Source organism: Pseudomonas anuradhapurensis (assembly GCF_014269225.2).
GTDB classification, from domain to species: Bacteria; Pseudomonadota; Gammaproteobacteria; order Pseudomonadales; family Pseudomonadaceae; genus Aquipseudomonas; species Aquipseudomonas anuradhapurensis.
Genome location: NZ_CP077097.1, coordinates 2,899,721 through 3,815,310 on the forward strand (window position 1 = coordinate 2,899,721; position 915,590 = coordinate 3,815,310).

Here is a 915,590-nt window from a genome sequence, read left to right on the forward strand (position 1 = left end):
TTGGGCTGGTAGTGCAGGCGGAACTGGCGCAGCTCCAGCGCCTGGCGCAAGTCCTGCAGCAGTTGCAGTTGCTGGCGGGCGTTGCTGTTCATCGACACGTCGAAGAAGCTGTAGCCGTTCTTGCCGGCGCTCTTGACGTGGTACATGGCGGCGTCGGCATTGCGCAGCAACTCGTGCTGGTCCTGGCCGTTACCCGGGTACAGGACGATGCCCAGGCTCGCCGACAGCTGCAGGTCATGCTCGGCCACGCGGAACGGCCGCGATACCAGGTTGACCTGCTTCACCGCCACGTCCACGGCATCGTTCGGCTCCTGCAATTCCACCAACAACACGAATTCGTCACCGCCAATGCGCGCCAGCGTGTCCTGGCTGTGCAGATGACCGCGCAGGCGGGCCGCAACGGCCTTGAGCAGCAGATCGCCGATGTGGTGGCCGAAGGCATCGTTGACCGGCTTGAAACCGTCCAGGTCGATGAACATCAAGGCAAAGCAACCGCCCTGCTCCGCGACCTTGGCGATGGCCTGTTCGATGCGGTCGGCCAGCAGGGTACGGTTGGGCAGGTCGGTGAGGGTGTCGTGCAGGGCCAGCTGGGTGAGTTCCTGGTTGGCCAGGGTCAGCGAACGGGCCAGCTCGGCGGTGCGCGCTTCGAGGCGGGCATCCAGCACCGAGGTGAGCAAGGCCACGGCCAGCACCGCCAGGGTGGTGATCAGCACCAGGTAGACCAGGCCATCGCCCTGCAAGCCGCCACCCGCCAGCGCGCCGCAAAAGCTGCCTTCGGGGAAATTCGCCGCGGCCATGCCGGTGTAGTGCATACCGACGATGGCAATCCCCATCACTACCGCCGCCACACCACGGATCTGCCGGACGTAGGGCGTGTGCGTACGCAGGCGGAAGGCAATCCACAAGGCCGCTGCCGAGGCGCCCACGGCGATCAGCAACGAGGCGCCGAACAGGCTCGGGTCATAGTCGATGCCTGGCAGCATGCGCAGCGCCGCCATGCCGGTGTAGTGCATGCAGGCAATGCCGGCCCCCATCACCAGCGCACCGAAGCCCAGCTGCAGCACCGGCAGGCTCGGCTGGCTGACCAGCCACAGGGCAAAACCCGAAGACATTACCGCAATCAGCAGCGAAAACGCCGTCAGGCCCAGGTCATAGCCCAGCTCGACAGGCAGGCTGAAGGCGAGCATGCCGATGAAATGCATCGACCACACACCGATGCCCATGGCCAGTGCGCCACCCCCCATCCACAGCAACGCCGCCCGGCCCTTTGCCGTGGCGATGCGACCGGTCAGGTCAAGGGCGGTATAGGACGCCAGAATCGCCACGCACAGCGAAATCAACACCAGCGAAGAGGAGTAGCTACCGGTCAGCATTGGAAGGTACCAGCGACGGGCCAGGCCCGGAAAAAGCTGACGATTGTACTCAAGCTTAGGCGAAACGCACGGGGTTTTTGCGCCCGGCGAACGCCAGCAGATCAGTCCTGCCTGGCGAACGCCTGCCCGGCGTCCCAGCCCCCGCCCAACGCGGCAATCAGTTGCACGCTGGCCACCAGACGCCCTTGCAGCAGGTTCAACACACTGCGCTCGTTGCTCAATGCCGTGGTCTGCACATTCACTACATCCAGGTAGCCGATCAGCCCAGCGCGGTACTGGTTCTCGGTCAGGCGCAGCGACTCGCGAGCAGCATCCAGCGCTTCCTGGCGCACCACCGCTTCATCGCCATACACCTTCAACTGCACCAGCAGGTTCTCCACTTCCTTGAAGCCATCGAGCACGGTCTGGCGGTATTGCGCCACGGTCTGGTCATACACCGCCACGGTGCGGTCCACCTCGGCGCTGCGCTTGCCGGCGTCGAACAGGGTCAGCGCCAACTGCGGGCCCACCGACCAGTAGCGGTTGGGCAGCTCGATCCAATTGTTGAAGCTGCTGCTGGAATAGCCACCACTCATGCTCAGGCTGAGGTCGGGGAAATATGCCGCGCGCGCCACACCGATGTTGGCGTTGGCAGCCATCACATTGCGTTCGGCGGCGGCGATGTCCGGGCGCCGCTCGAGCAACTGCGAAGGCAGGGACACCGGTATCTGCGGCAGCGCCGGTATGCTCTTGCTGTCGGCCAGGGCAAACTCGGCCGGCGTCTTGCCCAGCAACACGGCGATGGCGTTCTCGAATTGCGCGCGCTGCCAGGCCAGGTCGATCAGGTCGGCCTGGGTGGTTTTCAGCTGGGTACGCGCCTGGGCCACCGCATCCGGGCCGGCAACGCCCGCGCGGTACTGGTTCTGGTTCATCCGCAGCGAACGTTCATAGGCGGCCACGGTGGCTTCCAGCAGGCGCTTCTGCTCATCGATCACCCGCAGTTGCAGGTAGTTCTGCACCAGTTCCGACTGTTGGCTGAGGCGGATCGAGGCCAGGTCGGCCAGGCTGGCTTCGGCACTGGCCTGGTTGGCATCGAGGGTCTCGCGCAGCTTGCCCCACAGGTCGATTTCCCAGCTGACGCCGAGCTGGGCGTTATAGGTGTTGCGAATGCCGCTGCTGTTGTTGGACAGGCTCGAACTGGAGCTGCCGGTGCCTTGGGCCGAGCGGTTCTTGCCGACACTCAGGTCGAGGCTGGGGAACAGTGCCGCGCGGCTGCTGCGCACCAGCGCCTGGGCCTGGCGATACTGGGCCTCGGATTGCGCCACCGTCTGGTTGCTGCGGTTCAGTTCCTCGACCAGCGCATTGAGCCCGGCATCGCCGTAGATCTCCCACCAGGCCCCGCGGGCGATGGCATCGGACGGCGTGGCCTGGGTCCAGCCTTCGGCGTGCTTGAACTGCGCCGTGCCGCTCATCTCGGGGCGGTGGTAATCCGGGCTCAGGGTGCAGGCACTGAGCAAGGCCACGCACAACCCGGCACCGAGCAGGCGTGAGCCACGCGCGCGCGCCAGCACTTGCAGGGTTCGGTGAAGCGGGGTCTGGGCAAAAGTCATAGCGGGGTATCCAGGGCGGCGTCGCTGCGCACGCCGCGCCAACGATTGAAACGGTGACGCAGGCGGTCCAGGTACAAGTACACCACCGGCGTCGTGTAAAGGGTGAGGACCTGGCTGAACACCAGCCCTCCGATAATGGTCAGGCCCAGCGGCTGGCGCATTTCCGCGCCTTCGGCGCGGCTCAGCAGCAGCGGCAAGGCACCGAGGATGGCCGCCAGGGTGGTCATCAGGATCGGCCGCAGGCGCAGCAGGCAGGCACGGCGGATCGACGCCTCCGGGGACAGGCCCTGGTGACGTTCCAGTTGCAAGGCCAGGTCGATCATCAGGATCGCGTTCTTCTTCACCACGCCAATCAGCAGGAACAGGCCCAGTAGCGAGATCAGGCTGAACTCACCACCCGTGACGTACAGCGCCAGCAAGGCGCCGACGCCAGCCGAGGGCAGTGTCGACAGGATGGTCAGCGGGTGAATGTAGCTTTCGTAGAGGATACCCAGCACCAGATACACCAGCACCAGCGCGCCCAGGATCATCAGCGGCTGGCCTTGCTGGGTCGTGGCAAAGGCGTCGGCACTGCCACCGAGCCTGGCAATCACTTCCTCCGGCAGGCCCAGCTTGGCCACTGCGCGCTCCAGCGCCGCCATGGCCTGGTCGGGGCTGTAGCCTTCGGCGATGTCGAAGGCGATGCTTTCGGCCGCGAATTGCCCTTCATGGCTGACCCGGTCGTTGGCCAGGCTGTTCTGGTAATGGGCGATGGTCGACAGGGGCACGCGGGCGCCGTCGGCGGTGATTACCTGCACCTGCTCCAGCGTGCTCGGGTCCCAGGCGTATTTCGGGTTGATCTCCAGCACCACCTGGTACTGGTTGAGGCTGTCGTAGATGGTGGAGATCTGCCGTTGGCTGTAGGCGTTGTTCAGCACCGTGGTGACCATGTCCATGTCGATCCCCAGGCGCTTGGCCTGGTCACGGTCGACCACCAGGGTCACCTGCTGGGTCCCGGCTCCGTCGCGGGCATCGATGGCGGTCAGCTGCGGCAGCGCACGCAGTGCCGCGACCACTTTCGGGAACCATTCGCGCAACGCCGCCAGGTCGCCACTCTGCAAGGTGTACAGGTACTGCGACGAGGTCTGGTCACGGCCGCCGCCGCCCAGTTGCAGGTCCTGGTCGGCCATCAGGAACAGGCGCCCGCCTGGCACCTTGGGCATCTCTTTGCGCAGACGTTCGATCACCTTCTGCGCATCGAGCTTGCGCTCGTGGATCGGTTTCAGGCGCACCAGCACGAAGGCGTTGTTCGTGCCACTGTTGCCACCTATGAAACCGGCAACGCTCTGCACTGCCGGGTCGGCCAGCAAGGCGCGGCGGTAGGTTTCCATTTTCGGCTGCATCACGCCGAACGACAGGCCGTCATCGCCGCGGATGAAGCCTATCAGCTGGCCGGTGTCCTGCTGCGGCATCAGCGTCTTGGGCACGACCACGTACAGGGCGATGTTGAGGCCGATGGTGGCCAGCAGGCTGATCAGGGTCAGGCGCTTGTGGCGCAAGGCCCAGCCAAGGCTGCGGTCATAGGCATCGACCATGCGCTGGTGCAGCTTGTCGCTCCAGCGCTGCAGGCGGCTCTGCTCGGTCCGGTGTGGCTGCAGCCAGCGGGCGCAGAGCATCGGCGTGAGGGTCAGCGATACCACCAGCGACACGATGATCGCCGCCGCCAGGGTGATGGAGAATTCCTGGAACAGGTTGCGCACGATGCCGCCCATGAACAGGATCGACACGAATACCGCCACCAGCGAGACGTTCATCGACAGCAGCGTAAAGCCCACTTCCCGGGCCCCGAGGTAGGCTGCCTTCATCGGCGGCTGGCCGTCCTCGATATGCCGGGAGATGTTTTCCAGCACCACGATGGCATCGTCCACCACCAGCCCGGTGGCCAGGATCAGCGCCATCAGCGACAGGTTATTGAGCGAGAAGCCACACAGGTACATGACCGCGAAGGTCCCCACCAGCGACACCGGCACGGCCAGGCTGGGGATCAGCGAGGCGCGCAGGCTGCCGAGGAACAGGTAGACCACCAGGATCACCAGCACCACGGCAATCAGCAAGGTGTGCTCGGCCTCCTTCAGGGTAGCTTTGATCACCGGCGAGCGGTCCATCGCCACGTTGAGTTGCACGCTGGCCGGCAGCAGCGACTGCAGGGCTGGCAGTTGCGCCTTGATCTGGTCCACGGTTTCGATGATGTTGGCGCCGCTCTGGCGGTTGACCACCAGCAGTACCGCACTCTGGTCATTGAAGAATCCGCTGTTGTAGCGGTTCTCGACGCCATCGGTGATGGTCGCCACATCGGCCAGGCGCAGGATGGTGCCGTTCTGCTGGCGGATCACCACCGGCTCGTAGTCCCTGGCGCTTTCCAGCTGGTCGTTGGCCCGCACCTGCCAGTTACGCTCGGCATCCTCGACAAAGCCCATGGGCCGGCGCTGGTTGGCGTTGGATACCGCCGTGCGTACCTCGTCCAGCGACACGCCGTACTGGTTGAGCAGTTGCGGTTCCACAGCAATCCGCACCGCCGGCAGCGAACTGCCGCCGATCTGCACCTCCCCTACCCCCGGCACCTGTGCCAGGCTTTGCGCCAGGATGGTATCCGCCAGGTCGTACAACTGGCCTTTCTGCAGCACCTGCGAGGTCAGCGACAACACCATGATCGGCGCTTGCGACGGGTTGATCTTCTTGTAGGTGGGCATGCTGCGCATGCCGCTGGGCAACAGGTTGCGGGTGGCGTTGATCGCGGCCTGCACCTCGCGCGCTGCACCGTCGATGTCGCGGCCCATCTCGAAGCCGATGATCACCCGCGTGGAGCCCTGGTTGGAGCTGCTGGTCAGGGTGGTCACACCGGCGATGCTGCCCAGCTTGCGCTCCAGCGGCGTGGCCACGGTGGAGGCCATCACCTCGGGGCTGGCGCCAGGCAGGTTGGCCGATACCACGATCACCGGGAAATCCATCTGCGGCAACGGTGCCACCGGCAGCAGGCCGAAGCTGACCCCGCCCAGCAGCATGATCGCCAGGCTCAGCAGCATGGTTGCCACCGGGCGACGGATGAACGGGCCGGACAGGTTCATGCCTGGGCCTGCGTGGCATCGGTGGCCGGGCGCCAGCGACGGGCCAGGCGGTCGAAGTACAGGTAGATGACCGGGGTGGTGAACAGCGTCAGCACCTGGCTGACCAGCAACCCGCCGACCATCACCAGGCCCAGCGGCTGGCGCAGCTCGGCACCGGAACCGGTGGCGAACATCAGCGGCACGGCGCCGAACAGCGCAGCCAGGGTGGTCATCAGGATTGGCCGGAAGCGCAACAGTGCCGCCTGGTAGATCGCATCGCGTGGGCTCATGCCCTGCTGGCGCTCGGCCTCAAGGGCAAAGTCGATCATCATGATCGCGTTCTTCTTGACGATGCCGATCAGCAGGATGATGCCGATGATGGCGATCATGCCCAGGTCATTGCCGCTGATGAGCAACGCCAGCAAGGCCCCGACCGCTGCCGACGGCAGCGTGGAGAGGATGGTCACCGGGTGGATGTAGCTTTCGTACAGCACGCCCAGCACGATGTACATGGTCACCACCGCCGCCAGGATCAGCAGCAAGGTGCTCGACAGCGACGCCTGGAAGGCCTCGGCGGCACCCTGGAAGCGGGTCTGCACGCCCAGCGGCATGCCGATGTCTTGTTGTACCTGCTCGATCACCTGCACCGCTTCGCCCAGCGACGCCCCGTGAGCCAGGTTGAACGACAGGGTCACTGCCGGGAACTGGCCGATATGGGAAATGGCCAACTGGGCCTGGCGCTGCTCGATCCGAGCCAGCGCCGACAGGCGCACCTGGCCGCCATCGGCGGCCTTGACGTGGACCGACTCCAGCGCCTGCGGGCCGATGACCGCGGCGTCTTTCGACTGCAGCACCACACGGTACTGGCTGGCCTGGGTGTAGATGGTGGAAATCTGCCGCTGGCCGAACGCGTCGTACAAGGCGTTGGTGATCTGCGACACGCTGATTCCCAGGCGGCTTGCCATGTCGCGGTCAATGACCAGGTAGACCTGCAAGCCCTTGTCCTGCAGGTCACTGGCCACATCGGCCAGTTCCGGGCGTTGCTGCAGCGCCTGCACCAGCTTGCCGCTCCACTGCGCCAGCAGGTCGGCATCCGGTGACGACAGGCTGAACTGGTACTGGGTACGGCTGACCCGATCCTCGATGCTCAGGTCCTGCACCGGCTGCATGAACAGGCGGATCCCCACCAGGCGATCGAGTTGCGGCTGCAGGCGGCTGATCACTTCGCTGGCGCTGACATCGCGCTCGCCATGCGGCTTGAGGTTGATCAGCAGGCGGCCACTGTTGAGCGTGGCGTTGTCGCCATCGACGCCGATGTAGGACGACAGGCTCTGCACCGCCGGGTCCTGCAGGATCACCTTGCTCAAGGCCTGCTGGCGCTCGCTCATGGCGGCGAACGAGGTGGCCTGCGGCGCCTCGGAAATGCCCTGGATCACCCCGGTGTCCTGCACCGGGAAGAAACCCTTGGGCACCACCATGTACAGGAACACGGTGAGCGCCAGGCTGGCCACGGCCACCAGCAAGGTCAGCGGCTGGTGCCTCAGTACCCACTGCAAGGCACTGCCGTAGTGCCTGATCAACCAGTCGATCCAGGCACCACTGGCGCGGTAGAAACGGCCCTGCTCTGCGGGCTCGGGCTCACGCTTGAGCAGGCGCGCGCACATCATCGGCGTGAGGGTCAGCGACACCACCAGGGAAATCAGGATGGCCACCGCCAGGGTGATGGCGAACTCGCGGAACAGGCGGCCGACCACATCGGCCATGAACAGCAGCGGAATCAGTACCGCAATCAGCGAGAAGGTCAGCGAAACCAGGGTGAAGCCGATCTGCCGGGCGCCCTTGAGCGCCGCCTGCATCGGTGTCTCGCCCTCCTCGATGTGCCGGGAGATGTTCTCCAGCATGACGATGGCGTCGTCGACCACGAAGCCGGTGGCGATGGTCAGCGCCATCAGCGTCAGGTTGTTGACCGAGAAGCCGGCCAGGTACATCACGCCGAAGGTTCCGATCAGCGACAGCGGCACGGCAATCGACGGGATGATGGTGGCGCTGAAACGGCGCAGGAAGACAAAGGTGACCATCACCACCAGGGCGATGGCCAGCAGCAACTCGTGCTGCACGTCCTTGACCGCGGCACGGATGGTCTGGGTGCGGTCGGTCAACACCGAGACGTCGAGGCCGGCCGGCAGGTTGTCGGTGATCGATGGCAACAGGTCCTTGATCCGGTCGACCACTTCGATGACGTTGGCGCCCGGCTGGCGCTGGATGTTCAGCAGCGCCGCATGGTTGTCATTGGCCCAGGCGGCCAGGCGCTCGTTCTCCGCGCCATCGACGATTTCGGCCACGTCCTTCAGGCGCAGCGGCGCCCCGTTGTTGTAGGCCAGGATCAGGTTCGCGTATTCCTCGGGCGAGCGCAGCTGGTCGTTGGCATCGAGCATCGATACGCGGGTCGGCCCGTCGAAGTTGCCCTTGGGCTGGTTGACGTTGGAGGCGCCGACCAGGGTGCGCACGTCATCCAGGTTCAGGCCGTTGGCAGCCAGGGCATCGACATTGACCTTGATCCGCACCGCCTGGCGCTGACCACCGGCGATGCTGACCATGCCCACGCCACTGATCTGCGCGAGCTTCTGCGCCACGCGGGTGTCGACCAGGTCGTTGAGCTTGGGCAACGGCATGGTCTTGCTGGAAATGGCCAGGGTCAGCACCGGCGTGTCGGCCGGGTTGACCTTGTTGTACACCGGTGGCGCCGGCAGGTCGCTGGGCAACAGGTTGCTGGCGGCATTGATCGCGGCCTGCACCTGCTGTTCGGCAACGTCCATGTTCATGTCGAGGTTGAAGCGCAGGGTCAGCACTGAGGCGCCGCCGGAGCTGGTCGAGGCCATCTGTTCCAGGCCCGGCATCTGCCCGAACTGGCGCTCCAGCGGTGCAGTGACGGCGCTGGTCATGACCTGCGGGCTGGCGCCGGGGTACAGGGTCATGACCCGGATGGTCGGGTAATCCACCTGCGGCAAGGCGGAAACCGGCAGCAGCTTGTAGGCGATCAGGCCGGCCAGGACGATGGCCAGCATGCTCAGCGTGGTGGCGACCGGGCGCAGGATGAACAGGCGCGAGAGGTTCATGCGCCGGCCTTGCCTGCTGCCTGACCGGGCTGGGCTTCACCGGTCTGCGCCGAGCCCTTGGCCTCCTGCCCCTGCAGCTGCTGGCCGGGGCTGGTCGGCACTTGCGAGCTGTCTTCGACCACTTCCACCTTGGTGCCTTCGCGCAGCCGGTCGGTGCCTTCCAGCACCAGGCGCTCACCGGCCTTGAGGCCTTCGAGGATGACGCTGTGCTCGCCGTCGCTGGCCCCCACCTTGAGCTTGCGCACGTTCACCGTGCTCTGCTCGTTGACCACGTAGGCGAAGGTGCCATCGTTGCCGAACTGGATGGCTGCCGCCGGGGCCAAGGTCACCTGCCTGAGGGTGTCGGCGAGCAGGCGCACGTTGACGAACTGGTTGGGGAACAGGGCCAGGTCCTTGTTCTCGAAGCGGCCCTTGAACTTGAGGGTGCCAGTGGTGGTGTCGATCTGGTTGTCGATGCTGCCCAGCACGCCGGTGGACTGCAGTTTGCTGTCGCTGCGGTCCCAGGCCTCGACCGGCAGGCTGGCGCCGCTGCGGTAGCGCTCCAGCACCGTGCTCAGCTCGGTTTCCGGCAGGGTGAAGGCGACGCTGATCGGTTCGGTCTGGGTGATCACCACCAGCGCGGTGGTGTCGTTGGCCGCCACCAGGTTGCCCAGGTCGAGCTGGCGCAGGCCCACGCGGCCGTTGATCGGCGCACGGATCTGGGTGAACTCGAGGTTCAGGCGGGCGTCGTTGACCTGCGCCTGGTTGGTCTTGACCAGCCCCTGGAACTGCGCCACCTGCGCTTCGGCAGTGTCGAGGGTCTGCTTGGCGATACTGTCCTCGGCGTACAGGCCTTTATAGCGGGCCAGATCAACCTGGGCGTTCTTCAGCTGCGCCTGGTTCTGCGCCAGGGTGCCTTCGGCCTGTTGCAGGGCGATGCGGTAGGGGCGCGGGTCGATCTCGGCGAGCAGGTCGCCGGCCTTGACCTGCTGGCCTTCCTTGAAGTGGATCTTCACCAGCTCGCCGGCCACGCGGCTGCGCACGTTCACCGTATTGGTCGCGGTAACCGTGCCCAGGGCCTTGTAGTACAGCGGGAAATCGCCCACCCGCACCGGCTCGACACGCACCGGTACCGGGTCGCTGGAGCCGCCGAAGCCCGGGCGGCCGCCCATCATGCCCATGCCCGCGCCCTTGCCGGCGCGCCCGCCACTGCTGTCCTTGTGCGCAGGCGTCGCTGCCGGCCACAGCCACCAGGCCAGGGCAGCCACCAGCAGCAGGATCAGCAGGCCGACGAGCCAGCGACGGGGGGAACGGGAATTGGGCGCTTGCATGGGTTGAACGAACCTTGTTCGGAATGACGACTTGGGGAGGATGAACGATAAGCACTGGCATCGTTTTAGCAAAGCGCCTTTACCAGAGGTTTACCTTTGCCTGACGTTGCCAAGGGGTTGAACTTTAAATGAAAACGGCCCGGAACGCGTTCCGGGCCGTTTACAGGGTGTTACTTGGAGCGGTGGCGGGCTGAAAGGTTTCGGTTGCCTATGCCGGCCCCTTCGCGGGTAAACCCGCTCCCACAGGGATATCACAGCTTTTGAAACCTGTGCCGTACCTGTGGGAGCGGGTTTACCCGCGAAGAGGCCGGTACAGGACTCAGCCGACCTACCCCAACAACCCTTACTTCAGCACAGCCAGAGCTGCGTCGTAGTTCGGCTCATCAGCGATTTCGCCAACCAGCTCGCTGTGCAGCACCTTGTCGTTCTCGTCCAGCACCACCACGGCGCGGGCAGCCAGGCCGGCCAGCGGGCCGTCGGCGATGGCAACGCCGTAGTTGTCGAGGAACTCGCGGCCACGCAGGGTCGACAGGTTCTTCACGTTGTCCAGGCCCTCGGCGCCGCAGAAGCGGGCCTGGGCGAACGGCAGGTCGGCGGAAATGCACAGCACCACGGTGTTGTCCAGTTTGTTGGCCTGGGCGTTGAACTTGCGCACGGAAGTGGCGCAGGTCGGGGTATCGACGCTAGGGAAAATGTTCAGCACCTTGCGCTTGCCGGCGTAGTCCTGCAGCGACTTGTCGGCCAGGCCTTCACCGACCAGGGAGAAGGCCGGAGCCTGGGCGCCGGCCTGTGGCAGGTTGCCGTTGACCTGAACCGGGTTGCCTTTGAGAGTCACTTGAGCCATGACGAATTCCTTATGCGGGGGTTTGAAAAGGACACTGAGTTAAGCATGAAGGCGGTCGGGTGCCTATGGGGCAGGTGAAATTGTTCTATTGCCTGACAAAACTTGTGGACAAAAAAATGCCCGGGTAGCGACAAACGCCCCGGGCATGCTTCATCGACTGCAGTGCATCAGCTCACCAGGCCGTACACCACCGAGGTCAGCGCAACCAGGCCGACCACCACGACGAACAGGTTGGACGCCGCACCGCTGTACTTGCGCATCGACGGTACCCGGCGGATGGCATACATCGGCATCAGGAACAGCAGCACCGCGATGATCGGGCCGCCCAGCGACTCGATCATGCCGAGGATGCTCGGGTTGAGGGTGGCCACGATCCAGCACACCACCAGCATCAGCGCGGCTACCACACGGTCCAGGGCCTTGGCCCCCGGGCGTGCGCCAGTCTTGCTGATGATGCCCTTGAGGCCTTCGCTGGCACCGATGTAGTGGCCGAGGAAGGACTTGGCGATGGCCACGAAGGCAATCAGCGGCGCGGCGAAGGCGATGGTCGGGTTGCTGAAGTGGTTGGCCAGGTATGACAGGATCGACAGGTTCTGTGCCTTGGCCTCGGCCAGCTGGGCGCTGTTCAGGGTGAGCACGCAGCTGAACACGAAGAACAGCACCATCAGCACCATCAACAGGTGTGCGCGCCGCAGGATCTGGCCGCTGCGCTCATCGGCGTGCTCACCGTAGCGGCGTTTCTGGTCAACGGCAAAGGCCGAGATGATCGGCGAGTGGTTGAACGAGAACACCATCACCGGAATCGCCAGCCACACGGTATGCAGGAACGCCGATGCCGGCGGTACTTGGTGGGCGCCATCGAGGATGCCGCCGGTCCAGTGCGGGACCAGGTACAGGCCCAGCAGCCCCAGGGCGACGATGAACGGGTAGACCAGCAGGCTCATGACCTTCACCGTGGCCTGCTCGCCGCAGCGCACGATGGCCAGCAGGCCGAGGATCAGCACGAACGACAGGATGGCCCGCGGCGGCGGCTCCAGGTGCAGCTGGTGCTCCATGAAGCTGGCCACGGTGTTGGTCAGCGCCACGCTATAGATAAGCAGGATCGGGAAGATCGCGAAGAAGTACAGCACGGTGATCGCGCCACCGGCGGAGGCGCCGAAGTGCTCCTTGACCACCTCGGTGATGTCGCCACCCGCGCGCCCCGAGAGGACGAAGCGGGTCAGCCCGCGGTGGGCAAAATAAGTCATCGGGAAGGCCAGCGCGGCCAGGATCAGCAGCGGCCAGAAGCCGCCGAGGCCCGCGTTGATCGGCAGGAACAGGGTTCCGGCGCCGATGGCTGTGCCGAACAGGCCCAGCATCCAGGTGGTGTCGTGACGCGACCAGCTGCCGAGGGTGGCGGGGGTCGATTCTGCAAAGCGTTGTTCAACGCTCGGGGCCTGCTCATTCATTCCGGGTGAAGCTCCACTCGCAAGACTGCAACAGGCTGAGAATGGCGGACTAGACGTTCCGCCCAACTCAACCGGGAAAGAGGGGCGCGATTGTGCACGGAAAGGTTGCACTTGCGAAGCCCTATCCGAGGGACGGTTGCACTTGTCTTTACAAGCGGGTTGTGCCTACAGGCTGGAGGGGATTGTGCAGGAGCGGCCTTGCGTCGCGATGGGCCGCGACGCGGCCCCGGCAATATTTGCGGCGAAGCTGCAAAATGTGGGGCGCTGTGCGCCCCTATCGCGACACGAGGCCGCTCCTACAAGGGCGCGTCGTCCTGGGAGAAGGGTTACTTCTGGACCGCAGCGAAGGCTTCGGCAACCCGTTGCAGGTTGGCCGGGCGCAGGCCGGACATGCACACGCGGCCGCTGTCGATCAGGTACACCCCGAACTCGTCACGCAGGCGGCGTACCTGCTCGACGCTGAAGCCGGTGTAGCTGAACATGCCGCGCTGACGCAGGAAGAACTGGAAGTCCTGGCCTGGCAGCAGCACTGCCAGGGCATCGACCAGCGCCTGGCGCATGTCGAGGATGCGCTTGCGCATCACTTCGACTTCCGCCGCCCACTGGGCATTCAGGCCGGCATCGCCGAGCACGCCAGCGACCAGCTGGGCACCGAAGTTGGGCGGGCTGGAGTAGTTGCGGCGCACGGTGGCCTTGAGCTGGCCGAGCACGCTCTGGGCGGTGGCCTCGTCGTCGCAGACCACCGACAGGCCACCGACGCGCTCGCCATAAAGCGAGAAAATTTTCGAGAACGAGTTGCTGACCAGGCACGGTACGCCGGCGCGGGCCATTTCGCGGATGGCATAGGCATCCTCCACCAGGCCTTCGGCGAAGCCCTGGTAGGCGATGTCGAGGAACGGGATCAGCTGGCGCGCCTTGACCACTTCGACCACTTGCTGCCACTGCTGCTGGTCCAGGTCAGCCCCGGTCGGGTTGTGGCAGCACGGGTGCAGCAGCACCACGCTGTTGGCCGGCAGGGTTTGCAAGGTGGCCAGCATGCCGTCGAAGTCCACGCCACGGCTGGCCTGGTCGAAGTACGGGTAGGTGTGCACCTTGAAACCGGCGCCTTCGAAAATGGCGCGGTGGTTGTCCCAGGTCGGGTTGCTGACCCAGACTTCGGATTGCGGGAAGTAACGCTTGAGGAAGTCGGCACCGACTTTCAGCGCACCGGAACCGCCCACGGTCTGCACGGTGGCCACCCGGCCAGCGGTCACGGCCGGGTGATCGGCCCCGAACAGCAGCGCCTGGATGGCCTGGCGGTAGCTGGCCAGACCTTCCATCGGCAGGTACAGCGAAGCTTCATGGTCCTGGCCGGCGATGCGTTTTTCCACCGCATCCACAGCCGCCAGTTGCGGCACCACGCCGGCCTCATCGTAGTACAGGCCGATACTCAGGTTGACCTTGTCGGCGCGCGGGTCGGCCTTGAAGGTTTCCATCAGCGAGAGGATCGGGTCGCCGGCATAGGCATCGACATGTTTGAACACAGCGTGCAGCTCCTTGGATCAGGACAGTACGAAAAGTCAGCCCTGAGCATACCCGGAGTGCACGGTCAGGAACATCAACTATTGTGCAAGGTTGTCCATGCAACGATGCATGGCTCGGGGCAGTGGCGAATTCTTCGCGGGCAAGCCCGCCCCCACTGGTACTGCGAGGACGGTGATATCCCTGTGGGAGCGGGCGTGCCCGCGAAGAGGCCGGGTCAGCCAAGCAGCGCTTTCAAGCCCTGCAACTCTTGTTCGGTCAGCGCCACCCCCTCCTCCTCGGCCACTTCGCGCTCGCGGTAGCGCCGTTCACCGGGCATACGGGTCAGCCCTGCCGCCTGCATCTGCTCCACCAGTTCGCGGCTGCGCTGGGCAAAGCGCTCGCCCTCGGCCTTGCTCGGGTCGATGACGATGATCAGCTGCCCGGTCCATGGTGTTTTCGCGCCCGGATGCCCCGACCAGTCGAACTCCCACGAAAAGTGCCCGCCGGTCAGCGCCGCCGCCAGCAACTCGACCATCATCGACAGCGCCGAGCCCTTGTGCCCGCCAAACGGCAGCAAGGCGCCACCTTCCAGGATTGCCTTGGGGTCGGTGGTCGGCTCGCCATTGGCATCCACGCCCATGCCTTCAGGCAACTGCTGGCCGGCGCGCGCGGCAATCTGCACGTCACCGTGGGCCATGGCACTGGTGGCCATGTCGAAGACGATCGGGTCGTGTTCGGCACAGGGCGCGGCAAAGGCGATGGGGTTGGTGCCAAACAGCGGCTTGCGCGCACCATGCGGCACCACGCAGGTCATGCTGTTGACCACGCTCAGGGCCACCAGGCCTTCCTCGGCGAAAGGTTCCACGTCTGGCCACAGCGCGGCGAAGTGGTGCGAGTTGTGAATCGCCAGTACCGCGATGCCAGCGTTGCGCGCCTTGGCCACCAGTAGGCCACGGGCTGCCGCCAGTGCCGGCTGGGCAAAGCCGCCTGCGGCATCGACACGCACATAGCCAGCCGCCACGTCGCTTACCTGCGGCGTGGCCTGGCCGTCGACCCAGCCACTGGCCAGCGTCGAGACATAGCCAGGCATGCGGAACACCCCATGGCTGTGGGCACCATCGCGCTGGGCGCTGGCGCAATTGTGAGCCAATACACGGGCCACGCCATCGCTGCAACCATGGCGCTGGAAAATAGCCTGCAACAAGGCCTGGAGCTCGGTGAAAGGCACGCGCACGACAGTGCTGGTGGAAGGTGCGGACATCTGAAGCTCCTTTATTGGAATTGGAATGGCTACAGCGTGCAACGACAAAAACTTTCCTGCATGTGACAGCTATCTGTCAATTGTTGACTTGATGACAGAAAACATTCATTTTCTTCCACAAGCCTCACCCCTGGAGCCGCAGCATGAGCCAAATGATCAAGCAACGCCTGGAACACAGCCTCGAAGGGGCCGCAGCTTCCGGCCGCAAGATCGCCACCTACATGCTCGCCAACCTGCATGAACTGCCGTTCCAGACCTCGGCCAGCATCGCTGCCAAGCTGGGCGTCAGCGAATCCAGCGTTGGCCGCTTCTGCCGCTCACTGGGTTATGCCCATCTCAAGGCGCTCAAGCAAAACCTGCAGAACGACCTGGGTGACGGCCCGTGGCTGGTGGGCGACCGCCTGCAAGATTACCGCCAGAATCAGGACGCCGGCGACAACGCTGGCAGCCTGGAGCTGGAAATCGCCGCCCTGGTGCGTGTGCACGAGTATCGCCAGGGCAGCGCCTGGCACGCCGTCGCGCAACGCCTGGCGAGCAAGCAGCGGGTGTTCATTGCCGGTTTCCAGACCGAGCGCGGCATCGCCATGTGCATGAGCCATCTGCTGCAGTACCTGCGCGATGGCGTGCAACTGGTCGATCTCGGCGCCGGCCACTTCGGCGACGTGTTGCTGGGCCGCGCCGAGGACAGCGCCCTGGTGGTATTCGAGGCACGCCGCTATTCCCGCCATGCCCTGCTGTTGTGCCAGAAGGCGCGCGAGGCCGGCATTGCGGTCACCCTGGTGACCGACACCTTCTGTGACTGGGCCGATGCCAATGCCGACGAGGTGTTCCGCATCCCCACCGAATTCAACCTGTTCTGGGAATCCACCTCGACCATGCTGTCGTGGGTGCACCTGATGGTCAACGAGGTCTGCAAGAAGCTCGGGCCGGATGTTGAAAAACGCTTGGAAGCAACTGCCGCTCTACATAACGAATTCGTCGGCTACACCTCGTGGTCGGCGGGAAAACAACAATAGCAAGAGTGCAAGAGGTGCGAGATGAACAAGACCATGGCCTTGGTGGGTGCGTGCGCCCTGCTGCTGTCGGGCGCCGCCAGTGCCGAAACCCTGCGCTTCGCCACCGAGGGCGCCTACCCGCCCTTCAATTACGTCGACGCCAATAACCAGTTGCATGGCTTCGATGTCGACATCACCCACGCCCTGTGCGAGCAGATGAAAGTCGAATGCACGCTGGTGGCCCAGGACTGGGAAGGCATCATCCCCGCCCTGATGGCACGCAAGTACGACGCGGTGGTGGCCTCGATGATCAACACCGAGGAGCGGCGCAAGAAGATCGCCTTCACCGACCACTACTACCGCACACCGCTGACCGTCGCCGTGGCCAAGGACAGCAAGATCAGCGACGCCCAGACCAACTTCGACGGCTATACCGTGGGCGCGCAGTCGTCGTCGACCCAGGCCATCTACGCCGAAGACGTCTATGCCAAGGCAGGCGCCGACGTGAAGCTGTACCCGACCATGGACGAAGCCAACGCCGACCTCGCCGCTGGCCGCCTGGACGGCGTGATCGCCGACAAGTTCCCGCTGCAGGAGTGGATGACCAAGAACGGCGGGGACTGCTGCAAGATCCTCGGCGACGTGGCCAACACCAAGGCCGACGCCGCGATTGCCGTGCGCAAGGACGACGAGGCCCTGCGCCAGCGCCTGAATACTGCGCTGCAACAGATCGTGGCCAACGGCACCTACCAGAAGATCGCCAGCAAGTACTTCGCTTTCGATATCTACAACTGATCTTCAGGAAACTGCGCAATCTGTAGGAGCGGCCTTGCGTCGCGACAGGGCCGCAAGGCGGCCCCGGCACTCCCTGCCACGGCATAGATCCTGGGGCTGCTGCGCAGCCCTTTCGCGACACCAGGCCGCTCCTGCAAAGAGTCCGCGTTGCCCATCCTAGGGGTTTGTCATGCTCGATCAATTGTCCTTGCTGTCCTTCGCCAGCGGAGGCTGGGGCCAGGCGCTGCTGGCCGGCGCCCTGGTCACCCTGTCCCTGGCCCTGGCCTGCCTGCCCGTCGGCCTGCCGCTGGGCCTGCTGGTCGCCCTCGCGGCACGCTCGCGCAAGCGCCTGCCTCGGCTCTGGGCCACCACCTTCTCCACCGTGTTCCGTGGCCTGCCCGAACTGCTGACGCTGCTGATCATCTATTACGGCTGCCAGATCGCGGCGCAGAAGATCCTCGCCGCCATGGGTTATCCGGGTGAGTTCCTGATCAACACCTTCCTTGCCGCGATGATCGCCTTCAGCCTGGTGTTCGCCGCCTTTTCCAGCGAAATCTGGCTGGCCGCCTTCAAGACCTTGCCCAAGGGCCAGCTGGAAGCGTGCTCGGCGCTGGGCCTGAGCAAACGCACGGGTTTCTTCAAGGTGCTGCTGCCGCAACTGACCCGTATCGCCCTGCCCGGCCTGTCCAACAACTGGCTGTCGCTGCTCAAGGACACCTCACTGGTTTCCACCATCTCGCTGGTCGACCTGATGCGCCAGACCAACCTGGCAGTCAGCGTGACCAAGGAACCAATGTTCTTCTATGGCGTCGCCTGCCTGGGCTACCTGCTGTTCGCCGCCCTCTCCGGACGCGTGTTCGCCTTCATCGAACGGCGCAGCAACCGCCACCTGCAAGGAGCACGCGCATGAGCCTCGAACAACTGCTGGCGTTGGTGGTCGACCCCAACCTGCTGGAGCGCTACGGCCCGCGTTTCCTCGATGGCCTGCTGGTGACCGCCAAACTTGTGGCGATTTCCTTCAGCCTGGGTGCCCTGCTGGGCTTGCTGCTGGCCCTGGCGCGCATGTCGCGCAGCCTGCTGCTGCAACGCGTGGCTGCAGGCTACGTGTACTTCTTCCGCGGCTCGCCGCTGCTGGCCCAGCTGTTCCTGCTGTATTACGGCCTGGGCTCGCTCAAGGGCTTCTGGCAGGACGTCGGCCTGTGGTGGTTCTTCCGCGAGGCGTGGTTCTGCACCCTGCTGGCATTCACCCTGAATACTGCCGCCTACCAGGCCGAGATCTTCCGCGGCAGCCTGATGGCCGTGGCTCCTGGCCAGCATGAAGCAGCGCGGGCCCTGAACCTGAAGCGCTCGACCACCTTTTTCAAGGTGATCCTGCCGCAGTCGCTGTTGGTGGCCATCGGCCCGCTGGGCAACGAACTGATCCTGATGATCAAGGCCAGCGCGATTGCCTCGCTGGTGACCATCTACGACCTGATGGGCGTGACCAAGCTGGCCTTCTCGCGCAGTTTCGACTTCCAGATCTACCTGTGGGCCGCCGTGCTCTACCTGCTGATCGTCGAACTGGTGCGGCGCCTGTTGAAGCACCTGGAAGCCCGCCTGGGCCGCCACCTGAATTGACCGAAGGATACGTTCCAATGCATTGCCAGACCCTTGTCCTCGGCGCCGGCATCGTCGGCGTCAGCACTGCGCTGCACCTGCAGGCCCGCGGGCGCCAGGTGATCCTGATCGACCGCGACGAACCGGGCAGCGGCACCAGCCACGGCAATGCCGGGCTGATCGAGCGCTCCAGCGTCATCCCCTACGCCTTCCCGCGGCAACTGGGCGCGCTGCTGCGCTACGGCCTGAACCGCCAGCCCGATGTGCGCTACAGCCTGCTGCACCTGCCCAAGGCGGCCCCGTGGCTATGGCGTTACTGGCGCCAGTCGGCCCCTGGGCGCCTGGCCGGGGCTGCCGCCGACATGCTGCCGCTGGTGCAACGTTGCGTCGAGGAACACGATGCGCTGATCGCTGCCGCCGGCCTGGAAGGCCTGGTGCAGGCCAAAGGCTGGATCGAAGTGTTCCGTGACCCGGCGCTGTTCGCGCAGGCCAAGGCCGACGCCATAGGCCTGAGCCGCTATGGCCTGCAGTTCGAAATCCTCGAATGCGGGCAGCTGCAGGCCCGCGAACAGCAACTGGACGCCACCGTGGTCGGTGGCATCCATTGGCTCGACCCCAAGACCGTGAACAACCCTGGCGCCCTCACCCGTGGCTATGCCAGCCTGTTCCTGCAACGCGGCGGGCAGTTCCTGCACGGCGATGCACGCAGCCTGCGCCAGCTCGATGGCCAATGGCAGGTCGACAGCCGCCGCGGCCCGATCACCGCCGATGAAGTGGTGGCCTGCCTCGGCCCACAGTCCGCCGATCTGTTCAGCGGCCTGGGCTATGAAATCCCATTGGCGATCAAGCGTGGCTACCACATGCACTACAGCACCCGTGACGGCGCGCAGCTGGAGCACTCCATCTGCGATACCCAGGGCGGCTACGTGCTGGCGCCCATGGCCCGCGGCGTGCGCCTGACCACCGGCATCGAGTTCGCAGCCAGCAGCGCACCGGGCAACCAGATCCAGCTGGGCCGCTGCGAAGCCCTGGCCCGCAAACTGTTCCCGGCGCTGGGCGAGCGCCTGGACGACAGCCCATGGCTGGGCCGCCGCCCCTGCCTGCCCGACATGCGCCCGGTGATCGGCCCGGCTCCGCGCCACCCAGGGCTGTGGTTCAACTTCGGCCATGCCCACCATGGCCTCACCCTGGGCCCGGTCAGCGGCCGCCTGCTGGCCGAACTGGTCACCGGCGAACGCCCCTTCACCGACCCCGCGCCCTATAGCGCGACCCGTTTCGACTGAACCCACGCGGGAGAACAACAAAGATGACCGCACCACTGAGCCTTGCCAGCCTTGCCCCCGAACCCGACCCACGCCCGGTGCTGATCCGCATCGAGGGCCTTAACAAGCACTACGGTGCCTTCCATGTACTGCGCGACATCAACCTGCAGGTGCGCGAAGGCGAACGCATCGTGCTTTGCGGGCCTTCCGGCTCGGGCAAATCGACGCTGATCCGTTGCATCAACCGCCTGGAAGTGGCCCAGCAGGGCAGCATCAAGGTGGACGGCATCGACCTGGCTGCCAGCAGCCGCGAAGCGGCGCGGGTGCGCAGCGATATCGGCATGGTGTTCCAGCACTTCAACCTGTTCCCGCACATGAGCGTGCTGGACAACTGCCTGCTGGCCCCCACCAGCGTGCGCGGGTTGTCGCGCAAGGATGCCGAAGAGCGCGCACGCATGTACCTGAGCAAGGTCGGTATCGAAAGCCAGGCGCACAAGTATCCCAGCCAGCTGTCCGGTGGCCAGCAGCAGCGGGTGGCGATCGCCCGGGCGCTGTGCATGAAGCCCCGTATCATGCTGTTCGACGAGCCCACCTCGGCACTGGACCCGGAGATGGTCGCCGAGGTGCTGGACGTGCTGGTGCAACTGGCCGGTACCGGAATGACCATGCTCTGCGTCACCCATGAAATGGGCTTTGCCCGGCAGGTCGCCGAGCGCGTGCTGTTCCTCGAGGGCGGGCAGATCATCGAGGACAGCCCGCCGCAGGTGTTCTTCAACCAGCCGCGTACCGAGCGGGCCAAAGGGTTTCTGGCGCAGATACTGCACTGATTGAAAATCATGCAAGCTGGCGCGATACCTGTGTAGGAGCGGCCTTGTGTCGCGAAAGGGCTGCATGGCAGCCCCAGGATTTTCAGCGCAGAAATACAAATTGCCGGGGCTGCGTTGCAGCCCTTCGCGACACAAGGCGCTGCTACACAGGTTCCGCGTCAGCGACGGCGTGAGCGACTCTACCGGGCCTTCATTGCACCGCTGCAAAGACCCGACTGCATCGTTAAATATTATTGACCTTAACCCCCGCCAAACCCACGCCGGCACAGGCCCGCATCGGTTTCAGCCCCCAAAAACCGGCGCATTCCCTGGCAACAAGCCCTGTTCCGTCGTTTGACATATCGAACGGCTCTGGCAAGCTATCTACAAGCCCCGACCGGAATCGTCGCCTCTGACGAGCCGGCAGTGCTCGGGGCTACAGGCTGCACCCAAGGCTACGCGCCGTGCACCTGCACAACAACGACAGGCCGAACCTGTCCCAAGGTGACATATGTCCAACAGCAACATTGGCAACAAGCAACCTTCCCTGCGCAAACCCGTCGTCCTGATGACCATGGGCAGCCAAGAGCGCAAAGGCCATGACTACCAGGTCATGACCCATAAATACATCACTCCGCTGGTCGAATTCGCCGATTGCGTACCGGTACTGGTCCCCACCTGCTGCGGCATCGATGACCTCGAAACCTACCTGGACATGGCCGACGGCGTGTACCTGACCGGCGCTGGCAGCAACATCGACCCGGCCCTGTACGGCCAGGAAAACCAGACCCCCGGCAAAGGCCAGGACAAGCACCGCGACCTGTTCGACATCCCCCTGGTAAAGGCAGCGATCAAGCGCGGCCTGCCGATCTTCGGCATCTGCCGGGGCATGCAGGAAATCAACGTGGCCCTGGGTGGCGACATCTACCAGAAGGTCTACGCCGAGCCTGGCTTCAACGACCATCGGGAAAACCCGGAAGACCCGGTCGAGGTGCAATACGCCCAGGTGCACGGCGTGAAGATCGAGCCTGGCAGCTGGCTGCGTGACACACTGGGTACCGACGAAATTCGCGTCAACTCGCTGCATGGCCAGGGCCTGCGCAAGCTCGGCGCCGGCATCGAGGCCATCGCCCATGCCGAAGACGGCCTGGTCGAGGCGATTCACGCCCCGAGCCTCTCGCCGTTCCTGTTCGCCGTGCAGTGGCATCCAGAGTGGCAAGCGGCGAGCAACCCGGACTCGATCAAGATCTTCCAGGCCTTCGGCGATGCTTGCCGGGCCCAGGTACGCAAGGCGCAGATCAAGCGCCAGCAGGCTGCCTGACCTTCGTTTCACTGCGCTTTGATCGCGGGGCGGCGCAAGGTCGCCCCCGTTTCCCCGGTCACCCTCTGCTGGTCCCAGAACACTTCCCGTGGAAGCGGGCGGCGGGCTTGTGCCTGTCTCCGCGATCTTTTTTCCTTTTTTTCTTAAGAGATATGATGACTGCCGAGCGGTTGTCGTTGGATCTTCTGCGCCTGGGAGATCGAGCGCCGCCCGCGCGGCGCATCGCGGATGAAATCCGCTCCTACATTTGTTGCAACGTGGCCATGCCTGACAGGCCATGGTTGTCAGCCGGTATGCAAGGCTCAAGTCATGCGCCAAGGCTGGCAACCATGGCGTAACAGGTTCGGCACGTTGCAACAAATGTGGGAGCGGATTTCATCCGCGATGCGCCGCGCGGGCGGCGCTCGATTTACGCAACCACACACATCTAAAACCAATCCGTCCTGCCATCCCCCTGCCATCCCCGCAAAAAATTCCCAAAAGGCACTAGTCATCGCACTAGTTGTACGATAACTTACCTCCAGCGCAGAACAACACCCTTCACCCCCAAGCGCCACAGGATGCCTACAACAATGACCCCACAAGAACTGAAATCCATCCTCTCCCACGGCCTGCTGTCCTTCCCGGTCACCGACTTCAATGCCCAGGGCGACTTCAACCCGGCGGGCTACATGAAGCGCCTGGAATGGCTCGCTCCCTACGGCGCCAGCGCCCTGTTCGCCGCCGGCGGCACCGGTGAGTTCTTCTCCCTGGCCGCCAGCGAGTACAGCCAGGTGATCAAGACCGCAGTCGACACCTGCGCCACCTCGGTACCGATCCTCGCCGGCGTTGGTGGTGCCACCCGCCAGGCCATCGAGTACGCCCAGGAAGCCGAGCGGCTGGGTGCCAAGGGCCTGTTGCTGTTGCCGCACTACCTGACCGAAGCCAGCCAGGAAGGCGTTGCCGCCCACGTCGAGGCAGTGTGCAAAGCGGTGAACATCGGCGTAGTGGTGTACAACCGCAACGTCTGCCGGCTGAACGCCGACCTGCTGGAAAAGCTCGCCGAACGCTGCCCGAACCTGATCGGCTACAAGGACGGCCTGGGCGACATCGAGCTGATGGTGTCGATCCGTCGCCGCCTGGGCGAGCGCTTCAGCTACCTGGGTGGCCTGCCGACCGCCGAGGTCTATGCGGCTGCCTACAAGGCCCTGGGCGTGCCGGTGTACTCCTCCGCCGTGTTCAACTTCGTGCCGAAGACCGCCATGGCCTTCTACAACGCCATTGCCCGTGACGACCAGGCCACCGTGGCCAAGCTGATCGACGACTTCTTCCTGCCCTACCTGGACATCCGCAACCGCAAGGCCGGTTACGCCGTCAGTATCGTCAAGGCCGGTGCCAGGATTGCCGGTTACGATGCAGGCCCGGTGCGTACCCCGCTGACCGACCTGACTGCCGACGAGTACCAGCAGCTCGCTGCGCTGATGGACAAGATGGGCCCGCAGTAGGCACTGCCCGCGGCCTGCCCGACGCCGCGCCCGGAGTGGCCAGCCACTCCGGTTATCCTTGATGAGCCCGCACAAAAATAACTAGTGGGAGTATTGCCAGCATGCAAGCGAGCAAAAAGACGCATGTGCGCTACCTGATCCTGTTCATGCTGTTTCTGGTGACCACGATCAACTACGCCGACCGCGCCACCATTGCCATCGCAGGTTCCAGCCTGCAGAAAGACCTCGGCATCGATGCCGTCACCCTGGGTTATATATTCTCCGCCTTCGGCTGGGCCTATGTGGCCGGGCAGATTCCCGGCGGCTGGCTGCTCGATCGCTTCGGTTCCAAGAACGTCTACGCCTTCAGCATCTTCACCTGGTCGTTGTTCACCTTGCTGCAGGGCTTTGTCGGTGGCCTGCCGGTGGCCTGGGCGGTGGTCACGCTGTTCACCCTGCGCTTCCTGGTCGGTTTTGCCGAAGCCCCGTCGTTCCCGGGGAATGCCCGCATCGTCGCCGCCTGGTTCCCGACCCAGGAACGCGGCACCGCCTCGGCCATCTTCAACTCGGCGCAATACTTTGCCACTGCCCTGTTCGCACCGCTGATGGGCTGGATCGTGTTCCGCTTCGGCTGGGAGCACGTGTTCATCGTCATGGGCGTACTGGGCATCGTGTTCTCCATGGTCTGGCTGAAGACCATCTACAACCCGCGCCAGCATCCGCGCATCAGCCCGGCCGAACTCGAGCACATAGAGCGAAATGGCGGCCTGGTGGACATGGACCAGAAACGCGGCAGCGACGGCCCGAAATGGGGCTACATCAGGCAACTGCTGACCAGCCGCATGCTGCTGGGGGTGTACCTGGGCCAATACTGCATCAACGCCATCACCTACTTCTTCCTAACCTGGTTCCCGGTGTACCTGGTACAGGAGCGCGGCATGACCATCCTCAAGGCCGGCTTCATCGCCTCGTTGCCGGCAATCTGCGGTTTCATCGGCGGCGTGCTCGGCGGGGTGATTTCCGACTGGCTGCTGCGCCGCGGCAACTCGCTGACCTTCTCGCGCAAGCTGCCGATCGTCTGCGGGCTGCTGCTGTCGACCAGCATGGTGTTCTGCAACTACGTCGACAGCGAATGGATGGTGGTCGGCTTCATGACCCTGGCGTTCTTCGGCAAAGGCATCGGCGCACTGGGCTGGGCGGTAGTCGCCGACACGTCGCCCAAGCAGATCGCCGGGCTTTCAGGCGGCCTGTTCAATACCTTCGGCAACATCGCCTCGATCACCACCCCGATCGTCATCGGCTACATCATCAGCGCCACCGGCTCGTTCAAGTGGGCACTGGTGTATGTGGGCGCCAATGCCTTGGTGGCGGTGTTCAGCTACCTGGTCATCGTCGGCCCGATCAAGCGCATCGAGCTGCGCGAACCGCCAAAGCCTGACGCCGGGCCAGTCGCCAGCGGCGAACTGGCCAGCTCGCAGCACTGACTGAGCACGCCTGTGCCGGCCCCCCGGCGCAGGCGGATGGACAAACGCCTGAGAACCTGACAAGTAGGGCCCGAACATGCAGTTGATCGAACATTCCGACTCGCCCCGCTACGTCCGCCTGCACGATGACGACAACGTCGTGGTGGTGGTCAATGCCGGCGGCCTGGGCGAAGGTGCCCGCTTCGCCGATGGCCTGACCCTGGTCGAAGGCGTGCCACAAAGCCACAAGGTGGCCACCGTGGCCATTGCCAAGGGCGAGCCCGTGCGCCGCTATGGGCAGATCATCGGCTACGCACTGGAGGACCTGCGCCAGGGCAGCTGGGTACAGGAGAGCCAGCTGGCCATGCCGGCGGCCCCGGCGCTGGACAGCCTGCCCCGCTGCGATGCTGTGCCGCAGCCGCTGCCGCCGCTCGAAGGCTTCAGCTTCCAAGGCTACCGCAATGCCGACGGCAGCGTCGGCACTCGCAACATTCTGGGCATCACCACCACCGTGCAGTGCGTGGCCGGGGTACTGGAGCACGCCGTCAAGCGCATTCGCAGCGAGCTGCTGCCCAGCTACCCGAACGTCGATGATGTGGTCGCCATCACCCACAGCTACGGCTGCGGCGTGGCGATCAACGCGCGCGATGCCTACATCCCGATCCGCACCGTGCGCAACCTGGCGCGCAACCCCAACCTCGGCGGCGAGGCCCTGGTCATCAGCCTGGGTTGCGAAAAGCTGCAGGCCGACCAGGTGATGCACGCCGACGACCCCTCGGTCGACCTCAGCGAGCCCTGGCTGTACCGCCTGCAGGACGCCAGCCTGGGCTTTGTGGAGATGATCGAACAGATCATGCAGCTGGCCGAAACCCGCCTGAAGAAACTCGACCAGCGCCGCCGCGAAAGCGTACCGGCCAGCGAACTGATCCTGGGCATGCAGTGCGGGGGCAGCGATGCCTTTTCCGGCATTACCGCCAACCCGGCGCTGGGCTACGCTGCCGACCTGCTGGTTCGCGCCGGTGCCACCGTGCTGTTCTCGGAGGTGACCGAAGTGCGCGATGCGATCTACATGCTGACTTCGCGCGCGCAAGACCAGGAAGTTGCCGATGCGCTCGTCCGCGAGATGGACTGGTACGACCGTTATCTGCAACAGGGTGCCGCCGACCGCAGCGCCAACACCACGCCAGGCAACAAGAAAGGCGGCCTGTCGAACATCGTCGAGAAGGCCCTGGGCTCGATCGTCAAGTCCGGCAGCGGTGCCATCCAGGGCGTGCTTGGCCCGGGCGAGCGGGTCAAGCGCAAAGGCCTGATCTTCTGCGCCACCCCGGCCAGCGACTTTGTCTGCGGCACCCTGCAGCTGGCCGCTGGCATGAACCTGCACGTGTTCACCACTGGCCGCGGCACCCCCTATGGCCTGGCCATGGCGCCGGTGGTCAAGGTCTGCACCCGCAGCGAGCTGGCCCAGCGCTGGCCCGACCTGATCGACATCGATGCCGGGCGCATCGCCAGCGGCCGCGCGACCATCGAAGAGCTGGGCTGGGAGCTGTTCCACTACTACCTGGACGTGGCCAGCGGCCGCAAGCGGACCTGGGCCGAGCAGCACCGCCTGCATAACGACATCACCCTGTTCAACCCGGCACCGATTACCTGATGCCCCCGAGGTTGCCCGGACGTCCGCTAGTTCACCCCCCCTGTAGGAGCGGGATCACCCGCGATCACCGGCACAGCCGGTGCCATCCATCGCGTTGGGTTGTTCGCGGGATAAACCCGCTCCAGCAGGGCTGCGCCCCGAATGCGTTCCACTTTTCCCCTAAAGCCCACAGGAGCACCCCATGCCTGAAATCCTCGGCCACAACTTCATCGCCGGCCAGCGCAGCGCCGCGGGCCAACAGCGCCTGCAGAGCCTGGACGCCAGCACTGGCGAGGCGCTGCCATACAATTTCTTCCAGGCTACCGAAGGCGAAGTGGACCAGGCTGCCAAGGCTGCCGCGGCGGCCTTTGCCGAATTCCGCCAGTTGGCCCCGACGCGGCGCGCCGAGTTCCTCGACGCCATTGCCGCCGAACTGGATGAGCTGGACGACGCCTTCGTCAGCATCGTTTGCCGCGAAACCGCCCTGCCCGCCGCACGTATCCACGGCGAGCGCGGCCGTACCAGTGGCCAGATGCGCCTGTTCGCCCAGGTATTGCGCCGCGGTGATTTCCTTGGGGCGCGCATCGACCTCGCCCTGCCAGAGCGCCAGCCGTTGCCACGCGCAGACCTGCGCCAGATGCGCATCGGCGTCGGCCCGGTTGCGGTGTTCGGCGCCAGCAACTTCCCGCTGGCCTTCTCCACCGCCGGGGGCGACACCGCCGCCGCCCTGGCTGCCGGTTGCCCGGTGGTGTTCAAGGCCCACAGCGGCCACATGGCCACGGCCGACCTGGTGGCCTGCGCCATCCAGCGCGCCGCCGAGCGCACCGGGATGCCCAAGGGGGTATTCAACATGGTCTTCGGTGGCGGCGTCGGCGAGTGGCTGGTCAAGCACCCGGCGATCCAGGCAGTTGGCTTTACCGGCTCGCTGAAAGGCGGTGACGCGCTGTGCCGCATGGCCGCCGAACGCCCGCAGCCAATCCCGGTGTTCGCTGAAATGTCCAGTATCAACCCGGTGATCATCCTGCCCGGCGCCCTGGCGAAGCGTGGTGATTCGATTGCCCGCGAACTGGCGGGTTCGGTCTGCCTCGGCGCTGGCCAGTTCTGCACCAACCCGGGCCTGGTGATCGGCCTGCAGTCGCCGCAGTACAGCCAGTTGCTGGCCGAGCTTGGCCACCACCTGGCTCAACAAGCCGGCCAGACCATGCTCAACGCCGCAGGCTTGCGCAGCTACGTTGCTGGCCTGGAGCATTTGCAGGCCCACGCCGGTATCCAGCACCTGGCCGGCCAGGCTCAGGCAGGCAGCCAGGCCCGTGCGCAGCTGTTCAAGGCCGATGCCCGCTTGCTGATCGAATCCGACCCGTTGCTGCAGGAAGAAGTGTTCGGCCCTGCCACCGTGGCCGTCGAAGTGCAGGACAACGCGCAATTGCGCAGCGCCTTGCTCGGCCTGCGTGGGCAACTGACCGCAACGCTGATCGGCGAGCCCGAGGACTTCGAGGCCTTTGCCTGGCTGGTGCCACTGCTGGAAGAAAAGGTCGGGCGGATTCTGGTGAACGGCTACCCGACCGGTGTCGAGGTATGTGAGGCAATGGTGCATGGCGGGCCGTACCCGGCAACCTCGGATGCCCGCGGCACCTCGGTCGGCACCCTGGCGATCGACCGTTTCCTGCGCCCGGTGTGTTACCAGAACTACCCGCAGGCGCTGTTGCCCGCAGCACTGCGCGATGACAACCCGCTGGGGCTACGTCGGCTGGTGAATGGCCAATGGCGTGAAGGGCCGATCTGACCGGTTGCCCAAAACAACGAAGCCCCGCGCATGGCGGGGCTTTTCTTTCGGCTTGCCGGCGAACAGGCCGGCGCTGCCAGCCAGGGGTTCAGGCCCCCTGGGCCTCGGCCTCGGCATGAGCCTGGCGCAAACGCTCACGGCTATTGCTCAGGTGCATGCGCATGGCCATCTTGGCCCCTTCGCTGTCACCCCGGGCGATGGCTTCGTAGATCGCCTCGTGCTCATGCATCAAGCGGCTCATGTAATGTGCCTGGTCATCATGCGCCAGCCGCGCCGAATTCAGCCGGGTACGCGGAATGATGCTGGTGCCCAGGTGGTTGATGATGTCGGCAAAGTAGTGGTTGCCGCTGGCCTGGGCGATGCGCAGGTGAAACTGGAAGTCGGCAGATACCGCATCACTGGCGTGGGCTGCCCCTTCGTTGATTTCATCCAGTGCCGCACGCATACCGGCCAGCTGTTCATCGCTGCGGCGCTGTGCTGCCAGGCCTGCCGACTCGATCTCCAGGGCAATGCGCAACTCGAGCACCGCCAGCACTTCGCGCAATGTGACGACAGTCGCCGGGTCGATGCGGAAGCCACCGGTGGCTGGCGCATCCAGGACAAAGGTGCCGATACCGTGACGGGTCTCGACCTGCCCGGCGGCCTGCAGCCGCGAGATTGCCTCCCGCACTACGGTGCGGCTGACGCCCTCTTCGGCCATGATCTGCGATTCGGTCGGCAACTTGTCGCCACGCTTGAGCTGGCCGCTGCGAATCCGCTCGGTCAGCACCGTGACCAGTTCCTGCGCCAGGCTGCGCGGCTTGCGCCGGGTCCTTGGCTGTACCTGCTGCTCTGTCATTACGCTGTATTTCACCTAGAAAGACAGCCGTCATCATAGCGCAAGCAGTTGTACGATCACATACATACGGTGCGGTATTTCTCGACCTCGCCACCGGTGGCGACGCGGCGTTTGTAACTGACGGCAAATTGCTGGCCCCCGGCGTTCTGCAGCGAAGGCAAACTCCCTGTTTCGTCAGACGTTTAGGACAGCAACATGCGCGCAATTCTAGCAACGATGGCCGGCTGCCTGCTGGCTACGCTCGCTTTCGGCGCCCAGGCACGGGCATTGAGCCAGAACGATCGCCACACTTGCGACTGGGGCGCGCAGATCGCCGCCGAGGCCCAGCAGGCCAAGCTTTCCGGGGTAACGCTGTATGCCACTCGCAAGAAGCTGCAGGTACGCAAGTTCGCCAAACCGTGGATGCGCATGACCGCCTTCGGAATTACCGAGCAGACCTACAACAGCCGCTCGCGGCTCAAGCCGGCGGCGATCAGGCAGACTTACTACGAGCAGTGTGTGCAGCATGCTGTAGCACGACGTTAGTCTTTTTTATCAATAAGTTAGCAAATGAACTTAACGCTTTGAAGGAGATGCATTGTGTCGCGATGGGCCGCAAAGCGGCCCCGAGAATGTGCGGCAAAACCCCCGATTCCTGGGACCGCTTTGCGGCCCATCGCGACACAAGGCCGCTCCCACAAGAACCGCGTCTGGTGCGCCAGGAGGCGCCAGCCTCGAAGCGGGCTTCCAGCCAGGTTTTGAAGGCCACCAGGGCGCGGTGTCGAGGCGCGCAGTAGCCCGCATCAGCTAAGTGCCTGCTGCCACGTCCGGGTACCACGATGGCAGCGCCCGCACCAAGCACCAAGTGGCCAGATTCTTATCCGCCAAGCAGTCACCTACCGCCTGGATATCTTCTGTTTTACTTCAATAAATCATCGTAACCGATTGAAATACATAGAGTTCAATCCAAAATTCTCTGCTGTATCGGTTGCCTTGGCGGGCAGGGATACGCTGGCTTGGCGAATTCGACCTTCACGTCAGCTGCGGATACACCAGTAGGAAAAGGCAACATGACGCAGCGGCATCGCTTCAACGGGTATTTGTTAAGCTGATCACAACCGTCGTATCGGATCGAGACCATTCACAAGATGGATGAACTGCGTAGAATCGACCTCAACCTGCTCTTGGCCCTGCATGCTTTGCTGAGCGAAAAGCACGTCACGCGCGCAGCCCTGCGACTGCACCGTAGCCAACCTGCGGTCAGCCACGCGCTGGCGCAGTTGCGCAAGCATTTCGACGACCCTTTGCTGATGCGCCAGAACGGCCGCATGGTCCTGACCCCGCGTGCCGAATCGCTGGCCAGCCCGCTGCAGGACGCCTTGAACGCCCTCAACGGCCTGCTGGCCACGCCGGTTTTCGAACCGGCCAAGGCCCAGCGCCGCTTCCGTCTGTCGCTGTCGGATTACGCTTCACGGATTGTCCTGCCGCCGCTGGTCCGCCATCTGCGCCGGGTCGCCCCTGGCGTGGACCTGGCCATCAGCCAGGCCAGCCGCGAAACCATGCTGGCGCAGTTGCTTGACGGCGAACTGGACCTGGCCCTGGGCTTGTTCCCCGACCCACCCGAACAAATCACCACCCAGGCGCTGTTTGCCGAGGACTTCATCAGCGTTGCCGATTGCCAGGTACTGCCCGTCGACGGCGGCCTGGCCCTGGAGGATTGGCTGGCCCGCCCGCACGTGTTGATGGCCATGCGCCCCGATGCCTTCGATGAGATCGAGCGTGCGCTTGCCGCGCTAGGGCTGCGCCGTCGCATTGCCCTGGCATTGCCCCACTGGAGCGCGGCCATCGACGTGCTGCCCGGCACCGACTTGATCCTTACCGTAGCGCGGCGGGCGGCAGGGCCCCTGCAGCAGCACCCGACGCTGCGTCAGTTCGAGCCTCCTTTGACTATCGCCCCGTTCGATTACCAGCAGGCTTGGCATATTCGCAAGGACAGCGACCCGGGACACCGCTGGCTGCGCGAGACCGTGCGGGCCTGCAGCCAGCCGGAGCACTGATCAGCCCTGCGGCGGCTTCGTGATCACAGCGGTGCCGGGCAGTGAACCCGCCGCCCAATTGCCTTGCACCAGCACCACCCCCACCAGGATCAGCACCAGGCCTGCCAGCCTGGTCAGGTTGAGTGGCTTGCCGCCCAGGCCCATCACGGCGAAATGGTCGACCAGCACTGCCGTGATGATTTGCCCAGCCACCACCAACACCAGAAACCCCGCAGCGCCAAGCCTGGGCGTCAGCGCTGCCGCGGCGGCCACGTAGAGGGCCCCCAGTACCCCTCCGATCCACAGCCACCACGGCCCCTGCAGGGCCTTGCCCAGGTCCGGTGCCGGCACCCTGAGCAATAGCAATGCAGCAATTACCACCAGCGAGCTCACTGTCAACGAAGTGAACGCCGCCCACAACCAGTGCCCCAGTGCGCGTCCAACGGCGGCATTGCCTGCAGCCTGAAACGGCAACACGGCACCGGCAAGCAACGCCATCACCACCGGCAGTGCCAGCAGGAGCATGGATTTACTGAACATGGCCGCTCTCCTTCAGCGTGTCGATGACGGCCATGATCGTACAACCCGCCGAAGTGATGGAAATCAAAACCCTGCACGCGCACTATTCGTAGCATGCATGCCTGAGGGTACTGTCGTACCTTGGCCGACCACATGGAGGTGGAACATGTTGCAGGAGCAACGCAAGACCCTGATCGACCTTGGCCAGTTGCCCACCCGCAACCTGGCCGAATGCCTGGCGGTAGACCAGGCGGCCCTCGCCCACGCCCTGGCCGGCCAGCTTCCCGAGGCACTGCTGGAGCAGTTGACCGCCAGCGCCGAACTGGCCCAGGCGCTGGGCCTGTCGAAAAAGGTCGCAGCCATTGGCCTGGCGCTGGGGCAATGGCTGGAGCAGGCTGCCGCGCCCTGGCGCCAACAGGCGTTCGAGCGATGCTGCACACACCCGTCCGATACCGTGCGCAGCTGGGCGGCATTTGCCCAGGCGCACCTGTCCCGCTCGCTGCCCCTGGAAGAGGCCCTGCAGGCGCAGTTGCGCTTCGCTCGTGATGAACACTTCGGTGTACGCGAGTGGGCCTGGATTGCCCTGCGCCCGCGCCTGGCGCAGAACCTTGACGCCGCTTTGCTCCTGCTCGGCCGCCATGTTGGCGATGCCGACCCGCTGGTGCGGCGGTTTTGCATCGAGATCCTGCGCCCCCGCGGGGTCTGGTGCGAACACATTGCCGCACTCAAGCAACAGCCGGAGGTGGCCGAGCCGATGCTGGTGCCACTGCTGGCCGAACCCGAGAAATATGCCCAGGACTCGGTCGCCAACTGGCTCAACGATGCCAGCAAGACCCGCCCTGATTGGGTGCTACGGCTGTTTCAACAACACCCTCCCGCCTGCAAGGCCTCGCGGCGGATACAGGCCCGGGCCAGCCGAAGCCTGACCCCGGCAGCAGCCGAGGTCGGCGCTGGTTGAGATCAGCGTGAGGTTTCGACGCGCAGCACTTCGGTGTAGATCGCGTCGACGGTCTGCCCGACCTCGAGGTTCTTCATGCGTGCCTGCAGGTCCGGGTTCTCGACCTTGACCACCTGCAGCTTGCCTTCCGGTGGCAGCAAGCTGACCTCATGCTTGTCGAGGTCGATCTTCTTGATCTGCGAGGTGATCTTGACCTGGCGGAATGCCTCGCCACCAGGGTTGGGGTTGTCCGCCGTGGCGCGGATGGTACCGGACTCGTCAGTCGCCTTTGGCGCCCCGCCTACTTCGGGATTCAACACATAGGCCACCGCGCGGGTGACATAGATGTCGACCTGGTCACCCACCTTGAGGTTGTGCAGTGCCTTGGCCTTTTCCGTGAGCTGGAAGGTCACATCCTTCTTCGCATCGGGACCTTTCACCGTGACCTGGCGCTTGCCCAGGTCGATGGCCGTGACTTGCGTGGTGACGTGGCTTTCCAGCGCCTCGCTGCCGATGGGAATACCGGCAGCCTGCACCGTGAAACTGGCAGCGCAGGCCAGCGTGGCAAGGGCGACAGCACGAGCGATGGAGCGAATTGGATTCATAGGCCTGCTTCCCTGTAATCAAGACCGGACGATTGCGCGTGATGCTCACGCGCTGACAAGCATAGCCGTTCCCGGTTGGCTTGCCGGGCCAGCCCCTGGCGACAGGTTCAGCCAGCGTGCAACCAGGCAGGCCGTCGCAATAGCAAATGCGAATTCTTTACACTTGCTTTACATTTGAGAATCGTTAGTATTCGCAACCTCGAATACAACAACGAGTCACCTGTAATGGCAAAAAAGTCTGTTGCCCCGGCTTCGCTTTCCATGCTCGGCCTGCTGGTCATGCCTGCTGCTCATGCAGCTCAACCTGAGTCGCAGGGTTCCCTCGCCCTGCCCGCCACCGCCGTCACCAGCGCCTATGAGCAGCAGAGCTACAAGGCCAGTGAAAGCCGCAGCGCCTTGAAGATCGACGCGCCGCTGCGCGACATCCCGCAAACCGTCAACGTCGTGCCGGAAAGCGTGATCAAGGACCAGGGCGCCCAGTCGATGCAAGACGTACTGAAGAACGTGCCTGGCGTCGGCCTGTCCAACGGCGATGGCCAGCGCGATCAGGTGACCATCCGTGGCTTCAGCGCCATTGGCGACATGTACATCGACGGTGTGCGCGACGATGCGCTGTACTTCCGCGACCTGTCCAACATCGAGCGGGTCGAGGTAATCAAGGGCCCTGCCGCCGTGCTGTATGGCCGTGGTTCTTCCGGTGGCCTGATCAACAGCATCAGCAAGAAACCCAGCTTCACACCCAAGCGCGAAGTGGGCATGAGCTTCGACAGCGAAGGCAAGCGCCGCACCCAGTTCGACAGTGGCTGGGCCGACCCGCAGGGCAACCAGGCCTACCGCGTGACCGGTGCCTTCGAAGACAGCGACACCTTCCGCGATGATGGCTACATCGACCGCAAGGCCATCGCGCCATCGGCGTATTTCCGCCTTTCCGACGACCTGGAACTGAACCTGGGCGCCACCTACCTGTACGACAAGCGCCTGATCGACTTCGGCATCCCGGCCCTGGGCAACCGCCCGGTGGATGTGCACCGTGACAAGCGCTTCGGTTCCGGCGATGCCGACCAGGACTATGCACGCAGTGAAGTGTTCTCGCTGACCGCAAGCCTTGATTACCGCATCAACGACGACTTTACCCTGACCAACACCAGCCGTTACTACCGCTACGACCTGGACCGCAACAACACCCTCGCCGACAGCAGCCCGAAGCGCTTCGTCACTGCGCCCGATGGCGAGCTGCTGGTCAAGCTCAACCGCGGCAATGTCGCCCGCGACGAGTACGGCCTGTTCAACCAGACCGAGCTCAAGCAACAGGCGCAGCTGGCCGGGATGCAGCACAACCTGCTGTATGGCGTGGAGGTGGGCTTCCAGGACAAGCACCAGCGGGTGCTGAGCCAGAACAACGTGGTCCAGGTGCCGGTGTACCGAGACGCCCTGGTAGCGGTGCCGGAACACGCCGCCAACCTGTCGTCGAAGGGCACCAACTGGCAGCAGACCACTGGCCTGTACGTGCAGGACCTGATCGAGCTGAATGAACACTGGAAAGCGCTGGTCGGTGTGCGTTATGACATCTTTGGCCAGGAATACGACGACGACCGCGCGCAGAATGTCGACCTCGACCGCACCGACAAGACCTGGAGCCCTCGCGCTGGCCTGGTCTACCAGCCGGATGCCATCCAGTCCTACTACGTTTCGGTCAGCCGCAGCTACCAGCCCTCGGGCGAGGTGTTCGCGGTCAGCCCAAGCAACCAGCACCTTGAGCCGGAACAAACCACCAACTACGAAATCGGCGCCAAGTGGGACCTGCTCGACAGCCGCCTGTCGTTGACAGCAGCGCTGTTCCGCCTCGAGCGCACCAACATGAAGACCGCCGACCCGGCCAACCCCAACCTCACCGTGCTGGCAGGCGAACAGCGCACCGACGGCTTCGAAGCCACCGTCAGCGGCCAGCTGAGTGACAAGTGGCAGATCTATGCCGGCTATGCCTATCTGGACGCCGAAATCAGCAAATCCAACAGCAAGACCAATGGCGTGGCCAACGAAGGCCAGACCCCTACCCTGACGCCGCGTAACAGCGCCAACGTCTGGCTGGTGCGTACCTTGACCCCGCAGTGGCGCGTGGCCGCCGGTGCCAATTACGTCGACGAGCGCTACACCGCACTCGATAACGTGGTAGTGATGCCGGGCTACACCACCTTCGACGCCGCGCTGCTGTACAGCGTGCCGCAGTGGGACGCCGCGCTGCGCCTGAAGAACGTGTTCGACCGCGACTACTACGCCTCTGCGCACGGCTCGGTGGACCTGATCACCCCAGGCGCACCGCGTACATTGGAAGCCAGCTTCAATTACCGCTTCTGATCGCCGGGCAAGCAGCCCGCGCCCCTTGTAGGAGCGGCCTCGTGTCGCGAAAGGGCCGCAAAGCGGCCCCAGTGATCATCGCGGCGAAGCTGCAATAGGGGGCCGCGGCGCGCCCCTTTCGCGACACGACGCCGCTCCAGCACGGGCGCATCCCCCCACGCCATCAGCGGTTGCGCGTTACCCGCCAGACCGTATTGGCCAGGTCATCGGCGATGATCAATGCACCACGCGGGTCCACCGTCACCCCCACCGGCCGCCCGCGGGTCTTGCCGTCCTCACCGCGGAAGCCGGTGGCGAAGTCGATCGGCTCACCTGCCGGCTTGCCATTGCCGAACGGCACGAAGATGACCTTGTAGCCGACCGGATTGGGCCGGTTCCAGCTGCCATGTTCACCGACGAAGACACCGTCGGCGAAGCGCTCGCCCATGGCCGGGATGGAGAAGGCCACGCCCAATGCCGCCACGTGCGAACCGAGGCTGTAATCCGGCTTGATCGCCGCCGCTACCTTGTCCGGGTTCTGCGGCCGTACCCGCTGATCCACGTTCTGCCCCCAGTAGCTGTAAGGCCAGCCGTAGAAACCACCGTCACGCACCGAGGTCAGGTAGTCCGGCACCAGGTCGGGGCCCAGCTCATCGCGCTCGTTGACCACCGCCCACAGCTGCCCGCTCTGCGGCTGGATGGCCAGCGCCGTCGGGTTGCGCAGGCCCGTGGCATAGGGCCGGTGCGCGCCGGTTGCAGCATCGACCTGCCAGACCATGGCCCGGTCGATCTCCACCTCCAGCCCGCGTTCGGTGATGTTGCTGTTGGAGCCGATGCCCACGTACAGGTAACGACCATCCGGGCTGATCGTCAGCGCCTTGGTCCAGTGGTGGTTGATCGCGGCCGGCAGGTCGGTGACCTTGGTCGGCGGGCCATCGGCCCGGGTCTGGCCGTCCTGGTAGTCGAAGCGCACCAGGGCATCCTGGTTGGCCACGTACAGCTTGCCAGCGGCAAAGGCCAGGCCGTACGGCGCATTGAGGTTTTCTGCAAACACCGTCTGCAGCTCATAGGTACCGTCGCCGTCGGCATCGCGCAGCAGGGTCAGGCGGTTGCCCCCCTTGACCTGGGTATTGCCCTTGGCCTTGATCTGGCTGGCGATGACATCCTTGGGCTTGAGCTTGGCCGCGCTACCACCGCGGCCCTCGGCGACCAGGATATCGCCATTGGGCAACACCAGGGTCTGCCGCGGGATCTTCAGGCCGGTGGCGATGGCAGTGACGGTAAAGCCTTCAGGTACCGTCGGCTTCTGCTCACCCCAGGCTACCGGCTGGGCGATTTTCATGCTCGGCAGCAGGCCACGTTGTGGCGCCGGCAGTTTCGGGTCGGGCCCAAGGGCCTGGGTCGGCTCGCCATCACCGCCACACGCAGTCAACAGCAACGCCATGCTCAACAGGCTCAATGCAGGTACAAGCTTCATGCCGCACCTCCCGAGCGCAGGCCGCTCAAACCGGTCCAGGCGGCCACTGTCGCGAGCACGCTCACGATCACCGACAGCACCAGCCCGGACGGCATTACCGCCCAGGCGTCCTTGGCATGTTCGAAGGCATTGACCAGCCCCAGCACCCAGGTCACCAGCAGCAGCACGAAGTACAGCGTCGGCCGGCCGCCCTTGTGCTCGGCACGGATCAGGTTGGCCAACGCAAACAACAGTGCCAGCCCGCAAAATACCAGGGCGCCGGCGATCAGCCAGGCGGCGAAGTTGCTCCACTGGATCTGGTAACTGTTGAAGTAGGCGATGTCGCTCAGTAGCGCAGCGACAAACAACGGAACGCTGCCGGCCAGCAGCAAGGCATGCAGCGGGCTGGGGGTATGGCGGTAGAAGGTTTGCTCGGATGCGGTCACGGTGCCTCCTTTTCATTCAGTGACCCAAGGGCTGATGGCGTGGCCACCAGGCGTGCGCAGGGCGCGCCTAGCAAAGGAGCCTCTGGACAAGGCGATAGTTCACCGTTTGGTTTGAATGGCCTATGCTGCGAGGCGTTGGCGCAAGGAGACAACCGATGAGCAGCAACCCGATTCGCCCGCGTTCACCCTGGGCGTTGACCACCTTGCTGGCGCTCGGCCTGGTGCTCGTGGCCGGTTGCTCCAGCAACACCGGCAAGACCCACTACGCGGCACGCACAATAGGCTCCAACTGCTTCGCCAAAGCCGTCCCTACCACTGGCGAAGGTGGCCTGGCATGGGGCGATACCTTGAGCATCGCCCGCAAGAAGTCGCTGGACAACTGCGTGCGCTATGCCAGCCGGTCGGGGGGCTCACCGAGAACTTGCCAGGTCGTCATGGCCAAGTGCAAGAACTGAGCTTGTATGAACCGCAACCAAGGCCCCTGCGCCACTTCACGGGTCACGCCTCGGACAAGCCCCCTCTCACGGCGAACCCAACTGGGGGCCGCGCTGACTCGAAGCGCCCTTGCTAACGGCCGCGCGTGATCACCACCTCCAGGTATTCGCTCGGCACCACCAGTGACGCCGGGCCGCCCACATTGCAGGCATTCAGCAATTCGGTAAGGTCACGCTCCAGCGCCGCAGCCGCCTCCGGCTCCAGCGAGGCAAAGGCCGTGCGCATCGGTCCGAACCAGGTGCGGAACACCTCGAGGTAATGCGACGCCGAACGATAGCGGAAGTTGAACAGCTGGCGGCTGATCCTCAACTCGTCAAACGCGCCTGCGAACAGCACGCGCAATTGTTCCTCATCACCCCAGCGCGAGGGCGGCAAGGCCCCGGCAGGCGGCGGTACATGCCGCCCCAGGGTCTTGAACATCTGCCCGACGTAGCCTTGCGGGGTCCAGTTGGCCAGGCCGATCCGGCCACCGGGCCGGCACACCCGGCTCAGTTCGCGCGCAGCCCGGGCCTGGTCGGGGGCGAACATCACGCCGAAGGTCGACAGCACCGCATCGAAGGTGCCATCGGCAAACGGCAGTGCTTCGGCATCGGCGGTCTGGAACACCACATCGAGGCGCTCGGCCCGCGCCCGTTCTTCGCCGCGCTTGAGCAGCTCGGGCACATAGTCGGTGGAGGTGACGCGGCAACCGCGTCGGGCTGCGGCCAGGGTGGCGTTGCCATTGCCGGCGGCAACATCCAGCACCTGTTCGTCCCAGCGCAGGTCACAGGCCTCGGCCAGGCGCTCGCCAACGATTTGCATGGTGGTGCCGATTACCGCGTAGTCGCCACTGGCCCATATGGCTTGCTGGCGGGCTTTCAGGGCATTGGTATCCAAAGAGGTATTCATGGTCTGCGCCTTTGCAAGGTGCGCGGCCGAGATCCTTCTGGCGGTCAACGCGCCATGGATTGAGGGGATAGAAGCAAAACGCTACGCGCCTGGCAGGCGAAGCGACAAGACAGATTGGGGATAGCGGGTATTTGAAAGCGATCTATACGGGCGCGCGTTTTGTAGGAGCGGCCTTGTGTCGCGAGGGGCCGCAAAGCGGCCCCCGGCGATATCAGCCAGTAACGCCTGATCAGGCCAGCCTGGCCCGCGCCGCATGCAGCTTTTTATAGCTCTCGATCAGGCGCAAGTGGCGGTCGAGGCCTTCGAGCTTCATGCTGGTCGGGGTCAGGCCATGGAAGCGCACGCTGCCATCGACCGAGCCCAACACCGCGTCCATGCGCGAGTCGCCGAACATACGCCGGAAGTTGGCTTCGTAGTCGTCCATTTCCAGCTCGTCGTCCAGCAACACTTCCAGCACCACGTTCAATGCCTGGTAGAACAACCCGCGCTCGACGGTGTTGTCGTTGAACTGCAGGAACGCCTCGACCAGTTCCTTGGCATCCTCGAAGCGCTGCACTGCCAGGCAGATCAGCAGCTTCAGTTCAAGAATGGTCAGCTGGCCCCAGACTGTGTTTTCGTCGAACTCCACCCCGATCAGCGTGGTGATGGTGGTGTAGTCATCCACATCGCAGTTGTCCAGGCGCTTGAGCAGCAGCTTGAGGGCGCGGTTGTCGAGGCTGTGCAGGTTGAGGATATCGGCGCGGAACGACAGGGCGCGGTTGGTGTTGTCCCAGATCAGGTCCTCCACCGGGTAGATTTCCGAGTAACCCGGCACCAGGATGCGGCAGGCGGTGGCGCCAAGGTTGTCGTACACGGCCATGTACACCTCCTTGCCCAGGTCTTCGAGGATGCCGAACAGGGTCGCGGCCTCCTGCACGTTGGAATCCTCGCCATGGCCGGAGAAGTCCCACTCGACGAACTCGAAGTCGGCCTTGGCGCTGAAGAAGCGCCACGACACCACGCCGCTGGAGTCGATGAAATGCTCGACAAAGTTGTTCGGCTCAGTCAGCGCGTGGCTTTCGAAGGTCGGCTGCGGCAGGTCGTTCAGGCCCTCGAAGCTGCGCCCCTGGAGCAGTTCGGTAAGGCTGCGCTCCAGCGCCACTTCCAGGCTCGGATGGGCACCGAACGAGGCAAATACGCCACCGGTACGCGGGTTCATCAGGGTCACGCACATGACCGGGAACGCGCCGCCCAGCGAAGCATCCTTGACCAGCACCGGGAAGCCCTGCTCCTCCAGGCCCTGGATGCCGGCAACAATGGCCGGGTACTTGGCCAATACCTCCTGCGGCACGTCCGGCAGGCACAGCTCGCCTTCGAGGATTTCGCGCTTCACCGCCCGTTCGAAGATTTCCGACAGGCACTGCACCTGCGCTTCGGCCAGGGTATTGCCGGCGCTCATGCCATTGCTGAGGAACAGGTTCTCGATCAGGTTGGACGGGAAGTACACCACCTGCTGGTCGGACTGGCGCACGAACGGCAGCGAGCAGATGCCACGGGCCGTGTTGCCCGAGTTGGTGTCGTACAGGTGCGAGCCGCGCAGCTCGCCGTCCGGGTTGTAGATCGCCAGGCAGTGCTCGTCGAGGATCTCGACCGGCAGCGCGTCCCGCGGGCCCGGTTTGAACCATTGCTCGTTCGGGTAGTGCACGAACGGCGCGTTGGCCAGGTCCTCACCCCAGTACTGGTCGTTATAGAAGAAGTTGCAGTTCAGGCGCTCGATGAATTCGCCCAGCGCCGAGGCCAGCGCGGCTTCCTTGGTCGCGCCCTTGCCGTTGGTGAAGCACATTGGCGACTGGGCGTCGCGCACGTGCAGCGACCATACGTTGGGCACGATGTTGCGCCACGAAGCGATCTCGATCTTCATCCCCAGCCCGGCCAGGATGCCCGACATGTTGGCGATGGTCTGCTCCAGCGGCAGGTCCTTGCCAGGGATGTAGGTGCTGGTGTCCGACACCGGCATCAACAGGCCCTGGGCATCGGCATCGAGGTTGTCGACCACTTCGATGACGAACTCGGGGCCGGTCTGTACCACCTTCTTCACGGTGCAGCGGTCGATGGAACGCAGGATACCCTGGCGGTCCTTGTCGGAGATGTCCTCGGGCAGCTCGACCTGGATCTTGAAGATCTGGTTGTAGCGGTTTTCCGGGTCGACGATGTTGTTCTGTGCCAGGCGAATGTTTTCGGTCGGGATGTTACGGGTCTGGCAGTACAGCTTGACGAAGTAAGCCGCGCACAAGGCCGAGGACGCCAGGAAATAGTCGAACGGCCCCGGGGCCGAGCCATCACCTTTGTAACGGATCGGTTGGTCGGCGATCACCGTGAAGTCGTCGAACTTGGCTTCGAGACGGAGATTGTCGAGAAAATTGACCTTGATTTCCATGCGGGATTACCGTGATTTAAGCGTGCAAAACGAAAGTGGCCGGCATTATCCGGGTTTTCACCGCGGAAGTCCTGTTTGCGCGACCAGCTTGCGCATTCCGCCGAATTACTTGCCTGATCCTCTGAACCTGGCCTATCCAGCAGATCAACGGTCAGCCCCCTGTGCTAGCGTTTTCGGACTGGGGAACAGCGTATTCCCCAACCGCAAAGACAGCGCGACAGTAACCGTAGACGGGCAGGTGAACCATGGAACTACGCATCAACCAGAAGACCTACCAGGTCGAGGCAGACGCCGATACACCCTTGCTGTGGGTGATCCGCGATGACCTGGGGCTGACCGGCACCAAGTATGGCTGCGGCCTGGCCCAGTGCGGCGCCTGTTCGGTGCTGGTGGACGGCAACGTGGTGCGCGCTTGCGTCACGCCGGTGGCCGGTGTGGTCGGGCGCGAGGTGACCACCATCGAGGCGATCGAGGCCGACGCCGTGGGCAAGCGGGTGGTCGCGGCCTGGGTCGAACACCAGGTTGCCCAGTGCGGTTATTGCCAGTCCGGCCAGGTGATGGCGGCCACCGCACTGCTCAAGCACACGCCCAAACCCAGTGACGCGCAGATCGACGCGGCGATGGTCAACCTGTGCCGCTGCGGCACCTACAACGCCATCCATGCCGCCATGCATGACCTGGCTCAAGGAGAGAAGGCCTGATGCGCACGCCCGTCGATACACCTGCAGAAGCCGACCTGCTCGAGTTGCAGCAGGGCGCGACCCTCAACCTGTCGCGTCGGCGCTTTCTGGCCGGCACGGCGGTCGGCGCCCTGGTGCTTGGCTTCGGCCTGCCGCTGGGCCCGGCCCGCGCGCAGGCAGCGGCCGCTACCAGCGCCGAACGCGGCACTCAGGTACCGGCATTCCTGGAGATCCGCCCGGACGGCACGGTGCGCCTGCTCAGCCCGTTCATGGAAGGCGGGCAAGGCCCTTTCACCGCCATGGCCCAGATCGTCGGAGAGGAACTGGATGTCGACCCGGCCAGGTTCGTGGTCGATAGCGCGCCGCCTGGGGAAGCCTATGTAGTGATGGAAAACGGTATGCGCATCACCGGCGGCAGCATGTCGGTACGCATGAGCTACCCGACCATGCGCCGCCTGGGCGCCCTCGCCCGCGCCATGCTGCTGCAGGCAGGCGCCGAGCAGCTGGGCGTACCGGTTGAGCAACTCACCACCACCCCGGGCAACGTGGTACATACCACGAGTGGGCGTTCCGTGCCCTATGGTGAACTGGCCGCGCGGGCCATGGACCTGCCGGTACCCGACCCGGCCAGCGTCAAGCTGCGCGACCCCAGCCAGTTTCGCTGGATCGGCAAGCCGGTACGCCGCCTGGATGCCTATGACAAGTCCACCGGCAAGGCCGTGTACAGCATCGACGTCAAGGTCGACGGCATGCTCCATGCTGCCGTGCAGCACGCGCCACGCCTGGGCATGACCGTCGGCAGCCTGCGCAACGAAGAGCAGGTCAAGGCCATGCCGGGTGTGCACTCGGTGCATCAGTTGCCTGGCGCCGTGGCGGTGGTTGCCGAGCGCTGGTGGCACGCCAAGCGTGCGGTAGAAGCCATCCAGGTGGACTGGCAGGAGCCTGCCGCCGACAGCCCGGTACGGCCGATGCCGGCCGACTTCTCCAGCGATGGCTGGCGCGAGCACCTGGCCACGGTCGAAGGCCCGTCCCGCGACGAGGAAAACCAGGGCGATGTGGCCGGCATGCTGGCCAGTGCCAAGACCCGCGTCGAGGCGACCTACCAAAACCAGTACCTCAACCATGCCCAGCTCGAGCCACCCTCGGCACTGGCGCGCTTCAATGCCGATGGTTCGCTGGAGGTGTGGCTGCCCAACCAGGCGCCGGACATGTTCCGTGACGACATCGCCCGGCGCACCGGCCTGGCTCCGGCACAGATCACCCTGCACTCGCCGTTGCTGGGTGGTTTCTTCGGCCGCCACTTCCTCTACGACTCGGCCAACCCCTACCCTCAGGCGATTGCCTTGGCCAAGGCGGTCGGCCGCCCGGTGAAGCTCATCTGGAGTCGCGAGGAAGAGTTCCTGCGTGACGTACTGCGCCCGGTGGCGGTGGTGAAGTTGCGTGCCGGGCTGGATGCCGACGGCCTGCCGGTGGCGCTCGAGGCCGTGAGCGCCACCGAAGGCCCGACCGAAGCCCTCGCCGGCAAACAGGGCGACAAGCTCGACCCGACTGCGCTCGAAGGGCTGTCGGGCAAGTCCTACGCAATTGCCAACAAACGCATCGCCCAGGTCTACGTCAAAGGCCCGGCCATGCTTGGTTACTGGCGCTCGGTGGGCAACTCGCTGAACGACTTCTTCTACGAGTCGTTCCTTGACGAGCTGGCCGACAAGGGCGGCAAGGACCCGTTCGAACTGCGCCTGCACCTGCTGCGTGACAACCCGCGCCTGACCACCCTGCTGCAGGCGGTTGCCGAACTGTCCGGCGGCTGGAAGCGCGGGCCGTTCACTGCCGAGGACGGCAGCAAGCGCGCACGCGGCGTGGCCATGGCCTCGCCGTTCGGCTCGGAAGCGGCGGTCATTGCCGAAGTGTCGATCGAAAATGGCCAGGTCAAGGTGCACAACATCTGGCAGGCCATCGACCCGGGCAGCATCGTCAACCCGGCGATCATCGAGCACCAGGTCAACGGCGCCGTCGCCCTGGGCCTGTCGCAGACGCTGCTGGAAGAAGCGGTATACGTCGACGGCAAGCCACGCGCGCGCAACTACGATCTGTACCCGATCCTGCCGCCCTCGCGCATGGCCCGGGTGCATGTCCGTATCGTCGAGAGCGGGGCGAAGATGGGCGGTATCGGCGAGCCACCGCTGCCCGCCGTCGCCCCGGCGGTGGTCAACGCGGTCGCGCAACTGACCGGCCAGCGCGTGCGCAGCCTGCCGCTGAGCCGCCATACCTTCAGCTGAGCGCACAAGGACGTACCATGACCCATCGTTTCGCAAGAACCGCTGTCTGGCTGGCGCTGCCGTGCCTGGTCGCGGCAGGCCTGCTGGCCTGGTACGTCACCCGCGAGCCCGTTTCACCGTTTACCGGTGAACAGGCCACGGCCGCCGACCCGGCGCTGGTCAACCGTGGCGAGTACGTGGCGCGGCTCAGCGACTGCGTAGCCTGCCACAGCGTGCCGGACGGCAAGCCGTTCGCCGGCGGGCTGGAAATGGCCACCCCGCTGGGCGCCATTCATGCCACCAACATCACCCCCGACCGCGACAACGGCATCGGTCGCTACAGCCTGGCCGACTTCGACCGCGCCGTGCGCCACGGCGTCGCGCCCGGTGGCCGGCGGTTGTACCCGGCCATGCCCTACCCGTCCTACGCCAAGCTTGGCGATGACGATGTCAAGGCGCTGTACGCCTTCTTCATGCTCGGCGTGCAGCCGGTAGCGCAGGCCAACCAGCCCGGCGACATTCCCTGGCCGCTGAACCTGCGTTGGCCCATCGCCGTGTGGAATGGCCTGTTCGCCACCAGCACGCCGTACGCCGACCAGGCCGGCAAGGATGCACAGTGGAACCGCGGCGCCTACCTGGTCCAGGGCCCTGGCCACTGCGGCAGCTGCCACACCCCGCGCGGCCTGGCGTTCAACGAGAAGGCCCTGGATGACAGTGGCAAGCCGTTCCTCGCCGGTGCCCTGCTCGATGGCTGGTACGCGCCGAGCCTGCGCGCCGACCACAACACCGGGCTGGGGCGCTGGAGCGAGGCGGAAATAACGCAGTTCCTCAAGACCGGGCGCAACCGCCATGCGGTGGTATTCGGTTCGATGACCGAGGCCTTCAACAATTCCACTCAGTTCATGAGCGACGCTGACCTGGCCGCCATCGCGCACTACCTGAAGTCGCTGCCTGGCGATCCGCAGCGCGACGGCGCAGCGTGGCAGCACCAGGACGAATCGGCAGCAACGCGGCTCGATAGCCCCGGGGCGCATGGCTATGTGACCCGTTGTGCGTCGTGCCACGGCCTGGACGGCAAGGGCCAGGCGGAATGGATGCCACCCTTGGCCGGTGCCACATCGGCACTGGCCAAGGAAGACGCCTCGGCGATCAACATTACCCTCAACGGCTCACAGCGGGTGGTAACCGCTGGCCTGCCGGATGCCTATCGCATGCCAGCGTTTCGTGAACAGTTGAGCGATCAGGAAATTGCCGCCGTGCTGAGCTTCGTGCGCACGGCCTGGGGCAACCAGGGCGGTACGGTGAGTGTCCAGGCAGTGGGCAAGCTGCGTGAGCATACCGACCCGGCCAGCAGCAGCCCGATCATCCTGCATATGCGTTGAAATGTGGAGGCCGGTACGGCCCCCCGAACATCCGATCTACCGGAGTAACCATGGAAAGCATCGACCTGCTGGTGCTGCGCACCACCCGCGACTGGCTCGCCACCGGTCACCGCGCCTTGCTCGCCACCGTCGCCCGCACCTGGGGATCTTCGCCACGCCCAGTGGGCTCGATGATGGCCCTGCGCAGCGATGGCCGGGTGGTCGGCAGTGTCTCCGGTGGCTGTATCGAAGACGACCTCATCCACCGCTTCACCACCGCCTACGGCGGTCCCGGCATGCCCCATGGCCTGCCACAGCTGGTGCGCTACGGCGTCAGCGCCGACGACGCCCACCGTTTCGGCCTGCCCTGCGGCGGCACGCTCGAACTGGTGCTGGAATTCGCCCCGTCGCTGCCGCATCTGGAGCAACTGCTGGCAGGCCTGGACAGCGGCAGCCTGGTGCGCCGCGATCTCGACCTGCGCAGCGGCGCGGCCAGCCTCGCCGCCACCAGCGCGCCCGAGCTGTTCAGCTTCGATGGCCAGCGCCTGTGCAACACCCTCGGCCCCGGCTACCGCTTGCTGCTGATCGGTGCCGGCGCGCTGGCCGAATACCTGGCGACCATGGCCCTGTTCAATGGCTTCAGCGTTTCCCTGTGCGACCCACGCCCCGAGTACCGGGCCGGTTGGAACGTTGCCGGCGTCAATCACCTGGCCGGCATGCCGGACGACGTGGTGCGCGCCTTCGCCCCGGACCTGCGCAGTGCCATCGTCGCCGTCAGCCACGACCCCAAGCTGGACGACCTGGCCCTGCTCGAAGCCTTGCACAGCCCGGCGTTCTACATCGGTGCGATTGGCTCGCGGCGCAACAGCCAGCTGCGCCGTGAGCGCCTGATCGAACACTTCGGCGAAAGCGAAGCGTCACTGCAGCGCCTGCATGGCCCCATCGGGATCTATATCGGCAGCAAGACACCGGCGGAGATCGCGGTCAGCGTGATGGCCGAGCTCCTCGCTGCGAAGAACGCCGTCAGCCTGCCCGGCGCGGTCAATGTGACCCGGGCCAAGGAAGCCGAGCAGCTGTCACGGACCTTGTAGGAGCGGCCTTGCGTCGCGATGGGGCGCGAAGCGGCCCTGGTTTTCAGCTTCGCAGCGGAGATTGCCGGGGGCGCTTCGCACCCCATCGCGACGCAAGGCCGCTCCTACAAGGACCACGCAGCAGGGCCTACTGCCAACGCTCCAGGTTCTGCTGCAACAGCTGTTCCGGCAACGCCCCGGCTACGATCTTTTCCATTTCCCGCGCCAGCGCTTCACGCAACTGCGGCTGGTTGCAGGGCGAGTGATGCGACATCGCCAGGTACAGCCCTTCGCTGGAAATCGGCGGCTCCAGCACCCGCACAGTCCCGGCGATGCCCAAGCTGCGCACCAGGGCCATGCCGGGATACTGCTCGTACACCACATAATCGCTGCGCTTGTGCAGCAGCTTCTCGAACGCCTGCCTGGCGCCGGGTACTGCCTCGAGGGTGAGGTTGGCCCTGGCGTAGTCGTCGAACTGCTGGCCATGGCTGTTGCTGACCAGTATGCCGCCCTTGTGGCCTTTCAGGTCGGCCCATTGCTGGTAGGCGAAGGCACTGTCCTGGAGCACCCAGACCACGCTTGGGGTGTGCAGGAATGGCGGGGCGATGAAGTCCATCTGTTGCTGGCGGGCCCGGGTCAGGAAATACCCGGCCATCAAGTCGATACGGCCGGTGCGCACTTCTTCCTGCGCGCGCGACCACGGCCCGGTATAGATCAATTCGATTTCCAGCCCCAGCTGCTTGCCCAGGTATTTCAGCAGGTCGGCATTGACACCGATCAGTTGCTGCGGGTTCTGCGGGTCGCGCCACAGATAAGGGGGGTATTCCGGGTTGCCGGTGGCCGTCAGCCGCCGACAGGGTTCATCTGCCACCGCCACCAGGGGTAGCAGCAACAGGCACGGCAACAGCCGCAAGGCGTGGCGAAAGCAACGCTCGATCATGAACAACCCTCGGTCGGCTGCGGCATCCCTATGTGCGCGCCATGAATCAGTCTGGATCACCTGCGGTCATCCTGCTGGCCGTCTATCGGCCAGCATTGGTGCCCCGAAGCTGCAGGCCTCGCGCCTGCACCACCCGTACTTCAGGCGCCCTGCCGCCGCATCGCCAGGATCGCCGCGCCGAAGCCGATGAAGGTCGTGCCCACTACCCGGCTTACCCAGCGAGACAGCGACGGCCGAGTGAGCACGCCCTTGGCCCGTGCCGCCAACGCCGCATACAGGCTCAGCGAAACCAGCGACAAGGCCACGAAGATCCCGGTCAGGATCAGGAACTGTGGCAACAACGCCGCCCCCTGGTCGATGAACTGCGGAAACAGCGCGGTGAAGAACATGGTCGCCTTGGGGTTGGTCACGGCCGTGAAGAAGGCCGACTTGTACAGTTTCAGCGGCGTCGGTCGTACCTTGGGCACCCCTTCTGCACCATCTTGTGCCAGCATCGGGCTGGTTTTCAGCAATTGCCGCGCGCCCAGATAGAACAGGTAGCCGGCGCCCAGGATCTTCACGGCATTGAAGAGCATTTCAGAACTGGCCAGCAGTGCGCCCAGCCCGAGCATGGCTGCAGCCGACAGGCAGAACAGGCCCGAGCCATTGCCCAGCGACGACCAGATCGCGCTGCGCTGGCCGTGGGCAAGGCTGTTGTTGATGGCCATCAGGGTGGCAGGGCCAGGGCTGGCGATCGCGATGGCCGCGACCAGGGTAAAGGCTAACAGCGAGTGAGAATCCATTTCAGGCTCGTCAGACAACAAAACAGAAAGGGCCGCGTGCAGGATACGCAGGTTCAGCCGGCATTCTGCCGCTTGGCCGCTTTCTTGGCGATAACTTTCATGCGCGTGGCCGCCCGCTGCACGGTGGCCATCTTCTCGGGGCGCTTCATGCCCCGCCATTTGCGGATTTCGTCGCGGGTGCGGCCACAACTCACGCACAGCTCGCTGTTGAGCTGGCACAGCGAGACGCAAGGGTTGTCGATGTCTTTGGCCATGCTGCCACTTAACCAGGCATGGCTGCCCGCGCCTGTGCCGCGGCGCCCTGGAACACCTGGCGTACGTCCTCGGCCTTGACCTTGCTGACCGACCTCGCAGCCAGCAGTTCGTCGACCACGCGCAAGCCCTGCTCCAGGGCGGTGGCCAGTTGCTCGCTGTCGGAGGCGTCGGCGATATCACCCAGATAAGGAGCGATGAGGTACACGTAACGGTCCTGCAGCTTGAGCGCTTCCAGCGCATCGAGGGCTTTCTGGAACCGATCGGCAGCGGCAGGGCTCATGCTCAATTTATCGAAATGAATCAGGCTCACACGGTCAGTGGCCATGTTGACGAATCTCCGTTTCCTGTTACGGCCAGGCCCACGCAGCAGCGCTTCTACGGTGCTCGGACGGGCGGGCCCGGTTGATGCCCTTCAGGGTACCAGAACGCGAAGCAGAAAGGGCCATCACCCCCAGAACTAAAAGTATTTGCCAAGTCGCGTAATGGACGTCCCACGGCGCTATCGGGACAGGCGCTGGCATTTCCTGCGCAGGATAATCGCCTCAGCAGTTTCCCGCCGAGGCAGTGCGCGAGCCCGGCAGCCCACACGACAACAAGCCTGCGCCAGCAGGTAAGCCAGAAAAAGGGCCCTGAAATTCATGGCAAAGGAACACATCACCGAAACGCTCGACCTTGGCGTGACAGACCCCTCGAAAACCGCCGAAGCACGCCAGGACCGGCATTTCGAGGGCAAGCTCGACTGGATCGTCTTTGGCTGCACCAGCCTCCTGGCAATCGCTTTCGTCCTCTGGGGCTTTCTCAACCAGGCCAGCCTCGCCAGCCACGCCTCCAGTGCGCAGTCCTGGGTCATCCTCAACTTCGGCTGGTTCTTCGTGCTGACCTCCACCCTGTTCGTGGTGTTCGTGCTGTGGCTGGCCGCCAGCCGCTACGGCCGGGTGCCGCTGGGGCGCGATGGCGAACAGCCCGAGTTCCGCACGGTGTCCTGGGTGGCGATGATGTTCAGCGCCGGCATGGGCATCGGCCTGATGTTCTTCGGCGTTGCCGAACCCCTTTCGCACTATGTGTCACCACCGCCAGGGTCAGCCGCTGGGCAGAGCAGCGAAGCGATGCAGGTGGCCATGGCCACCACGCTGTTCCACTGGACCTTGCACCCATGGGCGATGTACGCCATCGTCGGCCTGGTGATTGCCTACGGCACCTTCCGCCGGGGCCGCTCGCAGTTGATTTCCGCCGCCTTCCGGCCGTTGATCGGCAAGCATGCCAATGGCCCGCTGGGCCGCATGATCGACATGATGGCGATCTTCGCCACGCTGTTCGGTTCGGCCGCCTCACTCGGCCTGGGCGCCCTGCAGATTGCCGGCGGCCTGGAATACAACGGCTGGATCGACAACCCCGGCAAGCTGTTCTACATCTCGGTCATCACCTTGCTGACCATCGCCTTCGTCACCTCGGCGGTTTCCGGCATCGGCAAGGGTATCCAGTGGCTGTCCAACACCAACATGGTGCTGGCCCTGGTGCTGGCGGCGTTCGTGTTCATGGTGGGCCCGACCCTGCTGATGCTCAACCTGTTGCCGACCTCGATCGGCATCTACATCAAGATGCTCCCGGAAATGATGGCCCGCACCAATGCCAGCGGCGGCGAGCAGATGAACAGCTGGCTGGCCGGCTGGACCGTGTTCTACTGGGCCTGGTGGATTTCCTGGACGCCATTCGTGGGCATGTTCATCGCCCGCATCAGCCGTGGTCGCACCATCCGCCAGTTCGTCACCGGCGTATTGCTGGTACCGAGCCTGGTCAGCCTGGTGTGGTTCACCATCTTCGGCGGCGCGAGCATCGAGGCCCTGCGCGAAGGTGCCTTGCAACTGGCCAATGGCGCAGTCAACAGCAACCATGCGCTGTACCAGTTGCTGGCCAGCTACCCGCTGGCCTCGGCGACCTCGGTGCTGGTAATGATCCTGGTGGGCATCTTCTTCGTCTCGGGGGCCGACGCTGCCTCGCTGGTCATGGGCACACTGTCGGAACACGGCACCACCACGCCATCGCGCCGCACGGTGATCTTCTGGGGCGCGCTGACCGGTACGGTGGCGGCGATCATGCTGGCCATCGGCGACCCACGCGACCCCGGCGAGGCGCTCACCGGGCTGCAGAACCTGACCATCGTCGTGGCCTTGCCGTTCGTGGTGGTGATGGTGCTGCTATGCCTGGCGCTGTACCGCGACCTGCGCAAGGACCCGATGATGCTGCGCCACCTGCGCGGTAACGAACTGATCGAAAAGGCCGTGCTGTATGGCGCGGTCAAGCACGGCGAGGAGTTCTACATCGTGGTGCAGGAGAAGAAGGCATCCAGCAAGGCCACCCCAGCGGCAAGCGAAGTGTCCGAAACCTGACGCGGCCTGTGTGGGGCCGATAGCCGCAGTCATCACCCCTGGCACCGGCTTCGCCGGTGTTCGCGGCTGGACGCGCGCGGCTACTCCCCTCGGCTCAGCCCTGCAGGGCGGCCTCGATCCTGGCCACATCAATCTTGCCCATCTGCATCATGGCCTCGAACGCGCGCTTGGCCGCCGCGCGATCCGGGTGGCCGATGGCTTCGATCAGGACGCGTGGGGTGATCTGCCAGGAAATCCCCCAGCGGTCCTTGCACCAGCCGCAGACGCTGGCCTCGCCACCATTGTCGACTATGGCATTCCAATAGCGGTCGGTCTCGGCCTGGTCCTCGGTACTGACCTGAAATGAAAACGCCTCGCAATGGCTGAAGGCCTTGCCGCCATTGAGCCCCACGCAAGGTATGCCCATGACGGTGAATTCGACAGTGATCACATCGTCCTGCTTGCCCGACGGGTAGTCGCTCGGTGCCTTGTGCACCGCCGTCACCCGGGTATCAGGGAAAACGCTGGCGTAGAAGGTTGCCGCCGCCTCGGCATCGTTGTCGTACCAGAGGCAAATGGTGTTCTTGGCAGTCATGGTCTTGCTCCATGAAAGAGGTGGACACTGCAGTCTAGCGCGCCGCATCAAGCACCGGCGCGAGCCCGGCCAAGTGGCTGCTTCTGCAATATTCTGCAGACATTTCCGACGTCAGGTGGTGAACCTGCCGATAAAAAAACGGTCTTTCGCTGGCGGTCAACTCACCGACCGGTTCATCGGCCCAGCCACCGGGCCTACCTTTGTCCTGTTTCAGCGAAGACCAACATGCCCGATTCCCGCCCGACTGCTTCCGCCCTCTCTGCCCTGCGCAGCGGCCTGATTGCCACCCTTGTCGCCCTTGCCGCGCCGGTGCACGCCGAAGAGCCCGCCAGCGATGCACGCTGGGTCAGCGACAGCCTGAGCACCTATGTGCGCAGCGGCCCGACCGATGGCCACCGCATCGTCGGTACCCTCAAGTCCGGGCAGAAACTGACCCTGATCGGCACCCAGGGCAACTACAGCCAGGTGCGTGGCCAGAATGGCGACGTGGTGTGGATTCTCAGCAGCGACTTGCAGGCGGTGCCAGGCCAGGGCGAGCGCCTGCCACAGCTCGACGCCCAGGTCGCGGACCTGACCGGGCAGCTGAAGACCATCGACGACAGCTGGAAGAACCGCGTTCAGGGCATGCAGGAGACGCTCGATTCGCGGAAAAAGCTCATCGACGAACTGCAGGCGCGCAACCAGGCATTGAACGAACAACTCGACCAGAGCCAGTCGGACCTGCGCGATACCAAGGCCCGCCTGGGTGACGAGAACAAGCAGGTGATGATGCGCTACATGGTGTATGGCGGCAGCATTGCCGGCGCGGGCCTGCTGGCGGGGCTGATCCTGCCGTCGCTGACCCGTGGGCGCAAGAAGAACGATCGCTGGTTCTGATCAGCCGTGCGGCAAGCTGGCTTCGGCGAACAGGAAGTCGATGAACACCCGCACCCTCAACGGCATATGCCGAGCCTGCGGGTAGAGCAGCATGAACGGCCTTGACGTCCCGCCATACGCGCTCAGCACCTCCACCAGCTCGCCACTGGCCAGGGCATCGGCCACGGTAAACCGGTAAGCCTGCATCAGGCCGCCGCCATGACGCACCAGCGTGGCGGTGGCGAGGAAGTCGCCCTGGCAAGTGAGCGCCCCCTGGGTGTCGACCTCCACCTGTACCCCACCCTGGCGAAAGGTCCAGGGTGGGCGACGGCCAGTGCTGGGCATCTCGAACTGGATACAGTCATGCTGCAGCAGGTCCTGCGGGGTTTGCGGGTTGCCAGCACGGGCCAGGTAACCCGGCGTGCCTACCACCACCAGCTCGGCATCCTCCAGGCGCCGCGCCACCAGTCGCGAATCGCTCGGCTCGCGGCCACGGATCGCCAGGTCGAACGGTTCCTCGGCAAAGTCGACATTGCGGTTGCTGACATGTACATCCACCTGCACGCTCGGGTAGCGCTGGCGGAACCGCGGCAGCAGCGGCAACAAGCGGTGGTGGGCGTAAGGCGTGGGCGCACTGATGCGCAAACGGCCGCTCGGCTCGACCTGCCCGCCCGTGACCTGGCGCTCGGCCTCGACCAACTGCCCCAGCGCTTGCCGACATTGCTGGTAATAGGCCAGGCCCGCTGCAGACAGGCGCATCTGGCGGGTGGTGCGGACGAACAGGCGCACACCCAGGCGTTCCTCCAGGCGTGCCACGCTGCGGCTGACCGCCGCCGGCGTGACGCCAGCCTCGGTGGCGGCAGCACTGAAGCTGTCCCGTTCGGCAGCCAGGCAGAACAGCTCCAAGCTGCCCAGTTGCAGGTCATCGAAATGGCGGCTCATGGCGGCTCGATCAATTACATGGTGTATCGATTGAAATACCATGCGCCTCATTTTTCAAGCACCAGTAACGCCCTAAAGTGGCTCCACACCGAGCCCATGGCTCACTTCACTGGAGATCAGCCACATGAACACACCACGTACCGTCATCATCACCGGGGCCTCCAGCGGCCTGGGTTTCGCCCTGGCCGAGGCCTTCCTCGTACGCGGCGACAACGTCATCGGCAACGCCCGCAGCCAGGCCCGCCTGGAGCAGGCCGCCGCCCGCCTCGGCCAGCCTTCGCGCTTCATCGGCGTAGCCGGTGACATCGCCGAGCCAGGCACCGCACAGCGCCTGTTCGCCCGCGCCGTGGAGAGCTTCGGCGGTGTCGACCTGCTGATCAACAATGCCGGCATCTTCATTGCCAAACCAGCCACGGAGTACAGCGCAGCGGATGTCGACGCGCTGGTCGGCACCAACCTCAAGGGGTTCTTCTACCCGGCCCAGGAAGCGGCGCGGCTCATGACCCGCCAGGGGCATGGCAAGATCATCGCCATCACTGCCTCCATCGCCCTGCAACCAGACACTCGGGTGCCGGCCCTGCTGCCGGTGCTGGTCAAGGGCGGCCTGAACCAGGCAGTGAAAGCCCTGGCGCTGGAACTGGCCGCCAGCGGCGTGCAGGTGAATGCCGTGGCGCCGGGGATCATCGATACGCCGCTGCATGGCGGCAACGTCCAGGGAATGGGCGCGCTGTCGCCCAGCGGCCGCACTGGCGCGCCACAGGACGTGGTGGACGCCGTGCTGTACCTGGCGGACTCGCGCTTCGTCAGCGGTGTCATCCTGCCGGTGGATGGCGGTAGTACCGCTGGCACCTGGCACTGAGCGGAGGCGCGAACAGCCATGCCATATGTCCATATTCGCGTCACCGATGAAGGGGTGAGCGCCGAGCACAAGCGCCAGTTGATCGAACAGACCACGCACATGTTGCAGCGGGTGCTGGGCAAGCCGCCGGCCAGTACCTTCGTGGTGATCGAGGAAGTGCCGACCGATAACTGGGGGGTAGGTGGCGAGACGGTGACCGCCGTCCGAGCGCGAGAAAGGGGCTGAACCTAAGGGCCGCAGTGCGAGCCGATCGCCGGCAAGCCAGACACAACCTACAAGCGGGTTTATCCGCGTAGCAGGCGACGCGCCGGAGGGTACCGGCGACGCCGGGGTTCGCGGGCATGCCCGCTCCGCTCCCATCTGCATGGTGCAGGCCTTTCGATCTGCAGCTTCTGCTGCCATCCGTCGAGTGGTTCGACCGTTCCAACCCGCATCGGCCTCACAACAGTACCTGTCACTGGAACGGAGAGGTACTTGAAATGGCAACGGTACAAGACAACCTGCTGGACTGGCTGCGTGACGCCCATGCCATGGAGCAGCAAGCCGAAAGCATGCTCAAGGGCCAGGCGGAGCGCCTCGAGCATTATCCTCAGCTCAAGGGCCGCATCGTGCAGCACATCGAAGAAACCCAGGGCCAGCAACGTCTGCTGCTGGAATGCATCGAGCGGCTGGGGGGCAGTACGTCCACCCTCAAGGACCTGGCAGGCAAGCTCATGGCCTTCGGCCAGGCCGTTGGGGGCATGGTCATGAGCGATGAAGTAGTCAAGGGTGCCATGTCCGGCTATGTGTTCGAGAACATGGAGATCGCGTCCTACACGGTACTGATCGAAGCGGCCGAGGCAGCTGGCGACGGCGCCACGGCGCAGGCATGCAGGTCGATTCTGAAGGAAGAGGAAGCCATGGCCCTATGGCTGAAGGAGCACCTGCCAGAAATCACCCGGGCATTCCTGGCACGCTCCGCCGATCCGGATGCCGAAGCCAAGCGCTAGAATGGGCCCCGCAGCGGATCGGATGATCCGTTGCGGGGTGTCATTACAGCGGCTCGTCGCCGTTGACCTTGCCCAGTTCTGCCCCGGTCAAGGGCTGCAACTCGGGGTTGGACATTGTTCTGGCCTTCATCGCTTCGGCTGCTGCCGCCGACTGTTCGTCGAGCTGCACCGTGGCCATTCCGTCGCCACCGTTCACCGCCGGCTCGGGCTGGTCGACATAGATCCAGTCCTGGCCTTCGTTCCATGAGCCGCGCATTTCGCCGCCGTGGGACAGGTTGAAATAGGTGCGGTTGACTTCCGGGTCGCCCGGCAGCTTGCCTTGCGGGAAGTTCGGCTGGATCGAGTGCAAGGCTTTTTCGAACGACAGCTGGTGAGCGATTTCACGGCTCATCAGGAACCCCAGCGCATCCTTGATACCCGGGTCGTCGGTGACGTTGATCAAGCGTTCATAGACGATCTTCGCCCTGGCCTCGGCGGCAATATTGGAACGCAGGTCCGCCGTCGGCTCGCCGATGGTGTCGATGTAGGCTGCGGTCCAGGGTATGCCACCGGAGTTCACCAGCGCTGCACCACCGCCATACAACAGGCTGGTGATATGCGAATCGTTGCCGGCCCCGGTCAACGACCGGTACAACTCGCCTTCGGCTTCCACCCCTTCGGCCAGGCGCCCCTTGGCACCCTTGTTCAGCATCACCACGATCGAGCCGATGATCTCCAGGTGGCTCAGCTCTTCGGTGGCAATGTCGAACAGCATGTCCTTGCGCCCCGGGTCATCCTCGGTCACCGCCTGGGTGAAGTAGCGCATCGCTGCAGCCAGTTCGCCCTGCGGGCCGCCAAACTGTTCCAGCAGCAGGTTCGCCAGCCCCGGGTTGGGCTGCGCGACGCGAACCGTATACTGCAGTCGCTTGTTGTGCATGAACATTGGCAAATCCTCATCAGCGTGCCGAGGCGGCCATGGCCGCCTCGGTCGGTTCAATGGTGATCAGCGGTTGTCATCGCTGTTGCGACCGCCGCCGTGGCTGTGCTGGCCGCCTTTACGGCCGGCCTCGGAGGCCTTCTCGCGGTCGTTGGCAAAGTTGCCACCGGAAGCCTGCCCACCCTTCTGGCCTGCCTCGGAGGCGCGTTCAGGATCGTTCTTGAAGTTGCCACCGGACATCTGCCCGCCTTTATGGCCGGCCTCCGCAGCACGTTCAGGATCGTTCTTGAAATTGCCGCCCGACATCTGCCCGCCCTTGTGCCCGGCTTCAGCGGCGCGTTCAGGATCGTTCTTGAAGTTGCCGCCCGATGCCTGACCGCCCTTATGGCCGGCCTCCGATGCCTTCTCGCGATCGTTGGCGAAGTTGCCGGGGTTGGTGTTGGCGCTGCCGCCCTGGTTGCTGCGTTTGTCGTCGTTGCTAGCCATGATCATTCACCTCATGTGGTTAACACAGGTTGGTCTGTGTTCACTAATGACCGAAGGCAAACGCTGCGGGCTGAAAGTGATTTCGCTATCGCTGACGAAATGCTTTAAGCACTTGGGCACAAGATATTCGGGCTAACAAACCCCCGACGCGGTATTGCTTGGGGTTTGCATCCGCGGCGCCAATTGCTGGCAAGCGGCCTTGTGTTGCACAAGGCCGCCCAAGGTTTCAAGCCTGGCCGATGCGGCAGACCGCTTCGATGGCTTCGACCAGCTCGTCGTACTGCACCGGCTTGGTCAGCCGACGATCGAACAGCGCCGCCTCGTCTGCCCGCTTGGCCTGGTGGGTGCCGTAACCGCTCAGCGCGATCGTCGGGGTGAGACGGTGCTGTTTTTTCTCGCGCAAGGCGCTGACGAACTCATGCCCGTCCATTTCCGGCATGCCGATATCCGTCAGGATCACATCGAAACGTTTCTCGGCGGCCTCCTGCAGCGCCTGGCGTGGGTCGAGGTAGCTGCTGACCAGTGCGTCTTCCATTTCCAGCAGCATGCGCATCACGTCGACCACTTCCGGCGAATCGTCCACCAGCAGCACTCGCAACCCTTTCAACCGGCCATCACCATCCTCGGAGGGGTCGGCTGGTGGTAATTCGGGCTGAGCCTGGTTCGACAGCGGCAACTCGACGCTGAAGGTCGAGCCATGCCCCAACCCGGCCGACCGGGCGATCACGGTACCGCCATGGGCTTCGACCAACTGCCTGACCAAGGCCAGGCCGATACCCAGGCCATCGCCGCGGTGGCTAGCATGTTTGGCCTGTTTGAACAGGTCGAAAATGCTGGACAGGTCGGCAGCCGACAACCCCGGCCCATTGTCGCTCACGTCCAGACGCGCGCAGTTTTCCGTGCGGCTCAGCATCACCCGCACGCGGGCTCTCTCGCCACTGAACTTCAGGGCATTGTTGAGCAGGTTCCACACCACCTGCTCGATCCGCGTCGGGTCACCATCGACCACCAGCGAGGTGCCCGGCTGGGGCAGCTCGAGGGTGATACGTGCCGACGGGTACTCCTCCGCTGCGATGGCATGGATCGACTTGACCAGGCCGACCAGGTCCGTGCTTGGCGAACAAGACCTTTTCACGAACTTCCTTGCGCACCCGGTAATGCTCGTTTTCCTTGACGAAATACTGCCGCAGGCGCATCGGCGGCACGTCGGTGACGATGGCTTCCGAATACAGCCCGGCGCGGCCAACGGCAATCGCGCGCTCATCGATGTCGGTGGCAAACACCTGCAGCTTCAGCGGGTGGGATTCGAGCTTCTGGTGTTCCGCGCTCAGGATCGCCAGGCTGTAGGCCTCTTCGCCGGTCGAGCAGCCAGCGGACCAGATGCGCACCTCTTCACGGTTGTCATCCTCGTCCCTGGCGCTGAGCAGCGAACCCAGCACATGGCGTTCGAGGGCTTCGAAGGCCTCGCGGTCGCGGAAGAAGTTGGTAACTCCGATCAGCATGTCGCCAAGCAGCTTCTTGGCTTCATCCGGGGTTTCTTCCAGGTAACGCAGGTAGCTGGGTAGATCCGGCTGGGTCGTCACTTGCAGCCTGCGCTCGATGCGGCGCAACACGGTTGCACGCTTGTAATGCTTGAAATCGTGCCCGGTGCGGTTACGCAAGGTGCGCAGGATATCCTGAATGACCCGCTCGGCGTCCTCGCGTGCATGTTCCTCGGTCTGTGCAGACACCTTCAGGTCATGCGGAGCGGGCAACTTGATGGTCTGCGTGTTACGCCACAATTCCAGCAGTTTGTGCGGTATTTCTGCCACCGGCAACACCGCATCGACCATGCCGGTGGCGATTGCCGCCAGCGGCATGCCGTCGAACTCGGCATCGTCCGGGCTCTGCACGATGGTGATGCCGCCCTGCTCCTTGATCCGCGACAGGCCCACCGCACCGTCACTGCCGGTACCGGAAAGCACCAGGCAGAAACTGTATTCCTTGTGCACGTCCGCCAGGTCGCGGAAGAACAGGTCGATGGCAATATGCTTGCCCAATGGCCGGGTCGACGGCACCACTTTCAGGTAGCCATCATTCATTGCCAATTGACTGGCGGGCGATATCACGTAGACATGATTCGGCTCGATGCGCGAGGTGCCCGTTACCTGAATGACCGGCATGGCAGTGGAGGCCTGCAGGATCTTGTCCGCCACGCTTTCGTGGTCTGGCGACAGATGCAGGACGATGACGAACGCCATGTCGCTGTTTGCCGGCATGTGTTCGAAAAATACTTTCAGGGCGGCAAGCCCGCCAGCAGAGGCACCGATACCTACTACCGGGAAATTGAGATGACTTGGCACAATCCCGTCCCGCTCAGGCTTGGAGCTGGGAGCAGGTTTGATCGTCCTTTTCATTGTTTGCACTCGTATTCGATGAAACCCTGGCGAGACAGTGTGTTCTCGTGAGACTGGCGCAGGAGAGTAAAGCGTCAATGATAACAAGTATTGATCTGCCGGGCGGTCATAGGTGGCGGATTCGCACATTCGCGATATATGGCAGATAGAACGGGGCTAGTTGCGCTTTAAGTTCTAGAGAAGTTCAACTTTGTATAAGTTAACAGGCGCTTGCGCCGTCCTTGCGCACCGGCAAGGAGGCCACGGCAGCGGCCGCGCCAGGGTCCGCAGGCGCCCTCGCTAGCGCAGGGGCGTGCAAGCTGGAGCAGCTATGTTTGCCGGCGCCGCGTGCCCAGTTCGATCCAGGTTGGCGCATGGTCGCTGGCCTTGGCTTCGTTACGCACCCAGGCATCGACGCCTGCCCGCTTCAGGTAGGGCGCCAGGTCAGGGTTGAGCAACAAATGGTCGATACGAAGGCCGGCGTTGCGTGCCCAGTGGTTGCGGAAATAATCCCAGAATGTATAGATACGTTCGTCGGGGTAGAGATGGCGGATTGCATCGACCCAGCCCTGCCCAAGCAGCCGGGCGAAGCACGCCCGAGACTCGGGTTGCAGCAAGGCATCCTTCAACCAGGAACGCGGGTTGTAGATATCCATGTCGGTGGGTACCACATTGAAATCACCCGCCATCACCGTCGGGTGGCCGCTGCCGTACAAACCCTGCGCGTGCTGGATCAGGCATTCGAACCAACGCAGTTTGTAGTCGAATTTCGGCCCCGGTTGCGGGTTGCCGTTCGGCAGGTACAGGCATGCCACCAGCACGCCATGCACTGCCGCTTCCAGATAGCGGCTTTGCGTATCGTCCTCCATGCCTGGCAGGCCACGACGCACCTCCAGCGGCTCGCTGCCCCGCGCCAGGATGGCCACGCCGTTCCACGACGGCTGGCCCTGGTAGACACAACCATAACCCGCCGCTTCGAGTGCCTGGCGGGGAAATTGCTGATCCGCCGCCTTGAGTTCCTGCAGGCAGGCGATGTCCGGCTGTTCCCGTTCCAGCCAGGCCAGCAAGGCCGGCAGGCGGCTGCGAATGCCATTGATGTTGAACGTGGCGATCTTCAGCGCTTTCATGCGTCAGGGTCGCTGACATGGGCCTGCACGGCGTCTTCCAGGGCATGCACATGGGCATCGTCGGCCAGTGCCTTGAGGGCCAGCCAGTCGTCCCAGTCAATGGCGCCGTCGTCGCGCAGGGCTTCAGCGGTGCGCACCAGCTCGTGATGGTAGGCGTCCGGTGACTCGCGCCGGTAACTGATGTCGTCGTACTGGGCATACCAGGCCGCAAGCTCGGGGATGCTGCGTTCAATGCTCATCAAGAAGCCCTCACTGTACCCTTTGCATGTAAGAGCGCCGTGGTCGTGCGACGTTCAACTTCAACGCGGCAGACCGTGCGTCCCGGGCCTACGGAAAAAAACAACTTCCCGACCGTTGCCAGGGTCCCAAGCTACAGGCGCACCTGGAGACGAGATCATGAAATTCGCCCAATTCTGCCAATGGTTGTCCAACCACGCCGGACGACCTCAGACCTTCCTCATCGCCTTGCTGCTCATCGTGATATGGGGCCTCACCGGGCCGTGGTTCCATTACAACGATACCTGGCAGCTGATCATCAATACCTCCACCACCATTATCACCTTCCTGATGGTGTTCCTGATCCAGAACACCCAGAACCGCGACAACGACATCATTCACGTCAAGCTAGACGAGCTGATCCGTGCGACCAAGCATACCGAGATGTCGGTCCTCGACCTGGAAGACATGGACAGCAAGAAGCTGCAGGCGCTACGCAAGGAATACCGCGCCCTGGCTGAAGGCGGGCAAGCCGCAGGCGGCCCCCCCGGCGCAGAGCAGCAGGAACAGCCGGAGCAACGAATGGACGACCAGCAACCCTAGGCTGCGGGCGACACAGGTGAAACTTTCCCGAGCTGTGCCAAGTCCAGACCCCTATTGATGACAGCCCAGGAGAACAGCATGACTGGCACGGTAGGCGACTTTCTGGTGGAACGCTTGTACCAATGGGGCGTAAGGCGCATCTTCGGTTACCCAGGCGATGGCATCAATGGCGTGTTCGGCGCACTGGCCAGGGCCAATGGCAAGATCCAGTTCATCCAGGCTCGGCACGAGGAGATGGCCGCCTTCATGGCCAGCGCGCATGCCAAGTTCACCGGCGAGCTGGGCGTGTGCATGGCCACCTCCGGCCCCGGCGCTTCGCACCTGCTGACCGGCCTGTACGACGCGCGCATGGACCACCAGCCGGTGCTGGCCATCGTTGGCCAGCAGGCGCGTGCGGCACTGGGCGGGCACTACCAGCAGGAGCTGGACCTGTTGTCGATGTTCAAGGACGTGGCCGGTGCCTTCGTCCAGCAGGCCTCGACGCCCGGGCAAGTACGCCATCTGCTCGACCGCGCGGTACGTACCGCCATCGGCGAACGCCGGGTCACCGCCATCATCCTGCCCAACGACCTGCAGGACCTGCCCTATCACGAGCCGCCCAAGGCACACGGCACCCTGCATTCCGGCATCGGCTACAGCAGGCCCAGGGTGCTGCCCTTCGAGGCAGACCTGCAGCGCGCTGCCGAGGTGCTCAATGCCGGACGCAAGGTGGCGATGCTGGTCGGCGCCGGTGCACTGCAGGCAAGCGAGCAGGTCATGGCGGTAGCCGAGAAGCTCGGTGCAGGGGTGGCCAAGGCACTACTGGGCAAGGCCGTGCTACCCGACGAGCTGCCGTGGGTCACCGGCGCCATTGGCCTGCTCGGCACCGAACCCAGCTACCAGCTGATGAGCGAATGCGACACCCTGCTGATGATCGGTTCCGGCTTCCCCTATTCCGAATTCCTGCCGCGGGAAGGCCAGGCCCGCGGCGTACAGATCGACCTGCAGCCGGACATGCTCAGCTTGCGCTACCCAATGGAGGTGAACCTGGTTGGCGATGCCGGTGAAACCCTGGCTGCGTTGTTGCCGCTGCTTGAGCACAAACGCGAACGGGGCTGGCGCGACAGGATCGAAAGCTGGCGTGCGCAGTGGGACAAGACCCTGGCCAAACGCGCCCACGCCACAGCCGAGCCGCTCAACCCGCAGCGCGTGGTGTACGAGCTCTCCCCGCGCCTGCCGGACCAGGCCATTGTCACCAGTGATTCCGGTTCCTGTGCCAACTGGTTCGCCCGCGACCTGCAAATTCGCCAGGGCATGCAATGTTCGCTGTCCGGTGGCCTGGCCAGCATGGGCGCTGCCGTGCCCTACGCCATCGCAGCCAAGCTCGCCCACCCGCAGCGCTGCGTGGTGGCGCTGGTCGGTGACGGCGCGATGCAGATGAACAACCTGGCCGAGCTGATTACCGTGGCGAAGTACTGGCAGCAATGGCAGAACCCGCAGTGGATCTGCGCGGTATTCAACAACGAAGACCTCAACCAGGTTACCTGGGAACAACGGGTCATGGAGGGCGACCCGAAGTTCGAAGCCTCACAGTCGATACCCGATGTGCCCTATCACCTGTTCGCCTTGTCCATTGGCCTGCAGGGCATCTATGTGGATCGCGAGGAGGACATCATCCCCGCCTGGGAGCGGGCGTTGGCGGCTGACCGGCCGGTGTTGATCGAGTTCAAGACCGACCCGAACGTGCCGCCGCTACCGCCGCACATCAAGCTGGAACAGGCGAAGAAATTCGCCACCAGCTTGCTCAAGGGCGACCCTGACCAGGCTGGCGTCATCCTGCAGACGGCCAGGCAAGTCCTCAGTTCGGTATTGCCTGGCAAGAAATGAGCAACCGGGTAACTGCAGGTGAACCCGCTCCCACAAGTAAAGCGCCGGCTTCGCGTTGACGCTGCACCGGTAGGAGCGGCTTCAGCCGCGATCACCGGCACAGCCGGTGCCAGCCAACCGCTTCGCTAGTGAATGACCAGCAATGCCTAGCCCAGCAGCTGGCTCAATACTGCACGCAGTTTCCCCGGCTTGACCGGTTTGTTCAGCAGCGGCGCACCGAGCTTGTGCAACGAGCGTCGGCACTGATCGCTGCGGTCAGCGGTGATGATCACCGCCGGAATGGCGCTGCCGAAATGCTCGCGCAAGTGCCTGACCACCTCGCAGCCGACCACACCGTGGTCCAGGTGAAAATCTGCCAGGATCAATTCCGGTGCCTGCCCTTGCAAGGCCAGCAATGCTCCGGCCTGGTCGGTTGCCGTCACCACTTCGCAGCCCCACTGCCCAAGCAATGCGCCCATACTATCGAGAATGCTCACCTCATTGTCCACTACCAGCAGCCGCCGGCCCGGCAATGGGTTGCCGGTGCCAGGCTGCGGTACGGCCGGGTGGACCGGCAGCGGCACCGCTTGGCCAAGCGGCACTTCGATGCTGAACACCGAGCCACGCCCCGGCCACGAACGCACCTCGACCCGGTAGCCAAGGATCTTGGCGATCCGTTCGACGATGGCCAGCCCCAGGCCCACGCCCTTGCGATCGGCGGCACGGCCCACGTCCAGTTGGTTGAATTCAAGGAAGATCGCCTGCAGCCGATCCTGGGCGATCCCCCGCCCGGTGTCCCACACCTCCAGACGCAAATGCCTGCCACGGCGCCTGGCCCCCAGCAGGATCCGGCCTTCATCGGTATAGCGGCAGGCATTGCTGAGAAAATTGCGCAGGATGCGCGTCATCAATCGCAGGTCGGTGCTGATGGCGTAGTCGCCAATGCGGGCACGCAGTTTCAGGCCCGCCGCGTCAGCCACCGTGCGGAACTCTGAAACCAGCGGCCCGAACAGTTCGTCGAGACGATACGACGCGACGTCCGGCTTGACCGCTGCCTGGTCAAGCCGGGAAATGTCCAACAGGTCGGTCAGCAGGTCCTCAGCACCCTCCAGGGCTTGATGGGTGCGTTCCACCAGCACTTTTTCCGCTTCCGGCAACGGCCGTTCGCGCAAGGTCGAAATCAGCAGCCGCGCAGCATTCAGCGGCTGCAGCAGGTCATGGCTGGCAGCGGCGAGGTATTTGTCCTTGCTGCGGTTGGCGGTTTCCGCAGCGTCGCGCGCATCGCGCAGGGCGCGGGCGATCTGTTTGCGCTCGGCAATCTGCTGTTGCAGGTTGCGGTTGGCCTCCAGCAGTTCGTCGGTGCGTGCAGCCACTCGTTGCTCAAGCTCGTCGTTGAGTTGCTGCAAGCGCTGCTGGGCCAGCTTGCGTTCGGTGATGTCGGCGACAAACCCTTCCACCAGGCCCTCATGGCCAGGCTTGAGCAGCAGGTTCATCAGCACATCGATATGGCTGCCATCCTTGCGGCGCAAGCGGGTTTCATAGCCATGCAGGCTGCGTTCACGGGCCAGGGTCGCGGTGATGGCGTGCAGCTCGTCGGCCTCGACGAACAGGTCGCTGGCAAAATCGGTCAGGCACTGCAGCAACGCTTGCGGGTTGTCGTAACCGAGCATGCGCGCCAACGCCGGGTTGGCCGCGCGCATGCCGTCTTGCAGGCTGGCCTGGAAAATCCCGTGCACGGCATTCTCGAACAACCACTTGTAGCGGTTGCGTTCGGCCTCCAGCTCGTCCAGGCGGGCCGCCAGCTCCGGGTAATGGCTCTTGCGTGCCGAGTGGTCGCCGAGCCCCAGCAGCCCGGCCAGGGCCCGCTGCTGGTCGTCAGAGGGCCTCGCCATAAACCACCTCGACATCACGCTGGCTCGACGCACGCGGGTTGGTCAGGATGCATGGGTCATCCATGGCATGTTGCGACAGGAACGGGATATCGGCCGTGCGCACCCCATGCAGGCCCAAGGTCTCATGGAAGCCGATGGCGCGTTTCAGGGCGATCAGGTGCTCCACCAGGCGCGCGCAGATCTGCCGGTGGTTGAGGCCGCGGCAGTCGATGCCCAGCACTTCGGCAATCACCTTGAAACGCTCCGGCGCCGAGCTGTAGTTGAACGCCACCACATGCTCTACCAGCACCGCGTTGCACAAGCCATGCGGCAAGTCGAGGAACCCGCCCAGGCTGTGCGACATGGCGTGGACCGCGCCGAGGATGGCATTGGAAAACGCCAGCCCCGCCTGCATGCTGCCCAGCATGATCTTCTCGCGCAGGGCAATATCGCCAGGGTTGGCGATCATCTGCACCAGGTTGTCGTTGATCAGGCGCATGGCCTCCAGCGCATGGGGGTCGGTCAGCGGGCCGTGGCCGGTGGAAACAAAGGCTTCGATGGCATGCACCAGCGCGTCGATGCCGGTGCAGGCCGACAGGAACGGGTCCATGCTCAGGGTGGTTTGCGGGTCGATCAGCGACACATCCGGGACCACCGCCTTGCTGACGATGGAGAACTTCATGCGCTCCTGCTGGTTGGAAATGATCACGAACTGCGACACGTCGGCCGAGGTACCGGCCGTGGTCGGGATCAGGATCAGCGGCGGGCTGGGCACGCGGATCATGTCCACGCCTTCGAACTCGAGGATGCTGCGCCCGTGGGCGACCACGATGCCGATGGCCTTGCCGCAGTCCATCGGGCTGCCGCCACCGACCGCGACAATCACGTCACAGTGGTTCTGCCGATAGATCTCGGCGCCGAGCATCACTTCCTCGACCCGTGGGTTGGGCGACACGCCGCTGTACAGGCAGTAGTCGATGCCCTGCGCCTGCAGGCTGGCCTCGACGTCGGCGACCCAACCGGCGGCGATCACACCCGGGTCGCTGACCACCAGGACCTTGCGCGCGCCGAAGGTCTTGGCGTAATTGGCCACGTTATGCCGGCAACCGGCACCGAAAATGATTTCAGGCGAAACGAACTTGCGAAGCGGGCTGAAACTCTGGCTCATCGGAAAGCCTGTTCTTATTGTTCTGGAAGGTAACCGCCAGCGTAAAGCATCCCGTGGCGAAAGCAACCAGACCAAAGCCTGGCCACGGCTCATTCGACCCAGCACTTGGCGCGGGCCACCTCCAGGAACGCCAGCACATCCTCGTCGAGCCCGGTCACCCCGGGGAAACGCTGCGCCAGCCGGGCGATGACTGCCGCCACGCTACGCTGGCCGTCCAGCAGTTCGAGCACCCAGCCGGCACTGGCGTTGAGCTCGATGACGCCCCCCGCATGCAGCAACAGCGGGCACGCCAGCTGCGGCTCCCAGCGCAGGCGAAAGCCGCGGGCCAGGGCCAGGGTCTGCTCGGGATCGATCAATTCCATAGGGGCTTGATACACAAGGCCCGGCCATCGCGACGATGGCCGGCCAGGCATCAACGATTGGCGAAGTACATCGTTACTTCGAAACCAATGCGCAGGTCGGTGTAGGCGGGTTTAGTCCACATGGGGCGGTCCTCTTGTTATGCCGGGCGATTCCGGTAGAGGCATTAATGCATGCTCGGCGCCAGGGCCGAATGCTACTTTGGAACGAGCTTGCGAGGTGCGTTGGTAGGAGGATCGGTTGCGCGATATTTGTAGGAGCGGCCTTGTGTCGCGAAAGGGCTGCAAAGCAGCCCCAGGAATACAGCATGAACGCGCAAATCGCCGGGGCTGCTGCGCAGCCCTTTCGCGACACAAGGCCGCTCCTACAGTCGACCGCGTCAACCGACCAGATGTTAGAAGAAGCCCAGCGGATTGATGTCGTAGCTCACCAGCAGGTTCTTGGTCTGCTGGTAGTGGTCGAGCATCATCTTGTGGGTTTCACGGCCCACACCAGACTTCTTGTAGCCACCGAACGCGGCATGCGCCGGGTACAAGTGGTAGCAGTTGGTCCATACCCGCCCCGCCTTGATCCCACGGCCCATGCGGTAGGCACGGTTGATGTCGCGGGTCCACAGGCCTGCGCCCAGGCCGAACTCGCTGTCGTTGGCGATCGCCAGGGCCTCGGCCTCATCCTTGAAGGTGGTCACGCCCACCACCGGGCCGAAGATCTCCTCCTGGAACACGCGCATCTTGTTGTGGCCCTTGAGCAGCGTCGGCTGGATGTAGTAACCGCTGGCCAGGTCGCCGGCGAGCCGCTCGGCAGCACCACCGGTGAGCAGCTGGGCACCCTCCTTCCGGGCAATCTGCAGGTAGGAAAGGATCTTGTCGTACTGCTGCTCCGAAGCCTGGGCACCGACCATGGTCGTGGTGTCCAGCGGGTTGCCCCGGGTGATCCTGGCGATCTTCTTCATCACTTCGGCCATGAACGGCTCGTAGATCGATTCCTGGATCAACGCCCGCGACGGGCAGGTGCACACTTCGCCCTGGTTGAAGAACGCCAGCACCAGGCCTTCGGCGGCCTTCTCGATGAACGCCGGCTCGGCCTGCATGATGTCTTCGAAGAAGATGTTCGGCGACTTGCCGCCCAGCTCGACGGTAGACGGGATGATGTTCTCGGCGGCACATTTCATGATGTGCGAGCCCACCGGAGTGGAACCGGTGAAGGCGATCTTGGCGATGCGCTTGCTGGTGGCCAGGGCCTCGCCGGCTTCACGGCCAAAGCCCTGGACGATGTTCAGCACGCCGGCAGGCAGCAGGTCGGCGATCAGTTCGGCGAACACGGTGATCGACAGCGGCGTCTGCTCCGCCGGCTTGAGCACGACGCAGTTGCCGGCGGCCAGGGCCGGGGCGAGTTTCCAGGCAGCCATCAGCAGCGGGAAGTTCCACGGGATGATCTGCCCGACCACGCCCAGCGGCTCATGCATGTGGTAGGCCACGGTGCCTTCGTTGATTTCCGCAGCACCGCCTTCCTGGGCGCGGATGCAGCCGGCGAAGTAGCGGAAGTGGTCGGCAGCCAGCGGCACGTCGGCATTGAGGGTTTCGCGCACGGCCTTGCCGTTGTCCCAGGTTTCGGTAACGGCCAGCACTTCGAGATGCTGTTCGATACGGTCGGCAATCTTCAGCAGCACCAGGGCACGGTCCTGCACCGAGGTCTTGCCCCAGGCTTCGGCCGCGGCATGGGCGGCGTCCAGGGCGCGCTCGATGTCCTCGGCGCCAGAGCGCGGGAACTCGGCAATCGGCTGGCCATTGACCGGCGAGCTGTTGGTGAAGTACTGGCCACCCAGCGGCGGCACGAACTCACCATTGATGAAGTTGCCGTAGCGTGGCTTGAAGGACACGATGGCGCCAGGGGTTCCGGGTTGTGCGTAGATCATGCTGAGCCTCTGTGGTCGATGCCTGTCCGGCGACAGGCGATGAACCGATGGTAAAAAGCCCCGCCTGCCGGGCGAATGCATCGTTGGCAGCGGGGCTCTCGTCATTTGGTAGTAGGGCCGCTTGCCGCCGGTTGGCTGGCGGCAAGCGGCAAGGCATGGCGTCAGCGCTTGGCGCTGGCGGTTTGCAGTTGCTTGGGCAACTTGAAGGTCCAGAGCATGCCGCCCTGGTTGAAGTCCTTGACCCGCTTGGCCACTTCGCCGCCCCACAGCGGCACCGCGCCGCCCCAGCCGGAAACCACCGAAACGTACTGCTCGCCGTCCATCTCCCAGGTGATCGGCGAACCGAGCACGCCGGAACCGGTCTGGAACTCCCAGACCTTGTCACCGGTCTTGGCGTTGAACGCCTGCAGGAAGCCTTCCGGCGTGCCGGTGAACACCAGGTTGCCCTTGGTGGTCAGTACCCCGCCCCACAGCGGTGCGTAGTTCTTGTGGCGCCATACTTCCTTGCCGCTGACCGGGTCGATGGCACGCAGCACGCCGATGTAGTCTTCGTTGAGCGGCTTGATGGTGAAGCCGGCACCGAGGAACGCCGCGCCCTTCTTGTAGGCGATGCCTTCGTTCCAGATATCCATGCCCCACTCGTTGGACGGCACATAGAACAGCCCGGTGTCCTTGTTGTAGGCCATCGGCATCCAGTTCTTGGCGCCGAGGAAGGCCGGGGCGACGAACACCGAGCTACCCTTGGCTTCGCTGCCCGGTGCCCCTGGGCGGCTGGCCTCGTTGTAGATCGGCCGGCCATCCTTGTCCAGACCGCTGGCCCAGGTGATCTTGTCGACGAACGGGAAGCCGCGGATGAACTTGCCGTTGGTGCGGTCCAGCACGTAGAAGAAGCCGTTGCGGTCGGCAGTGGCGGCCGCCTTGATCTCCTTGCCGCCGGCCTTGTAGTTGAACGAGATCAGCTCGTTGACGCCGTCGAAGTCCCAGCCGTCATGCGGCGTGCTCTGGAAGTGCCACTTGATGGTGCCATCGTCCGGGTTCAGGGCCAGGCGCGACGAGGAGTACAGGTTGTCGCCCGGGCGCAGGTGCGAGTTCCACGGCGCCGGGTTGCCGGTACCGAACAGGATCAGGTTGGTTTCCGGGTCGTAGTAGCCGCCCAGCCAAGGTGCTGCACCGCCGGTCTTCCACAGGTCGCCAGGCCAGGTCTTGCCTGCCTCGCCGCCGGAAATGCCGTTCTCGATCGCCTTGCCGTCCTTGTAGACGTAACCCATGTGCCCTTCCACGGTCGGGCGCATCCACAGCAGCTCGCCGTTTTCCGGGTTGTAGGCCTGGATCTTGCCCACCACGCCGAACTCGCCACCGGCCACCCCGGTGATCAGCTTGCCGTTGACGATCATCGGCGCGGCGCTGATCGAGTAGCCTTCCTTGTGGTCGGCCACTTTCTTGCTCCACACCACCTTGCCGGTGTCTTTGTTCAGGGCCACCAGCTTGGCATCCAGGGTGCCGAAGAACACCAGGTCACCGTACAGCGCCACGCCCCGGTTGATCACGTCGCAGCACGGGCGGATGTCATCGGGCAGGCGCGCATCGTATTGCCACAGCTTCTTGCCGGTGCGGGCGTCCACGGCGAACACCCGCGAGTAGGAACCGGTCAGGTACATCACCCCATCCTTGACCAGCGGCTGAGCCTGCTGGCCACGCTGCTTCTCACCGCCGAAGGAGAACGCCCAGACCGGCCGCAGGTCCTTGACGTTGTTGCTGTTGAGCAGGTCGAGCGGGCTGTAGCGCTGGCCCTGCACACCCAGGCCGTTGGTCACGATCTGCTGCGGGTTCTTCGGGTCCTGGAGGATTTCTTCATTGCTGACAGCAGCGTGGGCCGCGCTGGCAAGCAGCATGGCGCTGAGCACCAGGCTCACGGCGAACACGGGACGACGTGGGGATCGGGTCATGACGGCTACCTTTGGTTTTTTTGTTGTGCCCGGGAAAATTTCCCGGTGTGCCGAGAATTCTTGGTCGCCGCCTGTTTGCCAACAATTGCCCGCAGTGCGGAGTTTTCTAGTTCCTTGGTATGGGGCTGGCCGCCACGGCCTGCGCGCCCTTGTAGGAGCGGCCTTGCGTCGCGATGGGCTGCGCAGCGGCCCCAGGATGTGTGCTTCTGGCAGAAATCGCCGGGGCTGCTGCGCAGCCCATCGCGACGCAAGGCCGCTCCTACAAGGGCGCGTCAGTCCCTGGCGTCGATGCGCCGCAATTGTTGGCGCTCGTAGCGTGGATACAGGTGGCTGACACTGCGGATCAACTCGTAACGGGTCAGGCTGATTCCGGCGAAGCGCTGCGGGATCGGGCTGCGGATCATCTCGGCCATGTCATCGCCACGCGCCGCGCCGTCACGCATCAGGCCATCCAGCCAGCCCAGGTAGTCACGCATCTGGGCAAACGGCCGGGCATCGCTGGCCACCGGGCCATGGCCAGGTACCAACTGTTTCCAGGGCAGCGCCTGCAGGGTATCCAGGTCTTGCAACCAGACCTCCAGCCCCGGGCTGTTGGGCGTGGTCAGCGCCCGTTGGTAGAACACCAGATCGCCGGCAAACAGCACACCGGTCGTTTCATCCAGAATCGCCAGGTCGGCACCAGTATGCCCGCCCAGCGCCAGCAGCCGCAGGCGATGCCCGCCCACTTCATGCACACCTGGCTCCAGTACCCGGGTTGGCAACACCACCTCGGTGCCGCGCATCCAGTCGCCAACCAGGCGATACATGTTCTCGGCCATGGCCTCACCCTGCTGGCGCAGCAGCTCGCCGGTGCCGACCAGCGCGCCGATCGGTACATCGGCGAAGGCCTGGTTGCCCAGCACATGGTCGGGGTGATGGTGCGTCAGCAACACTTCGACTACTGGCTTGTCGGTGGTGGCGGCAATCGCCTGACGCAGCGCTTCGCCGTAGCGCTTGGACGGCCCGCTGTCGATCACCACCACCCCGCTGTCAGTGACAATGAACGCGGTGTTGACGATGTTGCCACCATTGTCCTTGGCGAAATTAGCGGTGCTGCCCTCCAGCAGCCAGGTGCCCTCGGCGATCTGCCGAGGTTCGAGGCGGTAGGCCAGGTCAGCCTGGGCCGGCAGGCCCAGACACAGCAGCAGAAGCAGGATCCAATGCATGACGGGCGCCTCGGGTCGGTAAGTGAAGCCAGGCGACGCGCTCAAGGCAGCGCAGCCTCGAAGCGGTTGCCGCTGTTGTCCTGCAACAGCAGCCGGGTCGGCCCGGGACCGAGGATATCGAAGCCCAGGTTGGGGTTTTCGCTGACTGCCGGATACAGCGCGAGGCTGGCCAGCCGCTGGCCGTCCGCGCCTTGCAGCTCGGCATGGTTGAGGAAGAATTCCGGAATGCCGCTGACCAGGCCATTGTCCATCGGGTGGGCCACCTGCAGGCGCAGGCGGCTGCTGTCGCCGCGCGGGTAGCGCCCGCCCAGCACTTCGCCCAGGTGCTCCTCCCAGCCGGGCTGGGTGCGGACCACACTGGGCGCGGTACAACCGCCGCCAGCGGCATCGATCAGGGTCGAGCCGACGTGCCACAGGCCGTCGCGCGTCAGCACCGCGGCGCGCAGCGGCGTGGCCTGTTCGATACGGATGCGGATCGACAACCAGGGCAGTACGCGCTCGCCGGGCTCGAAGTCGACAATCCGCGGCAGCGGGTTGAGCTCGGCCCAGGCCAGAATCCGTACCACCTCGCCGCTGAATGCCCGCGCGTCGATCTCCAGCGGCACCTGGCGTGCGTCCTCGGCAAAGGGTGGTGCCAGCAGCTTGACCCGGTCATCGAAGACGAACGCTGCCTGGCCCAGCAACTGCTTATGGTAGAAGTCCCACATCACCGACGGCACCGGGTCCGACGTGGCATTCGGTTCGGCGGCCTGGGCTGCCCAAGGCAGCCAGCAGGCCAGCAGGAAAGTCGCTCGCCAGTTCATGGCCCGCTCCTTGATGACGCGATTATCCTTGAGCCAGCGCCGCCCCTGTGGGAGCGGGCATGCCCGCGAACACGGGCCAAGCCCGTGCCAACCACCGCAGCGCCTGCTTCGCGGGCACGCCCGCTCCCACAGGGAGATCTGCACCTACTGATACATTTCCGGCACCTCGTAGCGCAGGCCGTAACTGGCGTAGATCGCTTTCATCTGGCCCTCGCGGATCAGCGCCTCGAGCGCCTCTTCCACCGCATAGGCCAGCTGCCGGTTGCTTTCATGCACTGCCATGCCGATGTCCCAGGCCTGCTTGCCGAGGTTCGGGTAGGCGTTTTCCGCCAGGGCCAGCTGCGGGTCGGCGGCCTGGTGCAGTTGCCAGTCGACCTCACCGCGCATGGCCATCACCGCGTCCACCTGGCCAGCCTGCATGGCGCCGAACGCCTGCTGAACGTTGGGGTAATGGTGGGTCCTGGCACTGAGCATGCCATTGAATACCGAGGTCAGGTAGAACGACGGCACACTGTCCACCTCGACCCCGATGGGGTGTTGCTGGAACACCGCTACACTGGCTACCGAGGCCAGGCGGCGGCGATCATAGGCCACCTGCCAGCGCTCCTGCTGATAGGGGCCGAACATCACCACCTGGGCGTTTTCCAGCTCCCCGACGTCGTTGCGCCGCTGCGCGTAGGCGTGGTCGTAAGGCACACGCATCATCAGGTCGGCCAGCTGCTGGTTGCGCAGCGGACTGCCGCGCCAGATGTAATCGCGCAGGTCGTCGTCGAGCTTTTCCCCGGGCGGCGCCCAGATCAGTTGCAGGCGCACCCCCAGCGCACTGGCCAGGGCCTGTGCCAACTCCACGTCGACCCCGCGCGGCTGGCCGTGGTCCTCGAAGCTGTAGGGCGCAAAATCCTTGTACACCGCCACCTTCAATTCGCCGGCGGCGATGATAGCGTCGTAGTTGCGTACCTGCGCCTGGGCTGCCGCGCAACACAGCAGCAGGCCAGACAACAGCACCGCCAACAGGCGCATGGCCGTCACTCCTCGACGTGCACGCTGTCCAGGTAGGTGCGTACCGCCCACAAGGCTTCCTGACTCAGGTAGTCGGCCATCTTCGGCATGTACACCCGGCCGTCGCGAACCGCGCCGTGGCGTACCCGCTCGACGAACCACTCGTCACCCGCCTCACCGGCATCGAGCATGCGCAGGTCCGGGGCGATACCGCCAGACTTGGCTTCCAGGCCATGGCAGGCGGCGCAGTTCTGGTTGTAGGCCGAGGCGCCAATTTCCACCGCCTTGTCGTGCTCGGGAGACTCGCGATACGGGTTGACCGCTGCCCAGCCGTCGCCGTCCACGGCCACACCCGCATCCTTGATCGGGGTCAGGCCCTTGGTTTCCACAGCCTGGGGCACCACATTGCCATGGGCCCAGACCGTACCGGTCAGCACAGCGCCGGCCAGCAGGCCTGCAGCAAGCAAGACGTTTCGTTGTGTTGTCATTGTTATGCCCTCACCATTGCACGCAAGGCCTCAACCACAGAGGCCGTGCCGCCATCTTAGGAACAGCCCGTGCAGCGCCGTATCCTGCTTTGGTGGCCGGGCCTTACTCCCTTGGTAGTAGGGCATGTGGCGAAGGGCCAAAAGAGGTGCCGTACGGGAACTTTTCCCGGCCAGCGCGGGAAGTTTTCCGTATCCCGCGACAACCGCACCAGCTCACCCTGTGCAGGCCAAAACTCCACAGGGAACTGCAACCATGACAACAACAACGCTACCTGCCCTTTCCCCTTTGTGCCTGAGCCTGCGTGCCTTGCTGCTGGCCGGCAGCCTGGCCCTGGGCACGGTGGCCACGGCGGCGCCTGCCGGCAAGAACGTGACCTGGGAAGACATCGCCAACGATCACCTGACCACCCAGGACGTGCTGCAATATGGCATGGGCACCAACGCCCAGCGCTGGAGCCCGCTGGCCCAGGTCAATGACCAGAACGTGTTCAAGCTGACCCCGGCGTGGTCCTTCTCCTTCGGCGACGAGAAACAACGCGGCCAGGAATCCCAGGCCATCGTCAGCGACGGCGTGGTCTACGTCACCGGGTCCTATTCGCGGGTGTTCGCCCTCGATGCCCGCACCGGCAAGCGCCTGTGGACCTACAACCACCGCCTGCCGGAGAACATCCGCCCGTGCTGCGACGTGGTCAACCGCGGCGCGGCGATCTACGGCGACAAGATCTACTTCGGCACCCTCGATGCACGCGTGATTGCCCTCGACAAGCGCACCGGCAAAGTGGTGTGGAACAAGAAGTTCGGCGACCACAGCGCCGGCTACACCATGACCGGCGCCCCGGTGCTGATCAAGGACAAGACCAGCGGCAAGGTGTTGCTGATCCACGGCAGCTCGGGTGACGAGTTCGGCGTGGTTGGCCAGCTATTCGCGCGCGACCCGGATACCGGCGAGGAAGTGTGGATGCGGCCATTCGTCGAAGGCCATATGGGCCGCCTGAACGGCAAGGACAGCACCCCCACCGGCAACGTCAAGGCACCGTCCTGGCCGGATGACCCGACCACCGAGACCGGCAAGGTCGAAGCCTGGAGCCACGGCGGCGGTGCCCCTTGGCAAAGCGCCAGCTTCGACCCCGAGAGCAACACCATCATCGTCGGTGCTGGCAACCCGGGCCCATGGAACACCTGGGCGCGCACCGCGAAGGACGGCAACCCGCACGACTACGACAGCCTGTACACCTCCGGCCAGGTCGGCGTCGACCCGAGCACTGGCGAGGTGAAATGGTTCTACCAGCACACCCCCAACGATGCCTGGGACTTTTCCGGCAACAACGAGCTGGTGCTGTTCGACTACAAGAACAAGGACGGCAAGCTGGTCAAGGCCACCGGCCATGCCGACCGCAACGGCTTTTTCTATGTGGTCGACCGCAGCAACGGCAAGCTGCAGAACGCCTTCCCCTTCGTCGACAACATCACCTGGGCCAGCCATATCGACCTGAACACCGGGCGCCCGGTGGAAAACCCCGGCCAGCGCCCGCCCAAGCCGCTGCCGGGGGAAAGCAAAGGCAAGCCGGTGGAAGTCTCGCCGCCGTTCCTCGGTGGCAAGAACTGGAACCCCATGGCCTACAGCCAGGATACCGGCCTGTTCTATATCCCCGGCAACCAGTGGAAAGAGGAATACTGGACCGAGGAAGTGAACTACAAGAAGGGCTCTGCGTACCTGGGCATGGGCTTCCGCATCAAGCGCATGTATGACGACCACGTCGGCACCCTGCGCGCGATGGACCCGAGCACCGGCAAGCTGGTCTGGGAGCACAAGGAACCGCTGCCGCTGTGGGCCGGCGTGCTGGCGACCAAGGGCAACCTGGTGTTCACCGGCACCGGTGACGGCTTCTTCAAGGCCTTCGACGCCAAGACCGGCAAGGAGCTGTGGAAGTTCCAGACCGGCAGCGGCATCGTCTCGCCGCCAATCACCTGGGAACAGGACGGTGAGCAGTACATCGGCGTGACCGTGGGCTACGGCGGCGCGGTGCCGCTGTGGGGCGGCGACATGGCCGAGCTGACCAAGCCGGTGGCCCAAGGCGGCTCGTTCTGGGTGTTCAAGATCCCGAGCTGGGACAAGCAGACCGCACAACGTTGACCCTCGCGGGGAGCGGGCCTTCGCCCCTCCCCGTACTGTCACCTTCCTGCCGGGACCTTTGCCATGAACTATTTGCCATTGGCTTTGCTGTTGGTACTTTCCCCTACCTTGGCCATGAACGCCGACGACGCTGAAAGCGATACCCCCTTGACCATCAACGGCTGCCTGATTGCCGAAGCCAGCCAGTGCCCGGGGGCCGACCTGCGTGGCGCCAACCTGGCCAACCAGGACTTGCGCAAGATGAACCTGGCCGATGCCGACCTGCGCGGTGCCGACCTGCGCCACGCCCGACTGGACCTGGCCAACCTGGAAAAGGCCCGCCTGCAGGGCGCCAACCTGACCCGTGCCAGCCTGCAGCAGAGCAACCTGCGCCTGGCCGACCTGAGCGACAGCAAGCTGGTGGCGATCCAGGGCTGGGGCCTGTTTGCCCAAGGCGCGCAGTTCGCAAGGGCCGACCTTGGCGCGGCCTACCTGGAATTCGCCAGGTTGTCCGGGGCGAAGATGCACCAGGCCAACCTGCGGGCGGCGGACCTGGAGATGGCCTGGTTGAGCAAGGCTGATTTGCAGGGGGCGAACCTGGGCGATGCCAACCTGCAGGAGGCCAAGCTAGGCCAGAGCAACCTGGAGGGCGCCGACCTGCGTGGGGCGCGGCAGCATTACGGGAATTTCCAGGATGCCAACATGCAGGGGTGCAAGGGTTGCCCAGATACCTGGGACCGATGAGCGATGGGTCCTGCGTGACAGGTTCAGCGCCTGGGAGACCGAGCGCCGCCCGCGCGGCGCATCGCGAGCTGCGCTCGCTCCTACGTTTGTTTCGGGCCAGTAACGCCTGTGACAGGCGCGCGCGAACGCCTGGTTCATACGACACGACATCTCGTCATGCGCCAAAGCGTACGCGCGCCAATCCCACAGGCATGATTGGCCCGAAACAAACGTAGGAGCGAGCGCAGCTCGCGATGCGCCGCGCGGGCGGCGCTCGGTCTCCCAGGCGCCGCACCTACCAGGCCGAACCTCACCCCGCCACCCGCACCACCCCCAGGTCGATCCCCAGGTGCACCAGCTCGGCATGCGAACTGACCTGCAGCTTGCTCTTGAGCAAGGTCAGGTGGTTGGACACGGTCTTGGCACTGATGCACAGCTGCTCGGCGATCACCCGCACCGGTGTGCCCTTGGCCAGCATCACGAAGATCTCCAGCTCACGCTGGGTCATGCACTGCAAGCGTGGGTCACAGGCCCTCTGAGGCGAGGTGCAGGCCAGCTGGGTGGCCAAGGGCTGCTCGATATAGGCCTGCCCGGCCAACACCCGCTGCACCGCCTCGATCAGCACCTCGGGCGCCGAGTTCTTGGTCAGGTAACCCGAGGCCCCGGCGTCCAGCGCCTGGCGCACCAGCGGCAGTTCATCGTGCATGCTGAAGAACAGCACGCGCAGTTGCGGCAAGCGCTGGCGCAGGCGCCGGGTGGTTTCCAGGCCGCTGATACCGGGCAGGCCGAAGTCCATGATCACCAGGTTGGGCACCTGCTCCTGCACCCGCGCCAGCGCCTCCTCGCCGCTGGCCGCTTCGCGCACCTGCACCGTCGGCAGCACCGCCCGCAGCAGGCTGGCATAGCCCTGGCGGACCACGGCGTGGTCATCGACCAATACGATATTCATGGCACCTCCATGGCAATGTCCAGGGCCAGCGCCCAGCCGGCACCGGGGCGGCTGAGGATGCGCAATTCGCCGCCGAGGCTGCGGGCGCGCTCGGCCATCGAGTGCAGGCCGACCCCATGGCGTAGCGGCTGCGGCGCGCCGCAACCGTTATCGCGAACCAGCAGGCGCAAGCCCCTGGCGCTGCGTTGCAGGCGCACCCGCACCTGGCTGGCCGCGGCGTGACGGGCGACGTTGGTCAACGCCTCCTGCAACAGGCGATACAGGTGCGTGCGGCTCGCCCCAGGCAACGCTGGCAGGCGCGCGCCGACCCGCAGGCGACAATCGATACCCTGGCTGGCCTGCCATTGGCTCACCAGCAGGGCAAACGCCTCAGCCAGCGGCATGTGCTGCAGCGCCAGCGGATACAGGTCGTGCACCAACGCGCGAAAGCCCTGCTGCAGGCGCTGGCAATCGAGTTCCAGGGTGCGGGTGGTCTGCGCCACCGCTGCCGGCTGGTCGGCCACCATGCGCAGCAGGCACAGCTGGGCACGGATACCTGCCAGGTATTGCCCGAGGTCGTCGTGCAGGGTTTGCGCCAGCTGGGTGCGTTCGCGCTCCTGCACGGCCAATAGCGCCTGGGTCAGCTGGGCATTGTCGGTGCGGGCCTGTTCCAGCGATGCAGCCATGTGGTTGAAATGCCTGGCCAGCTGGCGTGCCTCCGGCAGGCCGGCTTCGCGCAGGCGCGCGCTCAACTGCCCACCGGAGACCTGGCGCAGGGCCTGCAGCAGCTCGTCCAGCAAACCCATGCCGCGGCGCACGGCCCAGCGGGTGGTCAGCAAGCTCAGCAACAGCGCCAGGCCGCACAGCCCCACCAACTGTTGCAACGAGTCGCGGACTTCGTCGATTTCATCCCGTGCATCCACGGCAATCGCTACCCGGCGACCATCACTCAGCTGCAGCAACCGGGTAGCGTGGTGGCGCTCGCCAAGCAGGTGTCGGCCAAGCCAGGCATCCACGCCGCGCTCCTGCGGCAGCGGCAGCGCTTCATCCGCCGCCAGCCAGTGCACCCGCACATGGCGCAGGCTCTGGGTTAAACGTGGCTGCAGATGGGCCGGGTCGCGCTCGGCGGTATCGCCGAGGTACGCCACCACCGCTTCGGCCGATTGCAACTCGCGCTCGACATCGGCCACCGCCTGGTGCAACAGCACCCCGGCACAGGCCAGCATTACCAGCAGGAAAAACACCGTGACGCAAAGGTTGATCCGCCACAGGGCCGACAGGTCAAGCAGGCGCATGCGCGGTTTTCCTCAGTGTGGCGAGATTGCGGCCCATCGTAAGACCGGGGCCAGCGTGGCGAATTACTACCTTGGTACCGGCCGGGCGCTACTTTCTGCATATTTCCCCGTCGCGGTGGGCTTCCTATGCTGGCGCCATCTGCCGTGGAGTCGCTTTATGCGCCAGCCTGCCCACCTCGCCCTGACCTGCCTGCTGGCCCTCGCCGCCACCCTGTCTACGGCCCTGGCGCCCGCTGCCCGGGGCCAGGCTGCCGAGCCCTTGCAGGTGCGCATCGGCTACCTGGGCTATCGCCCCGACCCTGGCCCGCTGCTGTCCAATGTCATCCCCGAGCCCACCGATGCCGGGCTGCAAGGCGCCAGGCTGGCAATTGTCGACAGCAACAGCAGCGGCCGCTTCCTGCAGCAGCAATTCCAACTCACCGAAGCCAGCGTCGACAGCCCCGAAGCCCTGCTGCAGGCGGCCAAGGCCCAGCATGAGCAGGGCCTGCGGCTGTTCGTGGTCAATGCCCCCGCTGCCAGCCTGCGCGCCTTGTCTGGCGCATTGCCCGACAGCCTGCTGTTCAATGCCGGTAGCCCGGACGACAGCCTGCGCAGCAGCCAGTGCCTGGGCAATGTGCTGCACAGCCTGCCTGGCCGCGCCATGCTGGCCGATGCTCTGGCGCAATTCCTGGCGCTGCGCAAATGGCAGCGGGCCCTGCTGATCGTCGGCCAGACCGATGACGACCGCGCCTACGCCGCTGCCCTGCGACGTGCCGCGAAGCGCTTCGGCCTGCAGCTGGTGGCGGAGAAACCCTGGACCTTCGACAACGACCAGCGCCGCAGCGCCCAGGCCGACATGCCGCTGTTCACGCAAACTGCCGAATACGATGTGGTGCTGGTAGCCGACGAACGCGGCGATTTCGGCGAGTACCTGCCCTACCAGACCTGGTACCCACGCCCGGTCGCCGGAACCCAGGGCCTGACCCCCACCGGCTGGCACAAGACCGTGGAAACCTTCGGCGCGGCGCAGTTGCAAAAGCGTTTCGAGGCCCAGGCCGGGCGCTGGATGAACGACCGCGACTTCGCCGCCTGGATGGCCGTGCGCAGTGTCGCCAGCGCAGTCAGCAAACTGCGCCAGGCCGAGCCGCACACCGTGCAGCAGCTGCTGCTCAGCGAGCAGTTGCCGCTGGACGGTTTCAAGGGCCGCAAGCTCAGCTATCGCCCGTGGAACGGCGAGCTGCGCCAGCCGATCCCGCTGGTGCAGCCACGGGCGCTGGTCAGCACTTCGCCGCAGGAAGGTTTCCTGCACCCGTTCAACGAAATGGACAGCCTGGGCTACGACAAGCCCGAAGTCAGCTGTCGCTACCCCTGAGCCGATAACCACAACAAAAAAAGGATTTCGCCATGCCTCGCCGCCTGCTCCACCGGGCCCTGCTTTACCCCAGCCTGCTGTCGGGCGCCCTGGCGCTTGCCAGCGGCCAGGCCATGGCCGCCACCGCCTGGGTCTCGAACGAGAAGGACAACAGCCTCAGCCTGATCGACCTGCATACCCTGGAAGTCACCGAGACCTTGCCGGTAGGCCAGCGCCCGCGCGGCCTGCTGCTGTCCCACGACCACAAGCTGCTGTACATCTGCGCCAGCGACTCGGACCGGGTCCAGGTGATGGACGTGGCCACCCGCAAGATCATCAAGGAACTGCCTTCCGGCAAGGACCCGGAGCAGTTCGCCCTGCACCCCAACGACCGCTGGCTGTACGTGTCCAACGAGGACGACGCATTGGTGACCGTGATCGACACCCAGACCGACAAGGTACTCGGGCAGATCGATGTCGGCATCGAGCCTGAAGGCATGGCCGTGAGCCCGGATGGCAAGTGGGCGGTCAACACCAGCGAAACCACCAACATGCTGCACTGGATCGACACCAGCACCCAGACCCTGGCCGAAAGCACCCCGGTCGACCAGCGGCCGCGCTTTGTCGAGTTCAGCCAGGACGGTACGCGGTTGTGGGCCTCGGCGGAAATCGGCGGCACCGTGACCATTCTCGACGTGGCCACGCGCCAGGTGTTGAAAACCCTGAATTTCCAGATCAAGGGCGTGCACCCGGACAAGGTCCAGCCGGTGGGGATCAAGCTCAGCGCCGATGGCAAGTACGCCTTCGTCGCCCTGGGCCCCGCCAACCATGTGGCGGTGGTCGATGCCAAGACCTTCGAGGTGCTCGACTACCTGCTGGTGGGGCGACGGGTATGGCAACTGGCGTTCACCCCGGACCAGAGCCAGTTATTGGCCACCAACGGAGTCAGCGGTGACGTGTCGGTGATCGATGCGAAAAACCTCAAGGTGCTCAAGTCAGTGAAGGTCGGCCGCTACCCCTGGGGCGTGGTGGTGACGCCATGAACACGCTGGAAGTCAGTGACGTGAGCTTTGCCTACGGCCAGCGCCAGGCGCTCAGGCAGGTCACGTTCAGCCTGGCGCCCGGGCGCTTCGCCGCGCTGCTGGGCCCCAATGGTGCCGGCAAGTCGACCTTGATCGCCCTGCTCACGCGGCTCTACGACCTGCAGCAAGGCGACATCCGCGTGTGCGGCTGTTCCCTGCGCAATGCCGCACGCCCGGCCTTGCGCCAGTTGGGCGTGGTGTTCCAGCAAAGCACCCTCGACCTGGACCTCAGCGTCGAACAGAACCTGCGCTACCACGCCTCGCTGCATGGCCTGCCGCGGCGCCAGGCCAACCTGCGGGTGGAGGCCGAACTGGCCCGCCAGGGCCTCGATGAGCGCCGCCGCGAGCCAGTCCGGGCATTGAACATCGGCCATCGACGCCGAGTCGAGATTGCCCGTGCGCTGCTGCATGAGCCGCGCCTGCTGTTGCTCGACGAAGCCAGCGTCGGCCTCGACCCGGCCAGCCGCCTGGCGCTCAACCAGCACCTGCGGCTGCTGTGCCGCGAACAACGCCTCAGCGTGTTGTGGACCACCCACCTGCTGGACGAAGTCCAACCCAGCGATGACCTGCTGATCCTGCATCAGGGGCGCCTGGTGGCCAGCGGCACGGCCGCGGCGCTGAGCCAGGCGCACGGCGGCGACCTCGACCACGCCTTCGCCCGCCTGACCAGCGCGCCTTCAGGAGTGAAAGCCCAATGAACGCCTACTGGCAATGCTTCAACGGCATTCTGCTGCGCGAATGCCTGCGCTTTGTCTTGCAGCGCACACGCTTTCTCAGCGCCCTGGTGCGCCCGCTGCTGTGGCTGCTGGTGTTCGCCGCCGGGTTTCGCGCGGCCCTGGGCATTGCGATCATCGAACCCTACGACACCTATATCCCCTACGAGGTGTACATCATCCCCGGCCTGGCCTGCATGATCCTGTTGTTCAACGGCATGCAGGGCTCGCTGTCGATGGTCTATGACCGCGAGATGGGCAGCATGCGCGTGCTGCTGACCAGCCCGTTGCCACGGCCGTTCCTGCTTGGCAGCAAGCTGTTGGCCACCTCGTTGATTTCCTTGCTGCAGGTGTACGCCTTCCTGGCCATTGCCTGGCTATACGGTGTGCAACCACCGGCCGCCGGCTTGCTGCTGGCGTTACCGGCGCTATTGCTGGTGGCACTGATGCTCAGCGCCCTGGGGCTGTTGCTGTCGAACGCGATCCGCCAGCTGGAGAACTTTGCCGGGGTGATGAATTTCGTGATTTTCCCACTGTTCTTCCTGTCTTCGGCACTGTACCCGCTGTGGAAGATGCAGGAGGCCAGCCAGTGGTTGTACTGGCTGTGTGCAGTCAACCCGTTCACCCATGCGGTGGAACTGGTGCGCTTTGCCCTGTACGAACGACTGAACCTGCTGGCACTGGCGGTGTGCCTGGGCTTGACCGCGCTGTTCAGCCTGCTGGCGATCCTCACCTTCAACCCCCAGCACGCGGCACTGCGCAAGCCACGCTGATCCCCCCCGCATGGAACGCGCTTTTGTAGGCGCGGCCTTGTGTCGCGATCGGGCTGCAGCGCAGCCCCGGCGGTATCTGCGGCGCAGCTGCAATCGTGGGGCTGCGCTGCAGCCCGATCGCGACACGAGGCCGCTCCTACAGGGGGGGCATCCATCCGGGAATCGGTGCAACCGTCAACGCGCCAGGCCATCTACTACTTTAGTACTGCCTTTGCTATCTGATCGTCGCATTCACAATGCACCGCCGCTGGCATGTAATGGGCCTATAACAAAAAGGATAACCCCCATGCCACGTGCCCTGCCCCGGCTGCCGCGCCCCTTGCTGGTGGCCTTTTCGCTGAGTCTGTCGCTGGGCATCGCCCAGGCCGGCACGGAACCGTTGTTTTCCGCCGACGGTTATCGCACCAGCATCTACCGCAGCCCGACCCCGCAGCAGGTCGACGGCGCCCAGGTGATCGACACCGCCACGCTGCAAGGGCTGCTGAAGCAGACCCCTGCCCCGGTCCTGATCGACGTCTATCGGCGCCAATGGTTGCAAGGCCGCTTCATCGAAGACCAACCGCACAGCAACATCCCCGGCAGCCGCTGGCTGGCCAACACCGGCGACGGCGAGCTGAGCGCGGCCTGGCAAGGCTACTTCGCCCGCCACCTGCAAGACGCCACCGCCGGGCGCAGGCAGCAACCGCTGGTGTTCTACTGCCGCTCGGATTGCTGGCTGAGCTGGAACGCGGTAAAACGCGCGAAGGCCTTGGGCTATAACAACCTGTACTGGTATCGCGACGGCCTGGACGCCTGGCAGCAGGCCAATCTGCCACTTGTCCCCGCGCAACCGGAACCCTTCCCCTGAATTCGCTTGGCGAATGCGTGCCCCCGCTCCATCCCATAAAAACGAGGTGAAAAGGCCATGTACAAAATTCTGATTGCCGACGATCACCCGCTGTTTCGCGAAGCTATCCACAATGTCATCAGCGACGGGTTCCAGGGTAGCGAAGTCATGGAAACTGCCGACCTGGACAGCGCCCTGGCACTGACCCGCGAGCACGATGACCTCGACCTGATCCTGCTCGACCTGAACATGCCTGGCATGCACGGCCTGAATGGCCTGATCACCCTGCGCAACGAGGCCCCCACCACACCGGTGGTGATCGTCTCGGCCGAGCAGGAAAAGCAGATCGTGCTGCAGGCCATCACCTACGGTGCGGTGGGGTTCATCACCAAGTCGTCGCCACGTTTGCAGATGATCGAAGCGATCGAGCAGATCCTCAACGGCAATGTCTACCTGCCGCCCGATATCATCCGCGCGCAGAAAAGCGCCACCAGCCGGCGCCTGAACGATACCCCGAGCTTCCCGCCGGAAATGCTCCAGGCGCTGACCCGCAAGCAACTGCTGGTGCTCGAACGCATGACCAAGGGCGAGTCGAACAAACAGATCGCCTATACCCTGGACATCGCGGAAACCACGGTCAAGGCCCACGTTTCGGCGATCCTGCGCAAACTCAACGTGCACAACCGGGTGCAGGCCATCCTCAGCGCTGGCGATATCGACTTCGGCGATTACCTGCGCCGCTGAACCGGCTATGCGCCAAGCGATGGCTGGCTGCTGGAAAGCAGGTGGCTCATCGCCGTTTTCAGCTTCATCGGCCGCACCGGCTTGTGCATCAGGGTGTGGCCGAGCTCGCGGATCTGCTGCTTGAGTTCGTTGCTGTAGTTGGCGGTGATCATCAACGCCGGTAGCGGCTGGGTGCGGCGGGCGTTGATCCGCGCCACCGCATCGACACCATTGCAGTCGTTGTCGAGGTGGTAGTCGGCAATCAGCAGGTCGGCATCGGCATGGTAGTTGTCCACCTGGCGTGCCAGGTCCTCTTCCGACAATGCGGTCACCACCTGGCACCCCCAGCCCTCCAGCAAGGTGCGCATGCCGGCACAGATGGCGGCATCGTTATCCAGCACCCACACCCGTGCCCCGCGCAGGCGTTCCAGCATCGGCTCGCTGATCGCCAGGCTCGGCTGGGCCTTGGGCGCGGCAGTGCTCAGTGGCACCTCCACCGCGAACACCGAGCCTTTGCCAAGCCAGGAGCGCACCCGAATGCGATGGCCAAGGATACCGGCGATCTTCTCCACGATCGCCAGGCCCAGGCCCAGGCCACGGTCCTGCTGCGGGCGCTGCACATCGCCGCGACGGAATTCCTGGAACATTTCCTCCAGGTGCTCTTCGGCAATGCCGATGCCGCTGTCCCACACTTCGATGCGCAGGCCGCCTCGCAGGCGCCGACAGCCCAGCACCACACGCCCACGCGGGGTATAGCGAATGGCGTTGCTGAGCAGGTTGCGCAGGATCCGCGCCAACAACTGGATATCACTGCGCACCACGGCCGAGCAGCTGACGAAATGCAGCGCCAGCCCTTCGCTGCGGGCCACCTGGGCGTACTCGGCGGCAAGGTTGTCCATCAGTTCGCCAAGGGCGAAGGGTGCGACGTCGGCCTTGATCACCCCGGCGTCCAGCTTGGAAATATCCACCAGGGTGCCCAGCAGGTTCTCCACATCCTCCAGCGAGTTGCTGACATTGCGTACCAGCTGCGTGCTGTCCTGCGGTTCGCGGCTTTCGAGCAGCGCACTGGTGAACAGCCGCGCCGCGTTCAACGGTTGCAGCAGGTCATGGCTGACCGCCGCGAGGAACTTGGTCTTCGACAGGTTGGCCTGCTCGGCCTCGCGTTTGGCCTCGCGCAGGCGCGCTTCGGCGCGGCTGCGCTCCTCGATTTCGCGCAACAGTTGCTCATTGAGGCTGGTCAGCTCTGCCGTGCGTTCGCGTACCCGTTGCTCGAGGTGCTGGTAGGCCTGGTGCAGCGCCTGCGCCGTATTGCGCCGCTCGGTGATGTCACGGATCAGCACGAAGATGCCGGCGACCTCGCCATTGGCCAGGCGATTCGGTACGTAGGAACGCAGCATGTAGCGCTCCTGCCCGCTGCTGTTGGTTTCGGCGAATTCGAAGGTGACGCTCTCGCCGGCCAGCGCACGTGCCACGTAGGCTTCCAGGCGCTGGTAATGCTGTTCGCTGTGGGCCTCGCGCAGGCGCTGGCCGAGCATCACGCCAGGGGGCCAGCAGTACCATTCTTCGTAGACCTTGTTGGTGAATTCGTAGACCAGGTCGGCGTTGAGATAGGCGATCAGCGCCGGTACGTTGTCGGTGATCAGGCGAATCTGGTGCTGGTGGGCAGTCTCGGCCCGCTGCCGCGCCTCGCTGAGCAGGCGGTTGACCGCCTTGAGTTCGGCCATCGCCTGGTTCAGGGCATCGGTGCGTTCGCGCACCTGCTCGGCCAGCACCACCGAGTGCTGAAACGCCGCGTAAGGGTCGTTGCCACGCGTCACACCGGACTCGACGCGCTCGATCAGGGCGCCGTTGATACGCTGCAGCTTGTGGTTCTCATGCTGCAACCGGGTGATTTCAAGCTGCAGGTCAGCGATTGACGGGAGGCCGGTTGCGGGCAATGGCGACGCCGGTGAAGGTCTGGTTGATGTGCATGCCATTGAACTGTTCTCCGTAGGTGTTGAAGCCGATCACCCGCTGCTCGCGCAGGAACGCGCCGATCGGCTCCAGGCCGTGTTGGCCTTCCAGTTCCAGCCGCCGCAGAAAGCAATCGCAACCGATGGTCAGCAACAGTGGGCCGAGACGCTGCTGCAAGCCGTCGAACAGCTGCTGCAGGTTGGGCAACAAAGGCCCGGGGGTCATGGCGGTGAGCACGATGCCGTTCTCCACCGCACAGTAGAAGCTCAAGCTCTGGTCCGGGTGCACTTGCTGGATCGCCCGCACGTAGTACTGGTCATGGATACGCACGGCCAGCGGGTGGGCGGCGAATACCTGGTGGTCGAGGTCGGCCACCGGCACGCCGATATGCCGGGCGTACTCCTCGGCTGCCGGCTCGGCATTCAGCTCGAAGACCCGGCGCAAGGCACTGTCGGCCCCCGTGACCACCAGCTTTTCCTGGCGTGGCAGGATGTGGTGAGTGGTGAACACCTCGAAGTCGAGCCAGGTATTGACCAGCACCACCACCGCCGCGCCGTTATGGAACGCGCCGCCGAAGTACACGTGGGTGCGGGTCAGGTAATTGTCGTCGCCGGCCGAACCGCCAAAATGCGGAATATCCCCAAGGGCGGCGCTGAGCGCCGCGAGCACCATCTCCTCACGGCTGGACAGGCCGTCGAGCAGGGTCAGGGCAAAGCTGTGGCCCTTGATCGGCGCCAGGGTATTGCTGCGACAGGTGCTGACCAGGCGCTCGACCATCTGCTGGGCATCGATCAGGCTGAAGTGCTCCATCTCATCGATCAGCTCGGTGGCGATGGAAAAATGCCGATGATCGAAGCCCACCGCGGTGATGCAGTTGCGGCCGTAGCCCAGCGGTGTGATCTCGCCGGCGCTGGTGCAACCGACCAGGCGGATGCCACCAAAGCCCTGCTCCAGGGCCTCGCCCAGGACCTGCAGGTCGTATTCGGCGGAACAGAAGAACAGCACGAAGCCCAGGTGCGGGTGCAGCAGCTGCGCCGCCAGTTCCTCGGCCGCCAGCCGGGCGTCGGTGGCCTGGGACATGGCGCTGACCACACCGTCGTTGTGAGCCTGCTGCATCCTGGTCTCCGGCGCGGGTTGGCTGAGCAAAGAGTGTACGAAGGCGATCATTGGCGACGAATGCTACTTGGGTAGCGGGTGGCCACTTCCATGGATGTAAAGCGCCCCGCCATTCGTGGACGCCCTGTGGCCCCCGGCCACGGTGCGATGCGCACACCGCGGCTGGGGGCCCGGCGTTTACCAGGTCAGCACTGCCCCCACCGCGAAGGTATCGGTGTCTTCGTCCTGTGCACTGGTTTCATGCCCATCGATGGAAAACTGGTTGTACTCGGCAACCAGCTTGAGGTTGTCGTTGATGTCGTGGAACAGCGCGATGCCACGGGTTTCATAATCCGCACCACTGTCGACCGCGCCGTTGCCATCGTCCTTGGTCTTGCCATAGGACAGCGCCACGCGATTCTTGCCGAACTTGTACGAGCCCTGCAGCAGGTAGCCGTCACTGTCGACATTGCGCAGGGTCGGTTCGCCAGCGTTGTTGGTGAAGAACGGGTTGATGCCCTTGGCCTGGAACCCCGAACCGGTCAGCGACAGCCCGCCCATCTTCGCCTGCACGCCATAGCCGACACCTTTGGAGGTGACCGACTGCACCGCCGGGTCGGTGTTGTCGGAGGTCTGGTAGCTGCCGTTGAGCCAGCTGTAGATCTGCGCCCCGCCCAGGTCGAACTGGTAGGTGATCTCGCTTTCGGTACGCGGGTTCTCCTGGTAGGCCTTGCCGGTCGGGCTGCTGTCGTTGGTGTCCACCGGGTCCATGATGCCGACCGCGACGCGCAGGCCGTCCATCACCGGGGTGCGGTAGGTGATCTGCGAGGTGGGGAACGGGTATGGGTAGCCGCTGCCGATGTTGCCGAACGATACCCCGCCGCCGTCCACCAGGCCCAGGGTGTCACTGACCTGGCCATAACCGGCCAGCAGTTCGTCGAGCAGGATGTTGGAGCGGGCGAACAGGCCGAAATCCTTGCCGATCAGCACCTCGCCCCATTCCGGGTTGGCCACGGTGCCGTAGAACTGGCGCACATCGATGGCGGTGTCGGTGCCGTTGGTTTCGCTGTCGTTGATGGTCACCCAGAACGAGGCGCGCGCGCCGAGCTTGAGGTCATCCACCTGCCTGCCCATGTTGAAGCCCAGGTAGTTGGGTAGGAAGCCCATCTTCACCCGCGACTGGCGGCGGTCGTACTGCTCACCCTCGCGATCGACATCGCTGTTGACGTAGAAGGCGTTGATATAGCCGTCGGTGGAAAACGTCGTCTGGTCCTTGTCGTACAGCATGATCTCGGCCTCGGCGACATTGCTCAGGCAAAGGCTCGACAGGCTGACGGTGACAGCCGCCAGCAAACGGGGAGACAGATTCTTATTGTTGTACATGGCGCGCTCCGAAACGGGGACGGGATGTCGGAGGCGATTATCAGAAGCGGGCAAAGGGCCAGAAACGCTGCTTTGGAGCGGGCTGGCGGGTGCTTTGGGCCGGCGTGTGGGATGCGACCATTCGGGCCCGCTACCGGGTTGGGCCGGGAGGCGAGACTTAGGGTTTAGGCATTAATGGCAGGCAGGTACCAATACAAAAAGCCCGCCTTCGACCTGACGCCGTACCTGTAGGAGCGGCTTCAGCCGCGATCACCGGCACCGCCGGTGCCAACCACCGCGTCGCCCACCTCACAATCCGAGCGCAATCGTGTCGTTTCGCGAAGCGAGCGCTTGCGGACGCAGCCGCACCGGCATTTCATAGCGGTGCGGTTGTTGCCAGGCCAGCTGTGCCTGTACATCGACAGCCGCATCCTTCACCTTCTGCGCCCAGTGTTCATCCTTCGGGCACACCACCAGCACACGGAAACCGTGATCGATGCCTTCCAGCCGCACACCTTCGGAATCATCCACATGCAGATCGATGTCGAAAGCCGAGGGCAACTTCGAAGGTGCATGGCCAAGCCCGTTCCTGGCCAGGACATGCTGGTGCCGGTCACTGTTGACCACGCCGTCGACGCGGATGCCGTAGAGCATCAGCCAGCGGCGGATATAGGACGGCGTGCGCCCCGACGAGGTGTAGATCCAGATGCTACAGCCCTGGCGGCGCAGGTCGCGGATCAGCGAGCGCGTGCCACTGCGCAGGGGTTCGCCCAACCAGCGGTGGACAAAGGCCGGCAGCTTGCTGTGTTCGGCAACGGCGTGGTCTGCCTGGCAGGCCAGCGTGTCGTCGATGTCGAACGAGATGCGCACCTTTGGCCGGTTGAAGCGGCGTTCGATGGCCTGCCAGCCACGTTGCAGCAGTGACGAGCGGTGCATCAGCGGCACCTCTCGCAGGCAGGTACGGACACGCCACCAAGGAAGAACTTGCCCGCTTCAGGCGCCTTCGCTTCGAGGAAGGCGGCATACTTCTTCTTGATCTTGGGTAGTTCGTACAAGGCCTTGACACCGTGTTTGGCGGAATTGCGGATGACCGAGGACGGGTTGAAGTAACCCTCGGCGTTGTCCAGCGACAGCACGAAGGGCGGCAGCCCTGCGCGCATCAGCAAGTAGCTGACGATCAGCGACCCGGTGCGGTTGTTGCCTTCGATGAACAGCTGCGGCTTGCTGAGGATACGCACGTAGACACCGGCTGCGCGCTTCCACACCGAGTCACTGCGGTAGGCGCTGTACCAGTTGTACAGGTCTTTGATGCCGCCCTCGACGTTATTGAAGAAGTGCGCCTCGGTCGCGGCGAGATGCGCAGCGAATTCCAGGCGGCGGGCGGGGTCGCTGCCGCACAGCACGGTGGCATTGATCTCCAGCATCAGGTTCAACTGCTGCAGGTCGAAAAGGTCGATGCCACGTGCGACATAGTCATCAATCAGGGCATAGCCTTCAACCACATTCAGCAGCACCTCGTCGGTGAACGGATCGCGCGGCTCGGTGAAGTGTTCGCTGAGTTCGGCAAAACGGCCCTGCACCTCACGCAGTGCGCGCTCTACCGCTGACAGGTCAAGACGACGCGTGGCAGGCATTGGAAACCCCGAGTAACACTTCAACGGAAAATGATGCGGCCAAGGTTCAGCTGAACTTGCCGCTGATGTAGTCGGCGGTCAGTTGCTCGCGCGGGTTCTGGAAGATCTGCGTGGTCGGGCCCATTTCGACCAGGTAGCCGGTGCGGGTGCCCTGGGAAATATCGACCGAAAAGAACGCAGTTTCGTCAGCCACACGAATCGCCTGCTGCATGTTGTGGGTGACCAGCGCGATGGTGTAGTCCTTCTTCAACTCGACCATCAGTTCTTCCACCCGGCGGGTGGCGATGGGGTCGAGCGCCGAGCACGGCTCGTCCAGCAGCAGCACTTCCGGTTCGGTGGCGATGGCGCGGGCGATGCACAGGCGTTGCTGCTGGCCGCCGGACAGCGACAGGCCGCTGACCTTGAGCTTGTCCTTGACTTCGTCCCACAGCGCGGCGCCCTGCAGGGCATGCTTCACGCGGTCGCCGATGTCGCCCTTGTAGCGGTTCAGGCGCAGGCCGAAGGCGACGTTGTCGAAGATGCTCATCGAGAACGGGTTCGGCTGCTGGAACACCATGCCGATATAGCGGCGCACCACGACCGGGTCGACCCCCTTGCCATAGACATCCTGGCCGAGGAAGTGCACGTGGCCTTCGAAGCGGAAGCCCTTGACCAGGTCGTTCATGCGGTTGAGGCTGCGCAGCACGGTACTCTTGCCGCAGCCGGACGGGCCGATGAAGCCGGTGATCTGGTTCTTGCGGATCGGTACGTGGCTGTCGCGCACGGCCATGAAGTTGCCGTAGAAGATCTTGTCCAGCTTGCAGTCCATGACGATGGGGGCTTCGCTGACCACGGGAGCGGCTTTTTGCGCAGTGGATACGTTCAAGGTCGAATGCTCCCTTTCTCAGTACTTGGGCTTGCCGAAAACTCGGCTCAGAATGTTGATTACCAGCACGATCATCACCAGTACCAGCGAGGCCGCCCAGGCGAGCTCGAGCTGGTTGTCGAATGGCATGCCAGAGAAGTTGTAGATCAGCACGGCCAGCGAGGCCGTCGGGTTCATCACGGCCAGGTCGCCGTCATGCAGGATCCAGTAATTGCTGAACAACGCGGTGAACAACAGCGGCGCCGTTTCGCCGGCGGCACGCGCCACGGCCAGCATGACGCCGGTGAGGATGGCCGGCAGGCCGGTGGGCAGGACGATTTTGCAGATCACCTGGGCCCGGGTGCAGCCCATGCCATAGGCAGCATCCTTCATGATCTTGGGCACCATCTTCATCGACTCTTCCGCAGTCAGCACGACGATGGGCAGCATCAGTACCGCCAGGGCCACGCCGCCTGCCGGCGCCGAGTAGGTGCCGGTAGTCATCACCACCAGGGCGTAGGCGAATACCCCGGCCAGGATCGATGGCAGGCCGGTGAGCATCCTGGCGGCAAAGCGTGCAGCATTGGCCAGCTTGCTGTCCGGGCCGAGTTCAGCCAGGAACACCGCGGCCAGAATACCGACCGGCACGGCGATGGCCGCGGCAATACCAACCATGACGAAGGTGCCGACCATGGCGTTGCCGAAGCCCCCGCCCATCTCGAAGCCGGTGGGCGGCAGCTCGGTGAACACCTCCAGGTTGAGGCGTGCACCACCGCGGGTGATCAGCATGTACAGCACCGAAACCAGCGGCACACTGGCCACCAGCGCCGCGCACCAGGCCAGCGTGGTCAGCACCAGGCTGCGCAGGGAACGGCCTTCCAGCTTGCGCTGCAGGCTGGGCAAAGCCTTGGTCGGGGAGGTCAGGTCGGTCATCATTTGTTACCCCGCTGGGCGTAGAGCATGATCATCGAGCCGAGTACGTTCACCAGCAGGGTGATGAACATCAGTACCAGCGCGGCGTACATCAGTACCTCGACCTCGTTCGGGCCGGCCTCCGGGAAGTTCAGGGCCAGCAGCGCGGCCAGGGTGTTGGCCGGGGCGAACAAGGACACGGAAATGGTATTGGCATTGCCCACCAGCATGGCCAGGGCCATGGTTTCGCCCAGCGCCCGGCCGAGGCCGAGCACCAGCGAACCGAAGATGCCGGTGGCTGCGGATGGCACCATCACCTTGAGGATCGCCTCCCAGTGGGTGGCGCCCAGACCGTAGGCCGCCTGCTTGGTTTTCATCGGTACGCTGGTCAGCGCATCCTGCGAAACGGCGGCGATGGTCGGCAGAATCATGATGGCCAGCACCAGCGCGGCAGGCAGCAGCCCGGGCCCGCTCAGGGACGTGCCAAAAAACGGAATCCAGCCCAGCTCGCTGTTCAGCCAGGTGGTCAGCGGGCGGATGGCCGGGATCACCACGTAGATGCCCCACAGGCCGTAGACGACGCTGGGGATCGCAGCGAGCAACTCGACAATGGTGCGGAAAACTGCCGCCAGCTTGGCCGGCAGGAAGTCCTGGGTGAGGAAAATGGCCATGCTGACGCCGAAGAAACCGGCGATCAACAGGGCGATCAGGGCGCTGTACAGCGTGCCCCAGATCGCCGGCAGAATGCCGTACTTGCCTTGGTTGACGTCCCAGACGCTGCCGAACAACACATCGAAGCCGTGCTTCTCGATACCTGGCAGGGCCTTGCGGCCCACTTCGTAGACCAGCGCGAAGACCAGCGCCAGGACCAGCACCACACCGATGCGTGCCAGCGCACGGAAGCTGCGGTCCACCAGGAAGTCTTTCGCAGACGGCGGCTGGCAAGCGGAGTGGGGGTTATCCGGGATGGCGAAAGGTGAGTTCATGGGCAAGTTCCGGGACAGGGGGCAAACACCCCCGGCATGGCCACAGGACCACACCGGGAGCGCCCGAGGGCGTTACTGGATGTTGGCGGACGCTTTGCGAACCTGGTCGACCACCGATTGCGGCAGTGGGATGTAGCCCATCGAATCGGCGATTTTCTGGCCTTCGGTCAGGCTGTACTCGACCATGTCGCGCATGGCCTTGGCCTTGGCCGGGTTGCCGTTGTCCTTGCGGAAGATCATCCAGGTGTAGGAGGTGATCGGGTAGGACTTGGCACCGTCCGGGTCAGGCAGCCAGGCCACCAGGTTTTCCGGCATGTTCACCGCAGCCAGCGCCTCGGCACCGCTTTCGGCGTTCGGTACCACGTATTGGCCGGCCTTGTTCTGCAACTGGGCGAAGTCGACCTTGGCCAGCTTGGCGAAGCCGTATTCGATGTAGCCGATGGCACCTGGGGTCTGGCGCACGGTGGCGGTTACCCCGTCGTTCTTCGGCGACTTGATGAACTTGTCGCTGGCGGGCCAGTTGACGGTGTTGCCCTCGCCCAGCGCTTGCTTGAAGTCAGCGTTGATCGCCGACAGGTGCTTGGTGAACACCGCCGTGGTACCGCTGGAGTCGGCACGCACGACTACGGTAATCGGGGTAGCTGGCAGCTTCAGGTCGGGGTTGGCCGCGACGATCTGCGGGTCGTTCCACTGGGTGATCTTGCCGAGGAAGATGTTCGAGTAGACGTCGCGCGGCAGCTTCAGCCCTTTCGGGTTGCCCGGCAGGTTGTACGCCAGGACGATTTCACCGGCGGTCATTGGCAGCAACTGCACGCCCTCGCCGACCTTGGCGATCTCTTCAGCCTTCATGGCCGAGTCGCTGGCGGCAAAATCGACAGTCTTGTTCAGAAAATCCTGAACACCCGCCCCGCTCCCCTTGGACTGGTAATCAACGGTGACGCCGTCGGTTTCCTTGCTGAAGGCCTTGAACCAGGTCAGGTAGATCGGTGCAGGGAAGCTGGCGCCAGACCCGGTCAGGCGTACGTTCTCTGCAGCGAAGGCGGCCGAAGTGGCGCAGACAGAAACGGCAACGGCAAGTGCAGCAGACTTCATCAGGCGTATCATCGAAAAGCGCTCCGTGTGATGGCCGGCACACTTTGCAGCAGCAATGTTACAGCTTTGTGACCGATGAATGGCATGCCGCGGGATAGAGCCGCCCGGCCGCGCCATCACGGCGCACCCCAGCTCTCGGAGGCGACGACGCATGCAAAAGCGTCTGGCCCAACGTTAACGGCCTGACATGTCGATTGCATGACCATGCGAATGGCCCTGGCGCCCGTCCGTCGCCAGCGCGGCACCCGTGCACCGGTTACGGGCCGAACAGTGGGTGACCCACTGGAAAAGGAGATTCACCATGCAACCGACAACGCTTCGATCGCTGCTGCTCGCCCTGTGCCTGAGCACCGGCGCGCCCCTGGCGCTGGCCGCCACCGACATCATCGACCAGCCCGCCCCGGGCAGCCAGCCCCACGATAATGGCCACATGAACGGCCAAGGGGGAGCGAGCGGCTCGGGCACCCCGGCTGACGGCATGGGTACGGGCACGGGCGGCACGGATGACAATGGCACCGACAGCACCGGCGGCGATGGCACCACCGAGGGTTCGGGTAGCGGTAGCGGCACGGGTACCGGTTCCGGCAGTGGCAGCGGGACCGGAAGCGGCAGCAGCGGTTCGGGCGGCGCGGGTGGCAGTGGCGCAGGTTCGGGAAGCTGAGGCACTGGGTACCTGGCGTGACGACACCTTCCGACGCTGGCTCGGCGCAGGTGCGCCTGCATAGCACCGACATTCCCGCCCGCCTCGACCGGCTGCCCTGGACGCGTTTTCATACGCTGCTGGTGCTGGCGCTGGGTATCACCTGGCTGCTCGATGGCCTTGAAGTCACCTTGGCTGGTTCGCTGTCGGGGGCCCTCAAGGACAGCCCGGCCCTGGCCATGAGCACCACCGACATCGGCCTGGCCGGCGCAGCCTACGTCGCCGGCGCAGTGTCTGGCGCGTTGTTGTTCGGTTGGTTGACCGACCGCCTGGGGCGACGCAGGCTGTTCTTCATCACCCTGTGCCTGTACATCGGCGCCACGGCGGCCACGGCATTTTCCTGGAACCTGTGGAGCTTCCTGGTGTTTCGTTTCCTCACGGGTGCCGGGATCGGCGGCGAGTACACCGCAATCAACTCGACCATCCAGGAATTCACCCCGGCGCGTTACCGCGGTTGGGTCGACCTGACCATCAACGGCACCTTCTGGATCGGCGCGGCGCTGGGCGCGGTGGGTGCGGTGGTGCTGCTCGACCCGGCCGTGGCAGGTGGCGAGCTGGGCTGGCGCCTGTGCTTTGGCATTGGCGCAGGGCTCGGCCTGGTCATCCTGCTGATGCGCCTGTGGATACCGGAAAGCCCGCGCTGGCTGATGATTCACAACCAGCCGGAGGAAGCCGAACGCATCGTTGCCGGCATCGAACGCCATTACCGGCAACGCGGCATTGCCCTACCGCCGTTGCAGGGGCCTGCACTGCGCTTGCGCGGGCGTGATCATACGCCGCTGCGCGAAGTCTTCCACAGCCTGTTCGTCCTGCATCGGCGCCGGGCGCTGGTAGGCCTGACCTTGCTCACCGCCCAGGCCTTCTTCTATAACGCGATCTTCTTCACCTACGCGTTGGTGCTCACCGACTTCTATGGCGTGCCGTCGGCACAGGTGGGCTGGTACGTGTTGCCCTTCGCCCTGGGCAACTTCTGCGGGCCATTGCTGCTCGGCCGGCTGTTCGACCTGGTCGGCCGACGCATCATGATCAGCCTGACCTATCTGGTGTCCGGCCTGCTGTTGGCGGCCAGCGGTTACCTGTTCCAGCAACAGCTGCTCGATGTGATGCAGCAGACCCTCGCCTGGATGGTGATTTTCTTCTTCGCCTCGGCTGCGGCCAGTTCAGCCTACCTGACGGTGGCAGAAACCTTCCCGTTGGAAATCCGCGCACTGGCCATTGCCGTGTTCTATGCCTTTGGCACAGGCCTCGGCGGCCTCATCGGCCCCACCCTGTTCGGCGCGCTGATCGCATCGGGTGAGCGCCTGAACGTGCTGTATGGCTACCTGCTCGGCGCGGCGCTGATGGTCATCGCCGCGCTCACCCAGGCGGTGTGGGGCGTGGCAGCCGAGCGCCGCCCGCTCGAGCACGTGGCCAGGCCGCTGTCGCAGGTCAGCGACACCTGACCCAAGCCGGCCGGGCCGGGGCACCGCTCGTCCATTGCCCGGCACTCTGCCCTTGCACGGGGTTCAACCGTGCAAGCCCACAGCAGGAGTGAAGACCATGCCACGCGGCGACAAGGACAAATACACCGACAAGCAGAAGCGCAAGGCCGAACATATAGAGGAAAGCTACGAACACAAAGGCGTGCCCAAGGATGAAGCCGAAGCCCGTGCCTGGGCCACGGTCAACAAACAATCCGGAGGTGGCGAGAAGAAAGGCGGCTCCGGCAGCAAGACCTCTTCTGCCGAGAAGAAAACCGCGCGCGCGGATTCGGCCAAACGCGCCGCCAAGTCACGTCAGGGCCATTCGCGCAGCTCGGGCGCCTCACTGCAAACCCAGACCAAGCAAAGCCTGATGAAGGAAGCGCGCAGCAAGGACATCAAGGGGCGCTCCAGCATGACCAAGGCCCAGTTGGTTGAAGCGCTGCGCAAGCACGCTTGAGGCACATCGAGACAGGGGGCGGCCACGGTGCCGCCGGGGTCAACACTTGGCGCGCAAGCCGTTAGCGGCCCCGGTGGCAGCGGGGATTGCCAGCAGCATCCAGCGCGGTTCAGCCCATGGCCCCCAGGCCATTGCCGGCGATAGGCGTGGCATCGGCATCCGGACAACGGTTGCGGCATTCACATTCGAATTCAGCCTGCGCGCGAGTCGGCAGGTTCAGGCTCAGGCGAACCTTGTCTTGCGTGTCGTAGAGGTCGTAACCCTCCCCCAGGGCGGCAGGAAAGCCAAGCCGGCGAGGATAGGTCTCTTTCTTGAGTGGCACAGCGGGAACCACAACGAAGCGCGTCTGCATGATCATCCCCTTTCGGCAACACCTTAGTATTAGTATGGCTATGTGAAAGCATCAAGCTGGCTCATGCAAAAAATTGCCAGGCGCAGTGCTGAAGCCCTGTGCCGTACTCCTTTGATGTAAATCAAGCCGCCCAGCGGGGTTCGCGCGACGATGGCTGCACGCACGGCTTTGGACAAGGAGCCCCACATGAGCCCGCTGAAACACATACTGGTAGCCACCGACCTGTCGCACTCTGCCCGCAACGCGGCGGAGCGCGCGGCATACCTGAGCAAGGCGCACCAGGCGCCACTGGACCTGCTGTACGTTGCCAACCCGGCCCCCTTCGAGCGCCTGAAGCAACTGGCTGCACCGGATGACGGCCTGTTGAAGCGCGTGCTGGATACCGCTGGCGAGAAAATTCGCGCATTGGCCGCGATGCTGTTCCAGCGCTACGACATTGGCGCCGGTGTGGAAGTCGCCACTGGCTCGGTCACCGCCGAGATCACCCGCGTGGTGCAGGACAAACGCAGCGACCTGCTGGTTTGCGGAGCAAAGGGCCAAAGCCTGGTACGCCGCGTGCTGCTGGGCTCGACGGTACAGAAAATGCTCGACCGCATGCCCTGCCCTGTGCTGGTGGTCAAGCAGCCACCGCGCGATACCTATCGCACCTTGCTGGTGCCGGTGGATTTTTCCTCGGCGTCGCTGCGCAGCCTCGAACTGGCCAGAACCATTGCACCGCAGGCCGAGATCGTTTTGCTGCATGTGTACCAGGCCCCCTTCGAAAGCAGCATGCGCTTCACCAGCATCGATCACGACACCCTCAAGCACTATCGCAATGTCATCCGCCAGGATGCCCAACAGCAACTCGCGGCCTTGAGCGCACTCGCAGGGCTGCCCGAAGCCCGGCAGATCGTGCTGCACGGTGACCCGGCGTGGCGCATTGCCGAACAGGAACAGGCGCTGGAATGCGACCTGATCGTGGTTGGTAAACAGGGGCAAGGCGCACTGGAAGAACTGTTGATCGGCAGCGTCACCCAGCAGGTGCTGAACGAGTCCCAATGTGATGTGCTGGTCGCGCCGTAACCTGCCGTGAGGTGGAGGACAGCCGTCCTCCATTTTGGCGGGCGGTAGCCTGCTGCTTTATACCCCAGGCCAACAACGGGTGCTGCGCGCAAGGCGTTGCATCGATCGCATTGATGATTACTATCGAGCGACGCCTGTTGGCCTGGCAAAACCGCCCCGTACAATCGCTTTCAGATTCTTCCCCGCTCCTAGCGCCTGCTTCAGGCGACATCTCCCTTCCGGAATCCAAGACCATGGAAAATTCCAGCCAGGCTCCTCGTGGCCTGCCCGAACATGCGCAACAAAGTGTCAAACAACAGTGGCTGGCGATTCTCTCGGTCGCCGTCGGCGCCTTCGCGCTGGTGACCAGCGAGTTTCTGCCGGTGGGTGTACTCAACGACGTGGCCAGCGACCTCGGCATCAGTGCCGGCCACGCCGGCCTGATGGTGACCCTGCCCGGCATCATGGCCGCCCTTGCCGCGCCGTTGCTGTCGGTGGGCATTGGCGCCCTGGACCGTCGCTACCTGCTGATCGGCCTGACACTGATCATGATTATCGCCAACGCCGTGGTGGCCTATGCCAGCGACTTCAGCCTGCTGCTGTTCGGGCGCGTGCTGCTGGGCATCAGTATCGGTGGCTTCTGGGCGACCGCCATCGCCCTCAGCGGCCGCCTGGCCCCCAAGGGCGTGGGCGTTGCCCAGGCCACCTCGATCATCATGGTCGGGGTGACCCTGGCCACCGTGCTGGGCGTGCCGGTAGGCACCTGGCTGAGTGGCCTGATGGGCTGGCGCATGACCTTCCTGATCACCGCGCTGCTGGGTGTCCCGGTGCTGCTGGCGCAGGTACTGTTGCTGCCCCGGCTCAACCCGGACAAGGCCATCCGTATCAGCGACCTGCCGGCCCTGTTCATCAACCCACTGGCGCGCGTCGGCCTGATCGCCGTCCTGCTGATCGGCCTGGCGCACTTTGCCGCGTACACCTATGTGGCGCCGTTCTTCAAGCAGAGCTCCGGCTTCGATGGGCCGACCATTGGCTCGTTGCTGTTGCTGTATGGCGTGGCCGGGGTAATCGGCAATCTGTTTGCCGGTTTCGCGGCCAACCGCAGCGTGCGCCATACCCTGCTACTGGTCGCGGTGATGATCGGCACCAGCACCGCGCTGTTTCCGCACTTCGCCACCGGCCTCAGCGGTGCCGCGATGCTGATCGGGTTGTGGGGCTTCGCCTTCGGTGCGTTCCCGGCCTGCGCGAGCATCTGGATGTTCGTGGTCGCACCGAAGGATGTCGAACGTGGCATGCCGCTGTTCGTTGCCATGTTCCAGGTGATCATTGCGCTGGGCTCGTTCTTCGGCGGGCGCATCGTCGACCAGCTGGGCAGCGCGGTGCTGTTGAGCTTGGCCACGGCGCTGGTCGGCTGTGGCTTCGCCACCGTGCTGGTGCTGGGGCGTAATGTCAGCAACAGCCTGGCGGCGCAACCCGGCTGAGGGCCATCAGCGATAGCCGTGTGCCAGGTTCCACTGCTCGAACGCCTGCGCCATCCGTTGCCGGGTCGACAGGTCGGCGGGTATCAAATGTTCGATTGCAATGACTCCACGGTAATGTCCAGTGGCATGCCGAAGGTGGTGAAGGTAGAGACGAAACTCAACTCACCAGTTGCCGTGCACACACGTGTCAGCAGCATCGGGCTGGTGACCGTTGCCTGCATGGCATTACCCGGGGGCGGAAGGCTGCTCAGGCGCTTGGCAAGGGCCGGATTGCAGGCCGACTCCCGGGCCGCACGGTGCCAGGCAGCGGCACGGACCTCCTGCGCATTTGCCAAGCGGTCACCCCGCCCCCCGGGGCTGAGCAGCGTCTCCAACAAGTTAAGGCCTGCAGCCGAATCCTGCGGTATGCCCGCCATGGCCAACAGCAGACCGGTGCTGACATTGGCAGCTGTAATGTCCCAGTTGTTGTCGAGGACGATGGCAGGCACCGGATTGTTCGCCTGCAGGATCTGCTCGATGGCCGCGTGAACTACATCCAGGGCGGGCGATTCGAGCGGCGTTGCGGCGTAGCGAGGGGCATAGCCAGCAGCGAGAAACACTTCGTTGCAGTACTCCAGCGATGCCCCCAGGGCCGAAAGCACGGCGTGCAAGGTACCGGGGCTCGCTCTGGCGCGCCCAGTTTCGACACAGCTGAGGTGGCGTTGGGAAACGCCGGCCATGAGCGCAAGGTCCAGCTGACTGAGCCCCGCCTGACGGCGCAGGTTGCGCACATGCTGGCCCGCCGTCGTAGTTGGGGTGACGGTCTTCTGGTAGTACCGCAAGCGATCCATGCCTTACCTCCGATTAATCCTTGTGTCCTGTGTCATGACCTCACAGGTCATTGAGCGTAAAGCACCCTGTCCGTACTGTGCCAGCAAACCCTACCAAGGACAGGACCATGGCAGTTCGCCTGTTTGCGCTGGCTTCTTTGCGGCTTTTTTCGCTGTTTCCCTATCCCACCATTGACCGGAGGCGCCAGGGATGACCAGTGCATTGACGGTCTATGCATCATGCGTGGTGGTGCTGTTCCTGAAGATGTTTGCGGTGTCCTGCTACCAGGGCTTGTTCCGGTTACGTCACAAGGCATTCACCAATGCAGAGGATGCCGCTGTGTTCAAGCGGGCAGCTCGGGGCCAGGAGCTGGCGCAAGTCATCCGAGGCAGCCGGGCATGGGCGAACGACCTGGTAAACATTCCGGCGTTCTTCGCGCTCGGTGGGCTGGCCATTGCCCTGAATGCCCCTGCACCCGTCACGGCCAGTCTGAGCATTGTGTTTACCGTCGCCAGAGTACTGCACACCCTGGCCTACCTGAAGGGCATCCAGCCTTGGCGAACGGCCTGCTACGGTGTCGGCATCTTCTGTTTGCTGGGGCTCTGCGCATCGCTCATGAAGACCCTGCTATCGCCGTGATCGAGCCGGCCAGGTGTCAACTGTCCAACGGCCTCAGCGATCAGCCATGGCGAAATGCTGCTGCAGGAAGCCACTGACCAGTGAGGCAATCTGCAACTGGATCTGCGTCCGCGTGCGGGCGCTATTACCATCTCGGCAAATAGCGCCGTCCCCAGCCGCGTCCTCTTCAAGCAACGCCACCGCACCTGGTTTGCACGGCGACAGGAAGCTGAAGTGGCTGGCGTCCGCGATCTCGACATAACGGCTGGTCGCCGCAGGCAGGCGCTTGGCCAGGTCGGCAGACTCCAACTGCGCCGGGAGGTCTGCCGAAGGCGCACCCGCCGCAATCACCAGCGCCGGCACCGGCAATGCCGCCAGGCTTTCATCGCTCAGGCCCCGTGACAGGCCAAGATCCAGGGTAACGATGGCGGTGACACGGTCGTCGCGCAGATCGCCGCCCAGGCGTGCCTGCGATACCGGGTCGCGGTCGGGATTGATCTGTTTGTAAACGCTGCAACTGGACAACTGCGGATGGGTGACGCAGTCCTGGGCGAAGCGCGTGGCATCGAACCGGGCGCCGGCGATTTCCAGCGCAGTCCAGCCCCCCAGGGAATGGCCGACCACTGCGACCTGCCCTTTCGCCACCCGTCCAACCTGGCCCGCCCGGGCCATCACCGCATCAATGGCCCGGCGCAGGTCGATGGGGCGCTGCCACAACTGTGCCGCGGCCGCAGGGCCGCGATCGCGGGTGGTGGTGCCGGGGTGGTTGACCGCCGCCACGATGTAGCCTTGGTGGGCCAGTGCACTGGCCAGCCACGACTGGTTGCCCCAGTTTCCGCGAAAGCCGTGGGAAAGCACCACCAGCGGGTATGTGCCTGCAGCTGGAGGTGCGTCGTGTACGGCGAGGTCACCGATGAACACTGCGGTATCAGCGACCAGCCGGGGGGCGGCAGTGGTCGTACTCGGGTACCAGATGACCAGCTCCAGCGGGCGGGCATTTTGCTCGTCCGATAATGTCGAGGCTTGGAAGCCAATGGTCTTGTAGCCAGCGAATGCCGGTAGCTGCAGGCTAATGAAGAGCAGCAGGCCGAGGACTGTTTTCATTGTTTTTGTCTTCCTTGACGGGGTTCAGTGTCGAGAGGATGCGAACCGAGCGCAGGCACCATACCAGCCATGGTGGCGGCACACCCATACTTTTGCGCAGCGGGGTTGCGATGAGCGCATTCAGCCGATCTGTGACAGACACTCTTGATCCAGCCAATACCGCCCAATCTTGCACACCGGGCCCTGCATGAGGACGTTGTAGGCCTCATCGAGCTCGATGGTGATTTGCCCCCCCGGCATGTGCACGGTCACCTGATCATCAACGAACCCAAGCCGATGTGAGACTGCCGCAGCGGCACAACTGCTGGTGCCCGAAGACAGGGTGTAGCCCACGCCACGCTCCCAGATCTGCACCGTCAGGTTTCGGCGATCCACAACGTTGACGAATTGGACGTTGGTTCTGTTTGGAAAAAGTGCCAAGTGCTCAATGATTGGCCCGAATCGGCGTGCAAGTGTCTCGGTGGGTTGCTCGACGAACACTACGCAATGGGGGTTGCCCATCGACACGGGGTTCAGTTGCAGTTGCATGCCATCGACGTCCACTGCGTGGCGTTCGGTCTCGGGGAATGCCGCCATTCCCATGGCGACGGAAATGCGTCTTCCGTGGTCGAGTACCTGGCAATGAACCTTGCCGCCTTTGGTTGCCAGTTCGAACGCTTCGTCTGTAACGATGCCCTGGTCCCAAAGGTAGCGACACAGGATTCGCAGGCCGTTGCCGCTCTTCTCCGCCTCGGAGCCATCAGTGTTGAAAATACGCACCGAGAGCATTTTGCCTGGCTCGATGACAGGCACCAGGATGCCGTCACTGCCCAGTCCTTTATGCCGATCGCATATCACCGAGATAGCCGGGGCCGAGAAATCGAACGGGGTATCGTCGTGGTAGACGAGATAGTCGTTGCCAGCTGCGTGATATTTTACGAACTGCATGAGTTGGGGCACCAGGACGATTCGGGGCGGGAAATGATGAAGTGTGGCTGAAACATAGCACACGACCGTTGCGCCGTTAGCGGGCCCTGGGTGGGGACGTCACGTTGGCCGAGAGCAAACGCTATGAGTACCGGCAAGCGCGGGAGGGAGCGCACCGTGCGAGGCTGCGAATTTGCATCTGGATACCCGGTTGTTCAGAATTATTGTCTGTTACGAAAGGATGCGTTGAATGAAATTTGAAGGAACATATCAGTACATGGGCAACCACGGGATCGTGTTCAGCGTCTCGCAGATCACCCTTACCGACAGTGAACGCGGCCGCTTGCGCGAGCTGCATTTCGGCGAAGCAAAGCGCGCCCATTTTCAAGTCAATAGCAAAGTCGTAGAGATATACGACAAGGTGCAGGCAAAAAACCTGCCCTGCGTGATGATGGTCGGCATTTCCCAACCGCTGACCCGTCAACAAGCAGACACTCTCAATACCCAGCGCACCAGCATTGCCAACCTGGCTCTGTCCGCCTTCGGTGGGGCTGCCCGTACCGTGGGCAATCTGGCCGGGCCACTAGCAGGGCTCGCCGCCGGCACTGCTGTAGGGATGGGGGTGCGCTCTTACGTTAATGACGTTTTACCCACTTACCATGCTGGCGACGTTATCGTGAGTATTCAGGCGCAGGTGAATGGTGGGATTGGCCCGCAGCGTACTGCTGAGTGATCATCAGGGCTTGATAGGAGGTGCAGATGTCCGAACCTATCCAGGTAGTCATCTTCGTTGCGCTGGCTTTTCTATTTGAACGAGTCCTTAAACCGTACCGGCTGCGTAAGTGGCTAGGCGTTGCAATGATCATTGCAGGACTGATTGGTAGCGTTGCGCTGAGCCGGCCCCATTTGCAGGGCTTTGACTTGGGGTTGATGTCTGCCCTTGCTGTGCTGGTCGGCATCGGGTTGTTTCTGACTAGACGATGATTTGAGAGGAAAAAATTTAAATCAAAATACGCCGAATATGGAGAAGCACTAAGCCGGCAGGAATCAACACAACCCTCGCCAGCGAACAAACCGCAGCCTAAGTTTAATACAGCTTCCACTCTTCAATCAAACCCACCAAACAGCAACAACACTGAGGGACTCAAATCAAGCGCCTATATACCTGTACTTCAACTCGCACTTATCACCCTCAATGGAAAATTCAGCATGCAGAATGGCCTCCCCTGCCTTGCCATCAACTAGCAATACACATTCCACACCTAAAGCGCCATCATCCATAGGATAAAAATCGATCAAACTTCGCCCTCCAGCTTGAACCTGCCCAGCATTTGCCAAGTTCGCAATTGAAAGCTTTACTCCCGAATCATAAAAACCATCAATTGATTCACATATTTCGTCAATCACAGAAGGAGTTATAGAAAACTCTCGCCGCAATAGGAATGAATCTCTATTCGAAACACCATCTACGAAACGCTTTAACTTACTGTAAGCCAACTGCTCTACACACTTCATTTTTTTATTAAACCTCGCACGCCCCAAGGGCGTCTGTGTAGTTGTATCACTGCCAACTCCATCCCAGTGAAATCCTAGCCTGCAATGCCGCACACTTCACAACCATTGGGCTCAACCCCGCTAATCGTAGAGCGCTATAATCCACTATGATCTCGCCACCCAAAACCCTTGCAGTAGAGACACTATTCTGCGTCGTGTTAGCACGGTACTGCGGGGTTCCTCTCGTCCTACCATCAGGGTTTCTTTCTATGAAGGCTAATCGTCATTAATGCCATACCCTAAAATCCCTTTCATCGCTGCATCTCGGTAAATATGATGGGAGGCACCAATTCGCCAAGGCCATCGTAGTTGTAGTCCACCTTGAGCTTGTCGTCGTTGTACCCCGTTAGCCGGTTGAACAGGTCCTAGGTGAGATGGCCTGGGAACCATTGTGAAAACCGTCGATCAGGTATCTGCCCTCCTTGTAGTTGCAACAGGCTTAATAGCAACCATTACTATCCTTTAATGTACAATTTAATTGCGAATACTCACAAGCCGAATCACCCCGCAATCAACTCGCCAAAAAATCCTGGACCTTAAAAGACAACTCTCCAATACAAAATTCTATAGCATCAGATAGCTGATCAAAATCTCTACGAACATAGGCCATGTATAGACTAGTTGCATCCTCATATTTATCTAAATAATGATCAAAACCCACGCTACACCTAGAGCCAGACAATCTCAAAAAAAGCTCCTTTTTTATCAACTCGCCCTCACTCCAATATTCCGCATTAACCCATATACACCCTTTATTTCTAAGTCGCGCATTGATTTCTTTCAAATCATTTACCCCGACCATGCCACCTCCTATTTCCGCTGACAACTAGCACGGCGCTCTACAAATATATCAGCCCTTCCCCCATTTGGCGTAACAACGCTTACATGAGGAATAGTTTTATGCGGGTGCCCGTCCGGCAAAGATTCGTACCCAAAGAGAACGCCGGTAGCAGGATTAATTTTGTAATCCATATGGTAAGACGCCAGACCTGATCCATTTTGACGATTTGACTTGAACGCCGCCTTGTCTCTTGCAGTTTTATCTGCATCCTTATCACCCGCCCCGCAGACTTTTGTGCGCCTGGGAAGGCTCCGAATAGAACTGCTGATGCATCCTTGAATGAACATACCGTTACACTACGACCCGCTCTCAGCTCAAAAATTGCTTTAGCAATTGACTTAGGGGACAGCCCTAGGGGATCGGTCCATTGTATTGGATTGAAACGTTCAAGCCCCCAGCATAGCTAATGGGATCCTGACTAAGGAACTTACCAGCTTCCGGATCATAATATCGATAGCGTTGTAGTGTAGCCCCGTCTCATGATCGTGATACTGGCCTTGGAAGCGAATCGGGTTACTTAGGCCATGCTGTTTCGCCACCTCCGTGCCACAGCGGATCCTGGTGAAAGTCATATTCGCGCTGACTCCATTCCGGCTGTTCCTGCGAACGGATCGGACTGTCGCGCAGCGCTTGAGCAACCGGCACGAAGCTGCCCGATTCGTACAGGTAACAAATGAGAAATTCGCGGGCAGGTTGGCTGAAAAAGTTTGCCAATGCTGCCCATTTTTGATGGGTTATCTTGCCATCCCAAATTTTACACTATTATCATGCGAGCATGACGCCCCCTATAAGATCAATTGTACGGAAGTTCCTTCGCGTCATTGACAAACTTTATATTTCCACTAGGAGCAGCAAGATCTGAGATAATATTCAACACATGATCCATACTGGATGAGACCAGATCAAATGCACCCCAACCATGCTCCCCGGAACTGATCCTTATTCCAAAAAAATGGCACGTTGCCAGTAAGCTCTCATAAAGCTCCACGCTAACTTTGCGACGATCATCATCGATGAGCACTGATAGCAAAGCGGGCGCAGGAGAAGGCACATCATGATACTTCGATAAAACCCTATGCTTCTTGCAACTCAAAACATAGTCCTCATACTCTTTCACAAGAACCTCAAATTCACCCCCTTTGCTCATAAATATATATCCTGGGATATTTTTTTCTACCTGCTCTCCAGGCCTACATATACGATTTTTACTCGCATCCAAGTAGAAACATCTGTTTAGCAGGCGCCTTATAAATTCTTCCGAATTCTCACACGTTTTGAAGCCTACAACACCACTAGCACTTGAAGCGGTCATTGTGAGAAATTCGTCATCATCTTTTGCAGGAAGCCCTCTAATTAAATCATTTGAAATATTTTTGAATTTCCGAAACGCATCACCATAAACGACCAAATCGTAATTAGTCATAACCTAGCCCGGATAAGTAAAAATAATTGTTTCGCCTTTTTTATCGGTAGCATGTACATGGGCACTTCTATGGTGTTCAGGTTGCCCTTCACCCGTCATATGTGGGTGGCCATCAGGATGATCAAATACTTCGGATCCGTCTGTATAGGATCTACCGAGGCACTTAACGCCACAACCTTTTAGAGTTGCGTAATTCTTTCCTCGGCTGTCGTCTCGTAACTGTTCAATTGGAATCTCCTCGCCGCCCTTGCTCTTCCGTGGAACTTGTGCATGCTGCTGGGCTTTTCTCAGCGCTATAGAACGACTTTTAGTAGCGATTACGCGTTGCAGGCCAAGCGGGTCAGCCCATTCTAGCGGGTTAGGGGCGTATTCATAAAAATTCAAACCGCCCGCATAGCTAATCGGATCCAAGCTAACAAATCGCCCAGCCTTTGGATCATAGTATCGATAGCGGTTGTAGTGCAGCCCGGTTTCGTGATCATGGTACTGACCTTGGAAGCGAATCGGGTTGCTCAGGCCGTGTTGTTTGGCCCATTCCGAGCGCTCCTCTTTGACTTCACCCCACGCCTTGTACTGCCCCGCCCAAGCAACATTGCCCTGCTCATCGGTCAGCTCCATCGGCGTACCGAGATGGTCGCACTGATACCAGGCAATTGCGTCAAACGCCTGCGGTTTCACCTCCGTATGCCACAACGGATCCTGGTCAAAATCGTATTCGCGCTGGCTCCAGTCCGGTTGCTTGTGCAAGCGGATCGGGCTCTTGCGCAGCGCCTGAGCGACCGGCACAAAGCTGCCCGGCTCGTACAGGTAATGCACGGTACGGCCAGTATCGCCATCGTCCCTTGGCGGTGAGCTCTCCCAGGCCAGGGTGTCGCCATCCCAGCCAAACAGGGTAAAGCCGCAGCCAAGTTCACGTTGGCGCTTGGCCCGTTGCAGCTGGTTCCAACCGGTGCCCGCTTCCGGCCTGTCCCAGAAGTGCGCCACCGAGTGCTTGTGCAACCGTCGACCCAGGGCGTCGTAGCTGTAGTCGACCTTGAGCTTGTCGTCGTTGTACCCCGTTAGCCGGTCGAACAGGTCCCAGCTGAAATGGGCATGGGAGCCGTTGTGCAGCCGATGAATCAGGTTGCCGCGTTCGTCGTACTTGTAATGGGTCCCGGCGTACTCGCGCAGCAGGTTGTCCATCAGCTTGTTGCGCCGTGGATCGGCTTCCAGCGGGCGGTTCAGTTCCTGGCGCTTCTGGTCGAGCAAGTTGCCGGCCGGGTCGAAGGCGAAGGTTTCCACGCCCAGGCGGCTGGTGGCCTTGAGCAGGCGTCCCACCGGGTCGTACTGGTACTCCAGCGGGCCACGGCGGCTGTCGTGGATGTTGGTCAGCTGGCCAGCGGCGTCGTAGCGGTACTGGCGCTTGAGCAATGTGGACTGCCCGTCATGGCTGCCGAGCAGTTGTTCCTGCAGTCGCCCGACCGGGTCCCAGCCCTGGCTCTGCATCAGCTTGTTGCCTTGATGGCGCACCACTTCGCGGTGCAGGTCATCGCGCTCGTAGGCCAGCATCTCGTGCTGGTCGAGGGTCATGCCGAGCAGGTGGCCGCTGCCATAGGTCAGCCAGCTGACCTTGTGGCCATCCGGGCGGATCGTGCTGATCCGCTGGTTGAGCGCATCGTATTCGTGCTGCCACACCGCGACCATCGGCGTGCCGGTGGCCAGGTAATGCTGGTGCTCACGGGTCAGGTTGCCCGCTTCATCGTGGAACCATTGCAGCTTGCTGGCGGCATTGATCGCCTGGATCAGCTTGCCGTTGCCGTCGTAGGCGAAGGTCTCGCTCTGGCTCTGCTCGCCCAGGCGGGCGGTGCGCTCGGCCAGGCGGCCCATGCGGTCGAAACGCAGTTCGATACGGCGCTGGCCGACTTGGGTGCTCGCCAAGCGTCCGCTGTGCGGGTCGTACTGGTAGCGGGTGACCAGGCCATCGAAACCCGTCTCTTGCAACAAACGGCCGACCGGGTCGTAGAGGAAGCTCGCCTTGCTCTCGTTTTCGTTTTCCAGCCCGATCAAACGCCCAAGCTTGTCCCAACGGTAGCGCAGGGTATGTTCCGCCGCATCGACGCGCTCGGCCAGCAGCCCGACAGCGTTATAGGACCAAGTGGTGCAGCGGTCGAGGGCGTCCACATGGGCCAGCAGACGGCCTTCTGCGTCGTAGTTGAAACGCTCCTCGGTCTTGTCCGGGTGGGTGACCTTGGCCAGTTGGCCAGCCTGGTATTCATAGGCGGTCTTGTTGCCCGCCGCATCGGTGAACTCGCTCAGTTGGCCGAAGGCGTTGTAGGCCCAGTGACTGGTCTTGCCGGAGCAGTCGGTGTACTCGAGCAACTGCCCGGCGTCGTTGTAGACGAGTTTCTTCTCGTTGCCGATGGCATCCTTGATCGCCTTGACCAAGCCGGCCGGGGTGTAGGCGAACTCGGTCTTGTTGCCCAGCGGGTCGACGGTCTCGACCAGGTTGCCGCGCTCGTCGTAATCACGCAGCCACTGCCCGCCTTCGGCATCGCCGATCTTGATCAGCTGGTCCTGGTCGTCATAGGCGTAGTGCACCACGCTGTGGTCGGCGCGGATGTGCTCGAGCAGGTTGCTGCGCGCGTCGTAGGTGAAGCGGTCCTGGCTGCCGTCGGGGTGAACGTGGCGGATGATGTTCTTGCGCTCATCGCGGAACAGCCACTCGGAGTTACCGTCCGAATGCTGGATGCGGTAGGTGTAGCCGAGGATGTCGTAATAGTGCTTTGTCTGCTGGCCGTGGGCGTCGGTCACGGTGGTCAGGCGGATGTGCTTGTCCCATTGCAGGCGCGTTTCGAAGCTGCCGTCGTCGGCCCACTCGCGGATGGCCTTGGCATGCGCCCCCGTACCGTCCCATTCGAGGTTGAAGCCGCGCTGGGTCCGGTCGGTATAGCGCGTCACCAAGTGATGCTGGTACTGGTAGTGCCAGGCGGCGCCGTGCTCGTCCTGGGCGGCGATCAGGTCGCCCTGGTCGTCGTAATGGTAGGCGCACAGCTGGCGCAGCGGCTTGCCGTCGACCACCTGCCACACGCCCTGGATATGCCCGTGGTCGTCGAGCAGCGTGCCCAGTTGCAAGTGCACCTTGCTCGGGTCGTTGTCCTCATAGGTGTTGATGTCGGACAACACCGGGCGGCCGTTGTAGTGATGCTCGTAATGCAGCATCGCGCCGGCACCGCTGCGCAGGACGATATGAACCAGATAGAACCGATCACCGACCCGCTCGTAGGTCTCACGGCGCTCCAGCCCACGCAGGAGGATGATCTGAGTGTCGCTGGTACGCACCAGGCTCCGGTACTCGATCGGATCGTAGTGCGGCTTGCCCTGCCTGGGCAGCGGATACGGGTGGCTGCGGCCGTCGACGTCGTGGAATAGCAGGCCGTCGTCGATCACGTCGATGCAGGTGCTGAACTCGGTCAGCCAACGGGCGCCCAGGCTGCTGTCGTCCAGCTCGGCCAGGCGTGAGTTATAGGTCCGCGCCCAAGTGACCGGGAATGGCCCGGGCAGGCTGAAGTCGACGTGCTGCAGGGTTTCGCTGCCCAGGGCGAAGTTGATGTCGCGGGTGGTTCCTGGGCAGGGGCCGTTCTTGCAGCGGTTGGCCGCGTTCCTGGGTGGTGCTTCCTCGCGCTGGGTTTCGAGCTTGCCTTGCGTGGCCTGGTGCCGCGCGGTGCTGGTGGCGTTGGGTTTGATGTTGGCGTTCACAAGCTGCGGATTGCGCTTGCGCCACAGCGCGACGCTACCGGCCAGGATCAGGCGCAACGCCTCGATCGAATGTGGGTTGCTGGCCGAACCCAGCTTGAGGATCTCGCTCTTGATGCGAGGCGCCAGCACGCGCAACCTGGCGACTTGCTGGTGGCCGTAGAGCTTGGCCTCGGCACTGATCGTCGCGCTGGCGGCCATGTTGGCCATGCCCTTGCCAGCGGCCTTGTAGGCACTCCAGGCCGCGTCGAAGATGTTGTCGATACTGGCCAGCGGATCGTGCAGCAGTTGCTCGGCCGCCTTGCTCGCCTTCTTGCCTGCCTCGCCGAGGTCCTTGCCGCTGTCGAGGTCGCCATCGATCAGGGCATCCAGGCCTTTGCAGATCTCGTTGAGAATTTCCTCGCCCTTGCCACCCGCTGCCGCCAGGGTTTCCTTGAGCTTGCCCTCGGCCTGGCTGACGAAGTCATCCAGGCTACCGATGATGTCGGCGTTCAGGTGCCCGGCAATGATCTCGATCAGCGCGTCGCCGAGGATCTGCTTGCCCTCCTGGCGCACCATGAACAACATCGGCCGCAGGCTCATGCGTGCGGCGGCCATGTTCGGTGGCACCGGCACTACGCCGATCAGGTTGATGCCCAGGCTGACCCAGTCCCACGGGTCCGGCTTGTCGCTCTCCGCCAGGGTGACGATGTCGCCCAAAGCGTCGATCAGGGCGATGATGTTACCCACCACCGGCAAGGCACCTGCGACGTTCTTGATGCGCTCGAGGGTGACATAACCGTCGCTGATATCGCGCAGCCAGGCATCGAACACCGCCGCGCCACGGCCGACGTCTTCGATATGGATTTCGTTCAGGGGGACGATGGCGACTTCGCGGCCACCGGGTTGGGAAGTCTGTGTGGTCATGAAATCAGCTCGCCTGGCATCAGGTCAGTCAGGGTGTTGAGGTTCGGTGCCTTGAAGGCAGGGCGTTCGGGTAGCGCCGGCAGTTTTGGCAGGCTGGCCATGGCCCCCTGCACGGCGACACCGGCCTTGGTCGCAGCGCCCAGGGTGCTGGAGGCGGCGGGCAGTGCCGAACTGGCGACGCTGGCCAGCTGCGGCAGGCCGGCGACACCGCCTTGGAGCGCACCTTGCACCTGCTGCACGGTCTGCATTGCAGCCTGCCCGGTCTTGAGCAGGCTGATGCCGGTCTTGGCCGCGGCCATGCCACTGCTGGCCAGTTGCTTGATCGTGCCCATTGCTGCACCGCTGCCATCAGGCGTGAGCGTGTCGATCATCGAATCAAGCATTGAGGGCGCACCTTCTTCGGTCGCCGCCAGCTTCGGCCAGGGCAGGCCCTTGGCGAAGCTGCCGAGACTCCAGGTGTCAGCCGTGTCAAGGCCGAACGCCGCCGTGGCTGGCCCGGGCGCGGCGCCAGACACGGCGTTGAAGCCCTGCCCGTCCAGCGAACCCTTGAGCACTGTGCCCAGGGCGTCGGTAACCTCGTAGTCGCCGGCCTGGATGCCCTTGGTGTTGGCGTACAGGTTGAACAGCTCCAGCGCGCCTTTGCCGGGCTTGGGCGGCTCGGGGAAGGTGCCGGCCTTGCTCGCCGCACCGATGTGCGCAAACTTCGCGGCATGGGCGGTGTAGTTGCCGCTGGTGACGTGGGTGATGCCGCTGGCGTTGTAGGTGGTGGCACTGCCGCCGCCCTGCACCACCAGTTCGGTCTTGGCCTTGAGGATGATGCGGTCGGCGTTGGCGGTGATGTCCAGTTTGGCCAGCAGGTTGATGCTGTCCTTCAGCGCACGGAAGTCGATGTCGCCTGCAGCCGCCACCAGACGGAAACCGAGACTCTGCACGAACAGGCGCATGCCCTGGCTGGCACTGGCCAGCAGGCGTTTGCCGATCGACATACTGGTGTGGCCGGTACTGCTCAAGGCCAGGTGGCTGCCGCTGGTGAGGTGGTTCGGGCCAGGCGTGGTCAGGGCGATGCCGGCCGGGCTGGACACCACAAGGTGCGGCTGGGTGAATTCGGCGAACTCGTTCTTGGTCAGGTCGCCTGGGCCACTGCCGAGGATACCTTGGTGCTGGGCGTGCAGGTCCTTGGCGACCTGATCCTGGTCGCCCGGTTCCTGGGCCTGCATCTGCTTGGCCAGCTGCGCCAGGCTGTCCTGCTGCTCGCTGGCAGTGGCCAGGCGTTCGGCGGTTTCGGGCAGGTCCTTGTGGTGCCGGGCTTCGTTCGGGCGCGGTTCGGTGGTGAGCAGCAGGCCGCCGGCGGCGCGTACGGCGCCGTGGCGATCGGTGCGCAGCTCGAAGCCCTCACCCCGTGGCGCGCCGCCGCTCGGCCGTGGGTGGGTCAGGTAGCCGAGGTTCAGGGCACTGGCGCCGTGGTCGCTGCGCAGGGCGATGCTGATCTCGCTGGTGGTGTCGTCGATGCGTAGTTCGTTGTTGCGGCTGCCCTTGTATTCCTTGCTCTTGATCGTCGCCAGGGTCTTAAGGTCGGGCAGCTTGTAGTGCGGCATGTTCACGCCGTGGTACAGGCAGCCGGTCACCAGCGGCTGGTCGGGGTCGCCTTCGAGGAAGCTGACCAGCACTTCCATGCCCACCCGCGGCAGTTGCAGGCCGGCGATGCCCTGCCCGGCCCAGCTCGACGCCACGCGCATCCACACGCTGGATTTGTCATCGGCCTGGCCTTCGCGGTCCCAGAAGAACTGCACCTTGATCCGGCCATATTCGTCGCAGTAGATCTCTTCGCCCTCGGGGCCGCTGACCACCGCGCGCTGCTCGCCCAGCACCTTGGGTTTCGGGTGTTTCAGCGGCGGGCGATAGGGTTGCTCCCAGGGCGTGACCACGAAGACGTTGCGGTAGCCCTGCTGGAACCCGTCGAAACGCGGATCGACGTCGCTGGTGATGGCTTCTTCCAGCACCTGCGGCTGGCGGCCCTGGTGGCGCACCTCGGTGAGCAACCACAGGTCGTTCCACTGGGCGTTGGGGTGGCTGGCCAGGGTCAGGAAGTGCCCGCTGGCCAGCAGCGGCTGGTCGCTCTGGCCCTCGGCCTGGCGGTAGTCGCTGCGGTGGCGCTCCAGGGCGCGGGTAGCCAGGTGCTTGCCGCGCGAGCGGTCGAGGAAGCGGCCGGGATAGTCGTAGTCTTCCAGGGCCGGCTCGGCGTGGCTGTCGGCGGCGCCTTCGAGCTGGATCAGCGGCTTCTTGAAGTCGTAGTCGCGGCGGGTGACGCTGCTGGTGCGGGTTTCCACGCGCAGGCCGAAACGCTTGATCATCGGCGTGTCGGCGACCAGCCCGGAGTCGTGCTGGAACTGTACGGGGGCCAGTTTCGGGAACACCGTCTGGTCGTCGCCGAACAACAGCTGGTGGCCTTTGGCGCTGTGGCGGAAGTGGTAGTGGATGCCCTCTTCTTCACACAACCGCTGGATGAATTGCAGGTTGGACTCGTCGTACTGCACGCAGTACTCGCGGTCCGGGTAAACGGCGCCCAGCTGGAACTGGTAGGCGTTGGCGAGGATGCCATGCTCTTCCAGCACCTGGGCGATGATCTTCGGCACGTTCAGGTGCTGGAACATGCGCTGGTTGATACGGTGGGCCAGGTAGGCCAGCTGCGGGCGCAGGGTCACCTGGTAGCGGGTCAGGCGCTTGCCCGCCTCGCCTTGCGCGGCGCGGTAGATCAGCCCATGCAGGCCGCGTCCGGCGTCGCCCAACTGAAGGAACGCGGGCTTGTGCAGCAGGCTCTCCAGGTCCAGCGAGGGACGTTCGCTGACCAGCTCCAGGTCGATGGCGTAGGGCAGGCTGATGGCTTCCTTGCCGTCGAAGGCGAGGACCTGGAAATCGTGCTCCAGGCCGTCGATGTGCAGGCTGAAATGGGTCTGGTTTGCGGCGGCAAACATCCTTGTCCCTCTTTCCTGGGGAGTGAAACGACCTCGGGGTAGCGCGCCGCTCACGCGGCGCTCGATCTCATGGGCGATGCAACGCTGGCGTCGATCACCCAGAGACCCCGAGCCTTAGCCGGCGACCGGTGCGCGCCAGTCGTCAGAACCGGAAGTACCGGACACTTCGTGGGTCCAGGTGATCTTGCGGTAGGTGAAATACACGTCTTCCAGGTGGGTGAAGTGGGCGTTGGCCGGGTCCTGGCAGTTGTGCATGTAGTCCTTGATGTCGACGATGATCGCGTCTTCCAGGACGGTGGTGTAGTAGTGCTCCTGGGTGCCCTGGGCCGAGGTGCGGTACCACTTGATCTCGACCTTGGTCATGCGCTCGCCCGAGGTCAGGGCGGCCAGCAGCAGCGGCGAAGCCTTGTCGAAGACCTTGGTGATCTTCACCGGCTTGTGCACGCGCTGACCCGTCGGCTGGCCGGACTGTGGATCACGCGGGATGATCACTTCGTGTTCGAAGCCCTGGACCATGACCTGGTCTTCGTGACCTTCCTGGTAGGTGTTGCCTACCGAGTCGGCGGTGAACGCGCCAGCGGTGATCAGGCCTTGTTTTTCGCCGGTGACGGCCATGTAGGCGGGAGTTGCCATGAGTGATGCTCTCCATGCTTGAGAAAGTCGCCCGGTGGCAGGAAATTGCCAGGCGGGGGACATCTCCTTATACAAGCCCCGTGCCAGATATTTTTTATCCTTTTAAATCAATAGTTTAAAAATGCTGAACACTCATTTGGATAGTTTTTCAGCTACCTGCTATCCAAAAGTTGCGCAACTTTTTGCGCAGTGCTGGCAAAAAGTTGCGCAGTTGGCTGTACACGGCGGCTACTAAGGCCTGCGAGGAACTATCCACATACTTACCCACATTCAACTGCGCAACTTCTTGCGCAGTTGACTTATGAGTCAAACGGACGGCGGTGGCCAAGCCCCAGGCTGGTCGCAGGGAATCTGCGAACTCCTCACCGACGCATCCCAGCAAAGTTTTCCAAGATCTAAACCAACAAAACCAAGGCACATTCTCGATTGGCGTCTCTAAAGCAGGTAAGCAGTGCTGGAAAGGCTCTCCAGCATCTCACTTCGGACAGTGAGCTTGATTGCCCAATCAGGATGCTTGGCACATGCAGAATCGTCTCTCCCGACTGAAGTAATCGGCTCGTACGATGAGCAAATATGAAGTAGCTAGTTAGAGTGGTAGTCCGTCTCGCGCCCAGCATCACGGGGCCGCCCTGCCACTAAAGGAGCCCAGAACGGCGTCACACGTCGATACCCGCCGGTCGCCATGCCCTCTGGCTCTGCACTTGACAGCGCGCCGCAATTTAATTGCAATAGCCGCCGTTTCAAGGACGATGCAAGGAACCTGTCATGGCCAAGACGCCATACTCACCCCGGGGCGACTTGCTCCGCGCCCTGGTTTTCCTTCCCCTGGGCCTGTGCCTGCTCTATCTCACACTTTGGCTGGTTGACGACCGGCTGGGCTTTCTGGCTCAGGCGCAACGCGCCCAAGGCACTGTCAGCGCGCTGAACGCGGGCGGCAGCCATCCCCAAATCGACTTCACCGACGCCACCGGCAAGGTAACCAGCTACCCCGAAAGCGGTTTGATCTTCGGCTACGCGGTAGGCGACCAGGTGGGCGTGCTGTACCGCCCGGAAGCGCCCGCCGCCAGCGCAATCATCGATGACCGGGGTGCGCTATGGGGGGCGAGCCTGCTGGCCGGCCTGTTCGCTCTCGTTTTCACCTCTGGAGGCGGCTACCACTTGGCCGCGTGGATTCGCCGACGCCGAACGGCGCGGCCTGTATAAGGATGTTCAGATGCACATTCCTCTACCCGTCAGCGTCAGCGACTGGCGCTACAAGACCGCCAGCGGAGGCGGCTTGACCGTTGTCTTCGCCGCTGCTGCTGGCGGCGCGCTGACACTGACTGACCCGCAGGGGGTCGACCAACAGTTTCGCTACGGGTCGCTGGGTGTCGGTGTCGGCCTTGGCACGCGCTTGCCGCGCTTTGGCAAGGTCAATTTGCATGTGCGTGGCAAGAGCGTCGGAGCGGCGGGCGCCAGCGAGGACTTCCCCGCCGTCGGCCGGGTGCTGGTGGCCGACTCGATCGCTGCCCGTGGCCTGGTTCGCGAGGATTTCGAAGGCCCTTGCGTGTTCATTGAAGGCGGGGTCGGATTGCTGGGTGGCGCCAGCGGCTCGGCAATGTTGTTCGGCCTGGACGCCAAGCTGTTGGCGATGACGGCTGCTACGCTGACGCCGATTGGCAATCTGCTTCTGCCGCACGACAGTGCCGTGCGCCTGCTGCGCTCGGCCAAGGGCGTGATCATGTCTGCCGGCCTCAACGTCGGGGTACAGGCTGGTGCTGGTGCGACGATTTCCCTCGGCGGGCTGTTCTAGGCGATTGCCGACGGACACCTGCCCAAGCCAGCTCCTACAGGTACGGCGGTCACTGTAGGAGCGGATTTATCCGCGAAGCAGGCGACACGGTGGATGGCACCGGCTTTGCCGGTGATCGCGGCTGAAGCCGCTCCTACAGGCACGCGTCAAGGGCATGCCTGTTCCCTCAGGGATCGTCCAAGCCTTCAGATGTTTGGCAACACAGTTGCTCCCACAGCAATAGCCCCCGCCTTCAGGACTGCGCTGTAGCTGTGGGAACCGCGCTTGTCGGCAATGGGCCGCGAAGCGGCCCCGGCATTGCTCGAATCAACCCGCCAGCGCCAGCGCCCTGGGCACCCCGCCACGCGGCAAGTCTTCCAGGCCAACCACGCCCTTGGCCAAGTAGCGACTGCGCCACTTGAACACCACCGGCGCGGTGACGTTCATGCGCAAGCTGACCTCCTTCGGCGTCATGCCGCTGTCCAGCAGCAGCAGGATCGAGGCCCGGGTGACGCTCCGATAAGGCATCAACCCTGAGCGAGCGATCTTCTGCAGTTGCGCTCGGTCTTCGTCCGACAAAAGAAATTCGAGTGCCTTCCTGGCCATGCAGCCTCCTGGTTCACATCCATAACTAGCCATGCAAAATGTTTCCTGGCAGTAAACTCAACAGCGTGCGGGCCGCCCACAGCAGGTACTGCCCGAGCAGCCCGGTAAACAACAAGCCAGCCACCAGCACCTGCAGGTACGGTTGCAGGCTTTCATGGCGCAACCGCCAGCGTTGCGCGCACAACGCCTGGATGCAGGTAGCCCCATCCAACGGTCGTACCGGCAGCAGGTTGACCACGACCAGGAGCACGTTGAGCGAGGCGCTGGTGTCGAGAAACGCCAGCCAGGCGCCAGGCCCGGCAAGCGGGCGTAGCGCCAGGCAGGCCGAGGCCAGCAGCAGGTTGGCCAGCGGCCCGGCCAACGCGGTGCATAGCAGGCCCAGGCGGCTGCTGGCCAATGGCGAGCCAAACGGTACCGCCCTGCCCCAGCCAACCAATGCACCCGGCAGGTGCGCCAGCGTACTCAGGGTAAATGCCGCGCAGGGCACCAGTGCCGTACCCAGCCACGAGCAATGCCGCAGCGGATTGATCGATAGCCGTCCGTTGTCCCGCGCCAGGTGGTCACCGAACAACGTCGCCACCAGCGCATGGGCCGCTTCGTGCGCAGTCACCGCCAGCACCAGCGCCGGCCACAGCATGGCCAGGCTTTCGATCACCCCGGCCATGCTCACTCCGCCTGCCGCGACAGCGCAGCAACCGACGGCTCGCTGACGCCCTGCCCGATCAGTGGCTCGATAGCCTTCAGGATGGGGCCGACGGCATGGCCGTAGTTGACCACGTACTGCTCACGCAAGTGGCGGATGTTGCGCGGGTAGCGGCTGTCCTCGAGCACCTGTGGCAGGTAATCGGTCAGGCGTGGAATCTGCTCCTCGCCCAGGCGCAGGCCGATGTCATCGAGCACGGTCAGTTCCCACGGATCGTACGGCAGGTCGCTGGCCTCGGTGCCTTCACGCACCGGCTCGATGCCGACGGTGATCACCGGGCGTTCGAACAGGAAGGCGTAGTCGAAGATCACCCCCGAAATGTCCGAGACCATCACGTCGCTACGCGCCATGGCGCTGAACGGTGTCGAGGAGAAGTCCCATTGCAGCCGCGGGCCATTGGGGAACAACGCCTGCAACCCCTGGATCAGCTCGGGCTCGGACACCATGCTCTGCGGATGCGGGCGGATGATCAGGTTGATGTCCTGGGCGGTCAGCGCGCTCAGCAACTTGCTACCGTGCAGACGCAGCAGGCCGTTGCGCCCCCAGGTCGGCGCCAGCAGCACGGTCCGGCCGGGGCTGACCAGTTCGGGGGTCTGGTTGCGCAACTGCTCGAGCAGATCGTCGTAGTACAGGCAGCCACCCATGATCAGGTCCTTGGCCGGTAACCCACGCAATTGCTCCAGATAGCGCAGCGTGCGCTCCTGGTGCGGGCCGTTGATCACCACCGAGTCGAAGTAGTCGAACGAGTAAGGCCGGTTGAACGCCTTGTCGGTCGGTGCGTGGACCAGATGCATGTAGTGGCGCACCCGTTTCGAGCGCTTGAACTGCATGACGTCCAGCCCCGGGGTGGTGGAGATGCACAGGTCGGCGCGCAAGCGCGCCAGCAATGCCCAGGCCTTGTGCCCACTGCCGATATAGCAGCCGGTTACCTCGCTCCACGCCTGCAGCCCAGGGTCTTCGCTGTCGGAACTCAGGTACAAGGTCCTGATCCTGGCCTTGGCCAGGGCTGCCAGCAGCGGCCGGAAGGTGCCGTAGTACTGCCGTCCTTCGGAATAGATGACCACCGGCCAGGCTTCCTGCACGCTACGCTCGGCGGTGGCGGCAACCCCCTTGCCGCCACCGCCGAAGCGGTAGTAAAGGCCCTTGACCGAATAGAACGCGGTGGTGACCACGCCGGCTATGAGCGAGAACAGCAGGCTGCCGGTGCCCGGGTCGAGGTACAGGCCGATATAGGGAACAGTGACCGCATGGTCCAGCAACCCGGTCATTGCACCTTGCTCCAGTTACCCGGCACCGAGACGTCGTCCTTGACCTGATAGGTACTGAGGATCTTGTAGGAGTCGGCGTTCTGCCCCTGGGGCTGCCATGGGGTCTCATACAGCTGAACCGGCTCGGTGAGCGGCTGGTTGCTGATGTGCTTGCCGGTGGCACGGTCCACGCAGCCGCCGATCACTTCGCAAACGATACCGGGCACGCTGGCATTGGAGATGAATTCGCGGCTTTCCCGTGGCGCCCCGGTGGCCGCGAACGGCTTGATCATCAGCAGGTTCTGGAACTGCGAGTACAATTCCTGCCGCTCGGCATCCGCCATGTCCTTGAGCAATGGGTTGCGCGATGGCCAGCCATGGTCGGACACCAGCACGAACATGGTGTTGTCGTAGATGCCCTGCTGCTTGAACCAGTCCAGGTAACGGGTCACGCCATTCATCGCGCAGTAGAAGGTGTCATAGATTTCCACCGTGTCCTGGCTGTGCAACTGCTCCAGTTCCTGGGCCGAGGTGCCCAACTGCTTGTTCGGCACGCAGCTTTCGTCGAGCTTGAGCACTGCACGGGTGATGTTGTTGGCCATGAAGGTGAAGGTCGGCCCCGGTGCGTTGGTGTCCGAAAGGCCCGGCAGCGCCAGCAGCGAGAAATAGTTCTCGAGGAACTTGTCCTCGCGCTTCCACCAGGACAGCGAGGCGCCCTGCCAGTCGCCGCCGTCGTACACCTGCCCCTTGAGGCTGTTGGGCGCCGCCTTGTACAGCGAAATCGCCAGGTACTGCTTGAGCACGCCCCAAAGGTATTCGGTGTGCTTGGTCGACATGTGCGCGTTGGTCTGCTGACGGCCGACCGTGTCGATCACGTGGATGCAGTCACCGGCGCCGCGGGCAACGAACTTGTTGCAGTCGCCACGGCGGGCGAAGCCGTACCAGAACGGATCGACGTAACGCACCCCATAGCCCTTGGCGGCGAAGTTGTCCGGATAGAGCATGTAGGCCTGGTCGACCTTCTCTTCCAGGCTGTTTCCCGGGTGTTTGTTGATATTGGCGGCGGTGTAGTCGAAACCACCGAACACCGCCGGCAGGGCATTGAAGGTACGGTTGCCGGTGGACACCACGTTGGAGTACCAGGTGAAACCGCTCAGGCGCTCTGCCGCCGCCGCGTCATGCGCCAGCAGACGAGGAATGTAACCGGCCATGGAACCGTCGATCATCAGCACGACGATGTTCTTCTCGGTCTTGGAGTACGAGATGGTCTGCTTGCCATCGTTGGCCGGCAGTGGAATCGCCGCGATCTTCGATGCCAGGGTCACACCGCTGAACAGTGCGTAGGCACCGCAGATCAGCACGAACAGGGTCAGCGCCTTGCCGACCTGCTCGGCAAACCGGCGCACCAGCAGCCAGGCGGCCCACAGCGCCGCGCCGGCCACTACCACGTCGAGCAGCAGCCGCTGGCTGGAAAACTCCATGGCACGGGGCTCGGAGAACCTGAAGTTGTCGATCATCCCGGCGTCCAGCGGCAACAGGAAGCTGTAGACGCCGGCCACGATCAACAGCCACAGGCCGAGCACGCACAGCAGCTCGAGCAGCGCGCGCGGGGCGAACTTGCCGAGCAGCGCCAACAACGCCAGATAGGCGCTCAGGATCAGCGCATGGGTGGTCGCGTACAGGCGCAGGTAGCCTTCGAGGCCGGTGGCGTCGTCCTCGAAGCTGGTCAGCGCCAGCGGCACCGCCAGTACCAGCAACAGGTACAGGGCGAGGTACGACAGCACGAACAATTTGAGCGGTTTGTCCGCCTTGGCCGCCGCGCTGGCCGGCAGGGCAAGCGCGGGGCTGGTCGAATTAGGCATTGGAAGTCCTTCGAAGGGTCGAGCTGGAACGGGCCACTCGATACACCAGGTTCTTGATCAGGGAAAAAAGGTTGTTGCAGGTCCAGTACAGGACCAGCCCGGCGGGCGACGGATACAGCAGCACGAAGAACAGCATCGCCACGATCCAGGTCTGCAGACGTTCCTGGGAAGACAGGTCACGGCTGTAGACATGGGCCGCCATCAGGTTGATCACGGTCATGACGATGGGCAGCAGGTTGACCCCGCCAAGCAGGCCATCGGCTGCGCCGAGGTTGGCGATACCCATGAAGTGCTCGTACTGCAGCGGCGGGTAGTCACTGAGCAGGCCATAGGCTGCGATGAACACCGGCACCTGGATCAGCAGCGGTACCAGACCGCGCAAGGCGAACACCGGGTGGTAGTGGTGCAGGCGGTACAGGGCGGCAATCATCATGTGCCGCTCCTGGCCTGTGAAGCAGCGCTTGAACTCCTCCAGCTTGGCCTGCATCGCCGCCCGTGCCGCACGTTCGCGGCCCTGCACCTTCTCGGCGAAGTGGTAGGCCGGCAGCAGCACCAGGTTGAACACCAGGCTCAGCATCAGGATCGCCAGGCCGAAGTCGTGGGTGCGCTGATAGCTGGTCTCCAGCACCCACTGGAAACAGTGGGCGATCGGCAGGATCAGCCAGTCATGCAGAACAGCGAACATGCATCACCTCAGGCGTGGGCCAGCGCCGCGGCGCTGAACAGATCGTTGGCGATATCCAGGTCTTCGGCGGTGTCGACTTCGAACCACTTTTCCTGGCCGACCAGCAGCGCGTCGATGCGGTAACCACTGTCGATCAGGCTGTCCATGGCGTACTCCAGGGGCGCCTTGACGCCCTTTTCGGCTACCGTCTGGCGGATGTGGCGCTGCAGCAGCCCAGCCCCGGCGTGGGTCATCGCGGTGATGTTCACGGTCTTGTACGAAGCCTGCAGGGGGAACCCGGCATCGCGCACGGACTCATGCTTCCAGGCACTCACCCGGCCACCCTCGACCAGCGCGAAAGTACCGCTCAGCTCGCTCGACCACGGCGCCAGCACGGTGGCGAAGGCTTCCTCGTCGAGCCCTTGCAGCGAAGCCAGGGCACGGGTGACCAGCGCATCCTCCACCACCACATCACCCTCGAACACCACCACATCGTGGCCCTCCGGCACCGCCTCGAGGCACAGGCTCAACGAGTGCACCGAACCTGAACGGGCATAGATCGGGTTGGTTACGAAGATGCTGTTGAGCTGTGGGTGGTTGCTGCGGATGTAGCTCTCGAGCACATCGCTGAGGTAGCCGACACCGACGATGACGTTGCTGACCTGGTGCGCCTGCAACTGCTCCAGCAGGCGGCTGATGATGGTCTTGCCGGCCACCTCGACCAGGCACTTGTTCTTCGCCAGGGTCTGGTCTTCCAGGCGCGAGCCAAGGCCAGCCGCCAGGATGATCACCGAAACAGGGGTTTCCTTACTCATTTGCCGATGCTCCTCAATTGAACCGGGCGAAGAATTCACGTAGACGTTGCATACCCGTGGCCACATCAGCGTCGCTCACGGCGTAGGAAATGCGGATACCGCTCGGGTCGCCGAAGCCGGCGCCAGACACCACGGCCACCTTGGCCTCGGCGAGGATCAGCTCGACCAGTTCGTCGGTGCTGCGCACCTGTTTGTCGCCATAGCACCGGCCGATGAACCATTGGATGTCGGCGAACACATAGAACGCCCCCATCGCCGGCGCTACATGCAGGTGCTCGATACCGGCCAGGGCCTCGTGGATGACCTGCAGGCGCGCGTCAAGAATCGCATTGGCGGTGGCGATGAAGTCTGCCGAGTCATCGAGTGCCCGGGACACCGCCACCTGTGCCACCACGTTGGGGTTCGAGGTGGTGTGGCCCTGCAGGTTTTCCATGGCCTTGATCACCTGCTCCGGTGCACTGACGTAGCCCAGCCGCCAGCCGGTCAGCGCCATGCTCTTGGAGAACGAATTGACGATGACCGTGCGCTCCTTCAGCTCGGGCATCAGCGTGACGATGCTGTGATGCTCGCCGCCGTTGCGGATCAGCCGTGAATAGCATTCGTCGAAGATGATCCACAGGTCGTGCCGGATGGCCAGTTCACCGATACGTCGCAGGGCTTCGCTGTCGTAGACCGCGCCAGTCGGATTGTTCGGCGTATTGATCAGAATCGCCCGGGTCTGCGGGGTGATGGCGGCAGCGACACGCTCGGCAGTCAGCTGGTAGCCCTCGGGCCGAGTGTCGACCAGCACCGGCTTGCCACCCGCCAGTTCGATCTGGGTCGGGAAGGTTACCCAGTAAGGGATCGGAATGATCACCTCGTCGCCCGGGTTGATCAGCACCATCGCCGCATTGTAGAGCGCCTGCTTGGCGCCTGCGGTCATCCCGACCTCGTTCCAGGCGTAGGCCACGCCCAGTTGCTCGCTGACATGCGCGGCCAGCTGTTGGCGGATCTTCTTCTCGCCGAGGGCGGGCGTGTAGGTGTTGCATTTACCTTTGATCGCCTCGATGGCCGCCTGTTTGAGGCTGTCGAGGGTGTCGAAGTCTAGTTCGCCAGCGGCAAAGTTGATCACCGACTCGCCGCGTTCCTTGAGTTCGTTGGCGATGCCGCGCATGCGCGAAGTGCTCGGCGCAACGACCAGGTCATTGCGCAAGGCCAGAGTTGGGCTGGTCATTATTTGGTACCCGGAATGAGTTCGAGGATTTCCTTGATCGACAGGCAGCGAGGCTCGACTTCGAGCGTACGCCCGGACAACAGAATATTGTCGGCCACCTGTTTCATTGCCATATAGGCGGAGCGCAACATATGGTTGGCATAAATGACGATATTGAACCCTTCTGCCTCGAGCGCCTCGAACGGAATACTCGAATAACTGGTCGGCACACACACCAGCGGTACAGTTGGATGACGCTCGCGGAACGTCCGGGCAAAGGCGAAGATTTCGTCAGGCGTTTCCTGGCGGCTATGAATCATTACCCCATCGGCACCCGCTGCGACATAGGCATCGGCCCGGGTCAGTGCATCGTCATGACCGGCATCGAGGATAAGGCTTTCTATGCGCGCAATGATCATGAAGTCACTGGAAATTTGCGCACGCTTGCCCATGCGAATCTTGTTGCAGAAGTCTTCGATAGTTTCCTGTTGCTGGAAGACTTCATTGCCAAACAATGAGTTCTTCTTCAGGCCGGTTTTGTCTTCGATGATGACCGCCGACACCCCGAGGCGCTCGAGCGAACGGACGTCAAACGCAAAGTGCTCGGGCTTGCCACCGGTGTCGCCATCCATGATCAGCGGCTTGCTGGTAACTTCGAAGATATCATTGACGTTGGCCAGCCGGTCCTTGATCGCCAGCACTTCGATATCCGGCTTGCCACGCGCGGTAGAGTCGGTCAACGAGCTGGACCAGAAACCGTCATAGACCCGCAGTTGGCCGTCGACCGTTTGCGAGGCATGTTCGGCAAGAATCGCGGATATCGGGTTATGGGCCTCGAGAAAACGCAGGCAACGCTTATCGCTCAGTAAGTTCCTAAGTGATGCTGCGCGGCGATCTGCAGAAATAAACTTGAAGGCTGCTTGAGTGCTCATTATTTTCCCCCGGCAAAAGTTGGCCATTACACCGAACATAAACATTCGGTGCCCCTATGTATTGACCTCTATTGTTATCGTGCAGCAGATGACACCCCCGACAAGTCGGGAAGTCCTGTTCGTCAACTGCGATGTCCACCAGGCACAGCTGGCGGCCACCTTAAAAAAGCATAGCCACAGGGCAAAAGCAACAAATTATTACAGCCTTATTAACAAGCGATGAATCAGTGGAAACAAACTATGCGCCACCCCACGCACGATTCGTTTACTTATTATTGTGCAGGCGAAGATACCGATTCCATCGGCCAAGCCCAATGTTCATTAGGTTTTCCCGTTATTGTTCAGGCCCACACGCCTCGAATATGAATTAACGCACTTCCCCTCCGGCAACTTGTTGATCCGCCGCTGGCGGCTGGACCATTGGCAGGCGCACGGCGGGCCGCTGGGCGCAGGCCAAGGCACTGATCGCCAAGGCCAGCGCAGCCAACGCGTACACCCACACCGGCGCCATCAAGGGCAGCACCACCGCCGCCAACATGGGGCCGATGCCGGCCCCGATATCGCGCCACACTGCATTCGCCGCCAACGCCCGGACACGCTGCTGACCGGGATTACGCTCGGCGACTACTGGCCCCACCAGTGGCAATTGCAACGCACGCAGCACCAACACCAGGCCACCCCCCGCGACCAGCCAGTGGCAACCGAATGCCACCAGCGCTGCGGCGGTGAGTAGCGCTAACCCGACCAGCATGCGCGTCGCTCCCCAGCGCTGCGCGAGCAGGCCGCCCAGCGGGCTGAGCAGCAGCTCCGACAGGTAGCGAACCGCCAGCAACCCGCCTGCGACCAGCACCGCGTCCGCCCCCAGCAGCTGCTGCGTCAACAGCGAGAGGCCGATGATGAACAGGCCATCCAGGGTCACCCCCTCGGTGAATGACCACATCGCCACGCTGTCCGGCCGCCGGAAGCGGGGCTGCGCCTCAGGCAATGGATGCGCCGCAGCGGGCAGTCCCCTGGCCAGCCATGCCCCAAGCAGCGAACTGGCCACCATCGCCAGGAAGATCAGCCGGGGTCCGTGCTCCAGGCTCAGCAGTGCCCCCAGCGGCAACGCCAGCATCGGGCCAACGGCAACCAGCGCGCGCGATCGCCCGCTGCGCCGCGCGGCGCCAGCAGCCTGTGCAGTCGCCATGACCTGGGTCGACAGGTTCAGCGCAGCATAGGCCAGCCCCCAGAGCAGACGTAGCAGCAGCAACGCCCAGAACCCGGAGAGCGTCGCATAGCCCAATGCACACAGGGCGGCGCAGCCGGCCGCCACCATCGAACTGGGGCGATCCCCCCAGCGGGCATAGCCTTTCATCACGTAGTGGTAGCCGAAGATTCGCACCAGCCGGTTGGCCGCCAGCAAGATCCCGGCTTCACCCAAGGTAATGCCGAACGCCTGGTACTGCATCGGCAGCAACAGGTAGAGCAGGACGTCGCCGGGCAGGCACAAGCTCAGGATCAACGCTGCGCGCAGCGAAGCCCGATCAGCTGAGCAGATGGTGGTGGTACCCATGGACGACGACCAGAAGACAAGTAGAGCGGCGTTCAGAGTGGCGCGAAGCAGCGCCGCTGACAAACGCTTTAATTGTGCGTCTGATGTCAGTAAATTAGACACATGATCAGCGACCTCCCCCCCATGAACGCGGTCCGGGCCTTTGCCTCTGCCGCGCGCCATCAAAGCTTCAGCCGTGCTGCCGAAGAGCTGCATGTCACCCACAGCGCCGTCAGCCGCCATATCCGCTTGCTTGAAGAGCACCTGGGCGTACTGCTGTTCGAACGGCGGAATCGGCAGTCGGTACTTACCCCGACCGGCCAGGCCTACTACCAGCAGATCAGCCTGGGCCTGGCGCAAATCGCCAACGCCACCCAGGCCCTGACCGGCAGTAGCGCAGCGCGCAAGGTGATCATCAATGTGCGCCCGTCCTTTGCCGTGCGCTGGCTGATCCCACGGTTGCCCGATTTCATGGCGCAATTTCCGGAGATCAAACCGGAGGTGGTGACCAGCACCCTGGCCCCGGATCCATCGCGTGAAGCCTTCGATGTGGTGGTGCGCCGTGGCAGCTCGGGCTGGGCGGCCGAGCTGGAACCGAACGTGCTGCTCGAGGATGACCTGCTGCTGGTGGCGGCCCCTTCCCTGCTGCAGGCGATACCGGTTCAGGCGCCAGCGGATGTGCTGCGCCATACCCTGCTCTCGGGCAGGACACGCAGTGGTGATTGGCAGGCCTGGTGCAAGCTGGCCGGAGTCAGCCAGGCAAGGCAGCAGCCGGCACTGCAGTTCGATCACATGCACCTGGTGCTGCAAGCGGCCGTCGACGGCCTTGGCGTGGCACTGTGCCCGGCCTCGCTGCTGGGCAAGGACCTGGCTACCGGCCGCCTGTACAACCCCCTGCCCCATCTACGCCTGCCTTTGACTCGCTATTACTATGGCGTGTCGCAGGATGCGGTGGCCGAAACCCAGGTGTTCATCGACTGGATGTTCTCCCGGTTCCAACACGACAGCGGTGCCCTCGCCTGATTTACCAACGGTCTGGCGCCGGGAGTCGACAGCGGATCAGGAAAGTGACTGTAGCAAAATAAAAGAGTCACGCTCGGCGTGACTCTTTTATTTCAGCGGACTGCGTGTTTAAAGTGATTGCAGAGAAATACTGGCATTGGTCGAGTCTTGCGGACTGTCAGCGTCCATCCAGACCCACTGAGTACCGTCACCTTGCAAGTTGTTACTGATACTTTGAATCTGCGTTGCCACAATATTGACCGCACCGGGTTGCGAAGCGGTAGGCCCGATATTGGTGACTTGCCCTGCCAGCAAGCCGTTGGACGTTTCATTCACAACAAACACTGTCGCAGCCGCTTCGCGGAACTGGCACGAGATAAACTGGGTGATCTTGCTGACGATGGTCAGGTTCATCCATTTTGACGGCGGCACCGCATAATAGCGACTGTATTTGTTGAACGGATATTGCTCGCCGTTGGCCTGCAAGGGGTTATTGTTAAGACCGCTGGTGTTGGTCGGCATGCTGGTACTGCCCAACCACAGTTCGACCTGGGCCATGCCACTGTTGCTGGGTAAGGAGACCGAAATGGTCTGGGTGTCGGTACCCGAAACGAAGCCCATCGAGGCCAACCCTGCATTAGCCGTGGTGCCTGGCACGGTAATGCGTGCCGGAGGCTGGCTATTGCTCCATACCACACTGACGGTGGCATTGTTGTCACTCCCCGCCGAGTTATAGAGGAAAATCCCGTATATCTGACCCGGGCGTAACGTGGTGCAGGTGGCGGTATCCCCTGGATTCAGAGTGATGCGTTGGCCACCATTCCAGTTGATTTGTGATGCGGCGATAGCGAAGCTTTCCATTTGGATAGTCCTTTAATAGATCCGTCGTGATTGGCGCGCGTACATCCTTAATATCCGTTGCGCGATAACGAGCTTAGCCACCTGGTAAAAAAAGGCTATCGCACGATTAGAATCATTGGCGATTAGTGAAAAACAGCTAAAAGCCATTTATCTTTTCTAATTAAACGACCGCTCTTTCCATGCAAATGGATAGTGCAACAATGCCTGCAATGACAAATGGATGCCTGCTACTTTTTCGGATGCTACTGACTATTCCCAGCGCTTCGGCTATACGACCAATGGCGCGCCGTCGCGTTTCCCACCCTTGGGAATACGCGGATTGTGAGTGCGGCCTTGTTGCGAAGGGGCTGCGCAGCAGCCCCGGCAGTTTTCAGGCAGACGCTGAAACGCGACCCCGTGCCTAGTTCGTGGGCAACAGGATGACGAAGTTCTTTTTCATGTCTTCCAGCACGGTCCATTTGCCCTTGGCGCCCGGTTCGATAATGAACGTGTCGCCAGCGGCCAGTGTGATGGGCTCGCAACCCTCAAGCTCGATGACACAACATCCACTCAGGACATGGCAGAACTCCCAGACTTTGTAGTCGATGCGCCACGCGCCGGTGCTGGCTTGCCACTCACCGGAAATGCGCCCTTGCTGTTCATCGTGATAGTACTTGGACGTCAGCGTATGAGGGGTGCCTTCCACAATCTCTTCAAAAAAGGGAAGATCGCGCACCGGTTGGATATCGAGTTCGCGGAACACGGTCAGTTTCTGGGTCATGGTTTTTTCTCGAGCACGTTGTGGTTAGGGCGATACATCAAATAGGCTTCACCGGTTACGCCCAGCATCGGGTGCGGAACGATCTGGCAGGTTTTGACGATTTGAAAACCGTGACGTTCGTAGAAGCGGCGTGCACCGTGGTTTTCTGCATAGTCGATCAGGCACAGCCCATCCAGGCCAGCGTCATCAGCGCGCTGCTGGGCGTGGCGAAGAAACTGGGCGCCCAGCCCCTGGCTGCGCCAGGCCTCATCCAGGGCCAGGCTGGATATGTACAAGGTGTCAGGTATTTCCATGTCGGAATAAGGCGCAAGGACCGGGTCAGTCTCGACCGGCCTGTCAGGGGTCTCGCGCAAGGCATAGCTGTGCATCATGCCGATGACCCGGTCTTCGAAAGTGGCCATCAGGCAGTTCTTGTAAGAAAAGTCGCCCTGCTCCCTGGCATAGCGAGACGCACCGACACTCAGCAATGCTTCTCCAGGTGCGGCAAGCTTGCTCCATATGTAATCGGCCATGCCTTCCGATGTCAGTTGAAAGAAGCGCGCTATATCGTGCGCGTCCGAGGCTTGAGCGGGTCTGAAGTCGACAGGCATGTACGGTGCTCCCATGGGATCGGGTGATTGGTTTTCAAGGATTGCGCCTTTGACAGGGTGGCAGCGTAGGCGGGTTGAACGGCGCCCATCATGCTCTGGGCGAACACCGTCAGCACGGCGTGCGACGTTGCCCCATGCTCAAAGGCACGTGGCTGTCCAATGGCTGAGGCCTGGGGAAGCGATCGTGCAGTTGCCGGAGGTAGTGGCTACCTCAGCACAATCGGGAATAAACCCATGTCATTTACAAGTTTGCACCACCCATCCTTGGTCGAACCCGCTCCTGCGGCGATCGCATTCAGGTCGGAGCCAGCAGCTCGCTTCGTTGCTTATGGCAGACGCTCAAGCCCGCACTGATACCTGGCACCTGCAAGGCTTGCTTCAAACGCCTCGAGCCCTGCGTATATCTGTTGCAGCCCAGTGATTTGCCCCAGCACTTCGCGTTTCTTGTCGGCAATGGCCTTGCCCGCCAACTCCCACGGCAAATCAGCCCCCTGATGCCCCAGCAGAATCGCCTGCAGTTCTTTCAGTTTGAAACCCAACTGCTGCGCGCATTTGATGAATGTCAGCAGCTCGACACTCTGCTGAGTGTAAACGCGGTACTGCCCCTGGCGCTCGGGTGGCGGCAGCAGGCCGATCGCTTCATAGTGGCGGATGGTCTTGACCGTGGTGCCCGACAGTTGGGCGGCTTTGCCGATATACATGAATGTCCTTTTCATAAGGGAGCGGGGCATCATTGCATGGCGCCAGCGGTTCGGGAACCACATAGCAGCAGGTCAGCTGGCGATGCTTCGTGCCAGTTCGAGCCAGGTTCCACGCCGCCGCGCGCTGGAGCCGAGCAGCGGCCCGAACATCAGGGTACGCAGCGTTCTGATACCGCAGAACTGCAACGTGGTCTTGCGCACTTGGTGAAGGCCAGGCATGCGATACACCCAGCGGTAGTACCACGGCGGTGTATCCATCGTCACCAGCAGATGCGCTGTTCGCCCCTTGAGCAATTGTTCGGGGAAGGCCTTGCCCGCCCTGTACTGAAACGCGAAACCGGGCAGGAACACGCGGTCGAAAAAGCCTTTCATCAATGCAGGGATGCCGCCCCACCAAATGGGGTAGATAAAGGCCAGGTGCTCGGCCCAGGTGATGTCAGCCTGGGCCCTGAGCAGGTCGGGTTCCAGTGGCTGCGCTTGCCGGTAGCCGCTGCGCAGCACCGGGTCGAAGCTCAAGGCATCAAGCCGTAACACCCTTACATCATGGCCGGCACTTCTGGCCGCTTCGACATAACTCTCGGTCAGCGCTGCGCAGAAACTCTCGCCTGACGGGTGCCCCAGCACCACTAGTACTCGTTTGCTCATCATCACTTCATCCAGAACATGAAGCGTGCAGGGTAAAGCCTGACCCTAACGGGAGAGTCAACTGGCCAGGCTGCTTTAAGGCCGTTGCAGTGCGTGACATCCAGCGGCCAGGGCTAGAAATTCGTACCCGTGACGGACTCTCTTGCCTTGGGGCTTGCGTGGATTCGGATGTGTTCGCCTTGGGGTATGTAGCGCCTATGAGATCGGGGCCACGCGGGCGCACTCGATCTCATGGGCAATGAGGTTGTCTCGGGTCGAACTTCATCCATGACACGCTAATGATAAAAATCGATGTCTTGGGATTCAGTGCATTAGTTAGAAACTGATGCTTTAGGCATGCCTTGCAGTGTGCTTATAAGGGCAGCGAGTAAGTTCAATGAGGCTCCCGCGCAAAGGGCAAATTGAGGCGCAGAGTCGGCGGGAAGCAGGTTAAAGAGCAATGTCATGATGACAGCACCAGCCGTTTGCCCGAGTAGGCGAGCGGTACCCTGCATGCCCCCAGCCGCACCACTCCGACTCTTTGGCGCCGCGAGGAACATGTTGCGGTTGTTGGCCACGTTGAAGAGGCTGAACCCGACACCGCAGAGCATGGTCAGTGGCACAAGGATGATGAGATTTTCCCGCAGAGGCCAAAGTGCAGCCCCTGTTAATCCTGTGGCAAGACAAACTCCACCCACGGAGCAGAGCCAGGCAGTCGAACATCGGTTTGCTAGGCGGCTCGCTAGCGGAGCGAACAGGGCGACTGTTAAAGGCCAGGGAATCATATAGAGGCCTGTCTCCAGCACCCCTTGTCCGAGGCCGTGCTGCAGGTAGAAGGGCAGCGCTACCAAGCCTGCAGTTAGCCCGGCAAAGGAAAGCACGGATGCAATAACCGAAATACGGAATGAATTGGAACTGAGTAGATCTAGCGGAATCAGTGGTGCTTCCTTCTGCCGTTCACGCTTTACCAATAGCCCCAGCTGAGTAGCAGAAATAGTCAGTAATGCTACAGCCAGCACAGGGTGTTCCGTGATGACGCCAGCGGCTATGACCAGTGATGCAAATGTTCCGGCATTCAATGCCATGCTCAACAGATCGGCTTTACGCGCGGTACCGTCCACTACCGGTAATGCGCCAGCCGCTAGCATTACCCAGAGCCCGAAAGGGAGCAGAACAGCAAACAGCCATGGCCAGGCGACCACGCCGAGAATCGCTGCTCCCAAGGCAGGCCCTGCTGCTGATGACAAAGCAACAACAAGTGCATTCCAGCCTATCGCCGCGCCTAACTGATGGCTCGGTACAACTTGGCGCAACAGTGCAATGGCGAGAGCCATAATTGCCGCACCTCCCAGCCCCTGGAGCAACCGCGCAGCAATCAGCCAGGAGAGCGTCGGGGCCAGAGCGCACATCAGCGTACCAGCCAGAAAAATCGCAATGCCCCAGCGAAATACCTTGCGGTAACCAAGACTTTCTCCCAGTGCCGCACAGGGCAGCAACGTGGTCAAAAGGGCCGCCTGGTTAGTGGTGATGATCCAGATTGATAACGCTGGAGGCACTTGCAGCGATTGGGCAATCGTTGGCAGAGCCGTATTAGTTATTGCGGTGTTGAGTACCACGAGTGCCAGAGCTGCCAGCACTGAGGCGATGGCAGCGAGGTGCCGCGGTGCGGGTCGCAGTAGGCGCGCATCCAAAGCATGCTCCGTTGCGGCAGCATGCTCAGGTTGTGGGGCGCGGACGCCGGTTTCGGGAGCAGGATCGCGTTTCATGACTTCAGCCATCCGGGGATACACTGGATAGCCGGGACCCAATCACCATCCTGCTTGACGTACCTTGTTAGCTTGCCGGCCTCTTGGTCTTCCTTCTTCAAGTCTCGCTCGGTGAAGCGAAAGAGCAACGCGGGTCCGCTGATGCACTGCGTATCGTGGATATCGCCAGGCAAGAAGACCAGAGTTTGACCGGCGCTCACCGTTGTGGATCCGCGCTTCACCAGTTTCACCTTGCCATCCGAGTCCTGAACCTTGGCATAGGTGCCCATTTCTATTTCACCCTGCTGCACTGCGTAAATGACCCAGCTCCGACCGTGATCATGAGGCGGCCGGTAGAGCCCTTCAGGCTCGGTATGTGCCAACAGTACAAATCCGTTGTCCGGATCTCGGTGCATCTCTTGTTGAGCCGGTGCTTGCTGGTGCAGTTCAGCCAGCCAGGGCTCGGTGGCAGGTGTCTTCAGGAGCTCATCCAACTGCTGCTGGCAGCCGGCGACCACTGCAGAACTTAGCGGTGCCCAGATTGATTGGACACGCTCAACAAATCTGTTCAACGAGCTCATAGATTCTCTCCTCATTCAGTTCGGTACGGTTGTGCCGATGGAGAGAACTGTATTCAGCGTATACGTATGGCGGAAGGCGCAATAATTGCACTTTATAGTTGCGCCGGACGCTATATGTCAGCGGATTGGGCTAAGATGAGGCTATGTCAAATCCAGACCTCAATCTGCTCATTACCCTCGACGCAGTTCTTGCTGAAGGCAGTGTCACGCGTGCCGCCAAACGCCTACGCCTCAGCCCCTCAGCCATGAGCCGGGCACTTGCGCGGCTTAGAGAAACCACTGGAGATCCGCTTTTAGTCAGGGCGGGACGAGAGCTCGTGCCAACTCCCAGGGCGATCGAGCTGCGTGAGCATGTCGCTCAGCTTGTGCGTGATGCACAGGAAGCTTTGCGGCCAGCGGAGCTCCTTGACCTCGAAACACTGGAGCGGACCTTCGCAGTCAGGACCAGTGAGGGGTTTGCTGAGAATTTTGGTCCGGCACTTATCGCACATGTTGCGCAAAAGGCACCAGGAGTAAGACTGTTCTTTATGCAGAAGCCGGACAAAGACAGTAAACCATTACGCGATGGAATCGTGGATCTAGAAACCGGCGTCATAGATCTGGCCTCTGCCCCCGAGCTCAGAGGCCAGGCTTTGTTCAGGGACAATTACATTGGCGTGGTACGCGACACGCATCCACTGAGCCGCGGCACAATCACTTCGGAAAAGTATGCGGCTGGCATGCATATCTCCGTATCACGAGAAGGGTTGGAAAAAGGTCCCTTGGATGACGCGCTGCTGTTGCTCGGGCTGCAACGAAGAGTAGTAACGATAGTCGGTGGCTTTTCGACCGCGTTAGGATTGGCTCGGGGCTCAGACCTCATCGCAACCGTGCCAGAGCGCCATACCGCGAGTTTGCGCGACGGTATGTATAGCTTCCCGCTTCCATTCCATATGCCGGAGTTCACCGTTTCATTGCTTTGGCATCCACGATTCAGTGCAGATCCCGCTCATCGATGGCTTAGAGATCTGATCCTGCACGTTTGCAAGAAAGGTGAATAGGTTCGGTGCTCTGTGAACCTCTACATATTTAGTGATGTTTGCTCAACTTGCCGGTAATCAGTCCGCTTTTGGCCGATTGCTGTCCTCCACGAAGGGCAGCTATGGGTCGGAAGCTGCTGGTCACGAATGACCGCTATCGACCCATAACTGCCCATCTGATTGGAAAGACCGATCTTGTTGGGGCGACAGGCCCTTGGTACGTTTGCGACCCTCTACTGATGGAAACCTGCATGGAAACCGATTCGTCATTGCAGATCGAACGCGCAGCTTATGAGGAGTTCGTCCGGCTTTGGAGACAAGGGCACTTCGAGCATCAGCGACTGGGCCAAGCGTTTTACAACCACTTCAATCTGCACAAAATCGCCGGTCAGGCTGCATTGCGTGACCTTTACGAAGCAGGCGGTGAGAAAGCGTCAGGCTTGATTTTGAGGCTTTTCCGCCTGCACTGAATGGCAGCTTTCGACCCAAAGCGGACGTTCATCGTGAAATTTTCAGCGCCTATCAGATCGAGCGCCGCCCGCGCGGCGCCTCGCGAGCTGCGCTCGCTCCTAGGTTTGTTTCCGGCCAGTAACGCCTGTGACAGGCGCGCGCGACCGCCTTGTTGATACGACGCGATATTGCGCCATGAGCCAAGGCGTCCGCGCGAAAACCCCACAGAAATAATTGGCCCGAAAGAAACGTAGGAGCGAGCGCAGCTCGCGATGCGCCGCGCGGGCGGCGCTCGATCTTCGATTGTTCGTCTCCCTGCGCGAAGGAAGACTGTGAATGGCTTATAGAATTTCCAAAAAGTGCTCTCTTTGGTATTGATGCCTACGGTAATGTGTGGCGGCCGATGAGGCCGCCGCCTTTTTCCGCTTATCGGAGCAATCGGTAAGCTGCCCGAACCTCTTCGATAAAGATCGCCGGTTGCTCAAGAGCCGCGAAATGCCCCCCTTTTTCGGTTCGATTCCAATGAATCAATTTTGGATATGACATTTCGGCCCATTCTTTGGGCGGAGTCCAAATCTCGCCAGGAAACACAGAAACTGCTACTGGAATTTTAACTTGGATGGAATTGTAGTGCGCATCGGCGTTTTCATAATAAATTCGGCCGGACGACGCTGCGGTATTTGTCACCCAATATAGCGTCACACTGTCAAGAATTTGATCCCGAGTGAGCACGTTGAGAGGGTCGCCATTGCTGTCCGTCCAGCTCGCAAACTTCTCGTAAACCCAGGTCAGCAGCCCAATAGGTGAGTCGCTAAGGGCGTAGCCAATGGTTTGAGGACGCGTCATCATTTCGATATGATACCCGGCGCCATTCGCCATGAAGCGATCAAGTTGGTCATACACAACTTGTTCCTCTGGCTTAGGATGCTCTGGTTTATTCATCGGGGTGATCAGAGGCAAGTTGGTGTGGATGGCCATCAGACCTGGAAGCTGGAGGCGTCCCATTTCCGTTACAATGTGGCTACCCCAGTCACCTCCCTGAGCTACGTATTCCGGATAACCAACCCGCTCCATCAGCTCGTGAAAGGCTTTACCAATGCGATTTCGGTTCCAGCCAGTACTGGAGGGTTTATCCGAGAAGCCGAATCCAGGGAGTGAAGGAATCACGAGGTGGAACGCATCTTCAGCTCTGCCACCGTGCTTGGTAGGATTAACGAGCGGATCGACGGAGTCGAGGAACTCGAGCACAGATCCAGGCCACCCGTGAATCATAAGAAGCGGCAAGGCGTTCTCATGTGGAGACCGAATGTGCATAAAGTGAATACCCAAGCCCTGGATATCGGTTTTAAAATGGTCGAACTGATTGAGCCGCTTCTCAATCTTCCGCCAATCATATTTATCGCGCCAGTATTCGATTAGATCCTTTACACGTTCAAGCTGTGGCCCTTGCGAGTCATCCTCAACCGTTTCCCTTTCAGGAAAGCGAGTGAGCTCCAGGCGTAGCTTTAGATCCTTGAGAGTTGAATCAGAGATACTGATTTCAAATTTCTTGATCTGGCTTGATTCATCTTGAGCGGCTAGCATATTCGGCATATGATTCTCATCTTGATTTGATAGGCGATGAGCATGAAGTATCTGTACTTGGCCGCACTTAAGAAACACCGGCAATGGCCACGATCTGTATCCCTAGAAGAGACAATAGTGCGCATTCAAAAGAGAAGCGTTACGGTGTGAGATGGCTTATCCCTGCTAATCAACAGCCATGCCCGTAGCAAATGCTATGGCGCATGGCCTGGGCGCGTGTCTAGAGCGCGCTATGGGATAATCCGCTCTTGGCGCAACCGCTCAAACAAGTCGTAGAACGATGCTTCGGTTGATCGGTAGGGGTCAAACCCAAGCAACCTGCTCCTGGTCATGTCGGTGACACATTCGATGCCCCGTCCCAAATCGGCGTCAGTGTGCCAACACGAGACTAGTTGGTTGATATCGTCAATCTTCAAATCATGCTTAGCTGCCATATCAGTCCAGATTGAAGCGCATTCAGCAAGCTGCTGTTCAAGGGGAAAAATCTCGCCAGAAAAGGGAACAGCCGCGATGTCGAACCACGCAGCCAGGCGTTCCCACATCCATTTCCAGCGGAAGATATCACCATTGATCACATTCAAGGCTTGATTGTGCGCCGCTGGCGTCAATGCAGCCCATTCGACGTGCGAAGCTAACTGGCGGGCATCCGTCATGTCCGTAAGGCCGTTCCATTGGGTTGCCGAACCTGGGAAGTGAAAAGGCTGGCCCGTTTCCCGACATATTGCACCGAAGACCGCAAGCGTCATGCCTATGTTCATGGCATTGCCGATGGCGTAGCCCACCAAGGTGTGTGGACGGTGCACGCTCCAGGTAAAACCATAGTGGCGCGATGCTTCGAACAAGGCATCTTCCTGGGCGTAGTAGAAGTTTTCCGTATCCAGACGAGGCTGGGATTCTTTGAAGGGAGTCGGAGGAGTGCCCTTTGCATACTGCTCGAAGGGGCCAAGGTAATGCTTTAACCCGGTTACCAAGGCAACATGCTCAACGCTACCCGAAGGGCAGACCGCGTCCAGGAGGTTTCGAATCATCGAGCTATTTACCTCGATGTTTTGCTTCTCAGTTTTTTGGCGAAGCCAGCTTGCGAAAAAGATGTGGGAGGGTTCTATCCCTACCAGGGCTTCCTTGAGTTGGCTTAGGTTCAACATGTCGGCTGTTACAGGGTTAACCTCCTCTGGTAGGTGTTTTCCGTTTCTGGACAGACCGAATACCTTCCAGCCATGAGAGCACAAGTGCTGAGCAAGGTTGTTGCCGACAAGACCGCTGACACCTGCAATCAATGCTGTCTTTTCCATGCTGTAACTCCATTGCTAGCGGATAGATGCTTCCTACCCAAGGGAGGATACCAACAGAGTTGATGACGCTAGCAAGAGGCGGTTTGATGGATAAAGATCCCATGTAGCAACAGACTGTAGCTTTCAGATCGACAATGTTTCTCTGAAAAAGACAGGAGGGCTTCAGGCCCTCCCCCTTGCTGCTTAAGCGGTCTGCGACTGGTGGTAAGCAACGATTTCGGCTTGGTCGCGAATAGTTTTCTGCACCGAGGCACGCTCATCCATACGGGCCTTGTAGGCCATCAGATGTTTCAAATGACTGATTTCAACCCCAGAGCGCTCATGCCACATGGTGCCCCATACGTAGGCGTCGGCAATGGTGAACCGGTCACCGGTCAGCCAGGCGCGGCCATCGGCAAGACGCTCATCCAGCACGGTATAGGCACGGACCAGTTTTGCCCGAGTCCACTCAGTACCTTCTTCGGTCAACAGCTTACGCATCAGCGGGATATGCTTCTGGGCAATCTCGGTGGCCAAGAAGGTAAGCAACTGGTTGAACTTGGTGCGCTCCAGCGTTCCAGCGGCAGGAGCCAGGCCTGCTTCAGGATGCTGATCTGCAAGATAGGAGGTGATGATAATTGTCTCGGTAAGAATATCCTCATCGGGAGTGTCCAGTTTGAGCGCTGGAACGTAGAGCAGCGGATTGACCTTGGCGAAGTCCTCGCCATTGGAGGTGGATTTGTTCCAGACGTCGAAGTGGACTAGCTCAAGGTCGAGGCCCAATTCATTGGCCGTAATCTGTACGGCTTCGGAGCATGTTTTGTCTGCGATGTAGAGTTTCATTTCGGTCACCTGGATTTGAAAGGGTTCCGCCAATCGAGCGGTGAGTCCAGTTTCGGAATTTCCCGGTGACCGATAAACCTACGGAAAGGAGACTCTTTGTGGCTAAGGCGGCGACAATTCCTCCTTTTAAACAGCGTCGGTCATGCTGTGGCGTTACAGAGGCTTTCCCGTCACGCTCTGCCGATCGTTAGAGGTAAGCCATGTAAAGCTGGCTTCGGCGCCAAGCCTTTCAAAATCCTGTCGTGGCTCGGACGGCAATCCAGAGAGCTCTCGGAACTGAACGAGGACTACTTTTTACAGCCTCCGGATTGACGTCTCCTTGGAGGCTGGCTCTCCCTCTACCCTTCTGCATCGGCAAACAATTCGATCTAAACGATCGCGGATGATTGTCGCCCGCTAAGCGACGGACTGTTTCTCGTCTGCGGTTTTCACCAGTGACGACGGTCCGGTAGCCTGCGGTGGCGCTGTATTGGCAACAAGAATTCGGGGTAAGGGCATGATTCGGATTTCAACCAGTGGGCACAACCTCGCGCTGCTTCTGATTAGAGCGCAGAAGCAGTTCGAGAAGCATGGTAGCCAAGTTGGCGGCCCCCCATCGAGCAGTGACGACGTCGATATCTCTGACGGGGGAAATAGTTACCTAGACTCCATCAGGTACACGTCTTCATTCCCTACCCGTGATGGAATGCCAGTGGATGCACTGTTATTGGCGATACGTCACCCTGAAGCTACATCGAGCTCACGAGGCAAGACGTTCGCCGTGGTCGCTGAGGATGCTCGTAAGGAGCTGGACGCCGCATACGATGCCATGAAAAACAGTGGTTTACCTTTCGACAAAAAGACGCCTGCTGATGTGCACGCTTTGTTCGGTAGGCTAGATCGACGATCTCTCTATGCCGTGAGCGTTAACAAAGATGGGCGTTTTACCGCTGATGAGATCCAGGCAGCGCAGGACATCATGCAGAAACAACAGCTATTGGCCCTGAGCGATACGAAGTCGGAAGGCCTCGAATCGCTGCACCGAGCCTTGACATTCTTGGATAATGTCAGCCCCGAAGAGAAAACGAGTCCCGAGTGGCTCGCCCAGATGACCAAGCTCAACAAATTATCGATGTCCGCTCACAGTGCTGCGGGGACAGAGAGCGGGAAACCTTCGTTCTATGTCCCTACCCTGGCGGAGCTGCTGAGCTGAGCTCCTCTACTGTTTTCTTTCATTACCTTCCGATTGCGCTACGCCAGCTAGTCGGTCGACAATTTATGTACTCATATGACCGATAAACGTGCCGGAAACGTCCAAATTGTCGCTTCGGGAGACACAAGAATGGAGCAGACTGATGCGTCTTTACCTGAGATAGCTGCCTTTGTGGCGGTTGCGCAAACTGGCAGCTTTACGCGTGCTGCTGAGCATCTTGCAACCAATAAGTCCAATGTCGGTAAGGCCGTCCAGCGTCTCGAATCGCGGCTTGGAACCCGACTGTTTCAACGCACTACCAGAGCTGTGCGCTTGACAGAGGATGGCGAGACATATCTTGTCGCTGCAAGAAGTGCCTTGGACACATTACGCGATGCGGCGCAGGCTCTGGCAGCCCGTCGTGAAGAGCCGATTGGTCGGGTACGACTCGACATGCCCTCGGGGTTCCGTCAGCTGTTCCTTCCCACCCTATCTGACCTACGCAAGTGTTACCCGAAAGTCACCTTAGAGCTCTCGGTAACCGATCGCATGTCGGATGCCGTAGGAGAAGGCTGGGACTTGGTTGTCCGCGCGGGCGAACTGCCTCAGGACAGCGAGATGACCGTCCGCAAGCTCTGCGACATCCGTCTACAGTTGTATGCTGCGCCTGAATACCTGAATCGACACGGCATGCCCTCAAGCATCGCGGATCTCATCGACCACGATGCCGTGATTTTCCGCGGGTTCACAGGGCGATTGAGGCAATGGTTTTTGATGGAAAATGGGTACATTTCTGAATACACGCCCAATCCCACTTTTGTGCTGTCTGATGGCCAAGCCTTGATCGATTCCACCGTGATTGGATTGGGTATCGCGCAGATTTACGACCGGGTAGCCCTTCCGTATGTGCAAAACGGACAGCTTGTCCCTGTCTTACCGGCCACTAGTGTTCCCGGCCCCCCTGTTCATGCACTCATCCCTGGGGGACACAGAATGCCAGCCAAAACTCGGGCAGTGCTGGAGTATCTGGCTGAGCGATTGCGGTCTGAAACGGTCTAATTTTCCCGTTTGCCTTCGAGCGCTGCTTTGCGATCGGCAGATCCTGGAAAGAGGCTTCGCTTATGGCGGGATTTGATTGGAACGACTTGCAGGTTCTCTTGGCTGTGCAGCGGTCTAAAAGCCTGCGCAATGCCGCTGAACGGCTGAACCTTAGTGCCGCGACGCTTTCGCGTAAACTTGACGAGTTGGAAAATCAGATTGGCGAAAAGCTGGTCGAGCGGATGTCCACCGGCTGCGAACTTACCCAGGTCGGGTCTCGAATTCTCGGTTATGCGGAGCAGATGGAGGAACTTGCCTCCTCCATCGAGCGAGTCCGAGACTCTCATCGAACCGAGGAGCTTGAAGGTACAGTCCGAATCAATGCTGATGAGTGGGTGTCGTTCTTTCTGATGCTCCACCTGCCGAAGATTCGTCAGCGACATCCTCGCATCGCTATCGAAGTGATCACCTCCCATAGGCCTTATAGCCTTACCAGGCGGGAAGCTGATATTTCGCTGCGTCCTATCCAGCCTACTCATCCCGATCTTGTCGCGAAGAAGCTGGGGAAGATCGAATTTGCTTTGTATGGTGCTGAGAATTACGTCGCTCAGCACCAAACTGCGATTCAGGCGCAGCGCTGGTCGGAGCTGGATTTCATTGGATTTGATGATCTGCGGTCAAGCTTCACTGCTGACGGCTGGCTACGTTCGCTTCCCGAAAGCGGAGCACCCTGGCTGCGGTGTAGTTATGCACTGGGAATTTATGACGGAGTTGTCGCCAACGGAGGCTTAGGCGTTCTTGCCACATTTGCCGTTGAGCGCGATGGTCGTGTAATCCCCGTTACAAGCGCAATCCCCGAATTGACTCAAGAGATTTGGCTGACATATCACCGAGGACACGGCAGTAGTGGGAAAGTCCGAGCAGTGGCTGCTTTCATCTCAGAAATCTTCGACACAGCCCTTTAGGAATGGATTATCCGTGTTGCAGATTTGAAGCGCCTGCCATCATTTTTGGTGATTCTAGGCTGCTTTTTGAAGCAGTAGATTTGCTCCACACATACCATCTGGAGCAAGTCATCATGGCGTCATCAGTAGAGAAAGCAGCAGGTGCTCCCAAGGCGGAATTGCATGTCCACATCGAGGGAACGCTTGAGCCTGAGCTTATTTTCCAACTGGCCCAACGTAATGAAGTCCAGCTGCCCTGGGCATCGATCCAGACGCTGAGGCAGGCCTACTCTTTCTCGAGCCTGCAGTCTTTTCTGGACATCTATCACGTGGCCACTCGTGTACTTGTGACAGAGCGGGACTTCGCCGATCTCGCTCGGGCCTACGTCGAGCGCGCTCAGGCTGACAAAGTCATTCATGCGGAGATTTTTTTCGACCCCCAGACCCACATGGAAAGGGGTGTCGCCCTGGAAACGATTGTTGCAGGGTTGGAGCAAGGACTTAAAGAAGGAGATGAGTTCGGTTTCAGCAGCCGGCTGATAATGTGTTTTCTACGTCATCTACCTGAGAGCAAAGCGCTCGAAACGCTCGAACAGGCTCTTCCACTGTTCAGCCACTACCCGCATCGCCTCATTGGTGTCGGGCTCGACTCGACTGAAATAGGAATCCCCCCGAGAACGTTCGAACGCGTATTTGCAGCGGCTCGCCGTGCAGGCATCGAAGTGGTTGCGCATGCGGGGGAAGAAGGGCCTGCAGAGTACGTATGGGACGCGCTTGATGCGCTTCAGGTATCTCGTGTGGACCACGGCGTTGCGAGCAGCGAAGACGATGATCTGGTAGATCGCCTGGTTCGTGAGCAAATTCCGTTGACCGTGTGTCCGCTTTCGAACTTGCGCTTGAAGGTTGTTGAAGACATGAAGCAGCACCCCATTCGCTCGCTTCTTGAGCGTGGCGTGAAAGTAATGGTCAACTCCGACGACCCCGCTTATTTCGGGGGATACGTCAATGACAATTATGCCGCCATCATCAATTCGTTAAACCTTTCCGGCCCTCAAGTGTTTCAGCTACTTAGCAACTCGCTGGAGGCTTGCTTCATGCCCGCTGAGTGGAAGCGGAACGCCTTATCGGCTCTGACTAATTACTGGCACGGCACCTAATAACCTCGAACATCGGACGAAGTACTTCTTTACAGCAACATCCCTGCGGGAGGCAGGGCGGCCAGGTGGATAGCGGGTTTTGCGAATTGTAGAACCTGGAACTACAAAGCGTCGCTTCCCGGCGCGTTTATCCACCTCACCTTGAACGTCAGAATTTCTTCCACAAAGCACTACCCCGTGGTGCGAGGAGGAACCCAATGCTGACTAAAGACACCCTTAGCAATGGACTGTATCTCCAGAGCTTGGCCGCCCTGTCCAACCTGGCCTGGTCCGAAGAGCGAATTCAGGAATCGCTTGATGCCACGATGGCCAAGCGCCCTGGGCATGGCGAAATCTGGCTCTTTGCCTATGGCTCATTGATCTGGAACCCGTTGCTGGATTTTGTACGGCGTGAACTGGCGACCTTAAAAGGATGGCATCGCAGTTTCTGTTTAAAGATGGTTGCAGGTCGAGGCACGCCAGATGTTCCTGGACGGATGCTGGCTCTAGAGCCAGGCGGAATTACAGATGGGGTGGTTTTTCAGCTTGACGGACCAGAGTTGGAACGGGATCTCCAGTGCGTCTGGCGTCGCGAGATGGTGTTCGGCTCTTACACCCCGATATGGGCCCCCATCCATCTCGAAGATCAGACCTCGATTGATGCATTGGTTTTCGTAGCAGATCCCGGCTACGCGCTGTACGAGGCTGACTCATCTGTTTCCACGATCGCTTATCAGATGGCTGTAGCGCGTGGAACCCACGGTACCAATGCTGAGTACCTGAGGCTGCTCAGAAAAGCTCTGTACGCCAATGGGCTCTCTGACAACTACGTCGAAGCACTGCACTTGGAAGTAGAGCGCCACTCAGTGGCCAGCCTCTCTCCCTTCGCGCACCTGTGACAACTGGTCTTCGGCTCGCCTGTTCCCACTTAGCCAACCCAATATAGGAGAAGAATCATGTTGGTCCAACGCAAAACACTCACCATCGCGATCAGTGCGCTGATCGCTTTGGGGGGAGCAGCTGGAGTCGTCGTTCAACACGGTGCGGCGGACATCGCTGGAGCCCAGGCCGCAACCGAAGCGCCGGCTATCGAAGTCGATGTAGCTCCAGTAATTAACAAGATCATTACCGAGTGGCAGAGCTATTCCGGTCGCTTGGATGCCATAGAACACATCCAGCTGCGCCCTTTGGTCTCCGGCACGATCGTCGCGGTAAATGTGAAGGACGGTGGTTTTGTTAAGAAAGGTGATCCTCTGTTCACCATTGACCCCCGGCCCTACGCCGCAGCGGTAGAGAAAGCCAGCGCTGAGCTGGCAGCCGCCGAATCGCGAGCCAGCTATGCGGCGACTGATGCGGCGCGGGCGCAACGACTCATCTCCAGTAACGCAATCGCCAAACGAGAATTCGATGAGCGCAGTAACGCAGCGCGTGAGGCCTCCGCCGCGGTAAAAGCTGCTAAAGCAGCGCTGCAAGCGGCACGCATCGATTTGGAGCACACCCAGGTTAACGCGCCTGTAAGTGGTCGGGTATCGCGCGCAGAGCTGACGCTGGGCAACATTGTGAGCGCCGGCGCTAATGCACCGCTTTTAGCAACCTTGGTTTCTGTGTCACCCATCTACGCCTCGTTCGAAGTCGATGAACAAACCTACCTGCGCTACCTGCGTCATTCGAACACCAAACCTGTGGAAGTCGCGCTTGGGTTGGCCGACGAATCTGGTTATTCGCGCAAAGGCACTTTGGTCTCCGTCGACAACCAGCTCAATAGCGGTACCAGCACCTTGCGTGTCAGGGCTCGCTTCGAAAACCAGGATGGCGCGTTGCTGCCGGGGCTATTCGCTCGGGTAAAGGTAGAGGGTGGCAAGCCACAGGAGGCTTACCTGATCGATGAGGCCGCTATAGGTACTGACCAGGCCAAGAAGTTTGTACTCGTAGTTGATGCGCAAAGCCGTGTGCAGTACCGGGAAGTGGAACTCGGCGGCTCGTATGAAGGGCTCCGTATCGTGACCAAGGGGCTAAATGCCGGTGAACGTATTGTCGTCAACGGCATTCAGCGTGTGCGGCCCAACGACCTCGTGCAGGCGCGCGACACCAACATGCAGTCCAGCCAACCGCTGGCACTCGTGAACTGAGGCGCGGTCATCATGAACATCTCAAAATTCTTTATCGACCGGCCGATCTTCGCGGCCGTGCTTTCGGTGGTGGTGCTGCTGGCAGGGAGCATTGCTCTGACGAAACTGCCCACTGCCGAATACCCCGAAGTGGTACCTCCCTCGGTCCTTGTGCACGCTCAGTTTCCTGGTGCAAACCCGAAGGTAATTGCCGAAACCGTTGCCTCTCCTATCGAGGAGCAAATCAACGGTGTGGAGAACATGCTCTACATGCAGTCGCAGGCAAACAGCGACGGCAACATGACCACTACAGTCACGTTCAAGCTAGGCACAGACCCTGACAAGGCGCAGCAGTTGGTTCAGAACCGCGTAGCGCAGGCTCTGCCGCGTCTGCCTGAAGACGTGCAACGCCTGGGGGTTACAACGATCAAGTCTTCCCCAACTCTCACCATGGGCGTCAATCTGGTCAGCGAAAGCGGACGCTACGACAAGGACTATCTGCGTAACTACGCGGTTATCAATATCAAGGACCAGCTGGCCCGCATCCAAGGTATTGGCCAAGTGCTGATCTGGGGGTCCGGTGACTACTCCATGCGGGTATGGCTGGACCCGCATAAGGTGGCGCGGCAGAACATGACTGCTTCCGAAGTCGTCGCTGCAATCCGCGAACAAAACGTACAGGTCGCAGCGGGCATCGTGGGTGCGCAACCAATGCCCGAGAACGTTCCTCTGCAGCTCAACATCAATGCTCAAGGCCGCTTGAAAACCGCAGACGAGTTTCGAGAGATCATCCTCAAGACCACTTCTGGTGGTGCTGTCATTCGCTTGGGCGATGTCGCTCGGGTTGAGCTGGGTGTCGCCGACTACGCGTTGCGTTCTCTGCTCGATAGCAAACCCTCGGTACAGATGATCATCTTCCAGCAGCCAGGAGCCAACTCGCTGCAGATCTCCGAAGATGTTCGCAAAACCATGGCTTCGCTGAAAGAGGATATGCCTGAAGGGCTTGATTACGTCGTGCGCTACGACCCCACCCAGTTCGTGCGAGAAAGTATCGACGCAGTCATTCACACTCTGCTCGAAGCGATCGTACTAGTGGTGCTGGTCGTAATCATCTTCCTCCAGACCTGGCGCGCCTCGATCATTCCCTTGCTCGCAGTCCCGGTGTCCATTATCGGCACTTTCTCATTGCTGTTGCTGTTCGGCTTCACGATCAATGCCCTGTCATTGTTCGGCCTGGTGCTGGCTATCGGCATCGTAGTCGACGACGCCATCGTGGTTGTCGAGAATGTCGAGCGAAATATCAGCGAGGGTATGACGCCCCGGGACGCCACTTACAAGGCTATGCAAGAGGTCAGTGGGCCGATCATTGCCATCGCGCTAACGCTGGTTGCGGTATTCGTTCCGCTCGCGTTCATGTCAGGTCTCACTGGACAGTTCTACCAACAGTTCGCGATGACCATCGCAATCTCCACCGTTATCTCGGCCTTCAACTCGCTCACTCTCTCTCCTGCATTGGCAGCGTTGTTGCTCAAAGGCCACGACGAGCCGAAGGACCGCCTGACCCTTATGATGGACAGGCTATTTGGACGCTTCTTCGCTGCGTTCAACCGCGTGTTCCATCGTGGCTCCGAGTCGTATGGCGGTGGCGTACGTCAAGTGATCAACCACAAGGGCGCAATGCTGATTGTCTACGGAGTACTGCTTGCGATGGCAATGTACCTAGGCAAGATCGTGCCTGGCGGTTTCGTACCCGGCCAGGATAAAGATTACTTGGTTGCCATTGTTCAGTTGCCGAGTGGCTCTTCACTGGAGAAGACTGCCCAGATCACCAAGCAGGTCAGTGACATTGCCCTCAAGGTACCTGGAGTGATTGGCGTTCCATCGTTTCCTGGTCTTAACGTTAACGGCCTGACTAACTCTTCGAGTAGCTCACTGGTATTCCCCGTTCTGAAACCATCCAAAGAGCGTGGAGCTGGTGAGACTGCTGCTGAGATTGCTGCAGCATTGAACGCCGAATACGCGAAGATCAAGGACGCGACCATTGCTGTGTTCCCGCCGCCGCCTGTCTCGGGCCTGGGTACAGTCGGCGGTTTCAAGTTGCAGATCCAGGACCGCGGAGCACTTGGGTACGAAGCGCTGAACCGCGTTACCCAAGAGTTCATGAAGCGTGCAGCTCAAGCGCCAGAGCTTGGGCCGATGTTCTCCAGCTTCCAGATCAACGTTCCCCAACTGAACGTGGAGCTGGATCGGGTGAAAGCGAAACAACAAGGCGTGTCTGTTCGCGACGTCTTCGACACCTTGCAGATCTACCTGGGCTCGCTCTACGTCAACGACTTCAATGCGTTTGGCCGAGTGTTCCAGGTGCATGCGCAGGCTGATGCTCCTTTCCGCGTTAATGCCGAATCTATTGGGGAGCTGAAAACTCGAAATGCTGCTGGCGAGATGGTGCCGCTGTCTTCATTGGTAAAGGTCACTCCAACCTACGGCCCGGAGATGGTCGTGCGCTACAACGGCTTCTTGGCCGCCGATATCAACGGAGGTCCTGCCGCGGGCTACTCCTCCGGCCAGGCTCAAGCCGCAGTCGAACGCATTGCTGCCGAGGTATTCCCTCGCGGCATCAAGTTCGAGTGGACCGACCTCACCTACCAGCAGGTGTTGGCAGGTAACTCGGCGTTGTGGGTCTTCCCTATCAGTGTGCTGTTGGTATTCCTGGTCCTAGCAGCGATGTATGAAAGCCTGACCTTGCCGTTGGCAATTTTACTGATCGTGCCCATGACCCTGCTTTCTGCCCTCGCAGGTGTATGGCTGACCAATGGTGATAACAACATCTTCACCCAGATTGGTTTGATGGTACTGGTGGGGCTGTCGGCTAAAAACGCAATCCTGATCGTTGAATTTGCTCGTGAACTGGAGATGAGCGGGCGGACCATTGTTCAGGCTGCGGTCGAAGCGAGCCGTCTACGTTTGCGTCCGATTTTGATGACTTCGATCGCATTCATCATGGGCGTCGTACCACTGGTGATTTCCACCGGCGCTGGCTCAGAAATGCGTCAGGCAATGGGCATCGCAGTGTTCTTCGGAATGCTCGGCGTCACCTTGTTCGGGCTGTTGCTCACCCCCGTCTTCTATGTGCTGCTCCGTAAATTGTCCGGTGTTGAACACATTGTCGACAAGCATGGCACTCACGCGCAGATGGAGCCAACAGAACCCAAGTATGAAGCGGCAGGACAACACAAGCCGAGCTCCGAGCGTCAGCGCGCTCTGGACATGGCTGTGCAGGACTGAGGAGATCATCATGAACGCATTCATCCAGAACCGCTCGCTGCATCTCACAGTGTTGGCCGGTGTGTTAACGAGTTTGATTGGCTGCTCTGTGGAACCGACTTATGAGCGCCCGGTGGCCTCTGTTCCGCCCAGCTTCAAGGAGGACACTGCTGTCACCGAACGAGGCACTTGGAAGACAGCTGAACCTGCTGACTTCAATGCACGAGGACAGTGGTGGAAAGTATTTGCTGATCCGGACCTGGATAGTCTTGAAGACCAGGCACTGGAGGCCAATCAGAATCTGCAGGCCGCTGCAGCGCGAGTGAAGGAAGCCCGTGGACTGAACCAGGCGGCACGTGGAGGCTTGTTCCCAAGTGTGGATGGCGGAATTGGTGCCACACGCCAGCGCGTATCCGAAGCGGCGCAACCGGATGGATCGCCGGCCTATCAAAACACCATGGTGCGTTCACAAGTGGGTATTTCCTATGAGGTGGACCTGTTCGGCCGGGTGTCTTCATCGGTTCATGCCGCAGAAGCTGATTTGCAACAGACTGAGGCCTTGTTTCACTCCGTGCAGTTGGCGTTGCAGGCGGATGTCGCGCAGAACTATTTCCAGATCCGTCAGTTGGATGCTCAGGCAAAGGTACTTGCCGAGGCCGTGACGCTTCGGGAAAAAGCGCTTGAGCTGGTCGAAACCCGCTTCGCCGATAGCGAGATCAGTGAGCTTGATGTGTCGCGGGCTCGCTCGGAATTGGCAACCGCTCGTTCAGATTCAATGACAGTGAGCCGTCAGCGCGCGGTGGCCGAACATAGCCTGGCAGTGTTGCTGGGTAAAGCGCCGGCCGAATTCTCGCTGTCCGCCAAGCCCTTGCAAGCGGTAGAGGTCCAGATCCCGGCTGGCTTGCCATCCGCTTTGCTGGAGCGGCGTCCAGATATCGCTGCAGCTGAACGGGCGATGGCGGCAGCTAACGCAAGGGTCGGTGTGGCCAAGGCGGCATTCTTCCCATCCTTAACTTTGACTGGTTCAGCTGGCTTTGAGGCGTCGACCCTAGGGAATTTGTTCAATTGGAGCAACAGGACATTCTTGTTAGGTCCCCTGGCCGGTACCGCGCTGAATCTCCCGATCTTCGATGGAGGGCGGCGCAGCGGAAATCTGGCGAGCGCCCGTGCGAAATACGAAGAAGACGTGGCGAACTACCGTCAGCAGGTTTTAGTGGCATTCAAGGAAGTGGAAGACAACCTATCGGATCTCGCCATCCTGGCTCGTCAGACACGAACCCAAGGGGAAGCGGTCACCTCATCCTCTCGCGCCGCAGAAATTTCACGAACCCAGTATATGGAAGGAGCTGTGGCCTACCTCGATGTCATTGATGCGGAGCGGTCTGTTCTGCAAGCACAGCGCGCCGCAATCGATCTGCAAGCAGTGCAGGCCCTTGCGACGGTGAACCTTATCCGCGCATTGGGTGGTGGATGGAGCGGCACCTCTAGCCATACAGAGAAACTCGCCAGTAATCGCTGAAACCACGCCCGATGGTGAACGTCTGGCATCACTTTTCGACTCCCTCAGGCGTATTGACGCGAGGGGCTTCAACTCTAGGAGTATGCACATGAGTGCCTTACCCAACACATCATCAACGGATCAGAGCAAATTGATGATCCTGCTCTCGATCTGCCTGGCGGCATTAGTGCTGCCAATGAGCTTTACCGGAGGAGCAGTTGCCCGTCCAGCTATCGGCCACGAGCTTGGTGGCACTGCTGTGCAGCTTACGTGGATCACCAATGCATTCATGCTGACGTTCGGAAGTCTCCTGATGGCTGCTGGTGCTCTCGCCGATCAGTACGGGCGCAAGCGTCTTTTTGCTCTAGGGACAGGGCTATTCACCATCACATCGTTTGCTCAGGGATTTGCACCTTCTGTCCCGTGGTTGGACGTGCTTCGTGCTATCCAGGGCGTAGCGGGTGCGGCAGCGTTGGCCAGCGGTTCTGCTGCATTAGCTCAGGAGTTTGAGGGGCATGCGCAAACGCGAGCGTTCAGCATGCTGGGTACCACCTTCGGGATAGGACTGGCTTTTGGGCCGTTAGTATCAGGGCTTTTGATCGAGAGCTTTGGCTGGAGGGCGATCTTCTTCGCCACGGCAGGCCTGGGCGCGCTCTCAATGTTCTTCGGCTTGCCACGCATGCGTGAAACCCGAGATCCCGGTGCTACTGGTTTGGATTGGCCAGGCACGATTACTTTCACAGGCACCTTGGCGACCTTCACATTTGGCGTCATCCAAGGCCCAGAAAGCGGTTGGGGAAGCCCGGTTGTGATCGGCCTGCTGGCAGCATCTGCACTACTCCTCGTGGCATTTGTCGTGGTGGAAAACCGCGTCGAGCGCCCAATGCTGGATCTTAGCCTGTTCCGCATTCCTCGATTCGTTGGCGTTCAACTGCTGCCAATCGGTACCTGCTATTGCTACATCGTGCTGGTCGTTATCTTGCCACTACGCTTCATCGGTATCGAAGGCATGAGCGAGATCCAGGCAGGCTGGATGATGCTTGCACTGTCAGCCCCCATGCTAGTGGTCCCTCTACTTGCCGCTCAGCTTACCCGCTGGGTCGCCCCTGGTTTGCTGTGCGGTATAGGCTTCTTCATCGCCGCTGCAGGACTGCAGTGGTTCAGCCAAACTGATATGGTTGTAGGCAACACGGTTATCCTTCCCATGCTGCTGATTGGTGTGGGTGCTGGTCTTCCATGGGGGTTGATGGACGGTTTGGCCATTGGTGTTGTGCCTAAAGAACGCGCAGGCATGGCCACCGGAATCTTCAATACCGCCCGGGTTGCAGGCGAAGGCGTAGCCCTCGCTATCGTCAGCGCCTTGCTGGCATCGCTGGCCCAGGGATTCCTTCTGGATAGCGTTCCTCAAACTATGACAGGCGTCGCCCACGCTGCACAGCAAGTGGCAGCTGGCGACCTTGTGCATGCTGCCGCTGAACTACCGGAAGTCGCCAAAGAAACGCTTGTGGCTGGTTACAACAAGGCGTTTGAACTCCTTCTGCATGTATTGACGGTTATCACGATGATCTCCGGGATAGCGGTATTTGGCTTCTTGAGCCGTACCAATGAGACCACCTCGCCGCCGGAACAGACAGCCGATTTAGCCTAACCGCAAAGCCAGCGGCCTAGTGGCCGCTGGCCTCTGATGAGGAGTGATTGTCATGAGTGTCGACGCGATCAGCACTTTAGAGATCAGCGTTCCTTACGGGTCAAGTGTCACCATCGAGGGGCGTTTAACTAAATACGCGGAAGAACTAGCGGGACTGCCTGGCTGTATTTTCTATGGCATAACGCGCAGCGCCAAGGATTCTAGGCAGTGGGTGCTCACAGGTCATTGGGAGTCCCAAAATCAGATGGTTCAGCATTTCGCTGCGGTAGACATTCACAAAATAATTGAGATCCTCGAATTTCCCTCTGTGGGGATTCGATTCGGAAGCTTCTTCAAAGCGGATTATGCGGAGGCAAACCATGAGTTTCGATGAGCGCGCTTTCGAGCGATTCGACGTGAATTCGCTCATCACCTTTCTTGTTGTTTACCGTGAGGGAGGAGTTTCACGAGCCGCTCGTGCCCTCAAGGTCACCCAACCTGCAGTCAGCAATGTGTTGAGCAAGCTGCGGAAGAGGTTTGATGATCCTCTTTTTATCTACAAAGGAAGAGGGGCATTAGAACCGACACCGAGAGCAACAGAGATCGCCCAAACACTCGAACCCGCCTTTTCTCAAATGCAAGGCCTATTGAAAGACGCATAGCATCGGCAACGACCGGCTTTTTCTACGGTCTGTAAATAGTGGTAGCGAATTTACGGGCAAAAAAAAGCCGCCTGAGACAGGCGGCAAACCAAAGGATGATGAAGTGGAGATCCCTTAGAGAACAGCGCAACACCTACTCTAAGGGGGAGGAAATCTTCATCGAGATCGATTCTAGCGGAAAATCCCCGACTTGATTCATTAAGGCGCTTGATACTTACTATTAGTCGAAACGCTGTGACGTGCCGCAACAGAAGCTTGTTAATTGTTGGCGCCCTCTCGATAAGGGTATAAGTAAAACAAATACATAATTCAAAATGATACCTGCCAATACAATTCAAACAAGGGGTGGTATATGTCGCCATTTCGGCTATCAATTCTGGGTGCATGCTTAACCTGCGCCCCTCAAATCGTACTTGCGGCTGCAGTATCGAGCCAGACCGAAGCAAAGGGATTCCTGGACGACTCCGAGCTGTCGCTGAAGCTGCGCAACTACTATTTTGATCGCGATGGAAAATCTGGAGCGGGTGATCGACGTGATTGGACTCAAGGTTTTATCTTCAACTACAGCTCTGGATACACTCAAGGCGCTATCGGTTTCGGGGTGGAAGCTTTCGGCCATTTGGGTATCAAGCTAGATGGTGGTGCGGGTCACTCGGGTACCGGAAACCTTCCAGTGAAAAATGACGGCTCTCCCGAAGACGAATACAGTCGCGCCGGCGGTGCTCTGAAGGTTCGTGTTTCGAAGACCGAGCTCCGCTGGGGAGACTTGCAGCCGACAGCGCCCGTCTTTGCTGCAGGTGGCACCCGGCTGCTACCGCAGACTGCTACCGGGTTTAACCTGCTCAGCAGCGAATTCGAAGGGCTTGATTTGGAAGGCGGCCACTTCACAGGAGGGAATGGCCCAGTTACGACTAATGGTGACCATGGAATCTGGGCGACCTATGCCAACCTCCAGGCGGACAGCATCGATTTCGTAGGAGGTAAATACGCAGTCAATGAGGAACTGTCGATCTCGCTCTATGGCTCCGATCTCGAAGACGTCTGGCGTCAATACTACGGTAACGCGAATCTCACTCTTCCCCTTGCGAAAGACCAGTCGCTGACTTTCGACTTTAATATTTACCGTACCAACGACGAAGGTCGAGCCGAAGCCGGAGATATCAGCAACACAACATGGTCGTTCGCAACCGCCTACAGCTTCCTCTCTGCCCACACAGTGACACTTGCGTATCAAAAAGTGCATGGTGATACACCTTTTGACTACGTTGCCTTCGGCCTCAACGGACCTGGAGATACTGGCGACTCGATTTTCCTTGCCAACTCGATTCAGTACTCCGATTTCAACGGACCTGAGGAGAGATCCTGGCAGCTCCGCTATGACCTAGATATGGGTATCTACGGCGTTCCGGGCCTGAGCTTCATGGCGCGATACGTCAATGGCCGTGGCATCGACGGAAGCAAAATGGATTCGGAAAGCCATTACCGAGGCTACGGCTACGGAGAGGATGGCAGACACCACGAGACCAACCTGGAGGCGAAATATGTCCTTCAATCGGGCCCGGCTAAGGATCTGTCCTTCCGTATTCGACAAGCGATTCACAGGGGGAATGCGGATCAGGCCGAGGGAGACGTCAACGAATTCCGATTTATCGTCGACTATCCAATTTCCATACTCTAGTCAAGGCGAGGCAGTGACCCCGATTTGAAATATAACGGGGTCATTGTCAGAAAACTCAATGAAGACTGCGTTTCGGATCGGTATAAGGACTGGTTTAGCTTGTATAAGATATATCAAAGTGACCGCTAAAGAGATGCCCGAAACTGGGTGGCGAACGGCTGCTTTCTACCCATAGCTGCCCTTCACGAGGGTCAGCGATCGGCCAAAAATGGACATTCGTCAGAGGCTCCAGAGATCGCCAAGGTGGCGAACTTCGTCTTAGACAAAATCTATGTGTCAGCACAATAAAAAGGAGGTTTACTCCCTTTTTACGAGCGGAAGACGCCGCCATTGCCGTCAAACTTGACTAAGAGATCATGAATCCTGGCCATCTCATCAACAATTGGCTGGATCTCGTATCGCTCACCTAGCACTTGAAAAATGCCTTCCTTCAAGTAGTAAGCCCTGAAAATGTGATGAGGCACATCCGAGTCTTCAGGCTGAGGAAGAATGAGGCTAGGAAAGATGTATCCGACTATCCCGTCTTGAAGATAAAGATCAAGCCGCTCGTCAAAATGTTCAATCGAATTTCTTAACGCCCTATTCATCAGGGGGCTGTCGTCCTTTACACCAAAGACCTTTGATAGATACTGTCCGCGATCCCTGTGAATGGTCTTCTTGTCCGTTCCTTTCACACCATCACGCGACGGGAAGAAGTATCGCGATATAGCTCCAGACTGGTTGACGACGTTCTGCAAGCAGTTCAGTAGTATGTCCTTCTTCTCTTGCGGATCAATCTCCCCATCTGAGATCGTCTGGATGATCTTTTCTGCAATGTTGCACGACTGGAAGGCAGAGGCCGTATTGAAGAGCATCGACTGAATGTAGAACGCCTGGTGCGGCGTCCGGATACTAAATGCCTCATCCTCCATCCCTCACCCCCTATTCATGTTCAAAATTTAGCAGTTCATATACCGAAGAATAGTGCCTAGAGAGGCGCCCTGGGTCAATCAAAGTCTCCTTTGTGTCGGTAAGCGTCCCTGGCTCTGGTTGGCCATCCTTGTCCTTCCCACATGGAGGACAAACCATGAACACTATTGCGACATACAACCATCAACCATGGAACAAAGGAAAACTGGACGGGCAGAAAGCCCCGCTCCGGCTCAAAGATATCTGGGCCATACGGGTAAGGCTCCAAATCGCGGAAGAAACCCGGGATTTGGCTCTTTTCGATCTGGCCATCGACAGCAAGCTACGTGAATCGCCCCTAATTTCGTAGTCACTCGATGACCGCTTCTGGCCGCCTCCGACCATTCGCGACTGGCAGACGCCTAGCCAAAGCGGGTCTCCTTCTGGATTGAACCAAAGCAGACCATCAATCCGAGCGATCCAACTGGTCTTGAGATCGTTGTTCCAAGGGTTTCCCCCATAGCCAGTGCCCCGCCGCTCCAATGAGCCCGGCAGTAAACTTGCGGTCTTCCTCGCTCAGTCGCTGCTGCAATAGCCAGAACAGTGACCGGGCATGCTCGGTGCGGCGCTCCTTGGGCAGTTCCAGGCTGCCCAGCGCTGAGCGGACCAGGTCTTCGGCCCCCATCGCTTTCAGCAGCGTCTTATCGGTCATGGTTTCCAGTGCGCTGAACATGCGTTGCACCGCGGGGTCCTTCTCACCTTCGACCTGATTCTCCAGTGCCCGATAGGTCTTTCTCAGCAGCTTGCGGGCCATCGGGCTTTCAACCAGCCCGGTGAACAACTGAACAAGTTCCTCATAAGTCGGGGCGTCAGGCACACCGCCAGCCGGCGCTGGCCGCTTGCCGGACTTGCGAAGCCTGGAGAAGACAAACGCCAGCCCCGCCAGGGTGCTCCAGATGCCCGGAGCCGCTTTCCTGGCCTCGGCAGGTTTGGCCAGTGCCCGCGCCCCGGGCGCTTCGCTCCATATAAACCAGGCATTGGAGCCTTCCACCTCATAATCGAATGCAAACAGCGCAAGCAGCGCAGCATTTCCGGATGGCATCTGCAGCAACCGGCTCCAACTCCGACGCAACAACGGAGGCCCTGCCAGTACGTCGGGCAGCTGCAGCCCGGGAGCGATATCGAGCGCCATCCGTTCGGCGTCTCCCAGTACACCTTCGTAGGGCTCCGAAGCACTGGCCAGATGGCCGTCGATCAGGGCCAGCAACGGATTCTCCGCACTACCTGCCTTGTCCCAAGCAGACCATCCGGATACCTGCCGCCCCAAGGCCAGCGCCTTGCGAGCAGCTTCGAGACGGCGCAACGGGCCAACCACCTCGTCCCCCCTCATCGATGAAGGCAGCAACGCGATCGCCCCGTGCTGGAGCTCCAGGGGGATCTCCCGGCCGCTGTCATCCCGCAACAGCACTAGGTAGACCGAAGTCACCAGCCCCGCGGCGATACGTAGCGGCAGGCAACGCTGGCGGCCTGGCGCCACCCGCTGCACCAGCACATAGCTGCCAGGCTGAAGGTCGAGGGCAATCCACACGCTGTGGTCTTCGATCTCGGCCGTCAGGCCAACGCGCCGTTGCCCATCGAAGGACTCCAGACTTAAGGTTTCCAAGGCCTGTTCCAGAGCACCGGCAGGTACTGGCCCGGATACCGGTGTCCAGAGCAACAGGCGGAAGTTACCCTTCTGGGCATCCAGCACACGGTGTTCCAGCCCGGCGCCTTTGGCCAGGGTCGACTCCGGCAGCGGGATCGGTGTGGCGAAGTCCAGCCGTGGGAGGCTGAAGCTGGCAGGTTGCTCCGCCACGACCTGGAACTCATGGACGCTTTCCGTATCCCCCACCCGCTGGCGCACTTGGTAATCGCCCGGGGCCAGATCGACATCGAGCCTGCCGACACCCTGAGCGATCAGGGCATAGGTACTGTCCACCAGATAGAGTTCGGCAGCCCCATCCTCCGTCGCGAACGCGGTCGGCACTTTGGCCGAGACGAACAGGCTCTGGTCAAACAGCTCGAACAGCTCGCTGCTCGTCTCACTGTAGGCCAGGCGGGCGTGATCAGATGACGACGGCATCTTGTGCTCCCGGAACGAAAGTGCAGCGAGAGGCAGCCGACAACAGCTCATGATCCCGCACCGGCAGCGCCAGGCTGAACTCGCGACTCCCATCGGCCAGGGTGCTCACCTCAAGCTTTACCCTCCAGTTCAGGCTGGCGTCCTGCCAGACAATGGCATCGCCATCCAGAATCCCGGCGGCATTAAGCGAACTCGATGTCAGTCGCAGCGGGATTTTTTCCAGCGAGGTGGCGGGCAGCAGAAAGCGCTGGATCTCGAGCGCCTGACCGGACTGGAAGAACACATCTTCGCTGTCCGGAGGGATGATGCGGGGCGCGGGGGGCGTCTGCACGGGGTACCAGGCCTGCCAGTTCATGCCCATGTACTGCATCAGGACCTTGCCCGGTACCCGCCCAACGATGTCGCAAGGCGCCTCCTGCAGGGCACGCAGCAACGCATTGGTCATCAGGCCGACAACCTTGCCATTGCTGCCGGGCAACTCACGCTCCTGAGCCTTGCCCCGTTTCGGGGCGGCGTACATAGAGAACACCAGCACTCCCTCCGTATTGGCATGTTCGAAGAGGTTCAGGTCCGGTGGGCTGTACTCCAAATTACTTTCGGTATCCCGGCAGCAGTCCATGATCAGTATCACTTCGCGGAACAGCCGAGCACGCTTGGCGGCCTCGGCATAGAGGGTACCGGCAAGGTTACTCTGGAACATACCCATGTTGTCGGCGCTGTATAGCGCCGCCCGGGTGGTCTGGTCGGTCAGCCTGGAAAAGCCATGGCCGGAGAAGTAGAGGTAGAGACGCCCTTCCCGGCGCACGAAATCTCCGGTGACAGGGTCAAGGGCAATCGCATTGAAGCGTCTCGCAAAGGATTCGCGGTTGGGGCTCCATTCTCCCGAAACAGCCGGCTCCGAAGTGTTGAGTGAGAAGACCTGTCCCTCCGGGACCGCCCCACCCAGCGGAGATACCAGCCACTCCCGGATGCGCGCCACATCGTTCAACGGGCCTTCCAGCGTTGGAAACTTGCCGGCATCCCGGTAGCGGGAAATGCCGACCAGGATCGCGTAATCGAACTCAGCCATGGCCAGTGCTCACTGCCTGATGATGGACTGGACCGATTCCAGGGTTGAAGGGTCGTTGTCGAAGTCTCCGTGCTTTGCAGCACTGCTGTTCAAGCCATTGCCAGCACCACTGACCGAGGACCATACCATCCGCCCAGGCACGGCCCCAAGGAAAGCCTTCACTTTGGTGACAACGGCATCCTGGGCATAGGTCGAACCTTCGTAGAAGCGCTCCATGCCCACCAGGGGCATGCCGAGGACACCGCTCCACTTGCCGTCTTTACCCACCTGCCCTTCCAGCAGTCCCGAAACAAAGTACAGCAGGCTGCGCGTATAGAGCGGCGCGACCATCCGATCCTGGGTTTCCAGCGCATCGCGCATGGCGAACATGCGGAAATCCTTCAGTCTCAGATCACTCTGACGCTTTCTCACCGCCTGCTTCGTAAAGGTCACGCAATGCAGCCTGACCGGCGAGTTTGTGCAGGTTGAAGTGGTTGTAAAACGCTTGGCCCAGTCGCTGATGCTCGAAGTGCCCTTGTCTCCAAAGCCGGACGAACTCCTCATAAGCTGCGCGTTCGATCTGCAATGACGAATCGGTTTCCATGCAGGTTTCCATCAGTAGAGGGTCGCAAACGTACCAAGGGCCTGTCGCCCCAACAAGATCGGTCTTTCCAATCAGATGGGCAGTTCTGGGTCGAAAGCAGTCACTCACCCTACCGCTCTCGCCCCTGAGAAACTTCGCCCTTGGCCGCGTCGCTTCAGATCCAGACGTCATTCACCGCCGTTCGCTCCCCTCCTTCATGACCGGTATTCAACACACCGCGGGGTTCGATCATCATCAGTTTCGCTTCAGCCAGTGCCGCTGTCCTGTGCTTGACACCGCGTGGCACGACATACAGTTCGCCCGCATTCACCTGAACGCTGCCCTCCGGGAGGTCGATGCGCAAGACGCCTTCGAGCACCAGGAACGCCTCATCGGTTTCCGGGTGCGAGTGCCAGATGAACTCACCTTCGATGCGCACCACCTTGAACTGGTAGTCGTTCATTTCCGCGCCCCCCGTGGGCTCCATTGTTGTTCGATCAACCCGGCCTTGTGGGCCAGGTTGACAGGTTGTGACAGGCGTTGTTGATGGGCTTCGGACATGACAGATCCTCTCTGGTTGGAACGCTCAGGCTAGCGAACGCAAAGCACGCTGCTCTTGTACGATCCTGCAACTCAGCGGGCAGGCCGCAAGCGCTCCAGCCAACGCAGCGGTGGTACGCCGTAGGTGCGGGTGAAGTGCCGGGTCATGTGGCTCTGATCGTGAAAACCGGCAGCGAGAGCGGCGTCGACCAGGGTAAAGCCGTCGAGGATCAGCCTGCGAAAACAGTCTAGCCGGCGTAGCGTGACAAAACGGTAAGGGCTGGTGCCGTAAAGGGCACGGAAATCTCGTGACAAGCTCCACCGCTCACGCCCGCTGGCCTGTTCGAGCATCTCCAGCGTGATGCCCAGGTGCAGGTGCTCCATGATGAACGCCCTGGCGCGCTCGGCCGCGCGGTAGTCCAGGCGTTTGCGACCGCGTGGCTTGCCGCCGACCGCACGCAGCGCCATTGCCAGGTCGTACAGGGCGTCCTGCGCTTCCAGTGTTTCCAGAGGATGATCCAACGCCTGCACGAAGGCCTCGCTGGCGCTGTACAGGCGCGGGTCACAGGACAATCCGCCAGCGATGAAAGGCAACGGCTCGCCGCCCAGCACGTTCTGGATCAACGCCGGGTCGATGTAGGCCATGCGGTAGCGAAAGCCCATTTCGGTGCCCGCCATGCCGTCATGCACTTCGTCAGGGTGCAACACCAGCGTGTTGCCAGGCACACCGTGGCGCAGCGCCCCTTTGTAGTGAAAGCTCTGCACACCGGCCAGGGTACGGCCGATCGAGTAGGTATCGTGACGATGCGGGTCGTAGCCATGGCCGCCGAACCACGCTTCGATGCGCTCCACGCCGCCTGGCATGGCGCTGCGGATGACCCAATCGGAGGGGGCCGACCGCTCTGCTTGTGCTTTCATCAATACTCCTGCGGCGGCGCCGCCATCCAATGGCTGTACGCCATCCTATTTCAGAAAGCGGCAGGCACCCAGGCCATTTTTCTGCCCAATGGTCATCATCGGCGCCGACAAAGCACCAACTCGGGTCAAAAGCTGCCGCCAGGTGCAGAACGCGCCTTTTTGATGCATGCGCGCTGGCAGCCCTGCACACAGCCCGGTCTCGGGCGTGCGCTGCGCAACTGTAACCAGCACAGAAAACCCCTCTGATTCAAAGGGTTGCCGCTTATTCAACAGCTCTCAGGCGCTGTGCCGGGCTTTCGGCACCTTGATTGCAAAGGCTTGTTGCAGGCAAGCCGCACTTGCTAGAACTAACCAGAGGCTCACCACAGACACAGGACCCACCTACCCCCGCAAGGCTGCACCGAAAAATTTGTAGATGACCGCAATGAAGCTGCCGGCAACGGCGGCAAGGAGTGGGTATGTCCCGGGCATTTTTCAATGAAATGTACGAAACGAACGGCAGTTGCCGCCCGCATTACCAGGAGTTCGCCCGCTGGTTGGCCAACACCCCGCAGGAGTTGCTGGAGCAGCGCAGACGCGAAGCCGACCTGCTGTTCCACCGCGCTGGTATCACCTTCACCTTGTACGGTGACGAACAGGACACCGAGCGCCTGATCCCCTTCGACATCATCCCGCGCAGCATTCGCGCCAGCGAATGGCGCATGGTCGAGCGCGGCTGTATCCAGCGCGTGCAGGCCCTGAACCTGTTCCTGGAGGATATCTACCACGACCAGCGCATCCTCAAGGCCGGCATCATCCCGCCCGAGCAAGTGCTGGCCAACGAGGGCTACCAGATCGCCATGCAGGGCCTGGGGCTGCACCGTGGCCTGTATGCCCATATCGCTGGCGTCGACCTGGTCCGCGATGGCGATGGCAGCTACTTCGTGCTGGAAGACAACCTGCGCACCCCCAGCGGGGTCAGCTACATGCTCGAAGACCGCAAGATGATGATGCGGCTGTTCCCCGAGCTGTTCGCCGCCCAGCGTATCGCCCCGATCGACCACTACCCCAACCTGCTGCTGGACACGCTCAAGAGCGCCAGCCCGCTGGACAACCCGACTGCCGTGCTGCTTACCCCCGGGCGCTTCAACAGCGCCTATTTCGAACATGCCTTCCTGGCCCGGGAAATGGGCATCGAGCTGGTCGAGGGCGCCGACCTGTTCATCCGCGACGAACATGTCTACATGCGTACCACCGCCGGCCCACAGCAGGTCGACGTGATCTACCGGCGCCTGGACGACGATTACCTCGACCCACTGTCGTTCAACCCTGACTCGATGCTGGGCGTGCCGGGGCTGATCTCGGTGTACCGCGCCGGCAACGTGGTGCTGGCCAACGCCGTGGGCACCGGGGTCGCCGACGACAAGTCGATCTACCCCTATGTCGACGACATGATCCGCTTCTACCTGAGCGAAGAGCCGATACTGAACAACGTCCCCACCTGGCAATGCCGCAGACCGGCCGACCTGTCGCATGTCCTGGCCCACCTGTCCGAACTGGTGGTCAAGGAAACCCAGGGCTCCGGTGGCTACGGCATGCTGGTCGGGCCGGCATCGACCAGCGCCCAGATCGAAGACTTCCGTGCCCGCATCAAGGCCCGCCCGCACGCTTATATCGCCCAGCCCACGCTGTGCCTGTCCACCTGCCCGACCTTCGTCGACAGCGGCATCGCGCCGCGCCATATCGACCTGCGCCCGTTCGTGCTGTCCGGCAGTGAAACCCGCCTGGTGCCTGGCGGCCTGACCCGCGTGGCGTTGCAGGAAGGCTCGCTGGTGGTCAACTCGTCGCAGGGCGGCGGGACCAAGGACACCTGGGTGGTGGAGGACTGAACCATGCTTTCGAGAACCGCTTCCGACCTGTACTGGATGTCACGCTACCTGGAGCGCGCGGAAAACCTGGCGCGCATGCTCGAGGTCAGTTACTCGCTGTCACTGATGCCCCAGGCCGGGCGCAGTGACGGCCATGCCGAACTGGCCATGTCGCTGCTGGCATCGGGGACGCTGGACGACTACCGCCGCCGCCACGGCGAGCTCGACAGCGAGCGCATGCTGCACTTCTTCGCCCTCGACGCGACCAACCCCAGCAGCATCTATTGCTGCCTGCAGGCGGCCAGGACCAACGCCCACGCGGTACGTGGCCGGATCACCGCCGACATGTGGGAGAACATCAACGCAACCTGGATCGAGATGCGCAACATTGCCGGCAATGGCCTTGGCCGTTATGGCATCAGCCAGTTCTGCGACTGGGTCAAGGAACGCTCGCACCTGTTCCGCGGGGCAACCTCAGGCACCATCATGCGCAACGATGCCTACAGCTTCATCCGCCTGGGCACCTTCCTGGAGCGGGCAGACAACACCCTGCGCCTGCTCGATGCCCGCTACGAAATGTTTGGCGAGGCCTCCGAAGAGGTCAGCGACGACTCGGCCCGCGGCTATTACCAGTGGAGCGCCTTGCTGCGCGCACTGACTTCCTATGAAGCCTTCAACGAGTTGTACCGGGCCGCGCCCAGCGCCCGGCCGGTGTCCGAACTGCTGTTGCTGCGGGTGGACGTGCCCCGCTCGCTGCACGCCTGCATCGAGGAACTGGACCAGATCCTGGCCAGCCTGCCCGGCAGCAACCGCCGCGCCGCCCAGCGCATGGCCGCCGAGCTGAATGCGCGCCTGCGCTACACCGCCATCGACGAAATTCTCGAAGCCGGCTTGCACCCGTGGCTGAGCGACTTCATCGGGCGCATCAACCAATTGGGCCAGGCGGTCCACCACTCCTATCTGGAGGTCGTATGAAACTGTCCATTCGCCACGACACCACCTACAGCTATGCCAGCGACGTGTGCAACAGCATTCAGTTCCTGCGCCTGACGCCGCGCAGCAGCGAGCGCCAGCGCATCGACGCATGGCAACTGGACCTGCCCTGCGAAGTCAAAGGCCAGATCGACCCGTATGGCAACATCCTGCACGTGTTGACCCTCGACAAGCCCCACGGCCACCTGGCCCTGACTGCCAGCGGCCAGGTGGAAATCGACCCGGAACGCGAGCAGGAGGCCGGCGAGCAGTCGCCATTGCCGTTCTTGCGCGGCAGCCACCTGACCCAGGCCGATGACGCGCTCAAGGCCTTCGCCAGCCGCCACTGCGGCGAGCACCGCGACCGCGCGGCGCTGACCGGGCTGATGCAAGGGCTGGCCGAGCACATGCCCTACAGCCCGGGTACGACGTCGGTGGGCACCACCGCCATCGAAGCGTTCAGCGGCGCTGCCGGGGTCTGCCAGGACCACACCCACGCCTTCCTCGCCTGCGCACGCAGCCTGGGGATACCGGCACGCTACGTCTCCGGTTACCTGTGCACCGAGGACGAGCAGCACCTGGCCAGCCATGCCTGGGCCGAAGCCTGGGTCGACGGCGCCTGGTACAGCTTCGACATCACCAACCGCCTGACCCGGCCGGAGCGTCACCTGAAACTGGCCGTGGGCCTGGACTACCTCGACGCCTGCCCGGTCAGGGGCGTGCGCCGTGGCGGCGGCGCCGAATCGCTGCAGGCCAGCGTTCATGTGCATCGCCAGTGACAGGCGCTGCCCCATCATGGAAACCACAAGGGAAACAGCATGACCTACTGTGTCGCCATGCACCTGGCGGACGGGCTCGTCTTCATCAGCGATTCACGTACCAATGCAGGCATCGACCAGATCGCCAGCTTTGCCAAGCTGTTCGTGTTCGGTGTGCCGGGCGAACGCCTGATCGTCCTGCAGACCGCCGGCAACCTGGCAACCTCGCAGTCGGTGGTGAACCTGCTGCGGCAGCGCACCCGCGGGCCCGGCCCCCACTTGCTGAACGTGGCCACGCTGTACGATGCAACGGTGCTGGTAGCCGACACCCTGCGCGAAGTGGTCAGCCGCGATCGCAGCAAGTTGTCGGCCGGGATCGACCTGAGCAGTTCGTTCATCGTCGGTGGCCAGATTGCCGGCGATCAGATGGCCATCTACAACGTCTACGCGCAGGGCAATTTCTTCCAGGCCACGGCGGACACGCCGTTCCTGCAACTGGGCGAAAGCAAGTACGGCCGGCCGATTCTGGACCGCAACCTGGGCTACCACACACCGCTCGATGAAGCCTTGCGCTGCGGCCTGATCTCGTTCGACTCGACTATTCGCAGCAACCTTTCGGTGGGCATGCCGCTGGACCTGCTGGTGTATCACAAGGACAGCCTGGAAGCGCCGGAACGGCAACGGATTACCAGCGACGATGCCTATTACCAGCAGATCCGCAGGCAGTGGAGCGACGGCTTGAAACGGCTGTTGGCCGAACTGCCAGCGCCACCCTATGGCTGAATGGGCTGGCGTTGTCTACCGGGGGCTGCCTGGCAGCCCTTCGCGGGCATGCCCGTTCAGGACCTATGCCAGAGGGATGCTCAGGCGATCGATCACCGTCCGGGTTTCCGGGCGTACCCCGCGCCACCAGGCAAAAGCCTCCGCCGCCTGCTCCACCAGCATGCCGACACCGTCAGCCAGGCGCGCCACACCTTGCGCCTGGGCCATGCGCAGGAACGGCGTCAGGCCTTTGCCGTATGCCAGTTCGTACGCCAGCCGTGTCTGGCCGAGCACATCGTCCGGTAGCGGTGGCAGTTCACCAGTGAGGCTCGCGGAAGTGGCGTTGACCACGATGTCGAACGCTTGCCCCTGCAGCTCCTCATAGCGGCTTATGCGCAGGCGCGGGTGGTCCAGTTCGTTGCGCAAGGTCAGTGCCTTGGCCATGTCGCGGTTGGCCAGCACCAGCTCGCGCGGCCCGGCCTGCAGGAACGGCAGCAACGCCCCGCGCACCGCGCCACCGGCGCCGAGCAGCAGCACCCGGCGATTGGCCAACGGCTCCCCCAGGTTTTCTTCGATATCGCGCAGCAAGCCAATGCCATCGAAGTTTTCGGCGAAGATCCGGCCATCCTCGAACTTCAACGCATTGGCCGCCCGCGCCAGCTGTGCGCGTTCGCTGCGCTGGTCGGCCAGCTCGAACGCGCGCAGCTTGAACGGCGCGGTGATGTTCATGCCCAGGCCGCCCTTACTGCAAAACTGCAGCACCTGAGCCTCGAAACCTGCGAGTTCGCCCTCGATGGCGTCGTATACCAGGGATTGGCTGGTAGCCTGGGCGAACAGGCCGTGGATCAAGGGGGACTTGGTGTGGTTGATCGGCCGGCCGATCACTGCATAGCAGTCGTTCATGGTGCATCTCCGTGGGTGAACAGCACACCGTCTGCCTGCATGGCGGTGATTTCTTCAGGGCTGAAACCAAGCCCGGCGGCCACTTCGGCATTGTGCTGGCCCAGGTCCGGGGCCACCTGGCGGATCGTGGTATCGCAGTCGGAAAAGCGGAATGGCAGGTTCGGCAAGCGCAAGGTACCGTAGCGCGGGTGTTGCTGCTCGAGCAGCATGCCACGCGCCTGGATCTGCGGGTCGGCCACCACTTCGTCGATGCGCTGCACCTTGGCGCTGGGGATGTCGACCGCATCGAGCAGCTGCAGGATATCCGCGACCCGACGTGCGCCGACCCAGTCACGAACTACGGCAAGGATCGCCTGGCGGTGGCTGTTGCGACCGTTCAGGCTGTGGTAACGGCTATCGCTACCGAACCCGGGCGGGCCACCGTTGGCTTCGAGCATCGCGGCAAAACGCTTCCAGGCATCGTCGACCTGGGCGGCGATCACCAGGTCGCCATCGGCGGCGCGGAATACACCGTACAAGGTGGAGGTCGGCATGTCATGGCCAGTCTGTTCGGGCAGCACGCTGCCGTCGGACAACGTGTAGCACTGCACCGCGTATTCATGCATCGACACCAGCGTGTCGTACAGGGCCATGTCGATATGCTGGCCGCGGCCACTGTTGGCCCGGCCCAGCAGCGCCGCATTGATCGCCGCCACGGCATGGATGCCGGTGTACATGTCGCCCAGGGAAATGCGCAGCAACGGCGGCGCTTCGCCCGGCACGCCGACCATCTGCATGATCCCGCTCTTGGCCTCGGCGATCAGGCCGAAGCCGGCGCGGTGGGCATCCGGCCCGGTGTGGCCGTAGGCGGAGATCGAGCAGTACACCAGGCGCGGGTTGCGCGCTGCCAGCTCGGCATAGCCCAGGCCCAGTTTGTCCAGGGCGCCGGGGCGGTAGTTTTCGATGAACACGTCGGCCGAGTCGGTCAGGCGCTGCATGAACGCCTTGCCGCGTGGGTCCTTCATGTTCACGCTGACGCCCTGCTTGCCCATGTTCAGCTGCAGGAAGTAACCGCTCTGCTGATCATCCAGGATGAACGCGTGCTGGCGGCCAGCATCGCCGCTGCCGGGCCGTTCGACCTTGATCACCTCGGCCCCCAGCGCGGCCAGGCAGCGGCCCACGTAGGGCCCGGCGAGGAAGTGGCTGTAGTCGATGACGCGGATACCCGCCAATGGCAGTGCCTGGCTCATGCCTGCGCCCTCCGCGGCACCATCAGCCGGTGCTCGCCACGCTGCACGACCTCGCCGTGCTGGTTGATCAGCTCCGATGGCAAGACCACGATGCCCCAGCCCGGGCGGCTGTTGCTCGGGCGCATCGCCCCCACGCGCATGCGCACGTGCAGCACATCGTCGACCTTGATCGGCAGTACAAAGTCCCAGCTCCAGCCCAGCGACATGCCCGGTACGAAGCGGTACGCGCACTGGGTCTTCAGGCCGTCGGCGATCGACAAGCCGAACAGGCCATGGGCAACCAGGCAGCCGAAGTGGCTTGCGTTGGCATACGCCTCGTCGACATGCACCGGGGTGTGGTCACCGGTGAGGTCGGCGTAGGCCAGGATGCGTTCGCGGGTCACGGTGTAGCTGGGGCTGATGCATTCATCGCCTTCGCGGGCATCGTCCCAGTATTTTTCCACCACGCTCATGCCTGCACCTCCGCACGCGGGTCGATGGCCAGGGCCTGGGCGACGCACTGCGCCGGCCTTGCCTGGATGAATTCGACGGCCAGGCCGTCGGGCAGGCGCAGCCAGTTGCGGCCCTGGGGCATTTCACTGACACCGAAACGTTGGGCGGCCGCCAACACAGCCTCGAGGTCCTCGCACATGATGCCCAGGTGCGCCAGGCGCCCTTCCGGGCCGGCAAAATCCGGCTGGTGGATGAACTGCAGGCCACCGAGGGTCCAATACTGCGCAGGCTGCTCGACGTCGCCCTGGACCTCGCGCATGGTCATGCCGCACACCTCGCTGAAAAAGCGGATGTGCCAGTGGATGTCGCGCACCCAGAACGCAACGTGTTCGAGGTAGGCTTTCGGCTGGCTCATGAATGACTCCCCTTGTGCTGATCGGCCATGGCGCGCTCGATACCCTTGATACAAGCCACCAGGGTCGCGTTGACCGGCGTAGCCACGCCGTGGCGCTGGCCCCAGCGCACGACGGAGCCGTTGATGAAATCGATTTCGCTGACCGAGCCCTTTTCCAGGCTCTGCAGCATCGAAGTGCGGAAGCTCGCCGGCAGGCCTTCGGCGGCCAGCCGCCACGCGGCGTCCGGGTCGGCAAGGCTCAGGCGGATACCGGCGCGTTCGGCGACGGCGATGGCTTCGGCCACCGCGGCCTTGGCGGTGCTTTCCAGCAGCGGCTCGCTGTACAACTGGCCATAGCTGAGCCGGGTAATGCCGCTGAGCGCGCCAGTGGCGACGTTGACCAGCAGCTTGTCCCACATGGTGCCGAGAATGTTGTCGCTGACCGTGGTGGCGAGCCCGGCGCCGTTGAATACTTCGGCGATGGCCTGCACCCGTGGGGTGCGCCTGCCATCAAGCTCACCGATGAACGTCTGCTTGCCGGCCACTCCGGCACGGATCGAGCCCGGCCCCAGCAGCACGCCGCCGACGTAGGTCTTGCCTGCCAATACCCGCTGCGGGCCTACGGCCTCGGCCAGCAGGTCTTCGTGGCCGAGACCGTTCTGCAGCGACAGCACCAGCGTCTGCGGCCCGATCAGCGCGGCTGCCCCTGCGATCGCCTCGCGGGTGTGGAACGACTTGACCAGCACCACCACCAGGTCGGCCACACCGACATCTTCGGCGGCGCAGGCCGCATTCACCTGCATCTGGCGCACGCCGCGCTCGTCCTGCACCTGCAGCCCGTGCCGCTGCATGGCCTCGACATGTGCGCGGCCACGGTTCAACAACCAGGTTTCATGCCCCGCCTCGCTCAAGGCTGCACCGATGGCGCAACCCAGCGCGCCGGCGCCCAGAATGCAGATTTTCACGTCGCAGACCTCCTGTGGTTTGCGACTACCTTATGCAGCGGGGCTTATTTGCGCTATACAATGCCACCAATACATGTATTGGGATTTTCAATAATGAGCGCACTCGACACCCTGCCCGATCCCAAGCTGCTGCAGCTGTTCGATGTGCTGTACCAGTGCCGCAGCGTGACCCGTACGGCAGAGCAACTGGGCCAGAGCCAACCGACCGTGAGTATCTGGCTGGGCCGCTTGCGCGAAGAACTGAACGACCCGCTGTTCGTGCGCACCCCAGGCGGCATGGCCCCTACCCCGCGGGCGGACCAGTTGATCGGGCCCTGCCGCGAAGTACTGGAATCGCTGCGGCGCCTGACCACCTGGGCACCGCAATTCGATCCGGCCACGGCGCAGCGGCGCTTTCGCCTGTGCGTCAGCGATGCCAGCCACATCACCTTGCTGCCCAGCATCCTCAACCACCTGCGCAGCCATGCGCCAGGCATTCGCCTGGAGGCGGCACGCATCGATGGCAATACCGAAAGCGCCCTGGAATCGGGCGAAGCGGACCTGGCCATCGGCTTCGTACCGTGGCTCGGCGCGGGCATGTACCAGCAAGTGTTGTTCGAACAGGACTGGGTCTGCCTGAGCAACCCGCACCACCCGCGCCTGGGCCAAGGCATAGGCGTGGCGCAGTACCAGGCCGAAGGGCATGTGCAGGTCAGTGCCGGGACCGGGCAGAAGTTGCTCGAGGCCGGCCTGGCGCGGGCCGGCATCGAACGCAGGATCATGCTGGAGCTGCCGGGGTTTCTCGGCCTGGGCATGATTGTCGGCTCGACCGACCTGGTGGCCACGCTGCCACGGCACATCGGCCAGACCCTGGCCGCCATGCATGGTTTGCAGGTGCACGATTGCCCGTTTGCGGTAGAAGGTTTCACCGTCAAGCAGCATTGGCACGCACGGTACCAGCAGGACAGTGGCAATCGCTGGATGCGGGAGGTGATCCGGGCGTTGTTCCAGAGCGCAGGCAGTCAGCAGCGCTGACCCTGCATCCGTCCGTGGAGGCAGGGCATGATGGCTCAGGCAGCAGGCTTGAGCACCACCTTGGTCCAGCCATCATCCCGCGCATCGAAATGCTTGTAGGCATCGGGGCCTTCGGCAAGCGTCAGGCGATGGGAGATGATCTGCGAAGGCTTGGCACGCCCATGATGGATGAGCGCTGCAAGGCGCCGGTTATAGGCCTTGACGTTCGCCTGGCCGGTGCGGATATGTTGGCCCTTGAACCAGAACGCGCCGAAATCGAAGGCCATCTTGCCCTCTTTTGCCAGGTCGTTCTTCGCCCCCGGGTCTTCTGGCACGAACACCCCCACTACGCCTATGCCACCGGTAGCCTTGGTCGAGGCAACCAGGTTGTTCATGGTCAGGTAGTTCACTTCATGGCCATGCCTGTTGCAGCACTGATAGCCCACGCATTCGCAGCCCCGGTCGGTGCCTTTGCCGTGGGTCAGGTTCATGATTTCTTCCACGGCCTTGTGCTCGACGGCGTTGATCGGCGTTGCCCCAAGCCGCGCGGCAAGCTGCAGCCGATCTGGCTGGTTGTCTACCACGAACACCTGCGAGGCGCCCTTGATGATTGCCGAGTAGGCCGCCATCAGCCCCACTGGGCCGGCGCCATAGATCGCGATACTTTCGCCCGGCTGCAGCCCGGCCAGCTCCGTTGCATGCCAGCCAGTGGGGAAGATATCCGCGAGCATGACGTAGTCGTCTTCGCGCTCCTGGGCGTCCTCCGGCAGCACCAGGCAGTTAAAATCAGCGTAAGGCACACGCAACAACTCTGCCTGGCCACCTTGATAGGGGCCCATGTCGGCAAAGCCATAGGCAGCACCGGCAGCCCCCGGGTTGGCCGTGAGGCAGAATCCGGTCAGGCCTTTTTCGCAGTTCTCGCAGAACCCGCAGCCGATATTGAAGGGCAGGCAGACACGGTCACCGACCTTGACCCGGTCGACCCCGGCGCCCACCTCGATCACTTCGCCAAGGTTCTCATGGCCGAACACACGCCCGGCTTCGAACGAGGTACGGCCCTCATACATGTGCAGGTCGGAGCCGCAGATATTGCTGGTGGTGATGCGTACCAGCACGTCAGTGGGTTTTTCGATTCTTGCGTCCGGTACATCCTTGACGGCGACGTCACGCGGGCCGTTATAGACGATAGCTTTCATACTGAACTCCCGAATGTCAGGGGCACGAAAGGCGCCCTACCTTGTTGGGGTAATGGCTTTGCCCTCGGTGTTCAGCCTGTGTGTGACCGGCCGGATCAGTGGCGCTAATCACCAGCGCGGCAGCGGTGATTCTCAGCCCGTGAACAAATACTTGCCGTTGACTCTCCTGGGCCCGACGAAGGCGAAATCCGGGAAGATCTTGCCCCGGACGTACCAGACAAAAGCCAGCAGAACGATATTGATGGCCATCACGACAGTGGTGGTTGCCGGGTCGGAGCGTGGCCGAAAAGGGCTCCTGGACAGGTGATGCTAAAGGATTGGATCCATGCGTATTCTGTCGGGTTAGCGGAACTCGAAACCGAACCCAATGTCGTATTGGCTACCAAGCACCCCTGCGCCTTCTGGAGGCGAACAAACATGAGAAAAACCCTGGTAGCCCTCTTTACTTGTGCCTTTGCGTTCGGCGCAACTGCCTTGTTGCCAGCCGATGTTTCACCGATTGCCTCGGCGTATGCCAAAGGCGGCGGCGGTGGCGGTGGCCACGGTGGTGGCGGCGGCCATGGCGGCGGTGCCGGCCACGGCGGCGGGCTGGGCGGTGGTCAGGGCGCTGGCAAAGGTAGCCACACGGGCAATGGCATGGGCCTCAGCGATGATCACGCCGGCAAGGCCACGCGCGACCATGGCTTGAGCGGCAACCACTACGGCAGCTCGCGCAACAGCGACAACGGCCACGGCACTACCACCTCCGGTGTTGCCCAATCCAAGGACACCCGCGGCCTGGCGAAATCGACGGCGATCTCCGCCACTACCCCGGGTGACCACAACACCAAAGGGCTGAGCGGCGCGACCCGAAACTCTTCGAAGAACGATCGCTGAACCGTAGCAGCGACTTCGTCGGGCACGGCTGAAAGCCTGCACGCTTCCGCAGCAACCAGCTGCTGAAGCGTGCAGATGAATCTCAAGCCCTGAGCCGCCCGACCAACGCCATTCTCTCCTCCCCCCGACAACATTTCGCTCGCTGCACGGCTCGCACAACCGCCAGGGCCGGATCGAGACCACCACTGATGCCCAATACACTTGCTCTGTCGGCCTTGCTGTTATTGTTAAGCGCCATCACGGCACCCGCTGCACTGGCCGGCGAGCGCTCCGCACCGGCACGTAGCAACAATGCCTCGACCGTGCTGATCGAGACGGCTTCGCAGCAGTATGCCGAAGGCCAGCTGGACCAGGCGGCTGCCACCCTGGAACGCGCGCTGCACATTCAACCGAACAACCCGGCAACCTTGCACTACCTCGGCGTTCTGCGCCTTCAGCAAGGGCAATACGAACAGGCCGAAACCCTGGCGCTGCGCTCCAACCTGCGTGTCGGCGCCAACCATGCGTTACGCAATCGCAACCTGCAACTGATAGAGGCCGCGCACAACGCCCGGCGCTCAGGCATGCTGCCGACCGCTGCGCATTGACGGCGGCCTAGACACTACGCGTCAGGCCACCATCGACCCTGATGTTCTGCCCGGTGATATAGGCGGCCCCTTCGCTGGCCAGGAAGGCGATGGTCGCGGCAATTTCCTCGCTGGAGCCATAGCGCTTGAGCGGTACGCTGTCGCGGCGCTGCTCGGTGGCTGGCAAGCTGTCGATCCAGCCAGGCAGGACATTGTTGATGCGCACGTTGTCGGCGGCGTAGGTGTCGGCGAAGATCTTGCTGAACGCAGCCAGCCCCGAACGAAACACCGCCGAGGTGGGGAACATCTCGTTGGGTTCGAACGCCCAGGCGGTGGAGATGTTGATGATGGTCCCGCCCTTCTGCCGCTGCATGATCGGCGTCACCAGGCGGGTCGGGCGAATGACATTGAGCAAGTAGGTATCCATGCCCTTGTGCCAGTCCTCGTCGCTGATCTCCAGGATCGGCGCGCGTGGCCCGTGGCCGGCGCTGTTCACCAGCACATCGACGCGCCCCCACTGCCCGACCACGGCATCGACCAGGCGCTGCAGGTCGGCAACCGACTGGTTGCTGCCGGTAATACCAATACCGCCCAGTTCCCTGGCCAGCGCTTCGCCCTTGCCCGAGGACGACAGGATGCCGACCTTGAAACCGTCGGCGGCCAGGCGGCGTGCCGCTGCGGCACCCATGCCGCTGCCACCGGCGGTGATGATGGCTACTTTTGCTACAGACATGTTGCCTCCCTTGTTAACCCAGCATTGTGTTTGCAAGTGCGTTCACACTAGCAGCCACGCTGGCAGGGAGGGAGGCAGCCCGGCTTCGCCTAGACGATAGATTTTCTATCGTGCGCCTGCGCCTGTAGCCACGCCCTGACGGTCTGCAGGGTTGCAGACGGCTGCCTTTTGCGTGGCCATACCAGATAGAACGCCTTGTCCAGCTGCAATCGCTGCGGGAACACTTGCACCAGGCGGCCGGCGGCAATGTCGTCGCTGACAAAGGCCTGGCTGGCCAGGGTAATGCCCTGCCCGCCAATCGCGGCTTCGATGGCCAGCGAAGTCTGGTTGAAGCGCACGTTGCGGGCGCTAGCGGGCGGATGGCCGGGGAACACTGCGGCGTGGAACTGCGGCCAGAAGTTGTGCGCATCGTGCAACGCCACATAACGCTGCAAGGCGGCGAAATCGCCGGGTCGCCCCATTTCGGCCAGCAACCCGGGGCTGGCCACCGCGACCACTGTGGGGGCCATCAGCAATTCAGCGTTCAGCCCCGGCGCAAATGGCGGCTGGCCATAACGCACGGCCAGGTCTACACCGTCGGTATGAAAGTGGGATAGCCGGTCGGTCGCCAGTACCCGCAGGTCAATCTCGGGGTGGCGCTCGGTAAAGTGCCCGAGCCTGGGGATCAGCCATTTCGAGGCAAAGGTTGGCGTCACGCTGACGGTGAGGTGGGACGGCACCGGGCGCAACAAGCGCGTGGCTTCCTCGATCATTGCCAGGGCGCTGCGCACGCTGGTGCTGTAGGCATGCCCGGCGTCGGTCAGGCCAAGGCCGCGCGGCAGGCGCTCGAACAGGCGCACCTGCAGGCTGGCCTCCAGCCCGCGCACTTGCTGGGCGACAGCCGCCTGGGTCACGCCAAGCTCTTCGGCCGCCAGGCGGAAGTTCAAGTGACGCGCCACCACTTCGAACACGCGTAGCGCATTGAGCGAAGGCAATCCGGGGTAACCTGCAGGCATGGCGATGGTTTTTCTATTGGCTGAACATGGCGCGAGGCTAACCCTGTCGGCCAAGGAAGTCGATGCGCCCGTACAGCGCCGGTTCCGATTGCGGCAACGGCGTCCTGCTGGGCAAACTGGAGAACCGCACGTGCAGACAAGGATGATGCCATGCAGATACGCCCACTGACCCACGATGATCTGCCCCACGCCAGTGCCCTGTGCATGGATGCTTTCACCCAGGCCGTCGCGCCCACGCTGCCAGCGCAGGGTGTGGCAACGTTTGCCAGGGTGGCAGCGGCCGACGCGTTTGCCGAACGCATGCAAGGCGACAACCTGATACTGGTCGGGGTGGTGGATGGCGCCATGGTGGGCCTGGTCGAACTCAAGCAAGGCTGCCATATCGCCATGCTGTTCATCGCCCCCCGCTGGCAACGCCAGGGCATCGGCGCGCGCCTGATGAACGCAGCGCTGGAACACGCCAGGGTGGAGGTCGTGACCGTCAGGGCATCACTGCCTTCGGTACCTGCCTACCAACACTACGGTTTCACCCTGGCAGGCGAGGTGAATGCGTTTGCCGGGATGGTCTATCAACCCATGGAGAAGCGCTTGCCCGGCTGGCGTGAGCGATGAAGCGCGGCCCCAGGTCGTATGCCGAACGCCCTGCGCACATCCCTACAAGGCACAACCCCCGGCACCATGCTTCACTACAGCGCCAACCCCCCTGTTCCGGAACTTAAGCCCCATGAACCGCAACGACCTGCGCCGCGTCGACATGAACCTGCTGGTGTTGTTCGAAGCCCTGATGATCGAACGCAACCTGACCCGCGTCGGCGAAAAGCTGTTCATCACCCAGCCCACCGTCAGTGCCGCGCTCGCGCGCCTGCGCGAGCTGTTCGACGACCCGCTGCTGATCCGCAACGGCCGGGCCATGGAGCCCACGCCGAGGGCCATGCAGATCTTCGCCGAGCTGGGGCCGGCCATGGATGTGATCTCCGCCGCAATCAGCCGCGCCCGCGAGTTCGACCCGGCCAGCAGTTGCAACGTGTTCCGCCTGGGGTTGTCGGACGATGCCGAGTTCGGGCTGTTCCCGGCCCTGCTGCAAGCCCTGCGCGAAGAGGCGCCGAACATCAGCGTGGTGGTGCGGCGGGCCAACTTCCTGCTGATGCCGGGGCTGCTGTCCAGCGGCGAGATCTCGGTCGGGGTGAGCTACACCACTGACCTGCCGGCCACCGCCAAACGCCGCAAGCTGCGCGACATCGGCGTACGGGTATTGCGTGCCGACGACCGTCCGGGCCCGCTGAGCCTCGACGAATATTGCGCCCGCCCGCATGTAATGGTGTCGTTCTCCGGCGACATGAGTGGCAACATCGACCTCGACCTGGCGCGCATCGGCCGCTGCCGCAAGGTGGTGCTGGCGGTGCCGCAGTTCGGCAGCCTGCGCGCCCTGCTGCGCAACACCGAGCTGATCGCCACGGTGCCGGACTATGCCGCCTGCGCCTTGGCCGACGATGGCAGCCTGCGCGCCGACCCGGCGCCGTTCGACATCACCGAGGCCGAGCTGTCGATGGTCTGGAGCGGTGCCCAGGACAACGACCCAGCCGAGCGCTGGTTGCGCGAGCGCATCCTGCAGTTCATGGCGGCGCGGTAAACCATCGACCTCATCGATAGCCACCATGAATGCCATCGAGTTCCGCTGCGCCTGGCTCGGGCGGAAGATAGCGACATTCACCGATGGATGAGACCGCCCATGAAAACCGGCATGATCGCTGCCCTGCTCGCCTTGCTGGCCGCCCTTGGCGGCTGTGCCAGCCCAGCCAGCACCGACACACAACCCTATGGGCACTTCTACGCCGCCACCGCCCTTTCCGGCGTCGCCCTGGCCCCTGGCCAGCGAGTGGCGGTGCTGCTGGGGCGGGAAGCCGAGGCCACCCTGGAATACCTCGGCAGCCATCAAGCCCAGGCCACCACGCCGGCCCGGGGCCAGCGCATTCCGGTTCCGGTAGCGACCCTGAACAGCGAGAGCCAGGCGTACGACTGGCTGGCACGCTCGCTGGCGCAGCAGTTCGCCGAAGTGGCCTTCTATGACGACCTGGACACGTTGCTGGGCGACCACCCGGATGTCATCGTGCTGCTCGATACCGAAAGCCGCCTGGCCAGTGCCGAGATCGAAAGCCGGGTGGTGGCGCGCTTCTTCGACAACCAGCTGACCTACATCGGCCGCGCCGAAGGGCGGTCGCACAAGCGCCTGGGCGATGTGGCGCGGGTGGCCGAGGACGAACGCGCGGTGCAGGCCGATGCCTTGCGCGACTTTGACGATTCGCTGCAGGTGCTGTTGAAGCGACAGGTCTGACGGCGCAATCGCGGGGTTGCTACTTGCCCCGCTGCATCCACGCCGCCCCCAGCCCACTCAGGCAGATCACCGCAATGCCGACCAGGCTCAGGGTATCCGGCACCTGGCTGTAGACCACCAGGCCCAGCAACCCGGCAAACACGATCTGGCAATAGCTGAACGGCGCCAGCAAAGCCGGCGCGGCATGGCGGAAAGCCTGGGTCAGCAGCAGGTGCGCGGTCATGCCGAAGCCGCCCAGCGCCAGCATCAGCAAGGCGTGGTCCCAGCGCGGCATCTCCCAAAAGAACGGCACCAGCGCGCTCATGGCCAGGGTATTGCACAACCCCGCATAGAAGTTGCTGGTGGTCGGGCTGTCATGCGCGGCCAGGATGCGCGTCAGCAATTGATAGAAGCAGAAACCCAGCGCCGAACCGAACGGGTAGAGGATGGCCGGGGTGAACATCGCGCCTCCCGGGTGCACCACCACCAGCACGCCGATGAAACCCATCACCACCGCGACCCACTGCCCCACCGTGACCCGTTCCTTGAGCAGCGGCGCCGACAACGCAGTGACCAGCACCGGGGCGAGGAAGTTGACCGCCGTCGCCTCGGCCAGCGGCAGGTACTGCAGGCCACTGGTGAACAGCAGGCTGGTACTCAGCAGGCTCAACGCACGCAAGGTCTGCAGCAGCGGGCGGCGCGTACGCAACACGTTGAGCCCGGCCTTGGGCAGGAAAATGCCGGCCATCAGCAGGGTATGCACCACATACCGCGCCCACACCACCATGATGATCGGGTACAGGCCGCCAAGGAACTTGGACAGGGCATCGTGGCTGGCGAACAGGAACGTCGCCACCACCACCAGGGCAATGCCGCGCAGGGGTTGGTTGACTCCGGACAGCGGTGTGCTGGAACTCATGGCACTCTCGATGACGGCGCGGCTGTATGCGGCGCCCGGGGAAGGCCCGCGCAGGCATGGCCCGGCGGATACAACAGCTCGAATTCTAGAAGAGATGCCGCAGCATAAGGAAGTTCCAGCGCCGCTTGCCCAGGCCGATTGCAGTTTCTGTTCGCTGATCGACCACTTTTCGCCCGGCAAGCATGGCCCGTGCCGCGCTGATCGCTGACCATCGACTGCAATCCCCCGCAGCTGACAAGGAATTTACATGCAAAGGCTCACTACCCGTAACGGCCTGAACCTGCCTGCGATCGGCCTGGGCACCTGGCCAATGACCGGCACCGAGTGCACCCAGGCCGTGCGCCAGGCGCTTGAACTTGGCTACCGGCACATCGACACCGCCAGCGCCTACGCCAATGAAGCCGACGTCGGCCAGGCCCTGCGCGACAGCGACGTGCCACGCGAGCAGATCCACCTGACCACCAAGGTGTGGTGGGACCGCCTGGCGCCCAAGGCCATGCGCCAGTCGCTGGAAGACAGCCTGCGCGCCATCGGCACCGAGCAGGTCGACCTGTTTCACATCCATTGGCCTGGCAAGGACTGCGACCTGGCCCGCAGTATCGAGACTCTGGTGGCGCTGCGTGACGAGGGCAAGGCGCGCAGCATCGGCGTGGCCAACTTCCCGCTGGGGCTGCTGCGCCAGGTGGTGGAAACCCTGGGTGCGCCGCTGTCGGCGATCCAGGTCGAGTACCACGTGCTGCTCGGCCAGCCAGCGCTGCTGGACTATGCCCGCCGCCACGATCTACTGCTCACCGCCTACACCCCGCTGGCCCGCGGCCAGGCAGCGGCACACCCGGTGATCCAGGCGATCGCCGGCAAGCATGGCGTGCTACCCAGCCAGGTGGCGCTGAAATGGTTGCTGGACCAGGACGGCGTGGCAGTGATCCCCAAGGCGAGCAGCCGCGCTAACCAGCTGGCCAACCTGGCAGCTCTGAACGTGCAGCTGGATGACCAGGACCGCGCGGCGATTGCCGGCTTGCCGAAAGACCAGCGGGTGGTCAGCCCGGCGTTTGCACCGGACTGGGACAGCTGAGTGCGGCCACCTTGCAGACACGGCTAATGGCGCACGCCCGTCACCAGGTAATTGAGCAGTTCCGGCTCGTCCTCCAGGGCGATCGCCTGCGCCGGCCGCGATAACCCAACCAGCACGGCGTTGCAGAAGGCCACCGCAGGTGCATCCTGGGCGTAACAGCGCAACAGCCAATCGCCCTCGCCGCCCAGAAACTGCAACGCCACCGCCCGGCCGATGCCCTGCCGGCGGTACTTTTTCAGAATGAACAGGTCAGCCAGCTCGAATGCTTCGATGCCGGGCAGCTCGCTGCGCTCCACCAAGACGAAGCCGGCAATGAAGCCGTCTGCCAGCACCAGGTAGGCGCCCCAGCCATCGGCTTGCCAGTAGCGTTGCAGGTGCTCGTCGTGGATGTAGAAGCGGCCATCCACCTCGACGTCTTCCTGCTCCCAGTCGGAGGACTCGTAGGCGTAGAACTGGTAGAGGTTGCGGATCAGCGGGGCCTGGTCAGCGGTGGTGGCCAGCAGTTCGATAGGCAGCATTGTGCGGGGCTCGGGTAAAGGACGGATGCCAGTTTACTCGCCCCGGGCAATAAAAAGCCCGGGCCCTCCCCGCACGGAAAGGCCCAGGCAAAAAGTACCTGCAGGCGCGCTGCAGGGCTCAGTTGCCTTGCAATGCCCGCGGGCGATGGCTGCGCGCCTCGGCTGCCGGGGCCTTGGCCGCCTGCAGGTGGAAGTCGAAGGCCAGCTCGGCAAAGCGCTCGCCCTGCACACCGCGGTCGCGGGCTTGCGCAGCATCCTCGACAAAGCGCAGCTCGCCAACCAGCCCGTCGCGGGTGGCATAGGCAAAGTCATCCCACAAATACCGGTCACCGGCAAAGTTGATCTGCGTGGTCAGATGGCGGTGCCCGGGCGCCGAGATGAAGAAGTGCACATGTGCCGGGCGCTGGCCGTGGCGGCCGAGCAGGTCCAGGCATTCCTGGGTCGGCCCCTGCGGGTCGCAGCCATACCCCGAGGGCACGATGGAACGTGCGCGGTAGCGGCCCTCGGCGTCGGTGATGATGCGCCGGCGCAGGTTGTAGTCGGACTGGCTGGAGTCGAAGTAGGAATACGTGCCCTGGCTGTTGGCGTGCCACAGGTCAACGGTGGCACCGGCCAGCGGCTTGCCGTCGGCAGCGAACACCTGACCCTGGAGGAACATCACCACGCCCGGGTCGGTGCCATCGTCCATACGCGCTTCGCCCTGCGCCAGCGGCGCGCCCGCCACATACAGCGGGCCCTCGATGGTACGCGGGGTGCCGCCGGTCAGGCCGGCCGCGGCGTCCTTGGCGTCCTGCAGCAGGTCGAGGAAGTGCTCGAGGCCCAGGCCTGCCGCCAGCAGCCCGGCTTCGTTGCGCCCGCCCAGGCGGTTGAGGTAGTCCACGGCATGCCAGAACTCATCCTCGGTGATGTCCAGGTCCTCGATCAGCCGGGCGCTGTCCTGCAGTACACGCAGGATGATCTGCTTGAAGCGCGGGTTGCCTGCGGCATGGTCCAGGCCGGCCACTTCGCTGAAGAACGCCTGAACATCGGCAGTGTGGGAAATCTTTACGGTCATCGTGCTTACCTCATCTTGTTCTTGTCGGGCACAGGTGCGAATCAGCGGTCGTCGCTGCGGATCGACGAGGGGTGCCGGCACAGGCCGTCGACCTCGATGTCCATGTACGGGAACAGTGGCAGTTGCATCAGGGTGTCGTGCAGCGCTTCGATGCTGGGCATATCGAACACGCTGTAGTTGGCGTAGTGCCCGGCAATGCGCCACAGGTGGCGCCAGGTACCTTCGCGCTGCAGGCGCTGGGCCAGTTCCTTTTCATCGGCCTTGAGCCGGGCGGCCTTGGCCGGGTCCATGTCGACCGGCAGTTTCACGGTCATCTTCACGTGGAACAGCATGGGGAAGTCTCCTTGCGTATGACTGGGTCGTTCAGTAGCGGCGGGCGAAGCGCGCCAGGCGCTGTTCGTCCAGGCTCAGGCCCAAGCCTGGGGTGCGTGGGATGTGCAACTGAAAGTCGCGGTACTGCAGCGGCTCGTTGACGATCTCTTCGGTGAGCAGCAGCGGCCCGAACAGTTCGGTACCCCAGGTCAGCTGGCGCAGGGTAAGGAAGGCATGGGCCGAAGCCAGGGTGCCGATCGAGCCTTCGAGCATGGTCCCGCCGTACAGGGCAATGCCGGCGGCCTCGGCGATTTGCGCGGTGCGCAGCACGGCGCGCGGGCCGCCGTTCTTGGCGATTTTCAGGGCGAAGATGCTGGCCGCGCCGTCGGCGGCCAAGCTGAAGGCGTCTTCGACGCTTTCGATCGATTCGTCGGCCATGATCGGCGCCGGGCTGCGCTGGTTCAGGCGCACCTGGCCGCTGCGGTTGCTACGTGAGATCGGTTGCTCGATCAGGTCGATGCCGTTGTCACCGAGCACCTGGCAAGCACGGATGGCCTGGGACTCGTCCCAGTACTGGTTGACATCGACCCGCACGCTGGCGCTGTCGCCCAGTTCGCGCTTGATCGCCAGCACATGCTTGAGATCCTGCGCCAGCGGGTTGGCGCCGATCTTCAGCTTGAACACCCGGTGCCGGCGGATTTCCAGCATGTGCCGGGCTTCGGCGATGTCGCGGGCGGTATCGCCACTGGCCAGGGTCCAGGCCACTTCGAGGCTGTCGCGCACGCGGCCGCCGAGCAGTTCGCTGACCGGCAGGCCGAGGCGCTTGCCCTGCGCATCGAGCAGGGCGCTCTCGATGCCCGACTTGGCAAACGTGTTGCCCTTGGCCAGCTTGTCCAGCTTGAGCATGGCGGCATTGATGTTGTCTGCCGGCAGGCCGACCAGCGCCGGGGCCAGGTGCGCATCGACGTTGGCCTTGATGCCTTCGGGGCTTTCGTAGCCGTAGGCCAGGCCACCGATGGTAGTGGCCTCGCCGATGCCTTCGACACCATCGCTGCAGCGCACCCGCAATACCACCAGGGTCTGCTGCTGCATGGTGTGCATCGCCAGCTTGTGCGGGCGAATGGTCGGCAGGTCGACGATAATGGCTTCTATACGTTCAATCAGCGCGCTTGTCATTGTTGCCAGGTCCCGTTATATCGGGCTGCCAGCCGCAGGCCCGAATGGTGCATTTACTTGATCGCTCAAGGATTGCGCGAGACCCTGATGGCCGTCCAATATCGAATGAATCTCCCACCATACCCTGGAGGTCTGATGGAACTGCGCCACCTGCGTTATTTCAAGGTGCTGGCCGAGACCCTGAACTTCACCCGTGCCGCCGAGCTGCTGCACATTGCCCAGCCACCGCTGAGCCGGCAGATCAGCCAGCTCGAGGACGAACTGGGCACGTTGCTGGTGGCGCGCGAACGCCCGCTGCGGCTGACCGAGGCCGGCCGCTTCTTCTACGAACAGAGCTGCACCGTGCTGCACCAGTTGCAGACCATCAGCGACAACACCCGCCGCATCGGCCTGGGCCAGCGCCAATGGCTGGGTATCGGTTTCGCCCCCTCGACCCTGTATACGGTGTTGCCGGAACTGATCCGCGAACTGCGCAAGGACAGCGAACTGGAGCTGGGCCTGAACGAAATGACCACGCTGCAGCAGGTGGACGCGCTGAAAAGCGGGCGCATCGATATTGCCTTCGGGCGCATTCGCATCGATGACCCGGCGATCCAGCAGCAGGTGCTGTGCGAAGACCCGCTGGTGGCCGTGCTGCCCAAGGGCCACCCGCTGGCGGGCGCGCCGCTGAGCCTTGCCGAACTGGCGGGCGAGGCGTTCATCCTCTACCCGGCCAACCCCCGGCCCAGCTATGCCGACCATGTGCTGGCGCTATTCGCCCAGCACGGCATGAGCATCCGCGTCAGCCAGTGGGCCAACGAGCTGCAGACCGCCATTGGCCTGGTGGCCGTCGGCGTGGGCGTGACCTTGGTGCCGGCCTCGGTGCAACAACAGCACCGCACCGATATCGAATACGTCGCCCTGCTCGACAGCGGCGCCGTCAGCCCGATCATCCTCAGCCGGCGCAAGGGCGACGTGAGCCCGATCGTGCAGCGCTGCCTGGCATTGATTGCCAAGCAAGCCAGCTAGGGCCTGAATGTTGGAGCGGATTTATCCGCGATGCCGGCGACGCGGTGGATGGCACCGGCTGTGCCGGTGTTCGCGGCTGAAGCCGCTCCTACAACCGGCGCAGCACCTGTGGCAGCGGGCATGCCGAGAGAGAGCCGCAAGGCAGCCGCGAGCGGCCTGCTGACATCAGGCGCGCAGCTGGTACCAGGTGGTCTTGAGCTGCGAATACTTGTCGAACGAATGCAGCGACAGGTCGCGACCAAACCCGGACTGCTTGCCACCGCCGAACGGCACTGCCACGTCCAGCGCATCGACCGTGTTCACCGACACCGTACCGGCCTTCAGCGCCCGCGCCACACGGTGCACCTGGTTGAAATCATCGCTCCACAGCGACGCCGCCAGGCCGTAAATGCTGTCGTTGGCCAGGCGCACGGCCTGTTCCTCAGTGTCGAACACGCTGACCGCCAGCACTGGCCCGAACACCTCCTCCCGTGCCAGGCTCATGTGGCCCTCGACACCGGCGAAAATGGTCGGCTCGATGTAATTGTCCGAACCTTCGATCGTCAGGCGCCGGCCACCACACACCCGCCGTGCACCCTCCTGCCCTGCCCGGGCAATGGCCGCCTCGATCCGGCCAGTCTGCTGCGCATCGACAATCGCACCGGCCCGGCTCGCCGGGTCCAGCGGATTACCCGGCAGCCACTGGTGGGCCTTGGCCTGCAGGCGTTCGATGAATGCGTCATGGATGGAACGCTGCACATACAGCCGCGAGTTGGCCGAGCACACCTCGCCCTGGTTGAAGAAGATACCGAACGCGGCCTTTTCCGCAGCCAGGTCCAGGTCCTGGCAGTTTTCAAACACCAGGTTGGGGCTCTTGCCACCGCACTCCAGCCATACCTGCTTGAGGTTGGACTGCGCCGAATACTGCATGAAGTACTTGCCCACCTGGGTGGAGCCGGTGAACACCAGGCAATCCACGTCCGGGTGCAGGCCCAGCGCCCGCCCGGCCTGCTCGCCCAGGCCCGGCAGCACGTTCAGCACGCCTTCCGGCACCCCGGCCTGCAACGCCAGCTCACCCAGGCGCAGGGCCGAGAACGGTGATTGCTCGGCGGGCTTGAGCACCACGCTGTTACCGGCGGCCAGCGCCGGGGCGAGTTTCCACGCTGCCATGTCGAGCGGGAAGTTCCAGGGCACGACCGCAGCGACAACGCCCAACGCCTCACGGGTAATGGTCGCCAGCGCATTGGGTGCGGTGGGTGCCACCTGGTCGTACAGCTTGTCCAGTGCCTCGCCATACCAGGCGAACACTTGTGCCGAGCCCGGCACGTCGATGTGGTAGGCGTCCATGACCGGCTTGCCCATGTTCAGCGAGTCCAGCAGGGCCAGTTCTTCACGCTGGGCCATGATCAGCTCGGCCAGGCGCAGCAAGACCTTCTTGCGCTCGACCGGAGCCATGCGCGGCCACGGGCCGTGTTCGAAGGCGCGGCGGGCGCTGGCGACGGCCAGGTCCACTTCGGCCTGGCCGCAGGCGGCGACCTGTGCCAGCACGGCGTTGCTGGCCGGGTTGATGGCGGCGAAGGTGGCGCCGTCCTGCGCGTTGACGGGCTTGCCGTCGATCAGTGCCCGGGCCGGGAGATGCAGGCCCGAGGCGCGTTGTTGCCAGAATTCGAGGGTGTACATTTGTACTCCTGGTAACGGTTGTAGCAGCGTTTTCACAAGGGCTAGGCAATTTCTGTGGGAGCGGGCGTGCCCGCGAATCAGGCGCTGCGGTGAATGGCACCGGCTTCGCCGGTGTGCGCGGGCTCGCCCGCTCCCACGGGAAATCTGCTGCCCTTACCAGCGGTTCAGAACTTGCCGACCAGGCGCGCCGTGCGGTCCACGGCGATGCGGGTCTTTTCCACCAGCTCATCCAGCTCGCTGTGGTTGGCGACCAGGGCCGGGGCCATGATCATCCGGCCCAGGGTCGAGCGAATGATCACCCCCTCCTCGAAACCGAAGGTGCGGCATTGCCAGGCCAGGTCGTTCTCGTTGGCAAAGCGCTTGCGCGTCGGCTTGTGCTCGGCAAACTGCAGCGCCGCCACCAGGCCGGCGCCCTGCACCTGGCCGATCAACGGGTGGTCGGCGAACACCTCGCGCAGGATGCGCTGCAGGTACGGCCCGGTGTCGTCCCGGACCTGGCGCACGATGCCTTCGTCACGCAGCGCTTTAAGGTTGGCGATTGCCACCGCCGCCGCCACCGGATGGCCGGAATAGGTCAGGCCGTGGGCAAACACCCCGCCCCGCTCCACCAACGCCTCGGCAATGCGCTTGCTCAGCACCAGGCCACCCATGGGCACGTAGCCACTGGTCAGGCCCTTGGCGATCGACAGGGTGTCGGGCTGGAAGCCGAAATATTCATGGGCAAACCATTCTCCGGTGCGGCCAAAGCCGCCGATCACTTCATCAGCGCACAGCAGCACATCGTACTGGCGACAGATACGCTGGATCTCGGGCCAGTAGCTTTCCGGCGGGAAAATCATGCCGCCGGCGCCCTGGAACGGTTCGGCGATGAAACCGGCAACGTTCTCGGCACCCAGTTCGAGGATCTTTTCTTCCAGTTGCAGGGCACAGCGGCGGCCGAACTCGGCCGGGCTCAGGTCGCCGCCCTCGGCGTACCAGTACGGTTCGTCGATGTGCGCCACATCCGGGATCAGCCCGCCCATTTCGTGCATGAACTTCATGCCGCCCAACGCCGTGGCGGCCAGCGTCGAGCCGTGGTAGCCGTTCCAGCGGCCGATCATGATCTTCTTGGCCGGCTGGCCGACCACCTGCCAGTAGCGGCGCACGGTGCGGATCAGCACTTCGTTGGCCTCGGAGCCGGAGTTGGTGTAGATCGCGTGGCTGTAATGCGCCGGCAGCAGGCTGAACAACAGCTCGGACAGTTCGATCACCGCCGGGTGGGTGGTGTGGAAGAACATGTTGTAGTAGGCCAGCTGGTCCATCTGCGTGGCAGCGGCGGCGGTCAGGTCGCGGCGGCCATAGCCGAGCTGGGTGCACCACAGGCCGGACATGCCGTCGAGGTAGCGCTTGCCCTCGCTGTCCCACAGGTGCAGGCGTTCACCGCCGACGATCACCCGCGGCCCTTCGGCGTTCAGCGCCTTCTGGTCGAGGAAGGCATGGATGTGGTGCGCGGCGTCGGAAGCCTGGTAGTCGCGGGTCTGGCGTTGCGGGGCGAAAGGCGCATTCATTGTTGGTTTTCCTTTGCGGTGGGGGTGCAGGGCTGCCGGCGCTCAGCGCAGCTTGCCCATGTAGCTTTCCAGCGGGTCCTTGCCCAGCACGCCCTGGGCATTGGCCAGCGCGTCGATGAACAGGGAGAACAGCTCGGACTGGGTGCCGATGTCGAGCTTGGCGTAGACGTTCTTGCGGTGCGACTTGATGGTGTCTTCCGACACGCCCAGGCGCTCGGCCAGCGACCGGGTGGAGTGGCCACGCAGGATCAGCTGCGCGATACGGCACTCGCGCTCGGTGAGCAATGAGCTGCCGAAATTGTTCAGGGCCGCATGTATGCGCTGCTCGAGCACGTTCTCGAAGCGCCCGGCACGGCTGTCGAGCCCGGCGAAGTGCCTGCCGAGCACCGCCAGCACCCAGGGCGTGATGCAGCCGAACAGCGCGCGGCTGTGCCCATCGAGCTTGTCGGTGAACGCCAGCGACACGGCCAGGCTGTGCCCGGGCAGCAACTGCAGGATGTAGTTCAGTTCATCCTGCAGGTGCGAATGGCGGTAGAACGACTGGTAGTACTCGCTCACCTCGAAATGGTCCGGCGCCACTTCGAACAGGCCATAGCAGCCAGACTCGACCTGCTCCACGCAAGCACCGTAGAACGGGTCGAGCAGGTAGAAGCCCGACAGGTAGCGGCTGACATTGCCTTCAGGCTGCCAGGGCGCGTTGTCGTCCTGCTCGAACAGTGCGCTGGGCATGCCGTGGTGCGGGTAGAGATACACCGTGGTCGCCTGGATCGGATGGATCACGCCCAGTGCGGCGAACAGGCTGGCAGCAAAGCCCGGGCGGCCGATGGCCTCGGTGACCTTGGCCTGGTGCTCGAACCACTGTTGTGTAAGCAATCGATGGGTCACGGTAGGCCTGCCATATCGAGTAGGGCACCGCCACAGTGCGGTGCGTTGTTGGCCAGATACTCCCATGGCGCCGCCGGCATCGGAATCACCCTTTGGGGTGAGCCCCTGCGCGCCTCGTCCGGCTCACCCCAAAGGGTGATTCCGGGTACCAGCGGGGTGTGGGAGCATCAATCCGCCCCACGCTGCGAGCCCCGCGCTCGACCTCCTTGCACAACGCCCACCGGCAGCGAGCCCCCTCGCCTGCTGCGGTGTCCTGCATCCCTTTCCAGGAGCTAGCAATGCATACAACAACAAGTACAGCCCATTCCCCCGCCGCGCATGCCACGTCCCCTGCCCCCACCGGGCGCTTCCGCACATCCATGGGCATGACCGCCCTGATCCTGTTCGGCCTGGCCTACATGGTGCCGCTGGCCGTGTTCACCACCTACGGGTTGGTGACCCAGATGACCAAGGGGCACCTGCCCACCGCCTACCTGCTGACCCTCGCCGCCATGCTGCTGACCGCCTACAGCTATGGGCGCATGGTCCAGGCCCACCCGTATTCCGGGTCGGTGTATACCTACACGCGCAAGGCGTTCGGCAGCCACATCGGCTTCATTACCGGCTGGACGCTGCTGCTCGACTACATCTTCCTGCCGTTGCTCAGCTACCTGCTGATCGGCATCTACATGGCGGAATACTTTCCGGCCATTCCCGCCTGGGTGTGGGTGCTGGGCTCGATTGCCCTGGTGACCTTCCTCAACCTGGTCGGCATCGAGTCCATCACCCGGGTCAACTGGCTTCTGGTGGTACTGCAACTGGTGTTCATCGTCGTGTTCGTCGCCCTGTCGATACGCAACCTCGGCAGCCAGGCCGAACCGTCATCGCTGCTGGCGCCCTTCCACCACGAGGGTTTCAGCGTGCCACTGATCATGACCGGCGCCGCCGTGCTGTGCCTGTCGTTCCTCGGCTTCGATGCGGTGTCGACCATGGCCGAGGAAACCAGCAACCCGACCTACCGCATTCCCATGGCCATTCTGGCGGTGTCGCTGATCGGTGGCCTGCTGTTCCTGGTGGTGTCGTACTGCGCGCAGATGGTGTTCCCCGACTGGGGCAGCTTCGCCGACCCCGATTCGGCCTCGGTGGACGTGATGCGGCGGGTGGGCGGTGAGCTGCTGGTGACTGCCTTTACCGCCACCTACGTGGCCGGTTGCTTCGCCTCGGCCATGGTGTCCCAGGCCAGCGTGTCGCGGGTGCTGTTCGCCATGGGCCGCGACGGTGCACTGCCCCGGGCATTCGGCCAGCTGGTGACGAAAAAGCGCGTACCGGCCGTGGCCATCGTGCTGGTCAGCCTGCTGTCGCTGGTCGCCCTGGTGATCACCCTCGACACCGTGGCCAACATGATCAGCTTTGGCGCGTTGTTCGCCTTCTCCGCGGTGAACCTGGCAGTGGTCAAGCACTACCTGGTCGACCACCGCCTGCGCGGGGCCCGCAACTACCTGCTGTATGGCGTGGTACCTGGCCTTGGCTTTCTCAGCACGTTGTGGCTGTGGAGCAGCCTGACCCGCCTGTCATTCACCATCGGCCTGTGCTGGATGGGCGTAGGCCTGATGGTACTGCTCGGGCTCACCCGGGCGTTCCGGGTGAAGCTGCCGGAGCTGCAGATGGCCGAGTGACGACACGCTTGCACGGTGCCTGTGGGGGCGGGTTCACCCGCCGACACCGGCACCACCGGTGTCAGGCGGGGCCGCCTGCTTCCGCTGAACCCGCTTGCAAACAGGCCGCGCAGGGCTCGGGCAGTGAGGTGTATACAATTTCGCAAGACTCTGCTTACATGTTGCGGCGCCTACGACAGCGACAATCGTCGCTGGGTATTGCGCAGGCACATGCTATGCCCAAGACACTATTGGTAAAAAACGCCGCCCTGCTGGTCACCATGGACGGCGAACGCCGCGAGATCAGCAACGGCGGCCTATACATCGAAGACAACCTGATCCGCCAGGTCGGCCCCAGCGACACCCTCCCCGCACACGCCGACATGGTGCTGGACATGGCCGGCAAAGTGGTCATCCCTGGCCTGGTCAACACCCACCACCACATGTACCAGAGCCTCACCCGCGTGGTGCCGGCGGCCCAGGACGGCGAACTGTTCAACTGGCTGACCAACCTGTACCCGATCTGGGCGCGCCTGACTCCCGAGATGATCGCGGTGTCGACCCAGACCGCCATGGCGGAACTGATCCTGTCCGGCTGCACCACCTCCAGCGACCACCTGTACATCTACCCCAACGGCTGCAAGCTCGACGACAGCATCCACGCCGCCGACGAGATCGGCATGCGCTTCCACGCGGCCCGCGGCAGCATGAGCGTGGGCCGCAGCCAGGGCGGCCTGCCGCCTGACGCCGTGGTGGAGAAGGAGGCCGACATCCTCAAGGAGTCCCAGCGCCTGATCGAGGACTACCACGATGCCAGCCACGGCGCGATGCGCCGCATCGTGGTGGCGCCGTGCTCGCCGTTCTCGGTCAGCCGCGACCTGATGCGCGAAGCGGCGGTGCTGGCGCGCCAGTACGGCGTGTCGTTGCACACGCACCTGGCCGAAAACCTCAACGACATTGCCTACAGCCGCGAGAAGTTCGGCATGACCCCGGCCGAATACGCCGAAGACCTCGGCTGGGTCGGCCACGATGTGTGGCATGCCCATTGTGTGCAACTGGACCAGCACGGCATCGAACTGTTCGCCCGCACCGGCACCGGTGTAGCCCACTGCCCATGCTCGAACATGCGCCTGGCCTCGGGCATCGCCCCGGTACGCAAGATGCGCGACCATGGCGTGCCGGTAGGCCTGGGGGTGGACGGTTCGGCGTCCAACGACGGCGCCAGCATGATCGGCGAAGTGCGCCAGGCCTTGCTGCTGCAACGGGTCGGTTTCGGCCCCGACGCGATGACCGCGCGCGAAGCGCTGGAAATCGCCACCCTCGGCGGTGCCAAGGTGCTGAACCGCAACGACATCGGCGCCCTCGCCCCCGGCATGGTCGCCGACTTCGTCGCCTTCGACCTGGGCCACGTGGCTTATGCCGGTGGCCATCACGACCCGCTGGCGGCGCTGGTGTTCTGCACCCCGACCCAGGTGCATACCAGCGTGATCAATGGTCGCGTGGTGGTGCAGGACGGCCAATTGCTCACCGTCGACCTGCCACGGGTCCTCGAGCGCCATAACCAGTTGGCCCAGCAACTGGTCAGCGGCGGATAACAAGGCTGGCCTGGTGTCGCGACGGGCTGCCAGGCAGCCCTGTCGTGGCCCTGGCCGCACCCGCTGCGGCGGCTCAGAGGGCCATGACCATCTCATGCCAGGCCATGCCACCGTGCTCCGACGGCGATGGCTGCACGTACTGGTAACCCATCTTCTGGTACAGCGGCACATGCTGCTGCTTGCACATCAGGTGGATGGTCTGCTTGCCCGCGGCCTTCATGCGCCTGACGAACTCCTCCATCAGGCGCCTGGCGTAGCCTTGGCCCTGGTGCGCCGGGTCGACCACCACCGACATGATCACCACATTCGGCGCTTGCGGGTCGTGCCCGACCAGCTCCTTGAAGGTTTCATCGGCCATCTCCACCTGGTAGGCGCAGCCGCTATTGATGAAACCGACGATCTCTCCCGCCTGCTCCAGCACCAGGAATCCTTGCGGGTATTGCGCGATACGGGTACGGATCTTCTCCAGTGTGGCCGCTTCATCCCCTTCATAGGCGCCGATTTCGATGGCGTAGCAACGCTCGGCGTCTGCGGCGGTTGGGGTGCGGAACTGCGGAGTGCTCATGGCGGGTTTCCTTGACGGTGATTGGCAAAGCGGCCGTCATGGTAAATGACTGGCCAGCTGGACAGGCAGCTTTCTCAAACCCATTGCGTGGCGCTTGCTGAGAGCCAAGGGGACAAGCATCATGGCGCATTGCCCACTCGCTATGGATACGCCGATGGCCTCAGTGCCGCTATCGCTCGCCGAACCCGGCCGTTGCAAACGCTTGAAGGCTGCCAGCAGCCAGGCCCACGACGATGTCGACCAACGGGTGATGGCCGCCAGGCCGTTCGAGAGCCGCGCACGCTACGCTCGCTTCCTGCAGGTACAGCATCGCTTTCATGGCAGCCTGCTGGCGTTATACCGCGATGAACAACTCAATCTGCTGTTGCCTGGGCTGGCGCAGCTGTCGCGCGCTGCCGCGGTCGAGCACGACCTGGGCGCGTTGGGCCTGGCAGTGCCTGCACCCCCCGCGCAGGTGTGTGCCAGCCCGGCCCAGGCCCTGGGCTGGCTGTACTGCAGCGAGGGGTCGAACCTTGGCGCTGCGTTTCTGCTCAGGCAGGCCCAGCGCCTGGGGCTGGACGCCGGCCTGGGCGCCTGCCACCTGGCGCCGCCTCCACAGGGCCGGGCGCTGCCCTGGCGCCAGTTCGTCGCCAGGCTGGACGGCTTATCGCTGGATGCGCAGCAAGAAGCCGAAGTGGTCGCTGGCGTGATTGCCGCGTTCGGCAGCTATCAGGCGCATCTGCGAGCGGAGTTTGCCTGATGCGACAGCCGTAAGCGGGTTGTTTCAAAAGTTGTACAAGTTGTTGCCACAGCGAACTTTTTCCCGTTTGCCGGTCTATGTGGGAGGCACAGAAAGGTAGCGGGACGCGAGACAGAATCGCCAACCACCTGCTGGCCAGATGGCTCAATTGTTCTCAGAGGTTGGCTTCGCTCATGAAAATACATGTCGCAAGGTTGATGCTGCTCGGCCTGTTCTCGTTGGCGGCGATGGGCACGGCATCGGCAACCCCCATGAAACCGTCCGTAGCGGCTGCCCCGGCGGTGCAATCACCCCTGCAGCCTGCCGGCAACCCCTGGGCGAAGTTGGCCAGCGTGGCCGATGAGCAGCCCGCCACGCTGCTCGCCCACGGTGACGACCGCTGGCATGACCACAGAAGCGACTGGCGCCGCGAACAGTGGCGCCGCGAGCAGGCCCGACGTGACTGGGAGCGCCGGCGCGACTGGGAATATCGCCGCGACTGGGAACGCCGGCGTGACTGGGAGCGCCGCCATGAGCGGGCCATGCACCAGCGCTACCATGACGATTATCGTTACTACCGCCGTTGATACGTGGCAACTGGCGCGGCCTTGACGGCTGCGCTGGTTGGTCAGCTGGCGGTATCCGCCGCCGCCTCGGCTTCCATCTTCAGGCGGTCCGCCTTGCAAATGTACTTTGGCTTGCGCGGCGCCAGTTTCGCGCTGGCCTTCTTGGCATGCGCCTGCAATAGCTGCTTGATCTTCTTGCGACGGTTCATTCTCGTTCGACCTGTCAGTGCGGTTTGGCTGGATGCATCATACCTTGCCTGGGCCAACACCTCGTTGACGTTATTTTCACACCCGGCAGATTAGCGTCACGCCCTTTCCGGCGCCGCACAGATCCGCTGGCCGCCAAGGTACGACGAGGCAAACGTGTCACACACTCCATCCCCTTCTTCGCCCAAGCGCGTGGACTGGGCCGGCCTGGGCTGGCTCCTGCTGTTCTTCTGGTACTTCTCGGGCGTGACCCAGGCGCTGCTGCTGTTCAGCGGCACCACCGGTTTCGCCGGTTTCCGCGACGCCCTGTTCCTCAGCAGCCTGTGGCTGGCCCCGGTGTTGCTGCTGCCGCGCTTCACCCGCGCCACGGCCGCGGTCATCGGCCTGGTTCTGTGGGCCGCGTCGCTGGTAGGTTTGAGCTACTTCGGCATCTATCGCCAGGAGTTCTCGCAAAGCGTGATCTTCGTGATGTTCGAGTCCAACACCGCCGAGGCCGGTGAGTACTTCAGCCAGTACTTCAGCGCCTGGCTTGGCCTGGCACTGCTGCTGTACACGCTGGTCGCCGTATTGCTGTGGAAGCGCGTGCGCCCGGTACGCCTGCCGCTGCGCAGCCGCCTGCCAGTGGTCGCCCTGTTGCTGCTGGCCAACCTGGTGTATCCGTTCTACAAACAGATGGTCACCCAGCAACGCAGCTTTGCCGACGCGGCAGAAAAGGTCCAGCAGCGCATGGAGCCGGCCGTGCCCTGGCAGCTGCTGGTCGGCTACCGCCAGTACCGCCAGCAACTGGACAACATGCAGCAGTTACTGGCCCAGAACGCCGCGCTGCCGCCCCTGCAAAACCTGCAGGACAGCAGTGGTGCAGCGCCACGCACACTGGTGCTGGTGCTGGGTGAATCGACCACCCGCGAGCACATGCACCTGTACGGCTACAACCGTGACACCACGCCCAACCTCGATGCGCTGGCTGCCAGTGACGAGGGCCTGACGGTGTTCCGCAACGTGGTGTCGCCACGCCCGTACACCATCGAAGTGATGCAGCAGATCCTCACCTTCGGCGATGAGCAGAACCCGGACCGCTTCCTCACCGATCCGTCGCTGATCAACCTGTTGAAGCAGGCCGGCTACAAGACCTTCTGGATCACCAACCAGCAGACCATGACCAAGCGCAATACCATGCTGACCACCTTCTCGCAGCAGACGGACGCGCCGGTCTACCTGAACAACCAGCGTAACCAGAATGCCAGCCAGTACGATGACGTGGTGCTGGCACCGTTCGAGAAGGCCCTGCAAGACCCGGCGCCGAACAAGTTCATCATCGTGCACCTGCTGGGTACGCACATGGACTATCGCTACCGCTACCCGGATGACTACGCGCACTTCACCGACCGCCAGGGCGCGCCCGGCGTGCTGACGCCCGAGCAGGTGGAAACCTACAATTTCTACGACAATGCGGTGCGCTACAACGACTACGTGGTCTCGAGCCTGATCAAGCGTTATTCGGCCACCACCCCCAATGGCTTCCTGCTGTACCTGTCCGACCATGGCGAGGACGTGTACAGCTCCGGCAACCACGACCGCCTGGGGCGTAATGAAGGCGCGCCGACCCGGCCGATGTATACCATCCCGTTCCTGCTGTGGACCTCGCCAAGCTGGCGTGCCGAGCACCCGCGCGACTTGCAGGCGATGGCCGACCGCCCTTACAGCAGCTCGCACCTGATTCACACCCTGTCCGACCTCGCCGGGTTGAGCTACGACCGCTACGAGCCGGCGAAGAGCCTGGTGAGCCCGCAGTTCGTGGTGGCACCGCGCTGGATTGGCGACCCGTACCGCAAGGATGGCCTGCGCGAGTTCGACCGCCTGCCGCAGGACAAGGCCGAGCGGGTGCAGCAGACGGTCAGCAACAGCCAGGCGCAGAACGGTGCAGGCCCGGACTGACGGTGGGTAATTGCGCCCTTTCGCGACACAAGGCCACGCCTGTACCGGCTAACGCAGCCCCTGTAGGAGCGGATTTATCCGCGAAGCAGGCGGCACGTTAGATGGCACCGGCTGTGCCGGTGTTCGCGGGCATGCCCGCTCCCACACAATCGGGCAAGCCGCTAGATCTTGAGCAAAACAGAAGCCTGCACAAGCTCAACCTCGCTTCAGTCAGGCCGGCTGGCTACAACGCCCCTGGCGGGCGCTGCTTCGCACGGCCTCGGCCAGCTTGCGCAGGTTGGCCTGGTGGGCATTGACCAGGCTGGCGATGCTGTTGTCCGCTGGCGTTTGCAGCGAGGTGCGGCAGGTCAGTTCGGCCCGCCCCGGCTGGCTCAGACGCCACAAGGCTTCCAGCGAGGCGTAGCGCCCCGGCACCATGTCGAAGCGCTGCACGTCCACGCGCAGCAGCGTCTTGCTGCTACCCACCGGCCCACCCAGCTGGTCTTGCAGGGCACTGCGGAATTCGTCCACCAGGTTGGCCCCCCACCACTCCGTCTCGAGAATGGCCAGGCCGCTCTGCCCTTGCCGTACCACCAATTGCGGGCGGTCCACCTGCGGCGGCACTGCCACCCTGGCCACCTGGATGCGTTGGCCGCCGTCACGCGGCGGCTCGCTGGGCACCAAGGTGTGATAGTTGTTTGGCGTGCTGCAGCCCCACAGCAGTGCCAGCAGCCCGGCCCCACATACATTGCGCAGTCGTTGCATCGGCGTTCTCCTCAGGGTTCCAGGCCTGCGGCCCCGGCCGCCTTCGGCCGACCGCGAATCAGCGATTCGGGGTGGCGGCCCAGGTAATCGGCAAGGTCACGCAGCGAACGCGACATGCGTTCCAGTTCGTCCAGGGTCTCCCCCATCCGCTCGCGCTGCGGCGAGTCTTCGGCAATCGCCGAGTTGGCCGTGCGCAGGGTCTTGTGCATCTCGTCCAGCGCCACTTGCACCTCCGGCAATGTCTGGCCATTGAACTGCTTGAGGCTGGCACGCAGCTCACGCAGGCTGCCATCGAGGTTGCTGGCGATGCTCTCCAAGGGCAGTTTGCTGATGCGCTCGACCACCCGTTGCAGCTGTTCCTGCAACTGTTCCAGGCTGCCGGGCAGCGTGGGAATGGTGATCGGGTCGGCCGTCCTGTCGAACGCGACCTTGGGCGCGTCCGGGTAGAAGTCCAGGGAAATGAACATCTGCCCGGTGATCAGGTTGCCACTGCGGGCCTGGGCCCGCAGCCCATGCTCGACGAAGGTGCCAATCAGGCGCCGGGCGCCGTCCATGTCACCCTCGCTATGCTTGAACGCAGCGAGCATCTTGCGGTGCACCGGCCCCAGCCGCTGCGGGTAGATCACCGCATCGACCACTACCGGAAACGCCTGCCGGGTAGCATCGTAATCGAGCTTGATGGAGGTCACCCGGCCAAATTCCACGCCCTTGAACTCCACCGGCGCGCCCACCGACAGGCCGCGCATGGCCTGGTCGAAGCGCAACTGCAGGTACTGCGCCTGGCCACTGGGCGGTGCCAGAGCGGTATCCCGGTCGGCAAACAGCTGGAAGCGCGCCTGGTCGGCAGCGGGATCGGCTTGCGGGGCGAAGTCGGGCGAGCCAAAGGCCAGCCCGCCCACCAGGATGGACGACAGTGACTCGGTATCGACCTTGAGGCCGTTGGCACCGATCTGCATGTCGACCCCACTGGCATTCCAGAAACGCGTATCGGCGGTGACGAAGCTGTCGTAGGGAGCCTGTACGAACACGCCGATCTCCACGCCCTTGCCATCGCCCTGCAGGGCAAACGACACCACCTCGCCCACCGGGATCTTGCGGTAGTAGATCGACGAGCCGACATCCAGCGAGCCGAGGTCGCTGGCGGTGAGTACAAAGCGCTTGCCTTTTTCGTCATAGGTAATCGGCGGTGGCAGTTCCAGGCCGACAAACGACTTCTCCGGCACCTTGGACTCGCCGGCATCCGCGCCGATGAAACTGCCCGAAAACAGTGTATCCACCCCGGAAACGCCGCCGACCCCGATGCGTGGCCGCACCACCCAGAAGCGCGCCCCCTGGGTGGCGAAGGCGCGGGCATCGTTGGACAACTGCACCTTGGCGACCACGCTCTTCTTGTCGTCGGCCAACTCCACCGTGGTGACTTCACCAATCACCACGCTGCGGTACTTGACCTGGGTCTTGTGGGCCACCAGCCCCTCCCCGGTGTGGAAGGCAATGGCAATGACCGGGCCCTGCTGCATCCAGTTACGCACTACCAGCGAGGCGCCGATCAGGATCGCCACGATCGGCACGATCCATACCAGCGACACGTTCCAGCGCCGGGTGCGTACCTCGACCTGCCCGGCGCCATCGTGGTTGTCAGTCTGCTGCCCCATCAATGCGGCCTCCCCTCGTTGGCATGGCGATCCCAGATCAGGCGTGGATCGAAGCTCATCGCAGACAACATGGTAAGCACCACCACCATGCCGAAGAACAGGATGCCCACCCGCGGCTCGATGGTGCCCAAGCCACGCAGCTGCACCAACGCCGCCACCAGTGCTACCACCATCACATCGAGCATCGACCAGTAACCGATCAACTCGACGAAGCGGTACAGCTGCGAGCGTTGCCGGCAGGCCCAGGTAGAACCGCGCTGGGCGGTGTACAGCAACAGGCCGAGCGAGAAGAACTTGATGGCCGGCACACCGACGCTGGCGATGAAGATGATCAGGGCGATGTCCCAGGCCCCGGCCTCCCAGAACTCCAGTACCCCACCGCCAATGGTGCTTTCGCTGCCGCTGCCGAGCATCTCGGTGTGCATCACGGGCAGCAGGTTGGCGGGGATATAGAAAATCAGCGCGGCCAGCAGAAAGGCCCAGCCGCGGCTGATGGCGTTGGTCTTGCGCCGGTGAATGGGCGCACCGCAGCGGCTGCAGGTGTGGGCGCCACTGCCCAGCGGGCAGGCCTGGCCACAGCCATGGCACAGGCACAAGCCCAGGTCATCGGCGCTGGCCGGGGTGTTCATGGCTGTTCCCACAGGTCGCGGATGTCCTTGCCGGCGACATGAATGATCAGCATGCTCAGCGCAGCCAGGGCCAACAGGCCGATGCCGGGGATCACTTCGAGCAAGCCGGCCAGCTTGATCACCGCCACCAGCGCCCCCAGCAGGCAGACCTCCAGCATGCTCCAGGGCCGCAGGCCTTCCAGGCTGCGCATGCACACGGCAAAACCCGGCGCACGCTGGCCAGCCAGGGCAAAACCCAGCAACCAGCACAACAGCCCGATCTGCAGCACCGGCGCGACGATGATGGACAAGGCCATGACCAGGGCGATAAAGGTGATGCTGCCGTGGCTGAGGATCTGCACCGAGTCCCACAATGTCGCCGAATGGGTCAGCCCCTGCATGCCGATGGTCATCACCGGGTAGAAATTGGCGAACACCAGCAGGATGCCGCCCGTCACGCTCAGTGCCAGCCGTTGCTGCACGGTCAGCGAGGTGTACCGGTACAGCACGCCGCCACAGCGCTGGCACAGGGCACGCTGATGCTTTAGCAGCGGCGCCCGGTAGTACACCGAGTCGCAGTATTCGCAGATGATCAGGTGCTGGGTCTGGCTCATGGTGCTTCCACAATTGGCCCGGTTCAGGCCGAGATGCGCCGGCGAACAACGCTTGATATCCGGTTTAGCCCATCTGGGCAAAACTGCCATCCGCTCGGCCAGGGCGAACTATTCTGAGAGTCGGGATCCCGCCCGCTGGAGGTGTAGCATGCGTAGGTCGACGTGGAGTTACCTGGTGGTGCTGCTGTGCGCGGCCCCGGCCGCCCTGGCGCAGTCGGTGGTGCCGCTCAAGGGCCAGAGCAGCCAGCAGATGCAACTGGATATCAACGACTGCAATACCGTGGCGACCAATGCCGCGAACAGCGCCGCGACGTCCAACGACCCGCATGTCGGTGGCCGCGTGCGTGGTGCCGCCGCCGGCGCGGTTGCCGGTGCGGCGGGCGCACAGGTGCGCGGTAACCAGCATGACGCGCTGTATGACCGGGCCAGTGACGATGCCAAGCAGGCGTACCGGCAGAACCGTGCCGGCGAGGTGGCTGCCGCCGGTGCCGCCGTCGGCGGCATGCGCCAGCGCCAGGAGCGCCGCCAGGACCGCCGTGGCCAGGACGAAGCGCAGGCGCAGGCCCATGCCAGTGCCTACGCCGGTTGCCTGCAGGGGCGCGGCTATCAGGTCAACCCCTGAGCAGCCGGCATGCCCTGCCCCGGCAATAGCCGGCATGGCGCGCCCGGGTCAGAATGTCGCCAGCTGTTCCCGGCAGAATTCGACGAACAACTGAGCCGGCTTGGTCAGGTGCACCCGTTTCAACCATGCCGCCGCCAGCCCGGACAACGCGACCGGCTCGGCAATATCCACCATCACCAGGCGCTGGCCGTCGTAGGTGTACGGCGAATGCGGGCGCGTCACCAGCAAGGAAAAACCGAAGCCCTGCCCAACCATGCCGCGCACCATCTCGATCGATGGCGAGCTGAAGACGATGTTCGGCGTCAGGCCCATTTCGTTGAACAGGCTGACGAAGTAGGTGCGGCTCGGGGCCACGTCCAGCAGGATCATCGGCTCGGGGCACAGGTCGCGCAGCGACACCTGGGCCTGGCCGGCAAAGCGGTGCTGCTCGGGCAGCAGCACATAGGGCTTCTGCGCTGGCATCAGCGGTTCGGCTTCGATGGTGCCGTCCAGGTCGTGATCGTAGAGAAATGCCAGGTCGAAGGTGCCGGCAGTCAGGCCCTGGATCAGGTCCTGCTGTTCGCCATCGCGCAAGCGGATGTCCACCCCCGGGTAGCGTTGGCGAAAGCCGGCAATCAGCCGCGGCAGGTACAGCGGGGCCACGGTTTCGAAACAGCCGATGTCAATCTGCCCGGCCACGGTGTCGTTATCGGCCAGGGCGTTTTGCTCGAACTCGTGGGCCATCTGCAGCAGCGACTTGGTCTTGGCGTAAAAGCGTTTGCCACTGGGCGTCAGCGACACGCCCTGGGCGTGGTGGCGGATGAACAGCTGCACGCCGAAGCTCTCCTCCAGGCTCTTGATCGCCGTGGAGATGGACGGCTGGGCGATGTACAGCTGGCGCGAAGCCTCGGCGACACTGCCGGCCTCCACAGTGGTGACGAAGTACTTGAGTTGTCGCAGGGTATAGGCAGCCACGGGCACCTCGCTGGCGCCGCTCCGGGCGCTGGAATCATGCTTGCCACTTTACCCTCGGCAGCCGCCACGTGGGGGCCGGGAGGTGAAGGATTTACCTATGGCTTGAACAGGTTTTTGGTAAGGGCGCCACTGGTCAATTACCCTCAACCGTCTTTACTGGTATTCATCGGCCCCAAGCATACGGTGTGTGTCTATGAAGATCGTGGTCACCAGCATTCTTGTCGACGACCAGGCCAAGGCCTTGGCCTTCTATCACTACGTACTCGGCTTCGAACCCAAGCACGACATCCCCATGGGCCGGCACCGCTGGCTGACCCTTACCTCCCCCAACGACCCCAACGGCGTCGAACTGCTGCTGGAACCCGACGCGCACCCGGCTGCCAAGGCCTACAAGGCGGCGCTCAAGCAGGACGGTATCCCTGCCACCTCGTTCGGCGTGCGCGACATCCAGGCCGAGTACACCCGGCTGTGTGCAGCGGGTGTGCAGTTCACCCAGCCACCTACCGCCGTGGGGCCGGTGACCGTGGCGGTGTTCGATGACACCTGCGGCAACCTGATCCAGATTGCCCAGAAGCACTAGCGGCTAGCCAGGCGCTACCGGCAGCCGCAGGGTCGCACGCAGCCCGTGCGGCAGCTGGTTGCGCAACTGCACGCTGCCGCCCAGACGCGTCATGATGGTACTGACGATCGACAGCCCCAGGCCGGCGCCATTGGCCGAGCCCTTGCTGTAGAAACGCTCGAACACGCGCTGTTGGTCGGCCACGGCGATGCCTGGCCCTTCGTCGTCGACGCTGACCAATAGCGCCTGCCCTTCACGTTGCAGGGTCACGGTGATGCGCCCGCCCGGCGGGGAATGATCGACGGCATTGGTCACCAGGTTCTGCAAGGCGATGCCCAGCGCACCGGCGTCGGTATGCAGCTGGTAGTCGCCAGCCGCGATATCCAGCGACGGCTCGAGCCCACGTTCCAGTATCCACGGGGTCAGGTCGGCCAGGGTCTCGGCAACCAGCGCCTGCAGGTCGACCTGCGGCCAGTCACGCCGACCGGGTCGCGGCTCCAGGCGGGCCAGGGTCAACAGCTGGTTGACCACCCGGGCAAGGCGGTCGACACCGCCCATGAGGAAGCCCAGCGCCTTGTCCCGCTCGGCACTGCTGGCTGCATTGAGGGCGTTCTGCGCATGCAGGCGCAGGACCGCCAACGGCGTGCGCATCTCGTGGGCGGCATCGGCAATAAAGCGATGCTCGCGGCTCAGCAGGTCGCCGATCTGCCCGAGCAGGCGGTTGATTGCGGCCTGCATCGGTTCCAGTTCCTTGGGCAGTGGCACCAGTTGCAGCGGTTCGAGTGAGTCGGCGTGGCGGGCGCGGATGACCCTGGCCATGTTCTGCAGCGGCCGCAGCCCCCAGCCGATAGCCGCCCACACCAGCAAGGCCAGGGCCAGGCTGCCGAACAGGAATGGCAGCAGCGTATGCCGCACGATGCGCTCGACCAGGTCGATACGCACGTCGCTGCGTTCGCCCACCCAGATCACCCAGCGCTTTTCCGGGACCGGCAGGACGAAGCTGCGCCAGCGTTGCGTACCCGCTACCACATCGGCGAACCCTGGTGCCCGGGGCGGTTGCTGCAGCTGCGGGGCACTGGGCGTATGTACCAGCAAGGTGCCGTCGTCGGCCCATACCTGGAAGGCCAGCTTGCTCTCGTAGGGATGCCCGACCCGGTGCCGCCCGGCCTTGCTCAACGCCTCGTCGAAGGCGCGGTACAACTCGCCACGGCTCTGCTCCTGCACCGGCAGGCTCATGATGCCCTGCAGCAGCCGGGCATTCTGCGCCAGATGGGCGTCGTACACCTCGGCGATTTCGTGGCGGCTGTCGTGGTAGTTGTACAACGCCAGCAGGCCGCTGCCGAGCAGCAATAGCAGCATCACCCGCCACAGGGTGCGTTGGCGCAACGAGGTCATGCCTTGCCTTCCACCAGGTAACCGATGCCGCGCACGGTACGGATCAGCCCGTTGAAGAGCTTCTTGCGCAAATGGTAGATGTTCACTTCCAGGGTGTTGCTCTCGGGCTCTTCATCCCAGCCATACAGCAACTGGGTAAGGCGCTCGCGGGTGAATACCTTGCCCGGCTGCGCCAGCAGCTCGTGCAACAGCAGGTATTCCTTGGGCGTGAGGACCACCTGCTGGCCCTGGTAGTGCACCTGTTGGGTGGCCGGGTCCAGGCACACCCCGGCGTGCTCGATGAGTAACCGCGCGCGGCCGCTGCTGCGGCGCAGCAAGGCCCGCAAGCGGGCCTTGAGTTCGTTGAGGTCGAAGGGCTTTACCAGGTAGTCATCGGCGCCGGCGTCCAACCCGGCGATACGGTCGTCGGTGGCATCACGCGCAGTCAACACCAGCACCGGCAGGCTGTTGCCGGCGGCGCGCAGGCGCCGCAACAGCTCGATGCCATCCAGGCGTGGCAAACCCAGGTCGAGGATGGCCAGGTCGAACGCCTCGTGACACAGCGCGTGCAAGGCGCTGGCGCCATCCTGCAGCCAGTCGAGGGTATAGCCCTCGCGGCGCAGGCCGTCACAGATCCCCTCCCCCAATGCAACGTCATCTTCCACCAGCAGCAGGCGCATGCTCAATCCTGTTTGTCCTTGATCGCTTTGAGTAAAGCATCGATTTCACCGCGCCGGCCCTGGTCAGCCAGTTCCCGGCCTGGCCGGGGCGGTGCCTGCAGGGCCTTCTGCAGGGCCGCGCGGGCTTCATCATAGCGCTTGAGCCGGTACAGGTGGTCAGCCCAGAAGTAATTGCTGTCGATACCGTCGGGGTTGATCGCCAGTGCCTGGCGCAGCAGGCCCTCGGCCTTGGCCTGGTCGCCGAAGCTCAGCGGCCAGCCCGGCACCTGGTCATACAGCGCGCCCAGGCTGGTGTAGGCCGAGCCCTGCAACGCCTTGGGGTCCGCGGCCAGGGCCTGTTCCAGGCTGGCGCGGGCGGCCTTGACCTTGCCCAGGGCCCCCAGCCCGCCTGTGGCACCCGCCCAGCTGCTGTTGACGATGCCATCCCAGATCAGTGGCTCGGCCGCGCCCGGGTGCTGACGCACCAGCGCTGCCGACTGTACCGCCAGGGCCTCGAACGCCCCGGCACGCTGGGCTTCGGGCAATTCATAGCGAATCACCGCCCAGCGCTGCTGAATGGCAGCGAGCTGCTGGGTACCATTCTGGTCAAGGGCCCAGGTGAATGGGGCGATGGCCAGCAGGCTGGCCAGTAACAGACGTTTCATTTGCTCGACTCCTTGTTGTGCCAGGTGCTGTAGCGGCGAATCAGCGGCAGTTGCTTGCGCAGGGCGCGGTCGACCACGCCCGGCAACATGCCGTTGAGGCGCACGAAGAGTTTTTCCGGCCAGCCCAGATACAGTTCGCTGCGCTCGGCCTGCACCGCGTCGAGCACCGCGCGGGCAACGTCCTGCGGGTCGTCGACGCCGACCTTCAAGGCCTGGTTGAGCGCCTGCGCGGCACTGCTGTTCATCGCCGTGCGGGTGGTGCGCGGTGCCGCATACAGCACGTTGACCGAGGTGTCGGCCAGCTCGCGGCGCAGCGCCTCGGAGAAACCGCGCAAGGCGAACTTGCTGGCGCAGTAGGTGGCATAGCCGGGGTAACCGATCGAGCCATAGATCGACCCCACGTTCACCACCAGCGCACTGGGCTGCTCGCGCAGCAGCGGCAGGAACAGGCGGGTCAGCTGGATGGCGGCCTTGACGTTGAGATCGAACAGCTCGTCCAGGGCGGCTTCGTCCAGCTGTTCGAGCAAGGCGAAGCGGTTGACTCCGGCAGCGTTGATCAGCAGGTTGCAGTAGCCCAGCGCCCGGGCCGCCTCCAGCACATCGCGACGGCCTTCGGCACTGCGCAGATCGGCTTGCTGCCAGTACAACTGCTGCGGGTAGCGTGCCATCAGCTCGGCCAGCTTGCCCTTCTGCCGGCTGACCGCCAGCACCCGCGCACCGGCGCTGCACAACTGGTCTGCCAGTTCCAGGCCGATACCACCGCTGGCACCGGTGAGCACCGCCACGCAATCAGGCAGGCGCATGCTGGGCCTCCTGCTGCGCAGCATGCGGCAGCCCTTCGAACATGGCGGTGTACAGGCGATACACCACTTTGGCGGCGTGGATCACTGCCTGATGATCCTCAGGGTCCTCCAGGCGGTTCATCAGGCCACGGTAGGTGGCCATATGGTCCTGGTCCAGCGCGCCGTGAGAACTGAGGTAGCTGAACGCCCGGTCCGGCAAGCCGAGGCTTCCCTGCAGGGTCCCGGCGGCCTGGGTCGCGAGGGCAATGCTGGTGCCTTCGAGGACGTTGACCATGCCGAACAGCCCGACCGGGTTGCCACGGGCGATCTGATCGTAGAGAAACGCCACCATCAGTTCGATCGGCAATGCCGGACGGCTACTCGCCACCTGCAGCGGGTCGCCACCACAGGCGGCGATGTCATCGAGAATCCAGCGCTCATGGCCGTACTCCTCCTCGATGTACTCGCACACTGCGCCGCGCAGCCACTCCAGCCGCGTCGGCAAACGCGCTCCGCAGGCCATCATCAGCGGCACGGTATGCCGCACATGGTGGTAGGCCTGGGTCAGAAACGCCACATAGGCCTCGAGGCTGGCCTTGCCGGCCAGCGCGTCGCGGATGACCGGGACATTGAACAATGCCGTACGCTCGTCGGCGGTTTGCTGTTGCAGCCTATCGAAAAAAAGCATGGCAAAACCTCGTGGGTCATTGAAGGTCGGTTAACAAGCTGTGGTAACACCGCAGGATCTGTTCGCGGCGTGGCCGGCCGTTGGCGGTCAGGGTTTGCCCGGCGGCGCTCAGCGGTTCGGGCAGGCGCCGCCAGGCATGCACCCGGGCGTAGTCCGGCAGCCCGGCGTTGGCCTGGCGCACGGCTTGCTCGAGCATGTGGTCATCGGCGTGCGGGTCCAGCGGCCAGAGCAGCGCCAGGTTGTGCGCCAGGCCTTCGCCGTAGACGAAGGCCTGGGCAATCACCCCGCCCTGGGTCAGCTCGGCCTCGACCCACTCGGGGTTGACGTTGCGCCCGAAGCTGGTGCTGTACTGGTGCTTCTTGCGCCCGGCCAGGTAGAGGAAACCGTCGTTGTCGAAGTGCCCGAGATCACCGGTCGACAACCAGGGTGCGTTGAACGCTGGCTCACCCAGGTAGCCGAGCAACGCCGAGCCGGCCACCTGCACCTCGCCATCCTCGGCAATGCGTACCTGCACATGCGGCAGCGGCCGGCCGACACTGCCCGGGCGCCTGGCGCCGGGGCGGTTGAGGCACACTACCGAGGCACATTCGGACAAGCCGTAGCCTTCGAATACCGGTAGCCCGACCGCCTCGGCACGGGCCAGCAGGCTCGGCGCCACCCGTGCCCCGCCTACCGCCACGAAGCGCAACGGGCCTACCCGCAGCAGGCCACGCTCGATGGCCGTGACCAGGCCGAGCAGCAGTTGTGGCACCATGATCAGGCTCTCGGCGCCGCTCAAGGCAATGGCACCCAGCAGTTGCTTGAAGTCGACCTGGCTGGCGCCACGCAAACCCAGCTGCGCCTGCGGGTACAGGACAATGCTCGCCCCGGCCAGCAGGGCCGCATACAGGCCGAGGTTTTCCAGCAGTACCGCCAGCGGCAACACCGCCAGGTACCTGGTCGGCGCTGTCGGTCGGCTGGCGGCCTCGAGTTCGCGCGCAACCCGCAGCATGGCCTCGGCACTCAGGCAGACCCCCTTGGGTGCCCCGGTACTGCCGGAGGTGTAGGTAATCTTTGCAGTGCCCGCTGGCAAGTCCACGCCCGCGCTCGGCGGGCGGCTCCAGAAGCGCTCGCCGGCACTGAAGCCGCAGGCGTGCAGATCGTCTGCGAAAGCCTCGTCGGCCAGCGCCAGCACCGCGCCACTCTGCGCCAGGCAATGGCGGCGCTGGGCACTGCTGAAGAACGCCGGCAGGATGACGATGGGGCGCGCCGCGAACAGCGCAGCCAAGTCCCAGAGCAGCGCTTGTGGCCCGTTTTCCAGGGCCAGGACGAAAGTGCCCGGCGGCTGCGCGCTCAGCCAGGCCTGGCGTTGTTCGACCTCATCCAGCAACTGGCCATAGGTGAAGCGCTCGGCAGCCCCCAGCAGCGCCGGTTGCGCCCCCCGGTGGCGGGCATGCAGTTGCAGCACTTCCTTGAACAGCTGGCATTCATGCGGCATGGCCAGCCTCCGGCACGCTGCTGGGCAACCCCAGTCGTTCGTACACACCGCCGCGGGCCAGGGCTGCATGACCATAGCCGATGCTGCCGACGAACACTTGCGGGTGCTGCGCGTAGTAACTGCCCCAGCTGTCGGCGTCGCCATTCAGCCGACCAGGATCGGCCATGGCCAATGCCGTAGGCACCAGGCCCAGGCGATGAAAGCTGTTGACCAGGGTCGCGGCGCCGGTAAAGGCCACCCATTGCAGGCCGCGGGTGGCCAGCAACCAGGTCACGGCGATGATCATGATCCGCGCGCTGCCGGCGCTGAGCGCCGCCAGGTTCCCCACTTCGACCAACTGCGCACGGCTCACCGGGTTGGCCGCCAGCCGGGTCACGGCGACCTCCAGCGGCTCATCCAGGTAACGCTCGATAAAGGTCGGGCCGGTGCTGGCCAGGCGGATACCCACGGCGGCCATCAAGCGCCCGTGGCTGTCGTGCAGGCCGAGCAGTTCGGGCAGGTAATGCTGCACATCGGCATGGTGGGCGCAGGCAAAGCGGGCGTGAATGAACTGCTCCAGCTCGTCGCGCCCTGGCTCACCCGGGAGTTTCAGGCTCAAATGGGCGAGCCGGTCGCCGTGGCTACCGATCGCCAGCGGAAACAGGCTGGGGCTGTCTGCCTGGGTCATAGCTGTCCCCCTTCAAGTAGGTGTCGAGGGGGAGTATCGGCGGCGAATCTGAAGCCAATCTGAAGTGCTACATTTGCCAGGGTCCGCAAGCGCACTCACAAGGAACAATAGAAAGATGCGCCACGAATTCAGCGAAGTGCTCAACGACCTGGTCGACTATTTTCTGCTTGGCGATATCCAGCTGCTCGAGCGCTTCAAGCTGCAACATGACCTGCCCGACGACCTGGCCCACGCCTTCACCCACGGCGACAGCGGCGACCAGGCGGTACGCGAAGGCATCGTGCTGCCGCTGGCAGGGGTCGACAACCTGCCCTACCGCATTGTGTTCACCCTGGGCCACCACACCCCGGCCTTGCGTGAACCCGGCAGCCGCCTCAAGCACCGCCGCAACGGCTATGTGCTGCGGGTCGAACACGGTGTACTGATGCTGTACACCTGGCGCATCCTGCAACACTTCACCGCGAAGACACTCGGCGACCTGCTGGCACGTTACCAGGTGCCGGGGCGCCCGATCATCGAACTGGACAATGGCTGGTATGACGTGGAGGTGCTGGCGGGCGCGCTGGTGCGTGACGGGCTCTATGAGCCGGCGTTCGAGTTCGTGCTGAAGAAGCGCTGGAGCCGGGGCGAGGCTGCCGGGGTGGATACCGGGTATGCCTTTGGATTGCGTGGCTATTTCGACTGATGGGTTGGCTATGCCGGCCTCTTCGCGGGCTTGCCCGCCCCCACAGGTAACTCACTGCCCTCAGGCACAGTGGTATCCCTGTGGGAGCGGGCAAGCCCGCGAAGAGGCCGCTACGGGTAGCCTCAACCTTCAGGCGTGATGGATATCCCGGTCCTTGGTCTCCGGCAGGAACAAGATGCCCAGCACCGCCGTCATCAACGCGATCACGATCGGGTACCACAAGCCATAGTAGATATCACCGGTCGCCGCCACCATGGCGAACGCCACGGTCGGCAGGAAACCGCCGAACCAGCCGTTGCCGATGTGGTAAGGCAGGGACATCGAGGTGTAGCGGATACGCGCCGGGAACAGCTCTACCAGCCAGGCCGCGATCGGCCCGTAGACCATGGTCACGTAGATCACCAGCAGGGTCAGCAGCAACAGCACCATCGGGTAATGGATCTTCGCCGGGTCGGCCTTCTCCGGATAGCCCGCTTCCTTCAATGCGCCGCTCAGGGTGGCGGTAAAGGCCTCGCTCTGCGCCTTGAAGTCGGCCGCTGCCAGGCGGCTGCCGTCAAAGCTTGGCAGTACCCGTTGACCGATGCGGATCTGCGCCACGCTGCCAGGCTCGGCCGCTTCGTTGGTATAGGGGATGGCCCGCTTGGCCAGCAGGCTCTTGGCAATGTCGCACGAGCTGGTGAATCTGGCCTTGCCCACCGGGTCGAACTGGAACGCGCACTGCCCAGGGTCGGCCACCACTACCACCGGGTTCTGCTCCTGAGCGACAAACACGTCCGGGTTGCCGTACTGGGTCAGGGCCTTGAAGATCGGGAAGTAGGTCAGCGCGGCGATGATGCACCCGGCCATGATGATCTTCTTGCGGCCAATGCGGTCGGACAGGCTACCGAAGAAGATGAAGAATGGCGTGCCGATGAGCAGCGAGCCGGCAATCAGCAGGTTGGCGGTCTGTGGCTCGATCTTGAGCATCTGCAACAGGAAGAACAACGCATAGAACTGCCCGGTGTACCACACCACCGCCTGCCCGGCAGTGCCGCCCAGCAGCGCCATGATCACCACCCGCAGGTTGTCCCAGCGGGCGAACGACTCGGTCAGCGGGGCCTTGGACGCCTTGCCCTCGGCCTTCATCTTCATGAACACCGGCGACTCGTTGAGCTGCATGCGGATGTACACCGAAATGGCCAACAGCAGGATCGACAGCAGGAACGGCACGCGCCAGCCCCAGGCCTCGAACGCCTCGGTGCCCATGGCGGTACGACAGGCCATGATCACCAGCAGCGACAGGAACAGCCCCAGGGTGGCAGTGGTCTGGATCCAGGCGGTGAAGAAGCCGCGTCGGCCCTTGGGCGCGTGCTCGGCCACATAGGTGGCCGCGCCGCCGTACTCGCCGCCAAGCGCCAGCCCCTGCAGCAGGCGCAGGGTGATCAGGATGATCGGTGCCGCGACGCCGATGGTCGCGTAGCCGGGTAGCAGGCCGACCACCGCGGTGGACAGGCCCATGATCACGATGGTGATGAGGAAGGTGTACTTGCGCCCGATCAGGTCGCCCAGGCGGCCGAACACGATGGCGCCGAACGGGCGCACGGCAAAGCCCGCGGCAAAGGCCAACAGGGCAAAGATGAACGAGGTGGTTTCGTTGACGCCGGCGAAGAAATGCTTGGCAATGATCGCCGCCAGTGAGCCGTACAGGTAGAAGTCGTACCATTCGAACACCGTGCCCAGGGACGAGGCGAAGATGACCTTGCGCTCCTCCCGCGTGATGCCGCGTTGGGGCGCACTACTGCCCGTGGATGTGCTGTCGAGAACCGCCATGGGGTGCCTCCGTCTTGTCGTTATGCAGGCCGGGAGCACCTCATCCGCTGTTTCACCGTCGCACCCAGGCCCTGGGGGCTTGCTTTGGTTATGCGAAGCACGACGAGGCAGGCCGCCTCGGATCGCAGCAAGGTTACTGAAGCATAATAGGCTTTGACGGGATATCCACTGTGGGCCGCTGCTACAGCACGGGCCCTTTCAGCTCTACCTGGTTGCCATCCGGGTCGTAGCAGTACAACGACAGCCCTTCGCCTTCGGCGCCGTAGCGTTTTTCGGCCGGCGCCACCTGCACCCCCGCGGCTTGCAGGTACGCCCTCAGTGCCGGTTCGTCGAACGGCTCGATGCGCAGGCAGAAATGGTGCAGGTTGCGCCCCTCGGCGCCCGGTGCCGCACCGCCAGGCTGGCCCAGCGGGCCGTCGAGGGTGACCAGGTCGATCATCGCCGTGCCGGTGGCCAGGTGGACCATGCCCAGGTCTTCGCGCACGCGGCTGACCGTGCAGCCGAGCAGCTCGGTGTAGAAGGCAATGCTACGCGGCAGGTCGCTGACCCGCAGTACCAGATGGTCGATGTGCTTGATGGCGAATGGGCGCATGCCGGGCTCCTTGTGGCGGTCGGTTTCCAGGGGGTAACCCCCCACCACAATAGCCCACGGGCGCATGCCACCACCATATCCCGCTATTCGTTCACCAGGCGTTGCAGTACGCCGCCTTCATGGCGGGCCAGGATACGCAGCAGCTGGTCGACCAGGGCCCGGTCCGGTGCATCCAGGTGGAAGTGGTGCCCGCCCGGGTGCCACGACACCTTCGCCTGGCCGGGCAAGGCCGCCTGGCGCCGGCTGAAGGCCTCACCGGTGAATGCCCCCTGACGGCCGAACAGCAGGTACAACGGGCAGCGGATCTGGCTGAGCAGCTCGCAGGCTTCGCGCTCGGTCAGCGGCATGGGTTCGGGCAGCACCAGGCGCGGGTCGTGGCGCCAGCAATAACCATCGCCCAACTGCAGCAGGTCGCGCAGCGCCAGCAGCCGCGCCGCCGCTTCCGACAGTTCGGTGTCCAGGCGTTCGCGACGTTGCTCCAGCGCGGTGTCCAAATCTTCGAAACGGCACAGGTCGGGCTCGGCGAAGCCCTGCAGCTGGCTACGCTGGACCATGCGCTTGAGCCGGTAGGCGCGGGCCAGGTGCTCGACGCGGTCATCCTCGGCCACCGTGAACGGTGCGCCCATGCCGTCGAGGAAGGTCATGCTGGCGATGCCGCTGGTCATGGCTGCCAGCAGCGATGCCACGCCGCTGCCCATGCCATGGGCCAGCACATGAAACTGCCCAAGGCCCAGGCTTTCGGTCACCGCCAGCATGTCCTCGGCATGCTCCCACAGGTAATAACCACTGTCGTGGCGGCGATGATCGGAGCGGCCGTGGCCGACCAGGTCGGGGGCCACCACGAAGCAACCATCGAGCATCGGTGCCAGGCGCTCGAACGAGGCGGCGTTGTCCAGCCAGCCATGCAGGGCCAGCACCGGGATGCCGTCTTCAGGCCCCCAGCAACGTACGGCAATTTCAATGCCGTTGAGGTCCAGCAGGTGATCCTTGGGTGTCGATGAAGAACGCATGGGTACGCTTCCTGACTTGAAGCCTGGCACGACCACACCAGGCCGAATACGCCGCTGGCCCCTTCGAGTCCTGTCGCCAGCGGCAACCCTTGCGTCGGGCCACGCAGGGCTCCGACGTGTCACCTTGGCGCATCGTCATGCCCACCACTGGCCCGTCACCGACCGTGACTTAACCGTCACCGACTCACTGCCCGCGCAGGTCCTCGAAGTACGCCTGCCTGCCGTCCACCTGGCTGGATGCCCGCGGCAGCGCTGCGGCTTCACCGTTGGCCGCTTCGACATGCCAGTAACAATGCTGCACCGCACGGGTCACCGCCACGTAGGCCAGGCGCTGCACCTCTTCCTGCTGCGCGGTATCGAACGGTTGCGCATCGCCGGGCTTGCCCAGCCCGGCCTGGCGATACACCTGGTTCTTGTAGGGCGAGCTGGTCAGGTACTGACAGTCGCCCAGCATGAACACGGCGTCGGCCTGCAAGCCCTTGGCGCTGTGGTAGGTCAGCTGGCGCAGCCGGCGTTGCTCGGCCGGCAGCGCCGCCTCGACCTGCAGCACGCTGTGCAGGTGCTCGTTCATCAGCGCCCTGTCGCTGCCCTTGCGGTACAACATCATGACCGTCTCGCCACGCTGGTAGTGCTCGATCAAGGTTTGCCCCAAGGCGGCCTCGTCACGGTCGAACACCTTGACCGGCGAGCCCGGCAACTGCGCCGCCGGGCCACTGGCCCTGGCTTTCTTGCCAGCGATCGCCGGGGTGCCCTTGACCAGGTGCTCGGCCGCATCGATCACCTGTTGCTGGCAGCGGTAGTTGTCGACCAGCATCACCCGTGTGTTGGCTGGCGACGGGAACGCCTTGGTGAATTCCATGAAGTATTTGGGCGAGCTGCCGCGCCATCCGTAGATCGACTGCCAGTCGTCGCCCACGCACAGCAGCGATGAATACCGGGCATTGCGCCCAGTGTGCATGGCCGGGCCGCGCCGGCGGATCTCCGCAAGGCTGGCGCGCAGCCAGCTGACGATCTGTGGCGACACGTCCTGGAACTCGTCGATCATCAGGTGCGCCAGCGGGCGCAGCAATGGGTCAGGCAGCAACCGCAGGTTCTCCGGGTTGTTCTCGCCGAACAGGGCGAACATGCGGTTGTAGCTCATGACCGGTGGCGACTGCTCCAGCAGGTGCGCCTCGAGGGCCTTCCAGTACAGGGCCAGGGCCTCGAAGAACAAGGCGTCGCTGTCGCCTGGCGGGAAGCTCATCGCCGCCACGGCAGGGTTGACCTCCAGGCCGAGGTTCTCGATGAAGTTGGCGGCGCCGACAAAGGCGTCCAGCAGCGGCGCCGGGGCCAGCTCACCCTTGACCTTGTATTCGAAGCCGGGGCCGGCCACCGCATCACCGGCCAGCGAAGCGGCCAGGCGCCGGGCCATGGCATAGTTGTCGAGCCAGATCAGCGGCTTGTCGCAGAATGCCTGCAACAGGGTACGTTTGACCGCCCACTCGGCGCGCACCGCCAGCTTGGCGCCGGGGCGCTGGTACTGGGCGCTTTCTGCCGGGTCGAAGCCCAGCACGACCAGTGGCCCGTCGGCGCCCAGGCGACCATGTACATGGAAGCGGCTGCCGCGGATCTCGACCGTCTCGCGACAGGGCTCGATACCTTTGATCGGCCAGGCGCCGGCGGCGAACCACAGGTCCTCGATCACGTCACACAGTTCTTCGTCACGCTGGGCGGCCAGCTGGGTCACCTGTGCGCGTTTCTGCACTTCGGGGTTGTTGGGGTCCAGCGGCTTCAGTTGCAGGGCTTCGCTGCGCAACAGGCCAACCAGTTCGGCGAAACGCGCGCTGGTCCCCAACAAGACGCTGTAGCACTGGTTCAGTTGCTGGCGCTGGGCGTCGTTCAGGCGCAGGTCGAACGGGTTGCTCTCGGCGTCGGCTTCACGCCCGGCGGGCATCTCGTTGCCCAGCGTTTCGAACGCTCGTACCTGGGCAAAGCCCGGCAGGCTGCGCACCAGCGGCAGGATGCGCGAATGGAAGGTGCGCACCAGCTCGCGGGCTTGTGCCGCCTGCAAGTCGCTCTGCCACAGGGCGAACACCTGCATCAGGCGCTTGATGAAGTCCTTGCGCGACTCGCGGGTGAAGGTGACCACGGTCATCGCATCCAGCTCGTAGCCCAGGTAATGGCGCAACAACAGGATGCGCAAGACCAGCGAGGTCGACTTGCCTGCCCCGGCCCCGGCAACCACGCAGGTGGAGGGCGTATCGCTGAAGATCAGCTTCCACTGCGCGGCACTGGGCTGGGCCTCGGCAGGCAGGCGCTGGGCGACATCGGCCTTGAAGCGTTTTTTCAACTCGGCAGTCAATGGCAGGCGCCAGTCCTCGAACAGGTTGCCGTCCTGCCCCGGTACGGCGCCAACGTCGGGGCGGGTATCGCGGATCACCAGTACCTGGCGCCCGGCCTCGTAGCCCTCTACCCGGCCGCGCTCGAAGCCCTCGCGCATGCCCTCGGCATGGCCACTGCGCTGGCCGCTGACATGGCCGAGGAACCACGAGTCGCGGTGCTGGGCACGCAGGCGGGTCAGGCCGCGCCCCAGCAGGCGCGCCGCCAGGCGGCGAAACCAGGGTAACTGGGCAGGTGGGGTAAGGTCGGCTGGGGCCTGGGTTTGCTCGGGGGCCACGGTCACTCCGGTGAAAAGCAAAATCAGCGAGCATGTTCGCCGCATCGGCAGAAAATCGCCAGCGAATGCTTGCAGATCAGTGGATTAGGCGATGAAGCGAATGGAATGCTGCACATTTAATAATCTATTTTATTGATTGTTTTAAGTCGATATTTACGCTTATTTTCGATCTTTATTTGGCGCATCATGGCCCCATTCCACTGATTCAAGGAGCACGACCATGCTGCAACTGCGACCCTTCGAAAGCCTCGGCCACGCCAACCACGGCTGGCTGGATGCCCACCATCATTTTTCCTTCGCCGAGTACTACGACCCGGCGCGCATGCACTGGGGCAACCTGCGGGTCTGGAACGACGACCTGATCGCTGCCGGCAGCGGCTTCCCACCGCACCCGCACCGCGACATGGAAATCATCACCTATGTGCGTGAAGGCGCGATCAGCCACCAGGACAGCCTGGGTAACAAGGGCCGTACCGAAGCCGGTGACGTGCAGGTGATGAGCGCCGGTACCGGCATCGTGCACAGCGAGTACAACCTGGAAGACGTCGATACGCGCATTTTCCAGATCTGGATAGTGCCGGAGCGCACCGGTGAAGCACCGCAGTGGGGCACCCGGCCGTTCCCCAAAGGTGAACGAGGCGAAGGCTTCGTTACCCTGGCCAGCGGCCGTGCAGGTGACGAGGACAGCCTGCAGATCCGTACCGATGCCCGCCTGGTGGCTGCCACCCTGCGCGCGGGTGAAACCGCCGAGTACCGCTTCGATGCTGCACGTCGCGGCTACCTGGTGCCGGCCAAGGGGCTGGTGGAGGTCAATGGGCTGCGGGCCAAGGCGCGCGATGGCGTGGCGATCGAGCAGGAGGAGGTGTTGCGGGTGACCGCCATCGAGGACAGCGAGATCGTACTGGTCGACGTGGCCTGAAGCGCCCACCGCTGACCGGTTGACGCGACCGCTCCTCGGCCTGGGGAGCGGTTTCGGCCGGTGTCATCCACCGTGTCGCCTGCTTCGCGGATAAATCCGCTCCTACAGTTGATGTTGTACCCCGCGCAGGCCAGCGATGATCCTGTACTAGCCTGGCTCGGCCAGTTCGCCGAGCACCTCGACGGAGGTGGTGACCTGGCGGAAGTGATGCTTCCACAGGTCGATGCCCAGCTTGCCCGATCGATCCAGCGAGGAGCCGACTGTCATGTCGGTGACCAAGGTGGGCATCAACCCGGCATCGAACAGGGCAAAGCCAGCCGCCAGTACACAGGTCTCGGTCTGTAGCCCACACACCAGCACCCGCTCCACGCCCAGCTCACGGATGTACGCGATAGCCTCGGTGCTCTGCCCATAGCCATGCTTGACAAAAACTCGGTCGGCCTCGACCAGGTTTTCGTCCTCGGCAGCCGGGTGCCAGCCAAGCTGGCGTTCGAAAGGCGTGACCTGTTCGTCGTGCAGTTCGACCGAGGCAATGGTGGGAATGTTTGCTGATAACCGGCGCAGGCCATCGACCAGCCACTCTGGCGGGCTGAAGGTGGACTGGACATCGACGATGAGCAAAACCTGGCGCATGGGCGGCTTCCGGCACTGGCAAAAGGCGCGGAGTATAACGTGATCAGGTCAAAGTCATCGCATGCCCTGTCAATATCTCGTCAAAAAGCCTTGCAAAATAATGAGAATGCGTTGCAAGCAGATGTTTTCCCGGTACTTATAAAAGGTTCAAAGTATCGCTAGAGCAAATCGATATTATCGGTCGTTTCGCTGCAACCTACGCTCCAACATATGAAAGCAACGCGGCGCGTTGACCCATTCGCCCTTCAAGCGCCCCGCCTGCGAGCCGACCAGAAGCCACGACTACCGCTGTACGGGGCGCCGCAACGGCAACCCCCGTTTTGTGAGAAAGGGGGCCACTGATGCACAAGCCGCCACGCACCCGTTCCGAACTGGCCGAAGTGTTGTTCAGCCTGCGCCGCAGCTTTCTCGCCCTGGGTGCCTTCAGCGGCGTGATCAACGCCATGATGTTGACGCCAGCCATCTACATGCTGCAGGTGTACGACCGTGCGCTGGTCAGCCGCAACCTCACCACCCTGGGCATGCTCACCTTGCTGGTCATCGGCCTGTACTTGATGATGTCGGCACTGGAGACGATTCGCACCCGGGTACTGATCCGGGTCGGCAACTACCTGGACATGGACCTCAACCGGCGCATCTTCAGCGCCGCCTTCGAGCGCAACCTGAGCCGTGCCGGCGGCAACCCGGCCCAGGCCCTGCATGACCTGGCACAGGTGCGGCAGTTCGTTACCGGTAGCGGCCTGTTCGCCTTCTTCGATGCCCCCTGGACACCGATCTACCTGCTGGTCAGCTACCTGATCCATCCGCTGCTGGGGCTGGTCACGCTGATCGGCTCGCTGATCCTGGTGGCCCTGGCCTACCTCACCGAAAAAGCCACGCAAAAACCCTTGGCCGAAGCCAACCAGGCCGCCCTGTCGTCAGCCAGCTATGCCAACAACAACCTGCGCAATGCCGAAGTGATCGAGGCCATGGGCATGCTGCCGGCGATCGGCAAGCGCTGGTACCAAGGCCACCTGCGCATCCTGCAGATGCAGACGCTGGCGTCCGACCGTGCCGCGCTGATCAGCAGCACCGGGCGTTTCGTGCGCATTACCTTGCAGTCGGTCATCCTCGGTACCGGCGCCCTGCTGGCGATCGAAGGCAAGATCACCCCGGGCATGATGATCGCCTGCTCGATCCTGGCCGGCCGCGCCCTGGCCCCGGTAGAACAGGTGATTGCCTCGTGGAAGCAGTTGCTGGGTTGCCGTTCGGCCTGGGGCCGGTTGAACGAGCTGCTGCAGGACTACCCGCAGCGGCCAGCGGGCATGCCGCTGCAACGCCCATTGGGCATGCTGGCCGTGGAAAACGTGATCGCCAGCGCACCCGGCAGCAACACGCCCATCGTGCGTGGGGTGAGCTTCAGCCTGACTCCGGGCGAAAGCCTGGGGATCATCGGCCCATCGGCCTCGGGCAAGTCCACCCTCGCCCGCCTGCTGGTCGGCGTATGGCCGGCTCAGGTCGGCAAGGTACGCCTGGACGGCGCGGACATCTTCAACTGGAACAAGGCCGAACTGGGGCCCTGGCTTGGCTATCTGCCACAGGACGTCGAGCTGCTGGAGGGCACCATCGCCGAGAACATTGCCCGCTTTGCCGAAGTGGACAGCGAAGCGGTGATCCGTGCGGCCCGCAGCAGCGGCGTGCACGACATGATCCTGCGCTTCCCGCAGGGCTATGACACCCGCCTGGCAGCCGATGGCTCGCCGCTGTCCGGTGGCCAGAAACAACGCATTGCCTTGGCCCGTGCGCTCTATGGCGAGCCCAACCTGGTGGTGCTTGACGAGCCCAACGCCAACCTCGACGACGTTGGCGAAAAGGCTCTGGTCGATGCGCTGGCCGAACTCAAGGCACGCGGGGCAACCGTGATCCTCATTTCCCACCGGCCCAACGTGCTGTGCGCGGTCGACAAGGTGCTGATGCTGCGCGACGGCGTCGTGCAAATGCTCGGCAGCCGCGACGAAGTGTTCACGGCGCTGCGCAAGGCCAGCGTGATCCCGGCGGCGAGCACGGCGCCGCTGGCTTCGGTGAAAGCACGGGAGTGACCGCTCATGCCGATGCCCCACCACACCGAGTTGATTCCCGCCGAAACCCAGCACCTGATCGACCTGGACGCCGGCCGACCGGCACGCTGGGGGCTGTGGCTGGTCATCGCCGGCTTTGGCGGCTTCCTGCTGTGGTCGGGCCTGGCGCCGCTGGACGCCGGGGTGGTCGCCACCGGTACGGTCAAGGTCACCAGCAACCGCAAGGCGGTGCAGCACCTGACTGGCGGCACGGTCGAGGCGATCCTGGTGCGCGAAGGCGATGTGGTGAAGAAAGACCAGGAGGTGGTACGCCTCGACGCGCTACGGGCAGTGGCCGAACAGGGCGCGGTCAGTGCCCAGTACATCGTCGGCAAGACTGTGGAAAACCGCCTGGAAGCCGAGCGCGACGGCCGTGACAGCGTTACCTTCGACCCCGCCCTGCTCAAGCGCTACGCTAACGACCCGCGCCTGCTGGCGGCCATGGACCTGCAACAACGCCTGCTGGAAACCCGCCGCGCCGGCCTGGCCGGCGAGCTGAGCATCCTCAAGGAAAACCTGGCCGCCACGGCGGTGCAGCTCAAGGGCCTGCAGCAGGTGTATGGGGCCCGCGCCTCGCAGATCGGCTTCCTCAACCAGGAACTGCAGGGCACCCGCGTGCTGGCGGCCGAAGGTTATGTGCCGCGCAACCGCCTGCTGGAGCTGGAACGCAACAACGCCGACCTGTCCGCCGGCCAGGCCGAGAACCTCAACAATATCGCCCGGGCCCGCAGCCAGGCCACCGAGATCAAGCTGCGTATCCTCCAGCGCCAGCACGACTACCTGAAGGAAGTGGAGTCGCAACTGACCGACACCGCCAAGGAGAACACTACCCTGGCCGACCGCCTGCGCGCGCTGGACTATGAGGTGACCCACACGGTGATCCGCTCGCCGATCGACGGCATGGTCCAGGCCCTGAGCATCGCCACGGTCGGCGGCATTATCCAGCCTGGGGCGAAGATCATGGAGGTGGTACCGCTCGACCAACCGTTGCAGGTCGACGCGATGATCCCGGTGCAGGCCATCGACAAGATGGTCCCTGGACTGGACGTGGACATTGCCTTCCCGGCCTTCAACCATGCACGCACGCCGAATATCCCGGGGCGGGTCAAGACAGTGTCCGCCGACCGCCTGATCGACGAGGAAAGCAAGCAGCCGTTCTACCTGGCCCAGGTGGAAGTGACCCCGGCCGGCATGGGCCTGCTCGGCAGCAACCACATCCGCCCCGGCATGCCGGCCACCGTCACCATCAAGACCGGTGAACGCAACCTGCTCAGCTACCTGCTCAAACCGATGCTCGAACGCGTGGATGCTGCATTCAAGGAGCAATGACATGAACCGCCCGTGCCTGATGCTGTGCCTGTGGGGGGTGGCCATGCAGGCCAGTGCCATGGACCTCAAGCAAGCCTGGGACCTGTTGCAGTACCAAGGCCCGATCTACCAGGCCGCCGTGCACGAAAAACAAGCCGGCAGCGAGAATCGCGCCATCGGCCAGGCCGGGTTGCTGCCGCAGATCAATGCCGTGGGCTATTTCAACAAGATCAACGGCAGCCAGAGCCAGTATGGCCTGGACCGGGACCTGGATTACGACTCCAAAGGCGCCAGCGTGCGCCTGCGCCAGCCATTGTTCAACAAGCAGAAGATGGCCGAGTACCGCCAGGGCCAGCAACGTGCCGAGTACAGCGTGGCGGTGTTCGACGCCAAGAGCCAGGACGCTGCGGTAAGCCTGGCCGAAGCCTACTTCGACGTACTGCTGGCCAGCGAAACCATCACCCTGGCCAAGGCCAAGCTTAACGCCTTCGAAGAGCAACTGGCGTCGGCCAAGCGGCGCATGGAACTGGGTGACGGCACCATCACCGACATCGACGAGTCGGTTGCCCGCCGCGACCTGGCCGAAGCCGACCTGATCGAAGCCCGGGACAACCTGGTCAATGCCCGCCGCAAGCTGGAGGAATTCATCGGTGAAACCCCAGAGTCGCTGACCACCTTGCAGCCAAGCTTCAACACCCCGCCGCTGCTGCCGGGCAACCTGCAGGACTGGCTGGTCAAGGCGCAGGCCGACAGCCCGCTGATTCACGCCCGCCGGCACAACTACGAGCTGGCCGAAGAAGAAGTGAAACGCGCCCGCGCCGGGCACTGGCCGACCCTGGACTTCGTCGCCGGCTATACCGCCAGCAGCAGCCAGTCGATTTCCGAACTGAACCAGCGCAACCATTACAGCTCGGTCGGGCTGGAGCTGAACATTCCGCTGTACAGCGGCGGCGGTACCAGCGCCCTCACCCGCCAGGCCGGCGCCAACAGCTCCAAGGCCCTGGATGAGCTGGACGCCGCCCGCCAGCAGGTAATTTCGGAAACCACCCGCGAGTTCAATGGCGTGCAGAGTGGCGCCTTGCGGGTCCAGGCACTGGAAAAGGCCGTGGCCTCCAACGAGCGCTCGCTGCTCTCGACCCGCAAGGGCTTCAAGGAAGGCGGCACCAGCACCAACTCGGACGTGCTCAATGCCGAGGAGCTGCTGTATGACGCCCGCCACGACCTGTTCGAGGCGAAGTTGAACTACCTGTTGTCGCGGCTGCGCCTCGCCTCGTCGGTCGGTAGCCTGGGCGACGACGACATCCAGCAGATCAACGACTACCTCGGGCCAGAACTGGTGGTCAGCAATTGAGTGTCGCGCGCTACGCCCGCGGCAACCGCGCTTGCCGCAGGTTGCCGGATTCAGGCTATGATCGGTCACCCTGCCGCGGACGTCCTGACCCATGCCCGTAGACCTGCAAACGTTGTACCCCAGGCTGATCCACCTGATGCTGGACACGGTATTCGTGGTCGATCGCGACAACCAGATCGTCTTCGTCAGCGATGCCTGCGAGGCGTTGCTGGGCTACCAGGCCAGCGAACTGATCGGCACCCCGATCACCGACTACATGCACCCTGACGACCTGGCGATGACCCGCGCCTCGATCGTGCGGGTCATGAGCGGCCACCCTCACTACGACTTTCGCAACCGCTATATCCGCAAGGATGGCGGTGTGGTGCACATCCTGTGGGCGGCATGCTGGTCCGACGAGGCGGATGCGCGCATCGGCGTGGCGCGGGATGTGACTGCCCTGCATCTGGCCGAAGAGGAACTGCGCTTTCTGGCTCACCATGACCCGCTGACCCGGCTGGCCAACCGCACCCGGTTCAATGAACAGCTGGAATCCGCCCTTGCCGCAGCCCGCCGCCAGGATCGGCCACTGGCCCTGCTGTTTCTCGATATCAATGATTTCAAGCAGATCAACGACAACCACGGGCACAGCATGGGCGACCGGGTGCTGTGCGCCCTGGCCCGGCGCCTGGAAAGCTGCGTGGGCGCTGGCGAAACGGTAGCGCGGATGGGCGGTGACGAGTTCACCGTGCTGCTGCCCAATTGCCCCTCGCCAGAGCTTATCGCCGAGCGGGTGACGCAGATTCTGGCGACCATGGCCGAGCCGCTCGGCGCCGAATTCGCCGGTATCGCCACCCCCACCTGCAGCATCGGCGTGGCCTGTTTCCCGGAGGATGGCAACGACGCCGACACACTGCTGCGCCATGCCGACGGGCACATGTACCAGATCAAACGTCAGCGCGCAGCGGCCGGTTGACCGCGAGGAGACCGCCCATGCACGACCCGGAAGAGGCCTTGCTCGCCAGCTGGCAGCACAATGCCCAGGCGTGGATCGCAGCCGTGCGCAGCGGCGCTATCGCGAGCCGCCGCCAGGTCACTGACCAGGCCATCCTGTTGGCCATCCTGGGCCGTCAGCCGCAACGCGTGCTGGACCTGGGCTGTGGCGAGGGCTGGTTGCTGCGCGCACTGGGCGAGCGTGGCATCCAGGCAGTGGGGGTCGACGCAGACCCGGCACTGGTGCAAGCCGCGCGCGCTGCGGGCAGCGCACAGGTGCACCTGGCCCGCTTTGCCCAGCTGGCCAATAGGCAAGCGCAGGTAGGCCAGGACTACGACCTGATCTGCGCCAACTTCGCCCTGTTGCAGCAGGACATCATTCCGTTGCTGGCGGCCATGCGCGACTTGCTGTTGCCCGGTGGCGCGCTGGTGGTCCAGACCCTGCACCCGTGGAGTGTGGCCGATGGGGAATACCAGGACGGTTGGCGGGAGGAATCGTTTACCGGCGTGGACGGGGATTGGCAGGTGATGCCCTGGTACTTCCGCACCCTCGCCAGTTGGCTCAATGCGCTGGACCTGGCGGGGTTGCGGCTGGCCAGCCTGCAGGAGCCGCAGCACCCGCAGAGCGCGGTGCCGCAGTCACTGTTGCTGGTAGCTGAACGCCCCTGAGCTAAACAGGGGGCCTTGTAGGAGCGGCCTTGTGTCGCGATGGGCCGCGAAGCGGCCCCAAGATTTCCGCAACGCAGCAAGATTTTTGGGGCCGCTTTGCGGCCCATCGCGACGCAAGGCCGCTCCTGCACGGACAGCGTTCAGAGCACTGGCTTGCGCGCTGCGCCACTACGGGCCTTGGCCATGGCCGCCAGGCGTACCGCCACGTTGGCCGCACCGTAACCGGCATAGCCGCCCTTGCGCTGGATGATCTCGAAGAAAAAGCGCTCCTCGAACGGTTCGGTGTACACGTGGAACAACTCGCCGCCCTGCGCATCACGGTCGTACAGCACGTTGTAGTACGCCAGTTCGCTGAGGAATTCGTCATCGAAATCAAAGCGCGCCGCCAGGTCGTCGTAGTAGTTCAGCGGAATTTCCAGCAGCGGCACCCCAGCCAGCTTGGCACGCGCCACTTCACGGAAGATGTCGTCACAGTCGAAGGCGATGTGGTGCACGCCTGAACCCCGGTAGCTGGACAGCGCATGGGCGATGGCGGTGTTGCGGTTTTCCGAGATATTCAGGGGCAGGCGCAAGGTACCGCACTGGCTGCGCAGGGCGCGGCTCTTGACCAGACCGTAAGGGTCGGGCAACACCACTTCATCGTCGGCGGCGAAGTCGAACAGGGTCTTGTAGAACAGCACCCAGCTGTCCAGCGATTCAGCCGGCAGGGCCAGCGCCATGTGGTCGATGCGGCGCAGGCCACCGGTGGCGGTGGCGTTTTTGTCCAGACTGAAGTCAGTGTCATACAGGGTCTGGCCGGCCGTGCCCTGCTCCACCAGGTACAGCAGGCTGCCATCCGGTGCACGTACTGCCGGCACTTCGCACTCGTTGGGGCCGACCAGGCCACGGAACGGTTGGCCACGGAAGGCGGTGGCGCGCTTCAGCGCCGCTTGCTGGTCCTTGACCCGCAGCGCAGTGGCGCACAGCGACGGGCCGTGGGCCTCGAAGAAGTTGTGGCCGAAGGAATAGGGTTCGGCATTGAGGACGATATTGATATCGCCCTGGCGCAGCAGTTGCACCTCTTTGCTGCGGTGCTTGCCGGCTTCGGCGAAGCCCAGGCGTTTCAGCCAGCCGCCCAGGCGTGCGCCAACGGCTTCGTCGACCGCGAATTCGAGGAACTCGACACCATCATAGGTGCTGGCGGCCGGTGGGCTGAACAGCACGCCGGGTTCGATCGGCGTACCCTCCTGCTCCAGGCGCAGGCGCGTCTGCTCTTCGAGGTACAGCAACGAGCGCAGGCCGTCGGCGGCATTCTGCCGGGGCGGTGCGGCACGGAAGCCGTCGTTGAATATTTCCAGCGACAGCGGGCCACGGTAGCCGCTGGCAAGGATCGGCGCCAGGAACCCAGCCATGTCCATCTCGCCCTGCCCCGGGAAACAGCGGAAGTGGCGGCTCCACTCCAGCACGTCCATGGCCAGGATCGGTGCGTCGGCCATCTGCACGAAGAAGATCTTGTCGCCGGGAATGTCGCGGATCGCCCGCGGGTCGCCCTTCAACGACAGCGTGTGGAAGCTGTCGAGGATCACCCCGAGGGCCGGGTGGTCAGCCTGGCGCACCAGGTTCCAGACTTGCTGGTAGGTGTTGACGTGGCGGCCCCAGGCCAGGGCTTCGTAGCCAATGCGCAGGCCGCGTTTGCCGGCGTGCTCGGCCAGCAGGCGCAGGTCGTCGACCAGCAGTTGCTCTTCGCCCAGGGCATCGGCCTGGACGTTGCTGCACACCAGCACCAGGTCGGTGCCCAGTTCCTGCATCAGGTCGAACTTGCGCTCGGCGCGGTCGAGGTTCTTCTGCAAACGGTCGCGGCGGCAGCCTTCAAAGTCACGAAACGGCTGGAACAGGGTGATGGCAAGCCCTGCATCGGCACACATCTGGCGCACCTGACGCGGGCTGCCGGCGTAATAGAGCAGGTCGTTCTCGAAGATCTCGACGCCGTCGAAACCGGCGGCGGCGATGGCTTCGAGCTTTTCCGGCAGGGTACCGCTCAAGGACACAGTGGCGATCGAACGCTGCATGGCGGGAGTTCCTTGTTGTTAGAGGCTGACGGTGCCAGGCGCAGGCAAACACCGGTCACCGTTTCTGGCACGATCGATTATTCGCAGGTAAAGTCGACGCTTCAATATCTTTGTACGGAATGGTTAGTTTTGCGTTCGATTACCGCACAAAACCCGTTTTGACGAATTGCTACACCGCTGGCCCGTGGTCAACATGAACCACAACGCAGGCCCACCGACCGCTGCCCCCTGCCCTTGCGAAAGCGATGGCCGACCCTGCGCAAACAACAATAACAACGGAGACAACGATGGCTCACTCCAGCTCGCAAGCCAAGAAAGCGACCGCCAGTGGATGGATAGGCTCGGCACTCGAGTACTACGACTTTTTCATCTACGCCCAGGCCGCGGCGCTGATTTTCCCGCAGATATTCTTCCCCAACACCGACCCGAAGATGGCCATCATCGCCTCGCTGGCCACCTACGGCGTGGGCTACCTGGCGCGCCCGGTCGGCGCCTTCGTGCTGGGCCACTGGGGTGACACCCGCGGGCGCAAGAATGTCCTGCTGCTGTGCATGTTCCTGATGGGCCTGTCGACCATGGCCGTGGGCCTGCTGCCTACCTACCACGACATCGGTTACCTCGCCCCCGCCTTGCTGGTGGTACTGCGCCTGATCCAAGGCTTTGCCGTGGCCGGCGAAATTTCCGGCGCCAGCTCCATGATCATGGAGCATGCGCCGTTCGGCCGCAGGGGCTACTTCGCCAGCTTCACCTTGCAAGGGGTGCAGGCCGGCCAGGTGCTGGCGGCAGCGGTATTCCTGCCATTGGCCTACTTCATGCCGAGCGAAGCCTTCAGCGACTGGGGCTGGCGCATTCCGTTCCTGATGAGCGCCTTCGTACTGGTGGCCGGCTTCATCATCCGCAAGGAAGTGCACGAAACCCCGGCGTTCGTGAAGGAAGAGAAGCAGGACAAAGTCGCCAAGTCACCGATCCGCGAGGCCTTCCGCCACAGCTGGAAGCACATGGTGCTGGTGATGTTCATGGCCCTGATGAACGTGATCCCGGTGGTGGCCACCATCTTCGGTGCCGCCTACGCGGTACAACCGGCCTATGGCATCGGCTTCGACAAGAGCGTGTACTTGTGGATCCCGGTCGTTGGCAACATCGTCGCGGTGCTGGTGATTCCGTTCGTCGGCAACCTCTCCGACAAGATCGGCCGGCGCCCGACCATGATCACAGGCTGCCTGGGTTCGGGCCTGCTGGCCTTCGTCTACCTGTATGCGATCAGCATGCACAACGTACCGCTGGCGTTCGCCACCTCGATCGTCATGTGGGGCATGGTCTACCAGGGTTACAACGCGGTGTTCCCCAGCTTCTACCCAGAGCTGTTCCAGACCCGCTACCGCGTGTCGGCCATGGCCATCGCCCAGAACATCGGCACCATGCTGACCGCCATGCTGCCGGCACTGTTCGCCCTGGTCGCCCCGCCCGGCTCGGACAACATCCCGCTGGTGATCGGTGGCCTGGCGTTCTTCATTACCTGCATGTGCGCCCTGGCGGCCTACATTGCCCCAGAAACCCATCGCCTGGTGATGGAAGACCTGGGTAATCCGCAGGCCAAGCCGATGGAAAAAGAAGCGTATGAAGCCAGCCGCAAAGGCAGCTTGCAGGCAGTGAGCCACTGATGGATGGCCGGGGCCGCAACGCGGCCCCGGTAGTCTCAACCCTTGACCACCTCCTGCAGCCGCTGCCACAACCGCTCGACATCCCCCCGCTCGGTCGGCAGCGCCCCGATCGACACCCGCACCATCCACCGCCCATCCAGCGTCGCCGGCGTCACGTAAGCCTCCCCCGACGCATTCAGCCGCTCGGCCCAACCCTTGGTATGTGCATCCAGCGCGTCCCCTTCCAGCCCCACCGGCCGGTGGCGAATGCACAAGGTCTGCAACGGCACTGGCGCCAGCACTTCCCAATCCGCCGCAGCATCGACCTGCGCGGCCAACCACTGGGCATTGTCCAGGTCACGCCGCAAGCGCGCCTGCAACGCATCAACACCCTCGCTACGCAACATGAACCACAGCTTCAACGCGCGGAACCGCCGGCCCAGCGGGATGCCCCAGTCACGCAGGTTCTTCACCTCGCCATCCACCGCCGACTGCAGGTAGCTGGGGTTGGTGCTCATCACCCGGATCAGGTGCTGCGGGTCGCGTACGTAGTAGATCGAGCAATCGAAAGCGACGCCCAACCACTTGTGCGCATTGACCACCACCGAGTCCGCCAGCTCGATGCCATCCCACATCCAGCGGCACTCCGGCAGGATCATCGCCGAGCCGGCCATGGCCGAATCCACATGTAGCCACAGGCCATGGGCCTGGGCGATGTCGCCGATCGGGCGCAGCGGGTCGAGCGCCGTGGTGGCTGTGGTGCCAGTGGTAGCGACCACGGCGCAGGGCTGATGGCCGGCGGCCAAGTCCTGCTCGATCGCGGCCTGCAACGCCTCTGGGCGCAGGGCGTAGTGTTCGTCGGTCGGGATCAGGCGGATGTTGTCGCGGCCGAAACCGGCCAGCAGCGCCGCCTTGTCCACCGAGCTGTGGGCATGGGCGCTGACGTAGACGATCAACGGCTTGCCCTGGGCTTGCAGGCCACCGCGCACCAGGGCGTAGTCGCTGGCGCGTTCACGGGCACAGATCAGCGCCACCAGGGTGCTGGTCGACGCGGTGTCCTGGATCACCCCGCTCCACTGGTCAGACAGGCCGAGCAGCTGGCGCAGCCAATCGAGGGTGGTCTCCTCCAGCTCGCTCAGGGCCGGGCTGGATTGCCACGACAGGCCGAGTACGCCGAGGCCGGTGCTGAGAAAGTCGCCAAGCACCGATGACAGGGTGCCGTTGGAGGGGAAGTAGCCGTAGAAATCCGGGTGTTGCCAGTGGGACAGGCCGGGCATGAGCAGCTGGTTGACGTCGTCGATGATCGCGGCGAAAGGTTCGCCCTGCTGCGGGGCGCTGCCGGGCAAGGCGGCCTTGAGGTAGCCGGGCTCGACCTGGGCCATGACCGGGCGTTCGCCGACGCTCTGGCGGTAGTCGGCGATCAGGTCGATCAGCTGATGGCCGTACTGGCGGAATTGTTCGGGGGTCACGTGGGGCTCCTGTGGGTTATCTGCTGCCCCCAGTCTAGGCACCTACGCTGCTGCGAATAACCCCGCCTCGCGCATACCTGCTATGGCAAACCCGCATGCCCGCCCTGTACACCGAACTGCGACTGGCGCCACAACTCGAACACCCGGTTACGCAACCAGCGGTGCTCGGCCGAGGCTTGCAGGCGCTGGTGCCATACCACCCAATAGCGCTGGCGGTGGTCGATGAAGCCCAGCGGCCGCCAGGCCAGCTGATGCAGGCGGCACAATTGGCGGGCGATGTGCTCGGGCACGGTGGCCAGCGCCTGGCTGTTGGCGATTACCTGCACGGTGGCGGAGAAGAACGGCACTTCCAGGCTGACCCGCCGTTGCAGGCCCTGGGCGCGCAGGTGGCGGTCGATGAAGCTGTCCTTGTCGCCGCCGCCGGAAATCCGCACATGCTTGTGCGCCAGGTAGTCGGCCTGGCTGAGCGCACCGTGGGTGGCCAGCGGGTGGTCGTGGCGCATCAGGCACACCGCGCGGTCCTCACCCAGCAGGCGGCCGTGCAGGTTGGGCGGCGACTCGTCGAACAAGGTGGTGGCCAGGTCGATCTCGCCACTGGCCAGCAAGGCGTACTGGCCGGCCTGCCAGGTGCGATACTCCAGCGATACTCCAGGTGCTTCGCGCTCCAGCGCCGCCACCAGCAGCGGCAGCATGTGCTCGGCCACGTAGTCCGAAGCGGCCAGGCAGAAACGCCGCTCGCAACGTGCCGGGTCGAACACTGCGGGTTGGCGCAGGGCGTGCAGTTCTTCGAGGACCTGGCGCAGGGGTTCGACCAGCGCTTCGGCGTGCTCGCTGAGCACATAACCCCGGCCCTGGCGTACCAGTAGCAGGTCGTCGAAGGCTTCGCGCAGGTGGGCCAGCTGGCGGCTCAGGGCGGACTGGCTGACGCCCAGGCGCTCGGCGGCGTGGCTGAGGTTCTTCAGCTGCAGCAGGTGGTCGAGGGTACGCAGGTGGGCGAGGCTGAGGGAGGCGAAGGTGGGGTTCATCGGGCTCGGCTCCAGACCGCGGGCGAGGGCTTTGCCCTCGTTTCGCGACACAAGGCCGCCGCTGCAGGGATCACCGCCATTCAGTGATGCGCCAAACCCTGTAGGAGCGGCCTTGCGTCGCGATGGGCCGCAAAGCGGCCCCGATTACATGGATCAGTCAGTCAAGCCGACGTACACGTTCTGCACATCATCGTTCTCGTCGATCGCCTCGAGGAACGCTTCCACCTCGGCCAGCGCCTCGGCACTCAGGCTGGCGGCACTCACCGGGTTCTTCGGGGTGTAGCCGATCTTCGCCGAGGTCACGGTGAAGCCATGCTCCGGCAAGGCCTTCTGCACGGCATCCAGGTCGGTGGTGTCGGTGATGAACAGGGTCGAACCCTCTTCGTCACCTTCCTCGAAGTCCTGGGCACCGGCCTCGATGGCCGCCATCTCCGGGTCGGCGTCACCGTTGGCGGTGGCTTCGATCAGGCCGACGTGGTTGAAGTCCCAGGCCACCGAGCCGCTGGCGCCCAGCTGGCCCTTGCGGAACAGCACGCGGATCTGTGCGACGGTGCGGTTGACGTTGTCGGTCAGGCACTCGACGATCAGCGGCACCTGGTGCGGGGCGAAGCCTTCGTAGCTGACCGCCGAGTACTGCACGGCATCGCCGTCCAGGCCCGCGCCCTTGCGGATAGCGCGTTCCAGGGTTTCGCGGGTCATCGAGGCCTTCTTGGCCTGCTCGATGGCCAGGCGCAGGCGCGGGTTCATGTCAGGGTCGGCGCCGGACTTGGCGGCGATCTGGATCTCTTTGGACAGCTTGCCCATGATCTTGCCTTTGGCGTTGGCCGCGGCTTCTTTATGTTTGGCTTTCCACTGTGCGCCCATGTCGACTCTCTTGTTTCAGCGGCCGGTTCAGGAAGCGACCGGCCAAAAGTGGGTGCAGTTTATACGCCCTCAGGCATGCGATCGACAAGAAATCTCGTCAGCCTTTATCGGCCTTGCCCGCTGCCGCGGCAAAGCGTGCCAGGCGTACGTCCAACCGACGCGGGCGCAAACCGTGGTCTTCGGCGCGTTCCTTGCGGCGGATGGCATTGCGCACCAGCAACGAGCCGAGGTAGCGGATCGGCTCAGGCGGGAACCACCCCAGCGGCCCCTTGACCAGCGGCGAGCGGGTCCATGGGTTGTCCAACCCCAAGGCCAGCGACGAGAGGATCTGCCCGCCCATGTGGCACGGGCCGACCCCGCTGCCCGAATAACCAAAGCCGTAGAACACGTTGCCCTGCCCGTCCAGCCGGCCAAAGAACGGCAAACCGGTTACCGAGCGGTCCGACGGCCCGTTCCAGCTGGCCGCCAGCGGCACCTCGGCCAGCGCCGGGAAAAACCCGCCCAGGCTTTCGCGCAGCAGTGGCCGGTATGGCGACGGCTGGTCGAACACCGGCAACATGCGCCCGCCATAGGCAAAGGTATTGCCGCCCTTGCCAAGCATCAGCCGGCCATCGGAGGTGTTGTGGTAGTAATGCACGAAGATGCGCGAGTCGAGCACGCTGATACCGCTGTCCAGACCGACTTGGTGCAGCAGGTCGGGGCACGGTTCGGTGATGACCATGTCGCTGGAAACAATCGCCACGCTGCGCTCGAACTGCGGGAAGGCCCGCGCCATCCAGGCATTCAGGCCGAGCACCACGCGTTCGGCGCGCAGCGTGCCATGGGGGGTGCGCACCTGCACCGGGGTGCCATGCTCCAGGCCGGTCATGGCCGTGCCTTCATGAATGCGCACGCCGCGCTGCAAGGCCACCCGGCGCAGGCCGCGCACCAGCTTGCCCGGTTGCACCGTGGCGGCGGCCGGCGAGAACCAGCCCTCCAGGTGCCGCGCCGAGCCTGCCAGGCGCTGCACCTGGTCCAGCGGCAGGCGGCGGAACGAATTGATGCCCTGGCGCTGCAGCGCGGCGATCACCGCGTCAGTAGCACCCACCTGGGCCGCGTTGGTGGCGGTGTACAGCGTGCCGTCCAGGCGGTAGTCACAGTCGATGCCATTGGCTGCACAGAACGCACCGATTTCACCGATGCTGCGCTCCGACTCGCGCACCAGACGCACCGCCTCGGCCACGCCGAACAGGCGCTCCAGGGTGAAGTACTTGGCCGACCAGGACAACGCGCAACCACCGTTGCGCCCACTGGCGCCGGCACCGCAGATATCGGCTTCGATCAGCACGATGTCCAGGGCCGGCTGTGCCTCCTTGAGCATCAGCGCAGTCCACAGCCCGGTGTAGCCGCCACCAACGATGCACACATCGCAACGGGCATCGCCAGGCAATGGCGGGCACACCGCCTCTTGCGCCGAATCCAGGGCCTGTTGCAGCCAGAAGGGTCTCATTCGCTCGCTTTCCTTTCAGGTACGCAATGGCTTGATTGCCATGCTGGTGTTCGGTGCCAGGTCGGCGCTCTGCGCGGCGCTGGCCGGGCGGCTGTTCCAGTGCGGCAGCAATACCAGTGCCGAGAACAGCGCACAGCCGGCGAACACGATGAACACCGTGACGCCGTCGAAGTAGCCCGGTAGCAGCCCGCCCAGCACCGCCCCCACCGAGCCACAGCCGTTGACGAAGCCTGCCGCGGTGGCGCCGGCCTTGGCGGTACCGAAGTCGATCGCCGCAGCGCCACTGATCATCGAGTCCGGCCCGTACAGGGTCAGGCCCATGACGAACAGCAGGGCCACCACCAGCACCACGCTGCCGGTGTGCATGGCCGCCATGAACGCCGCCAGGGTCACGGTCAGCAGCACCAGGCTGATCACGCAGGCCGGCATGCGCCGGGCACTGAACAGTTTGTCCGAGGCCAGGCCGATCAGGATCGGCCCGAGCAGCCCGGCCAGTTCGAAGGCCGTGGGGATGATCGCCGCGCCCACCTTGCCCACCGAGGGCATCTGCTCGAAGACGATCACCGGCCCCCACAGCAGGATGGCGTAGCGCGCCGGTTTCAACAGGAAGTAGGCCAGCCCCAGGGTCAGCACCGTTCGGTTGCGCAGGATTTCCTTCAGCGGTGCCCACAGGCTGCACAGGTTGCCGCCCGGGGCCATGCTCTGTGGCTCGGGCTCGACCGCCGGCAGGCCGACGTCTTCAGGCTTGTTGCGCTGCAGGAAGAAGAACAGCAGCGCCACCAGCGCCACCACGGCGGCGCTGGAGAAGAACGCCGCGTGCCAGGTGCCGACCAGGGTGTAGGCCCACCAACCGGCGAACGGCGAGGCCACCAGGCCGCCGAAGGCATAGCAGGAGCTCCACAAGCCCAGCACCCGTCCGCGCTGCACGGCGGGGAAGAAACTGCCGATGTTCTTGCACAACCCGGCCCAGCCGGTGGATTGCGCCAGGCCTTGCACCAGCATGCAGGTGGCAAAGATCGGGAAGGTGGCGTAACTGCCCATCACCACGGCAGCACCTGCCGAAATCAGCAGGCCGCCGAGCACCACCACGCGCGGGCCGAAGCGGTCGGCAAGCATGCCCCAGGTGAACTGGCCCACGGCATAGGCGGCCAGGTAGATCGCGTCGAGGTTGGCCATGGCGGCCTTGTCGAGCATGAAATTCGGGTCTTCGGCGATGCCCAGCTTGGCCACCGAGAAGGCCTTGCGGGTGAAGTAGAAGGCGGCGTAGGCCAGCCAGGTGATGGCGAAGATCTGGATGCGCCAGCGTTTCAACGTGGCTAGGGACTGGTTCATTTAAGTCTGACCTCTTGCTCAAGTGTGCCGGCAGAATGTGAAGAAACGCCTGTCTTGTTGTTGTGTTGCGCACAGCGATGACGAGTCTGTCATCGGGTCAGATGGCGCCGTGTGGGGGCCATGGCCCTGGCGGCACTTGTGGTACCTGCGTCGGGCTGAAACGTATGGAAACAGCTGCTGACTGATAAATAAAATCGATTTATCGTATTACACACATAAGCCAGGCTTGTTACTGAGGTAGTCATGTCGGTTTCCCACGCGCAACTCAAGGCTTTCCACGCCGTAGCCATGCACGGCAGCTTCACCCGCGCGGCAGAAAAGCTGTTTCTTACCCAGCCGGCAGTATCCGACCAGGTGCGCAAGCTGGAGGAACGCTTTGGCGTGCTGCTGTTCCACCGCAACAAGCGCTCGGTGCAACTCACCGACCTGGGTGAGCGCCTGCTGGGCATCAGCCAGCGCCTGTTCGCCTGCGAGGCCGAGGCGCATGAACTGCTGCAGGACTCGCGCGCCCTGCACACCGGCAGCCTGGTGCTGGCGGTGGATGCGCCGGTGCACGTGCTGCCGCAGATCGCCCGCTTCTGCCAGCGCTACCCGGGTATCCAGGTGAAGATCGAGACCGGCAACACCGATGAATCGCTGGCCCGGCTGTTCAGTTACCAGGCCGACCTGGCCTTGCTGGGCCGGGACGTCGACGACGAGCGCCTGCATTGCCTGCCGCTGCGCCGCGACCCGATGGTGGCGTTCGTCGCGCACCAGCACCCGTGGGCCAGCCGTGGCTCGATCAGGCTGGCGGACCTGGACGATATGCCGCTGGTACTGCGCGAACCCGGCTCGGTGACGCGGCAGACGCTGGAAGAAGAGATGCAGCGAGCCGGCTTGCGGATTCGCCCGGCGATCCAGGTGGAGGGCCGGGAAGCCGCCCGTGAAGCGGTGGTGGTGGGGATTGGCGTGGGGGTGGTGTCGGCGGCGGAGTTTGGCGCGGATGCGCGCGTGTGTGCGTTGCCGATCGTCGATTGCCAGCGGTACCTGACCGAGACCTTGGTGTGCCTGAGCGAGCAACGCACGCGGCGGGTGGTGGCGACCTTCCTGCAGATGGTTGAACAAGCGCTGTAAGCTGCACTGGCGACCCGACTATGCTGGGATAACCCCCTCCTTCGGCACTCACCCCATGCTCTTGCGCCTCGCCGCCGACACCCTGGTGCTGCTGCACCTCGCCTTCATCCTGCTGGTGCTGTTCGGTGGCCTGCTGGTGCTGCGCTGGCGCCCCGCTTTGCTGCTGCACCTGCCGGCCCTGGCCTGGGGCCTGGCGGTGGAATACCTGCACCTGGGCTGCCCGTTGACCACCTGGGAAAACCGGCTGCGCAATGCCGCCGGTGACGCAGGTTATCCGGGCGGCTTCATCGACCATTACCTCTGGCCGCTGATCTATCCCGCCGGCCTGACGCCGACCGCCCAGCTGGTGCTGGGCAGTGTCGCGCTGCTGCTCAACCTCGGCGTCTACGCTTGCGTGGCTTGGCGCTGGCGCCACCCTAGCGGGTAGCAACCACGAACAGGCGCGGGAACGGCAACAGCACCTTGCCATCGCTGGCCGGCGGGTAGTCGCGCTGCATGGCCTGCAGGTACATCTGCAGGAAGTCGGCCTGCTCCTGTTCATCGAGCTTGGCCAGATAAGGCCTGAGCGCCGAGCCCTTGAACCATTCCACCACCGCTTCGGCACCGCCCATCAATGGGTGGTGATAGGTGGTGCGCCACACATCCACGCGCGCGCACAACGGGCTGAGCAGGTCGTAGTAGAACGCCGCGTTGTGCCGCGGCGGCAGCTGGAAATCGGCAAATTTGGCTGCCCAGGGGCCTTGGCTGGCGATCTCGCGCAATTGCCGGTGGGCCGGTTCGTCCAGGTTGTCCGGGGTCTGCACCGCCAGGCTGGCGCCTTCGCTCAGCTGGCGCACCAGGTGCGGGTACAGTGAGGCATGGTCTGGGAGCCATTGCAGCGAGGCATTGGCCAGGATCAAGTCCTGGGGTTCGGCGGCGGACCAGCCGGCGATGTCGGCAACCAGCGTGCGCACCCTGGGGATACACAGCCGCTTGCGTTCGCGGGCCTTGTCGATCATGTCCGGGTCGCTGTCCAGCGCGGTCACCTGGGCGTCCGGGTAACGTTGCAGCAGCACCTCGGTGGAATTGCCGGGGCCGCAGCCCAGGTCGGTAGCGTGGCGCACCGGGCGTGGCGGCACGGCACCGAGCAGGTCGCGCACGGCGCGGGTGCGCTCGTCTTCGAACAGCGAATACTGGTTGGCAGACCAGTCCATGGGCAACTCCTTCTGGCGAGTAATGGAGGCAGCATATTGCGATCTGCGGGCGAGCGGAACCGGCTGACCTGGTTGCAGGTCATTCCTTGCATGCGCATGAAGACTTATCTGGCCCTTGCCATCCTGGCCCTGATCGCCACCGCCGCCCTGCTCGGCTCACCGTGGATGAACCAGCGTTTTCACATGCCAGCGGAAAAACACCATGGCCAACAACGCGAAACGGCCGGGTCCCCAAGGGAGCCGGCCGTTTCGCGCAACGAATGACGCTTAGTGTTGTTTGCCAGAACGAATCTGGTGCACCATGCCCATCGCCACCACGATCGCCGCAGCGATGCCGGTGGAGATGACCAGGATCTGGTAGTCAGGCATGAAGGCCATGGTCACCAGGGCGGCGACGATGAAGGCGATCACCAGGTAGGTCAGCCATGGGAACAACCACATCTTCAGGCGTACTTCCTTGCCTTCGGCGATCAGCTTGCGGCGCATGCGCAGTTGCGAGAAGGCAATCACCAGGTACACCAAAAGGGCGATCATGCCGGTGGTGTTCATCAGGGTTTCCAGTACGTCCTTCGGGCGCAGGGTCTCGCTGAAGTTGATCAGCGCGCAGACGATGGCCACCGCGCACGAACCCATGATCGCGTACACCGGTACACCGGTACCGGCGCGGGTAATTTTGAAGAACGACGGCGCGTCGCCACGCTGGGCCAGGGAGAACAGCATGCGCGAAGCGGTGTAGTGGCCCGAGATCAGGCAGCTGCTCACCGAGGTCAGCACGACGAAGTTCATCAGCAGCTCGGCGTACGGCACGCCCAGCAGTTCCAGGGTACGGCGATAGGCACCATAACCGGAAACGCCCAGCTGCGGGTCGTTCCACGGTACCAGGCAGACGATCAGGAAGATCGAGCCGACATAGAACAGGCACACCCGCCAGACCACCGAGTTGGTCGCCTTGACGATCTGCGTAGCCGGGTCCTTGGCTTCGGCTGCGGCGATGGTGACGATTTCCGCGCCGAGGAAGGCGAACATCACCCCGAGCAAGGCACCAATCACGGTGGTGATGCCATTGGGCATGAAGCCTTCGGCAGTGAGGTGGCTGATGCCGCGTACTTCACCGAACTGCCAGATGTTCAGCACTGCCGCGGTACACACGATCAGGAAGCAGACGATCGCGATCACCTTGATCAGGGCGAACCAGAACTCGAACTCACCGTAGTGCTTGACGTTGAAGAAGTTGACGGTGATCAGCAACAGGGTCGTGGCCAGCACGAACACGTTGACGCTGACGTCGGGGAAGAAACCATGCAGGATCTTGCCCGCCACATAGGCTTCCCAGGCCATGAGGATGACCCAGTACCACCAGTACAGCCAGCCGATGGTGAAACCGGCCCAACGGCCGATGGCGCGGTCGGCGTAGGTGGAGAACGAACCGGTGTCCGGCGAGGACGTCGCCATTTCACCCAGCATGCGCATGATCAGTACCACCAGGATGCCGCCTGCCAGGTAGGCCAGGACAGCGGCTGGGCCGGCGCTGTGGATCACGCTGCCGGAACCGACGAACAAGGCGCCGCCGATAACCCCGGCGATCGACATCATCGTCAGGTGGCGCGACTTGAGCGAGGCACTGAGTTTGCTCTCGTGCCCGCTTTTCGCGGTGGTGGTTGTAGATGTTGCGTCCATCAGTTGTGTACCCCGTGCTTCTTTTTATCCAAGGAAAACTGTGAAACCCCGATGGCTGGCGGTTTCACCTGTACATCAGTGCTAATGCGGGCAGGATGGTGTGCGACGAACACACGCAGGCCTTCCATGGCGGCCTGCTGACGCGCCCCAGGGCTGACGCCTGGGGCGAACTGAACATGCTTTATGTGGCGATATCTGACACCTAATGTAAAAATGTCCGGCGCAGAGAACCATGCACAGTGGCATGAAACTCGCACTGCACTGTACAGGCCGCCAATGCAGTACACCGCGCAAGCGCCTGGCGTTTCACACCCTGAAGGTCCCGAATGCTGCAATTACATCCAGACTCCTCCACGCCGCTGGTCAACCAGATCATCGACGGGCTGCGCGAGTTGATCGACAACCAGACCCTCAAGCCAGGCGCCAAGGTCCCGTCCATTCGCGCCTTTGCCGCGACCTACTCGGTTAGTACCTTCACCGTGGTCGAAGCCTACGATCGCCTGGTCGCCCAAGGTTTGCTGGTGAGCCGGGGCAATGCCGGGTTTTTTGTCAACCGTGCGGCGGGCGAGCTGCTGGACCCGCATAACGCCGAGGCTGACACAAGTCGACCAACGTTCAACTCCGAGTGGTACCTGCAGCAGATCTTCGAAATCCGCCAGTTGCCGTACAAACCGGGGTGCGGCTGGCTGCCCAACGACTGGATGTACGAAGACGGCCTGCGCCGCGGCCTGCGCCAGGTGGCCGGCAGCCCGCTGGAGCTGTCGGGCTATGGCGACCCCATGGGCCTGCTGGAACTGCGCGCGTTGACCGCGCAGAACCTGCAGCAGGAACTGTCGATCGTCGCCAACCCGGCGCAACTGATGCTCACCCATGGTGCCAGCCAGGCCCTGGACCTGGCAGCGCGCACGCTGGTGCGCCCGGGTGACGTGGTGCTGGTGGACGACCCTGGCTACCCCAACCTGATGAGCATCCTGCGCACCCAGGGCGCGACCCTGGTCGGCGTGCCACGCACACCTGCCGGCTACGACCTGAACCACCTGGAGCAGTTGCTCACCCACCACCGCCCGACGGCCTTCTTCACCCAGCCACACCTGCACAGCCCGACCTGCTCGCGTACCCCGCTGCCGCAACTGCACCGCCTGCTGCAACTGGCCAGCCAGCACGGCTTCCGCCTGGTGGAAAACAACCTGTACGCCGACATGATCGCCGAACCACAGCCCTGTCTGGCCAGCCTCGATCACCTGCAGCAGGTGGTCTACGTGGGCAGCTACTCGAAGAGCATTTCGCCGAACGTGCGGGTCGGCTACCTGTTGGCCAACCCCGAACTGATGCAGAAGCTGCTGCACCTGAAGATGCGCTCGGGCCTGACCACCTCGCAGGTGATGGAACGCGTGGTCTACGCCGCCATCATCGACGGGCGCTGGCGCAAGCACCTCAAGCGCCTGCGCCAGCGCCTGGCCGAGGCGCACCAGGAAGTTGGCCGGCATCTGCACCGGTTGGGCTTCGAGTTGTTCATCGAATCGGATGAGGGCATGTACATCTGGACCCGGCACCCGGCGATTCCGGACAGTGCGGCGTTGCTGGATGACGCGCTGGAGAAAGGCATCATGCTCGGGCCTGGGCAGCTGTTCATGGTCGATGCCAAGGCCACCGGGTGGATGCGCTTCAACGTGGCGTTCAGTACCGATCCTGCGATGTGGGAGTTGTTGGAGAAGGTGTTGGTGAAGCACGTGCGGCGGGGTGGGATGTAGGGAGCCTGGGAGACACTGGACACAATAGTGGCCAATTAGTAGCATCCAGCCCAACTGGATATTACGGACAACCTCAGGTCATGGATCGCACCACCGGCGTCATTCACCGCCCGATACATCATCCCATCCGCCCTTCGATTACCTGGGAACAGGCCTGGAAAGGCCCCGATGAAGGCTTGATCCGCTGTTGGGAAATTGGCCGTGAGCGGGCTGTGAACCAGCCAGAAATTGCCCGGTGCTGTATCGATGGCGCGCTGCCGGTGCTTGGCTGGAAAGGCGGGCATGATCGGGTGCTGAAAAAGCCGATGAAATATGGCTCTTTCAAATACCTGGCGCAATGGCAGGGCCTCCGTGGCGAAGACCTGTACATCGATACGCGAACCGAGCTGACCCTCACCTGTCGTCATACCGGAATGCTGACCACCTTTACACCGGATCAGGAAAAATACGCCAACGCGTTGCTCTTGGTGGATTAGCCGGACGCGCAAATCAACCGCCGCTTGGCGCGCGCATGCAAGGCCCCCAGGTGGTGATCCCCAACCGCCTGACGCGCCAAACTTGGATCCTATCCTCTGAAAAGGTATGCTGGCGATAGCTAAACGCCACCACCCAGGCAAGCTGCAAACCTGCTTTCAAGGACGAACCTTTTGCCCAGCCACCCGACCCGCCACACCATCGCCCGCCAGTGGCAACTGCTCAAGCTGCTACCCGGCCGCCATCCGGGGATGAGCTCCACCCAGTTGCAGGCCGCCTTGAAAACCGTGGGCTATAGCACCAGCAAACGCACCGTCGAGCGCGACCTGGTCGAGCTTGCGGCACTGTTCCCGCTGCGCTGCAACAGCAAAGGCATGCCGTACGGCTGGTATTGGCAACCCGGCCTGAGCCTGGGCGAAGCACAGCAACTGCAACCTGACGTGCTGGCGCCCCCGGAACAGATCGAACTGCACGCCTGGGTCGACGACGGGCTGGCCCGGCGCCTGCAAGCGCAGCCACTGGCCACGGACATGCAACTGACCGCGCACGCGGATGGCGGCGCCACACTGGTGGCCACGGTCGACGACAGCCGCGCCCTGATGGGCTGGCTGTTGTCCCAGGCTGGCTCTATCCGCGTACAAGCGCCGCAGGCTCTGCGCCTGGCCATGCTCGAGCAGTTGCGGCAAAGCCTGGTGCTGCACGACAGCGGTGGTTGAGCGGCAGGCAACCGTCATCAGCCCACCGCCAGTGTCTAGAGAGGTTGCGCCTGACGCAGGTTACGACGCGCCAGGCAGGCATACCCCAGGCCCAGCACACTGAGGGCCAGCACGCCCAGTAGCGCCATCAGTTCGCGGCTGTAGCGCGCCACCCAGGCCGGGAAGCCGATGACTTCACGGTAGACCTGCACGTCAGCCTCGCCGTCGGCATGGCTGATGCTGATCCCGCCCTGGCGGATCTGCGTGTAGTCCGCATCGAAATACACCCATACCTTGCACGCGCCAGCAGGCTCTATGGCCGGGATTTCCACCTGGGCAGTAGCGGCCTCGACGATGGTGTCGTTGCCAGCCGCGTCGCGCACCTGCACCAGGCCCTTGGCCGGCAGACGAATTTTCACCTGGCGCACCGGCGCGTCACCGCTATTGCGCAGCTCGATGAGCAAGCCGGTACGGTGGTCGACCAGCCCGGCCTCGAAAGGTTTGGCAAACAGCTGGGTATAGGGTGCCTGGGCCATCTCGACCAGCCGCTCGACCTGGTCGTGGCTCAGCCCGCCTTCGCTGATGGTATTGATACGGCCCTGCAATTGCTCGTACTTGAGCTGCTCGCTGGCCTTGCTGATGCGCTCGCTGAACTGGCTGGGATAAGTGAGGTAGGCGTAGGTCAGCGAGGCCTCCAGGCGCGGGCTGCCGCGGAGCAACCCATAAGCGGCCAACAGGACCATCAGGCCGATCAGCACGGCTACGAGGAGTTTCCCCACCTTGTCCCAGCTCAATGCGTACTTCCTTCTGTGGTGATACCAACGATGCAAACCGGCCAAGGGTGCCAAGTTCGCGCCCCTCAGGCAAGCCTGACCCGGTTGCCTGTGCCTGCCGCTTGACCAGGCCACGGCAGTGGCGGACGATCAACCTTCCCCACACAAGGACGAATAGCATGTTGCGGATATTGGGCAGAGCCTCATCGATCAATGTACGAAAAGTCCTGTGGGCGTGCGCCGAGTTCGAGGTGGCGTACGAGCGCGAAGACTGGGGTACCGGCTTCCAGCCCACCGACAGTGCCGAGTTCCTCGCGCTGAACCCCAACGCCATGGTCCCGGTGATCCAGGATGGCGACTTCACCCTGTGGGAATCCAACAGCATCATCCGCTACCTGGCCACCCGCTACGGCGCTACGGCGTTCTACCCCAGCGAGGCGCAGGCCCGAGCCAGGATCGACCAGTGGATCGACTGGCAGGCCTCGGACCTCAACCGATCCTGGAGCTACGCGTTCATGTCGCTGGTCAGACACTCGCCGGCCCACCAGGACCCGCAGGCCCTGGCCGCCGGTTGCGCGGACTGGGCGCGCTACATGCGCATCCTCGACGGCCAGCTGGCCAGTACCGGTGCCTATGTGGCCGGCAGCCAGTTCACCCTGGCCGACATCCCCATCGGCCTGTCGGTGAACCGCTGGTTTGAAACGCCATTGGAGCACCCCCACCTGCCGGCCGTGCGCGATTACTACGAGCGCCTGAGCGAGCGCCCGGCCTATCACCTGCATGGCCGCAACGGTACGCCATGACAATCACCGGTTGATGCCCGCGAAGGGCCGCAAAGCGGCCCCGACGCCTTACGCGGCTGCCTGCCCCGCCAACGCCTGCACCCGCCCACGCCAGGCAAACATCAGCACCATCAACAACCCGAGCGCTGCCGTCGCAGCCCCCGCCAGGGCAATCGCCGGATAGCCCAGCCCGGCATTGATGACCGCCCCACCCAGCGCCGCGCCAATCGCATTGCCCAGGTTGAACGCACCGATGTTCACCGCCGAGGCCAGGTTGGGCGCATCCTTGGCCGCTTCCATCACACGCATCTGCAGCGGTGGCACCAGGGCGAAGCTGGCTGCGCCCCAGACCAGGATCGCCAATGCCGTCGGCAGCGACCAGCCCAGCACCAGCGGAAACACCAGCAGTACCGCGATCAGGGTGGCCAGTGACACGATCAAGGTGCGATCGACCGAACGGTCCGCCGCCTTGCCGCCCCACACATTGCCCAAGGTCAGGCCAACGCCGAACAGCACCAGCATGGCTGTCACGAACGTGGTAGACGCGGCCGCCTCGCGCTGCAGGATCGGCGCGATGTAGGTGAACACCGTGAACATCGCACTGGAACCCACCACGGTCAGCAGCAACGCCGCCAGCACCGGCCCGCGCCCGAGCACGCGAAGCTCGGCCATGGCCCCGTCACCCTTGGGCGACGGCACGTTGGGCAGCGCGTACCAGAGGCTGGTCATGGCCACCAGGCCGAGCCCGGCGATGCCCCAGAATGCCGTACGCCAACCGAGCAGTTCACCGAACCAGGTCGCCAGCGGCACGCCACCGATGGTGGCCAGGGTCAGGCCCATGAACATTGCCGCCACCGCCCCAGCGCGCTTGTCGGGCGGCACCACGCTGGCTGCAACGATCGAGCCGATGCCAAAGAAGGCGCCGTGGTTGAGCGAGGTAACCACCCGCGCGACCAGCAGGCTGGCGTAGTCGTCGGCCAGGGCTGACAGCAGGTTGCCGAGGGTGAAGATCGCCATCAGCCCGATCAGCAGGTAACGCCGCGGGACTTTCACCGTGGCCAGGGTCATCAGCGGTGCGCCGATCAGCACACCGATGGCATAGGCACTGACCAGCAGCCCCGCAGCCGGGATCGAGACGCCAAGGTCGGTGGCGATACTGGGCAACATGCCCATGGGCGCGAACTCGGTGACGCCAATGCCGAAGGCACCGATGGCGAGTGCGACAAGAGGTGGATTAATACGCATGGCAAACTCCTTATCTGTGCCGCAAATGCTACGGTCCACCATCAGGCTGCACTAGACTGCATTTTTGCGAACCACCTTTGCTGACGAGGCACAAATGGATTTCAGCGGACGATCCGGAGAGATGGAAATATTCGCCCAGGTGGCGCAAGCGGGCAGCCTGTCCGCCGCCGCGCGGGCGCTGGGCCTGACGCCTTCGGCGGTCAGCCGCATCCTGGCCCGTACCGAACAACGCCTGGGCACCCGCCTGCTGCTGCGTACCACCCGGGCGATCACCCTTACCCCTGAAGGCGAGGCGTACCTGCGCGGCGCACGGCGGGTGCTGGCCGACCTGGACGAAGTGGAAGAAGCCATTACCGACCAGGGCGTGCCACGCGGGCGCTTGCGGGTCAGCGCAGCGCTGGGCCATGGCCGGCTGACCGTGGTCCCGCTGCTGGCGGCGTTCAGCGCGCGCTACCCACAGGTGCTGGTCGACCTGACCCTCAGCGACGAAATAGCCGACATCCCCGGTGGCCAGGCCGACGTGGCGCTACGCTTCGGCCCGCTGCCAGACAGCTCGTTGAGCGCCCGCGCGATTGGCGAGACCGGCCAGGTCATCGTCGCCTCCCCCGACTACCTGCAGCGCTGTGGCACGCCCTTGGTGCCGGAGGACCTGGCCCGGCACAACTGCCTGCGCTTCAACTTCCGCCGTGCCGCGCCGGACTGGCCGTTCCGGCGTGACGGCCAGGTCTTTGCGCTGAAGGTCAGCGGCAACCTCGAATGCAGCAGTGGCGAAGCCCTGGCGCAACTGGCCACGCTCGGCGCCGGGATTGCCCGCATCGGTACCTTCACCGTCGCCGACGACCTCGCCAGCGGGCGCCTGGTACCGTTGCTGGAGGCCTACAACCCGGGTGATCGCGAGCCGATCCATGCCGTGTTCGTCGGTGGCCCGGCCATGCCGGCGCGGGTGCGGGTGTTCGTCGACTTTCTGGTCGAACAGCTTCACAACGCCGGGCCTGCCGACATTGCCAGGCTTGGCTAGCACAGCCTCGCGCGCCCCCTGCAAAAGGATCCTTGGCGGGTAAATCCACGCCCACAGGGTACACTTGCCTTCAGCACAGGCTCAGGAGTTGCTTCATGCCCTACCCCATCGAACAGAAGCTGGTCATCGGCGTGGCTTCGAGCGCGCTGTTCGACCTCAGCGTCTCGGATGACATCTACCAGGCCCAGGGCGTCGAGGCTTACCGCCAGCACCAGCAGCAGAACCTGGACGAACCGTTGCCCAAGGGCGTGGCATTCCCGTTCATCCGGCGCTTCCTCAGCATCAACCAGGCGTTCCCCGAGCAGTTGCCGGTGGAAGTGGTGCTACTGTCGCGCAACTCGCCGGAAACCGGCCTGCGGGTGTTTCGCTCGATCGACCATTACCAGCTGGACATCACCCGCGCGGCGTTCATGTCTGGCCGTTCACCTTACGAGTACATTCCGGCGTTCAATGCCTCACTGTTTCTCAGCGCCAACGAGGAAGACGTGCAGAAGGCGATCGACGCCAACTACCCCGCCGGGCGGGTGCTGCCGACGCGTATCTACGATGACGAGATCGACACCGAGTTGCGGGTGGCCTTCGACTTCGACGGGGTGATCGCCGACGACGAAGCGGAGAGCGTGTACAAGCGCGACAACAGCCTGGACGACTTCCAGAAGCATGAGCGCATGCACATGGCCACCCCGCACGCGCCGGGGCCGCTGGCCGACCTGTACCGCAAGCTTTCGCTGATACGCATGCTGGAAGACCGCAAACTGGCCGAAGACCCGGCGTACAAACGGATCTTGCGCATCGCGATCGTCACGGCACGCAACGCGCCTTCGCATGAGCGGGTGGTGACCACCTTGAAGAACTGGGGCGTATCGCCGGATGAGTGTTTCTTCCTCGGCGGGATGGAGAAGCCCAGGGTGTTGTCGATCCTCAAGCCGCATGTGTTCTTCGATGACCAGCGTAGCCACCTGCAGTCTTCGGCAGGCAATCTGCCGATGGTGCATGTGCCGTTCGGTGTGGCGAACAAGGTACTTTCAGCGCCGGTCTCGCCGCCGGAAGGTGTTGCATGAAGCTCATCCCCGGGCTGGCGGGCCAGGCCAATGTACTGCTATGCGGCGCCAGCCAGGGCATCGGCCTGGCGCTGTGCACGGCCTTGCTGGCGCGCGACGATGTGCGCCAGGTCTGGGCCGTGTCGCGTCAGGCCAGCAACAATGATGCGCTGCTGGCCCTGGCCAGGCAGCACGCTGGGCGAGTGTCGCTGGTGGATTGCGATGCCCGCGACGAGCAGGCACTTGCGGCCCTGGCACGCCAGGTGGGCCACGGCTGCGAGCACCTGCATTTGGTGGTCAGTACGCTGGGCATTCTCCATCAGGAAGGCAGCAAGGCAGAAAAGTCGCTTGCGCAACTGGACCTGGCCAGCCTGCAGGCCAGCTTCACCACCAATGCGTTCGCGCCGGTGCTGTTGCTCAAGCACCTGCTGCCGCTGCTGCGCCGGCAGCCCGCCACGTTCGCGGCACTGTCGGCCCGGGTCGGCTCGATCAGCGACAACCGGCTGGGCGGGTGGTACAGCTACCGCGCCAGCAAGGCGGCATTGAACCAGTTGCTGCACACGGCCAGCATCGAGCTGAAGCGCCTGAACCCGGCCGCTACCATACTGGCCGTGCATCCGGGTACCACCGATACCCAGCTGTCGCGGCCGTTTCAAGGCAACGTGCCGGAGGGCAAACTGTTTACCCCCGCGTTTGCCGCACAGTGCCTGATCGAGCTGGTGGGGCGGCTGGGGGCGGCCGAGAGTGGCAGCTTCTGGGGCTGGGATGGCCAGCGCATCGAGTGGTGAGCGAGGGCAGCCGTTGGCGCACCCGCAAGCGCCAGTGAACCTTTGCGCCAAGCGGGGCTCAGTTGTGCAAAGCGCGCTTGCCGCAGCGACAAAGGATTGCCATGGGACATGCCCCCTCCACTGCCCTGCCCCTGGCGCGCGTCGAGCGTGAACTGAGCCTGCGCGCGGTACTCACCGGCATCGCGCTGGGCATCCTGCTCACGCCCTCGAATGTGTACGCGGGCCTCAGGATCGGCTGGTCATTCAACATGTCGATCATCGCCTTGCTGGTCGGCTTCGCCGTGTGGCAGAGCCTGCCAGGGCGCGGCAAGGGCCGGCCGGCGTGGACGCTGCACGAAAGCAACATCAACCAGACCGTGGCCTCGGCCGCCGCGTCCATCGTTTCCGGCGGGCTGGTGGCGCCGATCCCTGCCTATACCCTGCTCACCGGTCACCAGTTGGACCCGCTGCCGATGATGGCCTGGGTGTTCTCGGTAAGTTTCCTCGGCATCTGGATCGCCTGGTACCTGCGCCCCACCTTGCTCGCTGACCATGGCCTGAAATTCCCGGAGGGCATGGCGACGCTGGAGACCCTGCAACAGATCTACCAGCAAGGCCACGAAGCCATGCTGCGGATCAAGGTACTCTGCAGTGCCGCGTTGCTGTCGGGGCTGGTGAAGTGGATCGACGGCTTCGTCTGGACGATACCGCGCTGGGCCCCCACGCCAGTGCTCGAGCGCCTGACCTTCACCCTCGACCCTTCGCTGATGCTGGTCGGTTTCGGTGGCATCATCGGCATCCGCGTGGGCCTGACGTTGCTGCTCGGTGCCGCACTGGCCTGGGGCGGGCTGGCACCGTGGCTGATCGAGCATGCGCGGGTGGTGCTGGCGCCGAACGCCAGCGGCCCGCAGTTCGCGGCGCTGGTGGAATGGCTGCTGTGGCCGGGGGTCAGCCTGATGGTGTGCGCGACCCTGACATCGCTGGCGGTTCGCCTGTTGCAAATGCCCCGGCACAGGCCCGCCGACCGGCCGGCCCGGGCATCGCGCACGCAAACGGGGTTTTCCCTGACGCCGGCTGCCGGGCTGCTGTTGTCCATTGTCCTGGTGGTAGCGCTACAAGCGTTGCTGTTTGGCATCGACTGGTGGATGGCGTTGCTGAGCATCCCCCTGGCAGTGTGCCTTGCCGTGGTCGCCGCGCGCGTGGTGGGTGCCACTGGCATTGCGCCGATCGGTGCCATCGGCAAGCTGTCGCAGCTCGGCTTCGGCCTGGTCGCCCCGGGCCAGGTGGCGATCAACCTGATGAGCGCGAATACGGCCGGTGGCGCGGCCGGGCAATCCACCGACCTGATGAACGATTTCAAGGTTGGCCAGGCGATCGGCGCAACCCCGCATCGACAGCTGATTGCACAATGCATCGGCATCTTTATCGGCAGCGTGGTGGCCGTGCTGGTGTATCGGATGCTGATTCCCGACCCGCAGGCGCAACTGCTCAGCGAGCAATGGCCTGCACCCGCCGTGGCAACCTGGAAGGCCGTGGCCCAGACCTTGACGCAGGGGCTGGGAGCGCTGTCGCCGGCGCTGCGTTGGGCGATCGTCGCGGGTAGCGCGGCAGGCGTGCTGCTGGGTGCCCTCGACAGCCTGCTGCCGCATCGGGCAGCGCGCTGGCTGCCGAGTACCGCCGCGCTGGGGCTGGCGTTCATACTGCCGGCGTCGATCAGCATGATGATGGGGCTCGGCGCGCTGCTCACCTGGCTGGTCGGTTGCCGGTGGCCGAGCGTTACCGAGCGGTTTGCGATCACCGCCGCAGCCGGGCTGATTGCCGGGGAAAGCATCACCGGGGTAGGCGCATCGTTCTGGGAGATGGTACGGGCGCTGTAGCGGTTGGCAGCGCGCGGCCACTGCGCTGCCGTGCCCTTCTGGCGTTGCGTCGGAACTTTGCCTGCCCGTTTGCGGCCTTCTCTGCAGGAGGTACTGCAGATGACCAGCAAGGAACGACACTCGACCCTCATTTGCTTGCAAGCCGGCAAGGTCCTGCTGGTGCGCAAGGCGACCGGTGAATGGTCATTGCCTGGGGGCAAGATCGATCCCGGGGAAACCCAGCTCGACGCAGCGCGGCGGGAATTGCACGAAGAAACGAGCCTGGAAATGCTCGATGCGCAGTTCCTCGGCCACCACGTATTCGAGGCCGAAGAACACTGGCTTTATCGAATGACGGTGTCGCCCGGGATGACGCCGCATCCCTCGCACGAGATCGTGGAATGCCGCTGGTTCAGCGGCGATGAACTGAACCAGGCGTCAGTAAAGCCGAAGGACCTCGAATTGCTCAGGCGCGAGGGCTGCGTCGGTAGCAGAGCGTGAGGGCACTCAGGCGCTGATTTCTACCAATGCCTTCTCGAAAATTTTCATATCCGGCGGAATAGGCGATGGATCAGGTTGCCGGGTTCGTCGTACTGGTAGTGGGTCCCGGCGTGTTCACGCAGCAGGTTGTCCATCAGCTTGTTGCGCCGCGGGTCGCTTTCCAGCGGGCGATTCAGCTCCTGGGCCTTGTCGTCCAGCAGGTTGCCGGCCGGGTCGAAGGCAAAGGTCTCGACGCGAGGCGACTGGTGGCTTGCAGCAAGCGGCCAACCGGGCCGAACCGATAAGCCAAGTGACCAAGACGGGTGTCGTACCTAGCTGCGCGCCACTCTCAATCATTACACTTTTCTTATCTCAGCTAATCCTTTTTCTAGCAAACTGAGATTGGTAGGATCATTAATAATTTTTTTTGACCTAGCCCATCTATGCACTGCACTCTTAGGCCCTTCGACAAGCTTATTTCCTTCTTCGGCAAGCTCACTTTTCATTATGACGCGCTTCACTACACGTCCATTTCCGTCAGTAACACGACACTTTATAAGCTCATTACTCTCAAGGAAGACAAATAGGTTTTCCATTGCAATTTTAATACTCTCCTGCCAATCCGGAGCACTTTCATACGAAGCCACTAATACATCAATATCCCAAACCGGATAATCATTAATCATTACAGCCTCCTTTCTACTTTAGACAACCCAGCAACCGGCACCAGTTTCCCAGCTGACCTATCCTTAATGAACGTACCGCCAGCTGCGAGAATTCGAATTTCCTTCTGTTGTTGTTCTAATTTAGACGCAGTCAAACTTGTCACTTCGTAAGTCGTCGCCTGCCATCTTCAATAACAGCCGTGGCAACCCTACGCCGCTCATCGGTTTCTGGATCCCTAACAGATTTTCCACTAGCATCCCGCAGATAACACTCACTTTGTATCGTAGCATTCGGATGTTTGGTCCTGATTTCCGTATTGAACTCTTGATGACGGCGATCTCCATCAATCGCATTCTTGAGCCGCTTCAGCCCCCACGGGTCAATCCACTCGATCGGGTTCGGCACATACTGATAGAGGTTGAAGCCGCCCAGATAGCTGATAGGATCTTGGCTGACAAACCGCCCAGCCGCCGGATCATAGTACCGATAACGGTTGTAATGCAGCCCGGCCTCATGATCATGGTACTGCCCTTGGAACTGTATCGGATTGCTCAGACCGACTTGCTTGGCCCACTCCGAGCGGGCTTCCTTGACCTCCCCCCACGCTTTGTACTGCGCCGTCCAGGCCACTTCGCCATTGTGGTCGGTGAGTTCCATCGGCGTACCGAGGTGGTCACACTGGTACCAAAGGATCGCATCGAATGCCTGCGGCTTGACCTCGGTGTGCCACAGTGGGTCCTGATCGAAATCGCATTCCCGGTCGCTCCAGTCCGGCTGGCGCAGCAGGCGGATCGGGTTGTTTCGTTGCGCCTGGGCAACCGGAACGAAACTGCTCGGCTCGTACAGGTAATGCACGGTGCGCCCGGTCTCACCTTCGTCCTGCGGCCGCGAGCTTTCCCAGGCGAGGTTATCGCCATCTCAACCATTATAATTGGCGAAGTCCGACTCCGCCGCTTAAATAAAAGTCAGACCATACATGACGCCAGTAAATGGCCATCGGCAAGTTTGCTTCTAGCTCTTTCACGATCAGCATCAGACAAAACCCAGAGCTTAAATCCAGACTTATCAAGAGCCTCACCAAGTTCTGACATCACAAGACTTAGCATTTCGAGCTTCTCGGGAGGAAGCGCTTGCAGCTTACGTGTAGAAAATAGATTTACTGGATACACATCCCTAATATACTCATCAGTTTTACCAGACCACTGCATCTTGAGCCACATGATGGTCTCGCTACGCCTAGGCCACATTAGCGGGTGGTTTTCATCTGGGACATATCGCCCAAACGCATAACCAAAACCAAACGCATGGCTTTCTGTATATGCATATGCATAGTCAAAATCGGCATACCAATCTGGACAGACTAGAAAAGACTCAACCAGCGATTCCAAATTCAGCTTTTCCGAAAATGCAGTAAGCACGAGCCCCTCATCCGCAGATACAACTGATGAAAAATTGCAATTCAGCGTCTCACTCCCCTCACCTTTCTCCCATATCCTCTCGGAGTATAGCTCAATTACATCAATCTTACCCTCACTAATTTCCTTCAGGTATTTCTCGCGACTAAACTTAATTACACGCCCATTTTTACCGCCACAACGTTCAATTTTTCCGCCCACCCGTTGCATCCATTGCTCGAACGCAGAGTAGTTCTTAACGAAATCCAGCCTCTCTCCGGCCACCGAATGGGCCACCAGAAAATTATAGTAATCTGCCATCTAAATTCTCCGACGAGTTCTCTCTTTCTCAGTGTATCCCCCGGCACGACCCACGAAAGCCCAAAACGCTGAACCGACCCAATAAAGCCGCGAACCTTCTCATTAAAAGAACCCGCGACCGTACTAAACGCCTTCATAAACTCACTCATACCTTACCCACATACCCCCACAGCAACTCTTTAAGCAATCCCTCATATGCATCCCGTGCCATCGCGAATTGGATACACTGTTGAGTGCCCAGGAGACATATGCCTGACTGGCATATCACGCTCATCATGCTAACCGCCAAACCCTTGGACATTTTTACCTCTTCAGGTTAAGCATGCGAGCAGTTCGGCCTTGGCCGTCGCATTAAGGACGGAGTTAAGGTTGGTGCTGTAGGTGCCGGCCATGCAGTTGTCGATGCTGGCCTGGGGGGCGTAGGCCAGCAGGTTGTCTGCGGCGGCTGGCGGGTTGGCAGGCACCTAGCCTGGGCCCGCCAGCGCGGCCGCGACCAGGCACAAATCCGCTAAAACTAAAACATCCCTATTTCAATACCGAAATGAATTTTCCGAAAATCTCAATGAATCCCTGCAGGTCTTTTATCTCGTAACGCTCATTAATTATATAGTCACCAGACTCGACATCGATAGCTTCAATGACACAGCTATCATCATCCCACAATGTCAGCCTCGCCAGATTACACTCATCATCAACATTTATAACGGCACTTGTGCTTAACTCATTCTCATTCAGATCCAGCATTCTGCTTGAGTTAACCTCAAGCCAAGCCAATATCTCTATGAACATTTGATTATTCCATCTTCCGTTTTATGTGCTTTGACTTGAATGTCTTCTGCCACTGGCATTTCCGGTACAGGATTACCCTTCCTATTGGCAAGCCTTCCCTCTAATGAGGCGGGACCCACAATTTTTGCCCACCCCTCATTGGTTTTAATGAGAGACCCCTCTGGAACATTAAACTCAACATACTTAGTTCCGGGATTAGCCTGTTTTCCAAAAGCATCAATACTGGCTGGAGATGCAACATGTGTTGTTCCTGTAGAACTTCGCGCACCGTGCATTACCTGTACGAGCCGGGCAGCTTCGTGCCTGTGGTCCAGGCACAACGAAACAGCCCGTTCGCGCTGGCGCTTGGCCCGCTGCATCTGGCCCTTGCACTTCATCGAGAAGTTCGAAAAACATCCTACAGTCTACCTCAGACTCATAAGGATCAAGTGACTGTAGTTTCTGCTTCCACCTAGAAAGCTCTTGGTCATTCATTATCTTTTTTACCAAATACCCTTGACACTTGGAGTAAGCCAGCATTTCTTGCATAGCCACATTGTATTTTCTAGGCTGTCCTATTCCGAAGCCACTCGGCGAGCATCTCGGATTTCCATTGCCATAGCTCCTCGCATGTTTTCAGAATTAATCATCTGCTGTACTCCGATCAGCCTTCAACAAAACGCTTAAATCTGCTTCGCTCGCTTTAAGGCTTTCTACTTCTCGCTAACGGCAACATCGACCAGACATAGAAACTTCATATACGACCCTTAATAAACGCTTTCATTTAAACATGGTCTGGCGCCGCCATTGGCTGCCTTATAGTCTACTATCTTCAGCCAGGCGTGAGCTGCCACTCTATGGGGAAAGGGCCCGGCAGGTTGAAGTCCGTGTGGATGACGAATTCCGAGCCGAGGGCGAAGCTGGTGTGGTGCTCGCTGGCCGGTGGCGGTGGCGGAGTCGGTCTCGGAATCGGGAGGACGCCTATGAACCGTAGACTGCCCTGACTTGCGGTGAGCATAATCAGCTAATCACCGGCCATGTGCCAAGCTCAACGCCTTTACAATCTTCGTTGGTGCAGCGACAAAATATCAATTTCCGCCACAAACTTGGTAATCTTTGACGGAAATTGAAAGTTTGTTGGCACAAATGTAAGTTAAACCTAAAACTCAAGTCAGCGCCTTACCTCGGAAAGTGCCTTCTCAAGCATCTTCATATCCGGAGGATTTTTTTGAGACCCCTTCGAAGCCAACCACCGATGGATAGGATTCTTCGGCCCGCAAGCTATACTTTTACCTTCATCATTAAGTTCACTAAGCCTAATTGTCCTCTTGATAACCGCCCCTCTCTCATCTGTCACGCGGCAATTCAATAAACCGTTAGTCTCTAAAAAAATGAACAACCCTTCCAGTTTTCTGTTTACACTGACTTCCCACTCTGGGATATCCGTATAAGACTCAAGGATACTATCGATATCCCATACCACAAAATCTTCAGACATCACGCCCTCCTATGAACCTTTGACTTCCCTGACACCGGAATAATCTCTCGAGTTTCACGGTCTCTGATATAACCACCGCCTGCTGCCAAAATCCTAGCTTCCTTAGCTTGCTGCTCAGTCTTATCTGCGGTCATGCTAGTAACTTCATATGTTGTTGCTGTGCCATTCTCAATAACAGCCGTATCCACTCTTCGACGCTCGCCAGTCAGTGGATCTTTTACAGATTGACCAGTTGCATCTCTCAGATAGCATTCACTCTGAATCGAAGCGTTCGGATGAGCTGCTTTAATCTCAGCATTAAATTCCCGGTGACGACGATCTCCTTCAACCGCATTCTTGATCCGCTTCAGCCCCCACGGATCAATCCAACCGATCGGGTTCGGAACATACTGATAGAGGTTGAAGCCCCCCAGATAGCTGATCGGATCCTGGCTGACAAACCGCCCAAGCCTCGGATCATAGTACCGATACCGGTTGTAGTGCAGCCCCGTCTCATGGTCGTGGTACTGGCCTTGGAAGCGAATCGGGTTGGTCAGGCCGACTTGCTTGGCCCACTCCGACCGTGCTTCCTTGACCTCACCCCACGCCTTGTACTGCGCCGTCCACGCCACCTCACCATTGTGGTCGGTGAGTTCCATTGGCGTGCCGAGGTGGTCACACTGATACCAGAGAATCGCATCGAATGCCTGCGGCTTGACCTCGGTGTGCCACAGCGGGTCCTGATCGAAATCGTATTCCCGATCGCTCCAGTCCGGCTGGCGCAGCAGGCGGATCGGGTTGTTTCGTTGCGCCTGGACCACCGGCACGAAGCTGCCCGGCTCATACAGGTAATGCACGGTGCGCCCGGTCTCGCCCTCACCCTGCGGCGGTGAGCTTTCCCAAGCCAGGTTATCGCCATCCCAGCCATACAAGGTGTAACCACAACCCAGTTCGCGCTGGCGCTTGGCCCGCTGCATCTGGTTCCAGCCACTGCCCGCTCGCGGATCATCCTGGTGGTGCGCGGTGGAGTGTTTGTGCAGACGGCGGCCCAGAGCGTCGTAGCTGTACACCACGCTGAGCTTGTCATCGTCGAAGCGCACCAAACGGTCGAACAGGTCCCAGCTGAGGCGCGCCTTTTCGCCGTTGTGCAGGCGATGGATCAGGTTGCCGCGTTCGTCGTACTGGTAGTGGGTCCCGGCGTATTCACGCAGCAGGTTGTCCATCAGCTTGTTGCGCCGCGGGTCGCTTTCCAGCGGGCGATTCAGCTCTTGGGCCTTGTCGTCCAGCAGGTTACCGGCAGGGTCGAAGGCGAAGGTCTCGACACCCAGGCGACTGGTGGCTTGCAGCAGGCGGCCAACCGGATCGTACCGATAGGCCAGGTGGCCACGGCGGGTGTCGTGGATATCGGTCAGCTGGCCCACGGCATCGTACTGGTACTGGCGCTTGAGCAACGTGGACTTGCCGTCGTGGCTACCCAGCAACTGCTCTTGCAGGCGGCCAGCCGGGTCCCAGCTCTGGGCCTGCATCAGCTGGTTGCCCTGATGCCGGACCACTTCACGGTGCAGGTCATCACGCTCATAGGCCAGCAGTTCATGCTGGTCGAGGGTCATGCCCAGCACGTGGCCGCTGCCGTAGGTGAGCACGCTGACCTTATGGCCATCGGGGCGTACGGTCGCGATACGGTTGTTGAGCACGTCGTACTCGTGTTGCCACACCGCAACCATCGGCACCTCGGTACCAAGGTAATACTGGTGCTCGCGGGTCAGGTTGCCCGCCTGGTCATGGAACCATTGCAACTTGCTGGCCGCGTTGATCGCCTGGATCAGGTTGCCGTTGCCGTCGTAGGCGAAGGTTTCTTCCTGGCGTTGCTCCCCCAGTCTGGCCACGCGAGAAGCGAGCCGGCCCACCGGGTCGAAGGTGATGTCGATGCGGCGCTGGCCGACCTGGGTACTTGCCAGCCGGCCCGTATCAGCATCGTACTGGTAACGCGTCACCAACCCGTCGAAGCCTTGCTCCTGCAGCAACCGCCCGACCGGGTCGTAGAGGAAGTCGGCCTTGCTCTCGTTCTCGTTCTCCAGGCCGATCAGGCGGCCCAGCTTGTCCCAGCGATAGCGCAAGGTGTGCTCGTTGGCATCGACACGCTCGGCAAGCAGGCCCGCGCTGTTGTAGGCCCAGGTGGTGCAGCGGTCCAGCGCATCGGCATGGGCCAGCAGACGGCCTTCGGCATCGCGCTCGAAGCGCTCTTCGGTGGCGTCCGGATGAATGACTTTTTCCAGCTGGCCGGCCTTGTATTGGTAGACCGTCTTGTTGCCCGCCGCATCGGTGAACTGCACCAGCTGGCCGAAGTCGTCGTATTCCCATTGACTGGTCTTGCCCGAACAGTCGGTGTATGCGACCAGTTGATCCGCTGCGTTGTAGGCCAGCTTCTTCTCGTTGCCGTTGGCATCCTTGATCGCCTTGACCAGCCCGGAAGGCGTGTAGGCGAATTCGGTCTTGTTGCCCAGCGGGTCGGTGGTCTCGACCAGGTTGCCTTTCTTGTCGTAGTCACGCAGCCACAGGCCACCTTCGGCATCGCGGATCTTGATCGGGTGACGACGGTCGTCATAGGCGATGTGGATCTGACTGTGGTCAGCCCGGATATGACGGATGACGCTGCCTTGCTCGTCGTAGTCGTAACGGTCTTCGCTGCCATCGGCGTGCACATGGCGCACCACATGCTTGCGCTCGTCGCGGAAGATCCACTCCGAACGCTCATCCGGATAGCGCACGCGGTACAGGTGGCCGAGGATGTCGTAGTAGTACCAGGTCTCCTGGCCGTGGGCGTCGGTGACGTAGGTCAGGCGAATGTTCTCGTCCCATTCCAGGCGGGTGTCGTAACTGCCGTCATCGGCCCATTCGCGAATGGCCTTGGCGTCGAAGGCGCTACCATCCCACTGCAGGTTCATGCCGCGACCGGTGCGGTCGGTGTAACGGGTAACCAGGTGATTCTGGTACTGGTAGTGCCAGGCAGCGCCGTGCTCATCCTGGGCCGCAACGAGGTCGCCCTGACTGTCGTAGTGGTAGGCGCACAGCTGACGCAGCGGCTGGCCGTCGCGCATTTCCCACAGGCCGGTGATCTGGCCGTGGTCATCGATCAAGGTGCCGAGGTGGCGGTGGATCTGGCTCGGGTCATCCTGATAGGTGACGACGTCCGAGAGCACCGGCCGGCCATTGTGGCGGTGCTCATAATGCAGCATGCAGCCGGCGCCACTGGCGAGCGTGATCTTCTGCAGGTAATACCGATCACCCACGCGCAGGTAATATTCCTTGCGCTCGAAGCCGCGGCAGACCACCAGTTCGTTTTCGCGGCTGCGAACCAGCAGTAGATCCTCGATGGCTTTGAACTGCGACTGCTCCACTTTCGGCAGTTCGAACGCGTGGCTACGACCGTCGTGGTCATGGAACACCAGCCCCTTGCCCACCACGTCGATACGCGTAGTGAACTCGGTGACCCAGCGTGCGCCGAGCGTGCCTTGATCGTATTCGCTCAAGCGCGAGTGATAGGTCCGTTCCCATTCGATGGGGAACGGGCCGGGCAGACTGAAATCGGTATGCAGGATGAATTCGGAGCCCAGCGAGAAACTGATGCTGTGGCCTGTACGTGCCTTGGGTTCGGGAGGGCATGGCTTGCGCTTGGGGCTGGCCGTGCCTTCCGCCTTGGCCTGCGAGCTACTAACCGCCAACTCGCCCTTGCCCTTCTCACGCTGCACCTGCGTCACGGTCCCCGGCTTGCTCACCCCCGGCTGCCCGTTCCTGTTGCGCTTGCGAAAGCCCTTCACGGCCCCGCTCAGCACATTCAGCATCCAGCCGATGCTCATCTGCGTGCCCGGGTCCGCCAGCTTGTTCAACTGCCGCGCCATCTCCGGCCCCAGCGCGCGCAGTTGCCCGGTGTTGGCCAGCACCTTGGTCTTGATCTGGTCCGGCAGCAGTTTGCTCGTGGCGCTGTTGGCCAGCCCCTTGCCAGCGGCCTTGTAGGCGTTGTGCACGGCACCGAAGATGTTGCTGAACGCCGCCTTCGGGTCGTTGAGCAGTTTGTCGGCGGCGGCGGACACCTGTTTGCCCGCCTTCGACAGGTCACCCTTGGCGTCCAGCTGGCCCAGGGCGACCTTCTCCAGCCCGGTGGCGATCTCGCTGGTGATCTTTATGCCCAACGCGCCGGCGTCGGCCAGGATGCCGGCGATCTTCGGCTGCGCCTTGGCCACGAAGTCGTCGATGGTGCCGGCGATGGTCGCGTTGAGGTGGCCGATCAGTACCTGGATCAGCGAATCGCCCAGCAGCATCTTGGCGCTGTTGCGCAGCTCCTGGCGCACCAGGAACAGGGTCGGGCGCAGGCTCATGCGCGCCGCGGCCATGGTCGGTGGTGCCGGCAACACGCCGATCAGGTTGATGCCCAGGCTGACCCAGTCGAGCAGCTGGCGGTTCTTGCTCTTGACCAGGGTCACCACGTCGCCCAGGGCATCGACCAGGGCCATGATGTTGCCCACCACCGGCAACGCGCCGGCCACGGTCTTGATCCGTTCGAGGGTGACGTAGCCGCCGCTGACCGACTGCAGCCAGGCATCGAAGGCGGCGGCGCCACGGCCGACGTCCTTGGCGTCGATGGTGTTGAGCGGGGCGACGGCGACCTGGGGTTCGCGTTGTTTGGCGTCGGTCATGCCAGCACCGCACTGTTCGGCAGACCGTAGCAGGCGTCGCCGGACTGGAGCGCAGTAAGTTGCAGCAGCAGGTGCTTCGGGTGCAGCGACCGGCGTTCACTGGCCAGCCTGCGACCAGCGGCATGGACGAGGCCCTGGACATCATGCTCCAGGCGGCTGAGGTGCAAGCTGAAAGGGGTCTGGTTCGCGCGGACAAACATCCCTGTCCTCCTTTAATAAAAAACTGTGCCTGTAATACGCGCTCTTCCTAGCGCGTGTAGATGCGGCTTCCGACTATTTATTAACCAGCCACCGAATACCTATCGGAAACCAATTTGATTTGCTTTTATTGGGGCAACCGAACTTCACCTGCGGTAAATCGCATATCTAATTTAGCCCATAAATAATTTAGGCATTGAATACCCTCTACGCGAGCATAGCGGCATAAACCCAGGCGTCTTGCATACCCAGAATGTACCGACCAAACCCTCCAAAGGCAACTCCCTCAGCTTCAGCGACCTCTGCGCAATGTTCAATGTGGGAATCAACTTACAGCCAAAGAGAATCACTAAACATGAAACCCACCTCCACACTTAAATTCGGAACGAAGATTTCACAAAATATTTCGACACTTGCATTCTTGCCTGCTGGGCGCTAACACTAGCCTCATCACGCAATGGAGGAATCCCATGTCTCGCCTCGCAGAGTTCCGTGCACTCGAATACTTGCTCGCCGCCAAGAAAACCGATCTGTCCTTCATAAAGGTCGACCCTCATTTAAAACGAGAATTCGAGTTCGAAGGCAAACTCCACGACTTGCTCGCCGAGTACCAATTCGACCTGTCGGATATATTGGCGATCAGTGGAATCGAATACGAAGACACCCGACACTCATGGTCGCCCCCTCCGCCACGCCACCGCTTCAAGGCACGACAAAGCAAGTACTACAGAAACCCGTACACCGGTGAGATGATCGAAGCGAAGAGCACGTTAAACAAAACGCTGCAACTGTGGATTCAACAATACGGCCGCGAGGTGGTGAAACGCTGGACAACTGTGTGGTACTGACACTCTGGCGCAACGCCTACTCTGCCAGGAAAACAAATGCCCTGTAGCTTTCCGGCCGGCGCTGGCGAGTTACGAGGCGCCGCCAACGCCAGTGGCCTGTGGGTCGCGGTGGCCGCCATCGCGCTGGCGGTAGGCGCGCACCAGGCGTGGACGGCCAATAACGATAGGGACTTTACAAAATCTCAGCCTCCGAGGGCCGCGATTGGGTTTCTCGGGATCTCGTACAGAGCCTAAGGCGCCAGGCTGACGCCGTTACAGCGCCCTTTGGTAGAGAAGTCGCTGATCAGCCGTGCCTTGTTCACCTTCATCAGGATCGTGCAACCACCAGCATGCGTCACGTCATCCCAGTAATTGGTATGGACCATCACGTTGCCTTGCATTTCAGCGGTGCTGCCGACTACTTCCTTACGCACGTAGGTGGTGTCGCGGTACCAGCCCAACTGCACCCCACCTCCACCCGGCAACGGCTCCATGTGCCCAGGCGGGCCGAAGAAGTCAATCGCCTGTTTGGCGTCACGCCCCTGCCATTGGTGGCCAGCGCACAGTTCCGGCAGGGTCGGGATACAACCAGGCAGAGTCAACAGCATCAGGCCGAGTGGCAGAAAACGTATGTACATCACGGGCTGTTGCTCAGCATGTCGTCCAGTTTTTGTACCGCCTGGCTGTTTGCCTGGACACCGACCAACTGACTGAACATGGCCTGGACGGTGGCAACCATCTGCGTGGCCGGCATCTTACCGATCGACAACATCTGGTTGCGTGCTCGATTATCAGGGGCACAAACGAAGGCAAAGGTACGCTGTAGCCAATAGTCCTTCGGTGCGACCCAATCGCGGGCATTGGTTTTCACATCCTTCACCGCGCCGTCGAAGCGTCGTATCGCCCGGGCGCTGTCCAGGCGGATCTGGCGCTGTTTACATTTGACCTGTACTTCATAGGCGACGAGGGTTGGATAGGCAGGGTCTTCAAACAACTGCATGATCTGCGCCGACTGCACACCACCCGGCTTTTGCAGGATGCCGGCACTATCGGCAACGTACACTTCGTTGTGCAAACGTTCCCCTTTGCCGTAGATGATCCAGTAATCGCCTGGCGCTTGTGCGGCCATGGCCATGCCACTACAAGTCATGGACACGATGGCCAGCCATCGCTTAAGTGGTAGAAGTCTGTAGCTCATGGATGTCCTATCCCGATTTCACTAATCCTGCACGGACTATACGAAACCGGCGAAGACAGGGTCAATTAGCACGTTCGTACTAGGCTCTGTATGAAATCCCGAGAAACCCAACCGCGGCCCCTCGGAGATTTTGTCGAGTCCCCGGCCATCGACGAAGAATTCCGTGCTGGCAAAGCGTTACGAACCCCATCATCAATCAGCTGACCAGGGCTTCGCCGAAAACACCGTCTGGCGCGCTTGCTGAAACGTTTTTGTAGGTCTATAAAATGGGCACAATTCCAAGAAAGGCATGTTGCCCATGTTTCGCCTCAAACGCTTCGTTGCGCTTAGCGCCCTGTGCGCGACCTCCCACGCCATGGCCTGGGATTACGTCCTGCTCGACACCGACAAGGCCGCCCAGGACTGGCAGATCACCAGCCAGCAACTGGGCGTCAAGACCGACAAGCCCTTCAGCGTGACCCTGCGCACCTTGCACGGGGGGCGGCAGGAGGGTGTCAGCATCGTCGACATCGATAACGGCAGGATGAAACTGTCGGTCGTGCCGACGCGCGGCATGAACATCCTGCAGGCCTCGGTCGGCACGGTGCGGCTGGGCTGGGATTCACCGGTCAAGGAGGTGGTCAACCCGTCCTTCATCGAACTCAACGGGCGCAATGGCCTGGGCTGGCTGGAAGGCTTCAACGAGCTGGTCACCCGCTGCGGTTACGAATGGGTCGGCCACCCCGGCATCGACAATGGCGAGCTGCTGACCCTGCACGGCCGCGCCGCCAACATCCCTGCGAACAGAGTCACCCTGCACATCGACGAGAAACCACCGTACGCCATCAGCTTGCGTGGCGAACTGAAAGAACAGGCGTTCAAGAAGGTCGACTTCGCCGTCGCTACCGAACTGGTCACCGAGCCCGGCAGCGTGGCGTTCACCGTCAACGACACGCTGACCAACAATGGCGACTATGCGAAGGAATACCAGGCGCTGTACCACAGCAACTTCAGCACGCCGTTCCTCGAGCAAGGCGCGCGTTTCGCCGCGCCGGTGAAACAGGTGTCGCCGTTCAACGACAAGGCCAAGGGCGACCTGCCCAACTGGCAGACCTACCGCGCGCCGACCCGGGACTATGACGAGACGGTCTATAACGTGGTGCCGTATGCCGATGCCAAGGGCGATACCTTGACCGTGCTGCACAACAAGGCTGGCAACCTGGGCGTTGCGGTCGGTTTCAATACCGGCACGCTGCCGGTGTTCTCGCTGTGGAAGAATACCGACACCCAAGGCCAGGGCTATGTCACGGGGCTGGAGCCGGGGACAAGTTTTTCCTACAACCGCCGTTACCAGCGGCCACTGAACCTGGTGCCGACCATCGGCCCCAAGGAACACCGGCAGTTCCATATCCGCTACAGCTTGTTGGCGGACAAGGCAGCGGTGGACAAGGCCTTGCAGCAGGTGGAAGAGATCCAGGGCGGGCGCGAAACCGAGGTGCGGCAGACGCCATTGGTTGATCTGAGCAAGGGCTGATGTCGGTTGAGGCCAGCCAGCCGATGGCTGGCCTCAGGTCATCTGTTGAGCGGGTAAGCAGTCATCAAGCGGTGGGATTCGCGAGGCTCGGACAAGCGCTCAGTAATGAGCGAAAGCCAGTAACGCCCCCGTTAGCACGGCTATCCAGATCAGTACGATGAACACCGCTGCGGTAACGCTGACCGGTCGCTTCACCTGGCTCTGTTCCCACGCCAGGGCTTGCTCCTGGCACTGCGCGAGCACGGCCGGCGGCATCAGGCGAATTGCCAACAGGATGCCAAGGGGCAAGATGATCACATCGTCCAGATAGCCCAGCACGGGTATGAAGTCTGGAATGAGATCGATCGGGCTCAGCGCGTAGGCCACCACGAACACCGCTATCCACTTGGGCAGCCACGGCGTATCGGAGTGCTGGTAACAGAACCAGAGCACCATGGTTTGCCGCTTGAGCGACTTGGCCCATTGGCGTGCACGGTCCAGCAAAGCTTTCATGTACCAAATGTCCTCGCAGTCAGTTGATGTGTGCCTTTCGCAGCCAACCGCCTGGCAAACGGTTCTCGGCAATGGTCAATCCAGCGCATTATCCATGCTTCTGGGAGATAAACGCGTGGCATTTGTTCAGTGCCAGCCTCAGACCCAGCTGCTCAGGCGTCCGGAACCGGCTTGGCCCATTGCCCAAGAAATTCGCCAACTCTGCGCTCGATATCACTCTCAACCGTCCGCAGCCGCAAAATGGGAATGCCACTTCCAGCCAGGATTTCGTTCTTCATGGCATCCCGCGCCGCCTGCACGGGGTGGTCGTGATAGCCGCCATCGACCTCAATCACCCCTACCGGTGTCTTGCCCACTTTGTAATAGATCACGAAATCGCAACTGGCGCGCCTCATGAACGCCCGCTGGGCTGCCGTCCAGGCGGGATTACTGGGCGATGCGAGCTTATCCAGACGGATCTGCGTGTGGTACTTCAGCGCCTGGCACGCCGGGGCCGACAGCGCCTCGCGCAGCAACTGTGCCACGATCTGCTCGGACTTGTAGCGTGAATCCTCCGGCCGCAGACGAGCGTTCAGGCGTGCCAGGGACTGGTCATACTCGCGGTACAACAAGTCGAATGCCGACACCACCGGCGCACGGACGATCTGCTCATCCTGCGCGTAATAGCTGATGTAGCGGATCAAGGCGGCGAGGTGGCCATTATTGCTGGTGAATACATCATCACCGGTCACCAGGGTGAAGCGATGCTTGGCCCGCGACACTGCCACGTTGATCATGCAAGGGTCGTCGACGAAGTCCAGGCGTCCTTGCGCCTGGTTGTAGCGCTTTTTGTCCAGCACGGTCGAGAAGACGATTTCGTCGCACTCGCGGCCCTGGAACTTGTGCACAGTGTCATTGACGAAGTCCGTCGGCAGGTGCTTGTCGGAAAGGCTGACCTGGGCCCGGAACGGGGCGATATAACCGCGGCCTCCAGGGTCCACGACGACAGGCTGCCCTTCGTCCTCGAGCACCTTCAGCAACGACTCCAACTCGCGAAGGTTGGTATTCTTGCGTGCGTGGTTGCCCTTGGCGGTGACCACCAGGCGCAGGGGCTGTTCGCCGTTATCCACGGTCATGGGCACCAGCGCATTGTCGTAGAACTGCTGGTTGCAGAACTGGATGATCCTCGGGTGGCATCGGTAATGCTCCTTCAGCAACGTCCTTGGCAGTGCGTCCCGGAACACGGCAATGCACGAATCCAGCAGGCTGTAGCGCTCGCAATCGTAGGCCTCGGCCGGCGCCTGAAGCCCCAGTTTCACCGGGATGTAGGGCAACTGGCGGTTATCACCGACAACGATCAGGTTGTTGGCGCAGCCCAGTGGCAGGATGCCCGGCACGATGTCCTGCAAAGACGCTTCGTCGATGATCACGTAGTCGAGGATCGCCCCCGCCGCGATCGAGTTGACGATGGAATGCGTGCCGCTGCCTAGAATAGGGAAACGCTGCACGAAGGCATCGAAATCGCTGCGGTAGATTTTGCCATCGAAGCTGCCTCGCGGCGCTGCCCGGCTTTGCAGATGCTGCTTCAGATGCTGCATCGATGCCGTTGTCAGCGCTTCCAGCAGCGCCGTGAAGTTGGCCCGTGCCAACGACTCACGGCACGCCCGCAGCTCGGCTTCCTTGGCCTGTTGCGACTTGTCATAGTAATGCATCTGCAGGGCATGGAACGCAGCCATGCGCGCCTCGCCCGCGGCGAATGGTGTGGTGCGAAAGATTCTGAATTTGAACAGCAGCTCGATGCGGTCCTTGAGCTGCACGCGCTGCTCGCCAAGGTGCGCCAGGTAGGCCATAAGGTCGGCCGTCTTGCGCGGGGTCAGGCCGTATTTGTCCAACGAGCCCGTGGCCTGCACACCGTTTTCTGCCTGCCACTGCTGCAGGTAGCGCCGCTCGATGACCAGCTCGTCCAGTTCGATTTGCAGTTGTGCCGCCCGGTTGTGGTCTTGCAGGTGCTGCTTCAAGCGGGCCAGCAAGGTCTGTATTTCTTCCAGGGACGGTGCCGGCCCGGGCGCGCTGGCGGGCCACGCCGGCAGGTTGGCGAAAAAGGCCTCGCGGTTTTCCTTTTTACCAAGCTTGGCTACCAGGTAGCCCAGGCCGCACTTTTCCAACTTCTCGTAGACGTTTGCCACAGCCGCATTGTTGTTGGACAGCACCGCCACCGTCTGCCCGCGCAACAGGATATTGGCGAGGATGTTGAGGATAGTCTGGGTCTTGCCGGTGCCCGGTGGGCCTTCGATCACGCTGATCTGCGCGCTGAACGCCCGCTCGACGGCCTGGTACTGGCTTTCGTTCAGCCCGAACGGATAGATGAGCCCCTGGCCTGGCGCCAGCGTGCCGTTCCGCCCGGTGCAATAGGCTTGCAAGGCCGTGCTGGCGCTGGCAGGCAGTTTCCCCAGTTGAGCCACGACATTGCTGGCTATTTCACGATCGGACTCTGACTGCGCGTGAGCCTGGCGGGCACTTGCAACAGCCTTGAAATAAGCGAACACCGGCGTATCGCTGATCGCGGTAGGCGCGCTGAAGACAATGCCGTCCATCTTGTGAATATAGGGCTTGTCGGTACCCGGATAATGCACCACGGCGTATCGCTCGCCGTAGATGACCGCTTTTTCGATGGGCTTGACGATCGTGCTGCCGGGTCTGATCAGCAGCACATTGCTCAGTTCGCGAGAGGGTGACACCCTGCAGTTACTGAGCGGGCGAATGTATTTTTTTCCAGATGGAAAATGACAGGTCAGTGCCAGGGCTTCGAACTTGTCGCTCCAGAATATAGACCAGTCGCTTATGTTTGCGGTCTTGTCCTCACCATTCACCTGAATCGAAACCATATTCCATTGGTCCTGTGCGCATGACACCCGGATATCCGTACCGGATGTTTCCCTAACTGTGAAACACCATAGTGCCACTATTGTGCGCAAGGCCGATAGCTGGTTGCGCCTCTCCCTGTATCAAGATGTCACTCACCCGGCAGCCGGCCTACACCGCGGTACTAGCCGCCGCGCCCTGTCACTGCAGACGCCGTGCTTGCCGACGATGACCGCCGAACAGCTGCTGCTGCCACCTCTGCGGGGTCATGCCTTCAGTTCTGAAAAAGGTCCGGCAGAAGTGGGATTGATCGTAGAAGCCGCACGTCAGTGCGATGTCCACAAGCAACATGGTGGAAGTTTTCAGCAGCGTTTTGCTCTTCAGCACCCGCTGCTCGCGCAACCATTGCTGCGGGGGCATATGGGTACTCTGCTTGAACATGCGCGAGAAGTGGCTGCGTGACAATGCGCACGCTTCGGCGACTTCGGCAACCGAGATGCCGCTGTCCAGCTTTTCCAGCATGAGTTGTTTGGCGGCTTCTATCTGCCAGGCACCGAGCGGCGCCGTTGCCGCCGGCACTGACGCCGGCGCGGTGAATTGTTCCATGTTCTCACCCGTTCACACATCCAGGTAACCGGGTGCGCGCCTTCCCGCGGTCACAAACCAGGCACTGGGCTTCCCAGGGGAAGACCAGGCCCAGGTGGCTCGGCCTGCTGCGCACCCTTGCATCAATCACCAGCCCCATTCAGGGGGCTACTGGTGACGGTTCAGACAGCTGCCGCGACCGGTGCCAGGGTCGGGCCATGCTGAACACGCTCAGGCGCCTTGTGCACCATGGTGTAGGCGTAGTCGACGCCCATGCCGTAGGCGCCGGAATGTTCTTTCACCAGCGCCATCACGGCGTCGTAGGTGGCCCGGTTCTTCCAGTCGCGCTGCCATTCCAGCAGCACCTGTTGCCAGGTAACCGGCACCACGCCCGCCTGGATCATGCGCTGCATGGCGTAGTCGTGGGCTTCCTTGCTGGTGCCGCCGGAGGCGTCCGCCACCATGTAGATCTCATAACCGGCGTCGTGCATCGCCGACAGGGCGAAGGTGGTGTTGCACACTTCGGTCCACAGGCCGGAAACGATCACCTTGTTGCGGCCGTTGTGCTTGAGCGCGTCACGCACCTTCTGGTCATCCCAGGAGTTCATCGAGGTGCGCTCCAGCAGCGGAGCGTCCGGGAACACCGCGAGCAGCTCCGGGTAGGTGTGCCCCGAGAAGCTTTCGGTCTCGACCGTGGTGATGGTGGTGGGCACGTCGAAGATCTTCGCCGCCTTGGCCAGGGCCACGGTGTTGTTCTTCAGCGTCTGGCGGTCGATGCTCTGCACGCCGAAGGCCATCTGCGGCTGCTGGTCGATGAAGATCAGCTGGCTGTTGAGGGGGGTCAGAACTTCGGTTTTAGGGTTGCGCATGGTTGCTTCCTCTCCGCTGGATGATGGTCAGTCGCACCGTTCGTGGTGCATGCCTCGGCGTCGTCGCCGCTTGAGGTGGAACACAAGATAGCGAAACCCGGCAGGCATCGGTGGCGCACTTTTGCGCTCGCGGAAGCTCTTTTTTGCGCCATCAGGGGTGGCGATGCGCTGCTAGCATTCGCCTGTCCATGCGGGTCAATCCGGCCCGCTCATCTGCAGGAAAACGCATATGGCAGCTTCACAACCACTCAACAAAGACACCGCCTACTGGGGCGTTCCCTGGGAGGATGCCTATGGCTATCCGCAGGCACGCCGGGTCGGTAACGAGATCCATGTGTCGGGCCAGTTCAACCACGACGAGGACGGCAACCTGGTCGCCCCGGCGCCGCTCGATGCCGACGGCAGGCCCAGTGACTTCTCGGCGATGGGCGAGCAGATGCGGGCCTCCTACGCCAACATTGCCAAGCTGCTCGCCCTGTATGGCGCAACCTTGCAGGATGTGGTCGAGGAGACGCTCTACGTGCTGGACATGGACGCGGCCTTCGCCGTCGTCGGCAAGGTACGCAAGGCGGCATACGGCACTGAGCGACCTCAGTGCGCAAGCAACATCATTGGTGTCTCCAGGCTTGCCCAGCGCCCGCAATTGATCGAGATCGCCTGCAAGGCCGTGATTGGCGCCGGCGCATCCGGGCGCTAGCTGGCCCGGGCTGGCCTCAGCTGGCCGGGAGGTGCCCTTCGACCAAGGGCTTCTGCTCGGCCACGGCGGCGGCACAGAAGGTCATGAAGGCTTTGACTCGCCACGACTTGCGAATGTCCTGGTGAGTCAACAGCCACAGTTCATCCTGCAGCTCCGGCACCACCGGGCCGGCACGGACCAACCCCGGGGTGATGTCGCCCAGCATGCACGGGAGAAAACCAAACCCGAGCCCTGCCGCGATGGCCGCGCTCGCAGCGGCGACGGAGTCGGTGCGGTACACGATGCGCTCGGGGGCGACCCGGTTCTCGACGTAACTTGTCGCCCGCAAACCGCACAGCGCGCCAGCATACGAGACCCATGCCTGCTCGCCTTCGAAAAGGGCGGCAGTACCTGCCTGACCGGCGCAGCAGTATGGCGCCCAGGCGATGTTGGCCAGTTTGCGGCCGACCAGGCTATCGGCAGGTTTGCGCGTCGCCCGGATGGCGATATCCGACTCGTCCCGGGCCAGGCTCAAGGTCTGGTTGCCGACCAGTACTTCCAGGGTTATGCCCTCATTCAGCGCCTTGAACTCGGCGATGATCGGGGTGAGGAAATACAGCAGCAGCGAGTCGCTGGTGGTGATCCGCAGCTTGCCGAGGGGGCCCTGGCCGGCACGGGAAACCCGCCGCGTGACGCTGACGATGTCCAGCTCCACACGCTCGGCCAGCGCCCGCAACTCGGCACCTTCGGCCGTGAGCAGGTAGCCCGACTTGCGGTGATCGAACAGGGCGATACCCAGGGTGCGCTCGACCTGGGCAATGCGCCGCGAAACGGTGGACACGTTCACCCCGAGCTTCTTGGCCGTGGCGGCACGATTGCCACAATCACTCAGGGTCTTGATGATGCGCAAGTCGTCCCACGACAGCTGGCTGACGGCCTCGCCTGCGTCCCACTTCGCAGGGGTTGCCGAAGCAGGCTGAAGTTTTCCGGTGAGTGATTGCACAGGTTCCGATCCACAGGCGAATGCGCCGATGATACGAGAAGCGACCGGGTTGAACCAAGTCGTCTGCACGGTCGCGGTACCTAGTCGCTGGACAAGCGGATCACCGTCTTGCCCGTACCACGACTTTCCGCTACCTGGCGAAACGCTTCGTTGACATCTGCCAGGGCGAACTGCCGCGGGTCCACCCGCACTTGCAACTGCCCGGCATCTGCCAGCGCAGCCGCCTCGCGCAGGATAGCCCCGTGGTGTTCACGCCCCTGGCCGGTGAGCAACGGTGTCAAGGTGAACACGCCTGAATACGTGGCGCTTCTGAACGATAACGGCGCGAGGCTGTGCTGGCCCCAACCGAGGCAACTGAGCACGTGGCCGGTATAAGGCCTGACCGCCAGGAAGGCAGCATCCAGGGTGCTGCCGCCTACGGTGTCATAGACGATATCGAACCCCTCCCCGGCCGTGTACTGCTGCACATAGGCTTCCACGCTCTGCGCCCGGTAATCGATTGCCGTGGCGCCCAGGGCGCGAATGAAATCGAGACTGGACGCCGAACCGGTGGCATACACGTCGGCGCCGCGTGCCTTGGCCAACTGCACCGCCACCTGGCCGACCCCACCGGCCCCACCGTGAATCAGCACGCGCTGGCCAGGGCGGACATTGGCGCGATCGACCAGCCCTTCCCACGCGGTGATGAATACCAGCGGCAACGCTGCCGCCTCGCTCATGGCGAGTGCATGCGGCTTGGCTGCGATCAGCCGGGCATCCACCGCAATGTACTCGGCCATGGTGCCCTGGGCCCCACCGATGCCACCGGCCATGCCGAACACTGCCTGACCGACGACAAACCCTTCGACCGCCTCGCCCAGTTCGACGACCGTGCCGGCGAGGTCCAGGCCGAGTACCGCCGGCAGCGGCTGGCGAGCATGCGCGCCTGCGCCGGTGGCGATCTTGGTATCGAGCGGATTGACGCCTGCGGCGTGGACCCGCACCAGCACCTGGCCCTTCCCGGGTATCGGGCGGGCAATGTGGCGCACAGCCAGCGGGGCTTGGGCGGATTCTGCGATAGCAGCGAGCATGGTCGGTTTCATGATGGCAACCTCGATTGAGTGGACGCTTACAGGTTGCGCCGCCACGCTCATTCCGATAAGACACTAGATTGGCATAGGACTTATTCCGCAGAGAGGCCAGATGGCAATGGATCTGTTCGACAGCATGCGCGTCTTCGTACGCGTGGTGGAGCGTGGGTCGTTTTCAGCGGTCGCTCGCGAACTGAACATCGGACAACCTGCGGTGAGCAAACAGGTCCGCGCCCTGGAGCGCTACCTGGGCGGGCCGGTATTTGCCCGCAGTACCCGTCAGCTGGCCCTGACCGACCAAGGGCAGCGGTTCTACCATCACTGCCAGGAGATTCTCGGCCAGCTGGAATCCGCCACGCGCAGCTTTGCCAGTGGCCAGGAGCAGATTGCAGGCCCGCTGCGGATCGCCGCGCCGGTGAGCTACGGGCGGTTGTGCATAGCACCGCTGATTGGCAGCTTTCTGCAGCGCTACCCTGAAGTGCGGATCGACCTGCGGCTGAACGATCACAACGAAGACCTGCTGACGGAAAACATCGACGTCGCCATCCGCATCGGGGTGCTGAAAAACGACGGTCTGGTGGCCGTGCCCCTGGGCAGCAGCGTGCGCCGGGTCTACGCTGCGCCGGCTTACCTGGAGCGCTACGGGCAGCCACACCAGCCCGCCGAACTGGCCGGCCACAACTGCATCGGCTTCACCCTGCTGACGCACTATGACAATTGGCAGTTCAGCCGCGGGGAGCAGGCGCTCGAGGTTGCCATCAAAGGCAATGTCACCAGCAACAGCAGCGAGGCCATCCGCGAAATGGTGCTCGGCGGCCTGGGCCTTTCCCTGTCGCCCGAATGGCTGTTCGCAGCCGATGTCGCGCGCGGCAGCGTGCATAGCGTGCTTGACGATTACCAGGCCACCGCACTGCCTGTCAGCGCCGTGTTCAGCCCCGAGCGACGGCGTTCCGCCCGCACCAAGGCGTTCGTCGACTTTCTCCGGGAGCACCTGTAGGCGCCCCTGGCCCTAGGTCGAACCCTGTTTAAGCCAGGCCTTCGGGCTCGCGCCAACCTTGCGCCGGAAAGTCCGGGCCAAGGCCGACGGGCTTTCATAGCCGACCTCATCGGCAATCAGCGCAATCGGGCGCCCCTCGCGCAGGCGCTTCTGGGCCAGGCTGATGCGCCAGTTGGCCAGGTAGTCCGCCGGGGTCATGCCCACGGTGTGGCGAAAGTGCGCGGCAAAGCTGGCCCGCGACATGCCTGAACGATCAGCCATCTGCGCCACCGACCAGTTGTGCTGTGGTTCGCTGTGGATGGCGACCAGTGCGCGCGAGAGCTGGGCGTCGGCCAGCCCGGCCATCATCCCCGAGGCAATGCTGCGGTTGGCGACGAGGTGGCGAAGCAGCTGGATCACCATCAGCTCGAACAGGCGATTGAGCATGACATCGCGGCCACATTCGTCGCTGGAGGCTTCGGCAAACAGCCAGTCGAGGGTACCGGTCAGCATTGGCAGTTCGCGCAGTGGCTTGATGATGAAATCCGGCAAGGCCAAGGTCAGCGGGTTGTTGGCACCGCCCTCGAACTGCAAGGTGGCACAGACCAGCTCCGCCTCATCGGCTTCGGTCGCCACCAACCGGTGTGCCTGCGGGCGCACCGCCAGAATCAGGCTCGGTTCGTTCAGTTCCACAACCTGCCCGTGCTTGTCCCTGAAGGCCAGGCGGCCGGCACGCAGCAGGTGGGCGTACCCCACCCGCTGCTGCCCATCAAGGTCGGTGGTGCCGCAGAAGGCGCCCTGGTGAAAGGTGGCGGCATGCAGGTTGAAGTGTTTGAGCAACGTCGACAATCGGTCCATGGCACACTCGGGTTTAGACGATCTGTTGCATAATTTCGATGATCTGCAGCCGAAAGGAAAGCCCAGCTCCCTAACATTGACTCCAAGCTTGATCGACAAGCCCGTTAATCAACCCTTGGAGAATGACCATGACTCGTATCGCTGCCCTCTCGCTGGACCAGGCACCTGCTGCCTCGCGCACCGCTCTGGAAGGTATCCAGAAAGGCCTCGGCTTCATCCCCAACGCCTTCCGCACCCTGGCCCACTCCCCTGCTGTATTGAACGGTTACCTGGGCCTGGCCCAAGCCCTGGGCAAAACCTCGCTGAGCGCCGCTGAACGTGAAGTGGTCGCCCTCGCCGCTTCGCAGGTGAACGGTTGCGACTACTGCCTGGCCGCGCACGCTTTCTTTGCAGGCAAAGCGGGCCTGAGCGAAGAGGCAATCAGCCAGGCCCGCAGCGGCACGCTCAGCGCCGTTGCCGCACTGGCGCGCCAGGTCACCGAAAGCCGCGGTCAGCTGAGCGACCAGCAGATTGCAGCAGCCCGTGAGTCGGGTATCGACGATGGCAAGATCGTCGAGGTGGTGGCGCAGGTGACGCTGTTAACCCTCACAAACTACCTGAACAACATCGCCATTACCGATATCGACTTCCCGCCGGCAGCACGCTAGCCAAACCACCCGACGTCGCCGCTCGGCGGCGACGGCCGGGGCTGATGCAGCGTTTCAATCAGCACCATTACGGAAATGTATTTTGCGCACTAATTATTATCGCGCAACATACCAATCAACCAGCAAGCAGATGCTGATTCCACTATCCCAGCTAACGGAGCATGACCATGAACTTCAGCAAAGCAATCGCCATCGCCACCTTGACCTTCGGTGCCAGCTTCGGTGCCTTCGCCCAGACCGCCTCGCCGTACCAGTACGGCACGCACCTGGACATCGCTCAAGTCATCGCCATAGATGCCCCGGCCAACGCCAGCGGGCACACCAGCACCGCCACCCTGACCTACCGCGACAGTGACGGCAAGGTGCAGAAGGTCAGCTACCTGCGCCCGACCACCTCCGCCAACCAGAACTGATCACCTTACCCAGCGCCCCAGGAGCTTGACCATGAAACTCTCCCGCCCCCTCGCCGTCGGCCTGCTTGCGCTCGCCGTCAACAGTGCCTTCGCCGCCGGTAGCCCCGGTGTGGAAAGCACTACCCAGGCTTTCCTTCAGGCCCTTGAAGCCGGTGGCGGCAAACCGCTGGAAACCCTGGCGCCGAAAGACGCGCGTGCCGTGCTCACTGGCGCCCAGGCCAGCGTGAAGGTCGACGTTGCCGGCACCCAGGTCGAGCGCCGCACTATTGCGGTCGACGGCCAGGCCCTGGAGATCCGCGTGGTACGCCCACAGGGGGCGCAAGGCGAGTTGCCGGTGTTCATGTTCTTCCATGGCGGTGGCTGGGTGCTGGGTGACTACCCGACCCACGAACGCCTGATCCACGACCTGGTGCTCGGCTCCGGTGCGGCGGCGGTGTACGTCGACTACACCCCGTCACCGGAAGCGAAGTTCCCCACCGCCATCAACCAGGCCTACGCCGCCACCCGCTGGGTTGCCGAAAACGGCAAGCAGATTGGCGTCGATGGCAGCCGTCTGGCGGTGGTAGGCAACAGCGTTGGTGGCAATATGGCAGCGGTTGTCGCGCTCAAGGCCAAGGAGGCCGGCACGCCGAAGCTGCGCTTCCAGGCCCTGCTGTGGCCGGTGACCGACGCCAACTTCAACAACGGCTCGTACAACCAGTTCGCCGACGGCCATTTCCTGACGCGCAACATGATGCAGTGGTTCTGGGACAGCTATACCAGCGACCCCAGGCAGCGTGACGACATCCATGCCTCGCCGCTGCGCGCCAGCCTGGAGCAGTTGAAAGGCCTGCCGCCCGCGCTGGTCCAGACTGCCGAGATGGATGTGCTGCGCGACGAAGGCGAAGCCTACGCGCGCAAGCTGGGCGCTGCCGGTGTCCCGGTGACCGCCGTGCGCTACAACGGCATGATCCATGACTTCGGCCTGCTCAACGTGCTCGGCCAGGTGCCCGGTACGCGCAGTGCGATGGACCAGGCGGCCCAGGCGATCAGACAGCACCTGCAGTGATCGGGGTTGCGGCTTACTGACATCTTCCTGGGATCGTAGCGCGGCGTGGATTCGGATGTGTTCGCCTAACGGTATGTAGCGCCTATGAGATCGAGCGCCGCCCGCGCGGCGCATCGCGGATAAATCCGCTCCTACATTTTGTTGCAACGTGCCGAACCTGTTACGCCATGGTTGCCTGCCTTGGTGCATGTCTCAAGGCATGCGAGGCGGCATCGATGCCCCCCAAACATCCCGTCGTGCCAACAAGGCTGACAACCGTGGCCTCACAGGCATGGCCACGTTGCAACAAAATGTAGGAGCGGATTTATCCGCGATGCGCCGCGCGGGCGGCGCTCGATCTCATAGGCAACGAAGATCTTCAGGCAAACACATCATCCACCACGCAAGCCCCAAGGCAGGACAGTCCGCTACGGGTCGTAAGCAGCCTTCCGCGACTGGCCGCTTTCGACCCATTGCGGCCATTCGCGGAGGCCAATAAACGGCCTATTGCCCCCCTTCGACCCTATCGCTCGATAGGTGATCATGGCGCACTTCGATACAGATATGGCCTAGTTCGAAGCTACCATTTTGGCCCTGTGGGGCTATTCCAAGCGTTGCTACAGTGGGCTCCAACAACCATCCACCCACTACGAGCAACTACCCCATGAACAACCGCCTTGATTACTTCAAACTGTCTCCCCAAGCGTCCAATAAACTGGTGGAGCTCACCCTGCAACTGAGCAAGAAGCCGCTACTGGCCGATCTTGCCCACCTGATCATGTTGCGCGCTTCGCAGCTCAACGGCTGTTCGTTCTGCGTGGATATGCATGTGAAAGAGGCCAAGATCCATGGCGAGCGCGAGCTGCGTCTTCACCACGTGGCCGTCTGGCGTGAGTCACAGCTGTTTTCGCCAGCAGAGCGGGCGGCGCTGGAGTGGACTGAAGCCCTGACCCAACTGCCGCCTCATGGTATCTCCAACAGCCTGTATGCGAGGGCGCGTGAGCAGTTTTCCGAGCAGGAGCTGTCGGATTTGTCGTTCCTAATCGTCGCCATCAATGGCTGGAATCGCCTCAATGTGGCTTTCCAGGCGATCCCGGGCTCGTCCGATGAACTCTTCGGCCTGAACAAGGCCAACCTCAACTGAGTAACTTGCTGATCAACGCGCCAAGCTGCTCGCCTGGAGCAGTCGTGGCGCAGTTGGTAAAACTCAGGAGCAGACCTGACTGACGCTGCGATGAGGCAGCCCAGCGCGACAACGCTTGTACCGACATGCCCCTCGCCAGCACCTGCTCGGCCAGGGCGGTGTCGCTTACGTCCTCCGGTAAACGCAGTACCAGGTGCATACCGCCTGGCGAGCGTTCCACCTGCATACCCTTCGGCAAACTCCGCTCCAGTGCTTCGATGGTCAATGCCCGTCGCTCGTTGTAGAGGCGGCGCATGCGTTGGATATGCCGAGCGAAGTGTCCCTCGGCAACGAACTCCGCCACCAAAGCCTGGGTAATTGACGGTGACCCGGCAGCAAACAAGGCCCGTCCGACGCGCTCGAACGCTGCCACCTGCGCCTGCGGCACCACCAGATAAGCCAGGCGAATACCGGGAAACAGCACCTTGCTGAAGGTGCCGGCATACAGCACGCGCCCATGGCGATCCAAGCTGGCCAGCGCTGGAAGTGGACGGCTGACGTAGCGGTACTCGCCGTCGTAATCGTCCTCGACAATCCAGCCACCGGTGCGGGCAGCCCAATCGAGTAGCAGTTGTCGGCGTGGCAGCGACAGTGCCATCGACAGCGGGCTCTGATGCCCTGGTGTCACCATGACAACCTGAGCAGCCCGAGAACCCGCGATGGCGTGTTCTACGTTCATGCCTTCTGCATCAACCGGCACCGCTTCCAGGTCCAGGCCGAACTGGCGAAGCACCTGGCGCGTAGTGGGATAGCCCGGGTCTTCCACCCAGGCGCACTCGCCTGGCTGCAACAGGGTATGTGCGACTAAGGACAGGCTATTGCGCCAACCGCTGGTGATAAACACCTGATGGGCACCACAATCGATACCTCGGGACACCTGCAGATACGAAGCAATGGCGCTGCGCAACGCTGCCAGGCCGTGGGGTGCTGGATAGTCCAGATCTCCCAGACGCATCCCACGGAGATACCGAGCACCGAGACGCGCCCATATCTTGCGCGGAAATGCATCCAGCGCCGGTACCCCCATCTGGAACGGCAACAGCTGCGGTGGACGCCAGAGCGAATCAGGCGCGTCTTCGATCACTTGGCTGCTGACTGGCAATACGGTGGCCGCTGACACAGGCTTCTGCAGTTCAGGATTGATTACGGTGCCTTTCTGCCCGAGCGCCAGGAGGTACCCTTCGCTGGCCATCAGCGAATAGGCCAGTTCGACGGTGCCACGTGCCACCCCCAGCTCCTTAGCCATGGCGCGCGCCGACGGCAAGCGGTCACCGGGGGACAACGTGCCAGCGGCAACGGCGGCCAGCACGCGGTCGTACAGTTGACGATAAAGGGGCAAGGCGGACTGCTCTTCCAAGGGAGCAAAAGGCGGCTTGGGGGAGGTCATCATGGCCTAGTTCATATCCCATTTCTTGGATCAATCAAGTGGGTCAATGGTAGTCCAATATAGCTCCATCACCTACTGATGAGGGCACCTCCCATGAAATTCCCTTTGCTTAACTTCATACCCAGCGTGCTCGACCTGGCCGATACCGCCCTGCGTCCCTTGGACAGCACCCATGACCTGTGCAGCGCATTCCCGGTAATGCAGCAATTGCGCCCTCATCTGACGAGCGAAGCCGACTTCGTCAGCCGCATCGAGCGTATGCGCCTTGAAGGCTATCGCCTGATTGGCGCTTATGACGCAGGCGTTCTTGTAGCACTGGCTAGTTACCGCTTTCAGGAAAACCTGGTCTACGGCGCATTCCTGTATGTCGATGACCTTGTAACCGCCGAGGCTCAGCGGGGTGGCCAGTGGGGATCGCGCTTATTGCAAGCTTTGGAACGACTGGCGCGCGCCAGCGGTTGTGCACGCCTGGTGCTCGACACGGGTTTGGCCAACGCCCGCGCGCAACGTTTCTACTTCCGTGAAGGCCTGTTGACGGGTGCACTGCGCTTTCAAAAACAGTTCGATACGCCATAACCCGCATGCACATCCAAGAAGGCAGACCTCATGACATCGTCCCAACAGCCACTTGCTCCTTTGCGCATTCTTCGACTGGTCACCAGCCCCAATGCAGAGGCTTCGGAAAGTCTGAAGCTGTCCCAGCAGATCCTGTTCGCCTTGGCCACCGAGGCCGGCAGAAGGGGTATCCAGTTGACCGATTTAGACCTCAACACCGTGGCCCCAGTCGATGCCCCTTACGCCCAGGCATTAGCGAATCAACGCGTAGTCACGGCAAGTGGGCGGGACAGTACGTTGAGCCGTTCCAACGAATTGATCGACCAACTGCAAGCATGCGACGTACTGGTGATTGCCACGCCGATGCACAACTACAGCGTGCCCGCTCCACTCAAGATGTGGATCGACCACGTGGTACGCGTGGGCAAAACGTTTGTGGGCACCGCCAAAGGCAAAGTCGGAAATCTGACGGATCGTCCGGTTTACGTCGCAATCGCTAGCGGGGGCTACATCAACGGCCCACAGGCCCGTCAACCGGACTTTCTGCGCCCCTACCTGTCCGCCGTCCTTGCCACCATCGGTCTCACTCAGGTGCATTACTTCACCGTTGAGGGTACCGCCAAGGGGGGGGAGTCACTGAATACTGGAAGGGCAACAGGGTACGGTGATGTGCGGGCGTACTTTGTTAGGCATAGCCGTCGAGTGGATCAAGTCTAAAGTCCGCTTCAGGCCCGACATCTACTCCAAGTGTTTAGGTTTGCATCTCAACTGGGCCGTATGCCAACAAGCGGCCACGCTCTTCATCGCTCATACAAAGGAAAAGAAATCATGAATCGTCTCAATTGGTTTGAAGCTTCGCCTGGTGCAGCTAAGGCCCTCGGCGGCGTGCATCATTTCGTGACCACCGCGACAAATTTGCCAGCCTCGTTGATCCACCTCGTGTTTCTCAGGGTGTCTCAAATCAACGGCTGCGCTCATTGCATTGATCTTCACTCACGCGATCTGATCAAAGCAGGTATGTCAGTGGACAAGGTGCTGTTAGTGCCGGTATGGCATGAAGCGCAATATTTGTTCTCGGATCAGGAGCGCTCAGCACTGGCTTGGGCGGAAGAAGTCACCAGGGTAAGCGAGACACAGGTATCCGACCAAGCTTATGCAGCCGCATCGGCGATGTTTGTTGAAAAGGATCTTGTTGACCTGACAGCGGCGATTGCCGCAATGAATGCGTTCAACCGTATGGGCGTCAGCTTCCGACTCAAACCTGCGGCTAGGGCTTGATGACCTAGTGACTCGGCCTGGAGAGGTAATACTTCGGAGACGGCACCTCGCTCCTATCGCGTACCGTCTGCTTCAGGCCAATTGCTGCCCTTTCCGAACGACCGCTATGGGTCGAAAGCGGCCAGTCGCAAAGAAACGGCCAGCGATTTTACGGCTTCGCTATCCATTGCCGACTAATTGCTGCAGCCTACCTCCAGATGCTGAACATCCGCCCCAGGAGCTGTGGTAAATGGAAGAAATGGAAAAAATCGTCGCTCCAGGCGGCAGATTCGAAGTCAGGGTCGCCGCCTGGGAAGCGCGCAACAGCCAATGGGTGTATGTGCCCTCCCTCTTTGATACGCACACCCAGGCGGTCATTTTTGCATTCACCAACCCGCATTGGTCCATGGATCAGGCCACCTGGCGCAGTGATGCGACGGTTCATTTCGTGCTCCGGAAATTTCCGGGCGATCACCTCCCGGCGACACTGGAGCTCTTGGTGAATTGCGCCAATCAGACTGCGGCCGTGGGGGCAGGCGCCGAATACAGGCTTGCCGAGATCGAGCAGGCACTGGAGGCCGCATTCGAGAAAAAACCCAGTGCGTCCTGAGGATCGATCGGTCATCCCATCGGCCTTGCTCGCGCGCCCCCTGTAAGGCGATTGAACACCCGTGGGAAAGCCACGGGGGTTAACACGCGCCCCTTGCCTACAACCTAAACGATTGCCGCATCGCCCGCGCCAGCAAAGTCACGGCGGCATCCCCGCCCGATGCCGGGCTGCGCACGAACAGGATGTCGTGGTCGGGAATGGCCGGCAGGCCCTCGAGGATCTGCATACGCTCGGTGACCTTGGCCCGGTCGATCACACTGATGGCCAAGCCGGCCTCCACACAGGCTTTGACGGCCTGGTTGGAGTGGCTTTCAAGGATGATGCGCGAGCGGCGTCCCGAGGCCTTGAGTGATTCGACCATGGCCTCACGATAGGGGCATTGCAAGGCATGGGCAGCCAGCGGCAACGGGTCGTGAAGTACCGCTGCTGCGTTCATCGGCCCGACCCAGACCGGCGTGGTCGACAGCAGTCGCTCGGCATCGGGCCCGAGCGTGCCTTCAACCTGGGCGATGACCGCTGCCTGCAATTTGCCGCGCCGGACCAGCTCCCTCAGGGCATGGCTCGGCCCGGTCCTGAGTTCGAGCACCACATTCGGCCAGGCAGCGCTGAACATTGGCAAGATATCGCGAATCACATGGGCCGCGTATTCGTCAGGGACACCGAGCGTGATACGCCCGGCCAGATCCGGCCCGTGCAGCTCTGCCAGCACCTGATCGTGGGTGCGTAACAGCTCGGCGGTCGAATTCAGCAGCCGCCGGCCCAGGGCCGTCAACGATATGGACTGGTTGTCGCGATTGAGCAACCTGCCGCCGGCGACGGTCTCCAGGCGTTGAATGTGAACGCTGACCGCCGCCGGGCTTTTATGCAGCTGCTCGGCCGCTGCGCTGAACTTGCCGATGCGCACCACGGCATGGAAGGTACGCAGGAGGTCGATATCGAGCGTGTTCGCCATGATTCAATATCCGTAAAGAACTGCTGCACATATTTTTGATTTATCAGATTAGCCCGATTTCGTAGTGTCGGGGTATGAACCAGCACCTGCCGACCCCGCCCCCCACGCCGACCCGTCGCCCCTGGCAGCGGGCCTTGCCGCTGCCCTTGCTTGAAGCCGGGCTGCTGCTGACCTGGAGTTCCGGGTTCATCGGCGCACGGTTTTCCATCGATCATGCCCCCGCCCTGCTGGTGGTGTTCTGGCGCTGCCTCGTGGTGAGCCTGCTGTTGTTGCCGTTCGTCTGGCGTGCCCTATGTCATACGCCATTTGCCGTGTTGCTGAGCCACACCGGCATCGGCCTGTTGGCCATGGCGGGCTACCTGACCGGCGTGACGCAGGGCATTGCCCTGGGTGTGCCCGCCGGCCTGGCCGCGTTATGTGCCGACCTGTTGCCGCTGGGCATGGCGCTGCTCGCAGCGCTGGTGCTGGGCGAGCGCCTGCCGCTCCAGGTGTGGGTCGGCCTGATCGTCGGGCTGCTGGGGGTGCTGTGGGTGACCCACAATGCGCTGAAGCTGGGCACGGCACCGCTGTGGGCGTATGGCCTGCCCGTGGCCGGCATGTGCTCGCTGGCGGTCGCCACGTTGTGGCAAAAACGCAGCACGGTACAGGCCATGGGCCTGTTGCCGAACCTCTGGCTGCAGTGTTTCGTCTCCAGTTTCGCCTTCGCCGCCATCGAAGGCAGCCAACGCAGCCTGGCACCGGTTGCCAGCGCAGGCTTTGCATTGAGCGTGTCGTGGACCGCAGTCCTGTCGACGCTGGGCGGCTATGGGTTGTACTGGGCCTGCCTGCGCAGGTCCTCGGCCACCCGCGTCGCCAGCGTGCTGTACCTCAGCCCAGCGATCACCCTGCTCTGGGCCTGGGCAATGTTCGATGAGCCGTTGTCCTGGCCGATGGCAGCGGGGATGGCGCTATCGGCGGTCGGCATCTGCCTGGTGGTACGCGCCGAGGCCCGGCAAGCCAGCCGCGATGAGCGCAAGCCCAACCACCCTACCCCTCGCTGAGGTGTCGGTGAGACTGACAGTAATGAACGTTGCCCGTGCAGTTTCGTAAGGCGCGTGCCGGGATGTGATTCTCTAGAGTGTGGCCCATCGGCCAGGCATGAGCGGGCAATAGCCCAGCTCCAGGAAACCTGGTCTGCCCGCGTATCGAACCGGAGTTGCCACACAGGATGCCCGTCATGTCTCGGATCGAAAGTGAAGCCACCGAACCCCGGCGCTGGTCGATGTTCGCCATCTTGCTGGTCGGCGCGTTTCTACCGCCGCTGGATTTCTTCATCGTCAACGTTGCGCTGCCCTCGATACAGGCCGACCTGGGTACAGATGCCTCTGCCGAGCAGTTGGTGATCGCGTCCTACGCGACCCTCTATGCCGTGACGCTGATCACCGGCGGCCGACTCGGCGACCTGTACGGTCGCGGCCGGATGTTTTTCATCGGCCTGCTGGGCTTCGCCGCTGCTTCGCTGCTGTGCGGCGTGGCGGCCACGCCATGGGTACTGGTGCTCGGGCGCGCCTTGCAAGGCGTGAGCGCCGCCGTGATGGCGCCGCAGGCACTTGCCTCGGTGCAGGCGATTTTCCCTGCAGCGGAAAGATCATTGGCCCTGAGCCTGTACGGCGCCGTGTTTGGCCTGGCGTCAGTGATCGGCCAGGCGCTGGGTGGCGTGCTGATCGCGCTCGACCTGTTCGGCATGGGCTGGCGCGCGATATTCCTGGTCAACCTGCCGATCGCATCGCTGGTGATTGCATTCGGTATCCCCCTGCTCAAGGACACCCGTGCGCTGCAAGCGAGCAAGCTGGACCTGGTGGGCACGGCGTTGTCGATGCTGGCCCTTGGCGCCCTGGTCGTGCCGCTGATCGAGGGCCGCGAAGCGGGATGGCCGTGGTGGGCGTGGCTGTCGCTCGCAGCTGCGCCTGTACTGGGGGCGTTGTTCTGGCGCTACGAGGCGCGCCTGCACCGCGCCGGCGGAACCCCTTTGCTGGCACCGGCCGCGCTGCAAGCCCCCGGGCTGGGCCGGGCGTTATCCATAGCGCTGTGCTTCTACGCCATTGGCGTGTTCTTCCTGCTGTTTTCCATCTACCTGCAAGGCGCACTGCATATGACCGCACTGCATGCCGGCCTGGTCTTCCTGCCGTTCGGCGCCGGCTTCCTGATCGGACCGCTCTCGGTTCCCCTGCTCAGGCGCGTGCTTGGCGGTTACGTGAACCCGCTAGGCATGGCGCTGGAGGTCATCGGCTTGCTCTGGCTGGGTTGGCTGATGTCAGTGACTCCCCCTGGCCTTGCCCCGCCTTTCACGTCCCTGGCGGTCATCCTGTTCCTGATCGGGCTGGGACAGGGCCTGGCCCTGCCGACGTTGATGCGCCTGGTCACGGGCCGGGTCGCACCGGCGTATGCCGGGATGATCGCAGGCATCACCAGCGCGACCTTGCAGATCAGCACCTCGCTGAGCGTGGCCGTCATCGGCGGCGTGTTCTACACCGTGCTGGGGGACCAGGTAACGGCAGCGCGTATCAGCCACGCCTTCATGGTAGCCGTGCTATGCATGGCCGCCTGCCTGGCTGTAGGGGTTGCGTTGAGCCTGACGTTGGCGCGGCAGCCGGCACCGCTGGCGGAGGCAGCGGCGATGCGCCCGAGCTGAGCGCCGGCAACCTGCTACCCTGCGCCGATCATGCTGGAGGCAAGGTCGGCCAGGGCGCGCAGCCGGTCCAGCTGACGCATGTCGCGGTGATAGCCCATCCAGATGTCCCGCCCCGGCGGTGGCTGATGCTCGTCCAGCAGCCGCAGGCCGGGTACCGAGTCGCCGAGCACACGTGGCAACACGGCAACCCCAAGCCCTTGTGCGCACATCTGTGCCTGAACCGTCCGGCTGCTGCTGGTGAACACGGTGCGGGCCTGCGGGTAACGCTGTTGTACCCAGTGCACATCCGGGTAATGAGCCTGGGCAACGTTCATCAGGATCAGCCCCAGCCCCTCGCCGTCCGGGTGTGGCGCCGGGGCACGCAATGCGGTGTAGAGCCCGTATGGCAAGGTCGTGAGCTTGCGCTGGACGATGTCAGGCTCGGTGAAGGGCACGATCCGGAAAGCGATGTCGGCATCGCGACGGGCAAGGTCGAACAGACGATGCCCGGCAATGACTTCGGGCACGATCAATGGATACCGTCGTGCCAGTTCGGCCAGCACCGGCGACAGCACGAGGCAGGCGAACCAGTCGGCCGAGGAGATGCGCAACAACCCCTCCGGCTGATCGCCATGCCCCGCCAGGCGACGTTCGATGGCCAGCGCATTGTGCTCCATGGCGAGTGCCAGGTCGAGAATCCGCTCGCCATTGTCGGTGAGCACCAGCCCCTGGGCGGTACGCAGAAAGAACGCTTGCCCACTGGCCTGTTCGAGCACCTGCAAACGCCGACCGACCGTCGGGTGACTGACCCCCAACGCCTTGGCGGCCCCTCCCAACGAGCCACTGCGGGCAATCGCCAGGAAGATCCGCATGTCACTCCAGTCCATGCAGCCCTCTCGTGCCAGAATGCGTGATGGCAAGCCGCACCTCACCCGAGAGACCGAAACTTCGCGATATCGCGGCTTGGCGGCGCCCCGAACATCCGGCTGTACTCCCTGCTGAACTGTGACGGGCTTTCATAGCCCACCTTGAACCCGGCCGTAGATACATCAAGCCCCTCCGACATCATCAACCGGCGCGCATGCTGCAGGCGCAGTTGTTTCTGGTACTGCAAGGGGCTCATGGCGGTAACCGCCTTGAACCGATGATGTAGCGTGGAGTTGCTCAAATTGACGTAGCTGGCGAGCTCATCGATGCGCAACGGCTGCGTATAGTTAATGTTCAGCCATTCGATAGCCCGGGTGACGCGGTGGGTCTGGCTGTCGGCAATGGCTATCTCGTGCAAACGCTGGCCCTGCTGGCCTTTGAGCAGCCGGTAGAAGATTTCCCTAAGGGCCAAAGGTGCCAATGCCGGGATGTCCGCTGGCGTATCCAGCAGACGCACCAGTCGCAACATGGCCTCCAGCAACGAGGCATCGATCCTGTCCAGGTACAGCCCGCGGTGGGGCGGTTGCCCTGGCACGCCGATCGGGCTGACGTCTGCGATCAGCTGAGCGATTTCCGCCGGGTCGATATCCAGGCGGATACAGAAATAGGGCAGCTCCGCCGATGCCTCAGTCACTTGCCCGGCCAGAGGCAGCGTCACAGAGACGACCAGGTAGTTCAATGGATCGTAGGTATAGCTCTCATCCCACAGCTGGACCTGTTTGCGGCCCTGCACGATTACGCATAACCCAGGTTTATGAACCGTGTGGATGACATCGGTTGGCGAGTCGCTGCGGATGAAGTGCAGCGGATCGATCGCTGTCGGGTACACGCCATAGGTCGGTGCGAAACGCTGCATGGTCGATGCCAGCTCGGCCCTGAGGCGGGTCAGCTCTTCATCCCGTTCAATCACCACCATTACCTCCCGTCAGGCTGTGCCGATTGCAGAGGATAGGTGGGTTTGCAGTAGTTTGGGTAGAGGCTCCAGCGAACACATTCAAATGCAAAAGCCCGGCGTCGCCGGGCTTCGTGGGAGGATAGCTCATGGGCATCAGACATAGCGGGAATGAACCGCATCATTTTCAGCCATTTGGCCAGCTTTGAGACGGTCCGAACCGTCCTCAGCCACCCGACGATCAATGAGGCGATCGGCACCTCCCTCCGCCACACGACGATCATTGAGACGATCAGCACCTCCCTCCGCCACCCGACGATCATTGAGGCGATCAGCACCTCCCTCCGCCACCCGACGATCATTGAGGCGATCAGCACCTCCCTCCGCCACCCGACGATCATTGAGGCGATCGGCACCTCCCTCCGCCACCCGACGATCATTGAGGCGATCGGCACCTCCCTCCGCCACCCGACGATCATTGAGGCGATCGGCACCATCCTCAGCCACCAGTGGCGCCATGGTGTGTTTGCAAGACTGCTTCCAAATGCCGATCTCCTTGGGGGGCAGCGCCATCGAACTTGCGCTCAGTACAGACAAGGCGATTCCAATCATCATGTGGTTGACTTGGTTCATGACAGCGTCTCCGTAATTGGCGATGGATTCGTTGCCGGTTTGTCAGTGCAAAGCGTGACGTTGATTCCTGAATACTGCAGGCGCGGTCGCTCTGATGGCCGGCGGCAGAAGCGGGTTCGCTTGCTGCATGGGCTCAGATTAAGGCCGCGGTGATACGGTCGTTATTTGTTTCCTGCGCGGAATTTGCTCATTCCTGCGCCGCGCGCTCCTGCAGGCACTTTGACTCGAGCACAGGGCATGGTTGGTGCGGGTCAACGATGCACATCCAAAACCAGTTTGCCGCGGGTATGTCCCCTCCGGCTCAGCGCCAGAGCTTGCGCCGCGTTGGAGAGCGGAACGACCTCAACTTCGATCTGAAGCTTCTCCTCAGCGAACAATTTCGCGATCTGCGCTAACTGGTGCCCGTCCGAGCGGGTAGCGAAATGCTTGCCAGCGACGCCGTGTTCGGCAGCTATCTGGGGGTCGGGTGCGCTGACGGGTGACACAAGTACCCCGCCTCGTTTGATAACTGTCCAGGACCGGGCTTGGGTTTCTCCGCCAACCAGGTCGAGCACCACGTCGACATCTGTGGCCAGTTCTTCGAACTGTTGCGCGGTGTAGTCAATGAATTGCTGGGCACCGAGTGACTCTAGATATTCTCGATTTCTGGCCGAACCCGTTGCCAATACGTAAGCGCCGGCCAGGCGTGCCAGCTGGACGGCGAAGCTGCCGACTCCCCCCGCAGCACCATGAATCAGTATTTTCTGGCCGGGTTGAAGGTTGGCCTGTTCATGCAGTGCTTGCCATGCCGTGAGCGCTGCGGCAGGAACACCACCGGCATGGAGGCGCGGTAGACTGGCGGGCTTATGTGCAAGCCTGTCGGCGGTTGTCAGAACCTGGGTCGCATAGCCGCCAACTATCCCTATGAAGCCGAACACCTCATCACCCACCCTGTATTCGCGAACGTTCTTTCCAATTGCTGCAACGGTGCCGGCAACCTCGACTCCGGGTGTATAAGGCAATGGCAGCGGGATGAACTGCTGCATGGCCCCGGAGACGATCTTCCAGTCGATCGGATTGATTCCGCTGCCGGCTACGTTGATCAGAACCTGATCATTGCTGGGCAGCAGATCTGGAAATTCCCGAAGCGCCAGCCCTTCAACCTGGCCGTACTGTGCAACCTGGATAGCTTTCATAAGTAGTTCCGCCTGTAGGTAATGATGTGTCTGGGCGTGTGGCGCCGCGCTTCGGTTACTGGCGACGCGCGTCGAAGCTGAAGCGGCCTGCGCCATAGGCGACGATCTGCAGCAAGCCACCGGCCATCGCGATGTTCTTGAAGAAGTGAATGAACTGATTCTGGTCGGCCAGGGCACCGTGGAAGATCGCTGCAGTAAGCACACTGAAAAGTGCCAACCCTGCAGCGACAATGCGGGTGCGATAGCCGGCAATCAGCGCTACGCCACCCGCCAGTTCCACCAGCACGGCCAGAGCCAACGCCAAAGTGGGAAACGGCAAACCGACAGCGTTGATGTAGCCGATCGTCATGGCCGGCGCACTTAGTTTGGATACGCCAGAAAGAATGAAAATCGCGCTGAGAAAAATGCGTCCTGCGAGTGCGGCAGCGCTGGCCGTTGCAAGCGAGGAGTGCGAGGCAGAACTGCTGGGAGTGGCGCTATCGGGCATGGCTTGTATTCCTTCAATGCAGCATTTCGAAATGAAACGCGGGTTGAAGGGAAGTGTGGGCCAGCGCGCCTTGGCTTAATAGCCGTTTAATTTCTGTGTTTATGTTCGAAAAAATAGAAAAGCTGCGTTCAAGCTGATGCCATCGATCCCTCATGCAGAATCGTGCATACCATCCGCAGGATCTGCATAACCCGGCCCAGCCCAGGCTTCTTACTCTTGCTTCACCACCTGCCTGTCGGCGGGGGTTTCTTCAGCCAGGAACAGGAGTGAGAAAATGCACGGCATTGAACAAAAAGTCATCGTGATCACCGGCGCCAGCAGTGGTATCGGCGAAGCAACCGCACGCTTGCTTGCCAGCAAAGGCGCGCGTGTGGTGCTGGGTGCCCGCCGCACCGATCGCCTGGAAGCACTGGCCAGGGAGATTCGTTCAGCAGGCGGCATTGCTGATGTCCTGGCGCTGGATGTCACCCGCCTGGATGACATGCAATCGTTCATCGACTTCGCCGTCGAACTGCATGGCCGCGTCGATGTGCTGATCAACAACGCCGGCGTCATGCCGCTTTCCAAGCTCGAAGCGCTCAAGGTCGAGGAGTGGAACCGGATGATCGATGTCAACATTCGCGGCGTACTGCACGGCATTGCCGCAACGCTGCCGCTCATGCAACAACAGCGTGACGGGCAGATCATCAACATTGCCTCGATCGGTGCCTACGCCGTGAGCCCTACCGCTGCGGTGTACTGCGCCACCAAATATGCCGTACGGGCTATTTCCGAAGGCTTGCGCCAGGAGGTGGGCGGTGACATCCGGGTCACCGTCATTGCCCCGGGCGTCACCGAGTCCGAACTGGCCGACAGCATTTCCGATGAGGGCGGGCGTGCCGAGATGCGCGAGTTCCGCAAGATCGCGATTCCAGCCTCAGCCATTGCCCGGGCGATCGCCTACGCCGTAGAACAGCCTGCGGATGTCGATGTCAGCGAACTGATCGTGCGCCCAACCGCAAGTCCATTCTGAATGCCCTGCCGACAGCGAGGAAAAGCCATGGCTGAACCATTTGGAGATCAGGACAAATACGTTGGCATGTGGGTGACGGCTGATGGCCATATTCGCCATGAACTATTGCCTGGCGGCCGCTACGACGAAGCCCGCGGAAGGCAACAAAGCGCCTATCAAGGTCGTTATTGGCTGGAGGGTGACCACATCGAGTATGTGGATGACACCGGGTTCACTGCTGACGGGGAGTTTCGCAGCAACGTGTTGTATCACGCGGGGATGATCCTTTATCCCGAGCGTTGAAGCGCAGGCCGGAATGGAGACATTCCGGCTTTTTTTATCGGCGTCGCTAAACTGGCGTTTTCCAGGCGACTATCAGCAAGAGAGGCGACGCTACCCATGAACGTCATCGAGCGGACTTCTGCCCATGGTCTGGAGGCCTATATCCGTGGGCAGCGGCTTGCCGCCTCGGATGTCCTGGCCGATCGCGACATGCTGGTGCAGATCTTCAACCGTGAGCGCGAACAACGTAGCTTCATCGTCCCCGCAGTTGCCGAGCCCCTGCTGGTATGGATCATCTCTGGAGACGCTACCGTGGTGGAACGCGAGCTTGGCGGCGAGTGGCAAAGCAGCCGGGTGGCCAGGGGTGATTTCTTCCTGACGACCTCGGCACAACCTTACGAAATGCGCTGGAAAGTGGACGGCACAGCACCCTTCGAAGTGATGCACATCTACCTCGGCATTCCGCTGCTGGAGAAAGCCATTCACGAGGTGTTGGGCGGCGTTGTGCAAGCGCTTCGCCTGCGTGAAGTCTCGGGCGGGCGTGACGATGAGTTGTCCGTTCTGCTGCAACAAGTGCAGCGGGAACTGACCGGGCAACGGCCCAGCCCGCTTTATCTTCAGGGGCTGGCCCAGTGCCTTGCCATTCACCTTGCGCGCAACTACCTGGACGACTCAGCGGACGATATCGTGCGCCGCAATGCCCTCCCCGCTTACAAGCTACGCCGCGTGTTGTCGGCAATGGAAGCCAACCTGGCCGGGGAATTCCAGCTCGGGCAGCTGGCCGAGATTGCCGGGATGAGCGAGTACCACTTCAGCCGGCTGTTCAAGAAGGCTGCGGGCTACTCGCCTTCCCAGTTCTTTATCCGGCTGAGGATGGCAAGGGCGCGGCAACTGCTTGTGGAAACGGACCGGAGCGTCATTGATATAGGGCTTGAGGTTGGCTACAGCAGCCCCAGCCATTTTTCCCAGGTGTTCAAACGAGAGGTTGGCGTTACGCCCACTCAATACCGCAAGTAGCGAGTGGGGCAACGCCATCCACAGGTTCCGGCGAGCATCACCCCACTGCGACGCTCATGCCGCCGTCGGCCATGACCACCGAACCGACAATGAAGCTGGCGCGCTCCGATGCCAGGAAGGCGACGATTTCGGCGATTTCCTGCGGTGCTGCCGCCCGGCCGATAGGCGCAGACTTGCCGTGCTCCTGCAAGAAGCCGCGACCATCCTCCATGAAATGGTTCAAGAGGTTGGTCACCACGTCACCGACGCCAATGGCGTTGACCCGGATGCCATGTTCAATCGCCTCCAGCGCCTGGGTACGGGTCAATTGCGCCAGTGCGCCCTTGGACGCGGTGTAGGCCGCGATACCGGGGAAGGCGAAATAGGAGGCGTAGGAGGCAATATTCACGATCGCCCCGCTCTTGTTCTTGATCATTTCCTTCATCGCTTCCCGGGAATGCAGGAACGCCCCCGTCACGTTGGTTTGCATCTGCCATTCCCAGTCTTCGCGGGTCATCTCGAGCAGCGGTTTGTACAGAATGCGACCGGCGTTGTTGACCAGCACGTCCAGCTTGCCAAAGTGCTCGACCGCAAGCGCCACTGCCTGCTCGGCAGCACCGTCGACCGTGATGTCAGCAACAAACGGAACAAGGCCAGCACGCTCGAGTGCGTTGACTGCGGGGTCGATGTCCTCGGCGATCACCTTCGCACCGCGAGCGTGAAGGAGTTCGGCGGTGGCCTTGCCGATGCCGCTGGCCGCGCCGGTGACCAGCACGACTTTGCCTGCCACTTCGTTTGGGGTTGGGGTGAAGTCGGTCATTTTCTCGTCTCCAAGTCAGGAATGGGTTGTCGCTTTCGACGGTGCCAATTTCTTCCTTTTCGACGTAGGCCGCCCTGGCGACCTTGCTCTGGCTGTCGGAGTTTTGCTTGTTTCGACCTGGGAGGTCTGGTTCCACTCAGGTGGACACTTCAGAGTTCGCCAGCTTGCTGGCTGAAGCGCTCGATGAGCCACCGCCCCGCCGGCCCAGGCGGTGAGTCAGTGCGGTAAATAGCATCAAATGCGTAAGCGCCGCCTTTGCAATCAGGCAGATCGAGTTCGACCAGGTGCCCTGCATCGAGGTCCGCTTGCACCATGGCGACCGGCATATTGCCCCAGCCGATGCCTTCCTTGAGCAACATGTGCTTCGCGCCCAGGTCCGCGAGCCGCCACGTGTGCGGGCTCACCACGGCAAAATCTCGGTCGCCGGTCAGCGCTGATCGGTCTGATAGCACCAGCTGAACGAAATTTCGCGCCGCACCCGGTTCATTGCCGCCGCCGCTGGCGAGTGGGTGCGCGGGGGCAGCGACGGGTACCAACTGCACGCTACCCACGCCGACACGCTCAAGGCCATCACGCCCGATGTCCAGCGGGCCGCTGATCCCGATCGCAGCTTGCTTTTCGATAACCCGCTGAGTGACCGCACCCAGTGCTTCCATGTGAAGGTGCAAGGTCACCGTTGGAAATACCTGGCTGAAGGTCTTGAGCGCATCTACCACCCGCTCTGCAGGTAACATCACGTCTAGCGCAAGGTGAACTTCTGCTTCAAGCCCATGCAATAGCCCGGACACCTTCGAGCGCAGCCCGTTAACGCCGTTGATGATCGTTCGTGCTTCGGCAAGCACGGTTCGTCCAGCCTCAGTCAGCTGTGGCTTGCGTGTGGTGTTGCGGTCAAAAAGCGATACGCCAAGCTGCATCTCCAGGTTTGAAATGGCATAGCTCACTACCGAAGTAGCGCGGTGCAGTGTTCTTGCCGCACCGGCGAAGCTTCCCACCTCTACAACCGTCAGGAACACTTTCAACTGGTCCAGGGTCGGGGTGCCAGGGTCCGAAATCATTTTCACCCGCTCGAGCATGTTGGATTGCAGCATCCTATTTGCGGCTCAACCCTATGTCGATAACGTGGTGATCGCCAGTTATCAGCAAATCGCTGGCACCGGGGGGGTGATCTGCCGTCCACGGGCTCTATCAGCCACTATCGGGCCCAGCGTCATGACATCTAGCCACTCACCCTTGACCCACGCCCTCCGCGCGCCACATGCTCGGCCACTCCACCCACGCTCAAGGAACGATTGCATGAAGCTGGAAACCCTCGCCATCCACGCAGGCTTCAGCCATGACCCGGCCACCCGGGCCGTGGCCGTGCCGATCTACCAGACCACCTCGTTCGCCTTCGACGACACCCAGCACGGCGCCGACCTGTTCGACCTGAAGGTCGCCGGCAACATCTACTCGCGCATCATGAACCCTACTAACGACGTGCTCGAACAGCGCATGGCGGCGCTGGAGGGCGGGGTCGGTGCGCTGGCGGTGGCCTCGGGCATGGCGGCCATCACCTACGCCATCCAGACCGTCGCCGAAGCGGGCGACAACATCGTCTCGGTGGCCAAGCTGTACGGCGGCACCTACAACCTGCTGGCGCACACCCTGCCGCGCATGGGCATCCACACCCGCTTTGCCGCGCATGACGACATCGCTGCCCTGGAAGCCCTGATCGACGAGCGCACCAAGGCGGTGTTCTGCGAGTCCATCGGCAACCCCGCCGGCAATATCGTCGACATCGCCGCGCTGGCCGAAGCCGCCCACCGCCATGGCGTGCCGCTGATCGTCGACAACACCGTGGCCACCCCGGTACTGTGCCGGCCGTTCGAGCATGGCGCGGACATTGTCGTGCACTCGCTGACCAAGTACATCGGCGGCCACGGCACCAGCATCGGCGGCATCGTCATCGACTCCGGCAGGTTCCCCTGGGCCGAGCACAAGGCGCGCTTTGCCCTGCTCAACACCCCCGACCCGTCCTACCACGGCGTCACCTACACTGAAGCCTTCGGCCCGGCCGCGTTCATTGGCCGCTGCCGCGTGGTGCCGCTGCGCAATACCGGCGCCGCGCTGTCGCCGTTCAACGCCTTCCTGATCCTGCAAGGCCTGGAAACCCTGGCCCTGCGCATGGAACGCCACACCGAGAACGCGCTCAAGGTCGCCCGCTACCTGCAAGCCCACGAGCAGGTCGCCTGGGTGAAGTACGCCGGCCTGCCCGACCACCCCGAGCATGCCCTGGCGCAGCGCTACACCGGCGGCAAGCCGGCGGCGATCCTGTCATTCGGCATCAAGGGCGGCCAGGCGGCCGGGGCGCGCTTCATCGATGCGCTGCAACTGGTGGTGCGCCTGGTGAACATCGGCGATGCCAAGTCACTGGCCTGCCACCCCGCCTCCACCACCCACCGCCAGCTCAACGACGAAGAGCTGGAAAAGGCCGGCGTGCCGCGCGACATGGTGCGCCTGTCGATCGGCATCGAGCACAGCGACGACATCATCGCCGACCTGGCCCAGGCCCTCGAGGCCAGCCGCGGCTGACCCTTCCGCGCCCCACCCAATGCCGACGGCGGGCGCACCTCGTGCAAAAGCGGATTCCCTTGCAATGACCCTGTTCTACCTGAAACTCATGGTGACCCCGCTGCTGATGTGGGCCATTTCCCTCGCCTCGCGGCGCTGGGGTGGCCTGCTGGGCGGGCTGTTGTCCGGCCTGCCGGTTACCTCGGCGCTGGTAATGACCTTCCTGTGCCTGGAACAAGGCACCGCCTTCGCCCTGGGCGCAGTACCCGGCGCGCTGGGCGGCCTGGCCGCAGTGCAGGCCACCTACACGTTCTACCTGTTCGCCACGCGCAGGCTCGGCATTGCCCCGGCCGTGTTGCTGGCAATCCTGGTCTACGGCCTGGCTGCCTACGCGTTTACCCACTGGGGCAGCCTGTACCTGTCGATTGGCGTGGCGCTGCTGCTGATCGGCGTATTGATACGCGCCAGCGGCCGCGAGCCGAAACCGGACACCCTGGCCCGCCCCCGCCATCGCTATTGGGAGATCCCCCTGCGCATGGTGTCGGCAACCGCGCTGCTGATGCTCACCACCAGGTTGGCCAGCTGGCTGGGGCCGGCGACCAGCGGGATGCTGGCGCCGATCCCGGTCATTGCCTGGCCGCTGGTGGTGTTCGCCCACGTGCAGCATGGCCGCGCCGGGATGGCGGCGATGGTGCGCGGCAATGCGATTGGTGCGGTGGGCGTGATTGCGTTTTATCTGGTAATGGCAGGATTGCTCGATGCCTGGGGCGTTGCCATTGCCATCAGCCTGGCCATGGTTTGTGCCGTGGGGCTGACCGTTGGGTTGGCGGGCGTTTTGCGGCGAGGATGACATGTCGGGCCGCCCTGTCGCGTTGAAACTGAATGCGCGCGCGCTCCGCTTACCCTGTAGGAACGGCTTTAGCCGCGAAAAGTCCAATGCGGTGCATGGCGCCGGCTGCGCCGGTGTTCGCGGCTAAAGCCGCTCCTACACGCTCTGCCTGTCATCATCAGCCAGGCCATCATCCGCCTGGCCATCGCCGCCCTCCTCTTCGTTCATGAGCGGGTCGTCATCAGGGTCGGGGATGGTCGGCCGATCGGGGTCAACTGCCGGGTCGGGTGAAGTGGGCAAGTCAGGGTTGGTACCGCCTTGTGCACTCGGATCGGGGTTCATCGCTGCATACCTCTCAAGAAAACTGTGTGAACCATCTTCGGGCCACCCATCAACGCGATTGCGGATGCTCGGCAGAAACCGAATTGTTGGCTTCCACATCCTGCATTTCTTCCTCGACTGGGCCCTCGTCATCCGCAGATAACGGGACTTCCCCGTCACCGCTGCCGGCCTGCTCGTCTTGGGTCCTTGCGCTGCCATTGTCCCGATCCAGCTGCCCGTCCTGGTCCGAGCCGGGGTTGCCTGGCGGCGGGTCCCAATCGACGGGGCGATTTTTGGACCAGGCCTCGCCGACGCCGGTCTCGGGTGCGGTTGGTGCAGATGCCTCGGGGCCGTTCTGGTCGATTGCCATGAGCGTTCTCCTGGTTTGGCGCAACGAAGGCGCACTTACAGGTGTGAGGGAGCGCTGCTTGCGGGAGTGCCTGGGGTTCGACCGGTGGCGCGAAAAGCCGGGGTACTGGGTGTGCGGGGCATGTTGGCGGATGACTCGCCCGCCAGGCCGAGCCTGGCGGGGGCAGCTGATGGGGCTGGGTCAGGCCAGCGCCTCGCGGCTGTGCTGGCCATCGACCAGGCGCTGCAGGCCCAGCGGGTTGGCGTTTTTCAGGGCGTCGGGCAGCAGCGCATCCGGGTAGTCCTGGTAGCACACCGGGCGCAGGAAGCGGTCGATGGCCAGGGTACCGACCGAGGTCCCACGCGCGTCGGACGTGGCCGGGTACGGCCCGCCATGTACCATCGCATCGCACACTTCCACGCCGGTCGGGTAGCCATTGACCAACAGTCGCCCGGCCTTACGCTGCAGCACCGGCACCAGCGCGGCGAAGCGCTGGAGGTCTTGCGGCTCGGCAATCAGGGTGGCGGTCAGTTGCCCATGCAGGGCTTGCACGGCGCGGCGCAGTTCGGCTTCGTCGGCCACTGCGACGGCCACGGTCGCCGGCCCGAAGACCTCTTCCTGGAGCAAGGCGTCACCGTTCAGCAGCAGGCTCACGTCGGCCTGGAACAGCTGTGCCTGGGCCTGGTCACCCGCCTGTTCGGCACCGGCCAGATGGCGCACGCCCGGGTGCTGGTGCAAGCGTTGCACGCCTTGGGTATAGCTGCGCAGGGTGCCGGCATTGAGCATGGTCTGCCCGGGCTGGTCGGCCAGTTGCGCGCCAAGCGCGGTGAGGAAGCTGCTGAACGCTTCGCCAGCGATACCCAGGACCAGCCCGGGGTTGGTGCAGAACTGCCCGCAGCCCAGCACCACCGAGCCGGCCAGCTCCCTTGCCACCTGCTCGCCCCGGGCCTGCAAGGCCGCCGGCAATACCAGCACCGGGTTTATGCTGCTCATTTCGGCGAACACCGGGATCGGCTGCGGGCGCGCCGCCGCCAGCTCGCACAGGGCACGGCCGCCTTTGAGCGAGCCGGTAAAGCCCACCGCCTGGATCGCCGGGTGGCGCACCAGCGCTTCGCCGACACCGGCACCGTAGATCATGTTGAACACGCCGGCAGGCATGCCGGTGGCGAGCACCGCGCGCTCGATTGCCTCGGCCACTTGCTCGGCGGTGGCCATGTGGCCGCTGTGCGCCTTGACCACCACCGGGCAGCCGGCGGCCAGCGCTGCGGCGGTGTCACCGCCGGCGGTAGAGAAGGCCAGCGGGAAGTTGCTGGCGCCGAACACCGCCACCGGGCCGACACCGGTGCGGTACTGGCGCAGGTCCGGGCGTGGCAGCGGCTGGCGCTGTGGCTGGGCGCGGTCGATGCGCGCGCCGAGGAAGTCGCCGCGGCGCAGCACGTTGGCGAACAGGCGCATCTGGTTGCTGGTGCGCGCCCGTTCACCCTGGATGCGCCCGGCCGGCAGCGCGGTTTCGCGGCACACGGTGGCGATGAAGGTGTCGTCCAGCGCATCCAGCTGGTCGGCAATGGCATCGAGGAACTGCGCACGGCGCTGCGGCGCCATGCCGTTGAATTCGGCAAACGCCGCTTCGGCTGCCTGCGCGGCGGCGTCCACTTCTTCCGGGGTGGCCTGGGCAAAGGCCAGCGGCAAGGCTTCGCCGGTACGCGCATCGAGGCTGTGCAGGCGCACGCTGCCGGCGGCGCTGCGCTGGCCGCCAATGAAGTTGCTTCCAGACATGGTTGGCTCCTGTAATGAGGAAAGAAGATTCAACGGTTCATGTCAGCCATGGAGTGCACATGCCCCGCCATGTCAGCAGAACCCCTGTGGGAGCGGCTTCAGCCGCGAACACCGGCGCAGCCGGTGCCATGCACCGCGCCGGGCCCTTCGCGGCTAAAGCCGCTCCCACAGGTATGCGGGCGAACCTGACACACTGCTCGCCTGACTGCTCAAAGGCTTTTCACCACCCCGGGGCGGACCTGCGCAGGTGCTGCCGCAATACCGTTGCGCAGTGGCTGGCCAAAGGCGTCGAGGCTGACCTCGAAGGTATCGCCCGGGCGCGCCTGGATACCGTCGGCGAACGACAGCGTGGCGGTGCCGAAGTAATGCACGTGGATATCGCCAGGGCGCAGGAACTGGGCGTACTTGAAGTGGTGGAACTCAAGGTTCTCGAAGCTGTGGCACATGTTCTGCTCGCCCGACAGGAACGGCTTGCGCCACAGCTCCTGGCCATCGCGCAGGATGCGGCTGGTGCCTTCCAGGTGGGCCGGCAGCGCGCCCAGGCGCAGCTCGGGGCCGAAGCTGCAGGCGCGCAACTTGGAATGGGCCAGGTACAGGTAGTTGCGCCGCTCCATCACATGGTCGGAAAACTCGTTGCCCAGCGCATAACCGAGGCGATACGGGGTGCCGTCGGCAGCGATCAGGTACAGCCCGACCAGCTCCGGCTCCTCACCGGCATCCTCGGCAAACGCCGGCAGCGGCAGGTCGGCGCCTGGGCGCACGACGATACCGCCGTCGCCCTTGTAGAACCACTCCGGCTGCGCGCCCTCCTCGCCTGCCGGCGGCCGCCCGCCGTCCAGGCCCCACTGGAACATGCGCATGCTGTCGGTCACGGTGCCTTCGGCCTGCTGCTGGTGCATCTTGTCGCGGGTGGCGGCGCTGCCCAGGTGGGTCAGGCCGGTGCCGGTGACCAGGCAATGCGCCGGGTCCGGATGGTCCAGCGGTGGCAAGACCCGGCCTTCAGCCAGCAGGGCCAGGTAGTCGTGGCGCTCGCCCAGGCCGGCGGCCTGCACTTCGGCGGCCAGGTCTCGGCCGGCGGCAATGGCTTGCAAGGCCAGCTCACGGGTGCTGCCGGCGCCACATACTTCCAGGGCGTACTTGCCTTCCACCACGCCCACCCGGCGTGCGCCGGTGGCGGTTTCGAATTGAATCAATCGCATGCTTGTGCTCGCTTTTCGGTTGCGAAAATTAGCGGGGGGCCGGGGCTACCCGCGTGGAAGCCAGGCGCTGGCGGCGTTCGAGGCGGTTGTAGACCACCCCGGTCAGCAGCAGGCCGAACAGCATCACCACGGCCAGGAAATACAGTCCCGACGACAGTTGCCCGGTGTGCTCCTTGAGCGCGCCGATGCCGAACGGGCCGAGATAGCCGCCAAGGTTGCCGATGGAGTTGATCAGCGCGATGCCGGCAGCGGCACTGGCACCGGAGAAGAACCGCCCCGGCAAGGTCCAGAAGATGGCCGTGCAGGAGAACAGCGCGAAGGCCACCAGGCACAGCGCCGCCAGCTGCAGGCCGGGCACACTCAGCCAGGCACTGAGGAACAGGCCGAGCGCACCCAGCGCATATAGCAGGCCAAGGTGGCCGTAGCGGTCATTCAGGCGGTCGGAACTGCGCGGCACGATCAGCAGGCCGATGATGCCGAACAGGTACGGCACCGCCGAAACGAAGCCGGTGACCAGGTCGCTGCCACCAAACTGGTGGATCAGCGTCGGCAGCCACAGGCCCAGGCCGTAGATGCTCAGGGTAACCGGCAGGTAGAACAGCGCCAGCAACAGCACCCGCCCGTCCTTCAACGCATGCAGGGGGTTGCCGTGGCGGGTCTGGCCGAACTCGCGCAGGTCGTTGGCCAGCTGTTCCTGCAGCCAGCTGCGTTGCTCGTCGCTGAGCCAGCGCACCTTGGCCGGGCCGTCCGGCAGCAGGCGCAGGGTCGGCCAGGCCAGCAGCACCGCCGGGATGCCGATGCAGATGAACAGCCATTGCCAGCCATGCAGGCCGAAGCTGCCATCGAGCCCCAACAGCGCGCCGGAAAGCGGCCCGGTAATCAGCATCGCCAGCGGCTGGGAAAGAATGAAGAAGCCGAGGATCTTGCCGCGATGGCGCACCGGGTACCACTGGGTGATGTAGTAAAGCACCCCCGGGAAGAAGCCCGCCTCGGCCGCCCCCAGCAGAAAGCGCATCAGGTAGAAGCCGTTGGGCCCGCTGACGAACGCCATGCCGACGGTAATCGCGCCCCAGGTGACCAGGATGCGGGCGAACCAGCGGCGCGCGCCGAAGCGGTCGAGCAACAGGTTGCTGGGCACCTCGAACAGGAAATAACCGATGAAGAACAGCCCGGCGCCCAGGCCATAGGCCGCGTCACCCAGGCCGATGTCGGCGCCCATGTGCAGCTTGGCAAAGCCCACCGCAGAACGGTCGACATAGGCCACCAGGTACAGCAGGACCAGAAAAGGGATGAGTTTCAGTGTGATCAGGCGGACGAGCCGCTGCTCCTGAATCATGGCGATGTCTCCGATTGTTCTTGTAATGGGCAGAGCACCTGGTCGGGCTTTTTGGCAGGCCGTCGACCGGAAAATCGATCATATAGTATTACTATTTAAAACAACAAGCCTTCACATAGCGCTTTTTTGTCGATACAGTCGACCACACAACGACAAATAGTAATACTAATTAGGTGTCCCCATGTCTGATCACAAACGCCCGCTGCGCTCCGCCCAATGGTTCGGTACCGCTGACAAGAACGGTTTCATGTACCGCAGCTGGATGAAGAACCAGGGCATCCCGGACCACGAGTTCCAGGGCAAGCCGATCATCGGCATCTGCAACACCTGGTCGGAGCTGACCCCGTGCAACGCGCACTTCCGCAAGATTGCCGAGCACGTCAAGAAAGGCGTGCTGGAAGCGGGCGGCTTCCCGGTGGAGTTCCCGGTGTTTTCCAGCGGCGAATCCAACCTGCGCCCCACCGCCATGCTCACCCGCAACCTGGCCAGCATGGATGTGGAAGAAGCGATCCGCGGCAACCCGGTGGATGCCGTGGTGCTGCTGACCGGCTGTGACAAGACCACCCCGGCGCTGCTGATGGGGGCGGCGAGCTGCGACGTGCCGGCGATCGTGGTTACCGGCGGGCCGATGCTCAACGGCAAGCACAAAGGCAAGGACATTGGCGCCGGCACCATCGTCTGGCAGATGCACGAGGCCTACAAAGCCGGGCAGATCGACCTCAACGAGTTCCTCTCGGCCGAGGCCGGCATGTCGCGCTCGGCGGGTACCTGCAACACCATGGGCACCGCTTCGACCATGGCCTGCATGGCCGAGGCGCTGGGCACCTCGCTGCCGCACAACGCCGCCATTCCGGCGGTGGATGCACGCCGCTACGTGCTCGCCCACCTGTCGGGCATGCGCATTGTCGACATGGTGCGCGAAGACCTGCGCCTGTCGAAGCTGCTCACCCGCGAAGCGTTCGAAAACGCCATCCGCGTGAACGCCGCCATCGGTGGCTCGACCAACGCGGTGATCCACCTCAAGGCCATCGCCGGGCGCATCGGCGTGGACCTGCAACTGGAAGACTGGACCCGCATCGGCCGCGGCACGCCGACCCTGGTCGACCTGCAGCCTTCGGGGCGCTTCCTGATGGAAGAGTTCTACTACGCCGGCGGCCTGCCTGCGGTCATCCGCCGCCTGGGCGAACATGGCCTGCTGCCCAACCCGGGCGCGCTAACCGCCAACGGCAAGAGCCTGTGGGACAACTGCCAGGCTGCGCCGCTGTATGACGAGGAAGTCATCCGCCCGATCGACAGGCCGCTGGTTGCCGACGGCGGCATCTGCATCCTGCGCGGCAACCTGGCGCCCAAGGGTGCCGTGCTCAAACCGTCGGCGGCCACCCCGGCGCTGATGCAGCACCGCGGCCAGGCGGTGGTGTTCGAGAACTTCGAGGACTACAAGGCCCGCATCAACGACCCCGAGCTGGAGGTGGACGCCAATTCGGTGCTGGTGATGAAGCACTGCGGGCCGAAGGGCTACCCGGGCATGGCCGAGGTCGGCAACATGGGCCTGCCGGCCAAGTTGCTGGCCCAGGGCGTGACCGACATGGTGCGCATTTCCGATGCGCGCATGAGCGGCACGGCGTACGGCACCGTGGTGCTGCACGTGGCGCCGGAGGCTGCGGCGGGTGGGCCACTGGCGGCCGTGCGTGAAGGTGACTGGATCGAACTGGATTGCAAGGAGGGCCGCCTGCACCTGGATATTTCCGACCAGGAACTGGCCGGCCGCCTGGCCGACCTGCAAGCCCCGCCGCAGCTGATCAGCGGTGGCTACGCCAGGCTGTACCTGGACCACGTGATGCAGGCCGACGAAGGTTGCGACTTCGACTTCCTGGTCGGTTGCCGAGGCGCGGCGGTGCCCAAGCACTCGCACTGAGGCCTGACGTCATTTGGGGCTGCTGCGCAGTCCCAAATCGCTTGACTGACTGGCATCAGGTGACCGCGAACACCGGCACAGCCGGTGCCATCCTCCGCGCTGCCTGCTTCGCGGGCATGCCCGCTCCCACAGGTACTGCGCTGCTTCGCGTTAACGCTACACCTGTGGGAGCGGCCGCGGCCGCGAACACCGGCGCAGCCGGTGCCATCCTCCGCGCCGCCTGCTTCGCGGGCATGCCCGCTCCCACAGGTACTGCGCTGGCTTCGCGTTGCCGCTACACCTGTGGGAGCGGCCGCGGCCGCGAACACCGGCACAGCCGGTGCCATCCTCCGCGCCGCCTGCTTCGCGGGCATGCCCGCTCCCACAGGTACTGCGCTGGCTTCGCGTTGCCGCTACACCTGTGGGAGCGGCCGCGGCCGCGAACACCGGCACAGCCGGTGCCATCCTCCGCGCCGCCTGCTTCGCGGGCATGCCCGCTCCCACAGGTACTGCGCTGGCTTCGCCTTGACGCTACACCTGTGGGAGCGGCCGCGGCCGCGAACACCGGCACAGCCGGTGCCATCCTCCGCGTCGCCTGCTTCGCGGGCAAGCCCGCTCCCACAGGTACTGCGCTGGCTTCGCGTTGACGCTACACCTGTGGGAGCGGCCGTGGCCGCGAACACCGGCTCAGCCGGTGCCATCCTCCGCGCCGCCTGCTTCGCGGGCATGCCCGCTCCCACAGGTACTGCGCTGGCTTCGCGTTGACGCTACACCTGTGGGAGCGGCCGCGGCCGCGAACACCGGCACAGCCGGTGCCATCCTCCGCGTCGCCTGCTTCGCGGGCACGCCCGCTCCCACAGGTACTGCGCTGGCTTCGCGTTGCCGCTACACCTGTGGAAGCGGCCGCGGCCGCGAACACCGGCACAGCCGGTGCCATCCTCCGCGCCGCCTGCTTCGCGGGCATGCCCGCTCCCACAGGTACTGCGCTGGCTTCGCGTTGACGCTACACCTGTGGGAGCGGCCGCGGCCGCGAACACCGGCGCAGCCGGTGCCATCCTCCGCGCTGCCTGCTTCGCGGGCATGCCCGCTCCCACAGGTACTGCGCTGGCTTCGCGTTGACGCTACACCTGTGGGAGCGGCCGCGGCCGCGAACACCGGCGCAGCCGGTGCCATGCACCGCGTTGACGCGCTAATGCTATGATGCTGCCCCCGCCCGAAGGATCGCCCCCGCCGCACATGAACTACCGCCAGCCCACCACGCGCAAGAGCATGCACGCCACCCTGGTCCAGGACCTTGGCGTACAGATCGTATCCGGCCAACTCGCACCCGGGCAGAAGCTGCCCTCCGAGGCCAGCCTGTGCGAAACCTACGCGATCAGCCGGCCGGTATTCCGCGAGGCCATGCGCGCCCTCACCGCCAAGGGCCTGATCGAAGCCCGCCCGCGTACAGGCACACTGGTCCGGCCCCGGCACGACTGGCACATGCTCGACCCGGATGTGCTGCACTGGCTGATGCAGGCCACGCCGCAGCAGGAATTCTTCAACATGCTGTCCAGCGTGCGCTGGGTCATCGAGCCCGCCGCCGCCGCACTGGCCGCCACCAACGCCAGCGCCGAGGACGTCGCTTCGATCGCCGAGGCCTACCAGCGCATGGAAGCCGCACGCAACCATGAAGAGCGCCTGCAACCCGACCTGGACTTCCACGCCCGCATCGCCGATGCCACCCACAACGACCTGCTGGCCTACCTGTGCAACATGCTGTCGATGGCGCTGCGCGAGTCGGTGCGCTATTCCAACCAGCGGGCGAATTTCGACGAACTCGCCCTGCCCCGGCACAAGGCAATCCTCACCGCCATCCAGAACGGCGACGCACTGGGCGCGCGGCATGCTTCACTGGTGCAATTGGAGGATGCCCGCGTGGCCCTGGCCAAGGTGCTGGGCCAGGACCCGGCTAGCTGAGGCGGCGCTTGAACGGGGGCGTAGACGTTTAGCCAGGTTCCACTTGGGTCAGCCAACGCCGTTAGCCCCGACCTCCTCCATGAAATCCGCAAGATAGGCCTCCAGCCGCGCATGGCGTTCGGCAGCCAGGCGCGCCCCTTCGGCCGTCTTGAAGCCCGACGCCAGCTTGAGCAGCTTGGTATGAAAGTGCTCGATGGCGTAGGCCGTATCCTGATACCCCCGCCCCTGCGCAGCGGGGTTCTCGAAATCGTACAGCGCCGAGCCCATCCGCCCGGAAACGTAGAAACAGCGAGCAATACCCACCGCACCGATGGCGTCCAGGCGATCACTGTCCTGCAGAATTCGGGCTTCGAGGCTCGCTGGCTCGAAACCTGCGGAATAGCTGTGCGTTTTGATTGCATGAGCCACCTGCTCGACGCGCGGCAACGGCCAGCCAAGCGCGGTGAGGATGGCGGTGGCCTTTTCGGCCGACAAGCTCGACGCCTGCTTACGCAAAGGTGAGTTCTTTTCGACCGGCACACAGTCATGCAATACCGTCGCGGCCAGCAGTACTTCCAGGTCGCCGCCCTCTGCCCGCTGGATTCGCTGCGCGTTTACCCATACGCGGTGGATGTGGGCTAGGTCGTGGGAGCCATCGTGGTGGTCTGGTGGGAGATGTTTCAGCAGTTGAGCGGCGAGGTGTTGGAAAGGGGCGAAAGCTTCGCTGGTCATCTCAGGATCGCTCCATTTTTCTTTAGATGGCATCAAATTGACACTGCCCGACCATTTTGTAACCCTGACGCACAGCAGCATCAGCCCGACGAAGCGGTTTGGAAAACAAGCGATGGAAAGCAAGCATCAGCAACTGGCGAGTGCGTACCGCCAGACATTATCTGACCTTCCCCTGCATTGGCTTGATCGGAGCTGCGAGCACGAAGCTGATTTCAAGCACCTTTCTGGTTTGTTTCTTCCCGGTACCTCGCCGCACTACGAGCAGGCAATGAAACGTATCATGGTCGTCGGCCGAGAAACGCGTCGCTGGGATATCGTCACCGCCAAGGAACCCTTCATTGACTTGGATGATTACATCCAGCGCGCCATGGCAATCCAGCAAGAACACTTGGCCAAATACAGTTCCGGTAAGGCCGACCGGGGTGCCAGTTTCTTCAATTTCGTGCGCGAAATTCGCCAGGGCGATGAAACCCTCGGCCTCGCTTGGGCCAACCTCTTCAGCTTTGCATGGCAGCGAGGGTCACCCATGCGTTGGGAGCACTTCAAAGAACTCGTGAAGGTATCCAAGCGGCTGCTGGAGGTTCAGATCGACATACTCCGACCAGACATCATCGTTTTCGCCAACGGCGCGAGCAGTGCCCACATACGGCAGCAGTTCTTCCCGCATAAAGGTGAGCTGAGCGTTTGCAGCGAGCTTGGAGATTATCGCGAGCACGGCATTCCGCTCAACCAGCTGTGGCGGTTCCGCCTGCACGATGCGATTCAGTGCTATCGCATACAGCACCCTAGTAGTGTGAGTGCGAAATCGCGCGCAGCGCGTCGCTTCCTTCTGGAGCAGATTCTGCTCTGCAAAAGGTCGACGGTTGAGCTGTAGCTATTGGAAGAAGCCTCGGAAAATATCTGAATTAACCTCTTCCTTGTAGGCCGTTTCCCAAAGATACTCCCCTTCCCTGTTTTTCGTTGCGGACGTTTTTACAGCGTTCTAGTCTCGGTCCGTCGTTGCATATCAACGACCGGCTTTGACAGGCCGCGACGATACACAGTGCATACCCGTTCATGGCGGTTGTGCATGGGGCACGCTCGCGTGCGCCGGTTTCTGTGTTCGCCGGTCTGTCAACCCATGTACAGCTGCCACCTTTCCGTTTGACAGCGGGCCGGCGGTGGCCCCACCGAGAACACAGTGAGATGCTAAAAATCGTTCCAGATCCGCCTCATAACCTCCAATCCCTTGAAGACACTCTGATCCAGGCGACGGATTACGCATTGTGCGCGTCGACTGTCGTACATCAGGCAATGCTAATGCATCCCAAGTCACCGGCATCAATTCTCATGATGGCCTCGATGCATGAGCTGGAGACGCTGCGCGCCCTGCTTGAGCAAGCGCTGATACAGGTGCAAATGCCCTCTGAGCCACGGACCTTGCACTAAGGCTTCAATGATTTGTCGCCTGGGCTGCCTTATTGCCGGCGATAGGGCCAGCGCAGGCACTAGAGATTTTCGGGGAGATTGAACAATGCCTACTGAAGAAACCAAATGCACCGTTGGCAGGACCACCTTCTACCAAGGTGAAAACCAGACCCACCCCCTCTTCCGCATCGAAGCCGGCATCCCCTGCCAGAGCGCCCGCGAACAGGCCTCGGAATTGATGGGCTACGCTCGGGACCTGACCCTGGACGGCTTGATGGAAGACAAGCCTCAGCTGATATGGGCCTCGCACTACCTGAGCGCGTTAGCCAAAGCGCTGATGGATGATGCCGAGCTGGGCATGATGCGCTGAACATCACTCACCGAATTGCCTTCAAGATCTCGAGCGAAGCACAGACTTGAAGGCAATTCCTACGCCCTGCCACATGGCTAGTCAGCAATGCTGCTGATCAGAACACCGACCATCCGATCCGCGAACTCAACAGCTCAAGCGCCGCCATCCCGGCCAGAGAGTTGCCCGCAGCGTTCAGTTCAGGTGACCACACGCACACAGTGAATTGACCTGGCACGATCGCCACGATGCCACCGCCTACACCACTCTTGCCCGGCAGCCCCACACGGTAGGCGAAATTGCCCGCCTCGTCATACAGCCCGCTGGTGGCCATGATCGAGTTCACCTGCTGGGTCTGGCGCGGTGTGAGAATCTGCGAGCCGCTGTGCTTGCAGAAACCATCGTTAGCCAGGAAGCAGAACGCCCGGGCCAGGTCCAGGCAGTTCATTTGCAGCGCACAGTAGCTGAAATAGCTACGCAGTACCGTTTCGACTTCGTTATGGAAGTTGCCGAACGACTGCATCAGGTACGCCATGGCCGCGTTACGCGCGCGGAACTGGTACTCCGAATCAGCAACACGCGCATCGATCGTGATATGCGGGTTGCCCGACAGCCGCCGCACGAAATCGCGCATCGACAAGGTAGGTGCTGCAAAACGCGACTGGTTGATATCGCAGATCACCAACGCACCCGCATTGATGAACGGATTGCGCGGGCGCCCGCGTTCGAACTCCAGCTGTACCAGCGAGTTGAACGGCTGGCCCGAGGGCTCATGGCCAAGCCGCTCCCAGATGGCCTCGCCCGAGTGGCCAATGGCCTGGACCAGGCTGAACACCTTGGAAATACTCTGCACCGAAAACGGCACCAGGGCGTCGCCTGCGCAGTGATAACTGCCATCGTTGCCGTAGACGGCGATGCCCAACTGGTTCGCCGGCACGTCGGCCAGCGCAGGGATGTAGTCAGCCACTTTGCCCTTGCCGATCAAGGGACGTACTTCTTCGAGAATCTCGTTCAACAGCGTTTGCATGGAGGGCCCTGTATCAATCCCCAGACGACGGCTTAGGGGTAGTGTTCTTGACGAAGGTTAAGCGGGAGAAATCACACATTCGACAAGAAATGGCCGAGACTACCATGCCGGGCAGCGGCCACGGGGCCAGCAGGATCAGCCAGCCCTGTGCCTCCAGGTGGCACTGGGCAAGTCTTCGGCGGATACAACGCAAACGGCTCGATGCGGGTCGCACCTAGCGGGCGGTTTTGTGGCGAACGTAAAGCGCACTCGCACCACCTGAAAGGTGCCGTGCCTGCAGCTCGAACGCATGTGGATGCCCCTTGGTCAAATCGTTTTGCTCGTGAAACTGTCGAAGTGCTACCGATTCGTCACGTCTGTAGCACAGTTCCTTGAACGCTCAAAGATAGCCAAGTCAAATATCGCCGATAGCAAGATCCAACTGAGACAGCGATACAACAGTGATTTCGTCACCAGCCATTGCATACCCTTGTAAATTATACTCAGCCGCCTGTGCGTAGCAAATTTGCATTTTAGGCAGTCTTACGCCAGCGAGCGCAGCACCGACAGTCGACATTTTTGTATTAAGCGGACATAGAATAACATTGTCACCATTGAGACCCGAAACGTACTGATATATTTGTTCGGAAGCCCGGTAGGGATCAACACATGAAAATTCAAAACTTGCGATATCGTTGATCAATAAACCACGAGAATTTAGCAGAGTTTCAATTGACGCAGCATAACTCTTGTTTCTCTCGTAATGCGCCAAACAGACGGACTCATCCCTGGCACCGTGCGCAATTGTGAGCTTTGCCGGCTCATAGCGTGAGATCACTTCCGCAGCTCTCTCCGATTCAAAGCCTGCCATAATTACAAGGTGCAAACTTTTTGAAGGAAGTATCAGACCTGGAAAGCCGAGAATTGAACGAATATCGCTCACCCCCCTACTCAACCAAGCCATGTCACTATCAGTATTAAAACTATACTTAGCCGCGCCCGTATAAATTAGACTAACCTTAGAAATAACACCCTCAATTACAAACAAACCAATTAATGCAACCAAGAGCTCATGGGAAAGAGAGGTAATATCAACTAAAATTTCCGAGTATGACACTCGCTCATCACAAAGATAACCTTGCAGACTATCTATCACTTCAAGAACGCTGGCGGAATCAATCCCAATGACTTTGGCACCCAATGACGATGCTTGAAGAAAACTTTCAACATACATCAACTGATTTATATCTTGTCGCTTAGGATTCAATAATGCTACGGCTCTTGACGAAACCTCATTGCTAACATTCCTGAGCGCATGCAGGCCGCGCTCATCGAACCCAAGTCCGACCAAAAACAAAACATCTCTATTATCAAAGAAGCTCTGCAAATTTGAGACAGATACATTTCGCATATCAAAACCTCAAAGAAGACTCAATTGGGGAGAATCATCAGCAAAGCCACTTGCGCCCTTCTTTTTTAATCGACTAACAAAAGCATTTGGCCTTTCAGATATCTCCAGTAAAAAGTTATTTGTTAGGGATAAGTATCCAGAGAAACCTACAGGGTCAAGCTTATATGCTGGCGCCAATCTCCGAGACAACACATAAAGTTTGGTGCGTCCCATGCCAGATTTATTGCCGACCGTATCCTGATAAAGGTAGCCAAACCGCATAGCAAGACCCAAAAGAGACTCAATTTCCGCTGAAGGTGCATCCGAAATGACGAAAGAGAACATCCTTCTTTGAGAGGCGTTCTCATCTAATAAATGCGCTTGGAAAAGGGAGCCCAACCCCTGTATAAGGTTACGAAGCTTATCAATACCTCGCAACTCGTCCGAGTCCTCCACATCTCCTTTTAGCTCATCAAATTTCTCGATAAGTAGATTATCGCATTGTTTGCGAATTTCATCGTCTTGAATAGTAGTGGATATAGACGTGACTGCAGCCCCGCCGTTGGCTTTCAGCTGATCTGCAAACATCCTGGCAGCGGGCTCCAGGAAAAACCTAATAATTCCCGATGAAATATGTACCAACTGATCAAATCCAGCGTATTTATACCTAGCGCCTTGCTTTGACTTACCAGACAATCTTCGAATATATTCCGGCCTAGCAAACCGATAGGCATCGTCTGAAGCCCGATAACCTCCTGCCTTCGAAGCTTCCCATTTAGTCTTTAGCTCTTCTGCAATCTTTCGGATACCGTCCTCTTGTTTTTGATCAACAGGAAAAAAACTCCTAGGCTCAATATCATGAATTCCGATTCTAGAAAGTCTTTTTTTAACAATCTCCTCAACGAGTTTCGGATAATTTTCTTTCAACGAACCTGTATATACAGAAGTGAAATTTATTTCAGAATAATCGTGAGGAGACTCGATTTTAATACCAGAAGTAGTACTAAAAGTCTTATAATTCATTTGAGTTGAAATTTTCAGAGAGACTTTGTCGGTACTACGATAAGAGACCCAAGTATTTAACACCTTGGTTTGCTGCAATGATAAGTTATCTGAATCATCAAGCAACAAAAAGACGGGACAATTAGGAATCAGCTCACACTTTCGTAAACCATCTAAGACCGGAAGCAAAACATCTTGAAAACCAAGAAGAGGACCATTATATGGGATATAATCACGAGAGAACGCGCGACGCTTTATATATCTAACAATTTCAGCCTGAAGCGAATCTATAATATCAACAAAGCTTACCACATTGAGGTGAGAGTGATCGCAGTTAACTGGCTCATCCCAGCCAACATAGCTCAATCGCTTAGCAAAGACGCTTCTATAGAATTCAGATATATTTTCACATTTGCCAGCCCACAATTCTGAACAGTGACTTTTGATTGAGAAAAAAAGAGCTCCAAGAATCTTAGTCGTCAGTACGTGCTCTGAGAGAATATAACCGCTTGGCTCATTCTCAATACGTACATATTCAGCGGCATTGATCTCAGTAGTTTTAATGGAAAGATATGCGCCATAATACGGCAACTCGGCTAACGAGCAAGATCGAGTTATCCTCTGTGCATCTGGCGTCATCATTTTAAGCATCATGCTTTTGCCACTACCACGATGCCCATGAAGAAATTGATGCCCACTCAGCTGCAAGTTGCCGTACTCTGGATACGGAACAAAGAGGTCGACCACCTCTTGTGGCGTTAAATTTTCTGGCGTCTTTACAGAAAAGGGGTTTACTGCTAGTTCGGAAAAGCTCACTACATCCATTTAAGAACCTCTACGCTTTAGCCAGCAACTTGGCCGCCCAACTTTCTCCGCAATATTCACGAAGCCCCATCGAGTTCTTCAGCTGTCCATCCAGCTCTTCAGGATATCCTACATCCGTCAACTCGGGCACTGGAACTTCCTCTATAAGTTCGTGCTCATCATCAACCAACCTTATTGTCGCGCGGATTGACTCTACAGCGTATACGCCTCGTGAGTACATGTTGCAATATTTCCGCTCGCGATTCATCTTATCTAGACGATCAAATATCTCATCTATAAGATAGGCTTCCTCAAGCACTTCACCCATTTCATCGACACGTAGCGACTTACCCCACCGCCTAGTTATATCATCAACTTTAAGCTCGAAGTTCAAGTACAAACGGCGCTCATTAAAATCATATAACGAAGAACTGATTACAGCCGCATATCTGTGGTAAATTTCACTATACCTTGGAAGCTTCCCATGCCTGAGTGAATAATTGGCGGCCCTATTACGACTCTCGCAGACTTCATCTGCGAACCTTAAAATCGAAGCTAAAAGACGAGGCCTAATATATACGCTACCGACACGCTCACTAGTTTGCAACAGACCTATTGTATCCTTACTTCCATTAATCCTGCCGCCGTGAGCCTCAGCAATTTTAGATATTATTTTTAGCTCAGATCTGTCACCGCCCAAAAGAGATTCATAAGTGCACAAGAATTTGAAACATTTTTTTTCATGCTGCTCGCGGCCTTCTAGATTCCCGACATCATGAATTCGAATAGCCACTAGTAAAATATATAACTCGTAAGGAGTTAACACACCCCAGGCACCAATATCCGCGTCGCTCGCGCCTAAGAGATCACCAGCATACCTAACAACTTCATCAAAATGCTCTGCGTTATGAGCAGTATAGAATCCGGGCATCTCAGAATTGGCAGATAGTCCTGCATCTACCATTGGATAGATATCACAACGCAGCGCGTTGACAAAGCTTGAATACTGAAGATAGTAATCGTTTGGCATCCGCGGGAATTTTGACCTATCCCGAGCCGACTCTTTGAAGATCCGTTCCAAAACTTGAGAATTCGGAATATCACTCATTGTCAAGCGTCCATTATTTCATCAAACAAGGCTTTCGCCAGTAGCGGTGGAACGGCATTCCCTACCTGCTGCTGCTGGAAGCCAATTGATCCATAGAATCGAAAGGAGTCGGGAAAAGACTGCAGACGAGCGGCCTCTCGTACCGACAGTCCTCGATCTGCCCAAGGATGAATTAACATATTTTTCCTGAAGTTACCGATTACTACGGAGGGCTCATCCTCTTTGAGTCTGCGATATATACCAGTATGACACCTGGAAACGTCGGAATAATTCCCCATCAGCTCATGCGGAATATTAGCCCAATTTCCACCTTGAGGAATGTGTGAGTAGCGACGGAGAATATGATCAGCGTTTTTAGTAACCAAGTTGTTCCAGCAACGCTTTTTTCTGCCCCTTATTCTTTTGGCGTATGGCGAACAGGCTCCGGCTTTGTAGGAGCTAAGATCCCGCATATCTCCATTATCAAGCTCGGGCAAGTCGTGAATCGCTTCTTTAACTGTTACGTGTTTTTTAACAGTTGGTCGCGGCGATGCTATCCGTTTCCCTTGTAATGATCCAACGATGAACAATCGATTACGACGTTGAGGCACCCCGAAGTCAGCCGAATTCAATATGAAATGGCTCGTTGTGTACCCCCTTAATTCGAAGCCTTCTAATACCTGCTCTAGAAAATAGCCGTTTTCTGTCTCAATCAAGCCTTTGACGTTTTCGAAAACAATCCACCTTGGAGAAATCTCTTCTACCAAACGGATGTACTCTTCGAAAAGCCAGTTATTAGGATTAGTCGAATTTCTATTTTTTTGATTCGAAGTTGAGAAGCCTTGGCACGGAGGACCACCAAATAATATTGTGTCTTCTCTTCCTTGCAGCAACGGCATGTGGTCAGAGGCACGTATATTTTTTACGTTTTCCTCAAGCAGTATCACACCGGGATGATTGCTTCGGAAAGTTAATGCCGCATAGGGGTCGACCTCTACTGCGTACTGCACTTGCACGCCGCTCATTTCAGCCCCAACGGACATCCCGCCCGCACCACAAAAAAGATCAATTCCTAGCACTTAAGCACACTTCATGCGTGATCCAAGATATACCCTTAAAGGGCAACGTTTGGGCTAGCGGCGCCCGCATAGTGGCAAAATACCACATTTTCAACCGCGTTTTATGTGATATCGACGAAAAGTCGCTTCTGAATGAAAATAAAAATTCATACGTGAAACGAAAAGGCCCAGTCGTCACCGACTGGGCCTTTTCGTTTCAATAATGGTCGGGACGGAGTGATTCGAACACTCGACCCCTTGCACCCCATGCAAGTGCGCTACCGGGCTGCGCTACGCCCCGACTGGGCTTTGAAGCATGTTCTCAATGCTACCGAGAACGTTGAAGAATGTACCCTAACCTCCTGATAAATGAAAGCTTTTTCTCAAAAAATTTTCACTCATCACCAACCAGGTCACTTCTTCAACACCACCAGCACATCCTCCAACTCGACAATCATCTGCCGAATCAGCTGCTTGTACTGGCTCGACTCATCCTTGGCCTCCTCACTGGAGAGCCTCAACCGCGCCCCACCAATGGTAAAGCCCTGGTCATAAAGCAGCGCACGAATCTGGCGAATCATCAGCACGTCCTGGCGCTGATAATACCGCCGGTTCCCCCGCCGCTTCACGGGATTGAGCTGGTCGAACTCCTGCTCCCAATACCGCAGCACGTGCGGTTTTACCGCACAAAGCTCACTCACCTCACCGATGGTGAAGTACCTTTTGCCCGGTATAGGGGGCAGTTCGTCGTTATGGCTTGGTTCCAGCATAGGCCTCAACCCGGGCCTTCAACTTCTGCCCTGGACGAAAGGTGACGACGCGCCGTGCGGTGATCGGGATTTCTTCCCCAGTCTTGGGGTTGCGGCCCGGCCGCTGGCGTTTGTCGCGAAGGTCGAAGTTGCCGAAACCGGACAGCTTGACCTGCTCGTTCTCTTCAAGTGCGTGCCGAATTTCTTCGAAAAACAGCTCGACCAGCTCCTTGGCCTCACGCTTGTTAAGCCCTAGCTCCTCGTACAGCCTTTCGGCCATCTCAGCTTTCGTCAGAGCACCCATGCCGTTATTTCCTTAACGTGGTGTTCAACCTTTGTTCGAGCGAGGTGAGGATGTTTTGCAGTGCGGCGTTCACCTCATCGTCGTTAAGAGTGCGCGATGGATGCTGCCAGGTCAAGCCGACGGCCAGGCTTTTTCTATCAGGATCAATGCCTTTACCCTGGTAGACATCAAACAGCCTGAGGTCTGTGAGCCATTCGCCTGCATTGTCACGAATTACTTCAAGCACTGCGCTAGAAGCTACATCACGTCCTGCGATCAAAGCCAGGTCACGACGGGTTTCCGGGAACTTGGACAGCTCGCTGAACTTCGGCAGGCGGCCTTCGACCACGTCACCCAGCACCAGCTCGAAGAGGAATACCGGGCGGTCCAGATCCAGGGCCTTGGCCAGCTCTGGGTGGATGGCGCCGAGGTAGCCGACCAGCTTGCCGTCACGCTCGATGGCGGCGGTCTGGCCTGGGTGCAGGGCTGGGTGCCTGCCGGCGCTGAAGGTGAAGTCGCTCAGCGCGCCGGAGTAGCCCAGCAGGGCTTCCACGTCGGCCTTCACGTCGAAGAAGTCGACGCCGTCGCGGCCGTTGGCCCAGCCTTCCGGCAGGCGGCTGCCGGTGACCACGCCGGCGATCATCGGTTGCTGCTGCAGGTCGCCGAGCTGGCCGACGAAGCGCAGGCCGCTTTCGAACAGGCGCACGCGGTCTTGCTGGCGGTTCAGGTTGTGCTGCAGTGCCTTGACCAGGCCCGGCCACAGCGAGGCGCGCATGGCGGCCATGTCGCTGGAGATCGGGTTGGCCAGCAGCAGCGGCTCTACGCCCGGGCTGAACAGTTCGAACAGTTTCGGGTCGATGAAGCTGTAGGTGATGGCTTCCTGGTAGCCGCGGGCAACCAGCAGGCGGCGCAGGGTCGGCAGGTCACCGCGGGTTTCCGGCTTGCCTTGCGGCGCCAGGCGGGCTTGCGGGTAGCGCACCGGCAGGTTGTTGTAGCCGTACAGGCGGGCCAGCTCTTCGATCAGGTCCACTTCCAGGCTGATGTCGAAGCGGTGGCTCGGCACGTTGACGGTCCACTGCCCTTCCCCGTTACGAGTCGTGGTCAGTTCCAGGGCGTTGAGCAGTTGCTCGACCTGGGCTGGGTCCATTTCCATGCCGAGCATCTGGGTGATGCGTTCGGCGCGCAGGGTCACCGGGGCGACTTGCGGCAGGTGCTGTTCGCTGACGGCTTCGACCACCGGGCCGGCTTCGCCGCCGACGATGTCGAGCAGCAGCTGGGTAGCGCGCTCCATGGCTTCGCGGGCCAGCTGCGAGTCGACGCCGCGCTCGTAGCGGTGCGAGGCATCGGTGTGCAGGCCGTAGGAACGGGCTTTGCCGGCGACGGAAATCGGCTCGAAGAAGGCGCTTTCCAGGAACAGGTCGCGGGTTTTTTCGGTGTTCACACCGCTGTGCTCGCCACCCATGACGCCGGCGATGGCCAAGGCGCGGGTGTGGTCGGCGATGACCAGGGTGTCGGCGCGCAGGGCCACTTCCTGGCCGTCGAGCAGGACCAGCTTCTCGCCTTCTTCGGCCATGCGTACGCGGATGCCGCCGTTGATTTCTGCCAGGTCGAAGGCGTGCATCGGCTGGCCGAGTTCGAGCATCACGTAGTTGGTGATGTCGACGGCAGCGTCGATGCTGCGCACGTCGCTGCGGCGCAGGCGCTCGACCATCCACAGCGGGGTCGGCTTGCTCAGGTCGACGTTGCGGATGACGCGGCCCAGGTAGCGTGGGCAGGCAGCCGGGGCACTGACTTCGACCGGGCGCACTTCGTCGTGGGCAGCCGCTACGGCTGGCACCACCGGGCGGGTGACCGGGGTGTCGTACAGGGCGCTGACGTCGCGGGCCAGGCCGGCGATGGACAGGCAGTCGCCGCGGTTCGGGGTCAGGCCGATCTCGATGCTGGCGTCGTCCAGGCTCAGGTACTGGCGAATGTCTTCACCCACCGGGGCGTCGGCGGCCAGTTCCAGCAGGCCGTCGTTCTCTTCGCTGATCTGCAGCTCGGCAGCCGAGCACAGCATGCCGAAGGACTCGACGCCGCGCAGCTTGGCCTTCTTGATCTTGAAGTCGCCGGGCAGTTCGGCGCCGATCATGGCAAACGGGATCTTGATACCTGGGCGGGCGTTAGGGGCGCCGCACACCACCTGGAAGGTTTCCTGGCCGTTGCTGACCTGGCACACGCGCAGCTTGTCGGCGTCCGGGTGTTGTTCGGTGGCGAGAATCTCGCCCACGACGATGCCGCTGAACTGGCCGGCAGCGGGGGTGACGCTGTCGACTTCGAGGCCGGCCATGGACAGGCGGGCGACCAGTTCGTCACGGGAGACTTGCGGGTTTACCCAACCGCGCAGCCACTGTTCACTGAATTTCATGCTGTTCTCCTGAAAGTTGCGTCGGGCATTGACCTAGCGGAATTGCGCGAGGAAGCGCAGGTCGTTGTCGAAGAACAGACGCAAATCGTTGACGCCATAGCGCAGCATGGCCAGGCGCTCGGCGCCCATGCCGAAGGCAAAGCCCTGGAATTCTTCCGGGTCGATGCCGGACATGCGCAGCACGTTCGGGTGCACCATGCCGCAACCCATCACTTCCAGCCAGCCGGTCTGCTTGCACACGCGGCAGCCTTTGCCGGAACACATCACGCACTGGATGTCGACTTCGGCGGACGGCTCGGTGAAGGGGAAGAACGATGGACGGAAACGCACCGCCAGTTCTTTCTCGAAGAACACCCGCAGGAACTCTTCGATGGTGCCCTTGAGGTCGGCGAAGTTGATGTCGCGATCGATCAGCAGGCCTTCGACCTGGTGGAACATCGGCGAGTGGGTGATATCCGAGTCGCAACGGTATACGCGGCCCGGGCAGACAATGCGGATCGGCGGCTGGCTGGACTCCATGGTCCGCACCTGCACCGGCGAGGTGTGGGTGCGCAGCAGCATGTTGGCATTGAAGTAGAAGGTGTCGTGCATCGCCCGCGCCGGGTGGTGGCCGGGGATGTTGAGCGCTTCGAAGTTGTGGTAGTCGTCTTCCACCTCGGGGCCTTCGGCGATGCCGTAGCCGATGTGGGTGAAGAACTGCTCGATGCGCTCGAGTGTACGGGTGATCGGGTGCAGGCCACCGGTGGCCTGACCGCGGCCTGGCAGGGTGACGTCAATGCATTCGGCCGCCAGGCGAGCGCTGAGCTCGGCTTCTTCGAAGGCCGCCTTGCGGGCGTTGAGCACCACGGTAACGCGCTCTTTGGCGTCGTTGATCAGCGCGCCGACTTTCGGCCGCTCTTCGGCTGGCAGGTTGCCCAGGGTCTTCATCACCTGGGTCAGTTCGCCCTTCTTGCCGAGATAATTAACCCGGATCTGTTCCAGGGCATTGATGTCTTCAGCGCGCTCCACAGCTTCCAGGGCTTGGGAGACCAGCGCATCCAGGTTTTCCATGTACAGACTCCAGATACGAAAATAGGGGAAGAGCTTTGAAGGCTCTTCCCCTATCGATGACGTTCAATGCCCGACGGCGCTGGCGCCGCCGGGTGATTGTCGCGGGTACTTAAGCCAGAACGGCTTTAGCTTTCTCGACAATCGCAGCAAACGCCGCTTTTTCGTTCACTGCCAGATCGGCCAGAACCTTACGGTCGATTTCGATCGAAGCCTTTTTCAGGCCAGCAATCAGACGGCTGTAGGACAGACCGTTGGTGCGGGCACCGGCGTTGATACGAGCGATCCACAGTGCGCGGAACTGACGCTTCTTCTGACGACGGTCACGGTAGGCATATTGACCAGCCTTGATGACCGCCTGCTTGGCAACGCGGAATACGCGCGAGCGTGCACCGTAGTAGCCTTTAGCCAGTTTCAGAATTTTCTTGTGACGCTTACGAGCGATGACGCCACGCTTAACACGAGCCATGAGTAACTTCCTCTATCTAAACCAGAATTAACGTACGCGCAGCATGCGCTCGACTTTTGCCACGTCAGACGGGTGCAGCAGGCTGGCACCGCGCAGTTGACGTTTACGCTTGGTCGACATTTTGGTCAGGATGTGGCTCTTGAAAGCGTGCTTGTGCTTGAAGCCGGAAGCGGTCTTCAGGAAGCGCTTCGCAGCACCGCTCTTGGTTTTCATTTTTGGCATGTTGGAACTCCGCATTCGATAAAATTACACAATAATCATCAGGCCTGCCGTGCCCGGGAGATTACTTCTTCTTTTTGGGGGCGATGACCATCATAAGCTGGCGTCCTTCCATCTTAGGATGCTGCTCAACGGAGCCGTATTCGGCGAGGTCGGCTTCGACCCGCTTCAACAGTTCCATGCCCAGCTCCTGGTGGGCCATCTCACGGCCGCGGAATCTCAGAGAGATCTTGGCCTTGTCCCCATCGGTAAGGAAACGTACCAGGTTGCGTAGTTTTACCTGGTAATCCCCTTCTTCCGTCCCTGGACGAAACTTGATTTCTTTAATCTGGATCTGCTTCTGGTTTTTCTTGGCTTCGTTGGCCTGCTTCTTCTTCTCGAAGAGGTGCTTGCCGTAGTCCATCACCTTGCAGACGGGCGGCTGCGCGTCGGCAGAAATTTCCACCAGATCCAGCTTCGCTTCATCAGCGATACGAAGCGCTTCATCAATCGAGACGATGCCAATCTGCTCGCCGTCAGCGCCAATTAACCGAACCTCGCGTGCCGAGATATTCTCGTTGATCGGGGCTTTCGGTGCAGTTCGTTTATCGTTTCTCATTTCACGCTTAATAGTCATTACTCCGATTCTAGGCGACCGCGCTGGGCAACAGCGCTGTTGAGCAGCTGCGTGAATTCAGCCACCGGCATGGAGCCGAGGTCTTTGCCTTCACGGGTGCGTACGGCGACGGTCTGCGTTTCGACTTCGCGATCCCCTATAACCAAAAGGTACGGGACCTTGAGCAAAGTATGCTCGCGGATTTTAAAGCCGATCTTCTCATTTCTCAAGTCCGACTTGGCACGGAAACCGCTACCGTTCAGGGTATTTTCCACCTCGAGGGCGAAATCGGCCTGTTTGTCGGTGATGTTCATGATCACCGCCTGGGTTGGCGCCAGCCAGGCCGGGAACACACCGGCGTAGTGCTCGATCAGCATGCCGATGAAGCGCTCGAACGAACCGAGGATGGCGCGGTGCAGCATGACCGGGCGCACCCGGCTGTTGTCTTCGGCGATGTAGCTGGCATCCAGGCGCTCGGGCAGGTTCGGGTCGTACTGCAGGGTACCGCACTGCCAGTTACGGCCGAGGCAGTCGCGCAGGGTGAACTCGATCTTCGGCCCGTAGAAGGCGCCCTCGCCCGGCTGGTATTCCCACTGCAGGCCCGATTCGTTCAGGGCGTCGGCCAGTGCACCTTCGGCACGGTCCCACAACTCTTCGGAACCGACGCGCTTGGCGGGGCGGGTCGACAGCTTCATGGCGATGTCGGTGAAGCCGAAGTCCTTGTACACGTCCAGGGTCAGCTTGATGAAGTCGGCGGCTTCCTTCTTTACCTGTTCTTCGGTGCAGAAGATGTGCGCGTCGTCCTGCACGAAGCCACGCACGCGCATGATGCCGTGCAGGGCGCCGGACGGCTCGTTACGGTGGCAGGCACCGAACTCGGCCAGGCGCAGCGGCAGGTCGCGGTAGCTCTTCAGGCCCTGGTTGAACACCTGCACGTGGCACGGGCAGTTCATCGGTTTTACCGCGTAGTCACGGCTTTCCGACGAAGTAGTGAACATGTTCTCGGCGTAGTTGGACCAGTGGCCGGAACGCTCCCAGAGAATGCGGTCGACCACCTGCGGGGTCTTGATTTCCTGGTAGCCGTTGGCGCGCTGCACCTGGCGCATGTACTGCTCGAGCACCTGGTACACGGTCCAGCCGTTGGCATGCCAGAACACCATGCCCGGGGCTTCTTCCTGCAGGTGGAACAGGTCGAGCTGCTTGCCGATCTTGCGGTGGTCGCGTTTTTCGGCTTCTTCGATGCGCTGGATGTACGCGGCCAGCTGCTTCTTGTCGGCCCAGGCGGTGCCATACACGCGTTGCAGCTGCTCGTTCTTGGCATCGCCGCGCCAGTAGGCGCCGGACAGCTTGGTCAGCTTGAACGCCTTGAGGAAGCGGGTGTTCGGCACGTGCGGGCCGCGGCACATGTCGACGTATTCTTCGTGGTAGTACAGGCCCATGGCCTGCTCGTCCGGCATGTCTTCGACCAGGCGCAGCTTGTAGTCTTCGCCACGGGCCTTGAACACGTCGATGACCTCGGCACGCGGGGTCATCTTCTTGACCACGTCGTAGTCCTTGTCGATCAGCTCCATCATGCGCTTTTCGATGGCGGCCATGTCTTCAGGGGTGAAGGGGCGCTCGTAGGCGATGTCGTAATAGAAGCCTTCGTCGATGACCGGGCCGATGACCATCCTGGCGGTCGGGTACAGCTGCTTCACCGCGTGGCCGACCAGGTGGGCGCACGAGTGGCGAATGATCTCCAGTCCCTCTTCATCTTTAGGGGTGATGATCTGCAGGGTGGCGTCGTTGTGGATCAGGTCGCAGGCATCGACCAGCTTGCCGTCGACCTTGCCGGCCACGGTGGCCTTGGCCAGGCCGGCGCCGATGGAAGCGGCGACTTCGGCTACGGATACGGCATGATCGAACGAACGTTGACTGCCATCGGGAAGAGTAATAACGGGCATGGCGCCTCCTCTCCTAGTGGTGACCCCTACCAAAGGTCACGTGGGTTGGGATGAGCCAGTACAAGATCCGACCTGCCTTCCTGCACAGGAAGCCTGCCTCACAGTGGCAGAAGCCTTTCGGCTTGCGGGGGACGAACCAGAGTGACTGGAAAGAAAAAAGATAGCTGCGGCGCGCAACGGCGCGACCACAAGCCGGGCATGCTAGCACGCGGGTTGGGCGCCACGCAGAAATATTTGGAAATTACGCCGCTTGGGTGAACTTACACGGAAAATTTCCTATCAGACCTTGGGAAGCAACCTACTCTTGATGAGACATTTACCCAAGGAGTAACTGGTTATGCGAGTTCCGTCTCTTCTGGCCCTGGCGGCCGCTGGCGCCCTGCTGCTGCCCGTGGCTGCAAACGCCGGCAACTTCCCAGCCGGGAAGGAGGCCGCCTACATGACCCAGTGCACCCAGGTGGCCAGCGGCCAGGGCGTTGACGCCGCAACCGCCAAAAAGCACTGCGATTGCGGTGCCCAAGCCATCAAAAAGAATTTCACCGACGCGGAAATCGCCGACCTGGACAGCAAGGATGGTGTTGATGCCAAGCTGATGCAGAAGGCGCAGACCGTGGTGAAACAAGCCTGCGCACCGAAGCGCTGAAACCTTACAGCCAGAGCAGGCCAGCCATTCTTTGCGCTGGATCAATATCCTGCGAAGGTAAAAGGCGCTAGATGTGCAGAATTAGACTATGATGTGTCCCGTGCTCCGTAGCCTCGGCCGCATTGCACCACTGAAAAAACTAAATGTTCTGGAGATTCACCCATGTCCAATCGCCAACAAGGCACCGTCAAATGGTTCAATGATGAGAAAGGCTACGGCTTCATCACCCCAGCAGGCGGCGGCGACGACCTGTTCGTTCACTTCAAGGCCATCGAATCCGACGGCTTCAAGAGCCTGAAAGAAGGCCAGACTGTTTCCTTCGTCGCCGAGCGCGGCCAGAAGGGCATGCAGGCTGCACAGGTTCGTCCGGAGTAATTCGGATAGCTGTAGAAAAACCCGCCCTTGTGGCGGGTTTTTTTATGGCCGCCTTTCTTTGTGGGAGCGGCCTTCAGGGCTGGGTCAACCGCAGTTGACCCGGGTCACCTTGCCCTGCTCGTCCACATTCAGGTTCAGGCGCTCGGAACGGTACTCCAGGGTGACCACATCGTGCGGCTTGAGAATGCGCGCCATCTGCGAGCCACTGGCCTTGCGCGCCTGCTCCAGCAGTTCGGCGCTGGCCACTTTGCCAATGGTGAAATCGGCGCCGCTGGCTTCGCAGCGGCCATCGTTGCCAGCCGGCGCGGCCGGCGTAGCGCCACCCTCGGCATTGCCACCAGTGCTGCAACCAGCCAGGACTACAGCCACCGCCAGGGTTGCCAGGTAAGCACGGGTACGGAACATGAAGCCTCCTAATTCGGTCCGGGAACTGCCTGATCCGACAGTTCCACTGTTCTTTTGTTGCAAAACCGGTCAAGTTTGCCTCAACCCAGCGGCACAGGCGAAAAAGCAATCGTGACTGGATTTTGCACAAGCCGCTGCATTTGCCATATGCTTAAGTCGCAAGGTCAATGACGCAAAGTCATGATTTAGTGCAAGAAGTGGAGCGCACCCCGCCTCCATCGAACACCAGGGTCAGTGTTCGTCCTTCGTCCGGGCCCCCAACGAGAGCGTTAATGAGCAGCCACAGCATTGTTGCCGATATCAAGGTCAAATGGGCCGAAGGCCAGAGCGCGTACAGCCCCGGCACACCGGAAGAGTTGCTACTGATTGCCATCGACCTGCTGGTGCGCGACCGCGGCAGCGAGGCGGCGCGCAGCTTCATCGACCAGGTGTTCGAACGCTACGCGCCGCATGCGGCTATTCCAATCGGGCCAAACGGGCGCTGAGCAGGTCGAACAGGCCCTGGGCATCGCCCTCCTGCACCCACAGCACATTGGCAGGCTGCTTGAGCACACCGTACCAGTCGGCAATGGTCTGGCCGAAGGTGGGGCCTTCGCGGCTGTCGATGCTCATGTGGATGCGCCGGCCGCTGAACAGCTCGGGCTTGAGCAGGTAGGCGATGACGCTGGCGTCGTGCACCGGGCCGCCGGGCATGCCGTACAGGTCCATGTCGTGGGTGATGTAGGCGTTGAGGATGTCCACCACGCGCTTGCTGGCCTGGTTGTTCACTGCCGCCAACTGCTTGAGGCGGGCGTCACTGGTCAGTAGCTTGTGGGTGACATCCAGCGGCAGGTAGGTCAGTTGCACACCGCTGGCCAGCACCACTTCGGCAGCATGCGGGTCGGCGTACAGGTTGAATTCCGCCGCCGGGGTAATGTTGCCGCCGTTGAAATGGGCACCGCCCATGACCACCACCTGCTTGATGCCCTTGACGATGTCCGGGCGTTGGACCAGCGCCAGGGCCAGGTTGGTCTGCGGGCCGAGCATGGCGATGGTGATGCTGTGCGGCTTGGCGGCGCTGAGGGTGTCGACCAGGTATTGCACGGCGTTGCCCTGGGCCAGGGGCGTTTTCGGCTCCTTGACCTCGACGCCGGTGAGGCCTTCCTCGCCATGCACCTCGGCGGCGTAGATCGGCTTGCGCACCAGCGGGCGGCCGGCACCGGCGTACACCGGGATGTCGTCGCGGCCAGCCCATTCGCAGGCCAGGCGAGCGTTGCGCGCGGTCTTTTCCAGGCGCACGTTGCCTGCCACGGTGGTGATGGCGCGGATTTTCAGTTCATCGGGCGAGGCCATGGCCAGGAACAGCGCGACCACGTCGTCGGCGCCGGGGTCGCTGTCGATGATCAGGTCGATGGGGGCGGCCTGGGCGGTAGCGGCGGTGACCATGAAGGCGATTCCTTGTAGCAGGGGTTTGAGCATGGTTGGCACTCCTGTTGCCAAAGCGAATGTCTGTAGGAGCGGCCTTGCGGCGCGATGGGGCGCAAAGCGGCCCCAGTTTTTCAGCTTCGCAGCCAACGTTGCCGGGGCCGCTTCGCGCCCCATCGCGACACAAGGCCGCTCCTACAAAAAAACAGCGTGTCCTGACGGTTAGAACGTGACGCCGGAAATCAGCGCGATGTTGCTGTAGGGCTGGCACTCGCCGGTGCGCACCACCGCACGGGCGCTGCGCGACAACACCTTGAACTCCTCATGGCTCAGCCATTCCCGCTTGCCCAGCTTGCCTTTGAGCCGCTCGATCTCGACCAGCGCCGGCGGCACCACTTTCTGCATTTCTTCGGCCAGCACGTGGCGCTCTACCTGCAGCTCGCTCAGCACCACGCGCAGCACACTGGCGAAATCCGGCAGGCCGGGCGTCACGGCCAGGTCGATCAGTTCGACACCTGGCGGTACCGGCAAGCCGGCATCGCCGATCACCAGGATGTCGCCATGCCCCATGCCGGCAATGGTGCGTGACAGGGCAACGTTCAGCAGCGGGGTTTTCTTCATGGCGCTAGCTCCGCCAGGTAGGGAATCGACGGCTGGGCCCCGGCACGGGTAACCGACAACGCTGCGGCGCGCTGGCCAAAGGCGATGGCTTCGCCCTCCTCCAAGCCGCGCACCAGGCCGGCGGCAAAGCCACCAATGAAGGTGTCGCCGGCAGCGGTGGTATCCAGCGGCTGCACCACCGACGCGGGGAAATGCCGGTGGCCCTGGGCCGTGACCAGCAACGCCCCTTGCGCGCCCAGGGTAATGATCACCTTGCCCGCACCCAGCTGCAGCAAGCGCTCGCCGGCGCGCCGGGCACTGTCCAGGTCGGTCACCGCCACGCCACTCAGGGCTTCGGCCTCGCTTTCATTGGGGGTGAGGTAATCGATATGCGCGAACCAGTCTGCGGGCAGCGGGCCCGTGGCGGGCGCCGGGTTGAGGATCACCTGCTTGCCCAGCTCGTGCCCCCTGGCCAGGGTCCAGGCGACGGTCTCGGCCGGCACTTCCAGCTGGCAGATGATGATCTCGGCCGCCTGCAGCAGCGCATCGAAGCGTTGCACCGACTGCGGTGTCAGCAGGCCATTGCCCCCCGGGATGATGACGATGCAGTTCTGGCTGGCCGCATCCACGGTGATCAGCGCCACACCGCTGGACACGCCCGGGCAGGTGTCGATCGCCCGGCAGTCGACGCCCTCGACATACAAGGCCTGGCGCAGTTGCTGGCCGTAGGCATCGTCACCCACGTTGCCGATCATCGCCACGCTGCCACCCAGGCGCGCCACGGCCACGGCCTGGTTGGCGCCCTTGCCACCGGGCACGGTGAAAAAGCTGTCGCCGGGGAGCGTTTCGCCGGCCCGGGGCAGGCGCTGGGCGCGGGCCACCAGGTCCATGTTGAGGCTCCCGACCACCACGACCTTGGCACTCATGACATTTCCTTAGCGTTAGCGGTAATCATTGAACAGGTCCGGGCGTGGCCCGGTGGATTCGCGCAGCACCAGGCGCGGGGCGACGATGCGCTGCTCCGGCGCCCCCTGCCGAGGGGTACCGATGCGCGCCAGCAACAGCGAGGCGGCGCTTTCGCCCAGCTCGCGGATCGACTGGCCCACGGTGGTCAGCGGCGGATACACATAACGGCTGAGCTCGATGTCGTCGAAACCGATCACCGACAGCTCGGCGGGCACGTTGAGCTGGCGCTCGGCGGCAGCGCGCAGCACGCCGAAACCGATCATGTCGTTGCCGGCGAAAATCGCCGTTGGCCGCTGGCCCTGCAGCACCTGCGCCGCCGCCGCATAACCGCCCAGGCTGGTGAAGTCGCAGTGCAGCACGCGATCGCCCGCGGCCGTTGCGCCGGCCTCGGCCATGGCGCGCCGAAAGCCGCTCAGGCGCAGCTGGGACACCCCGGTTTCGGCGGGGCCACCGATGTAGGCGATATCGCGGTGGCCAAGCTCCAGCAGGTGGCGGGTGGCCAGGTACGCACCCAGTTCGTGGTCGATGCGCACCAGGTCGGCGTCCACGCCTTCCAGTTCGCGGTCGACGATGACCATCGGCGTACGCACCCCGGCCAGGCTTTGCAGCAGGTCGCTGTCCTGGCCCACCGAGGCCACCACCAGGCCATCGATGCGCTTTTCCAGCAACACGCGCAGGTAGCTGCGCTGTTTTTGCGGGTTGTCATCGGAGTTGCACAGGATCACGCAGTAGCCGTTGCGCTCACAGGCATCCTCGATACCCCGCGCCAGCTCGGCGAAGTACGGGTTGACGCTGTTGGGCACCAGCAGGCCGATGGTGGCGGTGCTGCGCGCCTTCAACGAACGCGCCACGGCGCTGGGCACGTAGTCGAGTTCAACGATGGCGGCTTCGACTTTCAACCGCACCTGCTCGCTGACCGGGCGGGTCTTGTTCAGCACATGGGACACGGTGGTGTAGGAAATGCCCGCCAGTGCCGCGACGTCTTTGATGGTTGCCATGTTTTCAGTTCCGCCGGCCCGCGCGCCGGCTACGGTAAGTGTCGAGCACCACGGCGATGACGATCACCGCCCCGGTGATGATGCGTTTGGTCGGTTCGCTGGCGCCGATCTGCGCCAAGCCGGCGGCCAGTACGGAGATGATCAGCACGCCGAAAAAGGTACTGATCACCGAGCCACGCCCGCCCATCAGGCTGGTGCCGCCAATCACCACGGCGGCGATCACCTGCAGCTCCAGGCCGGCGCCGGCGTTGGGGTCGGCCGCCTCCAGGCGCGAGATCTGGAACAGCGCAGCCAGCCCGGCGAGCAGACCCATCAGGGCGAACACCAGCACCTTGTACGGGCGCGGATCGATGCCGGCCAGGCGCACCGCCTCTTCGTTGGTGCCAATACCGATCAGGTAGCGGCCAAACACCGTACGCGTCAGCACCAGCTGGGCCAGCACGATCACCAGCAAGGCGATGATGAACGCCGGCGAGATGCCAAAGGCGATGGGGTTGGAGAACCAGGCATAGGCATCGCCGATGTAGGCGGTGCGCGAGTCGGTGAACTGGTAGGCCAGGCCACGGGCCATTTCCAGCACGCCAAGCGAGACGATGAACGACGGGATGCGCCAGGCCACGGTAACGCCGCCGGTGATGCTGCCGGCCAACGCCGCCACGGCCATGCCCAGCAGGGCCGCAGGCAGCATGCCCCAGCCCCAGCCGAGGATCGCCACGCTGACGGTCGAGGCGGCCAGCGCCAGCACCGAGCCCACCGACAGGTCGATGCCACCGATGATCAGCACGAAGGTCATGCCGACCGCCAGCACCATCAGGTCGGGGATCTGGTTGGCCAGGGTGCTGAAGGTGTTGTATGACCAGAAGTGGCTGCTGAGGAACGAGAACAGCACGATCATGGCCAGCAACGCGCCGGCCAGGCCCAGGTAGGTACCCAGGCCAAAGTAGGTGCCACTGCGGCGCAGCGGTGCGGCGCCCTGGCTGTCGAGCGGGGTGGTTTTCATGCATCCATCCTGGGGGCTGCATCATGCAGCAGTGCGTCACGTTTCTGATAACCGGCAAAGGCGGCGGCCAGCAGCTGGTCCTGGCTCCAATGGTCACGCTCGAAGGTGTCGATCAGGCGGCCGGCCGAGAGCACGGCAATGCGGTCGCAGATCAGCATCAGCTCGCGCAGGTCGCTGGACACCACCACCAGGGCCTTGCCCTGGCGCGCCAGTTCGGCCAACAGGCCATAGATGTCGAACTTGGCACCGACGTCGATGCCACGGGTAGGCTCATCGAACAGCAGCACCTGGCAGTCACGCTCCAGCCAGCGGCCGATCACCACCTTCTGCTGGTTGCCACCGGACAACTCGCCGACCACCTGCTGCGGGCCGGCACTGCGGATGCGCATGGCCTGGATCTGCCGGGCGGCCAGGGCCTGTTCGGCCTGGCTATCGAGCACACCGGTGCGCGACACCGCGCCCAGGTTGCCCAGGGCGATATTGGCGCTGATCGACTGGGTCAGCAGCAGGCCCTCGCCTTTACGGTCTTCGGTGATCAGGGCGATACCGGCCTGCACGGCGGCCTTGGGCGAGTCGATGGTGACCGCCTGTGGTGGCTGGCCAAGCGCGATGCTGCCGCTGTCGGCCCGGTCGGCGCCGTAGATCAGGCGCAACAGCTCGGTACGGCCGGCGCCGATCAGGCCGGAGATGCCAAAGATCTCCCCTGCCCTGACCTCAAACGACACCTCACGCACCTTGTCAGCGCGGCTGAGCTTGTCGACCCTGAGCAGCGGCGCACCGATCTGCCGATGGCCCAGGTCGATGTGCTCGCCCAGTTCGCGGCCGACCATCAGGGTGACCAGTTCGGCGCTGCTGTAGCGCTGGATCGGCTCGTCACACACCAGCCTGCCGTCGCGCAGCACGACGATGCGCTGGGCCACGCGCTGCAGCTCTTCGAGGCGGTGGGAAATGTAGACGATGGCCACGCCACGCCGGCGCAAACGCTCGATCTGGGTGAACAGCAGCTCCACTTCACGCGCGGTGAGCATGGCGGTGGGCTCGTCGAAGATCAGCACATGGCAGTCGCCGATCAGGTTGCGGGCGATCTCGACCATCTGCTGGTGGCCGATGCCCAGCTCGCCCACCGGGGTATCCGGGTCGATGGCGTCGAGACCGACCTGGGCCATGGCGGCCGTGGCCAGCTGGCGCAGGCGCTTTTGGCTGATCCAGCCGAAACGGCTGGGCAGGTTATCGAGGAACAGGTTTTCCGCCACGGTCAGGGTGGGCAGCAGGTTCAGCTCCTGCATGACCATGCGCACGCCGAGGCGCTCGGCTTCGCTGCGGCTGCCGGGCGCATAGGCCTGGCCGCGGTAGTTCATGTGCCCGCTGGTGGGGGTTTCCAGGCCACTGATGAGCTTGGACAGCGTGCTCTTGCCCGCGCCGTTCTCGCCGGTCAGGGCCAGTACTTCGCCGGCGCGCAGGCTCAGGCTGACCTCGGCCAGCACCGGCTGGGCGTAGGTCTTGCCCAGGCCGCTGGCGGCGAGTACCACTTCATTGGCCGATGCAGGCATGGCCGTATCTCCTGCCAGCGATCAGGGTTTGGTGATGAGTTGGACCGGGGTCTGGATGACGTTGTCGGCATCCACCTCGGGTTTCTCGCCCTTGACCATCTTCAACGCCGCCTGGATGCCGTACACCGCCTGCTGGCTGGCCGCCTGGTCGAGGGTGGCGAGCACACGGCCATCCTTGAGCATGGGCTTGATGGCATTGATGTTGTCGTAGCCCACCACCTGCACCTGGCCGGTCTTGCCAGCGGCGCGCACCGCCGACACGGCGCCCAGGGCCATGCTGTCGTTGCCCGCCAGCAGGGCTTTCAGATCTGGGTATTCATTGAGCATGGAGGCGGCGACGGCGTTGCCCTTGTCGATTTCCCAATTGCCGCTCTGCACCGAGACGATCTTGATCTGCGCGGCGTCCATGGCGTCCTTGAAGCCGGCGGTGCGCTGCTGGGCGTTGGTGGTGGTCGGCACGCCTTCGATGATGCCGACCTGGTCGCCGGCCTTGAGCTTCTCGTTGGCCAGGTAGTCGCCAACCAGGCGCGCGCCCTTGCGGTTGTCGGGGCCAACGAACGGCACGCTGATGCCCTTGCTCTTGAGCAGTTCGGGGTCCAGGCGGTTGTCGATGTTGATCACCACCACGCCCTGGTCCATGGCCTTTTTCACCGCGGATACCAGCGCCTTGGAATCGGCCGGGGCGATCACCAGCGCTTTGGCACCGGCGTTCACCATCTGTTCGACGATGCGGATCTGTTCGCCGGTGTCGGTTTCGTTCTTGATGCCGTTGGCGATCAGCTCGAATTCGTCAGGGTGGGCTTTCTGGTAGTCCTTGGCGCCGTCTTCCATGGTGCGGAAGAACTCGTTGGCCAGGGATTTCATGACCAGGGCCACCTTGGGCTTGTCTTCGGCGTGGGCTGCGGAGAACGGTATGGCGAAGGACAGCGAGGAAACGACAGCGAGGGCCAACAGACGACCGGGGAACGGCAGTTTCATGGACGATGACTCCGAATCTTGTGGTTTTTATCGGATAGCAAACGTTTGCGGTACCTAACTATGGAAACAGTACCGGGGTTTGTCAAATCCGTTTGGCTGTCGGAGGTCAGTGAACTGCCGGGAGGATTATCCCGAAAACTTGTGCAAAACCGAACACCTTTTTCCCACGCTTGCTCCAAATCCGGGCCGGAAACTGCCCGCTTGTAGGAGCGGCCTTGTGTCGCGACGGCTGCGCAGCAGCCCCCTTTCCCTGGCCTGGTAGAAATTGCCGGGGCTGCTGCGCAGCCGTCGCGACACAAGGCCGCTCCTACAAAAAACACTGTTCCGGCCCGTTAAGGTATCGGCAACCTGTTGCGAAATAACTTACACTCAAATACTGTACGCACATACAGCAACAACAAGGAAACGCTTGTGTCCAACACTGCCTCCGCCACCCCCGACAGCTATCAACAACTGGGTATGCGCATCCAGAAGATCATCAACAGCCCCACCGCCCAGCGCAGCCGGGCGGCGCTGATCTTCCGCCTGGAACAGGAAACCCCGGAAGACTGGGAAACCTTGCTTGAGGAAATCGCCGAAAACGACAACGTCACCCTCGCCCATCGCGATGATGGCGGCGTGCAGATTTTCTGGACCGTGCCCAAGGAAGATTGACCGCGCAGGCGCCCACCGTCCTCAGGCCAGCGCCTGCAGGTAGGCACTGGCCTCGCGGTAACGGGCCAACCGCGCCAGGTCGGCAGGGCCTGGGCAAGGAATGCGCGAAAGGTCGCTGTTGTCGGCCAGGTCGGCCAGTTTGACGGTGCGCGCCAGCGGGTCATCGCCCAGGCGCACCACGAAGTCCTGGTAAGCCTCGCCCTTGCGGCGGCTGAGCGCCAGCAAGGCGGCAAGGATTTTCAGCGCGAAACCTTCGCGCGCCAGGTCGGAAAGGGTCAGCGGGGTATCTTCGATCACATCGTGAAGCACCGCGACAATCCGTTGTTCAGGTGTGGAAACCCGCATCATCACGCGTAGCGGGTGGAGAATATACGCTGCCCCACCCTTGTCGTATTGCCCTTCATGCGCCCTGGCGGCCACGGCAATGGCCCGCTCCAGTGTAGACATGAGGCCCTCCCCGTTCGGCTTCTTCCTGCCAAGCATAGCCAAACTTGGGCCACCGCGGTCCGTGCAGGAGCGGCCTTGTGTCGCGATGGGCTGCGCAGCAGCCCCAGGGGTTCGGCGTCACGACAGATTCTGTGGGGCTGCTTTGCAGCCCATCGCGACACAAGGCCGCTCCTACAGGGGCCGTGCAAGGCTGTGCAGTCAGCGGGCTGCGCCGTGCTGGATGACCACCGAATCGGTGCCCAGCTTGGCCATCACCTCGGCCTGGCGGGCTTCGGCTTCTTCACGTGTCGGGAAAGGCCCCATCAACACCACCGGCTTGCCGTTGCGGTACTCTACCGAGGACGGAATGCCCTTTTCGATCAGGCGTGCGGTCATGTCGCTGAGCGCGCCCATGTTGGCGCCCTGGATCACTTCCACGTCCCAGCCTTCCGGGGCCGGCTGGCCAGCCAGGGCCTCGGCGCGGCGCTGCAGGTCGGCGCCGCCGCACATCTCGCGGATGCGCAGGTTGTTGCCGCTGTCATCGACAATGATCTCGTACTGGCCATCACGCTTGATCGCCACATAGCTGCGGTAGGGCTCGTACTGCCCGGCATCATCCTTGCCGCGCACCTGGCCGCAGATGGTGCCCTGGGTGTCGATCCGCACATTGCCGAACTTGGCCGTGTTGGGGTTGTGCAGGTGTTCGGCCACCTGCTTGTGCACGCCTTCGACCTCGTTCTCACAGCCCGCCAGGGCGAGCACTGCCATTACCACAGCCAGTTTGCGCACGCGTGTACCTCCAGATTCGAAGGGGCGGATTCTAGCACGCCGGGCAATGCCCCGAAGCGCGACCAAACGTTACAGCCTGCTTCGCGCGCGCAGCAAAAAGGGCGATCATTGCTGATCGCCCTTTTCGGATTTGGTAGGCACAATTGGACTCGAACCAACGACCCCCACCATGTCAAGGTGGTGCTCTAACCAACTGAGCTATGTGCCTGTCGTGTGGTGCGCATATTAGAGATCAAACACACGCCTGTAAAGCGTTTTTTTCAGAAAAATCAAAAACTTTCGGCAGCCGCCCAGGGCGAGGCAGCCTCGCGTCGCAAGCGCCAGCACAGCCGCCTGGCGCCAGGTAGAATCGCAATGAAAAAAGGGGTGACCCTTGCGGATCACCCCTTCTTCGATTTGGTAGGCACAATTGGACTCGAACCAACGACCCCCACCATGTCAAGGTGGTGCTCTAACCAACTGAGCTATGTGCCTGTCGTGTGGTGCGCATTCTACTCATTCCAAAAACCCTGTCAACACTTTTTTTCGCGCTAAGCTACTGAATCATAAACTCTTTATAGAAAGGTGCACGGGCAAGGGCCGAGTAAAGGATTTTCAACGGACGACTAGCGGGTGTTTATTATTATTGATAGCATCGGTACATTCGTTAAAAATATAAAACACGAGGTTCCTGCAGCATGGCTAACACCCCCTACCCCCAGTCCTACTACGCCGCCTCGGCCAACCCGGTGCCGCCACGTCCGGCGCTGCAGGGTGAGGTGGAAACCGATGTGTGCATCATCGGCGCCGGTTACACCGGCCTGTCCAGCGCCCTGTTCCTGCTGGAGAACGGCTTCAAGGTCAGCATCGTCGAAGCGGCCAAGGTCGGCTTCGGCGCGTCGGGCCGTAACGGCGGCCAGATCGTCAACAGCTACAGCCGTGACATCGATGTGATCGAGCGCACGGTCGGCCCCAAGCAGGCGCAACTGCTGGGCCACATGGCCTTCGAAGGCGGGCGCATCATTCGTGAGCGCGTGGCCAAGTACAACATCCAGTGCGACCTGAAGGACGGCGGCGTGTTCGCGGCCCTCACCAGCAAGCAGATGGGCCACCTGGAGTCGCAAAAACGCCTGTGGGAACGCTTTGGCCACAACCAGCTGGAGCTGATGGACCAGAAGCGTATTCGCGAAGTGGTTGCCTGCGACAACTACGTGGGCGGCATGCTGGACATGAGCGGCGGCCACATTCACCCGCTGAACCTGGCCCTGGGCGAGGCGGCGGCGGTCGAGTCGCTGGGCGGCATCATCTATGAGCAAACCCCGGCCGTGCGTATCGAGCGTGGCGCCAACCCGGTGGTGCACACCCCGCAGGGCAAGGTCCGCGCCAAGTTCATCATCGTCGCCGGCAACGCCTACCTGGGCAACCTGGTACCGGAGCTGGCCAGCAAGTCCATGCCATGCGGCACCCAGGTGATCACCACCGAGCCGCTGGGCGAGGAACTGGCACGCACCCTGCTGCCGCAGGACTACTGCGTCGAGGACTGCAACTACCTGCTCGACTACTACCGCCTGACCAGTGACAAGCGCCTGATCTTCGGCGGTGGCGTGGTATACGGCGCGCGTGACCCGGCCAACATCGAGGCGATCATCCGCCCGAAGATGCTCAAGGCCTTCCCGCAGCTGAAGAACGTGAAGATCGACTACGCCTGGACCGGCAACTTCCTGCTGACCCTGTCGCGCCTGCCGCAGGTCGGCCGCATCGGCGACAACATCTACTACTCGCAGGGTTGCTCGGGCCACGGCGTGACCTATACCCACCTGGCCGGCAAGGTGCTGGCCGAGGCCATGCGTGGCCAAGCCGAGCGCTTCGATGCCTTCGCCGGCCTGCCGCATTACCCGTTCCCGGGCGGGCAGATGCTGCGGGTGCCGTTCAGCGCCTTGGGTGCCTGGTACTACAGCCTGCGCGATCGCCTGGGCTTCTGATGTAGGCAGGCCTGGCCTCTTCGCGGGTAAACCCGCTCCCACAGGGACATCACTGGACCTGAGGGCAGCGGGTTTCCCGTGGGAGCGGGTTCACCCGCGAAAGGGCCGGTACAGATAAAAGCTATTTGCCCAGGCTGTTGACGGCCTGTTTCGCCGCAATCTCCTGCCCCGCACGGGCGAGTTCATCGGCAGCCTGCAACCAGCGCTGGCGGTCGACCTGGGCCGGCAGTTGCCGCGGTGGCTGCACCAGCACCGCCCAACTCCCCTGCCTGGCCCATGCCGAGGCAAAATCATCGAACGCCATCAGTTGTCGCCGGTGCATGCCCGAGCGCAACAGCACCCGTTGCTTGTAGCGGTCATAACCGATCAGCACGGCGTAACGTGGCTCACCCCACCAGGCCGCGCCATCTTCATAACGCAACAGTACCGGATTACCCGCCGCCACCTGGATCAACAGCGCGTCCAGCTGCTTGTCCAGTGGATACACCACCCTGCCGTAGTCACGCGCCACCCGCGGGATGCTGCTGTCCAGCGCGTCGGCGCCCTGGGGCAGGTTCAACGGCTGGTCCAGCAGCCCCGGGGTGATGGGCGCGCCCTGTTGCGACAGGACCGCCGCCAGGGCCATGGCGCCACTGTGGTTGGCGTTGCCCCGGTAGAACGGCACGCTGCTGATTTCGACCCGCTGCGGCAGGCTGTTGAGGCTGGCAGGCGGCGTACCTGCACAGCCGGCCAGGCTGGCGGCCAGCAGGCAGGCCAGCAGCAACCGGCGCGGGGTGGTGATTGCCGACTTGAAGGAATCTTGCTCCATGGACACTCGCTTGTTCCAACGCCAGGCAGGCAGCGCCCGGCTCTGCCAGCGATCATAGGGCGGACGGCGGCGCGGGTATAGCCCGGCACCGGCCAGGAGCAAAACGGACCAAGCAATAGACCTTCGGTCAATGGAACGTCACAGGCGAAAGGCTAGACTAAAGGAGTGTCTGTAAGGCAAGCGCAGGCTGGCCGAGCGCGGCCCGTAGAGATGGAGGCACAGATGAGCCTGACCGTGGCAATTCTCATGCTGGTGGGCATGTGGCTGAGCGTCGCAGCCGCCATGCTGTGGGGTGTAATGCGTATCGTGCGGCGCCATTCCCACCACCACCTGCCGCCGCAGGCCCCTGCCAGAGCGCAGCCTGCACACCGGACACGGCGGCATGCCGGGGTGCACTGAGCAGCAATTTCCTCATATCCATTCGCGGGCAAGCCCGCTCCCACAGAGACAGCACAGGCCTTTAAAGCGGTGCTGTCTCTGTGGGAGCGGGCTTGCCCGCGAATGGGGCGCAAAGCGCCCCTGCTACATCAGCCTTGCGCCGCTTCGCGCTTCAACCGCGCACGACGGGCCAGGATGTTGAGAATCTCGATCGCCGTCGAGAACGCCATGGCCGCATACACATAGCCCTTCGGTACATGGGCGCCGAAACCTTCGGCAATCAGCGTCATGCCGATCATGATCAGGAAGCCCAGCGCCAGCATCACCACGGTCGGGTTGTCGTTGATGAAGTTGGCCAGCGGGTCGGCGGCCACCATCATGACGATTACTGCGGTGATCACGGCAATGATCATGATCGGCAAGTGCTCGGTCATGCCCACGGCGGTGATGATGCTGTCGACCGAGAAGACGATGTCCAGCAACAGGATCTGGAAGATTGCCGCGGCAAAGCCCAGGGTAACCGTCGAGGACACCTTGGCTTCTTCCTTGGCACCGTGCGGGTCGACGTTTTCGTGGATCTCCTTGGTCGCCTTCCACAGCAGGAACAGGCCACCGGCGATCAGGATCACGTCCTTCCAGGAGAAGGCGTTGCCGAACACTTCGAACACCGGGTCGGTCAGCTGGACGATCCAGGCCACCGTGCTGAGCAACGCCAGGCGCATGACCAGGGCCATGCTGATACCGATACGGCGCGCCTTGGAGCGGTATTCCACCGGCAGCTTGTTGGTCAGGATGGAGATGAAGATCAGGTTGTCGATGCCCAGTACAACTTCCATGGCCACCAGCGTAGCCAAGGCAACCCAGGCAGTAGGGCTAGCGACGAGTTCCAGCAAATATTCCATTGTTCACATCCTGCAGCAGCGGTTGGGGTCAGATTTCCTGGGTGTCTTTGTGCTTGTCGGCGTCCTCGGGCGCATGCCCTTCCCTGCCGATGGCCTCGCTCAACGCCTGCTGGGCGGCCTTGTTGGTGTCGTCGATCGCCTGCTTGGCCGACTGCGCGGCCTGGTCGAGCATCTGCTGGGCGGACTTCTCGGCCTGCTCGCAACCGGTCAGGGCGAACAGGGCCAAGGCTAGCACCAGCGGCGTGCCGATGGATTTGAATTGCAGCATGGGTTCCTCGCTTGTGTGTTCCGGTGGCGCACAGGACGCCTGATGGAGCGCATTCTAAAGAGCGCAATACATCAGGAAAATTCGTTTTTTCAGCGGTTATACTTCGGTTTTTACGAATCCGGAACGCACCGATGCTCAACTACCGGCAATTGCACTACTTCTGGGCCGTGGCCAAGACCGGCAGCATCGCCCGCGCCAGCGGACAGTTGAACCTGACCCCGCAAACCATCAGCGGGCAGATCAGCCTGTTCGAACAGACCTACGGCCTGGAACTGTTCCAGCGCGTCGGGCGCCAGCTGGAGCTGACCGAAACCGGGCGCCAGGCGCTGGTCTATGCCGAGCAGATGTTCCAGCTGGGTGGCGAACTGGAGGCCATGCTGCGGGCCGGCCCGCAGGAGCAGATCCTGTTCCGCGTCGGCGTCGCGGACGTGGTGCCCAAGTCGATCGTCTACCGCCTGCTGGCGCCAACCATGGAGCTGGACGATGTGCTGCGCATCAATTGCCGTGAAGACAAGCTGGAACGGTTGCTGGCCGACCTGGCGATCCAGCGCCTGGACCTGGTCATCTCCGACAGCCCCATGCCCAGCCACCTGGATATCAAGGGTTACAGCCAGAAGCTGGGTGAGTGCGGGCTCAGCTTCTTCGCCACCCCGGCCTTGGCCCGCCAGCATGCCGGACCCTTCCCGGGCTGCTTGCAGGATGCGCCCTTGCTGATCCCCGGCCAGGAGACGGTGGTACGCAGCCGCTTGCTGCGCTGGCTGGGCGAGCAGCAGGTGCAGCCGCGCATCGTCGGTGAGTTCGATGACAGCGCGCTGATGCAGGCATTCGGGCAATCGGGCAGCGGCATCTTCCTCGCCCCCAGCGTGATCGCCGAGGAGGTGTGCCGCCAGTACGGTGTGCAACTGGTCGGGCAGACCGAGGCCGTACACGAATCGTTCTATGCCATTTCCGTGGAACGCAAGGTCAAGCACCCGGGGATCGTGGCGATTACCGAGGGGGCGCGGCGGGAGTTGTTTCATTGGTAGCCATGGGAGCCCTTTCGCAGGCAAGCCTGCGAAAGGGCCGCCCCTGCTCGACCAAGGTCTATGGTAAAGTCGCGCCTTTTTCGAACATGCCGGGATACCGCTGCACATGACTCCTGTCCTCCGCTTCATCAACCGCACCAGCCTGGTGACCCAGATCGTCATCGGCCTGATCGCCGGTATCGCCCTGGCCCTGCTTGCGCCTGCCATCGCCCGTGACATGGCGTTCCTCGGCAAGGTGTTCGTCAGCGCCCTCAAGGCGGTGGCACCGGTACTGGTGTTCATCCTGGTCATGGCCTCCATCGCCAACCACCGCCACGGCCAGGAAACGCACATTCGGCCGATTCTCTGGCTGTACCTGCTGGGTACCTTCGGCGCTGCGGTAGTCGCCGTGGTCGCCAGCATGCTGTTCCCGTCGACCCTGGCACTGAGCGCCAGCGAGGCCACGCTGAGCGCCCCGGGCGGCATCGGCGAAGTGCTGCAGAACCTGCTGCTGAGCGCGGTCGACAACCCGATCAACGCCCTGCTCAATGCCAACTTCATCGGCGTGCTGACCTGGGCCATCGGCCTGGGCGTGGCCCTGCGCCACGCTGGCGAAACCACCCGCAATGTGGTCGAGGACCTGTCCACGGGTGTGACCCTGATCGTACGCGTGGTCATCCGCTTCGCCCCGCTGGGCATCTTTGGCCTGGTCAGCGCCACCCTCGCCCAGTCGGGCCTGGACGCCCTGCTCGGCTACCTGCACCTGCTGGCGGTGCTGATCGGCTGCATGCTGTTCGTGGCGCTGGTGATGAACCCGCTGATCGTGTTCTGGAAGATTCGCCGCAACCCCTTCCCGCTGACCCTGTTGTGCCTGCGCGAAAGCGGTATCACCGCGTTCTTCACTCGCAGCTCGGCAGCCAACATCCCGGTCAACCTGGCCCTGTCGGAACGCCTTGGCCTGCATGAAGACACCTACTCGGTGTCGATCCCGCTGGGCGCTACCATCAACATGGCCGGTGCTGCCATCACCATTACCGTGCTGACCCTGGCGGCGGTGCACACCCTGGGGATCGTGGTCGACATGCCGACCGCCGTGCTGCTCAGCGTGGTGGCTGCAGTCTGTGCCTGCGGCGCCTCGGGGGTGGCTGGCGGCTCGCTGCTGCTGATTCCGCTGGCGGCCAGCCTGTTTGGCATCCCCAGCGAGATTGCCATGCAGGTGGTGGCGGTAGGCTTCATCATCGGCGTGCTGCAGGATTCGGCCGAGACGGCGCTGAATTCCTCGACCGATGTGCTGTTCACTGCGGCGGCATGCCAGGCCGAAGCGCGGCGCAACGCTTGAGATGGCTGGGGCCGCGTTGCGGCCCTTCGCGACACAAGGCCCGCGTCTGCACGCAAAGGACCGCAACGCGGTCCCGATTGCCTTGTACGGTGGCATTACCTACCCTAGTGGCCTTTCCCAGCAACGAGGCAGGGCCATGTCAGATCACCAAACCGCAGGCGAAGGCCGTTTCAACAGCATCGAGATCCGCATTCTCGGCGCGCTGATCGAAAAGCAGGCCACCAGCCCGGAAAGCTACCCGCTGACCCTCAATGCCCTGGTGCTGGCGTGCAACCAGAAGACCAGCCGCGAGCCAGTGATGAACCTGAGCCAAGGCCAGGTCGGCCAGGCCCTGCGCGCCCTCGAAGGGCAAGACATGGCGCGGCTGCAAATGGGCAGCCGCGCCGACCGCTGGGAACACCGGGTAGACAAGGCGCTGGAGCTGGTACCAGCGCAACTGGTGCTGATGGGCCTGATGTTCCTGCGCGGCCCGCAGACCCTCAACGAACTGCTGACCCGCAGCAACCGCCTGCATGACTTCGACGACATCGAACAGGTCCAGCACCAGCTGGAGCGCTTGATCGCCCGCGGCCTGGCCTTGCACCTGCCACGCCAGGCCGGGCAGCGCGAAGACCGTTACACCCATGCGCTGGGCGACCCGGCGGAAATCGAGGCGATCCTGGCCGCGCGGCAGCAGGAAGGCAGCCCGCGCAGCAGTGCCGGCAGTGTGTCGGAAGAACGTATCGAAGCCCTCGAAGCCCGCATTGCCGCGCTGGAGGCGCGCCTGGCCGTGCTGGAAGGCTGAGCCATCACGGCTCCGGGTCGGGGAAGTTACGGCAGCTCTTGCGCTCGGCCAGCTCCCGGTCAGTGGGGCGCTGGTCGACAAACACGGTGCGGCCGTCGGCGTAGATTTCCAGGTAGCCCCAGTGCAGGTCCTGCTCCTGTTGCCCGGGCTTGGGCGGGACTAGCCACCAGGGTTCGCGGCTGATCAGGGTCATGGGTCGGGTTCCTGAAGGTGTCTGCAGTAAGCATAGACACCCTCAAGATGAGCTTTGCCAGTTCTGACGCATTCGCGGGCAAGCCCGCTCCCACTAGGTTTTCCACTGGCACTGAAAAAGTGTGGAGTACCTGTGGCAGCGGGCTTGCCCGCGAAGAGGCCGGCCCAGGCTTACGCCGGTGCCGAAGTGCGGATCAGGTGATCGAAGGCCGCCAGCGAAGCCTTGGCGCCCTCGCCCACGGCAATCACGATCTGCTTGTACGGCACCGTGGTCACGTCACCGGCAGCGAACACCCCCGGGATGCTGGTCTGGCCCTTGGCGTCGACGATGATCTCGCCACGCGGCGACAGCTCGACGGTGCCCTTCAGCCAGTCGGTGTTCGGCAGCAGGCCGATCTGCACGAAGATACCCTCCAGCGCCACCTCGTGCTGCTGCTCCGTGGTGCGGTCCTGGTAGCGCAGGCCGGTGACTTTCTCGCCATCACCCAACACTTCGGTGGTCAGCGCGCTGGTGATCACCTTGACGTTCGGCAGGCTGTGCAGCTTACGCTGCAGCACCGCATCGGCACGCAGCTGACTGTCGAATTCGATCAGGGTCACCTGGGCGACGATGCCGGCCAGGTCGATGGCCGCTTCCACGCCCGAGTTGCCACCACCGATCACCGCCACGCGCTTGCCCTTGAACAGCGGGCCATCGCAATGCGGGCAGTAGGCCACGCCACGGGCGCGGTATTCCTGCTCGCCGGGCACGTTCATTTCGCGCCAGCGCGCACCGGTGGCCAGGATCACGGTCTTGGCCTTGAGCGAGGCACCACCGGCCAGGCGTACTTCATGCAGGCCGCCATCGGTGGCCGGGATCAGCGCTTCACCGCGCTGCAGGTTCATGATGTCGACGTCGTATTGCTTGACGTGCTCTTCCAGGGCCGTGGCCAGTTTCGGCCCTTCGGTTTCCTGCACCGAGATGAAGTTTTCGATGGCCAGGGTGTCGAGCACCTGGCCGCCGAACCGCTCGGCGGCGATACCGGTGCGGATGCCCTTGCGTGCGGCATAGATGGCTGCCGAGGCGCCGGCGGGGCCACCACCGACCACCAGCACGTCGAAGGCATCCTTGGCGTTGATCTTCTCGGCCTGGCGAGCACCGGCGTTGCTGTCGATCTTGCCGAGGATTTCTTCCAGGCCCATGCGGCCCTGGCCAAACACTTCGCCGTTCAGGTAGATGCTCGGCACCGCCATGATCTTGCGCGATTCCACTTCGGCCTGGAACAGCGCACCGTCGATCGCCACATGGCGCACGTTGGGGTTGAGCACGGCCATCAGGTTCAGCGCCTGGACCACGTCCGGGCAGTTCTGGCACGACAACGAGAAGTAGGTTTCGAAGGTAAATTCGCCTTCCAGTGCCTGGATCTGCTCGATCACTTCGGCACTGGCCTTGGACGGGTGGCCGCCGACTTGCAGCAGGGCCAGCACCAGCGAGGTGAATTCGTGGCCCATGGGGATGCCGGCAAAGCGCAGGCTGATCTCGCCATTCGGGCGGTTGAGCGAGAACGATGGACGACGGGCGTCATCACCATCCACGCGCAGGGTAATCAGGTTCGACAGGCCGGCGATCTCCACCAGCAGGTCGTGCAATTCGCGGGACTTCGCGCCGTCGTCGAGGGAAGCAACGATCTCGATCGGCTGGGTGACCCGCTCCAGGTAGGTTTTCAGTTGCGATTTAAGCGTGGCGTCCAACATACGGGGCGATTCCTTTTTCAAAACTCGGATACAAAAACGCCCAGGCGATGGCGCCCGGGCGTTTCTACGGGGCGGCAGAGGGTTCAGCTTTGGCGGCTGCTCACCGCCCACGGTTTGCTCACGGACTTAGATCTTGCCGACCAGGTCCAGCGACGGCGCCAGGGTGGCTTCGCCTTCTTTCCACTTGGCCGGGCACACTTCGCCCGGGTGGGCGGCAACGTACTGGGCGGCCTTCACCTTGCGCAGCAGTTCGGCAGCATCGCGGCCTACACCACCGTCGTTCAGCTCGACGATCTTGATCTGGCCTTCCGGGTTGATCACGAAGGTACCGCGATCGGCCAGGCCGGCTTCTTCGATCAGCACGTCGAAGTTGCGCGAGATGACGTGGGTCGGGTCACCGATCAGCGGGTACTGGATCTTGCCGATGGCTTCCGAAGTGTCGTGCCAGGCTTTGTGGGTGAAGTGGGTGTCGGTGGACACACCGTAGATTTCCACGCCCAGCTTCTGGAACTCGGCGTAGTTGTCAGCAAGGTCACCCAGTTCGGTCGGGCAGACGAAGGTGAAGTCGGCCGGGTAGAAGAACACGACAGACCACTTGCCTTTCAGGTCGGCTTCGCTGACCTGGACGAACTCGCCCTTGTGGTAGGCGGTGGCGTTGAACGGTTTGACCTGGCTGTTGATGATAGGCATGAGAGACGCTCCTTCATGGGTTGGAATCAGTTGACGGAGAGAATCCTAACCGCTGGTCGGCGATTAGGCTCATTGGCAAACCTCATGCGCGTCATTGGTTTTGGCTATAAAGCGCCGGCCTCGATAGAGGCTTTGGCTTCTAAGCCTCCCCGCGCCTGCAAATGTGCACCCGCTGCGGCTGACTGTCGGCCAGCTGGTAGGCCAATGAGCATTGCTCATCCGGTGCGTCCCCCCACTTGACCAGTAGCGTGCCGGCATCCCTGTCGGTGCGCACATGCAGGCGGCTCCCCTGCCCGACCATGCCCAACTCATCCTGCTCGGTGGCCTGCCCGGCAAACACCAGCGCGCCGAACGGCAGCGCACTGCCATCCTCGAAACGCGCCCGCAGGGTGAACTGGCGACCGCTGCGCGTCGGGTAACGCAGCAACGAGGCAGCACCGGCGCGTGGCACCACCGATTGAGCGGTCAGCTGCAACTCGGTATCGCGGGACATGCCTTTGGGTTCGAGTTCGACCGTATTGACCTGGTAAGGCACCAGCGCCGGCATGACTGCGTAACCGCGCCGGTCGAGGCTGACCTGCGGGTGCTGGCGCAGGCGCGCAGCATCGGCGCCGGGAGCATGCACGATGGCAAAGCTCTCGCCCAGCGGCGGTGCGGTGATCAGGCCACCGGCATGGGCGACCACGGCGCCTTGCGCCCCCAGCGTTGCCTGGCGATAGCCACGCCGGCTCGACAACGCCCCCTGGATATCGCCACTCGCCCCACGGTGCTGCAGGGTGGCGTCGAAGCCACTGTCGGCCCGCTCGCCTTCCTGGCGCACCAGCGCCAGCCCATGGCCCCATTGGCCATGTTCACCGGACACGCCTTGCCAACGAACGCTGGCGCTGCCCTGGCTGCGAGAGTCGCTGTTCAACGCCGTACTGAGCGAGGACCGGCGGCGCTCGCCAAGCGGCAGGCTGGCATTGAACATGAGGGCGTCGACGGCATGGCCGGTTACAGCCTGCTCACGACTCAGGCTGATGCCATAGCTGAGCGTCCCGATGTGGTTGTTGTAGCCAACGCTGTAGCTTTCGCTACGGCCTCTGCTGGCCCAACGCTGTCGCAGGCTGGCGCGCAACGTGAAACGACCGCCGCGCGCCCCTACGGGCTGATCCACCCCCAGGCCGGCCTGCCAACGTAGCGGGTCGATCCGCGCACCCTCCATCGCGCGGGCGTAGTCGTTGAAGCTGTAATAGCCTGGCCCCTCGCTGCGGATCAGCGTCGCGCTAAGGTCGGTATCGGTAGCGCTCATGCGCTGACGCCAGCTCAAGCGCCAGGCCTGGCCACGCACCCGGCGATGGCCGGCAGGCTCGGCGCTGGCGTGATATCCGGTCAGGCCCAGGCCCCCCAGCCCGGTGTTCAGGGCAACCCCCATCGCACTGGCCAGGTAATCCTCGGCCAACCAGGTACCGCCGTGTACGCTCAAATGATTGTCCAGGCCTTGCTGCCAACTGCCTTGCACAAAGCCTGGGCCCGAGCGCCCATACGCTTGGCGCCAGACGCCACTGGCCAGTTCAAACCGCCTTGCGCCAGGGCGCAGTGCCAGTGGCGCAGCCGCATAGGGCTGGATGAAAGTGCGTACGCTGCCATCGGCCTCGCGCAGCGTCACCTCCAGGTCATCGTTCAAGTCATTGGCGTGCAGGTTGTCGATTTCGAACGGCCCCGGCGCGACGGTGGATTCATGGATCAGCACACCGCGCTGGCGAATGCTGATCAACGCGACGCTGTTGGCGACGCCTCTCACCACGGGGGCAAAGCCACGTTGCTGCTCCGGCAACATGCGCTGGTCGCTGCCCAGCAGCATGCCGCGCATGGCGGTGCCCTCGAATACCTCCGAGCCGCTATAGCTGTCGCCGATGGTCAACTGCGCAGCCCAGGCGGGAATATCCCGCTGCACCGATGTGGCCGTGGTTTGATAACGCGAGGCGATACCTGAGGAAGCCTGCCAACTGCCCTCGTGGCGCCAGTACCAGCGGCCGCTGTTGAACCCGGAACGTACCCCCAGATAGGCCTGGCGCGTGGCATTGCCCTGTTCAAGATCATGCTGCTCATACAGGTTCAGGCGGTAGTCGAAAAAGCCGGCAGTGATGCCGCTGTCCCAGTTTTCCGCCGGCAGGTACCCGCCGGGCAGGCGCTGCAAGGCCTGCTGCGGGATACTCAGGTCCAGCCTCAAGTTGGCGAAATCCAGCGTTTCACGGGACTCTGCAACGATGCTGCCCAGCCCTGCGCAGGCTTCATCCTGGGCGAGTAGGTCGGTGCTCTCACGGCCAAGGCGGCGCAGGTCCACGCCCAGCTTCTGTAGCAAGGTTTCGCTGTAGCAAGGTGTCGCCTGACCACTTGGCCCCGGCGCCCGCAAAAGCACATGATGGCGCCCGAGCCACTGCTGATTCAGCATCACATCGAGAGAGTACCGGCCCTCTGGCACTGTCGTGTCTTGCTCGTAGCGGCGCAGGTCGGCTGAGGTTCCCTGGCGGAGCAATCCGGCATCGAACTCGACGGCGCTTGCCGGGGTTGCGAGCAAGCCCAGCAACACACCCGCGGTAGAACGACAACGAAGATTGAATCGCAATGGCTGACCCATCCTGCACTGCGCCTCAATTTGCCAAGTGCACGGTCACCGCTTGCGGTGCGTCACGCACCGCCCCGTAGTCATCGATGAAGGCGTAGTGCAGTCGAACGGTTGACTCCCCGGCCAGGCGCTCGAGGCTGAAACGGGTACTGGCAAACGGCAGCACGTGGTTGGGGCCCAGCTGCAGTGGAGACTGGCGGGCCTGCTCCACGGTCACCCTGGCCAGGTTGACCACATAAGGGCTGCCATTGCTGGCCGTCAGCACCCATTGCTGGCCTTCACGCAGCAACTGCCAGGTGACTCGGCGGTGGGCATCAACGGCCTTCCCCGGCAGCCCTGCCGGCCGATACAGCAATTTGATGCGTGAGCGCAGCGCCACCTGCAGGGCATTACCCGAACCCTTGGGGGGCACGTCCAGCACATTCAGCCAATACAGGCTCTCGCGGTCGGCGGGCATTGCCTCTCCGCCATGAAACAGCCGCAGGCTCTGGCCTTTGCCTGCATCGAGGCGAAACATGGCGGGCATCACGTCGAACGGCACCTGCAGGTCCTGCACCCGGGCCTGGGGCCGACCATCGTCGACCCAGGCCTGAACGAGCGAGGGCGTGCTGCCGACATTGCTCAGTTTGACCGTGACTTCGGACTGATCGGCAGGAAACACAACCCGCGTGTTGGCGATGACCACATTGGCGGCAAGCGGCGGCGATACCAGGCAGACGGCCAGCAACCAGCCGCACCGCACGGCGTTGGAGAAGAAACGCATGATGAAGATGCTCAGGAACGTTGAAAAAGGCAGCCCTGGAGCGGGCCGCCTTCAGAGAAATGTCATGGGTAGTCCAGCGAGTACTGCACGCGGGTTGCCACCAGGCCAGGCGTGGTGCCACCGGTGGAGTAGTAGCGTGCGGTGTAACGCAATGTCGCATTACCGCTGACGATCGGTACCACCTGCGAATTCTGCGAGCCCTTTGGCGCCGCCAGGTTCATTGGTGCCTGCTTATCGTTGAGCAGCTCCACCTGGACATTCTCGCTACCGCCTGCATCAACGATCAGGCGCCCCTCCGGGCTGATGGTCGGGCCAGATTCGAAATAGGTCGACACTTGGGTAACACCCGGGGAGCAATTGCTGAGATTCAGCTGGAAGGGCGTATTTCCGGCGGTTTGACCGGGGCTGGCAAGCAGTGCCGCGTTCACCGCTGGCAACGACACCGGCAGGTTGCCGTTACCACCATTGATTTGGCAGGTTGGCGCCTCTACCAGGCCGTCCAGGCTGATCTGGCCATAATCGGCCTGTGCTGCCTGCGCACACAAGAACAGCATGCAGCAACCTGCAAGCAACGACTTCGAGTTCATAGTCACCTTCTTTACTCATGGAAATGGCCAGGCATTGGCTGCCGGGCCCCTGCCGCTGGATGCGGCGCGGTGCAGTATCAGTAAGGTGACGCGGTAAAAATGTAGGCTGACTCAGCAGTCGGGGAGTTGAAAATTGCCCCCTCGAGGTAGGAAGCATGACCACGTGCAGACGAGACCATGCTTCCCACCGGGTGCCATCAGCGGGTGATGGTACGCAGGGTAACGAACTCTTCGGCGGCAGTCGGGTGAACGCCGATGGTCTCGTCGAACTGCTGCTTGGTGGCGCCGGCCTTGAGGGCAATCCCCAGCCCCTGGATGATCTCGCCGGCGTCCGGGCCGACCATGTGGCAGCCCAGCACCTTGTCGGTCTCGGCATCCACCACCAGCTTCATCAGGGTCTTCTCCTGGATGTCGGTAAGGGTCAGCTTCATGGCGCGGAAGCGGCTTTCGAAGATCTGCACCTTGTGCCCGGCTTCCAGAGCCTGCTCTTCGCTCAGGCCCACGGTGCCGATCGGTGGCTGGCTGAACACAGCGGTGGGGATGTTGCGGTAATCCACCGGGCGGTACTGCTCAGGTTTGAACAGGCGCCGCGCCACGGCCATGCCTTCGGCCAGGGCCACCGGGGTGAGCTGCACGCGGCCGATCACGTCACCAATGGCCAGGATCGACGCTGCGGTCGTCTGGTACTGATCATCGACCCGGATGAAGCCGCGCGCGTCCAGTTCCACGCCGGTGTTCTCCAGGCCCAGGTTGTCGAGCATCGGGCGGCGGCCGGTGGCGTAGAACACGCAATCGGCGAGCAGCTCGCGGCCATCGTTGAGGGTGGCCTTGAGGCTGCCATCTTCGAGCTTGTCGATGCGCTGGATGTCGGCGTTGAACTGCAGGTCCAGGCCGCGCTTTTCCAGCTCTTCCTTGAGGTGGGCGCGCACCGAGCCGTCAAAGCCACGCAGGAACAGATCGCCGCGATACAGCAAGCTGGTGGTGGCGCCCAGGCCGTGGAAAATGCCGGCGAACTCGACCGCGATGTAACCGCCGCCGACCACCAGCACCCGGCGAGGCAGGTCCTTGAGGTAGAACGCTTCGTTGGAGGTGATGGCCAATTCCTTGCCGGGGATGTCCGGCACCTGTGGCCAGCCACCGGTGGCAATGAGAATATGCTTGGCGCTGTAGCGCTGGCCTTCCACTTCCACTTCATTGGCACCGGTCAGCCGCGCATGGCCCTGCAACAGGGTGACCCCGCTGTTGAGCAGCAGGTTGCGGTAGATGCCATTGAGGCGTTCGATTTCCCGGTTCTTGTTGGCAATCAGCGTTCCCCAGTCGAAGTGCCCTTCTTCAAGGGTCCAGCCGAAACCTGCCGCCTGCTCCAGCTCGTCGGCTACGTGCGCGCCGTACACCAGCAGTTTTTTTGGCACGCAGCCGACGTTGACGCAGGTACCGCCCAGGTAGCGGCTTTCGGCCACCGCCACCTTCGCGCCGAAGCCAGCGGCAAAGCGCGCCGCACGCACACCGCCGGACCCGGCGCCAATCACGAACAGATCAAAATCGTAGGCCATGCATTCAGTCTCCTAGGCAGGCGCCCAGCATAACGCCGTTGGCGGCCGCAAACAAAAAAGCCACCCCGAAGGGTGGCTTTGCGGCCAGCAGGCTTGTCAGTAAGCCTTGCCAGTCTTGTAGTAGTTCTCGAAGCAGAAGTTGGTTGCGTCGATGTAGCCTTCGGCTCCACCACAGTCGAAACGCTTGCCCTTGAACTTGTAGGCAATCACGCAGCCGTTCTGCGCCTGCTGCATCAGCGCGTCGGTGATCTGGATCTCGCCACCTTTGCCCGGCTCGGTGTTGGCGATGATATCGAAGATATCGGGGGTGAGGATGTAGCGGCCGATGATCGCCAGGTTGGACGGGGCGTCTTCCGGCTTCGGCTTCTCGACCATGTTGGTGACCCGGAAGATGTCGTCACGGATCATGTCGCCGGCGATCACGCCGTACTTGTTGGTTTCCTGCGGGTCGACTTCCTGGATGGCGACGATCGAGCAGCGGAACTGGTTGTACAGCTTGACCATCTGGGTCAGCACACCGTCACCTTCCGGGTTGACGCACAGGTCGTCCGCCAGCACCACGGCGAACGGCTCGTCGCCGATCAGCGGGCGGCCGGTGAGGATGGCGTGGCCCAGGCCTTTCATTTCGGTCTGGCGGGTGTAGGAGAACGAGCACTCGTCGAGCAGGCGACGGATACCAACCAGGTATTTTTCCTTGTCGGTGCCCTTGATCTGGTTTTCCAGCTCGTAGCTGATGTCGAAGTGGTCTTCCAGGGCACGCTTGCCGCGCCCGGTGACGATGGAGATCTCGTTCAGACCGGCATCCAGTGCCTCTTCAACGCCATACTGGATCAGTGGCTTGTTGACCACCGGCAGCATTTCCTTGGGCATGGCTTTGGTAGCAGGCAGGAAGCGGGTGCCGTAACCGGCTGCCGGGAACAAGCATTTTTTGATCATATACGTCCTTACAAAAGGCTAGGCCTGTGGAATTCGGCGCAGTCTAATCAGGCGGCAGTCACCTTACAATGCCCTGCCGCTGGCCGACCGTTGGGAAGATAGAGATAACCCAGTGTAGATAGTTCCAAGGGAACGTAAATATTGCCGTCATACATCAACGTTGGATGACAGCAGTGGCGTTCGACCGTACCGGCCTCTTCGCGGTTAAACCCGCTTCCACAGGGTACTGCAACAGCATGCGAAACTGTGCAGCCCCTGGTCGCAGCAGGCCCACCCATGACAAGCCCGGTACAGGCCATCAGCTACCGGTGCCCTGGCCGATCAGCACTCCGTCTACCTTCTGCCCATACAGGTTCACCCCGTCATTGGCGTGGAATTTCAACCGTGTCTTCTCGATGGAGCCTTCCACCAGCCGCGGGTCCTGCGGCCGTTCATGGCGGTTGATCCAGGCCGCCACGTCCCAGGCCTGCTGGTCGCTGAGGCTGCCCGGCTTGCCCAGCGGCATGTTGTACTTGATGAACGACGCCGCCGTGTTGATGCGGTGCATCCCGGCCCCCCAGTTGTACGAGTCCTTGCCCCACAGCGGCGGCATCACGTATTCGCCGGCCACCTTCTGCCCTTCGCCATTGTCGCCATGGCAGATCGCGCACTGCTCGCGGTACACCTGCTGGCCACGCGTGAAGTCGTAGCCGCCCTTGGGCTGCGCCACCTCCGGGTAACCGCGCCCGGCAATCTCCACGCCCGTTGGCGCCTTGGTCGACAACCAGTACGAATACACTGCCAACGCCGTCATCTGCGGGCTGTCGGCGGCCGGCGGCTTGCCGTTCATGCTGAACTGGAAACACCCTTGGATACGTTCGGCGTACGTGTTGACCTTGTCGTTTTTCTTGCGGTACGCGGGGTACATCGGGTACGCCCCCCACATCGGCGCGGAATGCGCCAGCCGGCCCTGGTCGAGGTGGCAATTGCTGCAGTTCATGCCGTTGCCCACGGCCTCAGGCATCAGCCGACGGGTATCGACGAACAATGCATGCCCCTCGCGCACCATCTTGCCGAAGGCATTGTCAGGCAAGTCGCTTTCGGCAGGCGGCACGAACTGCGGCGCGGCCTGCACGCCTGGCACTTTCAACTGCGACTGGTCTTCCATGGCAATCTGGGCGGCCTGGGCGCTGCCCATGGCCAGCAGCAACAAGCTTGGCAGCAGCGGTTTCATGGCGTGACCTCCTGGCTGGCGGGGCGGGCGAAGAACTCGGCAATGGCCTTGACCTCGGCATCGGTCATGGCCTTGGCCACACCGACCATCAACTGGTTGGGGTCATTGCTGCGGCTGCCATCGCGCCAGGCGTTGAGCTGCGCCATCAGGTAACTGGCGGGCTGGCCAGCCAAGGGCGGGAAGTGCTCGCCAACGCCACTGCCGCCCGGGCCGTGGCATTGCACGCAGCCGGGGATCTGCCGGCTCCAGTCGCCGTACAGGGCCATGCGGGTGGTGGGGTCATTGGCGATCTGCTGACGGCGCAGTTCGCCGGCAGGGCTGGCCGGCAGGCTGGCCAGGTAGCTGCTGACCGCGTCGATCTCGTCATCGCTCAACGCCTTGGCCAACGGCTCCATCACCGGCTGCTTGCGGCTGCCGCTGCGCCAGTCATGCAACTGCTTGCGCAGGTAGCCGGCCGGCAGCCCGGCCAGGCGCGGAAAGCCGGCAGCGGCAATGCCCCTGCCGTCCGGGCCATGGCAACCCAGGCAAGCCATGGCGGCGGGGTTGGCCCCGCCCTGGGTGAACACCTTCTGGCCATCGGCGGCATGCGCCGCAGGCCAGGCCAGGATCAGCAAGCTGCCGACCACGACACGTCTCAAGGGTGTCATCACGAATCTCCTTTTCTATTGTTATATGCTTAGGCCTAAAACATATAAGCAAAAGGAGCACGATCAGTTGCCCTGGATCAACTCCCGGAGATGCATTGGGTGGCCGCGGTGCGCACGTCGCCCAGGCGCAGCGGGAAGTTGTTCAGCCGCTCGTGCAGCTTGATGCTGCTGCCGCTGCCACGCTTGTCGATGTCTACCAGCGCCGCCGGGCCCGCGCCCGCGCTGAGCTTCTGCGGCACGATCAGGCGCAGGCCATCGCCACGCTGTTCTTCCTGCAGCGGGTCACGCGTATCGGCCAGCTTGTGCTTGACGCAATCGGCATAGGCGCGCGGAGACTTGCCAGAAATAACGTCCAGCGTTTCATGCGATTGTTCCAGCTCCGCGACACTCACGCAGCCACCCAGCGTCAGCGACAACGCCGCCACCATCCACTTCATTTGCAGCACCTCTGCCATCAAGAATCCGCTTCGACCACGACCAGGCGGTTTTGCTCCCTGCTTTGGCAGATTTATCTGCGCCTGGCCGAACAGCGCGGCAGTGTAACCCGACATCGTGGTATCGTTTGCCTTTGCAGAACCAATCCTTGCGGAGCATCACATGAAATTCGTACACCAGCGCGAGCACCTGAACGAGGACGACATCGTCGTCATCGAGTGCTCCCAGCGCTGCAACATCCGCCTGATGAACGACGCCAACTTCCGCAGCTTCAAGAACGGCGGCCGTCACACCTACCACGGCGGCCATTTCGACAAATTCCCGGCGAAGATCACCGTGCCCAGTACCGGCTTCTGGAACATCACCATCGATACCGTGACCACGCGCCCGATCTCGGTGACCCGCAAGCCAACCTTGACCCACAAGATCAAGATCGTCCGTCGTTCGTCGTCGAAACTCAGGTAAGGCCACCATGACCCAGACCATCAAGTACGTCATCAAATACAAACTCGACGGCCAGCGCCGCTGGGACTTCGCGCAGATGCCCGACGCCTCCCTCGAGCAAGCCCTGGAAGCCCTGCGCAAGATCCACGGCGAAGACGCCGAGAAGATCAGCGACATCCAGGTCAGCAAAGCCTTGTAACCGCCCCCCGCCGCACCGCTCGCCCGCGCAAGGAGAACCGCATGAGCCACTGGCCCGACCGCCGTATCCTCGACCTGCTGGGCATTGAACTGCCCATTCTCCAGGCGCCGATGGCGGGCGCCAGCGGTGCGCCCATGGCCATTGCCGTGGGCCTTGCGGGTGGGCTGGGGGCCCTGCCCTGCGCCATGCTCACAGGTGACCAGGTGCGCGCCGAAATCGCCGCCTTCCGTGCCGGCTGCCCGGGCCGGCCGCTGAACCTGAACTTCTTCTGCCACCAGCCGCCAGCGCCCGATGCCGAGCGCGATGCACGCTGGAAGCAGGCACTCGAACCGTATTACCAGGAAGTGGGTGCGGATTTCGCAGCCCCCACCCCCGTGTCCAACCGCGCGCCTTTCGATGAGCAGAGCTGCCAACTGGTCGAGCAATTGCGCCCGGAGGTGGTGAGTTTCCACTTCGGCCTGCCCCGGCGCGAGCTGCTGCAACGGGTAAAGGCCAGCGGTGCCAAGGTGCTGTCCAGCGCCACTACCGTGGAAGAAGCGGTATGGCTGGAAGGCCATGGCTGTGATGCGATCATCGCCATGGGCTATGAAGCTGGCGGCCATCGCGGCATGTTCCTCAGCGACGACATCACCAGCCAGATCGGCACCTTCGCCCTGGTGCCGCAGGTGGCCGATGCGGTCAGCGTACCGGTGATTGCCGCTGGCGGCATCGCTGACCACCGCGGCCTGGTCGCAGCGCTGGCCCTGGGTGCCTCGGCGGTGCAGATCGGGACGGCTTACCTGTTCTGCCCCGAGGCCAAGGTCTCGCCGGCGCATCGCCAGGCACTGGACAGCGCACCCGCCAGCGACACAGCGCTGACCAACCTGTTCACCGGCCGCCCGGCGCGCGGCATCAACAACCGCATCATGCGCGAGTTGGGGCCGATGAGCGAACTGGCACCGCGCTTCCCGCTGGCCGGTGGTGCACTGATGCCGTTACGGGCGATCACCGAGCCACAGGGCAACAGCGACTTCAGCAACCTGTGGTCGGGGCAAGCGTTGCGCCTGGGCCAGCACCGCCCGGCAGGCCAGTTGACCCGCGAAATTGCCGAGAAAGCGCTGGCCGTGGTCGGGCGGCCGGCCTTCTCGTAGGCAGGCTCGGCCTCATTGCGGCTGAACCCGCACCTACAGGGCCATCACAACATTCGGACGCTGTGCAGTACCGGTGGGGGCGGATTTACCGGCGAACAGGCCGGGCCTGCCGATGCCCCCTTCCAGGCCCACTGCCTATCGCTATATAGTTGAGGATATAACGATAAGCCCAAGGAGCTGCGTTCATGCGTACCCGCCTTCTCCACTTGGCTGCCACCGCCCTGGCCAGCTTGCTCACCCTCAACACAGCCTGGGCCGCCGAGGTCCAGGTTGCGGTCGCAGCGAACTTCACCGCCCCCATGCAGGCTATCGCCCGGGACTTTCAGCACGACACCGGCCACACGCTGATCGCCGCCTATGGCGCCACCGGGCAGTTCTACGCCCAGATCAGCAATGGCGCCCCGTTCGAGGTATTCCTCGCCGCCGACGACAGCACACCGGCCAAGCTCGAACAGGAACAGGCCACCGTTCCAGGTTCGCGCTTCACCTACGCCATCGGCACCCTGGCCCTGTGGTCAGCCAAGCCTGGTTATGTCGACAGCCAAGGCCAGGTGCTGCAGCACAACGCCTACCAGCACCTGGCCATCGCCAACCCGAAAACCGCGCCTTACGGCCTGGCCGCCGTCCAGGTGCTGGACAAGCTGAAACTCACCGAGGCCACCCGGCCCAAGCTGGTCGAGGGGCAGAACATCACCCAGGCGTTCCAGTTCGTTTCCACCGGCAACGCCGAGCTGGGCTTCGTCGCCCTGTCGCAAATCTACCAGGATGGCAAGCTTGCAAGCGGTTCGGCGTGGATCGTGCCATCGTCCCTGCACGCGCCCATTCGCCAGGACGCAGTGGTCCTTGAAAAAGGCCGGGACAACCCCGCCGCCAAGGCCCTGGTCGAGTACCTGAAAGGCCCGAAGGCCGCGGCGATCATCAAAGCCTACGGTTATGAAATCTGATGCCGCTGGACGCCACTGACCTGGGGGCCATCTGGCTGACCGTGAAACTGGCCAGCCTGACCACCCTGATCCTGCTGATCGTCGGCACGCCGATCGCGTGGTGGCTGGCGCGCACGGGCTCGTGGCTGCGCGGCCCGGTGGGCGCGCTGGTGGCCTTGCCGCTGGTGCTGCCGCCCACGGTGATCGGCTTCTACCTGCTGATCGCCCTTGGCCCGCAAGGTTGGCTGGGCCAGGCGACCCAGGCGCTGGGCCTGGGCAGCGTGGTGTTCAGCTTCAGCGGCCTGGTGATCGGCTCGGTGATCTACTCCATGCCGTTCGTGGTCCAGCCGTTGCAGAATGCGTTCGCCGCCATCGGCCAGCGCCCGCTGGAAGTGGCTGCCACGCTGCGCGCCAGCCCCTGGGATAGCTTCGTCCACGTGGTGTTGCCGCTGGCCCGCCCAGGCTTCATCACTGCCAGCATCCTCGGCTTCGCCCATACCGTGGGCGAGTTCGGCGTGGTGTTGATGATTGGCGGCAATATTCCGGACAAGACCCGGGTGGTCTCGGTGCAGATCTTCGACCATGTCGAGGCCATGGCCTATTCGCAAGCGCACTGGCTGGCTGGCGCCATGCTGTTGTTCTCTTTCCTGGTGCTGCTGATGCTGTACGCCGGACGGCGCGGCAAAGCTGGCTGGAGCTGATATGAGCACATCGATTGTGGCGCGCCTGAAACTGGCTCGTGACGACTTTACCCTGGCGGTCGACCTGCACCTGCCCGGGCGTGGCATCAGCGCACTGTTCGGCCACTCGGGCTCCGGCAAGACCAGCTGCCTGCGGTGCCTGGCCGGCCTGGAACGGGCCGCCAGCGCCTATATCGAGGTCAACGGCGAGGTCTGGGAAGACAGCGCGCGCGGCTACTTCCGCCCCCCGCACCTGCGCCCGGTAGGCTATGTGTTTCAGGAGGCCAGCCTGTTTGCGCACCTGACGGTGCGCGGCAACCTGGAATTCGGCTGGCGCCGGGTGGCCCCAGCCGAGCGCAAGGTCAACCTCGACCAGGCTTGCCAATTGCTGGGCATCGGCCATTTGCTCGCACGCAGGCCTGCGACCTTGTCCGGCGGCGAGGCGCAGCGGGTGGGTATCGCCCGCGCACTGCTCAGCAGCCCGCGCCTGCTGTTGATGGACGAGCCGCTGGCGGCCCTCGACGGGCCACGCAAGCGCGAGATCCTGCCCTACCTGGAACGCCTGCACGACGAGCTGGACATCCCCCTGGTGTACGTCAGCCACGCCCAGGACGAAGTGGCGCGGCTGGCCGACCACCTGGTATTGCTGGAGCAAGGCCAGGCGGTGGCCAGCGGCCCGGTCGGCGAAACCCTGGCCCGCCTCGACCTGTCGCTGGCCCAGGGCGAGGACGCCGGCGTGGTGTTCGACGGCCTGGTGGTGGGCCATGACCCACACTACGACCTGCTCACCCTGCGCCTGCCCGGCGCCAATGGGCCGCTGCTGCGCATCGCCCACCCGGCCCAGGTGATGGGCAGCACTTTGCGGGTCAAGGTGCAGGCGCGTGACATCAGCCTTGCGCTGACCGCCGATGGCACCTCGAGCATCCTCAATCGCCTGCCGGTGCGCGTGCGCCAAAGCCAGCCGGCGGCCAACCCGGCCCATGTGCTGGTCAGCCTGGATGCCGACGGCAATGCCCTGCTGGCGCGTATCACCCGCTTCTCGGCAGACCAACTCGGCCTGCACCCGGGCCAGCTGCTGTTCGCCCAGATCAAGTCGGTGGCCTTGCTGGGCTGAGCATCCACCGCGTGGCCGCTGTCCATTGATCAGTCAACCTGATCGAGGCCTGCTGCCGATGCCCGACTGCCCGCTCCCCGCAACGCTGCATTACGTCGATGACAGCCAGCCTGGCCTGAGCCGCCGACGCTGGCGGGACCGCTTCATCTACCTCGACGCCGAAGGCCAGCGGGTACGTGACCCGGACACCCTGGCACGTATCGCCGCACTGGTGATCCCCCCGGCCTACACCGACGTGTGGATATGCGCCGACCCGCAGGGCCACCTGCAAGCGACGGGGCGCGATGCCCGTGGTCGCAAGCAATACCGCTACCACGCCCAATGGCGGGAAATGCGCGATCAACACAAGTACGGGCGCATGCTGGCTTTCGCCCACGCGTTGCCGAAGCTGCGCAAACAACTGGAGGCGCACCTTGCCCGCCCAGGCCTGGATCGGGAAAAGGTCATGGCCCTGGTGGTCAGCCTGCTCGACCACACGCTGATCCGCATCGGTAACCAACGCTACCTGCGTGACAACAAGTCCTACGGACTCACCACCCTGCGCAACCGCCACGTGCAAGTCAAAGGCAGCACCATTCGCTTCCAGTTCCGTGGCAAGCGTGGCGTCGAACACAACGTCACCCTCAACGACCGGCGCCTGGCCAGCCTGCTCAAGCGCTGCATGGAACTGCCCGGCCAGGCGCTGTTCCAGTACCTGGATGAAGACGGCCAACGCCATAGCGTCGGCTCCAGCGAGGTGAACCAGTTTCTGCAACAGTTGACCGGTGCCGATTTTACCGCCAAGGACTACCGCACCTGGGCCGGCAGCCGCCTGGCCCTGGCCCTGCTGCGGCCGCTGGCCTGGGAGCCCGAGAGCGAAGCCCGGCGCCAGGTCAGCGCCATCGTCCGCCAGGTGGCCACGCGCCTGGGCAATACACCGGCCGTGTGCAGGCGCTGTTATATCCACCCGGCAGTACTGGAACACTTTGCCTTGGGGCGTCTGGCCAACTTGCCGAAAAGCCGCGTGCGCAAAGGCCTGGACCGTGAAGAAGTGGCTTTGTTGCTATTTCTTCAGGCACTTGAGGAACAGCCGGACCATTAACCTGGTCTATTCAGCCCATGATGCGAAGAAATTTCCCATTGGACGCCAAGCCCCCTATTCTTGCCACCGAGCACCTTGGCCGACAAACCGCTGGCGGTTTGCTTCGGCACCTGCGACTGAAGACACGCAACAGAATTTGTCTGTCGGGGAATTACTATCCGCCGAAAGCGTCTTTAATGAGAAGGAAGAGGGACCAGCTCCCGCCGCCGCGGCAACTAGCCCGACGGACTTTTACATCACCAAGGAGAACTACATGCTGATACTCACCCGTAAGGTTGGCGAAAGCATCGTCATCAATGATGACATCAAAGTCACCATTCTGGGCGTCAAGGGGATGCAGGTGAGGATCGGTATCGATGCACCGAAAGATGTCCAGGTCCATCGTGAAGAGATCTTCAAGCGTATCCAGGCCGGCAGCCCGGCCCCGGAAAAGCACGACGACTCGCACTGAGCGACCCGCCTCAAGCCGCACGGACGCGCTTGACCGCCCCGCGCCTCAGGTGCCGAGCAGTTCGCGCACCTTGGCGATCATACCGTCGATGTCGAACGGCTTGTCGAACACCGCGGCGAACAGTTCCGGGCGCCCCTGGTTGGCTTGCGCCCCACTCATGAGGATGACCGGCAGGTCGCTCAGGTCCGGGTCCTGGCGCATCGAACGCACCAGTTCCTCACCGTTGAGCAGCGGCATCATGTAGTCGGTAATTACCAGTTGAACGCGCTTTTCCTTCAGCGCTTCCAGGGCCTTCAAGCCATTGCTGGCCTTTTCTACCAGAAAGCCTTCGTCCTCCAGGGCAAAACCGAGGATATCGGCAATCAGGTATTCGTCATCGACGATCAGGATGGTGTTCATTGGCCCGCCCCGTCAGCCACTTCCCTGTGGCACCGGCGTTCCTGAAAGCACTCCACAGGCGCCTTCGAACGCCTTGCGCAAGGTAAGGCCTTGTGGCCCGATCTGCAGCTCGTGCAAGGCCGGGTCGTGATGGCTGTCACGCACCTTGAGGATCGACAACATACGCCGCAGCTGCGAATCCAGCTCGACGAAACGCATCAGCATCAGGTTGTCGACGATGCTCGACAGGTCTGGCGCCGGGGCGCTGATTTCCGCGCCGAAGATATCGCGCATTTCCCAGGTGAGCATCACGCTGACGTCACGCGCGCGCAGCTCGCCGGTCAAGGCGCGGAAAAATGCATTGAGCCGCGCCGGGTCGATGGCCAGGCGGCTGAACGCCCCCAGGCTGTCGATCAGCACGCGCTTACTGCCTTGTGCCTCGACCCGCTCCAGCAGGCGCGCCCCGACCTGATCGAGCAGGCCTTCTGTGGTTGGCTGCCAGCACAGCTGCAGGCTGCCGCGCTGCTCCATCGCGACAAAATCGTGCCCCAACGACGCGGCCTTGATACGCAAGCGTTCCGGCGTTTCGTAGAAGCCGAAATGCAGCCCCGGCGCCTGCGGGCTGCTGGCACCGAGGAAGGCCAGGCCCAATGAGGTCTTGCCAATACCGGAGGGCCCGATCAGCAGGCTGACCGAGCCCGTGGCCAGGCCACCGCCAAGCATTTCATCCAGGGTTGCCACGCCGCAGCTGACCCGCTCCCGGGTGGCAGTGCCCGCAGAGCTGGGGTGGCCGAACAGCGACTCCAGGCGCGGGTAGACGTGCAGGCCGGCTTCATCGATGAGGCATTCGTGGCGCCCCGACAGCGCCGCACTGCCGCGCGTCTTGCGCAGCTGGATATGGCGCACGGCACGGCTGCCGTGCAGTTGCTCGCCCAGCTCGATCACGCCGTCGACCATGGTGTGCTCGGGGCTGCCCTCTTCCAGGCGCGCGCTGGTCAACAGCAGTACGGTGCAGCCGGCAAATGCCGCATGGCCTTGCAATTCGGAGACGAACTTCTTGGTATCCAGCGTGGTTTCTGCGCGCACGCGCGCATTGAGCACGCCATCGACGATCAACAGGCTGGCCTGTTGCCGGGCGATTTCCTGGCGCAGCAGCCGCACCACCGCATCCAGGCCTTCCTGCTCCAGGGTGTCGAAGGCACTGACGAACTGGATCGGGTCGCCGACCAGCGACGGGTCGAAGAATTCCAGGGTCGCCAGGTACTGGAACAGCCGCTCGTGCGACTCGCTGAGCAAGGTCGCCACCAGTACCCGGCCACCGCCGCGCACATGCCCGCAGGCCAGCTGGTTGGCAAGAATGGTCTTGCCGGCCCCCGGCGGGCCCTGCACGATGTAGGACGCACCGGCCACCAGGCCACCCTTCAACAACGCATCGAGCCCTTCGATGCCCGTCACCAGCCGCCTGAGTGCCTGAGCCATGGTATCTACCTGTCGAGTTGGCTGTGTGTCTGGTCCTGATAGATTGGCAAGTAAAGCTGCATGCAAGTTCCCTGACCGGGTTCACTCTCGACACGGATCGCGCCACCGCTCTGCCTGGCGAAGCCGTACACCTGGCAGAGGCCCAGGCCGGTACCCTTGCCAAAGGGTTTGGTGGTGAAGAACGGCTCGAAGATCCGCGGCAGTACCGCTGGCGCAATCCCTTCACCGCTGTCTTCCACCTCGAAACGCACAAAACCGCCGTGCAGCCCTTCCACCTCGCCAGCCAGCTCGACCACATCGACGGTCAAGCCGATCCGGCCCCGCCCGGCAATGGCGTCGCGGGCATTGAACAGCAGGTTGAGCAGCACCATCTGCAACTGCCCGGCATCCACCTCGATCAGCGGCAGGTCCGGTTGCAGCAGCACCTTCAGCTCGATCGAACCCGGCAGCGCATGCTCCAGAAGGCCGCGCGTGGCGGCGACAAGGCTGGCCGGGGCGACGCGGGTTACATCGAACGTGCGATGGCGGGCAAAGCTGAGCAACTGCTGGGTCAGTTCAGTACCCCGCTGCCCGGCGTCGAGAATGTGCTGCAGCATGCGCTGGGCGCGTGCCGGGTCCTTGGTGGACAGAGCCAGGTGCGCCGAGCTGATGATGATGGTCAACAGGTTGTTGAAATCGTGGGCCAGGCCGCCGGTCAACTGGCCCAGTGCTTCCAGCTTCTGGGCCTGGAACAGCTGGGCGCGTACCGCATCCAGTTGCAGCGCCGCCTCGCGGCGGTCGGTGATATCGCGGATGACCTTGGCCAGGCCAACAACCTGGCCAAGGTCATCATGAATCACATGCAGCACGGCCAAGGCCCAGAACTGCGTGCCATCCTTGCGCACCCGCCAGCCTTCGTCCTGCGCGCTACCCTGCTCCAATGCCTGCCGCAACAAATGCTCCGGGCGGCCCTCGGCACAATCCTGGGTAGTGAAGAACAATGAGAAATGCTGGCCGATCACTTCATCGGCGCGGTAGCCCTTGATGCGTTGCGCACCGGCATTCCACGACACCACATGGCCGGTCGGGTCGAGCATATAGATGGCGTAATCCACCACCGACTGGACCAATTGCTCATAGCGGTGGTCAGGCATGACGGGGTTGAGACAGTCGGCTGAAACCATGCAAACTCCACCGGTACGGCAGGAAAGGAAAAATACGCACCCACCAGCCTGCTCGCGCGTGGCTGGGCTCAGGGGTTGGCGCAGCTCAGTGTTCGGAGTCAACCGATACCGAGCCGATGCACCACGGCATCGTCACTTTGAGCAGCCACAGGCTGACCAGCAGTATCAAGCCACCACCGGCGAAGGCCATCAACTGCTGCGGCTGAGCGTGTTCGGCATCGAACCCCAGCATCACCAGGTACACGCCGAGGCTGATCAGGCACACATAAAGAAAGGCGCCCAACACCAGCACGTGCGCGAACAGCAGCCGCCATAAAAGCCGTTGGTACAGGATACGCTGCGAAGCTTCGGATCGAGTCATCGCCGCACACTCATTGGATCCAATAGAAGAAGGACGGTGGCGCATTGACAGCAAGGTGTCAATTGCTCCTTCGACCGACCCCTTCTCTGTTGATCATAGGTGCTGTGGTTGACGCAACTATAACGATGGGTTATAAAGCGCGCTTGAATGCGAAGCCCTTCTGCTTAGAAGCGAGCCGGTCCTCACGACCCCTTCAAGCGTGCGAGTGTGGTGGAATTGGTATACACAGCAGACTTAAAATCTGTCGGCGTGAGCCTTGCGGGTTCGAGTCCCGCCACTCGCACCAAATTCCTTTGAAAAAGCGCCTTCAGGGCGCTTTTTTGTTGCGCACCAACAAGCCTCGCCGCAGCTGCTAGAGTGGTGCATATATTGGTCCACTGGAACGCTGCCATGCGCTACTCACTGTTCGATGGTCAACGCGACATCCTTTTGTTGGTCGCCCGAGTGACACTGATGATCCTGTTCATCTTGTCTGGCTGGGGCAAGCTGACCGGTTTCGACGGCACGGTCGGCTACATGACCTCGCTGGGCGCCCCTGCCCCGATGCTGGCAGCAGCAGTTGCCGTTCTCATGGAATTCGTTGTCGGCATCCTGCTGATCCTCGGCTTCTACACCCGGCCACTGGCGTTCCTGTTCGCCCTGTTCGTGCTGGGCACTGCGTTGCTGGGCCACCCGTTCTGGAACATGGTCGACCCGGAGCGCAGTGCCAACCTGACCCAGTTCCTGAAAAACCTCAGCATCATGGGCGGCCTGCTGGCGCTGGCCGTCAGTGGCCCAGGGCGTTTTTCAGTAGACGGTCGCTGAATCACTCCTCTTCGCAGTCGTCGAACCACGCTGGGTGATCGCGTTCTTCGTCATCGAGCTCATCCAGCGTTTGTTCGTCTTCCTCGATGTCATCCTCGATGCCTCGGGCATCGGCTTCTGCTTCACTGTCGTCGTACAGGAATTCGTGATCAAGCAGGTGATCATGCTCGGGTTCGTGCAGGTCGTCTTCGTCGTGCATGCTGGCTCCTGGGCTCGTGGCAGGCCTGTATAGGCTGATCAACCGCGCAGGTCAATGCATTACCGTTTAATGCTGGGTTAACCGGCCGAGTCCAACCTGCAGGCTCTCCCTTCAAACGTTGCTTGCCCGCCTTTCCCGGCGGGCTTTTTTATGGCTGCCACCCTCCCCCTGTCCAATGCAGGAAAATCACAGGGAACCCGGCCCATGCTGGCCACGCTCGCAAATGATGCAGGACCTTTGTTTTTCAAGGAGAGCATCCATGACTGTAAACATCGACACCCTGATCATTACCACCCCCGTAGCCAAATCCGCCACCGACCCGGTCGCCCTGGAATTGACCGGCGCCCAGGCGCTGGCCACGCTGCCCGAGGTGGTTGCCCGCCTGAGTGATGGCTCGGTGCGCCTGACCGCCCCGACCAAGGGCGCCTCCAGCAAAAGCACCCACCGCACCCGCTGCGAGTGGAAGGAGCCCGTCTACTGGGCACTGAACAGCACCGCCCGGCACCGCAACCACCAGACCATGGTGCTGGAGAAGGTCAACCTGGCGCAGAAAGTGGTGATTGCCCAGTTGCATGTCAAAGACGATGACAGCCCACCTATCAAGGTGTTCTGGAACAAGGCCAGAATAACCGTCGGTTTCCGTACCGAGTTCAACCAGCTCACTACCAGCAGCAGCACGGTACTGACCGACGTCCCGCTGGGGGCGCGCTTCGACATCACCATCGAGGTAACGGCGGCCGGCGCCTGCACGGTCAGCGCCAGCTGCAATGGCCGCACCGGCACGACCTCGGGCCTCCAACTGAACGATACCTGGGCCACGCGCACGCTGAACTTCCATGGCGGGGTGTACAACCAGGTGGACTATACCGATACCACGCCGCCCGAAGACGGCTCGGTGTGTGTGATCAGCCAACTGGACCTGAGCCATGCGTGACACCCCTATCACCTGAACTTCACAAAATACTGACATCCGGCTGGGCACACTGACCCTGCTCCCTATGTTCTTACAGCCCGCCGCATCCTTGCCGCGGGCTTTTCTTTTTGTGGCATACGCCGCGCCCCTGAGCATGACCTGAAGCAGTTTTCCCGTAGCGACCCAGAGCTATGCTTAGCCGGCGATAAGCAAGCCCATTCGGAACAGGAAACGGAGGCTCATATGAAAGCTGCTGTTGTTGCCCCAGGCCGTCGCGTAGAGGTGGTGGAGAAGACCCTGCGCCCACTCGAACACGGCGAGGCGCTGCTGAAGATGCAATGCTGTGGTGTGTGCCACACCGACCTGCATGTGAAAAACGGCGACTTCGGTGACAAGACCGGCGTGGTGCTGGGCCACGAAGGTATTGGCGTGGTCCAGGAGGTCGGGCCGGGCGTCACCTCGCTCAAGCCAGGCGACCGCGCCAGCGTGGCCTGGTTCTACCAGGGCTGCGGGCATTGCGAGTATTGCAACAGCGGCAATGAAACCCTGTGCCGCGAGGTGAAGAACGCCGGCTACACGGTAGACGGCGGCATGGCCGAAGCCTGCATCGTCAAGGCCGACTACTCGGTCAAAGTGCCCGACGGGCTCGACTCCGCGGCAGCCAGCAGCATTACTTGCGCCGGCGTGACTACCTACAAGGCGGTGAAGGTCTCCAACATCCGCCCCGGCCAGTGGATCGCCATCTACGGCCTCGGTGGCCTTGGCAACCTGGCGCTGCAATATGCCAGGAACGTGTTCAACGCCAAAGTGATCGCCATCGATGTCAATGACGAGCAGCTGCGCTTCGCCAGCGAGATGGGCGCCGACCTGGTAATCAATCCGCGTACCGAAGATGCTGCCAAGGTCATCCAGGCAAAGACCGGAGGCGCCCATGCGGCGGTGGTTACCGCAGTGGCCAAGGCTGCCTTCAACTCGGCGGTCGACGCCCTGCGCGCCGGCGGACGACTGGTGGCAGTCGGGCTGCCATCGGAAGCCATGGACCTGAATATCCCCCGCCTGGTGCTGGACGGTATCGAAGTGGTCGGTTCGCTGGTCGGTACCCGCCAGGACCTGCAGGAAGCCTTCCAGTTTGCCGCAGAAGGGAAAGTGGTGCCGAAGGTCACGCTGCGCCCTATCGAAGATATCAACCACATCTTCGAGGAAATGCTGGAGGGCAAGATCAAAGGGCGGATGGTGATTCAGTTCGAAGGATGACGTACACGTGCGCTGGCTGTGGCTGCAGCGCACGCTACCCCTTGATAAAAACGAACCAACCGGTGCCGCCTGGGCTCTAGTTGCTGGTAAGGGCAGGAATTTCTGCCTGGCAACCTGCCGGGCCTGAGATGAACGGTGGTTTGAAGGGGTGGACAGCATGACGGAAGAAGAAGCAAAAGACGTGCTCGAGCGGATCGAATACGAGCTCAGCCTTGGTCAGCCGCACACTGCGACACAAATCGTCATCCACGATCTGGGCTTATGGGCTTATCTGGAAAAGACCAGCGGCTTCATCACCAGTGGCGGTGCGCTGTTCGATAGGCCAGTGTTACTGCAGCCGAAATGCGATGCTTCCTTCACGGTAGTGTCCAAGCCGTGAGTCGTAGCGCCTTCGCGAACAGGCGACTGGTCAGCTAATCGAGGTACAGACATGAGCATCCGCAGCTTGGCGAAGAACCTGCCACCCGACCCAGGCAATGAAGGCTGGTTGCTCGGTTGGGGCGTGCTGAGAGACCGCCATCCTTGGCATTTCGTCGATGTTTATGCCGACCAGAAGACGGCCAGGGCCGAGGCACAGCGCCGTGGTCATGGCTACGTGGTGGAGTTCGGTTCGCACCGCTTGGGGTCGGATGAATTCATCTGTGGGATAAGCCCACCTGAAGGCTAGCGCCTTTGCATGAGGCGAGGCAGCGGGGGCGCCTGGGCACCCCCACTTTCGATCATGCCAACAGACGTCGCATGATCAACTCGCCATCGATCACTTCGCCCGTCTCGACAAAGCCTTCGCAGACATAGAGACGTCGCGGAAACTGGGTCATGAGGGCACCTCCTTGTTCGCGGAAGGGAAAGACAATCCACTGATCCGGCCGACCGAGGCGTGAATCTAGGGGCGTGCGCGACAAATATTCAAGCGACCGACCAGGCACTGCAGCGGGTGACTGGCCGATGCCCTACACCCGCCTGAAACTCGAGCGTCTCGTTGTTTTCGGCAGAACTCAGCAATGGCCTGGACGTCGCGCAAGACTACCCCGTGGCGACCTTCCGGCTGGGCGATCGCACTCCGCCAGCCAGGCAGCGAGCACGCCCTACGCCCCGGGCCATTGCCCGCGTCATCGTCTCTCCTGGGCGAGAATCAAAGCTTTCTTCGTGGATCATCGCTCCACCGGGAGCATAGACACCGATGAACATCTGGGTTGCGCCGGTTCTGGACAGCCGAACCTGCACATCGATTTGGGTTCCGTCACTCAACGTTTCGTTATGAGTTCTGGTGTGTAATACCGGGTCGCCCCACTGCCAGAAGCACTCGCCACGCTCCCTCGCCATCGTCCCAATGTCCTGAGTTATCGAGAAAGATGCTTCTTACAGCAACGAGCACACCGACTCAAGATTTTTGACGCCAAATAAATGGCTTCCGGACGACCGGGAAAGGCCAAGCACGTATCGAGTGAAACGGAACGATCAGCCTGATCGCAACTCGGCCGAATCATTGTCATCCTCATTGCCGAGGCCACACAGCTCGGGAGGGTTGAGCGTCGCGGCAAAGCTCATCCACTTCTCGAAGACTTCCCGATGATGGGCCTGCGCCTCTTTCCATGAAGGATCGCCAATACGTCCGTACGCGACTTGGTTCATGATCGACGAGGTTATGGCATCCAGCTCTCTCAGGAGCTGATATGCAGCAAACCTTTTATCTAGTGGCATGTGTCATCTCGCAAGGCAGTAGAACTCAAACTCGCAGCATCGCTGAGGTTTGGGACAGCTCTGTTCTGTTTTTGCTCCTTGTCAGCCGTCGGCTGCAAGGTCAACCAGGCGCCTGAAGCTGGCGAGCTCCTGCACAACAGGGAGCTTACAACATGTGCTCAAGGCCACGCCGCCTCGACGCTATCGCCAGGCTCTGGCAATGAGGAAGGATAACTGGTTGTAGGACTTAATTTTTTCAGCCCACAAAGAAAAACCCCGCAGACGTTAATCTGCGGGGCTTTCGAATAGTGGAGGCCGAGGTCGGAATCGAACCGGCGTAGACGGATTTGCAATCCGGAGCATAACCACTTTGCTACTCGGCCTCAAAGTTCGGATCTAGCGGCTTGCGCTTCGCTATCTCCTTGAAACGCTGAACCTTTTTCAAAGTTTGCTGCGTTTCGATGGGCGCCATTATGTCTGCATTCGTTTAACCTTGCAACCCCCTGAACGAAAAAAAATTTCAACGGGTTCAAGGTGTTAGCGTAGGCGGCCGAGTTTACTCCATAACCCCACCACGGTGTTCTCCACCGTGCCGCTGGCAGCCATGCCGATGCGCTCCTGCAGGCTCTTGCGTTCGGCATAGTGCAAGTGGAACAGGTTGGCAGTGCGTGCACGCTCGCTGAGGTATTCGTCGCTGGTCTGCAATTCGTCCACCAGCTTGCGGTTGAGTGCCGCGACGCCCAGCCACACTTCGCCGGTGGCCACTTCGTCGATGTGCAGCTGCGGGCGATACCGGGCGACGAAATCCTTGAACAGCTGATGGGTGATGTCCAGGTCTTCCTGGAACTTCTCCCGCCCCTTCTCGGTGTTCTCGCCAAACACGGTCAGGGTGCGCTTGTACTCACCGGCCGTGAGCACTTCGAAATCGATGTCGTGTTTTTTCAGCAGGCGGTTGACGTTGGGCAATTGCGCCACCACGCCGATGGAGCCCAGCACGGCGAACGGTGCGCTGACAATCTTTTCGCCGATGCAGGCCATCATGTAGCCGCCGCTGGCGGCCACCTTGTCGATGCACACGGTCAACGGGATGCCAGCCTGGCGGATGCGCGCCAGTTGCGAGGCGGCCAGGCCGTAGCTGTGTACCAGGCCTCCCCCGCTTTCCAGGCGCAATACCACTTCGTCATGCGGGGTGGCCAGGGTCAGCAGCGCAGTGATTTCGTTGCGCAGGCTTTCGGTGGCGGAGGCCTTGATGTCACCGTCGAAGTCCAGGACGAAGACCCGGCCCTTTTCCTCGGCCTTGCCTTTCTTCTTCTGCTGCTGTTTTTCCGCCTTGGCCTGCTGCTTGCGCAACGCCTTGAGTTCGGCCTTGTCGAGCAGGCCGGACTCCAGGCGCTCACGCAGGTCCTTGTAGAATTCGTTCAGACGGGTGACCTGCAATTGCCCGCCCGGTTTACGCCGCCCTTTGCCACGCAGCCCGGCGATGGCCGACAGCACCACCAGGATGGCGATGACCAGGGTGGCGGTTTTGGCGAGAAAGCTTGCGTATTCGGCAAGAAACTCCACATTGACTCCTTAAATACCTGCGCCACAACGGCGCGTAACTGTAGCAAGCATACCGTTGCGCCTGAGGTGCTGCCAGCCGGTGCAAACGCTGGCAACATCTTTCAAACAAGCTTTTCAAACGCTTGTATGTTTTTTCGTTGACAGCCCGTGTGCCGCATCCTAACCTCGCAGCAACCTCCAACAGGCCGGAACCTTCCGTGGGCAACCTCTACCTGATCCGACATGGCCAAGCCTCCTTCGGCGCCGAAGACTACGACGTCCTCTCGCCGGTGGGCGTGCGCCAAAGCCAGGCCCTGGGCGAACACCTGGCCCAGCTCGGCGTGCGCCTGGACCGCTGCGTGGCAGGCAACCTGCGCCGCCAGCAGGATACCGCGCGCCTGGCACTGGAGGCTCTGCACGCCAGTGGCTGCCCGGTGCCGGCTGTTGAGACCGATGCCGCGTTCAATGAGTTCGATGCCGACGGCGTGATCCGCGCCTTGCTACCCGGGCTGCTGCCGGACGAGCCTGATGCCCTGCACATCCTGCGTAATGCTGCACAGCATCGCAGCGAATTCCAGCGCCTGTTCGCACTGATGGTACAGCGTTGGTACGAGGGCGAGCATGCCGACGATGGCCTGGAAACCTGGCAGGCCTTCACTACGCGGGTGCGCGATGGCCTGCACCGCGTACTTGATGGCGCCGCCGGCAGCGAGAATATCGCCATCTTCACCTCGGGCGGCACCATTGCCGCCCTGCTCCACCTGGTTACCCGTATTACCCCCGGCCAGGCGTTCGCGCTGAACTGGCAGATCATCAACACGTCGCTCAGCCAGCTGAAGTTCCGCGGCCGCGACGTGGCACTGGCTTCCTTCAACAGCCAGGCCCATGTGCAGCTGTTGAAGGCGCCGGAGCTTGTCACCTATCGATGAGCCCGGCTTGTTGTGTCCCTGCGGGGACGTGTAAATCACTCTATAAGGAATGCGCCATGACCTCCGTAGCTGATGCCGTCAAAAAGATGCAAGAGAAGTTCAACCCATCCGCTGCCGCCGGCCTGGACCTGGTGTTCGGCTTCAACATCACCGACGAAGACAAGCACTACGCGCTGATCGTCAAGGACGGCACTTGCGACCTGCAGGAAGGCGAAAACCCGGATGCCAACTGCACGCTGGTGATGGACAGCGAAACCCTCAAGGGTATCGTCAGCGGCGAAACCGACGGCATGCAGGCGTTCATGAGCGGCAAGCTGCGCGTTGAAGGCGACATGATGCTGTCGATGAAGCTCAGCGAGCTGTTCCCGTCCTGAGGGCTGGCGATACCGGCTGATCAGAAACCGAAGCCTGAATGGCTTCGGTTTTTTTTTGCCCTCGGCAGGCTGCGCTGGCTTTTTTGTAGGAGCGGCCTTGTGTCGCGATGGGGCGCGAAGCGGCCCAGGATTGCGGCGCTGATACAAGATCGCCGGGGCCGCGGTGCGGCCCATCGCGACACAAGGCCGCTCCTACACGGTTGCGCGCCAGGCGAACAGTGCAGCTTCATCAAGGCAGTTGATCAAGCTGCAACACCCTTACCTATTTAGTATCTGGCACGCTTGTTCCAACCTCACCAGCGCATTAGATTAGCCAATAGTCCTTGCGATCGAGAATAAGGAAAACGCATGACGCTCACCGACCAGTCCACCCAGGTACGCCCCGGCGAAGAACTCGATGCAGCCGTCATCGACCCTTACCTCAAGGCCAATATTCCCGGCTTGGACGGCCTGCCGCGCATCACCCAGTTCCCCGGCGGCGCTTCCAACCTCACCTACCTGGTCAGCTACCCGGACCGCGACTTCGTGCTGCGCCGCCCGCCGTTCGGCCAGAAGGCCAAGTCGGCCCACGACATGGGCCGCGAATTTCGTATCCTCAACCAACTGAACAGCGGCTTCCCGTACTGCCCCAAGGCCTATGTGCACTGCACCGACATCAGCCTGATTGGCGGCGAGTTCTACGTCATGGAGCGGGTCAACGGCATCATCCTGCGCTCGGACATCCCGGCCGAACTGGACCTCGATGCCCCGCGCACCGAGGCCCTGTGCAAAAGCTTCATCGACCGCCTGGTGGAGCTGCACCAGGTGGACTACAACGCCTGCGGCCTGGCCGACCTCGGCAAGCCACAAGGCTATGTACAGCGCCAGATCGAAGGCTGGACCAGCCGCTACGAAAAAGCCCTGACCCCGGATGCCCCGCGCTGGGAACAGGTAACCGCCTGGCTGCGCGAAAAGATGCCTGCCGACCACCCGCGCGCGGCCATCGTGCACAACGACTACCGTTTCGACAACGTGATCCTCGATGCCGCCAACCCCATGCGCATCATCGGTGTGCTGGACTGGGAAATGGCCACCCTCGGCGACCCGTTGATGGACCTGGGTAACAGCCTGGCCTACTGGATCGAGGCCGAGGACCCGGCGCCGGTGCAGCTGATGCGCCGCCAACCCAGTAACGCACCGGGCATGCTCAGCCGTCGCCAGTTCGTCGACTACTATGCCGAGCGCGCCGGCATCCGCCTGGACAACTTCGATTTCTACTATTGCTATGGCCTGTTCCGCCTGGCTGGCATCGTCCAGCAGATCTATTACCGCTATTACCACGGCCAGACCCAGGACAAGCGTTTCGCCCAGTTCATCCACATGAACCGCCTGCTGGAGCACATGACCCTGCAGGTCATTGCCAAGTCCAGCCTCTGAGCCAGACCTCGACAACGGATAACAAGGAAAACAGCATGTCCAAGACCCACCTGTTCGACCTCGACGGCAAGATCGCCTTCGTTTCCGGTGCCAGCCGCGGCATTGGCGAGGCGATTGCCCACTTGCTGGCGCAGCAAGGTGCCCATGTGATCGTGTCCAGCCGCAAGCTCGACGGCTGCCAGCAGGTTGCCGAGGCCATCATCGCCGCGGGAGGCAAGGCCACGGCGGTGGCTTGCCACATCGGCGAACTGGAGCAGATCCAGCAGGTGTTCGCCGGTATCCGCGAACAATTCGGTCGGCTGGACATCCTGGTCAACAACGCCGCCACCAACCCGCAATTCTGCAATGTACTGGACACCGACCCGGGCGCATTCCAGAAGACCGTGGACGTCAACATCCGTGGCTACTTCTTCATGTCGGTGGAGGCCGGCAAGCTGATGCGCGAGCAGGGTGGCGGCAGCATCATCAACGTCGCGTCGATCAACGGGGTTTCACCTGGCCTGTTCCAGGGCATCTATTCGGTGACCAAGGCGGCGGTCATCAACATGACCAAGGTCTTCGCCAAGGAATGCGCGCCGTTCGGCATCCGCTGCAACGCGCTGCTGCCGGGCCTGACCGACACCAAGTTCGCCTCGGCACTGGTGAAGAACGACGCTATCCGCAATGCTGCACTGCAGCAGATCCCGCTCAAGCGCGTAGCCGACCCCAAGGAAATGGCCGGCGCCGTGTTGTACCTGGCCAGCGATGCCTCCAGCTATACCACCGGCACGGCGCTCAATGTCGATGGCGGGTATCTGTCCTGATCAGGCTTTGATTGCCATCAGCGTATAGCTCAGTGGCAGGCGCGCAGGCCGGTCACGCAAGCGCCACTCGCCATCGTTACCCTTGGCCATCTGCCCCGGCAACGCCTCCCACGGAATGCTCTGGTGCTCGACCAGAGCAGTCAGTTGCATGCCCTGGCCGAGCAAGGCGCTGATGACTTCGCCCAGGCCGTGGTTCCATTCGTGGGTTTCGCAGTGGGTAAGGCGCTGCTCGGTGTCGACGTAGGTCTGCTCGCTATGCCAGACCGTCGGCGCTTGCTGCTCGAAGTAGGGGTATTCCAGCTGCAGGCGGTCCTGATGGTCTTCATTGACCGCCATCAGCACCGGGTGACCGTCACGCAGGAACAGGCGCCCGCCCGGTTTCAGCAACGCAGCGACGGTACGCGCCCATGGCTCGATGCGCGGCAGCCAGCAGAGCGCACCTATGCCGGTGTAGACCAGATCGAAGGTGCCGGCCGGCAACACCTCGCTGGCAGCGTAGACGTCAGCCTCGACATACCTGATTGGTGCAGCACAGCGCTCGGCCAAAGCCCGCGCCTCGGCCAGCGATGCCGCCGAATAGTCCAGGCCACAGACCTTGGCGCCGAGGCGCGCCAGCGACAGGGTATCGGTGCCAATGTGGCACTGCAGGTGGACGGTATCAAGCCCGTTGATGTCGCCGAGCAATGGCAGGTCAAAGCGCACGGTATCGGACAGGTGGTCGTGATGCTGGACAAACCGTTCGACTTGGTAGTCCTTCGAGGCGGCGTGCAGCGGCGCGCGTTCGTCCCAGCTGGCGCGGTTGAGTTGCAGTGAGCGGTCCATGCTGTTTTCCCTGAGTGGCAGGCGCTCATGCTAGCCTCCACCAGGCTCACGGCGACAGGACCGCCTTGCGAAAAATTGTAAAGCCAACGCGGCCCTGTGGCAGCTTGCGCAGCCGCGAAGGCGGCAACGCCGGTACTGGCGCAGGCACGGGTATACCCGCTCCCACAGAGGCTGCGATTGTGCTGTCCGCTGGTTACAGGCAAGTCGCCGCCGCGGCCCGGCGCTGTAGCGCCACGCCATCGTTTTTCTGCGCGTAGAAATCCACCCGAGCCCCACCGGCTTGCGGGTATACATCCACGAACGCTTCGGCTTCACGGGTATAAACCGTGAACCCGCCCTGTTTGCGCGGTTCCAGATAGCCGCTGGCGTCGTCGCCGAACACCTTCTCCTCCTGCCAGCTGAACTGGATGCATTGGGCCACCAGCTCCGGCGCCTTGTGCGAGTCCAACTGCGCGGTCGGCTTGCCACCGCGGGCCGTTTCCATGGTTGCAGAAGCACAACCCACCAGCATCAGTGCCGCGGCCATCGGCAGAATCGCACGCATGTTCCATCCTCAGGGTAAAAAAGAAGGCGACTCTAGCACTGGCAGGCATCGCGAGTGAATTGCCTGGCGCAAACCGCTGTCGCAGCTAAGACATGCCGCCACGAGGAATCGTCATGAAACTGCACTACCTGCTACTTGCTGCACTGCCCTGCCTGCCCCTGGCCGTCGGTGCCGCGCCATCCAGCGAAGAAAGCATCACCGCCCCGGAAACCCACAACCGCGAACTCAAGGTCGGCGACAAGGCGCCTGACCAGTACAAGCGCGATGACCAGGCCCTGAAGGACTGGAAAGGCAAAGGCCTGCCGGCACCGGAGAAGGAAAGCCACTGGGTGCGCATGGGCGATCACTACGTGCTGGTGCAGATCACCAACGGTGTCGTGCTGGCGATCCAGCCAGCGCGCTGAACCTGCCCGCATCAGGCCTTCCGCTCAGCGCTGGCATGGCAAATATTTTTGCCTGCCAGCGAAACCAAATGGAGCATTTCCAGTCTCAGGAGGTGTGCCGCAAACCGTTGCGGATCAAGGACCTATATCGTGATACCCCGTCTTGCAAGCCTTTCGCTGATCGCCGTTGTCCTGCTCACCGCAGGCTGCCATAGCCATCGCTACCATGACGACGACGATGGCTGGCGGGACCGCGACCATGAGCACCGTCACCACCATCGGCATGATCGCCATGACGACGATGATGACGATCGTGATTACCGCGGTGACCGCTACTACCGCTGAAGCGTCTTCTCCCCCAGATTCGCCGCCCGTGCGCGGCACCTTTACCTTATGATTCCTTCGAGGTTCGTATCATGCGTGTGACTCTGCCTTCCCTTGCCCTTGGCCTGCTGCTGTGCCAGGGCGCTTTCGCCGGTGACGGTACTGCCGCCATTGGCGGTGGCCTGGGTGGTGTTCTGGGTAACGTTGTTGGCCAACAGATCGGCGGCCGCACTGGGGCGGCCATTGGCGCCGGCCTCGGCGGCGCAGCCGGCAGTGCGGTAGGCGCAAGCAAAGGCAACCGTACCGAAGCTGCCATCGGCGGTGGCCTGGGCTCGGCTGGCGGTTCGCTGCTGGGCGGCGCGGTGGGCGGCAAGACCGGCTCCACCGTGGGCGCCGGCCTGGGCGGCGCGGCCGGTGGCGCCATCGGCAACCACCTGGGCGACAATGGCGGCAGGCACCACCGCCGTCACCGCCACTGATCCCGGTGACCAAGGGGCCGCAATGCGGCCCCTTCTGTTTTGCAAACCCTGCAGTACATCAATACCCCCTTCAGCACAATCCGGCACACTGCCTGCTACTGTCTAACGTGCCCCTGTGTGAAGGAACACCCCCTCCCCATGAACCAAGAGCTGCTCTGGGTCCTCGGCCTGCTGGCCATCGTCATCGTCCTGTTCGTCATCAACCGCCCGCGCATGGACGTGGTCGCGCTATTGGTGATCCTCGCCCTGCCGCTGTCGGGCATCCTCAGCGTGGAGCAGGCGCTGGCCGGTTTCAGCGACCCCAACGTGGTGCTGATCGCCGCCCTGTTCGTGATCGGTGAAGGCCTGGTGCGCACCGGCATCGCCTACCGCATCGGCGAGTGGATGAGCGAGCGCGCCGGCAACAGCGAAGCCCGCCTGCTGGTGCTGCTGATGGTGGCCGTGGCGGGGCTGGGGTCGATCATGAGCTCCACTGGCGTGGTGGCGATCTTCATTCCGGTGGTGCTGAGCATCGCCGCGCGCCTGCAGCTTTCGCCCAGCCGGCTGATGATGCCACTGGCCTTCGCCGGCCTGATCAGCGGCATGCTCAGCCTGGTGGCCACGCCGCCCAACGTGGTGGTGCACAGCGAGCTGGTGCGCCATGGCGAAGCAGGCTTCAGCTTTTTCAGCTTTACCCCGTTCGGCCTGGTGGTGCTGGTGCTGGGCATCGGCTACATGCTGCTGACCCGGCATTGGCTGAATGGCGAGGTGCGCAAGGATGGCCGGGTGGAAAGCCGGCGCACCTTGCTCGACCTGGTGCTGGACTACAAGCTCAATGGCCGCGAACGGCGCCTGCGCATCCGCCCGCATTCGCCGCTGATCGGCCATACCCTGGGCGAACTGGAACTGCGTACCCGGCATGGCGCCAACGTGATCGGCATCGAGCGCCAGCACAAGTTCACCACGCGGGTGATCGCTGCCGACTCGGCTAGCGTGCTGCAGCAGGGTGACGTGTTGCTGCTGGACCTGTTTGCCAACCATGACGACCTGCGCAGCCTGTGCCAGTCCATGCAGCTGGAGCCATTGCACTTCAAGGCAGCGTACTTCATCGACCAGTCCCAGGAGCTGGGCATGGCCGAGGTGTCGCTACCACCCGGCTCGCAACTGATTGGCAAGAGCATCCTCGAACTGGCCTTTCGCACCCGTTTCGACCTCAACGTGGTTGGCCTGCGCCGCGAACAGGCGGCGATCGACGCGCAACTGGTGGAAGAGAAGCTGCGCCTGGGTGACACCCTGCTGGTGGTCGGCCCATGGAAGGCGGTGCGCCAGCTGCAAAGCCGGCCCAAGGACTTCCTGGTCCTGAGCCTGCCTGCGGAAATCGACCTGGTCGCGCCCGCGCGCAGGCGCGCACCGCAGGCGCTGCTGAGCCTGGCGGTGATGGTCGGCCTGATGGTCAGCGGCGCGCTACCCAACGTCATCGCCGCGCTGATCGGCTGCCTGCTGATGGGCGCAGGCCGCTGCATCGACATGAACAGCGCCTACCGGGCCATCCACTGGCAAAGCCTGGTACTGATTGTCGGCATGCTGCCCTTTGCCCAGGCGCTGCAGAAAACCGGCGGCATCGACCTGGCCGTAAGCGGGCTGGTCAGCCTACTCGGCGGTGCCGGCCCAGGCGCCATCCTGGCCTGCCTGTTCGCGGTCACCGCGCTGATCGGCCTGTTCATCTCCAACACCGCCACTGCGGTACTGATGGCCCCGGTAGCCGTCAGCACCGCCGCACAGCTGGGCATGTCACCCTACCCGTTCGCCATGACCGTGGCGCTGGCCGCCTCGGCCGCGTTCATGACCCCGGTTTCTTCGCCGGTCAACACACTGGTGCTGGGCCCCGGGCAATACCGCTTTGCCGACTTCGTCAAGGTCGGCGTGCCATTCACGCTACTGGTGATGCTGGTGACCGTATTGATGGTGCCGTGGTTCTTCGGGCTGTGAGGCAACTGGCACGCAATGAAGGCAGTTTGACATTATCCCGGCCGATCGCGGCAGATTGACATCAAGTACCCTGACGAAACACACTGATACGTCATTGCCCCAGGTGCTTCAAGCCGTTGTCCTGGATTTCGTTTCCGCTCTGCCGGTCGAGCCCATGGTTTTTCCAGCCCAATCGCGCCTGTTGCACGTCGTCATCTTGCTTGCCCTGACCTTCGCCCTCACCCTGGGCGGTATCCTGGCCCGCCCGATCGAATCGCTGTCGCTGTTCTGGCCGGTCAATGCGGTACTGGCCGGGGTGCTGCTGCGCTTCCCCCGGCAGGCCACGCTGGCGGGCTTCGCCCTGGTCTGGCTGGCCATGGTTGGCGCCGACCTGCTGTGCGGCAGCGCCTGGGTACCGGCCCTGTGGTTCAACCTGTGCAACCTGGGCATGGTCGTCACGCTGTGGCTGTTGCTCTCGCGTTTGCCACGCCTGCACCAGCGCATGCGTACCCCCCACGGCGTGGTCAGCGTGTTCGCCGCTTGTGCCGCCGGTGCCATGGTAGCGGCCAGCATGGCAACGGTGATGGCTGCCCCCTGGTTCGAACAGTCCTTGCGTGCTACCTGGCTGGCCTGGTTCAGCGAACAGTTCTCTACCAGCGTGCTGGTGCTGCCGGTGCTGCTCACGGCCCCCTCGGCGCGTGCCCTGGTGCGTGGCGGCGCCCAGGCGATCCGCCTGGCGCCGTTGCTGGTACTGCTCGCCTCGCTGGCGCTCGGCATTGCTTTCGGCGGCCCCGGGGCCATTGCGTTCCCGATTGCCGCGCTGTTGTGGTGCGCCTGGACGTATTCACCGTTTCTGGTTGCCCTGCTGACGCTTACCGTGGGCAGCACGCTGATTGTCGCGGTGGCGCAAAACCTCATGCATTTCATCGTGCCGCAGAGCGAGCCGGGCGTGACCACCCTGATGTCTGCGCGCCTGGGCATCGCCATGCTGGTGCTCGGGCCGCTGGTGGTCGCCTGCGTCAGCCAGGCCAACCGCAGCCTCATGGCGCGCCTGGCGCATCAGGCCAGCATCGACCACCTCACCGGCGTGCTCACCCGCAGTGCCTTCACCCGCCGCGCCAATGCCCTGCTGGACAGCCGTCAGCAACACGCCCAGGCGCTACCACTGACGCTGATGATGCTGGATATCGACCACTTCAAGGCGATCAACGATGCCCATGGCCATGCGGTGGGTGACCAGGTGCTGCGCCAGTTCGCCGCTGCCTTGCAAGACCAGCTGCACGATAGCGAACTGTTCGCCCGCCTGGGCGGCGAGGAGTTCGTGGTGATCATTCCGGGCCTGGCGCCCGACCGCGCCAAGTTCACTGCCGAACGCCTGCGCCGCGCGGTGCAGGACCTGCATGTGCTGCAGGCCGACCAGCGCCTGCAGATTACCGTGAGTATTGGCCTGGCCGGTTGTGCCGCCGACACGCCAGCCCCCACCCTGGACGAACTGCTGGCGCGCGCCGACCAGGCGCTGTACCGGGCCAAGGCGCATGGCCGCAACCGCGTGGAGCAAGCCGAGGCCCAGCGCCAGGTGATCTGAGCTAGCCGGCCAGCAAGTCCCATGACAGCTTGGCGATCAGCACGCACAACAGCACCAGGAACAGCCCGCGTACAAAACCCGCCCCCTTGCGCACCGCCAGCCAGGTACCGGTCAGCGCGCCAAGGACGTTGCACGCGGCCATGGGCAGGGCGATGGCGTACAGCACATTCCCCGAGGGCACGAAGAACACCAGCGCCGCCAGGTTGGTGGCGATGTTGACCACCTTGGCCGACGCCGAGGCGTGCAGGAAGTCCAAGGCGAAGAAGCGAATGAACAGGAAGATCAGGAAGCTGCCGGTGCCCGGCCCGAACAGGCCATCGTAAAAGCCGATCGCGCCGCCGATCAGTATTGCCAGGCACTGCTCCTTGCGGCCGATCTTCGCCGGTGTGTGCAAGGTGCCGAAATCCTTCTTGCAGAAGGTGTAGATGGCCATCAGCACGATCAGCACCAGCACCGCCGGGCGCATCACGCTGGGTGGCACCAGCGACACCGTGGCAGCGCCGGCAAACGACATGACAAAGGCACTGAGCGCCGCCGGCACGATCAGGCCCCAGTCCAGGGTCACCTTGCGAATGAACGAACGGGCCGCGAAGGCCGTGCCACAGACCGACGCCAGCTTGTTGCTGCCGAGCAGTGCCGCCGGTTGCGCCGTGGGCAACACGTTGAACAAGGCCGGAATCTGGATCAGCCCGCCGCCGCCGACGGCGGCGTCGATCAGCCCGGCGGCAAAGGCGAACACGGAGAGCACAGCGATATCCATCATGATGCGATTCCAGGCAGTGAAGACGCCCGCAAGGCTAATCAAAGTGCTGCGCTTGTGTTGAAATGCCGCATTGCGAAAACTGCAACAAGGAACAGCCAATGGCATTGGACATGCTGCGGGAAATCCAGGCGTTCGTCAGCGTGGCGCACAAGCGCAGCTTCGTTGCTGCCGCCCGCGCGCTGGGCCGCTCGCCAAGCTCGGTAACACGCGCAGTACAGGCCCTCGAAGACAACGCCGGTAGCAAGCTGCTGAACCGCAACGCCAGCGCCGTTACCCTGACCGAAGCCGGCGAGCGCCTGTTGCCCCACGCCGAGCGCTTGCTGGATGTGCAACGTGACGCCGCCGATGAGCTGGCCGCGCTCAGCGGCAGTGCACAGGGCTGGATCCGCTTCGCCGTGCCCCAGCTGCTGGGTGAACATGTGCTGCCCCAGGTACTGGCCGAGTTTTCCCGCCGCCACCCCCAGGTGACACTGGACGTGCAGTACAGCGACGGGGCGCTCGATCCGCTGCAGGGCAAATTCGACTTCGTGGTGCGCGGCGCCTTTCCGCAATCGAGCGAATTGATCGGTTACCCGCTGTGGGATTACCAGCGCCACCTGTATGCAAGCCCGGCATACCTGGCAGCGGCAGGTGCGCCACAGCACCCCGAGGACCTGCAAGGGCATGCATTGATCCTGCACACCGCCCCACGCATCCTCAAAGCCTGGCACTTTTGCCGTGACGGCCAGATCACCAGCCTGCGGCCCAGGCCGAGGTTGCGCCTGGATTCAGGCGACGCGGTGTATCACTGCACGCTGGCCGGTGCCGGTATCGCCCGCCTGGCCGCCTGGGTCGGCGAAGCGCAGGTCAGGGCTGGGCGCCTGGTGCGGGTATGCCCGCATTACCGCCTGACCTCCAGCAGCGGCCAGGACCCACAGATGCATGCCGTCTACCCTGCCGGAGAACTACCGGCGCGGGTACGAGACTTGCTCGCGGCGCTGCGCCGCGCCGGCATGGCCTATTGAAACACCTGGAAACGGCTGTTCAAATTCTGCTCAATTTAACAGAGCCCGCCGTACGCTTGGCTTGCAGCACTTTATCCACAGACCTACCCACGTTTTTTGTGGACAGATTTCCCAGCGTAAAGAACGACTTATCGTACAAATCGGTAGGGTGAATCGGCCAAACGACAACAGCGACAGGCCCGCCCGAAAGCCGGGCAGGCCGCGCAGATGTGGGGTGTGCAGGAATCGAGTTCAGCTTGGCGGGATAGTGCCAAGAATACCTATCAGCAGGGTCAGCAGCAGAAAACCACCCAGGAACAGCGCGAGCTTGCCCATCGGAACCTCAACAGTGTGGATGCGGGAATGGGCCTATTGTCCGGCTTGGGCTGATACGGTTACAGATGCAGGTTTGTGGAAAAAAAGCGGATCAGATGCCCAGCCCTGCTTTGTGTCGCTGGTTGCGCAGCAGCGCCCGGATCCCGAGGTTCGGAAGGCTGCCCAGGCATTCACGCTGTGCTAGGGTCAACCGCTCGAACCCGCCAAGGAGTGCCACCCCGCCATGATCGCTTTCGCCGACAACACAGCCCTGCTGCTGATCGACCTTCAGGCGGGCATTCACCACCCACGCCTGGGCCGGCGCAACAACCCGGAAGCCGAACTGCGCATGGGCGAGCTGCTGGCTGCTTGGCGTCACTTGGCGCGCCCGGTGGTTCATGTGCGCCACCTGTCACGCGCGGTGGATTCGGTGTTCTGGCCAGGCCAGTCCGGTTGCGAATTCCAGCCTGCGTTCACGCCACTGGCGAGCGAAACGGTGTTCGACAAGCATGTGCCCGACGCCTTCGCCAACTCCGGGCTGGAGCGCTGGCTGCACACCCGCGGCATCAACCAGCTGGTGATCGCCGGGGTGATAACCAACAACTCCGTGGAGTCCACCGCCCGCTCGGCGGGCAACCTCGGTTTCGACGTGGCGGTGGTCGAAGATGCCTGCTTCACCTTCGACCAGCGCGACCTGCAAGGCCGGCTGTGGCCTGCGGAGGACGTACATGCGCTTTCGCTGGCGAACCTGGCCCTGGATTATGCGCGCATCTTGCGCACCGAACAGGTACTGGCTGGCAGCAGGCTTGCGGGCGGCCGCTGACCCTCCAGTGTTTGTATCTTCATGTGTACAGACTGAACGCTGATACACAACCATGCGCCTGCAGGCCGTGCGGACATATCCCTGATACAGCCTTCATCTTTACTGGTAACCATCAACCCGCACCGATGGCTTCGCCAAGGAGATGCCCAATGCCTGCCCGCCACTCGAGCACTGCCCTGCCACGCCGTTTCAGCCGTACGCTGCTTGCCTGTGCCCTGCTGCCGCTTGGCCTGATGGCGGCGAATACCGCCACGGCTGCGCCACAGAAGGCCCAGCCAGCCACCAGCGTGGCGGATGACTTCGGCCCGCTGAAACACATCAACGCCGGCGTGCTCGACATAGCCTATGTCGAGCAAGGCCCGGCCGACGGCCCGGTGGTGATCCTGTTGCATGGCTGGCCCTACGACATCCACAGCTTCGAACATGTCGCACCTGCCCTCGCCGCCAAAGGCTACCGGGTGTTGGTGCCCTACGTTCGCGGCTATGGCCAGACCCGTTTCCTGTCTGCCGCCACCCCACGCAACGCCCAGCCCGCGGCGCTGGCCAGCGACGTCATCGCGTTGATGGACGCGCTGCACATCCAGCGTGCCGTGCTCGCCGGCTTCGACTGGGGCGCACGCACGGCCGACATCGTCTCGGCACTGTGGCCCGAGCGGGTCAAGGCGCTGGTGTCGGTCAGCGGTTACCTGATCAGCAGCCAGGAAGCCGCCAAGGCCCCCCTGCCCCCCAGCGCCGAACTGCAATGGTGGTACCAGTATTACTTCGCCACTGCACGCGGCCAGGCCGGCTATGAGCAGAACCGCCATGCCTTCGCCAAACTGATCTGGCAAACCGCCTCACCCAAGTGGGCCTTCGACGATGCCACCTTCGAGCGCAGTGCCAAGGCCCTGGACAACCCCGACCAGGTGGCGATCACCGTGCACAACTACCGCTGGCGGTTGGGCCTGGCCCAAGGCGAAACACGCTACGACCCGCTTGAAGCCAGGCTGGCCCGCTTCCCCAGCATTGGCGTGCCGACCATTACCCTGGAGGGCGACGCCAACGGCGCCCCGCATCCACCAGCCGAAGCGTATGCACAGCGCTTTACCGGCAAGTACCAGTACCGACTGATCAGCGGCGGCATTGGCCACAACCTGCCCCAGGAAGCACCGCAGGCGTTCACCCAGGCGGTAGTGGATGCGGATCACCTTTAACGTCACGGCCGGCAATTGCTACAGAACGTTTCAGAAAGCACGGCAGGCCGAGGATTGAGCCGAGTGGATGGCCTGCCCTGCTCGCTACCGATGGCGGCCAGCTAGTACGGGGGGTGGAGACAGGTTGGTTAGACACGGGTTGAAACGAGGGTTGTAGGATACTTTCCCAGCCGATGTAGGACGTTTCCCATCAATAAGCAACGCCTGTACGAAACATCAGTTTCTCCAGCAAATTCGAGCTGCTACGGTCCAGTTTTCCTACAACGGCAAGGAGGCCTACAGCATGAGAACAGCATGGACCCATTCAATGCCTCGGCCCTGAAACTGCAGAAAAATCTACTCAACCTGCGCCTGGAGCGTGATCGCCTGAGGAGGGAGGGCAAGGACAAGGAAGCGGACGAACTCGCGGAAACGATTGCCCATATAGAAGAGACGATCCGCAAACTACCCGACGGCATGAAGCCGATGACCTTGCAATAGACGCTGCGAAAGGGGTCACAGGTCGCCAGACTGGGGCGCTTAGACAGGTGCGCCACCGCCTTTATCCCTACCGTTAGTCGGATATATCCAGGGGTTCCAACGCGACGGCTAGCCTTCAGCCTAGCGTCAGGGATAACGCTAAACATAGGGTCCAGGAAGGGCCACTCCGCCTCGTCGTCCCGACGCTCTATCTGCTGAGGAGACGACAATGAAAATAACCCTGAAACGGTTGGCGTGCCTGGGTGCAAGCTTTACCAGCGCGCTAGCCATGGCCGATGCGGCCAGCCCCCCGGTGCTGTCACCTGCAATTCCCTTCGACGTCACCGCCACGCCCCCCTTCACCCTGGACAACCTGCAACACGATTTCGACGTGCTGTCGTGGCAGACCTTCGTCGCCCTGAACTGGCCTGCCAATGCCGACGGCAGCGCCAACACCTCGGTGAAGATCGGTGCGCCGGGGCAGACGGTGTGGGAGTCGTGGAAGGAAAGCTACGAGATTTTCCTGCCCAAAGGCCAGAAGCCGGTCGCCTGGAACCAGAAGGCGCCGCTACCCGCCGCCTGCCAAGGCAAGGGGGACCTGCCGGTGCTGCAGCAGATGGGCAAGGTCGCCGGCGTGCTCGACGAGTTCATCCAGCCGTTCAAGACCGGCCCACTGGTCGACCAGAGCGGCACCTACACGCGCAACGCGATCATGGTCAACCAGCCAATGTTCGATGACATCGTCAACAATGGCCTGTACAGCAAGGAAGGCCAGCAAGCGTTCCTCGGCAAGGCCGACAACCGCATCGCCTTCGCCTGCGGCTCGCAAAAGGCCCAGCAGGTCGGCGCGATCATGGTCAAGTCGGCCTGGAAAGTGCTCGACGGCAGCGACAACCCGGCGGATTTTCACGCCGTCGACGCGCTGGTCTACACCCCCGGCAACGCCGACCCGAACAAGGGCGCGTTGATTCCCGAGTCGTGCAGCGCGCAGAAGGTCGGGCTGGTCGGCCTGCACATCGTGCACAAGACCAGCAGTGCCCCGCAGTGGGTATGGTCGAGCTTCGAACACGTGCGCAACGTGCCGGAAAAGACCACGCCGGTCAACGAGCGCAAAGGCCCCTACCTGTTCTACAACGCCCAGGCCAGCGACCGCCCGGTGAACGAGCCGCCCACACCACCGTGGGACCCGTCGAAGAAGGCCACGCCTTCGCAGATCGTGCGGGAAATTCCGCTCACCGCAGCTACCCACCAGCTCAACGCACAATGGCAAAGTGCGCTCAAGGGCACGGTGTGGGCCAACTACCAGTTGATCAGCACCCAGTGGCCGACCGACCCCGCCGATGACTGCCAGGTACCGTCGGCAACCAACCCGCTGGGCACGCCTGCGCCGAACTTCCTGGCGAACGCCACGCTGGAAACCTACAACCAAGGCACCACGCCGCAGGCGTCATCCAGCTGCATGGAGTGCCACAACAACGCGACCACTCGCGTGACCCAGTCACCGCGCACCAGCTTCGCCGATTTCACCTTCCTGCTTGAACGTGCCCAATCCACAGGCGCCAAGGAGTGATGCCATGAGCGACCCGAACCTGCAGAATTTCATCGAATTGTCCGCTGCACTCACCGGCCTGTCAGCCGACCGGCTGGCGCCTTCCGTCGACCCGATCAACCTGCCACCGCTGTTCTTCGCCACCACCCAGCAAGGCATGGGCACCGCAGCGTTCAGTAACCTGCTGGAGCTGTACGTCAGCCTCAAGGGCCAACCCCCTGCGCAGATCGCCAGCGCCGTACTCGGCAACTCGGACCCGCAGATTGCCCAAGGCGCGCGCTCGATCATGAAGCTGTGGCTGCTTGGCAGTTGGTACCAGCCGTACGACCAAGGCGGCGCGCACAAGGGTGACGTCAGCGTGGTGTCCGACCAGGCCTACAAGCAAAGCTGGGCGTGGAAGATTGCCCAGTCCCACCCCATGGGCTACAGCCAGTTCCACTTCGGCTACTGGGGCGAGCAACCACCCACCCTCAAGCAGTTCACCGGTGTCGACGCCAAGGAAGGGCAGCAACCATGAGCAACGTACAGACCCAAAGTATCGAAACCGCCGACGTGATCGTGGTGGGCGCCGGCATGGCCGGCAGCGTCATGGCCTACCAGCTGGGCCTGGCTGGCTTGAAAGTGTTGGTGCTCGAGTCTGGCCCGGCCATTCCGCCGAACCGCAGCGAGTACCTGGAGCGCTTCTACACCGCCGTGCTCAAGGCGCCAGAGTCACCCTACCCGCCCGAGCAGACCGAGCAGACCCCGGCCACGCAGTTCGCGCCACGGGCAACCATCCAGGACCTGATAACCGCCGGCAGCAGTGACCCGAACAAGGCGCAGAAGAGCTACCTGGTACAGCAGGGACCGCTGCTGTTCGCCAGCACCTATGAACGGGTGGGCGGCGGCACCATGTGGCACTGGATGGGCACGGCCCTGCGCCTGCTGCCAAACGACTTTCGTATGCGCAGCGTGTACCAGGTCGGGGTCGACTGGCCGATCAGCTACGACGACCTGCAAACCGCCTATTGCCGCGCCGAGGAAGAGATAGGCGTGTCCGCCGATGTCGCGTCGCAGAGCTACCTCGGCGTGACCTTCCCGCCAGGCTACAAATACAGCATGCACGGCATTCCGCCGTCATTGGTCGACCAAGGCCTGGGCAAGGCCGTCGATGGCACCCAGTACCAGGGGTTCACCCTCAAGGTACGGCAAACACCGGCCGGGCGTAATTCGCAGAACGACAACGGCCGCCGGGTGTGCGCCGGCAACACCAGTTGCACGCCGATCTGCCCGATCCAGGCCAAGTACGACGCCACCGTGACCATGGCCAAGGCGCTGGATACCGGCAATGTGCGCATCCTTTACCAGAGTGTGGCGAGCAAGGTGCAGGTCGATGCCAGCGGCGTCACCGGCATCGAGTACATCCAGTACCAGAACGACGGCACGCGGCAGAACGGCCTGGCCCAGGGGAAACGCTACGTGATCGCCGCCCACGCGATCGAAACGCCGAAACTGCTGCTCAACTCGGTCGGCCCGCACAGCCCCAACGGCGTGGCCAACAGCAGCGGCCAGGTCGGCCTGGGGCTGTCCGACCACCCGGTATACCTGGCCTGGGGCCTGATGCCCGAAGGCAAGCCGCTGTTCCCGTTCCGCGGGCCGCTGTCCACCTCGGGGATCGAGGACATGCGCGACGGCGCGTTCCGCAGCCAGCGTGCCGCCTGGCGTATCGAGATCGGCAACGAGGGCTGGAACTGGTCGGCGAATGATCCGTATACCACGGTCTGCGATTACATCGACGGCACCAACATCGGCGGTGCCAACCCCAGCCAGCAGGCGTTGTCCGGCACGGCACTGGTGCAGCAGCTCAACAGCGTGCTGACCCGCCAGTTCCGCCTGGGCTTCCTGGTCGAGCAACTGGAGCAAGACCCGGACAAGGCGATTTGCCGGGTAGAGGTGTCGAAGACGTTCACCGATGGCCTGGGCCTGCCTCGGCCACAGATCACCTACGACTTCTCCAACTACACCAAGGAGGGATTCAAGCAGGCGCGCCTGGCCGCCACGCACATCATCACCGAACTGATGGGCGCCACCGAGCTGACCGACTTCGCGCCCAAGGTGGGCCCGGGGCCGCAGACGGTGTTCGAGTATGACGGCCAGCACTATCCATTCTTCGGCGCCGGCCACCTGATGGGCACTTACCGGATGGGCTCGGACAGCAGGAAATCGGTGGTGAACAAGGACCAGCGCAGTTGGGACCACCCCAACCTGTTCCTGGTCGGTGACGGCGTATTCCCCACCACCGGCACCGCCAACCCGACCTTGACCATCACCGCGCTGACCTTCCAGGCCGCCGACGTGGTTGCCAGCGACCTCCTCAAGCGTACCGTGCAGGTGCAGGCCAACCAGGCCTGGCAGGGCACCGGCGTGCAGGTCAACGGGCAGAGCTGGCAACTGGCAGTGTGCACCGGTGGGCAGTGGACGGCCAACCCGGTCACCGGGATGGTCGGCGCGGCGGGCAACCCTGGGTTCATCGCCAAACCCGGCTACACCTTGCCCGGCCAACCGGAAGGAGCGCTGATCGGGCGTATCGGCAACAGCGGCGTGCCGTTCCTGGTCGGCAACCAGGCACAGTTGCCGCGTGGCCAGCAGGGCGAGTTGCAGCTGTGCATCAATGACGACCTGGCCGGGCGTTACGGGGCTGGCCTGAGCGATAACCTGGGCAGCCTGGCGGTGGAGGTGCGTTTCGGGTCGGTGTAGGGGCGGTCATAACAACCCCACAGGTACACGTCGATGGCAAGGACCTTCGCGCATTAAGCGAAGTGGGCCAGCGAGCAAGGGCCGGACGTGGTGGGGTTGTTGAACCGGGCGCAAAGGCTGAGCTGAAGAAACGACAAAGGGGCCACGGAGGGCCCCTTTCTCTTGCTGTGATTCCCAAGTGTTCCCGAGACGCCCCCATTTGAAGGGGAAACAGCCGTGAACATCAACTGAATCAGGCAGTTATATGGCGGAAGCGTAGAGATTCGAACTCTAGGATAGTTGCCCATCGACGGTTTTCAAGACCGTTGCCTTAAACCACTCGGCCACGCTTCCAGCTCGTTTTGCGGCCGCCATCATACCGTAATGAAACAAGCTGTCAAACTCTCTGTGTCGCGGGTTGCGGCGGCTCTGATAGACTCCACACATCTGAACGTTCGAAACCACAGGTTCATCAAGGAGTGTCGCCATGCGCGAACAGGATTACGCCGTACACCACGGCCAGCAGGTCGAGCAGCAGGAGATCAGCAAGGTCCTGCGCAACACGTACAGCCTGCTGGCGCTTACCCTCGCCTTCAGCGGTGTCATGGCCTTCGTGGCCCAGCAGATGCGCGTCGGCTACCCGAACGTGTTCGTGGTGCTGATCGGCTTCTACGGGTTGTTCTTCCTCACCAACAAATTGCGTGATTCGGCCTGGGGCCTGGTGTCCACCTTCGCCCTCACCGGCTTCATGGGCTTCATCCTCGGCCCGATCCTCAACCGTTACCTGGGCATGGCCGGTGGCGCCGAGGTGGTGAGCTCGGCATTTGCCATGACCGCGCTGGTGTTCGGTGGCCTGTCGGCCTATGTGCTGATTACCCGCAAGGACATGAGCTTCCTCAGCGGTTTCATCACCGCGGGCTTCTTCGTTCTGCTGGGGGCTGTCGTAGCCAGCTTCTTCTTCCAGATCAGCGGCCTGCAACTGGCGATCAGCGCCGGCTTCGTGCTGTTCTCGTCTGTGTGCATCCTGTTCCAGACCAGCGCGATCATTCACGGCGGCGAGCGCAACTACATCATGGCAACCATCAGCCTGTATGTATCGATCTACAACCTGTTCGTCAGCCTGCTGCAACTGTTTGGCATCATGGGTCGCGATGACTGATTGAGTGCTGCCTGAAAAAGCCCGCTTCGGCGGGCTTTTTTGTGGGAGCGGGTTGCGGGATGCGCTTCGATCATGCCGCCTTCGTGCATGCCACTACCCCAAATCCATCATCACCCGTAGAATGCGCTCCTTTTTTCTCCAGGGCAGCTTTCAGCCATGAGCTCACACGAACACAGCCTAGGCGCAGCGGCGCCTGCCGATGAACTGGTGCTTGGCCTGGAAGACAGGCCACGGCCATTGATCGGCCTGCTGGCCGCGCTGCAGCACCTGCTGGCGATCATCGTGCCGATCGTCACCCCTGGCCTGCTGATTTGCCAGGCGCTGGGCGTTTCCGCGCGGGATACCAACCTGATCGTATCGATGTCGCTGGTGATCTCCGGCATCGCCACCTTCGTCCAGTGCAAGCGGTTCGGGCCGTTCGGTGCCGGGCTGCTGATCGTCCAGGGCACCAGCTTCAACTTCGTCGGGCCGCTGATTGCCGGTGGCGCGCTGATGGTCAAGCAAGGCACGCCAGTGGAAAGTGTGATGGCGGCAATCTTCGGCGTGGTCATCGCCGGCTCGTTCGTCGAGATGGGCGTGTCGCGCATCCTGCCCTTCGTCAAACGCCTGATCACGCCGCTGGTGACCGGCATCGTCGTGCTGATGATCGGCCTGACCCTGATCAAGGTCGGCCTGATCAGCATGGGCGGTGGTTTCGGCGCCATGGCCAACGGTACGTTCGCCAATGGTGAGAACCTGCTGCTGTCGGGCGTGGTGCTGGCGATCATCGTCGTCCTCAACCGCATCCCGGTGGTATGGATGCGCAGCTGCGCCATCGTCATCGCCCTGGCGGTCGGCTATGCGCTGGCGGGTTACCTGGGCCGCCTCGACTTCACCGGCATGCATCAGGCCGCGCTGTTCCAGGTTCCGACACCGCTGCATTTCGGCCTGGGCTTCTCCTGGGCGCTGTTCATTCCGATGCTGGTGATCTACCTGGTGACTTCGCTGGAAGCCATCGGCGACGTCACTGCCACCAGCAAGGTGTCGCGCCAGCCGGTCGAAGGGCCGGTATGGATGCAGCGGATAAAGGGCGGCGTGCTGGTCAATGGGGCCAACTCGCTGCTGGCTGGTTTCTTCAACACCTTCCCGAGCTCGATCTTCGCGCAGAACAATGGCGTGATCCAGTTGACCGGTATCGCCAGCCGCCATATCGGCATCTGGATCGCTGCAATGCTGGTGCTGCTGGGCCTGTTTCCGAGCGTTGCCGGGGTGATCCAGGCGGTACCGGAGCCAGTACTGGGTGGCGCGGCCATGGTCATGTTCGGCGCGGTTGCCGCTTCGGGTATCAATATCCTGGCCAGTACCCGGCTGGATCGTCGCGCCCTGCTGATCATCGCGGTGTCGCTGGCACTGGGCCTGGGCGTGGCACAGGTGCCGGAGTTCCTGGCGCACATGCCGGCAGCGATTCGCAATGTGCTGGAGTCGGGTGTGGCGACTGGGGGGATTTGCGCGCTAGTGCTGAACTGGTTCCTGCCGGAGGGCAAGGAGCAGGCTTGAGTTCACTCAGCCCTTGCGCGGTTTCTGTAGGAGCGGCCTTGCGTCGCGATGGGCTGCAAGGCAGCCCCAGGATTTCAGCGTAAATGCAAAAATCGCTGGGGCTGCCTTGCAGCCCATCGCGACGCAAGGCCGCTCCTACAAGGGCCCGCATGGGCCTGGCGATTGATGCGCAACAGAAAGCTCGGCCCGCATGCACAAGCGGGCGCGGGCTTTTTTGCTTTATCATGGCACCATTCCTTTTGCATGAGTTACCCATGAAATTCGCTATCGCGGTGTTCTCCCCGGCCCATGCGCCCTCCTCGCGACGCGCCCTGCGCTTCGCCGAGGCGGTGCTGGCTGGCGGGCATGAGATTGCCCGGCTGTTCTTCTACCAGGACGGGGTGCACAGCGCCTCGGCCAACGTGGTCGCACCCCAGGACGAAGTGGATGTTGCCGGCCAGTGGCGTGCCTTTATCGAGACCAAGCAGCTGGACGCCGTGGTGTGCATCGCCGCCGCCCTGCGCCGTGGTGTGCTCGACGAGGCCGAGGCCAACCGCTACCAGCGCCCGGCCGTGAACCTGCCCAAGCCCTGGGAGCTGTCCGGGCTCGGCCAACTGCACGAGGCAGCGCAGGTTGCCGATCGCCTTGTCTGCTTCGGGGGCGACTGAAATGACCAAATCGTTATTGATCATCAGCCGCCAGGCGCCCTGGAATGGCCCATCGGCGCGTGAGGCGCTGGATATCGCCTTGGCCGGCGGTGCGTTCGATCTGCCCCTGGGCATGCTGTTCCTCGACGACGGGGTATTCCAGCTCGCAGCGGATCAGCAGCCCGCGGCCGTGCAGCAGAAGAACCTCGCTGCCAACCTGCAAGCACTGCCAATGTTCGGTGTCGAGGAACTGTTTGCCTGCAGCCACAGCCTCGCCCGGCGTGGTCTGGCTGCCGAGCGCCTCGCGCTGCCGGTGCAAGTGCTCGACAACACCGCCCTGGCCGCGCTGATCGCCCGTTTTGACCAGGTGGTAACGCTCTGATGACGACCTTGCATGTAATTGCCCACTCCCCCTTTGGCGACGAGCGCCTGGCCAGTTGCCTGCGCCTGCTCGGTGCCGACGATGCCCTGCTGCTGTGCGGTGACGCGGTGTACGCCCTGCGCAACGGCAGCGAGCCGTACCGCCAGTTGCAAGCCGCCAGCCTGGCTCAGCGCCTGTTCGCCCTGGAAGAGGACGTACACGCCCGTGCAATCGTCAGCGAACTGGCCAAGGCCGTGGACTACGCTGGCTTCGTCGAACTGTCGCTGCATTACGACAAGGTCAACAGCTGGCTATGAATACGCTCACCGTTGGCGATCAGGCGATCGCCCTGGACAAGGACGGCTTCCTGGTCGACCTGCAGGACTGGTCACCTGCCGCGGCCGAGGCGTTGGCCGCGCGTGAGGGCATCCCGCTGACTGCGGATCATTGGGAGATCCTCGAACTGCTGCGCCAGTTCTACCAGGAATACCAGTTGTCTCCAGCTACCCGCCCGCTGATCAAGTACACCGCGCTCAAGCTGGGCCCGGACAAGGGCAACAGCCCGCACCTGAACCGCCTGTTCAATGGCACTCCCGCCAAACTCGCCGCCAAGCTGGCGGGCCTGCCCAAACCGACCAACTGCATATGACCCAGCCACGCCCACTCACCCTGGAAACCCCGGCTGAACACCCGTTCGCCGAATTCGTGCGCATTCTTGGCAAAGGCAAGCGCGGCGCGCGTGGCCTGACCCGCGAAGAGGCTCGCGCGGCCATGACCCTGTTGCTGGAAGACAAGGTCGAAGACGCCCAGCTCGGTGCCTTCCTCATGCTGCTGCGGCACAAGGAGGAAAGCGCAGAGGAACTGGCCGGCTTCACCGAGGCGCTGCGCGCGCACCTGCAGGCCCCGCGCATCGCCGTGGACCTGGACTGGCCCACGTATGCCGGCAAGAAGCGCCATCTGCCGTGGTACCTGCTGGCCGCCAAATGCCTGGCCAGCAATGGTGTGCGCATCTTGATGCATGGCGGCGGCGCACATACCGCCGGGCGCATGTATACCGAGCAACTGCTCGACCTGCTGCAGATCCCCCTGTGCCGCAATTGGGCAGCCGTTGCCGAGGCACTCGACCAGCATCAGCTGGCGTTCTTCCCGCTGCAGGATTGGGCACCGCAGTTGCAGCGCATGATCGACCTGCGCAATACCCTGGGCCTGCGCTCACCGATCCACTCGCTGGCCCGGGTCCTCAACCCGCTGGGCGCACGCTGTGGCCTGCAAAGCATCTTCCACCCCGGTTACCAGGCGGTCCACCGCGAGGCCAGCCGCCTGCTGGGTGACCATGCACTGGTGATCAAGGGCGATGGTGGCGAGATAGAGGTCAACCCTGATGTCATCAGCCACCTTTACGGCACCACGGCAGGCGAGGCTTGGGATGAAGAATGGCCAGCGCTGAGCGAACGCCGCCACGTCAAGCCGCCCAGCCTGCAAGCCGAGCATCTGCTGGCCTTCTGGCGTGGCGAGGTTGAAGACAGCTACGGCGAAAAGGCCGTCATCGCCACCATGGCCCTGGCCCTTCGCGGCTTGGGCCAGGGCCGCGAAGAGGCGTTCGCAACAGCCCACGGCTATTGGCAAGCGCGAAACCAATCGATCTAATCGATTATAACCCCCGGATCTTTGCGCTATTTTTTCGAACTATTTGGCCTAGACTGGGCTCCAACGACAAATCACTTTGTTCCAGGAGCTCACCATGGGCCTTTTGATCGATGGCCGCTGGCATGACCAGTGGTATGAAAACGGCAAGGACGGTACGTTCAAGCGTGAAAATGCCCAGCGCCGCAACCCGCTGCCCGCCCCCGAAGCCGGCCGTTACCACCTGTATGTCTCGCTGGCTTGCCCCTGGGCACACCGCACCCTGATCGTCCGCGCCCTCAAGGGCCTGGAACCACTGGTCGATGTGTCGGTGGTCAGCTGGCTGATGCAGGACCATGGCTGGACCTTCGATCAGCAGCAAGGCTCCTCCGGTGACCAGCTCGACGCCTTGCAGTACCTGCACCAACGCTATACCCAGGATGACCCGCACTACACCGGCCGCGTCACAGTACCGGTGCTGTGGGACAAGCAAGCCAAGCGCATCGTCAACAACGAATCGTCGGAGATCATCCGCATCTTCAACAACGCGTTCAACGAGCTGACCGGCAATACGCTGGACCTCTACCCCACGCCGCTGCGCCCGACCATCGAGGCACTGAACGAGCGTATCTACCCGGCGGTGAACAACGGCGTATACCGCGCAGGCTTCGCCACCACGCAAGAGGCCTACGAAACGGCGTTCGACGAGGTATTCAACGAACTGGACTACCTGGAAGACCTGCTCAGCCGCAACCGCTACCTGGCAGGCGAGTACCTGACCGAAGCCGATGTGCGCCTGTTTACCACCCTGGTGCGCTTCGATGCGGTGTACCACGGCCACTTCAAATGCAACCTGCGGCGCCTGAGCGATTACCACAACCTGTCAAACTGGCTGCGCGAGCTGTACCAGTGGCCGGGGGTGGCGGGCACGGTGAACATGGAGCATATCCAGAAGCACTATTACATGAGCCACAAGACCATCAACCCGAACGGGATCGTGCCCAAGGGGCCGCTGCAGGACTTCAGCCTGCAGCATGATCGCGAGCGGTTGCCGGGCGAAGGGATCTGGCAGGATTAAGGCATTCGGGGCTGCTTTGCAGCCCATCGCGACACAAGGCCGCTCCTACAGGGGCACCGCACAGCTCGGGAGCGGCGCGGTATCCGTGTAGGAGCGGCCTTGTGTCGCGATGGGCCGCAAGGCGGCCCCAGCGATTTCAGCTGTTCTGCGAACCTTCGAACCAGGCCAGCTTGTCACGCAACTGCACCACTTCCCCGACAATCACCAGGGTCGGCGCATGCACTTCATGCCGCGCCACCAAGTCCGGTAGGTCTGCCAAGGTACCGGTGAACACCCGCTGATTACGCGTGGTCCCCTGCTGCACCAGCGCTGCCGGGGTACTGGCCGCGCGGCCATGGCGAATCAGCTCGGCACAGATGGTCGGCAAACCGACCAGGCCCATGTAGAACACCAGGGTCTGCGCCGGTGCCACCAGGTCGTCCCAAGGCAGGTTGCTGGTACCATCCTTGAGGTGCCCGGTCACGAAGCGCACCGACTGCGCATAATCACGGTGAGTCAGCGGAATCCCGCCATAGGCGGAACAGCCACTGGCCGCGGTAATGCCCGGCACCACCTGGAACGGGATGCCCTGCTCGGCCAGCTCTTCGATCTCTTCGCCACCGCGCCCGAAAATGAACGGGTCGCCGCCCTTCAGGCGCAATACTCGCTTGCCCTGCCGGGCCAGGTCGACCAGCAGGCGGTTGATCTGGTCCTGTGGCACGGCATGCTCGGCACGGCGCTTGCCCACATAGATACGCTCGGCATCACGCCGGCACATGTCGATGATCGCCGGTGCCACCAGGCGGTCGTACAGCACCACGTCGGCCTGTTGCATCAGGCGCAAGGCCCGGAAGGTCAGCAGGTCCGGATCGCCCGGGCCGGCACCCACCAGATACACCTCACCGCCCTGCTGCACCGGCGCGCCGTCCACCATCGCCTGCAGCAGGCGCTCGGCCTCGGCGCCCTGCCCGGCCAGCTGGCGTTCGGCAATCGGGCCCTGGAACACGGTTTCCCAGAAGCCGCGGCGCTGGTTGACGTCCGGGTACAAGGATTTGACCTTGTGCCGGAACCGCGCTGCCAGCCCGGCCAGCTCGCCATAGGCCGAGGGAATCCAAGCCTCGAGCTTGGCCCGAATCAAGCGCGCCAGCACCGGCGCGTCACCGCCGCTGGAAACTGCAATCACCAAGGGTGAGCGGTCAACGATCGCCGGGAAAATAACCGTGCACAGGGCCGGCGCATCCACCACATTGACTGGCAGGCTGAGGGCCTGCGCGTCGGCCGACACCTGAGCGTTGAGCCCAGTGTCATCAGTGGCTGCGATCACCAGCCGGCAACCGACCAGGTCGGCTGCCTGATAGCCACGCACCAGCACCTCACCGCCACCTTCCCGGGCCAGCGCGGCCAGTTGGCCGTCGACCTCCGGCGCCACCACGCGCAGCGCGGCACCGGCATCGGCCAGCAGGCGCGCCTTGCGCAGGGCGATCTCACCGCCGCCGACGACCAGCACGCGGCCGCCCTGCAGCTTGTGGAACAGCGGCAGGTAATCCATTTAGCGGATGACCTCGACGCCGCCCATGTATGGCTTCAGCACTTCCGGCACACGGATCGAACCGTCGGCCTGCTGGTAGTTTTCCAGCACGGCCACCAGGGTACGGCCTACGGCCAGGCCGGAGCCGTTGAGGGTGTGCACCAGCTCTGGCTTGCCGGTTTCCGGGTTGCGCCAGCGGGCCTGCATGCGGCGCGCCTGGAAATCGCCGCAGTTGGAGCACGAGCTGATTTCACGGTACTTGTCCTGGCTCGGCACCCACACTTCCAGGTCGTAGGTCTTCACCGCGCCAAAGCCCATGTCGCCGGTGCACAGGGCCAGCACGCGGTACGGCAGCTCCAGCAGCTGCAGCACGCGCTCGGCGTTGGCGGTCAGGCCTTCCAGGGCTTCCATCGACTTGGACGGTTCGACCACCTGCACCATCTCGACCTTGTCGAACTGGTGCTGGCGGATCATGCCGCGGGTGTCACGGCCAGAAGCACCGGCTTCGCTGCGGAAGCATGGGGTGTGGGCCACCAGCTTCAGCGGCAGCTGCTTGGCATCGAGGATCTCACCCGCCACCAGGTTGGTCAGCGACACTTCGGCGGTCGGGATCAGGTAGAAGTCAGCCTCGCCTTCGCGGCTGATCTTGAACAGGTCTTCCTCGAACTTCGGCAACTGGCCAGTGCCCTGCAGGGCCGGGGCCTGCACCAGGTACGGGGTGTAGTGCTCCTCGTAGCCGTGCTCAGCGGTGTGCAGGTTGATCATGAACTGCGCCAGCGCGCGGTGCAGGCGGGCGATTGGCCCACGCAGCACGGCAAAGCGGGCGCCAGACAGTTTGGCGGCAGCTTCGAAGTCCAGGCCACCGCTGATTTCGCCGAGAGCGACGTGGTCCTTGATGGCGAAGTCGAAGCTTCTTGGCGTGCCCCAGCGGCGCACTTCGACGTTGTCGTCTTCGCTGGCACCGACCGGTACGCTGGCGTCCGGCAGGTTGGGGATGGTCAGCAGGATGCCGTCCAGTTCGGCCTGGATGCCATCCAGCTCGGCCTTGCCGGCCGCCAGTTCGTTGGCCATGCGCTCGACGTCGGCCATCAGCGGCGCAATGTCTTCGCCCTTGGCCTTGGCCTGGCCGATGGACTTGGAACGGGCATTACGCTCGGCCTGCAGCTGCTCGGTGCGGGTCTGCACCGCCTTGCGGCGCTCTTCCAGTGATTCGATGCGCGCGACATCCAGGCTGAAGCCACGGGAGGCCAGGCGATCCGCCACTTCCTGAAGTTGGCCGCGTAACAGTTTGGAATCGAGCATATCGTTCTCTCGTTATGTGTAGGTGTTGGTTCAGAATCGGGTCAGGGACAGGCCGGCCCAGGTCGCGAGCAGCCCGCCCACCACGCTGATAGCGGTATAGCCCAGCGCCAGCGGTACTTGCCCGCTTTCCAGCAGGCGTACGGTATCCAGCGACAAGGAGGAAAACGTCGTCAGGCCGCCCAGAAAGCCGACGATCAGCCCGGCGCGCAGCTCGATCGGCACCATCGGCTTGTGCAGGAACAGGCCATACAGCAGGCCGATCAGCAGGCAGCCAACCAGGTTGACCGCCAGCGTACCGAGATAGAAGTGCCGTGGCCAGTGGGCAACCACCCAGTTGGAGGTGGCGAAGCGCAACAAGGTACCGGCAATACCGCCCGCGCTGACGGCGGCAATCAATGCAATCACGGCTTTCTCCGCTGTCTGGGGCTGCTGCGGTCAAGGTCGGCCAGGTGGCGCAGCTTCTCGCCAATCTTCAGTTCCAGGCCACGCGGCACCGGCTGGTAGTACTGGCGCGGTTCGAGCGCTTCGGGGAAGTAATCCTCGCCGGCGGCGTAGGCGTCGGGCTCGTCATGGGCATAGCGGTACTCGTCGCCGTAGCCCAGTTGCTTCATCAGTTTGGTCGGCGCGTTGCGCAGGTGCAGCGGCACTTCCAGCGAACCATGCTCGGCGGCCTCGCGCAGGGCGGCCTTGAAGCCCATGTACACCGCGTTGCTCTTCGGCGCGCAGGCGATATAGGTGATGGCCTGGGCCACCGCCAGCTCGCCCTCGGGGCTGCCCAGGCGCTCCTGCACGTCCCACGCCGCCAGGCACAGGCTGAGCGCGCGCGGGTCGGCGTTGCCGATGTCTTCGCTGGCCATGCGCACCACCCGGCGGGCGATGTACAGCGGGTCGCAGCCACCGTCGAGCATGCGCGCGAACCAGTACAGCGCGGCGTCCGGGTTGGAGCCGCGCACCGATTTGTGCAAAGCGGAAATCTGGTCGTAGAACGCTTCGCCGCCCTTGTCGAAGCGCCGGCGGCTGTCGCCGAGCAGGCTTTGCAGCAGCTCGACGCCGATTTCGCCGCCATCCTCGGCCAGGTCCGAGGCGTTCTCCAGGAAGTTGAGCATGCGCCGGCCATCGCCATCGGCAGCGGCCATCAACATCTTGAAGGCGTCCTCGCCAACCCGCAGGTTGCGCTTGCCCAGGCCGCGCTCTTCGCTCAGGGCGCGGTTGACCAGCTTGCGCAGCGCCGCCTCGTCCAGGCTCTTGAGCACGTACACTCGCGCCCGTGACAACAGCGCGTTGTTCAGCTCGAACGACGGGTTTTCGGTGGTGGCGCCAATGAACAGCAGGGTGCCGTCTTCCACGTACGGCAGGAAGGCGTCCTGCTGCGACTTGTTGAAGCGGTGCACCTCGTCGACGAACAGGATGGTCCGCCGGCCATACTGGCCTGCCTGCTGCTTGGCCACCTCGACCGCCTGGCGAATCTCCTTGACCCCGGCCAGCACCGCCGACACCGTTTCGAAGTGCGCATCGCAGAACTGTGCCAGCAACCGCGCCAGGGTGGTCTTGCCCACCCCTGGCGGCCCCCAGAAGATCATCGAATGCAGCGCACCCTGCTCCAGCGCTTCGCGCAGCGGTTTGCCGCGCGCCAGCAGGTGCTCCTGGCCGACGTACTCGTCCAGGTTGGACGGGCGCAGGCGGGCGGCCAGGGGCTGGGCGACGGGTTCGCTTCGAAACAGGTCCATGGCGGGCTCTGGTTACTCCTTGATGACATCCGCGCCTTGCGGGATATCGAACTTGAACTTGCTGTCCGGCACCGCCTGGTTGGCCTTGACGCCATTGAACAGGATATTGGTACGCTGGCCGACGCTGTCGATCAGCTGCATGTCGTTGATCAGGCCTTTGCGGAACGACACGCGCAGCGAGTCGAACAGGGTGTCCTTGGTCTTCGGCTTGAGGGTGAAGTCCATCACTTCACCCTGCTCCTTCGAGGTGATATCGAAGCTCTGGCTGATTTTCGACACGTCCCCGGACAGCAGCAGCGCCGGGGTCTGGTTCAGGCGCACGTCGAGCTTCTTGATGGTGGCCTGCTCCAGGTCCGGGTCCCACAGGGTGACGTTCTTGCCGTCGGAGACTACCACCTGCTCCTGCGGGGCATCGGTGTGCCAGTAGAACAGGCCCGGGCGCTTGACCGTCATCTTGCCGGAAGTTTCCTGCAAACTGGTGCCGCCGGCGTCCAGGGTCAGCTGGGAAAAGTTGGCCTCGATGGTCTGCGACTTTTCCAGCAGTTGGGTCAGGCGTTGTACATCTTGCTCACCGGCATAGGCGGTAACCGTGCCCAGGGTCAGGGCAGAAACCAACAGCATGCGAATCGCGCGCATGGGAATCCTCATCGAGCATTGAAATAGGCCGGGCACCACCGTTGGCGCCCGGCAAGGTGTTCATCAGTCGCGCGGGCCGCCCGGGGCTATCACTTCCCGCGAGCCGTTGCTGTTCATGGGGGTGACCACGCCGGCCATTTCCATGGCTTCGATCATGCGCGCCGCGCGGTTGTAGCCAATCTTCAGTTTGCGTTGCACGGCCGAAATGGAGGCTCGGCGGCTTTCCAGCACGAACTGCACGGCCTCATCATACAGGGCGTCGCTTTCCGAATCATCGCCGTCGCCACCACCGCCGCTGCCGCCATCGAAGCCACTGCCGGCCTCCTCGACGCCGTTGAGGATGTCGTCGTTGTAGTCCGGGGCGCCGCGCAGCTTCCACGCCTCCACCACACGGTGTACCTCGTCGTCGGAGACGAACGCGCCGTGCACCCGGATCGGCAGGCTGGTGCCTGGCGGCATGTACAGCATGTCACCATGTCCCAGCAGCTGTTCGGCACCGCCCTGGTCGATGATGGTCCGCGAGTCGATCTTGCTCGACACCTGGAACGCCATGCGGGTCGGGATGTTGGCCTTGATCAGGCCGGTGATCACGTCCACCGAGGGGCGCTGGGTGGCGAGGATCAGGTGGATACCGGCCGCACGCGCCTTCTGCGCGATACGGGCGATCAGCTCTTCGACCTTCTTGCCGACGATCATCATCATGTCGGCGAACTCGTCGACGATGACCACGATGGTCGGCAAGGTCTTCAGTGCCGGCGGCTCGTCGTCCATGCTCTCGCGACGGTACAGCGGGTCATGGATGATTTCGCCGGCTTCCTGGGCGTCCTTGATCTTGCGGTTGAAGCCGGCCAGGTTACGCACGCCCATGGCCGCCATCAGCTTGTAGCGCCGCTCCATCTCGGCCACGCTCCAGCGCAGGGCGTTGGCGGCGTCCTTCATGTCGGTGACCACCGGGCAGAGCAGGTGCGGGATGCCTTCGTAAATCGACAGTTCGAGCATCTTCGGGTCGATCATGATCAGCCGCGCGTCTTCCGGGCTGGACTTGAACAGGATCGACAGGATCATCGCGTTCACCCCCACCGACTTACCGGAACCGGTAGTACCGGCCACCAGCAGGTGCGGCATCTTGGCCAGGTCGGTGATCACCGGCTTGCCACCGATGTCGTGGCCCAGGGCCAGGGTGACCGGCGACTTCTGCTCGTCGTACTGCGGCGTGGCCAGCACTTCGGAGAAGCGCACCATCTGCCGGTTTTCGTTGGGGATCTCGATACCCACGGTGGTCTTGCCGGGGATGACCTCGACCACCCGCACGCTGGTCACGGCCAGCGAACGCGCCAGGTCCTTGGCCAGGTTGGCGATGCGGCTGACCTTCACGCCCGCGGCCGGCTGGATCTCGTAGCGGGTGATCACCGGGCCCGGGTGGATCGAGTCCACCGTCACCTCCACGCCGAATTCCTTGAGCTTGATTTCCAGCAGCTGGCCGACACCGGCGAGCGATTCTGGCGAATACTCGATCTTCTTCTGCTCGGCCGGGTCGAGGATGGAGATGGACGGCAAGGTGCCTTCCACGGCGCTGTCGATGAACAACGGCGCCTGCTTCTCCTTCATCACCCGCTTGCTCGGTTCCGCTGCCCTGGCGGCAGACGGCGGTACGATCGGCGGGGCCGCGGGTTGTTCACGCTGCACCACTGGCTCGCGTGGCACTACCGGCTCGCGCGCTGCAATGGCCTCGCGCGCCACCACCGGCTCGCGCGACAGGGTAGGCTCGCGTGGCTCAACCGGTTGCGCGGGGGCTTCCTCACGCTTGAACAGGCGCTCGCGCAGCGCTGGCCGTGCCGGCTGCTCGTGCTTGTCGGCAGCCGGTACCGGTGCGGCCTTGAATACCGGTTCGTCCTCGCGCAGTTGCGCCTCCAGGCGCTTGCGCTCGTTGCGGGCTTCCCACCAACGGGTGGCGGCGCCTTGCATCAGCTCGAACAGGTCGAGGGTGATCTTGCCGGTCAGGTCCATCACCTTGAACCAGGACAGGTCGGTGAACACGGTCAGGCCGAACAGGAACAGGGCAATGAACATCAACGTGCTGCCTTGCACGTTCAGCAGGTTGCGCGCCAGGTCCCCCAGGCTCTCGCCCAGCGCACCACCGGCCGAGAACGGCATGCTCGCCGGCGGGTGGAAATGGATATGCGCCAGCGCCGCACCGGACAGCACCAGGAACACCAGGCCGATCAGCCGCCAGGAGAACAACCAGCCGCTCCAGTCCCAGGGCTGGTGGCGTTCGCGGAAGATCTGCCAGGTCTTGATCGCCAGCAGCAACGGGAAGATATAGGCGAAGTAGCCCAGCACCATGAACAGGATGTCGGCGAAGTAGGCACCGGCACGCCCGGCGGCGTTCTGCACCTGGTCGACGTTGCTGGTGTGGCTGAAGCCCGGGTCCGACGTGTCGTAGGTGAGCAGCGCCATCCACAGGTACAGGCACAGGGCGCCGACAGCGATCAGCGCACCTTCCTTGAGGCGATAATGCAGCTGCTGCCGCCACAGGGGCACGGGCAAGGGAGCTGGGGTTGCGGTGGATTTCTTCAAAACGCGTCTATTCCTGCGCGTGCTGCGCGTCCAATAGTGATCGGCCGGCGGTACGGCCAATGAACCACTACTTTTAACATTACTGCCCGCCGGCCGCCATGGCAGGGCGCCGCATGGGGGCTTGGCCGGGGACGACTTTCACATAGCTGCAATTTGACCACGCATTGTCTTCTGTGACAAAGGCTTATGCTGTGTTTTTGCACAGGTGTGACAGCAAATGTAGCGGATGGTGCCTGCGCTTGGATGAATGTGTAGGAAATTGCCTTTTTCATCGCCTGTGCCGGCCATTTCGTGGCCATGCCCCTTACCACGAGCCGGGTGCAAACCGTGATGGCTGCTGGGTTCCTGTGGGAGCGGGCGTGCCCGCGAAGAAGCCAAAGAGATTGACCCTGCTTGCCACCCAAGCCATGCTGCCTGCTCCCCTCCCCCACCGCACGATAGACCATGCTCACCTGGCTGACCCGCGACTCGCTGACCTTCCCACCTCTGGAAAAAGCCCTGCACGAGCCCAACGGCCTGCTGGCCGCCGGCGGCGATCTGAGCCCCGAGCGCCTGGTGCAGGCTTATCGCCATGGCTGCTTCCCCTGGTACCAGGACGGCCAGCCAATCCTCTGGTGGTCACCCGACCCGCGCACGGTACTGTTTCCGGACCAGCTGCACGTATCGCGGTCGCTGGCCAAGCTGCTGCGCCAGGGCCGCTACCAGGTCAGCTTCGACACCGACTTCGCCGCCGTGATCGCCGCCTGCGCCGCCCCTCGCGACTACGCCGATGGCACCTGGATCACCGACACCATGCGCGCTGCCTACTGCGAACTGCACCAGCGCGGCATCGCCCATTCGGTGGAAGTGCGCCAGGACGGCGAGCTGGTCGGCGGCCTGTACGGCCTGGCCATGGGCCAGCTGTTCTTCGGCGAATCGATGTTCAGCCGCGCCGACAATGCTTCCAAGGTCGGCTTCGTGACCTTGGTCAACCACCTGCGCCAGGCCGGCTTCGTCCTCATCGATTGCCAGATGCCGACCAACCATCTGCACAGCCTGGGCGCCCAGGCCATCAGCCGCGCCGAGTTCGCCGGCTACCTGGCACGCCACCTCGACCAGCCCAACAGCGCTACCTGGGTTCCCTAGGCGAGTTCCCATAGCTGGCATACACTTAAAACAAAGTCTCACCGAGGGGGTTGATCATGACAGAGTTGGCGCGGTTGAAGTTCTATGCCACTCAACCCCACTCCTGCAGCTACCTGCCCGACGAACAGGCCACCACGCTGTTCCTCGACCCCAGCCAGCCGATGGACGTGCATGTGTACGCCGATTTGTCGGAGATGGGCTTTCGTCGCAGTGGCGACCACCTGTACCGCCCGCATTGCCAGAACTGCAATGCCTGCGTACCGGCACGCATCCCCGCGGCGCGCTTCATCCCCAACCGCCAGCAACGCCGCATCCTCAAGCGCAACGCCGACCTGACCGTGACCGCGGCACGCCCGGCGTTCAAGGAAGAGTACTTCGACCTGTACCGGCGCTATATCGAAACGCGCCATGCCGACGGGGACATGTACCCGCCCAGCCGCGACCAGTTTTCCACGTTTCTGGTACGCGACCTGCCGTTCTGCTGGTTCTACGAATTCCGCCTGGAAGGCCGCCTGATGGCGGTGGCCGTGTGCGACCTGCTGCCCAACGGCCTGTCGGCGGTGTACACCTTCTACGAGCCGGAAGAAGAACGCCGCAGCCTGGGCCGCTTCGCCATCCTCTGGCAGATCACCGAAGCCCTGCGCCAGGACCTGGAGGCGGTGTACCTGGGCTACTGGATCAAGAACTGCAAGAAAATGAACTACAAGACGCAATATCGGCCCATCGAACTGCTGATCAACCAACGCTGGGTCACCCTCAACTGAAAGGCATTGGCTTGACACACAATTTTCGGGCATAATCCACGCCACTTTTTTGCCCGGTGCGGTTATGCGTCGGGCCAACACTGGATCCGAGGGCTCTACTGCATGTCGAAAGAAGACAGCTTCGAAATGGAAGGTACTGTCGTCGACACCCTGCCCAACACCATGTTCCGCGTGGAGTTGGAAAACGGGCACGTCGTAACCGCGCACATCTCCGGAAAGATGCGCAAGAACTACATCCGTATTCTCACTGGCGACAAGGTCCGCGTCGAACTGACGCCGTACGACCTGAGCAAGGGCCGCATCACCTACCGTGCGCGCTAAGCTCAAGCCATGAAAAAGCCCGGCCATGTGCCGGGCTTTTTTGTGCCTTCAGGACTTTAGGGGGCTGCTTTGCAGCCCTTCGCGGGCACGCCCGCTCCCACAGGGGGATAGCTATTACCTGCGGGAGCGGGCGTGTCCGCGAAGGGCCGCAAAGCGGCCCCATCTATCAAGCAACCTCAGCCGTGGTTTCGAAGTCGAACACCAGTTCGCCATCGCGCAGGTCGACGTGCACCACGCCACCATGCTCGGCCAGCTCGCCAAACAGGATCTCCTCGGCCAATGGCCGCTTGATCTTGTCCTGGATCAGCCGCGCCATCGGCCGCGCGCCCATCTGCACGTCGTAGCCCGAGGCCGCCAGCCAGCCGCGCGCGGCATCGCTGACTTCCAGCAGCACCCGCTTGTCTTCCAGCTGCGCCTGCAGTTCGATAAGGAACTTGTCGACGATGCTCTTGATCGTCTCGTGGCTCAGGCGGCCGAACTGGATGATGGTGTCCAGGCGGTTGCGGAACTCCGGCGTGAAGCTCTTGCGGATGACTTCCATGGCATCGGACGCGTGGTCCTGGTGAGTGAAGCCGATCGAGGCCCGCGCGGCCGTTTCGGCACCGGCGTTGGTGGTCATGATCAGGATCACGTTACGGAAGTCGGCCTTGCGCCCGTTGTTGTCGGTCAGGGTACCGTGGTCCATCACCTGCAGCAGCAGGTTGAAGACTTCCGGGTGGGCCTTCTCGATTTCGTCGAGCAGCAATACGCAGTGCGGTTGCTTGGTGATTGCCTCGGTCAGCAAGCCACCCTGGTCAAAGCCAACATAACCGGGCGGCGCACCGATCAGGCGCGACACGGTGTGGCGCTCCATGTATTCGGACATGTCGAAGCGCACCAGCTCCACGCCCAGTGCCTTGGCCAGTTGCCGCGCTGCTTCGGTCTTGCCGACGCCGGTCGGGCCGGCGAACAGGAACGAACCGACCGGCTTGTCTGGCGACTTGAGGCCGGCGCGCGACAGCTTGATGGCGGTGGCCAGCGAATCAATGGCCGCATCCTGGCCGAACACGGTCAGTTTCAGGTCGCGCTCGAGGTTGCGCAGCAGCTCCTTGTCGGAACTGGTGACGTGTTTTGGCGGAATCCGCGCGATCTTGGCGACGATGTCCTCGACCTGCGGCACGTCGATACGCTTGACCCTGTTGGCTTCCGGCTGCAGGCGCTGGTAGGCACCGGCTTCGTCGATGACGTCAATGGCCTTGTCCGGCATGTGCCGGTCATTGATATAGCGCGAAGCGAGTTCGGCGGCGGCGCGCAGGGCTTCGTCGCTGTACTCGATGTTGTGGTGGCTTTCGAAGCGACCTTTCAGGCCACGCAGGATGCCCACGGTGTCTTCCACCGATGGCTCGCTGACATCGACCTTCTGGAAGCGCCGCGCCAGGGCGCGGTCCTTCTCGAAGATGCCACGGAATTCCTGGAACGTGGTCGAGCCGATGCAGCGAATTTCGCCCGACGACAGCAGCGGCTTGAGCAGGTTGGACGCATCCATCACCCCGCCCGATGCCGCACCGGCACCGATGATGGTGTGGATCTCGTCGATGAACAGGATCGCCTGCGGGCGCTTGCGCAGCTCGCCGAGCAGCGCCTTGAAGCGCTTCTCGAAGTCGCCACGGTACTTGGTACCGGCCAGCAGCGCGCCCAGGTCGAGGGAATACACCACGCTCTGCGCCAGCAGGTCGGGCACCTGGCCATCGACGATACGCTTGGCCAGGCCTTCGGCGATGGCAGTCTTGCCCACGCCGGCTTCACCCACCAGCAGCGGGTTGTTCTTGCGCCGCCGCGCCAGGATCTGCGCCACGCGCTCCACTTCCTGCTCGCGACCGACCAGCGGGTCGATACGGCCGGCACGGGCCAGCTCGTTCAGGTTGCTGGCATAGGCATCCAGCGGGTTGCTCGAAGAAGCGGTATCGCCGCCTTCATCGTCCTGCATTTCCTGGTCGTTTTCGGAATGCGAACCATGGCCCGGCACCTTGGAGATGCCGTGGGCGATGTAGTTGACCACGTCGATGCGGGCCACGCTCTGCTGCTTGAGCAGGAACACGGCCTGGCTTTCCTGTTCGCTGAAGATCGCTACCAGCACGTTGGCGCCGGTGACTTCACGCTTGCCGGAGCTTTGCACGTGGAACACGGCACGCTGCAGCACGCGCTGGAAGCCCAGGGTCGGCTGGGTTTCGCGGTCTTCGTCGTTGACCGGAATCAGTGGGGTGGTGGAATCGATGAACTCTTGCAGGTCGTGCTTGAGCTTGTCGAGATTGGCGCCACAGGCGCGCAGAACGGTCGCGGCAGCCTCATTGTCAAGGAGTGCCAGCAGCAGATGCTCGACGGTCATGAACTCATGACGCTTCGAACGGGCCTCCTTGAAGGCAAGATTGAGGGTGACTTCGAGCTCGCGGTTTAACATAGCTTCACCTCATACCCAAGTGGTCGGCTTTTAACCGTCCTTCTCGATTTCACAGAGTAGCGGATGCTGGCTTTCCCTGGCGTATTGGTTGACCTGCATAGCCTTTGTTTCGGCGATGTCACGGGTAAACAATCCGCACACTGCCCGCCCTTCGGTATGGACGGTCAGCATGATCTTGGTCGCCAGCTCGCGGTTCAGATTGAAGAACGTCTCGAGCACTTCGACGACGAAATCCATCGGCGTGTAGTCATCGTTGAACAAAACCACCTTGTACATCGGTGGCGCCTGCAGGATCGGCTTGGCTTCCTGAACCGCAAGACCTGAGCCGTCGTCCTCATTCGATTGCGGGCGATCCTGATTGAATGTTAGTCGAATCTCACTAGGTGCATGCATGGAAAGAATTTCATCATGAGCGACAGGTTAAGGTTGTGGGTTGACTGCAAAAGCCGCCACCGGAGCACGCGCCGCGTGACCTTGACTAACGGCAAAACGGTGTTACAAACAATAAGAACCCACCGTGGTCGATAAAGATCCGCGCAGTCAACCAGATTTTTCGCAAGGTTCGTATGCGGATGAAGTGGATGATACTCCAGTGATGGAGTCCTTTGCAGAGGGACATAGGGATGGCAAGCGGTAAAGTCAAGTGGTTCAACAATGCCAAGGGCTACGGGTTCATCAATGAAGAGGGCAAGAGCGAAGACTTGTTCGCTCATTATTCGGCCATCCAGATGGACGGTTACAAGACCCTGAAGGCCGGCCAGGCGGTGAGTTTCGAAATCGTCCAGGGCCCCAAAGGCCTGCACGCGGTGAATATCAGCAACAAAGCCCCCAGCCCCTCCGCCGCCAGCGCCCATTCCGCCGGCAGCCCTGCCGACGCCTGAGTGCCGCGGCGCCTGTCGGCAGGCAAAAAACCGGCCGCCTCCTTACGGAAGCGGCCGGTTTTGCGTTGCCTCACATATGCTTGATCATTTCATCGCCAAAGCCTGAACTGCTGACCAGGGTGGCGCCCTCCATCAACCGCTCGAAGTCGTAGGTCACCGTCTTGGCGGCAATCGCGCCATTGGTGCCCTTGATGATCAGGTCGGCCGCTTCGGTCCAGCCCATGTGCCGCAGCATCATTTCAGCCGAGAGGATCACCGACCCTGGGTTGACCTTGTCCTGCCCGGCATACTTGGGCGCGGTGCCATGGGTAGCTTCGAACATGGCCACCGTGTCGGACAGGTTGGCCCCCGGCGCGATGCCGATGCCGCCCACCTCTGCCGCCAGGGCATCGGACAGGTAGTCACCGTTGAGGTTGAGGGTGGCAATCACGTCGTACTCGGCCGGGCGCAACAGGATCTGCTGCAGCATGGCGTCGGCGATGGCGTCCTTGACGATGACCTCGCGGCCGCTCTTGGGGTTGCGGAACTTCATCCACGGGCCGCCGTCGAGCAATTCGGCACCGAACTCGTCACGCGCCACCTCGTAGCCCCAGTCCTTGAAGGCGCCTTCGGTGAACTTCATGATGTTGCCCTTGTGCACCAGGGTCAGCGATTCGCGGTCGTTGTCCACCACGTACTGCAAGGCCTTGCGCACCAGGCGCTTGGTCCCCTCGCGGGACACCGGCTTGACGCCGATACCGCAGTCCTGGTCGAAGCGGATCTTGGTGACGCCCATTTCCTCCTTGAGGAACTTGATCACCTTGTTCGCCTCGGGCGAACCGGCCTTCCACTCGATGCCGGCATAGATGTCCTCGGAGTTCTCGCGGAAGATCACCATGTCGACGTCGCCAGGCTTCTTCACCGGGCTTGGCACGCCCTGGAACCACAGCACCGGGCGCAGGCACACGTACAGGTCGAGCTGCTGGCGCAAGGCTACGTTGAGCGAACGGATACCGCCGCCCACCGGCGTGGTCAGCGGCCCCTTGATCGACACCACGTAATCACGCACGGCATCGAGGGTTTCCTGCGGCAACCAGGTGTCCTGGTCGTACACCTGGGTGGCCTTCTCGCCAGCGTACACCTCCATCCAGGCGATCTTGCGCTTGCCGCCGTAGGCCTTCTGCACGGCGGCGTCGACCACCTTGATCATGACCGGCGAGACATCCACGCCGATGCCATCGCCTTCGATATAGGGAATGATCGGGTTGTCAGGCACGTTGAGCGAATGGTCGGCATTGACGGTGATCTTGGCGCCGTCGGTCGGAACCTTGATTTTCTGGTATCCCATGCTTGCACTACTCCGCTGTCGGGTATGTGTGTTTGGTCATCTGCGATCCAATGAGACTAAACCACATCTGCCGAGGTGCAAGGCATGCGACAACCGACCACATTGCGGGTACGTCTTTGGTCTTATAAATGGGCCGATATCACTTGGCCTTGCTGATTAGCCCGAATGGTTTGGTATACTGCGCCGCGACCGAAGGGTCATCGGGGCGATCCCTTGGAAAAATGCGGACCGCCCTCGGCCATGAACGGCCACTAAGCCTGGGCTGTTACCGCAGTTCAGCACTTGACGCTCGACTGATGCATCCACCATCACCGCTCGCAGCCTCTCGACTTTCCGCTCATGGCGCTGCCAGGGCGATGCGCCTACCCTGCGCACCACGAGACTCGAGCACGCTCAGCACACAGAGAGTTAACCCGCATGCCCACCCGTTCCAAGATCATCTATACCTTCACCGACGAAGCCCCCGCCCTCGCCACCTACTCGCTGCTGCCGATCATCGAAGCCTTCACCGCTTCGGCTGACATCGCCGTCGAAACCCGCGACATCTCCCTGGCTGGCCGTATCCTCGCCGCCTTCCCGGAGCAACTGGGCGCAGAGAAGCAAGTAGGCGATCACCTGGCGGAACTGGGCCAGCTGGCTACCACCCCCGAAGCCAACATCATCAAGCTGCCGAACATCAGCGCCTCGGTACCGCAGCTGAAAGCCGCGATCAAGGAACTGCAAGCCAAGGGCTACAACATCCCTGACTATGCCGACGAGCCGGCCACCGCGGAAGAGAAAGAATCCCGCGCCCGCTACGACCGCATCAAAGGCTCCGCCGTCAACCCGGTACTGCGCGAAGGCAACTCCGACCGCCGTGCACCACTGTCGGTGAAGAACTACGCGCGCAAGCACCCGCACAAGATGGGCGCCTGGGCTGCCGACTCCAAGTCGCACGTCGCCCACATGACCCAAGGCGACTTCTACGGCAGCGAGAAAGCCGCGCTGATCGAAGCCGACGACACCCTGCGCATCGAGCTGGTGGGCAAAGACGGCAGCACCACCGTGCTGAAGGAAAAGACCGCCGTCAAAGCCGCTGAAGTCATCGACTGCGCCACCATGAGCCGCAAGGCCCTGAAAGCCTTCATCGCCGAGCAGATCGCCGATGCCAAGGCCTCTGGCGTCCTGCTGTCGGTGCACCTGAAAGCCACCATGATGAAGGTCTCCGACCCGATCATGTTCGGCGTCATCGTCGAAGAGTTCTACGGCGACGTGCTGGCCAAGCACGCCGCTGCCCTTGCCGAAGTAGGCTTCAACGCCAACAACGGCATCGGCGACCTGTACGCCCGCGTCAAGGACCTGCCAGTCGAGAAGCAGGCCGAGATCGAAGCCGACATCCAGGCCCTGTACGCCCAGCGTCCGGCCCTGGCCATGGTCAACTCCGACAAGGGCATCACCAACCTGCACGTGCCGAGCGACGTCATCGTCGACGCCTCGATGCCCGCCATGATCCGTGACTCGGGCAAGATGTGGAACGCCGCCGGCGAACTGCAGGACGCCAAGGCAATCATCCCGGACCGCTGCTACGCCGGTATCTACCAGGCCACCATCGAAGACTGCAAGGCCAACGGTGCCTTCGACCCGACCACCATGGGCAGCGTGCCGAACGTTGGCCTGATGGCACAGAAGGCCGAAGAGTACGGCTCCCACGACAAGACCTTCCAGATCAAGGCCGACGGCGTTGTTCGCGTGGTCGACAGCAAAGGCAAGGTCGTGCTCGAGCAGAACGTCGAAGCCGGTGACATCTTCCGCATGTGCCAGGTCAAGGACGCCCCGATCCAGGACTGGGTCAAGCTGGCCGTCAACCGTGCCCGCCTGAGCAACACCCCGGCAGTGTTCTGGCTGGACCCGGCCCGCGCCCACGACGGCGTGATGATCGAGAAGGTGCAGAAGTACCTGAAGGATCACGACACTTCCGGCCTGGACATCCGCATCCTGGCCCCGGTGGACGCCATCAAGTTCTCCCTGGCCCGCATCCGCGAAGGCAAGGACACCATCTCCGTGACCGGCAACGTGCTGCGCGACTACCTGACCGACCTGTTCCCGATCATGGAACTGGGCACCAGCGCCAAGATGCTGTCGATCGTGCCGCTGATGAACGGCGGTGGCCTGTTCGAAACCGGCGCCGGCGGTTCGGCACCGAAGCACGTGCAGCAGCTGGTGGAAGAGAACTTCCTGCGTTGGGATTCGCTGGGTGAATTCCTGGCCCTGGCCGCTTCTCTGGAGCACCTGGGCAACACCTACGACAACCCGCGCGCCAAAGTGCTGGCCAACACCCTGGACCAGGCTACCGGCAAGTTCCTCGACACCAACAAGTCGCCTTCGCGCAAAGTCGGTGGTATCGACAACCGTGGCAGCCACTTCTACCTGACCCTGTACTGGGCCCAGGCCCTGGCTGCGCAGACCGACGACGCTGCCCTGCAGGCGCGCTTCGCCCCACTGGCCAAGACCCTGACCGAGAACGAGGAGACCATCGTCGCCGAGCTCAACGCCGTTCAGGGCAAGCCGGCCGACATCGGTGGCTACTACGCCCCGGATGCCGAGCTGACCGCCAAGGTGATGCGCCCAAGCCAGACCCTGAACAGCGCCATTGCCGCCCTGTAAGGTTCGCTTGAAGTAACCGCACAAACCCCGGCCACGCACCGGGGTTTGTGCTTTCTGGATAAACGATTTCTGGCTGCCCGCGCGGACCCTGTGGGAGCGGGTTCACCCGCGAATGCGATGGCGAAGCCACTGAAGCATTCGCGGGTAAACCCGCTCCCACATGGGCTGCGCAGGCCTCTAAGGAGCTGTTCATGACCTGGCAACCCCACATCACCGTCGCCACCATCGTCGAACGCGAAGGCAAGTTCCTCTTCGTCGAAGAATTCAAAGCCAACCAGCACGTGTTCAACCAACCCGCCGGCCACCTCGAACCCAACGAGACCCTGCCCCAGGCCGCCCTGCGCGAAACCCTCGAAGAAACCGCCTGGGAAGTCGAGCTGACCGGGGTGGTCGGCATCTACCTGTACACCGCGCCCAACAACGGCGTGACCTACCAGCGCATCTGCTTCGCCGCCCGCCCCGTGCGCCACCACGCCGACCTGGCCCTGGACAGCGACATCGTCCGCGCCGTGTGGCTGACCCGCGAGCAACTGCTGGCCGACCCGGCCCGCTGGCGCAGCGAGCTGGTACCACGCTGCCTCGATGACTACCTGAAAGGCCCGTTGCACAGTCTCGACCTGCTGCGCGACTGACGTGGCGCCGCGGGTTTGATAGAATCGGCGCTTTTCCCCCCTGATACACACCGGTAACCATGACCAGCCCAGCACTCAAAGACCCCGCCAAGACCCGCGTCATCGTCGGCATGTCCGGCGGCGTGGACTCTTCCGTCTCCGCCCTTCTGCTCATGGAGCAGGGCTACCAGGTGGAAGGGCTGTTCATGAAGAACTGGGAAGAAGACGACGGCACCGAATACTGCACCGCCCGTGAAGACCTGGCCGACGCCCAGGCCGTGTGCGACCGCATCGGCATCAAGCTGCACACCGCCAACTTCGCTGCCGAATACTGGGACAACGTCTTCGAGCATTTCCTCGAGGAATACAAGGCCGGCCGTACGCCCAACCCGGACATCCTCTGCAACCGCGAAATCAAGTTCAAGGCGTTCCTCGACTACGCCCTGTCGCTGGGTGCCGACCTGATCGCCACCGGCCACTACGTGCGCCGCCGCGACACCGGCGAACGCACCGAACTGCTCAAGGGCCTGGACCCGAACAAGGACCAGAGCTACTTCCTGCACGCCGTCGGCGGCAAGGAAATCGCCCGTACCCTGTTCCCGGTTGGCGAACTGGAAAAACCCGAAGTGCGCGCCATCGCCGAAAAACATGGCCTGGCCACCGCCAAGAAAAAGGATTCCACCGGCATCTGCTTCATCGGCGAGCGCCGTTTCAGCGACTTCCTCAAGCAGTACCTGCCAGCCCAGCCGGGCAACATCGAAACCACCGACGGCGAAGTGATCGGCCGCCACCACGGCCTGATGTACCACACCATCGGCCAGCGCCAGGGCCTGGGTATCGGCGGCCTGAAGGATGCCGGTGACGAGCCGTGGTACGTGCTGCACAAGGACCTGGCGCGCAACGTGCTGGTGGTTGGCCAGGGCAACGACCACCCCTGGTTGTTCTCGCGGGCCCTGCTGGCCTCGGAAATCTTCTGGGTCAACCCCATCGACCTCGCCAGCCCGCGGCAGCTCACCGCCAAGGTTCGCTACCGCCAGGGCGACCAGCGCTGCACCCTGGAGCGCAGCGCAAGCGGTTACCGCGCCGTGTTCGACGAACCGCAGCGCGCCGTCACGCCCGGCCAGTCGGTGGTGTTCTACGATGGCGAGGTGTGCCTGGGTGGTGGCGTGATCGAGACCGCCGAGCCGTGGAGCCCGCGCGCATGAGCAACCTGCAGGAGCAGCTGATTGCGCTGGGTGGCGTGTTCCAGGCCGCGGTGCTGGTGGACCGCATCGCCCGCACCGGGCAGGCCAGCGAGGCCAACATCGGTTGCATGCTGGGCAGCCTGCTGGTGCGTGACCCCAAGGACACCCTGGAGGTGTTCGGCGGCGACGACCTCAACCTGCGCGACGGCTACCGTGCGCTGGTCGGTGCCCTGGAGCGCGACCCCAGCAGCCTGCAGCGTGAGCCGCTGCGCTATGCCCTGTCGATACTCGGCCTGGAGCGCCAGTTGAACAAGCGCGCCGACCTGCTCGACACCATCGGCAACCGCCTGCCGCAAATCCAGTCCCAGGCCGAGCACTTCGGCCTGGTTCACGAAAACGTCATCGCTTCCAGCGGAGCCTTGTACCAGGACACCCTGAGCACCTTGCGCCAGCGTATCCAGGTGCATGGCGACATGCGTTTCCTGCAGCAGGCCAGCAACGCCTCGAAGATCCGCGCCCTGCTGCTCGCCGGTATCCGCGCCGCCCGCCTGTGGCGCCAGCTGGGCGGCCACCGCTGGCAGCTGGTGTTCAGCCGGCGCAAGTTGCTCAACGAACTGTACGACATGATGCGTTCGCCTTCCTGAAGGCGATGCCCCGTTGTAGGAGCGGCCTTGTGTCGCGAAAGGGCTGCGCAGCAGCCCCGGAGTTGCCGCCCTAGCACAGATTGCCGGGGCCGCTGCGCGACCCTTTCGCGACACAAGGCCGCTCCTACAGGCAAAATTCATGTATGATATGCGCCCTTCCAAAAGCCTGACTGTCCGAGAACACCCCATGCAGCTCTCTTCGCTCACTGCGGTTTCCCCTGTAGACGGCCGTTATGCCGGCAAAACCCAGGCCTTGCGCCCCATTTTCAGCGAATTCGGCCTGATCCGTTTCCGCGCCCTGGTCGAAGTGCGCTGGCTGCAGCGCCTGGCCGCCCACCCGCAGATCGGCGAAGTGCCGGCGTTCTCCGCCGAAGCCAACGCCCTGCTGGACAGCCTGGCCACCGATTTCAAGCTTGAGCACGCCGAACGCGTCAAGGAAATCGAGCGCACCACCAACCACGACGTCAAGGCGATCGAATACCTCCTCAAGGAGCAGGCCGCCAAGCTGCCTGAGCTGGCCAAGGTCAGCGAGTTCATCCACTTCGCCTGCACCAGCGAGGACATCAACAACCTGTCCCACGCGCTGATGCTGCGTGCCGGCCGCGACGACGTGCTGCTGCCGCTGATGCGCCAGATCGCCGACGCCATCCGCGCCCTCGCCCACGCCCATGCCGACGTGCCGATGCTGTCGCGTACCCACGGCCAGCCGGCATCGCCGACTACCCTGGGCAAAGAGCTGGCCAACGTGGTGTACCGCCTGGAGCGCCAGATCGCCCAGGTTGCCGCCGTGCCGCTGCTGGGCAAGATCAACGGTGCCGTGGGCAACTACAACGCCCACCTGTCGGCCTACTCGCAGATCGACTGGGAGCAGAACGCCCGCGCCTTCATCGAAGACGAGCTGGGCCTGCAGTTCAACCCGTACACCACCCAGATCGAGCCGCACGACTACATCGCCGAGCTGTTCGACGCCATCGCCCGCTTCAACACCATCCTGATCGACTTCGACCGTGACGTGTGGGGCTACATCTCGCTGGGCTACTTCAAGCAGAAGACCGTCGCCGGCGAAATCGGCTCGTCGACCATGCCGCACAAGGTCAACCCGATCGACTTCGAAAACTCCGAAGGCAACCTGGGCATCGCCAACGCGCTGTTCCAGCACCTGGCCAGCAAGCTGCCGATATCGCGCTGGCAGCGTGACCTGACCGACTCCACCGTGCTGCGCAACCTGGGCGTGGGCTTTGCCCACAGCGTCATCGCCTACGAAGCCAGCCTGAAAGGCATCGGCAAGCTGGAAGTCAACGAAGCCCGCATCGCCGCCGACCTGGACGCCTGCTGGGAAGTGCTGGCCGAACCGATCCAGACCGTAATGCGCCGTTTCAACATCGAAAACCCCTACGAGAAGCTCAAGGAGCTGACCCGTGGCAAGGGCATTACCCCGGAAGCGCTGCTGACCTTCATCGATGGCCTGGACATGCCAGCCGAAGCCAAGGCCGAGCTCAAGCAGCTGACCCCGGCTACCTACATCGGCAACGCGGCAGCACAGGCCAAACGCATCTAAGCTGACCGTCGCGTTCAACGCCCGGCCTTGCCGGGCGTTTTTATTCGCGGACGAAAATGACATTTTTTCAATAGGTTGAACATGAATCCTGATACTCCACTGCAGCTGCTCGGCGGCATCTCGGCCCGCGAATTCATGCGCGACTACTGGCAGAAGAAGCCGCTGCTGGTGCGCCAGGCCTTCCCGGACTTCATCAGCCCGATCGACCCCGACGAGCTGGCCGGCCTGGCCCTGGAAGAGGAAGTCGAGTCGCGTATCGTGCTGGAACACGGGGCGCACCCGTGGGAGCTGCGCCGCGGCCCGTTCAACGAAGACACCTTTGCCGAGCTGCCGGAAAAGGACTGGACCCTGCTGGTGCAGGCCGTGGACCAGTTCGTCCCGGAAGTTGCCGAACTGCTGGAAAACTTCCGTTTCCTGCCGAGCTGGCGCATCGATGACGTGATGATCAGCTTCGCTGCCCCCGGTGGCAGTGTCGGCCCGCATTTCGACAACTACGACGTGTTCCTGCTGCAGGGGCATGGCCAGCGCAACTGGAAGATCGGCCAGATGTGCAGCAGCGACAGCCCGCTGCTGGAGCACGCCGACCTGCGCATCCTCGCTGCCTTCGAGCAGAGCGAAGAGTGGACCCTGGAGCCGGGCGACATGCTCTACCTGCCACCGCGGCTGGCCCACTACGGTGTGGCGGTGGACGACTGCCTGACCTACTCGGTCGGCTTCCGGGCCCCCAGCGCCGCCGAGGTGCTGACCCACTTCACCGACTTCCTCGGCCAGTTCCTGCCGGATGAAGAGCGCTACAGCGATGCCGACGCCCAGCCGGTCAGCGACCCGCACCAGATCCAGCACGACGCGCTCGACCGCCTCAAGGCCCTGCTCGACAAGCACATGAGCGACAAGGACCTGCTGCTGACCTGGTTCGGCCAGTTCATGACCGAGCCGCGCTACCCGGAACAGATCGTCGGTGAAGACCTCAGCGAAGAGGAACTGATCGACGCCCTTGAACAAGGCGCCATCCTGATCCGCAACCCGAGCGCCCGCCTGGCCTGGTCCGAGTTCGAAGACGACCTGCTGCTGTTCGCCAGCGGCCGCAGCTGCCCGCTGCCGGGCAAGCTGCGCGAGCTGCTGAAGCTGGTCTGCGCCGCCGACGCGCTGCACATCGACAACCTGGCCGAGTGGCTGCAGGATGAAGACGGCCTGATGCTGGTACAGCAGCTGGTCAAACAAGGAAGCCTGGGATTCGCCAATGAATAAGATTCATGTGCGCCTCGCCGACTGGCACAAGGACAACGCCGACATCCGCCGTATCCGCGAAGCGGTGTTCATTGCCGAACAGCACGTACCACCGGAGCTCGAGTGGGACTCGGATGACCCGACCGCCGCGCACTTCCTGGCGCTGGAAGGCGACTACCCGATCGGCACCGCCCGCCTGCTGCCGGACGGCACCATTGGCCGGGTCTCGGTACTGAAGGACTGGCGTGGGCTGAAGGTGGGTGACGCGCTGATGAACGCAGTCATCGCCGAAGCGCAGAACCGCGACCTGAAGCAGCAGATGCTCAGCGCCCAGGTACATGCCACGCCGTTCTACGAGCGGCTGGGCTTTCGCGTGGTCAGCGAGGAATTCCTCGAAGCCGGCATCCCGCACGTGGACATGGTGCGCGATTCGCGCGCCTGATGCTTGACCTGCACCGGCCTCGTCGCGGGCTTGCCCGCTCCCACAAGGACCCCACAGATATTGATATCTGCGCAGTACCTGTGGGAGCGGGCAAGCCCGCGAAGAGGCCGGCACAGCAAAACATATCTCCCCTGACAAAAACCTGTACATCCATCCAGATAAAACTTGCCTCCGCGCGCTCGCTTGCGCATCCTATCGCCCATCACTCTCGATGAAGCGTTCCCGGCCATGCGCCTGTTCCTCTGCGAAAAACCCTCCCAGGCCAAAGACATCGCCAAAGTGCTCGGCGCCAACCGCAAGGGCGACGGCTGCTGGCAAGGTACCGACGTCTGCGTGACCTGGTGCATCGGCCACCTGCTGGAAACCGCCCCGCCCGACAGCTACGACGAACGCTACAAGCGCTGGAACCTGGCCGACCTGCCGATCATTCCGGAACAATGGAAGATGCTGGTCAAGCCCAAGACCGCCAGCCAGTTCAAGGCGGTCAAGCGCCTGCTTGGCGAAGCGCGGGAGCTGGTGATCGCCACCGACGCCGACCGCGAGGGCGAGATGATTGCCCGCGAACTGGTCGAGCATTGCCGCTACCGCGGCCCGGTGCAGCGCCTGTGGTTGTCGGCACTGGACGACGCCTCCATCCGCAAGGCCCTGGCGCGTCTGCTGCCGGGCCACGAAACCTTCAACCTGTACCACTCGGCGCTGGGGCGCTCCCGCGCCGACTGGCTGATCGGCATGAACATGAGCCGGCTGTTCACCTTGTTGGGCCGCCAAGCCGGCTACCAGGGCGTGCTACCGGTGGGCCGGGTGCAAACACCAACCTTGCGCCTGGTGGTCGACCGCGACCGCAGCATCGCCGACTTCGTACCGGTGCCGTTCTGGGCCATCGACGTGCAACTGGAACATGCCGGCCAAGGCTTCAACGCCCAGTGGCGCGCGCCCGAAGACGCCTGTGACGACCAGGGCCGCTGCCTGAAACAGGACCTGGCACGGCAGGCCGCCGCCGACATCAACCAGGCCGGTAGCGCCCGGGCCGTAAAAGTGGCCACCGAGCGCGTACGCGAAGCCGCGCCACTGCCCTTCGACCTGGGCACCCTGCAGGAACTCTGCTCGAAAAAGTTCGGCCTCGGCGCCCAGGAAACCCTCGACATCGCCCAGGCCCTGTACGAAACCCACAAGCTGATCACCTACCCGCGCAGCGACTGTGGCTACCTGCCGCAAAGCCAGCACGGCGAGGCGCCGGCCATCCTCGCCGCCCTGCAACGGGCCGATGCCAGCCTGGCAGCGCTGCAGCCCCACCTGCAGCCGCAGCGCCGCTCGCGGGCCTGGAACGATGCCAAGGTCAGCGCCCACCACGGCATCATCCCGACCGCCGCCGCCAGCGACCCATCGCGCCTGCCGGCCAAGCACAAGGCGGTGTATACGCTGATCCGCGCCCGCTACCTGGCGCAGTTCCTGCCCAATCATGAATATGACCGTACCCAGGCCGACTTCGACTGCGCCGGCCATGCCCTGCGCGCGGTGGGCAAGCAGATCGTCGAACCCGGCTGGCGCCGCGCCCTGCCCGAGGCACTGACCCCGGCCAAGGGCCGCGAGGCGCCGCCGGCCCAGGTACTGCCAGCGCTGCGTGAGGGCCAGGACTGTGCAGTGCAAGGCCTGCAACTGAAAGATCTGTGGACCCAGCCGCCCAAGCCGTTTACCGAAGGCGACCTGATCAAGGCGATGAAGAACGTGGCCAAGCTGGTGGATGACCCGCGGCTGAAACAGAAGCTCAAGGAAACCACCGGCATCGGCACCGAGGCGACCCGCGCCAGCATCATCCAGGGCCTGCTCGACCGTGGCTACCTGGTAAAAAACGGCAAGGCCCTGGCCGCCACGCCTGCAGCCTTCAGCCTGATCGACGCCGTGCCCCGCGCGATCGCCGACCCCGGCACCACGGCAATCTGGGAGCAGGCGCTGGACATGGTGCAGAGCGGCGAAATGCCCCTGGAAGAGTTCGTCGCCCGCCAGTCGGCGTGGATGGGCAAGCTGGTGGAGCGCTGCAGTGGCATGCGCATCAGCATCAGCGGGCCGCCAGTGGGCAAGGCGGCGCCGTGGAAGAAGAAACGCCGCAGCGGTGGCGGCAAAGGCAAAAGCGCAGCTGGCTCGGCCAAGGCCAGCGAAGGCAAACCAAGGCAGGGCCGGCGCAAGGCGGCGGCGAAATGAGCCGCCGCCTTGCCGGTTGCAGCCCCGCGCTCAGTTATTCATGTGCTGCCAAAGCGCCGCAGCCGCCCCTGGCGCCCAATCCTCGGAGAGAGACTGGTGCGCTTGCCTGCAGCGCCAGTCAGCGCCGACATGGCTGACAAGGTCGCCACTGGCGTAATCCTGGTGCAGTCGCCAGGCAGGGTAATCACTTTTTCCGGCAGTTCTGACCGCAAGGTCGTTACTCGGAGCGGAAACCTTGCCCTCCCCGTCAACCGCCACGACCTGGTAAACATATAGGGTGTCCGGCTGCAGGCCGCCATCGGTATGTTCGGTCCTGTCACCGGCGATGGTGGCCACCTGCTGACCGTCACGATAGAGCTCGTAGCGATCGATCGGGCTCGCACCGCTCGAGGCCCCCCACATCAGGCGGATGCTGTCGACAGCCTGCCCCATCGAGTGCAGACTTTGCGGCGCGCTGGGCACGCCACCTTCACCCAGTGTACGCACGACGACGGGGGCCGAAGGCCTGGAGCGCGCACCCTTGCTGTCAACCGCGACGATGGAATAGTGGTAGGTCGCGTCCGCCGTCACCTGGTCGTCATCCCAGTGCGTAATGGGGGCAGGCACGACGAACATGTCGATACCATCACGGCTCAGCAGATAGCACTCGATGGGTTGCGCACCACTCGATGGCTCCCAGCTCAAAGAAACCTTCTTGTCGGTCACCTCATCGGCTTTAAGGCCCATCGGTACGCTCGGCCGGTCATCACCGTCGCCCGGCAGGAAGTCGAGATCGACCACGTGGTAGAAGGCGTTGCCCGTGTCCGCCACTTCCCACACCGCGAGCAATACGTGATAACCCTCGCGCGCGGGTAGCTGCAATGCGTGGGTGGTCGGATTGCTGGGTTTCATCTCTGCGTCATACGCCCAGTACGGCTGCAATTCGATCAGTTCCGTGTGGAAAGGCTCGGCCTCGAACTGATCGCGCGCCAGCACCTTGGTACTGTCCCAGTCGGGTTTGGTGATGAAATAGTTAAAGCGACGCGTTCTATGATTGGCGGCAAAATACCAGGAGATGTCCAGGGTATCCCCGCTACGGACTTCGTGTTTGCTCCAGTGGTCGCCGGGCTGGTCGAGCACCATCCCGGTCGCCTGATTGGCACTGGCAATTTTGCCGTCCGGTGGCGGCAGCAGGTTTTTCGGGTCGTCCTTGGCGAATGGATCCGTCAGGCCAGCTTGCGTCTGCGGAAAGAACTTGCCTGCTTCGCGCTGATTCAGCGCACCTTCATCCAGCATGCCTGCTTGCCAGGCAAAGTAGGCCCGCGATGCGGGGGTAAACACATGGCCATGTCGTGGCGTGACAGGCCCGCGGAGCGAATTTTGTTCAGCTTGATTCATCGTTGGTTCCTTGAATGGATGGCCGTATTGGCCAAGGCCATTTGTAAGGATTGTCGATGCCCGGAGATACGCGTAGATCTGACAGGCGGGCAGGGTTTCCCGGATAACATGAAAATTTCCTGATATATTTTCATGAAAAACATCACAATAATTTTCATGAGGCCCCGGCATGTTCAAGCAGTCCGCCCAGCACATCGCCACGTACTACGCCCAGACCTACCCCGCCAGCATTCCACTGCACCCTAGCCTGCAAGGCCGCTACGACACCGAGGTGCTCATTATCGGCGCCGGCTTCAGCGGCCTCCACACCGCCCTGCGCCTGGCCTTGGCTGGCAAACGCGTAGCCCTGCTGGAAGCCAGCCGCGTGGCCTGGGCCGCGTCCGGGCGTAACGGTGGCCAGGCCTTGCTCGGTTGGTCGTGCGACATGCCACCCTTGGAAAAGGCCCTGGGCCTTGAACGCAGCCAACGCCTGTGGGCCAGCATGTGCTGGGCGGCCGACGAAATGCGCGAACTGCCGCAGCGCCATGGCTTCGACATCGACTACCGGCCAGGCAGCCTGTGGGCCGCCGTGATGCCACGCCGGGTGAAAATGCTTGAACAGGCCTTGCACGAGGCTGAACACAAATGGGGCTACGACGCCCTGCGCCTGATCGGCAGTGACGAGCTGCCGCAATGGATCGACAGCCCGCGCTATCAGGCTGCGCTGCATGACGCCAAGGGTGCCCACCTCAACCCGCTGAAGCTGGCCCTGGGCCTGGCCGGCGCCATCGAGGCTGCGGGCGGGTGCATCTTCGAGCAAAGCCAGGTGCTGAGCTACGCGCCGAGTGGCGACGGCTACGTGGCACGCACCGGCGGCGGCGAGGTTCGCTGCGACGTGCTGGTGCTGGCCTGCAATGCCTACATCGACCGGCTCGACCGTACCCTGTCGCGGCGTTTGTTGCCGGTCGGCTCCTACCAGGTCGCCACCGCGCCATTGGATGCCGACTTCGCCCAGTCGCTGCTGCCACGCAACAGCTGCGTGATCGACAACCAGTTCGTGCCCGACTACTTCCGCCTCACCCCGGACCACCGCCTGCTGTTCGGCGGTGGCTGCACCTACCTGGGTGGTATTCCCAGGGACGTCGCCAGCGCCACCCGCCCCTACCTGGAGCGGGTGTTCCCGCAATTGGCCGGTGTGGCCATCGATTACGCCTGGGGCGGCCATATCGACTGCAGCATGCAGCGCACCCCGGACGTCGGCCGTGAGGGCCAGCGTTACTGGTTGCAAGGTTTTTCCGGGCATGGCGTGTTGCCTACCCTGGCCGCGGCGCGAGCGGTGAGTGACGCCATCCTCGGCGACGACGACCTGCTGGCACTGTACCAGGGCATCGACAACGGCCGCTTCCCAGGCGGCGACCTGCTGGCCGCCCCGCTGGAAGCCGCCGCCAAGGCCTGGTATCGCATGCGTGACCGCGTCTGAGGCATTTTCTGTCGCCTGTGCAGTCAGGGCTTGATCTCCGCCCATGTTCTGTGGGAGCGGGTTCACCCGCAAAGAAGCCTGCACAGGCGACACTAATTACCGATACCCGCCAAAATCCCTCCTATGCTCAATAGCTCCCTTCGGTGCCTGCACACAGGAGACACGACGATGAGCTATGTAACCACGCAGGACGGCGTACAGATCTTCTACAAGGACTGGGGCCCGCGCGATGCGCCGGTCATCCACTTCCATCACGGCTGGCCGCTGAGCGCCGATGACTGGGACGCGCAGATGCTGTTCTTCCTCGCCCAAGGTTACCGTGTGGTCGCCCACGATCGCCGTGGCCATGGCCGCTCCAGCCAGGTCTGGGACGGCCACGACATGGACCACTATGCCGACGATGTGGCGGCAGTGGTTGCCCACCTGGGTATCCAGGGCGCCGTGCATGTCGGCCATTCGACCGGTGGCGGCGAAGTGGTGCGCTACATGGCCCGCCACCCCGGCGACAAGGTCGCCAAGGCCGTGCTGATCGCCGCCGTACCGCCACTGATGGTGCAGACAGCCGCCAACCCGGGCGGCCTGCCCAAGTCGGTGTTCGACGGCTTCCAGGCCCAGGTCGCCAGCAACCGTGCGCAGTTCTACCGGGATGTTCCGGCTGGGCCGTTCTATGGCTACAACCGCCCCGGTGCCAAAGCCAGCGAAGGTATCATCGGCAACTGGTGGCGCCAGGGCATGATCGGCAGCGCCAAGGCCCATTACGATGGCATCGTGGCGTTTTCCCAGACCGACTTCACCGAGGACCTGAAGGGCATCAGCCAGCCGGTACTGGTGATGCATGGCGACGATGACCAGATCGTGCCGTATGAAAACGCCGGGTTGCTGTCGGCGAAGCTGCTGCCCAACGGCACGCTGAAGACCTACAAAGGCTACCCGCATGGCATGCCGACCACCCATGCCGATGTGATCAATGCCGATCTGCTGGCGTTTATCCGTAGCTGATGTGATCGCCTGCACCGACCTCTTAGCCGGTAAACTCGCTCAACAGGTACTGCACAGGTCTTGAAATGTGCACGTAACCTGTGGGAGCGGGTTTACCCGCGAAAGGGCCGGCACTGGCAACCCATACACCTCAGGATTAACATGTTTCCCTTCCAGCGCGGCCCCTTGCCGCCCCTTGCCTCCCTGCCTGCCAAGAAACCATGCCCTTCGAACTCACCGTAGAACCGCTCACCCTGCTGATCCTGGCGCTGGTCGCCTTCATCGCCGGTTTCATCGATGCCATCGCCGGCGGCGGCGGCCTGCTCACCACCCCCGCATTGCTTACCGCCGGTATGCCACCGCACCTGGTGCTGGGCACCAACAAGCTCAGTTCCACATTCGGCTCGGCGACGGCGGGTTTCACCTACTACAAGCGCAAGCTGTTCCACCCGGCGCAATGGCGCCCGGCATTGTTCGCCACCCTGACCGGGGCCCTGCTCGGCGCAGTGATCGCCCACTACATGCCGGCCGAATGGCTGAACAAGATGCTGCCGGTAATCGTCTTCGCCTGTGGCGTCTACCTGTTGTTCGGCGGCACGCCCAAGGCACCGCTCGATGCCGACGCCCCGATCAGGAAGAAATGGCAGCTGCCACAAGGCTTCACCCTGGGCTTCTACGACGGCGTGGCCGGCCCGGGCACCGGGGCGTTCTGGACCGTCAGCACCCTGCTGCTGTACCCCATCGACCTGGTGCGCGCCAGCGGTGTGGCGCGCAGCATGAACTTCGTCAGCAACATCGCGGCGCTGACGGTATTCATCATCTCGGGGCAGGTGGACTATATCGTTGGCCTGTGCATGGGCCTGTCGGTGATGGTCGGCGCCTTCTTCGGTGCACGCACGGCGATCAGCGGCGGCAGCAAGTTCATCCGCCCGGTGTTCATCACCGTGGTGCTGGCCTTGACCGTGCGCCTAGCGTGGCAGCACTGGTTCGGCCAGGCCTGATGGGCTGTGATACCCCTGCTTACCGGCCCTATCTGCGCGAGAAATGTCCTCCGTCGTCGTTGCAGGACTTGGCAATGGAATGACCATTGCCTGCGCCCTGCGCCTAATCGGAGAACATTTCTCACTGCAGCTAGGACGGGAAAGCAGGGATATCACAGCCCAGCCGCCGTGCAACGTAGAGGTCGATGAGGTAGCGGGCGATGGAGCGCCCGGCCGGCAGCGGCGGCAGGTCGTGTACGCTGAACCACCTGGCGTCCTCGATTTCGTCCGGCTGCATGACGATATCGCCCCCGGCGTATTCGGCATGGAAGCCCAGCATCATCGAATGTGGGAATGGCCAGCACTGGCTGCCCACGTACTGGATGTTCTGCACCTCCACCGCCACTTCCTCACGCACTTCGCGCACCAGGCAATCCTCCGCCGACTCACCCGGTTCGGCGAAGCCTGCCAGGGTGCTGTACACCCCGCTGACAAAGCGCGGCGAGCGCGCCAGCAGGATCTCGTCACCACGGGTCACCAGCACGATCATGCTCGGCGAAATGCGCGGGTAGCTGCGCAGGTCGCAGGGCTGGCAGTACATCGCCCGCTCCCAGCGGATCTGCGTCATCGCCTGGCCGCAGCTGCCGCAGAAGCGGTGCTCACGCGCCCAGGTGCCGATCTGGGCGGCGTAGCCCAGCACCTTGTAGGTGTCGAAGTCGCCTTCGAGCATGAACGCACGCAGGCCACGCCAGGCACAGCCGGGCACCTCGGTGGCGCGGCGCAGCTCCAGCAGGAACACCGGCTGGCCATCGAAATGGCCGATGCCGTGCTCGCCGAGCACATCCAGGTCCTGGCGCTTGAGCCAGTCGCGGGAGAACAGCGCGCCGTTGGCGTCCACCAGGAACCCTTCCGGGCTGCGGGCCACGGCCAGACCCCCGGTGATCTGCGGGTCGAGTACTGCGGTAGTCCAGCGTGCTGACATGTCGGGGGATCCTTTACTGCGCGTCCCCCGGCCTGATCAGTCGGCGAACGTCGGTTTCTGTTTGCTCATGTGCGCCGCCACGGCCACGCGCAGGTCTTCGGACTGCAGCATCGCGGCGTTCCAGGTGGCGATGTACTCCAGGCCATCGTCAATGCGATGGTCACGCATGTAGCTGAGCATTTGCTTGGTGCCGGCCACGGCAATCGGTGATTTTGCGGCAATCTCGCGGGCAATGGCAAAGACCCCGTCCAGCAGCGCAGCCTGATCATCATAGACCCGGTTGACCAGGCCGATGCGCAGCGCCTCTGCGGCCTCGACATTGCGCCCGGTGAAGGCCAGCTCACGCATCATGCCGTCACCGATGATACGAGGCAAACGTTGCAGTGTGCCGACATCGGCAGCCATGCCCATGTCGATCTCCTTGATCGAGAATTGCGCGTCGTTGCTGCAGTAACGCATGTCGCAGGCCGCGATGAGGTCGATGGCACCGCCGATGCAGTAGCCCTGCACGGCGGCCAGCACCGGCTTGCGGCACTTGTCCACGGCATTGAACGAGGCCTGCAGGCGTAGGATGGTGCTGCGCAGGAAGCGCGCGTTGCGCCCCACATCCTTGCCCATCTGGCCCGCCAGCGAGGCCAGCATCATCAGGTCGATGCCGGCGGAAAAATGCTTGCCGGCGCCGCTGAGCACCACTACCCGCACCGCGTCGGTATCGTCGACCCACTGGAAGATGTCGATGATCTCTGCCCAGAAGGCGGCGTTCATCGCATTGACCTTCTCCGGGCGGTTGATTTGCACGTGGGCAATGTTGTCGGTCAGTTCGACCTTGAATGCGCTGTACTCGGTCACGGGCGGCACTCCTGGGAGTAAAAGGTTCATGCCACGGATGGTAACCCAGCCCGATGGCCGCGCTTGTGCCAAAAACGGGACTGTATGCCTTGCCTAAGGCGCGCTGATGCGGCACCGTTCGCCATCGCCGAATCATAAGGAAACATATTCATGTCGCGCTCCCTGACTGGCGCCCTCGCCCACGGCTTCCTGGGCCAGTCGCCGCTGTGGTACAAGGCGGTCATCTGCCTGTTCCTGGTCCTCAACCCGCTGCTGCTGGTCAGCCTCGGCCCGGTTGCCGCCGGCTGGGCACTGGTGCTCGAGTTCATCTTCACCCTGGGCATGGCCCTGAAATGCTACCCGCTGATGCCCGGCGGGCTGCTGCTGGTCGAAGCCCTGCTGTTGCAGATGACCACCCCGCAAGCCTTGTACGAAGAGTTGCAGCACAACTTCCCGGTCATCCTGTTGCTGATGTTCATGGTCGCAGGCATCCACTTCATGAAGGAACTGCTGCTGTTCCTGTTCTCGCGCATCCTGCTCGGGGTACGCTCGAAGGCCATTCTGGCATTGCTGTTCTGCGTGCTGTCGGCATTCCTCTCGGCGTTTCTCGATGCGCTGACGGTGACCGCCGTGATCATCAGCGCCGCGGTCGGCTTCTATGCGGTCTACCACCGGGTTGCCTCCGGCACCAACCCGCGCGAGGACGCTGCACTCGACAGCGACCAGCAGGTCGCAGCGCTGCACCGCAACGACCTCGACCAGTTCCGCGCCTTCCTGCGCAGCCTGTTGATGCATGGCGCGGTAGGTACCGCCCTGGGCGGGGTATGCACCCTGGTGGGCGAACCGCAGAACCTGCTGATCGGCCACGAAATGGGCTGGCACTTTGCCGATTTCTTCCTCAAGGTGGCGCCGGTGTCGTTGCCGGTGCTGACTGCCGGCCTGCTGACCTGTGTACTGCTGGAGAAACTGCGCCTGTTCGGTTACGGCACGCTGATGCCCGAGCCGGTGCGCCAGGTACTGGCCGCCTACGCCGCCGAGGATGACGCCGCGCGCACCCAGGCCCAGCGCATCGCCCTGTGGGTGCAAGGGCTAGCCGCGCTGATCCTGATCGTCTGCCTGGGGTTGCACGTTGCCGAAGTCGGCCTGATCGGCCTGATGGTGATCGTGCTGATCACGGCATTCACCGGCATCACCGACGAACACCGCCTGGGCCGTGCCTTTCAGGACGCCATGCCGTTCACCGCGCTGCTGGTGGTGTTCTTCGCCGTTGTCGCGGTGATTCACCAGCAGCAGCTGTTCGCCCCGCTGATCACCTGGGTACTGGGACTACCGGCCGCGCAGCAGCCGGGCATGTTGTACCTGGCCAACGGTTTGCTTTCGGCGATCAGCGACAACGTGTTCGTCGCCACCATCTACATCACCGAAGTGAAGCAGGCGTTTCTCAATGGCGGCATGAGCCGCGAGCATTTCGAGACCTTGGCTGTGGCGATCAACACCGGCACCAACCTGCCCAGCGTGGCGACCCCGAACGGGCAGGCCGCGTTCCTGTTCCTGCTGACCTCGGCCATCGCGCCGCTGGTACGGCTGTCGTATGGGCGCATGGTATGGATGGCGTTGCCCTACACCGTGGTGATGGGTGGCCTGGGGTGGTGGGCGGTGACCTACTGGCTGTGATGTAGCCTGCTCTGGCCCTATCGCCAGCAGCCAGTGCCCACAGGCGTAGCGTGCATTACCTGTGGGCACTGGCCTGCCAGCGATAGAGGCAGTGCAGAGACAGCACAAGCCTCTGTCGATTCCGCTGCCTGCCATTCGACTATCCCATGCCAGCAGCCACCCCGGCTGCCAACAGGAGAGTCCCCATGCGCAAACTCATCGTAGCCGCGTTCATCAGCCTCGACGGCGTCATGCAGGCCCCCGGCGGCCCGCAGGAAGACACCAGCGGCGGTTTTACCTATGGCGGCTGGCTCGTCCCCTACGCCGAGGAAGTTTTCGGCCAGGCCATGCAGGCCTTGTTCAGCCAGCCCTTCGAGCTGCTGCTGGGCCGGCGTACCTATGACATCTTCGCCGCTTACTGGCCAAAGGTGGATGGCAGTTCGCAAGACTTCTCCATCGCCAACCTGTTCAACAGCGTGCCCAAGCATGTGGCCACCCACGCCCCGGCTACCCTCGCCTGGCACAACAGCCATGCCCTGGGTGCGGACATCAGCGCAGCGGTGCGGGCGCTGAAACAACAGGCCGGTGCCAACCTGCTGACCCAGGGCAGCAGTGAACTGGTGCAGCAACTGCTGGCCGCGGGCCTGGTCGATGAACTGCAGTTGCTGATCCACCCATTGCTGCTTGGCCATGGCAAACGCCTGTTCGGCGACGATGCCGCAGCGGCGGCCTTCACCCTGCAGCACTCGCAGGTTTCGCCAAAGGGTGTAATCATCGCCCGCTACGTACGCGCTGGCGACGTGCAGACCGGCTCGTTCTGAAAGGCGCGATTGCGTACAACTTTTGCCGCGCGCCCGCATCGAAACACAGGTAAGCCCCCTCCACCGCAAGGAGCTCGACCATGGCGCTACGCACCCCGCTGCTGCTTTCCTGCCTGACCCTGGCCCTGCTCGGCTGCGCCGGCAACGACCACCCGGCGCCACCACATACCCAGCAGGTCGACCTGCAACGCTACCAAGGTACCTGGTACGAACTGGCGCGGTTGCCGATGTTCTTCCAACGCAACTGCGTGCAGTCCGAGGCACACTATGGCCTGCGTGCGGACGGCCGCATCGACGTGACCAACCGCTGCCGGGAAAAGGACGGCCAGTGGAATGAAGCCAAGGGCATCGCCGAAGCCCAGCAACCGGGTAGTACCGACAAACTCTGGGTGCGCTTCGACAACTGGTTCAGCCGCCTGGCACCCGGCCTGACCAAGGGCGAGTACTGGGTGCTGTACCACGACAAGGACTACCGCGTGGCGCTGGTCGGCCACCCCAACCGCGAGTACCTGTGGCTGCTGTCACGCACACCGGCCATACCGGACCAGACGCGAGACCAGTTGCTGGATATCGCCAGGGAGCAGGGCTACGACACCAGCAAGCTGATCTGGCGCCAGGCGGATGCCGACGTGACCAACTGAAACCACCGGCGACCCGGACGGCTCGGCCGCCCGGGTTTGGCCAATAACAAGGAGTTGTAATGGATCTGCTGTTCCTCGGCACCTCCGCCGGGGTGCCTACCAAGGCACGCAACGTCAGCGCCACGGCCGTGATCGAAGCCACGGGCAGCCACTGGTACCTGGTCGACTGTGGCGAAGGCACCCAGCACCAGTTGCTGCATACCCCGCTTTCGATCCGCGACCTGCGGGCGATCTTCATCACCCACGTACACGGCGACCACTGCTTCGGCTTGCCGGGCCTGCTGGCCAGCGCCGGCATGAGTGGGCGCACCCAGCCACTTGAGCTGGTGCTGCCCAGTGCCCTGCATGAATGGCTACGCCAGGGGCTGGCGGTCAGCCAAACCTTCCTGCCGTTCGAACTGCGCCTGCTGGCCGTGGAGGATCTGCTGGAGTGGCGCAGTGAGGCGATGCACGTCACTACCGTGCAGCTGTCGCACCGGGTACCGAGCGTCGGCTTCGTGTTCACCGAACTCAACCCCGAACCGCGCCTGGATATCCCGCGCCTGGAAGCCGAAGGCATCCCCCGCGGCCCGCTGTGGGGCGAGCTGGCCAAGGGCTTCACGGTAGAGCATGAAGGCCGGCTGCTGCACGGCCGCGATTACTTGCGCCCCTCGCGCCCGCCACGGCGGGTGATCGTGTGCGGCGACAACGACAACCCCGAGCTGTTGGCCGATGCCGCCCAGGATGCGGACGTGCTGGTGCACGAAGCCACGTTCACCCAGGCGGTGGTCGAACGTACCGGGGTCACCTTTGGCCACAGCACCGCAGCGGCGGTGGCGCGCTTCGCCGAAACCGCAGGCGTGCGCAACCTGGTGCTGACGCACTTCAGCGCCCGCTACCAGCACGACCCACGGCGCACCCCGAGCATCGTCGATATGCGCGAAGAGGCCCTTGCACATTACCGTGGCCATCTGACCCTGGCGCAGGACCTGCAGCGCTATCACATCGGGCGGGAGGGCTGCCTCGAACCGAGCGGATGATTCAATGGGTTTCCGACCCTTTTTTTGGAGTTCGTATGGACGTTCGACCGCGGGTATCGGCCGGGATCGAGGCGAGCCGCCAGCCCACAGGGGCAGCAGGTGCCGATGGTGCATTTGCGGCGTTTCTGGCAGATCTTACCCAGCCCGCCCCGGCAGCGCGGCCGCTGTAGGAGCGGCCTTGTGTCGCGAAAGGGCCGCAAAGCGGCCCCGGTGGTGCCTGCTTCTACTTCAGGATCCTGGAGCTGCTGCGCAGCCCGATCGCGACACAAGGCTGCTCCTACAAAAAGCGCGTACTCCTGATATTGAGGGCTCTAGGCCGCCAGGCGTCCGCTGGCAATCGCCTCCGACGCCGCCAGCATCGCCCGCAGCAACACCGCGCAGCCCGCGGCCAGGTCCTCAGGGGTGGCGTTCTCGATTTCGTTATGGCTGATGCCGTTCTCGCACGGCACGAAAATCATCCCCGCCGGCCCCATCTCGGCAAGGAAGATCGCGTCGTGCCCTGCCCCGCTGACGATGTCCATGTGCGGCAAGCCCAGCGCCTTGGCCGACTCGCGCACGGCATCGACACAGCCCTTGTCGAAGTACAACGCCGGGAAGTCCGCCGTCGGCACCAGCGTGTGGCTCAAACCGTGCCTGGCGCAGGTCGCCTCGATCACCGCACGCACTTCACTGATCATCGCATCCAGTTGCTCACCTTGCAGGTGGCGGAAGTCCAGGGTCATGCGCACTTCGCCGGGGATCACGTTGCGCGAGCCGGGGTAGGCCTGCAGGCAACCCACCGTGCCACAGGCGTGCGGCTGGTGGCCGAGGGCGGTGCGGTTGACCGCTTCGACCACGGCGGCAGCACCGACCAGGGCGTCCTTGCGCAGGTGCATGGGGGTCGGGCCAGCATGGGCTTCGACGCCGCGCAGGGTCAGGTCGAACCACTTCTGGCCAAGAGCACCCAGTACCACGCCAATGGTCTTGGCCTGGTCCTCGAGGATCGGCCCTTGCTCGATATGCGCTTCGAAATAGGCCCCCACCGGGTGGCCCTGCACCGCGCGCGGGCCGGCGTAGCCGATGGCGTTCAACGCCTCGCCGACGCTGACACCCTGGGCATCACGCTTGGCCAGGGTCTCCTCCAGGGTGAACTTGCCGGCAAACACGCCTGAACCCATCATGCACGGGGCAAAGCGCGAGCCCTCCTCGTTGGTCCATACCACCACTTCCAGCGGCGCTTCGGTTTCCACACCCAAGTCGTTGAGGGTCCGAATCACCTCCAGCCCCGCCATGACCCCGAAGCAGCCATCGAACTTGCCACCGGTGGGCTGGGTGTCGATATGGCTGCCGGTCATCACCGGCGGCAGCTTGGGGTTACGCCCCGGGCGCCGGGCGAAGATATTACCGACCGCGTCGATGCTCACCGTGCAGCCGGCGGCTTCGCACCATTGCACGAACAGGTCGCGAGCCTGGCGGTCGAGGTCAGTCAGGGCCAGGCGGCAGACACCGCCCTTGGCAGTGGCACCGAGGCGCGCCAGGTCCATCAGCGATTGCCACAGGCGGGCGCTGTCGATATGCCGGGCGGTGGTGTTGAGGATTTCTTGGACTGGGGTCACGGGTTTCTCCTTCAGGCTTTGTTGTTGTCTGTGCCGGCCTGATCGCGGGCATGCCCGCGAAGCAGCAGACGCGGCCTCACGGCAAAGGCTTGGCCACCCGCGCCGGGCTGCGCGCCAGCACCCCGGCGAACAGGTAATACAGCCCCCCTCCCAACAGCGAGCCGGTGAACCAGCCATAGTCGTAGAACCAGCTGAAGCTGCTGTTGCCGATGGCCATCACCGTCAACGCGACCGGCAACGCAAAGGCGGCAAAACCAGCCCAGTTCCAGGCCGGGTACACGTCGTCGCGGTACAACCCGGCCAGGTCCAGCTGCTGCCGGCGGACCAGGAAGTAGTCCACCACCATGATCCCGGCGATCGGCCCGAGCAGGCTGGAGTAGCCCAGCAACCAGTTGGAGTACACGCTCTCCAGGCTCAGGTCGGAAACGATCCAGCCCAGCTTCTTGAGCAACTCATGGCCCATCAGCGCCAGGCCGATGAAGCCGGTCAGCCACACCGCGCGGCTGCGCCCGATCAGGCGCGGGGCGATGTTCTGGAAGTCGTTGGTCGGCGACACGATGTTCGCTGCGGTGTTGGTCGACAGCGTGGCGATGACGATCAAGGCCATGGCCAGGGCCACCCAGAACGGGCTGTGGATCTTGCCGATCAGGCTGACCGGGTCGGCCACGGTCTCGCCTACCAGCGACGCCGAGGCGGCGGTCAGCACCACGCCCAGGGCGGCGAACAGGAACATGGTCAGCGGCAGGCCGAAGATCTGCCCGAGAATCTGGTCCTTCTGGCTGCGGGCGTAGCGGCTGAAGTCGGGGATGTTCAGCGACAGCGTGGCCCAGAAGCCGACCATGGCGGTGAGCCCGGCGCAGAAGTAGCCGAGCACGTTCGCGTCGGCCGGGCGCTTGGCCGGCTGGGCCAGCAACTCGGTCATCGACATGTGCGGCAGGGCCCAGAACAGCAGGCCGACGCCCACCGCCACCAGCAGCGGTGCCGACAGCGTTTCCAGCCATTTGATCGACTCGGCGCCGCGCAGCACTACCCACAGGTTCAGGCACCAGAAGAGCATGAAGCCGATCACCTCGCCGGTACCGCCCAAGGCCTTCCAGCCGTCGAACACCGAGCCAAGGAACAGGTGGATGGCCAGGCCACCGAACAGGGTCTGGATGCCGAACCAGCCACAGGCGACCACTGCCCGGATCAGGCACGGTACGTTGGAGCCGAGGATGCCGAACGACGAGCGCAGCAGCACCGGGAACGGGATGCCGTACTTGGTGCCGGGAAAGGCGTTGAGGGTGAGCGGGATCAGCACGATCAGGTTGGCCAGCAGGATCGCCAGCAAGGCCTCGCCCACGCTGAGGCCGAAGTAGGCGGTGAGCACGCCGCCGAGGGTGTAGGTGGGTACGCAGATGGACATGCCCACCCACAGGGCGGTGATGTGCCATTTGTTCCAGGTGCGCTGGTGCACCTTGGTCGGGGCGATATCGTGGTTGTAGCGTGGGCTGTCGAGGACATCGCTGCCCTCGGCCAGCTCGAACAGGCCATCCTGCTCGACCACTTCCGATCTGCTCTGCTGCATGGGAGGCTTCTCCAGATGTTCTTCTAGTTCTTCGCTCATCGGGTCGATCCGACGGCCGGAGTACACGCTTTATGTGCTTGAAAATCTCGACCAGTTTTTCATCTTGTCAAGTCAGACAACCTTCCCGAAAGCCCCGCCGCCAGCACGACAATATGAATTAATCGTTTATTTTCAGTGAGTTAAAAACCATGAAATTCATGGGAAAATTTTCTTGCCGAATCCAGGATCTGCATCTAGCCTCGAATCTTGTCAGGCATGACAGGATTAACCGCCCTGCTCGCCTGCCCCTGACAATTCCAAGAACCGGCCCAGACCGGTCAGCCTGCGAGGAAGACGGCATGTCCCTGTTGATCCGTGGCGCCACCGTGGTCACCCACGAAGAAAGTTACCCCGCCGATGTCCTGTGTGCCGATGGCCTGATCCGCGCCATCGGTCAGAACCTCGAACCGCCCACCGGCTGCGAAATCCTCGACGGCAGCGGCCGTTACCTGATGCCCGGCGGTATCGACCCGCACACGCACATGCAGTTGCCGTTCATGGGCACCGTGGCCAGCGAGGACTTCTTCAGCGGCACCGCCGCCGGCCTGGCCGGGGGCACCACCTCGATCATCGACTTCGTCATCCCCAACCCGCAGCAATCGTTGCTGGAGGCTTACCACACCTGGCGTGGCTGGGCGCAGAAAAGCGCCAGCGACTATGGCTTCCATGTGGCCATCACCTGGTGGAGCGAGCAGGTGGCCGAAGAGATGGGCGAACTGGTTGCCAAGCATGGGGTGAACAGCTTCAAGCACTTCATGGCCTACAAGAACGCCATCATGGCCGCCGACGACACCCTGGTGGCCAGCTTCGAGCGCTGCCTGCAACTGGGTGCGGTGCCCACCGTGCATGCCGAGAACGGCGAGCTGGTGTACCACCTGCAGAAAAAACTGCTGGCCCAGGGCCTGACCGGGCCGGAAGCGCACCCGTTGTCGCGCCCCTCGCAAGTCGAGGGCGAGGCCGCCAGCCGCGCCATCCGCATTGCCGAAACCCTCGGTACACCGCTGTACCTGGTGCACGTTTCCAGCCGCGAAGCGCTGGATGAAATCGCCTATGCCCGCGGCAAGGGCCAGCCGGTCTATGGCGAGGTGCTGCCCGGCCACCTGCTGCTGGATGACAGCGTCTACCGCGACCCGGACTGGGCCACCGCCGCAGGCTATGTGATGAGCCCGCCGTTCCGCCCGCGCGAACATCAGGAAGCGCTGTGGCGCGGCCTGCAGTCGGGCAACCTGCACACCACCGCCACTGACCACTGCTGTTTCTGCGCCGAGCAGAAAGCCATGGGCCGGGATGATTTCAGCCGGATCCCCAATGGTACGGCTGGCATCGAGGACCGCATGGCGGTGCTGTGGGATGCCGGGGTCAACAGCGGGCGCCTGTCGATGCATGAGTTCGTCGCGCTGACCTCCACCAACACGGCAAAGATCTTCAACCTGTTCCCGCGCAAAGGTGCCATTCGCGTTGGCGCCGACGCCGACCTGGTGCTGTGGGACCCGCAAGGTACCCGCACCATCTCGGCCAAGACCCACCATCAGCAGGTGGACTTCAACATCTTCGAGGGCCGCACTGTGCGCGGCATTCCCAGCCACACCATCAGCCAGGGCAAGCTGCGCTGGGCTGATGGCGACCTGCGCGCAGAAGCGGGCGCGGGGCGCTATGTGGAACGGCCGGCGTATCCGTCGGTGTATGAGGTGCTCGAGCGCAGGGCCGAAGTGCAGCGGCCGACGCCCGTGCAGCGCTGAAGCCATTTGGGCTGCTGCGCAGCCCATCGCGACACAAGGCCGCTCCTACACGAGTACGCGGTTCCTTGCAGGAGCGGCCTAGTGTCGCGATGGGACGCGCAGCGGCCCAGGAAACCACTGCAATCCTTGTTGCCTGCATCCAAAAAAAATAGAGAGGCTACAACCGTGATCGACGCCCTGAACCACTTGCCGCGCCCCCGGGCCGGTGCCGACCAGCTGGCCGAGCGCTTCAGCGACCTGGCCCCACCCCTCACCCCGCGCCAGGCCGCCGTCGAAAGCGCGCGCTGCCTGTACTGTTACGACGCGCCCTGCGTCAACGCCTGCCCCAGCGAAATCGACATCCCGTCGTTCATCCATCGCATCAGTGACGACAACCTGCAAGGCGCCGCCGAACGCATCCTTTCGGCCAACATCCTCGGCGGCAGCTGCGCCCGCGTCTGCCCCACCGAAATCCTCTGCCAGCAAGCCTGCGTGCGCAACAATGCGCAGGAATGCGCCCCCGTGCTGATCGGCCAACTGCAGCGCTATGCCCTGGACAATGCGCAGTTCACCGCGCACCCGTTCCAGCGCTCGCCAGCCACCGGCAAGCGCATCGCCGTGGTCGGCGCTGGCCCGGCCGGGCTGGCCTGCGCCCATCGCCTGGCCATGCACGGGCATGACGTGGTGGTGTTCGAAGCCTGCGACAAGGCCGGTGGCCTGAACGAGTACGGTATCGCCCGCTACAAGCTGGTGGATGACTTCGCCCAGCGTGAAGTGGAGTTCCTGCTGGGCATCGGCGGCATCGAGATTCGGCACGGCCAGCGCCTGGGTGGCAACCTCAGCCTGGGCGAGCTGCGCGACCAGTACGACGCGGTGTTCCTCGGCCTCGGCCTGAATGCCGTGCGCCAGCTGGGCCTGGCCGCTGAAGAAGCCCCCGGCCTGCTCGCCGCCACCGAATACATCCGCGAGCTGCGCCAGGCCGATGACCTGAGCCAACTGCCACTGGCCGACCGCTGCCTGGTGATCGGCGCCGGCAACACCGCGATCGACATGGCGGTGCAAATGAGCCGCCTGGGCGCCCGCGATGTCAACCTGGTGTACCGCCGCGGCCACGCTGACATGGGCGCCACCGAGCACGAACAGGACATCGCCAAGGCCAACCAGGTACGCCTGCATACCTGGGCGCGCCCCGATGCCGTGCTGCTTGATGCCAGCGGCAAGGTGCGCGGCATGCGCTTTGCCCGCACCGAGCTGGCTGACGGCCGCCTGCGCGACAGCGGCGAAACCTTCGAGCTGGCCGCCGATGCCATCTTCAAGGCCATCGGCCAACGCTTCGACGACAGCAGCCTCGGCGACCCGCTGGCGACGCAACTGGCCCGCGACGGCGAGCGCATTCGGGTCGATGCAAACATGCAGACCAGCCTGCCGGGCATTTACGCCGGTGGCGACTGCACCGCCCTGGGCCAGGACCTGACCGTCCAGGCCGTACAACACGGCAAGCTGGCCGCCGAAGCCATCCATGCCCAACTCATGCTCAATGTGGAGGCAGCATAAATGGCCGACCTGTCGATCGAATTTGCCGGTATCAAGGCACCCAACCCATTCTGGCTGGCCTCCGCACCGCCAACCGACAAGGCCTACAACGTCGTGCGCGCCTTCGAGGCCGGCTGGGGCGGCGTGGTGTGGAAGACCCTCGGCGAGGACCCGGCGGCGGTCAACGTGTCGTCACGCTACTCGGCGCACTACGGCGCCAACCGCCAGGTGCAAGGCATCAACAACATCGAGCTGATCACTGACCGTTCGCTGGAGATCAACCTGCGCGAAATCACCCAGGTGAAAAAGGACTGGCCCGACCGCGCACTGATCGTGTCGCTGATGGTGCCGTGCGTGGAAGACTCATGGAAGTTCATCCTGCCGCTGGTGGAAGCCACCGGTGCCGACGGCATCGAGCTGAATTTCGGCTGCCCGCACGGCATGCCGGAGCGTGGCATGGGCGCAGCGGTGGGCCAGGTGCCGGAGTACGTGGAGATGGTCACCCGCTGGTGCAAGACGTATTGCTCGCTGCCGGTGATCGTCAAGCTCACGCCAAACATCACCGACATCCGCCAGTCGGCCCGCGCCGCGCACCGTGGCGGGGCCGATGCGGTGTCGTTGATCAACACCATCAACTCGATCACCAGTGTCGACCTGGAGCGCATGGTCGCCCACCCCATCGTCGGCGACCAGAGCACCCATGGCGGCTACTGCGGTTCGGCAGTCAAGCCGATCGCCCTGAACATGGTGGCGGAAATCGCCCGCGACCCACAGACCCTTGGCTTGCCGATCTGCGGCATCGGCGGTATCGGCAACTGGCGCGACGCCGCCGAATTCATGGCCCTGGGCAGTGGTGCCGTGCAGGTGTGCACGGCGGCGATGTTGCATGGCTTCCGCATCGTCGAAGACATGAAGGACGGCCTGGCACGCTGGATGGACCAGCATGGGCATCGCAACCTCGAGGCGTTCCGCGGCCAGGCGGTGGCGCATACCACCGACTGGAAGTACCTGGACATGAACTACAAGTCGGTGGCGCACATCGACCAACAGGCATGCATCGGCTGCGGGCGCTGCCATATTGCCTGCGAGGACACCTCGCACCAGGCCATTGCCAGCACGCTGAAGGCAGATGGCACGCATGCCTACAGCGTGGTGGAGGAGGAATGCGTGGGTTGCAACCTGTGCCAGATCACCTGCCCGGTGGAAGGCTGCATCGACATGGTGGCGCAGGATACCGGCAAGCCGTACCTGAACTGGACGCAGGACCCACGCAACCCCTACCGCGAGGCCAGTTGAAGCGGATTACTACCCGACCGACTGACGCAATCAGTGTAGCAGCGGCTTCAGCCGCGATCACCGGCATAGCCGGTGCCAGCCAACGCGTCGCCTGCATCGCGGATAAATCCGCTCCTACAGTTGGCGCCGTACCTGCAGGAGCAGCCTTGTGTCGCGAAAGGGCCGCGAAGCGGCCCCGCATTCATCTAACGATGCGTAAATCGACGGGGCCGCTCTGCGGCCCTTTCGCGACACAAGGCCGCTCCTACACGGCCGGCGCAAACCAGGCTTTGCCCATCAAGGCTCCAGCCCGATCCCCCGCAGAATCACGCAAGTCACCGTCTGCACCGCATTCTCGAACGCCATGTCCGACAACGCCTCGCCACCATTGAGCAGCTCGACCTGGTAACCAAAGTCGGCATAGTGCTGGGTCGAGGCCCAGATCATGTACAGCAGCGCCGAAGGCTCCACCGCCAGAATGCGCCCCTCTTCTACCCAGCGACGGATCTTGGCCTCCTTCAGTTTGGCCCAGGGCACCAGGCTTTCCGCCAGGTCCGCCCCCAGCACCGGCGCCCCGTGCAGCATCTCCTCGGCCCAGATCTTCGAACCCAGCGGGCGTGAGCGTGAATGGCCCATCTTGGCGCGGATATAACTGGTCAATACCACGCGCGGGTCGTCGAAGTTCTCGAAGCACAGCGCGTCCTGTTTCCACACCTCCAGCAGATCCTGCAACACCGCGCGGAACAGGTCGTCCTTGGTGCTGAAATAATAGTGCAGGTTGGAACGCGGCAACTCGGCCTGCTCGGCGATATCGCCCATCGAGGTGGCGCCGTAGCCCTTTTCGGCAAATACCTTTTCCGCCGCCTGCAGGATCTTGCCGATATTGCGCCGGCGGATTTCGATCTTGTGGTTGGCCATCAGGCTTGCGCCGTCCACACCGCCAGTTCGTAGCCGTCCGGATCGATGACGCTGACATTGAACTCGATGTTGCCGATCTGCCGATCTGTACCGCGAATACCCATGGGTGCTCCGTGCCGAATGGTGTTTGCGCTAGGCTCTGTACGAAAAGTCTTGAGACGCAGGTCAGGCAAGGCGAAAACAGCCGAGGAAGCGGAGTGTACTGGAGTACATGAGCATTCCGAGGCTGTTTTCAACGCAGCATGAACAAGTATCAAGGCTATTCACACAGAGCCTAGGCTCTGTGTGAATAGCCTTGATACTCGGTTCGGGTAGCTTCTCGCAACTGCTAAAATGTGCGCCACCATGATTGCTGACAGGCATGACGTTGATCATTGCCCAAGCCCCCTCGCCAACAGACAGTCGCCTTTCAGGATGACTGATACGCCTACAGAACTGGAAGGACCTCACGATGTACCTGGTGCGAATCGCGTTGCGCGATGTCCGATCGATCAAGTCCTTGGACCTGGACTTCCATGCCAGTGCCGGCGGAACGCGTCGCTGGACCTTGCTACTCGGAGAAAACGGCTGCGGCAAAAGCTCGGTGCTGCGAGCCATTGCATTGCTGCTGGCAGGCAGCGATGCCCTTCCTGAACTGCTCGGTGACCCTGATGCGTGGATCAGCAATGGCGCGAAGAAATGCCGCATAGAAGGAACACTGATTACCGCCAAGGGCGAAACCCGAGAGATTGCGCTGGAAATCAACCGTGGTGACGGGATCCGCAAGATCTTTGCGAACAACCATGACTCGCTGGAAGCGCTGGATGCCGCGATTGCCAAAGCTGATCGCAACTACTTTGTCCTGGCCTACGGTGTTTCCCGTCGGCCACCGGTGATCAACATGCGCGCCACGTTCCCCGATGAACGCTCACGCGTGCCACGGGCGCAAGGTATGGCGACAATGTTTTCGCCAGACGCCAGCCTGGTGTCACTTGAACAGTGGGTGATGGACCTCGATTACCGAAAAGGCCTGTCGTCGATGATGGGCGCGATCAACGAAGCGCTGGACAAGCTTTTACCCGGCATGCAGTTCTCGCGAATCGATCGGGCCACGCGGCAGATCATTTTCAACACGGTGGATGGCGAAATACCACTCAACCAGCTTTCCGACGGCTACCAGAACATGGCCGCCTGGTGTGGCGACCTACTGTACCGAATTACCGAAACCTTTCCCGACCGCAAGACCCCCCTCAGCACGCGCGGGGTGCTGCTGATCGACGAAATCGATCTGCACCTGCATCCGGTGTGGCGGCGCCATCTGGTTGATTTTCTCTCCAGCACCTTGCCGAACTTCCAGTTCATTGCGACCACGCACTCGGCACTCACGGCACAGCAGAGCGGTGAAGGTGAGCTCTATGTCATCCGAAGGGAAGGTGCAGAGGCAACGCCGACCCTGGTTCCGTTCATCGGTGAACCGCGCAAGATGATGCTTCATCAACTGCTGATGAGCCCTATGTTCGGTTTGGACTCGCTGGAATCAGTCGAAATCGAAAAGGCTCGCAACGCAGTCAGAGAACTCTGCCTTAAAGAGTCGCTCAACAAGCAAGAAGCAGCGCAAATGAAAGCGCTGCAGGCAATCTTGAACGATGCCCCCGAATGGGACGTCATGCCGCACTATGCGAAAGAGCAAGCCGAGTTGATCCTCAGCCTCAAATCTGCACTGCTCGAAAACAAGCGCAAAACCAAGATATCGCCAGACAAACTCACCGCCATCACAAAAAACCTAGAGAGCGAGCCATGATCAAGGTTTCGCGCACTCGCTCTGCCGCAAAACTGAAGGGCTTTACCGGGACTCAGCTGGAAACCAAACTCAACAACCTGGTGCAGTACTATCAGGACGACGGCCATACGGGAACGGTCAATTTCAGACTGAAGAACCGTCAAGTCTGGGGCCGCGCCAAGCCGCAACTCAAGGTCGAGTCCTGCAACAAGTGCATCTACTGTGAAGCGGACACTGGCGTGGTAGCGCATGGCGACGTCGAACACTTCCGCCCCAAAAGCCAGTACTGGTGGCTGGCGTACTGCTACGACAACTACACGTTCAGCTGCCAGATCTGCAACCAGACCTATAAAGGCGATACGTTCCCGGTGCAGGGCCCAAGGCTCGCGCCGCCTGCAGTGCCGTTGACCCTACCCAGCGACGGCGCAGAGCTGAAATCCTTGTTGCAGACTATTTGCCCCGACCCAGTCACCACCACGGATGCTGCAGTGGCCCAGCTCTACGCCAAGGAAGATGCTGAACTCATCAACCCCTACGTCGCCGACCCTGAACAGTTCTTTGCCTGGAAAGCCATCCCGGAAACACGCGAAGTCTGGTTGGTTGGCATAACCGGATCCAGTCAATCCAGCAGAGCGGTGAAGGCTGCAGAGGACGTGCTCGGGTTGAACCGCCAGGAATTGCTGCGCCTGCGCTGGAATGCCTACGAAACGCTGGAGACGCTGGTATTGCTTTTTCAGGAAGGTAACTTTGCTGCCGAGCGCCAGCGTGATTTCCTGCTGCGGATCCGAACCCAGGCCGATGCAGACCGCCCTTTTGCCGGTATGACACGGTTCTTTCTGAAAAGTTGGGGTCTGCTCTAGCCACCCGGCAGCTGCATGCCAGTCGCCTGTAGTTCAACGCCGGGTCGCCCGGTCCCGTACCGGGCACTGGGCCCGGTGCAGGTTCAGCGCGGTATTGATGATGCCGATATGGCTGAATGCCTGCGGAAAGTTGCCGAGCATGCGCTGGCCAACCGGGTCGTACTGCTCGGCCAAAAGGCCGAGGTCGTTGCACAGGCCGGTCAGGCGTTGATACAGGGTCTGGGCCTCGGCCTGGCGGCCCAGCAGCACATACACATCGGCCAGCCAGAACGAACACACCAGGAAGGTGCCCTCGCCGGGCGTGAGGCCATCGCTGCAGCTGTCGCTGTCGTAGCGCAGCAGCAGGCCATGCTTCAGCAGGCGCTGTTCGATCTGCTCCAGGGTGCGCAAGAAGCGCGGGTCATCCACCGGCAGGAAACCGGTCAGGGCGATCTGCAACAAGCTGGCGTCCATTTCGCTCGAGCCATAGGCCTGGACAAAGAACTGGCCGCTGGCGTCCAGGCCCTGCTCGCACACTTCGCGGCGAATCTGCTCAGCCACCTGGCGATAATGCTGGCCACGCTCGCGGCCTTCTTCGGTGGTGTCGGCCAGCCCCGCGGCACGATCGAAGGCCACCCAGGCCATGACCTTGGAATGCACGAACTGCTGGCGGCCACCGCGCACTTCCCAGATGCCTTCGTCCGGCTCGCGCCAGATGCGTTCAAGGTAAGGCAGGATCAGCCGGGCGATGGCGGCGCTGCGTGGGTGGCGCGGCAAGCCGCCCTTGATTGCCTGGGCCATGGCATCGGCGAGTTCACCGTAGATGTCGAGCTGCGTCTGCGTCGACGCCGCATTGCCCACGCGCACCGGCTGCGAGTGCTCGTAGCCGGCCAGCCACGGCAGGGTGTATTCCTGCAGGTCGCGCTCACCGGCCAGGCCATACATGATCTGCATCTGTTCGGGGTTGCCGGCCACCGAGCGCAGCAGCCATTCACGCCAGGCCTGGGCTTCGTCGAAGTAGCCCAGGTTCATGAACGCCAGCAGGGTCATGGTGGCGTCGCGCAGCCAGCAGAAGCGGTAGTCCCAGTTGCGTTCGTGGCCGATGCGCTCGGGCAGCGAGCTGGTGACCGCCGCGACGATGCCGCCGGTGGGGGCGTAGGTCATCGCTTTGAGGGTCAGCAGCGAGCGGCGCACCAGGGCACTGTAGGGGCCTACCTCGGGGCAGCGTGCCGCGAACGCCTGCCACTGGTCGATGGTGTTTTTCAGGGCATCGTCGATGTCGCAGTCCGGTTGCACCGGCAGGTGCGATGGCTGGTGACGCAGGCTGAACACCTGCCGCTGGCCCGCGCCGACCCGGAAACGGGCCACGGTGTGGTGGTCACGCGCTTGCGGCGCCACCGTCGCCTCCAGGATCAGGCGATCAGGCCCGGCCACGGCGCTGAGCGTGAGCGGTGCCACACGCTCCACCCAGGGTACGCTGCGGCCATAGTCGAAGCGCATCACCAGGTCCATCTCGAAGTTGGTTTCACCCGTCAGGCCTTCGACGATGCGCACCACCGAGTTGACCTCGCCCAGTGGCATGAAGTCGAGCACGCGGGCGCGGCCGGTGGCAGTGGCCCAGGTGGTCTCCAACACCAGGGTGTCGTCCAGGTAGCGACGGCTGCTGTGCTGCACCGGGTCGCTGGGGGCCAGGCGCCAACGGCCGTTTTCTTCGTTGCCCAGCAGGGCGGCGAAGACTGCCGGGGCGTCGAAGCGTGGCAGGCACAGCCAGTCGAGCGAACCATCGCGGCTGACCAGGGCGGCGCTGCGGCAGTTGCCCAGCAAGGCGTAGTCTTCGATGTGGGCAGGCATTGCGGCTCCTTCGTGTGGTTGCCTGTGTCAGCCTCTGTGCGGGCTCGCCTGCGAAGAGGCCGGCACAGGCCATACAGAAAACTCACCCCAACCGGTGCCACTCGCGTTTGTCCCGCGCCAGCAATTCATTGCCGGCCTCGGGCCCGTCTTCACCGGCCGGGTACTCATGCACCTCGCCGCCCTGGGCCCAGGCGTCAAGGAACGGCTGCACCGCCCGCCAGCCGTTCTCGATGTTGTCGGCGCGCTGGAACAGCGTCTGGTCACCGGTCAGGCAGTCATAGATCAACGTCTCGTAGCCGGTCGCCGGGGTCATCTTGAAGAAGTCCTTGTAGGCAAAGCCCAGTTCCACGTTCTCCATCACCAGCTCCGGCCCGGGGCGCTTGGCCTGCAGGTCGAACCACATGCCTTCGTTGGGCTGGATCTGGATTTTCAGGTAATTGGGCTTGGGCCGCTCCAGCTCCGACTCGCGGAATTGCGCATACGGCGCGGGCTTGAAGCAGATGGCGATTTCGGTGTCGCGCACGCTCATGCGCTTGCCGGTGCGCAAGTAGAACGGCACGCCGGCCCAGCGCCAGTTGTCGATCATCACCTTCAGCGCCACGTAGGTTTCGGTGTGGCTGTCGGGGGCGACGTTGGCCTCCTGGCGGTAACCGGGCAACTGCTTGCGCCCGTGCTTGCCGGCGCGGTACTGGCCGCGGACGGAATGCTTGAGGGCCATCTTCGGCGACCACGGGCGAATCGCGCCGATCACCTTGGCCTTCTCGCTGCGCACGGCATCGGCGGCGAATGCCGCCGGGGGCTCCATGGCCACCATCGCCAGCAACTGGAACAGGTGGTTGGGCACCATGTCGCGCAGCGCCCCGGTGCTGTCATAAAAAGCACCGCGGGTCTCGACACCGACGGTTTCCGCGGCGGTGATCTGCACATGGTCGATGTAGTGGTTGTTCCAGAACGACTCGAACAGGCCGTTGGAGAAACGGCTGACCAGAATGTTCTGCACCGTCTCCTTGCCCAGGTAATGGTCGATGCGGTAGATCTGCCGCTCGCCCATCACTTTCAACAGGCAGGCATTGAGCGCCTCGGCGCTGGCCAGGTCGGTACCGAAGGGTTTTTCCACCACCACGCGGCGAAAGCCCCCGACGGATTCGTCGAGCAAGCCGGCCTGCCCCAGGCGCAGGGCGACCTCCGGGAAGAACCGCGGCGAAGTCGCCAGGTAGAAGATGGCGTTGCCATGGCTGGTCTTGTCGATGCGCCTGGCGAGGGCCTGGTAGGTGGCCGGGTCGAGGAAGTCACCGGTCTGGTAGTCCAGGCGCTTGGCCAAGCGCGCCCACAGTTTCTCGTCCAGGCCTTTGGCGCTGCCCTCGCCGCCTTTATCACGCTCGACCATGAACGCATGCAGGCGCTCGGCGAATTCATCGGCAGTTGCCGGGTTGTGGTCGACGCCGACAATGCGCAGGTTGCGGTCCAGCAGGCCGTCGCGGCTGAGGTTGTACAGCGCCGGCATCAGCAGGCGCTTGACCAGGTCGCCATTGGCGCCGAACAGGAACAGGGTGCAGGGTGGAGCGGCAGGAATGTGCTGTCTGGTCATTCGCCTTTCTTCTCGATATGGCCACCGAAGCCCAGGCGCATGGCCGAGAGGATCTTGTCACCGTAGGTGCCCTGCTGCTGGCGCGAGCGGAAACGCGCGAACAGGGCACTGGACAACACCGGCACCGGCACGGCCTGCTCGACGGCGGCATCGATGGTCCAGCGGCCTTCACCGCTGTCGGACACCGAGCCACTGAACTGCGCCAGCTGAGGGTCGGCCACCAAGGCATCGGCGGTCAGGTCGAGCAACCACGAGGTGACCACGCTGCCACGCCGCCACACTTCGGCGATTTCGGCCACGTCCAGGTCAAAGCGCTGGTCTTCGGGCAGTTCGTTGCCGCCCTTGCTGCGCAGCAGGTCGAAGCCTTCGGCATAGGCCTGCATCAGGCCGTATTCGATGCCGTTGTGCACCATTTTCACGTAGTGCCCGGCACCCGGCGGGCCGGCATGGATGTAGCCGTGCTCGGCGCGCTGGTACTCGCCGCTACGGCCATGGGTACGCGGGATGTCACCCACGCCCGGGGCCAGTGCCTTGAACAGCGGCTCCAGGCGCTCGAACACGTCCTTTTCGCCACCGATCATCATGCAGTAGCCACGCTCCAGGCCCCACACACCGCCGGAGGTGCCCACGTCCAGGTAATGCAGCCCGCGCCTGGCCAGCTCGCCCGCCCGGCGCATATCGTCCTTGTAGAAGGTATTGCCGCCGTCGATGATCGCATCGCCCGGCTCCAGCAGCTCGGCCAGCTGCGCGATGGTCTGCTCGGTGGGCTCGCCGGCCGGCAGCATCACCCATACCGCGCGCGGTGCCTTGAGCTTCTGCACCAGCGCCCCGAGGTCGTGCGCCCCTTGGGCACCCTCGCCCTCCAGAGTGCTGATGGCTTCACGGCTGCGGTCGTGCACCACGGTACGGTGGCCGGCGCGCATCAGGCGCCTTGCGATATTGCCGCCCATGCGGCCCAGCCCGATGATTCCCAGTTGCATGAGCCGATGCTCCCCTTTCAAATTTAATGACGACACAGTGCAGCCTTCAGGTTAGTCCAGCGAACCGCTCGTGGGTTCAGCGACGAACGGCGCGACCACGATAAACAAAAAAGTTCCCAAGACCTGTAAAAGAATTCAGAATGCGCCCCGCGTGAAGCGTCTACGCTTTAACTTGTCACCAGCCAAAACCGCGAGGTGTGCTCATGGGTACCTTGATGCCTGCTACTCCAACCCAGACCCTCTATGTCTCCGTGCGCCGTGATGAGCTGCGTAAACTGAAGGAAGAACGTGACCAGCTGCGTCAGCAGGTCGCCCAACTGAACCTGCTGCTGGCACAGGCACGCACCGACGATTCAGCTGTCAGCCTCTGATTCTTCCATCCTCCGTGGGGGCTTGAGGGCTCCCACCTGCTGATCCTTCCCCTGCCCCATTCCTTCAAGCCTGCGAAAATAGCAGTGCGGCCCAGGCACCATCATGGTGCACAAACCCGTCCTGGCGACAATATGGCGCAGCCGTAACGCCGCGCGCCGGCCGGTGGCTCACATTTGCTCACAGACGCCAACGTTTGCGTCTATTTCGGCGCATGCGCTTAGTGACCAGCGGGTCACCCTTTCCCCTTTTTCTCTCCTACACTCGGGTTTCGGCCCGCCATTTGCTCATCGGAAGAGTGACGAAAAAAAGTCGAACTTTCAGGAAAGCCGGCAGGTCAGGAACTAAGTAGGCCAAACGCAAGGGGCATTCCCTGGCTCGGCCCACCCATCCCAACCAGTCCAATCGCTTTTGGCGGGAATGCCGATCGCGCTGTGCCTGCGCGCACGACTCAGGGGCATGGAAGCACTACGCAGCATTCAGCATCAGAGAGAACCAACACGAGATATCGCCACGGGTGCCAGCACCCGACCAAAGCATAGGGACGGAGAGAAGTATGATCAGTGCCGCTGTCGAGCCTCACGTAGACACCTTTACCTCGGACAATCGCGAATCGGTCACCCCGGATTTCGCCACGACAGGCAAGGCACCCGGCGCCCAGCGCCGCCAGCACAACCCCAACAAGCGCAAGATCCTGTTCGTCACCTCGGAGATCGCCGACCTGGTGAAGACCGGCGGCCTGGGCGACGTTTCTGCCGCCCTGCCGCGGGCGCTGGGGCATCTGCATGACGTACGGGTGCTGATTCCGGGCTACCCGCAAGTGGTGGAGAGCGACAACCCCATCCACATCGTCGGCGAACTGAGCGGCCATGCCGCCTTGCCGCCGTGCAAGATCGGCCGCATGGACCTGCCCGATGGGCTGGTCATCTATGTGCTGATCTGCCCCGAGCTGTACCAGCGCGCTGGCACCCCCTATGCTGCCGACAACGGCCGCGACTGGCCGGACAACCACATCCGCTTCGCCCGCTTGGGCCTGGCCGCGGCGGAAATCGCCGCTGGCGAGGGCATGATCCACTGGAAGCCCGAACTGGTGCACGCCCACGACTGGCCTGCCGGGCTGGCGCCTGCCTACATGCACTGGCGGGGCCTGAACACCCCGACCTTGTTCACCATCCACAACCTGGCCTACCAGGGCGTATACAGCCGTGGCTGCAGCCCGGAACTGGCGATCCCCGACCACGCCATGCAGCAGGAAGGCATGGAGTTCTACGGCAAGCTGTCGTTCCTCAAGGCCGGCCTTGCCTACTCCAGCCACATCACCACGGTCAGCGCCACCTACGCCCAGGAAATCACCACCCCGGAATTCGGCTGCGGCCTGGATGGCTTCCTCGCCAGCAAGGCCCAGCAAGGCCTGCTGGGCGGTATCCCCAACGGCATCGACGAAAGCTGGGACTCGGCCACCGACAAGCACCTGCAGCACAACTTCAGCATCAATGACTGGGAAGGCAAGGCACGCAATACCCGCGAGGTGCGCGAGCTGTTCCAGCTGCAGCCGTCCGAGGGGCCGCTGTTCGCCGTGGTGTCGCGCCTGGTCTACCAGAAGGGCCTGGACCTGACCCTGGGCGTGGCCGACTACATCGTCGAACAAGGTGGCCAGATCGCGATCATCGGCCGCGGCGAACCGGAAGAAGAACAGGCCATGCGCGAACTGGCGCTGCGCCACCCCGGGCGCATCGGTGTGCGCATCGGCTTCAACGAAACCGATGCACGACGCATGTTCGCCGGCAGCGACTTCCTGCTGATGCCATCGCGCTACGAGCCCTGCGGCCTCAGCCAGATGTATGCACAGCGCTTCGGCTCGCTGCCGGTGGCGCGCAACACCGGCGGGCTGGCCGACACCATCGAGAACGGTGTCACCGGTTTCCTGTTCGATGAATCGACCGTGGAAAGCTACCGCGAAGCGCTTGCCCGCGCCTTCTATGTGTACCAGAAGAAAGACCTGCTCAACGCCATGCGCTGCCTGTCGATGACCCAGCCGTTCAACTGGTGCCAGGCCGTGGAACCCTATGCCCGCCTGTATGAGGATCTGGTCCGGCAGGCCCACCTGGCCTACTACTGAAAGAGGGCTCGAAGATGCACAGGCATGGCGCACACTTGCTGGACGCCACGTCGGCGCGCTTCGCCCTCTGGGCACCCGATGCGCGCAGCGTGAGTGTGGAACTGGAGCAGCAGCCGGCGATAGAGCTGCTGCCCGAAGAAGATGGCTGGTACACGGGAGTGGCCCCGGCCCGGGCAGGCGACAACTACCACTACCGGATCGACGGGCAGCTGCAAGTGGCCGACCCAGCGTCCCGCTACCAGCCCGACGGTGTCCACGGCCCAAGCCAGCTGGTGGATATCGCCGCCTATCCTTGGCAGCACCACTGGCAAGGCCGACCCTGGCACGAAGCCGTGATCCAGGAACTGCACGTGGGTGTGCTGGGTGGCTACCAAGGCGTGGCCAGCCTGCTGCCCCGCCTGGCCGCCACCGGCATCACCGCCATCGAACTGATGCCGATAGGCCAGTTCCCCGGGGCACGCAACTGGGGCTATGACGGTGTGTTGCCGTTTGCCGCCCAGCATTCCTACGGCACCCCGCAGCAACTGTGCCAGCTGATCGACCAGGCACACGGCCATGGCCTGGTGGTGATGCTCGACGTGGTCTACAACCACTTCGGCCCGGACGGTAATTTCCTGCACCAGTACGCCAGCCCGTTCTTTCGCGAAGACCGCCAGACGCCCTGGGGCGCGGCCATCGACTTCCGGCGCCCGCAGGTGCGCGAGTACTTCATCCAGAACGCCCTGATGTGGCTGTGCGAGTACCGCTTCGACGGCCTGCGCCTGGATGCGGTGCATGCCATCGACCAGCCGGATTTCCTCGTCGAGCTGGCGCAACGGGTGCGCGCCGCGGTCGAACCCGGCCGCCAGGTATGGCTGGTACTGGAAAACGAACACAACCAGGCCTTCCTGCTGGAACAAGGCTTCGACGCGCAGTGGAACGACGACGGCCACAACGCCCTGCACGTGCTGCTGACCGGCGAAACCGAAGGCTACTACGAAGACTACAAGCACCAGCCGATCGACAAGCTGGCCCGCTGCCTGGGCGAAGGTTTCGTGTTCCAGGGCGAAGCCAATCGCCACGGCCAGCCCAGGGGCGAGCCGAGTGGCCACCTCGCCCCCAGCGCTTTCGTGCTGTTCTTGCAGAACCATGACCAGATCGGCAACCGGGCACTGGGCGAACGCCTGAGCGTGCTGTGCCCACCTGCGGCGTTACGGGCGGCGACCGCCTTGCTGTTGCTGAGCCCGATGATCCCGCTGCTGTTCATGGGCGACGATGACGGCAGCCGTGCGCCCTTCCTGTTCTTCACTGATTTCCACGACGAACTGGCCGACGCCGTACGTGAAGGCCGGCGCGGCGAATTCGCGCACTTTCCGGCCTTTGCCGACCCGGAACAGCGCGCCCGTATTCCCGACCCGAACGCCTTGCAGACCTTCGAACGCTCACGGCCGGACAGGCACGACGTGCTCGCCGGCTGGCATGGGCTCTATCAGCAGTTGCTGACAATTCGCCGCCAGCAGTTGCTGCCACGCCTGCCCGGCACGCGTGCGCTGGGTGCCAAGGTACTCGGTGCCAAGGCGCTGAGTGCCAGCTGGCGCCTGGGTGATGGCAGCACCTTGCGCATCGACCTGAACCTGGCCGGCCAACCCCAGCCCGTCGCGCTGCCGCAGGCCGGGCTACGGTTGTTCGACAGCAGCGCCGACGCCCACCCGGACGCCACCCTTTCGCCCTACAGCTGCGTGGTCAGCCTGCTGCCACCCAGCCCGGAGACGCCATGAGCGAACCTTTGCTACACCAACTGGCACGGCAGGCTGGGCTGGCCCGCGACTGGGTCGATGCCAACAACCGCCCCCAGCAAGTCAGTGACGATGTACTGCGCCGGGTACTGGAAGCCCTTGGCCATGGCTGCGCAGACGATGCCCAGGTACGTGACAGCCTGGCCAGCCTCGCGCAAAGCGATGATGCCGAGCATGTGCCACCCCTGCTGACCGCGGATGTGGGCCAGGCGCTGGCGCTCGACCGCTACTTCGCCGGCGGCAGCCCGGTGCGCTGCAACCTGGAGGACGGGGCCCAGCTGCAATTGCAGCTGGATGCCCAGGGCCGGCTGCCTGGCCAGCTGCCACCGGGTTACCACCAGCTACTGATCGAAGGCCATGCCTTCACCCTGGCCGTGGCACCGGCCGCCTGCGTGGCGCTGCATGAGCGGGTCAGCCAACCGCCAGCGCGCTGCTGGGGCATCTCGGTGCAGCTATACAGCCTGCGTCGCCCTGGCGATGGTGGCTATGGCGACTGCATGGCCCTTGAACAACTGGCCCGCAGCGCTGCCGAACGCGGTGCCGATGCCCTGGCCATCAGCCCGATCCACGCTCTTTCGGCCTTCGACCAGCACCATTACAGCCCCTACTCCCCCTCCAGCCGGCTGCTGCTCAACAGCCTGTACGCCAGCCCGGCGGCGATCCTTGGCGAGCGTGCCGTGCGCCAGGCAGTGGAAGCGTGCGGCCTGGAACAGGCGCTGGAAGCGCTGGAACAGGAGCCGCTGGTGGACTGGCCGCGCGCAGCCGAAGCCCGTCGCCGGCTGTTGCAAGCGCTGTACCAGGACTTCAGCCAAGGCGATCACCCGCAGCGAAGCGACTTCGAGAGTTTCCGCGAGGCCGCCGGCGAAGCGCTGGAACACCATTGCCGCTTTGAAGTGCTGCAGGCCGAAGCCGTCGATCAGGGCCTCGGCGCCGACTGGCGCAACTGGCCAGAGGCCTGGCGCGACCCCTACCATGCCGAAGTGCAGAGTTTTGCCGCCAGCTACCCGGCGCGCATCGAGTTCCACGCGTTCTGCCAATGGCTGACCGAGCGCAGCCTGCAACGCGCCCAGGAAGCCGCGCGCGGCAATGGCATGGCGGTCGGCCTGATTGCCGACCTGGCGGTGGGGGCTGACGGCGCCGGCAGCCAGGCCTGGAGCCGCCAGGACGAGCTGCTGGCCAACCTCACCGTGGGCGCGCCACCGGACATCCTCAACCGTTCCGGCCAGGACTGGGGCATCTGCGGCTTCTCTCCGGAAGGCCTGAAACGCAACGGCTACCGCGCCTTCATCGAAATGCTGCGGGCCAACCTGGCGCATGCCGGCGGGCTGCGGATCGACCATGTGATGGGCCTGCGCCGGTTATGGGTGATCCCGCGTGGCTCCAAGCCCAGCGAAGGGGCCTACCTCGAATACCCGCTGGACGACCTGCTGCGCCTGCTGGCGCTGGAGTCGATGCGCCACGGCGCGGTCATCCTCGGCGAAGACCTGGGCACCGTACCCGCAGGGCTGCGCGAAGCCTTGGCCAGGCGCAACGTGCTGGGCATGCGTGTGCTGCCGTTCGAGCAGCCCTCGCCCGGCAACTTCACGCCGATTCTGGACTGGCCGGACAACGCCCTGGCCACCACCGGCACCCACGACCTGGCGCCCCTGGCCGGTTGGCTGGAAAACCGCGATATCGACTGGAGCCACCGCCTGCAACTGATCGATGCCGCTACCGAACTGCATTGGCGCCATGACCGGCAGAAAGAACACGCCGGCCTGCGGCGCACGCTGGAATCCAATTATGGCCTGCTTGAGGACAACGACGCCGTGATCGACGCCGCCATTCGCTATGTCGGCCACACCCGCGCCCCGCTGGTGCTGGTCCCCCTCGAAGACCTGCTGGGCTGCGACGAGCAACCCAACCTGCCCGGTACCACCGAAGGCCACCCCAACTGGCGCCGGCGCTTTGCCCGGCCAGTGCGTGAGCTGCTCGACGATGAGGATGCCGCCCGGCGTATCGAGCTGCTGGCCCAGGCCCGCGAGCAAGCCTGGGAGCGTGACCGATGAAAGCCCTGAGCGCGACCCTGCGCCTGCAATTTCACAGTGACTTCACCCTCGACCACGCCGTGCCGCTGGTGCCGTACTTCGCCCAGCTGGGCATCAGCCACCTGTATGCCTCGCCCATCCTCAAGGCCCGCGCCGGTTCGCGCCATGGCTACGACGTGGTCGACCCGACCCAGGTCAACCCGGAACTGGGCGGCGAGGCAGCCCTGGTGCGGCTGGTCGCAGCCCTGCGCCAGCACGGCATGGGGTTGATCCTCGACACGGTGTCCAACCACATGGCTGTCGGCGGTGCCGACAACCCGTGGTGGCAAAGCCTGCTGGCCTGGGGCCGGCGCAGCCCGTATGCTCAGTTCTTCGACATCCAGTGGCATTCCAGCGACCCATTGCTGGCCGGGCAGTTGCTGCTGCCATTCCTCGGCAGCGACTACGGCGTGGCCTTGAAGCAGGGTGAAATACCGCTGCAATTCGACGCGCAGCAAGGCGTGCTGCACATCGCCCATTACCAGCACCGGTTCCCGATCTGCCCAGCCGATTACGGCTGGATTCTGGCCTTGAGCCCGGACCCGGCGCTGAAGGCCCTGGCCGAACATTTCACCGCCCTCAACGCATCGCCCGACCCGCTGGCCGACGCCCTACCCTTGCACGCCGAGCTGGCCCGCCTGGTAGGCGAAGGCGCTGACCTGCAAGCGGCCCTGCTGGCCTTCGACAGCCGCAGCGAGGCTGGCTTCAGGCGCCTGCACTTGCTGCTGGAGCGCCAGACCTACCGCCTGGCCAGCTGGCGCACCGCTGCCGACGACATCAACTGGCGGCGCTTTTTCGACATCAACGAACTCGGCGGCCTGCGCGTCGAACGCGCAGTGGTGTTCGAGGCCACCCATGCCAAGCTCTTCGAGCTGATCGAGCGCGGCCTGGTGGATGGCCTGCGCATCGACCATATCGACGGCCTGGCCGACCCGCGTGGCTACTGCCGCAAACTGCGCCGGCGGGTCGATGGCTTGCTGGCGCGACGCCCGCTGCACGCGGCACTGGAACACTTCCCGATCTACGTGGAAAAGATCCTCGGTGCCGACGAGCACCTGCACCGCGACTGGCTGACCGACGGCACCACCGGCTACGAGTTCATGAACCAGGTGTCGCTGCTGCAGCACGACCCTGCGGGCGAGGCCGCGCTGAGCGAGCTGTGGGCCAGCGTCACAGAGCGCCCTGCCTTCGCCGAAGAAGTGCGCCAGGCCCGTCACCTGGTGCTCAATGCCAGCCTGGCCGGGGACTGCGAGTCGGTAGCCCAGGCGCTGTTGCAGGTAGCACGCAACGACCTGATGACCCGCGACCTGACCTTGGGCGCGATCCGCCGTGCCTTGCAAGCGCTGGTGGCGCATTACCCGGTGTACCGCACCTACTTCAATGCCTGCGGCCGCCCGGCGCAGGACGAAGCGTTCTTCCAGCAGGCGCTGGCCAACGCCCGGCAGGACCTCAGCGAGGCCGACTGGCCGCTCCTGGAACAACTCGAGCAGTGGCTGGGCGGGCAGGCCTGGCGCAAGCTGCCAGCGGGCTATGCGCGCAAGCAACTACGCCACGCTTGCGTGCGCTTCCAGCAACTGACCGCCCCCAGCGCCGCCAAGGCCGTGGAAGACACGGCCTTCTACCGCAGCGCCCGGCTGCTGTCGCGCAACGACGTCGGTTTCGAGGCCGAGCGTTTCAGCGCCCCACCCGAACACTTCCACAACGAGGCGCAGCGGCGCCTGCGCGACTTCCCTGACAACTTGCTGGCCACCGCCACGCATGACCACAAGCGCGGCGAAGACACCCGCGCGCGCCTGGCAGTGCTGAGCGAGCGCGGCCCGTGGCTGGCCAGCCGGGTGGAACACTGGCGCGAGCTGGCAAGCCCGTTGCGCGTGGCCCTGGACGACGGCCCGGCACCCAGCCCCGGCGATGAGCTGATGCTGTTGCAGACCTTGCTCGGCAGCTGGCCGCTGGACCTCGCCCCGCATGATGACAACGGCCTGCGCCAATACGCCGAGCGCATTCGCCAGTGGCAGCAGAAGGCCGTGCGTGAAGCCAAGCTGCGCAGCAGCTGGAGCGCTCCCAACGAGGGTTATGAAACTGCCTGTGCGCGTTATGTCGACGGCCTGCTGCTGGACGGCGAGAACCAGCAGTTGCGCAAGTCGCTGGCTGAAGCCGCCCAGCTACTGGCCTGCCCCGGCGCACTCAATGGCCTGGTACAGGCCCTGCTGCGCATGACCACGCCCGGTGTGCCCGACCTGTACCAGGGCAACGAATACTGGGACTTCAGCCTGGTCGACCCGGACAACCGCCGGGCCGTGGATTATGCCACCCGGCGCAACACCCTGGACGACGCCACAACGCTGGCCGAATTGCTGGCCCAGTGGCAGGACGGCCGGGTCAAGCAGGCGCTGATTGCCCGCGTGCTCGACTGCCGCCAGGCTAATGCCGAGCTGTTCCGCCGTGGCGCCTACCTGCCCCTGACCGTGCAGGGCCGCCACGCCGACAAGGTGCTGGCGTTCGCCCGCCTGGGCGAAGGCCAACGCGCCGTCATCATCGCGCCACGCCTGGCCAGTAGCCTGCTGGGCGCAGCTACCATACCCCTGATCCCGGCGCAGAACTGGGACGACACCCGGGTAACTTTGCCGTTTGCCTTGTCGCCTGCCAATTCGACTGGACTTTTTGGCGGTGCCGTTGTCAGCCCTGTTAGAGAGTTGATGTTGAGCGCCGTGCTGTCGGAGTTCCCAGTCAACCTGTTGATTGAACATGCCTAGCATTCAGGAGCGTCGTGATGAGTGTCGATGAAAAACGAGTACGCGAATTCGCCTACCAGATCTGGGAATCGGAGGGTAAACCGGAGGGCCAGGAAAGCCGCCATTGGGACATGGCGCGCAAGCTTGCCGAAGCCGAGGCGTTGGCCCCCGAGGCCAAGCCCAAGGCCGCCGGCAAAGCCAAGGTAGCGGCCAAGCCAAAAGCAGCGGCAGCGCCCAAGGCGCCCGCCGAGCCCAAGGTAGCGGCGTTGCCGGGCGTTAAGCCGGCTGCGGCGAAGAAACCACGTGCGGTGAAGAAGCCCACTGCCGGCTGAGCCGCTACCGGCCCTTTCGCGGTAAGCCCGCTGCCACGAGCCTGTACTGGCTAGCGGCTGGGGAGATCCCTGTGGGAGCGGGCGTGCCCGCGAAAGGCCGGCCAGCCATCCATCGTTCCGTTCCCAACACCCGGCCATTCGAGGACCGTCATGAGCCCGCGCACGCCCAAGAAAACCCGCTCCGTTGCTCCCTCGCGCATCCGCGAAGGCCTGCCCTTCCCCCTCGGCGCCACCTGGGACGGCCTGGGCGTCAACTTCGCCCTGTTCTCGGCCAACGCCACCAAGGTCGAGCTGTGCCTGTTCGACCCGACCGGTGAAAAGGAAATCGAACGCATCGAGCTACCGGAATACACCGACGAGATCTATCACGGTTACCTGCCCGACGCGCACCCTGGGCTGATCTACGGCTATCGCGTGCACGGCCCGTACGAGCCGGAGAACGGCCATCGCTTCAACCCCAACAAGCTGCTGATCGACCCTTACGCCAAACAATTGGTCGGCGCGCTGAAGTGGTCCGAAGCGCTGTTCGGCTATACCATCGGCCACCCCGACGGCGACCTGTCGTTCGATGAGCGCGACAGTGCGCCGTTCGTGCCCAAGTGCAAGGTCATCGACCCGGCGTTCACCTGGGGCCGCGATGAGCGCGTGCAGATCCCCTGGGAGCGCACCATCATCTACGAAGCCCACACCAAGGGCATCAGCATGCGCCACCCCGCCGTGCCGGAACACCTGCGCGGCACCTTCGGCGGCCTGGCCAACGACGAGCTGCTCGGGCACATCAAGGAGCTGGGGGTATCCAGCATCGAGCTGCTGCCGATCCATGCCTTCGTCAACGACCAGCACCTGCTGCAGAAAGGCCTGAACAACTACTGGGGCTACAACACCATCGCCTTCTTCGCCCCCCACCCGGCCTACCTGGCCAGTGGCAAGATCGCCGAGTTCAAGGAAATGGTCGCGCACCTGCACGACGCCGGGCTGGAAGTGATTCTCGACGTGGTCTACAACCACACCGCCGAGGGCAACGAACTGGGGCCCACGCTGTCGATGCGCGGTATCGACAATGCCTCGTACTACCGGCTGATGCCCGACCAGAAGCGCTACTACATCAACGACTCCGGCACCGGCAACACGCTGGACCTCAGCCACCCGTGCGTGCTGCAACTGGTCACCGATTCACTGCGCTACTGGGCCGGCGAGATGCATGTGGACGGCTTCCGCTTCGACCTGGCGACCATCCTCGGCCGCTACCATGAAGGCTACAGCGAGCGCCACAGCTTCCTCGTTGCCTGCCGCCAGGACCCACTGCTGCGCCAGGTCAAGCTGATCGCCGAGCCCTGGGACTGCGGCCCGGGCGGCTATCAGGTGGGCAATTTCGCCCCGGGCTGGGCAGAGTGGAACGACCGCTTCCGCGACACCATGCGGGCGTTCTGGAAAGGTGACGAGGGCCAGCTGGCCGACTTTGCCGCGCGCATGACCGCCTCCGGCGACATGTTCAACAACCGCGGCCGACGGCCGTACTCATCGGTAAACTTCATCACCGCCCATGACGGTTTCACCTTGCGCGACCTGGTTTCGTACAACGACAAGCACAACGAGGACAACGACGAGAACAACCAGGACGGCACCGACAACAACCTGTCGTGGAACTGCGGCGTCGAGGGGCCCACCCAGGACCCGGGGATCAATGCCCTGCGCATGCGGCAGATGCGCAATTACTTCGCCACCTTGCTGTTCGCCCAGGGCACGCCGATGATCGTCGCCGGCGACGAGTTCAGCCGTACCCAGCACGGCAACAACAATGCCTACTGCCAGGACAGCGAAATCGGCTGGGTGAACTGGGAGCTGGACGAGGAAGGCCAGGAGTTGCTGAAGTTCGTCAAGCGCCTGACCCGGCTGCGCCTCAGTTACCCGGTATTGCGCCGTTCGCGCTTCCTGGTGGGTGACTACAATGAAGCCATCGGGGTCAAGGACGTGACCTGGCTGGCACCAGACGGCAACGAGATGAGTGTGGAGCAGTGGGAAGACCCGCACGGGCGCTGCCTGGGCATGCTGATCGATGGCCGTGCCCAGGTCAGTGGCATTGCCCGGCCAGGCGCCGAGGCCACCGTGCTGCTGATCGTCAATGCTCACCATGACATCGTGCCGTTCAAACTGCCGAGCGTGCCTGAAGGGGATTACTGGAGCTGCCTGGTCGATACCGACCGGCCGGAACTGCGCAAGGGCCAGCACCTGCAGTTCGACAGCAGCTTCGAGGTCAAGGGGCGGTCGTTGCTGCTGATGGTGTTGCAGCGCGACGAGGAGTGAACCTGTACCGCCGGCATGGGTCCCTTGTGTAGGAGCGGCCTCGTGTCGCGAAAGGGCCGCAGAGCGGCCCCGGCCCGGCTTGGCATGCTGACGGAAACGGGGGCCGCCGGGCGGCCCTTTCGCGACGCAAGGCCGCTTCTACACTGAAGCGTGTAAACCGTTACCTGAGGAGCCACCGTGAACCCCGAAGCCGGCGGTAAAGGTTTCGCCAGCGTCAACCAGGCCCCGGCCGTGAAGCGCCTGCGGGTACTGACGGTGAACACCCACAAGGGCTTCACCGCCTTCAACCGGCGCTTCATCCTGCCGGAGCTGCGCGAGGCGGTGCGCAGCACCCAGGCCGATATCGTGTTCCTCCAGGAAGTGCTCGGCAGCCACGATCGCCACGCGGCACGCTACCCCGGCTGGCCGCAGACGTCGCAGTACGAGTTCCTTGCCGACAGCATGTGGAGCGACTTTGCCTACGGCCGCAACGCGGTCTACCCCGACGGCCACCATGGCAATGCCCTGCTCTCCAAATACCCGATCATCGAACACCGCAACCTCGACGTGTCGATCACCGGCCCCGAACGCCGCGGCCTGCTGCATTGCATTCTCGACGTTCCCGGGCAGCACAACGTGCATGCCATCTGCGTGCACCTGTCGTTGCTGGAAAGCCACCGCCAGAAACAGCTGCTGCTGCTGCGCAGACTGCTTGAATCATTACCCGGCGACGCCCCGGTGATCATCGCCGGTGACTTCAACGACTGGAAATCCCACGGCAACCGCACCCTGGGCCTGCAGCGCGACCTGCACGAGGCCTTCGAGCGCCATCACGGCCACCTCGCCCGCACCTACCCTGCGCGCTTGCCACTGCTGCGCCTGGACCGCATCTACCTGCGCAACGCGGAAAGCCATGGCCCACGTATTCTGGGGCACAAACCTTGGTCGCACCTGTCGGATCACCTGCCCCTGGCAGTGGAAGTCAGGCTTTAGCAATCATTTTTCATAGTGCAGTGACGGCAAATAGCGAACCCGGCTATGCCGCAAACTTTATTCAATAAAATCAAAGCGTTGATCAAGATCACGCGACACCTATGCTTTTTTCACGCTTTCTTGACGCAAGCGGCGGCCTCTCCTTAGCTGATCTTGTCTAACACTGAATATCTCGCGCCGGGCCCTCTAGCTCGCGCCTTCGTGCGCGTCCGCGAAAGCTGGCGTGCTGGTTTGGGTCGCCCACTGTTTTTTCGGTACAGCTCGTGACCTCAGGCCAGGTCCCAGGCTGTACCCCAAAAAACCAAGGAGATCCGCCATGAAAAGCACCTCGAACCCCTCGCGCTTCGACAGCATTTTCTATGCGGTTTCCACGTCGCTGCTTCTGGCAACCCCGGTGGAAACGATCGCGTACGAACTGCAGGATGACCCCACAGCGCCCGGTTTCCTGCAGCAACTCGCGCCACCGCAGCTGTCGCTCGACCCGGTCAGCGCCAGTGGCTTGAGCATCGGTACCCTGAATGCGTTTTCACAAGCAATGAGCGCGCGCCACGGGCAACCCGTACCGGACCTGGACGCCAGCCAGTGGGCGCAGTTCTTCCCCAGCCCCGCGCACAGCGGCGTGCAGCCACCGGCCCCGCTGGAGGCACCCAGCCAGCAGCTGAGCATCGGCCCGGACCTGTTCGTGCGTGAAACGGCAGCCGGCAATGTGCACCGTGCGGGCATCTTCGTGGGGCAGAACAACCTGCAGACCCACTTCAACGGCATGCGCCGGCGGCTCGGCGACAACCAACGCAATGCAGTAAACCTGAGCGGCGAGAGCCTCGGCGTTTACTGGAGCATGACCCATGAACAGGGCTGGCACCTGGATGCCGTGGCCATGGGCTCGCGCATAGACATCAACGGCCGCGGCGAGAATGGCCAGCGCCTGGACGACAGCGGCCACGCCATGACCCTCTCGCTGGAGGGTGGCATCCCGATCGGCCTGGGTGGGGGGTGGGTGATCGAGCCGCAGGCGCAGTTGATCAACCAGCAGTTCTTCCCCGGCAACCAGGCCCAGGAAGAGACCTTGCAGGCCTTCGACAGCCAGCCGAGCTGGAGTGGCCGGGTCGGTGCCCGCTTGTCCGGGCGCTACGATGTGCGCGGCATGCCGATCGAGCCCTACGTGCGTACCAACGTGTGGTATGACTTCAGCAATGCCGATGAGGTGAAGCTGGACCAGGTCGACAAGATCTCCAGCTCGCGTTATTCCACCACGGTGGAACTGGGTCTGGGGCTGGTGGCGCGGGTGACGCCGGCGGTGGCGTTGTTTGTCAGTGCCGACTACAGCAGTGACGTGGATGACAATGACCTGAACGGATTGATTGGCAGCCTTGGGGTCAGGATGCGGTGGTAGGCAGGTTCGGCCCTTTCGCGGGCACGCCCGCTCCCACAGGGATAGCACCCGGGCCAGAGGCTGGCGCCGTACCTGTGGGAGCGGGCATGCCCGCGAAAAGGCAGAAGATCAGGCCGGCTTCATCACCAGCACACCCAGCGGCGGCAGGTTCAGGGCCAGTGACTGCGGCTGGCCATGGCTGGCTATCTCGTCACTTTCCACCACCCCCAGGTTGCCGACATTCGACCCGGCATACAGCTCGGCATCACTGTTCAGCAGTTCCTGCCAGCGCTCGCCAAACGGCACGCCGATGCGGTAGCCCTCACGCGGCACCGGAGTGAAGTTGGCCACCACCAGCACCGGCTCGCCGCTGCTGCTCCAGCGCAGCCAGGCGTACACGCTGTTCTGGGCATCGTCACCGATCAGCCACTGGAAGCCCTGTGGCTGACAATCCTGCTCATGCAACGCAGGAATATCCCGGTACAGCCGGTTGAGATCACTGACCAGGCGCTGCACGCCCTGGTGCTCAGGGTATTGCAGCAGGTACCAGTCCAGTTCGCTGTCGTGGTCCCACTCGCGCCATTGGCCGAACTCGCAGCCCATGAACAGCAGCTTCTTGCCCGGGTGCGCCCACATGAAGGTGAGGTAGGCACGCAGGTTGGCGAACTTCTGCCAGCGGTCGCCGGGCATCTTGTCGATCAGCGAGTGCTTGCCGTGGACCACTTCGTCGTGGGAGATGGGCAGGATGAAGTGCTCGGAATAGGCATAGATCAGCCCGAAGCTCATCTCGTTGTGGTGGTAGGTGCGGTGCACCGGGTCGTTCTGGATGTAATGCAGGGTGTCGTGCATCCAACCCATGTTCCACTTGTAGGCAAAGCCCAGGCCACCCTGCTGGGTTGGCTGGCTGACACCGGGCCAGGCGGTGGACTCCTCGGCGATGATCAGCGCCCCTGGAGCCTCATGGGCTGCCACACCGTTGAGGTGGCGGATGAAGTCGATGGCTTCCAGGTTCTCGCGCCCGCCATGGCGGTTGGGGACCCACTCGCCAGCCTTGCGCGAATAGTCGCGATACAGCATCGAGGCCACCGCATCGACCCGCAGGCCGTCGATGTGGAAGTGCTTCAGCCAGTGCAGCGCCGAGGCCATCATGAAACCGCGCACTTCGTTGCGGCCGAGGTTGTAGATCAGCGTGTTCCAGTCCTGGTGGTAGCCTTCCAGCGGGTTGTCGTATTCGTACAGGGCGGTGCCGTCGAAACGTGCCAGGCCGTGTTCGTCGGTGGGGAAATGCGCCGGCACCCAGTCGAGCAGGACGCCGATGCCGCCCTGGTGGCAGGCGTCGACGAAGGCGGCGAAGTCCTCGGCGCTGCCGTAGCGCGAGGTAGGCGCGAACAGCGACAGCGGCTGGTAGCCCCAGGACCCACCGAACGGGTGCTCCATGATCGGCAGCAACTCGATGTGGGTGAAGCCCAGCTCCTGCACATAGGGCACCAGGCGCTCGGCCAGTTCGCGCCAGTTGTAGAAGCGCCCGATATCGCCCGCCTCGTCCAGTTCGCAGCGCCACGACCCCGGGTGCAGTTCGTAGATCGACAGCGGTGCACTGTAGGCATGGCGCTGGGCGCGTTGCGCCATCCAGTCGTGATCCTGCCAGGCGTGAGCGAGCGGCCCCGCCACCTTGGATGCGGTACTCGGTGGCAGCTCGGTGGCACGCGCCAGCGGGTCGGCCTTCAGCGGCAGGATGCCGTCCTTGCCCAGCACCTCGTACTTGTAGGTTTCGCCCACGCCCAGGCGCGGCACGAACAGTTCCCACACCCCGGCGCTGTGGCGCAGGCGCATCGGGTGGCGACGGCCGTCCCAGTTGTTGAAGTCGCCCACCACCGAGACCCGGCGTGCATTGGGCGCCCACACCGAGAAGCACACACCGTCGACACCATCGACCTGCGTCGGCTGCGCGCCGAAACGCCCGGACAGGTCGCGGTGGTTACCCTCGGCGAACAGGTACAGGTCCATGTCGCCCAGTTGCGGGCCGAAGCTGTAGGGGTCTTCGGTGATCTGCTCGCCGCCGGCCCAGGCGATCTGCAGCAGGTACGGGTGCGCCTCGTCGAGGTGCGCAGTGAACAAGCCTGGCAGGCTGCCCTGCTCCATTTCGGCCAGGATGCGCCCGTCATGCCGGGCCAGGATGCGCACTTTCAGGGCATTCGGCAGGAAGGCGCGGACCACTTGCCCGCCACTGCCGTCGCCATGGGGGCCGAGTACCGCAAATGGGTCGGCGTGCTCGGCGCGGGCCAGGGCATCGAGGTCCCGTTGCCGAAGGCCGCCGTTTTCACGCGTTGTTACGTTCATTCTGACTCTCCCCAGGTACTGATCAGTCCATGCAGGCCATGCAAAGGCACGGCCAGCCAAGTTGGACGGTTTTCGGCTTCGTATGTGATTTCGTAGGCAGCTTTTTCCAGGCAGAACAGCTCCAGTGCGGCACGTTCGCCTTCGGCCTGCTGCCAGGCATGGGGCATGGCCGCGGTGGCGAGCCCGTAGGCTTCGACAAAGGCATGCCGCGATTGGTGCAGGTACTGCCTGGCAACCCGCTGCCGGGCCTGCCGCGCCGGGTCGGAAAGGTCGACCGCAGACGCGCTGCGCAGGATCATGGCAGCAGCATAGTCGAACGATCGCAGCACGCCGCTGACGTCCTTGTACGGGCTGTGTTTCGCCCGCCGCTCCTGCAGCGGCCGGGCCGGCTCGCCTTCGAAATCGATCAGGTAGGCATCGCCCTGCACCACCAGCACCTGGCCCAGGTGCAGGTCGCCGTGCACGCGCATCAGCAGGCCGCCCTGGGCCTGGCGGGTGAGTTCGGCGACGTGTTGGGCCAGGCCGTCGCGCTGTTGCTGCAGGTCGTCGACCAATGCCTGGCTGTCGCTGTCGAGGTGCTCACGGTGCTGCACCAGCAGGTCGAGGGCACGGCTCAGTTCGGCACTGATCTGCGCGCTCCAGCGTTCACTGTCGGCAGCATCGCTCGGCCGCGGCTGGAAGGCCTCGTCGTTGCTCGGCGCAGCCAGCAGCAGGTGCATCTCGCCCAGGCGCTGACCAAGCAAGGCGGCAAAGCCGGTCAGCTCGGCCAGCGCGTCGGTGTGCACCTCGGTGTCGAGGCTGGCTGGTTCCATCTGGTCGCGAATGGCCCGTTCCAGGGTGTTCTGGGTCCAGGCCCAGGCATCGCCCTGGTTGCTCAGGTAGCCCTGGGCGATCATCAGCAGGTGTGGCGCGCCCTGCTCGTCCACGCGGCTGACCCAGGCCAGCAACGGCGAGATATTGGCAAACCCGGCAGCGGTCAGGTAGGCACTCATTTCCAGCTCCGGGTGCACCCCCGGGTTGACCCGGCGAATCAGCTTGAGCACCACCTGGTCGCCGATTACCACCGAACTGTTGGACTGCTCGGCACTGAGGTAGCGCACCGCGCTTTCCTCGTTCAGCCCCAGCCCTGCCAGCTGCGCGGTGCACTGGAAGCGCAGTTCGCCCTCGCCACGGCCGCAGGGCAGGTGCAGGCCATCCTGGCAGGCCCGCAGCACCGCGCGAATGAACGGTTCGAGGACGAAGGCATCGGTGATCAAGCCGACCTGATGGGCACGCCGCACCCGCGACAGGGCCAGTTGCTGGGGCAGCGCTGTGCTGATCTGTTCTTCTCGCAACAGGCCGAACGGCAGTTGGTAGCGGCTACCCACGCCGTCGCTGAACACTTCGATTTCACTGAGCAGCACCGGCGTGGTGGCCGTGCCGAAGCGCACGCCGTAGCACAGCCGTACCTGGTCGATCGGGCTTTCCTTACCGGCGAACCAGCGGCGCTTGGGCAGGTACTGCGGCAGGATGGCGCCTTGCAGGGTATCGCTGGAAGGGGCATCGAGCAGCTCCTCCATGCGCTTGCGCAACACTAGCGTGGTCAATTCGGGTAACCCCTCGGTGGGCTGGATGTGCCAGCTGGGCATGCGATCGTGTTCGGCCAGCAGGAACCAGTAGAAGGCATAGGGTGGCAAGGTCAGCAGGAACGGCAGTTGCCCGATCGGCGGGAAGGCGCTGCCACCGAGCATCTCCACCGGTACCTTGCCGGCGTACTGTGACAATTCCAGTTCGGCCGCCTGCGCGGCACGCGAGACGTTGGCCACGCACAGGATGACCTCGGTGTTGCCGTCGGCATCGGTGTATTCGCGGATATAGGCGAGGATGCGCCGGTTGTTCGGCGTCAGCGTGCGCAAGCTGCCTCGGCCAAAGGCCTTTTGCTGCTTGCGCACCGCCAGCATGCGCCGGGTCCAGTTGAGCAGCGAGTGCGGGTCGTTGGCCTGGGCTTCGACGTTGACCGTCTGGTAGCCGTACAGCGGGTCCATTATCGGCGGCAGCACCAGGCGCTGCGGGTCGGCACGGGAGAACCCGCCATTGCGGTCTGGCGACCATTGCATGGGGGTGCGCACACCATCGCGGTCGCCGAGGTAGATGTTGTCGCCCATGCCCAGCTCATCGCCGTAGTACAGCGTGGGCGTGCCGGGCATCGACAGCAGCAGGCTGGTGAGCAATTCGATACGCCGGCGGTCACGCTGCAACAACGGCGCCAGGCGCCGACGGATGCCCAGGTTGATGCGCGCGCGGCGGTCCTCGGCGTAGTAGTTCCACAGGTAGTCGCGCTCGCGGTCGGTGACCATTTCCAGGGTCAGTTCGTCGTGGTTGCGCAAAAAGATCGCCCACTGGCAATTGGCCGGGATCTCCGGGGTCTGGCGCAGGATGTCGGTGATCGGGAAGCGGTCTTCCATGGCCAGCGCCATGTACATGCGCGGCATCAGCGGGAAGTGGAAGGCCATGTGGCATTCGTCGCCCTCGCCTTCACCGAAGTACGGGCGGGTGTCTTCCGGCCACTGGTTGGCTTCGGCCAGCAGCATGCGGTCCGGGTAGTTGGCGTCGATCTCGGCGCGGATCGCCTTGAGCACGGTGTGGGTTTCGGCGAGGTTCTCGTTGTTGGTGCCGTCGCGCTCGATCAGGTAGGGGATGGCGTCCAGGCGCAGGCCATCGACACCCAGGTCGAGCCAGAAGCGCATGACGCCGATCACCGCCTTGAGCACCTGCGGGTTGTCGAAGTTGAGGTCCGGCTGGTGCGAATAGAAGCGGTGCCAGAAGTACTGGCCGGCGACCGGGTCCCAGGTCCAGTTGGACTTCTCGGTGTCGAGGAAGATGATGCGTGTGCCGTCGTACTTCTGGTCGTCATCCGACCATACGTAGAAGTCCCGCGCCTTGCTGCCGCGCTTGGCGTGGCGGGCGCGCTGGAACCAGGGGTGCTGGTCGCTGGTGTGGTTGATGACCAGCTCGGTGATCACCCGCAGGCCGCGCTTGTGCGCCTCGGCGATGAAGCGGCGGGCGTCGGCAAGGTTGCCGTAGTCGGCATGCACGGCCTTGTATTCGGCGATGTCGTAACCATCGTCGCGGCGTGGCGAGGGGTAGAACGGCAGCAGCCACAAGGTATTGACGCCCAGCTCGGCGATGTAGTCGAGCTTGCTGATCAGGCCGGCGAAATCGCCGATGCCGTCGTTGTTCGAATCGAAGAACGACTTGACGTGCAGCTGGTAGATGACGGCGTCCTTGTACCACAGCGGGTCGTCGATGAAGGCTGCCGGGCGGGAACGCTTGGCCATGTGCGACTCCTTTCAATTACAGGTTGCTCTGGCCCCATGCACAAGCAACTGACTTTACACAGGCCCTGTGAGAGCGGGCGGGCCGGCGAATCAGGCGCCGCAGTGCAGGGCACCGGCTTTGCCGGTGTTCGCGGGCGCGCCCGCTCCCACAGGTTTACCGCAGCTTTTCGATACGCCAGATCCCGAATGGCAGGTGCCAGGGTTCGATACGCATGAACTGGGTCTTGCCATACCAGGACCAGCGGTGGCCGTTCATCAGGTCCTCGCCATGGGTCTCGGCGTTGTCATCCAGCCCCAGCTCCCACAATGGCAGCTCGAAGTGCGCCTCCTGGGCATTGTGCGGATCGAGGCTGATGGCGATCAGGATGTAGTTGTCGCGCTCGGGCGTGCGCTTGGCGAAGTACAGGATGTTGTCGTTCCAGCAGTTGAAGAACGTTACGCCCAGGTGGGTTTGCAGCGCCGGGTTCTGCCGGCGGATGCGGTTGAGCTGGGCGATCTCGGCGATGATGTTGCCCGGCTGGGTGTAATCGCGCGGGCGAATCTCGTACTTCTCCGAGTCCAGGTATTCCTCCTTGCCCGGCAAGGCCGCCGCCTCGCACAGCTCGAAGCCCGAATACATGCCCCACAAGCCCGAGCCCATGGTCGCCAGGGCGGCGCGGATGAGAAAGCCGGCGCGCCCGGAATGCTGCAGGAAGAACGGGTTGATGTCCGGCGTGTTGACGAAGAAGTTGGGCCGGTAGCACTGGCTCCAGGGCGGCTGGTTGAGCTGTTCGAAGTACTCGCGCAGCTCTTGCTTGGTATTGCGCCAGGTGAAATAGGTGTAGCTCTGCGCGTAGCCGACCTTGCCCAGGCGCGCCATCATCGCCGGCTTGGTGAACGCCTCGGCGAGGAAGATCACGTCCGGGTAGTGGCTGCGCACATTGGCGATCAGCCATTGCCAGAACGGCAGTGGCTTGGTGTGCGGGTTATCGACGCGGAAGGTCTTCACCCCCTCCTCGACCCAGCCGATGATCACGTCGCGCAAGGCCAGCCACAGGCCTGGCACCGCATCGGGGGCATAGAAGTCGACGTTGACGATGTCCTGGTACTTCTTCGGCGGGTTCTCGGCGTAGCGGATGCTGCCATCCAAGCGCCAGCTGAACCAGCCAGGGTGCTGCTGCAGCCACGGGTGGTCCTGGGAGCACTGGATGGCGAAGTCCAAGGCGATTTCCAGGCCGTGCTGGGCGGCTGCCGAGACCAGCCGGCGAAAGTCCTCACGGCTGCCCAGCTGCGGGTGAATGGCGTCGTGGCCGCCTTCCGGACTGCCAATGGCATACGGGCTGCCGGGGTCGCCGGGCTGCGCCTGCAGGGAATTGTTGCGGCCCTTGCGGTGCTTGGTGCCAATCGGGTGGATGGGCGGGAAATACAGCACATCGAAGCCCATGTCGCGGATCATCGGCAAGCGCTGATGCACGTCGTTGAAGGTGCCGTGGCGCTCGGGGCGGTCAGTGCAGGAACGCGGGAACAGCTCGTACCAGCTGGCGAACTGCGCGGCCGGGCGATCCACATCCAACGGGTACTCGATGCTGCGGGTGAGGTAGCTGCGGTGTTCGGCCTCGGCCATCAGCCGGCTGGCCTCGGCGCCGAGGAACACGGCCACCTGCTCGTCTTCATCGAGGGTGGGCAGCCGGTCGGCAAGTGCCTGCAGCTGGTCGCGCAAGGCACCACCGCTCAGCTCGATGCCCTTGCCCAGCAGCAGGCGCCCTTCTTCGAGTTCGAGCCTGATGTCGACGCCGGCCTGGTACTTTTTCTCCAGGTCATGGCAATAGGTGGCAAAGGGGTCGATCCAGGCCTCGATACTGAACAGGTGCGGGCCGATTTCGGTGGGGATGAACTCGGCCAGCCACAGGTCGTTGCCCGCCGCGGTCATCGGCATGCAATGAATGCGCCGGCTGCCGGCCTGGCGCCAGTTCAGCGTCACCGCCATGCGGTCGTGGCCGTCGCTGAATACCTTGCTGCTGACCGCAACCGGCTGGTTGCTGATGGCCTTGGCTGCGAATGCGCCGCCTTCGAGCACCGGCTGGGTGTCCTCGATGACAATGCGCGGCGCCAGCAAGGCCTGGGACAGGCTGATGACCTGGTCCGGGTGGTCATTGGCCATGGGCACGCTTTCGAAGGGCTCTTTCAGAGACATCAGGCCTTGCTCCCTTGGGCTGGTGGCAGTAAGGGTTCAGAGCCATACGCAGGCGCGGGGGTTCAAAAAAATTGAGCGAACGGCAGCTGCCAGGGGTCGAAGCCTGCAGCACCTCTTCAACTACCCACGCGAGGTCAGGCCATGAACATTCCCATTCCACCGGAGACACCCGACCCCAACATCGACGATCCGAGCCTGCCGCCACCGGTGCCGGAAGAGGACCCGGACGAGCTGCCGATCAAGCCGACCGTGCCGCCGACGGTGGGTGACCCACCGAGCCAGGAGCCACCGGTGAAGGGTTAAGGGTAGACCAGGATTTTGTGCTGACAGGGCCGGCCTCTTCGCGGGCACGCCCGCTCCCACAGGTATTTCACTGCCCTGGGGCTCTGTGAAATACCTGTGGGAGCGGGCGTGCCCGCGAAGAGGCCGGAACAGCCAACCCATCAACCAGCAGTAACCGCCGATATCTCCGCCACACTGATCTCGCGCATGCGGAACTTCTGCACCTTGCCGGTCACCGTCATCGGGAACTCGTCGACGAAACGGATATGCCGCGGCACCTTGAAATGCGCGATGCGCGCCTTGCACCATGTCTGCAACTCCTCGACCGTGGCGCTGTGCCCCGGATGCAGCTTGATCCAGGCGACGATTTCCTCGCCATACCGGCTGCACGGAATGCCGATCACCTGCGCATCGGCCACCGCCGGGTGGGTGTAGAAGAACTCTTCCAACTCACGCGGGTAGATGTTCTCGCCACCGCGAATGATCATGTCCTTGTTGCGCCCGACGATGCGCACATAGCCCTGCTCGTCCATCACCGCCAGGTCGCCCGAATGCATCCAGCCGGCCGGGTCGATGGCCTCCGCCGTGGCCTGCGGGTTGTCCCAGTAGCCGAGCATCACGCTGTAGCCACGGGTGCACAGCTCGCCGATCTTCCCGCGCGGGACGATGCAGCCGTCGGCGTCCACGACCTTGTTCTCCAGTTGCGGTTGGGTACGGCCAACGCTGGTCACACGCAGCTCCAGGTCGTCGTCCGGGCCGGTCTGCAGCGATACCGGGCTGGTCTCGGTCATGCCGTAGGCAATCTGCACTTCGGCCATGTGCAGCTGGTCGATGACCCGGCGCATCACCTCGATCGGGCAGGTGGCGCCGGCCATGATGCCGCTGCGCAAGGTGGACAGGTCCACGTGTGCCCGCAACGGGTGGTCGAGCATGGCGATGAACATGGTCGGCACGCCATAGAGGATGCTGGCACGCTCCTCGGCCACGGCGCGCAGGGTGAGCTCGGCGTCGAAGGCGTCGTTGGGGTAGACCATGGTGCTGCCGTGGGTGATGCAGCCGAGGTTGGCCATGACCATGCCAAAGCAGTGGTAAAGCGGCACCGGGATCACCATGCGGTCGCGTTCGCTCAGGCCCAGGCTTGCGCCGACCATGAAACCGTTGTTGAGGATGTTGTAGTGGCTGAGCGTGGCACCCTTGGGTGCGCCGGTGGTGCCGGAGGTGTACTGGATGTTCACCGGCTGGTCGAACTGCAGGCTCTGCTGGCGCGCAACGCAAGCCTCGCGAGAGGTCTGCCCTGCCCGCTCAGCCAGCGCATGCCAGGGCAGGAAGCCTGACGGCGGGTTGGCCGCGAGGCTGATCACACCACGCAGATCCGGCAGCCGTGCACTGGCCAGTTGACCCGGTATGGCGCCAGCCAGCTCGGGTACCAGTTGCTGGACCATGGCATGGTAATCGGAGGTCTTGAACGCGTCGGCACACACCAGCCAGTGGCAGCCGGACTGGCGCAGTACATATTCAAGCTCGCCCACGCGGTAGGCCGGGTTGATATTCACCAGTATCGCGCCGACCTTGGCACTGGCCAGTTGCAGGATGCACCACTGGGCACAGTTGGGCGACCAGATGCCGACGCGGTCGCCGGTATTTACCCCCAGCGCCATCAGCGCACGGGCATGCACTTCGACCTGTTCGGCCAGCTGCCGCCAGCTGTAGCGCAGGCCCTGGTGGCGCGAGACCAGGGCTTCGCCATCGGCACAGCGGGCCACGGTGGCATCGAACGCCTGGCCGATGGTCAGGGTCAGCAGCGGTTGGTCCTGGCGACCGCGGGTATAGCTTGGTTGACTCATGGGTGTCCCTTCTTGTGGTTGTTCTGGGCACGGCTGAAGCAAGCGGGAATACTCTGGCGCAGATTTACGTTTACGTAAAGGTGACGAGTCGATTGACAGTCACCCTGCACAGGTTTACGTTAACGTAAAGGTGATGAACGACACCGGCCCCAGGCTTGACGCCGAGCCCTGTGGGAGCGGGCGTGCCCGCGAATGCGATCACTCAGGCAATGACGGTGGTCCTGCTGACGCATTGGCGGGCACGCCCGCTCCCACAGGGTTCGACGCCAGATCCTTGAGCTACTGTGTCACCCATATTTCAAGAACAACAAGGTGCCCCAGCATGCATTACCCCACCCTGAACTTCGCCCTGGGCGAAACCATCGACATGCTCCGCGACCAGGTCCGCACCTTCGTCGCCGCCGAACTGGCGCCACGCGCCGCGCAAATCGACCACGACAACCTGTTCCCCGCCGACATGTGGCGCAAGTTCGGTGACATGGGCCTGCTGGGCGTCACCGTGCCGGAAGAATACGGCGGTGCCGGCCTGGGCTACCTGGCCCACGTGGTGTCGATGGAAGAAATCAGCCGTGGCTCGGCCTCGGTGGCACTGTCCTACGGCGCCCACTCCAACCTCTGCGTCAACCAGATCAACCGCAACGGCAGCCACGCGCAGAAGCTCAAGTACCTGCCCAAGCTGATCAGCGGCGAGCACATCGGCGCCCTGGCCATGAGCGAGCCCAACGCCGGCTCCGACGTGGTGTCGATGAAGCTGCGCGCGGAAAAGCGCGGCGACCACTACGTGCTCAACGGCAGCAAGACCTGGATCACCAACGGCCCCGATGCCAACACCTACGTGATCTATGCCAAGACCGACCTGGACAAGGGCGCGCACGGCATCACCGCGTTCATCGTCGAGCGTGACTGGAAAGGCTTCAGCCGCAGCAACAAGTTCGACAAGCTGGGCATGCGCGGCTCCAACACCTGCGAGCTGTTCTTCGACGGCGTCGAGGTGCCGGAAGAAAACATCCTCGGCCAGCTCAACGGCGGCGTGCGCGTGCTGATGAGCGGCCTGGACTACGAGCGCGTGGTGCTGTCGGGCGGGCCGACCGGCATCATGCAAAGCTGCATGGACCTGGTGGTGCCGTACATCCATGACCGCAAGCAGTTCGGCCAGAGCATCGGCGAGTTCCAGCTGATCCAGGGCAAGATTGCCGACATGTATACCCAGCTCAACGCCAGCCGCGCCTACCTGTACGCCGTGGCCCAGGCCTGCGACCGTGGCGAGACCACCCGCAAGGACGCTGCCGGGGTCATCCTCTACACCGCCGAGCGCGCCACGCAGATGGCCCTGGAGGCGATCCAGATTCTTGGCGGCAACGGCTACATCAACGAATTCCCGGCAGGCCGCCTGCTGCGCGACGCCAAGCTGTACGAGATCGGTGCCGGCACCAGCGAAATCCGCCGGATGCTGATCGGCCGCGAACTGTTCAACGAAACCCGCTGAGCACAAGGGACGGGCGCACATGGCTACCTTGCACACCCAGATCAACCCGCGTTCGGCGGAGTTCGCCGGCAACCGCGCGGCCATGCTCGAACAGGTCCAGGCCCTGCGTGGCCTGCTCGCCCAAGTGGCCCAGGGCGGCGGGCCCAAGGCCCAGGAACGCCACACCTCACGCGGCAAGCTGCTGCCGCGCGAGCGCATCGACCGCCTGCTGGACCCCGGCTCGCCGTTCCTCGAGATCGGCCAGCTGGCCGCCCATGAGGTGTATGGCGAAGACGTACCGGCTGCCGGCGTGATCGCCGGCATCGGCCGCGTCGAGGGCGTGGAATGCATGATCGTGGCCAACGACGCCACGGTCAAAGGCGGTTCCTACTACCCACTGACGGTAAAGAAACACCTGCGCGCGCAGACCATCGCCCTGCAGAACCGCCTGCCGTGCATCTACCTAGTGGACTCCGGCGGCGCCAACCTGCCACGCCAGGACGAAGTGTTCCCCGACCGTGAGCATTTCGGGCGGATCTTCTTCAACCAGGCCAACATGAGTGCCCTGGGCATCCCGCAGATCGCCGTGGTCATGGGCTCGTGCACGGCCGGCGGTGCCTACGTGCCAGCCATGGCCGACGAAGCGATCATGGTGCGTCAGCAGGCCACCATCTTCCTTGCCGGCCCGCCCCTGGTGAAGGCCGCCACCGGTGAAGTGGTGAGCGCCGAAGACCTCGGCGGCGCCGATGTGCACTGCCGCACCAGCGGCGTGGCCGACCACTATGCCGACAACGACGAGCACGCCCTGGCCCTGGCCCGGCGCAGCGTGGCCAACCTCAACTGGCGCAAGCTGGGCCAGTTGCAGCGCCAGGCCCCGGTGGCACCGCTGTATGCCGCCGAGGAGCTGTATGGCGTGGTGCCGGCCGATGCCAAGCAGCCGTTCGACGTGCGTGAGGTGATCGCCCGGCTGGTCGACGGCTCGCAGTTCGATGAATTCAAGGCGCTGTTCGGCACCACCCTGGTATGCGGTTTCGCCCACCTGCACGGCTACCCGGTGGCGATCCTGGCCAACAACGGCATCCTCTTCGCCGAAGCCGCGCAGAAAGGCGCGCACTTCATCGAACTGGCCTGCCAGCGCGGCATCCCGCTGCTGTTCCTGCAGAACATCACCGGCTTCATGGTCGGCAAGAAGTACGAGGAAGGCGGCATCGCCAAGCACGGCGCCAAGCTGGTCACTGCGGTGGCCTGCGCCCAGGTGCCGAAGTTCACGGTGATCATTGGCGGCAGCTTCGGTGCCGGCAACTACGGCATGTGCGGCCGCGCCTACGACCCACGCTTCCTGTGGATGTGGCCCAACGCGCGGATTGGCGTGATGGGCGCCGAGCAGGCCGCCGGCGTGCTGGCCCAGGTCAAGCGCGAGCAGAGCGAGCGCAGTGGCCAGCCGTTCAGCGCCGAAGACGAAGCCCGGCTCAAGCAACCGATCCTCGACCAGTACGAGCATCAGGGCCACCCTTACTACTCCAGCGCCCGCCTGTGGGATGACGGCGTCATCGACCCGGCCCAGACCCGCGACGTGCTCGGCCTGGCCTTGTCGGCCGCGCTGAACGCAGCGATCGAACCGAGCCGCTTCGGCATTTTCCGGATGTGACCCATGAGCGATTTCAGCACCCTCGAAGTGATCCGCGACCCGCGCGGTTTCGCCACCCTGTGGCTGAGCCGCGAGGACAAGAACAACGCCTTCAACGCCTTGATGATCCGCGAGCTGATCGTCGCCCTCGACCAGCTGGCCGAGGACGCCAGCCTGCGCTTTGTGCTGCTGCGCGGCCGTGGCCGGCACTTCAGCGCCGGCGCCGACCTGGCCTGGATGCAGCAGTCGGCGCAACTGGACTTCAACACCAACCTGGACGACGCCCGCGAGCTGGGCGAGCTGATGTACGCCCTGCACCGCCTGAAGACGCCGACCCTGGCGGTGGTCCAAGGCGCAGCCTTTGGCGGCGCACTGGGCCTGATCAGTTGCTGCGACATGGCCATCGGTGCCGAGGACGCCCAGCTGTGCCTGTCGGAAGTGCGCATCGGCCTGGCCCCGGCAGTGATCAGCCCGTTCGTGGTCAAGGCCATCGGTGAGCGCGCCGCCCGCCGCTACGCCCTCACCGCCGAACGCTTCAGTGGTGTGCGAGCGCGCGAACTGGGCCTGCTGGCCGAGGTGTACCCGGCCAGCGAGCTGGACGCCCAGGTCGAAGCCTGGGTCGCCAACCTGCTGCAGAACAGCCCGCAGGCGCTGCGCGCCACCAAGGACCTGCTGCGCGAGGTGGACGCCGGCGAACTCAGCCCGGCCCTGCGCCGCTACTGCGAAAACACCATCGCCCGCATCCGCGTCAGCGCCGAAGGCCAGGAGGGCCTGCGCGCCTTCCTGGAAAAACGCCGCCCCGCCTGGCAAACCGATGACAAGAAGGAGCCGCGCCCATGAGCCGCCCCGCTTTGACCACCCTGCTGGTCGCCAACCGTGGCGAAATCGCCTGCCGGGTGATGCGCACCGCCAAGGCCATGGGCCTGACCACCGTTGCCGTGCACAGCGCCACCGACCGTGACGCCCGGCACAGCCGCGAAGCCGATATCCGCGTCGACCTCGGCGGCAGCAAGGCAGCCGACAGCTACCTGGTGGTCGACAAGATTCTCGCCGCCGCCAAGGCCAGCGGCGCCCAGGCCATTCACCCCGGCTATGGCTTCCTGTCGGAGAACGCGGGCTTTGCCCGTGCCATCGAACAGGCCGGGCTGATTTTCCTCGGCCCACCGGCCAGCGCCATCGATGCGATGGGCAGCAAGTCGGCGGCCAAGGCGCTGATGGAAGCCGCTGGCGTGCCGCTGGTACCGGGTTACCACGGCGAAGCCCAGGACCTCGACACCTTCCGCGCCGCCGCCGAACGCATCGGCTACCCGGTGCTGCTCAAGGCCAGCGCCGGCGGTGGTGGCAAGGGCATGAAAGTGGTCGAGGAGGAAAGCCAGCTGGCCGACGCCCTGGCCTCGGCCCAGCGCGAAGCGCAAGCGTCGTTCGGCGATGCGCGCATGCTGGTGGAAAAGTACATGCTCAAGCCGCGCCACGTGGAAATCCAGGTGTTCGCTGACCAGCACGGCAATTGCCTGTACCTCAACGAGCGTGACTGCTCGATCCAGCGCCGTCACCAGAAGGTGGTTGAAGAAGCCCCGGCACCTGGCCTGTCGCCTGAACTGCGCCGGGCCATGGGCGAAGCGGCGGTCCGCGCCGCCCAGGCGATCGGCTATGTCGGTGCCGGCACCGTCGAGTTCCTGCTCGACGCCCGTGGCGAGTTCTTCTTCATGGAGATGAACACCCGCCTGCAGGTGGAGCACCCGGTTACCGAGGCCATCACCGGGCTCGACCTGGTGGCCTGGCAGATCCGCGTAGCCTGCGGCGAGCCCCTGCCGATCACCCAGGAACAGGTGCCGCTGATCGGCCATGCCATCGAAGTGCGCCTGTATGCCGAGGACCCGGCCAACGAATTCCTGCCCGCCACTGGCACGCTGGCGCTGTACCGTGAGTCGGCGCCTGGCGAAGGCCGGCGGGTGGACAGTGGCGTCAGCGAGGGCGATGCGGTATCGCCATTCTACGACCCGATGCTGGGCAAGCTGATCGCCTGGGGCGAAGACCGCGAGCAGGCACGCCTGCGCTTGCTGGCCATGCTCGATGAATTTGCCATTGGCGGGCTGAAGACCAACATTGCCTTCCTGCGGCGCATTCTCGTGCACCCGGCATTTGCCGCGGCCGAGCTGGACACCGGCTTCATTCCGCGCCACCAGGCCATGCTGCTGCCCGCGCCGCAGGCGTTGCCAGCCGCTTTCTGGGAAGCCGCGGCCGAGGCGTGGCTGCAAGGCCAGGGCGGGCAGCAGCGGGATGACGACCGCGGTTCGCCGTGGGCCGAGCGCACTGGCCTGCGCCTGGGCCTGCCGGCACGCAGCAGCCTGCATCTGGCCAGTAATGGGCAGGATCAGGCGGTGGCCCTGGAACGCAGTACCGCGTCCGCCTGGCAACTGCTGGGCGAGCACCTGGTGCATGACCATGCAGGTGTACGCCGCCAGCATCTGGCGCTCCGCCGTGGTGGCATGCTGTACCTGCAGTGGGACGGCGAGATGCATGCGGTGCAAGCCTTCGACCCGATCGCCGAGGCCGAGGCCAGCCACAGCCATCAGGGCGGTTTGGGCGCGCCGATGAATGGCAGCATCGTGCGGGTGCTGGTAGAGCCGGGACAGCTGGTCGAAGCGGGGACGGCGCTGGTGGTGCTGGAGGCGATGAAGATGGAGCACAGCATTCGAGCGCCGCATGGCGGCACGGTACAGGCGTTGTTCTGCCAGGAAGGCGACATGGTCAGCGAAGGGACGGTCCTGGTCGAATTGGCCGAGTGACCGAGGCCGATTGGCTTGAGTCTTGTGGGGCCTATGAGATCGAGCGCCGCGCGAGCGGCGTTCGATCTGCAACGCGCCACACCAACCACGCCTGGCACCCGACAGCCCCACCAGAATCGCAAACCTTAAAACACCCCGTGCACCCGTACGACCACACCCAGAAACTCGCACCCCGCTTCACAGAGAACAGTCGGATAGCGCGTATTCAGCGGCTTGAGCATCTTGTCTCCGCCCTCCTCGATCAACTGCCGCAACACCGCCGGCCGCCCCGGCTGCCGGGCAATGACCAGCCTACCTGGCTCTGCCGGCAGGCCGGTATCCACCAGCACTCGCATACCCTCGGGCACGCTCTTGCCACTGGCGGCATTCATCGAATCGTTCTCTACCACCAGCCAGAACGCATTACCCGCAGGCATGTAGTCGCTCTGTTCGTGGCTTTTGCCTGTTTCTGGCAAGGGCCCCTGCAAGTCCGCCCAGCTCAGCACTGGGAAGCGAAAGCTTGCATAGAGCAGCGCCTTGCCTGAAGCCGGTTGGTCGGCCGCATAGCGACCAGGTGATTCGCGCACCATATCGCGCTCCACCACCATGACTTGGGCTTCAAGAAACACCAGCCCAAGTTTCTCAAGCTTTTCGTTGATGGTTTCCAACGTCGGCTGCCGTGTGCCACGCAGCCAATGACCTACGCCGCCCTGGGTCATGCCCAGGCGTTCGGCCAGCTTGAGCTGGCTGAGATTGTGTTCGCGCTTGTAGCGCTTGAGAAAAGCGTTCCAGTTTTCCATGAGCGGCAACAATACGGACTGTATTACCCGCAGCAATACACAATCTGAATTATTTCTTTGGCCATGAATAGTACAGATTGACCTATGCTGTGATTCCTGTGTGTTTGAAGGGAAATCAGAAGGTATCGCGATGAAACCACCGAAAAACGACGAAACAGATCTCGACAGCGAAGCCGCCCGCCGCGCCCTCGACTACTACCTCAACCCCAACCCGCAGCGTCCCACCCTCGACAACAGGATCTGGACGTTGCACGAGGGTGTCACCAGCGAACAGGCCCGGGAGCATGCCATCGCCCTGCTGCGCTGCGCCGCCGCCACCGCCCAGGAAACCGCCACCCACCAGCACGGCAGCCAGCGCGAACTGACCTTAGCCCTGATGCACATGATGGACATGGCCCGCGCGCTGCTGGAGCACAAACGCGCCGTGGAACCAGGCATCTAGGCAACAAAGAAGGGAGAGAACGTGATTGGCCGGGTAACGGCAAAGGCCCCGATTGCCGGGACAAGGAAGCGCACCGGTAAAACTTTTTTACCGGATAAGCGAAAAATTCATTTGACTTGCAAATGATAACGATTATTATTGCACTCAACTGATCGCGAGATCAGCTGGATAACCTGGAGCTTAGGTCGCTCTCGGATTATCTCCTCATCAGGCTAATCACGGTTTTGGACCCGGCTTTTTGCCGGGTCTTTTTTTTGGCTCTTCAGGCTAATGAAGATCGTGATGGCGCGCATGCTAGCAAAAGTGTTTCAGGGCGTGAACGCTCATTGCAGAACATTGCAAAATCAGCACTTGAGAATCAATATCGTTTAGCTTAGGCTGACAGTGCGTCACGGAAGATGCCCCCTCTCCCTCCCAGCAAGGAGCTGACCATGAGCCGCCTGCTACTGCCGCTCGAACACCCAACCCCGACTACGGGGGACGCTACCGCAGAGTCCCTGCTGCATGCCTTGCAACAGCTGCCACGGCGCGTACAGCAAGTGTTCCTGCTCAACCGCCTGGACCAGCTGGACTTCGCCGCCATCGCTGCCCGCCTCGGCCTGCCCCTGGCAAGCATCGAGCGGCACATGGACCAGGCCCTGCAAGCCGGCCGTTCGCGCCGCGACGGGCTGGCGAGTGCTGCCGGGCGATGGTATGTGCGTTTGCAGAGCCCCGAGGTGACCGCCTGCGAGCGCATCGATTTCCGTCGCTGGCTCGACGCAGACCCGGCGCACCTGCAAGCGTTTCATGACACCGAACTGCACTGGCGCAGCCTGCTGGTACCGGCACGGCAACTGGGACATGACGGCTGGTACCGGCACGGACGAGCCGCGCTGTCGCTGGGCGGCTGCTCGGTCGCGCTAGGCCTGGGCGTGGCGGCGCTGCTGCTGCTCGGTATTTGCGCCTGATCAACCCTCAGCTATGCGGTCAGTTTCCGCCATGCATGCAAGCAGTAGCCACCCGCACAGACTGGCGCCCAGGAAAAAAAGCCCCAGGCTCATCGGCAGCGCGCTTTCGACACCGGCCACAAGACTGCCAGCCAAACCACCACCTGCGAACAGCAATGTCGTATTGAGCGACGCTGCCGCACCGGCCTGGTGTGGGTAACGCGCCAAGGCTTGGGTCGTCGCAGCAGGACGCACCAGTGTTGTCCCCGTCGTGCAGATGATCATCGGTAGAACAAGGCCTGTCACCGTCAGTCCCGCTAGCTGCTCCCAAACCAAAAGTGTGATGCCCCCGGCAGCTATGAGCAGGAATCCCGTCTTGATCTGAACCTGCGGAGTTACTCGATTGTTCAAATAGGTCGCGGCTGCTCCGCCAGCGATATATGCAAGCCCATAGGCGATAAATACCACCGAGAATTGATATGGCGTCAGCCCCAGGCTGTCCATCAACGCCAATGGCGCGACAACGATGAAGGAAAAATGGCAGGCAAAAGCGAGACTGGACAGCAGGGAGTGCGCAAGATAGGTCGTATCACGCAGCATGACCCAGTAGCTGCGCATGCCCGACCTACGGCCTCTCAATGCAGGCGTGTCCTGCAGCAATGCATATGACAGGGATGAAACGATCACGGCTATGAAAGCGAATACCGTAAAGCTGCCCTTCCAGCCAAAGGATTGTTGGAGAAAAGCGCCTGCGACCGGTGACAACGAGATGAATAGCCCACTTGCGCTGGTCAGCAGGATACGCATGGCATTGCGCTGTCTACCACTGTACAGATCTTGCACGAGCGCCTGGCCCAGCACGAAACTCCCGCAGCCCAGGGCCTGCAGCAAACGGAACGCCATGAACGTCTCATAGCGGGTTGAAAGTACACAACCCACTGCGCCTGCAATGGACACTGCCAACCCAGCGAGCAACAACCGCTTGCGCCCCGTGCCATCCGACAATGGCCCGATCACGATTTGCGCCACGGCGACACCAAACGCAAAGAAGCTCACCGAGTAGGCTATCTGTTGCGGCTCGACGTGAAACTCGTCTGCGAGCGCCGGGAATGATGGCAGGATCACATCCAGAGGGAATACGCCTAACAGACACAACAGGATCAACAGGGCCGAGCACAGAAAACTATTGAGCGATTCGGAGGGCCGATTCACGCTACTAACCCCGCTTTTCTGAATTGCAATAAATAGCCCTCATCATCCAGCAAATCAGTCCGTTCAATCGCTCGAAGCGTGGGCCCAGAAACTTCAAGCATCCGAGCAGACCAACTCGACTCCAAATAAACGACAACTTCATTTCCGATTACTGGCCGACCTTTAAAAAGCGTCTGCAAGAAAGAAATATCAGGCCTACAGAATACCGCGAGCACCTCAAGCAGTACTTGAACTACATAATTCCTCTCGCACCTGGAGATTTTCCGCCACAGCTGAACAAAGCATTCAGAAAAGAAAACCGCATGACGCCCTTCATCATGTAGGTGATCAATAAACATATGTGCCACAGGATCTACAAGTGAGTCGCGAGACAACTTTAACAGCTCGCAAGCAATCAAAGCCTCTGAGACAAATACAATACAAAATCGGGTTAGACACCTAAACCCTAAGGACTTTTCTCTAAAATACGATCCAACCCCACAATGCGAGTAGATTTAGCTCGCACCAGATCAAAATGCTTTGACACTTGATCTGCAATATCCCGTGAAAATAAAGCGTGATAGCCTTCATCAGCATACAACTTCAAAGCAATACGCCGCTCTCCATCCTCAAAGTACTTCTTTAAACCACCAATTACAATGCACTGCACAGCTTCGTTGACATGCGCTATCTCTAGCTCAGTCGTGTAATCCATAAAACACACTAAATGATACACATGCAAAATCCTCAACTCTTGCTTTGAAAGAGCTCTTACTGAGTCATGAGCTAGCACAGGACTGAGCGCAGCAGGAAACCACAAGCCAGGATCACATCGAGCAAAGTCCGCCTCTGAAAATTTATACACATAAGGCCGCGAGCGCACAGCGCTAGTCAGGTGCCAGCCTCTAAACATAGTAATACTACGATCAGTTCCTTTCCTCATGCACACACCCCATTGTAAACTCACTTAAGTAGAGATTTTAGGCAGTTCGGGATAGCGGAACCATCGCTATAACCACAGCCAACAAAAAAAATCACCTGCTCATCAGAATTTTCAAGATGTAGCAATGATTCAATGGAGGATTCATTCAACGCACCAGTTAGCCATGTATTCATCCCACGGGCAGTTGCCGCTAGTTGGAACGTCTGCGCCACATGACCAACCTCTATCAATGCCATCCGATAGGCGCGGGAATGCTCGTACTTCCACCACAATTTATCGAATCTGGATGTTAGAAACAGCCCCACTGGTATATCGTTCGCGAAATGCTGTCCTGAAGGCAAGGCGCCGAGTTTCGGTACCAATTGACTACGCCAATGCACCTGATGAAGATGAGGGTCGTAATAATATATTCCTGGCTCTAAGCTTCGACATTAGCCACATATACATAACCTTCTGTAGCATTTAAGCCACCTGCTGATGGACTGCTACGCCGCTTGGAGAACTGCTCCACTCCTCCTTGTTGATTAGAAAGTTCCCGCCTTTCAACAAAGCCCAGTGTACGATGCAAGATCTTCCCTAGCTCAGCTATTGAAATCGGTAACTGATGGAAAGCTCTTGCTGTTGCGCGGCGTGCAAGCACCTCATCGAATTCATCAGCAGCGCAAAAACCAGGTAACTGGATACCACCCCCAACGCCCCGAAAGCTCTCAACAGGAGAAGTTTTACCCAATACATCATTACAGTGTTCTAAGTATTGAACAGCCCACTCATGCTCGCTGGCAGGCTGGTTTTCCGGAACTATATCTTTAGTACCAATATGAAAAATCCTAGACAGCACATCCCAACCCCAATCACTCTCGCCCCTGGGAGAGTCCAACATAACCTTGCAACGTTTAAAATCCTCAACCACAGTATCACTTGAATCACTGCAACCCTGATCATAAATTAGTGAAATCAACCGATGAGCATGCTCCGCCGACAACTGATACTGCTTGTGCCTTTTGAAATCCCAGCAAATCAGAGCATTATCTACGGCAATAAAAAAGCAGTCGCTACTTATCATACCCCCTCCTTTAGCCAAAGCGCAGGCCGGCACTGCGCTTTAGCACTTATCGGCTAAGGCTTATTTAGCCGTTTTAACCAGAAGAGCCAAATTTGCCAATTTTGCGGATTCCATCTTGATAGCTTTCATATTCGATTCCCCATTAAATGCCGCGAAATTGCGACACGCCTGATAATAGCGGCATCTTGAAGATGTACAAGCCGAAGCAGGCAGCGAAACTTCCGAAGGCATTGTAGGATTTTTTACCGGCACACTTGCGGACGACGCGTCTAATTCGCCTGCAGAGTATCTGGAACGCGCCAAACAAGCTATTAGGCCGCAGCTTCGCTCGGCTCATCTCAGCTGATAAAAACAATTTAGTCTCAGGTCTAGACCAGGAAATCAGATTTATTGAGGACCAAAGGACTGGAAGTTCCTGGAATGGCAGGACCGTCGCACGCGTAGGCGATCGGATCAGTTACAGTGCCGTCATCGAAACAGATGCAGCCTGCACAATCATCGAGGGAGCGAGACACAACCTGCCACGGACGGATCTTGGTCGAGGGAGAGCCGGGTTGGCTCATTGATTGAAAGGCCGACAGCGACATATCAGTATTACAAATACTGACACTGTCGCCGGGCAAGCCTTTCCAGAAAACCGCTTAGCCTTCCAGTCCCTTCTTCAGCGCCGCCAGGCCATCTTCCTAGATGCCGGCTAACAGCGCAGTTGCTTCAGCATCGCTGATACCCATCGGCACGAACGAACCAGACCACTCCCCCGAGACCCGCTACCTTCAGCCATGTTGCCCAGTGGGGCGGCACCGAAGCCCAGCGGGTTGGTGATAAGGGGGTATGAGGTTCCTGTGCGTTTTCCTGATGGGAGAGTCGGTTGTGAACTCCAGTGGCTGCAATGCTATGCGCCACCCACCAAGACCGTCCAAGTCATATTTCGAACGACTTGAGACCTTTTATGCGACACCGATCAATCGTACTTCGTAATCCCACCATGGCATCTTTGCGATAGCGATCAGCGCCTTGTTGCCTTCAACAGTCTGTCGTGCGGACTGCTCTCAGTAATTGAAGTCATGACCGAGCTGGCCTTGCACCCATTCAAGGAACTGACGAACCCTGAGAGCTTCAGCATGGCCTCGAGGAAATACCAAGTGGTGGGCACTGACGGGCGTCGCCAGGTCTTCTACAAATACCGGTACCAACTCGCCTCGGGCAATATAGTCCTGAGCCAGCAAGGAACTCTCCAAGGCCACCCCATACCCGTGGCTGGCGGCTTCAAGGCTCATGTACGAGCGATCGAAACTCAGCGCATACGGGGATTGCGGCAACGCCAAGCCTTGCTGGGCAAACCACTGCGGCCACTGCACCAATGCGGCCTCCGACAGGATCAGGTTCTGCCCCAGCAGGTCGCTGGGCTGCTTGACCGGTGTGCGTTCGAGCAGCCGCGGCGAAGCCAGCACGGTGGCGCGTTCATGGCGGATGGTGCGCACTTCCAGGTTGGGCCAGTTGGGATAGCCATGGCGGATATCCAGGTCGATCTGATGACGGCCAAAGTGCAATGACTCGTACGAGCAGGACAGGTTGATCTGGATTTGCGGGTGACTGTTGCGGAAGTGGTCCAGGCGCGGCAGCAACCAGAGCAGCCCGAAGCTTGGTGCGGAATGCAGCCGCAGGCAATCGAAGCCCACGGCGTTACCGGCGCGCTCGGTGGCCATGGCCAGGCTCTGCAGGATGCCCGATACCTCGCGCAGGTACTGCTCACCCGCCGGGGTCAGCGCTACACCACGCGCCTCGCGAATGAACAATGGTCGACCAATCAGGGCCTCCAGGTTGGCGATCTGATGGCTGACCGCTGAGGGCGTGAGGTTCAACTGCTCGGCGGCACGCGCAACGTTAGCGAAGCGGGCGACTTGCTCGAAGGCCTGAATTGCTTTCAGCGAAGGGATCTGCGGAGACTTTCTGAGAAGGTCCAGGCTCATGGGCATTCCTGCATGGTTCGCGGCGGTACCTAGGGTTTTACCCGTCCATCGAACCCAGGCACAAGCCGAGGGCTGAATTTTTTTCAGCATCGGGTGAAAGCGGCAGCGTTGCTCGGCCCGCCCAGCGAGACGAAGCTGTGCCTATCGGTTCTGCCTGAACCGCTGCTCACAACAATAATCACCCGGAGCACTCCCGATGCTGTTAACAGGAAAATTTGCCGTCATCACTGGCGCCGCCTCGCCCCGCGGTATCGGCCGCGCGACTGCCCAGGCGTTCGCCGAACAGGGCGCCAAGGTCGCGATTCTCGACCTTGATCCAACGGCCGCCGCCGAAGCCGCCGCCTCCCTCGGCGAAGGCCACATCGGCCTGGCCGCCAACGTTGCCGATGAAGCGCAAGTGCGCGATGCCATCGCCCAGGTCCTGGCGCAGTTCGGACGGATCGACGTGCTGGTCAACAACGCCGGTATCACCCAGCCAGTGAAGACCCTCGACATCACTGGCGCGGACTATGATCGCATTCTGAACGTGAACCTGCGTGGCACGCTGCTGATGTCCCAGGCGGTCATCCCGACCATGCGTGCGCAGCAGGCCGGCAGCATCATCTGCCTGTCGTCGGTGTCTGCACAACGCGGTGGCGGCATCTTCGGCGGCCCTCATTACAGCGCCGCGAAGGCTGGCGTACTCGGCCTCGGCAAGGCCATGGCCCGGGAGCTGGGGCCGGATAACATCCGCGTCAATTCGATCACCCCTGGCCTGATTCACACCGACATCACGGGCGGCCTGATGCACGATGAGCGCCGTCACGCCATCATCGAAGGCATCCCGCTGGGGCGCCTGGGCGAGGCCCGCGATGTCGCCAATGCGGCATTGTTCCTTGCCAGTGATCTGTCCAGCTACCTCACGGGCATTACCCTGGATGTCAACGGCGGCATGCTTATCCACTGAGCATCCACCGCATCGTGACCGGCGCCCGAGCCCGGCGCAGGTCACGCGTTCGATAACAACAAGAGATCAGAACGAAATGACCACACTAGCGCTCGATGCGGTGTCCGCCGCACGCAGCAGTGCCTACCGCAAGACGGCCTGGCGACTGATGCCCTTTCTCATGCTCTGCTACCTGTGTGCCTACCTCGACCGGGTCAATGTCGGCTTCGCCAAGCTGCAGATGATGGACGACCTGGCCCTGTCCGAAGCGGTCTATGGCCTGGGTGCGGGCATGTTCTTCATCGGCTACTTCCTCTGCGAGGTGCCCAGCAACATCATCCTGCACAAGGTCGGCGCCCGGCGCTGGATTGCCCGCATCATGATCACCTGGGGCATCATCTCGGCAATGTTCGCCCTGGTGGAGACGGCCTGGCAGTTCTATGCCCTGCGCTTCCTGCTGGGTATCGCCGAGGCGGGCCTGGCACCTGGGCTGCTGCTGTACCTGACCTACTGGTTCCCCTCCTATCGCCGGGCGAAGATGACTGCGCTGTGGTTCATCGCCATTCCGCTCTCGGGGATGATCGGCGGCCCGCTGTCAGGCTGGATCATGGAACGTTTCGCCGGTGTGCACGGCTGGGCGGGCTGGCAGTGGATGTTCCTGCTCGAAGCCATCCCCACGGTGCTGGTGGGGATCCTGGTGCTGAGCTACCTGAAGGATGGCGTCGACCAGGCACACTGGCTGAGCGACGAAGAAAAGGCCCTGGTGCGCAAGGAACTGGCCGAAGACGAGCAACACAAGGTCACGCATGGTTCGGTGTCCGACTTCATCCGCGACCGTCGCCTGTGGTTGCTGGCCAGCATCTACTTCTGCGTGGTGATGGGCCAGTACGCGATCACCTTCTGGCTGCCTACGCTGGTGCGCAATGCCGGTGTCAGCGAGCCTTTGCACATCGGCCTACTGACCAGCCTGCCGTACCTGTGCGCCATCGTCGCGATGCTGCTGGCCGGACGCAGTGGCGACCGCCACCGTGAGCGCCGCTGGCACCTGGCGATCCCCATGCTGATCGGCGCCCTGGGCTTGAGCCTCGCCGCCGCGCTGGGCAGCAGCCTGACCCTGTCGATCCTCAGCCTGTGCCTGGCTGCGGCCGGGGTGCTGTCCGCTTCCTCGCTGTTCTGGATGTTGCCTACCACGCTGCTCGGCGGGGTTTCGGCAGCAGCCGGCATCGCCGCGGTGAACAGTTTCGCCAACCTTGCCGGGTTCTGCTCGCCGTACCTGATCGGCTGGGTTACCACCACCTTGGGCAGCAATGCCATCGGTATGTATCTCATCACCGCCGTGCTCATCCTTGGCGCCTTCCTGGTGTCGCGGGTACCGGCTCATCTGGTCAATCGCTGATTCGAAAAAGGAGTCACCCCCATGACTGCTGTGCGTTCCACCAACGAGGCGCTGCCACTGGCTGTGCGCGCCCGCAATATCCGCCGCCATGCATTGCGCATGGGCCAGGTCCAGGGCCAGGGCTATGTCGGCCAGGCCCTGGGCGCTGCCGACCTGCTGGCCGTCGCATACTTCCACGCGCTGCGTATCGACCCCGCCAACCCTGAGTGGGAGCGGCGCGACCGCTTCTACCTGTCCATCGGGCATTACGCGATTGCCCTCTACGCCGCACTGATCGAGGCCGACGTGATTCCCGAGGAGGAGCTGGAAACCTACGGCAGCGACGATAGCCGCCTGCCCATGTCGGGCATGGCTGCCTATACCCCCGGCATGGAAATTACCGGCGGTTCGCTGGGTCATGGGCTGGGCATCGCGGTCGGCGCCTGCCTCGGGCTCAAGCGCAAGGGTTCGGACAGCTGGGTGTACAACCTGTTGTCCGATGGCGAGCTGAACGAGGGTTCGACCTGGGAGGCGGCAATGTCGGCCAGCCATTGGCGCCTGGACAACCTGATCGCGATCATCGATGTGAACAACCAACAGGCCGATGGCCACGCCAGCGAAGTGCTTGCCTTCGAGCCGATCGTCGAGCGTTGGCAAGCGTTTGGCTGGTTCGTGCAGCGAGTGGATGGCAACGACCTGGATTCGCTGGTCAGCGCCTTCGACCAGGCCCGCGCCCACCCGGCGGCACAACCGCGGGTGATCATCTGTGACACGCGCATGGGCAAAGGTGTGCCATTCCTGGAAAACCGCGACAAGACGCATTTCATTCGCGTCGATGAAAACGAATGGGATCTCGCCCTTGAGGCGCTGGACGCCGGGAGCCAAGCATGAGCACAGTGAATGCACCGAAGAAACGCCTGACCACCTCGGCCATGATCGCCTCGATTGCCGCCGAGGGCCAGCCAACCCGCCCTGCCCCGTTCGGCCATGCCCTGGCCAGCCTGGCCGAGCACCGTCAGGATATCGTCGGGCTCAGTGCCGACCTGTCCAAGTACACCGACTTGCACATCTTCGCCAAAGCCCACCCCGAGCGGTTCTACCAGATGGGCATGGCCGAGCAGTTACTGATGAGCGCTGCCGCTGGCATGGCCCGCGAAGGCATGACCCCGTTCGCCACTACCTATGCGGTATTCGCTTCGCGTCGGGCTTATGACTTCATTTGCATGGCGATCGCCGAAGAAAACCTCAACGTCAAGATCGTCTGCGGTTTGCCTGGCCTGACTACCGGCTATGGCCCAAGCCACCAGGCCACGGATGACCTGGCGATCTTCCGGGCGATGCCCAACCTGATGATCGTCGACCCCTGTGATGCGCTGGAAATCGAACAGGCCGTGCCGGCGATCGCCGCCCACCAGGGGCCGGTGTACATGCGCCTGCTGCGCGGCAACGTACCGTTGGTACTGGATCGCTACGACTACCGCTTCCAGCTGGGCAAGGCCCAGGTGCTGCGCGGTGGCCGCGACGTGTTGCTGATCGCCAGCGGCCTGATGACCATGCGCGCCCTGGAAGCTGCAGAGCAATTGCACAAGGATGGCGTGGATGTGTCGGTACTGCATGTGCCGACCATCAAGCCGCTGGATGAACAGACCCTCCTCGCCGAGGCGCGCAAGCCTGGGCGCCTGGTGGTCACGGCGGAAAACCACTCGATCATCGGTGGCCTTGGCGAGGCGGTGGCGGGCGTGCTGCTGCGCAACGGGGTCACGCCCACCTTCCGCCAGATCGCACTGCCGGATGCGTTTCTCGATGCGGGTGCGCTACCGACACTGCATGACCGCTACGGGATTTCCACCGACGCGGTGTCGAGGCAGATCAAGGCGTGGTTGTAGCGCAGCCAGTCGTTGCGGGTCAGGCTGGGATGGCACCGGCTTCGCCGGTGCTCGCGGGTGACCCCGCTACCACAGGTTGTGCGCAGCGTTTGCGAACAGCCTGTGCAGCCAAGGCGATCTCCAGCTTCTCGACCAGTGTATCGATCTCCTCACTACCGATGGTCAACGGCGGCAGGAAGCGCAGCACCGCGCCATGCCGCCCGCCCAGTTCGAGGATCACCCCTTCACGCAGGCAGCCCTGCTGCACGGCCTTGGCCAGCACGCCATCCCCGGCCGGCACCCGGCCTTGACCTGCGTCGGTAGAGACGATCTCCACCCCGACCATCAGCCCACGCCCACGTACATCGCCGATACACGGGTAATCGCGTTGCAACTGGCGCAGCCGGGTCATCAGGTAGTCGCCCATGCGCTCGGCGTTGGCCACCACGCCCTCGTCGCGGATATACCGCAGGGTCGCGGTGCCGGCCGCCATGGCCAGCTGATTGCCGCGGAACGTGCCCGCATGCGCACCCGGCGTCCACACATCGAGCGCCTGCCGGTAGACCACCACTGCCAGCGGCAGGCCACCGCCGATGGCCTTGGACAGCACCAGTACGTCCGGCTCGATAGCGGCGTGCTCGAAGGCGAACATGCGCCCGGTGCGGCCAATGCCGCTCTGCACCTCGTCGATGATCAGCACCACGCCATGCTCGCGGGTCAGCTTGCGCAGGCCCTGTAGCCAGCGCACCGGCGCCGGAATGACACCGCCCTCGCCCTGCACCACTTCCACCACCACCGCCGCCGGCAGCGGCACCCCGGACTCGGGGTCACTCAGCAGCTGGCCGATATAGCTCAGCCCTGCGTCGATACCGGCCTCGCCACCCAGGGCAAACGGGCAACGGTAGTCATAGGGGTACGGCAGCACCTGCACATCGGGCATCAGTGAGCCCGGCAGCTGCTTGGGCCCCAGGTTGCCCATGAGGCTGAGCGCGCCGTGGGTCATGCCGTGGTAGCCGCCGGAGAAGCAGAACACGCCTTTGCGCCCCGTGGCGATCTTCGCCAGCTTGATCGCCGCCTCGATCCCGTCGGCCCCGGTCGGCCCGCAGAACTGGATACGCGCCTCGGCAGCAAAGGCTGGCGGCAAGGCTGCGAACAAGGTCTCGACGAACAGGTCCTTGACCGGCGTGGTCAGGTCGAGGGTATGCAAGGGCACGCCGCTGTCCAGGGTCGCGCGCATCGCCGCCAGGGTGCACGGATGGTTGTGGCCAAGCGCCAACGTCCCTGCCCCCGCCAGGCAGTCCATGAACAGTTGCTCACGGGTGTCCTGTACGTAGAGCCCCTGCGCTGCCTTCAGCGCAAGTGGGATACGCCGCGGGTAGGAGCGCGCGTTCGACTCGCGCGCCGCCTGGCGCTGCAGCAGCGGGTCAGCCTCGAAGTGGCGCGGCGGTTGGCGGCGAAAATGCGCCAGGTTGTACGGTGCAAGCTGAATGTCTTCCATGGATCGCTCCCTCTGCGGCTGGCGCTCAGCGTTGCTCGGCGGTTTCAAGGGCCTGGCGCAGGCTCAGCGGGCGCATGTCCGTCCAGTGCTGTTCGATCCAGGCCAGGCACTGCGCCTTGTCACCCTGCTGGCCGACCGCACGCCAGCCCTCGGGCAGGGCTTTGTAATCCGGCCAGATGGAATACTGCTCCTCATGATTGACCACCACCACGTACCCGCACTCGGCCTTTTCCCAACTCATTGTCGACTCCTTGGACAAACGTTTTCACAGAATCCCGGCTGCCCGCAGGAAGGCTGCAGTCGAGGCGCTCACAAACAATGTGAATGCTAATAAATTGCATTAACACTTACCATCTCTTTCGTATATATTCCGCCGGGGCCCCGTGGGAGACCAGGGATGGCCTTTTGCTGTGACTACCACGATAAAAAGGAGCAACTCATGGGACGAGGTGTCGGGCCGGGCAATGGCCTGTCGGTGCAAGCACTTTTGCCAGACAGCGCCCTGCCGCTGCTGGTCGAGCCGGCACAACCCGGTGCGGGGAACTTCGCGGCGCTGCATGCGCTGGCCAACGACTGCCTGCACGAAAGCGGCGCCCTGCTGCTGCGGGGCTTCGGAGTGCTGGGCGAACAGGCGTTCCAGGGGTTGGTGCGCAGCTTCGGTCACCCGCTGCTCAATTACGAATTCGGCTCCACCCCGCGCAAGGCGATCGAACAGGGGGTGTATACCTCCACCGAATACCCCGCGCACCAGGTCATCCCGCTGCACAACGAGCAGTCCTACACCCTGCAGTGGCCGATGAAGATCTGGTTCCACTGCATACAGCCCAGCGCTGAAGGTGGCGAAACCCCGATCGCCGACAGCCGGCGCATCTTCCAGCAGCTCGACCCGGCCCTGCGCCAACGCTTCGAAAGCAAACGCCTGATGTACGTGCGCAACTACGGCAACGGTCTCGACCTGCCCTGGGAACAGGCCTTCAACAGCGCAGACCGCGCCGTGGCCGAGGCCTACTGCCGGGCCAACCAGATCGCCTTCGAGTGGAAGGACGACGGTGAACTGCGCACCCGCCAGGTCTGCCAGGCCAGCGCTCGCCACCCGGTCACGCAGGACTGGGTCTGGTTCAACCAGGCGCACCTGTTCCACGTGTCCAACCTGCCAGCTGCCGTGCGGGAAAGCCTGCTGGCGGTGGTCGACGACCCGCTCGACCTGCCGCGCAACGTCTATTACGGCGACGGCAGCGAACTGGAAGAAAGCGCGCTGGCGGAGATCCGCGGCGTGCTCGAGCAATGCACCGTGCGTTTCCCCTGGCAGCAGGGCGACGTGCTGATGCTCGACAACATGCTGGTGGCCCATGGCCGCGCCAGTTTCAAAGGGCCACGGCAAGTGATCGTGGCCATGGCCGAACCCGCCCAGGAGTGCCGCCCATGACCACTTCCCAGCCGTTGCGTGAGGCCAGCGCCGGCCAGCAGGCGCTGTGGCAGTACCATCAGCTCAACCCGGCCAGCCCGGCCTACAACATGGTCGCCGCACGCGAGCTGCGCGCCGACCTCGACCCGGCCACCCTGTGCCAGGCCTTCGCCCAGGTGGTCAGGCACTGCGAGACCCTGCACTGCGGCTACCGCGAGCAGGATGGCAAGTTGTGGATGTACCGCCCGGAGCACATCCAGGTAAACACCCGCATCGAGCGTATCGACGACCTGGACAGCGCCGGCGTCGCCGCCTGGATCGCGCAACACGCCGACCAGCCGTTCGACCTGGCTGCGGCAGACATCTGCCGGCTTGGCCTGTTGCAAAGCCAGGGCCGCCTGTACCTGTGCATGGCGGCCCACCATATCAGCGGGGATTTCCTCAGCGTCGAATGGATGCTCAAGCTGACCTTCGCCGCCTACCATGCAGCGCTCAGCGGCGAGGCTCTGGTCCTGCCGCCGGCCGGCCTGTATTTCGACTGGCTGGACGAACAGCGCACGCTACTCGCCGAGGACAAGCTCGAGGCGGCAGCCAGCTACTGGCGCAACCAGCTCAGCGGCAGCCCGACGGCACTGGCGCTGCCGGCCGACCGACCACGCCCGCGCACGCCCGGCTTCGCCGGTGAAGAAATCGAGTACCTGCTCGCACCGGCCCTCAGCAGCCAGCTGCGCCAGCTCGCCGAGGCCCAGGGCGTCAGCCTGTACGTCGTGCTGGCCACGCTGTTCCAGATGTTCATGCACCGTTACACCGGCCAGGACGACTTCCTCATCGGCACGCCGACCATGGACCGGCACAGGGCGCGCTACAAGCAGCTGATCGGTTTCACCCTCAACAGCCTGCCGCTGCGCGCCCGCTTCGCGCATGCCCCGAGCCTGGCCGAATGCCTGCGCGACACCGCCCAGCAAATGCGCGAGGGGCTGCGCCATCGCCGCTACCCGGCGGCGCGCCTGCAGCAGGAAGTCGACGGCCCGCTGTTCCAGTGCATGATGACCTACATGCCCAGCCAGCGTGACGCCGCCTTCGCCGAGTACACGCTGCGCGAGCACCTGTTCACCCAGCGCGGCGCCGCCAACGAACTCAACCTGCGCTGGCAGGACGACGGCGTGCAACTGCTGGCGCAGTGGCGCTATCGCAGCGACCTGTTCGACGCCGCACGTATCGCCCGCCTGGCCGAGGATTTCGCCTGGTTCGCCGGCATCGCCCTGGCGCAGGTCGACACGCCCGTCCACCAGTTGCCGGCCACGCCGCCGGCCAACGGCGCGCGCCGCGCCGGGGCCGACCAGCCGCCCACCTTCGCCACGGCGCTGGCTGCCTTCGAGCACCAGGTGCAGACGCATGGCCAGCGCATTGCCCTGCGCGATGCCGACGGCAGCCTGAGCTATAGCGAACTGGACCAGGCCGCCAGCGCCCTGGCCGCACGCCTGGGCGAGGCCGGTGCCGCTGCCGGTCACATCGTTGCCATCGCCCTGCCGCGCAGCCGCGCGCTGATCACGGCGATGCTGGCCAGCTGGAAGCTCGGCGCCGCCTACCTGTGCCTGGACCCGGGCCTGCCCGCGCAGCGCCAGCGCCAGCTGCTCGACAACAGCGGCGCCAGCGTACTGATCGACCCCACGCATACCCTGCATGGCCTGGCCCCAGCGGTAAGCCAGGCGCACACCGCCGGCCACCCGCAGCAGCTGGCCTACCTGATCTACACCTCCGGCTCTACCGGTACGCCCAAGGCCGTGCGGGTGACCCAGGGTAACCTGGCGCACTATGCCCAAGCCGTACTCAAGCCGCTGGCCCTGAGCCCGCAAGCCAGCCTGACGGCACTGGCCAGCGTCGCCGCGGACCTGGGCTACACCGCCTGGTTCGGCGCGCTGCTCAGCGGCCGTACCCTGCAGCTGATCAGCGACGAACTGGCCAGCGCCCCGGAAGAGCTCGCCCAATACCTGGCAGCCAACCCGGTCGACTGCCTGAAGATCGTGCCCTCGCACCTGGCCGCCCTGCTCGCCGTGGCCGAGCCACACCGCCTGCTGCCGCGCCAGTGCCTGGTGCTCGGTGGCGAAGGCCTCGACCTGGCGCTGGTCCAGCGCCTGCAGCAGCTTGCCCCGAGCTGCCGCATCGTCAACCACTACGGCCCCACCGAAACCACCGTTGGCTGCCTGACCCACGCCGTGCAGGACGAAGCCCCGAGCCTTTCCGGTTTCGCCCCGGTCGGCCTGCCGCTGGACAACGTGCAGGTGCATGTGCTCGATACGCACCTCACGCCACTGCCGCTGGGCAGCATCGGTGAGCTGTACATCGGCGGCGCCGGGGTCGCCGACGGCTACCTCGGCCAACCCGGCCTGACCGCCCGGCAGTTCGTGCCCGACCCGTTCGCCGGCAATGGCCAGCGCCTGTACCGCAGCGGCGACCGCGTGCGCATGTTGGCCAGCGGCGCCATCGAGTTCCTGGGGCGGATCGACGACCAGGTCAAGATCCGCGGCTTCCGGGTCGAGCCGGGCGAGGTCGAAGCCTGCCTGCGCGCCTGCAGCGGTGTGCGCGAAGCAGCCGTGCTGGCGCGCGCCCTGGCTGAAGGCGAAGCGCCACGGCTGGTTGCCTACCTGGTGGCCGAACCCGGGCTGGACCGGGCGCAGCTGCGCCAGCAACTGGCCGAGCGCCTGCCCGAGCCACTGCTACCGAGCGTTTATGTCGAACTCGAGCAGCTGCCGCGCCTGGGCAACGGCAAGGTCGACCGGCACAACCTGCCCCTGCCGGCGCCCGAGCCAGCCCCTGCGCAGGCGCACAGTACCCCGCGCGACCCAGTCGAGGCGCTGCTGCTGACACTCTGGTGCGAGGTGCTGGGCAAACCGGCGCTGTCGATCCATGACGACTTCTTCGCCCTGGGCGGCGACTCGATCATGGCCCTGCAAGTGATCGCCCAGGCGCGCAAGCAACAGCTCAAGTTCAGCCCCCGGCATTTCTTTGCCCACCCCACCATTGCCCGCCTCGCAGCCACCCTGGACTCGCCGCTCAAAGCCCTGGAAGCCCAGTTGCTGGGGGTCTGGCGCGAAGTGCTGGAGCGCCCCGAACTCACTCGCCAGGACGACTTCTTCAGCGTTGGCGGCGACTCGATCATCGCCCTGCAGGTGATTGCCAAGGCGCGCAAGCTGGGCTTGAAGTTCAGCCCCAAAGAGCTGTTCGCCCAGCCGCGGGTCGACGCCCTGGCCCTGCTCCTCGCCCAGCGCCAAGCGGCCCAACCCACAGCTGTGGCAACGCCCTCGGTACCACCAGCCACCCCCTCGGTATCGCTGAGTGCCGAACAGCGGCAACCGTTGCAAGCGCTGCTCGGTACCCCGCTGGAGGACGCCTACCCGCTGTCGCCGCTGCAAAAAGGCCTGCTGTTCCACACCCTGCTGGAAGGTGCCAGCGGGGTCTACGTCAACCAGCTGCAGGCCGAGCTGCAAGGCCCACTGGACGCCGAGCGCTACCTCGCTGCCTGGCATGCCACCTTCGCCGCCCATCCCCTGATGCGCACGGCAATCCTCTGGCAAGGCCTGGACGAGCCGGTGCAAGGCGTGTGCAGTGGCCTCACCCTGCCGGTGCAGCGCCTGGACTGGAGCGCGCTGGACCCGAGCCAACGCCAGCAGGCCCTGGACGCCTACTGCCAGGCCGACCGAGCCCAAGGCTTCGACCCTCAGCGCCCACCGCTGCAACGGTTGGCCCTGATCCACCTCGACGCGCAGCACAGCTGGCTGATCTGGAGCCGTCATCACCTGATTGCCGACGGCTGGAGCTCGGTGCTGCTGATGGAGGAGATTCTCGCGCGCTACAACGGCCTTGCCGTACCGTCGCGCCCACCTTACCGCGACTACATCGCCTGGCTCGCCGCGCAACCGCACCAGCACAGCCTGCAGTACTGGCAGCAACACCTGGCGCAGTTCGAAGGCGTCGGCACGCTGCCGGCGCTGAACCCGGCCGACCCCGAGCACAAACCGCGCTACCACAGCCGCAGCCTGCGCCTGAGCGAAGCCCACAGCAGCCGCCTGAACGCACTCGGCAAAGCCTGCCGAGTCACCCTCAACACCCTCATGCAAGCTGCCTGGGGCCTGTTGCTAGCCCGCGCCAACAACCACACCGAGGTGATGTTCGGCGTCACCAGCAGTGGCCGCCCGGATGCCTTGGCCGATGCCGGGCAGATGCTCGGCGTGTTCATCAATACCCTGCCGCTGCGCCTGCGCATCGACCCCGGCATGGCCCTCGGCGACTACCTGCAGCAGGTGCAAGCCACCAGCGTGGCCATGCGCGAACACGAGCAGACACCGCTGGCGCAGATCCTCCAGCAGCACCCGCGCGGTGCCGGGCTGTTCGACACCCTGCTGGTATTCCAGAACCTGCCGGCGCTCAGCGAGCGTCAGTTGCAGGCTGGCGAGCTGACCTTCAAGGTCCTCGACAACCTCGAACAGACCAGTTACGGCCTGACCGTCGAAGTGCTGCCCGGGCGCTGCCTGGAGGTGCTGTTCAGCGCCGATGCCCAGCGCCTTCCCGCTGCCGCGCTGGCGCGCCTGAGCGACGACTTGCTGAACCTGCTGCAGATGCTGGACAGCCCACCGGACACCCGCCTGGAACAACTCACCACACTCAGCCCGGCCCAGTATCGGCGCCTGCTCGACTGGGGCCGCCACCCGGCGGACTACGACCTTGAGCAAAGTTGGGAAGCACGGGTGGCAGCCCAGGTCGCCGCGCACCCCGAACGCATCGTCGCGCGCTGCGCCGAGCAAACGCTCACCTATGCCGAACTATGGCAGCAGTCCGAACGCCTGGCGCGGGGCCTGCAAGCCCTGGGCGCCCAGCCCGACCAGCCGGTGGCCTTGTTGGCCGAGCGCGGCATCGAATGGTTCTGCCTGATGGTTGCGACCCTGCGTGCCGGTTGTGGCTGGTTGCCGCTGGAGCCCTCGCAGCCGCCGGCGCGCTGGCAGCAGGTGCTGGCGCGCCTGGAGCAGCCGCTGGTGGTTTGCAGCCAGGCCTGTGCCGAGCCTTTGGCCAGCATCTACCAGGGCCGCCGTGCGTTGCCGTCGGAGCTGCTGCAGCTGAGCACCAGCGGCCGGCTGCCGCAGCAGCCGGCACGCCCGCAACAGTTGGCCTACGTGCTGTTCACCTCTGGCTCCACCGGCCAGCCCAAAGGGGTGATGGTGCCGCGCGCCGGCATGCTCAACAACATGCTGGCCAAGGTGCAGCCATTGGGCCTGAACGCCGACGACGTGATCGCCCAGACCGCCCCGGCGTGCTTCGACATCTCGGTCTGGCAAACCCTCACCGCGCCGCTGTTCGGCGCCTGTGTCGAGATCATCGGCGATGCGCTGGTGCACGATCCGCAGGCCCTGCTGGCGCTGCTGCGCGAGCGCCGCGTGAGCCTGTTCGAACCGGTACCGGCACTGCTCCAGGCGATGCTCGAAAACCTCGACGGCCAGCCAGCGGCGCTGCCGCATCTGCGCTGGGTCATACCGACCGGCGAAGCACTGCCGGTCGCCACCGCGCAATTGTGGTTCCGCCACTACCCGCACATCCCGCTGATGAATGCCTACGGCCCGGCCGAATGCTCCGATGACGTGGCTTTCCAGCCGCTGTACCAGGCCCCGGGGCCAGACGCCAGCGTGGCCATCGGCCGGCCCACCGCCAATGCCGAGCTGTATGTGCTGGGCCATGACCTGCAACCGGTCGCCGCCGGGGTGGTCGGTGAGCTGGCGATTGGCGGCATCGGCGTCAGCCGCGGTTACCTGGCCGACCCGGCGCGCACCGCCGCCAGCTTCATCCCCAACCCGTTCGGCACGCCGGGCAGCCGCCTGTACCTCAGTGGCGACCTGGCCCGCTGGGACGCTGACGGCGTGCTGCAGTACCTCGGGCGCAAGGATTTCCAGCTCAAGTTGCGTGGGTTCCGCATCGAGCCTGGCGAGATCGAGGCGCACCTGGAGCGCCACCCCGACGTCCTGCGGGCCATGGTCAGCCTGCAAACACTCGGCGGCAGCGACCTGCTGGTGGGCTACTGGCAAGGCCGCAGCGGCCATCGGCTGAACGACGCCCAGCTGGCCCAGCACGTGCGCGACAGCCTGCCGGCGTACATGGTGCCGTCGTTGTGGGTGGCGATGGACAGCTGGCCGACCAACGCCAACGGCAAGGTCGACCGCAAGGCCCTGCCACTGCCAACCTTGCAGCACGCCGAGGTCGAGCCACTGGTCAGCGCCAACGAGCAGTTGCTCGGCGAGCTGTGGGCCGCGCTGCTGCCCGCGCAACCGCTGGGGCGCAACAGCCACTTCTTCGAAGCCGGCGGGCATTCGCTACTGGCCACCCGCCTGATCGCCCGCCTGCGTCAGCGCTGTGCCGTGGAACTGCCGCTGCGCAGCGTGTTCGAGGCGCCGCTGCTGTGGCAACTGGCCGAGCGCCTCGACGCCCTGGCCGCCGCGCCTGCGGCGGGCACGACGCGCCCGGTGCTGCTGCCGGTGCCGCGCCAGGCGCACATGCCGGTGTCGCTGAGCCAGCAGCGGCTGTGGCTGGTCGACCGTCTGCACGGCCCCTCGGCGTCCTACAACATGGCCGCCAGCCTGAGCTTGAACGGGCAGCTGGACCTGGCGGCGCTGCGTGCCACCTTCAATGCCCTGCTCGCCCGCCATGAAGTGCTGCGCAGCGCCTACCACGACATCGACGGCGAACCGGTCATGCGCATCGCCGAGCCACTCGCGCTGGAGGTCGGCCTGCGCGACCTCAGCTCGATGGATGACGCCCAACGCCAGCAAGTGGCCGAACAGGAAAGCCTGGACAACCTGCGCCTGCCGTTCGACCTGCGCCAGGCGCCGCTGATCCGGGCGCGGCTGCTCAAGCTTGGCGAGCACCAGCACCTGCTGTTGCTGGCACTGCACCATATGGTCGCCGACGGCTGGTCGGTGGGCGTGCTGGTCAACGAGTTCAGCCAGCTCTATGCGAGCCTGCGCGCAGGGCAACCGGCGGCGCTGCCCGCACTGCCCGTGCAATACGCCGACTACGCGGCCTGGCAGCACCAATACCTGCAGGGCGCAGTATTGCAGTGCGAGGTCAGCTTCTGGCAGCAGCAGCTGCAAGGCGCGCCCCAGGTGCTGGCCCTGCCCTGCGACTGGCCACGCCCGGCCCAGGCCGACGCCCGCGGCGCCGCCAGGGCGCTGGAGATCCCCGCGCCGCTGCTGGCGCGTCTCGAAGCCCTGGCCCTGGCCGAGGGCGTGAGCCTGTACATGCTGTTGCTGGCCAGCTTCGAGCTGCTGTTGCACAGCATCACCGGTGCCGACGACCTTTTGCTGGGTACCGACGTGGCCGGCCGCGAGCACGCCCACCTCGATGGCCTGATCGGCTTCTTCGTCAACGTCCTGCCGCTGCGCTCGCGGCGCCTGGCTGGCGAGACGTTGCGCGAGTTCCTCGGCCGCACCCGCGACACCTGCCTGCAGGCCCTGGAACACCAGGCGCTGCCGTTCGACCGCATCGTCGAGGCGTTGCAAGTACCGCGCGAGCGCAGTCGCAACCCACTGGTGCAGGCGCTGTTCGTGCTGCAGAACACGCCGTCGGGTGATTTCTCCATCCCTGGCCTGGAGGTGCGCATGCAACCTGCGGCCGAGCGCACCAGCAAGTTCGACATGGCGCTGTTCCTCGAACGCCACGGCGACGTCATGCGCGGCGACTGGGTATACGCCCGCGCCCTGTTCAAGGGCGAGCGCATCGACGCGCTGATCGGCGCCTGGCTGAACCTGCTGCAGCAAGTGGTGGAGCAGCCGCACGCCGCCCTTGCCCATTTCACCGTCACGCTGCCCCTCGTGGAGACCCCGGCCTTGGCAAAACCCGCCCCCTCGTCCAGCAAGCTCGACAAGCTGAAAAAACTCCCGGCCCGGGCCTCTGCACCGCGGCCATTGATTCGTACCTCACCGCTGCAAGCAGGCCGCACCTTCCCGCTGGTGATCGAACCGCTGGCCGCCGACCTCGACCCGGTGGGCTGGGCGCAAAGCTCGCGCGACCTGATCGACACCCTGCTGTGCCAGCACGGTGGCCTGTTGTTCCGCGGCTTTGCCCTGGACGACGCAAAAGCCTTCGAAGCCTTTGCCGAAGCCATTCACCCCGGCCTATTCGGCGGTTATGGCGACCTGCCGAAAAAGGAAGGCGGGCGCAACATCTACCGCTCCACGCCCTACCCGGAACGGGAAATGATCCTGTTCCACAACGAGAGTTCGCACCTGCCCCGCGCCCCGCGCAAGCAGTGGTTCTACTGCGAACAACCGTCGCCGGTCGGCGGTGCCACGCCGATCGTCGACTGCCGCGAGCTGTACCGGCAACTGCCGGCCGAGCTGGCCGCGGCCTTCGAGCGCAAGGGGCTGCTGTATGTGCGCACCTTCACCGAACGGCTGGACGTCAACTGGCGGGCGTTCTTCAAGACCGACAGCCGCGACGAAGTCGAGGCCTTGTGCCGGGCCAGCCATACCGAATTCCGCTGGCTGGCCAATGACGAGCTGCAAACCCGTACGCGCTGCCCGGCGGTGATCCGTCACCCGCTGAGCGGCGAACGCAGCTTCTTCAACCAGCTGCAGCTGCACCACAGCTTCTGCCTGGACGCCCAGGTGCGCGAAGACCTGCTGAAGATGGTCGGCGCCGAACGCATGCCACGTCAGGTGTACTTCGGCGACGGCAGCCCGATCGACGACGCCAGCATGGCCCTGATCGGCCGCCTCTACGAAGCCTGCGCGGTGCGCTTCGACTGGCAGCGCGGCGATGTGGTGATGCTCGACAACCTGATTGCCGCCCACGCCCGCGACCCGTACGAAGGCCCACGCAAGATCGCCGTCGCCATGGGCGACATGCATGAACCGGCCCGGCTGGCCGCCCGCCACAACGCAACGGAACTGCAGGACTAAAGCACACGATGAACGACGCCATGGAATTGAACCACGACCTGCCACTGAGCGCCGAACAGGCCCTGGCCGTACAGCTCGGCCGCACGCCCCTGCACCTGGGGCTGAACCTTGCCGGGCCGCTGCAGGCAAGCCGCCTGCACGAAGCCTTGCTGCAGGTTATCCAGCGCCACACCAGCCTGCGCGTGGCCTTGCGCCCGTCGACGCTGTACCGCAGCCTGCGCCAGAGCACGGTCCCGGCCAGCCTCGACTGGCACCTGCTGGGTACTGAGCAGCACGCCGAGGCCCAGGCCCTGGCCGCCCAGCCACAGGCCGTCGAGCAAGGTTGCCTGGTGCGCGCCATCCTGCGTCCGCAGGGTGCCGACCAGTGGCGCCTTGACCTGTATGTCGCCGCCTGTGCCGCCGACCGGCTGAGCCTGCAGAACCTGCTGGGCGAACTGGCAGCGCTGTACGCCCAGCCCGACGCGGCCCTGGAGGAGCCGTTCCAGTACAGCCAGTACGTGGAATGGCGCAACGACCTCGACGCCGACGAAGAAGCCCCTGCCGGGCGCGCCTACTGGGCCGGCCTGGGCCTGGAGACGCTGGCGCCGGTGCGCCTGGGCGGCCTGCGCGAGCCCGCTGCGCAGGCGCCAGGCAACGCCGTTCAACAAGCCCTGTCCGAGGCCCTGCAAGCGCAGCTGGAACACCTGGCGCAACGCAGCGAGCAAAGCGTGGGCAGCGTGTTGCAAGCGGCCTGGTGGGCGTTGCTGGCGCGCATTGGCGGTGATGCCAGGTTCATCGGCGGCTGGCAACAGGACTGCCGCTTCGACTACGAAGCCCTGGCCAACGGCATCGGCGCCTACGAAAAAATCCTGCCGCTGGCCTTGGCACCGCAGCTCGATCAGCCCTTCGGCACCTGGCTGCAGCAACTGGCCGAACAGCTCGACGGCCACGCCCAGCAGCAGGAGTACTGGCACGTCAACGACCCTGCGCACACCCTGCAGCGCACGGTCGGCTTCACCTTGGTGCGCGACACCGCACCCTTCGCCAGCGGCGGCCTGCACTGGTCGGTCGATGCCCTGCCCGGCGCCGATGTGGGCTTCGCCCTGGCACTGCAAGCCACCCTCGACGCGCAGGAGCGGGTACTGGCCCTGAGCGTGCAGTCGCCTAGCGCGCATTACGCCGAGGCCGATTTGCGCTGCCTGCTGGAGCAATACCTGCACCTGCTGCAGGCACTGGTCGAACAACCATCCCAGCGTGCCCTTCTCGAACTGCCGCTGAGCCCGCCGGCGCACCAGGCCTTGCAGCAACGCCTGCGCGGCCCGCAGCGCGACTTCGGTAGCCGCCCGCTGATCGCGCGCCTGGCCCACTGGGCACAGCACACCCCGGATGCAGCGGCGTTGCAGGACGGCGCGCTCAGCCTGACCTACGGCCAGTTGCATGGCCAGGTCGAACACCTGGCGGCCGTGCTGCAGGCGCGCGGCATCGGTCGCGGTGCGGCCGTCGCCCTGCTGCTGCCGCGCTCGGCGCAACTGCTACTGGCGCTGCTCGCGGTCATGCGCGCGGGCGCCGCCTATGTGCCGCTGGATCCAACCTGGCCAGCGGCACGCCAGCAGCGGATCCTGGCCGACGCCCAGCCGCAGCTGGTGATCGGCGGCGCGCAGGGCATCGCCCTCGGCGAATTGCTCGAAGCCCCTGCTGGTGCGCTAGCCAGCAGCGACGTCACCCTGGATGATGCCGCCTACCTGCTGTACACCTCCGGCACCAGCGGCGAGCCCAAGGGCGTAGTGATCGAACATGGCCAACTGCTCAACTACACCGCCGCGGTCAGCGAGGCGCTGAGCCTGGGGCAATGCAAGCGCTTCGCCTTGATCTCCTCGGTGGCCGCCGACCTTGGCAATACCACCCTGTATGCCGCGCTGTGGGCCGGCGCTTGCCTGGTGCTGGCGGACGACCACGCCAGCCGGGATGCCAACGCCTTCGCCCGCTTCCTCGAAGACGGGCAGATCGACTGCCTGAAAATCGTGCCGTCGCACCTGGCAGCGCTGCTCGACGGCCAGCCAGCCATCGCCCTGCCCCAGGTGCTGGTGCTCGGCGGCGAGGCCTGCCCTGCGGCCTTGCGTCAGCGCATCGGCCAACTGGCCCCGGCCAGCCGCGTGCACAACCATTACGGCCCCACCGAAACCACGGTCGGCGTCCTCTACAGCCTCGACCAGACGCCTGACCCGCGCAGCCCGCTGCCGCTGGAACAGGCCTTGGCCAACACCTGGGTGCGCCTGCTGCAAGCTTCCCCGGCCGGCCTGCAACCTGCACCGATCGGCGCCCTGGGCGAGCTGTACATCGGCGGGGCGCAGGTCTGCCGCGGCTACCTGAACCGGGCCTCCGACGCCTTCATCGACGACCCGCTGCAACCCGGCCAGCGCCTGTACCGCAGCGGCGACCTGGCGCGCCTTGCGGCCAACGGCCAGTTGCACCTGGCCGGGCGCGTCGACCAGCAGATCAAGATTCGCGGTTTCCGCGTCGAGCCCGGCGAGCTGGAAGCTGCGCTGCTGGCCCTGGAGGGGGTCAGCCAGGCCGTGGTGCAGTACCGCGACGGCAAGTTGCTGGCGCATGCCGTCAGCCAGCGTGACAGCGCCGCGCTGCTGGCCGAACTGCGTGACCGCCTGCCGGACTACCTGATACCGGCGCAACTGCTGTGCCTGGCCGAACTACCACGCCTGGCCAACGGCAAGGTCGATTTCGTCGCACTGCCAAGCGAAAGCCCGGCCAGCGAACAGCTCGAGGTGCCGCCGCGCGATGCCCTCGAAGCGCTGCTGGTCGACCTGTACCAGGAATTGCTCGAACGCCCACAGGTGAGCATCAACGACAGCCTGTTCGACCTGGGTGGCCATTCGCTGATCGTCATCAAGCTGTGCACCCGCCTGCGCAACCTGCTGCAACTGGAGGTGGCGCCGGCGCTGGTGTTCGACCACCCGAGCGTGGCGGCGCTGGGCGCAGCGCTGCGCGCCGGCGAAAGCCGGCCCGGCCAATTGCTGAAGATCGCCGAGCTGCGCCGCCAGCTCGCGGCGCTGTCACCCGAGGAGCGTGCCGCCCTGCAGGCCCGCGCCCAGTCCGCCACTGTGCCACGGAGCTGAAGCCATGCAACTCGATCCCCAGCAACTGGCCGAGCGTATCGCCAGGCTCGCCCCGGAAAAACGCCAGGCCTTCGCCAGCGCCCTGGCCGCGCAAGGCTTCGCCCTCAGCCGCCTGCCCATCGTCGCCGCTGGCGAGCCGGGCCCGTACCCGCTGTCGTGGGCCCAGCAGCGCCTGTGGTTCCTGCACCGCCTGGACCCGGCCAGCAGCGCCTACAACATGCCCGCGGCCCTGCGCCTGCGCGGCAGCCTCGACAGCGCGGCGCTGCAACGCAGTTTCGACCAGCTGATCGCCCGCCATGCGATCCTGCGCAGCACCTTCGACGAGGCCAACGGCCAGGCACGCCAGACCGTGCATGAGCAGTTGCCGATGGTGCTGGCCCAGGTGGACTTGGCCTCGCTGCCCGAGGAACAGCGCAGCGCGCGCCTGCAACAGCTGATCGACAGCGAGAGCAACCGCCCCTTCGACCTCGGCCAGGCGCCCTTGCGCGGCCTGCTGGCGCGGCTCGCTGCCGATGAGCATGTGCTGGTCCTCAGCGCCCAGCACATCGTTGCCGACGGTTGGTCGCTGGGCATCCTGGTCAAGGAACTCTCCGCCCTGTACAGCGCCGCCGTGCAAGGCCGCGACAACGACCTGCCGGCCCTGCCGATCCAGTATCACGACTACGCCGCCTGGCAGCAGACCGGCCTCGGCGACAGTGCCCTGGCCAGCGAGCTGGCGTACTGGCGCGAGCAGTTGGGCGCCGAGCAGCCGACCTTGCAACTGCCCACCGATCACCCACGCCCGCGCCAGCCGAGCGGGCGTGGCAGCCGCCACACGTTGCGCATCGAGGCGCCGTTGTGCCAGGCCCTGCGTGAGCTGGCCCAGGCCCGTGGCACAACGCTGTTCAGCGTGCTGCTGGCGGCGTTCAACGTGCTGCTGTATCGCCTCAGCGGGCAGACCGACCTGCGGGTCGGCGTGCCGGTGGCCAACCGCAACCGGGTCGAGACCGAAGGGCTGATCGGTTGCTTCATCAACACCCTGGTGCTGCGTTGCCAGCTCGACGGCCAGCTGCGCTTCGACAGCTTGCTCGACACCCTCGAGCACACCCGCCGCCAGGCCCTGGCCCACCAGCAGCTGCCGTTCGAGCGCCTGGTCCAGGCCCTGGAGCCCGAACGCCAGTTGCAGCATTCGCCGCTGTTCCAGGTGATGTTCAACCTGCTTGACGGCACCACCCCGCGTCGCCTGCAACTGCCCGGCCTGACAATCGACGAGATCGAGCGCGAACAGACCAGTGCGCAGTTCGACCTGGTGCTCACCGTGGTCGAGCGCAGCGACGCACTGGAACTGACCCTGACCGGCAATGCCGACCTGTTCGAGGCCGCTACCCTGGCCGACCACGGTCGCAGCTATGCCACCCTGCTGCACAGCCTGGCGCAGGCGCCCGCCACGCGCATCGCGCAACTGCCGCTGTACAGCGACGCGCAACAACAGCGCCTGCTCGCCGACTGCCAGGCTGCGCTGGACCTCGGCCCGCTGCCGCAGTTGGTGCACCTGCGGCTGGCCGCGCAAGCGGCCGAACAGCCGCAACGCATCGCCCTGATCCACGACGACCGCACCTGGAGCTACGCCACCCTGCAGCAGCGTGCCGCGCTGATCAGCCGCCACCTGCTGGCCCTGGGCCTGCCCGCCGAAGCGCGCATCGGCCTGTGCCTGCCGCGTGGCCTGGACATCATCGCCGCCGTGTTCGGCACGCTCAATGCCGGGCTGGCCTTCGTGCCCCTCGACCCGCAGTTCCCCAGCGAACGCCTGGCGCACATGATCGACGATGCCGACATCTGCCTGGTGCTGGTGGCCCCGGACACCGCACCCTGCATGGCGGCGTACCAGCGCCCGTGCCTGGACGTCACCAGCCTGGACGCCGACGCACCGGCGCTGGCCGGGGTGCCGAGCACGCGCCCGGTACAGCGCGAACAACTGGCCTATGTCATCTATACCTCCGGCTCCACCGGCAAGCCCAAGGGCGTGGCAGTCACCCACCGCTCGCTGGCCGGCTACAGCGAAGTGGCGCGCACCTATTACGGCGTCGACGCCGACGACCGCGTATTGCAGTTCTCGACGTTCAACTTCGATGGCTTTGTCGACCAGCTGTTCCCCCCGCTGGTGTGCGGCGCGGCGCTGGTGGTGCGCGGCCCGGAGCTGTGGGACAGCCACGAGTTCCATGCCCGCCTGTACCGGCACCGCATCACCGTCGCCGCCTGCCTGACCACCGCCTACTGGTTCCAGCTGGTGCAGGATTTCGCCCGCCAGCCGCACGCCGCCTATGGCGCGTTGCGCCTGGTCAGCGTGGGCGGCGAAGCGATGCCCAGCGCCGGCCTCGCGGCCTGGCGCCAGGCCGGCCTGGGCGCCGTGCGCCTGCTCAACATCTATGGCCCGACGGAAATCACCGTGGTCTCCAGCATCCAGGACTGCACCGCGCTGCTGGCCCGCGAGCCGCTGCCGCTACAACTGCCAATTGGTGCACCACTGCGCGGGCGCGCCTATTACCTGCTCGACCGCGACGACAACCTGGCAGCGCCCGGCGTCCCTGGCGAGCTGTGCATCGGCGGCGAGCTGCTTGCCCGTGGCTATCACGACGTGCCCGACCTGACCGCCGAGCGCTTCTGCCCCGACCCCTACGGCCCGCCCGGTAGCCGCCTGTACCGCACCGGCGACCTGGCCCGGCGCTTGCCTGACGGCAGCTACGAGTACCTGGGCCGGATCGACCAGCAGGTCAAGCTGCGCGGTTTCCGCATCGAGCTCAGCGAGATCGAATCGCACCTGCGCAGCCACCCCCAGGTCCGCCAGGCCCTGGCGCTGGTGCGCGAGGACCGCCCAGGCGATCGCCGCCTGGTGGCCTATCTGGTGTTCCACGATCACCCCGTAGATGCCAGCGAACTGCGCCAGCACCTGGCCGCGCAATTGCCCGACTACATGATCCCCGCGGCGTTCGTGAACCTGGCACAGATGCCCATGACCCCCGGCGGCAAGCTCGACCGCGCCGCCCTGCCGGTGCCGGACTACAGCGTCCAGGGCAGCAACCAGCGCGCCGCGCAGAGCGAGCGCGAGCAGCAGCTGCTGGCCCTGTGGCAGGAAGTGCTGGGCGAGCAGGCGATCGCCATGGACGACAACTTCTTCGCCATCGGCGGCCACTCGCTGCTGGCCGCGCAACTGGTGGCCCGTATCCGCCAGGTGCTGAAACTGGAACTGCCCCTGCGCAGCCTGTTCGAGGCGCCGACCATCGCCCAACTGGCCATCCTGCTGGACAACGCCAGTGCCGACCGCCAGGCAGCCATCGGCGTCGCCGCACTGCCGAGCGATGGCCGCCGCGTGCTGTCCCATGCCCAGCAGGGCATGTGGCTGGTGCAGGCGTTGCAACCGGGCAGCGCGGCCTACCACATCCCCAGCGCCGCGCGCCTGCTCGGGCGCCTCGACCTGGCCGCCTTGCGCCAGGCATTCCAGGCGCTCGCCCAGCGCCACGAGGCCCTGCGCAGCAGCTTCCACGAAGACGACGGCACGCTGTATGTAAAGGTGCAGGACAGCCTCGAACTGCCGCTGGACTGGCACGACCTCGGCCTGCTGCCGGAAACCGAGCGCGAGGCCAGCGCCCGGCGCCTGCTGGTGGAGCTGGCGACCCGCCCGATCGACCTGCGCCAGGCCCCGCTGCTGCGCCTGCACCTGGTGCGCCTGGACGATCAGCAGCACCTGCTGTTGCTGGTGATGCACCACATCGTCTCCGATGGCTGGTCGATGGGCGTGCTGGTGCGCGAACTCGGCCAGCTCTACCGCGCAGCGCTGCACGGCGCCAGCGCTGCGCTGCCCGCACTGCCGGTGCAGTACAGCGACTATGCCGCCTGGCAGCGCCAGCAGCTCGACGCCGCGACCTGCCAGCGCCACCTGGACTACTGGCGCCAGGCCCTGGGCGAGCCGCTGGCGCCGCTCGAACTGTTCAGCTACCGGCCGCGCCCCGAGGTGCTCGGTGGCCAAGGCGCACGGCTGTCGTTCCAGATCGACGCGGCCTCGGCCCAGGCCCTCAGGCAGCTGTGCCTGAGCCATGGCGCCACCTTGTTCATGGGTTTGCTGGGCGTGCTGCAACTGAACCTGTACCTGCACAGCGAGCGTACCCAGGCGGTGATCGGTACCGACGTGGCCAACCGCGAACGCAGCGAGACCGAGGGCCTGGTGGGCTTCTTCATCAACCAGCTGGCGCTGCGCGGCGATGTCGGCGGCAACCCCAGCTTCAACGCCCTGCTGCAGCGCCTGCGGCCACAGGTGCTGGAAGCCTTCAGCCACCAGGCCCTGCCTTTCAGCAGCCTGGTCGAAGCACTCAACCCCGCCCGCAGCCTGGCCTACAACCCGCTGTTCCAGGCCAAGCTGGTGCTGCAGAACCAACCCGACAGCGCCCTGGAATTGCCGGGCCTGAAGGTGCTGCCCGAACGCATCGAGCATGGCCAGTCGCAGCTGGACCTGCACCTGAGCGTGGAAGAGCACCCGGCTGGCCTGGCCTGCACCCTGAAATACAACACCGACCTGCTCGATGAGCACGCGGCCGAGGCCTTCGCCAGCGCCTTCACGCGCCTGCTCGAACAGCTGGTGATGGCCCCCGAGCTGCCGGTGGAAACGCTGCTCCAGCCGCTGCGCGCGCAGCTGCAGGAACAACGCATGCAGCACCTGAGCGCGCGTAGCGAACGGAGCCTGGCCCGCCTGGGCGGCAGCCGTCGCCGCAGCCGCATCACCATCGACTCTATGGAGGGATAACACATGAACGGCCCCGCGATTGCCAAGCTGGGCGGCATGCGCCGCAAACCAATCCGTGTGGACGAGGATTCCCTGGTCCGCTTCACGCCGCTCAACCCGGGCAGCGGCTACACTGCCGTGTGCGAACCGGCCGGCTCCGGCATCAGCCTGGTGGCCTGGGCCGAGGCCAACCGCGAGCTGATCGAGCGCAAGTTGCTCGAGCATGGTGCGCTGCTGTTCCGCGGCTTCCCGGTGGACAGCGCCCAGGCCTTCGACGACTGCATCAGCGCGTTGTCCGGCGGCGCGCTGGAGTACAAGTTCCGCGCCTCGCCGCGCACCCAGGTGGACCCGCGCCTGAACATCTACACCTCCACCGACTACCCCAAGGACCAGCGGATCTTCCCGCACAACGAGCACTCCTATTCGCCGGTGTTCCCACTGAAGATCTTCCTCTGGTGCGACATCGCCCCGCTGGCACGCGGCGAAACGCCGATCGGCGACACCCGGGCAATCACCCGCGCCATCGACCCCGAGGTGCGCGAACGCTTCGCCCGCCTGGGCATCATGTACGTGCGCAACTATGGCGATGGTTTTGGCCTGCCCTGGCAGACCGTATTCCAGACCGACGACCGCGCCCAGGTCGATGCCTACTGCGCCAGCGTCGGCATCCAGACCGAATGGAAGGCCGACGGCCGCCTGCGCACCCGCCAGGTCGGCCCGGCGCTGGTACGCCACCCGCGCAGCGGCGAGACGCTGTGGTTCAACCACGCCACGTTCTTCCACGTCAGCACCCTGCCGCCCAGCGTGCGCGACGCCCTGGAGGCCGACTTCGCCGATGACGACCTGCCGCAGAACACCTTCTACGGCGACGGCAGCCCAATCGAGCCGCAGGTGCTGGAACACCTGCGCGGCATCTACCTGCAGCACATGACCGAGTTCCCCTGGCGCCACGGCGACGTGCTGCTGCTGGACAACATGCTCTCGGTGCATGCCCGCAACGAATACGACAGCCCGCGACGCATCCTGGTGTCGATGGCCGAGGCCCTGAACAGCACGGAGGTGGCGCTCAAGCCCTGACGCGCGCGCCTGGTTCACGGTTTCCCTGCCCACCATTCAAGGTTTTCACACATGTCCAGCATCGCCATCGAGGGCTTCCGCCCTGCCCTGCAACAAAATGCCCACTGGTCCCGTGCCAACGGCCGCGACGACGCCCTGTACCTGACCTTCGCCGTCCCTGACGGCACTGACCTGGCGCGCTTGCGCAGCAGCCTGGCGCAAGTACTGGAGCAGCACGAGATCCTGCGCACGCGGCTGCTGGCCAGCCCCGGCATGCAACAGCCGGTACAGGTGATCGCCGAGCGCCTGCACATCGACTGGCGCGAAATCACCGAGCAGCCGTCGCAAGCGGCGTTGCACCCTGCGCTGCAAGAAGCACTGGGCCAGGCCAGCCTGGCAGTGGCAGTAATCCGTACCACACCGCTGCGTGCCTGCCTGGCCGTGCCAGCCGCCAACGCCGACTACACCACCTTGCAACTGCTGCTCGACGCTTGGCAGGCGGCGTACCAGGGTCAGCCCGCAGACGAGGAAGCGGTGCAGTTCGCCGACTTCGCCGAATGGCAGTTCGAGCACCTGGGCAGCAGCGACAGCGATGCCGGGCGCGCCTTCTGGCAGCGCCAGCAAGCCGCCGACCAGTACCTGACCCTGCACCCGTTCCAACGCGCCGAGGCCACCGCGTCGGCGCAGCCAGCCAGCCTTGCACACACACCGGACGCCGCCTTCCAGGACCTGATCGGCAGCGCCCTGGCCGGGCTCGCTGCCACGCCTGAGGCATTGTTCGGCTACTGCTGGGCGCTACTGCTCAAGCGCCACCTGGGGCAGCCGCAGGTGTTGCTGGGCTGGGCCGACGATGGCCGCAACAGCGCCACGGCGGGGGCCTTCGGGCCCTATGCCAAGCGCCTGCCGCTGCGCCTGGAACCGGACGACCAGGCCACCCTGGACACCGCCCTGCCGGCCTTCGCGCAATTGCTGGAACAGGCTCGCACCTGGCAGGAAGAGTGGCCGGCCCAGGCCCAGGACACGCCCTTCGGCTTCCGCCTGCGCCGGCCACTGGCCTCGGCCTGGCCGGTACTGGCGCTGCACGGTGAAGCCTGCGCCCACAGCCTGCTGCTGGAAGTGCTCGAGCAGCCCGAGGGCTTCAGCTTCCAGCTGCACTACGATGCCGCGCGCCTGGACGCCGGCGCGGCCGGGCTGTTGCTCGACCAGTTCCTCACCCTGTGCCGGCAGGCCAGCGCTGCCAGCCAGCAAGCGCTGGGCGAGGCTTCGGGCATTAGTGACGCTCACCAGGCCTGGCTGGCAGCACTGAACCACACCGAGGTGCAGCAGCCAGCGCCGACCCTGCTGCACCAGTTGTTCGAGCAACAGGTCGCGGCCCGGCCAGACGCCATCGCGGTCAGCCACGGCGAGGCACAACTTACCTATCAGGCGCTGGAGGCCCGGGCCAACCAGCTGGCGCACCAGCTGCGCCAGGCAGGCCTGGTACCCGGCCAGGCCGTCGGCCTGTTCATCGGCCGCAGCCTGGAGGCAATCGTCGGCATCCTCGGCATTCTCAAGGCCGGTGGCGCCTACCTGCCGCTGGACCCGAGCTACCCGGCCGAGCGCCTCAGCGACATGCTCGAACAGACCCGCGCCGCGCTGCTGCTGAGCCTGAGCAGCCTGGAGAGCCGCCTGCCCCAGGGCGACTACCGCACCCTGTGGCTCGACCGCCTGGCCGAGCACGAGCTGCCCACCCAGCGCCCGGCACCACTGACCGATGGCGACAGCCTGGCCTACCTGATTTTCACCTCCGGCTCTACCGGCCGCCCCAAGGGCGTGATGGTGTCGCACCGCAACGCCGTGCATTCCACCTCGGCGCGCCTGCTCGCCTACCCGGAGCCGCTGCAGGCCTTCCTGCTGGTCTCGGGGCTGGCGTTCGACAGTTCGGTGGCCGGGCTGTTCTGGACCCTGGCCCAGGGTGGGCAGCTGTGCCTGCCGCAGGATGACCAGATGCAGGACGCCCTGGCCCTGGGCCGGCTGATCGCCGCCCAGCAGATCAGCCACACGCTGATGCTGCCTTCGCTGTACGCGCAGGTGCTGGAACAGGGCGCCGAGCACCTGGGCAGCCTGCGCTGCGCCATCGTCGCCGGCGAAGCCTGCCCGGCCAGCCTGGCCCGCCGGCATAAGCAGCAATGCAAGCAGGCGCAGCTGTACAACGAGTACGGCCCGACCGAGGGCACCGTGTGGTGCAGCTATTACCGCGCTCGTGGCGACGAGCACGGCGTGCTGCCGATCGGCAAGGCGATCGCCAACATGCAGGTGCAGGTGCTCGACAGCCACCTGCGCCCGGTGGCTGCCGGGGTTATTGGCGAGATCTACCTCAGCGGCGCCGGCATCACCCAGGGTTACCTGGGCCGTCCGGACCTCACTGCCGAGCGCTTCCTGCATAACCCGCTGAACCCTGGCGCTGGCCTGCTGTACCGCAGCGGTGACCTCGGCCGGGTCAACGCCCAGGGCGACATCGAGTTCCTCGGCCGCCTCGACGACCAGGTCAAGATTCGCGGTTTCCGTATCGAGCTGGGCGAGATCGAAGCACGCCTGCTCAGCCACCCCGGGGTGCGCGAGGCGGCAGTAGTCGCCCGCGCCAACGATGCCGGCGACACGGAACTGGTCGCCTATGTGGTCGCCCGCGATGCCTGCCCCGGGGCCATCGCCCTGCAGGCGCACCTGGGCCTGCAGATGCCCGAGCACATGGTGCCGAACACCTACGTGATGCTCGGCGCCTTGCCGCTGACCCCGAACGGCAAGCTCGACCGCAAGGCCCTGCCGGCACCGGTGCGTGAGCGCCGGGCCAGCTACCGTGCACCGCGCAACGAGCACGAAGCCGCGCTGGCGGCGCTGTGGGCCGAGGTACTGGGGGTCGAGCAGGTGGGCCTGGACGACAACTTCTTCGAACTGGGTGGCCACTCGCTGACCGCCACCCGGCTGGTCTCGCGCCTGCGCAGCAGCCTGGGCATCGAAGTGCCGGTGCGGGCGCTGTTCCAGCATTCCACCCTGGGCGCGTTCGCCGAGCAGGCCTTGCCCAAGGCCGAAGCATCGACACTGCCGCCGATCCGTGCACAGCAGCGCCAGGCGCCTTTGCGCCTGTCCTTTGCCCAAGAGCGCCTGTGGCTGTTCGACCGCCTGCACCCTGGCAGCACCACCTACAACGTCCCCGAGGCGGTACGCCTGCGTGGCGCGCTCGACCTGCCGGCCCTGGAGCGCAGCTTCAGCGTGCTGCTGCAGCGTCACGAAAGCCTGCGCACCACCTTCATGCTGGACGGTGCCGTGCCGGTGCAGCAGGTGCAACCTGCCGAAGCCTTTACCCTGGGCCTGATCGACCTGAGCCGTTTGCCTGCCCCGCAGCGCGACCTGCGCCTGCACCAGGAACTCAAGGCCAAGGCCGCGCAGCGCTTCGATCTGGAGCAGGGGCCGCTGCTGTGCGCCGGGCTGATACGCCTGGCCGCCGACGAGCATGTGCTGTGGCTGACCCTGCACCATATCGTGTTCGATGGCTGGTCGATGCGCGTGTTCACCCGCGAGCTGGTCGCGCTGTACAGCGCCTTCAGCAACGGCCAGCCCTCGCCGCTGGCCGAGCCGCAGTTGCAGTACGCCGACTTCGCCCAATGGCAGCGCCGCGAGCTGACCCCGACGGTACTCAAGCCGCAGCTGGACTTCTGGCTACGCCACCTGGGCCAGGACCGCAGCCTGCTGCAGTTGCCGTGCATGCTGCCGCGCCCGGCCCTGCCCAGCCATCGCGGCGCCGAGCACAGCCTGGTGCTCGGCCCGCAACTGACCCAGGCCCTGCACGCCTACAGCCGCGAACAGGGCTGCACGCTGTTCATGACCTTGTTGGCGGCGTTCAACGTGTTGCTGGCTGGCCACAGCCGGCAGTCGGCAATTCGCATCGGCATCCCCATCGCCAACCGCCACCACCAGGCGCTGGAGGGGCTGGTGGGCTTCTTCGTCAACACCCTGGCGCTGCGCACCGACCTTTCGGGCAACCCGCATTTCGACAGTGTGCTGCACCAGGTGCGCGACAACCTGCTGCATGCCCATGCCAACCAGGACCTGCCGTTCGAGCAATTGCTGCAGGCCCTGCCAGGCGCCCAGCAACACGCCGTGCCGCTGATCCAGGTGATGTTCGACCTGCACCAGGAGCGCAACCTGCGCTCTTCGGCGTTCGGCAACCTGAGCATCGAACCGTTGCAGCAAGAGCACGGCAAGTGCAGCACCTTGTTCGACCTGATGCTGGATGTCAGCGAACGCGAAGAGGGGCTGATCGCGACCTTCACCTACGCCACCGACCTGTTCCTGCCGGCCAGTATCGAGGCGTTGGGCGAAGACCTGCGGGCCCTGCTCGAAGCCCTGCCCGGCCAGCCGGCGGCTTCGTTCGAGGCGCTGGTGCAGCGCCTGCAGCCACAGCCGCTGGCTCAGACCGGGCAGCGTCCGGCGGCCCGCGAACAGTTGGCAGCATTGTTGTGCGAGGTGCTGGAGCTCGCGACGCTGGATGAACAGGCGCAGTTCTTCGAGGTGGGCGGCAGCTCGCTCAAGGCCGTGCTGCTGTGCGCGCGGGTACAGCAGATGTGGGGGACCCAGGTACCCGCCAGCCTGGTGTTTCTCAACCCGCAACTGGGTGATTTGCTGAACGTGCTGAGCCGCTACAGCCACGCCTGACGAGCAGCTGCGGGGCACTGTCCCCGCAGGTGATCGCGGATAAATCCGCTCCTACAGGTCCGGCGTCGGCCCGAAGCCGGCGCGGTTCACATGTGTAGGAGCGGATTTATCCGCGATGCAGGCAACGCGGAGGATGGCACCGGCCTTGCCGGTGATCGCGGCTGAAGCCGGTCCTCCTGACGGTGGGCAAAAAAACCAATTTCAGGCGCGCAGCCAGTACAGCAGCAGGGCCACAGCCAGGCCACACGGCAGCAACGCAAGCACCCAGAACAGCGCCCCCATGGCCAGCCCCAGGTCCCCCATGCTCACCAACAGGGCCAGCGCCGATAGCAGCAGCGCCACCAGCCGCAAGCCTCGCGTGCCGGGAAACCGCCGTGGCTGCATTACCCCCTGCCAATGCTGCGCCTGGCTCAGGGCCAGGGCCGACAGCCCCAGCAGTTGCAAACCCAGCGCTGCTACGCTGAGCAGCCCTTCAAGCATCCTTGACCTCCGCCAACCGATGCACCAACACCGCGCGTCGTCGCAAGCGCCAGCCCAGGCAGCCAGCCAGCACCGCGCAGGCCAGCAGCACCAGGTCGACCCCGGCTACCGCCCACAGGCCCTGGCCAAGCGCGCGCAGCAGATGATCACCAGTGCTCCAGGCATTGGCCAGCACCGCCAGCAACGCCAGGGCAGCGATCGCCAGGCACTGGCTGGCCCACGGGGCACGAGCATGCGCGCAGCGGCCGATCGCCCACCAGGCGTGCACGCCAGCCAATAGCCAGACGCCGAAGAATACCTGCACTTCCCAGTCGGCGCGCCCAGCCAGGCCGGAGGGCAAGCAACGGTTGGCCAGCAGCATGCCCAGCGTGGCCAGCGGCATGCCGGTGATCAGTACGCTGCACAGCAGGGTCATCACCAGCGAGCCCCATTCCCGGCCGGGCTGCTGCAGGCGGCGCTTGGCCAACCAGTACAGCAAGCCGCTGGCAAGCATCACGCAACCACTGAGGCCGGCGAAAAAGTACAACGCGCGCAGCGCCGGTTGATGGAAATGCGCCACATGCAGCCCAGCCAGTACATCCAGGGTCGCCGCCGCGGCGGGCAGGCGCGCGGCATGCAGCAAGCGTGCGCTGGCACCATCGAAGTACAGGGTTTGCCCGTCCACACTCAGGCGGTCGGCCACGCTGCGGCTGATCTCGACATAGGCGTTGGCATCGCCGGGATGCCACACCCTGACAAATGCCGGTGCGCCCCCGCCCCACTGTTGGCGGGCCTGGGTCAGCATGCCATCGAGCGAGGCCAGCGGCCCCGGGGTGCCGGTCGCCGGGCGGCTGTAGCCAGCGTCGGCGTGTACCGCGAACTGCCCGGCCTGGCCGGGGTACAGCGCCTCGATGGCCGACGGCAAATACAGCGGAAACAAAATCAGCAGGCCACTCAGCAGGATCAGCGCATGAAACGGCAAGGCCAGCACACCGGTGAGGTTGTGCAGGTCGAGCAGGCGCCGGGGGGCTTTGTTGGCGCGCAGGGTGAACAGGTCCTGGAACAACCGCGCATGGATGCACAGCCCGGCGACCAGGGCGATCAGCCCGACCATGGCGGCCAGCCCCAGCAGCCGGGTACCGAGGTTCCAGGCCTGGAGGTTCAGGGTGTAGTGCAAACGGTAGAAGAAGTCGCCGCCACGGCTGCCGGCCACCTCCAGCGCGCCCTGCCTGTCTGGCAGCAGAAAGCGGCTGAAGCCTTCGCGCTCGACACTCCAGGCCTGGAAGCGCACCAGCGGACGGCGGGCATCGGGCAATTCGACATACCACTGCAACAGCGCCTTGCCGTCGCTCAGGCTGGCCACCTGGGGCAGCACCTGGCGGTCCAGCGACAACGGTGTGGTGGCCGGCGCCACGCGCAGCGCTGGCAGCATCCAGCTGTCCAGTTCGCGGTCATACAACGCCAGGCTGCCCATGAAGAAGGCGATCAGCAGCAGCCCGGAAAAGCCCACGCCGAGCACCCGGTGCGCCCACAGCATGGCCTGGCGAACACTGTCGAACATCAGCCCGCCTCCGCCAGCAGGTGCTGCAGGGCCAGCAGCGCCAAGGCGATGGTGGTCAGCCGCAGGGCGTTACGCCGGGCACGGCGCGCGCACAACAGCCACAGCACCAGCGCCGGGTACGACATAAAGGCCGCAAGCGAACTACTCAGCACCGCCTCGCTGCGCGCCTGCCCCAGCCAGGCCAGCGCCAACGCGAGCTGGGCGCTGAGCGCCCAGGTGAACAAGTAGGCCAGCAGCATGACCAGCAGCAGCCATAGCGCACGCTGTCGGCCGCGCCTGGCGGCCGTGTTGGATACGGGTCGTTTCAACCGGGCCTCCTTGTTCGGCATCAAGTGCAGCGCGACCAGGGCGCAGCATGCCGCCAGGTCACGCGGCTGTCACGCCTCAGAACTTGGCACGCAGGGTGAACGACACTGCGCGCGGGTCGCCGAAGATGTTGCCATCCTGGAAGGTGTTGATGCGCTGGTAGTACTTCTTGTTGGCCAGGTTGGTACCGAGCAGGTCGGCCGACAGGTTCTCGTTGATCTGGTAACCGATACCGGCATCGTAGAGGGCGTAGCCACTCTGCTGCAGCTTGGTGCCGTGCATGTCGATGCTCGGCACGTTGAGCTTGTTGTAGGTTTCGCTGACCACGCTCACCCCACCCTGCACGCTCCACTTCTCGAACTCGCCCGGCAGCTTGTAGAGGGTCCAGACGCGCAGCATGTTCTTCGGCAGGTAGGTCTGCAGCTGCTCGTTGGGGCTGTCGTAGCGCTTGTAGGTGTGGGTGAAGTTGGCGGTGAGGAACCAGTCCGGGGTCATCTGGCCGCTGACTTCCAGCTCGTAGCCGCGGGTGCGGGCCTTGCCACCGGCCACCACGGCCCGCGACGACGGGTCGTTCATGTCGGGAACGGCACGGTTCTCTTCCTCGATCTGGAACGCCGCCAGCGAGGCATTCACCGCACCGTCGAGGAACTCACCCTTGATCCCCAGCTCGTGCTGCTTGCCTTCGATCGGCTCGAGGATGTTGTTGTTGATGTCCAGGTTGCTGACCGGCTGCGGGTTGAACACTTCGGCGTAGTTGGCATACAGCGAGTAGGTGTCGTTCAGCTGGTAGATCAGCCCGTAGAACGGGGTGAACTTCTGCGACTCGCTCTGGCTGCTTTTTTCCGATGGCGAACCGGCCTCGGGCTGGTGCTGGCTGCGGTGCATGTCGAGCCAGGTGACGCGCCCGCCCAGGACCAGGGTCAGCGGCTCGGCCAGGCTCAGGCGCAGGTTGCCGTAGACCGCCTTGGTGCGGCTGTTGGCGACGTTGGTGGGCAGGCGATCGGAGTCGGGGAACGCCGGGTAAGGGAAGTTCGCCTGCGGGTCATACAAGTCGACATCGCCGAGGTAGCTGGAATAGTAGCCGCCGTTGGAGGAGAACTCCGAACGCGAATAGTTGGTCCCCACCAGCAGCTTGTGCTCGCGGCCGAACAGGCTGAACGGGCCGTCGGCGTACAGGTCCACTTCGTCCTGTTTTTCGCGGTAGTCGAACATGATCGAGTTCATCGACACCAGGTTGTCGGCCGGGTCGATCCCCCCGCCGTTGCGCGCGTAGGCCTGGGTCAGGTCGTAGTTGTTGTCGGCATGGCGCACCGACAGCTTGGTCTTCCAGCCGCCACCAAGCTGGTGCTCGAGTTCGGTGAACACCGAGGTGCTCCAGAAATAGTCGCGGTTCCAGTTGGCCCCGTAGAAGTTCTTGCGCGACACATCCGGCAGCGACATGGCCGCTTCGCCGGCGCTGTTGGTGTAGCGGAACGCCGGCAACGAGCGTTGGGCGCCACGGATGTCGGTGTTCTGGTTGCTGGCACCGAGGGTCCAGACCGTGTCCGGGGTCAGGTCGATATCGACGATGCCGTAGGCCTGGTTGGTCTCGCGCTTGCCGCTGCCGTCGTAGGGGAATGCCGTCTTGTTCTCGCTGAGCACCAGGCGCCCGCGGATGTTGCCGGTTTCGGTCAGCGGGCCGGTGACATCGATCATGCCGCGGTAGGCATCCCAGGAGCCGGCGCTGATTTCGGCCGATACCGCTGGGTCGGCCATCGGCCGCTTACGCACCAGGTTGATGCTGCCGCCGGGGCCACCCGCGCCGGTCAGGCTGCCGGCCGGCCCCTTGAGCACTTCGACGCGGTCATACATGGTCAGGTCCGGGGACAGGAAGATCCGGTTGTCCATGGTGGTCGGCGTGCCGTCCAACTGCAGCGAGGTGATCTCGAAGCCACGGGCGAAGAAGCTCAGGCGGCTGGCGTCAATGCGCTGCACGGTCACACCACCGACTTTGCCCAAGGCATCTTCGAGGGTATAGAGGTTCTGCTTCTGGATGCGTTCCTGGCCGATCACGTTGATGGTCTGCGGCACTTCCTTCAGGCGCAGCGGTACCTTGGTGCCCACTGACACCGTCGGTGCTTCGGTCTGCATGCCGACGATGGTCTGCTCCGGCAAGGTGATCGAAGACGGTGGCAGCTGCTCCTCGGTGCTTTCCTCGGCCCAGGCCATTGGCGCAAGCAGCACACTGCTGCTCACCAGCGGGGCCAGCAGCCAGCTCCCCGTCTTGCTCGGCTGGCGGCCCTTTTCAACTTGACACATACCGCGAACTCCTATGCGTGGCCGTTTGGGGCCATTGTTTTTATGTGGTGTGAGGTGTTTTGCGTCGGCTACACCGACGCGGGCAGAACGGGAGAAGCACCGGGCGCCGTGCTGATCGCGCCATGCTCGTAGGGATAGAGCTGGCCGCCGTCGCACTTGAGCACCCGGTCGGCAACCGAGAAATAGTGGTCGTCGTGGCTGATGGCGATGATGGTCTTGCCCTGGGCCTTGAGCTCGGGCAGCAGCTCGCGGTAGAAGAACGCGCGGAAGCCCGGGTCCTGGTCGGCGGCCCACTCGTCGAGCAACAGGATCGGCCGCTCCTCGACCAGTGCCACCAGCAGCGCCAGGCGCTTGCGCTGGCCTTGCGACAAGCGGGTGGTAGACAACCCGCCCTGCGCATCGATGGTGACCTTGCGCTGCATGCGCAGGCGCTCCAACCAGGCCTGGGCCAACTGCGGGTCGAAGTCGCCCTGCGGGCCGACCAGGCGTTCGAACAGGTAGAAGCTGGAGAACACCGTGGAGAAATGCGTCCGGTACCAGTCGCGCAGTGCCGGGGTGATGGCGACGCCGTGCAGCTTGAGCGCGCCGGCACTGGGTTCGTAGAGGCCGGTGAGCAGCTTGGCCAGGGTCGACTTGCCGCTGCCGTTGCCGCCGACGATGAACAGGATTTCGCCCTTGGCGACGCTGAGGTTCACCGGCCCCAGGCGGAAGCCGTAGTCATCGCCCTGCGGCGGGTAGTCATAGCTCAGCGCCTGCAGTTCGAGCAGCGGTTGGCTGGGGTCGGGCTGGCCGCTGTCGGCCATCAACCCGCTGCGCTCGTCGGCGAAGGCCAGGGTGTGGATCTTGGCCAGCGACACATTGCCCGCCACCAGCGTCGGCAGGCTGCCGATCAGGTCGTTGAGCGGCATGCGCAGGAACATCAGCACCAGCACGAAGGCGGCGATCACGCCATTGCCCACCCCCAGCCAGGCACCAGCGGCGAACAGCCCGCCGGCCAGGGCGAGGATCAGCGCCACGGTCCAGTTCAGGCTCAAGGTCCAGTAGCGGTCGGCATGGACCTCGTTACGCCGCGCATATTCGGCAGCCGGCTGCAGGTCGAGGGCATAGAAGCGCTCCTTGCGCCGGGCATTGAGGGCCAGTTCGAAACGCCCTTCGATGGCGCCCTGGTAGGCGGCATACAGGCGATCGTCGGTTTCCCGCACGCGCAGCATCAACTGGCGCATGCGGGCGAACCAGCCGTGCGCCAGCCAGGTACCCAGGCCCAGGCCGACCACGCAGAGCAGCAGCAACTGCCAGGACAGCCAGGCCATGTACAGGCAGCCACCGAGCATCAGCAGCAGGTTGTAGAACACGAACGGCATGCGGTTGAAGGCCTGGCCGATGCTGACGATGTCCTTGCTCAAAGTCGCATAGAGGCTGGCTTCACCGATCTTTTCCAGTTGTTCGATGGAGGTGTCGAGCAGGCGCTTGACCATCTGCAGGCGCAGTTCGTAGACCACCCGGTGGCCCAGTGCCGTCAGCAGCGCCTGGGCGCCGAAACCGAAGCCGAACAGCACGACCAGCAGGCCGACGAACATCGCCCCCAGGGCCGGGGTCATGCTGACGCTGCCGGCGATCAAGCGGTTGATCTCGTTGATCAGGCCGATGCCGGCGGCCGCGCTGACCAGGCTGGCCAGCAGGCCCAGGCCGAGCAGGCCACGGTGACGCTTGAGCAGGGATAGAAACAAAGGCATGCGAAATCCTCGGGGTGGCCTGTTAAGCGGCGCAAATGGCTTACTCGAAGGCGAGCAACAGTTTTTCGATCTCGGCCAGCTCATCGACGACCGGCGTGCTGCAGGCCTGCTCGATCAACCCTGCCATGTCGGCCAGCACCGGGTTGGCGAACAACTGCGCCAGGGCGATTTCGCAGGCGAACTGCTGGCGGATCCGCGCCTGGATCCGCACCAGTTGCAGCGACTGCGCGCCCAGGCGGAACAGCTCGGCACGCGGGGCGATCGGCCAGACGCCCAGCACCTCGCGCCAGATCTGCGCCAGCCCTTCTTGCCACGGGCCGGCCAGGGGCGCCTCGTCGCAGGCAGCGGCGGCGTCCCACTGCGGCTCGGGCAGCGCCTTGCGGTCGACCTTGCCATTGGCGTTCAGCGGCAGACGCTGCAGCACCACGAACGCGCTCGGTACCATGTAGGCCGGCAGTTGCAGGCGCAGGCGCTGCTGTGCCGCGAGGCTGTCGAAGGTGCCGGCACCCAGGCACAGGTAGGCCACCAGCAAGTCCTGGCCGGCCGCCGCCTGACGCAGCGCGACCACGGCCTGGGTGACCCCAGGCAAGGCTGCCAGTGCGCTTTCGATCTCGCCCAGTTCGATACGGAAACCGCGCAGCTTGACCTGGAAGTCGCTGCGCCCGAGGAACTCCAGGCTGCCATCGGCGCGGTAGCGTGCACGGTCACCGGTGCGGTACAGCCGGCTGCCGGCCTGCGCCCCTGGCGCCGAGGCCTGGGCAAACGGGTTGGGCACGAAGGCGGCAGCGGTCAGTTCCGGGCGATCGGCATAACCACGGGCCACGCCAGCGCCACCGATGTACAGGTCGCCCGCCACGCCCACCGGCAGCGGTTCGAGGTAGTCATCGAGCACATACAGGCGGTTGTTGGCCAGCGGTCGGCCAATTGGCAATACCGCGCTGGTCACCTGCTCGACCGCGTGCGCCGCCGACCACACCGTGGTTTCGGTCGGGCCGTAGACGTTCAGCAGCTGCACCTTGCGCGCCAGCAGGCGCTCGGCCAGCTCGGCCTTGAGCGCCTCGCCACCGCACAGCAGGCGCAGGCCGGCCCAGGCCGGCGAGTCGTGTTCGACCAGCATCTGCCAGGTGGCGGGCGTGGCCTGCATCACGCTGATGCCATGGCGCGCCATCAACCCCAGCAATGCCGCCGGGTCCTGACTGTCGGCGCGGCTTGCCAGCACCACGGTGGCGCCGTGGACCAGTGGCAGGAACAGCTCCAGGCCGGCGATATCGAAGCCCAGGGTGGTCACCGCCAGCAGCCGGTCGGCGGCGCTCAGCTGCACACGGGCCTGGATGCCATGGAGGAAATTGACGAACGCCTCGCGCTCGATGTCGACGCCCTTGGGGCGCCCGGTGGAGCCCGAGGTATACAAGGTGTAGGCCAGCTGGCGCGGGTGCACCGGCAGGCCGAGGGGGCTCTGCGGCAGTTGGCTCAGGGCGTCGTCCAGGGTTTCCAGCAGCACCACCCGGCCGGCATTGCCGAGCACCTGCTGCAGGTTGGCGCGGGTCAGCACCAGCCGTGGCCGGGCCTGGCCGAGGATATCGCTGTTGCGCGCAGCCGGTTGCCCGGGGTCGATCGCCAGGTAGGCGCCACCCGCCTTGTGCACGGCCAGCAGCGCTACCAGCAGCTCGGCTTCGCGCTCCAGGCAGATGCCTACCCGCTCGTCGCAAGCCACGCCATTGGCCCGCAGCCAATGGGCCAGGCGGTTGGCACGGGCGTCGAGCTCAGCGTAGCTCAGGGCCTCCCCGCCACAGATCAGGGCGCAGCGCTGCGGCGCGGCCAGCACCTGGCGCTCGAACAGCGCGAGCATGTCCTGCCCTGGCTGCAAGGCCAGTTCGCTGGCGTTCCAGCGCTGCAACTGGTGCTGGCGCTGCGCCGGTGCCAGCAGCGGCAGTTGCCACACGGGCGTGTCGGGCTGGCCCATCAAGCCATCGAGCAGCAGGCCGTAACTGCTGGCGAAGCGCTCGATGGTGGCCGGGGCGAACAGCTCCAGGCTGTATTCCAGTTCGCAGAAGATCCCGTCAGGGCGCACCGCGACATCCAGCGTGAGGTCGAACTTGGCGCTGTCCTGGGCGGGCAGGACGCGCACGATGTGCAAGCCGGGCAGGCTGAAATTGACCGCTGCCCCGCTGCTGAGGTTGAACATGGCCTGGAACACCGGGGTACGGCTGACATCGCGCTGCACGTCGAGGTGTTCGAGCAACAGTTCGAACGGTGGTTCGGCGTGTTGCAAGGCATCGAGCGACTCATGGCGCAACCGCTCGCACAGCGCGCGGCCGCTCAGGTGCGGATCGAGATCGACGCGGTAGACCAGGGTATTGACGAAAAAGCCCAGCAAGCCATCGAGTGCTTCGTGATTGCGCCCACCGTGGGGCACGCCCACGGCGAAGCTGGACTGGCCGCTGTAGCGCGCCAGCAGCAGCTGCCAGGCGGCCAGCAGAATCACCAGGGCGCTGCTGCCATTGGCACGGCAGAAGGCCTGGACCTGCTCGGCCTGCGCGGCGGGCAGTTGCCAACGCAGGCGTTGCCCGCGCAGCCCTGGCTGCGCCGGACGAGGATAATCGGTGGGCAGCTCCAGCACCGGCACTTGGGTGCCCAGGTACTGCTTCCAGTAGTCGAGGTCGGCCTGGTATTGCGCGCCGTCCAGGCGTTCACGCTGCCACAGTGCGTAGTCGATGTACTGCACTGGCAGCGCTGGCAGCTGCGGCGTATCGCCACGCAGCGCCTGGGCATAGGCACTGGCCAGGTCGGCCACCAGGATCGGGTTGGACCAGGCATCGCTGACGATATGGTGCATCTTCAGTAACAGCCCGTGGCAGGTTGCGTCGTAGCGGATGAGCTCGACCTTGAGCAAGGGGGCCTGGGACAGGTCGAAGGCGGTGCCGTCCTCGATGCTCAACAAACCCTGCAGATGATCGTGTCGTGCGGCCTCGGCCACGTCCGGGAACGCCCGCTGGTGCAGGACGAATGCGGCCTCGGCCAGCATCTCCTGGCGCGGCTCGCCGTCAATTTCGATGAAGCGCGTACGCAGCACCCCGTGCCGTTCGACCAGTGCGGAGAATGCCTGGCGCAGGGCCGGCACATTCAGCTCGCCGTTGAACAGAAAGGCGCGAGTGAGGTTGTAAGCGGTGGAAAGCGGTGCCAGGCGTTGCAGGAACCACAGGCGCTGCTGGGCGAAAGAGAGCGGTTGCGGCCCCTCATGGGCGCGCCTGCGAAGCGGGTCTGGCTGTGCCTGGGCATCGCTTTGCAACAGGGCAAGCAACTCATCGACATTGTCCATCGGCATTCGAATTCCCTTGTATGAACCGACTGGAATTGGGTGCGCGGGATCTTATTGGCAAATGATAATTGATGTCAATTAAGATGGAATACAATTCTCTTCCGCGTGTCCAGACACGCCGAATACCGCAGCGTCATGCTTCAGGCACGAGAGAATTGCGTTGATACACGCAGGGATGAGGTACCGGGGTGCAGCAACAGCGGCAGGCCGGAAGAGGCAAGTGAATACGCTTGATGAGTGTGGCTGGGTGATGTCGGCGGTGATACCGGCGTCTGCCCCACAAAGGTAGTGCAGCTGAGGCTACAGAACCTTTTTTCAGCACAAAAGCAAACGCCCCGAACAAGTCGGGGCGTTTGTTGAATTGCCTTTGCAGGGCGTCTTCACGCAACCTGCTTAGGCCCATATTTCGAGCAGCTACAGAATCCTGAGGGCCTCTGTAGTACATAATTTGGAGCGGGAAACGAGACTCGAACTCGCGACCCCGACCTTGGCAAGGTCGTGCTCTACCAACTGAGCTATTCCCGCGTCGTGATGGGTGCCATTCTAGCGATTTCCAAAACGGCGTCAACCCCTTGATTCAAAAAACTTTTATTTCTGCTCCGAGCCTTCGCGCAGGTGCGGCCAGGCCGCCAGCAGGTAGTGCACCATCGACCACAGCGTCAGCCCCGCTGCCACCAGCAGCAGTGCATAGCCAAGGATGACCCAGAAGGTCACTGCCGGTGGGTTGGCCAGCAGGATCACCAGCGCCAGCATTTGCGCGGCAGTCTTCCACTTGCCCAGGTTGGACACCGCCACCTGCGCCCGCGCCCCCAGTTCGGCCATCCATTCGCGCAGTGCCGAGACCACGATCTCGCGGCCGATGATGACTGCCGCCGGCAGGGTCAGCCAGAAGTTGGCGTGGGTCTGCACCAGCAATACCAGCGCCACTGCTACCATCAGCTTGTCGGCCACCGGGTCGAGGAAGGCGCCGAACGGCGTGCTCTGCTGCAGGCGACGCGCCAGGTAGCCATCCAGCCAGTCGGTAGCGGCGGCGACGGCGAACACGCTGCTGGCAGCCATGTAGCTCCAGTGGTACGGCATGTAGAACAGCAGGATGAAAATCGGGATGAGCAGGACGCGCAGGACGGTGAGCAGGTTTGGAATATTCATCGATACGACTGGCCGCAGGTTGAGCCCGGCATTCTACTCGCTATGCAGGCTGGCATAAATCGACTCGGCAAGCTTTTTACTGATGCCGGGGGCTTTGGCAATTTCGTCGACACTGGCGCGGTTGAGTTCCTGCAGACCGCCGAAATGTTTCAGCAGGTCGCGGCGGCGCTTGGGCCCTACCCCGGCCACATCTTCCAGGCTCGACACCCGCCGCGCCTTGCCACGGCGGGCGCGGTGGCCGGTAATGGCAAAACGGTGCGCTTCGTCGCGGATCTGCTGGATCAGGTGCAAAGCCGGCGAATCGCCCTTGAGGGTGAATTCGTGGTGCACGTCGTTCAGGTACAGGGTTTCGAAGCCGGCCTTGCGCGTCACGCCTTTGGCCACGCCGAGCAGGGTCAGGTCGGTGAAGCCCAGCTCCTGCATCACGTCGCGAGCCATGTTCAGCTGGCCTTTGCCACCGTCCACCAGCAGCACGTCGGGCAGCTTGCCCTCACCGTCGCGGATGCGCCCGTAGCGGCGGGTCAGCGCCTGGTGCATGGCGGCGTAGTCGTCTCCGGCGGTGACCCCTTCGATATTGAAACGGCGGTAGTCGGACTTCAGCGGGCCTTCCGGGCCGAACACCACACAGCTGGCCACCGTGGACTCGCCGCTGGAATGGCTGATGTCATAGCACTCCAGGCGCTGCGGCACTTCGTCCAGGCCCAGCACTTCGGCCAGTGCTTCGAAACGCGCGGCCATGTGCTGGCGGTTGGCCAGGCGTGCATTGAGGGCCTGCTCGGCATTGGTCACCGCCAGCTGCTGCCAGCGGGCGCGAGTGCCACGCACGCGGTGGCTGATGGCCAGCTCGCGGCCACGCAGGGTCTGCAAGGCTTCGCTGATGGCCTCGAAATCTTCATGTACCACGTTGACGATCAGCTCGCCGGGCAGTTCGCGCTCGGCGTTACCCAGGTAGTACTGGGCGAGGAACGCGGCCATCACTTCGGCCACTTCTTCCTCGATGCCCACCTGCGGGAAGAAGTTCTTGCTGCCCAGCACCCGCCCGCCGCGCACGCTGATCAGGTGCACGCAGGCGCCGCCAGGGTTGACGAAGGCGGCAATGACGTCAACGTCGCCGCTACCGCCTTCGATGTATTGCTGGTCCTGGACCCGGCGCAACAGGGCGATCTGGTCACGCAGCTCGGCGGCCTTCTCGAAGTCGAGGGCCATGGCGGCCTTTTCCATCTCGGCATTCAGCTCGTTGCCCAACTGCTGGCTGCGGCCTTCGAGGAACATCACCGAGTGGCGGACGTCTTCGGCGTATTCCTCGGCGCCCACCAGCCCAGTGCACGGCCCTTTGCAGCGCTTGATCTGATACTGCAGGCACGGCCGGGTGCGGTTGGCGTAGTAGCTGTCTTCGCACTGGCGCACGGAAAAGGCCTTTTGCAGCAGGCTGAGGCTCTCGCGTATGGCGCCGGCGCTGGGGTACGGGCCAAAGTAACGGCCCTTGGCCTTCTTTGCCCCACGGTGAATGCCCAGGCGCGGAAACTCACCGTCGGAAAGAAACACGTAGGGGTAGGACTTGTCGTCGCGCAACAGGATGTTGTACGGCGGCCGCCATTCCTTGATCAGGTTCTGCTCCAGCAGCAGCGCCTCGGTTTCGTTGGCGGTGATGGTGGTTTCGACCTGGGCGATGCGCGCCACCAGCGCGGCAGTCTTGGGCGCCAGGCCGGTCTTGCGGAAGTAGCTGGCCAGGCGCTTCTTGAGGTTCTTGGCCTTGCCTACGTAAAGCAGGCGGGCTTCGCCATCGAACATGCGGTAGACGCCCGGGCGACCGCTGCAGGTCGCCAGGAAAGCGCTGGCATCGAAAACTTGGGACATGAGATTTTACAGGCTTGCGTCGACCATACCGTGGCGAACGGCCAGCAAGGTCAGTTCGACGTCGCTGGTGACCGAGAGTTTTTCAAAGATCCGATACCGGTAAGTATTGACGGTCTTGGGCGACAGGCACAACTTGTCGGAGATGATCTGCACTTTCTGGCAGCCAACGATCATCAGGGCAATCTGGATTTCCCGTTCCGACAGGGCATCGAACGGCGAGCCCTGTGGCTGGAAAGGTTTCAACGCCAGCTGCTGGGCGATCTGCGGGCTGATGTAGCGCTGGCCGGCGAAGGCCAGGCGGATGGCCTGGACCATTTCGTCAAGGCCGGCACCCTTGGTCAGGTAGCCGGCGGCGCCGGCCTGCAACAGGCGCGTGGGGAACGGGTCTTCCTCGCAGACAGTCACGGCAACCACCTTGATGTCCGGGTGGCTGCGCAGCAACTTGCGGGTGGCCTCCAGGCCGCCGATGCCGGGCATCTTGACGTCCATCAGCACCACATCCGGCTTCAGCTCACGAGCCAGCTTGAGCGCCGACTCGCCCGAGTCACCCTCACCCACCACCTGCAAGCCGTCGATGTCGGCCAGCATGCGGGTAATACCGGTTCGTACCAGATCGTGATCGTCAACCACTAGGACCCTAATCAAGCACACACCTCGTCAGCAGGGCGATTGGATCCCGTCACCTTAACAAAATTTTGCATGATGGGCCTAACGCATTCCTTCTGTCAGAAACGTCTGACGTTGAGCGCTGGCTGGCCGCGCTGCCTGAGGTAGCCTGGCGTTGTCGGTCAAACGTGTCATCAGGTGCCAAAGTACCGCCTGATCGTCGCTTGACAACTGCCGGAAAGCCGCCAGCAAACCGGCCTCATCCGCACTCAGCCCCGCTAGCGGTGCCGGGGTGCGCGTGCCGTTGAGCACATACAATGCATCCACGCCATGGGCCGCCAATGCCGCCAGGTAATCGAGCCGCGGTGTGCGCCCGCCACTCTCGTATTTGCCCTGGGCATTGGGTTCGACCCCACCGATATCGCCAAACACACGCTGGGTCATGCCCAGTCGTTCCCGCTCTTCCCGCAACCGTGCTCCGATTCCATTCATGGTGGCTCTCCTGTTACCAGAAGCCACTATGCCGATGCGCTCAGGCCACGACAAGCCATCATCACGCTATCAGTCGATCGTGCGCTGCATGCGCACGAAACACTCGTCCTCGCCCATTTCGACAAAACCATAGCGGCGGTACAGCTGGCGGGCCGGATTGCTGCGAAACACCATCAGGCGCAGCAGTGGCAGACGGCGCTGCCTGGCCCATAGCGCCAACTCTTCCAGCACCCAGCTGCCGACGCCCTGCCCACGATGCTCGGGAAGCAAGTGCAGTTCGCGAATGAACAGGGCCTGGCGGTCCTGGCTGAGGCTGCAGTAGCCCAGCCGGGTATCGCCGTCGGTCACCAGCCACTGCTCGCGCCAGCCCCAGGCCTCGTCGAAGGCTTCCTCTATCCACAGCAGGTCGTGTTCACGGTAGTACGGCAACATGGCCCGCCGCGTCAGGTCGCGGGCGAAGGCGCAATGGCTGGCGTTGGCGGGTGTCAGGGTCAGAGGCATCAACTTTCGAACTCTTGGGTTTGCCAGCCCGGGCAATGGGGCCGGGACCATGAAAAATCAATCAACGGGCGTAGCACACCGGCGAGCTACCGGGCCCTTGTTTGTCCAGCTCGTCTTCAAGCCATTCAGCCAGCACCCGGGCATTGTTGCACTCGGTGTCCTTGCCGGCATACAGCAAGGTCAACGCGCCCTTCGTGGCCAGGTCCAGCAATGGATACCAATGTTCGGGGTGGGCTGCCAATTCCTGCTGGTAGCGCCGGGTAAAGCCGGCAAAATCCAGCTCGCCCTGGTGAAACGCCTTGCGCAACGCGGCCGAAGGCGCCACCTCGCGCAACCATTGCCCCTGCAGGTCTTGCTTGCGTTTGTTGCGCGGCCACAGGCGGTCGACCAACACGCGCTGGCCGTCAGCCTCCTCAACCGCATCGTAGACACGCTTGCAGCGAATCATCGGTTTTCCCTGCCTTTACCGTCTGTCTTGAGCCTAGATAATTCATTGATCGAGGTCACGGCCAGACGGCGAATTGTTTCTATGCTCAAGGGCTTCGGCACCTTTGCCAACGCCAACCGGAGCCCCCATGGCTACCCCGTCACTGGCCAGCCAGCCGCAACTGGCCCAACACGACGCCCGCCCGCAGCTGGCGCACAAGCCAGGCCGCGCCACCCTGATGTTGTTCTTCGGCCTGCTGCTGGCCGGGCTCGCCTACAGCACCTGGAGCCTGAAACAGGATGTCAGTGCCAGCGGCACGGTGATCACCACAGTCACGCCATTCGTGTTGCTGGGCCTGGCGCTGCTGATCGCCCTGGGCTTCGAGTTCGTCAATGGCTTCCATGACACCGCCAACGCGGTGGCCACGGTGATCTACACCCACTCCCTGCCAGCACCGGTTGCCGTGGTCTGGTCGGGGCTGTGCAACTTCCTTGGGGTACTGCTTTCCAGCGGTGCGGTCGCGTTCGGCATCATCGCCCTGTTGCCGGTGGAGCTGATCCTGCAGGTCGGCTCGTCTGCCGGCTTCGCCATGGTCTTCGCCCTGCTGCTGGCGGCCATCATCTGGAACCTCGGCACCTGGTGGCTCGGCCTGCCGGCCTCGTCCTCACACACCCTGATCGGTTCGATCATCGGCGTCGGCGTGGCCAATGCGCTGATGCACGGGCGTGACGGTACCAGCGGGGTGGACTGGGCCCAGGCCAGCAAGGTCGGCTATGCCCTGTTGTTTTCGCCCCTGATCGGTTTTGCCTGCGCCGCTCTGTTGCTGGTGGCATTGCGTGCGCTGGTCAAACGCAAGGCGCTGTACCAGGCGCCGCAAGGGCAAACGCCACCGCCGTGGTGGATCCGCGGCGTGTTGATCCTGACCTGCACCGGGGTGTCCTTTGCCCACGGCTCCAACGACGGCCAGAAAGGCATGGGCCTGATCATGCTGATCCTGGTCGGCACCCTGCCGATGGCTTACGCGCTGAACAAGACCATGCCCAATGAGCAGGCGCTGCAGTTTTCCGCCGTTGCCGAGGCAACCCGCCAGGCGCTGGTACGCAGTGACCCGCTGACGGCCCCGGCCGACCCGCGCCAGGTGCTTGCCCGCTTCGTTGCCGAACCCAAGGCCAGCCCGCACCTGGTACCGGCACTGGCTGCGCTGACCGGGACGATCGGCACAGAGGTCAAAGGCTACGGCTCGCTCAAGCGTGTACCAGCCGAGGCCATGGCCAATGTGCGCAATGACATGTACCTGGCCAGCGAAGCCATTCGGCTGATCGAGAAAAACCAGCTGGTGACCTTCGATACCGACACCCGCAGCCATCTGCAGCTGTTCAAGACCCAACTGGACGACGCCACCCGCTACATCCCGCTGTGGGTGAAAGTGGCCGTGGCCATCGCGCTGGGGCTGGGGACCATGGTTGGCTGGCGGCGCATCGTGGTGACGGTGGGCGAAAAGATCGGCAAGAGCCATCTCAGCTATGCCCAGGGTGCTTCTGCGGAAGTGGTGGCGATGTGCACCATTGGCGCAGCGGACCTGTTCGGGCTACCCGTGTCGACCACCCATGTGCTCAGTTCAGGGGTGGCCGGGACCATGGTGGCCAACGGGTCAGGCATCCAGAAGCGCACGCTGGTCAATTTGCTGATGGCCTGGGTGCTGACCTTGCCAGCGGCGATGCTGTTGGCCGGGAGCCTGTACTGGCTTCTGAGTCACATTTTCTGACCGGCCGGACATGCCGTAGCAGGACCGGCCGGTATATACCTGCAAGGTCGGTGTGGTCAGCCAGGGATCTTCAGGCCACGCTGCACCGCTGGTCGTTCAAGGAACACCGCCAGCACCCGCTGCACTTCCTTGAACTGATCGAAACCGACCAGTTCGCGGGCGTTGTACCGTTCTACCAGGTTGCGCACCCAAGGGAGGATGGCGATGTCGGCGATGCTGTAGTCATCGACCATCCAGTCCCGCCCCTGCAGATGCCGGTCGAGCACGCCGAGCAGGCGCCGGGATTCGTTGACATAGCGGTCACGCGGGCGCTTGTCTTCGTATTCCTTGCCAGCAAAGAAGTGGAAAAAGCCGACCTGGCCGAACATCGGCCCGATGCCGCCCATCTGGAACATCAGCCACTGCATCGTCTGATAGCGCTGGGCCGGGTCGCGGCTCAGCAACTGCCCGCTCTTTTCCGCCAGGTACTGCAGGATCGCGCCCGACTCGAACAGCGCCAGCGGCTGGCCGCCCGGCCCGTCGGGGTCGAGGATGGCGGGGATCTTGTTGTTGGCACTGAGCGAGATGAACTCGGGGCTCAGCTGGTCATCGTTGTCAAAGCTGATTTTATGCGGCTCGTAAGGCAGGCCAATTTCCTCCAGCATGATCGACACCTTCACGCCATTGGGCGTAGGCAGCGAATACAGCTGCAAGCGCTCGGGGTGCCGCGCCGGCCATTTACGGGTGATAGGGAATGCGCTCAGATCGGTCATGCTCGGCCCCTGCAGGAATGAAAGCTGCCACTTTAGGGACAACATCGCGGTTTGGCCATCGCCAGGCAAGTGACCGAAGGCGGCGAAGGCGCAGCTCCCTGCCGCGCCCAGTGGCAATCAGTAACGCGGTGCTACAGCCTCGGAGCCCTGCGAGATGATGACTTCGACGCGGCGGTTAAGCTGGCGCGATTGCGCATCGGCATTGCTCGCCACCGGGTACTCCTTGCCATAGCCCGCACTGGCAATCCGCGCGGCCGCCACACCCTGGCGACGCAAGGCATTGGCCACGGATATGGCGCGGCGCTCGGACAACTGCTGGTTGAAGGCATCGCTACCGGTGGCGTCGGTGAACCCTTCCACCAGCACTTTGCGCTCCGGGTTGGCCAGCAGGTACTCGGCCAGTTGCCGGATGTTACGCTGGCTGCTGCCACGCAGTTCCGCGCGGCCGGTATCGAACAACACATCGCCGAAGGTCACCACGGTACCGCGTTCGGTCTGTTTGGCCTTGAGCGCCTGTAGCGCCTTCAACTGGGCAGTGCGCACATCCAGGCGTGCCTGGGTGCGCTGTGCCTCGATACCTTGCAGGCCGGCCTCTGCCTGGCGCAACAGGATGGTCTGCTCGGCGCTCTCGATCTTGCGCTGGGCCAGGTAAGCCAACTGCTCGACGTCGGGCGACTTCCGGTTGTTCAGCGAAGCCCCTTCGGCCTTGCCCAGGGCGATGTAGGCTTCCTGGGTTTCCAGTGCGGCAATACGGCTGGATTCAGGCTTGCTCTGCAATACCGAATAAGCCTCACGGGCCTCCAACAGGCGGGCATTTTCCGGTGAGGCAGCGCAGCCGGCCAGCAGCAGGCCGAGTAGCGAAACCATGGTAAACAGTGGGCGTTTCGACATGTTGGTGTCCTTCAGTGGATGACGTTCTGCGGCGCTTCGAGCATTTCCTGCCTGAGCACCTCGATGCCTTTGCGGGCAGTGTCCAGTTGCTCCTGGCGTTTGCTGGCCATGGCCTTGCGTTCGGCCAGGCGGGCATCGGCCTCGGCCTGCTCGGCCAGCCGGCGGACCAGTTCGAGGTCGTGCTGGCCGAGGGCGCGCTCCATGGCGCTGAGCTTGTCCTGGGCGGCGCGCATCTCGACCGGGGCATAGTGCGTGGCATCGGCAGACACTGCGCGATTGACCGCGCTTCGCGTCAGTTCGATCTGCTCGCTGGGCATGAGGGCGCTGGCGCAGCCGCCAAGCAACATCAGCGAACCGACGAGCACGCTTTTGACTGTGGATCTGGCACGCATGCAGGGTCTCCTTGAATGCGTCTGCACAGCTTTCGGGCACGGCGTTGCCGCCGTTGCCGGAGTGTCGATGCAGAAGGTTGGGCATGAACCAGGATGGCGGTGAGAAGCCCGCCCGCGTCAGCGGGCCGGGCAAGGGGGCAGCGTGAAATACGTGCGGGTCATCCTGGGCTTGTTGTGGTGAAGACGCGGCCAGAGTAGTGCGAAAAGCGCGAAGCCCAAATCGGACCTATCGCTGAAAGACGTGCGATTTTTCAACAGGCAGGCGGCATCGCGCCGCCCTCAGCCTTGGCCATGCGCCTTGAGCTTGAGCTTTTCCGTGTCCACACGCACGAACACCGAGTCGGCACTGACCGTCAGTACGTCGCCGGCCCAGACTTCGCAGAGCACCCGCGTCTTGCGCCCGACCTCACCTTCCACGCGGGCCTTGAGCAGCAACTCGACGCCCATCGGCGTAGGCTTCAGGTAGCTCAGGTTGAGCGTGCCAGTGACACAATCGATACGCGGCAGGCTGCCGGCTTCGCGGCCCTCGGCGCGGTAGTGGTAGGCCATCGCGGTCCAGTTGGAGTGGCAGTCCACCAGCATTGCCAGCAAACCACCGTAGACCAGGCCTGGCCAGCCGATGAAGGTGCTGTCTGGGGCATGCCGGCATAACAGATGGACGCCGTCGGCGTCCCAGTGGCTTTGCAGGTGCAGGCCGCTGGGATGGGAGCAACCGCAGCCGTAGCAGGTGCCGTCGGGTGCAGCCAGGGCCTGGAGGGAAAGGGGCTGGTCGTTCATACGCTTCCTGTGCTTGTTGGAATGGGGGCGGATAACGCCCCCATTTAAGCAGAAACATCAGGCTGGCTGGGTGACTGCCTTGCCGCCTTTCTGGGTCAGCGACACCAGCAGGATGAACAGCGTCACACCTGCGGTCATCAGCGTCTCGTAGCGGTAGGCATCGCTGAACAGCATGTAGCCCAGGACCATGACGATGGTGCCGATCACCAGCCAGGTCAGGCACGGGAACAGCCACATCTTCAGCTCCAGCTGGCGCCCTTCGCGCTCGGCACGGGCACGCATGCGCAGTTGCGACACGGCAATCACCAGGTACACCAGCAAGGCGATGGCACCGGTGGTGGACAGCAGGAAGCCGAACACCTTGCCGGGGAACACATAGTTGACCAGGCAACCGGCAAAACCGGCCAGGGTCGACAACAGCACCGCCACGGTCGGTACGCCGGCGCCCGAGATGCGCTTGGTCACGCTCAGCGCCTGGTCACGGGCACCCAGCGAATAGAGCATGCGCGACGCGGTGTACAGGCCCGAGTTCATGCAACTGGTCACCGCCACCAGCACCACCAGGTCGACCAGCAGCTTGGCACCGGGCACATTCAGCACTTCCAGCACGCGCTGGAACGACCCCACCGCTTTCAGCCCCGGGTCGTTCCAGGCCACCAGCGACACCACCAGGAAGATCGACGCCAGGTAGAAGATGGCGATGCGATACACCACCAGGTTGGTGGCGCGGCGGATCTTGTCTTTCGGGTTGGCGGTTTCGTCGGCGGCAATGGTCACGATCTCGGCGCCGAAGAACGAGAAGATGGTGATCAACACGCCGCCCAGCACCGTGCCGAAGCCGTTGGGCATGAAGCCGCCGTGGTCCCACAGCCGGCTGACCCCGGACACCTCGGCCAGCGGCCAGGCGCCGAACACCGCCAGGCTGCAGACCACGATGAAGGCGATGATCGCCACCACCTTGACCAGGGCGAACCAGTACTCGAAGGCACCGAAGTTCTTCACGCTGATCAGGTTGGTAGCCGACAGCACCAGCATGATCAGGAAGGCGAACAGCCAGGACGGCACAGCGGGGAAGTAGGCATGCAGGATATCGGCGCCGGCAATCGCCTCGACCGGGATGATCAGCACCCAGAACCACCAGTACAGCCAACCGATGGTAAAGCCTGCCCAAGGGCCGATGGCCTCGGAGGCATAGGTGGAGAACGAACCGCTGTTGGGGTTGGCGATGGCCATTTCGCCCAGCATGCGCATGACCAGCAGCACCAGCAGGCCGGTCATGGCGTAGGAAATGAGGATGGCCGGGCCAGCGGTGGCGATGGCGTTGGAAGAGCCGATGAACAGGCCGGCACCAATGATGCCGGCGATGGAAATCATGGAAACCTGACGGGAAGTCAGGCCGTGCTGCAAGGAGCGCTGTTTGTTGTTGTGTAGCGAAGCCATGAACAACCCTCGAATGGCTCGGCCGCGGCAAAGCGGCGGAAGATTGAAGCAGAATTCTTGTCAATTTCTGATGTTGGTTATTGTTGTTTTGCAGACGCTGGAAAAAGCCACTGACCTCCTCTTCGCACAACCGGTTGTCATCGTTGATCGAGGTCAGTATTAATCTATAGGGCGGGGTCAACAAACGACCTTTTCGAAACACATAATTCCGTTATGGAATGAACTCCTTCCTTTTTTGCTCGGTATTTGCCCCTCATGTCCAAACGCCTGATGCCTTCGACCACCGCCCTCCAGTGCTTCGAAGCGGCCGCGCGCCACCTCAGCTTCACCCGCGCAGCGCAGGAACTGCACCTGACCCAGAGCGCGGTGAGCAAGCAGGTGGCCCAGCTCGAGGACATGCTGGCGCACTCGCTGTTCCAGCGCATTCGCCGCCGCCTGCACCTGACCCCGGCCGGTGCGCTGTACCTCACCGAAGTGAACAAGATCCTCACCCAGATCGACATTTCCAGCCGTTACATCCTCAGCTACGGCGACGAGACCGAAGTGCTGCGCATCGCCACCCAGCCCACCTTCGGTGCGCGCTGGCTGGTGCCGCGGCTGAAGGGGTTTGGTGACCGCCACCCGCGCATTCACCTGGACATCCGCAACGAGCTGGAGCCATTCGACCTGGTCCAGGCCAAGGCCGACATCGCCTTCTTCTTCGGCCAGGGCACCTGGCCCGGGGCAACCTGCATCGAGCTGTTCAGCGAAGAAGTGGTACCGGTGTGCAGCCCGCAGCTGCTGGCCAGCCACCGGTTCGACAGTGCCCAGGCACTGACCGAACACCGCCTGCTGCAATGCGTGTCGCGCCCGGAGGCCTGGCACGAATGGTTCCTGGGGCTGGGCTTGCACAGCCAGAACAGCTACCACGGGCCGCGTTTCGACACGTTCTACCTGTGCATTCGCGCGGCCATCGCCGGCTGCGGCATCGCCTTGATCCCGCGCTACCTGGTGGCCGAAGAGCTGAGCGAGGGCAAGCTGGTGGTGGCCTGGGACCACCCGGTGGCGAGCAATGGCCGGCACTTCATCGCGCATGCCGAGCATGCGGCCGAAGTGCCCAAGATCCGGGCCTTTGTGCAGTGGATTCGCGAGCGGGTGGCTGAGGGGGATTGAGTTAACCTGTACCGGCCTCTTCGCGGGCTCGCCCGCTCCCACAGGTACTGCACAGTATCCGAACCTGTGGTGATCCTGTGGGAGCGGGCAAGCCCGCGAAGAGGCCGGCACAGCCAACACAACTCAACGGCCAGATCAAGAATCCATGGAATGACCCCAATCAAATAATTCGTTTGCGGAATAACCTGCCGACACGCTTGGATAGTAAGAAACTCGAACAAGGTCCCGCGTGCCCATGAACCAGGAAAGTATCAGCCAGTCCATTGCCATCGTTCATCCGATCACACTTTCCCATGGCCGTAATGCCGAAGTCTGGGACACCGACGGCAACCGCTACATCGACTTCGTCGGCGGTATCGGTGTACTCAACCTGGGCCATTGCAACCCGGCGGTGGTCGAGGCGATCCAGGCCCAGGCCAGCCGCCTGACCCACTCTGCCTTCAACGCCGCCCCACACGGCCCGTACCTGGCGTTGATGGAGCAACTGAGCGAGTTCGTGCCGGTCAGCTATGCACTGGCCGGCATGCTCACCAACAGCGGCGCGGAAGCGGCGGAGAACGCCCTGAAAGTGGCCCGCGGTGCCACCGGCAAGCGCGCCGTCATCGCCTTCGATGGCGCCTTCCACGGCCGCACCCTGGCCACCCTGAACCTCAACGGCAAGGTTGCCCCGTACAAGCAACGGGTCGGTGAACTGCCCGGGCCGGTCTATCACCTGCCCTACCCCAGCGCCGACACCGGGGTTACCTGCGAACAGGCACTCAAGGCCATGGAGCGCCTGTTCAGCGTCGAACTGGCGGTGGAGGACGTGGCTGCGTTCATCCTCGAGCCGGTCCAGGGCGAAGGTGGCTTCCTCGCCCTTGACCCGGCTTTCGCCCAGGCCCTGCGCCGCTTCTGCGACGAACACGGCATCCTGATCATCATCGACGAGATCCAGTCGGGCTTCGGCCGCACCGGCCAGCGCTTCGCCTTCCCCCGCCTGGGCATCGAGCCAGACCTGCTGTTGCTGGCCAAGAGCATTGCCGGTGGCATGCCGCTGGGCGCGGTGGTCGGGCGCAAGGAATTGCTCGCGGCACTGCCCAAGGGCGGCCTGGGTGGCACCTATTCGGGCAACCCGATCGCCTGCGCGGCGGCCCTGGCCAGCCTGGCGCAGATGAGCGACGAGAACATCGCCACCTGGGGTGAGCGCCAGGAGCAGGCGATCGTGCGTCGTTTCGAGCGCTGGAAGGCCACGGGCCTGAGCCAGTTCATCGGGCGCCTGACCGGTGTCGGCGCGATGCGCGGCATCGAGCTGGTGAATGCCGACGGCAGCCCGGCGCCAGCGCAACTGGCCAAGGTGCTGGAGGCAGCACGGGCCAGGGGCCTGCTGCTGATGCCCAGCGGCAAGGCCCGGCACATCATCCGCCTGCTGGCGCCGCTGACCATCGAAGCCGCGGTGCTCGAGGACGGCCTGGACATTCTCGAGCAGTGCCTGGCGGAGCTGGGCTGACGGTTACAGGCCGAGTTCCTGCGGCGTGAGCATGTCGGACTCGAAGGCAATCCAGCCGCCTTCGAGTTCGGCGTGGCCGTTGACGATCGGGCCGTAGTAGGTCAGGCCGTTTTCCAGGGTCACGCAGATGTGCGTGGCGGACTTTTCCGGGGCTGCGAGCGTACCGACGAAATGCACCTTCTTCAGGGTTTCGGTCACCGCTTCCAGGCCAACGCGCATGTTGGGGTTTTCCGAGGCCTCGGTGTCGCCGCCACGGTCTTCGGCGCTGATGGTGATGGTGGCGATGTACGGGTACTTGGTGCTCAAGCGGGGTTACCTCAGTGGGTGTGTAGGCGTATGGGCGCGTAGAGTACGGCAGGTGGTCTCTATTGTCTCTACTGGCCTCTTCGCGGGTAAACCCGCTCCCACAGGGACCGCACCTTGCCCAAGGCGTGCGCAGTACCTGTGGGAGCGGGTTTACCCGCGAAGAGGCCGGGCCTGCAAAAGGTGATCTGAAAGGCCCGATCTGTTAGGGTGCCCGCCGATGCAAGACACACCACGCGAGGATCCCGAGTGAGCGCCGAAGAACCCCTGATCGCCGACCTGTTCGAAGTCGACAAACGCCTGTCCCTCAAGCCTGTGGTGGACTTCAACAGCTTCCTGCGCAATGCCTTCGGCGAAGGCCCGTGCCGCTGCCATCGCTGCGCCGAAGGTGGCGAGCAGAGCAGCTACAGCCACACCCACACCTTCACCTTCGACGGCCGCCCGTGGCACCGCCGCTTCGCCAGCACCGCCGCCAGCGACGTCGCCCAGGCCCTGAAAAAGGCCTGGCTGTCGTACACCAAGGCCGACCTCAACCTGGTCGGCAAGCTGGACCTGACCACCCTCAAGACCTTCACCGAAGCCGCCCTGCACACTCGCCTGCTGGCCCTGCTGCCGGCCAGCGGCCTGGCCCGCGAAGAAGATGGCCAATGGCTGCTGCTGGCCCAGGCTGACTGACAGCCGGGCGGCACGGCAGGATTCTGCCGGTCTGCTAACGTGGTGGAATCCGCCCATTCGCAGGTAGTCCGCCATGGCCCGCACAACGCCTATCGAGCTGTACCGCAATATCGGCATCGTCGCTCACGTGGATGCCGGCAAGACCACCACCACCGAGCGGATCCTGTTCTACACCGGGGTCAACCACAAGATGGGCGAGGTGCACGATGGCGCCGCGACCATGGACTGGATGGCCCAGGAACAGGAACGCGGCATCACCATCACCTCGGCGGCGACCACCGCGTTCTGGCAGGGCTCGACCAAGCAGTTCGCCCACAAGTACCGCTTCAACATCATCGACACCCCCGGCCACGTCGACTTCACCATCGAGGTGGAGCGCTCGCTGCGCGTACTGGATGGCGCAGTGGTGGTATTCAGCGGTGCCGACGGCGTCGAGCCACAGTCCGAGACGGTGTGGCGCCAGGCCAACAAGTACCACGTGCCGCGCCTGGCCTACATCAACAAGATGGACCGCCAGGGCGCCGACTTCCTGCGCGTGGTCAAGCAGATCGACCAGCGCCTGGGCCACCACCCGGTGCCGATCCAGCTGGCCATCGGCAGCGAGGAAAACTTCCAGGGCCAGATCGACCTGGTAAAGATGAAAGCCATCTACTGGAACGACGCCGACCAGGGCACCAGTTATCGCGAAGAAGCCATCCCCGCCGAACTGCAGGCGCTGGCCGATGAATGGCGGGCGCACATGGTCGAGGCGGCGGCCGAGGCCGATGACGAACTGCTCGGCAAGTTTCTCGAAGGCGAGGAGCTGAGCACCGAGGAGATCAAGGCCGGCCTGCGCAAGCGCACCCTGAACAACGAAATCGTACCGACCATCCTCGGCTCGTCGTTCAAGAACAAGGGCGTGCCACTGATGCTCGACGCCGTCATCGACTACCTGCCGGCGCCGTCGGAAATACCCGCCATCAAGGGCACCGACCCGGACAACGAAGAGAAACACCTGGAGCGCCACGCCGACGACAGCGAGCCGTTCTCGGCCCTGGCGTTCAAGATCGCCACCGACCCGTTCGTCGGCACCCTGACCTTCGCCCGGGTCTATTCCGGCGTGCTCAGCTCCGGCAACGCGGTGCTCAATTCGGTCAAGGGCAAGAAGGAACGCATCGGCCGCATGGTGCAGATGCACGCCAACCAGCGGGCGGAAATCAAGGACGTGTGCGCCGGCGATATCGCCGCGCTGATCGGCATGAAGGACGTGACCACCGGCGATACCCTGTGCGACATGGACAAGCCGATCATCCTTGAGCGCATGGACTTCCCCGACCCGGTGATTTCCGTGGCCGTGGAACCGAAGACCAAGGCCGACCAGGAGAAAATGGGCATCGCCCTGGGCAAGCTGGCCCAGGAAGACCCGTCATTCCGCGTGCGCACCGACGAAGAGACCGGCCAGACCATCATCTCGGGCATGGGTGAGCTGCACCTGGACATCATCGTCGACCGCATGCGCCGCGAGTTCAATGTCGAGGCCAATATCGGCAAGCCGCAGGTGGCCTACCGCGAAAAAATACGCAACACCTGCGAGATCGAGGGTCGCTTCGTCCGCCAGTCTGGCGGCCGTGGCCAGTACGGCCATTGCTGGATCCGCTTCGCCCCCGGCGACGAGGGCAAGGAAGGCCTGGAGTTCATCAACGAGATCGTCGGTGGCGTGGTTCCGCGCGAGTACATCCCGGCGATCCAGAAGGGTATCGAAGAGCAGATGAAGAACGGCGTGCTCGCTGGCTACCCGCTGATCAATCTGAAGGCTGCGGTGTACGACGGCTCGTATCACGACGTCGACTCCAACGAAATGGCCTACAAGATCGCTGCCTCGATGGCCACCAAGCAACTGTCGCAGAAAGGCGGCGCGGTGTTGCTTGAGCCGGTGATGAAAGTCGAGGTGGTAACGCCGGAGGAATACCAGGGTGACATCCTCGGTGACCTCAGCCGGCGCCGCGGGATGATCCAGGACGGTGATGAAACGCCGGCTGGCAAGGTAATCCGTGCCGAGGTGCCGCTGGGCGAAATGTTCGGCTACGCCACCTCGATGCGCTCGATGACCCAGGGCCGGGCGAGCTTCTCGATGGAGTTCACCCGCTATGCCGAGGCGCCGGCAAGCATTGCCGATGCCATCGTGAAGAAAAACCGCGGGGAATAAGTCCTTCTCTTGGACCGGCCTCTTCGCGGGCATGCCCGCTCCCACAAGGGTGAGGTGCACCCCTGATGTTGGACAAAAATCCAACCTCAGGGGCGCAGTCCAAGGGTTATGCAATCCCTGTGGGAGCGGGCGCGCCCGCGAAGAGGCCAGCCCAGGCAACAGCCCTTCTCACTGCTGCTCCCCCGCCCGCTTCAACAGCTTCTTGCAGCGCTCCGACAAATGCACCACACGCAGATGCTTGCCCGCCTTGGCATAGCGCTCGCGCAAGGTCTGCAAAGCCGCAATTGCCGAATAGTCGACAAAGCTCAGATGCTGGCAGTCCAGCGTGACTCGGGCCGGGTCGTTGGCGCTGTCGAACTGTTCGAGGAACGCGGTGGTCGAGGCAAAGAACAGCGTGCCATGCAGCCGGTAATGCTTGCCCCCCTCGCCGTCTTCGTGGCTGTCGGCATACAGCTCCCGCGCATGCTGCCAGGCAAAGTTCAACGCTGCGATGATGATGCCGAACAGCACCGCCACCGCCAGGTCGGTGAACACCGTGACCACGGTAACCGCAATAATCGCCAGCACATCGTTCAGCGGCACCTTGTGCAGCACCCGCAGGGACGCCCAGGCAAAGGTCTGCTGCGCCACCACGAACATCACCCCGACCAGCGCTGCCAGCGGAATGCGTTCGATCAGCGGGGCCAGGAACAGCACGAACAGCAGCACCATACCCCCGGCCACCACCCCCGACAGCCGGCCACGGCCATTGGAGCTGAGGTTGATCACCGTCTGGCCGATCATCGCGCAACCGCCCATGCCGCCGCACAGGCCGGAAACCATGTTGGCCGCACCAAGGGCCACGCACTCACGGTCCGGAAAGCCTCGGCTTTCGGTGATTTCATCGGTCAGGTTGAGAGTAAGCAGGGTTTCCAGCAGACCGACCATGGCCATCAGCACCGCATAGGGCGCCACGATCTTCAAGGTTTCCAGGTTCCACGGCACGTCCGGCAGGGCCAGCTGCGGCAGGCCACCGGCAATCTGCGCCATGTCGCCCAGGGTGCGGGTAGGCAGGCCGAGCAGGTACACCAGCAAGCCGACGCCAAGGATCGCCACCAGCGCCGGCGGCACCGTGCGGGTCACCTTCGGCAACACGTAGACCACCAGCATGGTCAGGGCCACCAGCCCGACCATCAGGTACAGCGGCGTGCCACTGAGCCACTGCCCGCCTTGCTTGAAGTGCTCCAGCTGGGCCAGGGCGATGACGATCGCCAGGCCATTGACGAAGCCGAGCATCACCGGATACGGCACAAGGCGCACCAGCTTGCCCAGGCGCAGCAGGCCAAACAGGATCATCACCGCACCGCCCAGCTGTACCGTCGCCAGCAGGTACTGCACACCGTGTTGCACCACCAGGGCGACGATCACCACCGCCATCGAGCCGGCCGCCCCAGAAATCATCCCTGGCCGGCCGCCGAACAGCGCCGTCAGGGTGCAGATGATGAACGCCCCGTACAGGCCCATCAGCGGGTTGAGATGAGCCACCAGGGCGAACGCGATGCATTCGGGCACCAAGGCGAACGAAGTGGTCAGGCCGGCGAGCAGGTCGGCGCGGAGTCGGGCGGGTTTCATGGGGATCCTGTGGTGCAGTCCGGGGCGGACGGGAAAAACGAGGGGCGCGATGTTACGGAATTTGTCTGCCAGCAGCCACCGTTCAGCGCACCCGGTCCCGGCTTTGTATGGCCAGGTCCAGTGCCCGCTGCATGTCCAGGCGCGCCGAGCGCCCCAGGTCGGGGTGGTCCAGCCGCCCGCCGCGCTCCGACGGCAGTATCGGCGCGGTCAGGTCTTCGGCATCCATGGCCTCGAAGTCCTGTTCGCTGCCCAGGGTCAGGGCGCTGCGCCGCAACAGCATGCGCACCTGCTGCGGGGTCAGGGCCGGGTTGATCGCCAGCATGGTCGCCACGGTGGCCGTGACCAACGGGGTGGCGTATGACGTGCCGCAGTGCGGCCGATCGGCGGCGAGCGGGCGAATGCACGCGGCAGCACTGATATCCACGCGCATGTCGATGTTCGAGCTGTGGCGCTTGCGGACATGCCGAGGGTCTTCGACCGGCACCGCCTGGTCACTGCGCTGATGCCCGCCCACTACCAGCAGCTGCTCGGTGACGAACGAGGAAGGCAGCCGATATTCATCGGTGCCCGACCAGGACGCACCATTGCCGGCCGAATTCACCACCAGCACATCGGGATGCCTGGCCCGCAGCCAGAGGAAGAATTCTTCGAGCAACTCTTCATAGCCACTCATCGCCAGCCCGGAGCGCACCAGTGACTCGACCTCATCCCCCTGCACGTTCTTCGCCCCGACCCGGTGGATGCCCCAGCTCCAGTTCAACACCCGCACGCCGTCTTCGACCAGGTTCACCGAGGCAGCGACATTGGCGGTGATCCCGGCATCCGAGTTGCGCCCGACAATCACCTCGAAACCCGGACTGTGCTGGCCCAGCCCGGGCAGGAAGCCTTGCCCCCGGGCCGCCAGGATGCCGGCCACATGGCTGCCATGGCTGCCCGGGCGATCGCCGTCGGGGCCATACAGGCAGGTCTGACCCTTGTTGCAAGCACCCCGGTAGGCGCTGAATGGCGGCGCGTCAAAGTCCACCTCGCGCTCGATCACGCCCACCCGTACTGGCTGCACCGGCACCCCGGAAGCAGGGATGCGGCGCTGGTAGAAGTACAACGCATCCATGAAACGGTTGGCGGCCCACTCGTCTGCCTGGTCGATGGCCGACTGGCCGCCACCATCACCCTCCTCGCCGCGTTCGGGGGCGGATTCTTCGACAATCACCGCATCCACGCTGACCTCAGTGCCGAGGCGCAGGACCAGCGCATCGCGCTGCACCAGGTCGCGCACCGGCAAGCGCAACTGGTAGACATTGAGCGGCGGGATGGCACCGACCACCTGGGCACCGTACTTGTCGGCAATGCGCCGGGCTTCGGCGGCGCCATCGTGCTTCTCCTCGATCAACAGGCTGACCAGGTCGAGGTAGGTGGTCAGGCCATCCATGTTCTTCGCCACTTCGCCAGGCCCTGCGGCGACCACGTGGCTGCGCTGTCGAGTCAGCCAGACGGCGTTGCTGGTCCGCTCACCGTCTTGCAGCCACAGCGGCGCGCTGCGTTGCTCGTCCTTGGCCAGGGTCAGCCTGAGCATGTCGCCTTGCCGCTCGACGCCGGCCTGGGCGAGCGGCGATCCACCCAGCCGAACCGTCGGCACAACGGCACCCAGGCCCTCGGCGCGCAAGCACCAGTGCTGTGCGCCTTCGCCCAACAGATCACCGCAACGCTGCAGTTGCTTGATGCGCAGCGTGTCCGGCTGCGCCGACACGGCACTGCTGAAAATGGCCATCAGAACGATGACATGGCGCTTCATGCGATCAGCCCCCCGCCTTTCCTGTCATTGCGACTGCCCGACCAGCGCCAAGGTTCAGCGGCATGAACAGCAACTTGTGACCTGGGCCCGGCACAAGCGCTACAAATTTGCCATCATGTTGATTCCACCCGCGGAGATCATCCACATGCCGCTACGCCCCCTTTTCGCCTCGCTGCTGCTGGCCACCAGCCTTACCGTTCACGCCGCCACCGAGGTCGTGCCGCTGCAGCACCGCAGCAGCGCCGAACTGCTGCCGGCAGCGCAGGCGTTCCTCGGCAAGGACGGCAGCGTCACTGCCTTCGAGAACAAGCTGATCGTCAACGCCAGCGCCGAGCGCATCGACGACCTGCGCGCCCTGCTGCAACAACTGGACACTGTCCCCAAGCGCCTGCTGATCAGCGTCGACAACAATGACAGCAACTTCCAGGACAACCGCGGCAACGCGCGCGTCATCCACTACGGCACCAGCAACCGCGACGGTGGCATGCAACAGGTGCAGGCCAGCGAAGGCCAGCCGGCGTTGATCCAGGTTGGCCAGAGCATCCCGGTTACCAGCACCAGCACCGACAGCTACGGGCGCTTCCAGAGCAACACCGAATACCGCAACGTGACCCAGGGTTTCTACGTTACGCCAAGCCTGAGCGGCGATACGGTTCGTCTGCAAATAAGCACCAATAATGACCGTATCAGCCAGGAACGTGCCGATGTAGTGAAAGTGGAGAGCACCGACACGACGGTCACCGGCAAGCTGGGTGAATGGATCACCCTGGCCGGGTTCAACCAACAGAGCCAAGCCGAGCGCAGTGCCTCCAGCCACAGTTACAGCACCCAGCGCGGTGAAAACATGACTTTGCGGGTAAAAGTCGACCTCGTCGACTGATCCCAGGCAATTCAAGGCCTCGACCAAAGGCCTTGAAACTGACTGCCGAGTCGTATTAGACCAAAGATGTAGTAAGCACAAAAAAGCACTACAAAACATTTGACAGGGTCTTTTTGCCAAGGGCATGATGGCCTCGCTCCCGCTAATCAGGGGCCCTGGCAAGGGCCTTCGAGGCGCGCTCCTCCCACCCCTGGAGGCGTCTCGTGTCTATACGGCCCACAAGGCGGTTCGACGGGATTGCGACTGCAACGAAGAAGTTGTCCCGAGGGACGGAAGCGCATCACCGCAGTACTGGCAATCGCGTAGCACCGCAGCAAGGCAACCACGAGCCGACCTGCCGGAGTTCCTTGCGCCTGGCCTGCATCCCCTTCCCCTTCGAGCCTTCGCGTTCGCCGCCGCACTTCCTCGAACAGGACAGCCGCCAGCTTCCCTGATCGGCCCCGAGCATCAGCACAATTACCCCAAGATCGATGCGACGAGGTTTATTTCCATGGCACTGACACGCGAACAGCAAATTGCAGCCCTCGAGAAAGACTGGGCCGAGAACCCGCGCTGGAAAGGCGTGACCCGTACCTACACCGCCGCTGATGTCGTTCGCCTGCGTGGCTCCCTGCAGCCGGAGCACACCCTGGCCCGCCTGGGTGCAGAAAAACTGTGGAAGCTGGTCACCGAAGGTGCCCACCCGTCCTTCCGCCCAGAAAAAGATTTCGTCAACTGCATGGGCGCCCTGACCGGCGGCCAGGCAGTGCAGCAGGTCAAGGCTGGCATCCAGGCCATCTACCTGTCGGGCTGGCAAGTTGCCGCCGACAACAACTCGGCCGAGTCGATGTACCCTGACCAGTCGCTGTACCCGGTCGACTCGGTGCCGACCGTGGTCAAGCGCATCAACAACGCCTTCCGTCGTGCCGACCAGATCCAGTGGAAAGCCGGCAAGAACCCGGGCGACGACGGCTACATCGATTACTTCGCGCCGATCGTGGCGGACGCCGAAGCCGGTTTCGGCGGCGTGCTGAACGCCTACGAGCTGATGAAGAACATGATCGAGGCAGGCGCTGCCGGCGTGCACTTCGAAGACCAGCTGGCTTCGGTGAAGAAATGCGGCCACATGGGTGGCAAGGTACTGGTACCGACCCAGGAAGCTGTGCAAAAGCTGGTGGCCGCGCGCCTGGCCGCTGACGTGTCGGGTGTACCGACCATCATCCTGGCCCGCACCGACGCCAACGCCGCCGACCTGCTGACCAGCGACTGCGACCCGTACGACCAGCCATTCGTGGTTGGCGAGCGCACCCGCGAAGGCTTCTACAAGGTACGCGCCGGCCTCGACCAGGCCATCGCCCGCGGCCTGGCCTACGCCCCGTACGCCGACCTGATCTGGTGTGAAACTGCCAAGCCGGACCTGGACGAAGCCCGCCGCTTCGCCGAAGCGATCAAGAAGGAATACCCGGACCAGATCCTGTCGTACAACTGCTCGCCTTCGTTCAACTGGAAGAAGAACCTGGACGACGCGACCATCGCCAAGTTCCAGCGCGAGCTGTCGGCGATGGGCTACAAGCACCAGTTCATCACCCTGGCCGGCATCCACAACATGTGGCACGGCATGTTCAACCTGGCGCACGACTACGCCCGCAACGACATGACCGCCTACGTGAAGCTGCAGGAGCAGGAATTCGCCGATGCCAGCAAAGGCTACACCTTCGTGGCGCACCAGCAGGAAGTGGGCACTGGCTACTTCGATGACATGACCACCGTTATCCAGGGTGGTGCTTCGTCGGTGACCGCACTGACCGGTTCGACCGAGGAAGAGCAGTTCCACTGATAGTGGGTTGCGATTGAAGGAAGGCCCGGGGCTTGTGAAAGCCCCGGGCCTTTCTTTTTCCCATCAGGAGTACACGGAACCTGTAGGAGCGGCCTTGTGTCGCGATAGGGCTGCGCAGCAGCCCCAGCAATTTGTGCATCCGCGCCAAAATCCCGGGGCTGCTGCGCAGCCCTATCGCGACACAAGGCCGCTCCTACAGGGGTGATCGTGCAGTCCTGCGGTACCTCAGTGCTTCATGCCCAGCTCGGCATCATCCATCAGCGCCTTGGCCATCGCACTCAGGTAGTAGGCAGCCCAGATCATCATCGGCTTCTCTTCCATCAGGCAAGTGATGGTCAGTTCGCGCACATAGCCCATCAGTTCCGAAGATTGCTCGCGGGCGTCGCGACAGGGAATGCCTGGCTCGATGCGGAACAGCGGGTGGGTGCCGTTTTCGCCTTGGTAGAAAGTGGTTATGCCGACGGTGAATTGGGTGTCTTCTGTGGTCATTGTTGTGTCCCCTGGAATTTCTCGAATGCCTGGGCGGGCCCTTTCGCGGGCGCGCCCGCTCCCACAGGTACTGTGCAAATCTTGAAGACTGTGGTGACCCTGTGGGAGCGGGCAAGCCCGCGAAAGGGCCGGCCCTGGCAACACATCAATCAGCCTTAGTGCAACGTCTTGGGTTCAGCGGGCATCTGCACCTGGATCAATGCCGACTCAAGCAAAGCCCGCAGGGCCTCAAGCTCATGCATCGAGGTCATCATCAGGATCGAGGCCGGTGATTTGGGTTGCAGCATCAAGGCCTGATGCACCACGGTCGCCGCGCACAGTGCATAGTCGGTGGCCTGGATCAGGGTGTCTTCGAGGGAATGGGTGTTGTGGGGTGGATCGGGAACGACTTTCAACATAACGACTTCCGCTGGCAGTGCCGCTACCCGTCTGCTGTCAAACAGAAGGGTGGCAGCTGTACGTGGGTTGACAGACCGGCGGAAATCGCAAAGTTCCGGCGCACGCAAGCGTGCCCGCACGTACAGCCACCATAACAATGAGCCGCACACGATTTACCGTCACAGCCTGTCAAAGCTGTATCGTTGATGAGCAACGACAGGCCGAGACTAGAGCGCTGCCAGAGCAGCGGCAACGGAAAATGCGCGGCAGGAGTATGTTTGGGAAATGGCCTACATGGAAGGGGACAAATCTGCTTTATGCCGAAATTCGGCAGCGCCTGCGCCGGCCTCTTCGCGGGCGCGCCCGCTCCCACAAGTACTGCGCAATTCCTGAAGGCTGAGGTGATCCTGTGGGAGCGGGCATGCCCGCGAAAGGGCCGGTACAGGCCAAAGCAAAACCCGGGATCAGGTCTATGCTTGTGGCAGCCCAGCCGCAAGGACCGCCCATGCCCCGTCCAAGCCACCTGACCACAATCGCCCTGGCCGCCGCCGCCCTCTATATATGTGCACTGGCCAGCGACAACACCCTGCTCGCCCTGCTCGCCAAACCGATCCCGGTACTGGCCCTGATCGCCTGGCTGCGTAGCGCTCCCGCCACACCTTATCGCCGCTGGATCACCCTCGGCCTGGCCTTCTCGGTACTCGGTGACATCCTGCTGGCCATCCCCGCCGACCTGTTCGTGTTCGGCCTGGTCGCATTCCTTTGTGCCCACCTGGCCTACCTGCGCGCCTATTGCGGCCAAACCTTGCGCCCCGCCCTGCCCGCATTGCTGTTCAGCGCCCTCACCGGCATCACCCTGTTCGGCGTACTCGCCAGCCACGGCCTCGGCCCATTGCTGATCCCGGTCGCAGTGTACGCCCTGGCCATCAGCGCCATGCTCTGGCGCGCCCTGGCCCGTGGAGGCCTGGCCGCCCTCGGCGCCGGCCTGTTCGTCTGCTCCGACAGCCTGATCGGCATCGACCGCTTCGTCAGCCCGTTTGCCGCCGCGCCGTACCTGATCATCCTCACCTACTGGCTCGGCCAGTGGGCAATCGCTTCATCGGCCAGTCATCGGCCAATCGGTAAAGTATTGACCCAGCGCGGTGCGAGCGGTGTCGGAAGTTGCTAGAACAGGCGTTTTTCGCGTTTGCAAGTAGGGGCAACCGCCAGATGAACTTTTCAAGGTACAGGACAGCCGAATTATCAGGGACCAGTTCAAATGATATCAATTATCATTACGAACTTTGTCCTTCGTTACCAGCGGCAAGAAACATAATTAACAAAACCGCATGCAATGCCCTAACTTCAAGGCTTTCAGCCGGTTACGCGCGGGTTTTGTACTTAATCCTACGAATAAATTTGCGACAGAAATTTTACTTGCACCGGGTTTACCCATAAAATCAGCGCGATTGATTCAGCTGCGACATTTGGTCACTGCACGTGCGACACCAGGTCGCCGCTCTACACTTATTTCAGACTGCAGAGCTGGGTCTCTGTATAAGGATTTCTAGCATGTCCGATTCGGCAGGACTCATCGCCCACAACTGGGGCTTTGCCATCTTCCTCCTGGGTGTCGTCGGCCTGTGCGCCTTCATGCTCGGCCTGTCCAGCCTGCTCGGCAGCAAGGCCTGGGGCCGCGCCAAGAACGAACCCTTCGAATCCGGCATGCTGCCCGTCGGCAGCGCCCGCCTGCGCCTGTCCGCCAAATTCTATCTGGTCGCGATGCTGTTCGTGATCTTCGATATCGAAGCCCTCTTTCTCTTTGCATGGTCTGTGTCCGTCCGCGAAAGCGGCTGGACCGGATTCGTCGAAGCACTCGTTTTCATAGCAATTCTGTTGGCAGGTCTTGTCTACCTTTGGCGCGTCGGGGCACTTGATTGGGCTCCCGAAGGTCGCCGCAAGCGGCAAGCGAAGCTGAAACAATGAGGCTTTGGCATGCAATACAATCTCACCAGAATCGATCCGGATGCGCCCAACGAGCAGTACCCGGTCGGTGAACGGGAAACCGTCACCGATCAACTGCTGGAGGACCAGGTCCACAAGAACATCTTCATGGGCAAGCTCGAAGATGTGCTGCGTGGCGCGGTCAACTGGGGTCGCAAGAACTCCCTCTGGCCGTACAACTTCGGCCTGTCCTGCTGCTACGTGGAAATGACCACGGCCTTCACGGCACCCCACGACATCGCCCGCTTCGGCGCCGAAGTCATCCGGGCCTCGCCGCGTCAGGCCGACTTCATGGTCATCGCCGGTACCTGTTTCGTCAAAATGGCGCCGATCATCCAGCGCCTGTACGAGCAGATGCTCGAGCCGAAATGGGTCATTTCCATGGGTTCGTGTGCCAACTCCGGTGGCATGTACGACATCTACTCGGTCGTTCAGGGGGTCGACAAGTTCCTCCCCGTGGACGTCTATGTGCCCGGCTGCCCGCCGCGCCCTGAGGCTTTCCTGCAAGGCTTGATGCTGCTGCAGGAGTCGATCGGCCAAGAACGACGCCCGCTTTCCTGGGTTGTTGGTGATCAAGGCATCTACCGTGCCGAGATGCCAGCCCAGAAGGACCTGCGTCGTGAGCAGCGCATCGCCGTAACCAACCTGCGCAGCCCCGACGAAGTCTGATCCAGCGACCTGCCGCCCGCTCCCCTGGAGCCGGCGGCCTGGCTTCATTCTTAACGTTGACCCAAAGCGACCGAGACCATGACAGCGGACAACGCTATTTTCATTCCGCCCTACAAGGCAGACGACCAGGATGTGGTCGTCGAACTGCACAACCGTTTTGGCGCCGAAGCATTCGTCGCCCAGGAAACCCGCACCGGCATGCCCGTGCTGTGGGTCAAGCGCGAGCAGCTCAAGGAAGTGCTCAGCTTCCTGCGCGGCGTGGCCAAGCCGTACAGCATGCTGTACGACCTGCACGGCGTCGACGAACGCCTGCGTACCCAGCGCCGCGGCCTGCCAGCCGCCGACTTCAGCGTGTTCTACCACCTGCTGTCGATCGAGCGTAACAGCGATGTGATGATCAAGGTGTCGCTCAGCGAAGGCGACCTGAACCTGCCGACCGTGACCGGTATCTGGCCGAACGCCAACTGGTACGAGCGCGAAGTCTGGGACATGTTCGGCATCGACTTTGCCGGCCACCCGCACCTCAGCCGCATCATGATGCCGCCCACCTGGGAAGGCCACCCGCTGCGCAAGGACTACCCGGCCCGCGCCACCGAGTTCGATCCCTACAGCCTGACCCTGGCCAAGCAGCAGCTTGAAGAGGAATCGGCACGCTTCAACCCGGAAGCCTGGGGCATGAAGCGCCAGGGCGCCAACGAGGACTACATGTTCCTCAACCTCGGCCCCAACCACCCTTCGGCGCACGGTGCCTTCCGTATCGTCCTGCAGCTGGACGGCGAAGAGATCATCGACTGCGTACCGGACATCGGCTACCACCACCGTGGTGCCGAGAAAATGGCCGAGCGCCAGTCCTGGCACAGCTTCATCCCCTACACCGACCGTATCGACTACCTCGGCGGGGTGATGAACAACCTGCCGTACGTGCTCGCGGTCGAGAAGCTTGCCGGCATCAAGGTGCCACAGAAGGTCGACACCATCCGCGTGATGCTGGCCGAGTTCTTCCGGATCACCAGCCACCTGCTGTTCCTGGGTACCTATATCCAGGACGTCGGCGCCATGACCCCGGTGTTCTTCACCTTCACCGACCGCCAGCGCGCCTACACCGTGATCGAGGCGATCACCGGTTTCCGCCTGCACCCGGCCTGGTACCGCATCGGTGGCGTCGCCCACGACCTGCCGCGCGGCTGGGACAAGCTGGTCAAGGACTTCGTCGAATGGCTGCCGAAACGCCTCGACGAGTACGAAAAGGCCGCCCTGCAGAACAGCATCCTCAAGGGCCGTACCATCGGCGTTGCCGCGTACAACACCAAGGAAGCCCTGGCCTGGGGTACTACCGGTGCCGGCCTGCGTGCCACCGGTTGCAACTTCGACCTGCGTAAAGCCCGCCCCTACTCCGGCTACGAGAACTTCGAGTTCGAAGTACCGCTGGCCCACAACGGCGATGCCTACGATCGCTGCATGGTCCGTGTCGAGGAGATGCGCCAGAGTATCCGCATCATCGACCAGTGCCTGCGCAACATGCCGGAAGGCCCGTACAAGGCGGACCACCCGCTGACCACGCCGCCGCCGAAAGAGCGCACCCTGCAGCACATCGAGACCCTGATCACGCACTTCCTGCAAGTCTCGTGGGGCCCGGTCATGCCGGCCAACGAGTCGTTCCAGATGATCGAGGCGACCAAGGGCATCAACAGTTACTACCTGACGAGCGATGGCGGCACCATGAGCTACCGCACCCGGATCCGTACCCCGAGCTACCCGCACCTGCAGCAGATCCCTTCGGTGATCAAAGGCAGCATGGTCGCCGACCTCATTGCGTACCTGGGCAGTATCGACTTCGTTATGGCTGACGTGGACCGCTAAGCATGAACAGCACGCTTATCCAGACAGACCGTTTCGCCCTGAGCGAAACCGAGCGCTCGGCCATCGAGCACGAAATGCATCACTACGAGGACCCGCGCGCGGCGTCCATCGAAGCCCTGAAGATCGTCCAGAAGGAACGTGGCTGGGTACCGGACGGTGCCATCCACGCCATCGGCGAAGTACTGGGCATCCCGGCCAGCGACGTCGAGGGTGTGGCCACCTTCTACAGCCAGATCTTCCGTCAGCCGGTCGGCCGCCACATCATCCGCGTGTGCGACAGCATGGTCTGCTACATCGGCGGCCATGAGTCGGTGGTCAGCCAGATCCAGAGCGAGCTGGGCATCGGCCTCGGCCAGACCACCGCCGACGGTCGCTTCACCCTGCTGCCGGTGTGCTGCCTGGGCAACTGCGACAAGGCCCCGGCGCTGATGATCGATGACGACACCTTCGGTGACGTGCAGCCGGCTGGCGTTTCCAAACTGCTGGAGGGTTACGTATGACCATTACTTCCTTCGGCCCGGCCAACCGCATCGCGCGCACGGCCGAAACCCACCCGCTGACCTGGCGCCTGCGTGACGACGGCGAGCCGGTATGGCTTGCCGAGTACGAATCGAAGAACGGCTACGCTGCTGCCCGCAAGGCGCTGGCGCAGATGTCGGCCGACGACATCGTGCAAAGCGTCAAGGACTCCGGCCTCAAGGGCCGCGGTGGCGCAGGCTTCCCCACTGGCGTGAAGTGGGGCCTGATGCCCAAAGACGAATCCATGAACATCCGCTACCTGCTGTGCAACGCGGACGAAATGGAGCCGAACACCTGGAAGGACCGCATGCTGATGGAGCAACAGCCCCATCTGCTGGTCGAGGGCATGCTGATCAGCGCCCGCGCCCTGAAGGCCTACCGTGGCTACATCTTCCTGCGTGGCGAATACACCACCGCAGCGAAAAACCTCAACCGCGCCATCGAGGAAGCCAAGGCCGCCGGCCTGCTGGGCAAGAACATCCTCGGCAGCGGCTTCGATTTCGAGCTGTTCGTGCACACCGGTGCCGGCCGCTACATCTGCGGTGAAGAAACCGCGCTGATCAACTCGCTGGAAGGCCGCCGCGCCAACCCGCGCTCGAAGCCGCCCTTCCCTGCCGCCGTGGGCGTGTGGGGCAAGCCGACCTGCGTCAACAACGTCGAAACCCTGTGCAACGTGCCGGCCATCGTCGCCAACGGCAACGACTGGTACAAGTCGCTGGCCCGCGAAGGCAGCGAAGACCACGGCACCAAGCTGATGGGCTTCTCCGGCAAGGTGAAGAACCCGGGCCTGTGGGAACTGCCGTTCGGCGTCACCGCCCGCGAGCTGTTCGAAGACTACGCCGGCGGCATGCGCGACGGCTTCAAGCTCAAGTGCTGGCAGCCAGGCGGCGCCGGTACCGGCTTCCTGCTGCCCGAGCACCTCGACGCGCAGATGTACGCCGGTGGCATCGCCAAGGTCGGCACCCGCATGGGTACCGGCCTGGCAATGGCGGTGGACGACAGCATCAACATGGTTTCGCTGCTGCGCAACATGGAAGAGTTCTTCGCCCGCGAGTCGTGCGGCTGGTGCACGCCTTGCCGTGACGGCCTGCCGTGGAGCGTGAAGATGCTGCGCGCACTGGAAAAAGGCCAGGGCCGCGCCGAAGACATCGAGACGCTGCTGGGCCTGGTCAACTTCCTCGGCCCAGGCCGCACCTTCTGTGCTCACGCACCGGGTGCCGTCGAGCCGTTGGGCAGTGCCATCAAATACTTCCGCTCCGAGTTCGAGGCCGGGGTCGCTCCAGCATCCGCTGGCGACACCCTGCGCCCGGACCTGGCCAAGCCAATCCAGGCCGGGCCGATCGTGGTCGGCGCATAACAAGATGATTAGGCGAGTGGTCCGTGCCACTCGCCAGCTTGCCGACAGGCCCGATTCATTCGTGGCGTGTCGCAAGCTCACCGATTTCCATTAGCCACGCCCGCTCACGCGGGCCAACGAAGAACTTTGAACAATGGCCACTATCCACGTAGACGGCAAAGCGCTCGAAGTCAACGGTGCAGACAACCTGTTACAGGCCTGTCTGTCGCTCGGCCTCGACATCCCTTATTTCTGCTGGCACCCGGCGCTCGGTAGCGTTGGCGCCTGCCGGCAATGCGCGGTCAAGCAGTACACCGACGAGAACGACACCCGTGGTCGTATCGTCATGTCCTGCATGACCCCTGCCTCCGACGGCACCTGGATCTCCATCGACGATGAAGAGTCCAAGGCGTTCCGCGCCAGCGTCGTCGAATGGCTGATGACCAACCACCCGCACGACTGCCCGGTGTGCGAGGAAGGCGGTCACTGCCACCTGCAGGACATGACGGTAATGACCGGCCACAACGAGCGCCGCTACCGTTTCACCAAGCGTACCCACCAGAACCAGGACCTCGGCCCGTTCATCGCCCATGAGATGAACCGCTGCATCGCCTGCTACCGCTGCGTGCGCTACTACAAGGACTATGCCGGTGGTACCGACCTGGGCGTATACGGCGCCCACGACAACGTGTACTTCGGCCGCGTCGAAGACGGCGTGCTGGAAAGCGAATTCTCCGGCAACCTGACCGAGGTCTGCCCGACCGGCGTGTTCACCGACAAGACCCACTCCGAGCGCTACAACCGCAAGTGGGACATGCAGTTCGCCCCGAGCATCTGCCACGGTTGCTCCAGCGGCTGCAACATCAGCCCGGGCGAGCGCTACGGCGAACTGCGCCGGGTGGAAAACCGCTTCAACGGTTCGGTCAACCAGTACTTCCTGTGCGACCGTGGCCGCTTCGGCTACGGCTACGTCAACCGCAAGGATCGCCCACGCCAGCCACAACTGGCCGACGGCACCAAGCTGAGCCTGGACGCTGCCCTGGACAAGGCCGCCGACCTGCTGCGCGGGCGTACCATCGTCGGTATCGGCTCGCCGCGCGCCAGCCTGGAAAGCAACTACGGCCTGCGTGAGCTGGTCGGCGCCGAGTACTTCTACTCGGGTATGGAAGCCGGCGAGCTGGCCCGCGTCCGCCTGGCCCTCGACGTGCTGAACAACAGCCCGCTGCCAGTGCCGACCCTGCGCGACATCGAAGACCACGACGCCGTGTTCGTGCTCGGCGAAGACCTGACCCAGACCGCTGCCCGCGTCGCCCTGGCCGTGCGCCAGGCCACCAAGGGCAAGGCCGAGGCCATGGCCGAAGCGATGAAGGTGCAGCCGTGGCTCGACGCGGCGGTGAAGAACATCGGCCAGCACGCGCTGTACCCGCTGTTCATCGCTTCGCTGGCGGAAACCAAGCTGGACGACGTCGCCGAAGAATGCGTGCACGCCGCCCCGGCCGACCTGGCCCGCATCGGTTTCGCCGTGGCCCACGCCATCGACCCGAGCGCGCCTGCCGTGGCTGGCCTGGACGCCGAAGCGCAAGCACTGGCCCAGCGCATCGCCGATGCCCTGGTCGCTGCCCAGCGCCCTCTGGTGGTCGCCGGTACCTCGCTGGCCGACCCGGCGCTGATCGAAGCCGCGGCCAACATCGCCAAGGCCCTGAAGCTGCGTGAGAAGAACGGTTCGCTGAGCCTGGTGGTGCCTGAAGCCAACAGCCTGGGCATGGCCATGCTCGGTGGCGAGTCCGTCGACGCTGCTCTGGATGCCGTCATCAGCGGCAAGGCCGACGCCATCGTGGTGCTGGAAAACGACCTGTACGCCCGCGTACCGGCCGCCAAGGTCGACGCAGCCCTGGCCGCGGCCAAGGTGGTGATCGTTGCCGACCACTCGAAAACCGCGACCGTCGACCGCGCGCACCTGGTGCTGCCGGCCGCCTCGTTCGCCGAAGGCGACGGTACCCTGGTCAGCCAGGAAGGCCGTGCCCAGCGCTTCTTCCAGGTGTTCGACCCGCAGTACCTGGACAGCAGCATCCTGGTTCACGAAGGCTGGCGCTGGATGCACGCCCTGCGTGCCACCCTGCTGAACAAGCCGGTCGACTGGACCCAGCTGGACCACGTCACCAGCGCCTGCGCCGAAGCCGCCCCGCAACTGGCCGGCATCGTCAACGCCGCGCCGTCTGCCGCGTTCCGCATCAAGGGCCTGAAGCTGGCCCGCGAACCGCTGCGCTATTCCGGCCGTACCGCCATGCGCGCCAACATCAGCGTGCACGAGCCGCGTACCCCGCAGGACAAGGACACCGCGTTCGCCTTCTCCATGGAAGGCTACTCGGGCTCCGCCGAACCGCGTCAGCAGGTGCCGTTCGCCTGGTCGCCGGGCTGGAACTCGCCGCAGGCCTGGAACAAGTTCCAGGACGAGGTCGGTGGCCACCTGCGCGCCGGTGACCCGGGCGTGCGCCTGATCGAATCGCAAGGCGACCGCCTGAACTGGTTCACCCGCATTCCGGGGGCCTTCAACCCGGCCCGTGGTAGCTGGACTGCGGTGCCGTTCTTCCACCTGTTCGGCAGCGAAGAAAGCTCCTCGCGCGCCGCCCCGGTGCAAGAGCGCATCCCGGCTGCCTACGTGGCCCTGGCCAAGTCCGAAGCCGACCGCCTGGGTGTCAACGACGGCGCCCTGCTGAGCCTGACGGTCGGCGGTGTGGCCCTGCGCCTGCCGCTGCGCATCAATGAACAGCTGGGCGCTGGCCTGGTCGCATTGCCGAAAGGCCTGGCCGGCATTCCGCCGGCCATCTTCGGTGCATCCGTCGAAGGTCTGCAGGAGGCAGCACAATGAGCTGGTTCACCCCCGAAGTGATCGATGTGATCCTCTCCGTGCTGCGGGCCATCGTGGTCCTGCTGGCGGTGGTGGTCTGCGGTGCGCTGCTCAGCTTCGTCGAGCGGCGCCTGCTGGGCTGGTGGCAGGACCGTTACGGTCCGAACCGCGTCGGCCCGTTCGGCATGTTCCAGATCGCTGCCGACATGCTGAAGATGTTCTTCAAGGAAGACTGGAACCCACCCTTCGTCGACCGCGTGATCTTCACCCTGGCACCGGTGGTGGCCATGAGCGCCCTGCTGATCGCCTTCGTGGTCATCCCGATCACCCCGACCTGGGGCGTCGCCGACCTCAACATCGGCCTGCTGTTCTTCTTCGCCATGGCCGGCCTGTCGGTGTACGCGGTGCTGTTCGCCGGCTGGTCGTCGAACAACAAGTACGCCCTGCTGGGCAGCTTGCGCGCCTCGGCCCAGACCGTGTCGTACGAAGTGTTCCTGGGCCTGGCGCTGATGGGCGTGGTGGTGCAGGTGGGCTCGTTCAACATGCGCGACATCGTCGACTACCAGGCACAGAACCTGTGGTTCATCATTCCGCAGTTCTTCGGCTTCTGCACCTTCTTCATCGCTGGCGTCGCCGTGACCCACCGTCACCCGTTCGACCAGCCGGAAGCGGAACAGGAACTGGCCGACGGCTACCACATCGAGTATGCCGGCATGAAATGGGGCATGTTCTTCGTCGGTGAGTACATCGGCATCATCCTCATCTCGGCGCTGCTGGTGACCCTGTTCTTCGGCGGCTGGCACGGCCCGTTCGGCATCCTGCCGCAGCTGTCGTTCCTGTGGTTCGCGCTGAAGACCGCGTTCTTCATCATGCTGTTCATCCTGCTGCGCGCCTCGATCCCGCGCCCACGCTATGACCAGGTGATGGACTTCAGCTGGAAGTTCTGCCTGCCGCTGACCCTGATCAATTTGCTGGTGACCGCTGCGCTCGTGCTCTACAACGCGCCAGCCGTCGCGGCCCAGTGAGGATTTGACCCATGTTCAAGTATATCGGCGACATCGTTAAGGGCACCGGCACCCAGCTGCGCAGCCTGGCCATGGTGTTCTCCCACGGGTTCCGCAAGCGCGATACCCTGCAGTACCCCGAAGAACCCGTGTACCTGCCGCCGCGCTACCGCGGCCGCATCGTCCTCACCCGCGACCCCGATGGCGAGGAGCGCTGCGTGGCGTGCAACCTCTGCGCGGTGGCCTGCCCGGTCGGCTGCATCTCGCTGCAGAAGGCCGAGACCGAGGACGGCCGCTGGTACCCGGAGTTCTTCCGCATCAACTTCTCGCGCTGCATCTTCTGCGGCCTGTGTGAAGAAGCGTGCCCGACCACCGCGATCCAGCTGACTCCGGATTTCGAAATGGCCGAGTTCAAGCGTCAGGACCTGGTGTACGAGAAAGAAGATCTGCTGATCTCCGGCCCCGGCAAGAACCCTGACTACAACTTCTACCGTGTTGCGGGTATGGCGATCGCTGGCAAGCCGAAAGGCGCTGCGCAGAACGAAGCCGAGCCGATCAACGTGAAGAGCTTGCTCCCATAAGGACAGAAAGATGGAATTCGCTTTCTACTTCGCATCCGGGATCGCCGTGCTCTCCACCCTTCGGGTGGTGACCGGTACCAACCCCGTGCACGCCTTGCTTTACCTGATCATTTCGCTGATTTCCGTGGCCATGATCTTCTTCGCCCTGGGTGCGCCGTTCGCCGGCGCCCTGGAAGTGATCGCCTACGCCGGCGCCATCATGGTGCTGTTCGTGTTCGTGGTGATGATGCTCAACCTCGGGCCGGCTTCGGTCGCCCAGGAACGCGGCTGGCTCAAGCCCGGCATCTGGGCCGGGCCGGTGATCCTCGCCGCCCTGCTGCTGCTGGAGCTGCTGTACGTGCTGTTCGTCGCCCCGAGCGGCGCCGCCATCAGCGGTACCACCGTGGGCCCGAAAGCCGTGGGCATCAGCCTGTTCGGCCCGTACCTGCTGGTGGTCGAACTGGCTTCGATGCTGCTGCTGGCTGCAGCCGTCACCGCCTTCCACCTGGGCCGCAACGAGGCGAAGGAGTAAATCATGGGTGCTATCCCTCTCGAGCATGGTCTGGCGGTCGCCGGCATCCTGTTCTGCTTAGGTCTGGTTGGCCTGATGGTCCGCCGCAACATCCTCTTCGTGCTCATGAGCCTGGAAGTCATGATGAACGCCTCTGCCCTGGCGTTCATCGTCGCCGGTGCCCGTTGGGTCCAGCCCGACGGCCAGGTGATGTTCATTCTGGTGATCAGCCTGGCGGCCGCCGAGGCCAGTATCGGCCTGGCCATCCTGCTGCAGCTGTATCGCCGCTTCCACACTCTCGACATCGATGCTGCCAGTGAGATGCGCGGATGAACCTTCTCTTCCTGACTTTCGTCTTCCCCCTCCTTGGCTTCCTGCTGCTGTCGTTCTCGCGCGGGCGCTTCTCGGAGAACCTGTCGGCCCTGATCGGCGTCGGCTCGGTGGGCCTGTCGGCCGCCGTGGCTGCCTACGTCATCTGGCAATTCAACGTTGCCCCGCCGGAAGGCGGCGCGTACAGCCAGCTGCTGTGGCAGTGGATGTCGGTGGACGGCTTCGCGCCGAACTTCACCCTGTACCTGGACGGCCTGTCGGTGACCATGCTCGGCGTGGTCACCGGTGTCGGCTTCCTGATCCACCTGTTCGCCTCCTGGTACATGCGTGGCGAAGCCGGTTACTCGCGCTTCTTCGCGTACACCAACCTGTTCATCGCCAGCATGCTGTTCCTGGTGCTGGGCGATAACCTGCTGTTCATCTACTTCGGCTGGGAAGGCGTGGGCCTGTGCTCGTACCTGTTGATCGGTTTCTACTACAGCAACCGCAACAACGGTAACGCGGCACTCAAGGCCTTCATCGTCACCCGCATCGGCGACGTGTTCATGGCCATCGGCCTGTTCATCCTGTTCGCCCAGCTGGGTACCCTGAACGTGCAGCAGCTGCTGGTGCTGGCTCCGCAGAAGTTCCAGGCTGGCGACACCTGGATGGTCCTGGCCACGCTGATGCTGCTGGGTGGTGCGGTCGGTAAATCGGCGCAGCTGCCACTGCAGACCTGGCTGGCCGACGCGATGGCCGGCCCCACTCCGGTCTCGGCACTGATCCACGCGGCAACCATGGTGACCGCGGGCGTGTACCTGATCGCCCGTACCAACGGCCTGTTCCTGCTGGCCCCGGACATCCTGCACCTGGTCGGCGTGGTCGGTGGCGTGACCCTGGTACTGGCCGGCTTCGCCGCGCTGGTGCAGACCGACATCAAGCGTATCCTCGCCTACTCGACCATGAGCCAGATCGGCTATATGTTCCTGGCCCTGGGCGTGGGTGCCTGGGACGCGGCGATCTTCCACCTGATGACCCACGCCTTCTTCAAGGCCCTGCTGTTCCTGGCTTCCGGTGCGGTGATCGTTGCCTGCCACCACGAGCAGGACATCTTCAAGATGGGCGGCCTGTGGAAGAAACTGCCGCTGGCCTACGCCAGCTTCGTGGTCGGTGGTGCTGCCCTGGCCGCCCTGCCGATCGTGACCGTGGGCTTCTACTCCAAGGACGAGATCCTCTGGGAAGCCTTCGCCAGCGGCAACACCGGCCTGCTGTATGCCGGCCTGGTCGGCGCGTTCATGACCTCGCTGTACACCTTCCGCCTGATCTTCATCGCCTTCCACGGCGAAGCCAAGACCGAAGCCCACGCCGGCCACGGCATCAGCCACTGGCTGCCGCTGGGCGTGCTGATCGTGCTGTCGACCTTCGTCGGCGCCTGGATCACCCCGCCGCTGGCAGGCGTGCTGCCGGAAAGCGCCGGCCACGCCGGTGGCGAAGCCAAGCACGCGCTGGAGATCACCTCGGGTGCCATCGCCATCGCCGGTATCCTGCTGTCGGCCCTGCTGTTCCTGGGCAAGCGCCGCTTCGTCAGCGCCGTGGCCAACAGTGGCATCGGCCGTGTCCTGTCGGCCTGGTGGTTCGCTGCCTGGGGCTTCGACTGGATCTACGACAAGCTCTTTGTCAAACCGTACCTGCTGATCAGCCATATCCTGCGCAAGGACCCGGTTGACCGCACCATCGGCCTGATTCCTCGGATGGCGCGTGGCGGCCACGTCGCCATGAGCAAGACCGAGACTGGCCAGCTGCGCTGGTACACCGCCTCTATCGCCGTGGGTGCCGTGCTGGTGCTCGGTGCCGTGGTAGTGGCTGCGGTATGACTATGAATCTTGCGACTTTGCCAAAGGAAACCAACCCGTCATGATTTTGCCTTGGCTGATCCTGATCCCCTTCATCGGCGGCTTCCTGTGCTGGCTGGGTGAGCGCTTCGGCGCCACTCTGCCGCGCTGGATCGCGCTGCTGACCATGTCCCTGCTGCTCGGCATCGGCCTGTGGCTGTGGGCTAACGGCGACTACACCCTCGCCCCCGCTCCGGGCGCCGAGCCGGCCTGGGCCCTGGAATACAAAGTCCAGTGGATCCAGCGCTTCGGCATCAGCATCCACCTGGCCCTCGACGGCCTGTCGCTGCTGATGATCCTGCTCACCGGCCTGCTCGGTGTGCTGTCGGTACTGTGCTCCTGGAAGGAAATCCAGCGCCACGTCGGCTTCTTCCACCTCAACCTGATGTGGATCCTCGGCGGCGTGGTCGGTGTGTTCCTGGCCCTGGACCTGTTCCTGTTCTTCTTCTTCTGGGAAATGATGCTGGTGCCGATGTACTTCCTCATCGCGCTCTGGGGTCACAGCTCGGCAGACGGCAAGAAGACCCGGATCTACGCGGCGACCAAGTTCTTCATCTTCACCCAGGCCAGCGGCCTGATCATGCTGGTGGCGATCCTTGGCCTGGTGCTGGTCAACTACACCAACACCGGGGTGATCACCTTCAACTACAGCGACCTGCTGAAAGCCGAACTGCCAGCCGGTACCGAGTACCTGCTGATGCTGGGCTTCTTCATCGCCTTCGCGGTGAAACTGCCGGTGGTGCCGTTCCACTCCTGGCTGCCTGACGCCCACGCCCAGGCGCCGACCGCAGGTTCGGTGGACCTCGCTGGTATCTTGCTGAAGACCGCGGCCTACGGCCTGCTGCGCTTCGCCCTGCCGCTGTTCCCGAATGCCTCGGCCGAGTTCGCGCCAATCGCCATGACCCTGGGCCTGATCGGTATCTTCTACGGTGCCTTCCTGGCCTTCGCGCAAACCGACATCAAGCGCCTGGTGGCCTTCTCCAGCGTCTCGCACATGGGCTTCGTGCTGATCGGTATCTACTCCGGCAGCCAGCAGGCCCTGCAAGGCGCGGTGATCCAGATGTTGGCCCACGGCCTGTCGGCTGCCGCGCTGTTCATCCTGGCCGGCCAGCTGTACGAGCGCCTGCACACCCGTGACATGCGCGAAATGGGCGGCCTGTGGCACCGCATCGCCTACCTGCCGGCCATCAGCCTGTTCTTCGCCGCCGCCTCCCTGGGCCTGCCCGGCACCGGCAACTTCGTCGGCGAATTCCTGATCCTGATCGGCAGCTTCGCCAGCGTGCCGTGGATCACCGTGATCGCCACCACTGGCCTGGTGTTCGGTTCGGTGTACTCGCTGATCATGATCCACCGCGCCTACTTCGGCCCGGCCAAGGCCGACAACGTGCTGGCCGGCATGGACGGTCGCGAGCTGATCATGGTCCTGGGTCTGGCAGTACTGCTGATCCTGCTGGGCGTGTATCCGCAGCCGTTCCTCGACACCTCTGCCGCCACCATGAGTGGTGTGCAGCAGTGGCTCGGTTCCGCTTTCACTCAACTCGCTTCGGCCCGGTAAGAGCGCTATGGAATTCACCACTCAACACTTCATCGCATTGGCGCCGATGCTGATCACCACCATCACCACGGTGGTGGTGATGCTGGCGATCGCCTGGAAGCGCAACCACTCGCAGACCTTCCTGCTGTCCACCGTGGGCCTCAACCTGGCCCTGCTGTCGATCCTGCCGGCGCTGAAGGTCGCGCCGCTGGCGGTCACCTCGCTGGTGACCATCGACAAGTTCGCCTGCCTGTACATGGCGATCATGCTGGTGGCGACGCTGGCTTGCGTCACCCTCGCCCACGCCTACCTCGGCGAAGGCTCCAAGGGCTTCCCGGGCAACCGTGAAGAACTCTACCTGCTGCTGCTGATGTCGGCCCTCGGCGGCCTGGTGCTGGTCAGCGCCAACCACCTGGCCGGCCTGTTCATCGGCCTGGAGCTGCTGTCGGTACCGGTCTACGGCCTGGTGGCATATGCCTTCTTCAACAAGCGCTCGCTCGAGGCCGGCATCAAGTACATGGTGCTGTCGGCTGCCGGCTCGGCGTTCCTGCTGTTCGGCATGGCCCTGCTGTACGCCGACGCCGGCAGCCTGAGCTTCGACCAGATCGGCAAGGCCCTGGCCGCCACCAGCATGCCAAGCCTGCTGGCCCAGCTGGGCCTGGCGATGATGCTGGTCGGCCTGGCCTTCAAGCTGTCGCTGGTACCGTTCCACCTGTGGACCCCGGACGTCTACGAAGGCGCCCCGGCGCCGGTCGCCGCGTTCCTGGCCACCGCCAGCAAGGTGGCGGTGTTCGCCGTGGTGGTACGCCTGTTCATGCTCTCCCCTGCTGCCAGCAGCGGCGTGCTGAGCACCGTGCTGGCGGTGATTGCCGTGGCCTCGATCCTGATCGGTAACCTGCTGGCACTGACCCAGAGCAACCTCAAGCGCCTGCTCGGTTACTCGTCCATCGCCCACTTCGGCTACCTGGTCATCGCCCTGGTTGCCAGCAAGGGCCTGGCCCTGGAAGCCATGGGCGTGTACCTGGTCACCTACGTGATCACCAGCCTTGGCGCGTTCGGTGTCATCACCCTGATGTCGTCGCCATACGGCGGCCGTGACGCCGATGCGCTGTACGAGTACCGCGGCCTGTTCTGGCGCCGCCCGTACCTGACCGCGGTGCTGACCGTGATGATGCTGTCGCTGGCCGGTATCCCGCTGACCGCCGGCTTCATCGGCAAGTTCTACATCATCGCCACTGGCGTCGAGTCGCACCTGTGGTGGCTGGTCGGTGCGCTGGTGATCGGTAGCGCGATCGGCGTCTACTACTACCTGCGCGTCATGGTCACCCTGTACCTGGTCGAGCCGAACCTGCGTCGCCACGACGCCCCGCTGAAGTGGGAACAGCGCACTGGCGGCGTGATGCTGCTGGCCATCGCCATTCTCGCCTTCGTGCTTGGCGTGTACCCGCAACCACTGCTGGAAATGGTCCAGCAGGCGGGCCTGCAACTGATCGGCTGATCGCCCCGGCAAAACAAGACACCCCGCTCATGCGGGGTGTTTTTTTATCTGCCTTGTTTTCGCTGCAGGTCGTTCCATCGGGTCCAGTGGCAGCTCATTCATCAGCAGCTCCCTGAGTTACCGTCGGCAACGCCGCCCTGCGCAACTCACCATTGGCCGAAGGCAGGTAAACTTCCGGGTTGGGCATGCCGCTGGGTGAGAGTTCGTGGGTCATTTCGAATTCGGCACGCACTGACCAGCCACACGCCTCGGTTGTGCATTGCAAATAGGCAATGCGCAGGAAAATATGGCGCCCTTCGCTGGTGCGTATGCGCATCCGGCTGTGGCAATGCGGGCAAACCAGCTTGTAGGTACTCACGGCAAGTACCTGCAAGCATGATTCACCGCCAGGCTCTCTAAGAATAATCGTTCAGCTGTGTCAGTATTGGCTGCAAAGTTGAGATTATTCTTCAGTTCAATGTTTCTCATTGCAGAAATGCTCCTTAAAATGCAGGGCTGTATTCATAACGAGTAGTTTAAGCCCATGGAATATCTTTAAACCAGTCATGGATATCTGTTATGAGTACTCATGTACTTGCTGCAGTGCTCACCCGCCTCAAGCTTCTGACCGGCGCCAAGACCGATGCCGAGCTCTCGCGCAAGCTGTCGATCAGCCCGCAGACCCTGAGCAGCTGGAAGGTGCGCGACAGCATTCCCTATTCGCTGTGCGTAGACCTGGCCCGGCAACATGGTTGCTCGCTGGACTGGCTGCTGCTGGGCGAAGCCGCCCCCGTCACCACAGCCCTGGATGACGCCGACTGGGAGCAAGACGTGCTCACGCGGCTACGCACGCTAGCGCCGGCTGATCGCCAGGCCATCCTGCTGCTGATCAAGGACAAGCAACGCATCCAGCAACTGGAACAGCAATTGAATGCGCTGGCCGGATCCGCCACCGGCTAGCCCCGGTTCCGCCAGCGCTGGATGAGCTCGCGCGGGTCTAGTGTATCCAGCCAGACCATGACCTTGAGGCTGATCGGGATCACCACCACCGCAGCCACGAATGCCGCCATGCCGCGTGTCAACAAGGGCGTCAGTGACGACACCAGCGGCTCGAACAAGTGGCCTACCCCGACGGTGACGAATACCAGCAGCAGCTTCTGGCCCAGTTTCAGGCGCCTGGCGGTATTGGTGATCAACCGGTCACGCGCCGCGCTCACCAGCAGTGCACCGAGCAGCGCAGCGAACAGCACATCGCCATCCACTTCCAGCAACGCCACGAGCGCGGCGCACGGCGTGTCGAACAGTTCGGTTTCAGGCATGGTTGCGCCCTCCACGTGCAGTGGGCAAGCACGCCGTCGATCCCAGGTTGTGGCGGACCGCAGCCTCGATAAAGCGCAAGTAGCACACCCGCAATGCGCGCCCATGGTCATGCCTGGCGACATCCTCGAGGCGCTTGTAACCTCGCCTGCGCAGCACCGCTCGCCAATGGGCGAACTCGCGTGCCGCGTCGATGACCGCGCAACGGGCGGCCACTGCCAGTGCGGTTTCGCTGACCGACGGCTGCAGCAGCAGCCGCTCGCGCAGGCTGCTGAGGTCTATGCGAGGCCAGAACGGGTCATGGCTGTCGGCAAAACGTGGAAACAGAGGATCACTGCCCATGTTCGCCCCTCACTGCTCGGCCAACATGCCGTAGCGAATGGCCTTGATCACTGCTGCCACCCGTGTGGGCACATCGAACTTGCGCAGGATGTTCGACACGTGAAAGTTCACCGTCGATTCCTTGCACGCCAGGATCTGGCCGATTTCCCAGGAACTCTTGCCGTAGGCGCACCACAACAGGACTTGCTGTTCACGTGGCGTCAGGCGAACCGGGGCGTCCGCCAGGGGGTGCTGCGAATGTCGTGCGTGGTCATTCATGTTTGAACTCCGCAGGTGATTGACAGAGGCATCGCTGCCGGTCTGCGGCCACCTTACGAAGCGCCTGCCGTGCGGCTCCACCACTGCGGCTTGTAGCGAACTTTCGTACAAAACCACCTGGTGAAACCTGCGGCAAATTAGCCGGATTTCTTCGTGCTTCAAGGGCAATTTCGCTCGTCTCAACGCCGTTGTCATTTGCCCTGTCACCTGGAGTCGTACCATGCGTTGCGTTTTGCCCCTATCGTCCTGCCTCGGCCTGCTGGCTGCCTTGGCTGCCAACCAGCCTGCTGCAGCCTCCTCGGTCGAACTGGACCAGGTGCTGATCACCGACGAAGAGCAGAATGACCTGAGCGCAGCCAGCGAACGCCTGCGCGAGGTGCCAGGGGCCAGTAACCTGGTGGACATGCAGCGTGCCGGACAGGGCCGGCTCGCCAGCAACCAGGACGTGCTGGCCTACCAGCCGGGGGTATTCGCCCAGTCGGCGGGCAACGATGGCATCAAGTTGTCGATCCGCGGCTCGGGCATCAACCGCGCCCCAGGGGCCCATGGCTCCGGGGTGTACACGATGTTCGACGGCCTGCCCCTGACCGGCCCGGGCGGTACCCCCTACGAACTGTTCGAGCCGCTGTGGCTGAGCCGTGCCGAAGTGCTGCGCGGCGCCAATGGCTTCGACCACGGCGCGCTGGCCCTGGGCGGAGCGCTCAACTACATCACCCACAGCGGCTACGACGCCGCGCCGCTGCAGGTGCGCTACGAAGTCGGCAGCCGTGGCTACCAGCACCGCCAGGTCAGCTCGGGCCAGGTAGTGGGCAATCTCGACTATTACCTGGCCTTGACCGATTCCGAATATGACGGCTACCAGGCGCACAGCAGCGGCAGTGCGAAGGGCGTTGCCGCCAACTTTGGCTACCGTTTCAACCCTGACCTGGAAACCCGCTTCTACCTGCGCTACCGGGAAACCGAGAACCAACTGCCCGGGCGCCTGACCAAGGAGCAGATCAAGCATCACCCGCGCGCTGCCAACCCGAACTACCTGGCCCGCGATGACAGCCGCCCCCAGCCGGGCAGCACCTGGCTGGGCAACAAGACCACCTTCTACCTCGACGACGATGCACGCCTGGAAGCCGGCCTGGTCTACCATGACTACCCGATGGACCTGCGCGAAGGCCCGATGCGCCTGAAGGTGGCCTACACCGATGTCAGCGGCACCCTGAACTACTTCCGCCGCGACACGCTGTTCGGCCATGACAGCAAGACCACCGTCGGCTGGCGCACCACCAAGCACCTGCCCAACAGTGGCGCTTCGCAGTTCGCGCGCACTGGCGATATGTTCGGTGCACGCAGCCGAGACTTCACCTACCAGGGTTCGGACACCGTGGTGCATTTCGGCAACGACCTGGAGCTGGTCCCGGACCTGTGGCTGACCAGCGGCCTGGCGATGATCTACACCCGCCGCGAAAGCGCGGTCACCTACCCTGCCGAGGGCGGCAAGGTGAGCATGCATGACTGGGACTATGCACCTCGCCTGGGGCTGCGCTATGACATCCGCCCGGACTTGCAGGTGTACGGCAACCTGAGCCGCTCGGTCGAACCGCCACATCCCTGGTCGCTGATCTGGAGTGCGCCAACCGCCTACCAGCCGATCGAAATGCAGAACCAGACCGCCACCACCCTGGAACTGGGTGCGCGCGGCGATGCGGCAATAGGCCATTGGGACTTGGTCTGGTACTACGCGCAGGTCCGCCATGAACTGCTCGCCGTGGAAATCATGCAAGGCGCCCCGGCCAAGGAATTCAACGCCAGCGCCACCGTGCACCAGGGGCTGGAAGCCGGCCTCGACAGCACGCTGTGGGAACGCGCCGGGACTGGCAGGCTCAGCTTGCGCCAGGCCTACACGTTCAGTGACTTCCACTACCGCGACGACGACCAGTTCGGCGACAACCGCCTGCCCGGCATCCCGATGCACTACTACCAGGCCGAGCTGCGCTATGACTGGCCAAGTGGCTTCTACGCGGGGGTGAATACGCAAATGGCGTCGAAGGTGCAGGTGGACTACGCCAACAGCTTCCACGCCGACGCCTATGCCTTGCTCGGCACGCGCCTTGGCTGGAATTCACCGAAACAGGACTGGCAGACCTGGCTAGACCTGCGCAACCTGACCAACCAGCGCTATGCGGCAACGGTCACACCCGGCTACAACGATGCAGGCAAGGACGTTGCCCGCTCGACACCGGGCGAAGGGTTTGCAGTATATGCCGGGGTTTCCTACAGCTTCCGCTGAACCGCCGTTGTAGGAGCGGCCTTGCGTCGCGAAAGGGCTGCGCAGCAGCCCCGGCAATTCACGTTACGATGCTGAAATTGTGGGGCTGCTGCGCAGCCCGTTCGCGACGCAAGGCCGCTCCTACAGCGGTCGTGCGCTCAGCGCTGATGGCTGAAGGCAGGTCAAACCGCCCTGTTCAATTTCACCCACGAAGCAAACTTGTCGATGAAACCCTGCAGGAATGGCCGAGTCTTGTCGTTGAGCTTGCCGGCATCATCGAACAGGCTCGCCGCCCCACCAATGTAGGCCTCGGGCATCTGCATACAAGGCATGTCCAGGAAAACCAGCGACTGGCGCACGGCATGGTTGGCGCCAAAGCCACCAATGGCCCCCGGCGACACACTGACCACAGCCGTCGGCTTGCCACTCCAGGCACTTTGCCCGTAGGGCCGCGAACCGACATCGATGGCGTTCTTCAGGCACCCCGGCACCGAACGGTTGTATTCCGGGGTGACGAACAGCACCGCATCGCTGCGGCGGATCTCATCGCGAAAACGCTTCCACGATGGCGGTGTCGCATCGGCCTCGACATCCTCGTTGTACAACGGCAAGTCACCGATCTCGACGATCTTCAGCGCCAGGCTGGACGGCGCCAGCTCCGAGAGCGCGCGGGCAACCTTGCGGTTGTAGGAGTCCTTGCGCAAGCTACCGACGACGACTGCTACCGAATACACCTGGGTCATGGCAATTCCAACCTTTGCTGGGTAAAGGGACGTTGTAGTTATAGATGACCGTCGTTCGCCACTTTGGTTTTTTTTCCGCAGGACGAAAACTTCCAACGCGGTTCCACGGTCTATCCGTTCAGACATTCCCTACGCAATTCAGAGGTTTTCACCCAAATGGCAGCAGTAATGGTCGGCCAATTCCACGCCCGTGACGCCGAAGGCCGTATCTACCCCGTGCACGAGTTCCAGGAGTCGACCCTGCAAGTGGACGGCAGCACGCTGGGCGCGCCCATCACCACCTACCGCCTGGCCATCGGTGACAAGGTCAACCACCTGGGTGAAAACCGCTTCGAACTGGCCCGCAGCGGCGTCGAGATCATTCGCATTCCTTGATGCAGTCCACCGTGTAGCAGCCACTGTCGTTCTGCAGGCCGTGCACGTCGGCGACAAAGCCGGGGAAGCCCTGGTTGAACGCCCGGGCAAAGGCCAGGTAGTCGAGTATCGAGCGGGTCGCTTCGGTGAACCGTTCCCCTGGCATGATCAAGGGAATGCCCGGCGGGTAGGGCACCAGCATCACCGCCGCCACCCGCCCCGACAGCGCCTCGATCGGTACCGCCTCCACCTCGCCGCGCACCATCAGGTCATAGGCCCTGGCCGGGCTCACGGCCACTTCCGGCAAGCGGGTGAACAGCCGCTTCAGTTGCTTGGCCGTGGCATTGGCGCGGTAGCAGCCATGCAACTGGTCGCACAGCTCGCGCAAGCCCATGCCCTGGTAGCGGGACGCATCGGCAGCCATTACGCTGGGCAGGCAGTCGTTTAGTGGTGTATTGCCGTCATAGTGGCGTTTGAACTCCAGCAACTCGGTGAGCAATGTGCTCCACTTGCCCTTGGTAATGCCCATGGAGAACAGCACCAGGAAGCTGTACAAGCCGGTTTTTTCCACCACCAGCCCGCGCTCCCAGAGAAACTTGCTGACCACCGCCGCCGGGATGCCATGTTCGCCCAGCGCACCGCCAGCACTCAGGCCAGGCATTACCAGCGTCACTTTCAGCGGGTCGAGCAGCACATAGTCATCGGTCACTTCGGCAAACCCATGCCACTCCGCGCCCGGCTGCAGTAGCCAGTCCTGCGCGGCCAGGTGGTGGATGCCTTCGGCGCCCGGCGGCTGCCAGATGCTGAACCACCAGTCGTCTGCGGCAATGTGCTCGCGCAGGTTGGCCAGGGCGCGGCGAAAGCTCAGGGCCTCGTCGAACATCTCCTGCAACAGCGAATGCCCGGCCGGGCCCTCCATCATGCTCGAGGCGACATCCAGCGAGGCAAGGATGCTGTACTGCGGCGAGGTGGAAATGTGCATCATGAACGCTTCGTTGAAGCGGTCACGGTCCAGCTGGCGCCTGGCGCCGTCCTGCACGTGAATCATCGAGGCCTGGCTGAACGCGGCCAGCAGCTTGTGGGTGGAATGGGTGCTGAACACCAGCGGGCTGTCTGCGCCGCAGGCCGTGCCCATGGCATAGCGCCCGGTGAAGAAGCCGTGGAACGCCGCGTAGGCGAACCAGGCCTCGTCGAAGTGCAGCACCTCGACACTGGCGCCCAGGGTCTGCTTGATCAGCCCGGCGTGATAGCACAGGCCGTCGTAGGTGGAGTTGGTCACCACCGCCAGCTTGATGCGCTGCCCGCGGTCGCGCGCGAGCGGGTTGGCCTGTATCTTCGCCTGGATCGACGCCGGGCTGAACTCACTGAGCGGGATCGGCCCGATGATGCCCAGTTCGTTGCGCTCGGGGCACAGGTACAGCGGGATTGCGCCAGTCATGATGATCGCATGCACCACCGACTTGTGGCAGTTGCGATCCACCAGCACCAGATCGTCACGGCCAACCATGGCGTGCCAGACGATCTTGTTGGCGGTGGAGGTGCCATTGATCACGAAGAACGTGTGGTCGGCACCGAAGTTGCGCGCCGCCCTGGCCTCGGCTGCGGCCAGGGGGCCGGTGTGGTCGAGCAGCGAGCCCAGTTCGGGCACCGAAACCGACAGGTCCGAGCGCAGGGTGTTTTCCCCGAAGAACTGGTGGAAGGCCTGGCCCACCGGGCTTTTACGGTAGGCCACGCCACCGCCGTGGCCCGGCGTGTGCCAGGAATAGTTGGATTGCGCGGTGTGCTGCACCAGGGCCTTGAAGAACGGCGGCAGCAGGCCATCGAGGTAGCTGTGCGCCGCACGCGCCACTTGGCGCGCGAGAAACGGCACGGTGTCTTCGAACAGGTAGAGAATGCCGCGCAGCTGGTTGAGCTCGCTCATGGCTTCGGCGGGGGCGTTTTCCAGGGTGACCTGTTCGCCGAGGGCGAAGATCGGCAGGTTGGGCGCCCGCAGGCGAGCCAGGCGGATCAGCTCGGCCATGTTCTGCAGCAGGTGGGTATTTTCGGCGACGCCTTCGGCGGCGATCAGCATGCAGGCCAGGCCGTGGTGGGTGGTGACCACCAGGCGCGCTTCAGCGTGGTCGGCAGCCTTGATGACGGTAAAGCCGTCCTGGCTCAGCTCCTCGGCGATACCACGCACACGCTCGCCAGCGACGCTGTCGGCCTTGATGGCACGATGGACGATGAGGATGGGGAACTTGAGGTCCTTGTACATCAGGTGGCTACCTCCGAAGGACATGGCGTCCATTTCAGGGTAGTTGACGTGCCTGTCTTGAGGTTGAGGTGGCGCGTAAATCGAGCGCCGCGCGGGCGGCGCTCGATCTCACCGACACCACACAACCCAAGGCGAAAATTCAGCCGGCAGTTGTCTCGGTCAAAGCCTGCCACATTGAGGGCCCACCGGCCGACTTGGCAATCGCTGCCAGGCGCTCGGCATGCGCTTCCAGCTCCTCGGCAGTGGCCATGATCACCGGCCCGGGCGTACGCCCGACAATCCGGCGGATCTCGCTGCCGCCAGCCGCCTGCCCGTCACCGTCGGCGTCAGCGCCGTGGCCCGCCAGCGACAGGCTGGTCTGGCCACCGGTCATCGCCAGGTAGACGTCAGCCAGCAGTTCCGAGTCGAGCAGTGCGCCGTGCAGTTCACGGCCCGAGTTGTCGATGTCGTAGCGTTTGCACAGGGCATCGAGGCTGTTGCGCTGCCCTGGGTGGCGCGCGCGTGCCAGCAGCAGGGTGTCCAGCACGGTGCAGTGCTGCGAAATGTCCGCGCGCTCGTGCTGGCCCAGCAGGGCGAACTCGTTGTTGATGAAGCCAACGTCGAACGCCGCGTTGTGGATGACCAGCGTGGCGCCCTGGATGAATTCGAAGAATTCCTCGGCGACATCGGCGAAGCGTGGCTTGCCGACCAGGAAGGCATCGGTGATGCCGTGGACGTTGATGGCGCCCTCGTCACTCTCGCGGTCCGGCTGCAGGTAGACGTGGAAATGCCGCCCGGTCAGGCGCCGACCGATCACCTCGACACAGCCGATCTCGATGATCCGGTGGCCTTCGCTGACCGGCATACCCGTGGTTTCGGTATCGAGAATGACAAACCGCTTATCTTGCTGCTGCTCCACGCAGGGCGCTCCAACTTGCATCAGTTACAAAGGCGGCGATTGTACCCCAGCTCAGCGCTGCGCGCGCACCTCATCGACCCCGCGGTTGGCCAGCTGGTCGGCGCGTTCGTTGCCGGGGTGGCCGATATGCCCGCGTACCCATTTCCAGGACACCTTGTGGCGGTTGACCTGCTGATCCAACAGCTGCCACAGGTCGGCGTTCTTCACCGGCTCCTTGCTCGCGGTCTTCCAGCCGCGCTTCTTCCAGTTGGCCATCCATTCATTGATGCCCTTCATCACGTACTGTGAGTCAGTGGTCAGCACCACCTCGCATTCGCGCTTGAGCGCCATCAGCCCCTGGATCGCCGCCATCAGTTCCATGCGGTTGTTGGTGGTTTCGCGTTCGCCGCCCCACAGTTCCTTTTCGACGCCCTTGTAGATCATAAGGACTCCCCAGCCGCCCGGGCCAGGGTTGCCCTTGCAGGCACCATCGGTAAACATCTCGACGCTTTCGCTCATGTACTACTCATGTTCAGTGCTTTTCAGTGTCCGGATTGACCGCTGTGCGGTTGACCTTGGCCAGCGGCAGCGGCAGCAGCTTGCCCATCGGTTCGCGACGTTCAGGGCGCAGCGGCCGCAGGCCTACCACCATCTTGCGCGCCACCAGCAGGTAGACGCCGCCACCGGAACCCTGCCAGCCCCCAGCCAGGCGTTCCCAGCCCGCCAGGCGCTGCTGCCAGGCGGCAGAGGCAAGCGGCGGACGATAGCACCCGAAGCGGCGTTTCTCCAGCGCGAAGCCCAGCAGGTTGAGCCAGTCCCCCACCCGCGAAGGCGAGATGCAGCGGGCTTTGCGCAAGGCGCCATGGCTGAACAGGTGGCGCACGCCCCAACTGCTCCACGGGTTGATGCCGACGATCAGCAGGTGCCCGCCAGGGCGCACCGCGCTGGCCGCCTCGCGCAGCAAGCCATGAGGCGACAGGCTGAAATCCAGGCCATGCTGCAGCACCACCACGTCGGCGGCGTGCTCGCTCAGCGGCCAGGCCTGTTCTTCACAGACGATCTCCACCCCTGGCAGCGGCGCGCCCAGGCGCACGTTGCGCTGCACCTGCGGGGCGCTGGGTGGCGGCTCGGCGCATGGCCCATAGTGGACAAGGTAACCGCCGAAGAAGCGCCCGAGCTCTTCTTCCAGCAGTTTTTCCTCCTCCTTGAGCATCAGCTGGCCGAGTGGGCCGTTGAACCACTCACGGGCCAGGCTGATCAGCTTGACCCAGTCCGGGTCGGCCTGGGCAAAGGCTTGGTCGGTCATTGCGCTCTCCCTCGAAGGTTCTCGCACCGCGCCATCGCGGCTAAGATGCCCTCATGTGCCACGCTAGGCGAATCGGATCCGCACCATGATACAGATCGATGCTCTCCCCGCTTTCTCCGACAACTACATCTGGTTGTTACAGGATACTGCCAAACGCCGCTGCGCGGTGGTCGATCCGGGAGATGCCGGCCCAGTGGAAGGCTGGCTGTCGGCGCACCCGGGCTGGGTGCTGAGCGACATCCTCGTCACCCACCATCACAATGACCACGTCGGCGGCGTGGAACGGCTCAAGCAACTGACCGGGGCGCGGGTGTGCGGCCCGGCCCGGGAACGCATTCCCTGCCGTGACCTGGCGCTGGACGACGGCGACCAGGTGGCCGTGCTGGATGTGACCTTCCAGGTACTGGCAGTGCCCGGCCACACCCTCGGCCATATCGCCTACTTCAGCGACCAGCCGGCAACGCCCGTGCTGTTCAGTGGCGACACCCTGTTCGCCGCCGGTTGCGGACGCATGTTCGAGGGTACCGCCGAACAGATGCAGCCGGCCCTGGCTCGGCTGGCGGCGCTCCCCGCGTCCACCGAAGTGTACTGCGCCCACGAATACACCCTGAGCAACCTGCGCTTCGCCCAGGCGGTGGAACCGGGCAACCAGCATGTTCAGCAACGGTTCGCTGACGTTGCCCGCTTGCGCGCCGACAATCGCATCAGCTTGCCATCAACGATCGGCCTGGAACGCCTGACCAACCCCTTCCTGCGCACCTCTGAAACATTAGTTAAACAAAAAGCAGACGAATGGAAGGGACAATCAAACCCCTCGCATGTCGCTGTTTTTGCTGCCTTGAGGTCTTGGAAGGACGGCTTCTGATAACCCCAAGATATATCGCAAGCGAGGCTCAACGGTTGACCCGGCCCGGAGCGGTTTCTAGAATCGCCGAAATTTTTCGCCCGGAAACCTGTGTCAGCCGATGTCTTCACGTAGCCGCAGAACCTCTCATTCCGTCGCCCTGACGCGCCTGGCCCAAATCAGTGCGCTGGCCCTGGCCGCCACCCTGGTGGGCTGCCAGAGCACCCGTCAGCTCGACGAATCCGATAGCGTTCGCGCGCACAACTACCAAGCACGGATCAAGCACAAGCCATCCCCGTTGCAGGTCAAGCCGGCCGAGCAGCCGCCACAGGACGTGTGGGAACGCATGCGCCAGGGCTTTGCCCTGCAGGACAACATCGACGTCAACCCGCGCATCGAACAGCAGCGCCTGTGGTTCGCCAGCAACCCGAGCTTCATCGAAACCGCCGGCGAGCGCGGCAGCCTCTACCTGCACTACATTGTCGAGCGCCTTGAAGAGCGCGACATGCCGCTGGAACTGGCCCTGCTGCCAGCCATCGAAAGCGCCTACAACCCGATGGCCTACTCGCGCGCCCACGCCGCGGGCATGTGGCAGTTCATCCCGTCCACCGGTCGTCATTTCAACCTGCGCCAGACCAACTTCTACGATGGCCGTCGCGACGTGACCGCCTCGACCAACGCCGCGCTGGACTACCTCAGCCGCCTGCACGACATGTTCAACGGTGACTGGCTGCTGGCCCTGGCCGCCTACAACGCCGGCGAAGGCACGGTCAGCCGCGCCATCGAACGCAACGAACGGCTCGGCCTGCCGACCGACTACTGGAACCTGCCGCTGCCCCAGGAAACCCGCGACTACGTGCCCAAGCTGCTGGCCTTGTCGCAGGTGGTGCTGACGCCGGAAGCCTATGGCGTGAACCTCAACCCGATCGCCAACGAACCCTACTTCGAGGCGGTGGCCATCAACGACCGCCTCGACCTGTCGCGTGTGGCCGCCTTCGCCAACATCGACGAAGACGAGCTGATCCAGCTCAACCCGGCGTACAAGAAACGCATGACCGTGGACGGCCCGCAACAACTGCTGGTGCCGACCGCAAAAGCGCAGCTGCTGAGCGACAGCCTGTCCAACCTCAAGCCCGAGCAACTGGTCAGCCTGCAGCCGAACCAGGCCGTGTTCGCCCGTGCCGTGGCCGAAGCCCAGGCACCGGTGGCGGCGCGCAGCTACCGGGTCAAGCGCGGCGACAACCTGGGCAGCATTGCCAAGGCCAACCGCGTTTCGGTCAAGGACATCAAGCGCTGGAACCGGCTCTCCGGCAATAGCGTACGCGCCGGCCAGGTGCTGGCCCTGCGCGGGGGCAATGCGCCAAGCGCGGCTGCCAACCGGGTAGCGGCATCCGGCAAGCGTTCCACCCAATACAAGGTGCGCAAGGGCGACTCGCTGTACCTGGTGGCCAAGCGCTTCAACGTTGAAATGCAACACCTCAAGCGCTGGAACCCGCGTAGCGGTCACGCCCTGAAGCCAGGCCAGACCCTGACCGTCTACCTCTCGCATTGATCCTCGCCTGCAGCATTGACCGGTAGCTGTAGGAGCGGCCTTGTGTCGCGACAGGGCTGCGCAGCAGCCCCAGATCATTGAAGGTGATGCCGATATCGCTGGGGCTGCTGCGCAGCCCTGTCGCGACACAAGGCCGCTCCTACAGCTTGAACTGCGCCCCAATGATGGACAGGTGTTCAAGATCAAGGGCGCAGGTCAGCTACCGCGTCATGCCCGTTAGGCAGAAGCAGGCAAGCTCGCCCACCCCACCTTCAAAACCTCTCTTTTTCCAACCCCACCAAGCTGTTACTGTACCCCGATCAAAGCCCAACGCCTCTGGATCGGATGCCGACTTGATACGTCCCCTCCTGCTTTCACTCAGCCTGGCCTTGAGCTTTCCCGCAGCCGCGATGGTGAGCGAAAGCCACGGATACGCGCAGTTCGGCACGCTCAAGTACCCAGCCACATTCACCCATTTCGACTGGGTCAACCCGCATGCGCCCAAGGGCGGCACCTTGCGGGCGATGGCCTTCGGCACCTTCGACACCCTCAACCCCTACACCTTCAAGGGGTCGAGCCCGATTACCACGCCCAATTTCCAGCAATACGGCATCAGCGAGCTGAACGAGCCGCTGATGGTCGGCACCGGCCAGTACGACCCGTCCGGCGACGAGCCGACCTCCAGCTACGGCCTGATCGCGCGTTCGGTGGAGTACAGCGAGGACCGCAGCTGGGTGGTGTTCAACCTGCGCCCGGAAGCCCGCTGGCACGACGGCAAGCCGATCACCTCGGCAGACGTGGCCTTCAGCTATCGCACGCTGCTCAAGGACGGCCACCCGATCTACCGCACCAACCTGCAGGAAGTGCAGCGGGTGGATATCCTCGGCCCGCTGCGCATCCGCTTCGTGTTCAAGCGCGCCGGCAACCCGCTGCTGATCCTGCGCCTGGGCGAGATGCCGGTACTGCCCAAACACTATTGGCAAACGCGCGACTTCAAGGCCACCACCTTCGAGCCGCCGCTGGGCAGCGGCCCCTACCGCATCACCGAGGTCCAGCCCGGGCGCCGGCTGGTGTTCGAGCGGGTGAAGAACTACTGGGGCAAGGACCTGGCGGTGAACCGTGGCAAGTACAACTTCAACCGCGTCGAATATGAGTTCTATCGCGATGCCACGGTGGCCTTCGAAGCGTTCAAGGCCGGCGAGTTCGACATCTATATCGAGCACCAGGCAAAGAACTGGGCCAACGGTTACAACTTCCCCGCCGTGCGCCGTGGCGAGGTGATCAAGGCGCAGATCCCGCACCGCATCCCGACCCAGACCCAGGGCTTGTTCATGAACAGCCGGCGGGCGACCTTCAGCGACCCACGGGTGCGCCAGGCATTGGGGCTGATGCTCGACTTCGAGTGGACCAACCGCGCGCTGTTCAGCGGCGCCTACCGCCGCTCGACCAGTTACTACCCCAACAGCGATTTCACCGCCAGCGGCCTGCCCACCGGCAAGGAATGGCTGCTGCTGGCACCGTTCCGCGACCAGTTGCCGGCCAGGCTGTTCAGCGAACCGTACAAGGTCAGCCAGACCGATGGCCGCGGCATCGGCCGCCAGACCCTGCGCCAGGCCCTCGGCCTGCTCGCCGAAGCCGGCTGGAAGCTCGATGGCCAGCGCCTGGTCAACAGCAAGGGCCAGCAACTGCGCATGGAGCTGCTGTTGGTCAACCCCAACCTTGAACGCATCCTGCAGCCTTATGTGGAAAACCTGGCCAGCATCGGCATCGATGCACATTTGCGTACCGTCGACCGCGCCCAGTACAAACAGCGCCTGGACCAGTTCGATTTCGACATGATCCTGATGACCCTGAACCAGACCCTGAGCCCTGGCCTTGAACAGTGGCTGTACTTCCACTCCAGCCAGGCCACGACCAAGGGCAGCAAGAACTATGCTGGGGTCCGCGACCCGGTGGTCGACCACCTGCTCGACACCCTGCTCGCCGCCCGCAGCCGCGATGACCAGGTGGCCTCCGCCCGCGCCCTGGACCGCGTGCTGTCATGGCAGTACTACATGATCCCCAACTGGTACCTCGATAATCATCGCCTGGCCTACCGCAACCGGTTCGCTTTTGTCACCACGCCGCCCTACACCCTCGGGCTGAACAGCTGGTGGATCAAGACTTCGGAGAAAGCCCAATGATGCCAACGCACCGCCTGCGCCGGCTGGCCGGCAGCCTGTTGCTTGCCTGCCTGAGCCTTCCCGCCCTGGCCGCACCGCAACACGCACTCACCCTGTACGACGAGCCAGCCAAATACCCGGCCGACTTCAAGCACTTCGACTACGTCAACCCCGACGCGCCCAAGGGCGGCACCTTCCGCCAATCCAGCTTCGGCGGCTTCGACAGCCTCAACCCGTTCATCAACAAGGGCGTGTCGGCCGAGAACATCAGCATCATCTACGACACCCTGATGCGCCAGAGCCAGGATGAGCCGTTCACGGAATACGGCCTGGTGGCCGGCAAGATCGAGAAGGCCCCGGACAACAGCTGGGTGCGTTTCTACCTGCGCCCCGAAGCACGCTTCCACGACGGCCACCCGATGCGCGCCGACGATGTGGTATTCACCTTCAACGCCCTGATCAAGGACGGTGCGCCGCTGTACCGCCAGTATTACTCCGACGTTGCCGAAGTGGTCGCCGAAGACCCGCTGAAGGTGCTGTTCCGCTTCAAGCACCGCAACAACCGCGAGCTGCCGCTTATTCTCGGCCAGCTGCCGGTACTGCCCAAGCACTGGTACGAAACCCGCGAATTCAACCGCGGCAACCTGGAAATCCCGCTGGGCAGCGGCCCGTACAAGGTCGCCGAAGTGAAAGCCGGGCGCTCGATACGCTACGAGCGGGTCAAGGATTACTGGGCCAAGGACCTGCCGATCAACCGCGGCTTCTACAACTTCGATGTGATGACCTTCGATTCCTACCGCGACACCACGGTCGCCCTCGAAGCATTGAAGGCAGGGGCGTTCGACTATGCGCTGGAGGTCAGCGCGAAGAACTGGGCCACCGCGTACGACATACCGGCCGTACGTGACGGCCGCCTGATCAAGGAAGAGCTGCCCAACGGCAATCCCACCGGCATGCAGGGCTTCATCTTCAACATCCGCCGCCCAGTGTTCCAGGATATCCGCGTGCGCCAGGCGCTAAGCCTGCTGCTGGACTACGAGTGGACCAACAAGCAGCTGTTCAACGGCGCCTACACCCGGACCGGCAGCTACTTCGAGAACTCGGAAATGGCTGCCCGCGGCCTGCCCAGCCCCAGCGAGCTGAAAATCCTCGAGCCGCTGCGCGGCAAAGTGCCCGAGCAAGTATTCAGCGAGACCTTCCACAACCCGGTCAGCGACGGTAGCGGCATGATCCGCGAACAGCAGCGCCAGGCCTACAAGCTGCTGCAGGAAGCGGGCTGGAAAATCGTCGATGACAAGATGGTCGACGCCCAGGGCAAGCCGGTGAGCATCGAGTTCCTGCTGGCACAGACCGAGTTCGAGCGCATCCTGCTGCCGTTCAAGCGCAACCTCGCCGACCTCGGTATCGAGCTGAACATCCGCCGGGTCGACGTGTCCCAGTACATCACTCGCCTGCGTTCACGCGACTACGACATGATCGTCGGCGGCTACCCGCAGTCCAACTCGCCGGGCAACGAGCAGCGCGAGTTCTGGTCCAGCGCTGCCGCCGACAACCCCGGCAGCCGCAACTTCATCGGCCTGCGCGACCCGGCCATCGACCAATTGGTGGAACAATTGATCAACGCCGATTCACGCCAGAGCCTGATCGACCACTGCCGCGCCCTCGATCGCGTGTTGCTGTGGGGTTACTACGTGATCCCCAACTGGCACATCAAGACCTGGCGCGTGGCCTACTGGAACCACATCGGCCACCCCAAGGTATCGCCCAAGTACGACATCGGCATCGACACCTGGTGGATCAAGCCCGGCGTGACGCCGGCGGTCAGCGCAACCCCTGCGGACGAGGCCAACTGAGATGCTGGCCTATATCCTGCGCCGCCTGCTGCTGATCATCCCGACCTTGTTCGGCATCCTGATCATCAACTTCATCATCGTCCAGGCCGCCCCCGGCGGCCCGGTCGAGCAGATGATCGCCAAGCTCGAAGGCTTCGAAGGCGCCACCAGCCGGATTGCCGGTGGCGGCGCCGAAGTGTCGGTGGCCGGTTCCAACTACCGCGGCGCCCAAGGCCTGGACCCGGCCTTGGTCGCCGAGATCGAGCGCATGTACGGCTTCGACAAGTCGGCGCCCGAACGCCTGTGGATCATGATCAAGAACTACGCCCGCCTGGACTTCGGCGACAGCTTCTTCCGCGATGCCAAGGTCATCGACCTGATCATCGAGAAAATGCCGGTGTCGATTTCGCTGGGGCTGTGGAGCACGCTGATCATGTACCTGGTGTCGATCCCGCTGGGTATCGCCAAGGCCGTACGCCACGGTAGCCACTTCGACGTGTGGACCAGTTCGGCGATCATCGTCGGCTATGCCATCCCGGCGTTCCTCTTTGCCATTCTGCTGATCGTGCTGTTCGCCGGCGGCAGCTACTTCGACTGGTTCCCGTTGCGCGGCCTCACCTCCAACAACTTCGACGAGCTGAGCACCACCGGCAAAGTGCTGGACTACTTCTGGCACCTGGTCCTGCCAATCACCGCGCTGGTCATCGGCAACTTCGCCACCATGACCTTGCTGACCAAGAACAGCTTCCTCGACGAGATCAACAAGCAGTACGTGGTCACCGCCAAGGCCAAGGGCCTGAGCCGACCGCGCGTGCTGTACGGCCACGTGTTCCGCAACGCCATGCTGCTGGTGATCGCCGGGTTCCCTTCGGCATTCATCGGTATCTTCTTCACCGGCTCGTTGTTGATCGAGGTGATCTTCAGCCTCGACGGCCTGGGCCTGATGAGTTTCGAGGCGGCCATCAACCGCGACTACCCGGTGGTCTTCGGCACCCTGTTCATCTTCACCCTGCTGGGGTTGGTGGTGAAACTGATCGGCGACCTGACCTATACCCTGGTCGATCCACGCATCGACTTCGCCAGCCGGGAGCACTGACATGGCCCTGTCCCCCCTCAACCGTCGGCGCTTCGAGCGCTTCAAGGCCAACCGCCGTGGCTGGTGGTCGCTGTGGCTGTTCCTGATCCTGTTCGGCCTGAGCCTGGGCGCCGAGCTGATCGCCAACGACAAGCCGATTGCCGTGCGCTACGACGGCGCCTGGTACTTCCCGGCGTTCAAGCGCTACCCGGAAACCACCTTCGGCGGCGAATTCCCGCTGGAGGCCAACTACAAGAGCCCGTACATCCGCGACCTGCTGGCGAAGAAGGACAGCTGGGTGCTGTGGGCGCCGATCCCGTTCAGCTACCAGAGCATCAACTACGACCTGCGTGTACCGGCCCCGGCGCCGCCGTCGGCGGACAACTGGCTGGGCACCGATGACCAGGGCCGCGACGTGCTGGCACGGGTGATCTACGGCTTCCGTATTTCGGTGCTGTTCGCCCTGACCCTGACCCTGCTCAGTTCCATCGTCGGCGTGATCGCCGGGGCCCTGCAGGGCTTCTATGGTGGCTGGGTCGACCTGGCCGGGCAGCGCTTTTTGGAAGTCTGGTCCGGCCTGCCGGTGCTGTACCTGCTGATTATCCTGGCCAGTTTCGTGCAGCCGAATTTCTGGTGGCTGCTGGGCATCATGCTGCTGTTTTCATGGATGAGCCTGGTGGACGTGGTACGCGCCGAATTCCTCCGCGGGCGCAACCTGGAATACGTGCGCGCCGCCCGTGCCCTGGGCATGCGCAATGGCGCGATCATGTACCGGCACATCCTGCCCAATGCCATGATCTCGACCATGACCTTCATGCCGTTCATCCTCACCGGCGCCATCGGCACCCTCACCGCGCTGGACTTCCTCGGTTTCGGCCTGCCGCCTGGCGCACCGTCGCTGGGCGAGCTGGTTGCCCAGGGCAAGTCCAACCTGCAGGCGCCATGGCTGGGCATCAGCGCCTTCGCCGTGCTGGCGCTGATGCTGAGCCTGCTGGTGTTCATCGGCGAATCCGCCCGCGATGCCTTCGACCCGAGGAAGTGACATGAGTGAACAGAACCTGATCGAAGTGCGCGACCTGGCGGTGGAGTTCGTCACCGGGGAGCAGGTCAACCGCGTGGTGGATGGCATCAGCTTCGATATCCGCAAGGGCGAGACGCTGGCCCTGGTCGGCGAAAGCGGCTCGGGCAAGTCGGTGACCGCGCACTCGATCCTGCGCCTGCTGCCCTACCCCCTCGCCCGGCACCCCAGCGGCAGCATCCGCTTCGAGGGCAAGGACCTCCTGCAGCAGAACGAGAAGAGCCTGCAACGCATCCGCGGCAACCGCATTGCGATGATCTTTCAGGAGCCGATGACCTCGCTGAACCCGTTGCACTGCATCGAGAAGCAGATCAACGAGATTCTGCTGCTGCACAAGGGCTTGACCGGCAAGGAAGCGACGGCACGTACGCTGGAGCTGCTGGACATGGTCGGCATCCCCGAGCCACGCAAGCGCCTGAAGGCCCTGCCCCACGAGCTATCGGGCGGGCAGCGCCAGCGGGTGATGATCGCCATGGCGCTGGCCAACGAACCCGACCTGCTGATTGCCGACGAACCGACCACGGCGCTGGATGTAACCGTGCAGTTGAAGATCCTCGACCTGCTCAAGGAGCTCCAGGCGCGCCTGGGCATGGCCCTGCTGCTGATCAGCCACGACCTCAACCTGGTGCGGCGCATCGCCCACCGGGTGTGCGTGATGCAACGCGGACAGATCGTCGAGCAGGCTGAATGCAGCCGATTGTTCAGCGCCCCGCAGCACCACTACACGCAGATGCTGATCAATGCCGAGCCCAGCGGGCTGCCGGCCCACAACCCGGTAGGCGCGCCCTTGCTGGAGGTGGATGACCTCAAGGTGTGGTTCCCGATCAAGAAAGGCTTGCTGCGGCGTACGGTTGATCATGTGAAGGCCGTGGACGGGGTCAACTTCAGCCTGCCGCAGGGGCAGACGCTGGGGATTGTCGGCGAGTCCGGCTCGGGCAAGTCGACGCTGGGCCTGGCGATCCTGCGGCTGATTGCCAGCCAGGGCGGGATTCGCTTCCACGGGCAACAGCTCGAATGCCTCAACCAGAAGGCAGTACGGCCATTACGGCGGGAAATGCAGGTGGTGTTCCAGGACCCGTTCGGCAGCCTGAGCCCACGCATGTGCGTGGCGGATATCGTCGGTGAAGGGCTGCGTATTCACCGCATCGGCACAGCGCAGGAGCAGGAAGCAGCGATTATTGCCGCGCTGGAGGAAGTCGGGCTGGACCCGCGCACCCGGCATCGCTACCCGCATGAGTTTTCCGGTGGGCAGCGCCAGCGCATTGCCATTGCCCGGGCCCTGGTATTGAAGCCGGCGCTGATCCTGCTGGATGAACCGACATCGGCGCTGGACCGTACGGTGCAGCGGCAGGTGGTGGAACTGCTGCGCAACCTGCAGCAGAAATACAACCTGACCTACCTGTTCATCAGCCATGACCTGGCGGTGATCAAGGCGCTGAGCCACCAGTTGATGGTGATCAAGCATGGCCAGGTGGTGGAGCAAGGGGACGCGCAGGCGATCTTCCACGCGCCGCAGCATCCGTATACCCGGCAGTTGCTGGAGGCGGCGTTTCTGGAGGTGGAGGCGTCGTAGCCAGCCACCGCCAGGGCGGGCCCCTTTGCGGCTAGACCGGCGAAGGGGCCGGCACTGGCACGCCACGAGCTTCTGTGAAGCCAGCGCCCCGGTCGGCTACTCAGAAATCGATAGTGCCCGAGAACTTCACCAGCCGCGGATCGCCCTGGGTCAGGTAGCCGCCATTGGCCGAAGCCCAGTAATTCTTGTCGGTCAGGTTTTCCACGTTGACCCGCAAGGTCAGGTCTTTCTCCGCCACTTTCAGCGTGTAGCGACCACCGATGTCGAAACGGTTCCAGGTCGGCAGGCTGACGTTGTTCGCCGCATCGACGAACTGCCCACCGGTACGTAGCATCCGCGCATTCAGCGCCAGCCCCGGCACACCCGGCACGTCCCAGTCGACACTGGCATTGAGCTGGAAGGTCGGCACACCGATGGCGTGGTTGCCGTCATTGCTGCCGTTGGCGGTGTTCTTCTGCTCCGAGCTCATGCGGGTACCACCGGCCATCAGGCGCAGGCCTTCGACGGGCTCGCCGAACAGGCTCAATTCCAGGCCTTTGTTGACCTGTTCGCCGTCGCGGATGAAGACATTGTTCAAGGTGTAGCCGTCCGACGGCTTCTCGATGCGGAACACGGCCAGGTTCGCGCCAAAGGTCTGCCGGTCAAGCTTGATACCGGCTTCAAGCTGCTTGGTCCGCCCGGGGGGGAACATCTCGCTGGCGTTGGAGACGTTGGCAGGCGCCGTTGGCCCCTGGGCGAGACCTTCGATACGGTTGGCGTACAGCGAGACGCTGTCGCTGGCTTTGAACACGACGCCGTATACCGGCGTGGTGATCGACTTGTCGTAGGGGTCGCCACTGCGGCTGCCGTCCGTACTCGGCCGGCCAGGCGTGACAGGACCGCTGCCGTCGTAGGAATAGCTTTGCATACGCAGCTGCTGGCGGCGCACGCCGTAGGTCAGCAACAGGCGGTCGTCGAACAGGCCAACCGTGTCGGAAATCGCCAGGCTGCGGGTGCGGGTCTTGGCGGTTACCCCCGGGTCGCCCATGTCACCGCCCCAGCGGGTGACCTTCGCAGGCTTGGCTTGCTGCACGGTGTCGTAGATGTTGCTGCTGATCGGCGCATAGAAGGTGTAGGCGTTTTCCGCCTGGGCCCACAGGGTGTTCGCCCCCACGGCGATCTGGTGGCTGATTGCTCCGGTCTGCAAACGGCCATTGAGGCCGGCACTGAAGCTGCTGTTGTCTTCCCCATGGACAATATCGGAAGGGGTAATCGTCGCCGCGCCGCTGTTGCCGACCAGCACCGGGGTACCATAGGTGCCGTGTTCGCGGGTATGCCGTGCCCCGCCGGCCAGGTAGGCCGTCCAGCTGTCGTTCAGGTCCCATTCGCCGCGCGCCATGCCAAAGGTGTCTTCCGACTCGCTGTAGCTCCAGGCCTGGCCATAGTTGTGGCTGGCATCCGGCGCGGTCGGCAGGCGGGTGGTGGTGCCACCCAGGCGCACCGAATTGCGCAGGTGGTTGATGCGCTGCTTCTGGTAGCCGATGTCGGTCGACAGGCGGAAGGTGTCACCGCGGTAGTCCAGGCCCGCGGTAAACAGCTTGGTGCGCTGGTCCTGGTCGTCGACCGCCGTTTCGCCTTCGCGCTGGCTGAGGTTCAGCCGCGCCCCGAAGCGGTTGTTTTCACCAAAGCGCTGGCCGATATCCAGGTGCTCGCCCATGCGGCCATCAGCGCTGATGTCCTGGGTGTAGCGGCGTGTCGGCAGGTCTTCGGCGCGCTTGGGCCGCAGGTTGACGTTGCCGCCCAGGCCGGTGCCGGTCGGGCTGACACCATTGAGAAAAGCGTTCGGCCCCTTGAACACTTCGACCCGTTCCACGCCATCGGTGGACATCACCTGGCGCGGCAGGATGCCGTACAGGCCGTTGAAGGAAATGTCATCGCCCGCCAGCGGCAGTCCCCTGATCACGAACACCTTGGACTGGTTGCCAAAGCCGTACGACTCGCGCACCGAAGGGTCGTTGGCCAGCACGTCGCCGATGTCTTCGGCCTGCTGGTCCTCGATGACCTTGGCGGTGTAGCTGGTCATGGTGAAGGGCACATCCATGTAGTCCTGATCGCCCAGCACCCCCATCTGCCCGCCACGGGCAACCTGGCCACCGGCGAACGCCTCGGGTATTGCGCCTGGCCGCACCTTGAGGGCGTCGGCATTGATGTCGATAGCCTCCAGCTGGATCGGTTCGCCAGCGTGGGCCAGCAGCGGGACGAAACAGCAGAACGCCAGCAGAGCTGGGCGTGACAGTGGCGGCGAAGGCATGACGGATATCCGGAGCAAGATTAATGAGCTTGCTAATGCTAATGCTTCGCAAACACATATGGCAAATGCGACCGCCCTGCCGCTCTGTCTAGCCCAGGTCTTCGCTTACCCGCTCCACCGCATCCACCACCTTGCGCGCCCCGGCCTGGATGGCGCTGATGGCAGTACCGGCCTGGAGCGCCAACTGCAATGCGCTGGCCGCCTCCATCCGGCTGCGCTCGACCTCGCTGACTGCCTGGCTGGCCAGGACCTGGTTACGTGCGACCACGGCATCGATCTCGGCGGTGGCCGTGCTGGTGCGCGCCGCCAGCTTGCGTACCTCATCGGCCACCACTGCAAAGCCTCGGCCCTGCTCGCCGGCACGTGCCGCCTCGATGGCCGCGTTGAGTGCCAGCAGGTTGGTCTGCGCGGCAATCCCGCCAATGGTCTGCACGATGGCGCTGATGCTGGTCGATTGCTCGCCCAGCGCACTGATGGTGACCCCCGCAGCCTGCATCTGGCGAGCCACGTCCTGCATGGTCTGCTCCATGGCGTGCATCACCGCCACGCCTTCGCTGGCACCGGCGTCGGTGCTGCGGGAAACGTCCAGCGCCACCTGCGCGGCACGCTTGACCTCCGCCTCACGCCGCACCTGGTCAGTCACCACCGAGGCGAACTTGACCACCTTCACCAGGCGCCCCCGGGCGTCACTGACCGGGTTGTAGCTGGCTTCCAGCCAGACCTCACGGCCTTGCCGGTCCAGGCGGCAGAAGCGACCCGCCACATAACGCCCGGTATTGAGCGTCTGCCAGAACACGGCGTAGTCAGGGCTGCTGGCCTGCGCGGCGCTGCAGAACATCTGGTGATGCCTGCCCACCACCTGTTCGAGCCGATAGCCCATGGCCTCGAGAAACATCGGGTTGGCATCCAGCACAGTGCCATCGAGCCCGAACTGGATCACCGCCGTCGAACGCAGCAACGCGTCAAGCAGCGCCTGGCCCTGCTGGGCCGGGCTCGGCAGCCACTGCGCCAGCAGCTGGCCAACGGCACTGTCGGGCTCTGCGCCCAGGGCGGCAGCGCACGCCGGGTTGAGTTCCAGCACGCGGCCCTGGGCATCCAGCCTCATGAAAGGTCCCTGTTCGATCTGGGCCAGACGCTGGCGAAGGCTCAGTATTTGCGCATCGCGCTCGGCGAGCGCGGCTTTGAGGTGCCGATTGAACATGGAAGTACCTGCGTAATGACAAGATGTGATCAGGCCAACGGGCCCGCCAACCGGGTGCGGCAGTACCACTGCCGGAACACCTCGACCGGCATTGGCCTGGCGATGTGGTAGCCCTGCGCCTCGGCACAGCCCCAATCCTTGGCCTGGGCAAGCTGCTCGGCCGTTTCGATACCCTCGGCGGCCACCTGATAACCCAGGCTGCTGGCCAGGCTGACGACCGACTGCACCAGCAAGGCCTCCTTGCCACCACGCGCGGACCGCTGCACAAGGCTTCTGTCCAGTTTGACCAGCGAGGCCGGAAGGCGAGTGAGGTAGGCCCAGTTGCTGTAACCGGTACCGAAGTCGTCGATGGCGACAGCAATGCCGGCCTGGCCGGCGCGTTGCAATTGCTGGTGCACCTCTTCGGGCTGCTCCATCAGCACACTTTCGGTGAACTCCAGCTGTACGCGGCCCGGCGCGACCGCCTGGCGTTGCAGTTCGGCCAGCAAGGTGTCCATGAACGTCGCGCTTTCCAGGTCTCGCGCGGTGACGTTGAAGCTGACGCTGAAATCCAGGCCGCGGGTGCACTGCAGGATGCGCAGCACGGCACGCATTACCCAGAGGCTGAGGTTGGCCATCAGCGCGGTTTGTTCTGCCAGCGGGATGAACTCGCCGGGCGAAACGTCACCCAGCAGCGGGTGGCGCCAACGCAACAAGGCCTCGGCAGAGCGACACTCGCCGCTGGGCAGCTCGACCCGCGGCTGCAGGTGCAGGCTCAGTTCATCCTCGCTGTGCAACGCCTGCGCCAGCGATGTGAGCAACATGAACGCACGACGTTGGGCCGCGTCCACCTCGGTCTGGTACCAGGCATGCCGCCCCGCACTGCGCCGTGCCGTGTCGGCAGCGGCCACGGCGCGGCGCAGCCACTCCAGGCTGTTGCGCTCATCCTCCAGCGGGGTGATGGGCGCGATGCCGATGCCTGCGTCGAGCAGCACGGGTATCTGGTGACACTGGGCTGGCGCCTGGAGCGCCTGGAGGATGCGCTGGCAAAGCGGCAGGACAGCAGCGGCATCCTCGAGCAGCACGGCGAACCGGGTGGGGCTGATCTTGTACAACGACAAGCCGCTTTGCAGCTGGCTGGCGATGCGCGACTTGGCCTGCAAGGTCAAGTCATGGGCAAAGTTGTACCCCAGCCCGCGAATCAGCTCGCTCAGCGCCTCTGCCGACATGATGTCGACGGCCAGCAGTGTCATCGACTGGCCGCGATCCAGCCCCGCGCCGACGTCACATTCGAGCTTCAGGCGGTTGAACAGCCCTGTGGCCTGGTCGTGGAAGTTGTTGCGGCGCATGCCGGCGATGATCTGCATGGCCATGTCGGCGAAGGCCAGCAGCATCCCGCGCTGAGCGTCGTCCAGCGCTGCGCGCGGTGCGGTGTCGATGATGCAGAAACTGCCAATCGCCACCCGCTGCTCGACCCGTAGCGGCGCACCGCAGTAGTAGCGAATGCCCGGTTCACCGGTCACCAGCGGGTTGTCCGCGAAGCGCGGGTCGGCAGCAGCGTCGAGTATCTCCAGCGGCTGCGCCTGCAAGATGGTGTGGGCACAGAACGATACGTCCCTGGCCGTGCCCGGTGTCTGCAGGCCAGCACGGGCGGTGAACCATTGCTGACATTCACCGACAATCGAAACCAGGCAGATGGGTGCGGAAAAGTAATGCCGGGCCAGCTCTACCAGCGCACGCAATTCACTGCTCTGCTCCTGATGCTGCACGCACCATTCGGCAACTGTGGCCAGGCGCTCGTGCTCGTTGCTCGGAACGGGCGCAACCTTCATGTCGTTTCACCTGTCCCACAGGGGGAGCCAAGAAAGTAATAGCACTACGCTACACCCAATATGTGTACAAGACAAAGTAATTGTACAAGTTTTGTATAGGTTTCGTGACCGCCGGCGATGGGGATCATTGTGCAGTCATCAGAAAAATTGACGATTATCGTCTTTCATCATCAATCAAAACCCGCATAAATTTTCTACCGCCCTCTTTCAGCGAACACGGTAGAGCCATGCCCACCCAGCCAGTAACGCCCGCTTCCTCCGTCATTGACATCCTGGCCCAGCGTTCCAGCCTGCCGAACCCGGCGCTCGACCCATGCCAGGCCAGCGATCTGTTGCTGGCCCATTACGGAATTGCCGGCGAACTGTCGGCCATGGGCAGCCAGCAGGACCTGAACCTGCGGGTCGATACAGCCCAAGGCAGGTACGTGCTCAAGGCGTGCCACGGCAGCTATGCACGGGTCGAGCTTGAAGCCCAGCATGCAGCGCTGGCTTACCTGCGCGAACAGGGCCTGCCGGTACCGGCCGTGCGCGCAGCCAATGATGGCCAGGCCTTGCTGGAAGTGGACGTGAACGGCCAGGCGCTGCGCATTCGCCTGCTCGACTACGTCGAAGGCCAGCCGCTGACCCGCCTCGGGCATATGCCGGCGTACCTGATGGCCGAGCTGGGCGGCCTCTGCGCCAGGCTGGACAAAGCCCTCGCCGGCTTCGACCACCCAGGCCTGTCGCGCACCCTGCAATGGGACCCGCAACACGCCCAGGCGCTGATCCACCACCTGTTGCCGGTACTGTCCGACCCGGCACGACGCGCGCGTGTCGAACAGGCCACCAGCGTGGCAGCCGCGCATCTGGCCCCGCTCGCCGCGCACCTGCCGATCCAGGCCGTGCACCTGGACATCACTGACGACAACTCGGTCTGGGCCCGCGACGCCGCGCGCCAATGGCAGCTGCAGGGCGTGATCGATTTCGGCGACCTGCTGCGCACCTGGCGTATCGCCGACCTGTCGGTAACCTGCGCCGCGCTGCTGCACCACGCCGAGGGCGACCCGCTGCGCATCCTGCCGGCCGTGCGTGCCTATCACGCGCTCAACCCACTGGGTGAAGCCGAGCTACGCGCCCTGTGGCCACTGGTGGTCAACCGCGCCGCCGTGTTAGTGCTCAGCAGCGAGCAGCAGCTCAGCGTCGGCCCGGGCAACCAGTACATCCGCGCCAACATCGCCCATGAATGGGAGATCTTCGACACCGCCACTGCCGTGCCTTTCGCGCTGATGGAAATGGCCATCCTGCAAGCAGCGGGGCTGCAACCTGCCACGCCGGACCTGGGCACCTGCGCGCTCCTGCTCCCGGAGCTGAATGAACAGCCCGTCACGCGCGTAGACCTCGGCGTGCTCAGCGTGCATTACCAGGCGGGCAACTGGGAGCAACCGGGCTTCGACCAGCACCTGCTGAGCGCGCAGCCAGCCCCGGCCTGCAGCCTGCACGGGCAGTATCGCCTGTCGCAAACCCATATCGACCGCCCCGAAGAGCCCGCCACCTGCGCCCTCGGCGTCGAATTGCATGTGCCCAATGGCAGCCTGGTGCAGGCACCAGAAGCCGGCACCTGGCAGCGCCATGGCGACAGCCGTGGCTGCCTGCGCAGCGCGCATTGGAGCTTGTGGCTGCAAGGCCTGGAAGGCGCCCCCGCCGATGGCCAGGTCGTGGAAAAAGGCCAGTCGCTGGGTAGCAGCTGTGGCTTCCTCAGCGTGCAGCTGTGCCTGGACAGCAGCATTCAGCCGCCGTTCTTCGCCACCCCGTCGCATGCCCCGGCCTGGCTGGCCCTGTGCCCGTCGCCGGCGGCGCTGCTGGGCTTCGACTGCGATGCCGAACCGCTGCCGGACCCGCAGGCCCTGCTGGCCCGCCGCGACGCCAGCTTCGCCCGCTCGCAGAAGCACTACTACGCGCAACCGCCGCACATCGAGCGCGGCTGGCGCAACTACCTGATCGACATGCAGGGCCGCTCGTACCTGGACATGCTCAACAACGTCGCCGTGCTGGGCCACGGCCACCCGCGCATGGTCGCCGAATCGGCGCGGCAGTGGTCGCTGCTGAACACCAACTCGCGCTTTCATTATGCGGCCATCAGCGAGTTCTCCGAACGCCTGCTGGCGCTGGCACCCGCAGGCTTCGACCGGGTGTTCATGGTCAACAGCGGCACCGAAGCCAACGACCTGGCCATTCGCCTGGCCTGGGCCTACAGCGGCGGGCGCGACATGCTCAGCGTGCTGGAGGCCTACCATGGCTGGTCGGTGGCCACCGATGCCATCTCCACTTCGATCGCCGACAACCCGCAGGCCCTGGAAACCCGCCCGGACTGGGTGCACCCGGTGGAAGCGCCGAACACCTTCCGCGGCCGCTTCCGCGGTGCCGACAGCGCCGCGCAGTACCTGCGCGATGTCGACGCCAAGCTGGCCGACCTCGACGCCCGTGGCCGCCAACTGGCAGGCATCATCTGCGAGCCGGTATATGGCAACGCCGGGGGCATCGCGTTGCCGGCCGGTTACCTGCGCGAGGCCTATGCCAAAGTCCGCGCCCGCGGCGGGGTATGCATTGCCGACGAAGTACAGGTCGGTTATGGCCGCCTGGGCGAATACTTCTGGGGCTTCGAGGAACAGGGCGTGGTGCCCGATATCATCACCATGGCCAAGGGCATGGGCAACGGCCAGCCGCTTGGCGTGGTCATCACCCGCCGCGAAATTGCCGAAGCCCTGGAGGCCGAAGGCTACTTCTTCTCCTCGGCCGGCGGCAGCCCGGTCAGCTGCCGCATCGGCATGGCGGTGCTGGACGTGATGCAGGAGGAAGGCCTGTGGGACAACGCCCGCGACACCGGGCGCTACTTCAAGGCACGCCTGCAAGCGTTGGTGGACAAGCACCCGCTGGCTGGCGCGGCGCATGGCTCGGGCTTCTACCTGGGGCTGGAGCTGGTGCGCGACCGCGACACGCTCGAACCGGCCACCGAGGAAACCGCGGCGCTGTGCGACCGCCTGCGTGACCTGGGCATTTTCATGCAGCCGACCGGCGATTACCTGAACATCCTCAAGATCAAGCCACCGATGTGCACTACCCGGGCAAGCGTCGACTACTTCGTCGACAGCATTGACCGGGTGCTGGGCGAAGGCCTGTAGGGGGCTGTCAAGCGGGCCGGCGAAAAGTCATAATTTCCGGCCCGATCATCAGGTTTGCCGCCATGGCCTTCAGCAGTGATTCCCTGGCTATCTTCCTCGCCGTGCTGGAGGCGGGTTCGTTCTCCGCCGCCGCGCGCAAGCTGGGGCGCGTGCCTTCCGCCGTGAGCATGGCGATCGCCCAGCTCGAGGCCGAGCTCGACCTGGTGCTGTTCGACCGGGCCACGCGCAAGGCCTTGCCCACCAGTGCCGCCCTGGCATTGGAGCCCCAGGCCAGGCAGGTGATGTGCCAGCTCAACCTGCTCGATGCGCAGGCCCTGCAGTTGCACAAGGGCCTGGAAAAACGCCTGACCATTGCCATGGCGCCCGAGTTGCAGACCGGCCGCTGGAGCCAGCCACTGGAAATCCTCGCCGAGGAATTCCCCAGCCTGGAAATCGAGGTGCGCTCGGCCACCCAGACCGAAGCCATTCGCCTACTGCATGACGGCAGCGTGCAACTGGCGCTGGTGTTCGAACGTCCCGGCATCGACGAGCGCGAGTCGTTCCTGGAGGCTGGCAGCCAACTGCTGGTGGCAGTCGCTTCACCGCGCCATCCGGCCGGGCAGAACAGCGCCACACCGCTGCCTGAAGAGGTATTCGCCGAACAACGGCAGATCATCGTGGCCTCGGGCAAGGCTACCGGCTCGGACCCACGCATGGTGCTGTCGCGGCGCATCTGGCTGACCGACAGCTACCTGGCCACGCTGGACCTGGTGCAGTCCGGGCTGGGCTGGGCCTACCTGCCGCAGCCGCTAGTGGAACCGCTGATTGCTTCGGGTGCGTTGGCAGAAGTGCGCTTCGACAACATGGCCAGCCGCTTGCGCCTGTGGGTCGATATCATCTGGGTCAAGCCGCGCCCGCTGGGGCTGGGTGCGCGGCGCTACCTGGAGGTCATGCGCCAGCTGTTCGAGAAGGAGCCGCCGCGGGCCTGATTCTGCTTGCTCGCCCAGGCCCCAAGCATCCGATAATGCAAGGAGCGAAACTTCCTACAAGCTTTCGCGAAGCCGAAACCTCCCCTGCGAATTGATTCCTCGCTAGTGTTCTGCCCTCCCAGCGGACGCCATTCAAGGTGCACTAGCCGAAAAGGAATTTTCCATGCAGAGCCAGGCAGAACCGGCCACTCGCTACCCACAGCGCCTCCATGACTTCGCCACCCGGCAGCGCAATCCAGAAGAAGCCCTCTATCTTCTACTCGACCCTTTTGCCGGGTGTCCGCCCGAGCACCCCTTGAGCGTTCCGGCCCTCATCGACGCGCTAGGCAGTGAAGCGGTAACCCGTATCGACTGCTCCGGGCTGGTCCGGGACCTGCAATACTGGCCAGCCCTGGTCCAGCTCGCCAAACCTGGCTCAGTGCCGCCAGCCCTGGCCGCTGTCAGCGCAGCCTGCGCCGCCCGTGAGGCAACGACCAGCCGGCACCATGTGTGTGGCTGGCTGCTCAGCGAGCAACCCGCCGCCCTCATCGGCCGGCACATCAGCCAGCAATGCCAGGTGCTGCATCAGCCGCCACCGCATGGCATCACGGCCTGGTTCCAGCCTGTACGCCTGGCCTTGCTGCGCGTGAGCATGAGCAACGCCGGCGAGGTACTCGGGCCCATTCGTAGCTGGTTACACCCGGATGGCCGTGGCAGTTGCGCGGTGTTTGAACGGCAACCATTGGCTGGCGAGTTGGTCGTCCCCGACGCCGTGAGGGCGACGCAGCACGTCGCACCGCAGATCATTCAACTGCTGGTTGCCTGGCGTCGCCTGAACGCCGTGCAGCAAACCTATGCTCCCTGGCACTTCGCAGGCGCAGCGGGTTTGCCGGACCACGCGCCCGCCCATGCCATGAACCTGATCCTCAAAGCCTTCAGACAAGGCCTGCGCGACCGCGCCGATCTGCAGTGCATGTGTTTGCACATGCTGATGATTCACCCACTGCTCCTGCAGCACCCGACCATCCAGCGCGATGTGGCACAGGCGGCGGCCGGCGAACAACGCCTGGCCGCCTGCTTCGCCCGCTATGACGACTGCACCTGGTCGCACATCGTTGCGGCTTTGCCGCAGGCAAGGAGTTACTCGTGAGCATCAGCAAAGCCATCCACATCGCCATGCAGGAAGAGATCCCCAACACCTACGGCCACTGCAATGCCTGCGGACGGCTCGGCCTGCCGATCCTGCTGTTGCGCCAGGCCTACGCCCCGCGCCCGGATAGCGAGCGCCCCTATCGCCTGGCGGAAGACAGCGAGATCACCTTCCATCCGATGCACACCGACCAGTTGCGCCTGCTGCGCCAGGGTTACGTCTACGTGCTGCTCGACCAGGAAATCTGGCAAGCCTACGAGGTCGCGGCAGCCGGGACCCTGCAGCGCTTCCCAGTGTCGCAGATGCCCCTGGCGCCACCCAGGCCATTGCCCAAGTGGTGCGCCACCGAGGGCCATGACGTCATCGCCTCGTTCATCAACATCGATACCCGGCTCTACCGCAAAGCCTGGATCGCCTTCGCCAACGACCCCTGGCCGCGGGCAGTCCTCGACCGCTACCGGCAAGGCATCACCAGCGCTGACCCGGGCACCCTCGCCCGCTTTGTCGAGGTGGACCTGGACACCGCGCGCAACGACCCTGCCAGCCTCGGCCTCGCCATGACCGACAGCTTCCGCTTCGGCCTGGAGGATGTGCTGGAGTTCTCGACGTTTTCCTCTGCCAGGTATGCCAGCGTGCATGGCTTCTACAGCCGCCTGGGGCGCTGGCATGAAACCCGCACCCATGTATGCAATGTCATCCAGCGCGAACAACTGCCCAACGGCATACTGGCGCTGACCCTGCCCGACCCGGTCGGCCTGGTGATGGAGCTGAATGCACAGCGCACGGGCTGGGTCCAGGCCATGCAGGAATGGCGCGCGCAGCCGCAGCGGCACTTCGAATACTTCACCTCGCAGGCGCTGCTGGGCATCCGCGAGCTGCACGCCGCCACTGCCGCCGCGCAGGGTGCCGAGGACGCACGGCGCGAGGCGCGAGAGGTCGAGCAGTGGAACCACAGCCCGCTGGCCGGCAAGGCGCCTCTGCCGGCGGTGGACATCGACGCAAGGAGCGAACGCAACATCGCGCGCAAACAGCAGGAAGCCCGCGAGCGCCTGGAAGAGCGTTACGACGAAAGCGCCCGCGCCGCGTTCCAGGCCGATTACGATCGCGAGCTGAAGAACTGGCAGTCGATGATCGACCAGGTCGGTGATCTGTATGCACGGCACTACGCTGCGCGCGCGTTTCAACAAATCGGTTACTTCGACTATGACGCGGCAGATCCTGTATCGGTCGAGTATTTCATCCAGATGATGGCGGCCTGCCTGGCCGGTGGCCCCAGCGAGACCCTGCCCCAGGACGATCAGCCGCTCGGAAGCACCCAGCATATCTGGCAGCAGCTGCTGGAAGACGAGCAGAGCCTGCTGTACCAGGCCCTGCTGGCCAAGCACCAGGGGCTGATGCAGCAAGTGGTCGCGGCGCTGTCCGGGGACGACTTCGGCAAGGTGCACGACATCATCAAGGGCATCGCCGGGACTGGCGACGGCCAGCTGTTGATGATCAAGCCGATACAGGATGCCGTCGGCCAGCTGCTGGGCGCGACCAACAGTGCGGGGAACGCACTCAGCCAGCACCTCAGTGAGCGGGCCAAGAGACTGATCGGCCACGTGCACCGCTCGGCGTTGGCACTGTTCGCCGGGCAGCAGGTGACCCCGTTCCGGCTCTCGCTGACCCTGGGTGAATACATGAGCCTGCTCGACGAGGCTGTGCAGGCACGTACCGATGCGTTCTTGCAGCAGATCGACCAGCAGTTCCGCGATCCCCTGGGCCGCAAGGTGCGGGCCATGGTGCTGAGCGGGGCGATCAATATTGCCGCGCCGGGCAATCGCAACCGGATGATTGAGGTGGTGCTGTGGACGTTCGAAAGCGCCGAGACGCTGCAGGCGCGGCTGGCGCAGTTACGCGAAGGGGCAGCCGATGGGGTCGGAGCGCTGGTACGGAATATCGCGATAGGTGCGGGTACGCTGCATACCCAGGTCACGGAGGGGTTGATGATCAGTTCACAGGCCGCGCAAAGCGTGGCCAGCGACGCCATGCGCAGCCTGCGCGATGCCGCCGCCAATGGCGGCAGCGTCGGCTTGCTGTTTGCCCTGGGCAGCCTGTGGTTTCACCAGGACAGCCTGGGCAGGAACTATCGGGCATTGCAGGAAACGCATCAGAACAACCCGGAAGCGCTGGCGGCGATCTGGTCTTCGTCGCTTGGGTTGCTGGGGGTTGGGGTTGAAGTGGCTGGGGGTGTCGTCGCGGTAGTACGCCCAAAGATACCGTGGCCCGGGACGGTAACTGAGGCAACACTGGGAAAGAACCTGGCCAGGTATGGCGGTGCCATTACCGCGCTCGCGGGTGTCATGGATGCAGCGCAGTATGTGAATGCGCTCCTCCGGACTAACAGCCAAGGGGACAGGGCTTCAACTAGGGGGTACCTGTTCGCGGCCGGGACAGCCACAACTTCCGCTGTCTTTGGCATTTACGCTGCGCTATTCGCCAACACACTGCTCGGCCCCTTAGGCATTGCGTTGATCCTTGGTTTGGCAGCCTACACGCTGGCAACGAGTGCAAAAAACCAAGAATCTTCACCATTAGAATTATGGTCGCGGCACAGTAGATGGGGAACCCCAGAGGTCCATCGACGCTGGATAAACCCGCAAGATCTGGATACGTCAATCGGCGCACTGAACGCGGCGATCTTGGGTGTACAGGCACATGCATCAATTGATAATAGATTTCAATCATCTCACGATGGGCAAATGCCAGGCCAAATAGGAGCCTTTATCGGCGATGGCGTTGCCGTCCCGGCAGGCTATTATCTCGCCTTACACATAAGCCTGCCAAATTTCAGCACCGAATATGCACAGTACAAATGGCACCTGACCGTGTACCAAATCGGGGTCAATCGACTTCCATTCCATCTTTACGGCAACAGTTTATCGCCAGAAAAGATCGAATATGCCCCTAAAGAAACAGTAGATGTATTTGCGGACGCTGAGAGCGTCAGCGACTGCATATACTACCAAACCACCAATAAAACCCTGCACATCAACTGCCAAATCCCGCTACTGGAAAATCACAGCGCCAACGCTATTGAGCTGACACTCACTTACTGGCCCAACAAGAATGAGCAGTCATTTAATGCAAAAGTAATAATGAGAGAAAACCGACTATCGACCTTCAAGAGTCTATTCCAATGAAGCGCCCGCTCCTTAATCCGCCATGCACAGGCTGGATAGAAGATCTACCCCACCCTGACACCCCCATCACTAGCGAAGCTAGCTTGGGTGATAAAAGCCCAAATCACCAAGATTTTATTTACCTTGAATTATCTAGAACGCTTGGCTGGGCCAGAGAAATAATAGCTCTCTTCTCACTACCAACGATCGCCTTCGCCTTGCTTACACCCTACTTAATAAAAGACAGTTTCGAATATCGAGATTTTGAATTTGCATTCATTGGCATATTATTTCTCGCCTGCGAGATATGGGCATCCGCAGTTTTCCTTCGCGTAAGTATATCTCCCCCCCGAGACGAACCGCTTCGCTTTAACCGAGCACGAAAGAAGATCTACGCATATAACTTCAGGCACTGCTGGTGGAATCCTTTCGCGACCTGGAAAGTACAGACCGTTTCCTACGACTGGCCCCAGGTCCGCGCCGAACGCTGGTCACAAACCGGCGCTCTGCCAAGCGGCGGAGTTATTTACAAATCGGGTGTCATGCTGTCCATCGTCGCACCGGGTACGAACAACGTCATCGACCGGTTTCGCCTGAGTACGATGGGAGCTGACCAACATGCCTGGGCCTATATCTGCACTTACATGCAACAAGGCCCTTCAGCCCTGCCGCCCCCCGGCGAACCGAAGGACCATGACGATGTGCTCTGGTGTGAATTCGCCCTGCGCCTGGCGCCTAGGGTCGTGTGGCCAGCAGAAATGGATCTGGAGTCGAGAACAGCGCCCTGAACCAAGGGGTTGCAGCTTGCCGGATGGGGCCGGGACAGGCAGCACAGGACAACCACTATCACCCGCTTTTCCCACGGTCAGGCGGTTGGCGCTACCAACCTGTACCCGACCCCCGCCTCGGTGATGATGAACCGTGGCGCGGTGGGGTCATCGCCCAGCTTCTGGCGCAAATGCCCCACCACGATCCGCAGGTAATGGGTGTCATCCACATGGGTCGGCCCCCATATGTCCTTGAGCAGCTGCTGCTGGGTAATTACCCGCCCCGGATGCCCGGCCAGTTGCGCCAGCAGTGCATATTCCTTGCGCGTCAATGCCACCTCTACCCCGTCCAGGGTCACCCGGCGAAAGGCGAAGTCCACGGTCAGCGGCCCGAAGCTGGCGGCGATTTCCGAGCCGCCGGCCTGTGGCACCTGGCGCAGCAAGGCACGCACCCGGGCGAGGAATTCCTGAATACCAAACGGCTTGGTCACATAGTCATTGGCGCCGCCATCCAGCGCATCGACCTTCTGCACTTCACTGGCGCGCACCGACAACACCAGCACCGGCACCGCACTCCACTCCCGCAGTTCACGCAGCACTTGCTGGCCGTCCATGTCCGGCAACCCGAGGTCGAGCACCACCAGGTCAGGTTTGCCCAGCGCCGCCTGGGCCAGCCCTTCGCTGCCGGTCGCAGCCTCGAGCACCTTGTAGCCTTGCGAAGCCAGGCTGATGCGCAGGAACTTGCGGATCTGCGGTTCATCGTCGATGACCAGGAGGGTAGCGGACTGACTCATGGGGCTTCGCTTTCGGCTTCAGGTTGAGGGGGCAGCGGCAAGCATAAAGTGATGCAGGTGCCCTGGCCATCGATGCCTTCGCCAACCTGGATCTGGCCACCATGCGCGCCGATCATGCCCTGGCAGATGGCCAGGCCCAGGCCGGTGCCCTGCCCGCCACGGTCGCCGCGGGCCGCGGTATAGAACATGTCGAAGATCTTGTCGCGGTCGGCTACCGGAATGCCCGGGCCCTGGTCGCTGACGGCGAAGCATAACTGGGCGTCCCGCACCGACACCTGCAGTTCCAGGCGGCCATTGGCGGGCGAGAAGCGCGCGGCATTTTCCAGCACGTTGACCAGTGCCTGCTCGATCAACGCCGCATGCACGAACAGCAACGGCAACTCGGCCGGCACATCGGTGTGCACGCGCAGCGGTGCCAGTACCACACGCAGGCGGTTGAGCGCGCTGCCGACGATATCGGCCGGGGCCACCCAGTCGCGGGCCAGCTTGAGGCCGCCATGGCCCAGGCGGGTCATGTCCAGCAGGTTCTGGATATAGCGGTCGAGGCGTTCCGCTTCATTGCGCGTGCCTTCCAGCAGTTCGCGACGGTCTGCGAGCGGAATCGCCTCGCCCAGCGCCAGCAGGCTGTCGATGCTGCCGCGCATGGCCGTCAACGGGGTACGCAGGTCGTGCGACACCGAGGCGAGCAAGGCGCTGCGCAGTTGCTCGGTTTCGCCATGCAGGCGTGCGGCCTCCAGCTGTTCGGCCAGGCGCGCGCGGGCCAGGGCCTGGGCCAGCGGCTGGCCAAGGGCAGTCAACAGGCGCCGGCGCGGGTCGCTGAGCGGCTGGCCGGAACGTGAGCGCACGCCGAGCAAGGCCAGGGGCTGTTCATCCACCGCCAGCGGCCACCACCACCAGCGGCCATTGGGCAGGGTATCACTGCCATGGCCGGCGGCCTGGCCATGCTGCCAGGCCCATTCGGCCGCAGCGCGTTCGTTGTCGCTGAAGGCATGGGCGATGCCAGTGGCTACCTGCAGCTGGCCTTCGGCATTGCGCTCCAGCAGGCATACCTGCGCATCCTGCCAGCCATCCAGATACTGCGCGGCAGCGTTGAGCACTGCCTGGCGGTCGGTGGCCACCGTCAGCCGGCGCGACAGGTCGAGCAGCTGGCTGGTCTGCGCCTGGGTCTCGCGCAGCGCCTGCAACTGGCGGCGCTGTCGCGCGGCCAGGTTGCCGGTGAGGGCGGCCATCAACAGGAAGAACAACAAGGTCAGCACGTCTTCTTCGCGCTGGATGGTGAATGAGAAGTTGGGCGGAATGAACAGGAAGTCGTAAGTCAGGAACGACAGCGCGGCACAGGCCAGGGCAGGCCCCAGGCTGCTGCGCACCGCCACCAGCAACACCGCGGCGAGGAATACCAGCGAGATATTGGGCAGCGCCAGCACGCTCGACACCGCCCAGGCCAGGCCCGCTGCCAGGACGGTCGCCAGCGATGCCAGCAGGTAATGGCGCCACACCCACACCTGCCGCACCGCCAGACGCGGCGCCTGCGGCTGCAGGTCACGGTCGAGCACGTTGATTTCCAGGCCGTGGCTTTCGCGCAGCAGGCGCGCGGCCACACCGGCACCGAACAGGCGTCGGCGCAGGCGGTTGCGCGACTGCCCGACCAGTACCAGGCTGGCGCGCCGCTCGGCGGCATGCTGGATCAATGTGCCCGCCACTTCGCCGGCGCGCAACAGCACCACTTCCCCACCCAGGCGCTCGGCCAGTTGCTGGGCCGCCAGCAGGCGCTGGCGGGCGGTTTCGTCGCGCAGGCGGCCGTTGTCCACGTGCACCAGGCTCCACGGCAGGTGGCGGCGTTGCGCCACCCGGCTGGCATGGCGCACCAGGCGTTCGGCCTGGTCGTCACCATCCACCCCCACCAGCAGGCGCCCGCGCAGCGCCGGAGCCTCCTGCCCGCGCTGGCGATAGCCGTGCGCCAGGTCGGCATCCACCTGCGCAGCGGCAGTCTGCATGGCCAGCTCACGCAAGGCGGTGAGGTTGGTTTGCGAAAAGAACGCGTCGATGGCGGCGCGTGCCTGCTCGGGCACGTACACCTTGCCTTCGCGCAGGCGCTCGAGCAATTCACGCGGTGGCAGGTCGATCAGCACCAGTTCGAAGGCTTCCTGCAGCACCCAGTCCGGCAGGGTCTCGCGCACTTGCACGCCGGTGATGTCGCGGACCTTGTCGTTGAGGCTTTCCAGGTGCTGGACGTTGACCGTGGTGTATACGTTCATGCCGGCGGCCAGCAGCTCCTGAACGTCTTGCCAGCGCTTGGCGTGGCGACTGCCGGGCGCATTGGTGTGCGCGAGTTCGTCGACCAGCACCAATGCTGGCGCGGCCTTCAGCAGGCCATCGAGGTCCATTTCCTCGAGGGTGACGCCACGGTACTGGCTGCGCAGCAGCGGCTGCTGCTGCAGGCCGCCGAGCAGCGCCTCGGTTTCGGCGCGGCCATGGGTTTCGACCACCCCGGCCACTACCTGCACGCCCTGGCGTTGCTGGGCGTGGGCGGCCTGGAGCATGGCGAAGGTCTTGCCGACGCCGGGGGCGGCGCCGAGGAACACCTTCAGCCGGCCCCGGCCGGTTTGTGGGAGGGTAGCCAACAGCGCGTCTGCGCGGGTGGAGTCACTCATCTTTCATCCTTTGCTATTTCCAGCAAGCAGCAAATTCAGGGACAAACACCGTACCTGTGGGAGCGGGTTCACCCGCGAATACGATGGTGGCGCCACTATCGCATTCGCGGGTGAACCCGCTCCCACAGGGTCCCTGCTAGCCCCTCAAGTCATCTATCAATGGCTGAGGTTGTCCAAGGCCTGGTTCAAGGCCAGCACATTGACCACCGGCGGGCCGATCAATGGGTGGAGGGTGGCCTCTTCGAGCAAGCCTTGCAAGCGTTCTACCGGCAGTTGCCGCGCCGCCGCCACCCGTGGGATCTGGTAGGCCACGGCCTCCGGTGGCAGGTGCGGGTCGAGGCCACTGCCCGACGTGGTCAGCAGTGCCAGAGGCACCGCCCCCTGCTGCGCCTGATACTGCGCTGCCGCATCACCCTTGACCCGCTCGGCGAGCGCCGGGTTGCTCGGCGACAGGTTGCTTGCACTGCTGGCCACGGTGGCGAAGGCACCCGCCGAAGGGCGCGAATGGAACCAGCCATCACCCTGGAAATCCTGGGCGATCAGCGCCGAACCGCGCACCTGGCCCTGGTCATCACGCACCAGGCTGCCGTTGGCCTGGCTGGGGAATGCCAGCTGGGCAATCCCGGTCACCGCCAGCGGATACAGCGCGCCAGTCACCAAGGTCATCAACAAGGCCAGGCTCAACGCCGGGCGGACATAAGCATTCATGGCGGCCTCCTCAGACCAGGTGCAGTGCATTAAGCAGCAGATCGATCAGCTTGATCCCGGCAAACGGCACGACGATGCCGCCCAGCCCGTAGATCAGCAGGTTGCGCCGCAGCAGGTGCGCCGCACTGGCGGCCTGCACCCGTACGCCACGCAGCGCCAGCGGGATCAGCACGATGATGATCAGCGCGTTGAACACGATGGCCGACAGAATCGCGCTCTGCGGGCTGGCCAGGTGCATCAGGTTGAGCACGCCCAGCTGCGGGTAGATGGCGGCGAACAGCGCCGGCAGGATGGCGAAGTACTTGGCCACGTCGTTGGCGATGGAAAAGGTGGTCAGCGCACCGCGGGTGACCAGCAGCTCCTTGCCGACCTGGACCACATCCAGCAGCTTGGTCGGGTCGCTGTCCAGGTCGACCATGTTGGCCGCCTCGCGCGCGGCCTGGGTGCCGTCGTTCATGGCCATGCCCACGTCAGCCTGGGCCAGTGCCGGGGCGTCGTTGGCACCGTCGCCGCACATGGCCACCAGGCGGCCGTCGTTCTGCTCCTGGCGGATGCGGGCCAGCTTCTTCTCCGGCGTGGCCTCGGCCAGCACGTCATCCACGCCGGCCTCGGCGGCAATGGCGGCAGCGGTCAGCGGGTTGTCGCCGGTCACCATCACCGTGCGGATGCCCAGTTTGCGCAGCTCGGCGAAGCGCTCGCGAATGCCGGGCTTGACCACGTCCTTGAGGTGGATCACGCCGAGCAGGCGCTTGTCCAGGCACACCAGCAAGGGCGTGCCGCCGCTCTGGGCGATGCGCTCCACTTCACGGGCCAGCGCTGGCGGCATTTCCAGGCGTTGCATGCCGACGAAGGCCAGCACGGCATCGACGGCGCCCTTGCGGTAACAGTGCTGCTGGAAGTCGATGCCCGACAGGCGCGTCTCGGCGCTGAACGCCACGGCCTCGAATTGCCCGGCGGCCGGCTCGATGAAGTCGTGCAACTGGCGCAGGTACTCGACGATCGACTTGCCCTCGGCGGTGTCGTCGGCCAGCGATGCCAGCAAGGCGCCCTCCCCCAACTCGCGGGCGGTGATGCCCGGTGCGGCATGCAGTGCGCTACAGCGGCGGTTGCCGAAGGTGATGGTGCCGGTCTTGTCGAGCATCAGCGTGTGCACGTCCCCGGCCGCTTCCACTGCACGCCCCGAGCGGGCAATCACGTTCAGCCGCACCAGGCGGTCCATGCCGGCGATGCCGATGGCCGACAACAGGCCGCCGATGGTGGTAGGGATCAGCGTCACCAGCAACGCGGCGAGGAAGATCAGCGGCAGGCTGCCACCGGCGAAGTGGGCGAACGGCTGCAAGGTCACCACCACGATCAGGAAGATCAGGGTCAGGCCGATCAACAGGATGTCGAGGGCGATCTCGTTCGGGGTCTTCTGCCGCTTGGCGCCTTCGACCAGGGCAATCATGCGGTCGAGGGTCGATTCGCCCGGGTTGCTGGTGATCCGGATCAACAGCCAGTCGGAGACCAGCCGGGTATTGCCGGTCACTGCCGAGCGGTCGCCACCGGACTCGCGGATCACCGGCGCCGACTCGCCGGTAATGGCGGCCTCGTTGACCGCAGCGATACCTTCGAGCACCTCGCCATCACCGGGGATCATCTCGCCGGCCACCACGCGCACCACATCGTCCTTGCGCAGCGCGCTGGCCGCGACGGTTTCGTAGCTGCCGTCGCGCTTGCGCCGTTGGGCGGTCAGGCCCTGGCTACCAGCCTTGAGGCTATCGGCGCGGGCCTTGCCACGGCCTTCGGCCAGGGCTTCGGCGAAGTTGGCGAACAACACCGTGAACCACAGCCACAGGGCGATCTGCACGGCAACTCCGGTACTCACGCCACTGCCGGGCACCGCGCACAGGGCGGTGGTCAGCAACGCCGTCAGGGCGACCACCAGCATCACCGGCGAGCGCTTGAGCTGACGCGGGTCGAGCTTGACGAATGCCTGCACCAGCGCCGGGCGCCACAGTGCGGCGAAGCGGGTCTGGTCCTTGGCACTGTGGCGGGTTTGTACTTCAGGAATGGGCATGTTCATGGTCGATCCTCAAAAACCCAGGCTCAAGTGTTCGGCGATTGGCCCAAGGGCCAGGGCCGGCAGGAAGGTCAAGCCGCCGACCAGCAGGATGGTCACCAGCAGCAGGCCGGTGAACAGCGGGCCATGGGTGGGGAAGCTGTTCAGCCCCTGGGGCGCGCTTTTCTTCGCCGCCAGGCTGCCGGCCAGGGCCAGCACCGGCAGGATGTAGCCAAAGCGGCCGATGAGCATGGCCAGGCCGATCATCAGGTTGTGGAACACCGTGCCGGCGCCGAAGCCGGCAAAGGCCGAGCCGTTGTTGGCGGCACCCGAGGTGTAGGCGTACAGCAACTGGCTGAAACCATGCGCACCGGGGTTGCTCACCGCAGCCGCCGGGCCAGGCAGGCTGGCGGCGATGGCACCGAGTACCAGCACGCCGACCGGCATCACCAGCAGGGTCGCCACCAGCAGTTGTACCTCGCGGGCTTGCAGCTTCTTGCCCAGGTATTCCGGGGTGCGGCCAATCATCAGCCCCGCCAGGAACACCGCGATCAACACGAACAGCAGCATGCCGTACAGCCCAGCACCGACACCGCCGAAGATCACCTCGCCGACCATCATGTTGACCATCGCCACCATCCCGGTGAGGGGATTGAGGCTGTCGTGCATGGCATTGACCGAACCGTTGGAGGCCGCTGTGGTAGTCACCGTCCATAGCACCGAGCCGGTGGTGCCGAAGCGGCTTTCCTTACCTTCCATGGGCGCGCTGTGCTGGACCTGCGCGCTGTCCAGGGCCGGGTTGGGCTGGTGCTCGGACCACAACGCCGTGCTACCGCCGATCAGGAACAGGGCCAGCATGCAGGCGAGGATGGCGCGGCTCTGGCGCAAGTCCTTCACGTAGTGGCCGAAGGTGAACACCAGCGCCGCCGGAATGAGGATGATCGATGCCACCTCGAACAGGTTGCTCCAGGCCGTGGGGTTCTCGAACGGGTGCGCCGAGTTGACACCGAAGAAGCCACCGCCGTTGGTCCCCAGCTGCTTGATGGCGATCTGGCTGGCGGCCGGGCCCAGCGGGATGGTCTGTTCGCTGCCTTGCAGGGTGACGGCGTGGGCGTAATCGGCCAGGGTCTGCGGCACGCCCTGCCACACCAGCAGCAGTGCCAACAGCAGGCACAGCGGCAGTAGGCCATAGAGGGTGGCACGGGTCATGTCGACCCAGAAGTTGCCCAGCGTCGTCGCGCTGCGCCGGGCGATGCCACGGCACAGGGCGACCAGCACGGCCAGGCCGGTGGCGGCGCTGACGAAGTTCTGCACGGTCAGGCCGAGCATCTGGCTCAGGTAGCTGACCGACGCCTCACCGCTGTAGGCCTGCCAGTTGGTGTTGGTGACGAAGCTGACGGCGGTGTTGAACGCCAGCGACCATTCCTGGCCGGGCAGGTGCTGCGGGTTGAGTGGCAGGTAGCCCTGCAGCAGCAACACGGTGAACAGCAGCAGGAACCCGACCAGGTTGAAGGCCAGCAGGGCAAGGCTGTACTGCCGCCAGTTCTGTTCCTGGCTGCTGCGCACACCCGCCAGCCGGTAGCAGGCTTGCTCGACCGGGCCGAGCACAGGCGACAGCCAGGTACGCTGGCCTTCCATGACCTTGTAGTAGAACCGACCGAGCCAGGGTGCCGGTAGCAGCACGATGGCGAAAAAAGCCAGGAGCAAGGCGAAATCGTAACTGTGCATGGCCGCTCCCTAGCTGCGATCGGCGCGCAGCAGCGCCACCAGCAGATAAAACGCCAATGCCACTGCCAGCAGCAGTGACAGCCCGTCGAGCACGTTCATGTGTGGTTCTCCCCGTGTTGCGGCTTGGGCCGCTTTGGGGGAATTGTCCGAGGGAGGGGCGTAAAGGGGCGAGATCGAGGGGCCGCGATCAGGATAAAGAATGCGTAAAGATCAAGTCATGTGTTGCCTGCACCGACCTGATTTTGTAGGAGCGGATTTATCCGCGATGCGCCGCGCGGGCGGCGCTCCATACGGGCGACAAACACCTCAAGGGCGAACTAAGACTGCACCGGCCCCGAATTCCGGCTCCAGTCCAGCAACAGGCTATACCCCACGGCCAGCAAGGTAGGCCCGATGAACAACCCGATGAAGCCAAAGGCGATCAAGCCGCCAAACACCCCCAGCAGCACGATCACCAGCGGCAGGTTGCCGCCACGGCTGATCAGGTACGGCTTCAGCACGTTGTCCACGCCGCTGATGACGAAGGTGCCCCAGACGCCGAGGAACACCGCCATGCCGTATTCGCCCTTCCATACCAGCCAGGCCGTGGCCGGGATCCAGGCCAAGGGCGGTCCCATCGGGATCAGGCTGAGCATGAAGGTCACCAGGCCCAGCACGATGGCGCCAGGGACACCGGCAATCAGGAAGCCGATCAACGCGAGAACAGCCTGCGCGGCAGCCGTGCCGATCACACCGTTGACCACCCGCTGCACCGTGCCGGCGACCAGCTCCAGGTAGTACTCGCCGCGCTCGCCCACCAGGCGGTGCAGCAAGCGCAGGACGAACGCCGACAACCGCGGGCCGTCGCGATAGAAGAAGAACACGAAGACCAGGCTCAGGGTCAGCTCCAGCACGCCGCTGCCGATTTGCGCACTGCGCGCCAGCAACCAGTTACCCACCTGCCCCAGGTGCGGCTTGATCGAAGCCAGCAAGGCCGCGCCCTGCTGGTCCAGCGACTGCCACCAGCTGACCAGGCGTTCGCCCACCAACGGGATGCCCCCCAGCCAGGCCGGGGCATCGGGCAGGCCGTCGACCTGCACGTCACGGACAAACGCCGTGGCATCGCGAATGTGGTCGGCCAGGTTGAACCCCAGCCACACCAGCGGCAGGGCCACGATCAGGATCCAGGCGCTGGTGAGCAGGCTGGCGGCCAGGGTTTCGCGCCCGCCCAGCACGCGGGTGAGAAAGCGCATCAGCGGCCAGCTGGCAAAGGCCAGGATGGCCCCCCACAACAGCGCCGAAATGAACGGTGCCATCACCCAAAGGCCGGCACCCAGCAGTGCCAGCAGCAGAATCTGGATCAACAGGCGGTCATTGTTAACCATGGCGGGCTCGTTCAACGGATCAGTTCAAGGTGCAGGCCTTCGCCAGGCGCGCTACCGACCTCGAGGCGGCTATTGCGCACCCCCGCCTTGACCAGCGCCTCGCGCCAGGCTTCGGCCTGCGGGCCACTGAGGCTGGCACGCAGGGTGCTGTCGAGGTTCAGGCTGCGCGCCAGCAGGTCTGCCCAGGTGTCTTGCGGCGCCGCGAGGTCCGGGTAGTCGAGCTTGCCGGTGTCGCGCATTTCCCGCAGCACCGTGGCGGCAGTTGGCAGCAGTACGCCCAGCGGGCTGCCGGCGACGAACTCTTCCACATGCAGGTAGGCGCGGCGGTTGCCACGGGTAACGCTGTACAGCGCGACCAGGGTGTCGGCCTGCTGCGCCGAGCGGCGCAACAGGATGAACGCCTGTTGCTCGTCGCCACCGTTGAGGCGGGCATTGCCGAACACATCGTTGGCCCACAGACTGGCTTCGCCGCAATCGCGGCCCTGGCACCAGAACAGCGGGTAACCACCCTCGTGCTGCAGCGCTTCGCGCGCGCTGGTGAACGCTTCGCGGGCGGTGCGCTCGACTGGCAGCTCATAGGTGACCGAGCTGACCTGGCCGCGGCTCTCGACCTTGTTCTCGACCCGCAGGCGGCCGCTGATCTTGCGTAGCGGCCCCAGCGGGTAGACGCGTTCCTGCTCCACGGCCGGACGCTGGTCGACCACCTTGGCGTCCACCGGTACCGGCAGGCTGCTGCCCCATGACACAGGGCTGGCGATCACCAGGCAGGCCGCGAAGGCAAAGCGAATGGCAACAGGCGCGCTCATCGGCGACCCAGGCGGCGCTCAGCGCCGAGGTGAAGCTCCAGGATGTCTGGCAATTGCATGGTTGTCTCCCTGTTCAACCCGCCAAGCCTCGACAGTTGTCTGTTGCAAGTCAAGCAAAGCCAAAGAAGCGATTGAAACAGTCTGCGACAAGCGCTGCGCCCTGCTCATCGTTCAGGTGCAGGTGATGGCCACCGGGCAGCCTCACCTGTTCAAAGGGTAGCTGCTGCAGCAACGCGGTGTGGCGTGCCAGCATGCCATCGGCCGCCACCACCAGGCACGCCGGACAACTCACCCGGCGCACATGGGCCATGGCCTGGGTTTCACTCAGGCGCAGCGGCGATGGCAGGGTCAGGCGGCTGTCGCTGCGCCAGCTGTAGCCACCCGGCACTGGCATCAAGCCACGCTGGGCCAGCAGCTCGGCGGCCTCGCGGCTGACCGCAACCATACCCTTCATGCGCGCCTCGACGCCCCGTTCCAGCGTGGCGTACACCGACTTGCGCTTGTCATCCAGGCGCAGCTGGGCCTGCAGGGCCATGCCCAGGCGCTCGGCGGCGTCCTGCTCGGCACCGGTCGGCGGGATCACGCCATCGATCAAAGCCAGGTGGCTCACCCGCTCCGGCAACGCGCCAGCCAGTTGTACCGAGATGATTGCCCCCAGCGAATGGCCCAGCAGGGCGAAACGTTGCCAGCCCAGTTGCCCGGCCACCCGCAGCACGTCATGGGCGTAATCGGCCAGGGCATAGCCGGCGCCGGGCGGCCGGTGCTCGGAGTAGCCGTGCCCGGCCAGGTCCAGGGCAACGATGCGCAGGCCTTTCAAGCGCGGTGCCAGACGGGCGAAGCTGTTGGCATTGTCCAGCCAGCCATGCAGGGCGATCACCGGTAGCCCGTCGGCAGGACCGAACAGGTGCGCCGCCAGTTCGATATGGCCCAGGCTCAGGCGTACTTCCTCGACCTGCGTGCTCATGCCTGGCTCCAGCGGTCGAACAGGCCCTTGATCAGGCTGGCGGTGTCGGTCGGCCGCTCCAGTGGGAACATGTGCCCGCCCGGCACGCTGTGGTATTCGCCCTTGGGCATGCCGCGTACAGCCAGCGCATGGTGGCGGCGAATGACCTTGCTGCGCTCGCCGCGGACCATGGCCAGTGGCACCTGCAAGTGCCGAGCAGGCGCAGGGCTGGTATGCGGAATGCTACGGTAGATGCTGATTTCGGTGGCGACGTCGAAGCGCAGTTGCAGCCCTTGCGGCATCGCCTGCAGGCCATGCTCGACATACGCATCCAGGCAGTCGGGGTCGAAATGGCGAAACAGCGACTTGCCGGCAAAATAAGCGCGGGCGCTGTTACGGTCACCGAAGGTTTCGCGGCGTCCCAAGGTGCGGCCAGCCGGGGTGATACGGTCGATGAAGCCGAAGCGCTTGGCAGTGCGCAGCAGCCATTGGTCGGCGCGGGTGAGTACTGGCGAGTCGAGCATCACCACCCCGCGGTAGTACTCCGGGCGGCGCAGGGCCGCATGCAGGTGCAGCACACCGCCCAATGAATGGCCGACACCCCATACCGGCTGGTCCTGCCGGGCCAGGTGATGCAGCAACTCATCGACCAGGCCCTGCCAGTTGTCGTCCACCGGAAAGCGTGGATCGTGCCCGTGCTGGGCCAGGTGCTGCACCTGATAGTCCGGTGCCAGCGCCGCGAACAGCTTGCCGTAGGTGGCCGAGGGGAAACCATTGGCATGGGCGAAGAAGATCTGCTGCGACATGGCGCCACATCCGGATGGCAAATGATGGCCCATTGTCGGTATCGCCGGGCAGTTCGGCAACATCCGGAAAGGTCATCGGCGAGGGCTATCAGGTCATGCCAGCGCCCACCGGTACAGCGCTGGCCTGGAAAGCAGCACGATACTTGTGGAAGCGGCCTTGTATCGCCAAAGGGGCGCAAAGCGGCCCCGGCGACTCAAGCCGGGGCGTTGATTGCCCGCAGGGTCATCAAGCCAGCCAGCGGCCAGTCCCCTTCCAGCTCGGCCAGGCTGGCAGTGCTCATGCCCGCCGGCCGCTGTTGATGGCCATGCTCCAGCGCGCCGACCAAAGTCCCCACCAACGGCTGATGACTGACCAGCAACACATGCTCCAGACCCAGACGCTCGATTTCACCGATCACCTGCTGCACGTCACTTTCAGGCGTCAGCCACGGCACAGTGCGCACCGGCTCAGCGAAGCCCAGGGTGTCATGCACCAGCGCCGCCGTCTGCTGGGCGCGCACGTAGGGGCTGGCGAGGATCGCCTGCAACGGCTGGCCCAGCAGGCGAGCAGCGCTGTGCAGCACCTGCTCGCGGCCATGGGCGGTCAACCGGCGTTCGGCATCGCTGCTGGCCCGCGGCTCCGCTTCGCCGTGGCGCAATATCCACAGCTTCACAGCTTGGGCTCCTCGTCACGCACCGGGTGCGGCGCAGGGGCGACGGCATGCGGCGCCTCGCCTTCGGGGGCGCGCGGCGCCGGCCAGTCGGCGAACGGCCAGGGTTTCTGGTCACTGTGGAAGCTGCCGAATCGGCCGATCTGCGCCAGGTACTGGCTCAGGCTATCGCCGAAATTCATCAGGCTGGCGCTTGGCGCACCATACACCAGGCGATAGATCAACTGCACCAGCACCAGGCCGCCAAGGAGGATCTCGGCCAGTTGCCAGACCACCAGGAAAACCAGCATCCACAGCACCCGCAGGATGATCGACTCGCGCTGGGCGCGCTCCGGGGTATCGTTCATGTTTCGCTCCTTGCTGCGTGCGGCTCAGTTGAAACCGCTGATGGAAATGAAATCGACATCGGTCTTCGGCTCGGCGCGCATCAGGTGCTCGATCACCTGGTTCAGCGTGCGGCCTTCGAACAGGATGGCATGCAGGCCCGCCACCAGCGGCATGTACACCTGCACTTCCTGGGCCTTGGCCTTGAGCACCTTGAGCGTGTTGACGCCTTCGGCCACTTCGCCCAGGCGGTTGACAGCCTGTTCCAGGCTCAGGCCCTGGCCTAGCGCATAGCCAACTTGATAGTTGCGGCTCTTGGGCGAGGAACAGGTGACGATCAGGTCACCCACCCCGGCCAGGCCGAGGAAGGTCATGGGGTTGGCACCCTGGCTGACGGCAAAGCGGGTCATCTCGGCCAGGGCACGGGTAATCAGCATGCTCTTGGTGTTCTCGCCCATGCCCAGCGCCACCGCCATGCCGGCGATGATGGCGTAGACGTTCTTCAACGCCCCACCCAGCTCGACGCCAAAGCGGTCGCTACTGGCGTAGACACGGAAGGTACGCCCATGCAGCACGGCCTGCACCTGCTGACAGAGCTTTTCGTCCTCGCTGGCGACCACCGTGGCGGTCAGCGCGTGCTCGGCGATCTCACGGGCCAGGTTGGGGCCCGACAGCACCCCGATGCGGGCTTCGGGGGCGATTTCTTCGAGGATCTGGCTCATCAGCTTGAAGCTCTGTGCTTCGATGCCCTTGGTCAGGCTGACCAGGCCCTTGCCGCGCAGCAGCTCGGCGTGGGGCGCCAGCACGCTGCGCAGGGCACTCGACGGCAGGGCGACGAAGATCAGGTCGCTGGCCTGCAAGGTCGCCAGCAGGTCGTTGACCGGCTCGACGCCGTCATGCAGGCGGATGCCCTTGAGGTAGCGTGGGTTTTCGCGGTTGACGCGCATGGCTTCGGCTTGCTCGGGGTCGCGCATCCATTGGCGCACCGGCACGCCGTTTTCGGCCAGCAGGTTCGCCACGGCGGTACCGAAGCTGCCGCCTCCAAGAACTGCAACAGGTTGCTGTTCAGTCATATTCAATCCGTTAGAGCCATTAAGTTAAGTGGCGACCTGAACATTATACGGGTCGTCTGCTACAGAGCCAGTGGTGGGGGGTTTTCGGGTTCGCCTTGGTTTTTTTGGCGCCTGTGCGATCGAGCGCCGCCCGCGCGGCGCATCGCGAGCTGCGCTCGCTCCTACGTTTGTTTCGGGCCAATCATTTCTGTGGGATTTTCGCGCGGACCCTTTGGCGCACGGCGCGCTATCGCGTCGTACACACCAGGCGGTCGCGCGCGCCTGTCACAGGCGTTACTGGCCCGAAACAAACGTAGGAGCGAGCGCAGCTCGCGATGCGCCGCGCGGGCGGCGCTCGATCGCACAGGCGCTGAAACCCTCAAGACATGCCCCCCGCCCCAACCACCATCCCAAGCCCGCCTCCCCCACAGCCCACTGGCAAAACCCGCCCGGTCAGTTACCATGCCTGTCTCAATCCTGAAACAAGGCAGCTTTGTGTTCCCTGGCACGCCCCCGTACCCGCGCCTGCTCCTGCTGACTGCCCTGCTCGGTGGCCCGGCCGTGGCCGACGATCTGTTCATCGACAACACCGACCTGCCGCAGGTTCTGACCGCCACGCGCCTGAAACAATCCCCGGCGGCAGTGCCGGGCAGCATGACCGTGCTCGACAGCGAGCTGATCCGCGCCAGCGGCGCCCGCGATATCCCCGAGTTGCTGCGCCTGGTGCCGGGCATGATGATCGGCTACGGCGCCGCCAACCAGCCCACCGTCAACTACCACGGCAGTAACGTCAACGACGCCCGGCGCATGCAGGTGCTGATCGACGGCCGCTCGGTGTACCGCGCAGGCCTGGCCACGGTGGACTGGAGCGATATCCCGCTGGCCATGGAAGACATCGAACGCATCGAGGTGTTTCGCGGCCCGAACACGGTCAGCTACGGCGCCAATGCACTGATGGCGGTAGTCAACATCCTGACCCGCAACCCCGCCGACAGCCATGGCACGCGGCTGAAGACCACCCGCGGCCAGGACGGCATCAACGACTTCTACGCCAGCCACGGCTTTGGCTGGGACGGCGGCGACATGCGCCTGTCGCTGTCAGGCCAGCAGGATGATGGTTTCGATGAAAACCAGTTCGGCCAGGACTACCGCGACAGCCGCCGGCTGACCCGCTTCAACCTCAATGCCAGCCACAGCCTGGCCCACGACCAGACCCTGGAATGGCAGCTGGCGGCGAAAGAAGGCAGCAACCAGCGGCCCTACACCTACAAGCCGGTATTCAAGAGATACGAGGTAGGCAACGACGCTGACGTCAATGCCAAGGACTACGCAGGTTCACTGCGCTGGACCAAGGACTTCAGTGCCGAGCACAGCCTTTATATCCAGGGTTCGGCGCAGCATTTCGACCGTCAGCAGGTCTGGCGGGCCTGTGACGCCTTGCAGTCGTTCAGCCCGGAACTGACCCAGCTGTGGCAGATCAACCCTGACTTCGCGGAAAAAGTGGCACGCGGTATTGCTACCGGTGCGCCACTTTCGACCAATGACCCGGTCATGAAAGGGCTGCTGGAGAAGGTTCAGCAGCAATGGGCGAACGGTGGCAACCAGCAGGTCTGCGGCGATGTCGACCAGAGCACGCGCGAAACCCGCTACGACCTGGAAATCCAGGACACCCTGAGCCTGACCGACAGCCTGCGCCTGCTCAGCGGCATGAATTACCGCTACGATCGTGCCGACTCGCAGACCTACTTCAACGGCAGCATCGACGACCAGACCTGGCGCCTGTTCGGCCAGCTGGAGTGGCGCGCCGACGAACACTGGATCCTGCAGGGCGGCACCATGTTCGAGGACTCGCGCCTGTCGGGCAGCTCGCTGACGCCGCGCGTGGCGGTCAACTACCTGATCACCCCGCGCCATGGCTTGCGCGCGGTGTATTCCGAGGCCGTGCGCTCGCCCGACATGTTCGAGAACAACGTCAACTGGAGCTACACGGTCAAGAACCTCAGCCCCAATGCGTTCGGCCTGCAGAACGGCGAGTACTTCGTCAAGACCCGTGGCCCGGGCGATCTCGAGCAGGAGCGCATGCGCTCGCGCGAGGTAGGCTACAACGGCTACTTCAGCGACATCGACCTGAGCATGGATGTGAAGCTGTTCTACGACGAGATCACCGGCATGATCAGCGAGCCCCTGAAGAACAACCAGTTCATTGCCAGCAACGCCAACAAGGCCCGCTTCAGCGGCAGCGAGGCACAACTGGACTGGCGCCCGACCCTGCGCGACCGCCTGCGCCTGACCTATGCCTATGTCGATGCCTGGGCCAGCAACCCCGACGACCGCCGCCTCAGCGCCCGCAACAGCGGTTCGGCCGGGTGGATGCGCGAGTGGGGCGACGGCTGGTCGAGCGCGCTGTTCTACTATGGCGACGATGCCCTCAACCAGTACCGTTACGAGCGCCTCGACCTGCGCCTGGCCAAACGCTTCCGGGTGCACGGCAGCAACCTCGAGCTGGCGGCGCTATGGCAACAACGCCTGGACGATGAACCGACCACCGCGATCCAGAACCGCTACGACAGCCGCCATCGCCTGAGCGTCAGCGCGGAGCTGGAGTTCTGATGGCCCTGTTGCTGCGCCTGTTGCTGCTCTGCCTGTGGCCGTTGGGGCCGCTGTCCGCCAGCGAAATCGTGCTGGTCGGCGCAGAGGATCAGCCCGGCATCCGCAGCTTCGTCGCGGCCCTGGAAAGCCGCCGCCCGCATGATCATGTGCACTTCCAGACCACCGCCGACCTGCCACGCCCCGGCCTGCTCAAGAGCGACCTGCGCCTGATCCTGCTGGACAACGCCGCGCTGGAGTGGCGCCTGGGTGAAAACACCGGCCCACCAGCCCTGGCCATGCGGGTCAGCCGGGTACAGGCTGCACAGCGCCTGGGAAAGTCGCTGCCAGGGTTCCTCACGTTGTTGTGGAGCGACCCGCCGCTGGGCCGGCAACTGCGCCTGGCGCGCTACCTGCTGCCACAGGCCCAGCGCATTGGCGTGCTGTACGGCGAGCACAGCGGTTTCCTGCTCGAAGAGCTGCGCCTTGCCGCCCGCCCGCTGGGCCTGGAAATCATTGCCCAGAACTGGCCCGACCCGCGTGACAGCCGGCCCCTGCAGCACCTGCTGGCCAACAGCGATGTGCTGCTGGGCCTGGACGACCCCGACCTGTACAACTCCAAGACCGCCAAGAACCTGCTGTTGAGCAGCTATGGCCGACAGATGGCGCTGATCGGCCCGAACGCCGGGTTCGTCCGCGCCGGCGCCCTGGCCAGCACCTTCAGCGACCAGGACGACTGGCTGGCGGTACTCGACCAGTTGCTCGACCAGCCACCGGCGCGCTGGCCACGTAGCTTGTATCCGGCACGCTACGGCGTCAGCGGCAACCAGCAGGTGGCGCGCGCCCTGGGCCTTGAACCGATCGATCCGAACGCCGCCGCCCAGGCCCTGGCTGAAGGAGAACCCACCCCATGAGCAAACGCCTGAGCTGGGACATCCACACCCGTACCCAGATCATCAGCCTCGGCCCGGCCCTGTTGCTGACCCTGCTGCTGATCAGTTTCTTTACCTTCGTCCGCATCCAGGACCTGCGCCAGGAGCTGAACCACACCGGGCAACTGATCGCCAACCAGCTGGCGCCGGCCTCGGAGTATGGGGTGATATCGGGCAACAACGAGGTGCTCGAAGGCCTGATGCGCGCCACCCTCAGCATTCCCCACGTGCGCTTTCTGGAGGTGCAGGACAGCCGCAACCATATCCTGGTGTACGTCGAGCAATCCGATGAAAGCACCAGTCGCGCGCAACGCGTCGAAGTGTTCCAGGCGCCCATCCGCCTGCAGCAGATCCGCCTGGACAACGACTTCCTGCAACAGGGCAAGGCAACCGCCCCGGCCATCGGCGACGATTACCTGGGCCGGGTGATCGTCGGCATGTCCGATGACGCCTTCAGCCAGCGCCAGCAGGAGATCGTGATCAAGGCCGGCATCCTCGCGCTGTTCGCCCTGCTGTTCACCTTCCTCCTGGCGCGCCGCCTGGCCCTGAGCCTGGCCAAGCCGATCAGCGACATGGGCCATGCGGTCAAGGCCATCCAGCAGGGCGAGTACGACACCCTGCTGCCGGTGGTCGATGACAGCGAGCTCGGCCACCTGGCGCGCCACATCAACAACCTGGCGCACGCCCTCGAGCAGGCCAGCGATGAACAGAAACAGGCCATTGCCGAGCTGATCCAGGCCCGCGAAGAGGCCGAGCAGGCCAACCGCGCCAAGTCGGACTTCCTGGCCATGATGAGCCACGAACTGCGTACACCGATGAATGGCGTGCTGGGCATGCTGCAGTTGCTGGAAACCACGCCGCTGAGCAACGAACAGGCGGAGTATACGGCGGTGGCCAGCGAGTCCACCGGGCACCTGCTCAAGGTCATCAACGACATTCTCGACTTCTCGCGCATCGAGCGTGCCGCGCTGCAGCTGGAACACATCGACTTCAACCTCGGCGAGCTGATCACCAGCAGTGTCCAGTCGTTCCAGCACAGCGCCCAGCAGCGTGGCCTCGGCCTGCACCTGCAAACGCCGGCCGGCATCGAGCAACTGCAGGTCAACGGCGACCCCACGCGTATCCGCCAGATCCTGCTGAACCTGGTGGGCAATGCCTTGAAGTTCACCGAACGCGGGCAGGTGCAGGTCGAGGCCCACTGGCAGGTACTCGACCGGCAACTGATCTGGCTGACCTGCAGCGTGCGTGACACCGGTATCGGCATCGACAGCGAACGCCTGGAAATGATGTTCGTCGCCTTCCAGCAGGCCGACAGCTCGATTTCCCGCCGCTATGGTGGCACCGGGCTGGGGCTGTCGATCGCCCGTACCCTGGCCGAACGCATGGGTGGCAAGCTGCGCGGCGAAAGCCGTGAAGGCCTGGGTTCGACCTTTACCCTGGAAATGCCGTTGGCCCTGGCCAGCCCTGCCCCGGCCGCGCTGGCGCAGGCAAGCGAGGCACATCCTGCGGTGGGCGATGATAGCCAGGTGTTGCTGGTAGAGGACAATCAAGTCAACCAGAGCGTCATCGCCGCCATGCTGCGCAGCCTGGGGTTGGCGGTCTGCACCGCCGAGGACGGCCTGGAGGCGGTCGAACGGGTCAGCCGGCAGCGCTTTGCCGCCGTGCTGATGGATTGCCGCCTGCCACACCTGGACGGCTATGAGGCTACCCGGCGCATCCGCCAGCTGCCCAACGGCGCCGGGCTACCGATCATCGCCCTGACCGCCAATGCCCTGCAGGGCGACCGCGAGCGTTGCATGGCCGCCGGCATGGACGATTACCTGAGCAAACCCTTGCGCCGCACCGAACTGCAGCAGGTGCTGCAGCGCTGGCTACCCGGTCGGACAACCGCGACTGGCGATAAATGCTAAAGTGCGGCAGTCTTAAACACTGGACAGGACCTTCAACGGACCTGAAAATAGACGTTTCAGTGCACACCTGTACTTCTTTCGCCAGGTGCGCTGTGACTTTCACCACAACGCAATAGTCTACCTGTAGGCTGCCGCCCCGAAGCTGTTGGTTTTCGGGCCGGCCGGGAAGATTCATCCCCTGCCACAGGGGGTTATTGAGGAGCTCGCATGACCAAACAACACGCCTTTACTCGGGAAGACCTGCTGCGCTGCAGTCGCGGTGAGCTGTTCGGCCCAGGTAATGCGCAACTGCCCGCGCCGAACATGCTGATGGTCGATCGCATCACCCATATCAGCGAAGAAGGCGGCAAGTACGGCAAAGGTGAATTGGTCGCCGAGCTGGATATCACCCCGGACCTGTGGTTCTTCGCCTGCCACTTCGAAGGCGACCCGGTAATGCCGGGCTGCCTGGGCCTGGACGCCATGTGGCAGCTGGTCGGTTTCTTCCTCGGCTGGCAGGGCTTGCCGGGCCGCGGCCGCGCCCTGGGTTCGGGCGAGGTGAAGTTCTTTGGCCAGGTACTGCCGCAGGCCAAGAAGGTCACTTACAACATCCACATCAAGCGCGTCCTGAAGGGCAAGCTGAACATGGCCATCGCCGATGGCTCGGTCAGCGTCGACGGCCGCGAGATCTACACTGCCGAAGGCCTGCGGGTCGGCGTGTTCACCTCCACTGACAATTTCTAAGGGTTATTCGCATGCGCCGCGTCGTTATCACTGGTCTGGGCATCGTATCGTGCCTGGGCAATGACAAAGCTACCGTTACCGAAAACCTGCGCAACAGCCGTCCGGGTATCCGTTACAACCCGGAATACAAGGAAATGGGGCTGCGTAGCCAGGTTTCCGGGTCCATCGACCTCAACCTCGAAGAACTGATCGACCGCAAGGTCTATCGCTTCGTCGGCCACGCCGCTGCCTACGCCTACCTGGCGATGCAGGACGCGATCAAGGATGCTGGCCTGACCGAAGAACAGGTGTCCAACCCGCGTACCGGCCTGGTGGCTGGCTCCGGCGGCGCCTCGACCCTGAACCAGATGGAAGCGCTGGACACCCTGCGCGAGAAAGGCGTCAAGCGTGTCGGCCCGTACCGCGTAACCCGCACCATGGGCAGCACCGTTTCGGCGTGCCTGGCCACCCCGTTCAAGATCAAGGGCATCAACTACTCGATCTCGTCGGCCTGCGCCACCTCGGCACACTGCATCGGCACCGCGCTGGAGCAGATCCAGTGGGGCAAGCAGGACATCGTCTTCGCCGGTGGCGGTGAAGAAGAGCACTGGAGCCAGTCGTTCCTGTTCGACGCCATGGGCGCCCTGTCGACCAAGCGCAACGAGACCCCGGAACTGGCCTCGCGCGCTTATGACGCCGACCGTGATGGCTTCGTCATCGCCGGTGGTGGCGGCATGGTAGTGGTCGAGGAGCTGGAACACGCCCTGGCCCGCGGTGCCAAGATCTACGCCGAAATCGTCGGCTACGGCGCTACTTCCGACGGTTACGACATGGTCGCTCCGAGCGGTGAAGGTGCCATCCGCTGCATGCAGCAGGCGCTGTCCACTGTCAACACCCCGATCGACTACCTGAACACCCACGGCACCTCGACCCCGGTCGGTGACGTTGCCGAGATCAAGGGCGTTCGCGCGGTATTCGGCGACAAGGCACCGAAGATCAGCTCGACCAAGAGCCTGTCGGGCCACTCGCTGGGCGCTGCTGGCGTGCACGAGGCGATCTACTGCCTGCTGATGATGGAAAACAACTTCATCGCCGGCTCCGCCAACATCGACGAGCTGGACCCAGAGGTCGCCGACATGCCGATCCTGCGCAAGACCGAAGAGAACGCCAAGATCGACACGGTCATGAGCAACAGCTTCGGCTTCGGCGGCACCAACGCCACCCTGGTGCTCAAGCGCTGGGAAGGCAAGTAAGACGCTGCTGCGGTAAACGAAAACGCCCCGACTGGTTCGGGGCGTTTTCATTTGTATCGCCTGTGCCGGCCTCTTCGCGGGCACGCCCGCTCCCACAGGGGCCCCATGGCATTCAGGCTTGTGGTGATCCTGTGGGAGCGGGCATGCCCGCGAAGAGGCCGGTACAGGTCACTTGCGAACCTTGGGCAACACCGCCAGAAAATTCTCCCGGGCCACCTTATTGGCCACCTGTTCCGGCAATGCATCCAGAAACGGCCTGAACCCGTGCATCTGCTCTCCCAGGCTGCCAAACCGCCCCACCACATCCGAGCCCAGCATGAAGCGCTCCGGGTACTTCTCGACCAAGGCCAGCCACGCCTTGCGCGGCACACCCTTGCTGTCCAGCAAATAGGGTTCCAGCACGCTCCACGACAGGTCGACATACAGGTTCGGATAATCTTCCAGCAACCGCGTCAGCACCGGCAGCAGAAAGTCCATCTGCGTCTGGTGCCGGTGGATTTCCATGCTGCTGCCGGCATGCGCCCAGATGAATCGCGTGTGCGGGTGATTGCGCAGCGGCTCTTCGATTTCGGCCAGGTACAGCGGGTTGCGCTCGCGCTTGGAGGTGATATTGGAATGCAGCAGCACCGGCAGGTCACGCTCGGCGGCCAGGTGATAGATACGCGTCATGGCTTCGTTATTGGCGCGCGGAGTGTCGCCGCTGGTCAGCGCCGTCAGGTCATCATGACGGGTGAATACCTCGCCAATGCCCTGCCACAGCCCCGGGTACAGGTCGAGCATGCGCTCGATATGGCTGACGGCATTCTTGTCCACCGGGTTGAAGCCACTCAGGAACGGGTGAAAGCGTTGGCGCTGGGACTCCGGCAACTGCTGCAGCGCTGCCGCCACATAGGTGTCGGTGGCGCTGTACCAGTAGGCATCGGCGTCGTCACCGGCGTAGTAGCGTGGGCGCTTGGGCTCATCTTCATGCCATTTCTTGGCCACCGGGATGCCGGATATCATCGATCGCTCGATGCCCGCGGCATCCATGGCCTTGATCAATGCCGGCATGCCTTCGCTTTCCTGAAAGAAATCGACGTAGTGCAGATGCGCATCACTGTAGCGGTAGTCACGCGCCTGTACCGCCTGGCACAACCAGGTGGACAACAGCGCGCAGGCCAGCGCTCGGGCTATCATGGGCAGCGTCCTTTTGCGAATACCGACCCTGTAGACCGGCCGGCCAGCGAGACGGTTCAGCCCGGGCAGACAAACCGCTATGCTTGGGGCATTTCCCCGTGCCTGGAGCCCTTCCCATGAGCAGCCCCCTGGTCATCCACCCGCGCGCCGAATCGGTCGAGGGCCAGCCGATCCTGCGCCCGCTGCCGTCGGCCCAGTGCCGCAGTGTCGGCCCGTTCGTGTTTTTCGACCATATGCTGGAAACCGACTATGCCCCGGGGCATGGCATGGACATCCGCCAGCACCCGCACATCGGCCTGTCGACCCTGACCTACCTGTTCGAAGGGGCAATACTGCACAAGGACAGCCTCGGCTCGGCGCAGCGGGTGCTGCCGGGAGAGGTCAGCTGGATGACCGCAGGCAGCGGCGTCGCCCATGTCGAGCGCACACCTGAAGATGCCTGGGCCCATGGCTCGCGCCTGCATGGTTTGCAGGTATGGCTGGCATCACCGCGCGAACATGAACAGGGCCCGGCCAGCTACAGCCATTACCCGGCTGCCAGCCTGCCCGTCAGCGACAGCCTGGGAGTGCGCATCTGCATGATCGCCGGCAGCGGGTTCTGCCTGCAATCACCGGTGCCGGTACTCTCCCCTACCCTTTACGCGCATGTGCAAATGCAGCCGGCGACCACCTTGCGGGTACCGACCGAGCATGCGCAGCGGGCGTTGTACCTGCTCGATGGTGAGCTGATGATGGACAATGAATCCGTTGCAGCCTGCTGCCTGATCGTGTTGCCGGAGGGCGAAGAAGTCACTCTGTATGCGGAGGGGGCATGCCAGCTGGTGCTGATTGGCGGTGCGCCACTGGATGGGCCACGGCGGATGAACTGGAATTTTGTCGCCAGTGATGGGGAACTGATCGAACAGGCCCGGGCCAGGTGGGCTGCGGGGGATTGGCCGGCGGTGCCGGGGGAAACTTCGAGGATCGAGCTGCCGCGCTGATCTGGGGGCTGCTCTGCAGCCCATCGCGACGCAAGGCCGCTCCTACAGGGATAGCGTGGCTCATAGCATACAGGGATAGCGTGGCTCATGGCATACGCGGTCCTTGTAGGAGCGGCCTTGTGTCGCGATGGGCCGCAGAGCGGCCCCCATGCTATGTCAGCGCTGGAACACTTCAGTCAGCAGGTTATGCATCGCGCGGAACGCCCGCTCCGAGGTGCGCCGGTCATACTGCATCTTGCCCGGCACATTGGCATTCGGGTCGGTAAACGAGTGCACCGCGCCGCCATAGCTGAGCAACTGCCAATCGACCTTGGCCGCGTTCATCTCGTCCTCGAATGCCGGCAACTGCTCTTTCGGCACCAGCGGGTCCGATGCGCCGTGCAGCACCAGCACCGAACCCTTGATGCGCTTGGCGTCCTCCGGGTCCGGCGTATCCAGGGTGCCATGGAACGACACCGCAGCGCGCAGGTCGGCGCCCGAACGTGCCAGCTCCAGCGCACAGCAGCCACCGAAGCAGAAGCCGAACGTGGCCACCTTGCCGGGCTCCAGCAACGCCTTCGATTGCCCCAGCAGCTGGGCCAGGGCTTCCTGCATGCGCTTGCGCAGTTCACCACGGTCGTCCTTGAGCGGCATCATGGCCGCGCCAGCCTCGTCGGCATTGGACGGGCGCAACGATTGCCCGTACAGGTCGGCAATCAGTACCACATAGCCCTTCTCAGCCACTTCCTTGGCAATGCGCTCGGCCCCTTCGCCAATGCCCATCCAGTTCGGCGCCATCACCAAGCCCGGGCGGCCCAACGCTCCCGGCTCATACACCAGGCGGCTTTCATAGGTCTTGCCGGACAGGTGATAGACCAGCGACTCGACGATTACTTTGCTCATCAAACACTCCTTTGCCAATCATGATCATGATGCCCGCCATGAAAAAAGCCCGCCGAAGCGGGCTTTTCATCCATCAACTCAAGCAGACAGCTCGACCAGCAGCTTGTTCAGGCGACGAACGTAAGCCGCCGGGTCCTTCAGGCTGTCACCGGCCGCCAGGGCCGCCTGATCGAACAGGATATGCGACAGCTCGGCGAAGCGGTCTTCGCTCTGTTCGTTGTCCAGCTTCTCGATCAGCGGGTGGGTCGGGTTGAATTCGAAGATCGGCTTCGACTCCGGCACCTTCTGCCCGCTGGCCTCGAGGATCTGGCGCATCTGCAGGCCCAGGTCCTGTTCACCGATGGCGAGGATCGCCGGCGAATCGGTCAGGCGGTGCGACACGCGCACTTCGGCCACGCTGTCACCCAGCGCACCCTTCAGGCGCTCGACCAGGCCTTCCTTTTCCTTGGCGACTTCTTCCTGGGCCTTCTTGTCTTCTTCCGAATCCAGCTTGCCCAGGTCCAGGTCGCCACGGGCGACGTCGACGAAGGCCTTGCCGTCGAACTCGTTGAGGTAGCTCATCAGCCACTCGTCGATGCGGTCGGTCAGCAGCAGCACTTCGATGCCTTTCTTGCGGAACACTTCCAGGTGCGGGCTGTTCTTCACCTGCGCGTACGACTCGCCGGTCAGGTAGTAGATCTTGTCCTGGCCTTCCTTGGCACGGGCCAGGTAGTCGGCCAGGGCAACGCTCTGCTCGCCGCTGTCGTCCTGGGTGGAGGCGAAGCGCAGCAGGCCGGCGATCTTCTCCTTGTTGGCGAAGTCCTCGGCCGGGCCTTCCTTCAGCACCTGGCCGAAGTTTTTCCAGAAGCCCTTGTACTGCTCGGGTTCGTTCTTCGCCAGCTTCTCCAGCATGTCCAGCACGCGCTTGGTCAGCGCGGTCTTCATCGAGTCGATGATCGGGTCTTTCTGCAGGATTTCACGCGATACGTTCAGCGACAGGTCGTTGGAATCGACCACGCCTTTGATGAAGCGCAGGTACAGCGGCAGGAACGACTCGGCCTGGTCCATGATGAACACGCGCTGCACGTACAGCTTCAGGCCGCGTGGTGCTTCGCGCTGGTACAGGTCGAACGGCGCGCGCGCCGGTACGTACAGCAGCGAGTTGTATTCCAGCTTGCCTTCGACCTTGTTGTGGCTCCAGGCCAGCGGGTTCTCGAAGTCGTGGCCGATGTGCTTGTAGAACTCCTGGTATTCCTCGTCCTTGATCTCGGTACGCGGACGGGTCCACAGGGCGCTGGCACGGTTGACGGTTTCCCATTCCTGGGCCGGCTGTTCCTCGCCTTCGGCGGCGACCTGCTCCTTCGGCAACTGGATCGGCAGGGCAATGTGGTCGGAGTATTTCTTGACCACGTTGCGCAGGCGCCAGCCATCGGCGAATTCCTGCTCGCCCTTTTTCAGGTGCAGGACGATACGGGTACCGCGCTGCGGCTTGTCGACGGTGGCGACTTCGAACTCGCCCTCGCCCTTCGACGACCAGTGCACGCCTTCGGCGGCCGGCAGGCCGGCGCGGCGGCTATACACGTCGACCTTGTCGGCAACGATGAATGCGGAGTAGAAGCCCACGCCGAACTGACCGATCAGGTGCGAATCCTTCTTCTGGTCACCGGTGAGGTTCTTCATGAAATCGGCAGTGCCGGACTTGGCAATGGTACCCAGGTGGGCGATGACGTCTTCACGGCTCATGCCGATGCCGTTGTCCTCGAGGGTCACGGTACCGGCGTCCTTGTCGAAGCTCAGGCGAATCTTCAGGTCGGCGTCGTCTTCGAACAGCTCTGGCTTGGCCAGGGCCTCGAAACGCAGCTTGTCGGCGGCATCGGAGGCGTTGGAGATCAGTTCACGCAGGAAGATCTCCTTGTTCGAATACAGGGAATGGATCATGAGGTGCAGCAGCTGCTTCACCTCGGTCTGGAAGCCCAGCGTTTCTTTTTGAGTCTCCACACTCATGGTCTTCAAAACTCCGATCTGATGGCAGTTGACGCCGGCGGCCAGTGCGGCCTGCGTTAGCGGCGGATGTCATGCAGATGGGGGCTGCGCGGATGATTTCAAGGGCTTTTCCGGTTCGATCTTGAAATGCGCGCGGGCGGTGGCAATCGGCGACTGCCTGTCGCCCTGCCAGGCGGTGATGGCTACATTGGTCACGCGCCGGCCCTGGCGCCACAGCTGGCACTGGGCGTAGGTATCGCGAAAATGCCCCGCCCGCAGGTAGTCGATGGAAAAATCGATGATCTTGGGGATACTCGCGCTGTCGCTGTAGATCAGCAGGTACAGCGCTGCCGACAACTCCATGAAGCCTGCGATCACGCCACCGTGGATGGCAGGCAGCAGCGGGTTGCCGATGTTGTCCGGGTTGGCCGGCAGGCGGAACAACAGGTCATCGCCGTCGCGCGTGCATTCGATGCCAATCAGGCTGGCATAGGGAATCAGGGCCAGTAACGGCCGATAATCGCCAACCGCGTGGGCGGCGTTGAGTTGCTGGCGAACCGCGTGCGGGATCATGCACCGCCCTCCTTCAGGCTGTTGCCAAAGCGAATGCCACCCTTGATCTGCTGGCCCAGGCGCATGAACGTGCCCACTACCTGGCAAATCGGTTGTGCCGGATCATCCTGGTAGGCCGTGCCCCGGGTGAAGATCACGTCACGGGTCACCCGGTAGCACTGGGCGTGGCCGTAGATGGCCTTGCCGGCCTCGGCGGGGTGCATGTAGTCGATGCGCAGGTCCAGGGTCGGGCACACCTCGAAACGCGGCAGCACACAAAGCGTGGCCATGCCGCAGGTGGTGTCCATCAGTGTGGTCAAGGCGCCACCATGCACGGCGCCGGTTTGCGGGTTGCCGACGATGGCCGGCGACCAGGGCAGGACCAGGGTCATGCCATCGGCATCGGCCTGGGCCACACGCATCTGCAATAACTGACAATGTTTCAATGCCGAGAGAAAACGCTCGGCCATGGCCTTCAAGGTTGCATCGCTCATTGGCTGTTACCCCGCGCACTGCCGCAGCGGCATAAAATCATTAAAAAGTCTATATAGAAGAGCGCGTTATATATGTGTAATCTTCGCGGAACTTATTCCGCGTAGTTGGACTCGAAGGAACAAGTCACTTATTCCACCAAGGAGAAACACCCCCATGCGTAAACCTTTTGCTTTTGCTCTGATGCTGGCCGCTGCCATGGGCCTGGCTGCTTGCGATAAAGCGAGCGAAGACAAAGCCCAGGACGCACAGCAACACGCCGAGCAAGCCCAGGAGAAAGCGGGCGAAGCTCAGGATAAAATGAACGAGGCTGCCAAGGAAAACGCCGAAGCCGCCAAAGATCAGGCCGAAGCCGAGCAGAAGGCCGCCGAAGAAGCCGCTCCGGCTACTCCGGCTCCGGAAGCCGCGCCAGCCACCCCGGCCGAACCTGCCAAGCAGTAATCGGCTGAAACGAAAAAACCCGACCTGGTCGGGTTTTTTTGTGCCTGAAATCAGCAGGTAAACCGTTTCAGTTGCCGCTCGGCAGCGAATGTTGATCCTTGGCCGGTTCGGCGGGCAGACTTTCAGTAGGCGTGAATACCATCACTTCCAGTACATCCGAATGAAACTCGCGGCGGTACAGAATCAGCACTACGCCGACGCTCATGGCCATGAATAGCCAAGGGCTGATGAACCAGCTCAACATGGCCATGCCGAAGTAATAGGAACGCAGGCCGAAGTTGAACTGGTTGGCAGCCAATGACAGCACCCGCGCCGCCCGCAGGGCAAATGCCTTGCGTTCCAGTTCATTGACCAGGCGTTCGCCTATCATCGGCGCCGAACCTACCAGTACTGCGGCAAAGTTGTACTGACGCATGCACCAGCTGAAGGTGAAGAAGGCATAGACGAAGACCATGGCCAAGCACAGCAGCTTGATCTCCGACATGCCCTGGGAGGTCTGCTGCACCAGCGGCAGATCGGCCAGCAGCGACAGCGCCCGGTCGGAAGCGCCGAGCACGGTGAGGATACCGGCAAGGATGATCAAGGTGCTGGAGGCGAAGAACGAGGCGTTACGCTCAAGATTGCCGATCACGCTGGCATCGGCGATGCGGTTGTCACGCAGCAGCATGCGGCGCATCCAGTCTTCACGGTACAGGTGCAACACGCTGGCCAGGCACGCGGTGTCGCGGCCCTTCCAGATGGCATAGCGGGTGTAGCCGCCCCAGCACAGGGCGAACCAGGCGATGGCCAGCAGGTTGTTGAGATTGCTTTGGATGAAGTTCATGCAGGGTTCCCGGAGGGCCAGATACCTGAAAGGATAGAGACCGGATTTCGACGCTCGCAAGCGGCAAAAGGCACACATCCATCCGGATATTTGCACCGCTCATCCCGGCCTCTTCGCGGGCACGCCCGCTCCCACAGGTACACCGCCAATTCTGAGGCTTGCGCTTTCCTGTGGGAGCGGGCGCGCCCGCGAAGAGGCCAGTACAGGCAAACAAAAAGCCCCGCATCCTCTCGGATACGGGGCTCTTGAGTTTCCACCCTTGGCAAGCACCCTTCGGCTTGTGGCCGGTGCCGCTCTCAGGCTTCGACTATCAGGCCAGCGCTTCGCGCGGCTTGCCGAGCATGCGGTCGCAGGCTACGGCGCCAACCAGCGTCACCACCGAAGGCACCAGCCAGGCCAGGCCCTGGTCGCTCAGCGGCAGATGGGCCATGAAGTCCGGCAGTACGTGGGCAATGCTGCTGCCCTTGACCGCATCGACCATGCCGAACAGCAGCGACACCAGCATCACCGGTGCCAGGATGCGGGTTGGCGAATTCCACAGGTCCTTCACGAAGCTCAAGCCGACCACCACGATGCAGGGTGGGTAGATCGCGGTGAGCACCGGGATCGAGAACATGATCAGCTTGGTCAGGCCGAGGTTGGAAATCAGCAGCGAGAAGCCCGCCAGGATCACCACCAGGGCACGGTACGACAGCGGCAGGATCTGGCTGAAGTACTCGGCACAGGCGCAGGTCAGGCCGACCGCAGTCACCAGGCAGGCCAGCGCGATCAGCACGGCGAGGAAGCCGCTGCCCAGCGAGCCGAAGGTGTGCTGCACATAGGCATGCAGCACCGCCGCGCCGTTGGTGGCGCCCGCCGCGATTTCGTGGCTGCCGGCACCCAGGCGGAACAGGCTGACATAGACCAGGGCCAGGCCGACACCGGCGATCAGGCCAGCGATGATGGCATAGCGGGTGATCAGCTTCGGCGACTCGACACCGCGCGAGCGGATGGCGTTGACGATGACGATACCGAATACCAGGGCACCCAGGGTGTCCATGGTCAGGTAACCATCGGAGAAGCCCTTGGAGAAGGCCGCGGCGGCATAGGCTGGCTGCGCTTCACCCATGGTGCCTGCAGGCAGCGCGAAGGCGGCGATGCCGAGCACCGCCAGGGCGATGATCTTCAGCGGCGCGAGGAAGCGGCCCACGGTGTCGAGCAACCTGCCCGGGTACATGGACACCGCCAGCACCACGAGGAAGTACACCAGGCTGTAGATGAACAGTGCCAGCGGGCTTTCGCCGGTCAGCGGTGCCACACCCACTTCGAACGACACGGTCGCGGTGCGCGGGGTAGCGAACAGCGGGCCGACCGACAGGTAGCACACGGCTGCCAGCAGGCCACCGAAGAACTTGCCGATCGGGCTGCTCAAGGCATCCATGCCGCCACCGACCTTGGCCAGGGCGACCACGGTGATGACCGGCAGGCCCACGGCGGTCACCAGGAAGCCCAGGGCAGCCATCCACACGTGCGGGCCAGACTGCAGGCCGACGATAGGCGGGAAGATGATATTGCCCGCGCCCACGAAAAGCGCAAACGTCATAAAGCCAAGCGCCAGGATGTCCTGGCCTTTTAAAACTTTCATTTAAGGTAGTACCACACTGCTGAAATCGGGATTCGAGAAGGGATTTCCCCATGGGTTGGGGGAAATGCTGCCCGGCTTGATAAGCCAGACCCGTTTAGCGTGTCGTTCCCTTTTGGGGGACGGGCACAGAGTGAGCGCGTAGGGTAACTGTTTTGTCACTTAAACGCACTGGCACAGTGCTGCTTGTCCGATGTGCGTATGTGTTTGTCGTCTGTGCAACCGCGGACGGTCAGGATTATCCCGATATCGGGAAATTCGTCTGCCTGAAAATTCCTATCAAACCCATCGAAAAATCAATGTTGCCTGTGTCGGCCTCTTCGCGGGCTGGCCCGCTCCCACAGGCGATCACCCCAGGCCCGGAATGTGGAGATCTCCTGTGGGAGCGGGCCAGCCCGCGAAGAGGCCGACACAGGAATACCCAAACCCCGGAAACGACAAAGGCCACCCGAAGGTGGCCTCTGTGCGCGTGGGGGGTGTAGCGGTATTACTTCTTGACTTCCCAGCCAGTCAGCTCGGCCAGGGCCTTGCCGATGTCAGCCAGGGAACGCACGGTCTTCACACCAGCGTCCTGCAGGGCGGCGAACTTCTCGTCCGCAGTGCCCTTGCCGCCGGAGATGATGGCGCCAGCGTGGCCCATGCGCTTGCCCGCCGGAGCGGTAACACCAGCGATGTAGGAAACCACTGGCTTGGTGACGTTGGCCTTGATGTAGGCCGCAGCTTCTTCTTCAGCCGAACCGCCGATCTCGCCGATCATGACGATCGCTTCGGTCTTCGGGTCTTCCTGGAACAGCTTCAGGATGTCGATGAAGTTGGAGCCCGGGATCGGGTCGCCACCGATACCGACGCAGGTCGACTGGCCGAAGCCGGCGTCGGTGGTCTGTTTGACCGCTTCGTAGGTCAGGGTGCCGGAACGCGAAACGATACCGACCTTGCCTGGCAGGTGGATGTGGCCTGGCATGATGCCGATCTTGCACTCGCCCGGGGTGATGACACCTGGGCAGTTAGGGCCGATCAGGGTCACGCCCAGCTCGTCGCACTTGACCTTGGCATCCAGCATGTCCAGGGTAGGAATGCCTTCGGTGATGCAGACGATCAGCTTGATGCCGCCAAAGGCCGCTTCCAGGATCGAGTCCTTGCAGAAAGGAGCCGGAACGTAGATGACCGAAGCGTCAGCGCCGGTGGCTTCCACGGCTTCCTTCACGGTGTTGAACACCGGCAGGCCCAGGTGGGTGGTGCCACCCTTGCCTGGGGTTACGCCGCCGACCATCTTGGTGCCGTAGGCGATGGCCTGTTCGGAGTGGAAAGTACCCTGCGAGCCGGTGAAGCCCTGGCAGATAACCTTGGTGTCTTTATTGATCAGGACGCTCATTACTTGCCCTCCGCAGCTTTGACAACTTGTTGAGCAGCGTCGGTCAGGCTGGTTGCCGCAATGATGTTCAAACCGCTTTCTGCCAGTACTTTAGCGCCCAGTTCGGCGTTGTTGCCTTCGAGGCGAACGACAACCGGAACCTTGACGCCGACTTCTTTCACTGCACCGATGATGCCTTCGGCAATCATGTCGCAGCGAACGATGCCGCCGAAGATGTTGACCAGAACGGCCGCGACATTGCTGTCGGACAGAATGATCTTGAACGCTTCGGTAACGCGCTCCTTGGTAGCACCACCACCAACGTCGAGGAAGTTGGCCGGCTTGCCGCCGTGCAGGTTGACGATGTCCATGGTACCCATGGCCAGGCCGGCACCGTTGACCATGCAGCCGATGTTGCCTTCGAGGGCAACGTAGTTCAGTTCGAACTTGGCAGCGTGGGCTTCACGGGCGTCGTCCTGCGACGGGTCGTGGAAGGTTTTCAGCTTCGGCTGACGGTACATGGCGTTGGCGTCGATGTTGATCTTGGCATCGAGGCAGTGCAGGTCGCCGTCGGCCTTGATCACCAGCGGGTTCACTTCCAGCAGCGCCAGGTCGTGATCCTTGAACAGCTTGGCCAGGCCTACGAAGATCTTGGCAAACTGTTGAACTTGCTTGCCTTCCAGACCCAGCTGGAACGCCAGTTCACGGCCCTGGAACGGCTGCGCGCCGACCAGCGGATCGATAGTGGCCTTGAGGATCTTTTCAGGGGTTTCGTGAGCGACTTTCTCGATGTCCACGCCACCTTCGGTGGAAGCCATGAACACGATACGGCGGCTCGAACGATCGACTACAGCGCCCAGGTACAGCTCTTTGGCGATGTCAGTGCAGGATTCGACCAGAATCTTGGAGACGGGTTGACCGTTGGCATCGGTCTGGTAGGTAACCAGATTCTTGCCCAACCACTGTGCAGCGAACGCCTTGGCGTCTTCTTTGCTGCGAACCAGCTTGACGCCGCCCGCCTTGCCGCGACCACCGGCGTGAACCTGGGCTTTTACCACCCACTCGTTCCCGCCGATCTTGTCGCAGGCTTCTGCAGCTTGCTCAGGGGTATCGACAGCGAAACCCTTGGAAACTGGCAGGCCGTATTCAGCGAACAGCTGCTTACCCTGATACTCGTGAAGATTCATGCTTTTTACCGTCTTCGTTAGGTACTGCGCTTCGGCGCTGCGCCATTACTGGCGCCGCACCACCTGTGACCGTTGACCCCGGGTTTTCCCGTGTGATCCGGTCCGGCGGACTTTCCGCGGTGAGTCATGCACGCAAGACTCACGACGGGCAGCCCGCCGTGGTTTCTTATAATTAACGCTTCTTACGGTTGGCCACGTGAATGGCACCGCCATTCACAGCCAGCGCTGCTTCATGCAACGCTTCGGACAGGGTCGGATGGCTGAAGACCATCATGCCCAGGTCCTCGGCACTGGTGCCGAATTCCATTGCGATTGCGCCCTGCTGCACCAGTTCGGCAGCCGATGGGCCAATCACGTGTACACCCAGGACGCGGTCGGTCTTGGCATCGGCGATGACCTTGACGAAACCACCGGTGTCGTTGGCAGCCATCGCACGGCCGCTGGCCGCGAACGGGAAGGTGCCCACGTTAACCTCAACGCCCTCGGCCTTCAAGGCCTGTTCGGTCTTGCCGACCCACGCGATTTCCGGGTGGGTATAGATGACCGACGGGATCAGGTCGTAGTTCATCTGAGCCTTGTGGCCCTTGATGCGCTCGACCACCATGATGCCCTCTTCCGAGGCCTTGTGGGCCAGCATCATGCCGCGTACCACGTCGCCGATGGCGTAGACGCCCGGCACGCTGGTGGCGCAGTAGTCGTCGACGAAGATGTAGCCACGCTCGTCGATGGTCACGCCGCTGTCAGCAGCCAGCAGGTCGGTGGTCACCGGGCGACGGCCGACCGCGACGATCAGCTTGTCGAAGGTGATCTTCTGCTCGCCGTTGGCGTCGGTGTAGGTCACTTCGACTTCATTGCCGTTGACTTTCGAGCCGGTGACGCGTGCGCCCAGCTTGATGTCCAGGCCTTGCTTGGTCAGGGTCTTCTGGGCTTCCTTCGACACGGCGGTGTCGGCAGCCATCAGGAAGGTATCCAGCGCTTCCAGCACGGTGACTTCAGCACCCAGGCGCGCCCATACCGAGCCCAGCTCGAGGCCGATCACGCCAGCACCGATAACACCCAGGCGCTTCGGCACGGCCTGGAATTCCAGGGCGCCGGTGGAGTCGACGATGACGTTCTGGTCGACCGGAGCCGGCGGAATGTCGATCGGGCGCGAGCCGGAAGCCAGGATCACGTTCTCGGCTTCGATGATTTCGGTGGTGCCGTCAGCCTTGGTGACTTCGACCTTCTTGCCAGCCAGCAGCTTGCCGTGGCCCTGGATCGAGGTCACGCCGTTGGCCTTGAACAGGGTGGCAACGCCACCGGTCAGGTTCTTGACGATGCCAGCCTTGCGGCCAACCATCGCGGCGACGTCCATCTTCACTTCGCCAGTGGAGATACCGTGGACGTTGAAGCTCTCTTTGGCTTCCTTGTACTTCCAGGAGCTGTCCAGCAGCGCCTTGGAAGGAATGCAACCCACGTTCAGGCAGGTGCCGCCCAGGGCCAGCTTGCCCTCGGCGTCGGTGTATTTTTCGATACAGGCAGTCTTCAGACCAAGTTGTGCGGCCTTGATGGCAGCCACATAGCCGCCAGGACCTGCACCAATCACCACTACGTCGAATTTCTGGGTCATAAAAGATTCCTTTTTTCAGCTTCAAGCGACAAGCTGCAAGCCGCAAGGCCGGCAGGCTTCGAACTGAAGCCTGCCGCTTGCCGCTTGCAGCTGCGCGATTAGATGTCCAGCAGCAGGCGAGACGGGTCTTCCAGCAGGTTCTTGATGGTGACCAGGAAGGTTACCGCTTCCTTGCCGTCGATCAGGCGGTGATCGTACGACAGCGCCAGGTACATCATCGGGCGAATCACCACCTGGCCGTTGATGGCCATCGGGCGCTGGATGATGTTGTGCATGCCGAGGATGGCAGCCTGTGGCGGGTTGACGATCGGGGTCGACATCATCGAACCGAAGGTACCACCGTTGGTGATGGTGAAGGTGCCACCGGTCATCTCTTCGATGGCCAGCTTGCCGTCACGGGCCTTCTTGCCGAAGGTGGCGATGCCGTTCTCGATTTCCGCCAGGCTCATCGACTCGGCGTTACGCAGTACCGGTACCACCAGGCCACGGTCGCTGGACACGGCAACACCGACGTCGGCGTAGCCATGGTAGACGATGTCGTTGCCATCGATCGAGGCGTTGACCGCCGGGAAGCGCTTCAGGGCTTCGGTGGCGGCCTTGACGAAGAACGACATGAAGCCCAGGCGCACGCCGTTGTGGGTCTTCTCGAACAGGTCCTTGTACTTCGAACGCAGGGCCATGACTTCGGTCATGTCGACTTCGTTGAAGGTGGTCAGCATGGCCATGCTCGACTGGGCTTCGACCAGACGCTCGGCGATCTTGGCACGCAGGCGGGTCATCGGCACGCGCTTCTCGGTGCGGTCGCCAGCGGCAACCACAACCGGGGCAGCAGCGGCAGCGGCAGCCGGCTTGGCCGCCGGCGCCGGGGCCGACTTCTTGTTGGCGACGGCAGCGACGACGTCTTCCTTGGTGATGCGACCACCTTTACCTGTGCCAGCAACGCTGGCCAGGTCGATGCCGTTTTCTTCAGCCAGCTTGCGCGCGGCCGGGGCGGCAACCGGGTCTTCTTCGCCAGCGTCCGCAGCAGCGACAGCCGGAGCAGCAGCGGCCGGAGCGGCAGCTGGAGCAGCGGCGGCAGCACCGCCCTCAACGATCGAACCCAGCACTTCGTCGGACAGGACGGTGTCGCCCTCGCCCTTGACGATGGCGCCCAGTACGCCGTCGGCGGTAGCCAGTACTTCCAGGACGACCTTGTCGGTCTCGATGTCGACGATCAGCTCGTCACGCTTGACGGCATCGCCCGGCTGCTTGTGCCAGGTGGCAACGGTGCCATCGGCAACCGATTCCGGGAAGGTTGGGGCTTTGATCTCGATAGCCATTATCAGTGTTTCCTTAAATTCGGTTTCAGGTGCGCGAAGGCGTTAGACAGTGAAGGCGTCTTGCAGCAGTTTTTCCTGCTGTTCGGCGTGCTTCGAAGCGTAACCACAGGCTGGCGCGGCAGAAGCGTCGCGGCCGGCGTATTCCAGGACCAATGCCTTGTTGTGGCGGCCCAGGATACGGCGCATGTGGTGCTGGCTGCTGTACCAGGCGCCCTGGTTCATCGGCTCTTCCTGACACCAGACCGCATGCTTGAGGTTGGTGTAAGGCGCCAGGATTTCGACCAGGTCGTCTTCCGGGAACGGGTACAGCTGCTCGATACGCACGATGGCGATGTCTTCGCGGCCTTCGGCACGGCGTTTTTCCAGCAGGTCGTAGTAAACCTTGCCACCGCAGAGGATCAGGCGTTCGACCTTGGCCGGATCGAGGCTGTCGATTTCCGGGATGACGGTCTGGAACGAACCTTCTGCCAGGTCCTCGAGGGTCGACACGGCCAGCTTGTGGCGCAGCAGCGACTTCGGCGTCAGGACGATCAGCGGCTTGCGCAGCGGACGAATGACCTGGCGACGCAGCAGGTGGTAGATCTGGGCCGGGGTGGTCGGTACGCAGACCTGGATGTTGTGCTCGGCGCACAGCTGCAGGTAACGCTCCAGGCGCGCGGAGGAGTGCTCCGGGCCCTGCCCTTCATAACCGTGTGGCAGCAGCATGGTCAGGCCGCACAGACGGCCCCACTTGTGCTCGCCGCTGGTGATGAACTGGTCGATCACCACTTGCGCACCGTTGGCGAAGTCGCCGAACTGGGCTTCCCAGATCACCAGCGCGTTCGGCGTGGTGGTCGAGTAGCCGTATTCGAAGGCCAGTACCGCTTCTTCCGAGAGGAAGGAGTCGTACAGTTCGAACTTCGGCTGGCCCGGGAACAGGTTCTTCAGCGGTACGTAGGTGCTGGCGTCCTTCTGGTTGTGCAGCACCGCGTGACGGTGCGAGAAGGTGCCACGGCCGATGTCCTGGCCGGTCATGCGGATCGGGTGACCTTCGAACTGCAGGGTGGCGTAAGCCATGGTCTCTGCATAACCCCAGTTGATCGGCAAGCCACCGGCCTGCATCTTCTGGCGGTCTTCGTAGATCTTGGCGACCTGGCGCTGCACGACGAAGCCTTCCGGGATCTCCAGCAGCTTGGCCGACAGTTCCTGCAGGGTCTTGAGGTCGAAGCGGGTGTCGTGACGCGCGGTCCAGGCATGGCCCAGGTACGGACGCCAGTCGACGAACAGCTCGCGGTTCGGCTCCTTGACCAGGCTCTTGACCACGTGCAGGCCGTTGTCCAGCGCGCTGCGGTACTCGTCGACCTTGGCCTGGGCACGTTCGGCATCGATGCGGCCAGCCTGGATCAGTGCGTCGGCGTACAGCTCACGGGTGGTGCGCTGCTTGCTGATCTGCTGGTACATCAGCGGCTGGGTGCCGTTCGGCTCGTCGGCCTCGTTGTGGCCGCGACGACGGTAGCAGACCAGGTCGATGACCACGTCACGCTTGAACTGCATGCGGTAGTCGATGGCCAGCTGGGTCACGAACAGCACGGCTTCCGGATCGTCGCCGTTGACGTGCAGGATCGGCGCCTGGATCATCTTGGCCACGTCGGTGGCGTACTCGGTGGAGCGCGCGTCCAGCGGGTTGCTGATGGTGAAACCGACCTGGTTGTTGATCACGATGTGCACGGTGCCGCCGGTCTTGAAACCGCGGGTCTGCGACATCTGGAAGGTTTCCATGACCACGCCCTGGCCAGCGAATGCGGCATCGCCGTGGATCGAGATCGGCAGTACCTTGTCGCCAACGGTGTCGTTGCGGCGGTCCTGACGGGCGCGCACCGAACCCTCGACCACGGGCGAGACGATTTCCAGGTGGGACGGGTTGAACGCCATGGCCAGGTGCACTTCGCCACCCGGGGTCATCACGTTCGAGGAGAAGCCCTGGTGATACTTCACGTCACCGGAGCCCAGCTCGTTCATCTTCTTGCCTTCGAACTCGTCGAACAGCTCGCGCGGGTTCTTGCCGAAGGTGTTCACCAGGACGTTCAGGCGGCCACGGTGGGCCATGCCGATCACGACTTCCTTGGTGCCGTAGGAGCCGGAACGCTGGATCATCTCGTCCAGCATCGGGATCAGGCTTTCGCCGCCTTCGAGGCCAAAGCGCTTGGTGCCCGGGTACTTGGTGCCCAGGTATTTCTCAAGGCCTTCACCAGCGGTCACACGCTCCAGCAGGTGGGCCTGCACGTCGGCGGAAAACTCCGGACGGCCGCGCACGCTTTCCAGGCGCTGCTGGAACCAGCTGCGCTGTTCGGAGTCGACGATGTGGGTGAACTCGGCGCCAATGGTGCGACAATATGTCTTCTGGAGCGCCTCGAAGATCTCGCGTAGGCTCGCCTCCTCTTTGCCGATGAACAGGTCGCCGGCACGGAAGGTCGTATCAAGATCGGCATTGGTCAAGCCGTAGTGATTGATCGACAGGTCTACAGGCGCAGGACGCTGCCACAACCCCAACGGGTCGAGCTTGGCAGCCTGATGGCCGCGCATACGATAGGCCTGGATCAGTCGCAGAACTTCAACCTGCTTCTTCTCGTGTTCACTGCTCACGCTCCCGGCAGATACCGGCTGGGCGCGGCGCTGGTTCTTTGCCAGCAGTACGAAATGGTCGCGGATTGTCGAGTGCGATACATCGGTAGCGGTGCTGCCGTCGGCGGGCAACTTCTGGAAGTAGGTGCGCCACTCTTCTGGCACAGCGTTAGGGTCGTGCAGGTAGAGCTCATAAAGCTCTTCCACATATGCAGCGTTACCACCTGAAAGGTGGGCGCTTTCCCACATGCGCTGCATCACGCTTTCTTGCATGCTTGGTCACCCTCGGTTAGGGGACTGATCGGCGAGAGCCACAGCAAACCTGGAAAAGTCCGAATACAGCGACTGAACCACGCCACTAGGATCCTGCTGATTTTCCGGGTACCAGCCCGGAAAGCCCCTGCTGGTCTCATATCTTCATAGGTAATGAACGCAGGCTTTGTGGGCCTTTGTTCGGGTTTTACCTCAGTGCGGGCTCACCACCCGCACCTCGGCTTACTGCAGGTACAACGCTTTGTATCAGGTACCGCTTTGCAGCAGCATGTTACGTACGTGACCGATTGCCTTGGTCGGGTTCAGACCTTTAGGGCAAACGTTGACGCAGTTCATGATCCCGCGGCAGCGGAATACGCTGAACGGGTCATCCAGGGACGCCAGGCGCTCCTGGGTCTTGGTATCGCGACTGTCGGCCAGGAAGCGATAGGCCTGCAGCAGTGCAGCGGGGCCCAGGAACTTGTCCGGGTTCCACCAGAACGACGGGCAGGAAGTCGAGCAGCAAGCGCACAGGATGCACTCGTACAGGCCGTCCAGCTTGTCGCGGTCTTCCGGCGACTGCAGGCGCTCGATAGCCGGCGCCGGCGTGTCGTTCTGCAGGAACGGCTTCACCTTCTCGTACTGCTTGTAGAAGATGCTCATGTCGACGACCAGGTCACGAATGACCGGCAGGCCCGGCAGCGGGCGCAGGATCAGCTTGTTGCCCTTCACCACCGCCGACAGCGGGGTGATGCAGGCCAGGCCGTTCTTGCCGTTGATGTTCATGCCATCGGAACCGCAAACGCCTTCACGGCACGAGCGACGGTAGGAGAACCCTTCGTCCTGCTCCTTGATCAGTGCCAGCACGTCCAGCACCATCAGGTCCTTGCCGCCGGTGTCGACCTGGAAGGTCTGCATTTTCGGCGCGGAATCGGTGTCCGGGTTGTAACGATAAACTTCGACTTGCAACATAGCGGCCACCCTTAGTAAGTCCGGACTTTTGGTTCGAAGGCTGGAACAGTCTTCGGCGCAAAGTTGACGCCACGCTTGGCGACGCGCTTCTCACCCGGGTAGTACAGGGTGTGGCACAGCCAGTTTTCGTCGTCACGGTCTTCGTAGTCTTCACGGGCGTGAGCGCCGCGGGACTCTTTACGGGCTTCGGCCGCGATGGCGGTAGCTTCGGCGACTTCCAGCAGGTTCTGCAGCTCCAGTGCCTCGATACGCGCGGTGTTGAAGGCCTTGGACTTGTCGTTGATCTTGACGTTGGCGATACGGTCACGCAGACCGGCCAGCTGCTCGATACCTTTCTGCATGTATTCGCCAGTACGGAATACACCGAAGTAGTTCTGCATGCAGCTCTGCAGCTCGCGCTTCAGGCTGGCAACGTCTTCACCGGTGGTGCGCTCGTTCAGCTTGTTCAGGCGGTTCAGGGCAACATCGACGTCGGTGTCGCTGGCGTCGCGGTATTCCACGCCTTCGGTCAGCGCCTTCTCCAGGTGCAGGCCGGCAGCACGGCCGAACACCACCAGGTCGAGCAGCGAGTTGCCGCCCAGGCGGTTGGCACCGTGCACCGATACGCACGCCACTTCACCTACGGCGAACAGGCCTGGGATGATCTGGTCGTTGCCTTCGGCGTCCATGGTGATGGCCTGGCCGTGAATGTTGGTGGCAACGCCGCCCATCATGTAGTGGCAGGTAGGGATGACCGGTACCGGCGCGACCACAGGGTCGACGTGGGCGAAGGTCTTGGACAGTTCGCAGATACCTGGCAGGCGGCTGTGCAACACCTCCTCGCCCAGGTGGTCCAGCTTCAGCAGTACGTGGTCCTTGTTCGGGCCCACGCCGTTGCCGGCGATGATTTCCTTGACCATGGAACGGGCGACCACGTCGCGGCCAGCCAGGTCTTTGGCGTTCGGCGCGTAACGCTCCATGAAGCGCTCGCCGTGGGCGTTGATCAGGTAGCCACCTTCACCGCGGCAACCTTCGGTGACCAGTACGCCGGCGCCAGCGATGCCGGTCGGGTGGAACTGCCACATTTCGATGTCCTGCACCGGTACACCGGCACGCAGGGCCATGCCCACGCCGTCACCGGTGTTGATCAGGGCGTTGGTGGTGGAGGCGTAGATACGGCCGGCACCGCCAGTGGCCAGTACGGTGGCCTTGGACTTGATGTACAGGGTTTCGCCGGTTTCGATGCAGATTGCGATCACACCCACGAACGCGCCGTCCTGGTTCTTCACCAGGTCTACGGCGTAGTACTCGTTGAGGAAGGTGGTGCCGGCTTTCAGGTTGCCCTGGTACAGGGTGTGCAGCAGCGCGTGACCGGTACGGTCGGAAGCGGCACAGGTACGGGCGGCCTGGCCACCTTTACCGAAGTCCTTGGACTGGCCACCGAACGGGCGCTGGTAGATACGACCGGTTTCGGTACGCGAGAACGGCAGGCCCATGTGGTCCAGCTCGAAGACCGCAGCCGGGCCTTCCTGACACATGTATTCGATAGCGTCCTGGTCACCGATGTAGTCGGAGCCCTTGACGGTATCGTACATGTGCCAGCGCCAGTCGTCGTTCGGGTCGGCCGAAGCGATGGCGCAGGTGATGCCGCCCTGGGCGGATACAGTGTGCGAACGGGTCGGGAAGACCTTGGTGACCACGGCAGTCTTGTGGCCGCCTTGAGCCAGCTGCAGCGCAGCGCGCATGCCGGCACCGCCGCCACCGATGATGATGGCGTCGAAAGAAATGGTTGGAATGCTAGCCATGGATCAGATACCCCAGAGAATCTGCACACCCCAGACGAAGTAAGCGAACATCGCAACGCCGCATACCGCCTGGAACAGGAAACGAATCGCAGTTGCCGACTTGCCGAACGACATTGGCGTCAGGTAGTCGGTGGCGATGGTCCACATGCCGACCCAGGCGTGAGCGCCCAGGGCAACGAGGGCCAGCAGACTGAAGATCCGCATCGCGTTGTTGGAGAACAGACCATGCCACTGGGTGTAGTCGATGCCTGGGTGGGCGACCACGTAGCCGATCAGGAACAGGAAGTAAGCCGCGAGAACGACCGCAGAGACGCGCTGCGCCATCCAGTCATAGAGACCCGAACGCGACAGGTTCGTGACATTGGTTACCATACCCAAACTCCCACCAGAACGATCAGCACCACGGAGATGACGATCACGATTTTCGAGCCCAGCTTGCCGCCTTCCAGCGTCTCACCGATACCCATGTCCATGATCAGGTGACGCACACCTGCCACGAGGTGATAAAGCAGGGCGGACAGCAGGCCCCAGGTCACGAACTTGGCCAGCGGGCTGGTCAGACACGCCTTCACCTCACCGAAGCCTTCCTCGGAACCCAGCGACTTGCCCAGTGCATAAAGCATGATGGCAAGGCCGAGGAACAGGATGACGCCGGAGATACGGTGCAGGATGGACGTGTACGCAGTGACGGGGAGCTTGATGGTCCTTAGGTCTAGGTTTACAGGTCGTTGGCTTTTCACGGCTTTTTTCACACTGAAGAGCCCCTAGCGAATCAGGGCAAAGTTGTTGGTAAGTGTACTGGTCAGGTACCCACCACCCAGGGAACGGCGACCCCCAGCAGTTCGGGCTTGCAAGCCCCTGGCGGTCGGGTTGCGAGTATAGACAGTTAGGCTGCTTATGACAACGTGACGGGGTAGCCCAAATAGCGCATTGCCTTTAACGGACAAAAGGCGTAAATGGGCGAGAATTTCGTGAAAAACCAGGCCTCAATGCCTGTTTCAACAAGCCTTTAGGCAAATTGACATCTGAATTTATCCCTCTATAGTGGTGCGGGCCCTGCGTGGGGGGTCTGTCTGATGATTTCAAGCATTAATAGGAGGCCACATGGCTGACAAAAAAGCGCAGTTGGTCATCGAGGGCGCTGCCCCCGTCGAGCTGCCCATTTTAACCGGCACCGTTGGTCCTGATGTAATCGACGTCCGCGGGTTGGGGGCCACTGGTCACTTCACCTTCGACCCAGGTTTCATGGCGACTGCCTCGTGCGAGTCGAAGATCACCTACATTGACGGCGACAAAGGCATCCTGCTGCACCGCGGCTACCCGATCGAGCAGCTCGCCGAAAAGTCCGACTACCTCGAAACCTGCTACCTGCTGCTCAACGGTGAACTGCCGAATGCCGAGCAGAAGGCCCAGTTCGTCAGCACCGTGAAGAACCACACCATGGTTCACGAGCAGTTGAAGTCGTTCTTCAACGGCTTCCGCCGCGACGCCCACCCGATGGCGGTAATGTGCGGCGTGGTCGGTGCCCTGTCGGCGTTCTATCACGACTCCCTGGACATCAATAACCCGCAGCACCGCGAGATTTCCGCGGTACGCCTGGTCGCCAAGATGCCGACCCTGGCCGCGATGGTTTACAAGTACTCCATGGGCCAGCCGATGATGTACCCGCGCAACGACCTGTCGTACGCGGAAAACTTCCTGCACATGATGTTCAACACCCCGTGCGAGATCAAACCGATCAGCCCGGTGCTGGCCAAGGCGATGGACCGGATCTTCATCCTCCACGCCGACCACGAGCAGAACGCCTCCACCTCCACCGTGCGCCTGGCCGGTTCGTCGGGTGCCAACCCGTTCGCCTGTATCGCCGCCGGCATCGCCGCACTGTGGGGCCCGGCCCACGGCGGTGCCAACGAAGCGGTACTGACCATGCTCGATGAAATCGGCGATGTCTCGAACATCGACAAGTTCATCGCCAAGGCCAAGGACAAGAACGACCCGTTCAAGCTCATGGGCTTCGGTCACCGCGTGTACAAGAACCGCGACCCGCGCGCCACCGTGATGAAACAGACCTGCGACGAAGTCCTGCGCGAGCTGGGCATCAACAACGACCCGCAGCTGGAACTGGCCATGCGCCTGGAAGAGATCGCCCTGACCGATCCGTACTTCATCGAGCGCTCGCTGTACCCGAACGTCGACTTCTACTCGGGGATCATCCTCAAGGCGATCGGCATTCCGACCAGCATGTTCACCGTGATCTTCGCCCTGGCACGTACCGTGGGCTGGATCTCGCACTGGAAAGAAATGCTCTCCAGCCCGTACAAGATCGGCCGCCCGCGCCAGCTGTACACCGGCGAGCAGAAGCGCGACATCGTTGCGCTGCAGGACCGCAAGTAAGCTTCGCCAGCCGAACGCAAGAAGGCTGCCCTCGGGCAGCCTTTTTTATTTCCGCTCGACGCGATGCGGCTTTGTAGGAGCGGCCTTGTGTCGCGAAAGGGCTGCGAAGCAGCCCCGGCAATATTGCGGTAAGCCTAAGATCCCAGGGCCGCTCCTCAGTTTTTCTCAGCCCGCTCGCGCAACCCTTTCAGGGTATTGAACGGTGCATCGACCACGAACTTGTTGGCCACCATCGCCGGCACGCTACCACCCGGCTCGGTGTGCACCTGATAAGTCACTTCCGTGCTGTCACCCTTGGGCACCAGCCTCCAGAAGCCTTCGACCTTCGCTACCCGCACAAAACCTTTCTCTTCCGGGATGTAGGTCGGCTCTTCCTTCAGGTTGCGCACCAGGCTGCCGTCAGCCTCCTTGACCGTGGTCACATGCAGCACCGAATCGCGCGGCGTCACCGGCCAAGGCGTATTGAACTGGGTATAGGTCCAGACCTGGCCATTCTCCTGCTTGAGCACCTTCTGCGTCTTGCATTCGTGAATCCACGCACAAGCCCCGACTACGTCCTCCTGCAACGCCTGCACCTTCGCCAGCGGCGCCTTGATCACGGTGACGCCTTGATAGGCCTTGTACTTGGAACCGGCCACCTCACTGAGAGAAACCTTGATCCCCTCCTCGTCCTTGGCCACCTGCCAGTTCTCGGCCCAGGCCGCAGGGGACAGCACAACACCCAGGCCACACAGCAGTGCAATACGCTTGAACGATCTCATCATGTTTATCCTTGTTGTCGAAGATCCAGCCTTCACGCCGCCGTCATCTGCTCCCACCAGCCAAGAATCCTGATCGCCTCGTCACGGTCACTGCCGCACACCTCGACATCCGCCTGGAAACCGCCACACACTGCGGGCCGCTCGGGCTTGCCGAACAGGTCACAAAGGTTGTCGACGGTCAGGTGCAGGCAGCGCTCGCCGGCCGCCTTGCCATTCGGCATGCGCGGCATCGCAGAGCTGATGGACGGGGCAATGCAGCAGGCACCACAACCCTCACGGCATTTCATGGCTGTTCACCAAAATCAGGACTCCCTGGAACAAAACGGGACGAACGTCCCTGGATAGTAACCGCTCAAACAGGCGTTTGAAATTGCTGGCAGGATGAAATCTGCCATGACCCAGCAGTCAGTTTGGCCGCTACTGACGGTACTCGAAATCAATGGCAGCCCCTTCCACGTCACGACGGCTGTCATTGCGCAGCTGCAGCTGCATCTCGTTGTTGATCAGCCGGCCATTGAGCTGGAACGGGCTGTCGTCGGTCTCTGGCTTTTCCGTGAACAGTGGCGGCAGCAGGGGCTGGCGCCGCTGGATCGGTGAAGGGCTACCGACTTCCGGCTGCAGCTTGTCGACCATTTCGGCTGGCAGGCTGAGGTCGAGCCTGGCCTTGGGCAGTGGCTTGGCAACGGCCTGGCTCACCGGCTTGCGGGCTGGCCTGGCCTTGCTGTTGGCAGCCTTCTTTGCCGCTGGTTTGTGCACGGGCCTGGCCTGCGCCTTGGGCGCCGGCTTGCCTTGGGCCGCCTGCCCCTGGCTTGCCGGCTGAGCAGCCTGGCCTGTGCCAAGGTAGCAGAGCGGAGCAAGGCACAAGATCAAGGCAAAACGGCGCAAAGCATTCATGGCAAATGGACAGACTGGCAGGAAAAGTGCGTATGCTCCCTGTTCCGCAGGCGCGTGGCAAGCCTACAGAAGCGCAGCCGCCGGCTCACGACACAACTGCTGGGCCAACAGCCCAAGGGTAATCACCGCGCGCTCGGCTTCCTTGTTCCACGGGATGCCGCAATTAAGGCGGATACAGTGGTTGAACTGTTCGGTATTACTGAAGATCAGCCCCGGCGCAATGCTGATACCCTGCTCCAGCGCGCGCACATGCAGTTCCTGGGTATTGACCCGCCCCGGCAAGCTCACCCACAGGATAAACCCGCCCGTCGGCCGAGTCATCTGGGTGCCCTCGGGGAAATGTTGCTGCACCGCCAGCTGGTAGGCACTGAGGTTCTTGCGGTACTCCTGGCGAATGTAACGCAGGTGCCGGTCGTAACCGCCATTCTCCAGGTAGGCCGCCACCCCCATCTGCGTCACGCTGCAGGCCGAGTGGGTGGTAAAGGTTTGCAGGCGCTGGATTTCGTCCTGATAGCGCCCGGCTATCATCCAGCCAACGCGCACCCCAGGGGACAGGGTCTTGGAGAAGCTCGAACAGTAGATCACCCGGTCCAGCCGGTCGAACGCCTTCAGCGCCTTGGTCTTGCCCTGCTCGAACATCAATTCGCCGTAAATGTCGTCCTCGACGATCTGGATATCGAAATCCGATGCCAGGCGCAGCAACTGCTTCTGCCGCTCTTCCGGCACGGTGCCGCCCAGTGGGTTGCTCAACCGCGCCGTCAGCACCAGCGCCTTGATCGACCACTGGTTGGCCGCCAGCTGCAACGCCTCGAGACTGATGCCGGTGGACGGGTCACTGGGAATCTCGATCACCTTCAGGCCCAACAGGTCAGCCAGTTGCAACAGGCCGTAATAGGTGGGCGACTCGGCGGCGATCAGGTCGCCAGGGCGGGTCAGCACGCGCAACGACATCTGCAACGCATCGACGCAACCATGGGTCACGATCACTTCACGTGGGTCGACCAGCACGCCGGCATCGCGCATGCGGATGGCGATCTGCCGGCGCAGCGGTTCGAAACCGGGGCTGAACATGTAGCTGAAGGCACGCGGGCTGTGAAAGCGCGTCACCTTGGCAATTTGCTGGTGCAAGGCACGGACCGGCAGGTAATCGACATGCGGCACGGCGGCACCGAACGGGAACACCCCGTCGCGGCGCGCCTCGGTCAGCACTTGCTGGATGATGCTGGCGCGGGTCACCAGGCCGGGGCGCTCCACGCGCGCGATGTCCGGCGTCTGCGCGGTCAGCGCCGGAGTCTGGTGCACGTAGTAGCCGGACTGCGGCCGCGCACGGATCAACCCCTGGTCTTCGAGGTTGGCATAGGCCTGCAGCACCGTGGCATGGCTGACGTTGAGCTGGGCGCTCATCTTGCGCACGGAAGGTACGCGCTCGCCTGGCTGGTAGACACCGCGACGGATGTCATCAGCCAGTTGCTGGGCGATACGCTGGTACAGCAGCAGGTTGGTCATGGCTGGCTCTCGACGCGCGGACGGACTCGTTGTTCTTGTGTCACTCACTGAGGGTAGAGAATACCGTAACAGTTGCAAAGTGTACGGGGACAGATCGCAAGATAGTCAACAATACAGTTGCGTGACAGTGATAAACATTGAAATCCGGGGGCATCGACGAAAAGCCGGGGTTGCCTTGCAGCGATCGCCGGCAAGCCGGCGCCCACAGGGATTGCACAGATCTCACCCCCTGTGCAATTCCTGCGGGAACCGGCTTGCCGGCGATGGGCCGCAAAGCGACCGCCTTGACAGGTTTCAGCGCGCCGGTGCGAGCCTGCCCTTGTCATCGGAGAACACGATCTCCACCCGGCGGTTCTGCGCCCTGCCCCGCTCCGAGGCATTGGCCTCGATCGGGTACTGGTCGCCATAGCCCTCGACCTGCAGGCGCTTCTCGTCAATACCCAGGTCGACCAGCATGTCAGCCACGGCCTGCGCCCGGTCACGCGACAGCTTCAGGTTGTCCTCGGCCGTGCCGGTGCTGTCGGTATAGCCTTCGATCCGTACCACCCGGCGCGGGTTGAGTTGCAGGAACTGCACCAGCTTGAGCACGGTGCGGCTGGCCGAGTTCTTCAGGTCGGCACGGCCGGTGTCGAACAGCACGTCACCCAAGGTCATCACCAGGCCGCGATCGGTCTGCTCCGAGGCCAGCGCGGCAATCTGCGATTCGATCCACTTGCCCTGCTGCTGCACACTGGCCAGCTTGGCCTCGCGCAAGGCCAGCTGCAGGCGCTGGCGCTCCAGGTCGAGCTTGGCCTGGCGCTCCTGGTTCAGCGCCAGCTTGGCATGCTCGCTGGCAATCTCGCTGTAGCGCTGGCTGAGATAGGCGTAATGGCGCACGTCGGCACCGGTGCCAATGTAGCTGGACAGGCGCTCGGCACGGGCCAGCGACTCGCCTGCGCGGATCACGTCGCGCGGGGCACTGCGCAGCACATCGGAGTTGTCCTTGACCTGCTGGAAGGCGGCGCTGGCATCATCCAGTGCGGCACTGCTGCGCTGGCTGGCGCAACCTTGCAAACCTGCCGCCAGCGCCAGCACTGCCAGCGCGGCCATTGGTGCACGGCGGCTCATGGCTGCACCTCCAGCTGCTTGCGCAGGCGCTTGACCCGCGACTGCAGCAGCTGCAGCTGCTCTTCACTCTTCTGGTTCAGCACCTGGGCTTCGGCCAGGCGCGCATCCAGCTCGGCCTGCTCGGCGCGCATGCGCGCATCGCGGTAGTCTTCGGTGAGCATGTTGGTCTTGGCCCGGGCCAACTTGTCTTCGGCCAGCTTGAGCGCTTCGACCTGCTCGGTGGCACCGACGGCCTTGGCCTGCTCCAGCGCCTGCTCGGAAATACGCATCTGCTCGACAGGAGCCGGATCGTTGGCGCAGCCAGCCAGGCCGAGCACGGCCAAGGCAAGGATTAGTGGTTGGGTTCTCACGCAATCTTCCTAGTGTTTGGGGGCGTCCGAGGGCACCTGCAGCTGTGCTTTCCAGCGCTCGACATTACGCTGCAGCACGGTCTCGGACGCACCGGAGATCGGCAATTCTGTCAGTTTTTTTGCCAATTGCCCACGCAACCAGCTGTCATTGCAGGCGGAATTATGCGACACGGCCAGGTACAGCCCTGGCCGGTCCACCGGCAGGCCGCGGGCAATCAGCTGGTTGCTCATGCCCAGGCTCTGCACCATCGCCATGCCCGCATAGCGGCCCGCGAGCACATAGTCGACCTGGCCAAGCACCAGCTTCTGGAATGCCTGGGTCAGGTTCTGCGCCGGCACCAGCTTCAGCTGCGCCTTGACGAAAGCACTGAAGGCCGGCGTCAGCCGTGCATGCTCGGACACACTGCCCTGGTACCTGGCCAGATCCGCCGGGCCATCGAACACCAGTTCGGCATCGTGACGGGTCCACACCAGGTATTCGTTGAGCTGCAGGGGGGGGTGGAGGTAGTCGAGCGCGGTCAATTGCTCCACCTGCATCGGGGCGTCGAGCAACAGGTCCATGCGCCCGCTGCGCACTTCTTCCAGCGCCTGGTCACGACGGCCGGCGTTGAGCACCTCCAGCTTAAGCCCCAGCTCCTCGGTCACCTGGCGCAGCAGGTCGACGTTGGCGCCGATCAGGTGTTTCGGGTCGTTCGGGTCTTGCCATGAATAGGGCGGCGCATCGGGGCTGCCAGTGGCCACCAGGCGTTCACACTTGCCGGCCGCCATGGCCAGCGGCGCCAGCAACGCCGCCATGCATGCCAGCACCCTGCCCGTTCCGCGCAACGTCATCCCTCACTCCTCAGCCCATAAAAAAACCCGACCCTCGAAACGAGGGCCGGGTTCTTTATAAGTGAAGCAGGCGGATCAGACCAGCTTTTCCAGCTCCGGAACCGCTTCGAACAGGTCGGCGACCAGGCCGTAGTCGGCAACCTGGAAGATCGGTGCCTCTTCGTCCTTGTTGATCGCCACGATCACCTTGGAGTCTTTCATGCCGGCCAGGTGCTGGATCGCGCCGGAGATACCGACGGCGATGTACAGCTGCGGCGCAACGATCTTGCCGGTCTGGCCGACCTGCATGTCGTTGGGCACGAAGCCCGCGTCGACCGCGGCGCGCGAAGCACCGACGGCAGCGCCGAGCTTGTCGGCCAGGCTGTACAGGTGCTTGAAGTTGTCACCGTTGCCCATGCCACGGCCGCCGGAGACGACGATCTTGGCAGCGGTCAGTTCCGGGCGGTCGGACTTGGCCAGCTCTTCGCCGACGAAGGCCGAGATGCCGGCGTTGTGCGCGGCGCCAACTGCTTCGACGGCAGCCGAACCCCCTTCGCCCGCCACGGCGTCGAAGCCGGTGGTACGTACGGTGATGACCTTGATGGCGGCGCTCGACTGCACGGTGGCAATGGCGTTACCGGCATAGATCGGGCGCTTGAAGGTGTCGGCGGACTCGACCGAGATGATCTCGGAGATCTGGTCCACGTCCAGCAGCGCGGCAACGCGCGGCAGGATGTTCTTGCCGTTGGTGGTGGCCGGGGCCAGCACGTGGCTGTAGCCTTTGGCCAGCTCGACGATCAGCGGCGCGACGTTTTCCGGCAGGGCGTGTGCATAGGCTGCATTGTCGGCAACCAGCACCTTGGCCACGCCAGCGATCTTCGCAGCAGACTCGGCAACGCCACCGACGTTGTGGCCAGCGACCAGCACATGGACATCACCACCGATCTTCGCGGCAGCAGCAACAGTGTTCAGGGTGGCCGGGGCTACGGCACCGTTCTCGTATTCAGCGACAACCAGGATAGTCATTTAGATTACCTTCGCTTCGTTCTTCAGCTTCTCGACCAGTTCGGCCACCGATTTGACCTTGATGCCAGCGCTGCGGGCAGCCGGTGCTTCAACCTTGAGGGTCTTGTTGGTGGAGGCGAGGGAAACGCCCAGCGCATCTGGAGTAACGGTTTCCAGCGGCTTTTTCTTGGCCTTCATGATGTTCGGCAGCGACGCGTAACGTGGCTCGTTCAGGCGCAGGTCGGTCGTGACGATGGCCGGCAGGTTCAGGGCCACGGTCTGCAGGCCGCCGTCGATTTCACGGGTGACGTTCAGCTTGTCGCCAGCCACTTCCACCTTGGAGGCGAAGGTGCCCTGGGCAAAGCCGGTCAACGCCGCCAGCATCTGGCCGGTCTGGTTGTTGTCACTGTCGATGGCCTGCTTGCCGAGGATGACCAGTTGCGGCTGCTCCTTGTCGACAACGGCTTTCAGTGCCTTGGCCACGGCCAGGGAGTTCAGTTCGTCGGCGGCTTCGACCAGGATGGCGCGGTCGGCCCCCAGGGCCAGGGCGGTACGCAGCTGCTCCTGGGCGGTGGCCGGGCCGACGGAGACCACGACGATCTCGCTGGCAACGCCCTTTTCCTTCAGGCGCACGGCTTCTTCCACGGCGATTTCGCAGAAGGGGTTCATGGACATCTTGACGTTAGCAAGGTCGACGCCGGAGTTGTCCGCCTTGACGCGAACCTTGACGTTGTAGTCGACCACTCGTTTGACAGCTACAAGAACCTTCATGGATTCCTCGTTACTCTCCGGTGAATAGATAGTCGCCTGGGGTCATTGCCCGGCGATGCGCGTGGGTACAAGGGCACCTCTAAAAACGTACCGGGAGGCAGTAACTTGAGAGTGACCGAACAGTCGTGTCCGGACGCTTGCGTCAAATACTCACGGGTCATTTTCTGTCGTGGCGTGTAAACTCCACTACAAACCGGCCGGAGGCCGCAGAACCCTGCTCCACAGCTGGTCTTTAGAGGTGTACCTGCGCCCGGCTGCAAGCCTACGGCGAACGTAAAACCGCTCGTATCTTGACCGTAACACCCAATCCGGTCAATACGGCAAATGGGTCATCCTCCAGCCGCGTTCCTGCGATTTTACTGGCCTGCGGCAAATTCAAACAAACGTTTGTATTGGACCCGCCAAGTGGTGTAGATATAATGCGCGGCCAAGACAAAACGGTGTAGTCCGTCATTTGCCCAGCTACAGTTCCGCCGTTGCGTAGAACCGCTGCGAATGCCCCCGCGCACCCATAAGACCCAGCAACAGCACGAGCCTTGATGAGTAGGAGAGAACCAGTGGAACGCGAGTACATGGAATTCGACGTGGTCATCGTCGGCGCCGGCCCGGCAGGCCTGTCCGCCGCCTGCCGCCTGAAGCAGAAGGCCGCCGAAGCCGGTAGCGAAATCAGCGTCTGCGTGGTGGAAAAAGGCTCTGAAGTCGGCGCCCACATCCTCTCTGGCGCGGTGTTCGAGCCCCGCGCCCTGAACGAGCTGTTCCCCGACTGGAAAGCCCTCGGCGCGCCGCTGAATACCGAAGTGAAGCGCGACGACATCTACGTGCTCAAGGATGCTGGCAGCTCGACCAAGGTGCCTGACCTGTTCGTGCCCAAGACCATGCACAACCAGGGTAACTACATCATCTCCCTGGGCAACCTGTGCCGCTGGCTGGCCCAGCAGGCGGAGAACCTGGGCGTGGAAATCTACCCGGGCTTCGCTGCCCAGGAAGCCCTGTTCGATGACAACGGCGTAGTCCGCGGCATCATCACCGGTGACCTCGGCGTCGACCGCGAAGGCAACCCGAAGGACGGCCTGTACACCCCGGGCATGGAACTGCGCGCCAAGTACACCCTGTTTGCCGAAGGCTGCCGTGGCCACATCGGCAAGCAACTGATCAAGCGCTTCAACCTCGACAGTGAAGCCGACGTCCAGCACTACGGCATCGGCCTGAAGGAAATCTGGGAAATCGACCCGGCCAGGCACGAACAGGGCCTGGTGGTGCACACCGCCGGCTGGCCCCTGGATGTAATGGCCAAGGACAACACCGGTGGTTCGTTCCTTTATCACCTGGAAAACAACCAGGTGGTGGTCGGCCTGATCGTCGACCTGTCCTACGCCAACCCGTACCTGTCGCCGTTCGATGAATTCCAGCGGCTGAAGCACCACCCGGTGATCAGCCAGTACCTCGAAGGCGGCAAGCGGATCAGCTACGGCGCCCGCGCAATTGCCAAAGGTGGCCTGAACTCGCTGCCGAAGATGGTGTTCGATGGCGGCGCGCTGATTGGTTGTGACCTGGGCACCTTGAACTTCTCCAAGATCAAGGGCAGCCACACCGCGATGAAGTCCGGCATGCTGGCGGCCGAAGCGGTCGCCGATGCGCTGGCCGCCGGCAGCGAAGGCGGCGACAAGCTGAACGGCTACGTCAGCGCCTTCAAGGCCAGCTGGTTGTACGAAGAACTGTTCGCCAGCCGCAACTTTGGCGCAGCCATCCACAAGTTTGGTCCGATCCTCGGTGGTGCGTTCAACTATGTCGAGCAGAACTGGTTCGGTGGCAAGCTGCCGTTCACCCTGCACGACACCAAGCCGGACTACGCCTGCCTGAAGCTGGCGGCCGACTCGCAGAAGATCGACTACCCGAAACCGGACGGCAAGCTCAGCTTCGACAAGCTCAGCTCGGTATTCCTCTCCAGCACCAACCACGAAGAGGAACAACCTTGCCACCTGAAGCTGACCGACCCGAACATCCCGATCGCCAGCAACCTGCCGCTGTACGACGAGCCGGCGCAGCGCTATTGCCCGGCAGGTGTGTACGAAGTGGTCAGCCAGGAAGATGGCAGCAAGCGCTTCCAGATCAACGCGCAGAACTGCGTACACTGCAAGACCTGCGACATCAAGGACCCGGCCCAGAACATCACCTGGGTTACCCCTGAAGGCGCTGGCGGGCCGAACTACCCGAACATGTAAGCCCCTGCCCTTGCGTTAACGAAAAGCCCCCGGTTCTCACGAGCCGGGGGCTTTCTGTTTTACCTGTCCCCTGGCGCTGCTGGCCCGTGTATGGGCGGCCTCGTGTCGCGATGGGGCGCGCAGCGGCCCCGGCAGTCCGTGCTGCTGCGCAGACCTTGGGGCCGCTGCGCGCCCCATCGCGACACAAGGCCGCTCCTACAGGCACCGCGTCGGCAGGAAGTCGGGCTCACTCAACGGCAACGGCTCACGACGCCCGAAATAGAGCGCCGTCAGCAACCCCACCGCGCCCATGATCAGGCAAAACCCGGCACACACCCACGGGCTCCACGACATCAAGGCAATCAGCGCCAGCGGCGTGGTGCTGGCCCACAGCGCATAGGCCACGTTGTAGGTGAAGGAAATACCCGACACACGGATCTCGGCCGGGAACAACCCGACCATCACCGACGGCACCACCCCCACCACGCCGCAGCACAGGCCGGCCAGCGCATAGGCCAGCCAGGTCATGCCCCACTGCCCTACCAGGCTGGCATACAACACGCCGATACCCAACGGCAGCAGCAGGCTGTAGAGCATCAGCGCGCGCCAGGCGCCAACGCGATCGACCAGCAGGCCGGCCAGCACGCAACCGATATTGAGGAAGACGATACCCACGCTGCTCAGGGCGAAGGTGTGCCCGGCCGTCATGCCAAAGCGTTGCTGCATCACCGTCGGTGTAATCACCACCAGCACCACCACGGCGGAGGTCAGCACACAGGTCAGCAGCGCCGCCGGGATCAACGCCCGCCGGTGTTCGCCCAACACCCGCCGCAGCGGGAAGCTCACCGGCTGTTGCTGGCGCGCACGCAAGGCAAGGAACACCGGGGTTTCGCTGAGCCAGCGGCGCAGCCACACACCGATCACACCAAACACCCCACCCAGCAGGAACGGGTAGCGCCAGGCATAATCGAGAATTTCCTGCGCGGTGAACAGCTGCGCCAGCAGGGTCGCAGTCAACGCCCCCAGCAGGTAACCGAAGGTCAGCCCGGCCTGCAGGAAGCCCAGGGCATAGCCACGCCGCCCGGCGGGCGCGTGCTCGGCGACGAAGGTCCAGGCACTCGGCACTTCGCCGCCCACCGCCGCGCCCTGCAGAATACGCAGGGCCAGCAGGATCAACGGCGCCGCATAGCCGATGTCGGCGTAGGTCGGCATCACCCCGATCAGCAGGCAAGGCAGGGCCATCATCAGGATACTCAGGCTGAAAACCCGCTTGCGCCCGAGATGGTCGGCAAAGTGCGCCATCAGGATGCCACCCAGCGGCCGCGCCAGGTAGCCAGTGACGAAAATCCCGAAGCTTTGCAGCAGGCGCAGCCATTCGGGCATTTCAGGCGGGAAGAACAGCTGGCTGAGGGTGAGCGCAAAGAACACGAAAATGATGAAATCGTAGATTTCCAGCGCGCCGCCCAACGCCGCCAGGCCCAGGGTCCGGTGGTCGCCGCGGCTGAACCGGGGCGGGTAAGCGGTATCGTTGGCAGTCATGGCAGGGTCCGCACATCGGCAAAGGGCGAGAGGATAGCAAATCGCTGTCCCCTTGCCCCGCCCACGGCAGCGCTAGCGGCTGAACACCGTGTAGGAGAAGTTGACGCGCCCCAGGGATCGCCCCGGTGTCGCTGACAGGGTGCCCGGCAGCGGCAGCTTACCCACCTGCAGCGGCGTATCGATGATCGCCATGAACGCCTCCAGCGCATCGTTATCGGGCACCTGCGGCAGGCTCAGGCTGACCGCCTGGCGCTCGCTGGATGGCACCGATGGCACTGCCAGCTGGGTGGTGTGATACAGCAGGGCATGCTGGATCTGCGGGCTGACGCGGCAGAAGCGCTCCAGGTCGACCCCGGCATGGCTGGCCAGCTCGATATTGCCCAGCAGCAGGTGAAAAGGCTGCAGGGCACACAGCACCAGGCGCTGCAGCTCCTCGAAGCTGTCCACGGGGGCGATCCGGTAATAGCCCAGGCCATTGAGCAGCCGTTCCAGTTGCAGGCGCTGGCACGGGTTTGCGTCGGCGATGAGGATGCGCAGGGTCTTGTTTGCCATGGTCGGGCCTGGGCAGTGGGTAATGGGTAGGCTCCATGACCATACTGCGCCAGTGGCGGCTACTGCCAGGTCCGAGCCTGGCAGGGGTCTTCTTTGATAGAAGCCGGGAACAATGCAGAAATCAAGTGACGGGCCGATGGATTTTTTCATTCGCCGGCCACCCGGCAATCAGCATTCCCATTCGCGCATGCGCACCCGGCAGTGCTTCATGGCGTTGACAATGTGCTTTTCCACCAGGCTGCGGGAAATGCCCAGGCGCTCGGCAATCTGCTGGTGCGACAGGCCATCGAGCTTGCGCAGCAAGAAGCAGTCACGGCAGACCTTGCCCAGTTCATCCAGGGCACGCTGCATCAGCGCCAGGCGCTGGTCGAGCTGCAGGTCATGCGCCGGCGCCGGGGTGTGCCAGCGTTCATCGCTGTCCAGCACCTCCAGCGGCTCGGCCTGGCGTACCAGGTGCCGCCGGTGGCGGTCGACCAGCAGGTTGAGCGCGGTGCGGTAAAGGAAGGCACGCGGGTGCTCGATGCGCTCGCCGTCGGTGCGTTCCAGCACGCGCAGGTAAGCATCGTGCGCCACATCCTCAGCGGCCTGGCGACTGCCCAGGCGCGCTGAAAGGAAGCCCACCAGTTCGCGATAGTAATGTTCCACGACGTTACCTGAGATGGTTCTGCCAGCTTGGTCGAAAAGGCCTTTCAGGCAGCTGCAGGACCGAGTGATATCAACCTGCGATCTTACAAATTATAATGATTCTCAGCAACACGGGTTTTGGCTGTAGGGTTTCAGCGCCTGTTGGATCGAGCGCCGCCCGCGCGGCGCATCGCGAGCTGCGCTCGCTCCTACGTTTGTTTCGGGCCAATTATTCCTGTGGGATTTGCGCGCGAGCGCTTGGCGCATGACGAGATATCGCGTTGTATGAACCAGGCGGTCGCGCGCGCCTGCCACAGGTGTTACTGGCCCGAAACAAACGTAGGAGCGAGCGCAGCTCGCGATGCGCCGCGCGGGCGGCGCTCGATCTCATAGGCGCCACATCTCTGTCGCCGTACCAATCCCGCACGATATCCGCTAAATCCCCTCCCGCCGCTTTCGTCTATCTGGCACCCCCTCGGCTGGACGTCTGCATGAGACCTTTAACCACTACCCGTCGCCGGGTCCTGCTCACGGGCCTGGGCCTGCTCGGCCTGGGCAGCCTGCTGGCCTGGACGGCACTGCCCTCCGCTGCACAGCCGCTCAGCACGGTCGCGGTGACCCGCGCCGACATCGAAAGCAGCGTAACCGCACTGGGCACCCTGCAACCAAGGCGCTACGTGGATGTCGGGGCGCAGGCCTCGGGGCAGATCCACACCCTGCACGTCGAGGTTGGCGATACGGTGCGCAAAGGCCAGCTGCTGGTCGAGATCGACCCTTCGACCCAGCAGGCGCGGCTGGATGCCGGCCGCTACTCGATCGACAACCTCAAGGCCCAGTTGGCCGAACAACGCGCGCAGTTCCAGCTGGCACGGCAGCAGCTCAAGCGCCAGCGTGACCTGGCCGCTGCGGGCGCCACCCGCGACGAGGACGTGCAGACCGCCGCCGCCCAGCTCAAAGTCACCCAGGCGCGCATCGACATGTTCCAGGCGCAGATCCGCCAGGCCCAGGCCAGCCTGCGCAGCGACGAGGCCGAGCTGGGCTACACCCGCATCTACGCGCCCATGGACGGTACCGTGGTGGCGGTGGACGCGCGCGAGGGGCAAACCCTCAACGCCCAACAGCAAACCCCGTTGATCCTGCGCATCGCCAGGCTCTCGCCAATGACGGTATGGGCCCAGGTATCGGAGGCCGACATCGGCCAGGTCAAGCCGGGCATGACCGCGTACTTCACCACCCTGGCCGGCGGCAAGCGCCGCTGGACCAGCACCGTGCGCCAGGTGCTGCCGGTGCCGCCCAAGCCGCTGGACCAGGCCAGCCAGGGCGGCGGTAGCCCGGCCAGCGTCAGCAATGGCAACGCCGGCAACCAGGTGGTGCAGTACAGCGTGCTGCTGGATGTCGACAACCCGGATGGTGCGCTGATGGCCGAAATGACTGCCCAGGTATTCTTCGTCGCCGGCAAAGCCAGCCAGGTGCTGACCGTGCCACGGGCAGCGCTGGACGACGCCGATGGCCTGCGCCTGGCGCATGTGCTGACCCGTGACGGCAAGGTGGAACAGCGCCAGGTGCGCACCGGCCTCAGTGACCGCCTGCGGGTGCAGGTGCTGGACGGCCTGAATGAAGGCGAACGCCTGGTGATCGGCGCCCCTGGCGTGCGCGGAGGCTGAATGAGCACACCCCTGATCGAACTGGTCGACATCCGTAAATCCTACGGCGGCGTCGACACCCCCAAGGTCGATATCCTGCACGGTATCAGCCTGCGCATTTACCCCGGTGAGTTCGTCGCCATCGTCGGCGCTTCCGGCTCCGGCAAGTCGACACTGATGAACATCCTCGGTTGCCTCGACCGGCCCACGTCCGGCCGCTATCGCTTCGCCGGCAAGGACGTGGCCGAACTGGGTAGCGACGAGCTGGCCTGGCTACGCCGCGAGGCATTCGGCTTCGTATTCCAGGGCTACCACCTGATCCCCTCCGGTTCGGCCCAGGAAAACGTCGAAATGCCGGCTATCTACGCCGGCATCGCCGCGCGCGAACGTCACGCTCGCGCCAGCGCCCTGCTCGACCGCCTGGGCCTGGCCAGCCGCACCGACAACCGCCCGCATCAGTTGTCCGGCGGCCAGCAGCAGCGGGTATCGATCGCCCGTGCATTGATGAACGGCGGCCATATCATCCTTGCCGACGAACCCACCGGCGCGCTCGACAGCCAGAGTGGCACTGAAGTGATGGCGTTGCTCGACGAGCTGGCGGCCCAGGGCCACGTGATCATCCTGATCACCCATGACCGCGATGTGGCGGCGCGGGCGCAGCGAGTGATCGAGATTCGCGACGGCGTGGTCATCAGCGATTCGCCCAGCGCCCTGCCCCCGCCTGACAACGGCCGAGGGCTGCAGGCCGAGCAGTTGCGTCAGCACCTGGACCGCGGCGCGGCCTTGCGCGGGGCGTGGCAAGGCGAACTGCGCGAAGCCCTGCAGGCCGCCTGGCGGGTGATGTGGGTCAACCGCTTCCGCACCGCCCTGACCCTGCTGGGCATCGTCATCGGTGTTGCCTCGGTGGTGGTGATGCTGGCCGTGGGCGAAGGCAGCAAACGCCAGGTGATGGCGCAGATGGCCGCCTTCGGCTCGAACATCCTCTACCTCAATGGCAAACCGGCAAGCCTGGGCGAACAGGCTGGCACCATTACCCTCGACGATGTCGCCGCCATCGGCCAGTTGCCGCAGGTCCGGCACGTGATGCCGGTGCTCGGAGAAAAGCTGATGGTGCGTTACGGCAACCACAGCCAGCGGTTCTATGTGGGTGGCAACAACACCCGCTTCCCCGAGATTTTCAACTGGCCGGCGGTGCACGGTAGCTTCTACAGCGAAACCGATGAAGCCACCGCCGCGGCAGTGGCGGTGATCGGCCAGAAAGTGCGGGAACAGATGCTCGACCCTGGACGCGATCCGCTGGGGCAGTACCTGCTGATCGGCAATGTGCCGTTCCAGGTGGTCGGCATTCTGGCCGGCAAGGGTGCCAGCTCCGGCGACCAGGACAGCGACGGGCGCATCGTGGTGCCCTACTCCGCGGCGGCCATCCGCCTGTTTGGCCAGCGCGACCCGGACTACATCGCCGTCGCCGCGCTCGATTCCACGCGGGTCGAGGAAACCGAAGCGGCCATCGACCAGTTGCTGCGCCAGCGCCACAACGGGCGCCGGGATTTCGAGCTGACCAACGACGCGGCACTGATCCAGGCCGAAGCGCGCACGCAGAACAGCCTGTCGCTGATGCTGGGGGCGATTGCCGCGATCTCGCTGCTGGTGGGCGGCATCGGGGTGATGAACATCATGCTGATGACGGTGCGCGAGCGCACCCGCGAAATCGGTATCCGCATGGCTACCGGCGCACGCCAGCGCGACATCCTGCGGCAATTTCTCAGCGAGGCGGTGCTGCTGTCGATGGTCGGCGGCCTGGCCGGCATCGTCCTGGCCCTGGCCATCGGCGCTGGCCTGATGTTGGCAGATGTGGTGGTGGCCTTTGCCCTGCCTGCCATGCTCGGCGCCTTTGCCTGCGCCGTGGTCACCGGCATCGTGTTCGGCTTCATGCCCGCGCGCAAGGCCGCCCGCCTCGACCCGGTCAAAGCCCTTACCAGCGAATAATCCATGACTCTGCCTAGCCGCATCAGCCTGTTGCCCCTGTGCGTATGCCTCGCCGCCTGCAGCACGCCAACCCCACCTGCCAGCGACCTGGCCGCCCCGCTCGCCTGGCAAGGCGCAGGCGCATCACCCTCGGCACCACCGCCGACGCTCCAGTGGTGGCACGCGTTCGCCAGCCGCGAGCTGGACCGCCTGGTGCAGCGTGCCCTGCACAATGCCCACGACCTGGCCGCCGCCACCGCGCGGGTGCGCCAGGCCCAGGCCCGCGCGGTGATTGCCGGCGCGCCGTTGTTGCCGGAGCTGAAGCTGGGCCTGGACGGCAGCCGCCAACGCCTGCTGCACGGCGATGGCTACGACCAGCTTGATGTCAGCCGCAGCGAACCGACCAGCACCTCGTTCGATATACAACTCAGCGCCAGCTACGAGATCGACTTCTGGGGCGGCCTGCGGGCGTCCCGCGCGCAGGCCTTGCGCAGCCTGGAGGCCAGCCGTTTCGATCGCCAGACCGTTGAGTTGACCCTGGTCAGTGCCGTGGCCGACAGTTACCTGCAGGGGCTGGCCCTGGCAGAACAGCTGCGCATTGCCCGCCTGAACCTGCGCAATGCCCAGGAACTGCTGGGCCTGGTCGAAGCGCGCCAGCGCAGCGGTTCCGCCACGCGCCTGGAGCTGGCCCAGCAGCGCAGCCTGGTGGCCGCGCAGCAACGCCAGTTGCCGTTGCTGGAACAGAAGTGGCAGGACAGCCGGGTCACCCTGGCGACCCTGCTCGGCGACCCGCTGCAGTCGTTGCCCACCAGCCAGGAAGCGATCACCAGCCTGCGGTGGCCGGCCATCGGCAGCGGCGTGCCCAGCGAACTGCTCACTCGCCGACCGGACATTGCCGCTGCCGAAGCGCGTCTGGCCGCTGCCAGCGCCAATGTGCACGTCGCCCGCGCGGCCATGCTGCCCAAGCTCACCCTCGACGCCAACCTGGGGGCGGGTGCCGACACCTTCGCCCACCTGTTCGATAGCGCCTACTACACCCTCAGCAGCGGCCTGGTCGCGCCGCTGTTCAACCATGGCCGGCTGCGCGCCGCACGTGAGCTGGCCGAAGCCGAACAGGCGGAATTGCTGGAGACCTACCGCAGCAGCATCCTGGCCGCTTTTGCCGATGTCGAGAAGGCGCTCAATGCGATCGATGGCGTCGATCGCCAGCGCCAGTGGCAAGATCAAGAAGTGCAGCAGGCCCGGCTGGCATTCGAGCTGGCGCAACGGCGCTATGGCGCAGGCGCCGAGACCTTGTTGAGCGTGCTGGAAACCCAGCGCACCTGGTATGTGGCGCAGGACCAGCAGGCGCAACTGCGCCTGGCGCGGTTGCAGGGCAGCGTGGCGTTGTACAAGGCCTTGGGTGGGGGGTGGGGAATCAAGCAGTAGGTCGCCTGTACCGGCCCTATCGCCGGCAAGCCGGCCCCTTAGGGCCTGCGCCGGGTTCAAGGTATGCGCTGTACCGGTGGGATCTGGCTTGCCGGTGATAGGACCGGTACAGGCAGCGGCTAGCTCCGCACCTTCAGGTTGCGCGCATACCAAGGTCGCTGCGGCACCCTGGGCTGCAACGTGTCGAACAGGCCGTCATCGCTGTAGATGATGCGCAACGCCAGCTTCATCGTTTCCGGGTCCATCTCCACACTGCGCCCAGGCCGCAACCCCGGCACCGTCGAGCAGCCGTGCGTATCCGGCCCCAACCACGGGTCCGCCACGGCCACCCAGCGCCCTGGGGCGAACCACGGCACACCGTTGACCTGCTGGCGCCTGACCTCGCCAGGGTGCAAGCGTTCATGGGCCGCGAACCAATCCTCGATGCGGTCATCGATCCAGCCATGAAAGCGCCAGAACACCGGGTTCACATGGGAGGAAAACGGGTCCCCGAGGAAGTCGTTGTGCGCGGCGAACCAACGCTCGGCAAAATCATCCGGGGTGCGCGCCGTCGGCACCGGCATGCCGTTGGCGGGATCGCGCGGCACCGATGCCCAGCGCATGTGCAACCAGTCGTGCAGGCCCAGCTCCAGTTCCGAGCCGAACTGCGCCAGGGTCAGCGTGCTCAGGTACTCGGGGTCGGTATAGCGCGACTCCCAGACCTGGAAGTTGCCGTGGAAGGTATCCGCGGTCTTGATGTCGCGCACCCACCGGGTGTAGTCGGCGTCATCGCCGGTCAGCCACGTGGGCGGCAGGGCGTTGCCGTCATGGTTGTCGAAGTAGCGAGCGAACCCTGCGCGGTCGCGCTCCAGTTCCGGCTGCGGCAGCGGGAAGCGCGGCCAGGAAGGCAGGTCCTGCAACGCCCGAGCGCTGCCAAGCATATGCCGGTGCATGAACAGGAAGTCCTCACCCGAGCCATTGCGGTCCTTGTGCCGACCTCGCGCATCACGCTCGCGCTCACGCGGCCCGGGTTGCCAGCCCAGGCCACGCAGCGCGCCCTGCTTGTCCTTGGCCAGCTTGTGCCACTTGTCCCGCGAGGCGTGCCACAGCTGGTGGAACAGGCGATGCTCCGGAGTGATCAGCCAGGCCAGCAGTTGCGGGTTCAGCGGGGTCCGTTCACGGGCTTCCGGAAAGGTGCGCTTCAAGGCCAGGAAGTGGTTGTCCTGCACCGGCAACGACAACGCCCGGTCCAGGCGCACAATGCGCCCATTGAGGGTCGCCGGCCCGGCGTTGCCGAAGCGGCCCCATACCTCGTCGAGCACGACATGGCATTCATAGCGCGCCTGGGACGAAAACAGCCGCCAGCGCAAGGTGCCCGGCGTATCCGCCAGCAGGTCACCGACCACACGGTAGCGCGGTTGCGCCTCCGTACGCAGGCGCTCGGGTGTATCCAGGTAGCCGCGCAGGGCACGGCCATTGGCAGCAACGTCAAGGAACAGTTCCAGGTCTCCCGCTGGTAAACCTTGCAGGCCAGCCTCCTCGCCCAGCTGGGTCCAGCGCCAGATGCCGCGCAGGGTATCGCCCAACTGCTGCAGGCCGGTATCGGCCAACTCGACAACGGCCTCGCCAGGCGTCTGCGGAAATTCCTCGGCGGCGCCCTGCCGCCGCTGATACAGCGCACCCACCGCAGCGGGCACCACCACGCCCGTCAATGCCACACCGGTGATGAAACCGCGTCGCGAAATCGTCATTGCATACCTGTGCATTCATTGCGGCCATGGAGCACGGCCCGTCCAAGGCTAGAACGTTGCATGGGCGGCGAAATTTAACCGTGCATGGCCAACGGCCGCGGCTAAATTTCTGCGCTGCAAGCTCGTTCACTGCAGGTAGCGGCGGCCTCTGTGCCCATCCCTCGACGGTGAACCTACTGAGACCAAGATGACGACTTCACGCTGGAACAAAGCCCTGTTTATCAGCCTGGCCACTGCGCTTACCGCTGGCGCCGGGTTTGCTGCCTGGCACTATTTCGCCACGCCTGCCGGCTACTCCAGAGCGGTGATGCGCCAGGCCAACGACCTGCAGGAACGCATCCTCTCGTTCGACAGCCATATCACCCTGCCGCTGACCTTCGGCACCGAAGGCAGTGAGGCGGACAAGGACGGCGATGGCCGCTTCGACCTGGCCAAGGCTGCACGCGGGCGTCTGTCCGGCGCCGCCCTGACGATATTCGCCTGGCCCGAATCGTGGACTGGCAACTCAGGCCCGCACCGCCCTACCCCGGGCTTCGTCGAGGCCGCCCGGCATACCCAGGAGGTGCGCTACAACGCCATCAGCGCCATGGTCCGCGACTTCCCGCAACAGGTTGGCATCGCCTACACCCCACAAGACTTTCGGCGCCTGCACGGCGAGGGCAAGTTCGCGGTGCTGCTCAGCATGCTCAATGCCTACGCCCTGGGCGACGACATCGACCAGCTCGACCGCTGGGCCGCACGCGGGGTGCGCATGTTCGGCTTCAGCTATGTGGGCAACAACAGCTGGGCCGATTCCTCGCGCCCGCTGCCGTTCTTCAATGACACTGCCGATGCCCTGGACGGCCTGTCACCGCTCGGCAAGCGCGCCGTGCAACGGCTGAACGACCTGGGCGTGATCATCGACGTGTCGCAGATGTCCAGCAAGGCATTGGCCCAGGCTGTCGCCCTCAGCCGCGCGCCCGTGGTGGCGTCGCACTCGGCACCACGGGCCATGGTCGACATCAGGCGCAACCTTTCCGACAAGGAGCTGCAGCTGATCAAGGGCAGTGGCGGCGTGGTCCAGCTGGTGGCCTTTTCCACCTACCTCAAGCCGCTGAGCAGCAAGACCCAGGACAAACTCAACGCACTGCGCGCGCGCTACGCCCTGCCGCCGCTGGCCGACCTCAACTACGCACTGATGCCGGGCGACCCGGTGATCGCCGGCTGGCCGGAGCAGAAGGTCGGCCAGTATGCGAACGAGCTGTACGGCATCCTCGAAGACGAACCCCCAGCCACCCTCAAGGACTACGGCGACGCCATCGACTACACGGTGCGCAAGGTCGGCATCGACCACGTCGGCCTCAGCTCGGACTTCAACGAAGGCGGTGGCATCGACGGCTGGCAGAACACCAGCGAGGCGCGCAACGTCACTGCCGAACTGATCAGCCGCGGCTACTCCGAAGCGGACATTGCCAAGCTCTGGGGCGGCAACTTCCTGCGGGTGTGGGAGCAGGTGCGACGCGCCGCGCAACCTGTCACCCACTCATCCCCCTGACCCTGGCGAGCCACTCGATGAACGACCGTCGCACCTTTCTCAAGCAGGCTGGCCTGCTGGCTGCCGCGCTGCCCCTGGCCGGCCCCGGCGCGCTGCTGCAATCGGCACAGGCGGCGCCTGCGCAAGCAGCCACTGGCAACGACTGGGCGGCATTTCGCAGCCTGTTCGAGCTGGACCCTGCGTATGCCCACTTCGCCAACTTTCTGATCACCTCGCACCCACGCCCGGTGCGCGAAGCCATCGAGGCACTGCGCGCCCGCTTCGACCGTCACCCGGCCCGCCTGGTCGACTGGGACAGCCAGTCGGAGTGGAAGCACGAAGCCGCCGTACGCGAGTGGGCGGCGCGCTACCTCGAAGTGACGCCGCGCCAGATCGCCCTGACCGGCAGCACCACGGAAGGCCTCGGGCTGATCTATGGCGGGCTGAAGATCGCGCCGGGGCAGGAAATACTCACTACCGTGCACGAGCATTCAGCCGCCCGCCACACCATGGGTTTTCGCACCACCCGCGACGGCACCCGAGTGCGCCGGTTGCGCCTGTTCGACGACCCTGCCAAGGTCAGCAGCGACCAGGTTCTGACCACCATCGCTGCCGCCATCGGGCCACAGACCCGGGTGCTGGGCATGACCTGGGTGCACTCGGGCAGTGGCGTGAAACTGCCGGTGGGCGAGATCGGCGCGCTGGTCCGCGAGGCCAACCGCCAGCGTGACGCGCAGGACCGGATCATCTACGTGATCGACGGCGTACACGGCTTTGGCGTCGAAGACATGCGCTTTGCCGACCTCAACTGCGATTACTTCATTGCCGGTACCCACAAGTGGCTGTTCGGGCCACGCGGTACCGGGATCATCTGCGCGGCGTCCACCGGGCTGGAGCAACTGACCCCGACCATTGCCACCTTTTCCGAGAACGAAGACTTTGCCACCGTGATGACGCCGGGTGGCTACCACGCGTTCGAGCACCGCTGGGCGCTGGGCAAGGCGTTCGAATTGCACCTGCAACTGGGCAAGGCGGCCGTGCAGGCGCGTATTCACGAGCTGAACGACTACCTCAGGCAACGGCTTGAGGCACTGCCGGGTATCGAACTGGTGACACCGCGCAGCGCACGCTATTCGGCGGGGTTCACTTTCTTCAGGTTCAAGGGCCAGGATGCCGACGAGGTCGCCCGGCATCTCAATAGCCAGCGCATCGTGGTCGATGCCGTGTCGCGGGATGTGGGGCCGGTGGTGCGGACGGCGCCGGGGTTGTTGAATACCGAGGCCGAGATCGAGCGGTTGGTAAATGTGTTGGGGCGACGCGTTCACGGTTGACGCCTTGGGGCCGCGTGGCGGCCCATCGCGACGCAAGGCCGCTCCTGCAACATCGCGTCAATCTGGCCTGACGCTTTCGCAACACGCGCCCCGGCAATCTCGAGTCAGCCCTGCTCGCCGATCACCTGCAACCACGCCCCGACATCCCGATAGATGTCCCCCACCTGGCCCACGATCCCCGACATGCGCAGAAAGTCATGGGTCAGCCCCTCCACCCGCGCGAAGCGCACTGGCGTGCCACCCGCCAGCAGCCAGTCGCGATAAGCGATACCTTCATCGTGCAACGGGTCGTACTCGGCGACGAACAGATACGCTGGCGCCAACGCTTCCCGCAGGGACGAGCGCAACGGCGACACCCGCCAATCCAGGCGCTGCTCGGGCTGCGGTACATAGTGCCGGTAGAACCACTCCAGCGTGGCCGTCTCCAGCAGGTAGCCCTCGGCATGCTGGCGGTGCGAATCACGCTGGCAGGCCATATCGGTTACCGGATAGAACAGCAGCTGCGCCAGCGGCTTGAATGCCAGTGCCACGGGTTGCTCGACTGCCATGATGGCCATGACCGCAGCCAGGCTGGCCCCTACACTGTCCCCCGCCAGCACTATCCGGCGATTGTCCAGCCCCAGCGACGCTGCCTGTTCGGCCAGCCAGTTGGCGGCGTCCAGCACGTCGTGCAGCGCCACCGGGAACTGCTGCTGCGGTGCCAGGCGGTAATCTGCGGCCAGTACCGCGAACTCGCCCAGCGCCGCCAGACGGCGGCACACCGAATCATGCGAGTCGAGGCTGCCGACGACGTAGCCGCCACCGTGCAGGTACAGGATCACCGGTTGCACGGCGGTGCCGGCCTGGCCCTGGCGGTACAGACGGGCAGCCAGGCGAGTACCGTCGCGCACGCTGAACTGCAGCTCGCTGACCGTCACATGGCCCGGCGGGCTGGGGTCGAGCACCTGCGAGCTGCTTTCGAACTCGGCGCGGGCCTGGGCCACATCCATCGCGTGCATGGGCAGGCTCCTGCCCGTCAGCCGGCCAAACTCGACCAGTTCCAGAAAAGCCGCCAGATCGGGGTGCAGTGCCATGTGGGTTCCTTGGGTGAAGTGACTCGGGCTCCCCTACGGGACGTAGCTGCACGCCGAAAAATTAGCTGTCCGGACGGCTAAATCGCTGGCGCAGGCACTCGTCATCCTTGCACAACGAAAGACCGCCAGAGGCACACCGTGGATCTTCAGAGCATTCTCAGCAAACTGTTCGCCAACGCCCATGCCGTTGGCATCGAAGGCGTCTTCCAGTTCGTCTTCGACGAGGACCAGGCCTTCTGGTCGGAAGTGCGCGACAGCAGCCGCACCGGGGCCGGCCGGCACCACGCCCCGGATGTCACCATCGAGGTAGCCGAGCACGACTTCCTCGGCATCATGGGCGGCACCGCCAACGTCGAGGAGCTGTTCGCCAGTGCGCGCCTGAAGATCACCGGCAACATGGGCCTGGCCACTCTGCTACCGCAGATCATCAGCAACGCCCGCCGCGGGGCGACGCCGACCAAGGTATCGATGAACCAGCGCTACCCGACGCCGGCACGCTTCAGCGAACGGGTATCGGCCGCCCAAGCGGTGCAGCGCGAAGTGCTACGCATTGCCCGCGCCGACATGCCCGTGGCGCGCTTCCACAACGACTACCTGGTGCATGGCACCCCGCTGGTGATCAGCGATGCCCTGCAGGACTGGCCGCTGTTCAGCATGGGCCGTGAAGCCTCGCTGGAACATTTCGCCGAACTGCAGGGCATTACCCGCCATGGCGATTACGTGGAGAAGACGTTTTCCACCGACCGCGACTTCCGCTCCACCTCCATGGCCGAGTTCATCGCCTCGCTGGACACCCCGGCCAGGCCTGGCGAAACCCCGGCCTACATGGGCAACAACATCGTGCCGGAAAAGCTGCTGACACTGATCCGCTACCCGCCGTATTTCGCCCGCGACAAATTCATCGCGCCGCGTATCTGGATCGGCCCCAAGGGCACCCTGACGCCGTTGCACCGCGACGATACCGACAACCTGTTTGCCCAGGTCTGGGGGCAGAAGTCGTTCATTCTTGCCGCGCCGCACCATCGCCCGGCGCTGGGCACCTGGTCGACCAGCCCCAAGGGCGGCCTGGACGGCTGCGATTTCAACCCAGACGCGCCGGATTACCAACGTTTCCCGGCAGCGCGCGAGGTGCCGTTCCTGCGCGTGGTGCTGCAAGCCGGTGACCTGCTGTTCCTGCCCGAGGGTTGGTTCCATCAGGTGGAGTCGGTGTCCACCTCGTTGTCGGTGAACTTCTGGGTGGATTCCGGGCGCGGCTGGTAGCCGGGATTGCCGGGGGCGTTTTGCGCCCCCGGCATCGATCAGACAGAAACAACCAACGCCTCGGCAAAGCGCTGTGCCACTTCATCGATCTGCTCAGCGGTGATGATCAACGGCGGCAGGAAACGCACCACCGCGCCATGCCGCCCGCCCAGTTCCAGGATCAGCCCGCGCTTGAGACACTCGCGCTGCACCTTGGCTGCCAGCTCACGGTTGGCCTGCGGCTGGCCAAGGGCATCACGCTGCCCTTGGCCGCCTACCAGTTCCACCCCGAGCATCAATCCGCGCCCGCGGATATCGCCCAGTTCCGGATAATCCCGCTGCAACTGCTGCAGGTGCTGGCGCAGGCGCTGGCCCATGGCCTCGGCATGTTCGGCCAAGCGCTGTTCGACCAGGTAACCGATCACCGCCGAGCCCGCCGCCATGGCCATCTGGTTGCCGCGGAAGGTGCCAGCGTGGGCACCCGGCTTCCAGGTATCCAGCCAGTCGCGATACACCACCACTGCCAGGGGCAGGCTGCCACCAATGGCTTTGGACAGGGTGACCACATCCGGCACGATGCCGGCGTGCTCGAAGGCGAACATGCGCCCGGTGCGGGCAAAGCCGCTCTGGATCTCGTCGACAATCAGCGCCACGCCGGCCTGCTCGGTGATCCGGCGCACGCCCCTGAGCCACTCGACATCGGCCGGGATCACCCCGCCCTCGCCCTGCACCACCTCGAGGATCACCGCGGCGGGCAGGGGCACGCCGCTTTCCGGGTCGAGCAACAGGTTCTCCAGGTAATGCAGGTTGGCCTTGACCCCGGCTGCGCCGCCCAGACCGAACGGGCAGCGGTAGTCGTAGGGGTACGGCATGAACTGCACGCCGTTGCCAAGCAAGGCGCCCAGTGGCTGCTTCGGCCCATGGCTGCCCATCAGGCTCAGCGCGCCCTGGCTCATGCCGTGGTAGGCGCCGTGGAAAGCCAGCACGGTGCTGCGGCCGGTGGCACTGCGCACCAGTTTCAGCGCCGCCTCTACCGCATCGGTGCCAGTCGGGCCGCAGAACTGCACCTTGGCCTCACGACGCAGTGCCTCGGGCAGGACGCCGAACAGGTCCTGGACAAAGCGGTCCTTGACCGGCGTGGTCAGGTCCAGGGTATGCAGGGGCAGCTCATCGGCCAGGACCCGCTGGATCGCCTCGACCACCACCGGGTGGTTATGGCCCAGCGCCAGGGTCCCGGCCCCAGCCAGGCAATCGATGAACTGGCGGCCTTCGACGTCTTCCACATGAATGCCACTGGCGCGCTTGAGCGCCAGCGGGATGCGCCGCGGGTAGCTGCGGGCGTTGGACTCCTGTTGCTGCTGGCGTTGCAGCAAAGGCGAATCGGTGAACGCGTACAACGGGCGCGGCGCATTGGCCGACGGGCGCTGGGCAAGGCTGGAAGCGGTAGGCATGGGTGGTTCCTCGCAAGCAAGCGAATGAGCGGGTGTCGCTTGGAAAACGCTTGAATGCGGGAGGGATTTAGCGGTCATCGCGCTTTTTTGCTGTGCCTGTGCTTGCCCGCGAAATGGCCAGCACAGGCAGCGAAGATCAGCTGGCCGGACGTGCCGGCACCTGCAACAAAACCCGCAAGCCATCACTGCGGCTGTCGAACTTCAGGCTACCGGCACAGCGTTGCACGATCGCCTGCACGATCGCCAACCCCAACCCGCAACCACCACTTTGGCCATTACGCCAGAAACGCTCGGTCAAGTGCTCCAGGTCTGCCTCGGCAATTCCCGGCCCATGGTCACGCACCATGAAGCCTACCTGCCCGTCGCTCATCTGCAGTTCCAGCTCCACCGCCTCATCGCCACCATGACGCAAGGCGTTGTCCAGCAGGTTGCGCAACGCCGCCACCGCCAGCGGTGCAGGCATGCGCAGATAGACCTGGGTAGCCTCTTCCGGCAGGCGCAAGACGATACGCCGGTTGTCGCCGCCGCCGGCGTCCTGCACCGCCTGCCGTGCCACCTGCTCGGCGCTGCACTGCACGCCATCCTCGAACGACAGGCTGCCCTCCACCCGCGCCAGCATCAGCAACTGTTCCAGCGTACGGTGCATGCGGTCGGCGCCCTGCTCGGCATGTGCCAGTGCCTGCTCGCGCACTGCCCCGTCGGTCATGCGCGCCACCTGCAGGTGGGTCTTGATCGCCGTCAGCGGGCTGCGTAGTTCATGCGCGGCATCGTCGGTCAGGCGCCGCTCACGCTCGATCGTCTGGGCAATGCGCAGGAATAGCTGGTTCTGGGTTTCCAGCAACGGCTGCAGTTCGCTGGGCAGGCCCGCCACCTGCAGCGGCTCGACACTGTCCGCGCGCCGGCGGCGCAAGGCATCGCGCATGCGGTTGAGCGGTTCCAGGCCCTTGCCCAGGCCGATCCACAACAGCCCCAGGCTGCCGAGCAAGGCCATCAGCACCGGCGCCGAGGCGGCCAGCAGGATCGACTGGTTCAGCGCCTCGCGCTCCATGTGCCGGTCGGCGGTGGTGATACGCACATCGCCGTGGTTGTAGGTGAAGGTACGCCACAGCGCATCGTCGATGGTCTGGTCACGGAAGCCACTGCGCTCGTCGTCCATGGCGCCATCGTGCTTGTGGTTGCTGGCGAGGATCTCGCCACGCAACGAGCTGACCTGGCAGGCCATGCCGTCCGGCACGCTGAACTGGTCGGCAGAAAAATGCGCCTCCTCGCCCTTGGCGGTCAACGGTTGCGGCAGCTGGTCGATGAGCCCGGCGACCATGCGTGCCGAGGCCACCAGGCGCTGGTCGAGGGAGAACATCATCTGCTGGCGCAGGTCGCGCAGCATCCACGCGGCCGCCAGCACCCAGATGACCACGAAGGCGCTGCCCAGGATCAGGCTCAGGCGTACCCGCAGGCTCATGATGCGGCCTCTTCCGGCGCCTGCGCCGGGCCCAGGCGGTAGCCCAGGCCGCGCACGGTCTCGACGATGCCGTTACCCAGCTTGCGGCGCAGGTGGTGGATATGCACGTTCAGGGCATTGCTCTCCACCTCGTCGCTGAAGCCGTACACGCAGTCCTTGAGCTGTTCGCTGGACAGCACTCGCCCAGGGTTCTGCAGCAGCGCCTGGAGCAGGGCCTGCTCACGGCGCGAGAGGTCGACCGGCCGCCCGGCCAGGGTGGCCGCGCAGGTACTCGGGTCGTAGCACAGCGGGCCGTGCTCGATCACATTCACCGCGCGCCCGGCCACCCGCCGCAACAGGGTGTGCAGGCGCGCGGCCAGCTCGCGCAGGTCGAACGGCTTGAGCAGGTAATCGTCGGCCCCGGCCTGCAGGCCATCGACCCGGTCGGTGACCGCATCCCGCGCGGTGAGCACCAGCACCGGCAGCGTTTCGCCCTGCTGGCGCAGGCGGCGCAGCAGCTTGAGGCCGTCTTCGTCGGGCAGGCCGAGGTCGAGAATCATCACGTCGAACTGCGCGGCCTGCAGCATCGCCCGCGCATCGGCGGCATTGCCCACCCGGTCCACGGTCAGGCCCTGGGCGGTGAGGCCGGCGCAGATGCCGGCGGCGATCAGGTCGTCGTCCTCGCAGAGCAGAACGTGCATGGTGGGGCTCCCGGAGTGGTGTGGCTGACATTGCACCTTGGGCGGATTAAGGGGGGATTATGGACCTTTCCGAAGGGGGTTGGGGCTCGTCTTGGGTGTGCCGGGGGTGCTGAACCTGCAGCGGTGAACGCTTCGGGCCTACATCACCCCTTCCGGCGTATCCACATCCAGCAACACCCCGGCATCCTCTACCTCAACCACCACGCAGCAAGCCTGATGCCCGCGCACCAGCGCCCGCGCCCCTTCATCCCCGCCCAGCCGTTCCAACGCCGGCCAGAAATCGCGCCCGAAGATCACCGGGTGCCCGTGCTGCCCGGCATGGCGCGGCAACACGATGGTCGAAGGGCTGGCCGCTTCGGCCAGGCGACACAAGGTTGCCGGTTCGATCCACGGCATATCGCCCAGCAGAATGGCCACCGCCTGCGCCTGGCTGTCGCGCAACGAGCCGGCGCCGGCAGCCAGGCTGTGCCCCATGCCGGCGGCAGCCTCTGGGCTGGCGACGATGCGGCATTCGCCAGGCAGGCCAAAATCCTCGCCCCGTTCGCCTGCGCGTAACACCACGCGAACGTCAGCGAATGCTGCCCGAGCCCGCTCCACGCTATGCGCCAGCAGGCTACGACCATCCGCCAGGGCCACCCGGCGCTTGTCTGCGCCAAAACGCCTGGCGCTGCCTGCCGCCAGCACCAGCGCGACCACGCTCACGAGCGCACCTGGCGTTTGTGCGAGGTAGCCGCGGCAGCCATCGCAGGGCTGTCGAACGCTTCGGTACCTTTCGTTTCAGGCATGGGCAACTCGCAATGGCCGGATCATCAGGCAATGCAACCACTGCCGGGGCGGCATGGCAAGCGCGGCTGATGGTACCGCGCCCGGATAGGCAGCGCCGGTTGCACCAACAAGGGTTAACCTTGGGTTAATCGACCCAGGCCAGCATGACACCTTTCAACGTACTGCCAAGGCGAAGACATGCGCGTCCTCCTGCTCTTCCTGACACTGCTCCTGGCCGGCCCGTTGCAGGCCAACCCGTTCGATGTCAAACCTGACTTCCTGCCGGTCGACCAGGCTTTCGTGCTGACCCACGACCGCCAGCCCGATGGCCAGATGCGCCTGTATTTCCAGATCAAGCCAGGCTACTACCTGTATCAGAAACGCCTGAAGTTCGACGGCCTGCCCGTCGAGCAACACCCGCAGCTGCCACCTGCGCTCAACCACCACGACGAATTCTTCGGCGACAGCGCGGTGTACCGCGACCAGTTGCAACTGCTGCTGCCCGCCAGCGCCCAGGGCCAACTGCGCCTGGGCTGGCAAGGCTGTGCCGACGCTGGCCTGTGCTACCCACCGCAGACCACCTTGATCGACCTCGGCGGCAGCACAGCGCCGCTAGCCGAGCAAGCCAGCGACCAGGCGCTGGCCAGCGGCCTGCAGCAAAGCCACCTGGCCTGGAGCCTGCTGGCGTTCTTCGGCCTGGGCCTGTTGCTGGCCTTCACCCCCTGTTCGCTGCCGATGCTGCCGATCCTCGCCGGGCTGGTACTGGGCAATGGCGCCAGCGCCCGGCGCGGCTGGCTGCTGGCCGGGGTCTATGTACTGAGCATGGCCCTGGTATACGCCGCCCTGGGCGTGGTCGCCGCGCTGCTGGGCGCCAGCCTGCAGGCCTGGCTGCAGCAACCCTGGCTGCTGGGCAGCCTGGCGGGGCTGTTCGTGGTCCTGGCCCTGCCGATGTTCGGCGTCTTCGAACTGCAACTGCCCGCCGCCCTGCGTGACCGCCTGGACCGCGCCGGGCGCGGCACGCGTGGCGGCCACCTGTATGGCGCGGCGCTGCTCGGTGGGTTGTCCGGGCTGCTGATGGGCCCGTGCATGACCGCGCCGCTGGCGGGGGCGTTGTTGTACATCGCCCACAGCGGCGATGTACTGCAGGGCGCGCTGGTGTTGTTCAGCCTTGGCCTGGGCATGGGCGTGCCGCTGATGCTGCTGGTGACCTTGGGCAACCGCTACCTGCCGCGCCCTGGCGCCTGGATGAACCGGGTCAAGGGGGTATTCGGCTTCGTGTTCCTGGGCATGGCGCTGTACACCGTGCGCAGCCTGCTACCCAGCGCATTGCTGCTGGCCCTCAGCGGCGGGCTGCTGATCACCCTGGCCTGGGCAGCCTGGCCGGCCCTGCAGCGGCTACCGGCGTTGCGCGCTGTTCCGCTGCTGGGCGCCCTGTGGGGCGGCCTGCTGCTGGTGGGTGCGGCGGCCGGTGGCGACGACCCCTGGCAACCGCTGCGCCCGTTCACCGGCAGCGCCACGCCGGCCAGCGGGCAGCAGGTCGAAGATGCCTTCGTCACCGTCAGCCGCCCCGAAGACCTGCAACGCGAACTGGCGGCAGCCAAGGGGCGCGGCCAGTGGGTGATGGTCGACTACTATGCCGACTGGTGCGTGTCGTGCAAGGTCATGGAAAAACAGGTATTCGCCCGCAGCGACGTGCAGGCGGCCCTGGCCGGCGTGCACCTGCTGCGCCTGGACGTGACCGCCGACAGCCCGGCCAGCCAGGCTTTGCTGCAGCACTATCAGGTACCCGGCCCGCCCAGCATCATCTGGGTCGGCCCGGAAGGCGACGAACGCCGCGCACGGCGCCTCACCGGTGAAGTGGATGCAGCCGCGTTCCTGCAACACTGGACCCAGACCAGGAGCCAAGGCTGATGCTGACCGTAACCCTCGGGCCACTGACCATGGCCCTCAACCACCTGCTGATGCTTACCGCCCTGGTGATTGCCAGCGTGGTCGGCTGGTGGGTCGCCCGGCGTGGCGGCGAGAGCCCGGAATCGGCGCTGTTCAACCTGTTCCTGATCGGCCTGCTGTGCGCGCGCGCCGGCTTCGTGCTGGCCTATTGGCCGATGTACCAGGACGACCTGCTGCAGATCATCGACATCCGCGATGGTGGCTTCCTGTTCTGGTCAGGCCTTGCCGGCATCGTGCTCGGCGCCCTGTGGCAAGGCTGGCGTCATCCCGGGCTGCGCCGTCCGCTGGGCTGGGCGCTGTTCAGCGGCGCACTGTTCTGGGGCCTGGCCAGCCTCGCCGGGCACCTGTACAGCAAGGGCACCGAGCTGCCCGAACTGAGCCTGCGCAACGCCAGCGGGCAATCCGTGGCACTGCACGGCTACCGCGGCAAGCCGCTGGTGATCAACCTCTGGGCCACCTGGTGCCCGCCCTGTCGGCGCGAGATGCCGGTGCTGCAACAGGCGCAAGGCGATTACCCGCATGTGACCTTCCTGTTCGTCAACCAGGGCGAAACCCCGGAAAACGTCAGCACCTTCCTCGCCACCACCGGCCTGAGCCTGACCCATGTGCTGTTCGATGGTACCGGCCTGCTGGCCCAGCGCGTCGGTTCCATGGCCCTGCCCACCACCCTGTTCTACGACGCCGACGGGCGGCTGATCGGCAGCCACCTCGGCGAGCTGTCGCGGGCCAGCCTGCGTCACGCCCTGGAACCTTTCGACCGGGCCACCGCGCCCGCCCCTGCCGCACAAGGAAACTGACATGCGACTGACTGCACTGCTGCCCCTGTCCCTGGCCCTGCTGGCTGCCCCGGCCCTGCAGGCCGAAGAGCTGCCCAAGGCGATTCAGCAACTGCAAGCCAAGGGTGCCGTGATCAAGGGCAGCTTCGCTGCGCCCGACGGCCTGCGCGGGTACGCCGCCCAGTACCAGAACAACGCCCTGGCCCTGTACCTCACCCCGGACGGCAAGCATGTGCTGGTGGGCAGCCTGTTCGACGAACAGGGCAAGGACCTCAGCGCCGAGCCGCTGAAACAGCTGGTGTACGCGCCGATGAGCAAGGCCCTCTGGGCGAAGATGGAGAACACCGCGTGGATCGCCGACGGCAAGGATGACGCGCCACGCAAGGTCTACCTGTTCAGCGACCCCAACTGCCCGTACTGCAACATGTTCTGGGAACAGGCGCGGCCGTGGGTGGAGTCGGGCAAGGTGCAGTTGCGCCATATCATGGTCGGCATCATCCGCGAGGACAGCCCAGGCAAGTCGGCCGCGCTGCTGGCGGCGAAAGACCCGGCCAAGGCCCTGCATGAACACGAAAAGGCCGGCAAGGCCAGCACGTTGAAGCCGCTGACGCAGGTGCCGGAGGCGGTGCAGCAGAAACTGGCGGCGAACATGGCCTTGATGGAAGAAATGGGGCTGCAGGCAACCCCGGCGATCTTCTATCAGGATGAGCAGGGCAACCTGCAGAGCCAGCAAGGGGCGCCGCGGCCGGAGCTGCTGGGCAAGATTCTCGGCAAGCGCTGAGATAGCGCTTCGCGCTTTGTTGCAGGAGCGGCCTTGTGTCGCGAAAGGGCCGCAACGCGGCCCCGTGATATCTGCGGCGGAGCTAAACTGTTGGGGGCGCTTGGCGCCCCTTTCGCGACACAAGGCCGCTCCTGCAGGGCCAGCGCCAAGGTCCCATGCGGCGTGATACCGGTGGGAACTACAGTTCTTCGAACGCCGCCATCAGGTCACTCAGCCGGTCGACCTTGGCCTCATCCAGCGCACTGCCCTGCAGGCCCTGCACATGTTCGGCCAACTCCGCCACCGTGCTGCACTCGAACATCGCCCGCAGCGGCACGTTCAACTGCAGCTGCTTCTGCACCTGCGAGGCGATCCGCGTAGCCAGCAACGAATGCCCGCCCAGCTCGAAGAAGTTGTCGTGCACCCCAACCCGCCCGGCCTTGAGCACATCGGCCCAGATATCCGCCAGCAGTGCCTCCAGCTCATTGCGCGGTGCCTGGTACGCCTGGCTGTGCTGGCCAGCGATGTCGATGGCCGGCAAGGCGTTGCGGTCGAGCTTGCCGTTGGCGTTGTGCGGCAGGCTGTCGAACCAGCCCCAGTGCAGCGGTACCATGTACTCCGGCAACGCGGCACGCAGGCGCTGCTTGAGCTGCTCCAGCAACGCGGCATCGGCGCTGATGCCCTGATGCGCCACCAGGTAACCGACCAGGTACTTGCCATTGACGCCCTCCTGCACGCCAACCGCAGCGTCGCGGATCTCGGCCTGCTCGTGCAGGCGCGCTTCGATCTCGCCCAGTTCGATGCGGTAGCCACGGATCTTCACCTGATGGTCGATGCGCCCGATGTAGGCCAGCACGCCATCCGGGCGCTGCCGCGCCAGGTCACCGGTGCGGTACAAGCGTTCGCCTGCTGCGCCATGCGGATGCGGTATGAACGCCAGCGCGGTCCGCACCGGGTCGCCGACATAACCGCGGCCAACGCCGGTGCCGGCCACGCACAGTTCACCCACCGCCCCCAACGGCACCAACGCCTGCTCTTCGTCGAACAGGTAAAGGCGGTTGTTGTCGGTCGGCCGGCCAATCGGCAGGTAGCTGCCGTGGGTGGAGGCAGCATCGACGCGGAAGAATGCCACGTCGTCGGAGCACTCCGCCGGGCCGTAGGCATTGACCAGGCCGATCTGCGGGTAACGCTGCAGCCATTGCGCAGCCAGCTCCGGCGGCATGGCTTCGCCGGTCGGCAGCATCCAGCGCAGGCCGTCGAGGGCCTGGTGGTCGCTGGCCAGCATGCCCTGGATCAGCGACGGCACGCTTTCCAGCACGCTGATGCCGGTGGCCCGTACATGCGCCAGCAGGGCCTGCGGGTCCTGGGCGATCGCGTTCGGCACGATCTCCACCCTGGCGCCGAACAGCGGCGCGGCAAGGAACTGCCATACCGAGATGTCGAAGCTCTGCGAGGCAGTCTGGGCGATCACGTCGTGCTCGGTAAGCGCCAGGTAGGGAACCTTGCTCAGCTGGTTGTTGAGCATGCCGCGCTGCTCGACCATCACCCCTTTCGGCAGGCCGGTGGAGCCCGAGGTGTAGATCACATAGGCAAGGTTGCCCGGCGCGCTATGGATGCCAGGGTTATGGCTGGCCAGCGGGCTCGCCTGGACATCTTCCCACACCAGTAATTGCGGGCGTGCCGCTGCCTCCAGCGCTTCCAGCAACTGCCGAGCTTGCCCGGCACAGGCCGCGCTGCACACCAGCACCGGGGCGCGGCTGAGCTGGAGAATGCTTTGCAGGCGCGCCGACGGCAGGCCCGGGTCCAGCGGCAGGTAGCCAGCGCCAGCCTTGAAGCTGCCGACGATCATGCCCAGCAACGGCAGCCCGCGCTCGGCCAGCAGCGCCACCGGCTGGTCCACCTGCACACCTGCGGCCACCAGGGCATGGCCCAGGCGGTTGGCCGCCAGGTTCAACCCGGCATAGTCATAGGTCGCCTCCAGGCAGCGCGCCACGATACGTTGCGGGTGCGCCGCCACCTGCGCCTCGAACTGGGCGATGTAGCTCTGCTGCAGCGGGTAGGCGCGGCTGGTGCGGTTGCAGTCCTCGAGCAGGAAACGCTGTTCCTCGGCGCCCAGCAGCGGCAGCGCACTCACCTCACCGGCAAAGCCTTGCACCAGCGCCAGCAGCAGGCGCTTGAACTCGGCCAGCAGGCGCTCGACGGTCGGGTAGTCGAAATAGCGCTGGTCAAACGACAGGTGCAGGCCCAGCTCATCCCCCGGGTAGCACACCGCTGTAAGCGGGAAATTGGTGTGGGTGCGGCCCGAGTCGGAACTGGCGTTGAGCTGTTGGGCATGGTCGAGCACGGCGGTTTCGACCGGCGCGTTCTCGAACACGAACAGGCTGTCGAACAGCGGCTGGCCCTTGGGCAGTTCGCTGCACTCCTGGATCGCCACCAGCGGCAGGTATTCGTACTCGCGCAGCTCCATGTTGCGCTCCAGCAGGCCTTGCAACCACTGGCGCACGCTGCAACGCTGCCCGGCCGCCGGCAATTGCACGCGCAAGGCGACGCTGTTGATGAACAGGCCGACAGTGCGCTGCATCTGCGGCAGGCTCACCGGCCGCCCGGCCACGGTCACGCCAAACACCACATCACGGTCGCCGCTGTAGCGCGCCAGCACCAGGGCCCAGGCCGCCTGGGCAAAGGTGTTGACGGTAAGCTGATGAGCCTGGGCCAGTTCGCGCAGGCGCACGCCGTCGTCTACCGCCAGGCGGGTGTAGCAGTCACCGACGATCATGCCGCTGCCGGCGTGTTCGTGGCGTAGCGGGCGGTCACTGGGAATGGCGGTGGCGCGCTCGAAGCCTGCCAGGTTGGCCTGCCACCAGGCGCGGGCGTCGTCCAGGCCCTGGTGTTGCAGCCAGCCGATGTAGTCGCGGTAGCGCGGCGGCACCGGCAGTCGGGCCTGACGGCCCTCACCGAGGGCCTGGTAGATTTCGAAGAAGTCGTTCATCAACAACGAGCGGCACCAGGCGTCGATCAGGATGTGGTGGTTGCTCATCATGAACCAGTAGCGCTCATCGGCCACGCGCACCAGGCGCAGGTGGAAAGGCGCTTCGCTGAGCAAGGCGAAGCCAGCCTCGCGCTCCTGCTTGTGCAGGGCCTGCAGGCGCTGCTCCTGGGCGTCATCATCGAGGTCGCGCCAGTCCTGGTAATCCAGTGGCGTATTGCCTGGCTTATGGATGATCTGCAGCATCGCCTCGCCGGTGTTCCAGCTGAACGATGCGCGCAACGCCTCATGCCGTGCCACCACCGCTTGCCAGGCCTGGGCGAAGCGTTCAGGGTCAAGGGCACTGTTGATGCGGTAGCGGTCCTGCATGTAGTAGAGGCCGGTGCCCGGTTCCAGCAGGGTGTGCAACAGCATGCCTTCCTGCATCGGCGTCAGCGGGTAGACATCCTCGATCTGCGCAGCCGGTACCGGCAAGGCGTCGATCTGCGCCTGGGTCAGGTGCGCGAGCGGGAAGTCGGACGGCGTGAAGCTGCCGTTGCCATCGGCCAGGCAATGCTCGATCAGTGCCAGCAGCTCCTGGCGATAGGCCTCGGCCAGGCTGGCGATGGTCTGCTCGTCATAGCGTTCGGCGCTGAAGGTCCAGCGCAATTGCAGGGCTCCGCCATACACCTGGCCATCGATGCTCAGCCAGTTGGGCAACGGCGCATCGGCGGCTTGGGCCTGGCCGGCGGGGGTGTCCAGCGGCTGGAACAGCGCCGCGCTGTCGAACTGCTGGTCGAACTGGCCCAGGTAGTTGAAGGTGATGCGCGCCTGCGGCAAGGCCGCCATCTGCTCGCGTACCGTCGCATCGGCCAGGTAGCGCAGCACGCCGTAGCCCAGGCCTTTGTGCGGCACCTGGCGCAGTTGCTCCTTGATGCACTTGATCGAAGCGGCCCGCGTCGCATCGTCCTCGCCCGGCAGTGGGCGCAGGCTGAGTGGGTAGGCATTGGTGAACCAGCCGACGCTGCGGGTCAGGTCCATGTCTTCGAACAGCCCGTCGCGGCCATGGCCCTCGAGTTGCACCAACACTGCCTCATCGCCGCTCCAGCGGCACAAGGTGCGCGCCAGCGCAGTCAACAGCAGGTCGTTGACCTGGGTGTGGTACGCCGCCGGGGCCTGCTGCAACAAGTGCCGGGTCTGCTGCGCATCCAGGCCGATGGCCAGTGTGCGGGCATGGCGCTGCAGGTTGCCGCCCTGCGGGTGATCGCACGGCAGTTCGCGACGCACGCCCGCCAGCTGGCCTTGCCACCAGCCCAGCTCGTCGCGCAGCGAGTCGCTGCCGGCATAGCTGGCCAGGCGGGCCGCCCAGTCGCCCATGGTGTGCGTCTTGGCCGGCAGCGGCTGGCCACGGTACAACGCCTGCAGGTCTTCCAGCAGCACCCGCCAGGACACGCCATCCACCACCAGGTGATGGATCGCCAGCAACAGGCGCTGGCTGCCCTGCCCGTCACGCACCAGCAGCGCGCGCAGCAATGGACCTTGCTGCAGGTCGAGACTGCGCTGCAGGTCGGTGTACAGCGCCTGGCAATCGGCGAAGTCGGCAACCGTCGCGCTCCACAGCAATTGCCCGGCGCCAGGCTGAGCGTAGGCGGCCTGCCAGCGGCCGTTGGCCTCGCTGAAACGCAGGCGCAGGCTGTCGTGGTGCCGCACCAGGGCGGCCAGGGCCTGCTCCAGTGCCGCTTCGTCCAGCGCTTGGCGGGCTTGCAGCAACACCGCCTGGTTCCAGTGCTGCGGCTGCGCCAGGTCGGTGGCGAAGAACCAGTGCTGGATCGGGGTCAGGCCGACCTGCCCCTGGCGCAGGCCCTGGTCGAGGGTGCGGGTGGCGTCGCTGTGGCGAACGACGGTCGCCAGGGCCTGGATGGTCTGGTGCTGGAACAGGTCGCGCGGCGTGAACTGCAGGCCTGCCTGGCGAGCCCGGCTGACCACCTGGATCGACAGGATCGAATCGCCGCCCAGTTCGAAGAAGTTGTCCTGCACGCCGACCCGGGCCAGGTTCAGCACATCGCACCAGATCTGCACCAGTTGCGCTTCAACCACACTGCCAGGGGCCTGATAATGCTGGCGGGCCTGCTCCAGGTCTGGCAGCGGCAGCGCGCGGCGGTCGAGTTTGCCGTTGCCCATCAGCGGCAGGCTGTCGAGCAGGACCAGGTGGGCGGGCACCATGTAGTCCGGCAGGTGACGCCGGGCCTCGGCCTTTACCGCTTCACGCAGCCGACCCTGGGCCGCGCTGTCGGCAGCCGCCTGCCGGCATACCAGGTACCCCACCAGTTGCTTGCCACCCGGCAAGTCGAGGGCCAGCACCACGGCTTCGTCGACCTTGGCATGCGCCTGCAGGCGGCTTTCGATTTCCCCGAGCTCGATGCGGAAGCCGCGAATCTTCACCTGCTGGTCGGCACGACCCACGTACTCGACCAGGCCATCGCTGCCCAGGCGCACCAGGTCACCGGTGCGGTACAGGCGCCCGCCTGCGGCACCGAACGGGTCGGCGACGAAGCGTTCGGCGCTGAGGCCCGGGCGGTCGTGGTAACCCTGGGCCAGGCCGGCACCGCCGACATACAGTTCGCCGATCCCGCCTTGGGGCAACAGGGCAAGGTTTTCGTCGAGGATATAGGCCGTGCGGCTGCCGACAACACGGCCGATCGGCACGCTGCCTAGGTCTGCGGGCAGCGTGTCCGGTGCCAGGCAGGCCAGTGGCATGACCACGGTTTCGGTCGGGCCGTAGGCGTTGAACAACTGCTGCGGCACAAACGCCTGGCGAATGCGCTGCAGGTGCTCGCCGGTCAGCGCTTCGCCACCGGTGATCACCAGGCGTACCGGCAACTGCTCGCCCTGCCCGGCCAGGTACTGCGCCAACTGGCTGCCGTAGCTGGGCGTGAAGCCGAGGATGCTGACCTGCTGCTCGCGCACCAGCTGGCAGATATCCTCGGCCCCCCACTGCCCCTGGGCGCGCAACACCACGCGGGCACCGCACAGCAGTGGCACCCACAGGCGTTCGCTGGCGGCATCGAAGTTGATCGAATAGAAGTGCAGCTCGCAGTCGTCGCTGCGCATGCCAAATGCCGAGATCACCGCCTGGCAGTGCATGGCGAATTCGCCGTGGCTGACGACGACGCCCTTTGGCTTGCCGGTGGAGCCGGAGGTGTAGATCAGGTAGGCCTGGTGCTGCGCCAGGTTGCGGTTGTCCAGTGGCGCAGCGCTGTAGGCCGACAGGCTGGCGGAGTCGTCTTCCAGGCTCCAGCACACCACCCCTTGGGGCAGCTCGCCAAGGCTTTGCAGCAGCGCGCGCTGGCTCAGCAGCAGGCCGATGCGGCTGTCTTCGATCATGTAGCGCAGGCGGTCCAGCGGGTACTCGGGGTCGAGCGGCACGTAGGCGCCACCGGCCTTGAGTATGGCCAGCAAGCCGACCACCATGTGCAGCGAGCGCTCCAGTGCCAGGCCCACGCGCACCTGCGGGCCCACTCCACGCTCGCGCAGGGCGCGGGCCAGGCGGTTGGCTTGCTGGTCGAGCTCGGCATAGGTGAGGTGCTGGCCGGCGAAGGTCAGCGCAGCGGCGTGCGGGGTGCGCGCTGCCTGGGCGGCGAACAGGCCATGCAAGGTCTGGTCGAGGTTCCCATGCTCGCCGGGCAACTGGCCCGCCAGCACCTGCTGCTCGGCGCTGACCAGCATCGGCAGCTCGCACAGGCGCTGTTGCGGGTCGTCCAGCAGGCCGCCCAGCAGCTGCTGCCAGTGCTCGGCCATGCGGGCGATGCGCGGCTCGTCGAACAGGTCGCGGCTGTAGGTCAGGCAGCAGTTGAGGCGGCCATCGAGGTCGGTCACCTCCAGGTACAGGTCGAACTTGGTGGCGCTGGCATCGTTGACCAGGTAATCCACCTGCATGCCGGCCAGCGTACGGCTTTGCTGGAAAGCCCAGCGCTGGACGTTGCACATCACCTGGAACAGCGGGTTGTAGGCGCTGCTGCGCGGTGGCTGCAGGGCTTCCACCAATTGCTCGAATGGCAGGTCCTGGTGCGATTGGCCCTCGATGGCAGCCTGGCGCACCTGCTCCAGCAAGGCATGGGCAGTCATCTGCCCGTCAACCTCGCAGCGCAGCACCTGGGTATTGAGGAACGCGCCGATCAGGCCTTCGCTTTCCGGGCGGATGCGGTTGGCCACCGGCGCGCCGATGCGCAGGTCGCGCTGGCCGCTGTAGCGATGCAGCAAGGCGGCCAGGGTGGCGGTCACGGTCATGAACAGGGTTAACCCGCGCTGGCGGTTGAAGGCGTGCACGCGGGCGACCAGCGCCGGGGCCAGTTCGAAGCGGTACAGCTCGCCACGGTGGCTCTGCACCGGCGGGCGTGGGCGGTCGGCGGGTAGCGCGAGTACCGGGTGCTCATCGCCCAGGCGCGCCTGCCAGTAGGCCAGCTGGCGCGCACCTTCGCCACTTTCCAGCCATTGCCGTTGCCACAGGCTGTAGTCCAGGTACTGCACCGGCAGCGGCGGCAGTGGCGATTCGCGGTCATCGACGAAGGCTTCGTACAGCTCGCCCAGTTCGCGGGCGAAGATGTCCATGGCCCAGCCCTCGGTGACGATGTGATGCAGGGTCAGTACGAAGCAATGCTCACGCTCTGCGGCCTTGACCAGGCAGGCGCGCAGCAGCGGGCCGTGCTCCAGGTCGAAGGGCTGGTGCGCCTGATCGTCGGCCAGTTGCCGCAGGCGTTGCTGGCGGGTGGCCTCAGGCAACGCGCTGAAGTCGTGCCAGTCCAGGTGCAGGCTGGCGTCTGGCGCCACGCACTGGTACGGCACGCCGTCGATGCTCGGGAAGGTAGTACGCAAGGTTTCATGACGCACCACCAGCGCCTGCAGTGCACGCTCGAAGGCCTCCACATGCAGGGTGCCGCGCAGGCGCGCCATGCCACCGACGTTGTACGCCGGGCTGTCCGGCTGCATCTGCCAGAGGAACCACATGCGCTGCTGCGAGTACGACAGCGGCACGGCCTGGCGACGGTCGACGCGGGCGATTTCGCCTTGCAGGTTGCGCTCGCCGGCGGCGCGGATACGGGCGATCTCGGCACAGAAGGCGCCCAGTTCGCTGGCATTGAACAGGGCCTTGAGCGGCAGCTCGACATCGCAGGCCTGGCGGGTGCGCGAAACGATCTGGGTGGCCAGCAGCGAGTGACCGCCGAGGGCGAAGAAGTCATCCTGCAGGCCGACCCGCGGCAGGTTCAGCACCTCGCGCCAGATGGCCGCGACCTGCTGCTGCAATGCGCTTTGTGGCGCAACGTGCTCACGCTGCTGCCACACCGGGGCCGGCAGCGCCTTGCGTTCGACCTTGCCGCTGGGGCCCAGCGGCATCTGCGCCAGCGGGACGAGTTGTGCCGGCACCATATAGGCCGGCAACTGTTCGGCCAGCACGGCCAGCAACTCGGCTGGCTGGGCGCTGCCGCAATAGTAGCCGACCAGTTGCGCGCCGACCGCGTCCTGGTGCACCAGCACCAGCGCCTGTTCGACACCCGCTTGCGCCAGCAGGCAGGCCTGGACTTCCTCGGGCTCGACGCGGAAACCACGCACCTTGACCTGCTGGTCGAGGCGGCCGAGGTACTCCAGGGCCTCGCTCTGCACCTGCCAGCGGGCACGGTCGCCACTGCGGTACAGGCGTTCGCCATGGCCATCGGCCCGGGGCACGAAGCGTTCGGCGGTAAGGCCCGGGCGGCCCAGGTAGCCACGGGCCAGGCCGGCGCCGCCGAGGTACAGCTCGCCCGGCACACCGGGGGCAGTGAGTTCAAGTTCGTCGTCCAGCACGCGGCACAGCACATTGGCCAACGGGCGGCCGATCGGCGAACGCTCGCCATCCGCCGCCTGGCAGTGCCAATGGGTGACGTTGATGGCGGTTTCGGTCGGGCCGTACCGGTTATGCAACTGCGCCTGTGGCAGCACCTGCAGCACGCGGTCACGCAACGCGGCGGGCAACGCCTCGCCCCCGGAAAACACCCGGCGCAGGCTGGTACAGGCCGGTGCCTGCGGTTCCTGGACAAACACCTGCAGCAGGGGCGGCACGAAATGCAACGTGGTCACACCATGGGCCTGCACCAACGCGGCGATACGCTGCGGGTCACGGTGCTCGCCGGGGCCGGCAAGCACCAACTTGCAGCCCGTGACCAGCGGCCAGAAGCACTCCCACACCGAAACGTCGAAGCTGACCGGCGCCTTCTGCAGCAGCACGTCGCTGTCGTCCAGGGCATAAGTGGCCTGCATCCATTGCAGGCGCTCGGCCAATGCCGCGTGGGTGTTGCCTACGCCCTTGGGCTGGCCGGTGGAGCCGGAGGTGTAGATGACATACGCCAGGTTGTCGCCGTGCAAGTGCAACCCGGGTGCATGGCTGGGCCAGCTGTCCAGGTGCAGCTGGTCGAGGGCGATGGCGCTGACCCCATCGACCTGCGGCAGCTTGCCCAGCAGGCCGCTGTGGCTCAGCAGCAGGCCGGCGCCGCAGTCGGCGAGCATGTAGGCCAGGCGCTCGGCCGGGTAGTCGACGTCCAGCGGCACATAGGCGCCACCGGCCTTGAGGATCGCCAGCAGGCCGACCAACAGTTGCGGCGAGCGCTCGACGGCAATGGCCACACAGGTATCGGGGCCAACCCCCTTGTCCCTCAGGTAATGGGCCAGGCGGTTGGCTTGCTGGTGCAGCTCGGCATAGTCCAGGCTGCCCCCCTGCCAGACCAGCGCGGTGCGCTGCGGGGTCTGGCGCGCCTGATCATTGAGCTGCTCAACCAGCAGGCGCTGCGGCGCTACGGCCGGTGCCTGGCCCCAACCCAGCAGTTGCCTGCGGGCTGGCTCGTCGAGCAGCTGCACCTCGCCCAAGGCCCGTTGCGGCGCAGCGCAGACTTGCTCCAGCAGGGCCAGCAGGTGCTCGGCCAGGCGCTCGATGGTAGTGGCTTCGAACAGCCCGGCGGCATAGTCGAAGGCCAGGCTCAGGCGGCCCTGATGGTCTTCTTCGCTGTGCAGCTGCAAGTCGAACTTGGCCTCGCGGCTGTGCCACGGCAATTCTTCGACGAGCAGGCCAGGCAGGCGGCGCAGGGCCGACAGGTCGCGTTGCTGGTGGTTGAACATGACCTGGAACAGGCCTTGTTCGCGCGCCTCGGGCATGGCTTCGACCAGTTGCTCGAACGGCAGGTCCTGGTTGGCCTGGGCTGCCAGGGTGGCTTGGCGCACCTGGGCCAGCAACTGGCTGAACGGCAGGCGGCCATCGAGTTGCGCACGCATTACCTGGGTATTGATGAAGAAACCGACCAGGCCCTGGGTTTCCAGGCGCGGGCGGTTGGCGTTGGGCACACCGACGCGGATGTCGGCCTGGCCGCTGTAGCGGTGCAGCAGGGCCTGCCAGCCGGCCAGCAAGACCATGAACAGGCTGGCTTGCTGCTCGCGCGCCAAGCCCCTGAGCGCCTCGGCGAGGCCGGCTGGCACCTGCACCTGCAACCGGGCGGCCCGCTGGTCGCGTTGGCTGGTGCGCGGCTGGTCGGTGCACAAATCGAGCACCGGCGCTTCCTCGCCCAGGCGCGCCTGCCAGTAGTGCAACTGACGCTCGGCCTCGCCGGCGGCCAGCCATTGCCGTTGCCAGCTGGCGTAATCGGCGTAGCCGAGGGGCAGCGGTGCCAGGTTGGCCTGCAGGCCCTGGCAGTGGGCGGCATATAGCCTGGCGAATTCCTCCAGCAGGATATTCAGTGACCAGCCGTCAGCAACGATGTGGTGCAGGGTCACCCACAGCTGATGGTCTTCATCACCCAGGCGCGCCAGGGTCACCCGCAGCAGCGGGCCCTGGGTCAGGTCGAAGGGCTGACAGGCTTCTGCCTCGCGCTGGGCGATGACCTGGTCGGGCGGCTGGCCGGCAAGGTCCAGGCGGCGCAGGTGGAATGGCGCGGATGGGAGGATGCGCTGCAGGGCTTGGCCGTGTTCTTCGCTGAACACGGTGCGCAGTGACTCATGGCGCTGCACCAGTGCCTGGAAGGCCGCTTCCAGGGCACCTTCATCCAGCTCGCCACGCAAGTGCAGGCCAGCCGGAATGTTGTAGGCCGCCGCCTGCGGCTGCAACTGCCACAGCAGCCACAAGCGGTTTTGCGCCAGTGACTGGGGCAATGCCCGGGCGCGCGCCAGCGGGGCGATGGCGGTAGCTCGGGCGCCGTCGGCAGCGAGCAGGGCGGCCACTGCCTGGCTGTAGTCGGCCAGCACGGGCGCCTCGAACAAGGTGGCCAGGTTGAGCGAGATGCCCAGTTCGTCGGCCAGGCGAGCGGTGGCCTGGGTGGCAGCAATGGAGTTGCCGCCCAGCAGCAGGAAGTGGTCGTCTGCCGCCACCGTCTGCACCTTGAGGATGTCGCACCATATGCTGGCGATGCGCGCCTGTAGCGCATCAGCGGTTGCCGGGCTGGCATCGGCTGGATTCTGCCCAGGGAACCGGGCATAGCAATCCAGGCTGCCATCGGCCATGCGCGTGCGGCAGGCCGAGCGCTGCAGCTTGCCGCTGGAGGTCTTCGGCAATGCGCCGGGGTTCAGCAGCAGGACCACCGCCGGGGCTTGGCGGCAGGCATCGGCGACGACCTGGCGCAGGGTCTTGATCAGGTCGTCGGGCTTGAGCGCCTTTTGCACGTTGCGGCTGACTTCGACTGCCACGCCGATGCCCTCCTCACCCTGCTGCTCGACGGCAAATACTGCCACCCGGCCTTTGCGCAGCACCTCGACTTCGCGTTCGAGGGTTTTTTCCAGGTCCTGTGGGTAGAGGTTCTGCCCGCGTACGATCAGCAGGTCTTTCAGGCGCCCGCTGACGAACACTTCGCCTTCGCGCATGAAGCCCAGGTCGCCGGTACGCAGCCAGGTCTGGCCGTCCATTTCGACGAACGTGCGGGCGCTGGCTTGCGGGTTGCGCCAGTAGCCCCGGGCGATGCTCGGGCCGCTGGCCCAGATCTCGCCGACCTGGTTGTCGCCCAGCACCTGCAGGCGTTGCGGCTCGACAATACGCAGCGCATGCCCCGGCTGCGGGTAGCCGCAGCTCATCAGCACGCTGCCCTGGCCCGGCTCGGCGCGGTTGGCGGCGAAGGCCTCGGCGTCCAGTTCCAGCGCGGCGATGCCCTGGCCACGGCGGCTACCGCTGACGAACAGGGTCGCTTCGGCCAGGCCGTAGCTGGCGAAAAAGCTCTGCGGGTCGAAGCCGCAGGCGCGGAACTTGTCGGCGAAGGTGGCCAGGCTGTCCTGGCGGATCGGCTCGGAGCCGGAATAGGCCACGCGCCAGCGGCTCAGGTCGAGCCCGGCCAGGGCGGCCGTGCTGACCCGTTCGCTGCACAGGCGGTAGGCAAAGTCGGGGCCACCGCTGATGGTGCCGCCGTACTCGCTGATTGCCTGCAGCCAACGCAGCGGGCGGGCCAGGAAGTAGCCCGGCGCCATCAGCACGCAGGGCACACCGCTGAAGATCGGCTGCAGCAGGCCGCCGATCAGGCCCATGTCGTGGTACAGCGGCAGCCAGCTGACGATGACGTCGTCGGGGTTGAGGTCGATGCCGAAGCCGCGGCGGATCAACTGCTCGTTGGCCACCAGGTTGCCATGGCTGACCTGCACGCCCTTGGGCAGCGCGGTGGAGCCGGAGGTGTACTGCAGGAAGGCGATGTCATCCTCCGTTAGGGCCGGTTCGTGCCAGTGCGCAGCCAGCGCCGGGTCCAGGCGGTCGACCGCCAGCAGCGCAGGGGCGTTGGCCCGGCTCAGCGCCTCCAGGCCTTGCAGGCTGCCTTCCAGCGCCGCCACGGTCAGCAGCAGGCGCGGTTCGGCGTCGTCGATGATCGACAGCAGGCGTTGCTGATGGTGCTGGCGCGTCGACTCCGGCGGGTAGGCCGGCACCGCGATCACGCCGGCATACAGGCAGCCGAAGAACGCCGCCACGTAGTCCGGCCCACTGGGGAACAACAGCACCGCACGCTCGCCGAAACCGGCCCGCGCCTGCAACGCAGCGGCGATGGTGCGTGCGCGCTGGTCCAGTTCACGGTAGCTGAGCACGGCCTGCTCGCCGGGAGCGTCGGCGAGAAAGCGCAAGGCGATCCGCTCCGGGGTCTGTGCGGCGCGTTGCGCCAGGGCCTGGACCAGCGAGAGCGGGAGTTCGAAGGCGTCCGTCATGGGGGTGTTCCTGCCAGTGTCTGGTGAGGGCGGGCCGGCTGCTGCGCGAACCTGGGCGAGCAGCGTACGGCGGCCGGATGTACACAGGGGAACGTATGGGCAGGGGGAGAAATTAGCGGGGTCTGGCTTGGCAGGTGTGGCGCCTGGGAGATCGCGCGCCGCCCGCGCGGCGCATCGCGAGCTGCGCTCGCTCCTACGTTGGTTTCGGGCCAATTATTCCTGTGGGATTTGCGCGCGTACGCCTTGGCGCCCGACGGGATATCGCGTCGTACACACCAGGCGGTCGCGCGCGCCTGTCACAAGCGTTACTGGCCCGAAACAAACGTAGGAGCGAGCGCAGCTCGCGATGCGCCGCGCGGGCGGCGCGCGATCTCCCAGGCGCCACACCTCCCAAGGCATGCCTCCCCGAAACCAGAACTAGGTAGTAATAATTACATTTCTCATTTGACAATCATTATCACTATGAATAGGTTGTCGCACGTCATAGGAAGCTTCCCACAGCTGGAAGCCTCCTTTCCCCTCTGTGACAAGGTGATTTCCATGGCGGAACAACTATCCACAAGTAAGTGCGATTCACCATTACTGCAGGCCTTCGTCGACAATCGCAGCATCCTGGTCAAGATTGCCGCACGCATCACCGGCTGCCGGTCGCGCGCCGAAGATGTGGTGCAGGATGCCTTTTTCCGGCTCAGCGCGGCCCCGCAGATCACCTCGTCGTTCAAGGCGCAGCTGAGCTACCTGTTCCAGATCGTGCGCAACCTGGCCATCGACCACTACCGCAAGCAGGCGATGGAGTTGAAGTACTCCGGCAGCGAGGAGGAAGGCCTGAATGTGGTGGTGCAGAATGCCTCGCCCGAGGCCACCCACATCAACCTGGCCGCGCTGGATGACATTGCCGAGGCGTTGAACCAGCTGCCGCAGCGCACCCGCTATGCGTTCGAGATGTACCGCCTGCACGGGGTACCGCAAAAGGACATTGCCAAGGAACTGGGGGTGTCGCCGACGCTGGTCAACTTCATGATCCGCGATGCACTGGTACATTGCCGCAAGACCGCCAACCGACAAGCCTGAACAAGTCTAGACAGCCGGGGGCGCTGCGCCCCCCCCTATCGCAGGCAAGCCAGGTTCCTACAGTAACTGCGCACGGCTCAAGCGCGACGTAGCCAATGTAGGAGCCAGCTTGCCGGCGATGAGGCCATGAGTGCCCACGAACCAACCCGCGACTTCAGACCAGCTGGCAGCGCTCGAAAAACCGCTCCCGCCCCAGAATCATCAGCGCCGCCCGTTTGTGCGGGAAGTCGAACTCCTTGTCGCAGTGGAAGCACTGGTCGTGCAGGTATCCGATCATCTTGCCGTTGTCGGCACGCGGCTCGGCCACCACCCGCTGGGTACGCGGGTCGTCGAGGAACAGGTAGTGCACCAATGCCGATAGCCAGCTGGCCACCTTGTGCGGCCCGCGATGGCGCTCCTCCCCCACCAGCATGTGGATGCCGCGATCGTAGTCATCGACCGGGTAGAACGGCGCAATGCGGTCTTCCTTGGCCCAATAGGCTTCAAAGTAGGCAAACGGCTCGTCGTCGAAACAGCCGATCAAGGTCAGGGTATGCGGGTCGGCCTGGAGTTTGCCGAGGTACTCGCGGTGCTGCGCCAGCGTGCCACCCTCCTGCCAGAACGCCTCCACGCGCGGGTTGTTCTGCCAGCGGTTGAAACGCTCCAGGTCCGCCTCGACCTCCAGGGTGCGCAGCGACACCCAACTGCCCAGGCGCGCATCGAAACGCCGGTACACCTCGCCGCGGGGCTTGGGCGCGCGGCGCGGGTGGCGCTTGCCGTTGCTGAGCTGCATCTGCTGGGGGTACGCCACACGGCCCGACTCGCCCAGCCAGGGCTGTGGCAACTGCCAGAACAGCGCGCGCTCGCACAGGTACTGGCCTGGTTGCTCGGTAGCCAGCAGCAGGCCGCTGAGCAATGCCTGCGTGGGCACCTCTGGCAGGTGCCAGGCCAGGCGCTGGCGAGCGCTGTCGCGGGACAATAACCAATAGCAGGCAGCCCATAACGCCTGCTCGCGGCGCTGCGGGCAGATGCGTTCGGGATAAAGCTGCAAGGTTGCGCCTGCCTCCAGGCGCACGCGGAGCAACGGGCGGCCGTCGAGGGACAGGCTCAACCAGTTGCTCCCCTCCTCGGCACTGAGGCTGCGCCAGCGCGGCGCGGATTGGGGCTGCGAAGCGGCATCGAACGGCATGGGCTTGGCTCACGGCAATGAAGAAAAAGGCTCACTGCTGAAAACGTTGCCAGCTGGCGGGAATTTAGTCGCGCGTGGGGACCAACGTGATGCGGTAGGGCTCGAAGATCCGCGCCAGTTCGCCGCTGTCGCGCAGGCCACGCAGCAGCGTCGCGAACGACTGCTCGCCGATCGGTGCGCCAGGGCGCAGCAAGGCATAGTGGTGGTAGACCTGGTCAATCCGCTGCGAAGACACCAGCTGCTCGCGGCTGGCCGGGTTGCGCGCGAGGAAATCGCTGAGGTAGGACCGCGTGACCAGGGCAATGTCGGCACGCCCGGCCTGCACCATCAACAGGTTGCTGTCATGCGAATAGGTCAGGGTCGCGTTGTAGGTCTTGCGCAGGTAGTCCGGGTCCGGGTTGAAGCCGGCGAACGCATAGTGATAGCCGTTGAACAGCGCCAGGCGCTTGCCGCGCAGGTCGTCGAAGTAATGCTGATCACGGCCATTGGCCTGGCGGGCGACGAATACTTCGGCATCTTCCAGGCCCATGTCCACGGTCTGGTGGGCAATCTGCTGCCAACCCCATTGCGGATTCTCGAAAATGGCCATGTCGGTACGGCCTTGCTGGAAATCACCGAAACGCCGCTGGATCGATGTGGGCACCAGGACAAAACGGTATTGCTGCTGCACGCGGTTCAGCGCATCGACCAGCTGTGGCAGCAGCCCCGTGTCGGCGCCCTGCTCGGGGCGCACCGTGTATGGCGGGAAGTGTGCCGCGCCGACCTTGACCTCGATGGCGTCAGCTGCCCGGGCAGGCGCCGCCAGCCAGAACACGGCCAGCAGTATCAGTGTGGAAAAGGCCTTGAGGCCGGGCGTTGGAATCAAGACGGACACTCATACGGTTCATGCCTGGGTACGCCTAAGCTAGGCGTTTTCCCGCTTGGACACAACTGCCAGTTGCGCTGTCCTTGCGCCAAACCCGGGGGCAAATTGCCAGGGGGTGCCGGATGCCCCGAGTTTGGCTACGCTCTAGCAGGATCTGCAAGGGAGCCTGGTATGGGCCAGTGGTTGGTGATCGACCTGGAAGCCACCACCGATGTGGGTGGGTGGCCGGTCACAGAGATGGAAGTCATTGAAATCGGCGCAAGCCTGGTTACCCGCGAAGGCCGCGAAGTCGACCACTTCCAGCGCTTCGTGAAACCCCGTCGGCGGCCACAGCTCACCCCGTTCTGCCGCGAACTGACCCACATCAGCCAGGCCAGCGTGGACAGTGCCGCCCCCTTCCAAGAGGTGTGGGCAAGTTTCGAGCGCTGGCTCGGGCACCACCGTGGGCAGCTTCAGGCCTGGGTCAGCTGGGGCGACTACGACCGCCAGCAGTTGCACCAGGAATGGCAGCAGCACGGGCTGGACAGCCTGCTGCGGACCCTGCCGCACATCAACCTCAAGCAACGCTTCGCCAAGGCCCGCCACCTGCAACGCCCAACCGGCCTGAACGGTGCCCTGCAACTGGCCGGCATGCACTTTTGCGGGCAGCAGCACCGGGCCTTGGAAGATGCGCGCAATACCGCACGGCTGCTGCCCTTGACCCTGCCTGCCAATGGCGCCTGAAAGCAGATGACGGGGCTGGTGGGCTTGGGCATACTGGCCAGCCCTTTTCCATCCCCTTTTCAGGAGTCGCCCATGTTCAAGGTCAACGAGTACTTCAACGGCACCGTCAAGTCGATCGCCTTCGCTGGCGAAGAAGGCCCGGCCACTGTCGGTGTGATGGCCCCGGGCGAATACGAGTTCGGTACCGCCAAGCGCGAGATCATGCACGTGGTGTCGGGTGCGCTGACCGTGAAACTGCCGGGTAGCGACAACTGGGAAACCTTCAACGCCGGCGACAAATTCAACGTGCCGGCCGACAGCAAATTCCAGCTGCAGGTGAAGGTGGATACCGCCTACCTGTGCGAGTACCGCGACTAAGCGCCAGCCTGCTCCGGCATCTTCGCGGGCTTGCCCGCGAAGATGCCGGCGCTATCGCGACAGGAACGCTGCAACCTTTTCGGCCGCCGTCTGCAAATGCTGCTCATGGCTGAAGCCCGAGGCCTTCAACGGCTTCAGGTCATGGTCCCCTGCCACTAGCCAGCTCACCTCGATGGCCGGCGACAGCACATAACCTGCCACCGTCTCGCGGTTGCCCAATGCATCCCGCTCACCCTGCACGATCAACGTCGGCGTCTGCAGTTCGGCCAGGTGCTCGACCCGCGGCTTTTCCGGCTTGCCCACCGCATGGAACGGGTAACCCAGGCACACCAGCGCATCCACCTCCAACGCGTCGGCCACCAGGCTGGCCATGCGCCCGCCCATGGACTTGCCGCCCACGGCCAACCGGCCCGTGACCAAAGGTCGCACCTGCCGGTACACCTCGCGCCAGCACTCGAGTAACACCTTCTGCGGGTTCGGCGGCCGCTTGCCACCCCCTGCCCTGCGTTCGGCCATGTACGGGAACTCGAAGCGCACCACCGCCACCCCAAGTGCCGCGAGCCTTTGCGCCATTTCCTCCATGAACCCGCTGTCCATCGGTGCACCTGCGCCGTGAGCCAGGATCAGGCAGCCCTTGTAGCCGCCGTTGCCTTGCACCTGCGGAGGATCGCAGCGCAAGCCTGGGACATTTCCGGCCTTCGCCCATTGATCCCCGTCAATACCGGCACTTTGCCCATTAATCATGCTTGCCTCGCTGTAAAGCCTGCCAAATAACCGTGGATGGGAACCCATACATGAACACAACCAGCAGTACCGCCTATAACTACAAGGTGGTCCGCCAATTCGCCATCATGACGGTGGTGTGGGGAATCGTCGGGATGGGGCTCGGCGTCTTCATCGCCGCCCAGCTCGCCTGGCCTTTCCTCAACTTCGACCTCCCCTGGACCAGCTTCGGCCGCCTGCGTCCCCTGCATACCAATGCGGTGATCTTCGCCTTCGGCGGCTGTGCGCTGTTCGCCACCTCCTATTATTCGGTGCAACGCACCTGCCAGACCACCCTGTTCGCACCGGGCCTGGCCGCGTTCACCTTCTGGGGCTGGCAACTGGTGATCCTGCTGGCGGCCATCAGCCTGCCGCTGGGCTACACCAGCTCCAAGGAATACGCCGAACTGGAATGGCCGATCGACATCCTGATCACCATCGTCTGGGTGAGCTACGCCATCGTGTTCTTCGGCACGCTGATGAAGCGCAACACCAAGCACATCTACGTCGGTAACTGGTTCTTCGGCGGCTTCATCCTGACCGTGGCGATGCTGCACGTGGTCAACAACCTGGAACTGCCGGTCAGCCTGACCAAGTCGTACTCGCTCTATGCCGGCGCCACCGACGCCATGGTGCAGTGGTGGTATGGCCACAACGCGGTGGGCTTCTTCCTCACTGCAGGCTTCCTGGGGATGATGTACTACTACGTGCCCAAGCAGGCCGAACGCCCGGTGTACTCCTATCGCCTGTCGATCGTGCACTTCTGGGCGCTGATCACCCTGTACATCTGGGCCGGCCCGCACCACCTGCACTACACCGCCCTGCCCGACTGGGCACAGTCGCTGGGCATGGTGATGTCGCTGATCCTGCTGGCACCGAGCTGGGGCGGCATGATCAACGGCATGATGACCCTCTCCGGCGCCTGGCACAAACTGCGCAGCGATCCGATCCTGCGCTTCCTGGTGGTGTCGCTGGCGTTCTACGGCATGTCCACCTTCGAAGGCCCGATGATGGCCATCAAGACGGTCAACGCCCTGTCCCACTACACCGACTGGACCATCGGCCACGTACACGCCGGCGCCCTCGGCTGGGTGGCAATGATCTCGATCGGTGCCCTGTACCACACCATCCCGAAAGTGTTCGGCAAGGAGCGCATGTACAGCATCGGCCTGATCAACGCGCACTTCTGGCTGGCCACCATCGGCACCGTGCTGTACATCGCCTCGATGTGGGTCAACGGTATCGCCCAGGGCCTGATGTGGCGCGCTGTCAACAGCGACGGCACGCTCACCTACTCGTTCGTGGAAACCCTGGTGGCCAGCCACCCAGGTTTCATCGTGCGCTTCGTCGGCGGTGCGATCTTCCTCAGCGGCATGTTCCTGATGGCCTGGAACACCTGGCGCACCGTGCGTTCGCCGGCGCTCGATGTCGCCCCTGCGAACGCCCAGCTGGCTTGAGGAGACCTGCCTGATGAAACATGAAGTCATCGAGAAAAACGTCGGCCTGCTGGCCCTGCTGATGGTGTTCGCCGTCAGCATCGGCGGCCTGACCCAGATCGTCCCGCTGTTCTTCCAGGACGTCACCAACAAGCCGGTGGAAGGCATGAAGCCCTACACCGCGCTGCAGCTGGAAGGCCGCGACATCTACATCCGTGAGGGCTGCGTGGGCTGCCACTCGCAGATGATCCGCCCGTTCCGCGCCGAAACCGAGCGCTACGGCCACTACTCGGTGGCCGGTGAAAGCGTGTGGGACCACCCGTTCCTGTGGGGCTCCAAGCGTACCGGGCCGGACCTGGCGCGGGTCGGTGGCCGCTATTCGGATGACTGGCACCGCGCGCACCTGTACAACCCGCGCAACGTGGTGCCGGAGTCGAAGATGCCGTCGTATCCGTGGCTGGTGGCGCAACCGGTCGACAACAGCCACACCGACACCAAGATGCGCACCCTGCGCACCCTTGGCGTGCCGTACAGCGACGACGACATCGCCGGGGCCCGCGACGCGGTCAAGGGCAAGACCGAGATGGATGCCCTGGTCGCCTACCTGCAGGTGCTCGGCACCGCGATCAAGAACAAGAGGTGAGTGCGATGGTAATGGACATCGGCATGATCCGCGGCCTCGGCACCCTGGTGGTGATGATTGCCTTCATCGGCCTCACCCTGTGGGTATTCAACCGCCGCCGCGACCGTGATTTCGCCGAAGCGCGGCTGCTGCCCTTCGTCGACGACCGCCTGCCCGCCGCCGGGCAGGAACCTGCTGTAAGGAGCAATGGGCAATGACCACCTTCTGGAGTACCTACATCAGCGTGCTGACCATCGGCAGCCTGATCGGCCTGACCTGGCTGCTGCTCGGCACCCGCAAGGGGCAGAGCAACAGCACCACCGACCAGACCATGGGCCACAGCTTCGACGGCATCGAGGAGTACGACAACCCACTGCCCAAGTGGTGGTTCTGGCTGTTCGTCGGCACCCTGGTGTTCTCGGTCGGCTACCTGATCCTCTACCCAGGCCTGGGCAACTGGAAGGGCATCCTGCCGGGTTATGAAAATGGCTGGACCGGGGCCAATGAATGGCAGAAGGAAATGGCCAAGGCCGACGCCAAGTTCGGCCCGATCTTCGCCAAGTACGCGGCCATGCCGGTGGAAGAAGTCGCCAAGGACCCCCAGGCACTGAAGATGGGCAGCCGCCTGTTCGCCTCCAACTGCTCGGTATGCCACGGCTCCGACGCCAAGGGTGCCTACGGCTTCCCCAACCTCACCGACAACGACTGGCGCTGGGGCGGCGACGCGGAAACCATCAAGGCTACGATCATGAACGGCCGCCACGGCGTGATGCCGGCCTGGGCCGAAGTGATCGGCGAGCAGGGCGTGGCGGATGTGGCGGCGTTCGTGCTGACCGACCTCGGCCACCGCAGCCTGCCGGAAGGGGCCAAGGCCGACACCGCCAAGGGCAAGGCCATCTTCGCCGCCAATTGCGTGGCTTGCCACGGGCCTGAAGGCCAGGGTACCCCGGCCATGGGCGCGCCAAACCTGACCCACCCGCAGGCGTTCATCTATGGTTCGAGCTTTGCCCAGTTGCAGCAGACCATTCGTTATGGTCGCCAGGGTCAGATGCCGGCGCAGGCTGAGATCCAGGGCAACGACAAGGTGCACCTGCTGGCGGCTTATGTGTATAGCCTGTCGCAGGATGGTGCTGCTGAAACCGTGACTGCCAAGTAATACCCCTGGGGCCGCTTTGCGGCCCTATCGCGACACAAGGCCGCTCCTGCAGGAGACTGCGCTCCCCTGCAGGAGCGGCCTTGTGTCGCGACGGGCTGCAAAGCAGCCCCATTCCCACCTTGTCCCCGCACTACCCCTCCCTTGCACCCCCTCCGAACAGAACTAAGCTTGTTGCCTCAGTGGGCTTCGCTGCGAAAGCACCGGAGCAGACGCGGCGCATGGCCTGTCGCCGTCCCGACAAAAGCCTGACCGATCGATCAGAAAAATATGAAAAACGGTACACATTACAAATATTTATTTGTGTACAATCGATCAGGCCCGATTACTGCGGGACATCAGTTGACGGGCTCGGGCACGGGTCGGCGTACCAAAGTTGCGTTGCGGTAACCCCGGTGGTTATCAATACTGGCGCCGATTTTCGACCAACAAGAACATCAAAACCGTGGAACCTTAGCAATGAGCACAGCAATCAGTCCGACTGCTTATAACTACAAGGTCGTCCGCCAGTTCGCCATCATGACGGTGGTCTGGGGGATCCTTGGCATGGGCCTCGGCGTCTTCATCGCCTCGCAGCTGGTGTGGCCGCAACTGAACCTGGACCTGCCCTGGACCAGTTTCGGCCGCCTGCGCCCGCTGCACACCAACCTGGTGATCTTCGCCTTCGGGGGCTGTGCGCTGTTCGGCACCAGCTACTACGTGGTGCAGCGCACCTGCCAGACCCGGCTGATCTCCGACAGCATGGCCGCCTTCACCTTCTGGGGTTGGCAGGCAGTGATCGTCGGCGCGCTGATCACCCTGCCGATGGGCTACACCACCACCAAGGAATACGCCGAGCTCGAGTGGCCGCTGGCGATCCTCCTGGCCATCGTCTGGGTCACCTACGGGCTGGTGTTCTTCGGCACCATCGTCAAGCGCAAGACCAAGCACATCTATGTCGGCAACTGGTTCTACGGCGCCTTCATCGTGGTCACCGCGATGCTGCACATCGTCAACCACATCTCGCTGCCGGTGAGCCTGTTCAAGTCGTACTCGGCCTACTCCGGGGCCACTGATGCGATGATCCAGTGGTGGTACGGCCACAACGCGGTGGGCTTCTTCCTCACCACCGGCTTCCTCGGCATGATGTACTACTTCGTGCCCAAGCAGGCCGAGCGGCCGATCTACTCGTATCGCCTGTCGATCGTGCACTTCTGGGCGCTGATCACCCTGTACATCTGGGCCGGCCCGCACCACCTGCACTACACCGCCCTGCCCGACTGGGCGCAGTCGCTGGGCATGGTGATGTCGATCATCCTGCTGGCGCCGAGCTGGGGCGGCATGATCAACGGCATGATGACCCTCTCCGGCGCCTGGCACAAACTGCGCACCGACCCGATCCTGCGCTTCCTGGTGGTGTCGCTGGCGTTCTACGGCATGTCCACCTTCGAAGGCCCGATGATGGCCATCAAGACCGTGAACTCGCTGTCGCACTACACCGACTGGACCATCGGCCACGTGCACGCCGGCGCCCTCGGCTGGGTGGCGATGATCTCGATCGGTGCCGTGTACCACATGATCCCGCGCCTGTATGGCCGCGAGCAGATGCACAGCGTCGGCCTGATCAACGCGCACTTCTGGCTGGCCACCATCGGTACCGTGCTGTACATCGCCTCGATGTGGGTCAACGGCATCACCCAGGGCCTGATGTGGCGCGCCATCAACGATGACGGCACCCTCACCTACTCCTTCGTCGAAGCCCTGCAGGCCAGCCACCCTGGCTATATCGTCCGCGCCCTGGGCGGTGCGTTCTTCGCCAGCGGCATGCTGCTGATGGCCTACAACGTGCTGCGTACCGTCCGTGCCGCCAACCCGGCACAGGCTGAGGAAGCCGCCAAGATCGTCGTCGTGGGAGCGCACTGATGAAGCATGAAGCCGTCGAGAAGAACATAGGCCTGCTGGCCTTCTTCATGGTCATCGCCGTCAGTATCGGTGGCCTGACCCAGATCGTCCCGCTGTTTTTCCAGGACGTCACCAACAAACCCGTGGAAGGCATGAAGCCGCGCACCGCGCTGGAGCTTGAAGGCCGCGACATCTACATCCGCGAAGGCTGCGTGGGTTGCCACTCGCAGATGATCCGCCCGTTCCGCGCCGAAACCGAGCGCTACGGCCACTACTCGGTGGCCGGCGAGAGCGTCTGGGACCACCCGTTCCTGTGGGGTTCCAAGCGTACCGGGCCGGACCTGGCGCGGGTCGGTGGCCGCTACTCGGATGACTGGCACCGCGCGCACCTGTACAACCCGCGCAACGTGGTACCGGAATCGAAGATGCCGTCCTACCCGTGGCTGGTCGAGCACAAGCTCGATGGCAAGGACACCGCGAAGAAGATGGAAGTGCTGCGCACCCTCGGCGTGCCGTACACCGACGCCGACATCGCCGGGGCCCGCGACGCGGTCAAGGGCAAGACCGAAATGGACGCCATCGTCGCGTACCTGCAAGGTCTTGGCACCATCATCAAGAGCAAACGGTGAGGCTGATGGATATCGGGATGATTCGCGGCCTGGGCACCGTCGTGGTGATGGTGGCGTTCGTGGGCCTGGCACTGTGGGTGTTCAGCCCACGGCGGATAAAGGACTTCGACGAAGCGACCCAACTGCCCTTCGCGGATGACCCCGAGGCCAGCCGGCACGTCGAGCAAGCAAAAGCTTCTGGGAGCAAACAACAATGACAACCTTCTGGAGTCTGTACGTTACCGTCCTGACCCTGGGCACCATTTTCTCGCTGACCTGGCTGCTGCTGTCGACCCGCAAGGGCCAGCGCGAAGAGGTCACCGACGAAACCGTCGGGCATGCCTTCGATGGCATCGAGGAATACGACAACCCGCTGCCGAAATGGTGGTTCTGGCTGTTCGTCGGCACCATCGTCTTCGCCCTGGGCTACCTGGTGCTGTACCCCGGCCTGGGCAACTGGAAAGGCGTGCTGCCGGGCTACTCGTACCTGGACAACGACAAGCAGACCGAGTTTTCCAACGGCCAGGCGGGCTGGACGGGCGTGCACGAATGGGAAAAGGAAATGGCCAAGGCCGACGCCCGCTTCGGGCCGATCTTCGCCAAGTTCGCGGCGATGCCCATCGAGGAGGTGGCCAAGGACCCACAGGCGCTGAAAATGGGCGCACGGCTGTTCGCCTCCAACTGCTCGGTGTGCCACGGCTCCGACGCCAAGGGCGCCTTCGGTTTCCCCAACCTGACCGACAACGACTGGCGCTGGGGCGGCGAGCCGGACACCATCAAGACCACCATCATGGGCGGCCGACACGGCGTGATGCCGGCCTGGGCCGAGGTGATCGGCGACCAGGGCGTGGCTGACGTAGCGGCGTTCGTGGTCAGCAAGCTGGATGGCCGCAGCCTGCCGGAAGGCGCGAAGGCCGATGTCGAGAACGGGCAGAAGATCTTCGCCGCCAACTGCGTGGCCTGCCACGGGCCGGAAGGCAAAGGCACCCCTGCCATGGGCGCGCCGAACCTGACCCACCCGCAGGCGTTCATCTACGGCTCGAGCTTCGCTCAGTTGCAGCAGACCATCCGCTATGGCCGCCAGGGGCAGATGCCGGCCCAGCAACAGCTGCAGGGTAACGACAAGGTGCACTTGCTGGCGGCTTATGTGTATAGCCTGTCGCAGCAGCCCGAACCGGCCCAGCAGGCCGAGTAAGGCAGGCCTGGCCTCTCGCGGATAAATCCGCTCCTACACACACATGCGGTCCCTGTAGGAGCGGATTCATCCGCGATGCGGCCAGCAAAAGCAACACCAGATGACCTGGATCAATTGACACACGCCATAACACGATTCATACCACGAACCCAACGCGACTAAAGGTCGCAGTGCGACCCCAGACTGCCATCAGCGGCGTATCATGGGCCGCAGAGCGCTAGCAGATTGCGCCAGACTGCGGCCGGCACGCACTGGCCGCGGCGTTTCTCCACTGCCGTGGGACTTGATGATGAGCAAGCAGATTCCGGTACATGATGTCACCCCGCCTGCCAGCAAGGGCAAGGACTCCGTCGACCTCTACGCCTCCCGGGAAAAGATCTACACCCGTGCCTTCACCGGCCTGTTCCGGCGCCTGCGCATGGTCGGCGGAGCCGTGCTGTTCCTGCTGTACTTCGGTACCGTCTGGCTGAACTGGGGTGGCCACCAGGCCGTGTGGTGGAACCTGCCCGAGCGCAAGTTCTACATCTTCGGCGCCACCATCTGGCCGCAGGACTTCATCCTGCTTTCGGGCATCCTCATCGTCGCCGCCTTCGGCCTGTTTTTCATCACCGTGTTCGCCGGCCGCGTGTGGTGTGGCTACACCTGCCCGCAAAGCGTGTGGACGTGGATCTTCATGTGGTGCGAAAAGGTCACCGAGGGCGACCGCAACCAGCGCATGAAGCTGGACAAGGCGCCGATGAGCGGCAACAAGTTCCTGCGCAAGCTCGCCAAGCACAGCCTGTGGCTGCTGATCGGTTTCGTCACCGGCATGACCTTCGTCGGTTACTTCTCGCCGATCCGCGAACTGGCCATCGAGTTCTTCACTGGCCAGGCCGACGGCTGGGCCTACTTCTGGGTCGGCTTCTTCACCCTCGCCACCTACGGCAACGCCGGCTGGCTGCGCGAGCAGGTGTGCGTGTACATGTGCCCGTATGCGCGCTTCCAGAGCGTGATGTTCGACAAGGACACGCTGATCGTGTCCTACGACCCGCGCCGTGGCGAAACCCGTGGCCCGCGCAAGAAGGACCTCGACTACAAGGCCCATGGCCTGGGCGACTGCATCGACTGCACCATGTGCGTGCAGGTCTGCCCCACCGGCATCGACATCCGTGACGGCCTGCAGATCGAGTGCATCGGCTGCGCCGCCTGCATCGATGCCTGCGACAACATCATGGACAAGATGAACTACCCGCGCGGGCTGATCAGCTACACCACCGAACACAACCTGTCCGGGCAGAAGACCCACCTGCTGCGCCCACGCCTGATCGGCTACGCGCTGGTACTGGTGGTGATGATCGTCGGCCTGGCCACCGCCTTCGCCACCCGCTCGCTGGTCGGTTTCGACGTCAGCAAGGACCGCGTGCTCTACCGCGAAAACGCCCAGGGCCGGATCGAGAACGTGTACAGCCTGAAGGTGATGAACAAGGACCAGCGCGACCACGTCTACGTGCTGGACGCCGCCGGCCTGCCGGACCTCAGGCTCGAAGGCCAGCGCGAGATCCGCGTGGCCGCCGGTGATATCGTCAGCCTGCCGGTGCAACTGTCGATTGCCCCCGAGAAACTGCCATCGACCACCAACGAAGTCACCTTCATCCTCAAGAGCGCCGATGACAGCGACGCCCAGGTTGAAGCCAAGAGCCGTTTCATCGGCCCACAGATCCGCTGAGAGAGATAACCGACAATGCCTGCCACCGCCGCCAGCCCCTGGTACAAGCACCTCTGGCCCTGGATCATCATCGGCATCCTGGCCACCTCGGTGTGCCTGAGCCTGAGCATGGTCAGCATCGCCGTGCGCAACCCGGACAACCTGGTCAACGACAATTACTACGAGGCCGGCAAGGGCATCAACCGCTCGCTGGACCGTGAACTGCTGGCACAGACGCTGGGCCTGAAGGCCGGCGTGCACCTGGACGAGCTGACCGGCGAAGTCGATGTGCGCCTGGCCGGCAACAGCGACCCGCAGAGCCTGGAACTGAACCTGATTTCGCCCACCCAGCCGGAGAAAGACCGCAAGGTGCTGCTGAGCCGGGTCGAGGCCGGGCGCTATGTGGGGCAGCTGGAGGACAAGGTTGACGGGCGGCGCTTCGTTGAGCTGCTGGGTAGCGAAGGTGGCCAGGTGTGGCGCTTGTTCGAGGAAGAAAAGGTGGAGCATGGTGTGACCTTGCAGCTGGGTGATGAAGCGCTCCAGGGGGCCGAGCACCAATAAACGCACCTCCGCCGCTCCTTGTGGGAGCGGGTTCACCCGCGAAGGCGTCAGACCTGAAAACATCATCGCCTGATCTGACGCTTCGCGGGTGAACCCGCTCCCACAGGCACCGTGCCCAACCAGCCGATTTGTGTAAGGCAAATGATGTCATGACCCAACCCACCCCCTGCTACCACTGCGCCCTGCCCGTCCCCGCCGGCAGCCGCTTCACCGCCGTGGTACTGGGCGAGCCCCGGCAGTTCTGTTGCCCCGGCTGCCAGGCGGTGGCCGAGTCGATCGTCGCCGGTGGCCTGGAGCACTATTACCAGCACCGCAGCGACACCAGCGCCAATCCCGAGGCATTGCCCCGGCAACTGCAGGACGAACTGGCCCTGTACGATCGCAACGACGTGCAGCAGGCTTTCGTCCGCCACCAGGGCGGGCTGGCCGAGGCCACCCTGCTGGTCGAAGGCATCAGCTGCGCGGCCTGCGGCTGGCTGATCGAGAAGCACCTGCGCAACCTGCCCGGCGTCGCCGAGGCACGCCTGAACCTGTCCAACCACCGGCTGCTGCTGAACTGGGACGACCAGCAACTGCCGCTGTCGCGCTTGCTCGCCGAGCTGCGCCAGATCGGCTACGCCGCCCATCCTTACCAGCCCGACCAGGCCGCCGAGCAGCTGGCGCGGGAGAACCGCAGTGCCCTGCGCCGCCTCGGCGTGGCCGGGCTGCTGTGGTTCCAGGCGATGATGGCGACCATGGCCACCTGGCCAGAATTCAACATCGACCTGTCGCCCGAGCTGCACACCATCCTCAGGTGGGTGGCGCTGTTTCTCACCATCCCCATCGTCTTCTACAGCTGCGCGCCGTTCTTCAAGGGCGCCGCGCGCGACCTGCGCACCCGCCACCTGACCATGGACGTTTCGGTGTCGCTGGCCATTGGCCTGGCCTTCGGCGCCGGCATCTGGACCGCCATCACCGGTGGCGGCGAGCTGTACTTCGATACCGTGGGCATGTTCGCCCTGTTTCTGCTCACCGGCCGCTACCTCGAGCGCCGTGCCCGCGAACGCACCGCAGCGGCCACTGCGCAGCTGGTCAACCTGCTGCCGGCTTCCTGCCTGCGCCTGGATGCCCACGGCCACAGCGAGCGCATCCTGCTCAGCGAACTGCAGTGCGGCGACCGGGTCCAGGTGCTGCCAGGCGCGGTGATCCCCGCCGACGGCTGCATCGTCGACGGCCGCTCCAGTGTCGATGAATCGTTGCTCACCGGCGAATACCTGCCGCAACCACGTCGCGCCGGCGATCGTGTCACCGGCGGCACGCTGAATGTCGAAAGCACCCTGAACGTGCAAGTCGAGGCGCTGGGCGCCGACTCGCGCTTATCGGCCATCGTTCGCCTGCTGGAACGTGCGCAGACGGAAAAACCGCGCCTGGCCGAAATCGCCGACCGCGCCTCGCAGTGGTTCCTGCTGTGCTCGTTGCTGGCTGCCCTGGCCATCGGCCTGTGGTGGTGGCACCTGGACCCAGCGCGAGCGTTCTGGATCGTGCTGGCCATGCTGGTAGCGACCTGCCCTTGCGCGCTGTCCCTGGCCACGCCCACGGCCCTGACCGCCGCCACCGGCACCTTGCACAAGCTTGGCCTGCTGGTCACCCGCGGCCATGTGCTGGAAGGCCTGAACCAGGTCGACACGGTGATTTTCGACAAGACCGGCACGCTGACCGAGGGCCGCCTGACCTTGCGCAGCATCCGCCCGCTCGGCAACCTGCCGGCCGACCGCTGCCTGGCCCTGGCCGCGGCCCTGGAAAACCGCTCCGAACACCCCATCGCGCGCGCCTTCGGCCGCAGCGCCAGCCCGGCTGACGAGGTGCAGAGCGTGCCGGGCCTGGGCCTGGAAGGCGAAGTGGCCGGCCAGCGCCTGCGCATTGGCCAGGCCACCTTCGTCTGCGCCCTGGGCGGCGCAGAGCCCCCTGCTGTGCCGGAGCCGCGCGGCCAGTGGCTGCTGCTGGGCGACCGCCAGGGGCCGCTGGCCTGGTTCGGCCTGGACGATCGCCTGCGCGACGACGCCCCGGCCCTGCTGGCCGCTTGCAAGGCGCGCGGCTGGCGCACGCTGCTGCTCTCCGGTGACAGCTCGCCGATGGTTGCCGAAGTGGCCGCCCAGCTGGGCATCGACCAGGCCATCGGCGGCCTGCGCCCGGACGACAAACTGGACCGGCTGAAAGCGCTGCAGGCCGCCGGGCGCAAGGTGCTGATGCTGGGCGACGGGGTCAACGATGTGCCGGTGCTGGCCGCCGCCGACATCAGCATTGCCATGGGCAGTGCCACCGACCTGGCCAAGACCAGCGCTGATGCCGTGTTGCTGTCCAACCGCCTGCCGGCGCTGGTGCAAGCCTTCGAGCTGGCCCGCCGCACCCGCCGCAATATCCTGCAGAACCTGTTGTGGGCGACCCTGTATAATGGCCTGGTGTTGCCGTTCGCCGCGCTCGGCTGGATCACCCCGGTGTGGGCGGCCATCGGCATGTCGCTCAGCTCGCTGGTGGTGGTGCTCAATGCCCTGCGCCTGACCCGCCTGCCGCCGGCAGCGGGTGCGCCCACCCATCAAGCGTCCTTGCCTGGGAGTAAGTCACCATGCCCGCCCTCTATGTCATGATCCCCGCGGCACTGCTGCTGGTTGGCGTGGCCGTGTACATCTTCTTCTGGGCGGTGGACAGCGGCCAGTACGACGACCTCGAAAGCCCTGCCCATAGCATCCTGTTCGACGACCAGGACCCGCGCCACCAGGCGGCCGTGACGTCTGACGACAGCCAGGCCGCCCCCGCCAAGGAACCGCCACCCCGTGCCTGAACTGCTTCCCCTGCTGGGCTCGGCACTGATCCTTGGCCTGCTGGGCGGTGGCCACTGCCTGGGCATGTGTGGCGGCCTGATGGGCGCGCTGACCTTGGCCATTCCCCCAGAACAACGCGGCCGGCGCCTGCGCCTTCTGCTGGCCTACAACCTTGGCCGGGTGCTCAGTTATGGCTGTGCCGGCCTGCTGCTGGGCCTGGCCGGCTGGGCCGTGGCCAGCAGCCCCGCGGCCCTGGCGCTGCGGGTGGTGGCGGCGCTGCTGCTGATCGTCATGGGGCTGTACCTGGCCGGCTGGTGGAGCGGGCTGACCCGCATCGAGGCGCTGGGCCGGGGGCTGTGGCGGCATATCCAGCCCCTGGCATCGCGCTTGCTACCGGTGTCCAGCCTGCCGCGCGCATTGCTGCTCGGGGCACTATGGGGGTGGCTGCCGTGCGGGCTGGTGTACAGCACCTTGCTGTGGGCGGCCAGCCAAGGCAATGCCGGCTACAGCGCAGCGTTGATGCTGGCCTTCGGCGTGGGGACCTGGCCGGTGTTGCTGGCCACCGGGTTGGCGGCAGAACGGCTGAACATGTTGTTGAAACGACGCAGTGTGCGCGTGGCTGGCGGGGTACTGGTGATGTTGTTTGGCCTCTGGACCCTGCCAGGGCCGCATCAGCACTGGTTGATGGGGCACTGAACGGGGCTGCTTTGCCGCCGCCCCGATTGCTGCCGATTCCCCTTGATACAAATCAACACAGTTTCCTACAGACAACCCTAGACTCCGGTGCATTGCTGCTCTTTCCGGGGACCGCCCTCATGCTCGACGACCTACGTTGGGATACCGACCTGATCCGCCGCTACGACCTGGCCGGCCCACGCTACACCTCTTACCCGACCGCCGTGCAGCTGCACAGCGAAGTGGGCTCGTTCGACCTGCTCCACGCCCTGCGCGAGAGCCGTCGGGCCGTGCGCCCGCTGTCGCTGTACGTGCACGTGCCGTTCTGTGCAAACATTTGTTACTACTGCGCCTGCAACAAAGTCATCACCAAGGACCGCGCCCGTGCCGCCCCGTACCTGCAGCGCCTGGAACAGGAAATCCAGCTGATTGCCTGCCATCTCGACCCCAAGCAACGGGTTGAACAGCTGCATTTTGGCGGCGGCACCCCGACCTTCCTCAGCCATGTGGAACTGCGCCAGCTGATGGCCACCCTGCGCCAGCATTTCCACCTGCTGGACGACGACTCCGGTGACTACGGCATCGAGATCGACCCCCGCGAAGCCGACTGGTCGACCATGGGCCTGCTGCGCGAACTGGGCTTCAACCGCGTGAGCCTCGGCGTGCAGGACCTCGACCCGGCCGTGCAGCGCGCCGTCAACCGCCTGCAGAGCCTGGAGCAGACCCGGACCCTGATCGAGGCCGCGCGCACCTTACAGTTCCGCTCGATCAACCTGGACCTGATCTACGGCCTGCCCAAGCAGACCCCGGAAGGCTTCGCCCGTACCGTCGAAGAAGTGATCCGCCTGCAACCCGACCGCCTGTCGGTATTCAACTACGCCCACCTGCCCGAGCGCTTCATGCCGCAGCGGCGCATCGACAGCAATGACCTGCCCAGCGCAGCCGCCAAGCTGGAGATGCTGCATGCCACCATCGACCAGCTGACTGCAGCCGGCTATCGCTACATCGGCATGGACCACTTCGCCCTGCCCGACGACGAGCTGGCCATCGCCCAGGAAGAAGGCTCCCTGCAGCGCAACTTCCAGGGCTATACCACCCACGGTCACTGCGACCTGATCGGCCTGGGCGTGTCGGCGATCAGCCAGATCGGCGACCTGTACTGCCAGAACAGCAGCGACCTCAACACTTACCAGGACAGCCTGTCCAACGCCCAGCTGGCCACCCAGCGCGGCCTGATCTGCAACGACGACGACCGCTTGCGCCGGGCGGTGATCCAGCAGCTGATCTGCCATTTCGAGCTGGACTTCGAGCCGATCGAACAGGCCTTCACCATCGATTTTCGTGGCTATTTCAACGACCTCTGGCCAGAACTGCTGACCTTGCAGCGCGATGGCCTGATCCGCCTGGACGACAAGGGCATCCGCATCCTGCCGGCCGGCCGCCTGCTGGCGCGCTCGGTGTGCATGGTGTTCGATGCCTACCTGGGGCTGCACAACCGCCAGCGCTTTTCGCGGGTGATCTGAAACCGAGTCGTTCAACCGCATGGACAAGCTTCCTTGCCAGGCACACTATGGGCGCAGTGACGGCCCCGGCACACCCGCCGGGGCCTGGCCAGTTCGCTGCACGACAGCGCACGCTGGCCTACAAGCTATGCCGTGAGTTACCCTTACGTCTTATGTGTGCTTTCCCACAAGGATCGAAGAAAATGTCCGAGCCAGTCAAACTGCGCCCACACAACCAGGCCCATTGCAAGGACTGCAGCCTGGCCCCCCTGTGCCTGCCCCTGTCGTTGAATCTGGAAGACATGGATGCACTTGACGAAATCGTCAAGCGCGGACGGCCGCTGAAAAAAGGCGAGTTCCTGTTCCGCCAGGGTGACAATTTCGGCTCGGTCTACGCGGTACGTTCCGGCGCCCTGAAAACCTTCAGCCTCAGCGACAGCGGCGAAGAGCAGATCACCGGCTTCCACCTGCCCAGTGAACTGGTCGGCCTGTCGGGCATGGACACCGAGGCCTATCCGGTGTCGGCCCAGGCGCAGGAAACCACCTCGGTGTGCGAAATCCCCTTCGAGCGCCTCGACGAGCTGTCGGTGCAGTTGCCACAGCTACGGCGGCAACTGATGCGGGTCATGAGCCGGGAGATCCGCGATGATCAGCAAATGATGCTGCTGCTGTCGAAAAAGACCGCCGACGAGCGCATCGCCACCTTCCTGGTCAACCTGTCGGCGCGCTTCCGTGCCCGCGGCTATTCGGCCAACCAGTTCCGCCTGAGCATGTCGCGCAACGAAATCGGCAATTACCTGGGCCTGGCCGTGGAAACCGTGTCGCGCGTGTTCACCCGCTTCCAGCAGAACGGCCTGCTTCGCGCCGAAGGCAAGGAAGTGCACATCCTCGACCCGATCCAGCTGTGCGCGCTGGCCGGCGGTGCGATGGAGGCCTGAGGGCTGGTTTAGCAGGTATACTTGGGCATTCGTTTTCCCAGGATATCCGCACCAATGCACAGCGACGCCTTCGACCTCAAAGCCCTGATCCGCCCGGTAGTGGACTTCCCCAAGCCGGGCGTGATCTTCCGCGACATCACCCCGCTGTTCCAATCGCCGCGCGGGCTGCGCTATGTCGCCGACCAGTTCATCGAGCGCTATGTCGAGGCCGAGTTCAGCCACATCGGCGCCATGGACGCGCGGGGCTTCCTGATCGGCTCGATCATCGCCCATCAACTGAACAAGCCGCTGATCCTGTTCCGCAAGCAAGGCAAGCTACCCGCCGATGTGCTCAGCGAGGCCTACCAGACCGAGTACGGCGAAGCGTTCCTGGAAGTGCATGCCGACAGCCTGTGCGAAGGCGATTCGGTACTGATCTTCGATGACCTGATCGCGACCGGCGGTACGCTGCTGGCAGCGGCCAACCTGGTGCGTCGGACCGGGGCTCAGGTGTTCGAGGCGGCGGCAATCATCGACCTGCCGGAACTGGACGGATCGCGCCGGCTACAGGCGGCGGGTGTGCCGACGTTCTGCCTGACCGAATTTTCGCTCAGCGAATACTGAGACCACAGGGCTGCTTTGCAGCCCATCGCGACACAAGGCCGCTCCTACAGGGAAATGAGCTGCGCCGCTAATGTTGGACATCTGTCCACCATCTGGGGCGCAGCTCAGAACGCAACCTCCTGTAGGAGCGGCCTTGTGTCGCGATGGGCCGCAAAGCGGCCCCGGCAATTCTGAATCAGAGCGAAATCGGCCGCCGCCCGGCGAAGGCATGGGCCAGGGTCCCGCCGTCGACCAGCTCCAGCTCCCCACCCAGCGGCACGCCATGGGCAATGCGCGAGGCCACCAGGCCCTTCTCGCTCAGCAGCTGGGCAATGTAATGCGCAGTTGCCTCCCCTTCCACGGTCGGGTTGGTCGCCAGGATCACCTCGGTGAAGGTGCCCTGCTCCTCGATCCGCGCCATCAGTTGCGGTATGCCGATCGCCTCCGGGCCCAGGCCGTCCAGTGGCGACAGGTGGCCCTTGAGCACGAAGTAACGGCCACGGTAGCCCGTCTGCTCCACCGCGTACACATCGGTCGGCCCCTCGACCACGCACAACTGGGTATCGTCACGGCGCGGGTCGGCGCACTGCGGGCACAGCTCCTGCTCGGTCAGGGTACGGCACTGGCGGCAATGCCCTACCCCTTCCATGGCCTGGGTCAGGGCCTGAGCCAGGCGCAGGCCGCCGCTGCGGTCACGCTCGAGCAGCTGCAGGGCCATGCGCTGGGCGGTTTTCTGGCCGACACCCGGGAGAATACGCAGGGCATCGATCAGTTGGCGGATGAGAGGGCTGAAGCTCATGGGAAAGGCCTGACAATTCAATAAGAGGCGGTTTATACCCAGCGCAGACAACGCCGTCAAACAACCATGCGTACAGCGTAAGGCTTGCGCGGTCCCTGTAGGAGCGGCCTTGTGTCGCGATGGGGCGCGAAGCGGCCCCAGGTTCTCAGCTTCGCAGCATGGATTGCCGGGGCTGCTGCGCAGCCCTTTCGCGACACAAGGCCGCTCCTACAAAGACCGCGCAGGCTGCAAGAAAGCGCAAAAAAACCGCCGCTGTCGTGAGCGGCGGTTCTTGGTAATGCAATGCCCTTAGAATGGCATCTTGAAGCCCGGCGGCAACTGCATGCCGGCAGTCATGCTGCCCATCTTTTCCTGGCTGTTCTGCTCGACCTTGCGCACGGCGTCGTTCAGTGCAGCGGCAATCAGGTCTTCCAGCACTTCCTTGTCGTCGGCGTCGGTCGACATCAGGCTCTGGTCGATGCTGACGCGCTTCACATCGTGACGACCGGTCATCACCACGCTCACCAGGCCACCACCGGACTGGCCGGTGACTTCGGCGTTGGCCAGCTCTTCCTGCATCTTCTGCATCTTTTCCTGCATCTGCTGGGCCTGCTTCATCAGGCCGGCCATGCCACCTTTCATCATGGGGTATACCTCGATTGGGTCATGTGATGCGGCCCGGCACCCGGCCGGCCGCATGGTTATCCGTTACTGGCCCTGACTGGCCAGGGCCTCTACAGGTTCAATAGTATCCTGCCGCACCTTGGCACCGAACAGCTGGATCATCTGCTGGATCAACGGATCCTGCTCGATCGACACCACGGCCTCGTGCTGACGCTCCCTGCGCTTGCGCGCTGCGGCCTGGGCCGGGGTTTCCTGCTCGGGCTGAATCAGCTCGATACGCAGGTTCAGCGCGCGCCCCAGGTGCTGGTTGAGCGCTTCGTTCAGGCGCCGCTGCTGGGTGGCGTTGAACAGCGCCCCTTGGCCAGGGTCCAGGTGCAGCAGCCAGTCGTCGCCTTCGGCGGCCACCAGCGTACAGTTTGCCGCGATGTTGCCCGTCATCCCGGAGACAGGCAACTGCGGGAACATTTCCAGCCATTGCAGGGCCAGGCCGGTCGCCGGCTTGGCCGCTGGCAGCGGCTCGGCGACCGGCTTGGGCGCCTCTTCCTGGACGTGTTCGGCCAGCTCGTCCAGGTAGCTGAAGCCGACCGGGTCGCTTTCGCCGCCATAATAGTCTTCGTCCAGTGGCGGCTCATCGTCGCGGTCCATGCCCACGGCAGCATAGGCCGACGGGTCGAAGGGCGGCTCGTCGTCGTGGGCAGAGGCCGCCGGCATCGGCGCGGGCGCAGGAACCGGCGCAGGCACGGCCTCAGGCGCTACGGGTACCGACTCCTCCCACGGCAGGTCAACCACCTCTGCCACGGCAGCTGGCTCCGGCTCGGGCTCGGGCTTGGCTTGCGGCTCGGGTTCGACAACGGCGGCAGGCTCAGCCTGCAGCACAGGCGCATCAACCGGCTGTGGTGCTGGCATCACTGGCATGGGTGCCTGCTGCTGCGGCGCGGCAACCGCTGCAGCAGGTTGCACGGCAGCGGCTGGCGGCACTGTGGCAACCGCTGGCGCTGCCACCGGGGTTGCAGGATCAGCTGTGGCCTGGCTGATCCCCACTGGCTTTAGCACCGGTTTCGGCGCGTCGTCGGTGTCGGCCGGGCGGAACGCCAGCATGCGCAGCAGGACCATTTCAAAGCCACCACGCGGGTCCGGCGCCAGCGGCAGGTCACGGCGACCGATCAGGCCCATCTGGTAATAGAACTGCACGTCCTCGGCCGGCAATGCCGCGGCCAGCGCCAGTACCCGCTCGCGGTCGCCCTGGCCGTTGTCCACGGCTTCCGGCAATGCCTGGGCGATGGCCACGCGGTGCAGCACATTGAGCATCTCGGCCAGTACGCCAGCCCAGTCCGGGCCCTGTTCGGCCAGGTTGCGCACGGCCTCGAGCAAGGCCCGTGCATCCCCCTCGAGCAGCGCCTGCAACACGCCATAGACCTGGCCATGGTCAAGGCTGCCGAGCATCGCCCGCACGTCGGCGGCCAGCACCTTGCCTTCGCCAAAGGCGATGGCCTGGTCGGTCAGGCTCATCGCATCGCGCATCGAACCATCGGCGGCGCGGCCCAGCAACCACAGGGCATCCGTCTCGAATGGCACGTTTTCCGCAGTCAGTACGTGGCTGAGGTGTTCGACCACCCGCTCCGGGCTCATGTTCTTCAGCGAGAACTGCAGGCAGCGCGAAAGAATGGTGGCCGGCAGCTTCTGCGGGTCGGTGGTGGCGAGGATGAACTTGACGTAGGGCGGCGGCTCTTCCAGCGTCTTGAGCAAGGCGTTGAACGAGTGGGTCGACAGCATGTGCACTTCGTCGATCAGGTAGACCTTGAAGCGCCCACGGCTTGGGGCGTACTGCACATTATCGAGCAGTTCGCGGGTATCCTCGACCTTGGTCCGGCTGGCGGCGTCGATCTCGATCAGGTCGACGAAACGGCCTTCGTCGATTTCCCGGCACACCGAACAGGTGCCGCATGGCGTCGAGGTGATGCCGGTTTCACAGTTCAGGCACTTGGCAATGATCCGGGCGATCGTGGTCTTGCCCACGCCCCGGGTACCGGTGAACAGGTAGGCATGGTGCAGGCGCTGGTTGTCCAGGGCGTTGATCAAAGCCTTGAGCACATGGGCCTGGCCGACCATTTCGCGGAACGAGCGCGGACGCCATTTACGTGCAAGGACCTGATAACTCATCGAAAAACCATCGTAGCCTGATCGAGCGGAAGATCGCTAATGCTAGCGGAGCGGGGGCAAAAATGCACCCCGCGCGGCTCGTCTAAGCTAGAAACCGTATGTGCTGTCCAGGGAGGATATGCCTTTGCCAAGACTGCTGGCCTTGCTGCTGTTGTGGACCTCGCAATGTCTCGCCGAACAGGCGGTGCTGCGTTTTTCCGTGGCCGAGAGCTGGAGCATGCCGTTGATGCGCATCGAAGCCGACCAGCCAGTGGAGGGCCTGCTGTACGACCTGACGCAGGCGCTGGCCAGCGAGGTGGGCGCGCGCCCTGTGTACCACGTCATGGCCCGCCTGCGCCTGCAGGAGGCTATGGAGCATGGCGATATCGATGTGCGCTGCTATGTCAGCAGCCAGTGGTTCGATGCCTCACCAAGGAATTTCATCTGGAGCGTCCCACTGATCAACCAGCGCGACCTGCTGGTCGGTCGCCCGGGCGACAGCACGGCGATATCCCCCGAGCAACTGCCACCCCAGGCGATCGGTACAGTGCTGGGTTTCACCTACCCGGGCTTGCAGCCGTTGCTTGACCAGGGCCGCTTGCAGCGCGAAGACAGCCGCAACCAGTTGCTGGTATTGCAGAAGCTGCAAGCCGGCCGCTATCGCCATGCAGTCAGCAACCAGCTGTCGTTGCAGTGGTTCAACCGGGGCCTGCCGGACGGGCAGCGCCTGCAGGCGCTGACGGTGCTGGACGAGCAGCAGCTGGGGTGCATGGTACGCAACGATCCGGCGCTACCGACCCAGGCCTTGCTGCGGGCGCTGGCGCGCATGAAACAGTCGGGGCAGATCGAGCGGATCGTGCAGCGCTATGGCGGGCAGGGCCATCAGGCGGTGATGCCCGTAGCCCGACCTTGAGCACGCCACGTCTACCTGAAGCCTCTCACCCAGGCGCAACCAGGCTTGCGCTGAGGAACAGGCCCAGCCCGAACACACCATGCGTCACCAGGCTCTTCAAGCAGTTACGCACAGGTGTCGGTGTCTTCGCTGCAAAGAACCCCGCCCCCATCGCCGGTTGCATGAGGCACAGCGGCGCCACCACCGTCCCCACCCCAACCGCCAGCGCAGGCCACAAGGTCGGCGCCAGCAACCAGCCTTCGCCGACAATCACTACCAGCAGCAGCGCGAACAGCACCCCGATGGCGTAATGAATCAACCAGCCCCACATCAGTTCGTGCCGCACAGGCTCCGCCCTGGCAATCGCCCCGTGGCGCACACGCCCTTGCCACAGATGCCCCGCCCAGCGCCCGACCATGGCGAAGTTCGGCGCGGCAACACCCAGGCGCCGCAGCAACAACCCCCACACGTCCATGACCAGCGTGGCACCCAAACCAATCGGCAAGGCCGCTGAAAGCATCGCAGTAAACGTCATTGAAAAGCCCTCGATGATTGACGGTCGTCACTACGCCGCGCAGCATAGAAGTTGAAGTCAACTTCAAGTCAAGGGCCCGAAATGGACATTGCCGACGTCGCCAGACGCACAGGCGTACCCGCCTCGACACTGCGTTACTACGAAAACAAAGGCTTGCTCAAGTCACTTGCCGGGCGTGGCCAGCGCCGGCAGTTTGCCGCCGATGTGACAGACCGCCTGGCGCTGATCGCCCTGGGGCAGGCGGCGGGGTTTTCGCTGGATGAAGTGGGAGCGATGCTGGTGGACTTGCAGGTCGACCGGCAGCTGCTGATTGCCAAGGCCGACGAACTGGATGCACGGATCAGGCGCTTGCAGGCAATGAGCAAGGGCCTGCGGCATGCGGCGCAGTGCCCGGAAGCGGATCACCTGGCATGCCCGACATTCCAGCGGCTGATGAAGTTATCGGCAGCGGGGCTTGGAAAAAGGCAGAACCGGTCAACGCCTGTCATGAAACACCCAAGGTAGAGGTACTGGTGCAAACCCGAACCGAATGATGGCTCATTAATATCAATAAGCCATCACTCAGTGTAGAGTGACGCGCCTCCGCACCCAGCTGTGCGCGAGAACCGTACTCACACTCAGGAAAAGTTGCATGTCCACAGTAAGAAACCTCACCGCTGCCGCACTCATAGCGCTGACCCCTGGTTGTGCTACAGGCCCCAATTCGGTCCAGGAGTCGGAACTTGCCGGCTATCGCGCCAGAAACCTCGCGGTTGAAGAAAAGAACCCTGGGCTTGCCGCCGGCCTTGGTCTGCTTCCAGGTGGCGGTTCCTTCTACGGTCGCGCATACGGCTTTGGCGTGGTCAACCTGTTGTTCTGGCCGCTTTCCATTTTTTGGGACCCGGTGAGTGGGCATGACGCCGCAGAACTCATCAACTATCAGGCCACCAAGGCTCACGTTGCGAGCTTGAAAAAACACGATATGGACGCGTTGGACGCCCAGCTTGAGTCCGATGAGATCGACGTCAAGCGCTACACGCTCGACAAACGCAGAATCGATGAAAAGTACAACCTCTGAGAGCTTCGGCCGAACAGCGCAACGTCCGGCCTGAGGCTGGCGTATTCGAGGATACGGCCTGGGTCGGCCTGCCTGGCTTGTGGCGCGGATGGGATGAAGCCTGTCCGCTGTCGATCATTGTACGAATGTTAGGAGTGTAGGGCTGTCAGCTTGCAGATGACGCTTCATTCGGGAGGTTCCGAATGCCGTCGTAACCGGAAATATTTCTAGCGAGACGTCTTGAGAATTCAAGAGCCTGAAATGGAGGCAGCCCCACCAGCCACACCCCGGCACTCGATGTTCCCGCTATGGCTGCTCCCTTCCGGGCCTGACCAGAAGGCTGGGATTTTGATCACCCAGCCCCAACCAATTAACTACGAAGTTTATGACTGAGTTTACATACAAAGCACGTCACAAGTTATTAACAAATTCTTCAAGCCTCGCATTATAAGCGTCAACCTGAAGACGGTTGTCCTCTGATTTGGAAACTGAGTAGCTTCCTTCTACGTCGGGCTGCGGATAACTACGACCAATCGTGACAGAACTCATGTCAATACCGTTGTAGTCACAGATAAGACCTAACCTCTGTAGTGACCACAGGTGATCGGACTTATAATCAAGCTTCAAGCCTAGACCTTTGGCAACCTCGACGACTTTCTCATTCACCCTTTCTATCGCCTGAGCATGCAACTGCTGAGGTCTCGAGTACCTAGGCTCACCCTTAGCAGACTTCGACGTTGTCATGTTGCTGATTAGGAACTTGAAATGAGGAACCTGTAGATCCGGCGACTCAATTTGCCCTTCCCTAGCATCATGCCATGGCTTCGGATGAGCTTTTTGCTGCGACTCAATTAAAGACATCAGACTGTCACGCGCATTGTGAAGAAACTCAAGGCTACGATATACAGCATACTGACTTGCTTGTGAGGCAGGGGAGTAGGCAGTAATCCAACTATCCGCAGCTAACAAACCAATATGGGTAGTGACAACCGAGTAGTATGGGTCAGTGTCAATGAATATGGTTGCATCAGGGTAGACACGTTCAATATCCTTGACGGCCTTCCTAAGAAAACTTCTTGCCAGCAGCAGCTTAGAGTAGTTGGAGCCTGCCTCAACAAATCCACCCCTGCCTTCAGCTTCAGGCATTTGGTCTATGGCACCGGTGATACGCTCCAAGTCGAAGTCCCCGCAGAACAGGTGAAGATTCTCTGGCAGCGGAATTGCATCCTCATCCCTGAGTTCGTTTGGTTTAACGATGAATTGGTGCACATCTGGCCAACCAAACCCCGATGGGACATCACGAACGCAACTACGGAGGTATTGATATACCGTTTTACGCTCTGCAGCTTCCATAACATCAAGAATCTTGCCCTCACCATTATGATGCCCACCACCGAGCACCATCCTTGAGACATCACACTGCGGGCTCAAGTCTATGATGAAAACTGGTTCATCCTCATTCATTCGGGCATATTTACATGCCAACTGAAAAGTCAGGGTTGATTTCCCTATCCCACCCTTGTTCGCCCAAAGTACATAGCTTTTCATGTTTATCCCTTTTCTGCACTTGACTAAAAGCAGCGTACCACAGTCCTTTTACCAGTTAGCGGCCTTTTAGCCGCCCTTAGGTAAATACACATCTCAGCCACCTACGCAGAGCGAGGTTAAAGCCGATGCCATGAATTCTGGTCACGTCGACGCCGTTGAATGACACTGCAGTAGTGGCTCATTGCCAGACAGATCTTGAGGGATAAAATGTGCGAGGTCAAACCATGTAAAGGGAGGTACATCTGGGGATTAACTGTCGATGGGATTCGCCGGGGAGCGATTAGGCGATACAACACCTAGCATGATGCACCATTCAGGTGTACCTAAATGCTGTCACACTTCGAAATTTTGAGCGAGAAAAGTCCTTTAGCATTAAGGACTTGCGTAATGGAGGCAGCCCCACCAGCCACACCCCGGCACTCGATGTTCCCGCTATGGCTGCTCCCTTCCGGGCCTGACCAGGTTAACGGGTAATCAATGCGGGGGGACCGATGGGACCACCACTACAGAGCTCGCTGAGCAGCGAGTGGCGCCATTGTACCGGTCTTGGGAGCAGATACAACCTCTGGGGCGAGAAAAAATCATCATTTCTCAATGACTTGTCCGGGCTGGGACGGCCTGGGCGGGCCTCTTCGCGGATTAACCCGCTCCCTACGTGGCGCGTCACCTTACAGAACCTGAGAAAGACAGTATTCCGTGCAAGCCACTGGACCTGGCTCTCGAACCACAATTGTCGGGGCCGCTTTGCGGCCCTTTCGCGACGCAAGGCCGCTCCTACAAGAGATTGCGCAGGGCGTCAGACGGCTATGCCCTGCTCGGCCAGGAAGGCAACGAAGGCGTCTTCGTCCAGTACCTTTACTCCCAGTTCGCTGGCCTTGGCCAGCTTGGAGCCCGCCCCTGGCCCCGCCACCACGCAGTGGGTCTTGCCTGACACCGAACCAGCCACCTTGGCTCCCAGGCTTTCCAGTTTTTCCTTGGCAATGTCACGGCTCATGCGCTCCAGGGTGCCGGTCAGCACCCAGGTCTGGCCGGCCAGTGGCAAGCCTTCGGCGACCTTCTTCTCATTGCTCCAGTGCATGCCGAACGCCAGCAACTGCGCCTCGATGTCCCGCGCCAGTTTCTGGTTGGCTTCATCCTTGAAGAACTCGCGCACCGCGTCAGCCTGCTTGGCCGCCAAGGCCTGGCGCAGGTCGATGCCGTCGGCGGCGATGATCTTGTCCAGGCTGTCGAGCCTGGCCACCAGCTTTTCAGCACCGGTCGGGCCGACCGAGGCGATGTCGAGCTTGGCGATCATGCCCGCCAGGGTCGTGCTGGCAGCGAATTCGGCAGCCAGCTCGCCTTCGTCCTGCAACTGCATGCCGCTGTCGAGCAGTTGCTGGATCACCTTCTGGTTATGCTCGTCTTCGAAGAAGTTGTGAATTTCGTAAGCCACCTCCAGCCCGATGTCCGGCAGGTAGGTGAGCACTTGCGGCAGCGCCTGCCGGAGGCGCGCCAGGCTGCCCAGCGAACGGGCCAGCACCTTGGCGGTTTCTTCGCCGACGTCCGGAATGCCCAGGGCATAGATAAAGCGCGCCAGGCTCGGGCGCTTGCTGGCTTCGATGGCATCCAGCAGCTTGCGGCTGGACACTTCGGCGAACCCTTCCAGGCCGACGATCTGCTCGAACTCCAGCTTGTACAAGTCCGCCGGCGAGCCGATCAGGCCTTCGTCGACCAGTTGCTCGACGCTCTTCTCGCCCAGGCCGTCGATATCCATGGCGCGGCGCGACACGTAATGGATGATCGCCTGCTTGAGCTGGGCGGCGCAGGCCAGGCGACCGACGCAGCGGTACACCGCGCCTTCGCTGGTGGTTTCCTTGCCCTTGCTGCGCTTGACCAGCCGGGTACGCTCGACCTGCGAGCCGCACACCGGGCACTCGCTCGGCACCTGCACCGGGCGGGCCTCCGCCGGGCGACGCTCCAGCACTACCTGCATCACCTGCGGGATCACGTCGCCGGCGCGGCGGATGATCACCGTATCACCAATGCGCAGGCCCAGGCGCGCGATCTCGTCCATGTTGTGCAGGGTGGCGTTGGACACGGTCACGCCCGCCACCTTGACCGGCTTCAGGCGGGCCACCGGGGTCACCGCGCCAGTGCGGCCGACCTGGAACTCGACGTCCAGCACCTCGGTCAGCTCTTCCATGGCGGGGAACTTGTGGGCGATCGCCCAGCGCGGTTCACGGGCGCGGAAGCCCAGCTCACGCTGGGCCGCCAGGCTGTTGACCTTGAATACCACGCCGTCGATCTCATAGGGCAGGCTGTTGCGTCGCTCGCCAATGTCGCGGTAGTAGGCCAGGCACTCTTCGATGCCGGCAGCGTGCTTGAGCTCGCGGCTGATCGGCAAGCCCCAGGCCTTGAGCTGCTCGAGGATGCCGATGTGGCTGTCGCCGATGCTCGCGGACACCTGACCGACGCCATAGCAGCAGAACTCCAGCGGGCGGCTGGCGGTGATCTTCGAGTCCAGCTGGCGCAGGCTGCCGGCGGCGGCGTTGCGCGGGTTGGCGAAGGTCTTGCCACCGGCTTCGGCCTGGGCGGCGTTGAGCCGCTCGAAACCGGCCTTGCTCATGTACACCTCGCCACGCACTTCCAGCACCGCCGGCCAACCCTCGCCCTGCAGCCTGAGCGGGATGTTGCGCACGGTGCGCACGTTGGCGCTGATGTCTTCGCCGGTAGTGCCGTCGCCACGGGTGGCGCCCTGCACCAACAGGCCGTCACGGTACAGCAGGCTCACGGCCAGGCCGTCGAGCTTGGGCTCGCAGCTGTAGTCGATTGCACCGGGCTGGTCGAGGCCATCGACCACACGGCGGCCGAACTCACGCAGGTCAGCTTCTTCAAAGGCGTTGCCCAGGCTCAGCATCGGCACTTCGTGGCGTACCTGGCTGAACGCAGCCAGGGCCGCGCCGCCGACGCGCTGGGTCGGCGAGTCGGGGGTCACCAGGTGCGGGTGCTCGGCTTCAAGCGCCTTCAGCTCGTTGAACAGGCGGTCGTATTCGGCGTCGGGCACGCTGGGCTCGTCGAGCACATAGTAGCGGTAGTTGTGCTGGTCGAGCTGGTGACGGAGTTCGTGGATACGGGATTCGGCGGTCATGGGGTCGTCTTCTCTTGCAAAGCAAAAGAGCAGCTCGAGGGCAATGCCGGGATTGGGGTGCCTACTGCCGGTGCCGACCCCTTCGCGGGTAAACCCGCTCCCACAGGTACATCACTGCTTGAGGCTTGTGGTGTACTTGTGGGAGCGGGTTTACCCGCGAAGAGGCCGGCACAGGCAACAGCAACACCCGAACCGCCCAGCACGCCCTCAGGCTGCTCTTTCGTCTGGATCTGTCAGCGCTTCTGCGTCAGCGCACGGCGCTCGAATTCGACGATACGCTGGCGATAGTGCTCGATGGTCTGGGCGGTCAGCACGCTGCGCTGGTCGTCCTTGAGCTCGCCGTTCAGTTCGTGGGCCAGCTTGCGCGCCGCAGCCACCATCACATCGAAAGCCTGCTTCGGATGACGCGGCCCCGGCAGGCCGAGGAAGAAGCTCACCGCACGGGTGCTGAAGTGGTCGATATCGTCCAGGTCGAATACGCCAGGCTTGACCGCGTTGGCCATGGAGAACAGCACTTCGCCGTGGCCGGCCATGCTTTCGTGCCGGTGGAAGATGTCCATTTCGCCGAAGCGCAGGCCACTCTCCAGGATGTTCTGCAGCAGTGCCGGGCCCTTGAAGCCACCCTCGTCGCGGGAGATCACGCTGATCACCAGCACTTCCTCGGCCGGCGGCAGTTCCTTGACGCTGCTGCTGGCAGGCGCCTGGCTGCTGCTGCGGGTGTTCTGTGCGGCAAAGTCTTCGTCGCTGTCGGCAAACAGGTCGGCTTCACGCGGTTCGGCGCTCAGGTTCAGGTCGCCCTGCTGGGCCTCGGCAGCAGCCGTGGCACGCTTGCCGCGCTTGCTGGCCTTGGCCGGCTTGGGCTCGCGCTCACGGTCGCGCGCAGAAGCGCTGAGCGACGGCAGGTCGCTTTCGTCCAGCTCAGGCTCCTTGTGGGTTTCCAGCACCCGCGACGGGCCAAGCACTTCGGCATTGCCCTCTTCGTCCGGCAGGTTGGAATAGCTGCGATCCAGACGGAATTTCAACTTGCCTTTACCGCCGCGCATGCGGCGCCAGCCGTCGAAAAGAATCCCGGCAATGACAATGATGCCGATGACGATCAGCCACTCGCGCAGACCGATTTCCATGTAATCCCGTGCCTCTATAAAAATATGCTTGAAAACAAAGGGTTCAAAGCCCTTTAACACGTGGCGCCAACTCTATGTTCTGACAGGCGTTTTTACCCACGCAAAAAACGAGTGACATTAAGCTAGCACGACCAAAGACAACTTTACACCGTCTGTCGCACATGGCGGGGGCATTTCGCTTCAGAATATGCCCCGTCGCCGCCTATCAGGCATCGACCATGGCCATGGCCTCCTCCACATCCACCGCTACCAGCCGTGAACAGCCCGGTTCATGCATGGTCACGCCCATCAGCTGGTCGGCCATCTCCATCGCGATCTTGTTATGGGTGATGTAGATGAACTGCACGCTTTCACTCATTTCCTTGACCAGGCGGGCATAACGCCCGACGTTGGCATCGTCCAGCGGCGCATCGACCTCGTCGAGCATGCAGAACGGTGCGGGGTTCAACTTGAAGATGGCAAACACCAGCGCCAATGCGGTCAGTGCCTTTTCGCCGCCGGACAGCAGATGGATGGTGCTGTTCTTCTTGCCCGGTGGTCGCGCCATGATCGTTACCCCTGTATCGAGTAGATCTTCGCCCGTCAGTTCCAGATAAGCGCTGCCACCACCGAAAACTTTTGGGAAAAGTGCCTGTAATCCGGCATTTATCTGATCAAAGGTATCCTTGAAGCGGTTGCGGGTTTCTTTGTCGATCTTGCGGATGACGTTTTCCAGGGTCTCCAGCGCCTCGACCAGGTCGGCGTCCTGGGCATCCAGGTAGCGCTTGCGCTCGGACTGCTGCTGGTACTCTTCGATGGCCGCCAGGTTGATCGCCCCCAGGCGCTGGATTCGCGCATCGAGCTGCTCCAGCTCCTGTTCAGTGCCTTGCTCGGTGGCGTCGGCCTCGAGGGTGGCGAGCACGCCTTGCAGGTCGTAACCATCGGCCAGCAACTGTTCCTGCAGGGTCTTGCGCCGCACGTCCAGGCCCTGGCACTCCAGGCGCAACTGCTCCAGCTGGCCACGCAGCAGCTGCGCTTGCTGCTCGGCCTGGGTGCGGCGCTTCTCCGCGTCGCGCAGCTCACGGTCCGCTTCGTCCATGTGCAGGCGGGCCAGGCGCATTTCCTCGTCGACGCCCATGCGCTGCTCCAGCAGCGCTTCGAGCTTCAGGCGCAACTCCTCCAGCGGCGCCGCGCCTTCTTCCAGGTTCAGGCTCAATTGCTCCTGGCGCTCGGTCAGGCGCGCCGCCTGCTGCTCCAGGCGCTCCAGGGCCTGCCGGGTGGAATCGTGCTGGGCGCGCAGCGAGCCCAGGCGCACGGCCAGCTGGTGGGCGTGGTCCTTGTGCTGGCGAGCCTCCTGGCGCACGCGGTCGAGACTTTCGCGCAGGGTGTCGCGGCGGGCCATCAACTGCTCGCGCTGCTCGGTGTCCTGGGCCATCAGCTCCAAGGCTTCCTGCAGCAACAGGCGTGCTTCGCCCAGTTGTTCGTGCTCGAGGGCGCGCTGTTCTTCCAGCTCGGCCAGTTCTTCCTGCAGGCGCCGGCGACGCAGTTCGACCTGCTCGGCGCGCGCGCGGCCGGCCGACAGGCTGGCCTTCAGCTCACCGTGCAGGCGGTTTTCTTCCTGGGTGCGGCGGCGCAGTTGTTCACGCTGCTCCTCCAGGCCCAGCTGTTGCTCGCGCAGGGCCTGCAACTGCTGCTCCAGTTGTTCGAGCGCCGCTTCCTGCTGCGCCTGTTCGTGGCCGAGGCGTTCGATTTCCTGGCCGCGCGCCAGCACCCCGCCTCCGGCCTCACCACCACGGCGTATGCGCAGGAAATGCCGGCCTACCCAATAGCCATCGCGGCTGACCAGGCTCTGGCCTTCACCGAGCGAGGCGCGCTGCGCCAGCGCTTGTGCCAGGTCTTCGACGGGCCGCACCTGGCCCAGCCAGGGCGCCAGGTCGATACCGCCGGAGACCTTTTCCAGCAAGCTGCCGGGCAGCGAAGGACTGGCGCCGCTGGCCAGCAGCAGACGCAACTCGCCCTGCTCCAGGCCGGCAAAATCGAGGCGGTTGAAATCGTCCACCAGCACCGCCTGCAAGTCGGCGCCAAGCACCGTTTCCACGGCCAGCTCCCAGCCCGGCTCCACGCGCAGCCCTTCAGCCAGGCGAGGTTGGTGTTCAAGGCCTTGGCCGTGCAACCAGTCGGCCGCCCCCGCGCCCGGCTCCAGCGCCGCCTGCTGCAAGGCTTCGAGTGATGCCAGGCGGCCGCCCAGGCGCTGCAGGTCGCCCTGCGCCTGCTGCTGGGCTTGGGTGGACTGGTGCAGTTGCTGGCGCAGGCCTTCCAGGCGCTCGACCACCTGCTCTTCGGACAACTGCAGCTCTTCGAGCAACATTTCGCTGCTGGCCAACTGCTCGGACAATTCCAGCATGGCGGCGTCCTGCGGATCGCTGCCCAACTGCTCGCGTTCCTCGCCCAGCTTGCGCTGGCGCTCGGTCAATCGCTCCAGGCTGGCCTCCAGCTGCACCAGGCGCGCCTGCTGCACTTCGGCCTGGCGGCGCGGCTCGGCGGAGCGGCTGTTGAAGCTGTCCCACTGCTCCTGCCAGCCGTGCATGCCCAGTTCGGCCTCTTCAAGGGCAGCGGCGGCTTCTTCGGCAGCGGCCAAGGTCATTTCCTGCTCGGGCTCGAGCATGGCCAGCTCTTCGCCCAGGGTCGCCAGCAGGGTGCGGTCGTGGCCCAGGTGCGATTCGGTCTCCAGGCGCGTGCGCTCGGCTTCCTTGAAATCGTCCTGCAACTGGCGCAGGCGCTGCTGGCCGTGCTGGATGCTCTGCTCGACCCGGGCGATATCCCCCGCCACGGAATAGAAGCGGCCCTGCACCTGGTTGAAGCGCTCGGACAATTCGTGATGGCTATCGCGCAGGCGCTCGATAGTGGCATCGGCGTTGCGCTGCTCGGCGACCAACGCTTCATGGGACACGTCCTGGTCACCGATCACTGCCTCGCGCTGGCGCACGCGGGCGTCCAGGTCGCGCCAGCGCAAGGCCGACAGGCGGGCCTTCAGCTGGCGTTCCTGGGCTTTGTACTCGCGGTACTTCTCGGCGGCCTGGGCCTGCCGGTGCAAGCGCTCCAGCTGGCGTTCCAGCTCTTCGCGCAGGTCGGTCAGGCGCGCCAGGTTCTCCTGGGTGCGGCGGATGCGGTTCTCGGTTTCGCGGCGGCGTTCCTTGTATTTGGAAATGCCGGCCGCTTCCTCGATGAAGTTGCGCAGTTCCTCCGGCTTGGCCTCGATCAGCTTGGAGATCATGCCCTGTTCGATGATCGAGTAACTGCGCGGCCCCAGGCCGGTACCGAGGAAGATGTCGGTGATGTCGCGGCGCCGGCACTTGGTGCCATTGAGGTAGTAGCTGTTCTGCCCGTCACGGGTGACCTTGCGGCGAATCGAGATTTCGGCATAGGCGGCATATTCGCCGACCAGCGTGGTTTCGCTGTTGTCGAACACCAGCTCGATGCTGGCCTGGCTGACCGGCTTGCGGCCACTGGAGCCGTTGAAGATGACGTCGGTCATCGACTCGCCGCGCAGGTTCTTTGCCGAACTCTCGCCCATCACCCAGCGCACGGCATCGATGATGTTGGACTTGCCACAGCCGTTGGGGCCGACCACGGCCGCCATGTTGCTGGGGAAATTGACCGTGGTCGGGTCGACGAACGACTTGAACCCGGCCAGGCGAATGCACTTCAGGCGCATCGGTCAGCCTCGGGCCAGCGCCGCCAGCACCAGTTCGCAGCTGCGCTGGCAGTAGGCGGTCAGCACCTCGCGAATGCGCGGCAGGTCACGGGCGACCACGGCGTCGAGCAGGCGGGCGAACAGGTCGAGGTAATCGCTCATGCTGGCCTGGCGCTGATCCAGTGCCAGGTAGTAGGCGCGGCTCATGGCCGGCTGCAGGTTTTCCACGGTTTCCTGCAGGAACGGGTTGTCGGCGAATGGATAGGCCGCGCGCATCACCGCGAAACTGTCGGCGACGAAGGCCTTGATATCAAGCAGCTGATGAGCACGTTGCAGGCGCTGCTGGATGTCCAGGAACGGGCGCAGGTCGGCATCGGTGCGCCATTTTTGCGCGACCGCATTGCCCAGCAGGATGTAGAACTCGCTCATCAGCGCACACAGGCTGCGGACCCCGCGCTCGTCCAGTTCGGTCACGTGGGCACCACGGCGCGGCAGGATCGCCACCAGGTGCCGGCGTTCGAGGATCAGCAGCGCTTCGCGCACCGAGCCACGGCTGACGTTGAGCGCCTGGGTGACCTTCAACTCCTGGATACGCTCGCCTGGCGCCAGTTCGCCGCGGATGATGCGTTCGGCCAGGTAATCGGCAATCTGCTCGGAGAGGCTGTCCGGGGCCTTGAACGTCATGGTTGTCCTTCAAAATCAGTGAACTGGGCACAAGCAGCGGATTGTAGCGCACTTGCCCGGTAATCGCGCAGAGGGGCCAGGTGGTTTATTTGACCCGCCAGGCAACCCCGCGCCCGGCGCGATCTATGCTTGGCATATGGGCAATGTGAACCGTTGGGCAGCGACACGCACAATTTCCTGACCTTTGAGTCAGAAAATTATTGACCAGCAGGACAGCTCTTGCTTAGAGTCCGCCCAACAACAATAAAACCATTGCGAGGCCATCCCCGTGATCCAGTTTCTCGTCAACCAGGAGCTGCGTAGTGAGCATGCCCTGGACCCGAACATGACGGTGCTGCAGTACCTGCGCGAGCACCTGGGCAAACCTGGCACCAAGGAGGGCTGCGCCAGTGGTGACTGCGGCGCCTGCACCGTGGTGGTCGGTGAACTGACCCAGGACGACCAGGGCAACGACAGCCTGCGCTACCGCAGCCTCAACTCATGCCTGACGTTCGTATCGTCGCTGCACGGCAAGCAACTGATCAGCGTCGAAGGGCTCAAGCACCAAGGGCAACTGCACAGCGTGCAACAGGCCATGGCCGATTGCCATGGTTCGCAGTGCGGCTTCTGCACCCCCGGCTTCGTCATGTCGCTGTTCGCCCTGCAGAAGAACAGCAACGGCCCCGACCTGCACCAGGCCCAGGAAGCCCTGGCCGGCAACCTGTGCCGCTGCACCGGCTACCGGCCGATCCTGGAAGCCGCCGAGCAGAGCTGCCGGCAACCGTGCCGCGACCAGTTCGATGCCCAGCAGGCCCAGACCATCAGCCGCCTCAAGGCGATTGCACCGACCCAGACCGGCGAGCTGAACAGCGGCGACAAACGCTGCCTGGTGCCGCTGACCGTGGCCGACCTGGCCGACCTGTACAGCTCGCACCCCGAGGCGCGGCTGCTGGCCGGCGGTACCGACCTGGCCCTGGAAGTCACCCAGTTCCACAAGACCTTGCCGGTGATGATCTACGTCGGCCACGTGGCCGAACTCAAGCGCATCGAGAAGACCGCCAGCCACCTGGAAATCGGCGCCGCCACCCCACTCACCGACTGTTACGGCGCGCTCAACGAGGAGTACCCCGACTTCGGCGCCCTGCTGCACCGCTTCGCCTCGCTGCAGATCCGCAACCAGGGCACCTTGGGTGGCAATATCGGCAACGCTTCGCCGATCGGCGACTCGCCACCCCTGCTGATTGCCCTGGATGCGCAGATCGTCCTGCGTCAGGGCGAGCGCCAGCGGGTGATGGCCCTGGAAGACTATTTCATCGACTACCGCATCACTGCCCGCCAGGACAGCGAGTTCATCGAGAAGATCATCGTGCCACGCGCCACCCGCGATTGGGCGTTCCGCGCCTACAAGGTATCCAAGCGCCTGGACGACGACATCTCCGCGGTGTGCGGGGCCTTCAACCTGAGCATCGAAGACGGTGTGGTCAGCGGCGTGCGCATCGCGTTCGGCGGCATGGCGGCCATCCCCAAGCGCGCCCGCGCCTGCGAGGCAGCGTTGCGCGGCAAGCCGTGGAACCAGGCCACCGTCGAGCGTGCCTGCCAGGCCCTGGCCGAAGACTTCACCCCGCTCAGCGACTTCCGCGCCAGCAAGGAATACCGCCTGCTGACCGCGCAGAACCTGCTGCGCAAGTACTTCATCGAACAGCAAACGCCGCACATCGAAACCCGGGTGACCGCTTATGTCTAACCATCACGTAGCCAAGAGCCAGGCCGAGATGGCCGCACTGTTCAGCCAGGACCTGACCACCGGGGTTGGCCGCAGCGTCAAGCATGACAGCGCCGACAAGCATGTGTCCGGCGAGGCGGTGTACATCGATGATCGCCTGGAATTCCCCAACCAGTTGCACGTCTACGCGCGCACCTCCGATCGCGCCCATGCGCGCATCCTGCGCATCGACACCACGCCCTGCTATGCCTTCGACGGGGTGCGCATCGCCATCACCCACGAAGACATCCCCGGCCTCAAGGACATCGGCCCGGTAGTGGCCGGCGACCCGTTGCTGGCCATCGACAAGGTCGAGTACTTCGGCCAGCCGGTGCTCGCCGTGGCCGCGCGCGATCTCGACACCGCACGCCGTGCGGCGATGGCCGCGATCGTCGAGTACGAAGACCTGGAGCCGGTGCTGGATGTGGTCGAAGCACTGCGCAACAAGCACTTCGTGCTCGACAGCCACACCCACCAGCGTGGCGACGCCGCTGCCGCCCTGGCCACCGCCCCGCACCGCCTCCAGGGCACCCTGCACATCGGTGGCCAGGAGCATTTCTACCTGGAAACGCAGATCTCCTCGGTAATGCCCACCGAAGATGGCGGCATGATCGTCTACTGCTCCACGCAGAACCCTACCGAAGTGCAGAAGCTGGTCGCCGAAGTGCTCGACGTGCCGATGAACAAGGTGGTGCTGGACATGCGCCGCATGGGTGGCGGTTTTGGCGGCAAGGAAACCCAGGCCGCCAGCCCGGCGTGCCTGTGCGCCGTCATTGCGCGCCTGACCGGGCAACCGACCAAGATGCGCCTGCCAAGGGTCGAGGACATGACCATGACCGGCAAGCGCCACCCCTTCTATGTCGAGTACGACGTGGGCTTCGATGACGATGGCCGCCTGCATGGCATCAACCTCGACCTGGCCGGCAACTGCGGGTACTCACCGGACCTGTCCGGCTCGATCGTCGACCGCGCCATGTTCCACTCCGACAACGCCTACTACCTGGGCGATGCCACCGTACACGGCCACCGCTGCAAGACCAACACCGCGTCCAACACCGCCTACCGCGGCTTTGGCGGCCCGCAGGGGATGGTCGCCATCGAGCAGGTGATGGACCACATCGCCCGGCACCTGGGCCGCGACCCGCTGGCGGTGCGCAAGGCCAACTACTACGGCAAGCGCGAGCGCAACGTCACCCACTACTACCAGACCGTCGAGCACAACATGCTCGAGGAAATGACCGCCGAACTGGAAGCCAGCAGCGACTATGCCGAGCGCCGCGAATCGATACGCCGCTTCAATGCCAACAGCCCGGTGCTGAAAAAGGGCCTGGCGCTGACCCCGGTGAAGTTCGGCATCTCGTTCACCGCCACCTTCCTCAACCAGGCCGGTGCGCTGATCCACATCTATACCGACGGCAGCATCCACCTCAACCATGGCGGCACCGAGATGGGCCAGGGCCTGAACACCAAGGTGGCCCAGGTGGTGGCGCAGGTGTTCCAGGTCGATTTCAGCCGCATCCAGATCACTGCCACAAACACCGACAAGGTGCCCAACACCTCGCCGACCGCCGCCTCCAGTGGCGCCGACCTGAACGGCAAGGCTGCGCAGAATGCCGCCGAAATCCTCAAGCAGCGCCTGACCGAGTTCGCCGCGCGGCACTACCAGGTAACCGAGGAAGACGTCGAGTTCCGTAACGGCCATGTGCGCGTGCGCGACCAGATCGTCAGCTTCGAGCAACTGGTGCAGCAGGCCTACTTCGCCCAGGTGTCGCTGTCCAGCACTGGCTTCTACCGCACACCGAAGATCTACTACGACCGCAACCAGGCGCGTGGCCGGCCGTTCTACTACTTCGCCTTCGGCGCCGCCTGCGTCGAGGTGATCGTCGACACCCTGACCGGCGAGTACAAGATGCTGCGCGCCGACATCCTGCATGACGTGGGCGCTTCGTTGAACCCGGCCATCGACATTGGCCAGGTGGAAGGCGGCTTCATCCAGGGCATGGGCTGGCTGACCAGCGAAGAACTGGTGTGGAACGCCAAGGGCAAGCTGGTGACCAATGGCCCGGCCAGCTACAAGATCCCCGCCGTGGCCGACATGCCGCTGGACCTGCGGGTGAAGCTGGTGGAAAACCGCAAGAACCCGGAGGACACCGTGTTCCACTCCAAGGCCGTGGGCGAACCACCGTTCATGCTCGGCATCGCGGCCTGGTGCGCGATCAAGGACGCCGTGGCCAGCATCGCCGACTACCGCGTGCAGCCCGCCATCGATGCGCCGGCGACGCCGGAGCGGGTGTTGTGGGGTTGCGAGCAGATGCGCAAGGCGGTGGCTGCGGCGCAACCTGCCGAGCCGGAACTGGAAAGCGTCCCGCAGTAACGCCGCCGGCCCGCTTTTTTTGTAGGAGCGGCCTTGTGTCGCGAAAGGGCCGCGCAGCGGCCCCAAAATTCGAACAGCAACATGGCTTTCTGGGGCTGCTGCGCAGCCCTTTCGCGACACAAGGCCGCTCCTACACAAAGCGGACCGCGTTGCCCTGGAGAGGATCTGCATCATGCACCAATGGATCAACGCCCTCGCCGACCACCAATCCCGTGGCGAAGCCTGCGTGCTGGTCACCATCATCGAGGAGCGCGGCTCGACCCCGCGCAACGCTGGCTCGAAAATGGTCGTCAGCGCCACCGGCCTGTTCGACACCATCGGCGGTGGCCACCTGGAATACAAGGCGCTGCACATCGCCCGGCAGATGCTCGAGGAGCAGCGCAGCACCCCGCACCTGGAGCGCTTCAGCCTCGGCGCCAGCCTGGGCCAGTGCTGCGGCGGCGTCACCGTGCTGCTGTTCGAGCCCATGGCCGCCGTGCAGGCGCAAATCGCCGTGTTCGGCGCGGGCCATGTCGGCCGCGCTCTGGTACCCTTGCTCGCCGCGCTGCCCTGCCGGGTGCGCTGGATCGATTCGCGCGAGCAGGAATTCCCGGCCCTGGTGCCCGACGGGGTAACCAAGGTGGTCAGCGAGGAACCGGTCGACGAAGTCGCCAGCCTGCCAGCGGGCTGCTACTGCATCGTCATGACCCACAACCACCAGCTCGACCTGGAGCTGAGCGCCGCCATCCTCAAGCGCAACGACTTCACCTGGTTCGGCCTGATCGGCTCGAAGACCAAGCGGGTCAAGTTCGAACACCGCCTGCGCGAGCGCGGCTACGACGAGGCCGTGCTGGCACGCATGCGTTGCCCGATGGGCCTGGCCGAGGTCAAGGGCAAGCTGCCCATCGAAATCGCCGTGTCCATCGCCGCCGAGATCATCGCCACCTACAACGCCTGCTTCGGCCAGCACGACGCTGCGGCCAATGCCGGCCCCATTGCCCAGTTGCTGCCATCCTCCCGGCGCAGCCAAACCCTTTGACGAGAATGTTATGACCGTTACCCGCAAAGCCTACCGTGCCGCCATCCTGCACAGCATCGCCGACCCGGCCGAGGTGGGCCTGGAAGCTTCCCATGAATACTTCGAGGATGGCCTGCTGGTAGTCGATGATGGCCGCATCCGCGCCGTTGGCCATGCCAGTGAACTGCTACCGGGCCTGGATGCCGACATCCCGGTCGAGCACTACCAGGACGCGTTGATCACCCCAGGCTTCATCGACACCCATATCCACTTCCCGCAGACCGGCATGATCGGCTCCTACGGCGAACAGCTGCTGGACTGGCTGAATACCTACACCTTCCCTTGCGAAAAGCAGTTTGCCGACAAGGATCACGCCGACCAGGTCGCGAAGATCTTCCTCAAGGAACTGCTGCGCAACGGCACTACCACTGCGCTGGTGTTCGGCAGCGTGCACCCGGAATCGGTCAATGCCCTGTTCGAAGAGGCCGAGCGCCTGGACCTGCGCCTGATCGCCGGCAAGGTGATGATGGACCGCAACGCGCCGGACTACCTGACCGACACCGCCGAGTCCGGCTACGCCGAAAGCAAGGCGCTGATCGAGCGCTGGCATGGCAAGGGCCGCCTGCACTATGCCGTCACCCCGCGCTTCGCCCCGACCAGCACCCCGCAACAGCTGACCCTGGCCGGCCAGTTGCTCAAGGAGCACCCGGGCGTGTACATGCACACGCACCTGTCGGAAAACCTCAAGGAAATCGATTGGGTCAAGTCACTGTTCCCCGAGCAGAAGGGCTACCTCGACGTGTACGACCACTTCGAGCTGCTGGGCGAACGCTCGGTGTTCGCCCACGGCGTGCACCTGTGCGACGAGGAATGCCAGCGGCTGGCGGAAACCGGCTCGGCCGTGGCCTTCTGCCCCACCTCCAACCTGTTCCTCGGCAGTGGCTTGTTCAACCTGCCGCAGGCCGAGCGCTTCAAGGTCAACGTGGGCCTGGGCACCGACGTCGGCGCCGGCACCAGCTTCTCGCTGCTCAACACCCTCAACGAAGCGTACAAGGTGATGCAGCTGCAGGGCGCGCGCCTGCACCCGTACAAGTCGCTGTACCTGGCCACCCTCGGCGGCGCCCGGGCGCTGCGCCTGGACGACCGCATCGGCAGTCTGCGCCCGGGCAACGATGCCGACTTCGTGGTGCTGGACTACAAGGCCACGCCGCTGCTGGACTACCGGATCCAGCAGTCCAACAGCATTGAAGAGACACTGTTCGTGCTCACTACCCTGGGCGACGATCGCACCGTGCGCGAAACCTACGCCGCCGGGCGTTGCGTGCACCAGCGCTGATAATACAAAGGGGCCGCAAGCGGCCCCTTCGTTCATTTCGGCAAACGATCAACCCTTGGCGGCTGCCTTGGGCTTTTTCAGCAGGTGCGAAAACACCGCATGCAGGTCGTCCGAGGCGCTTTCCTCGTCCAGGTTCAGCTTGCTGTCGATGTGGTCCATGTGGTGCATCATCAGGCTCACGGCCTGTTCGGCATCACGCGCCTCGATGGCATCGATCAGTTGCATGTGCTCGTCATACGAGCAGTGCGAGCGGTTGCCGCTTTCGTATTGGGCGATGATCAGCGAGGTCTGCGACACCAGGCTGCGCTGGAAGCTGACCAGTGGCGCGTTACCGGCGGCCTCTGCCAGCTTGAGGTGAAACTCGCCGGACAGGCGGATGCCGGCGCCCCGGTCACCGCGGGAAAAGCTGTCGCGCTCGTCGCGCACCATCTGCCGCAGTTCGTTGAGCTGCTCTGGCGTGGCGTGCTGCACCGCCAGCTCGGTGATGGCCCGCTCGACCATGCGCCGCGAGAAGAACACCTGACGGGCTTCTTCCACCGTGGGGCTGGCCACCACCGCGCCACGGTTCGGCCGCAGCAGCACCACGCTTTCGTGGGCCAGGCGCGACAAGGCACGGCGGATGATGGTGCGGCTGACGCCGAAGATCTCGCCCAGCGCTTCCTCGCTCAACTTGGTGCCCGGAGCCAGACGCTGCTCGAGGATCGCCTCGAAGATATGCGCGTAGACGATGTCGTCCTGGGTACCACTGCGCCCGGCCTTGCCGTTGCGCGCAGGTTTCTTCAGAGGTTGCAGCTGTTCGTTCATGGGCTCTCGAGGCACGAAGGAAAGTATGGCGCCATTGTACACAGGCTGAGCCGATTCTGCAGGTGGCCTTTTACCTATATAGCCGTTGTACGCCACATTGCGCACACAAAAGATAAAACATTATTTGCATTCTTTGTACACAAAAGCATAATCCACCGAGCAACTTCTTGACCTGCAAGTCAACAAAAAGCGGTCAGACGTCTGCCTTCCCTCGCGGGGCCGCCAAGTGCATTGCGCAGGAACCGGGCCCAAGAACAACAAGAAAGACTTGAGGAGTACCTGCTGTGGAAAGCCGCAAATCCGAAGCCCCTACGCTGGATCTCGCCCCACCGCTCGAAACGAGCTGGCTGGAGCGGATTTTCAAACTCAAGCAACACGGCAGTACCGTCAGGACCGAACTGATTGCCGGGGTGACCACCTTCATCACCATGGCCTACATCATCTTCGTCAACCCCAACATCATGGCCGACGCCGGCATCGACCACGGCGCCGCCTTCGTCGCCACCTGCATCGCCGCCGCACTGGGCTGCCTGCTGATGGGCCTGTACGCCAACTGGCCGGTGGGCCTGGCGCCTGGCATGGGCCTCAACGCCTTCTTCACCTACACCGTGGTCGGCACCATGGGCTACAACTGGGAAACGGCACTCGGGGCGGTGTTCGTCTCGGGCGTGCTGTTCATGTTCCTCACCTTGTCGAAAGTGCGCGAATGGTTGCTCAACAGCATCCCGGTCAGCCTGCGCCATGCCATGGGGGCCGGTGTCGGACTGTTTCTCGGGCTGATCGGCCTGAAGACCGCAGGCATCATCGTCGACAGCCCCGCCACCCTGATCAAGCTGGGTTCGCTGCACGAGCCGGGGCCGCTGCTGGCGGCACTGTGCTTCCTGCTGATCGCCATCCTCAGCTACAAGCGGGTGTTCGGCGCGATCCTGATCAGCATCATCGGCGTCACCGTGGCGGGCTGGGGCCTGGGCCTGGTCAAGTTTGGCGGGGTGATGTCGATGCCGCCGAGCCTGGCCCCGACCTGGATGGCCATGGATGTGGCCGGGGTGTTCAACGTCAGCATGATCAGCGTGGTGCTGGCGTTCCTTTTCGTGCACATGTTCGACACGGCCGGCACCCTGATGGGCGTGGCGCAGCGGGCCAACCTGGTTGCGCCGGACGGGCGCATCGAAAACCTGTCGCGGGCGTTGAAGGCCGACAGTGCTTCGAGCGTGTTCGGTGCCGTGGTCGGTGTGCCGCCGGTGACCAGTTACGTGGAGAGTGCTGCCGGCGTCGCCGCAGGTGGCCGCACCGGCCTGACGGCGGTGGTGGTCGGCGTGCTGTTCATTGCCGCGATGTTCTTCGCACCACTGGCCGGGATGATTCCCGCCTACGCGACTGCCGGTGCGCTGATCTACGTGGCGATGCTGATGATGGGCAGCATGGCCCACATCCATTGGGACGAAGCTACCGACAGCATTCCGGCGATCGTCACGGTGATCATGATGCCGCTGACCTTCTCCGTTGCCGATGGTATCGCCCTGGGCTTCATCAGCTACGTGGCGCTGAAGGCGGGTACCGGCAAGTACAAGGAAATCTCCGCCAGCCTGTGGGTGCTGTGCGCGATCTTCATTGCCAAGTTCGTGTTCCTCTGACCCTGCTGCAGCAACCAAGGGCGCCTCGGCGCCCTTTCTTTATTTGGCCGGCATCAATCTGCTGGCTTTTGTAGGAGCGGCCTTGTGTCGCGAAAGGGCTGCGCAGCAGCCCCAGGGTTGCAGCGCAGATGCACAAATTGCCGGGGCTGCTGCGCAGCCCTTTCGCGACACAAGGCCGCTCCTACAAGGGCCCGCGCTAGCGATCAGATGGCAACTGGCTGGCCGGCGACAAACAGCAGACGAAAAAAAGCCCGCCAGTGTGAGAGCGGGCCAAGGACCTACGAAGATTCTTCTAGCGACCAACTAGCTTCCACGATAGGTCGAATAGCTGTACGGCGAGATCAGCAGTGGCACGTGGTAGTGCTCTTGCTGCTGGTCAATGCCAAAACGCAGCACGACAACATCCAGGAACGCCTGGGCCGGCAGCTGCACGCCGCGGGCGCGGTAGTAATCGCCGGCACTGAACTGCAGTTGGTAGACACCGGTGCGGTAGTCGTCACCCTGCAGCAGCGGCGCGTCGACGCGGCCATCGCTGTTGGTCAGGGCAGTGTTCACCAGCTCCAGCTGCTGGCCTTCGACACGGTACAGCTCGACCTTGATCGAGCTGCCCGGGCAGCCATGCGCGGCATCCAGTACGTGTGTGGTCAAACGTCCCATTGCTTGTCGCCTCTTGTTCAATCTGTGGGCAAAAAATACACGGCCAGCATCACGGCAAAGGCCATCGATGTGCGGGAAGGACACCATTAAGACATTTGGCCGAAAGATTGTACACAATTTTTTGAACCAATCCGCTTCACCGGCCGTTTCCCGCCCAGCCGCTCCCTTCTGTTGGCAAATACACGGGCAACTCAGGCTCCGAGCCGACGACAACGTCACAAGCTGACCAATCAGGCAGGTTTCTTGCAATGAAATTCCGGGCCGCTGCCAAGCGACAAAAGGGAAGAAATGCGGAAAAACAGACTTACAAATGATTTCAGAAGTTGTATACAATCATTCCATCCGGTGGTGCGACATCCCGACGCGGCCCGCCCACCCCCGCACAAACGCACAAGAAGGAAGACTGCAGTGAGCGCTGACTATCCTCGCGACCTGATCGGTTACGGCAACAACCCTCCTCACCCGCAATGGCCGGGCAACGCTCGCATCGCGCTGTCTTTCGTCCTCAACTACGAGGAAGGCGGCGAACGCAACATTCTGCACGGGGACAAGGAATCCGAAGCGTTCCTCTCCGAAATGGTCGCTGCCCAGCCGCTGCAGGGCGTGCGCAACATGAGCATGGAATCGCTCTACGAGTACGGCAGCCGCGCCGGCGTGTGGCGCCTGCTGAAGCTATTCAAGGACAGCGGCGTACCGCTGACCATCTTCGCCGTGGCCATGGCCGCCCAGCGCCACCCCGACGTGATCCGCGCCATGGTCGAAGCCGGCCATGAGATCTGCAGCCACGGCTACCGCTGGATCGACTACCAATACATGGACGAGGCCCAGGAGCGCGAGCACATGCTCGAAGCCATCCGCATCCTTACCGAAATCACCGGCGAACGCCCGCTGGGCTGGTACACCGGCCGCACCGGCCCGAACACCCGCCGCCTGGTGATGGAGGAAGGTGGCTTCCTCTACGACAGCGACACCTATGACGACGACCTGCCCTACTGGGAGCCGAACAACCCCACCGGCAAGCCGCACCTGGTGATCCCCTACACCCTCGACACCAACGACATGCGCTTCACCCAGGTACAAGGCTTCAACTGCGGCGAGCAGTTCTTCCAGTACCTCAAGGATGCCTTCGATGTGCTGTACGCCGAAGGTGCCGAAGCACCGAAAATGCTGTCGATCGGCCTGCATTGCCGCCTGGTCGGGCGCCCGGCGCGCCTGGCCGCGCTGAAGCGCTTCGTCGACTACGCCAAAAGCCATGACCAGGTCTGGTTCGCCCGTCGCGTGGACATCGCCCGCCATTGGCACACCACCCACCCGTACCAGAAAGAGAACGCCTGATGACCGCCTTCAAGACCCTCAAGCCATCCGCCCTGGACCGTGAAGCCTTCGTCAAGGCCTTCGCCGACATCTACGAGCACTCGCCCTGGGTTGCGGAAAAAGCCTACGACCTGGGCCAGCTGGCAGAACTGGACGAGATCGAGGCGCTGCACCAGCGCATGAGCGACATCCTGCTCAGCGCCAGCCACGCCGAGCAGCTGGCGCTGATCAACGCGCACCCGGACCTGGCCGGCAAAGCAGCCATCCAAGGCGAACTGACCGAGTCGAGCACCAATGAGCAGGCCGGCGCCGGTATCCACCAGTGCACCGCGGAAGAATTCGCCCGTTTCACCGAGCTGAACGACGCCTACAAGGCCAAATTCCAGTTCCCGTTCATCATGGCGGTAAAAGGCAGCAACCGGCACCAGATCCTCGCCGCTTTCGAAAAGCGCATCCACAACGACGCCGATGCCGAATTCAAGGAAGCCCTGGCGCAGATCAACCTGATCGCGCTGTTCCGCCTGCTGCAGCTGTAACCGGCGCGGCAACCCTTGAACCTGAACCAGAACAACGAACATAGAAGAGATATCCGCATGCGCACCCTGATGATCGAGCCCCTGAGCAAAGAAGCCTTCGCCCCCTTCGGAGACGTGATCGAAACCGATGGCAGCGACCACTTCATGATCAACAACGGCTCGACCATGCGCTTCCACAAGCTCGCCACGGTGGAAACCGCCGAGCCTGAAGACAAGGCGATCATCAGCATCTTCCGCGCCGACGCGCTGGACATGCCGCTGACCGTGCGCATGCTGGAACGCCATCCGCTGGGCAGCCAGGCTTTCATCCCGCTGCTCGGCAACCCCTTTCTGATCGTGGTCGCGCCGGTTGGCGATGCACCTGTATCAGGCTTGGTCCGAGCCTTCCGCAGTAATGGCAGGCAGGGCGTTAATTACCATCGCGGCGTCTGGCACCACCCGGTGCTGACGATCGAAAAGCGGGATGACTTCCTGGTGGTTGATCGCAGCGGTTCTGGCAACAACTGCGACGAGCATTACTTCACCGAGGAACAGATGCTGATCCTCAATCCCCACCAATAAGAAAAGGTCGGTCATGCAACGGCCCAGCCTGAGCGGGTGACCGGCAAGAGGTACATACTGTGGAAGCACACCTTCACGAATGGCTGAACCTGAGCATTCGCTGGGTTCACATGATCACCGGCGTAGCCTGGATCGGTGCATCGTTCTACTTCGTCTGGCTGGAGAACCACCTGAACCGAAGCAACCCGCGCGATGGGTTGTCGGGTGATCTCTGGGCAATTCACGGCGGTGGTATTTACCACCTGGAGAAATACAAGCTCGCACCACCGAAAATGCCCGAGAACCTGCACTGGTTCAAATGGGAAGCCTACTTCACCTGGATGTCCGGTATCGCCCTGCTGTGCGTGGTGTTCTACTGGAACCCGACGCTGTACCTGCTGGCCCCTGGCAGCACCCTGAGCGGTGCCGAAGGCGTGGCCATCGGTATCGGCTCGCTGATCGCCGGCTGGTTCATCTACGACTTCCTGTGCGACTCGCCCCTGGGCAAGAAGCCAGCGCTGCTCGGTGCCGTGCTGTTCGTGCTGATCATCGCCGCCTGCTGGGGCTTCAGCCTGGTGTTCAGCGGCCGTGGTGCGTACCTGCACACTGGCGCGATCATCGGCACCATCATGGTCGGCAACGTGTTCCGCATCATCATGCCGGCCCAGCGCCAGCTGGTGGCGGCAATCGAGAACAACCAGACGCCCGACCCGGTACTGCCTGCCAAGGGCCTGCTGCGCTCGCGCCACAACAACTACTTCACCCTGCCGGTGCTGTTCATCATGATCAGCAACCACTTCCCGAGCACCTACGGTAGCCAGTACAACTGGCTGATCCTGGCCGGTATTGCAGTAGCCGCGGTACTCATCCGCCACTACTTCAACACCCGCCATGACAGCAACAAGTACGCCTGGACCCTGCCGGTCGGTGCCCTGGCGATGATCTGCCTGGCCTACGTGACCGGCCCCAAGCCGATGCCCTCCAGCCCTGAGCAGGCCGCAGCGAAGGTCGAGTACCAGCCGCTGCCGGCGACCGCTGTTGGTGGCAAGACCGCTGCCGAGCAACGCGCCGAGGACGCCGCCAAGGCTGCCGCAGCACCTGCCGCGCCCGCCGAAGCCCCAGCCCAGGCCACGGCCCAGGCGGGCGGCGAGAGCTTCGACAAGATCCACAATGTCATCCAGGAACGCTGCACCGTGTGCCACTCGTCCAAGCCGACCAGCCCACTGTTCAGCAGCGCGCCTGCTGGCGTGATGTTCGACACCCCGCAGCAGATCCAGGCCCAGGCCGCGCGCATCCAGGCGCAAGCGGTCGCCAGCCAGATCATGCCGCTGGGCAACATCACCCAGATGACCACCGAAGAGCGCAAGCTCGTCGGTGACTGGATCGCCAAAGGCGCGCCGGTCAACTGAAACACAATCGTCGGGATCACACCGCTCCCTGTGGGAGCGGGTTTACCCGCGAAGAGGCCGGCAATACCGGCCTCGAACTTGAAGATTCACGCAACAAGCAAGCATCGAGCGTCAGCCCCAGGCGGGAACCCCAGGCTCTCCTCAGCGAGAGCCTGCCGCTTGGCGCCGGCGCTTGGATCCGAGAATAAAAACAAAACTCGAGGTGCTGCATGTCCGAGTCACGCAAGGCGTATATCCCTGTTGCGCCGCCGCGAGAGCCCTTGCCCCTGCTCCAGCTGATCCTGGTTGGCCTGCAACATGTCCTGCTGATGTACGGTGGCGCGATCGCCGTGCCGCTGATCATTGGCCAGGCCGCCGGGCTGTCCCGTGAAGAAGTCGCTTTCCTGATCAACGCCGACCTGCTGGTAGCGGGTGTCGCCACCATCATCCAGTCATTCGGTATCGGCCCGGTGGGCATCCGCATGCCGGTGATGATGGGGGCCAGTTTCGCTGCCGTCGGCAGCATGGTGGCCATGGCCGGCATGCCCGGCGTGGGCCTGCAGGGGATCTTCGGCGCGACCATCGCCGCCGGGTTCTTCGGCATGCTGATCGCGCCGTTCATGTCCAAGGTCGTACGGTTCTTCCCACCCCTGGTCACCGGCACGGTGATCACCTCGATCGGCCTGTCACTGTTCCCGGTGGCGGTCAACTGGGCCGGCGGCGGCCAGCAGGCTGGCACCTTCGGTGCGCCGATCTTCCTGTTGGTGGCCGGCCTGGTGCTGGCGGTGATCCTGCTGATCAACCGCTTCATGCGTGGGTTCTGGGTCAACGTGTCGGTGCTGGTAGGCATGGGCCTGGGCTATATCCTGGCCGGCGCCATCGGCATGGTCGACCTGTCGGGCCTGAGCCAGGCACCGTGGCTGCAAGTGGTCACCCCACTGCACTTCGGCATGCCGACCTTCAGCCTGGCACCGATCCTGTCCATGTGCCTGGTGGTGGTGATCATCTTCGTCGAATCCACTGGCATGTTCCTGGCGCTGGGCAAGGTGACCGGCCGTGAAGTGACCCCTGGCATGCTGCGTCGCGGCCTGTTGTGCGATGCCGGTGCCTCCTTCGTCGCCGGCTTCTTCAACACCTTCACCCACTCCTCGTTCGCCCAGAACATCGGCCTGGTGCAGATGACCGGGGTACGCTGCCGCTATGTCACCGTGGTGGCCGGTGCGCTGTTGATCCTGCTCAGCTTGCTGCCCAAGGCGGCCTTGCTGATTGCCTCGATCCCGCCTGCGGTACTGGGCGGCGCCTCCATCGCCATGTTCGGCATGGTTACCGCCACCGGGATCAAGATTTTGCAGGAGGCGGACATTGGCGACCGCCGCAACCAGTTGCTGGTTGCGGTGAGCGTCGGCTTCGGGCTGATCCCCGTGGTACGCCCGGAGTTCTTCGCCCAGATGCCGCAGTGGATGGAACCCATCACCCACAGTGGCATCGCCATGGCCACGGTCAGTGCGCTGGTGCTCAACGTGCTGTTCAACATCCTCGGCGGTGCCGATCGCGCGGCGCACAACGCCTGCCATCAGCACTGAAGCAACCCGCCTGGAGCAACAGGGGGCGGCGCATAGCCGCCCCCGCCTCGACCTCGTCGTAAACGCTGTACCGTCGGCCCGCCGGAATGGGCCGCCCGGGGCGCCTGCGCGCCAAAAAAACCCAACAAAAACAATAAGTCCGGGAACCACAACATGAAACGCATCACCTCGTCCCTCTTGCTGGGCAGCAGCCTGCTGGCCACCCTCCCCGCCCACGCCGGGGAATGGCTGCAGTGGCACGGCGAAAGCCTGACCTACCTGTATGGCAAGGACTTCAAGGTCAACCCCCGCATCCAGCAGACGATCACCTTCGAGCACGCCAACAAATGGAAGTACGGCGACACCTTCATGTTCGTCGACAAGGTCTTCTACAACGGCAAGGCCGACCCCGGCAAAGGCGTCACCAGCTACTACGGGGAGTTCAGCCCGCGCCTGTCGCTGGGCAAGATCACCGGCCACAAGTTCGAACTGGGCCCGATCAAGGATGTGCTGGTCGCCATGACCTACGAGCGCGGCGAGGGCGACAACGAGGCCTACCTGATCGGCCCTGGCTTCGACCTGGCCATCCCCGGCTTCAACTATTTCACCCTGAATTTCTACCTGCGTAACACCGAAGGCAGCCGCCCCGGTGACAACGTCTGGCAGATCACCCCGGCCTGGTCCTACACCGTGCCCGTGGGCAAGTCCGACATTCTGATCGACGGTTACATGGACTGGGTGGTGGACAACGACCAGACCCGTCGCGGGACCTACCACGCCAACCTGCAGTTCAACCCGCAGGTCAAGTACGACCTGGGCAAAGCCCTCGGCCTGGGCGCCAAGCAGCTGTACGTGGGCATCGAGTACAGCTACTGGAAGGACAAGTACGGCATCGACAGCCAAGGCAACGTCGACAGCAACCAGAGCGTCACCAGTGCGCTGGTCAAGGTGCACTTCTAAGAAGTTGACCAAACGCACAAGTTTGGTCCGTCGCGCTCCAGGACGGAGCACTTGAGGCAAGGCGCGCAAGCCAGTAATCTGCGCGCCCCCTCGATCAGGGCAGAACGGATTCTGCCTGCGTTTACTGACCGCTCAGTCAATGAATACGGGCGGTTGGCCAACGTGTTGCCAGCCTGAAAGACCCTTTTCATCCGTTCAGAACGAAGTCGAGCAGGAAGGTTTTGCCAGCCCGGGAAAGTTGGCTCAACCCTTGCCAAACAGCTGTGGCCTATCGAAAAAAACTGACTCGAAAGACAAAAAAAGCGCGATAACGCGCTGACAACAGATCAATCAAGGGAGCGAAATTCGCAATGCGTACCATCAACAGCCTGATCCTCGCCGGCGGCCTGCTGGCCTGCGGCACCACCTTTGGCGGCGACCTGCTGCAATGGCAGAACAACAGCCTGACCTACCTGTGGGGCAAGAACTTCAAGGTCAACCCGGCGATCCAGCAAACGCTCACCTTCGAGCACGCCGACGCCTGGAAGTATGGCGACAACTTCATCTTCGTCGACAAGATCTTCTACCAGGGCCAGAAAGACGCCGGCAACGGCCCGAACACCTACTATGGCGAGATCAGCCCGCGCCTGTCCTTCGGCAAGATCTTCGATCAGAAGCTCGAGTTCGGCCCGGTCAAGGATGTGTTGCTGGCGATGACCTACGAGTTTGGCGAGGGTGACACCGAGTCGTACCTGATCGGCCCCGGCTTCGACCTGGCCATCCCCGGGTTCGACTACTTCCAGCTGAACTTCTACAACCGCACCACCGATGGCAGCCGCGCTGGCGACAATGTATGGCAGATTACCCCGGTGTGGTCGTACACCATCCCGGTCGGTTCTTCCGACGTGCTGATCGACGGCTTCATGGACTGGGTGGTGGACAACGACGAGAACCGTCGCGGCACCTACCAGGCCAACCTGCACTTCAACCCGCAGATCAAGTACGACCTGGGCAAGGCCTTGCACCTGGGTGAGAAGCAGTTGTACGTGGGTGTGGAATACGACTACTGGAAGAACAAGTACGGCATCAAGGATTCCGATGCCTTTACTACTGACCAGAACACCATGAGCTTCTTGCTCAAGGTTCATTTCTGAGTTGAACCTTCGGGGCCGCGTTGCGGCCCATTCGCTACCAACCTCGCTCCCACAGGCGCAGCGCACCGTGTAGGAGCGGGTTTACCCGCGAACCGGGGCTACGCCCCGGCCACGCACCTCAATTGGCCGGCCGAACCGCCCGCCACAGTTTCCCTGCCAGGCTTACCAGGGCCAGCACCACCGCACCGGCCACAACCCCGACGCCGCCATTCAGCAGCGCTACGGTCAACGCCCCGCCACGCCCTTCACTGATCGCCTCGATGGCGTGATGCAGCGGCGCGATGCCATGCACCAGGATTCCGCCGCCGACCAGGAACATCGCCGCAGTGCCGATCACCGACAGGCTCTTCATCATGTACGGCGCGGCCCACAAGATGCCGTTACCCACCGCCTGGGCCAGGCGTGATGCCTTGCGGGTCATCCACAGCCCGAGGTCATCGAGCTTGACGATGCCGCCCACCAGCCCGTACACACCGATGGTCATGACCACCGCGATGCCCGACAGCACGATGATCTGCTGGCTCAACGGTGAGTCAGCGACGATGCCCAGGGTAATGGCGATGATTTCCGCCGAAAGGATGAAGTCGGTGCGCACCGCGCCCTTGATCTTGGTTTTCTCGTACGCCACCAGGTCGACATTGGCGTCCGCCACAGCTTCCTTGTGGGCCTCGTGCTGCGCCTCATCCTCCTCCTTGCTGTGCAGGAACTTGTGCGCCAGCTTCTCGAAGCCCTCAAAGCACAGGTAGGCACCGCCGAGCATCAGCAGCGGTATCACCGCCCAGGGAATGAACGCACTGATCAACAGCGCCGCCGGTACCAGGATGGCCTTGTTCACCAACGACCCTTTGGCCACCGCCCACACCACCGGCAGCTCGCGATCGGCGCGCACGCCGGTGACCTGCTGGGCGTTCAGCGCCAGGTCATCGCCCAGCACCCCTGCGGTCTTTTTTGCCGCGACCTTGGTCATCAGCGAGACGTCATCGAGCACCGTGGCGATGTCGTCGATCAGTACCAGTAGACTGCTTCCTGCCATGTTTGTCTGCTTCCGGATGAATGAATGCTGCCGATTCTAGCGCAAAGCCGCTGCCTTGAGCCCCCGTCGAGCCCGGTGCTACCATGCCCGATCCCTCTTAGAGGTGGCCAGACACGAGGAAGATCCCTGACCATGAGCACCATTCGCGAGCGCAACAAGGAACTGATCCTGCGCGCGGCCAGCGAGGAATTCGCCGACAAGGGCTTCGCCGCCACCAAGACCAGCGATATCGCGGCCAAGGCCGGCCTGCCCAAGCCGAACGTGTATTATTACTTCAAGTCCAAGGACAACCTCTACCGCGAGGTGCTGGAAAGCATCATCGCGCCGATCATGCAGGCGTCGACCCCGTTCAATGCCGACGGCGACCCGAAAGAAGTGCTGAGTGCCTACATTCGCTCGAAGATCCGCATTTCGCGCGACCTGCCGCATGCGTCCAAGGTGTTCGCCAGCGAGATCATGCACGGTGCCCCGCACCTGTCGCCGAACCAGGTGGCGCAGTTGAACGAGCAGGCCCGGCACAACATCGAATGCATCCAGCGCTGGATCGACCGCGGGCAGATCGCCCACGTCGACGCGCATCACCTGATGTTCAGCATCTGGGCAGCGACCCAGACCTATGCCGATTTCGACTGGCAGATCTCGGCGGTGACCGGCAAGGCCAAGCTGGCCGACAGCGATTATGACGCTGCGGCGGAGACCATCATCCGCATGGTACTCAAGGGGTGTGAGCCCGAGGTGGCCTGACCCTCGGCGCTGGCTGCTGCGCGGATGAACCCGTTCCCACAGAGGCACCATGAGCTTCTAAGCCTGTGATGGTCCTGTGGGAGCGGGTTCACCCGCGAATAGGCCTGAACAGGCAATAGAGAATCAGGCTGCTACACCGGCATCCGCTCTCAACCCCACCTCCTCGATCGCACTGATCGCGCACTGCTCGTCGATATCCGACGTATCCCCGCTGATCCCTACGGCACCCAGCACCTTGCCGTCCTGATCACGCACCAGCACGCCACCCGGCGCCGGCACCACCGGCCGTTCACCCAAGCCGTTCAGCGCGGCAAAGAACGCTGGCCGTTGCTGCGCATCCAGCGCCAGCAAGCGCGAGCCCTTGCCCAGCGCAATCGCGCCCCAGGCCTTGCCAGTAGCCACCTGCGGGCGAATCAGGCTGGCACCGTCTTCGCGTTGCAGCGCCAGCAGGTGGCCGCCGGCGTCCAGTACCGCCACGGTCAGCGGTGCAGCATTGATCTTGCGGCCCGCCGCCAGCGCGGCATTCACCAGGCTGACCGCGACTTTCAGGTTCAAAGCGTTCATGGAAAGGTCCTCTTCTTGTTGTGAGAAGCCCTGAGGGCAGTTGAAAACAATAGGACCAATAGAACACAACGAGTTGCATTTTTGTATACAATATTTTGAAACGATCGTATGCGATGATGCAAACGCCCGTTTTCTTGGGCGCTCGAACGAAAGCATCCACTGCCGACGAAAACCCGTTGACCTGAGCGGCCAGCCATGAATACACTCTGGCGCAAAGCAAGTTGTATACAATTACAAAATCGATGAGGCACAAACCATGAGCAAAATGAGAGCAATCGATGCAGCCGTTCTGGTCATGCGCCGTGAAGGTGTAGATACCGCGTTCGGCATCCCGGGGGCTGCCATCAACCCGTTGTACTCGGCCCTGAAGAAAGTCGGTGGCATCGATCACGTCCTCGCTCGCCACGTCGAAGGCGCCTCGCACATGGCCGAGGGTTATACCCGCGCCAACCCGGGCAACATCGGCGTGTGCATCGGTACCTCCGGCCCAGCCGGCACCGACATGGTCACCGGCCTGTACAGTGCCTCGGCCGACTCCATCCCGATCCTCTGCATCACCGGCCAGGCGCCGCGCGCGCGCCTGCACAAGGAAGACTTCCAGGCGGTCGACATCACCAACATCGTCAAGCCGGTAACCAAGTGGGCCACTACCGTTCTGGAGCCAGGCCAGGTGCCTTATGCGTTCCAGAAAGCCTTCTATGAAATGCGCACCGGCCGCCCAGGCCCGGTACTGATCGACCTGCCGTTCGACGTGCAGATGGCCGAGATCGAGTTCGACATCGACGCCTACGAACCGCTGCCCGTGCACAAGCCGTCCGCCACCCGGGTACAGGCCGAAAAAGCCCTGGCCCTGCTCAATGACGCCGAGCGCCCGTTGCTGGTTGCCGGTGGTGGGGTCATCAACGCCGACGCCAGCGACAAGCTGGTCGAGTTCGCCGAACTGACCGGCGTACCGGTCATCCCGACCCTGATGGGCTGGGGCACCATCCCTGACGACCACGCGCAGATGGTCGGCATGGTCGGCCTGCAGACCTCGCACCGCTATGGCAACGCCACCCTGCTGAAATCCGACCTGGTGTTCGGCATCGGTAACCGTTGGGCCAACCGCCACACCGGCTCGGTCGACGTCTACACCGAAGGCCGCAAGTTCATCCACGTCGACATCGAGCCGACCCAGATCGGCCGGGTGTTCACCCCCGACCTGGGTATCGTTTCCGACGCCGGCAAGGCGCTGGACGTGTTCCTCGAAGTGGCCCGCGAGTGGAAAGCCGCAGGCAAGCTGAAGTGCCGCAAGGCCTGGCTGGAAGACTGCCAGCAGCGCAAGGCCAGCCTGCAGCGCAAGACCCACTTCGACAACGTGCCGGTCAAGCCGCAACGCGTTTACGAAGAGATGAACCAGGTGTTCGGCAAGGACACCTGCTACGTCAGCACCATCGGCTTGTCGCAGATCGCCGGTGCGCAGTTCCTGCACGTGTACAAGCCACGCCACTGGATCAACTGCGGCCAGGCCGGCCCGCTGGGCTGGACCATCCCTGCTGCCCTGGGCGTGGTCAAGGCCGACCCGAAACGCAAGGTGGTCGCGCTGTCGGGTGACTACGACTTCCAGTTCATGATCGAAGAACTGGCGGTGGGCGCGCAGTTCAACCTGCCGTACGTGCACGTGCTGGTGAACAACGCCTACCTCGGCCTGATCCGTCAGGCACAGCGTGGCTTCGACATGGATTACTGTGTACAACTGGCGTTCGAGAACATCAACGCCACCGACGCCGCCACCTACGGTGTCGACCACGTTGCCGTGGTCGAGGGCCTGGGCTGCAAGGCCATCCGCGTGTTCGAGCCGGCAGACATCGCCCCTGCCCTGCTCAAGGCACAGAAGATGGCCGAAGAGTTCCGTGTGCCGGTGGTGGTCGAAGTGATTCTCGAGCGCGTCACCAACATTTCCATGGGCACCGAGATCAACGCGGTCAACGAGTTCGAAGACCTGGCCCTGGTCGGCAACGACGCGCCAACCGCCATCTCGCTGCTGGACTGATCGCCTGACGCCCCCGTGCCGGCCCCTGTTGCAGGGGCGCCGGGGGCCTTCACCGCAAGGAGACACACCATGCCTCGCTTCGCTGCCAACCTGTCCATGCTGTTCACCGAACAGGACTTCCTGGCCCGCTTCAAGGCTGCCGCCGATGCTGGTTTCAGCGGCGTCGAATACCTCTTCCCGTATGACTTCAGCGCCGCCGAGATCAAGCAGCAGCTGGAGGCCAACGGCCTGACCCAGGTGCTGTTCAACCTGCCGGCCGGCGACTGGGCCAAAGGCGAGCGTGGCATCGCCTGCCACCCGGACCGCGTCGCGGAGTTCCGCGCCGGGGTCGACAAGGCCATCGAATACGCCAAGATGCTGGGCAACACCCAGGTCAACTGCCTGGCCGGCATTCGCCCACAAGGCCCGGACTGCGCCACCGTGCGCAAGACCTTCGTGGAGAACCTGCGCTACGCCGCCGACAAGCTGAAAGCCGCCGGGATCCGCCTGGTCATGGAAATGATCAACACCCGCGACATCCCCGGCTTCTACCTGAACACCACCAAACAGGCCCTGGAAATCCAGGCCGAAGTGGGCAGCGACAACCTGTTCCTGCAGTACGACATCTACCACATGCAGATCATGGAAGGTGACCTGGCACGCACCATGGAAGCCAACCTGAAGCTGATCAACCACATCCAGCTGGCCGACAACCCGGGCCGTAACGAACCCGGCACCGGCGAGATCAACTACCGCTTCCTGTTCGAGCACCTGGACCGCATCGGCTACCAGGGCTGGGTGGGCGCGGAGTACAAGCCGCTGACCACCACCGAAGCGGGCCTGGGCTGGCTGAAGACCCATAACGCAATTTAAGAAACAACGCGGAACACTGTGGGAGCGGGCATGCCCGCGAACACCGGCGAAGCCGGTGCCACCCACCGAGTTGTCTGCGTCGCGGGCAAGCCCGCTCCCACAGGGGGCCAAGGCTCGCTTGAGATATCACAAATACAAAGAGGCACATTCTCATGGCTAAAATCGGTTTCCTCGGCACCGGCATCATGGGCAAGCCCATGGCGCAGAACCTGCAAAAGGCAGGTCACAGCATCTTCGTTTCCACCCACCACGACGCCGCCCCAGCCGACCTGATCGCCGCTGGCGCAGTGGCCCTGGCCAACCCGAAAGAAGTGGCCCAGGAAGCCGAGTTCATCATCATCATGGTGCCGGACACCCCACAGGTCGAAAGCGTCCTGTTCGGTGAAAACGGCGTGGCCGAGGGCGTGGGCCCGAACAAGGTAGTGATCGACATGAGCTCGATCTCGCCGACCGCGACCAAAGCCTTTGCCGAAAAGATCAAGGCCACTGGCGCTGCCTACCTGGACGCCCCGGTATCCGGTGGTGAAGTGGGTGCCAAGGCCGCGACCCTGAGCATCATGGTCGGCGGCTGCCCGAAGGCCTTCGAGCGCACCCTGCCGCTGTTCGAAGCCATGGGCAAGAACATCACCCGCGTGGGTGGCAACGGCGACGGCCAGACCGCCAAGGTGGCCAACCAGATCATCGTTGCCCTGAACATCCAGGCCGTGGCCGAAGCCCTGCTGTTCGCCGCCAGGAATGGTGCCGATCCTGCCAAGGTGCGTGAAGCGCTGATGGGTGGCTTCGCCTCGTCGAAGATCCTCGAAGTGCATGCCGAGCGCATGATCAAGGGCACCTTCGACCCAGGCTTCCGCATCAACCTGCACCAGAAGGACCTCAACCTGGCCCTGCAAGGCGCCAAGGAATTGGGCATCAACCTGCCCAACACTTCCAATGCCCAGCAAGTGTTCAACACCTGCCAGGCCCTGGGCGGCGGTAACTGGGACCACTCGGCGCTGATCAAAGGCCTGGAGCACATGGCCAACTTCTCGATCCGCGACGACAAGTAATGCGAATCCGGGGGCTGCCGCGCAGCCCTTTCGCGACACAAGGCCGCTCCTGCAAGCGGTACGCGATCCCTTGTAGGAGCGGCCTTGCGTCGCGAAAGGGGCGCAAAGCGCCCCCAGGATTCCAGATCCACACCGTTGAACCTGCGACCACAGTCCCAGCGGTGAACCCGAGCAACACCCGCCCCTGGTTCGGCCTGCACGGAGGCAGTTCCAGGGGCGTTCTTGATTGTGCGAACAACAATAAACTGGGAGCCTGCCATGTCGGTCGATCCGCAAAAACTTCTCCGCGAGCTGTTCGACACAGCCATCGCCGCCGCCCACCCGCGCCAAGTCCTCGAACCCTACCTGCCCGCCGACCGTAGCGGCCGGGTCATCGTCATCGGCGCCGGCAAGGCCGCCGCCGCCATGGCCGAAGTGGTCGAAAAAAGCTGGCAGGGCGAAGTCTCCGGCCTGGTCGTCACCCGATACGGCCATGGCGCCAACTGCCAGAAGATCGAAGTGGTCGAAGCCGCTCACCCGGTCCCCGATGCCGCCGGCCTGGCCGTGGCCAAGCGCGTGCTGGACCTGGTCAGCGACCTCAACGAAGACGACCGCGTCATCTTCCTGCTGTCTGGCGGTGGTTCGGCGTTGCTGGCCCTGCCTGCCGAGGGCCTTACCCTGGCCGACAAGCAACAGATCAACAAGGCGCTGCTCAAGTCCGGCGCCACCATCGGCGAGATGAACTGCGTGCGCAAGCACCTCTCGGCGATCAAGGGCGGCCGCCTGGCCAAGGCCTGCTGGCCGGCCACGGTCTACACCTATGCCATTTCCGATGTTCCCGGCGACCTCGCCACGGTGATCGCGTCCGGCCCCACCGTGGCCGACCCGAGCACCTCGGCTGATGCCCTGGCCATCCTCAAGCGCTACAACATCGAGGCCCCCAAAGCGGTCATCGACTGGCTCAACAACCCGGCCTCGGAAACCGTCAAGGCCGATGACCCGGCCCTGGCCCGCAGCCACTTCCAGCTGATCGCCAAGCCCCAGCAGTCGCTCGAGGCCGCTGCAGTCAAGGCACGCCAGGCCGGGTTCAGCCCGCTGATCCTCGGCGACCTGGAAGGCGAGTCGCGCGAAGTGGCCAAGGTGCATGCCGGCATCACCCGGCAGATCGTCCAGCATGGCCAGCCGCTGAAGGCGCCATGCGTGATCCTGTCCGGCGGCGAAACCACCGTCACCGTACGTGGCAATGGCCGTGGCGGGCGCAACGCCGAATTTCTGCTCAGCCTGACCGAGAGCCTCAAGGGCCTGCCAGGGGTGTATGCCCTGGCCGGCGACACCGACGGCATCGATGGCTCGGAAGATAACGCCGGCGCCTTCATGACCCCGAGCAGCTACGCCCGCGCCGAAGCGCTGGGCCTGTCGGCCAGCGACGAGCTGGACAACAACAACGGCTACGGCTATTTCGCCGCGCTGGATGCACTGATCGTCACCGAGCCAACCCGCACCAACGTCAACGACTTCCGCGCCATCCTGATTCTCGAGACTGCCCAATCATGACGCCTGATAAAAAAGTTAAGATCCTCGCCACCCTCGGCCCTGCGATCAAAGGCATCGACGATATCCGCCAACTGGTCGAAGCCGGGGTGAACATCTTCCGCCTCAACTTCAGCCACGGCGAACACGCCGACCACGCCCTGCGCTACCAGTGGATTCGCGAGGTCGAGCAGCAACTGAACTACCCGCTGGGCATTCTCATGGACCTGCAAGGGCCGAAGCTGCGCGTTGGCCGCTTTGCCGAAGGCAAGGTCCAGCTGCAACGCGGCCAGGCCCTGCGCCTGGACCTGGACAAGGCCCCGGGCGACAGCCGCCGGGTGAACCTGCCGCACCCCGAAATCATTGCCGCCCTCGAACCAGGCATGGACCTGCTGCTCGACGACGGCAAGCTGCGCCTGCGCGTCACGGCCAAGCACAGCGACGCCATCGACACCGAAGTGCTGGCCGGTGGCGAACTGTCCGACCGCAAAGGGGTCAACGTGCCGCAAGCGGTACTCGACCTCTCGCCGCTCACCGAGAAAGACCGCCGCGACCTGGCCTTCGGCCTGGAACTGGGTGTGGACTGGGTGGCCCTGTCGTTCGTCCAGCGTCCGGAAGACATCATTGAGGCACGCCAACTGATCGGTGACCGTGCCTACCTGATGGCGAAGATCGAGAAGCCCTCGGCAGTCGAGCAACTGCAAGCCATCGCCGAGCTGTCGGACGCGATCATGGTGGCCCGTGGCGACCTCGGCGTGGAAGTGCCGGCGGAAAGCGTGCCGCAGATCCAGAAGCGCATCATCGGCACCTGCCGCCAGCTGGGCAAACCGGTGGTGGTGGCCACGCAGATGCTCGAATCCATGCGCTTCTCGCCGGCCCCGACCCGTGCCGAAGTCACCGACGTGGCCAACGCCGTGGCCGAGGGTGCCGACGCGGTGATGCTGTCGGCCGAGACCGCCTCGGGTGACTACCCGCTGGAAGCCGTGCAGATGATGAGCAAGATCATCCGCCAGGTGGAGAATGGCCCGGACTACCAGGCCCAGCTCGACGTGGGTCGGCCGAAGGCCGAAGCCACCGTGTCGGACGCCATCAGCTGCGCGATCCGCCGGATCAGCGGCATCCTGCCGGTGGCAGTGCTGGTCAATTACAGCGAGTCGGGCGCCTCGACCTTGCGAGCTGCGCGCGAGCGCCCGCGGGCACCGATCCTCAACCTGACGCCGAACCTGAACACTGCACGCCGCCTGAGCGTGGCGTGGGGCGTACATTCGGTGGTCAATGACCGCCTGCGCCAGGTGGACGAAGTGGTTTCGACTGCTTTGGAGATTGCCCAGGCGCAAGGCATGGCCAGCCGTGGCGACACGTTGCTGATCACCGCCGGTGTGCCGTTCGGCAAGCCGGGGTCGACTAATACGCTGCGGATCGAGACCTTGATCTGAGATTTTTGCGGGCGCTTTGCGCCCGTTTCGCGACACAAGGCCGCTCCTACACGGACCGCGACACCTTCAGGCTTGCGCGATCCCTGTAGGAGCGGCCTTGCGTCGCGATCGGAGGGCGCAGCCCTCCCCAACACCGAAATACCTGACCGGCGGAAAACCCGAGGCCCAAAGAGGCCCACCGCTCCCCATCAACCTCACTGACTGCCCCGATGTACACCAAGAATTTCGTCAACCCGTGCCCCGACTGGGCCACGGCGCTGCTCAACGGCTTCAGCCAGGTGCTGCTGCTGCGCAATCCCCTGTGCGGCCTGGGCTGCCTGCTGGCCATCCTGCTGACCGCCCCCGACCTGGTCGGTGGCGCCTTGCTCGGCGCCCTCGCCGGCCTGCTCACCGCCCAGGCCCGCGGCTACGACCGCGCCGATCGCCAGGCCGGTTTGTACAGCTACAACGGCGTACTGGTCGGCATCCTGATCAACGCCGTGCTGCCCTGGTCGGCCATCCTGCCACCGTTGATCATCGCCGTCGGCGGCCTGTCCAGCATCATCACCCACCAGTGGCGCAAGCGTGGCGGCAAACTACTGGTTGCCTACACCGCCCCCTTCGTGCTGCTCGGCTGGGCCACCCTGCTGATCGCGACGCCCTCGCCCGCCGGTTTCGTCGAAGCCGACCCGCTGTACGCCCTGGCGCGCGGGGTCGGGCAGATCTTCCTGCTCGACCAGCCGCTGGCCGGCCTGCTGATCATCGTCGGCATGTCGATTGCCAACCCCTATGCCGCGTTGTGGGCCGTAATCGGCTCGGCCCTCGGCGGCGGCCTGGCGTTGCTCACCGATCAGGCACAGGCTGCGTGGCTGGGCCTGTACGGCTTCAACGCGGCATTGGCGGCGCTGGCCTTCAGCAGGCAAGGTGAGAAGCCCTGGGTGACGTTGCTGGCCATCGTCCTCGCCCTGCTGATGCACTCCCTGTTCAAATGGCTGCCGGTACCCGGCCTGACCGCGCCCTTCGTCGCCGCCTGCTGGCTGATGCACCTGGGCAGCCACCTGGCCCAGCCCAGGCAACGCAACGCCAGCCGCTTGCACAGCTGAAAGGCAACCCCTAGGCTCAGCCCATCGCCATTGTGGAACGAGCCCATGAACAACCCCGCGAGCCTGCGCGAGCGGCTCTTCGTCATCGTCTTCCAGACCGACACCGTGGCTGGAAGACGCTTCGACAAGATCCTACTGCTGATCATCCTGGCCAGCCTGGTCACCGTCATCCTCGATAGCATCGACGAAGTACACCAGGGCTACGCCGGCCTGCTGGCCGCTATCGAATGGGGCTTCACCGCGATCTTCCTGGCCGAGTACCTCACCCGCCTGTACTGCTCGCCCAAGCCGCTGCGCTATGCCTTCAGCTTCTACGGCCTGGTCGACCTGCTGGCGATCGTGCCGGGGATCATCGCCCTGTACTACAGCGACGCCCAGTACCTGCTGATCATCCGCGTGATCCGGATGCTGCGGATTTTCCGCGTGCTCAAGCTCAGCCCATACCTCAAGCAGGCGCATTACCTGATCGACGCACTGCGCGGCAGCAAGCAGAAGATCATCGTGTTCCTGGTCACCGTTTCCACCCTGGTGACCGTGTTCGGCACCCTGATGTACGTGATCGAAGGGCCGCAGCACGGTTTCACCAGCATTCCCAAAGGGATCTACTGGGCCATCGTCACCCTGACCACCGTGGGCTTCGGCGATATCGTGCCGAAGACCCCGCTGGGGCAGGTGATTTCCTCGCTGGTGATGATCATCGGTTATTCGATCATCGCCGTGCCGACCGGGATATTCACCGCCGAGCTGGCCAATGCCATGCGCGGCGAGCAGTTGCAACATGACTGTCCCACCTGCAGCAAGAAGAACCATGAACCTGCGGCAGCGTTCTGTTCCCGGTGTGGCAATGCGCTGTTTCCCAGGCCGTGATACTGCGGCATAACCAAAGTGTTTTTTGTTCTTTAACCGCCACGGACCTGCCCGCTATAGTCGCAGGCAAATTGCCAATACCTTTTCGACAACAAGGAAGCAACGTGAAAAAACTCTTCACCGCCTCGCTGCTCGCCGCAGGCCTTGCCCTGGGCAACCTTGCCCAGGCCGCCCCCACCCTGCTCAATGTCTCCTACGACGTGATGCGCGACTTCTACAAGGACTACAACCCGGCCTTCCAGAAGCACTGGGAAGCCGAGCACAACGAGAAGGTCAACGTGCAGATGTCCTTCGGCGGCTCGAGCAAACAGGCGCGTGCAGTGATCGATGGGCTGCCGGCCGACGTCATCACCATGAACATGGCCACCGACATCAACGCCCTGGCCGACAACGGCAAGCTGGTGCCGGACAACTGGGTAAGCCGCCTGCCGAACAACAGCGCACCGTTCACCTCGGCCACCGTGTTCATCGTGCGCAAGGGCAACCCGAAAGCCCTGAAGGACTGGCCCGACCTGCTCAAGGACGGCGTGCAGGTAATCGTGCCCAACCCGAAGACTTCGGGTAACGGTCGCTACACCTACCTGTCGGCCTGGGGCTATGTACTCAAGCAAGGCGGCGACGAGAACAAGGCCAAGGCCTTCGTCGGCAAGCTGTTCAAGCAGGCGCCTGTGCTCGACACCGGTGGCCGCGCCGCAACCACCACGTTCATGACCAACCAGATCGGCGACGTGCTGGTGACCTTCGAGAACGAAGCCGAGATGATCGCCCGCGAATTTGGCCGCGACCAGTTCGAAGTGGTCTACCCAAGCGTATCGGCCGAAGCCGAGCCGCCGGTGAGCGTGGTCGACAAGGTCGTGGCACGCAAAGGCACCCAGGCAGTGGCCGAGGAATACCTGAAGTACCTGTGGTCGCCAGCGGCCCAGGAAATTGCCGCGCAGAACTACCTGCGCCCGCGTGATGCAACGGTATTGGCCAAGTACACCGACCGCTTCCCGAAAGTGGACTTCCTGTCGGTGGAGAAGACCTTCGGCGACTGGCGCACCGTGCAGGAGACCCACTTCAATGATGGTGGGGTGTTCGACCAGATCTACACCAATCAGTAATGGCTGCAGGCCTGGCCGGCCCTGTCGCCGGCCAGTGCAGGCAACCTCAGCCCTGGCGGAACACCAAGGCCTTCAGCCCGCCCGCCGGGTCCGCATCGGGAAACTCGGGCGGGTTCTCCAGCCGCTCGACAAACGCCAGCGACGGCGCCTGCTGCGCCATGCCCTCGATCAGAAACTCCGGCCCGATCCCTGGGTCGTTGACGCACGCCAGCACCGTGCTGCCCGGGTTCAACAGCTCCGGCAAGCGCCGCAGGATCTTCGCGTAGTCCTGGGTCAGCACGAAGCTGCCGCGCTGGAAGGTCGGCGGGTCGATGATGATCAGGTCATAAGGCCCGTACTTGCGCACCTTGCCCCACGACTTGAACAACTCGTGCCCCAGGTATGCCACGCGCGACGGGTCATGGCCATTCAGTCGATGATTGTCGCGCCCACGCGCCAATGCCGACTTGGCCATGTCCAGGTTCACTACCTGCTCGGCGCCGCCGGCAATCGCCGCCACCGAAAAACCGCAGGTATAGGCGAACAGGTTCAGCACGCGCTTGCCCGCCGCCTGCTCACGCACCCAACGTCGGCCATAGCGCATGTCGAGGAACAGGCCGTTGTTCTGCCGCACGCCCAGGTCGAGCAGGTAGGTCAGGCCGTCTTCGACCACTTCGCGTTGCTGGCATGGCTCGCCCAGCAGCCACTGGCCCGGGCTGTCGGGCAGGTAACGGTGCTGGATGAGGATGGCCTGGCCGGTCCACTGTGGGCGCTCGGCGAGGCTGCGCAGCATGGCTTCCAGTTCGGCCAGTTGACCTTCGGGCGGCTCGCGGAACAGGGCCACTGACAGTACACCTTGCAACCAGTCGACGGTGACCTGCTCCAGGCCCGCCCAGCAACGGCCACGACCGTGGAACAGGCGGCGGGTTTCCTGCGGAGCAGGGTCGAGGGCGGTGAGCAGTTGTTGCTCAAGAGTCTGGATTGGCGAAGTCATCAGGGGTCGCAAGCTGGCAAAAGCGGCATTCTACCCGCTGAGGGCGCTTTGCGCCCTATCGCCGGCAAGCCGCAAAGCGGCCTCAGTGGTCCTTGACCGCCATCACCCTGGGCCGGAACCACCAGCCCTGCTGCATCCCCGCCGCCGCCAGCAGGATCAGCGCCACCCCCAGCCACTGCAGCGGTGCCAGACGATGCCCAAAGGCCACCCAGTCGACCAATATCGCTGCAATCGGGTAGATGAACGACAGCGCCCCGGTCAATGCCGTGGGCAAGCGCTGGATGGCGCTGTACAGCAGCACATACATCAAGCCCGTGTGCACCATGCCCAAGGTCACCAGGCTGGCCAGCGCCGGCACTTCGCCCGGCAACCCGCCCAGCTTGACCCAAGGCGCCAGCAACAGCACGCCGGTAGCCACCTGGATCAACGCGATCAGGTGCGGTGGGGTGCCGCTCAGGCGCTTGATGATCAGTGCCGCGATGGCATACAGGAAGGCCGCCCCCAGCGCCAGGGCAATGCCCAGCAGATAATCGTCACCACCACCCTGCCCGCTGCCATGGGCACTGACGATCGCCAGCATGCCGAGGAACGCCACGCTCAGCCAGGTGACCTTGGCCAAGGTGATCCTTTCGCCCAGGAACACCGCCGCCAGCCCCACCAGCATGAACGGCTGCACGTTGTACACCGCCGTGCCGATGGCAATCGATGCCCGCGAGTAGGACGCGAACAACAGCACCCAGTTGCCGACGATAGCCACACCGCTGGCAATCGCCAGCAGAAATGCCGTGCGGCTGATAACGCCCGGCCGCAAGAAGCCAAAGCCTGCGCAGATGGCCAGCAAGGTCACGGCACCGAACACGCAGCGCCAGAACACCACCTCGAGCACCGGCTGGCCAGACACCAGCACGAACCAGCCGATGGTCCCGGAAATAAGCATGGCGGCCACCATTTCCAGCGAACCACGGCGCAACGAACTATCCATTTCACACCTCCTGTCGATGACGGCAACAGTATGCAAATGTTTCCGGGAGGCCTTCCAGCGGATATCGAAGGTAGATTTGCCGAGCTACCTTTACTATCAAGGCAAATCATCCAAACGACCTTACGAGGTGACCATGACCGATGCCATCGACCAATTGCTGATCAATGCACTGATGGAAGACTCACGCCGTTCGCTCAAGGCCTTGGCACAGATCAGCGGGTTGTCAGCGCCCAGCGTCAGTGAACGCCTGCGCCGCCTGGAGGAACGCGGCGTGTTGCGTGGTTACACCGTAGACGTCGACCCCCGCGCGTTTGGCTACCAGCTGCAGGCGATCGTGCGCATCCGCCCGCTGCCCGGGCAGTTGCAGGAGGTGGAGCGGCAGATCATTGCCATCCCCGAGTTCACCGAGTGCGACAAGGTCGTCGGCGATGACTGTTTCATTGCCCGGCTGCATGTGCGTTCGATGGAACAATTGGACACTCTGCTCGACCGCCTCTATACGGTGGCCGAGACCAATACCGCAATCATCAAGAAAAGCCCGGTGAAGCGGCGGTTGCCGCCGATGGACTGAACCAAGTCTGAGCCGGTCTCTCTGCGCGCAACCCGCAAAGACGCCGGCACAGAAAAGCTGACTAATTTTTGTACACAATAATGTCACCATAAGTGCCATTTTTGTGTGCACTTTCCAATTTAACGCCCCAATACGTTACACCACACCCACCTCAAAGCTTGACCAATCGATCAACTAAGTAGTACGTAAAAAATTTAAACTTGTTCAATCGGTCAAATTATATTTTCCAAGTTTCATAAAGTTATCGGCTGTAACGACAGATTCAAAATAATGGCATCTACCTGGTTGGTGTTCCTGTGGCACGGAACTCGCTTTTGTGTGTTCGTGTTTTGTATACAAGTTGAACAAAACATAAATACACAAGAACCCGCGACGCCGCCCAACAGCGGCCGCCGCGCCCTGAACCCAGTGATGCCAACGCTGCACCGACGAGATGGCGAGCCCGTGCGCATGCCCGCTCATCGCAGTCCACGTGCATCAGGAGCCCGCCGGAATGAGTACCAGCCTCGACCTTGCCCCTGAACTATCCGTCGCCAGCACCCACCCCGCCTCGCCACTTGCCGACAGCCAGCCGGCACTTGCCCTGAGCCCACGCCTGCATAATCGCGACCTCGCCCCGACGCGCCTGCACGGCCGCCGCTGGGGCCGCTACAGCATCTTTGCGCTGTGGACCAACGATGTGCACAACATTGCCAACTACTCGTTCGCCATGGGTTTGTTCGCCCTCGGCCTGGGTGGCTGGCAGATACTGCTGTCGCTGGCCATCGGCGCAGCGCTGGTGTACTTCTTCATGAACCTGTCCGGCTACATGGGGCAGAAAACCGGCGTGCCGTTCCCGGTCATCAGCCGCATCGCCTTCGGCATCCACGGCGCGCAGATCCCGGCACTGATCCGCGCGGTCATCGCCATCGCCTGGTTCGGCATCCAGACCTACCTGGCATCGGTGGTGCTGCGGGTGCTGCTGACTGCCGTGTGGCCGCACCTGGCCGCCTACGACCACGACAGCACCCTCGGCCTGTCGAGCCTGGGCTGGGTGTGCTTCGTGTCGATCTGGCTGGTGCAGCTGGTAATCCTCGCCTACGGCATGGAGATGGTGCGCCGCTACGAGGCCTTCGCCGGCCCGGTGATCCTGCTGACGGTTGCCGCCCTGGCGGTGTTCATGTACGTCCAGGCCGACGCCCGCATCGCCTGGTCGGTGGCCGCGCCGCTGAGCGGCTACGAGATGTGGCGCAACATCTTTGCCGGCGGCGCCTTGTGGCTGGCCATCTACGGCACCCTGGTGCTGAACTTCTGCGACTTCGCCCGCTCCTCGCCCTGCCGCAAGACCATTCGCGTGGGCAATTTCTGGGGCCTGCCGGTGAACATCCTGGTGTTCGCCATGATTACCGTGGTGCTGTGCGGTGCGCAGTTCCAGATCAACGGCCAGGTCATCGACAGCCCGACGCAGATCGTCGCCAGCATACCCAGCACGCCGTTCCTGGTGCTCGGTTGCCTGGCCTTCCTGATCGTCACCGTGGCAGTGAACATCATGGCCAACTTCGTCGCGCCGGCCTTCGTGCTCAGCAACCTGGCGCCGCGCCACCTGACCTTCCGCCGTGCCGGGCTGATCAGCGCCACCCTGGCGGTGCTGATCCTGCCGTGGAACCTGTACAACAGCCCACTGGTGATCGTGTACTTCCTGTCCGGCCTGGGCGCGCTGCTCGGCCCGCTGTACGGGGTGATCATGGCCGACTACTGGTTGCTGCGCAAAGGCCGCATCAACGTGCCGGAGCTGTACACCGAGCACCCGGCCGGGGCCTACCACTACAGCAAGGGCATCAACCTGCGCGCCGTGGCCGCCTTCGTGCCGGCCGCACTGCTGGCCATCGTCCTGGCCCTGGTGCCCAACTTCCATGGCATCGCGCCGTTCTCCTGGCTGATCGGCGCCGGCATCGCCGCTGCGGTGTACCTGCTGATCGCGCCACGCAACCGCCAATACCACGACGTCAGCGGCGAATGCATCGCCGTCGACCACAGCAGCCACTGACCAGGGAGGGCTACACATGCGTATCCTGATTGCCAACGTCAACACCACCGCAGCCATCACCGAAGCCATCGCCGAACAGGCCCGCAGCGTGGCCGCGCCCGGTACCGAAATCATCGGCCTGACCCCATGGTTCGGCGCCGAATCGGTGGAAGGCAATTTCGAAAGCTACCTGGCCGCCATCGCCGTGATGGACCGGGTGCTGGCCTACGACGGCCCGTACGATGCGGTGATCCAGGCCGGCTATGGCGAGCATGGCCGCGAGGGCCTGCAGGAGTTGCTGGACGCACCGGTGGTGGACATCACCGACGCTGCCGCCAGCACCGCGATGTACCTGGGCCACGCCTATTCGGTGGTCACCACCCTGGACCGCACCGTGCCGCTGATCGAAGACCGCCTGAAGTTGTCCGGGCTGTACGACCGCTGCGCCTCGGTGCGCGCCAGTGGCCTGGCGGTGCTGGAACTGGAAGCCGACCCGCAACGCGCCGTGGCGGCGATCGTCGAGCAGGCCGAGCGCGCCGTGCAAGATGACAAGGCCGAGGTGATCTGCCTGGGTTGCGGCGGCATGGCCGGGCTGGACGAGCAGATCCGCCTGCGCACGGGCGTGCCGGTAGTGGATGGCGTCAGCGCGGCGGTAACCGTTGCCGAAGCACTGGTGCGCATGGGCCTGAGTACCTCCAAGGTGCGTACCTATGCCACGCCGCGGGCGAAGAAGGTGCTGGGTTGGCCGATGCGCTGCGGTCGTTGATCCCTGGTACGGTCAATCCGTCACCCGCGGCTCAGGTCGGGCAGCCACGAGCCCGACCATCCAGCCCCTGGCGCACGTTGCGGCTGAGCAGGCTGGCCTTGCCGTCGCGCCAGGTCAGCTTGAGCACGTAGAGGGTATCGAAATCGTCACCGCTCCAGTCCGCGGTGATCACCCGCTGGTCGCCCAGGGCCTTGCCGGCCACCGTGTTGATCAACTCGGGCAGGTAGCCGTGCGACCAGGCGGTGTAGACAGTCGCGTTGCGGTACTTGTCGCGCAGCAGCTCGTCGGCCAGCGCTTCGGTGTCGTTGGCGCCGTAATCGATGTTCACCGGCAGGCCCAGGCGAATGGCGCTGGGTGTGATGGTCATCAGCGGGCGGATGTAGCTGTAGCTTTCCTCCTTGCTACCTTCCTCGACATGCCTTGAAGGGTTGGCGGCGAACACGTAGTCGGCTTTGCCGAAGCGCTCAGGCAGCACGCTGGCCAGATCCAGCGCCCGGTTGAGGCCCTGGCAGTTCAGTTGGCCCAAGCCCTCTTCCGGCTTCTCGGCGTGGCGCAGGAACACCAGGGTTTGCGTGCCATCCGCCGGTTGCGCCCGGCTTTCGACAGCCTCCTGCACCAGCGGCACGGCGGCGGCGCTGAGCACCAGGCCCAGCAGCAGGTGGCGACGACGACGCAAGAGGGTTGGTAACTTCATCAGAGCAGGCTCATATGGCGGAGTGAGTCGGGTTACCCGCCACATCGCCTCGCCAGTGGCGAGCCCCCCTTTGCAGTGATGCCATCCCTGGCAACGAGTGAGGGTCAGAGTGCCCTGCACCCGTTTGGTTCCTCCTTGAAGGTGGATGCCGCTCCCTGGCAAAACCATGCTAGGCAATGGCTGTTGCCAAATTGTGTAGGCCAAAAGAACCTGGGGTTGCAGGAGCGCGCCGCCAGCAACGGTGCTCGCGTTCATCTCGCCTCGGTGCCTCCAGCAATTCGGCCATCACGGTCAGGTCCGCGGCCTGGATCAGCCGAGCTGTTCGAAGGCCTGCTGCCCGGTCAGCTCCCTGGTCTGGTTGGCAAAGCAATACCAGGCGGGTTTCTGTTCGATAAAAATCTGCAGGTCGAACGCCCACTCCTGGTCGCCGTCAAGCAGGCCGACCGGCACCGCATGGAAGTCATTGGCCTTGAGCCGGTAATACAGGTGTGTGCCGCACTGGCCGCAAAACCCCCGCTGCGCCCAATCGGACGAATCGTAGACGCTGGGCGCACGCCCTTCGATGACCGGTGGCTGGCTGCAATGCACCACCAGCAGCGGGCCGCCGGTCCACTTGCGGCACATGCTGCAGTGGCAGGCGCTGATGTGGGTGGTGTCGACGATAACCGTAAGCCGGGTGGCGCCGCACAGGCAGGTGCCGTGTTTTTCCAGGGGCATGGCTGGTTCCTTCAGCTTGGGATGGGCCTGCAATTATAGACGCCTGCAGCGGCCTCATCGTCGGCGATGCGCCCCCACCCCGAGCGCATCGGCCTCTAACCATGCGTAATCCGGCTGGCAGGCCGTATTCAGTCATCCCGTGTCAGTACTTCCAGCAGCTCGATCTCGAAGGTCAGGTCCGAATTCGGCGGGATCGCCCCCACACTGCGCTCGCCATAACCCAGCTGAGCCGGCACCAGCAGCCTGCGCTTGCCCCCCACGCGCATGCCCATCAGGCCCTGGTCCCAGCCCTTGATCACCCGGCCGGTGCCGATCACGCACTGGAACGGCTTGCCGCGCGCCCAGGACGAGTCGAACTCGCTGCCGTCGGCCAGCCAGCCGGTGTACTGGGTAGTGATCAGGGCGCCTTTGACGGCGGCTTTGCCGTCGCCTTCGACGAGGTCGGTGATCTGCAGTTCGCTGCTCATGGAAAACTCCAAGCGGTGGTTCGGGGGCGTCGTTTTCTCAGGAATACATGGGTTTGGCAAGTTTGCGTGGCGTGATGTGCCAGCGCATCGACCACTGCCCTCGCGCTGATCGCTACGCTGCGACGGCGGCGAAAACGTTGCGCCTGCATAGCTAGCCCGGCGGCCGACCTGACATTTTTGCCAGGTTACACAGCGCGCATGGCTATGCACCATGGCGGTAAACCCACAACAGGAAATCACCATGTCCAACCAACAACGCAAAGCGTGGGAGGCACCCAGCCTGCCGCAAGCTGAACCAGACCATGACAATCCTGGACACCAATACCTGTCCATCGCCAGGCTCTACGACATCTCCGGGGAAACCCTGACCTGCCAAGTGCCGATCTCGGCGGGCATGCTGGCAGGTGATATCGTCCGCGTGCGCGGACGTTTCGGCGAGGTCATCTACGACGCGCCCGAAGTCGCCATCGCCAATCCACCCCACCCGCTGACAGTGGCGATGCCCAAGTTCATGCTCTATGGCGTTGCCGGTAATGTCATGGACCTGAACTTCGCACTGCGCAAGCCCGGGGGAAGTGATTGGCAGATCTCCCAGAGCCGTAACATCAGGGTGCAATCGCAGCTACTGACACTGCAACGCCCCAGCCTGCCACAACGTAGCCACACACTGCAGATCGACTATATCGGCATGAACAGCGGAGACACAGTGCGCGGCCGGCTGTATAGCTCGGCAACCAGCTACGTCGATACCCAGGAGGTAGAGGTCAGACAGCCTGGAACCGTTCGGATCGAGATCCACCACTCATGGTTCGAAGCCAATCGTGGCAAGCCCGTATGGCTGAACTATGCCGTGCTGCGTAGCGGGCAGCCACGAAGGCTCGTGTCCCAGGTGCTGTACATCGAAACGCTGGAAGTGCCGTCTTTATGACGAAAGCTGGCCGGGCCAGGGACCTGAGCTATGCCAGACGCCCTGGCCTAACCCCGTAATGCCTTTGCGCAACCGCAGCCATACAAGGACCTCACGATGACAACCCCTATCGTTGGCTGGGCAGTAGCCCTGGCCTTGCTGTTGTCTGCCTGCTCTAGCCAGGTTCAGCCACCCACCCCCATTCCAGCCCCATCCGGGTCGCCGCTTACTGTTGTCGACGGCCCGGCAACCGCCGAAGCATTGACCAAGCGCTACAGCGACATTGCGCAAGACTGTGGCAGTGCGAGCCGGCCAGCGTTCCTCTGCAACGGCGTGATCCTGCGCACCACCACCTACTCGCCCCGCTACGACGCCTGGAACCCAAGCCCGACAGCGGTGAGACTCGGCGCGGTATCATTCTCCTACCTGCGCCAGGACAGCAAATTCGCGCGCATGCCGTGGGGCGGCGAGAACGGCATGGTGCTGTATCCGATTTTCGCCTCGCCACCGGACAAGATCGACATCGCCGTGTTGTGCTCCTACCCCATCGATGGCTGGACCGACGGCCGCGTCGGCAACCGCTGCGGCCAATATGGCAGCAACCCGACCAGCGTTTCCTGTGAACTGCAGGGCATCACCAGCGCAGCCCAATGGACGTCGTTGTACACCCAGCAAGGGGGTGACAACACGAAAATCTGTGCCTTCAACGTACGCGATGGCCAGAACTATCTGGCCGGCCCGGCGTTCTATCAAAGCCTGCTGGCCAAGAGCAGTGGCAACCCGACCGACAAACGCTTCACCGAACATAACGAGCTGGTACACGGCCTCTGGGAGCAGAACATTCCCGCCCAGCTGCCCATCCAGGCGTTCTTCTACACCACCCCGGCGGGCCTGAAGGATGCTTGGCAGGATCGCCTGACCTTCCGCCACAAGGCCAACATCGACCTGCCCCTGATCAAGATCACCCTGCCCACGAGCACGGCCGAACAGGCCCGTTTCGACTACATCGCTGCGGATAACATCGACCCACCACTTGGCCTCGACGCCACGGCGGTAGCCCTGACCGGCAAGACCTACCTCATTCCTGACCACCCAGGCGTCGCGCCGGTCTACACCCCCGGCAGCAATGCAGTCGAACGCCATGCCAGCGGCGGCAAGATGCCCTACACCTATGCCAGCAGCAACCCCGGCGTCGCAGCCGTGGACCCGTACGGCCTGGTCACCGCCAAAGGCAACGGCACTGCGCAAATCAGCGTGACCGACGCCACGGGCCAGACCCGCGCGTACACGGTCAATGTGAGTAACGTGCTGAAGGTCTACCGCTTTCAGAAATCGAACTGGAGCAACGCGTCGAGCGCCGTCGCTGCACAAGGTGCGCGCTTGCCCAGCGAACAGGAAGCGCATGAGTTGAAGGCAACATACGGCGGCCGCTGGCCTTTCGCTCATGCTTATCACTGGACGGCCAAGGGCTGCGGTCTCGGCAGGCACCTGGCGATGGAGCTGCACAACAGCTCGTTGGTCGGTATGTGCGCCTCGTTCATAACCTCGTATGAGGTAGTCGGCCTTAAACCCTGATGGGCAACCTTACGCCTGCGCCAGGGTTGCTTGCGCAGGCTTAGCCCAATTGCTCGAAGGTCAGGTCCCGGGTCTGGTTGGCAAAGCAGTACCAGGCAGGAGTCGTGGGCACTGGGTGCGAGCCCTTCGAACTGCGGCGATGTGCTGCAGTGCATCACCAGCAACGGCCCGCCGCCCCACCGGCGGGAAAGGCTGCAATGGCAGGCGCTGACGGTGCGGCTGTCGACGTCGGTAACAATGCGCACGGCGCCGCACAAACAGTGGCCACGCAACGTATGAGCAGACATCAGGCAATCCTCGGTGCGGTACGAAACCCAACATTGCACTGTATGCATTTCTTGCCTTGCACCTGATAGTTCTGCCAGTTGCTGGTGAAAGCTCTCGCTCTTACGCTGGCTATTCCCTTGCAACTTCCCGGAGCACCGCGATGAACCAACGACTGACACCACCTGCCCGGCTCATAGACCTGCCAGCACCATCGATCCCTGCCGCCGCCAACGGCGGTCTTGGCTATTACGACATCGAATATGATCCGCTCGGATTTACAATCGTCACGGTCGGCCCGTATTTCGAAATGCTCGAAGGTGATCTCGTCGAGGTGTTCTTCGGCACCAAACGGGTCGCGTTCCATATCGCAGACACTGGCGATACCAGTACCATCAACATCAAGGTGCCCAATCGCGAGATCAAGGACCTTGGCGACGGTGAATACACAGTTACCTACACCATTGTATTTTTTATCGGCGGAGGATCGGTCAAATCTGTCGAAACGCCGGTGTTGGTAAAGCTTTCCGTACCCGGTGGCCTTGACCCCAGACCCGACACCCCTGAATTGAATGAAAACCTGGCATCGCCCTTCGTAATACCCGACCCGGTGCCCGACAGCGCCCAGTCCGCCACCGTTTTTGTTTCACCGTGGCTGAACATGGCGGCAGACGATGTCCTGACCGTCAGTTGGGGCGGGCACATGCGCAGCCTGAGCCCTTTGCTACCAGGGGAAGTCAATCGCCAGCAACAGGTGATGATCGACCGCGCAATGCTCGAAGCCGTAGGAGGCGGTCGGGTACCGGTCACCTACGAGATTCGCGACAAGGTGAACAACCGCTCACTGTGGGCCCCTTACAAGAATACCGATGTTGAAATCGAAGACCCCAACGCACCTGAAGCGCCCTCCGTGATCGCTAACGGGGCTCCCGTCACGGAGATTGACCTGGCGGTCCTGGGCTCGGACGACGCCACTGTCTGGGTACCACGTTTCGACGATATTCAGCCCGGCCAGCAGGTGGTGGTGGAGTGGCGTGGCCTGACAGCCGCCAACGCTCCTGTAGACCATGACAGCGGGCCACAGCCGGTCCCCAACCCCTTGCCGTTCTACTTGGAATTCAAGATTCCCAATGCCAAGGTAATCACCTTGGGCCAAGGCTCCGTACGAGTGTCCTATGTCGTCGATGGCCGGCGCGTTTCGAAAAAAGTGCTGCTCCCGGTGAAAGGCCAGCCGCTGGTGCTCAGGGCGCCAGAGGTGCCTGATGCCGTGGCCGGCGAACTCGACCCGGCAGTGGTGCCCACTGGTGCACGGTTCATCGTACCCGCCCAACCAGGCATCCCGCAGGACGCTCGCATCGACATCTACTGGGACGGCGTGACCTCAGGTGGGTTACCCGCGAAGTACTCCGACAACCGCACCGTCAGCGACCCTTCGCAGCCGCTGCTGTTCACCATCCCCGCCAGCGCCATCACCATCATCGCCGGAGGCAGCGTCACTGCGCATTACACCGTCAACAACGGTGGCACGCTGCTACTCTCGCCGCAACTTCCGCTGCGCGTCAAGGCAGCCAGCACTCAGCCGCTGCCTGCGCCAACGGTGGACGGAGTACAGAACGGGGTGATCGATGCCAACCTCCCCTCGACCTTCATCCGCATTCCACAATACCCCGACATGGCCGTGCAGGATGTGATCACAGGTCACTGGCTTGCTCCCATGGCAACCAGTGGCCAGGTTACTGTCGTTACCGTCGGCCCGCAGGAAATTCCAATAGCAGGCACCTACATTGCCGGCAACCTCAACAGCACCGTCACGGTCAACTACTCGATACCGGGCAAGGGAAGGTCCTCCTCCCTGTCGTTCACTGTCGAGGGGGCCACCATCGTGCCTGTCGCACCTCGTGTTCCCAAGGCGTCGGGTGGACGACTGAATGTTCAGAACGACATGTACTACGATGACTTCCTCGAAGTGGAAGTGCCGCCATTCCAGGGCATGGCGAACGGCCAAGCCATCGAGCTGGAGTGGGTCGGCCCCTATTTCACCTGGCGCGACAGGCAAACCGTCGGCACGCCGCAAACGCTCAGGTTCCAGGTGCCCCGTCTCGAGGTGATCGACGCCATTGGTCGCTCGGTGCAGATCCGCTACACCGTCAACGGCACAACCCCTTCGCCGAGCTTCGTGTTGAACATCGACAGCCAAGGGATGGAGATGCCACCGCCTCGCTATTTCCCACAAGAGGGCTCGCCTACCGCCGCAGTGTCCATCCTGTCGCCGGACCAGCAGACCGGCCACACAGGGCGCGTACGCTTGTATGGGATCAATCCGGCTCCTTGGGATTCGACCGAAGAGTACCTGCAGGCGGAAACGCCAAAGTACTTCCAGGTCCCAAGAAGCATCGTGGAAGAGAACAGGGGAAGAGTGGTCCTGATCAACTACAGCATCTATCGCGGTAACAACGAACGGTTCAGGTTCTCCAGGGTCCTTCGCCAACAACTCTGAGGGTGCGGCTGCTGCGCCCGGTGCAAGGCCGGGCGCAGCAGAGCGGTATCTGCACCGCAGTTTCCCGGCAAAAACCAGCATTTTTACCAGGTTACATTCTGCCAACAGTCGCTCAAGCTTGACCGCAAGCCTTGAGAGCGACGCCCGTGAAACTTGGCAAACTTCATACTTTTCCTGGACTTGATGGGACTTTTCCTACAGGAAAAGTCCCATCGCCCGTTCATCCTCCGCGCATCCCGCCGTTCTGGCCAAAAATCATCCCGGAGTCCACGATGAAACGACCTTACCACCTGACTACTCACAATCCCTCACGCTACGCATGCCTGTTGCTGCTCAGCTGTAGCCCATTGGCTAGCCATGCCGCCATCCTTGACGGTCCAGGGCAAAGCGCCACGGTCGAAGCCGGCACTCCCGCCGAGTTCTGGGAGGTACGCAACGGCGCCAGCCTGGTCCTCAACCCTGGCAGCGAGGCCGATGGTGCGGGGTCAAGGCTGGGCTCGGCCATCGCCTTGGTCAACGGCAGCAGCCTGACTGCCCAAGGTGCCACGATCCGCGCGAACGGGCGCGCCATCCTCAACAACCAGAGCACCCTGAGCCTGGCGGGTAGCCGCGTCACGGCGAAGGAAAACGGCGATACCTCGGCGGGTGCGGAATTTTCCTCCGGGGTGGCGTTGCTGATGCTCGGCGGCAACGCAACCGTCAGCGGTTCGGTGCTCGACGGCGAACGTCATGCTATCGCGATCAATTCCGATATCAGTGGTTCCAGCGCAGACCTTACCGCAGTGCTTGATATCGCCGGCAGCCAACTGGTGTCCAGCAACGGCAGTGCGATCTACATGGGCAACCTGTATCCCGGCGAAGACGCCCCCCCCATCGCCCACATCACCCTGCGCGACGGCACGGTGGTCAGCGCCGGCAACGGCAACCTGCTGGAGGTCCACGATGATGCCCAGGCCTACCTGACCATCAGCGCCAGCGACATCACCGGCAATATCACCTCAGAGGACACTGCCACTACAGAAGTGAGCCTGATCGAAAAGGCGATCCTGCGCGGCTCGATGCGAGGCGTCGACAAGGTCAACGTGGCTGACAGCGCCTCCTGGATCATCACCGACGACTCCAGCATCGGGCAGTTGAGCAATGGCGGTACCGTGGCCTTTTCCGACGGTGCCGCCGGCCGTACCTTGACCGTGGAAGGCGACTATGCCGGTAACGGCGGCACCTTGGTGTTCAACTCGGTACTCGGCGGCGACGATTCGCTCACCGACAAACTGATCGTCAAAGGCGACACCAGTGGCAGCACCTCGGTACGCGTCAACAACCTGGGCGGCAGCGGTGCCAAGACCCTCAACGGCATCGAGTTGATCACCGTGGGGGGGAACTCGGCCGGGGAATTCCAGCAATCGGGCCGTATCGTCGCCGGCGCCTACGACTACCACCTGGTGCGTGGCGAAGGCGACAACAGCGGCAACTGGTACCTGAGCAACGAACTGAGCGACCCGGGCAACCCTGGTCCAGGGCCGGGCCCGGAGCCGGCGCCAACGCTGGTGGTACGCCCCGAAGGTGGCGCCTATGCCGCCAACCTCTATGCCATGAATACACTGTTCGACGCCAGTGTCAGCGAGCGTAGCAGCGAGACCGAGCGCGCCGACACCCTTGCGGCCAATGGCAGGTCGACCAACCTGTGGATGAAAAACAGCGGCGGCCACCAGCGCGCCACCGACAACTCCGGGCAGCTCAACACCCATACCAACCGCTATGCCCTGCTGCTGGGCGCCGACCTGGCCGGCGGCATGACCCGCGACGGCGGCGCCTGGCGCGCCGGGGCCTTCGCCGGCTATGGCTACAGCCACGGTACCACTACCTCGCAGCTCACCAACCACCATGCCGGCAGCCAGGTCAAAGGCTACACCACTGGTGTCTATGGTACCTGGTACGCCGACGGTAACAGCGAGCAGGGGCTGTATACCGATGCGGTATTGCAATACAGCTGGTTCGATGCCCAGGTAACCGGCGAAGATGTCGCCAAGGAAACCTACAGCGCCAGTGGCGTGTCGACCTCGCTCGAGGGCGGCTATGTGTTTCGCAACGCCCTCGACAACGGCAGCGCCTGGTACCTGCAACCCAAGGCCAAGGTGTTCTGGTCTGGCGTGACGCCCGACGATCACCGCGAAGACAACGGCACCATCGTCTCCAGCGGCGGCAGCGACACCTTGAGCGTCAGCGTCGGTGCCCGGGCATTCCTCAAGCTGAACTACAGCGGTGACGACACCCTGGTCGACAGCTTCAAGCCCTTCGTCGAAGCCAACTGGATCCACAACAGCCGCCAGGCCGGGGTCACCCTCGACGGTGCCAGCGTCAGCCAGGTCGGCACGCGCAACATCGCCGAGTTCAAAGCCGGCGCCGAAGGCCGGATCAATCGCGACCTGACCGTCACGGCTGCGCTGGCCCAGCAAACGGGCGGCGACAACTTCTCTGACACAGCCGCCTCGCTGGCCCTGCGCTGGTCGTTCTGAAGCCGTGCCGCGCGGTGCCCCATGCACCGTGCGGCATGCCCCCCGCATACCTTCCCGCACTATTCCCCGCCTTAACAGCCGCCGCTACCTGGTAAATCTGTCAGGTTACAGGCGCGCGTTTTTTGTCGAACATAGACCTGCGATCGCATTGGCTGCAAAGGCTAGCTGAACAGCCGGAAGTACCCGTAACACCGTTGCCGAGCCCAGGCCTGACGAGGTCTGGGCGAGACAGCAGACAACCCCTGACTCCCTTTTAGCCAATGGAACAAGCCATGACCCAATTCATCGACGTGGTCACTAACAGCGGTGTACCCGCCAACTCCATCGCCCGTGCCCCCCTTATCAAGGGCCCGCTGACGTACCAGGCGACCCTGGTGGCGCCACCCGGTACCGTACAATTCCCTGATCCACTGGTATTCCCTCCCGCAGCTCTGGCTCCCCTGCCACCGTCCGGGGTCGCCGACAACCTGCTGCTGGAGAGTGTCCGCAACGACGATCTGAAACTTGAATTCCCGGTACCGAGCAAGGTACGCGACCCTGACCGTGACAAGGTACAGCTGTTCGTCGATGGCAACGCCGTTGGCACAGCTCTCACCTTCACCGGCTTCGTTGCCGGTGAGACTTTCGAGATCGAACTGCCCGCCAGTGCACGAAGCGAAGGCCCCCACACCATCGTGTACCGGGTGACCTACTTCGCGGGTGGCGGTACCGAGGATGGCCCGACCCAGTCGTTCCGGGTCGACCTGACCGCCCCTGGCCGCCCGACCCTGGGCAAGCTCATTGTGGATGAAGACATCGTCGCCAATGGCCTGACCCCGGACAAGCTCAAGGATGACGGCGGTATCGAATACCTGGAAAGCCTCGTGCCCAGCTATGAAGGCGTTGAACCTGGGGACTTAATCCAGGGCTTCATCAACGGCACCGTTGCACCGGGCAGCAAGGCAGAAAACCTCACCGGTGGTACTAATGATGACGTGGAACTTCGCTACCTGCGCGAAGACATCGAAGCCGCAGACGATGGCAACCTTAGATTCACTTATCAGATCACCGACCGTGCCGGCAACAAGTCACTGCCTTCAGAGTGGCTCGATCTGCGGGTACTGCTCAAGGGGGAACTGATTGGCCTGCTAGCCCCGGAGGTACCGTCCTTCGACGATGACGGCATCATCGGAGAAGCCGACGCGCGTGGCCCGGCAGACGTGATCATCCCCGCATTCACCGGCGCCCCGGGTATCCAGCCAGGGGATCAGATCCAGTTGGTTTGGGGTGGGCAGGCGCATACCCTGGTTGCAATTCCAGGAGGTACGGAAGACCAGGAGCACATCGTCCAGGCCTCCTATGCCGCGCTCTACGACACCTGGAAAACCGCGACCAGCGGCGCCAACCAGGTCGCCAACATCGATGTGTTGTACCGCATCGTGCGCAACGGACTGGTGGCCGGCACCTCCCCTGCCACCACCGTAGCTATCAACCTGTTCCAGGCCGGTGGCGACCCGGACCCAGAGAAGCCAGAACACCCCAACCTGAAGGCCGCCCTGCTGCTGTCGGCCAGTGGAAAGCCAAACGAGATCCCGGTGGAGGATTTCGACAAAGCTGCCACCATCACCGTGTACTGGTACGACTCGCAGACACCGCAGCAGGAGCTGTTCATTCTCAATGACCGGTTGAATGTTACCTACGGCGGCACATCGCTCTCCGAGCGCGTTATCAGTGCAGCGGATGTAGCCAACAAGGCCGACCTGGTGCTGCCCCTCACCGCGGATCAGATCCGCAATGAAGGCTCGGGTGAGAAGATCCTGAAGTACAGCGTAACCCGCAACGTGGCTGGCGGCGCGGAGAATACCTCGCATTCACCGAAGCAGCCCGTCCTGGTCTCTGGTTCGGACGAACTGCCAGGCGGAGGCACCCTGCCGGATGCCAACTACCGGCCGCTGAACGGCAACGGCGTGATCGGGCCTAATGAAATCAAGGCGGGGGTGTTCTTCGTGACACCGCATTACCTGAACAAAGAAGTCGGCGACATCATCTCGATCGACCTCGTGCAACACGTGGACGAGAACCACACCCCTGGCGATACACCGATCGAAGAGACCAGGATCACGTTGAGCAAAACCGTCGGGCCTGACGACAAGGACACTGTCACGGAGTTTTCACTCGACGCCGCCACATTGGCGTTCCCGCTGGACCTTTGCCACATCTATGCCGAGTGGACAGCAGAGAACGACGCAGGCTCTGTCACCAACAACACAACACACATCGTCATCGACAGCCGCGGTTACCGCCCCTGATCCAACCTGAACCACCACAACAGAACGAGGGGAGCCTAGCCAGCTCCCCTCGTTTTTTGGCGACAGTACCTGTCATTTCTGCCAGTTGTGCCCGGTCACAGGCCCCCATAATCTGACACCAACCCGGGCCAATCCACTCTTCTTCTTCACACCAATGTCTTCGTCGAGCACGCCGAAGCCGGTGAGCACACGCCCGAGGTTTGCCAGATGAACCGATTACTGCTGCTGTTCGTACCTTTACTGCTGGTTGCCTGCGTCAGCCAGGAAACGTCAGTCCCTCCCTCCAAACCCCATGCCCCGGCCATCACCGTGGTCGATGGCCCGGCCACGGCGGAGGCCTTGACCAGGCGTTACAACGACACCCGGGCAAACTGTGGCAGTGACAGCATGCCGGCATTCCTTTGCTCCGGGGTAATCATACGCGCCACGACCTACAGCGATGCCTACGATACCTGGGACCCTAGCCCTGTGGCCGAGAGGAAGGGCAGCGTTTCGTTTTCCTACCTGCGCAAAGACAACAACTTCCAGAGCTTTGCCTGGGCGCCGACCAATCCCAACGGCTTCATTTTCTACCCGATCTTCGACATGCCACCAGGCAAGCTCGACATCCCCATCCTGTGCCATTTTCCCATGGATGGCTGGACCGACGGCCGAACTGAACGGTATGGGTGCGGCATCTATCCCGGGGTGGCGGGCAGCCAGCCTTGCCATCAGCAGAACATCACCACGGGCGCTCAGTGGGTGGCCAGGTTTCCGCCCGGGACGGTAGGCAACAGCATCTGTGGCTTCGATGTGCGTGACGAACTCAACCATTATGCCGGCCCGAACTTTTATGCAGCCATGCAAGCCAAATGGTTGAACACGGGGTACTTCAGAGAACAGAACGAAATGTTGGTGCAGGTGTGGCCAAAAGGCCAGGGCGCGGCACTGCCGATCCAAGCCTTCTTCTACGCCACGCCAGCGGGGCTGGACCCGGCACGCAAGAGCAAGCAGCGCTTTCTCAGCAAGACCGGCATCGACCTGCCGATCATCAAGGTCACGCTGCCCACCGTAGCTTCAGGCAGCGCAACCTTCCAGTACATCGCCGGGGACCAGTAAGGTCTTGTTCGGCATGATCGGCCGGGGTACCGCAACCTGCGGCGAAGTACCCCGCCCTGATCAACAGTACACCACCCCACGCAGGAACAAGGCAGCCCGCCCACTGATGAACACCCGGCCATCGCCTGGCACTTCACAATGCAACTGCCCTTTGCGCGCTCCGCCTTGTTCGCAGGTCAATGCGCGCTTGCCGAGCATGGCGGACCACAGCGGTGCCAGCGAGGTATGCGCAGAGCCAGTGACCGGGTCTTCGTTGACCCCAACCCGAGGGCCGAACCAGCGGGTGACGAAATCATGATCACGGCCTGCAGCCGTTACCGCGATGCCGCGTACGTCGAATGCCGACAGGGCAACAAAATCAGGTTTCAGCGAGGCAAGCACCGCCAAGTCGTCGATCAGCACAACGTAATCATCCGAGCGATACACCGCTCTGGCATTGCTCAGCCCCAGCGCCTCCAACAGCCCGGCTGGCGGGTCGATGGCCACCGGCTGCTTGGCCGGGAAGTCCATCGCCAGCAGGCCGTCGGCCGCCCGGCTGACCCGCAGTTCACCGCTGCGGGTATTGAAGCGCAGCACTTCAGCCTGTTCGCCTAGCTGTTCGAACAGCACATAGGCGGAGGCCAGAGTGGCATGGCCGCACAAATCTACTTCGACGCTGGAAGTGAACCAGCGCAGGTCGAAGGCCTCGCCGTTACGCACGAAATAGGCGGTTTCCGACAGGTTGTTTTCTTCGGCGATGCGCTGCAGCAGGTCATCCGGCAGCCAGCTGTCCAGCGGGATCACCGCTGCCGGGTTGCCACCGAAGGGTTCGGCGGAAAAAGCATCGACCTGGAAGATCTCGAGTTGCATGCAAACGCTCCTTATGGGCCCGGCAGTGCCGGGGGTATCGAATGGGTCAAGGTAGAACGGCGGTGAGCACCGGCTCACCGGCAAAGAACGCCTGCAAGTTGCGCAGCACCAAGGCTAGCGTGTCGCGTGCCGCCTCTGGCGACTGGCCGGCCACATGGGGCGTGAGCACGGTATTGCCGAGGGCCTTGAGTGCATCGGGCACCTGCGGCTCGTCATCGAACACATCGAGCGCCGCGCCGGCCAGCCGGCCCTGCTGCAGCGCGGCAACCAGCGCCTGGGTGTCGACTACGCTGGCGCGGGCGATGTTGACCAGGAAGCCCTTGGCGCCCAGCGCATCGAGCACCGGGGCATCGACCAGATGGCGGGTATCGGCACCGCCGGGGGTAGCCACCAGCAGGATGTCGACGGCCTCGGCCAGGTGCAGCGAGCTGTCGTAGCAGGTGTAGGGCAGATCTTGGCGTGGTGTGCGGCTGTGGTAGCTGATGGGCATGTCGAAGCCCTGATGGGCGCGCCTGGCGATGGCCTGCCCGACCGCACCGAGGCCGAGAATGCCCAGGCGCTTGCCAGTCACCGAGGGGCTGATCACTCGGTTCCATTCGCCGTGGCGGATACTGGCATCGGCGCGGGGAATGTCGCGCAGCAGCGCCAACATCAATGCCATGGCGTGGTCAGCGACCGCGTTGGCATTGGCCCCGGCACCGTTGGTGACGGTGATGCCGCGGGCGGCTGCGGCGGCCAGATCGACCTGCTCGTAGCCGGCGCCGATCACGCAGATGATCTGTAATCTGCGCAGGGCTTGGATTTCGGCGGCAGTCAGACCCAGCGGGCCGCGGGTGAGTACCGCATCGATTGCATCGGCGTGGTGCCGAATGGCCTCGGCGCGCAGTTGCGGTGAGGGGGCACGAATCAATTGGTAGCCAGCCTGCTCCAGCAGGGGCAGGTAATCGTCGACGGTTTCTACCAGGACCAGGACTGTCTTGCGCATGCCACCTCCGGATCAGTTCAAGGTGGGATTATGCGGAATCACCGACCAGTACAGTCAACCGAAATAATGAGGCAGAACTGCACTGTTCCGCTCAGCATGGCTTCCTGCCCCTGTCTTGCTCTTGCTCTTGCTCGTGCTCTTGCTCTTGCTCTTGCTCTTGCTCTTGCTCTGCTTTTGATCTTGATCTTGATCTTGATCTTGATCTTGATCTTGATCTTGATCTTGATTTTCGCGACTTCAGGAGGCCGAACGTAGGCCTTGCGGAGGGAGGTGACGGGCATGGATGCCCGTCAAGCGCTGAGGCCCCATGGATGGGGCCTGCAGCGCGTCCTCCCGGGAGCAAGGCCGGAGTGAGGGAACCCCGAAGCGCAGCGTAGGGGCCGGATGATGGGAGCGCAGCGTTTTTTGGTTACTTTTTGCCGCGTTTGGCAAAAAGTGACTCGCCGTAAGGGCGAAACGGTGAGTCAGCGTCGTCATCGCCAATGGACTTTGCGCGCGATAAAAACCAGCGCTATCCCGCTTCAATCTTTTCGATTTTCGCTTTTCGCTTTCAGGCGTAGGCTTCAACAACAAGGTCAACATTCATTTTCAAAGGTGGCGCTTAGTCACCTTTCCGCCCTTACGGCGGGTCACTTTTTGTCAAACGCGACAAAAAGTAACCAAAAAACGCTGGCTCCCATCATCCGGCCCCTACGCTGCGCTCCGGGGTCCCCTCGCTACGGGCTTGCTCCCGGGAGGACGCGCTGCAGGCCCCATCCATGGGGCCTCAGCGCTTGACGGGCATCCATGCCCGTCACCTCCCTCCGCAAGCCCTTCGCTCGGCCTCCTGAAGTCGCATTCGGCGGCGCCTGAACTATCGCGCGCTTAGAAGCAAGAGCAAAAAGCAAAAGCAAAAGCAACGTTAACGCTGCAACTACTGCGCGAATGCGCGTCCCAAGCCACCCGGTACGCCACTGCTGTCCGTTTCCTGCCAAGGCCCATTCGGGCTCAGCGACCAACTCCAGCCGTTATCGAACCGGTAGTAGGTACGCTGGCGGTAGAAGGTATTGGGTTGCTTCTCAAGTACGTATACACCCAGTTTCGGATCCCAGTGGCTCGCCCCGCCAGGCGGCGGCGCGAAGCTGGCCGAAGTACGCGGCATCGGTTTGGGGATGGCCGCCGGCTTGCTCGGCGCAGTGGACGGTTGCCCACCCGGCACCGGCTTGACCACCGGCCCCTGCTGCGGCAACCGCTCGATCGGCGGCTCCGGCCGCTCGTACGGTTCATGCACCGTACACGCAGACAAACCCAGGGCCAGGGTGATCAGGGTCAGGCGGACGGTGCTGTGCATGGCATTGCTCTCTTACGGGTCGGGGCTGTCGATGGTCAGGTGCTGGGTGGCCTGCGTGGCGCTGGGCAGTGGCGCACCCTGGCCAATCCACTCGCCATGGGTAGGCTGGCCAGCGCGCGAGACACGTGCAACCAGTTGGACTTCGGCAAAGTCGGACAGTTTCATCTGCGGCATCATCGCGTCAGCATCGGACAATTCCACCTCGATCGGCAACTGCGCCACCGTCACCCGCTTGGCCGCCAACGGCATCGGCGGCCCATTGCTGGCGCGAGCGAAGATGAACACCGTGTCGTTCGCCCGAACCTTGTCTTTCAACGCCGCAGCCAGCTCCACCCGCACCTTCAGGCGCGCCACCACCGGCGCGGCTTGCGCGGCCTGGCCTGGCGAGCCGCCCAGGCGCTCGGCAGCGCGGTCAATGCCGCCCTGCAGTGCGTCACGCGATGCGTCGCCTTCCGGCAGTTGGGCCAGCAAGCGCTTCCAGTAATCGATCGCTTCCTGGTAACGCTCGCCCTCGAACGCAGCGATACCACGCAGCCCCAGGCTGGTCACTTCGCTGGGATCGGCTTTCAGTGCTTCGTCAGTCAGCGCCTGCACCTGCGGGCTCCATTGCTTGCCAGCAGCGAAGTACAACGCCTGGGCCCACTGCCCGAGCAATTCGGGCTGGCGCCCGGCCAAGGTCACGGCGCGCTCGAAGGTACGCGCGGCGTCGGCCGGGCGCTGCTCGGCCATATAGGCACGCCCCAGGAAGTACACCGCCTCGGCCGAATCCGGCTGGGCCTGCACCACCCGCTCCAGGCGTGCCGTCATCTCTTCCATCGACTTGGGCGCCGCGGCGAATTCCTGGGTCAGCGCCACTTTGTCCGCCGCGCCAAAATGCAGGTACAGCCCCAGCGCCAACAGCGGCACCAGTAGCGCCGCCAGCACTGGCAACGCCTTGCCCAAGTGGCCCTGACGCGCAGGTTCGGCACCTTCTGTGTCCGCCAGCAGCTCGCGGGCGGCTTCGTCACGGCCCTTGGCCATCTGCGCGTCGTCAAGCACGCCAGCGGCCTGCTGCGCCGCCAGTTCGCCAATACGCTCCTGGTACAGCGCCACGTTCAGGGCGGTGCGGTCTTCTTCCTGCTGCTGGCGACGGCCACGCAGGATCGGGATCAGCAGAAAGCCGATGGCAGCGAGCAGCAGCAGGCCCGCACTAAGCCAGAATTCAGTCATGGGTCTGTTCTTTTTCCAGCAGTTTGGCGAGACGCTCGCGTTCTTCGAAGGACAGCTCCTGCGCAGCCTGGGTGGCCGAACCACGGCGACGGCGCACGATCACCGCCAGCACCACGAAGCCACCGACCAGCAGAATCCCCGGGCCGAACCAGAGCAACCAGGTGCGGCCACTGAGTGCCGGCTTGTAGCGCACGAAGTCGCCATAGCGGTCGACCATGAAGTCGACGATCTGCTGGTTGCTCTTGCCTTCACCGAGCATGCGGAAGATTTCCCGGCGCAGGTCGGCGGCGATCGGTGCGTTGGAGTCGGCGATGTCCTGGTTCTGGCACTTGGGGCAACGCAGTTCCTTGGTCAGCTGCTGGTAACGCTCGCGCTCGGCGTCATCGCGGAACTGGTAGGTATCGATGGCCGCCTTGGCCACACCGGCCAGGCTCATGCCCAGCACGGCCGCTGCCAACCAGCGCTTCATGGCCTGGCCTCGTCGACCAGGCCTTGGTACAGCGGTGCCAGCTGTTCGCGCCAGACGCTGGCATCGACGATGCCGACGTGCTTGTAGCGGATGATGCCCTTGGCGTCGATCAGGAAGGTTTCCGGCGCGCCGTACACGCCCAGGTCCAGGCCCAGGCTGCCCTGTTCGTCACGGATGTCCAACTGGTACGGGTTGTGGAATTCGGCCAGCCACTTCTGTGCGGCGGCGTTATCGTCCTTGTAGTTGATGCCGTGGATCACCACGCCCTGCTCGGCCAGCTGGTTGAGGTATGGGTGTTCGACCTTGCACGACGGGCACCAGGTCGCCCACACGTTGACCAGCGCCGGGCGGCCCTGCAAGTCAGCCTGGGTCAGGGTACGGTCGCCTTGGGTCGAGGCCAGGGAAAACGCCGGGAACGGCTTGCCGATCATCGCCGACGGCAGCTCGTCGGGCTTGAGGAACAGCCCCTTGTAGAGGACAACCGCCATCAGCAGGAACACCACCAATGGCACCACCATGATCCAACGCTTCATGCAGCTGCTCCAGATACGCCCAGGGCTTCACGCACCCGGGTCTTGACCTTGACGCGGTAGCGCCGGTCGAGGGCCGCCAGCAACCCGCCCAGGCCGGTCAGCAGACCGCCCAGCCAGATCCAGCGGACATAAGGCTTGATATGCACGCGTACTGCCCAGGCGCCGTTTTCCAGCGGCTCGCCAAGGGCAACATACAGGTCGCGGGTGAAGCCGGCGTCGATGCCGGCTTCGGTCATCATCGACTGCTGCACGCTGTACAGGCGCTTTTCCGGGTGCAGGGTGGTCACTTCGCGGCCATCGCGGCTGACCACGATGGTGCCCTTGTCGGAGATGAAGTTCGGCCCTTCGTAGTGCCTGGCGCCTTCGAACAGGAAGTGATAACCGCCCAGCTCGACGCTTTCGCCCGGCGCCATGCGCAGGTCGCGCTCGGCGCTGTTGTTGCTCGACAGCACCACGCCCAAGGCACACACCGCCAGGCCCAGGTGCGCCAGCTGCATGCCCCAGTAGCTGCGCGAAAGGCCCAGCACGCCTTTGACCAGGCCTTTGTGGCGGGTCTTGTCGAAGATGTCGCGCAACCCGCCGAGCACCACCCAGGCAGCCAGGGCGAAGGCGCTCAGCGCTGGCCAGTCGAAATCATCGACGATGAAGCCGGCGAGCGGCGCCAGCACTGCGCTGCCGATCAATACCGGGGTCATCATGCTCGCCAGCCACTTGCCCGGGGTGTCTTTCCAGCGCACCACCACGCCCACGCCCAGCACCACCATCAGCAGCGCCATCAACGGCAGGAACAAGGCATCGAAGTATGGCGGGCCGACCGACAGCTTGGCCCCGCTGAGGGCGTCGAGCACCAACGGGTACAAGGTGCCGAGCAGGATCATCGAAGCAGCGACCACCAGAATCAGGTTGTTGGCCAGCAGCAACGTTTCCCGCGACCACAGGGCAAAGCCGACCTGGCTCTTGACCACCGGCGCGCGCACGGCGAACAAGGTCAGCGAACCGCCGACCACGAACAGCAGGAAGATCAGGATGAACACACCACGCGCCGGGTCGGCGGCGAACGCATGCACCGAGGTCAACACCCCGGAGCGGACCAGGAAAGTACCCAGCAGGCTCAGCGAGAACGCGGCAATCGCCAGCAGCACGGTCCAGCTCTTGAACACCCCGCGCTTTTCCGTCACCGCCAGCGAGTGGATCAATGCGGTGCCCACCAGCCAGGGCATGAACGAGGCGTTCTCGACCGGGTCCCAGAACCACCAGCCGCCCCAACCGAGTTCGTAATAGGCCCACCACGAACCCAGGGTGATACCCACGCCGAGGAAAGCCCAGGCGACGATGGTCCACGGCCGCGACCAGCGCGCCCAGGCGGCATCCAGGCGCCCACCGAGCAGCGCGGCGATGGCGAAGGCAAAGGCCACCGAGAAACCGACATAGCCCATGTACAGCATCGGCGGGTGGACGATCAGGCCGAAGTCCTGCAGCAACGGGTTGAGATCGCGGCCATCGCTCGGCACCTGCGGCAACAGGCGCTGGAACGGATTGGAGGTGATGATCAGGAAGCTCAGGAAGCCGACGCTGATCATGCCCATCACCGCCAGCACGCGCGCCAGCATCACCTGTGGCAGCTGGCGCGAGAAGATCGACACGGCGAAGGTCCAGCCGCCGAGGATCAGCGCCCAGAGCAACAACGAGCCTTCATGGGCGCCCCACACGGCGCTGAACTTGTAGTACCACGGCAGGGCGCTGTTGGAGTTGCTGGCCACGTAGGCGACCGAGAAGTTGTCGGTCATGAACGCGTGGGTCAGGCAGGCGAAGGCAAAGGCCAGGAACGCGAACTGGCCCCAGGCCGCCGGGCGCGCCAGGCTCATCCACAGGCTGTCGTTACGCCAGGCGCCGAGCAGTGGCAACGTGGCCTGCACGGCGGCAAAGCAGATCGCCAGGATCATGGCCAGCTGGCCGAGCTCGGGTATCACCAGCGCCGCGTTCATGGCCTGGCCTCCATGCCGCCAGCCGCCTGGCCGCTTTCCTTCAGGGCCTTGGTCACTTCGGGCGGCATGTACTTCTCGTCGTGCTTGGCCAGCACTTCATCGGCGACCACCACGCCGTCGCCGTTGAGCTTGCCGAGGGCGACGATGCCCTGCCCTTCACGGAACAGGTCCGGCAAGATGCCGCGGTAGGTGATCGGCACGGACTTGTTGAAGTCGGTGACCACGAAGCGCACGTCGAGCGAATCGGCGGAACGCTGCACCGAGCCCTTCTCGACCATGCCGCCAGCGCGAATGCGCGTGTCCAGCGGTGCCTCGCCGTTGGCGATCTGGGTCGGGGTGTAGAACAGGTTGATGTTCTGCTGCAATGCGCTCAAGGCAAAGCCGACGGCAACCCCGACGCCGACCAGCAGGCCGACGATGAGCAACAGGCGTTTCTTGCGCTGCGGATTCACTGGTTGTTCTCCCGGCGCAAACGGCGCGCCTCATCTTGCAAATAGCGACGACGAGCCAGCACGGGTGCGGCAACATTCAGCGCCAGCACCGCCAGGCAGACGCCATAGGCCGTCCACACATACAGGCCATGGTGGCCCATGGCGAGAAAGTCACCGAAGGTGGCAAAACTCATGGCGCGGCCCTCTGCCCCAGGCTGTTCAATACTTCCTCCCTGACCCAACTGGCGCGCGCCTCACGTTTGAGCACTTCAAGGCGCATGCGCAGCAACAACACCGCACCGAAGAAGCAGTAGAAGCCCAGCGCCGTGCACAGCAGTGGCAGCCACATTTCGGCGGGCATCGCCGGCTTTTCCGTGAGGGTGAAGGTGGCGCCCTGGTGCAGGGTGTTCCACCACTCCACCGAATATTTGATGATCGGGATGTTCACCACACCGACAATCGCCAGCACCGCACAGGCCTTGGCGGCACTGTCACGATTACTGATCGCCTGGCCCAACGCAATAATGCCGAAGTACAGGAACAACAGGATGAGCATGGACGTCAGCCGGGCATCCCAGACCCACCAGCTGCCCCAGGTCGGCTTGCCCCAGATGGCGCCGGTGACCAGCGCCACGGCGGTCATCCAGGCACCGACGGGCGCGGCGCATTGCAGGGCGACGTCGGCCAGTTTCATCTTCCACACCAGCCCCACCACCCCGGCCACGGCCAGCAGCACGTAGCAGGATTGCGCCAGCATCGCCGCCGGCACGTGGATGTAGATGATGCGGAAGCTGTTGCCCTGCTGGTAGTCCTGGGGGGCGAAGGCCAGGCCCCAGGTGATGCCGACCAGCAGCAGCAGCACGGCAGCGCCGGCAAGCCACGGCAGCATGCGGCCGCTGATGGCATAGAACCATTTGGGGGAGCCCAGCTTGTGGAACCACGTCCAGCTTATTTTCATCAGGGTACATCCAGGGTATTGGCCGGGCTTGAAAGCCCGGGACTCGTTATTCGCCGACGCTGATCTTCAGGCCGGCCGCTATCGCAAAGGGTGCCAGGGTCACGGCCAGGGCCGTGAGGCTGGCCAGCCAGAGCAGGTAGCCGGTTGCCGGCATATTTTGCAACGCCGCTTGCAACGCACCACTGCCCAGGATCAATACAGGGATATACAACGGCAGAATCAGCAATGCCAGCAGCAAACCACCGCGCTTCAGCCCGACCGTCAGCGCCGCGCCGACGGCGCCCAGCAGGCTCAGCACTGGCGTACCCAGCAGCAGCGAACCGAGCAGCACCGCCAGGCACTGGCTCGGCAGGCCCAGCATCAGCGCCAGCAGCGGCGCCAACAATACCAGTGCCAGCCCGGAAAAGATCCAGTGCGCCAGCACCTTGGCCAGCACCAGCAACGCCAGTGGATGCGGCGACAGCACCCATTGCTCCAGCGAGCCGTCCTCGAAATCACTGCGGAACAGGCCGTCCAGCGACAGCAATACCGCGAGCAGTGCCGCCACCCAGACCAAGCCTGGCGACAAGGTTTGCAACAATTGGCTTTCCGGGCCGACCGCCAACGGGAACAACGCCACCACGATGGCAAAGAACACCAGCGGGTTGGCCAGTTCGGCCGGGCGGCGGAACAGCAGCCGCGCTTCGCGGCGCAACAACAGGATGAATACGCTCATGCGGCCCATTGCCCCAGGTTCAGTTCACGGTAGCCGGATGGCTTGCGCGCCAGCGTGTGGTGGGTGGTCAGCACCACCGTGCCGCCCTGCTCGCAGTGGGCCGCCAGGTGCGCTTCAAGCTGCGCCACGCCTTGCTTGTCGAGGGCGGTGAAAGGTTCATCGAGGATCCATAGCGGCGGGCTGGCCAGGTACAGCCGGGCCAACGCCACGCGGCGCTGCTGGCCTGCCGACAGGGTGTGGCAGGGCACATCTTCGAAACCGCGCAGGCCGACCGCTGCGAGTGCCGCCCAGATGGCCTCGGGGGTGGCCGGCTGATGCAGGGCGCCGAGCCAGCTGAGGTTCTCCTCCGCGGTGAGCAGGTCCTTGATGCCCGCCGCATGGCCGATCCACAGCAGGATGCTGGCCAGGGCATGGCGCTGCTCGCCGAGCGGCTGCCCGCCCAGCAGGATCTGCCCGGCGGTGGGTTGCATCAGCCCGGCCAGCAGGCGCAGCAGGCTGGTCTTGCCGCTGCCGTTGGGGCCGCTGATCTGCAGCATGTCGCCAGGGCGCAGCTCGAAATCGAGGTGCTCGAACAGCAGGCGCAAGTCGCGCTCGCAGGCCAGGCCCACGGCTTGGAGGTGAAGGGTCACGGATTCGCCTTATCTAGATGCTTCTCAAGTCGCCCCCCTTGCTGCCGTTATACTGGCTAGGGCGGGCGGCCTGCATTATTGCATGTGCGGCCACGCTGCCAAGAGGGCGGGCTCCACAGGTTGTATACAATCATGACTGAAATCAATAGTCTTGGCGCACAAACCGCGGTCAATGCGCAGGCGCTCAAGGCCCAGCTGACCGCTGCACTGCTCGACCTGGCCCAGCCCCAGCCGGGCCTGCTGAAGCCCGGCGAAGCCGCTCAGGCCGAGGTCTTGTCGATGCGCCAGAGCGGAACCACCTTCCAGCTGGTGCTGCAGGTGATCCAGGCCAACGGCAGCCAGACTCAGGTCCAGGCCACTGCCAGCCAGCCGATTCCGCAAGGTAGCCAGGTCACGGTCAGCCAGCCTGAAAGCAATCGCCTGGCCATCCTCGTGCAACAGGCCAACGCCAGCAATATCGCCACCCTGACGCGGCTCGACACCCGCCAGGTGGCCGTCGGTACCCTGCTGCAAGGCAAGGTGCTGACCAACCAGCCACTGCCGGTGCAGGCGGGCGAAACAGCCAGCTTCCGCTCGTTGGTCAGCCTGCTCAACAGCGCCCAGGCCGGTGCCATCCTGACCATCGACAGCCCGCGCCCGCTGCCGGTCGGCAGCCTGCTCAGCGCCGTGGTCCAAGGTGACCAGTCGCTGCGCTTCGTACCGCTGAGCGGTCGCCAGGAACAATTGAACATCGCCCAGCAGCTGCTCACCCAGCAAGGCAGGCAGGCGTCCCTGCCCGGCCTGCTGAACGCCTTGCAGCAGATTGCCAACGGCCAGGGCAGCGATAGCGAGCTACGCAGTACCGCCAATACCCTGCTCGCCAGCCTGGCGGATGCCCGCCAGCTCAGTGACGGCAAAACGCTTGCCCAGGCCATCAGCAACAGCGGTGTCTTCCTCGAGGGCAAACTGCTCGGCGGCCTGAGCGCCAGCGTGGCCACCGACCTCAAGGCGCAACTGGTGCGACTGGTAGCCCAGGCATCGGTCAATGCCCCGGCCAACCCGGTAATCGCCACGGCGACCCTGGCCCAGGCACTGCCGGCCATGGCTCGCAGCGCGCTGGGCATGCTCGACCGGGTCAGCCCACGGACACCGCCGGGTGCCTTCCCGCTGCCATCGCGTTTGCTCCAGGCCATGGAAAACGAAGGCGACCTGCAACAGTTGCTGCGCCTGGCTGCTGCTGCCATCTCGCGCCTGCAGAGCCACGCGCTGAGCAGCCTGCAACAATCCGGCACGCTGGAAAACGGCAACCTGCAGACTACCTGGCAGACCGAAGTCCCGGTCCGCCACGGGCAGGAGTTCATCCCCCTGCAAGTGAAGCTGCAGCGCGAAGAAACCCCGGAACAACAGGCCGAACGCCAGCAGCGTGAACAGCCCGACCCGCTGCAGGCACTGTGGCGGGTCGACCTGGCCTTCGACCTGGCCCCGCTGGGCCCGCTGCAGGTCCAGGCGCAGCTGGCACAGGGACGCCTCTGCGGCCAATTGTGGGCCGAGCGCGAACAGACCGCACGGCTGATCGAGAGCCAGCTCGGCGACTTGCGTGCCCGCCTGCTGGCACGTGGCCTGGAGGTCGGCGACCTGGAATGCCGACCGGGCATCCCGCCACAGGGCCCGCACACGCGCATCGAACAACGCTGGGTAGACGAGACCGCATGATCGACAGACAACCGCGCCAGGCCATCGCCTTGAGCTACGACGGCGAGCAAGCACCGACCCTGACCGCCAAGGGTGACGACGACCTGGCCGAGGCAATCCTGGCTCTGGCCCGCGAACATGAAGTGCCGATCTACGAAAACGCCGAACTGGTGCAACTGCTGGCGCGCCTGGAGCTGGGCGAGCAGATCCCCGAGGCCCTGTACCTGACCATTGCCGAAATCATCGCTTTCGCCTGGCAGTTACGCGGCAAGGTACCCGCCGGCTTCAGCGACGAACCCGGCGCGCCCCGCGATATCACCCCGGTAGCCGCCGTGTTGCCTGCGGATCAGCGCCGGTAGTTATCTACCACCTCTGCTCGCGCCAGGCATTCAGCCTTGCCGCTCTTTCCAACGAGCAAGGCGAATAGCATGTCCACCAGCCGCATCAACACCGCCGGCGTGAATTACGTCCGCGATCATCTCACCCATATCCCCCGCCCGGACCGTGAAGCCAGCCGGGCAATCCGTCAATGGCTCAGGCAGCAAGGCCATGACGTCGCCCCCGAACAGATCGATGTCGTGACCCTGCACTACCGCGCCGATGCCAGCGGCGGCTACCTGGCCGCCATTATCCAATGCCTCAGCTTGCCACAGGCATTGCTGAGCAACTGGCAAGGGGAATCCAACAACGATCTGTTCGGTGCCCTGTTTGCCGCGCCGTGGGCTGGCAGGCTGCCCGATGGCCCACTGCAGCTGGTCGAAACCCTGCCAGCGCCTGGCTTCAATCACTATGGCGCCGCCTACTCGGTGTTCAATGGCCTGTTCCGCCGCACCAGGCCACAACGTTATGACGCCTCGACGCACCTGCCGATCGCTGCCGAGGCCTTCCAGCAATTCATCCACGAACTGGATTTCCATGCGCCGTTCAAGGCGCAGCTCGACCGCTACTGGCGCGACCATTTGCCCGATCACCGTCTGGTCAGCAAGCTCAACTTCATTGCCGCCTGCAACAGCCAGGTCGCCGAAGGCAGCCTCAGCGAAGCGGCCAGGAAGCTGGCATGGCAAGCCGCAGGGCTGATGCCGCGCGGCGGCAAGTTGCGCCTGAGCACCCTGAGCATCTATGGCTACGCCGCCACCGACATCCTCTACCTGAATGACAAGGCCAGCGACCTGACCCTGTTGTATATACCCGGCAACAGTTCGCCGCTGCTGGAATTCGCCAGCGAAAACGCCATGAAGGACTGGATCGGGCACCAATGCAAGGAGCCTGCCAGGCGCTTGGCCCTGAAGCAGCACTTCCGCCTGGCCGACTGCCCGCAAGGCCTTGACTTCAGCGGCCTGGACACTGCCCTGGAAGGCCTGGCGGAATACCCCTCCAGCCATCGGCTGCCACCCGAACACGGCTACTTCAACGACGACGGCACCTGGCCACCACGAACCTACGTCAACTACCGGCCAGGCAAGTACAACCCGAGGATAACCGGCGACCTGTTCCAGGCATTGGCCGAACGCCAACGCCAGCGCAGTTACGATGACGCCGACTTCCTCATCACCCGTGATAGCCACATCAGCAAGGCCCGATGGCTCGGTTACCTGACCACGACGCTAAATCTGCTGGCGCCGTTGTGCCTGGTAGTGCCAGGCCTGGCACCGTTGTTGGCCGTGGGTGGCATCGCGCAGCTGGGCCTGGGGTTGGACCAGGCAATCAATGGCAAGTCGTCGAAGGACCAGGAAGCCGGTGTCGGCAATATCACCTGGGGCCTGTTCAATGCCGTGCCGCTGGCCATCGCCGGCGCCACCAGGGCCAAGGCACTGTTCGAATTCAAAACCGAAGGTTTCACAGCACCAGTACGGCTGAACGAGCAGATCGGTTACCCATTGAGCCCAGTCTCGCCACCTCGGTTCCCTGAGCCTGAAGGGGCGCGCTACTTCCATACCCATGAGCCCATTACGCCACTGCCGGGAGGCGACCAGGCCATTGCCGATTCGGTTATCCGCACGCCGCTCTACACCGGCGGTGTCGATAATCTCGATGCCAGTATCGATACCTATAACGCACGGGTAGTCTATGACTTGGAGCGCGATGTATTCATTCGCGAGGAAGACCTGAATGAGGTCGAGCCAGTCGGCTATGTCGCAAGGGTTGGAAGCAGGGACCTGCAGCCCGTGCGCAGCCCTCGGACAGTCACCAACGCCATGCGCAGCCGTAGCTTGCGCGCGCTGGGCATTGATCTGGCGCTGCCAGTGCGGATCCCGCCATTGGCCACCGAAAGCCAGGCGATTCCCAAGCAGGTGTCTTGCCTCTGGGTAGGCGACAAGGTCATCGCTCCCGAACTGCTGGCCAACCTGGGCAGGAATGCTGCCAGGCTTGGAAACAGCGAGTACACCCTGCGCCTGTTCCTTTCCAGTGCCGCCCCCGAAGCCTATACCGAAAACCTGCGCCTGCTGGCTGAGCAAGCCCCTGATCTGCAAGTGCTGCCGCTGGAAGAACAAGCCTTTTTCAGGGCATTTCGCCAAAGCAGATATTATGCCCAGTACGACGCCGCGCTGGATGGCAATGGTGGCATTGCCAGCAACTATGCCTCTGCCTCCGACGTTCTACGCTACCCGATGCTGCATCACGAAGGGGGCCTGTACATGGATGTTGACGACACTCTGCTGGACACTGGCGAAACCATTGACCAAGTCGAACTATGCACTACCCGCGACGGCCTGCTGCTGGCCCCCCCCATGTCCAACGAGAAAATGGGCATGAACTGCCTGTACAACACCAGCCTGATCGGCAGCCACGCCGGCAACCCGACCCTGGAAGCCATTTCCGAAGAAATGCTTGCACGCTACCAGCTCAACCAAGACTTCTATGACAGCAGGCCCAGCCTGGCCGATGACCCAGCGAACTTCTACCGGTATGCCAACCGCCTCAGCCGCATGACCGGCCCGGCCATGCTCAGCGATGTGGTCGATCGCCACTTGCCGGCGCTACGCACCTTGCGGCAGATCCTCAACCTGTACTGCGTACCACGGGTCAACGCCTACCGGTTCGTCGACCTGCCGCAAAGCCAGGCGGCAGTGCGCACGCTGCTACCACTCAACCGCTTCGCCAAGGTGGGAGGCAATCATTCGTGGAGCAGGCCGTAAGGGTAAAAACGGGCGAGTTGCGTCGCCCGTTTCATCAACCGTTGCGGTGCAGCTTGCTCATCAGTTCGGCCTCAGCCTGGGTCAGACCGCAGCTTTCGGTCAGTTCGGCGACGCTGGCGCCCATGCCCACCAGCTTGGCGGCCTGGGTGAAAGTGACGTTTCCGGGGTCGCGTTGCTCCAGCTGCTGGATCCGGTCCGGCAGCGACGCAACCGACACGCTCAACGCATGCAGCGCCTCGCCCATGCGCACGCTACCGTTCTGGTAGTCGTCCAGGCGCTTGGCCAGGTCCTTGATGCGCTGGTCACGCAGCGCATCACCCACGGCCTGTTGGGCGGCAAGCTCCCGCTGGCGCTTGCTGTAGTTGAGGAAAAACCACAGGCTCGCAGCCCAGGCCAGCGCCAGGAAGATGACAGCAACCTCGAGGATCAACTCAGATATTCTCCAGCTCGGACCACTCTTCCTCGGTCATCATCTTGTCCAGTTCAACCAGGATCAGCAGCTCACCGTTCTTGTTGCACACGCCCTGGATGAACTTGGCCGATTCCTCGTTGCCCACGTTCGGCGCGGTCTCGATCTCGGACTGGCGCAGGTACACCACCTCGGCCACGCTGTCGACCAGGATGCCGACCACTTGCTTGTCGGCCTCGATGATGACGATGCGGGTATTGTCGGTGACTTCGGTCGGCATCAGGCCAAAGCGCTGACGGGTGTCGATCACCGTCACCACGTTGCCGCGCAGGTTGATGATGCCCAGCACGTAGCTTGGCGCACCCGGCACCGGGGCGATCTCGGTGTAGCGCAACACTTCCTGCACCTGCATCACGTTGATGCCGTAGGACTCGTTGTCCAGACGGAAGGTAACCCATTGCAGGATCGGATCTTCGGAACCTTGTGCAGACGACTTTTTCATTCCCCTACCCTCAATATCCGCCACTGGCGGTGTGTTCGGTGTCATTTCTGTTTCGCATGCAACTGCTTGGCTGCACCGCTGGCGATCAGTTCGGCCAATGCAGCGACGTCGAGCAATGCACACATGTGTTCGATAACCGTGCCGGCCAACCACGGGCGCTGGCCACGCTGGCTACGCCACTTGATCTCGGACGGGTCCAGGCGCAACGAGCGGCTGACCTGGTGCACGGCCAGCCCCCATTCATAGCCCTGCACGGAAATCACGTACTGCAGGCCCTGGCGAAAATCATCGCGGTAGCGGTCAGGCATGACCCAACGCGCCGTGTCCAGCACCTTCAGGTTGCCGGCCTGGCAGGTCAGGATGCCCAGGAACCAGTCAGGCTGGCCGAACAAGGGCGTCAGCTCCTGGCCGGCCAGGGAGTAGATCGAGCCCAGGCATACCAGTGGCACCGCCAGGGTCAGGCCGGCCACGTCGAACAGCAGGCATTCGAATGGCTCGGCCGCCCAGGCCGGTCGGCCATCGACGGTGCTCGGCGGCACGGGTAGGTCGGGCGCCGGCAAATGCACATCCACCAAGGGCATCGCCACCACGGTGGGTTGTTCGACCAGCAGCGGGATACTGGCCTCGGCTACGACTTCCCGCTCGACCACTGACACGACCGGGGCTTCAACCGGAATCACGTTGGGCAACACCGCCGGCGTGGGCTCGGCGAAAGGCCGTAGCGCCGGGCTGGCGATGGTCTCGAGCGGTGCGGGCCGGGCCTGTTGCCGGGCATCGCGTGCCTGTTCTTCGCGCACCGCGTCGGCGAACTCGTCCGCCACGGCGGGCGCAACGAGCAGGTCTGCGGCCTCGGTGGCATCCTGCAACAGACCGTCAAGGTAGGATTGCAGGGCCATCTGCGGCCGGCTGCTGGTTGTCTTGGTCTGGGTCATCAAGCCACCTGCGCCGCAGTCTTGTAAGTCAGCAGGTGCTTGAGCAGCGCGCGGTAGGCCACCAGGCCACGGCTCTTGCTGTCGAATTGCGAGGGCGTGACGCCCTTGCGGCTGGCATCACGCAGGCGCGTATCTACCGGGATGTAACCTTGCCACACATGCTGGCCGTAACTGTCACGCAACTGCTTGAGCGTGCCCAGCGAGGCCTGGGTACGACGGTCGAACAGGGTCGGCACGATCTGGTACGGCAGCGCCTGCTTGCGGGAGCGATTGACCATGCCCAGGGTGCCGACCATGCGCTCCAGGCCCTTGACTGCAAGAAACTCGGTTTGCACCGGGATCACCAGCTGCTGGCTGGCGGCCAGGGCATTGACCATCAGCACGCCGAGCAAGGGCGGGCTGTCGATCAGGGCAAAGTCGAAATCCTGCCACAGCTGCGCCAGACTCTTGGCGATTACCAGGCCCAAGCCATTCTGCCCCGGCGACTGACGCTCCAGCACGGCCAGCGCGGTGCTCGACGGCAACAGCGAAATACGCTCGTCACTGGTGGGCAGCAGCAATTGTCCGGGCAAGCCCTCGGGCACGGCGCCCTTGTGCAGGAACAGGTCGTAGCAGCTGTGCTCCAGGGCATCCGGGTTGTGCCCGAAGTAACTGGTCATCGACCCGTGCGGGTCTAGGTCGACGACGACCACGCGCTTGCCGGCCTCGGCCAGCAGGCCGGCCAGGGCGATGGTGGTGGTGGTCTTGCCGACACCACCTTTTTGATTGGCTACTGCCCAGACTCTCATCAAGCAAACTCTATCTATTGATTTGGCAGGAACACTGCTGGGGCAACTGTCTTGCTGAACATCTGAAAGCTCGCGCGATCAGTGTGGGAGCGGGTTTACCCGCGAACACCGGCGCAGCCGGTGCCATGTACCGTGTCGCCTTCTTCGCGGGTGGACCCGCTCCCACAGGGGACCGCGCTACATTCAACTATTTGGCAGCGTCGGGGAATTGACGGATCACTGCCCCGCCACCGTTGCTGGCGTTGCCGGTGCACTTTGTGTGCCAGCCCGGCGCAATGCCGCATCCGGCTTGGCATTGGCGCTACCTGAACCGGTCAGGCTGCGGCGTACTTCGAGGTTACGGGAAATCACCAGCACCACCCGGCGGTTGCGCGCGCGGCCTTCGGCCGTGTCGTTGCTGGCCACCGGCTGGTACTCGCCGTAGCCCACCGAGGCCATGCGTGCCGGGTCGACCCCTTCCATGGCCAGCAGGCGCACGATGCTCGCCGCGCGTGCCGACGACAGCTCCCAGTTGGTCGGGTACTGTGCCGTGCGGATCGGCAGGTTGTCGGTGAAGCCTTCGACGTGCACCGGGTTGGCGAACGGCTTGAGAATCCCGGCCACCTTTTCGATGATGGCGAATGCCTTGTCGCTGGGCATGGCATCGCCGCTGCCGAACAGCAACGAGGAATTGAGTTCGATCTCGATCCACAATTCATTGCCGCGCACGGTCATCTGGTCGCTGCTGATGAGGTCGCCAAAGGCATCGCGCACGTCATCGCTGATGGTTTTCAGCGGGTCGGCAGTGCTCGCCGCCAGAGCGGCATCGGTCTGTTCGCTGTCCTTGACCAGCGGCTCGGCCGGGCGCACGCTCAGCGGCCGCTCGTCGCCGATGGGGATCGGCTTCATGCTGCGTTCGGGGTCGTTGAACACCCCGAGCAAGGCCTGGGAAATGACTTTGTACTTGCCCTCGTTGATCGAGGAAATCGAATACATCACCACGAAGAAGGCGAACAGCAAGGTGATGAAGTCGGCGTACGACACCAGCCAGCGTTCGTGGTTCTCGTGTTCCTCGGCATGACGACGGCGACGCATGGGTTACTCCATGAAGCCTTGCAGCTTCAGCTCGATCGAGCGGGGGTTCTCGCCTTCGGCAATCGACAGCAGGCCTTCGAGCAACATCTCGCGGTAGCGCGACTGGCGCATGACGATGGCCTTCAGCTTGTTGGCGATCGGCAGCAACACCAGGTTGGCGCTGGCCACACCGTAGATGGTGGCGACGAAGGCCACGGCAATGCCGTTGCCCAGTTGCGACGGATCAGCCAGATTGCCCATCACGTGGATCAGGCCCATCACCGCGCCGATGATGCCGATGGTCGGCGCGTAGCCGCCCATGCTCTCGAACACTTTGGCAGCCTGGATATCACGGCTTTCCTGGGTCAGGAAATCCACCTCAAGGATGCTGCGGATGGCCTCCGGCTCGGCGCCGTCCACCAGCAGTTGCAAGCCTTTGCGGGCATACGGGTCGGACTCGGCATCGGCCACCCCTTCCAGGCCCAGCAGGCCTTCCTTGCGCGCCGTCAGGCTCCAGTTCACCACGCGATCGATGCCGCCGGCCAGGTCGACCCGTGGCGGGAACAGGATCCAGCGCAGAATCTGCAAGGCGCGCTTGAACGACGCCAGCGGCGACTGCAGCAAGGCCGCCGCCAGGGTGCCGCCGAGCACGATCAGCGCCGCAGGGCCATTGATCAGCGCGCCAACATGGCCGCCTTCGAGGAAGTTGCCACCGACGATGGCGACAAACGCGAGGATCAGGCCGATCAGGCTGAGCACGTCCATCAGACGCACGCCTCCACCAGGTGCTTGCCGATATCGTCCAGGCTGTACACCGCATCGGCGAGGTTGGCCTTGACGATGGCCATGGGCATGCCATAGATCACGCAGCTGGCTTCATCCTGGGCCCACACCGTGCTGCCGCCCTGCTTGAGCAGGCGGGCGCCTTCACGGCCATCGGCGCCCATGCCGGTGAGCACCACCGACAGCACCTTGTCGCCATACGACTTGGCCGCCGAGGCGAAGGTGATGTCCACGCACGGCTTGTAGTTCAGGCGCTCGTCACCGGGCAGGATCTTCACCGTGCCACGGCCGTCGATCATCATCTGCTTGCCACCGGGTGCCAGCAGCGCCAGGCCAGGGCGCAGCATGTCGCCGTCCTCAGCTTCCTTGACACTGATGCGGCACAGCTTGTCCAGGCGTTCGGCGAAGGCCTTGGTGAACGCCGCCGGCATGTGCTGGATCAGCACGATCGGTGCCGGGAAGTTGGCTGGCAGCTGGGTCAGCACACGCTGCAGGGCAACCGGGCCACCAGTGGAGGTGCCAATGGCCACCAGCTTGTACGGCTTGCGCTTGGGCGCCGGCGAATGCGCTGGCGCGGCTACCGGGGCTGCGGCACGGCTGGTTACCGGCGTACGTGCCGGGGCCGGGCTGGCGATGCTGCTGGCAGGCGCCGGCGTAGCCACTGGCGCGGGGCTGGCGTAGCTGCCAAAGCGGCGGTTGCTGCGGGAAATGGTATGCACCTTCTCGCACAGCAGCTGCTTGACCTTTTCCGGGTTGCGCGAGATGTCCTCGAAATTCTTCGGCAGATAATCCACCGCCCCGGCATCCAGTGCGTCGAGGGTGACGCGGGCACCTTCATGGGTCAGCGACGAGAACATCAACACCGGCGTCGGGCAGCGCTGCATGATATGCCGCACTGCGGTGATGCCGTCCATCATGGGCATCTCGTAGTCCATGGTGATGACATCGGGCTTGAGCGCCAGCGCCTGGTCGATTGCTTCCCTGCCGTTGGTCGCGGTACCCACCACCTGGATCGTCGGATCCGCCGCGAGGATTTCCGAGACGCGGCGGCGGAAGAAACCGGAATCATCCACCACCAGGACCTTGACTGCCATAAACACTCCGTTAGGTGGCGCAACCCGCCAGGGTGCGCCACCGAAATCAAATACGCCGTGCGGCGTAACGCTTGAGCATGCTCGGGACGTCGAGAATCAACGCGATGCGACCGTCGCCGGTAATGGTGGCCCCGGACATCCCCGGGGTGCCCTGCAGCATCTTGCCCAGCGGCTTGATTACCACTTCTTCCTGGCCAACCAGTTGATCGACGACAAAGCCGATGCGCTGGGTGCCGACCGACAGGATCACCACATGACCCTCGTGCTGCTCTTCGTGCACCTGGCCCTGGACCAGCCAGCGCTTGAGGTAGAACAACGGCAATGCCTTGTCGCGTACGATCACCACTTCCTGGCCGTCGACCACGTTGGTACGCGACAGGTCGAGGTGGAAGATTTCGTTGACGTTGACCAGCGGGAAGGCGAACGCCTGGTTGCCCAGCATCACCATCAGGGTCGGCATGATCGCCAGGGTCAGCGGCACCTTGATGACGATCTTCGAGCCCTGGCCCTTGGCCGAGAAGATGTTGATCGAGCCGTTGAGCTGGGAAATCTTGGTCTTCACCACGTCCATGCCGACACCACGGCCAGACACGTCGGAAATCTCGGTCTTGGTCGAGAAGCCCGGGGCGAAGATCAGGTTGTAGCAGTCCGATTCGCTCAGGCGATCGGCGGCGTCCTTGTCCATCAGGCCCTTTTCCACGGCCTTGGCGCGCAGGATGTTGGGGTCCATGCCCTTGCCGTCGTCAGAGATAGACAACAGGATGTGGTCGCCTTCCTGCTCCGCCGACAGTACCACCCGGCCAGTACGCGGCTTGCCTGCAGCCTCACGTTCTTCAGGCATTTCCACGCCGTGGTCGACCGCGTTGCGCACCAGGTGCACCAACGGGTCGGCCAGGGCCTCGACCAGGTTCTTGTCGAGGTCGGTTTCTTCACCGACCAGCTCCAGGTTGATCTCTTTCTTCAACTGGCGGGCCAGGTCACGTACCAGGCGCGGGAAGCGGCCGAAGACTTTCTTGATCGGCTGCATGCGGGTTTTCATCACCGCGGTCTGCAGGTCGGCGGTGACCACGTCGAGGTTGGACACGGCCTTGGACATGGCCTCGTCGCCGCTGTTCAGGCCCAGGCGCACCAGGCGGTTACGCACCAGCACCAGTTCGCCGACCATGTTCATGATCTCGTCCAGGCGCGCGGTATCAACCCGCACGGTGGTTTCCGCTTCGCTGGCGCCGTGCTTGTCGGCAGCCGGGGCCGGCGCGCGTGGCGCCGCAGCAGGCTTGCTGGACGCTGCGGGAGCCGCAGCAGGGGCTGGCGCTGCGGCAGGCTTGGCCACTGGCTGGCTGTCGGCCTTGGCGGCAGCCGGCGCTTGCACCTTGGCCGCAGCGGGGGTTTCGGCAGCGACCACTTCGCCGCCGAACTTGCCCTTGCCGTGCAACTGGTCCAGCAGCGCCTCGAACTCGTGCTCGCTGATTTCGTCACCACCGGCGCCAGGGGCAGCGGCGGCAGGCGCCGAGGCCTTGGCGGCCGGCAAGGCATCAGCCTGGAACGTGCCCTTGCCATGCAACTGGTCGAGCAGCGATTCGAATTCGGCGTCGGTAATCTCGTCGCTGGCCGCTACCGGCGCACTGGCGACCGCTGGCGCGGCAAGCTCGGCACTGAACTGGCCTTTGCCGTGCAACTGGTCGAGCAGCGATTCGAACTCGGCGTCGGTGATCTCGTCACCTTCGCCACTGACGGTCTCACCCTGCAGCTGCTCGTCGGCTGCAGCTTGCGCCTTGACCGCATCGAGCGAGTCGAGCAACTGCTCGAACTCGCTGTCGGTGATGTCCTGCTCTTCGGCGGCAGCCTCGACAACCGGCTCCGCTGCCGCAGCGGCAGGCGCTTCGGCTTCTTGCGCAGCGCCCGGCTCGGCCAGGCGCGACAACGCCGCCAGCAGCTCGGGGGTGGCCGGGGTCACTTCGCTGCGTTCGCGCACCTGGCCAAACATGCTGTTGACCGTATCCAGTGCCTCGAGCACCACATCCATCAGTTCCGCATCGACCCGGCGCTCACCTTTGCGCAGGATGTCGAACACGTTCTCGGCGATATGGCAGCACTCCACCAGCTCGTTGAGCTGGAGGAAGCCGGCGCCCCCTTTTACAGTGTGGAAACCGCGAAAGATCGCATTGAGCAGGTCGGCATCGTCGGGCCGGCTTTCCAGCTCGACCAGTTGCTCGGACAGTTGCTCAAGAATTTCGCCGGCTTCTACCAGGAAATCCTGGAGGATTTCTTCATCGGCGCCGAAGCTCATCAAAGGTGCTCCTTAAAAACCCAGGCTGGACAGCAGATCATCGACATCGTCCTGACCGGACACGACGTCTTCACGCTTATCGGCATGAATCTGCGGACCTTCACCCCGAGTCGGATGTTTTTCTCGATCTTTTTCTGCGCGCAGTTGATCGTGGTCATGCTGGATACCCGCAAAGCGGTCGACCTGGCTGGCCATCAGCACCAGTTTCAGCAGGTTGCTTTCCACTTCGGTCACCAACGCGGTGACGCGCTTGATCACTTGGCCGGTCAGGTCCTGATAGTCCTGGGCCAGCAGAATGTCGTTGAGGTGGCCGGCAACCTTGCGGTTACCTTCGGCGCTGTGCGTCAGGAAACTGTCAACCCGCTTCACCAGGTCGCGAAACTCCGGCGCAGCCACTTCACGGCGCATGAAACGCTGCCAGTCGCTGCTCAGGGCCGCAGCCTCGCTGGCCAGGTCGTTGAGCACCGGGGTGCTTTCCTCGACCAGGTCCATGGTGCGGTTGGCCGCGCCCTCGGTGAGCCTGACCACGTAGGACAGGCGCTCGGTGGCGTCGGTTATCTGCGACACCTCCTCGGCCTGCGGCATGGTCGGGTCGATCTGGAAACTGACAATGGCACTGTGCAGCTCACGGGTGAGCTTGCCGACTTCCTGGTACAGGCCGCGGTCGCGGGTCTGGTTCAGCTCGTGGATCAGCTGCACCGCCTCGCCGAACCGGCCGTGCTCAAGGCTTGCGACCAGTTCCTGGGCATGCTTCTTCAGGGTCGACTCGAACTCGCCCAAAGACGTTTGTGATGAATCCATGGCGCCCCCCTGACGAGACTCAGCCGTTGACGCGTTCGAAGATCTTCTCGATCTTTTCCTTGAGCACCTGGGCGGTGAACGGCTTGACCACATAGCCATTGACCCCGGCCTGGGCCGCTTCAATGATCTGGTCGCGCTTGGCCTCGGCGGTCACCATCAGTACCGGCATGGCTTTCAGCTTGTCGCTGGCACGCACCTTGCGCAGCAGGTCGATGCCGGACATGCCGGGCATGTTCCAGTCGGTCACCAGGAAATCGTAGTGGCCGTTCTCCAGCATCGGCAGCGCCGTGATGCCGTCATCGGCCTCCTCCGTGTTGGTGAAGCCCAGGTCACGCAACAGGTTCTTGATGATCCGCCGCATCGTCGAAAAGTCGTCAACGATGAGGATTTTCATGTCTTTGTTCAAGTAGACCTCCAAGCAGTCTCTAACGCGCTCGGCCCCGAGCACGCATTCAATCAATTGGGTACAACGTGGAAAACGACTGCAACGACACCGGGTTCAACGCGCCCGCCATTCGCCCAGGCGGCTGCGCAGGCGCGCGGCACACTGGCTGTGCAACTGGCTGACTCGCGACTCGCTGACCCCAAGCACCTCACCGATTTCCTTGAGGTTCAGCTCTTCGTCGTAGTACAGCGCCAGCACCAGGCGCTCACGCTCCGGCAGGTTGGCGATGGCCTCGGTCAGGGCCGCCTGGAAGCGCTCGTCCTCCAGGCCACGTGCAGGTTCGACCTGACCACTGGCACCATCCTCATGCAACCCTTCGTGCTCGCCGTCCTGCAGCAGGTCGTCGAAGCTGAACAGGCGGCTGCCCAGGGTATCGTTCAAGATCCCGTAGTAATCATCGAGACTCAACTGGAGTTCGGCAGCAACTTCATGATCTTTAGCGTCACGCCCGGTTCTGGCCTCCACGGCACGCATCGCGTCACTGACCATGCGCGTGTTGCGGTGCACCGAACGTGGCGCCCAGTCGCCCTTGCGCACTTCGTCGAGCATGGCGCCGCGAATACGAATGCCAGCGTAAGTTTCAAAGCTGGCGCCCTTGCTGGCATCGTACTTGTTGGCCACTTCCAGCAGGCCGATCATGCCGGCCTGGATCAGGTCCTCGACCTGCACGTTGGCCGGCAACCGCGCCAACAGGTGGTAGGCGATGCGCTTGACCAATGGGGCGTAGCGCTCGATCAGCTCGTACTGCGCGTCTTTCGATGCTCGGCTGTACATCTTGAAACCACTCGCATTCATAACACGGGTCCCGCGCTGGTGGGTTGCACCAGGCGCTCGACAAAGAATTCCAGGTGACCGCGCGGGTTGGCCGGCAGCGGCCAGCTGTCGACCTTCTGCGCAATCGCCTTGAATGCCAGGGCGCACTTGGAGCGAGGGAAGGCTTCGTAGACGGCGCGCTGCTTCTGCACGGCCTTGCGCACGCATTCGTCATACGGCACGGCGCCCACGTACTGCAGGGCGACATCGAGGAAGCGGTCGGTGACCTTGGTCAGCTTGGCAAACAGGTTGCGCCCTTCCTGCGGGCTCTGGGCCATGTTGGCCAACACGCGGAAGCGGTTCATGCCGTAGTCGCGGTTGAGCAGCTTGATCAGGGCATAGGCATCGGTGATGGACGTGGGTTCGTCACACACCACCAGCAGCACTTCCTGGGCCGCGCGGACGAAGCTGACCACCGAGTCACCAATACCGGCAGCGGTGTCGATCACCAGCACGTCGAGGTTGTCGCCGATTTCGCTGAACGCCTGGATCAACCCGGCATGCTGGGCCGGGGCCAGGTGCACCATGCTCTGGGTGCCCGAGGCCGCCGGGACGATGCGCACACCGCCAGGGCCCTGCAGCATCACGTCACGCAGCTCGCAGCGCCCCTCGATGACATCGGCCAGGGTGCGCTTGGGCGTAAGGCCGAGCAACACGTCGACGTTGGCCAGGCCCAGGTCGGCGTCGAGCAGCATGACCCTGCGGCCGAGCTCGGCCAGCGCCAGAGACAAGTTCACTGAAACGTTAGTCTTGCCGACGCCACCTTTGCCACCGGTCACGGCGATCACCTGTACGGGATGCATGCTACCCATGTCTGTTATTTACCTTGTCTCGCTGGGACTCAGGCCACACGTGGGGCAATTCTGCGTACCCCTTGGCATAGCTACCTTGCACACGCTTCATCATCAACCCGCTCGCCGTGGGTTGTGATAGAGATCAGCGAACATGTCGGCCATGGCCTCTTCGCTGGGCTCGTCCTGCTGCTGCACATTGACCGCACGCGACACCAACTGGTGCCCTCGCGGCAGGTGCAGGTCGTCAGGAATGCGCGGCCCATCGGTCAGGTAGGCCACTGGCAGTTCATGACTGATGGCAAGGCTCAGGACATCACCCAGGCTTGCCGTTTCATCGAGTTTGGTCAGGATGCAGCCGGCCAGACCGCAGCGTTTGTAGCTGTGGTAGGCGGCGGTCAGCACCTGCTTCTGGCTGGTGGTGGCCAGGACCAGGTAGTTCTTCGCGGCAATGCCGCGCCCGGCCAGGGTTTCCAGTTGCATGCGCAGGGCCGGGTCGCTGGCCTGCAGGCCAGCGGTATCGATCAGCACCACGCGCTTGCGCAGCAGTGGCTCCAGCGCCGCAGCCAGTGACTGGCCAGGGTCGACGTAGGTCACCGGTACGTTGAGGATGCGGCCCAGGGTCTTGAGTTGCTCCTGCGCACCGATGCGGAAGCTGTCCATGCTTACCAGCGCCAGGTTGTGGGCGCCGTACTTGAGTACGTAACGCGCGGCCAGCTTGGCCAAGGTGGTGGTCTTGCCCATGCCGGCAGGGCCGACCATGGCGATCACCCCGCCCTCTTCGATCGGCTCGATCTCGGGGATGTCGATCATCCGCGCCAGGTGCGCCAGCAACATGCGCCAGGCCTGGCGTGGCTCGTCGATTTCGGCGGTCAGGTCGAGCAGCTCACGGGCGATCGGGCCAGACAGGCCGATGCGCTGCAGGCGGCGCCAGAGCGTGGCCTGCTGCGGCTTGCTGCCCTGCAGCTGGTTCCAGGCCAGCGAGCCGAGCTGTACTTCCAGCAGCTCGCGCAGGCCAGACAGCTCGGAGCGCATGGCATCGACCAGGCGCGCATCGACCGGCGCCGCAGCCGGGGCTGCAGCGGCAGGCGCGGGGGCGTCGACGTGTGGTTCGATCAACGGCTCGGCGGCGGTCAGCGACTGCCCGGCGAACAATTGGCGGTTGTTGTCGCTGCTGTCCGGGCGGGGATCCAGCTCGGCACGGGCAGTGGCGATGCGCGTATGGGTCTTGCGCAGCTCTTCTTCCAGCTCGGCATTGGGCACACGCGGGGCCAGGGCGGACAGCTTGTAGTCCAGCGCAGCCGTCAGTTCGACACCTCCGGCGATGCGGCGGTTGCCGATGATGGCGGCATCAGCGCCCAGCTCATCACGGACCAGCTTCATGGCCTGACGCATATCGGCGGCGAAAAATCGCTTAACTTGCATTATCCACTACCTCAGCCGTTAGGGCCCACGGTGGCAACGATGGTGACTTGCTTGTTGTCCGGTATTTCCTGATACGCCAGAACATGCAAATTCGGTACAGCCAGGCGACCGAAACGCGACAGCATGGCGCGGATCGGGCCGGCGACCAGGAGGATGGCCGGCTGGCCCTGCATTTCCTGGCGCTGGGCCGCTTCGATCAGCGAACGCTGCAGCTTCTCGGCCATGCTCGGTTCCAGAAGAACACCGTCTTCCTGACCTTGCCCGGCCCTTTGCAGACTATTGAGCAAAATCTGTTCCAACCTTGGTTCCAGAGTAATCACTGGCAGCTCTGACTCAACGCCGACAATGCTTTGCACGATGGCGCGACACAATCCGACGCGCACCGCCGCCACCAGCGCGGCGGTATCTTGACTCTTGCTGGCGTTGTTGGCGATCGCCTCGGCAATGCTGCGAATATCGCGCACCGGCACCTGCTCCGACAACAGCGCTTGCAGCACCTTGAGCAGGCCCGACAAGGAAATGACACCTGGCACCAGCTCCTCGGCAAGTTTAGGCGATGCCTTGGCCAGCACCTGCAGCAATTGCTGGACTTCTTCGTGGCCGATCAGCTCGTGACAGTGCTTCTGCAGAATCTGGTTGAGGTGGGTGGCCACCACGGTACTGGCATCGACCACGGTATAGCCCAGCGACTGCGCCTGGGCGCGCTGGCCGACGTCGATCCACACCGCTTCCAGGCCAAACGCCGGGTCCCGCGCGGCGATGCCGTTGAGGGTACCGAACACCTGGCCAGGGTTGATGGCCAGCTCACGGTCCGGATAGATCTCTGCCTCGGCCAGGATCACCCCCATCAGGGTCAGGCGATAGGCGCTGGGCTGCAGGTCGAGGTTGTCACGGATGTGCACGGTAGGCATGAGGAAGCCCAAGTCCTGCGAGAGCTTCTTGCGCACCCCCTTGATCCGCGCCAGCAACTGGCCACCCTGGTTGCGGTCGACCAGCGGAATCAGCCGGTAGCCGACCTCCAGGCCGATCATGTCGATGGGCGTGACGTCATCCCAGCCCAGCTCCTTGGTTTCCTGCGCACGCTGCGGCGAAGGCAGCAAGTCCTGCTGGCGCTGCGCTTCCCTCTGCGCCTCGAGCTTGGCCTTCTGCTGCTTCTTCCACACCAGATAGGCGCCACCGCCAGCCAGCAGGCCGAGGCTGAGAAAGGCAATATGCGGCATGCCTGGCACCAGGCCCATGACGATCATCAGCGCCCCGGACACCGCCAGGGCCTTGGGCGAATCGAACATCTGCCGGTTGATCAGCTTGCCCATGTCCTCGGAGCCCGAGGCGCGGGTGACCATGATGGCGGCCGCAGTAGACAGCAACAGTGATGGCAACTGCGCCACCAAACCGTCACCGATGGTCAGCAAGGCGTATACCTTGCCGGCATCGCCAAAGCTCATGCCGTGCTGCAGCATGCCGATCAGCATGCCACCGATCAGGTTGATGAACAGGATCAGCAAACCGGCGATGGCGTCACCGCGCACGAATTTGCTGGCACCGTCCATCGAACCGTAGAACTCGGCCTCCTGGGCCACCTCGGCACGGCGGTGCTTGGCCTGGGCCTGGTCGATCAGGCCAGCGTTGAGGTCGGCATCGATGGCCATCTGTTTGCCAGGCATGGCGTCGAGGGTAAACCGCGCGCTCACTTCCGAGATTCGCCCGGCACCCTTGGTCACCACCACGAAGTTGATGATCATGAGGATGGCGAACACCACGGCGCCGACCACATAGTTACCGCCGATCACCACCTCGCCGAAGGCCTGGATCACCTTGCCGGCAGCGCCGTGGCCCTCCTGGCCGTGCAGCATCACCACGCGGGTGGAGGCCACGTTCAGGGCCAGGCGCAACAGCGTGGCCACCAGCAGGATGGTGGGGAACGCGGCGAAGTCGAGGGGGCGCAAGGCGTACACGCACACCAGCAGCACCACGATCGACAGGGCGATGTTGAAGGTGAAGAACACGTCGAGCAGGAACGGCGGTATCGGCAACATCATCATTGCCAACATCACCAGCAGCAACAGCGGCACGCCCAGGTTGCCCCGGCCGAGCCCGGCCAGGTTGTGACGGGCGTTGCTGATTAACTGAGTGCGATCCACCACGAGTCCTCTTGATGCAAAACTTTGACGCCCCGGGGGCGACTGGGCGTGGCTTTGCAAGAAGCTTTCCAACTTTGTCCGGCTTCAGAGATTTGGCGCCTGCGAGATCGAGCGCCGAGCGGGCGGCGCTCGATCTCGCAGGCGCCATGCCTCATGGCGGGCTCCTGTCAGCTATCACGCCGCAGGTCCGGCGGAATCGGCAGATCTTCCTTCAAAGGCTCCGGTCGCTTGCCCTTGCCAGCGCGGTACTGGCGGATCTGGAACACATAGGCCAGCACCTGCGCCACCGCCAGGTACAAGCCGGCAGGGATTTCCTGTTCCACCTCGGTGGAGTAATAGATCGCCCGCGCCAGGGCCGGCGATTCGAGGATCTGGATCTTGTGCTCCGCGCCAATCTCGCGAATCTTCAAGGCAATGAAATCGGTACCCTTGGCCAGCAACAAAGGCGCCGCGCCACCCTTTTCCGGGTCGTACTGCAGGGCCACCGCATAGTGCGTGGGGTTGGTGATGATCACGTCGGCCTGCGGCACCGCCGCCATCATGCGCCGCTGCGACACTTCGCGCTGCAGCTGGCGAATACGCTGCTTGACCTCGGGCTTGCCCTCGCTGTCCTTGTACTCGTCCTTGATTTCCTGCTTGGTCATCTTCAGCTTCTTGTGCGTCTGCCAGAGCTGGAACGGCACGTCCGCCGCGGCGATCAACAGCAACCCGGCCGACATCCACAACGCACTCCAACCCACCACCTGCAGGCTATGGATGATCGCCTGCTCCAGCGGCTCGTTGGCAATCGACAGCAGGGCCTGGCGGTCGTTGACCAATACCACCACCGCCACCACCAGAATCACGAAGAACTTGGCCAGCGCCTTGAGCAGTTCGGTCAGGGCATGCATGGAGAACATCCGCTTGATCCCCGACAGCGGGTTCATGCGGCTGAACTTGGGCTGCAGCAGGCTGCCCGAGAACAGGAATCCACCGAGGGCAATCGGGGCCACGAAGGAAACCACGAACAGCAGGATCATGACCGGCTGCACAGCCCATATCGCCATCTTGCCCGAGGCCAGCAGAAAAGCCCCCATGGCCCGCTCGTCGACAATGATGTCGCGGCTCAGGCTGAAGTTCATGCGCATCATCGCCAGCAGCGTCTCGGCCAGGTAGCCGCCGAATGCCAGCAGGCCACCGGCACCGGCCAGGGTCACCGCCACCGTGTTCAGCTCCTTGGAACGCGCGATCTCGCCTTTCTCGCGAGCATCGCGCTTGCGCTTGTCGGTGGGCTCTTCGGTCTTGTCCTGGCCGCTCTCGCTTTCTGCCATGCTCAGCGCGCCCTCGCCAGTTCACGCAGCCATTGCAGCGCTTCGCTGGCCAATGCCTGGTAGTGGGACAATATATCGGCCAGGCCGACCCAGAAGATGAACATGCCCAGGACCAGGGTCAGCGGGAAGCCGATGGAGAAGATGTTCAGCTGCGGCGCGGCACGGGTCATCACGCCGAAGGCGATGTTGACCACCAGCAGCGCAGCAATCACCGGCAGGATCAGCAGCAGCCCGGCAGCGAATACCCACCCCAGGCGCCCGGCAAGTTCCCAGAAATGGTTGACCACCAGCGCATTGCCCACCGGCAAGGTGGTGAAACTTTCCGTCAGCACCTCGAACACCACCAGGTGGCCGTTCATCAACAGGAACAGGATGCTCACCAGCATGGTCATGAACTGGCTGACCACGGTGACGTTGACGCCGTTGCCCGGGTCGACCATCGAGGCGAACGCCATGCCCATCTGCACCGCGACGATCTGCCCGGCAACCACGAACGCCTGAAACAGCAGTTGCAGGGCCAGGCCGAACAACGCGCCGACGATGATCTGCTCGGCGCACAGCAGCAGGCCGCGCAGGCTCAGCGGGTCGAACTCGGGCAGCGGCGGCAGCGCCGGCACGATCACCACGGTAATCGCCAACGCCACGTACAGGCGCACCCGCGCCGGGAGCATGCGGGTACCGAATATCGGCATGGTCATCAGCACCGCCGTCACCCTGAACAACGGCAGGATGAAGGTGGCGACCCAGGTGCCGATCTGCGTGTCGGTCAGCTCGAGCATTGCCACGTCAACCGATCAGCTGCGGGATATTGGTGTACAGCGTGGTGATATATTCCATGAACTTCTGTACCAGCCAAGGCCCGGCAACGATCAGCGTGACCAGCATCACCAGCAGGCGCGGCAGAAAGCTCAAGGTCTGTTCGTTGATCTGCGTGGCAGCCTGGAACATGGCCACCACCAGGCCCACCAGCAGGCTCGGCACCACCAGCACGGCCACCATCAAGGTGGTCAGCCACAAGGCATCGCGGAACAGGTCGACAGCGACTTCAGGGGTCATCGGCGGCTCTCCTTGACGGCGTCAGACGCCGCCGAAACTGCTGGCCAGGGTGCCCATGATCAGCGCCCAGCCATCCACCAGCACGAACAGCATGATCTTGAACGGCAACGAAATGATCAGCGGCGACAGCATCATCATGCCCATGGCCATCAGCACACTGGCCACCACCATGTCGATGATCAGGAACGGGATGAAGATCATGAAACCGATCTGGAACGCGGTCTTCAGCTCGGAGGTGACGAACGCCGGCACCAGGATCGTCAGCGGGACCTGGTCCGGGCCGGCGATGTCGGTGCGCTTGGACAGGCGCATGAACAGGTCGAGGTCGCTTTGCCGGGTTTGCGCCAGCATGAAGTCCTTGAGCGGCCCCTGGGCCTTGTCGATGGCCTGCTGGGCGGTCATCTGTTCCTTCAGGTACGGCTGCAGCGCGTCCTGGTTCACCCGGTCGAACACCGGCGCCATGATGAACATGGTGAGGAACAGCGCCATGCCGGTGAGCAGCTGGTTCGACGGCGTCTGCTGCAGGCCCAGGGCCTGGCGCAGGATCGAGAACACGATGATGATGCGGGTGAAGCTGGTCATCAGGATGACGAACGCCGGGATGAAGCTGAGCGCCGTCATGATCAGCAGGATCTGCAGGCTGACCGAATATTCCTGCTGCCCGTCCGCGGTATTGGACAGGGTGATGGCCGGGATCGACAGCGGGTCGGCGGCCAGGGCCAGCGGCGCCGCCAGCAGCAGCGCCAGAATCAACAACAAACGCAGCGCGCCGCTCATCACTTCTTGTCCTTAGGGTCCTTGCCCATCAGCTCCATCAGCCGCTGGGCGAACTCCGGCGTCGCCTGGCGGGCGCTTTCCGGTACTTCCACGGGTTCGGCCAGCACATGCAGGGCCTCGATGCTGCCCGGGGTATGGCCGATCAGGATCTGCGCCTTGCCCACCTGCACCAGCAACAGCCGGTCACGCGGGCCGATGGCCCGGCTGCCGACGATCTCGATCACCTGCCCGCCCTTCACCGCAGCCCCTTGCATGCGCCGCAGCAGCCAGGCCAGGAAGAAAATCAGGCCGACCACCAGCAGCAGGCCAAAAACCATCTGCGCCAGCTGCCCACCCAGGCTGCCAGGGGCAGCCGCAGGGGTCGCCGCAGGGGTGGCCGCGGCCAGGCAGGCCTGGCTGGCAAGCAGCGCGGCGAACGCCAGGCTGGCGCGCATCGTGCCCTTCACTCAGCGCAGCTTCTTGATACGTTCGCTGGGGCTGATCACGTCGGTCAGGCGAATGCCGAACTTCTCGTTGACCACCACCACTTCGCCATGGGCGATCAGCGTGCCGTTGACCAGCACATCGAGCGGTTCACCGGCCAGGCGGTCCAGCTCGATGACCGAACCCTGGTTGAGCTGCAGCAGGTTGCGGATGTTGATCTCGGTGCTGCCCACTTCCATGGAAATGTTCACCGGAATGTCCAGGATCACGTCCAGGTTCGGGCCTTCGAGGCTGACATTCTCGCTCGGCTTCGGCGAGCTGGCGAACTCTTCCATCGGCAAGCGACCCGGGCCACCGACGCTGCCGGCGGTGTCGCCACCCAGCAGTGCATCGATGTCGGCCTGGCCGGCTGCACCGGTTTCTTCCAGCGCTGCAGCCCATTCATCGGCCAGCGCCTGGTCCTCTGGGGAGGTGATCTCGTTTTCGTTAGCCATGATTTCCTCGACAGGCATTCAATACGTTATGAGCGACCGGCGCGCCATCAGCGGCGTTCGATCGGGTCGATGATCTGCAGCGCCAGGTTGCCCTTGTGCGAACCCAGGCGCGCCTTGAACGAAGGCACGCCGTTGGCGCGCAACACCAGGTGTTCAGGCAGCTCCACCGGAATCACGTCGCCAGGCTGCATGTGCAGGATGTCGCGCAGCTTCAGCTGGCGCCGGGCAACCGTGGCGCTCACCGGCACGGCAACGTCCAGCACGTCCTCGCGCAGGGCCTTGACCCAGCGCTCGTCCTGGTCGTCCAGATCGGACTGGAAGCCAGCATCGAGCATTTCCCGCACCGGCTCGATCATCGAGTACGGCATGGTCACGTGCAGGTCGCCGCCACCGCCGTCCAGCTCGATGTGGAAGGTCGATACCACCACCGCCTCGCTGGGGCCGACAATGTTGGCCATGGCCGGGTTGACCTCCGAGTTCATGTACTCGAAGGTGACCGGCATGATCGCCTGCCAGGCTTCCCGCAAGTCGACGAAACACTGGTCCAGCACCATGCGCACCACGCGCAGCTCGGTGGGGGTGAACTCGCGGCCTTCGATCTTGGCGTGACGGCCGTCGCCGCCGAAGAAGTTGTCGACCAGCTTGAACACCAGCTTGGCATCGAGGATGAACAGCGCGGTACCGCGCAGCGGCTTGATCTTGACCAGGTTGAGGCTGGTCGGCACGTACAGCGAATGCACGTACTCGCCGAACTTCATCACCTGCACGCCACCCACCGCCACGTCGGCGGAACGGCGCAGCAGGTTGAACATGCTGATCCGGGTGTAACGGGCGAAGCGCTCGTTGATCATTTCCAGGGTCGGCATGCGACCCCGCACGATACGGTCCTGGCTGGTCAGGTCGTAGCTCTTGATGCTGCCAGGCTCGGTGGCGCTTTCGGTCTGCACCAGCCCGTCGTCGACACCATGCAACAAGGCATCGATTTCATCCTGGGACAGCAGGTCCTGTACGGCCATTGCGGACTCCTACTGCAATACGAAATTGGTGAACAGCAGCTGGTCGACGACCGGCTTGCCGACTTCCTTCTGCGCCACTTCCTGAACCACCGCGGTGGCCTTCTGGCGCAGCATCTCCTGCCCGACCGGGCTGCCGGCCAGGGTATCGAAGCCCTGCCCGGAGAACATCATCACCAGGTTGTTGCGGATGACCGGCATGTGCACCTTGAGGGCATCCAGGTCGGCCTGGTTGCGCGCCTGCATGGTAATGCTCACCTGCATGTAGCGCTGGCGACCGTTCTGGTTGAAGTTGACCACGAAGGCCGGGGCCAGCGGCTCGTAGATCGCCGCAGGCTTGACGTTACCGGCGGTTGCCTCGGCGGCCGGGGCAGGCTCGCTCTTGTGCATGATGAACCAGGTAGCGCCCACCGAAAGGCCGATCGCCAGCAACAGGCCGACGACCGCCAGCAGGATCAGCTTGAGTTTGCCTTTAGTGGCGGGGTCTTTGACTGCTTCGCTTTTCGCCATGCCAATAATCCGTCGTCCATCGGGGGTTCAAGGGAGGATGGCTTGGCTTGAGCAAGTGTTATGCCAGATTTGGCAGACAGGGCTATTTCAGCAGGCGCGACGATTCTGCCCTATTCGCAAGTGAGCCCCGCTCCTGCAGGTACCGCGCCGGGCTCGAAAGCGGTGAAAGCCCCGTGGGAGCGGGCTTACCCGCGAACCGGCCGGTGCGGCCAGAAGCCGCATCAGGCGTAGTAGTCGACCGCACTGTCACCGATAACCAGTTGCTGCTCCACCGGCCTGCCGCTGTCGGCGCTCTCGATACCGCCCTGCTCCGCCTGCCGCGCCGCCACCCCGGACAACTGGCTGCCCTGGGCCTGCGCCTGCTGTTGCTGCTGTTGCTGCCCACGCGACTGGTCGGCCACGTTGACATCCGGCTGGGCCAGGCCTTGCTGGGTGAACAGTTCGCGCAGGCGATGCACCTGGCTGTCGAGGGCGTCACGCACGCCGGCGTGGCCACTGATGAAGGTGATCTGGGTCGACTGGTCCGTCGCAACATTGACGCGAATGTCCAACCGACCAAGCTCTGCCGGCTCCAACTGGATGTCCGCCGACTTGAGGTTCTGGCTGGACAGGTACATGACCCGGTTGACCAGACCCTCGGCCCAGGCGTTCTGGTTCATTGGCAGCGGCTGGTGCAACGGGCCGGCATTGGCCGGCACGGCGTTGGCGGTCTTGGCCGTGGCGGCCTGGGTCAGGTTGGCCAGGCGGTTGGCGAAATCATCCACGCGGGTATCGCTGCTGGCGCTCCTGGTGTCCTTCAGGCCATCTTCGAGCAAGGCACCGAAGGCCTTGTCGCCAGGCTCGCCGGCATCAGCCGCGCCCGCCGAATCGCCCACGGCATCCTGCACCAGGTTCGCCAAGGTATTGACGGCCACAGGCGCATCGTCAGCTTGGGCCGACGCCGGGTCCTGGGCATGTACCGAGGTTGTCCCTTTGGCCTGGGCACTGTGCTCCAGGGCCAAGCGCAAGGTGGGCAGGTTGGCCAGCGGGTCGGCGTCGGGGTCGAAGGTTTCCTCGGCGGCCGGCGCTGCAGGCGCCGCGACCGTGGGCTGCGCCGTGGCGGCCTGCAGCACCGGTGCCACGGTCTCGGCCTGGGCCTGGATCAGTTGCGCACCGGGCTGGGCGTCGGTGACCTGGCCGGCCACCAGGCTGGCATCGCGCATGTCGGTGTCAGCCTGCAGCGGGGCGTGGCCGTCGGCTGGCAAGGGTTTGCCGTCATCGGCAACAGCGGGCGTGTCGGCGGGCTCGGCCTTGCCGCCTGGTGCCGCTTCGGCTTTGTCCTTGGGCTTGGCCTGGGCGACCTTGTCATCCTGCCCAGCAGCCTTGTCCCGGCCCTGCCTGGCCATTACCTGACCAAAGCCAGCGCCCTTGTCCGCCGGTGCCTGCAGCGCTTTGTCGGCCTGTGCGGCGGGCGAACGCGAGGTATTGGCAATGGCGTTGGCTTGCAACAATGGGTTGGGTGCGACAGGCATCGAGCGGTCTCCGCGCCAGGAACAAAAAAGACATCCAGGCAGAGCAAAGCAAGAATCGGGCCAAGTTGCCCTGTCAACCGGTCAAAATACGTTGCTGCTCACCCCGGTAGAAATGTTGTACTTCAAGGAACTCCCGATCGATACGGGTGATCAGGTCTTCAATGCCATACAGCGGGGGCCGCCGCGCGCGCTCCTCCAGCTGCTGGCACAGGCGGGCCAAGGCAACGGCGCCCATGTTGCTGCTGCTGCCCTTGAAGCTGTGCGCGACCGTACTGAGTTCCTCGGCACTTCTGGCCGCGTGCAACTGGCTCAGGCGCCGCTCGGAATCGTCGAGGAAGGTCTGCACCAGTTGCAGATAGCCATCCTCCATGACTTCACGCAGGTCGCTGAGTACCTTTTGGTCAATATGCATGTCAGTCACTTGTTCACTCCCTTGATCAAGCCAGATTATGCCCGAGCCAGCCCATGGCTCACCAGACGAACTCCACCTGCGCGCAGCGCCCGCCTTCGCTCCAGCGCGCACTGCTGGCCAGCCGCTGGACCAGGTTCAGCCCACGCCCACTCAGGCGCCGCTCCAGCGCTGGCTGCGCCAGCGTCCGCTGCACATCGAACCCGGCACCGCTGTCGCGAACCTCGATCATCAGACGCCCGCCGTCGCCAAGCGGTTCAACCTTGAACTGGATACGCACGTAGCCGTCGGTCAGTTGCATCAGGCGCCGCGCGCGTTCCTCATAGTAGGCGGCAAAACCCTGGACATCGCGCTTGAGCCGCGAGTCCAGGCCCAGCACGCCGTGCTCCAGGGCGTTGGAATACAGCTCGCTGAGCACGCTGTGCAGGTTGCCGGTACGCGCCCGCAGGCCATGGATTTCCTGCAATAACTGCACCAGATAGGGCACCGGGTCGAAGCGCTTGAGGCTCTCGCCGCGCACCTCGAACTGCAACGACCAGTCCAGCGGGCTGGAGCGGCCGCTGTCAGAGTAGAGGGTCGGCGCCGGTACCCGTTCCTCGGCGCTGAACATGCGAATGTCGCACAGGCTGATGTCATCGCGCGGGCGCCCGCCAAAGCGCTCCAGGGCCTGCATCACTTCGTCGAACAGGCGCGCCGGGTCACGGTTGTCGGCCAGCACCTCGTGCAGGCGCTGCACGCCGAACAGCCGCTCCTGGTCGTCGGCGGTATCGATCACGCCATCCGATAGCAGCAGCACGCGCTCGCCCGGCGCCAGCGGCAGCACCTCGGTGGTATCGTCGAAACGCTCGGCGGGCAGAATACCCAGCGGCAGGTGTCGCGAACGCAACGCCGACAACACCTGCCCCTGCACCGACAGGCGATAGCCATCGGGCATGCCGCCGTTCCACACTTCCACCGAACCGCGCTGCATGTTGAGGTCGAGCAGCAGCGCACAACAGAACATGTCCACCGGCAGGATGCGTTTGAGCTTGGCGTTCATCTCGCGCAGGATCTGCGCGATGCCATAGCCCTTGGCGGTCATGCCATAGAACACTTCAGCCAGCGGCATGGCGCCGACCGCCGCCGGCAGACCATGCCCGGTGAAATCACCGAGCAGCACGCGCATGTCACCGGACGGCGTGAAAGCAGCCAGCATCAGGTCGCCATTGAACAGCGCATAAGGCGACTGCAGGTAGCGGATGTTGGGCGCGGCCAGGCAGCCGGAGTGGGCCACCTTGTCGAATACCGCCTTGGCTACCCGCTGCTCGTTGAGCAGATGGTGATGATGCCCGGCAATCTGGTCGCGCTGCTCCAGCACGGTGGCCTGCAACCGGCGCAAGCGGTCCATGGCGCGGATCTTGGCGCCGAGAATCACCGCACTGTAGGGTTTGGCCATGAAGTCATCGCCACCAGCCTCAAGGCAGCGCACCAGGCCCTCTTCTTCGTTGAGCGATGTCAGGAAAATGATCGGCACCAGCGCTTCGCCGGCCAAGGTCTTGATCTGCCGTGCCGCCTCGAAGCCATCCATCACCGGCATCAGCGCATCCAGCAGCACCAGTTGCGGACGCCGCTCGATGAACAGCGCCACCGCCTGCTCGCCGTTTTCCGCCGTGACCACCTGATGCCCCTGCCGGCGGACGATCTGCGCCAGCAGCAGGCGGTCGGCGGCCCCGTCCTCGGCGACCAGCACGGTCAACACCTGTTCGGCCGGCATGTCGGCGCTCAACTGATATCGAAGAGTTTTTCGAAATTGGAGATGGCGAGGATCTTGCGGACATCGGAGCTGGCATGTACCACGCGCACATCCGAATCATCACCTCCGGCATGGTCGCGCAGCAACAGCAGCATGCCGAGCGCGGAACTGTCGAGGTAGGTGGTTTCCTTCAAGTCAACCACCACCGAATCGGGCCGGCTGGGCTGACGCTCGTAGGCGTCACGAAATTCCTGGTGCTTGCCGAAATCGAAGCGTCCCTTGATCTTGATGGTCAGTTTTTTCCCGTCCTGCGAAAAATCAGTCTCGACTGCCATGCTAGCGATTCCTTCGATGATGGCGGATGCAGCTCCTTAAAGGTTTAGCAGGCGCTGGCGGGAGAGGCAAGCTCATGCCTTTATCGGCCCTATCGCCGGCATAGGCTATAGGTGATTCTGCCGCGGCAGACGCTGGGACAATTCATCGAGCAGGCGCTGTTCACGCTTGTCTTCGGCGCGCCGGGCTTCTTCCTGGTAACGCTGCACCAGCTTGCGCAAGCCCTCCACCCGGGCATAGGCCTGCTGCCAGGTACCACGGGCGTTGTTGAGGTTGTTCTGGTGCCAGGCCAGGCTCTGCCGCTGCTGGGTCATGGCCGTTTCCAGCTGGCCGAGGAAACGCTGGTAGTTGACCAGCCAGTTGCCATTGACCCCCTGCCCGCCACGGTTGATCCACTGCAGCTGGTAATCCTCACGGAACCGTTCGAGCTCGGCCAGCTTGGCCTGGGCGGTAGCCACCAGCTGCTGGAAATGCCCAAGGCGCTGAGCCGCCTTGCGCTCGGCCTCCTCGGCCATGGCCACCACCGGCGCCAGGCGCGCGGCGCGTCCGGGCTGCGCCATGGCCTATCAGCCCGCCGGGGGCGTGAAGATCGCCCCCAACTGTTCGCGGCTTTGCGCCATGCTCACGTTCTCCCGCAGGCCCTGGCGCAGGAATTCCACCATCTGCGATTGCAGGGCGATGGCCAGGTCGGTTTCCGGGTCGCCACCAGCGACGTAGGCACCCACGCTGATCAGGTCGCGGCTCTGCGAGAGGCGCGACCACAACTGCTTGAGCTTCTGCGCCTGGCGCAGATGGTCGGCATCGACCACCTGGGGCATGACCCGGCTGATCGAGGCTTCGATGTCGATCGCCGGGTAATGGCCTTCCTCGGCCAGCCGCCGCGACAGCACGAAGTGGCCATCGAGCACGCCGCGCGCCGAGTCGGCAATCGGGTCCTGCTGGTCGTCGCCTTCGGACAGCACGGTGTAGAACGCGGTGATCGAACCACCGCCCGGCTCGCCGTTGCCCGCGCGTTCAACCAGCTTGGGCAGCTTGGCGAACACCGACGGCGGGTAACCCCGGGTGGCCGGCGGCTCGCCAATGGCCAGGGCGATTTCCCGCTGGGCCTGGGCGAAACGGGTCAGCGAGTCCATCAGCAACAGCACGTTCTTGCCCTTGTCGCGGAAGTACTCGGCAATGCGCGTGCAGTACATCGCGGCGCGCAGGCGCATCAATGGCGCATCGTCGGCGGGCGAAGCCACCACCACCGAACGCTTGAGGCCTTCTTCACCGAGGATATGCTCGATGAATTCCTTCACCTCGCGGCCACGCTCGCCGATCAGGCCGACCACGATGATCTCGGCTTCGGTGAAGCGGGTCATCATGCCCAGCAGCACCGATTTACCCACGCCGGTACCGGCGAACAGACCCAGACGCTGGCCACGGCCAACCGTCAGCAGCCCGTTGATACTGCGAATACCTACATCAAGCGGCTTGCTGATGGGGTCGCGGTTGAGCGGGTTGATCACCGGCCCGTCCATCGGCACCCAGTCCTCGGCCTTCATCCCGCCCTTGCCATCCAGCGGGCGGCCGGCGCCGTCGAGCACCCGGCCGAGCATGCTCATGCCCATCGGCAGGCGACCGCTGTCGCCCAGCGGCACCACCCGGGCGCCCGGGGCGATGCCGACGATGCTGCCAACCGGCATGAGGAACACCTTGGGCCCGGCAAAGCCCATGACTTCGGCCTCGACCTGCACCGGGTGGTAGCTGTCGTCGTTGATCACCAGGCAGCGGGTGCCAACCGCTGCGCGCAGGCCTTCGGCTTCCAGCGTGAGGCCGACCATGCGCAGCAGGCGGCCTTCGACCACGGGCTGGACTGGCAGCTCGATGGCTTCGGCATAACCGCCCAGGCGCTTGCCGAAGCTGGTGCGCTCAAGCTTCATCGGAGCTGGCCAGGTCGACGGCGATATCCGCCGCCGCCGGATGCAGGGAATGGTCATGCAAGCGGTCGAACAGTTGCGCCACGGCTTTTTCGATACGGGTTTCCATGCTGGCGTCGATGCGGCTGTGAGCGGTCTCGATGCGACAGCCGCCAGGGAGCAGTGCGCTGTCTTCGAGCAGCCGCCAGGTTTCCTCATGCCGTTCGCGCAGCGCCTTGACCAGCTCGAAGTCCTGCGGATTGAGGTGAATACGGATGTTGTCGGCGCCCATCGGCAGCAGTTTGAGCGCCTCGCGCAATACCTGGGTGATGTGACTGGAATCGCCGCGCAGATCGCGACCGATCACCTGGCGGGCCATGTGCGCCACCAGGTGAACAACCGATTTCTCGATTTGCGTATCCTGTTCGGCGATAGGCTCCATCAGGTTGATCATCAACCGATCGAGGCTTTCCAGCTTGGCTTTCAGGGCCTCTTCGGCTTCCTGGCGAACCTTCAGCTGGGTGCTGTGGAAGCCCTCGCGCTCGCCGGTGGCGAAGCCCTCGTTGTAGGCCTCCTGGCGGATGGCCTCGAGCTCTTCCAGGGTCAACGGCTGGACTTCTTCCAGCGGCACTTCCTCGACTTCGTCCTCGATGACTTCGGGTTCCGGCTCCGGTTCGGGCTCGGGCTCCGGTTGCGGATCGAAGCTGGGCAGCGCCCACACGTCCACGCCCTCGAGGTCGCGGGCGCGGATCAGGTCGCTGGGGTGATGTTCTTTGGTGGGCATGTTTTAAGGTACTCAAAAGCCATCAGCAACCAACGCGCCCCCGTAGGAGCGGCCTTGTGTCGCGAAAGGGCTGCGGCGCAGCCCCGGCGAGCGTTGCGGTGTAGCTGAAATCCAGGGGCCGCTTGGCGGCCCTTTCGCGACACAAGGCCGCTCCTACAGGGGCGCGGCGCCTGATTGACAGCGGAGCGCGTCGCCTGGTGAATCAGATCATTTCCTCGGCGCCCTTGCCACCGAGCACGATCTCGCCGGCCTCGGCCATGCGGCGGGCGATGGTGAGGATTTCCTTCTGCGCCGTTTCCACGTCGCTGACTCGCACCGGCCCCTTGGCTTCCAGGTCGTCACGTAGCAGCTCGGAGGCACGCTTGGACATGTTCTTGAAAATCTTGTCCTTGACCCGCTCGTCGGCGCCCTTGAGCGACACCACCAGCACGTCGGACGACACTTCGCGCAACAGCGCCTGGATGCCACGGTCGTCGACGTCGGCCAGGTTGTTGAAGACGAACATCAGGTCCTCGATCTGCTCCGACAGGTCGCTGTCGATTTCGCGGATCGCGTCCATCAGTGCACCTTCGACCGAGCTGTCGAGGAAGTTCATGATGTCGGCCGCACGCTTGATACCGCCCAAGGTGGTGCGCGCCGCATTGGAGTTGCCCGAGAACTGCTTCTCGAGGATCTGGTTCAGCTCCTTCAGCGCCGCCGGTTGCACGGTATTGAGCGACGACACGCGCAGGACGATGTCCAGGCGCACCTTGTGGTCGAAGTTGCTCAGCACTTCACCTGCCTGGTCGGGGTCGAGGTAGGCAACCACGATGGCCTGGATCTGCGGGTGCTCGTAGCGGATCACGTCGGCCACGGCACGCGGCTCCATCCACTTGAGGCTGTCCAGGCCGCTGGTGTTGCCACCGAGCAGGATGCGGTCGACCAGGCCGTTGGCCTTGTCTTCGCCCAGGGCCTGGTTGAGCATCTTGCGGATGTAGGCGTCGGAACCGACACCCAGGCTGGTCTGGTCGCCGACGATCTCGACGAACTCGCTCATCACCTGCTCGACCTGGTCACGGTGCACATTGCCCATCTGCGCCATGGCCACACCGACCCGCTGCACTTCCTTGGGCCCCATGTGGCGCAGCACCTGGGCCGCATCGGTCTCGCCCAGCGAGAGCAGGAGGATCGCCGCCTTGTCGACGCGGCTCAGCTTGGCGGTAACGGCTCGGTTATCACTCATCGGCGTTGATCCACTCTTTCACGACCTGGGCCACACGGCCCGGGTCTTCGGCCACCAGGCCTTTGATTGCGTTGAGCTGCGCCTCGTAGCCCTCGGTCGGGCTAGGCAGCAGAATGCTTGTCGGGCCACCCAGAGTGACGCGGTCGTTGGCCAGTTCGCCATCCAACCCCACCATGCCGCCCAGCTCCATGTCGCTATCCTGGGCAGCCTGCTTGCCGCCCCCGGTGATGTTGTTCAGCACCGGCCGCAGTACACCGAACACCAGCACCAGGATGAACACCACGCCCAGCACCTGCTTGACGATGTCCCAGAACCACGGTTGCTGATAGAAGGCGATGTCGCTGATTTCCTCGCCACGGTCAGCGGCGAACGGCACGTTGATCACCGTCACGCTGTCGCCACGGCTGGCATCGAAACCGACCGCATCCTGCACCAGGCGAGTAAACCGCGCCAGGTCCTCGGCGCCCCACGGCGTACGGCTGGTGTCGCCAGTGGCCGGGTCGACCTTGACCTGGTCATCCACCACCACCGCTACCGACAGACGGGTCATGCGCCCTTGCTGCTGACGGGTGTGGCTGATAGAACGATCCAGCTCGAAGTTCTTGGTGCTTTGTTGACGCTTGTCCGACGGATACGGCGCGAGCATCGGCTGGCCGGTGGCCGGGTCCATGATCTGCTGGCCGTTGGCATCTACCAGCGGCTGGCCGGGCTGGATGGCCGCCGCCGGTGCGGCGCTGCCACCGGTAGTCTGCGGTGCCGAGGCCGGGCCTGGTGGCTGGTTGCTCAGCGCACCGGGCACGCCCTGCGGGCCCTGGCTGCTGGCACGTTGTTCGTCAACCGATTGCTCGCTGCGCAGCGCCGGCTGGTCGGGGTTGAACTGCTCGGAGGTGGACTCGACCGCGCTGAAGTCGAGGTCGGCAGACACTTCGGCCTTGTAGCGGTCATTGCCCAGCACCGGTTGCAGGATGTTGTGCACACGCTGGGTGAGCATGCTCTCTACCCGACGGCTGTAGTCGAACTGCTTGCCGGCCTGGGTCAGCGCGGTGTCCTGGATCTGCTCGGACAGCAGGTTGCCTTTCTGGTCGACCACGGTGACCTGGGACTTGTCCAGTTCCGGCACGCTGGTCGCGACCAGGTTGACGATGGCCATCACCTGCCCGGCTTCCAGGGCACGGCCCGGGTACAGCTCGACCAGTACCGAGGCGCTGGGCTTGCGCTCGTCACGCACGAACACCGAGCTTTTCGGGATGGCCAGATGCACGCGCGCAGCCTTGACGTTGTTCAGGCTGGACACGGTACGCGCCAGTTCGCCTTCCAGGCTGCGGCGGTAACGGGTGGCTTCCATGAACTGGCTGGTGCCCAGGCCCTGCTCCTTGTCGAGCAGCTCGAAGCCGACATTGCCATCACTCGGCGCCACGCCGGCTGCGGCCAGTTTCAGGCGCGCACGGGAGAGGTCGTCGGCCTTGACCAGCAGAGCGCCGGAATTGGGCTCGACGTTGTAGGGGATGTCGGCTGCGGCCAGGGTATCCATGACCTGCTTGGTGTCCATGCCCGCCAGGCTGCCATACAGCGGGCGGTAATCCGGCTGCTGCGACCACAGCACCACGGCAAAGCCGATCGCCACGCTGGCGGCCAGGCCGACCAGCAGGCCGACCTGACGCAGCATGGGCATCTGCGCGATGTTTTCCAGAAACGCCATGCCGAACAGCGGCGGCTTGGCCGCGGGCGGGCCGCTTTTCACGGGGGCGTTGTCGACGACTGCTTCAGCCATGGATTATGTCCGTCCTCAAACCGGCATCTGCATGATGTCCTGGTACGCCTGGACCAGCTTGTTGCGTACCTGGGTCAGGGCCTGCATCGATACACTGGCCTTTTGCGAAGCGATCATGACGTCAGTCAGGTCGACGCCGCTCTTGCCGATCTCGAAGGCGTTGGCCAGCTGGGTCGAAGCCTGCTGCGTCTCATGCACCTTGCCGATGGCCTGGCCGAGCATGTCGGCAAAGGTACTCTGCCCCGGCGCCAGCTCAGGGGCGGCAGCCACCTTGGGCAGCGACATGGCATCGGCCTGCATGGCCCGCATGTCCAACATCAGACGATTGAATTCAACACCTTGGCTCATGACCCTTCTCTCTCCTGCGGCCGCATTTTTTTGACGGGATGCGGCGGATAGCCTACGTAAAGCAACAAAGGTGCCAGCCTTGGAATGTCAGCCAGTTCAGCGTCTGTGCCGATGGCTTTTTCCTGACGACCAGGCAAGCCAGCGCCCGCAGCAACCGCTCACGGCTTCAGGGCTGCGCTGTACTTGTGGGAGCCGGCTTGCCGGTGATGGGGCACGAAGCGGCGCTGCTGGTCTTCAGCCGAACAGGCTGGCCTCGACGTCAAACCCGGCATCGCGCATTTGCGCCAGCTTGTAGCGCAAGGTGCGGGGGCTGATCCCCAGGCGCTCAGCCGCTTCTTTGCGCCGGCCACGCTCGGCGCGCAGGGTATCGATGATCATCTGGTACTCGTGACGGCGCATGTCATCACCCAAGCCGCCGGCTTCGACCGCCGCCTCGGGCGGCGCCTCGCTGCCGGCCGACAATGGAATGGCGCCCGCCAGACAAAAATCCGCCGCCTCGATCACGCCACCCTGCTGCAGGATCAGCGCCCGCTGCAAGGCGTTGTCCAGTTCACGCACGTTGCCCGGCCAGGCATATGCCTGCAGGCAGGCACGAGCCTCGGGCGACAGGCGCACCGGCGCATGCTTCATCTTGGCCACATGGCGGGCCAGCAGCCGCTCGGCCAGTTGCAGGATGTCGCCCGGGCGTTCGCGCAGCGGGCGCCAGGCCAGGGGGAACACCGACAGGCGGTAGAACAGGTCTTCGCGGAAACGCCCTGCCGCCACTTCGCCGGCCAGGTCGCGGTTGGTGGTCGCCAGCACGCGGATGTCCAGGCTGATCGGCTTGCGCCCGCCTACCCGCTCGACTTCACGCTCCTGCAGCACCCGCAGCAGCTTGGCCTGCAGGGCCAGCGGCATTTCCGAAATTTCGTCGAGCAGCAAGGTGCCGCCTTCGGCCTGCTCGAACTTGCCGGCCTGGGCGGCGATGGCGCCGGTGAAGGCGCCCTTCTCGTGGCCGAACAAGGTAGCCTCGAGCATGTTGTCGGGAATGGCCGCGCAGTTGATCGCCACGAATGGTTGCGTAGCCCGTGGCGATTGCTGGTGAATGTAGCGTGCCAGCACTTCCTTGCCGGTGCCGGACTCCCCCGAAATCAGCACGGTCGAGTCGCTGCGCGCCACGCGCGCGGCCAGCTCCAGCAACTGCCGGCTGGCCGGCTCGCAAGCTACCGGGCCCTCTTCGTCGGCCGCCCCCAGTCGTCCGGCAGCATGGCGCTCGACCAGGCTGAGCAGGGCCTTGGGCTCGAATGGCTTGACCAGATAATCGACGGCGCCCTGGCGCATGGCCTCGACGGCACGCTCCACTGCAGCATGCGCGGTCATCAACAACACCGGCAGTTGCGGCTGCTGGCGGCGCAGCTCGGTCAGCAGCTGGTGCCCGTCCATGCCAGGCATGTTCACATCGCTGACCACCAGGCTGAAGGCCTCAGCGTGCACTGCCTCCAGCGCTTCTTCGGCACTGCCCACCGCCTGGTAGGCGAAACCGCCGATGGTCAGGGTATCGCCCAACGCCTGGCGCAAGACCCGATCGTCTTCCACCAACAGCACCTTGATCACCGTCATGCGCCCTCCGCCAACTGCCCGTCGATCAACGGCAGCTCTACCCGCACGCAGGTACCACGGCCAACTTTCGAACGCAGGCTGAGGGCGCCCTGGTGCGCGCGCACCACGGCCTTGACCACGGCCAGGCCCAGGCCGGTGCCAGTGGCCCGGGTAGTCAGAAACGGCTCGCCCAGGCGCCCGAGCAAGTCTGCGTCGATGCCGCTGCCGGCGTCGCTCACGCACAGGTGCAGGGTGCGCTGGCGACGGAACAGGTGCACCTTCAGCCGCGCCGGGCCGTCGCTGGCCTGCAGGGCATTCTCGATCAGGTTGAGCAAGGCACCGACCAGGGTATCGCGGTTGCACAGCAACTCGCCCAGGTGGCTGTCGCACTGCCAACGCACGGCATGCCCCTGCACATGCACCTGGGCTGCCTGCTGCAGCGCCTGGAACAATGCCTTCGGCGTTATCCGCTCACCCAGCGGCAATTCGCCCCGGGCAAACACCAGCATGTCGCGTACCTGGTGCTCCAGTTCATGCAGGCGCTCTTTCAGGGTGCCGGCAAAACGCAGGCGGGTTTCCGCGTTCAGGTCTTGTTCGGGGTCGGCCAGGTGGCTGGCGTAGAGCATCGCCGCCGACAGCGGCGTGCGGATCTGGTGGGCCAGCGAGGCGACCATGCGCCCGAGCGACGACAGGCGCTCATGGCGGGCCAACTGGTCTTGCAGGCGACGGGTTTCAGTCAGGTCGTTGAGCAGCACCAGCTGACCGGGTTCGGCATCCAGCGAGCGGGTGGCAATCGACAGGCGGCGGCCATCACGCAGCGAGACTTCGTGGCCGTCGTCCTTGCGCGGGGCAAAGCTGCGGGCGATCACCTGGCGCCACAGCTGGCCGATCAGCGGCTCACCGAGCAGTTCACTGGCGGCCGGGTTGGCTTCACGCACCAGACCCTGGCCATCGATCACGATCACCCCGCCTGGCAGCAGGTCGAGCAGGTTCTGCAGGCGGTTGGCCAGGCGCTCCTTTTCGCTCAGCTCGGCAATGCGCTGGGCACTGACGACCGCCAGCTCACCCTTGAGTTCGCTGACCCGCGCTTCGAGCAGGCTGTAGGACTGGCTCAGCTGGCTGGACACCTGATTGAACAGGGCAAAGGCTTGTTCGACGCCCTGGCGGCTGTCCTGCTCGACCAGGGATTGCCCCTGCGCAAAGGGGGCTCGGGATACGTGGGCGGCCTGGGGCATCGTGCTCTCTCGCGTGGCTGACCGTCATAAAAACGGTATGTTGCCAGCGGTGTAGCAATAGCCGTGCCGGAGATGGGGGTTTAGTGCAGGGCGTGGGTATTGTGGTGGGGCGGAAATCGAGCGCCGCCCGCGCGGCGCTCGATCCAACAGGCACCGGAAAGACCAAGGCGAACACCCGCCCCAGCCATCAATCCTCCGCCTGCTCCTCGCCGCCCTGGCGGCTCATACCATACTTGCGCATCTTCTCGACCAGGGTGGTGCGACGAATGCGCAGACGCTCGGCCGCACGGGCGACGATACCGTTGGCATCGTCCAGTGCCTGCTGGATCAGGCCCTGCTCCAGGCTACCAAGGTAGTCCTTGAGGTCCAGGCCCTCGGGCGGCAGCATCGCGTGGTTGCTGAAGTTCGGCGTATGGCCGTTGATGGCCACGCGCTCTTCCAAGTCGCTGCGCAGGCTATCGACCATCTGCTCGTCTTCATCATCGACGTAGCGGAATTTCTTCGGCAGCTCGGATACGCCGATCACCCCATATGGATGCATGATCGCCATGCGCTCGACCAGGTTGGCCAGTTCACGCACGTTGCCCGGCCAGCCATGCCGGCACAGCGACATGATCGCGGCAGAGTTGAAGCGGATGGAACCGCGCTTCTCGTGCTCCATGCGCGAAATCAGCTCGTTCATCAGCAGCGGGATGTCTTCCACCCGCTCGCGCAGTGGTGCCATCTCGATCGGGAACACGTTCAGGCGATAGTATAGGTCTTCACGGAACGTGCCGTCCTCGATCATGGTCTCGAGGTTCTTGTGGGTCGCGGCGATGATGCGCACATCGATGCTCTGGGTCTTGTTGCTACCCACCCGTTCGAAGGTGCGCTCCTGCAGCACGCGCAACAGCTTGACCTGCATCGGCAACGGCATGTCGCCGATTTCGTCGAGGAACAGGGTACCGCCGTTGGCCAGCTCGAAACGCCCGGCACGGCTGGTGATGGCGCCGGTGAAGGCGCCCTTCTCGTGGCCGAACAGTTCGCTTTCCAGCAGCTCGGCCGGGATCGCCCCGCAATTGACCGGTACGAACGGCGCTTCACGGCGCTTGGAGTGGTAGTGGAGGTTGCGTGCCACCACTTCCTTACCGGTCCCGGACTCACCAAGAATCAGCACGCTGGCATCGGTATCGGCCACTTGCTGCATCATTTGCCGCACGTGCTGGATGGCACGGCTGGTGCCGACCAGGCTGCGGAACAGGTTGGGTTCGCGCTGGCGGCCACGCTCGCGCGCCTGGTCATACATCTCGCGATAGACCTGGGCGCGGTGCAGCGAATCCAGCAACTGGCTGTAGCTTGGCGGCATTTCCAGGTTGGAAAGGATTCGGCGGCGGAGGTCTTCCGGAAACTCCACAGAAGAAATTTCACCTAAAAGCAGAACCGGAAGGAACTCATCCCACCCTGCCACGGTCTTAACGAGCCCAAGGAGATTGCCCGGAGCATTCACAGCACCGATGAGCACGCACAGCACTTCACGACTCGAAGACAAAGGCTCGACCACTTGCTGCCAGTCCTGGCTGGAGCAAGCGAGGTTTTCTTCGCCCAGGAAGTTAAGCACCACCGCGAGATCGCGGCGGCGGGCGCTGTCGTCATCGATCAGCAGAATCTTGGTTTCACGCCACATGCAATAGCAACTTCCCTAGTCATATCGGCGCCCAGCAGGGGCGTGTTCGACATCATTCCGACTGAATGGTCAGTGTTCGGACGTCTGAAATTCGAAAACAGCCACTAGTAAAGTCAAAAAACACCAGCCAGTCAAATTAATGGCGCATGGCTTTTGGCAACATCTGTGGTCACGAGAACAAATGGTATACCTTCGCGGCATTTTTCGCCTGACGGATTTTCGTCATTTCTTCGACCAGGGATTGACGTTCGCCACTTGCAACTTCAATTAATTGGCGATAAACGCTCAATAATTGCTCAAGGCTGGCACTGACATCGGCCTCGTTGCCCTTTGCCTCGGTCAGCATGTCGCTGATGCGCAAGCGGCACTCCAGGTCCAACTCTCCCACCGCTTCCCAATCACGGTTGGCCAGCGCCGCCAGTAGCAGCTCCCGGGTTTGCTCGATTCGGGCGATTACTTCGCTCATGTCACTCCTTTGTCAGGAAGCCGCCGACTGATCGCCGATTGCGTCCCAACCTTCCTTCACAGTGATCAGCAGGCGTGCCACTTCATCGATGATAGCGGGGTCACCCTTGGCGTTGGCCTCGATCAAGCGACGACTCATGTAGGTATACAAGCTGTCCAGGTCGGCCAGGCTGTCGGCGTGGTTTTCCAGGTCCAGGCCTTCGCGCAGCCCGCCGATGATGTCGATGGCCTTGCCGATGAGGATACCCCGTTGCGCGACGTCATTGCGCGCAATCGCCCCCTTGGCCTGCGCCATGCGGTCCAGGCCGCCCTGCATGAGCATCTGCACCAGACGGTGCGGGCTGGCTTCGGACGTTTGCGCCACACCATTGACTTTCTGGTACTGCCGAAGGGCCAACATCGGGTTCATGGATCTACCTCGTTGCTGCAAAAAAGATTGCTTGTACCTGTGTATCGCCGGGCCGTCAAAAAACTTTAGGCGGACAATAGAAAAGCCCGACACGCCTGCTGAGGCCGTCGGGCTTTTTTTACGTTACCGCACTACCGTTGCGATCAGGAGTTCTTGGCCTGCGCGTTGAGCGCATCGAACACCGACTTGATCTGGTTGGCCTGGGCATTGAGCTTGGCCACCGCGGTATCCATCGCGACGAACTTCTTGGTCAGCGACTCGGTCAGCGACTCGGTGCGACGCTCCAGCGCCAGCTGCTGATCGGCCAGGTTCTTGGCTACCTTGTCCAGGCTGGCCTTGCGCGTGGCCAGGCTGCCATCGGTGGAGTTGTAGGGGTCAATGGCCTTGTTCATGCGCTCGAAGATGCCATTGGTACCGGTGAACAGCTCCTGCACCTCCGCACCCAGCTTCTTGTCGTTCATGGCCGCGTTGAACTTGGTGGAGTTGAACTCCAGGGTGCCATCCTTGGTGGTGTTGATGCCCAGCTGGCTCAGGGTGGTCAGCTGGCTGCCTGCGCCCACTTCGGAAAGCACCTTGCGGATATCGTTGACCAGCGAACGGGTGGTCGGGTCGTTGGTCAATGGCCCCAGCACCAGGTTGTCGTCGGCATCTCGCGAGGTGGAGGTCAGCGAGGTGATTGCCTTTTGCAGGGTGTTGTAGGCATCGACGAACGACTGGACGGACTTCTGCAGCCCCTCATTGTCAGCCGCCACCGTGATGCTGGTGCTGGTGCCAGCAGCGGAAACGCCGGTCAACTCCAGCGTCATGCCGCTGATGGCGCTGTCGATGGTGTTCTTCGCACTGGTGACCTTCAGGCCGTCAATGGTCAGCTCGGCATCATGAGCCGGATCGGTGATGTAGCCGGCCCCCGTGCCGGACATCTTGACGGTGCCATCGATCTGCAGTTCGGGAATACCGCTGAGCGAAATGTCCGAGCCCGTCCCGGTGGTGGTGGAGGTGAGCACCAGCCGCGCGCCACCCTCGGCATTGACGATGTTGGCCGAGACGCCCTGGACGTTGAGTTCCTTGTTGATCTGGTCGCGCACGCTTTCCAGGGTGGCGCCACTGGCGATGTCGATGTTCCAGTTGTTGCCACCCTGGCTCACGGTCAGCTGGCCAGCAGTGATGGCCGAGGTCGAACCGCCGGCGAATTGCTGGCTGGCAACCTTGGAGCTGGTGGCCATCTTGTCGACCACGATGGAGTAGCTACCGGCCACCGCCTTGTTGCTGGAGGTGACCTTGATCACCGCCTCGTTGGCCGACTTGGCGGAGTAGGCGTTGAACGACGGCGCGTTCGGATCGTTGAGCTTCTTCATGGCGTCCTGGAACGCCGTCAGGGCACTGCGCAGCGAGCCCACACCAGAAATCATTGCGGCGTTGTTGCTGGTCTGCCGGGTAATCTGCGCCTTTTTCGCCGCAGTGTCGGCACTTACCAGCGCCTGGACCATTTCGGTGATGTTCAGCCCGGTACCCAGACCGATACTGGAGACAATGCTACTCGCCATGACCGTTATCCCTCTCTGCAATCGTCAGCTCCGCTCCTGCGAAGGCCGACATGGAACGCCCCTGAAGCATTCGTCGCCAATCAGGCCTTGGCGTCGAACAAAAGACTGTTTACATCGCTCAGGCTGTGAGCAATCCGCAATGCCTCTTCCGAGGGCAACTGGCGAATCAGCTCTCCAGTCTCGCTGGCGATGACCTTGACCACGATCTTGCCGGATTCTTCGTCCGTGGAGAATTCCAGGTTACGACGGGTCGAACTGAGAAACTTCTCGATTTCCGAAACGGCCTGCTTCACCTTTTCGGCATCATGTGCACTTTCCGCAGCGGTGACTGCCTTGGGTTCCAGCGTATCGCTGTTGCCACGCGGCGCTTCGGCCGAGCGGGTGACCGGCTTGTCGACGGCCGGGTCGGCCGGACGAGCGGTCGGGTAGGACAGGTTAAGCTTGACGCTCATGTCCATGTTTTGCCACCTCGCAATGAAAAAGCGGGGGAAGCGCCTGAATGCGCACTCCCCCGCCGGTCACCATCAGCGATTACTGAAGCAGCTTCAGTACGGCGGACGGCAGCTGGTTGGCCTGGGCCAGAACCGAAGTGGAGGCTTGCTGCAGGGTCTGCTGCTTGGTCAGCTGGGCAGTTTCAGCAGCGAAGTCGGTGTCCTGTACACGGCCACGAGCGGCTTCGGCGTTTTCGTTGATGTTCTGCAGGTTGTTGACGGTGCTGGTCAGACGGTTCTGCGAAGCACCCAGGTCAGCACGGGTGGTGTTGATGGTTTGCAGAGCGGCGTCGATGGCGTCCAGAGCAGCGTTCATGCTGGCTTCGGCTTCGGCGCTGGTCGAACCGGTGATGGCGATGGAAGCCGAGTCAACGCTCAGGGTCTGGGCGTCGAAACCGCTGTCCAGGCTGATGCTGATCTGGTTGTTGGCACCGGAGTTGGAACCGACCTGGAAGGTCAGGACGCCAGCGGTACCGTCCAGCAGGTTCTTGCCGTTCAGCTGGGTCGACTTGGCGATACGGCTCAGCTCGTCGGACATTTGTGCGAACTCTTTGTTCAGAGCTTCACGGTCCTTGGTGCTGTTCGAGTCGTTTCGCGACTGGACTGCCAGTTCACGCATACGCTGCAGGATGTTGGTCTGCTCTTGCATCGCGCCTTCAGCGGTCTGGGCGATGGAGATACCGTCGTTGGCGTTTTTGATCGCCATGGTCTGACCACGGATCTGCGAGGTCATGCGGGTAGCGATCTGCAGGCCGGCGGCGTCGTCTTTGGCGCTGTTGATTTTCAGGCCGGAGGACAGACGGGTCATCGAGGTGCTCAGTGCATCGGAAGCACGGTTCAGGTTTTTCTGAACGCCCAGAGAGGTGGTGTTGGTGTTAACGGTCAAAGCCATGACGAATTCCTCGTTGGATTGGGTACTACGGCTTCCGGCCTTGGCAAATCGCCGGGTGTGGCACAGAGAACCTTCGTAATAGTTATCTTCGTCAGGGCGGGTTTCTTTAGCGGTTTTTCGAAAAAAATTACTGGCAACCTGCCACCCCAATGAAATCAAGGAGTTGACGCCAGATTACAGGCGCCAAAAGGCAGCCACGGAGGAAAAAAAACGCCGCCTGAAGGCGGCGGCGTCTAGATCAGCGCTGTGCGCTCAGTCATGTCGCTCGATGATCGCCGAGCCCCAGGACAGGCCCACACCGAAACCACTCAAGGCCACCCGCTTGTGCTGGGAGCCGAGTACGTGCTTCTCGAGCAGCAGCGGAATGCTCGACGACACGGTATTGCCGGTCTCGACCATGTCCTTGACGAATTTCTGCTTGTGCTCGCCCTCGACGAAGCGCGCCGAGACCGCATCGACGATCGCCGCGCTGCCCTGGTGCAGGCAGTACAAGTCGATGTCGCCCGGCTGCAGGGCACTGGCTTCCAGCAGTTGCTGCAAATGCGCCGGCACTTTCACCAGGGCGAAGTTGTAGACCTGGCGGCCGTTCATGAAGAACTTGCCATCGGTGGTGCGCAGGTGCTCGGCCCCGGCGCCGTCACTGCCGAACAGCGACTTGCCCAGCTGCCAGGCAGCGCCCTCGCCCATCCAGGTAGCGGTGGCGGCATCGCCGAACAGCATGGTGGTGTTGCGGTCTTCGGGGTCGACGATCTTCGAATAGGGATCGGCGGTGATCAGCAGGCCATTTTTCAGCCCGGCGGCTTCCATGAAGCCTTTCATCGCATACAGGCCATAGACATAGCCAGAGCAGCCCAGCGAGATGTCGAAGGCAGCCACGGCAGTCGACAGGCCAAGCTTGTGCTGGACGATCGCCGCAGTGTGCGGCAGGCCTTCGGCATCACCGTTCTGGGTGACCACGATCACCGCATCGATGGCTGCCGGGTCAAGCGATGGATTGGCAGCGAACAGGTTCTTCGCGGCCTCGACGCAAAGGTCGGAGGTTTCCTGGGCAGCTTCCTTGCGCGGCAAGAAGGTCGAACCGATCTTGCCGAAGATGAAATCCTGGTCCTTGCCGAATTTCGCGCCCTGCGCGTAGTTGTCCACGCCTTCAGTGGGCACGTAACTGGCGATGCTTTTAATGCCAATCATATGGCTTCCCAATTCAGTAACAGCGAAATACCCGCCAGGGCCAAACGGCAAAACGCCAGGCGATACGGGTGGCTCCCGATCCCTGACGGCTTGTCCGGGGGCGACGCGGCGGTTCCCGGTTTCGACAATATACAGTGAAGATGCGCGTTCTGACTCTTAAGTCACGCTCTTTTTGTCGAATCGACAAAGCGGGCAAGTCGGGCCGCCTGGCGGCCCGTCGCGGGTGAGCCCGCTCCCACGGATTCGATCGCGCAATCAGACACTGCGCGATCCCGGGCGGGAGCGGGGGCTGCAAGGCAGCCCGGCGATCAAGCGATCAGCGCCTGCCACTCGACCCGGCTGTGCGGGTCCAGGGTGAACAGCGCCGCGCCGCGGCTGTGCCCGGCGTTGTAGAACGGGTCCTGCGCCTGCGGGGCACACGGCAGTGCATCCACCTGGCCATGGCGCACCACCTGCGCCTGGGGCGTCCACACCACCAACAGCCCGGCCTCGGACACGCTCAGGCAGGCTGCCACCTGGGCGGCGCGAATGCTCGCTGCCTGTTCATCCAGCCCGCCCAGCGCCCGCAGCACTTCGGCCCGCACCATCAGGCAACCCGACACCGCCGAGACGTTGTGCTCCACCTGCAAGCGCTGCAGGTAGCCCGGCGCATCCTTGGCCAGGCCCTGGAACGCCGGGCGGATGCCCGCCTCGCCCGCCAGCACCAGCCCGGCCTCGACCACCTTGCCGTCGCTGCCCAGCAGCTTGCCGCCAACCACCCCGACCTCGGGGCGCTGGGCCTGGTTGAGCAGGCCTTCCAGCCAGTTGGCATTGAGCACTTCGGCGTCACTGTCGAGCATCACCAGGTAGTCGCCCTGCGCCTCACGGCTGGCCAGGTTGAGCATGGCGACCGGTGCCATGGCCTGCTCGCTACGGATAACCCGCACCCGGCTGCCGGCAGCCGCCAGGCTGGCCAGCCATTCGCGCAGCTGCGGCGACTGGCTGGCGTTGTCGGCGATGACGATCTCGTGGTTCTGGTAACGTGTGCGTTGCAGCACGCTGACCAGGCATCTCTGCAGTGTTTCAGCATTGTCCTGGCAATGCAGCAGGATCGAGACCGCCGGGCGCTCGGCATGCCGATAGTCGATCTGGTGAGTGCCTGGGTGTACCGAACCCACCGTGGCCGCATAGCCACGCTGGGCCAGACGGCGAGTCAGCACCGCCCGCTCCTGGTCCTGGCTGTCGAGCGCTGGTGCGTTGCAGATCAACAGCGGCTCGGCAAGGTGCGCCAGGCCGGCCAGGCCTTGCTCACCGACCATGCGCAGCAACAGGTCGAATTCCAGCGCCAGCGGGTACTGGCTGTCGAAGCCACCTGCCGCCAGCAGCAAGTCACGGCGCAGCAACCAGTGACGCGCCATCACCCCGGGTACGCTCTGCAGCAGGTCGAGACTGGTGCCAGGGCGGAGCACCTCACGCAGACGGCCATCCGCCTGCACCTGGATTTCATCCATGGCCACCGCGCGAATGCCTTCGGCACCCAGCAGTTCAAGGCTAGCCCGCAGCAAGCCGCTGGCGGTGAAACGATCGCCGGCTTCGGCCAGCACCACCCAGTCGGTATCCAGCTGGGCGACCGCCTGGTTGATCTGGCGTACGTGGTCGTTGCTGTCGACCTTGACGAAGTGCACGGTCTGCCCGGCATTGGTCTCCATGGGCAAGTCGCCGCTGGTCAGCACCACCACCTTGAACCGGCGGCACGGGCCAGCCATCAGGCTGTCGAAGGTGGCCTGCAGCTGGTCCATCTGCGCGTCCAGGTCGAGCAGCACGATACCAAAGCTCGGGCCACCGTCTGCTGCCGCCAGGCGCTGCCGGGCCAGGCTGGCCTGCTCGGCGTCCGGCGTACGCGCTTCGAGCCAGTCCAGCAACTGCCCGGAGGGGAGCGATGCGAGCAGCGCCTGGCTGTCATAGCTCGGCAATGCCGCGAGCCGGGCCAGCCAGGGCCGTAGCGGTGCGGCCTCGGCTTCGTCACCGGCTGCCTCCAGCGAGGCCAGCAGGCGCTCCACCACCACCCGGTTGAACGGGCTCAGGGCCAGTGCCTGCCACAGGCGTGCGCGGACGGTGCGCTCGTTGTCATTGGCATTGACCTGCATCAGCGCCTGCTGACGCACCAATATCGCTTCGAGCTCACGCAGCTGGATGCGCCCGCAAGGCATGGCATGGATGAGGAATTCCAGCTGAGCCAGAAGATCGAACATCGGCTGGTTGTAGAACGGCATCTCGACGAACTGCTGTTTGCCGAAGATGCGCAATGGCTCGGGGCTCGGCACGTTCCAGCGCGAGGTGATGATCATGCAGCCATGCAGGGCACGACCGCTGAGCAAGCCCTCGGCCATGGCCTGGAAGCCTTCCAGCGCTACCTGTTGCACCCGTTCGGCACCGAGGCCGCTGAGCGCGGTCGGGATCGAGGCGAGAAACGCGGCGAACTGCTCGCGTTCCTGGCGGCTGCGCTCGTCACGGTTGGCCAGCACGGTGAGCACGTTGGTGTTGTGGTCCGAGCCCCCCAGGTTGGCTTCACGCACCGCGTACGGAATCGGCAGGATACGCGCCTTGGCGTTGGCCAGCAGGTAGAAGGTATGGCCAATTTCCTGCCACTCGAAGCTGGTGTTCGCCGGCAGCAGCGCATACCACTGCTGCAGCAGGTCGGTACGGGTGACCGCGTAGAACGGCGGCAGGAACTGGCCCATGAACTCGACCAGGCGCTGGGCAGGATCGTCGCTGCAGTAGTCTTCCTGCACGCGTTTGTCACGCCGATAGAAGTGCACCTCGGTGCCGTGCCCCACGTACATCATGCCGTAGCCATGGCACACGCCGTAGTCCGTGTGCTGCTCAAGGAACTGCACCGACTGGGCCATGCCATCGAACAGCAGGAAGTCGTCGTCTGCGGCGAAGGTCATGAACGGCGTGCGCACTTCGTTCACGCCATAGGCGAGCTTGTCCTGCAGCCCTTTGTAGGTGTACTGCGGCAGGTGGCGGTAATCCACCTGCGGGTAGTCCGCCTGCAGGGTGGCGTCAGCCTGGCTGGAAGAGTCCAGCACGAGGATGCTCGCCGGGAAGTCGCGATAATAGTGCAAGGCCCGACGCAGGAACGCCGGGCGGTTATGGGTGATCAACACCACGGTGAAACGCTCGCGCAGCGAGCGGTCGATGAGCGGGGTATCCTGAAGCTGCATGAAGACCTTCCTGCTGGTGACCTTGGGTAACAATCAGCGCACGCGGCGCAGGTAGCCGTCCGGCGCCACGGTCAGCAGCAGCTTGTCCTGCACCTGGCGGTCGATGGTGAAGTCGCTGTTCTCTTTCAGGTACTGCCACACCGCGGTCTTCGGATTGTCGCCATGGCCCCATGGACGGTCCGGGAAGAAGTCGGCCGGCATGTCCTCGACCACGGTGTCCATCACCACGCAGTAGCTGTCCACCGACACCAGCGGCGCATAGGCACGGAGTTCTTCGAGCACGTGGTCGTGGGTGTGGTTGGAGTCGAGCACGACGATGACCTTCTTGCCTTCGGCCAGCTGGCGTACCTTGGCGACCATCTCCGGGGCGATGCTCGAACCTTCGAACATGGTGATGCGGTGCGCCATCGGGTGCTCTTCGATGGCCTTGCGGTTGTGCGGGCGGATGTCGACGTCGATGCCCAGCACCTCGCCATGGCCCAGCAGTTGCAGCAGCGAAGCGTAGTAGATGATCGAACCGCCATGGGCGATGCCGCACTCGATGATCAGGTCCGGCTGGATGCGCCACACCAGTTCCTGCATGGCAATCATGTCCTGGGGCAGCTGGATGATCGGCCGGCCCATCCACGAGAAATGGTAGCTGTACTTGTGCTTGGCCGATTCGTTGAACAGGTCCCGTGCCAGGCCCTGGAGCTTCTGGTCCTGGCCCTGGGCGGCGATCTGCTCGTTGCACTCGGCGACGAAGGCCTGGTGGACGTTGTTGTCAGTCATGGAAGCGGTCTCTGCAAAGGTCATTGGAACGCGGCATCATCGACCGCGTGGTAGACGAAACGGTTGCCGGTGTCACGGCGGATCTCGTCCAGGTAGTTGGAATTCATCACGAAGATCTGCGCACCGTCCGGCAGGCTCGCCAGCGCTTCCTGCGGCGACGACACGCGCAAGCCACTGAGCGGCAGGTGGCGGCCCTGCTTGGCCGGGTTGATGTCGATCACGTGGTCGACCTGCACCCCGGCACGCTGCAGGTACAGCGAATAGATCACGCCCTTGGACGACGCCCCCCAGATCGCCGCACCGCGCCCGGCCTGCTCGCGCAGCAACGCCTGGCCGCGTTCGAGGCTGGCGCTGAAGCCGGCCGGCAACTGCAGGCGCTGGCCATCGAAGGCTGGCACCCGCAGGCTGGCCAGGTCGGCGACGATGTACAGGTACTGGCCGTTGAACAGGTGGCCGGCGTCCAGCACCGTGCCGAAACACCGGCGCAGGTCATCCAGGCGGAAGTAGTTGACGTGCTCGTAGAACAGGTCGAACCACGCGCGGTGGTCGAGGATCCAGTCCAGGCACGGCACTTCGATGTAGATCAGCCCCCCCTGGTTGGCATCGGCGATGGCCGCGAGGAACGCCAGCGGGTCGGCGATATGCTCCAGTACATGACGCAACACCACGGCATCGGCCGACAGTCCCAGCGCACGGGTGAACGGCGCCTTGATCACCTCCGGGTTGTCGCCTTCGTAGGCCGGGTCGATGCCGGTCACCCGATGCCCGCGCTGGCGCAGCAACTCGAGGAAGTAGCCCTTGCCGCAGCCCACCTCGATCAGGCGCTGGCCGGCAAAGTAGCGGGTGATCAGCCGTTCGACGTCATCCAGGTGACGCTGGAACGCCGGCGACAGCGCCTGCTCGTTCTGGTAGTCGCTGTCGTAGCTCAGCAAGGACGCGTCGAAGGCCTGGTTGTAGACCAGGCCGGTGCGCTCATCCTGGACCAGGCACATGTCGCCACTGGCCGACGCGCGTGCGCTGGCGGCATCGGCGAAGGTGCGGTTCTGCAGCACGGGCAGGCCGGCTGCGCGGTACAACTCATAGGCCATGAGGCGCTCCTTGGGCAGCCAGCAGCTGCTCGAGTCGGTCGGTCACGGCCCAGAACGCCATGGGTTCGTGGCTCGGATAGGGGTAATGGCCCAGGTTCAGCAGCAGCTCGGCGCCGCGCTCGCGCAGGCGCTGTTCGACCAGGCTGCGCACCGCTACCGGCCGGCCGCTGGCGCAGTTGACCACGCCGGAGAACCCCCTGCAGTGCAACAGGCCAGCCAATTGCCGTGCTGCCTCGGTGACCGGCTGGAAGTCGCGCAGTTGGTCGCCGGCGGACATGTCGAACACCGCCGCCTTGCTGTCGATGGCGCGGTCGAGTGCAGCCAGCAGGCTATTGGGGTTCTGGCCTTCACCATGCAGGTAGAACAAGCGCGCCCATTGCAAGGTGAACGGCCGATGCTTCTGCAGCGCCTGGAGGAACTGATGCAGGCTGTGCTTGGCCAGGCCATAGGGGTTGGCCGGGCGCGCCGGGCAGTGTTCGTCCAGCGGACCGCTCTGCATGCCGTATTCGAAGCAGGTGCCGGTGACCAGCACCTGCGCCACGCCCGCCTCGACTGCGTGCTTGACGAAGCGATAGTCGGCCATCAGGTTCTGCTCCAGATGGAACAGCGCCTGGTAATTCGGCAGCCCCGGCCAGGCCAGGTGGGCCAGGGCATCGATACCGTCGACCCAACTGGCGACCTGCCCAGCATCCGCCAGTTGCAGGTCAGCGGCGACGAACTGCACCTGGTCGAACCACGGCATGCGGCGCGCCCGTTCCAGGTCACGCGCCAGGGCGCGTACCCGACAACCGCGGGCCAGCAGCTGCGCCACCAGATGGCGGCCAACGAAACCGGTGGCCCCGGTCACCAGCACATGCAGCGCGCTCATAGCACGGTCAACTCGGGCACGGCGATGACGAAGCGGCCGCCCCACTCACGGATGCCGGCCTGCTGTTCGCTGACTTCGCGCAGCAGGTTCCACGGCAGCACCAGCACGTAGTCCGGCTGCTCTTCGGCAAGGCGTTCGGGCGCCACTACCGGGATGCGGCTACCGGGCAGGAACTTGCCCTGCTTGTGCGGGTTGGCATCGGCCACCCAGGCCAGCAGGTCGGCCTTGACCCCGGCATAGTTGAGCAAGGTATTGCCCTTGGCGGCGGCGCCGTAGCCGACCACCCGCTTGCCGGCGGCCTTGGCATCCAGCAGGAAGCGCAGCAGTTGCAGCTTGATGCGCTCGGCGGCCGGCGCCAGGGTGGCGTAGAAGCCGGGGCTACGCACGCCCACCTCCTCTTCCAGCGCCAGCAGGCTGGCGACAGTCGGTTCCACGGCGCGGCGCTGGCCATCGGCTCGCTGCACGAACACCCGCAGCGAGCCACCATGGGTCGACAGCTCCTGCACGTCGAACAGTTCCAGGCCGTTGCGCTGGCAGAGGATCTGCACCGCGGTCAGCGACAGGTAGGAATAGTGCTCGTGGTACAGCGTGTCGAACTGGTGCTGGGCGATCAGCGACAGCAGGTGCGGGAATTCGAAGGTGGCCACGCCGCTCGGCTTGAGCAAGCTGGCGAAACCGCCGAGGAAGTCATTGATGTCCGGCACATGGGCAAGCACGTTGTTGGCTGCCATCAGGTCGGCGCCCCAGCCCTCGGCCAGCAGTTGCGCGGCCACGGCGCGGCCAAAGAACACCTCGCGGATTTCCAGGCCCTTGGCCCGCGCCGCCTCGGCGGTGCTGCGGGTCGGCTCGACGCCCAGGCAGGGAATGCCGCGCCGGGCCACGTACTGCAGCAGGTAGCCATCGTTGGCGGCAATTTCCACCACGCGGCTGTCGGCATTCAGCCCGAAGCGCTCGGTCATGCTCGCCACATAGGCTTCGGCATGGGCCAGCCAGGAGCTGGAATAGGAGCTGAAGTAGGCATAGTCGGCGTCGAACAGCTGCTCGGCGCGGGTGTAGTCCTCGGTCTGCACCAGCCAGCATTGCTCGCATACCGCGACTTTCAACGGCACCCACTGCTCCGCCTCGGCCAGCTGCTCGGGGCGCAGGTAGGCATTGGAGGGCGGCGAGGTACCCAAATCGATCAACGGCAGGTGCAAGGCACTGCCACAACCACGGCAATTCATACGGTCACTCCGGTAAAGCGGTCGTCCAGCCAGGGGTGCTGCTCATCCCGGGCCGAGAGGTTGATCACGGGCAGCGGCCAGGCAATGGCCAGGCGCGGGTCGAGCACCGACAGCCCGCCTTCATGCTCCGGGGCGTAGTCGGCGCTGTGCAGGTACAGCAGCTCGGCGTCGTCGCTCAAGGCCTGGAAGCCGTGGGCGCAGCCAGCCGGCACCAGCAGGCTGCTGCCCTGGCCGGCCTCGAGGTGCTCGGCATGCCAGTGCAGGAAGGTCGGCGAGCCGGCACGCAGATCGACCACCACATCCCATACCGCACCTTGCAGGCAGGTGATGTACTTGCTCTCCGGTTGCGGCCCGGCCTGGTAATGCAGGCCGCGCACGCTGCCGCGCTGGCGGGTCAGCGAGCGGTTGATCTGGCGGATGTGGAATGGCGCGCCGAAGCGCTCCAGGCTGTCTTCGCAGTACAACCGCGAAAAAGCGCCACGGGCGTCTTCGACACGGCGATGTTCGATGCGCGCCAGGCCCGGCAACGGCAAGGGGTGCAGGCGGTACTGGCTCACAGCGACTCCTGGTACAGGCTCAGCTGGGTCAGGCTCACCGCACGCATGTCCATGCCCTTGTGCCAGGCAAGGTGCCAGCCCAGGGTGCGCTCGATGCATTCCTCGAGTGCCCAGCGCGGGCGCCAGGCCAGCAGCTGGCGGGCACGCGAGCTGTCCAGGCGCAGCAAACCGGCTTCGTGCATGTCGCTCTGCTCGAAGCTGACGCCGGGCGCCTGCGGCCAGCGGTCGGCCAGCAACTGCACCACCTCGCCGACGCTGCACATGTCATCGTCACCGGGGCCGAAGTTCCACGCGCCGGCAAAGCGCTGGCCCTGCTGATAAAGGCTCGCCGCCAGCTGCAGGTAGCCGGCCAGCGGCTCCAGCACGTGCTGCCAGGGGCGCACGGCCGCGGGGAAGCGCAGGGTCACCGGGTCACCGGCGGTCCACGCCTTGAGCACGTCGGGGATCAGCCGCTCGGGCGAGAAGTCGCCGCCGCCCAGCACGTTGCCGGCCCGTGCGGTGGCAAGGCTCAGGCCATGCTCGGCATGGCGCTCGGCCGGGAAGAACGATGCGGCGTAAGATTGCGCGAGGATCTCGCAGCAGGCCTTGCTGCTGCTATAGGGGTCGTGCCCGCCCAACGCTTCGTTCTCGCGATAGGGCCAGGGCCATTCCTGGTTGGCGTACACCTTGTCGGTGGTGACCACCACGCAGGCGCGCACGCCACCGGTCTGGCGCACGGCTTCGAGCAGGTTGAGGGTACCCATGACATTGGTCGAATAGGTGCCCAGCGGATCGCGGTAGCTTTCGCGCACCAGTGGTTGCGCCGCCAGGTGCAGGACGATCTCCGGCTGTACTTCGGCGACCAGCTCCAGCAGCACGCCAAGGTCGCGGATGTCGCCACGGCGGTCATCGATGCCCTCGCCGACCCGTGCCAGCTCGAACAGGCTCGGCTCGGTCGCAGGGTCGAGGGCAAAGCCGGTGACCCGGGCGCCCAGGCTGTGCAGCCAGAGCGCCAGCCAGCTGCCCTTGAAACCGGTATGGCCGGTGAGCAGAACGCGTTTGCCAGCCCAGAACGCAGGCCTCAGTCCCACTGCTTCCATGGCGCCTCCCCGCTGTTCCACAACTGTTCCAGGTGGTTCTTGTCCCGCAGGGTGTCCATCGGGTGCCAGAAGCCCTCATGGGCAAAGGCATGCAATTGCCCCTCATGGGCCAGGCGCGACAGCGGCTCGGCCTCCCACGAGGTGGCATCGCCGTCGATGTAGGGCAGCACCTCGGGCGACAGCACGAAGAAGCCACCATTGATCCAGCCGCCATCACCGCGCGGTTTCTCGGTAAAGCCCAGCACCTGGTCGCCATCGCGCTGCAGGGCACCGTAGCGACCAGGTGGCTGCACCGCCGTGACCGTGGCGAACTTGCCGTGGCCGTGGTGGAAATCGACCAGCGCGCCGATATCGATGTCGGACACGCCATCACCGTAGGTGAAGCAGAACGCCTTCTCGCCTTCCAGGTAACGTGCGGCGCGGCGCAGTCGGCCACCGGTCATGGTTTCTTCACCGGTGTCTACCAGGGTCACGCGCCATGGCTCGCTGTAGTTCTGATGCACGTCCATGCGGTTGGCGCGCATGTCGAAGGTGACGTCGGAAGTGTGCAGGAAGTAGTTGGCGAAGAAGTCCTTGATCGCGTAGCCCTTGTAGCCCAGGCAAATCACGAAGTCATGGATACCGTGCGCCGAATACTGCTTCATGATGTGCCAAAGAATTGGCTTGCCACCGATCTCGATCATCGGTTTGGGCTTGAGGTGCGACTCTTCGCTGATACGCGTGCCGAGACCACCCGCCAGAATGACTGCCTTCATCGATTTCCTCTTGTACTTCGCGCCCCTTGCAACCCCAGGGCGAAGGATTTATGGCGATATCGATGGGGTACTGCAGGAAATGCGCCAATCTGCAAAAAAGCAGGGGCCGCTTTGCGACCCCTGCTCCGCTCAGGCGAAAAATCAGTCGGCCAGCCAGCCCCACTCCCAGTGGCGCAGGTTGTCGTCACGCAGCACGAAGTCGCGCATCACCGCCTCGCGCAATTCGTCGCCCATGCGGTAACTGGCCGCCGGGTCGGCCAGGTGCGAGCGGATCGCCTGCAGCCATTCCTCGGTGCTGTTGCTGTACACCCGCGTGCACGGCAGGTAGCCGCGGTAGGCCTCGGTGTCGGTGCAGATGGTCGGGTAACCGCAGGCGCCGTACTCCAGCAGCCGCAAGTTGCTCTTGCAGTCGTTGAAGATGTGGAATTCCAGCGGCGCCAGGGCCAGGTCGAGGTTCAGGCTCGCCAGCTTGGCCGGGTAGCGCGCCAGCGGCACGCCCGGGTGGTACTCGTGGATGTAGGGCTTGAGCGCCTCGGGGCACATGCCGAAGAACACCCACTCCACCTCGTTGGCCAGTTCGCGCACCACCTCGGCGATGATCTCCAGGTCGCCACTGTGGCTGGTACCGCCGCCCCAACCCACCCGCGGCTTGCTCGAAGTGCCACGGCGGCTGGCCGGAAGGTTGGTCCACAGGTGCGGTGCCAGCATGTTCGGCACCACGCGGATATCGTCATGCATGTCTGCCAGCGCATTGGCCAACGCCTGGGTGGTCACCACCACCCGGTCGCACAGGCTGATGCCACGGCGCAGGTGCTGCTCGATGTCGGCTGGCTTGTTGCGCGCATGGGTGTTCTTCTTCGGCGCGCTGAGCACGTAGTCGTCGATCTCGAAGATGCGCCGGGCGTTGGAGAAGCGGGCGATGCGTTCGATGTCGCGCACCGAGTCATCGTTATGGCGCAACTGCAGGATGATCACGTCCGGGTCCATGCGCGCCAGCTGGACCACGGTCGGCGACTCGTAGACCACGCGCCCGACCACGCGCCCGGCGGCTTCCAACTGCTTGAACGGCTGTTCGACCCGGTAATGGCCCACCGCACTGTCGTTGATCGGCAACCCCAGCACCGACGGCAACGCCCGGGCACACAGCGGGCTCCAGCTGCCACGCAGGCTCGGCTCGAGGCTGAAGTCACCGTTGGCCAGCCCCAGGTTGGGGTTATAGGCCGGGTCGCGGACGACCTTGCTCAGCCAGCGCTCGCAGAACACCTGCTGCTGTTCCAGCAACGCGTCCTGACCAAGCCCATCGCTGCTGGTCGTCGCTTCGCGCTTGAGCAGCACGGCATAGGGCGTGCCGACCACCAGATAACCACGTGCCCCCGCACGCAGGCACAGGTCGAGCTCGGCCATGCCCTGGCTCAGCGGTTGCGCACCCAGCCCTCCCAGCTCGGCGAACACTGCCTTGCGCACCATCAGGCAATCGCCGCCGACAGCGCTCCAGTCCTGGACCACCTGCAAGCGTTGCAGGTAACCGCGCGCCTGCGCATCTTCCCCGGCGAACGCCGGACCGGCCACGCTGGCAACCCCCAGCACCCGGCCCGCCTCGACCACCCGGCCCTGGGCATCGACCAGCTTGGCGCCGACCACCGCCACTTCCGGGCGCTGGGCATGCTGGAGCATTTCCGCCAGCCACTGGCCGTCGAACACCTGCACGCTGGCATCGAGCAACAACAGGTAGTCACCGCCGGCCTGGGCCGCCGCAGCATCGAGCAGCTGGCTGCGTGAACCGCCGGGCGCCCGGACCACGCGCAGCATGCCGGCACCGAGCCCGCTCATCGCCTGCAGCCAGCCATCGACGTCGGCCGCCACGCTCGGCCCAGCCACCAGCAAGACCTCGTAGCGGCCATAGGCGGTGCGCTCGATCAGCCCTTCGACACAGGCCTGCAGGCCCGCCAGGTCATCACCGACAGGAACGAGGATCGATACCTGCGGGGTGTCGGCATGCAGGTAGTCCACCCGATTGAGCAACGACAGGTCGTCATGCCGGATCCGATGCGCCACGCCCAGCCGCTGCAGATGCGCGGCCAGCACCGGTTCGCTCTGGGCGATCACTTCCGGCAGCGACAGCCAGTTGGCGAAGCTGAACTCCGATTGCACCTGGATTTCGGCAATGTGCTCGACCACCTGCAGGCCTCGGCTCTCGACCAGGCGCCAGAGCAGGTCATGCGGGGCCAGCTCGGCAAAGCCCGCATCGAAACCGCCGAGGTCGAGAATCGCCTCGCGGGCGAAGGCCAGGGTGCGGCCGACATAGGGGTAGCTACGCAACAGGTCGAGGTTGAAGTCCGGCTTGAACACCGGTTCGCCCGGCTGGTCATCGAGCCAGGCCCCTTCATCGCTGTAGGCACATGCCAGGTTGGGAAACACCGCGGCACGTTCTGCCAGCAGCAGAATGGCCGATTCGGCGAGCCGGTCACCGGCACGCAGCAGGTAGATCCAGTCGGCGTCATGCAACGAGGCCAGCAGCTGGTTCAACTGCTCGGGCCAGTCGCTCTGCAGCGGCTGATGCACCAGCGGTATCGGGCTGGCGGGTTCGGCATCGGCCAGCACCACGCAGGCATGCACGGGGTACAACTGCCCGGCCAGGCTGTCGAGGGTGCGCGCCAGGGCCTGGGCATCACCCTGGGTATCCAGCACCACCGGCACGATGCGCGGCTGACGTGGCCAGGCCGCTATGGCCTGGGGCAGCAGGCCGCGCTGCACGTCGCTGAAGCGGCGCGCCGCCAACCACTGCTGATAAAGCTCGGCATAGCTTTCGCACTCGCTGCCGACCCGACCACCCAGGCGGGTCTGCCAGTTGCTGATGATGCGTGCCACACACAGCTCCTGCCATTGGCGTGGCTGCTGCTGTGCCTCGCTCAGTGGCACGTAGCGCACCCAGCCACTGGCGGGCGCGGCCTCGCCACTGCGCGCGGCGAGCATCTGCATCATCCAGCGCCACTCCTGCGGTGCGGCCTGGACCAGCGCTTCCTGCTTGCTCAAGCGCTGGGGGTGCAGGCGCTCGATCAGGCCCGGCTCGCTGAGCATGACCATGTTGCCGCGCCGCATCAGGCAGGCGAACAGCGCCAGGTCCAGCAGCGCGACGAAGCTCAGGCCATCGCTGGTGAGTGCCTGCAACCACTCCAGTGCCTGCTCGCGACGCATCAGCGCCGCCGAGAAATTGCCCAGGAAGTTCACGGGCCGCCCATCGAGCATGGCCAGCATGTCTTCGCCCTTGAACAGGCTGTCGACATTGGCGAAGCGCGCATTGGCGATACGCATCGGCAGGATGAAATTGTTCTCGTCACAGAGCACGCGCTGCGACAACACCAGGCCGACTTCGTCATGCTCCAGCAAGGCCTTGGCCTGGTGCGTCACGCACTGCGGGAAGAGCCGATCATCGTCGCACAGCACCTTGACCAGCGCGCCCCGGGCCAAGCTCACCGCCTGCACCAGGTTGGCGACAAAACCCAGGCGCCGGCTGTTACGCACATAGCGCACGCAAGCGCGCAATTCGCCCTCGACAGCGTTGACGATGGCTTCGATCTCCTCGCCTTCGCTGTCGTCGCAGACCAGCACCTCCAGCGCCTCATAGGTCTGGCCGAGGGCGCTGTGCAAGGCCATGGCAAAGAACCGTGGGCTGTAGGCAGGGATGACGATACTGACGAGAGGCTTTTCGTTCACGTTGGCGACCTTGCAAAAAAAAGTGCGCCGCACCTGACGGTGGCGGCGCACGATTGGCTACGCATGCAGCGCTATCAGATGTAGTTGACCAGCGACAGACCGGCGACCTTGGCATAGGCCTGCAACGAGGCCTGCAGCATGTTGGTCTGCATGGTCAGGCGGATCATCACTTCGGCCGGATCGCTTTCGCGGATCGAGCTCTGGGTCTTGGTGTTCTCCGCGCCCAGCGCCGAGTTGGTCTCGGCCTGCACGTCCAGCGCCTGGCCACGGCCACCGATCGAGGCGATCGACGAAGTCACCTGGTTGGTGGCGCTGCCGATGTTACCGATGGCCGAGTCCAGCGCGGCCTTGAAAGTCTGCGCGGCGGCCGGGTCACCGTCGATCGGGGTGCTCAGCGCAGCGCGCAGCTGGCTGATGGTATCGAGCACATTCTGGGTCTGGTGGGTATCGACCTTGATGGCAAACGCGTCACCGGCACTTGGCGCGCCGGACAAGTCGAACTGCACGCCCAGTACCGTGGCGGTGGTACCGCTCAGGGTGCCCGTGGAGATTGGCCGACTGCCGTCGCTGACCGGCGCGGTGTACAGCTCGAAGTCGGTGGCGCTGGTGAACTTGAGCACCGCGCCTTCGGGGAAGGCGGCCTTGTACGCCGCCTGGTCGACCACCGAGCTACCGGTGATCTGCACCGACGAGGAATTTCCCGGGCTGCGGCTGCTGCCGATCTGGTCTGCCTTGGAGGTCAGGCTGAAGGTGTGGCCGGCGATGGCCGCATCCGGGTCGGCTTCGTCACCGGCCTTGAAGCTGATGTCCAGGCGCAGGTCGATGCCACGGAAGCTGATCTCGGTGTTGTCGCCTTTCGGGTCGAACTTGCCGCCCTGGGTCGCCTCGAGGGTGACGTCGTTGCCGCCGGCATCGGTGATCTTGAATTGTGTGCTGCTGATGAACTCGATGCTGTAAGGCTCGCCACTGCGGAAGCGGTCGTTGTAGGTAGAGCTGCCGGAAACCTGGCCGTTGGACAGACTGACCCGGCCATCATCGGTGGCCGGCGCAGTCAGCCTGGTCTCACTGCGGCTGGTGTTCAGCGCCTGCTCGAACGCATCGTAGCCGGTTTCGTTGGCCGCCAGGCTGAGCATGTCGCCCACCTGCAACTTCAGCTGCGACTGGTCGCCCTGGTAGGAGTAGGTGCCATCGGCATTGCGCACATACGGTTGGGTGTCGCCCTTGGAACCGGAGAAGATGTACTTGCCGTTTTCGTCCTTGCTGTTCATCAGGGTGAACAGCTGCTGCTCAAGCGAATCCAGTTCGGCGGCATTGGCCTTGCGGTCGTCGTCGGTGAAGCCGGCGTTGCCGGAGCTCACCGCCAGTTCGTTGACCCGCTGCAGGATGGTGCCGATGGACTTCAGGGTGCTTTCGGCAGTACCCAGGGCATTGCGCACATTGACGATGTTGTCGCCGTACTGTTCGAGCATGTTCTGCTGCTGCTCCAGCTGCAGCAGGCGGGCAGCGCCAACCGGGTCGTCCTTGGCCGAGCGCACGCGAATGCCATCGGTGGCTTCCTGCTGGGTCTTCACCGAGTTGGAGAAGTTGCGCTGGTAGTTGGCCTGGTTGGTATTGTAGAACTGCGAAGTGGAGATGCGTACGCTCACGATCTACGGCTCCTTAAAGACTGTTGATCAGGGTGGCGAAGGTTTCCTGGGCCGCCTTGATGATCTGCGACGACGCGGTGTAGTACTGCTGGAACTTGATCAGGTTGCCGGTCTCTTCGTCGACCGACACCCCCGACAGGCCGTTGCGGCTGTCCAGTGCAGAGGTATGCAGCGCCGAGGTGGCATCGCTGTCCATCTGTGCCTGGCCGGCCTTGCCGCCGACGTTGGAAACCAGCTTGGCATAGGCGTCGGTGAAGCTGATGCCCTTGCCGTTGGCACCCACCTCGACCGTGGGCTTGGTCTGCAGGTCGATCACCGATTGGGCATTGCGGTTGTCCGCAGAGCCGGCGCCGGTCAGCGCCACGGTATAGCTGTCACCATTCTTCGGTGCGCCCGAAACGCTCATCTCGAAGGTGAAATCGCTACCCAGCGGGTTGCCGCTGGCATCGACCATCGGCACCGACAATTGCAGCTTGTTCTCCTGGCCGGGGATGATCGTACCACTGCCGATGCTGTTGCCCTGGGCATCGTACAGGGTATAGGCCTGTGGCGACGTGCTGTCGTCACCGAACACCAGCTTGACCGGGGTCGAATACTTCAGCCCGGTCTGCAGCTGCGAGCGCTGGGTGGCGTCATAGATGTCCATTTCCGAGGTCAGCGTCGGCTGGGTGATCACCCCGGTGCCTTTGTTGCCCGCACCACTGGTGGCGGTCAGCGGTGCAGCAAGTGCCAGGCGCTTGGGGTCGGTGAGCACGGTTTCGATGCCGGCCGCAGCGTTGCGGGTCGGGGTGATCTTGAAGCTGTCGCCGGCACTCAGGCCACCACCGTTGAGCGACAGGGTGAAGCCGTCGATCACCGGCGGCGGTGTGTCACCGAGGTCGAAGCTGCCCATGTCGGTGCCTTCAGGCAACTTGCGCACACTGTAGCCAGTGGCGCTGGTGAAGGTCACCTGGTAATCGCTGGTGGTCAGCTTGCCGGTGTCCTTGATGGTCACGTCGAGGTTGCCGGAGCCGGCGCTGTTGCCGGACTTGGCAATACTGCGCTGGCTGACCGCCGCGGCGCTGTTGATATCGCCGAACAGGGTGGCGCCGAAGTTACCGTTCTTGTCGATACCCTGGGCCAGCTGGCTGTTGATCGCGTCCGCCACCACCAGGGCCACGCGGCCCAGCTCGTTGAGCGCCGGATCGAGGGTTTCCTTGCGGTAGCGGATCAGGCCACCCAACTCGCCCCCACTGGTGGTGCTGGTGATGTCCATCTTGGTCGAGCCGCGGTTGAGGATCAGGCTCATGCGGGTCGGGTCGGTCGCGCTCGGCTCCACGCCCAAGGTCTGGGTGGTCTTGCCCAGTACCAGGGCCTGGCCGTTTTTCAGGTAGACGTCGTAGTTGCCATCACGCTCCACCACATCGGTGCCGATCAACTTGTTCAGCTCACGCACAGCGCCATCGCGCTGGTCGAGCAAGTCGTTGGGCTGGCCGGAGATCGACGTGACGCGAGAGATCTGGTCGTTGAGGTCAGCGATGGTCTTGGTCAGGTTGTTCACCTGATCGGCGATCGCCGCCATGTTGGAGTTGATGTTGCTGTTCTGCTGGTTGAGCTGCGCCGACAGCGTGTTGAAACGCTTGCTCAGGGACTGCGCGCTGGTCAGCAGCAGTTGCCGCGAGGCGTCCTCGGTCGGTTTGGCCGCGGCATCCTGCAAGGTACTGAAGAAGCTTTGCAAAGCGGCAGTGATGCCAGTGTCGCTGCTCGACAGGGCGGTATCCAGCGGCGTGATCTGGTTCAGGTACGAGGCGGCATCGCTGCTCAACGACGTGGTGCTGCGCAGCTGGTTTTCCAGAAATGCGTTATACACCCGGCGTACATCGGCCAGCGTGGTGCCGGTGCCGATGAACACCTGGCCAACTTGCTGGCCACCCTTGGTCTTCTGCACATTCTGCTGGCGTGAGTAGCTTTCGACATCGGCGTTGGCAATGTTGTTACCGAGGGTATACATCCCCGATTGCGCGGCGCCAAGCCCCGACATACCAATGTTGATCAGACTCGCCATGGTTCCATGCCCTTAAAGTTTTGTTGCGGTACCGAGCATCGCGTAGTGCTCGTACGACTTCATCTGTCTTGCGATCTGCGAGATCTTGCTGGCGTAATTCGGGTCGGTGGCGTACCCGGCCTTTTGCAACTCTTGCACGAACTGTTCTGGTTTATCGGCGGCCTTCACCGCATCTTGATAGCGCGAATTGTTCTGTAACAGGCTAACCAGGTCGTGGAAGCTGTCCTGGTACGAGTCGTAGGAACGGAACGCTGCCGTTTCCTTGACGAACTGGCCATCGCGGAACTCGCTGGTGATCGCCCGCGCCGAATCGCCCTGCCAGTTGCCGCTGGCCTTGATGCCGAACAGGTTATGGCTGCTGCTGCCATCGCTGTTGCGCATGACCGACTTGCCCCAGCCGGTTTCCAGCGCAGCCTGCGCCACCAGGTAGCGCGGGTCGATGCCGATGCGCTTGGCCGCCTGTTCGGCCATCGGCAGCATGGTGGCAACGAATTCGTCGCTGTCGGCGAAGGCCTTTTTCGGTGCCAGCGGTGGCTGCGCCACAGCGCGCCCGAGGATGCGCAGGCCGTTGTCCGGCACGGCAAAGGTCTTGGCCACCTGCTGGCCATCGCGGGCCGGCACGGCAGCGTTGTTGGTGGTGGCGGCCGACGGCACGATGCCGGCCAGCAGGCGATCGGTGACCCTGCTCGGCAGCGCCAGGCGCCGCGAATTGAGCGCGGCCACGTCGTTGCGGCCGGCATTCGCCTGGGCGACATGCACCGGCTCGGCGACCTTGTTGCCCCACAGCGTCGGGGCGTTGCCCTCGATGCGCGGGAACGGGCTGGTGTTGGCCGGCGCGCTCTTGTTCTTCGACAGCTGGCGCACCAGCACGTCCTGCAGGCCGATACCCCCGCCTTCGCGGGACATGCTCACGGCCAACTGCTGGTCGTACATGTCGCGATACTGCTTCACCGTCTCGGTATTCATCGGGTTGTCGTCGGCCAGCACGTCGCTGGCCTTGCGCGAGGCCTTGAGCATTTCGCTGATGAACAGCGATTCGAACTCCTGCGCCACCTTGCGCACATTGGCGTCGCTGTCGCGGTCGCCGTGCTTGAGCGAACTCAGGCGGTTGAGGTCGGTGTAGGCACCGCTGTCGGCACTGCCGGAAACCAGGCTTTTGCTGTTCATCGGCAGCGTCCTCAGATCACGATCAGGTCGGCCTGCAAGGCGCCGGCCTGTTTCAGGGCTTCGAGGATCGCCATCAGGTCGCTGGGCGCTGCACCTACCTGGTTTACCGCGCGGACGATTTCATCCAGCGTGGTGCCCGGGCCGAACTTGAACATCGGCTTGGCTTCCTGCTCGGCGTTCACCCGCGAGCGCGGCACCACCGCGGTCTGGCCATTGGAGAGCGGCCCCGGCTGGCTGACGATCGGGTCTTCGGTGATGGTCACGGTCAGGCTGCCGTGGGTCACCGCCGCCGGCGACACCTTGACGTTCTGGCCGATGACGATGGTACCGGTACGCGAGTTGATGATGACTTTGGCCACGGCCTGGCCCGGGTCGATCTCGAGGTTTTCCAGGATCGACAGGTAGTCGACGCGCTGGCTCGGGTCCATCGGCGCGGTGACCCGCACCGAGCCGCCATCAACGGCCTGGGCCACGCCAGGGCCGAGCAGCTCGTTGACCTTGTCGACGATGCGCTTGGCCGTGGTGAAGTCGGGGCGGTTGAGGTTCAGGGTCAGGCTGTTGCCCTGGTTGAAGCCGCTCGGCACCGCCCGTTCGACGGTAGCGCCACCCGGGATGCGACCAGCCGACGGAACGTTGACGGTGATCTTCGATCCATCCCGGCCCTCGGCATCGAAGCCGCCGACCACCAGGTTGCCCTGGGCGATGGCATAGACATTACCGTCGATACCCTTCAGCGGCGTCATCAGCAGGCTGCCACCGCGCAGGCTCTTGGAGTTACCGATGGAGGACACGGTAATGTCCACCACCTGGCCCGGCTTGGCGAAGGCCGGCAGGTCGGCATGTACCGACACCGCCGCGACGTTCTTCAACTGCACATTGCCGGAGCCGGCCGGTACCTTGATGCCGAACTGCGAGAGCATGTTGTTGAAGGTCTGCAGGGTGAACGGCGTCTGGGTGGTCTGGTCACCCGTGCCGTTGAGCCCCACCACCAGGCCATAGCCGATCAACTGGTTGGAACGCACGCCAGAAATGCTGGCGATGTCCTTCAGGCGCTCAGCTTGGGCACCGAACGCGCAGGACAGGAGCAGGGTCGCGGCAATCAGCTGCCTTACGTTGAACATGTTCATCCGTACTCAGAAGGGCCAAAGCGGGCTGATGAAGAAGCGATCCAGCCAACCGGGCTGGCTGGCATCGGCGAACGAACCGGTGCCCGAATAGGTGATGCGCGCATCGGCCACCCGGGTGGACGGCACGGTGTTGTCGGTGGCGATGTCATCGGCACGGATCAGGCCGGCGATACGCACCAGCTCTTCACCGGTATTGAGGGTCATCCACTTTTCCCCGCGCACGGCGATGATGCCGTTGGGCAGCACCTCGGCCACGGTGACGGTGATCGAGCCGGTCAGGGTGTTGCCCTGGGTGGCCTTGCTGTCACCCTTGGTGGTGCGATCGCCGCTGTAACCCGCCTCCAGCGACAGGTCGCCGCCGCCGAACGGGTTGTTGGTGTTCGGGTTGGCGCCAAACAGCGAGGTCAGGCCGATGTCGGCCTTGCTGTTCTTCTGGATCTGCGAGCCGGCGTTCTTGCTCGCCGAAGTGCGTTCGTTGAGGGTGATGGTGATGATGTCACCCACGCGGAACGCCTTGCGGTCGGTGTACAGGCTCTGCTCGAAACCGGCCTGGTAGATCGAACCGTTGTTGGCTGCAGCCGGCAGCGGGGTGCGCGGCAGGACCGGCGCGTAATACGGGTCGTTCGGCTTGGGCGTCGGCGCGACGCAACCTGCCAGCACGACCGCCCCCCCCAGGGCGAACACAGACAACAAACGCTTCATGACACTTACCTCACGGTGTAACGGGAGTAGAACCTGCACTAGGGCTTAGAGCTGCTGGGTTACGAACGACAGCATCTGGTCAGCAGTGGAGATGACCTTGGAGTTCATCTCGTAGGCACGCTGGGTGGTGATCATGTTCACCAGTTCTTCCACGGTGCTGACGTTGGAGTTCTCCAGGGTCTGCTGCAACGTGGTACCAAAACCGTTCAGGCCCGGGGTGCCGACTTGCGGTGCACCACTGGCGGCGGTTTCCAGGAACAGGTTGTCGCCAATCGCCTGCAGGCCGGCCGGGTTGATGAAGTCGGCGGTCTGGATGTTGCCGATCACCTGCGCCGCCGGGTTGCCGGCGGTGGTGATCGACACGGTACCGTCCTGGCCGACGGTGAAGGTCTGGGCGTCATTAGGCACCACGATCGCCGGTTCCAGGGCAAAACCCTGGGCGGTGACGATCTGGCCATCGGAGTTCAGGTGGAAGGTACCGTCACGGGTATACGAAACCGTGCCATCCGGCTGCAGCACCTGGAAGAAGCCACGGCCGTTGACCGCCATGTCCAGCGGGTTCTCCGTGGTCTGCAGGCTGCCGGTCTGGAAGTTCTTCTGCGTGCCGACGATGCGCACACCGGTACCGACCTGCAGGCCGGACGGCAGTTCGCTGTCCTGGGTGGACTGCGCACCTGGCTGGCGCTTGATCTGGTACAGCAAGTCCTGGAACTCGGCGCGATCACGCTTGAAGCCGGTGGTCGAGACGTTGGCCAGGTTGTTGGAGATGACCGTCAGGTTGGTGTCCTGGGCGGACAGGCCGGTTTTAGCGACCCAAAGAGCCGGAAGCATGTAAGTTCTCCTCGTGCGCCTGTTTTACGGCACCCGTTCAAAAGTGATTAGCCGATTTGCAAAACACGCGCCATGGCTTCGTCGCCTTCCTTGGCCGCGTTCATCATCTTGACGTGCAGTTCGAATTGACGGGACAGCGCCAGCACCGAGGTCATTTCCTCCACGGCGTTGACGTTGCTGCCCTCCAGGAAGCCCGACACCACCCGCACATTGACGTCGGCGGCGGCTGGTTGGCCGTCCTTGGTGTGGATCAGCCCGTCCAGGCCCTTGGTCAGGCCTTTGCTGTCCGGGTTGACCAGCTTGATACGGTCGACCTCGGCCATCACCCGTGGGTCTTCGCCCATGGAGCGGATGCTGATGGTGCCGTCGGCGCCGACTTCAACCTTCTGCTCTGGCGGGATGGCAATAGGGCCACCGTTACCGATCACCGGCATGCCGTTGCCGGCACGCAGCACGCCAAGGGCGTCGATGTTCAGGCTGCCGGTACGCACATAGGCTTCGCTGCCGTCGGGTGCCTGCACGGCAATGAAGCCCTTGCCGGTCACCGTCACGTCCAGGTCGCGCCCGGTTTCAACCATCGGCCCTTCGCTGAAGTCGGTGGCCGGGCGTTCGGTCATGGCAAAGGCACGCGCCGGAAAGCTGTCGCCGAACACCGGCATCGAGCGCGCCTGCTCCAGGTCACGCTGGAAACCATTGGTGGAAATGTTCGCCAGGTTGTTGGCGTGGGCCTTCTGCGCCAGCGCGTTCTGGCTGGCGCCGGTCATGGCCACGTAAAGCATCTTGTCCACAGTCATCCTCCGCTGCACTGGCGATCGTTTGCCGCTCGCCGCTGCTGTGCAGGCTCTAAAGCAAGTTCCGAACCAACTTTTCGAAATCAGCAAAAAGCCCGTGATTACGGGCTTTTGCGGGGTTTTGCCGAAGCGCGGACGCCGGTTATCCGGCGCCGGGTTGCCGATTGCGGCAAGCCTGCAGCAACGTCTTCGCAGGCAAATCGGCGAACACGCCGGCCAGGTCAAGGCTCGCGGCAGGCGCCATTGGTGAAGGGCCCGGCAAACTTCTTCCAGCCCTCCCCCGGCGGCCACTGCGAGCACACCAGGCGCCCATCCACCTGGCTTTCCCAGCGCCACCACGGCGCGGTGCCAGCCTGGGCCTGGTACAGGCACGCTGCAGCAATCAGCGCGACAAGCAGTTTGTTCATGGAGCCCCCTGCAAAAACGACGAACCCCTTCATGACAAAGGGGTTCGCCCGCACACGCTCAGCCAGCGACCATCAGGTCATCTGGATGATGGTCTGCATGATGGTGCTTTCGGTGGAGATGGTCTTGGCGTTCGCCTGGTAATTGCTCTGCGCCTTGATCAGCTCGACCAGCTCCTGGGTCAGGTTGACGTTGGAAGCTTCCAGCGAGTTGGACTCGACGCTGCCCAGGGTACCGGTCTTCGGCGCATCGATACCCGGAATGCCGGACGTGTAGGTCTCGGTCCAGCGGGTACCACCGATCTGCTGCAGGCCCTGCTCGTTGGCGAAGCTGGCCAGCGCAACCTGACCGATGGCGCGGGACTGCTGGTTGCTGAAGCTGGCGAACAGCACGCCGGTGGAGTCGATGCTCAGGCTCGACAGGATACCGGTGGCATAACCATCCTGGGACTGCGACATGCGAGCGGTCTCGGTGTTGTAGGAGGTGGTGCTGTTCATCGACAGGCGCATGCCATCGGCATTGCCTGCGGCGCCGTTGGCGATCCAGTTACCCGCCGAGTCTTCCACCGCAGGCACCCAACCGGTCATGGTGAAGGTGTTGTTGGTCACGGTGAACGACGAGCCCGCCGGGTGGCCGGTGTTGTCGGCCGTCATGCTCTTGACCGAGCCATCGCTGTTGAAGCTGATGGTGCCGGTCAGCGGCGTGGTGGAGGATGGGTCGAACGGGTTGCGCCCATCCACCAGGGTGTACATGGTCCACTCATTGGTGCCGGTCTTGCGGTAGAACTGCTCCATGGTGTGCTCGTTGCCCTGGCTGTCGTACACCTTGGTCGGGAAGGACTTGGTGTAGGTCTTCTGGTCAGCCGGGTCGAACGGCAGGTTCGGCACCATCGCGCCAGTACCATCGTCGACTTCCAGGGGGATATCGGCGGCCGAAGAGTTCAGGTTGATGCCCTGGTCGATCAGCGACGTGGCCTTTGGCTGCAGCGCCGAGGTATCGATCTGCAGGTCGCTCAGCACGCCCTTCTGGATCTTGCCATTCGAGTCTGCGGCATACCCCTGCAGGCGCAGGCCATCCGAGGTCACCACGAAGTTGTCCTTGCTGGCCTGGAACGCACCGGCACGGGTGTAGACGCGCGAGCCGTTGTCGGACAGCACGAAGAAGCCCTGGCCCTGGATGCCCATGTCCAGCACGTTGCCGGTGTTGTTGACGTCACCCTGGGTGAACTGCTGGGACACGGCCGCCAGACGCACGCCGTTACCCACCTGGTTCTTGCCCACGCCGAGGCGGTTGGCGCCGGCGTAGACATCGGCGAACTCGGCACGCGACGACTTGAAGCCGGTGGTGTTGACGTTGGCGATGTTGTTGCCGGTGACATCCAGTTGCTTGTTTGCTGCGTACAGACCGCTAAGGCCGATATTGAAAGACATGAATTCGCTCCTTTTGCCGCACTAATGGGCCTTAGATACCGATGGTTTGCACGTCGGAGAGGGATACTTTGCCAACGCCAGCGAGGTTCAACACCATTTCACCGCCGGAGCTGAAGCTGACGCTGGTCACCTTGGCAGGCAACAGCGTGTTCATCTGCACCGCCTTGCCATCCACCGTGGTGCTGGCGGTGAAGGTGTAGGTACCCGGGTCGACCTTCTCGCCGCTATTGTTGGTACCGTCCCAGATGAAATCGGCGTAACCGGCTTTCTGCTCGCCCAGCTCGATGGTCTTGACGGTGTTGCCGTCCTTGTCCTTGATGGTGATCTTCGCTTCGCCGATGGCTTGCGGCACCACGAACTGCGCGTTGAAGCTTTCGCTGGTATCGACGATAGCCTTGTCGTTCTGCACCACCACCGAGCGACCGACCAGCGACGACGCCTGCAGCGCCTGGGACGAGGCCATGGCACTGGTAATGGCACTGACCGATTCGTTCAGCGAGGTGATGCCTTCGAGGCTGCTGAACTGCGCCAACTGGGCAACGAATTCACCGTTGTCCTGCGGGTCCAGCGGGTTCTGGTGCTGCATCTGGGTCACCAGCAACTGCAGGAAGGCATCCTTGCCGAGCGAGTCGGTGCCGGTCTTGGATGCGGTGTCCACGGTCTTCTTGGTGTTGGTACCCACACCCGACGCCGCAAGCACTTCGTTGAGATTCACGCCGGTAGTATCGATTGCCATGGTCTGGTTTCCTTATCACTGACCCAGGGTCAGGACTTTCTGCATCATGCTCTTGGCCGTGTTCATCAGCTCGGCATTGGTCTGGAACGCACGGCTGGCGGAAATCATGTCAGCCATTTCCTCGACCACGTTGACGTTCGGGTAGTAGACATAGCCGTCCTTGTTCGCCGCCGGGTGGTTCGGCTCGTAGCGGGCCTCCAGGTTGCTCTGGTCCTCGACGATGCCTTTTACCTGCACGCCCTGCCCGGCTTCGCCCTGGTCCTCGAACAGCGACTGGCTGCTGCCGGCCTGCGCATCCTGGAAGGTCGTGGCGAACACCGGGTGGCGGGCGCGGTAGGTCTGGTCGATGCTCGAAGACACGGTCTCGGCGTTGGCGATGTTCGAGGCAACGGTGTTCAGGCGCGTGTTCTGCGCGCTCATGCCGCTACCGGCAATGTTGAAGACACTGGAAAGGGACATGGTCATTCTCCCCGCAGGGCCGATACCAGCCCTTTGAATTTACTGTTGAGCAAGGTGAAGCTGGCCTGAAAGCCGACGGCGTTTTCGGTGTAGTTCGACTGCTCGATCTGCGCGTCCACGGTGTTCTGGTCGATCGAAGGCTGCAGCGGCGTGCGGTACTTCAGGGTATCGTCGGCCATCGCCAGGCCGTCGGCCTCGATGTGGCGGCTGTTGGTGCGCTCGAGGCTGAAACGGCCGCTCTGCTGCTTGTCGCTTTCGGCAGCGAGCACCGAGGCGAAGTCCATGTCACGCGCCTTGTAGTTGGGCGTGTCGGCGTTGGCAATGTTGTTGGCCAGCACCTCGGCGCGCTGAGCGCGAAAGCCCAGGGCCTTTTCGTGGATGCCAAGCGCCTTGTCGAAACTGATGCTCATGTCGGGGAAACCTTCGAAGGTTGACCGGAATATCGTTGGCCAAGGTATAGCAAGGGCTGTGCCAACCCAGACAAACCCCGGAATTACGGGCTTGCCCGGCACAGTGCTGTCAGGGTGATGCCAGAAAAGCGGCAAAGACCTTCCGCCTGATGCGGCGAAAGCGGCAATTGCCGGGTGGCAAAAGCGGCAAAACAAAAAATTGACGTCAGCTTTTCCTGCTTCGGCCTGTTCGCGGGCATGCCCGCAAAACGCCGACACGACAAACAAAAAGGCCGGCAACTTTGGTTGCCGGCCTTTGTGCTTACTTGGCCTGGTAGATGATCCCCGGGCTACATTGGACCATCTGGTAATGGTCCGGCAGCCCGTTCAGCGCCTCGGAGGCACCGAGGAACAGGTAGCCACCCGGCTTCAGGGTACTGTGAATGCGCAGCAGGATGTCCTTCTTGACCTGCGCCGAGAAGTAGATCAGCACGTTGCGGCAGAACACCACGTCGAACTTGCCCAGGCTGGCATAGCTGTCGAGCAGGTTGAACGAGCGGAACTCGACACGGCTGCGAATTGCCGGCTTGACCGCCCAGCGCCCCGGCCCCTTGGGGTCGAAGTAGCGCTGCAGGCGCTCCTGGGACAGGCCGCGGGCAATCGCCAGGCTGTCGTACTCGCCGGTCTTGCAGTTGGTCAGCATGCTGCCGGACAGGTCAGTGGCGACGATCTGCGCGCCCATCTTCAACTGGCCAAGGTTGCCACGCTCGAACTCGTCGATGGCCATCGAGATGGAATACGGCTCCTGCCCCGACGAACAGGCCGCCGACCACATGCGCAGGCGCTGCCCAGGGTTGTTGCGGATGAACTCCGGAATCACCTTGTTCTTCAGCACTTCGAACGGGTAGGTATCGCGAAACCACAGGGTCTCGTTGGTGGTCATGGCATCGACCACCTGCTCGCGCAAGCCACCTCGCGGCTGGGCCTGGATGCGCTGTACCAGCTCGCCCAGGCTCTTGATGCCCTGTTGTTCCATCAGCTTGTTGAGACGGCTGGAAACCAGGTACTGCTTATTCTCCCCCAGCAGGATGCCACAGGCTTTCTCCAGGAAGACCCGGAACTGTTCGAAATCCAAATTACCCGTAGACACTTCTGCCGCCTCTTTTCAATCACTGGTGCCGGGAGGTTGCTCCCGGCGCTTTCAATGCGCTGCCTTGATCCGGTCGACCACCCGCTGGGCCAGGTCGTCCGGCTTGAACTTGGCCAGGAAGTCATCGGCCCCGACCTTCTTGACCATTGCCTGGTTGAACACCCCGGAAAGCGAAGTATGCAGGCAGATATGCAATTTTTGCATGCGCGGATCGCTGCGAATCTCTGCGGTCAGCGTGTAGCCGTCCATTTCCGGCATTTCAATGTCCGAGATCATCATCAGGAACTCTTCTTCCGGCTTCTTGCCTTCGTCCACCAGCTGACGCAGATAGTTCAAGGCCTGGCGACCGTCATTGAGCGCCACCACCTCGACCCCCACGGTCTGCAGGCAACGGCTGACCTGCTTGCGCGCCACCGATGAATCGTCGACGGTGAGCACCCGCAACAGCACGGCCTTGTCCTGCACCTCGGCATCGACCACCCCGGCCGACACCGACTCGGACGACGGTGCCACTTCGGCCAGCACCTTTTCCACGTCGATGATCTCGACCATGCGGTTGTCCACCCGGGTGACGGCGGTCAGGTAGTGATCGCGGCCGGTGCCCTTGGGTGGCGGATGGATTTCTTCCCAGTTCATGTTGACGATGCGTTCCACCGAGTGCACCAGGAAGCCCTGGGTCTTGGTGTTGTACTCGGTAATGATCACGAAGCTGTTGCGCGTGTCTTCCTGCAGCGGCCGCAGCCCGGTGGCCATCGACAGGTCGAGGATCGGGATGGTCGCCCCGCGAATGTTGGCAACGCCGCGCACCACCGGGTGCGCCTTGGGCAGCAGGGTCAGCGCCGGGCATTGCAGCACTTCCCTGACCTTGAACACGTTGATGCCGTAAAGCTGCTCGCCATTGAGGCGGAACAGCAGCAGTTCCAGGCGGTTCTGCCCTACCAGCTGGGTGCGCTGGTTGACCGAATCCATAACACCTGCCATGCCAGACTCCTCTACATTTAAGCCTTTTGTTGCCACTCAGATAGCGAGTCGGCACGGGCTTTGCTTTTTTGAGCGTCATGTACACGAAAACGACATTTTCCCGACGATTGACGCGCCTGCTGACTGGCTCGCTGGCCATGCTCTGCCTGCTGGTGCCCGGCGTTCGCACGCTGGCGGACGCGTTTACCTTGCCTGAACAGCTTATCGGTGTCACCCAAGGGTTTCTTGAATTCAGCGTCGAAGATTACCTGGCCACCACCCAGACTGCCGGCCGCTACGAAATCCAGGTCAACCCGCTGGACCCGCGCCTGCGCATGCCGCTGTGCAGCCAGCAGCTGGACGCCTCGCTGGAAAGCCCGGCGCAACCGCTGGGCCGCGTTACGGTGAAGGTGCGTTGCGACAGTGCAGCGCCGTGGACCGTGTTCGTACCGGCCACCGTGCGGCTGTTCCGCGAGGTGGTGGTGATGACCCGCCCGCTCAAGCGCGACAACGTGGTAGGCGAAGGCGACGTGGCCCTGCGTGAACGCGATGTCGGCACGCTGGGGCAAGGCTTCCTGACCGAACTGGACCAGGCGGTCGGCATGAAGATGCTGCGCCCGACGGTGATCGACCAAGTGCTCACCCCACAACACCTGGAACAGGCCGAGGTGGTGCGCAAGGGCGACCACGTGGTGATCATCGCGCGCAGCGGCAGCCTGAGCGTACGCATGCCCGGCGAAGCGCTGAGCAAGGGCGGCCTGAGCGAACAGATCCGGGTGCGCAACCTCAATTCCAAACGGGTAGTCAAGGCCAGGGTCACCGGCCCAGGCCAGGTCGAGGTCAGTATGTAGCCAGCCGACATTGCGCTGGCGGTGAGGAACCGCTGCTCCTAAACTGTGTCAGAAAACGGGTTCGCAAGCTTGCCGACAGGCGGCTACGCATTTGTGCCTAAAGTTTCTTTCGGGTTGGCCGAAAACAAGGCAAGCGTCCAAATACCCAGGGGTTTCTGATCATGGTCATCGACTTCAGTCGTGTAAATAATTCTCCGTCCGTCACGGGCGGCGTGCGCGGCACCAGCGCATCCGGCAGCGCCGACAAAGCGGCAGCCAGCCAGGAAGCCACTACCAGCGCCAGCGGAGAAGCGGTACACCTCAGCCAGGAGGCACAGCAGTTGCAGAAGATCAGCGACAAGCTGCGCGACGAGCCGGTGGTCAACAGTGCCCGTGTGGCCCAGTTGAAGCAGGCGATCGCCGACGGCAGCTACCAGGTCGATGCCGGCCGGGTCGCCAGTAAACTGCTCGATTTCGAAGCCCAGCGCTGACCGTTCGGCGCGCTGACTTCACGGACGCTAGAAAAGCCAAGAGTTAGCCATGCACGACACCACCTTGCTGCAACTGATCGAAGATGACATCGCCCCGATGCAGGAACTGCTCGACCTCTTGCAGAAGGAGGCCGTGGCACTGCATGGGCGCGACATGGCGTTGCTGGAGACCATCCTCGCCCGCAAGCAGTCCTTGATCGTGTTGCTGGAGCAGCAAGGCACGCGGCGCAACAACCTGCTCACCAGCCTGGGCCTGAGCGCCAACCGCGCCGGGGTGGAAGCGCTGGCAGCGCAATCGCCGAACGGTGCACTGCTGCTGCAGCAACTCGACGTGATCAGCCAGTTGATGCAAGCCTGCCAGCAGCTCAACGAGACCAATGGGCGGATCATCCAGGTGCAGCAGAACGCCACCAACAACCAGATCCGCATCCTCATGGGCGGCGACTCTCCGTCGCTCTACGACAGCCGCGGCAGTACCTCGCCGCTGGTCAAGCCACGGGCGCTCAGCCAGGTTTGATTTTTTCTATCAAGGCACGGAACATACTGGCAAAATGCCGTTAATTGCGTGTGTCGCTTTTGCCTGGAGAACGATAAAGCCGTGTTCAATGAATCCGATGCCCCGCAGCCGCCAAAGGTGCTGAACACCCCTTTGGAGATTGCGGCCAACTTGCGGCAGTTGCAGGAAAGCCATGACCCCCTGATCATCACCTTCCACGACCGTAGCCAGCGTTTCCAGAGCTACGTGGTGCACGTGGACCGTGACAGCAACACCCTGGCGCTGGACGAGATGATTCCCCGCGACGGCGAGAAGTACATCGAGAACGGCGAACACTTCCGCGTCGAAGGTTTTCACGATGGCGTGCGCATTGCCTGGGAGTGCACCCACGCCCTGCGGATCAGCGAAGTCGATGGCCACCGCTGCTACCGCGGCGCCATGCCCCTGGAAATGACCTACCACCAGCGCCGCAACGCATTCCGCGCCGCGCTGAAGCTGTCGCAGTTGGTCGACATCATCCTCGATGGTACCCACCTCAAGGGCAATGGCGCGCTGCGCGGCAAGCTGCTGGATATCTCTGCCACCGGCTGCAAGCTGCGCTTCGACGGCAATGTCGAGGAGCGCCTGCAACTGGGCCAGGTGTACGAGCGTTTCAAGGCGGGCAACCCGCTGGGCCTGGTGGATACCATGGTCGAACTGCGCCACCTGCATTATGAAGAGCGGATCAATACCACGTTCGCCGGCATCCGCTTCCATAACCTCAGCGGGCAGGCCCAGCGCAAGATCGAGAGCTTCGTGTACCAGTTGCAACGCGAGGCGCGGCGGTTCGACAAGGACGACTATTGATCGTCGGCTGCAAGACAACAACGCCACCTTTCGAGGTGGCGTTTTCATTTGTGTTCTTACAGTGCCGGCCTCTTCGCGGGCGCGCCCGCTCCCACCGGGACGGCGCAGCCCTCAGGCTTGATGCGGTCCTTGTGGGAGCGGGCATGCCCGCGAAGAGGCCGGCACTGGCTTACACCGACTTGCTGACCTCTTGCGGCTCAGCCGCCGGTTGCCCGGTCCCCTTCTCTTCCGCCTCGGTGTCCTCCGCGGCCACCGGTGCCTGCATCACGTCCTGCACGGTCTGCTCATCCACCCGTGGGTCGAGTGCCGCCGACAACGGCGAACCGGCCGCCGGCATCGCCACGTGGCCCAACGGCGCATCCTGTACCTGGTGCAACCCGGTGACCGCTTTCGGCCGGATGCGCCATACCAGCACCAGCGCGAAGAACACGAAGAAGGCATACAGCATCTGCGCCCCCAGCAGCTTCATCAGCACCCCCGCCGCCAGCGGCCCGATGCACGCCCCCACGCCATAGGTCACCAGCAGCATCGCGGTCAACGACACCCGCCGCTCGCTCTCCACATGGTCGTTGGAAAACGCCACCGCCAGCGGGTACAGGCAGAACTGCAGCAACGAGATCAGGAAGCCCACGCCAAACAGCAATTCCAGCGGCACGCTGGGCAGTACCGCCAGCGGTGCCGAAGCCAGCGCCAGGCCTACCGCCACGCTACGGATCAGCACCGCCCGGTCGTAGCGGTCGGACAACCAGCCCAGCGGCCACTGCACCAGCAGGCCGGCGAAAATGCAGCTACCCATGAACAGGCCGATCTGCTCGGTGCTCAGCCCCTGGCTGGAGGCATACAACGGCGCCAGGCCATAGAACGAGCCGACGATCAGGCCCGAGCCCAGCACCGTGCTGAGCGACTGCGGCACCCGCTTGAGGAAGAACTTCGGCTCCATCGGCGCCGGGCGCAAGGGCGCCGGGTGGATCCGCCGGGTCATCGCCACCGGTACCAGGCACAGGGCAAAGCACATGGCCACCAGCATCAGCAATTCGGGGCCCAGTTGCGGGTGCACCACCAGGATCAGCTGGCCGAGCACCAGGCCCAGGTAAGAGGCGATCATGTAGCCGCTGAACACTGCGCCGCGATGCTTCACATCGGCCTGCTCGTTGAGCCAGCTTTCGATGACCATGTACTGGCACATCATGCCCAGGCCGACGATCATCCGCAGCCCGACCCAGGCCGGCAACCAATTGGTCAGGCCGTGGCCGAGCACTGCCGCGCCGACGATACCGGCGCAGGTGGCATAGGCACGGATGTGCCCGACCCGGCCAATCAGGCGGTGGCCGACCTTGCCGCCGACCGCCAGGCCAAAGTAGTTGGCCGCCATCAACGCACCTACCCACAGGCTGTCGACGTGGTCAGCCGCCAGGCGCAGGGCCAGGTAGGTACTGAGCAGGCCCGAGCCGATCAACATCATCAGCGCGGCGAAATACAACGACTGAAACGGCTTCCATATATTTCGCATACGTACCGTAAAGCTCCCTGGTCAGGTGACGATTGGGTGCAAGAAGCATAAGGGCAAAAACTGCCTGGCGCAGGCCCCGATAGCGATTTTGCCGCTACGGGGCGTGTCCAGTGTCGGTTGTGTCGCGATCAGGCCTGTGCCGCCAGCACTCGGCGCTCCCAGGGCGTGATCTCATCGAGGAAATCGGTCAGCTCGAGGGTCTTGCTGGCAATGTAGCCTTCGATGAACTCGCTGCCGAACAGTTCCCGTGCCAACGCGCTGCGCTTGAGCCGCTCCAGCGCGGCATGCAAGGTGCACGGCAGGGCCAGGTGCTCCGGCACGGCGAACTCGCCCTGGATCGCTGGCGACGGCTGCAGGCACTGCTGGATGCCGTGCAGCCCGGCGGCCAGGCTTGCGGCAATGGCCAGGTACGGGTTGGCGTCGGCGCCGGGCAGGCGGTTTTCCACCCGCCGCGCCAGCGGCGCACTGGCCGGGATGCGCAGGCCTGCAGCGCGGTTGTCTTCGGACCAGCAGGCATTGTTCGGTGAGGCATAGGGGTGGCACAGGCGCTGGTACGAATTGACGTTGGGTGCAAACAGCGCAGTGAAGTCGGCCAGGCAGGCCTGCTGGCCGCCGATGAAGTGGTAGAAGGTTGCGCTGGGCTGGCCTTGCTCATCGCTGAACACGTTACGCCCGCTGGCCACTTCCACCAGGCTCTGGTGAATATGCATGGAACTGCCCGGCGTGCGCGCCAGCGGCTTGGCCATGCACACCACGGTCAGGCCGTGCTTGAGCGCCACCTCCTTGAGCAGGTGCTTGAACAGCATGGTCTGGTCGGCCAGCAGCAGCGGGTCGCCGTGCAGCAGGTTGATCTCGAACTGGCTGACGCCCATTTCATGCATGAAGGTGTCACGCGGCAGGCCCAGCGCGACCATGCACTGGTCTACCTCCTTGAAGAATGGGCGCAGGCCGTTGTTGGAACTGACACTGAATGCCGAATGGCCGAGTTCGCGGCGGCCATCGCTGCCGACCGGCGGCTGGAACGGCTGCTGCGGATCGGGGTTGGGCGCGAAGACGAAGAATTCGAGCTCGGTCGCCACTACCGGTGCCAGGCCCAGCGCTGCGTAGCGGGCGAGCACTGCCTTGAGCTGGCCGCGGGTGGACAATGGCGAAGGCCGACCGTCCAGTTCGTTGGCATCGCATATGGCCAGGGCGCGGCCATCGTCGCTCCACGGCAGGCGGTGGACCTGGCTGGGGTCGGCTACCAGCACCAGGTCGCCATCGTCACTGCCATAGTACCTGGCCGGCGGGTAGCCCCCCATGATGCATTGCAACAGTACCCCCCGGGCCATCTGCAGGCGACGGCCTTCGAGAAAGCCCTCGGCGGTCATCACCTTGCCGCGCGGAACGCCATTGAGGTCGGGGGTGACGCATTCGATCTGCTCGATGCCTTGAAGGCGTTCGGCAGCCGAGTGGTGGGCGGTGGTACTCATGACGTTTGTCCTTGTTGTAACAGGCTGGCACCAACATAGGCTGTGGGTGTTTAAAATATCAAGCACATTGCTTGTCCCCCCCGGCGGACCGCCACCGCACATGCAGTTGCCCAGCCAGGGCTGGCGGAAACAACCAGGCCTTCAGCAAGCGCTTCCAGACGCTTTCCCAGCGATCGCTAGCTTAGGGTGACAGCTCATTCCTTCGAGCTGGAGCTCTCATGATTCACGCCAATTTCACTGCCGAACTGCATTGCCGCCATGGCCAGGTCGTTATCGCGGACACTTCGTTTTCCACGCACCCGTTCACCAGTGCCGACGAGGACGGTTGGTTGAGCACCGAGGCTGCGCGTACCCGTGATGGACGAAACGAGTTCAAACCGGTGCGTTTCCATTTTGCGTTCATCAAGCATGACGCAAATCGTACGCTCTACTACATCAACAGCGCCGAACACTGGGATTACACAGGCGCGCGACTCGAACGCAACAGCGATGGATGGCTGGGGCTCTATGGAACCCATGTGCTCGGAAGGGTCATAGACAGCGTGAACCCGGTGAACCTATTCAGTGCCACGCAATACTGGAAGATAGAAACGCTGTCGCCTTGGGATGGCGAGCTGCAGAGCGCCGAAAGCACTGCTTTTTACCTGCGCGACCAATACGGACATCGGGTAGCGCACACCCGGCCACCGGCTGATAACGTCGCCCTCAACCGGGGCCATTTCCTCAACGCCAGCGAGCTGCCGGGCGAGGTGCTGGAGTTCCGGCTGCGCAACATTCAGCTGGGCTGACACGCGCACCGGCCCTGAACCTGATGGTTGCTGGCGGCATCGCACTCGCTTGCCGCTCAGCAAACATCAACGCCCCCTTGCTACTCGCGTAGCGTCAGACCATTGGCGGGCAATGGCAGAGCTGTCTTGTAGCGAACCTGTTTCAAGGCGAAGCTGGAGCGGATGTTCGCCACCCCCGGCAACCGCGTCAGGTAATCGAGAAACCGCTCCAGCGCCTGGATGCTCGGCAACAGCACCCGCAGCAGGTAATCGGGGTCGCCGGTCATCAGGTAGCACTCCATCACCTCGGGCCGTTCGGCAATTTCTTCCTCGAAGCGGTGCAGCGCCTGCTCTACCTGCTTTTCCAGGCTCACATGGATGAACACGTTGACGTCCAGCCCCAGCACCTCGGGCGACAGCAAGGTCACCTGCTGGCGTATCACCCCCAGTTCTTCCATGGCCCGCACCCGGTTGAAACAGGGCGTCGGCGACAGGTTCACCGAGCGCGCCAGTTCGGCGTTGGTGATGCGGGCATTTTCCTGCAGGCTGTTGAGAATGCCGATATCGGTACGATCGAGTTTGCGCATGAGACAAAATCACCGGTTTTTTGTGTTTATGCGGAATGTTTATCTGCCCCGCTCGGCAAAGGCAATCAACTTGAGAGAAAAATTCTCCTGCCGGCCCACTAAGATGTAGGGGACGCTGACTTACCAGTCACAAGCCGGTACTCAGCGGCGGCCGCTTCAAAGCTCACAAAAACAAATACCCGAGCGAGCGTAAAAAGCATGAACGAGTACGCCCCCCTGCGTTTGCATGTGCCCGAGCCTACCGGCCGGCCAGGCTGCCAGACCGATTTTTCCTACCTGCGCCTGAACGATGCAGGCCAAGTCCGTAAACCGCCTGTCGATGTCGACGCTGCCGACACTGCCGATCTTTCCTACAGCCTGATCCGCGTGCTCGATGAGCAAGGCAACGCGCAAGGCCCATGGGCTGAAGACATCGACCCGCAAGTCCTTCGCCAAGGCATGCGCGCCATGCTCAAGACGCGGATCTTCGACAGCCGCATGGTGGTTGCCCAGCGCCAGAAGAAAATGTCCTTCTACATGCAGAGCCTGGGTGAAGAAGCCATCGGCAGCGCCCAGGCCCTGGCGCTGAACCGCAGCGACATGTGCTTCCCGACCTACCGCCAGCAGAGCATCCTGATGGCCCGCGACGTATCGCTGGTCGACATGATCTGCCAACTGCTGTCCAACGAGCGCGACCCGCTCAAGGGCCGCCAGCTGCCGATCATGTACTCGGTGCGCGATGCCGGCTTCTTCACCATCAGCGGCAACCTGGCGACCCAGTTCGTGCAGGCGGTCGGCTGGGCCATGGCCTCGGCCATCAAGGGTGACACCAAGATCGCCTCGGCATGGATCGGCGACGGTGCCACCGCCGAGTCGGACTTCCACACCGCACTCACCTTCGCCCACGTGTACCGCGCCCCGGTGATCCTCAACGTGGTCAACAACCAGTGGGCGATTTCCACCTTCCAGGCCATCGCCGGTGGCGAGTCGACCACCTTCGCCGGCCGTGGCGTGGGTTGCGGTATCGCCTCGCTGCGGGTAGACGGCAACGACTTCGTCGCCGTGTACGCCGCCTCGCGCTGGGCCGCCGAGCGCGCCCGCCGTGGCCTCGGCCCGAGCCTGATCGAGTGGGTCACCTACCGTGCCGGCCCGCACTCGACCTCGGACGACCCGTCCAAGTACCGCCCTGCCGACGACTGGAGCCACTTCCCGCTGGGTGACCCTATCGCTCGCCTGAAGCAGCACCTGATCAAGATCGGCCACTGGTCCGAGGAAGAACACCAGGCCACTACTGCCGAACTCGAAACCGCGGTCATCGCCGCGCAGAAGGAAGCCGAGCAGTACGGCACCCTGGCCAACGGGCACATCCCCAGTGCCGCCTCGATGTTCGAGGACGTGTACAAGGAAATGCCCGATCACCTGCGCCGTCAGCGCCAGGAACTGGGGGTTTGAGATGAACGACCATAACAACAGCATCAAACCGGAAACCGCCATGGCCACCACTACCATGACCATGATCCAGGCCCTGCGCTCGGCCATGGATGTCATGCTCGAGCGCGACGACAATGTGGTGATCTACGGCCAGGACGTCGGTTACTTCGGCGGGGTGTTCCGCTGCACCGAAGGCCTGCAGAACAAGTACGGCAAGTCCCGCGTGTTCGACGCGCCGATCTCCGAAAGCGGCATCGTCGGCACCGCCGTGGGCATGGGTGCCTACGGTCTGCGCCCGGTGGTGGAAATCCAGTTCGCCGACTATTTCTACCCGGCCTCCGACCAGATCGTCTCGGAAATGGCGCGCCTGCGTTACCGTTCGGCCGGCGAGTTCATCGCCCCGCTGACCCTGCGCATGCCCTGCGGTGGCGGTATCTATGGTGGCCAGACCCACAGCCAGAGCCCTGAAGCGATGTTCACCCAGGTGTGCGGCCTGCGCACCGTGATGCCGTCCAACCCCTATGACGCCAAAGGCCTGCTGATCGCCTCGATCGAATGCGACGACCCGGTGATCTTCCTCGAGCCCAAGCGCCTGTACAACGGCCCGTTCGACGGCCACCACGACCGCCCTGTCACCCCCTGGTCGAAGCACCCGCAAAGCGCCGTGCCCGATGGCTACTACACCGTACCGCTGGACAAGGCCGCCATTACCCGCCCCGGCAACGACGTGACCGTGCTGACCTACGGCACCACGGTGTACGTGGCCCAGGTGGCCGCCGAAGAAACCGGCGTCGATGCCGAAGTGATCGACCTGCGCAGCCTGTGGCCGCTGGACCTCGACACCATCGTCGAGTCGGTGAAGAAGACCGGCCGCTGCGTGGTGGTGCACGAGGCCACCCGCACCTGCGGCTTCGGCGCCGAACTGGTGTCGCTGGTGCAGGAACACTGCTTCCACCACCTGGAGGCGCCGATCGAGCGCGTCACCGGCTGGGACACCCCCTACCCTCACGCGCAGGAATGGGCTTACTTCCCAGGGCCATCGCGGGTAGGTGCGGCATTGAAAAAGGTCATGGAGGTCTGAATGGGCACGCACGTCATCAAGATGCCGGACATTGGCGAAGGCATCGCGCAGGTCGAGTTGGTGGAATGGTTCGTCAAAGTCGGTGACATGATCGCCGAGGACCAGGTCGTGGCCGACGTCATGACCGACAAGGCCACCGTGGAAATCCCCTCGCCGGTCAGCGGCAAGGTGCTGGCCCTGGGCGGCCAGCCGGGCGAAGTGATGGCGGTCGGCAGCGAGCTGATCCGCATCGAGGTGGAAGGCAGCGGCAACCATGTGGATGTGCCGCAGGCGAAACCGCTCGAGGCACCCGCCGCCCCAGTGGTCAGCAAACCGGAACCCCAGCAGCAAGCAGCACCAGCAGCGTACCAGGCGCCCGCCCACCACGAGGCAGCCCCGATCGTGCCGCGCCAGCCAGGCGACAAGCCGCTGGCTTCGCCAGCAGTGCGCAAGCGCGCCCTGGATGCCGGTATCGAACTGCGTTACGTGCATGGCAGCGGCCCGGCCGGGCGCATCCTGCACGAAGACCTCGACGCCTTCATGAGCAAGCCGCAGAGCGCTGCCGGACAAGCGCCGAATGGCTATGCCAAGCGCACCGACAGCGAGCAGGTGGCGGTGATCGGCCTGCGCCGCAAGATCGCCCAGCGCATGCAGGACGCCAAGCGCCGCGTCGCGCACTTCAGCTATGTGGAAGAGATCGACGTCACTGCCCTGGAAGCCCTGCGCCAGCAACTCAACAGCAAGCACGGCGACAGCCGTGGCAAGCTGACCCTGCTGCCGTTCCTGGTTCGTGCGCTGGTCGTGGCGCTGCGCGACTTCCCACAGATCAACGCCACTTATGACGACGAAGCCCAGGTCATCACCCGCCATGGCGCGGTGCATGTGGGCATTGCCACCCAGGGCGACAATGGCCTGATGGTACCGGTGCTGCGCCATGCCGAAGCAGGCAGCCTGTGGGCCAATGCCAGCGAAATTTCGCGCCTGGCCAACGCTGCGCGCAACAACAAGGCCAGCCGCGAGGAACTGTCGGGCTCGACCATCACCCTGACCAGCCTGGGCGCCCTCGGCGGTATCGTCAGCACGCCGGTGGTCAACACCCCGGAAGTGGCGATCGTCGGCGTCAACCGCATGGTCGAGCGACCGGTGGTGATCGACGGCCAGATCGTCGTGCGCAAGATGATGAACCTGTCCAGCTCGTTCGACCACCGCGTGGTCGATGGCATGGACGCCGCGCTGTTCATCCAGGCCGTGCGCGGCCTGCTCGAACAACCCGCCTGCCTGTTCGTGGAGTGAGCATGCAACAGACTATCCAGACTACCCTGTTGATCATCGGCGGCGGCCCTGGCGGCTACGTGGCGGCCATCCGCGCCGGGCAACTGGGCATCCCCACCGTGCTGGTGGAAGGCCAGGCGCTGGGCGGTACCTGCCTGAACATCGGCTGCATCCCGTCCAAGGCGTTGATCCATGTGGCCGAACAGTTCCACCAGACTTCACGCTTTACCGAACCATCGCCGCTAGGCATCAGCGTTGCCTCGCCGCGCCTGGACATCGGCCAGAGCGTGGCCTGGAAGGACGGCATCGTCGACCGCCTGACCACCGGCGTGGCCGCCTTGCTGAAAAAGCATGGGGTCAAGGTGATTCATGGCTGGGCAAAGGTCCTCGACGGCAAGCAGGTCGAGGTCGATGGCCAACGTATCCAGTGCGAGCACCTGTTGCTGGCCACCGGCTCCAGCAGTGTCGAACTGCCGATGCTGCCGCTGGGCGGGCCGATCATTTCCTCGACCGAAGCCCTGGCGCCGAAAACCCTGCCGCAGCACCTGGTGGTGGTGGGCGGTGGCTATATCGGCCTGGAACTGGGCATTGCCTACCGCAAACTGGGCGTGCGGGTCAGCGTGGTGGAAGCGCGCGAGCGCATCCTGCCGACCTACGACAGTGAGTTGACGGCGCCGGTTGCTGAGTCGCTGAAGAAGCTGGGCATCGCCCTGCACCTGGGCCATAGCGTCGAAGGCTACGAAGGCGGCTGCCTGCTGGCCCGGGATGGCCAGGGCGGGCAGCTGCGCCTGGAAGCCGACCAGGTGCTGGTGGCCGTCGGCCGCCGACCGCGCACGCAAGGCTTCAACCTGGAATGCCTGGACCTGAAGATGAACGGCGCAGCCATCGCCATCGACGAACGCTGCCAGACCAGCATGCGCAACGTATGGGCCATCGGCGACGTGGCTGGCGAGCCGATGCTGGCGCACCGGGCCATGGCCCAGGGCGAGATGGTCGCCGAGATCATCGCCGGCAAGGCCCGCCGCTTCGAGCCCAGCGCGATTGCCGCGGTGTGCTTCACCGACCCGGAAGTGGTGGTGGTCGGCAAGACCCCGGAACAGGCCAGCCAGCAAGGGTTGGACTGCATCGTCGCGCAGTTCCCGTTCGCCGCCAACGGCCGGGCCATGAGCCTGGAATCGAAGAGCGGTTTCGTGCGGGTGGTCGCGCGCCGTGACAACCACCTGATCCTCGGTTGGCAGGCCGTTGGCGTGGCGGTATCCGAGCTGTCGACGGCGTTTGCCCAGTCGCTGGAGATGGGCGCCTGCCTGGAAGATGTGGCCGGTACCATCCATGCCCACCCGACGCTGGGGGAAGCGGTACAGGAAGCGGCATTGCGCGCCCTGGGCCACGCCCTGCACATCTGACACTGAAGCGGCCGAGGCCGACTTGGCCCGCTGCGCCCCGAGGCGCCGCGGGTCTTTTTTCGTGCCAGAACCGGCCCTGTCGCCGGCACGCTGGCGACAGGGCCGGTTCTGGCAAAGCCGGTTACTCGGCTATGGCATCCTTGCCGGCATCCTTGGCCCGGTACAGCGCCTGGTCGGCACGCGCCAGCAGGGCATGCTGATCTTCTCCCAACTGCCACTGCACCACGCCATAGCTGATGGTCAGCCGGCAATCGCCCACCGGCTCCACCTGGGCCACCACATGGCGTAACCGTGCGGCCAGCTCCAGGCCCTGCGCCAATGCAGTCTGTGGCAGCACGATGACGAACTCGTCGCCACCCCAGCGTGCCAGCAGGTCGCGCTCACGCAGGCAGCTGCGCAGGCTGTCGGCCACCCGCACCAGCGCGGCATCCCCCTGGGCATGACCGTGGCGGTCATTGATTGGCTTGAAATCGTCCAGGTCCATGGCTATCAGGGCCAATGGCTGGCGAAAACGCTGCGCCCGCTCGCATTCCAGTCGCAGGGTCTTCTCCAGCCGGTAGCGGTTGGCAACGCGGGTCAACGCATCGCGCTCTGCCAGCTCGCGGTTCTCCTCCAGTTGGCGCTGCAACTGCTGGTTCACCCAGGACAGCTCACGGGTACGCTCGGCCACCTGGCATTCCAGCGACAGGTTCCTTTGCTCCAGCTGCGCCACCAGGCGCTTGCCGGCATCGATATTGCGGTGGGCGCCGAGCATGCGCGCCACCGAGCCGTCTTCGTTACGGGCAATGATGTAGCCGCTGTCTTCGATCCACAGGTAGCTGCCATCGTGGCAGCGGCAGCGGTACTCAACCAGGTAACGCTCGTTGCGCTGGTTGATGTACGCCTCGAAATGCGCCATTACCCGTGAATAATCCTCCGGGTGAATCACGCTTTCCCAGGTGAGTACCGAATTGGACAGGGAATGGCTGGGGTAGCCGAGCATGGCGTACCAGCCCGGGTTGCGATAGACGTAGCCGGTGTTGGCATCCCAGTCCCAGATACCGTCGCTGACCAGATCGAACAAGGTGTGCAACTGTTGCTCACTGAAGCCGGCAGGTACCGGCCCGGTTTGCTGACTCATCGAAGCTCTCCCTGATGCCCAGCAACTGCGCTCCGACCAAGGGGCTGCCGACCACGTGGTAATTGCCGCAAGCGGCAAGGTCATTTCTGTGACGAGCAGCATAGGCCCTGCGTGCTGCCATCGGAATAGCACTCAGGTTGGATTTTTTATCGAGTTGACGACTGACATGGCTGCTATGACGCAAGCCGATAGCCAACGCCGCAATACAGCTTCAGAGGGGAAGGAGAAATGGCGTCCCAGGCAGGAATTGAACCTGCAACCTTCCCCTTAGGAGGGGGATGCTCTATCCAATTGAGCTACTGAGACGCTGGCACCGGCAGCGAGCGCTGCACAGCGGGACGGCCAGCATGTTAACCAGCATGCTGGCGTTTGTCATGCCTCAAGCAGGCTTTTTCGCGTAATCCTTTTCTGCCCATGCTACACCTGCGGCAGCACACCTTCATCACGCAACAGCGCGAACAACGCTTCTACCGTTGACGCCAGGGCGGTGGAGTTGTCCAGCACGTGCAGCGATGGATCGGTCACCGCCTGCAAGCGGGCATTACGAGCCAGGCGCTGCTCGATTTCCTCAGCGCTTTCCCGGCCGCGAGCCAGCAAGCGCTGGCGCAACACCTCGGGCCGGACCTGAACCAGCACCGCCAGAAGGCCCGGATAGCGCTGGCGTGCCTCGGCCAGATATGCGCGCGAACCGTTCACCAGCACCGCCCTGCCCTGCGCCAGCCAGTCGTCCACCTGCCGAGGTATGCCGTAATCCAGGCCATTGGCTCGCCAGTGCATGGCAAACCCGCCCTGCGCACGCAACGCCTCGAACTGCTCGGCCGTGACCCCGTGGGCAGCTTCGCCCTTGGCTTCGGCCGAACGGGTAATGACCCGGCGGGCGACTTCCACCCCGGCAGCAGCCAGTCGCTCACGTGAAGCGTCGATCAGGGAATCTTTCCCGGAACCCGACGGTCCTATCAGGTATATCAGCCGGCCGGTCCCTGATCGGCGGTCGCTTGCGTCATGTTGCATAGCCACTATGCTCTATGAAAGGAAACCGGCGCATTCTAGGGCTTTTCTCCGGCTTTTGCTGCGTTTTACCAGTTTTTGACGGCAAAAGACTGACAGTTTGAATAGCCTGTGCATGTAAAACTTTTCAAACCAGTGCTCATTTCTGATAATTGGTACTGGCATAAAGCCTTTATCCAGATCAGTATTTGTCACAGAATTGACGCCAAGGAAACGGCGACCATGAGGCAAGATGAGCATCCATTTTTCACTGGCGGTTGAACATTTTGTCGTCGCCACGGTCGTACTTCCACCCCGTGCGGCCAATTTGAGAACCGCTTCCCCTGAACCAAAATCCGGTCAATTTATATGCGCCCAATGAAACAGGCTATTTATTCGAGCCGCACCGCTGACAAGTTCGTCGTCCGCCTGCCAGACGGGATGCGTGAGCGCATTGCCGAGGTAGCGCGCAACCATCACCGCAGCATGAACTCCGAGATCATCGCACGCCTGGAACAGAGCCTTATCCAGGAAGGTGCGCTGGGTGACGAGTTGAGCATGCGCATGGACAGCCCAGAGCTGTCCCTGCATGAGCGCGAGCTGCTGCAACGCTTCCGCCAGCTGTCCCACCGCCAGCAGAACGCGCTGGTCGCCCTCATCGCTCATGATGTGGAAATGGCCGCTGACGCCTCCTGAGGCGCTCGGCGAACATGAAAAAAAGCCAGCGTAAGCTGGCTTTTTTGTGGGCGCATGATCCTGCAAGAGATGCGGTCTTTGTAGGAGCGGCCTTGTGTCGCGATGGGCCGCAAAGCGGCCCCAAAAATCCATGCAGCGCCGCTGAAGTCCTGGGGCCGCTTTGCATCGCGACACAAGGCCGCTCCTACAGGATCGCGTAGGCCGCAAAGAGCGGGTTACAGCAGGAACAGCGTGGCCAGGCCGAGGAAGATAAAGAAGCCACCACTGTCGGTAACCGCAGTGATCATCACACTGGAGCCCATTGCCGGGTCGCGGCCCAGGCGCGTCAAGGTCATCGGAATCAACACCCCCATCAAGGCTGCCAGCAACAGATTCAAGGTCATTGCCGCGGTCATCACCAGGCCCAGCGACCAGCTACCATACAGCCAGAACGCCACCACCCCGATCACCCCACCCCAGATCAGGCCGTTGAGCAGCGATACCGCCAGCTCCTTGCGCATCAGGCGGCTGGTGTTGCCGGGCGACACCTGGTCCAGCGCCATGGCGCGCACGATCATGGTGATGGTCTGATTGCCGGAGTTGCCACCGATACCCGCCACGATCGGCATCAGGGCGGCCAGCGCCACCAGTTTCTCGATCGACCCTTCGAACAGGCCGATCACCCGCGAAGCGACAAAGGCGGTAATCAGGTTGATCGCCAGCCAGGCCCAGCGGTTGCGCAGCGAACGCCAGACCGAGGCGAAGATGTCCTCCTCCTCGCGCAGACCGGCCATGTTCAGCACTTCGCTTTCGCTTTCTTCACGAATCAGGTCGACCATTTCGTCGATGGTCAGACGGCCGATCAGGCGCTCGTTCTTGTCCACTACCGGCGCAGACACCAGGTCATAACGCTCGAAGGCTTGTGCCGCATCGTAGGCATCTTCCTCGGGGTGGAAGGACACCGGGTCGGTCGCCATGACCTCCGCCACCTTCTTCTCCGGGTCGTTGACCAGCAGGCGCTTGATCGGCAACACGCCCTTGAGGATGCCGTCATAGTCGACCACGAACAGCTTGTCGGTGTGGTTCGGCAACTCTTTCAGGCGGCGCAGGTAGCGCAACACCACTTCCAGGCTGACGTCTTCGCGGATGGTGACCATCTCGAAGTCCATCAACGCACCGACCTGCTCCTCGTCGTAGCTCAATGCCGAACGCACGCGCTCGCGCTGCTGGGCATCGAGGGTTTCCATCAACTCGTGGATAACGTCACGCGGCAGCTCTGGCGCCAGGTCGGCCAGCTCGTCGGCGTCCATTTCCTTGGCGGCGGCGAGCAGCTCGTGATCGTCCATGTCGGCGATCAGCGATTGCCGCACGGCGTCGGAAACTTCCAGGAGGATGTCGCCATCGCGATCCGAGCGCACCAGCTGCCAGACCGTCAGGCGGTCTTCCAGGGGCAAGGCTTCGAGGATGTAGGCGATGTCGGCGGGGTGCAGGTCATCGAGCTTGCGCTGCAGCTCGACAAGGTTCTGACGGTGAACGAGGTTTTCCACCAGGTCGTGGTGGGCACCTTCCTGACGGTGCGTCAGGTCTTCGACCACGCGCTGGCGTTGCAGCAGTTCGACCACCTGGGCCAGGCGGTCCTGCAGGCTTTCCTGCGCTTTTTTTACTTCTACTTCAGTCATAGGCGAACTCCACTCCCAGCAGCGGAGCACGCCGGGAGAATCAATCGGTCAGATCTTTCTGTACGAATCTTGTTAGCGAGTAACTACTGGGTAAGTCCATGGTGGTTTTCCACAAGCCCCGGCGGGGCTGACGGGCGCAATCATACACTGCTAAAGCTGTCAGATCGCTGAAAATTTTGGCCAGAACAATCGTTTGCGTGATAAAGCTGGGACAACGCTCGAAGCTATCAGTGCGACGGTGGGTCTGGCGGTTAAAGCACATTTGTTGTGCCTGGATGTGTATGCCTGGCGGGGTTGATCTCCGGCCCTACCCGGCCGCAAAGCCAAACGCCACATCTACAGGAGAGCTTAGATCGACATCACCAACAATTCATTGGTGAAGAAAACAAAAAGCCCGCTCAATTGAGCGGGCTTCTTGATGGGGTGTGGCGGACTCAGGAGGATTCGAACCTCCGACCGCTCGGTTCGTAGCCGAGTACTCTATCCAGCTGAGCTATGAGTCCGTGGTGGTATTTTTAGACCAGGTTACCACTGGTGGTTGAAGTAGCTTTGCAAGCAGAGCCACTTCAAAAGTGGCGGACTCAGGAGGATTCGAACCTCCGACCGCTCGGTTCGTAGCCGAGTACTCTATCCAGCTGAGCTATGAGTCCGTGGTTGGTATTTTTAGACCAGGTTACCACTGGTGATTTGAAGCAGCCTTGCAATCAAAGCCACTTCAAAAGTGGCGGACTCAGGAGGATTCGAACCTCCGACCGCTCGGTTCGTAGCCGAGTACTCTATCCAGCTGAGCTATGAGTCCGTGTCTTGCCGCGCATTATAGGTCGCTGAAACATTTTTGCAAGAACTTTTTCGTTTAAAATCAACTACTTAGCGTTCTTACTGTTTGCAGCGCCCTAAGCGAATAATGGCGGTGAAGGGGGGATTCGAACCCCCGATACCCTTATGAGGTATACTCCCTTAGCAGGGGAGCGCCTTCGGCCACTCGGCCACCTCACCGCAACACGAGGCGAATATTAAACACAGCCTTCCTCGTTTGCAACCCTTTTTTTGAAAAAAACTTCAAAAAAATTAAAGGCTTGGCTCCTCGTCCTTCTCCTTCTTGATCCGCAGGTAGATTTCCTCGCGGTGAACGGCCACTTCTTTCGGGGCGCTGACGCCGATACGCACCTGGTTGCCTTTGACGCCGAGCACCGTCACGGTGATCTCGCCGTCTCCAATGATCAGGCTCTCGGCGCACCGACGAGTCAGAATCAACATAGCTTTCTCCTTACGCGAAACATACAGGGATAACAGTCTTGGGTGTCGCGGCCTGGCCGTGGACGACGGCTCGGGCCTTGGTTGCCCGCCACGCAGGCTTGGACAGGGCCTGCGTGGCAAGCAGAAACGCGAAGGGCGCGGCAAGCCGCGCCCTTCCAGGCAGCGATTTACTCGCTCTGTCGTGCCGGAGCGTCGAGTTCGAACGCGGTGTGCAGCGCGCGCACGGCCAGCTCCAGGTACTTCTCTTCGATCACCACCGAAACCTTGATCTCGGAGGTGGAGATCATCTGGATGTTGATGCCCTCCTTGGCCAGGGCTTCGAACATGCGGCTGGCAACACCGGCGTGCGAACGCATGCCGACGCCAACGATCGAGACCTTGGCGATCTTGGTATCGCCAATCACTTCACGGGCACCGATTTCACGCGCGGTGTTTTCCAGCACGCTCTGGGCCTTCTCGTACTCGTTGCGGTGTACGGTGAAGGTGAAGTCGGTGGTGTTATCGTGGGCAACGTTCTGCACGATCATGTCGACCTCGATGTTCGAGGCGCTGATCGGGCCGAGGATCTTGAAGGCCACGCCCGGAGTGTCCGGCACGCCGCGAATGGTCAGCTTGGCTTCATCACGGTTGAAGGCGATACCGGAAATGATCGGCTGTTCCATGGATTCCTCTTCATCAATGGTAATGAGGGTACCCGGACCCTCCTTGAAGCTGTGCAGCACGCGCAGCGGAACGTTGTACTTGCCGGCGAACTCCACCGAACGGATCTGCAGCACCTTGGAACCGAGGCTGGCCATTTCCAGCATCTCTTCGAAGGTGATCTTCTCCAGGCGACGGGCCTGCGGCACGACGCGCGGGTCGGTGGTGTAGACGCCGTCGACGTCGGTGTAGATCTGGCACTCGTCGGCCTTCAGCGCCGCCGCCAGGGCCACGCCGGTGGTGTCGGAGCCGCCACGGCCCAGGGTGGTGATGTTGCCGTGCTCGTCGACGCCCTGGAAGCCCGCTACCACGACCACGCGGCCTTGCTTGAGGTCGGCACGGATCTTCTGGTCGTCGATCTGCAGGATGCGCGCCTTGTTGTGCGCGCTGTCGGTGAGGATGCGCACCTGGTTGCCGGTGTAGGACACTGCTGGCACACCACGCTTGATCAGGGCCATGGCCAGCAGGGCAATGGTGACCTGCTCACCGGTCGACACGATCACGTCCAGCTCGCGGGGAACCGGCTGATCGCTGATCTGCTTGGCCAGGTCGATCAGGCGATTGGTTTCACCGCTCATGGCCGACAACACAACCACCAGGTCGTCGCCCGCCTCACGGTGTTTCTTGACCTTATCGGCTACCTGCTCGATCCGCTCGATGGAACCGACAGAGGTGCCGCCAAATTTCTGTACGATCAACGCCATTTCAATGGTGCCTCAGCCCATTCAGGGCCCCAAAAAACAATCCAACATGGGTCGGCCAGCGACTAGACCACTGGCCGACCCATCTCAAAGTCCCTGCTCTGCGAATGGCACGGCCAGCGCCAGGGCCTGGTCCAGTGCAGCGACGTCGACGCCACCACCCTGGGCCATGTCCGGACGGCCACCGCCCTTGCCACCCACCGCCGCAGCGGCTTGTTTCATCAGATCGCCAGCCTTGAGTTGGCTGGAGAGGTCCTTGGTCACACCGGCCACCAGCACGACCTTGCCCTCATGCTCGCTGCCCAGCAGGATCACTGCGTGGCCGAGCTTGTTCTTCAGTTGATCGACCAGCGCCAGCAAGGCCTTGCCGTCCTGCCCGTCCAGGCGGGCGGCGAGCACCTTGGCGCCCTTGACCTCAACGGCCGCGTTGGAGAGATCATCCCCGGCGGCGCTGGCGGCCTTGGCCTGCAGCTGTTCCAGCTGCTTCTCCAGCTGGCGGTTGCGCTCGAGCACAGCCGACAGCTTGTCGATCAGGTTGTCACGGTTGCCTTTCACCAGTTGCGCGGCTTCCTTGACCTGCTCTTCGGCAGCGTTCAGGTAGGCCAGCGCCGCTGCGCCGGTCACCGCTTCGATACGGCGCACGCCAGAGGCCACGCCGCCTTCGCTGATGATCTTGAACAGGCTGATATCACCGGTGCGCTTGGCGTGGATGCCGCCGCACAGCTCCACCGAGAAATCGCCGCCCATGCTCAGCACACGCACGGTGTCGCCGTACTTCTCGCCGAACAGCGCCATGGCACCCTTGGCCTTGGCGGTTTCGATGTCGGTCAGCTCGGTTTCCACCGCAGTGTTCTTGCGCACTTCGCGGTTGACGATGTCTTCCAGGGCCTTGATCTGCTCCGGTTTCACCGCCTCGAAGTGGCTGAAGTCGAAACGCAGGCGCTGGCTGTCGACCAGCGAGCCCTTCTGCTGCACGTGCTCGCCCAGCACCTGGCGCAGCGCTTCGTGCAGCAGGTGGGTGGCCGAGTGGTTCAGCGAGGTGGCGTGCTGCACCTCGGCATCGACCTTGGCCTCGACCGACGAACCGATCAGCAGCGCACCGCTGGCGACCACGCCGTGGTGCAGGAAGGCGCCGCCAGTCTTGGTGGTGTCGCGCACGTCGAAACGTGCAGCGCCGGCCTGCAGGTAACCGGTGTCGCCCACCTGGCCGCCGGACTCGGCGTAGAACGGCGTGCGGTCGAGCACGACCACGCCCTGCTCGCCTTCACCCAGCTGGTCGACGGCCTGGCCGTCCTTGTACAAGGCGATGACCTTGCCCTGGCCTTCGGTAGCGTCGTAGCCGAGGAACTCGGTGGCGCTGTCGACCTTGACCAGGCTGTTGTAGTCCATGCCGAAGGCACTGGCCGAGCGGGCACGCTCACGCTGGGCGTCCATCTCGCGCTCGAAGCCGGCTTCGTCGATGGTCAGCTCGCGCTCGCGGGCGATGTCGGCAGTCAGGTCCATCGGGAAGCCATAGGTGTCGTACAGCTTGAACACCACGTCGCCCGGTACCACGTCGCCCTTCAACTGCGCCAGGTCCTGCTCGAGGATACGCAGGCCCTGCTCCAGGGTCTTGGCGAACTGCTCTTCTTCGGCCTTGAGCACGCGCTCGATGTGCGCTTGCTGGCTGTTCAGCTCCGGGAAGGCTGCGCCCATTTCGGCGACCAGCGCGGCCACGATCTGGTAGAAGAAGCTGCCCTTGGCACCCAGCTTGTTGCCGTGGCGGCAGGCGCGGCGAATGATGCGGCGCAGTACGTAGCCACGGCCTTCGTTGGACGGCAGCACGCCGTCGGCGATCAGGAAGCCGCACGAACGGATATGGTCGGCCACCACTTTCAGCGAAGCCTGGCCGTCATTGCTGCAGCCGATGGCCTTGGCCGCGGCGGCCAGCAGGTTCTGGAACAGGTCGATCTCGTAGTTCGAATGCACGTGCTGCAGCACGGCGCTGACACGCTCCAGGCCCATGCCGGTATCCACCGACGGCGCTGGCAGCGGGTGCAGCACGCCATCGGCGGTGCGGTTGAACTGCATGAAGACGTTGTTCCAGATCTCGATGTAGCGGTCGCCGTCTTCTTCCGGCGAGCCGGGTGGGCCGCCCCAGATGTCCGGGCCGTGGTCGTAGAAGATCTCGGTGCACGGGCCACACGGGCCGGTGTCGCCCATGGTCCAGAAGTTGTCGGAAGCGTACGGGGCGCCCTTGTTGTCGCCGATGCGCACCATACGCTCGGCAGGCACGCCGACTTCCTTGGTCCAGATGTCGTAGGCTTCGTCGTCAGTGGCGTAGACGGTGACCCAGAGCTTTTCCTTGGGCAGGTTCAGCCACTTTTCCGAAGTCAGGAAGGTCCACGCGAAGGTGATGGCGTCGCGCTTGAAATAGTCGCCGAAGCTGAAGTTGCCCAGCATCTCGAAGAAGGTATGGTGGCGCGCGGTGTAACCGACGTTTTCCAGGTCGTTGTGCTTGCCGCCGGCGCGCACGCACTTCTGGCTGCTGACAGCACGGGTGTAGGCACGCTTCTCCGCACCGAGGAAGCAGTCCTTGAACTGGTTCATGCCGGCATTGGTGAACAGCAAGGTCGGGTCGTTGTTCGGGATCAGCGAACTGGAGGCGACTCGGGTATGTCCCTGCTCTTCGAAGAAGCGAAGGAAGGCTTCACGGATTTCTGCGCTTTTCATAGGTTCTTCCACGGAAACGGCAGCCCTGTTGGGCAAACGCGTCGACGAAACGACGGCAAAGGGCCGCATTATATCGGTCCTGCGGTCTCGATGCAGTGTGTTTATACGATAGAAACCATCGTTTGGACGGTTTTTCGGGCTATGCAAACGAAAACGACATGGCCGGATGCTAAAGCCTGCCTTTCGCCACTGGCAAGCCAATTACCGCTCAGGGGGAGGGAAAATGGAACAGGCGGTGAATTAAAAGAGTTTCATGGGCTGCCATTCCGGGCAAAGGCCTGTGTAGGAGCGGCCTTGCGTCGCGATGGGGCGCGTAGCGCCCCCGGCAACATGGGCGGCCAGGCTGAAATTGCTGGGGCCGCTGCGCGCCCCATCGCGACGCAAGGCCGCTCCTACACCAAACCGTTGTCCATTAGCGCTAGCCGAGGCGCTGCCCTGAATCGGGCACGATCAGGATGCCGGCGCGCAAGCCGTTCCTGACCTTGGGGTTGGGGAAGATGATACGCGCCCCTTCCTCCTCGACCACCCAGCGCGTCTCCGCCAGGTCCTCGGCCAGCAGGTAACCCTTGCTCAGCTCGGAGAAATTCTCGATGTCCGCCGGCAGGTGCAGGTGGAAGCTGTCGCTGTGCTTGATGATCTCGCGGGAAACACTGAACAGCTGCAAGCCATCCAGCGAACCTTCGCCTTCCGGCTCGGTGTGCTCGATGATCTGGATCAGGCGCTGTTCCAGCCTGTCGAGGTTGACCAGCTCGTTCTGGCCGAACGGGCGGGCCTTGCCCAATTCCAGGGTAAAGGCTTCGGCTTCCAGTTGCTCATAGGTAAAGGCACTGAAGGTGATGGACGACTTGCTCTGCAGCAGCACCGCCTGCATGCCGGCTGCCGCCAGGCGTGCCAGCTCGCGGCGGGAATGCTTGCGTCCCTCCTTGTAGGGATACAAGGCGAACTGCTCGATCTTCGAGCCGCGAATGGCCGTATGCAGGTCGTAATGCAGGCGGCTGCGCCCCGGCTTGCTGAAAAACACCCGGGCGAACTGTTCCAGCTCCGCGGCACGCAAGGCCTCGAAGCCACTGGACAGCTCGTGGCGGCCGTTGAACAGGCGGTTGATGTCCTGCTCGATGAAGCGCTCACCCTTGCGGATCGCCGCAGGGTTGCCGAACAGGAACAGCACCCGCGCCCGGGGAATGATCTTGCCGTTGGCCACGCCGTGCAGCAGGCGCTCGAGCAACTCGATCGGCGCCGTTTCGTTGCCGTGGATACCGGCGGACAACAGCAAGTCGAGCCCGCAATCGTCGCTTTCGGCTGGGCGCACTTCCAGCGCGCCCTCCCCTAGCCAGCGCAAACGCACGCCCTTGGGGGTCACTTGGGTCTTCTCGGCCGGTTCGTGATCGGTGAGGGTCAGCTCAAGCAATTTGCCAAGGGCGAGCATAGGGACTTCCTTAGTGGTGGTGGCCGCAGTCGGGGCCATGGACGTGATCGTCGTCTTCGCCAAGCTCCGCCGGCTCCATTTCCAGTTGCAGGCTGACCAGGTTGGTGGCCATCGGCCGCAGCAACAGGTTGGCATACTCGGTGTCGTCTTCCTCGACATCCACGCCGATCAACAGCTGGCCACGGCCATCCTGCTGAATCCACACTTCCTTGCCTTGCCAGACCACGGCAAAGCGGGTGCAGGAAGTCTCCAGCTGGGTGCCGTCTTCATCTTCGAGGATCAGGCGCAGGGCGTCGGTCATTGCAAAGTCTCTCTTCAAGGTTGGCGTTGGAACGGATACACCGAGCCCAACTTCAGGATCTGGGTCAACTCATCCAGCGCCGTACGGCATTCCAGCAACAGCTGCGGGTCGGCCAGGTCCGCTTCGCCAAGGCGGTCGCGGTAGTGCTTGTCGACCCACTGCACCAGGGTGTCGTACAGCGGGGCGGTCATGATAACGCCTTGGTTGACCGCTGCCAGTTCCGTTTCCTTCAACGCCACGCGCAAACGCAGGCAAGCCGGGCCACCGCCGTTCTGCATGCTCTGCTTGAGGTCGAACACCTTGACCTCCTTCACCGGGCCGCCCTGGCTGGTCAGCTGGCCCAGGTAGGCCCAGACCCGTTCATTGTTGCGGCACTCTTCCGGCACCACCAGCAGCATGGAACCGTCCTCGCGGCTGAGCAGCTGGCTGTTGAACAGGTAGGAACGCACCGCGTCCTCCACCGTCACCGCTGCGCGTGGCACGCAGATGGCCTGGAAGCTGCCACCCTTGCTGGCCAGTTTAGCTCGCAGCTGGCCAAGTACCGTGTCGGTCTGGAGGAAAGCATCTTCGTGGTAGAACAGCACTTCGCCGTTGCCCACCGAGATCACATCGTTGTGGAACACGCCCTGGTCGATCACGGCCGGGTTCTGTTGAGCGTAGACCACGCCATCGTCGCTCAGGCCATGCAGCCTGGCCACCGCCTGCGAAGCTTCCAGGGTTTGCCGGGCCGGGTATTTCTGCGGCGCCGGGTAGCGGCTGTCGAACGCACTGCGGCCATAGACGAAGAACTCCACGCCAGCCTCGCCGTAGCTACGGCAGAAGCGCGTGTGGTTGGCCGCGCCCTCGTCACCGAACTGGGCCACGGCTGGCAGCGCCGCATGGTGGGCAAAATGCCGCTCATCGTTGAACATGGCCCCGAGCACGCGGCTGGTGGTCGGGTGCTCGATGCTGCGGTGGTACTTGCAGTTGAGGTTGGCAGCGGTGAAGTGCACGCGGCCATCGGCCGTGTCGGCACTAGGGCTGACGGTGGCGGCGTTGGCCACCCACATGCTCGAGGCCGAGCAGCTGGCCACCAGTAATGGCATGGCTTCCCTGGCAGCGCGCTGGATCACTTCGGCATCGCTGCCGCTGAAGCCCAGGCGGCGCAGCGCCGCCACATCCGGGCGCTCCTGCGGCGCCAGTACGCCCTGCTTGAAGCCCATGTCGGCCAGCGCTTTCATCTTCGCCAGGCCCTGGCGCGCGGCTTCGCGCGGGTTGGACCCTTGCTGGCTGTTGCTCTGCGAAGCCACGTTACCGTAGGACAGGCCGCCGTAATTGTGGGTAGGCCCCACCAGGCCATCAAAATTCACTTCATAGGATTTCATCGGCTAGGCTCCGAGACCTGTTGTTATAGGGTGACGCCCGGCGTGAGGGTCGCCGGCAAGGCAAGGCTGGCGGTCTCCAGCGAGGCCACGGGGTAAGCGCAGTAGTCAGCGGCGTAATAGGCGCTGGCGCGATGGTTGCCACTGGCGCCGACACCACCGAACGGCGCGCTGCTGGCGGCGCCGGTCAGCTGTTTGTTCCAGTTGACGATGCCGGCGCGGCTGCGCAGCCAGAAATACTGGTAGCGCGCGCGGGAGTCGGACAGCAAACCGGCAGCCAGACCGTACTGGGTGTTGTTGGCCTCTTCGATGGCGGCATCGAAGTCGGCGTAGCGAATCACCTGCAGCAGCGGGCCGAAGAATTCTTCGTCCGGCCGCTCGCTGACGGCACTGACATCGAGGATGCCCGGGGTCAGCAGCGCGGCATCGGCCTGCGGCTGGGTCATTTCCAGCAGCTTCACGGCGCCCTTGGCAACCAGCTCGGCCTGGGCCGCCAGCAGCGCGCGCGCCGCCTGCAGCGAAATCACCGAACCCATGAACGGCGCTGGCTGTTGGTCGAACGCCCCCACCGTGATGGTCTTGCACACCTCGACCAGGCGCGCGATCAGCGCATCGCCCCAGCTGCCTTGTGGTACCAGCAGGCGACGGGCGCAGGTGCAGCGCTGGCCAGCGGAAATGAAGGCCGACTGGATGATGGTGTATACCGCAGCATCGAGGTCCTTGACCTGGTCCACCAGCAGCGGGTTGTTACCGCCCATCTCCAACGCCAGGATCTTGTCCGGGCGGCCGGCGAACTGCTGGTGCAGCAGGTTGCCAGTGCGGCTGGAGCCGGTGAAGAACAGGCCGTCGATCCCCGGGTTGGCGGCCAGCGCCACGCCGGTTTCACGCGCGCCCTGCACCAGGTTCAGCACACCCGCCGGCAGGCCGGCGGCAATCCAGCAGTTGACGGTCAGCTCGGCGACCTTGGGGGTCAGCTCGCTGGGCTTGAACACCACGCAGTTACCCGCCAGCAGGGCTGGCACGATATGGCCATTGGGCAGGTGGCCAGGGAAGTTGTACGGGCCGAACACCGCCACCACACCGTGGGGCTTGTGCCGCAGCACTGCCGTGGCATCGGCCAGCGGGCCACTCTTCTCGCCGGTGCGCTCGCGGTAGCTTTGCACCGAGATCGCCACCTTGTTGATCATGCTGGTGACTTCGGTGGCCGACTCCCACAGCGGCTTGCCGGTTTCCTCGCCGATGCACTGGGCCAGCGCTTCGGCATGCGTCCTGAGCTGCTCGGCAAACTTTTCCAGCACCTCGATACGCGCGTCCAGGCTCAGTTGCGCCCAGGCCGGGAATGCTTGACGGGCGGCCTGCACGGCGGCGTCTACCTGGCTGGCGTCAGCGCCCTGGCCTTGCCAGACGACAGACTGCGTTACCGGGTTGAGCGACTGCAGGGTTTCACCCTGGCCGGCCTGCCAGTTGCCGGCGATGTAATGCGTGGTCATTTATTTGGCCTCCCGGCTTGCCGACAGCGGCACCGCGCGCACATTGTCGCCAGCACCCATGCGCAGGCGCTTGGCCGTCAGGGGGTCGACCACCAGGGTACCGGCAGCCAACCGCGCAGGTGCAGCCGTGATGCGGCAGTCGTCGCGCTTGCGGTTGTGAATGATGTAAGGCGTGGCGTCATCGCCCGGCGTGCCCACGGCCAGCACCAGGGTCTGGCTTTCGCGCACGGCGCGGATCTTGTCGGTATCGCACTCGATGGCAGGGCCAGCGTCGAAAATGTCGACGTAGCCCTGGTAGTTGAAACCTTCCTGCTTGAGCATGGCCAGCGCCGGCTCGGTGTCCTTGTGCACGCGGCCGATCACGTTGCGGGCCGCCTCGGACAGGAAGCAGGTGTACAGCGGGAACTTGGGCATCAGCTCGGCGATGAACGACTTGTTGCCCACGCCGGTGAGGTAGTCGGCCTGGCTGAACTCCATCTTGAAGAAGTGCCGGCCCAGGCTTTCCCAGAACGGTGAACGCCCCTGCTCATCGGACATGCCGCGCATTTCGGCGATGATCTTCTTGCCGAACAGCTCGGGGAACTCGGCCATGAACAGCATGCGCGCCCGCGACAGCAGGCGGCCATTGAGGCCCGAGCGGTAGTCGCTGCGCAGGAACAGCGAGCACAGCTCGGAGTTGCCGGTCAGGTCGTTGGCCAGGAACAGGGTGGGGATTTCGCGGTAGATCTTCAGCTCCTGCGAGGCGCTGACGGTCAGCCCGACCCGGTAGTTGTACCAGGGTTCGCGCAGGCCGACGGCACCGGCAATGGCACTGATGCCCACCACCAGGCCTTCGTCGTTTTCCAGCACGAACAGGTAGTCGGTGTCGGCGCGCTCGGCTTCGCCACGGAAGCTTTTTTCCGCCCAGCCAACCCGATGCCCCAGGCGCTCTTCGTTGGCCGGCAGCGTGGTCAGCCCGGTGGTGCCGGTGCTGCGTGCCAATTCGATCAACGCAGGCAAATCGCTGCTGCGTACAGGACGAACGATCATGCTATCTCCTTGTGCGACGGCGGCGGCCGGCGCGAAACTCTGCTAACGCATCAATCCGCAAACGTCTGTTGCCAGACCTCAGACCGCGACCAGGCGCACGCTGGCGCCCTCGCCCACCCCCAGCGCATCGGCGGCCGCCAGGCTCAGGCTGACCGGCTTGCCGGGCACCCAGTCCAGGTCCAGCAGCACTGCGCGGTAGTCCTGCAGCAGGCCGTTGCACACCAGGTACGGGCGCCCGCCCTTGACCGGGGCGTCCTCGAGCTTCACCGGCACTACCCGGCTGTGGGCGATCGAACGGATGCCCGAAGTACGCGCATGCAGGGTTGGGCCGCCATCGAAGATGTCGATGTAGTGCTCGGTTTCGAAGCCTTCGCGCATGAGAATGTCGAAGGTGATCTGCGCCCGCGGATGCACCTGGCCCATCGCCTCCTGCGCCAGGTCAGGCAGCAGCGGCACGTAGATCGGGTAGTGCGGCATCAGCTCGGCGAGGAAGGTACGGCTCTTCAGGCCGCACAGGCGCTCGGCGTCGGCGTAGTTGAGGTCGAAGAAGTTGCGACCGATGGCATCCCAGAACGGTGATTCACCCTGCTCGTCGCTGTAGCCGACGATCTCGGTCACCACCGAATCGGCGAAACGCTCCGGGTGCGAAGCCATGAACAACAGGCGACCACGCGAATTGAGCTCGGCCCAACCACTGTTCACCAGCTCCGGCAGTACATAGAAGCTGGTCAGCAGGCTGTTGCCGGTCAGGTCGTGGCACAGCGACAGCACGTGGATCTTGTTGTGGATCTTCAGCTCGCGCGAGGCGTGCACGAAGGTTTCGTTACGAAAGCTGTAGAACGGCTCGGAGTAGCCGGCCGAAGCGACGATCGCCGAGCAGCCTGCCAGCTTGCCGGTTTCGCTGTCTTCAAGGACGAAGAAGTAGCTTTCCTCGCCGTTGAAGCTGACCTCGGCGGCGAAGGAAGTCTCGGAAGCGGCGATCTTGTCGCCCAGGCGAGCAGCGTCGTCCGGCAGCGAGGTGACACCAATGGGGCTGTCTGCAGCCATGCGCTGCACTTCGTTCAGATCAGCCATTTGCGCGGGGCGCATCACCAGCATGGTGTCACTCCTTTGGAATACGGGCCGCTCACGGCGGCACGAAAAAACGGCAGGTGCACCGGCACCTGCACGGGAATCGGGTATCGCCGGCCCGCACGCAGCGCGGGAGCCGGCGAAGGGACCTCAGGCCGTTCAGGCCTGGGTCAGGGTGGCCACGGCGCGCTCGAAGCGATCCAGGCCTTCATCGATATCGGCGTCTTCAACCACCAGGCTTGGGGCAAAGCGGACCACATCCGGGCCGGCCTGCAGCACCATCACGCCTTCTTTCTCGGCGGCGTTGAGCACATCCTTGGCCTTGCCTTTCCAGGCGTCGGCGAGCACGCAGCCCAGCAGCAGGCCAACGCCACGCACCTGGGTGAACAGCTGGTACTTCTGGCCGATCTGCTCCAGGCGCACCTTGAAAAGCTCGTGCTTGGCCTTGATGCCAGCCAGGGTTTCCGGGGTGTTGACCACGTCCAGCACTGCGCAGGCGACGGCGCAGCCCAGCGGGTTGCCGCCATAGGTGGTGCCGTGGGTGCCGACGGCCAGGTGCTTGGCCAGCTCGGTGGTGGTCAGCATGGCGCCGATCGGGAAGCCGCCGCCCAGGCTCTTGGCGCTGGTCAGGATATCCGGGGTCACACCGTAGTGCTGGTAGGCATACAGCGAACCGGTACGGCCCACGCCAGTCTGCACTTCGTCGAAGATCAGCAGGGCATTGTGCTCGTCACACAGTTTGCGCGCGCCTTCCAGGTAGGCCTTGTCGGCCGGCACTACGCCACTCTCGCCCTGGATTGGCTCGATCACCACGGCGCAGGTCTTGTCGGAAATCTGTGCCTTCAGCGCTTCCAGGTCGTTGTAGGGCACATGGCTGATACCGGTGATCTTCGGGCCGAAGCCGTCGGAATACTTCGGCTGGCCACCGACGCTGACGGTAAACAGGGTACGGCCGTGGAAGCTGTTCACGGTGGCAATGATTTCGTGCTTTTCCGGGCCGAAGCGGTCATGGGCAACGCGCCGGGCCAGCTTGAAGGCGGCCTCGTTGGCCTCGGCGCCGGAGTTGCAGAAGAACGCCCGGTCGGCAAAGGTGGCATCCACCAGCTTGTGAGCCAGGCGCAGGGCCGGCTCGTTGGTGAATACGTTGGATACGTGCCAGAGGGTGTTGGCCTGCTCGGTCAGGGCCTTGACCAGTGCCGGGTGGCAGTGGCCCAGGGCGTTGACCGCGATGCCACCGGCAAAGTCGATAAGCTCGCGACCCGACTGGTCCCAGACGCGGGAGCCCTCGCCTCGCACAGGAATGAAGGCCGCCGGGGAATAGTTGGGGACCATGACCTGGTCGAAATCGGCACGTTGCACCGGGGCTTGCTCAACGGACATCTGAGTCTCCTGATGAGGAACGCTGGCCTGGAAGTGGCGAGCGATGGGGGGATTGTAAGGACTGATCCGCGCCTGTCCTTGCGGCCAAGCGACAACTTGTTACAGCGCAAAACCCTGTTTGCACAAGGTTTTCGGCAATGCGACAAACACTGTCGCAATCGCGCAGTGTACGGGAGAGAGGGGGCTGGGTGAACGGGTGTAGACATATAGAAGCGTGGTTGCCTGTACCGGCCAATTCGCGGGCACGCCCGCTCCCACCTGGACCGCACAGGCTTCAAACATCGCGGGTGAACCCGCTCCCACAGGACCTGTGCAAGATTCGAACGTTGTGCGGCCACTGTGGGAGCGGCTTCAGCCGCGAAAGTGCCGGCACAGAGTAAGGAAATATCAGCCTTTTTCGGCAGGCGCCGAACTCAGTTCGAACGGGCTGCTGCTACGCCGCTGGTTGCGATCCTCCCGCGGCGTTGCGCCAAAGAAGTTGCGGTAGGCACTGGAAAAATGCGGCCCCGAAGAGAAACCGCAGGACAGCCCGATCTGGATGATCGACTTGCTGGTCTGCATCAGCATCTGCCGCGCCTTGTTCAGCCGCAGCTCCAGGTAGTACTGGCTCGGCACGCGGTTGAGGTACTGCTTGAAGATGCGCTCCAGCTGCCGGCGTGACACGCACACATGCTGGGCAATTTCGTCGGTGGTCAGCGGCTCTTCGATATTCGCTTCCATCAGCAGCACTGCCTGGGTCAGCTTGGGGTGGCTGGAGCCAAGGCGATTCTGCAACGGAATGCGCTGGCGCTCTCCCCCTTCGCGGATGCGTTCGACCACCAACTCCTCCGACACCGCCCCGGCCAGTTCCGCACCATGATCTCGCGCCAGCACCGCCAGCAGCAGGTCGGTCACTGCCATGCCACCACAGGCGGTCAGGCGGTCGCGGTCCCAGTCGAACAGGTGGCTGGTGGCGATGACCTTGGGGAAACGCTCGGCAAAATCATCCTGCCAACGCCAATGCACCGCCGCCCGATAACCGTCGAGCAGGCCCAGCATCGCCAGGGGATAGACCCCGGCCGACAGCCCGCCGATCATGCAGCCACTGCGCGCCAGCTGCTTGAGCGCCGCCACCAGGGGGCCCGCCACCGCCGCCGGCGGCTCGTCAGCCAGCAGGAACAGCTTCTGGCAACCGTCAAGGCGGCCATTCCACGGCTCGCCCGGCAGGCGCCAACTGCCCTCCTGCGCCGGCTCCGCCTGCAGGAACAGCAGCTCGTAGACCACCTCCGGGTGCACCCGCTGCGCCACCTGCAACACTTCCTCGGCCAGCGCCAGGGTCAAGGGCCTGGTATTGGGCCAGATGAGAAAACCGATTCGCTGGGTGGTCATAGGGTGCGGTCCGAAACCTGAGGTCGTTCGAGTCTGTGCGCCGGGTCAGGCTGCGCTCGCCGCGCAGCATGCCCTATTATGGTGCAGAAATGCAGCTTTTACTTCAGGCTGCCGGAGAGGAACTGCTTGAGGCGCTCCGACTGCGGATTGGCCAGCACCTGGCGCGGGCAACCGGTTTCTTCGACCAGCCCCTTGTGCAGGAACACCAGCTGGTTCGACACCTCGCGGGCAAAGCCCATTTCGTGGGTTACCACGACCATGGTCCGGCCTTCCTGGGCCAGGGCCTGCATGACCTTGAGCACATCGCCCACCAGCTCCGGGTCCAGCGCCGAAGTCGGCTCATCGAACAGCATCACTTCCGGCTCCATCGCCAGCGCCCGGGCAATGGCCACCCGCTGCTGCTCGCCGCCGGACATGTGCCCGGGGAAGGCGTCCTTGCGGTGCGCCACACCGACCTTGGCCAGGTAGTGCTCGGCCTTTTCCAGGGCTTCCTTGCGGCTCACCCCGAGCACATGCACCGGCGCTTCGATGATGTTCTCCAGCGCGGTCATGTGCGACCACAGGTTGAAATGCTGGAACACCATCGACAGGCGCGAGCGCATGCGCTGCAACTGACGCGGGTCGGCGGCCTTGAGCGCACCGTCCTTGCCCGGCACCAGCTTGAGTTCTTCATTATTGAGCAGGATCTTGCCGGCGTGCGGCTGCTCCAGCAGGTTGATGCAGCGCAGGAAGGTCGACTTGCCCGAACCGCTGGAGCCGATGATGCTGATGACATCGCCTGCCTTGGCCGACAGGGACACGCCCTTGAGCACTTCATGGCTGCCGTAGCGCTTGTGCAGGTCTTGGACTTCGAGTTTGTACATGCTGTCGATTCTCACAAAGCGGTCAGTGCTTGCGCGGCGCCAGGTAGCCGAGCCAGCGGCGTTCGGCCATCTTGAACAGGCGCACCAGGATGAAGGTCAGGCACAGGTAGAACACGCCCGCCGTGATATAGGCCTCGAAAGGCAGGTAGTACTGGGCATTGACCGTGCGCGCAGCACCGGTGATGTCGATCAGGGTGACGATCGACGCCAGGCTGGTGGTCTGCAGCATCATGATCACTTCGTTGCTGTACTGCGGCAGCGCCCGGCGCAGGGCCGACGGCAGCAGGATGCGCCGGTACATCTTCATGCGCGACATGCCCACGGCCTTGGCCGCCTCGATCTCGCCATGCGGCGTGGCCTTGAGGCTGCCGGCGATGATCTCGGCAGTGTAGGCGCTGGTGTTGATGCCGAACGCCAAGCAGGCACAGAACGTGGCGCTGGACAACAGCGGCCACAGGACGCTTTCGCGCACCGCCTCGAACTGCGCCAGGCCGTAGTAGATCAGGAACAGCTGCACCAGCATCGGCGTGCCGCGGATCACATAGGTGTAGAGCCAGGCCACCAGGTTGATTGCCGGCTGCTTGGACACCCGCATCAGGCCCAGCGGAATGGCCGCCAGCAGGCCGAAGAACAGCGAAATGGCCAGCAGCTTGAGCGTGGTCAGCAGGCCGCCGAAGTACATCGGCAACGCCTCCCAGACGACGTTGTAGTCGAAGATCATAGTTCAGCCACCTTGACGCCCACCGAATAGCGGCGCTCGAGATACTTCAGGGCCAGCAGCGAGACACTGGTCAGTACCAGGTACAGGGCCGCCACCGCGAGGAAGAAGGTGAAAGGCTCGCGGGTGGCATCGGCCGCCTGCTTGGCCTTGAACATCATGTCCTGCAAGCCGACCACCGAGATCAGCGCGGTGGCCTTGGTCAGCACCAGCCAGTTGTTGGTGAAACCTGGAATAGCCAGGCGAATCATCTGTGGCACCTGGATGCGGAAGAACACCTGGCGATTGCTCATGCCATAGGCCACGCCCGCTTCGGCCTGCCCCTTGGGAATGCCCAGGAACGCGCCACGGAAGGTTTCCGACAGGTACGCGCCAAAGATGAAGCCCAGGGTACCGATACCCGCGATCAGCGGATTCAGGTCGATGTAGTCTTCATAGCCCAACAGCGGCGCCACCCGGTTGATGATGTCCTGCCCGCCGTAGAAGATCAGCAGGATCAGGACCAGGTCCGGAATGCCACGGATCACCGTGGAATACAGATCGCCCAGCCAGGCCAGCCAGCGCACCGGCGACAAGCGCAGCGCCACACCGATCAGGCCGAGCACGATGGCCAGGGCCATCGACGACAGGGCGAGCTGCAGCGTCAGCCACGCCCCGTCGAGGATGACTGCCCCGTAGCCTTTCAACATGATGAGGTCCTCGACCTAGAGAATGAAAAATGGTGCAAACCTCAGAGTTTCTGCTGTTTGCACCATTGCACAGGTGAAACCCGACGTCTTAGTTCGAGTCTGGACCGTAGATATCGAAGTTGAAGTACTTCTTCTCGATTTCTTTGTACTTGCCATTGGCGCGGATGGCGTCGATGGCCTTGTTGATGCGCTCGCGGTTGGCGTCGTCACCCTTGCGCACGGCAATGCCGATGCCGTCACCGAAATACTTGGCGTCGGTAAAGGACGGGCCGACGAAGGCAAAGCCTTTGCCAGCGTCGGTCTTCAGGAAGCCGTCTTCCAGCAGGGTGGCGTCAGCCACGGTACCATCGAGGCGACCGGCTGCCACGTCCAGGTAGATTTCGTTCTGGGTGCCGTAAGGCACCACGGTGGCACCCTTGGCGCCGAGCACTTCCTTGGCGAAGCGGTCGTGGATCGAACCGCGCTGCACGCCGATCTTCTTGCCCTTGAGTTCATCCAGGCTGTCGCTGACGGTGGTACCTTCCTTCATCACCAGGCGCGCCGGGGTCAGGTAGTAGCGCTTGGTGAAGTCGACCGATTTCTTGCGGTCGTCAGTGATCGACATGGACGACAGGATGGCGTCGATCTTGCGCACCTTCAGCGCCGGGATCAGGCCGTCGAATTCCTGCTCGACCCAGGTGCACTTGGCTTTCATCTCTTCGCACAGCGCGTTGCCGATGTCGTAGTCGAAACCGGCGATGCTGCCATCAGGTTGCTTGAAGGCAAAGGGTGGGTAGGCGGCCTCGATACCGATTTTCAACGGTTTTTCATCGGCCTGCGATACCAGGGAAAACACGGACAGCGCCAGGGCGCCAAGCAGTGCGAGCTTCTTCATCAGGTAACTCCATCGGTACGGGGCAATACAAGGCAGGTAACGGCTGCCCGATATGCGAATGGGTACAACGCGAGCCGCGCAGGGTATCGACCAAGGTCGCAGACCACGAGCGTGTGAGTGGCATTCTAGCGACAGCCCGGTAGTCGATATTTCTTCAAAGCGACAACTACTTACAGAAGCGCCTGAAACCGCTGCGGGCGATGTTGACAGCCAGTGCAAAATATGCAAAAGCGCAAGAAATAGAACCTATAGACCTAGCAATTCCCGGGCCTATTATTGGCAAAGCCTTGTAGTACGGCAAGTGTAGCGTGTTGCGCGGGGAAAAATGCCGGCGAAATGCACCGAAACGAAGCGGAATTGTTTCCTGGCGCCCCGATGCCGTGCGCCAACGGTGACAGAACAGTTACCGATGAATGTCGGGTAACAGTAAAGCAAAAACCCCGCCGGTTGCCCGGGCGGGGTTCTTGCTGCAGGCGCGCGCCCCTGCAGGAGCGGCCTGCGTCGCGATGGGGCGCGAAGCGGCCCCAGGATTTCAGCTTCGCAGCCTCAATTGCCGGGGCCGCTTCGCGCCCCATCGCGACGCAAGGCCGCTCCTACAAGGGATCGCGTACAGGCCCATTATCAGGCCGAAGCCAGGCTCATCGCCTTGTGGGTATCGATCAGGTGCTGCACCACCCCCGGGTCGGCCAGGGTCGAGATGTCACCCAGCGCGCCGTATTCGCCCGTGGCAATCTTGCGCAGGATGCGGCGCATGATCTTGCCCGAACGGGTCTTCGGTAGCCCCGGCGCCCACTGGATCACATCCGGCGAGGCGATCGGGCCGATTTCCTTGCGCACCCAGTTCTTCAGCTCCAGGCGCAACTGCTCGCTGGGCTCAATGCCGGCATTGAGGGTGACATATACATAGATGCCCTGCCCCTTGATGTCATGCGGCACGCCCACCACCGCCGCCTCGGCCACTTTCGAATGCGCCACCATGGCGCTTTCGATCTCGGCAGTGCCCATGCGGTGACCGGACACGTTGAGCACGTCATCCACGCGGCCGGTGATCCAGTAGTAGCCATCTTCATCGCGGCGCGCGCCGTCGCCGGTGAAGTACATGCCACGGAAGGTCTTGAAATAGGTGTCGACGAAGCGGTCGTGGTCGCCATACAGCGAACGCGATTGCCCCGGCCAGGAATCGAGGATCACCAGGTTACCTTCGGCGGCACCTTCGATCAGGTTGCCCAGGTTGTCCACCAGGGCCGGCACCACGCCGAAGAACGGACGGGTGGCCGAACCCGGCTTGAGGCCAGTGGCACCTGGCAGCGGGCTGATCAGGATGCCGCCGGTTTCGGTCTGCCACCAGGTATCGACGATCGGGCAACGTTCCTTGCCCACGGCCTTGTAGTACCAGTTCCAGGCTTCGGGGTTGATCGGCTCGCCCACCGAGCCCAGCAGACGCAGGCTGGAGCCGTCGGCCCCGGCCACCGCGGCCTCGCCTTCGGCCATCATTGCGCGAATGGCAGTTGGTGCGGTGTAGAGGATGTTGACCTTGTGCTTGTCGATGATCTTCGACACGCGGGTGATGTCCGGGTAGTTCGGCACGCCTTCGAACAGCAGCGTGGTGGCGCCGTTGGCCAGCGGGCCGTAGACAATGTAGCTGTGGCCGGTGACCCAGCCGACGTCGGCGGTGCACCAGTACACCTCGCCCGGGCGGTAGTCGAACACGCGCTCATGGGTCAGCGCGGCGTATACCAGGTAACCGCCGGTGGTGTGCAGCACGCCCTTGGGCTTGCCGGTGGAGCCAGAGGTGTAAAGGATGAACAGCGCTTCCTCGGCGCCCATCTCCTTCGGTGCGCAGTGGCTGGAAGCCACTTTCATCAGGTCTTCGTACCAGATGTCGCGGTGCTGGTGCCAGGCAATCTCGCCACCGGTGCGCTTGCACACGATGATCTTCTGCACGCTGTTGGTTTCCGGGTTGGTCAGTGCCAGGTCGACGTTGGCCTTGAGCGGGGTACGGCGGCCGCCGCGCACGCCTTCGTCGGCGGTGATGACCACCTTGGACTTGCAGTCGATGATACGCCCGGCCAGCGCTTCGGGGGAGAAGCCACCGAACACCACCGAGTGGATCGCACCGATACGGGCACAGGCCAGCATGGCGACCACGGCCTCGGGGATCATCGGCATATAGATGGTGACCACGTCACCGCGGTGCACATCCTGGCCACGCAGGGCGTTGGCAAACTTGCAGACCTGCTCGTGCAGTTCGCGGTAGGTGATGTTGCGGTGCTCGGAAGGATCGTCGCCCTCCCAGATGATGGCCAGCTGGTCGCCGCGCTCTTCGAGGTGGCGATCCAGGCAGTTGGAGGAAACGTTCAGAGTGCCGTCGGCGAACCATTTGATATCGACATGGTGGTCGTCGAAGGAGGTCTGCTTGACCTTGGTGAACGGCTTGATCCAGTCGATACGCTGGGCCTGCTCGCGCCAGAAGCCGTCCGGGTTGATCACCGACTGCTGGTACATGGCCTTGTAGGTGGCCTCGTCGGTCAGCGTGGTGGCCGCAACCTCGGGACGAACGGGATACAGTGGAGCCGCACTCATCTGTGTTACCTCGGTGTAATAGTTGTTTTTGTATGGGACCGTTTGTAACTGTACCAGAGCGACAAAAGCCATTCGACGTTGGTAGTAATTTGGTACGCCCGTACAGCACGGACGCTCTAGCATGGGCTTTACAGCCGTGACGAAGCGACAATTGGCGGGTTGCCCAGACGATTGTTACAGATTCTGCCAAAACACTTTATCAAAAGCCCCACTGTTTCAGCCTTGGCGACAACCCTAAAATTCATCTCGCCAGCAACGGCAAGGCGATTAACAACTGGTAACAGCCCCCACGAAGGCAAGCGTTAATCCCCGTCTTATCCCGATAGTTAAACCAGCAATACTCGCGGCGCCAAAAGCGCCGCGCGCCCCCTCACGACCTTAGACAGGTAAATAGAAAATGAAAGCTTTACTGGTATTGGTACTTGGCAGTCTTTGCGGCGCGGCGATGGCCGGCGAAGGCAAAGATGCCGAGCAGATTCCGGTTGAACAGTACAACTACGCGCAGCACCTGGACATTGCCCGCGTCATTTCCATGAGCGAAGTGCCCAATGTATGCGAAGTGGTGCCAGCCCGCATGACCTATGAAGACTCCAAGGGCCAGAAGCACATTCTCGAATACCGCGTGATGGGGAACGGCTGCTCGAACGGCTGATACCTTGTGAATTGGGGGCCCTGCGGGCCCCATTCGCGACACAAGGCCGCTCCTACAGGTACCGCGCAATGTTTGAAGCCTGCGCAGTACTTGTAGGAGCGGCCTTGTGTCGCGAAAGGACTGCGCAGCAGTCCCACCTTTTATAAAGCCTGATTAATCTGCAGACTTGCCAAGCGAGTAATCCCTCAACTTGTTGGCAATGGTCGTATGCGAAACACCCAGTCTTTTACCTAAAGCCCGACTACTCGGGAATTCCCCCATCAAACTTTCCAGCACCGCCTTCTCAAAGCGCCCGACAATCTGCGAAAGATCCCCGTCCAGCGAAAACTCACCCAACGGTTGCCGCGCGCCATAATCCGGCAAGCGAATATGTTCGCTCTTGACCACGCCGCCATCGCATAACGAAACCGCCTGGAACAATACGTTTTCCAGTTGCCTTACATTGCCCGGCCAATGGTACTGGGCAAGTTTGTCCATCGCCGCCGGCGCCAGGCGCGGCATGGCACAACCGATCTGCCGGCTGGCCTGGTCGAGAAAGTGCTGCACCAGCCCTTCCAGGCCGTCCATGCATTCGCGCAACGGCGGAATGTGCAGCGACAACACATTGAGCCGGTGGTACAGGTCCTGGCGGAACTCGCCACGCGCGCACAATTCGGACAAATCCACCTGGGTCGCGCAGATCACCCGCACGTCCAGGTACACCTCTTCATCGCTGCCTACGCGGCGGAAGCAGCCGTCCTGCAGAAAGCGCAGCAACTTCACCTGCAGGCGCGGGCTCATCTCCCCTACCCCATCAAGGAACAGCGTGCCACCGGCGGTCAGCTCCAGCAGCCCCAGCTTACCCTCGGCCCGCGCACCTTCGAAGGCCCCGGGGCCGTAACCGAACAGCTCGGTCTCGGCCATCGACTCGGGCAAGCCGGCGCAGTTCAGCGCCATCAGCGGCGACTGCCCGCGCGGGCTGGCCAGGTGGCAGGCACGCGCCAGCAACTCCTTGCCGGTGCCTGTCTCACCCTCGATCAGCAAGGGCGCATCCAGTGGTGCCATGCGCCGCGCCTCGCGGACCACGGCAGCCATGACCCGCGAACTCTGGAAGATGCTGTCGAAACCGCGCAGCTCCTGCTTGCGCACATTGTAGATACGCTCGCCGATGCGGTCGGCGCGGTGCAGGGTCAGCACTGCACCGGCCAGCGCCTCGCTGTCGTCGTGCTCGGACTGCAGCGGCGCGATATCGGCCAGGAACACATCGCCCTTGACCTTGATACGCAGGCCGTTGATGCGCGATTTGTTGGCGCGCACCAGCTCCGGCAGGTCGAAGTCTTCGACATAGCGCGCCAGCGGCATGCCCGGCACCTCGTCCACCCGCACACCCAGCAACTGGGCTGCCGCGCGGTTGGCGGCGACGATGCTGCCGCCCATGTCGATCGACAGCACCGGGAAGTCCAACGCGCCCAGCAGCGCGTTCAGCTCCATGTGGCGACGTTCGCTGGGCATCAACCCCACGCGCTTGACGCCGAACACCCCGGCGATGGCCTCGAACTTGGGCCGCAGCGCCTGGAACTGCAAATTGATCAGGTTGGGGCAATGCAGGTAGATGGCGTTGCCATGGTCACCGCCCACCTCGCCGCGCAGCACGTTGATTCCGTACTCCACCAGCAGGTTGAGGATGTCGCGCAGGATGCCAATACGGTTCTGGCAATGCACTTTGATACGCATGAGGGCTCTCGAAGCGCCGAGGTTTTTCACTACAGCGCAGAAAAGTCGTAAAGATAAGCTGACAAAAACCGCCTAGGCATCAGCCAGATGCCTCGGATTTTCCGACACCTGCTGGGTTTTGTAAAATATTCGTTACGAAAACGCCGCAAGAAGCCCATCCCGCCTATCTCCTACCCCCGTGCAAAGCAGCCGGCGAAGGGATATTCCTTAGGCATGTCCTGCACATAACAAGAAAAGCCCTCACCAGGAGAGCCACATGAAACAGACGCAATACGTGGCACGCGAGCCCGATGCGCACGGTTTTATCGACTACCCGCAGCAAGAGCATGCGGTATGGAACACCCTGATCACCCGCCAGCTGAAAGTGATCGAAGGCCGCGCCTGCCAGGAATACCTGGACGGCATCGACCAGCTCAAGCTGCCGCATGACCGGATTCCGCAACTGGGCGAGATCAACAAGGTGCTGGGCGCCACCACGGGTTGGCAGGTTGCCCGGGTGCCGGCACTGATCCCCTTCCAGACCTTCTTCGAGCTGCTCGCCAGCAAGCGCTTCCCGGTCGCCACGTTCATCCGCACCCCGGAAGAGCTGGACTACCTGCAAGAGCCCGACATCTTCCACGAGATCTTCGGCCACTGCCCGCTGCTGACCAACCCCTGGTTCGCCGAATTCACCCATACCTACGGCAAGCTCGGCCTGGCCGCGACCAAGGAGCAGCGCGTGTACCTGGCGCGCCTGTACTGGATGACCATCGAGTTCGGCCTCATCGAAACCGCCCAAGGCCGCAAGATCTATGGTGGCGGCATCCTCTCGTCGCCGAAAGAAACCGTCTACAGTCTGTCTGCCGAGCCGGAGCACCAGCCCTTCGACCCGATCGAAGCCATGCGCACCCCGTACCGCATCGACATCCTGCAGCCGCTGTATTTCGTGCTGCCGAACATGAAGTGCCTGTTCGACCTGGCCCACGAAGACATCATGGGCATGGTTCATCAAGCCATGCAGTTGGGCCTGCACGCACCGAAGTTTCCACCCAAGGTCGCCGCCTGAGCGACCTTGCCGATAACAACTCGAACCGGAAAACACCACATGAATGCCTTGAACCAAGCCCATTGCGAAGCCTGCCGCGCCGACGCCCCGAAAGTCACTGACGAGGAGCTGGCCGAGCTGATTCGCGAGATCCCGGACTGGAACATCGAAGTACGCGATGGCCACATGGAACTGGAGCGCGTCTTCCTGTTCAAGAACTTCAAGCACGCCCTGGCGTTCACCAATGCCGTGGGCGAAATCGCCGAAGCCGAAGGCCACCACCCGGGCCTGCTGACCGAGTGGGGCAAGGTCACCGTGACCTGGTGGAGCCACTCGATCAAGGGCCTGCACCGCAACGACTTCATCATGTGCGCGCGCACTGACAAGGTGGCGGAGACGGCTGAAGGCCGCAAGTAACCGCTTGGGAATCGGGGCCGCTTCGCGCCCCTTCGCGGGCACGCCCGCGATGGGGCGCGAAGCGGCCCCAGTTTTTGCAGGGAAAATGTCCGCTGTTCGCCCGCAAAACCGACCGGCGACCGGCAAAAAAACCAAACTGTCATCCAGACTTGTGTATCCTGCCCCAGCTTTGCGAAGCTTCAAACGCGCCTGGCGCAGACTTTTCACTCACACTTGCGAGGAACGACGAGATGCATGAAATCCCGAATCTTCCCTTCCCAAGCCTGAACCCAGAAGAGCCAACCGTAACCGTTCATGCCGAACCGGCAGCTGCCGTCGAGCAGGATGGTGACGATCAATCCAGCGCTGACCAGGACTAACCGCGCATCCCCGACTGTGTGAAAACGGCTGACCTGCGGGCCAACCCCGTCATCACGTTTTCACACCGTCCAGAACCCACGTAGGCCCCCATGCCCGACTCACCGCGCCCCCTTGCGGTCACCCTGCAAGTCGTCTCCATCGTCCTCTTCACCTTCATCGGCTACCTGAACATCGGCATCCCCCTGGCCGTATTGCCCGGCTATGTGCACAACGACCTGGGCTTCGGCGCCGTGGTCGCCGGCCTGGTGATCAGCGTGCAATACCTGGCCACCCTGCTCAGCCGCCCCACGGCCAGCCGCATCATCGACAACCATGGCAGCAAGAAAGCAGTCCTGTATGGCCTGGCCGGGTGTGGCCTCAGCGGGGTGTTCATGCTCGCCTGCGCCTTCCTCACCCACCTGCCCTGGCTGAGCCTGGCCAGCCTGCTGGCCGGCCGCCTGGTGCTGGGCAGCGCCGAAAGCCTGGTGGGTTCGGGGTCGATCGGCTGGGGGATCGGCCGGGTCGGTGCCGAACACACCGCCAAGGTCATCTCCTGGAACGGCATCGCCAGCTACGGCGCGCTGGCCATCGGCGCCCCGCTGGGCGTGCTGATGGTCAAAGGCCTGGGGCTGTGGAGCATGGGTGCGAGCATCATCCTGCTGTGCGCGCTCGGCCTGCTGCTGGCCTGGCCCCGGCAGGCGGCGCCGATCGTCAGCGGCGTGCGCCTGCCGTTCCTGCGGGTGCTGGGCAAGGTGTTCCCACACGGTTCGGGGCTGGCCCTGGGCTCGATCGGCTTCGGCACCATCGCCACCTTCATCACCCTGTACTACGCCAGCCGCGGCTGGGCCAATGCAGCGCTGACCCTGAGCCTGTTCGGTGCCAGCTTCATCAGCGCACGGCTGCTGTTCGGCAACCTGATCAACCGGATTGGCGGGTTCCGCGTGGCGATTGCCTGCCTGTCGGTGGAAACGCTCGGGCTGCTGATGCTGTGGCTGGCGCCGAGTGCCGAACTGGCGCTGGCAGGCGCCGCACTGAGCGGGTTCGGCTTCTCGCTGGTGTTCCCGGCGCTGGGGGTAGAGGCGGTGAACCAGGTGACAGCGGCCAACCGCGGGGCTGCGGTCGGCGCCTATTCGCTGTTCATCGACTTGTCGCTGGGGGTGACCGGGCCGCTGGTGGGCGCGGTGGCGGCGGGGTTCGGCTTTGCTTCGATGTTTCTGTTTGCAGCGGCAGCGGCGGCTTGCGGGTTGCTGTTGAGCCTGTATCTGTACAGGCAGGTGCGGCGTCAGCGGGGTCTCTAACAACAGGGGGTGCTTTGCACCCCTTTCGCGACACCAGGCCGCTCCTACAGGTACCGCGCGCTTGAGCTGAGGCGCAGCTCACGCTTGCTGTAGGAGCGGCCTGGTGTCGCGATGGGCTGCAAAGCAGCCCCCGAGACCCGGAAACCTAGCGCTGGACGTACTGCAACACCACTTCCAGCGGGTGGCGCATCTGCCGCTCGCTCATGCGCTTGACCTGGCTACGGCAGGAATACCCCGTCGCCAGCGGCTCGCCTTCCTTGTCCAGCTTGGTCGCCCAGCTCTGCTCGAAGATGGTCCGCGAGGTTTCCTGGTTACGCGCCTCGTGCCCATAGGTACCGGACATCCCGCAGCAGCCAGTGGCCTCGGTCACCAGCTTAAGCCCCAGGCGGGCGAACACCTGCTCCCACTGGCGGGTGCTGGCCAGCACGTTGGTCTTCTCGGTGCAGTGCGCCATCAGGCGGAAACTGCCCGACGCGCTCGCGGCCTGCTCCGGCAACACGTCCATCAGCCACTCCTGCGGCAACAATACCTTCGGGCAGCCGTCCAGGCCCGGGACTTTCTGGTACTCCTGGCGGTACACCAGGGTCATCGCCGGGTCCAGGCCCACCAGCGGCACGCCGCAGTCAGCCAGGGCCTTGAGCTGGGTGGCATTGCGGATCGCCGCCTTGGCGAACGCACCGAGGAAACCCTGCACATGCAGCGGCTTGCCGTTGGCGCTGTACGGGGCCAGGAACACGCGGTGGCCCAGGCGGTGCGCCAGGTCGATGAAAGCCGACAGCAGTGGCGTTTCGAAGTAGCGGGTGAAGGCGTCCTGCACCAGCACGATGCTGCGTTCACGCTGGGCCGGGGTCAGTTCACGCAGGGCTGGCACACTGGCCACGCCGACACGGCAGCGGGCCAGGGTAGCCTGGAAGTTGAAGCGGCTGAGCAACGGGCTGTCGACCATGCCCACCTTGTCGGCCAGCAGCCGGCTCACCCACTTCGAGCCCATCACCGCGTTGTACAGCCCTGGCGCGTGGGCCAGGTACGGGATGGTGAACTCCAGCGAGCCGATCAGGTAGTCACGCAGCGGGCGCTGGTAGCGGCCGTGGTACAGCTCGAGGAAGCGCGAGCGGAAGTCCGGCACGTTGACCTTGATCGGGCACTGCCCGGCGCACGACTTGCACGCCAGGCAGCCGGCCATGGCGTCGTACACCTCATGGGAGAAATCTGCCTGCCCCTGGCTGCGTGCGCGGTTGTTGCGCAGGCGTGCCGGCAGGCCCTTGAGCCAGGACACTCGATTGCGCGCCGCAGCCAGCACATCGATGTTCGCCTCGCCCTGCAGGCGCAGCCACTCACGCATCAGCGAGGCGCGGCCCTTGGGTGAATGCTGCCGTTCGCGGGTGGCCTTCCACGACGGGCACATGGCATCGTTGGGGTCGTAGTTGTAGCAGGCGCCGTTGCCGTTGCAGTGCACGGCGCTGCCGAAGTCCTGCCACACGCGCTCGTCGATGGTGCGGTCGAGATCGCCGCGCAGGGTCACGCCATCGACCCTGGTCAGGCCCTCGGCGCTGTCCGGCGGGGTGCAGATCTTGCCGGGGTTGAGCTGGTTGTGCGGGTCGAAGGCGCCTTTCAGGCGCTGCAGCGCCGGGTACAGCTCACCGAAGTACTCGGGCACGTACTCCGAACGCAGGCCCTTGCCGTGCTCGCCCCACAGTAGGCCGCCGTAGCGCCTGGTCAGCGCCGCCACGGCATCGGAGATCGGCTTGACCAGCGCGGCCTGGGCCGGGTCCTTCATGTCCAGCGCCGGGCGCACGTGCAGCACACCGGCGTCGACGTGGCCGAACATGCCATAGGCCAGGCCGTAGCCATCGAGCAGCGCGCGGAACTCGGCGATGTAGTCGGCCAGTTGCTCCGGCGGTACTGCGGTGTCCTCGACGAACGGCTGCGGGCGCACTTCGCCCTCGACGTTGCCCAGCAGGCCCACCGAACGTTTACGCATGGTATAGACCCGGGTCACCGCCTCGGCGCCCTCGGCCAGGGTATGGCCCAGGCGCTCGACACTGGTGTCGCTCTGCAGATGCTGGATGAACGCCTGCACCCTGGCGTTGACCTCGGCCGGCTCGTCGCCGCAGAACTCCACCAGGTTGATGCCCAAGGTCGGGCGCTCGGGGTCGGCCGGGAAGTATTCGGCGACGCTATGCCAGACGATGTCCTTCATCGCCAGCATCAGCACCTTGGAGTCGACGGTCTCGATCGACAGCGGCTTGTGTGCCATCAGCGCATTGGCATCGCGCAGGGCATCCATGAAGCTGCTGTAGCGCACATTGACCAGCACGGCGTACTTGGGGATCGGCAGCACATTGAGCTTGGCTTCGACCACGTAGCCCAACGAACCCTCGGCCCCGCACAGTACGCTGTTGAGGTTGAAGCGGCCTTGTTCGTCGCGCAGGTGCGCCAGGTCGTAACCGGTCAGGCAGCGGTTGAGCCTGGGAAACGTGGTGTCGATCAGGTCTGCCTGGGTTTCCTGGATCTCCCGCGCCATGCGGTACACCTCGCCGACCCGGCCGGGCGCGGCACAGGCCTGCTCCAGCGCGGCATCGTCGATCGGCAGGCTGTGCAGGCGCTCGCCACCGAGCAGCACGCTGTGCAGCTCCAGTACGTGGTCGCGGGTCTTGCCATAGGTGCAGCTGCCCTGGCCACTGGCATCGGTATTGATCATGCCGCCGACGGTGGCACGGTTGGAGGTGGACAGCTCGGGGGCGAAGAACAGCCCGTGCGGCTTGAGCGCGGCGTTGAGCTGGTCCTTGACCGTACCCGCCTGCACCCGTACCCAGCGCTCCTCGACGTTGATTTCGAGGATCTTGTTCATGTGCCGTGACAGATCGACCACGATACCGTCGGTCAGCGACTGGCCGTTGGTGCCGGTGCCTCCGCCACGCGGGGTCAGCTTGACCTGGCGGAAGCGCGGCTCGCCCATCAGCGTGGCGACCCGCACCACGTCGTCGGCGTCCAGCGGGAACACCGCTGCCTGCGGCAAGCGCTGGTAGATCGAGTTGTCGGTGGCCAGCACCGTGCGGGTAGCGTAGTCGGCACTGATCTGGCCACGGAAGCCGCTGTTGCGCAGGGCTTCGAGGAATTCTGGGTAGTTGGCGCTCGGGGCGACAGTCGGCAGCTGGGCGATCATCGAAGGATGGCCTCTTGATATAGGCTAATTCACGGGATTCCTGTCGTCCCGGCATGAGTGAAGGCATGCAGGGATGACGTATAGGCCAATGTTCCTGTAGTTTCACTTCCGGGGCAAACGGATAATCCTGCCGCTATCGATGACTTCCATGAATGAATTACCGCCACCTCACCCCGTCGATGTCGCTGCTGCTGGCTTTCGAGGCCGCCGCCCGACATGAAAGCTATACCCGCGCCGCCGCCGAACTGTCGCTGACCCAGAGCGCAGTCAGCCGCCAGGTACAGGCACTGGAACAACAGCTGGGGCTGACCCTGTTCCGCCGCGAGGGGCGCCAGGTGCAACTCACCGATGTCGGGCGCCTGTACCAGCGCGAACTCAGCGAAGCCCTGGGGCGCATCCGCAGTGCCACCCTGCAGGCATTGGCCTATCAGTCGGGGGTCGGCACCTTGCGCCTGGCCACCCTGCCCACCTTCGGCTCGAAGTGGCTGCTACCACGGCTGCACGCGTTCTACAGCGCCCACCCGGGCATGCTGGTGCACATTCATTCACGCATCGAAGCCATCAATTTCGACACCAGCGAGATCGACGCCGCCATCGGCGTGGCCAGCCACGACCTGCCGGGGTTGGTCTGCCATCGCCTGCATGCCGAGCAGCTGGTGGTGATCCTGCCGCCGGAAGCTGGCGCGGATGGCCAGGGCTGGAGCCCGGCCCGGATCAGTGAAGAGGTACTGCTGAACGTGGCCAACAACCCGCATGCCTGGGGCGAGTGGTTCTCGCACCATGGCCTGGCGCACCGGGCGATGCGCCTGGGGCCGAGCTTCGAGCTGACCTCGCACCTGATCCAGGCGGTACGGGCCGGTATCGGCATCGGCCTGGTGCCGCGCATCCTGGTGGAAGAAGAACTGGCCAAGGGCGAGCTGTACAGCCCCGGCGAGGCGTTTGCCAGCCAGCGCAGTTATTACCTGATCTACCCGCCGAGGAACGAAGCGTTGCCATCGTTGCGGGCATTCAGAAGCTGGTTGCTGGAACAGATCTGACCTCTGCTGCTGGCTTGCCGGCGACAGGGCCGCGACAGGCAAGAAAAAACCCGAAGCCAGGTACCTGACTTCGGGTTTCCGATTACTGCATGGCGTCTTATTTGGCCATGCCGGTAGCCGCTACAGCGGTATTCATCCTGCGACGCGGCTTGACCATGTAGATCACGAACATCGCAAACAGCCAGATCGGGATCGCATACACCGACACGCGGATACCCGGGATCATCAGCATGATGCCCAGGATCAGCACCACGAACGCCAGGCACAGGTAGTTGCCATAGGGGTACCACAAGGCCTTGAACAGCGGCTGCTGGCCGGTGCGGTCGAGGTGCTGGCGGAACTTCAGGTGCGAGTAGCTGATCATCGCCCAGTTGATCACCAGGGTGGCCACCACCAGCGACATCAGCAGCTCCAGGGCATTCTGCGGCATCAGGTAGTTGAGCAGCACGGCAACGAAGGTCACCACGGCCGATGCCAGGATCGAACGCACAGGTACGCCACGCTTGTCGACCTTGGCCAGCGATGCCGGGGCGTCGCCCTGTTCGGCCATGCCCAGCAGCATGCGGGCGTTGCAGTAGGTGCCGCTGTTGTATACCGACAATGCCGCAGTCAGGACCACGAAGTTCAGCAGGTGCGCCGCCACGTCACTGCCCAGCAGCGAGAACACCTGAACGAACGGGCTGCTGCCATAGCTGCCACCCGAGGCAGCGATGCTGGCCACCAGGTTGTCCCACGGGGTCAGCGACAGCAGGACCACCAGGGCGCCCACATAGAAGATCAGGATGCGGTAGATGACCTGGTTGATCGCCTTGGGGATCACGGTCTTCGGCTTGTCGGCCTCGGCAGCGGTAAAGCCAAGCATTTCCAGGCCACCGAAGGAGAACATGATGAACGCCAGGGCCATCACCAGCCCGCTGACACCGTTCGGGAAGAAGCCACCATGCGACCACAGGTTGGCCACGGTCGCCTCGGGGCCGCCGCTGCCACTGGTCAGCAGGTAGGCACCCAGGCCGATCATGCTGACGATGGCCACCACCTTGATGATGGCGAACCAGAATTCCGCTTCACCGAAGAACTTCACGTTCATCAGGTTGATGGCGTTGATCAGCACGAAGAACGCCGCCGCCGTGACCCAGGTCGGGATCTCCGGCCACCAGTAGTGGACATATTTGCCGACTGCCGACAGCTCCGACATGCCCACCAGGATGTACAGCACCCAGCAGTTCCAGCCCGACAGGAAGCCGGCGAAACCGCCCCAGTAGGTATGGGCGAAATGGCTGAACGAGCCGGCCACCGGCTCTTCGACGATCATCTCACCAAGCTGGCGCATGATCATGAAGGCGATGAAGCCGCAGATGGCGTAGCCCAGGATCATCGACGGGCCGGCGGATTTCATCACCCCCGCCGAGCCGAGGAACAGCCCGGTACCGATCGCACCACCCAGGGCAATCAGCTGGATGTGGCGGTTCTTCAGGCCCCGCTTGAGCTCGCCTGAATGCATGTTTTGTCCACTCATGAACGAAGTCACCTGCATTGTTTTTATCTGTGACGGAATCGGACCCACCGCGCTCGTGGCGCAGCGGAATGGGCAAGGTGGTTACCTTGGGTTTCCTGAACGCTGCAGCCGCCGGGGCGGGTCAACCAGGGGTGATCAGGAGTGCGCGGTACGCAAAGGAGTCACAGGTAAAACGCGGCGCACTGTATACCCCTGCAAACGCGCAGGCGTCAACGCACTGCATCGTTTCCTTGGGAAAAAACGCAGCGATCCTGTGGTGTAGGCCTTCAAAGGCGGAGTGATCGGCGTACATGGCGCCTCCATTTGTTGTTTTGTCAGCCTGGCTCTGTGGACAGGCTTTTGCACACGGCAATGGCGGCTATAACACCGTGGGGGCGGGGGTTTGGGCAAGGGTGGTCGGAGCCTGGGGGCAGGCTTGGGCACAGTGGCGACGGCAAGCAATGTTTACAAGGCCGTGGAAAATCTGAAATCAGGGCTGAATTCGGCGGTATCTGTATAGATTTTTTTACAAGGCGGTTCGAGAACTTGCCAGTCGTCCGAAAAATTCTTTTTGTTCAATGTCTTGGGGCCGCTTTGCGGCCCATCGCGACGCAAGGCCGCTCCCACAGGTACCGCGTCGATAGGGCATCAGCAGCGGCCTTGTGTGGCGATGGGCTGCGCAGCAGGCCTGAATCCCACAGGCATAAAAAAACCAGCCCGAAGGCTGGTTCTCGTCACCGCTAGGGTCGATCAGCCACGCGGCTTGCCGCGACCACGGCCTGCCGGCTTGTCGGCGTCAGGCTTGCCCGGACGCTTGCGCATCTCGCTCGGGCGCTCGGCAACGGTGCTGCCACGGCTGCTCTTGCGCGGCGCTTCTTCACGCGGCTGGCGCGCCGGGCGTTCTTCGCCAGCACCGCCTTCGTGGGCCGGGCGCAGGCTGCGCACGCGCTCGCCACGGCCCAACGGGCGCGTCGACTTGCGCTGCAGGCGCTCCAGCTTGTCCTTGGCCTTGAGCTTCATGGCCGGCAGCGCTACCGGCTGCAGGCCCACTTCAGCGGCGAGGATGTCGATTTCACCCTGGGTCATTTCACGCCAACGGCCCATCGGCAGGTCGGAATTGAGGAACACCGGGCCGAAACGCACGCGCTTCAGGCGGCTGACCACCATGCCCTGGGACTCCCACAAGCGACGCACCTCGCGGTTACGGCCTTCCATCACCACGCAGTGGTACCAGTGGTTGAAGCCTTCGCCACCCGGCGCCTTCTGGATGTCGGTGAACTTGGCCGGGCCGTCTTCCAGCATCACGCCAGCTTTCAGGCGCTCGATCATCTCGTCATCGACTTCGCCGCGCACACGCACCGCGTACTCACGGTCCATCTCGTAGGATGGGTGCATCAGGCGGTTGGCCAGCTCACCATCGGTGGTGAACAGCAGCAGCCCGGTGGTATTGATGTCGAGGCGGCCGATGTTGATCCAGCGGCCTTCTTTCGGCCGTGGCAGGCGATCGAATACGGTCGGGCGGCCTTCTGGGTCGTCACGGGTGCAGATCTCGCCATCGGGCTTGTTGTACATGATCACCCGGCGGGTGGCCTCGGCGGCCTCTTCGCGCTTGATCAGCTTGCCATCCACGGCGATGGCATCGTGCAGGTCGACGCGCTGGCCAAGGGTGGCCGCGACGCCATTGACCTTGATACGGCCCTGGCTGATCCAGGCCTCGACGTCACGCCGCGAGCCAACGCCGATACGCGCCAGCACTTTCTGCAGCTTTTCGCCGGACGGAGGGGTGGGTTGGCTATCTTGCAGGTCTTGCTCACTCATCTGGGCACCTCCCGGTGTAGGAATGAAATATGGGTTCTGGCGACGAACGCGCCAAAAGGCCGCGCATCATACGCGGTTCGGCGGCGGAACGCACTGGAGGGTAGAGGGTTTTGTGGGCTTTGCCAGGGGTTTCTGCCCAATGGTGATGCGTTGCCTGTACCGGCCCTTTCGCGGCGGTTCGGCGCGAAAGGGCCGGTACAGGCAACAAAGAAATCAGGGTAGTGACTTGCCCTCTTCCTCCACCGAGGCCTCAGTCTCTTCCTCGCGCAAATCATCGAAATCGGTCTTCAGCCCTTCTTCCATCGCATCGAGTTCCACCAGCAGGCTTCGGAAGCTGGTCTCCTCCTTCGGCTCGGCAACCTCTTCCTCTTCCCCAAGGCTGGCATCGGCCAGCGCCTGCAGGTGCGCCGGCACCGGTGCGTCATCCGCGTCGAGCAGCGGCTCGGGCTGCATTTCCCGAAGCTCGGCCAGGGCCGGCAGCTCGTCTATGCTCTTCAGGTTGAAATGATCGAGAAAGCCCTTGGTGGTGGCAAACATCGCCGGCCGCCCGGGCACTTCGCGGTAGCCGACCACGCGGATCCACTCGCGCTCCATCAAGGTCTTGATGATATTGCTGTTCACCGCCACGCCACGCACATCCTCGATCTCGCCACGGGTGATCGGCTGGCGATAGGCGATCAAGGCCAAGGTTTCCAGCAGCGCCCGCGAATAACGCTGCGGGCGCTCTTCCCACAGGCGCCCGACCCAGGGGGCAAAGTCTTCGCGAATCTGCAGGCGGTAGCCGCTGGCCACCTCCTTGAGCTCGAAGGCACGGCCAGCGCACGACGTGCCCAGCAGTTCCAGGGCCTGCTTGAAGACCTTGGGTTCCGGCCGCTCGGCCTCTTCGAACAGCTCGTACAGGCGCTCCAGCGATTGCGGCTTGCCCGAAGCCAGCAGGAAGGCCTCGATCAGCGACGCCAGGTCACGGGGTTCATTCAGGTTCATCAGGTTCTTCTACAAGCGCCGGGCGAAGCCGCACATGGATGGCGGCGAAGGGTTCATTCTGCACCAGTTCGATCAGCGATTCCTTCACCAACTCAAGGATTGCCATGAAAGTCACCACCACGCCCAGCTTGCCCTCCTCGGCGGCAAACAGCTCGACGAACGGCACGAAGCCGCCGCCTTTCAGGCGCTCCAGCACCTGGCTCATGCGCTCGCGGGTGGACAGGGTCTCGCGGGTGATCTGGTGGCTTTCGAACAGGTCGTTGCGGCGCATCACCTCGGCCATGGATACCAGCAGCTCTTCCAGGCTGACCTGGGGCAACAGCTTGCGCACCTTGGCCTGCGGCGCCTCCAGGCGTGGTACCACGACCTCGCGGCCAACCCGAGGCATTGCGTCGATGCCTTCGGCGGCCGCCTTGAAACGCTCGTACTCCTGCAGGCGGCGGATCAGTTCGGCGCGCGGGTCGCCTTCCTCTTCCTCGACATCGGCCGAACGTGGCAGCAGCATGCGCGACTTGATCTCGGCGAGCATGGCCGCCATCACCAGGTATTCGGCAGCCAGTTCCAGGCGCACGCTCTTCATCAGTTCGACATAGCCCATGTACTGGCGGGTGATTTCCGCCACCGGGATGTCGAGAATGTCGATGTTCTGCTTGCGGATCAGGTACAGCAGCAGGTCCAGCGGGCCTTCGAAGGCTTCGAGGATGACTTCCAGCGCGTCCGGCGGAATGTACAGGTCCAGCGGCAGTTCGGTCAGGGCTTCGCCATAGACCAGCGCCAGCTGCAGCTGGCGCGGCGCCTCGGCCTGCTCGGACAGTGCCTCGGGTGTTTCTACCTGGCTCACGCGTTGACCAGGAACGGCGTGGGGTCGCCGCAGCCTTCACGGATCAGCTCCGGCTCGTCGCCGGACAGGTCGATGATGGTCGATGCCTTGAGGTCGCCGAAACCACCGTCGATCACCAGGTCGACATGGTGCTCCAGGCGCTCGCGGATCTCGTAGGGGTCGGTCATCGGCTCGTCGTCCCCAGGCAAGATCAGGCTCACGCTCATCAGCGGCTCGCCCAGCTCGGCGAGCAAGGCCAGGGTGATGGCATGGTCAGGCACGCGCAGGCCGATGGTACGGCGCTTTTCGTGCAACAGCAGGCGTGGCACTTCGCGGGTGCCATTGAGGATGAAGGTGTAAGGCCCCGGCACATGCGCCTTGAGCAGGCGGAAGGTGCCGGTGTCGACCTTGGCATACAGCCCCAGCTGCGACATGTCACAGCACATCAGGGTGAAATTGTGGGTCTTGTCCAGGCCGCGCAGGCGCCGCACCCGCTCGATCGCCGCCTTGTCGCCAATCTGGCAACCCAGGGCGTAGGCCGAGTCGGTCGGATACACCACCACGCCGCCCTTGCGGATGATTTCCACCGCCTGGCGGATCAGCCGCGTCTGCGGATTCTCCGGATGAATCTGGAAAAATTGGCTCACGTAGTCGTCCTGTTCATACCGCCAAAGGCTGTTCATCGCTGAATCGGCGCCACAAAGGTGGCAGGTCCTCGGGCAAAGGCCGGTAGGCACCGATCTCGCCCCAGGTGCCGGGGCCGTGGAAGTCACTGCCAGCGCTTGCCAGCAGGCCGAACTCACGGGTGAGGATGGACAGGGTGCCCACCTGCTCGGCCGGCATCATCCCGTTGACCACTTCAATTGCCTGCCCGCCTGCCTGAATATAGTCGGCAATCAGCCTTCTGCGCTTGCTGCGGGTCAGTTCGTAGTGCATGGGGTGCGCCAGGCTCACCCAAGCGTTGGACTGGCGCAGGGTGGCGACGGTTTCATCGAGGCTTGGCCAGTGCTGTTTGACATCGCCCAGCTTGCCGGCGCCCAGCCACTTGCGAAACGCCTCGCCGCGGTCCTTGACGTGCCCGGCACGCACCAGGTATTCGGCGAAATGTGGCCGCGCCGGGGCGTTGCCGCTGTCGCCCAGTTCGTGCTGCACGGCACGGGCGCCTTCGAGGGCACCGGGCATGCCCTTGGCCGCCAGCCGTTTGTCGATTTCTTCCGCGCGCAGCCAGCGGCCCCGGTGCAACGCTTCGATGGCCGCCAGCAAGGGCGGCGCGTCGAGCGGGAAATCGTAACCGAGCACATGGATGGTTGCGCCGCCCCAGGTGCACGACAGCTCCACCCCGCTGACCCAGTGCATGCCCTTGTCGTGGCAGGCCTGGCGCGCTTCGGGCAGGCCTTCGATAGTGTCATGGTCAGTCAGGGCCAGCGTTCGCACCCCGTGCTCATGGGCCCGGGCGACCAGTGCCGAGGGCGACAGGGCGCCGTCGGAGGCCGTGCTGTGACAGTGCAGATCAACATTCATGGAGGAGCGCTTTCGCTGGAATCGATGTTTGTTATTATGCCGTCACATCCCGATTCTGGCTGCCATTGTGAAACAATTCATCGATTTCATTCCGCTGTTGCTGTTCTTCATCGTCTACAAACTCGACCCGCGCCCCCTGGAAGTCGCCGGCCACAGCTTCGAATTCGGCGGAATCTACAGCGCCACGGCCATGCTCATCATCAGCTCGCTGGTGGTCTATGGCGCCCTGTTCCTGCGCCAGCGCAAGCTGGAGAAGGGCCAGTGGCTGACCTTGGTGGCGTGCCTGGTGTTCGGCGGCCTGACCCTGACCTTCCACAGCGAAACCTTCCTCAAATGGAAAGCCCCGGTGGTCAACTGGCTGTTCGCCCTGGGCTTCGCCGGCAGCCACTTCATCGGTGACCGGGTGCTGATCAAGCGCATCATGGGCCATGCCCTGAGCCTGCCCGACACCATCTGGACCCGCCTGAACCTGGCCTGGATCGGTTTCTTCCTGTTCTGCGGCGCGGCCAACCTGTTCGTCGCCTTCACCTTCCAGGACTTCTGGGTCGACTTCAAGGTGTTCGGCAGCCTGGGCATGACCGTGCTATTCCTGGTGGCGCAGGGCGTGTACCTGTCGCGCCACCTGCACGACGACCCTTCTACCTCCAAACCCAAGGATTGACATGCTCTACGCCATCATCGCCAGCGACGTCGCAAACTCCCTGGAAAAGCGCCTGGCCGCACGCCCGGCACACATCGAACGCCTGCAGCAACTGAAGGCCGAAGGCCGCGTGGTGCTGGCCGGCCCGCACCCGGCCATCGACAGCAACGACCCGGGTGCGGCAGGCTTCAGCGGCAGCCTGATCGTTGCCGAGTTCGAATCGCTGGCTGCGGCACAGAGCTGGGCCGATGCCGATCCGTACATTGCGGCCGGCGTGTACGACAAGGTCGTGGTCAAACCGTTCAAGCAAGTACTGCCCTGATCTGAGACCGCGTCAGCTTCTTCGCGGGCTTGCCCGCTGCCACAGGTAACCCACAAACCTCAGGATTTGTGGTGTCCCTGTGGGAGCGGGCAAGCCCGCGAAGAAGGCCACGCGGTACTGGCAGTTATACGATTGCCATCAGTCTGCGGTATCTTTGCCACTGGCGGGCCGATTTAGCCGCCGTCAATGGTTGAATTGAGTGAGTCATGAGCGAGCTGTTACTGATTGATGATGACCAGGAGCTGTGCGAGCTGCTCGGCAGCTGGCTAACCCAGGAAGGGTTTACCGTGCGCGCCTGCCACGATGGCAAGAGCGCCCGCCAGGCCTTGGCCACGCATGCCCCGGCGGCCGTGGTGCTGGACGTGATGCTGCCCGACGGCAGTGGCCTGGAACTGCTCAAGCAGTTGCGCAGCGAGCATGCCGAACTGCCGGTGTTGATGCTCTCGGCCCGTGGCGAGCCGCTGGACCGTATCCTTGGCCTGGAACTGGGCGCCGACGACTACCTTGCCAAGCCCTGTGACCCACGTGAACTCACCGCCCGCCTGCGCGCCGTGCTGCGCCGCAGCCATCCCGCCGCCGCCAGCAGCCAGGTGGAACTGGGCGATCTGGTCTACAGCCCTGCCCGTGGCGTGGCCAGCATCGATGGCCGCGAAATGACCCTGACCCTGTCCGAGAGCCGCATTCTCGAAGCCCTGCTGCGCCAACCCGGCGAGCCGCTGGACAAGCAGGAACTGGCGCAGATCGGCCTGGGCCGCAAGCTGACCCTGTATGACCGCAGCCTGGACATGCACGTCAGCAACCTGCGCAAGAAGATCGGCCCGCACGCCGATGGCCGGCCACGCATCGTTGCCCTGCGCAGTCGCGGCTACTACTACTGCCTCTGAGCATCTTTACCGAGCCTTTACCCTGCGCTGACGGCGCTTGACGGTGATCTCCCTAGACTGTGCTCATCCGGTAACCACCGGCCTATGAAAGGAGAGACACCATGCGCAAGACCCTTATCGCCCTGATGTTCGCCGCTGCCCTGCCGACCGTGGCCATGGCCATGCCTGAAGACGGCCCGCGCCACGACGGCCCGCATCATCGCGGTGATGCGCCGTTCCACCAGCTGGACCTGAGCCGCGACCAGCGCCAGCAGGTCGGCAAGCTGATGCGCGAACAGATGAAGCAGCGCCACGACATCACCGAGCGCTATCTGTCCAAGCTGCCAAGCGCCGAGCAGAAGGCCATGCACGATGAGCTGCAGGCCAACCGCGACAAGACCGACAGCGCGATCCGCGCCCTGCTCAAGCCGGAACAGCAGAAGAAATTCGACGAGCTGCAGAAGGAACGCAGCGCACAGCAAGCCGAGTGGCAGGAGTTCCAGGCCTGGAAAGCTGAAAAAGGCAACAAGGCCCAGTAAGCTGTCCAGCCGATGCCCGGCCCGCCCTAGGCTCTGTGTGAAAAGCCTTGATACTCGGTGATGCTGCGTTGAAAACAGCCTCGGAATGCTCATTTACAACCCGTAAACTCCGCTTCCTCGGCTGTTTTCGCCTTGCCTGACCTTCGTCTCAAGACTTTTCACACAGAACCTAGCGCGGGCCGGGCTTTTCCCGTTTAGGAGGTGCACTTGCGTTCACTGTTCTGGCGCATCCTGGCCAGTTTCTGGCTGGCCATCGCCCTGGTCGCGGGCCTGTCGATCCTGCTGGGCCACATGCTCAACCAGGACGCCTGGATACTCAGCCGCCACCCCGGCCTGAATACCCTGGCCAGCAAGTGGGCCAGGCACTACGAGCAGGAAGGCCTGGCCTCGGCGCAACACTTTCTGGAACGGCGCAAAGAGCGCTTCAAGATCGACGTGCAAGTGCTCGACGAGAGTGGCGAAGCCGTGGTGCCCGGTACCTTCCCGCGCCGTGCGGCGGCGCTGGAGGCGCGCCAGCACAATGACCAGCGGCGCCTGCCGTGGCGACGGCTGACCGAGGAATACACCAGCCCCGATAGCGGCCAGACCTACCTGCTGATCTACCGTATCCCGCACCCGGCGCTGGATGCCTGGCACCGCGAGAGCCTGTTGTGGCCGCTCAGTGCGCTGGGCATTGCGCTGGTGGTGCTGACCCTGTTCAGCCTGCTGGTGACCCTGTCCATCACCCGCCCGCTCAGCCGCTTGCGCAGTGCCGTGCACGACCTCGGCCAGACCAGCTACCAGCAGAACAGCCTGGCGCAGCTGGCAGCGCGACGCGACGAGTTCGGCGTGCTGGCCAAGGATTTCAACAAGATGGGCGCGCGCCTGCAAAGCACCATCGGCAGCCAGCGCCAGTTGCTGCGCGATGTGTCCCATGAATTGCGCTCACCACTGGCCAGGCTGCGCATCGCCCTGGCCCTGGCCGAGCGCGCCGAGCCTGCGCAGCGGCAGGCACTGTGGCCACGGCTGACCCGCGAATGCGACCGGCTGGAGGACCTGATCAGCGAAATCCTCGCCCTGGCGCGCGTCGATGCCGAACAGGCGCATGCCGAGCCGGTCGACCTCAATGCCCTGCTCGGCAGCGTGCGCAAGGACGCCCTGCTCAGCGCCCCGGAGCAGGACGTGCGCCTGGAGGCGCAGCCGGGGTTGACCCTGCTGGGCTGGCCAACCCTGATCGAACGCGCCGTGGACAACCTGCTGCGCAACGCCCTGCGCTTCAACCCGGTGGGCCAGCCGATCGAGGTCAGTGCCGTGCGCGAGCAGGACCGTATCGTGGTGAGCGTGCGCGACCATGGGCCCGGGGCGGCGGCCGAGCATCTGCAACAGTTGGGCGAGCCGTTCTTCCGTGCACCGGGGCAGCAAGCGCCGGGGCATGGGCTGGGGTTGGCGATTGCACGCAAGGCGGCGGAGCGTCATGGCGGTAGCCTGGTGCTCGACAATCATCCACAGGGAGGCTTTGTGGCCAGGCTGGAGTTGCCTGTAGCTGAAGTGACGGGTAGTTGATTGATGTAAATGCTGCAGGCCTCTTCGCGGGCTCGCCCGCTCCCACAGGTACTACACAGGCCTTGAAGGCAGTGTTGTACCTGTGGGAGCGGGCGAGCCCGCGAAAGGGCCAGTTGCCTTGATACTGCAATCAGCCCAAGGCTGCGTTACTCGCCCCAGGCGCTGACGAAATCTGCGGTATCCAGAACCGGCGCCGTACGCGGCTCGGTCAGGGGCGTACCGACATACAGGTAGCCAATCAGCTCCTCGTTCGCGGCCAGCCCCAGGCCCTGGTGCACATGGGCATCGTAGGCCATGTCACCGGTCCGCCATACCGCGCCGATCCCTTGCGCATGCGCCGCAATCAGGATGCCATGCGCCGCACAGCCCACCGCAAGGCGCTGCTCGGAACCAGGCACCTTGAAGTGATCCTGCACGCGGGCAATCACCACGATCAGCAACGGCGCCCGCAACGGCATGGCACGCGCCTTGTCCAGTGCAGCCTGGCTGGCATCCCCCTTGCTCTGCAGCGCTTCGGCGAACAGCTCGCCCAGTTTCTCGCGGCCCTGGCCTTCGATGGTCAGGAACCGCCAAGGCCGCAGCTGGCCGTGATCCGGGGCACGCAGGGCGGCCTGGAACAGCGCCTCGCGCTGGGCGGCATTGGGCGCCGGGTCGGTCAGGCGTGGCACGGAAACACGGTTGAGCAATGCGTCGAGAGCCTCCATCGGCTACCCTCCTGGCAGGTGAATGTGGCGCCATTCTAGCGTTTACATCACCAGACCCATAGGTAGAATGGCGCCCTTCCGTTTCGAGTCAGAGCAGATCACATGGCGTTGCCGACCTTAAGGATCATTGGTTTCATCATCGGCATCTTCCTGATTACCCTCGCTGTCAGCATGGCCGTGCCAATGACGACCCTGGTGATCTTCGAACGCACCGCTGACATGCCGTCGTTCCTCTGGTCCAGCCTGATCACCTTCATCGCCGGCCTGGCCCTGGTGGTCCAGGGCCGCCCCGAACACGTCCACCTGCGCCCGCGCGACATGTACCTGCTGACCGTCAGCAGCTGGCTGGTGGTGTGCGTGTTCGCCGCCCTGCCCTTCCTGCTGACCCAGCACATCAGCTACACCGACGCCTTCTTCGAAAGCATGTCGGGCATCACCGCCACCGGCGCCACCGTGCTCAGCGGGCTCGACAGCATGTCACCCGGGATCCTGATGTGGCGCTCGATGCTGCACTGGCTCGGCGGCATCGGCTTCATCGCCATGGCGGTGGCGATCCTGCCACTGCTGCGCATCGGTGGCATGCGCCTGTTCCAGACCGAATCGTCCGACCGCTCGGAAAAGGTCATGCCCCGCTCGCACATGGTTGCCAAGTCCATCGTCGGGGTCTATGTCGGCTTCTCGATCCTCGCCGCGCTGGCCTTCTGGTGGGCCGGCATGAGCCCGTTCGATGCGATCAACCACGCCATGTCGGCGATCTCCACCGGCGGGTTTTCCACCTCCGACCAGTCGCTGGCGAAATGGGACATCCCCGCCGTGCACTGGGTCGCGGTGGTGGTGATGATCATGGGCAGCCTGCCGTTCACGCTGTACGTGGCGACCCTGCGCGGCAACCGCAAGGCGCTGCTTCGCGACCAGCAGGTACAGGGCCTGCTCGGCATGCTGGTGACCACCTGGCTGGTGCTCGGCACCTGGTACTGGGCCACCACCCAGCTGCACTGGCTCGACGCCCTGCGCCACGTGGCCCTGAATGTCACTTCGGTGGTCACCACTACCGGCTTCGCCCTGGGTGACTACAGCCTGTGGGGCAACTTCTCGTTGATGCTGTTCTTCTACCTGGGCTTCGTCGGTGGCTGCTCCGGCTCGACTGCCGGTGGCATCAAGATCTTCCGCTTCCAGGTCGCCTACATCCTGCTCAAGGCCAGCCTCAACCAGCTGATCCACCCGCGCGCAGTCATCAAGCAGAAGTACAACGGCCACCGCCTCGACGAAGAAATCGTGCGCTCGATCCTGACCTTCTCGTTCTTCTTCGCCATTACCATCTGCGTGATGGCGCTGCTGCTGTCACTGCTGGGGGTGGACTGGATGACCGCCCTGACCGGCGCTGCCGGTACGGTCTCGGGGGTCGGTCCAGGCCTGGGTGAAGTGATCGGCCCGTCAGGCAACTACGCCAGCCTGCCGGACGCTGCCAAGTGGATTCTCGCCAGCGGCATGCTGCTCGGTCGCCTGGAGATCATCACCGTGCTAGTGCTGTGTATGCCAGCGTTCTGGCGTCACTGAGCGTTTCGGCCGGCGCGCCCCGGCGGGCACGGTACTCGCTGGGCGTGGCGCCAAACCAGCGGCGGAACGCCCGGTAGAAGTTGCTGGGGTCGGCAAAGCCCAGCAGGTAGGCGGTTTCCAGCAAGGTCATGCCCGGCTGGGCCAGGTACTGTTCGGCCAGTTCGCGCCGGGTTTCGTCAAGCAATGCCTGGAAGCTGGTGCCCTCTTCCTGCAGGCGCCGCTGCAAGGTGCGCTGCGACAGATGCAGCGCCTGGGCCAGGGTTTCGCGCTTGGGCTCGCCCTGGGGCAGAATGCGGCACAGTACCTGGCGCACGCGGTGGGTGACCCGGGTTTCGGAAAAACGCGCCAGGTATTCCCCGGCAAAACGGTCGTGCAGCACCGCCATGGCTTCGTTGGCGGTGGGCAGCGGTGCCTCCATGTCGGCCCGCTCGAACAGCAGCGCATCGTGCGCCGCGCCGAACACCAGCGGGGCATGGAACGCCAGCTTGTAAGGCTCGACATGCTTGGGTTGCGGCCCCTGCAGCAGCACCCGGCGCGGCTGCACCGGTCGGCCGCTGAGCCATGAGCACAAAGCCAGGCCGCAGGCCAGCGACGCTTCGGCACTGTGCCGGGTGGGTGGCAGATGGTCGCCGTGCACGGCGAGGATCAGCGAATAGCCTTCGGGGTCGGCGACGAAGCTCAGGTCGCAGCTTTCGGCAATGATGCGCTGGTAACGCACCAGGCGCTCGAAACCCTCGGCCAGGGTGCGGCTGGACATCAACGCATAACCTGCCACATGGAACGACGCCGGGCGCACCACCCGCGCCATGTTCAGGCCGATGGCCTCGTTGCCCGACAGTTCCACCGCCAGTTGCCACAAGCGGGTCATGGCGTCCTGCGGGAAGCGCGCATCGGGGTCATCGAGGGCGGCGAAGTCCAGCCCCAGTTGCTTGAACATCGCCCGGCAGTCCAGCCCTTCCAGCTCGAGTGCCTTCACGATCCCAGTTGCCCAGCAGGCTGACGTGGTTCTTTCGCTCATGACAGGCTTCTTATGCAGACCGCTCCTGCGGTGAACCCCAAGGATATTCAATTGGCGCCTATTGTCACTGGAAGGCACCGCCAGTCACTCTAGACTCGAATCAGGCTCCACGCCGTGCATCCTGTCCAAAAGTATCTGCCGGAGCAGTGCCATGAACCGCACAGCGCAGTTTCGCAGTTTTGCCGAGTTCTATCCGTACTACCTGGAGGAGCACAGTAACCCGACCTGCCGCCGCCTGCACTTCGTCGGTACCAGCCTGGTGATCGCCCTGCTGGCCTATACCATCGGCAGTGGCAAATGGGCGTTGCTGCTGGCCGTGCCCGTGTGCGGCTACGGCTTTGCCTGGGTCGGGCATTTCTTTTTCGAAAAGAACCGGCCTGCGACCTTTACCCATCCGCTGTACAGCCTGATCGGGGATTTCGTGATGTTCAGGGATATCCTGCTGGGCAAGATCAGCCTGTAGACGTTTGGGGGCCGCTTTGCGGCCCATCGCGACACAAGGCCGCTCCTACAAGGCCCACGTAAATTCCAGGCTTGCGCGGTCATTGTAGGAGCGGCCTTGTGTCGCGATGGGCTGCAAAGCAGCCCCTGGGCCCTCAAACCCTACGCCGGTTCGCGCACCGCCGCCGCTGCCTGCGCTTCACGCGCCTGCGCCTCGGCCAACCGGAACAGCTCGATCGAGCCATCCCAATGCTCGATCAGCGCCGTGCACGACTCCACCCAATCCCCGCAATTGAGGTACTCCACCTCCCCCACCTGGCGAATCTCGGCATGGTGGATATGCCCACACACCACCCCATGAAAACCACGACGGGTGCACTCGTGGGCAATGGCATCCTCGAAGTCGCTGATGAAGTTAACCGCCCCCTTGACCTTGTGCTTCAGGTAAGCCGACAGCGACCAGTAACCATAACCATAACGGGCCCGCCAATGGTTGAGCCAGCGGTTGAGCACCAGGGTGAATTCATAGGCACGGTCGCCGAGAAACGCCAGCCAGCGGTGGTAACGGGTAATCACATCGAACTGGTCGCCATGGATCACCAGCAGCCGGCGGCCATCGGCGGTCAGGTGCTCGGCCTCGTCCACCAGCTGGATGTTGCCGAGGATCAGCCTGGAATAACGGCGCAGGAATTCGTCATGGTTGCCGGTGACGTAGACCACCTCGGTACCGCGCTTGCTCATGGTCAGCAGGCGGCGCAGCACGTTGGTGTGGGCCTGCGGCCAGTAGATCCCGCCGCGCAGTTTCCAGCCATCGATGATATCGCCCACCAGGTAGATGCGGTCGGCCTGGTAGCCCTTGAGGAACTGCGCCAGGTGTTCGGCCTGGCAATCACGCGTACCCAGGTGCACATCGGAGATCCACAAGGTTCGCACACGCTGCTTGCGCGAGGGACGGGACAGTTCGGCATGGCTCATGGGCAGGCTCCGGCGCAGTTTGCTGGAGACTGGCAGGCGCGGATGACAGTGCCGTGGCAAAAGCGTGACGAGTGATGGACTGCCGGGATTCATGCACAATGTGTGTCTGCCCTGCCAGGACACTCCCATGAGCGGCCCGATCCTCTCGCTGCGCCATTACCGCCACAGCCTGATCGCCCACAGCCACGAACACCCGCAACTGGTGTTCGGCCTGCGCGGCCGCCTGGAGTTCGAAGTCCAGGGGCGTGGCGCCGGGATCGATCGGCAGGGGCTGGTGGTGGTACCGGCGGGTGCCCATCACACCTGCGCCAGCACCGGCGGCAGCGACTGCCTGGTGCTGGATGTGCCCGGGGAGCACTGGTTGTGCGAACAACTGGGCGAGCATGCCGATGCCAGCCGCCGGCTGCTGGACCGCCCCGCCGCCCTGGGCCTGAATGAGCGCCAGCAACAGCTGGTGGACTGGCTGGCGGCCAGCCCGGTGCACGACCCGCTGATTGCCCGGCAAGGCGCGGCGCTGCTGCTGGCCAGCCTCACCTCCACGGCGGCTGCCAGCAGTAGCGCCTGCCAGCGGCTGCCGTATGCGGCGTTCGATGCGCATATCGAGCAGCATGCCGCCTACCCGCTGCAGGTCGCCGACCTGGCACGCATCGCTGGGTTGTCCTGCACCCGCCTGCATGCACGCTTTATTGCCGAATGCGGCATGACGCCGATGGATTACGTGCGCCAGCGGCGCCTGCTCAAGGCGCGGCGGCTGGTGCTGCAGACCTTGTTGCCGATGGGGGAGATTGCGGCGCAGGTGGGGTACGGCTCGCAGAGTGCATTTTCAGCGGCGATGTTGCGCGCGTTTGGTTGCACACCGCTGGCATTGCGGCGAGCGTCTGGCGACAACGCGCACTAGCCTGGCGACAGAACGCGTTCGCCTGAGCCTTTACACTATGGCTGTGCCGGCCTCTTCGCGGGTAAACCCGCTCCCACAGGTACTGCACAGGCTCCGAAAGCGGCGCGATACCTGTGGGAGCGGGTTTACCCGCGAAGAGGCCGGCACTGTCAGCAGAGATCTTGAGCAAGGACCCTCCATGAACCACCGCACCGCCCTCGGCGCCCTGCACATTGGCGCGCTGTTCTTCGGCCTCACCGGCGTCTTCGGCAAGCTGGCCGCCAGCGCCAACCCGGCGATCATCGTGTTCGGCCGCGCTGCCTTCGCCGTGCTCGCCCTGGCCCTGTTCGCCAGCCTGAGCGGCCCGGGCTGGCAACGCCTGAGCGGCGAGGATGGCCGCCGCCTGCTGCTTGGCGGCGTGCTGCTGGCTGGCCACTGGGTGAGTTTTTTCGTCGCCGTGAAAGTCGCTGGCGTGGCCATTGCCACCCTCGGCTTTGCCAGCTTCCCGGCCTTTACCGTGATCTTCGAGGGCCTGCTGTTCCGCGAGCGTATCCGCCGCAACGAAGCCATGCTGGTGCTGCTGGTGAGCATCGGGCTGGTGTTGGTCACCCCAGCGTTCGACCTGGCCAGCCAGGCCACCGACGGCCTGCTCTGGGCACTGCTGTCAGGGCTGCTGTTCGCCTTGCTGTCGCTCACCAACCGCGCCGGCTCCGGGCGCCTGCCGGCGGTGCAGGCGGCGCTGTGGCAGAACCTGGTGGTGGGCCTGTGCCTGCTGCCGTTCGCGGGCCCGCAGTTGGCCAACGTAGCCAGCCGGGACTGGCTGTGGATCGCCCTGCTCGGCATCTTCTGCACCGCTGTCGCCCACAGCCTGTTCGTCGCCAGCCTGGCGGTGATCAAGGCGCGCACTGCCGCCGTGGTGTTCGGCATGGAGCCGGTCTACGGCATTGCGGTGGCCTGGGTGGTGTTCGCCGAAACCCCGACCCTGCGCATGCTGCTGGGCGGCGCGCTGATCATCTTCGCCATCGTGCTGTCCAGCCGCCTGGCCGCCGAGCAGGCACCCCGGCAACGGCCTGCGGCCGAGGGCAACTGATCAGCGATCGTTGTGCCCCAGGTCACGCTGCGGGTCGATCTGGTCACGCACCCGCTGCTTCAATACCTTGGCCTCCGGGAAGCCACCGTCCGCCTTGCGCTCCCAGATCTGCACGCCGTTGCAGGTGATGCGGAAGATCCCCCCGGTGCCCGGCTCCAGCGCCACCCGCCCGAGGTCATCGGCGAAGGTGCTGAGCAGTTCCTGGGCCAGCCAGGCCGCACGCAGCAGCCACTGGCACTGGGTGCAATAGGTGATCACGATTTCGGGTTTGCTGTCGGCCATGGTGCAACGTCTCCAGGTGAGTGGCCGCTTATACTAGCGGTCTTTAGCCCACGGTTTGAGACTCACAATGCGCCGTTTGCTGTTCTGTTTGCTGCTCGCCCTCACCGCCTTCACGGTTGGCGCTGCCGAACCGGCCAGGCCCAAGGTTGGCCTGGTGCTGTCGGGTGGCGCAGCCCGCGGCCTGGCCCACATCGGTGTGCTCAAGGCCCTGGAGGAACAGGGCGTGCGCATCGACGCCATCGCCGGCACCAGCATGGGCGCAGTGATCGGCGGCCTGTACGCCTCGGGCTACAGTGTCGAAGAGCTGGAAAAGCTCGCCACCACCCTCGACTGGCAACAGGCGCTGTCCGATGCCCCGCCGCGCAAGGACGTGCCGTTCCGGCGCAAACAGGATGACCGCGACTTCCTGGTGAAGCAGAAACTCAGCTTTCGCGACGATGGCAGCCTGGGACTGCCATTGGGCGTGATCCAGGGCCAGAACCTGTCCTTGCTGCTGGAAAGCAAGCTGGCACACACCGCCGACACCCGCGACTTCGACAAGCTGCCGATTCCTTTCCGGGCAGTGGCCACCGACATTGCCAGTGGCGAAAAAGTGGTGTTCAGCCGTGGCCACCTGCCCCAGGTGATCCGCGCCAGCATGTCGATCCCGGCGGTGTTCGCCCCGGTCGAACTGGACGGCCGGCTGCTGGTGGACGGCGGCATGGTCGACAACATCCCCGTGGACGTGGCCCGCGAAATGGGCGTGGACCTGGCCATCGTGGTCGACATCGGCACCCCGCTGCGTGACCGCAAGCAACTGGCCACGGTGGTCGACGTGCTCAACCAGTCGATCACCCTGATGACCCGACGCAACTCGGACGAACAGCTGGCCAGCCTGCACCGCGACGACATCCTCGTCCAGCCACCACTGAGCGCCTTCGGGGTTACCGATTTCGGTCGCGCCCGGGAGATGATCGACGCCGGCTACCGCGCTACCCGCCTGCTCGCCCCTCGCCTGGCCGCCCTGCGCCAGCCCGAGGGCGACAGCAGCCTGGCGGTGGCCCGCTCGCCGCGCCAGCGCACACCAATCATCAGCGCGATCAGGATCGAGAACGACTCCAAGGTCAGCGACGAGGTCATCCGTTCGTACATCCGCCAGCCAATCGATGCGCCGCTGGAACTGGACCGGCTGCAGACCGACATGGGCACGCTGTATGGCCTGGACTACTTCGACCGGGTGCAATATCGCGTGGTCCACAAGGGCGACGACAACACCCTGGTGATCAACGCCCGGGGCCGACGCGGAGGCACCGACTACCTGCGCCTGGGCCTCAACCTGTCGGACGACCTGCGCGGCGACAGCGCCTTCAACCTCGGCGCCAGCTACCGGGTCAACGGCATCAACAGCCTCGGTGCCGAATGGCTGACGCGTGGCCAGATCGGCGACCAGCAGGAACTCTATAGCGAGTTCTACCAGCCGCTGGACGTGGGCTCGCGCTATTTCATCGCGCCGTACCTGGACTTCAATTCGCAGAACATCGAAGCGACCCTGGACAACGACCCCGTCGCCGAGTACCGCCTGGAACGTTACGGCTTTGGCCTCAACGTGGGCCGGCAGATCGGCACCAACGGCGAGGTGCGCCTGGGCGTGGGCAAGGCCTGGGGCGAGGCGCAGGTGCGCATTGGCGACCAGGACTTGCCCAAGGTCAGTTTCAACGAAGGCTTCTACGAGCTGAAGTACTCGTTCGACACCCTCGACAACGTGTACTTCCCGCATCGCGGCGAGGATATCGGCCTGACCTTGCGCAAGTACGACAAGTCGCTGGATTCCGACCAGGATTACCGGCAGTGGCTGATCAACCTGGACAAGGCCATCAGCAGCGGGCCGAACACCTTCGTGCTGGGTGGGCGCTACGGGCGCACGCTGGACGCTACCGAAGTGGTCACGTCGAGCTTCGTGCTGGGTGGGGCGAGAGAGCTGTCCGGCTTCCGCCAGGACTCGGTGTCCGGGCAGAACATGAGCCTGCTGCGCATGGTCTATTATCGCCGCCTGACGCCACGGGCCTACCTGCCGCTGGACTTCCCGTTGTACCTCGGCGGGTCACTGGAACGTGGGCGGGCGTGGAACAACGACAACGCGTTCGACAGCGGCTACATCAACGCGGCAAGCATCTTCCTGGGGCTGGAGACGCCGTTGGGGCCGTTGAATTTCACCTACGGCGCCAACAGCGCGCATGAGCAGGCGGTGTACCTGAACCTGGGGCATACCTTCTGAACCGTCGGGGCTGCCTTGCAGCCCATCGCGACACAAGGCCGCTCCTACAGGAGTTCGCGATCCCTGTAGGAGCGGCCTTGTGTCGCGATGGGCCGCAAAGCGGCCCCAGGGCCCCTCAGGATTTCTCCAGGTTGGCCAGGATCCTGGCATGCACCCGCATGCACACCTGCAGGTCCGCCTCATCCACCCCGGTGAACAGCTCCACCCGCAGCTGGTTGGCAATGGTCTCGATCTGGTCGATCAGCGGCTTGGCCGGCGGGCACAGCACGATCTTCTTCGCTCGCCGGTCCTCCAGCACCGCCTGCCGGCGCACCAGCCCCTGCGCCTCCAGGCTGTCGAGCAGGCGCGCCAGGGTCGGGCCTTCGACACCCACGCTCTGGGCCAGCTCGCGCTGGGTCGGGGCCTCTTCGAAACGGGCCAGGTGCAGCAACACCAGCCAACGCGCCTGGGACAGGTTGAGCCCGGCCAGGCGGCGGTCCAGCTCGGCACGCCAACCCCGGGACATCTGGGCCAGCTGCATGCCGAAGCGGTGTTGATTGTCGGTCAAGGGCATAAGCAACTCATTGAACAGATCTAATTATTAGGCAGCTAACCATGGCCCGCTCCACGAGGCAAGGCTCGGGCCCTGGTGACTGGCCGATTATCGTGCAAAAACATGACAAAGGTCAGTAGAGGGCACTGCCGTCGAGCCTGGCGCCGGTCACAGCTCGAACTCCGCCGCCAGTGCCGCCCGTACGCAATACAGCACGCCTTCGGGCACGCGGCCACCGAACAACGGCGCAACGGCCGACACCGGTGGCAGCTCGCCCTCGCCGTCGAGGAAGGCATCCTGCACCTCCATCATCAGGTCTTCCGGCAGGTCCAGGGCCTGTTCCAGGCTCAGCTCCTGGCGGCCAAGTGCCTCGGCCAGCAGGCTGTAGACGTTCTTTTCGCTGCAATCGAGCTGCCCGGCGATCTGCGCCGGGGTCATGCCGGCGCGGGCCAGGCTGACCAGTTCGTGGCGCAGGTCGAGCACCACTTTCGGCGCCTCGTCGGTGCCGCCGCTGTTGTTCAGCACTTCGAGGAAGGCCTGGCCATAACGCTCCAGCTTGCGCGCCCCCACGCCGCTGACCTGGGCCATGTCGCTGAGGCTGACCGGCTGGCTGCGCAACATCTCCAGCAGCGTCGAATCGGGGAAGATGACGTAGGGCGGCACGCTGTGTTCCTCGGCCAGCTTGCGCCGCAAGGTGCGCAGCGCCTCCCACAGTTCGCGCTCCTCGGCACGCACCAGTTGGCTGGCCGGGCTGCCACCGCCGGACGACGAAGTCCTGGCGCTGGTCTGCGGCTTGAGGTCGCGGCGCAGCTGCAAGGTCACTTCGCCACGCAGCAGCGGCCGGCAGCTGTCGGACAGGCGCAGGCCGCCATAGCCTTCCAGGTCGATATCGACCAGGCCACGCGCCACCAACTGGCGGAACAGCGAACGCCATTCGACCTCGGCCAGGCCCTTGCCGACGCCAAACACCGAGAGCTTCTCATGGCCGAAATTGCGTACCTTCTCGGTGTCCTTGCCCAGCAGCACGTCGACCAGGTGGCCGACACCGTAGCGCTGTCCGGTGCGGAACACTGCCGACAGCGCCTGGCGAGCCGGCTCGGTGGCGTCCCAGGTCTGCACCTGGTCGACACAGTTGTCGCAGTGCCCGCACGGCTGTTCGAGGGTTTCATCGAAATAGGCCAGCAGTGCCTGGCGCCGGCAGCGGGTTTCTTCGCACAGCGCCAGCATGGCGTCGAGCTTGTGCTGCTCGATGCGCTTGTGGCGCTCGTCGCCTTCGGAGTTCTGCAGCATCTGCTTGAGCATCACCATGTCCTGCAGGCCGTAGGCCATCCAGGCATCGGACGGCAGGCCGTCACGCCCGGCACGGCCGGTCTCCTGGTAGTACGCCTCCAGCGACTTGGGCAGGTCGAGGTGGGCGACGAAGCGCACGTTGGGCTTGTCGATACCCATGCCGAAGGCAATGGTGGCGACCATGATCAGCCCCTCCTCGTTGAGGAACCGGTGCTGGTTGGCCGCGCGCGTCTCGGCAGGCAGGCCAGCGTGATAAGGCAGCGCCGGGAAGCCCTGGTCGCAGAGGAAGGCGGCGGTTTCGTCGACCTTCTTGCGCGACAGGCAATAGACGATGCCGGCGTTGCCACGGCGTTCGCCGAGGAAGGCCATCAGCTGCTTGCGCGGCGCCTCCTTGGGCACGATGCGGTAGAAGATGTTGGGCCGGTCGAAGCTCGACAGGAAGCGCTCGGCACCTTGCAGGTGCAGGCGCTGCACGATCTCTTCGCGGGTGCGCATGTCGGCCGTGGCGGTGAGGGCGATGCGCGGCACATGCGGGAACAGCTCGGCCAGCTGGCCAAGTTGCAGGTACTCGGGGCGGAAGTCGTGCCCCCATTGCGACACGCAGTGGGCTTCGTCGATGGCGAACAAGGCGATGTCCAGGTCGCGCAGGAAGTCGAGCATGCGTGGTTGCACCAGGCGCTCCGGCGCCAGGTACAGCATTTTCACTTCGCCGCGGCGCAGGCGCCCGGCCAGTTCACGCTGCTGCTCCGGGGTCAGCGTGGAGTTCAGGGCGGCGGCCGGCACCCCCAGTTCATCGAGCGTGGCAACCTGGTCGTCCATCAGCGCGATCAGCGGCGAGACCACCACCGTCAGGCCCGGACGCAGCAAACCCGGTACCTGGAAACACAACGACTTGCCGCCACCGGTGGGCATCAGCACCAGGGCATCGCCGCCATTGGCCACGCAGTCGATGATCGCTGCCTGGCGCCCGCGGAAACTGTCGTAGCCGAAGACGTCCTTGAGAACGCGCTGAGCCTGTTCGAGCATGTGCAACTCCACAAATCGCCGTACCATCCTGGACACAGGCTGGACGAAAAACCCGCCCCGCACACGCCAAATGCGTAAGCGGTTTTTGCCAGGCAGCCGGCAAAACCTGCCCCTGGATGAAAAATCGCGGAGTATACCGCAGCACTGCACCGCGCAGGGCACACGGTGATAGACGTTCCCTTTCCCCCGCCGCCGCCGCAAGGTGCTAGAATTCGTTATCGTTTATTCCCAAGGTAGCCCCGTAATGTCCTTCGCCGAGCAACTGACCCGCCTGCAAACCTTCCTCGACGCCGACGAGCTGCACGAAGAAGCGCTGGACTACGTCGCCGCCCACGGCTACCTCACCGCCTTGTCGATCAACGCTGAGGAGGTGCCGGAGCGCGAGTGGATCGACGCCCTGTTCGCCGAAGAACCGCATTACGCCAGCGAGGCCCAGCGCACCGAAATCGAAGCCACCCTGGTGGCGCTCAAGGCGCACATCGCCCGCCAGCTGGCCAGTGACGACGAGTTCGAGCTGCCGTGCGAACTCGACCTGACCGACGAGCCGGACGATTCCGACCTGCGCGGCTGGTGCATCGGCTTCATGGAAGGCGTGTTCCTGCGTGAAGAGGCCTGGTTCGAGAACGCCGAAGAAGAAGTCAGCGAGATGCTGCTGCCGATCATGGTCGGCTCGGGCCTGTTCGACGAGCAGCCAGAGTTCGCCGACATCGCCAGCAACCCCAACCTGCAGGACGACATGATCGTACAGATCCCTGAAGCGCTGACGGCGCTGTTCCTGCTGCTGCACGCACCTGACGAAAAGCCGGCGCTGCTCAAGCCTCGCCACCACTGAGTCGCCTGTGCGCTACGTGCTGCTGGCCACCGGCTGGCTCAGCGTCGCGCTGGGGGTGTTGGGGATCTTCCTGCCGGTATTGCCGACCACCCCATTCCTGCTTCTGGCGGCGGCCTGCTTTGCCCGCAGCTCGCCGCGCTTTCACCACTGGCTGGTCCACCACCCCAAGCTCGGGCCGTGGATTCGCGACTACCTCAGTGGTGAAGGCATTCCCCTCAAGGGCAAGCTCTACGCCATCGGCCTGATGTGGGCCAGTATCGGCCTGTCATGCTACCTGGTCCCCCTGTTCTGGGCTCGCAGCTTCATGCTGGCCAGCGCCGTATTGGTCAGCCTGTACATCCTCAGCCAGAAGACCCTCCGCAAGCCGAAGTGACAATATTTTGTCGCCAAATATCAATTTCGCCTAGCGGCTGTTTTATTTATCCGAAATCATTCTGGAACCCGCGCAAAGCCCCGTATTTACTGGCTTTAACGCCTTGCCTCGGCGCCTTGAAACGTGCACGTACACCTGTTTTTTAGATTGAACAGGCCTTACATGGCTTTTTGATATGAATAAATCTTCTTATTTATCATGATGAATGTACTTAGCTGTGTCGTTAAAAACCTGCAACACTATGTCCGATAACTTTTTCGTCATTTTTTTGGCGAGCAGCAGGATCAATTCCAGGATCAGGGAGATGTACCATGCGCGTTTTGAACCCCATCACCAGTGCGTTACTGTTGGCCCTGGCGAGTGCCAACGTACAGGCGATGTCGATCACCGAGGCTGTCCAAAACGCCGTGGACTACCATCCGCAAATCAGCTCCAACCGCAACAGCAAGCTGTCGGCCGATGAAGATGTGAAATTTGCGCGTGGTGGCTACTACCCTTCCGTGGATCTGGTCGCTGGCTATGGCCGCCAGCGTTCGGACAACACCAGCACCCGTGCCCAGGGCAACCACAACAAGGAAACCCTCAACTACACCCAGTCCGAGCTGCGCCTGCGGCAGATGATCTTCGACGGCTTCAACACTTCCAATGAAGTCGGCCGCACCGAAGCGGTCTCGACCTCTCGCGCCTACTACACCCAGGCCGTAGCGCAGGATGTTGCCCTGCGTGCAGTCGAGGTGTACCTGGAAGTGCTCAAGCGCCGTGAGCTGGTCACCCTGGCCAAGAACAACCTGCAAGCCCACCTGCGGGTCAACGACCAGATCGGCCTGCGCAACGAACGCGGTGTCGGCAGCACCGCCGACCTCGACCAGTCCCGCGCACGTCGCGCCCTGGCGGAAAACAACCTGGACACCGCGGAAGTCGACCTGGCCGACGCCGAGGCCAACTTCTTCAGCGTGGTCGGGCGCATGCCGGACGAGCTGGAAGCCCCGCCGTCGATCAAGGTGGCAATGCCCGCCAACCTCGAGGAAGCACGCGAGGGCATGCGCCAGAACAACCCGTACATCAAGTCGGCTCAGGCAGATGTCAACGCTGCCGAGAAGCAGTACGAAGTGGCCAAGTCGACCTTCTACCCACGCTTCGACGCCATCCTGGCCACCGGTGCCAACAACAACACCGGCGGCGAAAAAGGCCACAACAACAACGACTGGCAGGCCGGCGTGGAGATGAACTACAACCTGTTCCGCGGCGGCAGCGACAAGGCTCGCCTGCAGTCCGACGCGCACAAGATCAACCAGGCCCTGGACATCCGCAACAACGCCCTGCGTGAGCTGACCGAGAACCTGAGCCTGGCGTGGAACGCCATGAACAACGCCAGCAAGCAGCTGCCGACCGCACGTGAATACGCCGAAACGACCAAGCGCGTGCGTGCCGCCTACCAGGACCAGTTCGGCCTGGGCCAGCGTACCCTGCTGGACGTACTGGACAGTGAAAACGAGCTGTACAATGCCGACCGCCGCTACACCGAAGTGCGTTATACCGAGGAATTCTCGCGTTACCGCGTGCTGGCGACCATGGGCGAGCTGTTGAGCAAGCAACGCATTTCGCTGCCGCCGGAGGCGCTGGCTTCTACCGAAGTGACCACCGAGGCGCGTTTGCCCGAGATGCGTTGATCGGTTTGCGATTGCCGGGGCCGCTTTGCGGCCCCCAGTTTCACTCGGTACCGTGGTTACGCTGGTATGTCTCGACACCCATGGCCTTGATCTGCCCCTCGATCAACGCCTCGAACGGCGCCAGCAGCGCGTCGAAGCAGGCCGGCTGTTCCAGCGCATTCAATGCCCCCACCACCGCCTCGATGGTCGACAACGCCCCCGCCTCCGGCGCCTTGCGCAACCGATAGCGCGACGGCGCAACAGCCCCCAGCGTCACCCTCGGCAACGCCTCCAGCAGCGGGTTCAGGTACAACAGCTTGCGCGCCTTGCGCCAGGTACCGTCAGGCACGATCAGCAGCAAGGGTTCGTCGTGCGCCTGGTCATAAGGCGCCGGCACCTGGGCCTGATCGCCCGGGAACAACAGCGCCGGCCGATAGCCGGGCGTGGCCAGCAGCGCGTGCAGGTCATCGAACACCTCGCCGACCCGTAACTCGGCATTGGTCAGGCCTAGGGCAGCCAGGCGGGCGGTGTTGAGCGCATGGTTGGTTTCACTGCGGTGCTGCAGCAGGACGACGCGGGTGCGGCTGTCGAGTGCCGGGATCAGTGGGCAGAGGCAATGGTCGAACGGGCGCTGGCAGCGCTCGCAGCGGGGTCTGGGCATGGGGTTCTCCTTGGCCGGAGCAGTTTGCCACAAACCCGGGGCCGGCAAAGCGGCCCCGGCCAGCTCAGCGGTTGAAGCGCTCGGCCAGGCTGTGCAGGTACTCGGCCATGCGCTCCAGGTCCTGGCTGATTTCCGCGCCTTGCCTGGCCTGCCCGGCGCTCTCGTCGCACAGGTGAGCAATCCTCACGATCTGCTGATTGATGTCCTCGGCGACATGGCTTTGTTGCTCCGACGCAGTCGCCATCTGCTGGCTCATGCCAGTGATCCGGCTGACCGCCTGGGCAATACCGCTCAACGCTGCCTGCACCGCCTCGACACTGTGCACGCTGTCGCGGGAAATCTGTTCGCCACGGCTGGCAGTGCTCACCGCCCGCTCGGCCCCGGCACGCAACGAGGCGATGATCTGGTGGATCTCCTCGGTCGACGCGCGGGTACGCTGGGCCAGCGAACGCACTTCATCCGCCACCACGGCAAAGCCACGCCCCTGCTCGCCGGCGCGGGCCGCCTCGATGGCCGCATTGAGCGCCAGCAGGTTGGTCTGCTCGGCGATCGAGGTAATCACATCGACCACGCTGCCGATCGACTGGGTCTGTTCGGCCAGAGCATTGACCGCCTGGCCGATGTCGTTCACCGCATCGCTCATGCTGCCCATGGCCTTCAAGCTCTGCAGCGCCAGCTCGCTGCCCTGCTGCGCCAGCTGGTCTGCATCGCCGGCGGCATGGGCCGTGCTCTGCACGTTGTGGGTGACTTGCTGGATGGTCGCCGCCATCTGCGCGATGGCGGTGGCGGACTGGTCGGTCTCGTTGCGCTGACGGTCGAGCATCTGCGCCTGGGCATCGGACAGGCCAGCCGACTGCGCGGCTCGCGACTTCACCCCGACGCCGGCGTCGACCAGGCGGGTCAGGGCGGTTTGCAGGCGCGCTTCCTCGCTGATGATGGCCAGGTCGAGCTGGCCCTGCAGGCCTGGATTGTCGCTGTAGGTCAGCGCCACCAGCGGGCTGGTGAAGGCCTTGGGGTGTTCGGCCAAAGTACGGCGAATGGCCTGGTTCTGGCGCAGCTCGACCAGGTACCAGGCCAGCAGCAGGCTGGCCATCAGCACGCCCAGCGCGGCATAAGGCGGCAGCCACAGGTAGCCTGCCGCCGACAGCAGGCCAGCACCGATCAACGGCCAGCCGTGGCCCAGCCCATGCCCCAGCCGGGCCGCCCACGGCACCGGCGCACGGCCGGCCCGCAAGCGTGCATACAACGCTTCGGCGCGGCGGATCTGCTCGCGCGTGGGCACCGAGCGCACCGACTCGTAGCCACTGATGCGGCCCTGCTCGTAGATCGCCGTGACATACGCGCTGACCCAGTAGAAATCGCCGTTCTTCGCCCGGTTCTTGACCACGCCCATCCACGGCTTGCCCTGCTTGATGGTGTCCCACATATGGCCGAACACTGCCGGCGGCATGTCTGGGTGACGCACCAGGTTATGCGGTTGGCCGACCAGCTCGTCATAGGTGAAACCGCTGATCGCCACGAAGGCGTCGTTGCAATAGGTGATGCGGCTGTTGAGGTCGGTGGTGGAAATCAGGCGTTGATCGCTGGAGAAAGTTCTTTCGAGCTCAGTGACGGGCAAATTCATGCGCATCTTGGGCGATCCTTGCAGGATAATTTAGTGGGAAAATCATCAGCGCAAGTTGATATGTAGCAGAGCGCTATCAGTTTAGCGGCCTGCATCTGCAGGAAATTAGGGCATCCCGACGGAATGTTATGAACGCCGTGTTTATCAGCCCACGTTGAGCTGGCTTTTCAACAGGTCGCGGAAGGTCTGGATCAACGGCTCGCGGCTGCGCCCGCGGCGGATGATCAACGAAAACGGCGCCTGGTAGCCGAAGGTGGCAGGCGACAGCACGCGCAGGTCACCCTTGTCGACCCAAGCCTGGGCATAGTGCTCGGGCAGGTAGCCGATGTAGGCCCCGGAAAGAATCAGGATCAGC

812 protein-coding genes, 12 tRNA genes, 1 other RNA gene and 9 pseudogenes (2 of these 834 running past the window's edge) are annotated in these 915,590 nt (G+C 63.6%); 358 read left to right on the top strand and 476 right to left on the bottom strand.

Translation table 11 applies throughout. The annotated features are described in order from the left end of the window. The 9 genes from HU763_RS13430 to HU763_RS13470 form a co-directional block, all read right to left on the bottom strand. Window positions 1–1,373: the 5' portion of a putative bifunctional diguanylate cyclase/phosphodiesterase gene (locus tag HU763_RS13430; RefSeq protein WP_186685646.1), read on the bottom strand. 718 nt of this gene lie to the left of the window's left edge; 1,373 of the gene's 2,091 nt are visible here — the first part of the coding sequence; it begins with the start codon at window positions 1,371–1,373; its stop codon lies off the left edge, out of view. A 101-nt stretch (window positions 1,374–1,474) separates the two neighbouring features. Continuing rightward, on the bottom strand, window positions 1,475–2,962 hold the full coding sequence (locus HU763_RS13435; RefSeq protein ID WP_186685645.1) for an efflux transporter outer membrane subunit: 1,488 nt from the start codon (window positions 2,960–2,962) through the stop codon (window positions 1,475–1,477). Further along, on the bottom strand, window positions 2,959–6,066 hold the full coding sequence (locus HU763_RS13440) for an efflux RND transporter permease subunit (protein WP_186685644.1): 3,108 nt from the start codon (window positions 6,064–6,066) through the stop codon (window positions 2,959–2,961). The genes HU763_RS13435 and HU763_RS13440 overlap by 4 nt, the downstream gene beginning before the upstream one ends. Beyond that, window positions 6,063–9,161 carry an MdtB/MuxB family multidrug efflux RND transporter permease subunit gene (locus HU763_RS13445; protein WP_186685643.1) on the bottom strand — a complete coding sequence of 1,033 codons (3,099 nt, stop codon included), beginning with the start codon at window positions 9,159–9,161 and terminating at the stop codon, window positions 6,063–6,065. Before HU763_RS13445 ends, HU763_RS13440 begins: the two co-directional genes overlap by 4 nt. Beyond that, entirely contained in the window at window positions 9,158–10,471 is a 1,314-nt protein-coding gene (locus HU763_RS13450; RefSeq protein WP_186685641.1) for an MdtA/MuxA family multidrug efflux RND transporter periplasmic adaptor subunit, read from the bottom strand. Before HU763_RS13450 ends, HU763_RS13445 begins: the two co-directional genes overlap by 4 nt. Before the next feature lie 343 nt (window positions 10,472–10,814). Beyond that, window positions 10,815–11,315: a thiol peroxidase gene (tpx, locus tag HU763_RS13455; RefSeq protein WP_170030239.1), complete on the bottom strand. Its 501-nt coding sequence runs from the start codon at window positions 11,313–11,315 to the stop codon at window positions 10,815–10,817. Window positions 11,316–11,482: 167 nt separating this feature from the next. Then, a complete protein-coding gene (locus tag HU763_RS13460; RefSeq protein ID WP_170030240.1) occupies window positions 11,483–12,763 on the bottom strand; it encodes a serine/threonine transporter in 1,281 nt (426 codons plus the stop codon). 326 nt (window positions 12,764–13,089) lie between these two features. Then, window positions 13,090–14,286 (bottom strand): amino acid aminotransferase, encoded by a 1,197-nt coding sequence (locus HU763_RS13465; RefSeq protein WP_186685639.1) that lies wholly within the window; start codon window positions 14,284–14,286, stop codon window positions 13,090–13,092. A gap of 215 nt (window positions 14,287–14,501) precedes the next feature. After that, window positions 14,502–15,527, bottom strand: a complete 1,026-nt coding sequence (locus tag HU763_RS13470; protein WP_186685637.1) for an Ldh family oxidoreductase — start codon at window positions 15,525–15,527, stop codon at window positions 14,502–14,504. Window positions 15,528–15,670: 143 nt separating this feature from the next. Here HU763_RS13470 and HU763_RS13475 point away from each other — a divergent pair, with 143 nt between their 5' ends. The 11 genes from HU763_RS13475 to HU763_RS13525 all read left to right on the top strand — a co-directional run bounded on the left by HU763_RS13475 (window position 15,671) and on the right by HU763_RS13525 (window position 28,620). Beyond that, entirely contained in the window at window positions 15,671–16,543 is an 873-nt protein-coding gene (locus tag HU763_RS13475) for a MurR/RpiR family transcriptional regulator (protein WP_186685635.1), read from the top strand. Between the two features lie 21 nt (window positions 16,544–16,564). Beyond that, window positions 16,565–17,317 (top strand): transporter substrate-binding domain-containing protein, encoded by a 753-nt coding sequence (locus HU763_RS13480; RefSeq protein WP_170030244.1) that lies wholly within the window; start codon window positions 16,565–16,567, stop codon window positions 17,315–17,317. Window positions 17,318–17,486: 169 nt separating this feature from the next. Continuing rightward, window positions 17,487–18,206, top strand: a complete 720-nt coding sequence (locus tag HU763_RS13485; RefSeq protein WP_170030245.1) for an ABC transporter permease — start codon at window positions 17,487–17,489, stop codon at window positions 18,204–18,206. Further along, window positions 18,203–18,913, top strand: coding sequence for an ABC transporter permease (locus HU763_RS13490; protein ID WP_170030246.1), 711 nt, complete (start codon window positions 18,203–18,205; stop codon window positions 18,911–18,913). The genes HU763_RS13485 and HU763_RS13490 overlap by 4 nt, the downstream gene beginning before the upstream one ends. A gap of 17 nt (window positions 18,914–18,930) precedes the next feature. Beyond that, window positions 18,931–20,175, top strand: a complete 1,245-nt coding sequence (locus tag HU763_RS13495; RefSeq protein ID WP_170030247.1) for an NAD(P)/FAD-dependent oxidoreductase — start codon at window positions 18,931–18,933, stop codon at window positions 20,173–20,175. A 23-nt stretch (window positions 20,176–20,198) separates the two neighbouring features. Next, a complete protein-coding gene (locus tag HU763_RS13500; RefSeq protein WP_186685633.1) occupies window positions 20,199–20,981 on the top strand; it encodes an amino acid ABC transporter ATP-binding protein in 783 nt (260 codons plus the stop codon). A 490-nt stretch (window positions 20,982–21,471) separates the two neighbouring features. Continuing rightward, window positions 21,472–22,281, top strand: a complete 810-nt coding sequence (locus HU763_RS13505; RefSeq protein WP_170030249.1) for a gamma-glutamyl-gamma-aminobutyrate hydrolase family protein — start codon at window positions 21,472–21,474, stop codon at window positions 22,279–22,281. 572 nt (window positions 22,282–22,853) lie between these two features. Further along, window positions 22,854–23,765 carry a 5-dehydro-4-deoxyglucarate dehydratase gene (gene kdgD / locus HU763_RS13510; RefSeq protein ID WP_186685631.1) on the top strand — a complete coding sequence of 304 codons (912 nt, stop codon included), beginning with the start codon at window positions 22,854–22,856 and terminating at the stop codon, window positions 23,763–23,765. A 101-nt stretch (window positions 23,766–23,866) separates the two neighbouring features. Beyond that, window positions 23,867–25,228, top strand: a complete 1,362-nt coding sequence (locus tag HU763_RS13515) for an MFS transporter (protein ID WP_170030251.1) — start codon at window positions 23,867–23,869, stop codon at window positions 25,226–25,228. 76 nt (window positions 25,229–25,304) lie between these two features. Further along, window positions 25,305–26,858: a galactarate dehydratase gene (gene garD / locus HU763_RS13520; protein WP_186685629.1), complete on the top strand. Its 1,554-nt coding sequence runs from the start codon at window positions 25,305–25,307 to the stop codon at window positions 26,856–26,858. A gap of 181 nt (window positions 26,859–27,039) precedes the next feature. Next, window positions 27,040–28,620, top strand: coding sequence for an aldehyde dehydrogenase (NADP(+)) (locus HU763_RS13525; RefSeq protein ID WP_186685627.1), 1,581 nt, complete (start codon window positions 27,040–27,042; stop codon window positions 28,618–28,620). A gap of 88 nt (window positions 28,621–28,708) precedes the next feature. Here the strand turns inward: HU763_RS13525 and HU763_RS13530 are convergent, their stop codons facing one another. Further along, window positions 28,709–29,458, bottom strand: a complete 750-nt coding sequence (locus tag HU763_RS13530; protein WP_170030254.1) for a FadR/GntR family transcriptional regulator — start codon at window positions 29,456–29,458, stop codon at window positions 28,709–28,711. 195 nt (window positions 29,459–29,653) lie between these two features. Here HU763_RS13530 and HU763_RS13535 point away from each other — a divergent pair, with 195 nt between their 5' ends. Then, window positions 29,654–29,983: a hypothetical protein gene (locus HU763_RS13535; protein ID WP_186685625.1), complete on the top strand. Its 330-nt coding sequence runs from the start codon at window positions 29,654–29,656 to the stop codon at window positions 29,981–29,983. A 602-nt stretch (window positions 29,984–30,585) separates the two neighbouring features. Then, the gene (locus tag HU763_RS13540; RefSeq protein ID WP_186685623.1) at window positions 30,586–31,494 is read left to right on the top strand and encodes a LysR family transcriptional regulator; all 909 of its coding nucleotides are present in this window, start codon (window positions 30,586–30,588) and stop codon (window positions 31,492–31,494) included. On the opposite strand, the gene HU763_RS13545 is transcribed toward HU763_RS13540, so the two are convergent. Next, a complete protein-coding gene (locus HU763_RS13545; RefSeq protein ID WP_186685621.1) occupies window positions 31,495–32,013 on the bottom strand; it encodes a DMT family transporter in 519 nt (172 codons plus the stop codon). Window positions 32,014–32,158: 145 nt separating this feature from the next. Between HU763_RS13545 and HU763_RS13550 the strand changes: the two genes are divergently transcribed. Continuing rightward, on the top strand, window positions 32,159–32,950 hold the full coding sequence (locus HU763_RS13550; protein WP_420831018.1) for a hypothetical protein: 792 nt from the start codon (window positions 32,159–32,161) through the stop codon (window positions 32,948–32,950). Window positions 32,951–32,952: 2 nt separating this feature from the next. On the opposite strand, the gene HU763_RS13555 is transcribed toward HU763_RS13550, so the two are convergent. Then, a complete protein-coding gene (locus HU763_RS13555) occupies window positions 32,953–33,534 on the bottom strand; it encodes a hypothetical protein (RefSeq protein ID WP_186685620.1) in 582 nt (193 codons plus the stop codon). A gap of 225 nt (window positions 33,535–33,759) precedes the next feature. Between HU763_RS13555 and HU763_RS13560 the strand changes: the two genes are divergently transcribed. Beyond that, complete coding sequence (locus HU763_RS13560) at window positions 33,760–35,889, top strand: TonB-dependent receptor (protein ID WP_186685618.1); 2,130 nt, start codon at window positions 33,760–33,762, stop codon at window positions 35,887–35,889. 163 nt (window positions 35,890–36,052) lie between these two features. Here the strand turns inward: HU763_RS13560 and HU763_RS13565 are convergent, their stop codons facing one another. Both HU763_RS13565 and HU763_RS13570 read right to left on the bottom strand, forming a co-directional pair. Next, window positions 36,053–37,345, bottom strand: a complete 1,293-nt coding sequence (locus HU763_RS13565; protein ID WP_186685616.1) for a PQQ-dependent sugar dehydrogenase — start codon at window positions 37,343–37,345, stop codon at window positions 36,053–36,055. Further along, on the bottom strand, window positions 37,342–37,770 hold the full coding sequence (locus HU763_RS13570; protein WP_186685614.1) for a DUF2231 domain-containing protein: 429 nt from the start codon (window positions 37,768–37,770) through the stop codon (window positions 37,342–37,344). Before HU763_RS13570 ends, HU763_RS13565 begins: the two co-directional genes overlap by 4 nt. A 155-nt stretch (window positions 37,771–37,925) precedes the next feature. Between HU763_RS13570 and HU763_RS13575 the strand changes: the two genes are divergently transcribed. Next, the gene (locus HU763_RS13575; protein ID WP_186685612.1) at window positions 37,926–38,225 is read left to right on the top strand and encodes a hypothetical protein; all 300 of its coding nucleotides are present in this window, start codon (window positions 37,926–37,928) and stop codon (window positions 38,223–38,225) included. A 112-nt stretch (window positions 38,226–38,337) separates the two neighbouring features. Here HU763_RS13575 and HU763_RS13580 read toward each other — a convergent pair whose 3' ends face one another. Both HU763_RS13580 and HU763_RS13585 read right to left on the bottom strand, forming a co-directional pair. Further along, window positions 38,338–39,153 carry a class I SAM-dependent methyltransferase gene (locus HU763_RS13580; protein WP_186685610.1) on the bottom strand — a complete coding sequence of 272 codons (816 nt, stop codon included), beginning with the start codon at window positions 39,151–39,153 and terminating at the stop codon, window positions 38,338–38,340. A gap of 229 nt (window positions 39,154–39,382) precedes the next feature. After that, window positions 39,383–41,569, bottom strand: coding sequence for an OsmC domain/YcaO domain-containing protein (locus HU763_RS13585; RefSeq protein WP_186685608.1), 2,187 nt, complete (start codon window positions 41,567–41,569; stop codon window positions 39,383–39,385). Between the two features lie 245 nt (window positions 41,570–41,814). On the opposite strand from HU763_RS13585, the gene HU763_RS13590 reads away from it, so the two are divergent. The 4 genes from HU763_RS13590 to HU763_RS13605 are packed head-to-tail and all read left to right on the top strand — an operon-like array spanning window position 41,815 to window position 46,956. Beyond that, the gene (locus HU763_RS13590; protein WP_170030265.1) at window positions 41,815–42,270 is read left to right on the top strand and encodes a (2Fe-2S)-binding protein; all 456 of its coding nucleotides are present in this window, start codon (window positions 41,815–41,817) and stop codon (window positions 42,268–42,270) included. After that, window positions 42,270–44,525 carry a xanthine dehydrogenase family protein molybdopterin-binding subunit gene (locus HU763_RS13595; protein WP_186685606.1) on the top strand — a complete coding sequence of 752 codons (2,256 nt, stop codon included), beginning with the start codon at window positions 42,270–42,272 and terminating at the stop codon, window positions 44,523–44,525. The genes HU763_RS13590 and HU763_RS13595 overlap by 1 nt, the downstream gene beginning before the upstream one ends. 17 nt (window positions 44,526–44,542) lie before the next feature. After that, window positions 44,543–45,886, top strand: a complete 1,344-nt coding sequence (locus HU763_RS13600) for a c-type cytochrome (RefSeq protein WP_186685605.1) — start codon at window positions 44,543–44,545, stop codon at window positions 45,884–45,886. 50 nt (window positions 45,887–45,936) lie between these two features. After that, complete coding sequence (locus HU763_RS13605; RefSeq protein WP_186685603.1) at window positions 45,937–46,956, top strand: XdhC family protein; 1,020 nt, start codon at window positions 45,937–45,939, stop codon at window positions 46,954–46,956. A gap of 127 nt (window positions 46,957–47,083) precedes the next feature. Here the strand turns inward: HU763_RS13605 and HU763_RS13610 are convergent, their stop codons facing one another. From HU763_RS13610 to HU763_RS13625, 4 genes are all read right to left on the bottom strand, one after another. Next, entirely contained in the window at window positions 47,084–47,875 is a 792-nt protein-coding gene (locus tag HU763_RS13610; protein WP_186685601.1) for a substrate-binding periplasmic protein, read from the bottom strand. Window positions 47,876–48,015: 140 nt separating this feature from the next. After that, entirely contained in the window at window positions 48,016–48,657 is a 642-nt protein-coding gene (locus HU763_RS13615; protein ID WP_186685599.1) for a LysE family translocator, read from the bottom strand. Between the two features lie 53 nt (window positions 48,658–48,710). Beyond that, on the bottom strand, window positions 48,711–48,911 hold the full coding sequence (locus HU763_RS13620) for a DUF1289 domain-containing protein (protein ID WP_186685597.1): 201 nt from the start codon (window positions 48,909–48,911) through the stop codon (window positions 48,711–48,713). Between the two features lie 8 nt (window positions 48,912–48,919). Beyond that, on the bottom strand, window positions 48,920–49,237 hold the full coding sequence (locus HU763_RS13625; protein WP_186679970.1) for a hypothetical protein: 318 nt from the start codon (window positions 49,235–49,237) through the stop codon (window positions 48,920–48,922). 313 nt (window positions 49,238–49,550) lie between these two features. Here HU763_RS13625 and HU763_RS13630 point away from each other — a divergent pair, with 313 nt between their 5' ends. Continuing rightward, window positions 49,551–51,299 carry a BCCT family transporter gene (locus HU763_RS13630; protein WP_186685595.1) on the top strand — a complete coding sequence of 583 codons (1,749 nt, stop codon included), beginning with the start codon at window positions 49,551–49,553 and terminating at the stop codon, window positions 51,297–51,299. Window positions 51,300–51,393: 94 nt separating this feature from the next. Here the strand turns inward: HU763_RS13630 and HU763_RS13635 are convergent, their stop codons facing one another. Next, complete coding sequence (locus HU763_RS13635; RefSeq protein ID WP_186685593.1) at window positions 51,394–51,873, bottom strand: VOC family protein; 480 nt, start codon at window positions 51,871–51,873, stop codon at window positions 51,394–51,396. Between the two features lie 225 nt (window positions 51,874–52,098). On the opposite strand from HU763_RS13635, the gene HU763_RS13640 reads away from it, so the two are divergent. Further along, on the top strand, window positions 52,099–52,749 hold the full coding sequence (locus HU763_RS13640; protein ID WP_186685591.1) for a TIGR04211 family SH3 domain-containing protein: 651 nt from the start codon (window positions 52,099–52,101) through the stop codon (window positions 52,747–52,749). Here the strand turns inward: HU763_RS13640 and HU763_RS13645 are convergent, their stop codons facing one another. Beyond that, a complete protein-coding gene (locus HU763_RS13645) occupies window positions 52,750–53,670 on the bottom strand; it encodes a LysR family transcriptional regulator (RefSeq protein ID WP_186685589.1) in 921 nt (306 codons plus the stop codon). A 124-nt stretch (window positions 53,671–53,794) separates the two neighbouring features. Here HU763_RS13645 and HU763_RS13650 point away from each other — a divergent pair, with 124 nt between their 5' ends. The 3 genes from HU763_RS13650 to HU763_RS13660 all read left to right on the top strand — a co-directional run bounded on the left by HU763_RS13650 (window position 53,795) and on the right by HU763_RS13660 (window position 55,518). Further along, a complete protein-coding gene (locus HU763_RS13650; RefSeq protein ID WP_186685587.1) occupies window positions 53,795–54,529 on the top strand; it encodes an SDR family NAD(P)-dependent oxidoreductase in 735 nt (244 codons plus the stop codon). Window positions 54,530–54,547: 18 nt separating this feature from the next. Continuing rightward, window positions 54,548–54,754: a tautomerase family protein gene (locus HU763_RS13655; RefSeq protein ID WP_186685585.1), complete on the top strand. Its 207-nt coding sequence runs from the start codon at window positions 54,548–54,550 to the stop codon at window positions 54,752–54,754. A 254-nt stretch (window positions 54,755–55,008) separates the two neighbouring features. Next, window positions 55,009–55,518, top strand: coding sequence for a ferritin-like domain-containing protein (locus HU763_RS13660; RefSeq protein WP_186674443.1), 510 nt, complete (start codon window positions 55,009–55,011; stop codon window positions 55,516–55,518). A 43-nt stretch (window positions 55,519–55,561) separates the two neighbouring features. On the opposite strand, the gene HU763_RS13665 is transcribed toward HU763_RS13660, so the two are convergent. The 6 genes and pseudogenes from HU763_RS13665 to HU763_RS13685 form a co-directional block, all read right to left on the bottom strand. Continuing rightward, window positions 55,562–56,440 (bottom strand): manganese catalase family protein, encoded by an 879-nt coding sequence (locus tag HU763_RS13665; protein ID WP_186685583.1) that lies wholly within the window; start codon window positions 56,438–56,440, stop codon window positions 55,562–55,564. A gap of 60 nt (window positions 56,441–56,500) precedes the next feature. Continuing rightward, window positions 56,501–56,920, bottom strand: coding sequence for a con-10 family general stress protein (locus tag HU763_RS13670; RefSeq protein ID WP_170029560.1), 420 nt, complete (start codon window positions 56,918–56,920; stop codon window positions 56,501–56,503). 226 nt (window positions 56,921–57,146) lie between these two features. Further along, window positions 57,147–58,055, bottom strand: a complete 909-nt coding sequence (locus tag HU763_RS24750) for a hybrid sensor histidine kinase/response regulator (RefSeq protein WP_420831019.1) — start codon at window positions 58,053–58,055, stop codon at window positions 57,147–57,149. Next, a pseudogene (locus HU763_RS24755) lies at window positions 58,030–59,316 on the bottom strand (chemotaxis protein CheB); the annotation flags it as partial. The gene HU763_RS24750 and the pseudogene HU763_RS24755, both read right to left, overlap by 26 nt. Before the next feature lie 308 nt (window positions 59,317–59,624). After that, window positions 59,625–60,422: an exodeoxyribonuclease III gene (xth, locus tag HU763_RS13680; RefSeq protein WP_186685581.1), complete on the bottom strand. Its 798-nt coding sequence runs from the start codon at window positions 60,420–60,422 to the stop codon at window positions 59,625–59,627. Then, window positions 60,419–60,661: a hypothetical protein gene (locus HU763_RS13685; protein WP_186674449.1), complete on the bottom strand. Its 243-nt coding sequence runs from the start codon at window positions 60,659–60,661 to the stop codon at window positions 60,419–60,421. The genes xth and HU763_RS13685 overlap by 4 nt, the downstream gene beginning before the upstream one ends. 157 nt (window positions 60,662–60,818) lie before the next feature. On the opposite strand from HU763_RS13685, the gene HU763_RS13690 reads away from it, so the two are divergent. Both HU763_RS13690 and HU763_RS13695 read left to right on the top strand, forming a co-directional pair. After that, window positions 60,819–61,241 (top strand): low affinity iron permease family protein, encoded by a 423-nt coding sequence (locus HU763_RS13690; RefSeq protein WP_186685579.1) that lies wholly within the window; start codon window positions 60,819–60,821, stop codon window positions 61,239–61,241. A 78-nt stretch (window positions 61,242–61,319) separates the two neighbouring features. Beyond that, the gene (locus HU763_RS13695; protein WP_186685577.1) at window positions 61,320–63,107 is read left to right on the top strand and encodes a thiamine pyrophosphate-requiring protein; all 1,788 of its coding nucleotides are present in this window, start codon (window positions 61,320–61,322) and stop codon (window positions 63,105–63,107) included. Window positions 63,108–63,253: 146 nt separating this feature from the next. Here the strand turns inward: HU763_RS13695 and HU763_RS13700 are convergent, their stop codons facing one another. The 10 genes from HU763_RS13700 to pedF all read right to left on the bottom strand — a co-directional run bounded on the left by HU763_RS13700 (window position 63,254) and on the right by pedF (window position 73,841). Next, window positions 63,254–64,978 carry a PAS domain-containing hybrid sensor histidine kinase/response regulator gene (locus HU763_RS13700; RefSeq protein WP_186685575.1) on the bottom strand — a complete coding sequence of 575 codons (1,725 nt, stop codon included), beginning with the start codon at window positions 64,976–64,978 and terminating at the stop codon, window positions 63,254–63,256. After that, complete coding sequence (gene ercA / locus HU763_RS13705; RefSeq protein ID WP_186685573.1) at window positions 64,962–66,125, bottom strand: alcohol dehydrogenase-like regulatory protein ErcA; 1,164 nt, start codon at window positions 66,123–66,125, stop codon at window positions 64,962–64,964. Before ercA ends, HU763_RS13700 begins: the two co-directional genes overlap by 17 nt. 89 nt (window positions 66,126–66,214) lie before the next feature. Continuing rightward, entirely contained in the window at window positions 66,215–66,487 is a 273-nt protein-coding gene (gene pqqD, locus HU763_RS13710) for a pyrroloquinoline quinone biosynthesis peptide chaperone PqqD (protein ID WP_170029552.1), read from the bottom strand. A gap of 50 nt (window positions 66,488–66,537) precedes the next feature. Beyond that, complete coding sequence (pqqA, locus tag HU763_RS13715; protein ID WP_003243383.1) at window positions 66,538–66,609, bottom strand: pyrroloquinoline quinone precursor peptide PqqA; 72 nt, start codon at window positions 66,607–66,609, stop codon at window positions 66,538–66,540. A 270-nt stretch (window positions 66,610–66,879) separates the two neighbouring features. Beyond that, window positions 66,880–68,400 (bottom strand): acetaldehyde dehydrogenase ExaC, encoded by a 1,521-nt coding sequence (gene exaC, locus HU763_RS13720; protein WP_186685571.1) that lies wholly within the window; start codon window positions 68,398–68,400, stop codon window positions 66,880–66,882. Window positions 68,401–68,561: 161 nt separating this feature from the next. Further along, a complete protein-coding gene (pedH, locus tag HU763_RS13725) occupies window positions 68,562–70,346 on the bottom strand; it encodes a PQQ-dependent alcohol dehydrogenase PedH (RefSeq protein WP_170029550.1) in 1,785 nt (594 codons plus the stop codon). 272 nt (window positions 70,347–70,618) lie between these two features. Continuing rightward, a complete protein-coding gene (locus tag HU763_RS13730) occupies window positions 70,619–71,551 on the bottom strand; it encodes a quinoprotein relay system zinc metallohydrolase 1 (protein ID WP_186685569.1) in 933 nt (310 codons plus the stop codon). A 41-nt stretch (window positions 71,552–71,592) separates the two neighbouring features. Beyond that, window positions 71,593–72,354: a quinoprotein dehydrogenase-associated SoxYZ-like carrier gene (locus HU763_RS13735; protein ID WP_186685567.1), complete on the bottom strand. Its 762-nt coding sequence runs from the start codon at window positions 72,352–72,354 to the stop codon at window positions 71,593–71,595. A 144-nt stretch (window positions 72,355–72,498) separates the two neighbouring features. Further along, window positions 72,499–73,374: a substrate-binding periplasmic protein gene (locus HU763_RS13740; protein ID WP_186685565.1), complete on the bottom strand. Its 876-nt coding sequence runs from the start codon at window positions 73,372–73,374 to the stop codon at window positions 72,499–72,501. Window positions 73,375–73,379: 5 nt separating this feature from the next. Further along, window positions 73,380–73,841: a cytochrome c-550 PedF gene (gene pedF / locus HU763_RS13745; RefSeq protein ID WP_170029546.1), complete on the bottom strand. Its 462-nt coding sequence runs from the start codon at window positions 73,839–73,841 to the stop codon at window positions 73,380–73,382. A gap of 253 nt (window positions 73,842–74,094) precedes the next feature. Here pedF and exaA point away from each other — a divergent pair, with 253 nt between their 5' ends. Continuing rightward, window positions 74,095–75,975 carry a quinoprotein ethanol dehydrogenase gene (gene exaA, locus HU763_RS13750; protein WP_186685563.1) on the top strand — a complete coding sequence of 627 codons (1,881 nt, stop codon included), beginning with the start codon at window positions 74,095–74,097 and terminating at the stop codon, window positions 75,973–75,975. A 63-nt stretch (window positions 75,976–76,038) separates the two neighbouring features. Then, window positions 76,039–76,698, top strand: a complete 660-nt coding sequence (locus HU763_RS13755; RefSeq protein WP_186685561.1) for a pentapeptide repeat-containing protein — start codon at window positions 76,039–76,041, stop codon at window positions 76,696–76,698. Window positions 76,699–76,987: 289 nt separating this feature from the next. Here HU763_RS13755 and HU763_RS13760 read toward each other — a convergent pair whose 3' ends face one another. Both HU763_RS13760 and HU763_RS13765 read right to left on the bottom strand, forming a co-directional pair. Then, window positions 76,988–77,626, bottom strand: a complete 639-nt coding sequence (locus HU763_RS13760) for a response regulator (RefSeq protein WP_186685559.1) — start codon at window positions 77,624–77,626, stop codon at window positions 76,988–76,990. Then, window positions 77,623–78,900: a HAMP domain-containing sensor histidine kinase gene (locus HU763_RS13765; protein WP_186685557.1), complete on the bottom strand. Its 1,278-nt coding sequence runs from the start codon at window positions 78,898–78,900 to the stop codon at window positions 77,623–77,625. Before HU763_RS13765 ends, HU763_RS13760 begins: the two co-directional genes overlap by 4 nt. Window positions 78,901–79,057: 157 nt before the next feature. On the opposite strand from HU763_RS13765, the gene HU763_RS13770 reads away from it, so the two are divergent. The 6 genes from HU763_RS13770 to HU763_RS13795 all read left to right on the top strand — a co-directional run bounded on the left by HU763_RS13770 (window position 79,058) and on the right by HU763_RS13795 (window position 84,368). After that, on the top strand, window positions 79,058–80,251 hold the full coding sequence (locus HU763_RS13770) for an ABC transporter substrate-binding protein (RefSeq protein WP_186685555.1): 1,194 nt from the start codon (window positions 79,058–79,060) through the stop codon (window positions 80,249–80,251). Between the two features lie 32 nt (window positions 80,252–80,283). After that, the gene (locus HU763_RS13775) at window positions 80,284–81,273 is read left to right on the top strand and encodes a YVTN family beta-propeller repeat protein (RefSeq protein ID WP_186685553.1); all 990 of its coding nucleotides are present in this window, start codon (window positions 80,284–80,286) and stop codon (window positions 81,271–81,273) included. Next, window positions 81,270–82,010 (top strand): ABC transporter ATP-binding protein, encoded by a 741-nt coding sequence (locus HU763_RS13780; RefSeq protein ID WP_186685551.1) that lies wholly within the window; start codon window positions 81,270–81,272, stop codon window positions 82,008–82,010. Before HU763_RS13775 ends, HU763_RS13780 begins: the two co-directional genes overlap by 4 nt. Then, window positions 82,007–82,798, top strand: coding sequence for an ABC transporter permease (locus HU763_RS13785; RefSeq protein WP_170029538.1), 792 nt, complete (start codon window positions 82,007–82,009; stop codon window positions 82,796–82,798). The genes HU763_RS13780 and HU763_RS13785 overlap by 4 nt, the downstream gene beginning before the upstream one ends. A 286-nt stretch (window positions 82,799–83,084) precedes the next feature. Continuing rightward, entirely contained in the window at window positions 83,085–83,645 is a 561-nt protein-coding gene (locus tag HU763_RS13790) for a PQQ-dependent catabolism-associated CXXCW motif protein (RefSeq protein WP_186685549.1), read from the top strand. Window positions 83,646–83,702: 57 nt separating this feature from the next. Continuing rightward, complete coding sequence (locus tag HU763_RS13795) at window positions 83,703–84,368, top strand: response regulator (RefSeq protein ID WP_186676943.1); 666 nt, start codon at window positions 83,703–83,705, stop codon at window positions 84,366–84,368. A gap of 5 nt (window positions 84,369–84,373) precedes the next feature. Here the strand turns inward: HU763_RS13795 and HU763_RS13800 are convergent, their stop codons facing one another. The 9 genes from HU763_RS13800 to pstS all read right to left on the bottom strand — a co-directional run bounded on the left by HU763_RS13800 (window position 84,374) and on the right by pstS (window position 94,237). Further along, entirely contained in the window at window positions 84,374–86,284 is a 1,911-nt protein-coding gene (locus HU763_RS13800) for a PAS domain-containing hybrid sensor histidine kinase/response regulator (RefSeq protein ID WP_186685547.1), read from the bottom strand. Then, entirely contained in the window at window positions 86,253–87,416 is a 1,164-nt protein-coding gene (nosP, locus tag HU763_RS13805; RefSeq protein WP_186676955.1) for a nitric oxide-sensing protein NosP, read from the bottom strand. Before nosP ends, HU763_RS13800 begins: the two co-directional genes overlap by 32 nt. Before the next feature lie 177 nt (window positions 87,417–87,593). After that, complete coding sequence (locus HU763_RS13810; protein WP_186685545.1) at window positions 87,594–88,778, bottom strand: porin; 1,185 nt, start codon at window positions 88,776–88,778, stop codon at window positions 87,594–87,596. A gap of 288 nt (window positions 88,779–89,066) precedes the next feature. Beyond that, window positions 89,067–89,693 (bottom strand): hypothetical protein, encoded by a 627-nt coding sequence (locus HU763_RS13815; RefSeq protein WP_186685543.1) that lies wholly within the window; start codon window positions 89,691–89,693, stop codon window positions 89,067–89,069. After that, window positions 89,693–90,391: a Fic family protein gene (locus HU763_RS13820; protein ID WP_186685541.1), complete on the bottom strand. Its 699-nt coding sequence runs from the start codon at window positions 90,389–90,391 to the stop codon at window positions 89,693–89,695. The genes HU763_RS13815 and HU763_RS13820 overlap by 1 nt, the downstream gene beginning before the upstream one ends. Before the next feature lie 46 nt (window positions 90,392–90,437). Next, the gene (pstB, locus tag HU763_RS13825; RefSeq protein ID WP_217858976.1) at window positions 90,438–91,199 is read right to left on the bottom strand and encodes a phosphate ABC transporter ATP-binding protein PstB; all 762 of its coding nucleotides are present in this window, start codon (window positions 91,197–91,199) and stop codon (window positions 90,438–90,440) included. 75 nt (window positions 91,200–91,274) lie between these two features. Continuing rightward, on the bottom strand, window positions 91,275–92,168 hold the full coding sequence (pstA, locus tag HU763_RS13830; RefSeq protein ID WP_186686030.1) for a phosphate ABC transporter permease PstA: 894 nt from the start codon (window positions 92,166–92,168) through the stop codon (window positions 91,275–91,277). Further along, complete coding sequence (gene pstC, locus HU763_RS13835) at window positions 92,168–93,133, bottom strand: phosphate ABC transporter permease subunit PstC (protein ID WP_186676966.1); 966 nt, start codon at window positions 93,131–93,133, stop codon at window positions 92,168–92,170. Before pstC ends, pstA begins: the two co-directional genes overlap by 1 nt. A gap of 72 nt (window positions 93,134–93,205) precedes the next feature. Continuing rightward, window positions 93,206–94,237 carry a phosphate ABC transporter substrate-binding protein PstS gene (gene pstS / locus HU763_RS13840; RefSeq protein ID WP_170029527.1) on the bottom strand — a complete coding sequence of 344 codons (1,032 nt, stop codon included), beginning with the start codon at window positions 94,235–94,237 and terminating at the stop codon, window positions 93,206–93,208. Between the two features lie 289 nt (window positions 94,238–94,526). Here pstS and HU763_RS13845 point away from each other — a divergent pair, with 289 nt between their 5' ends. The 3 genes from HU763_RS13845 to HU763_RS13855 all read left to right on the top strand — a co-directional run bounded on the left by HU763_RS13845 (window position 94,527) and on the right by HU763_RS13855 (window position 96,845). Then, window positions 94,527–94,886 carry a hypothetical protein gene (locus HU763_RS13845; RefSeq protein WP_186685539.1) on the top strand — a complete coding sequence of 120 codons (360 nt, stop codon included), beginning with the start codon at window positions 94,527–94,529 and terminating at the stop codon, window positions 94,884–94,886. 17 nt (window positions 94,887–94,903) lie between these two features. Then, window positions 94,904–96,367 carry an MFS transporter gene (locus HU763_RS13850; protein ID WP_186685537.1) on the top strand — a complete coding sequence of 488 codons (1,464 nt, stop codon included), beginning with the start codon at window positions 94,904–94,906 and terminating at the stop codon, window positions 96,365–96,367. 97 nt (window positions 96,368–96,464) lie between these two features. Further along, window positions 96,465–96,845, top strand: coding sequence for a termination factor Rho (locus HU763_RS13855; protein ID WP_186685535.1), 381 nt, complete (start codon window positions 96,465–96,467; stop codon window positions 96,843–96,845). 109 nt (window positions 96,846–96,954) lie between these two features. On the opposite strand, the gene HU763_RS13860 is transcribed toward HU763_RS13855, so the two are convergent. Next, on the bottom strand, window positions 96,955–97,203 hold the full coding sequence (locus HU763_RS13860) for a hypothetical protein (protein ID WP_170029523.1): 249 nt from the start codon (window positions 97,201–97,203) through the stop codon (window positions 96,955–96,957). Between the two features lie 180 nt (window positions 97,204–97,383). Between HU763_RS13860 and HU763_RS13865 the strand changes: the two genes are divergently transcribed. Both HU763_RS13865 and HU763_RS13870 read left to right on the top strand, forming a co-directional pair. Further along, window positions 97,384–98,259 carry a universal stress protein gene (locus HU763_RS13865; RefSeq protein WP_186685534.1) on the top strand — a complete coding sequence of 292 codons (876 nt, stop codon included), beginning with the start codon at window positions 97,384–97,386 and terminating at the stop codon, window positions 98,257–98,259. A gap of 233 nt (window positions 98,260–98,492) precedes the next feature. Then, entirely contained in the window at window positions 98,493–99,719 is a 1,227-nt protein-coding gene (locus HU763_RS13870; RefSeq protein ID WP_170029521.1) for an MFS transporter, read from the top strand. 6 nt (window positions 99,720–99,725) lie between these two features. Here HU763_RS13870 and HU763_RS13875 read toward each other — a convergent pair. After that, window positions 99,726–100,549: pseudogene (locus tag HU763_RS13875) on the bottom strand (helix-turn-helix domain-containing protein). Window positions 100,550–100,739: 190 nt separating this feature from the next. On the opposite strand from HU763_RS13875, the gene HU763_RS13880 reads away from it, so the two are divergent. Then, the gene (locus tag HU763_RS13880; protein WP_186685533.1) at window positions 100,740–101,168 is read left to right on the top strand and encodes an MAPEG family protein; all 429 of its coding nucleotides are present in this window, start codon (window positions 100,740–100,742) and stop codon (window positions 101,166–101,168) included. A gap of 33 nt (window positions 101,169–101,201) precedes the next feature. On the opposite strand, the gene HU763_RS13885 is transcribed toward HU763_RS13880, so the two are convergent. Continuing rightward, complete coding sequence (locus tag HU763_RS13885) at window positions 101,202–102,251, bottom strand: alpha/beta hydrolase family protein (RefSeq protein WP_186685532.1); 1,050 nt, start codon at window positions 102,249–102,251, stop codon at window positions 101,202–101,204. Window positions 102,252–102,371: 120 nt separating this feature from the next. Beyond that, window positions 102,372–103,178 (bottom strand): diaminopimelate epimerase, encoded by an 807-nt coding sequence (gene dapF / locus HU763_RS13890; protein ID WP_186685531.1) that lies wholly within the window; start codon window positions 103,176–103,178, stop codon window positions 102,372–102,374. 229 nt (window positions 103,179–103,407) lie between these two features. Here dapF and HU763_RS13895 point away from each other — a divergent pair, with 229 nt between their 5' ends. Then, a complete protein-coding gene (locus tag HU763_RS13895) occupies window positions 103,408–103,890 on the top strand; it encodes a hypothetical protein (RefSeq protein WP_186685530.1) in 483 nt (160 codons plus the stop codon). 26 nt (window positions 103,891–103,916) lie between these two features. Next, window positions 103,917–104,141 carry a hypothetical protein gene (locus HU763_RS13900; RefSeq protein WP_186685529.1) on the top strand — a complete coding sequence of 75 codons (225 nt, stop codon included), beginning with the start codon at window positions 103,917–103,919 and terminating at the stop codon, window positions 104,139–104,141. A 165-nt stretch (window positions 104,142–104,306) separates the two neighbouring features. Here the strand turns inward: HU763_RS13900 and HU763_RS13905 are convergent, their stop codons facing one another. The 7 genes and pseudogenes from HU763_RS13905 to HU763_RS13935 all read right to left on the bottom strand — a co-directional run bounded on the left by HU763_RS13905 (window position 104,307) and on the right by HU763_RS13935 (window position 115,218). Beyond that, window positions 104,307–104,672 (bottom strand): hypothetical protein, encoded by a 366-nt coding sequence (locus tag HU763_RS13905; RefSeq protein ID WP_186685528.1) that lies wholly within the window; start codon window positions 104,670–104,672, stop codon window positions 104,307–104,309. 550 nt (window positions 104,673–105,222) lie between these two features. Then, complete coding sequence (locus HU763_RS13910) at window positions 105,223–105,513, bottom strand: hypothetical protein (protein ID WP_186685526.1); 291 nt, start codon at window positions 105,511–105,513, stop codon at window positions 105,223–105,225. 379 nt (window positions 105,514–105,892) lie between these two features. Further along, window positions 105,893–106,221 (bottom strand): annotated as a pseudogene (locus tag HU763_RS25080) (RHS repeat-associated core domain-containing protein); the annotation flags it as partial. 124 nt (window positions 106,222–106,345) lie between these two features. Continuing rightward, window positions 106,346–106,975 carry a hypothetical protein gene (locus tag HU763_RS13920; RefSeq protein ID WP_186685524.1) on the bottom strand — a complete coding sequence of 210 codons (630 nt, stop codon included), beginning with the start codon at window positions 106,973–106,975 and terminating at the stop codon, window positions 106,346–106,348. 3 nt (window positions 106,976–106,978) lie between these two features. After that, window positions 106,979–111,613, bottom strand: coding sequence for an RHS repeat-associated core domain-containing protein (locus tag HU763_RS13925; protein ID WP_217884008.1), 4,635 nt, complete (start codon window positions 111,611–111,613; stop codon window positions 106,979–106,981). Then, window positions 111,610–114,585 carry a type VI secretion system Vgr family protein gene (locus tag HU763_RS13930; protein ID WP_217884009.1) on the bottom strand — a complete coding sequence of 992 codons (2,976 nt, stop codon included), beginning with the start codon at window positions 114,583–114,585 and terminating at the stop codon, window positions 111,610–111,612. Before HU763_RS13930 ends, HU763_RS13925 begins: the two co-directional genes overlap by 4 nt. A gap of 114 nt (window positions 114,586–114,699) precedes the next feature. Beyond that, entirely contained in the window at window positions 114,700–115,218 is a 519-nt protein-coding gene (locus HU763_RS13935; RefSeq protein ID WP_011531920.1) for an Hcp family type VI secretion system effector, read from the bottom strand. A 765-nt stretch (window positions 115,219–115,983) separates the two neighbouring features. Here HU763_RS13935 and HU763_RS13940 point away from each other — a divergent pair. Beyond that, window positions 115,984–116,421, top strand: coding sequence for a DUF3592 domain-containing protein (locus tag HU763_RS13940; protein ID WP_170029512.1), 438 nt, complete (start codon window positions 115,984–115,986; stop codon window positions 116,419–116,421). A 10-nt stretch (window positions 116,422–116,431) separates the two neighbouring features. Beyond that, window positions 116,432–117,010, top strand: coding sequence for a hypothetical protein (locus HU763_RS13945; protein ID WP_186690661.1), 579 nt, complete (start codon window positions 116,432–116,434; stop codon window positions 117,008–117,010). Between the two features lie 306 nt (window positions 117,011–117,316). Here HU763_RS13945 and HU763_RS25085 read toward each other — a convergent pair whose 3' ends face one another. From HU763_RS25085 to HU763_RS13990, 9 genes are all read right to left on the bottom strand, one after another. Next, on the bottom strand, window positions 117,317–117,595 hold the full coding sequence (locus HU763_RS25085) for a helix-turn-helix domain-containing protein (RefSeq protein WP_186690663.1): 279 nt from the start codon (window positions 117,593–117,595) through the stop codon (window positions 117,317–117,319). A 25-nt stretch (window positions 117,596–117,620) separates the two neighbouring features. After that, window positions 117,621–118,259, bottom strand: coding sequence for a site-2 protease family protein (locus tag HU763_RS13955; RefSeq protein ID WP_170029509.1), 639 nt, complete (start codon window positions 118,257–118,259; stop codon window positions 117,621–117,623). Between the two features lie 2 nt (window positions 118,260–118,261). Beyond that, window positions 118,262–119,566: a CDP-glycerol glycerophosphotransferase family protein gene (locus HU763_RS13960; protein WP_186690665.1), complete on the bottom strand. Its 1,305-nt coding sequence runs from the start codon at window positions 119,564–119,566 to the stop codon at window positions 118,262–118,264. Next, complete coding sequence (locus tag HU763_RS13965; protein ID WP_186690667.1) at window positions 119,563–121,407, bottom strand: sulfatase-like hydrolase/transferase; 1,845 nt, start codon at window positions 121,405–121,407, stop codon at window positions 119,563–119,565. Before HU763_RS13965 ends, HU763_RS13960 begins: the two co-directional genes overlap by 4 nt. Then, window positions 121,400–122,092 (bottom strand): YidC/Oxa1 family membrane protein insertase, encoded by a 693-nt coding sequence (locus HU763_RS13970; RefSeq protein WP_170029506.1) that lies wholly within the window; start codon window positions 122,090–122,092, stop codon window positions 121,400–121,402. The genes HU763_RS13965 and HU763_RS13970 overlap by 8 nt, the downstream gene beginning before the upstream one ends. An 8-nt stretch (window positions 122,093–122,100) precedes the next feature. Then, window positions 122,101–122,886, bottom strand: coding sequence for a phosphocholine cytidylyltransferase family protein (locus HU763_RS13975; protein ID WP_186690670.1), 786 nt, complete (start codon window positions 122,884–122,886; stop codon window positions 122,101–122,103). Window positions 122,887–122,899: 13 nt separating this feature from the next. Next, window positions 122,900–124,099 (bottom strand): pyridoxal phosphate-dependent aminotransferase, encoded by a 1,200-nt coding sequence (locus HU763_RS13980; protein ID WP_202883432.1) that lies wholly within the window; start codon window positions 124,097–124,099, stop codon window positions 122,900–122,902. Beyond that, window positions 124,099–125,010, bottom strand: a complete 912-nt coding sequence (aepX, locus tag HU763_RS13985; RefSeq protein WP_186690679.1) for a phosphoenolpyruvate mutase — start codon at window positions 125,008–125,010, stop codon at window positions 124,099–124,101. Before aepX ends, HU763_RS13980 begins: the two co-directional genes overlap by 1 nt. Window positions 125,011–125,377: 367 nt before the next feature. Further along, on the bottom strand, window positions 125,378–126,562 hold the full coding sequence (locus HU763_RS13990; protein ID WP_186690681.1) for an MFS transporter: 1,185 nt from the start codon (window positions 126,560–126,562) through the stop codon (window positions 125,378–125,380). Window positions 126,563–126,664: 102 nt separating this feature from the next. Between HU763_RS13990 and HU763_RS13995 the strand changes: the two genes are divergently transcribed. Next, a complete protein-coding gene (locus tag HU763_RS13995) occupies window positions 126,665–127,564 on the top strand; it encodes a LysR substrate-binding domain-containing protein (protein WP_186690683.1) in 900 nt (299 codons plus the stop codon). Between the two features lie 108 nt (window positions 127,565–127,672). Here the strand turns inward: HU763_RS13995 and HU763_RS14000 are convergent, their stop codons facing one another. The 7 genes from HU763_RS14000 to HU763_RS14030 all read right to left on the bottom strand — a co-directional run bounded on the left by HU763_RS14000 (window position 127,673) and on the right by HU763_RS14030 (window position 133,405). Then, window positions 127,673–128,404: a hypothetical protein gene (locus HU763_RS14000; RefSeq protein WP_186690685.1), complete on the bottom strand. Its 732-nt coding sequence runs from the start codon at window positions 128,402–128,404 to the stop codon at window positions 127,673–127,675. A gap of 400 nt (window positions 128,405–128,804) precedes the next feature. Then, a complete protein-coding gene (locus HU763_RS14005) occupies window positions 128,805–129,164 on the bottom strand; it encodes a cupin domain-containing protein (RefSeq protein WP_186690687.1) in 360 nt (119 codons plus the stop codon). Continuing rightward, window positions 129,161–129,754: a GNAT family N-acetyltransferase gene (locus HU763_RS14010; protein ID WP_225931881.1), complete on the bottom strand. Its 594-nt coding sequence runs from the start codon at window positions 129,752–129,754 to the stop codon at window positions 129,161–129,163. The genes HU763_RS14005 and HU763_RS14010 overlap by 4 nt, the downstream gene beginning before the upstream one ends. Before the next feature lie 326 nt (window positions 129,755–130,080). Then, window positions 130,081–130,455 (bottom strand): MerR family transcriptional regulator, encoded by a 375-nt coding sequence (locus HU763_RS14015; RefSeq protein WP_186690699.1) that lies wholly within the window; start codon window positions 130,453–130,455, stop codon window positions 130,081–130,083. 72 nt (window positions 130,456–130,527) lie between these two features. Then, the gene (locus tag HU763_RS14020) at window positions 130,528–131,103 is read right to left on the bottom strand and encodes an NAD(P)H-dependent oxidoreductase (RefSeq protein WP_186690689.1); all 576 of its coding nucleotides are present in this window, start codon (window positions 131,101–131,103) and stop codon (window positions 130,528–130,530) included. Between the two features lie 308 nt (window positions 131,104–131,411). Continuing rightward, window positions 131,412–132,845: an MFS transporter gene (locus HU763_RS14025; protein WP_186690691.1), complete on the bottom strand. Its 1,434-nt coding sequence runs from the start codon at window positions 132,843–132,845 to the stop codon at window positions 131,412–131,414. Continuing rightward, a complete protein-coding gene (locus HU763_RS14030; protein WP_186690693.1) occupies window positions 132,842–133,405 on the bottom strand; it encodes a cupin domain-containing protein in 564 nt (187 codons plus the stop codon). Before HU763_RS14030 ends, HU763_RS14025 begins: the two co-directional genes overlap by 4 nt. 143 nt (window positions 133,406–133,548) lie before the next feature. Between HU763_RS14030 and HU763_RS14035 the strand changes: the two genes are divergently transcribed. Together HU763_RS14035 and HU763_RS14040 are read left to right on the top strand one after the other, a co-directional pair. After that, the gene (locus HU763_RS14035) at window positions 133,549–134,445 is read left to right on the top strand and encodes a LysR family transcriptional regulator (protein WP_186690695.1); all 897 of its coding nucleotides are present in this window, start codon (window positions 133,549–133,551) and stop codon (window positions 134,443–134,445) included. Between the two features lie 230 nt (window positions 134,446–134,675). Beyond that, window positions 134,676–134,894 carry a hypothetical protein gene (locus tag HU763_RS14040; protein ID WP_217884010.1) on the top strand — a complete coding sequence of 73 codons (219 nt, stop codon included), beginning with the start codon at window positions 134,676–134,678 and terminating at the stop codon, window positions 134,892–134,894. A gap of 406 nt (window positions 134,895–135,300) precedes the next feature. Here HU763_RS14040 and HU763_RS14045 read toward each other — a convergent pair whose 3' ends face one another. From HU763_RS14045 to HU763_RS14055, 3 genes are all read right to left on the bottom strand, one after another. Then, complete coding sequence (locus tag HU763_RS14045) at window positions 135,301–136,467, bottom strand: epoxide hydrolase family protein (protein WP_225931882.1); 1,167 nt, start codon at window positions 136,465–136,467, stop codon at window positions 135,301–135,303. A 221-nt stretch (window positions 136,468–136,688) separates the two neighbouring features. Further along, window positions 136,689–137,750, bottom strand: coding sequence for an SDR family oxidoreductase (locus tag HU763_RS14050; RefSeq protein WP_186690595.1), 1,062 nt, complete (start codon window positions 137,748–137,750; stop codon window positions 136,689–136,691). 183 nt (window positions 137,751–137,933) lie between these two features. Then, window positions 137,934–138,572, bottom strand: coding sequence for a glutathione S-transferase C-terminal domain-containing protein (locus HU763_RS14055; RefSeq protein ID WP_186690597.1), 639 nt, complete (start codon window positions 138,570–138,572; stop codon window positions 137,934–137,936). A gap of 691 nt (window positions 138,573–139,263) precedes the next feature. Here HU763_RS14055 and HU763_RS14060 point away from each other — a divergent pair. The 12 genes from HU763_RS14060 (at window position 139,264) to HU763_RS14115 (ending at window position 153,698) form a co-directional block, all read left to right on the top strand. Continuing rightward, window positions 139,264–139,764 carry a hypothetical protein gene (locus HU763_RS14060; RefSeq protein WP_186690599.1) on the top strand — a complete coding sequence of 167 codons (501 nt, stop codon included), beginning with the start codon at window positions 139,264–139,266 and terminating at the stop codon, window positions 139,762–139,764. A gap of 129 nt (window positions 139,765–139,893) precedes the next feature. Continuing rightward, a complete protein-coding gene (locus HU763_RS14065) occupies window positions 139,894–140,802 on the top strand; it encodes a LysR family transcriptional regulator (RefSeq protein ID WP_186690601.1) in 909 nt (302 codons plus the stop codon). 62 nt (window positions 140,803–140,864) lie between these two features. Next, a complete protein-coding gene (locus HU763_RS14070) occupies window positions 140,865–141,746 on the top strand; it encodes a LysR family transcriptional regulator (RefSeq protein WP_186690603.1) in 882 nt (293 codons plus the stop codon). Between the two features lie 113 nt (window positions 141,747–141,859). Beyond that, window positions 141,860–142,882, top strand: coding sequence for an adenosine deaminase (locus tag HU763_RS14075; RefSeq protein ID WP_186690605.1), 1,023 nt, complete (start codon window positions 141,860–141,862; stop codon window positions 142,880–142,882). 197 nt (window positions 142,883–143,079) lie between these two features. Beyond that, window positions 143,080–143,760, top strand: a complete 681-nt coding sequence (locus tag HU763_RS14080) for a gamma-glutamylcyclotransferase (RefSeq protein WP_186690607.1) — start codon at window positions 143,080–143,082, stop codon at window positions 143,758–143,760. 57 nt (window positions 143,761–143,817) lie between these two features. Further along, window positions 143,818–144,990, top strand: coding sequence for an efflux RND transporter periplasmic adaptor subunit (locus HU763_RS14085; protein ID WP_186690608.1), 1,173 nt, complete (start codon window positions 143,818–143,820; stop codon window positions 144,988–144,990). A gap of 12 nt (window positions 144,991–145,002) precedes the next feature. Next, entirely contained in the window at window positions 145,003–148,254 is a 3,252-nt protein-coding gene (locus HU763_RS14090; RefSeq protein WP_186690609.1) for an efflux RND transporter permease subunit, read from the top strand. Window positions 148,255–148,264: 10 nt separating this feature from the next. Then, window positions 148,265–149,752, top strand: a complete 1,488-nt coding sequence (locus HU763_RS14095; protein ID WP_186690610.1) for an efflux transporter outer membrane subunit — start codon at window positions 148,265–148,267, stop codon at window positions 149,750–149,752. A gap of 88 nt (window positions 149,753–149,840) precedes the next feature. Further along, window positions 149,841–151,379, top strand: a complete 1,539-nt coding sequence (locus HU763_RS14100) for an MFS transporter (protein WP_225931883.1) — start codon at window positions 149,841–149,843, stop codon at window positions 151,377–151,379. A gap of 52 nt (window positions 151,380–151,431) precedes the next feature. After that, window positions 151,432–151,752, top strand: a complete 321-nt coding sequence (locus HU763_RS14105; RefSeq protein ID WP_186690611.1) for an antibiotic biosynthesis monooxygenase — start codon at window positions 151,432–151,434, stop codon at window positions 151,750–151,752. Beyond that, window positions 151,739–152,020: a helix-turn-helix domain-containing protein gene (locus HU763_RS14110; RefSeq protein WP_186690612.1), complete on the top strand. Its 282-nt coding sequence runs from the start codon at window positions 151,739–151,741 to the stop codon at window positions 152,018–152,020. The genes HU763_RS14105 and HU763_RS14110 overlap by 14 nt, the downstream gene beginning before the upstream one ends. Before the next feature lie 352 nt (window positions 152,021–152,372). Continuing rightward, window positions 152,373–153,698 carry an OprD family porin gene (locus HU763_RS14115; RefSeq protein ID WP_186690613.1) on the top strand — a complete coding sequence of 442 codons (1,326 nt, stop codon included), beginning with the start codon at window positions 152,373–152,375 and terminating at the stop codon, window positions 153,696–153,698. Between the two features lie 308 nt (window positions 153,699–154,006). Here the strand turns inward: HU763_RS14115 and HU763_RS14120 are convergent, their stop codons facing one another. Further along, on the bottom strand, window positions 154,007–154,609 hold the full coding sequence (locus HU763_RS14120; protein WP_186690614.1) for a hypothetical protein: 603 nt from the start codon (window positions 154,607–154,609) through the stop codon (window positions 154,007–154,009). A 155-nt stretch (window positions 154,610–154,764) separates the two neighbouring features. On the opposite strand from HU763_RS14120, the pseudogene HU763_RS14125 reads away from it, so the two are divergent. Continuing rightward, a pseudogene (locus tag HU763_RS14125) lies at window positions 154,765–154,947 on the top strand (integrase); the annotation flags it as partial. A gap of 105 nt (window positions 154,948–155,052) precedes the next feature. Here the strand turns inward: HU763_RS14125 and HU763_RS14130 are convergent. The 6 genes and pseudogenes from HU763_RS14130 to HU763_RS14155 form a co-directional block, all read right to left on the bottom strand. Further along, on the bottom strand, window positions 155,053–156,708 hold the full coding sequence (locus HU763_RS14130; RefSeq protein ID WP_186690616.1) for a hypothetical protein: 1,656 nt from the start codon (window positions 156,706–156,708) through the stop codon (window positions 155,053–155,055). Further along, window positions 156,692–157,777: a caspase family protein gene (locus HU763_RS14135; protein ID WP_186690618.1), complete on the bottom strand. Its 1,086-nt coding sequence runs from the start codon at window positions 157,775–157,777 to the stop codon at window positions 156,692–156,694. The genes HU763_RS14130 and HU763_RS14135 overlap by 17 nt, the downstream gene beginning before the upstream one ends. 9 nt (window positions 157,778–157,786) lie before the next feature. Continuing rightward, window positions 157,787–158,146, bottom strand: a complete 360-nt coding sequence (locus tag HU763_RS14140) for a hypothetical protein (protein ID WP_186690620.1) — start codon at window positions 158,144–158,146, stop codon at window positions 157,787–157,789. A 22-nt stretch (window positions 158,147–158,168) separates the two neighbouring features. Next, complete coding sequence (locus HU763_RS14145) at window positions 158,169–158,360, bottom strand: hypothetical protein (RefSeq protein WP_186690621.1); 192 nt, start codon at window positions 158,358–158,360, stop codon at window positions 158,169–158,171. Between the two features lie 154 nt (window positions 158,361–158,514). Beyond that, window positions 158,515–158,900, bottom strand: a pseudogene (locus HU763_RS14150) (cupin domain-containing protein). A 72-nt stretch (window positions 158,901–158,972) separates the two neighbouring features. Continuing rightward, the gene (locus HU763_RS14155; protein ID WP_186690005.1) at window positions 158,973–159,797 is read right to left on the bottom strand and encodes an AraC family transcriptional regulator; all 825 of its coding nucleotides are present in this window, start codon (window positions 159,795–159,797) and stop codon (window positions 158,973–158,975) included. Window positions 159,798–160,255: 458 nt separating this feature from the next. Here HU763_RS14155 and HU763_RS14160 point away from each other — a divergent pair, with 458 nt between their 5' ends. From HU763_RS14160 to HU763_RS14175, 4 genes are read left to right on the top strand one after another with little or no spacing between them, the layout of a single operon-like run. Beyond that, window positions 160,256–161,665, top strand: coding sequence for a circularly permuted type 2 ATP-grasp protein (locus tag HU763_RS14160; protein ID WP_186690002.1), 1,410 nt, complete (start codon window positions 160,256–160,258; stop codon window positions 161,663–161,665). A 3-nt stretch (window positions 161,666–161,668) separates the two neighbouring features. Then, the gene (locus tag HU763_RS14165; RefSeq protein WP_170029496.1) at window positions 161,669–162,619 is read left to right on the top strand and encodes an alpha-E domain-containing protein; all 951 of its coding nucleotides are present in this window, start codon (window positions 161,669–161,671) and stop codon (window positions 162,617–162,619) included. Next, window positions 162,616–163,395: a transglutaminase family protein gene (locus HU763_RS14170; protein WP_186690000.1), complete on the top strand. Its 780-nt coding sequence runs from the start codon at window positions 162,616–162,618 to the stop codon at window positions 163,393–163,395. Before HU763_RS14165 ends, HU763_RS14170 begins: the two co-directional genes overlap by 4 nt. Window positions 163,396–163,434: 39 nt before the next feature. Further along, the gene (locus HU763_RS14175) at window positions 163,435–164,157 is read left to right on the top strand and encodes a proteasome-type protease (RefSeq protein WP_186689998.1); all 723 of its coding nucleotides are present in this window, start codon (window positions 163,435–163,437) and stop codon (window positions 164,155–164,157) included. 63 nt (window positions 164,158–164,220) lie between these two features. On the opposite strand, the gene aroE is transcribed toward HU763_RS14175, so the two are convergent. The 5 genes from aroE to HU763_RS14200 are packed head-to-tail and all read right to left on the bottom strand — an operon-like array spanning window position 164,221 to window position 168,059. Continuing rightward, a complete protein-coding gene (aroE, locus tag HU763_RS14180; RefSeq protein WP_186689996.1) occupies window positions 164,221–165,039 on the bottom strand; it encodes a shikimate dehydrogenase in 819 nt (272 codons plus the stop codon). After that, on the bottom strand, window positions 165,036–166,268 hold the full coding sequence (locus HU763_RS14185; protein ID WP_186689994.1) for a CaiB/BaiF CoA transferase family protein: 1,233 nt from the start codon (window positions 166,266–166,268) through the stop codon (window positions 165,036–165,038). Before HU763_RS14185 ends, aroE begins: the two co-directional genes overlap by 4 nt. Then, entirely contained in the window at window positions 166,265–166,720 is a 456-nt protein-coding gene (locus HU763_RS14190) for a MaoC family dehydratase (protein ID WP_186689992.1), read from the bottom strand. The genes HU763_RS14185 and HU763_RS14190 overlap by 4 nt, the downstream gene beginning before the upstream one ends. Further along, window positions 166,717–167,115: a VOC family protein gene (locus tag HU763_RS14195; protein WP_186689990.1), complete on the bottom strand. Its 399-nt coding sequence runs from the start codon at window positions 167,113–167,115 to the stop codon at window positions 166,717–166,719. Before HU763_RS14195 ends, HU763_RS14190 begins: the two co-directional genes overlap by 4 nt. After that, window positions 167,112–168,059, bottom strand: coding sequence for a ketopantoate reductase family protein (locus HU763_RS14200; protein ID WP_186689988.1), 948 nt, complete (start codon window positions 168,057–168,059; stop codon window positions 167,112–167,114). The genes HU763_RS14195 and HU763_RS14200 overlap by 4 nt, the downstream gene beginning before the upstream one ends. A gap of 93 nt (window positions 168,060–168,152) precedes the next feature. Here HU763_RS14200 and HU763_RS14205 point away from each other — a divergent pair, with 93 nt between their 5' ends. Further along, a complete protein-coding gene (locus HU763_RS14205; RefSeq protein WP_186689986.1) occupies window positions 168,153–169,073 on the top strand; it encodes a LysR family transcriptional regulator in 921 nt (306 codons plus the stop codon). Between the two features lie 35 nt (window positions 169,074–169,108). Here HU763_RS14205 and HU763_RS14210 read toward each other — a convergent pair whose 3' ends face one another. Then, window positions 169,109–170,248, bottom strand: a complete 1,140-nt coding sequence (locus HU763_RS14210; protein ID WP_186677063.1) for a glutathione-independent formaldehyde dehydrogenase — start codon at window positions 170,246–170,248, stop codon at window positions 169,109–169,111. Between the two features lie 417 nt (window positions 170,249–170,665). Here HU763_RS14210 and HU763_RS14215 point away from each other — a divergent pair, with 417 nt between their 5' ends. Continuing rightward, window positions 170,666–171,124: a hypothetical protein gene (locus tag HU763_RS14215; protein WP_186689984.1), complete on the top strand. Its 459-nt coding sequence runs from the start codon at window positions 170,666–170,668 to the stop codon at window positions 171,122–171,124. Between the two features lie 188 nt (window positions 171,125–171,312). Next, window positions 171,313–171,711, top strand: a complete 399-nt coding sequence (locus tag HU763_RS14220; RefSeq protein ID WP_186689982.1) for a tetratricopeptide repeat protein — start codon at window positions 171,313–171,315, stop codon at window positions 171,709–171,711. 7 nt (window positions 171,712–171,718) lie between these two features. On the opposite strand, the gene HU763_RS14225 is transcribed toward HU763_RS14220, so the two are convergent. After that, on the bottom strand, window positions 171,719–172,423 hold the full coding sequence (locus tag HU763_RS14225) for an SDR family oxidoreductase (RefSeq protein ID WP_186689980.1): 705 nt from the start codon (window positions 172,421–172,423) through the stop codon (window positions 171,719–171,721). Between the two features lie 89 nt (window positions 172,424–172,512). Further along, the gene (locus tag HU763_RS14230) at window positions 172,513–173,418 is read right to left on the bottom strand and encodes a LysR substrate-binding domain-containing protein (RefSeq protein WP_186689978.1); all 906 of its coding nucleotides are present in this window, start codon (window positions 173,416–173,418) and stop codon (window positions 172,513–172,515) included. A 150-nt stretch (window positions 173,419–173,568) separates the two neighbouring features. Between HU763_RS14230 and HU763_RS14235 the strand changes: the two genes are divergently transcribed. The 3 genes from HU763_RS14235 (at window position 173,569) to HU763_RS14245 (ending at window position 175,750) form a co-directional block, all read left to right on the top strand. Next, window positions 173,569–174,030 carry a GNAT family N-acetyltransferase gene (locus HU763_RS14235; RefSeq protein ID WP_186689976.1) on the top strand — a complete coding sequence of 154 codons (462 nt, stop codon included), beginning with the start codon at window positions 173,569–173,571 and terminating at the stop codon, window positions 174,028–174,030. Between the two features lie 112 nt (window positions 174,031–174,142). After that, a complete protein-coding gene (locus HU763_RS14240; protein WP_186689974.1) occupies window positions 174,143–175,048 on the top strand; it encodes a LysR family transcriptional regulator in 906 nt (301 codons plus the stop codon). Window positions 175,049–175,147: 99 nt separating this feature from the next. Continuing rightward, complete coding sequence (locus HU763_RS14245) at window positions 175,148–175,750, top strand: hypothetical protein (protein ID WP_186689972.1); 603 nt, start codon at window positions 175,148–175,150, stop codon at window positions 175,748–175,750. Window positions 175,751–175,769: 19 nt separating this feature from the next. Here HU763_RS14245 and HU763_RS14250 read toward each other — a convergent pair whose 3' ends face one another. Further along, a complete protein-coding gene (locus tag HU763_RS14250) occupies window positions 175,770–176,648 on the bottom strand; it encodes a DMT family transporter (protein WP_186689970.1) in 879 nt (292 codons plus the stop codon). Window positions 176,649–176,895: 247 nt separating this feature from the next. On the opposite strand from HU763_RS14250, the gene HU763_RS14255 reads away from it, so the two are divergent. After that, window positions 176,896–177,720 (top strand): aldo/keto reductase, encoded by an 825-nt coding sequence (locus HU763_RS14255; protein ID WP_186689968.1) that lies wholly within the window; start codon window positions 176,896–176,898, stop codon window positions 177,718–177,720. 23 nt (window positions 177,721–177,743) lie between these two features. On the opposite strand, the gene HU763_RS14260 is transcribed toward HU763_RS14255, so the two are convergent. The 4 genes from HU763_RS14260 to HU763_RS14275 all read right to left on the bottom strand — a co-directional run bounded on the left by HU763_RS14260 (window position 177,744) and on the right by HU763_RS14275 (window position 180,780). Beyond that, entirely contained in the window at window positions 177,744–178,238 is a 495-nt protein-coding gene (locus HU763_RS14260) for a GNAT family N-acetyltransferase (RefSeq protein WP_186689966.1), read from the bottom strand. Window positions 178,239–178,356: 118 nt separating this feature from the next. Then, window positions 178,357–179,292, bottom strand: coding sequence for a catechol 1,2-dioxygenase (gene catA / locus HU763_RS14265; protein WP_186689964.1), 936 nt, complete (start codon window positions 179,290–179,292; stop codon window positions 178,357–178,359). A gap of 41 nt (window positions 179,293–179,333) precedes the next feature. Then, window positions 179,334–179,624, bottom strand: a complete 291-nt coding sequence (catC, locus tag HU763_RS14270; protein ID WP_186689962.1) for a muconolactone Delta-isomerase — start codon at window positions 179,622–179,624, stop codon at window positions 179,334–179,336. Between the two features lie 31 nt (window positions 179,625–179,655). Further along, window positions 179,656–180,780, bottom strand: coding sequence for a muconate cycloisomerase family protein (locus HU763_RS14275; protein WP_186689960.1), 1,125 nt, complete (start codon window positions 180,778–180,780; stop codon window positions 179,656–179,658). Window positions 180,781–180,915: 135 nt separating this feature from the next. On the opposite strand from HU763_RS14275, the gene HU763_RS14280 reads away from it, so the two are divergent. Beyond that, complete coding sequence (locus HU763_RS14280) at window positions 180,916–181,788, top strand: LysR family transcriptional regulator (RefSeq protein WP_186689958.1); 873 nt, start codon at window positions 180,916–180,918, stop codon at window positions 181,786–181,788. 165 nt (window positions 181,789–181,953) lie between these two features. Here the strand turns inward: HU763_RS14280 and HU763_RS14285 are convergent, their stop codons facing one another. The 3 genes from HU763_RS14285 to HU763_RS14295 form a co-directional block, all read right to left on the bottom strand. Further along, on the bottom strand, window positions 181,954–183,447 hold the full coding sequence (locus HU763_RS14285; protein WP_186689956.1) for an aldehyde dehydrogenase: 1,494 nt from the start codon (window positions 183,445–183,447) through the stop codon (window positions 181,954–181,956). A 164-nt stretch (window positions 183,448–183,611) separates the two neighbouring features. After that, window positions 183,612–184,994: an aspartate aminotransferase family protein gene (locus tag HU763_RS14290; protein WP_186689954.1), complete on the bottom strand. Its 1,383-nt coding sequence runs from the start codon at window positions 184,992–184,994 to the stop codon at window positions 183,612–183,614. A gap of 42 nt (window positions 184,995–185,036) precedes the next feature. After that, the gene (locus HU763_RS14295; protein ID WP_186689952.1) at window positions 185,037–185,879 is read right to left on the bottom strand and encodes a helix-turn-helix transcriptional regulator; all 843 of its coding nucleotides are present in this window, start codon (window positions 185,877–185,879) and stop codon (window positions 185,037–185,039) included. Between the two features lie 278 nt (window positions 185,880–186,157). Between HU763_RS14295 and HU763_RS14300 the strand changes: the two genes are divergently transcribed. Together HU763_RS14300 and HU763_RS14305 are read left to right on the top strand one after the other, a co-directional pair. Continuing rightward, complete coding sequence (locus HU763_RS14300; protein WP_186689950.1) at window positions 186,158–187,534, top strand: APC family permease; 1,377 nt, start codon at window positions 186,158–186,160, stop codon at window positions 187,532–187,534. A gap of 215 nt (window positions 187,535–187,749) precedes the next feature. Continuing rightward, window positions 187,750–189,108 carry an 8-oxoguanine deaminase gene (locus HU763_RS14305; RefSeq protein ID WP_186689947.1) on the top strand — a complete coding sequence of 453 codons (1,359 nt, stop codon included), beginning with the start codon at window positions 187,750–187,752 and terminating at the stop codon, window positions 189,106–189,108. A gap of 73 nt (window positions 189,109–189,181) precedes the next feature. Here HU763_RS14305 and HU763_RS14310 read toward each other — a convergent pair whose 3' ends face one another. Then, window positions 189,182–189,673 carry a GNAT family N-acetyltransferase gene (locus tag HU763_RS14310; protein WP_186689945.1) on the bottom strand — a complete coding sequence of 164 codons (492 nt, stop codon included), beginning with the start codon at window positions 189,671–189,673 and terminating at the stop codon, window positions 189,182–189,184. A gap of 154 nt (window positions 189,674–189,827) precedes the next feature. Here HU763_RS14310 and HU763_RS14315 point away from each other — a divergent pair, with 154 nt between their 5' ends. Both HU763_RS14315 and HU763_RS14320 read left to right on the top strand, forming a co-directional pair. After that, window positions 189,828–190,412 carry a biliverdin-producing heme oxygenase gene (locus HU763_RS14315; RefSeq protein WP_186689943.1) on the top strand — a complete coding sequence of 195 codons (585 nt, stop codon included), beginning with the start codon at window positions 189,828–189,830 and terminating at the stop codon, window positions 190,410–190,412. 197 nt (window positions 190,413–190,609) lie between these two features. Further along, window positions 190,610–190,978, top strand: coding sequence for a hypothetical protein (locus HU763_RS14320; RefSeq protein WP_170034138.1), 369 nt, complete (start codon window positions 190,610–190,612; stop codon window positions 190,976–190,978). A 41-nt stretch (window positions 190,979–191,019) separates the two neighbouring features. Here HU763_RS14320 and HU763_RS14325 read toward each other — a convergent pair whose 3' ends face one another. Next, entirely contained in the window at window positions 191,020–191,166 is a 147-nt protein-coding gene (locus HU763_RS14325) for a DUF2986 domain-containing protein (RefSeq protein ID WP_170029465.1), read from the bottom strand. A 154-nt stretch (window positions 191,167–191,320) separates the two neighbouring features. Between HU763_RS14325 and HU763_RS14330 the strand changes: the two genes are divergently transcribed. Continuing rightward, window positions 191,321–193,099, top strand: coding sequence for a phosphoethanolamine transferase CptA (locus HU763_RS14330; protein WP_170029464.1), 1,779 nt, complete (start codon window positions 191,321–191,323; stop codon window positions 193,097–193,099). Between the two features lie 210 nt (window positions 193,100–193,309). On the opposite strand, the gene HU763_RS14335 is transcribed toward HU763_RS14330, so the two are convergent. The 4 genes from HU763_RS14335 to HU763_RS14350 are packed head-to-tail and all read right to left on the bottom strand — an operon-like array spanning window position 193,310 to window position 196,717. Then, window positions 193,310–193,843, bottom strand: a complete 534-nt coding sequence (locus tag HU763_RS14335; protein WP_186689941.1) for a PqiC family protein — start codon at window positions 193,841–193,843, stop codon at window positions 193,310–193,312. An 11-nt stretch (window positions 193,844–193,854) separates the two neighbouring features. Then, the gene (locus HU763_RS14340) at window positions 193,855–195,495 is read right to left on the bottom strand and encodes a PqiB family protein (RefSeq protein WP_186689939.1); all 1,641 of its coding nucleotides are present in this window, start codon (window positions 195,493–195,495) and stop codon (window positions 193,855–193,857) included. Further along, a complete protein-coding gene (locus HU763_RS14345) occupies window positions 195,495–196,124 on the bottom strand; it encodes a paraquat-inducible protein A (RefSeq protein ID WP_186689937.1) in 630 nt (209 codons plus the stop codon). Before HU763_RS14345 ends, HU763_RS14340 begins: the two co-directional genes overlap by 1 nt. Then, window positions 196,121–196,717 carry a paraquat-inducible protein A gene (locus HU763_RS14350; RefSeq protein WP_186689935.1) on the bottom strand — a complete coding sequence of 199 codons (597 nt, stop codon included), beginning with the start codon at window positions 196,715–196,717 and terminating at the stop codon, window positions 196,121–196,123. Before HU763_RS14350 ends, HU763_RS14345 begins: the two co-directional genes overlap by 4 nt. Before the next feature lie 148 nt (window positions 196,718–196,865). Here HU763_RS14350 and HU763_RS14355 point away from each other — a divergent pair, with 148 nt between their 5' ends. Continuing rightward, a complete protein-coding gene (locus tag HU763_RS14355) occupies window positions 196,866–197,339 on the top strand; it encodes a YMGG-like glycine zipper-containing protein (RefSeq protein WP_186689933.1) in 474 nt (157 codons plus the stop codon). A 48-nt stretch (window positions 197,340–197,387) separates the two neighbouring features. Here the strand turns inward: HU763_RS14355 and HU763_RS14360 are convergent, their stop codons facing one another. Continuing rightward, complete coding sequence (locus tag HU763_RS14360; RefSeq protein ID WP_186689931.1) at window positions 197,388–198,293, bottom strand: LysR family transcriptional regulator; 906 nt, start codon at window positions 198,291–198,293, stop codon at window positions 197,388–197,390. A 193-nt stretch (window positions 198,294–198,486) separates the two neighbouring features. On the opposite strand from HU763_RS14360, the gene HU763_RS14365 reads away from it, so the two are divergent. Then, on the top strand, window positions 198,487–198,873 hold the full coding sequence (locus HU763_RS14365) for a VOC family protein (protein ID WP_186689929.1): 387 nt from the start codon (window positions 198,487–198,489) through the stop codon (window positions 198,871–198,873). Between the two features lie 3 nt (window positions 198,874–198,876). Here the strand turns inward: HU763_RS14365 and HU763_RS14370 are convergent, their stop codons facing one another. From HU763_RS14370 to HU763_RS14400, 7 genes are read right to left on the bottom strand one after another with little or no spacing between them, the layout of a single operon-like run. Beyond that, entirely contained in the window at window positions 198,877–200,247 is a 1,371-nt protein-coding gene (locus HU763_RS14370) for a sensor histidine kinase (protein ID WP_186689927.1), read from the bottom strand. After that, on the bottom strand, window positions 200,244–200,906 hold the full coding sequence (locus HU763_RS14375; protein WP_170029455.1) for a response regulator: 663 nt from the start codon (window positions 200,904–200,906) through the stop codon (window positions 200,244–200,246). Before HU763_RS14375 ends, HU763_RS14370 begins: the two co-directional genes overlap by 4 nt. Window positions 200,907–200,908: 2 nt before the next feature. Next, entirely contained in the window at window positions 200,909–201,550 is a 642-nt protein-coding gene (locus HU763_RS14380; RefSeq protein WP_170029454.1) for a tetratricopeptide repeat protein, read from the bottom strand. Continuing rightward, on the bottom strand, window positions 201,547–202,353 hold the full coding sequence (locus HU763_RS14385) for an SDR family oxidoreductase (RefSeq protein WP_170029453.1): 807 nt from the start codon (window positions 202,351–202,353) through the stop codon (window positions 201,547–201,549). Before HU763_RS14385 ends, HU763_RS14380 begins: the two co-directional genes overlap by 4 nt. Further along, window positions 202,340–203,020, bottom strand: coding sequence for an iron-containing redox enzyme family protein (locus HU763_RS14390; RefSeq protein ID WP_186689925.1), 681 nt, complete (start codon window positions 203,018–203,020; stop codon window positions 202,340–202,342). The genes HU763_RS14385 and HU763_RS14390 overlap by 14 nt, the downstream gene beginning before the upstream one ends. A gap of 16 nt (window positions 203,021–203,036) precedes the next feature. Continuing rightward, window positions 203,037–204,497: an AMP-binding protein gene (locus tag HU763_RS14395; RefSeq protein ID WP_186689923.1), complete on the bottom strand. Its 1,461-nt coding sequence runs from the start codon at window positions 204,495–204,497 to the stop codon at window positions 203,037–203,039. After that, window positions 204,487–205,164, bottom strand: coding sequence for a thermostable hemolysin (locus HU763_RS14400; protein WP_186689921.1), 678 nt, complete (start codon window positions 205,162–205,164; stop codon window positions 204,487–204,489). Before HU763_RS14400 ends, HU763_RS14395 begins: the two co-directional genes overlap by 11 nt. Before the next feature lie 115 nt (window positions 205,165–205,279). Between HU763_RS14400 and HU763_RS14405 the strand changes: the two genes are divergently transcribed. Next, window positions 205,280–205,849, top strand: a complete 570-nt coding sequence (locus tag HU763_RS14405) for a hypothetical protein (RefSeq protein ID WP_186689919.1) — start codon at window positions 205,280–205,282, stop codon at window positions 205,847–205,849. Between the two features lie 129 nt (window positions 205,850–205,978). On the opposite strand, the gene HU763_RS14410 is transcribed toward HU763_RS14405, so the two are convergent. The 4 genes from HU763_RS14410 to HU763_RS14425 form a co-directional block, all read right to left on the bottom strand. Beyond that, window positions 205,979–207,658, bottom strand: a complete 1,680-nt coding sequence (locus HU763_RS14410) for an MFS transporter (protein ID WP_186689917.1) — start codon at window positions 207,656–207,658, stop codon at window positions 205,979–205,981. 181 nt (window positions 207,659–207,839) lie between these two features. After that, complete coding sequence (locus HU763_RS14415) at window positions 207,840–208,250, bottom strand: VOC family protein (protein WP_186677155.1); 411 nt, start codon at window positions 208,248–208,250, stop codon at window positions 207,840–207,842. An 83-nt stretch (window positions 208,251–208,333) separates the two neighbouring features. Then, on the bottom strand, window positions 208,334–209,260 hold the full coding sequence (locus HU763_RS14420; RefSeq protein WP_186689916.1) for an alpha/beta fold hydrolase: 927 nt from the start codon (window positions 209,258–209,260) through the stop codon (window positions 208,334–208,336). A 184-nt stretch (window positions 209,261–209,444) separates the two neighbouring features. Beyond that, window positions 209,445–211,961 (bottom strand): UvrD-helicase domain-containing protein, encoded by a 2,517-nt coding sequence (locus HU763_RS14425; RefSeq protein WP_186689914.1) that lies wholly within the window; start codon window positions 211,959–211,961, stop codon window positions 209,445–209,447. Between the two features lie 175 nt (window positions 211,962–212,136). Between HU763_RS14425 and HU763_RS14430 the strand changes: the two genes are divergently transcribed. Next, window positions 212,137–212,835 (top strand): pirin family protein, encoded by a 699-nt coding sequence (locus HU763_RS14430; protein ID WP_063913719.1) that lies wholly within the window; start codon window positions 212,137–212,139, stop codon window positions 212,833–212,835. Between the two features lie 147 nt (window positions 212,836–212,982). Here the strand turns inward: HU763_RS14430 and HU763_RS14435 are convergent, their stop codons facing one another. Beyond that, complete coding sequence (locus HU763_RS14435) at window positions 212,983–213,468, bottom strand: cysteine hydrolase family protein (protein WP_170029444.1); 486 nt, start codon at window positions 213,466–213,468, stop codon at window positions 212,983–212,985. Window positions 213,469–213,809: 341 nt separating this feature from the next. Here HU763_RS14435 and HU763_RS14440 point away from each other — a divergent pair, with 341 nt between their 5' ends. From HU763_RS14440 to HU763_RS14460, 5 genes are all read left to right on the top strand, one after another. Continuing rightward, complete coding sequence (locus HU763_RS14440; protein ID WP_186689912.1) at window positions 213,810–215,546, top strand: type I secretion system permease/ATPase; 1,737 nt, start codon at window positions 213,810–213,812, stop codon at window positions 215,544–215,546. A 6-nt stretch (window positions 215,547–215,552) separates the two neighbouring features. Then, on the top strand, window positions 215,553–216,893 hold the full coding sequence (locus tag HU763_RS14445; RefSeq protein ID WP_186689910.1) for an HlyD family type I secretion periplasmic adaptor subunit: 1,341 nt from the start codon (window positions 215,553–215,555) through the stop codon (window positions 216,891–216,893). A 1-nt stretch (window position 216,894) separates the two neighbouring features. Continuing rightward, window positions 216,895–218,223, top strand: a complete 1,329-nt coding sequence (locus tag HU763_RS14450; protein ID WP_186689908.1) for a TolC family outer membrane protein — start codon at window positions 216,895–216,897, stop codon at window positions 218,221–218,223. Window positions 218,224–218,314: 91 nt separating this feature from the next. After that, window positions 218,315–219,178: a diguanylate cyclase gene (locus HU763_RS14455; protein ID WP_186689906.1), complete on the top strand. Its 864-nt coding sequence runs from the start codon at window positions 218,315–218,317 to the stop codon at window positions 219,176–219,178. A 17-nt stretch (window positions 219,179–219,195) separates the two neighbouring features. After that, window positions 219,196–219,864, top strand: a complete 669-nt coding sequence (locus HU763_RS14460) for a class I SAM-dependent methyltransferase (protein WP_186689904.1) — start codon at window positions 219,196–219,198, stop codon at window positions 219,862–219,864. A 140-nt stretch (window positions 219,865–220,004) separates the two neighbouring features. Here the strand turns inward: HU763_RS14460 and quiC are convergent, their stop codons facing one another. After that, complete coding sequence (gene quiC / locus HU763_RS14465; protein ID WP_186689902.1) at window positions 220,005–221,912, bottom strand: 3-dehydroshikimate dehydratase QuiC; 1,908 nt, start codon at window positions 221,910–221,912, stop codon at window positions 220,005–220,007. A gap of 287 nt (window positions 221,913–222,199) precedes the next feature. Between quiC and HU763_RS14470 the strand changes: the two genes are divergently transcribed. After that, the gene (locus HU763_RS14470; protein ID WP_186689900.1) at window positions 222,200–223,573 is read left to right on the top strand and encodes an MFS transporter; all 1,374 of its coding nucleotides are present in this window, start codon (window positions 222,200–222,202) and stop codon (window positions 223,571–223,573) included. Window positions 223,574–223,608: 35 nt separating this feature from the next. Here the strand turns inward: HU763_RS14470 and HU763_RS14475 are convergent, their stop codons facing one another. The 5 genes from HU763_RS14475 to HU763_RS14495 all read right to left on the bottom strand — a co-directional run bounded on the left by HU763_RS14475 (window position 223,609) and on the right by HU763_RS14495 (window position 229,731). Further along, window positions 223,609–225,021: a DOPA decarboxylase gene (locus HU763_RS14475; RefSeq protein ID WP_186689898.1), complete on the bottom strand. Its 1,413-nt coding sequence runs from the start codon at window positions 225,019–225,021 to the stop codon at window positions 223,609–223,611. 80 nt (window positions 225,022–225,101) lie between these two features. Continuing rightward, window positions 225,102–226,046 (bottom strand): LysR family transcriptional regulator, encoded by a 945-nt coding sequence (locus HU763_RS14480; protein WP_186689896.1) that lies wholly within the window; start codon window positions 226,044–226,046, stop codon window positions 225,102–225,104. A gap of 153 nt (window positions 226,047–226,199) precedes the next feature. Continuing rightward, window positions 226,200–226,910, bottom strand: a complete 711-nt coding sequence (locus HU763_RS14485; RefSeq protein ID WP_170029433.1) for a YebC/PmpR family DNA-binding transcriptional regulator — start codon at window positions 226,908–226,910, stop codon at window positions 226,200–226,202. A gap of 97 nt (window positions 226,911–227,007) precedes the next feature. Continuing rightward, window positions 227,008–228,399: an FAD-dependent oxidoreductase gene (locus HU763_RS14490; RefSeq protein ID WP_186689894.1), complete on the bottom strand. Its 1,392-nt coding sequence runs from the start codon at window positions 228,397–228,399 to the stop codon at window positions 227,008–227,010. Between the two features lie 15 nt (window positions 228,400–228,414). Continuing rightward, the gene (locus HU763_RS14495) at window positions 228,415–229,731 is read right to left on the bottom strand and encodes an MFS transporter (RefSeq protein ID WP_186689892.1); all 1,317 of its coding nucleotides are present in this window, start codon (window positions 229,729–229,731) and stop codon (window positions 228,415–228,417) included. A 243-nt stretch (window positions 229,732–229,974) separates the two neighbouring features. Between HU763_RS14495 and HU763_RS14500 the strand changes: the two genes are divergently transcribed. Together HU763_RS14500 and HU763_RS14505 are read left to right on the top strand one after the other, a co-directional pair. Next, complete coding sequence (locus HU763_RS14500; RefSeq protein WP_186689890.1) at window positions 229,975–230,844, top strand: LysR substrate-binding domain-containing protein; 870 nt, start codon at window positions 229,975–229,977, stop codon at window positions 230,842–230,844. Window positions 230,845–230,899: 55 nt separating this feature from the next. Next, window positions 230,900–231,271 (top strand): DUF2784 domain-containing protein, encoded by a 372-nt coding sequence (locus HU763_RS14505; RefSeq protein ID WP_186689888.1) that lies wholly within the window; start codon window positions 230,900–230,902, stop codon window positions 231,269–231,271. Here HU763_RS14505 and tam read toward each other — a convergent pair. Next, window positions 231,261–232,037, bottom strand: coding sequence for a trans-aconitate 2-methyltransferase (gene tam, locus HU763_RS14510; RefSeq protein ID WP_186689886.1), 777 nt, complete (start codon window positions 232,035–232,037; stop codon window positions 231,261–231,263). The two genes, HU763_RS14505 and tam, sit on opposite strands and share 11 nt — an antisense overlap. A gap of 90 nt (window positions 232,038–232,127) precedes the next feature. Here tam and HU763_RS14515 point away from each other — a divergent pair, with 90 nt between their 5' ends. Next, window positions 232,128–232,301, top strand: a complete 174-nt coding sequence (locus HU763_RS14515; RefSeq protein WP_186689884.1) for a hypothetical protein — start codon at window positions 232,128–232,130, stop codon at window positions 232,299–232,301. Window positions 232,302–232,304: 3 nt separating this feature from the next. Here HU763_RS14515 and HU763_RS14520 read toward each other — a convergent pair whose 3' ends face one another. Further along, on the bottom strand, window positions 232,305–233,714 hold the full coding sequence (locus HU763_RS14520; protein WP_186689882.1) for an amino acid permease: 1,410 nt from the start codon (window positions 233,712–233,714) through the stop codon (window positions 232,305–232,307). Window positions 233,715–234,040: 326 nt separating this feature from the next. Here HU763_RS14520 and HU763_RS14525 point away from each other — a divergent pair, with 326 nt between their 5' ends. The 3 genes from HU763_RS14525 to HU763_RS14535 all read left to right on the top strand — a co-directional run bounded on the left by HU763_RS14525 (window position 234,041) and on the right by HU763_RS14535 (window position 236,655). Beyond that, window positions 234,041–235,465: an aminotransferase-like domain-containing protein gene (locus HU763_RS14525; RefSeq protein ID WP_186689880.1), complete on the top strand. Its 1,425-nt coding sequence runs from the start codon at window positions 234,041–234,043 to the stop codon at window positions 235,463–235,465. 80 nt (window positions 235,466–235,545) lie between these two features. Then, window positions 235,546–235,941, top strand: coding sequence for a hypothetical protein (locus HU763_RS14530; protein ID WP_186689878.1), 396 nt, complete (start codon window positions 235,546–235,548; stop codon window positions 235,939–235,941). Window positions 235,942–236,112: 171 nt separating this feature from the next. Further along, on the top strand, window positions 236,113–236,655 hold the full coding sequence (locus HU763_RS14535; protein WP_186689876.1) for a WYL domain-containing protein: 543 nt from the start codon (window positions 236,113–236,115) through the stop codon (window positions 236,653–236,655). Window positions 236,656–236,690: 35 nt separating this feature from the next. On the opposite strand, the gene HU763_RS14540 is transcribed toward HU763_RS14535, so the two are convergent. Further along, window positions 236,691–237,428: a hypothetical protein gene (locus HU763_RS14540; protein WP_186689874.1), complete on the bottom strand. Its 738-nt coding sequence runs from the start codon at window positions 237,426–237,428 to the stop codon at window positions 236,691–236,693. A 158-nt stretch (window positions 237,429–237,586) separates the two neighbouring features. On the opposite strand from HU763_RS14540, the gene HU763_RS14545 reads away from it, so the two are divergent. Continuing rightward, window positions 237,587–238,210 carry a glutathione S-transferase family protein gene (locus HU763_RS14545; RefSeq protein ID WP_186689872.1) on the top strand — a complete coding sequence of 208 codons (624 nt, stop codon included), beginning with the start codon at window positions 237,587–237,589 and terminating at the stop codon, window positions 238,208–238,210. A gap of 48 nt (window positions 238,211–238,258) precedes the next feature. Here HU763_RS14545 and HU763_RS14550 read toward each other — a convergent pair whose 3' ends face one another. Next, window positions 238,259–239,434: an MFS transporter gene (locus tag HU763_RS14550; RefSeq protein ID WP_186689870.1), complete on the bottom strand. Its 1,176-nt coding sequence runs from the start codon at window positions 239,432–239,434 to the stop codon at window positions 238,259–238,261. A 94-nt stretch (window positions 239,435–239,528) separates the two neighbouring features. Here HU763_RS14550 and HU763_RS14555 point away from each other — a divergent pair, with 94 nt between their 5' ends. The 5 genes from HU763_RS14555 (at window position 239,529) to HU763_RS14575 (ending at window position 244,616) form a co-directional block, all read left to right on the top strand. Further along, window positions 239,529–240,452 (top strand): LysR family transcriptional regulator, encoded by a 924-nt coding sequence (locus HU763_RS14555; protein ID WP_186689868.1) that lies wholly within the window; start codon window positions 239,529–239,531, stop codon window positions 240,450–240,452. Between the two features lie 95 nt (window positions 240,453–240,547). Continuing rightward, entirely contained in the window at window positions 240,548–241,513 is a 966-nt protein-coding gene (locus HU763_RS14560; RefSeq protein ID WP_186689866.1) for a 5'-nucleotidase, read from the top strand. Continuing rightward, a complete protein-coding gene (locus HU763_RS14565) occupies window positions 241,510–242,280 on the top strand; it encodes an SDR family NAD(P)-dependent oxidoreductase (RefSeq protein WP_186689864.1) in 771 nt (256 codons plus the stop codon). Before HU763_RS14560 ends, HU763_RS14565 begins: the two co-directional genes overlap by 4 nt. 101 nt (window positions 242,281–242,381) lie before the next feature. Beyond that, window positions 242,382–244,136, top strand: coding sequence for an OPT family oligopeptide transporter (locus HU763_RS14570; protein ID WP_186689862.1), 1,755 nt, complete (start codon window positions 242,382–242,384; stop codon window positions 244,134–244,136). A 99-nt stretch (window positions 244,137–244,235) separates the two neighbouring features. After that, on the top strand, window positions 244,236–244,616 hold the full coding sequence (locus HU763_RS14575; protein ID WP_170029415.1) for an NUDIX domain-containing protein: 381 nt from the start codon (window positions 244,236–244,238) through the stop codon (window positions 244,614–244,616). Window positions 244,617–244,675: 59 nt separating this feature from the next. Here HU763_RS14575 and HU763_RS25090 read toward each other — a convergent pair. The 9 genes and pseudogenes from HU763_RS25090 to HU763_RS14615 form a co-directional block, all read right to left on the bottom strand. Further along, a pseudogene (locus HU763_RS25090) lies at window positions 244,676–244,926 on the bottom strand (hypothetical protein); the annotation flags it as partial. Between the two features lie 25 nt (window positions 244,927–244,951). After that, window positions 244,952–245,281 carry a hypothetical protein gene (locus HU763_RS14585; RefSeq protein WP_186689858.1) on the bottom strand — a complete coding sequence of 110 codons (330 nt, stop codon included), beginning with the start codon at window positions 245,279–245,281 and terminating at the stop codon, window positions 244,952–244,954. Window positions 245,282–245,621: 340 nt separating this feature from the next. After that, window positions 245,622–246,179 (bottom strand): annotated as a pseudogene (locus HU763_RS14590) (RHS repeat domain-containing protein); the annotation flags it as partial. 47 nt (window positions 246,180–246,226) lie between these two features. Next, the gene (locus HU763_RS14595; RefSeq protein WP_186689856.1) at window positions 246,227–246,976 is read right to left on the bottom strand and encodes a hypothetical protein; all 750 of its coding nucleotides are present in this window, start codon (window positions 246,974–246,976) and stop codon (window positions 246,227–246,229) included. A gap of 525 nt (window positions 246,977–247,501) precedes the next feature. Continuing rightward, window positions 247,502–247,765, bottom strand: a complete 264-nt coding sequence (locus tag HU763_RS14600) for an immunity protein TriTu family protein (RefSeq protein ID WP_186689854.1) — start codon at window positions 247,763–247,765, stop codon at window positions 247,502–247,504. Further along, the gene (locus HU763_RS25095; protein ID WP_420831020.1) at window positions 247,756–248,040 is read right to left on the bottom strand and encodes a TreTu family toxin; all 285 of its coding nucleotides are present in this window, start codon (window positions 248,038–248,040) and stop codon (window positions 247,756–247,758) included. Before HU763_RS25095 ends, HU763_RS14600 begins: the two co-directional genes overlap by 10 nt. An 875-nt stretch (window positions 248,041–248,915) precedes the next feature. Then, window positions 248,916–249,242, bottom strand: a complete 327-nt coding sequence (locus tag HU763_RS14605) for a hypothetical protein (protein WP_186689853.1) — start codon at window positions 249,240–249,242, stop codon at window positions 248,916–248,918. After that, window positions 249,242–253,915 (bottom strand): RHS repeat-associated core domain-containing protein, encoded by a 4,674-nt coding sequence (locus HU763_RS14610; protein ID WP_225931884.1) that lies wholly within the window; start codon window positions 253,913–253,915, stop codon window positions 249,242–249,244. The genes HU763_RS14605 and HU763_RS14610 overlap by 1 nt, the downstream gene beginning before the upstream one ends. Further along, window positions 253,912–254,115 carry a hypothetical protein gene (locus HU763_RS14615; RefSeq protein WP_186690404.1) on the bottom strand — a complete coding sequence of 68 codons (204 nt, stop codon included), beginning with the start codon at window positions 254,113–254,115 and terminating at the stop codon, window positions 253,912–253,914. Before HU763_RS14615 ends, HU763_RS14610 begins: the two co-directional genes overlap by 4 nt. A gap of 468 nt (window positions 254,116–254,583) precedes the next feature. Between HU763_RS14615 and HU763_RS14620 the strand changes: the two genes are divergently transcribed. Then, on the top strand, window positions 254,584–254,961 hold the full coding sequence (locus HU763_RS14620) for a histone-like nucleoid-structuring protein, MvaT/MvaU family (RefSeq protein ID WP_170029410.1): 378 nt from the start codon (window positions 254,584–254,586) through the stop codon (window positions 254,959–254,961). 230 nt (window positions 254,962–255,191) lie between these two features. Here HU763_RS14620 and HU763_RS14625 read toward each other — a convergent pair whose 3' ends face one another. Then, entirely contained in the window at window positions 255,192–255,578 is a 387-nt protein-coding gene (locus tag HU763_RS14625) for a hypothetical protein (protein ID WP_186690406.1), read from the bottom strand. Beyond that, a complete protein-coding gene (locus HU763_RS14630) occupies window positions 255,578–256,096 on the bottom strand; it encodes a hypothetical protein (protein WP_186690408.1) in 519 nt (172 codons plus the stop codon). Before HU763_RS14630 ends, HU763_RS14625 begins: the two co-directional genes overlap by 1 nt. 340 nt (window positions 256,097–256,436) lie before the next feature. On the opposite strand from HU763_RS14630, the gene HU763_RS14635 reads away from it, so the two are divergent. Beyond that, entirely contained in the window at window positions 256,437–257,651 is a 1,215-nt protein-coding gene (locus HU763_RS14635; protein ID WP_186690410.1) for an aldose 1-epimerase family protein, read from the top strand. A gap of 99 nt (window positions 257,652–257,750) precedes the next feature. Here HU763_RS14635 and HU763_RS14640 read toward each other — a convergent pair whose 3' ends face one another. The 4 genes from HU763_RS14640 to HU763_RS14655 form a co-directional block, all read right to left on the bottom strand. Further along, window positions 257,751–258,143 (bottom strand): YkvA family protein, encoded by a 393-nt coding sequence (locus HU763_RS14640; RefSeq protein ID WP_170030352.1) that lies wholly within the window; start codon window positions 258,141–258,143, stop codon window positions 257,751–257,753. Between the two features lie 152 nt (window positions 258,144–258,295). After that, window positions 258,296–261,007: an AAA domain-containing protein gene (locus HU763_RS14645; RefSeq protein WP_186690412.1), complete on the bottom strand. Its 2,712-nt coding sequence runs from the start codon at window positions 261,005–261,007 to the stop codon at window positions 258,296–258,298. Between the two features lie 178 nt (window positions 261,008–261,185). After that, complete coding sequence (locus tag HU763_RS14650; RefSeq protein ID WP_186690414.1) at window positions 261,186–261,590, bottom strand: helix-turn-helix transcriptional regulator; 405 nt, start codon at window positions 261,588–261,590, stop codon at window positions 261,186–261,188. A gap of 161 nt (window positions 261,591–261,751) precedes the next feature. After that, window positions 261,752–262,438, bottom strand: coding sequence for a hydrolase (locus tag HU763_RS14655; RefSeq protein WP_170030355.1), 687 nt, complete (start codon window positions 262,436–262,438; stop codon window positions 261,752–261,754). Between the two features lie 229 nt (window positions 262,439–262,667). Between HU763_RS14655 and HU763_RS14660 the strand changes: the two genes are divergently transcribed. Continuing rightward, complete coding sequence (locus HU763_RS14660) at window positions 262,668–263,135, top strand: Rid family hydrolase (protein WP_186690416.1); 468 nt, start codon at window positions 262,668–262,670, stop codon at window positions 263,133–263,135. 16 nt (window positions 263,136–263,151) lie between these two features. Here the strand turns inward: HU763_RS14660 and HU763_RS14665 are convergent, their stop codons facing one another. Beyond that, window positions 263,152–264,117, bottom strand: a complete 966-nt coding sequence (locus tag HU763_RS14665) for a LysR family transcriptional regulator (RefSeq protein ID WP_186690418.1) — start codon at window positions 264,115–264,117, stop codon at window positions 263,152–263,154. Window positions 264,118–264,197: 80 nt separating this feature from the next. Continuing rightward, window positions 264,198–265,199, bottom strand: coding sequence for a zinc-dependent alcohol dehydrogenase family protein (locus HU763_RS14670; RefSeq protein ID WP_186690420.1), 1,002 nt, complete (start codon window positions 265,197–265,199; stop codon window positions 264,198–264,200). Window positions 265,200–265,305: 106 nt separating this feature from the next. Between HU763_RS14670 and HU763_RS14675 the strand changes: the two genes are divergently transcribed. Next, a complete protein-coding gene (locus HU763_RS14675) occupies window positions 265,306–266,184 on the top strand; it encodes a LysR family transcriptional regulator (RefSeq protein ID WP_186690458.1) in 879 nt (292 codons plus the stop codon). 12 nt (window positions 266,185–266,196) lie between these two features. On the opposite strand, the gene HU763_RS14680 is transcribed toward HU763_RS14675, so the two are convergent. Next, complete coding sequence (locus tag HU763_RS14680; RefSeq protein ID WP_186690422.1) at window positions 266,197–267,021, bottom strand: AraC family transcriptional regulator; 825 nt, start codon at window positions 267,019–267,021, stop codon at window positions 266,197–266,199. A 128-nt stretch (window positions 267,022–267,149) separates the two neighbouring features. Between HU763_RS14680 and HU763_RS14685 the strand changes: the two genes are divergently transcribed. The 4 genes from HU763_RS14685 to HU763_RS14700 all read left to right on the top strand — a co-directional run bounded on the left by HU763_RS14685 (window position 267,150) and on the right by HU763_RS14700 (window position 270,252). Beyond that, window positions 267,150–267,668 (top strand): carboxymuconolactone decarboxylase family protein, encoded by a 519-nt coding sequence (locus tag HU763_RS14685; RefSeq protein ID WP_186690424.1) that lies wholly within the window; start codon window positions 267,150–267,152, stop codon window positions 267,666–267,668. Window positions 267,669–267,835: 167 nt separating this feature from the next. Continuing rightward, the gene (locus tag HU763_RS14690) at window positions 267,836–268,081 is read left to right on the top strand and encodes a DUF2790 domain-containing protein (protein WP_170030361.1); all 246 of its coding nucleotides are present in this window, start codon (window positions 267,836–267,838) and stop codon (window positions 268,079–268,081) included. A gap of 31 nt (window positions 268,082–268,112) precedes the next feature. After that, window positions 268,113–269,129 carry an alpha/beta hydrolase gene (locus HU763_RS14695; protein ID WP_186690426.1) on the top strand — a complete coding sequence of 339 codons (1,017 nt, stop codon included), beginning with the start codon at window positions 268,113–268,115 and terminating at the stop codon, window positions 269,127–269,129. Window positions 269,130–269,772: 643 nt separating this feature from the next. Then, complete coding sequence (locus HU763_RS14700) at window positions 269,773–270,252, top strand: carboxymuconolactone decarboxylase family protein (RefSeq protein ID WP_058639944.1); 480 nt, start codon at window positions 269,773–269,775, stop codon at window positions 270,250–270,252. On the opposite strand, the gene pdxR is transcribed toward HU763_RS14700, so the two are convergent. Beyond that, on the bottom strand, window positions 270,245–271,681 hold the full coding sequence (pdxR, locus tag HU763_RS14705) for a MocR-like pyridoxine biosynthesis transcription factor PdxR (RefSeq protein ID WP_012314954.1): 1,437 nt from the start codon (window positions 271,679–271,681) through the stop codon (window positions 270,245–270,247). The genes HU763_RS14700 and pdxR overlap by 8 nt on opposite strands. Before the next feature lie 90 nt (window positions 271,682–271,771). Between pdxR and HU763_RS14710 the strand changes: the two genes are divergently transcribed. From HU763_RS14710 to HU763_RS14725, 4 genes are all read left to right on the top strand, one after another. Continuing rightward, complete coding sequence (locus tag HU763_RS14710) at window positions 271,772–272,254, top strand: GNAT family N-acetyltransferase (RefSeq protein ID WP_186690428.1); 483 nt, start codon at window positions 271,772–271,774, stop codon at window positions 272,252–272,254. Window positions 272,255–272,284: 30 nt separating this feature from the next. After that, on the top strand, window positions 272,285–272,950 hold the full coding sequence (locus HU763_RS14715; RefSeq protein ID WP_186690430.1) for an FMN-dependent NADH-azoreductase: 666 nt from the start codon (window positions 272,285–272,287) through the stop codon (window positions 272,948–272,950). Between the two features lie 111 nt (window positions 272,951–273,061). Then, window positions 273,062–273,511 (top strand): carboxymuconolactone decarboxylase family protein, encoded by a 450-nt coding sequence (locus HU763_RS14720; protein WP_186690432.1) that lies wholly within the window; start codon window positions 273,062–273,064, stop codon window positions 273,509–273,511. A 229-nt stretch (window positions 273,512–273,740) separates the two neighbouring features. Continuing rightward, window positions 273,741–274,100, top strand: a complete 360-nt coding sequence (locus HU763_RS14725) for a hypothetical protein (protein ID WP_186690434.1) — start codon at window positions 273,741–273,743, stop codon at window positions 274,098–274,100. Between the two features lie 97 nt (window positions 274,101–274,197). Here the strand turns inward: HU763_RS14725 and HU763_RS14730 are convergent, their stop codons facing one another. Then, complete coding sequence (locus HU763_RS14730; protein ID WP_186690436.1) at window positions 274,198–275,052, bottom strand: LysR family transcriptional regulator; 855 nt, start codon at window positions 275,050–275,052, stop codon at window positions 274,198–274,200. Window positions 275,053–275,126: 74 nt separating this feature from the next. On the opposite strand from HU763_RS14730, the gene HU763_RS14735 reads away from it, so the two are divergent. Both HU763_RS14735 and HU763_RS14740 read left to right on the top strand, forming a co-directional pair. After that, window positions 275,127–276,092: a DMT family transporter gene (locus HU763_RS14735; protein WP_186690438.1), complete on the top strand. Its 966-nt coding sequence runs from the start codon at window positions 275,127–275,129 to the stop codon at window positions 276,090–276,092. A gap of 176 nt (window positions 276,093–276,268) precedes the next feature. Further along, window positions 276,269–277,723, top strand: a complete 1,455-nt coding sequence (locus HU763_RS14740; RefSeq protein ID WP_186690440.1) for an MFS transporter — start codon at window positions 276,269–276,271, stop codon at window positions 277,721–277,723. A 14-nt stretch (window positions 277,724–277,737) separates the two neighbouring features. Here the strand turns inward: HU763_RS14740 and HU763_RS14745 are convergent, their stop codons facing one another. The 5 genes from HU763_RS14745 to HU763_RS14765 all read right to left on the bottom strand — a co-directional run bounded on the left by HU763_RS14745 (window position 277,738) and on the right by HU763_RS14765 (window position 281,816). Then, complete coding sequence (locus HU763_RS14745; RefSeq protein WP_186677363.1) at window positions 277,738–278,589, bottom strand: LysR family transcriptional regulator; 852 nt, start codon at window positions 278,587–278,589, stop codon at window positions 277,738–277,740. A gap of 41 nt (window positions 278,590–278,630) precedes the next feature. Continuing rightward, a complete protein-coding gene (locus HU763_RS14750; RefSeq protein WP_186690441.1) occupies window positions 278,631–279,545 on the bottom strand; it encodes an AraC family transcriptional regulator in 915 nt (304 codons plus the stop codon). 132 nt (window positions 279,546–279,677) lie between these two features. Continuing rightward, the gene (locus HU763_RS25205) at window positions 279,678–280,136 is read right to left on the bottom strand and encodes a hypothetical protein (protein WP_225931968.1); all 459 of its coding nucleotides are present in this window, start codon (window positions 280,134–280,136) and stop codon (window positions 279,678–279,680) included. A gap of 269 nt (window positions 280,137–280,405) precedes the next feature. Further along, window positions 280,406–281,329, bottom strand: a complete 924-nt coding sequence (locus tag HU763_RS14760) for an NADP-dependent oxidoreductase (RefSeq protein ID WP_186690442.1) — start codon at window positions 281,327–281,329, stop codon at window positions 280,406–280,408. Between the two features lie 55 nt (window positions 281,330–281,384). Continuing rightward, window positions 281,385–281,816 carry a DoxX family protein gene (locus HU763_RS14765; protein WP_186690443.1) on the bottom strand — a complete coding sequence of 144 codons (432 nt, stop codon included), beginning with the start codon at window positions 281,814–281,816 and terminating at the stop codon, window positions 281,385–281,387. A 274-nt stretch (window positions 281,817–282,090) separates the two neighbouring features. Between HU763_RS14765 and HU763_RS14770 the strand changes: the two genes are divergently transcribed. The 3 genes from HU763_RS14770 (at window position 282,091) to HU763_RS14780 (ending at window position 284,106) form a co-directional block, all read left to right on the top strand. After that, a complete protein-coding gene (locus tag HU763_RS14770) occupies window positions 282,091–282,828 on the top strand; it encodes an SDR family oxidoreductase (RefSeq protein ID WP_186690444.1) in 738 nt (245 codons plus the stop codon). Between the two features lie 27 nt (window positions 282,829–282,855). Continuing rightward, the gene (locus HU763_RS14775) at window positions 282,856–283,110 is read left to right on the top strand and encodes an Atu4866 domain-containing protein (protein ID WP_186677376.1); all 255 of its coding nucleotides are present in this window, start codon (window positions 282,856–282,858) and stop codon (window positions 283,108–283,110) included. 96 nt (window positions 283,111–283,206) lie between these two features. Continuing rightward, entirely contained in the window at window positions 283,207–284,106 is a 900-nt protein-coding gene (locus HU763_RS14780) for an AraC family transcriptional regulator (RefSeq protein ID WP_186677378.1), read from the top strand. A 37-nt stretch (window positions 284,107–284,143) separates the two neighbouring features. On the opposite strand, the gene HU763_RS14785 is transcribed toward HU763_RS14780, so the two are convergent. Together HU763_RS14785 and HU763_RS14790 are read right to left on the bottom strand one after the other, a co-directional pair. Beyond that, window positions 284,144–284,905 (bottom strand): SDR family NAD(P)-dependent oxidoreductase, encoded by a 762-nt coding sequence (locus tag HU763_RS14785; protein WP_186677388.1) that lies wholly within the window; start codon window positions 284,903–284,905, stop codon window positions 284,144–284,146. A gap of 149 nt (window positions 284,906–285,054) precedes the next feature. Continuing rightward, a complete protein-coding gene (locus HU763_RS14790) occupies window positions 285,055–285,960 on the bottom strand; it encodes a LysR family transcriptional regulator (protein ID WP_186677477.1) in 906 nt (301 codons plus the stop codon). 238 nt (window positions 285,961–286,198) lie between these two features. Between HU763_RS14790 and HU763_RS14795 the strand changes: the two genes are divergently transcribed. Next, entirely contained in the window at window positions 286,199–287,476 is a 1,278-nt protein-coding gene (locus HU763_RS14795; RefSeq protein ID WP_186690445.1) for a bifunctional O-acetylhomoserine aminocarboxypropyltransferase/cysteine synthase, read from the top strand. A 64-nt stretch (window positions 287,477–287,540) separates the two neighbouring features. Further along, complete coding sequence (locus HU763_RS14800; RefSeq protein WP_186690446.1) at window positions 287,541–288,305, top strand: hypothetical protein; 765 nt, start codon at window positions 287,541–287,543, stop codon at window positions 288,303–288,305. A 135-nt stretch (window positions 288,306–288,440) separates the two neighbouring features. Here HU763_RS14800 and HU763_RS14805 read toward each other — a convergent pair whose 3' ends face one another. From HU763_RS14805 to HU763_RS14825, 5 genes are all read right to left on the bottom strand, one after another. Then, window positions 288,441–288,626 (bottom strand): hypothetical protein, encoded by a 186-nt coding sequence (locus tag HU763_RS14805; RefSeq protein ID WP_186690447.1) that lies wholly within the window; start codon window positions 288,624–288,626, stop codon window positions 288,441–288,443. Window positions 288,627–288,675: 49 nt separating this feature from the next. Next, window positions 288,676–288,975, bottom strand: coding sequence for a hypothetical protein (locus HU763_RS14810; protein ID WP_186690448.1), 300 nt, complete (start codon window positions 288,973–288,975; stop codon window positions 288,676–288,678). 180 nt (window positions 288,976–289,155) lie between these two features. After that, complete coding sequence (locus HU763_RS14815) at window positions 289,156–290,730, bottom strand: aldehyde dehydrogenase (NADP(+)) (RefSeq protein WP_186690450.1); 1,575 nt, start codon at window positions 290,728–290,730, stop codon at window positions 289,156–289,158. Between the two features lie 209 nt (window positions 290,731–290,939). Continuing rightward, window positions 290,940–291,929, bottom strand: coding sequence for an AraD1 family protein (gene araD1 / locus HU763_RS14820; RefSeq protein ID WP_186690452.1), 990 nt, complete (start codon window positions 291,927–291,929; stop codon window positions 290,940–290,942). Between the two features lie 28 nt (window positions 291,930–291,957). Then, entirely contained in the window at window positions 291,958–293,265 is a 1,308-nt protein-coding gene (locus HU763_RS14825) for an MFS transporter (protein ID WP_186690454.1), read from the bottom strand. Window positions 293,266–293,446: 181 nt separating this feature from the next. Between HU763_RS14825 and HU763_RS14830 the strand changes: the two genes are divergently transcribed. Beyond that, on the top strand, window positions 293,447–295,180 hold the full coding sequence (locus tag HU763_RS14830) for an IlvD/Edd family dehydratase (RefSeq protein WP_186690456.1): 1,734 nt from the start codon (window positions 293,447–293,449) through the stop codon (window positions 295,178–295,180). 1,215 nt (window positions 295,181–296,395) lie between these two features. Continuing rightward, a complete protein-coding gene (locus HU763_RS14835; protein ID WP_170030392.1) occupies window positions 296,396–297,118 on the top strand; it encodes a FadR/GntR family transcriptional regulator in 723 nt (240 codons plus the stop codon). A gap of 48 nt (window positions 297,119–297,166) precedes the next feature. On the opposite strand, the gene HU763_RS14840 is transcribed toward HU763_RS14835, so the two are convergent. Continuing rightward, the gene (locus HU763_RS14840) at window positions 297,167–297,829 is read right to left on the bottom strand and encodes an HD domain-containing protein (RefSeq protein WP_186690594.1); all 663 of its coding nucleotides are present in this window, start codon (window positions 297,827–297,829) and stop codon (window positions 297,167–297,169) included. Between the two features lie 37 nt (window positions 297,830–297,866). Between HU763_RS14840 and HU763_RS14845 the strand changes: the two genes are divergently transcribed. The 3 genes from HU763_RS14845 to HU763_RS14850 all read left to right on the top strand — a co-directional run bounded on the left by HU763_RS14845 (window position 297,867) and on the right by HU763_RS14850 (window position 299,606). Next, complete coding sequence (locus HU763_RS14845; protein WP_186690593.1) at window positions 297,867–298,703, top strand: hypothetical protein; 837 nt, start codon at window positions 297,867–297,869, stop codon at window positions 298,701–298,703. A gap of 311 nt (window positions 298,704–299,014) precedes the next feature. Then, window positions 299,015–299,257: a hypothetical protein gene (locus HU763_RS24780; RefSeq protein ID WP_225931885.1), complete on the top strand. Its 243-nt coding sequence runs from the start codon at window positions 299,015–299,017 to the stop codon at window positions 299,255–299,257. Between the two features lie 85 nt (window positions 299,258–299,342). Then, window positions 299,343–299,606, top strand: a complete 264-nt coding sequence (locus HU763_RS14850; RefSeq protein ID WP_186690592.1) for a DUF3077 domain-containing protein — start codon at window positions 299,343–299,345, stop codon at window positions 299,604–299,606. A gap of 97 nt (window positions 299,607–299,703) precedes the next feature. Here the strand turns inward: HU763_RS14850 and glsB are convergent, their stop codons facing one another. From glsB to thrS, 14 genes are all read right to left on the bottom strand, one after another. After that, window positions 299,704–300,612 (bottom strand): glutaminase B, encoded by a 909-nt coding sequence (gene glsB / locus HU763_RS14855; RefSeq protein ID WP_170030396.1) that lies wholly within the window; start codon window positions 300,610–300,612, stop codon window positions 299,704–299,706. 394 nt (window positions 300,613–301,006) lie between these two features. Continuing rightward, entirely contained in the window at window positions 301,007–302,002 is a 996-nt protein-coding gene (locus HU763_RS14860; protein ID WP_186690591.1) for a hypothetical protein, read from the bottom strand. A gap of 9 nt (window positions 302,003–302,011) precedes the next feature. Beyond that, a complete protein-coding gene (locus HU763_RS14865; protein WP_186690590.1) occupies window positions 302,012–303,808 on the bottom strand; it encodes an ORC-CDC6 family AAA ATPase in 1,797 nt (598 codons plus the stop codon). 10 nt (window positions 303,809–303,818) lie between these two features. Then, the gene (locus HU763_RS14870; RefSeq protein WP_186690589.1) at window positions 303,819–304,895 is read right to left on the bottom strand and encodes an HD domain-containing protein; all 1,077 of its coding nucleotides are present in this window, start codon (window positions 304,893–304,895) and stop codon (window positions 303,819–303,821) included. A gap of 2 nt (window positions 304,896–304,897) precedes the next feature. Next, window positions 304,898–305,953, bottom strand: coding sequence for a DNA cytosine methyltransferase (locus HU763_RS14875; protein WP_186690588.1), 1,056 nt, complete (start codon window positions 305,951–305,953; stop codon window positions 304,898–304,900). 203 nt (window positions 305,954–306,156) lie between these two features. Further along, window positions 306,157–306,233, bottom strand: a tRNA-Pro gene (locus HU763_RS14880). Window positions 306,234–306,345: 112 nt separating this feature from the next. Then, on the bottom strand, window positions 306,346–306,702 hold the full coding sequence (locus HU763_RS14885; protein ID WP_170030400.1) for a MerR family transcriptional regulator: 357 nt from the start codon (window positions 306,700–306,702) through the stop codon (window positions 306,346–306,348). Beyond that, window positions 306,683–306,985: an integration host factor subunit alpha gene (gene ihfA / locus HU763_RS14890; RefSeq protein WP_003250679.1), complete on the bottom strand. Its 303-nt coding sequence runs from the start codon at window positions 306,983–306,985 to the stop codon at window positions 306,683–306,685. The genes HU763_RS14885 and ihfA overlap by 20 nt, the downstream gene beginning before the upstream one ends. A 4-nt stretch (window positions 306,986–306,989) precedes the next feature. Beyond that, entirely contained in the window at window positions 306,990–309,371 is a 2,382-nt protein-coding gene (gene pheT, locus HU763_RS14895) for a phenylalanine--tRNA ligase subunit beta (RefSeq protein ID WP_186690586.1), read from the bottom strand. Between the two features lie 33 nt (window positions 309,372–309,404). Continuing rightward, entirely contained in the window at window positions 309,405–310,421 is a 1,017-nt protein-coding gene (gene pheS, locus HU763_RS14900) for a phenylalanine--tRNA ligase subunit alpha (RefSeq protein ID WP_170030402.1), read from the bottom strand. A 109-nt stretch (window positions 310,422–310,530) separates the two neighbouring features. Further along, entirely contained in the window at window positions 310,531–310,887 is a 357-nt protein-coding gene (gene rplT / locus HU763_RS14905) for a 50S ribosomal protein L20 (RefSeq protein WP_003250671.1), read from the bottom strand. A gap of 27 nt (window positions 310,888–310,914) precedes the next feature. Then, on the bottom strand, window positions 310,915–311,109 hold the full coding sequence (gene rpmI / locus HU763_RS14910) for a 50S ribosomal protein L35 (RefSeq protein ID WP_003250667.1): 195 nt from the start codon (window positions 311,107–311,109) through the stop codon (window positions 310,915–310,917). Window positions 311,110–311,170: 61 nt separating this feature from the next. Then, on the bottom strand, window positions 311,171–311,722 hold the full coding sequence (infC, locus tag HU763_RS14915) for a translation initiation factor IF-3 (RefSeq protein WP_013972005.1): 552 nt from the start codon (window positions 311,720–311,722) through the stop codon (window positions 311,171–311,173). Then, the gene (gene thrS / locus HU763_RS14920; RefSeq protein WP_186690585.1) at window positions 311,722–313,644 is read right to left on the bottom strand and encodes a threonine--tRNA ligase; all 1,923 of its coding nucleotides are present in this window, start codon (window positions 313,642–313,644) and stop codon (window positions 311,722–311,724) included. The genes infC and thrS overlap by 1 nt, the downstream gene beginning before the upstream one ends. 337 nt (window positions 313,645–313,981) lie before the next feature. Here thrS and HU763_RS14925 point away from each other — a divergent pair, with 337 nt between their 5' ends. Both HU763_RS14925 and HU763_RS14930 read left to right on the top strand, forming a co-directional pair. Beyond that, on the top strand, window positions 313,982–314,287 hold the full coding sequence (locus HU763_RS14925; RefSeq protein WP_186690584.1) for a hypothetical protein: 306 nt from the start codon (window positions 313,982–313,984) through the stop codon (window positions 314,285–314,287). Window positions 314,288–314,449: 162 nt separating this feature from the next. Next, window positions 314,450–314,662, top strand: a complete 213-nt coding sequence (locus HU763_RS14930; protein ID WP_003250656.1) for a cold-shock protein — start codon at window positions 314,450–314,452, stop codon at window positions 314,660–314,662. 84 nt (window positions 314,663–314,746) lie between these two features. Here HU763_RS14930 and HU763_RS14935 read toward each other — a convergent pair whose 3' ends face one another. Further along, window positions 314,747–315,067, bottom strand: coding sequence for an I78 family peptidase inhibitor (locus tag HU763_RS14935; RefSeq protein WP_186690583.1), 321 nt, complete (start codon window positions 315,065–315,067; stop codon window positions 314,747–314,749). Window positions 315,068–315,339: 272 nt separating this feature from the next. Here HU763_RS14935 and HU763_RS14940 point away from each other — a divergent pair, with 272 nt between their 5' ends. Then, the gene (locus HU763_RS14940) at window positions 315,340–315,552 is read left to right on the top strand and encodes a hypothetical protein (RefSeq protein WP_170030407.1); all 213 of its coding nucleotides are present in this window, start codon (window positions 315,340–315,342) and stop codon (window positions 315,550–315,552) included. Here the strand turns inward: HU763_RS14940 and HU763_RS14945 are convergent. From HU763_RS14945 to HU763_RS14975, 7 genes are all read right to left on the bottom strand, one after another. Further along, window positions 315,524–316,525, bottom strand: a complete 1,002-nt coding sequence (locus HU763_RS14945; RefSeq protein WP_186690582.1) for a nucleoside hydrolase — start codon at window positions 316,523–316,525, stop codon at window positions 315,524–315,526. The genes HU763_RS14940 and HU763_RS14945 overlap by 29 nt on opposite strands. A gap of 168 nt (window positions 316,526–316,693) precedes the next feature. After that, window positions 316,694–317,092, bottom strand: coding sequence for a D-ribose pyranase (gene rbsD, locus HU763_RS14950; protein WP_186690581.1), 399 nt, complete (start codon window positions 317,090–317,092; stop codon window positions 316,694–316,696). Then, complete coding sequence (rbsK, locus tag HU763_RS14955) at window positions 317,089–317,997, bottom strand: ribokinase (RefSeq protein ID WP_186690579.1); 909 nt, start codon at window positions 317,995–317,997, stop codon at window positions 317,089–317,091. Before rbsK ends, rbsD begins: the two co-directional genes overlap by 4 nt. Window positions 317,998–318,012: 15 nt before the next feature. Next, window positions 318,013–319,035, bottom strand: coding sequence for a LacI family DNA-binding transcriptional regulator (locus HU763_RS14960; RefSeq protein ID WP_186690578.1), 1,023 nt, complete (start codon window positions 319,033–319,035; stop codon window positions 318,013–318,015). 4 nt (window positions 319,036–319,039) lie between these two features. Further along, window positions 319,040–320,035, bottom strand: coding sequence for an ABC transporter permease (locus tag HU763_RS14965; protein ID WP_186690577.1), 996 nt, complete (start codon window positions 320,033–320,035; stop codon window positions 319,040–319,042). Then, window positions 320,032–321,585: a sugar ABC transporter ATP-binding protein gene (locus tag HU763_RS14970; RefSeq protein WP_186690576.1), complete on the bottom strand. Its 1,554-nt coding sequence runs from the start codon at window positions 321,583–321,585 to the stop codon at window positions 320,032–320,034. Before HU763_RS14970 ends, HU763_RS14965 begins: the two co-directional genes overlap by 4 nt. 21 nt (window positions 321,586–321,606) lie before the next feature. Beyond that, on the bottom strand, window positions 321,607–322,563 hold the full coding sequence (locus HU763_RS14975) for a sugar ABC transporter substrate-binding protein (RefSeq protein ID WP_186690575.1): 957 nt from the start codon (window positions 322,561–322,563) through the stop codon (window positions 321,607–321,609). A gap of 411 nt (window positions 322,564–322,974) precedes the next feature. On the opposite strand from HU763_RS14975, the gene HU763_RS14980 reads away from it, so the two are divergent. Then, entirely contained in the window at window positions 322,975–323,217 is a 243-nt protein-coding gene (locus HU763_RS14980) for a DUF1654 domain-containing protein (protein ID WP_186690574.1), read from the top strand. A gap of 21 nt (window positions 323,218–323,238) precedes the next feature. Here the strand turns inward: HU763_RS14980 and HU763_RS14985 are convergent, their stop codons facing one another. The 4 genes from HU763_RS14985 to HU763_RS15000 form a co-directional block, all read right to left on the bottom strand. Continuing rightward, on the bottom strand, window positions 323,239–323,664 hold the full coding sequence (locus tag HU763_RS14985) for a GTP pyrophosphokinase (RefSeq protein WP_170030416.1): 426 nt from the start codon (window positions 323,662–323,664) through the stop codon (window positions 323,239–323,241). 198 nt (window positions 323,665–323,862) lie between these two features. Further along, on the bottom strand, window positions 323,863–324,432 hold the full coding sequence (locus HU763_RS14990; protein ID WP_186687152.1) for an SPOR domain-containing protein: 570 nt from the start codon (window positions 324,430–324,432) through the stop codon (window positions 323,863–323,865). A gap of 131 nt (window positions 324,433–324,563) precedes the next feature. Continuing rightward, a tRNA-Val gene (locus tag HU763_RS14995) sits at window positions 324,564–324,640 on the bottom strand. A 189-nt stretch (window positions 324,641–324,829) separates the two neighbouring features. Next, a tRNA-Val gene (locus HU763_RS15000) sits at window positions 324,830–324,906 on the bottom strand. A 203-nt stretch (window positions 324,907–325,109) separates the two neighbouring features. Here HU763_RS15000 and HU763_RS15005 point away from each other — a divergent pair. Further along, window positions 325,110–326,393: an NAD(P)/FAD-dependent oxidoreductase gene (locus tag HU763_RS15005; protein WP_170030418.1), complete on the top strand. Its 1,284-nt coding sequence runs from the start codon at window positions 325,110–325,112 to the stop codon at window positions 326,391–326,393. A gap of 121 nt (window positions 326,394–326,514) precedes the next feature. Here HU763_RS15005 and HU763_RS15010 read toward each other — a convergent pair whose 3' ends face one another. Beyond that, the gene (locus HU763_RS15010; protein ID WP_186687150.1) at window positions 326,515–327,201 is read right to left on the bottom strand and encodes a peptidase C39 family protein; all 687 of its coding nucleotides are present in this window, start codon (window positions 327,199–327,201) and stop codon (window positions 326,515–326,517) included. A 222-nt stretch (window positions 327,202–327,423) separates the two neighbouring features. Between HU763_RS15010 and HU763_RS15015 the strand changes: the two genes are divergently transcribed. Then, window positions 327,424–327,600 (top strand): hypothetical protein, encoded by a 177-nt coding sequence (locus tag HU763_RS15015; RefSeq protein WP_186687136.1) that lies wholly within the window; start codon window positions 327,424–327,426, stop codon window positions 327,598–327,600. A gap of 128 nt (window positions 327,601–327,728) precedes the next feature. Here HU763_RS15015 and HU763_RS15020 read toward each other — a convergent pair whose 3' ends face one another. Continuing rightward, window positions 327,729–328,481 carry a TerC family protein gene (locus tag HU763_RS15020; RefSeq protein WP_186674503.1) on the bottom strand — a complete coding sequence of 251 codons (753 nt, stop codon included), beginning with the start codon at window positions 328,479–328,481 and terminating at the stop codon, window positions 327,729–327,731. Between the two features lie 28 nt (window positions 328,482–328,509). Next, window positions 328,510–328,749 (bottom strand): hypothetical protein, encoded by a 240-nt coding sequence (locus HU763_RS15025; RefSeq protein WP_186687133.1) that lies wholly within the window; start codon window positions 328,747–328,749, stop codon window positions 328,510–328,512. Between the two features lie 131 nt (window positions 328,750–328,880). Between HU763_RS15025 and nhaR the strand changes: the two genes are divergently transcribed. From nhaR to HU763_RS15040, 3 genes are all read left to right on the top strand, one after another. After that, the gene (gene nhaR / locus HU763_RS15030; RefSeq protein ID WP_186687130.1) at window positions 328,881–329,774 is read left to right on the top strand and encodes a transcriptional activator NhaR; all 894 of its coding nucleotides are present in this window, start codon (window positions 328,881–328,883) and stop codon (window positions 329,772–329,774) included. Between the two features lie 106 nt (window positions 329,775–329,880). Continuing rightward, the gene (gene sstT, locus HU763_RS15035; RefSeq protein WP_186687127.1) at window positions 329,881–331,092 is read left to right on the top strand and encodes a serine/threonine transporter SstT; all 1,212 of its coding nucleotides are present in this window, start codon (window positions 329,881–329,883) and stop codon (window positions 331,090–331,092) included. Between the two features lie 136 nt (window positions 331,093–331,228). Then, on the top strand, window positions 331,229–331,876 hold the full coding sequence (locus HU763_RS15040) for a YceH family protein (RefSeq protein ID WP_186687124.1): 648 nt from the start codon (window positions 331,229–331,231) through the stop codon (window positions 331,874–331,876). A gap of 4 nt (window positions 331,877–331,880) precedes the next feature. Here the strand turns inward: HU763_RS15040 and HU763_RS15045 are convergent, their stop codons facing one another. From HU763_RS15045 to HU763_RS15095, 11 genes are all read right to left on the bottom strand, one after another. Continuing rightward, entirely contained in the window at window positions 331,881–332,069 is a 189-nt protein-coding gene (locus HU763_RS15045; RefSeq protein WP_170030426.1) for a hypothetical protein, read from the bottom strand. A gap of 170 nt (window positions 332,070–332,239) precedes the next feature. Beyond that, entirely contained in the window at window positions 332,240–333,802 is a 1,563-nt protein-coding gene (gene ahpF / locus HU763_RS15050; RefSeq protein WP_186687121.1) for an alkyl hydroperoxide reductase subunit F, read from the bottom strand. A gap of 126 nt (window positions 333,803–333,928) precedes the next feature. Beyond that, complete coding sequence (gene ahpC / locus HU763_RS15055) at window positions 333,929–334,492, bottom strand: alkyl hydroperoxide reductase subunit C (protein WP_186687118.1); 564 nt, start codon at window positions 334,490–334,492, stop codon at window positions 333,929–333,931. A 139-nt stretch (window positions 334,493–334,631) separates the two neighbouring features. Beyond that, a complete protein-coding gene (locus HU763_RS15060; protein ID WP_225931886.1) occupies window positions 334,632–337,112 on the bottom strand; it encodes a fimbria/pilus outer membrane usher protein in 2,481 nt (826 codons plus the stop codon). 13 nt (window positions 337,113–337,125) lie between these two features. Then, window positions 337,126–337,863: a fimbrial biogenesis chaperone gene (locus HU763_RS15065; RefSeq protein ID WP_186687112.1), complete on the bottom strand. Its 738-nt coding sequence runs from the start codon at window positions 337,861–337,863 to the stop codon at window positions 337,126–337,128. A 62-nt stretch (window positions 337,864–337,925) separates the two neighbouring features. Then, window positions 337,926–338,417, bottom strand: coding sequence for a fimbrial protein (locus HU763_RS15070; RefSeq protein WP_186687109.1), 492 nt, complete (start codon window positions 338,415–338,417; stop codon window positions 337,926–337,928). Between the two features lie 230 nt (window positions 338,418–338,647). Then, window positions 338,648–340,003 carry a glutathione-disulfide reductase gene (gorA, locus tag HU763_RS15075; protein ID WP_186687106.1) on the bottom strand — a complete coding sequence of 452 codons (1,356 nt, stop codon included), beginning with the start codon at window positions 340,001–340,003 and terminating at the stop codon, window positions 338,648–338,650. Between the two features lie 96 nt (window positions 340,004–340,099). Continuing rightward, a complete protein-coding gene (gene galU / locus HU763_RS15080; protein WP_013973181.1) occupies window positions 340,100–340,939 on the bottom strand; it encodes a UTP--glucose-1-phosphate uridylyltransferase GalU in 840 nt (279 codons plus the stop codon). Window positions 340,940–341,237: 298 nt separating this feature from the next. After that, window positions 341,238–342,152 (bottom strand): c-type cytochrome, encoded by a 915-nt coding sequence (locus HU763_RS15085; protein WP_186687104.1) that lies wholly within the window; start codon window positions 342,150–342,152, stop codon window positions 341,238–341,240. After that, the gene (locus HU763_RS15090; RefSeq protein ID WP_186687101.1) at window positions 342,149–342,799 is read right to left on the bottom strand and encodes a c-type cytochrome; all 651 of its coding nucleotides are present in this window, start codon (window positions 342,797–342,799) and stop codon (window positions 342,149–342,151) included. The genes HU763_RS15085 and HU763_RS15090 overlap by 4 nt, the downstream gene beginning before the upstream one ends. 77 nt (window positions 342,800–342,876) lie before the next feature. Next, complete coding sequence (locus tag HU763_RS15095) at window positions 342,877–343,236, bottom strand: hypothetical protein (RefSeq protein WP_170030434.1); 360 nt, start codon at window positions 343,234–343,236, stop codon at window positions 342,877–342,879. A gap of 160 nt (window positions 343,237–343,396) precedes the next feature. Here HU763_RS15095 and HU763_RS15100 point away from each other — a divergent pair, with 160 nt between their 5' ends. The 8 genes from HU763_RS15100 (at window position 343,397) to csrA (HU763_RS15135) (ending at window position 349,256) form a co-directional block, all read left to right on the top strand. After that, window positions 343,397–343,699 (top strand): DUF1883 domain-containing protein, encoded by a 303-nt coding sequence (locus HU763_RS15100; protein WP_004375922.1) that lies wholly within the window; start codon window positions 343,397–343,399, stop codon window positions 343,697–343,699. Between the two features lie 7 nt (window positions 343,700–343,706). After that, window positions 343,707–343,877, top strand: coding sequence for a hypothetical protein (locus tag HU763_RS15105; protein ID WP_170030435.1), 171 nt, complete (start codon window positions 343,707–343,709; stop codon window positions 343,875–343,877). A 41-nt stretch (window positions 343,878–343,918) separates the two neighbouring features. After that, on the top strand, window positions 343,919–345,007 hold the full coding sequence (locus tag HU763_RS15110; RefSeq protein WP_186687098.1) for an NAD(P)H-dependent flavin oxidoreductase: 1,089 nt from the start codon (window positions 343,919–343,921) through the stop codon (window positions 345,005–345,007). A 185-nt stretch (window positions 345,008–345,192) separates the two neighbouring features. Continuing rightward, window positions 345,193–345,951, top strand: coding sequence for a molybdate ABC transporter substrate-binding protein (modA, locus tag HU763_RS15115; protein WP_186687095.1), 759 nt, complete (start codon window positions 345,193–345,195; stop codon window positions 345,949–345,951). Further along, window positions 345,951–346,631 (top strand): molybdate ABC transporter permease subunit, encoded by a 681-nt coding sequence (gene modB, locus HU763_RS15120; RefSeq protein WP_170030438.1) that lies wholly within the window; start codon window positions 345,951–345,953, stop codon window positions 346,629–346,631. The genes modA and modB overlap by 1 nt, the downstream gene beginning before the upstream one ends. Before the next feature lies 1 nt (window position 346,632). Next, on the top strand, window positions 346,633–347,724 hold the full coding sequence (gene modC / locus HU763_RS15125) for a molybdenum ABC transporter ATP-binding protein (protein WP_186687092.1): 1,092 nt from the start codon (window positions 346,633–346,635) through the stop codon (window positions 347,722–347,724). A gap of 58 nt (window positions 347,725–347,782) precedes the next feature. Beyond that, window positions 347,783–348,805, top strand: coding sequence for a DNA topoisomerase IB (locus HU763_RS15130; RefSeq protein ID WP_186687091.1), 1,023 nt, complete (start codon window positions 347,783–347,785; stop codon window positions 348,803–348,805). 253 nt (window positions 348,806–349,058) lie between these two features. Beyond that, window positions 349,059–349,256 (top strand): carbon storage regulator CsrA, encoded by a 198-nt coding sequence (gene csrA, locus HU763_RS15135; protein ID WP_004375914.1) that lies wholly within the window; start codon window positions 349,059–349,061, stop codon window positions 349,254–349,256. A 45-nt stretch (window positions 349,257–349,301) separates the two neighbouring features. Here csrA (HU763_RS15135) and HU763_RS15140 read toward each other — a convergent pair whose 3' ends face one another. The 4 genes from HU763_RS15140 to HU763_RS15155 all read right to left on the bottom strand — a co-directional run bounded on the left by HU763_RS15140 (window position 349,302) and on the right by HU763_RS15155 (window position 352,637). Then, the gene (locus tag HU763_RS15140) at window positions 349,302–349,655 is read right to left on the bottom strand and encodes a response regulator (RefSeq protein ID WP_186687087.1); all 354 of its coding nucleotides are present in this window, start codon (window positions 349,653–349,655) and stop codon (window positions 349,302–349,304) included. Between the two features lie 12 nt (window positions 349,656–349,667). Continuing rightward, window positions 349,668–351,113, bottom strand: coding sequence for an ATPase domain-containing protein (locus tag HU763_RS15145; protein ID WP_186687084.1), 1,446 nt, complete (start codon window positions 351,111–351,113; stop codon window positions 349,668–349,670). Between the two features lie 5 nt (window positions 351,114–351,118). Next, complete coding sequence (locus HU763_RS15150; protein ID WP_186687082.1) at window positions 351,119–352,276, bottom strand: two-component system sensor histidine kinase NtrB; 1,158 nt, start codon at window positions 352,274–352,276, stop codon at window positions 351,119–351,121. A gap of 85 nt (window positions 352,277–352,361) precedes the next feature. Continuing rightward, the gene (locus HU763_RS15155; protein ID WP_186687080.1) at window positions 352,362–352,637 is read right to left on the bottom strand and encodes a hypothetical protein; all 276 of its coding nucleotides are present in this window, start codon (window positions 352,635–352,637) and stop codon (window positions 352,362–352,364) included. Between the two features lie 201 nt (window positions 352,638–352,838). Here HU763_RS15155 and HU763_RS15160 point away from each other — a divergent pair. Further along, a tRNA-Leu gene (locus HU763_RS15160) sits at window positions 352,839–352,923 on the top strand. A gap of 104 nt (window positions 352,924–353,027) precedes the next feature. Next, window positions 353,028–353,441, top strand: a complete 414-nt coding sequence (locus tag HU763_RS15165; protein ID WP_186687078.1) for a DoxX family protein — start codon at window positions 353,028–353,030, stop codon at window positions 353,439–353,441. Window position 353,442: 1 nt separating this feature from the next. Here HU763_RS15165 and HU763_RS15170 read toward each other — a convergent pair whose 3' ends face one another. Next, entirely contained in the window at window positions 353,443–353,640 is a 198-nt protein-coding gene (locus HU763_RS15170; RefSeq protein ID WP_186687075.1) for a hypothetical protein, read from the bottom strand. A gap of 259 nt (window positions 353,641–353,899) precedes the next feature. On the opposite strand from HU763_RS15170, the gene HU763_RS15175 reads away from it, so the two are divergent. From HU763_RS15175 to HU763_RS15190, 4 genes are all read left to right on the top strand, one after another. Beyond that, window positions 353,900–354,574, top strand: coding sequence for a polysaccharide lyase family 7 protein (locus HU763_RS15175; protein ID WP_186687072.1), 675 nt, complete (start codon window positions 353,900–353,902; stop codon window positions 354,572–354,574). A gap of 222 nt (window positions 354,575–354,796) precedes the next feature. Next, window positions 354,797–355,807: an alcohol dehydrogenase AdhP gene (gene adhP / locus HU763_RS15180; protein ID WP_170030448.1), complete on the top strand. Its 1,011-nt coding sequence runs from the start codon at window positions 354,797–354,799 to the stop codon at window positions 355,805–355,807. A 157-nt stretch (window positions 355,808–355,964) separates the two neighbouring features. Next, a complete protein-coding gene (locus HU763_RS15185) occupies window positions 355,965–356,186 on the top strand; it encodes a hypothetical protein (RefSeq protein ID WP_186687069.1) in 222 nt (73 codons plus the stop codon). Between the two features lie 51 nt (window positions 356,187–356,237). Continuing rightward, on the top strand, window positions 356,238–356,474 hold the full coding sequence (locus tag HU763_RS15190) for a hypothetical protein (RefSeq protein ID WP_186687066.1): 237 nt from the start codon (window positions 356,238–356,240) through the stop codon (window positions 356,472–356,474). A 356-nt stretch (window positions 356,475–356,830) separates the two neighbouring features. Here HU763_RS15190 and HU763_RS24785 read toward each other — a convergent pair whose 3' ends face one another. The 4 genes from HU763_RS24785 to sohB form a co-directional block, all read right to left on the bottom strand. Next, the gene (locus tag HU763_RS24785; RefSeq protein ID WP_225931887.1) at window positions 356,831–357,130 is read right to left on the bottom strand and encodes a hypothetical protein; all 300 of its coding nucleotides are present in this window, start codon (window positions 357,128–357,130) and stop codon (window positions 356,831–356,833) included. Between the two features lie 135 nt (window positions 357,131–357,265). Continuing rightward, window positions 357,266–357,508 (bottom strand): hypothetical protein, encoded by a 243-nt coding sequence (locus tag HU763_RS15195; RefSeq protein ID WP_186687063.1) that lies wholly within the window; start codon window positions 357,506–357,508, stop codon window positions 357,266–357,268. Between the two features lie 288 nt (window positions 357,509–357,796). Further along, window positions 357,797–357,870: transfer RNA gene (locus HU763_RS15200), tRNA-Cys, on the bottom strand. Between the two features lie 154 nt (window positions 357,871–358,024). Beyond that, the gene (gene sohB, locus HU763_RS15205; protein WP_170030454.1) at window positions 358,025–359,050 is read right to left on the bottom strand and encodes a protease SohB; all 1,026 of its coding nucleotides are present in this window, start codon (window positions 359,048–359,050) and stop codon (window positions 358,025–358,027) included. A 197-nt stretch (window positions 359,051–359,247) separates the two neighbouring features. Here sohB and HU763_RS15210 point away from each other — a divergent pair, with 197 nt between their 5' ends. The 4 genes from HU763_RS15210 (at window position 359,248) to HU763_RS15225 (ending at window position 362,551) form a co-directional block, all read left to right on the top strand. Next, complete coding sequence (locus HU763_RS15210; RefSeq protein WP_186687060.1) at window positions 359,248–359,958, top strand: histidine phosphatase family protein; 711 nt, start codon at window positions 359,248–359,250, stop codon at window positions 359,956–359,958. Window positions 359,959–360,014: 56 nt separating this feature from the next. Next, the gene (locus tag HU763_RS15215) at window positions 360,015–360,332 is read left to right on the top strand and encodes an SCP2 sterol-binding domain-containing protein (RefSeq protein ID WP_186687057.1); all 318 of its coding nucleotides are present in this window, start codon (window positions 360,015–360,017) and stop codon (window positions 360,330–360,332) included. Between the two features lie 348 nt (window positions 360,333–360,680). After that, window positions 360,681–361,748 (top strand): phosphotransferase family protein, encoded by a 1,068-nt coding sequence (locus HU763_RS15220; protein ID WP_186687055.1) that lies wholly within the window; start codon window positions 360,681–360,683, stop codon window positions 361,746–361,748. Between the two features lie 35 nt (window positions 361,749–361,783). Further along, window positions 361,784–362,551 carry an SDR family oxidoreductase gene (locus HU763_RS15225; protein WP_186687053.1) on the top strand — a complete coding sequence of 256 codons (768 nt, stop codon included), beginning with the start codon at window positions 361,784–361,786 and terminating at the stop codon, window positions 362,549–362,551. Here HU763_RS15225 and HU763_RS15230 read toward each other — a convergent pair whose 3' ends face one another. Both HU763_RS15230 and HU763_RS15235 read right to left on the bottom strand, forming a co-directional pair. Then, window positions 362,552–363,373: a class I SAM-dependent methyltransferase gene (locus HU763_RS15230; protein ID WP_186687051.1), complete on the bottom strand. Its 822-nt coding sequence runs from the start codon at window positions 363,371–363,373 to the stop codon at window positions 362,552–362,554. Between the two features lie 193 nt (window positions 363,374–363,566). Beyond that, window positions 363,567–363,917, bottom strand: coding sequence for a hypothetical protein (locus HU763_RS15235; RefSeq protein ID WP_186687049.1), 351 nt, complete (start codon window positions 363,915–363,917; stop codon window positions 363,567–363,569). A 113-nt stretch (window positions 363,918–364,030) separates the two neighbouring features. On the opposite strand from HU763_RS15235, the gene HU763_RS15240 reads away from it, so the two are divergent. The 5 genes from HU763_RS15240 to HU763_RS15260 all read left to right on the top strand — a co-directional run bounded on the left by HU763_RS15240 (window position 364,031) and on the right by HU763_RS15260 (window position 368,635). After that, window positions 364,031–364,321, top strand: a complete 291-nt coding sequence (locus HU763_RS15240) for an RcnB family protein (protein ID WP_186687047.1) — start codon at window positions 364,031–364,033, stop codon at window positions 364,319–364,321. Between the two features lie 132 nt (window positions 364,322–364,453). Continuing rightward, entirely contained in the window at window positions 364,454–364,645 is a 192-nt protein-coding gene (locus HU763_RS15245) for a hypothetical protein (RefSeq protein ID WP_186687162.1), read from the top strand. Between the two features lie 71 nt (window positions 364,646–364,716). Beyond that, window positions 364,717–365,103, top strand: a complete 387-nt coding sequence (locus HU763_RS15250; RefSeq protein WP_170030461.1) for a glycine zipper domain-containing protein — start codon at window positions 364,717–364,719, stop codon at window positions 365,101–365,103. A 138-nt stretch (window positions 365,104–365,241) separates the two neighbouring features. Beyond that, window positions 365,242–367,071, top strand: a complete 1,830-nt coding sequence (locus HU763_RS15255) for an SLC13 family permease (protein WP_186687045.1) — start codon at window positions 365,242–365,244, stop codon at window positions 367,069–367,071. A 139-nt stretch (window positions 367,072–367,210) separates the two neighbouring features. Further along, complete coding sequence (locus HU763_RS15260) at window positions 367,211–368,635, top strand: GGDEF domain-containing protein (protein ID WP_170034208.1); 1,425 nt, start codon at window positions 367,211–367,213, stop codon at window positions 368,633–368,635. 1 nt (window position 368,636) lies between these two features. Here the strand turns inward: HU763_RS15260 and HU763_RS15265 are convergent, their stop codons facing one another. Then, window positions 368,637–369,398: a sulfite exporter TauE/SafE family protein gene (locus HU763_RS15265; protein ID WP_186687043.1), complete on the bottom strand. Its 762-nt coding sequence runs from the start codon at window positions 369,396–369,398 to the stop codon at window positions 368,637–368,639. A gap of 98 nt (window positions 369,399–369,496) precedes the next feature. On the opposite strand from HU763_RS15265, the gene HU763_RS15270 reads away from it, so the two are divergent. The 7 genes from HU763_RS15270 to HU763_RS15300 all read left to right on the top strand — a co-directional run bounded on the left by HU763_RS15270 (window position 369,497) and on the right by HU763_RS15300 (window position 377,456). After that, the gene (locus HU763_RS15270; RefSeq protein WP_186687040.1) at window positions 369,497–370,402 is read left to right on the top strand and encodes a LysR family transcriptional regulator; all 906 of its coding nucleotides are present in this window, start codon (window positions 369,497–369,499) and stop codon (window positions 370,400–370,402) included. A gap of 538 nt (window positions 370,403–370,940) precedes the next feature. Then, window positions 370,941–371,519 (top strand): cysteine hydrolase family protein, encoded by a 579-nt coding sequence (locus tag HU763_RS15275; protein WP_186687037.1) that lies wholly within the window; start codon window positions 370,941–370,943, stop codon window positions 371,517–371,519. A gap of 149 nt (window positions 371,520–371,668) precedes the next feature. Continuing rightward, window positions 371,669–372,712, top strand: coding sequence for an alpha/beta fold hydrolase (locus HU763_RS15280; RefSeq protein ID WP_186687034.1), 1,044 nt, complete (start codon window positions 371,669–371,671; stop codon window positions 372,710–372,712). 294 nt (window positions 372,713–373,006) lie between these two features. Further along, window positions 373,007–373,192, top strand: coding sequence for a hypothetical protein (locus tag HU763_RS15285; protein WP_186687031.1), 186 nt, complete (start codon window positions 373,007–373,009; stop codon window positions 373,190–373,192). Between the two features lie 208 nt (window positions 373,193–373,400). Beyond that, window positions 373,401–374,741 (top strand): cytochrome C, encoded by a 1,341-nt coding sequence (locus HU763_RS15290; RefSeq protein ID WP_186687028.1) that lies wholly within the window; start codon window positions 373,401–373,403, stop codon window positions 374,739–374,741. A gap of 4 nt (window positions 374,742–374,745) precedes the next feature. Further along, the gene (locus HU763_RS15295; protein WP_186687025.1) at window positions 374,746–375,237 is read left to right on the top strand and encodes a sorbitol dehydrogenase; all 492 of its coding nucleotides are present in this window, start codon (window positions 374,746–374,748) and stop codon (window positions 375,235–375,237) included. Then, window positions 375,234–377,456: a GMC family oxidoreductase gene (locus HU763_RS15300; protein ID WP_186687022.1), complete on the top strand. Its 2,223-nt coding sequence runs from the start codon at window positions 375,234–375,236 to the stop codon at window positions 377,454–377,456. Before HU763_RS15295 ends, HU763_RS15300 begins: the two co-directional genes overlap by 4 nt. Window positions 377,457–377,701: 245 nt before the next feature. Here the strand turns inward: HU763_RS15300 and HU763_RS15305 are convergent. Further along, window positions 377,702–377,789: transfer RNA gene (locus HU763_RS15305), tRNA-Ser, on the bottom strand. A 133-nt stretch (window positions 377,790–377,922) separates the two neighbouring features. On the opposite strand from HU763_RS15305, the gene HU763_RS15310 reads away from it, so the two are divergent. The 8 genes from HU763_RS15310 to HU763_RS15345 all read left to right on the top strand — a co-directional run bounded on the left by HU763_RS15310 (window position 377,923) and on the right by HU763_RS15345 (window position 383,818). Further along, window positions 377,923–378,594 carry a Bax inhibitor-1/YccA family protein gene (locus tag HU763_RS15310; protein ID WP_003251184.1) on the top strand — a complete coding sequence of 224 codons (672 nt, stop codon included), beginning with the start codon at window positions 377,923–377,925 and terminating at the stop codon, window positions 378,592–378,594. A gap of 156 nt (window positions 378,595–378,750) precedes the next feature. Then, complete coding sequence (locus HU763_RS15315; RefSeq protein WP_186687020.1) at window positions 378,751–380,130, top strand: nucleobase:cation symporter-2 family protein; 1,380 nt, start codon at window positions 378,751–378,753, stop codon at window positions 380,128–380,130. A 254-nt stretch (window positions 380,131–380,384) separates the two neighbouring features. After that, window positions 380,385–380,777 carry a sulfurtransferase complex subunit TusD gene (gene tusD, locus HU763_RS15320; RefSeq protein WP_170030540.1) on the top strand — a complete coding sequence of 131 codons (393 nt, stop codon included), beginning with the start codon at window positions 380,385–380,387 and terminating at the stop codon, window positions 380,775–380,777. Between the two features lies 1 nt (window position 380,778). Continuing rightward, window positions 380,779–381,138 (top strand): sulfurtransferase complex subunit TusC, encoded by a 360-nt coding sequence (tusC, locus tag HU763_RS15325; RefSeq protein ID WP_186687017.1) that lies wholly within the window; start codon window positions 380,779–380,781, stop codon window positions 381,136–381,138. Beyond that, the gene (gene tusB, locus HU763_RS15330) at window positions 381,138–381,434 is read left to right on the top strand and encodes a sulfurtransferase complex subunit TusB (RefSeq protein ID WP_186687014.1); all 297 of its coding nucleotides are present in this window, start codon (window positions 381,138–381,140) and stop codon (window positions 381,432–381,434) included. The genes tusC and tusB overlap by 1 nt, the downstream gene beginning before the upstream one ends. Next, window positions 381,431–381,766 carry a TusE/DsrC/DsvC family sulfur relay protein gene (locus HU763_RS15335; RefSeq protein ID WP_186687011.1) on the top strand — a complete coding sequence of 112 codons (336 nt, stop codon included), beginning with the start codon at window positions 381,431–381,433 and terminating at the stop codon, window positions 381,764–381,766. Before tusB ends, HU763_RS15335 begins: the two co-directional genes overlap by 4 nt. Next, window positions 381,763–382,764: a glycosyl transferase family protein gene (locus HU763_RS15340; protein WP_186687009.1), complete on the top strand. Its 1,002-nt coding sequence runs from the start codon at window positions 381,763–381,765 to the stop codon at window positions 382,762–382,764. Before HU763_RS15335 ends, HU763_RS15340 begins: the two co-directional genes overlap by 4 nt. Window positions 382,765–382,858: 94 nt before the next feature. Beyond that, entirely contained in the window at window positions 382,859–383,818 is a 960-nt protein-coding gene (locus HU763_RS15345; RefSeq protein ID WP_186687006.1) for a glutathione S-transferase family protein, read from the top strand. A 136-nt stretch (window positions 383,819–383,954) separates the two neighbouring features. On the opposite strand, the gene cysG is transcribed toward HU763_RS15345, so the two are convergent. The 6 genes from cysG to HU763_RS15375 all read right to left on the bottom strand — a co-directional run bounded on the left by cysG (window position 383,955) and on the right by HU763_RS15375 (window position 391,567). Continuing rightward, window positions 383,955–385,346: a siroheme synthase CysG gene (gene cysG, locus HU763_RS15350; RefSeq protein ID WP_170030547.1), complete on the bottom strand. Its 1,392-nt coding sequence runs from the start codon at window positions 385,344–385,346 to the stop codon at window positions 383,955–383,957. Continuing rightward, complete coding sequence (gene serS, locus HU763_RS15355; RefSeq protein WP_170030549.1) at window positions 385,347–386,627, bottom strand: serine--tRNA ligase; 1,281 nt, start codon at window positions 386,625–386,627, stop codon at window positions 385,347–385,349. It lies immediately after the preceding gene. 30 nt (window positions 386,628–386,657) lie between these two features. Then, entirely contained in the window at window positions 386,658–387,032 is a 375-nt protein-coding gene (gene crcB / locus HU763_RS15360) for a fluoride efflux transporter CrcB (protein ID WP_186674646.1), read from the bottom strand. Next, window positions 387,029–388,354, bottom strand: coding sequence for a replication-associated recombination protein A (locus HU763_RS15365; protein WP_170030553.1), 1,326 nt, complete (start codon window positions 388,352–388,354; stop codon window positions 387,029–387,031). Before HU763_RS15365 ends, crcB begins: the two co-directional genes overlap by 4 nt. 12 nt (window positions 388,355–388,366) lie before the next feature. Then, entirely contained in the window at window positions 388,367–388,990 is a 624-nt protein-coding gene (gene lolA, locus HU763_RS15370; RefSeq protein WP_170030555.1) for an outer membrane lipoprotein periplasmic chaperone LolA, read from the bottom strand. A gap of 63 nt (window positions 388,991–389,053) precedes the next feature. After that, the gene (locus tag HU763_RS15375) at window positions 389,054–391,567 is read right to left on the bottom strand and encodes a DNA translocase FtsK (RefSeq protein WP_186687003.1); all 2,514 of its coding nucleotides are present in this window, start codon (window positions 391,565–391,567) and stop codon (window positions 389,054–389,056) included. A gap of 444 nt (window positions 391,568–392,011) precedes the next feature. Between HU763_RS15375 and aat the strand changes: the two genes are divergently transcribed. From aat to infA, 3 genes are all read left to right on the top strand, one after another. Further along, complete coding sequence (gene aat / locus HU763_RS15380) at window positions 392,012–392,692, top strand: leucyl/phenylalanyl-tRNA--protein transferase (RefSeq protein WP_186686994.1); 681 nt, start codon at window positions 392,012–392,014, stop codon at window positions 392,690–392,692. Between the two features lie 56 nt (window positions 392,693–392,748). Continuing rightward, on the top strand, window positions 392,749–393,456 hold the full coding sequence (locus HU763_RS15385) for an arginyltransferase (RefSeq protein ID WP_170030562.1): 708 nt from the start codon (window positions 392,749–392,751) through the stop codon (window positions 393,454–393,456). A 102-nt stretch (window positions 393,457–393,558) separates the two neighbouring features. Beyond that, window positions 393,559–393,777 carry a translation initiation factor IF-1 gene (gene infA / locus HU763_RS15390; RefSeq protein WP_002553999.1) on the top strand — a complete coding sequence of 73 codons (219 nt, stop codon included), beginning with the start codon at window positions 393,559–393,561 and terminating at the stop codon, window positions 393,775–393,777. A gap of 166 nt (window positions 393,778–393,943) precedes the next feature. Here infA and clpA read toward each other — a convergent pair whose 3' ends face one another. Both clpA and clpS read right to left on the bottom strand, forming a co-directional pair. After that, complete coding sequence (clpA, locus tag HU763_RS15395; protein ID WP_170030564.1) at window positions 393,944–396,214, bottom strand: ATP-dependent Clp protease ATP-binding subunit ClpA; 2,271 nt, start codon at window positions 396,212–396,214, stop codon at window positions 393,944–393,946. Between the two features lie 30 nt (window positions 396,215–396,244). Further along, window positions 396,245–396,607 (bottom strand): ATP-dependent Clp protease adapter ClpS, encoded by a 363-nt coding sequence (gene clpS / locus HU763_RS15400; protein WP_013973290.1) that lies wholly within the window; start codon window positions 396,605–396,607, stop codon window positions 396,245–396,247. A gap of 230 nt (window positions 396,608–396,837) precedes the next feature. Here clpS and cspD point away from each other — a divergent pair, with 230 nt between their 5' ends. After that, window positions 396,838–397,095 carry a cold shock domain-containing protein CspD gene (cspD, locus tag HU763_RS15405; protein ID WP_170030566.1) on the top strand — a complete coding sequence of 86 codons (258 nt, stop codon included), beginning with the start codon at window positions 396,838–396,840 and terminating at the stop codon, window positions 397,093–397,095. A 70-nt stretch (window positions 397,096–397,165) separates the two neighbouring features. On the opposite strand, the gene icd is transcribed toward cspD, so the two are convergent. Next, window positions 397,166–398,422, bottom strand: coding sequence for an NADP-dependent isocitrate dehydrogenase (gene icd / locus HU763_RS15410; RefSeq protein ID WP_186686991.1), 1,257 nt, complete (start codon window positions 398,420–398,422; stop codon window positions 397,166–397,168). Between the two features lie 417 nt (window positions 398,423–398,839). Between icd and HU763_RS15415 the strand changes: the two genes are divergently transcribed. The 8 genes from HU763_RS15415 to HU763_RS15450 all read left to right on the top strand — a co-directional run bounded on the left by HU763_RS15415 (window position 398,840) and on the right by HU763_RS15450 (window position 408,930). Next, window positions 398,840–401,065, top strand: coding sequence for an NADP-dependent isocitrate dehydrogenase (locus HU763_RS15415; RefSeq protein ID WP_186686989.1), 2,226 nt, complete (start codon window positions 398,840–398,842; stop codon window positions 401,063–401,065). Between the two features lie 191 nt (window positions 401,066–401,256). Beyond that, window positions 401,257–401,697: an NUDIX hydrolase gene (locus tag HU763_RS15420; RefSeq protein ID WP_186686987.1), complete on the top strand. Its 441-nt coding sequence runs from the start codon at window positions 401,257–401,259 to the stop codon at window positions 401,695–401,697. Window positions 401,698–401,756: 59 nt separating this feature from the next. Beyond that, window positions 401,757–402,881: a tRNA 2-thiouridine(34) synthase MnmA gene (gene mnmA / locus HU763_RS15425; RefSeq protein WP_170030574.1), complete on the top strand. Its 1,125-nt coding sequence runs from the start codon at window positions 401,757–401,759 to the stop codon at window positions 402,879–402,881. Further along, window positions 402,878–403,504, top strand: coding sequence for a high frequency lysogenization protein HflD (gene hflD, locus HU763_RS15430; RefSeq protein ID WP_170030576.1), 627 nt, complete (start codon window positions 402,878–402,880; stop codon window positions 403,502–403,504). The genes mnmA and hflD overlap by 4 nt, the downstream gene beginning before the upstream one ends. A 187-nt stretch (window positions 403,505–403,691) precedes the next feature. Continuing rightward, window positions 403,692–405,062, top strand: a complete 1,371-nt coding sequence (gene purB / locus HU763_RS15435; RefSeq protein WP_170030578.1) for an adenylosuccinate lyase — start codon at window positions 403,692–403,694, stop codon at window positions 405,060–405,062. Between the two features lie 81 nt (window positions 405,063–405,143). Beyond that, on the top strand, window positions 405,144–406,310 hold the full coding sequence (locus HU763_RS15440; RefSeq protein WP_186686986.1) for a ribosomal protein uL16 3-hydroxylase: 1,167 nt from the start codon (window positions 405,144–405,146) through the stop codon (window positions 406,308–406,310). Beyond that, window positions 406,303–406,731 (top strand): GNAT family N-acetyltransferase, encoded by a 429-nt coding sequence (locus tag HU763_RS15445; RefSeq protein ID WP_170030582.1) that lies wholly within the window; start codon window positions 406,303–406,305, stop codon window positions 406,729–406,731. Before HU763_RS15440 ends, HU763_RS15445 begins: the two co-directional genes overlap by 8 nt. A 228-nt stretch (window positions 406,732–406,959) precedes the next feature. Continuing rightward, window positions 406,960–408,930 (top strand): DNA topoisomerase III, encoded by a 1,971-nt coding sequence (locus HU763_RS15450; protein ID WP_186687160.1) that lies wholly within the window; start codon window positions 406,960–406,962, stop codon window positions 408,928–408,930. Between the two features lie 30 nt (window positions 408,931–408,960). On the opposite strand, the gene HU763_RS15455 is transcribed toward HU763_RS15450, so the two are convergent. After that, complete coding sequence (locus HU763_RS15455; protein ID WP_186686985.1) at window positions 408,961–410,478, bottom strand: lytic polysaccharide monooxygenase; 1,518 nt, start codon at window positions 410,476–410,478, stop codon at window positions 408,961–408,963. Between HU763_RS15455 and HU763_RS15460 the strand changes: the two genes are divergently transcribed. From HU763_RS15460 to HU763_RS15470, 3 genes are all read left to right on the top strand, one after another. Beyond that, window positions 410,477–411,766 carry an NAD(P)/FAD-dependent oxidoreductase gene (locus tag HU763_RS15460; RefSeq protein ID WP_186686984.1) on the top strand — a complete coding sequence of 430 codons (1,290 nt, stop codon included), beginning with the start codon at window positions 410,477–410,479 and terminating at the stop codon, window positions 411,764–411,766. The genes HU763_RS15455 and HU763_RS15460 overlap by 2 nt on opposite strands. A 168-nt stretch (window positions 411,767–411,934) precedes the next feature. After that, window positions 411,935–412,765 (top strand): alpha/beta fold hydrolase, encoded by an 831-nt coding sequence (locus HU763_RS15465; RefSeq protein WP_186686983.1) that lies wholly within the window; start codon window positions 411,935–411,937, stop codon window positions 412,763–412,765. 200 nt (window positions 412,766–412,965) lie between these two features. Next, window positions 412,966–413,745 carry a TSUP family transporter gene (locus tag HU763_RS15470; protein WP_170030592.1) on the top strand — a complete coding sequence of 260 codons (780 nt, stop codon included), beginning with the start codon at window positions 412,966–412,968 and terminating at the stop codon, window positions 413,743–413,745. Window positions 413,746–413,875: 130 nt separating this feature from the next. Here the strand turns inward: HU763_RS15470 and nudC are convergent, their stop codons facing one another. Both nudC and HU763_RS15480 read right to left on the bottom strand, forming a co-directional pair. Then, the gene (gene nudC, locus HU763_RS15475) at window positions 413,876–414,706 is read right to left on the bottom strand and encodes an NAD(+) diphosphatase (protein WP_170030594.1); all 831 of its coding nucleotides are present in this window, start codon (window positions 414,704–414,706) and stop codon (window positions 413,876–413,878) included. 36 nt (window positions 414,707–414,742) lie between these two features. Further along, window positions 414,743–415,555 carry a crotonase/enoyl-CoA hydratase family protein gene (locus tag HU763_RS15480; RefSeq protein ID WP_170030596.1) on the bottom strand — a complete coding sequence of 271 codons (813 nt, stop codon included), beginning with the start codon at window positions 415,553–415,555 and terminating at the stop codon, window positions 414,743–414,745. Between the two features lie 150 nt (window positions 415,556–415,705). Here HU763_RS15480 and nhaB point away from each other — a divergent pair, with 150 nt between their 5' ends. The 4 genes from nhaB (at window position 415,706) to HU763_RS15500 (ending at window position 419,668) form a co-directional block, all read left to right on the top strand. Continuing rightward, window positions 415,706–417,208 carry a sodium/proton antiporter NhaB gene (gene nhaB, locus HU763_RS15485; RefSeq protein ID WP_186686980.1) on the top strand — a complete coding sequence of 501 codons (1,503 nt, stop codon included), beginning with the start codon at window positions 415,706–415,708 and terminating at the stop codon, window positions 417,206–417,208. A 185-nt stretch (window positions 417,209–417,393) separates the two neighbouring features. After that, window positions 417,394–418,008 carry a dihydrofolate reductase family protein gene (locus HU763_RS15490; RefSeq protein ID WP_186686970.1) on the top strand — a complete coding sequence of 205 codons (615 nt, stop codon included), beginning with the start codon at window positions 417,394–417,396 and terminating at the stop codon, window positions 418,006–418,008. An 80-nt stretch (window positions 418,009–418,088) separates the two neighbouring features. Beyond that, complete coding sequence (locus tag HU763_RS15495; RefSeq protein ID WP_186686968.1) at window positions 418,089–418,649, top strand: lipocalin family protein; 561 nt, start codon at window positions 418,089–418,091, stop codon at window positions 418,647–418,649. A 59-nt stretch (window positions 418,650–418,708) separates the two neighbouring features. Continuing rightward, a complete protein-coding gene (locus HU763_RS15500; RefSeq protein WP_186686966.1) occupies window positions 418,709–419,668 on the top strand; it encodes a ribonuclease Z in 960 nt (319 codons plus the stop codon). Between the two features lie 311 nt (window positions 419,669–419,979). Here HU763_RS15500 and HU763_RS15505 read toward each other — a convergent pair whose 3' ends face one another. Continuing rightward, complete coding sequence (locus tag HU763_RS15505; RefSeq protein WP_186686963.1) at window positions 419,980–421,263, bottom strand: Zn-dependent hydrolase; 1,284 nt, start codon at window positions 421,261–421,263, stop codon at window positions 419,980–419,982. Between the two features lie 76 nt (window positions 421,264–421,339). Next, window positions 421,340–422,830 carry an NCS1 family nucleobase:cation symporter-1 gene (locus HU763_RS15510; RefSeq protein ID WP_186687158.1) on the bottom strand — a complete coding sequence of 497 codons (1,491 nt, stop codon included), beginning with the start codon at window positions 422,828–422,830 and terminating at the stop codon, window positions 421,340–421,342. A gap of 338 nt (window positions 422,831–423,168) precedes the next feature. Between HU763_RS15510 and hydA the strand changes: the two genes are divergently transcribed. The 3 genes from hydA to preA all read left to right on the top strand — a co-directional run bounded on the left by hydA (window position 423,169) and on the right by preA (window position 427,416). Next, window positions 423,169–424,608, top strand: a complete 1,440-nt coding sequence (gene hydA / locus HU763_RS15515) for a dihydropyrimidinase (RefSeq protein ID WP_170030610.1) — start codon at window positions 423,169–423,171, stop codon at window positions 424,606–424,608. A 165-nt stretch (window positions 424,609–424,773) separates the two neighbouring features. Next, window positions 424,774–426,141 (top strand): NAD(P)-dependent oxidoreductase, encoded by a 1,368-nt coding sequence (locus tag HU763_RS15520; RefSeq protein WP_186686961.1) that lies wholly within the window; start codon window positions 424,774–424,776, stop codon window positions 426,139–426,141. Then, complete coding sequence (preA, locus tag HU763_RS15525) at window positions 426,142–427,416, top strand: NAD-dependent dihydropyrimidine dehydrogenase subunit PreA (protein WP_186686959.1); 1,275 nt, start codon at window positions 426,142–426,144, stop codon at window positions 427,414–427,416. A 276-nt stretch (window positions 427,417–427,692) separates the two neighbouring features. On the opposite strand, the gene HU763_RS15530 is transcribed toward preA, so the two are convergent. Continuing rightward, a complete protein-coding gene (locus HU763_RS15530; protein ID WP_170030615.1) occupies window positions 427,693–428,313 on the bottom strand; it encodes a TetR/AcrR family transcriptional regulator in 621 nt (206 codons plus the stop codon). Between the two features lie 451 nt (window positions 428,314–428,764). On the opposite strand from HU763_RS15530, the gene HU763_RS15535 reads away from it, so the two are divergent. Both HU763_RS15535 and HU763_RS15540 read left to right on the top strand, forming a co-directional pair. Next, window positions 428,765–430,093 carry an AAA family ATPase gene (locus HU763_RS15535; protein WP_186686957.1) on the top strand — a complete coding sequence of 443 codons (1,329 nt, stop codon included), beginning with the start codon at window positions 428,765–428,767 and terminating at the stop codon, window positions 430,091–430,093. After that, window positions 430,090–430,932, top strand: a complete 843-nt coding sequence (locus HU763_RS15540) for an HNH endonuclease family protein (RefSeq protein WP_186686955.1) — start codon at window positions 430,090–430,092, stop codon at window positions 430,930–430,932. The genes HU763_RS15535 and HU763_RS15540 overlap by 4 nt, the downstream gene beginning before the upstream one ends. Before the next feature lie 33 nt (window positions 430,933–430,965). Here HU763_RS15540 and HU763_RS15545 read toward each other — a convergent pair whose 3' ends face one another. From HU763_RS15545 to gnd, 3 genes are all read right to left on the bottom strand, one after another. After that, the gene (locus HU763_RS15545; RefSeq protein WP_186686953.1) at window positions 430,966–432,762 is read right to left on the bottom strand and encodes a glycoside hydrolase family 15 protein; all 1,797 of its coding nucleotides are present in this window, start codon (window positions 432,760–432,762) and stop codon (window positions 430,966–430,968) included. Between the two features lie 82 nt (window positions 432,763–432,844). Further along, the gene (gene zwf / locus HU763_RS15550) at window positions 432,845–434,350 is read right to left on the bottom strand and encodes a glucose-6-phosphate dehydrogenase (RefSeq protein ID WP_186686950.1); all 1,506 of its coding nucleotides are present in this window, start codon (window positions 434,348–434,350) and stop codon (window positions 432,845–432,847) included. Beyond that, on the bottom strand, window positions 434,347–435,330 hold the full coding sequence (gene gnd, locus HU763_RS15555) for a phosphogluconate dehydrogenase (NAD(+)-dependent, decarboxylating) (RefSeq protein WP_186686948.1): 984 nt from the start codon (window positions 435,328–435,330) through the stop codon (window positions 434,347–434,349). Before gnd ends, zwf begins: the two co-directional genes overlap by 4 nt. 203 nt (window positions 435,331–435,533) lie before the next feature. Between gnd and HU763_RS15560 the strand changes: the two genes are divergently transcribed. The 9 genes from HU763_RS15560 (at window position 435,534) to HU763_RS15600 (ending at window position 449,392) form a co-directional block, all read left to right on the top strand. After that, complete coding sequence (locus HU763_RS15560) at window positions 435,534–435,701, top strand: DUF6026 family protein (RefSeq protein ID WP_186686946.1); 168 nt, start codon at window positions 435,534–435,536, stop codon at window positions 435,699–435,701. A 554-nt stretch (window positions 435,702–436,255) separates the two neighbouring features. Then, entirely contained in the window at window positions 436,256–437,818 is a 1,563-nt protein-coding gene (glgA, locus tag HU763_RS15565; RefSeq protein WP_170030629.1) for a glycogen synthase GlgA, read from the top strand. Between the two features lie 14 nt (window positions 437,819–437,832). Further along, window positions 437,833–439,575 carry a malto-oligosyltrehalose trehalohydrolase gene (gene treZ, locus HU763_RS15570; RefSeq protein WP_186686945.1) on the top strand — a complete coding sequence of 581 codons (1,743 nt, stop codon included), beginning with the start codon at window positions 437,833–437,835 and terminating at the stop codon, window positions 439,573–439,575. After that, entirely contained in the window at window positions 439,572–441,641 is a 2,070-nt protein-coding gene (gene malQ / locus HU763_RS15575; protein ID WP_186686944.1) for a 4-alpha-glucanotransferase, read from the top strand. The genes treZ and malQ overlap by 4 nt, the downstream gene beginning before the upstream one ends. Then, window positions 441,638–444,412: a malto-oligosyltrehalose synthase gene (locus HU763_RS15580; protein ID WP_186686943.1), complete on the top strand. Its 2,775-nt coding sequence runs from the start codon at window positions 441,638–441,640 to the stop codon at window positions 444,410–444,412. The genes malQ and HU763_RS15580 overlap by 4 nt, the downstream gene beginning before the upstream one ends. Window positions 444,413–444,426: 14 nt before the next feature. Beyond that, window positions 444,427–444,723, top strand: a complete 297-nt coding sequence (locus HU763_RS15585; protein WP_170030637.1) for a DUF2934 domain-containing protein — start codon at window positions 444,427–444,429, stop codon at window positions 444,721–444,723. A gap of 150 nt (window positions 444,724–444,873) precedes the next feature. Next, window positions 444,874–447,027: a glycogen debranching protein GlgX gene (gene glgX, locus HU763_RS15590; RefSeq protein WP_186686941.1), complete on the top strand. Its 2,154-nt coding sequence runs from the start codon at window positions 444,874–444,876 to the stop codon at window positions 447,025–447,027. A 177-nt stretch (window positions 447,028–447,204) separates the two neighbouring features. Beyond that, on the top strand, window positions 447,205–447,999 hold the full coding sequence (locus HU763_RS15595; RefSeq protein ID WP_186686939.1) for an endonuclease/exonuclease/phosphatase family protein: 795 nt from the start codon (window positions 447,205–447,207) through the stop codon (window positions 447,997–447,999). Between the two features lie 316 nt (window positions 448,000–448,315). Further along, the gene (locus HU763_RS15600; protein ID WP_186686937.1) at window positions 448,316–449,392 is read left to right on the top strand and encodes an autotransporter domain-containing protein; all 1,077 of its coding nucleotides are present in this window, start codon (window positions 448,316–448,318) and stop codon (window positions 449,390–449,392) included. 108 nt (window positions 449,393–449,500) lie between these two features. On the opposite strand, the gene glgB is transcribed toward HU763_RS15600, so the two are convergent. The 3 genes from glgB to HU763_RS15615 form a co-directional block, all read right to left on the bottom strand. Then, window positions 449,501–451,711 carry a 1,4-alpha-glucan branching protein GlgB gene (gene glgB / locus HU763_RS15605; RefSeq protein WP_186686934.1) on the bottom strand — a complete coding sequence of 737 codons (2,211 nt, stop codon included), beginning with the start codon at window positions 451,709–451,711 and terminating at the stop codon, window positions 449,501–449,503. Further along, complete coding sequence (gene treS, locus HU763_RS15610) at window positions 451,708–455,028, bottom strand: maltose alpha-D-glucosyltransferase (protein ID WP_186686931.1); 3,321 nt, start codon at window positions 455,026–455,028, stop codon at window positions 451,708–451,710. Before treS ends, glgB begins: the two co-directional genes overlap by 4 nt. Before the next feature lie 154 nt (window positions 455,029–455,182). Further along, window positions 455,183–457,201, bottom strand: a complete 2,019-nt coding sequence (locus tag HU763_RS15615) for an alpha-1,4-glucan--maltose-1-phosphate maltosyltransferase (RefSeq protein ID WP_186686927.1) — start codon at window positions 457,199–457,201, stop codon at window positions 455,183–455,185. Window positions 457,202–457,342: 141 nt separating this feature from the next. Here HU763_RS15615 and HU763_RS15620 point away from each other — a divergent pair, with 141 nt between their 5' ends. Further along, on the top strand, window positions 457,343–457,504 hold the full coding sequence (locus HU763_RS15620) for a hypothetical protein (RefSeq protein ID WP_170030651.1): 162 nt from the start codon (window positions 457,343–457,345) through the stop codon (window positions 457,502–457,504). Window positions 457,505–457,644: 140 nt separating this feature from the next. Here the strand turns inward: HU763_RS15620 and HU763_RS15625 are convergent, their stop codons facing one another. Next, the gene (locus HU763_RS15625; protein ID WP_186686924.1) at window positions 457,645–459,327 is read right to left on the bottom strand and encodes an AMP-binding protein; all 1,683 of its coding nucleotides are present in this window, start codon (window positions 459,325–459,327) and stop codon (window positions 457,645–457,647) included. 322 nt (window positions 459,328–459,649) lie between these two features. On the opposite strand from HU763_RS15625, the gene HU763_RS15630 reads away from it, so the two are divergent. The 4 genes from HU763_RS15630 to HU763_RS15645 are packed head-to-tail and all read left to right on the top strand — an operon-like array spanning window position 459,650 to window position 465,208. Further along, window positions 459,650–460,813 carry an isovaleryl-CoA dehydrogenase gene (locus HU763_RS15630; RefSeq protein ID WP_186686922.1) on the top strand — a complete coding sequence of 388 codons (1,164 nt, stop codon included), beginning with the start codon at window positions 459,650–459,652 and terminating at the stop codon, window positions 460,811–460,813. A gap of 19 nt (window positions 460,814–460,832) precedes the next feature. After that, window positions 460,833–462,440 carry a carboxyl transferase domain-containing protein gene (locus HU763_RS15635; RefSeq protein WP_186686920.1) on the top strand — a complete coding sequence of 536 codons (1,608 nt, stop codon included), beginning with the start codon at window positions 460,833–460,835 and terminating at the stop codon, window positions 462,438–462,440. A gap of 3 nt (window positions 462,441–462,443) precedes the next feature. After that, a complete protein-coding gene (locus HU763_RS15640) occupies window positions 462,444–463,259 on the top strand; it encodes a gamma-carboxygeranoyl-CoA hydratase (protein ID WP_186686919.1) in 816 nt (271 codons plus the stop codon). Continuing rightward, the gene (locus HU763_RS15645; RefSeq protein WP_186686918.1) at window positions 463,256–465,208 is read left to right on the top strand and encodes an acetyl/propionyl/methylcrotonyl-CoA carboxylase subunit alpha; all 1,953 of its coding nucleotides are present in this window, start codon (window positions 463,256–463,258) and stop codon (window positions 465,206–465,208) included. Before HU763_RS15640 ends, HU763_RS15645 begins: the two co-directional genes overlap by 4 nt. Before the next feature lie 125 nt (window positions 465,209–465,333). On the opposite strand, the gene HU763_RS15650 is transcribed toward HU763_RS15645, so the two are convergent. After that, the gene (locus HU763_RS15650) at window positions 465,334–465,987 is read right to left on the bottom strand and encodes a LexA family protein (RefSeq protein WP_170030662.1); all 654 of its coding nucleotides are present in this window, start codon (window positions 465,985–465,987) and stop codon (window positions 465,334–465,336) included. 130 nt (window positions 465,988–466,117) lie between these two features. On the opposite strand from HU763_RS15650, the gene HU763_RS15655 reads away from it, so the two are divergent. Together HU763_RS15655 and HU763_RS15660 are read left to right on the top strand one after the other, a co-directional pair. After that, on the top strand, window positions 466,118–466,429 hold the full coding sequence (locus tag HU763_RS15655) for a DUF6124 family protein (protein WP_170030663.1): 312 nt from the start codon (window positions 466,118–466,120) through the stop codon (window positions 466,427–466,429). Between the two features lie 431 nt (window positions 466,430–466,860). Next, on the top strand, window positions 466,861–467,376 hold the full coding sequence (locus HU763_RS15660) for a DUF4880 domain-containing protein (protein WP_186686917.1): 516 nt from the start codon (window positions 466,861–466,863) through the stop codon (window positions 467,374–467,376). Here the strand turns inward: HU763_RS15660 and HU763_RS15665 are convergent, their stop codons facing one another. From HU763_RS15665 to HU763_RS15690, 6 genes are all read right to left on the bottom strand, one after another. Beyond that, entirely contained in the window at window positions 467,377–468,567 is a 1,191-nt protein-coding gene (locus tag HU763_RS15665; RefSeq protein ID WP_186686916.1) for a Bcr/CflA family efflux MFS transporter, read from the bottom strand. Further along, on the bottom strand, window positions 468,564–469,061 hold the full coding sequence (locus HU763_RS25100) for a diiron oxygenase (protein WP_225931974.1): 498 nt from the start codon (window positions 469,059–469,061) through the stop codon (window positions 468,564–468,566). The genes HU763_RS15665 and HU763_RS25100 overlap by 4 nt, the downstream gene beginning before the upstream one ends. Further along, window positions 469,013–469,489, bottom strand: coding sequence for a ferritin family protein (locus HU763_RS15675; protein ID WP_186686914.1), 477 nt, complete (start codon window positions 469,487–469,489; stop codon window positions 469,013–469,015). The genes HU763_RS25100 and HU763_RS15675 overlap by 49 nt, the downstream gene beginning before the upstream one ends. A 20-nt stretch (window positions 469,490–469,509) precedes the next feature. Then, window positions 469,510–469,851, bottom strand: coding sequence for a nitroreductase family protein (locus HU763_RS15680; RefSeq protein ID WP_217884012.1), 342 nt, complete (start codon window positions 469,849–469,851; stop codon window positions 469,510–469,512). A 56-nt stretch (window positions 469,852–469,907) separates the two neighbouring features. Next, complete coding sequence (locus tag HU763_RS15685) at window positions 469,908–470,552, bottom strand: nitroreductase family protein (protein WP_186686910.1); 645 nt, start codon at window positions 470,550–470,552, stop codon at window positions 469,908–469,910. 1,049 nt (window positions 470,553–471,601) lie between these two features. Then, window positions 471,602–472,522: a LysR substrate-binding domain-containing protein gene (locus HU763_RS15690; protein ID WP_186686907.1), complete on the bottom strand. Its 921-nt coding sequence runs from the start codon at window positions 472,520–472,522 to the stop codon at window positions 471,602–471,604. A gap of 196 nt (window positions 472,523–472,718) precedes the next feature. On the opposite strand from HU763_RS15690, the gene HU763_RS15695 reads away from it, so the two are divergent. The 4 genes from HU763_RS15695 (at window position 472,719) to HU763_RS15710 (ending at window position 476,708) form a co-directional block, all read left to right on the top strand. Beyond that, a complete protein-coding gene (locus HU763_RS15695) occupies window positions 472,719–473,468 on the top strand; it encodes an SDR family NAD(P)-dependent oxidoreductase (RefSeq protein ID WP_186686905.1) in 750 nt (249 codons plus the stop codon). A 76-nt stretch (window positions 473,469–473,544) separates the two neighbouring features. Next, window positions 473,545–474,843 carry an MFS transporter gene (locus HU763_RS15700; RefSeq protein ID WP_186686903.1) on the top strand — a complete coding sequence of 433 codons (1,299 nt, stop codon included), beginning with the start codon at window positions 473,545–473,547 and terminating at the stop codon, window positions 474,841–474,843. Between the two features lie 21 nt (window positions 474,844–474,864). After that, the gene (locus HU763_RS15705; RefSeq protein ID WP_186686900.1) at window positions 474,865–475,713 is read left to right on the top strand and encodes a transketolase; all 849 of its coding nucleotides are present in this window, start codon (window positions 474,865–474,867) and stop codon (window positions 475,711–475,713) included. After that, on the top strand, window positions 475,710–476,708 hold the full coding sequence (locus HU763_RS15710) for a transketolase family protein (RefSeq protein ID WP_186686897.1): 999 nt from the start codon (window positions 475,710–475,712) through the stop codon (window positions 476,706–476,708). The genes HU763_RS15705 and HU763_RS15710 overlap by 4 nt, the downstream gene beginning before the upstream one ends. 19 nt (window positions 476,709–476,727) lie before the next feature. On the opposite strand, the gene HU763_RS15715 is transcribed toward HU763_RS15710, so the two are convergent. Then, entirely contained in the window at window positions 476,728–478,185 is a 1,458-nt protein-coding gene (locus HU763_RS15715; protein WP_186686895.1) for a diaminobutyrate--2-oxoglutarate transaminase, read from the bottom strand. A 25-nt stretch (window positions 478,186–478,210) separates the two neighbouring features. Beyond that, the gene (locus HU763_RS15720) at window positions 478,211–478,426 is read right to left on the bottom strand and encodes an MbtH family protein (protein WP_170030671.1); all 216 of its coding nucleotides are present in this window, start codon (window positions 478,424–478,426) and stop codon (window positions 478,211–478,213) included. Between the two features lie 198 nt (window positions 478,427–478,624). Between HU763_RS15720 and HU763_RS15725 the strand changes: the two genes are divergently transcribed. From HU763_RS15725 to HU763_RS15750, 6 genes are read left to right on the top strand one after another with little or no spacing between them, the layout of a single operon-like run. Beyond that, window positions 478,625–479,611, top strand: a complete 987-nt coding sequence (locus HU763_RS15725) for a TauD/TfdA family dioxygenase (protein ID WP_186686892.1) — start codon at window positions 478,625–478,627, stop codon at window positions 479,609–479,611. After that, on the top strand, window positions 479,608–488,532 hold the full coding sequence (locus HU763_RS15730; protein WP_186686891.1) for a non-ribosomal peptide synthetase: 8,925 nt from the start codon (window positions 479,608–479,610) through the stop codon (window positions 488,530–488,532). Before HU763_RS15725 ends, HU763_RS15730 begins: the two co-directional genes overlap by 4 nt. An 8-nt stretch (window positions 488,533–488,540) precedes the next feature. Further along, window positions 488,541–491,642 (top strand): amino acid adenylation domain-containing protein, encoded by a 3,102-nt coding sequence (locus HU763_RS15735; protein ID WP_186686890.1) that lies wholly within the window; start codon window positions 488,541–488,543, stop codon window positions 491,640–491,642. A 4-nt stretch (window positions 491,643–491,646) separates the two neighbouring features. Then, window positions 491,647–496,416 (top strand): non-ribosomal peptide synthetase, encoded by a 4,770-nt coding sequence (locus HU763_RS15740; RefSeq protein ID WP_186686889.1) that lies wholly within the window; start codon window positions 491,647–491,649, stop codon window positions 496,414–496,416. 3 nt (window positions 496,417–496,419) lie between these two features. After that, a complete protein-coding gene (locus tag HU763_RS15745) occupies window positions 496,420–497,472 on the top strand; it encodes a TauD/TfdA family dioxygenase (RefSeq protein WP_186686886.1) in 1,053 nt (350 codons plus the stop codon). A gap of 51 nt (window positions 497,473–497,523) precedes the next feature. Continuing rightward, a complete protein-coding gene (locus tag HU763_RS15750) occupies window positions 497,524–502,143 on the top strand; it encodes a non-ribosomal peptide synthetase (RefSeq protein ID WP_186686875.1) in 4,620 nt (1,539 codons plus the stop codon). 201 nt (window positions 502,144–502,344) lie between these two features. Here HU763_RS15750 and HU763_RS15755 read toward each other — a convergent pair whose 3' ends face one another. The 13 genes from HU763_RS15755 to HU763_RS15815 form a co-directional block, all read right to left on the bottom strand. Continuing rightward, window positions 502,345–502,623 carry a DUF3325 family protein gene (locus HU763_RS15755; protein ID WP_186686873.1) on the bottom strand — a complete coding sequence of 93 codons (279 nt, stop codon included), beginning with the start codon at window positions 502,621–502,623 and terminating at the stop codon, window positions 502,345–502,347. Further along, window positions 502,616–504,163: a PepSY-associated TM helix domain-containing protein gene (locus tag HU763_RS15760; RefSeq protein WP_186686871.1), complete on the bottom strand. Its 1,548-nt coding sequence runs from the start codon at window positions 504,161–504,163 to the stop codon at window positions 502,616–502,618. Before HU763_RS15760 ends, HU763_RS15755 begins: the two co-directional genes overlap by 8 nt. Further along, window positions 504,163–504,471 carry a hypothetical protein gene (locus HU763_RS15765; protein WP_225931888.1) on the bottom strand — a complete coding sequence of 103 codons (309 nt, stop codon included), beginning with the start codon at window positions 504,469–504,471 and terminating at the stop codon, window positions 504,163–504,165. The genes HU763_RS15760 and HU763_RS15765 overlap by 1 nt, the downstream gene beginning before the upstream one ends. A gap of 76 nt (window positions 504,472–504,547) precedes the next feature. After that, window positions 504,548–506,767 (bottom strand): TonB-dependent siderophore receptor, encoded by a 2,220-nt coding sequence (locus HU763_RS15770; protein WP_186686866.1) that lies wholly within the window; start codon window positions 506,765–506,767, stop codon window positions 504,548–504,550. Window positions 506,768–506,835: 68 nt separating this feature from the next. After that, entirely contained in the window at window positions 506,836–508,500 is a 1,665-nt protein-coding gene (locus HU763_RS15775; protein WP_186686864.1) for a cyclic peptide export ABC transporter, read from the bottom strand. A 40-nt stretch (window positions 508,501–508,540) separates the two neighbouring features. Next, entirely contained in the window at window positions 508,541–511,825 is a 3,285-nt protein-coding gene (locus tag HU763_RS15780) for a non-ribosomal peptide synthetase (protein ID WP_225931889.1), read from the bottom strand. Between the two features lie 443 nt (window positions 511,826–512,268). Beyond that, window positions 512,269–512,344, bottom strand: a tRNA-Gly gene (locus HU763_RS15785). Window positions 512,345–512,407: 63 nt separating this feature from the next. Beyond that, window positions 512,408–512,968: a CDP-diacylglycerol--glycerol-3-phosphate 3-phosphatidyltransferase gene (pgsA, locus tag HU763_RS15790; protein ID WP_170030694.1), complete on the bottom strand. Its 561-nt coding sequence runs from the start codon at window positions 512,966–512,968 to the stop codon at window positions 512,408–512,410. Window positions 512,969–513,001: 33 nt separating this feature from the next. After that, window positions 513,002–514,825: an excinuclease ABC subunit UvrC gene (uvrC, locus tag HU763_RS15795; protein WP_186686861.1), complete on the bottom strand. Its 1,824-nt coding sequence runs from the start codon at window positions 514,823–514,825 to the stop codon at window positions 513,002–513,004. A 6-nt stretch (window positions 514,826–514,831) separates the two neighbouring features. Then, the gene (gacA, locus tag HU763_RS15800; protein WP_003251380.1) at window positions 514,832–515,470 is read right to left on the bottom strand and encodes a response regulator transcription factor GacA; all 639 of its coding nucleotides are present in this window, start codon (window positions 515,468–515,470) and stop codon (window positions 514,832–514,834) included. Window positions 515,471–515,533: 63 nt separating this feature from the next. Next, window positions 515,534–515,923, bottom strand: a complete 390-nt coding sequence (locus HU763_RS15805) for a helix-turn-helix domain-containing protein (protein WP_186686858.1) — start codon at window positions 515,921–515,923, stop codon at window positions 515,534–515,536. Window positions 515,924–515,992: 69 nt separating this feature from the next. Continuing rightward, complete coding sequence (locus HU763_RS15810) at window positions 515,993–516,424, bottom strand: GNAT family N-acetyltransferase (protein ID WP_186686856.1); 432 nt, start codon at window positions 516,422–516,424, stop codon at window positions 515,993–515,995. 61 nt (window positions 516,425–516,485) lie between these two features. Continuing rightward, window positions 516,486–516,872, bottom strand: coding sequence for a DUF488 domain-containing protein (locus HU763_RS15815; RefSeq protein ID WP_186686855.1), 387 nt, complete (start codon window positions 516,870–516,872; stop codon window positions 516,486–516,488). Between the two features lie 127 nt (window positions 516,873–516,999). Between HU763_RS15815 and HU763_RS15820 the strand changes: the two genes are divergently transcribed. Then, a complete protein-coding gene (locus HU763_RS15820; RefSeq protein WP_186686848.1) occupies window positions 517,000–518,616 on the top strand; it encodes an inorganic phosphate transporter in 1,617 nt (538 codons plus the stop codon). A 56-nt stretch (window positions 518,617–518,672) separates the two neighbouring features. On the opposite strand, the gene HU763_RS15825 is transcribed toward HU763_RS15820, so the two are convergent. From HU763_RS15825 to HU763_RS15845, 5 genes are all read right to left on the bottom strand, one after another. Continuing rightward, entirely contained in the window at window positions 518,673–519,368 is a 696-nt protein-coding gene (locus HU763_RS15825) for a glutathione S-transferase N-terminal domain-containing protein (RefSeq protein WP_186686845.1), read from the bottom strand. 117 nt (window positions 519,369–519,485) lie between these two features. Next, window positions 519,486–520,259 carry an OmpA family protein gene (locus HU763_RS15830; protein WP_186686843.1) on the bottom strand — a complete coding sequence of 258 codons (774 nt, stop codon included), beginning with the start codon at window positions 520,257–520,259 and terminating at the stop codon, window positions 519,486–519,488. 11 nt (window positions 520,260–520,270) lie between these two features. Then, entirely contained in the window at window positions 520,271–520,651 is a 381-nt protein-coding gene (locus HU763_RS15835; RefSeq protein ID WP_186686841.1) for a DUF4398 domain-containing protein, read from the bottom strand. A gap of 279 nt (window positions 520,652–520,930) precedes the next feature. After that, window positions 520,931–521,428: a PaaI family thioesterase gene (locus HU763_RS15840; RefSeq protein ID WP_186686839.1), complete on the bottom strand. Its 498-nt coding sequence runs from the start codon at window positions 521,426–521,428 to the stop codon at window positions 520,931–520,933. Between the two features lie 57 nt (window positions 521,429–521,485). Next, window positions 521,486–522,868, bottom strand: coding sequence for an amino acid permease (locus HU763_RS15845; RefSeq protein ID WP_186686837.1), 1,383 nt, complete (start codon window positions 522,866–522,868; stop codon window positions 521,486–521,488). A gap of 255 nt (window positions 522,869–523,123) precedes the next feature. Here HU763_RS15845 and gcvA point away from each other — a divergent pair, with 255 nt between their 5' ends. Both gcvA and HU763_RS15855 read left to right on the top strand, forming a co-directional pair. Further along, window positions 523,124–524,020 carry a transcriptional regulator GcvA gene (gcvA, locus tag HU763_RS15850; protein ID WP_186686835.1) on the top strand — a complete coding sequence of 299 codons (897 nt, stop codon included), beginning with the start codon at window positions 523,124–523,126 and terminating at the stop codon, window positions 524,018–524,020. Window positions 524,021–524,255: 235 nt separating this feature from the next. Further along, on the top strand, window positions 524,256–525,506 hold the full coding sequence (locus HU763_RS15855) for a 2-aminoadipate transaminase (RefSeq protein WP_170030712.1): 1,251 nt from the start codon (window positions 524,256–524,258) through the stop codon (window positions 525,504–525,506). Window positions 525,507–525,509: 3 nt separating this feature from the next. Here the strand turns inward: HU763_RS15855 and HU763_RS15860 are convergent, their stop codons facing one another. Further along, complete coding sequence (locus tag HU763_RS15860) at window positions 525,510–525,812, bottom strand: hypothetical protein (RefSeq protein WP_186686833.1); 303 nt, start codon at window positions 525,810–525,812, stop codon at window positions 525,510–525,512. Window positions 525,813–526,058: 246 nt separating this feature from the next. Here HU763_RS15860 and HU763_RS15865 point away from each other — a divergent pair, with 246 nt between their 5' ends. Both HU763_RS15865 and fusA read left to right on the top strand, forming a co-directional pair. Then, window positions 526,059–526,484, top strand: coding sequence for a hypothetical protein (locus HU763_RS15865; protein WP_186686831.1), 426 nt, complete (start codon window positions 526,059–526,061; stop codon window positions 526,482–526,484). A gap of 73 nt (window positions 526,485–526,557) precedes the next feature. Next, a complete protein-coding gene (gene fusA / locus HU763_RS15870) occupies window positions 526,558–528,669 on the top strand; it encodes an elongation factor G (RefSeq protein ID WP_186686828.1) in 2,112 nt (703 codons plus the stop codon). A 168-nt stretch (window positions 528,670–528,837) separates the two neighbouring features. On the opposite strand, the gene HU763_RS15875 is transcribed toward fusA, so the two are convergent. Together HU763_RS15875 and HU763_RS15880 are read right to left on the bottom strand one after the other, a co-directional pair. Beyond that, window positions 528,838–530,280, bottom strand: a complete 1,443-nt coding sequence (locus tag HU763_RS15875; RefSeq protein WP_186686826.1) for a SulP family inorganic anion transporter — start codon at window positions 530,278–530,280, stop codon at window positions 528,838–528,840. An 82-nt stretch (window positions 530,281–530,362) separates the two neighbouring features. Next, complete coding sequence (locus tag HU763_RS15880) at window positions 530,363–532,072, bottom strand: S8 family peptidase (protein WP_186686824.1); 1,710 nt, start codon at window positions 532,070–532,072, stop codon at window positions 530,363–530,365. Window positions 532,073–532,217: 145 nt separating this feature from the next. Here HU763_RS15880 and HU763_RS15885 point away from each other — a divergent pair, with 145 nt between their 5' ends. After that, a complete protein-coding gene (locus tag HU763_RS15885) occupies window positions 532,218–532,952 on the top strand; it encodes a secretin N-terminal domain-containing protein (RefSeq protein WP_225931890.1) in 735 nt (244 codons plus the stop codon). Between the two features lie 490 nt (window positions 532,953–533,442). Continuing rightward, window positions 533,443–534,768, top strand: a complete 1,326-nt coding sequence (gene aceA, locus HU763_RS15890; protein ID WP_170030726.1) for an isocitrate lyase — start codon at window positions 533,443–533,445, stop codon at window positions 534,766–534,768. A 225-nt stretch (window positions 534,769–534,993) separates the two neighbouring features. On the opposite strand, the gene HU763_RS15895 is transcribed toward aceA, so the two are convergent. Together HU763_RS15895 and HU763_RS15900 are read right to left on the bottom strand one after the other, a co-directional pair. Next, a complete protein-coding gene (locus HU763_RS15895) occupies window positions 534,994–535,257 on the bottom strand; it encodes a DUF3077 domain-containing protein (protein WP_186686819.1) in 264 nt (87 codons plus the stop codon). 155 nt (window positions 535,258–535,412) lie between these two features. Continuing rightward, window positions 535,413–535,655 (bottom strand): hypothetical protein, encoded by a 243-nt coding sequence (locus tag HU763_RS15900; protein WP_186686816.1) that lies wholly within the window; start codon window positions 535,653–535,655, stop codon window positions 535,413–535,415. A gap of 485 nt (window positions 535,656–536,140) precedes the next feature. Here HU763_RS15900 and HU763_RS15905 point away from each other — a divergent pair, with 485 nt between their 5' ends. The 14 genes from HU763_RS15905 to nuoN all read left to right on the top strand — a co-directional run bounded on the left by HU763_RS15905 (window position 536,141) and on the right by nuoN (window position 552,158). Beyond that, the gene (locus tag HU763_RS15905; protein WP_186686813.1) at window positions 536,141–536,803 is read left to right on the top strand and encodes a lysoplasmalogenase; all 663 of its coding nucleotides are present in this window, start codon (window positions 536,141–536,143) and stop codon (window positions 536,801–536,803) included. Between the two features lie 383 nt (window positions 536,804–537,186). Further along, on the top strand, window positions 537,187–537,600 hold the full coding sequence (locus HU763_RS15910) for an NADH-quinone oxidoreductase subunit A (protein ID WP_003251427.1): 414 nt from the start codon (window positions 537,187–537,189) through the stop codon (window positions 537,598–537,600). 9 nt (window positions 537,601–537,609) lie between these two features. After that, window positions 537,610–538,287 carry a NuoB/complex I 20 kDa subunit family protein gene (locus tag HU763_RS15915; protein WP_003251429.1) on the top strand — a complete coding sequence of 226 codons (678 nt, stop codon included), beginning with the start codon at window positions 537,610–537,612 and terminating at the stop codon, window positions 538,285–538,287. Between the two features lie 78 nt (window positions 538,288–538,365). Then, a complete protein-coding gene (nuoC, locus tag HU763_RS15920; protein ID WP_186686810.1) occupies window positions 538,366–540,147 on the top strand; it encodes an NADH-quinone oxidoreductase subunit C/D in 1,782 nt (593 codons plus the stop codon). 2 nt (window positions 540,148–540,149) lie between these two features. Then, window positions 540,150–540,647 carry an NADH-quinone oxidoreductase subunit NuoE gene (gene nuoE, locus HU763_RS15925; protein WP_003251433.1) on the top strand — a complete coding sequence of 166 codons (498 nt, stop codon included), beginning with the start codon at window positions 540,150–540,152 and terminating at the stop codon, window positions 540,645–540,647. Beyond that, window positions 540,644–542,023, top strand: a complete 1,380-nt coding sequence (nuoF, locus tag HU763_RS15930) for an NADH-quinone oxidoreductase subunit NuoF (RefSeq protein ID WP_170030736.1) — start codon at window positions 540,644–540,646, stop codon at window positions 542,021–542,023. Before nuoE ends, nuoF begins: the two co-directional genes overlap by 4 nt. A gap of 133 nt (window positions 542,024–542,156) precedes the next feature. Continuing rightward, a complete protein-coding gene (gene nuoG, locus HU763_RS15935; RefSeq protein WP_186686808.1) occupies window positions 542,157–544,871 on the top strand; it encodes an NADH-quinone oxidoreductase subunit NuoG in 2,715 nt (904 codons plus the stop codon). Further along, a complete protein-coding gene (nuoH, locus tag HU763_RS15940) occupies window positions 544,868–545,875 on the top strand; it encodes an NADH-quinone oxidoreductase subunit NuoH (protein ID WP_186674746.1) in 1,008 nt (335 codons plus the stop codon). The genes nuoG and nuoH overlap by 4 nt, the downstream gene beginning before the upstream one ends. A gap of 11 nt (window positions 545,876–545,886) precedes the next feature. Continuing rightward, entirely contained in the window at window positions 545,887–546,435 is a 549-nt protein-coding gene (gene nuoI, locus HU763_RS15945; protein WP_016488223.1) for an NADH-quinone oxidoreductase subunit NuoI, read from the top strand. A gap of 10 nt (window positions 546,436–546,445) precedes the next feature. Continuing rightward, window positions 546,446–546,946: an NADH-quinone oxidoreductase subunit J gene (gene nuoJ / locus HU763_RS15950; RefSeq protein ID WP_170030742.1), complete on the top strand. Its 501-nt coding sequence runs from the start codon at window positions 546,446–546,448 to the stop codon at window positions 546,944–546,946. A 3-nt stretch (window positions 546,947–546,949) separates the two neighbouring features. Then, on the top strand, window positions 546,950–547,258 hold the full coding sequence (gene nuoK / locus HU763_RS15955) for an NADH-quinone oxidoreductase subunit NuoK (RefSeq protein ID WP_008096201.1): 309 nt from the start codon (window positions 546,950–546,952) through the stop codon (window positions 547,256–547,258). Next, window positions 547,255–549,108 (top strand): NADH-quinone oxidoreductase subunit L, encoded by a 1,854-nt coding sequence (gene nuoL, locus HU763_RS15960; protein ID WP_186686806.1) that lies wholly within the window; start codon window positions 547,255–547,257, stop codon window positions 549,106–549,108. Before nuoK ends, nuoL begins: the two co-directional genes overlap by 4 nt. 40 nt (window positions 549,109–549,148) lie before the next feature. After that, entirely contained in the window at window positions 549,149–550,681 is a 1,533-nt protein-coding gene (nuoM, locus tag HU763_RS15965; RefSeq protein ID WP_186686804.1) for an NADH-quinone oxidoreductase subunit M, read from the top strand. A gap of 7 nt (window positions 550,682–550,688) precedes the next feature. Then, window positions 550,689–552,158: an NADH-quinone oxidoreductase subunit NuoN gene (gene nuoN / locus HU763_RS15970; protein ID WP_170030748.1), complete on the top strand. Its 1,470-nt coding sequence runs from the start codon at window positions 550,689–550,691 to the stop codon at window positions 552,156–552,158. 94 nt (window positions 552,159–552,252) lie between these two features. Here nuoN and HU763_RS15975 read toward each other — a convergent pair whose 3' ends face one another. Next, complete coding sequence (locus tag HU763_RS15975; RefSeq protein WP_170030750.1) at window positions 552,253–552,516, bottom strand: Ogr/Delta-like zinc finger protein; 264 nt, start codon at window positions 552,514–552,516, stop codon at window positions 552,253–552,255. Between the two features lie 200 nt (window positions 552,517–552,716). Here HU763_RS15975 and HU763_RS15980 point away from each other — a divergent pair, with 200 nt between their 5' ends. Beyond that, a complete protein-coding gene (locus HU763_RS15980; RefSeq protein ID WP_186686803.1) occupies window positions 552,717–553,097 on the top strand; it encodes a helix-turn-helix domain-containing protein in 381 nt (126 codons plus the stop codon). On the opposite strand, the gene HU763_RS15985 is transcribed toward HU763_RS15980, so the two are convergent. Genes HU763_RS15985 through HU763_RS15995 form a run of 3 tightly spaced genes read right to left on the bottom strand, consistent with a single transcriptional unit; the run spans window position 553,094 to window position 554,054 of the window. Continuing rightward, window positions 553,094–553,456, bottom strand: coding sequence for a hypothetical protein (locus HU763_RS15985; protein ID WP_186686802.1), 363 nt, complete (start codon window positions 553,454–553,456; stop codon window positions 553,094–553,096). The two genes, HU763_RS15980 and HU763_RS15985, sit on opposite strands and share 4 nt — an antisense overlap. Beyond that, window positions 553,449–553,796 (bottom strand): head completion/stabilization protein, encoded by a 348-nt coding sequence (locus HU763_RS15990; RefSeq protein WP_186686801.1) that lies wholly within the window; start codon window positions 553,794–553,796, stop codon window positions 553,449–553,451. Before HU763_RS15990 ends, HU763_RS15985 begins: the two co-directional genes overlap by 8 nt. A 9-nt stretch (window positions 553,797–553,805) precedes the next feature. Next, a complete protein-coding gene (locus HU763_RS15995; RefSeq protein ID WP_186686799.1) occupies window positions 553,806–554,054 on the bottom strand; it encodes a helix-turn-helix domain-containing protein in 249 nt (82 codons plus the stop codon). 220 nt (window positions 554,055–554,274) lie between these two features. Between HU763_RS15995 and HU763_RS16000 the strand changes: the two genes are divergently transcribed. Continuing rightward, window positions 554,275–556,335, top strand: a complete 2,061-nt coding sequence (locus HU763_RS16000; RefSeq protein WP_186686797.1) for a TonB-dependent receptor family protein — start codon at window positions 554,275–554,277, stop codon at window positions 556,333–556,335. Between the two features lie 161 nt (window positions 556,336–556,496). Here the strand turns inward: HU763_RS16000 and HU763_RS16005 are convergent, their stop codons facing one another. Further along, entirely contained in the window at window positions 556,497–557,057 is a 561-nt protein-coding gene (locus HU763_RS16005) for an NADPH-dependent FMN reductase (protein WP_186686795.1), read from the bottom strand. Between the two features lie 156 nt (window positions 557,058–557,213). Between HU763_RS16005 and HU763_RS16010 the strand changes: the two genes are divergently transcribed. After that, window positions 557,214–557,432 carry a hypothetical protein gene (locus HU763_RS16010; protein WP_186674756.1) on the top strand — a complete coding sequence of 73 codons (219 nt, stop codon included), beginning with the start codon at window positions 557,214–557,216 and terminating at the stop codon, window positions 557,430–557,432. On the opposite strand, the gene HU763_RS16015 is transcribed toward HU763_RS16010, so the two are convergent. The 4 genes from HU763_RS16015 to HU763_RS16030 all read right to left on the bottom strand — a co-directional run bounded on the left by HU763_RS16015 (window position 557,416) and on the right by HU763_RS16030 (window position 561,848). Then, window positions 557,416–559,665, bottom strand: a complete 2,250-nt coding sequence (locus HU763_RS16015) for an Orn/Lys/Arg family decarboxylase (RefSeq protein ID WP_186687154.1) — start codon at window positions 559,663–559,665, stop codon at window positions 557,416–557,418. The genes HU763_RS16010 and HU763_RS16015 overlap by 17 nt on opposite strands. Before the next feature lie 139 nt (window positions 559,666–559,804). Next, window positions 559,805–560,563, bottom strand: coding sequence for a DNA polymerase III subunit epsilon (gene dnaQ, locus HU763_RS16020; protein WP_186686792.1), 759 nt, complete (start codon window positions 560,561–560,563; stop codon window positions 559,805–559,807). Between the two features lie 51 nt (window positions 560,564–560,614). Next, on the bottom strand, window positions 560,615–561,061 hold the full coding sequence (rnhA, locus tag HU763_RS16025) for a ribonuclease HI (RefSeq protein WP_186686789.1): 447 nt from the start codon (window positions 561,059–561,061) through the stop codon (window positions 560,615–560,617). Between the two features lie 13 nt (window positions 561,062–561,074). Continuing rightward, window positions 561,075–561,848 carry a class I SAM-dependent methyltransferase gene (locus tag HU763_RS16030; protein WP_186686785.1) on the bottom strand — a complete coding sequence of 258 codons (774 nt, stop codon included), beginning with the start codon at window positions 561,846–561,848 and terminating at the stop codon, window positions 561,075–561,077. A gap of 85 nt (window positions 561,849–561,933) precedes the next feature. On the opposite strand from HU763_RS16030, the gene gloB reads away from it, so the two are divergent. The 7 genes from gloB to HU763_RS16065 all read left to right on the top strand — a co-directional run bounded on the left by gloB (window position 561,934) and on the right by HU763_RS16065 (window position 571,943). Then, window positions 561,934–562,713 (top strand): hydroxyacylglutathione hydrolase, encoded by a 780-nt coding sequence (gene gloB / locus HU763_RS16035; RefSeq protein WP_186686782.1) that lies wholly within the window; start codon window positions 561,934–561,936, stop codon window positions 562,711–562,713. A 100-nt stretch (window positions 562,714–562,813) separates the two neighbouring features. Next, window positions 562,814–564,244, top strand: a complete 1,431-nt coding sequence (locus HU763_RS16040) for a lytic transglycosylase domain-containing protein (RefSeq protein WP_186686768.1) — start codon at window positions 562,814–562,816, stop codon at window positions 564,242–564,244. A gap of 332 nt (window positions 564,245–564,576) precedes the next feature. Next, entirely contained in the window at window positions 564,577–566,406 is a 1,830-nt protein-coding gene (locus HU763_RS16045) for an extracellular solute-binding protein (protein WP_200627678.1), read from the top strand. Beyond that, complete coding sequence (locus HU763_RS16050) at window positions 566,403–568,238, top strand: extracellular solute-binding protein (protein WP_186688146.1); 1,836 nt, start codon at window positions 566,403–566,405, stop codon at window positions 568,236–568,238. Before HU763_RS16045 ends, HU763_RS16050 begins: the two co-directional genes overlap by 4 nt. 1 nt (window position 568,239) lies before the next feature. Then, on the top strand, window positions 568,240–569,313 hold the full coding sequence (locus tag HU763_RS16055) for a microcin C ABC transporter permease YejB (RefSeq protein ID WP_186688148.1): 1,074 nt from the start codon (window positions 568,240–568,242) through the stop codon (window positions 569,311–569,313). Window position 569,314: 1 nt separating this feature from the next. Further along, a complete protein-coding gene (locus HU763_RS16060; protein ID WP_186688150.1) occupies window positions 569,315–570,334 on the top strand; it encodes an ABC transporter permease in 1,020 nt (339 codons plus the stop codon). Between the two features lies 1 nt (window position 570,335). Next, window positions 570,336–571,943: an ABC transporter ATP-binding protein gene (locus HU763_RS16065; protein WP_186688153.1), complete on the top strand. Its 1,608-nt coding sequence runs from the start codon at window positions 570,336–570,338 to the stop codon at window positions 571,941–571,943. Between the two features lie 100 nt (window positions 571,944–572,043). Here the strand turns inward: HU763_RS16065 and HU763_RS16070 are convergent, their stop codons facing one another. From HU763_RS16070 to HU763_RS16080, 4 genes and pseudogenes are all read right to left on the bottom strand, one after another. After that, on the bottom strand, window positions 572,044–574,233 hold the full coding sequence (locus HU763_RS16070) for a TonB-dependent receptor (RefSeq protein ID WP_186688156.1): 2,190 nt from the start codon (window positions 574,231–574,233) through the stop codon (window positions 572,044–572,046). An 88-nt stretch (window positions 574,234–574,321) separates the two neighbouring features. Further along, window positions 574,322–574,771 carry a methyl-accepting chemotaxis protein gene (locus HU763_RS25105; RefSeq protein ID WP_372241580.1) on the bottom strand — a complete coding sequence of 150 codons (450 nt, stop codon included), beginning with the start codon at window positions 574,769–574,771 and terminating at the stop codon, window positions 574,322–574,324. 87 nt (window positions 574,772–574,858) lie between these two features. Beyond that, a pseudogene (locus tag HU763_RS25110) lies at window positions 574,859–575,434 on the bottom strand (PAS domain-containing protein); the annotation flags it as partial. Window positions 575,435–575,463: 29 nt separating this feature from the next. Next, window positions 575,464–577,245: a bifunctional diguanylate cyclase/phosphodiesterase gene (locus HU763_RS16080; RefSeq protein ID WP_186688164.1), complete on the bottom strand. Its 1,782-nt coding sequence runs from the start codon at window positions 577,243–577,245 to the stop codon at window positions 575,464–575,466. 227 nt (window positions 577,246–577,472) lie between these two features. Here HU763_RS16080 and HU763_RS16085 point away from each other — a divergent pair, with 227 nt between their 5' ends. The 5 genes from HU763_RS16085 to HU763_RS24790 all read left to right on the top strand — a co-directional run bounded on the left by HU763_RS16085 (window position 577,473) and on the right by HU763_RS24790 (window position 586,449). Beyond that, window positions 577,473–580,403 carry an aminotransferase gene (locus tag HU763_RS16085; protein ID WP_186688165.1) on the top strand — a complete coding sequence of 977 codons (2,931 nt, stop codon included), beginning with the start codon at window positions 577,473–577,475 and terminating at the stop codon, window positions 580,401–580,403. Window positions 580,404–580,465: 62 nt separating this feature from the next. Further along, on the top strand, window positions 580,466–581,371 hold the full coding sequence (locus HU763_RS16090) for a LysR family transcriptional regulator (protein ID WP_170030794.1): 906 nt from the start codon (window positions 580,466–580,468) through the stop codon (window positions 581,369–581,371). A 163-nt stretch (window positions 581,372–581,534) separates the two neighbouring features. Next, a complete protein-coding gene (locus HU763_RS16095) occupies window positions 581,535–582,500 on the top strand; it encodes a hypothetical protein (protein ID WP_186688166.1) in 966 nt (321 codons plus the stop codon). Then, the gene (locus HU763_RS16100) at window positions 582,497–585,682 is read left to right on the top strand and encodes a T6SS effector BTH_I2691 family protein (protein ID WP_186688168.1); all 3,186 of its coding nucleotides are present in this window, start codon (window positions 582,497–582,499) and stop codon (window positions 585,680–585,682) included. The genes HU763_RS16095 and HU763_RS16100 overlap by 4 nt, the downstream gene beginning before the upstream one ends. Continuing rightward, window positions 585,679–586,449, top strand: coding sequence for a DUF6708 domain-containing protein (locus HU763_RS24790; RefSeq protein WP_225931891.1), 771 nt, complete (start codon window positions 585,679–585,681; stop codon window positions 586,447–586,449). Before HU763_RS16100 ends, HU763_RS24790 begins: the two co-directional genes overlap by 4 nt. 77 nt (window positions 586,450–586,526) lie before the next feature. On the opposite strand, the gene HU763_RS16110 is transcribed toward HU763_RS24790, so the two are convergent. The 13 genes from HU763_RS16110 to HU763_RS16170 form a co-directional block, all read right to left on the bottom strand. Further along, the gene (locus HU763_RS16110) at window positions 586,527–587,222 is read right to left on the bottom strand and encodes a response regulator (RefSeq protein WP_186688170.1); all 696 of its coding nucleotides are present in this window, start codon (window positions 587,220–587,222) and stop codon (window positions 586,527–586,529) included. Next, complete coding sequence (locus tag HU763_RS16115; RefSeq protein WP_186688172.1) at window positions 587,219–589,873, bottom strand: sensor histidine kinase; 2,655 nt, start codon at window positions 589,871–589,873, stop codon at window positions 587,219–587,221. The genes HU763_RS16110 and HU763_RS16115 overlap by 4 nt, the downstream gene beginning before the upstream one ends. A gap of 156 nt (window positions 589,874–590,029) precedes the next feature. After that, the gene (kdpC, locus tag HU763_RS16120; protein WP_186674771.1) at window positions 590,030–590,581 is read right to left on the bottom strand and encodes a potassium-transporting ATPase subunit KdpC; all 552 of its coding nucleotides are present in this window, start codon (window positions 590,579–590,581) and stop codon (window positions 590,030–590,032) included. A 10-nt stretch (window positions 590,582–590,591) separates the two neighbouring features. Further along, window positions 590,592–592,646: a potassium-transporting ATPase subunit KdpB gene (kdpB, locus tag HU763_RS16125; protein WP_186688175.1), complete on the bottom strand. Its 2,055-nt coding sequence runs from the start codon at window positions 592,644–592,646 to the stop codon at window positions 590,592–590,594. 9 nt (window positions 592,647–592,655) lie between these two features. Further along, window positions 592,656–594,350 carry a potassium-transporting ATPase subunit KdpA gene (gene kdpA, locus HU763_RS16130; RefSeq protein ID WP_186688176.1) on the bottom strand — a complete coding sequence of 565 codons (1,695 nt, stop codon included), beginning with the start codon at window positions 594,348–594,350 and terminating at the stop codon, window positions 592,656–592,658. A gap of 9 nt (window positions 594,351–594,359) precedes the next feature. Next, the gene (kdpF, locus tag HU763_RS16135; protein ID WP_170030809.1) at window positions 594,360–594,449 is read right to left on the bottom strand and encodes a K(+)-transporting ATPase subunit F; all 90 of its coding nucleotides are present in this window, start codon (window positions 594,447–594,449) and stop codon (window positions 594,360–594,362) included. Window positions 594,450–594,667: 218 nt separating this feature from the next. Continuing rightward, on the bottom strand, window positions 594,668–595,714 hold the full coding sequence (locus HU763_RS16140; protein WP_186688177.1) for an AI-2E family transporter: 1,047 nt from the start codon (window positions 595,712–595,714) through the stop codon (window positions 594,668–594,670). 11 nt (window positions 595,715–595,725) lie between these two features. Continuing rightward, window positions 595,726–596,520, bottom strand: a complete 795-nt coding sequence (locus HU763_RS16145; protein ID WP_186688178.1) for a DUF4892 domain-containing protein — start codon at window positions 596,518–596,520, stop codon at window positions 595,726–595,728. A 109-nt stretch (window positions 596,521–596,629) separates the two neighbouring features. Beyond that, a complete protein-coding gene (locus tag HU763_RS16150; protein WP_186688179.1) occupies window positions 596,630–597,484 on the bottom strand; it encodes an alpha/beta hydrolase in 855 nt (284 codons plus the stop codon). After that, complete coding sequence (locus HU763_RS16155; RefSeq protein WP_170030817.1) at window positions 597,481–598,269, bottom strand: alpha/beta fold hydrolase; 789 nt, start codon at window positions 598,267–598,269, stop codon at window positions 597,481–597,483. The genes HU763_RS16150 and HU763_RS16155 overlap by 4 nt, the downstream gene beginning before the upstream one ends. A gap of 194 nt (window positions 598,270–598,463) precedes the next feature. Beyond that, on the bottom strand, window positions 598,464–598,922 hold the full coding sequence (gene sixA / locus HU763_RS16160) for a phosphohistidine phosphatase SixA (protein WP_186688181.1): 459 nt from the start codon (window positions 598,920–598,922) through the stop codon (window positions 598,464–598,466). Next, on the bottom strand, window positions 598,919–599,266 hold the full coding sequence (locus tag HU763_RS16165; RefSeq protein ID WP_186688184.1) for a DUF4389 domain-containing protein: 348 nt from the start codon (window positions 599,264–599,266) through the stop codon (window positions 598,919–598,921). Before HU763_RS16165 ends, sixA begins: the two co-directional genes overlap by 4 nt. 24 nt (window positions 599,267–599,290) lie before the next feature. Continuing rightward, a complete protein-coding gene (locus tag HU763_RS16170; RefSeq protein WP_170030823.1) occupies window positions 599,291–600,316 on the bottom strand; it encodes an NAD(P)H-dependent glycerol-3-phosphate dehydrogenase in 1,026 nt (341 codons plus the stop codon). A 441-nt stretch (window positions 600,317–600,757) separates the two neighbouring features. Here HU763_RS16170 and HU763_RS16175 point away from each other — a divergent pair, with 441 nt between their 5' ends. From HU763_RS16175 to fabB, 5 genes are all read left to right on the top strand, one after another. Further along, on the top strand, window positions 600,758–602,905 hold the full coding sequence (locus HU763_RS16175) for a TonB-dependent receptor plug domain-containing protein (protein WP_186688187.1): 2,148 nt from the start codon (window positions 600,758–600,760) through the stop codon (window positions 602,903–602,905). Continuing rightward, window positions 602,905–603,795, top strand: a complete 891-nt coding sequence (locus HU763_RS16180) for an ABC transporter substrate-binding protein (RefSeq protein WP_186688190.1) — start codon at window positions 602,905–602,907, stop codon at window positions 603,793–603,795. Before HU763_RS16175 ends, HU763_RS16180 begins: the two co-directional genes overlap by 1 nt. After that, window positions 603,792–605,723, top strand: a complete 1,932-nt coding sequence (locus HU763_RS16185; protein ID WP_186688205.1) for an ATP-binding protein — start codon at window positions 603,792–603,794, stop codon at window positions 605,721–605,723. The genes HU763_RS16180 and HU763_RS16185 overlap by 4 nt, the downstream gene beginning before the upstream one ends. Before the next feature lie 207 nt (window positions 605,724–605,930). Then, window positions 605,931–606,446 carry a 3-hydroxyacyl-[acyl-carrier-protein] dehydratase FabA gene (fabA, locus tag HU763_RS16190; protein ID WP_170030830.1) on the top strand — a complete coding sequence of 172 codons (516 nt, stop codon included), beginning with the start codon at window positions 605,931–605,933 and terminating at the stop codon, window positions 606,444–606,446. Between the two features lie 11 nt (window positions 606,447–606,457). Next, window positions 606,458–607,678, top strand: coding sequence for a beta-ketoacyl-ACP synthase I (fabB, locus tag HU763_RS16195; RefSeq protein ID WP_186688220.1), 1,221 nt, complete (start codon window positions 606,458–606,460; stop codon window positions 607,676–607,678). 168 nt (window positions 607,679–607,846) lie between these two features. Here the strand turns inward: fabB and HU763_RS16200 are convergent, their stop codons facing one another. Further along, a complete protein-coding gene (locus HU763_RS16200) occupies window positions 607,847–608,854 on the bottom strand; it encodes an amidohydrolase family protein (RefSeq protein WP_186688230.1) in 1,008 nt (335 codons plus the stop codon). Between the two features lie 116 nt (window positions 608,855–608,970). Between HU763_RS16200 and HU763_RS16205 the strand changes: the two genes are divergently transcribed. Further along, window positions 608,971–609,834 carry a pirin family protein gene (locus HU763_RS16205; RefSeq protein WP_186688233.1) on the top strand — a complete coding sequence of 288 codons (864 nt, stop codon included), beginning with the start codon at window positions 608,971–608,973 and terminating at the stop codon, window positions 609,832–609,834. Window positions 609,835–609,990: 156 nt separating this feature from the next. Here the strand turns inward: HU763_RS16205 and HU763_RS16210 are convergent, their stop codons facing one another. From HU763_RS16210 to HU763_RS16225, 4 genes are all read right to left on the bottom strand, one after another. Next, window positions 609,991–610,716: a dienelactone hydrolase family protein gene (locus HU763_RS16210; RefSeq protein ID WP_186688236.1), complete on the bottom strand. Its 726-nt coding sequence runs from the start codon at window positions 610,714–610,716 to the stop codon at window positions 609,991–609,993. Window positions 610,717–610,794: 78 nt separating this feature from the next. Further along, entirely contained in the window at window positions 610,795–612,699 is a 1,905-nt protein-coding gene (gene htpG, locus HU763_RS16215; protein ID WP_186688238.1) for a molecular chaperone HtpG, read from the bottom strand. A gap of 69 nt (window positions 612,700–612,768) precedes the next feature. Further along, a complete protein-coding gene (locus HU763_RS16220; RefSeq protein ID WP_186688240.1) occupies window positions 612,769–613,251 on the bottom strand; it encodes a PaaI family thioesterase in 483 nt (160 codons plus the stop codon). Continuing rightward, window positions 613,248–613,724: a PaaI family thioesterase gene (locus HU763_RS16225; RefSeq protein ID WP_170030844.1), complete on the bottom strand. Its 477-nt coding sequence runs from the start codon at window positions 613,722–613,724 to the stop codon at window positions 613,248–613,250. The genes HU763_RS16220 and HU763_RS16225 overlap by 4 nt, the downstream gene beginning before the upstream one ends. 154 nt (window positions 613,725–613,878) lie before the next feature. Here HU763_RS16225 and HU763_RS16230 point away from each other — a divergent pair, with 154 nt between their 5' ends. Continuing rightward, on the top strand, window positions 613,879–614,163 hold the full coding sequence (locus HU763_RS16230; RefSeq protein ID WP_086978461.1) for a hypothetical protein: 285 nt from the start codon (window positions 613,879–613,881) through the stop codon (window positions 614,161–614,163). Window positions 614,164–614,230: 67 nt separating this feature from the next. Here HU763_RS16230 and HU763_RS16235 read toward each other — a convergent pair whose 3' ends face one another. The 11 genes from HU763_RS16235 to sdhC all read right to left on the bottom strand — a co-directional run bounded on the left by HU763_RS16235 (window position 614,231) and on the right by sdhC (window position 628,434). Beyond that, window positions 614,231–614,986 (bottom strand): DUF599 domain-containing protein, encoded by a 756-nt coding sequence (locus HU763_RS16235; RefSeq protein ID WP_186688242.1) that lies wholly within the window; start codon window positions 614,984–614,986, stop codon window positions 614,231–614,233. A 310-nt stretch (window positions 614,987–615,296) separates the two neighbouring features. After that, the gene (gene brnQ, locus HU763_RS16240) at window positions 615,297–616,610 is read right to left on the bottom strand and encodes a branched-chain amino acid transport system II carrier protein (protein ID WP_170030848.1); all 1,314 of its coding nucleotides are present in this window, start codon (window positions 616,608–616,610) and stop codon (window positions 615,297–615,299) included. Window positions 616,611–617,094: 484 nt separating this feature from the next. Further along, window positions 617,095–617,979 carry a succinate--CoA ligase subunit alpha gene (sucD, locus tag HU763_RS16245; protein WP_004376004.1) on the bottom strand — a complete coding sequence of 295 codons (885 nt, stop codon included), beginning with the start codon at window positions 617,977–617,979 and terminating at the stop codon, window positions 617,095–617,097. Next, on the bottom strand, window positions 617,979–619,145 hold the full coding sequence (sucC, locus tag HU763_RS16250) for an ADP-forming succinate--CoA ligase subunit beta (RefSeq protein WP_003254205.1): 1,167 nt from the start codon (window positions 619,143–619,145) through the stop codon (window positions 617,979–617,981). The genes sucD and sucC overlap by 1 nt, the downstream gene beginning before the upstream one ends. Before the next feature lie 172 nt (window positions 619,146–619,317). Continuing rightward, window positions 619,318–620,754 (bottom strand): dihydrolipoyl dehydrogenase, encoded by a 1,437-nt coding sequence (gene lpdA / locus HU763_RS16255; RefSeq protein ID WP_170030850.1) that lies wholly within the window; start codon window positions 620,752–620,754, stop codon window positions 619,318–619,320. A gap of 98 nt (window positions 620,755–620,852) precedes the next feature. Next, a complete protein-coding gene (odhB, locus tag HU763_RS16260; protein WP_186688244.1) occupies window positions 620,853–622,073 on the bottom strand; it encodes a 2-oxoglutarate dehydrogenase complex dihydrolipoyllysine-residue succinyltransferase in 1,221 nt (406 codons plus the stop codon). 42 nt (window positions 622,074–622,115) lie between these two features. Then, window positions 622,116–624,947 carry a 2-oxoglutarate dehydrogenase E1 component gene (locus HU763_RS16265; RefSeq protein WP_186688246.1) on the bottom strand — a complete coding sequence of 944 codons (2,832 nt, stop codon included), beginning with the start codon at window positions 624,945–624,947 and terminating at the stop codon, window positions 622,116–622,118. A 246-nt stretch (window positions 624,948–625,193) separates the two neighbouring features. After that, window positions 625,194–625,898, bottom strand: a complete 705-nt coding sequence (locus HU763_RS16270; RefSeq protein WP_011534752.1) for a succinate dehydrogenase iron-sulfur subunit — start codon at window positions 625,896–625,898, stop codon at window positions 625,194–625,196. A gap of 11 nt (window positions 625,899–625,909) precedes the next feature. After that, window positions 625,910–627,682: a succinate dehydrogenase flavoprotein subunit gene (gene sdhA, locus HU763_RS16275; protein ID WP_186674795.1), complete on the bottom strand. Its 1,773-nt coding sequence runs from the start codon at window positions 627,680–627,682 to the stop codon at window positions 625,910–625,912. Between the two features lie 3 nt (window positions 627,683–627,685). Next, window positions 627,686–628,054 (bottom strand): succinate dehydrogenase, hydrophobic membrane anchor protein, encoded by a 369-nt coding sequence (gene sdhD / locus HU763_RS16280; protein ID WP_003254214.1) that lies wholly within the window; start codon window positions 628,052–628,054, stop codon window positions 627,686–627,688. Further along, a complete protein-coding gene (gene sdhC / locus HU763_RS16285) occupies window positions 628,048–628,434 on the bottom strand; it encodes a succinate dehydrogenase, cytochrome b556 subunit (RefSeq protein WP_012315350.1) in 387 nt (128 codons plus the stop codon). The genes sdhD and sdhC overlap by 7 nt, the downstream gene beginning before the upstream one ends. 352 nt (window positions 628,435–628,786) lie before the next feature. Between sdhC and gltA the strand changes: the two genes are divergently transcribed. Next, window positions 628,787–630,076, top strand: coding sequence for a citrate synthase (gene gltA, locus HU763_RS16290; RefSeq protein WP_170030856.1), 1,290 nt, complete (start codon window positions 628,787–628,789; stop codon window positions 630,074–630,076). A 155-nt stretch (window positions 630,077–630,231) separates the two neighbouring features. Here the strand turns inward: gltA and HU763_RS16295 are convergent, their stop codons facing one another. The 9 genes from HU763_RS16295 to HU763_RS16335 form a co-directional block, all read right to left on the bottom strand. Further along, on the bottom strand, window positions 630,232–630,840 hold the full coding sequence (locus HU763_RS16295; RefSeq protein ID WP_186688248.1) for an START domain-containing protein: 609 nt from the start codon (window positions 630,838–630,840) through the stop codon (window positions 630,232–630,234). A gap of 29 nt (window positions 630,841–630,869) precedes the next feature. Next, complete coding sequence (locus HU763_RS16300; protein WP_186688250.1) at window positions 630,870–631,124, bottom strand: YkgJ family cysteine cluster protein; 255 nt, start codon at window positions 631,122–631,124, stop codon at window positions 630,870–630,872. A gap of 130 nt (window positions 631,125–631,254) precedes the next feature. Next, a complete protein-coding gene (locus HU763_RS16305; protein WP_186688252.1) occupies window positions 631,255–631,731 on the bottom strand; it encodes a hypothetical protein in 477 nt (158 codons plus the stop codon). Between the two features lie 63 nt (window positions 631,732–631,794). After that, window positions 631,795–633,237 (bottom strand): aminotransferase-like domain-containing protein, encoded by a 1,443-nt coding sequence (locus HU763_RS16310; protein WP_025339975.1) that lies wholly within the window; start codon window positions 633,235–633,237, stop codon window positions 631,795–631,797. Window positions 633,238–633,531: 294 nt separating this feature from the next. Then, entirely contained in the window at window positions 633,532–634,344 is an 813-nt protein-coding gene (locus tag HU763_RS16315) for an OmpA family protein (protein ID WP_186688254.1), read from the bottom strand. Continuing rightward, window positions 634,341–634,694, bottom strand: a complete 354-nt coding sequence (locus HU763_RS16320; protein ID WP_170030864.1) for a DUF4398 domain-containing protein — start codon at window positions 634,692–634,694, stop codon at window positions 634,341–634,343. The genes HU763_RS16315 and HU763_RS16320 overlap by 4 nt, the downstream gene beginning before the upstream one ends. Before the next feature lie 9 nt (window positions 634,695–634,703). Then, complete coding sequence (locus HU763_RS16325) at window positions 634,704–635,525, bottom strand: substrate-binding periplasmic protein (protein ID WP_186688256.1); 822 nt, start codon at window positions 635,523–635,525, stop codon at window positions 634,704–634,706. 75 nt (window positions 635,526–635,600) lie between these two features. Then, window positions 635,601–636,530 (bottom strand): electron transfer flavoprotein subunit alpha/FixB family protein, encoded by a 930-nt coding sequence (locus HU763_RS16330; RefSeq protein ID WP_170030868.1) that lies wholly within the window; start codon window positions 636,528–636,530, stop codon window positions 635,601–635,603. Further along, entirely contained in the window at window positions 636,531–637,280 is a 750-nt protein-coding gene (locus HU763_RS16335; protein ID WP_015271101.1) for an electron transfer flavoprotein subunit beta/FixA family protein, read from the bottom strand. A gap of 539 nt (window positions 637,281–637,819) precedes the next feature. Here HU763_RS16335 and HU763_RS16340 point away from each other — a divergent pair. Further along, entirely contained in the window at window positions 637,820–639,502 is a 1,683-nt protein-coding gene (locus tag HU763_RS16340) for an electron transfer flavoprotein-ubiquinone oxidoreductase (protein ID WP_186688258.1), read from the top strand. A gap of 195 nt (window positions 639,503–639,697) precedes the next feature. Here the strand turns inward: HU763_RS16340 and HU763_RS16345 are convergent, their stop codons facing one another. The 3 genes from HU763_RS16345 to HU763_RS16355 form a co-directional block, all read right to left on the bottom strand. After that, a complete protein-coding gene (locus HU763_RS16345; RefSeq protein WP_186688261.1) occupies window positions 639,698–641,020 on the bottom strand; it encodes an MFS transporter in 1,323 nt (440 codons plus the stop codon). Window positions 641,021–641,092: 72 nt separating this feature from the next. Continuing rightward, window positions 641,093–641,572: a histidine kinase gene (locus tag HU763_RS16350; protein ID WP_186688264.1), complete on the bottom strand. Its 480-nt coding sequence runs from the start codon at window positions 641,570–641,572 to the stop codon at window positions 641,093–641,095. A 168-nt stretch (window positions 641,573–641,740) separates the two neighbouring features. After that, complete coding sequence (locus HU763_RS16355) at window positions 641,741–642,217, bottom strand: sigma-70 family RNA polymerase sigma factor (RefSeq protein ID WP_170030876.1); 477 nt, start codon at window positions 642,215–642,217, stop codon at window positions 641,741–641,743. Window positions 642,218–642,687: 470 nt separating this feature from the next. Between HU763_RS16355 and HU763_RS16360 the strand changes: the two genes are divergently transcribed. Genes HU763_RS16360 through HU763_RS16370 form a run of 3 tightly spaced genes read left to right on the top strand, consistent with a single transcriptional unit; the run spans window position 642,688 to window position 647,232 of the window. After that, window positions 642,688–643,860, top strand: a complete 1,173-nt coding sequence (locus HU763_RS16360) for an efflux RND transporter periplasmic adaptor subunit (protein WP_186688267.1) — start codon at window positions 642,688–642,690, stop codon at window positions 643,858–643,860. Further along, a complete protein-coding gene (locus tag HU763_RS16365; RefSeq protein ID WP_186688270.1) occupies window positions 643,861–645,825 on the top strand; it encodes a MacB family efflux pump subunit in 1,965 nt (654 codons plus the stop codon). A 3-nt stretch (window positions 645,826–645,828) separates the two neighbouring features. After that, entirely contained in the window at window positions 645,829–647,232 is a 1,404-nt protein-coding gene (locus HU763_RS16370; RefSeq protein ID WP_186688273.1) for an efflux transporter outer membrane subunit, read from the top strand. A gap of 119 nt (window positions 647,233–647,351) precedes the next feature. On the opposite strand, the gene pvdP is transcribed toward HU763_RS16370, so the two are convergent. Then, window positions 647,352–648,962, bottom strand: coding sequence for a pyoverdine maturation tyrosinase PvdP (pvdP, locus tag HU763_RS16375; protein WP_186688276.1), 1,611 nt, complete (start codon window positions 648,960–648,962; stop codon window positions 647,352–647,354). 187 nt (window positions 648,963–649,149) lie between these two features. Here pvdP and pvdM point away from each other — a divergent pair, with 187 nt between their 5' ends. Continuing rightward, a complete protein-coding gene (gene pvdM / locus HU763_RS16380; protein WP_186688285.1) occupies window positions 649,150–650,496 on the top strand; it encodes a pyoverdine-tailoring dipeptidase-like protein PvdM in 1,347 nt (448 codons plus the stop codon). 17 nt (window positions 650,497–650,513) lie between these two features. Further along, window positions 650,514–651,806 (top strand): pyoverdine-tailoring periplasmic protein PvdN, encoded by a 1,293-nt coding sequence (gene pvdN / locus HU763_RS16385; RefSeq protein ID WP_186688288.1) that lies wholly within the window; start codon window positions 650,514–650,516, stop codon window positions 651,804–651,806. A 104-nt stretch (window positions 651,807–651,910) separates the two neighbouring features. Here pvdN and HU763_RS16390 read toward each other — a convergent pair whose 3' ends face one another. Beyond that, a complete protein-coding gene (locus HU763_RS16390) occupies window positions 651,911–652,879 on the bottom strand; it encodes an alpha/beta hydrolase (protein WP_186688291.1) in 969 nt (322 codons plus the stop codon). A 138-nt stretch (window positions 652,880–653,017) separates the two neighbouring features. On the opposite strand from HU763_RS16390, the gene HU763_RS16395 reads away from it, so the two are divergent. Continuing rightward, the gene (locus HU763_RS16395; protein ID WP_186688294.1) at window positions 653,018–654,139 is read left to right on the top strand and encodes a cupin-like domain-containing protein; all 1,122 of its coding nucleotides are present in this window, start codon (window positions 653,018–653,020) and stop codon (window positions 654,137–654,139) included. Window positions 654,140–654,177: 38 nt separating this feature from the next. On the opposite strand, the gene HU763_RS16400 is transcribed toward HU763_RS16395, so the two are convergent. The 4 genes from HU763_RS16400 to HU763_RS16415 form a co-directional block, all read right to left on the bottom strand. After that, window positions 654,178–655,569, bottom strand: a complete 1,392-nt coding sequence (locus HU763_RS16400) for an aspartate aminotransferase family protein (RefSeq protein WP_186688298.1) — start codon at window positions 655,567–655,569, stop codon at window positions 654,178–654,180. A 136-nt stretch (window positions 655,570–655,705) separates the two neighbouring features. Then, window positions 655,706–657,028 (bottom strand): ATP-binding protein, encoded by a 1,323-nt coding sequence (locus HU763_RS16405; protein WP_186688301.1) that lies wholly within the window; start codon window positions 657,026–657,028, stop codon window positions 655,706–655,708. After that, window positions 657,025–657,708 (bottom strand): response regulator, encoded by a 684-nt coding sequence (locus HU763_RS16410; protein WP_170030897.1) that lies wholly within the window; start codon window positions 657,706–657,708, stop codon window positions 657,025–657,027. The genes HU763_RS16405 and HU763_RS16410 overlap by 4 nt, the downstream gene beginning before the upstream one ends. A 138-nt stretch (window positions 657,709–657,846) precedes the next feature. Further along, the gene (locus HU763_RS16415) at window positions 657,847–658,410 is read right to left on the bottom strand and encodes a nucleotidyltransferase family protein (protein WP_186688304.1); all 564 of its coding nucleotides are present in this window, start codon (window positions 658,408–658,410) and stop codon (window positions 657,847–657,849) included. Window positions 658,411–658,671: 261 nt separating this feature from the next. Here HU763_RS16415 and dsbD point away from each other — a divergent pair, with 261 nt between their 5' ends. The 3 genes from dsbD to dsbG are packed head-to-tail and all read left to right on the top strand — an operon-like array spanning window position 658,672 to window position 661,980. Further along, window positions 658,672–660,384 carry a protein-disulfide reductase DsbD gene (gene dsbD, locus HU763_RS16420; RefSeq protein ID WP_186688314.1) on the top strand — a complete coding sequence of 571 codons (1,713 nt, stop codon included), beginning with the start codon at window positions 658,672–658,674 and terminating at the stop codon, window positions 660,382–660,384. Continuing rightward, entirely contained in the window at window positions 660,384–661,220 is an 837-nt protein-coding gene (locus tag HU763_RS16425) for a TlpA disulfide reductase family protein (protein WP_186688316.1), read from the top strand. Before dsbD ends, HU763_RS16425 begins: the two co-directional genes overlap by 1 nt. A gap of 1 nt (window position 661,221) precedes the next feature. After that, entirely contained in the window at window positions 661,222–661,980 is a 759-nt protein-coding gene (gene dsbG, locus HU763_RS16430; protein WP_186688318.1) for a thiol:disulfide interchange protein DsbG, read from the top strand. A 178-nt stretch (window positions 661,981–662,158) separates the two neighbouring features. Here the strand turns inward: dsbG and HU763_RS16435 are convergent, their stop codons facing one another. Beyond that, window positions 662,159–675,109, bottom strand: coding sequence for a non-ribosomal peptide synthetase (locus HU763_RS16435; RefSeq protein ID WP_186688321.1), 12,951 nt, complete (start codon window positions 675,107–675,109; stop codon window positions 662,159–662,161). A 540-nt stretch (window positions 675,110–675,649) separates the two neighbouring features. Between HU763_RS16435 and HU763_RS16440 the strand changes: the two genes are divergently transcribed. Further along, window positions 675,650–676,180, top strand: coding sequence for an RNA polymerase factor sigma-70 (locus tag HU763_RS16440; RefSeq protein WP_170030909.1), 531 nt, complete (start codon window positions 675,650–675,652; stop codon window positions 676,178–676,180). A 154-nt stretch (window positions 676,181–676,334) separates the two neighbouring features. Here HU763_RS16440 and HU763_RS16445 read toward each other — a convergent pair whose 3' ends face one another. Both HU763_RS16445 and HU763_RS16450 read right to left on the bottom strand, forming a co-directional pair. Then, a complete protein-coding gene (locus HU763_RS16445; protein ID WP_186688323.1) occupies window positions 676,335–677,348 on the bottom strand; it encodes a GNAT family N-acetyltransferase in 1,014 nt (337 codons plus the stop codon). Window positions 677,349–677,412: 64 nt separating this feature from the next. Beyond that, window positions 677,413–678,213: a substrate-binding periplasmic protein gene (locus tag HU763_RS16450; protein ID WP_186688512.1), complete on the bottom strand. Its 801-nt coding sequence runs from the start codon at window positions 678,211–678,213 to the stop codon at window positions 677,413–677,415. A 171-nt stretch (window positions 678,214–678,384) separates the two neighbouring features. On the opposite strand from HU763_RS16450, the gene HU763_RS16455 reads away from it, so the two are divergent. Further along, window positions 678,385–678,936, top strand: a complete 552-nt coding sequence (locus HU763_RS16455; protein ID WP_186688326.1) for a 3'-5' exonuclease — start codon at window positions 678,385–678,387, stop codon at window positions 678,934–678,936. A gap of 72 nt (window positions 678,937–679,008) precedes the next feature. Further along, on the top strand, window positions 679,009–679,293 hold the full coding sequence (gene ppnP, locus HU763_RS16460; protein ID WP_054884096.1) for a pyrimidine/purine nucleoside phosphorylase: 285 nt from the start codon (window positions 679,009–679,011) through the stop codon (window positions 679,291–679,293). 51 nt (window positions 679,294–679,344) lie between these two features. Here ppnP and HU763_RS16465 read toward each other — a convergent pair whose 3' ends face one another. Further along, window positions 679,345–680,037, bottom strand: a complete 693-nt coding sequence (locus HU763_RS16465) for an alpha/beta family hydrolase (protein ID WP_186688329.1) — start codon at window positions 680,035–680,037, stop codon at window positions 679,345–679,347. 50 nt (window positions 680,038–680,087) lie between these two features. Here HU763_RS16465 and ccoN (HU763_RS16470) point away from each other — a divergent pair, with 50 nt between their 5' ends. The 16 genes from ccoN (HU763_RS16470) (at window position 680,088) to HU763_RS16545 (ending at window position 695,711) form a co-directional block, all read left to right on the top strand. Beyond that, window positions 680,088–681,512, top strand: coding sequence for a cytochrome-c oxidase, cbb3-type subunit I (gene ccoN / locus HU763_RS16470; protein ID WP_170030917.1), 1,425 nt, complete (start codon window positions 680,088–680,090; stop codon window positions 681,510–681,512). A gap of 13 nt (window positions 681,513–681,525) precedes the next feature. Next, window positions 681,526–682,134: a cytochrome-c oxidase, cbb3-type subunit II gene (gene ccoO / locus HU763_RS16475; protein ID WP_186674828.1), complete on the top strand. Its 609-nt coding sequence runs from the start codon at window positions 681,526–681,528 to the stop codon at window positions 682,132–682,134. Between the two features lie 5 nt (window positions 682,135–682,139). Next, on the top strand, window positions 682,140–682,331 hold the full coding sequence (locus tag HU763_RS16480) for a cbb3-type cytochrome oxidase subunit 3 (protein ID WP_170034235.1): 192 nt from the start codon (window positions 682,140–682,142) through the stop codon (window positions 682,329–682,331). Next, on the top strand, window positions 682,328–683,269 hold the full coding sequence (gene ccoP / locus HU763_RS16485) for a cytochrome-c oxidase, cbb3-type subunit III (RefSeq protein WP_186688345.1): 942 nt from the start codon (window positions 682,328–682,330) through the stop codon (window positions 683,267–683,269). The genes HU763_RS16480 and ccoP (HU763_RS16485) overlap by 4 nt, the downstream gene beginning before the upstream one ends. A 456-nt stretch (window positions 683,270–683,725) precedes the next feature. Then, window positions 683,726–685,168, top strand: coding sequence for a cytochrome-c oxidase, cbb3-type subunit I (gene ccoN / locus HU763_RS16490; protein ID WP_170030923.1), 1,443 nt, complete (start codon window positions 683,726–683,728; stop codon window positions 685,166–685,168). Further along, the gene (gene ccoO / locus HU763_RS16495; protein WP_016393730.1) at window positions 685,168–685,776 is read left to right on the top strand and encodes a cytochrome-c oxidase, cbb3-type subunit II; all 609 of its coding nucleotides are present in this window, start codon (window positions 685,168–685,170) and stop codon (window positions 685,774–685,776) included. The genes ccoN (HU763_RS16490) and ccoO (HU763_RS16495) overlap by 1 nt, the downstream gene beginning before the upstream one ends. Window positions 685,777–685,781: 5 nt before the next feature. Beyond that, a complete protein-coding gene (locus HU763_RS16500) occupies window positions 685,782–685,973 on the top strand; it encodes a cbb3-type cytochrome oxidase subunit 3 (protein ID WP_186688348.1) in 192 nt (63 codons plus the stop codon). Continuing rightward, window positions 685,970–686,950, top strand: a complete 981-nt coding sequence (ccoP, locus tag HU763_RS16505) for a cytochrome-c oxidase, cbb3-type subunit III (protein ID WP_170030946.1) — start codon at window positions 685,970–685,972, stop codon at window positions 686,948–686,950. Before HU763_RS16500 ends, ccoP (HU763_RS16505) begins: the two co-directional genes overlap by 4 nt. 289 nt (window positions 686,951–687,239) lie before the next feature. Further along, a complete protein-coding gene (gene ccoG / locus HU763_RS16510) occupies window positions 687,240–688,655 on the top strand; it encodes a cytochrome c oxidase accessory protein CcoG (protein ID WP_186688354.1) in 1,416 nt (471 codons plus the stop codon). Window positions 688,656–688,670: 15 nt separating this feature from the next. Then, window positions 688,671–689,195 carry a FixH family protein gene (locus HU763_RS16515; RefSeq protein ID WP_186688359.1) on the top strand — a complete coding sequence of 175 codons (525 nt, stop codon included), beginning with the start codon at window positions 688,671–688,673 and terminating at the stop codon, window positions 689,193–689,195. A gap of 149 nt (window positions 689,196–689,344) precedes the next feature. Continuing rightward, the gene (locus HU763_RS16520; protein WP_186688361.1) at window positions 689,345–691,819 is read left to right on the top strand and encodes a heavy metal translocating P-type ATPase; all 2,475 of its coding nucleotides are present in this window, start codon (window positions 689,345–689,347) and stop codon (window positions 691,817–691,819) included. Continuing rightward, the gene (gene ccoS / locus HU763_RS16525; RefSeq protein ID WP_186688371.1) at window positions 691,798–692,013 is read left to right on the top strand and encodes a cbb3-type cytochrome oxidase assembly protein CcoS; all 216 of its coding nucleotides are present in this window, start codon (window positions 691,798–691,800) and stop codon (window positions 692,011–692,013) included. Before HU763_RS16520 ends, ccoS begins: the two co-directional genes overlap by 22 nt. Beyond that, window positions 692,006–692,689, top strand: coding sequence for a sulfite exporter TauE/SafE family protein (locus HU763_RS16530; RefSeq protein WP_186688372.1), 684 nt, complete (start codon window positions 692,006–692,008; stop codon window positions 692,687–692,689). The genes ccoS and HU763_RS16530 overlap by 8 nt, the downstream gene beginning before the upstream one ends. A gap of 119 nt (window positions 692,690–692,808) precedes the next feature. Beyond that, window positions 692,809–694,191, top strand: coding sequence for an oxygen-independent coproporphyrinogen III oxidase (gene hemN / locus HU763_RS16535; RefSeq protein ID WP_186688373.1), 1,383 nt, complete (start codon window positions 692,809–692,811; stop codon window positions 694,189–694,191). Window positions 694,192–694,373: 182 nt separating this feature from the next. Continuing rightward, on the top strand, window positions 694,374–695,108 hold the full coding sequence (fnrA, locus tag HU763_RS16540) for a Crp/Fnr family transcriptional regulator FnrA (protein WP_009683909.1): 735 nt from the start codon (window positions 694,374–694,376) through the stop codon (window positions 695,106–695,108). 54 nt (window positions 695,109–695,162) lie between these two features. Beyond that, entirely contained in the window at window positions 695,163–695,711 is a 549-nt protein-coding gene (locus tag HU763_RS16545) for an adenine phosphoribosyltransferase (protein WP_027921268.1), read from the top strand. A 175-nt stretch (window positions 695,712–695,886) separates the two neighbouring features. On the opposite strand, the gene recR is transcribed toward HU763_RS16545, so the two are convergent. The 3 genes from recR to dnaX form a co-directional block, all read right to left on the bottom strand. Beyond that, window positions 695,887–696,489: a recombination mediator RecR gene (recR, locus tag HU763_RS16550; RefSeq protein ID WP_186688374.1), complete on the bottom strand. Its 603-nt coding sequence runs from the start codon at window positions 696,487–696,489 to the stop codon at window positions 695,887–695,889. Window positions 696,490–696,777: 288 nt separating this feature from the next. After that, the gene (locus tag HU763_RS16555; RefSeq protein ID WP_023381418.1) at window positions 696,778–697,113 is read right to left on the bottom strand and encodes a YbaB/EbfC family nucleoid-associated protein; all 336 of its coding nucleotides are present in this window, start codon (window positions 697,111–697,113) and stop codon (window positions 696,778–696,780) included. A 63-nt stretch (window positions 697,114–697,176) separates the two neighbouring features. Beyond that, the gene (gene dnaX, locus HU763_RS16560) at window positions 697,177–699,252 is read right to left on the bottom strand and encodes a DNA polymerase III subunit gamma/tau (protein WP_186688375.1); all 2,076 of its coding nucleotides are present in this window, start codon (window positions 699,250–699,252) and stop codon (window positions 697,177–697,179) included. A gap of 118 nt (window positions 699,253–699,370) precedes the next feature. On the opposite strand from dnaX, the gene HU763_RS16565 reads away from it, so the two are divergent. After that, window positions 699,371–700,144, top strand: coding sequence for a substrate-binding periplasmic protein (locus HU763_RS16565; RefSeq protein WP_186688376.1), 774 nt, complete (start codon window positions 699,371–699,373; stop codon window positions 700,142–700,144). A 25-nt stretch (window positions 700,145–700,169) separates the two neighbouring features. Here HU763_RS16565 and HU763_RS16570 read toward each other — a convergent pair whose 3' ends face one another. After that, a complete protein-coding gene (locus HU763_RS16570) occupies window positions 700,170–700,658 on the bottom strand; it encodes a DUF2938 domain-containing protein (protein ID WP_170030965.1) in 489 nt (162 codons plus the stop codon). 81 nt (window positions 700,659–700,739) lie between these two features. Here HU763_RS16570 and HU763_RS16575 point away from each other — a divergent pair, with 81 nt between their 5' ends. Next, on the top strand, window positions 700,740–701,162 hold the full coding sequence (locus HU763_RS16575; RefSeq protein ID WP_186688378.1) for a helix-turn-helix domain-containing protein: 423 nt from the start codon (window positions 700,740–700,742) through the stop codon (window positions 701,160–701,162). 127 nt (window positions 701,163–701,289) lie between these two features. Continuing rightward, window positions 701,290–701,715 carry a hypothetical protein gene (locus tag HU763_RS16580; RefSeq protein ID WP_186688380.1) on the top strand — a complete coding sequence of 142 codons (426 nt, stop codon included), beginning with the start codon at window positions 701,290–701,292 and terminating at the stop codon, window positions 701,713–701,715. 390 nt (window positions 701,716–702,105) lie between these two features. Here the strand turns inward: HU763_RS16580 and HU763_RS16585 are convergent, their stop codons facing one another. The 6 genes from HU763_RS16585 to HU763_RS16610 all read right to left on the bottom strand — a co-directional run bounded on the left by HU763_RS16585 (window position 702,106) and on the right by HU763_RS16610 (window position 711,850). Continuing rightward, the gene (locus tag HU763_RS16585; protein ID WP_186688382.1) at window positions 702,106–703,242 is read right to left on the bottom strand and encodes a ParA family protein; all 1,137 of its coding nucleotides are present in this window, start codon (window positions 703,240–703,242) and stop codon (window positions 702,106–702,108) included. A 397-nt stretch (window positions 703,243–703,639) separates the two neighbouring features. Beyond that, window positions 703,640–703,736: signal recognition particle sRNA small type (gene ffs, locus HU763_RS16590), an RNA gene on the bottom strand. A gap of 302 nt (window positions 703,737–704,038) precedes the next feature. After that, on the bottom strand, window positions 704,039–706,369 hold the full coding sequence (gene ligA, locus HU763_RS16595; RefSeq protein WP_186688385.1) for an NAD-dependent DNA ligase LigA: 2,331 nt from the start codon (window positions 706,367–706,369) through the stop codon (window positions 704,039–704,041). A 233-nt stretch (window positions 706,370–706,602) separates the two neighbouring features. After that, window positions 706,603–707,493 carry a cell division protein ZipA gene (zipA, locus tag HU763_RS16600; protein ID WP_186688388.1) on the bottom strand — a complete coding sequence of 297 codons (891 nt, stop codon included), beginning with the start codon at window positions 707,491–707,493 and terminating at the stop codon, window positions 706,603–706,605. A gap of 205 nt (window positions 707,494–707,698) precedes the next feature. After that, complete coding sequence (smc, locus tag HU763_RS16605; protein WP_186688401.1) at window positions 707,699–711,187, bottom strand: chromosome segregation protein SMC; 3,489 nt, start codon at window positions 711,185–711,187, stop codon at window positions 707,699–707,701. A gap of 3 nt (window positions 711,188–711,190) precedes the next feature. Further along, on the bottom strand, window positions 711,191–711,850 hold the full coding sequence (locus HU763_RS16610; protein ID WP_186688403.1) for a GntR family transcriptional regulator: 660 nt from the start codon (window positions 711,848–711,850) through the stop codon (window positions 711,191–711,193). Window positions 711,851–712,118: 268 nt separating this feature from the next. On the opposite strand from HU763_RS16610, the gene xdhA reads away from it, so the two are divergent. The 4 genes from xdhA to guaD all read left to right on the top strand — a co-directional run bounded on the left by xdhA (window position 712,119) and on the right by guaD (window position 718,298). After that, window positions 712,119–713,573: a xanthine dehydrogenase small subunit gene (xdhA, locus tag HU763_RS16615; protein WP_186688405.1), complete on the top strand. Its 1,455-nt coding sequence runs from the start codon at window positions 712,119–712,121 to the stop codon at window positions 713,571–713,573. Beyond that, window positions 713,566–715,965, top strand: a complete 2,400-nt coding sequence (xdhB, locus tag HU763_RS16620) for a xanthine dehydrogenase molybdopterin binding subunit (protein WP_186688407.1) — start codon at window positions 713,566–713,568, stop codon at window positions 715,963–715,965. Before xdhA ends, xdhB begins: the two co-directional genes overlap by 8 nt. 172 nt (window positions 715,966–716,137) lie before the next feature. Next, window positions 716,138–716,983 (top strand): xanthine dehydrogenase accessory protein XdhC, encoded by an 846-nt coding sequence (gene xdhC / locus HU763_RS16625; RefSeq protein ID WP_186688410.1) that lies wholly within the window; start codon window positions 716,138–716,140, stop codon window positions 716,981–716,983. Between the two features lie 10 nt (window positions 716,984–716,993). Beyond that, window positions 716,994–718,298, top strand: coding sequence for a guanine deaminase (guaD, locus tag HU763_RS16630; RefSeq protein ID WP_186688425.1), 1,305 nt, complete (start codon window positions 716,994–716,996; stop codon window positions 718,296–718,298). A gap of 48 nt (window positions 718,299–718,346) precedes the next feature. Here guaD and HU763_RS16635 read toward each other — a convergent pair whose 3' ends face one another. Next, window positions 718,347–719,102 (bottom strand): GntR family transcriptional regulator, encoded by a 756-nt coding sequence (locus tag HU763_RS16635; protein WP_170030993.1) that lies wholly within the window; start codon window positions 719,100–719,102, stop codon window positions 718,347–718,349. Between the two features lie 284 nt (window positions 719,103–719,386). Between HU763_RS16635 and HU763_RS16640 the strand changes: the two genes are divergently transcribed. Next, window positions 719,387–720,736 (top strand): NCS2 family permease, encoded by a 1,350-nt coding sequence (locus tag HU763_RS16640; protein WP_186688427.1) that lies wholly within the window; start codon window positions 719,387–719,389, stop codon window positions 720,734–720,736. A gap of 303 nt (window positions 720,737–721,039) precedes the next feature. Here the strand turns inward: HU763_RS16640 and uraH are convergent, their stop codons facing one another. Further along, entirely contained in the window at window positions 721,040–721,393 is a 354-nt protein-coding gene (gene uraH / locus HU763_RS16645; protein ID WP_170030997.1) for a hydroxyisourate hydrolase, read from the bottom strand. A 408-nt stretch (window positions 721,394–721,801) separates the two neighbouring features. Here uraH and puuE point away from each other — a divergent pair, with 408 nt between their 5' ends. The 7 genes from puuE (at window position 721,802) to HU763_RS16680 (ending at window position 728,826) form a co-directional block, all read left to right on the top strand. Then, window positions 721,802–722,728 (top strand): allantoinase PuuE, encoded by a 927-nt coding sequence (gene puuE / locus HU763_RS16650; protein WP_170030999.1) that lies wholly within the window; start codon window positions 721,802–721,804, stop codon window positions 722,726–722,728. Beyond that, window positions 722,728–723,243 carry a 2-oxo-4-hydroxy-4-carboxy-5-ureidoimidazoline decarboxylase gene (gene uraD, locus HU763_RS16655; protein ID WP_170031001.1) on the top strand — a complete coding sequence of 172 codons (516 nt, stop codon included), beginning with the start codon at window positions 722,728–722,730 and terminating at the stop codon, window positions 723,241–723,243. The genes puuE and uraD overlap by 1 nt, the downstream gene beginning before the upstream one ends. Window positions 723,244–723,300: 57 nt before the next feature. Next, window positions 723,301–723,804, top strand: coding sequence for an ureidoglycolate lyase (locus tag HU763_RS16660; RefSeq protein ID WP_056801462.1), 504 nt, complete (start codon window positions 723,301–723,303; stop codon window positions 723,802–723,804). Window positions 723,805–723,863: 59 nt separating this feature from the next. Beyond that, on the top strand, window positions 723,864–725,192 hold the full coding sequence (locus tag HU763_RS16665; protein ID WP_186688429.1) for a urate hydroxylase PuuD: 1,329 nt from the start codon (window positions 723,864–723,866) through the stop codon (window positions 725,190–725,192). Between the two features lie 209 nt (window positions 725,193–725,401). Continuing rightward, a complete protein-coding gene (locus HU763_RS16670; protein WP_186688431.1) occupies window positions 725,402–726,754 on the top strand; it encodes a nucleobase:cation symporter-2 family protein in 1,353 nt (450 codons plus the stop codon). A 153-nt stretch (window positions 726,755–726,907) separates the two neighbouring features. After that, on the top strand, window positions 726,908–727,693 hold the full coding sequence (locus tag HU763_RS16675) for an outer membrane protein OmpK (RefSeq protein ID WP_170031007.1): 786 nt from the start codon (window positions 726,908–726,910) through the stop codon (window positions 727,691–727,693). A 350-nt stretch (window positions 727,694–728,043) separates the two neighbouring features. After that, on the top strand, window positions 728,044–728,826 hold the full coding sequence (locus HU763_RS16680) for an outer membrane protein OmpK (protein WP_186688433.1): 783 nt from the start codon (window positions 728,044–728,046) through the stop codon (window positions 728,824–728,826). Between the two features lie 118 nt (window positions 728,827–728,944). Here the strand turns inward: HU763_RS16680 and HU763_RS16685 are convergent, their stop codons facing one another. After that, window positions 728,945–729,859, bottom strand: coding sequence for a DUF808 domain-containing protein (locus tag HU763_RS16685; protein ID WP_186688435.1), 915 nt, complete (start codon window positions 729,857–729,859; stop codon window positions 728,945–728,947). A 132-nt stretch (window positions 729,860–729,991) separates the two neighbouring features. Here HU763_RS16685 and HU763_RS16690 point away from each other — a divergent pair, with 132 nt between their 5' ends. Beyond that, window positions 729,992–730,603 (top strand): TetR/AcrR family transcriptional regulator, encoded by a 612-nt coding sequence (locus tag HU763_RS16690; protein WP_013973538.1) that lies wholly within the window; start codon window positions 729,992–729,994, stop codon window positions 730,601–730,603. A 123-nt stretch (window positions 730,604–730,726) separates the two neighbouring features. Here HU763_RS16690 and HU763_RS16695 read toward each other — a convergent pair whose 3' ends face one another. Next, entirely contained in the window at window positions 730,727–731,167 is a 441-nt protein-coding gene (locus HU763_RS16695; RefSeq protein WP_170031013.1) for a GlcG/HbpS family heme-binding protein, read from the bottom strand. 256 nt (window positions 731,168–731,423) lie between these two features. Between HU763_RS16695 and gcl the strand changes: the two genes are divergently transcribed. The 8 genes from gcl to HU763_RS16735 all read left to right on the top strand — a co-directional run bounded on the left by gcl (window position 731,424) and on the right by HU763_RS16735 (window position 741,094). After that, window positions 731,424–733,199 (top strand): glyoxylate carboligase, encoded by a 1,776-nt coding sequence (gene gcl, locus HU763_RS16700; protein ID WP_186688437.1) that lies wholly within the window; start codon window positions 731,424–731,426, stop codon window positions 733,197–733,199. Between the two features lie 69 nt (window positions 733,200–733,268). Next, entirely contained in the window at window positions 733,269–734,051 is a 783-nt protein-coding gene (hyi, locus tag HU763_RS16705) for a hydroxypyruvate isomerase (RefSeq protein ID WP_186688440.1), read from the top strand. Between the two features lie 152 nt (window positions 734,052–734,203). Next, a complete protein-coding gene (locus HU763_RS16710) occupies window positions 734,204–735,097 on the top strand; it encodes a 2-hydroxy-3-oxopropionate reductase (protein ID WP_170031019.1) in 894 nt (297 codons plus the stop codon). A 258-nt stretch (window positions 735,098–735,355) separates the two neighbouring features. Next, complete coding sequence (locus tag HU763_RS16715; RefSeq protein ID WP_186688443.1) at window positions 735,356–736,630, top strand: glycerate kinase type-2 family protein; 1,275 nt, start codon at window positions 735,356–735,358, stop codon at window positions 736,628–736,630. Then, window positions 736,627–738,042 carry a pyruvate kinase gene (gene pyk / locus HU763_RS16720; protein ID WP_186688446.1) on the top strand — a complete coding sequence of 472 codons (1,416 nt, stop codon included), beginning with the start codon at window positions 736,627–736,629 and terminating at the stop codon, window positions 738,040–738,042. The genes HU763_RS16715 and pyk overlap by 4 nt, the downstream gene beginning before the upstream one ends. Window positions 738,043–738,251: 209 nt before the next feature. Next, window positions 738,252–739,124, top strand: a complete 873-nt coding sequence (locus HU763_RS16725; protein WP_186688449.1) for an urea transporter — start codon at window positions 738,252–738,254, stop codon at window positions 739,122–739,124. 45 nt (window positions 739,125–739,169) lie between these two features. Beyond that, window positions 739,170–739,991, top strand: coding sequence for an ion transporter (locus HU763_RS16730; protein WP_186688452.1), 822 nt, complete (start codon window positions 739,170–739,172; stop codon window positions 739,989–739,991). 104 nt (window positions 739,992–740,095) lie between these two features. Then, window positions 740,096–741,094: a sulfate ABC transporter substrate-binding protein gene (locus HU763_RS16735; RefSeq protein WP_186688455.1), complete on the top strand. Its 999-nt coding sequence runs from the start codon at window positions 740,096–740,098 to the stop codon at window positions 741,092–741,094. Window positions 741,095–741,140: 46 nt separating this feature from the next. Here the strand turns inward: HU763_RS16735 and HU763_RS16740 are convergent, their stop codons facing one another. Then, window positions 741,141–742,067 (bottom strand): class I SAM-dependent methyltransferase, encoded by a 927-nt coding sequence (locus HU763_RS16740; RefSeq protein ID WP_186688458.1) that lies wholly within the window; start codon window positions 742,065–742,067, stop codon window positions 741,141–741,143. An 82-nt stretch (window positions 742,068–742,149) separates the two neighbouring features. Further along, a complete protein-coding gene (locus HU763_RS16745) occupies window positions 742,150–743,049 on the bottom strand; it encodes a DMT family transporter (protein WP_186688461.1) in 900 nt (299 codons plus the stop codon). A 133-nt stretch (window positions 743,050–743,182) separates the two neighbouring features. Between HU763_RS16745 and HU763_RS16750 the strand changes: the two genes are divergently transcribed. The 3 genes from HU763_RS16750 (at window position 743,183) to HU763_RS16760 (ending at window position 746,391) form a co-directional block, all read left to right on the top strand. Beyond that, entirely contained in the window at window positions 743,183–743,620 is a 438-nt protein-coding gene (locus HU763_RS16750) for an Lrp/AsnC family transcriptional regulator (RefSeq protein ID WP_186680071.1), read from the top strand. A gap of 493 nt (window positions 743,621–744,113) precedes the next feature. Then, on the top strand, window positions 744,114–745,646 hold the full coding sequence (locus HU763_RS16755) for an NCS1 family nucleobase:cation symporter-1 (protein ID WP_186688463.1): 1,533 nt from the start codon (window positions 744,114–744,116) through the stop codon (window positions 745,644–745,646). A gap of 16 nt (window positions 745,647–745,662) precedes the next feature. After that, window positions 745,663–746,391 carry an aspartate/glutamate racemase family protein gene (locus HU763_RS16760; RefSeq protein WP_186688465.1) on the top strand — a complete coding sequence of 243 codons (729 nt, stop codon included), beginning with the start codon at window positions 745,663–745,665 and terminating at the stop codon, window positions 746,389–746,391. Window positions 746,392–746,422: 31 nt separating this feature from the next. Here HU763_RS16760 and HU763_RS16765 read toward each other — a convergent pair whose 3' ends face one another. The 3 genes from HU763_RS16765 to HU763_RS16775 form a co-directional block, all read right to left on the bottom strand. Next, window positions 746,423–747,085: a histidine phosphatase family protein gene (locus HU763_RS16765; RefSeq protein WP_186688467.1), complete on the bottom strand. Its 663-nt coding sequence runs from the start codon at window positions 747,083–747,085 to the stop codon at window positions 746,423–746,425. Window positions 747,086–747,394: 309 nt separating this feature from the next. After that, complete coding sequence (locus tag HU763_RS16770) at window positions 747,395–747,802, bottom strand: GFA family protein (protein WP_186688469.1); 408 nt, start codon at window positions 747,800–747,802, stop codon at window positions 747,395–747,397. 128 nt (window positions 747,803–747,930) lie between these two features. Next, the gene (locus HU763_RS16775; RefSeq protein WP_186688471.1) at window positions 747,931–748,269 is read right to left on the bottom strand and encodes an FKBP-type peptidyl-prolyl cis-trans isomerase; all 339 of its coding nucleotides are present in this window, start codon (window positions 748,267–748,269) and stop codon (window positions 747,931–747,933) included. Window positions 748,270–748,510: 241 nt separating this feature from the next. On the opposite strand from HU763_RS16775, the gene HU763_RS16780 reads away from it, so the two are divergent. Next, a complete protein-coding gene (locus HU763_RS16780; RefSeq protein WP_186688473.1) occupies window positions 748,511–749,197 on the top strand; it encodes a hypothetical protein in 687 nt (228 codons plus the stop codon). 96 nt (window positions 749,198–749,293) lie between these two features. Next, window positions 749,294–750,751: an Ig-like domain-containing protein gene (locus HU763_RS16785; protein WP_186688476.1), complete on the top strand. Its 1,458-nt coding sequence runs from the start codon at window positions 749,294–749,296 to the stop codon at window positions 750,749–750,751. A gap of 200 nt (window positions 750,752–750,951) precedes the next feature. Here HU763_RS16785 and HU763_RS25210 read toward each other — a convergent pair. Beyond that, window positions 750,952–751,086: pseudogene (locus tag HU763_RS25210) on the bottom strand (hypothetical protein); the annotation flags it as partial. A 92-nt stretch (window positions 751,087–751,178) separates the two neighbouring features. On the opposite strand from HU763_RS25210, the gene HU763_RS16790 reads away from it, so the two are divergent. The 4 genes from HU763_RS16790 to HU763_RS16805 all read left to right on the top strand — a co-directional run bounded on the left by HU763_RS16790 (window position 751,179) and on the right by HU763_RS16805 (window position 759,414). Then, window positions 751,179–753,512, top strand: a complete 2,334-nt coding sequence (locus tag HU763_RS16790) for a hypothetical protein (RefSeq protein WP_186688479.1) — start codon at window positions 751,179–751,181, stop codon at window positions 753,510–753,512. Window positions 753,513–753,784: 272 nt separating this feature from the next. Next, entirely contained in the window at window positions 753,785–756,028 is a 2,244-nt protein-coding gene (locus HU763_RS16795) for an autotransporter outer membrane beta-barrel domain-containing protein (RefSeq protein ID WP_186688483.1), read from the top strand. Window positions 756,029–756,300: 272 nt separating this feature from the next. Beyond that, window positions 756,301–758,316: a hypothetical protein gene (locus tag HU763_RS16800; protein WP_186688498.1), complete on the top strand. Its 2,016-nt coding sequence runs from the start codon at window positions 756,301–756,303 to the stop codon at window positions 758,314–758,316. A gap of 207 nt (window positions 758,317–758,523) precedes the next feature. Beyond that, a complete protein-coding gene (locus HU763_RS16805) occupies window positions 758,524–759,414 on the top strand; it encodes a halovibrin HvnA (protein ID WP_186688500.1) in 891 nt (296 codons plus the stop codon). Between the two features lie 60 nt (window positions 759,415–759,474). Here the strand turns inward: HU763_RS16805 and HU763_RS16810 are convergent, their stop codons facing one another. The 13 genes from HU763_RS16810 to ccmA all read right to left on the bottom strand — a co-directional run bounded on the left by HU763_RS16810 (window position 759,475) and on the right by ccmA (window position 769,507). Next, the gene (locus tag HU763_RS16810) at window positions 759,475–760,263 is read right to left on the bottom strand and encodes a PhzF family phenazine biosynthesis protein (RefSeq protein ID WP_186688502.1); all 789 of its coding nucleotides are present in this window, start codon (window positions 760,261–760,263) and stop codon (window positions 759,475–759,477) included. 46 nt (window positions 760,264–760,309) lie between these two features. After that, window positions 760,310–761,248, bottom strand: coding sequence for a 2-hydroxyacid dehydrogenase (locus HU763_RS16815; RefSeq protein ID WP_186688504.1), 939 nt, complete (start codon window positions 761,246–761,248; stop codon window positions 760,310–760,312). A gap of 38 nt (window positions 761,249–761,286) precedes the next feature. Continuing rightward, window positions 761,287–761,529, bottom strand: coding sequence for a hypothetical protein (locus HU763_RS16820; RefSeq protein ID WP_217884013.1), 243 nt, complete (start codon window positions 761,527–761,529; stop codon window positions 761,287–761,289). A 632-nt stretch (window positions 761,530–762,161) separates the two neighbouring features. Further along, window positions 762,162–762,578 (bottom strand): hypothetical protein, encoded by a 417-nt coding sequence (locus HU763_RS16825; RefSeq protein ID WP_186688855.1) that lies wholly within the window; start codon window positions 762,576–762,578, stop codon window positions 762,162–762,164. Between the two features lie 12 nt (window positions 762,579–762,590). Further along, on the bottom strand, window positions 762,591–763,787 hold the full coding sequence (ccmI, locus tag HU763_RS16830) for a c-type cytochrome biogenesis protein CcmI (RefSeq protein ID WP_186688853.1): 1,197 nt from the start codon (window positions 763,785–763,787) through the stop codon (window positions 762,591–762,593). After that, window positions 763,780–764,256, bottom strand: coding sequence for a cytochrome c-type biogenesis protein (locus tag HU763_RS16835; RefSeq protein WP_170031054.1), 477 nt, complete (start codon window positions 764,254–764,256; stop codon window positions 763,780–763,782). The genes ccmI and HU763_RS16835 overlap by 8 nt, the downstream gene beginning before the upstream one ends. Continuing rightward, window positions 764,253–764,789 carry a DsbE family thiol:disulfide interchange protein gene (locus tag HU763_RS16840; RefSeq protein WP_186679782.1) on the bottom strand — a complete coding sequence of 179 codons (537 nt, stop codon included), beginning with the start codon at window positions 764,787–764,789 and terminating at the stop codon, window positions 764,253–764,255. Before HU763_RS16840 ends, HU763_RS16835 begins: the two co-directional genes overlap by 4 nt. Further along, on the bottom strand, window positions 764,786–766,759 hold the full coding sequence (locus tag HU763_RS16845; RefSeq protein ID WP_170034239.1) for a heme lyase CcmF/NrfE family subunit: 1,974 nt from the start codon (window positions 766,757–766,759) through the stop codon (window positions 764,786–764,788). Before HU763_RS16845 ends, HU763_RS16840 begins: the two co-directional genes overlap by 4 nt. 11 nt (window positions 766,760–766,770) lie before the next feature. After that, entirely contained in the window at window positions 766,771–767,226 is a 456-nt protein-coding gene (gene ccmE, locus HU763_RS16850) for a cytochrome c maturation protein CcmE (RefSeq protein ID WP_170031058.1), read from the bottom strand. Beyond that, window positions 767,223–767,399, bottom strand: coding sequence for a heme exporter protein CcmD (ccmD, locus tag HU763_RS16855; RefSeq protein WP_186688840.1), 177 nt, complete (start codon window positions 767,397–767,399; stop codon window positions 767,223–767,225). The genes ccmE and ccmD overlap by 4 nt, the downstream gene beginning before the upstream one ends. Beyond that, window positions 767,396–768,163, bottom strand: coding sequence for a heme ABC transporter permease (locus tag HU763_RS16860; protein ID WP_186688839.1), 768 nt, complete (start codon window positions 768,161–768,163; stop codon window positions 767,396–767,398). The genes ccmD and HU763_RS16860 overlap by 4 nt, the downstream gene beginning before the upstream one ends. A gap of 46 nt (window positions 768,164–768,209) precedes the next feature. After that, window positions 768,210–768,878, bottom strand: coding sequence for a heme exporter protein CcmB (ccmB, locus tag HU763_RS16865; protein WP_186688837.1), 669 nt, complete (start codon window positions 768,876–768,878; stop codon window positions 768,210–768,212). Beyond that, entirely contained in the window at window positions 768,875–769,507 is a 633-nt protein-coding gene (gene ccmA, locus HU763_RS16870; RefSeq protein ID WP_170031064.1) for a cytochrome c biogenesis heme-transporting ATPase CcmA, read from the bottom strand. Before ccmA ends, ccmB begins: the two co-directional genes overlap by 4 nt. A 132-nt stretch (window positions 769,508–769,639) precedes the next feature. Here ccmA and fliK point away from each other — a divergent pair, with 132 nt between their 5' ends. The 3 genes from fliK to HU763_RS16885 all read left to right on the top strand — a co-directional run bounded on the left by fliK (window position 769,640) and on the right by HU763_RS16885 (window position 774,315). Continuing rightward, window positions 769,640–771,199, top strand: coding sequence for a flagellar hook-length control protein FliK (gene fliK, locus HU763_RS16875; protein ID WP_186688835.1), 1,560 nt, complete (start codon window positions 769,640–769,642; stop codon window positions 771,197–771,199). Next, on the top strand, window positions 771,196–771,537 hold the full coding sequence (locus HU763_RS16880) for an EscU/YscU/HrcU family type III secretion system export apparatus switch protein (protein WP_186688833.1): 342 nt from the start codon (window positions 771,196–771,198) through the stop codon (window positions 771,535–771,537). Before fliK ends, HU763_RS16880 begins: the two co-directional genes overlap by 4 nt. A gap of 69 nt (window positions 771,538–771,606) precedes the next feature. Then, window positions 771,607–774,315, top strand: a complete 2,709-nt coding sequence (locus tag HU763_RS16885) for a dermonecrotic toxin domain-containing protein (protein ID WP_186688819.1) — start codon at window positions 771,607–771,609, stop codon at window positions 774,313–774,315. A 34-nt stretch (window positions 774,316–774,349) separates the two neighbouring features. Here HU763_RS16885 and HU763_RS16890 read toward each other — a convergent pair whose 3' ends face one another. From HU763_RS16890 to HU763_RS17205, 64 genes are all read right to left on the bottom strand, one after another. Further along, a complete protein-coding gene (locus tag HU763_RS16890) occupies window positions 774,350–774,745 on the bottom strand; it encodes a DUF2802 domain-containing protein (RefSeq protein WP_186688817.1) in 396 nt (131 codons plus the stop codon). Window position 774,746: 1 nt separating this feature from the next. Further along, window positions 774,747–775,226, bottom strand: coding sequence for a chemotaxis protein CheW (locus HU763_RS16895; RefSeq protein ID WP_003254393.1), 480 nt, complete (start codon window positions 775,224–775,226; stop codon window positions 774,747–774,749). Window positions 775,227–775,267: 41 nt separating this feature from the next. After that, window positions 775,268–776,158, bottom strand: a complete 891-nt coding sequence (locus HU763_RS16900; protein ID WP_186688814.1) for a CheW domain-containing protein — start codon at window positions 776,156–776,158, stop codon at window positions 775,268–775,270. After that, window positions 776,158–776,946 (bottom strand): ParA family protein, encoded by a 789-nt coding sequence (locus tag HU763_RS16905; protein ID WP_186688811.1) that lies wholly within the window; start codon window positions 776,944–776,946, stop codon window positions 776,158–776,160. Before HU763_RS16905 ends, HU763_RS16900 begins: the two co-directional genes overlap by 1 nt. 216 nt (window positions 776,947–777,162) lie before the next feature. Then, window positions 777,163–778,020 carry a flagellar motor protein MotD gene (gene motD, locus HU763_RS16910; RefSeq protein ID WP_170031080.1) on the bottom strand — a complete coding sequence of 286 codons (858 nt, stop codon included), beginning with the start codon at window positions 778,018–778,020 and terminating at the stop codon, window positions 777,163–777,165. A 3-nt stretch (window positions 778,021–778,023) separates the two neighbouring features. Next, a complete protein-coding gene (locus HU763_RS16915; RefSeq protein WP_186688808.1) occupies window positions 778,024–778,764 on the bottom strand; it encodes a flagellar motor protein in 741 nt (246 codons plus the stop codon). Beyond that, window positions 778,764–779,876: a protein-glutamate methylesterase/protein-glutamine glutaminase gene (locus HU763_RS16920; RefSeq protein ID WP_186688805.1), complete on the bottom strand. Its 1,113-nt coding sequence runs from the start codon at window positions 779,874–779,876 to the stop codon at window positions 778,764–778,766. Before HU763_RS16920 ends, HU763_RS16915 begins: the two co-directional genes overlap by 1 nt. 46 nt (window positions 779,877–779,922) lie before the next feature. After that, window positions 779,923–782,163: a chemotaxis protein CheA gene (locus HU763_RS16925; protein ID WP_186688802.1), complete on the bottom strand. Its 2,241-nt coding sequence runs from the start codon at window positions 782,161–782,163 to the stop codon at window positions 779,923–779,925. A gap of 12 nt (window positions 782,164–782,175) precedes the next feature. Continuing rightward, window positions 782,176–782,964 (bottom strand): protein phosphatase CheZ, encoded by a 789-nt coding sequence (locus HU763_RS16930; RefSeq protein WP_170031087.1) that lies wholly within the window; start codon window positions 782,962–782,964, stop codon window positions 782,176–782,178. Between the two features lie 19 nt (window positions 782,965–782,983). Further along, complete coding sequence (locus HU763_RS16935) at window positions 782,984–783,358, bottom strand: chemotaxis response regulator CheY (protein WP_170031088.1); 375 nt, start codon at window positions 783,356–783,358, stop codon at window positions 782,984–782,986. 105 nt (window positions 783,359–783,463) lie between these two features. Then, on the bottom strand, window positions 783,464–784,204 hold the full coding sequence (fliA, locus tag HU763_RS16940) for an RNA polymerase sigma factor FliA (RefSeq protein WP_046614576.1): 741 nt from the start codon (window positions 784,202–784,204) through the stop codon (window positions 783,464–783,466). Then, entirely contained in the window at window positions 784,201–785,043 is an 843-nt protein-coding gene (fleN, locus tag HU763_RS16945) for a flagellar synthesis regulator FleN (protein WP_170034241.1), read from the bottom strand. The genes fliA and fleN overlap by 4 nt, the downstream gene beginning before the upstream one ends. Window positions 785,044–785,127: 84 nt before the next feature. Beyond that, window positions 785,128–786,438, bottom strand: a complete 1,311-nt coding sequence (gene flhF / locus HU763_RS16950; RefSeq protein WP_186688799.1) for a flagellar biosynthesis GTPase FlhF — start codon at window positions 786,436–786,438, stop codon at window positions 785,128–785,130. An 11-nt stretch (window positions 786,439–786,449) separates the two neighbouring features. Then, complete coding sequence (gene flhA / locus HU763_RS16955; protein WP_170031090.1) at window positions 786,450–788,579, bottom strand: flagellar biosynthesis protein FlhA; 2,130 nt, start codon at window positions 788,577–788,579, stop codon at window positions 786,450–786,452. 167 nt (window positions 788,580–788,746) lie between these two features. Beyond that, a complete protein-coding gene (gene flhB, locus HU763_RS16960) occupies window positions 788,747–789,889 on the bottom strand; it encodes a flagellar biosynthesis protein FlhB (RefSeq protein ID WP_186688797.1) in 1,143 nt (380 codons plus the stop codon). 2 nt (window positions 789,890–789,891) lie between these two features. Next, window positions 789,892–790,668 carry a flagellar biosynthetic protein FliR gene (gene fliR / locus HU763_RS16965; protein ID WP_170031092.1) on the bottom strand — a complete coding sequence of 259 codons (777 nt, stop codon included), beginning with the start codon at window positions 790,666–790,668 and terminating at the stop codon, window positions 789,892–789,894. 7 nt (window positions 790,669–790,675) lie between these two features. Beyond that, window positions 790,676–790,945 carry a flagellar biosynthesis protein FliQ gene (gene fliQ / locus HU763_RS16970; RefSeq protein WP_016488420.1) on the bottom strand — a complete coding sequence of 90 codons (270 nt, stop codon included), beginning with the start codon at window positions 790,943–790,945 and terminating at the stop codon, window positions 790,676–790,678. Window positions 790,946–790,966: 21 nt separating this feature from the next. Continuing rightward, entirely contained in the window at window positions 790,967–791,722 is a 756-nt protein-coding gene (gene fliP, locus HU763_RS16975; RefSeq protein ID WP_170031094.1) for a flagellar type III secretion system pore protein FliP, read from the bottom strand. Further along, complete coding sequence (gene fliO, locus HU763_RS16980; RefSeq protein WP_186688860.1) at window positions 791,722–792,156, bottom strand: flagellar biosynthetic protein FliO; 435 nt, start codon at window positions 792,154–792,156, stop codon at window positions 791,722–791,724. The genes fliP and fliO overlap by 1 nt, the downstream gene beginning before the upstream one ends. Window positions 792,157–792,168: 12 nt before the next feature. Next, complete coding sequence (gene fliN, locus HU763_RS16985) at window positions 792,169–792,639, bottom strand: flagellar motor switch protein FliN (RefSeq protein ID WP_186679736.1); 471 nt, start codon at window positions 792,637–792,639, stop codon at window positions 792,169–792,171. A 47-nt stretch (window positions 792,640–792,686) separates the two neighbouring features. Further along, window positions 792,687–793,655 carry a flagellar motor switch protein FliM gene (fliM, locus tag HU763_RS16990; RefSeq protein WP_170031096.1) on the bottom strand — a complete coding sequence of 323 codons (969 nt, stop codon included), beginning with the start codon at window positions 793,653–793,655 and terminating at the stop codon, window positions 792,687–792,689. A gap of 9 nt (window positions 793,656–793,664) precedes the next feature. Beyond that, entirely contained in the window at window positions 793,665–794,162 is a 498-nt protein-coding gene (gene fliL, locus HU763_RS16995; RefSeq protein WP_186679730.1) for a flagellar basal body-associated protein FliL, read from the bottom strand. Between the two features lie 221 nt (window positions 794,163–794,383). Then, window positions 794,384–795,673 (bottom strand): flagellar hook-length control protein FliK, encoded by a 1,290-nt coding sequence (locus HU763_RS17000; RefSeq protein WP_186688787.1) that lies wholly within the window; start codon window positions 795,671–795,673, stop codon window positions 794,384–794,386. Between the two features lie 73 nt (window positions 795,674–795,746). After that, window positions 795,747–796,094 carry an Hpt domain-containing protein gene (locus HU763_RS17005; RefSeq protein WP_186688784.1) on the bottom strand — a complete coding sequence of 116 codons (348 nt, stop codon included), beginning with the start codon at window positions 796,092–796,094 and terminating at the stop codon, window positions 795,747–795,749. A 49-nt stretch (window positions 796,095–796,143) separates the two neighbouring features. Further along, window positions 796,144–797,835, bottom strand: a complete 1,692-nt coding sequence (locus HU763_RS17010; protein ID WP_186688781.1) for a fused response regulator/phosphatase — start codon at window positions 797,833–797,835, stop codon at window positions 796,144–796,146. 8 nt (window positions 797,836–797,843) lie between these two features. Beyond that, window positions 797,844–798,149, bottom strand: coding sequence for an STAS domain-containing protein (locus tag HU763_RS17015; protein WP_186688767.1), 306 nt, complete (start codon window positions 798,147–798,149; stop codon window positions 797,844–797,846). A 105-nt stretch (window positions 798,150–798,254) separates the two neighbouring features. Next, window positions 798,255–798,707 carry a flagellar export protein FliJ gene (gene fliJ / locus HU763_RS17020; protein WP_186688764.1) on the bottom strand — a complete coding sequence of 151 codons (453 nt, stop codon included), beginning with the start codon at window positions 798,705–798,707 and terminating at the stop codon, window positions 798,255–798,257. A 6-nt stretch (window positions 798,708–798,713) separates the two neighbouring features. Then, window positions 798,714–800,069 (bottom strand): flagellar protein export ATPase FliI, encoded by a 1,356-nt coding sequence (fliI, locus tag HU763_RS17025; protein WP_186688761.1) that lies wholly within the window; start codon window positions 800,067–800,069, stop codon window positions 798,714–798,716. Then, entirely contained in the window at window positions 800,059–800,829 is a 771-nt protein-coding gene (gene fliH, locus HU763_RS17030) for a flagellar assembly protein FliH (protein ID WP_186688757.1), read from the bottom strand. Before fliH ends, fliI begins: the two co-directional genes overlap by 11 nt. 202 nt (window positions 800,830–801,031) lie before the next feature. Further along, window positions 801,032–802,051 carry a flagellar motor switch protein FliG gene (fliG, locus tag HU763_RS17035; RefSeq protein WP_013973604.1) on the bottom strand — a complete coding sequence of 340 codons (1,020 nt, stop codon included), beginning with the start codon at window positions 802,049–802,051 and terminating at the stop codon, window positions 801,032–801,034. Then, window positions 802,044–803,822: a flagellar basal-body MS-ring/collar protein FliF gene (gene fliF, locus HU763_RS17040; protein WP_186688753.1), complete on the bottom strand. Its 1,779-nt coding sequence runs from the start codon at window positions 803,820–803,822 to the stop codon at window positions 802,044–802,046. Before fliF ends, fliG begins: the two co-directional genes overlap by 8 nt. A gap of 15 nt (window positions 803,823–803,837) precedes the next feature. Beyond that, the gene (gene fliE / locus HU763_RS17045) at window positions 803,838–804,170 is read right to left on the bottom strand and encodes a flagellar hook-basal body complex protein FliE (protein WP_013973606.1); all 333 of its coding nucleotides are present in this window, start codon (window positions 804,168–804,170) and stop codon (window positions 803,838–803,840) included. A gap of 234 nt (window positions 804,171–804,404) precedes the next feature. Beyond that, window positions 804,405–805,769 carry a sigma-54-dependent transcriptional regulator gene (locus HU763_RS17050; RefSeq protein ID WP_186688750.1) on the bottom strand — a complete coding sequence of 455 codons (1,365 nt, stop codon included), beginning with the start codon at window positions 805,767–805,769 and terminating at the stop codon, window positions 804,405–804,407. Further along, entirely contained in the window at window positions 805,766–806,983 is a 1,218-nt protein-coding gene (locus tag HU763_RS17055; RefSeq protein ID WP_186688747.1) for a sensor histidine kinase, read from the bottom strand. The genes HU763_RS17050 and HU763_RS17055 overlap by 4 nt, the downstream gene beginning before the upstream one ends. Before the next feature lie 187 nt (window positions 806,984–807,170). Continuing rightward, on the bottom strand, window positions 807,171–808,646 hold the full coding sequence (gene fleQ / locus HU763_RS17060; protein WP_170031117.1) for a transcriptional regulator FleQ: 1,476 nt from the start codon (window positions 808,644–808,646) through the stop codon (window positions 807,171–807,173). 169 nt (window positions 808,647–808,815) lie between these two features. Next, window positions 808,816–809,112 carry a flagellar protein FliT gene (gene fliT, locus HU763_RS17065; RefSeq protein ID WP_170031119.1) on the bottom strand — a complete coding sequence of 99 codons (297 nt, stop codon included), beginning with the start codon at window positions 809,110–809,112 and terminating at the stop codon, window positions 808,816–808,818. A 12-nt stretch (window positions 809,113–809,124) separates the two neighbouring features. Further along, on the bottom strand, window positions 809,125–809,520 hold the full coding sequence (fliS, locus tag HU763_RS17070) for a flagellar export chaperone FliS (protein ID WP_170031121.1): 396 nt from the start codon (window positions 809,518–809,520) through the stop codon (window positions 809,125–809,127). A 143-nt stretch (window positions 809,521–809,663) separates the two neighbouring features. Next, complete coding sequence (gene fliD / locus HU763_RS17075; protein WP_170031123.1) at window positions 809,664–811,064, bottom strand: flagellar filament capping protein FliD; 1,401 nt, start codon at window positions 811,062–811,064, stop codon at window positions 809,664–809,666. Window positions 811,065–811,144: 80 nt separating this feature from the next. Next, on the bottom strand, window positions 811,145–811,522 hold the full coding sequence (locus tag HU763_RS17080) for a flagellar protein FlaG (RefSeq protein ID WP_170031125.1): 378 nt from the start codon (window positions 811,520–811,522) through the stop codon (window positions 811,145–811,147). Window positions 811,523–811,595: 73 nt separating this feature from the next. After that, window positions 811,596–812,447, bottom strand: a complete 852-nt coding sequence (locus tag HU763_RS17085; RefSeq protein WP_170031127.1) for a flagellin domain-containing protein — start codon at window positions 812,445–812,447, stop codon at window positions 811,596–811,598. A gap of 252 nt (window positions 812,448–812,699) precedes the next feature. Further along, window positions 812,700–813,635 (bottom strand): ketoacyl-ACP synthase III, encoded by a 936-nt coding sequence (locus HU763_RS17090; protein ID WP_186688744.1) that lies wholly within the window; start codon window positions 813,633–813,635, stop codon window positions 812,700–812,702. A gap of 308 nt (window positions 813,636–813,943) precedes the next feature. Continuing rightward, a complete protein-coding gene (locus tag HU763_RS17095; protein ID WP_186688741.1) occupies window positions 813,944–816,841 on the bottom strand; it encodes a TIGR00180 family glycosyltransferase in 2,898 nt (965 codons plus the stop codon). 33 nt (window positions 816,842–816,874) lie between these two features. Continuing rightward, window positions 816,875–817,612, bottom strand: coding sequence for a cephalosporin hydroxylase family protein (locus HU763_RS17100; RefSeq protein WP_186688739.1), 738 nt, complete (start codon window positions 817,610–817,612; stop codon window positions 816,875–816,877). 20 nt (window positions 817,613–817,632) lie between these two features. Next, on the bottom strand, window positions 817,633–818,700 hold the full coding sequence (locus HU763_RS17105) for a class I SAM-dependent methyltransferase (protein WP_186688737.1): 1,068 nt from the start codon (window positions 818,698–818,700) through the stop codon (window positions 817,633–817,635). Further along, on the bottom strand, window positions 818,690–819,568 hold the full coding sequence (locus HU763_RS17110) for an NAD-dependent epimerase/dehydratase family protein (RefSeq protein ID WP_186688735.1): 879 nt from the start codon (window positions 819,566–819,568) through the stop codon (window positions 818,690–818,692). Before HU763_RS17110 ends, HU763_RS17105 begins: the two co-directional genes overlap by 11 nt. After that, window positions 819,565–820,791, bottom strand: coding sequence for a class I SAM-dependent methyltransferase (locus HU763_RS17115; RefSeq protein WP_186688733.1), 1,227 nt, complete (start codon window positions 820,789–820,791; stop codon window positions 819,565–819,567). Before HU763_RS17115 ends, HU763_RS17110 begins: the two co-directional genes overlap by 4 nt. Next, window positions 820,788–821,348 (bottom strand): dTDP-4-dehydrorhamnose 3,5-epimerase family protein, encoded by a 561-nt coding sequence (locus HU763_RS17120; protein WP_170031141.1) that lies wholly within the window; start codon window positions 821,346–821,348, stop codon window positions 820,788–820,790. The genes HU763_RS17115 and HU763_RS17120 overlap by 4 nt, the downstream gene beginning before the upstream one ends. After that, on the bottom strand, window positions 821,345–822,427 hold the full coding sequence (gene rfbG, locus HU763_RS17125; RefSeq protein WP_186688730.1) for a CDP-glucose 4,6-dehydratase: 1,083 nt from the start codon (window positions 822,425–822,427) through the stop codon (window positions 821,345–821,347). Before rfbG ends, HU763_RS17120 begins: the two co-directional genes overlap by 4 nt. Further along, on the bottom strand, window positions 822,409–823,182 hold the full coding sequence (gene rfbF / locus HU763_RS17130; RefSeq protein ID WP_170031145.1) for a glucose-1-phosphate cytidylyltransferase: 774 nt from the start codon (window positions 823,180–823,182) through the stop codon (window positions 822,409–822,411). Before rfbF ends, rfbG begins: the two co-directional genes overlap by 19 nt. 141 nt (window positions 823,183–823,323) lie before the next feature. Beyond that, window positions 823,324–826,896, bottom strand: coding sequence for a glycosyltransferase (locus HU763_RS17135; protein ID WP_186688720.1), 3,573 nt, complete (start codon window positions 826,894–826,896; stop codon window positions 823,324–823,326). 74 nt (window positions 826,897–826,970) lie between these two features. After that, window positions 826,971–828,542 (bottom strand): flagellar hook-associated protein 3, encoded by a 1,572-nt coding sequence (locus tag HU763_RS17140; RefSeq protein WP_186688718.1) that lies wholly within the window; start codon window positions 828,540–828,542, stop codon window positions 826,971–826,973. 13 nt (window positions 828,543–828,555) lie between these two features. Then, window positions 828,556–830,586 (bottom strand): flagellar hook-associated protein FlgK, encoded by a 2,031-nt coding sequence (flgK, locus tag HU763_RS17145; RefSeq protein ID WP_186688716.1) that lies wholly within the window; start codon window positions 830,584–830,586, stop codon window positions 828,556–828,558. Window positions 830,587–830,598: 12 nt separating this feature from the next. Next, window positions 830,599–831,753 (bottom strand): flagellar assembly peptidoglycan hydrolase FlgJ, encoded by a 1,155-nt coding sequence (gene flgJ, locus HU763_RS17150; protein ID WP_186688714.1) that lies wholly within the window; start codon window positions 831,751–831,753, stop codon window positions 830,599–830,601. Between the two features lie 11 nt (window positions 831,754–831,764). Next, a complete protein-coding gene (locus HU763_RS17155) occupies window positions 831,765–832,874 on the bottom strand; it encodes a flagellar basal body P-ring protein FlgI (RefSeq protein ID WP_186679656.1) in 1,110 nt (369 codons plus the stop codon). 12 nt (window positions 832,875–832,886) lie between these two features. Next, window positions 832,887–833,582 carry a flagellar basal body L-ring protein FlgH gene (gene flgH / locus HU763_RS17160; RefSeq protein ID WP_170031157.1) on the bottom strand — a complete coding sequence of 232 codons (696 nt, stop codon included), beginning with the start codon at window positions 833,580–833,582 and terminating at the stop codon, window positions 832,887–832,889. Window positions 833,583–833,627: 45 nt separating this feature from the next. Then, complete coding sequence (gene flgG / locus HU763_RS17165) at window positions 833,628–834,413, bottom strand: flagellar basal-body rod protein FlgG (RefSeq protein ID WP_170031158.1); 786 nt, start codon at window positions 834,411–834,413, stop codon at window positions 833,628–833,630. A gap of 47 nt (window positions 834,414–834,460) precedes the next feature. Beyond that, window positions 834,461–835,201 (bottom strand): flagellar basal body rod protein FlgF, encoded by a 741-nt coding sequence (locus HU763_RS17170; protein ID WP_170031160.1) that lies wholly within the window; start codon window positions 835,199–835,201, stop codon window positions 834,461–834,463. Window positions 835,202–835,425: 224 nt separating this feature from the next. After that, on the bottom strand, window positions 835,426–835,611 hold the full coding sequence (locus tag HU763_RS17175) for a hypothetical protein (protein WP_170031162.1): 186 nt from the start codon (window positions 835,609–835,611) through the stop codon (window positions 835,426–835,428). 72 nt (window positions 835,612–835,683) lie between these two features. Beyond that, window positions 835,684–837,039: a flagellar hook protein FlgE gene (flgE, locus tag HU763_RS17180; RefSeq protein WP_170031164.1), complete on the bottom strand. Its 1,356-nt coding sequence runs from the start codon at window positions 837,037–837,039 to the stop codon at window positions 835,684–835,686. Between the two features lie 31 nt (window positions 837,040–837,070). Continuing rightward, window positions 837,071–837,775: a flagellar hook assembly protein FlgD gene (gene flgD, locus HU763_RS17185; RefSeq protein ID WP_170031166.1), complete on the bottom strand. Its 705-nt coding sequence runs from the start codon at window positions 837,773–837,775 to the stop codon at window positions 837,071–837,073. Between the two features lie 15 nt (window positions 837,776–837,790). Then, window positions 837,791–838,234: a flagellar basal body rod protein FlgC gene (gene flgC / locus HU763_RS17190; protein WP_085623112.1), complete on the bottom strand. Its 444-nt coding sequence runs from the start codon at window positions 838,232–838,234 to the stop codon at window positions 837,791–837,793. A 2-nt stretch (window positions 838,235–838,236) separates the two neighbouring features. Continuing rightward, a complete protein-coding gene (gene flgB, locus HU763_RS17195) occupies window positions 838,237–838,644 on the bottom strand; it encodes a flagellar basal body rod protein FlgB (protein WP_170031168.1) in 408 nt (135 codons plus the stop codon). A 301-nt stretch (window positions 838,645–838,945) separates the two neighbouring features. After that, a complete protein-coding gene (cheR, locus tag HU763_RS17200) occupies window positions 838,946–839,773 on the bottom strand; it encodes a protein-glutamate O-methyltransferase CheR (RefSeq protein WP_170031170.1) in 828 nt (275 codons plus the stop codon). Window positions 839,774–839,824: 51 nt separating this feature from the next. Next, the gene (locus HU763_RS17205; RefSeq protein ID WP_170031172.1) at window positions 839,825–840,754 is read right to left on the bottom strand and encodes a chemotaxis protein CheV; all 930 of its coding nucleotides are present in this window, start codon (window positions 840,752–840,754) and stop codon (window positions 839,825–839,827) included. A 77-nt stretch (window positions 840,755–840,831) separates the two neighbouring features. Here HU763_RS17205 and flgA point away from each other — a divergent pair, with 77 nt between their 5' ends. The 4 genes from flgA to HU763_RS17225 all read left to right on the top strand — a co-directional run bounded on the left by flgA (window position 840,832) and on the right by HU763_RS17225 (window position 843,396). Further along, complete coding sequence (gene flgA, locus HU763_RS17210; protein ID WP_186688704.1) at window positions 840,832–841,584, top strand: flagellar basal body P-ring formation chaperone FlgA; 753 nt, start codon at window positions 840,832–840,834, stop codon at window positions 841,582–841,584. A 161-nt stretch (window positions 841,585–841,745) separates the two neighbouring features. Beyond that, a complete protein-coding gene (gene flgM / locus HU763_RS17215) occupies window positions 841,746–842,054 on the top strand; it encodes a flagellar biosynthesis anti-sigma factor FlgM (protein WP_170031176.1) in 309 nt (102 codons plus the stop codon). Window positions 842,055–842,103: 49 nt separating this feature from the next. Next, on the top strand, window positions 842,104–842,571 hold the full coding sequence (locus HU763_RS17220) for a flagella synthesis protein FlgN (RefSeq protein ID WP_186688702.1): 468 nt from the start codon (window positions 842,104–842,106) through the stop codon (window positions 842,569–842,571). A gap of 81 nt (window positions 842,572–842,652) precedes the next feature. Next, window positions 842,653–843,396: a flagellar brake protein gene (locus HU763_RS17225; RefSeq protein ID WP_186688700.1), complete on the top strand. Its 744-nt coding sequence runs from the start codon at window positions 842,653–842,655 to the stop codon at window positions 843,394–843,396. Window positions 843,397–843,565: 169 nt separating this feature from the next. Here HU763_RS17225 and HU763_RS17230 read toward each other — a convergent pair whose 3' ends face one another. Beyond that, window positions 843,566–844,906 carry an MFS transporter gene (locus HU763_RS17230; protein ID WP_186688678.1) on the bottom strand — a complete coding sequence of 447 codons (1,341 nt, stop codon included), beginning with the start codon at window positions 844,904–844,906 and terminating at the stop codon, window positions 843,566–843,568. Window positions 844,907–845,034: 128 nt separating this feature from the next. Further along, window positions 845,035–846,276: a glutamine synthetase family protein gene (locus HU763_RS17235; protein ID WP_186688857.1), complete on the bottom strand. Its 1,242-nt coding sequence runs from the start codon at window positions 846,274–846,276 to the stop codon at window positions 845,035–845,037. A 320-nt stretch (window positions 846,277–846,596) separates the two neighbouring features. Between HU763_RS17235 and HU763_RS17240 the strand changes: the two genes are divergently transcribed. After that, a complete protein-coding gene (locus HU763_RS17240) occupies window positions 846,597–847,166 on the top strand; it encodes a hypothetical protein (protein WP_186688675.1) in 570 nt (189 codons plus the stop codon). Between the two features lie 80 nt (window positions 847,167–847,246). On the opposite strand, the gene bkdR is transcribed toward HU763_RS17240, so the two are convergent. Continuing rightward, entirely contained in the window at window positions 847,247–847,732 is a 486-nt protein-coding gene (gene bkdR / locus HU763_RS17245) for a Bkd operon transcriptional regulator BkdR (RefSeq protein WP_186688672.1), read from the bottom strand. A 198-nt stretch (window positions 847,733–847,930) separates the two neighbouring features. On the opposite strand from bkdR, the gene HU763_RS17250 reads away from it, so the two are divergent. The 4 genes from HU763_RS17250 to lpdA (HU763_RS17265) are packed head-to-tail and all read left to right on the top strand — an operon-like array spanning window position 847,931 to window position 852,877. Then, window positions 847,931–849,163 (top strand): 3-methyl-2-oxobutanoate dehydrogenase (2-methylpropanoyl-transferring) subunit alpha, encoded by a 1,233-nt coding sequence (locus HU763_RS17250; protein WP_186688669.1) that lies wholly within the window; start codon window positions 847,931–847,933, stop codon window positions 849,161–849,163. A 1-nt stretch (window position 849,164) separates the two neighbouring features. Next, entirely contained in the window at window positions 849,165–850,223 is a 1,059-nt protein-coding gene (locus tag HU763_RS17255; protein WP_186679606.1) for an alpha-ketoacid dehydrogenase subunit beta, read from the top strand. Next, the gene (locus HU763_RS17260; RefSeq protein WP_186688654.1) at window positions 850,224–851,495 is read left to right on the top strand and encodes a dihydrolipoamide acetyltransferase family protein; all 1,272 of its coding nucleotides are present in this window, start codon (window positions 850,224–850,226) and stop codon (window positions 851,493–851,495) included. It abuts the gene before it with no gap. A gap of 2 nt (window positions 851,496–851,497) precedes the next feature. Continuing rightward, window positions 851,498–852,877 carry a dihydrolipoyl dehydrogenase gene (gene lpdA / locus HU763_RS17265; protein ID WP_186688651.1) on the top strand — a complete coding sequence of 460 codons (1,380 nt, stop codon included), beginning with the start codon at window positions 851,498–851,500 and terminating at the stop codon, window positions 852,875–852,877. Between the two features lie 121 nt (window positions 852,878–852,998). Here the strand turns inward: lpdA (HU763_RS17265) and HU763_RS17270 are convergent, their stop codons facing one another. From HU763_RS17270 to phnN, 3 genes are all read right to left on the bottom strand, one after another. Further along, complete coding sequence (locus tag HU763_RS17270) at window positions 852,999–853,997, bottom strand: sensor domain-containing diguanylate cyclase (protein WP_186688643.1); 999 nt, start codon at window positions 853,995–853,997, stop codon at window positions 852,999–853,001. A 229-nt stretch (window positions 853,998–854,226) separates the two neighbouring features. Further along, window positions 854,227–854,303: transfer RNA gene (locus HU763_RS17275), tRNA-Arg, on the bottom strand. Between the two features lie 111 nt (window positions 854,304–854,414). Further along, on the bottom strand, window positions 854,415–855,008 hold the full coding sequence (gene phnN / locus HU763_RS17280) for a phosphonate metabolism protein/1,5-bisphosphokinase (PRPP-forming) PhnN (RefSeq protein ID WP_186688640.1): 594 nt from the start codon (window positions 855,006–855,008) through the stop codon (window positions 854,415–854,417). Between the two features lie 345 nt (window positions 855,009–855,353). Here phnN and HU763_RS17285 point away from each other — a divergent pair, with 345 nt between their 5' ends. After that, on the top strand, window positions 855,354–855,680 hold the full coding sequence (locus tag HU763_RS17285; RefSeq protein ID WP_060480503.1) for an Arc family DNA-binding protein: 327 nt from the start codon (window positions 855,354–855,356) through the stop codon (window positions 855,678–855,680). Between the two features lie 215 nt (window positions 855,681–855,895). Here HU763_RS17285 and mgtE read toward each other — a convergent pair whose 3' ends face one another. The 21 genes from mgtE to acs all read right to left on the bottom strand — a co-directional run bounded on the left by mgtE (window position 855,896) and on the right by acs (window position 877,860). Continuing rightward, on the bottom strand, window positions 855,896–857,338 hold the full coding sequence (gene mgtE, locus HU763_RS17290) for a magnesium transporter (protein WP_170031207.1): 1,443 nt from the start codon (window positions 857,336–857,338) through the stop codon (window positions 855,896–855,898). Window positions 857,339–857,764: 426 nt separating this feature from the next. Beyond that, window positions 857,765–857,841: transfer RNA gene (locus HU763_RS17295), tRNA-Arg, on the bottom strand. A 70-nt stretch (window positions 857,842–857,911) separates the two neighbouring features. Next, window positions 857,912–857,988: transfer RNA gene (locus HU763_RS17300), tRNA-Arg, on the bottom strand. Between the two features lie 72 nt (window positions 857,989–858,060). After that, a tRNA-Arg gene (locus HU763_RS17305) sits at window positions 858,061–858,137 on the bottom strand. Window positions 858,138–858,243: 106 nt separating this feature from the next. Further along, window positions 858,244–858,334: transfer RNA gene (locus HU763_RS17310), tRNA-Ser, on the bottom strand. 72 nt (window positions 858,335–858,406) lie between these two features. Beyond that, window positions 858,407–858,595 carry a carbon storage regulator CsrA gene (gene csrA / locus HU763_RS17315; RefSeq protein ID WP_003254503.1) on the bottom strand — a complete coding sequence of 63 codons (189 nt, stop codon included), beginning with the start codon at window positions 858,593–858,595 and terminating at the stop codon, window positions 858,407–858,409. A 167-nt stretch (window positions 858,596–858,762) separates the two neighbouring features. Further along, on the bottom strand, window positions 858,763–859,998 hold the full coding sequence (locus HU763_RS17320) for an aspartate kinase (RefSeq protein ID WP_170031209.1): 1,236 nt from the start codon (window positions 859,996–859,998) through the stop codon (window positions 858,763–858,765). An 84-nt stretch (window positions 859,999–860,082) separates the two neighbouring features. Then, entirely contained in the window at window positions 860,083–862,707 is a 2,625-nt protein-coding gene (gene alaS / locus HU763_RS17325; RefSeq protein WP_170031211.1) for an alanine--tRNA ligase, read from the bottom strand. A gap of 418 nt (window positions 862,708–863,125) precedes the next feature. Then, window positions 863,126–864,133 carry a succinylglutamate desuccinylase gene (gene astE, locus HU763_RS17330; RefSeq protein WP_170031213.1) on the bottom strand — a complete coding sequence of 336 codons (1,008 nt, stop codon included), beginning with the start codon at window positions 864,131–864,133 and terminating at the stop codon, window positions 863,126–863,128. Window positions 864,134–864,143: 10 nt separating this feature from the next. After that, window positions 864,144–864,434, bottom strand: coding sequence for a topoisomerase II (locus tag HU763_RS17335; protein WP_003254508.1), 291 nt, complete (start codon window positions 864,432–864,434; stop codon window positions 864,144–864,146). A gap of 14 nt (window positions 864,435–864,448) precedes the next feature. After that, the gene (gene astB / locus HU763_RS17340) at window positions 864,449–865,798 is read right to left on the bottom strand and encodes an N-succinylarginine dihydrolase (RefSeq protein WP_186688637.1); all 1,350 of its coding nucleotides are present in this window, start codon (window positions 865,796–865,798) and stop codon (window positions 864,449–864,451) included. A 23-nt stretch (window positions 865,799–865,821) separates the two neighbouring features. Next, window positions 865,822–867,285 carry a succinylglutamate-semialdehyde dehydrogenase gene (gene astD / locus HU763_RS17345; protein ID WP_170031217.1) on the bottom strand — a complete coding sequence of 488 codons (1,464 nt, stop codon included), beginning with the start codon at window positions 867,283–867,285 and terminating at the stop codon, window positions 865,822–865,824. Next, a complete protein-coding gene (gene astA / locus HU763_RS17350; RefSeq protein WP_063912885.1) occupies window positions 867,286–868,314 on the bottom strand; it encodes an arginine N-succinyltransferase in 1,029 nt (342 codons plus the stop codon). Between the two features lie 78 nt (window positions 868,315–868,392). After that, window positions 868,393–869,412 carry an arginine/ornithine succinyltransferase subunit alpha gene (gene aruF, locus HU763_RS17355; RefSeq protein ID WP_186688634.1) on the bottom strand — a complete coding sequence of 340 codons (1,020 nt, stop codon included), beginning with the start codon at window positions 869,410–869,412 and terminating at the stop codon, window positions 868,393–868,395. Between the two features lie 132 nt (window positions 869,413–869,544). Then, entirely contained in the window at window positions 869,545–870,765 is a 1,221-nt protein-coding gene (locus HU763_RS17360; RefSeq protein WP_186688632.1) for an aspartate aminotransferase family protein, read from the bottom strand. A gap of 387 nt (window positions 870,766–871,152) precedes the next feature. Beyond that, window positions 871,153–872,133: a transcriptional regulator ArgR gene (gene argR / locus HU763_RS17365; RefSeq protein WP_186688630.1), complete on the bottom strand. Its 981-nt coding sequence runs from the start codon at window positions 872,131–872,133 to the stop codon at window positions 871,153–871,155. Window positions 872,134–872,231: 98 nt separating this feature from the next. Next, complete coding sequence (locus HU763_RS17370) at window positions 872,232–872,996, bottom strand: ABC transporter ATP-binding protein (protein WP_170031224.1); 765 nt, start codon at window positions 872,994–872,996, stop codon at window positions 872,232–872,234. 22 nt (window positions 872,997–873,018) lie between these two features. After that, the gene (locus HU763_RS17375; RefSeq protein ID WP_186688628.1) at window positions 873,019–873,717 is read right to left on the bottom strand and encodes an ABC transporter permease; all 699 of its coding nucleotides are present in this window, start codon (window positions 873,715–873,717) and stop codon (window positions 873,019–873,021) included. After that, entirely contained in the window at window positions 873,714–874,403 is a 690-nt protein-coding gene (locus HU763_RS17380; protein ID WP_012273568.1) for an ABC transporter permease, read from the bottom strand. The genes HU763_RS17375 and HU763_RS17380 overlap by 4 nt, the downstream gene beginning before the upstream one ends. A gap of 88 nt (window positions 874,404–874,491) precedes the next feature. Beyond that, complete coding sequence (locus tag HU763_RS17385; RefSeq protein WP_186688625.1) at window positions 874,492–875,277, bottom strand: ABC transporter substrate-binding protein; 786 nt, start codon at window positions 875,275–875,277, stop codon at window positions 874,492–874,494. 621 nt (window positions 875,278–875,898) lie between these two features. After that, window positions 875,899–877,860 (bottom strand): acetate--CoA ligase, encoded by a 1,962-nt coding sequence (acs, locus tag HU763_RS17390; protein WP_170031230.1) that lies wholly within the window; start codon window positions 877,858–877,860, stop codon window positions 875,899–875,901. A gap of 397 nt (window positions 877,861–878,257) precedes the next feature. Here acs and HU763_RS17395 point away from each other — a divergent pair, with 397 nt between their 5' ends. Continuing rightward, complete coding sequence (locus tag HU763_RS17395; protein WP_170031232.1) at window positions 878,258–878,512, top strand: DUF2790 domain-containing protein; 255 nt, start codon at window positions 878,258–878,260, stop codon at window positions 878,510–878,512. Window positions 878,513–878,665: 153 nt separating this feature from the next. On the opposite strand, the gene HU763_RS17400 is transcribed toward HU763_RS17395, so the two are convergent. Continuing rightward, window positions 878,666–880,225 (bottom strand): sigma-54-dependent transcriptional regulator, encoded by a 1,560-nt coding sequence (locus tag HU763_RS17400; protein WP_170031234.1) that lies wholly within the window; start codon window positions 880,223–880,225, stop codon window positions 878,666–878,668. 256 nt (window positions 880,226–880,481) lie between these two features. Here HU763_RS17400 and phhA point away from each other — a divergent pair, with 256 nt between their 5' ends. From phhA to HU763_RS17415, 3 genes are all read left to right on the top strand, one after another. After that, window positions 880,482–881,270: a phenylalanine 4-monooxygenase gene (phhA, locus tag HU763_RS17405; protein ID WP_186688623.1), complete on the top strand. Its 789-nt coding sequence runs from the start codon at window positions 880,482–880,484 to the stop codon at window positions 881,268–881,270. Between the two features lie 39 nt (window positions 881,271–881,309). Next, complete coding sequence (locus tag HU763_RS17410; protein ID WP_003254532.1) at window positions 881,310–881,666, top strand: 4a-hydroxytetrahydrobiopterin dehydratase; 357 nt, start codon at window positions 881,310–881,312, stop codon at window positions 881,664–881,666. Between the two features lie 449 nt (window positions 881,667–882,115). Further along, window positions 882,116–883,303, top strand: coding sequence for an MFS transporter (locus tag HU763_RS17415; protein ID WP_186688621.1), 1,188 nt, complete (start codon window positions 882,116–882,118; stop codon window positions 883,301–883,303). Window positions 883,304–883,448: 145 nt separating this feature from the next. Here HU763_RS17415 and ydiJ read toward each other — a convergent pair whose 3' ends face one another. Then, entirely contained in the window at window positions 883,449–886,469 is a 3,021-nt protein-coding gene (gene ydiJ, locus HU763_RS17420; RefSeq protein ID WP_186688619.1) for a D-2-hydroxyglutarate dehydrogenase YdiJ, read from the bottom strand. 152 nt (window positions 886,470–886,621) lie between these two features. Between ydiJ and HU763_RS17425 the strand changes: the two genes are divergently transcribed. After that, window positions 886,622–887,506 carry a LysR substrate-binding domain-containing protein gene (locus HU763_RS17425; RefSeq protein ID WP_170031242.1) on the top strand — a complete coding sequence of 295 codons (885 nt, stop codon included), beginning with the start codon at window positions 886,622–886,624 and terminating at the stop codon, window positions 887,504–887,506. A gap of 97 nt (window positions 887,507–887,603) precedes the next feature. Here the strand turns inward: HU763_RS17425 and HU763_RS17430 are convergent, their stop codons facing one another. The 6 genes from HU763_RS17430 to HU763_RS17455 all read right to left on the bottom strand — a co-directional run bounded on the left by HU763_RS17430 (window position 887,604) and on the right by HU763_RS17455 (window position 894,144). After that, window positions 887,604–889,022, bottom strand: coding sequence for an amino acid permease (locus tag HU763_RS17430; protein WP_186688616.1), 1,419 nt, complete (start codon window positions 889,020–889,022; stop codon window positions 887,604–887,606). 729 nt (window positions 889,023–889,751) lie between these two features. Further along, window positions 889,752–890,819, bottom strand: coding sequence for a 23S rRNA pseudouridine(2605) synthase RluB (rluB, locus tag HU763_RS17435; RefSeq protein WP_186688613.1), 1,068 nt, complete (start codon window positions 890,817–890,819; stop codon window positions 889,752–889,754). A 213-nt stretch (window positions 890,820–891,032) separates the two neighbouring features. Then, a complete protein-coding gene (scpB, locus tag HU763_RS17440; protein ID WP_186688610.1) occupies window positions 891,033–891,803 on the bottom strand; it encodes an SMC-Scp complex subunit ScpB in 771 nt (256 codons plus the stop codon). After that, window positions 891,790–892,515, bottom strand: coding sequence for a segregation and condensation protein A (locus HU763_RS17445; protein ID WP_170034247.1), 726 nt, complete (start codon window positions 892,513–892,515; stop codon window positions 891,790–891,792). Before HU763_RS17445 ends, scpB begins: the two co-directional genes overlap by 14 nt. A gap of 125 nt (window positions 892,516–892,640) precedes the next feature. Beyond that, window positions 892,641–893,270 carry an L-threonylcarbamoyladenylate synthase gene (locus HU763_RS17450; RefSeq protein ID WP_217884014.1) on the bottom strand — a complete coding sequence of 210 codons (630 nt, stop codon included), beginning with the start codon at window positions 893,268–893,270 and terminating at the stop codon, window positions 892,641–892,643. Between the two features lie 13 nt (window positions 893,271–893,283). After that, window positions 893,284–894,144, bottom strand: a complete 861-nt coding sequence (locus tag HU763_RS17455; protein WP_186688587.1) for a PHP domain-containing protein — start codon at window positions 894,142–894,144, stop codon at window positions 893,284–893,286. A gap of 67 nt (window positions 894,145–894,211) precedes the next feature. Between HU763_RS17455 and HU763_RS17460 the strand changes: the two genes are divergently transcribed. The 5 genes from HU763_RS17460 (at window position 894,212) to HU763_RS17480 (ending at window position 898,050) form a co-directional block, all read left to right on the top strand. Continuing rightward, a complete protein-coding gene (locus HU763_RS17460) occupies window positions 894,212–894,805 on the top strand; it encodes a septation protein A (RefSeq protein WP_186688585.1) in 594 nt (197 codons plus the stop codon). 1 nt (window position 894,806) lies between these two features. Next, window positions 894,807–895,106 (top strand): YciI family protein, encoded by a 300-nt coding sequence (locus HU763_RS17465; protein WP_186688583.1) that lies wholly within the window; start codon window positions 894,807–894,809, stop codon window positions 895,104–895,106. A gap of 206 nt (window positions 895,107–895,312) precedes the next feature. Continuing rightward, window positions 895,313–895,990, top strand: coding sequence for a response regulator transcription factor (locus HU763_RS17470; RefSeq protein ID WP_186676333.1), 678 nt, complete (start codon window positions 895,313–895,315; stop codon window positions 895,988–895,990). A 101-nt stretch (window positions 895,991–896,091) separates the two neighbouring features. After that, window positions 896,092–896,508: a Spy/CpxP family protein refolding chaperone gene (locus HU763_RS17475; protein WP_186688581.1), complete on the top strand. Its 417-nt coding sequence runs from the start codon at window positions 896,092–896,094 to the stop codon at window positions 896,506–896,508. A 201-nt stretch (window positions 896,509–896,709) separates the two neighbouring features. After that, the gene (locus HU763_RS17480) at window positions 896,710–898,050 is read left to right on the top strand and encodes a sensor histidine kinase (RefSeq protein ID WP_186688579.1); all 1,341 of its coding nucleotides are present in this window, start codon (window positions 896,710–896,712) and stop codon (window positions 898,048–898,050) included. Between the two features lie 146 nt (window positions 898,051–898,196). On the opposite strand, the gene HU763_RS17485 is transcribed toward HU763_RS17480, so the two are convergent. After that, window positions 898,197–898,754 carry a nitroreductase family protein gene (locus HU763_RS17485; RefSeq protein ID WP_186688577.1) on the bottom strand — a complete coding sequence of 186 codons (558 nt, stop codon included), beginning with the start codon at window positions 898,752–898,754 and terminating at the stop codon, window positions 898,197–898,199. Window positions 898,755–898,856: 102 nt separating this feature from the next. Between HU763_RS17485 and HU763_RS17490 the strand changes: the two genes are divergently transcribed. Then, entirely contained in the window at window positions 898,857–900,311 is a 1,455-nt protein-coding gene (locus HU763_RS17490; protein WP_170031266.1) for a TrkH family potassium uptake protein, read from the top strand. Here HU763_RS17490 and HU763_RS17495 read toward each other — a convergent pair. Then, window positions 900,268–901,329, bottom strand: coding sequence for an AraC family transcriptional regulator (locus HU763_RS17495; protein ID WP_186688574.1), 1,062 nt, complete (start codon window positions 901,327–901,329; stop codon window positions 900,268–900,270). The genes HU763_RS17490 and HU763_RS17495 overlap by 44 nt on opposite strands. 151 nt (window positions 901,330–901,480) lie before the next feature. Here HU763_RS17495 and HU763_RS17500 point away from each other — a divergent pair, with 151 nt between their 5' ends. Then, window positions 901,481–901,792: an Mpo1-like protein gene (locus tag HU763_RS17500; RefSeq protein WP_186688572.1), complete on the top strand. Its 312-nt coding sequence runs from the start codon at window positions 901,481–901,483 to the stop codon at window positions 901,790–901,792. Between the two features lie 140 nt (window positions 901,793–901,932). Here the strand turns inward: HU763_RS17500 and HU763_RS17505 are convergent, their stop codons facing one another. Further along, window positions 901,933–902,745 (bottom strand): UDP-2,3-diacylglucosamine diphosphatase, encoded by an 813-nt coding sequence (locus tag HU763_RS17505; RefSeq protein ID WP_186688570.1) that lies wholly within the window; start codon window positions 902,743–902,745, stop codon window positions 901,933–901,935. A 127-nt stretch (window positions 902,746–902,872) separates the two neighbouring features. On the opposite strand from HU763_RS17505, the gene HU763_RS17510 reads away from it, so the two are divergent. Both HU763_RS17510 and HU763_RS17515 read left to right on the top strand, forming a co-directional pair. After that, window positions 902,873–903,643 (top strand): helix-turn-helix transcriptional regulator, encoded by a 771-nt coding sequence (locus HU763_RS17510; RefSeq protein ID WP_186688568.1) that lies wholly within the window; start codon window positions 902,873–902,875, stop codon window positions 903,641–903,643. Between the two features lie 178 nt (window positions 903,644–903,821). Further along, window positions 903,822–904,712 carry a DMT family transporter gene (locus tag HU763_RS17515; protein ID WP_186688566.1) on the top strand — a complete coding sequence of 297 codons (891 nt, stop codon included), beginning with the start codon at window positions 903,822–903,824 and terminating at the stop codon, window positions 904,710–904,712. Here HU763_RS17515 and HU763_RS17520 read toward each other — a convergent pair whose 3' ends face one another. Continuing rightward, window positions 904,713–904,994 carry an Rdx family protein gene (locus HU763_RS17520; protein ID WP_003259082.1) on the bottom strand — a complete coding sequence of 94 codons (282 nt, stop codon included), beginning with the start codon at window positions 904,992–904,994 and terminating at the stop codon, window positions 904,713–904,715. A gap of 67 nt (window positions 904,995–905,061) precedes the next feature. Between HU763_RS17520 and HU763_RS17525 the strand changes: the two genes are divergently transcribed. Next, the gene (locus HU763_RS17525) at window positions 905,062–907,248 is read left to right on the top strand and encodes a patatin-like phospholipase family protein (RefSeq protein ID WP_186688563.1); all 2,187 of its coding nucleotides are present in this window, start codon (window positions 905,062–905,064) and stop codon (window positions 907,246–907,248) included. A gap of 115 nt (window positions 907,249–907,363) precedes the next feature. On the opposite strand, the gene HU763_RS17530 is transcribed toward HU763_RS17525, so the two are convergent. Beyond that, window positions 907,364–907,801, bottom strand: a complete 438-nt coding sequence (locus HU763_RS17530; protein WP_170031279.1) for a MarR family transcriptional regulator — start codon at window positions 907,799–907,801, stop codon at window positions 907,364–907,366. Window positions 907,802–907,948: 147 nt separating this feature from the next. Continuing rightward, on the bottom strand, window positions 907,949–910,096 hold the full coding sequence (gene recQ, locus HU763_RS17535; protein WP_186688560.1) for a DNA helicase RecQ: 2,148 nt from the start codon (window positions 910,094–910,096) through the stop codon (window positions 907,949–907,951). 244 nt (window positions 910,097–910,340) lie between these two features. Between recQ and HU763_RS17540 the strand changes: the two genes are divergently transcribed. The 3 genes from HU763_RS17540 (at window position 910,341) to HU763_RS17550 (ending at window position 912,971) form a co-directional block, all read left to right on the top strand. Beyond that, window positions 910,341–910,928: a YecA/YgfB family protein gene (locus HU763_RS17540; RefSeq protein ID WP_186688557.1), complete on the top strand. Its 588-nt coding sequence runs from the start codon at window positions 910,341–910,343 to the stop codon at window positions 910,926–910,928. Window positions 910,929–910,935: 7 nt separating this feature from the next. After that, the gene (locus HU763_RS17545; protein WP_186688555.1) at window positions 910,936–911,301 is read left to right on the top strand and encodes a YbaN family protein; all 366 of its coding nucleotides are present in this window, start codon (window positions 910,936–910,938) and stop codon (window positions 911,299–911,301) included. A gap of 311 nt (window positions 911,302–911,612) precedes the next feature. Continuing rightward, window positions 911,613–912,971, top strand: coding sequence for a TolC family outer membrane protein (locus tag HU763_RS17550; RefSeq protein ID WP_170031287.1), 1,359 nt, complete (start codon window positions 911,613–911,615; stop codon window positions 912,969–912,971). Window positions 912,972–913,011: 40 nt separating this feature from the next. Here the strand turns inward: HU763_RS17550 and HU763_RS17555 are convergent, their stop codons facing one another. The 3 genes from HU763_RS17555 to HU763_RS17565 all read right to left on the bottom strand — a co-directional run. After that, window positions 913,012–913,611, bottom strand: coding sequence for a tRNA-uridine aminocarboxypropyltransferase (locus HU763_RS17555; protein ID WP_186688552.1), 600 nt, complete (start codon window positions 913,609–913,611; stop codon window positions 913,012–913,014). 64 nt (window positions 913,612–913,675) lie between these two features. Continuing rightward, entirely contained in the window at window positions 913,676–915,241 is a 1,566-nt protein-coding gene (locus tag HU763_RS17560; RefSeq protein ID WP_186688549.1) for a methyl-accepting chemotaxis protein, read from the bottom strand. A gap of 138 nt (window positions 915,242–915,379) precedes the next feature. Then, a protein-coding gene (locus tag HU763_RS17565) for a LysR family transcriptional regulator (RefSeq protein WP_186676283.1) crosses the window boundary here: on the bottom strand, window positions 915,380–915,590 show its end. 683 nt of this gene lie beyond the right edge of the window; only the last 211 of its 894 coding nucleotides appear in the window; its start codon lies off the right edge, out of view; its stop codon occupies window positions 915,380–915,382.

What these genes read in the sequence shown, in the direction of transcription:
- HU763_RS13435 (WP_186685645.1), bottom strand. Translation starts at nt 2,962, where the DNA reads ATGACTTTTGCCCAGACCCCGCTTCACCGAACCCTGCAAGTGCTGGCG.
- HU763_RS13440 (WP_186685644.1), bottom strand. Translation starts at nt 6,066, where the DNA reads ATGAACCTGTCCGGCCCGTTCATCCGTCGCCCGGTGGCAACCATGCTG.
- HU763_RS13445 (WP_186685643.1), bottom strand. Translation starts at nt 9,161, where the DNA reads ATGAACCTCTCGCGCCTGTTCATCCTGCGCCCGGTCGCCACCACGCTG.
- HU763_RS13450 (WP_186685641.1), bottom strand. Translation starts at nt 10,471, where the DNA reads ATGCAAGCGCCCAATTCCCGTTCCCCCCGTCGCTGGCTCGTCGGCCTG.
- tpx (WP_170030239.1), bottom strand. Translation starts at nt 11,315, where the DNA reads ATGGCTCAAGTGACTCTCAAAGGCAACCCGGTTCAGGTCAACGGCAAC.
- HU763_RS13460 (WP_170030240.1), bottom strand. Translation starts at nt 12,763, where the DNA reads ATGAATGAGCAGGCCCCGAGCGTTGAACAACGCTTTGCAGAATCGACC.
- HU763_RS13470 (WP_186685637.1), bottom strand. Translation starts at nt 15,527, where the DNA reads ATGTCCGCACCTTCCACCAGCACTGTCGTGCGCGTGCCTTTCACCGAG.
- HU763_RS13475 (WP_186685635.1), top strand. Translation starts at nt 15,671, where the DNA reads ATGAGCCAAATGATCAAGCAACGCCTGGAACACAGCCTCGAAGGGGCC.
- HU763_RS13480 (WP_170030244.1), top strand. Translation starts at nt 16,565, where the DNA reads ATGAACAAGACCATGGCCTTGGTGGGTGCGTGCGCCCTGCTGCTGTCG.
- HU763_RS13485 (WP_170030245.1), top strand. Translation starts at nt 17,487, where the DNA reads ATGCTCGATCAATTGTCCTTGCTGTCCTTCGCCAGCGGAGGCTGGGGC.
- HU763_RS13490 (WP_170030246.1), top strand. Translation starts at nt 18,203, where the DNA reads ATGAGCCTCGAACAACTGCTGGCGTTGGTGGTCGACCCCAACCTGCTG.
- HU763_RS13495 (WP_170030247.1), top strand. Translation starts at nt 18,931, where the DNA reads ATGCATTGCCAGACCCTTGTCCTCGGCGCCGGCATCGTCGGCGTCAGC.
- HU763_RS13500 (WP_186685633.1), top strand. Translation starts at nt 20,199, where the DNA reads ATGACCGCACCACTGAGCCTTGCCAGCCTTGCCCCCGAACCCGACCCA.
- HU763_RS13505 (WP_170030249.1), top strand. Translation starts at nt 21,472, where the DNA reads ATGTCCAACAGCAACATTGGCAACAAGCAACCTTCCCTGCGCAAACCC.
- kdgD (WP_186685631.1), top strand. Translation starts at nt 22,854, where the DNA reads ATGACCCCACAAGAACTGAAATCCATCCTCTCCCACGGCCTGCTGTCC.
- HU763_RS13515 (WP_170030251.1), top strand. Translation starts at nt 23,867, where the DNA reads ATGCAAGCGAGCAAAAAGACGCATGTGCGCTACCTGATCCTGTTCATG.
- garD (WP_186685629.1), top strand. Translation starts at nt 25,305, where the DNA reads ATGCAGTTGATCGAACATTCCGACTCGCCCCGCTACGTCCGCCTGCAC.
- HU763_RS13525 (WP_186685627.1), top strand. Translation starts at nt 27,040, where the DNA reads ATGCCTGAAATCCTCGGCCACAACTTCATCGCCGGCCAGCGCAGCGCC.
- HU763_RS13530 (WP_170030254.1), bottom strand. Translation starts at nt 29,458, where the DNA reads ATGACAGAGCAGCAGGTACAGCCAAGGACCCGGCGCAAGCCGCGCAGC.
- HU763_RS13535 (WP_186685625.1), top strand. Translation starts at nt 29,654, where the DNA reads ATGCGCGCAATTCTAGCAACGATGGCCGGCTGCCTGCTGGCTACGCTC.
- HU763_RS13540 (WP_186685623.1), top strand. Translation starts at nt 30,586, where the DNA reads ATGGATGAACTGCGTAGAATCGACCTCAACCTGCTCTTGGCCCTGCAT.
- HU763_RS13545 (WP_186685621.1), bottom strand. Translation starts at nt 32,013, where the DNA reads ATGTTCAGTAAATCCATGCTCCTGCTGGCACTGCCGGTGGTGATGGCG.
- HU763_RS13550 (WP_420831018.1), top strand. Translation starts at nt 32,159, where the DNA reads ATGTTGCAGGAGCAACGCAAGACCCTGATCGACCTTGGCCAGTTGCCC.
- HU763_RS13555 (WP_186685620.1), bottom strand. Translation starts at nt 33,534, where the DNA reads ATGAATCCAATTCGCTCCATCGCTCGTGCTGTCGCCCTTGCCACGCTG.
- HU763_RS13560 (WP_186685618.1), top strand. Translation starts at nt 33,760, where the DNA reads ATGGCAAAAAAGTCTGTTGCCCCGGCTTCGCTTTCCATGCTCGGCCTG.
- HU763_RS13565 (WP_186685616.1), bottom strand. Translation starts at nt 37,345, where the DNA reads ATGAAGCTTGTACCTGCATTGAGCCTGTTGAGCATGGCGTTGCTGTTG.
- HU763_RS13575 (WP_186685612.1), top strand. Translation starts at nt 37,926, where the DNA reads ATGAGCAGCAACCCGATTCGCCCGCGTTCACCCTGGGCGTTGACCACC.
- HU763_RS13580 (WP_186685610.1), bottom strand. Translation starts at nt 39,153, where the DNA reads ATGAATACCTCTTTGGATACCAATGCCCTGAAAGCCCGCCAGCAAGCC.
- HU763_RS13585 (WP_186685608.1), bottom strand. Translation starts at nt 41,569, where the DNA reads ATGGAAATCAAGGTCAATTTTCTCGACAATCTCCGTCTCGAAGCCAAG.
- HU763_RS13590 (WP_170030265.1), top strand. Translation starts at nt 41,815, where the DNA reads ATGGAACTACGCATCAACCAGAAGACCTACCAGGTCGAGGCAGACGCC.
- HU763_RS13595 (WP_186685606.1), top strand. Translation starts at nt 42,270, where the DNA reads ATGCGCACGCCCGTCGATACACCTGCAGAAGCCGACCTGCTCGAGTTG.
- HU763_RS13600 (WP_186685605.1), top strand. Translation starts at nt 44,543, where the DNA reads ATGACCCATCGTTTCGCAAGAACCGCTGTCTGGCTGGCGCTGCCGTGC.
- HU763_RS13605 (WP_186685603.1), top strand. Translation starts at nt 45,937, where the DNA reads ATGGAAAGCATCGACCTGCTGGTGCTGCGCACCACCCGCGACTGGCTC.
- HU763_RS13610 (WP_186685601.1), bottom strand. Translation starts at nt 47,875, where the DNA reads ATGATCGAGCGTTGCTTTCGCCACGCCTTGCGGCTGTTGCCGTGCCTG.
- HU763_RS13615 (WP_186685599.1), bottom strand. Translation starts at nt 48,657, where the DNA reads ATGGATTCTCACTCGCTGTTAGCCTTTACCCTGGTCGCGGCCATCGCG.
- HU763_RS13620 (WP_186685597.1), bottom strand. Translation starts at nt 48,911, where the DNA reads ATGGCCAAAGACATCGACAACCCTTGCGTCTCGCTGTGCCAGCTCAAC.
- HU763_RS13625 (WP_186679970.1), bottom strand. Translation starts at nt 49,237, where the DNA reads ATGGCCACTGACCGTGTGAGCCTGATTCATTTCGATAAATTGAGCATG.
- HU763_RS13630 (WP_186685595.1), top strand. Translation starts at nt 49,551, where the DNA reads ATGGCAAAGGAACACATCACCGAAACGCTCGACCTTGGCGTGACAGAC.
- HU763_RS13635 (WP_186685593.1), bottom strand. Translation starts at nt 51,873, where the DNA reads ATGACTGCCAAGAACACCATTTGCCTCTGGTACGACAACGATGCCGAG.
- HU763_RS13640 (WP_186685591.1), top strand. Translation starts at nt 52,099, where the DNA reads ATGCCCGATTCCCGCCCGACTGCTTCCGCCCTCTCTGCCCTGCGCAGC.
- HU763_RS13645 (WP_186685589.1), bottom strand. Translation starts at nt 53,670, where the DNA reads ATGAGCCGCCATTTCGATGACCTGCAACTGGGCAGCTTGGAGCTGTTC.
- HU763_RS13650 (WP_186685587.1), top strand. Translation starts at nt 53,795, where the DNA reads ATGAACACACCACGTACCGTCATCATCACCGGGGCCTCCAGCGGCCTG.
- HU763_RS13655 (WP_186685585.1), top strand. Translation starts at nt 54,548, where the DNA reads ATGCCATATGTCCATATTCGCGTCACCGATGAAGGGGTGAGCGCCGAG.
- HU763_RS13660 (WP_186674443.1), top strand. Translation starts at nt 55,009, where the DNA reads ATGGCAACGGTACAAGACAACCTGCTGGACTGGCTGCGTGACGCCCAT.
- HU763_RS13665 (WP_186685583.1), bottom strand. Translation starts at nt 56,440, where the DNA reads ATGTTCATGCACAACAAGCGACTGCAGTATACGGTTCGCGTCGCGCAG.
- HU763_RS13670 (WP_170029560.1), bottom strand. Translation starts at nt 56,920, where the DNA reads ATGGCTAGCAACGACGACAAACGCAGCAACCAGGGCGGCAGCGCCAAC.
- xth (WP_186685581.1), bottom strand. Translation starts at nt 60,422, where the DNA reads ATGAAAGCGCTGAAGATCGCCACGTTCAACATCAATGGCATTCGCAGC.
- HU763_RS13685 (WP_186674449.1), bottom strand. Translation starts at nt 60,661, where the DNA reads ATGAGCATTGAACGCAGCATCCCCGAGCTTGCGGCCTGGTATGCCCAG.
- HU763_RS13690 (WP_186685579.1), top strand. Translation starts at nt 60,819, where the DNA reads ATGAAATTCGCCCAATTCTGCCAATGGTTGTCCAACCACGCCGGACGA.
- HU763_RS13695 (WP_186685577.1), top strand. Translation starts at nt 61,320, where the DNA reads ATGACTGGCACGGTAGGCGACTTTCTGGTGGAACGCTTGTACCAATGG.
- HU763_RS13700 (WP_186685575.1), bottom strand. Translation starts at nt 64,978, where the DNA reads ATGGCGAGGCCCTCTGACGACCAGCAGCGGGCCCTGGCCGGGCTGCTG.
- ercA (WP_186685573.1), bottom strand. Translation starts at nt 66,125, where the DNA reads ATGAGCCAGAGTTTCAGCCCGCTTCGCAAGTTCGTTTCGCCTGAAATC.
- pqqD (WP_170029552.1), bottom strand. Translation starts at nt 66,487, where the DNA reads ATGGAATTGATCGATCCCGAGCAGACCCTGGCCCTGGCCCGCGGCTTT.
- exaC (WP_186685571.1), bottom strand. Translation starts at nt 68,400, where the DNA reads ATGATCTACGCACAACCCGGAACCCCTGGCGCCATCGTGTCCTTCAAG.
- pedH (WP_170029550.1), bottom strand. Translation starts at nt 70,346, where the DNA reads ATGACCCGATCCCCACGTCGTCCCGTGTTCGCCGTGAGCCTGGTGCTC.
- HU763_RS13730 (WP_186685569.1), bottom strand. Translation starts at nt 71,551, where the DNA reads ATGCATTGGATCCTGCTTCTGCTGCTGTGTCTGGGCCTGCCGGCCCAG.
- HU763_RS13735 (WP_186685567.1), bottom strand. Translation starts at nt 72,354, where the DNA reads ATGAACTGGCGAGCGACTTTCCTGCTGGCCTGCTGGCTGCCTTGGGCA.
- HU763_RS13740 (WP_186685565.1), bottom strand. Translation starts at nt 73,374, where the DNA reads ATGCGCCTGTTGGCGGTGCTGTTGTCTGGCCTGCTGCTGTGTTGCGCG.
- pedF (WP_170029546.1), bottom strand. Translation starts at nt 73,841, where the DNA reads ATGACAACACAACGAAACGTCTTGCTTGCTGCAGGCCTGCTGGCCGGC.
- exaA (WP_186685563.1), top strand. Translation starts at nt 74,095, where the DNA reads ATGACAACAACAACGCTACCTGCCCTTTCCCCTTTGTGCCTGAGCCTG.
- HU763_RS13755 (WP_186685561.1), top strand. Translation starts at nt 76,039, where the DNA reads ATGAACTATTTGCCATTGGCTTTGCTGTTGGTACTTTCCCCTACCTTG.
- HU763_RS13760 (WP_186685559.1), bottom strand. Translation starts at nt 77,626, where the DNA reads ATGAATATCGTATTGGTCGATGACCACGCCGTGGTCCGCCAGGGCTAT.
- HU763_RS13765 (WP_186685557.1), bottom strand. Translation starts at nt 78,900, where the DNA reads ATGCGCCTGCTTGACCTGTCGGCCCTGTGGCGGATCAACCTTTGCGTC.
- HU763_RS13770 (WP_186685555.1), top strand. Translation starts at nt 79,058, where the DNA reads ATGCGCCAGCCTGCCCACCTCGCCCTGACCTGCCTGCTGGCCCTCGCC.
- HU763_RS13775 (WP_186685553.1), top strand. Translation starts at nt 80,284, where the DNA reads ATGCCTCGCCGCCTGCTCCACCGGGCCCTGCTTTACCCCAGCCTGCTG.
- HU763_RS13780 (WP_186685551.1), top strand. Translation starts at nt 81,270, where the DNA reads ATGAACACGCTGGAAGTCAGTGACGTGAGCTTTGCCTACGGCCAGCGC.
- HU763_RS13785 (WP_170029538.1), top strand. Translation starts at nt 82,007, where the DNA reads ATGAACGCCTACTGGCAATGCTTCAACGGCATTCTGCTGCGCGAATGC.
- HU763_RS13790 (WP_186685549.1), top strand. Translation starts at nt 83,085, where the DNA reads ATGCCACGTGCCCTGCCCCGGCTGCCGCGCCCCTTGCTGGTGGCCTTT.
- HU763_RS13795 (WP_186676943.1), top strand. Translation starts at nt 83,703, where the DNA reads ATGTACAAAATTCTGATTGCCGACGATCACCCGCTGTTTCGCGAAGCT.
- nosP (WP_186676955.1), bottom strand. Translation starts at nt 87,416, where the DNA reads ATGCAGCAGGCTCACAACGACGGTGTGGTCAGCGCCATGTCCCAGGCC.
- HU763_RS13810 (WP_186685545.1), bottom strand. Translation starts at nt 88,778, where the DNA reads ATGTACAACAATAAGAATCTGTCTCCCCGTTTGCTGGCGGCTGTCACC.
- HU763_RS13815 (WP_186685543.1), bottom strand. Translation starts at nt 89,693, where the DNA reads ATGCACCGCTCGTCACTGCTGCAACGTGGCTGGCAGGCCATCGAACGC.
- HU763_RS13820 (WP_186685541.1), bottom strand. Translation starts at nt 90,391, where the DNA reads ATGCCTGCCACGCGTCGTCTTGACCTGTCAGCGGTAGAGCGCGCACTG.
- pstB (WP_217858976.1), bottom strand. Translation starts at nt 91,199, where the DNA reads ATGGACTGCAAGCTGGACAAGATCTTCTACGGCAACTTCATGGCCGTG.
- pstA (WP_186686030.1), bottom strand. Translation starts at nt 92,168, where the DNA reads ATGACCGACCTGACCTCCCCGACCAAGGCTTTGCCCAGCCTGCAGCGC.
- pstC (WP_186676966.1), bottom strand. Translation starts at nt 93,133, where the DNA reads ATGAACTCACCTTTCGCCATCCCGGATAACCCCCACTCCGCTTGCCAG.
- pstS (WP_170029527.1), bottom strand. Translation starts at nt 94,237, where the DNA reads ATGATACGCCTGATGAAGTCTGCTGCACTTGCCGTTGCCGTTTCTGTC.
- HU763_RS13845 (WP_186685539.1), top strand. Translation starts at nt 94,527, where the DNA reads ATGCAACCGACAACGCTTCGATCGCTGCTGCTCGCCCTGTGCCTGAGC.
- HU763_RS13855 (WP_186685535.1), top strand. Translation starts at nt 96,465, where the DNA reads ATGCCACGCGGCGACAAGGACAAATACACCGACAAGCAGAAGCGCAAG.
- HU763_RS13860 (WP_170029523.1), bottom strand. Translation starts at nt 97,203, where the DNA reads ATGATCATGCAGACGCGCTTCGTTGTGGTTCCCGCTGTGCCACTCAAG.
- HU763_RS13865 (WP_186685534.1), top strand. Translation starts at nt 97,384, where the DNA reads ATGAGCCCGCTGAAACACATACTGGTAGCCACCGACCTGTCGCACTCT.
- HU763_RS13870 (WP_170029521.1), top strand. Translation starts at nt 98,493, where the DNA reads ATGGAAAATTCCAGCCAGGCTCCTCGTGGCCTGCCCGAACATGCGCAA.
- HU763_RS13880 (WP_186685533.1), top strand. Translation starts at nt 100,740, where the DNA reads ATGACCAGTGCATTGACGGTCTATGCATCATGCGTGGTGGTGCTGTTC.
- HU763_RS13885 (WP_186685532.1), bottom strand. Translation starts at nt 102,251, where the DNA reads ATGAAAACAGTCCTCGGCCTGCTGCTCTTCATTAGCCTGCAGCTACCG.
- dapF (WP_186685531.1), bottom strand. Translation starts at nt 103,178, where the DNA reads ATGCAGTTCGTAAAATATCACGCAGCTGGCAACGACTATCTCGTCTAC.
- HU763_RS13895 (WP_186685530.1), top strand. Translation starts at nt 103,408, where the DNA reads ATGAAATTTGAAGGAACATATCAGTACATGGGCAACCACGGGATCGTG.
- HU763_RS13900 (WP_186685529.1), top strand. Translation starts at nt 103,917, where the DNA reads ATGTCCGAACCTATCCAGGTAGTCATCTTCGTTGCGCTGGCTTTTCTA.
- HU763_RS13905 (WP_186685528.1), bottom strand. Translation starts at nt 104,672, where the DNA reads ATGAAGTGTGTAGAGCAGTTGGCTTACAGTAAGTTAAAGCGTTTCGTA.
- HU763_RS13910 (WP_186685526.1), bottom strand. Translation starts at nt 105,513, where the DNA reads ATGGTCGGGGTAAATGATTTGAAAGAAATCAATGCGCGACTTAGAAAT.
- HU763_RS13920 (WP_186685524.1), bottom strand. Translation starts at nt 106,975, where the DNA reads ATGACTAATTACGATTTGGTCGTTTATGGTGATGCGTTTCGGAAATTC.
- HU763_RS13925 (WP_217884008.1), bottom strand. Translation starts at nt 111,613, where the DNA reads ATGACCACACAGACTTCCCAACCCGGTGGCCGCGAAGTCGCCATCGTC.
- HU763_RS13930 (WP_217884009.1), bottom strand. Translation starts at nt 114,585, where the DNA reads ATGTTTGCCGCCGCAAACCAGACCCATTTCAGCCTGCACATCGACGGC.
- HU763_RS13935 (WP_011531920.1), bottom strand. Translation starts at nt 115,218, where the DNA reads ATGGCAACTCCCGCCTACATGGCCGTCACCGGCGAAAAACAAGGCCTG.
- HU763_RS13940 (WP_170029512.1), top strand. Translation starts at nt 115,984, where the DNA reads ATGGCCAAGACGCCATACTCACCCCGGGGCGACTTGCTCCGCGCCCTG.
- HU763_RS13945 (WP_186690661.1), top strand. Translation starts at nt 116,432, where the DNA reads ATGCACATTCCTCTACCCGTCAGCGTCAGCGACTGGCGCTACAAGACC.
- HU763_RS25085 (WP_186690663.1), bottom strand. Translation starts at nt 117,595, where the DNA reads ATGGCCAGGAAGGCACTCGAATTTCTTTTGTCGGACGAAGACCGAGCG.
- HU763_RS13955 (WP_170029509.1), bottom strand. Translation starts at nt 118,259, where the DNA reads ATGGCCGGGGTGATCGAAAGCCTGGCCATGCTGTGGCCGGCGCTGGTG.
- HU763_RS13960 (WP_186690665.1), bottom strand. Translation starts at nt 119,566, where the DNA reads ATGACCGGGTTGCTGGACCATGCGGTCACTGTTCCCTATATCGGCCTG.
- HU763_RS13965 (WP_186690667.1), bottom strand. Translation starts at nt 121,407, where the DNA reads ATGCCTAATTCGACCAGCCCCGCGCTTGCCCTGCCGGCCAGCGCGGCG.
- HU763_RS13970 (WP_170029506.1), bottom strand. Translation starts at nt 122,092, where the DNA reads ATGTTCGCTGTTCTGCATGACTGGCTGATCCTGCCGATCGCCCACTGT.
- HU763_RS13975 (WP_186690670.1), bottom strand. Translation starts at nt 122,886, where the DNA reads ATGAGTAAGGAAACCCCTGTTTCGGTGATCATCCTGGCGGCTGGCCTT.
- HU763_RS13980 (WP_202883432.1), bottom strand. Translation starts at nt 124,099, where the DNA reads ATGACCAGCCCAACTCTGGCCTTGCGCAATGACCTGGTCGTTGCGCCG.
- aepX (WP_186690679.1), bottom strand. Translation starts at nt 125,010, where the DNA reads ATGAGCACTCAAGCAGCCTTCAAGTTTATTTCTGCAGATCGCCGCGCA.
- HU763_RS13990 (WP_186690681.1), bottom strand. Translation starts at nt 126,562, where the DNA reads ATGGGTACCACCACCATCTGCTCAGCTGATCGGGCTTCGCTGCGCGCA.
- HU763_RS13995 (WP_186690683.1), top strand. Translation starts at nt 126,665, where the DNA reads ATGATCAGCGACCTCCCCCCCATGAACGCGGTCCGGGCCTTTGCCTCT.
- HU763_RS14000 (WP_186690685.1), bottom strand. Translation starts at nt 128,404, where the DNA reads ATGGAAAGCTTCGCTATCGCCGCATCACAAATCAACTGGAATGGTGGC.
- HU763_RS14005 (WP_186690687.1), bottom strand. Translation starts at nt 129,164, where the DNA reads ATGACCCAGAAACTGACCGTGTTCCGCGAACTCGATATCCAACCGGTG.
- HU763_RS14010 (WP_225931881.1), bottom strand. Translation starts at nt 129,754, where the DNA reads ATGCCTGTCGACTTCAGACCCGCTCAAGCCTCGGACGCGCACGATATA.
- HU763_RS14015 (WP_186690699.1), bottom strand. Translation starts at nt 130,455, where the DNA reads ATGTATATCGGCAAAGCCGCCCAACTGTCGGGCACCACGGTCAAGACC.
- HU763_RS14020 (WP_186690689.1), bottom strand. Translation starts at nt 131,103, where the DNA reads ATGATGAGCAAACGAGTACTAGTGGTGCTGGGGCACCCGTCAGGCGAG.
- HU763_RS14025 (WP_186690691.1), bottom strand. Translation starts at nt 132,845, where the DNA reads ATGAAACGCGATCCTGCTCCCGAAACCGGCGTCCGCGCCCCACAACCT.
- HU763_RS14030 (WP_186690693.1), bottom strand. Translation starts at nt 133,405, where the DNA reads ATGAGCTCGTTGAACAGATTTGTTGAGCGTGTCCAATCAATCTGGGCA.
- HU763_RS14035 (WP_186690695.1), top strand. Translation starts at nt 133,549, where the DNA reads ATGTCAAATCCAGACCTCAATCTGCTCATTACCCTCGACGCAGTTCTT.
- HU763_RS14040 (WP_217884010.1), top strand. Translation starts at nt 134,676, where the DNA reads ATGGAAACCGATTCGTCATTGCAGATCGAACGCGCAGCTTATGAGGAG.
- HU763_RS14045 (WP_225931882.1), bottom strand. Translation starts at nt 136,467, where the DNA reads ATGCCGAATATGCTAGCCGCTCAAGATGAATCAAGCCAGATCAAGAAA.
- HU763_RS14050 (WP_186690595.1), bottom strand. Translation starts at nt 137,750, where the DNA reads ATGGAAAAGACAGCATTGATTGCAGGTGTCAGCGGTCTTGTCGGCAAC.
- HU763_RS14055 (WP_186690597.1), bottom strand. Translation starts at nt 138,572, where the DNA reads ATGAAACTCTACATCGCAGACAAAACATGCTCCGAAGCCGTACAGATT.
- HU763_RS14065 (WP_186690601.1), top strand. Translation starts at nt 139,894, where the DNA reads ATGGAGCAGACTGATGCGTCTTTACCTGAGATAGCTGCCTTTGTGGCG.
- HU763_RS14070 (WP_186690603.1), top strand. Translation starts at nt 140,865, where the DNA reads ATGGCGGGATTTGATTGGAACGACTTGCAGGTTCTCTTGGCTGTGCAG.
- HU763_RS14075 (WP_186690605.1), top strand. Translation starts at nt 141,860, where the DNA reads ATGGCGTCATCAGTAGAGAAAGCAGCAGGTGCTCCCAAGGCGGAATTG.
- HU763_RS14080 (WP_186690607.1), top strand. Translation starts at nt 143,080, where the DNA reads ATGCTGACTAAAGACACCCTTAGCAATGGACTGTATCTCCAGAGCTTG.
- HU763_RS14085 (WP_186690608.1), top strand. Translation starts at nt 143,818, where the DNA reads ATGTTGGTCCAACGCAAAACACTCACCATCGCGATCAGTGCGCTGATC.
- HU763_RS14090 (WP_186690609.1), top strand. Translation starts at nt 145,003, where the DNA reads ATGAACATCTCAAAATTCTTTATCGACCGGCCGATCTTCGCGGCCGTG.
- HU763_RS14095 (WP_186690610.1), top strand. Translation starts at nt 148,265, where the DNA reads ATGAACGCATTCATCCAGAACCGCTCGCTGCATCTCACAGTGTTGGCC.
- HU763_RS14100 (WP_225931883.1), top strand. Translation starts at nt 149,841, where the DNA reads ATGAGTGCCTTACCCAACACATCATCAACGGATCAGAGCAAATTGATG.
- HU763_RS14105 (WP_186690611.1), top strand. Translation starts at nt 151,432, where the DNA reads ATGAGTGTCGACGCGATCAGCACTTTAGAGATCAGCGTTCCTTACGGG.
- HU763_RS14110 (WP_186690612.1), top strand. Translation starts at nt 151,739, where the DNA reads ATGAGTTTCGATGAGCGCGCTTTCGAGCGATTCGACGTGAATTCGCTC.
- HU763_RS14115 (WP_186690613.1), top strand. Translation starts at nt 152,373, where the DNA reads ATGTCGCCATTTCGGCTATCAATTCTGGGTGCATGCTTAACCTGCGCC.
- HU763_RS14120 (WP_186690614.1), bottom strand. Translation starts at nt 154,609, where the DNA reads ATGGAGGATGAGGCATTTAGTATCCGGACGCCGCACCAGGCGTTCTAC.
- HU763_RS14130 (WP_186690616.1), bottom strand. Translation starts at nt 156,708, where the DNA reads ATGCCGTCGTCATCTGATCACGCCCGCCTGGCCTACAGTGAGACGAGC.
- HU763_RS14135 (WP_186690618.1), bottom strand. Translation starts at nt 157,777, where the DNA reads ATGGCTGAGTTCGATTACGCGATCCTGGTCGGCATTTCCCGCTACCGG.
- HU763_RS14140 (WP_186690620.1), bottom strand. Translation starts at nt 158,146, where the DNA reads ATGTTCGCCATGCGCGATGCGCTGGAAACCCAGGATCGGATGGTCGCG.
- HU763_RS14145 (WP_186690621.1), bottom strand. Translation starts at nt 158,360, where the DNA reads ATGGAAACCGATTCGTCATTGCAGATCGAACGCGCAGCTTATGAGGAG.
- HU763_RS14155 (WP_186690005.1), bottom strand. Translation starts at nt 159,797, where the DNA reads ATGAAAGCACAAGCAGAGCGGTCGGCCCCCTCCGATTGGGTCATCCGC.
- HU763_RS14160 (WP_186690002.1), top strand. Translation starts at nt 160,256, where the DNA reads ATGTCCCGGGCATTTTTCAATGAAATGTACGAAACGAACGGCAGTTGC.
- HU763_RS14165 (WP_170029496.1), top strand. Translation starts at nt 161,669, where the DNA reads ATGCTTTCGAGAACCGCTTCCGACCTGTACTGGATGTCACGCTACCTG.
- HU763_RS14170 (WP_186690000.1), top strand. Translation starts at nt 162,616, where the DNA reads ATGAAACTGTCCATTCGCCACGACACCACCTACAGCTATGCCAGCGAC.
- HU763_RS14175 (WP_186689998.1), top strand. Translation starts at nt 163,435, where the DNA reads ATGACCTACTGTGTCGCCATGCACCTGGCGGACGGGCTCGTCTTCATC.
- aroE (WP_186689996.1), bottom strand. Translation starts at nt 165,039, where the DNA reads ATGAACGACTGCTATGCAGTGATCGGCCGGCCGATCAACCACACCAAG.
- HU763_RS14185 (WP_186689994.1), bottom strand. Translation starts at nt 166,268, where the DNA reads ATGAGCCAGGCACTGCCATTGGCGGGTATCCGCGTCATCGACTACAGC.
- HU763_RS14190 (WP_186689992.1), bottom strand. Translation starts at nt 166,720, where the DNA reads ATGAGCGTGGTGGAAAAATACTGGGACGATGCCCGCGAAGGCGATGAA.
- HU763_RS14195 (WP_186689990.1), bottom strand. Translation starts at nt 167,115, where the DNA reads ATGAGCCAGCCGAAAGCCTACCTCGAACACGTTGCGTTCTGGGTGCGC.
- HU763_RS14205 (WP_186689986.1), top strand. Translation starts at nt 168,153, where the DNA reads ATGAGCGCACTCGACACCCTGCCCGATCCCAAGCTGCTGCAGCTGTTC.
- HU763_RS14210 (WP_186677063.1), bottom strand. Translation starts at nt 170,248, where the DNA reads ATGAAAGCTATCGTCTATAACGGCCCGCGTGACGTCGCCGTCAAGGAT.
- HU763_RS14215 (WP_186689984.1), top strand. Translation starts at nt 170,666, where the DNA reads ATGAGAAAAACCCTGGTAGCCCTCTTTACTTGTGCCTTTGCGTTCGGC.
- HU763_RS14220 (WP_186689982.1), top strand. Translation starts at nt 171,313, where the DNA reads ATGCCCAATACACTTGCTCTGTCGGCCTTGCTGTTATTGTTAAGCGCC.
- HU763_RS14225 (WP_186689980.1), bottom strand. Translation starts at nt 172,423, where the DNA reads ATGTCTGTAGCAAAAGTAGCCATCATCACCGCCGGTGGCAGCGGCATG.
- HU763_RS14230 (WP_186689978.1), bottom strand. Translation starts at nt 173,418, where the DNA reads ATGCCTGCAGGTTACCCCGGATTGCCTTCGCTCAATGCGCTACGCGTG.
- HU763_RS14235 (WP_186689976.1), top strand. Translation starts at nt 173,569, where the DNA reads ATGCAGATACGCCCACTGACCCACGATGATCTGCCCCACGCCAGTGCC.
- HU763_RS14240 (WP_186689974.1), top strand. Translation starts at nt 174,143, where the DNA reads ATGAACCGCAACGACCTGCGCCGCGTCGACATGAACCTGCTGGTGTTG.
- HU763_RS14245 (WP_186689972.1), top strand. Translation starts at nt 175,148, where the DNA reads ATGAAAACCGGCATGATCGCTGCCCTGCTCGCCTTGCTGGCCGCCCTT.
- HU763_RS14250 (WP_186689970.1), bottom strand. Translation starts at nt 176,648, where the DNA reads ATGAGTTCCAGCACACCGCTGTCCGGAGTCAACCAACCCCTGCGCGGC.
- HU763_RS14255 (WP_186689968.1), top strand. Translation starts at nt 176,896, where the DNA reads ATGCAAAGGCTCACTACCCGTAACGGCCTGAACCTGCCTGCGATCGGC.
- HU763_RS14260 (WP_186689966.1), bottom strand. Translation starts at nt 178,238, where the DNA reads ATGCTGCCTATCGAACTGCTGGCCACCACCGCTGACCAGGCCCCGCTG.
- catA (WP_186689964.1), bottom strand. Translation starts at nt 179,292, where the DNA reads ATGACCGTAAAGATTTCCCACACTGCCGATGTTCAGGCGTTCTTCAGC.
- catC (WP_186689962.1), bottom strand. Translation starts at nt 179,624, where the DNA reads ATGCTGTTCCACGTGAAGATGACCGTGAAACTGCCGGTCGACATGGAC.
- HU763_RS14275 (WP_186689960.1), bottom strand. Translation starts at nt 180,780, where the DNA reads ATGACAAGCGCGCTGATTGAACGTATAGAAGCCATTATCGTCGACCTG.
- HU763_RS14280 (WP_186689958.1), top strand. Translation starts at nt 180,916, where the DNA reads ATGGAACTGCGCCACCTGCGTTATTTCAAGGTGCTGGCCGAGACCCTG.
- HU763_RS14285 (WP_186689956.1), bottom strand. Translation starts at nt 183,447, where the DNA reads ATGTACACCCTCGAATTCTGGCAACAACGCGCCTCGGGCCTGCATCTC.
- HU763_RS14290 (WP_186689954.1), bottom strand. Translation starts at nt 184,994, where the DNA reads ATGAATGCGCCTTTCGCCCCGCAACGCCAGACCCGCGACTACCAGGCT.
- HU763_RS14300 (WP_186689950.1), top strand. Translation starts at nt 186,158, where the DNA reads ATGCATACAACAACAAGTACAGCCCATTCCCCCGCCGCGCATGCCACG.
- HU763_RS14305 (WP_186689947.1), top strand. Translation starts at nt 187,750, where the DNA reads ATGCCCAAGACACTATTGGTAAAAAACGCCGCCCTGCTGGTCACCATG.
- HU763_RS14310 (WP_186689945.1), bottom strand. Translation starts at nt 189,673, where the DNA reads ATGAGCACTCCGCAGTTCCGCACCCCAACCGCCGCAGACGCCGAGCGT.
- HU763_RS14315 (WP_186689943.1), top strand. Translation starts at nt 189,828, where the DNA reads ATGGCCTCAGTGCCGCTATCGCTCGCCGAACCCGGCCGTTGCAAACGC.
- HU763_RS14320 (WP_170034138.1), top strand. Translation starts at nt 190,610, where the DNA reads ATGCTGCTCGGCCTGTTCTCGTTGGCGGCGATGGGCACGGCATCGGCA.
- HU763_RS14325 (WP_170029465.1), bottom strand. Translation starts at nt 191,166, where the DNA reads ATGAACCGTCGCAAGAAGATCAAGCAGCTATTGCAGGCGCATGCCAAG.
- HU763_RS14335 (WP_186689941.1), bottom strand. Translation starts at nt 193,843, where the DNA reads ATGCAACGACTGCGCAATGTATGTGGGGCCGGGCTGCTGGCACTGCTG.
- HU763_RS14340 (WP_186689939.1), bottom strand. Translation starts at nt 195,495, where the DNA reads ATGGGGCAGCAGACTGACAACCACGATGGCGCCGGGCAGGTCGAGGTA.
- HU763_RS14345 (WP_186689937.1), bottom strand. Translation starts at nt 196,124, where the DNA reads ATGAACACCCCGGCCAGCGCCGATGACCTGGGCTTGTGCCTGTGCCAT.
- HU763_RS14350 (WP_186689935.1), bottom strand. Translation starts at nt 196,717, where the DNA reads ATGAGCCAGACCCAGCACCTGATCATCTGCGAATACTGCGACTCGGTG.
- HU763_RS14355 (WP_186689933.1), top strand. Translation starts at nt 196,866, where the DNA reads ATGCGTAGGTCGACGTGGAGTTACCTGGTGGTGCTGCTGTGCGCGGCC.
- HU763_RS14365 (WP_186689929.1), top strand. Translation starts at nt 198,487, where the DNA reads ATGAAGATCGTGGTCACCAGCATTCTTGTCGACGACCAGGCCAAGGCC.
- HU763_RS14370 (WP_186689927.1), bottom strand. Translation starts at nt 200,247, where the DNA reads ATGACCTCGTTGCGCCAACGCACCCTGTGGCGGGTGATGCTGCTATTG.
- HU763_RS14375 (WP_170029455.1), bottom strand. Translation starts at nt 200,906, where the DNA reads ATGCGCCTGCTGCTGGTGGAAGATGACGTTGCATTGGGGGAGGGGATC.
- HU763_RS14380 (WP_170029454.1), bottom strand. Translation starts at nt 201,550, where the DNA reads ATGAAACGTCTGTTACTGGCCAGCCTGCTGGCCATCGCCCCATTCACC.
- HU763_RS14385 (WP_170029453.1), bottom strand. Translation starts at nt 202,353, where the DNA reads ATGCGCCTGCCTGATTGCGTGGCGGTGCTCACCGGTGCCAGCGGTGGT.
- HU763_RS14390 (WP_186689925.1), bottom strand. Translation starts at nt 203,020, where the DNA reads ATGCTTTTTTTCGATAGGCTGCAACAGCAAACCGCCGACGAGCGTACG.
- HU763_RS14395 (WP_186689923.1), bottom strand. Translation starts at nt 204,497, where the DNA reads ATGCCGCATGAATGCCAGCTGTTCAAGGAAGTGCTGCAACTGCATGCC.
- HU763_RS14400 (WP_186689921.1), bottom strand. Translation starts at nt 205,164, where the DNA reads ATGACCCAGGCAGACAGCCCCAGCCTGTTTCCGCTGGCGATCGGTAGC.
- HU763_RS14405 (WP_186689919.1), top strand. Translation starts at nt 205,280, where the DNA reads ATGCGCCACGAATTCAGCGAAGTGCTCAACGACCTGGTCGACTATTTT.
- HU763_RS14410 (WP_186689917.1), bottom strand. Translation starts at nt 207,658, where the DNA reads ATGGCGGTTCTCGACAGCACATCCACGGGCAGTAGTGCGCCCCAACGC.
- HU763_RS14415 (WP_186677155.1), bottom strand. Translation starts at nt 208,250, where the DNA reads ATGCGCCCATTCGCCATCAAGCACATCGACCATCTGGTACTGCGGGTC.
- HU763_RS14420 (WP_186689916.1), bottom strand. Translation starts at nt 209,260, where the DNA reads ATGCGTTCTTCATCGACACCCAAGGATCACCTGCTGGACCTCAACGGC.
- HU763_RS14425 (WP_186689914.1), bottom strand. Translation starts at nt 211,961, where the DNA reads ATGCGGCGAACATGCTCGCTGATTTTGCTTTTCACCGGAGTGACCGTG.
- HU763_RS14430 (WP_063913719.1), top strand. Translation starts at nt 212,137, where the DNA reads ATGCTGCAACTGCGACCCTTCGAAAGCCTCGGCCACGCCAACCACGGC.
- HU763_RS14435 (WP_170029444.1), bottom strand. Translation starts at nt 213,468, where the DNA reads ATGCGCCAGGTTTTGCTCATCGTCGATGTCCAGTCCACCTTCAGCCCG.
- HU763_RS14440 (WP_186689912.1), top strand. Translation starts at nt 213,810, where the DNA reads ATGCACAAGCCGCCACGCACCCGTTCCGAACTGGCCGAAGTGTTGTTC.
- HU763_RS14445 (WP_186689910.1), top strand. Translation starts at nt 215,553, where the DNA reads ATGCCGATGCCCCACCACACCGAGTTGATTCCCGCCGAAACCCAGCAC.
- HU763_RS14450 (WP_186689908.1), top strand. Translation starts at nt 216,895, where the DNA reads ATGAACCGCCCGTGCCTGATGCTGTGCCTGTGGGGGGTGGCCATGCAG.
- HU763_RS14455 (WP_186689906.1), top strand. Translation starts at nt 218,315, where the DNA reads ATGCCCGTAGACCTGCAAACGTTGTACCCCAGGCTGATCCACCTGATG.
- HU763_RS14460 (WP_186689904.1), top strand. Translation starts at nt 219,196, where the DNA reads ATGCACGACCCGGAAGAGGCCTTGCTCGCCAGCTGGCAGCACAATGCC.
- quiC (WP_186689902.1), bottom strand. Translation starts at nt 221,912, where the DNA reads ATGCAGCGTTCGATCGCCACTGTGTCCTTGAGCGGTACCCTGCCGGAA.
- HU763_RS14470 (WP_186689900.1), top strand. Translation starts at nt 222,200, where the DNA reads ATGGCTCACTCCAGCTCGCAAGCCAAGAAAGCGACCGCCAGTGGATGG.
- HU763_RS14480 (WP_186689896.1), bottom strand. Translation starts at nt 226,046, where the DNA reads ATGAACCCCACCTTCGCCTCCCTCAGCCTCGCCCACCTGCGTACCCTC.
- HU763_RS14485 (WP_170029433.1), bottom strand. Translation starts at nt 226,910, where the DNA reads ATGGGCGCACAGTGGAAAGCCAAACATAAAGAAGCCGCGGCCAACGCC.
- HU763_RS14490 (WP_186689894.1), bottom strand. Translation starts at nt 228,399, where the DNA reads ATGAGACCCTTCTGGCTGCAACAGGCCCTGGATTCGGCGCAAGAGGCG.
- HU763_RS14495 (WP_186689892.1), bottom strand. Translation starts at nt 229,731, where the DNA reads ATGAACCAGTCCCTAGCCACGTTGAAACGCTGGCGCATCCAGATCTTC.
- HU763_RS14500 (WP_186689890.1), top strand. Translation starts at nt 229,975, where the DNA reads ATGTCGGTTTCCCACGCGCAACTCAAGGCTTTCCACGCCGTAGCCATG.
- HU763_RS14505 (WP_186689888.1), top strand. Translation starts at nt 230,900, where the DNA reads ATGCTCTTGCGCCTCGCCGCCGACACCCTGGTGCTGCTGCACCTCGCC.
- tam (WP_186689886.1), bottom strand. Translation starts at nt 232,037, where the DNA reads ATGGACTGGTCTGCCAACCAGTATTCGCTGTTCGAAGACGAGCGCACC.
- HU763_RS14515 (WP_186689884.1), top strand. Translation starts at nt 232,128, where the DNA reads ATGCGCATGAAGACTTATCTGGCCCTTGCCATCCTGGCCCTGATCGCC.
- HU763_RS14520 (WP_186689882.1), bottom strand. Translation starts at nt 233,714, where the DNA reads ATGGACGCAACATCTACAACCACCACCGCGAAAAGCGGGCACGAGAGC.
- HU763_RS14525 (WP_186689880.1), top strand. Translation starts at nt 234,041, where the DNA reads ATGCTGCAATTACATCCAGACTCCTCCACGCCGCTGGTCAACCAGATC.
- HU763_RS14530 (WP_186689878.1), top strand. Translation starts at nt 235,546, where the DNA reads ATGGATCGCACCACCGGCGTCATTCACCGCCCGATACATCATCCCATC.
- HU763_RS14545 (WP_186689872.1), top strand. Translation starts at nt 237,587, where the DNA reads ATGTTGCGGATATTGGGCAGAGCCTCATCGATCAATGTACGAAAAGTC.
- HU763_RS14550 (WP_186689870.1), bottom strand. Translation starts at nt 239,434, where the DNA reads ATGCGTATTAATCCACCTCTTGTCGCACTCGCCATCGGTGCCTTCGGC.
- HU763_RS14555 (WP_186689868.1), top strand. Translation starts at nt 239,529, where the DNA reads ATGGATTTCAGCGGACGATCCGGAGAGATGGAAATATTCGCCCAGGTG.
- HU763_RS14560 (WP_186689866.1), top strand. Translation starts at nt 240,548, where the DNA reads ATGCCCTACCCCATCGAACAGAAGCTGGTCATCGGCGTGGCTTCGAGC.
- HU763_RS14565 (WP_186689864.1), top strand. Translation starts at nt 241,510, where the DNA reads ATGAAGCTCATCCCCGGGCTGGCGGGCCAGGCCAATGTACTGCTATGC.
- HU763_RS14570 (WP_186689862.1), top strand. Translation starts at nt 242,382, where the DNA reads ATGGGACATGCCCCCTCCACTGCCCTGCCCCTGGCGCGCGTCGAGCGT.
- HU763_RS14575 (WP_170029415.1), top strand. Translation starts at nt 244,236, where the DNA reads ATGACCAGCAAGGAACGACACTCGACCCTCATTTGCTTGCAAGCCGGC.
- HU763_RS14585 (WP_186689858.1), bottom strand. Translation starts at nt 245,281, where the DNA reads ATGATTAATGATTATCCGGTTTGGGATATTGATGTATTAGTGGCTTCG.
- HU763_RS14595 (WP_186689856.1), bottom strand. Translation starts at nt 246,976, where the DNA reads ATGGCAGATTACTATAATTTTCTGGTGGCCCATTCGGTGGCCGGAGAG.
- HU763_RS14600 (WP_186689854.1), bottom strand. Translation starts at nt 247,765, where the DNA reads ATGTTCATAGAGATATTGGCTTGGCTTGAGGTTAACTCAAGCAGAATG.
- HU763_RS25095 (WP_420831020.1), bottom strand. Translation starts at nt 248,040, where the DNA reads ATGCACGGTGCGCGAAGTTCTACAGGAACAACACATGTTGCATCTCCA.
- HU763_RS14605 (WP_186689853.1), bottom strand. Translation starts at nt 249,242, where the DNA reads ATGTCTGAAGATTTTGTGGTATGGGATATCGATAGTATCCTTGAGTCT.
- HU763_RS14610 (WP_225931884.1), bottom strand. Translation starts at nt 253,915, where the DNA reads ATGACCGACGCCAAACAACGCGAACCCCAGGTCGCCGTCGCCCCGCTC.
- HU763_RS14615 (WP_186690404.1), bottom strand. Translation starts at nt 254,115, where the DNA reads ATGTTTGTCCGCGCGAACCAGACCCCTTTCAGCTTGCACCTCAGCCGC.
- HU763_RS14620 (WP_170029410.1), top strand. Translation starts at nt 254,584, where the DNA reads ATGTCTCGCCTCGCAGAGTTCCGTGCACTCGAATACTTGCTCGCCGCC.
- HU763_RS14625 (WP_186690406.1), bottom strand. Translation starts at nt 255,578, where the DNA reads ATGTACATACGTTTTCTGCCACTCGGCCTGATGCTGTTGACTCTGCCT.
- HU763_RS14635 (WP_186690410.1), top strand. Translation starts at nt 256,437, where the DNA reads ATGTTTCGCCTCAAACGCTTCGTTGCGCTTAGCGCCCTGTGCGCGACC.
- HU763_RS14640 (WP_170030352.1), bottom strand. Translation starts at nt 258,143, where the DNA reads ATGAAAGCTTTGCTGGACCGTGCACGCCAATGGGCCAAGTCGCTCAAG.
- HU763_RS14645 (WP_186690412.1), bottom strand. Translation starts at nt 261,007, where the DNA reads ATGGTTTCGATTCAGGTGAATGGTGAGGACAAGACCGCAAACATAAGC.
- HU763_RS14650 (WP_186690414.1), bottom strand. Translation starts at nt 261,590, where the DNA reads ATGGAACAATTCACCGCGCCGGCGTCAGTGCCGGCGGCAACGGCGCCG.
- HU763_RS14655 (WP_170030355.1), bottom strand. Translation starts at nt 262,438, where the DNA reads ATGCGCAACCCTAAAACCGAAGTTCTGACCCCCCTCAACAGCCAGCTG.
- HU763_RS14660 (WP_186690416.1), top strand. Translation starts at nt 262,668, where the DNA reads ATGGCAGCTTCACAACCACTCAACAAAGACACCGCCTACTGGGGCGTT.
- HU763_RS14670 (WP_186690420.1), bottom strand. Translation starts at nt 265,199, where the DNA reads ATGAAACCGACCATGCTCGCTGCTATCGCAGAATCCGCCCAAGCCCCG.
- HU763_RS14675 (WP_186690458.1), top strand. Translation starts at nt 265,306, where the DNA reads ATGGATCTGTTCGACAGCATGCGCGTCTTCGTACGCGTGGTGGAGCGT.
- HU763_RS14680 (WP_186690422.1), bottom strand. Translation starts at nt 267,021, where the DNA reads ATGGACCGATTGTCGACGTTGCTCAAACACTTCAACCTGCATGCCGCC.
- HU763_RS14685 (WP_186690424.1), top strand. Translation starts at nt 267,150, where the DNA reads ATGACTCGTATCGCTGCCCTCTCGCTGGACCAGGCACCTGCTGCCTCG.
- HU763_RS14690 (WP_170030361.1), top strand. Translation starts at nt 267,836, where the DNA reads ATGAACTTCAGCAAAGCAATCGCCATCGCCACCTTGACCTTCGGTGCC.
- HU763_RS14695 (WP_186690426.1), top strand. Translation starts at nt 268,113, where the DNA reads ATGAAACTCTCCCGCCCCCTCGCCGTCGGCCTGCTTGCGCTCGCCGTC.
- HU763_RS14700 (WP_058639944.1), top strand. Translation starts at nt 269,773, where the DNA reads ATGAACAACCGCCTTGATTACTTCAAACTGTCTCCCCAAGCGTCCAAT.
- pdxR (WP_012314954.1), bottom strand. Translation starts at nt 271,681, where the DNA reads ATGATGACCTCCCCCAAGCCGCCTTTTGCTCCCTTGGAAGAGCAGTCC.
- HU763_RS14710 (WP_186690428.1), top strand. Translation starts at nt 271,772, where the DNA reads ATGAAATTCCCTTTGCTTAACTTCATACCCAGCGTGCTCGACCTGGCC.
- HU763_RS14715 (WP_186690430.1), top strand. Translation starts at nt 272,285, where the DNA reads ATGACATCGTCCCAACAGCCACTTGCTCCTTTGCGCATTCTTCGACTG.
- HU763_RS14720 (WP_186690432.1), top strand. Translation starts at nt 273,062, where the DNA reads ATGAATCGTCTCAATTGGTTTGAAGCTTCGCCTGGTGCAGCTAAGGCC.
- HU763_RS14725 (WP_186690434.1), top strand. Translation starts at nt 273,741, where the DNA reads ATGGAAGAAATGGAAAAAATCGTCGCTCCAGGCGGCAGATTCGAAGTC.
- HU763_RS14730 (WP_186690436.1), bottom strand. Translation starts at nt 275,052, where the DNA reads ATGGCGAACACGCTCGATATCGACCTCCTGCGTACCTTCCATGCCGTG.
- HU763_RS14735 (WP_186690438.1), top strand. Translation starts at nt 275,127, where the DNA reads ATGAACCAGCACCTGCCGACCCCGCCCCCCACGCCGACCCGTCGCCCC.
- HU763_RS14740 (WP_186690440.1), top strand. Translation starts at nt 276,269, where the DNA reads ATGTCTCGGATCGAAAGTGAAGCCACCGAACCCCGGCGCTGGTCGATG.
- HU763_RS14745 (WP_186677363.1), bottom strand. Translation starts at nt 278,589, where the DNA reads ATGGACTGGAGTGACATGCGGATCTTCCTGGCGATTGCCCGCAGTGGC.
- HU763_RS14750 (WP_186690441.1), bottom strand. Translation starts at nt 279,545, where the DNA reads ATGGTGGTGATTGAACGGGATGAAGAGCTGACCCGCCTCAGGGCCGAG.
- HU763_RS25205 (WP_225931968.1), bottom strand. Translation starts at nt 280,136, where the DNA reads ATGATGATTGGAATCGCCTTGTCTGTACTGAGCGCAAGTTCGATGGCG.
- HU763_RS14760 (WP_186690442.1), bottom strand. Translation starts at nt 281,329, where the DNA reads ATGAAAGCTATCCAGGTTGCACAGTACGGCCAGGTTGAAGGGCTGGCG.
- HU763_RS14765 (WP_186690443.1), bottom strand. Translation starts at nt 281,816, where the DNA reads ATGCCCGATAGCGCCACTCCCAGCAGTTCTGCCTCGCACTCCTCGCTT.
- HU763_RS14770 (WP_186690444.1), top strand. Translation starts at nt 282,091, where the DNA reads ATGCACGGCATTGAACAAAAAGTCATCGTGATCACCGGCGCCAGCAGT.
- HU763_RS14775 (WP_186677376.1), top strand. Translation starts at nt 282,856, where the DNA reads ATGGCTGAACCATTTGGAGATCAGGACAAATACGTTGGCATGTGGGTG.
- HU763_RS14780 (WP_186677378.1), top strand. Translation starts at nt 283,207, where the DNA reads ATGAACGTCATCGAGCGGACTTCTGCCCATGGTCTGGAGGCCTATATC.
- HU763_RS14785 (WP_186677388.1), bottom strand. Translation starts at nt 284,905, where the DNA reads ATGACCGACTTCACCCCAACCCCAAACGAAGTGGCAGGCAAAGTCGTG.
- HU763_RS14790 (WP_186677477.1), bottom strand. Translation starts at nt 285,960, where the DNA reads ATGATTTCGGACCCTGGCACCCCGACCCTGGACCAGTTGAAAGTGTTC.
- HU763_RS14795 (WP_186690445.1), top strand. Translation starts at nt 286,199, where the DNA reads ATGAAGCTGGAAACCCTCGCCATCCACGCAGGCTTCAGCCATGACCCG.
- HU763_RS14800 (WP_186690446.1), top strand. Translation starts at nt 287,541, where the DNA reads ATGACCCTGTTCTACCTGAAACTCATGGTGACCCCGCTGCTGATGTGG.
- HU763_RS14805 (WP_186690447.1), bottom strand. Translation starts at nt 288,626, where the DNA reads ATGAACCCCGATCCGAGTGCACAAGGCGGTACCAACCCTGACTTGCCC.
- HU763_RS14810 (WP_186690448.1), bottom strand. Translation starts at nt 288,975, where the DNA reads ATGGCAATCGACCAGAACGGCCCCGAGGCATCTGCACCAACCGCACCC.
- HU763_RS14815 (WP_186690450.1), bottom strand. Translation starts at nt 290,730, where the DNA reads ATGTCTGGAAGCAACTTCATTGGCGGCCAGCGCAGCGCCGCCGGCAGC.
- araD1 (WP_186690452.1), bottom strand. Translation starts at nt 291,929, where the DNA reads ATGCGATTGATTCAATTCGAAACCGCCACCGGCGCACGCCGGGTGGGC.
- HU763_RS14825 (WP_186690454.1), bottom strand. Translation starts at nt 293,265, where the DNA reads ATGATTCAGGAGCAGCGGCTCGTCCGCCTGATCACACTGAAACTCATC.
- HU763_RS14830 (WP_186690456.1), top strand. Translation starts at nt 293,447, where the DNA reads ATGTCTGATCACAAACGCCCGCTGCGCTCCGCCCAATGGTTCGGTACC.
- HU763_RS14835 (WP_170030392.1), top strand. Translation starts at nt 296,396, where the DNA reads ATGAACTACCGCCAGCCCACCACGCGCAAGAGCATGCACGCCACCCTG.
- HU763_RS14840 (WP_186690594.1), bottom strand. Translation starts at nt 297,829, where the DNA reads ATGACCAGCGAAGCTTTCGCCCCTTTCCAACACCTCGCCGCTCAACTG.
- HU763_RS24780 (WP_225931885.1), top strand. Translation starts at nt 299,015, where the DNA reads ATGCTAAAAATCGTTCCAGATCCGCCTCATAACCTCCAATCCCTTGAA.
- HU763_RS14850 (WP_186690592.1), top strand. Translation starts at nt 299,343, where the DNA reads ATGCCTACTGAAGAAACCAAATGCACCGTTGGCAGGACCACCTTCTAC.
- glsB (WP_170030396.1), bottom strand. Translation starts at nt 300,612, where the DNA reads ATGCAAACGCTGTTGAACGAGATTCTCGAAGAAGTACGTCCCTTGATC.
- HU763_RS14860 (WP_186690591.1), bottom strand. Translation starts at nt 302,002, where the DNA reads ATGCGAAATGTATCTGTCTCAAATTTGCAGAGCTTCTTTGATAATAGA.
- HU763_RS14865 (WP_186690590.1), bottom strand. Translation starts at nt 303,808, where the DNA reads ATGGATGTAGTGAGCTTTTCCGAACTAGCAGTAAACCCCTTTTCTGTA.
- HU763_RS14870 (WP_186690589.1), bottom strand. Translation starts at nt 304,895, where the DNA reads ATGAGTGATATTCCGAATTCTCAAGTTTTGGAACGGATCTTCAAAGAG.
- HU763_RS14885 (WP_170030400.1), bottom strand. Translation starts at nt 306,702, where the DNA reads ATGCTGGAACCAAGCCATAACGACGAACTGCCCCCTATACCGGGCAAA.
- ihfA (WP_003250679.1), bottom strand. Translation starts at nt 306,985, where the DNA reads ATGGGTGCTCTGACGAAAGCTGAGATGGCCGAAAGGCTGTACGAGGAG.
- pheT (WP_186690586.1), bottom strand. Translation starts at nt 309,371, where the DNA reads ATGAAATTCAGTGAACAGTGGCTGCGCGGTTGGGTAAACCCGCAAGTC.
- pheS (WP_170030402.1), bottom strand. Translation starts at nt 310,421, where the DNA reads ATGGAAAACCTGGATGCGCTGGTCTCCCAAGCCCTGGAAGCTGTGGAG.
- rplT (WP_003250671.1), bottom strand. Translation starts at nt 310,887, where the DNA reads ATGGCTCGTGTTAAGCGTGGCGTCATCGCTCGTAAGCGTCACAAGAAA.
- rpmI (WP_003250667.1), bottom strand. Translation starts at nt 311,109, where the DNA reads ATGCCAAAAATGAAAACCAAGAGCGGTGCTGCGAAGCGCTTCCTGAAG.
- infC (WP_013972005.1), bottom strand. Translation starts at nt 311,722, where the DNA reads ATGACTATTAAGCGTGAAATGAGAAACGATAAACGAACTGCACCGAAA.
- thrS (WP_186690585.1), bottom strand. Translation starts at nt 313,644, where the DNA reads ATGCCCGTTATTACTCTTCCCGATGGCAGTCAACGTTCGTTCGATCAT.
- HU763_RS14925 (WP_186690584.1), top strand. Translation starts at nt 313,982, where the DNA reads ATGCGAGTTCCGTCTCTTCTGGCCCTGGCGGCCGCTGGCGCCCTGCTG.
- HU763_RS14930 (WP_003250656.1), top strand. Translation starts at nt 314,450, where the DNA reads ATGTCCAATCGCCAACAAGGCACCGTCAAATGGTTCAATGATGAGAAA.
- HU763_RS14935 (WP_186690583.1), bottom strand. Translation starts at nt 315,067, where the DNA reads ATGTTCCGTACCCGTGCTTACCTGGCAACCCTGGCGGTGGCTGTAGTC.
- HU763_RS14940 (WP_170030407.1), top strand. Translation starts at nt 315,340, where the DNA reads ATGAGCAGCCACAGCATTGTTGCCGATATCAAGGTCAAATGGGCCGAA.
- HU763_RS14945 (WP_186690582.1), bottom strand. Translation starts at nt 316,525, where the DNA reads ATGCTCAAACCCCTGCTACAAGGAATCGCCTTCATGGTCACCGCCGCT.
- rbsD (WP_186690581.1), bottom strand. Translation starts at nt 317,092, where the DNA reads ATGAAGAAAACCCCGCTGCTGAACGTTGCCCTGTCACGCACCATTGCC.
- rbsK (WP_186690579.1), bottom strand. Translation starts at nt 317,997, where the DNA reads ATGAGTGCCAAGGTCGTGGTGGTCGGGAGCCTCAACATGGACCTGGTG.
- HU763_RS14960 (WP_186690578.1), bottom strand. Translation starts at nt 319,035, where the DNA reads ATGGCAACCATCAAAGACGTCGCGGCACTGGCGGGCATTTCCTACACC.
- HU763_RS14965 (WP_186690577.1), bottom strand. Translation starts at nt 320,035, where the DNA reads ATGAAAACCACCCCGCTCGACAGCCAGGGCGCCGCACCGCTGCGCCGC.
- HU763_RS14970 (WP_186690576.1), bottom strand. Translation starts at nt 321,585, where the DNA reads ATGCCTGCATCGGCCAATGAAGTGGTACTCGCCGCCAGCGGCCTGGGC.
- HU763_RS14975 (WP_186690575.1), bottom strand. Translation starts at nt 322,563, where the DNA reads ATGAAACTGCCGTTCCCCGGTCGTCTGTTGGCCCTCGCTGTCGTTTCC.
- HU763_RS14985 (WP_170030416.1), bottom strand. Translation starts at nt 323,664, where the DNA reads ATGTCTACACTGGAGCGGGCCATTGCCGTGGCCGCCAGGGCGCATGAA.
- HU763_RS15005 (WP_170030418.1), top strand. Translation starts at nt 325,110, where the DNA reads ATGGCTAACACCCCCTACCCCCAGTCCTACTACGCCGCCTCGGCCAAC.
- HU763_RS15010 (WP_186687150.1), bottom strand. Translation starts at nt 327,201, where the DNA reads ATGGAGCAAGATTCCTTCAAGTCGGCAATCACCACCCCGCGCCGGTTG.
- HU763_RS15015 (WP_186687136.1), top strand. Translation starts at nt 327,424, where the DNA reads ATGAGCCTGACCGTGGCAATTCTCATGCTGGTGGGCATGTGGCTGAGC.
- HU763_RS15020 (WP_186674503.1), bottom strand. Translation starts at nt 328,481, where the DNA reads ATGGAATATTTGCTGGAACTCGTCGCTAGCCCTACTGCCTGGGTTGCC.
- HU763_RS15025 (WP_186687133.1), bottom strand. Translation starts at nt 328,749, where the DNA reads ATGCTGCAATTCAAATCCATCGGCACGCCGCTGGTGCTAGCCTTGGCC.
- nhaR (WP_186687130.1), top strand. Translation starts at nt 328,881, where the DNA reads ATGCTCAACTACCGGCAATTGCACTACTTCTGGGCCGTGGCCAAGACC.
- sstT (WP_186687127.1), top strand. Translation starts at nt 329,881, where the DNA reads ATGACTCCTGTCCTCCGCTTCATCAACCGCACCAGCCTGGTGACCCAG.
- HU763_RS15040 (WP_186687124.1), top strand. Translation starts at nt 331,229, where the DNA reads ATGTCAGATCACCAAACCGCAGGCGAAGGCCGTTTCAACAGCATCGAG.
- HU763_RS15045 (WP_170030426.1), bottom strand. Translation starts at nt 332,069, where the DNA reads ATGACCCTGATCAGCCGCGAACCCTGGTGGCTAGTCCCGCCCAAGCCC.
- ahpF (WP_186687121.1), bottom strand. Translation starts at nt 333,802, where the DNA reads ATGTTGGACGCCACGCTTAAATCGCAACTGAAAACCTACCTGGAGCGG.
- ahpC (WP_186687118.1), bottom strand. Translation starts at nt 334,492, where the DNA reads ATGCCTATCATCAACAGCCAGGTCAAACCGTTCAACGCCACCGCCTAC.
- HU763_RS15060 (WP_225931886.1), bottom strand. Translation starts at nt 337,112, where the DNA reads ATGGGTCAGCCATTGCGATTCAATCTTCGTTGTCGTTCTACCGCGGGT.
- HU763_RS15065 (WP_186687112.1), bottom strand. Translation starts at nt 337,863, where the DNA reads ATGCGTTTCTTCTCCAACGCCGTGCGGTGCGGCTGGTTGCTGGCCGTC.
- HU763_RS15070 (WP_186687109.1), bottom strand. Translation starts at nt 338,417, where the DNA reads ATGCTGTTCTTGTGTGCGCAGGCAGCACAGGCCGATTATGGCCAGATC.
- gorA (WP_186687106.1), bottom strand. Translation starts at nt 340,003, where the DNA reads ATGGCCTACGATTTTGATCTGTTCGTGATTGGCGCCGGGTCCGGCGGT.
- galU (WP_013973181.1), bottom strand. Translation starts at nt 340,939, where the DNA reads ATGATCAAAAAATGCTTGTTCCCGGCAGCCGGTTACGGCACCCGCTTC.
- HU763_RS15085 (WP_186687104.1), bottom strand. Translation starts at nt 342,152, where the DNA reads ATGAAACCGCTGCTGCCAAGCTTGTTGCTGCTGGCCATGGGCAGCGCC.
- HU763_RS15090 (WP_186687101.1), bottom strand. Translation starts at nt 342,799, where the DNA reads ATGACACCCTTGAGACGTGTCGTGGTCGGCAGCTTGCTGATCCTGGCC.
- HU763_RS15095 (WP_170030434.1), bottom strand. Translation starts at nt 343,236, where the DNA reads ATGAAGTGGATGGTGGCGGCGTTGTCGCTGACGCTGGGTGGCTGCGTG.
- HU763_RS15100 (WP_004375922.1), top strand. Translation starts at nt 343,397, where the DNA reads ATGAAATTCGTACACCAGCGCGAGCACCTGAACGAGGACGACATCGTC.
- HU763_RS15105 (WP_170030435.1), top strand. Translation starts at nt 343,707, where the DNA reads ATGACCCAGACCATCAAGTACGTCATCAAATACAAACTCGACGGCCAG.
- HU763_RS15110 (WP_186687098.1), top strand. Translation starts at nt 343,919, where the DNA reads ATGAGCCACTGGCCCGACCGCCGTATCCTCGACCTGCTGGGCATTGAA.
- modA (WP_186687095.1), top strand. Translation starts at nt 345,193, where the DNA reads ATGCGTACCCGCCTTCTCCACTTGGCTGCCACCGCCCTGGCCAGCTTG.
- modB (WP_170030438.1), top strand. Translation starts at nt 345,951, where the DNA reads ATGCCGCTGGACGCCACTGACCTGGGGGCCATCTGGCTGACCGTGAAA.
- modC (WP_186687092.1), top strand. Translation starts at nt 346,633, where the DNA reads ATGAGCACATCGATTGTGGCGCGCCTGAAACTGGCTCGTGACGACTTT.
- HU763_RS15130 (WP_186687091.1), top strand. Translation starts at nt 347,783, where the DNA reads ATGCCCGACTGCCCGCTCCCCGCAACGCTGCATTACGTCGATGACAGC.
- csrA (WP_004375914.1), top strand. Translation starts at nt 349,059, where the DNA reads ATGCTGATACTCACCCGTAAGGTTGGCGAAAGCATCGTCATCAATGAT.
- HU763_RS15140 (WP_186687087.1), bottom strand. Translation starts at nt 349,655, where the DNA reads ATGAACACCATCCTGATCGTCGATGACGAATACCTGATTGCCGATATC.
- HU763_RS15145 (WP_186687084.1), bottom strand. Translation starts at nt 351,113, where the DNA reads ATGGCTCAGGCACTCAGGCGGCTGGTGACGGGCATCGAAGGGCTCGAT.
- HU763_RS15150 (WP_186687082.1), bottom strand. Translation starts at nt 352,276, where the DNA reads ATGGTTTCAGCCGACTGTCTCAACCCCGTCATGCCTGACCACCGCTAT.
- HU763_RS15155 (WP_186687080.1), bottom strand. Translation starts at nt 352,637, where the DNA reads ATGACTCGATCCGAAGCTTCGCAGCGTATCCTGTACCAACGGCTTTTA.
- HU763_RS15165 (WP_186687078.1), top strand. Translation starts at nt 353,028, where the DNA reads ATGCGCTACTCACTGTTCGATGGTCAACGCGACATCCTTTTGTTGGTC.
- HU763_RS15170 (WP_186687075.1), bottom strand. Translation starts at nt 353,640, where the DNA reads ATGCACGACGAAGACGACCTGCACGAACCCGAGCATGATCACCTGCTT.
- HU763_RS15175 (WP_186687072.1), top strand. Translation starts at nt 353,900, where the DNA reads ATGACTGTAAACATCGACACCCTGATCATTACCACCCCCGTAGCCAAA.
- adhP (WP_170030448.1), top strand. Translation starts at nt 354,797, where the DNA reads ATGAAAGCTGCTGTTGTTGCCCCAGGCCGTCGCGTAGAGGTGGTGGAG.
- HU763_RS15185 (WP_186687069.1), top strand. Translation starts at nt 355,965, where the DNA reads ATGACGGAAGAAGAAGCAAAAGACGTGCTCGAGCGGATCGAATACGAG.
- HU763_RS15190 (WP_186687066.1), top strand. Translation starts at nt 356,238, where the DNA reads ATGAGCATCCGCAGCTTGGCGAAGAACCTGCCACCCGACCCAGGCAAT.
- HU763_RS24785 (WP_225931887.1), bottom strand. Translation starts at nt 357,130, where the DNA reads ATGGCGAGGGAGCGTGGCGAGTGCTTCTGGCAGTGGGGCGACCCGGTA.
- HU763_RS15195 (WP_186687063.1), bottom strand. Translation starts at nt 357,508, where the DNA reads ATGCCACTAGATAAAAGGTTTGCTGCATATCAGCTCCTGAGAGAGCTG.
- HU763_RS15215 (WP_186687057.1), top strand. Translation starts at nt 360,015, where the DNA reads ATGACCTCCGTAGCTGATGCCGTCAAAAAGATGCAAGAGAAGTTCAAC.
- HU763_RS15220 (WP_186687055.1), top strand. Translation starts at nt 360,681, where the DNA reads ATGACGCTCACCGACCAGTCCACCCAGGTACGCCCCGGCGAAGAACTC.
- HU763_RS15225 (WP_186687053.1), top strand. Translation starts at nt 361,784, where the DNA reads ATGTCCAAGACCCACCTGTTCGACCTCGACGGCAAGATCGCCTTCGTT.
- HU763_RS15230 (WP_186687051.1), bottom strand. Translation starts at nt 363,373, where the DNA reads ATGGACCGCTCACTGCAACTCAACCGCGCCAGCTGGGACGAACGCGCG.
- HU763_RS15235 (WP_186687049.1), bottom strand. Translation starts at nt 363,917, where the DNA reads ATGCGTGCGATTCTGCCGATGGCCGCGGCACTGATGCTGGTGGGTTGT.
- HU763_RS15240 (WP_186687047.1), top strand. Translation starts at nt 364,031, where the DNA reads ATGAAACTGCACTACCTGCTACTTGCTGCACTGCCCTGCCTGCCCCTG.
- HU763_RS15250 (WP_170030461.1), top strand. Translation starts at nt 364,717, where the DNA reads ATGCGTGTGACTCTGCCTTCCCTTGCCCTTGGCCTGCTGCTGTGCCAG.
- HU763_RS15255 (WP_186687045.1), top strand. Translation starts at nt 365,242, where the DNA reads ATGAACCAAGAGCTGCTCTGGGTCCTCGGCCTGCTGGCCATCGTCATC.
- HU763_RS15265 (WP_186687043.1), bottom strand. Translation starts at nt 369,398, where the DNA reads ATGATGGATATCGCTGTGCTCTCCGTGTTCGCCTTTGCCGCCGGGCTG.
- HU763_RS15270 (WP_186687040.1), top strand. Translation starts at nt 369,497, where the DNA reads ATGGCATTGGACATGCTGCGGGAAATCCAGGCGTTCGTCAGCGTGGCG.
- HU763_RS15275 (WP_186687037.1), top strand. Translation starts at nt 370,941, where the DNA reads ATGATCGCTTTCGCCGACAACACAGCCCTGCTGCTGATCGACCTTCAG.
- HU763_RS15280 (WP_186687034.1), top strand. Translation starts at nt 371,669, where the DNA reads ATGCCTGCCCGCCACTCGAGCACTGCCCTGCCACGCCGTTTCAGCCGT.
- HU763_RS15285 (WP_186687031.1), top strand. Translation starts at nt 373,007, where the DNA reads ATGGACCCATTCAATGCCTCGGCCCTGAAACTGCAGAAAAATCTACTC.
- HU763_RS15290 (WP_186687028.1), top strand. Translation starts at nt 373,401, where the DNA reads ATGAAAATAACCCTGAAACGGTTGGCGTGCCTGGGTGCAAGCTTTACC.
- HU763_RS15295 (WP_186687025.1), top strand. Translation starts at nt 374,746, where the DNA reads ATGAGCGACCCGAACCTGCAGAATTTCATCGAATTGTCCGCTGCACTC.
- HU763_RS15300 (WP_186687022.1), top strand. Translation starts at nt 375,234, where the DNA reads ATGAGCAACGTACAGACCCAAAGTATCGAAACCGCCGACGTGATCGTG.
- HU763_RS15310 (WP_003251184.1), top strand. Translation starts at nt 377,923, where the DNA reads ATGCGCGAACAGGATTACGCCGTACACCACGGCCAGCAGGTCGAGCAG.
- HU763_RS15315 (WP_186687020.1), top strand. Translation starts at nt 378,751, where the DNA reads ATGAGCTCACACGAACACAGCCTAGGCGCAGCGGCGCCTGCCGATGAA.
- tusD (WP_170030540.1), top strand. Translation starts at nt 380,385, where the DNA reads ATGAAATTCGCTATCGCGGTGTTCTCCCCGGCCCATGCGCCCTCCTCG.
- tusC (WP_186687017.1), top strand. Translation starts at nt 380,779, where the DNA reads ATGACCAAATCGTTATTGATCATCAGCCGCCAGGCGCCCTGGAATGGC.
- tusB (WP_186687014.1), top strand. Translation starts at nt 381,138, where the DNA reads ATGACGACCTTGCATGTAATTGCCCACTCCCCCTTTGGCGACGAGCGC.
- HU763_RS15335 (WP_186687011.1), top strand. Translation starts at nt 381,431, where the DNA reads ATGAATACGCTCACCGTTGGCGATCAGGCGATCGCCCTGGACAAGGAC.
- HU763_RS15340 (WP_186687009.1), top strand. Translation starts at nt 381,763, where the DNA reads ATGACCCAGCCACGCCCACTCACCCTGGAAACCCCGGCTGAACACCCG.
- HU763_RS15345 (WP_186687006.1), top strand. Translation starts at nt 382,859, where the DNA reads ATGGGCCTTTTGATCGATGGCCGCTGGCATGACCAGTGGTATGAAAAC.
- cysG (WP_170030547.1), bottom strand. Translation starts at nt 385,346, where the DNA reads ATGGATTACCTGCCGCTGTTCCACAAGCTGCAGGGCGGCCGCGTGCTG.
- serS (WP_170030549.1), bottom strand. Translation starts at nt 386,627, where the DNA reads ATGCTCGATTCCAAACTGTTACGCGGCCAACTTCAGGAAGTGGCGGAT.
- HU763_RS15365 (WP_170030553.1), bottom strand. Translation starts at nt 388,354, where the DNA reads ATGGACCTGTTTCGAAGCGAACCCGTCGCCCAGCCCCTGGCCGCCCGC.
- lolA (WP_170030555.1), bottom strand. Translation starts at nt 388,990, where the DNA reads ATGCGCGCGATTCGCATGCTGTTGGTTTCTGCCCTGACCCTGGGCACG.
- aat (WP_186686994.1), top strand. Translation starts at nt 392,012, where the DNA reads ATGCTCACCTGGCTGACCCGCGACTCGCTGACCTTCCCACCTCTGGAA.
- HU763_RS15385 (WP_170030562.1), top strand. Translation starts at nt 392,749, where the DNA reads ATGACAGAGTTGGCGCGGTTGAAGTTCTATGCCACTCAACCCCACTCC.
- infA (WP_002553999.1), top strand. Translation starts at nt 393,559, where the DNA reads ATGTCGAAAGAAGACAGCTTCGAAATGGAAGGTACTGTCGTCGACACC.
- clpA (WP_170030564.1), bottom strand. Translation starts at nt 396,214, where the DNA reads ATGTTAAACCGCGAGCTCGAAGTCACCCTCAATCTTGCCTTCAAGGAG.
- clpS (WP_013973290.1), bottom strand. Translation starts at nt 396,607, where the DNA reads ATGCATGCACCTAGTGAGATTCGACTAACATTCAATCAGGATCGCCCG.
- cspD (WP_170030566.1), top strand. Translation starts at nt 396,838, where the DNA reads ATGGCAAGCGGTAAAGTCAAGTGGTTCAACAATGCCAAGGGCTACGGG.
- icd (WP_186686991.1), bottom strand. Translation starts at nt 398,422, where the DNA reads ATGGGATACCAGAAAATCAAGGTTCCGACCGACGGCGCCAAGATCACC.
- HU763_RS15415 (WP_186686989.1), top strand. Translation starts at nt 398,840, where the DNA reads ATGCCCACCCGTTCCAAGATCATCTATACCTTCACCGACGAAGCCCCC.
- HU763_RS15420 (WP_186686987.1), top strand. Translation starts at nt 401,257, where the DNA reads ATGACCTGGCAACCCCACATCACCGTCGCCACCATCGTCGAACGCGAA.
- mnmA (WP_170030574.1), top strand. Translation starts at nt 401,757, where the DNA reads ATGACCAGCCCAGCACTCAAAGACCCCGCCAAGACCCGCGTCATCGTC.
- hflD (WP_170030576.1), top strand. Translation starts at nt 402,878, where the DNA reads ATGAGCAACCTGCAGGAGCAGCTGATTGCGCTGGGTGGCGTGTTCCAG.
- purB (WP_170030578.1), top strand. Translation starts at nt 403,692, where the DNA reads ATGCAGCTCTCTTCGCTCACTGCGGTTTCCCCTGTAGACGGCCGTTAT.
- HU763_RS15440 (WP_186686986.1), top strand. Translation starts at nt 405,144, where the DNA reads ATGAATCCTGATACTCCACTGCAGCTGCTCGGCGGCATCTCGGCCCGC.
- HU763_RS15445 (WP_170030582.1), top strand. Translation starts at nt 406,303, where the DNA reads ATGAATAAGATTCATGTGCGCCTCGCCGACTGGCACAAGGACAACGCC.
- HU763_RS15450 (WP_186687160.1), top strand. Translation starts at nt 406,960, where the DNA reads ATGCGCCTGTTCCTCTGCGAAAAACCCTCCCAGGCCAAAGACATCGCC.
- HU763_RS15460 (WP_186686984.1), top strand. Translation starts at nt 410,477, where the DNA reads ATGTTCAAGCAGTCCGCCCAGCACATCGCCACGTACTACGCCCAGACC.
- HU763_RS15455 (WP_186686985.1), bottom strand. Translation starts at nt 410,478, where the DNA reads ATGCCGGGGCCTCATGAAAATTATTGTGATGTTTTTCATGAAAATATA.
- HU763_RS15465 (WP_186686983.1), top strand. Translation starts at nt 411,935, where the DNA reads ATGAGCTATGTAACCACGCAGGACGGCGTACAGATCTTCTACAAGGAC.
- HU763_RS15470 (WP_170030592.1), top strand. Translation starts at nt 412,966, where the DNA reads ATGCCCTTCGAACTCACCGTAGAACCGCTCACCCTGCTGATCCTGGCG.
- nudC (WP_170030594.1), bottom strand. Translation starts at nt 414,706, where the DNA reads ATGTCAGCACGCTGGACTACCGCAGTACTCGACCCGCAGATCACCGGG.
- nhaB (WP_186686980.1), top strand. Translation starts at nt 415,706, where the DNA reads ATGTCGCGCTCCCTGACTGGCGCCCTCGCCCACGGCTTCCTGGGCCAG.
- HU763_RS15490 (WP_186686970.1), top strand. Translation starts at nt 417,394, where the DNA reads ATGCGCAAACTCATCGTAGCCGCGTTCATCAGCCTCGACGGCGTCATG.
- HU763_RS15495 (WP_186686968.1), top strand. Translation starts at nt 418,089, where the DNA reads ATGGCGCTACGCACCCCGCTGCTGCTTTCCTGCCTGACCCTGGCCCTG.
- HU763_RS15500 (WP_186686966.1), top strand. Translation starts at nt 418,709, where the DNA reads ATGGATCTGCTGTTCCTCGGCACCTCCGCCGGGGTGCCTACCAAGGCA.
- HU763_RS15510 (WP_186687158.1), bottom strand. Translation starts at nt 422,830, where the DNA reads ATGCAGCAGAGCAGATCGGAAGTGGTCGAGCAGGATGGCCTGTTCGAG.
- hydA (WP_170030610.1), top strand. Translation starts at nt 423,169, where the DNA reads ATGTCCCTGTTGATCCGTGGCGCCACCGTGGTCACCCACGAAGAAAGT.
- preA (WP_186686959.1), top strand. Translation starts at nt 426,142, where the DNA reads ATGGCCGACCTGTCGATCGAATTTGCCGGTATCAAGGCACCCAACCCA.
- HU763_RS15530 (WP_170030615.1), bottom strand. Translation starts at nt 428,313, where the DNA reads ATGGCCAACCACAAGATCGAAATCCGCCGGCGCAATATCGGCAAGATC.
- HU763_RS15535 (WP_186686957.1), top strand. Translation starts at nt 428,765, where the DNA reads ATGTACCTGGTGCGAATCGCGTTGCGCGATGTCCGATCGATCAAGTCC.
- HU763_RS15540 (WP_186686955.1), top strand. Translation starts at nt 430,090, where the DNA reads ATGATCAAGGTTTCGCGCACTCGCTCTGCCGCAAAACTGAAGGGCTTT.
- HU763_RS15545 (WP_186686953.1), bottom strand. Translation starts at nt 432,762, where the DNA reads ATGCCTGCCCACATCGAAGACTACGCCTTGCTGGGCAACTGCCGCAGC.
- zwf (WP_186686950.1), bottom strand. Translation starts at nt 434,350, where the DNA reads ATGACCAGACAGCACATTCCTGCCGCTCCACCCTGCACCCTGTTCCTG.
- gnd (WP_186686948.1), bottom strand. Translation starts at nt 435,330, where the DNA reads ATGCAACTGGGAATCATCGGGCTGGGCCGCATGGGCGGCAATATCGCA.
- HU763_RS15560 (WP_186686946.1), top strand. Translation starts at nt 435,534, where the DNA reads ATGGGTACCTTGATGCCTGCTACTCCAACCCAGACCCTCTATGTCTCC.
- glgA (WP_170030629.1), top strand. Translation starts at nt 436,256, where the DNA reads ATGATCAGTGCCGCTGTCGAGCCTCACGTAGACACCTTTACCTCGGAC.
- treZ (WP_186686945.1), top strand. Translation starts at nt 437,833, where the DNA reads ATGCACAGGCATGGCGCACACTTGCTGGACGCCACGTCGGCGCGCTTC.
- malQ (WP_186686944.1), top strand. Translation starts at nt 439,572, where the DNA reads ATGAGCGAACCTTTGCTACACCAACTGGCACGGCAGGCTGGGCTGGCC.
- HU763_RS15580 (WP_186686943.1), top strand. Translation starts at nt 441,638, where the DNA reads ATGAAAGCCCTGAGCGCGACCCTGCGCCTGCAATTTCACAGTGACTTC.
- glgX (WP_186686941.1), top strand. Translation starts at nt 444,874, where the DNA reads ATGAGCCCGCGCACGCCCAAGAAAACCCGCTCCGTTGCTCCCTCGCGC.
- HU763_RS15600 (WP_186686937.1), top strand. Translation starts at nt 448,316, where the DNA reads ATGAAAAGCACCTCGAACCCCTCGCGCTTCGACAGCATTTTCTATGCG.
- glgB (WP_186686934.1), bottom strand. Translation starts at nt 451,711, where the DNA reads ATGAACGTAACAACGCGTGAAAACGGCGGCCTTCGGCAACGGGACCTC.
- treS (WP_186686931.1), bottom strand. Translation starts at nt 455,028, where the DNA reads ATGGCCAAGCGTTCCCGCCCGGCAGCCTTCATCGACGACCCGCTGTGG.
- HU763_RS15615 (WP_186686927.1), bottom strand. Translation starts at nt 457,201, where the DNA reads ATGTCTCTGAAAGAGCCCTTCGAAAGCGTGCCCATGGCCAATGACCAC.
- HU763_RS15620 (WP_170030651.1), top strand. Translation starts at nt 457,343, where the DNA reads ATGAACATTCCCATTCCACCGGAGACACCCGACCCCAACATCGACGAT.
- HU763_RS15625 (WP_186686924.1), bottom strand. Translation starts at nt 459,327, where the DNA reads ATGAGTCAACCAAGCTATACCCGCGGTCGCCAGGACCAACCGCTGCTG.
- HU763_RS15630 (WP_186686922.1), top strand. Translation starts at nt 459,650, where the DNA reads ATGCATTACCCCACCCTGAACTTCGCCCTGGGCGAAACCATCGACATG.
- HU763_RS15635 (WP_186686920.1), top strand. Translation starts at nt 460,833, where the DNA reads ATGGCTACCTTGCACACCCAGATCAACCCGCGTTCGGCGGAGTTCGCC.
- HU763_RS15640 (WP_186686919.1), top strand. Translation starts at nt 462,444, where the DNA reads ATGAGCGATTTCAGCACCCTCGAAGTGATCCGCGACCCGCGCGGTTTC.
- HU763_RS15645 (WP_186686918.1), top strand. Translation starts at nt 463,256, where the DNA reads ATGAGCCGCCCCGCTTTGACCACCCTGCTGGTCGCCAACCGTGGCGAA.
- HU763_RS15650 (WP_170030662.1), bottom strand. Translation starts at nt 465,987, where the DNA reads ATGGAAAACTGGAACGCTTTTCTCAAGCGCTACAAGCGCGAACACAAT.
- HU763_RS15655 (WP_170030663.1), top strand. Translation starts at nt 466,118, where the DNA reads ATGAAACCACCGAAAAACGACGAAACAGATCTCGACAGCGAAGCCGCC.
- HU763_RS15660 (WP_186686917.1), top strand. Translation starts at nt 466,861, where the DNA reads ATGAGCCGCCTGCTACTGCCGCTCGAACACCCAACCCCGACTACGGGG.
- HU763_RS15675 (WP_186686914.1), bottom strand. Translation starts at nt 469,489, where the DNA reads ATGAGGAAAGGAACTGATCGTAGTATTACTATGTTTAGAGGCTGGCAC.
- HU763_RS15685 (WP_186686910.1), bottom strand. Translation starts at nt 470,552, where the DNA reads ATGATAAGTAGCGACTGCTTTTTTATTGCCGTAGATAATGCTCTGATT.
- HU763_RS15690 (WP_186686907.1), bottom strand. Translation starts at nt 472,522, where the DNA reads ATGAGCCTGGACCTTCTCAGAAAGTCTCCGCAGATCCCTTCGCTGAAA.
- HU763_RS15695 (WP_186686905.1), top strand. Translation starts at nt 472,719, where the DNA reads ATGCTGTTAACAGGAAAATTTGCCGTCATCACTGGCGCCGCCTCGCCC.
- HU763_RS15700 (WP_186686903.1), top strand. Translation starts at nt 473,545, where the DNA reads ATGACCACACTAGCGCTCGATGCGGTGTCCGCCGCACGCAGCAGTGCC.
- HU763_RS15705 (WP_186686900.1), top strand. Translation starts at nt 474,865, where the DNA reads ATGACTGCTGTGCGTTCCACCAACGAGGCGCTGCCACTGGCTGTGCGC.
- HU763_RS15710 (WP_186686897.1), top strand. Translation starts at nt 475,710, where the DNA reads ATGAGCACAGTGAATGCACCGAAGAAACGCCTGACCACCTCGGCCATG.
- HU763_RS15715 (WP_186686895.1), bottom strand. Translation starts at nt 478,185, where the DNA reads ATGGAAGACATTCAGCTTGCACCGTACAACCTGGCGCATTTTCGCCGC.
- HU763_RS15720 (WP_170030671.1), bottom strand. Translation starts at nt 478,426, where the DNA reads ATGAGTTGGGAAAAGGCCGAGTGCGGGTACGTGGTGGTGGTCAATCAT.
- HU763_RS15725 (WP_186686892.1), top strand. Translation starts at nt 478,625, where the DNA reads ATGGGACGAGGTGTCGGGCCGGGCAATGGCCTGTCGGTGCAAGCACTT.
- HU763_RS15730 (WP_186686891.1), top strand. Translation starts at nt 479,608, where the DNA reads ATGACCACTTCCCAGCCGTTGCGTGAGGCCAGCGCCGGCCAGCAGGCG.
- HU763_RS15735 (WP_186686890.1), top strand. Translation starts at nt 488,541, where the DNA reads ATGAACGACGCCATGGAATTGAACCACGACCTGCCACTGAGCGCCGAA.
- HU763_RS15740 (WP_186686889.1), top strand. Translation starts at nt 491,647, where the DNA reads ATGCAACTCGATCCCCAGCAACTGGCCGAGCGTATCGCCAGGCTCGCC.
- HU763_RS15745 (WP_186686886.1), top strand. Translation starts at nt 496,420, where the DNA reads ATGAACGGCCCCGCGATTGCCAAGCTGGGCGGCATGCGCCGCAAACCA.
- HU763_RS15750 (WP_186686875.1), top strand. Translation starts at nt 497,524, where the DNA reads ATGTCCAGCATCGCCATCGAGGGCTTCCGCCCTGCCCTGCAACAAAAT.
- HU763_RS15755 (WP_186686873.1), bottom strand. Translation starts at nt 502,623, where the DNA reads ATGCTTGAAGGGCTGCTCAGCGTAGCAGCGCTGGGTTTGCAACTGCTG.
- HU763_RS15760 (WP_186686871.1), bottom strand. Translation starts at nt 504,163, where the DNA reads ATGTTCGACAGTGTTCGCCAGGCCATGCTGTGGGCGCACCGGGTGCTC.
- HU763_RS15770 (WP_186686866.1), bottom strand. Translation starts at nt 506,767, where the DNA reads ATGTGTCAAGTTGAAAAGGGCCGCCAGCCGAGCAAGACGGGGAGCTGG.
- HU763_RS15775 (WP_186686864.1), bottom strand. Translation starts at nt 508,500, where the DNA reads ATGCCTTTGTTTCTATCCCTGCTCAAGCGTCACCGTGGCCTGCTCGGC.
- HU763_RS15780 (WP_225931889.1), bottom strand. Translation starts at nt 511,825, where the DNA reads ATGCCGATGGACAATGTCGATGAGTTGCTTGCCCTGTTGCAAAGCGAT.
- pgsA (WP_170030694.1), bottom strand. Translation starts at nt 512,968, where the DNA reads ATGAATATTCCAAACCTGCTCACCGTCCTGCGCGTCCTGCTCATCCCG.
- uvrC (WP_186686861.1), bottom strand. Translation starts at nt 514,825, where the DNA reads ATGTCCCAAGTTTTCGATGCCAGCGCTTTCCTGGCGACCTGCAGCGGT.
- HU763_RS15805 (WP_186686858.1), bottom strand. Translation starts at nt 515,923, where the DNA reads ATGAATGGAATCGGAGCACGGTTGCGGGAAGAGCGGGAACGACTGGGC.
- HU763_RS15810 (WP_186686856.1), bottom strand. Translation starts at nt 516,424, where the DNA reads ATGCCTCTGACCCTGACACCCGCCAACGCCAGCCATTGCGCCTTCGCC.
- HU763_RS15815 (WP_186686855.1), bottom strand. Translation starts at nt 516,872, where the DNA reads ATGATTCGCTGCAAGCGTGTCTACGATGCGGTTGAGGAGGCTGACGGC.
- HU763_RS15820 (WP_186686848.1), top strand. Translation starts at nt 517,000, where the DNA reads ATGGCTACCCCGTCACTGGCCAGCCAGCCGCAACTGGCCCAACACGAC.
- HU763_RS15825 (WP_186686845.1), bottom strand. Translation starts at nt 519,368, where the DNA reads ATGACCGATCTGAGCGCATTCCCTATCACCCGTAAATGGCCGGCGCGG.
- HU763_RS15830 (WP_186686843.1), bottom strand. Translation starts at nt 520,259, where the DNA reads ATGTCGAAACGCCCACTGTTTACCATGGTTTCGCTACTCGGCCTGCTG.
- HU763_RS15835 (WP_186686841.1), bottom strand. Translation starts at nt 520,651, where the DNA reads ATGCGTGCCAGATCCACAGTCAAAAGCGTGCTCGTCGGTTCGCTGATG.
- HU763_RS15840 (WP_186686839.1), bottom strand. Translation starts at nt 521,428, where the DNA reads ATGAACGACCAGCCCCTTTCCCTCCAGGCCCTGGCTGCACCCGACGGC.
- HU763_RS15845 (WP_186686837.1), bottom strand. Translation starts at nt 522,868, where the DNA reads ATGGCTTCGCTACACAACAACAAACAGCGCTCCTTGCAGCACGGCCTG.
- gcvA (WP_186686835.1), top strand. Translation starts at nt 523,124, where the DNA reads ATGTCCAAACGCCTGATGCCTTCGACCACCGCCCTCCAGTGCTTCGAA.
- HU763_RS15855 (WP_170030712.1), top strand. Translation starts at nt 524,256, where the DNA reads ATGAACCAGGAAAGTATCAGCCAGTCCATTGCCATCGTTCATCCGATC.
- fusA (WP_186686828.1), top strand. Translation starts at nt 526,558, where the DNA reads ATGGCCCGCACAACGCCTATCGAGCTGTACCGCAATATCGGCATCGTC.
- HU763_RS15875 (WP_186686826.1), bottom strand. Translation starts at nt 530,280, where the DNA reads ATGAAACCCGCCCGACTCCGCGCCGACCTGCTCGCCGGCCTGACCACT.
- HU763_RS15880 (WP_186686824.1), bottom strand. Translation starts at nt 532,072, where the DNA reads ATGAAGCGCCATGTCATCGTTCTGATGGCCATTTTCAGCAGTGCCGTG.
- HU763_RS15885 (WP_225931890.1), top strand. Translation starts at nt 532,218, where the DNA reads ATGCCGCTACGCCCCCTTTTCGCCTCGCTGCTGCTGGCCACCAGCCTT.
- aceA (WP_170030726.1), top strand. Translation starts at nt 533,443, where the DNA reads ATGGCACTGACACGCGAACAGCAAATTGCAGCCCTCGAGAAAGACTGG.
- HU763_RS15895 (WP_186686819.1), bottom strand. Translation starts at nt 535,257, where the DNA reads ATGACCACAGAAGACACCCAATTCACCGTCGGCATAACCACTTTCTAC.
- HU763_RS15900 (WP_186686816.1), bottom strand. Translation starts at nt 535,655, where the DNA reads ATGTTGAAAGTCGTTCCCGATCCACCCCACAACACCCATTCCCTCGAA.
- HU763_RS15905 (WP_186686813.1), top strand. Translation starts at nt 536,141, where the DNA reads ATGCCCCGTCCAAGCCACCTGACCACAATCGCCCTGGCCGCCGCCGCC.
- HU763_RS15910 (WP_003251427.1), top strand. Translation starts at nt 537,187, where the DNA reads ATGTCCGATTCGGCAGGACTCATCGCCCACAACTGGGGCTTTGCCATC.
- HU763_RS15915 (WP_003251429.1), top strand. Translation starts at nt 537,610, where the DNA reads ATGCAATACAATCTCACCAGAATCGATCCGGATGCGCCCAACGAGCAG.
- nuoC (WP_186686810.1), top strand. Translation starts at nt 538,366, where the DNA reads ATGACAGCGGACAACGCTATTTTCATTCCGCCCTACAAGGCAGACGAC.
- nuoE (WP_003251433.1), top strand. Translation starts at nt 540,150, where the DNA reads ATGAACAGCACGCTTATCCAGACAGACCGTTTCGCCCTGAGCGAAACC.
- nuoF (WP_170030736.1), top strand. Translation starts at nt 540,644, where the DNA reads ATGACCATTACTTCCTTCGGCCCGGCCAACCGCATCGCGCGCACGGCC.
- nuoG (WP_186686808.1), top strand. Translation starts at nt 542,157, where the DNA reads ATGGCCACTATCCACGTAGACGGCAAAGCGCTCGAAGTCAACGGTGCA.
- nuoH (WP_186674746.1), top strand. Translation starts at nt 544,868, where the DNA reads ATGAGCTGGTTCACCCCCGAAGTGATCGATGTGATCCTCTCCGTGCTG.
- nuoI (WP_016488223.1), top strand. Translation starts at nt 545,887, where the DNA reads ATGTTCAAGTATATCGGCGACATCGTTAAGGGCACCGGCACCCAGCTG.
- nuoJ (WP_170030742.1), top strand. Translation starts at nt 546,446, where the DNA reads ATGGAATTCGCTTTCTACTTCGCATCCGGGATCGCCGTGCTCTCCACC.
- nuoK (WP_008096201.1), top strand. Translation starts at nt 546,950, where the DNA reads ATGGGTGCTATCCCTCTCGAGCATGGTCTGGCGGTCGCCGGCATCCTG.
- nuoL (WP_186686806.1), top strand. Translation starts at nt 547,255, where the DNA reads ATGAACCTTCTCTTCCTGACTTTCGTCTTCCCCCTCCTTGGCTTCCTG.
- nuoM (WP_186686804.1), top strand. Translation starts at nt 549,149, where the DNA reads ATGATTTTGCCTTGGCTGATCCTGATCCCCTTCATCGGCGGCTTCCTG.
- nuoN (WP_170030748.1), top strand. Translation starts at nt 550,689, where the DNA reads ATGGAATTCACCACTCAACACTTCATCGCATTGGCGCCGATGCTGATC.
- HU763_RS15980 (WP_186686803.1), top strand. Translation starts at nt 552,717, where the DNA reads ATGAGTACTCATGTACTTGCTGCAGTGCTCACCCGCCTCAAGCTTCTG.
- HU763_RS15985 (WP_186686802.1), bottom strand. Translation starts at nt 553,456, where the DNA reads ATGCCTGAAACCGAACTGTTCGACACGCCGTGCGCCGCGCTCGTGGCG.
- HU763_RS15990 (WP_186686801.1), bottom strand. Translation starts at nt 553,796, where the DNA reads ATGGGCAGTGATCCTCTGTTTCCACGTTTTGCCGACAGCCATGACCCG.
- HU763_RS15995 (WP_186686799.1), bottom strand. Translation starts at nt 554,054, where the DNA reads ATGAATGACCACGCACGACATTCGCAGCACCCCCTGGCGGACGCCCCG.
- HU763_RS16000 (WP_186686797.1), top strand. Translation starts at nt 554,275, where the DNA reads ATGCGTTGCGTTTTGCCCCTATCGTCCTGCCTCGGCCTGCTGGCTGCC.
- HU763_RS16005 (WP_186686795.1), bottom strand. Translation starts at nt 557,057, where the DNA reads ATGACCCAGGTGTATTCGGTAGCAGTCGTCGTCGGTAGCTTGCGCAAG.
- HU763_RS16010 (WP_186674756.1), top strand. Translation starts at nt 557,214, where the DNA reads ATGGCAGCAGTAATGGTCGGCCAATTCCACGCCCGTGACGCCGAAGGC.
- HU763_RS16015 (WP_186687154.1), bottom strand. Translation starts at nt 559,665, where the DNA reads ATGTACAAGGACCTCAAGTTCCCCATCCTCATCGTCCATCGTGCCATC.
- rnhA (WP_186686789.1), bottom strand. Translation starts at nt 561,061, where the DNA reads ATGAGCGAAAGCGTCGAGATGTTTACCGATGGTGCCTGCAAGGGCAAC.
- HU763_RS16030 (WP_186686785.1), bottom strand. Translation starts at nt 561,848, where the DNA reads ATGACCGACCAAGCCTTTGCCCAGGCCGACCCGGACTGGGTCAAGCTG.
- gloB (WP_186686782.1), top strand. Translation starts at nt 561,934, where the DNA reads ATGATACAGATCGATGCTCTCCCCGCTTTCTCCGACAACTACATCTGG.
- HU763_RS16040 (WP_186686768.1), top strand. Translation starts at nt 562,814, where the DNA reads ATGTCTTCACGTAGCCGCAGAACCTCTCATTCCGTCGCCCTGACGCGC.
- HU763_RS16050 (WP_186688146.1), top strand. Translation starts at nt 566,403, where the DNA reads ATGATGCCAACGCACCGCCTGCGCCGGCTGGCCGGCAGCCTGTTGCTT.
- HU763_RS16055 (WP_186688148.1), top strand. Translation starts at nt 568,240, where the DNA reads ATGCTGGCCTATATCCTGCGCCGCCTGCTGCTGATCATCCCGACCTTG.
- HU763_RS16060 (WP_186688150.1), top strand. Translation starts at nt 569,315, where the DNA reads ATGGCCCTGTCCCCCCTCAACCGTCGGCGCTTCGAGCGCTTCAAGGCC.
- HU763_RS16065 (WP_186688153.1), top strand. Translation starts at nt 570,336, where the DNA reads ATGAGTGAACAGAACCTGATCGAAGTGCGCGACCTGGCGGTGGAGTTC.
- HU763_RS16070 (WP_186688156.1), bottom strand. Translation starts at nt 574,233, where the DNA reads ATGCCTTCGCCGCCACTGTCACGCCCAGCTCTGCTGGCGTTCTGCTGT.
- HU763_RS25105 (WP_372241580.1), bottom strand. Translation starts at nt 574,771, where the DNA reads ATGCACGCCATGGAGCAGACCATGCAGGACGTGGCTCGCCAGATGCAG.
- HU763_RS16080 (WP_186688164.1), bottom strand. Translation starts at nt 577,245, where the DNA reads ATGAAGGTTGCGCCCGTTCCGAGCAACGAGCACGAGCGCCTGGCCACA.
- HU763_RS16085 (WP_186688165.1), top strand. Translation starts at nt 577,473, where the DNA reads ATGCCCACCCAGCCAGTAACGCCCGCTTCCTCCGTCATTGACATCCTG.
- HU763_RS16090 (WP_170030794.1), top strand. Translation starts at nt 580,466, where the DNA reads ATGGCCTTCAGCAGTGATTCCCTGGCTATCTTCCTCGCCGTGCTGGAG.
- HU763_RS16095 (WP_186688166.1), top strand. Translation starts at nt 581,535, where the DNA reads ATGCAGAGCCAGGCAGAACCGGCCACTCGCTACCCACAGCGCCTCCAT.
- HU763_RS24790 (WP_225931891.1), top strand. Translation starts at nt 585,679, where the DNA reads ATGAAGCGCCCGCTCCTTAATCCGCCATGCACAGGCTGGATAGAAGAT.
- HU763_RS16110 (WP_186688170.1), bottom strand. Translation starts at nt 587,222, where the DNA reads ATGAGTCAGTCCGCTACCCTCCTGGTCATCGACGATGAACCGCAGATC.
- HU763_RS16115 (WP_186688172.1), bottom strand. Translation starts at nt 589,873, where the DNA reads ATGAGTGACTCCACCCGCGCAGACGCGCTGTTGGCTACCCTCCCACAA.
- kdpC (WP_186674771.1), bottom strand. Translation starts at nt 590,581, where the DNA reads ATGAATGCTTATGTCCGCCCGGCGTTGAGCCTGGCCTTGTTGATGACC.
- kdpB (WP_186688175.1), bottom strand. Translation starts at nt 592,646, where the DNA reads ATGAACATGCCCATTCCTGAAGTACAAACCCGCCACAGTGCCAAGGAC.
- kdpA (WP_186688176.1), bottom strand. Translation starts at nt 594,350, where the DNA reads ATGCACAGTTACGATTTCGCCTTGCTCCTGGCTTTTTTCGCCATCGTG.
- kdpF (WP_170030809.1), bottom strand. Translation starts at nt 594,449, where the DNA reads ATGAACGTGCTCGACGGGCTGTCACTGCTGCTGGCAGTGGCATTGGCG.
- HU763_RS16140 (WP_186688177.1), bottom strand. Translation starts at nt 595,714, where the DNA reads ATGGTTAACAATGACCGCCTGTTGATCCAGATTCTGCTGCTGGCACTG.
- HU763_RS16145 (WP_186688178.1), bottom strand. Translation starts at nt 596,520, where the DNA reads ATGAGCGCGCCTGTTGCCATTCGCTTTGCCTTCGCGGCCTGCCTGGTG.
- HU763_RS16150 (WP_186688179.1), bottom strand. Translation starts at nt 597,484, where the DNA reads ATGAGCACGCAGGTCGAGGAAGTACGCCTGAGCCTGGGCCATATCGAA.
- HU763_RS16155 (WP_170030817.1), bottom strand. Translation starts at nt 598,269, where the DNA reads ATGTCGCAGCAGATCTTCTTCGCCCATGCCAATGGTTTCCCCTCGGCC.
- HU763_RS16165 (WP_186688184.1), bottom strand. Translation starts at nt 599,266, where the DNA reads ATGAACGATACCCCGGAGCGCGCCCAGCGCGAGTCGATCATCCTGCGG.
- HU763_RS16170 (WP_170030823.1), bottom strand. Translation starts at nt 600,316, where the DNA reads ATGACTGAACAGCAACCTGTTGCAGTTCTTGGAGGCGGCAGCTTCGGT.
- HU763_RS16175 (WP_186688187.1), top strand. Translation starts at nt 600,758, where the DNA reads ATGCCTGTCTCAATCCTGAAACAAGGCAGCTTTGTGTTCCCTGGCACG.
- HU763_RS16180 (WP_186688190.1), top strand. Translation starts at nt 602,905, where the DNA reads ATGGCCCTGTTGCTGCGCCTGTTGCTGCTCTGCCTGTGGCCGTTGGGG.
- HU763_RS16185 (WP_186688205.1), top strand. Translation starts at nt 603,792, where the DNA reads ATGAGCAAACGCCTGAGCTGGGACATCCACACCCGTACCCAGATCATC.
- fabA (WP_170030830.1), top strand. Translation starts at nt 605,931, where the DNA reads ATGACCAAACAACACGCCTTTACTCGGGAAGACCTGCTGCGCTGCAGT.
- fabB (WP_186688220.1), top strand. Translation starts at nt 606,458, where the DNA reads ATGCGCCGCGTCGTTATCACTGGTCTGGGCATCGTATCGTGCCTGGGC.
- HU763_RS16200 (WP_186688230.1), bottom strand. Translation starts at nt 608,854, where the DNA reads ATGATAGCCCGAGCGCTGGCCTGCGCGCTGTTGTCCACCTGGTTGTGC.
- HU763_RS16205 (WP_186688233.1), top strand. Translation starts at nt 608,971, where the DNA reads ATGAGCAGCCCCCTGGTCATCCACCCGCGCGCCGAATCGGTCGAGGGC.
- HU763_RS16210 (WP_186688236.1), bottom strand. Translation starts at nt 610,716, where the DNA reads ATGAGCAAAGTAATCGTCGAGTCGCTGGTCTATCACCTGTCCGGCAAG.
- htpG (WP_186688238.1), bottom strand. Translation starts at nt 612,699, where the DNA reads ATGAGTGTGGAGACTCAAAAAGAAACGCTGGGCTTCCAGACCGAGGTG.
- HU763_RS16220 (WP_186688240.1), bottom strand. Translation starts at nt 613,251, where the DNA reads ATGATCCCGCACGCGGTTCGCCAGCAACTCAACGCCGCCCACGCGGTT.
- HU763_RS16225 (WP_170030844.1), bottom strand. Translation starts at nt 613,724, where the DNA reads ATGAGCGATGCAACCTTGAAGGCCATGGCCGAGCGTTTTCTCTCGGCA.
- HU763_RS16230 (WP_086978461.1), top strand. Translation starts at nt 613,879, where the DNA reads ATGCGTAAACCTTTTGCTTTTGCTCTGATGCTGGCCGCTGCCATGGGC.
- HU763_RS16235 (WP_186688242.1), bottom strand. Translation starts at nt 614,986, where the DNA reads ATGAACTTCATCCAAAGCAATCTCAACAACCTGCTGGCCATCGCCTGG.
- brnQ (WP_170030848.1), bottom strand. Translation starts at nt 616,610, where the DNA reads ATGAAAGTTTTAAAAGGCCAGGACATCCTGGCGCTTGGCTTTATGACG.
- sucD (WP_004376004.1), bottom strand. Translation starts at nt 617,979, where the DNA reads ATGAGCGTCCTGATCAATAAAGACACCAAGGTTATCTGCCAGGGCTTC.
- sucC (WP_003254205.1), bottom strand. Translation starts at nt 619,145, where the DNA reads ATGAATCTTCACGAGTATCAGGGTAAGCAGCTGTTCGCTGAATACGGC.
- lpdA (WP_170030850.1), bottom strand. Translation starts at nt 620,754, where the DNA reads ATGACCCAGAAATTCGACGTAGTGGTGATTGGTGCAGGTCCTGGCGGC.
- odhB (WP_186688244.1), bottom strand. Translation starts at nt 622,073, where the DNA reads ATGGCTATCGAGATCAAAGCCCCAACCTTCCCGGAATCGGTTGCCGAT.
- HU763_RS16265 (WP_186688246.1), bottom strand. Translation starts at nt 624,947, where the DNA reads ATGCAAGAAAGCGTGATGCAGCGCATGTGGGAAAGCGCCCACCTTTCA.
- HU763_RS16270 (WP_011534752.1), bottom strand. Translation starts at nt 625,898, where the DNA reads ATGTTGCAAGTCGAAGTTTATCGTTACAACCCGGACACCGATTCCGCG.
- sdhA (WP_186674795.1), bottom strand. Translation starts at nt 627,682, where the DNA reads ATGGCTAGCATTCCAACCATTTCTTTCGACGCCATCATCATCGGTGGC.
- sdhD (WP_003254214.1), bottom strand. Translation starts at nt 628,054, where the DNA reads ATGGTAACCAATGTCACGAACCTGTCGCGTTCGGGTCTCTATGACTGG.
- gltA (WP_170030856.1), top strand. Translation starts at nt 628,787, where the DNA reads ATGGCTGACAAAAAAGCGCAGTTGGTCATCGAGGGCGCTGCCCCCGTC.
- HU763_RS16295 (WP_186688248.1), bottom strand. Translation starts at nt 630,840, where the DNA reads ATGATGAGATCGTTCAAGCGTATTGCACTGCTGTGTGGCCTGGGTGTT.
- HU763_RS16300 (WP_186688250.1), bottom strand. Translation starts at nt 631,124, where the DNA reads ATGAAATGCCGTGAGGGTTGTGGTGCCTGCTGCATTGCCCCGTCCATC.
- HU763_RS16305 (WP_186688252.1), bottom strand. Translation starts at nt 631,731, where the DNA reads ATGAATGCTTTGCGCCGTTTTGCCTTGATCTTGTGCCTTGCTCCGCTC.
- HU763_RS16310 (WP_025339975.1), bottom strand. Translation starts at nt 633,237, where the DNA reads ATGACCAACCTGCTGCTGTACCAGCGTATCGCCCAGCAACTGGCTGAT.
- HU763_RS16315 (WP_186688254.1), bottom strand. Translation starts at nt 634,344, where the DNA reads ATGAGCCGCCGTGCACCAATGGCCGCGCTGGCAGTGCTGGCGCTGGCG.
- HU763_RS16325 (WP_186688256.1), bottom strand. Translation starts at nt 635,525, where the DNA reads ATGACGTTGCGCGGAACGGGCAGGGTGCTGGCATGCATGGCGGCGTTG.
- HU763_RS16330 (WP_170030868.1), bottom strand. Translation starts at nt 636,530, where the DNA reads ATGACTATCCTGGTTGTCGCTGAATACGAGAACGGTGCCGTAGCCCCG.
- HU763_RS16335 (WP_015271101.1), bottom strand. Translation starts at nt 637,280, where the DNA reads ATGAAGGTTCTTGTAGCTGTCAAACGAGTGGTCGACTACAACGTCAAG.
- HU763_RS16340 (WP_186688258.1), top strand. Translation starts at nt 637,820, where the DNA reads ATGAGTAGGAGAGAACCAGTGGAACGCGAGTACATGGAATTCGACGTG.
- HU763_RS16345 (WP_186688261.1), bottom strand. Translation starts at nt 641,020, where the DNA reads ATGACTGCCAACGATACCGCTTACCCGCCCCGGTTCAGCCGCGGCGAC.
- HU763_RS16350 (WP_186688264.1), bottom strand. Translation starts at nt 641,572, where the DNA reads ATGGCAAACAAGACCCTGCGCATCCTCATCGCCGACGCAAACCCGTGC.
- HU763_RS16360 (WP_186688267.1), top strand. Translation starts at nt 642,688, where the DNA reads ATGAGACCTTTAACCACTACCCGTCGCCGGGTCCTGCTCACGGGCCTG.
- HU763_RS16365 (WP_186688270.1), top strand. Translation starts at nt 643,861, where the DNA reads ATGAGCACACCCCTGATCGAACTGGTCGACATCCGTAAATCCTACGGC.
- HU763_RS16370 (WP_186688273.1), top strand. Translation starts at nt 645,829, where the DNA reads ATGACTCTGCCTAGCCGCATCAGCCTGTTGCCCCTGTGCGTATGCCTC.
- pvdP (WP_186688276.1), bottom strand. Translation starts at nt 648,962, where the DNA reads ATGACGATTTCGCGACGCGGTTTCATCACCGGTGTGGCATTGACGGGC.
- pvdM (WP_186688285.1), top strand. Translation starts at nt 649,150, where the DNA reads ATGACGACTTCACGCTGGAACAAAGCCCTGTTTATCAGCCTGGCCACT.
- pvdN (WP_186688288.1), top strand. Translation starts at nt 650,514, where the DNA reads ATGAACGACCGTCGCACCTTTCTCAAGCAGGCTGGCCTGCTGGCTGCC.
- HU763_RS16390 (WP_186688291.1), bottom strand. Translation starts at nt 652,879, where the DNA reads ATGGCACTGCACCCCGATCTGGCGGCTTTTCTGGAACTGGTCGAGTTT.
- HU763_RS16400 (WP_186688298.1), bottom strand. Translation starts at nt 655,569, where the DNA reads ATGCCTACCGCTTCCAGCCTTGCCCAGCGCCCGTCGGCCAATGCGCCG.
- HU763_RS16405 (WP_186688301.1), bottom strand. Translation starts at nt 657,028, where the DNA reads ATGAGCCTGCGGGTACGCCTGAGCCTGATCCTGGGCAGCGCCTTCGTG.
- HU763_RS16410 (WP_170030897.1), bottom strand. Translation starts at nt 657,708, where the DNA reads ATGCACGTTCTGCTCTGCGAGGACGACGACCTGATCGCCGCCGGCATC.
- dsbD (WP_186688314.1), top strand. Translation starts at nt 658,672, where the DNA reads ATGCGCGTCCTCCTGCTCTTCCTGACACTGCTCCTGGCCGGCCCGTTG.
- HU763_RS16425 (WP_186688316.1), top strand. Translation starts at nt 660,384, where the DNA reads ATGCTGACCGTAACCCTCGGGCCACTGACCATGGCCCTCAACCACCTG.
- dsbG (WP_186688318.1), top strand. Translation starts at nt 661,222, where the DNA reads ATGCGACTGACTGCACTGCTGCCCCTGTCCCTGGCCCTGCTGGCTGCC.
- HU763_RS16435 (WP_186688321.1), bottom strand. Translation starts at nt 675,109, where the DNA reads ATGACGGACGCCTTCGAACTCCCGCTCTCGCTGGTCCAGGCCCTGGCG.
- HU763_RS16440 (WP_170030909.1), top strand. Translation starts at nt 675,650, where the DNA reads ATGGCGGAACAACTATCCACAAGTAAGTGCGATTCACCATTACTGCAG.
- HU763_RS16445 (WP_186688323.1), bottom strand. Translation starts at nt 677,348, where the DNA reads ATGCCGTTCGATGCCGCTTCGCAGCCCCAATCCGCGCCGCGCTGGCGC.
- HU763_RS16455 (WP_186688326.1), top strand. Translation starts at nt 678,385, where the DNA reads ATGGGCCAGTGGTTGGTGATCGACCTGGAAGCCACCACCGATGTGGGT.
- ppnP (WP_054884096.1), top strand. Translation starts at nt 679,009, where the DNA reads ATGTTCAAGGTCAACGAGTACTTCAACGGCACCGTCAAGTCGATCGCC.
- HU763_RS16465 (WP_186688329.1), bottom strand. Translation starts at nt 680,037, where the DNA reads ATGATTAATGGGCAAAGTGCCGGTATTGACGGGGATCAATGGGCGAAG.
- ccoN (WP_170030917.1), top strand. Translation starts at nt 680,088, where the DNA reads ATGAACACAACCAGCAGTACCGCCTATAACTACAAGGTGGTCCGCCAA.
- ccoO (WP_186674828.1), top strand. Translation starts at nt 681,526, where the DNA reads ATGAAACATGAAGTCATCGAGAAAAACGTCGGCCTGCTGGCCCTGCTG.
- HU763_RS16480 (WP_170034235.1), top strand. Translation starts at nt 682,140, where the DNA reads ATGGTAATGGACATCGGCATGATCCGCGGCCTCGGCACCCTGGTGGTG.
- ccoP (WP_186688345.1), top strand. Translation starts at nt 682,328, where the DNA reads ATGACCACCTTCTGGAGTACCTACATCAGCGTGCTGACCATCGGCAGC.
- ccoN (WP_170030923.1), top strand. Translation starts at nt 683,726, where the DNA reads ATGAGCACAGCAATCAGTCCGACTGCTTATAACTACAAGGTCGTCCGC.
- ccoO (WP_016393730.1), top strand. Translation starts at nt 685,168, where the DNA reads ATGAAGCATGAAGCCGTCGAGAAGAACATAGGCCTGCTGGCCTTCTTC.
- HU763_RS16500 (WP_186688348.1), top strand. Translation starts at nt 685,782, where the DNA reads ATGGATATCGGGATGATTCGCGGCCTGGGCACCGTCGTGGTGATGGTG.
- ccoP (WP_170030946.1), top strand. Translation starts at nt 685,970, where the DNA reads ATGACAACCTTCTGGAGTCTGTACGTTACCGTCCTGACCCTGGGCACC.
- ccoG (WP_186688354.1), top strand. Translation starts at nt 687,240, where the DNA reads ATGAGCAAGCAGATTCCGGTACATGATGTCACCCCGCCTGCCAGCAAG.
- HU763_RS16515 (WP_186688359.1), top strand. Translation starts at nt 688,671, where the DNA reads ATGCCTGCCACCGCCGCCAGCCCCTGGTACAAGCACCTCTGGCCCTGG.
- HU763_RS16520 (WP_186688361.1), top strand. Translation starts at nt 689,345, where the DNA reads ATGACCCAACCCACCCCCTGCTACCACTGCGCCCTGCCCGTCCCCGCC.
- ccoS (WP_186688371.1), top strand. Translation starts at nt 691,798, where the DNA reads ATGCCCGCCCTCTATGTCATGATCCCCGCGGCACTGCTGCTGGTTGGC.
- hemN (WP_186688373.1), top strand. Translation starts at nt 692,809, where the DNA reads ATGCTCGACGACCTACGTTGGGATACCGACCTGATCCGCCGCTACGAC.
- fnrA (WP_009683909.1), top strand. Translation starts at nt 694,374, where the DNA reads ATGTCCGAGCCAGTCAAACTGCGCCCACACAACCAGGCCCATTGCAAG.
- HU763_RS16545 (WP_027921268.1), top strand. Translation starts at nt 695,163, where the DNA reads ATGCACAGCGACGCCTTCGACCTCAAAGCCCTGATCCGCCCGGTAGTG.
- recR (WP_186688374.1), bottom strand. Translation starts at nt 696,489, where the DNA reads ATGAGCTTCAGCCCTCTCATCCGCCAACTGATCGATGCCCTGCGTATT.
- HU763_RS16555 (WP_023381418.1), bottom strand. Translation starts at nt 697,113, where the DNA reads ATGATGAAAGGTGGCATGGCCGGCCTGATGAAGCAGGCCCAGCAGATG.
- dnaX (WP_186688375.1), bottom strand. Translation starts at nt 699,252, where the DNA reads ATGAGTTATCAGGTCCTTGCACGTAAATGGCGTCCGCGCTCGTTCCGC.
- HU763_RS16565 (WP_186688376.1), top strand. Translation starts at nt 699,371, where the DNA reads ATGCCTTTGCCAAGACTGCTGGCCTTGCTGCTGTTGTGGACCTCGCAA.
- HU763_RS16570 (WP_170030965.1), bottom strand. Translation starts at nt 700,658, where the DNA reads ATGACGTTTACTGCGATGCTTTCAGCGGCCTTGCCGATTGGTTTGGGT.
- HU763_RS16575 (WP_186688378.1), top strand. Translation starts at nt 700,740, where the DNA reads ATGGACATTGCCGACGTCGCCAGACGCACAGGCGTACCCGCCTCGACA.
- HU763_RS16580 (WP_186688380.1), top strand. Translation starts at nt 701,290, where the DNA reads ATGTCCACAGTAAGAAACCTCACCGCTGCCGCACTCATAGCGCTGACC.
- HU763_RS16585 (WP_186688382.1), bottom strand. Translation starts at nt 703,242, where the DNA reads ATGAAAAGCTATGTACTTTGGGCGAACAAGGGTGGGATAGGGAAATCA.
- ligA (WP_186688385.1), bottom strand. Translation starts at nt 706,369, where the DNA reads ATGACCGCCGAATCCCGTATCCACGAACTCCGTCACCAGCTCGACCAG.
- zipA (WP_186688388.1), bottom strand. Translation starts at nt 707,493, where the DNA reads ATGGAAATCGGTCTGCGCGAGTGGCTGATCGTCATCGGCATCATTGTC.
- smc (WP_186688401.1), bottom strand. Translation starts at nt 711,187, where the DNA reads ATGCGCCTGAAGTGCATTCGCCTGGCCGGGTTCAAGTCGTTCGTCGAC.
- HU763_RS16610 (WP_186688403.1), bottom strand. Translation starts at nt 711,850, where the DNA reads ATGACGTTCAAGGCCCCGGACAGCCTCTCCGAGCAGATTGCCGATTAC.
- xdhB (WP_186688407.1), top strand. Translation starts at nt 713,566, where the DNA reads ATGTCTAACCATCACGTAGCCAAGAGCCAGGCCGAGATGGCCGCACTG.
- xdhC (WP_186688410.1), top strand. Translation starts at nt 716,138, where the DNA reads ATGCACCAATGGATCAACGCCCTCGCCGACCACCAATCCCGTGGCGAA.
- guaD (WP_186688425.1), top strand. Translation starts at nt 716,994, where the DNA reads ATGACCGTTACCCGCAAAGCCTACCGTGCCGCCATCCTGCACAGCATC.
- HU763_RS16635 (WP_170030993.1), bottom strand. Translation starts at nt 719,102, where the DNA reads ATGAACGAACAGCTGCAACCTCTGAAGAAACCTGCGCGCAACGGCAAG.
- uraH (WP_170030997.1), bottom strand. Translation starts at nt 721,393, where the DNA reads ATGGGACGTTTGACCACACACGTACTGGATGCCGCGCATGGCTGCCCG.
- uraD (WP_170031001.1), top strand. Translation starts at nt 722,728, where the DNA reads ATGACCGCCTTCAAGACCCTCAAGCCATCCGCCCTGGACCGTGAAGCC.
- HU763_RS16660 (WP_056801462.1), top strand. Translation starts at nt 723,301, where the DNA reads ATGCGCACCCTGATGATCGAGCCCCTGAGCAAAGAAGCCTTCGCCCCC.
- HU763_RS16670 (WP_186688431.1), top strand. Translation starts at nt 725,402, where the DNA reads ATGTCCGAGTCACGCAAGGCGTATATCCCTGTTGCGCCGCCGCGAGAG.
- HU763_RS16675 (WP_170031007.1), top strand. Translation starts at nt 726,908, where the DNA reads ATGAAACGCATCACCTCGTCCCTCTTGCTGGGCAGCAGCCTGCTGGCC.
- HU763_RS16680 (WP_186688433.1), top strand. Translation starts at nt 728,044, where the DNA reads ATGCGTACCATCAACAGCCTGATCCTCGCCGGCGGCCTGCTGGCCTGC.
- HU763_RS16685 (WP_186688435.1), bottom strand. Translation starts at nt 729,859, where the DNA reads ATGGCAGGAAGCAGTCTACTGGTACTGATCGACGACATCGCCACGGTG.
- HU763_RS16690 (WP_013973538.1), top strand. Translation starts at nt 729,992, where the DNA reads ATGAGCACCATTCGCGAGCGCAACAAGGAACTGATCCTGCGCGCGGCC.
- HU763_RS16695 (WP_170031013.1), bottom strand. Translation starts at nt 731,167, where the DNA reads ATGAACGCTTTGAACCTGAAAGTCGCGGTCAGCCTGGTGAATGCCGCG.
- gcl (WP_186688437.1), top strand. Translation starts at nt 731,424, where the DNA reads ATGAGCAAAATGAGAGCAATCGATGCAGCCGTTCTGGTCATGCGCCGT.
- hyi (WP_186688440.1), top strand. Translation starts at nt 733,269, where the DNA reads ATGCCTCGCTTCGCTGCCAACCTGTCCATGCTGTTCACCGAACAGGAC.
- HU763_RS16710 (WP_170031019.1), top strand. Translation starts at nt 734,204, where the DNA reads ATGGCTAAAATCGGTTTCCTCGGCACCGGCATCATGGGCAAGCCCATG.
- HU763_RS16715 (WP_186688443.1), top strand. Translation starts at nt 735,356, where the DNA reads ATGTCGGTCGATCCGCAAAAACTTCTCCGCGAGCTGTTCGACACAGCC.
- pyk (WP_186688446.1), top strand. Translation starts at nt 736,627, where the DNA reads ATGACGCCTGATAAAAAAGTTAAGATCCTCGCCACCCTCGGCCCTGCG.
- HU763_RS16725 (WP_186688449.1), top strand. Translation starts at nt 738,252, where the DNA reads ATGTACACCAAGAATTTCGTCAACCCGTGCCCCGACTGGGCCACGGCG.
- HU763_RS16730 (WP_186688452.1), top strand. Translation starts at nt 739,170, where the DNA reads ATGAACAACCCCGCGAGCCTGCGCGAGCGGCTCTTCGTCATCGTCTTC.
- HU763_RS16740 (WP_186688458.1), bottom strand. Translation starts at nt 742,067, where the DNA reads ATGACTTCGCCAATCCAGACTCTTGAGCAACAACTGCTCACCGCCCTC.
- HU763_RS16745 (WP_186688461.1), bottom strand. Translation starts at nt 743,049, where the DNA reads ATGGATAGTTCGTTGCGCCGTGGTTCGCTGGAAATGGTGGCCGCCATG.
- HU763_RS16750 (WP_186680071.1), top strand. Translation starts at nt 743,183, where the DNA reads ATGACCGATGCCATCGACCAATTGCTGATCAATGCACTGATGGAAGAC.
- HU763_RS16755 (WP_186688463.1), top strand. Translation starts at nt 744,114, where the DNA reads ATGAGTACCAGCCTCGACCTTGCCCCTGAACTATCCGTCGCCAGCACC.
- HU763_RS16760 (WP_186688465.1), top strand. Translation starts at nt 745,663, where the DNA reads ATGCGTATCCTGATTGCCAACGTCAACACCACCGCAGCCATCACCGAA.
- HU763_RS16765 (WP_186688467.1), bottom strand. Translation starts at nt 747,085, where the DNA reads ATGAAGTTACCAACCCTCTTGCGTCGTCGTCGCCACCTGCTGCTGGGC.
- HU763_RS16770 (WP_186688469.1), bottom strand. Translation starts at nt 747,802, where the DNA reads ATGCCCCTGGAAAAACACGGCACCTGCCTGTGCGGCGCCACCCGGCTT.
- HU763_RS16775 (WP_186688471.1), bottom strand. Translation starts at nt 748,269, where the DNA reads ATGAGCAGCGAACTGCAGATCACCGACCTCGTCGAAGGCGACGGCAAA.
- HU763_RS16780 (WP_186688473.1), top strand. Translation starts at nt 748,511, where the DNA reads ATGTCCAACCAACAACGCAAAGCGTGGGAGGCACCCAGCCTGCCGCAA.
- HU763_RS16785 (WP_186688476.1), top strand. Translation starts at nt 749,294, where the DNA reads ATGACAACCCCTATCGTTGGCTGGGCAGTAGCCCTGGCCTTGCTGTTG.
- HU763_RS16790 (WP_186688479.1), top strand. Translation starts at nt 751,179, where the DNA reads ATGAACCAACGACTGACACCACCTGCCCGGCTCATAGACCTGCCAGCA.
- HU763_RS16795 (WP_186688483.1), top strand. Translation starts at nt 753,785, where the DNA reads ATGAAACGACCTTACCACCTGACTACTCACAATCCCTCACGCTACGCA.
- HU763_RS16800 (WP_186688498.1), top strand. Translation starts at nt 756,301, where the DNA reads ATGACCCAATTCATCGACGTGGTCACTAACAGCGGTGTACCCGCCAAC.
- HU763_RS16805 (WP_186688500.1), top strand. Translation starts at nt 758,524, where the DNA reads ATGAACCGATTACTGCTGCTGTTCGTACCTTTACTGCTGGTTGCCTGC.
- HU763_RS16810 (WP_186688502.1), bottom strand. Translation starts at nt 760,263, where the DNA reads ATGCAACTCGAGATCTTCCAGGTCGATGCTTTTTCCGCCGAACCCTTC.
- HU763_RS16815 (WP_186688504.1), bottom strand. Translation starts at nt 761,248, where the DNA reads ATGCGCAAGACAGTCCTGGTCCTGGTAGAAACCGTCGACGATTACCTG.
- HU763_RS16820 (WP_217884013.1), bottom strand. Translation starts at nt 761,529, where the DNA reads ATGCCCGTCACCTCCCTCCGCAAGGCCTACGTTCGGCCTCCTGAAGTC.
- HU763_RS16825 (WP_186688855.1), bottom strand. Translation starts at nt 762,578, where the DNA reads ATGCACAGCACCGTCCGCCTGACCCTGATCACCCTGGCCCTGGGTTTG.
- ccmI (WP_186688853.1), bottom strand. Translation starts at nt 763,787, where the DNA reads ATGACTGAATTCTGGCTTAGTGCGGGCCTGCTGCTGCTCGCTGCCATC.
- HU763_RS16835 (WP_170031054.1), bottom strand. Translation starts at nt 764,256, where the DNA reads ATGAAGCGCTGGTTGGCAGCGGCCGTGCTGGGCATGAGCCTGGCCGGT.
- HU763_RS16840 (WP_186679782.1), bottom strand. Translation starts at nt 764,789, where the DNA reads ATGAAGCGTTGGATCATGGTGGTGCCATTGGTGGTGTTCCTGCTGATG.
- ccmD (WP_186688840.1), bottom strand. Translation starts at nt 767,399, where the DNA reads ATGAGTTTTGCCACCTTCGGTGACTTTCTCGCCATGGGCCACCATGGC.
- HU763_RS16860 (WP_186688839.1), bottom strand. Translation starts at nt 768,163, where the DNA reads ATGAAAATAAGCTGGACGTGGTTCCACAAGCTGGGCTCCCCCAAATGG.
- ccmB (WP_186688837.1), bottom strand. Translation starts at nt 768,878, where the DNA reads ATGAGCGTATTCATCCTGTTGTTGCGCCGCGAAGCGCGGCTGCTGTTC.
- fliK (WP_186688835.1), top strand. Translation starts at nt 769,640, where the DNA reads ATGACTGAAATCAATAGTCTTGGCGCACAAACCGCGGTCAATGCGCAG.
- HU763_RS16880 (WP_186688833.1), top strand. Translation starts at nt 771,196, where the DNA reads ATGATCGACAGACAACCGCGCCAGGCCATCGCCTTGAGCTACGACGGC.
- HU763_RS16885 (WP_186688819.1), top strand. Translation starts at nt 771,607, where the DNA reads ATGTCCACCAGCCGCATCAACACCGCCGGCGTGAATTACGTCCGCGAT.
- HU763_RS16895 (WP_003254393.1), bottom strand. Translation starts at nt 775,226, where the DNA reads ATGAAAAAGTCGTCTGCACAAGGTTCCGAAGATCCGATCCTGCAATGG.
- HU763_RS16900 (WP_186688814.1), bottom strand. Translation starts at nt 776,158, where the DNA reads ATGACCCAGACCAAGACAACCAGCAGCCGGCCGCAGATGGCCCTGCAA.
- HU763_RS16905 (WP_186688811.1), bottom strand. Translation starts at nt 776,946, where the DNA reads ATGAGAGTCTGGGCAGTAGCCAATCAAAAAGGTGGTGTCGGCAAGACC.
- motD (WP_170031080.1), bottom strand. Translation starts at nt 778,020, where the DNA reads ATGCGTCGCCGTCGTCATGCCGAGGAACACGAGAACCACGAACGCTGG.
- HU763_RS16915 (WP_186688808.1), bottom strand. Translation starts at nt 778,764, where the DNA reads ATGGACGTGCTCAGCCTGATCGGCCTGATCCTCGCGTTTGTCGCCATC.
- HU763_RS16920 (WP_186688805.1), bottom strand. Translation starts at nt 779,876, where the DNA reads ATGGCAGTCAAGGTCCTGGTGGTGGATGATTCCGGTTTCTTCCGCCGC.
- HU763_RS16925 (WP_186688802.1), bottom strand. Translation starts at nt 782,163, where the DNA reads ATGAGCTTCGGCGCCGATGAAGAAATCCTCCAGGATTTCCTGGTAGAA.
- HU763_RS16930 (WP_170031087.1), bottom strand. Translation starts at nt 782,964, where the DNA reads ATGGATTCATCACAAACGTCTTTGGGCGAGTTCGAGTCGACCCTGAAG.
- HU763_RS16935 (WP_170031088.1), bottom strand. Translation starts at nt 783,358, where the DNA reads ATGAAAATCCTCATCGTTGACGACTTTTCGACGATGCGGCGGATCATC.
- fliA (WP_046614576.1), bottom strand. Translation starts at nt 784,204, where the DNA reads ATGAATGCGAGTGGTTTCAAGATGTACAGCCGAGCATCGAAAGACGCG.
- flhF (WP_186688799.1), bottom strand. Translation starts at nt 786,438, where the DNA reads ATGCAAGTTAAGCGATTTTTCGCCGCCGATATGCGTCAGGCCATGAAG.
- flhB (WP_186688797.1), bottom strand. Translation starts at nt 789,889, where the DNA reads ATGGCAGAAAGCGAGAGCGGCCAGGACAAGACCGAAGAGCCCACCGAC.
- fliR (WP_170031092.1), bottom strand. Translation starts at nt 790,668, where the DNA reads ATGCTCGAGCTGACCGACACGCAGATCGGCACCTGGGTCGCCACCTTC.
- fliQ (WP_016488420.1), bottom strand. Translation starts at nt 790,945, where the DNA reads ATGACCCCTGAAGTCGCTGTCGACCTGTTCCGCGATGCCTTGTGGCTG.
- fliP (WP_170031094.1), bottom strand. Translation starts at nt 791,722, where the DNA reads ATGAGCGGCGCGCTGCGTTTGTTGTTGATTCTGGCGCTGCTGCTGGCG.
- fliO (WP_186688860.1), bottom strand. Translation starts at nt 792,156, where the DNA reads ATGCGCGCCAGCCTGGCGTTCGCCGCGCTGCTTGCCAGCCAGGCCTGC.
- fliN (WP_186679736.1), bottom strand. Translation starts at nt 792,639, where the DNA reads ATGGCTAACGAAAACGAGATCACCTCCCCAGAGGACCAGGCGCTGGCC.
- fliM (WP_170031096.1), bottom strand. Translation starts at nt 793,655, where the DNA reads ATGGCCGTACAGGACCTGCTGTCCCAGGATGAAATCGATGCCTTGTTG.
- fliL (WP_186679730.1), bottom strand. Translation starts at nt 794,162, where the DNA reads ATGGCGAAAAGCGAAGCAGTCAAAGACCCCGCCACTAAAGGCAAACTC.
- HU763_RS17000 (WP_186688787.1), bottom strand. Translation starts at nt 795,673, where the DNA reads ATGCCTGTCGCACCCAACCCATTGTTGCAAGCCAACGCCATTGCCAAT.
- HU763_RS17010 (WP_186688781.1), bottom strand. Translation starts at nt 797,835, where the DNA reads ATGCCGGCCGAACAGGTGTTGACCGTGCTGGTCGCCGAGGACGGGGCC.
- HU763_RS17015 (WP_186688767.1), bottom strand. Translation starts at nt 798,149, where the DNA reads ATGGCAGTCGAGACTGATTTTTCGCAGGACGGGAAAAAACTGACCATC.
- fliJ (WP_186688764.1), bottom strand. Translation starts at nt 798,707, where the DNA reads ATGGCGCAGCCCGGACGCGCCGCGCGCCTGGCGCCGGTGGTGGCCATG.
- fliI (WP_186688761.1), bottom strand. Translation starts at nt 800,069, where the DNA reads ATGAAGCTTGAGCGCACCAGCTTCGGCAAGCGCCTGGGCGGTTATGCC.
- fliH (WP_186688757.1), bottom strand. Translation starts at nt 800,829, where the DNA reads ATGCCCACCAAAGAACATCACCCCAGCGACCTGATCCGCGCCCGCGAC.
- fliG (WP_013973604.1), bottom strand. Translation starts at nt 802,051, where the DNA reads ATGAGTGATAACCGAGCCGTTACCGCCAAGCTGAGCCGCGTCGACAAG.
- fliF (WP_186688753.1), bottom strand. Translation starts at nt 803,822, where the DNA reads ATGGCTGAAGCAGTCGTCGACAACGCCCCCGTGAAAAGCGGCCCGCCC.
- fliE (WP_013973606.1), bottom strand. Translation starts at nt 804,170, where the DNA reads ATGAGCCAAGGTGTTGAATTCAATCGTCTGATGTTGGACATGCGGGCC.
- HU763_RS17050 (WP_186688750.1), bottom strand. Translation starts at nt 805,769, where the DNA reads ATGACGGTGATCAAGGTGCTGTTGGTGGAAGACGATCGGGTCTTGCGC.
- HU763_RS17055 (WP_186688747.1), bottom strand. Translation starts at nt 806,983, where the DNA reads ATGCCCCAGGCCGCCCACGTATCCCGAGCCCCCTTTGCGCAGGGGCAA.
- fleQ (WP_170031117.1), bottom strand. Translation starts at nt 808,646, where the DNA reads ATGTGGCGTGAAACCAAGATTCTGCTGATCGATGACGACAGCGCCCGC.
- fliT (WP_170031119.1), bottom strand. Translation starts at nt 809,112, where the DNA reads ATGAGCGAAGTAATCGCCCGAATCGAGCAAACCCGGGAGCTGCTACTG.
- fliS (WP_170031121.1), bottom strand. Translation starts at nt 809,520, where the DNA reads ATGAACCCGATGTTGGCCCTTCGGCAGTACCAGAAAGTCAATGGTGTG.
- fliD (WP_170031123.1), bottom strand. Translation starts at nt 811,064, where the DNA reads ATGGCGAGTAGCATTGTCTCCAGTATCGGTCTGGGTACCGGGCTGAAC.
- HU763_RS17080 (WP_170031125.1), bottom strand. Translation starts at nt 811,522, where the DNA reads ATGGACATGAGCGTCAAGCTTAACCTGTCCTACCCGACCGCTCGTCCG.
- HU763_RS17085 (WP_170031127.1), bottom strand. Translation starts at nt 812,447, where the DNA reads ATGGCTTTGACCGTTAACACCAACACCACCTCTCTGGGCGTTCAGAAA.
- HU763_RS17090 (WP_186688744.1), bottom strand. Translation starts at nt 813,635, where the DNA reads ATGATTGGCATTAAAAGCATCGCCAGTTACGTGCCCACTGAAGGCGTG.
- HU763_RS17095 (WP_186688741.1), bottom strand. Translation starts at nt 816,841, where the DNA reads ATGCAGCTTCAGGATACCCCGCTCATCGACCGCTCGCTGCGCGAGCGT.
- HU763_RS17100 (WP_186688739.1), bottom strand. Translation starts at nt 817,612, where the DNA reads ATGACTGACAACAACGTCCACCAGGCCTTCGTCGCCGAGTGCAACGAG.
- HU763_RS17105 (WP_186688737.1), bottom strand. Translation starts at nt 818,700, where the DNA reads ATGGCCTATGAGTTGTACCGCGCAGCCGGCCTGCCCGTGCTGCAGAAC.
- HU763_RS17110 (WP_186688735.1), bottom strand. Translation starts at nt 819,568, where the DNA reads ATGAGCGCGCTGCATGTGCTGGTGACCGGGGCCACCGGTTTCGTTGGC.
- HU763_RS17115 (WP_186688733.1), bottom strand. Translation starts at nt 820,791, where the DNA reads ATGAATTGCCGTGGTTGTGGCAGTGCCTTGCACCTGCCGTTGATCGAT.
- rfbG (WP_186688730.1), bottom strand. Translation starts at nt 822,427, where the DNA reads ATGGAAGCAGTGGGACTGAGGCCTGCGTTCTGGGCTGGCAAACGCGTT.
- rfbF (WP_170031145.1), bottom strand. Translation starts at nt 823,182, where the DNA reads ATGAAGGCAGTCATTCTGGCGGGTGGTCTCGGCACGCGTATCAGCGAA.
- flgK (WP_186688716.1), bottom strand. Translation starts at nt 830,586, where the DNA reads ATGGCGAGTCTGATCAACATTGGTATGTCGGGGCTTGGCGCCGCGCAA.
- flgJ (WP_186688714.1), bottom strand. Translation starts at nt 831,753, where the DNA reads ATGAACAGCAAAAGCCTGGTTTCCGGCAGTGCCGACAGCGGTGCCTAC.
- HU763_RS17155 (WP_186679656.1), bottom strand. Translation starts at nt 832,874, where the DNA reads ATGTTCAACGTAAGGCAGCTGATTGCCGCGACCCTGCTCCTGTCCTGC.
- flgH (WP_170031157.1), bottom strand. Translation starts at nt 833,582, where the DNA reads ATGAAGCGTTTGTTGTCTGTGTTCGCCCTGGGGGGGGCGGTCGTGCTG.
- flgG (WP_170031158.1), bottom strand. Translation starts at nt 834,413, where the DNA reads ATGCTTCCGGCTCTTTGGGTCGCTAAAACCGGCCTGTCCGCCCAGGAC.
- HU763_RS17175 (WP_170031162.1), bottom strand. Translation starts at nt 835,611, where the DNA reads ATGAACAAACTGCTTGTCGCGCTGATTGCTGCAGCGTGCCTGTACCAG.
- flgE (WP_170031164.1), bottom strand. Translation starts at nt 837,039, where the DNA reads ATGTCTTTCAATATCGGCCTTAGCGGTCTGTACGCAGCAAACAAGCAA.
- flgD (WP_170031166.1), bottom strand. Translation starts at nt 837,775, where the DNA reads ATGGCAATCGATACTACCGGCGTGAATCTCAACGAAGTGCTTGCGGCG.
- flgC (WP_085623112.1), bottom strand. Translation starts at nt 838,234, where the DNA reads ATGTCCCTTTCCAGTGTCTTCAACATTGCCGGTAGCGGCATGAGCGCG.
- flgB (WP_170031168.1), bottom strand. Translation starts at nt 838,644, where the DNA reads ATGAGCATCAGTTTCGACAAGGCGCTTGGCATCCACGAAAAGGCCCTG.
- HU763_RS17205 (WP_170031172.1), bottom strand. Translation starts at nt 840,754, where the DNA reads ATGGCAGGTGTTATGGATTCGGTCAACCAGCGCACCCAGCTGGTAGGG.
- flgA (WP_186688704.1), top strand. Translation starts at nt 840,832, where the DNA reads ATGTACACGAAAACGACATTTTCCCGACGATTGACGCGCCTGCTGACT.
- flgM (WP_170031176.1), top strand. Translation starts at nt 841,746, where the DNA reads ATGGTCATCGACTTCAGTCGTGTAAATAATTCTCCGTCCGTCACGGGC.
- HU763_RS17220 (WP_186688702.1), top strand. Translation starts at nt 842,104, where the DNA reads ATGCACGACACCACCTTGCTGCAACTGATCGAAGATGACATCGCCCCG.
- HU763_RS17230 (WP_186688678.1), bottom strand. Translation starts at nt 844,906, where the DNA reads ATGCGAAATATATGGAAGCCGTTTCAGTCGTTGTATTTCGCCGCGCTG.
- HU763_RS17235 (WP_186688857.1), bottom strand. Translation starts at nt 846,276, where the DNA reads ATGACCGCCGAGGGCTTTCTCGAAGGCCGTCGCCTGCAGATGGCCCGG.
- HU763_RS17240 (WP_186688675.1), top strand. Translation starts at nt 846,597, where the DNA reads ATGATTCACGCCAATTTCACTGCCGAACTGCATTGCCGCCATGGCCAG.
- bkdR (WP_186688672.1), bottom strand. Translation starts at nt 847,732, where the DNA reads ATGCGCAAACTCGATCGTACCGATATCGGCATTCTCAACAGCCTGCAG.
- HU763_RS17250 (WP_186688669.1), top strand. Translation starts at nt 847,931, where the DNA reads ATGAACGAGTACGCCCCCCTGCGTTTGCATGTGCCCGAGCCTACCGGC.
- HU763_RS17255 (WP_186679606.1), top strand. Translation starts at nt 849,165, where the DNA reads ATGAACGACCATAACAACAGCATCAAACCGGAAACCGCCATGGCCACC.
- HU763_RS17260 (WP_186688654.1), top strand. Translation starts at nt 850,224, where the DNA reads ATGGGCACGCACGTCATCAAGATGCCGGACATTGGCGAAGGCATCGCG.
- lpdA (WP_186688651.1), top strand. Translation starts at nt 851,498, where the DNA reads ATGCAACAGACTATCCAGACTACCCTGTTGATCATCGGCGGCGGCCCT.
- HU763_RS17270 (WP_186688643.1), bottom strand. Translation starts at nt 853,997, where the DNA reads ATGAGTCAGCAAACCGGGCCGGTACCTGCCGGCTTCAGTGAGCAACAG.
- phnN (WP_186688640.1), bottom strand. Translation starts at nt 855,008, where the DNA reads ATGCAACATGACGCAAGCGACCGCCGATCAGGGACCGGCCGGCTGATA.
- HU763_RS17285 (WP_060480503.1), top strand. Translation starts at nt 855,354, where the DNA reads ATGCGCCCAATGAAACAGGCTATTTATTCGAGCCGCACCGCTGACAAG.
- mgtE (WP_170031207.1), bottom strand. Translation starts at nt 857,338, where the DNA reads ATGACTGAAGTAGAAGTAAAAAAAGCGCAGGAAAGCCTGCAGGACCGC.
- csrA (WP_003254503.1), bottom strand. Translation starts at nt 858,595, where the DNA reads ATGTTGATTCTGACTCGTCGGTGCGCCGAGAGCCTGATCATTGGAGAC.
- HU763_RS17320 (WP_170031209.1), bottom strand. Translation starts at nt 859,998, where the DNA reads ATGGCGTTGATCGTACAGAAATTTGGCGGCACCTCTGTCGGTTCCATC.
- alaS (WP_170031211.1), bottom strand. Translation starts at nt 862,707, where the DNA reads ATGAAAAGCGCAGAAATCCGTGAAGCCTTCCTTCGCTTCTTCGAAGAG.
- astE (WP_170031213.1), bottom strand. Translation starts at nt 864,133, where the DNA reads ATGCTCGCCCTTGGCAAATTGCTTGAGCTGACCCTCACCGATCACGAA.
- HU763_RS17335 (WP_003254508.1), bottom strand. Translation starts at nt 864,434, where the DNA reads ATGACCGACGCCCTGCGCCTGATCCTCGAAGATGAAGACGGCACCCAG.
- astB (WP_186688637.1), bottom strand. Translation starts at nt 865,798, where the DNA reads ATGAAATCCTATGAAGTGAATTTTGATGGCCTGGTGGGGCCTACCCAC.
- astD (WP_170031217.1), bottom strand. Translation starts at nt 867,285, where the DNA reads ATGACCACGCATTACATCGCCGGCAACTGGCAGGCCGGCCAGGGTGAA.
- astA (WP_063912885.1), bottom strand. Translation starts at nt 868,314, where the DNA reads ATGATCGTTCGTCCTGTACGCAGCAGCGATTTGCCTGCGTTGATCGAA.
- aruF (WP_186688634.1), bottom strand. Translation starts at nt 869,412, where the DNA reads ATGCTGGTGATGCGCCCCGCGCAAATGGCTGATCTGAACGAAGTGCAG.
- HU763_RS17360 (WP_186688632.1), bottom strand. Translation starts at nt 870,765, where the DNA reads ATGTCCGTTGAGCAAGCCCCGGTGCAACGTGCCGATTTCGACCAGGTC.
- argR (WP_186688630.1), bottom strand. Translation starts at nt 872,133, where the DNA reads ATGACCACCCAGCGAATCGGTTTTCTCATCTGGCCCAATACCAGGCCC.
- HU763_RS17370 (WP_170031224.1), bottom strand. Translation starts at nt 872,996, where the DNA reads ATGTACAAACTCGAAGTCCAAGACCTGCACAAGCGCTACGGCAGCCAT.
- HU763_RS17375 (WP_186688628.1), bottom strand. Translation starts at nt 873,717, where the DNA reads ATGATCTTCGACTACAACGTCGTCTGGGAGGCGTTGCCGATGTACTTC.
- HU763_RS17380 (WP_012273568.1), bottom strand. Translation starts at nt 874,403, where the DNA reads ATGTTGAAAGGCTACGGGGCAGTCATCCTCGACGGGGCGTGGCTGACG.
- HU763_RS17385 (WP_186688625.1), bottom strand. Translation starts at nt 875,277, where the DNA reads ATGAAGAAGCTCGCACTGCTTGGCGCCCTGGCGCTGTCCGTGTTTTCC.
- acs (WP_170031230.1), bottom strand. Translation starts at nt 877,860, where the DNA reads ATGAGTGCGGCTCCACTGTATCCCGTTCGTCCCGAGGTTGCGGCCACC.
- HU763_RS17395 (WP_170031232.1), top strand. Translation starts at nt 878,258, where the DNA reads ATGAAAGCTTTACTGGTATTGGTACTTGGCAGTCTTTGCGGCGCGGCG.
- HU763_RS17400 (WP_170031234.1), bottom strand. Translation starts at nt 880,225, where the DNA reads ATGCGTATCAAAGTGCATTGCCAGAACCGTATTGGCATCCTGCGCGAC.
- phhA (WP_186688623.1), top strand. Translation starts at nt 880,482, where the DNA reads ATGAAACAGACGCAATACGTGGCACGCGAGCCCGATGCGCACGGTTTT.
- HU763_RS17410 (WP_003254532.1), top strand. Translation starts at nt 881,310, where the DNA reads ATGAATGCCTTGAACCAAGCCCATTGCGAAGCCTGCCGCGCCGACGCC.
- HU763_RS17415 (WP_186688621.1), top strand. Translation starts at nt 882,116, where the DNA reads ATGCCCGACTCACCGCGCCCCCTTGCGGTCACCCTGCAAGTCGTCTCC.
- ydiJ (WP_186688619.1), bottom strand. Translation starts at nt 886,469, where the DNA reads ATGATCGCCCAGCTGCCGACTGTCGCCCCGAGCGCCAACTACCCAGAA.
- HU763_RS17425 (WP_170031242.1), top strand. Translation starts at nt 886,622, where the DNA reads ATGAATTACCGCCACCTCACCCCGTCGATGTCGCTGCTGCTGGCTTTC.
- HU763_RS17430 (WP_186688616.1), bottom strand. Translation starts at nt 889,022, where the DNA reads ATGAGTGGACAAAACATGCATTCAGGCGAGCTCAAGCGGGGCCTGAAG.
- rluB (WP_186688613.1), bottom strand. Translation starts at nt 890,819, where the DNA reads ATGAGTGAGCAAGACCTGCAAGATAGCCAACCCACCCCTCCGTCCGGC.
- scpB (WP_186688610.1), bottom strand. Translation starts at nt 891,803, where the DNA reads ATGAACCTGAATGAACCCCGTGACCTGGCGTCGCTGATCGAGGCCTTC.
- HU763_RS17455 (WP_186688587.1), bottom strand. Translation starts at nt 894,144, where the DNA reads ATGAATGTTGATCTGCACTGTCACAGCACGGCCTCCGACGGCGCCCTG.
- HU763_RS17465 (WP_186688583.1), top strand. Translation starts at nt 894,807, where the DNA reads ATGCTCTACGCCATCATCGCCAGCGACGTCGCAAACTCCCTGGAAAAG.
- HU763_RS17470 (WP_186676333.1), top strand. Translation starts at nt 895,313, where the DNA reads ATGAGCGAGCTGTTACTGATTGATGATGACCAGGAGCTGTGCGAGCTG.
- HU763_RS17475 (WP_186688581.1), top strand. Translation starts at nt 896,092, where the DNA reads ATGCGCAAGACCCTTATCGCCCTGATGTTCGCCGCTGCCCTGCCGACC.
- HU763_RS17485 (WP_186688577.1), bottom strand. Translation starts at nt 898,754, where the DNA reads ATGGAGGCTCTCGACGCATTGCTCAACCGTGTTTCCGTGCCACGCCTG.
- HU763_RS17490 (WP_170031266.1), top strand. Translation starts at nt 898,857, where the DNA reads ATGGCGTTGCCGACCTTAAGGATCATTGGTTTCATCATCGGCATCTTC.
- HU763_RS17495 (WP_186688574.1), bottom strand. Translation starts at nt 901,329, where the DNA reads ATGAGCGAAAGAACCACGTCAGCCTGCTGGGCAACTGGGATCGTGAAG.
- HU763_RS17500 (WP_186688572.1), top strand. Translation starts at nt 901,481, where the DNA reads ATGAACCGCACAGCGCAGTTTCGCAGTTTTGCCGAGTTCTATCCGTAC.
- HU763_RS17505 (WP_186688570.1), bottom strand. Translation starts at nt 902,745, where the DNA reads ATGAGCCATGCCGAACTGTCCCGTCCCTCGCGCAAGCAGCGTGTGCGA.
- HU763_RS17510 (WP_186688568.1), top strand. Translation starts at nt 902,873, where the DNA reads ATGAGCGGCCCGATCCTCTCGCTGCGCCATTACCGCCACAGCCTGATC.
- HU763_RS17515 (WP_186688566.1), top strand. Translation starts at nt 903,822, where the DNA reads ATGAACCACCGCACCGCCCTCGGCGCCCTGCACATTGGCGCGCTGTTC.
- HU763_RS17520 (WP_003259082.1), bottom strand. Translation starts at nt 904,994, where the DNA reads ATGGCCGACAGCAAACCCGAAATCGTGATCACCTATTGCACCCAGTGC.
- HU763_RS17525 (WP_186688563.1), top strand. Translation starts at nt 905,062, where the DNA reads ATGCGCCGTTTGCTGTTCTGTTTGCTGCTCGCCCTCACCGCCTTCACG.
- HU763_RS17530 (WP_170031279.1), bottom strand. Translation starts at nt 907,801, where the DNA reads ATGCCCTTGACCGACAATCAACACCGCTTCGGCATGCAGCTGGCCCAG.
- recQ (WP_186688560.1), bottom strand. Translation starts at nt 910,096, where the DNA reads ATGCTCGAACAGGCTCAGCGCGTTCTCAAGGACGTCTTCGGCTACGAC.
- HU763_RS17540 (WP_186688557.1), top strand. Translation starts at nt 910,341, where the DNA reads ATGTCCTTCGCCGAGCAACTGACCCGCCTGCAAACCTTCCTCGACGCC.
- HU763_RS17550 (WP_170031287.1), top strand. Translation starts at nt 911,613, where the DNA reads ATGCGCGTTTTGAACCCCATCACCAGTGCGTTACTGTTGGCCCTGGCG.
- HU763_RS17555 (WP_186688552.1), bottom strand. Translation starts at nt 913,611, where the DNA reads ATGCCCAGACCCCGCTGCGAGCGCTGCCAGCGCCCGTTCGACCATTGC.
- HU763_RS17560 (WP_186688549.1), bottom strand. Translation starts at nt 915,241, where the DNA reads ATGCGCATGAATTTGCCCGTCACTGAGCTCGAAAGAACTTTCTCCAGC.